The 922,746-nt window shown below is 37.4% G+C and carries 871 protein-coding genes, 1 pseudogene, 7 riboswitches and 3 other annotated features (1 of these 882 running past the window's edge); of the genes and pseudogenes, 682 read left to right on the forward strand and 190 right to left on the reverse strand.

Features of this window, described 5'->3' with window-relative positions:
- The 3 genes from NYE73_RS02215 to NYE73_RS02225 all read right to left on the reverse strand — a co-directional run.
- On the reverse strand, window positions 1-129 hold the 5' portion of the coding sequence (locus tag NYE73_RS02215) for a TIR domain-containing protein (RefSeq protein ID WP_259949322.1). The gene continues 930 nt to the left of window position 1, outside the view; only the first 129 of its 1,059 coding nucleotides appear in the window; the start codon lies at window positions 127-129; the stop codon falls past the left edge of the window.
- Window positions 130-822: 693 nt separating this feature from the next.
- The gene (locus NYE73_RS02220) at window positions 823-1,566 is read right to left on the reverse strand and encodes an SDR family NAD(P)-dependent oxidoreductase (RefSeq protein WP_054549084.1); all 744 of its coding nucleotides are present in this window, start codon (window positions 1,564-1,566) and stop codon (window positions 823-825) included.
- 20 nt (window positions 1,567-1,586) lie between these two features.
- Window positions 1,587-2,342: an SDR family NAD(P)-dependent oxidoreductase gene (locus tag NYE73_RS02225; protein WP_048393320.1), complete on the reverse strand. Its 756-nt coding sequence runs from the start codon at window positions 2,340-2,342 to the stop codon at window positions 1,587-1,589.
- Window positions 2,343-2,534: 192 nt separating this feature from the next.
- Between NYE73_RS02225 and NYE73_RS02230 the strand changes: the two genes are divergently transcribed.
- Both NYE73_RS02230 and NYE73_RS02235 read left to right on the forward strand, forming a co-directional pair.
- Window positions 2,535-3,665, forward strand: coding sequence for a LuxR C-terminal-related transcriptional regulator (locus NYE73_RS02230; protein WP_054549085.1), 1,131 nt, complete (start codon window positions 2,535-2,537; stop codon window positions 3,663-3,665).
- Between the two features lie 293 nt (window positions 3,666-3,958).
- Complete coding sequence (locus tag NYE73_RS02235) at window positions 3,959-4,507, forward strand: RNA polymerase sigma factor (RefSeq protein ID WP_036078118.1); 549 nt, start codon at window positions 3,959-3,961, stop codon at window positions 4,505-4,507.
- A 106-nt stretch (window positions 4,508-4,613) separates the two neighbouring features.
- Here NYE73_RS02235 and NYE73_RS02240 read toward each other — a convergent pair whose 3' ends face one another.
- From NYE73_RS02240 to NYE73_RS02260, 5 genes are all read right to left on the reverse strand, one after another.
- Window positions 4,614-5,060 carry a MarR family winged helix-turn-helix transcriptional regulator gene (locus NYE73_RS02240; RefSeq protein WP_009371643.1) on the reverse strand — a complete coding sequence of 149 codons (447 nt, stop codon included), beginning with the start codon at window positions 5,058-5,060 and terminating at the stop codon, window positions 4,614-4,616.
- Between the two features lie 23 nt (window positions 5,061-5,083).
- On the reverse strand, window positions 5,084-5,488 hold the full coding sequence (spx, locus tag NYE73_RS02245) for a transcriptional regulator Spx (RefSeq protein WP_004225558.1): 405 nt from the start codon (window positions 5,486-5,488) through the stop codon (window positions 5,084-5,086).
- Between the two features lie 437 nt (window positions 5,489-5,925).
- Complete coding sequence (locus tag NYE73_RS02250; protein WP_054549086.1) at window positions 5,926-7,497, reverse strand: ABC-F family ATP-binding cassette domain-containing protein; 1,572 nt, start codon at window positions 7,495-7,497, stop codon at window positions 5,926-5,928.
- A gap of 34 nt (window positions 7,498-7,531) precedes the next feature.
- Complete coding sequence (locus NYE73_RS02255) at window positions 7,532-7,717, reverse strand: SE1832 family protein (RefSeq protein ID WP_004225556.1); 186 nt, start codon at window positions 7,715-7,717, stop codon at window positions 7,532-7,534.
- A gap of 192 nt (window positions 7,718-7,909) precedes the next feature.
- Entirely contained in the window at window positions 7,910-8,956 is a 1,047-nt protein-coding gene (locus tag NYE73_RS02260) for a PseG/SpsG family protein (protein ID WP_259949330.1), read from the reverse strand.
- A gap of 318 nt (window positions 8,957-9,274) precedes the next feature.
- Here NYE73_RS02260 and NYE73_RS02265 point away from each other — a divergent pair, with 318 nt between their 5' ends.
- The 5 genes from NYE73_RS02265 to NYE73_RS02285 all read left to right on the forward strand — a co-directional run bounded on the left by NYE73_RS02265 (window position 9,275) and on the right by NYE73_RS02285 (window position 16,663).
- Window positions 9,275-10,105: an oxidoreductase gene (locus NYE73_RS02265; protein ID WP_259949331.1), complete on the forward strand. Its 831-nt coding sequence runs from the start codon at window positions 9,275-9,277 to the stop codon at window positions 10,103-10,105.
- A 128-nt stretch (window positions 10,106-10,233) separates the two neighbouring features.
- Window positions 10,234-10,788: an NADPH-dependent FMN reductase gene (locus NYE73_RS02270; RefSeq protein ID WP_054549088.1), complete on the forward strand. Its 555-nt coding sequence runs from the start codon at window positions 10,234-10,236 to the stop codon at window positions 10,786-10,788.
- Between the two features lie 112 nt (window positions 10,789-10,900).
- Window positions 10,901-14,683, forward strand: coding sequence for a DEAD/DEAH box helicase (locus tag NYE73_RS02275; protein WP_259949334.1), 3,783 nt, complete (start codon window positions 10,901-10,903; stop codon window positions 14,681-14,683).
- Between the two features lies 1 nt (window position 14,684).
- Entirely contained in the window at window positions 14,685-15,437 is a 753-nt protein-coding gene (locus NYE73_RS02280) for a hypothetical protein (protein WP_112117215.1), read from the forward strand.
- 155 nt (window positions 15,438-15,592) lie between these two features.
- Entirely contained in the window at window positions 15,593-16,663 is a 1,071-nt protein-coding gene (locus NYE73_RS02285; protein ID WP_259949339.1) for a glycosyltransferase family 2 protein, read from the forward strand.
- Between the two features lie 235 nt (window positions 16,664-16,898).
- Here the strand turns inward: NYE73_RS02285 and NYE73_RS02290 are convergent, their stop codons facing one another.
- Entirely contained in the window at window positions 16,899-19,088 is a 2,190-nt protein-coding gene (locus tag NYE73_RS02290; RefSeq protein WP_066037043.1) for a DNA topoisomerase III, read from the reverse strand.
- Window positions 19,089-19,322: 234 nt separating this feature from the next.
- Between NYE73_RS02290 and NYE73_RS02295 the strand changes: the two genes are divergently transcribed.
- The 19 genes from NYE73_RS02295 to NYE73_RS02385 all read left to right on the forward strand — a co-directional run bounded on the left by NYE73_RS02295 (window position 19,323) and on the right by NYE73_RS02385 (window position 38,629).
- Window positions 19,323-20,192: a MurR/RpiR family transcriptional regulator gene (locus NYE73_RS02295; RefSeq protein ID WP_004225544.1), complete on the forward strand. Its 870-nt coding sequence runs from the start codon at window positions 19,323-19,325 to the stop codon at window positions 20,190-20,192.
- A gap of 5 nt (window positions 20,193-20,197) precedes the next feature.
- Window positions 20,198-21,313 carry a M20 peptidase aminoacylase family protein gene (locus NYE73_RS02300; protein ID WP_066037042.1) on the forward strand — a complete coding sequence of 372 codons (1,116 nt, stop codon included), beginning with the start codon at window positions 20,198-20,200 and terminating at the stop codon, window positions 21,311-21,313.
- Window positions 21,314-21,336: 23 nt separating this feature from the next.
- On the forward strand, window positions 21,337-22,149 hold the full coding sequence (locus tag NYE73_RS02305) for a GNAT family N-acetyltransferase (RefSeq protein WP_048393343.1): 813 nt from the start codon (window positions 21,337-21,339) through the stop codon (window positions 22,147-22,149).
- 1 nt (window position 22,150) lies between these two features.
- Window positions 22,151-23,257 carry an o-succinylbenzoate synthase gene (menC, locus tag NYE73_RS02310; RefSeq protein ID WP_066037041.1) on the forward strand — a complete coding sequence of 369 codons (1,107 nt, stop codon included), beginning with the start codon at window positions 22,151-22,153 and terminating at the stop codon, window positions 23,255-23,257.
- Window positions 23,258-23,295: 38 nt separating this feature from the next.
- Window positions 23,296-24,348, forward strand: coding sequence for a YkvI family membrane protein (locus tag NYE73_RS02315; protein ID WP_004225538.1), 1,053 nt, complete (start codon window positions 23,296-23,298; stop codon window positions 24,346-24,348).
- Between the two features lie 305 nt (window positions 24,349-24,653).
- Entirely contained in the window at window positions 24,654-25,271 is a 618-nt protein-coding gene (locus tag NYE73_RS02320; RefSeq protein ID WP_131520718.1) for a TetR/AcrR family transcriptional regulator, read from the forward strand.
- A gap of 119 nt (window positions 25,272-25,390) precedes the next feature.
- On the forward strand, window positions 25,391-26,533 hold the full coding sequence (locus NYE73_RS02325; protein WP_036078132.1) for an acyl-CoA dehydrogenase: 1,143 nt from the start codon (window positions 25,391-25,393) through the stop codon (window positions 26,531-26,533).
- A 43-nt stretch (window positions 26,534-26,576) separates the two neighbouring features.
- Window positions 26,577-28,211 carry an AMP-binding protein gene (locus NYE73_RS02330; RefSeq protein ID WP_103117376.1) on the forward strand — a complete coding sequence of 545 codons (1,635 nt, stop codon included), beginning with the start codon at window positions 26,577-26,579 and terminating at the stop codon, window positions 28,209-28,211.
- A 15-nt stretch (window positions 28,212-28,226) separates the two neighbouring features.
- The gene (locus tag NYE73_RS02335; RefSeq protein WP_115674313.1) at window positions 28,227-29,585 is read left to right on the forward strand and encodes an acetyl-CoA carboxylase biotin carboxylase subunit; all 1,359 of its coding nucleotides are present in this window, start codon (window positions 28,227-28,229) and stop codon (window positions 29,583-29,585) included.
- A gap of 67 nt (window positions 29,586-29,652) precedes the next feature.
- Window positions 29,653-29,865, forward strand: a complete 213-nt coding sequence (locus tag NYE73_RS02340) for an acetyl-CoA carboxylase biotin carboxyl carrier protein subunit (RefSeq protein ID WP_004225532.1) — start codon at window positions 29,653-29,655, stop codon at window positions 29,863-29,865.
- A gap of 14 nt (window positions 29,866-29,879) precedes the next feature.
- Complete coding sequence (locus tag NYE73_RS02345) at window positions 29,880-30,797, forward strand: hydroxymethylglutaryl-CoA lyase (RefSeq protein ID WP_259949349.1); 918 nt, start codon at window positions 29,880-29,882, stop codon at window positions 30,795-30,797.
- Window positions 30,794-31,576, forward strand: a complete 783-nt coding sequence (locus tag NYE73_RS02350; RefSeq protein ID WP_054549095.1) for an enoyl-CoA hydratase — start codon at window positions 30,794-30,796, stop codon at window positions 31,574-31,576. Before NYE73_RS02345 ends, NYE73_RS02350 begins: the two co-directional genes overlap by 4 nt.
- Before the next feature lie 53 nt (window positions 31,577-31,629).
- Window positions 31,630-33,168 (forward strand): acyl-CoA carboxylase subunit beta, encoded by a 1,539-nt coding sequence (locus NYE73_RS02355; protein ID WP_259949351.1) that lies wholly within the window; start codon window positions 31,630-31,632, stop codon window positions 33,166-33,168.
- Window positions 33,169-33,213: 45 nt separating this feature from the next.
- Window positions 33,214-33,867 carry a VanZ family protein gene (locus NYE73_RS02360; RefSeq protein ID WP_048393357.1) on the forward strand — a complete coding sequence of 218 codons (654 nt, stop codon included), beginning with the start codon at window positions 33,214-33,216 and terminating at the stop codon, window positions 33,865-33,867.
- 326 nt (window positions 33,868-34,193) lie between these two features.
- Window positions 34,194-34,919, forward strand: a complete 726-nt coding sequence (locus NYE73_RS02365; protein WP_048393358.1) for a hypothetical protein — start codon at window positions 34,194-34,196, stop codon at window positions 34,917-34,919.
- Between the two features lie 24 nt (window positions 34,920-34,943).
- Window positions 34,944-35,438: a Cys-tRNA(Pro) deacylase gene (ybaK, locus tag NYE73_RS02370; protein ID WP_009371630.1), complete on the forward strand. Its 495-nt coding sequence runs from the start codon at window positions 34,944-34,946 to the stop codon at window positions 35,436-35,438.
- A 119-nt stretch (window positions 35,439-35,557) separates the two neighbouring features.
- Entirely contained in the window at window positions 35,558-36,193 is a 636-nt protein-coding gene (locus NYE73_RS02375; protein ID WP_009371629.1) for a YczE/YyaS/YitT family protein, read from the forward strand.
- Between the two features lie 101 nt (window positions 36,194-36,294).
- Window positions 36,295-37,371, forward strand: a complete 1,077-nt coding sequence (locus NYE73_RS02380; RefSeq protein ID WP_048393360.1) for a nucleotide kinase — start codon at window positions 36,295-36,297, stop codon at window positions 37,369-37,371.
- Between the two features lie 58 nt (window positions 37,372-37,429).
- The gene (locus tag NYE73_RS02385) at window positions 37,430-38,629 is read left to right on the forward strand and encodes a glycine C-acetyltransferase (protein ID WP_016992223.1); all 1,200 of its coding nucleotides are present in this window, start codon (window positions 37,430-37,432) and stop codon (window positions 38,627-38,629) included.
- Between the two features lie 133 nt (window positions 38,630-38,762).
- Here the strand turns inward: NYE73_RS02385 and NYE73_RS02390 are convergent, their stop codons facing one another.
- From NYE73_RS02390 to NYE73_RS02415, 6 genes are all read right to left on the reverse strand, one after another.
- Window positions 38,763-39,959, reverse strand: a complete 1,197-nt coding sequence (locus tag NYE73_RS02390) for a CaiB/BaiF CoA transferase family protein (protein WP_048393363.1) — start codon at window positions 39,957-39,959, stop codon at window positions 38,763-38,765.
- Window positions 39,956-41,116: an alpha-hydroxy acid oxidase gene (locus NYE73_RS02395; protein WP_048393366.1), complete on the reverse strand. Its 1,161-nt coding sequence runs from the start codon at window positions 41,114-41,116 to the stop codon at window positions 39,956-39,958. The genes NYE73_RS02390 and NYE73_RS02395 overlap by 4 nt, the downstream gene beginning before the upstream one ends.
- A gap of 14 nt (window positions 41,117-41,130) precedes the next feature.
- On the reverse strand, window positions 41,131-41,910 hold the full coding sequence (locus NYE73_RS02400) for an enoyl-CoA hydratase/isomerase family protein (RefSeq protein ID WP_048393368.1): 780 nt from the start codon (window positions 41,908-41,910) through the stop codon (window positions 41,131-41,133).
- Between the two features lie 13 nt (window positions 41,911-41,923).
- Window positions 41,924-42,595 (reverse strand): methionine ABC transporter permease, encoded by a 672-nt coding sequence (locus NYE73_RS02405; RefSeq protein ID WP_048393370.1) that lies wholly within the window; start codon window positions 42,593-42,595, stop codon window positions 41,924-41,926.
- Complete coding sequence (locus NYE73_RS02410) at window positions 42,588-43,613, reverse strand: methionine ABC transporter ATP-binding protein (RefSeq protein ID WP_066037030.1); 1,026 nt, start codon at window positions 43,611-43,613, stop codon at window positions 42,588-42,590. Before NYE73_RS02410 ends, NYE73_RS02405 begins: the two co-directional genes overlap by 8 nt.
- A gap of 107 nt (window positions 43,614-43,720) precedes the next feature.
- Window positions 43,721-44,551, reverse strand: coding sequence for a MetQ/NlpA family ABC transporter substrate-binding protein (locus NYE73_RS02415; protein ID WP_054549105.1), 831 nt, complete (start codon window positions 44,549-44,551; stop codon window positions 43,721-43,723).
- Between the two features lie 88 nt (window positions 44,552-44,639).
- Window positions 44,640-44,744, reverse strand: a riboswitch (SAM riboswitch).
- 122 nt (window positions 44,745-44,866) lie between these two features.
- On the opposite strand from NYE73_RS02415, the gene NYE73_RS02420 reads away from it, so the two are divergent.
- Complete coding sequence (locus tag NYE73_RS02420; RefSeq protein WP_112117230.1) at window positions 44,867-45,370, forward strand: PPC domain-containing DNA-binding protein; 504 nt, start codon at window positions 44,867-44,869, stop codon at window positions 45,368-45,370.
- A gap of 42 nt (window positions 45,371-45,412) precedes the next feature.
- Here the strand turns inward: NYE73_RS02420 and NYE73_RS02425 are convergent, their stop codons facing one another.
- Window positions 45,413-46,582 (reverse strand): pyridoxal phosphate-dependent aminotransferase, encoded by a 1,170-nt coding sequence (locus NYE73_RS02425; RefSeq protein WP_103117386.1) that lies wholly within the window; start codon window positions 46,580-46,582, stop codon window positions 45,413-45,415.
- Between the two features lie 96 nt (window positions 46,583-46,678).
- On the opposite strand from NYE73_RS02425, the gene NYE73_RS02430 reads away from it, so the two are divergent.
- On the forward strand, window positions 46,679-47,473 hold the full coding sequence (locus NYE73_RS02430; protein WP_103117388.1) for a carbon-nitrogen family hydrolase: 795 nt from the start codon (window positions 46,679-46,681) through the stop codon (window positions 47,471-47,473).
- 52 nt (window positions 47,474-47,525) lie between these two features.
- Here NYE73_RS02430 and NYE73_RS02435 read toward each other — a convergent pair whose 3' ends face one another.
- Entirely contained in the window at window positions 47,526-49,094 is a 1,569-nt protein-coding gene (locus NYE73_RS02435) for a PucR family transcriptional regulator (protein WP_066037027.1), read from the reverse strand.
- Between the two features lie 233 nt (window positions 49,095-49,327).
- Here NYE73_RS02435 and NYE73_RS02440 point away from each other — a divergent pair, with 233 nt between their 5' ends.
- The 14 genes from NYE73_RS02440 to NYE73_RS02505 all read left to right on the forward strand — a co-directional run bounded on the left by NYE73_RS02440 (window position 49,328) and on the right by NYE73_RS02505 (window position 65,630).
- Window positions 49,328-50,740, forward strand: coding sequence for an amino acid permease (locus tag NYE73_RS02440; protein WP_048393384.1), 1,413 nt, complete (start codon window positions 49,328-49,330; stop codon window positions 50,738-50,740).
- A 24-nt stretch (window positions 50,741-50,764) separates the two neighbouring features.
- Window positions 50,765-52,294 carry a CoA-acylating methylmalonate-semialdehyde dehydrogenase gene (locus tag NYE73_RS02445; protein WP_259949365.1) on the forward strand — a complete coding sequence of 510 codons (1,530 nt, stop codon included), beginning with the start codon at window positions 50,765-50,767 and terminating at the stop codon, window positions 52,292-52,294.
- Between the two features lie 24 nt (window positions 52,295-52,318).
- Window positions 52,319-53,671: an aspartate aminotransferase family protein gene (locus tag NYE73_RS02450; protein ID WP_259949368.1), complete on the forward strand. Its 1,353-nt coding sequence runs from the start codon at window positions 52,319-52,321 to the stop codon at window positions 53,669-53,671.
- Window positions 53,672-54,153: 482 nt separating this feature from the next.
- A complete protein-coding gene (locus NYE73_RS02455) occupies window positions 54,154-55,737 on the forward strand; it encodes a glutathione ABC transporter substrate-binding protein (protein WP_048393390.1) in 1,584 nt (527 codons plus the stop codon).
- 66 nt (window positions 55,738-55,803) lie between these two features.
- Window positions 55,804-56,727: an ABC transporter permease gene (locus NYE73_RS02460; protein ID WP_259949373.1), complete on the forward strand. Its 924-nt coding sequence runs from the start codon at window positions 55,804-55,806 to the stop codon at window positions 56,725-56,727.
- Window positions 56,728-56,740: 13 nt separating this feature from the next.
- Window positions 56,741-57,637 carry an ABC transporter permease gene (locus NYE73_RS02465; RefSeq protein WP_048393395.1) on the forward strand — a complete coding sequence of 299 codons (897 nt, stop codon included), beginning with the start codon at window positions 56,741-56,743 and terminating at the stop codon, window positions 57,635-57,637.
- Window positions 57,638-57,648: 11 nt separating this feature from the next.
- The gene (locus NYE73_RS02470) at window positions 57,649-58,641 is read left to right on the forward strand and encodes an ABC transporter ATP-binding protein (RefSeq protein WP_054549115.1); all 993 of its coding nucleotides are present in this window, start codon (window positions 57,649-57,651) and stop codon (window positions 58,639-58,641) included.
- Complete coding sequence (locus NYE73_RS02475) at window positions 58,634-59,599, forward strand: ABC transporter ATP-binding protein (protein ID WP_258859131.1); 966 nt, start codon at window positions 58,634-58,636, stop codon at window positions 59,597-59,599. Before NYE73_RS02470 ends, NYE73_RS02475 begins: the two co-directional genes overlap by 8 nt.
- 18 nt (window positions 59,600-59,617) lie before the next feature.
- Window positions 59,618-60,496, forward strand: coding sequence for a sugar phosphate isomerase/epimerase family protein (locus NYE73_RS02480; protein WP_259949383.1), 879 nt, complete (start codon window positions 59,618-59,620; stop codon window positions 60,494-60,496).
- Between the two features lie 13 nt (window positions 60,497-60,509).
- Window positions 60,510-61,568, forward strand: coding sequence for a Gfo/Idh/MocA family protein (locus NYE73_RS02485; protein WP_259949385.1), 1,059 nt, complete (start codon window positions 60,510-60,512; stop codon window positions 61,566-61,568).
- Window position 61,569: 1 nt separating this feature from the next.
- A complete protein-coding gene (locus tag NYE73_RS02490) occupies window positions 61,570-62,451 on the forward strand; it encodes a sugar phosphate isomerase/epimerase family protein (protein WP_103117394.1) in 882 nt (293 codons plus the stop codon).
- A 14-nt stretch (window positions 62,452-62,465) separates the two neighbouring features.
- A complete protein-coding gene (locus NYE73_RS02495; RefSeq protein WP_054549117.1) occupies window positions 62,466-63,617 on the forward strand; it encodes an ROK family transcriptional regulator in 1,152 nt (383 codons plus the stop codon).
- An 18-nt stretch (window positions 63,618-63,635) separates the two neighbouring features.
- The gene (locus tag NYE73_RS02500) at window positions 63,636-64,637 is read left to right on the forward strand and encodes an asparaginase (protein ID WP_259949387.1); all 1,002 of its coding nucleotides are present in this window, start codon (window positions 63,636-63,638) and stop codon (window positions 64,635-64,637) included.
- Between the two features lie 12 nt (window positions 64,638-64,649).
- A complete protein-coding gene (locus NYE73_RS02505; protein ID WP_048393411.1) occupies window positions 64,650-65,630 on the forward strand; it encodes an N-acetylglucosamine kinase in 981 nt (326 codons plus the stop codon).
- A 56-nt stretch (window positions 65,631-65,686) separates the two neighbouring features.
- Here NYE73_RS02505 and NYE73_RS02510 read toward each other — a convergent pair whose 3' ends face one another.
- Window positions 65,687-66,853 (reverse strand): FtsW/RodA/SpoVE family cell cycle protein, encoded by a 1,167-nt coding sequence (locus tag NYE73_RS02510; protein WP_233436294.1) that lies wholly within the window; start codon window positions 66,851-66,853, stop codon window positions 65,687-65,689.
- Between the two features lie 243 nt (window positions 66,854-67,096).
- Between NYE73_RS02510 and NYE73_RS02515 the strand changes: the two genes are divergently transcribed.
- From NYE73_RS02515 to NYE73_RS02525, 3 genes are all read left to right on the forward strand, one after another.
- Window positions 67,097-68,767 carry a methyl-accepting chemotaxis protein gene (locus NYE73_RS02515; RefSeq protein WP_048393415.1) on the forward strand — a complete coding sequence of 557 codons (1,671 nt, stop codon included), beginning with the start codon at window positions 67,097-67,099 and terminating at the stop codon, window positions 68,765-68,767.
- Window positions 68,768-69,118: 351 nt separating this feature from the next.
- Window positions 69,119-70,072 carry an L-threonine 3-dehydrogenase gene (locus NYE73_RS02520; RefSeq protein WP_259949390.1) on the forward strand — a complete coding sequence of 318 codons (954 nt, stop codon included), beginning with the start codon at window positions 69,119-69,121 and terminating at the stop codon, window positions 70,070-70,072.
- 188 nt (window positions 70,073-70,260) lie between these two features.
- Window positions 70,261-71,880, forward strand: coding sequence for a long-chain fatty acid--CoA ligase (locus tag NYE73_RS02525; protein WP_066037065.1), 1,620 nt, complete (start codon window positions 70,261-70,263; stop codon window positions 71,878-71,880).
- A gap of 43 nt (window positions 71,881-71,923) precedes the next feature.
- Here NYE73_RS02525 and trpB read toward each other — a convergent pair whose 3' ends face one another.
- Both trpB and NYE73_RS02535 read right to left on the reverse strand, forming a co-directional pair.
- Window positions 71,924-73,087, reverse strand: a complete 1,164-nt coding sequence (trpB, locus tag NYE73_RS02530; RefSeq protein ID WP_048393416.1) for a tryptophan synthase subunit beta — start codon at window positions 73,085-73,087, stop codon at window positions 71,924-71,926.
- 58 nt (window positions 73,088-73,145) lie between these two features.
- Window positions 73,146-73,345: a binding site (T-box leader), on the reverse strand.
- A gap of 68 nt (window positions 73,346-73,413) precedes the next feature.
- Window positions 73,414-73,896, reverse strand: coding sequence for a QueT transporter family protein (locus tag NYE73_RS02535; protein WP_048393417.1), 483 nt, complete (start codon window positions 73,894-73,896; stop codon window positions 73,414-73,416).
- Window positions 73,897-73,902: 6 nt separating this feature from the next.
- A riboswitch (PreQ1 riboswitch) is annotated at window positions 73,903-73,947 on the reverse strand.
- Between the two features lie 321 nt (window positions 73,948-74,268).
- On the opposite strand from NYE73_RS02535, the gene NYE73_RS02540 reads away from it, so the two are divergent.
- The 3 genes from NYE73_RS02540 to NYE73_RS02550 all read left to right on the forward strand — a co-directional run bounded on the left by NYE73_RS02540 (window position 74,269) and on the right by NYE73_RS02550 (window position 77,191).
- Window positions 74,269-75,291 (forward strand): ABC transporter substrate-binding protein, encoded by a 1,023-nt coding sequence (locus tag NYE73_RS02540; protein ID WP_259949394.1) that lies wholly within the window; start codon window positions 74,269-74,271, stop codon window positions 75,289-75,291.
- Between the two features lie 84 nt (window positions 75,292-75,375).
- A complete protein-coding gene (locus NYE73_RS02545; RefSeq protein WP_009371612.1) occupies window positions 75,376-76,404 on the forward strand; it encodes an ABC transporter permease in 1,029 nt (342 codons plus the stop codon).
- On the forward strand, window positions 76,397-77,191 hold the full coding sequence (locus NYE73_RS02550; RefSeq protein WP_054549124.1) for an ABC transporter ATP-binding protein: 795 nt from the start codon (window positions 76,397-76,399) through the stop codon (window positions 77,189-77,191). The genes NYE73_RS02545 and NYE73_RS02550 overlap by 8 nt, the downstream gene beginning before the upstream one ends.
- 514 nt (window positions 77,192-77,705) lie before the next feature.
- Here NYE73_RS02550 and ilvA read toward each other — a convergent pair.
- Window positions 77,706-78,968 carry a threonine ammonia-lyase IlvA gene (gene ilvA / locus NYE73_RS02555; RefSeq protein ID WP_259949396.1) on the reverse strand — a complete coding sequence of 421 codons (1,263 nt, stop codon included), beginning with the start codon at window positions 78,966-78,968 and terminating at the stop codon, window positions 77,706-77,708.
- Window positions 78,969-79,257: 289 nt separating this feature from the next.
- Between ilvA and NYE73_RS02560 the strand changes: the two genes are divergently transcribed.
- Window positions 79,258-80,001 (forward strand): TerC family protein, encoded by a 744-nt coding sequence (locus NYE73_RS02560; RefSeq protein WP_131520759.1) that lies wholly within the window; start codon window positions 79,258-79,260, stop codon window positions 79,999-80,001.
- Window positions 80,002-80,042: 41 nt separating this feature from the next.
- Here NYE73_RS02560 and bshB2 read toward each other — a convergent pair whose 3' ends face one another.
- The 3 genes from bshB2 to NYE73_RS02575 all read right to left on the reverse strand — a co-directional run bounded on the left by bshB2 (window position 80,043) and on the right by NYE73_RS02575 (window position 81,938).
- Entirely contained in the window at window positions 80,043-80,732 is a 690-nt protein-coding gene (bshB2, locus tag NYE73_RS02565; protein WP_115674186.1) for a bacillithiol biosynthesis deacetylase BshB2, read from the reverse strand.
- A gap of 13 nt (window positions 80,733-80,745) precedes the next feature.
- Window positions 80,746-81,096: a YojF family protein gene (locus NYE73_RS02570; protein WP_004225428.1), complete on the reverse strand. Its 351-nt coding sequence runs from the start codon at window positions 81,094-81,096 to the stop codon at window positions 80,746-80,748.
- A 560-nt stretch (window positions 81,097-81,656) separates the two neighbouring features.
- Window positions 81,657-81,938 (reverse strand): hypothetical protein, encoded by a 282-nt coding sequence (locus NYE73_RS02575; RefSeq protein ID WP_048393429.1) that lies wholly within the window; start codon window positions 81,936-81,938, stop codon window positions 81,657-81,659.
- Window positions 81,939-82,134: 196 nt separating this feature from the next.
- Between NYE73_RS02575 and NYE73_RS02580 the strand changes: the two genes are divergently transcribed.
- Window positions 82,135-82,683, forward strand: a complete 549-nt coding sequence (locus NYE73_RS02580; RefSeq protein ID WP_004227610.1) for an acyl-CoA thioesterase — start codon at window positions 82,135-82,137, stop codon at window positions 82,681-82,683.
- A gap of 45 nt (window positions 82,684-82,728) precedes the next feature.
- Here the strand turns inward: NYE73_RS02580 and thiD are convergent, their stop codons facing one another.
- Window positions 82,729-83,559 carry a bifunctional hydroxymethylpyrimidine kinase/phosphomethylpyrimidine kinase gene (gene thiD, locus NYE73_RS02585; protein ID WP_259949399.1) on the reverse strand — a complete coding sequence of 277 codons (831 nt, stop codon included), beginning with the start codon at window positions 83,557-83,559 and terminating at the stop codon, window positions 82,729-82,731.
- A gap of 175 nt (window positions 83,560-83,734) precedes the next feature.
- Between thiD and NYE73_RS02590 the strand changes: the two genes are divergently transcribed.
- The 5 genes from NYE73_RS02590 (at window position 83,735) to NYE73_RS02610 (ending at window position 86,676) form a co-directional block, all read left to right on the forward strand.
- Entirely contained in the window at window positions 83,735-84,412 is a 678-nt protein-coding gene (locus NYE73_RS02590; RefSeq protein ID WP_259949400.1) for a uracil-DNA glycosylase, read from the forward strand.
- Window positions 84,413-84,487: 75 nt separating this feature from the next.
- Window positions 84,488-84,664: a hypothetical protein gene (locus NYE73_RS02595; protein WP_048393435.1), complete on the forward strand. Its 177-nt coding sequence runs from the start codon at window positions 84,488-84,490 to the stop codon at window positions 84,662-84,664.
- Window positions 84,664-84,930 carry a YwdI family protein gene (locus NYE73_RS02600; RefSeq protein WP_048393438.1) on the forward strand — a complete coding sequence of 89 codons (267 nt, stop codon included), beginning with the start codon at window positions 84,664-84,666 and terminating at the stop codon, window positions 84,928-84,930. The genes NYE73_RS02595 and NYE73_RS02600 overlap by 1 nt, the downstream gene beginning before the upstream one ends.
- 26 nt (window positions 84,931-84,956) lie before the next feature.
- Window positions 84,957-85,337, forward strand: a complete 381-nt coding sequence (locus NYE73_RS02605; RefSeq protein WP_259949403.1) for a DUF423 domain-containing protein — start codon at window positions 84,957-84,959, stop codon at window positions 85,335-85,337.
- 163 nt (window positions 85,338-85,500) lie between these two features.
- Window positions 85,501-86,676 carry a M20 family metallopeptidase gene (locus NYE73_RS02610; protein ID WP_311198640.1) on the forward strand — a complete coding sequence of 392 codons (1,176 nt, stop codon included), beginning with the start codon at window positions 85,501-85,503 and terminating at the stop codon, window positions 86,674-86,676.
- 82 nt (window positions 86,677-86,758) lie between these two features.
- Here the strand turns inward: NYE73_RS02610 and gerQ are convergent, their stop codons facing one another.
- Window positions 86,759-87,094, reverse strand: coding sequence for a spore coat protein GerQ (gene gerQ / locus NYE73_RS02615; RefSeq protein WP_004227629.1), 336 nt, complete (start codon window positions 87,092-87,094; stop codon window positions 86,759-86,761).
- Window positions 87,095-87,116: 22 nt separating this feature from the next.
- Window positions 87,117-87,542, reverse strand: coding sequence for a cell wall hydrolase (locus NYE73_RS02620; RefSeq protein ID WP_004227631.1), 426 nt, complete (start codon window positions 87,540-87,542; stop codon window positions 87,117-87,119).
- Between the two features lie 245 nt (window positions 87,543-87,787).
- Between NYE73_RS02620 and NYE73_RS02625 the strand changes: the two genes are divergently transcribed.
- Both NYE73_RS02625 and NYE73_RS02630 read left to right on the forward strand, forming a co-directional pair.
- A complete protein-coding gene (locus tag NYE73_RS02625; RefSeq protein WP_004227634.1) occupies window positions 87,788-87,958 on the forward strand; it encodes a hypothetical protein in 171 nt (56 codons plus the stop codon).
- A 236-nt stretch (window positions 87,959-88,194) separates the two neighbouring features.
- The gene (locus tag NYE73_RS02630; RefSeq protein WP_004227636.1) at window positions 88,195-88,377 is read left to right on the forward strand and encodes a hypothetical protein; all 183 of its coding nucleotides are present in this window, start codon (window positions 88,195-88,197) and stop codon (window positions 88,375-88,377) included.
- Between the two features lie 43 nt (window positions 88,378-88,420).
- Here the strand turns inward: NYE73_RS02630 and hemQ are convergent, their stop codons facing one another.
- Window positions 88,421-89,170, reverse strand: coding sequence for a hydrogen peroxide-dependent heme synthase (gene hemQ / locus NYE73_RS02635; RefSeq protein WP_004227638.1), 750 nt, complete (start codon window positions 89,168-89,170; stop codon window positions 88,421-88,423).
- A 156-nt stretch (window positions 89,171-89,326) separates the two neighbouring features.
- Here hemQ and NYE73_RS02640 point away from each other — a divergent pair, with 156 nt between their 5' ends.
- Complete coding sequence (locus NYE73_RS02640) at window positions 89,327-90,160, forward strand: lipoate--protein ligase family protein (protein WP_259949409.1); 834 nt, start codon at window positions 89,327-89,329, stop codon at window positions 90,158-90,160.
- 36 nt (window positions 90,161-90,196) lie between these two features.
- Here NYE73_RS02640 and NYE73_RS02645 read toward each other — a convergent pair whose 3' ends face one another.
- The gene (locus tag NYE73_RS02645; protein ID WP_004227650.1) at window positions 90,197-90,847 is read right to left on the reverse strand and encodes an RsfA family transcriptional regulator; all 651 of its coding nucleotides are present in this window, start codon (window positions 90,845-90,847) and stop codon (window positions 90,197-90,199) included.
- A 235-nt stretch (window positions 90,848-91,082) separates the two neighbouring features.
- On the opposite strand from NYE73_RS02645, the gene NYE73_RS02650 reads away from it, so the two are divergent.
- From NYE73_RS02650 to NYE73_RS02660, 3 genes are all read left to right on the forward strand, one after another.
- The gene (locus NYE73_RS02650; protein WP_004227652.1) at window positions 91,083-91,307 is read left to right on the forward strand and encodes a DUF1450 domain-containing protein; all 225 of its coding nucleotides are present in this window, start codon (window positions 91,083-91,085) and stop codon (window positions 91,305-91,307) included.
- Between the two features lie 202 nt (window positions 91,308-91,509).
- Complete coding sequence (locus tag NYE73_RS02655) at window positions 91,510-92,817, forward strand: HD domain-containing protein (protein WP_004227654.1); 1,308 nt, start codon at window positions 91,510-91,512, stop codon at window positions 92,815-92,817.
- A 372-nt stretch (window positions 92,818-93,189) separates the two neighbouring features.
- Entirely contained in the window at window positions 93,190-98,529 is a 5,340-nt protein-coding gene (locus NYE73_RS02660) for a collagen binding domain-containing protein (RefSeq protein ID WP_259949412.1), read from the forward strand.
- Between the two features lie 55 nt (window positions 98,530-98,584).
- Here NYE73_RS02660 and NYE73_RS02665 read toward each other — a convergent pair whose 3' ends face one another.
- The gene (locus NYE73_RS02665; protein WP_257961631.1) at window positions 98,585-99,253 is read right to left on the reverse strand and encodes a class A sortase; all 669 of its coding nucleotides are present in this window, start codon (window positions 99,251-99,253) and stop codon (window positions 98,585-98,587) included.
- Window positions 99,254-99,374: 121 nt separating this feature from the next.
- Window positions 99,375-99,560: a 2-hydroxymuconate tautomerase gene (locus NYE73_RS02670; RefSeq protein ID WP_004231516.1), complete on the reverse strand. Its 186-nt coding sequence runs from the start codon at window positions 99,558-99,560 to the stop codon at window positions 99,375-99,377.
- Between the two features lie 166 nt (window positions 99,561-99,726).
- Here NYE73_RS02670 and NYE73_RS02675 point away from each other — a divergent pair, with 166 nt between their 5' ends.
- On the forward strand, window positions 99,727-100,245 hold the full coding sequence (locus NYE73_RS02675) for a YwhD family protein (RefSeq protein ID WP_004231517.1): 519 nt from the start codon (window positions 99,727-99,729) through the stop codon (window positions 100,243-100,245).
- Window positions 100,246-100,599: 354 nt separating this feature from the next.
- On the opposite strand, the gene NYE73_RS02680 is transcribed toward NYE73_RS02675, so the two are convergent.
- Window positions 100,600-102,654 carry a transglycosylase domain-containing protein gene (locus NYE73_RS02680; protein WP_048393764.1) on the reverse strand — a complete coding sequence of 685 codons (2,055 nt, stop codon included), beginning with the start codon at window positions 102,652-102,654 and terminating at the stop codon, window positions 100,600-100,602.
- 300 nt (window positions 102,655-102,954) lie between these two features.
- On the opposite strand from NYE73_RS02680, the gene speB reads away from it, so the two are divergent.
- The 21 genes from speB (at window position 102,955) to NYE73_RS02785 (ending at window position 129,686) form a co-directional block, all read left to right on the forward strand.
- Window positions 102,955-103,827 carry an agmatinase gene (gene speB / locus NYE73_RS02685; RefSeq protein ID WP_004231519.1) on the forward strand — a complete coding sequence of 291 codons (873 nt, stop codon included), beginning with the start codon at window positions 102,955-102,957 and terminating at the stop codon, window positions 103,825-103,827.
- Window positions 103,828-103,990: 163 nt separating this feature from the next.
- Window positions 103,991-104,266 (forward strand): hypothetical protein, encoded by a 276-nt coding sequence (locus NYE73_RS02690; protein WP_004231520.1) that lies wholly within the window; start codon window positions 103,991-103,993, stop codon window positions 104,264-104,266.
- Between the two features lie 24 nt (window positions 104,267-104,290).
- Window positions 104,291-104,923 carry a membrane protein insertase YidC gene (yidC, locus tag NYE73_RS02695; RefSeq protein ID WP_259949420.1) on the forward strand — a complete coding sequence of 211 codons (633 nt, stop codon included), beginning with the start codon at window positions 104,291-104,293 and terminating at the stop codon, window positions 104,921-104,923.
- Between the two features lie 156 nt (window positions 104,924-105,079).
- Window positions 105,080-105,511, forward strand: a complete 432-nt coding sequence (locus NYE73_RS02700) for a DUF1934 domain-containing protein (RefSeq protein WP_048393761.1) — start codon at window positions 105,080-105,082, stop codon at window positions 105,509-105,511.
- Entirely contained in the window at window positions 105,511-107,178 is a 1,668-nt protein-coding gene (argS, locus tag NYE73_RS02705; protein WP_048393759.1) for an arginine--tRNA ligase, read from the forward strand. Before NYE73_RS02700 ends, argS begins: the two co-directional genes overlap by 1 nt.
- Window positions 107,179-107,410: 232 nt before the next feature.
- On the forward strand, window positions 107,411-107,800 hold the full coding sequence (locus tag NYE73_RS02710) for a MerR family transcriptional regulator (RefSeq protein ID WP_054548583.1): 390 nt from the start codon (window positions 107,411-107,413) through the stop codon (window positions 107,798-107,800).
- Window positions 107,793-109,295, forward strand: a complete 1,503-nt coding sequence (locus tag NYE73_RS02715) for a class I adenylate-forming enzyme family protein (protein ID WP_112117309.1) — start codon at window positions 107,793-107,795, stop codon at window positions 109,293-109,295. The genes NYE73_RS02710 and NYE73_RS02715 overlap by 8 nt, the downstream gene beginning before the upstream one ends.
- A 1-nt stretch (window position 109,296) precedes the next feature.
- Window positions 109,297-110,964, forward strand: coding sequence for an acyl-CoA dehydrogenase family protein (locus NYE73_RS02720; RefSeq protein ID WP_259949424.1), 1,668 nt, complete (start codon window positions 109,297-109,299; stop codon window positions 110,962-110,964).
- 57 nt (window positions 110,965-111,021) lie between these two features.
- A riboswitch (cobalamin riboswitch) is annotated at window positions 111,022-111,204 on the forward strand.
- A 136-nt stretch (window positions 111,205-111,340) separates the two neighbouring features.
- Entirely contained in the window at window positions 111,341-112,309 is a 969-nt protein-coding gene (locus NYE73_RS02725; protein WP_259949426.1) for an ABC transporter substrate-binding protein, read from the forward strand.
- A complete protein-coding gene (locus tag NYE73_RS02730; protein WP_066036948.1) occupies window positions 112,306-113,307 on the forward strand; it encodes a FecCD family ABC transporter permease in 1,002 nt (333 codons plus the stop codon). Before NYE73_RS02725 ends, NYE73_RS02730 begins: the two co-directional genes overlap by 4 nt.
- Window positions 113,304-114,764: an adenosylcobinamide amidohydrolase gene (locus NYE73_RS02735; protein WP_259949431.1), complete on the forward strand. Its 1,461-nt coding sequence runs from the start codon at window positions 113,304-113,306 to the stop codon at window positions 114,762-114,764. The genes NYE73_RS02730 and NYE73_RS02735 overlap by 4 nt, the downstream gene beginning before the upstream one ends.
- A 12-nt stretch (window positions 114,765-114,776) precedes the next feature.
- Window positions 114,777-115,340, forward strand: coding sequence for a cob(I)yrinic acid a,c-diamide adenosyltransferase (locus tag NYE73_RS02740; RefSeq protein ID WP_259949434.1), 564 nt, complete (start codon window positions 114,777-114,779; stop codon window positions 115,338-115,340).
- A gap of 359 nt (window positions 115,341-115,699) precedes the next feature.
- Window positions 115,700-117,931 (forward strand): heterodisulfide reductase-related iron-sulfur binding cluster, encoded by a 2,232-nt coding sequence (locus NYE73_RS02745; RefSeq protein WP_259949436.1) that lies wholly within the window; start codon window positions 115,700-115,702, stop codon window positions 117,929-117,931.
- 196 nt (window positions 117,932-118,127) lie between these two features.
- Complete coding sequence (locus NYE73_RS02750; protein WP_259949438.1) at window positions 118,128-119,333, forward strand: acetyl-CoA C-acetyltransferase; 1,206 nt, start codon at window positions 118,128-118,130, stop codon at window positions 119,331-119,333.
- Window positions 119,333-120,184 carry a 3-hydroxybutyryl-CoA dehydrogenase gene (locus tag NYE73_RS02755; RefSeq protein WP_004269435.1) on the forward strand — a complete coding sequence of 284 codons (852 nt, stop codon included), beginning with the start codon at window positions 119,333-119,335 and terminating at the stop codon, window positions 120,182-120,184. Before NYE73_RS02750 ends, NYE73_RS02755 begins: the two co-directional genes overlap by 1 nt.
- A 59-nt stretch (window positions 120,185-120,243) precedes the next feature.
- Complete coding sequence (locus NYE73_RS02760; protein WP_048393739.1) at window positions 120,244-121,380, forward strand: acyl-CoA dehydrogenase; 1,137 nt, start codon at window positions 120,244-120,246, stop codon at window positions 121,378-121,380.
- 165 nt (window positions 121,381-121,545) lie between these two features.
- Window positions 121,546-122,682 (forward strand): acyl-CoA dehydrogenase, encoded by a 1,137-nt coding sequence (locus NYE73_RS02765; RefSeq protein ID WP_016993589.1) that lies wholly within the window; start codon window positions 121,546-121,548, stop codon window positions 122,680-122,682.
- A 3-nt stretch (window positions 122,683-122,685) separates the two neighbouring features.
- The gene (locus NYE73_RS02770) at window positions 122,686-123,318 is read left to right on the forward strand and encodes a TetR/AcrR family transcriptional regulator (protein WP_048393737.1); all 633 of its coding nucleotides are present in this window, start codon (window positions 122,686-122,688) and stop codon (window positions 123,316-123,318) included.
- Between the two features lie 90 nt (window positions 123,319-123,408).
- Entirely contained in the window at window positions 123,409-126,657 is a 3,249-nt protein-coding gene (gene icmF, locus NYE73_RS02775) for a fused isobutyryl-CoA mutase/GTPase IcmF (protein ID WP_054548563.1), read from the forward strand.
- Between the two features lie 449 nt (window positions 126,658-127,106).
- Window positions 127,107-127,649 (forward strand): DNA-directed RNA polymerase subunit delta, encoded by a 543-nt coding sequence (gene rpoE / locus NYE73_RS02780; protein ID WP_103117419.1) that lies wholly within the window; start codon window positions 127,107-127,109, stop codon window positions 127,647-127,649.
- 444 nt (window positions 127,650-128,093) lie between these two features.
- The gene (locus NYE73_RS02785) at window positions 128,094-129,686 is read left to right on the forward strand and encodes a CTP synthase (protein ID WP_048393729.1); all 1,593 of its coding nucleotides are present in this window, start codon (window positions 128,094-128,096) and stop codon (window positions 129,684-129,686) included.
- 51 nt (window positions 129,687-129,737) lie between these two features.
- Here the strand turns inward: NYE73_RS02785 and NYE73_RS02790 are convergent, their stop codons facing one another.
- The gene (locus NYE73_RS02790) at window positions 129,738-130,268 is read right to left on the reverse strand and encodes a DUF2529 family protein (RefSeq protein WP_054548562.1); all 531 of its coding nucleotides are present in this window, start codon (window positions 130,266-130,268) and stop codon (window positions 129,738-129,740) included.
- 153 nt (window positions 130,269-130,421) lie between these two features.
- Between NYE73_RS02790 and NYE73_RS02795 the strand changes: the two genes are divergently transcribed.
- From NYE73_RS02795 to NYE73_RS03030, 48 genes are all read left to right on the forward strand, one after another.
- The gene (locus tag NYE73_RS02795; RefSeq protein WP_004269444.1) at window positions 130,422-130,781 is read left to right on the forward strand and encodes a response regulator; all 360 of its coding nucleotides are present in this window, start codon (window positions 130,422-130,424) and stop codon (window positions 130,779-130,781) included.
- A 422-nt stretch (window positions 130,782-131,203) separates the two neighbouring features.
- A complete protein-coding gene (locus NYE73_RS02800; RefSeq protein ID WP_004269446.1) occupies window positions 131,204-132,058 on the forward strand; it encodes a class II fructose-bisphosphate aldolase in 855 nt (284 codons plus the stop codon).
- Window positions 132,059-132,207: 149 nt separating this feature from the next.
- Window positions 132,208-132,858 carry a fructose-6-phosphate aldolase gene (fsa, locus tag NYE73_RS02805; RefSeq protein ID WP_004269447.1) on the forward strand — a complete coding sequence of 217 codons (651 nt, stop codon included), beginning with the start codon at window positions 132,208-132,210 and terminating at the stop codon, window positions 132,856-132,858.
- A gap of 62 nt (window positions 132,859-132,920) precedes the next feature.
- A complete protein-coding gene (locus tag NYE73_RS02810) occupies window positions 132,921-134,207 on the forward strand; it encodes a UDP-N-acetylglucosamine 1-carboxyvinyltransferase (RefSeq protein WP_048395599.1) in 1,287 nt (428 codons plus the stop codon).
- 94 nt (window positions 134,208-134,301) lie between these two features.
- Window positions 134,302-135,258: a class II fructose-bisphosphatase gene (gene glpX, locus NYE73_RS02815; protein WP_004269449.1), complete on the forward strand. Its 957-nt coding sequence runs from the start codon at window positions 134,302-134,304 to the stop codon at window positions 135,256-135,258.
- Window positions 135,259-135,481: 223 nt separating this feature from the next.
- Complete coding sequence (gene rho / locus NYE73_RS02820; protein WP_016992739.1) at window positions 135,482-136,765, forward strand: transcription termination factor Rho; 1,284 nt, start codon at window positions 135,482-135,484, stop codon at window positions 136,763-136,765.
- A gap of 133 nt (window positions 136,766-136,898) precedes the next feature.
- Window positions 136,899-138,800 carry a helix-turn-helix domain-containing protein gene (locus tag NYE73_RS02825; RefSeq protein WP_259949447.1) on the forward strand — a complete coding sequence of 634 codons (1,902 nt, stop codon included), beginning with the start codon at window positions 136,899-136,901 and terminating at the stop codon, window positions 138,798-138,800.
- Window positions 138,801-138,876: 76 nt separating this feature from the next.
- Window positions 138,877-140,601: an ABC transporter ATP-binding protein gene (locus NYE73_RS02830; RefSeq protein WP_103117424.1), complete on the forward strand. Its 1,725-nt coding sequence runs from the start codon at window positions 138,877-138,879 to the stop codon at window positions 140,599-140,601.
- Between the two features lie 37 nt (window positions 140,602-140,638).
- Window positions 140,639-141,433: an ABC transporter ATP-binding protein gene (locus NYE73_RS02835; RefSeq protein WP_048395606.1), complete on the forward strand. Its 795-nt coding sequence runs from the start codon at window positions 140,639-140,641 to the stop codon at window positions 141,431-141,433.
- A 32-nt stretch (window positions 141,434-141,465) separates the two neighbouring features.
- Window positions 141,466-142,518, forward strand: coding sequence for a FecCD family ABC transporter permease (locus tag NYE73_RS02840; RefSeq protein WP_054548709.1), 1,053 nt, complete (start codon window positions 141,466-141,468; stop codon window positions 142,516-142,518).
- Window positions 142,515-143,549, forward strand: a complete 1,035-nt coding sequence (locus tag NYE73_RS02845; protein ID WP_259949453.1) for a FecCD family ABC transporter permease — start codon at window positions 142,515-142,517, stop codon at window positions 143,547-143,549. Before NYE73_RS02840 ends, NYE73_RS02845 begins: the two co-directional genes overlap by 4 nt.
- A gap of 123 nt (window positions 143,550-143,672) precedes the next feature.
- Entirely contained in the window at window positions 143,673-144,722 is a 1,050-nt protein-coding gene (locus NYE73_RS02850) for an NAD(P)/FAD-dependent oxidoreductase (protein WP_054548733.1), read from the forward strand.
- A 203-nt stretch (window positions 144,723-144,925) separates the two neighbouring features.
- The gene (gene rpmE / locus NYE73_RS02855; protein WP_004269457.1) at window positions 144,926-145,129 is read left to right on the forward strand and encodes a 50S ribosomal protein L31; all 204 of its coding nucleotides are present in this window, start codon (window positions 144,926-144,928) and stop codon (window positions 145,127-145,129) included.
- Window positions 145,130-145,245: 116 nt separating this feature from the next.
- The gene (locus tag NYE73_RS02860) at window positions 145,246-145,818 is read left to right on the forward strand and encodes a thymidine kinase (protein WP_259949455.1); all 573 of its coding nucleotides are present in this window, start codon (window positions 145,246-145,248) and stop codon (window positions 145,816-145,818) included.
- Window positions 145,819-145,991: 173 nt separating this feature from the next.
- On the forward strand, window positions 145,992-147,068 hold the full coding sequence (gene prfA / locus NYE73_RS02865; RefSeq protein ID WP_004269459.1) for a peptide chain release factor 1: 1,077 nt from the start codon (window positions 145,992-145,994) through the stop codon (window positions 147,066-147,068).
- The gene (gene prmC / locus NYE73_RS02870; protein ID WP_112117318.1) at window positions 147,055-147,915 is read left to right on the forward strand and encodes a peptide chain release factor N(5)-glutamine methyltransferase; all 861 of its coding nucleotides are present in this window, start codon (window positions 147,055-147,057) and stop codon (window positions 147,913-147,915) included. Before prfA ends, prmC begins: the two co-directional genes overlap by 14 nt.
- 44 nt (window positions 147,916-147,959) lie before the next feature.
- The gene (locus NYE73_RS02875; RefSeq protein ID WP_103117426.1) at window positions 147,960-148,553 is read left to right on the forward strand and encodes a stage II sporulation protein R; all 594 of its coding nucleotides are present in this window, start codon (window positions 147,960-147,962) and stop codon (window positions 148,551-148,553) included.
- Between the two features lie 101 nt (window positions 148,554-148,654).
- On the forward strand, window positions 148,655-149,689 hold the full coding sequence (locus NYE73_RS02880; RefSeq protein ID WP_259949460.1) for an L-threonylcarbamoyladenylate synthase: 1,035 nt from the start codon (window positions 148,655-148,657) through the stop codon (window positions 149,687-149,689).
- Window positions 149,690-149,858: 169 nt separating this feature from the next.
- Window positions 149,859-150,356 carry a manganese efflux pump gene (locus tag NYE73_RS02885; protein WP_048395616.1) on the forward strand — a complete coding sequence of 166 codons (498 nt, stop codon included), beginning with the start codon at window positions 149,859-149,861 and terminating at the stop codon, window positions 150,354-150,356.
- Window positions 150,357-150,378: 22 nt separating this feature from the next.
- The gene (locus NYE73_RS02890) at window positions 150,379-150,819 is read left to right on the forward strand and encodes a low molecular weight protein arginine phosphatase (protein ID WP_054548714.1); all 441 of its coding nucleotides are present in this window, start codon (window positions 150,379-150,381) and stop codon (window positions 150,817-150,819) included.
- An 8-nt stretch (window positions 150,820-150,827) separates the two neighbouring features.
- Window positions 150,828-152,111 carry a methyl-accepting chemotaxis protein gene (locus tag NYE73_RS02895; protein WP_004269465.1) on the forward strand — a complete coding sequence of 428 codons (1,284 nt, stop codon included), beginning with the start codon at window positions 150,828-150,830 and terminating at the stop codon, window positions 152,109-152,111.
- Window positions 152,112-152,439: 328 nt separating this feature from the next.
- A complete protein-coding gene (rpiB, locus tag NYE73_RS02900) occupies window positions 152,440-152,877 on the forward strand; it encodes a ribose 5-phosphate isomerase B (RefSeq protein WP_004269466.1) in 438 nt (145 codons plus the stop codon).
- A gap of 86 nt (window positions 152,878-152,963) precedes the next feature.
- The gene (locus NYE73_RS02905) at window positions 152,964-153,506 is read left to right on the forward strand and encodes a TIGR01440 family protein (RefSeq protein WP_131520793.1); all 543 of its coding nucleotides are present in this window, start codon (window positions 152,964-152,966) and stop codon (window positions 153,504-153,506) included.
- Window positions 153,507-153,564: 58 nt separating this feature from the next.
- Entirely contained in the window at window positions 153,565-154,806 is a 1,242-nt protein-coding gene (gene glyA, locus NYE73_RS02910; RefSeq protein ID WP_237899257.1) for a serine hydroxymethyltransferase, read from the forward strand.
- Window positions 154,807-155,090: 284 nt separating this feature from the next.
- Window positions 155,091-157,247, forward strand: a complete 2,157-nt coding sequence (locus NYE73_RS02915) for an EAL domain-containing protein (RefSeq protein WP_237899267.1) — start codon at window positions 155,091-155,093, stop codon at window positions 157,245-157,247.
- A 124-nt stretch (window positions 157,248-157,371) separates the two neighbouring features.
- On the forward strand, window positions 157,372-158,001 hold the full coding sequence (gene upp / locus NYE73_RS02920) for a uracil phosphoribosyltransferase (protein ID WP_004269470.1): 630 nt from the start codon (window positions 157,372-157,374) through the stop codon (window positions 157,999-158,001).
- A 157-nt stretch (window positions 158,002-158,158) separates the two neighbouring features.
- Window positions 158,159-159,280 carry a non-hydrolyzing UDP-N-acetylglucosamine 2-epimerase gene (gene wecB / locus NYE73_RS02925; protein WP_310794748.1) on the forward strand — a complete coding sequence of 374 codons (1,122 nt, stop codon included), beginning with the start codon at window positions 158,159-158,161 and terminating at the stop codon, window positions 159,278-159,280.
- Window positions 159,281-159,816: 536 nt separating this feature from the next.
- Complete coding sequence (locus tag NYE73_RS02930) at window positions 159,817-160,188, forward strand: ATP synthase subunit I (RefSeq protein WP_004269472.1); 372 nt, start codon at window positions 159,817-159,819, stop codon at window positions 160,186-160,188.
- Between the two features lie 36 nt (window positions 160,189-160,224).
- On the forward strand, window positions 160,225-160,935 hold the full coding sequence (gene atpB, locus NYE73_RS02935; RefSeq protein WP_004269473.1) for a F0F1 ATP synthase subunit A: 711 nt from the start codon (window positions 160,225-160,227) through the stop codon (window positions 160,933-160,935).
- 63 nt (window positions 160,936-160,998) lie between these two features.
- On the forward strand, window positions 160,999-161,223 hold the full coding sequence (gene atpE / locus NYE73_RS02940; protein WP_004269474.1) for a F0F1 ATP synthase subunit C: 225 nt from the start codon (window positions 160,999-161,001) through the stop codon (window positions 161,221-161,223).
- A 172-nt stretch (window positions 161,224-161,395) separates the two neighbouring features.
- Window positions 161,396-161,917, forward strand: coding sequence for a F0F1 ATP synthase subunit B (gene atpF / locus NYE73_RS02945; RefSeq protein ID WP_016992759.1), 522 nt, complete (start codon window positions 161,396-161,398; stop codon window positions 161,915-161,917).
- Window positions 161,914-162,450 (forward strand): F0F1 ATP synthase subunit delta, encoded by a 537-nt coding sequence (locus tag NYE73_RS02950; protein ID WP_036076089.1) that lies wholly within the window; start codon window positions 161,914-161,916, stop codon window positions 162,448-162,450. Before atpF ends, NYE73_RS02950 begins: the two co-directional genes overlap by 4 nt.
- Before the next feature lie 28 nt (window positions 162,451-162,478).
- Entirely contained in the window at window positions 162,479-163,987 is a 1,509-nt protein-coding gene (gene atpA / locus NYE73_RS02955) for a F0F1 ATP synthase subunit alpha (protein ID WP_004269477.1), read from the forward strand.
- Between the two features lie 47 nt (window positions 163,988-164,034).
- Window positions 164,035-164,892 carry an ATP synthase F1 subunit gamma gene (gene atpG / locus NYE73_RS02960; protein WP_004269478.1) on the forward strand — a complete coding sequence of 286 codons (858 nt, stop codon included), beginning with the start codon at window positions 164,035-164,037 and terminating at the stop codon, window positions 164,890-164,892.
- 51 nt (window positions 164,893-164,943) lie between these two features.
- Window positions 164,944-166,359 (forward strand): F0F1 ATP synthase subunit beta, encoded by a 1,416-nt coding sequence (gene atpD / locus NYE73_RS02965; protein WP_004269479.1) that lies wholly within the window; start codon window positions 164,944-164,946, stop codon window positions 166,357-166,359.
- Window positions 166,360-166,383: 24 nt separating this feature from the next.
- Window positions 166,384-166,791: a F0F1 ATP synthase subunit epsilon gene (locus NYE73_RS02970; RefSeq protein ID WP_016992762.1), complete on the forward strand. Its 408-nt coding sequence runs from the start codon at window positions 166,384-166,386 to the stop codon at window positions 166,789-166,791.
- A gap of 81 nt (window positions 166,792-166,872) precedes the next feature.
- A complete protein-coding gene (locus NYE73_RS02975) occupies window positions 166,873-167,112 on the forward strand; it encodes a DUF1146 family protein (RefSeq protein WP_004269481.1) in 240 nt (79 codons plus the stop codon).
- A 465-nt stretch (window positions 167,113-167,577) separates the two neighbouring features.
- Complete coding sequence (gene murA, locus NYE73_RS02980) at window positions 167,578-168,888, forward strand: UDP-N-acetylglucosamine 1-carboxyvinyltransferase (protein ID WP_036076091.1); 1,311 nt, start codon at window positions 167,578-167,580, stop codon at window positions 168,886-168,888.
- 81 nt (window positions 168,889-168,969) lie between these two features.
- The gene (spoIID, locus tag NYE73_RS02985; protein WP_259955542.1) at window positions 168,970-169,908 is read left to right on the forward strand and encodes a stage II sporulation protein D; all 939 of its coding nucleotides are present in this window, start codon (window positions 168,970-168,972) and stop codon (window positions 169,906-169,908) included.
- 37 nt (window positions 169,909-169,945) lie between these two features.
- Complete coding sequence (locus NYE73_RS02990; RefSeq protein WP_048395635.1) at window positions 169,946-170,623, forward strand: M23 family metallopeptidase; 678 nt, start codon at window positions 169,946-169,948, stop codon at window positions 170,621-170,623.
- A gap of 156 nt (window positions 170,624-170,779) precedes the next feature.
- Window positions 170,780-171,040: a sporulation transcriptional regulator SpoIIID gene (locus NYE73_RS02995; RefSeq protein ID WP_004269485.1), complete on the forward strand. Its 261-nt coding sequence runs from the start codon at window positions 170,780-170,782 to the stop codon at window positions 171,038-171,040.
- Window positions 171,041-171,249: 209 nt separating this feature from the next.
- On the forward strand, window positions 171,250-172,245 hold the full coding sequence (locus NYE73_RS03000) for a rod shape-determining protein (RefSeq protein WP_004269486.1): 996 nt from the start codon (window positions 171,250-171,252) through the stop codon (window positions 172,243-172,245).
- A 21-nt stretch (window positions 172,246-172,266) separates the two neighbouring features.
- Window positions 172,267-173,100, forward strand: coding sequence for a flagellar hook-basal body protein (locus NYE73_RS03005; RefSeq protein WP_048395637.1), 834 nt, complete (start codon window positions 172,267-172,269; stop codon window positions 173,098-173,100).
- Window positions 173,101-173,124: 24 nt separating this feature from the next.
- Window positions 173,125-173,964, forward strand: a complete 840-nt coding sequence (locus NYE73_RS03010; protein WP_048395638.1) for a flagellar hook-basal body protein — start codon at window positions 173,125-173,127, stop codon at window positions 173,962-173,964.
- A 47-nt stretch (window positions 173,965-174,011) separates the two neighbouring features.
- The gene (locus NYE73_RS03015) at window positions 174,012-174,302 is read left to right on the forward strand and encodes a DNA-directed RNA polymerase subunit beta (RefSeq protein WP_004269489.1); all 291 of its coding nucleotides are present in this window, start codon (window positions 174,012-174,014) and stop codon (window positions 174,300-174,302) included.
- Window positions 174,303-174,358: 56 nt separating this feature from the next.
- Window positions 174,359-174,802 (forward strand): 3-hydroxyacyl-ACP dehydratase FabZ, encoded by a 444-nt coding sequence (fabZ, locus tag NYE73_RS03020; protein WP_016991806.1) that lies wholly within the window; start codon window positions 174,359-174,361, stop codon window positions 174,800-174,802.
- A 147-nt stretch (window positions 174,803-174,949) separates the two neighbouring features.
- A complete protein-coding gene (locus NYE73_RS03025; RefSeq protein WP_048395640.1) occupies window positions 174,950-175,333 on the forward strand; it encodes a hypothetical protein in 384 nt (127 codons plus the stop codon).
- A 109-nt stretch (window positions 175,334-175,442) separates the two neighbouring features.
- A complete protein-coding gene (locus tag NYE73_RS03030; protein WP_048395642.1) occupies window positions 175,443-175,868 on the forward strand; it encodes a hypothetical protein in 426 nt (141 codons plus the stop codon).
- Window positions 175,869-176,058: 190 nt separating this feature from the next.
- Here the strand turns inward: NYE73_RS03030 and NYE73_RS03035 are convergent, their stop codons facing one another.
- Window positions 176,059-177,024, reverse strand: coding sequence for a nuclease-related domain-containing protein (locus NYE73_RS03035; protein WP_258859163.1), 966 nt, complete (start codon window positions 177,022-177,024; stop codon window positions 176,059-176,061).
- Window positions 177,025-177,109: 85 nt separating this feature from the next.
- Entirely contained in the window at window positions 177,110-177,535 is a 426-nt protein-coding gene (locus NYE73_RS03040) for a YwpF family protein (protein WP_048395644.1), read from the reverse strand.
- A gap of 297 nt (window positions 177,536-177,832) precedes the next feature.
- On the opposite strand from NYE73_RS03040, the gene NYE73_RS03045 reads away from it, so the two are divergent.
- Window positions 177,833-178,231 carry a single-stranded DNA-binding protein gene (locus NYE73_RS03045; protein ID WP_259949470.1) on the forward strand — a complete coding sequence of 133 codons (399 nt, stop codon included), beginning with the start codon at window positions 177,833-177,835 and terminating at the stop codon, window positions 178,229-178,231.
- 245 nt (window positions 178,232-178,476) lie between these two features.
- On the opposite strand, the gene NYE73_RS03050 is transcribed toward NYE73_RS03045, so the two are convergent.
- Together NYE73_RS03050 and NYE73_RS03055 are read right to left on the reverse strand one after the other, a co-directional pair.
- Window positions 178,477-181,239, reverse strand: a complete 2,763-nt coding sequence (locus tag NYE73_RS03050) for a DEAD/DEAH box helicase (RefSeq protein ID WP_259949473.1) — start codon at window positions 181,237-181,239, stop codon at window positions 178,477-178,479.
- Complete coding sequence (locus tag NYE73_RS03055; protein WP_259949475.1) at window positions 181,236-182,810, reverse strand: hypothetical protein; 1,575 nt, start codon at window positions 182,808-182,810, stop codon at window positions 181,236-181,238. Before NYE73_RS03055 ends, NYE73_RS03050 begins: the two co-directional genes overlap by 4 nt.
- Before the next feature lie 204 nt (window positions 182,811-183,014).
- Between NYE73_RS03055 and NYE73_RS03060 the strand changes: the two genes are divergently transcribed.
- Window positions 183,015-183,491: an IDEAL domain-containing protein gene (locus tag NYE73_RS03060; RefSeq protein ID WP_004269498.1), complete on the forward strand. Its 477-nt coding sequence runs from the start codon at window positions 183,015-183,017 to the stop codon at window positions 183,489-183,491.
- Window positions 183,492-183,663: 172 nt separating this feature from the next.
- Window positions 183,664-184,494 (forward strand): flagellin N-terminal helical domain-containing protein, encoded by an 831-nt coding sequence (locus NYE73_RS03065; protein ID WP_259949477.1) that lies wholly within the window; start codon window positions 183,664-183,666, stop codon window positions 184,492-184,494.
- A gap of 40 nt (window positions 184,495-184,534) precedes the next feature.
- Here NYE73_RS03065 and csaB read toward each other — a convergent pair whose 3' ends face one another.
- The 5 genes from csaB to NYE73_RS03090 all read right to left on the reverse strand — a co-directional run bounded on the left by csaB (window position 184,535) and on the right by NYE73_RS03090 (window position 192,034).
- Window positions 184,535-185,614: a polysaccharide pyruvyl transferase CsaB gene (csaB, locus tag NYE73_RS03070; RefSeq protein ID WP_103117433.1), complete on the reverse strand. Its 1,080-nt coding sequence runs from the start codon at window positions 185,612-185,614 to the stop codon at window positions 184,535-184,537.
- Window positions 185,614-187,527, reverse strand: coding sequence for a DUF5693 family protein (locus NYE73_RS03075; protein ID WP_112117327.1), 1,914 nt, complete (start codon window positions 187,525-187,527; stop codon window positions 185,614-185,616). Before NYE73_RS03075 ends, csaB begins: the two co-directional genes overlap by 1 nt.
- 20 nt (window positions 187,528-187,547) lie before the next feature.
- Window positions 187,548-189,104 carry a putative polysaccharide biosynthesis protein gene (locus NYE73_RS03080; RefSeq protein ID WP_054548722.1) on the reverse strand — a complete coding sequence of 519 codons (1,557 nt, stop codon included), beginning with the start codon at window positions 189,102-189,104 and terminating at the stop codon, window positions 187,548-187,550.
- Window positions 189,101-189,823: a WecB/TagA/CpsF family glycosyltransferase gene (locus NYE73_RS03085; protein WP_216485822.1), complete on the reverse strand. Its 723-nt coding sequence runs from the start codon at window positions 189,821-189,823 to the stop codon at window positions 189,101-189,103. Before NYE73_RS03085 ends, NYE73_RS03080 begins: the two co-directional genes overlap by 4 nt.
- Window positions 189,824-190,183: 360 nt before the next feature.
- Complete coding sequence (locus NYE73_RS03090) at window positions 190,184-192,034, reverse strand: S-layer homology domain-containing protein (RefSeq protein WP_259949486.1); 1,851 nt, start codon at window positions 192,032-192,034, stop codon at window positions 190,184-190,186.
- 83 nt (window positions 192,035-192,117) lie between these two features.
- Here NYE73_RS03090 and NYE73_RS03095 point away from each other — a divergent pair, with 83 nt between their 5' ends.
- The 25 genes from NYE73_RS03095 to NYE73_RS03215 all read left to right on the forward strand — a co-directional run bounded on the left by NYE73_RS03095 (window position 192,118) and on the right by NYE73_RS03215 (window position 221,196).
- Complete coding sequence (locus NYE73_RS03095; protein WP_066036924.1) at window positions 192,118-192,327, forward strand: hypothetical protein; 210 nt, start codon at window positions 192,118-192,120, stop codon at window positions 192,325-192,327.
- 339 nt (window positions 192,328-192,666) lie between these two features.
- Window positions 192,667-195,933 (forward strand): S-layer homology domain-containing protein, encoded by a 3,267-nt coding sequence (locus tag NYE73_RS03100; RefSeq protein ID WP_259949489.1) that lies wholly within the window; start codon window positions 192,667-192,669, stop codon window positions 195,931-195,933.
- 667 nt (window positions 195,934-196,600) lie between these two features.
- On the forward strand, window positions 196,601-197,122 hold the full coding sequence (locus NYE73_RS03105) for a tetratricopeptide repeat protein (protein ID WP_258860899.1): 522 nt from the start codon (window positions 196,601-196,603) through the stop codon (window positions 197,120-197,122).
- Window positions 197,115-198,650 (forward strand): O-antigen ligase family protein, encoded by a 1,536-nt coding sequence (locus NYE73_RS03110; protein WP_259949495.1) that lies wholly within the window; start codon window positions 197,115-197,117, stop codon window positions 198,648-198,650. Before NYE73_RS03105 ends, NYE73_RS03110 begins: the two co-directional genes overlap by 8 nt.
- 53 nt (window positions 198,651-198,703) lie before the next feature.
- Window positions 198,704-199,516, forward strand: a complete 813-nt coding sequence (locus NYE73_RS03115) for an ABC transporter permease (protein ID WP_311199327.1) — start codon at window positions 198,704-198,706, stop codon at window positions 199,514-199,516.
- The gene (locus NYE73_RS03120; RefSeq protein ID WP_340815067.1) at window positions 199,470-200,747 is read left to right on the forward strand and encodes an ABC transporter ATP-binding protein; all 1,278 of its coding nucleotides are present in this window, start codon (window positions 199,470-199,472) and stop codon (window positions 200,745-200,747) included. The genes NYE73_RS03115 and NYE73_RS03120 overlap by 47 nt, the downstream gene beginning before the upstream one ends.
- Window positions 200,747-203,695 carry a glycosyltransferase gene (locus NYE73_RS03125; RefSeq protein WP_259949499.1) on the forward strand — a complete coding sequence of 983 codons (2,949 nt, stop codon included), beginning with the start codon at window positions 200,747-200,749 and terminating at the stop codon, window positions 203,693-203,695. Before NYE73_RS03120 ends, NYE73_RS03125 begins: the two co-directional genes overlap by 1 nt.
- A gap of 105 nt (window positions 203,696-203,800) precedes the next feature.
- Window positions 203,801-205,090 (forward strand): ArnT family glycosyltransferase, encoded by a 1,290-nt coding sequence (locus NYE73_RS03130; RefSeq protein WP_259949501.1) that lies wholly within the window; start codon window positions 203,801-203,803, stop codon window positions 205,088-205,090.
- Between the two features lie 11 nt (window positions 205,091-205,101).
- A complete protein-coding gene (locus NYE73_RS03135) occupies window positions 205,102-205,749 on the forward strand; it encodes a hypothetical protein (protein ID WP_259949503.1) in 648 nt (215 codons plus the stop codon).
- 26 nt (window positions 205,750-205,775) lie between these two features.
- Window positions 205,776-206,711, forward strand: a complete 936-nt coding sequence (locus NYE73_RS03140) for a glycosyltransferase family 2 protein (protein WP_259949505.1) — start codon at window positions 205,776-205,778, stop codon at window positions 206,709-206,711.
- 25 nt (window positions 206,712-206,736) lie between these two features.
- Complete coding sequence (locus NYE73_RS03145; RefSeq protein ID WP_259949570.1) at window positions 206,737-207,297, forward strand: PglD-related sugar-binding protein; 561 nt, start codon at window positions 206,737-206,739, stop codon at window positions 207,295-207,297.
- Between the two features lie 14 nt (window positions 207,298-207,311).
- Window positions 207,312-208,010, forward strand: coding sequence for a WbqC family protein (locus NYE73_RS03150; protein ID WP_259949507.1), 699 nt, complete (start codon window positions 207,312-207,314; stop codon window positions 208,008-208,010).
- Window positions 208,011-208,379 carry an EamA family transporter gene (locus NYE73_RS03155; RefSeq protein WP_259949509.1) on the forward strand — a complete coding sequence of 123 codons (369 nt, stop codon included), beginning with the start codon at window positions 208,011-208,013 and terminating at the stop codon, window positions 208,377-208,379.
- Window positions 208,380-208,391: 12 nt separating this feature from the next.
- A complete protein-coding gene (gene rffA, locus NYE73_RS03160; protein ID WP_259949511.1) occupies window positions 208,392-209,567 on the forward strand; it encodes a dTDP-4-amino-4,6-dideoxygalactose transaminase in 1,176 nt (391 codons plus the stop codon).
- The gene (rfbA, locus tag NYE73_RS03165; RefSeq protein ID WP_259949512.1) at window positions 209,539-210,411 is read left to right on the forward strand and encodes a glucose-1-phosphate thymidylyltransferase RfbA; all 873 of its coding nucleotides are present in this window, start codon (window positions 209,539-209,541) and stop codon (window positions 210,409-210,411) included. The genes rffA and rfbA overlap by 29 nt, the downstream gene beginning before the upstream one ends.
- 13 nt (window positions 210,412-210,424) lie before the next feature.
- Window positions 210,425-210,988, forward strand: a complete 564-nt coding sequence (rfbC, locus tag NYE73_RS03170; protein WP_259949516.1) for a dTDP-4-dehydrorhamnose 3,5-epimerase — start codon at window positions 210,425-210,427, stop codon at window positions 210,986-210,988.
- 6 nt (window positions 210,989-210,994) lie between these two features.
- Entirely contained in the window at window positions 210,995-212,005 is a 1,011-nt protein-coding gene (gene rfbB / locus NYE73_RS03175) for a dTDP-glucose 4,6-dehydratase (protein WP_259949518.1), read from the forward strand.
- Window positions 212,005-212,856: a dTDP-4-dehydrorhamnose reductase gene (gene rfbD / locus NYE73_RS03180; RefSeq protein ID WP_259949520.1), complete on the forward strand. Its 852-nt coding sequence runs from the start codon at window positions 212,005-212,007 to the stop codon at window positions 212,854-212,856. Before rfbB ends, rfbD begins: the two co-directional genes overlap by 1 nt.
- Window positions 212,857-212,918: 62 nt before the next feature.
- On the forward strand, window positions 212,919-213,878 hold the full coding sequence (locus NYE73_RS03185; RefSeq protein ID WP_259949522.1) for a glycosyltransferase family 2 protein: 960 nt from the start codon (window positions 212,919-212,921) through the stop codon (window positions 213,876-213,878).
- A gap of 8 nt (window positions 213,879-213,886) precedes the next feature.
- Window positions 213,887-214,753, forward strand: coding sequence for a glycosyltransferase family 2 protein (locus NYE73_RS03190; RefSeq protein WP_259949571.1), 867 nt, complete (start codon window positions 213,887-213,889; stop codon window positions 214,751-214,753).
- A 26-nt stretch (window positions 214,754-214,779) separates the two neighbouring features.
- The gene (locus NYE73_RS03195; RefSeq protein ID WP_259949524.1) at window positions 214,780-216,171 is read left to right on the forward strand and encodes an undecaprenyl-phosphate glucose phosphotransferase; all 1,392 of its coding nucleotides are present in this window, start codon (window positions 214,780-214,782) and stop codon (window positions 216,169-216,171) included.
- An 87-nt stretch (window positions 216,172-216,258) separates the two neighbouring features.
- Window positions 216,259-217,143, forward strand: a complete 885-nt coding sequence (galU, locus tag NYE73_RS03200; protein ID WP_259949526.1) for a UTP--glucose-1-phosphate uridylyltransferase GalU — start codon at window positions 216,259-216,261, stop codon at window positions 217,141-217,143.
- Window positions 217,140-218,108 (forward strand): UDP-glucose 4-epimerase GalE, encoded by a 969-nt coding sequence (galE, locus tag NYE73_RS03205; RefSeq protein WP_259949527.1) that lies wholly within the window; start codon window positions 217,140-217,142, stop codon window positions 218,106-218,108. The genes galU and galE overlap by 4 nt, the downstream gene beginning before the upstream one ends.
- 92 nt (window positions 218,109-218,200) lie before the next feature.
- Complete coding sequence (locus tag NYE73_RS03210) at window positions 218,201-219,490, forward strand: glucose-6-phosphate isomerase (RefSeq protein ID WP_259949530.1); 1,290 nt, start codon at window positions 218,201-218,203, stop codon at window positions 219,488-219,490.
- Complete coding sequence (locus tag NYE73_RS03215; RefSeq protein ID WP_311198639.1) at window positions 219,487-221,196, forward strand: phospho-sugar mutase; 1,710 nt, start codon at window positions 219,487-219,489, stop codon at window positions 221,194-221,196. The genes NYE73_RS03210 and NYE73_RS03215 overlap by 4 nt, the downstream gene beginning before the upstream one ends.
- 94 nt (window positions 221,197-221,290) lie before the next feature.
- Here the strand turns inward: NYE73_RS03215 and NYE73_RS03220 are convergent, their stop codons facing one another.
- A complete protein-coding gene (locus tag NYE73_RS03220; protein ID WP_259949533.1) occupies window positions 221,291-221,551 on the reverse strand; it encodes a YjcQ family protein in 261 nt (86 codons plus the stop codon).
- A gap of 373 nt (window positions 221,552-221,924) precedes the next feature.
- Here NYE73_RS03220 and NYE73_RS03225 point away from each other — a divergent pair, with 373 nt between their 5' ends.
- Window positions 221,925-223,817, forward strand: a complete 1,893-nt coding sequence (locus NYE73_RS03225) for a copper amine oxidase N-terminal domain-containing protein (protein ID WP_259949534.1) — start codon at window positions 221,925-221,927, stop codon at window positions 223,815-223,817.
- A 66-nt stretch (window positions 223,818-223,883) separates the two neighbouring features.
- Window positions 223,884-226,376, forward strand: a complete 2,493-nt coding sequence (locus NYE73_RS03230) for an S-layer homology domain-containing protein (protein WP_259949536.1) — start codon at window positions 223,884-223,886, stop codon at window positions 226,374-226,376.
- Between the two features lie 87 nt (window positions 226,377-226,463).
- Here the strand turns inward: NYE73_RS03230 and NYE73_RS03235 are convergent, their stop codons facing one another.
- Entirely contained in the window at window positions 226,464-227,720 is a 1,257-nt protein-coding gene (locus NYE73_RS03235; protein ID WP_259949538.1) for an HlyD family secretion protein, read from the reverse strand.
- The gene (locus NYE73_RS03240) at window positions 227,720-228,397 is read right to left on the reverse strand and encodes a hypothetical protein (protein WP_259949540.1); all 678 of its coding nucleotides are present in this window, start codon (window positions 228,395-228,397) and stop codon (window positions 227,720-227,722) included. Before NYE73_RS03240 ends, NYE73_RS03235 begins: the two co-directional genes overlap by 1 nt.
- Before the next feature lie 347 nt (window positions 228,398-228,744).
- Between NYE73_RS03240 and NYE73_RS03245 the strand changes: the two genes are divergently transcribed.
- The 4 genes from NYE73_RS03245 to NYE73_RS03260 all read left to right on the forward strand — a co-directional run bounded on the left by NYE73_RS03245 (window position 228,745) and on the right by NYE73_RS03260 (window position 237,300).
- Window positions 228,745-232,743 carry a cell wall-binding protein gene (locus tag NYE73_RS03245; protein WP_259949541.1) on the forward strand — a complete coding sequence of 1,333 codons (3,999 nt, stop codon included), beginning with the start codon at window positions 228,745-228,747 and terminating at the stop codon, window positions 232,741-232,743.
- Window positions 232,744-232,943: 200 nt separating this feature from the next.
- Entirely contained in the window at window positions 232,944-234,011 is a 1,068-nt protein-coding gene (locus NYE73_RS03250) for a CAP and S-layer homology domain-containing protein (RefSeq protein WP_259949542.1), read from the forward strand.
- A 221-nt stretch (window positions 234,012-234,232) separates the two neighbouring features.
- Window positions 234,233-235,144: a C40 family peptidase gene (locus tag NYE73_RS03255; RefSeq protein ID WP_259949543.1), complete on the forward strand. Its 912-nt coding sequence runs from the start codon at window positions 234,233-234,235 to the stop codon at window positions 235,142-235,144.
- Window positions 235,145-235,377: 233 nt separating this feature from the next.
- Complete coding sequence (locus tag NYE73_RS03260) at window positions 235,378-237,300, forward strand: N-acetylmuramoyl-L-alanine amidase (RefSeq protein ID WP_259949546.1); 1,923 nt, start codon at window positions 235,378-235,380, stop codon at window positions 237,298-237,300.
- A gap of 401 nt (window positions 237,301-237,701) precedes the next feature.
- Here the strand turns inward: NYE73_RS03260 and NYE73_RS03265 are convergent, their stop codons facing one another.
- Together NYE73_RS03265 and pruA are read right to left on the reverse strand one after the other, a co-directional pair.
- The gene (locus NYE73_RS03265) at window positions 237,702-239,669 is read right to left on the reverse strand and encodes an S-layer homology domain-containing protein (protein WP_259949548.1); all 1,968 of its coding nucleotides are present in this window, start codon (window positions 239,667-239,669) and stop codon (window positions 237,702-237,704) included.
- Window positions 239,670-239,944: 275 nt separating this feature from the next.
- The gene (gene pruA / locus NYE73_RS03270) at window positions 239,945-241,489 is read right to left on the reverse strand and encodes an L-glutamate gamma-semialdehyde dehydrogenase (RefSeq protein ID WP_103118703.1); all 1,545 of its coding nucleotides are present in this window, start codon (window positions 241,487-241,489) and stop codon (window positions 239,945-239,947) included.
- 179 nt (window positions 241,490-241,668) lie between these two features.
- Between pruA and NYE73_RS03275 the strand changes: the two genes are divergently transcribed.
- Window positions 241,669-243,006, forward strand: a complete 1,338-nt coding sequence (locus tag NYE73_RS03275) for a helix-turn-helix domain-containing protein (RefSeq protein ID WP_259951313.1) — start codon at window positions 241,669-241,671, stop codon at window positions 243,004-243,006.
- Between the two features lie 103 nt (window positions 243,007-243,109).
- Here the strand turns inward: NYE73_RS03275 and NYE73_RS03280 are convergent, their stop codons facing one another.
- The gene (locus tag NYE73_RS03280; protein WP_036074906.1) at window positions 243,110-244,084 is read right to left on the reverse strand and encodes a proline dehydrogenase family protein; all 975 of its coding nucleotides are present in this window, start codon (window positions 244,082-244,084) and stop codon (window positions 243,110-243,112) included.
- A 565-nt stretch (window positions 244,085-244,649) separates the two neighbouring features.
- Here NYE73_RS03280 and NYE73_RS03285 point away from each other — a divergent pair.
- A complete protein-coding gene (locus NYE73_RS03285; protein ID WP_103117447.1) occupies window positions 244,650-245,249 on the forward strand; it encodes a TetR/AcrR family transcriptional regulator in 600 nt (199 codons plus the stop codon).
- Between the two features lie 38 nt (window positions 245,250-245,287).
- Here the strand turns inward: NYE73_RS03285 and NYE73_RS03290 are convergent, their stop codons facing one another.
- Window positions 245,288-246,655 carry a S41 family peptidase gene (locus NYE73_RS03290; RefSeq protein ID WP_259951312.1) on the reverse strand — a complete coding sequence of 456 codons (1,368 nt, stop codon included), beginning with the start codon at window positions 246,653-246,655 and terminating at the stop codon, window positions 245,288-245,290.
- Window positions 246,656-246,836: 181 nt separating this feature from the next.
- Complete coding sequence (gene brnQ, locus NYE73_RS03295) at window positions 246,837-248,156, reverse strand: branched-chain amino acid transport system II carrier protein (protein ID WP_066036910.1); 1,320 nt, start codon at window positions 248,154-248,156, stop codon at window positions 246,837-246,839.
- Between the two features lie 250 nt (window positions 248,157-248,406).
- Here brnQ and NYE73_RS03300 point away from each other — a divergent pair, with 250 nt between their 5' ends.
- Window positions 248,407-249,300: a C40 family peptidase gene (locus tag NYE73_RS03300; RefSeq protein WP_066036909.1), complete on the forward strand. Its 894-nt coding sequence runs from the start codon at window positions 248,407-248,409 to the stop codon at window positions 249,298-249,300.
- Window positions 249,301-249,397: 97 nt separating this feature from the next.
- On the opposite strand, the gene NYE73_RS03305 is transcribed toward NYE73_RS03300, so the two are convergent.
- From NYE73_RS03305 to secA2, 3 genes are all read right to left on the reverse strand, one after another.
- Window positions 249,398-250,752, reverse strand: a protein-coding gene (locus NYE73_RS03305) for an IS3 family transposase (protein ID WP_139111235.1) whose coding sequence is annotated in 2 segments (ribosomal slippage) — window positions 249,398-250,299 and window positions 250,299-250,752 — 1,356 coding nt in all. Because the reading frame shifts where the segments join, the coding sequence is not laid out codon by codon here.
- 82 nt (window positions 250,753-250,834) lie between these two features.
- Complete coding sequence (locus NYE73_RS03310) at window positions 250,835-251,731, reverse strand: accessory Sec system S-layer assembly protein (protein WP_259951076.1); 897 nt, start codon at window positions 251,729-251,731, stop codon at window positions 250,835-250,837.
- Window positions 251,732-251,734: 3 nt separating this feature from the next.
- Entirely contained in the window at window positions 251,735-254,098 is a 2,364-nt protein-coding gene (gene secA2 / locus NYE73_RS03315; RefSeq protein WP_259951075.1) for an accessory Sec system translocase SecA2, read from the reverse strand.
- Between the two features lie 225 nt (window positions 254,099-254,323).
- Between secA2 and NYE73_RS03320 the strand changes: the two genes are divergently transcribed.
- The gene (locus NYE73_RS03320; RefSeq protein ID WP_259951074.1) at window positions 254,324-255,391 is read left to right on the forward strand and encodes a glycosyltransferase family 4 protein; all 1,068 of its coding nucleotides are present in this window, start codon (window positions 254,324-254,326) and stop codon (window positions 255,389-255,391) included.
- Window positions 255,392-255,650: 259 nt separating this feature from the next.
- Here NYE73_RS03320 and NYE73_RS03325 read toward each other — a convergent pair whose 3' ends face one another.
- Both NYE73_RS03325 and NYE73_RS03330 read right to left on the reverse strand, forming a co-directional pair.
- Window positions 255,651-256,706 carry an LCP family protein gene (locus tag NYE73_RS03325; RefSeq protein ID WP_259951073.1) on the reverse strand — a complete coding sequence of 352 codons (1,056 nt, stop codon included), beginning with the start codon at window positions 256,704-256,706 and terminating at the stop codon, window positions 255,651-255,653.
- Window positions 256,707-256,853: 147 nt separating this feature from the next.
- Window positions 256,854-257,489 (reverse strand): YigZ family protein, encoded by a 636-nt coding sequence (locus NYE73_RS03330; RefSeq protein ID WP_103117453.1) that lies wholly within the window; start codon window positions 257,487-257,489, stop codon window positions 256,854-256,856.
- Between the two features lie 165 nt (window positions 257,490-257,654).
- Between NYE73_RS03330 and NYE73_RS03335 the strand changes: the two genes are divergently transcribed.
- The 26 genes from NYE73_RS03335 to prfB all read left to right on the forward strand — a co-directional run bounded on the left by NYE73_RS03335 (window position 257,655) and on the right by prfB (window position 282,470).
- Window positions 257,655-258,803 (forward strand): sensor histidine kinase, encoded by a 1,149-nt coding sequence (locus NYE73_RS03335; RefSeq protein ID WP_048392088.1) that lies wholly within the window; start codon window positions 257,655-257,657, stop codon window positions 258,801-258,803.
- Window positions 258,804-258,838: 35 nt separating this feature from the next.
- Window positions 258,839-259,513, forward strand: coding sequence for a response regulator transcription factor (locus tag NYE73_RS03340; protein WP_004227590.1), 675 nt, complete (start codon window positions 258,839-258,841; stop codon window positions 259,511-259,513).
- A 284-nt stretch (window positions 259,514-259,797) separates the two neighbouring features.
- Window positions 259,798-260,343 (forward strand): DUF3225 domain-containing protein, encoded by a 546-nt coding sequence (locus NYE73_RS03345; protein WP_004227588.1) that lies wholly within the window; start codon window positions 259,798-259,800, stop codon window positions 260,341-260,343.
- A 274-nt stretch (window positions 260,344-260,617) separates the two neighbouring features.
- On the forward strand, window positions 260,618-261,460 hold the full coding sequence (locus NYE73_RS03350; RefSeq protein WP_259951071.1) for a DegV family protein: 843 nt from the start codon (window positions 260,618-260,620) through the stop codon (window positions 261,458-261,460).
- Between the two features lie 44 nt (window positions 261,461-261,504).
- A complete protein-coding gene (locus tag NYE73_RS03355; protein ID WP_259951070.1) occupies window positions 261,505-262,890 on the forward strand; it encodes a DEAD/DEAH box helicase in 1,386 nt (461 codons plus the stop codon).
- Window positions 262,887-263,477 (forward strand): ComF family protein, encoded by a 591-nt coding sequence (locus tag NYE73_RS03360; protein WP_259951069.1) that lies wholly within the window; start codon window positions 262,887-262,889, stop codon window positions 263,475-263,477. Before NYE73_RS03355 ends, NYE73_RS03360 begins: the two co-directional genes overlap by 4 nt.
- Window positions 263,478-263,555: 78 nt before the next feature.
- Window positions 263,556-263,969, forward strand: a complete 414-nt coding sequence (locus NYE73_RS03365) for a TIGR03826 family flagellar region protein (RefSeq protein WP_036076801.1) — start codon at window positions 263,556-263,558, stop codon at window positions 263,967-263,969.
- 121 nt (window positions 263,970-264,090) lie between these two features.
- The gene (flgM, locus tag NYE73_RS03370; protein WP_016994952.1) at window positions 264,091-264,351 is read left to right on the forward strand and encodes a flagellar biosynthesis anti-sigma factor FlgM; all 261 of its coding nucleotides are present in this window, start codon (window positions 264,091-264,093) and stop codon (window positions 264,349-264,351) included.
- Window positions 264,352-264,378: 27 nt separating this feature from the next.
- A complete protein-coding gene (locus NYE73_RS03375; protein WP_259951068.1) occupies window positions 264,379-264,879 on the forward strand; it encodes a flagellar protein FlgN in 501 nt (166 codons plus the stop codon).
- Window positions 264,880-264,895: 16 nt separating this feature from the next.
- Window positions 264,896-266,563 (forward strand): flagellar hook-associated protein FlgK, encoded by a 1,668-nt coding sequence (flgK, locus tag NYE73_RS03380; protein ID WP_259951067.1) that lies wholly within the window; start codon window positions 264,896-264,898, stop codon window positions 266,561-266,563.
- 27 nt (window positions 266,564-266,590) lie between these two features.
- Window positions 266,591-267,586, forward strand: coding sequence for a flagellar hook-associated protein FlgL (gene flgL / locus NYE73_RS03385; protein ID WP_054549758.1), 996 nt, complete (start codon window positions 266,591-266,593; stop codon window positions 267,584-267,586).
- A gap of 140 nt (window positions 267,587-267,726) precedes the next feature.
- On the forward strand, window positions 267,727-268,290 hold the full coding sequence (locus tag NYE73_RS03390) for a DUF6470 family protein (protein ID WP_004227569.1): 564 nt from the start codon (window positions 267,727-267,729) through the stop codon (window positions 268,288-268,290).
- A 17-nt stretch (window positions 268,291-268,307) separates the two neighbouring features.
- The gene (fliW, locus tag NYE73_RS03395) at window positions 268,308-268,751 is read left to right on the forward strand and encodes a flagellar assembly protein FliW (RefSeq protein ID WP_259951066.1); all 444 of its coding nucleotides are present in this window, start codon (window positions 268,308-268,310) and stop codon (window positions 268,749-268,751) included.
- Complete coding sequence (gene csrA, locus NYE73_RS03400; protein ID WP_054549760.1) at window positions 268,751-268,972, forward strand: carbon storage regulator CsrA; 222 nt, start codon at window positions 268,751-268,753, stop codon at window positions 268,970-268,972. Before fliW ends, csrA begins: the two co-directional genes overlap by 1 nt.
- Window positions 268,973-269,112: 140 nt before the next feature.
- Window positions 269,113-270,396, forward strand: a complete 1,284-nt coding sequence (locus NYE73_RS03405) for a flagellin N-terminal helical domain-containing protein (protein WP_259951065.1) — start codon at window positions 269,113-269,115, stop codon at window positions 270,394-270,396.
- A gap of 60 nt (window positions 270,397-270,456) precedes the next feature.
- Window positions 270,457-271,677 carry a flagellin lysine-N-methylase gene (gene fliB, locus NYE73_RS03410; protein WP_259951064.1) on the forward strand — a complete coding sequence of 407 codons (1,221 nt, stop codon included), beginning with the start codon at window positions 270,457-270,459 and terminating at the stop codon, window positions 271,675-271,677.
- A gap of 64 nt (window positions 271,678-271,741) precedes the next feature.
- Entirely contained in the window at window positions 271,742-272,095 is a 354-nt protein-coding gene (locus NYE73_RS03415; protein ID WP_259951063.1) for a hypothetical protein, read from the forward strand.
- Between the two features lie 467 nt (window positions 272,096-272,562).
- Window positions 272,563-272,952, forward strand: coding sequence for a flagellar protein FlaG (locus NYE73_RS03420; RefSeq protein WP_004227547.1), 390 nt, complete (start codon window positions 272,563-272,565; stop codon window positions 272,950-272,952).
- Window positions 272,953-272,978: 26 nt separating this feature from the next.
- Complete coding sequence (gene fliD / locus NYE73_RS03425) at window positions 272,979-275,519, forward strand: flagellar filament capping protein FliD (protein ID WP_259951062.1); 2,541 nt, start codon at window positions 272,979-272,981, stop codon at window positions 275,517-275,519.
- A gap of 18 nt (window positions 275,520-275,537) precedes the next feature.
- Complete coding sequence (locus NYE73_RS03430) at window positions 275,538-275,897, forward strand: flagellar protein FliT (RefSeq protein ID WP_259951061.1); 360 nt, start codon at window positions 275,538-275,540, stop codon at window positions 275,895-275,897.
- Between the two features lie 202 nt (window positions 275,898-276,099).
- Window positions 276,100-276,510: a flagellar export chaperone FliS gene (gene fliS / locus NYE73_RS03435; RefSeq protein WP_259951060.1), complete on the forward strand. Its 411-nt coding sequence runs from the start codon at window positions 276,100-276,102 to the stop codon at window positions 276,508-276,510.
- Window positions 276,511-276,691: 181 nt separating this feature from the next.
- Window positions 276,692-277,075, forward strand: a complete 384-nt coding sequence (locus NYE73_RS03440) for a PilZ domain-containing protein (RefSeq protein WP_048392058.1) — start codon at window positions 276,692-276,694, stop codon at window positions 277,073-277,075.
- Between the two features lie 90 nt (window positions 277,076-277,165).
- A complete protein-coding gene (gene hpf / locus NYE73_RS03445) occupies window positions 277,166-277,717 on the forward strand; it encodes a ribosome hibernation-promoting factor, HPF/YfiA family (RefSeq protein WP_004227537.1) in 552 nt (183 codons plus the stop codon).
- A 144-nt stretch (window positions 277,718-277,861) separates the two neighbouring features.
- Window positions 277,862-280,372: a preprotein translocase subunit SecA gene (gene secA / locus NYE73_RS03450; protein ID WP_221679467.1), complete on the forward strand. Its 2,511-nt coding sequence runs from the start codon at window positions 277,862-277,864 to the stop codon at window positions 280,370-280,372.
- A 328-nt stretch (window positions 280,373-280,700) separates the two neighbouring features.
- The gene (locus NYE73_RS03455; protein WP_048392056.1) at window positions 280,701-281,243 is read left to right on the forward strand and encodes a competence protein ComK; all 543 of its coding nucleotides are present in this window, start codon (window positions 280,701-280,703) and stop codon (window positions 281,241-281,243) included.
- Between the two features lie 122 nt (window positions 281,244-281,365).
- Window positions 281,366-282,470, forward strand: a protein-coding gene (prfB, locus tag NYE73_RS03460; RefSeq protein WP_237497242.1) for a peptide chain release factor 2 whose coding sequence is annotated in 2 segments (ribosomal slippage) — window positions 281,366-281,440 and window positions 281,442-282,470 — 1,104 coding nt in all. Because the reading frame shifts where the segments join, the coding sequence is not laid out codon by codon here.
- A gap of 43 nt (window positions 282,471-282,513) precedes the next feature.
- Here prfB and NYE73_RS03465 read toward each other — a convergent pair.
- The gene (locus tag NYE73_RS03465; RefSeq protein ID WP_048392055.1) at window positions 282,514-283,023 is read right to left on the reverse strand and encodes a competence protein ComK; all 510 of its coding nucleotides are present in this window, start codon (window positions 283,021-283,023) and stop codon (window positions 282,514-282,516) included.
- Window positions 283,024-283,250: 227 nt separating this feature from the next.
- Here NYE73_RS03465 and NYE73_RS03470 point away from each other — a divergent pair, with 227 nt between their 5' ends.
- The 12 genes from NYE73_RS03470 (at window position 283,251) to NYE73_RS03525 (ending at window position 298,476) form a co-directional block, all read left to right on the forward strand.
- A complete protein-coding gene (locus tag NYE73_RS03470) occupies window positions 283,251-283,499 on the forward strand; it encodes an IDEAL domain-containing protein (RefSeq protein WP_048392054.1) in 249 nt (82 codons plus the stop codon).
- A gap of 429 nt (window positions 283,500-283,928) precedes the next feature.
- Window positions 283,929-285,908, forward strand: coding sequence for an excinuclease ABC subunit UvrB (gene uvrB / locus NYE73_RS03475; protein ID WP_115674275.1), 1,980 nt, complete (start codon window positions 283,929-283,931; stop codon window positions 285,906-285,908).
- A gap of 7 nt (window positions 285,909-285,915) precedes the next feature.
- Complete coding sequence (gene uvrA / locus NYE73_RS03480) at window positions 285,916-288,783, forward strand: excinuclease ABC subunit UvrA (protein ID WP_112117403.1); 2,868 nt, start codon at window positions 285,916-285,918, stop codon at window positions 288,781-288,783.
- A gap of 283 nt (window positions 288,784-289,066) precedes the next feature.
- Window positions 289,067-290,254: a DUF4097 family beta strand repeat-containing protein gene (locus tag NYE73_RS03485; RefSeq protein ID WP_054549774.1), complete on the forward strand. Its 1,188-nt coding sequence runs from the start codon at window positions 289,067-289,069 to the stop codon at window positions 290,252-290,254.
- Between the two features lie 241 nt (window positions 290,255-290,495).
- Window positions 290,496-291,182, forward strand: coding sequence for a cell division ATP-binding protein FtsE (ftsE, locus tag NYE73_RS03490; RefSeq protein WP_016991524.1), 687 nt, complete (start codon window positions 290,496-290,498; stop codon window positions 291,180-291,182).
- On the forward strand, window positions 291,172-292,056 hold the full coding sequence (gene ftsX, locus NYE73_RS03495; protein ID WP_004227513.1) for a permease-like cell division protein FtsX: 885 nt from the start codon (window positions 291,172-291,174) through the stop codon (window positions 292,054-292,056). Before ftsE ends, ftsX begins: the two co-directional genes overlap by 11 nt.
- 53 nt (window positions 292,057-292,109) lie before the next feature.
- Window positions 292,110-293,417, forward strand: coding sequence for a murein hydrolase activator EnvC family protein (locus tag NYE73_RS03500; protein ID WP_259951059.1), 1,308 nt, complete (start codon window positions 292,110-292,112; stop codon window positions 293,415-293,417).
- A gap of 653 nt (window positions 293,418-294,070) precedes the next feature.
- Window positions 294,071-294,703 carry a hypothetical protein gene (locus tag NYE73_RS03505; protein ID WP_259951057.1) on the forward strand — a complete coding sequence of 211 codons (633 nt, stop codon included), beginning with the start codon at window positions 294,071-294,073 and terminating at the stop codon, window positions 294,701-294,703.
- On the forward strand, window positions 294,700-295,287 hold the full coding sequence (locus NYE73_RS03510) for a redoxin domain-containing protein (protein WP_048392048.1): 588 nt from the start codon (window positions 294,700-294,702) through the stop codon (window positions 295,285-295,287). The genes NYE73_RS03505 and NYE73_RS03510 overlap by 4 nt, the downstream gene beginning before the upstream one ends.
- 221 nt (window positions 295,288-295,508) lie before the next feature.
- Window positions 295,509-296,951: a S41 family peptidase gene (locus tag NYE73_RS03515; RefSeq protein ID WP_048392047.1), complete on the forward strand. Its 1,443-nt coding sequence runs from the start codon at window positions 295,509-295,511 to the stop codon at window positions 296,949-296,951.
- Between the two features lie 122 nt (window positions 296,952-297,073).
- The gene (locus NYE73_RS03520) at window positions 297,074-298,255 is read left to right on the forward strand and encodes a PDZ domain-containing protein (protein ID WP_259951056.1); all 1,182 of its coding nucleotides are present in this window, start codon (window positions 297,074-297,076) and stop codon (window positions 298,253-298,255) included.
- Window positions 298,255-298,476 carry a DUF2198 family protein gene (locus NYE73_RS03525; RefSeq protein ID WP_004227503.1) on the forward strand — a complete coding sequence of 74 codons (222 nt, stop codon included), beginning with the start codon at window positions 298,255-298,257 and terminating at the stop codon, window positions 298,474-298,476. Before NYE73_RS03520 ends, NYE73_RS03525 begins: the two co-directional genes overlap by 1 nt.
- 34 nt (window positions 298,477-298,510) lie before the next feature.
- On the opposite strand, the gene NYE73_RS03530 is transcribed toward NYE73_RS03525, so the two are convergent.
- Window positions 298,511-298,837 (reverse strand): AzlD domain-containing protein, encoded by a 327-nt coding sequence (locus NYE73_RS03530; protein ID WP_048392045.1) that lies wholly within the window; start codon window positions 298,835-298,837, stop codon window positions 298,511-298,513.
- Window positions 298,834-299,568, reverse strand: coding sequence for an AzlC family ABC transporter permease (locus NYE73_RS03535; RefSeq protein ID WP_048392044.1), 735 nt, complete (start codon window positions 299,566-299,568; stop codon window positions 298,834-298,836). The genes NYE73_RS03530 and NYE73_RS03535 overlap by 4 nt, the downstream gene beginning before the upstream one ends.
- Window positions 299,569-299,692: 124 nt before the next feature.
- Here NYE73_RS03535 and NYE73_RS03540 point away from each other — a divergent pair, with 124 nt between their 5' ends.
- The 8 genes from NYE73_RS03540 to NYE73_RS03575 all read left to right on the forward strand — a co-directional run bounded on the left by NYE73_RS03540 (window position 299,693) and on the right by NYE73_RS03575 (window position 312,944).
- Entirely contained in the window at window positions 299,693-300,244 is a 552-nt protein-coding gene (locus NYE73_RS03540; protein ID WP_048392043.1) for a helix-turn-helix domain-containing protein, read from the forward strand.
- A gap of 11 nt (window positions 300,245-300,255) precedes the next feature.
- Window positions 300,256-300,894: a TVP38/TMEM64 family protein gene (locus tag NYE73_RS03545; RefSeq protein WP_004227497.1), complete on the forward strand. Its 639-nt coding sequence runs from the start codon at window positions 300,256-300,258 to the stop codon at window positions 300,892-300,894.
- Between the two features lie 326 nt (window positions 300,895-301,220).
- Entirely contained in the window at window positions 301,221-304,730 is a 3,510-nt protein-coding gene (gene addB / locus NYE73_RS03550; RefSeq protein WP_259951055.1) for a helicase-exonuclease AddAB subunit AddB, read from the forward strand.
- Between the two features lies 1 nt (window position 304,731).
- Window positions 304,732-308,448, forward strand: a complete 3,717-nt coding sequence (gene addA / locus NYE73_RS03555; RefSeq protein WP_259951054.1) for a helicase-exonuclease AddAB subunit AddA — start codon at window positions 304,732-304,734, stop codon at window positions 308,446-308,448.
- An 82-nt stretch (window positions 308,449-308,530) separates the two neighbouring features.
- Window positions 308,531-309,697 carry a DUF418 domain-containing protein gene (locus NYE73_RS03560; RefSeq protein ID WP_048392039.1) on the forward strand — a complete coding sequence of 389 codons (1,167 nt, stop codon included), beginning with the start codon at window positions 308,531-308,533 and terminating at the stop codon, window positions 309,695-309,697.
- A gap of 124 nt (window positions 309,698-309,821) precedes the next feature.
- The gene (locus NYE73_RS03565) at window positions 309,822-310,724 is read left to right on the forward strand and encodes a fumarylacetoacetate hydrolase family protein (protein ID WP_048392038.1); all 903 of its coding nucleotides are present in this window, start codon (window positions 309,822-309,824) and stop codon (window positions 310,722-310,724) included.
- 200 nt (window positions 310,725-310,924) lie between these two features.
- Window positions 310,925-311,293: a YisL family protein gene (locus NYE73_RS03570; protein ID WP_004227486.1), complete on the forward strand. Its 369-nt coding sequence runs from the start codon at window positions 310,925-310,927 to the stop codon at window positions 311,291-311,293.
- Between the two features lie 184 nt (window positions 311,294-311,477).
- Window positions 311,478-312,944: an alpha-amylase family glycosyl hydrolase gene (locus tag NYE73_RS03575; RefSeq protein ID WP_259951053.1), complete on the forward strand. Its 1,467-nt coding sequence runs from the start codon at window positions 311,478-311,480 to the stop codon at window positions 312,942-312,944.
- 50 nt (window positions 312,945-312,994) lie between these two features.
- Here NYE73_RS03575 and NYE73_RS03580 read toward each other — a convergent pair whose 3' ends face one another.
- Together NYE73_RS03580 and NYE73_RS03585 are read right to left on the reverse strand one after the other, a co-directional pair.
- Window positions 312,995-313,852: a DegV family protein gene (locus tag NYE73_RS03580; RefSeq protein WP_036076685.1), complete on the reverse strand. Its 858-nt coding sequence runs from the start codon at window positions 313,850-313,852 to the stop codon at window positions 312,995-312,997.
- A 139-nt stretch (window positions 313,853-313,991) separates the two neighbouring features.
- Window positions 313,992-314,801 (reverse strand): Cof-type HAD-IIB family hydrolase, encoded by an 810-nt coding sequence (locus NYE73_RS03585; protein WP_131522075.1) that lies wholly within the window; start codon window positions 314,799-314,801, stop codon window positions 313,992-313,994.
- Window positions 314,802-314,922: 121 nt separating this feature from the next.
- On the opposite strand from NYE73_RS03585, the gene NYE73_RS03590 reads away from it, so the two are divergent.
- Both NYE73_RS03590 and NYE73_RS03595 read left to right on the forward strand, forming a co-directional pair.
- Window positions 314,923-315,687 (forward strand): prolyl oligopeptidase family serine peptidase, encoded by a 765-nt coding sequence (locus NYE73_RS03590; RefSeq protein WP_066036275.1) that lies wholly within the window; start codon window positions 314,923-314,925, stop codon window positions 315,685-315,687.
- A 53-nt stretch (window positions 315,688-315,740) separates the two neighbouring features.
- Entirely contained in the window at window positions 315,741-316,049 is a 309-nt protein-coding gene (locus tag NYE73_RS03595) for a metal-sulfur cluster assembly factor (RefSeq protein WP_004227477.1), read from the forward strand.
- Between the two features lie 60 nt (window positions 316,050-316,109).
- Here NYE73_RS03595 and NYE73_RS03600 read toward each other — a convergent pair whose 3' ends face one another.
- The gene (locus NYE73_RS03600; protein WP_048392033.1) at window positions 316,110-316,796 is read right to left on the reverse strand and encodes a Crp/Fnr family transcriptional regulator; all 687 of its coding nucleotides are present in this window, start codon (window positions 316,794-316,796) and stop codon (window positions 316,110-316,112) included.
- A 266-nt stretch (window positions 316,797-317,062) separates the two neighbouring features.
- On the opposite strand from NYE73_RS03600, the gene NYE73_RS03605 reads away from it, so the two are divergent.
- Window positions 317,063-319,189 carry an ATP-dependent Clp protease ATP-binding subunit gene (locus NYE73_RS03605; protein WP_259951052.1) on the forward strand — a complete coding sequence of 709 codons (2,127 nt, stop codon included), beginning with the start codon at window positions 317,063-317,065 and terminating at the stop codon, window positions 319,187-319,189.
- Between the two features lie 49 nt (window positions 319,190-319,238).
- Here the strand turns inward: NYE73_RS03605 and NYE73_RS03610 are convergent, their stop codons facing one another.
- Window positions 319,239-319,433, reverse strand: coding sequence for a YjzD family protein (locus NYE73_RS03610; RefSeq protein WP_004227469.1), 195 nt, complete (start codon window positions 319,431-319,433; stop codon window positions 319,239-319,241).
- 465 nt (window positions 319,434-319,898) lie between these two features.
- Here NYE73_RS03610 and NYE73_RS03615 point away from each other — a divergent pair, with 465 nt between their 5' ends.
- The 3 genes from NYE73_RS03615 to NYE73_RS03625 all read left to right on the forward strand — a co-directional run bounded on the left by NYE73_RS03615 (window position 319,899) and on the right by NYE73_RS03625 (window position 322,437).
- On the forward strand, window positions 319,899-320,837 hold the full coding sequence (locus tag NYE73_RS03615) for a beta-ketoacyl-ACP synthase III (RefSeq protein ID WP_048392032.1): 939 nt from the start codon (window positions 319,899-319,901) through the stop codon (window positions 320,835-320,837).
- Between the two features lie 30 nt (window positions 320,838-320,867).
- On the forward strand, window positions 320,868-322,109 hold the full coding sequence (gene fabF, locus NYE73_RS03620; protein WP_048392031.1) for a beta-ketoacyl-ACP synthase II: 1,242 nt from the start codon (window positions 320,868-320,870) through the stop codon (window positions 322,107-322,109).
- Between the two features lie 106 nt (window positions 322,110-322,215).
- A complete protein-coding gene (locus NYE73_RS03625; RefSeq protein ID WP_016994330.1) occupies window positions 322,216-322,437 on the forward strand; it encodes a hypothetical protein in 222 nt (73 codons plus the stop codon).
- Window positions 322,438-322,439: 2 nt separating this feature from the next.
- Here the strand turns inward: NYE73_RS03625 and trpS are convergent, their stop codons facing one another.
- Window positions 322,440-323,429 carry a tryptophan--tRNA ligase gene (gene trpS, locus NYE73_RS03630; RefSeq protein ID WP_259951051.1) on the reverse strand — a complete coding sequence of 330 codons (990 nt, stop codon included), beginning with the start codon at window positions 323,427-323,429 and terminating at the stop codon, window positions 322,440-322,442.
- Between the two features lie 115 nt (window positions 323,430-323,544).
- Window positions 323,545-323,766, reverse strand: a binding site (T-box leader).
- Between the two features lie 490 nt (window positions 323,767-324,256).
- On the opposite strand from trpS, the gene spxA reads away from it, so the two are divergent.
- The 4 genes from spxA to pepF all read left to right on the forward strand — a co-directional run bounded on the left by spxA (window position 324,257) and on the right by pepF (window position 328,935).
- Complete coding sequence (gene spxA, locus NYE73_RS03635) at window positions 324,257-324,652, forward strand: transcriptional regulator SpxA (protein WP_025116803.1); 396 nt, start codon at window positions 324,257-324,259, stop codon at window positions 324,650-324,652.
- 433 nt (window positions 324,653-325,085) lie between these two features.
- Window positions 325,086-325,754 carry an adaptor protein MecA gene (gene mecA / locus NYE73_RS03640; RefSeq protein ID WP_004227456.1) on the forward strand — a complete coding sequence of 223 codons (669 nt, stop codon included), beginning with the start codon at window positions 325,086-325,088 and terminating at the stop codon, window positions 325,752-325,754.
- Window positions 325,755-325,947: 193 nt separating this feature from the next.
- On the forward strand, window positions 325,948-327,066 hold the full coding sequence (locus NYE73_RS03645; RefSeq protein ID WP_103117493.1) for a competence protein CoiA: 1,119 nt from the start codon (window positions 325,948-325,950) through the stop codon (window positions 327,064-327,066).
- A 51-nt stretch (window positions 327,067-327,117) separates the two neighbouring features.
- Window positions 327,118-328,935, forward strand: coding sequence for an oligoendopeptidase F (gene pepF / locus NYE73_RS03650; protein WP_103117494.1), 1,818 nt, complete (start codon window positions 327,118-327,120; stop codon window positions 328,933-328,935).
- A gap of 391 nt (window positions 328,936-329,326) precedes the next feature.
- Here the strand turns inward: pepF and NYE73_RS03655 are convergent, their stop codons facing one another.
- The 4 genes from NYE73_RS03655 to NYE73_RS03670 form a co-directional block, all read right to left on the reverse strand.
- A complete protein-coding gene (locus NYE73_RS03655) occupies window positions 329,327-330,136 on the reverse strand; it encodes a DsbA family protein (RefSeq protein WP_259951050.1) in 810 nt (269 codons plus the stop codon).
- Window positions 330,129-330,536, reverse strand: coding sequence for a globin domain-containing protein (locus NYE73_RS03660; RefSeq protein ID WP_004227447.1), 408 nt, complete (start codon window positions 330,534-330,536; stop codon window positions 330,129-330,131). Before NYE73_RS03660 ends, NYE73_RS03655 begins: the two co-directional genes overlap by 8 nt.
- Window positions 330,537-330,756: 220 nt before the next feature.
- Window positions 330,757-331,515 (reverse strand): lytic transglycosylase domain-containing protein, encoded by a 759-nt coding sequence (locus tag NYE73_RS03665; RefSeq protein ID WP_103117495.1) that lies wholly within the window; start codon window positions 331,513-331,515, stop codon window positions 330,757-330,759.
- 29 nt (window positions 331,516-331,544) lie between these two features.
- Complete coding sequence (locus tag NYE73_RS03670) at window positions 331,545-332,132, reverse strand: CYTH domain-containing protein (protein WP_103117496.1); 588 nt, start codon at window positions 332,130-332,132, stop codon at window positions 331,545-331,547.
- Window positions 332,133-332,258: 126 nt separating this feature from the next.
- Here NYE73_RS03670 and NYE73_RS03675 point away from each other — a divergent pair, with 126 nt between their 5' ends.
- The 6 genes from NYE73_RS03675 to NYE73_RS03700 all read left to right on the forward strand — a co-directional run bounded on the left by NYE73_RS03675 (window position 332,259) and on the right by NYE73_RS03700 (window position 337,315).
- Window positions 332,259-332,642 (forward strand): UPF0738 family protein, encoded by a 384-nt coding sequence (locus NYE73_RS03675; protein WP_004227440.1) that lies wholly within the window; start codon window positions 332,259-332,261, stop codon window positions 332,640-332,642.
- Window positions 332,643-332,698: 56 nt separating this feature from the next.
- Window positions 332,699-333,370 carry a GTP pyrophosphokinase gene (locus tag NYE73_RS03680; RefSeq protein WP_004227437.1) on the forward strand — a complete coding sequence of 224 codons (672 nt, stop codon included), beginning with the start codon at window positions 332,699-332,701 and terminating at the stop codon, window positions 333,368-333,370.
- Window positions 333,367-334,161, forward strand: a complete 795-nt coding sequence (locus NYE73_RS03685) for an NAD kinase (RefSeq protein WP_004227435.1) — start codon at window positions 333,367-333,369, stop codon at window positions 334,159-334,161. The genes NYE73_RS03680 and NYE73_RS03685 overlap by 4 nt, the downstream gene beginning before the upstream one ends.
- A complete protein-coding gene (locus tag NYE73_RS03690) occupies window positions 334,136-335,071 on the forward strand; it encodes an RluA family pseudouridine synthase (protein ID WP_066036268.1) in 936 nt (311 codons plus the stop codon). Before NYE73_RS03685 ends, NYE73_RS03690 begins: the two co-directional genes overlap by 26 nt.
- 412 nt (window positions 335,072-335,483) lie before the next feature.
- Complete coding sequence (gene mgtE, locus NYE73_RS03695) at window positions 335,484-336,860, forward strand: magnesium transporter (RefSeq protein ID WP_048392024.1); 1,377 nt, start codon at window positions 335,484-335,486, stop codon at window positions 336,858-336,860.
- A 53-nt stretch (window positions 336,861-336,913) separates the two neighbouring features.
- On the forward strand, window positions 336,914-337,315 hold the full coding sequence (locus NYE73_RS03700; protein WP_231595610.1) for a hypothetical protein: 402 nt from the start codon (window positions 336,914-336,916) through the stop codon (window positions 337,313-337,315).
- Window positions 337,316-337,378: 63 nt separating this feature from the next.
- Here the strand turns inward: NYE73_RS03700 and NYE73_RS03705 are convergent, their stop codons facing one another.
- Window positions 337,379-337,903 carry a CotY/CotZ family spore coat protein gene (locus NYE73_RS03705; RefSeq protein WP_004230953.1) on the reverse strand — a complete coding sequence of 175 codons (525 nt, stop codon included), beginning with the start codon at window positions 337,901-337,903 and terminating at the stop codon, window positions 337,379-337,381.
- A gap of 133 nt (window positions 337,904-338,036) precedes the next feature.
- Here NYE73_RS03705 and NYE73_RS03710 point away from each other — a divergent pair, with 133 nt between their 5' ends.
- The 6 genes from NYE73_RS03710 (at window position 338,037) to NYE73_RS03735 (ending at window position 340,877) form a co-directional block, all read left to right on the forward strand.
- Window positions 338,037-338,441: a YhcN/YlaJ family sporulation lipoprotein gene (locus NYE73_RS03710; RefSeq protein ID WP_225340734.1), complete on the forward strand. Its 405-nt coding sequence runs from the start codon at window positions 338,037-338,039 to the stop codon at window positions 338,439-338,441.
- Window positions 338,442-338,897 (forward strand): stage V sporulation protein AC, encoded by a 456-nt coding sequence (gene spoVAC / locus NYE73_RS03715; RefSeq protein ID WP_004230957.1) that lies wholly within the window; start codon window positions 338,442-338,444, stop codon window positions 338,895-338,897.
- Window positions 338,891-339,886 (forward strand): stage V sporulation protein AD, encoded by a 996-nt coding sequence (locus NYE73_RS03720; protein WP_054549787.1) that lies wholly within the window; start codon window positions 338,891-338,893, stop codon window positions 339,884-339,886. Before spoVAC ends, NYE73_RS03720 begins: the two co-directional genes overlap by 7 nt.
- A 16-nt stretch (window positions 339,887-339,902) precedes the next feature.
- Window positions 339,903-340,262: a stage V sporulation protein AE gene (spoVAE, locus tag NYE73_RS03725; protein ID WP_369700615.1), complete on the forward strand. Its 360-nt coding sequence runs from the start codon at window positions 339,903-339,905 to the stop codon at window positions 340,260-340,262.
- 65 nt (window positions 340,263-340,327) lie between these two features.
- On the forward strand, window positions 340,328-340,498 hold the full coding sequence (locus NYE73_RS03730) for a YjcZ family sporulation protein (RefSeq protein WP_009374137.1): 171 nt from the start codon (window positions 340,328-340,330) through the stop codon (window positions 340,496-340,498).
- A gap of 130 nt (window positions 340,499-340,628) precedes the next feature.
- The gene (locus NYE73_RS03735) at window positions 340,629-340,877 is read left to right on the forward strand and encodes a stage VI sporulation protein F (protein WP_004230969.1); all 249 of its coding nucleotides are present in this window, start codon (window positions 340,629-340,631) and stop codon (window positions 340,875-340,877) included.
- A gap of 120 nt (window positions 340,878-340,997) precedes the next feature.
- Here NYE73_RS03735 and NYE73_RS03740 read toward each other — a convergent pair whose 3' ends face one another.
- From NYE73_RS03740 to NYE73_RS03750, 3 genes are all read right to left on the reverse strand, one after another.
- Complete coding sequence (locus tag NYE73_RS03740; protein ID WP_026023480.1) at window positions 340,998-341,426, reverse strand: GNAT family N-acetyltransferase; 429 nt, start codon at window positions 341,424-341,426, stop codon at window positions 340,998-341,000.
- A 3-nt stretch (window positions 341,427-341,429) separates the two neighbouring features.
- Window positions 341,430-341,945, reverse strand: a complete 516-nt coding sequence (locus tag NYE73_RS03745; RefSeq protein WP_048392020.1) for a YjcG family protein — start codon at window positions 341,943-341,945, stop codon at window positions 341,430-341,432.
- An 83-nt stretch (window positions 341,946-342,028) separates the two neighbouring features.
- Window positions 342,029-342,748, reverse strand: coding sequence for an alpha/beta hydrolase (locus NYE73_RS03750; protein ID WP_054549789.1), 720 nt, complete (start codon window positions 342,746-342,748; stop codon window positions 342,029-342,031).
- A 113-nt stretch (window positions 342,749-342,861) separates the two neighbouring features.
- Here NYE73_RS03750 and NYE73_RS03755 point away from each other — a divergent pair, with 113 nt between their 5' ends.
- Window positions 342,862-343,443, forward strand: coding sequence for a phosphatidylglycerophosphatase A family protein (locus tag NYE73_RS03755; RefSeq protein ID WP_054549790.1), 582 nt, complete (start codon window positions 342,862-342,864; stop codon window positions 343,441-343,443).
- Window positions 343,444-343,501: 58 nt separating this feature from the next.
- On the opposite strand, the gene NYE73_RS03760 is transcribed toward NYE73_RS03755, so the two are convergent.
- The 3 genes from NYE73_RS03760 to NYE73_RS03770 are packed head-to-tail and all read right to left on the reverse strand — an operon-like array spanning window position 343,502 to window position 348,266.
- On the reverse strand, window positions 343,502-345,313 hold the full coding sequence (locus NYE73_RS03760) for an ABC transporter substrate-binding protein (protein ID WP_259951047.1): 1,812 nt from the start codon (window positions 345,311-345,313) through the stop codon (window positions 343,502-343,504).
- A 12-nt stretch (window positions 345,314-345,325) separates the two neighbouring features.
- Window positions 345,326-346,822, reverse strand: coding sequence for an ABC transporter permease (locus NYE73_RS03765; RefSeq protein WP_115673836.1), 1,497 nt, complete (start codon window positions 346,820-346,822; stop codon window positions 345,326-345,328).
- A gap of 13 nt (window positions 346,823-346,835) precedes the next feature.
- Window positions 346,836-348,266 carry an ABC transporter permease gene (locus NYE73_RS03770; RefSeq protein ID WP_259951045.1) on the reverse strand — a complete coding sequence of 477 codons (1,431 nt, stop codon included), beginning with the start codon at window positions 348,264-348,266 and terminating at the stop codon, window positions 346,836-346,838.
- A gap of 121 nt (window positions 348,267-348,387) precedes the next feature.
- Between NYE73_RS03770 and NYE73_RS03775 the strand changes: the two genes are divergently transcribed.
- A complete protein-coding gene (locus NYE73_RS03775) occupies window positions 348,388-350,127 on the forward strand; it encodes an ABC transporter ATP-binding protein (protein WP_054549794.1) in 1,740 nt (579 codons plus the stop codon).
- 133 nt (window positions 350,128-350,260) lie between these two features.
- Window positions 350,261-350,881, forward strand: a complete 621-nt coding sequence (locus NYE73_RS03780) for a thermonuclease family protein (RefSeq protein ID WP_066036266.1) — start codon at window positions 350,261-350,263, stop codon at window positions 350,879-350,881.
- 556 nt (window positions 350,882-351,437) lie between these two features.
- On the opposite strand, the gene NYE73_RS03785 is transcribed toward NYE73_RS03780, so the two are convergent.
- Window positions 351,438-352,313, reverse strand: a complete 876-nt coding sequence (locus tag NYE73_RS03785) for a glycine betaine ABC transporter substrate-binding protein (RefSeq protein WP_259951044.1) — start codon at window positions 352,311-352,313, stop codon at window positions 351,438-351,440.
- Window positions 352,314-352,532: 219 nt separating this feature from the next.
- Here NYE73_RS03785 and NYE73_RS03790 point away from each other — a divergent pair, with 219 nt between their 5' ends.
- From NYE73_RS03790 to ssuE, 9 genes are all read left to right on the forward strand, one after another.
- Window positions 352,533-353,105: a manganese efflux pump gene (locus tag NYE73_RS03790; protein WP_048392011.1), complete on the forward strand. Its 573-nt coding sequence runs from the start codon at window positions 352,533-352,535 to the stop codon at window positions 353,103-353,105.
- A gap of 312 nt (window positions 353,106-353,417) precedes the next feature.
- On the forward strand, window positions 353,418-353,945 hold the full coding sequence (locus NYE73_RS03795; protein ID WP_004224534.1) for a YceI family protein: 528 nt from the start codon (window positions 353,418-353,420) through the stop codon (window positions 353,943-353,945).
- A gap of 186 nt (window positions 353,946-354,131) precedes the next feature.
- Window positions 354,132-355,073 carry an NAD-dependent epimerase/dehydratase family protein gene (locus tag NYE73_RS03800; RefSeq protein ID WP_048392010.1) on the forward strand — a complete coding sequence of 314 codons (942 nt, stop codon included), beginning with the start codon at window positions 354,132-354,134 and terminating at the stop codon, window positions 355,071-355,073.
- A gap of 299 nt (window positions 355,074-355,372) precedes the next feature.
- Window positions 355,373-356,722 (forward strand): IS1182 family transposase, encoded by a 1,350-nt coding sequence (locus NYE73_RS03805; protein WP_279494186.1) that lies wholly within the window; start codon window positions 355,373-355,375, stop codon window positions 356,720-356,722.
- A gap of 217 nt (window positions 356,723-356,939) precedes the next feature.
- Complete coding sequence (locus tag NYE73_RS03810; protein ID WP_066036265.1) at window positions 356,940-358,217, forward strand: AAA family ATPase; 1,278 nt, start codon at window positions 356,940-356,942, stop codon at window positions 358,215-358,217.
- Window positions 358,214-358,789 (forward strand): RloB family protein, encoded by a 576-nt coding sequence (locus tag NYE73_RS03815; RefSeq protein ID WP_016993453.1) that lies wholly within the window; start codon window positions 358,214-358,216, stop codon window positions 358,787-358,789. Before NYE73_RS03810 ends, NYE73_RS03815 begins: the two co-directional genes overlap by 4 nt.
- Before the next feature lie 125 nt (window positions 358,790-358,914).
- A complete protein-coding gene (locus NYE73_RS03820; RefSeq protein ID WP_259951157.1) occupies window positions 358,915-360,996 on the forward strand; it encodes a catalase in 2,082 nt (693 codons plus the stop codon).
- A gap of 202 nt (window positions 360,997-361,198) precedes the next feature.
- Window positions 361,199-362,536, forward strand: a complete 1,338-nt coding sequence (lpdA, locus tag NYE73_RS03825; RefSeq protein WP_259951158.1) for a dihydrolipoyl dehydrogenase — start codon at window positions 361,199-361,201, stop codon at window positions 362,534-362,536.
- A 162-nt stretch (window positions 362,537-362,698) separates the two neighbouring features.
- Window positions 362,699-363,232 (forward strand): NADPH-dependent FMN reductase, encoded by a 534-nt coding sequence (gene ssuE / locus NYE73_RS03830; RefSeq protein ID WP_259951159.1) that lies wholly within the window; start codon window positions 362,699-362,701, stop codon window positions 363,230-363,232.
- Between the two features lie 43 nt (window positions 363,233-363,275).
- On the opposite strand, the gene NYE73_RS03835 is transcribed toward ssuE, so the two are convergent.
- A complete protein-coding gene (locus NYE73_RS03835) occupies window positions 363,276-363,431 on the reverse strand; it encodes a hypothetical protein (protein WP_004224556.1) in 156 nt (51 codons plus the stop codon).
- Between the two features lie 210 nt (window positions 363,432-363,641).
- Here NYE73_RS03835 and NYE73_RS03840 point away from each other — a divergent pair, with 210 nt between their 5' ends.
- From NYE73_RS03840 to NYE73_RS03870, 7 genes are all read left to right on the forward strand, one after another.
- Window positions 363,642-365,030, forward strand: coding sequence for an aldehyde dehydrogenase (locus NYE73_RS03840; protein ID WP_259951160.1), 1,389 nt, complete (start codon window positions 363,642-363,644; stop codon window positions 365,028-365,030).
- A gap of 317 nt (window positions 365,031-365,347) precedes the next feature.
- Window positions 365,348-366,814, forward strand: a complete 1,467-nt coding sequence (locus tag NYE73_RS03845) for a UDP-N-acetylmuramoyl-L-alanyl-D-glutamate--2,6-diaminopimelate ligase (RefSeq protein ID WP_054549802.1) — start codon at window positions 365,348-365,350, stop codon at window positions 366,812-366,814.
- 135 nt (window positions 366,815-366,949) lie between these two features.
- A complete protein-coding gene (locus tag NYE73_RS03850; protein ID WP_048392002.1) occupies window positions 366,950-368,527 on the forward strand; it encodes a peptide chain release factor 3 in 1,578 nt (525 codons plus the stop codon).
- Window positions 368,528-368,722: 195 nt separating this feature from the next.
- Window positions 368,723-371,776, forward strand: a complete 3,054-nt coding sequence (locus tag NYE73_RS03855; RefSeq protein ID WP_259951161.1) for an efflux RND transporter permease subunit — start codon at window positions 368,723-368,725, stop codon at window positions 371,774-371,776.
- Window positions 371,777-371,795: 19 nt separating this feature from the next.
- On the forward strand, window positions 371,796-372,881 hold the full coding sequence (locus tag NYE73_RS03860) for an SDR family oxidoreductase (RefSeq protein ID WP_048392000.1): 1,086 nt from the start codon (window positions 371,796-371,798) through the stop codon (window positions 372,879-372,881).
- A 325-nt stretch (window positions 372,882-373,206) separates the two neighbouring features.
- Window positions 373,207-373,962: a TerC family protein gene (locus tag NYE73_RS03865; protein ID WP_048391999.1), complete on the forward strand. Its 756-nt coding sequence runs from the start codon at window positions 373,207-373,209 to the stop codon at window positions 373,960-373,962.
- A gap of 111 nt (window positions 373,963-374,073) precedes the next feature.
- Window positions 374,074-375,429, forward strand: a complete 1,356-nt coding sequence (locus NYE73_RS03870; RefSeq protein ID WP_054549806.1) for a TrkH family potassium uptake protein — start codon at window positions 374,074-374,076, stop codon at window positions 375,427-375,429.
- A gap of 341 nt (window positions 375,430-375,770) precedes the next feature.
- Here NYE73_RS03870 and NYE73_RS03875 read toward each other — a convergent pair whose 3' ends face one another.
- Window positions 375,771-377,510 (reverse strand): B12-binding domain-containing radical SAM protein, encoded by a 1,740-nt coding sequence (locus NYE73_RS03875; RefSeq protein ID WP_259951162.1) that lies wholly within the window; start codon window positions 377,508-377,510, stop codon window positions 375,771-375,773.
- Window positions 377,511-377,770: 260 nt separating this feature from the next.
- On the opposite strand from NYE73_RS03875, the gene NYE73_RS03880 reads away from it, so the two are divergent.
- Both NYE73_RS03880 and NYE73_RS03885 read left to right on the forward strand, forming a co-directional pair.
- Window positions 377,771-379,189, forward strand: coding sequence for a PAS domain-containing sensor histidine kinase (locus tag NYE73_RS03880; RefSeq protein WP_231595608.1), 1,419 nt, complete (start codon window positions 377,771-377,773; stop codon window positions 379,187-379,189).
- A gap of 122 nt (window positions 379,190-379,311) precedes the next feature.
- Window positions 379,312-379,758 (forward strand): MarR family winged helix-turn-helix transcriptional regulator, encoded by a 447-nt coding sequence (locus NYE73_RS03885; protein ID WP_004224579.1) that lies wholly within the window; start codon window positions 379,312-379,314, stop codon window positions 379,756-379,758.
- An 84-nt stretch (window positions 379,759-379,842) separates the two neighbouring features.
- Here the strand turns inward: NYE73_RS03885 and NYE73_RS03890 are convergent, their stop codons facing one another.
- The 3 genes from NYE73_RS03890 to NYE73_RS03900 all read right to left on the reverse strand — a co-directional run bounded on the left by NYE73_RS03890 (window position 379,843) and on the right by NYE73_RS03900 (window position 381,482).
- On the reverse strand, window positions 379,843-380,535 hold the full coding sequence (locus NYE73_RS03890; RefSeq protein ID WP_048391996.1) for a hypothetical protein: 693 nt from the start codon (window positions 380,533-380,535) through the stop codon (window positions 379,843-379,845).
- A 61-nt stretch (window positions 380,536-380,596) separates the two neighbouring features.
- Window positions 380,597-381,214, reverse strand: a complete 618-nt coding sequence (locus tag NYE73_RS03895; protein WP_004224581.1) for a CPBP family intramembrane glutamic endopeptidase — start codon at window positions 381,212-381,214, stop codon at window positions 380,597-380,599.
- A gap of 79 nt (window positions 381,215-381,293) precedes the next feature.
- Window positions 381,294-381,482 (reverse strand): YkvS family protein, encoded by a 189-nt coding sequence (locus tag NYE73_RS03900; RefSeq protein ID WP_004224583.1) that lies wholly within the window; start codon window positions 381,480-381,482, stop codon window positions 381,294-381,296.
- A gap of 123 nt (window positions 381,483-381,605) precedes the next feature.
- On the opposite strand from NYE73_RS03900, the gene NYE73_RS03905 reads away from it, so the two are divergent.
- The 3 genes from NYE73_RS03905 to NYE73_RS03915 all read left to right on the forward strand — a co-directional run bounded on the left by NYE73_RS03905 (window position 381,606) and on the right by NYE73_RS03915 (window position 383,230).
- Window positions 381,606-381,794: a hypothetical protein gene (locus tag NYE73_RS03905; RefSeq protein ID WP_259951163.1), complete on the forward strand. Its 189-nt coding sequence runs from the start codon at window positions 381,606-381,608 to the stop codon at window positions 381,792-381,794.
- Between the two features lie 92 nt (window positions 381,795-381,886).
- A complete protein-coding gene (locus NYE73_RS03910; protein ID WP_004224595.1) occupies window positions 381,887-382,063 on the forward strand; it encodes an aspartyl-phosphate phosphatase Spo0E family protein in 177 nt (58 codons plus the stop codon).
- A 300-nt stretch (window positions 382,064-382,363) separates the two neighbouring features.
- Window positions 382,364-383,230 carry an NAD(P)-dependent oxidoreductase gene (locus NYE73_RS03915; RefSeq protein WP_259951164.1) on the forward strand — a complete coding sequence of 289 codons (867 nt, stop codon included), beginning with the start codon at window positions 382,364-382,366 and terminating at the stop codon, window positions 383,228-383,230.
- 69 nt (window positions 383,231-383,299) lie between these two features.
- Here NYE73_RS03915 and NYE73_RS03920 read toward each other — a convergent pair whose 3' ends face one another.
- Entirely contained in the window at window positions 383,300-383,692 is a 393-nt protein-coding gene (locus tag NYE73_RS03920; protein ID WP_259951165.1) for a DoxX family protein, read from the reverse strand.
- Window positions 383,693-383,850: 158 nt separating this feature from the next.
- On the opposite strand from NYE73_RS03920, the gene NYE73_RS03925 reads away from it, so the two are divergent.
- The 6 genes from NYE73_RS03925 to NYE73_RS03950 all read left to right on the forward strand — a co-directional run bounded on the left by NYE73_RS03925 (window position 383,851) and on the right by NYE73_RS03950 (window position 392,567).
- Window positions 383,851-384,171 carry a winged helix-turn-helix transcriptional regulator gene (locus tag NYE73_RS03925; RefSeq protein WP_016992449.1) on the forward strand — a complete coding sequence of 107 codons (321 nt, stop codon included), beginning with the start codon at window positions 383,851-383,853 and terminating at the stop codon, window positions 384,169-384,171.
- Window positions 384,172-384,374: 203 nt separating this feature from the next.
- Complete coding sequence (locus tag NYE73_RS03930; RefSeq protein WP_054549808.1) at window positions 384,375-385,697, forward strand: MFS transporter; 1,323 nt, start codon at window positions 384,375-384,377, stop codon at window positions 385,695-385,697.
- A gap of 65 nt (window positions 385,698-385,762) precedes the next feature.
- Entirely contained in the window at window positions 385,763-386,665 is a 903-nt protein-coding gene (locus tag NYE73_RS03935) for a chemotaxis protein (RefSeq protein ID WP_048391990.1), read from the forward strand.
- 165 nt (window positions 386,666-386,830) lie between these two features.
- Window positions 386,831-388,378, forward strand: a complete 1,548-nt coding sequence (locus NYE73_RS03940) for a Ppx/GppA family phosphatase (RefSeq protein ID WP_048391989.1) — start codon at window positions 386,831-386,833, stop codon at window positions 388,376-388,378.
- Complete coding sequence (locus NYE73_RS03945; protein ID WP_048391988.1) at window positions 388,375-390,531, forward strand: RNA degradosome polyphosphate kinase; 2,157 nt, start codon at window positions 388,375-388,377, stop codon at window positions 390,529-390,531. The genes NYE73_RS03940 and NYE73_RS03945 overlap by 4 nt, the downstream gene beginning before the upstream one ends.
- A 29-nt stretch (window positions 390,532-390,560) precedes the next feature.
- Complete coding sequence (locus NYE73_RS03950) at window positions 390,561-392,567, forward strand: GGDEF and EAL domain-containing protein (protein ID WP_066037230.1); 2,007 nt, start codon at window positions 390,561-390,563, stop codon at window positions 392,565-392,567.
- Between the two features lie 46 nt (window positions 392,568-392,613).
- Here NYE73_RS03950 and NYE73_RS03955 read toward each other — a convergent pair whose 3' ends face one another.
- Window positions 392,614-393,225 carry a TetR/AcrR family transcriptional regulator gene (locus tag NYE73_RS03955; protein WP_048391986.1) on the reverse strand — a complete coding sequence of 204 codons (612 nt, stop codon included), beginning with the start codon at window positions 393,223-393,225 and terminating at the stop codon, window positions 392,614-392,616.
- 235 nt (window positions 393,226-393,460) lie between these two features.
- Here NYE73_RS03955 and NYE73_RS03960 point away from each other — a divergent pair, with 235 nt between their 5' ends.
- The 17 genes from NYE73_RS03960 (at window position 393,461) to NYE73_RS04040 (ending at window position 414,132) form a co-directional block, all read left to right on the forward strand.
- A complete protein-coding gene (locus tag NYE73_RS03960) occupies window positions 393,461-394,354 on the forward strand; it encodes an NAD(P)-dependent oxidoreductase (protein ID WP_259951166.1) in 894 nt (297 codons plus the stop codon).
- Window positions 394,355-394,369: 15 nt separating this feature from the next.
- Entirely contained in the window at window positions 394,370-395,890 is a 1,521-nt protein-coding gene (locus NYE73_RS03965; protein WP_259951167.1) for a CoA-acylating methylmalonate-semialdehyde dehydrogenase, read from the forward strand.
- 63 nt (window positions 395,891-395,953) lie between these two features.
- The gene (locus tag NYE73_RS03970) at window positions 395,954-397,270 is read left to right on the forward strand and encodes a GntP family permease (RefSeq protein WP_054549811.1); all 1,317 of its coding nucleotides are present in this window, start codon (window positions 395,954-395,956) and stop codon (window positions 397,268-397,270) included.
- A gap of 12 nt (window positions 397,271-397,282) precedes the next feature.
- Window positions 397,283-398,044 (forward strand): 3-hydroxybutyrate dehydrogenase, encoded by a 762-nt coding sequence (locus NYE73_RS03975; protein ID WP_259951168.1) that lies wholly within the window; start codon window positions 397,283-397,285, stop codon window positions 398,042-398,044.
- Between the two features lie 15 nt (window positions 398,045-398,059).
- The gene (locus NYE73_RS03980; RefSeq protein ID WP_259951169.1) at window positions 398,060-399,244 is read left to right on the forward strand and encodes an iron-containing alcohol dehydrogenase; all 1,185 of its coding nucleotides are present in this window, start codon (window positions 398,060-398,062) and stop codon (window positions 399,242-399,244) included.
- Window positions 399,245-399,395: 151 nt separating this feature from the next.
- The gene (gene fadH, locus NYE73_RS03985; protein ID WP_066037225.1) at window positions 399,396-400,163 is read left to right on the forward strand and encodes a 2,4-dienoyl-CoA reductase; all 768 of its coding nucleotides are present in this window, start codon (window positions 399,396-399,398) and stop codon (window positions 400,161-400,163) included.
- 63 nt (window positions 400,164-400,226) lie between these two features.
- Window positions 400,227-400,466 (forward strand): hypothetical protein, encoded by a 240-nt coding sequence (locus tag NYE73_RS03990; RefSeq protein ID WP_048391979.1) that lies wholly within the window; start codon window positions 400,227-400,229, stop codon window positions 400,464-400,466.
- Between the two features lie 196 nt (window positions 400,467-400,662).
- Window positions 400,663-401,103, forward strand: coding sequence for a cyclic-di-AMP-binding protein CbpB (gene cbpB / locus NYE73_RS03995; RefSeq protein ID WP_004224640.1), 441 nt, complete (start codon window positions 400,663-400,665; stop codon window positions 401,101-401,103).
- 68 nt (window positions 401,104-401,171) lie between these two features.
- Window positions 401,172-402,059 (forward strand): LysR family transcriptional regulator, encoded by an 888-nt coding sequence (locus NYE73_RS04000; RefSeq protein ID WP_048391978.1) that lies wholly within the window; start codon window positions 401,172-401,174, stop codon window positions 402,057-402,059.
- 161 nt (window positions 402,060-402,220) lie between these two features.
- A complete protein-coding gene (locus NYE73_RS04005) occupies window positions 402,221-404,614 on the forward strand; it encodes a DUF7408 domain-containing protein (protein ID WP_259951170.1) in 2,394 nt (797 codons plus the stop codon).
- A complete protein-coding gene (locus NYE73_RS04010) occupies window positions 404,614-405,549 on the forward strand; it encodes an ABC transporter ATP-binding protein (RefSeq protein WP_004224654.1) in 936 nt (311 codons plus the stop codon). Before NYE73_RS04005 ends, NYE73_RS04010 begins: the two co-directional genes overlap by 1 nt.
- Window positions 405,546-406,391 (forward strand): ABC transporter permease, encoded by an 846-nt coding sequence (locus tag NYE73_RS04015; protein ID WP_103117519.1) that lies wholly within the window; start codon window positions 405,546-405,548, stop codon window positions 406,389-406,391. Before NYE73_RS04010 ends, NYE73_RS04015 begins: the two co-directional genes overlap by 4 nt.
- 12 nt (window positions 406,392-406,403) lie before the next feature.
- Window positions 406,404-407,915 carry a hypothetical protein gene (locus NYE73_RS04020; protein ID WP_259951171.1) on the forward strand — a complete coding sequence of 504 codons (1,512 nt, stop codon included), beginning with the start codon at window positions 406,404-406,406 and terminating at the stop codon, window positions 407,913-407,915.
- Between the two features lie 11 nt (window positions 407,916-407,926).
- Entirely contained in the window at window positions 407,927-408,922 is a 996-nt protein-coding gene (locus tag NYE73_RS04025) for an AAA family ATPase (RefSeq protein WP_259951172.1), read from the forward strand.
- Window positions 408,919-409,794 (forward strand): DUF58 domain-containing protein, encoded by an 876-nt coding sequence (locus NYE73_RS04030; RefSeq protein WP_259951174.1) that lies wholly within the window; start codon window positions 408,919-408,921, stop codon window positions 409,792-409,794. Before NYE73_RS04025 ends, NYE73_RS04030 begins: the two co-directional genes overlap by 4 nt.
- 11 nt (window positions 409,795-409,805) lie before the next feature.
- Entirely contained in the window at window positions 409,806-411,551 is a 1,746-nt protein-coding gene (locus tag NYE73_RS04035) for a vWA domain-containing protein (RefSeq protein ID WP_048391971.1), read from the forward strand.
- Window positions 411,535-414,132, forward strand: coding sequence for a VWA domain-containing protein (locus tag NYE73_RS04040; protein ID WP_259951175.1), 2,598 nt, complete (start codon window positions 411,535-411,537; stop codon window positions 414,130-414,132). Before NYE73_RS04035 ends, NYE73_RS04040 begins: the two co-directional genes overlap by 17 nt.
- A gap of 155 nt (window positions 414,133-414,287) precedes the next feature.
- Here NYE73_RS04040 and thiW read toward each other — a convergent pair whose 3' ends face one another.
- The 7 genes from thiW to NYE73_RS04075 all read right to left on the reverse strand — a co-directional run bounded on the left by thiW (window position 414,288) and on the right by NYE73_RS04075 (window position 421,074).
- On the reverse strand, window positions 414,288-414,788 hold the full coding sequence (thiW, locus tag NYE73_RS04045; RefSeq protein WP_054549817.1) for an energy coupling factor transporter S component ThiW: 501 nt from the start codon (window positions 414,786-414,788) through the stop codon (window positions 414,288-414,290).
- A gap of 94 nt (window positions 414,789-414,882) precedes the next feature.
- Window positions 414,883-414,990: riboswitch (TPP riboswitch) on the reverse strand.
- A 66-nt stretch (window positions 414,991-415,056) separates the two neighbouring features.
- Window positions 415,057-416,253 carry an MFS transporter gene (locus NYE73_RS04050; protein WP_048391968.1) on the reverse strand — a complete coding sequence of 399 codons (1,197 nt, stop codon included), beginning with the start codon at window positions 416,251-416,253 and terminating at the stop codon, window positions 415,057-415,059.
- A gap of 491 nt (window positions 416,254-416,744) precedes the next feature.
- Window positions 416,745-417,818 (reverse strand): ABC transporter substrate-binding protein, encoded by a 1,074-nt coding sequence (locus NYE73_RS04055; protein WP_259951177.1) that lies wholly within the window; start codon window positions 417,816-417,818, stop codon window positions 416,745-416,747.
- Entirely contained in the window at window positions 417,815-418,612 is a 798-nt protein-coding gene (locus NYE73_RS04060; RefSeq protein ID WP_048391966.1) for an ABC transporter permease, read from the reverse strand. Before NYE73_RS04060 ends, NYE73_RS04055 begins: the two co-directional genes overlap by 4 nt.
- Window positions 418,609-419,418 (reverse strand): ABC transporter permease, encoded by an 810-nt coding sequence (locus tag NYE73_RS04065; protein ID WP_048391965.1) that lies wholly within the window; start codon window positions 419,416-419,418, stop codon window positions 418,609-418,611. Before NYE73_RS04065 ends, NYE73_RS04060 begins: the two co-directional genes overlap by 4 nt.
- The gene (locus tag NYE73_RS04070; RefSeq protein WP_048391964.1) at window positions 419,408-420,514 is read right to left on the reverse strand and encodes an ABC transporter ATP-binding protein; all 1,107 of its coding nucleotides are present in this window, start codon (window positions 420,512-420,514) and stop codon (window positions 419,408-419,410) included. The genes NYE73_RS04065 and NYE73_RS04070 overlap by 11 nt, the downstream gene beginning before the upstream one ends.
- Before the next feature lie 17 nt (window positions 420,515-420,531).
- Window positions 420,532-421,074, reverse strand: coding sequence for a helix-turn-helix domain-containing protein (locus NYE73_RS04075; RefSeq protein ID WP_004224674.1), 543 nt, complete (start codon window positions 421,072-421,074; stop codon window positions 420,532-420,534).
- A 406-nt stretch (window positions 421,075-421,480) separates the two neighbouring features.
- Here NYE73_RS04075 and NYE73_RS04080 point away from each other — a divergent pair, with 406 nt between their 5' ends.
- From NYE73_RS04080 to NYE73_RS04115, 8 genes are all read left to right on the forward strand, one after another.
- Window positions 421,481-422,023, forward strand: a complete 543-nt coding sequence (locus NYE73_RS04080; RefSeq protein WP_004224676.1) for a peroxiredoxin — start codon at window positions 421,481-421,483, stop codon at window positions 422,021-422,023.
- A gap of 149 nt (window positions 422,024-422,172) precedes the next feature.
- Window positions 422,173-422,628 carry a TlpA family protein disulfide reductase gene (locus NYE73_RS04085; RefSeq protein ID WP_004224678.1) on the forward strand — a complete coding sequence of 152 codons (456 nt, stop codon included), beginning with the start codon at window positions 422,173-422,175 and terminating at the stop codon, window positions 422,626-422,628.
- 141 nt (window positions 422,629-422,769) lie between these two features.
- On the forward strand, window positions 422,770-423,432 hold the full coding sequence (locus tag NYE73_RS04090) for a potassium channel family protein (protein ID WP_004224679.1): 663 nt from the start codon (window positions 422,770-422,772) through the stop codon (window positions 423,430-423,432).
- 6 nt (window positions 423,433-423,438) lie between these two features.
- On the forward strand, window positions 423,439-423,918 hold the full coding sequence (locus tag NYE73_RS04095) for a hypothetical protein (protein ID WP_054549820.1): 480 nt from the start codon (window positions 423,439-423,441) through the stop codon (window positions 423,916-423,918).
- 132 nt (window positions 423,919-424,050) lie between these two features.
- Window positions 424,051-425,154 (forward strand): GNAT family N-acetyltransferase, encoded by a 1,104-nt coding sequence (locus tag NYE73_RS04100; protein ID WP_259951178.1) that lies wholly within the window; start codon window positions 424,051-424,053, stop codon window positions 425,152-425,154.
- A 17-nt stretch (window positions 425,155-425,171) separates the two neighbouring features.
- Complete coding sequence (locus NYE73_RS04105; RefSeq protein WP_259951180.1) at window positions 425,172-425,318, forward strand: hypothetical protein; 147 nt, start codon at window positions 425,172-425,174, stop codon at window positions 425,316-425,318.
- Window positions 425,290-425,805: a GNAT family N-acetyltransferase gene (locus NYE73_RS04110; RefSeq protein WP_237899494.1), complete on the forward strand. Its 516-nt coding sequence runs from the start codon at window positions 425,290-425,292 to the stop codon at window positions 425,803-425,805. Before NYE73_RS04105 ends, NYE73_RS04110 begins: the two co-directional genes overlap by 29 nt.
- Window positions 425,802-426,782 (forward strand): S66 family peptidase, encoded by a 981-nt coding sequence (locus NYE73_RS04115; protein WP_259951181.1) that lies wholly within the window; start codon window positions 425,802-425,804, stop codon window positions 426,780-426,782. The genes NYE73_RS04110 and NYE73_RS04115 overlap by 4 nt, the downstream gene beginning before the upstream one ends.
- A 37-nt stretch (window positions 426,783-426,819) precedes the next feature.
- Here NYE73_RS04115 and NYE73_RS04120 read toward each other — a convergent pair whose 3' ends face one another.
- The 3 genes from NYE73_RS04120 to NYE73_RS04130 all read right to left on the reverse strand — a co-directional run bounded on the left by NYE73_RS04120 (window position 426,820) and on the right by NYE73_RS04130 (window position 429,101).
- Window positions 426,820-427,362 carry a GNAT family N-acetyltransferase gene (locus NYE73_RS04120; RefSeq protein WP_259951182.1) on the reverse strand — a complete coding sequence of 181 codons (543 nt, stop codon included), beginning with the start codon at window positions 427,360-427,362 and terminating at the stop codon, window positions 426,820-426,822.
- Window positions 427,363-427,458: 96 nt separating this feature from the next.
- The gene (locus tag NYE73_RS04125; protein ID WP_004224696.1) at window positions 427,459-427,662 is read right to left on the reverse strand and encodes a hypothetical protein; all 204 of its coding nucleotides are present in this window, start codon (window positions 427,660-427,662) and stop codon (window positions 427,459-427,461) included.
- 176 nt (window positions 427,663-427,838) lie between these two features.
- Window positions 427,839-429,101 (reverse strand): dicarboxylate/amino acid:cation symporter, encoded by a 1,263-nt coding sequence (locus NYE73_RS04130; protein ID WP_048391960.1) that lies wholly within the window; start codon window positions 429,099-429,101, stop codon window positions 427,839-427,841.
- Window positions 429,102-429,496: 395 nt separating this feature from the next.
- On the opposite strand from NYE73_RS04130, the gene NYE73_RS04135 reads away from it, so the two are divergent.
- Together NYE73_RS04135 and NYE73_RS04140 are read left to right on the forward strand one after the other, a co-directional pair.
- Window positions 429,497-431,098, forward strand: coding sequence for an ATP-binding protein (locus NYE73_RS04135; RefSeq protein ID WP_131521673.1), 1,602 nt, complete (start codon window positions 429,497-429,499; stop codon window positions 431,096-431,098).
- Window positions 431,099-431,806 carry a response regulator gene (locus NYE73_RS04140; RefSeq protein WP_048391959.1) on the forward strand — a complete coding sequence of 236 codons (708 nt, stop codon included), beginning with the start codon at window positions 431,099-431,101 and terminating at the stop codon, window positions 431,804-431,806. It begins immediately after the preceding gene.
- A 394-nt stretch (window positions 431,807-432,200) separates the two neighbouring features.
- Here the strand turns inward: NYE73_RS04140 and NYE73_RS04145 are convergent, their stop codons facing one another.
- A complete protein-coding gene (locus NYE73_RS04145; protein WP_048391958.1) occupies window positions 432,201-433,448 on the reverse strand; it encodes an MFS transporter in 1,248 nt (415 codons plus the stop codon).
- A 528-nt stretch (window positions 433,449-433,976) separates the two neighbouring features.
- Between NYE73_RS04145 and NYE73_RS04150 the strand changes: the two genes are divergently transcribed.
- Window positions 433,977-435,545: a glycoside hydrolase family 10 protein gene (locus NYE73_RS04150; RefSeq protein ID WP_259951183.1), complete on the forward strand. Its 1,569-nt coding sequence runs from the start codon at window positions 433,977-433,979 to the stop codon at window positions 435,543-435,545.
- A gap of 61 nt (window positions 435,546-435,606) precedes the next feature.
- Here NYE73_RS04150 and NYE73_RS04155 read toward each other — a convergent pair whose 3' ends face one another.
- On the reverse strand, window positions 435,607-438,696 hold the full coding sequence (locus NYE73_RS04155) for an efflux RND transporter permease subunit (RefSeq protein WP_259951185.1): 3,090 nt from the start codon (window positions 438,694-438,696) through the stop codon (window positions 435,607-435,609).
- A gap of 99 nt (window positions 438,697-438,795) precedes the next feature.
- On the opposite strand from NYE73_RS04155, the gene NYE73_RS04160 reads away from it, so the two are divergent.
- Window positions 438,796-439,629, forward strand: coding sequence for a TetR/AcrR family transcriptional regulator (locus tag NYE73_RS04160; RefSeq protein ID WP_259951186.1), 834 nt, complete (start codon window positions 438,796-438,798; stop codon window positions 439,627-439,629).
- A 46-nt stretch (window positions 439,630-439,675) separates the two neighbouring features.
- On the opposite strand, the gene NYE73_RS04165 is transcribed toward NYE73_RS04160, so the two are convergent.
- The 4 genes from NYE73_RS04165 to NYE73_RS04180 form a co-directional block, all read right to left on the reverse strand.
- On the reverse strand, window positions 439,676-440,464 hold the full coding sequence (locus tag NYE73_RS04165) for a protein kinase domain-containing protein (RefSeq protein WP_054549830.1): 789 nt from the start codon (window positions 440,462-440,464) through the stop codon (window positions 439,676-439,678).
- Between the two features lie 405 nt (window positions 440,465-440,869).
- On the reverse strand, window positions 440,870-442,219 hold the full coding sequence (locus NYE73_RS04170; protein WP_279494186.1) for an IS1182 family transposase: 1,350 nt from the start codon (window positions 442,217-442,219) through the stop codon (window positions 440,870-440,872).
- 302 nt (window positions 442,220-442,521) lie between these two features.
- A complete protein-coding gene (gene rnjA / locus NYE73_RS04175; RefSeq protein ID WP_004224711.1) occupies window positions 442,522-444,189 on the reverse strand; it encodes a ribonuclease J1 in 1,668 nt (555 codons plus the stop codon).
- Window positions 444,190-444,194: 5 nt separating this feature from the next.
- Window positions 444,195-444,404, reverse strand: a complete 210-nt coding sequence (locus NYE73_RS04180) for a DNA-dependent RNA polymerase subunit epsilon (RefSeq protein ID WP_259951006.1) — start codon at window positions 444,402-444,404, stop codon at window positions 444,195-444,197.
- Window positions 444,405-444,840: 436 nt separating this feature from the next.
- Between NYE73_RS04180 and NYE73_RS04185 the strand changes: the two genes are divergently transcribed.
- Window positions 444,841-445,611, forward strand: coding sequence for a Cof-type HAD-IIB family hydrolase (locus NYE73_RS04185; protein WP_054549831.1), 771 nt, complete (start codon window positions 444,841-444,843; stop codon window positions 445,609-445,611).
- A gap of 58 nt (window positions 445,612-445,669) precedes the next feature.
- On the opposite strand, the gene NYE73_RS04190 is transcribed toward NYE73_RS04185, so the two are convergent.
- Entirely contained in the window at window positions 445,670-446,425 is a 756-nt protein-coding gene (locus tag NYE73_RS04190; RefSeq protein WP_375543420.1) for a DeoR/GlpR family DNA-binding transcription regulator, read from the reverse strand.
- A 152-nt stretch (window positions 446,426-446,577) separates the two neighbouring features.
- On the opposite strand from NYE73_RS04190, the gene NYE73_RS04195 reads away from it, so the two are divergent.
- From NYE73_RS04195 to phnX, 5 genes are read left to right on the forward strand one after another with little or no spacing between them, the layout of a single operon-like run.
- Window positions 446,578-447,330 carry an ABC transporter ATP-binding protein gene (locus NYE73_RS04195; protein WP_112117444.1) on the forward strand — a complete coding sequence of 251 codons (753 nt, stop codon included), beginning with the start codon at window positions 446,578-446,580 and terminating at the stop codon, window positions 447,328-447,330.
- Complete coding sequence (locus tag NYE73_RS04200; RefSeq protein WP_048391951.1) at window positions 447,323-448,954, forward strand: ABC transporter permease subunit; 1,632 nt, start codon at window positions 447,323-447,325, stop codon at window positions 448,952-448,954. The genes NYE73_RS04195 and NYE73_RS04200 overlap by 8 nt, the downstream gene beginning before the upstream one ends.
- Window positions 448,951-449,937 carry an extracellular solute-binding protein gene (locus tag NYE73_RS04205; RefSeq protein WP_131521663.1) on the forward strand — a complete coding sequence of 329 codons (987 nt, stop codon included), beginning with the start codon at window positions 448,951-448,953 and terminating at the stop codon, window positions 449,935-449,937. Before NYE73_RS04200 ends, NYE73_RS04205 begins: the two co-directional genes overlap by 4 nt.
- Before the next feature lie 13 nt (window positions 449,938-449,950).
- On the forward strand, window positions 449,951-451,051 hold the full coding sequence (gene phnW / locus NYE73_RS04210; protein ID WP_048391949.1) for a 2-aminoethylphosphonate--pyruvate transaminase: 1,101 nt from the start codon (window positions 449,951-449,953) through the stop codon (window positions 451,049-451,051).
- Entirely contained in the window at window positions 451,041-451,853 is an 813-nt protein-coding gene (gene phnX / locus NYE73_RS04215; protein WP_259951004.1) for a phosphonoacetaldehyde hydrolase, read from the forward strand. Before phnW ends, phnX begins: the two co-directional genes overlap by 11 nt.
- Before the next feature lie 41 nt (window positions 451,854-451,894).
- Here the strand turns inward: phnX and def (NYE73_RS04220) are convergent, their stop codons facing one another.
- Window positions 451,895-452,452: a peptide deformylase gene (def, locus tag NYE73_RS04220; RefSeq protein WP_048391947.1), complete on the reverse strand. Its 558-nt coding sequence runs from the start codon at window positions 452,450-452,452 to the stop codon at window positions 451,895-451,897.
- 394 nt (window positions 452,453-452,846) lie between these two features.
- Between def (NYE73_RS04220) and pdhA the strand changes: the two genes are divergently transcribed.
- The 5 genes from pdhA (at window position 452,847) to NYE73_RS04245 (ending at window position 458,818) form a co-directional block, all read left to right on the forward strand.
- A complete protein-coding gene (gene pdhA / locus NYE73_RS04225; protein WP_004224731.1) occupies window positions 452,847-453,962 on the forward strand; it encodes a pyruvate dehydrogenase (acetyl-transferring) E1 component subunit alpha in 1,116 nt (371 codons plus the stop codon).
- Window positions 453,963-453,965: 3 nt separating this feature from the next.
- Entirely contained in the window at window positions 453,966-454,943 is a 978-nt protein-coding gene (locus NYE73_RS04230) for an alpha-ketoacid dehydrogenase subunit beta (protein ID WP_004224734.1), read from the forward strand.
- Window positions 454,944-454,990: 47 nt separating this feature from the next.
- On the forward strand, window positions 454,991-456,340 hold the full coding sequence (locus NYE73_RS04235) for a dihydrolipoamide acetyltransferase family protein (RefSeq protein WP_048391944.1): 1,350 nt from the start codon (window positions 454,991-454,993) through the stop codon (window positions 456,338-456,340).
- A gap of 5 nt (window positions 456,341-456,345) precedes the next feature.
- Entirely contained in the window at window positions 456,346-457,761 is a 1,416-nt protein-coding gene (lpdA, locus tag NYE73_RS04240) for a dihydrolipoyl dehydrogenase (protein WP_004224738.1), read from the forward strand.
- 274 nt (window positions 457,762-458,035) lie between these two features.
- A complete protein-coding gene (locus NYE73_RS04245) occupies window positions 458,036-458,818 on the forward strand; it encodes an SDR family NAD(P)-dependent oxidoreductase (RefSeq protein WP_259951003.1) in 783 nt (260 codons plus the stop codon).
- Window positions 458,819-458,870: 52 nt separating this feature from the next.
- Here NYE73_RS04245 and NYE73_RS04250 read toward each other — a convergent pair whose 3' ends face one another.
- The 5 genes from NYE73_RS04250 to NYE73_RS04270 form a co-directional block, all read right to left on the reverse strand.
- The gene (locus tag NYE73_RS04250) at window positions 458,871-460,397 is read right to left on the reverse strand and encodes a tripartite tricarboxylate transporter permease (RefSeq protein WP_048391942.1); all 1,527 of its coding nucleotides are present in this window, start codon (window positions 460,395-460,397) and stop codon (window positions 458,871-458,873) included.
- A gap of 15 nt (window positions 460,398-460,412) precedes the next feature.
- Window positions 460,413-460,889: a tripartite tricarboxylate transporter TctB family protein gene (locus tag NYE73_RS04255; RefSeq protein ID WP_054549838.1), complete on the reverse strand. Its 477-nt coding sequence runs from the start codon at window positions 460,887-460,889 to the stop codon at window positions 460,413-460,415.
- 92 nt (window positions 460,890-460,981) lie between these two features.
- A complete protein-coding gene (locus NYE73_RS04260) occupies window positions 460,982-462,001 on the reverse strand; it encodes a Bug family tripartite tricarboxylate transporter substrate binding protein (protein ID WP_259951002.1) in 1,020 nt (339 codons plus the stop codon).
- A 125-nt stretch (window positions 462,002-462,126) separates the two neighbouring features.
- Window positions 462,127-462,816 carry a response regulator gene (locus NYE73_RS04265; protein WP_048391939.1) on the reverse strand — a complete coding sequence of 230 codons (690 nt, stop codon included), beginning with the start codon at window positions 462,814-462,816 and terminating at the stop codon, window positions 462,127-462,129.
- Window positions 462,803-464,461, reverse strand: coding sequence for an ATP-binding protein (locus NYE73_RS04270; protein ID WP_231595604.1), 1,659 nt, complete (start codon window positions 464,459-464,461; stop codon window positions 462,803-462,805). The genes NYE73_RS04265 and NYE73_RS04270 overlap by 14 nt, the downstream gene beginning before the upstream one ends.
- A gap of 290 nt (window positions 464,462-464,751) precedes the next feature.
- On the opposite strand from NYE73_RS04270, the gene NYE73_RS04275 reads away from it, so the two are divergent.
- Both NYE73_RS04275 and NYE73_RS04280 read left to right on the forward strand, forming a co-directional pair.
- Entirely contained in the window at window positions 464,752-465,198 is a 447-nt protein-coding gene (locus tag NYE73_RS04275; protein ID WP_244205650.1) for a CidA/LrgA family protein, read from the forward strand.
- On the forward strand, window positions 465,191-465,868 hold the full coding sequence (locus tag NYE73_RS04280) for an LrgB family protein (protein WP_115673804.1): 678 nt from the start codon (window positions 465,191-465,193) through the stop codon (window positions 465,866-465,868). The genes NYE73_RS04275 and NYE73_RS04280 overlap by 8 nt, the downstream gene beginning before the upstream one ends.
- 261 nt (window positions 465,869-466,129) lie before the next feature.
- Here the strand turns inward: NYE73_RS04280 and NYE73_RS04285 are convergent, their stop codons facing one another.
- Window positions 466,130-467,599, reverse strand: coding sequence for an aminotransferase class I/II-fold pyridoxal phosphate-dependent enzyme (locus tag NYE73_RS04285; RefSeq protein ID WP_004224764.1), 1,470 nt, complete (start codon window positions 467,597-467,599; stop codon window positions 466,130-466,132).
- Window positions 467,600-467,744: 145 nt separating this feature from the next.
- Here NYE73_RS04285 and NYE73_RS04290 point away from each other — a divergent pair, with 145 nt between their 5' ends.
- Complete coding sequence (locus tag NYE73_RS04290) at window positions 467,745-468,704, forward strand: NAD(P)H-dependent flavin oxidoreductase (RefSeq protein WP_259951001.1); 960 nt, start codon at window positions 467,745-467,747, stop codon at window positions 468,702-468,704.
- Between the two features lie 20 nt (window positions 468,705-468,724).
- Window positions 468,725-469,012, forward strand: a complete 288-nt coding sequence (locus NYE73_RS04295; protein WP_054549842.1) for a UPF0223 family protein — start codon at window positions 468,725-468,727, stop codon at window positions 469,010-469,012.
- Between the two features lie 103 nt (window positions 469,013-469,115).
- Here NYE73_RS04295 and NYE73_RS04300 read toward each other — a convergent pair whose 3' ends face one another.
- On the reverse strand, window positions 469,116-469,742 hold the full coding sequence (locus NYE73_RS04300) for a YktB family protein (protein WP_048394721.1): 627 nt from the start codon (window positions 469,740-469,742) through the stop codon (window positions 469,116-469,118).
- 126 nt (window positions 469,743-469,868) lie between these two features.
- Between NYE73_RS04300 and NYE73_RS04305 the strand changes: the two genes are divergently transcribed.
- Window positions 469,869-470,066 carry a hypothetical protein gene (locus NYE73_RS04305; protein WP_004224768.1) on the forward strand — a complete coding sequence of 66 codons (198 nt, stop codon included), beginning with the start codon at window positions 469,869-469,871 and terminating at the stop codon, window positions 470,064-470,066.
- A gap of 212 nt (window positions 470,067-470,278) precedes the next feature.
- Window positions 470,279-471,073 (forward strand): inositol monophosphatase family protein, encoded by a 795-nt coding sequence (locus tag NYE73_RS04310; RefSeq protein ID WP_259951000.1) that lies wholly within the window; start codon window positions 470,279-470,281, stop codon window positions 471,071-471,073.
- A 42-nt stretch (window positions 471,074-471,115) separates the two neighbouring features.
- On the opposite strand, the gene NYE73_RS04315 is transcribed toward NYE73_RS04310, so the two are convergent.
- A complete protein-coding gene (locus NYE73_RS04315; RefSeq protein ID WP_004224770.1) occupies window positions 471,116-471,301 on the reverse strand; it encodes a DUF5325 family protein in 186 nt (61 codons plus the stop codon).
- A gap of 138 nt (window positions 471,302-471,439) precedes the next feature.
- Between NYE73_RS04315 and typA the strand changes: the two genes are divergently transcribed.
- From typA to NYE73_RS04340, 5 genes are all read left to right on the forward strand, one after another.
- Entirely contained in the window at window positions 471,440-473,284 is a 1,845-nt protein-coding gene (typA, locus tag NYE73_RS04320; RefSeq protein WP_054549845.1) for a translational GTPase TypA, read from the forward strand.
- A 30-nt stretch (window positions 473,285-473,314) separates the two neighbouring features.
- Complete coding sequence (locus tag NYE73_RS04325; protein ID WP_004224772.1) at window positions 473,315-473,713, forward strand: YlaH-like family protein; 399 nt, start codon at window positions 473,315-473,317, stop codon at window positions 473,711-473,713.
- Between the two features lie 215 nt (window positions 473,714-473,928).
- Window positions 473,929-474,921, forward strand: coding sequence for an ABC transporter substrate-binding protein (locus tag NYE73_RS04330; protein WP_259950999.1), 993 nt, complete (start codon window positions 473,929-473,931; stop codon window positions 474,919-474,921).
- A gap of 1 nt (window position 474,922) precedes the next feature.
- The gene (locus NYE73_RS04335) at window positions 474,923-475,690 is read left to right on the forward strand and encodes an ABC transporter ATP-binding protein (RefSeq protein ID WP_048394715.1); all 768 of its coding nucleotides are present in this window, start codon (window positions 474,923-474,925) and stop codon (window positions 475,688-475,690) included.
- Window positions 475,683-476,477 carry an ABC transporter permease gene (locus NYE73_RS04340; RefSeq protein WP_081010995.1) on the forward strand — a complete coding sequence of 265 codons (795 nt, stop codon included), beginning with the start codon at window positions 475,683-475,685 and terminating at the stop codon, window positions 476,475-476,477. The genes NYE73_RS04335 and NYE73_RS04340 overlap by 8 nt, the downstream gene beginning before the upstream one ends.
- Window positions 476,478-476,531: 54 nt before the next feature.
- On the opposite strand, the gene NYE73_RS04345 is transcribed toward NYE73_RS04340, so the two are convergent.
- Together NYE73_RS04345 and NYE73_RS04350 are read right to left on the reverse strand one after the other, a co-directional pair.
- Window positions 476,532-476,735, reverse strand: coding sequence for a YlaI family protein (locus NYE73_RS04345; protein WP_048394712.1), 204 nt, complete (start codon window positions 476,733-476,735; stop codon window positions 476,532-476,534).
- 11 nt (window positions 476,736-476,746) lie between these two features.
- The gene (locus tag NYE73_RS04350; RefSeq protein WP_259950998.1) at window positions 476,747-477,247 is read right to left on the reverse strand and encodes a peptidyl-prolyl cis-trans isomerase; all 501 of its coding nucleotides are present in this window, start codon (window positions 477,245-477,247) and stop codon (window positions 476,747-476,749) included.
- A 182-nt stretch (window positions 477,248-477,429) separates the two neighbouring features.
- On the opposite strand from NYE73_RS04350, the gene NYE73_RS04355 reads away from it, so the two are divergent.
- The 5 genes from NYE73_RS04355 to NYE73_RS04375 all read left to right on the forward strand — a co-directional run bounded on the left by NYE73_RS04355 (window position 477,430) and on the right by NYE73_RS04375 (window position 483,338).
- Window positions 477,430-477,711, forward strand: coding sequence for a YlaN family protein (locus NYE73_RS04355; RefSeq protein ID WP_004224778.1), 282 nt, complete (start codon window positions 477,430-477,432; stop codon window positions 477,709-477,711).
- Between the two features lie 60 nt (window positions 477,712-477,771).
- Window positions 477,772-478,953, forward strand: coding sequence for an FtsW/RodA/SpoVE family cell cycle protein (locus NYE73_RS04360; protein ID WP_048394707.1), 1,182 nt, complete (start codon window positions 477,772-477,774; stop codon window positions 478,951-478,953).
- Window positions 478,954-478,965: 12 nt separating this feature from the next.
- Entirely contained in the window at window positions 478,966-482,400 is a 3,435-nt protein-coding gene (pyc, locus tag NYE73_RS04365; RefSeq protein ID WP_048394705.1) for a pyruvate carboxylase, read from the forward strand.
- Between the two features lie 136 nt (window positions 482,401-482,536).
- Window positions 482,537-483,157 carry a TetR/AcrR family transcriptional regulator gene (locus NYE73_RS04370; protein WP_259950997.1) on the forward strand — a complete coding sequence of 207 codons (621 nt, stop codon included), beginning with the start codon at window positions 482,537-482,539 and terminating at the stop codon, window positions 483,155-483,157.
- A complete protein-coding gene (locus tag NYE73_RS04375) occupies window positions 483,150-483,338 on the forward strand; it encodes a hypothetical protein (RefSeq protein WP_004224783.1) in 189 nt (62 codons plus the stop codon). The genes NYE73_RS04370 and NYE73_RS04375 overlap by 8 nt, the downstream gene beginning before the upstream one ends.
- Before the next feature lie 62 nt (window positions 483,339-483,400).
- On the opposite strand, the gene NYE73_RS04380 is transcribed toward NYE73_RS04375, so the two are convergent.
- Window positions 483,401-484,324, reverse strand: a complete 924-nt coding sequence (locus NYE73_RS04380; RefSeq protein WP_048394700.1) for a COX15/CtaA family protein — start codon at window positions 484,322-484,324, stop codon at window positions 483,401-483,403.
- A 336-nt stretch (window positions 484,325-484,660) separates the two neighbouring features.
- Between NYE73_RS04380 and cyoE the strand changes: the two genes are divergently transcribed.
- The 7 genes from cyoE (at window position 484,661) to NYE73_RS04415 (ending at window position 491,267) form a co-directional block, all read left to right on the forward strand.
- A complete protein-coding gene (cyoE, locus tag NYE73_RS04385; protein ID WP_048394698.1) occupies window positions 484,661-485,578 on the forward strand; it encodes a heme o synthase in 918 nt (305 codons plus the stop codon).
- A gap of 99 nt (window positions 485,579-485,677) precedes the next feature.
- Window positions 485,678-486,766, forward strand: coding sequence for a cytochrome c oxidase subunit II (gene coxB / locus NYE73_RS04390; RefSeq protein ID WP_016992772.1), 1,089 nt, complete (start codon window positions 485,678-485,680; stop codon window positions 486,764-486,766).
- A gap of 40 nt (window positions 486,767-486,806) precedes the next feature.
- Complete coding sequence (ctaD, locus tag NYE73_RS04395) at window positions 486,807-488,690, forward strand: cytochrome c oxidase subunit I (RefSeq protein WP_004224787.1); 1,884 nt, start codon at window positions 486,807-486,809, stop codon at window positions 488,688-488,690.
- Complete coding sequence (locus NYE73_RS04400) at window positions 488,690-489,316, forward strand: cytochrome c oxidase subunit 3 (protein WP_004224788.1); 627 nt, start codon at window positions 488,690-488,692, stop codon at window positions 489,314-489,316. Before ctaD ends, NYE73_RS04400 begins: the two co-directional genes overlap by 1 nt.
- Window positions 489,316-489,660 carry a cytochrome C oxidase subunit IV family protein gene (locus NYE73_RS04405; RefSeq protein WP_004224789.1) on the forward strand — a complete coding sequence of 115 codons (345 nt, stop codon included), beginning with the start codon at window positions 489,316-489,318 and terminating at the stop codon, window positions 489,658-489,660. The genes NYE73_RS04400 and NYE73_RS04405 overlap by 1 nt, the downstream gene beginning before the upstream one ends.
- A gap of 181 nt (window positions 489,661-489,841) precedes the next feature.
- The gene (gene ctaG / locus NYE73_RS04410; RefSeq protein ID WP_004224790.1) at window positions 489,842-490,765 is read left to right on the forward strand and encodes a cytochrome c oxidase assembly factor CtaG; all 924 of its coding nucleotides are present in this window, start codon (window positions 489,842-489,844) and stop codon (window positions 490,763-490,765) included.
- Window positions 490,766-490,805: 40 nt separating this feature from the next.
- Window positions 490,806-491,267 carry a DUF420 domain-containing protein gene (locus NYE73_RS04415; RefSeq protein WP_016992774.1) on the forward strand — a complete coding sequence of 154 codons (462 nt, stop codon included), beginning with the start codon at window positions 490,806-490,808 and terminating at the stop codon, window positions 491,265-491,267.
- Window positions 491,268-491,281: 14 nt separating this feature from the next.
- Here the strand turns inward: NYE73_RS04415 and ytvI are convergent, their stop codons facing one another.
- The gene (ytvI, locus tag NYE73_RS04420; RefSeq protein ID WP_082148174.1) at window positions 491,282-492,343 is read right to left on the reverse strand and encodes a sporulation integral membrane protein YtvI; all 1,062 of its coding nucleotides are present in this window, start codon (window positions 492,341-492,343) and stop codon (window positions 491,282-491,284) included.
- 146 nt (window positions 492,344-492,489) lie between these two features.
- On the reverse strand, window positions 492,490-492,891 hold the full coding sequence (locus NYE73_RS04425; protein ID WP_004224795.1) for a YugN family protein: 402 nt from the start codon (window positions 492,889-492,891) through the stop codon (window positions 492,490-492,492).
- A gap of 147 nt (window positions 492,892-493,038) precedes the next feature.
- On the opposite strand from NYE73_RS04425, the gene NYE73_RS04430 reads away from it, so the two are divergent.
- Together NYE73_RS04430 and NYE73_RS04435 are read left to right on the forward strand one after the other, a co-directional pair.
- Window positions 493,039-494,193: a CAP domain-containing protein gene (locus tag NYE73_RS04430; protein ID WP_048394693.1), complete on the forward strand. Its 1,155-nt coding sequence runs from the start codon at window positions 493,039-493,041 to the stop codon at window positions 494,191-494,193.
- 151 nt (window positions 494,194-494,344) lie between these two features.
- The gene (locus NYE73_RS04435; RefSeq protein WP_048394690.1) at window positions 494,345-495,817 is read left to right on the forward strand and encodes a UDP-N-acetylmuramoyl-L-alanyl-D-glutamate--2,6-diaminopimelate ligase; all 1,473 of its coding nucleotides are present in this window, start codon (window positions 494,345-494,347) and stop codon (window positions 495,815-495,817) included.
- On the opposite strand, the gene NYE73_RS04440 is transcribed toward NYE73_RS04435, so the two are convergent.
- Window positions 495,798-496,298, reverse strand: coding sequence for a PaaI family thioesterase (locus NYE73_RS04440; RefSeq protein ID WP_259950996.1), 501 nt, complete (start codon window positions 496,296-496,298; stop codon window positions 495,798-495,800). The genes NYE73_RS04435 and NYE73_RS04440 overlap by 20 nt on opposite strands.
- Window positions 496,299-496,385: 87 nt before the next feature.
- Here NYE73_RS04440 and NYE73_RS04445 point away from each other — a divergent pair, with 87 nt between their 5' ends.
- Together NYE73_RS04445 and NYE73_RS04450 are read left to right on the forward strand one after the other, a co-directional pair.
- The gene (locus NYE73_RS04445) at window positions 496,386-496,832 is read left to right on the forward strand and encodes a YlbF family regulator (protein WP_004224800.1); all 447 of its coding nucleotides are present in this window, start codon (window positions 496,386-496,388) and stop codon (window positions 496,830-496,832) included.
- A gap of 103 nt (window positions 496,833-496,935) precedes the next feature.
- The gene (locus NYE73_RS04450; protein ID WP_259950995.1) at window positions 496,936-497,988 is read left to right on the forward strand and encodes a tartrate dehydrogenase; all 1,053 of its coding nucleotides are present in this window, start codon (window positions 496,936-496,938) and stop codon (window positions 497,986-497,988) included.
- 90 nt (window positions 497,989-498,078) lie between these two features.
- Here NYE73_RS04450 and NYE73_RS04455 read toward each other — a convergent pair whose 3' ends face one another.
- Entirely contained in the window at window positions 498,079-498,990 is a 912-nt protein-coding gene (locus NYE73_RS04455) for a glycerophosphodiester phosphodiesterase (protein ID WP_048394685.1), read from the reverse strand.
- A gap of 400 nt (window positions 498,991-499,390) precedes the next feature.
- Between NYE73_RS04455 and NYE73_RS04460 the strand changes: the two genes are divergently transcribed.
- Window positions 499,391-499,663, forward strand: a complete 273-nt coding sequence (locus NYE73_RS04460; protein WP_004224806.1) for a YlbG family protein — start codon at window positions 499,391-499,393, stop codon at window positions 499,661-499,663.
- Between the two features lie 2 nt (window positions 499,664-499,665).
- Here NYE73_RS04460 and NYE73_RS04465 read toward each other — a convergent pair whose 3' ends face one another.
- On the reverse strand, window positions 499,666-500,055 hold the full coding sequence (locus tag NYE73_RS04465) for a DUF7147 family protein (protein WP_036077099.1): 390 nt from the start codon (window positions 500,053-500,055) through the stop codon (window positions 499,666-499,668).
- A 56-nt stretch (window positions 500,056-500,111) separates the two neighbouring features.
- Here NYE73_RS04465 and NYE73_RS04470 point away from each other — a divergent pair, with 56 nt between their 5' ends.
- The 3 genes from NYE73_RS04470 to coaD all read left to right on the forward strand — a co-directional run bounded on the left by NYE73_RS04470 (window position 500,112) and on the right by coaD (window position 502,664).
- The gene (locus NYE73_RS04470) at window positions 500,112-501,533 is read left to right on the forward strand and encodes an RNA polymerase II (RefSeq protein ID WP_259950994.1); all 1,422 of its coding nucleotides are present in this window, start codon (window positions 500,112-500,114) and stop codon (window positions 501,531-501,533) included.
- A gap of 71 nt (window positions 501,534-501,604) precedes the next feature.
- Window positions 501,605-502,171 carry a 16S rRNA (guanine(966)-N(2))-methyltransferase RsmD gene (rsmD, locus tag NYE73_RS04475; protein ID WP_048394681.1) on the forward strand — a complete coding sequence of 189 codons (567 nt, stop codon included), beginning with the start codon at window positions 501,605-501,607 and terminating at the stop codon, window positions 502,169-502,171.
- Window position 502,172: 1 nt separating this feature from the next.
- On the forward strand, window positions 502,173-502,664 hold the full coding sequence (gene coaD / locus NYE73_RS04480) for a pantetheine-phosphate adenylyltransferase (protein WP_004224812.1): 492 nt from the start codon (window positions 502,173-502,175) through the stop codon (window positions 502,662-502,664).
- Between the two features lie 59 nt (window positions 502,665-502,723).
- Here coaD and NYE73_RS04485 read toward each other — a convergent pair whose 3' ends face one another.
- On the reverse strand, window positions 502,724-503,482 hold the full coding sequence (locus NYE73_RS04485; protein WP_340815125.1) for a hypothetical protein: 759 nt from the start codon (window positions 503,480-503,482) through the stop codon (window positions 502,724-502,726).
- A 259-nt stretch (window positions 503,483-503,741) separates the two neighbouring features.
- Here NYE73_RS04485 and NYE73_RS04490 point away from each other — a divergent pair, with 259 nt between their 5' ends.
- A complete protein-coding gene (locus tag NYE73_RS04490; protein WP_048394679.1) occupies window positions 503,742-504,788 on the forward strand; it encodes a SepM family pheromone-processing serine protease in 1,047 nt (348 codons plus the stop codon).
- Window positions 504,789-504,832: 44 nt separating this feature from the next.
- On the opposite strand, the gene NYE73_RS04495 is transcribed toward NYE73_RS04490, so the two are convergent.
- Window positions 504,833-506,044 (reverse strand): nucleotidyltransferase, encoded by a 1,212-nt coding sequence (locus tag NYE73_RS04495; protein WP_259950993.1) that lies wholly within the window; start codon window positions 506,042-506,044, stop codon window positions 504,833-504,835.
- A 167-nt stretch (window positions 506,045-506,211) separates the two neighbouring features.
- On the opposite strand from NYE73_RS04495, the gene NYE73_RS04500 reads away from it, so the two are divergent.
- From NYE73_RS04500 to ileS, 31 genes are all read left to right on the forward strand, one after another.
- Window positions 506,212-506,745 (forward strand): YceD family protein, encoded by a 534-nt coding sequence (locus tag NYE73_RS04500; RefSeq protein WP_004224818.1) that lies wholly within the window; start codon window positions 506,212-506,214, stop codon window positions 506,743-506,745.
- 24 nt (window positions 506,746-506,769) lie between these two features.
- Entirely contained in the window at window positions 506,770-506,943 is a 174-nt protein-coding gene (gene rpmF / locus NYE73_RS04505; protein WP_004224819.1) for a 50S ribosomal protein L32, read from the forward strand.
- Window positions 506,944-507,106: 163 nt separating this feature from the next.
- Window positions 507,107-507,874: an enoyl-CoA hydratase/isomerase family protein gene (locus NYE73_RS04510; protein ID WP_221679716.1), complete on the forward strand. Its 768-nt coding sequence runs from the start codon at window positions 507,107-507,109 to the stop codon at window positions 507,872-507,874.
- Window positions 507,875-507,985: 111 nt separating this feature from the next.
- Complete coding sequence (locus tag NYE73_RS04515) at window positions 507,986-508,363, forward strand: transcriptional regulator (protein ID WP_004224822.1); 378 nt, start codon at window positions 507,986-507,988, stop codon at window positions 508,361-508,363.
- 367 nt (window positions 508,364-508,730) lie between these two features.
- On the forward strand, window positions 508,731-509,633 hold the full coding sequence (locus NYE73_RS04520; protein WP_259950992.1) for a ketopantoate reductase family protein: 903 nt from the start codon (window positions 508,731-508,733) through the stop codon (window positions 509,631-509,633).
- Window positions 509,630-510,025: a DUF3397 domain-containing protein gene (locus NYE73_RS04525; RefSeq protein WP_048394673.1), complete on the forward strand. Its 396-nt coding sequence runs from the start codon at window positions 509,630-509,632 to the stop codon at window positions 510,023-510,025. Before NYE73_RS04520 ends, NYE73_RS04525 begins: the two co-directional genes overlap by 4 nt.
- 398 nt (window positions 510,026-510,423) lie before the next feature.
- A complete protein-coding gene (gene bshC / locus NYE73_RS04530; RefSeq protein WP_048394671.1) occupies window positions 510,424-512,040 on the forward strand; it encodes a bacillithiol biosynthesis cysteine-adding enzyme BshC in 1,617 nt (538 codons plus the stop codon).
- A 254-nt stretch (window positions 512,041-512,294) separates the two neighbouring features.
- Window positions 512,295-512,726 (forward strand): division/cell wall cluster transcriptional repressor MraZ, encoded by a 432-nt coding sequence (mraZ, locus tag NYE73_RS04535; protein ID WP_004224832.1) that lies wholly within the window; start codon window positions 512,295-512,297, stop codon window positions 512,724-512,726.
- A gap of 62 nt (window positions 512,727-512,788) precedes the next feature.
- Window positions 512,789-513,739: a 16S rRNA (cytosine(1402)-N(4))-methyltransferase RsmH gene (rsmH, locus tag NYE73_RS04540; RefSeq protein ID WP_259950991.1), complete on the forward strand. Its 951-nt coding sequence runs from the start codon at window positions 512,789-512,791 to the stop codon at window positions 513,737-513,739.
- Window positions 513,740-514,111, forward strand: coding sequence for a cell division protein FtsL (gene ftsL / locus NYE73_RS04545; protein ID WP_004224836.1), 372 nt, complete (start codon window positions 513,740-513,742; stop codon window positions 514,109-514,111).
- Window positions 514,108-516,330 (forward strand): penicillin-binding protein, encoded by a 2,223-nt coding sequence (locus NYE73_RS04550; protein ID WP_259950990.1) that lies wholly within the window; start codon window positions 514,108-514,110, stop codon window positions 516,328-516,330. Before ftsL ends, NYE73_RS04550 begins: the two co-directional genes overlap by 4 nt.
- A gap of 57 nt (window positions 516,331-516,387) precedes the next feature.
- On the forward strand, window positions 516,388-518,304 hold the full coding sequence (locus NYE73_RS04555; protein ID WP_259950989.1) for a stage V sporulation protein D: 1,917 nt from the start codon (window positions 516,388-516,390) through the stop codon (window positions 518,302-518,304).
- A 125-nt stretch (window positions 518,305-518,429) separates the two neighbouring features.
- A complete protein-coding gene (gene mraY / locus NYE73_RS04560) occupies window positions 518,430-519,401 on the forward strand; it encodes a phospho-N-acetylmuramoyl-pentapeptide-transferase (protein WP_048394663.1) in 972 nt (323 codons plus the stop codon).
- Window positions 519,401-520,750: a UDP-N-acetylmuramoyl-L-alanine--D-glutamate ligase gene (gene murD, locus NYE73_RS04565; protein WP_054549860.1), complete on the forward strand. Its 1,350-nt coding sequence runs from the start codon at window positions 519,401-519,403 to the stop codon at window positions 520,748-520,750. The genes mraY and murD overlap by 1 nt, the downstream gene beginning before the upstream one ends.
- Window positions 520,751-520,790: 40 nt before the next feature.
- A complete protein-coding gene (gene ftsW, locus NYE73_RS04570) occupies window positions 520,791-521,870 on the forward strand; it encodes a putative lipid II flippase FtsW (protein ID WP_048394659.1) in 1,080 nt (359 codons plus the stop codon).
- A gap of 21 nt (window positions 521,871-521,891) precedes the next feature.
- Entirely contained in the window at window positions 521,892-522,725 is an 834-nt protein-coding gene (locus tag NYE73_RS04575) for a cell division protein FtsQ/DivIB (protein WP_048394656.1), read from the forward strand.
- Window positions 522,703-523,431, forward strand: coding sequence for a DUF881 domain-containing protein (locus NYE73_RS04580; RefSeq protein ID WP_048394654.1), 729 nt, complete (start codon window positions 522,703-522,705; stop codon window positions 523,429-523,431). Before NYE73_RS04575 ends, NYE73_RS04580 begins: the two co-directional genes overlap by 23 nt.
- 123 nt (window positions 523,432-523,554) lie before the next feature.
- Complete coding sequence (locus NYE73_RS04585) at window positions 523,555-524,274, forward strand: DUF881 domain-containing protein (protein ID WP_036077135.1); 720 nt, start codon at window positions 523,555-523,557, stop codon at window positions 524,272-524,274.
- Window positions 524,275-524,277: 3 nt separating this feature from the next.
- A complete protein-coding gene (locus NYE73_RS04590) occupies window positions 524,278-524,649 on the forward strand; it encodes a small basic family protein (RefSeq protein ID WP_048394651.1) in 372 nt (123 codons plus the stop codon).
- Window positions 524,650-524,744: 95 nt separating this feature from the next.
- Entirely contained in the window at window positions 524,745-526,028 is a 1,284-nt protein-coding gene (ftsA, locus tag NYE73_RS04595) for a cell division protein FtsA (RefSeq protein ID WP_004224856.1), read from the forward strand.
- Between the two features lie 53 nt (window positions 526,029-526,081).
- Window positions 526,082-527,239 (forward strand): cell division protein FtsZ, encoded by a 1,158-nt coding sequence (ftsZ, locus tag NYE73_RS04600; RefSeq protein WP_004224858.1) that lies wholly within the window; start codon window positions 526,082-526,084, stop codon window positions 527,237-527,239.
- Between the two features lie 182 nt (window positions 527,240-527,421).
- Window positions 527,422-528,255, forward strand: a complete 834-nt coding sequence (locus tag NYE73_RS04605) for a sigma-E processing peptidase SpoIIGA (RefSeq protein ID WP_054549862.1) — start codon at window positions 527,422-527,424, stop codon at window positions 528,253-528,255.
- 13 nt (window positions 528,256-528,268) lie between these two features.
- Window positions 528,269-528,976: an RNA polymerase sporulation sigma factor SigE gene (sigE, locus tag NYE73_RS04610; RefSeq protein WP_009373518.1), complete on the forward strand. Its 708-nt coding sequence runs from the start codon at window positions 528,269-528,271 to the stop codon at window positions 528,974-528,976.
- A 114-nt stretch (window positions 528,977-529,090) separates the two neighbouring features.
- On the forward strand, window positions 529,091-529,864 hold the full coding sequence (gene sigG / locus NYE73_RS04615; RefSeq protein WP_004227313.1) for an RNA polymerase sporulation sigma factor SigG: 774 nt from the start codon (window positions 529,091-529,093) through the stop codon (window positions 529,862-529,864).
- 53 nt (window positions 529,865-529,917) lie between these two features.
- Window positions 529,918-530,238, forward strand: coding sequence for a PRC-barrel domain-containing protein (locus NYE73_RS04620; protein WP_259955583.1), 321 nt, complete (start codon window positions 529,918-529,920; stop codon window positions 530,236-530,238).
- 119 nt (window positions 530,239-530,357) lie between these two features.
- Complete coding sequence (locus tag NYE73_RS04625; RefSeq protein ID WP_308339961.1) at window positions 530,358-531,062, forward strand: YggS family pyridoxal phosphate-dependent enzyme; 705 nt, start codon at window positions 530,358-530,360, stop codon at window positions 531,060-531,062.
- A complete protein-coding gene (locus NYE73_RS04630) occupies window positions 531,046-531,543 on the forward strand; it encodes a cell division protein SepF (protein WP_004227319.1) in 498 nt (165 codons plus the stop codon). Before NYE73_RS04625 ends, NYE73_RS04630 begins: the two co-directional genes overlap by 17 nt.
- Window positions 531,544-531,563: 20 nt before the next feature.
- Entirely contained in the window at window positions 531,564-531,845 is a 282-nt protein-coding gene (locus NYE73_RS04635; RefSeq protein WP_004227322.1) for a YggT family protein, read from the forward strand.
- A gap of 170 nt (window positions 531,846-532,015) precedes the next feature.
- The gene (locus tag NYE73_RS04640) at window positions 532,016-532,804 is read left to right on the forward strand and encodes a YlmH family RNA-binding protein (RefSeq protein WP_004227327.1); all 789 of its coding nucleotides are present in this window, start codon (window positions 532,016-532,018) and stop codon (window positions 532,802-532,804) included.
- A 95-nt stretch (window positions 532,805-532,899) separates the two neighbouring features.
- Window positions 532,900-533,424, forward strand: coding sequence for a DivIVA domain-containing protein (locus NYE73_RS04645; RefSeq protein WP_004227329.1), 525 nt, complete (start codon window positions 532,900-532,902; stop codon window positions 533,422-533,424).
- Window positions 533,425-533,520: 96 nt separating this feature from the next.
- Window positions 533,521-533,744 (forward strand) — a binding site (T-box leader).
- A 112-nt stretch (window positions 533,745-533,856) separates the two neighbouring features.
- The gene (ileS, locus tag NYE73_RS04650) at window positions 533,857-536,625 is read left to right on the forward strand and encodes an isoleucine--tRNA ligase (RefSeq protein WP_259950988.1); all 2,769 of its coding nucleotides are present in this window, start codon (window positions 533,857-533,859) and stop codon (window positions 536,623-536,625) included.
- Window positions 536,626-536,724: 99 nt separating this feature from the next.
- Here ileS and NYE73_RS04655 read toward each other — a convergent pair whose 3' ends face one another.
- Window positions 536,725-537,930, reverse strand: a complete 1,206-nt coding sequence (locus NYE73_RS04655; RefSeq protein ID WP_066037185.1) for an AraC family transcriptional regulator — start codon at window positions 537,928-537,930, stop codon at window positions 536,725-536,727.
- A 202-nt stretch (window positions 537,931-538,132) separates the two neighbouring features.
- Between NYE73_RS04655 and NYE73_RS04660 the strand changes: the two genes are divergently transcribed.
- The 19 genes from NYE73_RS04660 to opp4C all read left to right on the forward strand — a co-directional run bounded on the left by NYE73_RS04660 (window position 538,133) and on the right by opp4C (window position 560,016).
- Window positions 538,133-538,468 carry a hypothetical protein gene (locus tag NYE73_RS04660; RefSeq protein WP_048394642.1) on the forward strand — a complete coding sequence of 112 codons (336 nt, stop codon included), beginning with the start codon at window positions 538,133-538,135 and terminating at the stop codon, window positions 538,466-538,468.
- 24 nt (window positions 538,469-538,492) lie between these two features.
- Entirely contained in the window at window positions 538,493-540,061 is a 1,569-nt protein-coding gene (locus NYE73_RS04665) for a sodium/solute symporter (protein WP_004227344.1), read from the forward strand.
- Between the two features lie 164 nt (window positions 540,062-540,225).
- Window positions 540,226-540,705 (forward strand): signal peptidase II, encoded by a 480-nt coding sequence (gene lspA / locus NYE73_RS04670; protein ID WP_016994245.1) that lies wholly within the window; start codon window positions 540,226-540,228, stop codon window positions 540,703-540,705.
- Window positions 540,702-541,613 (forward strand): RluA family pseudouridine synthase, encoded by a 912-nt coding sequence (locus NYE73_RS04675; RefSeq protein ID WP_054549866.1) that lies wholly within the window; start codon window positions 540,702-540,704, stop codon window positions 541,611-541,613. Before lspA ends, NYE73_RS04675 begins: the two co-directional genes overlap by 4 nt.
- Before the next feature lie 240 nt (window positions 541,614-541,853).
- Window positions 541,854-542,402 (forward strand): bifunctional pyr operon transcriptional regulator/uracil phosphoribosyltransferase PyrR, encoded by a 549-nt coding sequence (gene pyrR / locus NYE73_RS04680; protein ID WP_004227349.1) that lies wholly within the window; start codon window positions 541,854-541,856, stop codon window positions 542,400-542,402.
- Window positions 542,403-542,416: 14 nt separating this feature from the next.
- Complete coding sequence (locus NYE73_RS04685; protein ID WP_048394638.1) at window positions 542,417-543,727, forward strand: uracil-xanthine permease family protein; 1,311 nt, start codon at window positions 542,417-542,419, stop codon at window positions 543,725-543,727.
- A gap of 194 nt (window positions 543,728-543,921) precedes the next feature.
- Window positions 543,922-544,800 carry an aspartate carbamoyltransferase catalytic subunit gene (locus NYE73_RS04690; protein WP_048394636.1) on the forward strand — a complete coding sequence of 293 codons (879 nt, stop codon included), beginning with the start codon at window positions 543,922-543,924 and terminating at the stop codon, window positions 544,798-544,800.
- A gap of 1 nt (window position 544,801) precedes the next feature.
- Window positions 544,802-546,079 carry a dihydroorotase gene (locus NYE73_RS04695; RefSeq protein WP_259950987.1) on the forward strand — a complete coding sequence of 426 codons (1,278 nt, stop codon included), beginning with the start codon at window positions 544,802-544,804 and terminating at the stop codon, window positions 546,077-546,079.
- Window positions 546,079-547,179, forward strand: coding sequence for a glutamine-hydrolyzing carbamoyl-phosphate synthase small subunit (gene carA / locus NYE73_RS04700; protein WP_115673785.1), 1,101 nt, complete (start codon window positions 546,079-546,081; stop codon window positions 547,177-547,179). Before NYE73_RS04695 ends, carA begins: the two co-directional genes overlap by 1 nt.
- Window positions 547,172-550,369, forward strand: coding sequence for a carbamoyl-phosphate synthase large subunit (gene carB / locus NYE73_RS04705; RefSeq protein ID WP_259950986.1), 3,198 nt, complete (start codon window positions 547,172-547,174; stop codon window positions 550,367-550,369). Before carA ends, carB begins: the two co-directional genes overlap by 8 nt.
- A gap of 1 nt (window position 550,370) precedes the next feature.
- Window positions 550,371-551,144 (forward strand): dihydroorotate dehydrogenase electron transfer subunit, encoded by a 774-nt coding sequence (locus tag NYE73_RS04710; protein ID WP_259950985.1) that lies wholly within the window; start codon window positions 550,371-550,373, stop codon window positions 551,142-551,144.
- Window positions 551,141-552,052 (forward strand): dihydroorotate dehydrogenase, encoded by a 912-nt coding sequence (locus NYE73_RS04715; RefSeq protein WP_048394627.1) that lies wholly within the window; start codon window positions 551,141-551,143, stop codon window positions 552,050-552,052. The genes NYE73_RS04710 and NYE73_RS04715 overlap by 4 nt, the downstream gene beginning before the upstream one ends.
- The gene (gene pyrF, locus NYE73_RS04720) at window positions 552,052-552,756 is read left to right on the forward strand and encodes an orotidine-5'-phosphate decarboxylase (protein WP_259950984.1); all 705 of its coding nucleotides are present in this window, start codon (window positions 552,052-552,054) and stop codon (window positions 552,754-552,756) included. Before NYE73_RS04715 ends, pyrF begins: the two co-directional genes overlap by 1 nt.
- 3 nt (window positions 552,757-552,759) lie before the next feature.
- Entirely contained in the window at window positions 552,760-553,389 is a 630-nt protein-coding gene (pyrE, locus tag NYE73_RS04725) for an orotate phosphoribosyltransferase (protein WP_048394623.1), read from the forward strand.
- 880 nt (window positions 553,390-554,269) lie between these two features.
- Window positions 554,270-555,265 carry an ABC transporter ATP-binding protein gene (locus NYE73_RS04730; RefSeq protein WP_048395394.1) on the forward strand — a complete coding sequence of 332 codons (996 nt, stop codon included), beginning with the start codon at window positions 554,270-554,272 and terminating at the stop codon, window positions 555,263-555,265.
- A 4-nt stretch (window positions 555,266-555,269) separates the two neighbouring features.
- Complete coding sequence (locus NYE73_RS04735) at window positions 555,270-556,259, forward strand: ABC transporter ATP-binding protein (RefSeq protein ID WP_259950983.1); 990 nt, start codon at window positions 555,270-555,272, stop codon at window positions 556,257-556,259.
- A gap of 54 nt (window positions 556,260-556,313) precedes the next feature.
- The gene (gene opp4A, locus NYE73_RS04740) at window positions 556,314-558,047 is read left to right on the forward strand and encodes an oligopeptide ABC transporter substrate-binding protein (protein WP_048395392.1); all 1,734 of its coding nucleotides are present in this window, start codon (window positions 556,314-556,316) and stop codon (window positions 558,045-558,047) included.
- An 82-nt stretch (window positions 558,048-558,129) separates the two neighbouring features.
- Window positions 558,130-559,095: an oligopeptide ABC transporter permease gene (gene opp4B / locus NYE73_RS04745; protein WP_016994271.1), complete on the forward strand. Its 966-nt coding sequence runs from the start codon at window positions 558,130-558,132 to the stop codon at window positions 559,093-559,095.
- A 12-nt stretch (window positions 559,096-559,107) separates the two neighbouring features.
- Window positions 559,108-560,016, forward strand: coding sequence for an oligopeptide ABC transporter permease (opp4C, locus tag NYE73_RS04750; protein WP_259950982.1), 909 nt, complete (start codon window positions 559,108-559,110; stop codon window positions 560,014-560,016).
- A gap of 550 nt (window positions 560,017-560,566) precedes the next feature.
- Here the strand turns inward: opp4C and NYE73_RS04755 are convergent.
- The 7 genes from NYE73_RS04755 to NYE73_RS04785 form a co-directional block, all read right to left on the reverse strand.
- Entirely contained in the window at window positions 560,567-561,493 is a 927-nt protein-coding gene (locus NYE73_RS04755) for an ABC transporter ATP-binding protein (RefSeq protein ID WP_054549873.1), read from the reverse strand.
- Complete coding sequence (locus tag NYE73_RS04760; RefSeq protein WP_048395385.1) at window positions 561,486-562,541, reverse strand: ABC transporter ATP-binding protein; 1,056 nt, start codon at window positions 562,539-562,541, stop codon at window positions 561,486-561,488. Before NYE73_RS04760 ends, NYE73_RS04755 begins: the two co-directional genes overlap by 8 nt.
- Window positions 562,542-562,554: 13 nt before the next feature.
- Window positions 562,555-563,475, reverse strand: coding sequence for an ABC transporter permease (locus NYE73_RS04765; RefSeq protein WP_048395384.1), 921 nt, complete (start codon window positions 563,473-563,475; stop codon window positions 562,555-562,557).
- On the reverse strand, window positions 563,475-564,404 hold the full coding sequence (locus NYE73_RS04770) for an ABC transporter permease (RefSeq protein WP_004227372.1): 930 nt from the start codon (window positions 564,402-564,404) through the stop codon (window positions 563,475-563,477). Before NYE73_RS04770 ends, NYE73_RS04765 begins: the two co-directional genes overlap by 1 nt.
- A 133-nt stretch (window positions 564,405-564,537) precedes the next feature.
- The gene (locus NYE73_RS04775) at window positions 564,538-566,199 is read right to left on the reverse strand and encodes a peptide ABC transporter substrate-binding protein (protein WP_054549875.1); all 1,662 of its coding nucleotides are present in this window, start codon (window positions 566,197-566,199) and stop codon (window positions 564,538-564,540) included.
- 906 nt (window positions 566,200-567,105) lie between these two features.
- Window positions 567,106-568,791, reverse strand: coding sequence for a methyl-accepting chemotaxis protein (locus tag NYE73_RS04780; RefSeq protein WP_103117560.1), 1,686 nt, complete (start codon window positions 568,789-568,791; stop codon window positions 567,106-567,108).
- Between the two features lie 253 nt (window positions 568,792-569,044).
- Entirely contained in the window at window positions 569,045-570,742 is a 1,698-nt protein-coding gene (locus NYE73_RS04785) for an Rqc2 family fibronectin-binding protein (RefSeq protein ID WP_259950981.1), read from the reverse strand.
- 267 nt (window positions 570,743-571,009) lie between these two features.
- Here NYE73_RS04785 and NYE73_RS04790 point away from each other — a divergent pair, with 267 nt between their 5' ends.
- From NYE73_RS04790 to spoVM, 15 genes are all read left to right on the forward strand, one after another.
- A complete protein-coding gene (locus tag NYE73_RS04790; RefSeq protein ID WP_233732431.1) occupies window positions 571,010-571,873 on the forward strand; it encodes a YicC/YloC family endoribonuclease in 864 nt (287 codons plus the stop codon).
- A 43-nt stretch (window positions 571,874-571,916) separates the two neighbouring features.
- Window positions 571,917-572,534 carry a guanylate kinase gene (gmk, locus tag NYE73_RS04795; protein ID WP_004227379.1) on the forward strand — a complete coding sequence of 206 codons (618 nt, stop codon included), beginning with the start codon at window positions 571,917-571,919 and terminating at the stop codon, window positions 572,532-572,534.
- A 4-nt stretch (window positions 572,535-572,538) separates the two neighbouring features.
- Window positions 572,539-572,766, forward strand: a complete 228-nt coding sequence (gene rpoZ / locus NYE73_RS04800; RefSeq protein WP_004227380.1) for a DNA-directed RNA polymerase subunit omega — start codon at window positions 572,539-572,541, stop codon at window positions 572,764-572,766.
- A gap of 134 nt (window positions 572,767-572,900) precedes the next feature.
- Entirely contained in the window at window positions 572,901-573,905 is a 1,005-nt protein-coding gene (gene coaBC / locus NYE73_RS04805; RefSeq protein ID WP_259950980.1) for a bifunctional phosphopantothenoylcysteine decarboxylase/phosphopantothenate--cysteine ligase CoaBC, read from the forward strand.
- Window positions 573,902-576,313 carry a primosomal protein N' gene (gene priA / locus NYE73_RS04810; RefSeq protein ID WP_081010998.1) on the forward strand — a complete coding sequence of 804 codons (2,412 nt, stop codon included), beginning with the start codon at window positions 573,902-573,904 and terminating at the stop codon, window positions 576,311-576,313. The genes coaBC and priA overlap by 4 nt, the downstream gene beginning before the upstream one ends.
- Window positions 576,314-576,397: 84 nt before the next feature.
- Window positions 576,398-576,892: a peptide deformylase gene (gene def, locus NYE73_RS04815; protein WP_004227388.1), complete on the forward strand. Its 495-nt coding sequence runs from the start codon at window positions 576,398-576,400 to the stop codon at window positions 576,890-576,892.
- 1 nt (window position 576,893) lies between these two features.
- On the forward strand, window positions 576,894-577,835 hold the full coding sequence (fmt, locus tag NYE73_RS04820; protein WP_103117565.1) for a methionyl-tRNA formyltransferase: 942 nt from the start codon (window positions 576,894-576,896) through the stop codon (window positions 577,833-577,835).
- A complete protein-coding gene (gene rsmB, locus NYE73_RS04825) occupies window positions 577,832-579,193 on the forward strand; it encodes a 16S rRNA (cytosine(967)-C(5))-methyltransferase RsmB (RefSeq protein ID WP_259950979.1) in 1,362 nt (453 codons plus the stop codon). The genes fmt and rsmB overlap by 4 nt, the downstream gene beginning before the upstream one ends.
- The gene (gene rlmN, locus NYE73_RS04830) at window positions 579,193-580,335 is read left to right on the forward strand and encodes a 23S rRNA (adenine(2503)-C(2))-methyltransferase RlmN (protein ID WP_048395368.1); all 1,143 of its coding nucleotides are present in this window, start codon (window positions 579,193-579,195) and stop codon (window positions 580,333-580,335) included. The genes rsmB and rlmN overlap by 1 nt, the downstream gene beginning before the upstream one ends.
- Window positions 580,336-580,341: 6 nt before the next feature.
- Window positions 580,342-581,091, forward strand: a complete 750-nt coding sequence (locus NYE73_RS04835) for a Stp1/IreP family PP2C-type Ser/Thr phosphatase (RefSeq protein WP_054549883.1) — start codon at window positions 580,342-580,344, stop codon at window positions 581,089-581,091.
- 2 nt (window positions 581,092-581,093) lie between these two features.
- Window positions 581,094-583,082, forward strand: coding sequence for a Stk1 family PASTA domain-containing Ser/Thr kinase (pknB, locus tag NYE73_RS04840; protein ID WP_259950978.1), 1,989 nt, complete (start codon window positions 581,094-581,096; stop codon window positions 583,080-583,082).
- 11 nt (window positions 583,083-583,093) lie between these two features.
- Window positions 583,094-583,978, forward strand: a complete 885-nt coding sequence (rsgA, locus tag NYE73_RS04845) for a ribosome small subunit-dependent GTPase A (RefSeq protein WP_048395362.1) — start codon at window positions 583,094-583,096, stop codon at window positions 583,976-583,978.
- Window positions 583,979-583,980: 2 nt separating this feature from the next.
- Complete coding sequence (gene rpe / locus NYE73_RS04850; protein ID WP_259950977.1) at window positions 583,981-584,649, forward strand: ribulose-phosphate 3-epimerase; 669 nt, start codon at window positions 583,981-583,983, stop codon at window positions 584,647-584,649.
- Entirely contained in the window at window positions 584,646-585,299 is a 654-nt protein-coding gene (locus NYE73_RS04855; RefSeq protein WP_259950976.1) for a thiamine diphosphokinase, read from the forward strand. Before rpe ends, NYE73_RS04855 begins: the two co-directional genes overlap by 4 nt.
- A gap of 18 nt (window positions 585,300-585,317) precedes the next feature.
- Window positions 585,318-585,419 (forward strand): stage V sporulation protein SpoVM, encoded by a 102-nt coding sequence (gene spoVM, locus NYE73_RS04860; protein WP_099805045.1) that lies wholly within the window; start codon window positions 585,318-585,320, stop codon window positions 585,417-585,419.
- 91 nt (window positions 585,420-585,510) lie between these two features.
- Here spoVM and rpmB read toward each other — a convergent pair whose 3' ends face one another.
- Together rpmB and NYE73_RS04870 are read right to left on the reverse strand one after the other, a co-directional pair.
- A complete protein-coding gene (gene rpmB, locus NYE73_RS04865; RefSeq protein WP_004227417.1) occupies window positions 585,511-585,699 on the reverse strand; it encodes a 50S ribosomal protein L28 in 189 nt (62 codons plus the stop codon).
- 186 nt (window positions 585,700-585,885) lie between these two features.
- Entirely contained in the window at window positions 585,886-586,629 is a 744-nt protein-coding gene (locus NYE73_RS04870) for an IclR family transcriptional regulator (RefSeq protein WP_048395357.1), read from the reverse strand.
- 305 nt (window positions 586,630-586,934) lie between these two features.
- On the opposite strand from NYE73_RS04870, the gene NYE73_RS04875 reads away from it, so the two are divergent.
- The 106 genes from NYE73_RS04875 (at window position 586,935) to NYE73_RS05400 (ending at window position 696,339) form a co-directional block, all read left to right on the forward strand.
- Window positions 586,935-587,807 (forward strand): dimethylarginine dimethylaminohydrolase family protein, encoded by an 873-nt coding sequence (locus NYE73_RS04875; RefSeq protein WP_054549885.1) that lies wholly within the window; start codon window positions 586,935-586,937, stop codon window positions 587,805-587,807.
- Between the two features lie 14 nt (window positions 587,808-587,821).
- A complete protein-coding gene (locus NYE73_RS04880) occupies window positions 587,822-588,583 on the forward strand; it encodes a dimethylarginine dimethylaminohydrolase family protein (RefSeq protein ID WP_082148185.1) in 762 nt (253 codons plus the stop codon).
- A 110-nt stretch (window positions 588,584-588,693) separates the two neighbouring features.
- Window positions 588,694-590,121: an amino acid permease gene (locus NYE73_RS04885; protein WP_054549887.1), complete on the forward strand. Its 1,428-nt coding sequence runs from the start codon at window positions 588,694-588,696 to the stop codon at window positions 590,119-590,121.
- A gap of 39 nt (window positions 590,122-590,160) precedes the next feature.
- Window positions 590,161-591,765: a M20/M25/M40 family metallo-hydrolase gene (locus tag NYE73_RS04890; protein ID WP_315055174.1), complete on the forward strand. Its 1,605-nt coding sequence runs from the start codon at window positions 590,161-590,163 to the stop codon at window positions 591,763-591,765.
- Between the two features lie 171 nt (window positions 591,766-591,936).
- Window positions 591,937-593,142: a GGDEF domain-containing protein gene (locus tag NYE73_RS04895; RefSeq protein WP_066037826.1), complete on the forward strand. Its 1,206-nt coding sequence runs from the start codon at window positions 591,937-591,939 to the stop codon at window positions 593,140-593,142.
- A gap of 108 nt (window positions 593,143-593,250) precedes the next feature.
- A complete protein-coding gene (locus tag NYE73_RS04900) occupies window positions 593,251-593,610 on the forward strand; it encodes an Asp23/Gls24 family envelope stress response protein (protein WP_004269431.1) in 360 nt (119 codons plus the stop codon).
- An 18-nt stretch (window positions 593,611-593,628) separates the two neighbouring features.
- Window positions 593,629-595,278 (forward strand): DAK2 domain-containing protein, encoded by a 1,650-nt coding sequence (locus tag NYE73_RS04905; protein WP_259951096.1) that lies wholly within the window; start codon window positions 593,629-593,631, stop codon window positions 595,276-595,278.
- A gap of 351 nt (window positions 595,279-595,629) precedes the next feature.
- Window positions 595,630-596,292: an L-serine ammonia-lyase, iron-sulfur-dependent subunit beta gene (gene sdaAB, locus NYE73_RS04910; protein ID WP_004269429.1), complete on the forward strand. Its 663-nt coding sequence runs from the start codon at window positions 595,630-595,632 to the stop codon at window positions 596,290-596,292.
- Window positions 596,293-596,306: 14 nt separating this feature from the next.
- The gene (gene sdaAA / locus NYE73_RS04915) at window positions 596,307-597,215 is read left to right on the forward strand and encodes an L-serine ammonia-lyase, iron-sulfur-dependent, subunit alpha (protein ID WP_004269428.1); all 909 of its coding nucleotides are present in this window, start codon (window positions 596,307-596,309) and stop codon (window positions 597,213-597,215) included.
- A 161-nt stretch (window positions 597,216-597,376) separates the two neighbouring features.
- Window positions 597,377-598,237 carry a LysR family transcriptional regulator gene (locus NYE73_RS04920; RefSeq protein ID WP_066037825.1) on the forward strand — a complete coding sequence of 287 codons (861 nt, stop codon included), beginning with the start codon at window positions 597,377-597,379 and terminating at the stop codon, window positions 598,235-598,237.
- Between the two features lie 99 nt (window positions 598,238-598,336).
- Entirely contained in the window at window positions 598,337-598,537 is a 201-nt protein-coding gene (locus NYE73_RS04925; RefSeq protein ID WP_340815141.1) for a hypothetical protein, read from the forward strand.
- Window positions 598,534-599,937: a YfcC family protein gene (locus NYE73_RS04930; protein WP_066037824.1), complete on the forward strand. Its 1,404-nt coding sequence runs from the start codon at window positions 598,534-598,536 to the stop codon at window positions 599,935-599,937. The genes NYE73_RS04925 and NYE73_RS04930 overlap by 4 nt, the downstream gene beginning before the upstream one ends.
- Before the next feature lie 12 nt (window positions 599,938-599,949).
- Entirely contained in the window at window positions 599,950-601,101 is a 1,152-nt protein-coding gene (locus NYE73_RS04935; RefSeq protein ID WP_259951095.1) for a M20 metallopeptidase family protein, read from the forward strand.
- 33 nt (window positions 601,102-601,134) lie between these two features.
- A complete protein-coding gene (locus tag NYE73_RS04940; protein WP_083225383.1) occupies window positions 601,135-602,238 on the forward strand; it encodes a mandelate racemase/muconate lactonizing enzyme family protein in 1,104 nt (367 codons plus the stop codon).
- 133 nt (window positions 602,239-602,371) lie between these two features.
- Complete coding sequence (gene recG / locus NYE73_RS04945; RefSeq protein WP_259951094.1) at window positions 602,372-604,417, forward strand: ATP-dependent DNA helicase RecG; 2,046 nt, start codon at window positions 602,372-602,374, stop codon at window positions 604,415-604,417.
- A gap of 132 nt (window positions 604,418-604,549) precedes the next feature.
- Window positions 604,550-605,122, forward strand: a complete 573-nt coding sequence (gene fapR, locus NYE73_RS04950; RefSeq protein ID WP_004269421.1) for a transcription factor FapR — start codon at window positions 604,550-604,552, stop codon at window positions 605,120-605,122.
- A 2-nt stretch (window positions 605,123-605,124) separates the two neighbouring features.
- Window positions 605,125-606,117, forward strand: coding sequence for a phosphate acyltransferase PlsX (plsX, locus tag NYE73_RS04955; protein WP_048391651.1), 993 nt, complete (start codon window positions 605,125-605,127; stop codon window positions 606,115-606,117).
- Between the two features lie 18 nt (window positions 606,118-606,135).
- Complete coding sequence (fabD, locus tag NYE73_RS04960) at window positions 606,136-607,089, forward strand: ACP S-malonyltransferase (protein ID WP_259951093.1); 954 nt, start codon at window positions 606,136-606,138, stop codon at window positions 607,087-607,089.
- Entirely contained in the window at window positions 607,082-607,828 is a 747-nt protein-coding gene (gene fabG, locus NYE73_RS04965) for a 3-oxoacyl-[acyl-carrier-protein] reductase (protein WP_259951092.1), read from the forward strand. The genes fabD and fabG overlap by 8 nt, the downstream gene beginning before the upstream one ends.
- 58 nt (window positions 607,829-607,886) lie before the next feature.
- The gene (gene acpP / locus NYE73_RS04970) at window positions 607,887-608,123 is read left to right on the forward strand and encodes an acyl carrier protein (protein ID WP_009371143.1); all 237 of its coding nucleotides are present in this window, start codon (window positions 607,887-607,889) and stop codon (window positions 608,121-608,123) included.
- A 388-nt stretch (window positions 608,124-608,511) separates the two neighbouring features.
- On the forward strand, window positions 608,512-609,276 hold the full coding sequence (gene rnc, locus NYE73_RS04975; protein WP_012293239.1) for a ribonuclease III: 765 nt from the start codon (window positions 608,512-608,514) through the stop codon (window positions 609,274-609,276).
- A 3-nt stretch (window positions 609,277-609,279) separates the two neighbouring features.
- Window positions 609,280-612,861, forward strand: coding sequence for a chromosome segregation protein SMC (gene smc, locus NYE73_RS04980; RefSeq protein ID WP_103117574.1), 3,582 nt, complete (start codon window positions 609,280-609,282; stop codon window positions 612,859-612,861).
- On the forward strand, window positions 612,858-614,135 hold the full coding sequence (gene ftsY / locus NYE73_RS04985) for a signal recognition particle-docking protein FtsY (RefSeq protein ID WP_054550506.1): 1,278 nt from the start codon (window positions 612,858-612,860) through the stop codon (window positions 614,133-614,135). The genes smc and ftsY overlap by 4 nt, the downstream gene beginning before the upstream one ends.
- A gap of 295 nt (window positions 614,136-614,430) precedes the next feature.
- Complete coding sequence (locus NYE73_RS04990) at window positions 614,431-614,766, forward strand: putative DNA-binding protein (protein ID WP_048391643.1); 336 nt, start codon at window positions 614,431-614,433, stop codon at window positions 614,764-614,766.
- A gap of 12 nt (window positions 614,767-614,778) precedes the next feature.
- Window positions 614,779-616,137 (forward strand): signal recognition particle protein, encoded by a 1,359-nt coding sequence (gene ffh / locus NYE73_RS04995; RefSeq protein ID WP_048391641.1) that lies wholly within the window; start codon window positions 614,779-614,781, stop codon window positions 616,135-616,137.
- Window positions 616,138-616,231: 94 nt separating this feature from the next.
- Window positions 616,232-616,504 carry a 30S ribosomal protein S16 gene (rpsP, locus tag NYE73_RS05000; protein WP_004269411.1) on the forward strand — a complete coding sequence of 91 codons (273 nt, stop codon included), beginning with the start codon at window positions 616,232-616,234 and terminating at the stop codon, window positions 616,502-616,504.
- Between the two features lie 15 nt (window positions 616,505-616,519).
- On the forward strand, window positions 616,520-616,753 hold the full coding sequence (locus NYE73_RS05005) for a KH domain-containing protein (protein WP_004269410.1): 234 nt from the start codon (window positions 616,520-616,522) through the stop codon (window positions 616,751-616,753).
- Window positions 616,754-617,127: 374 nt separating this feature from the next.
- Complete coding sequence (gene rimM / locus NYE73_RS05010; protein ID WP_054550508.1) at window positions 617,128-617,643, forward strand: ribosome maturation factor RimM; 516 nt, start codon at window positions 617,128-617,130, stop codon at window positions 617,641-617,643.
- A complete protein-coding gene (gene trmD, locus NYE73_RS05015) occupies window positions 617,643-618,380 on the forward strand; it encodes a tRNA (guanosine(37)-N1)-methyltransferase TrmD (RefSeq protein ID WP_066037837.1) in 738 nt (245 codons plus the stop codon). The genes rimM and trmD overlap by 1 nt, the downstream gene beginning before the upstream one ends.
- A gap of 116 nt (window positions 618,381-618,496) precedes the next feature.
- Window positions 618,497-618,841, forward strand: a complete 345-nt coding sequence (gene rplS, locus NYE73_RS05020) for a 50S ribosomal protein L19 (protein WP_004269407.1) — start codon at window positions 618,497-618,499, stop codon at window positions 618,839-618,841.
- Between the two features lie 105 nt (window positions 618,842-618,946).
- Window positions 618,947-619,516, forward strand: coding sequence for a signal peptidase I (gene lepB / locus NYE73_RS05025; protein WP_048391637.1), 570 nt, complete (start codon window positions 618,947-618,949; stop codon window positions 619,514-619,516).
- 57 nt (window positions 619,517-619,573) lie between these two features.
- A complete protein-coding gene (gene ylqF / locus NYE73_RS05030; RefSeq protein WP_259951091.1) occupies window positions 619,574-620,449 on the forward strand; it encodes a ribosome biogenesis GTPase YlqF in 876 nt (291 codons plus the stop codon).
- A 164-nt stretch (window positions 620,450-620,613) separates the two neighbouring features.
- On the forward strand, window positions 620,614-621,375 hold the full coding sequence (locus NYE73_RS05035) for a ribonuclease HII (RefSeq protein ID WP_054550509.1): 762 nt from the start codon (window positions 620,614-620,616) through the stop codon (window positions 621,373-621,375).
- A 56-nt stretch (window positions 621,376-621,431) separates the two neighbouring features.
- Complete coding sequence (locus NYE73_RS05040; protein WP_259951090.1) at window positions 621,432-623,321, forward strand: hypothetical protein; 1,890 nt, start codon at window positions 621,432-621,434, stop codon at window positions 623,319-623,321.
- Window positions 623,318-623,620, forward strand: coding sequence for an EscU/YscU/HrcU family type III secretion system export apparatus switch protein (locus NYE73_RS05045; protein ID WP_048391628.1), 303 nt, complete (start codon window positions 623,318-623,320; stop codon window positions 623,618-623,620). Before NYE73_RS05040 ends, NYE73_RS05045 begins: the two co-directional genes overlap by 4 nt.
- Window positions 623,621-623,782: 162 nt before the next feature.
- Window positions 623,783-624,943 (forward strand): ADP-forming succinate--CoA ligase subunit beta, encoded by a 1,161-nt coding sequence (gene sucC / locus NYE73_RS05050; RefSeq protein WP_036080495.1) that lies wholly within the window; start codon window positions 623,783-623,785, stop codon window positions 624,941-624,943.
- Window positions 624,944-624,960: 17 nt separating this feature from the next.
- Window positions 624,961-625,863: a succinate--CoA ligase subunit alpha gene (gene sucD / locus NYE73_RS05055; protein WP_004229280.1), complete on the forward strand. Its 903-nt coding sequence runs from the start codon at window positions 624,961-624,963 to the stop codon at window positions 625,861-625,863.
- Window positions 625,864-626,061: 198 nt separating this feature from the next.
- Complete coding sequence (gene dprA / locus NYE73_RS05060; protein ID WP_112117486.1) at window positions 626,062-626,958, forward strand: DNA-processing protein DprA; 897 nt, start codon at window positions 626,062-626,064, stop codon at window positions 626,956-626,958.
- A gap of 92 nt (window positions 626,959-627,050) precedes the next feature.
- A complete protein-coding gene (gene topA / locus NYE73_RS05065) occupies window positions 627,051-629,129 on the forward strand; it encodes a type I DNA topoisomerase (RefSeq protein WP_016994084.1) in 2,079 nt (692 codons plus the stop codon).
- Window positions 629,130-629,148: 19 nt separating this feature from the next.
- Entirely contained in the window at window positions 629,149-630,462 is a 1,314-nt protein-coding gene (gene trmFO / locus NYE73_RS05070) for an FADH(2)-oxidizing methylenetetrahydrofolate--tRNA-(uracil(54)-C(5))-methyltransferase TrmFO (RefSeq protein WP_016994086.1), read from the forward strand.
- A gap of 287 nt (window positions 630,463-630,749) precedes the next feature.
- Window positions 630,750-631,649 carry a tyrosine recombinase XerC gene (gene xerC, locus NYE73_RS05075; RefSeq protein WP_004229272.1) on the forward strand — a complete coding sequence of 300 codons (900 nt, stop codon included), beginning with the start codon at window positions 630,750-630,752 and terminating at the stop codon, window positions 631,647-631,649.
- A 21-nt stretch (window positions 631,650-631,670) separates the two neighbouring features.
- Window positions 631,671-632,216, forward strand: coding sequence for an ATP-dependent protease subunit HslV (gene hslV / locus NYE73_RS05080; RefSeq protein ID WP_004229270.1), 546 nt, complete (start codon window positions 631,671-631,673; stop codon window positions 632,214-632,216).
- Entirely contained in the window at window positions 632,216-633,616 is a 1,401-nt protein-coding gene (gene hslU / locus NYE73_RS05085; RefSeq protein ID WP_004229268.1) for an ATP-dependent protease ATPase subunit HslU, read from the forward strand. Before hslV ends, hslU begins: the two co-directional genes overlap by 1 nt.
- An 87-nt stretch (window positions 633,617-633,703) precedes the next feature.
- Window positions 633,704-634,483, forward strand: a complete 780-nt coding sequence (gene codY / locus NYE73_RS05090) for a GTP-sensing pleiotropic transcriptional regulator CodY (RefSeq protein ID WP_004229266.1) — start codon at window positions 633,704-633,706, stop codon at window positions 634,481-634,483.
- Between the two features lie 913 nt (window positions 634,484-635,396).
- Window positions 635,397-635,789: a flagellar basal body rod protein FlgB gene (gene flgB, locus NYE73_RS05095; RefSeq protein WP_048391621.1), complete on the forward strand. Its 393-nt coding sequence runs from the start codon at window positions 635,397-635,399 to the stop codon at window positions 635,787-635,789.
- 3 nt (window positions 635,790-635,792) lie between these two features.
- Complete coding sequence (gene flgC, locus NYE73_RS05100; RefSeq protein WP_054550512.1) at window positions 635,793-636,254, forward strand: flagellar basal body rod protein FlgC; 462 nt, start codon at window positions 635,793-635,795, stop codon at window positions 636,252-636,254.
- A gap of 26 nt (window positions 636,255-636,280) precedes the next feature.
- On the forward strand, window positions 636,281-636,586 hold the full coding sequence (gene fliE / locus NYE73_RS05105; protein WP_004269303.1) for a flagellar hook-basal body complex protein FliE: 306 nt from the start codon (window positions 636,281-636,283) through the stop codon (window positions 636,584-636,586).
- 121 nt (window positions 636,587-636,707) lie between these two features.
- Window positions 636,708-638,303: a flagellar basal-body MS-ring/collar protein FliF gene (gene fliF / locus NYE73_RS05110; protein ID WP_259951089.1), complete on the forward strand. Its 1,596-nt coding sequence runs from the start codon at window positions 636,708-636,710 to the stop codon at window positions 638,301-638,303.
- Window positions 638,304-638,318: 15 nt separating this feature from the next.
- Window positions 638,319-639,332 (forward strand): flagellar motor switch protein FliG, encoded by a 1,014-nt coding sequence (gene fliG / locus NYE73_RS05115; protein WP_008180783.1) that lies wholly within the window; start codon window positions 638,319-638,321, stop codon window positions 639,330-639,332.
- On the forward strand, window positions 639,325-640,113 hold the full coding sequence (gene fliH / locus NYE73_RS05120; protein ID WP_259951088.1) for a flagellar assembly protein FliH: 789 nt from the start codon (window positions 639,325-639,327) through the stop codon (window positions 640,111-640,113). The genes fliG and fliH overlap by 8 nt, the downstream gene beginning before the upstream one ends.
- A 5-nt stretch (window positions 640,114-640,118) precedes the next feature.
- The gene (fliI, locus tag NYE73_RS05125; RefSeq protein ID WP_054550948.1) at window positions 640,119-641,444 is read left to right on the forward strand and encodes a flagellar protein export ATPase FliI; all 1,326 of its coding nucleotides are present in this window, start codon (window positions 640,119-640,121) and stop codon (window positions 641,442-641,444) included.
- Window positions 641,445-641,894, forward strand: coding sequence for a flagellar export protein FliJ (fliJ, locus tag NYE73_RS05130; RefSeq protein WP_259951087.1), 450 nt, complete (start codon window positions 641,445-641,447; stop codon window positions 641,892-641,894). It abuts the gene before it with no gap.
- A 4-nt stretch (window positions 641,895-641,898) separates the two neighbouring features.
- A complete protein-coding gene (locus NYE73_RS05135) occupies window positions 641,899-642,507 on the forward strand; it encodes a MotE family protein (RefSeq protein ID WP_009371153.1) in 609 nt (202 codons plus the stop codon).
- A gap of 25 nt (window positions 642,508-642,532) precedes the next feature.
- A complete protein-coding gene (locus NYE73_RS05140; protein ID WP_259951086.1) occupies window positions 642,533-643,801 on the forward strand; it encodes a flagellar hook-length control protein FliK in 1,269 nt (422 codons plus the stop codon).
- Between the two features lie 2 nt (window positions 643,802-643,803).
- The gene (gene flgD, locus NYE73_RS05145; protein WP_103117582.1) at window positions 643,804-644,496 is read left to right on the forward strand and encodes a flagellar hook assembly protein FlgD; all 693 of its coding nucleotides are present in this window, start codon (window positions 643,804-643,806) and stop codon (window positions 644,494-644,496) included.
- Between the two features lie 15 nt (window positions 644,497-644,511).
- A complete protein-coding gene (locus tag NYE73_RS05150; protein ID WP_048391604.1) occupies window positions 644,512-644,880 on the forward strand; it encodes a TIGR02530 family flagellar biosynthesis protein in 369 nt (122 codons plus the stop codon).
- Window positions 644,881-644,966: 86 nt separating this feature from the next.
- Entirely contained in the window at window positions 644,967-645,935 is a 969-nt protein-coding gene (gene flgG / locus NYE73_RS05155; RefSeq protein ID WP_259951084.1) for a flagellar basal body rod protein FlgG, read from the forward strand.
- A 93-nt stretch (window positions 645,936-646,028) separates the two neighbouring features.
- On the forward strand, window positions 646,029-646,250 hold the full coding sequence (locus NYE73_RS05160) for a flagellar FlbD family protein (protein ID WP_048391601.1): 222 nt from the start codon (window positions 646,029-646,031) through the stop codon (window positions 646,248-646,250).
- Window positions 646,240-646,668, forward strand: coding sequence for a flagellar basal body-associated protein FliL (gene fliL / locus NYE73_RS05165; protein ID WP_004269291.1), 429 nt, complete (start codon window positions 646,240-646,242; stop codon window positions 646,666-646,668). Before NYE73_RS05160 ends, fliL begins: the two co-directional genes overlap by 11 nt.
- A 31-nt stretch (window positions 646,669-646,699) precedes the next feature.
- On the forward strand, window positions 646,700-647,695 hold the full coding sequence (gene fliM, locus NYE73_RS05170; RefSeq protein WP_004269290.1) for a flagellar motor switch protein FliM: 996 nt from the start codon (window positions 646,700-646,702) through the stop codon (window positions 647,693-647,695).
- Entirely contained in the window at window positions 647,688-648,911 is a 1,224-nt protein-coding gene (gene fliY, locus NYE73_RS05175) for a flagellar motor switch phosphatase FliY (protein ID WP_048391599.1), read from the forward strand. The genes fliM and fliY overlap by 8 nt, the downstream gene beginning before the upstream one ends.
- 21 nt (window positions 648,912-648,932) lie before the next feature.
- Window positions 648,933-649,295: a response regulator gene (locus tag NYE73_RS05180; protein ID WP_004269288.1), complete on the forward strand. Its 363-nt coding sequence runs from the start codon at window positions 648,933-648,935 to the stop codon at window positions 649,293-649,295.
- Between the two features lie 10 nt (window positions 649,296-649,305).
- A complete protein-coding gene (locus NYE73_RS05185) occupies window positions 649,306-649,983 on the forward strand; it encodes a flagellar biosynthetic protein FliO (protein WP_233732437.1) in 678 nt (225 codons plus the stop codon).
- Entirely contained in the window at window positions 649,980-650,645 is a 666-nt protein-coding gene (gene fliP, locus NYE73_RS05190) for a flagellar type III secretion system pore protein FliP (RefSeq protein WP_048391597.1), read from the forward strand. Before NYE73_RS05185 ends, fliP begins: the two co-directional genes overlap by 4 nt.
- A gap of 13 nt (window positions 650,646-650,658) precedes the next feature.
- Complete coding sequence (gene fliQ, locus NYE73_RS05195; protein ID WP_004269285.1) at window positions 650,659-650,928, forward strand: flagellar biosynthesis protein FliQ; 270 nt, start codon at window positions 650,659-650,661, stop codon at window positions 650,926-650,928.
- A 4-nt stretch (window positions 650,929-650,932) separates the two neighbouring features.
- A complete protein-coding gene (fliR, locus tag NYE73_RS05200; protein ID WP_048391595.1) occupies window positions 650,933-651,706 on the forward strand; it encodes a flagellar biosynthetic protein FliR in 774 nt (257 codons plus the stop codon).
- 1 nt (window position 651,707) lies between these two features.
- Window positions 651,708-652,796 (forward strand): flagellar biosynthesis protein FlhB, encoded by a 1,089-nt coding sequence (flhB, locus tag NYE73_RS05205; RefSeq protein ID WP_048391594.1) that lies wholly within the window; start codon window positions 651,708-651,710, stop codon window positions 652,794-652,796.
- A 23-nt stretch (window positions 652,797-652,819) separates the two neighbouring features.
- The gene (gene flhA / locus NYE73_RS05210; protein ID WP_048391592.1) at window positions 652,820-654,853 is read left to right on the forward strand and encodes a flagellar biosynthesis protein FlhA; all 2,034 of its coding nucleotides are present in this window, start codon (window positions 652,820-652,822) and stop codon (window positions 654,851-654,853) included.
- Window positions 654,850-656,046: a flagellar biosynthesis protein FlhF gene (gene flhF, locus NYE73_RS05215; RefSeq protein ID WP_103117585.1), complete on the forward strand. Its 1,197-nt coding sequence runs from the start codon at window positions 654,850-654,852 to the stop codon at window positions 656,044-656,046. The genes flhA and flhF overlap by 4 nt, the downstream gene beginning before the upstream one ends.
- Entirely contained in the window at window positions 656,043-656,918 is an 876-nt protein-coding gene (locus tag NYE73_RS05220) for a MinD/ParA family protein (RefSeq protein ID WP_066037807.1), read from the forward strand. Before flhF ends, NYE73_RS05220 begins: the two co-directional genes overlap by 4 nt.
- Window positions 656,919-658,073: a protein-glutamate methylesterase/protein-glutamine glutaminase gene (locus NYE73_RS05225; RefSeq protein WP_259951083.1), complete on the forward strand. Its 1,155-nt coding sequence runs from the start codon at window positions 656,919-656,921 to the stop codon at window positions 658,071-658,073.
- A 15-nt stretch (window positions 658,074-658,088) separates the two neighbouring features.
- Window positions 658,089-660,158: a chemotaxis protein CheA gene (locus NYE73_RS05230; protein ID WP_259951082.1), complete on the forward strand. Its 2,070-nt coding sequence runs from the start codon at window positions 658,089-658,091 to the stop codon at window positions 660,156-660,158.
- 27 nt (window positions 660,159-660,185) lie between these two features.
- Window positions 660,186-660,632 carry a chemotaxis protein CheW gene (locus NYE73_RS05235; RefSeq protein ID WP_004269272.1) on the forward strand — a complete coding sequence of 149 codons (447 nt, stop codon included), beginning with the start codon at window positions 660,186-660,188 and terminating at the stop codon, window positions 660,630-660,632.
- A 9-nt stretch (window positions 660,633-660,641) separates the two neighbouring features.
- Entirely contained in the window at window positions 660,642-661,274 is a 633-nt protein-coding gene (locus NYE73_RS05240; protein ID WP_004269270.1) for a chemotaxis protein CheC, read from the forward strand.
- Window position 661,275: 1 nt separating this feature from the next.
- Complete coding sequence (locus NYE73_RS05245; protein ID WP_004269269.1) at window positions 661,276-661,779, forward strand: chemotaxis protein CheD; 504 nt, start codon at window positions 661,276-661,278, stop codon at window positions 661,777-661,779.
- A complete protein-coding gene (locus tag NYE73_RS05250) occupies window positions 661,779-662,150 on the forward strand; it encodes a hypothetical protein (RefSeq protein ID WP_054550522.1) in 372 nt (123 codons plus the stop codon). The genes NYE73_RS05245 and NYE73_RS05250 overlap by 1 nt, the downstream gene beginning before the upstream one ends.
- A gap of 371 nt (window positions 662,151-662,521) precedes the next feature.
- Window positions 662,522-662,923, forward strand: coding sequence for a nucleoside deaminase (locus NYE73_RS05255; RefSeq protein ID WP_048391582.1), 402 nt, complete (start codon window positions 662,522-662,524; stop codon window positions 662,921-662,923).
- A 22-nt stretch (window positions 662,924-662,945) separates the two neighbouring features.
- On the forward strand, window positions 662,946-664,169 hold the full coding sequence (locus NYE73_RS05260; protein WP_048391580.1) for an amidohydrolase: 1,224 nt from the start codon (window positions 662,946-662,948) through the stop codon (window positions 664,167-664,169).
- Between the two features lie 28 nt (window positions 664,170-664,197).
- Window positions 664,198-665,418, forward strand: a complete 1,221-nt coding sequence (locus tag NYE73_RS05265) for an amidohydrolase (RefSeq protein ID WP_259951081.1) — start codon at window positions 664,198-664,200, stop codon at window positions 665,416-665,418.
- Between the two features lie 435 nt (window positions 665,419-665,853).
- Window positions 665,854-666,624 (forward strand): FliA/WhiG family RNA polymerase sigma factor, encoded by a 771-nt coding sequence (locus NYE73_RS05270; protein ID WP_036080567.1) that lies wholly within the window; start codon window positions 665,854-665,856, stop codon window positions 666,622-666,624.
- Window positions 666,625-666,647: 23 nt separating this feature from the next.
- The gene (locus NYE73_RS05275) at window positions 666,648-666,950 is read left to right on the forward strand and encodes a hypothetical protein (RefSeq protein WP_048391575.1); all 303 of its coding nucleotides are present in this window, start codon (window positions 666,648-666,650) and stop codon (window positions 666,948-666,950) included.
- A gap of 9 nt (window positions 666,951-666,959) precedes the next feature.
- Window positions 666,960-667,538, forward strand: coding sequence for a hypothetical protein (locus tag NYE73_RS05280; protein ID WP_259951080.1), 579 nt, complete (start codon window positions 666,960-666,962; stop codon window positions 667,536-667,538).
- Between the two features lie 156 nt (window positions 667,539-667,694).
- Window positions 667,695-668,414: a 30S ribosomal protein S2 gene (gene rpsB, locus NYE73_RS05285; protein ID WP_004269262.1), complete on the forward strand. Its 720-nt coding sequence runs from the start codon at window positions 667,695-667,697 to the stop codon at window positions 668,412-668,414.
- A 101-nt stretch (window positions 668,415-668,515) separates the two neighbouring features.
- The gene (tsf, locus tag NYE73_RS05290; RefSeq protein WP_257961805.1) at window positions 668,516-669,403 is read left to right on the forward strand and encodes a translation elongation factor Ts; all 888 of its coding nucleotides are present in this window, start codon (window positions 668,516-668,518) and stop codon (window positions 669,401-669,403) included.
- Between the two features lie 216 nt (window positions 669,404-669,619).
- Window positions 669,620-670,345, forward strand: coding sequence for a UMP kinase (gene pyrH / locus NYE73_RS05295; protein ID WP_004269260.1), 726 nt, complete (start codon window positions 669,620-669,622; stop codon window positions 670,343-670,345).
- A complete protein-coding gene (frr, locus tag NYE73_RS05300; RefSeq protein WP_004269259.1) occupies window positions 670,345-670,902 on the forward strand; it encodes a ribosome recycling factor in 558 nt (185 codons plus the stop codon). The genes pyrH and frr overlap by 1 nt, the downstream gene beginning before the upstream one ends.
- A gap of 309 nt (window positions 670,903-671,211) precedes the next feature.
- Entirely contained in the window at window positions 671,212-672,006 is a 795-nt protein-coding gene (locus NYE73_RS05305; RefSeq protein ID WP_004269258.1) for an isoprenyl transferase, read from the forward strand.
- A complete protein-coding gene (locus tag NYE73_RS05310) occupies window positions 672,003-672,803 on the forward strand; it encodes a phosphatidate cytidylyltransferase (RefSeq protein ID WP_112117499.1) in 801 nt (266 codons plus the stop codon). Before NYE73_RS05305 ends, NYE73_RS05310 begins: the two co-directional genes overlap by 4 nt.
- A 62-nt stretch (window positions 672,804-672,865) precedes the next feature.
- A complete protein-coding gene (dxr, locus tag NYE73_RS05315) occupies window positions 672,866-674,011 on the forward strand; it encodes a 1-deoxy-D-xylulose-5-phosphate reductoisomerase (protein ID WP_004269256.1) in 1,146 nt (381 codons plus the stop codon).
- 46 nt (window positions 674,012-674,057) lie between these two features.
- On the forward strand, window positions 674,058-675,320 hold the full coding sequence (gene rseP / locus NYE73_RS05320) for an RIP metalloprotease RseP (protein ID WP_048391568.1): 1,263 nt from the start codon (window positions 674,058-674,060) through the stop codon (window positions 675,318-675,320).
- Between the two features lie 131 nt (window positions 675,321-675,451).
- Window positions 675,452-677,158, forward strand: coding sequence for a proline--tRNA ligase (locus NYE73_RS05325; RefSeq protein WP_048391566.1), 1,707 nt, complete (start codon window positions 675,452-675,454; stop codon window positions 677,156-677,158).
- A 268-nt stretch (window positions 677,159-677,426) separates the two neighbouring features.
- Window positions 677,427-681,758 (forward strand): PolC-type DNA polymerase III, encoded by a 4,332-nt coding sequence (locus tag NYE73_RS05330; RefSeq protein ID WP_259951079.1) that lies wholly within the window; start codon window positions 677,427-677,429, stop codon window positions 681,756-681,758.
- 335 nt (window positions 681,759-682,093) lie between these two features.
- Window positions 682,094-682,570 carry a ribosome maturation factor RimP gene (gene rimP / locus NYE73_RS05335; protein ID WP_004269252.1) on the forward strand — a complete coding sequence of 159 codons (477 nt, stop codon included), beginning with the start codon at window positions 682,094-682,096 and terminating at the stop codon, window positions 682,568-682,570.
- A gap of 24 nt (window positions 682,571-682,594) precedes the next feature.
- On the forward strand, window positions 682,595-683,734 hold the full coding sequence (gene nusA, locus NYE73_RS05340; protein ID WP_048391564.1) for a transcription termination factor NusA: 1,140 nt from the start codon (window positions 682,595-682,597) through the stop codon (window positions 683,732-683,734).
- A gap of 136 nt (window positions 683,735-683,870) precedes the next feature.
- Window positions 683,871-684,149, forward strand: coding sequence for an RNase P modulator RnpM (gene rnpM, locus NYE73_RS05345; RefSeq protein WP_004269250.1), 279 nt, complete (start codon window positions 683,871-683,873; stop codon window positions 684,147-684,149).
- On the forward strand, window positions 684,146-684,454 hold the full coding sequence (locus NYE73_RS05350) for a YlxQ family RNA-binding protein (protein ID WP_004225011.1): 309 nt from the start codon (window positions 684,146-684,148) through the stop codon (window positions 684,452-684,454). The genes rnpM and NYE73_RS05350 overlap by 4 nt, the downstream gene beginning before the upstream one ends.
- Window positions 684,455-684,468: 14 nt before the next feature.
- The gene (infB, locus tag NYE73_RS05355; RefSeq protein WP_048391561.1) at window positions 684,469-686,751 is read left to right on the forward strand and encodes a translation initiation factor IF-2; all 2,283 of its coding nucleotides are present in this window, start codon (window positions 684,469-684,471) and stop codon (window positions 686,749-686,751) included.
- Window positions 686,751-687,029, forward strand: coding sequence for a DUF503 domain-containing protein (locus tag NYE73_RS05360; RefSeq protein WP_259951078.1), 279 nt, complete (start codon window positions 686,751-686,753; stop codon window positions 687,027-687,029). The genes infB and NYE73_RS05360 overlap by 1 nt, the downstream gene beginning before the upstream one ends.
- A gap of 78 nt (window positions 687,030-687,107) precedes the next feature.
- Window positions 687,108-687,449, forward strand: coding sequence for a 30S ribosome-binding factor RbfA (gene rbfA / locus NYE73_RS05365; RefSeq protein WP_004225003.1), 342 nt, complete (start codon window positions 687,108-687,110; stop codon window positions 687,447-687,449).
- 115 nt (window positions 687,450-687,564) lie between these two features.
- Window positions 687,565-688,476 carry a tRNA pseudouridine(55) synthase TruB gene (truB, locus tag NYE73_RS05370; protein WP_004225000.1) on the forward strand — a complete coding sequence of 304 codons (912 nt, stop codon included), beginning with the start codon at window positions 687,565-687,567 and terminating at the stop codon, window positions 688,474-688,476.
- 12 nt (window positions 688,477-688,488) lie between these two features.
- Window positions 688,489-689,436, forward strand: coding sequence for a riboflavin biosynthesis protein RibF (gene ribF, locus NYE73_RS05375; protein ID WP_103117593.1), 948 nt, complete (start codon window positions 688,489-688,491; stop codon window positions 689,434-689,436).
- A gap of 174 nt (window positions 689,437-689,610) precedes the next feature.
- Window positions 689,611-689,880, forward strand: a complete 270-nt coding sequence (rpsO, locus tag NYE73_RS05380) for a 30S ribosomal protein S15 (RefSeq protein ID WP_004224992.1) — start codon at window positions 689,611-689,613, stop codon at window positions 689,878-689,880.
- Window positions 689,881-690,320: 440 nt separating this feature from the next.
- Window positions 690,321-690,839, forward strand: a complete 519-nt coding sequence (locus tag NYE73_RS05385; RefSeq protein WP_259951077.1) for a DoxX family protein — start codon at window positions 690,321-690,323, stop codon at window positions 690,837-690,839.
- 118 nt (window positions 690,840-690,957) lie between these two features.
- Window positions 690,958-692,312 (forward strand): IS3 family transposase gene (locus tag NYE73_RS05390; RefSeq protein WP_139111235.1). Its coding sequence is split into 2 segments (ribosomal slippage): window positions 690,958-691,411 and window positions 691,411-692,312, totalling 1,356 coding nucleotides; the frame shifts between segments, so codons are not numbered across the junction.
- A gap of 599 nt (window positions 692,313-692,911) precedes the next feature.
- Entirely contained in the window at window positions 692,912-695,026 is a 2,115-nt protein-coding gene (pnp, locus tag NYE73_RS05395) for a polyribonucleotide nucleotidyltransferase (protein ID WP_048391556.1), read from the forward strand.
- Window positions 695,027-695,115: 89 nt separating this feature from the next.
- Window positions 695,116-696,339, forward strand: coding sequence for a M16 family metallopeptidase (locus tag NYE73_RS05400; RefSeq protein ID WP_054550531.1), 1,224 nt, complete (start codon window positions 695,116-695,118; stop codon window positions 696,337-696,339).
- A 351-nt stretch (window positions 696,340-696,690) separates the two neighbouring features.
- Here the strand turns inward: NYE73_RS05400 and NYE73_RS05405 are convergent, their stop codons facing one another.
- From NYE73_RS05405 to NYE73_RS05420, 4 genes are read right to left on the reverse strand one after another with little or no spacing between them, the layout of a single operon-like run.
- Window positions 696,691-697,305 carry an ABC-2 transporter permease gene (locus NYE73_RS05405; protein WP_259950892.1) on the reverse strand — a complete coding sequence of 205 codons (615 nt, stop codon included), beginning with the start codon at window positions 697,303-697,305 and terminating at the stop codon, window positions 696,691-696,693.
- Window positions 697,306-697,315: 10 nt separating this feature from the next.
- Complete coding sequence (locus NYE73_RS05410) at window positions 697,316-697,942, reverse strand: ABC-2 transporter permease (RefSeq protein WP_103117595.1); 627 nt, start codon at window positions 697,940-697,942, stop codon at window positions 697,316-697,318.
- Window positions 697,943-697,944: 2 nt separating this feature from the next.
- The gene (locus NYE73_RS05415; protein WP_259950893.1) at window positions 697,945-698,787 is read right to left on the reverse strand and encodes an ABC transporter ATP-binding protein; all 843 of its coding nucleotides are present in this window, start codon (window positions 698,785-698,787) and stop codon (window positions 697,945-697,947) included.
- Between the two features lies 1 nt (window position 698,788).
- Window positions 698,789-699,166, reverse strand: a complete 378-nt coding sequence (locus NYE73_RS05420; protein ID WP_259950894.1) for a GntR family transcriptional regulator — start codon at window positions 699,164-699,166, stop codon at window positions 698,789-698,791.
- 142 nt (window positions 699,167-699,308) lie between these two features.
- Between NYE73_RS05420 and NYE73_RS05425 the strand changes: the two genes are divergently transcribed.
- The 50 genes from NYE73_RS05425 to NYE73_RS05670 all read left to right on the forward strand — a co-directional run bounded on the left by NYE73_RS05425 (window position 699,309) and on the right by NYE73_RS05670 (window position 751,749).
- The gene (locus tag NYE73_RS05425) at window positions 699,309-699,572 is read left to right on the forward strand and encodes a hypothetical protein (RefSeq protein WP_004224966.1); all 264 of its coding nucleotides are present in this window, start codon (window positions 699,309-699,311) and stop codon (window positions 699,570-699,572) included.
- A 9-nt stretch (window positions 699,573-699,581) separates the two neighbouring features.
- Window positions 699,582-700,361, forward strand: coding sequence for an NAD(P)-dependent oxidoreductase (locus NYE73_RS05430; protein WP_004224963.1), 780 nt, complete (start codon window positions 699,582-699,584; stop codon window positions 700,359-700,361).
- A complete protein-coding gene (locus tag NYE73_RS05435; protein WP_004224962.1) occupies window positions 700,355-700,945 on the forward strand; it encodes a dipicolinate synthase subunit B in 591 nt (196 codons plus the stop codon). The genes NYE73_RS05430 and NYE73_RS05435 overlap by 7 nt, the downstream gene beginning before the upstream one ends.
- An 82-nt stretch (window positions 700,946-701,027) precedes the next feature.
- Entirely contained in the window at window positions 701,028-702,065 is a 1,038-nt protein-coding gene (locus tag NYE73_RS05440) for an aspartate-semialdehyde dehydrogenase (RefSeq protein WP_048391546.1), read from the forward strand.
- Between the two features lie 13 nt (window positions 702,066-702,078).
- Window positions 702,079-702,978 carry a 4-hydroxy-tetrahydrodipicolinate synthase gene (gene dapA / locus NYE73_RS05445; RefSeq protein WP_048391545.1) on the forward strand — a complete coding sequence of 300 codons (900 nt, stop codon included), beginning with the start codon at window positions 702,079-702,081 and terminating at the stop codon, window positions 702,976-702,978.
- Between the two features lie 277 nt (window positions 702,979-703,255).
- Window positions 703,256-704,923 (forward strand): ribonuclease J, encoded by a 1,668-nt coding sequence (locus NYE73_RS05450; protein WP_048391543.1) that lies wholly within the window; start codon window positions 703,256-703,258, stop codon window positions 704,921-704,923.
- 154 nt (window positions 704,924-705,077) lie between these two features.
- Window positions 705,078-707,369 carry an FtsK/SpoIIIE family DNA translocase gene (locus NYE73_RS05455; protein ID WP_054550534.1) on the forward strand — a complete coding sequence of 764 codons (2,292 nt, stop codon included), beginning with the start codon at window positions 705,078-705,080 and terminating at the stop codon, window positions 707,367-707,369.
- Window positions 707,370-707,568: 199 nt separating this feature from the next.
- The gene (locus NYE73_RS05460; protein WP_036080379.1) at window positions 707,569-708,297 is read left to right on the forward strand and encodes a GntR family transcriptional regulator; all 729 of its coding nucleotides are present in this window, start codon (window positions 707,569-707,571) and stop codon (window positions 708,295-708,297) included.
- 53 nt (window positions 708,298-708,350) lie between these two features.
- The gene (locus tag NYE73_RS05465) at window positions 708,351-709,436 is read left to right on the forward strand and encodes a BMP family lipoprotein (protein ID WP_048391537.1); all 1,086 of its coding nucleotides are present in this window, start codon (window positions 708,351-708,353) and stop codon (window positions 709,434-709,436) included.
- Window positions 709,437-709,812: 376 nt separating this feature from the next.
- The gene (locus NYE73_RS05470) at window positions 709,813-711,360 is read left to right on the forward strand and encodes an ABC transporter ATP-binding protein (RefSeq protein WP_054550535.1); all 1,548 of its coding nucleotides are present in this window, start codon (window positions 709,813-709,815) and stop codon (window positions 711,358-711,360) included.
- On the forward strand, window positions 711,360-712,406 hold the full coding sequence (locus NYE73_RS05475) for an ABC transporter permease (protein ID WP_004224945.1): 1,047 nt from the start codon (window positions 711,360-711,362) through the stop codon (window positions 712,404-712,406). Before NYE73_RS05470 ends, NYE73_RS05475 begins: the two co-directional genes overlap by 1 nt.
- 1 nt (window position 712,407) lies before the next feature.
- Window positions 712,408-713,367: an ABC transporter permease gene (locus NYE73_RS05480; protein ID WP_048391533.1), complete on the forward strand. Its 960-nt coding sequence runs from the start codon at window positions 712,408-712,410 to the stop codon at window positions 713,365-713,367.
- 169 nt (window positions 713,368-713,536) lie between these two features.
- The gene (yfmF, locus tag NYE73_RS05485) at window positions 713,537-714,808 is read left to right on the forward strand and encodes an EF-P 5-aminopentanol modification-associated protein YfmF (protein ID WP_259950895.1); all 1,272 of its coding nucleotides are present in this window, start codon (window positions 713,537-713,539) and stop codon (window positions 714,806-714,808) included.
- On the forward strand, window positions 714,805-716,106 hold the full coding sequence (gene yfmH / locus NYE73_RS05490; protein WP_259950896.1) for an EF-P 5-aminopentanol modification-associated protein YfmH: 1,302 nt from the start codon (window positions 714,805-714,807) through the stop codon (window positions 716,104-716,106). The genes yfmF and yfmH overlap by 4 nt, the downstream gene beginning before the upstream one ends.
- On the forward strand, window positions 716,103-716,831 hold the full coding sequence (ymfI, locus tag NYE73_RS05495) for an elongation factor P 5-aminopentanone reductase (protein ID WP_259950897.1): 729 nt from the start codon (window positions 716,103-716,105) through the stop codon (window positions 716,829-716,831). Before yfmH ends, ymfI begins: the two co-directional genes overlap by 4 nt.
- Before the next feature lie 45 nt (window positions 716,832-716,876).
- On the forward strand, window positions 716,877-717,134 hold the full coding sequence (locus NYE73_RS05500) for a DUF3243 domain-containing protein (RefSeq protein ID WP_004224939.1): 258 nt from the start codon (window positions 716,877-716,879) through the stop codon (window positions 717,132-717,134).
- A 216-nt stretch (window positions 717,135-717,350) separates the two neighbouring features.
- Complete coding sequence (locus NYE73_RS05505; RefSeq protein WP_026023397.1) at window positions 717,351-718,136, forward strand: DUF3388 domain-containing protein; 786 nt, start codon at window positions 717,351-717,353, stop codon at window positions 718,134-718,136.
- Between the two features lie 16 nt (window positions 718,137-718,152).
- Window positions 718,153-719,082: a helix-turn-helix domain-containing protein gene (locus NYE73_RS05510; protein WP_175400707.1), complete on the forward strand. Its 930-nt coding sequence runs from the start codon at window positions 718,153-718,155 to the stop codon at window positions 719,080-719,082.
- A gap of 47 nt (window positions 719,083-719,129) precedes the next feature.
- The gene (gene pgsA / locus NYE73_RS05515; RefSeq protein WP_004224936.1) at window positions 719,130-719,708 is read left to right on the forward strand and encodes a CDP-diacylglycerol--glycerol-3-phosphate 3-phosphatidyltransferase; all 579 of its coding nucleotides are present in this window, start codon (window positions 719,130-719,132) and stop codon (window positions 719,706-719,708) included.
- Between the two features lie 16 nt (window positions 719,709-719,724).
- Window positions 719,725-720,984: a competence/damage-inducible protein A gene (locus NYE73_RS05520; RefSeq protein ID WP_054550950.1), complete on the forward strand. Its 1,260-nt coding sequence runs from the start codon at window positions 719,725-719,727 to the stop codon at window positions 720,982-720,984.
- Between the two features lie 161 nt (window positions 720,985-721,145).
- On the forward strand, window positions 721,146-722,210 hold the full coding sequence (gene recA, locus NYE73_RS05525) for a recombinase RecA (protein WP_004224934.1): 1,065 nt from the start codon (window positions 721,146-721,148) through the stop codon (window positions 722,208-722,210).
- A 515-nt stretch (window positions 722,211-722,725) separates the two neighbouring features.
- Window positions 722,726-724,285: a ribonuclease Y gene (rny, locus tag NYE73_RS05530; RefSeq protein ID WP_004224930.1), complete on the forward strand. Its 1,560-nt coding sequence runs from the start codon at window positions 722,726-722,728 to the stop codon at window positions 724,283-724,285.
- Between the two features lie 225 nt (window positions 724,286-724,510).
- Window positions 724,511-725,239: a YveK family protein gene (locus tag NYE73_RS05535; protein WP_112117507.1), complete on the forward strand. Its 729-nt coding sequence runs from the start codon at window positions 724,511-724,513 to the stop codon at window positions 725,237-725,239.
- Window positions 725,239-725,940, forward strand: a complete 702-nt coding sequence (locus tag NYE73_RS05540; protein WP_048391523.1) for a CpsD/CapB family tyrosine-protein kinase — start codon at window positions 725,239-725,241, stop codon at window positions 725,938-725,940. Before NYE73_RS05535 ends, NYE73_RS05540 begins: the two co-directional genes overlap by 1 nt.
- A gap of 40 nt (window positions 725,941-725,980) precedes the next feature.
- A complete protein-coding gene (locus NYE73_RS05545) occupies window positions 725,981-726,736 on the forward strand; it encodes a tyrosine-protein phosphatase (protein ID WP_233732463.1) in 756 nt (251 codons plus the stop codon).
- 94 nt (window positions 726,737-726,830) lie between these two features.
- Window positions 726,831-727,949 (forward strand): glycosyltransferase family 4 protein, encoded by a 1,119-nt coding sequence (locus NYE73_RS05550; protein ID WP_066036551.1) that lies wholly within the window; start codon window positions 726,831-726,833, stop codon window positions 727,947-727,949.
- Between the two features lie 118 nt (window positions 727,950-728,067).
- Window positions 728,068-729,258: a glycosyltransferase gene (locus tag NYE73_RS05555; protein ID WP_259950898.1), complete on the forward strand. Its 1,191-nt coding sequence runs from the start codon at window positions 728,068-728,070 to the stop codon at window positions 729,256-729,258.
- Window positions 729,245-730,588 (forward strand): hypothetical protein, encoded by a 1,344-nt coding sequence (locus NYE73_RS05560; RefSeq protein ID WP_259950899.1) that lies wholly within the window; start codon window positions 729,245-729,247, stop codon window positions 730,586-730,588. The genes NYE73_RS05555 and NYE73_RS05560 overlap by 14 nt, the downstream gene beginning before the upstream one ends.
- Window positions 730,589-730,593: 5 nt before the next feature.
- A complete protein-coding gene (locus tag NYE73_RS05565; protein ID WP_048391513.1) occupies window positions 730,594-731,685 on the forward strand; it encodes a glycosyltransferase in 1,092 nt (363 codons plus the stop codon).
- Window positions 731,675-733,186 carry a lipopolysaccharide biosynthesis protein gene (locus NYE73_RS05570; protein WP_259950900.1) on the forward strand — a complete coding sequence of 504 codons (1,512 nt, stop codon included), beginning with the start codon at window positions 731,675-731,677 and terminating at the stop codon, window positions 733,184-733,186. The genes NYE73_RS05565 and NYE73_RS05570 overlap by 11 nt, the downstream gene beginning before the upstream one ends.
- 77 nt (window positions 733,187-733,263) lie before the next feature.
- Window positions 733,264-734,373, forward strand: coding sequence for an acyltransferase family protein (locus NYE73_RS05575; RefSeq protein WP_259950901.1), 1,110 nt, complete (start codon window positions 733,264-733,266; stop codon window positions 734,371-734,373).
- Window positions 734,374-734,487: 114 nt separating this feature from the next.
- A complete protein-coding gene (locus NYE73_RS05580) occupies window positions 734,488-735,285 on the forward strand; it encodes a TIGR00282 family metallophosphoesterase (RefSeq protein WP_048391507.1) in 798 nt (265 codons plus the stop codon).
- A 177-nt stretch (window positions 735,286-735,462) separates the two neighbouring features.
- Window positions 735,463-735,729, forward strand: a complete 267-nt coding sequence (locus NYE73_RS05585) for a stage V sporulation protein S (RefSeq protein WP_004224903.1) — start codon at window positions 735,463-735,465, stop codon at window positions 735,727-735,729.
- Window positions 735,730-735,992: 263 nt separating this feature from the next.
- Complete coding sequence (locus tag NYE73_RS05590; protein ID WP_259950902.1) at window positions 735,993-737,732, forward strand: 2-oxoacid:acceptor oxidoreductase subunit alpha; 1,740 nt, start codon at window positions 735,993-735,995, stop codon at window positions 737,730-737,732.
- Window positions 737,732-738,598 carry a 2-oxoacid:ferredoxin oxidoreductase subunit beta gene (locus tag NYE73_RS05595; RefSeq protein ID WP_259950903.1) on the forward strand — a complete coding sequence of 289 codons (867 nt, stop codon included), beginning with the start codon at window positions 737,732-737,734 and terminating at the stop codon, window positions 738,596-738,598. The genes NYE73_RS05590 and NYE73_RS05595 overlap by 1 nt, the downstream gene beginning before the upstream one ends.
- Window positions 738,599-738,791: 193 nt before the next feature.
- On the forward strand, window positions 738,792-739,499 hold the full coding sequence (locus tag NYE73_RS05600) for a lantibiotic protection ABC transporter ATP-binding protein (protein ID WP_054550951.1): 708 nt from the start codon (window positions 738,792-738,794) through the stop codon (window positions 739,497-739,499).
- Between the two features lies 1 nt (window position 739,500).
- Complete coding sequence (locus NYE73_RS05605) at window positions 739,501-740,229, forward strand: lantibiotic immunity ABC transporter MutE/EpiE family permease subunit (RefSeq protein WP_048391501.1); 729 nt, start codon at window positions 739,501-739,503, stop codon at window positions 740,227-740,229.
- A 3-nt stretch (window positions 740,230-740,232) separates the two neighbouring features.
- Window positions 740,233-740,988: a lantibiotic immunity ABC transporter MutG family permease subunit gene (locus tag NYE73_RS05610; protein ID WP_048391499.1), complete on the forward strand. Its 756-nt coding sequence runs from the start codon at window positions 740,233-740,235 to the stop codon at window positions 740,986-740,988.
- Between the two features lie 10 nt (window positions 740,989-740,998).
- The gene (locus NYE73_RS05615; RefSeq protein WP_066036559.1) at window positions 740,999-741,661 is read left to right on the forward strand and encodes a response regulator transcription factor; all 663 of its coding nucleotides are present in this window, start codon (window positions 740,999-741,001) and stop codon (window positions 741,659-741,661) included.
- A 35-nt stretch (window positions 741,662-741,696) separates the two neighbouring features.
- The gene (locus NYE73_RS05620) at window positions 741,697-743,022 is read left to right on the forward strand and encodes a sensor histidine kinase (protein ID WP_259955577.1); all 1,326 of its coding nucleotides are present in this window, start codon (window positions 741,697-741,699) and stop codon (window positions 743,020-743,022) included.
- 150 nt (window positions 743,023-743,172) lie between these two features.
- Window positions 743,173-743,550: an ELKS/Rab6-interacting/CAST family protein gene (locus NYE73_RS05625; protein ID WP_227744978.1), complete on the forward strand. Its 378-nt coding sequence runs from the start codon at window positions 743,173-743,175 to the stop codon at window positions 743,548-743,550.
- A gap of 234 nt (window positions 743,551-743,784) precedes the next feature.
- A complete protein-coding gene (locus tag NYE73_RS05630; protein WP_066036561.1) occupies window positions 743,785-744,873 on the forward strand; it encodes an ABC transporter substrate-binding protein in 1,089 nt (362 codons plus the stop codon).
- Window positions 744,863-745,699 carry an alkaline phosphatase family protein gene (locus NYE73_RS05635; RefSeq protein ID WP_066036562.1) on the forward strand — a complete coding sequence of 279 codons (837 nt, stop codon included), beginning with the start codon at window positions 744,863-744,865 and terminating at the stop codon, window positions 745,697-745,699. The genes NYE73_RS05630 and NYE73_RS05635 overlap by 11 nt, the downstream gene beginning before the upstream one ends.
- Before the next feature lie 71 nt (window positions 745,700-745,770).
- A complete protein-coding gene (locus NYE73_RS05640; protein ID WP_181574653.1) occupies window positions 745,771-746,616 on the forward strand; it encodes an ABC transporter permease in 846 nt (281 codons plus the stop codon).
- Window positions 746,613-747,398 carry an ABC transporter permease gene (locus tag NYE73_RS05645; RefSeq protein WP_048391486.1) on the forward strand — a complete coding sequence of 262 codons (786 nt, stop codon included), beginning with the start codon at window positions 746,613-746,615 and terminating at the stop codon, window positions 747,396-747,398. The genes NYE73_RS05640 and NYE73_RS05645 overlap by 4 nt, the downstream gene beginning before the upstream one ends.
- A complete protein-coding gene (locus NYE73_RS05650) occupies window positions 747,395-748,396 on the forward strand; it encodes an ABC transporter ATP-binding protein (protein WP_066036564.1) in 1,002 nt (333 codons plus the stop codon). The genes NYE73_RS05645 and NYE73_RS05650 overlap by 4 nt, the downstream gene beginning before the upstream one ends.
- On the forward strand, window positions 748,393-749,178 hold the full coding sequence (locus NYE73_RS05655) for a DeoR/GlpR family DNA-binding transcription regulator (RefSeq protein ID WP_048391482.1): 786 nt from the start codon (window positions 748,393-748,395) through the stop codon (window positions 749,176-749,178). The genes NYE73_RS05650 and NYE73_RS05655 overlap by 4 nt, the downstream gene beginning before the upstream one ends.
- The gene (locus tag NYE73_RS05660; protein WP_103117603.1) at window positions 749,175-750,185 is read left to right on the forward strand and encodes a histidinol phosphate phosphatase domain-containing protein; all 1,011 of its coding nucleotides are present in this window, start codon (window positions 749,175-749,177) and stop codon (window positions 750,183-750,185) included. Before NYE73_RS05655 ends, NYE73_RS05660 begins: the two co-directional genes overlap by 4 nt.
- Window positions 750,186-750,300: 115 nt before the next feature.
- Window positions 750,301-751,569, forward strand: coding sequence for a carboxylate--amine ligase (locus NYE73_RS05665; RefSeq protein ID WP_259950905.1), 1,269 nt, complete (start codon window positions 750,301-750,303; stop codon window positions 751,567-751,569).
- A 51-nt stretch (window positions 751,570-751,620) separates the two neighbouring features.
- A complete protein-coding gene (locus NYE73_RS05670) occupies window positions 751,621-751,749 on the forward strand; it encodes a hypothetical protein (protein WP_255409654.1) in 129 nt (42 codons plus the stop codon).
- A gap of 1,395 nt (window positions 751,750-753,144) precedes the next feature.
- Here the strand turns inward: NYE73_RS05670 and NYE73_RS05675 are convergent.
- The gene (locus NYE73_RS05675) at window positions 753,145-753,873 is read right to left on the reverse strand and encodes a hypothetical protein (protein WP_233732487.1); all 729 of its coding nucleotides are present in this window, start codon (window positions 753,871-753,873) and stop codon (window positions 753,145-753,147) included.
- 349 nt (window positions 753,874-754,222) lie between these two features.
- Here NYE73_RS05675 and NYE73_RS05680 point away from each other — a divergent pair.
- The 12 genes and pseudogenes from NYE73_RS05680 to NYE73_RS05735 form a co-directional block, all read left to right on the forward strand.
- A pseudogene (locus tag NYE73_RS05680) lies at window positions 754,223-755,426 on the forward strand (IS3 family transposase); the annotation flags it as partial.
- A 782-nt stretch (window positions 755,427-756,208) separates the two neighbouring features.
- Window positions 756,209-757,762 (forward strand): tRNA (N6-isopentenyl adenosine(37)-C2)-methylthiotransferase MiaB, encoded by a 1,554-nt coding sequence (miaB, locus tag NYE73_RS05685; RefSeq protein WP_004225844.1) that lies wholly within the window; start codon window positions 756,209-756,211, stop codon window positions 757,760-757,762.
- Window positions 757,763-758,200, forward strand: a complete 438-nt coding sequence (locus NYE73_RS05690; protein ID WP_048391473.1) for a RicAFT regulatory complex protein RicA family protein — start codon at window positions 757,763-757,765, stop codon at window positions 758,198-758,200. It abuts the gene before it with no gap.
- A gap of 134 nt (window positions 758,201-758,334) precedes the next feature.
- Window positions 758,335-758,988 carry an outer spore coat protein CotE gene (cotE, locus tag NYE73_RS05695; protein WP_175400709.1) on the forward strand — a complete coding sequence of 218 codons (654 nt, stop codon included), beginning with the start codon at window positions 758,335-758,337 and terminating at the stop codon, window positions 758,986-758,988.
- Window positions 758,989-759,116: 128 nt separating this feature from the next.
- Window positions 759,117-761,687, forward strand: a complete 2,571-nt coding sequence (mutS, locus tag NYE73_RS05700) for a DNA mismatch repair protein MutS (RefSeq protein WP_066036566.1) — start codon at window positions 759,117-759,119, stop codon at window positions 761,685-761,687.
- Window positions 761,688-761,702: 15 nt separating this feature from the next.
- Window positions 761,703-763,565, forward strand: a complete 1,863-nt coding sequence (mutL, locus tag NYE73_RS05705; RefSeq protein ID WP_259950906.1) for a DNA mismatch repair endonuclease MutL — start codon at window positions 761,703-761,705, stop codon at window positions 763,563-763,565.
- Window positions 763,566-763,583: 18 nt separating this feature from the next.
- The gene (gene glpK / locus NYE73_RS05710) at window positions 763,584-765,077 is read left to right on the forward strand and encodes a glycerol kinase GlpK (protein ID WP_259950907.1); all 1,494 of its coding nucleotides are present in this window, start codon (window positions 763,584-763,586) and stop codon (window positions 765,075-765,077) included.
- An 18-nt stretch (window positions 765,078-765,095) separates the two neighbouring features.
- On the forward strand, window positions 765,096-766,742 hold the full coding sequence (locus NYE73_RS05715; protein WP_259950908.1) for a glycerol-3-phosphate dehydrogenase/oxidase: 1,647 nt from the start codon (window positions 765,096-765,098) through the stop codon (window positions 766,740-766,742).
- A 3-nt stretch (window positions 766,743-766,745) separates the two neighbouring features.
- Window positions 766,746-767,663 (forward strand): lysophospholipase, encoded by a 918-nt coding sequence (locus NYE73_RS05720; RefSeq protein ID WP_259950909.1) that lies wholly within the window; start codon window positions 766,746-766,748, stop codon window positions 767,661-767,663.
- Window positions 767,650-768,552 (forward strand): tRNA (adenosine(37)-N6)-dimethylallyltransferase MiaA, encoded by a 903-nt coding sequence (gene miaA, locus NYE73_RS05725; RefSeq protein ID WP_054550565.1) that lies wholly within the window; start codon window positions 767,650-767,652, stop codon window positions 768,550-768,552. Before NYE73_RS05720 ends, miaA begins: the two co-directional genes overlap by 14 nt.
- Window positions 768,553-768,649: 97 nt before the next feature.
- Window positions 768,650-768,880: an RNA chaperone Hfq gene (gene hfq, locus NYE73_RS05730; RefSeq protein WP_004225825.1), complete on the forward strand. Its 231-nt coding sequence runs from the start codon at window positions 768,650-768,652 to the stop codon at window positions 768,878-768,880.
- A gap of 95 nt (window positions 768,881-768,975) precedes the next feature.
- Window positions 768,976-769,278 (forward strand): rhodanese-like domain-containing protein, encoded by a 303-nt coding sequence (locus tag NYE73_RS05735; RefSeq protein WP_009371183.1) that lies wholly within the window; start codon window positions 768,976-768,978, stop codon window positions 769,276-769,278.
- A 51-nt stretch (window positions 769,279-769,329) separates the two neighbouring features.
- Here the strand turns inward: NYE73_RS05735 and NYE73_RS05740 are convergent, their stop codons facing one another.
- A complete protein-coding gene (locus NYE73_RS05740; protein ID WP_259950910.1) occupies window positions 769,330-769,719 on the reverse strand; it encodes a hypothetical protein in 390 nt (129 codons plus the stop codon).
- Between the two features lie 409 nt (window positions 769,720-770,128).
- A riboswitch (cobalamin riboswitch) is annotated at window positions 770,129-770,304 on the forward strand.
- A 92-nt stretch (window positions 770,305-770,396) separates the two neighbouring features.
- Here NYE73_RS05740 and cobT point away from each other — a divergent pair.
- Window positions 770,397-771,452 carry a nicotinate-nucleotide--dimethylbenzimidazole phosphoribosyltransferase gene (cobT, locus tag NYE73_RS05745; RefSeq protein ID WP_115673536.1) on the forward strand — a complete coding sequence of 352 codons (1,056 nt, stop codon included), beginning with the start codon at window positions 770,397-770,399 and terminating at the stop codon, window positions 771,450-771,452.
- 51 nt (window positions 771,453-771,503) lie between these two features.
- Here cobT and NYE73_RS05750 read toward each other — a convergent pair whose 3' ends face one another.
- Window positions 771,504-772,109 (reverse strand): trimeric intracellular cation channel family protein, encoded by a 606-nt coding sequence (locus NYE73_RS05750; protein WP_004225816.1) that lies wholly within the window; start codon window positions 772,107-772,109, stop codon window positions 771,504-771,506.
- A gap of 340 nt (window positions 772,110-772,449) precedes the next feature.
- Between NYE73_RS05750 and NYE73_RS05755 the strand changes: the two genes are divergently transcribed.
- The 3 genes from NYE73_RS05755 (at window position 772,450) to glnA (NYE73_RS05765) (ending at window position 775,625) form a co-directional block, all read left to right on the forward strand.
- The gene (locus NYE73_RS05755) at window positions 772,450-773,703 is read left to right on the forward strand and encodes a methionine gamma-lyase family protein (protein ID WP_259950911.1); all 1,254 of its coding nucleotides are present in this window, start codon (window positions 772,450-772,452) and stop codon (window positions 773,701-773,703) included.
- 154 nt (window positions 773,704-773,857) lie between these two features.
- Window positions 773,858-774,235, forward strand: a complete 378-nt coding sequence (locus tag NYE73_RS05760; RefSeq protein WP_004225812.1) for a MerR family transcriptional regulator — start codon at window positions 773,858-773,860, stop codon at window positions 774,233-774,235.
- Between the two features lie 55 nt (window positions 774,236-774,290).
- A complete protein-coding gene (gene glnA, locus NYE73_RS05765) occupies window positions 774,291-775,625 on the forward strand; it encodes a type I glutamate--ammonia ligase (protein WP_004225810.1) in 1,335 nt (444 codons plus the stop codon).
- 98 nt (window positions 775,626-775,723) lie between these two features.
- Here glnA (NYE73_RS05765) and NYE73_RS05770 read toward each other — a convergent pair whose 3' ends face one another.
- The gene (locus NYE73_RS05770; protein WP_016991980.1) at window positions 775,724-776,029 is read right to left on the reverse strand and encodes a CotD family spore coat protein; all 306 of its coding nucleotides are present in this window, start codon (window positions 776,027-776,029) and stop codon (window positions 775,724-775,726) included.
- Window positions 776,030-776,585: 556 nt separating this feature from the next.
- Between NYE73_RS05770 and NYE73_RS05775 the strand changes: the two genes are divergently transcribed.
- The 5 genes from NYE73_RS05775 (at window position 776,586) to NYE73_RS05795 (ending at window position 781,403) form a co-directional block, all read left to right on the forward strand.
- Window positions 776,586-777,596: an ABC transporter substrate-binding protein gene (locus NYE73_RS05775; RefSeq protein WP_048391385.1), complete on the forward strand. Its 1,011-nt coding sequence runs from the start codon at window positions 776,586-776,588 to the stop codon at window positions 777,594-777,596.
- 123 nt (window positions 777,597-777,719) lie between these two features.
- Window positions 777,720-778,736 (forward strand): FecCD family ABC transporter permease, encoded by a 1,017-nt coding sequence (locus NYE73_RS05780; RefSeq protein WP_054550569.1) that lies wholly within the window; start codon window positions 777,720-777,722, stop codon window positions 778,734-778,736.
- A complete protein-coding gene (locus NYE73_RS05785) occupies window positions 778,729-779,769 on the forward strand; it encodes a FecCD family ABC transporter permease (RefSeq protein WP_054550570.1) in 1,041 nt (346 codons plus the stop codon). The genes NYE73_RS05780 and NYE73_RS05785 overlap by 8 nt, the downstream gene beginning before the upstream one ends.
- 6 nt (window positions 779,770-779,775) lie before the next feature.
- The gene (locus NYE73_RS05790; RefSeq protein WP_241490017.1) at window positions 779,776-780,645 is read left to right on the forward strand and encodes an ABC transporter ATP-binding protein; all 870 of its coding nucleotides are present in this window, start codon (window positions 779,776-779,778) and stop codon (window positions 780,643-780,645) included.
- Window positions 780,642-781,403 (forward strand): IucA/IucC family C-terminal-domain containing protein, encoded by a 762-nt coding sequence (locus NYE73_RS05795; RefSeq protein ID WP_259950912.1) that lies wholly within the window; start codon window positions 780,642-780,644, stop codon window positions 781,401-781,403. The genes NYE73_RS05790 and NYE73_RS05795 overlap by 4 nt, the downstream gene beginning before the upstream one ends.
- A 73-nt stretch (window positions 781,404-781,476) precedes the next feature.
- Here NYE73_RS05795 and NYE73_RS05800 read toward each other — a convergent pair whose 3' ends face one another.
- The gene (locus tag NYE73_RS05800; protein WP_115673531.1) at window positions 781,477-782,040 is read right to left on the reverse strand and encodes a TetR/AcrR family transcriptional regulator; all 564 of its coding nucleotides are present in this window, start codon (window positions 782,038-782,040) and stop codon (window positions 781,477-781,479) included.
- Window positions 782,041-782,205: 165 nt separating this feature from the next.
- Here NYE73_RS05800 and NYE73_RS05805 point away from each other — a divergent pair, with 165 nt between their 5' ends.
- The 5 genes from NYE73_RS05805 to NYE73_RS05825 all read left to right on the forward strand — a co-directional run bounded on the left by NYE73_RS05805 (window position 782,206) and on the right by NYE73_RS05825 (window position 787,935).
- On the forward strand, window positions 782,206-783,129 hold the full coding sequence (locus NYE73_RS05805; RefSeq protein ID WP_054550572.1) for a DsbA family protein: 924 nt from the start codon (window positions 782,206-782,208) through the stop codon (window positions 783,127-783,129).
- Window positions 783,130-783,143: 14 nt separating this feature from the next.
- The gene (locus NYE73_RS05810; RefSeq protein WP_054550573.1) at window positions 783,144-783,464 is read left to right on the forward strand and encodes a monooxygenase; all 321 of its coding nucleotides are present in this window, start codon (window positions 783,144-783,146) and stop codon (window positions 783,462-783,464) included.
- A 385-nt stretch (window positions 783,465-783,849) separates the two neighbouring features.
- Window positions 783,850-785,205, forward strand: a complete 1,356-nt coding sequence (locus NYE73_RS05815) for a YjiH family protein (RefSeq protein ID WP_115673529.1) — start codon at window positions 783,850-783,852, stop codon at window positions 785,203-785,205.
- Between the two features lie 309 nt (window positions 785,206-785,514).
- Window positions 785,515-785,766, forward strand: coding sequence for a phage holin (locus NYE73_RS05820; protein WP_054550579.1), 252 nt, complete (start codon window positions 785,515-785,517; stop codon window positions 785,764-785,766).
- An 81-nt stretch (window positions 785,767-785,847) separates the two neighbouring features.
- The gene (locus tag NYE73_RS05825; protein ID WP_259950913.1) at window positions 785,848-787,935 is read left to right on the forward strand and encodes a DUF2339 domain-containing protein; all 2,088 of its coding nucleotides are present in this window, start codon (window positions 785,848-785,850) and stop codon (window positions 787,933-787,935) included.
- A gap of 364 nt (window positions 787,936-788,299) precedes the next feature.
- Here the strand turns inward: NYE73_RS05825 and NYE73_RS05830 are convergent, their stop codons facing one another.
- Genes NYE73_RS05830 through NYE73_RS05840 form a run of 3 tightly spaced genes read right to left on the reverse strand, consistent with a single transcriptional unit; the run spans window position 788,300 to window position 790,849 of the window.
- On the reverse strand, window positions 788,300-789,934 hold the full coding sequence (locus NYE73_RS05830; RefSeq protein WP_259950914.1) for a hypothetical protein: 1,635 nt from the start codon (window positions 789,932-789,934) through the stop codon (window positions 788,300-788,302).
- A complete protein-coding gene (locus NYE73_RS05835) occupies window positions 789,934-790,383 on the reverse strand; it encodes a PulJ/GspJ family protein (protein ID WP_259950915.1) in 450 nt (149 codons plus the stop codon). Before NYE73_RS05835 ends, NYE73_RS05830 begins: the two co-directional genes overlap by 1 nt.
- A gap of 1 nt (window position 790,384) precedes the next feature.
- Entirely contained in the window at window positions 790,385-790,849 is a 465-nt protein-coding gene (locus NYE73_RS05840) for a type IV pilus modification PilV family protein (RefSeq protein ID WP_259950916.1), read from the reverse strand.
- Window positions 790,850-791,430: 581 nt separating this feature from the next.
- Between NYE73_RS05840 and NYE73_RS05845 the strand changes: the two genes are divergently transcribed.
- The 10 genes from NYE73_RS05845 (at window position 791,431) to NYE73_RS05890 (ending at window position 801,173) form a co-directional block, all read left to right on the forward strand.
- The gene (locus NYE73_RS05845) at window positions 791,431-792,762 is read left to right on the forward strand and encodes a G5 domain-containing protein (protein ID WP_259950917.1); all 1,332 of its coding nucleotides are present in this window, start codon (window positions 791,431-791,433) and stop codon (window positions 792,760-792,762) included.
- A gap of 17 nt (window positions 792,763-792,779) precedes the next feature.
- Window positions 792,780-794,450 (forward strand): GspE/PulE family protein, encoded by a 1,671-nt coding sequence (locus tag NYE73_RS05850; protein WP_374805857.1) that lies wholly within the window; start codon window positions 792,780-792,782, stop codon window positions 794,448-794,450.
- Between the two features lie 11 nt (window positions 794,451-794,461).
- On the forward strand, window positions 794,462-795,508 hold the full coding sequence (locus tag NYE73_RS05855) for a type IV pilus twitching motility protein PilT (RefSeq protein ID WP_048391346.1): 1,047 nt from the start codon (window positions 794,462-794,464) through the stop codon (window positions 795,506-795,508).
- Window positions 795,505-796,710, forward strand: a complete 1,206-nt coding sequence (locus NYE73_RS05860; RefSeq protein ID WP_259950918.1) for a type II secretion system F family protein — start codon at window positions 795,505-795,507, stop codon at window positions 796,708-796,710. The genes NYE73_RS05855 and NYE73_RS05860 overlap by 4 nt, the downstream gene beginning before the upstream one ends.
- Before the next feature lie 53 nt (window positions 796,711-796,763).
- Window positions 796,764-797,231, forward strand: coding sequence for a prepilin-type N-terminal cleavage/methylation domain-containing protein (locus tag NYE73_RS05865; protein WP_259950919.1), 468 nt, complete (start codon window positions 796,764-796,766; stop codon window positions 797,229-797,231).
- 112 nt (window positions 797,232-797,343) lie between these two features.
- Complete coding sequence (pilM, locus tag NYE73_RS05870) at window positions 797,344-798,318, forward strand: type IV pilus biogenesis protein PilM (protein ID WP_066036585.1); 975 nt, start codon at window positions 797,344-797,346, stop codon at window positions 798,316-798,318.
- Window positions 798,318-798,911: a PilN domain-containing protein gene (locus tag NYE73_RS05875; RefSeq protein ID WP_257961756.1), complete on the forward strand. Its 594-nt coding sequence runs from the start codon at window positions 798,318-798,320 to the stop codon at window positions 798,909-798,911. Before pilM ends, NYE73_RS05875 begins: the two co-directional genes overlap by 1 nt.
- Entirely contained in the window at window positions 798,908-799,600 is a 693-nt protein-coding gene (locus NYE73_RS05880; RefSeq protein WP_259950920.1) for a hypothetical protein, read from the forward strand. The genes NYE73_RS05875 and NYE73_RS05880 overlap by 4 nt, the downstream gene beginning before the upstream one ends.
- Before the next feature lie 64 nt (window positions 799,601-799,664).
- On the forward strand, window positions 799,665-800,417 hold the full coding sequence (locus tag NYE73_RS05885; protein ID WP_259950921.1) for a prepilin peptidase: 753 nt from the start codon (window positions 799,665-799,667) through the stop codon (window positions 800,415-800,417).
- Window positions 800,418-800,450: 33 nt separating this feature from the next.
- Window positions 800,451-801,173: a gamma-glutamyl-gamma-aminobutyrate hydrolase family protein gene (locus NYE73_RS05890; protein WP_259950922.1), complete on the forward strand. Its 723-nt coding sequence runs from the start codon at window positions 800,451-800,453 to the stop codon at window positions 801,171-801,173.
- A gap of 108 nt (window positions 801,174-801,281) precedes the next feature.
- Here NYE73_RS05890 and lexA read toward each other — a convergent pair whose 3' ends face one another.
- Window positions 801,282-801,899, reverse strand: coding sequence for a transcriptional repressor LexA (gene lexA / locus NYE73_RS05895; RefSeq protein WP_004232118.1), 618 nt, complete (start codon window positions 801,897-801,899; stop codon window positions 801,282-801,284).
- Window positions 801,900-802,065: 166 nt separating this feature from the next.
- Between lexA and yneA the strand changes: the two genes are divergently transcribed.
- Both yneA and NYE73_RS05905 read left to right on the forward strand, forming a co-directional pair.
- The gene (gene yneA, locus NYE73_RS05900; protein WP_048391327.1) at window positions 802,066-802,380 is read left to right on the forward strand and encodes a cell division suppressor protein YneA; all 315 of its coding nucleotides are present in this window, start codon (window positions 802,066-802,068) and stop codon (window positions 802,378-802,380) included.
- Window positions 802,377-803,042, forward strand: coding sequence for a YneB family resolvase-like protein (locus NYE73_RS05905; protein WP_004232122.1), 666 nt, complete (start codon window positions 802,377-802,379; stop codon window positions 803,040-803,042). Before yneA ends, NYE73_RS05905 begins: the two co-directional genes overlap by 4 nt.
- 28 nt (window positions 803,043-803,070) lie before the next feature.
- Here NYE73_RS05905 and def (NYE73_RS05910) read toward each other — a convergent pair whose 3' ends face one another.
- The 4 genes from def (NYE73_RS05910) to NYE73_RS05925 form a co-directional block, all read right to left on the reverse strand.
- Window positions 803,071-803,646 (reverse strand): peptide deformylase, encoded by a 576-nt coding sequence (def, locus tag NYE73_RS05910; RefSeq protein ID WP_259950923.1) that lies wholly within the window; start codon window positions 803,644-803,646, stop codon window positions 803,071-803,073.
- Complete coding sequence (locus NYE73_RS05915; protein ID WP_066036592.1) at window positions 803,639-803,830, reverse strand: helix-turn-helix transcriptional regulator; 192 nt, start codon at window positions 803,828-803,830, stop codon at window positions 803,639-803,641. Before NYE73_RS05915 ends, def (NYE73_RS05910) begins: the two co-directional genes overlap by 8 nt.
- Window positions 803,831-804,110: 280 nt before the next feature.
- Window positions 804,111-804,644, reverse strand: coding sequence for a DJ-1/PfpI family protein (locus tag NYE73_RS05920; protein WP_054550592.1), 534 nt, complete (start codon window positions 804,642-804,644; stop codon window positions 804,111-804,113).
- Between the two features lies 1 nt (window position 804,645).
- Window positions 804,646-805,179, reverse strand: coding sequence for a GNAT family N-acetyltransferase (locus NYE73_RS05925; RefSeq protein ID WP_259950924.1), 534 nt, complete (start codon window positions 805,177-805,179; stop codon window positions 804,646-804,648).
- 187 nt (window positions 805,180-805,366) lie between these two features.
- On the opposite strand from NYE73_RS05925, the gene NYE73_RS05930 reads away from it, so the two are divergent.
- From NYE73_RS05930 to NYE73_RS05940, 3 genes are all read left to right on the forward strand, one after another.
- Window positions 805,367-805,600: a DUF896 domain-containing protein gene (locus NYE73_RS05930; protein WP_004232132.1), complete on the forward strand. Its 234-nt coding sequence runs from the start codon at window positions 805,367-805,369 to the stop codon at window positions 805,598-805,600.
- 126 nt (window positions 805,601-805,726) lie between these two features.
- Window positions 805,727-807,721, forward strand: coding sequence for a transketolase (gene tkt, locus NYE73_RS05935; RefSeq protein ID WP_103117634.1), 1,995 nt, complete (start codon window positions 805,727-805,729; stop codon window positions 807,719-807,721).
- A 109-nt stretch (window positions 807,722-807,830) separates the two neighbouring features.
- Window positions 807,831-808,478: an HAD family hydrolase gene (locus NYE73_RS05940; RefSeq protein ID WP_259950925.1), complete on the forward strand. Its 648-nt coding sequence runs from the start codon at window positions 807,831-807,833 to the stop codon at window positions 808,476-808,478.
- Between the two features lie 45 nt (window positions 808,479-808,523).
- On the opposite strand, the gene NYE73_RS05945 is transcribed toward NYE73_RS05940, so the two are convergent.
- From NYE73_RS05945 to NYE73_RS05965, 5 genes are all read right to left on the reverse strand, one after another.
- On the reverse strand, window positions 808,524-809,156 hold the full coding sequence (locus tag NYE73_RS05945; RefSeq protein ID WP_009370700.1) for a response regulator transcription factor: 633 nt from the start codon (window positions 809,154-809,156) through the stop codon (window positions 808,524-808,526).
- The gene (locus NYE73_RS05950) at window positions 809,131-810,171 is read right to left on the reverse strand and encodes a sensor histidine kinase (RefSeq protein WP_259950926.1); all 1,041 of its coding nucleotides are present in this window, start codon (window positions 810,169-810,171) and stop codon (window positions 809,131-809,133) included. Before NYE73_RS05950 ends, NYE73_RS05945 begins: the two co-directional genes overlap by 26 nt.
- Window positions 810,168-810,851 (reverse strand): cell wall-active antibiotics response protein LiaF, encoded by a 684-nt coding sequence (gene liaF / locus NYE73_RS05955; RefSeq protein WP_066036595.1) that lies wholly within the window; start codon window positions 810,849-810,851, stop codon window positions 810,168-810,170. The genes NYE73_RS05950 and liaF overlap by 4 nt, the downstream gene beginning before the upstream one ends.
- Window positions 810,852-810,964: 113 nt before the next feature.
- Complete coding sequence (locus NYE73_RS05960) at window positions 810,965-811,603, reverse strand: PspA/IM30 family protein (protein ID WP_009370701.1); 639 nt, start codon at window positions 811,601-811,603, stop codon at window positions 810,965-810,967.
- Between the two features lie 15 nt (window positions 811,604-811,618).
- The gene (locus NYE73_RS05965) at window positions 811,619-811,975 is read right to left on the reverse strand and encodes a lmo0954 family membrane protein (RefSeq protein ID WP_048391315.1); all 357 of its coding nucleotides are present in this window, start codon (window positions 811,973-811,975) and stop codon (window positions 811,619-811,621) included.
- A gap of 338 nt (window positions 811,976-812,313) precedes the next feature.
- On the opposite strand from NYE73_RS05965, the gene sirA reads away from it, so the two are divergent.
- The 3 genes from sirA to NYE73_RS05980 all read left to right on the forward strand — a co-directional run bounded on the left by sirA (window position 812,314) and on the right by NYE73_RS05980 (window position 813,670).
- Entirely contained in the window at window positions 812,314-812,739 is a 426-nt protein-coding gene (sirA, locus tag NYE73_RS05970) for a sporulation inhibitor of replication protein SirA (protein WP_004232148.1), read from the forward strand.
- A gap of 98 nt (window positions 812,740-812,837) precedes the next feature.
- A complete protein-coding gene (locus NYE73_RS05975) occupies window positions 812,838-813,056 on the forward strand; it encodes a YneF family protein (RefSeq protein ID WP_004232154.1) in 219 nt (72 codons plus the stop codon).
- Window positions 813,057-813,166: 110 nt separating this feature from the next.
- Window positions 813,167-813,670, forward strand: a complete 504-nt coding sequence (locus NYE73_RS05980; RefSeq protein ID WP_048391314.1) for an S-ribosylhomocysteine lyase — start codon at window positions 813,167-813,169, stop codon at window positions 813,668-813,670.
- A gap of 48 nt (window positions 813,671-813,718) precedes the next feature.
- Here the strand turns inward: NYE73_RS05980 and NYE73_RS05985 are convergent, their stop codons facing one another.
- Complete coding sequence (locus NYE73_RS05985) at window positions 813,719-814,690, reverse strand: alpha/beta hydrolase (RefSeq protein WP_036080551.1); 972 nt, start codon at window positions 814,688-814,690, stop codon at window positions 813,719-813,721.
- A 207-nt stretch (window positions 814,691-814,897) separates the two neighbouring features.
- Here NYE73_RS05985 and NYE73_RS05990 point away from each other — a divergent pair, with 207 nt between their 5' ends.
- The 4 genes from NYE73_RS05990 (at window position 814,898) to NYE73_RS06005 (ending at window position 817,056) form a co-directional block, all read left to right on the forward strand.
- Window positions 814,898-816,082 (forward strand): acetyl-CoA C-acetyltransferase, encoded by a 1,185-nt coding sequence (locus NYE73_RS05990; RefSeq protein ID WP_259950927.1) that lies wholly within the window; start codon window positions 814,898-814,900, stop codon window positions 816,080-816,082.
- Between the two features lie 23 nt (window positions 816,083-816,105).
- Complete coding sequence (locus NYE73_RS05995) at window positions 816,106-816,372, forward strand: YqkE family protein (protein WP_036080173.1); 267 nt, start codon at window positions 816,106-816,108, stop codon at window positions 816,370-816,372.
- A 178-nt stretch (window positions 816,373-816,550) separates the two neighbouring features.
- Entirely contained in the window at window positions 816,551-816,886 is a 336-nt protein-coding gene (locus NYE73_RS06000; RefSeq protein ID WP_259950928.1) for a hypothetical protein, read from the forward strand.
- Entirely contained in the window at window positions 816,883-817,056 is a 174-nt protein-coding gene (locus tag NYE73_RS06005; protein WP_259950929.1) for a GNAT family N-acetyltransferase, read from the forward strand. Before NYE73_RS06000 ends, NYE73_RS06005 begins: the two co-directional genes overlap by 4 nt.
- Window positions 817,057-817,072: 16 nt before the next feature.
- Here NYE73_RS06005 and NYE73_RS06010 read toward each other — a convergent pair whose 3' ends face one another.
- On the reverse strand, window positions 817,073-817,552 hold the full coding sequence (locus tag NYE73_RS06010) for a VanZ family protein (protein ID WP_066036598.1): 480 nt from the start codon (window positions 817,550-817,552) through the stop codon (window positions 817,073-817,075).
- Entirely contained in the window at window positions 817,549-818,448 is a 900-nt protein-coding gene (locus tag NYE73_RS06015) for an aldo/keto reductase (protein WP_259950930.1), read from the reverse strand. The genes NYE73_RS06010 and NYE73_RS06015 overlap by 4 nt, the downstream gene beginning before the upstream one ends.
- A gap of 76 nt (window positions 818,449-818,524) precedes the next feature.
- On the opposite strand from NYE73_RS06015, the gene NYE73_RS06020 reads away from it, so the two are divergent.
- The 12 genes from NYE73_RS06020 (at window position 818,525) to NYE73_RS06075 (ending at window position 829,264) form a co-directional block, all read left to right on the forward strand.
- The gene (locus NYE73_RS06020) at window positions 818,525-819,082 is read left to right on the forward strand and encodes an NUDIX domain-containing protein (protein WP_259950931.1); all 558 of its coding nucleotides are present in this window, start codon (window positions 818,525-818,527) and stop codon (window positions 819,080-819,082) included.
- A gap of 53 nt (window positions 819,083-819,135) precedes the next feature.
- Window positions 819,136-819,648, forward strand: coding sequence for a hypothetical protein (locus NYE73_RS06025; RefSeq protein WP_004232169.1), 513 nt, complete (start codon window positions 819,136-819,138; stop codon window positions 819,646-819,648).
- Between the two features lie 122 nt (window positions 819,649-819,770).
- Window positions 819,771-820,235, forward strand: coding sequence for a ferric iron uptake transcriptional regulator (gene fur, locus NYE73_RS06030; protein WP_004232171.1), 465 nt, complete (start codon window positions 819,771-819,773; stop codon window positions 820,233-820,235).
- A gap of 174 nt (window positions 820,236-820,409) precedes the next feature.
- Complete coding sequence (xerD, locus tag NYE73_RS06035) at window positions 820,410-821,312, forward strand: site-specific tyrosine recombinase XerD (protein WP_112117567.1); 903 nt, start codon at window positions 820,410-820,412, stop codon at window positions 821,310-821,312.
- A 98-nt stretch (window positions 821,313-821,410) separates the two neighbouring features.
- Window positions 821,411-822,592, forward strand: coding sequence for a phosphopentomutase (gene deoB, locus NYE73_RS06040; RefSeq protein ID WP_259950932.1), 1,182 nt, complete (start codon window positions 821,411-821,413; stop codon window positions 822,590-822,592).
- 13 nt (window positions 822,593-822,605) lie between these two features.
- Complete coding sequence (locus NYE73_RS06045) at window positions 822,606-823,856, forward strand: thymidine phosphorylase (protein ID WP_054550603.1); 1,251 nt, start codon at window positions 822,606-822,608, stop codon at window positions 823,854-823,856.
- Window positions 823,857-824,095: 239 nt separating this feature from the next.
- Window positions 824,096-824,449 carry an anti-sigma F factor antagonist gene (gene spoIIAA / locus NYE73_RS06050; RefSeq protein WP_004232181.1) on the forward strand — a complete coding sequence of 118 codons (354 nt, stop codon included), beginning with the start codon at window positions 824,096-824,098 and terminating at the stop codon, window positions 824,447-824,449.
- On the forward strand, window positions 824,442-824,882 hold the full coding sequence (spoIIAB, locus tag NYE73_RS06055) for an anti-sigma F factor (RefSeq protein ID WP_048391296.1): 441 nt from the start codon (window positions 824,442-824,444) through the stop codon (window positions 824,880-824,882). Before spoIIAA ends, spoIIAB begins: the two co-directional genes overlap by 8 nt.
- Before the next feature lie 10 nt (window positions 824,883-824,892).
- Window positions 824,893-825,684 (forward strand): RNA polymerase sporulation sigma factor SigF, encoded by a 792-nt coding sequence (sigF, locus tag NYE73_RS06060; RefSeq protein ID WP_009370709.1) that lies wholly within the window; start codon window positions 824,893-824,895, stop codon window positions 825,682-825,684.
- A gap of 15 nt (window positions 825,685-825,699) precedes the next feature.
- A complete protein-coding gene (locus tag NYE73_RS06065; protein WP_004232186.1) occupies window positions 825,700-827,148 on the forward strand; it encodes a spore germination protein in 1,449 nt (482 codons plus the stop codon).
- 225 nt (window positions 827,149-827,373) lie between these two features.
- Window positions 827,374-828,693, forward strand: a complete 1,320-nt coding sequence (lysA, locus tag NYE73_RS06070) for a diaminopimelate decarboxylase (RefSeq protein ID WP_259950933.1) — start codon at window positions 827,374-827,376, stop codon at window positions 828,691-828,693.
- Window positions 828,694-828,892: 199 nt separating this feature from the next.
- On the forward strand, window positions 828,893-829,264 hold the full coding sequence (locus NYE73_RS06075) for a GNAT family N-acetyltransferase (protein WP_259950934.1): 372 nt from the start codon (window positions 828,893-828,895) through the stop codon (window positions 829,262-829,264).
- On the opposite strand, the gene NYE73_RS06080 is transcribed toward NYE73_RS06075, so the two are convergent.
- Window positions 829,261-829,767 (reverse strand): DUF309 domain-containing protein, encoded by a 507-nt coding sequence (locus tag NYE73_RS06080; protein WP_004232196.1) that lies wholly within the window; start codon window positions 829,765-829,767, stop codon window positions 829,261-829,263. The genes NYE73_RS06075 and NYE73_RS06080 overlap by 4 nt on opposite strands.
- Before the next feature lie 55 nt (window positions 829,768-829,822).
- Between NYE73_RS06080 and NYE73_RS06085 the strand changes: the two genes are divergently transcribed.
- The 14 genes from NYE73_RS06085 to NYE73_RS06150 all read left to right on the forward strand — a co-directional run bounded on the left by NYE73_RS06085 (window position 829,823) and on the right by NYE73_RS06150 (window position 844,949).
- Window positions 829,823-830,602 (forward strand): segregation/condensation protein A, encoded by a 780-nt coding sequence (locus tag NYE73_RS06085; RefSeq protein WP_066036605.1) that lies wholly within the window; start codon window positions 829,823-829,825, stop codon window positions 830,600-830,602.
- On the forward strand, window positions 830,574-831,167 hold the full coding sequence (gene scpB, locus NYE73_RS06090) for an SMC-Scp complex subunit ScpB (protein ID WP_048391293.1): 594 nt from the start codon (window positions 830,574-830,576) through the stop codon (window positions 831,165-831,167). Before NYE73_RS06085 ends, scpB begins: the two co-directional genes overlap by 29 nt.
- A gap of 77 nt (window positions 831,168-831,244) precedes the next feature.
- On the forward strand, window positions 831,245-832,315 hold the full coding sequence (locus NYE73_RS06095; protein ID WP_115673515.1) for a D-alanyl-D-alanine carboxypeptidase family protein: 1,071 nt from the start codon (window positions 831,245-831,247) through the stop codon (window positions 832,313-832,315).
- A 103-nt stretch (window positions 832,316-832,418) separates the two neighbouring features.
- Complete coding sequence (locus tag NYE73_RS06100) at window positions 832,419-833,006, forward strand: alkaline shock response membrane anchor protein AmaP (protein ID WP_243456064.1); 588 nt, start codon at window positions 832,419-832,421, stop codon at window positions 833,004-833,006.
- A gap of 300 nt (window positions 833,007-833,306) precedes the next feature.
- Window positions 833,307-834,038 carry a pseudouridine synthase gene (locus NYE73_RS06105; RefSeq protein ID WP_004232209.1) on the forward strand — a complete coding sequence of 244 codons (732 nt, stop codon included), beginning with the start codon at window positions 833,307-833,309 and terminating at the stop codon, window positions 834,036-834,038.
- Between the two features lie 317 nt (window positions 834,039-834,355).
- On the forward strand, window positions 834,356-834,895 hold the full coding sequence (gene resA, locus NYE73_RS06110; RefSeq protein WP_004232210.1) for a thiol-disulfide oxidoreductase ResA: 540 nt from the start codon (window positions 834,356-834,358) through the stop codon (window positions 834,893-834,895).
- A gap of 5 nt (window positions 834,896-834,900) precedes the next feature.
- The gene (gene resB / locus NYE73_RS06115) at window positions 834,901-836,577 is read left to right on the forward strand and encodes a cytochrome c biogenesis protein ResB (RefSeq protein WP_048391292.1); all 1,677 of its coding nucleotides are present in this window, start codon (window positions 834,901-834,903) and stop codon (window positions 836,575-836,577) included.
- On the forward strand, window positions 836,574-837,755 hold the full coding sequence (ccsB, locus tag NYE73_RS06120) for a c-type cytochrome biogenesis protein CcsB (protein ID WP_048391290.1): 1,182 nt from the start codon (window positions 836,574-836,576) through the stop codon (window positions 837,753-837,755). The genes resB and ccsB overlap by 4 nt, the downstream gene beginning before the upstream one ends.
- 114 nt (window positions 837,756-837,869) lie before the next feature.
- Complete coding sequence (locus NYE73_RS06125) at window positions 837,870-838,586, forward strand: response regulator transcription factor (RefSeq protein ID WP_004232215.1); 717 nt, start codon at window positions 837,870-837,872, stop codon at window positions 838,584-838,586.
- Complete coding sequence (locus tag NYE73_RS06130) at window positions 838,579-840,354, forward strand: ATP-binding protein (RefSeq protein WP_048391287.1); 1,776 nt, start codon at window positions 838,579-838,581, stop codon at window positions 840,352-840,354. Before NYE73_RS06125 ends, NYE73_RS06130 begins: the two co-directional genes overlap by 8 nt.
- A gap of 78 nt (window positions 840,355-840,432) precedes the next feature.
- Window positions 840,433-840,966 (forward strand): RNA polymerase sigma factor SigX, encoded by a 534-nt coding sequence (sigX, locus tag NYE73_RS06135; RefSeq protein WP_009370717.1) that lies wholly within the window; start codon window positions 840,433-840,435, stop codon window positions 840,964-840,966.
- The gene (locus tag NYE73_RS06140; protein WP_259950935.1) at window positions 840,963-842,249 is read left to right on the forward strand and encodes an RNA polymerase subunit sigma; all 1,287 of its coding nucleotides are present in this window, start codon (window positions 840,963-840,965) and stop codon (window positions 842,247-842,249) included. The genes sigX and NYE73_RS06140 overlap by 4 nt, the downstream gene beginning before the upstream one ends.
- Window positions 842,250-842,392: 143 nt before the next feature.
- Window positions 842,393-842,578: riboswitch (FMN riboswitch) on the forward strand.
- A gap of 217 nt (window positions 842,579-842,795) precedes the next feature.
- Entirely contained in the window at window positions 842,796-843,383 is a 588-nt protein-coding gene (locus NYE73_RS06145; protein ID WP_036080135.1) for an ECF transporter S component, read from the forward strand.
- A 219-nt stretch (window positions 843,384-843,602) separates the two neighbouring features.
- Window positions 843,603-844,949, forward strand: a complete 1,347-nt coding sequence (locus tag NYE73_RS06150) for a sodium-dependent transporter (RefSeq protein WP_036080548.1) — start codon at window positions 843,603-843,605, stop codon at window positions 844,947-844,949.
- 573 nt (window positions 844,950-845,522) lie between these two features.
- Here the strand turns inward: NYE73_RS06150 and NYE73_RS06155 are convergent.
- From NYE73_RS06155 to NYE73_RS06170, 4 genes are read right to left on the reverse strand one after another with little or no spacing between them, the layout of a single operon-like run.
- Entirely contained in the window at window positions 845,523-845,909 is a 387-nt protein-coding gene (locus NYE73_RS06155; protein ID WP_259950936.1) for an STAS domain-containing protein, read from the reverse strand.
- Window positions 845,910-845,947: 38 nt separating this feature from the next.
- Window positions 845,948-847,645, reverse strand: coding sequence for a methyl-accepting chemotaxis protein (locus NYE73_RS06160; protein WP_259950937.1), 1,698 nt, complete (start codon window positions 847,643-847,645; stop codon window positions 845,948-845,950).
- Between the two features lie 27 nt (window positions 847,646-847,672).
- Entirely contained in the window at window positions 847,673-848,092 is a 420-nt protein-coding gene (locus NYE73_RS06165; RefSeq protein ID WP_257961738.1) for an ATP-binding protein, read from the reverse strand.
- A gap of 6 nt (window positions 848,093-848,098) precedes the next feature.
- Entirely contained in the window at window positions 848,099-849,232 is a 1,134-nt protein-coding gene (locus tag NYE73_RS06170; RefSeq protein WP_048391278.1) for a response regulator, read from the reverse strand.
- A 582-nt stretch (window positions 849,233-849,814) separates the two neighbouring features.
- Here NYE73_RS06170 and glnA (NYE73_RS06175) point away from each other — a divergent pair.
- Together glnA (NYE73_RS06175) and NYE73_RS06180 are read left to right on the forward strand one after the other, a co-directional pair.
- Window positions 849,815-851,149 carry a type I glutamate--ammonia ligase gene (gene glnA, locus NYE73_RS06175; protein WP_048391277.1) on the forward strand — a complete coding sequence of 445 codons (1,335 nt, stop codon included), beginning with the start codon at window positions 849,815-849,817 and terminating at the stop codon, window positions 851,147-851,149.
- 85 nt (window positions 851,150-851,234) lie between these two features.
- The gene (locus NYE73_RS06180) at window positions 851,235-851,429 is read left to right on the forward strand and encodes a hypothetical protein (protein WP_048391275.1); all 195 of its coding nucleotides are present in this window, start codon (window positions 851,235-851,237) and stop codon (window positions 851,427-851,429) included.
- 35 nt (window positions 851,430-851,464) lie between these two features.
- On the opposite strand, the gene NYE73_RS06185 is transcribed toward NYE73_RS06180, so the two are convergent.
- A complete protein-coding gene (locus NYE73_RS06185) occupies window positions 851,465-851,848 on the reverse strand; it encodes an NUDIX hydrolase (protein ID WP_112117576.1) in 384 nt (127 codons plus the stop codon).
- Between the two features lie 255 nt (window positions 851,849-852,103).
- Between NYE73_RS06185 and NYE73_RS06190 the strand changes: the two genes are divergently transcribed.
- Complete coding sequence (locus NYE73_RS06190) at window positions 852,104-852,967, forward strand: AraC family transcriptional regulator (protein ID WP_066036610.1); 864 nt, start codon at window positions 852,104-852,106, stop codon at window positions 852,965-852,967.
- 168 nt (window positions 852,968-853,135) lie between these two features.
- Complete coding sequence (locus NYE73_RS06195) at window positions 853,136-853,639, forward strand: pyridoxamine 5'-phosphate oxidase family protein (protein WP_259950938.1); 504 nt, start codon at window positions 853,136-853,138, stop codon at window positions 853,637-853,639.
- 50 nt (window positions 853,640-853,689) lie between these two features.
- Here NYE73_RS06195 and NYE73_RS06200 read toward each other — a convergent pair whose 3' ends face one another.
- Window positions 853,690-854,196: a GNAT family N-acetyltransferase gene (locus NYE73_RS06200; protein WP_103117649.1), complete on the reverse strand. Its 507-nt coding sequence runs from the start codon at window positions 854,194-854,196 to the stop codon at window positions 853,690-853,692.
- 133 nt (window positions 854,197-854,329) lie between these two features.
- Between NYE73_RS06200 and NYE73_RS06205 the strand changes: the two genes are divergently transcribed.
- Window positions 854,330-855,100: a GNAT family N-acetyltransferase gene (locus NYE73_RS06205; protein ID WP_259950939.1), complete on the forward strand. Its 771-nt coding sequence runs from the start codon at window positions 854,330-854,332 to the stop codon at window positions 855,098-855,100.
- A 40-nt stretch (window positions 855,101-855,140) separates the two neighbouring features.
- On the opposite strand, the gene NYE73_RS06210 is transcribed toward NYE73_RS06205, so the two are convergent.
- A complete protein-coding gene (locus NYE73_RS06210) occupies window positions 855,141-855,404 on the reverse strand; it encodes a Parvovirus coat protein VP1-like protein (protein ID WP_081011051.1) in 264 nt (87 codons plus the stop codon).
- A 182-nt stretch (window positions 855,405-855,586) separates the two neighbouring features.
- Between NYE73_RS06210 and NYE73_RS06215 the strand changes: the two genes are divergently transcribed.
- From NYE73_RS06215 to NYE73_RS06235, 5 genes are all read left to right on the forward strand, one after another.
- Window positions 855,587-856,636 carry a DUF418 domain-containing protein gene (locus tag NYE73_RS06215; RefSeq protein WP_259950940.1) on the forward strand — a complete coding sequence of 350 codons (1,050 nt, stop codon included), beginning with the start codon at window positions 855,587-855,589 and terminating at the stop codon, window positions 856,634-856,636.
- Window positions 856,637-856,772: 136 nt separating this feature from the next.
- A complete protein-coding gene (locus tag NYE73_RS06220; RefSeq protein WP_103117651.1) occupies window positions 856,773-857,429 on the forward strand; it encodes a hypothetical protein in 657 nt (218 codons plus the stop codon).
- Window positions 857,430-857,452: 23 nt separating this feature from the next.
- On the forward strand, window positions 857,453-858,706 hold the full coding sequence (locus NYE73_RS06225) for a glutathionylspermidine synthase family protein (RefSeq protein WP_103117652.1): 1,254 nt from the start codon (window positions 857,453-857,455) through the stop codon (window positions 858,704-858,706).
- A 453-nt stretch (window positions 858,707-859,159) separates the two neighbouring features.
- On the forward strand, window positions 859,160-859,666 hold the full coding sequence (locus NYE73_RS06230) for a helix-turn-helix domain-containing protein (protein WP_066038258.1): 507 nt from the start codon (window positions 859,160-859,162) through the stop codon (window positions 859,664-859,666).
- The gene (locus NYE73_RS06235) at window positions 859,663-860,505 is read left to right on the forward strand and encodes an IS3 family transposase (RefSeq protein WP_066038259.1); all 843 of its coding nucleotides are present in this window, start codon (window positions 859,663-859,665) and stop codon (window positions 860,503-860,505) included. The genes NYE73_RS06230 and NYE73_RS06235 overlap by 4 nt, the downstream gene beginning before the upstream one ends.
- 221 nt (window positions 860,506-860,726) lie before the next feature.
- On the opposite strand, the gene NYE73_RS06240 is transcribed toward NYE73_RS06235, so the two are convergent.
- On the reverse strand, window positions 860,727-861,200 hold the full coding sequence (locus tag NYE73_RS06240; protein WP_054550618.1) for a YbaK/EbsC family protein: 474 nt from the start codon (window positions 861,198-861,200) through the stop codon (window positions 860,727-860,729).
- 235 nt (window positions 861,201-861,435) lie between these two features.
- Here NYE73_RS06240 and NYE73_RS06245 point away from each other — a divergent pair, with 235 nt between their 5' ends.
- The 3 genes from NYE73_RS06245 (at window position 861,436) to NYE73_RS06255 (ending at window position 863,487) form a co-directional block, all read left to right on the forward strand.
- Entirely contained in the window at window positions 861,436-862,578 is a 1,143-nt protein-coding gene (locus NYE73_RS06245; RefSeq protein WP_066036617.1) for a PstS family phosphate ABC transporter substrate-binding protein, read from the forward strand.
- 30 nt (window positions 862,579-862,608) lie between these two features.
- Window positions 862,609-862,705: riboswitch (guanidine-I (ykkC/yxkD leader) on the forward strand.
- A gap of 126 nt (window positions 862,706-862,831) precedes the next feature.
- Window positions 862,832-863,173, forward strand: coding sequence for a DMT family transporter (locus NYE73_RS06250; protein WP_259949918.1), 342 nt, complete (start codon window positions 862,832-862,834; stop codon window positions 863,171-863,173).
- Entirely contained in the window at window positions 863,173-863,487 is a 315-nt protein-coding gene (locus NYE73_RS06255; RefSeq protein ID WP_048391256.1) for a DMT family transporter, read from the forward strand. Before NYE73_RS06250 ends, NYE73_RS06255 begins: the two co-directional genes overlap by 1 nt.
- A 42-nt stretch (window positions 863,488-863,529) precedes the next feature.
- On the opposite strand, the gene NYE73_RS06260 is transcribed toward NYE73_RS06255, so the two are convergent.
- The 4 genes from NYE73_RS06260 to NYE73_RS06275 all read right to left on the reverse strand — a co-directional run bounded on the left by NYE73_RS06260 (window position 863,530) and on the right by NYE73_RS06275 (window position 867,339).
- On the reverse strand, window positions 863,530-864,414 hold the full coding sequence (locus tag NYE73_RS06260) for a glycine betaine ABC transporter substrate-binding protein (RefSeq protein WP_340815186.1): 885 nt from the start codon (window positions 864,412-864,414) through the stop codon (window positions 863,530-863,532).
- A gap of 84 nt (window positions 864,415-864,498) precedes the next feature.
- Entirely contained in the window at window positions 864,499-865,353 is an 855-nt protein-coding gene (locus NYE73_RS06265; protein WP_048391252.1) for an ABC transporter permease, read from the reverse strand.
- A complete protein-coding gene (locus NYE73_RS06270; protein ID WP_048391251.1) occupies window positions 865,346-866,545 on the reverse strand; it encodes a quaternary amine ABC transporter ATP-binding protein in 1,200 nt (399 codons plus the stop codon). The genes NYE73_RS06265 and NYE73_RS06270 overlap by 8 nt, the downstream gene beginning before the upstream one ends.
- 158 nt (window positions 866,546-866,703) lie before the next feature.
- Entirely contained in the window at window positions 866,704-867,339 is a 636-nt protein-coding gene (locus NYE73_RS06275; RefSeq protein WP_048391250.1) for a TrkA C-terminal domain-containing protein, read from the reverse strand.
- A 269-nt stretch (window positions 867,340-867,608) separates the two neighbouring features.
- Between NYE73_RS06275 and NYE73_RS06280 the strand changes: the two genes are divergently transcribed.
- From NYE73_RS06280 to NYE73_RS06295, 4 genes are read left to right on the forward strand one after another with little or no spacing between them, the layout of a single operon-like run.
- On the forward strand, window positions 867,609-868,340 hold the full coding sequence (locus tag NYE73_RS06280) for a GTP cyclohydrolase II (RefSeq protein ID WP_048391249.1): 732 nt from the start codon (window positions 867,609-867,611) through the stop codon (window positions 868,338-868,340).
- A 15-nt stretch (window positions 868,341-868,355) separates the two neighbouring features.
- Entirely contained in the window at window positions 868,356-869,468 is a 1,113-nt protein-coding gene (gene ribD, locus NYE73_RS06285) for a bifunctional diaminohydroxyphosphoribosylaminopyrimidine deaminase/5-amino-6-(5-phosphoribosylamino)uracil reductase RibD (RefSeq protein WP_082148121.1), read from the forward strand.
- Window positions 869,465-870,550, forward strand: coding sequence for an FAD-dependent monooxygenase (locus tag NYE73_RS06290; protein WP_259949924.1), 1,086 nt, complete (start codon window positions 869,465-869,467; stop codon window positions 870,548-870,550). The genes ribD and NYE73_RS06290 overlap by 4 nt, the downstream gene beginning before the upstream one ends.
- A gap of 16 nt (window positions 870,551-870,566) precedes the next feature.
- A complete protein-coding gene (locus NYE73_RS06295) occupies window positions 870,567-871,130 on the forward strand; it encodes a 5' nucleotidase, NT5C type (RefSeq protein ID WP_259949926.1) in 564 nt (187 codons plus the stop codon).
- 42 nt (window positions 871,131-871,172) lie between these two features.
- Here NYE73_RS06295 and solA read toward each other — a convergent pair whose 3' ends face one another.
- From solA to NYE73_RS06315, 4 genes are all read right to left on the reverse strand, one after another.
- Entirely contained in the window at window positions 871,173-872,288 is a 1,116-nt protein-coding gene (gene solA, locus NYE73_RS06300) for an N-methyl-L-tryptophan oxidase (protein WP_259949927.1), read from the reverse strand.
- Between the two features lie 125 nt (window positions 872,289-872,413).
- Complete coding sequence (locus NYE73_RS06305; protein WP_259949928.1) at window positions 872,414-873,763, reverse strand: uracil-xanthine permease family protein; 1,350 nt, start codon at window positions 873,761-873,763, stop codon at window positions 872,414-872,416.
- Window positions 873,764-873,814: 51 nt separating this feature from the next.
- Complete coding sequence (gene guaD / locus NYE73_RS06310; RefSeq protein ID WP_259949929.1) at window positions 873,815-875,182, reverse strand: guanine deaminase; 1,368 nt, start codon at window positions 875,180-875,182, stop codon at window positions 873,815-873,817.
- Window positions 875,183-875,376: 194 nt separating this feature from the next.
- On the reverse strand, window positions 875,377-876,267 hold the full coding sequence (locus tag NYE73_RS06315; RefSeq protein ID WP_258860311.1) for a LysR family transcriptional regulator: 891 nt from the start codon (window positions 876,265-876,267) through the stop codon (window positions 875,377-875,379).
- A 117-nt stretch (window positions 876,268-876,384) separates the two neighbouring features.
- Between NYE73_RS06315 and NYE73_RS06320 the strand changes: the two genes are divergently transcribed.
- From NYE73_RS06320 to NYE73_RS06330, 3 genes are all read left to right on the forward strand, one after another.
- A complete protein-coding gene (locus NYE73_RS06320) occupies window positions 876,385-877,569 on the forward strand; it encodes a YbfB/YjiJ family MFS transporter (RefSeq protein ID WP_259949930.1) in 1,185 nt (394 codons plus the stop codon).
- A gap of 185 nt (window positions 877,570-877,754) precedes the next feature.
- Complete coding sequence (locus NYE73_RS06325; RefSeq protein WP_259949931.1) at window positions 877,755-878,495, forward strand: class I SAM-dependent methyltransferase; 741 nt, start codon at window positions 877,755-877,757, stop codon at window positions 878,493-878,495.
- A gap of 13 nt (window positions 878,496-878,508) precedes the next feature.
- On the forward strand, window positions 878,509-879,024 hold the full coding sequence (locus NYE73_RS06330; protein ID WP_259949932.1) for a DUF6886 family protein: 516 nt from the start codon (window positions 878,509-878,511) through the stop codon (window positions 879,022-879,024).
- Between the two features lie 48 nt (window positions 879,025-879,072).
- Here the strand turns inward: NYE73_RS06330 and NYE73_RS06335 are convergent, their stop codons facing one another.
- Complete coding sequence (locus NYE73_RS06335) at window positions 879,073-879,558, reverse strand: NUDIX hydrolase (protein ID WP_259949934.1); 486 nt, start codon at window positions 879,556-879,558, stop codon at window positions 879,073-879,075.
- 19 nt (window positions 879,559-879,577) lie between these two features.
- The gene (locus tag NYE73_RS06340; protein ID WP_259949936.1) at window positions 879,578-880,123 is read right to left on the reverse strand and encodes a GrpB family protein; all 546 of its coding nucleotides are present in this window, start codon (window positions 880,121-880,123) and stop codon (window positions 879,578-879,580) included.
- An 82-nt stretch (window positions 880,124-880,205) separates the two neighbouring features.
- Between NYE73_RS06340 and NYE73_RS06345 the strand changes: the two genes are divergently transcribed.
- Window positions 880,206-880,655 (forward strand): DUF523 domain-containing protein, encoded by a 450-nt coding sequence (locus tag NYE73_RS06345; protein WP_054550630.1) that lies wholly within the window; start codon window positions 880,206-880,208, stop codon window positions 880,653-880,655.
- Between the two features lie 39 nt (window positions 880,656-880,694).
- Here NYE73_RS06345 and NYE73_RS06350 read toward each other — a convergent pair whose 3' ends face one another.
- The 5 genes from NYE73_RS06350 to NYE73_RS06370 form a co-directional block, all read right to left on the reverse strand.
- Complete coding sequence (locus NYE73_RS06350) at window positions 880,695-880,871, reverse strand: hypothetical protein (RefSeq protein WP_259949938.1); 177 nt, start codon at window positions 880,869-880,871, stop codon at window positions 880,695-880,697.
- Between the two features lie 32 nt (window positions 880,872-880,903).
- Window positions 880,904-881,602: a hypothetical protein gene (locus NYE73_RS06355; RefSeq protein ID WP_048391214.1), complete on the reverse strand. Its 699-nt coding sequence runs from the start codon at window positions 881,600-881,602 to the stop codon at window positions 880,904-880,906.
- 18 nt (window positions 881,603-881,620) lie between these two features.
- On the reverse strand, window positions 881,621-882,493 hold the full coding sequence (locus NYE73_RS06360; protein ID WP_115673490.1) for an ABC transporter ATP-binding protein: 873 nt from the start codon (window positions 882,491-882,493) through the stop codon (window positions 881,621-881,623).
- A 159-nt stretch (window positions 882,494-882,652) separates the two neighbouring features.
- A complete protein-coding gene (locus NYE73_RS06365; RefSeq protein ID WP_259949939.1) occupies window positions 882,653-883,669 on the reverse strand; it encodes an ABC transporter permease in 1,017 nt (338 codons plus the stop codon).
- Window positions 883,666-884,394 carry an ABC transporter ATP-binding protein gene (locus NYE73_RS06370; protein WP_112117601.1) on the reverse strand — a complete coding sequence of 243 codons (729 nt, stop codon included), beginning with the start codon at window positions 884,392-884,394 and terminating at the stop codon, window positions 883,666-883,668. The genes NYE73_RS06365 and NYE73_RS06370 overlap by 4 nt, the downstream gene beginning before the upstream one ends.
- Window positions 884,395-884,510: 116 nt before the next feature.
- On the opposite strand from NYE73_RS06370, the gene NYE73_RS06375 reads away from it, so the two are divergent.
- A complete protein-coding gene (locus tag NYE73_RS06375) occupies window positions 884,511-885,107 on the forward strand; it encodes a TetR/AcrR family transcriptional regulator (protein WP_016993228.1) in 597 nt (198 codons plus the stop codon).
- A gap of 40 nt (window positions 885,108-885,147) precedes the next feature.
- Here the strand turns inward: NYE73_RS06375 and NYE73_RS06380 are convergent, their stop codons facing one another.
- From NYE73_RS06380 to NYE73_RS06395, 4 genes are all read right to left on the reverse strand, one after another.
- Window positions 885,148-885,945, reverse strand: a complete 798-nt coding sequence (locus tag NYE73_RS06380; protein WP_175400711.1) for an ABC transporter permease subunit — start codon at window positions 885,943-885,945, stop codon at window positions 885,148-885,150.
- A 2-nt stretch (window positions 885,946-885,947) separates the two neighbouring features.
- Entirely contained in the window at window positions 885,948-886,829 is an 882-nt protein-coding gene (locus tag NYE73_RS06385) for an ABC transporter ATP-binding protein (RefSeq protein WP_233436359.1), read from the reverse strand.
- A 21-nt stretch (window positions 886,830-886,850) separates the two neighbouring features.
- A complete protein-coding gene (locus NYE73_RS06390; protein ID WP_048391200.1) occupies window positions 886,851-887,486 on the reverse strand; it encodes a TetR/AcrR family transcriptional regulator in 636 nt (211 codons plus the stop codon).
- Window positions 887,487-887,620: 134 nt separating this feature from the next.
- Window positions 887,621-888,520 (reverse strand): hypothetical protein, encoded by a 900-nt coding sequence (locus NYE73_RS06395; RefSeq protein ID WP_259949940.1) that lies wholly within the window; start codon window positions 888,518-888,520, stop codon window positions 887,621-887,623.
- A gap of 285 nt (window positions 888,521-888,805) precedes the next feature.
- Between NYE73_RS06395 and NYE73_RS06400 the strand changes: the two genes are divergently transcribed.
- The 5 genes from NYE73_RS06400 to NYE73_RS06420 all read left to right on the forward strand — a co-directional run bounded on the left by NYE73_RS06400 (window position 888,806) and on the right by NYE73_RS06420 (window position 893,031).
- Complete coding sequence (locus NYE73_RS06400; protein WP_259949941.1) at window positions 888,806-889,171, forward strand: hypothetical protein; 366 nt, start codon at window positions 888,806-888,808, stop codon at window positions 889,169-889,171.
- A 450-nt stretch (window positions 889,172-889,621) separates the two neighbouring features.
- Window positions 889,622-890,194: a class I SAM-dependent methyltransferase gene (locus NYE73_RS06405; protein ID WP_054550638.1), complete on the forward strand. Its 573-nt coding sequence runs from the start codon at window positions 889,622-889,624 to the stop codon at window positions 890,192-890,194.
- On the forward strand, window positions 890,194-890,781 hold the full coding sequence (locus tag NYE73_RS06410; RefSeq protein ID WP_259949942.1) for a DedA family protein: 588 nt from the start codon (window positions 890,194-890,196) through the stop codon (window positions 890,779-890,781). The genes NYE73_RS06405 and NYE73_RS06410 overlap by 1 nt, the downstream gene beginning before the upstream one ends.
- Window positions 890,782-890,834: 53 nt before the next feature.
- Window positions 890,835-891,536 (forward strand): response regulator transcription factor, encoded by a 702-nt coding sequence (locus NYE73_RS06415; protein WP_048391196.1) that lies wholly within the window; start codon window positions 890,835-890,837, stop codon window positions 891,534-891,536.
- Window positions 891,520-893,031 (forward strand): sensor histidine kinase, encoded by a 1,512-nt coding sequence (locus NYE73_RS06420; RefSeq protein ID WP_054550640.1) that lies wholly within the window; start codon window positions 891,520-891,522, stop codon window positions 893,029-893,031. The genes NYE73_RS06415 and NYE73_RS06420 overlap by 17 nt, the downstream gene beginning before the upstream one ends.
- Before the next feature lie 4 nt (window positions 893,032-893,035).
- Here the strand turns inward: NYE73_RS06420 and NYE73_RS06425 are convergent, their stop codons facing one another.
- On the reverse strand, window positions 893,036-893,341 hold the full coding sequence (locus NYE73_RS06425; RefSeq protein WP_048391191.1) for a hypothetical protein: 306 nt from the start codon (window positions 893,339-893,341) through the stop codon (window positions 893,036-893,038).
- A 279-nt stretch (window positions 893,342-893,620) separates the two neighbouring features.
- On the opposite strand from NYE73_RS06425, the gene NYE73_RS06430 reads away from it, so the two are divergent.
- Window positions 893,621-895,222 carry a Na/Pi cotransporter family protein gene (locus NYE73_RS06430; protein ID WP_181574679.1) on the forward strand — a complete coding sequence of 534 codons (1,602 nt, stop codon included), beginning with the start codon at window positions 893,621-893,623 and terminating at the stop codon, window positions 895,220-895,222.
- An 85-nt stretch (window positions 895,223-895,307) separates the two neighbouring features.
- Here NYE73_RS06430 and NYE73_RS06435 read toward each other — a convergent pair whose 3' ends face one another.
- Entirely contained in the window at window positions 895,308-896,186 is an 879-nt protein-coding gene (locus NYE73_RS06435; RefSeq protein WP_048391189.1) for a LysR family transcriptional regulator, read from the reverse strand.
- Between the two features lie 100 nt (window positions 896,187-896,286).
- On the opposite strand from NYE73_RS06435, the gene NYE73_RS06440 reads away from it, so the two are divergent.
- Complete coding sequence (locus NYE73_RS06440; RefSeq protein WP_048391187.1) at window positions 896,287-897,450, forward strand: YbfB/YjiJ family MFS transporter; 1,164 nt, start codon at window positions 896,287-896,289, stop codon at window positions 897,448-897,450.
- A 41-nt stretch (window positions 897,451-897,491) separates the two neighbouring features.
- On the opposite strand, the gene NYE73_RS06445 is transcribed toward NYE73_RS06440, so the two are convergent.
- The gene (locus tag NYE73_RS06445; protein WP_048391185.1) at window positions 897,492-898,352 is read right to left on the reverse strand and encodes a YitT family protein; all 861 of its coding nucleotides are present in this window, start codon (window positions 898,350-898,352) and stop codon (window positions 897,492-897,494) included.
- A gap of 32 nt (window positions 898,353-898,384) precedes the next feature.
- Window positions 898,385-898,924: a transcriptional regulator gene (locus tag NYE73_RS06450; RefSeq protein WP_048391183.1), complete on the reverse strand. Its 540-nt coding sequence runs from the start codon at window positions 898,922-898,924 to the stop codon at window positions 898,385-898,387.
- A 183-nt stretch (window positions 898,925-899,107) separates the two neighbouring features.
- Between NYE73_RS06450 and NYE73_RS06455 the strand changes: the two genes are divergently transcribed.
- Genes NYE73_RS06455 through NYE73_RS06470 form a run of 4 tightly spaced genes read left to right on the forward strand, consistent with a single transcriptional unit; the run spans window position 899,108 to window position 901,451 of the window.
- Window positions 899,108-899,359 carry a PLD nuclease N-terminal domain-containing protein gene (locus tag NYE73_RS06455; protein WP_016994843.1) on the forward strand — a complete coding sequence of 84 codons (252 nt, stop codon included), beginning with the start codon at window positions 899,108-899,110 and terminating at the stop codon, window positions 899,357-899,359.
- Complete coding sequence (locus tag NYE73_RS06460; RefSeq protein WP_048391182.1) at window positions 899,343-900,245, forward strand: ABC transporter ATP-binding protein; 903 nt, start codon at window positions 899,343-899,345, stop codon at window positions 900,243-900,245. The genes NYE73_RS06455 and NYE73_RS06460 overlap by 17 nt, the downstream gene beginning before the upstream one ends.
- A 6-nt stretch (window positions 900,246-900,251) precedes the next feature.
- Window positions 900,252-901,031, forward strand: coding sequence for an ABC transporter permease (locus NYE73_RS06465; RefSeq protein WP_048391181.1), 780 nt, complete (start codon window positions 900,252-900,254; stop codon window positions 901,029-901,031).
- Between the two features lie 21 nt (window positions 901,032-901,052).
- The gene (locus NYE73_RS06470; protein ID WP_048391179.1) at window positions 901,053-901,451 is read left to right on the forward strand and encodes a GntR family transcriptional regulator; all 399 of its coding nucleotides are present in this window, start codon (window positions 901,053-901,055) and stop codon (window positions 901,449-901,451) included.
- A 30-nt stretch (window positions 901,452-901,481) separates the two neighbouring features.
- Here NYE73_RS06470 and NYE73_RS06475 read toward each other — a convergent pair whose 3' ends face one another.
- Window positions 901,482-902,879: a hypothetical protein gene (locus tag NYE73_RS06475; RefSeq protein ID WP_259949950.1), complete on the reverse strand. Its 1,398-nt coding sequence runs from the start codon at window positions 902,877-902,879 to the stop codon at window positions 901,482-901,484.
- Between the two features lie 291 nt (window positions 902,880-903,170).
- Here NYE73_RS06475 and NYE73_RS06480 point away from each other — a divergent pair, with 291 nt between their 5' ends.
- The 4 genes from NYE73_RS06480 (at window position 903,171) to NYE73_RS06495 (ending at window position 907,112) form a co-directional block, all read left to right on the forward strand.
- Window positions 903,171-903,776 (forward strand): TetR/AcrR family transcriptional regulator, encoded by a 606-nt coding sequence (locus NYE73_RS06480; RefSeq protein WP_048391175.1) that lies wholly within the window; start codon window positions 903,171-903,173, stop codon window positions 903,774-903,776.
- Window positions 903,777-903,867: 91 nt separating this feature from the next.
- On the forward strand, window positions 903,868-904,845 hold the full coding sequence (locus NYE73_RS06485; protein ID WP_259949952.1) for a serine hydrolase domain-containing protein: 978 nt from the start codon (window positions 903,868-903,870) through the stop codon (window positions 904,843-904,845).
- A gap of 559 nt (window positions 904,846-905,404) precedes the next feature.
- Window positions 905,405-906,043 carry a GntR family transcriptional regulator gene (locus NYE73_RS06490; protein WP_048391171.1) on the forward strand — a complete coding sequence of 213 codons (639 nt, stop codon included), beginning with the start codon at window positions 905,405-905,407 and terminating at the stop codon, window positions 906,041-906,043.
- Between the two features lie 19 nt (window positions 906,044-906,062).
- Window positions 906,063-907,112, forward strand: coding sequence for a 2,3-butanediol dehydrogenase (locus NYE73_RS06495; RefSeq protein ID WP_048391169.1), 1,050 nt, complete (start codon window positions 906,063-906,065; stop codon window positions 907,110-907,112).
- A gap of 119 nt (window positions 907,113-907,231) precedes the next feature.
- Here the strand turns inward: NYE73_RS06495 and yiaA are convergent, their stop codons facing one another.
- Together yiaA and NYE73_RS06505 are read right to left on the reverse strand one after the other, a co-directional pair.
- Window positions 907,232-907,702, reverse strand: a complete 471-nt coding sequence (gene yiaA, locus NYE73_RS06500) for an inner membrane protein YiaA (RefSeq protein WP_048391167.1) — start codon at window positions 907,700-907,702, stop codon at window positions 907,232-907,234.
- A 431-nt stretch (window positions 907,703-908,133) separates the two neighbouring features.
- On the reverse strand, window positions 908,134-909,552 hold the full coding sequence (locus tag NYE73_RS06505; protein ID WP_259949955.1) for an aminotransferase-like domain-containing protein: 1,419 nt from the start codon (window positions 909,550-909,552) through the stop codon (window positions 908,134-908,136).
- Window positions 909,553-909,665: 113 nt separating this feature from the next.
- Between NYE73_RS06505 and NYE73_RS06510 the strand changes: the two genes are divergently transcribed.
- From NYE73_RS06510 to NYE73_RS06530, 5 genes are all read left to right on the forward strand, one after another.
- The gene (locus NYE73_RS06510; protein WP_066036647.1) at window positions 909,666-910,589 is read left to right on the forward strand and encodes a DMT family transporter; all 924 of its coding nucleotides are present in this window, start codon (window positions 909,666-909,668) and stop codon (window positions 910,587-910,589) included.
- 29 nt (window positions 910,590-910,618) lie between these two features.
- Window positions 910,619-911,272: an MBL fold metallo-hydrolase gene (locus NYE73_RS06515; RefSeq protein WP_259950119.1), complete on the forward strand. Its 654-nt coding sequence runs from the start codon at window positions 910,619-910,621 to the stop codon at window positions 911,270-911,272.
- Between the two features lie 227 nt (window positions 911,273-911,499).
- The gene (locus NYE73_RS06520; protein WP_048391161.1) at window positions 911,500-911,709 is read left to right on the forward strand and encodes a hypothetical protein; all 210 of its coding nucleotides are present in this window, start codon (window positions 911,500-911,502) and stop codon (window positions 911,707-911,709) included.
- A 384-nt stretch (window positions 911,710-912,093) separates the two neighbouring features.
- Window positions 912,094-913,026, forward strand: a complete 933-nt coding sequence (locus tag NYE73_RS06525; protein WP_259949958.1) for an EamA family transporter — start codon at window positions 912,094-912,096, stop codon at window positions 913,024-913,026.
- A gap of 272 nt (window positions 913,027-913,298) precedes the next feature.
- Entirely contained in the window at window positions 913,299-914,240 is a 942-nt protein-coding gene (locus tag NYE73_RS06530; protein ID WP_259950120.1) for an alpha/beta fold hydrolase, read from the forward strand.
- A 189-nt stretch (window positions 914,241-914,429) separates the two neighbouring features.
- Here the strand turns inward: NYE73_RS06530 and NYE73_RS06535 are convergent, their stop codons facing one another.
- The gene (locus tag NYE73_RS06535) at window positions 914,430-915,050 is read right to left on the reverse strand and encodes a flavin reductase family protein (protein ID WP_259949959.1); all 621 of its coding nucleotides are present in this window, start codon (window positions 915,048-915,050) and stop codon (window positions 914,430-914,432) included.
- A 105-nt stretch (window positions 915,051-915,155) separates the two neighbouring features.
- Here NYE73_RS06535 and NYE73_RS06540 point away from each other — a divergent pair, with 105 nt between their 5' ends.
- The 4 genes from NYE73_RS06540 to NYE73_RS06555 all read left to right on the forward strand — a co-directional run bounded on the left by NYE73_RS06540 (window position 915,156) and on the right by NYE73_RS06555 (window position 917,839).
- Window positions 915,156-915,371 carry an opine metallophore biosynthesis dehydrogenase gene (locus NYE73_RS06540; RefSeq protein ID WP_259950122.1) on the forward strand — a complete coding sequence of 72 codons (216 nt, stop codon included), beginning with the start codon at window positions 915,156-915,158 and terminating at the stop codon, window positions 915,369-915,371.
- A gap of 218 nt (window positions 915,372-915,589) precedes the next feature.
- A complete protein-coding gene (locus NYE73_RS06545; protein WP_259949960.1) occupies window positions 915,590-916,417 on the forward strand; it encodes a helix-turn-helix transcriptional regulator in 828 nt (275 codons plus the stop codon).
- Between the two features lie 82 nt (window positions 916,418-916,499).
- Entirely contained in the window at window positions 916,500-917,486 is a 987-nt protein-coding gene (locus NYE73_RS06550; protein ID WP_259949961.1) for an ABC transporter substrate-binding protein, read from the forward strand.
- A gap of 41 nt (window positions 917,487-917,527) precedes the next feature.
- Complete coding sequence (locus NYE73_RS06555; protein WP_054550660.1) at window positions 917,528-917,839, forward strand: cupin domain-containing protein; 312 nt, start codon at window positions 917,528-917,530, stop codon at window positions 917,837-917,839.
- A 93-nt stretch (window positions 917,840-917,932) separates the two neighbouring features.
- Here the strand turns inward: NYE73_RS06555 and NYE73_RS06560 are convergent, their stop codons facing one another.
- A complete protein-coding gene (locus NYE73_RS06560; RefSeq protein ID WP_259949962.1) occupies window positions 917,933-918,673 on the reverse strand; it encodes an SDR family oxidoreductase in 741 nt (246 codons plus the stop codon).
- A 133-nt stretch (window positions 918,674-918,806) separates the two neighbouring features.
- Between NYE73_RS06560 and NYE73_RS06565 the strand changes: the two genes are divergently transcribed.
- Window positions 918,807-919,343 carry a TetR/AcrR family transcriptional regulator gene (locus NYE73_RS06565; RefSeq protein WP_259949964.1) on the forward strand — a complete coding sequence of 179 codons (537 nt, stop codon included), beginning with the start codon at window positions 918,807-918,809 and terminating at the stop codon, window positions 919,341-919,343.
- Between the two features lie 676 nt (window positions 919,344-920,019).
- Window positions 920,020-922,491, forward strand: a complete 2,472-nt coding sequence (locus NYE73_RS06570; protein WP_259949967.1) for an S-layer homology domain-containing protein — start codon at window positions 920,020-920,022, stop codon at window positions 922,489-922,491.
- Window positions 922,492-922,746: the final 255 nt, after the last annotated feature.

Here is a 922,746-nt window from a genome sequence, read left to right on the forward strand (position 1 = left end):
AGTCCCTTTAAGAGAAGTACAATATATTTGAGAGCGATCAATTTTAAATGCAATATCAATAAAGTCAACAAAGCGATCAACTAAATCTTTGTCAGCTACAGCGTGGCTTAAAAAAATCAAATTTTTCATTCTTAATTTAGTCCCCTTACTTCTGAATTTTATTATGAATATATTACCATAATATCATATAGGTTATTATTAAATGTAAAATAATAGATAATTATATATTTAAGTTATTAAAATAATAGGAGCTTAAAAGAATAGCGACAGCAAGTCTGTTTAATATGCTTCTTTGAGGCTGTCGTAATTTAAGAGTGAGTTATTCAATTTTCTAGCTTAGTTAGTTGAAAAAATAAAAAAGATTGAAGCATATTAGCCTCAATCTTTCTTACTCACCTATTCCTGTACACACGCTCGCCGTATTTTATTAGCCCCAATCTAGCCCCACTTAGCCCCAAAAACATGCTTTTATATGCTGTATCTTGCAATTTTCTCTAACTGTTAAAAAGACATTTAAACGTTGATACATAAGGCTTTCTAGATTATTAATGCACCATCTTACGCCTCGGGAATAATAGAAATAGTATAGCACAATTTGCTTTTAGGAATCTTAAATTGAATTGAAAGATTACACATAGCACCTACAAAATAAACCACAAGAGCTAAATAGCAATTGTGGTTGAGTCTTACTTGAGTGGATTATAAATTCGTCATTTTTCAGTGAAGGGTTCAGATACAACAGCTAGATCGCTTCGCACTTTTAACGGCTAGAATGGCATCATTAAATGCACTAGCTTTCAGGCGAGTCTATTCAAAGCCTCATTAGTGAGCAGTATAACCACCATCAACAAGAAGCGTTGTACCATTAACAAAGCTTGCGTCATCGCTTGCTAAAAAGAGAACGGCTTTAGCGATTTCTTCTGGTTTACCAAGTCGACCTTGTGGGTGAAGGGATGCTAAATATTCTTTCTTCTGAGCATCGACCTCAGCTAATAGAGGAGTGTCGATATAGCCAGGACACACCGCATTTACACGAATACCCTGTTTAGCGTAAGCAGTACATAGGTTTTGTGTTAATAATTTAACGCCACCTTTTGCAGATGAGTAGGCTGTAGGGTTTGGTAAGGCAACGAAGCTATGAATTGAACCAGCGTTAACAATGACGCCACCTGTTCCTTGGGCAAGGAATTGTTCAATAGCATATTTATCCGATAGAAATACACCTGATAAATTAATATCAATTGTTCTTTTCCATTTTTCAAAAGAAAGCTCGTGTGCTGGTGCATCGTCAGCTACGCCTGCATTTGCATACATAATATCAAGTTTACCGTATTTAGTAACGGTTTCCTTTATCATGTTTTGAATGTCCGCTTCATTTGTTACGTCTGTTTTTACGAAAAGTGTATCAAAACCATTGTTATTTAATTCTTCAGAAATGCTTTGTCCACGATCAGAAAAATCGGCAATAACGACTTTAGCGCCTTCTTCTACAAAGAGACGAACTGTGGCTTCACCGATACCACTAGCCCCACCTGTAACAATTGCTACTTTATCTTTTAGTTTCATATAAATGACCACCTTTAATGTTATTTTGCTGTTGCTCCGCCATCAATAACGAATTCTGCACCTGTTGAAAAGGAAGATTCATCAGAAGCTAAAAACAATACAGTTTGCGCTACTTCCTTTACAGAGCCTAAACGTCCTAATGGGAATAAGTTTTTGCCTAATTCATCTTTTGAGCTTCCTGTTGTTGCTGATGCATAGTCTGCCATACCTGTATCAATGTAGCCAGGATGAATGGAGTTGACACGTACGCCGTATGGAGCATACTCCATAGCAGCATCTTTTGTCATAATGCGAACAGCCCCTTTACTAGCGCCGTATAATACGTGACCAGCAGCACCTGTTAAGCCTGCAATAGAGGAAGCATTAATAACAGAACCATTATGTTGTTTAGCCATAAGCGGCATAATATGTTTCATGCCTAAGAACACACCTGTCACATTGATGGACATTAAGCGGTTCCAGTCAGAAAGCTCGATTTCTGCAAGGGGTTTTATGATATAGATACCTGCATTATTGAAAAGAATATCCACTTTCTTAAATGTTTTTATTGATTCATCTGCAACCTTTTTCCAGTCTTCTTCATTACTAACATCGTGGCGGATAAATACTGCCTCACCGCCGATAGTTTGAATATCACGGACTGTATCGTTCCCAGATTGTTCATTTATATCAGTAATAACTATTTTTGCTCCCTCTTTAGCAAATAATAGTGCAGTTTCTTTCCCGATTCCTGTACCTCCACCTGTAATAATGGCCACTTTGTTTTCTAATCTCATTTCAAGCACGCACCTTTCATTATTTCTGGTTATATGGTTGCCTTAGGATTCAAAAGTATTCGCATTGTTTAGCGATACCTTCATCTTACTCCTTTCAATTTGAAATACTATCCTATAAGATGCTGTATAATATAGTGAGTGAATATCCTCCATTTATAGGGGTATTTTTAGTGTGAAGGAGAAGAATTTCCTATGACGCATCCATTTCAATCAATTGAAGAAGTAACACTTCAAGAGTTTGTGTTGTTTATTAAAATCCATCATCAGCAAATTGAAGAGAATACAATTATTTACCTTAATCTAGAACCTTCTATAACTGGGGCAGATCGAAAAAGAACAGCAATGCTATTAGATTCATTTTTGCGTTTAATGACACATGCAAATATCGATGAATTAAATAATGATGAGAAGAATTTTTTCAACACATGGCTTCAATCACAGTTGTCCATTATTGATAGGAAGAGCTTTAATTTATTTCAATTAATATTTGAGAAATCGTTGATTACTTTTATGATTCAACAGAAGAGTAGTCGAACGAACGCCATCTTCATGTATGTATTATCGACATTTACGTTACTTGTAGAGCTTTATTATGACTGTGAGGGAGATAACCAAACTAGTAACATAGCTAGCGAAAATCAGAAAATTAGGCACTTACAATTATTAGATAGGCTTGATAAATTGCTTATTAGTTCCTCAGGTTATCAGGATTTAGCGCTGATTTTAAAAAAATGTGAAGAGTATTTTAGTTATAAAAGATGTGTATTTTACGCATATGTCCCATGGTCCAATCAATTTTATGGAGTTATTGGCGCAGAGCTGCCTAAGGTGCAAAGCATGAAAGGGGAGTTGACTGGGGAAAACACGATACTTAGTTCAAGAAAGCCCATTTATTTAAAAAATCCTAAAAATTACGTGAAAGAAGAGCATATCCAATTATTTAATTTATCCTCGATTATTTTTATTCCCATTTTGCGTCAAGAGCAATTATTTGGATGGCTAACATTTGATCAGCTAGGGGAGGAGTTTGATTGTACAAAGGAAGAATTAACACTCCTTGAGGAAGTAGGGAAGCGTTTAGGTTTATTTTTATCACGTAAGGGCGAGAAGGTAGAGAAGAATACAGTGCTTCATTTAACTGAAAGGGAATCGATGATACTTGGCCTGCTTGCCGAAGGATATGATAATAAAAAAATTGCTGGTTTATTATTTTTAAGTGAGCATACTGTCAGGGATTATGTAAGCAGTCTTATGACAAAGCTCAAAGCAAAGAATCGAACACAGGTCGTTGCCTCAGCCTTTCGTCTAGGACTGTTAAGCTAAAACACCCAATGCACTTCTATTAGGAGTGCATTTTTTGTTTCTTCAAATGCTAATTAATATTCTGACAATAAATACTATTAAAAATATAGTTTAATTAATAGGTAACTATTGTCATCAAAAGCTTTTTTGGAGGGAAAGCAGTATAGTAGTAAAACAATTTTTACGAATATTACAAGTGAAAGCGATTAAGCTTACACGATTGTAATGAAATTGAAAGCCAATGCGATAGAGTGTAATACATTATTTTGCGAGAATGTGTATAGAAGCAAGAACAAGAAGCGGAGGCATACACAATGAATGAAAAATTAGAAGGCGTATACGAGGAATACAATCGTTATATATATCATTTATGTTTAAAACTAACTCGCAATAATATAGAAGCTGAAGATTTAATGCAAGAAGTTTGGGTTAAGGTTGTACGCTATGAAGATAGCGTGGCTGAAGTAGAGCATATTAAAGCTTGGCTGACAACTATTACAATGAATACATTTAGAGATCGCTATCGTAAAAAAGTACGACGTAGCAAATATATGATGAATCAACCTGAAACATTAGACGTGCCGATTCTAGATTTGGTTCCCAATAACGATATTTCTACAGAAGAAAAAATTGAAAAGGACATTGTAACAAAACTAGTCCAGGATAAAATGGAGCAATTAGATGCTATTTATAGAAAGACTTTATGGTATTTCTACATAGACCAATACTCACTTGCAGAAATCTCTACAATTATGAAAGTTTCCATTGGTACTGTGAAATCTCGTTTATTCCGTGCAAAGGCTCGATTAAAAGAAATGCTCATGTCAGATACAGCTATTGTGGAATCTGTGCTACCAGCGTAATAAAGCAGATTGGTCGCACATCACAGTACTTAGACGGAAGTATTTGGTCGACTAATCAAAAAAGATGCATTCGCAAACAGTTGCAAATGCATCTTTTTATTGTGCTTTAATCTGGTCGATTTGTCTCCACATCCAATAAACATTTAGAGAAAATAGTTCGTAAGGTTTGCAGTTCCTCCGCTGTTAGCATACCAAACATATTATTAATGATTTCGCTCACTTGTTGACGAGATTCTTTTAATATGTTTTCACCGTCAGCCGTAATGACTAGTTGAGAAGCACGGCGGTCTGTGGCATGCTGTGTTTTTTCAATAAAGCCACCATTTATCAGCTTGGTTGTTAAAACAGTGACACCACCAGTAGTTACTTTTAACCGCTCAGCAATAGCAGAAGGGCGTTTTGGGCCCTCCTGCGATAAGTAGTCTAAAATTAAAATATGGGATTTTGAAAAGCCGAGTACATTATGATTATTCCACTCGTTTGCCCACTTACGCTCAATAGATGAAACGACTTCAAACAACGAGGTAATGGCTTTTTGTTTTTCTTGGTCCATAGAAGGTCATCTCCAAAACTGTTTTAACTTTCTTGTGCCAATCTTGTCATCGCATTTAATTCGTAAGCACGTACTTTACGTGGGATAAAACGACGGATGTCCATCTCATTGTAACCAACTTGAATACGTTTTTCATCTATTATAATAGGGCTACGCAACATTCTTGGGTGTGCCTGAATGATAGCAAATAGCTCTTGAATAGAAAGTTGGTCGATGTCGATATTTAAGTTTTTAAAGTCATTTGAGTTTGTTGCAATGATTTCATCTGTGCCATCTTCAGTCATACTTAGAATTTCTTTGAATTCTGCAAGTGTAAGTGGATGAGATGTAATACGTTTTTCTTTATATTCTATGTTGTGATCTTTTAACCATTTAAGTGCTTTTCTGGATGAAGAACAGCTCGCTTGTGAGTAAATTGTAACTGTCATTCTTCATTCCTCGCTTTCTTTTTTAGATTATATTTTACAAATAGCTTATTAGTAAGTTAATAGTTTATATATATATCTTACTAGTAAGCTATATATAAATCAATAGTTAATTGAAAAAATTTCTCAATCGAATTATTATTTTTTCAGTTATATTAAAATATACGAAGATAAGCGTAAAAAGTTTCGTTTATTCAGCTTACAATGATGTAAGTTATGTTAACTCTATAGAAAATGTCTTTTTAAGCTATAAAATCCATGTTGAATTAATAGGAACTACTAGAATTCTAAGTTGTCTCGTAGGAGAGAGTTAGTTGGAAGTAGGGGTAAAATTGTTAGTCCACTGATTATAGTATGTTTAAATGAGGCTATTTATACATAGAAGTTAAAAAAATTTAAAAGAGCAGCCCCATAACATGTTGGAGCTGCCCTTGAAATAATTAGTCTTGGCCTTGTTGTCCAGAAGTAAACCAATCTTGAACATTCCAGACTTTTGTTACGAGTCCTTCATAGAAATCAGGTTCGTGACTTACTAGCACAATGGTACCTTTAAATTCTTTCATGGCACGTTTTAATTCATTTTTTGCATCTACATCTAAATGGTTTGTCGGTTCATCGAAGAGAAGCCAGTTAGCTTCCTCCATCATTAATTTACATAAACGCACTTTAGCTTGCTCGCCACCAGATAAAGAATTAAGCGGACGTGTAATATGGTCAGTTTTTAGGCCAGCTCTTGCTAAAGCTGCACGTACTTGGGCTTGTTCCATAGAAGGGAATGCATTCCAAACATCATCAATTGGCGTGATTTTCTCAGCTTTTACTTCCTGTTCAAAATAGGAAGGATATAGGTAGTCACCACGGACTACTTTCCCACCAAGCGCATTAATTTTACCTAACATTGTTTTTAATAATGTGGATTTACCAACACCATTCATACCGACTAAAGCAATTTTTTCTCCTCGTTCAATCGCAAAAGAAAGTGGAGGAAGTAATGGCTTGTCTTTATCGTAACCAATCACTAAGTTCTCAGCCTCTACAACATAGCGGCTAGACGAACGGGCTTCTTTAAAACCGAATTCTGGTTTTACAGCTGTTTCTGGGCGATCAATTCGCTCTAAACGATCAAGTTGCTTAGCGCGTGATTTTGCACGACCAGTAGTGGAGTAACGAGCCTTGTTTTTGGCTATAAAATCTTCTTGCTTCTTGATGAACTCCTGTTGCTTTTCATAGGCTTCAATATGCTGACGTTTATTGATTTCAGCAAGTTCAAGGAATTTTTCGTATGTTGCAGTATAACGAGTTAATTTAGAAAATTCCAATTGGAAGATGACATCCACTGTTTCGTTCATAAATTCTGTATCATGTGAGATTAGAAGGAAAGCATATGGATAGTTCTTTAAATAAATTTTCAACCAAGTAATATGTTCCTCATCAAGATAGTTCGTCGGCTCATCTAATAAAAGTACTTTTGGCTTTTCTAATAAAAGCTTAGCGAGTAGTACTTTTGTGCGTTGTCCACCAGAAAGAGCAGCTACATCACGTTCTAAGCCAATGGCATCCAAGCCAAGTCCACGTGCCACCTCTTCAATTTTCATATCTAATGAATAAAAATCTCCTGCATCTAATGCATCCTGCACTTCTGCCATTTGTTCTAAAAGTACTTCTAATTCTTCAGGCGTTGCGTCTGCCATCTTGCCTGTAATTTCATTCAGTTCTTCTTCTTTTTTATATAATGGTAAAAAGGCATCGCGTAACACTTCACGCATTGTTCTACCAGCCGTTAGTACGGTATGTTGGTCTAGATAACCATAGTGTGTACCAGGCAGCCACTCAACTTTTCCTGTATCGTGGATCGTTTGACCTGTAATGATGCCCATTAATGTAGACTTACCGACACCGTTAGCCCCTACGAGTCCAATATGATCACCCTCCACTAAGCGAAACGATACATCTTTAAAGAGTGTACGATCACCGAAAGAATGACCTAAATTTTCTACTGTTAATATTGCCATATCTGTTCCTCCAACTATCTTTCTTGTTTACATTTTATAGTTCTGCAAGCTGCTTGTTAAGTTCTGCTAATTGAGCTTCCATATTCGCAAGACGTTGCTCTGCCTTAGCTACTTGATCGTTGTGTCCAGTAGACTCCAACTTTTCTATATCACCTTGTAAATTCATATAGTCCATTTTTAACTCTCTAATTTGGTATTCAATATCACTTTTTGTTGGCATGAAGACTACTCCTTTTGAGAATATTTTTATAGTGAATGCGTGTAAAAGCGATGGAGGTTTTAAGAATCCCCCACCGCCTATTCTTTAAAATCAATCGGGTACTTGTTGAATTTACTTATGTCCCAACTACTGTAAGAGCTGTTGGAGTGAAAAATTCTTATATATTGTATCATAATCATCTTCGAAGTAGCACTAAGTAGAAGCGATATTATGACGATCGTAAGCAAAATCTAAGAGTAATGCTTGGAGTGTTTCATTATTACCAGCAAGATTGAGCTGTCGCTGTTTTCTCACTGCTCGTTCACTGCGGGCTTCGTGTAAAAGAAATTCCATGACAGCATTTTGTATTTGCGATTGCTTCATTTTACGACCAAGTCCTAGATGGATAAAGCCATTATGCTCACGAGGAAAAGCATGTAAAAGCTCAGCTTCAGTTTGTGCAAGTGTAATGCATGGTACACCATAAGAGGCAATTTTATAAGGTGTATAGTTAGCATTACAAATAATGACATCTGCTTTAGGTAGTAGTTTGAGGAGTGCATTTTTATCTCGAAGAATGGCAGTATTTCGACGACTAAGTACCATCATTTGCAAGTCATCCGTTGCATGGCGATAGCTGTCGTCAATCATAACTGTAATTTGTAGTGGTATTTGTAGTTGAGTTAGGTGTCGAAGTGTTCGATATGTTAAATTATGCTCGTCCCCGTCCTCAAAAGCGACAACAATATGAGGCGGATTTTCAGGTGTTTTACTATCAGGTATATTATCGAAATGCTGATATGCATCTGGCAGGGCAAAAACAAAGCTTCCACCAATATAATGCGCTGGTAAATAATCTTTCACTTCTTGATAGAGTGCTAGTAGTACACAATCACAGGCTTGGCCACCTTCACCAAAATCATCAAAATGAATAATTGTTTTGCAGAAAGGTCGTAATTCCTCTACTTGCCAGCCTTCAGAATTTCGCCCATCTCTAACAATTAAATCAGGTTGAAGTCCTTTGATTTGCTTAGGTAATTCGTTAAAGTGATCAAATAGAATAGGCGTAACTCCTTCATTCATTAAAATTTGGATTCCGTCATTTGAAGGAGTCTTTACAAAGATAAAAACCTTCTCATTCGATAGTAGTTTAGCTAATGTTGAAACCCGCTCAAAAGGATACAGCCCTTTATCAATACAGCTTTCAATAATGAAAACAATCGTTTTTTTTGGTTCAATTGCGTGTGTTTCGTTTTGCAAATGTATCCCATCCTTTCCTCTGTCTCTTTAAATTATGGCGAAGAAAGAGCAAGTATGTGTAAAATTTAGGATTTGATCATGAATGTCTCTAGCGGTATCTTCTAAAATAGCTATCTTTAATCAGTTTTAATCATCAAAAAAATGGTCGATATATATAGAAAGGCGAATTGTAGGAATATACATAACAATTGGAAGGTCTTTATCTTGGTTCGAAAAATCCCTCTACAAATGGAGATGATGGGATGTTTTTTTAAAATCCGATGTGTCAAGATAAGCGTAATTGATATACTATCAATAAGTAGAAGGACGGGAGAAAAAATGAGTATGCGTGCAGCGATTGTTGTAGGGGCGACTGGTTTAACCGGCTCCGCTCTAGTTGAACAATTATGTGAAAATGATGAGTATATTTCAGTAACAGTTATTGCACGAAGAAAGCTAACTTATACGCATCCAAAGTTAGAAGTGAAAATTCGTGATTTTGATAGAATAGAAGAAAACGATATAGGATTTGCTCATGAATTGTATTGTTGCTTAGGTACAACCATTAAAAAGGCAGGCTCTCGTGAAATGTTTGAAAAGGTAGATTTTGAATACCCGTTAGCAATTGCCTCTTTAGCAAAAAAACGGGGAATCCCTCATTTTCTTGTGATTACTGCAATGGGAGCTAATGAAAATTCTCCATTTTACTATAATCAAGTTAAAGGCAAACTTGAGCGTGATTTAGAGGAACTAGGCTTACAAAGGCTTTCCATTATTCGCCCATCACTCTTAGTAGGGAACCGTGATGAATTTCGATTAGGAGAAAAGGCAGGAGAAAAATTATTAAAGCTTGCACAGCCTTTATTAATTGGACCTTTAAAACGTTCTAGAGCAATTGAAGCCACACAAGTGGCAAAGGCTATGATTATCATTGCCCTATATGGTAAACAACAGCCAGTCACTATTTATCCATCAGATGAGTTAGCAACATTAGAGTATCCGGAAGTACCAGAAGAGGACATTTCAAGAGAGATATTATTTAATTGGGATAAGCTGAATGAAGGCGAGAAAGTTAATCGTGAGGTTGTCATTAATCGAGATAAATATAAGCTTGAGGAAACGGTCATTGATAAGGAAGTCCATTTCCGACAACGTGATCAGAATAATTAATTTAGGGATTAAATTTGTCGTTCCGTCTAAAGACTGAATTTATATCAATTGTCATGACAATCCTTTCCGAGCCACTTTTCATTTGTTACAATATTATTGTAGAAGATGAATGTGGAGGCAAAGTAAAGATGAAAATTTTACTCGTAGATGGCACGATGTTTGGTCGTAAAACTGGTGCTATTTTAGAGCAAGTAGAGCAATATATTAAAGAATTAGATGCTAGTTTCGAGTTAGAAATGATGCATTTTAGTCAATATAAGCATCAAATTGTGGATGGTTCTCCATTAAATGATGATATGAAAAAAATGATTCAACAATTTGAGGAGGCAGACGCTTACATTATTGCAACGCCTATTTTCCAAGCGTCTATTCCAGGCGTTTTGAAAAATGCCTTTGACTTCTTACACCCTAAAACAATGCGCTATAAGCCCGTATCCATTGTTGCAAATGGAGGCACATATCAGCATCACCTTGTAGTCGAAAATCAGCTAAAACCTATTTTAGACTACTTCCGAGCGCTTGTTACGCCAAACTATGTGTATACACATACATCACATTTCGATGCAAATAATACTATTGTAGATGCAGACGTTCATAGTCGTTTACGTGAATTAGCTCGTGTATTTGTTCAATACTGTGAAATGAGCAAGAACTTGCCCAAAGAAACAATTGACCAACATTAAGATAGCCCTTGTACGGTGGTAAGAAATCACTGTGCAGGGGATTTTTCTTTGTAAGTATTGTTTTAGTATGTGATAAAATAAAACTTTAGTGACTCAGGAAGGAGGGCTGCTCATGCAGGACATCGCTTTACTAGAAAAACAATACTGTAATCTTATTTTGACCAATAAGGCGAAGGAAGCGGTAGAGGAATGCTCAGCAAACGAGCATGCCTTTTTTGCGTTACAAAGATCTTTTACTGTCTATATTGAAAAACGAAAAGCAAAAACAGTTGGTGAAACCTTTTTATCCATCTATTTTAATGCGGAGGACAATGAAAAATTAAGGGATATTCTTACTGAGAAAACGGTTATTATGGATTGTGTGCTAAAGGTGGAAGGATTGCTGGCAACCAATATTCGATTTGTCCATATGCGTGGACCTATTAACACAAATCGTCGCTTAGCAGCCGCATTACAATTTGTGACGAAGCCTAATAATGGAGCAGGTATTCCACTTGAGCTTCACACCAAAATAAGACAGCTACCGATTGCAGAGGAACGTACAGAGTATGTAAAAAAACGTATAGCCAGCTGGGAAGGCTATTTAAAAATACAAGAACGAGATGCAACCATTGATGATATTCATACAGAATTTAAGCAAAGCTATTTCAATGAAGATTTTACACGCTTAACCATTGTATGTCCCTACATAAAGAGTAAAGAATGGAAAAAGCTAGAGGGGTTAAGTGTTAGCATTCAAGGAATTCGAGGCGAGATAGGACAGGTTATTAAGGCTAATGCAGGAAAGCAAACGGTAGAAATTGATGTAAAGCCTTTTATACAGGATTTGGCTCGCAAGGACCAGCTGAATCTTCGTTCCAAACAAGCGAGCTTTAGTAATTTTGCAACATTAAGCCAAATTCGACGACTACGTAATGGTTTTACAAAGCTAGAAAAGGGTGAGGCAGTAAACCCTAATTTAGAAACCATACTGTTTGAGCGGCGTCCTGTAGTTCGGGCATCTAAGCTACGCGAAGATATTGAGTTTCATAATAATTTAAATGAATATCAACGACGAGCCGTTTTAGGTGCACTATCTGTTGAGGATTTGTATGTCATTCAGGGTCCACCTGGTACGGGGAAAACAACTGTCATTTCAGAGATTTGTCAGCAAAATGTTAAAGCAGGCTTAAAAACACTTGTTGCCTCACAGTCTAATTTAGCTGTAGATAATGCATTAGGACGCTTACTGTCCAATCAAGAAATTCGAATTTTACGCTATGGTAGAACGGAAAGTATTGAGGAAGAGGGTAAAAAATTCATAGAGGAAAATGTTGCGCTTCAATGGCGTGAGCAGACACTTGCTGCGATTGAAGAAGCAATTACAATATTTCCAGAACTTCAGCAAGAGCTAGAAGCAAACCTTGTAAAAGCAAAAGATGAGCTAGAGAAATTAGAGCAATGGCTAGAGCAATTAACACAGGAAATTGCTGCAAAAGAGCAGGTAGCTATGGAAGAACCCATTTTACAGCAAGAGATTCAAGCATTAAAAAAAGAATTGAAGGCTGTTAAAACAGAGCAACAAACATGTGAGACTCAAAAAGAGCATTATGAAAAACAGCTCGCACAAATTGAGCCAATTGTACAGCAGCTTGAACAGACACTTGCTGATTACCCTTCAGTCGAGCAACTACAGCGTACGATTGAGGAAACTACTGAAAAAGTGAAACATCTAGAGGCTGCTGCTCAATATAAAGAACTACAAGAACAAAAGCACCAGTTAACACAGCAATTTGAAGAGATACAGCAGAAATATGAAATCGAAAGTAATCGTCTAGTAATCATGAAGGAAGCGCAAAAATATATATACACCTTAACCTCATTTGAGCTTATTCAGCGTTTTTTACAACATTATCAAATTCGCCCTTCTCATGTACTTTCGCAACAAATAGGTCGCTTGCAGCATTTAGAGGATGCGAAAGATTTAGAGGCATGGTCAACGATTAATGCTCGTTTACAAAAAGCAATTGTGAAGCTAGAGGCTTTGGTTATGCATGAAGTCAAGGAGCGTGCCCTTGCTAAAAGTAGACTACAACCAGTACAATCGTTTTCTTTGCAAAACCTTACTGGTGTATTTGCACAATTAAACACGGCTTTTCAAGATGGTCAAGCACCAGCAAGTGATGTTATTGAAAGTTATTTGCTCGGGCTATATATGCGTCGTGATTTTGTTTGGCAAAAGGGAATAGCACTAAAGCAACAGCAAGAGCATAAAGATCAGGAATACGAAACTTTTCGTAAAAATCTAGTAACTTTAATTCATCAGGAGTGTGCAATAACTAGCTTCGATGTGCGAAGTTACCAGCGGCAGCTCCAACCATTTATACAGCATACTGAGCGGTTACAACAATTAGCAAATGCCTTTCAAATTACTGAAGAACCAGAAGAATCTGTAGAATATTTAAAAATTCTTGCCTCACAAGCTAGAGAGTCTCTTCTACAAGCAAAGCAGCAACTGGAGGCAGTGGAACAGGCTAAAGTACAACTCATTCCTAAACAAGCCACTTTACAGACTGTCCAAACAAACTTGCAGGAAGTAGAACAGCAGCTAACGCTTATAGAAGAACAAATAAAAGATATTAATATAGCAGGATTGAAGAAAGAAAAGCAACTAGCTACCTATACCAAGCTCTTACAATCTATGCCAGAACGAACGGCTGAAGAGGTGAAGGAAGCTATTCAAACTGCAAAGCAAGCAATCGAAGCATTCCAACGTCAGGAAAAACAGCTACCTCTTCACAAGAAACTACAAGAACAATGGCGTGAAAAATTACAAAACGCAACAGAGTATGATTTAGATGAAATTCGAAAATTGTATGTGCGTCATGCGAACGTTATTGGTACAACATGCGTAGCTTCTGCCAGTAAGGAGTTTATGGAAAATTATCCGACCTTTGATGTGGTTATTATTGATGAAGTTTCAAAGGCAACACCACCAGAATTGCTCTTACCAATGCTAAAGGGGAAGAAAGTTATTTTAGTAGGTGATCATCATCAGCTACCACCATTACTTGGGGATGATACGCTGGAGGAAACATTAAAGGCAATGCTAGAAGAAAATCCAAACTTTGAAGGCGCACAGGAATTAAAAAATCTGTTGCGTGAATCATTATTTGAGCGTTTATTTAATAATTTGCCACCAACACATAAGCAAATGCTAGCATTGCAATACCGCATGCATGAGAAAATCATGCAAAGTATCACACCGTTTTATGCGGAAGAAGAAAATGGCTTGCAATGTGGCTTAACAGATTCGGATGCAGCAAGAGATCATGGCTTAGAAGGGCAGTTTATAAAACGTGATGACCATTTACTGTGGATTGATATTCCAACAGAAAAACCTTATTTAGAGGAGCAAGTAAAAGGGGGAACGAGTCGTTTTAATGAAGGAGAATTGCTCACAATTAGACGTATTTTACTAGATCTCAATGAAGCTGTGAAGGCAGCAAAAGAAGCAGGGCGTATGCCGCAGGATGCTCAAAAAAGCGTTGGTGTCATCAGTTTCTACGGTGAGCAGGTAAAGAAAATTAATCGCCTTCTTCAGCAAGAATTACAGCTACCACATCTGCAATTTAGAACAGGGACTGTTGATAAATTCCAAGGGATGGAAATGGATGTCATTTTAGTGAGCATGGTTCGTAATACACCTAAAGGCGGGGATATTGGCTTTGCCAGAGATTATCGTCGATTAAATGTCGCGCTATCTCGTGCCCGTGAGTTACTACTGCTTGTTGGAAGTGCAGAAATGTTTGCAAAACGTGCAAAACATCAAGAGACAAGAGAGATGTATGCGAATTTGTTAAAAACAGTAAAATCCTACGATGGCTTACGTAATCATGAAGGATTGGTGATATAGATTGTCAAAATTACAACAACGACTAATGCGTGAGCTTCAGCAGAATCGTAATATTAAGATTGTCAAAACGGCTGAATGGTGTATTCCCATTCGAACAGTTGATGTGACCTATGAGCCTGTTCGTCGTTCAACAATGGATGTCTTAATGACAATGCTTCTGCTTAGTATTCAAGAGGCGGATTTTAGCAACGCACAGGAATTGAGCGAGTTATTGCTTGTAGACCCGTTATTTATTGAAGACTTGGTTTCTTTAATGATTCGAGTAAACCTTGTGAGGAATGAAGATGATTTCTATAGGCTAACTGAAAAAGGACAGAGGCAGCTAGAAAGAGGTATTTTTGAAGAAGAACTAGAGAAAGAAACCTCCACGCTTTACTTTAGTCCTTGCCATCAATCGTTTCTTACTATCGATACGAGGAATGATGAATATGATGAATTGCCAGAGCTTTATCGTTATATTGACAAAGAGGCAGAACAACAGGAACAATTTGAGGAGTCCATGGTGATTGCAGCTTTGCAGGAAGCGGATGAAGAAGAGGAAGGTAGCTCTCAGAAAGTCATCGCAAAAATTGTTCAAACAGAAGCTCAACAAATTAATGATAGCCCATGTTTAGAGTTTGTTCTTTATGATAAGGAACAGGATATAGTATTTGTACGAGTATGGAATACATTACTCAATCAATGGGATCATCATTTAGAGCAACAGCTTACAGACAAAGAACAATTAACATGGCGTGAGCAATATTTATCTTGATTCAATAGGATTTCAATTGCTAGAAAAAACGAACGTAAATCGCGTTCGTTTTTTTGTTTTACATTATAAATTTACAGAGTTAGGTGATAATCGAAAAATTTTTTCGATAAAATACTACATTAGCATAAATTAAACCATTGCTAAGGAGGGGACAGATGTTAACGATTAGTTTATGTATGATTGTTAGAAATGCACAATGTACGATTGAAAGATGCTTAGATTCGGTTCAGCACCTCGTGGATGAGATTAATATTATTGATACTGGTTCAACTGATCGTACAAAAGAGATTGTTCAAAATTTTACCTCTCGAATTTATGACTTTTCCTGGTGTAATCATTTTGCCAAAGCACGAAATTTTTCATTTCAGCAGGCAACAAAAGACTATATTTTATGGCTTGATGCTGATGATATTATGACAAAGGAAAATCAGCACAAGTTCAGCCAACTAAAGCAAACATTATTTCCTTCTATTGATGCTGTAACAATGGATTATTATTTGACGCTTGATTGTGATGGGGAAGTGGAGTGTAGTGAACGAAAGTTTCGTCTAGTAAAAAGGGCGAATCATTTTCAATGGGAGGGTGCTGTTCATGAGAATTTAAAGGTGTCAGGGCAGCTCTTTCATAGTGATATCGCTGTCACACATTTACCGTTAACGAAAGATATTCATCGCAATATAAATATTTATGAGGGATTAATAAAGAATGGACATTCTCTTTCAGCAATTGAGAATTTTCATTATGCGAATGAACTAAAATTGCATCACCGTTACCTAGAAGCTATTAATCAATACAATCTATTTTTGGATAGCAACTTAGGCACTACAGATAATCGCATTGAGGCTTGTTTACATGTAGGGGAATGCTATCGACGTTTACATGATGATCAACAAGCACAGCAAGCTGTTTTGCAATCTTTCTTATATGATCGACCAAAGCCAGAAGCATGTTGCCGAATGGGCCAATTTTTTATGGAGCAATTAAAACATAAGGAGGCTATTTACTGGTATTCTCAAGCCTTGCAACAAGCTCCTGCCGATACAATGACTATCCAAAAGCGTGCTTATTCAACATGGATTCCTCATTTACAATTAAGCCTTTTATACAGAGAGTTACGGTTATTTGAAAATGCCTATCAGCATAATCTAGAGGCACAAAAATGGAAACCGAATCATCAGGAAATAATCAATAATGGGAAATATTTACTTAGTCAATTAAAGATATAAATCTTTCTTATGGAAAAGGTACATCAATAAACAAGACATAAATAGCTTGGCCAATTAACACAGAGACACCTACAACAACCGTCATAAAAATTACATTACGTGGCCTAAAATTTTTTGCTTCCATTAAAAACCTCCCTCGATATAGAATATTCAGTCAATTCAAGATATGTTTAGATGGGGTGAGTATGCATAATAAAAGAGCAAATTCACATATAGAGTGAATTTGCCCTTTTAATTAATCGAACTTTAACCCCTTCAATGCTTCAGCAAGTGCATTGTTCACAGGCTCCTCGTTGTTTTGCTGCTTTAAGTACTTTTGTACGGAGCGCTTGTCGACCTTGCCTCCGCCTTCTTTTTTACGTCTTGCTTCAAAGGCTGATAATTTTTCGCGATAGCCACATTTACAAACGAAAATTTGACCATCACCTTCTCCGCGAAGCTCTAATTTTTTATGACATTGTGGACAACGTGCATTTGTGGTACGTGAGACATTTTTCCGATGACCACATTCGCGATCTTGGCAGACAAGCATTTTTCCTTTCTTGCCATTCACTTCAAGCATTGGTTTACCGCAATCAGGACATGATTTGGTAGAGATATTATCATGCTTATACTTTTTGTCACTACCCTTAATCTCTGTAACAATTTCCTTTGTGTAATTTTTCATCTCGCTAATAAATACACCTTTTTTTAGCTTGCCCTTTGCAATAAGTTCAAGCTTTTGCTCCCAATCTGCTGTCAGGGCAGGGGATTTTAATTCCTCTGGCACTAGGTCGAGTAGTTGACGACCTTTAGAGGTAATATAAATATCTTTGCCACCACGCTTTTCTATTAAGAAGGAATTGAAAAGCTTTTCAATAATATCTGCACGTGTAGCGACTGTGCCAAGACCGCCCGTAGATTTTAATGTATCGGCTAATTTTTTATCATTCGTTGCCATATATTTTGTTGGGTTTTCCATGGCTGATAAAAGAGTAGCTTCATTAAATCGAGCAGGTGGCTTTGTTTGACCAGAAGTTTGGGCAATAAGCTTTACTTTTAATATATCGCCCTTATCAATGCGTGGTAGTATTTGTTCCTTTACGTCATCTGTTGTGTCCTCATCATCAAAGCGATGCTCATAAACTTCCTTCCAGCCAGATGATAAAATCGTTTTTCCACGAGCAATAAAGCTTTCATCGCCAATTTTTGCACGCAGTGTTAGTTGTTCATATTCAAAAGCAGGGAGTAGAACAGCTAGGAAACGCTTTACAACAAGATCATAAATTTTACGTTCCTTATCTGTGAAAGCTGAATAATTTACATAGCCCTCTGTTGGAATAATTGCATGATGATCTGATACTTTACTATCGTCGACAAAGGCCTTTGTTGGCTTGATTGGTTTAGTAAGCAGTTTATTGGCGATGGAGCGATATTCACCAATACCACAGGCCTTTAAGCGTTCTGGTAGTGTGGCAATGATATCCTGTGAAATAAAGCGAGAATCCGTACGTGGATAAGTTAACACTTTATGTTGCTCATAGAGTTTTTGCATGATATTCAATGTTTCTTTCGCTGAGTAGCCGAAGATTTTATTGGCATCTCGCTGCAATTCAGTTAAATCATAAAGTCCAGGTGCAAATGATTTTTTAGGTTTCTTTTCAATGTCCGCAACGATGGCATTGCTATTTCCTATTTTTTTCACCAGTGTATCGATTTTATCTTTATCAAAGCTACGACTATTACCATTTTGGTCTTGCCATGTGAGCTTTAAGTTATCAGTTGTTTGCGCTTCAATACCATAATAAGTTTGTGCCTTAAAGTTTTTAATTTCATCTTCACGTGCAGCAATTATTGCTACTGTTGGTGTTTGTACACGTCCGCAATTCAACTGTGCGTTAAAGCGGGTAGTTAAAGCACGAGTAGCATTAAGCCCGATATACCAATCTGCCTCTGAGCGAGCTACAGCAGAGGCATAGAGATTATCATATGCATTGCCTGGCTTTAGATTGGCAAACCCATCTTTTATTGCCTTATCTGTAACAGAGGAAATCCATAAGCGTTTCAAAGGCTTTTTAATTTTCACTTTATCAAGTATCCAGCGTGCTACTAATTCACCTTCACGTCCAGCATCTGTAGCAATGATGATTTCATTAACATCATTACGTGTAAGCTGACTTTTGACCGCATTAAATTGCTTTCCAGTTTGCTTTATAACCGTTAATTTTAAGCGTTCAGGTAACATGGGGAGATCTTCAAGATTCCATGTTTTATATTTCACATCATAGCTTTCTGGGTCAGCCAGTGTTACAAGATGTCCAAGCGCCCAAGTCACAATATATTTATCTCCTTCAAGGAAGCCATTTCCTTTTTTATTACACTTCAGCACACGTGCAATATCACGTGCTACAGAAGGTTTTTCAGCAATTACTAAGCTCTTTGCCATTGTTAACACCCTTTCATAGTTCCATGGTTTTAAATATAGCATAGGTTGAGTGGGTTCGCAGTTTAACTGAAGCGAATTTATTAAATGTCGGAGGATGATTTAGGCAGGTAACAGTTAAGAAAGTATAAATTTCAGAAAAAATATTGAATTCTGAAAATTATTATGTTAGTCTAGTGTACATGAAAATGAAGTAATGGCTTCATAGTATAAATAAAAAAAGGATGAGCTTCTTTTATGAGAGATCAAACAATTCAGCAAATGATTCAAGAGAAATATCAAGAGTTGTCTAAAAGTCAACAAAAGGTAGCTACATTCATATTAAAAAATTTACAGACAGTAGGAATCCACTCTGCTTCATATGTAGGGGAAAAGGCCGGAGTAAGTGAAACGACAGTTATCCGTTTTTGTTACGCATTAGGCTTATCTGGTTATGCACAATTGCAACGTCAGGTAACCATGCATTTATTTAATGAAGGGAATGCAAGTAGTTTGCAGAATTATTTGCAATCGAAGCAAGCTCTTTTTGAAAATCCACGTTTTTATGTAAAGACGATGGAAAAGGATGCATCTCGCATTTTAAATATGGCTAAAAACATTAACGAGGAAGACTTTAATCGAGCTTCAGTATTGCTCCATGAGAAGAAAAAAATATATATTGCAGGGAATGGCTCTTCCCATTTAGCTGCACAGTGGCTTCATTTTACATTAAATCTTTTGCGACCGAATGTTGTTTTATTAAATTTTGAAACAAGTGAGGTCATACGTGCTATTCAAGAGATTGATGAAAATAGTGTAGTAATTATTTTATCATTCCACCGTTACTTTAAAGAGCCGATCCAATTTGCAGCCGAATTACAAGAAAAAAAATGTGAGATTATTGGCATAACCGATTCTCAAATTGCACCTATTACTCAATATGCAACTATCACCTTTGTGAATGAACAACAACAAGAAGTTTCAACAATTGATGCTATGCCAGCACTCATAGCATTTTTAAATACACTAATAGCAGGAATGACTGCTCAAGATCATGACTATTATGAAAATCAGCGCGTAAAATATGACGATTTTCAAAATAGCTTTTTAGCAAACCGATGGAGTTGACTAATATGAACCAAATTTTACAAGAGTTACAGCCACTTCTTACAGATATTTTTAAACATTTACATGAACATCCAGAAGTTAGTTGGCAAGAGCACAATACAACTCAATATATAGCAAATTTATTAAGAGAGGCCCAAATGGAGCCATACCTTTTTGAAGATATGACAGGACTTTATGTTGATATAGGGGAGGGAACACCTAGAGTAGGGTTCCGCACTGATATAGATGCACTTTGGCAGGAGGTTAATGGTGTCTTTCAAGCTAACCATTCTTGTGGACATGATGGTCATATGACGATGGCTATTGGAACTGCATTGCTGTTAAAGGACATGGAGCATTTACTGTCAGGTGCTGTACGCATACTATTTCAGCCTGCTGAGGAAAAGGCCCAAGGAGCACGCGCATTTGTCGAAAAAGGTATTATAGATGATTTAGATTATTTATTTGGTGTTCATGTTCGCCCATTAAAGGAATTACAGGATGGGTCATATGCGCCAGCGTTATACCACGGAGCAGCAAAGCTTTTTACAGGGACCATTATTGGGGAAGAGGCACATGGCTCACGACCAGAACTTGGCGTTAATGCAATTGAGGTTGGAGCAGCTATTGTCGAAGGTCTTCAAAAAATTTGGACTGATCCAACTATCTCTGCCTCTGTCAAAATGACACAGTTTAATGCGGGAGGCACCTCTACAAATATTATTCCTGGTAAAGCAACCTTTAGCATTGATGCAAGGGCCCAAACAAATGAAGTGATGCAGGTAATCACAGAGGGGGTGGAGCGTGTAAAAGCCTCTGTTGAAGCGATGTATGGTGCCAAGATTACCTTACAGGTAGATGCTCATATAGTGGCAGCATTGGTGAATGATGAAGCCTTACAACATATGAAGGCAGCTATTATTGATGTAGTTGGGGAAAAGGCTTGCGCCCCATCAGTTGTTACACCAGGAGGGGAGGATTTTCATTTTTATACCTATGAACGTCCGAAGCTTAAAGCTACAATGCTTGGATTAGGCTGTGGGGTTACTCCTGGCTTACATCATCCGCAAATGACCTTTAATCAAGACCGGCTGTTAGTAGGAGTAAATATTATTACAAGGGCTATTTTGAGAGCATTATAAAGATATAGAAAGAAGAGATAGCTATGATAGAGATAAGAGAAATCAAAACAATAGAACAACTTGAGCAGGTTCAGCAATTAGAGTTGAATGTATGGGGAATGTCTGCTATTCCTCTCCATCAAACGCTGACAGCAGTGAAAAATGGGGGCATCGTTGTAGGTGCCTATCAAGAAGATAAATTAGTCGGATTTAGTTATGGTTTTGCGGGTTTTCGAGAAGGAAAAAGCTATCTATGCTCTCATATGCTAGGGATTGATGAAAAATATCGATCACTAGGCATAGGAGAAAAGTTAAAGTACGAACAGCGAGCTATTGCTATTGAACGTGGCTATGACTTAATGGTATGGACATTTGACCCTCTTGAAACCCGAAATGCTTATCTTAATTTATCTAAATTAAAGGGTATTTGCTATACCTATATAGAAAATTGCTACGGTGAAATGCAGGATGGTTTCAATAAAGGGCTACCCTCTGATCGATTTGAGGTGAGCTGGCATTTAACTTCAGATTATGTGGTGAACGACATTACAATAGAAGTAGCGGATGCAAAACCAGTGGCAAGCTGTGAACTTACAAAGCAGGGCTTATTATGTTTAAAAATGACTGAAAATTTTGAATTTGTAGAAGAGTTGTATACGCTACCTGTTCCTAAGGACTTTCAAGCCTTAAAAGCACAAAATCCTAGCTTAGCATTGGATTGGCGTTTCAAAACAAGAACTATACTAAAGCAACTATTTTCAGCAGGGTATGCAGCAATTTCACTGCAACAACGAGAATGCTATAACGAATATGTTTTAGTGAAAAAAGCAGCTTTAAATTTGGAAGGAGCATTTTAATATGAAAATTACAGAAATCACAATACGACAATTGAAGATGAAATTAAAAACACCGTTTACAACAAGCTTTGGCACGTTTGATGAGAGGGACTTTTTAGTCCTGGAGGCAAAAGATGAGACAGGCTTAATTGGTTGGGGAGAATCAGTTGCCTTTCATTCACCTTGGTACAATGAAGAAACACTTCAAACAAACTGGCATATGCTTGAAGACTTCCTCATTCCTCTTATTTTAAATAAAGAGATTCATCACCCCGATGAAGTGAGTCAATTATTTGAGCCGATTCGCAAAAATAATATGGCGAAATCGACGATAGAAGGAGCTATTTGGGATATATATGCACAGCAAACTGGCCAATCCCTAGCAACAGCACTTGGTGGTAAAAAGGATAAAATTGAAGTAGGTATTAGTATCGGCATACAAAATTCGATCGAGGAGTTAGTAACATTAGTTAACGGCTATGTAAAGGAAGGCTATAAGCGCATGAAAATCAAAATAAAACCGGGCTGGGATATAGAGGTTATGCGTACATTAAGGGAAACATTTCCTGATGTAGCCTTTATGGCTGATGCCAATTCAGCCTATCGTCTAGAGGATACTGAAACATTGAAACAACTTGATGCATTTAACTTAACAATGATTGAGCAACCATTGGCTTCAGATGACATTATCGACCATGCTTCATTACAAAAATTAATGGAAACACCAATTTGTTTGGACGAAAGTATCCATTCGTTAGAAGATGCACGAAAGGCTATAGAACTAGGGAGCACCAAAATTATAAACATAAAAATTGGTCGTGTTGGTGGCCTAACAGAAGCAAAAAAAATACATGATTATTGTGAGACACATAACATCCCAGTATGGTGTGGCGGCATGTTAGAATCTGGTATTGGTCGTGCGCACAATGTAGCCTTAACAACGTTGTCAAATTTTATATTACCGGGAGATACTGCTGGCTCTAATCGATATTGGGAAAAGGATATTATCGAACCAGAAGTAGTTGTAAAAGATGGTTATATTGAAGTACCACAACAAGTAGGAATTGGTTATGAAATAAATAGGGAAACGGTTAATTCCTTCACAGTCGCACAGAAAACATATCAATAAATAGACTTAATTTCTTATATTAGAATAGTAGGTGGGCTATGAAAAAAAGTTGGCAGATAGGTGGAGCATTTGTAGGCTTAATTGTTGGAGCAGGGTTTGCATCGGGTCAGGAAATAATGCAGTACTTTACTAGCTTTGGTTTGTACAGTATGGTAGGTGCCATTGTTGCTACCCTTGCCTTCGCATTTTTAGGAATGAGTTTAGCTCAATTAGGAACAGATTTACAAACAACATCACATAAAGAGGTGATCTATCATATAGGAGGGCGATATGTTGGCATTATTTTAGATATCGTTATCACGTTTTTCTTATTTGGCGTTGCTGTTGTCATGTTTGCTGGATCAGGCTCAACATTTCATCAGATGTTTGGCATCAATCCAGTAGTTGGTAGTATTTTTATGGTTGTTATAACTATACTAACCTTACTATTAAATGTTAATAATATTATTAATTTAATAGCATTGGTTACCCCTTATTTAATGGGTATCATTTTTATTATTTTGATTTATTCTATCTTTACGATGGATATATCCATTGCAGAGCAAAATACTTTAGCGAAAGCACAATCATCTGCAGCATCTAATTGGTTAATGGGAGCGTTACTTTATGTTTCCTATAATATCGCTGCTGGTGCAGCAATGTTAATTGTAATGGGTGGAACAGTAAAGGACCGCAAAGTTGCTGGCAGAGGTGGACTACTTGGCGGTTTAATGCTTGGTATCTTAATTGTATTAATCAATATAGCCATGTTTGCTAAAATAAATGTTATTGATGGAGTAGCAATGCCAACATTAGAATTAGCAAAACAAATTCACCCTATAGTAGGTGTCTTAATGTCTATTGCTTTATTAGGCATGATGTACAATACTGCGGTAGGGATGTTCTATTCATTTACAGTTCGATTTATTGCGCCAGACCATCAATATTTTAAAGTAGCTATTGTAGTTATAGGATTAATAGGTTTTGCTGCAAGCCTAGTAGGATTTACTACATTAGTTGGTAAAGTCTATTCAACAATGGGCTACTTAGGTTTCGCCTTGATTGTTGCTGTTATTATTTCGTGGCTACGTAAACTACCAAAAACTTTATAAAGTAAAAATTTCCCTTTTGTGAACGTAAGGGAAATTTTTTTGTTTTTTTGTGATGAAAGCAAGATATATATCATACAGTTAATTTGTGTTTGCGAAATCTATCCATGCTGTTTTAAGTAAAAATTATGCTCGAAACTATAGAAAAAAGCTATTCGGTGCTAGACACCAATTTTTGAGAATGTTATATTTGTATTGTCATAGTATTTTTATAATTAGGAAAAAATAGAATACTCTAAGGGTTGAGGGGTTTTTCCTGATTATAAGGAGTGATGAAGTATAGAGCTAGATGAAGGATGATAGGGCCTATGGTAAAGAAAACGTTAAAACAAAGAATTGTAGACGCTTCAGTTGAATTGTTTCAACAAGATGGTTATCACAATGTAACAGTGGATCGTATTGTGGAATACATTGGGGCATCAAAGGGTGGATTTTATCATAATTTTAAATCAAAAGATGAACTGTTGTATGAAATTCATGATGTCTTTATTTCATATGTCATTCAACAATCGCAAGCTGCATATGACAAATTCGATACACCCATCACACGTTTGTGTGCCATGCTGCAAACACTGACACAAGTATTTGATATGTATCAAGCACATATTACGATTTTTTATGAAGAAAGTCGTTCACTCTCAGATGAATATAGTGACATCATCCATAAAAAGCGAGATCACTATCGTGATATTTTACAAAGAGTGATAGCAGAGGGTCAGGAAGCAAAGGTTTTTCGTACCGAATTACCTTGTACAATTGTAACAATGGCAATAGTCGGGATGATTAACTGGACATACAAATGGTTTAAGCAATCAGGACCATTAACGATGGAGCAAATCACAGATGTTTTTACCGATATGGTATTACGGGCAATTGTGACAGAACAAGCCATGGAAGAAGCGAAGCAATTTATAATAAAGGGGTAGCCAGTAGAAAACACTGGTTTTATTATTTGTTTTTACAAACCGACTAGTCGGTATTAACTGTAAGCAATTGTTCTTAAGCTACATTTACTATGGCAAATTCAACAATAGGGGGATTAGGGATGAATTTTGAATTAACAAAAGAGCAAGAAATGATTCGAGACATGGTGCGTGATTTTGCTGAGAAGGAGATTAAACCGTATGCTCGTGAGGTTGATGAGACATCAACAATGAGAATAGAGAGCTTTAAGAAAATGGCAGAACTAGGCTTATTGGGTATCCCGTTTCCTGAGGAATATGGTGGATCAGGTGGTGATACGGTGTCCTACGCTTTAGCTGTAGAGGAGATTGGTCGAGCATGTGGGGGCACAGGGTTAAGCTATGCAGCTGCTGTTAGCTTAGGAGCCTCACCAATTTACAACTTCGGCACAGAGGAGCAAAAGCAAGAGTGGCTAGTTCCATTAGCTAAGGGTGAGACATTAGGATCATTCGGTTTAACAGAGCCAAATGCAGGTTCAGATGCAGGGGGCACACGTACTACAGCTGTTATTGATGGTGATGACTACATTATTAATGGAGAGAAATGCTGGATCACTAATGCAGGATATGCTCGACAAATTATTGTAACGGCGGTAACAGGTAAACGTGAAGATGGTAAAAAGATTATTTCTTCTATTATTGTGCCAACAAACACACCAGGCGTAACAATCAACTGTAATTATGACAAAATGGGTGTACGTGGCTCCAATACATGTGAAATTGTGTTAGAAAATGTCCGTGTCCCAAGAACAAATCTATTAGGGGATGAAAAACGTGGCTTTAGCCAGTTTTTAAATACATTGGATGGTGGTCGTATTTCCATCGCTGCTCTTTCTGTTGGAATTGCCCAGGCTGCTTATGAAAAGGCACTAAAATTCGCGAAGGAACGTGAGCAATTTGGTGCACCTATTTCGAAGCTACAAGCGATCCAATTTAAATTAGCGGATATGGCGATGGAAATAGAGCTTGCTCGTACGCTAGTACATAAAGCGGCATGGTTAAAAGATCAAAAGAAGCCATTTGGCAAAGAAGCTGCGATGGCTAAACTATTTGCTTCTGAAATGGGCTTCCGTACATGTAATCAAGCAATCCAAATTCATGGTGGTTCTGGATATATGAAAGAATATGATGTAGAACGTCATTTACGTGACATTAAATTAATGGAAATCGGTGAAGGAACATCTGAAATTCAACGTCTTGTTATTTCTCGTCTAATTGGCTGTTAATCATCATCAGTTAAGTTAAATAGCATAAATAAGGGGGATCTTCATGGCAGAACTTGTGTATCAAACAATTGGTCAATTGCTAGATGAACAATCAAAAAAGTACCCGCAGAATGAAGCATTAGTCTATGCTGACAGAAATTTACGCATGACTTATGAACAGCTAAATCGTCAAGCACGATACGTAGCGAGAGGTTTAATGGCTCTAGGAATTGAAAAGGGAGACCATATCGCAGTATGGACGACGAATGTTCCTGAGTGGGTACAGCTTCAATTTGGTACAGGGAAGATGGGTGCTCCAATTGTAACGGTAAATACGAATTACCGTGCGAGTGAGTTGGAGTATTTATTGAAGCAATCTGATGCTAAAACGATTTTTTTAATTGAAAATTATCGAGACCATTCTTTTATCAATACACTGCAAGAGTTATGTCCAGAGCTTGAACATTGTGAACCAGGTAATTTGCAATCAAAGCGACTACCTTTATTAAAAAATGTTATTTTAATCGGTGAAACCAAATACCCCGGCGTACTTAATTGGTCAGACGTTTTAACTGCTGCCGAGCAAGTAACCGAGGAACAGTTAGATCAGAGAGAGCAGTCTCTTCATTATGATGATGTCATTAATATTCAATATACTTCTGGTACAACAGGCTTTCCTAAGGGAGTAATGCTAACGCATTTTAACTTAGTCAATAATGCTGTTAACATTGCAGAATGTATGCGTTTAACGGCAGAGGATCGTCTATGTATCCCAGTCCCATTCTTCCATTGCTTTGGTTGTGTCATAGGAACATTAGCCATTACAACAAGTGGTGGAACAATGGTACCAGTACAGGAGTTCTCACCTGAAGAGGTACTAAGAACCGTTCAACAAGAGAAATGCACTGCATTACATGGCGTGCCAACGATGTTCATTAGTGAACTGAATTTATCGAATTTTGCATCTTTCGATCTTTCAACTTTACGTACAGGAGTCATGGCAGGATCAAACTGTCCAATTGAGGTTATGAAAGCGGTCATTGAGAAGATGGGCATGAAAGATATAACAATATGCTACGGTCAAACAGAATCATCACCTGTTATTACACAGACAAGAACGGATGACCCGCTAGTGTTAAAGGTGGAGACGGTTGGCCGCGCTTTACCTAACCTAGAAGTAAAGATTGTTGTTCCTGGAACTACCGAGGAAGCTCCGACAAATGAACAGGGAGAGCTGTGTACAAGGGGCTATCATGTGATGAAGGGCTATTATAAAAACCAGGAGGAAACAGATCTGGCGATTGACGAGGATGGTTGGTTGCATACAGGTGATTTAGCAACGATGGATGAAGCAGGTTATGTCCGTGTAACAGGTCGTTTAAAGGATATGATTATCCGTGGTGGCGAAAACCTATATCCTCGTGAAATTGAGGAGTTCCTTTATACACATCCGAAAATTTCAGATGTTCAGGTTGCAGGTGTCCCTGATCCTGTTTATGGCGAGGAGGCGGCAGCTTGGATTGTTTTAAAAGAAGGAGAGCAGGCCACATCGGAAGAAATCCGAGATTATTGTCGGGATAAAATTTCAAGACATAAAATTCCACGACATATTTTCTTTATTGATAACTATCCAATGACTGCATCTGGAAAAGTTCAAAAATATAAATTACGAGAAGATTTCGTTATGACCGTAAAGTAAGGAGGGGCAGTGGATATGTTCAACAAGGTATTAATTGCAAATCGTGGGGAGATTGCTAGACGTGTGATCAGAACATGCAAGCGCCTAAATATTCATACGGTTGCTATCTATTCAGAGGCAGATGCTGAAAGCTTACATGTGAAAGATGCAGATGAGGCTTTCTGTGTAGGGAAGTCACCTGTTGCACAGAGCTATTTAAACATCGACCGCATTCTTGAAATTGCACTAGAAAGTGGCGCAGAGGCTATTCATCCTGGCTATGGTTTACTATCAGAGAATGCAAATTTTGCGAAACGTTGTACAGAGGCAGGTTTAGTGTTTATCGGGCCAAGTGCTGATGTGATCGCTTCAATGGGCAGTAAATTAGAGGCTCGTAAAACAATGAAAGCTGCTAGTGTACCGATTGTAGAGGGTGTAGAAGCGCCAGTGAAGGATGTAGAAGAAGCCACTGCCATAGCGGAGCGTTTAGGCTATCCAATTATGTTAAAGGCATCGGCAGGCGGAGGCGGTATCGGTATGCAGCTAGTTGAAAATGCTGAGGAACTAGCCAAAGCTTTCGAGGGCAATCAAAAGCGTGCACAATCATTCTTTGGTGATGGCACGATGTATATGGAGCGATTCATTGCTAACCCTCACCATGTCGAAGTGCAAATTATTGCTGATCATCAAGGTAATGTCGTTCCATTATTTGAACGAGAATGCTCTATTCAACGAAGAAATCAAAAAGTAGTAGAAGAAGCACCATCTCCGTTTATCTCACAAGAGACAAGAGAAAAAATGCTAGAAGCGTCAGTTAAGGCGGCGAAGCATATTGGTTATGTCAATGCTGGAACAATCGAATACTTGGTTGATGAAGATCAAAACTTTTATTTTTTAGAAATGAATACAAGACTACAGGTAGAGCATCCAGTTACGGAGGAAATTACGAAGCTTGATTTAGTAGAAGAGCAATTAAAAATTGCGGCAAAACAACCTCTTACGTTTACTAGAGAAAGTATTACTAAAGAAGGGCACGCGATTGAAGTGCGCGTATACGCTGAAAATCCTTCGACGTTTTTCCCGTCTCCAGGTACCATTACGACTCTTGAATTACCGACAGGTGAAGGAATTCGACATGAGTGTGGTGTAGAGTCTGGTTCAGTGGTAACACCATTCTATGATCCAATGATTAGCAAATTGGTGGTGTGGGGGGAAACAAGAGAAATTGCCTGTGAAAGATTAGCACAAGCGCTAAAGGCGTATAAAGTGGAGGGGATTCAAACGAATATCCCGATGCTGTTAAAAACCGTCACACATGAGCAATTTTTAAAAGGCTATACGACAACAAAATTTGTAGAGCAATATTATTTACCGCAATTAGCAGAAACAAAATAACAATTATCATGTATTCGTGCTTCTATAGAGGGACGAATACATGATAAAAAAATAGGAGTGAATGATTATGGCAACAGTAAAAGCAAGCATGGCAGGAACAGTATGGAAAATCGTCGTAACAGAGGGCGAGAAAGTGACAGCAGGTCAAGATGTAGCTATTTTAGAATCGATGAAAATGGAAATTCCAATTGCAGCAGAAGAGGATGGCGTAGTGACGAAAATCATTGCCAATGAGGGGGACTTTATTAACGTTGATGATGATATTTTAGAAATTGAATAAGAGGAGGCTTGTTTATGCAGCTACCTAAGCAAGTCACAATCAAAGAAGTTGGTCCCCGTGATGGCTTACAAAATGAAAAAATGCATATTTCAACAGCTGATAAAGTACAATTAGTAAATTTATTAGGTCAAACAGGATTAAATTATATTGAAGTGACATCTTTTGTGCATCCCAAATGGATTCCTCAATTGGCAGATGCAGTCGAGGTTCTGCAAGCCATTAAAAGACATAAGGATATTACCTATGCGGCACTTGTACCCAATATGAGGGGCTTAGAACGCGCATTACAGGCTGAAGTAGATGAAGTAAGTATTTTTATGTCTGCTAGTGAAAGCCATAACCAAAGTAATATTAATAAAACCATAGAAGATACATTTCCCATATTAGAGGAAGTTGTAGTAGGAGCTCAGGCTGCAAAAAAACATGTTCGAGGTTATATCTCAACGGTTATTGGTTGTCCCTATGAGGGGTATATACACCCTGACAAGGTATTACGAGTAACGGAAAAATTATTGGAGATGGGTGTGACTGAAATATCGCTTGGTGACACAATTGGTGTTGGTGTACCGACGCAGGTTGAGTTTCTTTTAGAGGAATTGCTAAAAAGGTATCCTGCTGAAAAATTTGCCATGCATTTTCATGATACACGTGGGACAGCATTAGCCAATATTATGAAGTCCTTAGAGATGGGTATTACCAAGTTTGATAGTGCGCTTGGTGGGCTAGGGGGCTGCCCATATGCGAAAGGTGCCTCAGGTAATGTAGCCACAGAAGATTTATTGTATTTATTCGATGAGATGGGCATTGAAACAGGCGTAGATCGACAAAAGGTGCTAGAGGCAGCACTCTTTATTGAAGAGAAGTTAGGCAAAGCAGTTGCCTCAAAGCAAATGGCTATTGTCCGCAATGAAAGGAGTGCAAATCAAGGATGACACAACTCGTTCGATTTGAATTACTAGAGGGTAGTATTGGACTTATTACTCTTTCAAGACCAGAAGCTGCTAACGCTATGTCGGTTCAATTACTGCATGAGCTGTCTGACACACTTGATCAAATCAATGGAGATCCAGCAGTGCGTGTAGTCCTTCTAACAGGTGCAGGCGAAAAGGCATTTTGTGCAGGTGCTGATTTAAAGGAACGTAAAGGAATGTCTGATCGACAAGTGAAGCAGATCGTGCAGCTGATTGGTGCCACTGTGGCAAAAGTTGAAACGCTTGCACAGCCTGTCATTGCTGTCCTAAATGGTGTTGCCTTTGGTGGAGGCTTGGAGTTGGCACTAGCTTGTGATTTACGAATTGCGGCTACACATGTAAAGCTTGGCTTAACAGAAACATCGCTCGGTATTATTCCAGGAGCTGGGGGAACACAGCGGCTTCCACGTCTAATTGGTCTTGGAAAAGCAAAGGAATTAATTTATACAGCACGTAGGCTCAATGCCGAAGAAGCTGAAAATTATGGCATTATCGAGTATGTTTATGAAGGACATGAGGTATTAGATAAGGCACAACAGCTTGCACTGGAAATGGCAAAAAATGCACCACTCTCTCTAGTGCAGGCCAAAGTTGCGATCAATCAAGGTGTTGAGGTAGATTTAGCTACCGGGTTAAAAATTGAATCACTTGCATATAGTGCACTGATCCCAACAGAAGACCGATTAGAGGGCTTACTTGCCTTCCAAGAGAAGCGAGCGCCACAATATTCAGGGAAATAAAACGCCAAGAAATAATTTTGGTGTAATCGATTGGGCAAAGGGAGGAAATAAACATGAGCAATATCTCGACAGAAAATACACCACCTACAATGAAAGATAAAATTTTAGCAGGTGGATTACCAAAATATCATGACAAAAATGCACAACAAGGCAAGCTATTTGTACGTGAGCGTCTTGAACTATTACTTGATGATGGTCTTCAATCAGAGGATGGACTCTATGCGAACTTTTTAGCAGGGGATTTACCAGCAGATGGCGTTATCACTGGTATTGGTAAAATCCATGGTCGCACAGTTTGTGTGCTAGCGAACGATTCAACGATTAAAGCTGGTTCTTGGGGAAAACGCACGGTTGAAAAAATGATTCGCATTCAAGAAACCGCTGAAAAGTTGAATTGTCCATTACTTTATTTAGTGGATTCAGCGGGTGCGCGTATTACAGATCAGCTTGAAATGTTCCCAGGGCGCCGAGGTGCAGGGCGCATTTTCTACAATCAAGTCAAACTGTCAGGAAAAGTTCCGCAAATTTGCTTATTATTTGGTCCTTCCGCAGCGGGTGGCGCCTATATTCCTGCATTTTGCGATATTGTGGTGATGGTAGAAGGGAATGCTTCTATGTATTTAGGATCTCCTCGAATGGCCGAAATGGTTATCGGTGAAAAAGTAGATTTAGAAACAATGGGTGGCGCAAAAATGCACTGTTCTGTTTCTGGTTGTGGAGATGTGCTTGTTAAATCCGAACAGGAGGCTATTACTTATGCGCGCAAATATTTAGGATATTTCCCGAATAACTATGCAGAGCGTAGCAATGTAGAGGCTCCTAAACCACCAGCTTCATTTGATAAATCTATTGAAGAATTAATTCCTCAAAATCAAAATGTACCATTTGATATGTATAAGCTAATTGATCGTATTATTGATGAAGATTCGTTTTGTGAGGTTAAGAAATTATTTGCACCAGAATTAATTACAGGCCTTGCACGAATTAATGGACAATCCGTTGGGATCATCGCTAACCAACCACGTGTTAAGGGAGGCGTGCTATTCCACGATTCTGCTGATAAAGCGGCGAAATTTATTTCACTTTGTGATGCATTCAATATCCCACTGTTATTCCTAGCAGACGTTCCAGGCTTTATGATTGGTACTCAGGTAGAAAAAGCAGGAATCATCCGTCATGGTGCTAAAATGATTTTTGCCATGAGTGAGGCAACTGTTCCTAAGCTAACGGTCATTGTGCGTAAAGCGTATGGTGCAGGATTATATGCAATGGCTGGCCCTGCGTTTGAACCAGACTGCTGTATTGCCTTATCAAATGCACAAATTGCCGTAATGGGACCAGAAGCTGCTGTCAATGCCGTCTATGCCAATAAAATTGCAGAACTTCCAAAAGAAGAGCAAGCAAGCTTCATTGCCGAGAAACGTAAAGAATATCAAGAGGAAATTGATGTGTATCGCTTAGCTTCAGAGCTTATCATTGATGATGTGATTGAGCCTAATGAGCTGCGTAAGGTACTAGAAAATCGCTTAGAACTTTATATGTCAAAATACTTATTATTCTCACAACGTAAGCATGGGGTAAACCCAGTTTAAACATACTTATTATAAGGCTGTCTCTGCTGGTAGGAGACAGCCTTTTTGGATGATAATTTTTTCAGCTACTTGCAAGCTATAGTTGAGCATATTAAAATATGGGAAGGAATAAAAGGGAAGTGGGTGTTAAGCTTGTCTAAAAACAACATAGCGGATGTTCAAAATAATGCCAAGCTCCCATTACCATATCGGGATGTCATTGATACATATCATTTGCCGCTAAAGATCGCAGGTTGGATTTTATTTAGTATCTATTCATTTATGGCTTTTTATAAATTGGTTATTGATCGCTTAGTAGATGTAGTCGTCATTTTATTAAGGGGAGATTATTCTATAGGTGACTTAGGATTGTTTGATTATAGTAGCTGGCGATTAACTACTAATTTTATTCCCTTCGAGACGATTCTCCGTTATATAAACTACTCTCAATATTTTAATTGGGAAATTATAATCGTTAACTTACTTGGCAACTTATTAATTTTTACTCCCATGGGCTTTTTACTGCCATTGCTATCGAAGAAATTCCGAAAAGCGTGGGTTATTATTTGTTTAGGCTTTATTTCTAGTCTTGCTGTCGAAACCGTTCAATTTATTTTTACCGTTGGTTCTGCGGATATTGATGATTTAATTTTGAATACAATTGGTGCATGGCTTGGTTACTTAGCCTATAAAGGGATATTGATTAGACCCAAAAAATAAGAAAAGCAGTCCAGTATGAAGGGCTGTTTTTTTACGTTGATTAACACTATTTGTGTAGTGTATATGGTAATAAATTTTATTGAAAAGGGTATGGAGCTAATAAATGAATATGAAAACATTAATTAGATGAGATTCTTTATACCTATTTTTGAAAATAATTAGTATCTCTTTAGGAGGTTAGTAGTAATTAGTGCTTGAATTTAATAGTGAAAATTCCGATAATGAGTGTACAGAAACTTATAAAATGGTATAGATAGAGTGTGAGGAAGAATGTTCATATCTATTAACTTATTAGCATATGTAGATAGAAGGGCGAGGTGAAAACTATGAAAATATCAAATTTAATGGAACAAGAAAGAATTTCATCCCAGCATAATCGTAAAAAAATACTTCAGCGTAAAGAGGCAGGAGATGCCTATAGAAAAAATGCGATGTATTTTCAGCCAAAGAAAAACCCATTATTGATTGAACTTGAAAATTTATTATTAGGACGTACTGACCAAGATTTGTATGACCAGCAGCAAGAAGAGTCAAAAGAAGTAACTCCTCAGCAGAAAGCCATTATGGAAGATTTACAGCAAACAGAAAAGAGTGTACGGGCACATGAGCAAACCTATAAAGTAGGAATGAATGATAACGCTGATCCCTCGAATATATCCGATTCAGAACTAGGTGACACACTACACATTTTAGAGCAGGTACGTAATGCAGCATTGACATCAGCAGAGCCTTCTCCTCAAGATTTACGTGTGGCGCAAAGCGTTGATGCTCAAATACAGCATATGTTAAATAATTCAAATGTTGACGAGGTTGCCACAAATGAAAGCGAACCATCTTTTGTACGTGACATCATTGAAGTGAAGGTTCCTGAACGTTACTCGAAGGAATTGAAATTGGACCCATTTGCAGATACAATTTTCGGTAAGAACTATGAGACTGCATTCAAGTTAAGAGCATTTAAACAGGCATCGGAAAGATATGCGGCTCACGTTCAAATGACGAAAAATGGCTATCGTCCAGACAAGGATTCTATGTTCTCTTTGATAGCCTGATGCTGTAGATAGGAGATTGTTGACATGGCAAAGGCAAAGCACGCGAAAACGAATGCGATTCGTTTATTAGAACAACAAAAAATTCATTTTGATGTGATGGAATATGAAACAGGGGACGGTCAAGTTGATGGTGTTTCTGTAGCTGAGAAAATAGGACAGCCTGTTGCTAGGGTATTTAAAACATTAGTAGCAAAAGCAAGTGCACAAAGGTTATTTGTATTTGTTATTCCAGTGGCTGAAGAGCTGGACTTAAAAGCAGCCGCGAAGGTAGTTGGGGAAAAGAAAATTGAAATGTTAGCGGTAAAAGATCTACTTAGCCATACTGGTTATGTTCGTGGTGGATGTTCACCAGTAGGGATGAAGAAGTTATATCCAACGGTCATCGATGTATCTGCTCAAGAACAAGGTAGTATAATCGTTAGTGCTGGGAAAATTGGTATGCAAATTCATGTACAAATAGATGATTTGAAGAATATAACAAAGGCACAACTTGCCTCAATTACAACTACCCATGAGTGAGAGAATGGGTAGTTTTTTATGTGGTAAGATAAACGGTTTAGTTTAAGCACTATAGCTTAATTTTGGTTGAAAGTATGATAAAGTAATAGCAATATTATTCATAGAGAGAAGGATAAGGAATGCGTAGAATAATGGGGTGGCGTTGGACCTTTTTTATTGGTGGCTTAATGGTGATGTCACTTGGAATCACGATGTCGATAAAGGGGAAAATCGTTGGCACAAGCCCATGGGATGTTTTACATGTAGGTCTCTTTCAAAATTTTGGGTTAAGTATCGGCACATGGTCTATTGTAACAGGACTCTTTATAGTTGCTTCAACATCCATTGTATTACGTCAATGGCCAAAGATAGGTACTTGGCTCAATATGCTGCTAATCGGCTCGTTCATTGATGTATTTAACTGGCTGTTGCCCTCAACGGATGTATATGGCTTACAAATTACATATTTTATAATTGGTTTATTTGTTTTGAGCTTTGGCTGTGGGATGTATATTGCACCGAATATGGGCGCAGGACCAAGGGATACCTTAATGATGATACTTGTTGAAAAATTTGGCGGATCTATTAAGACAGCAAGAATGGGAATTGAAGTACTTGTAACCATTGTTGGCTGGCTTCTAGGAGGACCAGTTGGAGTAGGGACGGTATTGATCGCCTTAACCTCAGGCTATATTGTGCAATATTCATTACCGTATTGTCGTAAAATATTGATGAAATGTATTGGAAATATGGAGGGCATGAAGCCATTCTATTAAACCAAGAAGCTACTTAGATCTGTAAAGGATAGAAGTAGCTTTTCATTTTTTTTAGCGTTCTTTCATATAATGCAGGGCATAAGCTAAAGGAGGAACGACATTTGAACGGAAATGTAACGTATTATTTTGGACACGCATTGACTGGCCAAGGTGTGAAGCATTTATATAAAGAAATGATGGAAGAGGCGTCTCTCGTTTATTTTTTGCAAGGGCCTGCCACATTTAAAGGTTCAGAACTGTTAAAAGAACTAGGATACTTCTATGTGAAACAGGGCTTTGCTGTCGAGTGGTTTAAGCATGCTTTATTAGAGGAGGTTGTTGAGGCCGTTTATATAAAAGGCTGTAACAGACTTTTTGTATGGGCATCTGAGTGGAATATCGAGCCAACTTTACTCGGTACAAAGCATCGTGTCATGTCTTTCTATGAATGCTTAGAAGACATACAGCTTAAAAAGGTTGGAGAACAGCTTGCAGAGGCGATGCAAGAGCGTGCAACATGGCGTGAAAAATGCATAGCGAAACTGGATCAAGCAATCAAGCTACATGATGACTGGGAGGTTATCACACAAAGCTGTATGAACTGGCAGGCATTAAATGAACAGGTGGAAAATTTAAAGTCGGAAGTGTTCCAATCTATTATTCTGAATAAAACAGGTATGCGGACACATCGTTTACTGGGAACGCTAACTCCTAGAGGTGCGGAAAATACAGTGGATAGTATCACCAAAAGTATCACGACTCGCTTCATGATTAAAGGTAAGCCAGGTACAGGCAAATCTTCACTAATGAAAAGCTTAGCCGATGAAGCAAATGCAAGAGGGCTTGATGCACAAATTGTTTGGTGTGGCTTAGATGCGGAATCTGTAGATATGGTCATTATCCCAGAGCTTAATTTCTGTATTTTTGATAGCACAGAGCCTCATATCTTTGATCCAGAGGATGGTAGGTTAGGGGATAAGATATTTGATATTGGTCAACATTGTGCGCTGTCAGAGGAAGCAGAAACTGCGATCGAGGCAGTGCGAGCACAATACAAAGAAGCTATACAGGATGCGATGGGCCATTCCAAACGATATGCAGAAGCTGAATATACCGTTCGTCGTTTATTAGATAATTGTCTATCGGCTTCTTTATGGCGCGAAAAAACAGCGCCACTATTCGAAAGATTAACAAAGTAATGTAGCTAATGGCTTGCATGTGCTAAACTAGGAGCGAGAACAGTTTTCCTAGGAAAGGATGATACGCTTGTCAAAAGTATTGAATGCATTTTTAGATGAAAACCTACAAGCCTTACATGAACAAGGCTTATACAATGAAATCGATCCAGTAGAGGGAGCAAATGGCCCAATTATTCAGGTCCGTGGCAAAAATCTTGTTAACTTATCCTCTAACAACTATCTTGGTTTAGCAACAAATGAAGAATTAAAGCGTATTGCCAAAGAGACAATTGATAAATACGGTGTTGGAGCAGGTGCTGTTCGTACAATCAACGGGACACTTGACTTGCACGTAAAATTAGAAGAAAAGCTTGCTGAATTTAAAGGAACAGAAGCGGCTATTTCTTATCAATCTGGATTTAATTGTAATATGGCAGCTATTTCGGCTGTAATGGATAAAAATGATGCCATTCTATCTGATCAATTAAACCATGCCTCTATTATTGATGGATGTCGCTTATCAAAGGCAAAAATCATCGCGTTTAATCACTCTGATATGGAGGATTTACGTGCAAAGGCAAAGGCAGCAAAGGAATCAGGTTTATACAATAAAATCATGGTTATCACAGATGGTGTCTTCTCAATGGATGGTGATATTGCTAAATTACCTGAAATTGTGGAAATAGCTAAAGAGTTTGATTTAATCACGTATGTGGATGATGCACATGGTTCGGGTGTAACAGGTAAAGGAAAAGGAACTGTGAAGCATTTTGGATTAGAAAAAGAAATTGATTTCCAAATTGGTACATTATCAAAAGCCATTGGTGTAGTAGGTGGCTATGTAGCAGGTAAGAAAAATTTAATTGATTGGCTAAAAGTTCGCTCACGCCCATTCCTATTCTCAACAGCATTACCACCAGGTGATGTAGCCGCTATTACAGCAGCCGTGCAAATGCTGATTGATTCAACAGAGCTACACGATAAACTGTGGGATAATGGTAATTATTTAAAAGCGGGGCTTGAGAAGCTTGGCTTTAATATTGGTGCGTCTGAGACACCAATTACTCCATGCATCATTGGGGATGAAAAATTAACACAGGAATTTTCAAAACGTTTATTTGAAGAAGGCGTTTATGCAAAATCAATTGTCTTCCCAACAGTTCCAAAAGGTACAGGTCGCGTTCGGAATATGCCAACAGCGGCACATACAAAAGAAATGCTTGATGATGCAATTGCGATTTACGAGAAGGTTGGTCGTGAATTAGGCGTTATTCAATAAGAAAAAGGCTTCCTCATGAATGGGGAAGCCTTTTTTGCATGATAGAAAAGAAAAAGTGAAGGATAGAATCAAAAAAGTGACCGATAGAAGCTTAAATCTAACTGATAGGGCGATCTAAAAATAGACAATCACTTTATTTTGACCCAATTATTTTGCCTGCTTTGAGCTGTTGAATAGCTTGATCAGAAATATTTAATGCCTGTAAAATTTCTTCATTATGTTGTCCTAAAGTGGGTGCTGCACTTGTTAGCTGTCCAGGTGTTTGTGAAAACTTAGCTGGGAAGCCCAATGTTCTCATTGGTCCAGCAGTCGGATGCTCATAGGACAGTACCATGCCACGCTCTAGTATATGAGGGTCATTCAATGTTTGGTCATAAGAATAGATTGGACTAGATGGTACACCATGCTTATCTAATAGTTCGAGCCAGTAGATAGCCTTATGCTTAATTAGCTCGCTTTCAATTTCTGCTTCCAGCTCCCTCACATGTTGGGCACGTGAATAGTTGGTAGCAAAGAGAGGATTGTCTAACCAATCAGGTCGATTGACAACCTTTGCCGCAAAAATCTCCCATAGCTTTTGATTGCCAGCACCTACTAGAATATAGTCATCCTGTGTTTTGAAACCTTGATAGGGCGCAGACACACGATGGGCGGTTCCTGTTCGCTCAGGTAACTCACCCTTTCCGAAGTAAGCAGCGGCCTCCCAAACAGTCCACGCAAGACCTGACTCCACTAAGGACACATCAATATATTGACCTTCACCACTACGAAGCTTATAAATATAGGCCATTAAAATCGATTGTAAGGCTGTTTGTGCAGCAGCAATATCATTCACCGCAAAGCCAACTTTTACAGGTCGTCCATCTGCTTCACCTGTCATATGCATTAAGCCACTCAGACCCTGAGCCATAATATCATAGCCACCCTTTTGACTATAAGGACCTGTTTGACCATAACCGGAAATAGAGCAGTAAATTAGGCCAGGATTGATGGCTTTTAATGTGTCATAATCAATACCAAGCTTTTTCGTGACACCTGGTCGATAATTTTCCACAAGTACATCAACAGATTGAATCAATTCTTTAAATAAAGTCAGTCCTTCAGTCGTTTTTAAATTGATGCAGACACCTTTTTTATTACGATTAACCATCATATACATATGACTTTCTTCATTAACGAATGGACCCATTGTACGGGTATCGTCTCCATTTGGGTATTTTTCAATTTTGATAACTTCTGCACCCATATCTGCTAATACCATGGTGCAATAGGGACCTGCTAAGACTTGTGATAAATCGATAACCTTTAATCCTTGTAATGCTTGTTTCATTTACCCTCAGTCCCATCCTGTTTGACTAATGTGATGTTGCGTAATCCTTTGACAGAGGTAGCACCGGCTAATGCGATAGAAACCTTTAATTCATCATAAAGATTGGTCATCACCTTTTCGACACCTTGTTGTCCCTCAAGGGCTAGTCCATAGACGAAAGGACGTCCAATTGCAACTGCATTCGCTCCTAAAGCAAGTGCTTTTAAGGCATCCATGCCACGATATACACCACTATCTAATATAATAGGAATTTGTCCATTCACAACTTTCACAATAGCAGGAAGGGCATCAAGTGAACCAATTACACCATCTAATTGACGGCCACCATGGTTTGATACAATAATGCCATCAATACCATTGTCGATAGCATGCTTTGCATCTTCAGGATGTAAAATTCCCTTCAATAATATAGGAAGGTTGGTATGTTTTTTTAGCTCTCGAACATGCTCCCAATTAAGTGTTGGGTGGAAGACATTTTGCAAGACACCTTGTACGTAGGACTCGAATGAATCATCAGGTAAAGTGGCTGTAAAAACGGGATCATTCATATAATTTCCTCTTGCATAGCCTAGCTTCAATGGTGAAAATTGATTGCGTACATCTTCTTCACGCCAGCCTAGCATTACGGTGTCGACAGTTAAAACGATCGCTTCAAATCCAGCTTCCTCCGCACGTGCAGCCATGCTAAAAGCAATTTCTTCATTAGTAGACCAATATAATTGAAACCATTTTGTTGCAGAAGGCGCAGCTTGAGCAACTTCTTCAAGAGCAAAAGTGGACACAGTGCTTTGTATATAAGGGATATTTAAAAACTGGGCGGCACGTGCAACGGCAAGCTCACCTTCATCGTGAACCATTCCGTTCATGCCCACAGGAGCAAAAAGCAAAGGAGTTGGATATGTTTTACCAAACAAATGAACCGATGTATCAACGTTTGACACATCATTTAAAAATCGGGGAACAATGGAATACTTCTCAAAAGCTGCACGATTATTGCGCAGTGTTTGTTCACCGCCAGCACCTGAACGGATGTAGCCAAAAGGGCCAGCTTCGATTTTTTCCGCTACGGCCTTTTCTAAATCTGCAAAGCAAATGGGGAAGGGGGCTTGTGCAGTTATATTTTTTAAGAGTAGATCGCCATCAGTTATGTTTGTCATCGTTACTACCTCACTTATTTATTGAAAATAGGCTTTCTTTTATTTAAAAAGGCTTGAATACCTTCGTTATAATCGTCTGAACTAAATGAATCCAAAACTAACTGTGCCAGCTCATCGTTTTCTTCAATTTCACCATCAACAATTGCTTGGATAATTTTTTTGATGCCTGCGTTTGCAATGGATGATTTACTTAATAAATGTTCAGCGAATTGCAATGTCGCCTCATCAATTTCCTCTGGTTCGTGTAGGGCCGTGATTAAACCAATATTTTTTCCTTCTTCAGCTGTAAAAATAGTAGCTGTGTACAAAATTTCCTTTGCCTTAGCGACACCAACAATATTGATGAGACGTTTCGTGCTTTCTAAATTATAGACAATACCTATGTTTGCAGCGGTAATGCCTAGCTTACTCTTAGGCGTTGCTATTCTAAAATCACAAGCATTTGCTAACTCTAAGCCACCACCAATTGCTAAGCCCTGAATCATAGCAATTGTCGGGTGTGGAAATTTATAGAGAGCATCGATCGCCTTTAGAGCCAATTCATTATAGGCTTTAGCATTGTCTGTAGCATAACGAACATCTAAAAACTCGCTAATATCTGCACCGGAAGAAAAGGCTACTTCATTGACACCGCGAACAATTAAAAGTTTGATGGAAGAATCTATACGGAGCAGCTCTAGTTGGTCTACTATGGCTTGAAACATTGCCCTTGATAAAGAATTCCGTTTATCCGGGCGGTTTAATACTAACGTTGCAATATAGCCATTTTTCTCTACATAAATTTCGTTTGTCATCTTCATTCTCCTCTTAATCTTTTTTCAACTTCGCGGCGAAGCGGTTACCAATGGATTGAATGCTCTGCACAAGGATGATTAAGATAAAGACAGTTGCATACATCACATCAACCTCATAGCGCAAATGACCATAACGATAGGCAAGGTCACCTAAACCGCCAGCACCAACCATTCCTGCCATTGCTGTCGCACCAATTAATCCTATTGTGGCAATTGTTAAGCCTAAAATAATAGATGGTCGCGCTTCACGTAATAGGACATGCCAAATGATATGGCGACGTTTAATACCCATGGCTGTGTAGGCTTCTACTACTCCGGAATCCACTTCTAAAAGCGCAGACTCCATCAGTCGTGCAATATAAGGAGCTGTGTAAACAACTAGTGGTACGATTACACCTTTAACACCAATTGTTGTACCTACAATTAACTTGGTAAAAGGTAAGATGAAGAATAGTAAAATGATAAATGGAACAGAGCGAACAATATTGATAAATAGATTAAAAAACTGATAGAAAAATTTATTTTCAAAGGATTGTCCTGGTCGTGTTAAAACGATTAATAGCCCTAATGGAATGCCAATCAGAATGGAGAAAAATAATGAAATTCCGACCATTTGAAATGTTTCGATAATTGCTTTGCCAATAACATCTGACCAATCTGTAAAGAAGCTTTGGATACTACTCATTGAACGCACCTCCTAATTCTTCCACTGCCACGCCATTTTCTGAAAAATACGTTAACGCCTTTTGGACAATCTGCGTTTCGCCATGTAAATGCACCACAATATTGCCGACAATACCGTTTTTTAATTCAATAATATTGGCTGTTAAAATATTTGGTTGCACATCATATACCTTAGTGACTTCTGCTAATAATGGCTTACCAGTACTTTCACCAAGGAATGTTAAACGGATTACACTTCCTGAAACATTTAATTGCTCAATAAGAGAAGGGGATAAATTACGTTGTGAAATTGTATTCAAAAACTTTCGCGTTGTAGGGTGCTTCGGTTTCGCAAAAAGTTCAATCGCTGTGCCAAATTCCACAACTTTCCCTGATTCTAGAACAGAAACCTCATCGCAAATTTTTTGAATTACATTCATTTCATGTGTGATGAGCAGAATCGTAATGCCTAATTCACGATTAATTTTTAACAACAATTCAAGAATGGCTTCCGTTGTCTCAGGATCAAGTGCACTTGTTGCTTCGTCACTAAGTAAAATCTCTGGTTCCTGTGCTAAGGCACGTGCAATAGCCACACGCTGTTTTTGACCACCTGAAAGTTGATTTGGGTAACTATCTAGTTTATCTGTTAAACCGACAATTTCAGCATACTTAGCTACTCGGTTTTTTACTTCCGCCTCTTTATAGCCTAGTAGCTTTAAGGGAACTGCAATATTATTGTAAACTGTTGCTGTTTTTAAGAGATTAAAGTGCTGGAATATCATCCCGATTTTTTGGCGTGTTTGACGTAATTCGTGAAGAGAAAGGGTCGTAATGTCTACATTGTCTATCACTACTTTTCCTGCTGTAGGACGTTCTAGTAGATTAACGCAACGAATGAGTGTACTTTTACCAGCACCACTATAGCCGATTACACCATGAATTTGTCCCTTTTTTACGTGAAGGTTGATGCCATCCACAGCTTTTATGATGCCTTTTTTCGATTTAAATTCTTTTGAGATATTTTGTAATTGAATCATGCGATTGTTTGCTCCTTTCTCAACCTTCTAAAAAGCAAGAATCTGCTCGTCTTCCCATTGGGGAATTTCAGCAGATTCTTCGGCTTTATAGAAGCTTTCTGAACATATTACCAGCTAGGGATTACAGAACCTTTGAATTCCTCTTCGATGAATTGACGCACTTCGTCAGATTGGTAAGCCTCAACGAACTTTTTAATTGTTGGATCATTTTCATTTTCAGCACGTACAACAATATAGTTCACGTATGGAGAATCAGTAGATTCCAATAAAATAGAGTCATCTTTAGGGTTAATGCCAGCCTCTAGTGCAAAGTTTGTATTAATAGCTGCTACATCTACTTCACTAAGTTGTTTAGGAATTTGAGCTGCCTCTAATTCAATGAATTTTAAATTCTTTTTGTTTTCTTCTACATCACGGATCGAGGCTGTTAAGTCTGCACCCTCTTTTAACTTAATATAGCCAGCTTCCTGTAAAACAAAGAGGGCACGTGCTCCATTCGTTGGGTCATTTGGTAAGCCAAACGTTGCACCGTCAGGAATGTCATCAAAGGATTTATATTTTTCTGAGTAGATACCCATTGGATTTAAAATCGTCTTGCCCACTGTTACTAAATCTGTATCATGGTCTTTATTAAATGTATCTAGGAAAGGCTCGTGTTGATAGCTGTTCGCATCAAGATCACCTTCAGCTAAGGATGTATTAGGTAAAACATAGTCAGAAAATGATTTTAGTTCTACTTCTAGCCCATTTTCTTTTGCTACTTTAGCGGCTACTTCTGCAATTTGTTCGTGTGGACCAGAAGTGACGCCTACAACGATTTTCTTTTCATCAATTCCTTCAGCTTGGCTTTTACTATCTTCTTTAGAGCCACAGCCTGCTAAAGCTGCTACTAATGTTAAACTTGCTAAACCTACTAAAAATTTATTTTTCTTTTTCATGAAAATACCTCCAAGATTGTTTTTATCGGTTTTTTGAAAATAAAAAAACTCTCTTACAAATTAAGAGAGGCTCATGAAAAGATGTCCTCTCTTATCTATCAAACGAAGATCGTTTGCAGGATTTAGCACCTTCCTATAAAAAGGAGGTTGCCGAGCTTCATAGGGCCAGTCCCTCAGCTACTCTTGATAAGAGATTTATAATATTTTTTTGTAATTCCGATAGAACTAATATAATTTATAGGGTATAGTAAGTCAATAAATAATTTTTAAATTTTTTATATAATTATAATATTTCGACGCAAAAGAGGGATAACAATGTCTGTAAGAGTTAATTATGGTATAGGTTCATTTGGTAAGGTTATTAGTGCTCGTTTTCTAACGGGAACAGATATCATTGAAGGGATTGAAGCGCTTTGCGAAGAGAATAGCATAGAGTCAGCAACAATTGTAAGCTGTATTGGCAGCTTTCAAAAAAGCAGCTTTGTTTATTTAGTGCCAGATGCAACAGCTCAAATTCAAGTTCGTTTTAGTGATGTGATTGAAAAAGAGGGACCATTAGAATTTATTCAAGGTTCAGGTGTGGTGTGTAAGCGAGATGGTGGATATGAGACACATTTCCATGGTTCTATGAGCGATCAATGGGGTGTTGTATCAGGTGGGCATTTAATAAAAGGGGGCAACCCTGTTATTACTGCTGACATCGTGTTGGCAGAGGTACAAGGGATTCAACATATTCGAAAATGGGATGATGAAACAGGTCATGTTCAATTTTATCCATTAGAAAATGGTTTAGGGCAACCAAGGAAAATTGAAAAATAGTAATAATCCTGTAGCTAGGGATAGCTACAGGATACGACGTCATTATCTTTTAAACAATTGTAATTGCTCGATTCTATGGATTGCTTCACGTAAGCGCTCCTCACTAACCAGCAATCCTACGCGTACATAGCCTTCACCATACTGACCGAAGCCATTACCTGCTGCTACAGCGATATCAGCTTTTTCGAGCAAAAGATCAGCAAACTGTTCACTTGTATAGCCTAATGGTACAGGGAGCCATGCGAAGAAGGAGCCTTTTGGAGCCGTAACATGCCAGCCAATTCTTCGAGCTTCTTCAATGAGTACATTGCGGCGACGCTCATAAGTAGCTCGTAGTTCATCCGCACATTGTTGGGAAGCCGTCAGTGCTACTGCTGCGGCTTGTTGAATGGCAGGGAATTGACTACAAAACAGATGATCCTGAATTAGATTAATAGCAGCAATAATCTCGGCATTCCCTACAGCGAAGCCTATACGCCAGCCAGCCATATTATAGGTTTTCGATAATGTATACATTTCAACTCCTACTTCTTTTGCACCCTTTGCTTGAAGGAAGCTAACTGGTTTATTACCGTCAAATCCTATTGCCCCATAAGCAAAATCATGTGATACGATAATATTGTGCTCCTTCGCAAAGCGAACGGTCTCTTCAAAAAACGCAAGTGATGCTGTACCACCTGTAGGGTTGTTCGGGTAATTTAAGTAAAGAAGCTTTGCTTTTTCTTTCACTTCATCAGGTAATGCATGATAATCAGGTAAGAAATCATTTTCAGCAAAAAGGGGCATTACTTCAAAATTGACGTCTCCTAGTACAACACCTGATAGGTAATCTGGATAGCCAGGATCTGGTAAGAGCATCGTGTCACCAGGGTTTAACACAGCTAAAGGTAGCTCAACTAGACCAATTTTTGTTCCACCAAGAATCGCTACCTCTGTATCTGGATTTAGTTCTACCTGATATTCACGTTGATAAAAGTCCGCAGCAGCTTGGCGTAATTCAGCGAGACCTCTAAATGGTGAATATTTGTGGTTTTGAGGATTTTCAGCTGCTTCCTGTAATGCTTGAATGATGTGAATAGGCGTTGGCTGATCGGGATTTCCTTGCCCAAGGTTAATGACATCACGCCCTTCTTCTAGAGCCAAGTTTACTTTTTGAACGAGTGCTGCAAAAAATTGAGTGGGTAGTTGCTGTAGTTTTTTAGAGAATTCCATGCATGATCACCTTTTTCAGAATATAATAATTATTATTGAAGAATATGAAGCAAATAGTATTACTTTTTCTGATAATTGTCTAGAGGAGGAATAGAGATGAAAATCGGTTGTATTCAATTAAATGTTGGCTTTGGCAAAGTTGAAGAAAATTTTGAACGTGCCGAGGATAAGATTCGTGAAGCTGCAAAAAATGGGGCAGAAATCATAGTGTTACCTGAAATGTGGAATACAGGCTATGCTTTAGAGAAACTGCCTGAGCTAGCAGATATCAATGGTGAGCGGACAAAGACCTTTTTGGCTAAACTTGCTAAGGAACTTGATGTACATATTGTAGGGGGCTCTGTTTCAACAAAGAAAGGCGATAAATTTTATAATACGATGTATACCTTTGATCGTAATGGAGAACTTGTTGGGGAATATAGCAAGGCACATCTTTTCCGTTTAATGGACGAGCATCTTTACTTGGAAGCAGGGGATGAAATGAATCGTTTTGCTTTAGATGATATTGAAGCTGCTGGTGTCATTTGCTATGATATTCGCTTCCCAGAATGGTTACGTGCACATGCATTACAAGGAGCAAAGGTATTATTTGTACCAGCGCAGTGGCCAACTCCAAGGATTGACCATTGGAAAACGTTGCTACAGGCTCGTGCAATTGAAAATCAATGCTTTGTCATTGCAGTAAATCGTATTTCGAAAAAGGTAGAAAATTTTAATGGGCAGTCTATGATTATTCAACCTTGGGGAGAAGTATTATGGGTAGGTGCTGAGGACGAGGAAGTAGCAGTGATCGATGTAGACTTTTCTATTGTCGATGAAGTACGTGGAAGAATTCCTGTTTACGATGATCGTAGACCTGGATTGTATCACGATGTAGTTGTGAAAGGGTAATAAAGGGCACGCTTAGGAGGGGAGTTAACCTTTTAAGCGTGCCAACTTTTTTCTAGCTCTTATCCTCGATTAATGAATTGGCTAGTAGCATAAATTCAAGTGTAATGCGGTTATGCCCGTTCATAAAATTTTTACCAAGTAAACTTTCAAGCTTTTTTAAGCGGTGATAGAGTGTTTGACGAACAATAAACAATTGATTCGCTGTTTGCTGTTTAGAGCCATTTGTTTGTAAATACACTTGCAATGTTTCGAGAAGCTTACTATTATATTTTTCATCGTATTCAATAACGGGCTGTAAATAGTCGTAAATCACTTCCTGTAAATCCACCTGCATTTGTAATTTATAGATTAAATGATATAAATGCAGATCATCATAAAAGAACGAGGACGTTTGTACTTTTCGACAAATATATAAGGTTTCCAGTGCAGTTTGATAGCTTTTGGGAATTTCATCCACATCACAAACGACCTTCCCAATAGCTATCTGATAACCTTGTGCCTGCTGCTTTTTATAAAATTCAGTTTTGACCAAAGAGGAAAACATGTTGTTTAACATATCACGAATGGCTTTACTATCTTTTGTATGCAGTAAAATAAAAATAACATAGCTTTTTCTTTCAAATAAAAATGGAATAAAGCCATGTTGCTCAAAGAGATTACGATAATAAAGCTTACTATAGACTACATCCTCCTGTGCCTTTGTCAACGTATTAGGAGAAGCCAAAATAAAGACAGTGCCACTGGATTGTGTATAGTTAGTATAATGTGTAACGATAAATTTATAGATTTCCTCCTTAGATAGTTTTTGATCAATCCAATCAGCTAAAATCGAAGCATCCTCAATATTCTTTTTTTCCTCAATATAGAACTCTCGCATTAAAAGCTGTGCCAACGCTGTTGCCGTGCGATCTAATATTAATAATTCAAATTCGGAGAAAAGCCCATCTTCTCGATAAATTGATAAATCGGCATAATGTTGATCAAATAGAAAAATAGGCTCATGTTTAAATTGCTGAGACGATGTATTCAATGTTAGGAATTGCTGCCGCTTTTTATGAGCCATATTCGGGAAAAAGACAGGTTCTCTTCCCTTAATGGAAAACATAATTTGTATTTTTAATTCATTATACATATTTTGTAAAATATCGTCCGTGTTTTGTCCCAATACTGCATTTTTGTTCAATGTTTGTGAGTAAGCTTCTAGTGAAGAAATCAATAGATATTGCTGATTGATAATTTGACTATGTAAATCCTGTGTAATACGAACAAAAGGAACTGCTTCATGGAAAACAATAATAGGAAACTGGTGGCGGTTGGCAAGTGTTAAAATCGCTTCAGGTACTGCTTGAATAGAGGTGCCATATTCAATACAAAGTGCTGCACAATTTTTTTGAATGATGGCTTCTATAAAGGACACAAAGTCCTCAATACTATGTTGGAGACTAAGCCCTGTAGTTAATACTAACTCTTCACCAACTAAAAAATTATCAACATGTATGATTTCTAGTACATGTGCCCATTTAACGCTCCTTGTTAATCCCTCATGACCTGCAACTACCTCTGCATTTTGAAAATATTTATTCTGTAAAACGTCTAGTACTTTTAGTTGAAATGGGCTCATTTTTGCCCCTCCTTTTGACATGCGTGTCAGCGGTTAGAATTCAAAAATTTCTGCTTGGTGCAGAGAATTTACTCATAAAATCGTTTAAAAATTATTTTAAGAATATTTAGTCTATTTTACATTATGTATAAAACAAAAGTATAGAATTTTACAGTTTGTCTATTACTTCAACGTTATGAAAGATGTAAGATTTTTGTAAGCGATCAAGCAATCTACTAAAAGAGGTGACAGATATGGGGCAACAAACGCATTTACAAAGAGGATTAAAGAAGCGGCATATGACGATGATTGCGATTGCCGGTGTAATCGGTGCTGGACTATTTATGGGGAGTGGCTCGGTCATTAATCTAGCTGGTCCAGGGGCAATTTTATCGTATATATTTGCAGGAATTATCGTTGTATTAGTTATGCGTATGCTAGGTGAGATGGCGGCAGTCAATCCAACGAGTGGATCGTTTGCTCACTATGCACATGAAGCCATTGGTCCGTGGGCAGGTTTTATGATTGGATGGTTGTACTGGTTTTTCTGGGTGATTGCCATTGCTTTAGAGGCAACAGCAGCAGCTGCCATTATTCAATATTGGTACGATGGGATTCCTTTATGGCTTTTAAGTCTGTTATTAACTGTAGCACTTACATTAACAAATGTTCTTTCTGTCAAAGCTTTTGGTGAGTTTGAGTATTGGTTCTCTCTTATTAAGGTTGCAAGTATAGTCGTTTTTCTAGGTCTTGGTGCTTTTATTATCTTTGGTATTGCTCCAAACTTTAATGCTGTTGGTATGACCAATTTAGTTGAACAGGGTGGTTTTTTGCCAAATGGTTTTGGCGCTGTTCTAATGGGTGTCGTTATCGTTATTTTTTCATTTATGGGGACAGAAATCGTTGCGATTGCTGCTGGTGAATCGGATGAACCGTTAGCCGCTGTCACAAAAGCTACCAATTCTATTACTTGGCGTATTTTAATTTTCTATGTAGGCTCTATTGCAGTTGTAGTGACGCTATTGCCTTGGCATTCCTCAGATATTTTAACAAGTCCTTATGTAGCGGTACTTGATTATATTGGTATTCCTGCAGCCGCACAAATTATGAATTTTGTTGTTTTAACTGCTGTATTATCATGCCTAAATTCAGCACTATATGCTACATCAAGAATGGTATTTTCTTTAGCGGAAAAAGGAGAAGCACCAAAGGCATTTTTAAAATTAAATAAAAATGGTGCACCTGTTAATGCCATACTTGCCGCAACATTTTTCTCATATATTGCGGTCATTATGAACTATGTGTCGCCAGATAAAGTATTTATGTTTTTATTAAGTTCTTGTAGTGCTATTACGTTGATTCTTTATTTAATCATTGCCTTTTCACAGTTAAGAATGCGACGGAAGATTGAGCAAGAAAATCCAGAGCTATTAAAGGTGAAAATGTGGCTATTTCCATATTTAACATATTTAACAATAGTAGCAACAACAGCATTACTCATTGCGATGTTCTTTATAGAGTCTATGCGCTCACAAATTTTATTTACATGCGTTATTGTGGCCATTGTGATGATTTTCTATATGCTGACTCAAAAGAAAAAGGTGATCAAACAAGCCGATGAATCAAGTTCCCTTTTCACAAAAGACAAGTTTGATTTTGAACAATAAGACGAAAAAAAGGAGTGGTCAATTATGACAGTTCAACAAGAAATGAAAACGCTAACACATTTTATCAAAGGAGAAGAGGTAGCAGGTACAAGTAACAGATTCTCTGAAGTATATAATCCGTCAACAGGTGAGGTTATTGCAAGAGTACCCCTTGCTTCAAGAGCCGAGGTAAAGCATGCTATTCAGTTAGCTAAGGAAGCCTTTCCAGCATGGAAAAAAACATCAATTGGGAAGCGGGTAGAAGTGCTACATCGTTTCCGTCAGCTGTTAGTAGAAAGACAGGAAGAACTTATCAATGTGATTTGCCAAGAGAGTGGAAAAACTAAGGAAGATGCGAAAGGTGAAATTGTTCGTGGTATTGAATCTGTGGATATGGCGATCAGTGCCCCACAAATGCTAAAAGGAGAGTATTCCGTCAATGTAGGTGGAAATATTAATGCTTTTTCTGCCAAATCGCCTCTTGGTGTAGTAGCAACCATTGCACCATTTAATTTCCCTGTTATGGTACCACTGGCTATTACAAGTATGGCTGTTGCGGTAGGAAATGCAGTTATTCTAAAGCCATCTGAACGTGTACCTATTTCAGCATTATATTTGTGCCAATTATGGAAAGAGGCAGGTCTACCAGACGGTATTTGGACAGTGGTTAATGGAGATAAAGAGGCAGTCGATGAACTATTAGAAAATAAAGAGATTCAAGCAATTTCATTTGTTGGCTCAACGCCTGTTGCTGAATATATCTATCAAACTGGGACAAAGCACAATAAACGAGTCGCTGCATTTGGTGGTGGAAAGAACTTTATGATTGTTATGCCTGATGCCAATTTAGAACAGACAGCAAATGCCTTTTTAGGAGCAGCATATGGCGCAGCATCTCAGCGTTGCATGGCTATTTCTGGTGCACTCGTTGTAGGGAAGGATACGGAGCAACGATTTACGGAAATATTGAAAAATAAAATTTCCGAACTAAAGGTAGGGCCTTATACAGAGCAAGACGTCGATTTTGGTCCTGTTATCACTAAACAATCAAAGGAAACGATTATACGTTATATCGATGGGGCGGTCAGTGAAGGAGCGAATCTTGTCATCGACGGAAGAAATCCAAAAGTATGTGAATCGTCAAATGGTTTTTATCTTGGTCCTACTTTACTTAATCATGTCACACCAGAAATGACGATCTTCAAAGAGGAGGTCTTTGGTCCAGCACGTATTGTAGTAGAGGTTGATTCACTACAAGAGGCTATTGATTTAATAAATGATCATGAGCTTGGCAATGGTGTCACAATGTTTACAAGCAGTGGTGCGGCAGCGCGTAAATTCCAAGAAGAAATAGAGGTGGGTATGGTAGGGGTAAATGTGCCAATCCCAATCCCAGTTGGCTATCATAACTTTGGTGGGTGGAAACGCTCTAAGTTTGGTGAAGGGCATATGTTTGGTCCAGATCAGGCGAGGTTCTTTACAAAGGCAAAAACGATTTCTGAACGTTGGCCCGATGAGACAGAGGATACAGCAAGCTCCTTTGCGTTCCCAAGTAATAACGATGCGAAAAACTAAAATAATAATGAGGGGTGTTTGGCGATGACGCAGATCAATCTTAAAAGTGATGTATTAGCAAAGGATGAGCAATATGTATGGCATTCGATGAAACCCTATAATCCACAAGCCACGTATGTAGTAGAGAAATCTGATGGTGCAAGAATTACTGATACAGATGGTGTGGAATATATTGATGCGATGGCTGGGCTATGGTGTGTCAATGTTGGCTATGGTCGTAAAGAATTAGCGGATGCAGCCCATGAACAAATGATGAAAAATGCTTATGCACCTTTATCTCAGGGACATTTACCAGCCGTGGAACTAGCCGAAAAACTTAATGAAATGCTTGGTGGAGATTATGTTATTTTCTTCTCTAACAGTGGTTCAGAAGCGAATGAAACAGCCTTTAAAATAGCTCGACAATACCATCAGCAAAAAGGACAAAGCTCGCGCTATAAAATCGTCTCTCGCTACCGTGCTTATCATGGGAACTCCTTCGGTGCATTAGCGGCAACAGGGCAGGCGGAGCGTAAATATAAATATGAGCCTCTATCACCTGGCTTTATCCATGTTGCACCACCTGATCAATATCGTGAGCATGAAAGTGAGACTATTGCACCATTAGATTTAGCGAGTGTAAAGGCCGTAGACAAAACGATGACCTGGGAGCTGGGCGATACAATTGCAGCAATGATCTTAGAGCCTATTATTACAGGTGGTGGTGTCATTATGCCTCCAGAAAACTATTTAAAAGGTATTGAAGAAGTATGCAAAAAACACGGCGCTTTAATGATTGTGGATGAGGTTATTTGTGGCTTTGGTCGTACAGGGAAGCCATTTGGATTTATGAATTATGGTGTAAAGCCTGATATTATTACAATGGCCAAAGGAATTACAAGTGCCTATTTACCATTATCAGCTACAGCGGTAAAGCGTGAAATATATGAGGCGTTTACTGGATCAGATGCATACGGCTATTTCCGCCATGTAAATACATTCGGTGGCTCACCGGTGGCATGTGCAGTCGCATTAAAAAATATTGAGATTCTTGAGCAAGAGGCTTTATTTGACCGTTCCAAGGAAATTGGTGCAGCAACACTAAAAACACTGCAACAAGAATTACAGCATCACCCAAATGTAGGAGATGTACGAGGCAAAGGCTTATTGATTGGAATTGAATTAGTGGTAGATAAAGTTTTGAAAGAACCTTTACCTGTAGAGAAAGTGAATGCTGTCATTGCAGCATGTAAAGGGCAAGGGGTCATCATTGGGAAAAATGGAGCTACTGTAGCAGGGTTTAATAACGTTTTAACGTTATCACCACCACTTAATATTGCACAAGAAGATCTTGACCGCATACTAAATGTGGTTGTGAATAGTATAAATACGCTATAGCAACTATTCATGTAGGTTCTAAAAGCCATGTAATAAGGGCTTTTAGAACTTTTATTATTGGCCTTTGAGGCAACAAAAATTCTAGGGATAATTATTATAGTTCTATAAAAATAATTATAAAATTCTGAAATTTATTTAAAAAATAGTGGAAATAATAGATTTCATAGTTTATAGTTGTTAAAAAATAATTAATTTTCTGATAATAAAAATGTCCTGAGAGGGAATATTTTTTTAATCATTTATTTTCAGCAGTGGAATAAATACGCCTTGTATTTTGAACTATACTTTCTGATTAAAAGCAATTGTGATAGTTGAGGGAGCAATTTTTCCTGAATTGAATTGTCTAATCGTAAGAAAATATAGTTTATTTTTTGCCTACTTATTTTCATCAGTGGAGAAAATAAATATTTTTTGGTAATTATATTTCTTAATTTAAGTTTTAAGAAATATTCTTATAGATTTTTACAAAGGGAGTAGATGAGATGAATTATGTTAAAAAATTGGTTTTTGTAATTCTATGTACGTTGCTTTTAGCAGCATGCGCAGAGAAAGACAATTCTAACGCATCAAATACTGGGGACAAGTCTACTACAGATTCAGGTACAGCTAGTTCAAAAAATGAACTTGTTATCGCTGTAAATGAAAACTTTATTTCAATGGATCCACATAACACAGGGGATACGAATTCGAGTTCTGTACAGGAGACAATGCTAGAAGGATTGTTAGGCTTTAATGCAGATGGTCAAATTATTAAGGTTCTAGCAGATGACTATTCAATTAGTGAAGACGCGCTAGTCTATACATTCAAACTTAAAGAAGGGGTTACTTTCCATGACGGGGAGCAGTTTAATGCTGAAGCTGTAAAGGTCAACATTGAACGAATCATGAATGATGAAAGCTTACGTTTATATTCTCGTGGTTTTAGCTTAATCAGCAATGTTGAAATCCTAGGCGACTATGAAATTAAAGTTACTTTAAAAGAACCATATGGACCAATGATTACGCGTTTCGGAGTTGCCAAAATGATTAGTCCAAAAATGATTAAAGAAAATTCAGCAGATATACCTAAAAAACCTGTTGGTACAGGACCATATAAATTTGTTGAATGGGTACAAGGAGACCATTTAACAATTGAAAACTTTGATGGCTATTGGGATGGTGGAGAACGTGTTGCTAAAATCACCTATAAACCAGTGCCAGAAAACGGCTCGCGCGTAGCGATGCTAAAAGCGGGCGATGCTCAGGTTATCTATCCAGTGCCAGCACAAAATATTGATGAGCTTTCTAATAGTAAAGATGTAGAGGTAAATAAGGTTCCTTCTACAATTGCACATTACGTTTCATTAAATACCTATAAAAAACCTTTGGATGATATTAAAGTTCGACAAGCCTTTAACTACGCCGTGGACAAGGATGCTTATTTAAAAGTGGTGAATGCAGGGCTTGGTTTACCATTAGACTCTATTATTCCTTCCAAAACCGTTTATTATAAGCAGCAAAAAATGTATGAACACAATATTGAAAAGGCAAAAGAATTATTGGCTGAGGCAGGCTATCCAGATGGTTTCGATATTGAAATCTGGGGGAACACGAACTCGGATACGATGAAGGGTATGCAGTTTATTCAACAACAGTTAGGTCAAATCGGTGTAAAAGTAGAAATTAAATCGATGGAAGAAGGAACTTTATCAGACGAAATCTATGGTGCACAAACACCAGATGATGCGAAATTACAAATGTGGTATGTGAGTTGGTCAGCGTATGCTTCGGATATAACGAACGCAACAAAGCCTCTTTTCCATAGCGTATCATTCCCACCGAATGGTGCAAATACAGCTTACTATCATAACACGGAGGCAGATCAATTAATGGATGAAGCTAACTCCATTTCAGATGTAGATCGCCAAGCTGAATTATATGAAAAATTACAGGAAATCGTTTATCAAGATACACCTTGGATTTTCTTAGGGGTAGATGAAGTTGTATATGGTGTACGTTCAAATGTGAGCGGTGTGCTAGTAAACCCTACAGGTGGACTTGATGTGAAGAATGCCAAAGTGGAGTAATGAACAGTAAAAGGAATTGATGTTCGTCAATTCCTTTTCTACAAAAATAGAAAGGAGGAAGGCCACATGTGGAAGTATATAGCAAGAAGAACTGTTGAAATGATACCGATATTAATTGTCATTTCTATATTAACATTCTTATTTATTCATTTCATACCAGGTGACCCTGCAAGATTAGTAGCTGGTAAGGATGCCACGCTAGAAGATGTTGAAAATGTACGCCATGAGTTAGGTTTAGATAAATCAATTCTTAAACAATACATGGATTATATGAAAAATCTTGTGACGGGTGAGCTTGGAACATCTTTAACAACAGGATTACCTGTCATAGATATGTTTAAAACAAGGTTTATGCCTTCTCTTCATCTTACTTTCCTTTCCATGTTTTGGGCTACATTAATGGGTTTGGTGATTGGTGTTCTTTCTGCCATCAATAAAAACAAATGGCCTGATTATTTTGGTATGGTAACGGCTGTTTCTGGCATCTCAATTCCAGGATTTTGGTTGGGCTTATTATTAATTCAATTATTTTCAGTGCAGCTAGGGCTATTTCCGACAGGTGGATTAGATGGCTTTTCTAGTTATATTTTGCCCTCCTTGACTTTAGGGGCTGGCATTATGTCAATGATTGCGCGATTTACTCGTTCTTCCATGCTGGAAACGTTACAAGCAGATTTTATAAGAACAGGGAGAGCAAAAGGATTGAAAGAACACTCCGTTATTGTGACCCATGCTTTAAGAAATTCCTTGATTTCTGTGGTAACAGTAGCAGGTCTGCAATTCGGATTTCTCTTAGGAGGATCGGTGGTAGTGGAGACAGTCTTTAGTTTTCCAGGAATGGGACGACTTTTAATTGATTCGATTGCCTTTCGAGATTATCCCGTCATTCAGTCTGCACTGCTGTTATTTGCATTTGAATTTATTTTAGTAAATTTAATAGTTGATGTGCTTTATACCGTGTTAAATCCAAAAATCCAATTAAATTCTTAAGGGAGGGAACAAAATGACTTCACCAACTACTGTGCAAAATAGCCAAGTGCAAAATACACAAAGAAAATACTCTCCTCTTAAAGAATTTTGGAAGTCTTTTAAAAAACAAAAGGCTGCTTTGGTAGCAAGTATCTTTATAGGATTGTTAATTGTAATCGCTATTATTGGCCCTTATATCGCACCTTACGATCCTTTTGAACCGAATTATAATGCTTTATTAGAGGGACCAAGTGCAAGTCATTTGGCAGGAACGGACGAGTATGGTCGAGATATTTTTAGTCGTTTAATAGTAGGCGCAAAAATATCCTTAATGGTGAGTTTCAGTGCCGTATTTTTAGGCTTAATACTAGGAACTATTTTAGGTTTAATTAGCGGTTACTTCGGTGGGTGGGTTGACAAAATCATCATGCGTAGCTGTGATGTGTTGTTTTCATTCCCTGATTTATTATTAGCGATTGCCATTGTAGCCTTATTGGGCCCTGGTATTAATAATGTCATCATTGCTGTGATGATCTTTAGTGTGCCATCTTTTGCTCGTTTAGTCAGAGGTGCTACATTGAATGCGAAGGAGAATGTCTATGTAGAAGCAGCACAATCTATGGGAGCATCGCATGTTAGAGTGCTGTGGAAACATATTTTCCCTGAAACAATTAGTGAGTTAATCATTTTTGTCACAATGCGTATAGGGACAGCCATTTTAGCAGCTTCTGGTTTAAGTTTTTTAGGCTTAGGTGCAAGCCCTGAAATGCCTGAGTGGGGAGTAATGCTAAGTAGTGGGCGCGACTATTTAGGGACATCTTCGCATGTAGTCATCATGCCAGGTATTGCCATATTTTTAACCGTACTAGCATTTAACTTAATAGGTGATGGATTACGAGATGTGTTAGATCCAAAAATAAAAAATAATTAAGGAGAATGCCTATGCCAGAACATGTATTACGAGTAATTGACTTAGAAACGTCCTTTACGCGTGATAATAAGGAAATCAAAATTTTAAGAGGTGTCAATTTTTCCATCCGTAAAGGAGAGATAGTAGGCTTAGTGGGAGAATCGGGCAGTGGAAAAAGCTTAACATCGTTATCCATCATGCAATTATTTCACGGTACTACAGGCAAAATCGTCAATGGCTCTATACATTTTAATGGACATGACTTGACGAAAATGTCCGAATCAGAAATTCGGAAGATTCGTGGCAAGCAAATGGCCATGATTTTTCAAGAGCCCATGACTTCTTTAAATCCTGTCTTAAAAATAGGCAAGCAGTTAATGGAAGCAATTGAGATGCATTTGAAGCTGCCGAAAAACGAAAGTAAGCATCATGCAATCCAAATGTTAAAAAGCGTGGGCATAGGAAGAGCTGAGGAAATCATTTATGAATATCCACATCAGCTCTCAGGAGGAATGCGCCAACGGGTAATGATTGCAATGGCTATGGCCTGCCACCCTAATTTACTTATTGCTGACGAACCAACCACTGCGCTTGATGTCACGATACAAGCTCAAATTTTAGAGCTAATGAAAAAGCTAAAGGAAGAAAATGAGACAGCTATTTTATTAATTACACATGATTTAGGTGTTGTGGCGGAAATGTGTGATAGGGTAGTGGTCATGTATGCAGGGCAGGTTGTAGAGGAAGCAGATGTCTTTGAACTATTTGCTAGCCCCAAGCATCCCTATACAAAAGGTTTAATTGCATCTGTACCGAAAATTGGTGATAACAAAGAAGTATTAGATTCTATCAATGGTCAAGTACCATCCCCACAAAATATGCCGAATGGTTGTAAATTTGCTCCACGTTGTAATCAAGCGATGTCTATATGCCATCAGGAGAGTCCACCGACAGTAAAAATTTCGGCTACACGCCAATGTAGCTGCTGGCTATATGTGAAAAAGGATGTGGAAGTAAATGCCTAACAGTATATTAAAAGTGGAGAATTTAAAAAAGAGCTTTCAAATAGCCGGAGGATTATTTCAAAAAAAGCAATATGTTAACGCAGTTATAGATGTCTCCTTTGAAATAGAAGAAGGTACGACATTTAGTTTAGTTGGGGAAAGTGGTTGTGGGAAATCTACTACGGGCAGATTAATTACTAGATTAATAGCACCAACGAATGGAAGTATCGTTGTGGATGGGAAAGAAGTAGCTACTGCAAAGCCATCTGAATTAAGGCACTTAAGGCAAACTGTTCAAATGATTTTTCAAGATCCATATGCCTCATTGAATCCAAGAATGAAGGTCAAGGAGCTTGTTGGAGAGCCTTTAGAAATTCATACAAAACTTTCGAAAGTAGAGCGTGAAAAACTAGTGCTTGAAATGCTGGAAGTCGTTGGATTAAATGCTGAACATGCTGATCGCTATGCACATGAGTTCAGTGGTGGACAAAGACAGCGTTTGGGTATTGCCCGTGCTTTAATAACAAAGCCAAAATTAATTATTGCTGATGAGCCTGTGTCTGCGTTAGATGTATCTATACAATCACAAATATTGAATCTATTAAAGCAATTGCAGCAAGAATATAAAATATCTTATCTCTTTATTTCTCACGATTTAAGTGTTGTAGAACATATTAGCCATTATATTGGGGTTATGTATTTAGGATCCATTGTAGAAATTGGGCGTAAAGAAACCATATTTAATGAACCAAAGCATCCCTATACACAAGCGCTCATTGCTTCCGTACCGATTGCAGACCCAACATTACGAAAAAAGAAGATCGTTTTAACTGGTGATATTCCAAATCCTAAAAATCCGCCGAGTGGTTGTACCTTCCACACAAGGTGCCCCTTTGCATCAGATATATGTAAGCAAGTTATACCAGAAATGAGGAAAATTAACGAAGAGCAAAGTGTTGCATGTCACTTTGTTAACTAATGGAGAGGATGTTTATAAATGAAAATAGGGTTAAGCACATACAGCATGGTTAAAAAAATGAGACAGGGAGAGATGGATGTACTAGATGTTTTACAATGGGTAGCAGACAACGGTGGTCAGCATGTAGAATTAGTGCCCTATGAATTTACGGTTGTAGATAACTATGAACTTGCAACTGAAATTAAAGATAAAGCAGCAGAGCTAGGATTAGAGTTATCCGCCTATTCGTTACCAGCTAACTTTATTCAGGATACGGAGGAAGCTTTTTTAGAAGAAGTTGAACGTTTAAAGAAACATATTGATGTAGTACATCATATGGGTATTCACATTATGCGCCATGACGTTACTCTCTTTACCTTACCAAAGGAGCAAACATCCATTCATTATTACAACGAGCATTTTGAAGAAATGGTTAGAGGCTGTCAGTTAATTGCAGATTACGCGAAACAATTTAATATTACGACAACGATTGAAAATCATGGCTTTAATGTTCAAACAAGTGATCGTGTACAACAATTAATTCATGCGGTAAACAGAGCCAACTTTAAAACAACTTTAGATATCGGTAATTTTTTATGTATTGATGAAGAGCCTCTCATTGGTGTTATGAAAAACATTCCTTATGCTGCTACAGTGCATTTCAAAGATTTTTATATTCGTCCTTATTATGAAAATCCAGGTGAGGGCGAGTGGTTCCGTACAGTTCATAACAACTACATCAGAGGTGCTATTGTCGGGCATGGTGATATAAATATTCGAGAAATTATTAAACTCGTAAAAGTCAGTGGATATGATGGTTATCTTACTATTGAGTTTGAAGGGATGGAAGATTGCCAAGTTGGTTCAAAAATAGGGATGGATAATGTACGTCGTTTATGGAATGAATGCAAGCTCTAAAGGGGGAAAGCACATGGATAAATTAAAAGTTTGTGTCATTGGCACAGGTTCTATTTCAGATTTTCACTTAGGTTCCTATACGAATAATCCATACGTTGAATTATATGGCGTGTATGATGCTTCCATTGAACGAGGCAAAGCAAAAGCAGCCCAATTTGGAGCAACACATGTTTTTTCTTCAAAAGAAGAGCTATTCGCAGATAAAAATGTGGAGGCTGTCAGTATTTGTACATGGAATAATACGCATGCAGAATTGGCGATTTTTGCTTTGGAAAATGACTTACATGTTCTAATAGAAAAGCCGCTATCTATGACTTATGCAGAGGCTCTAAATATCCAAAAGGTTGCAGAAAAGCATCAGAAAGTATTTCAAGTGGGCTATGTAAGACGATTTGCAACAAATACCAAAGTACTGAAAAGCTTCATCGACGATAACAAATTGGGCGATATTTATTATGCCAAAGCTTCCTGCCTAAGAAGATTAGGGAATCCAGGAGGCTGGTTTGCCGAAATTGATAAGTCTGGCGGCGGACCTTTAATTGATCTAGGGGTACATGTAATTGATATATGCTGGTACTTAATGGGTAGACCAAAGGTGAAACGTATAACAGGTCATACTTACAATCAATTAGGAAATCGAAATCATATAGAAAATTTATCCTTCTATAAGGCTGCAGACTATGATGCAACGAAAAACACAGTAGAAGACTTAGCAAATGCCCTCATTACATTTGAGAATGGAGCATCGCTAATGGTAGACGTTTCCTATACACTACATGCTTTAAAAGATGAAATAAGTATTAAGCTATATGGCACGAATGGTGGAGCAGAGCTAGAGCCTGAATTAAAAATTGTAAGTGAAGAGCATAATACGATTTTAAATATTCATCCTCAAATTAACGATCTAACTTTTGATTTTGCAACTGCCTTTCAAAATGAAATTAATTCATTTGTTGATTGTTGCCTTCATCATTATGATTCAGTTGCACCTTTGGAGGATGGGGTAGAAATTATGAAAATCTTAGAAGGTATTTATATTTCTGCAACTGAAGGAAAGGAGGTTGTTTATTAAAATGGTGAAATTGGATAATAAAATCGGTGTGATAGTAGACAGCTTTCGTTTACCTATTCGTGAAGGTTTGTTAAAGGCGAAAGAAGTTGGGGCACAGGGGGTACAAATGTATGCCGTTTCAGGTGAGTTGGACCCCGATAACCTAAATGCTGAACAAAGAGCAGAATTGAAGGCGTATATTTTAGGGTTAGGTCTAGAAATCTCCGCCTTATGTGGAGATTTAGGAGGACATGGCTTCCAAGATAAAGCAGAAAATGCCTGGAAAATCAAGAAATCGAAAGAAATACTGCAATTAGCCAAGGACCTAGGAACATCCATTGTTACAACCCATATCGGTATTATTCCTGAAGATGAAAATGACCCAATCTATCAAACAATGCTGGAAGCTTGTGAAGAATTAGGACAATATGCTACATCATTAGATGCTTATTTTGCGATTGAAACAGGGCCAGAAACGAGTAAAACATTAAAAGAGTTTTTAGATAAGCTATCAACGAACGGTGTATCGGTTAATTTTGATCCAGCCAATATGGTGATGGTAACAAAAGATGATCCTGTAGCTGGAGTCAAACTATTAAAGAAATATATTGTACATACACATGTAAAGGATGGTATTCAACTGCAGTCAACGAATCCTAAAGATGTGTACGGGTACTTAGGATACGATTCTGGAACATCTCATGATAAAATAGAAGAAATGGTGGAAAATGGAGAGTTTTTCAGAGAACTTCCATTAGGTCATGGAGATGTCAATTTCGAGCTTTATTTTTCAGCTTTACAAGAAATCGGATACAATGGCTATTTAACTATTGAACGAGAAGTGAGATCAAATCCCGAAAAAGACATCAAAGAAGCTGTACAATTCATAGAAAAGTTTAAATAGGGGTTGAATCTAATTTGAAAAAGCAAGATCAAGTACAAATGCGAAGACAAAATAAATATATTGTGCTTGACGCAATAAGGCAGATGGCGCCAATTTCAAGAATTCAATTATCAAAATATACAAAAATGAGCCCTACAACCATTACGCGTATTGTGCAGGAGCTAGAAGCGGAAGGCTTTATTCTTGAAGGGGTATCGGAAGAAACAGCCATTGGTAGACGTCCTACGTTAATTCATATGCGAGAAGATGCTTTATATACGATTGGGATAGAAATTGACTGTTTTACTATTCGAATAGGTATACTAGATTTCTTAGGGAAGCTTATTGCCTTTCAGGAAGTCAAATGTAGCATCAAGCATCAATACGAAGAAGCTATATATCTACTTAAACGATCTATAGAAAATATCATGACAGAATATCAGATTGCTCAGGATAAATTACTAGGCATTGGGATAGGAATTCCAGGAGTAATCAATAACGAGGAAGGAATTATCGTTTCCTCTGAGCAATTGAAGTGGGAAAACTGCCATATAAGAGAAGATTTAAATGGTGTTTTTGGTTGTGAAGTCATCGTAGATAATGAATTAAAAATGCAAATCATTGCTGAAATTGGTGATATCTATACGCCACAGTATTCAAATTGTATTTTAGTCGGAATTGGAACGGGAATAGGAGCATCCATATTATTAAATGGAGAAGTGTATCGTGGCATTCAAAATAAAGCTGGAGAAATAAGTCATATAACGATTAATCCCTTTGGTGAAATGTGTCACTGTGGTAAAAGAGGATGCTTATCGATGTATGTTTCTGAAGTTACGCTGTTAAAAAGAACACCTAAAAATCTTAATATTCAATCAATAGAAGAGATTTTGCAGTGTGTTGATCAAGGTGAGCAATGGGCAATCGATATTCAACAAGATGTAGCTACTTTTCTAGCTATAGCCATCAATAATCTAGTTTGTTTATACGAACCAGAGGCTGTCATCGTCAGTGGAGAAATTATTGAGCACAATGTGACATTTCAAAAACTACTTAGTGAAAAGTGTAAACAGTATATATGGAAGGAATTACAACCCTACTTTGATTTGCAGTTTTCCAATCAATTAAAAGAAGGGGTTGTTAAAGGAGCGGCATTACAAGCACAAAAGCAGTTGCTGTCTGTTTAAAGAAAGGTTGGTTGATTCGTGGCTTACTCAGAATTTTTAAAGGAGTATCGTTCAGGATTAATGGAAAATGTGCATTATGGACAAATGAGTGCTGTGAATCTAACGAAGGAAGAATTCGTCTCTGTAGGTCAAGACTATGAGCCTGTGTATTTTCGTTCTGCAGCAAAACCATTTCAAGCCATTCCCATTTTTATGACTGATTTTATAGAAAAATACGGGATTACTTCAAATGAAAGTGCATTATTTCTGGCTTCGCAAAGAGGCGAAATTTATCATCAAGAGGCATTAGTCTCTTTGCTGGAAAAACTCCCTATTAATGAAAATGATTTAATTTGTGCAGCATCCTATCCGTTAAATGAGGAACCTAAAACACAGTATATTCAACAGGGATTTGAAAAGAGGAAACTCTTTCATAATTGCGCGGGCAAGCATTTAGGATTTTTAACTGCATGTTTAGCAAATGGCTATGATGTCAAGCAATATTGTCATCCAGAACATCCACTGCAACAGATGATAAAAAAATATATTGCTTATTTAAGTGAATATGAGATAGAGGGAATTCGTACAGGGATTGATGGCTGTGGTGCGCCCGTCTTTGCGATTCCGTTAAAAAACATGGCCATTGCTTATTTAAAGTTAGCAAGACCAGAATTAATTGATGATCAACTGATTCGTGAAGCAGTAATAAAGCTTACAACAGTAATGAATCAAGAGAGTCATATCATTGCAGCACAAAACTTTATTTGTACAGCATTATTAAAGGACCCTAATATTGTGGCGAAGGGCGGAGCACAGGGTGTATACTGTTTTGCTCTAAGAAATGAAGGAGTAAGTTTTGCCTTGAAAATTATGAATGGCTCCGAAAGTCCGTGGCCCAATGTAATTGCTTCTGTATTGGAACAAATGCAGTATACAAATCAAGAAACAATTGAGCGTATTAAAGCATTGTCTCCTGCATTTGTGCGTAATGATGCAGGGGTAGAGGTAGGAGAAATTGTATCTACAATTAAAATTGTATAGAGGTGAAGGCACTTGCATGTTTTGGCAATAGATGGCGGTGGAACGAAAACGATTGCAACAATCTCAACATGTCATGGGCAAATTATGGCGCTAGCAGAAACAGGCAAAAGTAATCCCACATCCATGAGCTTCGAGCATTTTACAGAGACGATAACAGAATTAATAAATAATTTAAAAAGACAACAGCCTCACGAATTTCAACACATTACAAAGTGCCATGCTGGCCTGTCTGGTGTAACAGAAAATAATAATGAGAAAATTACCTATGCATTATTAACCTCGCTTTTACCGAAAGACTGTCAACTATCACTATCGAATGATGGAATGAACGCGCTGTATGCGGGAACCTTGGGGCAGCCAGGCATTGTACAAATTTCTGGTACGGGTGCGATTACACTCAGTATAGATGCATCTGGAAGAATTGAGCGTACAGCAGGATGGGGTTATATTTTTGATGATGAGGGCAGTGGCTATGATATTGGCATTCGCACATTAAAAGCGGTATTTAAAGCATTCGACAAAAGAGGTCCTGAAACGCTTCTAACAGCAGCGGTATTAGAATATTTTCGATTACAATCCGTTCCGCAGATAATTGAAGTGGTATATGGCGAAGGGCATCCGCGGGATACCATATCACCTTTAAGTAAGGTTGCAATTGAATGCGCTAAACGTGGTGATGGAGAAGCCAATACAATTATTGATCAAGTGTGCCATGTTTTTTATCAAAGTATAGACGCTTGTTACAAAAAAAACCCGTTTGCACATAAGCAAGTCAAAGTAGTGCTAGCTGGTGGCGTTTTTAATGAATTGGAGCTATTTACTAAAAAATTAATCGCTATTGATAAAAAGAATAGTAATCAGTATGACTTCGTGGGTGCTTATAGCTTACCGGTAGGTGGTGCCGCTTTAGCTGCTTTAAGATTACCATATAATGAGGCAAAGCTATTTATCGATCAATATAATGCAAGTATGAAGAAGTTTTTAACGAATTAATCCCCCTTAACTTAGCAAGTAGAGAATAGCATATACATGTCTCTACTTGCATTTTGTCAGTCTCCTACTTTAAACATATACCCCTTATATGAATTATGAATGATCATGACGATTCCGATAAGCATAAAATTGGATAATAACGAACTTCCACCATAGCTTAAAAAGGGTAGGGTGACACCTGTGACAGGTAAAAGCCCAATGGTCATGCCGATATTTTGAGTAATTTGAAAGGCTAGTAAGCTTGAAATACCTGCCCCCATTAAAGTCATAAAGGGGTCTCGCGCTACTACCGTAATAACGACAATACGATAGATAACAAAAAAAAGTAGCGCGATTACAAATGCTCCTCCAATAAAACCTAGCTCTTCTGCAATAGCAGAGAATATAAAATCGGTATGTTTTTCTGGTACATAGACATTGTTATGTAGATAGCCCTTGCCCACAAATTCTCCTGACCCGATAGCCATAAAGCCTTGGCGTACTTGAAAAGAAGAATCTGTATATTCATAAGGCTGAAGCCATCCATAAATTCTAGAAATCTGATGTCCTGATAGAGCACCTAAAACCTTCTCTGTAAAAAATTCATTAAATCTGACATAGAGCACTACCAGCGTACTGATGATAACTAGAGGAACAGCCGTAAATACGACAAGAAGCTTTCTATGAATACCTGAAAAGAAAATCATCGGTAAAATCATTGCCATATACAACATGACCATACCTGTATCGGGTTGTCTATAAACAAGTAGCGTAGGAGGAAGGACAATTAGCCCGATTTTTATAAGTAACCAAAAATCTGCTAGATAGGAGGGGCGGACATTTTTCTCTTGATGAGCAATAATGACCTTACTCACAACTATTAAAAAAGCGAACTTTAAAAATTCCGAGGGTTGGAGAGAACCTAAAAACGGGATTTGATACCATGATTTTGCCTGATTGATCGTTCGAGCAATGCTTTCAGGAGCAACAATAAGACCAGCCGTTAAAGCAACTATTAGGAAGTAAAATGGCCATCCAATCTTCTTCAACTGTTCAATATCAAGCAAGGATATTCCAAGCATGATGGTTAATCCGATGACATAAAATAAAAACTGTTTGATAATAAAGGAGCTTGCATACTGTTCAAAATTTACACTACTAGAATGGACAAAAAGGCAACTAATAGCGCCGAGTAAAAGAAGACTTATTACTAAACTCCAATCTAACTTCTTGAATTGCGTCAAATGTAACACCTCCATTCTCTAGTATGAACGCTTACAATGTATGGAAGGTTGCGAATGTTTTTCTAAAAATAGTATGAATAAGTAGCAATAATCTGGCTAATTTAGCGAGTTAAATTACCTAAATAAAACTAAATGATGGGTATAAATTCTTAATATTTCGATTAAAATTTACAAAAATATAACACTGGCTTTATATCTCTATACTATCATTATTGGTAAGAGTTGGAGGAGGAGCCAAGGATCATGCATTTTTTCCGTTTCATTAAGGTGAAGGACAAGTTACTTGTACTCATGATTGTTTGTGTATTATCGAATGTATTGCTAGGTGTATTCAGTGTAGATTATTTAAGGAAAATGTCGTGGCATGCAAGTGAGAGTTACACACAGGGACTGGTCCCAATTGGATGGCTAAATGAGCTAGAAGAATCACAGCGTCGATTAGATTTTATAGTAGATTCGAAGGGTGACGATAAAGAAATGACAGCCATTTTACAAAACATGGCGCAGCCTTTAGATCATCTAGATAGCCAAGAAATTGACAAGAAGATGAGTCATCAAATTAAGAAGTATAAGTCATTGCTTAAGAAGCAGGAAGAAGCCATTGAGAACTTTAAGCAATTGAACCATGGTGAGCTAGATCAGTTTTATGTGCAAACATTTTTACCAATTAGTCAGGAGAGTCATGCATTATTAGAAGACACGCAAAATTATTTGGTTCAACGAGCAAAAGACCAACAGCAGGCTTATCAAAAAGATGTACAATTTGGCTACTGGTTACTAGGTGGCGTATGCTTAGCGGTTGTCTTGCTTGTTATCCTTATCGGCTTTATTGCAACGAAGGCAGTCAATGTGCCAACCCGTCAACTAAAGTCATTATTAAAACGAGCAGAACAAGGTGATTTCACTGCCAATGCAAGTTATGTAGCTCATGATGAGCTTGGTGAAGTAGTTCTGTCATACAATCAAATGGTAACAGAGGTGAAACGACTACTCCATACTGTCACAGACAGTGCCTATGAAGTAGAAGAAATGACAGGGAAATTGCAGAAATCCTCTGAGCAATCATCAACAACGACATTAAAAATAGCGAAGGATGTACAATCTATTTCAGAGTCAACGTCTGCTTCTTCTAGTAAACTAGCTTCGAATACTGCTTCCTTAGAGGAGGTTTTAAATGATGTACAGGTTATTTTAGAAAAGGTTCAGGTTGTAGAAAGTTTTGCACAAAAAACGGCCAGAGATGCAGAAAGTGGAACTGAAATTGTACAGGCTAATTTAACACAAATGCAAGCTATTAAGCAGGCGGTTGAAAAATCTAATACAGCTATCTTTAATTTAGTAGAGCGGGCTGCATCGATTGATCAAATGATTGAAGTAATAGAAAGAATAACAGCGCAAACTAACTTACTGGCTTTAAACGCTTCAATTGAAGCCGCTAGAGCAGGAGAGCATGGTAAAGGCTTTGCAGTAGTGGCTAATGAGGTTCGTAAGCTTGCAGAGCAAACTGTTCAATCGACACAAACGATTACATCCATTGTACAGAACATCCATCTAGATTCGAGTTATGCGGTACAAATGATGGAAGGGGTTTTAGTAGCGACTGAAAAAGGTGTAGCTGTTACAGGACAAACTGCGTCAAGTTTTGATCAAATTTTAGAAAAAGTACATACTATTAAGCCATATATTATGGAAGTATCTGCTACGGTTCAAGAGATTGCCAATCACACGCAGAAGGTAAGTGAGGATGCGGGTATGCTGACAGCCTTATCCGATACGAATGCCGTGTCTACTAAGCATGTTGCTACGTTAACAGCTGATCAATTAAAAGCTCAGCAACAGTTCCATAATTATATTAAGGAATTGCGCAAAGTATCAAAAGTTTTGCAAATAGCTGTCAAACGTTTTTCGATATAATTTAATATTAAAGAATAATATTCAAAAAGGGTCTTCTTTGCAAAAAATAGCAAAGAAGATTCTTTTTTTGCATGGTTACAAAACTAGCTTATGAAAGTGTAAATGATTTGTGTTTTTGAGATGTACAAATGTGTTTTGTATATTTTTGTAGCACAATATTTTTCTTGTTCTCATATACTGTGAATAAGGGATTGTATGTTCTTTGTAAGGAATATTATTAATATAATTGTTGTATTTTCAAAACGAACACATTATAATGAATTTCATTGAAAGTGTTATTAAATCAATGTTTATTAATGTATTTTTGTACTTTCAGAAAGTACAATTGTTCACATGTGGAGGTTTTGGGAAATGAAAAAGATTGTTGTTACTGGAGCACTTGGTCAAATTGGTTCTGAGCTAGTAGAAAAACTTCGTGGTATTTATGGAGAGGACAATATACTTGCTACAGACATTAGAAAGCTTGAACATACTAAGGGCCCATTTGAAATATTGGACGTGACAGATGGACAAAGAATGCATGATTTAGCAAAGGACTTCGGTGCAGATACGATGATGCATTTAGCAGCATTATTATCAGCTACAGCAGAGAGAAATCCATTGTTAGCTTGGAATTTAAATATGGGTGGATTAATGAATGCGTTAGAAGTTTCACGTGAGTTAAATATGCAATTTTTCACGCCAAGCTCAATTGGTGCGTTTGGTCCGTCTACACCTAAGGAAGATACACCACAGGATACTTTGCAAAGACCAACAACTATGTATGGGGTAAATAAGGTAGCGGGTGAGTTATTATGCGATTATTACTTTAATCGTTTTGGTGTTGATACACGCGGAGTACGCTTCCCTGGGCTAATTTCTTATGTAACACCTCCAGGTGGTGGTACAACAGATTATGCTGTAGAAATTTTCTATGAAGCCATCGAACAAGGCAAATATACATCGTATATTCAGGAAGGTACATTTATGGATATGATGTACATGCCAGATGCCTTACAAGCTATTGTAGATTTAATGGAAGCAGACGGTAGTAAGCTTATTCATCGCAATGCTTTTAATATTACAGCCATGAGCTTCGAACCTTCGCAAATCGCGGCTGAAATCAAGAAACACTTACCAAATTTCACAATGAGCTATCAGGTAGATCCTGTTCGTCAAGCCATTGCAGATAGCTGGCCAAACTCTTTAAATATTGAAGCGGCTCAAAAAGAGTGGGGCTTCAAAGCAGAATATGATTTAGCTAAAATGACGGTAGATATGTTAGAAAAATTGAAAATTAAACTGCATAAAAAAGCAATTTCATAATAGATAGGCAACGGGTGAAGACTAGACTTCATCCGTTTTTTTATATATAAAAGAAAATTATTGGAATATATAGATTAAATTATGAAATTAAAATATAATAATATTCGGAATATTAATAGTATTCAGTTAAATTGATGCTATGATAATTTCACAAGGGGAAATTCACAAATGAAGGGATGATGGGTTTTATGATGCAAGCACCATTAGTTTTAACTAGTTTTTTTAAACGAGCAGAGAGCTATTTTGCAAGAAAATCAATTATTTCACGGACAAGCCCACACAAAATACATCGTTTAACATATGGGCAGTGGGCAAAAAGAACGCGTCGTTTAGCAGATGCCCTTACGAAGCTTGGGATGACAAGAGGAACAAAAGTCGGCTCCTTTGCGTGGAATCAGCATCGACATTTAGAAGCTTATTTTGCTGTGCCTTGCTCAGGGGCAATCTTACACATGGTAAATATTCGTTTATCAGAAGAGCATTTGATCTATATTATTAATCATGCAGAAGATGAGATTTTAATGGTCGATGTAGATTTATTACCGATCATTGAAAATATTGCGCCAAAACTTGAGACAGTGAAACATTATATCATTATGACGGATGAACCAGCTTTGCCAAAGACTACATTACAAAATGTTTTATCCTATGAGGACATATTAGCTACTGCTGATGAAGAATTTCAATTTCCAGAGGATATTGATGAAGAAGCACCTGCCGGTATGTGCTATACAAGCGCCACAACAGGGAATCCAAAGGGGGTTGTCTATTCCCATCGGGGTTTAGTACTACACAGTATCATGCTGAGTATGTCTGACTCTATGGGAATTGCGGAAAGAGATGTCGTGATGCCGATTGTACCCATGTTTCATGCAAATGCATGGGGCTTGCCTTTTGCTAGTGTCAATGTGGGTGCTACACAAGTTCTACCAGGTCCGCAATTTACTTCAGCATTAATAATGGATTTAATCGAACAAGAAAAGGTTACATTAACTGCTGGTGTTCCAACCATTTGGATAGGTGCCTTACAGGAACAGGAAAAGAAAGAACGAGATATTAGTTCTTTAAGAGCGATATGCTGTGGTGGATCGGCTTCACCAACTCGACTCATTCGGACATTTGAAGAAAAATATGGAATTCCTTATATTGTTGTCTATGGCATGACGGAAACTACACCAATCGTGGCATTGTCTAATTATATGTCATGGATGGAAGATTGGCCGATTGAAAAACGTATTGAAGCTCGAGCGATGCAAGGGATGACAATGGCAGGTATCGAATCTAGTATTATTAATGAGGCGGGGGAGGTACCTTGGGATGGCGAAACAATGGGGGAATTACGTTTAAAAGGCCCATGGATTTCCAACGAATACTATCGTGATGAGCGAACAGCAGATGCTTATCGAGATGGTTGGTTATATACTGGTGATATTGCTGTACGAACAGCAGATGGCTTTATTAAAATTACGGACCGTACGAAGGATCTTATTAAATCAGGTGGGGAATGGATTTCCTCTGTTGATTTGGAAAATGCGCTGATGACTCATGATGCCGTTTTAGAAGCGGCTGTCATTGCCATGCCCCATGCTAAATGGCAGGAGCGTCCATTAGCTTGTGTTGTATTGAAAGAGGGACAATCAGTAACTGAACCAGAGCTTCTTGCTTTTTTAGAAAATCAATTTGCCAAGTGGTGGGTACCAGATGCAGTCGTCTTTCTAGAAGAAATTCCAAAGACATCTGTCGGAAAATTCCTGAAAGCGAAGCTGCGAGATAATGTAGCAGAAATTTATCCTAAATCATTGGTATAGGTAAAAGAGCGATTTCCGTAAATGGAAGTCGCTCTTTTTTGAGTTATTTAGTTAGCATGTGGAAGACTTGTTCAACGTCTTTATCGCCACGACCAGAGATATTAATAATAATGCTTTCCTCAGATGATAAAGTTGGTGCTAATTTTAGAGCATGTGCGACTGCATGTGAGCTTTCAAGAGCAGGAATAATACCTTCAACCTTAGAAAGTACTTGGAAGGCATCTAAAACTTCTTCATTTGTCACGGTCACATATTCAGCACGACCGATTGTTTTCAAATGGCTATGCTCAGGCCCCGCACCTGGATAATCTAAACCAGCTGCTATTGAATAGGTAGGGAGTGGGTTGCCTTCTGCGTCCTGAAGTACTAAACATTTGAAGCCGTGTAGCTCTCCTGGTGTTCCTTCGTTTAAGGTAGCAGCTTTGTCTGGCTCTATTCCAATAAGACGAACATCTTCGTCTGCAATATAATCAGCAAATGCCCCAATGGCATTACTACCGCCTCCTACACAGGCAAGAACAGCTGTCGGCAGCTTTCCTTCCTTTTCTAAAATCTGTTCACGACTTTCGCGGCTAATCACTGATTGAAAATGTTTAACCATTGATGGGAAGGGGTGTGGTCCAACTGCTGAGCCTAATAAATAGAAGGTTGTTTCATAGTTTTCTACTAAGTCAGCGAATGCCTCATCTACTGCATCCTTTAAGCGTCCTTGCCCTTTATCGACAGCTACAACTTTCGCTCCGAGAAGTTCCATGCGAAATACGTTCAATGCCTGACGTTTTGTATCTTCCAAGCCCATATAAATCGTGCAATCCATTCCAAACATGGCACACGCTGTAGCTGTTGCTACACCATGTTGACCTGCCCCTGTTTCGGCAATCACGCGATTTGCTCCCATACGTTTAGCTAGTAAAATTTGTCCTAATACATTATTGATTTTATGGGAGCCTGTGTGGTTAAGGTCTTCACGTTTTAAATAAATTTTTGCGCCACCTAATTGCTTTGTTAAATTCTCTGCAAAATAAAGAGGGGATTTACGACCGACATATTCACGGAAATAGTAATCTAATTCTTGCTTAAAATCATCATCCTCTTTATACTTTTGAAAATTCTCATCTAGTCTATTTAAAACATTTTGAAGCTCCTTTGGAACAAAGCTTCCACCAAATTCACCGAAATATCCCTTTTTTTCTACTACTGTACTCATCTTAACTCGACTCCTCTATGCTAATTTTTCCAAAAAAAAAGCCACTCCAATCCCTCATAAAAAGGACGAGTAACCGTGGTGCCACCTTCATTCGCAATTTTTGCGCGCTTTCCTGCTCCGGTAACGGGGAGCGAAACGGCCTTACATTTGATAAGGCTGCTCTGAAGTCCATTCACAAGTCTGTACTACTGGTTTGCACCAACCACCAGCTCTCTAAAAGTAACAATGCTTGCTACTACTCTTCTTCCTTGCATTTATTAGAAAGAATTGTAGAGTATTTTCAGAATAGTGTCAAGAAAAAAGACGAATCTAAAAAGATCCGTCAGTTAAATCAAATTTTTAAAGTGAAGGCGTTTGTTTAATACATACATAATCGGTGCACCTACAGCTAATACAACAAATTCACCCGCCGCGACTGTTAGCCAAGTCCAGAAAAATGGCAACTCTAAAGCCAAGTTCAGCTCAAAGGCAATGATAAACATAGTACATGTAAAGAGCAATGTATTAATAATTAAACGTGCCCAAATATTTTTGACAAATTTACAGATCAAAATAAACAGGCCAAGTGTAATCATTGAATGACCTACACCAAAAACTAAATCGTAAATGCCAAGTGGTGAAAAGAGATTAGAGATCAATACACCAATAATAATCCCTACGGCAAAGCGTGGATTAAAGGCCACTAAATGGTTAAACATCTCAGATACTCGGAACTGAACCTCTGTAAAACCAAATGGTGCAACAAGCATGGTTACAGCTATATAGAGAGCCGCAATGATACCACTTGCTGCTAAAAATTTTATCTTCATATTCATTTCTCCTTAGTTTTTTTTCGTGGGATGGTTACGAACCACGGTGCTTTCACACAAGTAAATATTTTATTATAGATATCTAGTAGAAGTCAAATGTCAGACTTTGTCTATAATGTCCTATCGTCGCAAAATTGTCATAAATATTTTTTACTATGTTGAAAAAAGAAATCGAATAACTAAAACAGCGTAGTTTAGCGGTTTAAAGCGCCAAATTAAATGAAAAACTAAAATATTTTGTCACTTTTAAAAGTCAGAACATTCATAATGTTGTTGACGGAGCTCGATAATAACGATAATATAGCGATACATTCACACTTTGTTTGGATAAAGTGCGATAGATATTCGAGAATATAATCGGGGGGATTATTTGTGAAAAGCAATGTAAAGAAGTTGTCATTCCTTCTTTTTGGATTAGTGTTGCTTCTTGCTGCTTGTGGTAGCAGTGGCTCAGGTACAACAGATTCAAAAGGAAATGAATCAAACAATGCAAGTGAGAGCGGAAATGCAGATGATAAAACATATAAAATCGGGATTACTCAAATTGTTGAGCATCCATCGTTAAACGCAGCAACGGAAGGCTTTAAAAAAGCAATTGAAGATGCTGGTTTAAAAGTTGACTACGATCCACAAATTGCACAGGGAGATAATAGCCTTAACACAACGATTGCTAACAATCTAGTAAGTGCAAACGTAGATTTAATTTTTGCAAACTCTACACCTTCTGCACAAGCCGCTGCAACAGCAACAAGTGATATTCCAATTATTTTTACATCTGTTACAGATGCTGTTGGTGCACAGCTAATTGACTCAATGGAGAAGCCAGGGAAAAATATTACAGGCACAATCGATTTACATCCAGAAACGATTTCTAAAACTGTAGCATTCCTAAAAGAACTTGGTGCGAAAAAAGTAGGGATGGTCTACAATGCGGGTGAGCAAAACTCAGTTGCACAAGTTTCAGAAGTGAAAAAGGTTATGGACGAACAAGGTTTAGCGGTGGTAGAAGCATCAGCATCTACTTCAGCGGATGTAAAACAAGCGACAGAGTCTCTAATTGGTAAAGTAGACGCTTTCTATATTATTACTGATAACACAGTTGTTTCTGCATTAGAATCGGTAATTGATGTTGCCAATACTAATAAATTACCATTAATTGTAGGAGAACTAGATTCTGTAGCACGTGGCGGTTTAGCAGCTTATGGTTTTGAATATTTCGATATCGGTTATGAAGCAGGTCAAATGGCTGTGAAAATTTTAAAAGGTGAAGCTACACCTGCCGATACACCAGCACAATACCCACAAAATCTGAAATTATTAATCAATAAAAAAGTTGCAGATGATTTAGGCATCGAAATTAAAGATTCTTGGGGTGCCGAAATTCTAGAACAGTAAAACGAAGCGGGGTGCACTATCCCCGCTTTATCTTCATTTTACAAGTGATATAAATAATAAAGAGATTTAGGAGATGATTCAACGATGTTTTTAGCATTATTTGGCGCAGTGGAGCAAGGAATCATCTATGCAATTATGGCACTTGGTGTATATTTAACATTTCGGGTGTTAGATTTTCCGGATTTAACGGTTGATGGAAGCTTTGTAACAGGGGCGGCAACTGCAGCAACAATGGTTTTGCTTGGCTACCACCCAATCTTAGCGACTTTAGTGGCAATTGTTGCTGGATTTATTGCTGGATGTATGACAGGAATTCTTCACACGAAAGGAAAGATTAATCCGCTTTTATCAGGAATTTTAATGATGATTGCTTTATACTCGATTAATCTACGTATCATGGGGTTAACTGCAGAAAATACGATAGGTCGCCCGAATATTCCACTACTAAACTCTGAAACAATCTTTTCAAAGTTTCAATCTTTTTGGAGTAATTTAGGGATCGATGATGCTATCAATAACCTATTAAAAAGCATAGGCTTTCAGCATGTACCAGGTACATGGAGTGTGCTGATTGTTGTATTAATCATCACGATTTTAATTAAGTTAATAGCAGACTGGTTCTTAAAGACAGAGGTTGGGCTAGCTATCCGAGCAACTGGTGATAATAAACGAATGATTCGCAGCTTCTCTGCAAATACAGATACACTTATCATTTTAGGGCTAGGTCTTTCCAATGCGCTTGTCGCATTTTCTGGAGCTTTAATCGCACAATACTCGAAGTTCTCTGATGTTAGTATGGGGATTGGTATGATTGTGATCGGTCTCGCATCCGTTATTATTGGTGAAGCTATTTTTGGGACTAAAACTATTATCCGTACAACGTTTGCAGTTATTGCAGGAGCCATCATTTATCGTATTATATTAGCTTTAGCATTACGTGTAGATTTCCTTGATTCAGGAGACATGAAATTAATTACAGCGATCATCGTTATTTTGGCGCTGATCTTACCGCAATTTATTAATAAGAGTAAAGAACGTAAACGTAAAGCTAAACGTGCTGCAGAACTTTCACAAGTAAAAAAAGTAGAGCAGGGAGGTAATGGCCTTGCTTAAATTACATGGTATTAATAAGGTATTTAATGAAGGAACACCTGATGAGAAGATTGCACTTGCGGAGATAAACCTACATTTAAAGCCCGGTGATTTTGTGACAATTATAGGTAGTAATGGTGCAGGTAAATCAACGATGATGAATATGATTTCAGGTGCTTTAACACCCGATTTCGGTACAGTATTGATTGATGGTAATGATGTGACAAGTTTGCCTGAATATAAACGCTCTCAATACATTGGGCGTGTCTTCCAGGACCCAATGGCAGGAACTGCACCTACGATGACAATTGAAGAAAATCTAGCATTAGCATACTCTCGAAATAAGCATAGAGGGCTACGCAATGGTGTGGACAAAAAGCGTCGTGAATTTTTTAAAGAATCGCTAGCGATGCTTGGTTTGAATCTTGAGAATCGTCTTTCTGCTAAGGTAGGCTTACTTTCAGGTGGGGAACGTCAAGCTTTGTCGCTCTTAATGGCTACCTTTACAAAGCCATCTATTTTATTACTGGATGAGCATACGGCTGCACTTGATCCATCACGTGCAGAGTTAATTACTCGTATTACGAAGTATTTAGTGGAAAAAGATAATTTAACGACATTAATGGTAACGCACAATATGCAGCAAGCATTAGATTTAGGGAATCGTCTTATTATGATGGACAAAGGCCAAATCATTTTAGAAGTTGGTGAAGATCGCAAACATGAATTAACAATTCCTGATTTAATGTCCGAGTTTGAACGTATTCGTGGGGAAAAAATGAATTCAGACCGTGCTCTATTAGGTTAATATCGAAACGCTCATACACTTGTATGGGCGTTTTTCATAGTGTAAAAAATTTCATCCATAGTGTTTTTATGAATGGTGTAAATGAATGACCGTTACAGGTTCCCTAATTTCACGTGTGGGGGGTGCCGATCTATCTTATGGGAGTCTAGTAGCCTTCCAATCCAGCACATTAATTTAGCAAAGGTCCTCACTACTCTTTATGGAAGGGCGTTGTCACACATCGTTTTTCCGCATTTTTAGTATGATAGAAAATGAAAGGAACAGTTTTAAAAGGGTTGATTGGAGAGGAGTTGTAGGGGATTTAGCGGCTCATCAGACGCCACCTGGACGCTGGAGGAACAGATATCAATCCCTCGCCTTGCCAGAATGTCTCTTTCCGCAGACAATATTGTTTTTTCAACATCATATAAAACGCTCATGCACTAGTTTGAATAATTTTATTTAGGGAAATTAAACGATCAATAAACTTTATGCATAAAAAAGCCTCACTTTCAGAGAAGTGAGGCTCTTCATTTTAAACGAGTAAGCCAAATAGTTGAATATCGTTGTTTACTTCTTTGTATTTGAAGCCGAATTCATCCATTCGGGCAAGTAGTCCTTCATATTCAGCACGATCACCTAACTCAATGCCGACTAGTGCAGGGCCACTTTCTTTATTATTTTTCTTGGTATATTCAAAGGTAGTAATGTCATCGTTTGGTCCAAGTACACTAGTGAGGAATTGACGTAATGCTCCGGCACGCTGAGGGAAGCTGACGATGAAGTAGTAAAGTAATCCTTCGTGTATAAGTGACTTTTCTTTAATCTCCTGCATTCGTCCAATGTCATTATTCCCACCACTGATGATGACAACGACTGACTTACCTTTAATTTCTTCTTTATAAAAATCAAGAGCTGCCACTGATAATGCTCCTGCAGGCTCAGCGATAATCGCATGTTTATTATATAGATCTAGAATGGTTGTACATACCTTGCCTTCAGGTACAAGAACAATATCATCTAAATAGCGACGACAAACATCATAAGTGTGGTGACCGACGCATTTTACTGCAGCACCATCAACGAATTTATCAATCCAATCAAGAGCAACTGCGCCACCTTCAGCAAAGGCAGCCTTCATACTACCAGCACCAGCAGGCTCCACACCAATAATTTTACTAGTAGGAGAGAGATTTTTAATGTAGGCAGACACGCCTGACATTAAGCCACCACCGCCAATACTTCCGAATATGTAGTCGATTGGCTCCTCCATATCATTCATAATTTCTACCGCTACGGTTCCTTGACCAGCAATGACATCAAAATCATCAAATGGATGAATGAAGATTTTACCATGCTCTTCACAATAGCTCAACGCGCTTTCAGCAGAATCATCGAATGTATCTCCTGCTAAAATAATTTCCACATATTCACGTCCAAACATACGTACTTGGTCTATTTTTTGCTTCGGCGTTGTTTGTGGCATAAAAATGCTTGCTTGAATTTTTAATTGGGCACAGGCATAAGCTACACCTTGTGCATGATTGCCTGCACTTGCACAGACAACCCCAGCATTGCGCGCTTCATCCTCGATTTTTTTAATTTTATAATAGGCACCACGAAGCTTGAATGAGCGTACATGTTGTAAATCTTCGCGTTTAATATAAATATTAGCTCCGTATTTCTCGGATAAATAGTCGTTTTTTTGTAGTGGTGTGTGCACAACTACATCTTTTAAAAAATGATGTGCAATCAGGACATTCTCCACTTGCACGGTTCTAGTATCAGCAACTTCCATAGTATTCATCCTCCGTTATACGTTTAAAACATTTATCTATGATAGCACACTTTATTTGCTTTTTGTGATTAATTTTTAGTAAATTCTAAATTTTCCGTGTCTATTTTATGATGTAAGCGTTTTATCTTGATATAGCTAATTATTTTATAAAGAAGAAATATCTCAGACCTAGAATTAGCTCAATTTAAGGGGAGAAAATCTGTTGTTTCAAATCTAAAAAATACTACTCTCATAACAAAAATGGTCAAGCATATACTAGATTAGCTTAGGACAAGTAGGAGGGTATGTAGTGGAAATCATTCAAGGAATTTTATCAACATATTGGAAGTTTTTTGATTTGGCGATGTGGCAAGAAGTACTAATGGACCCTGTCTCCTGGGGACTAATATCCTCATTAATTATTATAGAAGGTTTGCTGTCGGCAGATAATGCACTGGTATTAGCGGTACTAGTGAAACATTTACCAGATAAACAGCGAAAACGGGCATTAATGTATGGTATGCTAGGTGCCTATTTTTTTAGATTTTTATTTATTGGCATAGGTGTTTATCTAGTAGAATTTTGGTTTATTAAAGTATTAGGTGCTTTGTATTTAGGTTGGCTTTGTGTAGCTCATTTCCTTCACATAGGGAATGAGGATAGTGTAAAAGAGGTAAAGAGGTCAGGATGGATGGTGCGTCTTTTCGGCACGTTTTGGGCAACTGTCATTTCTGTTGAGCTAATGGATATTGCTTTTTCAATTGACTCAATCTTTGCTGCGTTTGCGATATCAGATCAGGTCTGGGTGCTTTTAATTGGAGGGATGTTAGGAATATTAATGATGAGGACGATTGCAGGTGTTTTTTTAATCATCATTGAAAAAATACCAGAGCTTGAAGCAACAGCCTTCATAATTATAGGTGTCATCGGCTTAAAAATGTTAGTAAGTGTTTTCAATATCCACATCCCTCATTATTTATTCTTCCTTTTCTTAGTGATTGCTTTTTTCATCACGATCATTGTGCATATGATGAAGAGAGTAAGAGCTGCCTAATTAAAAAGTACTGTTCTCCAAAAATGAGAACAGTACTTTATTTATTTTACATATTTATCTGGGTCAACAATATAGAACTTTTCAACATTAAGCCAGCTCTCGCTCATTGGTTCGCCGTCATCAATACGTTTTTCAGTCTCCTGCATCATCCAACCAGTCTGAGACGCATGGGCTTGTAATGCTTTTAATTTGTCCATTCGCATTTCCCTAATATCATAGACCACATGTGGTTCACCATTTTTTTCAATCGTATCATTGGCGAATGCACAACCGAATATTTGTGGACGAGCAGCCTTTGGCATACGACGTACAGCTTCAACTACAGCACGTGCTGTTGCTTCATGGTCTGGGTGAACAGCAAAGCCAGGTAAAAATGTGAAAATTAAAGAAGGCATTAGTTCTTCGATTAGCCCTTCCACTAGTTTTACCATTTTTTCATCATCTTCAAATTCTATTGTTTTATCACGTAGACCAAGCATGCGTAAATCTTGAATACCCATTGCCTCTGCCGCTGCAACCAATTCCTTACGACGGATTTCAGGTAAAGACTCGCGTGTAGCAAAGGGTGGATTACCTAAATTACGTCCCATTTCGCCTAATGTTAAACAGGCATATGTAACAGGTGTATTCATTTTCTTTGTATAGTAGGCGATGGTTCCCGCAACTGAGAAAGCCTCATCATCTGGGTGAGGGTACACAATTAAAATATGACGTTGTGGTTGTAAATTCAAATAGTCGTCCCCCTTAGTAAGTAAATGGCGTTTCACTAATTTCAAGCGCAATCGCCAATTTTCCAGAGTAGTCTAGTCCAGCCATTAATAAACGGCCTAAATCATCTAATTCAAAATGTGTAATGCCTTGAGCATAAACCCAGCCATGAGGTAATTTTAAACCCACACGATGAGGTGCATTATCTACAACCTTAGCAAGCTCATAGTTAATTTTAGCATTGCGAATAAAAGCACCTGCATTAAAAAACTGTTCATCATAGTGTGCTGCATAAGATCCGTTTGTCGTCTCAAGATGAATATAAACGTCTTTGTTGGCGAAAGAATTCAGCAATTTTTGCAACGTCTCTACTTGTACTTCTTGCATCTTAACACTCCTCTCGATCATTTCTCCTTTAAGTATAGTAAAAAAAATTCGCAAAGGGAAATTGATTGCTTTGATAAAAAAATTGATGATTTATATTTACAAACCTTAGCGCCATTTTGTCCAAATTTTTGAGAGTGTGAAATTGAATCGTAGCATCCAGAGAAATAAATCATCATCTCTAAACCTATGACAAGTTCTTAAGCAATATTCTTGAAAAAATTATTGTAATGTATCAATATAGGGAGTGTGAAAATAAATATGTACAAACTGTGTCGTTTCGCATTGTATCCGTTTTCACATCTGAAAAGATATTGCAACCATGACTTCTTCCTAATTTGTGTGTGTAGACAGCTCCACCTGTTGAAGGTAGTATTATTTCAGAAATAATGAATTCTATCTTGGTACAATAGATGACGTTCCTTGAACAGGTTATGCAAGGTAGCTGTGAAAAAGGGAAGAAAAATGAAGCTCATTATCATAGTATAATAAAAACCGCGACTCTCTTTATGACGGAGAGTCGCGGTTTTTTTTATTAAAAATTAATGTAGGCTATGTATTTGTTAGTATCGATTGAGCTTTCGTTCTATTGTATCTAAACGATTATTAACATTTTGTAATTGTTTAAACATTTGCTTCATATAAAGATTTTGATCTTGGGTTTCAGTAGTTTTGGCTTGTGCCAATTCTTCCTCCTCCTGCAGAGCCAATATTGTGGCAAGGGTGGATAATGAGTAACCAAGTGTTAATATGATGGAGGCAATTACTTCAACTTTTGAAGAGGTGATTTCTCCAGCTAGTAAACCTGATTCTTCCGTTAAGTCTTCTACCTTGTTTTTTTTCATTTTTTCCCCTCCCATACAGCTAATATATGGGGTATGAGGCATTAACGTATCTTGTCCAATTTTAATCTTTATCGGATAAATACTCATCATTAAATAATTGTTTAGTATTTGTAATTTTCTAATAATTACATTGATTTTTCCATTTAAATATAGCATTATAGTAGGAATAAACAAGACGTTTAGAGGGGGAATTGGTGTGAATAAGGACTTTAAATATTGTAAGGAATCAAGAGTGATGCGTACAAGTCGTGTATTTCCAAACGATGTGAATAATCATAATACATTATTTGGCGGACGATTGATGAGCGATATTGATCAAGTTGCTTCCATTTCAGCTGCAAAGCATAGCAGAAGAGATTGTGTTACAGCCTCAACTGATTCAGTCGATTTCCTACATCCCATTCGCCCAACAGATTCGGTTTATTTCGAATCCTATGTAACTTGGACGGGAAGGTCTTCTATGGAGGTTTTTGTTAAAGTCATTTCTGAAAACTTGAAAACTGGGGAGAGAAAGGTGGCAGCGACTGCATTATTAACTTTCGTGGCATTGGATGAAAATAACAAACCAGCACTGGTCCCACGAGTAATACCTGAAACAGTAGAAGAGACAAAATTGCATGAAACAGCTTCAGAACGAGCGAAGGCCCGTGCTGAACGTAAAAAGGAAAGTAAAGCATTAGCGCAATTTATATCTATGAATGATCCATGGGATTATCGGCTAGAAATGATGGAGAATTATATGTAAAAAAAGAGGGATGTCTCAAATGACTTTGAGACATCCCTTTCATTCTTATATTTCTGTTACTGTTACGTGTGGAGCACCAAAGCGTGATTTCGCTCCATGCATGACAGGACCTACATATTCATTTAGCGCCCAGCCATGTGCAATAGCTGCCGATACAAACTCTTTTGCTTCAATGACAGAATCTTTAATAGTAAGACCATTCGCAAGATTCGCTGTGACAGAGGCAGCAAAAGTACAGCCTGCACCGTGGTTATTTGTAGATGCAACTTTTTCAGATTCTAATAAGTAGAATGTTTCACCATCAAAGAATAAGTCTATTGCTTTTTCAGTAGCTAGGGCTTTTCCACCTTTTATGACAACAGCTTTAGCTCCTAGTTCATGGATTTTACGAGCAGCAATCTTCATGTCGTCAATGTTTTTTGGTGTACCTGTGCCAGCTAATTGTCCAGCTTCAAACAGGTTTGGTGTTGTTACCGCTGCTAGTGGTAAAAGATGCTGAATCATGGCATCTGTGTTACCTGGATTCAGTACTTCATCGTCACCTTTACATACCATAACAGGATCGATGACAACATTTGTAGTCCCTGAATTTGCAATAGCCTTTCCAGCAATACGAATAATTTCTTCTGTTGAGAGCATTCCTGTCTTAATGGCATCAATTCCTGTGGAAAGTGCTGTGTCAATTTGTTTTTGTAGTAAATCAGTTGGCAAAGGTGTGACGTTATGTGTCCAGCTGTTAGGGTCCATTGTTACGACAACTGTTAATGCCACCATCCCATATGTACCGTGCTCTTGAAATGTTTTAAGGTCAGCTTGCATTCCTGCACCGCCTGATGTATCTGAACCAGCAATTGTTAATGTTTTTTTTAGAGTCATGTAAAGGATCTCCTTTATCGTTAAGAGTTATAAAATTAACATCTAGTATAGTCCGATTCTGATTCTATAAAAATAGCCAGAATACTATATTTTTATATGGTCAGTTTCAACTGATGCTTGAATTCATCTTTAATTTTTTGTACCGTTGTAAGAAGAGAAAGGGGCTTAAAGAACGATGAAACAAGTATTCCCGAATGATTGGCAAGAAGTACTCAAAGAAGAATTAGAAAAACCATATTATCAAAAACTACGTCAATTTGTCGCAAATGAATATTCGACACAAACTATTTATCCACCAATCAATGATGTGATGAACGCATTCTATACAACAGCATATCATGATGTGAAGGTTGTTATTTTGGGACAAGACCCTTATCATGGGCCTAATCAAGCGCATGGGCTAAGCTTTTCTGTTAAACCAGGTATTCCACATCCTCCTAGCTTACGGAATATGTTTCAAGAGCTACAGGATGATTTAGGCTGTCCAATTCCTCAAAATGGAACGCTAACAAAGTGGGCTGAACAGGGTGTTATGCTATTAAATACGGTCCTTACGGTTCGAGCAGGACAAGCGAATTCCCATAAAGAACAAGGGTGGGAGCAATTTACCGATGCTGTTATCGATCTATTAGCTGCAAGGGAAGAACCACTAATTTTTGTATTGTGGGGCAAACCAGCGCAACGCAAAAAGCAATTAATCCGAAAATATAAAACACCACATGTCATACTCGAAGCGCCACACCCAAGTCCATTAAGTGCTTATCGAGGATTCTTTGGTAGTAAACCTTATTCAAAGATAAATCAACAATTAGTGGAGTGGGGCAAGCAGCCGATTGATTGGTGTTTAGCATAGATTGGCACAAATCGTTTGCTTTATACGCTTTAGCAATCATGTTACATTTAATATAGAAGAAAGTGAGGGACATTGATGAAGGTGAATTGTTTTAAGTGTCAATTTTTTAAAGTAACCTGGGACCCTCAAAACCCACGAGCATGTGCAGCTTATGGCTTTAAAACAAAGCAAATACCATCCGTTGTTGTGAAGCAATCCTCGGGTGTAGATTGTTTAAAATTCGTACCAAAAGTAGAAAGTGGGAGAATGTAATGATTTCTTATCAGGCCGTTATACAGCAACTTGAAAAACAATTATCTTACGCAAAAAATGCGGGAAATGATCAGCAAATTCGTGAGGCACTTACAGCCATTCGAGCATTATGTGATGTGGTGTTAGATTCTTCGAGTGATGCACCATCTATCACTCCTCATAAGCATGTACCGCAAATGCTTGTATCAGAGTCAAAACCATCCACTTTATATACAGCAAAGATTGAAGAAGATGGAGCCAATGGCGATTCCATTTTTGATTTTTAATCCATTTTAAAGGTAGGGTAACGAAAATGAAAAGATTTATCGTGACAGGTGCTCTTCATGGCCTATTAGCAGTAGCATTCGGTGCATTTGGTGCACATGCTTTAAAGGAAATTTTAGATGAATATAGTCGAGGTATTTGGGAAACGGCTGTTCAATATCAAATGTTTCACGCTACAGGATTACTAATCATTGGTCTGTTAATGAGCTCTAAACTATTAGGTGAAGTGAAACAATTAAATCTAGCAGGTATTTTCTTTAACCTTGGTATTGTTTTCTTTTCTGGGAGCTTATATGTTCTGGCGATAAGTGGTATTAAAGTATTAGGAGCTATTACACCAATTGGTGGCGTACTATTCTTAGCTGGATGGCTACTTATTATTTTAACTGCTATCAAGCATGCTCGCTAATTTTAAGCTGACTCTCTTACATTATTTGTAGGGGGGTTTTTCTTTGTTATGAGTCATCTTTCAAAGATAGGGATTTAAATCCTATCCATTTTGTAAGAATTTATAGTACACTACTAATATTACTTGCAATATTTCGAAAATATCAAAAGTGAGGTTACGTAGTATGGAAAAACTATTTACATTACTGGATGCTAACTATAATGAGATGGTAGGGATTCGTCGCCATTTACATGAATACCCTGAATTATCCTTTGAAGAAGTCGAAACGCCATCCTATATAGCTACTTTTCATAGAGAATTGGGTCATGTGGTTCGAGAAGGAGTGGGAGGACGTGGCGTCGTAGCGATATTACGTGGCGGAAAGCCGGGCAAAACGGTGGCTTTACGAGCTGACTTCGATGCATTAGCGATTCAAGAAGAAAATGATGTACCTTACAAATCTAAAATAGCTGGAAAAATGCATGCATGTGGACATGATGGACATACAGCTACATTGCTTGGGCTAGCTAAGGCATTAAATGCGATGAGGGACCAAATTGAAGGCAATGTCGTATTTATTCATCAGCATGCAGAGGAAGTGGCTCCAGGTGGAGCTAAGCCGATGATTGAGGATGGTTGTTTAGAAGGTGTAGATGTTATTTTTGGTACACATTTATGGGCACCTACACCATTAGGAGAAATATTAGTGAAAGACGGAGCCATCATGGCTGCCGCGGATAAAGTAGAAATAACGGTACAAGGAAAGGGTGGTCATGGCGCAGAGCCTCATCATTCTATTGATGCAGTTACCCTAGCCTCCCAATTTGTCGTTAATGCTCAACAGCTTGTTTCAAGACGAATTGACCCATTGAAATCAGCTGTTTTAACAATCGGTCATTTTGAGGCAATTAATCCGTTTAACGTTATAGCTGATCGGGTAGTTTTAGCGGGGACAATTCGTACATTTGAAGAAGAAGTACGCATACAAATGGAACAAGAGTTAGAAGCAGTATTAAATGCGACTTGTCTGGCATTTGGGGCAAGTTACGAATATCGTTACACAAGGGGTTATCCACCTGTTTATAACCATCTGAGAGAAACCGAGTTTTTGGCACAATTGGCGTCGACTGTACCAGGGGTAGATCAAGTAATAACATGTCCGCCATTTATGATTGGGGAAGACTTTGCGTATTATTTAGAAAAAGTACCAGGCACATTTTTCTTCACAGGAGCTAAAAAGCCAGAATGGGAAACGGCCTATCCGCATCATCATGCACGCTTTGATTTTGATGAACGTGCTATGCTAATTGCAGCAAAAACCTTAGGTAAAGCAGCCTTAACGTATTTAAAAGAAAATTGAACATAGCGAATGATAAAAATCCGCATACGCCCATCGACTTTTGGTCAGTGAGTGTATTGCGGATTTTTACTTAGAGATAGAATTATGGATTTTGATTAAAGTAAGCCATTTCCTCATCATACTCAGCAAAATCGAAATAAATCATAGGGAAAAGAAAACGATGATTAGACTTAAGCTCACGAATAATGACATGATCTCGACCAGCTGCTTCTACCACACCACGAACAGTTTTTGTGTTTTTTCCCTGCTCTACTGCGTGCTCAAAAGAAAAATGGAAGGTAGCTGGTTTTCCACGGTTCAAACGTAAAATATTTTCTATATAGGACTCCTCACGGCCGGGTGGTCGTCCGCTCGGAAGTGTGACTGGAGGAGGAGTCATTTGTTGTTGCGTTGTTGGTGTCCAATAATAAGGCATCATCAATTATCAACCTACTTTCTTTTTAAATTTGAGGACAATCTTGTTCAGTTGGCGAGAAAAAACAATGGGATTTGAACCTGCCAGTATTCCATTGGCCATACCATTGTGCAGGACAATCACCTGCTGGCATGAAAAACCACAAAGAGCGAGTAGCTGGATGAAATCTTTCACCCTGAATTACTCTTTTAGCTAACCGGATATCTTGATCACGTGCTCTTTGATAAAAATAACCCTTTTGTGTTGCCTCAAAGCCTCCCGGACGCTGATAAACCATTTGTTCAATTGTTCGAATATCACCAAAATCTAAACAATCACCTCTTACACGATTAACGCCAACATTCCCAACCATCAGCATACCTAACTCTCCTTCGCCTTCTGCTTCGGCACGCATTAGTCTTGCAAGTAGGGCTGTCTGTGCATCATTCGTCTTAATAACAGCGATTTTCATACCTCCTCGCAGACAGTATATGCACGAAGGTATAGTAGTCATGTTCAATTTTGTTAAGAAAGACAATCACATATTAAAGTTACTATGCATATAGTAGTAATAACGACAAGTACGTAGAAAATACTTCAAATCCTGCAAGGCCCGATAGTTTTTATAGCAAAAAGGGTAAATAGAAAAAAATAGATTTAGGGGAACGTGAGATCAATGAATTGCATGTGTATCTAATACATGTGAGGTGATGGCTTATGGAAATTGGCGTTTGGTTTGGGATCTTATTAAGTGCAGTACTGGCCTTTCTATTAGGGGAGTTTTATGGACAGCCGCTCCACTGGTATCTCTTTATTGTTATTATAGTGATTGGTTTTTTTATTCAAACGGTTATCTTAATTTTAAAAGTAAAGAACGAGAGCTCTTAATGAGGTATATAGAAGAAACGTGTTGAGGTTAAGAAAGTGTCATCGCTAAAAGATGGCACTTTTTTATATTGTGAGTAAAAGGGTGGAAAGCAGGGCATCAGGAAAAATGCCTTTACAATGCTTGTTTTAGCTGAAATCCAATAAGACATAATTATTCTTGCCTAGTAAGTATATTAAAAATATAGCGTGACATACTAAAATTGACTTTATTTTTGCTTTTATGAAGGAGCGTTTCCATGCGTATTTTTAGTATGTTTGTAGCGATCATCATCAGCGCTTTTCTGGCAGTTGGAATAGCAGAATATTATCATCAACCATATAATTGGTATTTAGTTTTTCTTATGATTCTAACTGGGATTTTTATTCATATTATTATTTTAATATTCGAATCTGAGAATGCAGAAGAAAACGAAATTTAAAAATGCGAGTCCGTCAATATGGACTCGCATTTTTAATTAGATATTAAACAGTTAAGAATTTAACCAATTTATCTTTATCAAGAAGGTTTCCGACGAAAAATTCCCCGAATTCGCCATAGCGTGCTGACACTTCGTCAAAGCGCATTTCATATACTAATTTTTTGAATTGCAGTACGTCATCAGCAAATAAAGTTACGCCCCATTCGTGATCATCGAAGCCTACAGAGCCAGTAATAATTTGTTTTACTTTACCAGCATAGCCGCGACCAATCATTCCATGTGAACGCATTAATGATTTACGCTCATCCATTGATAGCATGTACCAGTTGTCGTTCCCTTGACGGCGTTTATCCATTGGATAGAAGCATACATATTTAGCGCGCGGAAGTTCAGGATATAGACGCGCACGTACATGTGGATTTTGGTAAGGATCTTCATTTGACTCGCCAGCTAAATAGTTTGAAAGCTCTACCACAGATACATAAGAATATGTAGGAATTGTAAAATCTGCAATAGCTAATTTATTGAATTCTGCTTCAAGCTCTTGTAACTCATCCATTGTTTCACGCAATGTCATAATCATAAAGTCAGCTTTTTGACCAACGATTGCATAGAAAGCATGAGCACCTGTTTTAGCTACGTCTGCTTCGTTCAGTTTTTCTAAATAAGCTATAAATTCCTCTACTGCTGCTTGACGTTCCTCAGCAGAAACAAGTTTCCAAGATGCCCAATCAATTGAGCGGAAATCATGTAAAGCGTACCAACCATCTAACGTAATTGCTGCTTCATTCATTATTGAAAACACTCCTTTATAAGTGAATACCATTCAAAAATTAGTTTATCATAGTTTGTACAAAATCCCTAAGTTCATGATAGTAATTCACGAATTTGACACCATCTAAAGATCATGTATTCTAAAGAGAAGAGATGTAATAAGAGGAGTACCGATATGAAACATATTTTACAACAGCCAATTTGGCGTTATTATGATCAATCCATTAGTGCGAAGCAAAGATCACCGCTTGAATCTTTTGCGACGGACGATACATTGTGCCAATTAGTCGGCCAATTGATGTCTCCTCCAACAATTCGTACATGGGTTCATGAGGCATCTGTTGTGCTAGGTATTCAAGACCATCGTTTACCTTATGTTCAGCAAGGTATGGAATTACTAGAATCTAGAGGCTATCATCCTATTGTTCGTAATTCTGGTGGACTAGCGGTTGTGCTAGATGAAGGGATTCTTAATATTTCCATTGTATTGTCTGAACAAAAAGAGTCGCTCAGTATAAACGATGGCTATGATGTAATGGTAGACCTTGTGAAGGGATTGTTCCCAGAAGTAGCTGAAAAAATTGAGGCTTATGAAATAGTAGGCTCTTATTGCCCAGGTTCTTATGATTTAAGTATTGATGGGAAAAAATTTGCTGGTATTTCACAAAGACGCTTACGTCAAGGGGTGGCAGTGCAAATTTATTTATGTATTGAGGGGAGTGGCTCACAACGCGCGGCACTTATCCGTGACTTTTATGAAGAAAGTTTGCAACAAGAGGAAACAAAATTCACTTACCCTCAAATCGTGCCAGAAGTCATGGCTTCGCTATCAGAGCTTATAGACCCTCATTTAACAGTAGAAGCGGTTGTTATTCGTCTACAGCAACTACTTAATCAGTGGGCCGAGGAAGTACGTCCACAGTCCTTTTATGACGAAGAATTAACGTTGTATGGTTTTTATTTACAGCGCGTTTTTGAGCGCAACACCAAAATGCTTGAACGTAAGTAAGCTGGTTGATTATATGAAACAGAAAAAGCGATGCGGCTAATTTAGCGCATCGCCATTTTCTGGTTGATAAATAGAACTGCTAGTTACAAGATTTCCGTTCTTCTCCATTTTAAAAACAGGTGCAATTCGCTCTTCCTCTTCATCAAGCGTAACAAGACGTCTAGCACGATTCATAATTTGTACAAATTGCTCGTAATCTTTGCGAATCGCTCGATTTTCCTCTTCTAGTTTTGTAATGGTTTTCTCTAGTTTTTTATTTTTCTCAGATGTTACATGTACAAGTTGTCGCCATTTTGAAGATTCATTTCCTACTTCACCAGAATGCTGTAAACGTAGTAAATAAGCTATGACAATATCAAGAGAAAGGGCAGATAGCGGAATTGATTTTCCTTCTGCAGCACTATTATTTACGGTAAACATACTAGAAGCACGGCGTCTTGCTGGCGCTCCCAACACTCGCATTCTCTCTTTTCTTTCCTTTTTAGCTTCTGCTAATTGTTCCTCGTATTCTTTACGAACAACGGCATTCCAACGAAAACCACAGGCTGCCGCAGTACGATTTAATGCATCGCCTGCTTCCTCAAAGGCATTAAGCTGTGTGCTTCCTTCTGTTACATGACGGATTACAGCCTCTGCTAGTAATTCATCGTTTTCTTTTAACCAAGCATCTTGTCTTACTTTACTCATATTAAAATCCTCCCACCTTTATCTGGAACTTGTTATTTAAGACTAGCATGACCAATCTTTTAACCTTTTATTCATCTATGTAGAAGGAATTATGCTTGAATAGAAGGGGAAAAGTACGATACAATACCCGATGTAGGTTTGTGCACATGCTGCATACTTAAATATGTGAAGGTCATGTGTGCAATAGAGCGAGATTATGTTTGAAAAATACTATATAGAAAGGGTTGTTGACAAAATGGCAAACGAATTTAAAGTTTGCGATGAATGTCAGGCCGTTAACTTAAAAACGTTAATTCCAAAATTAAAGGAAATCGATCCTGATGCAACCATCGAAATTGGCTGTCATTCTTACTGTGGTCCAGGACGCAAAAAGACATTTACCTTTGTAAATAGCCGACCTGTTGCTGCATTAACAGAAGATGAACTAATGGAAAAGGTTTTAGCAAAATTAAAAAAGTAAAACTAAAAGCTATCTCTACTTGGGGGATAGTTTTTGTTTTGCTTTTTTTATATGTTGAGAAATTAGACCAATATAAATATAAAAATAATGATAAAGGTAATCGAAATAGGTTGTTAATATCTATAGAAAAATGGCAATAAGTATGCTAGTCCTAGATTTATCGCATATAATAGAACTATAACAAAATGGGGGTGCTATCCAAATGACATATGCAAACGCTAAATTAGAAGAAGAAAAGGTATTTAAAGATCCAGTACACCGTTATGTACATGTTCGAGATCAAGTGATATGGGATTTAGTGGGTACAAGAGAATTTCAGCGTTTACGTAGAATTCGTCAACTAGGTACCACATTTTTAGTATTTCATGGAGCAGAGCATAGTCGCTTTAGTCATTCTCTGGGGGTTTACGAAATTGTACGTCGCATAGTAGATGATATCTTTGTAGGGCGTCCAGATTGGGATGAAAGTGAAAGATTATTAGTGTTATGTGCAGCCCTTTTACATGATTTAGGTCATGGCCCATTTTCCCATGCCTTTGAAAATGTATTTGAGCTTGATCATGAATATTTTACAAGGCAAATTTTGTTGGGAGATACAGAAGTAAATGCGATCTTAAAAAAAGTGGCAGCTGATTTTCCTGAAAAGGTATCCCAAGTAATTGAAAAGACATATCCAAATAAGCAAGTAATTAGTTTAATTTCGAGCCAAATTGATGCAGATCGTATGGATTACTTACAACGTGATGCTTATTTTACAGGTGTAAGCTACGGTCATTTTGATATGGAACGGATTTTAAGAGTAATGCGTCCAAGAAAAAACCAAGTAGTAATCAAAGCAACAGGCATGCATGCGGTGGAAGACTATATAATGAGTCGCTATCAAATGTACTTACAAATTTATTTCCATCCTGTTTCACGAAGTGCAGAGGTAATATTAAATAATATATTAAAAAGAGTAAAACAATTAAGCTTAGCGGGCTATACATTTAAGCATGAGCCTACTCATTTCCTAGCATTTTTCCGAAATGTTATTACATTAGAGGATTATCTTGCGTTAGACGAGAGTATACTTTTTACATATTTTCAGTTATGGATGCAAGAGGAGGATGCCATTCTAAGTGATTTAAGCCGCCGCTTTGTGAATCGTAAGCTATTTCAATACATTGATTTAGACCCTGGAGTAGAGCTCAATAAATATCAAAAACTCCAAGAGCTTTTCAAAAAGGCAGGATTAGACCCCGATTATTATCTTGTACATGATACAACAGCAGATCTGCCATATGATTTTTACAGACCAGGTGAGGAAGAAGTGCGTGTACCAATTTTTTTAGAAATGAAAAATGGTGAGCTACGGGAGCTTTCACGTGAATCCATTATTGTGGATGCTATCTCAGGGCGTATGAAACGAGATCATAAAATCTATTTCCCATTAGATTTCTTAGAGGACGATTCAACAAACTCAACTGTAAAAAAACAAATATTAATGTTATTAAGGAAAGACAATAAATAAATATAAATTTTAAAAATAATAAAGCAGTAAACACGTTCCAGGGGGATGTTGTTTACTGCTTTATTATTTTTAGATAATTGTTTAGAAACTGTTAAGTTGAATTAGATATAATTAATCAATAATTTTGAAATGGAGGTGGTGCTCATTGATTGTTGTGATACAAAAGTGCCGTGAAGATATGTGGAAACATATTTGAGTGATTCTAATGACCTATATTAAGATAATGGTTGAGTTTTATTTGAGATGTTTCCATAAAAATTAAAGGAAAGAGAGAGTGACCTATTGTTTGTTCATTCCTTTCCTAAAACTGAAAGGATCAATCTTTGTAGCAAACAGTATCAGGTATCTCTCTAACTAAAAAAGGAGAGAAACATGAAAAAATTAAACATAGCGATTATTATATTGCTACTTGTATTTCAAACAGTACTTTCACCAATTTCAGTATTTGCCGACGAGAGTCAACCACCTGTGACTCCTTCAAATGAGTCTAGCCAAGACGTTGGAACTAATTTAGGAGACGAGGGTGAGCTCCCAGTAACACCACCAGCTACATCTGAAGAAGATGCAGGAACTAGTTTTGGAGGTGAACCATCAGTAACATCACCAGCTACTCCTGAAGAAGAAACTGGAAATGATAATGGTGATGGTGGAGAAGATACAGGTATCTCAATTGGTGATAAAGATAATGGAATGGTTCCAGAGAACCAAACTAAACCATTAATAGAGCCATTAGAGGCATCTGCATTGCCTCCTACAGATTTAACTAGCTCAGTAAAATTAGATGTTTTTGAATTGAAAATTAATGGTACTGATGTAGTACCACCAGCTTTTACAACAGAGTTAGCACAAAATCAACAAGCAAATGGGAAATTTATTTTCAAGGTTGATTTGCCAAGTGATGTGAAGGCTGGAGATTTTTTCACCTACTCATTGCCAGCCTCATTAATAGATTTTAATAGTGCATTTAATGGACAAAAACCTGCAACCCCTATTTCACCTGCATTTGATTGGCATACTAGTGGAAGTCAGGTAACAGTCACAATAACTGAAGATCCATCTGCGGATATTGCAGGCTCTAATAATGTTGGATTTGAAATGAACTTTACTTCTGGTTTTAATCTGCTTAGCAATAATGTAGAACAGGACTTAGAAATACCTTTAGCAGGTGGTGGAACAGATGTTGTTAAACTGACATTTCTTCCATCTACTAGCAATGAAAAAATGGTAACCAAAAAATCTGGAGAAGTAACCGTTATAAACGGTGAACGTATGATTGATTGGGAAGTATGGGTTAATAAAGCAGGTAAAAATTTAACTAATGCAACAATTATGGATACACCGGGTCCAGGTCATATACTCGTGCCAAATTCTGTTACAGTCGAGACATATGAAGTGGGATTAAATGGTGTAGCAGCAACAGCTACAGGAACACAATTAAACCAAAATTTCGAGGATATTGTACTAGATGGTAGAAATGCATATAAAATTAAATATCAAACGAAAGTGAATTTACCAATTGCTCAGCAAGAGGGAACAAAAGAATTTTCGAATTCAATTAAATTAACTGATCCTACCTATGAAGATTCAGATACTAAAAAAGCATCAACTACGTATGGCAAGGCATTAGAAAAAAGTTTAGATGGCACAAAAACAAGCAATAACTATATATCTTCATGGGAAGTTCGTTACAACTATAATCAAGCAGCGATTGACCAAGCAGATGCTTGGATAGAAGATACGCTACCAACAGGTCATGTCATTGATACAAATACGATTAAAGTATATGCAATGACAGTGAATGATACAGGTACGGCTACTGGAGCAGGCACAGAAATTGATGCGACAGAATATCAAGTAAATCCTATTATAAATAATGGGCGTACAGATGGCTTTAAACTAGAATTTAACAATTCTATTACAAAAGCATATCGCATCACATATGATGCAAAATTGCCAACTGATTTCTATAGTAATAATAAAACAACGATGACAAACTCGGTCATTAGCGGTTCTGGAGCACAAGCAAAAACCGCTACACATACCTTGACAGAAGGAATCTTAACAAAATCCCGTACAGTAGATACAAATAAAAAAGAAATCACATGGACAATTACTGTAAAGGCAGATAATAATACTGCCGATGGAAAAGATATTACTGGTTTAACAATTGCCGATACATTTACAGAGGGATCTCACAATGCACCGCATACACTAGTGGATGCAAATAATGACAGTGTAATAAATGACTCTGATATTACTGTATCGAATATGACAGGGCAAACTATTTCTATTGATGCCAATGGCTTTACATTAACTGGTGGTACAGTGGCTAAGGGACAAACAGCGACAATCACTTATAAAACGGCCTATGAAATTTTGCCAGATGGTTCTGTTCATGAGCAAGGCTATGGCAATAAAGCAATTGCTAGTTGGACAACAGATAAACTGTATAGTGTTGAGAAATTAGCTCACTACAAACCTGAATCAAACTCAGTTAACAACGGCCGGAAACAAGGTAAGTATGACTATGTTGATCAAGTGTTTAACTGGGATATTAAAGTCAATATTAATAAGCAAAACATTAACAATGCAGTGCTTCAAGATATAATTGGTGAAGGGCATGTAATTGTACCAGGTACATTTAAGGTAAAAGAATTTACATTGAATACTACAGATAATGATGAAAATGGTACTGAAGGAGCAGATTTACCAGATAGCTTATATTCTTTAGATATTCCGTCTGATAATAAAAGCTTTACACTTACTTTAGCTAATAATTTAGGGGTTGCGAATAACAAAGTATATATTGTTAAATACCAAACTAAGGACTCTGACAATATCATTGGTAATGAGTCTAGTAACAAAGCAGACAAGAACAAATTATATACAAACACGGCAACCTTTACGACAAATGTGGGTGGAAGTCCTAAAGTTTACAATCTACCTGCAACACCTGTTCCTGTAAACTATGCGAATAAATTAATTGAAAAAGGTAATCCAAGTTTTAACAGCAATCAGACTACAACAGCTCCTAGTAGTAACTCTACTACTGAGCGTTTAACGTGGATGCTAAATGTCAATCGTTCATTATCTACATTAGGCGAAGTCAAAGTTGAGGATGTACCATCAGGGAATCAAATGCTGTTAAAAGAGACAATTCAAGTAAGAAAAAATGCTGTGAATAAGGATACAGGCATCTCTTCTGGTGGAAGTTGGTCAACACCTGCTTCTTTAGGATTTACTGTTACATTTACAGCAAGTGGCGGATTTGAAATTGACTTTGGAGTATTAAACAAAGAAAGCTATCAAATTCAATATCAAACTCTTGTACTTGGTAAAAAAGATGACGCTTTTAGCAATGACGCAAAAATAAATTTTGGTTTTGCAACTGCTGACAACCAAGAGCAAGAAGCGAAATACAGTGGTAGCTTTAGCTTTAGTGCATCAGATGCAGACTTCTCGTTAACAAAAGGAAATTTGAAATTTAATAAGGTAGGCTTAAACACATTGACGGGTCTTAAAAAACCATTATCAGATATAGAATTTGAATTAGTTAAAATGGTTAAGGGATCACCTTATGTTGTAGCAACAGCGATTTCAGATCAAGATGGTAATGTAGTATTTGAAAATGTTAACTATGCAAACTATATTCTTAAAGAAAAAGAAGCAAAATTAGGCTATGATCTTATGTCAGACTTTCCAATTAAATTAAATGAAGATACTGACACTGCATTGGCTAAAAATGCTACTAAAGTTATTGAATTAGTTAATAATGAGCAATTTGATGCTACAAATGCCTGTCCAGCATTCACATTAACAGTGAAAGATATTGATGGTAATGCTATTGCTAATAAAAATGTTAAATTAATTGATAGCAACGGCAACGCAAAATACACGGGTACAACAAATGCTGCAGGGCAAGTATCAGATATTAAGCGACCTGGTACAGGTGGTAAAGAAGTCCAAGCAGGCGTGTATACATTAGTGGACGAAAATGACATTCCTTTAGGTACTGTTACCGTTAAATATGGTACTGGAGAATGTCAAGATACAGTCCAACCTATAAATTCATGTCCTAACTTTAAAATTACTGTAAAAAATGAGAATGGAAATCCACGTCCAAATGTATCAGTTACACTTAAAGATCTAAGTAATACTGTTATAGCTACTGGCACAACAAATAGTGATGGTCAATTCATCATTGATAAAACAACTCCAGCAGGAAAATATAAGCTATATGAGGGTACCCAGTATTTAGGTGAAGTAAATGTTACGTATCACAATGATAATTGCCAAAGTGAAGTACAGTTAGCACCAAAATGTGAAACGTTTGAATTAACTGTCTATGATGTTGATGGTAATTTAGTTGCAGATGGTACTTCAGTAACGGTTAAAAATAAAGATACAGGTAACATTATAGCTACAAAAACTACAAAAGACGGTGTAATTGAATTAAGTGATTTAGAGCCAGGTGTTTACACAGTTGTAGTTGATGGAGAAGAAATTGATGAGTTTGAAAGCAATATCGATTGTAAAGCGAGCGTTCAACCAACACCAAAATGTGAAAACTTCACAGTAATAATCAAAGATAATACTGGCATCATCAAGCCAGGTAACGATGTCATTATTAAAGATAAATCTAGAAAAGTAATCTCGACAAATAAGGATAAAGATGGAAATTTAACATTTGTATCTAAAACAACTCCTGCGGGTAAATATGATGTATATGATAAAAATATTTACTTAGGTGAGATAGAAGTTTCTTATGCGAGTGTTCCTTGTGAAATTACATTATCAATTGCACCAGTTTGTCCAGCCTTTACATTGACAATTAACAATATGTTTGGTCAACCACGTGTAGGCGTAAAAGTAACAATAACAGGTGAAGATGGTATACAGGTTGAAGATAATGGTTCAACAGAGTTTATAACAGATAGTAAGGGTCAAATTACGATCAATAATTCAATTATTAAGCCAGGTAAGTATATTGTAAGAGAGAATGGTAAGACAATTATTGGTACAGTTATCGTGGGTAATACATGCGAGGCTAAAATTCAGCCAAGTCTACCAGTAACACCTCCTACAACTAATCCAGGAAATCCAGATCCAGACCCAGAAAAACCAGTGGATCCGAACAAACCGAATCCAGATCCAGAGAAACCAGTGGATCCGAACAAACCGAATCCAGATCCAGAGAAACCAGTGGATCCCAACAAACCAAATCCAGATCCAGAGAAACCAGTGGATCCGAACAAACCAAATCCAGATCCAGAAAAACCGGTGGATCCGAACAAACCAAATCCAGATCCAGAGAATCCTGTAGAACCAAACAAACCAAATACAGATTCAAACAATTCGGCCAATCCTGGAAAAACTGAGGGATCTAAACCTTCTGTTCAAGGTGTCATTGATCAAGGGAAAAACTTACCGCCTTATAATCCAACTAAAGCTACAAAAGATACACTAGATGCTTATAAGGATTTCTTGAATAAATATAGTCAATTAACTAAAGAGGAACAGGAAGCTGTTGCAGAATCAATTGATATTAACAAAATTAAATCGGATGCAAAACGATTAGAAGCTCAATTAAAAGCACAAGGTAAATTACCTCAGACAGATGGTGCCGATCAAACAGCACTAATGCTGATTGGAGTAGCACTTATTCTTGGTGCATTATACTTCTTACGTCGCCGCAACGCTGAAGTTAAATAATTACTTAAAAGAAGAAGCCCCTAAGACTCTTAAATCTTAGGGGCTTCACCTATTTCTAAAATGCTTCTGATAGCTTTTCAGGTGCTTTATCAAATGGATATTGTTGAACAAAATCAGCTTGTATGGCAAGACGCTTTGATCCATTATCAGCACATGTAATGAGTGTTAAAACAGTTTTATTTGGAATATCATCGATTACATAAATATCTGTTGCCGCGATGACTTTTTTAGAAGCTAATTGATATTCATAAATATTGGTTAAATCCGTTACATAGACTGTATCTCCTATACTTGCTTTATATAGAGGACTAAATAAGATATCCTTTTCTTCAAAATAATGTCCTGCTAAGGCGTAATTTCCCTGCCCGAGGCTTTGATTTGGCTTCATGGTACCTGCCCCTACGGCAAGTGCAGCATTTCCAACACCTTTGACAATCGGAAGTTGCATGTCAACACTTGGTATGGCGATACTACCAATTATGGGCATTTTATTGGCCTTTGTTTGAGCCTTTAATACCTCCGCTATGGACAGCGATTGTACATCCTCAAATACATAATCTGCATTAACCTGATTATTCTTTTCAATCTCTTCTACACTGATTTCAGTAGTATTTAATTGATGGCTTAAATGGGCAATGATCGCATTTTGAATGGGGCTGATAAATACAAGTATTAGGCCAAGGACGAGCATAGTGATGAGCAATATTATCTTCAGTTTATTCATGTCGTAGATCACATCCTTGTTTTTGAAATAGAAGGTTTTATTCCAGCAAAAGATGGTTAACTTATGACCATTTTAAAAAAATGGATAGAGCGTTAAGATGCTTGCTCTATCCATCTTACTACTATTTGTCGCTAAAACGAACGCCTGCAACGCCGTAATGGTTTTTAGACATTTCTTCAATAAAAACTGTTACATTTTCTGCAGGTGCATTAACTGTGCGAGATACTGCTTCTGTTACTTCTTTTACAAGAGCACGTTTTTGTTCCTCTGTACGACCTTCAAGCATTTTCACTGTTACGTATGGCATAATATTGCCTCCTTTATAGAATAATGTTGTATAGTTAGTTTATAAGAAAGTATAAACTTCTTACTTGCGTTGAGGCATATACGCAATGGCGAAAATAGTGATTGTTTCGATAAAATATGCGTTGATATGCTTTCCTTTATAATAGCAGAATGGAGGATATTTAAGTATGACAAATGAAGAAAAACCAAAACAAAAAATGGGTTTTACCATTATAAAAAACGATCCAACAGATGGACATAAAGGGTTTGGTATCGGTTCACTTTCATTAGAGAATGTATCGCCTGTAATAGTGGACGTAGAAGAGGGGACGGCTTCTGTTGAAATTGGTGCCATGCATGCAAGAAGTGACGTAGAGCGTGGTATTAAATTTACAATGGACCGTGCTGATTCAGAGGGCGGGAAACCGTATTGGCTCGTGTGGGTGACGATAGACCATAAAGAAAATGGGCCATATTATGCAGGAGTTACAGCCTGTGAGATGGTTGTAAATCGTGAAAAACGACGTGGCTATAAAATTCTAGCTGATCATGTAAATAAAATGGATAAATCCATGAAACGTCATATTATTGTAGAGCATATGGATGCACCGTCTAAAAAAGTGTTAGCTTCTTTCCTTAAACAACTTAATCCAGAATTGTGGGAACGTAGTGAGGAGCAATTGCGTCAAGACTTATTTGTCGAATAGACTCGTAATGATTGAACAATCTGTGACATTTTGCAATCGCTTTCGATATTAGGTTGAAAGTGTGTTTGAAACAAAGTACACTTGAGGCAGAGCTTACATTTTAGTAAGCTAGGACACTTGGTATCGCGAATGTGATGAGCGCTATGCGGCATTTGAACAACCCAAACCCAAGCCAAATGCCCCATGATGCTCATACTTCGCGGACCATAAAAAAAGAAAAGCTTTCTGTTCCCACGGACACGTCTCCGGGGAAGAGAAAGCTTTTCTTATTTTTAGTATATCAGTTACTTTGTCGAGAGCCTTCATAGCTAAAAACGTATTAGGATTAAAAAGGTTTCCGAAATTATCTTGTTTTTAGTCCTTAAATATAGAGAATGGTAGCATATTCCAAAATTCTCCCCATGTATTACTGTCGAGAATATCGAAGTTTGTACATTTTTCAGTAGGTACATCCTTCGACTCTACATAGACTAGACGTTGTTTAGGACAAGCGTCAGTCGCTAATTTACCTGTTTCAATATCAATGACAACGCCCTCTACACCTTTAGGTTTTTTGAAATCCTCATTTTTTGTACCTTTGTTGACAGTTTCCATAAAGTCAATCCAGATTTGCTTTGTTGCAGCAGTATCTTCCTTCGTGGTAAGGTTTTTACCCTGATCATAGCCATTCCATACACCAGCAGTTAGTTTTGGAGTAAAACCAATTAACCATTGATCACTATTCGTAGAACCTGATTTAGCAGCATATGTGTGTGTCATACGTGAACGAATACTGATTCCTGTAGCGGGTGAATAGTCACTGAAAACAGGATCAAAAATACCTGTCATCATTTCTGTTAAGATGTATGCATTTTCTTTAGAAATGGCTGTTTCAGCTTTGCTTGCTACATCTTTGTTTTCATAAATAACATCTCCATGTGCATTTTTAATGGATACAATGGTTGTTGGTGTTGTTTGCTGTCCTTGCGACGCCAAAATATTATATGCATTTGTCATTTCGTATAATGTCGTTTCAATCGTTCCTAGTGCAATGGATAAATTATCCTTCGCACCAATTCCTACATTAAAACGGTTTGCCATATCATGAAACTCTTTGAAGCCAATGTCCTCTAAGGTTTTTACTGCGTAAATATTATCTGAGATAGCAATAGCTTGTGCCATTGTCATATCATGATCTGCAAATTGACCGTTGACGTTTTTAGGTGCATAAGTGCCACGCCCATTATCATACGTAAAAGTTGTTTCACCAACATCTAAAAAAGTTAGTGGCGTGTAACCATTTTCTAGCGCCGCTGCATATAAGATCGGCTTAATAGTAGAGCCTGGTTGACGTTTGGCTTGTGTAACTCGGTTAAATGAGCTTACTGAATAATCACGACCACCGACTAGTGCAGTGACAGCTCCTGTTTTAGATTCCATACTTACAAACGCAGATTGCAGATCATTGGCAGGCATATTTTTGGCTACTGCTTCTTCAGCTGCTTTTTGATGCTCCAGATTAAGCGTTGTTTGAATCGTCCAGCCACCTTCACTAATATCAAGGTTTTTTGATTTTAAGATTTCACTGGCTTCTTGCCAAGCCACATCCAAGAAATAAGGGGCAACAGATTTGGTTGCAACCCAGCTATCATTTTTTAAGACGAGCTGTTCATTTTCAGCACGCGTTTTTTCTTCTTGTGTAATGGCACCTTGGTCTGCCATAAGTTTTAAAATAACGTGTTGACGATTGGTAGCCTTATCTAAATTGGCAATTGGTGAGTAAATACTTGGTCCTTTTGGTACGCCTGTTAGCATTGCTGCTTCAGCAAGCGTTAAATCACTGGCAGATTTTCCAAAATAAAAACGACTTGCAGCTTCTACTCCATACATGCCATGACCGTAATATACCGTATTCAAATAGCCCTCTAGTATTTCGTCCTTGTCATAAAAAACTTCTAATCTATAAGCATACAGGGCTTCGTTTAATTTACGTGTCCAAGACTTTTCATGGGATAGATAAAGGTTACGAGCATATTGTTGCGTAATGGTACTAGCTCCTTGAACCTTACCGCCAGCCTTAATGTCCACTAAAATGGCACCAGCAATACGTGAATAGTCGAAACCGCCATGTTGATAGAAATCTTTATCTTCAACAGCAACAACTGCTTCCTTTAAATAAGGTGACATCTCATCGAGGCCGACCCAATATCGTCGTTGATTTGTAAAGTGATCCCCAATTTGGTTCTCATTTTCATCTAAGAAAATAGAAGCCTTTGGTACGGTTAAAGGCGGTGCACCAGCCACTTGAACATAGATGCGGAGTGCGACAAACGCTACGACAATTGCAGATGTAAAGGCCACGAATAACGTAAGGCTTTTGCGTGTGCGCTTTACACGTTGTTGCTTTCGATGATAGCTTTTTCGTTTCATCCGACTTCACCTCGTTTTCTCACAACTTCGAACTTAGCTTTAGTATGTGTTCGAACATTCATCTTTAATCGAAATTCTAACTAAAAACTATTGCACTTTATTCAAAAACATCTATACTTTTTTTGTACTACTTGAAATGCTGGCATTCGACAAAAAATCGCACCTTGTAGATTTTAATCGAAATTTGCTAGACGTTCCAATAATGTATACGAGGATAAAAGGATACAGGTTTCATTACAATCCTGTAAGCCATAATAGAAGAAGACGAAAAATGATGATTAATTATATGGAGGGCTAGCAATGAGATTTGATGAAGCTTATTCAGGAAATGTTTTTATAAAAAGTCATCCTACATATGACGACGCACAGGCAGTAATTTATGGTATGCCAATGGATTGGACAGTAAGTTACCGTCCAGGATCACGTTTCGGTCCACAGCGTATCCGTGAGGTATCCATTGGTCTTGAAGAGTACAGTCCATATCTAGATCGTGAGCTTGAGGAAGTAAAGTACTTTGATGCAGGGGATATTCCACTACCATTCGGTAATGCACAGCGTTCTTTAGATGAAATTGAGAAATTTATAGAGAAATTATTAGCGGATGGCAAAATTCCTGTCGGCATGGGTGGCGAGCATCTAGTGTCTTGGCCAGTAATGAAGGCTGTATCAGCTAAATATGATGATCTTGCTATTATTCACTTTGATGCACATACAGATTTACGTGTGGAATATGAGGGAGAGCCACTTTCGCACTCTACACCAATCCGTAAAATTGCGGAACATATAGGACCTAAAAATGTCTATTCATTTGGAATTCGTTCAGGTATGAAAGAGGAATTTGAATGGGCAAAGGAAAACGGCATGCACATTTCAAAATTTGAAGTACTTGAACCGTTAAAAGAGGTCCTACCAACACTAGCTGGACGCAATGTGTATGTAACAATTGATATCGATGTTTTAGATCCAGCACACGCACCAGGCACTGGTACAGTAGACTGTGGTGGTATTACTTCGAAAGAATTACTCGCTTCCATCCATGCTATTGCAGCAAGTGGTGTAAATGTAGTAGGTTTCGACCTAGTTGAAGTAGCACCGATCTATGATTCTTCAGAAATGACAGCAAACACAGCTTCAAAATTATTACGGGAAATGATTTTAGGCTGGGTAAAATAAATAAGATTGGTTGAATGGGGTTAGCTATGAGCTAGCCCCATTTTATATTTTTGAAATGAAGAATGAGCCTTAGCATAAAATTGAAACTTATTTTACTTTGTAGCGTAGATAAGTTAGGTAAAATGTATGTTTCTTCAATTTTAATAAAGGGAGGAGGAGTATTATGATTTGGTCACTTCTCATGAATGATTTATTCATTTTTGTCAGTACAATGGAATACTTTTGGCTATTAGCATCTTTGGTTTTAACTGTATTAAGTGTTCATTTGCATCTGTATCTCGTCAATAAAATAACCGTTCAAGATGTGAAGGACGAGGAGTTTGAAGTTGACTATACTATCACGAATACTTGGACTCCACCTATGCTAACGTGGTTTGTTCTGTGTATTAGAATGTCCGAAGACAATGAGGAAGAAAGTGTATCTCCTAGTTTGATTTAAACTTTAAAACTAGGAGGACAACCATTGTTAACATTTTTAGCACAACCTATTATTAACCTCATTCATTTCATCCATTCTTTTACAGGTAGCTACGCACTTAGTGTCATTGGTATTACGATTGCAGTCAGATTAATTCTTATGCCGTTATTTATTCGATCGGCAAAACACCAAAAGCACTCAAAAGAATTAATGACTACCATTAAGCCTGAATTAGATGTGCTTACAGACAAATATAAAAATAGTCAAAGCGAATCTGAAAAAAGAATGGTACAGCAACAAATCCAAGAGCTAACTTTAGATTCATTGAAAAGCTCTTTACTAGGTTGTTTACCAATCATTATTCAATTACCGATATTATTTTCACTGTACTACGCAATTAAGCTAGATTCAGTGATTGCCAGTGAAAATTTCCTTTGGATGAATTTAGGGACGATTGATATTGGGGTTTCGATGATTGCTTGTTTGATTTATTTCATTCAAAGTTGTATAGCCCTAGAGAAAAGTCAACCATTAAATATGAAGATAATGGTATTTATTAATCCTCTCATGATCCTCATTTTTAGTCTGTTCAATCCAGCGATTATCCCGATCTATTGGACTGTTAGTGCTTTATTGTTAATAGTTCAACAATTGATTATAAAAAAATGGTATAGATAAAATGAAATCCACTCTTTCCGTTATTGGAAGGAGAGGGTTTTTATTTTCTCGAATAAACTTGTTGAGGAGCTTTACATCACTTCTATCTTGAAAAACCATAAGTATTCATCCTATAATAAAAAGGTTATAGTAAAAGACTAAAAAGGGGCATCCGTTATGGCGAACGAAGTAAGATCGCATGTGAACATTAAGCTCATTTCTACCATTCGTCCAAGTGATGGGGAGTCCGAAAGTTATGAAATGTGGCTCAAAGGGCAGCTACTTGAAAAGGCAGGAAGCTTGTATTTGAAATATGATGAGGTGCAGGAGGATAAAATCGTCCGCACAACGATGAAGTTAGGTCATGAGAAGGCACTAATTATGCGTGCTGGAGCGGTTAATATGCGATTACCGCTGAACATAATCGAACAACAAAAAGGGCATTATGAAAGTGAGTTCGGTTCTATGCCCCTCGTGATTGATACGAAAAATATGACGTTTACAAAACTGGCAACAAGCGGAGATTTCCATGTACAGTACGATTTACTAATGGGTGGGCAATCCGTTGGCAACTATACATTAGATATTACATTTACGGAGGTACAATGATGAACGCAGTAGAACAAGTACAACAGGCTATTAAAGCAGCGATCGTGCAGGCTGTTGAAAAAGCTGGTCTGGTTGAGGCTGGCACAGAATTATCGATTCACCTAGAAACACCAAAGGATAAAGCAAATGGTGACTATGCAACAAACATTGCGATGCAATTAACGAAGTTAGCTAAAAAGCCACCACGTGCTATCGCCGAAGCTATTTTAGAAAATCTTGATCCATCAGGCACTGATATTGAAAAGATTGATATTGCTGGCCCAGGCTTCATGAATATCACAGTGCGTAAAGATTTCCTAACAGAGGTAGTGACACAGGTGCTTGAGCAAGGTACGGACTATGGCCGCTCAAATGCAGGTGCTGGGGAAAAGATTCAAGTGGAGTTCGTTTCAGCAAATCCTACTGGAGATCTTCACCTAGGTCATGCTCGTGGCGCTTCTGTTGGTGATTCCTTATGTAATGTGTTGGATATGGCTGGTTACAGTGTCTCTCGTGAATATTATATTAATGATGCAGGTAATCAAATTAATAACTTAGCTTATTCATTAGAAGCTCGTTATAAACAAGCATTAGGAATGGAAGCTGAAATGCCAGAAGACGGCTATCATGGGCAAGATATTATTGATATTGCGGGTAAATTAGCAAAAGAGCATGGGGATGCAATTTTAGCAAAATCAGATGATGAGCGTTTTGCCTTCTTCCGTCAGCACGGTTTAGCTTTAGAATTAGATAAATTAAAAACAGACCTAGCAAACTTCCGTGTAAATTTTGATGTCTGGTATTCTGAAACGTCTCTATATGAAAACGGGAAAATCGAAGTAGCTTTAGATAAATTAAAAGCTAATGGACATGTGTTTGAAGAGGATGGTGCTACTTGGTTCCGCTCTACAACATTTGGTGATGATAAAGATCGTGTGCTAATTAAAAATGATGGGTCATTCACGTATTTAACACCAGATATTGCCTATCACGAAGACAAAATTGTCCGTGGCTTCGATAAATTAATCAATATTTGGGGAGCTGATCATCACGGATATATTCCACGTATGAAAGCAGCGATTCAAGCACTTGGTTATGATCGAGATACGTTAGAAGTGGAAGTTATTCAAATGGTTCAGCTTTATAAAAACGGAGAAAAATTCAAAATGTCTAAGCGTACAGGGAATGCAGTAACTATGCGTGAGCTTGTAGAAGAGGTTGGTCTTGACGCAGTTCGTTACTTCTTTGTAAAAACAGCTGGCGATTCTCATATGGACTTTGATCTTGACCTTGCAGTATCACAATCTAATGAAAACCCTGTGTACTATGCACAATATGCGCATGCACGTATTTCATCTATTTTACGTTCAGCAAATGAACAAGGCTTTGCTGCTACAACAGAACATCTCAATTTATTAACAGCAGAAAAGGAAATTGATTTACTGAAAAAGATTGGTGATTTCCCGAAAGTGGTAGCGGAAGCAGCGAAACACCGCACACCGCATCGTATCGCAAACTATATTCAAGAAACAGCAGCTGCATTCCACAGCTTCTATAATGCAGAAAAAGTATTAGATGCTTCAAATAAAGAGTTAACAGAGGCTCGTTTAGCATTAATTACGGCTGTCCGCACAACAATTGCGAACGCATTACGCTTAATCGGCGTATCTGCACCTGAAAAAATGTAATTAAACTTTAGGCTCCTAACATGAAAAGTGTTAGGGGCTTTTTTTAATGGATAGAAGGCTGAATATGAGAGATAAAGTTCCGAATGTGTTGGATAGAAAGACAAAAGAAACGGATAAAACGTGGAAAATTAGCTGTCCCAAACTTTATTTTTCTGTTAATTCCGAAAATTTTGTTGAAGTTTACGTTAACGTCAATGGTATACTGTTGCCAATTAGGAAAGGAGAGATGGTTTTGAAGACGATTCAGGAGGTAGCAAAGGAGTTTAATGTATCTACGCGGACAATTCGTTATTATGAGGAACTTGGGCTTCTTTGCCCCCATCGTTCATCTACCAACCAACGAACCTTTTCCAAAAAAGAATTGGCGAAACTCAAGCTTATTTTCAGAGGCAAGCGTTACGGATTTTCGTTGGAGGAAATCAAAGAGATGGTTCTACTATTTGATTTTGATCGCTCAGGAATTCAGCAATTAGAGCGAACGGTTGAATACGGGGAACAAAAAATTCAAGAGATTGACAGTAAAATAGCTGAGCTGACGCAGATGAAGCGTGAGTTACAACAAATGCATGGCATGTTTAGCGAAAAATTAGCGACTTTAAAGGGAGAGATGCAAGATGAATAGTTCCAATTTATTAGCACGTAATGCCCGTAAGTATCCGAAAAATGAAGCCGTTATTTGTCATGGCAGAAGAGTAACCTACCAAGATTTAGATAAGCAGGTGACATGTTTTAGTCATGCTTTACTAGAGCAGGGAGTAAAGCAGGGGGATAAGGTTTTAATTTTTATGCCAAACGTTTTAGAGTTTGTTGTCAGTTACTTTGCTATTCAGCGTATTGGAGCGATCGTTGTACCAGTCAATGCGAAGTTTACATTGCAAGAAGTAGAGTACGTGGCGCAGCATGCAGAGGCGAAGGCAATTGTCGTACATGAGGTTATTTTTGCAGCAGTTGAACAGCTAGCCGGTATTCCGTTAAAAATTAAAACAGGTCAAGAAAAAGTGGGATGGCATCAGTATGAATCAATGCTTCAAAATGCTAGTACACAAACAATTGATTGTCAGTTACAAGAGGATGACCCTTCCACGATTTTATATACATCTGGCACGACAGGAAAACCAAAGGGTGTGTTATTTAGCTACCGTAATATTTTAACAGTGGCGCAAATGATAGCTGTTGAAATGGAGGTAAAGCCTGAGAGCCGTATTTTGCTTATGATGCCATTAACACACTCTGCACCATTACATTTATTTTTAATGGCGGGTGTATTGGTAGGCTCAACAAATGTATTAACACCAACTTTTACACCCGATTTATTCATTGATTCCATTGAAAAGGAGAAAACAACACATTTCTTTGGTGCACCTGTTGCTTATTTATTAACGGCACAACTGCCAAGGCTACATTCGGCAGATTTGTCTTCTATGAAATGGTGGGTCTATGGTGGGGCACCGTTATCTCAAAGTGAGGTTCGGTTCATTCAGCAGGCATTCCGCACAAATAATTTGACTTGTGTATATGGATTAACAGAGGCAGGTCCAAGTGGTTCATTATTATTTGGCAAGGAACATGAAGCAAAGGCAGGAAGTATTGGTCAGCGGGCGCCACTTGGCACAGAGTTGCGTATTGTGAATGACAGTGGAGAAGATGTAAATGTAGGCGAAGTGGGGGAAATTGTCTTGTTGGGTGAGGGCAACATGCTCGGCTACTATAAGGATGAAGTAGCTACTAATGAAGCCTTTATTGATGGTTGGTTAAAAACAGGAGATCTAGCTCGCAAGGATGAAGATGGTTTTATTTGGATCGTAGATCGTAAAAAGGATGTCATTATTTCGGGAGGTGTCAACATTTATCCGAAAGAAATTGAAGATTGTTTATTGAGCTTTGAAGGTATATTCGAGGTTGCGGTAATTGGTGTACCACATCCGCAATGGGGGGAAACTGTAAAGGCGGTGTATTCTGCTAAACAAGACATCCATGAGGAAGCTTTGAAAGCTTATTTAGAGGAGCATCTTGCAAAGTTTAAAATACCACGTATTTTTGAAAAAGTAGAAGCGCTACCACGCAATGCATCAGGCAAAATATTAAAACAAAATTTAAAGGGGCAAGAGGTGAGATAGCATGAAAGTATTACAACAAGAAGCAATGCGTACTACGAACTTTTTTACTGAAGATGACACGCTTCAAAAAATAGTAGAAATGATGTTAGATAAAGAGTTTTTATCCTATGCCCAACGAGAGTTAACAAATTTTGGTGAGCTATGTGCAGGTGATATTGATACGAGGGCAAAGCATACAGATCGACAGGGTGAGCCTCGCCTTCAAAGATATGATGCCTATGGTGAAGAGATATCGGAGGTTTGGGTTAATGATGGCTATAAAAAAACGATTGAAGAGACATATAATACTGGGATTGTAGGCTATGTACACAAGCATATTCCGCAGCTAGGACACAAGGGGAATTATGTTTATAGCTTTGCACAAGGTTATTTGCTATCACATGCAGAGCCCGGTTTTTATTGTCCGGTAACATTGACAATGGCAACTGCCTATCTATTAGATCATTATGCAGATGAAGAGGTAAAGCAGCGTTTTTTACCACATGTGTGTGCAACAGGTGACACAGATTTATATGAAGGTGCGACCTTTTTAACAGAACGTCAAGGGGGCTCTGACGTAGGTGCAAATGTGGTGGAGGCGAGAAAGGATGGCACTGCTTATCGTCTATATGGTGAAAAATATTTTGCATCCAATGCGGGCATGTGTGGTGTAGCGATGGTATTGGCACGTCTAGAAGGTGCGCCAGCAGGTTCCAAAGGCTTAACATTGTTTGCAGTTCCTTGGCGCAAAGAAGATGGAACAACAAATCATCTACGTATTCGCCGACTGAAAGATAAGCTAGGCGTTCGGGCAGTTCCCTCTGGTGAGGTAGAATTTGATGGTACACTTGCCTATGTTGTAGGGGAGCAAAATAAAGGGATTTATTATATGCTAGAAGCACTAAATCTCTCTAGAATTTGTAATGCAGTCGCTTCAATTGGTATTATGCGTCGCGGCTTCTTAGAGGCAAAACATTATGTAAGCAATCGACATGCATTTGGCAAGCCCTTAACACAGTACCCTATGATTCAGGATACTTTAGGGAAATTTGCAGCTAAGTTGCACGTGGAAGTAGCGACAGTTTTTGACCTTATCCAATTATACGATAAAGTGACAAGTGGACAGGGAACTCAGCAAGATCTTATTATGAATCGTTTATATATTGCCATTATGAAAAAGGAAACAGCAGAGCAAGCTGTTCATTATGCTAGTGAGGCAATTGAATTACACGGAGGTAATGGCTATATAGAAGACTTTGTAACGCCCCGCTTATTAAGAGACGCCCAAGTGTTAACGGTGTGGGAGGGGACGGCTAATATTTTGGCCTTAGAACTCATTCGTTTAGTAGATAAGTTTCATGCTCATGAACTGTTTGTACAGGAGATGGAGGAACGATTAGACAAATTAGCTGACAGCTTACTAGTACAAATCGTTAAAGAACAATTGGCGAATATGTCTGTGAAACTGCAAATTTTTAGCGCTTTAGACGAGGCAACGAAAACTTTTGAAGCTAAAGGTATGGCGGAAAAAATGGCTCACCTTTATGAAAGTGTCATAGCGGTTGAGTGGGCACATAAATTTGGTGGGAAATATGAAAAACTAGCAGACGTTTATTTAGAACAGACATGGTCATTAAGAGAAATGGGTGCTCAAATGAAAACAGTCCAATACTTTTCTGAAATTGTATAATGGCCGGGGAGTCGTCTTGAATGGAGGCGACTTTTTTCATTTTCATGTATAATGAAATCAACTGAATATTATAAAGGTTCTTTACTTAAGTAAAGTGAAAAGGGAAATCGGTGTAATTCCGATGCGGTCCCGCCACTGTAAGTGTGAGTTTTTTCAAATGATGCCACTGAAGATTTCGGGAAGGCTTGAAAAATCGCAAGTAGCACTAGCCAGGAGACCTGCCTTTATAACGACATGACAACCTACGAGGATAGGGTGGTGGATTTTGTATCAGTTTTTTGGTGCGATTTTGCCCCCTCATCGATCAAAGATGAGGGGTTTTATTTTGATGTAGAGTAAAGCGAAATGTCGCACGGATCAACGAAGGAGGATTCACATGAAGAAATTTTGGAAAATAGGATTATCAGCATTTTTAGCAGTAGGCTTGCTAGCTGCTTGTGGGCAGGAAGCAAAAGATAACAAACCATCTAACGAGCAGCAAACACAGCAAGAAACGGCCCAGGTGGATGAAGCAACATTCCCAATGACGATAACAGATGCCCTTGGTAAGGACATTACACTTGAAGCACCTCCTGAGAAAATTGTTTCACTTATTCCGAGTAATACTGAAATCCTTTTTGGACTAGGTTTAAATGATGAAATAGTTGGTGTTACGGACAACGACGATTATCCGCCAGAGGCAGCTGAGAAGGATAAGGTTGGCGGTATGGAATACGATATTGAAAAAATTATTGCCTTAAAACCAGATATCGTTTTTTCACACGAATCTAGCATGTCTCTTTCAGAAGAGGCTATTGCACAGCTTGAATCAGCAGGTTTGAAAGTATTTGTTGTAAAAAATGCACAAGACTTTAATGAAACATATACAACAATTGAGCAACTTGGACGTGCTACAGGGAAATTGCCAGAGGCAGAAAAAATTGTTGCTAATATGAAGGCAAAAGTAGAAGAAGTTTTGTCTAAAGTCAAGGATGTTGAACCCAAAAAAGTGTTAGTTGAAGCATCAGATGAGCCAGATATTTATACAGCTGGCAATGGTACATTTATGAACGCGATGCTTGAAATGATCAATGCAGAGAATGTAGCTGTAGATGGCGATAATTGGTATAAAATTGATGCAGAACAAATTATCGCAAAAAATCCAGATGTCATCGTGGTGACATATCATTATGTACCAGATATTTTAATGAAAATACCAAAACGTGCGGGCTTTGATACGATTAATGCCGTAAAAAATAATGCGATTGTGCAGGTAGATGAAAGTACGACAAGTCGTCAAGGGCCACGTTTAGCTGAAGGTCTAGAAGAATTAGCAAAAGCAATCTATCCTGAGGTATTTAAGTGAAAAAAATAGCACTAGCCTATACATTAACATGTACGCTTCTTCTTATTAGCATCTGGTGTGGCGTAGCGATAGGCTCGGTTCATATTCCATTAGAAGTATTGTGGAATAAGGCGGTTGATGAAACAGCCGCCAATATCTTTTGGAAAATTCGTTTGCCTCGCGTGTTATTAGCGGGACTAGTAGGCGCATCTCTAGCTATTGCTGGAGCAGCTTTCCAAGGTTTATTAAAAAATCCATTAGCAGATCCATATACACTAGGGGTTTCGTCAGGAGCTTCTGTTGGTGCTGTTTTAACGATCTTTTTTAGTATTTCTATACCTGTTGTCGGTTTGTATGCGCTGCCAATCTTCAGTATGATTGGTGCTATCATTACGATGGTAGTTGTTATGAGCTTTGCTAGACTCGTAGACCGCTCATTAAAAATGGAAACGTTGATATTAACAGGCGTTATTTTTAGTTCATTTTTAGGTTCCCTCATTTCATTAATGATTGCCTTATCTGGTGAAGAATTACGTCAGGTAATAGGCTGGCTACTTGGTTCTGTTTCGATGCGTGGTTGGCCATATGTCCAAATGATCATTCCTTTTGTGATTGTTGGTTCAATTATGCTATGGACACAAAGACGAGAATTAAATGTCTTGTTGTATGGTGAAGAGCGAGCAAAACATTTAGGTGTTAATGTAAAGCGCAGTAAATATTTGATATTAGCAGGTGGCTCCATGTTAACTGGAGCGGCTGTAGCGGTTTCTGGCACAATTGGCTTTGTAGGATTAGTGGTGCCGCATATGACAAGGATGATTTGGGGTTCTGATCATCGCCACTTATTACCATTATCTTTTTTCAATGGTGCAACATTACTCATTATTTGCGACTTAGTAGCACGAACAATCATTGTGCCAAGAGAGCTACCAATTGGTGTTATTACGGCATTTATTGGAGCACCTGTTTTCTCCTATATTTTTTATAAGCAGCGAAGAAGCAAGGGGGTACGGGCATGATTGTTGTTGAACATCTATCAGGTGGCTATGAAGATGTACCAATCGTCAGGGACATTAGTTTTACTGTTGAAAAAGGAAAAATTCTTGGCATTCTAGGGCCGAATGGTAGCGGGAAATCCACATTATTAAAAGTAGTGAGTGGTATTTTACCAGCTACTGCTGGAACCATTTTGATTGATGGACAAAATATTCTTTCTTATAATGCTCGTGCTTTGGCGAAAAAAATGGCTGTATTACCACAGCTTCATGCAAATGCTTTCTCAAACAGTGTGAGAGAGGCAGTTTCACTGGGGCGCTACCCACACCAAACAGGCTTTTTCTCGAGTTGGTCCGAACAGGATGAACAGGCTGTGCAACATGCTATGCTACAAACAGGTGTAAAGCGATATGAGGATACACCAATGGAATTTTTATCTGGTGGTGAACAACAAAGAGTATTTGTAGCACAAGCCTTAGCTCAAACTGCAGAAATACTATTACTCGATGAACCAACTAATCATTTAGATATTGCCCACCAACGTCAAATTTTAGATATGGTGCGGAAGGAAGCCATGGAGTGCGGTTTAACAGTTGTTATGGTACTACATGATATGAATTTAGCTTCTCTTTATTGTGATGAATTATTGCTGATGGAAAGCGGACAAATGAGAGCACTTGGTGCACCACATGAAGTATTAATTGCCTCCCAAATTGAAGAAGTTTATCAAGCACGGGTGACTACATATGCTCACCCTGAAATACCAAAACCTCAAATTACAATGATGCCCGCAGCTACAGACTATCAGCAGCGAGCTGTCATCAAAAAAGAGCACTTTACGATAACTGAACAATATATCCAACTTCAATCAGAGCTTCCTCTGAAGACCGTATCTTCTGCAGTTCATAACCCAGGTATTGGCTGGCATAATTGCTTATTAAATCGCTCAGTTCCTGGTGATTATGTCATTAGCGATGTGAAACGAGAAGTTAAAGAATTTTTGAAAAGGGAAAATTTTTCATCTACAAATACTGTTGTTATGCTAACAGCAGTACCAACAGCTCTAGTGGCCATCAATGAATTTTCAGCACCTTTTGGCAGTATAATCGTAGCTGTAACAGCTGGCGTAGGCAATGCAGTTGATGTATCTCGAGTACATGAAAGACAAGATGATCCATATATTGGTACTATTAATACATGGGTTATCGTTAATGGTTGTTTATCGGAAGAGGCATTTTTTCAGGCATTGATGACAGCAACTGAGGCAAAAACAAAGGCGTTGCAATCAGAAAATATTCGTGATGAGCGGAGTGGAACAATTGCAACAGGTACTGCTACAGATAGTCTGTTAATTGCTGCAACTCAAAAAGGAGAAGAAATGCTGTATGGTGGCCCAATTACGGAAGTTGGTAAAATGATTGCAAAGGGTGTCTATGAAACAACAGTTCAGGCGATTAGGAATTATAAAAACCAGTTTTAGGAGATGAGAGAAATGAAGCTTTACACGAAAACAGGCGATACGGGGAAAACAAGTCTTATTGGAGGACGGGTTGATAAAGATAGTTTACGTGTGGAAACATATGGGGCAATTGATGAATTAAATTCCTTTATTGGGAAGGCCGTAAGTGAATTAGATCAAGCGCTTTTCAAGGATATTATAACAGACCTAGAGACAATTCAGCATGAGTTGTTCGATGCTGGTGGAGACCTTGCTAATGTGATGAAAGAACGTCATTATAAATTAACAGAGCAACCGATTGAAGTACTTGAAGCTCGTATAGATGCTTTATCAGACGAAGCGCCACCTTTACAACGTTTTATTTTACCAGGAGGTGCACCAGCAGCGGCAACTTTACACATTGCACGCACGGTTGCACGCCGAGCAGAGCGTGAAATGGTGACACTTATGAAAGAAGTTGAAGATGTACCAAAGGTTGTACAAAAATATTTAAATCGCTTATCGGATTATTTATTTGCAGCTGCACGTGTCGTAAATGCTCGCTTAAACGTAGCAGATGTTGAATATATTCGCAGTGGGAATGTTTTTAAAAAATAAAGTTTGATTTAAAAAATGTTTTTGTACAAAAAATGAATTTCCAGATATTAAGCTACGGGGCGGTATAGGTTTGTATGCAATTTAGCAGATGTTCAAAAGTCTACTGAATATGCGACATCCCCCTAAGTATAATAGTTAAGGAAAGTAAAAATTGCTACTTTGAAAAATTCAGGGTGGCTTTTTTTCTTGTAAAATGTAAGAATATAAAATTATCAGAAATATTTCCGTTTTATGTTGACTGAATGCTCACTCATTTATTAGAATAGGAATATAATGATAAAGTGAAGTACATTTCTGTTTGAACTAGCAAATTCGTCACAAAGAGAGAAAATTACGACAAACTAAAGGGGGGACCAACCATGAGTCCATTATTAATTGCTAACATTGTCTTAACAGTCGTGGTTGTGCTTTATGCAGTAGGATTGTTCTTCTACCTGTTGAAAACACGCTATAAGTATGTGCAATTGGGGAAAAAGGTTGAGTTTGATGAAAGTGTTAAAGAACGACTTCGTTATATTATGGTCAATGTATTTGGTCAAAATAAGCTATTAAAGGATCCAAAGAGTGGTTTAATACATGTTATGTTTTTCTATGGATTTTTGATGGTACAGTTAGGGGCCATTGATTTAATTTGGAAAGGACTAGCACCAGAGTCACATCTGCCACTAGGCATTTTCTATGGTGTCTTTACATTCTTCCAAGAACTGGTGGTTTTAATGATTTTAATCGCGGTAGTGTGGGCATTTTACCGCCGCTATGTTGAAAAGCTAGTGCGTCTAAAACGAGGATGGAAAAACGGCCTTGTATTAATTTTCATTGGTGGGTTAATGGTATCTACATTAATCGCTAATGGTATGGGATTAATTTGGCATGGTGAGGGATTAACTTATACGGAGCCAGTTGCTTCAAGTATTGCTGCTATTTTTGGCTTCCTACCAACATCAGTTGCCGCTGGTGTGTTTTATGTAATGTGGTGGGCACACCTTTTAATTCTATTAACATTCCTTGTATACGTACCGCAGTCTAAACATTTCCACTTAATTGTCAGTCCACTTAATGTTTACATGAATCGTTTAGATCGTACGGGTACATTAACACCAATTGATTTTGAGGCCTTGGAAGAAGCTGGAGAAAATGCTGAAAGCGAAGAGGATATGCCTTCTATTGGGGTAGGACGCATACAGGACTTCACACAAAAGCAAATGCTTGATCTATATTCTTGTGTAGAATGCGGACGTTGTACAAACATGTGTCCAGCAACAGGAACAGGAAAAATGCTGTCTCCTATGGATTTAATCGTAAAATTGCGTGACCATTTAACATTTACGGGCGCAGTCGTAACAAAACAAAAACCATGGGTGCCTTATCAATTCTTTGCCAATACAAAGGGTAACCAGCTTGCAATTGCAGCTGGTGCTGAAGGTGCTGTAATTGAGGATATCTACAGCCCATCTTTAATTGGCGATGTCATTACAGAAGAGGAAATTTGGGCTTGTACGACATGTCGTAACTGTGAGGATCAATGCCCTGTAATGAATGAGCATGTTGATAAAATTATTGATCTACGTCGTTATCTAACAATGACTGAAGGGAAAGTAAATCCTGATGCTCAACGTGCAATGACGAATATTGAACGACAAGGTAATCCTTGGGGCTTAAACCGCAAGGAAAAAGAAAATTGGCGTGATCTAGATCCAACAATCCAAATTCCAACTGTAAAAGAGCTGAAAAAATCTGGCGAGGAAATGGAGTATTTATTCTGGGTTGGTTCGATGGGAGCTTTCGACAACCGCTCTCAAAAAATCGCTTTAGCATTCTGTCGTCTATTAAACGAGGCTGGTGTGAAGTTTGCAATCTTAGGTAATAAAGAGAAAAACTCTGGGGATACACCTCGTCGTTTAGGGAATGAATTCTTATTCCAAGAGCTAGCTACAGCAAATATTGATGAGTTTGAGAAAAATGACGTGAAGAAAATTGTAACAATCGATCCTCATGCCTACAATATCTTTAAAAATGAATATCAAGACTTTGGCTGGAAAGGTGAAGTGTATCATCACACTGAGTTATTAAATCAGTTGATTGAGGAAAATCGTCTAGCGCTAAACTATGAGGTTCATGAAACGATTGTTTTCCATGATTCCTGTTATTTAGGCCGCTACAATGATGTGTACGATGCCCCACGTGAGATCCTTCGAGGAATCCCTGGCGTGAAGCTTGTTGAAATGGAACGTAACCGCGAAACAGCGATGTGCTGTGGAGCTGGTGGTGGATTAATGTGGATGGAAGAGCATGTAGGAAATCGCATTAACGTAGCGCGAACAGAACAGGCTCTTGCAACAAATGCATCAGTTATTTCATCAGGCTGTCCTTACTGCCTAACAATGCTAGAGGATGGTACAAAGGCTAAAGAGGTTGAAGACTCTATTGGAACATTTGATGTTGCAGAATTACTAGAACGTTCTGTGTTCGGTGAAAAAGTAAAGGCAGTTAATCCTTCTTCCGAAGAAACAGAAGAAACATACGAAGAAGTGGTAGCGTCTATAGAAAATGTTCAACAAGACGAGAATACGGAAGCGAACGCAGAAAAATGATTGCTATTGCAGAAATATTTTAGTTATCTGAAAAATATAAATTGCACAATAAAAAATTGTTTTGTAGAATAAGATTAAATGGGGATGGGAGTTGAGATAGTAAACTCCCATTTTTCCTCGATAGAAGTCGAGCGAGCGTTCAGTCAATAATGCTTTGCATCTTAATCGAGAATGTAAAACAAAAGGGGTGTTTTACTTGAATAGAGCTGTAATTTTAGCAGGAGCAAGAACTGCGTTTGGTAAATTTGGAGGTTCATTATCAGCATTACATGCAAGTGATTTAGGTGCGATTGCTATTAAAGGTGCATTAGAGAAGGCAAAGCTTGCACCTGAGCAAGTGGATGAGGTAATTTTAGGTTCTGTTTTACAAGGGGGACAGGGGCAAATTCCTTCTCGACAGGCTGCGCTGAAGGCCAATTTACCAACAGCAGTAAAAACAGAAACAATCAATAAAGTTTGTGCTTCAGGGATGCGTGCGGTGACATTAGCAGATCAATTGATTCGTTTAGGGGACGAAGAAGTGATTATTGCGGGTGGAATGGAATCTATGTCCAATGCACCATATTATCTTCTGAATGGTCGAAATGGTTTGCGTATGGGAGATTCTACAATGGTAGATGGCATGCTATATGACGGCTTAACATGTGCTTTCGATAAAGCAAGACCACATATGGGTAGCTATGGTAATGCAACAGCTAAAGAGTTCTCGCTAAGCCGAGAAGAACAGGACACTTGGTCAGTACGCAGTCATGAACGCGCGTTAGCCGCAATTGAAAAAGGTTACTTTGCTGAAGAAATCGTACCAGTGGAGATTCCTCAACGAAAAGGTGCACCACTTATTGTAGATACAGATGAGGCACCAAGAGCAGGGACGTCTTTGGAAGTACTGGCGAAGCTAAAACCAGCCTTTGACAAGGATGGCACGATTACAGCAGGTAATGCACCTGGGGTTAACGACGGTGCATGTGCACTTGTCGTTATGAGTGAAGAACGTGCAAAACGTGAAGGTAGAGAACCATTGGCAATAATCATTGGTCACGAAGAACTTGCGCTTGAGCCAGAAAACTTCCCGCAAACACCAGGTCTTGTTATTAATAAATTACTGAAAAAGACTAACAAATCATTAGCAGATATTGATTTAATTGAAATCAATGAAGCCTTTGCAGCGGTAGCTTTAGTCAGCAAGCAGTTGGCAGATTTAGATGCAGAAAAAGTGAATGTTAATGGCGGTGCAGTTGCTTTAGGTCATCCGATTGGGGCATCTGGTGCACGTATAATATTAACACTTGCACAGGAATTGAAGCGTCGTGGCGGTGGCATTGGCATTGCCGCAATTTGTTCAGGCGGCGGCCAAGGTGATGCAATTATGATTGAAGTACCAAAAACAGGGGGACTGAACTAATGGGAATTCAAAAGGTAATGGTCATTGGTGCAGGGCAAATGGGCTCTGGTATTGCCCAAGTTTGTGCACAAGCAGGCTTTGATGTGAAATTGAACGATATCAAACAAGAATTTTTCGAGCGTGGATTAGGGGTTATTACGAAAAATTTATCACGTGATGTAGAAAAGGGTCGTAAAACAGAAGATGAGAAGGCTGCTGTTTTAAGTCGAATTAGTATGTCGCTAGATTTACAAGATGCTAGTGATGTGGATATTATCATTGAAGCCGCTGTGGAAAATATGGAAATTAAGCAATCCATCTTTAAGCAACTTGATGGCATTGCGCCAGCACATGCTATTTTAGCTACGAATACATCTTCACTGCCTATTACAGAAATTGCAGCAGTAACAAAGCGTCCAGAGCAAGTAATTGGTATGCATTTTATGAACCCTGTACCAGTTATGAAACTTGTCGAAATCATTCGAGGCTTAGCAACAACAGATGAAGTGTACAAAGCTGTTGAAGAGATGACGGTTAAATTATCGAAAACACCTGTAGAAGTGAATGATTTCCCAGGGTTTATTTCAAACCGAATCCTACTACCAATGATTAATGAAGCGATTTACGCACTTTACGAAGGTGTAGCGACAAAAGAAGCAATTGATGATGTGATGAAGCTTGGTATGAACCATCCGATGGGGCCATTAACATTGGCAGACTTTATTGGTTTAGATACTTGTCTTTACATCATGGAAATTTTACATGAGGGTCTTGGAGACAGTAAATATCGCCCTTGTCCACTGCTACGTAAATACGTTGCGGCTGGATGGCTAGGTAAGAAATCAGGAAGAGGCTTTTACGTTTACGAATAATCCTATGGGGATGGGGTTATTTAGATGTTTCGGGACAACTTAGAGGGGTGACATTATAGATGCATTTGCAATTTACAGATGAGCAAATTATGATGCGCGATATGGTTCGTCAATTTGCTCAGGAAAAAATTCAACCATGGGTGGAGCGAATGGAAGCGGGAGAATTTCCACGTGAGCTTCTACAGCAAATGGGTGAACTTGGCTTAATGGGGATTACGACTCCAGAAGACTTAGGTGGCTCTGGTATGGATTTTACATCTTATATTATTGCGATTAATGAACTATCAAAAGTAAGCGCTGTAATGGGTGTTATTTTATCCGTCCATACTTCAGTTGGAACGAATCCAATTATTTACTTTGGGAATGGAGAACAAAAGAAACGGTATGTACCAAAGCTTGCAACAGGCGAATATTTAGGTGCATTTTGTTTAACAGAACCAAGTGCAGGCTCAGACGCTGGCTCTTTACAGTCAAAGGCAGTGCGTGATGGCGATGAATATGTGATTAACGGCTCCAAAGTATTTATTACAAATGGTGGAGAAGCTGATGTCTATATTGTATTCGCATCTACTAACCCAGCTGAAAAAACAAAGGGTATCTCAGCATTTATTGTTGAAAAGGGAACACCTGGTTTAATCATCGGAAAAGATGAGCATAAGATGGGCTTACACGGCTCACGTACAGTTCAGCTGACATTCGATAATTGTCGCATTCCAGCCGACAACCTACTTGGGGAAGAGGGAGAAGGCTTTAAAATTGCGATGGCCAATTTAGATGTTGGACGAATCGGCATTGCGGCACAGGCGTTAGGAATTGCTGAGGCGGCACTAGAGGCGTCTACTGCTTATGCTAAAGAACGTATTCAATTTGGTAAGCCGATTGCCGCACAACAAGGTATTGGCTTTAAGCTTGCGGATATGGCAACGGCTGTTGAATCTGCAAAACTGTTAGTCTATCGTGCAGCCGATTTACGTGCAAAAGGTTTACCATGTGGAGCAGAAGCTTCAATGGCTAAACTTTTCTCATCACGAACAGCGGTACAAACGGCAATAGAGGCTGTTCAAATATTTGGCGGCTACGGCTATACGGAAGATTATCCAGTAGAGCGCTATTTCCGCGATGCAAAGGTGACAGAAATCTATGAAGGTACAAGTGAAATTCAACGACTAGTCATTAGTAAACATTTACTGAAATAAAGCCTGATATTGCGAATGGTACAAAGTGATGGAAACCGTTCAAGAGTGAGGGAACGTTTATAAAGGGTGTAGAACTGCTCTGAAATAAGGCAAAACCGCTCAATCTAACCTAACAATAATCAGGTAACACAAAACAGAGTCTAACTAAAAAAGGGGAAATGGACAATGAACTTTCAGTTAACAGAAGAGCATGAACAATTACGTGAAATGATTCGTGATTTTGCTATAAATGAAGTGGCGCCAACAGCTGCTGAACGTGACGAAAATGAAGAATTTGACCGTGCGATTTTCGACAAAATGGCGGAGCTTGGGCTTACTGGTATTCCATGGCCTGAGGAATATGGTGGTGCAGGATTTGATTACCTTGCATATGTCATAGCTGTTGAGGAACTTTCACGTGTTTGTGCTTCGACTGGTGTAACTTTATCTGCACATACTTCACTGGCAGGTTGGCCACTTTACAAGTTCGGTACAGAAGAACAAAAACAAAAATACCTTCGTCCAATGGCTGAAGGCAAACATATTGGTGCATATGGTTTAACAGAACCTGGCTCTGGCTCTGATGCGGGTGGCATGAAAACTTATGCAAAACGTGATGGCGATGATTATATTTTAAATGGCTCAAAAATCTTTATTACGAACGGTGGAGTAGCAGATACATATATTGTATTTGCAGTAACAGACCCAGAAGCAAAACATGGCACATCCGCATTTATCGTGGAAGCTGGATTTGAAGGTTTCTCTGTAGGGAAGAAAGAAAAGAAATTAGGAATTCGTTCATCTCCAACAACAGAGATTATTTTTGATAACTGTCGTGTTCCAAAGGAAAATCTATTAGGGGCTGAAGGGGAAGGCTTTAAGATTGCCATGACGACACTAGATGGTGGACGTAATGGTATTGCGGCTCAAGCAGTAGGAATTGCACAAGGCGCACTCGATGCAGCAGTTGACTATGCCAAAGAACGTGTGCAATTTGGTAAACCGATCACTGCAAATCAAGGCATTTCCTTTAAATTAGCCGATATGGCAACTCAAATTGAGGCTTCTCGACTTCTTACATACCAAGCGGCATGGTTAGAATCTAATAACCTACCATATGGTAAGGCATCTGCAATGGCGAAATTAATGGCTGGCGATACAGCAATGAGTGTAACGACAGAGGCGGTTCAAGTATTTGGTGGCTATGGTTATACAAAAGATTACCCTGTAGAGCGCTTTATGCGTGATGCTAAAATTACACAAATTTACGAAGGTACGCAGGAGATTCAACGTCTTGTTATCTCGCGTATGCTAACGAAATAATTGATGACTGATAAAGATAAAAGGCCCCAAGTACAGTCAACCGTAAAAGATGAAAATCTAATCGCCATTCGTCGTGAACAAATGATTCAAGGAGCTATTAAGCTATTTAAAGAAAAAGGCTTTCACCGTGCCACGACGAGAGAAATTGCAAAAGCTGCTGGCTTTAGTATCGGTACTTTGTATGAATACATCCGAACGAAGGAAGATGTTCTATACCTTGTTTGTGACAGTATCTATCACCATGCAATGGAGCGTCTTTCAAGTTATGAGATTAAAGCAGGAACTATTGATGAGTTAAAAGAAATGATTCGGGAATACTTCCTGCAAATCGATAGTATGGTTGATGAGCTAACAATCATGTATCAAGAAACAAAATCATTGTCAAAAGAAGCACAACGCTATGTTTTTAGTAAAGAGTTTGAAATGGTTGCCACATTTGAACGCTTGTTACAGCGATGTGTGCAGTCTGGCGAACTAACTATGACAGAGAAGCAAATCCATTTAGCAGCCAATAACTTAGTTGTTTCAGGACAAAGCTGGGCGTTTCGCAAATGGGCTTTACATCGTCAGCATTCAATAGACGAATTCATTGACATGCAAATCACCTTGTTCATTTCAGGCATAAAGGGGTTTTAATATTTGTAAGGGGTTTGTCGGCAATTGCATATAGCGATATTGCAATGCCGGCTTTTTTTATTCAATAAGGGGAGAAAGTGGGGATTTCATATGACAAAGGTAGAAGTATATCGTCCAAAAAATCACGTACGTTTTGTGACAGCATCGAGTCTTTTTGATGGACATGATGCTTCAGTCAATATTATGCGACGCATTTTACAATCGAGCGGTGTAGAAGTAATCCATTTAGGTCATAATCGTTCTGTTGAAGAAGTCGTGAATGCTGCGATACAAGAAGATGCACAAGGGATTGCGGTTTCTTCTTATCAAGGCGGACATATGGAATACTTTAAATATATGTATGATTTACTGCGTGAAAAAGGAGCACCACATATTAAAATTTATGGCGGTGGTGGAGGAGTTATTTTACCTCGTGAAATTAAAGAGCTTCATACGTATGGCATTGCAGGGATATTCTCACCAGAGGATGGCCGTGTTTTAGGGCTACAGGGAATGATTAATGAACAAATTAAAGGTACAGATTTTCCTACTGCAACAGGTAATTATTTAGAGAAATTAAAGTCTTTAACGACAGAGACGCCTGAAATTTTAGCCAATCTAATAACAGCAGCTGAGTCAAATGACGATGAAGCTACGAAAGAAATGCTAGCAGAGGCAAGAAAGCTTTCAAAAGGTACGCCAGTAATGGGGATTACGGGAACAGGTGGTGCAGGGAAATCATCCTTAACGGATGAACTGATTCGCCGCTTCCTAAAAGAATTCCCAGATAAACGTGTAGCCATTCTATCAGTCGATCCAACAAAGCAAAAAACGGGTGGAGCATTGCTTGGGGATCGTATTCGCATGAACGCTATTTTTAATAACCGTGTTTATATGCGTAGTTTAGCAACACGTGGCTCACGTACAGAATTATCTGCATCAATTGGTGATGTGCTAGATGTAGTACGTGTAGCAGGTTATGACTTAATCATCGTAGAAACAAGTGGAATCGGTCAAGGTGATGCCGAAATTACTAAATACACGGATCTATCTATGTATGTCATGACAAGCGAATTCGGTGCACCTACACAACTTGAGAAAATTGATATGATTGACTTTGCAGATGTTATTGCGATCAATAAATTTGAGCGAAAAGGCTCAGAGGACGCCCTTCGACAAGTACAAAAACAATATCAACGTTCCCGCGAGCTTTGGGATGAATCACTTGATAACATGCCAGTCTACGGTACAATAGCTAGCCAATTTAATGACAAAGGCACAAATGCGTTATTCGCCGCCCTCGTTAAAATAATTAACGAAAAAACAGGTTTTAATTGGGAAACAAGCTATGAGCAATTTGCGAAAACGCAAAAGCAAGATGTTATCATTCCAAACGATCGCCGTTATTATTTACGTGAGATTACGGACACTGTCCGTGGCTATCATAAAAAAACAGAGCAGCAGGTGGTATTTGCTCGTCGACTATTCCAATTAGAAGGTGCTATTGCAGCTGTCCAAGAAAAAGCTCCAGATGATGTGCTTGTGGCATCGCTTACTTCTTTAGCAGAAGGTGTTAGAGATGAATTAACAGCAGAATCCAAGCGTATATTGGATAATTGGCAGGCATTAAAAGAAGCGTATGCTGGCGATGAGTTTGTGACTAAAGTTCGCGATAAAGAAATTCGTACCATCTTAAAAACAACTAGTCTTTCTGGCACGAAAATTCCAAAAGTAGCATTACCGAAGTTTGAAGACTATGGGGAAATCTTGCGTTGGGTTTATAAAGAAAATGTTCCTGGCGAATTCCCATATACGGCGGGTGTATTCCAATTCAAACGTGAGGGTGAAGATCCGAAGCGTCAATTTGCTGGCGAGGGAACACCAGAACGTACAAATAAACGCTTCCATTATTTATCAAAAGATGATGATGCAAAACGTTTATCTACAGCTTTTGATTCTGTAACCTTGTATGGGGAAGACCCAGATTACCGTCCAGATATTTACGGTAAGGTTGGAGAATCAGGTGTATCGATCTGTACACTAGAAGATATGAAAAAACTTTACGCAGGCTTTGATTTATGTGCACCGTCTACATCTGTATCAATGACTATTAATGGACCAGCACCTATTATTTTAGCAATGTTTATGAATACAGCAATCGATCAACAAGTTCAATTACGTGAGCAAGAGCTAGGACGAACTTTGACAGTTGAAGAGTTTACCGAGACACGTGAAAAAACATTGCAAGTTGTACGTGGAACAGTACAAGCTGATATTTTAAAAGAAGATCAGGGCCAGAATACATGCATTTTCTCAACAGAGTTTGCTTTGCGTATGATGGGCGATATTCAGCAATACTTTATAGACCATAAAGTACGTAACTATTATTCTGTTTCCATTTCTGGTTATCATATTGCGGAAGCTGGAGCAAACCCTATTTCCCAATTAGCCTTCACCTTAGCTAATGGCTTTACGTATGTAGAGTATTATTTAAGTCGTGGCATGAATATCAATGACTTTGCACCAAATTTATCATTCTTCTTCTCAAATGGACTAGATCCAGAGTATACAGTAATCGGCCGTGTGGCACGACGTATTTGGGCTATTGTAATGCGTGATAAATACGGTGCTAATGAGCGCGCTCAAAAGCTAAAGTATCACATTCAAACGTCTGGGCGTAGTTTACACGCACAAGAGATTGATTTTAATGATATTCGTACAACATTACAGGCTTTAATGGCATTACAAGATAACTGTAATTCATTGCATACAAACGCATACGATGAGGCCATTACTACACCTACGGAGGAATCTGTAAGACGTGCTATGGCAATTCAAATGATTATTACTAAAGAGCATGGTTTAGCAAAAAATGAAAACCCACTACAAGGCGCGTTTATTGTTGAAGAATTAACAGATCTTGTGGAAGAAGCGGTTCTTGAAGAGTTTGATCGTATTAATGATCGTGGCGGTGTGTTAGGTGCTATGGAAACGCAATACCAACGTGGTAAAATTCAAGAAGAATCTATGTACTACGAAATGTTAAAACATTCAGGGGAGTTACCAATCATTGGTGTTAATACTTACTTGAACCCAAATCCACCTTCAGATGCTGATATAGATAATATGGAAATCGCACGTGCATCGACAGAAGAAAAAGAGACACAAATTCGTAATTTACAAGCTTTTTGGAAAGCCCATGAAGAGGAAAGTGAAGCTGCGATTGCACGTCTACAAGAAGTGGCTGTCAATAATGGTAATATTTTTGCTGAGCTGATGGAGTCAGTAAAAGTAGCAAGTTTAGGACAAATTACAAAAGCTTTATATGAAGTTGGCGGACAATATCGTCGTAATATGTAAGCAAGGTTGATCAAAACTTCTTGTTTTCTATTCAAGTATCATGCTTCTCTAATTTCTAGTGTCTAGTCTTAAGATTAGGCACTTCTTTTTATTTTCGTTATAATAGAAATGTAAAAAAAGGGGAGGCGCAGTAGAGGATGAAATCAGCTATTCACTACATAATTATATTAGCTTTAGTATTGGGAGCCTTTTTCCTGTATAATAAGCAAATTGGCGCTATTCCTTTACTACTATTATCTGTCTATTTGTTTTATCTTGGAATAAAAAAAATGCGTAATATAAAAAACAGTAATTGAAGCTAGCAAAGGGGCTAAAACTTTGTATATAATGGGTATTATGCTTATTGTATGGAAAGAACCTTTTGCGTGGCCTTTTTTGCTGCGCTTGGAGAATAAAGCACCATGTAATTTTAAAACGTCCATTGTGATGAGGGAAAGGAAGTGCACGAATTGAATTTTCGTGAAATGACAAAGGAACAATTAACAGAAGAATCGTTAATTAACTTAGCTTATGCAATTTTAAATGAAAAACGTGCCTCAGTGTCTTTTAATGATTTATTAAAATTAATTCAAGAGCTTGTGGGCTATAGTGATGCAGAAATGAAATCCCGTCTGTTACAATTTTATACAGATATCAATATTGATGGTCGCTTCTTATATAATCAAGAAGCAGGCTGGGGCTTACGTGAATGGTTTAAAGTTGAGCAAATCGAAGAAGAAACAGCTCCTTCTGTTAAGACTCAAAAGAAAAAATCTAAAGCTGCCTTTGATGATGAAGATCTTGATGAAGATGTAGACTTAGATGAAGAAGATATCGACTTTGATGAAGACTTTGAAGAGTTCATTGATGAAGAAGAACTTGATGAAGAAGATGATGAAAAAGAAGATATCGACTTTGACGATGAAGAACTAGAAGAAATTGATGAAGAAATCGATGAAGAGTTTATTGATGAAGAGGAAGAAGAATTTGAGGAAGAAGAGGAAGAGATCTAATACAGTACTCTTAGAATTTTCTTTCTTTTAAGCTAGAAGCAAAAAATCTTGACTTCTATCACGGTTACGTTTAATCTTTTACTTGGGCTCCTTAAAAGAAGGAGAAAGACCGTGTATATAATACGCTCCCCCTGCAAACCTATGCAGGAGGAGCGTTTTTTTGTTTTTAACTTTAATCATTTTAGTTCTCCCATACTTTTAATACCGATATGAATATAAATGTTTTTAATTATTCATGATGTATAGTAAACGGTGACTGAAAAGTTATTAGAGTTTTATGGTTTAAAGGAAAGTGGAAAAGAGATAGAACCGATTACAGCTTCGAATCGACTACATTTTGTAGACATTCTCGGCTTTTCTTTTTTTAGGGTATTAGAATGTAAATGGTTCTGATCCCCCCTAAACGCACTAATATTTTAGAACATCATAAGGAGGAATTTATTCATGACGAAGTATATTTTTGTAACAGGTGGGGTTGTATCATCACTTGGAAAAGGGATTGTTGCAGCATCTTTAGGCCGTTTATTAAAAAATCGTGGGTTAGAAGTGACGATTCAAAAATTTGACCCATATATCAATATTGACCCAGGTACGATGAGTCCTTATCAACATGGTGAGGTTTTTGTAACAGATGATGGTGCTGAGGCTGATTTAGACTTAGGACACTATGAACGTTTTATTGATATTAACCTAGGGAAACATTCTACAGTAACTTCAGGTCGTGTTTACCAATCTGTATTACAGAAAGAACGTCGTGGAGATTATAATGGTGGAACAGTCCAAGTAATTCCTCATATTACAAACGAAATCAAAGATCGTATCCAACGTGCTGGTCGTGAAACAAATGCAGATGTTGTGATCACAGAGGTTGGTGGAACAGTAGGTGATATTGAATCATTGCCATTCCTAGAAGCCATTCGCCAAATGAAAACAAATTTAGGGCATAACAATGTAATGTATATTCACTGTACACTTATTCCTTATATTAAAGCAGCTGGTGAACTTAAAACAAAACCTACACAGCATTCTGTTAAAGAATTACGCTCTTTAGGTATTCAGCCAAATATTATCGTAGTTCGTACTGAACAAGAAGTACCACAAGAGATGAAAGAGAAATTAGCATTATTCTGTGATGTTCAACCACATGAAATTATTGAATCTCGTGATGCTGAGCATTTATATGAAGTACCATTAAACCTACATGCGCAAGATATAGATGATATCGTTTTGGATCATTTTGGTATGGAAGCTCCAGAAGCAGATATGGAAGAATGGCGTGACCTTGTAGAAAAAGTGAAAAACTTACCAAATAAAAGAAAGGTAGCATTAGTAGGGAAATACGTAGAACTACAAGATGCTTACATTTCTGTAGTTGAGGCATTAAAGCATGCTGGATATGCATTTAATTCTGATATTGAAATTGACTGGATTAATGCAGAACACGTTGATGCTAACAATGTGGCCTCTCTATTAAAAGGTGCTGACGCTATTTTAGTACCAGGCGGCTTTGGTGATCGTGGTGTTGAAGGTAAAATCTTAGCAACACAATATGCACGTGAAAATAATGTTCCTTTCCTAGGCATTTGTTTAGGTATGCAATTAGCAACAGTAGAATTTGCACGTAATGTACTTGGCCTAAAAGGTGCTCATTCTACAGAGCTTGATGCAAATACGGAGTATCCAATTATCGACTTCCTACCAGATCAAAATGATACTGTAGATATCGGTGGTACTTTACGTTTAGGTTTATACCCATGTAAATTAAAGGATGGTTCAAAAGCTAGCCAAGCCTATGGTAAAGAGCTTGTTTATGAGCGTCATCGTCACCGCTATGAATTTAACAATGAATATCGTGAGGCAATGGAAGCAGCTGGCCTTGTCTTCTCAGGTACAAGTCCTGATGGCAAATTGGTTGAAATTATTGAGCTACCAGAAAACAATTTCTTTGTAGCATGTCAATTCCACCCAGAGCTAGTGTCACGTCCAAATCGTCCACAACCATTGTTCCGCGATTTTATCGGCTCAACATTTAAATAATCAAAAAGAGTTGTCTCGTTAAATACGAGACAACTCTTTTTAATTTGCTGACTACAATTCTTCTTCATCCAACCCAAGCATTTCATCATAAGCAATTTTGACAGCTTCATATACAAAGAGTCCTGCAAGCGCATGTGGTACAACAATACGTTGACCTAGATCATTTGGTATTAAACCGCCTTTAATGCGTGTAGAAACATACGTATAGGCTAAATCAGCAAGAGGGTTATCTACACTAGCTGCTTCACTAGCTATAGCAGCAAAGGGAATAAATTGCGTATTTAATTTTTGTGCTAAGACGAGTGCTTCTTCATCATATGCACTACGAGTAAAAATGCAAACCCGATCAGCTTCTGTTAAGCTTGTGTCTGTAGTCCAAGGTGCTAACTTGCTAAAGGGTTCGACTGCTTGAAGTGCATTTAATGCCACAACCTGCATTTCTCCAAAGCAAGCAAAATAGACATTTCCTTCGCCGATTGCGGCTTGTGCTAATAACCTTGCTGTTTCCTCGATAGCATCTTCTTCATTTTGTATAATTCTTTGTAATAATCCACTTAATTGTGTTGTTAGAATTTTTGACATGTTCCCACCTCTATTCATATTATAGGGGGTAAAAGGTAGAAAGCAAAAGCAGATAATTTATAATACTAGAAGGTATTAAGCTGAAAAAGGAGAATTATACATAATAAAGAAAGTTTTTGTGTAAGAATAAAACTAAAAAGGGCGGAATGCGATGTGAAACGATTACTAATTGTCGATGATCAGCAGGGAATTCGTTTACTTTTAAATGAAGTGCTGAAAAAGGAAGGATATATTACATATTTAGCAGCGAATGGTTCAGAAGCGTTAAAGTATGCAGACGAACAAGAGATGGATTGTGTTTTACTGGACATGAAAATTCCAGGAATGGATGGTATTGAAATTTTGAGACGTTTAAAAAAGAAGTTTCCGAAGCTGCCTGTTTTTATGATGACAGCATACGGAGAATTGGATGTTGTGCAAGAAGCGTTAGAATTAGGAGCCATTCGTTACTTTACAAAACCGTTTGATATTTTCGAAGTGCGTGATGAAGTAAATAAAGCTTTACAAGTTTAAAAAGCAGGCAGTGGACACACGGCCTGTTTTTTTATGTTGATTAATAGCTCCTGCTTTTCAGGTGAGAGGACTTCGTTGCGTAACACTTCACTTCGTCACCCCTGCCGCTACGTTACACTCCGCTTTCGGGTAGAAAATAATAGCCCCTGCTTTTCAGGTGCGATGACTTCGTTACGTTACACTCCACTTCGTCACCCCTGCCGCTACGTTACACTCCGCTTTCGGGTAGAAAATAATAGCCCCTGCTTTTCAGGGGCGATGACTTCGTTACGTTACACTTCACTTCTTCACCCCTGCCGCTACGTTACACTCCGCTTTCGGGTAGAAAATAATAGCCCCTGCTTTTCAGGGGCTATTATTTTTGCTATGATTGAGGAGCATGTTTATGTAGAAAGAATAGTCCTATGAGGAGGATTTTTAGTATGGCATTAGTATCTATGAAAGAGATGTTAATTAAAGCAAAAGCAGAAGGTTATGCTGTTGGTCAATTCAACATTAATAACCTTGAATGGACTCAAGCAATTTTACAAGCAGCTGAAGAAGAAAAGTCTCCAGTGATTCTTGGTGTTTCTGAAGGTGCAGGTAAATATATGGGCGGATTTATTTCTGTTGTTCATATGGTAAAAGGTTTAATGGAATCTTACGGTACTACAGTTCCTGTAGCAATTCACCTTGACCATGGTTCTAGCTTTGCAAAATGTAAAGAAGCAATTGATGCAGGCTTTACTTCCGTGATGATTGATGCATCACATCACCCATTTGAGGAAAATGTGAAAATTACTTCAGAAGTAGTAGAATACGCACATGCTAAAGGCGTTTCTGTGGAAGCAGAATTAGGGACAGTTGGTGGAGATGAAGATGGCGTAATCGGTGGTATTATTTACGCTGATCCAGAAGAATGCCGCAAAATGGTTGAACTAACAGACATCGATTGCTTAGCTCCAGCACTTGGTTCTGTACACGGTCCTTACAAAGGAGAGCCAAACTTAGGCTTTAAAGAAATGGAGGAGATCTCTAAATTGGCAGACCTTCCACTTGTTTTACATGGTGGTACAGGTATCCCAACAAAAGATATCCAACGTTCTATTTCGTTAGGTACGGCTAAAATTAACGTCAATACTGAAAATCAAATTGAAGCAACAAAAGTAATTCGTGAAATTCTGGACAACGACAAAGTTGTTTACGACCCACGTAAATTCCTTGGTCCAGCACGTGAAGCCATCAAAGCTACGGTTATTGGTAAAATTCGTGAATTTGGAAGTGCACAAAAAGCATAATTTTTGCATTTAATATGTTACAAAAGCATAGATAAATACACATAATAAGAGAAGTGTTGATGCTTTCAATCGACCTTCTCTTGTTTTTGAAATAAAGAAATTTTGGAAAATATTTAATAATATAAGAAAAATGATCAGGAGGAAATAATATGAAATTTTTCATTGATACAGCAAACTTTGAAGAGATTAAAGAGGCACATGCATGGGGTATTTTATCAGGAGTGACGACAAACCCATCGTTAGTGGCTAAAGAAGAGAATGTTTCTTTCCATGATCGTCTTCGCGAAATCGCTGAGCTTGTTGATGGCTCTGTAAGTGGGGAAGTTATTGCACTAGATGCAGAAGGTATGATTAAAGAAGGTTTGGAATTAGCTGCGATTGCGCCAAACATCACAGTAAAGCTTCCTATGACACCAGCTGGATTAGAGGCATGTCGATTCTTTGCAAACAAAGGAATTAAAACAAACGTGACATTAATTTTTAGTGCTAACCAAGCATTAATGGCTGCGCGTGCAGGTGCTACATACGTATCACCATTTATCGGCCGTTTAGATGACATTGGTCAAAATGGTGTTGAGTTAATTGAAACAATTGCAGATATTTTTACAATCCATAATATCGATACACAAATCATCGCTGCCTCTGTTCGTCACCCGCAACACGTTACAGCAGCGGCTTTAGCAGGCGCACATATTTCAACTACTCCGTTTAAAGTATTAAAGCAGCTTTTCCACCATCCATTAACTGAAAAAGGAATTGAAGGATTTTTAGCGGATTGGAATAAGAGAAAAGGCGAATAATAAGATTATAAAGTGTGCAAATTGCAAAAATACTACTTTCCAATCATGAGGGAGAACGCAAAATGGATGTTTATAAAATTACTGGCGAAAATCGTCTACAAGGTACAATTAAAGTTAGTGGCGCAAAAAATAGTGCAGTCGCCTTAATTCCTGCATCAATTTTGGCGAACTCTCCAGTGACTATTGGAGGGATACCCGAAATTTCAGATGCTTGGACGTTAAAGGCTCTATTAGAGGAAATTGGTGGAGAAGTTTCATTTGAGAATGGGAAAATGACAATCGATCCAACAGAGATGATTGCATTGCCCTTACCAAACGGCAACGTTAAAAAGTTACGTGCTTCTTATTATTTAATGGGGGCTATGCTTGGACGTTTCAAAAAAGCAGTTATTGGTTTACCTGGAGGCTGTTTTTTAGGACCTCGACCTATTGATCAACATATAAAGGGCTTTGAGGCTTTAGGAGCCAAAATTACTAATGAACATGGAGCCATTTATTTACGTGCAGATGAGTTGATTGGGGCAAAAATTTATTTAGATGTGGCAAGTGTTGGGGCTACTATTAATATCATGCTTGCTGCTGTCCTTGCTAAGGGACGTACTGTCATTGAAAATGCTGCAAAAGAACCTGAGATTATTGATGTGGCGACACTTCTAACAAATATGGGTGCCAATATTAAAGGTGCAGGTACAAGTGTTATTCGTATCGAAGGAGTAGAAGAGCTACATGGTACTGAACATACGATTATACCTGATCGCATTGAGGCCTCCACATTTTTGATTATGGCTGCAGCAGTCGGTGATGGTATAACAATCGATAACGTTATTCCACTGCATTTAGAAGCAATTATCGCCAAGCTTCGTGAAATGGGTGTGAAAATTGAGATTGGTGAAGAAAGTATTTATGTACCAAAAACAGACCTCTCAACATTACAGGCAGTGGATGTCAAAACATTGGTATACCCTGGATTCCCAACGGATATTCAACAACCTCTTGCCGTGTTAATGTCACAAGCATTCGGTTCCTCAAAAGTAACAGATACTATTTACACAGCTCGTTTCAAGCATATTGATGAACTTCGTCGTATGAATGCAGATGCTCGTGTAGAAGGAAACACAGCAATTATTAAAGGGCCGAGTAGATTACATGGCTCAACTGTAACAGCTACAGATCTTCGTGCTGGAGCAGCTTTAGTGTTAGCTGGACTCTTAGCAGAAGGAGAAACTGAGATTCAGGATATCTATCATATCGAACGTGGCTATAGCTCACTTATTGAGAAATTACGTGATTTAGGCGCTGATATTCGACGTGAAACAATTGTGGCACGTGTAGCTGAGACAAAGGAATAATGAGAGCTAAAAGTTTTCAACCAATTATGTTACAATAGAGGTAATTTGAATGTTTTGGCACGAAAAGGTGCCCATAACGGGAGGCAAAGCAACAATGGAACGTAGTTTATCGATGGAAGTAGTACGAGTAACAGAAGCAGCAGCAATCGCATCCGGGAAATGGATGGGGCGCGGTTTGAAAATTGAGGCAGACGATGCAGCAACAACAGCGATGCGCAAAATGTTCGATACAATTCCAATGCATGCTACAGTAGTAATTGGTGAAGGCGAAATGGATGAAGCACCAATGCTTTATATTGGTGAAGAACTTGGTTTACGAAATGGTGGTCCTAAAGTAGATATTGCAGTAGATCCTTTAGAAGGTACAAACATTGTAGCAAAAGGTACAAATGGTGCTATGACAGTTCTTGCTATTGCAGATAAAGGGAATCTGTTAAATGCACCAGATATGTACATGGAGAAAATTGCTGTAGGACCAGAAGCGGCGGGCAAAGTGGATATCAATGCTTCCGTCACTTATAACTTATTACAAGTAGCAAAAGCTAAAAATAAAGATATTTCTGATGTTGTAGCTACTCTTTTAGATCGACCACGTCACCAAGCGATTGTTGATGAAATTCGTGAGGCTGGTGCACGTATTAAATTTATCCAAGATGGCGATGTTGGTGCAGCAATCAATACGGCTTTTGATGAAACAGGCATTGATATTATGTTTGGAACAGGTGGTGCACCTGAGGGTGTTATAGCAGCAGTAGCTTTAAAATGCCTTGGTGGTGACTTCCAAGCAAAACTAGTACCAGAAGATGAAGAGCAATTAGAACGCTGCACAAAAATGGGTGTGGATGTTGAAAAAGTTCTTTATTTAGATGACCTAGTAAAAGGTGACGATGCTATTTTTGCAGCGACAGCAGTAACAGATTGCGAGCTTTTAAAGGGTGTTCAATATAAAGGTGCTTATGCCTTAACTCATTCAGTAGTTATGCGTGCTAAATCTGGTACGGTTCGCTTTGTTGAAGGCCGTCACGCTCTTGAGAAAAAACCTAGATATTAATGTTATTTTCTTCTAAAATATACCTAGTACATCTATTGTGCTAGGTACCTTCTTCTTTAAATAACCATCCCATATTTTTAAGGCAATGTTTAGTTATATGGTGGAAGTATTTCAATAGATATTATTAAAGGCAACCATATAAGCGTTAGCAGAGCCAATCGTAAACTTCAATGATAACCCCATTAAATTGAATTATATTTTGAAAAAGACTGGAGTTGTGCATATGTCTGCATTGACAATCGCTCAATTAGAAAACATGACGTTAAAAGAGCTTTACGCCCTTGCACGCCAATATAAAATTTCTTATTATAGCAAGCTAACGAAAAAAGAATTGATATTTGCTATTTTGAAAACGCGTTCAGAGCAAGAGGGCTATTTCTTTATGGAAGGCGTACTAGAAATTGTTTCGCAAGAGGGCTTCGGCTTCCTTCGACCAATCAACTACTCACCAAGTAAAGAAGATATTTATATTTCTGCATCCCAAATCCGTCGCTTTGATTTGCGTAATGGGGACAAGGTGTCAGGAAAGGTGCGTCCACCGAAGGAAAATGAGCGCTATTATGGCCTATTACAAGTAGATGCTGTCAATGGCGAAGATCCTGAAGTGGCGAAAGAACGAGTTCATTTCCCAGCACTAACACCTTTATATCCAAATCGACAAATTAAACTAGAAACAACACAACGCAATTTATCCACACGTATAATGGATTTAGTGGCACCAGTAGGCTTTGGACAACGTGGGTTAATTGTAGCTCCGCCAAAGGCAGGGAAAACGTCTTTATTAAAAGAGATTGCGAACGCTATTACAACCAATCATCCGCAAGCGGAGTTAATTGTCCTATTGATTGATGAACGACCTGAGGAAGTGACAGATATTGAACGTTCTGTCAATGCAGATGTTGTAAGCTCAACATTTGATGAAGTACCTGAGAACCACGTCAAAGTGGCTGAAATAGTATTAGAACGCGCACGACGTTTAGTGGAACATAAACGTGATGTAATTATTTTAATGGACTCTATTACACGTTTAGCTCGTGCTTATAACTTAGTAATTCCACCAAGTGGACGTACACTATCTGGTGGTATTGATCCTGCTGCATTCCATAGACCGAAACGTTTCTTTGGTTCGGCTCGTAATATTGAAGAAGGCGGTAGTTTAACAATTTTAGCGACGGCTTTAGTGGATACAGGTTCTCGTATGGATGAAGTTATCTATGAAGAATTTAAGGGAACAGGGAACTTAGAGCTTCATCTTGATCGTCAGTTAGCGGAACGCCGTATATTCCCTGCGCTTGACATTCGTCGTTCGGGTACACGTAAAGAAGAGCTTCTTCTGGAACCAGAACAACTTGAAAAGCTATGGGCAATTCGTAAAACGTTTTCTGATGCACCTGATTTTGCAGAGCGCTTCCTGAAAAAAATACGTACAACAAAATCAAATGAAGAATTTTTTGAAAAGCTAAACGAAGATATGAAAAAAGCAACAAAGGGTAAGGGACTTTTATAAAGGGCATCACCATTGACAATCAAATTGTCAGTGGTGATTTTTTTTGTATATGTTTATTTTATAAATGTATATTGAAATTGATAATCATTATCAATATAATGGTAAGTAAATATGTGTTCTGAAGGAGACGAAGATGAATTATGATGCCTATATGCTTCTTTGGCAAAATGCATTTATCCAGTTGAAGCAAATCGATTACATAAATAAATCAGACATTCATGTGTCAAAGGTTTTAACATATAGCTCGTTTCTTATTGTCACAGCAGGCGGTGCACAGATTGTCATTGATGATCAATCTTATCATGTGCAGCGCTTCAGTATTTTTCATCTAGGTAAATCTCAATCTCTTCACATTAGGGCACAGCAGAGTGTTAGCTATTTTCTCATTAGCTATAAAGGAGATGTCATGTACAAAGATGCCTTTATGCAGCATTTGCACATGCACTATCAACCATTCCAAACACATTTCTCTTGTGTACCCGCAAATCCGATAGTCATTCACAGCATCCTTCAGGATATGTATAGCAAATGGCAATCTGGCTCTATACAGGAGCATTTATCTGTAAGGGCATCCTTCTATGAGCTTATCTATCATGTCTTTCGAGAATTAGCAGAAGGACAAGGGAAACCACATGAAATTGATAAGGCAGAAGCCGCACGATTATTTATAAAACAACACATTCATCAACCATTATCTATCCAGACATTAGCAGATATGCTTCAGATTAGTACACGACATTTATTACGCATCTTTAAAGCTCGCTATGAAATAGGTCCACAAATATATTTACAACAATTAAGAATAGAGCAGGCTAAGCAGTATTTATTAACCAATCAATATGGCATAAAAGAAATTGCCATATCTCTTGGATTTGAAGATGAATATTATTTTAGCCGTGCTTTTAAAAAAGCAACAAAACTGGCTCCAAGTAGCTTTAGGCTGAAATATACATCTAATATGTCCGAAATTACCATTACAAATGAGAATCATTTTCAATACAATAATAATCAGCTCGCGCAAGCAAAACGATTTGAGAATGGAGAAAATGAAATCATGATGACGAAGATGATTCACCATATAAAGCTACCTTTTTTATTAAGCCTGTTCGTTTTACTGGCAGCGTGTAATGAAGAGACAAGCCAATCTAAGGTTGATGAACCAACTTCGCCCGAGAAGGCAGAGACTAGAACCGTAACAGATGATAGTGGACGCGAAGTAGAAATTCCAATGCAGGCAGAGAGAGTCGTAACTGATTGGTATCTGGGGCAAATTTTAGCGTTAGAGGTTGTACCAGTTGGAGGCGTAACGGCTAACCTTGATTATGCTGCTTTCTTAAAACAACACTATAAGGATGGTGAAATTACGAATATTGGTACAGATGGTAAGGTGTCATTAGAAAAAGTTTTAGAGTTAAAGCCAGACTTGATTATTACTTGGAATATTGAAGATGTAGCGAAATATGAAAAAATTGCTCCAACAATTGTCTTTGCTGAAGATGCACATCAATCAGCGATTGAGGAGATTAAGGCAATGGGGAATTACTTAGGAAGACAAGAAGAGGCTGAGGCCTTTACAAAAGAATTTGAAGATCGGATCGCAAAAGCTAAAGAAAAAATCTTGGATGTGATTCCAAAAGGATCTACATTTACTATTTATGAAATGTTTGAAAAAAATGCAACGATTATAGGGAAATCTAGTGTATCGGGCGGTAGAGCACTCTATCAAATTTTAGGGATGCAGCCTCAAGAAAAGGTGCAGGAGCTGTTTGACACAAAGGAAGGAAATAATGGACGCTATGAGATTTCCTATGAGGTAGTAGGTAACTATGTAGGTGACTATAACTTCATGATTAATTTCTTTAACAAAGATGGCCAGTTGCCAGCAACATGGACAAACTTAGATGTCGTTAAAAGTAATCAAGTATTAGAGCTTCCATCTGAATATTATTTTGCTTCTGATCCGCTTTCTGGCTTACACCAAGCTGAAGAACTAGCTGACAAAATAGTTGAATTTACAAAGGCTCATCAACAATAACTGAGATAACAGGAGAGCTATTGTAGATAGCTCATTTATAGATACGTAAAACGAGATCACGATAGGAGGCTACACCATGTTATTACGGCGATTTTTTTCATATTATAAGCCCTATAAAGGCTTATTTATTTTAGATTTTAGCTGTGCCATATTAGTGGCACTAATAGAGCTTGCGTTTCCGATTGTTTTAAATAAAGTAATTGATGATATTCTACCAGATGGGGAATTGAAATGGATTATTATGGCGAGTTTATTGCTGTTTGGATTATATATTTTTAACTCCATTCTTCATTTTATCGTTTCATATTGGGGACATATGCTGGGCATTAATATTGAGACGGATATGAGAAAAGAATCCTTCAGCCATGTACAAAAGCTATCCTTTAGATATTTTGATAACAACAAAACAGGGCATCTTGTTTCTCGTTTAACAAATGATTTGATGGATATTGGTGAACTTGCTCACCATGGTCCAGAGGATATCTTTATTGCAGCGATGACGATTATTGGAACATTTGGTGTCATGTACTATATTGATCCAACCTTTACGATTCTTATTTTCTTACTTGTTCCGATTATCTTAATCTTAACCATTATTTTCGGGAAATTAATGTCCAAGGCATTCCGTCAAATGTTTGGAGATATTGCAGATTTTAATGCACGTGTTGAAAACAATGTAAGTGGTATTCGTGTTGTACAAGCTTTTACAAATGAAGATCATGAGATTAAACGCTTTAAAGTAAATAATGAAAGATTCCGTATGACAAAGCTGTTTTCCTATAAAGTAATGGCTTGGAATGAAGCTATTTCAGGCATACTCACGAAGGTATTATCACTCTTTACTTTATTTGTTGGGGCTTATTTTGTATTAAATGGGCATTTAACAAATGGCGATTTTATCGCATTTATTTTACTTTCAGGTATTCTCTTAGGCCCAATTAACAAAATCAATATGTTTATAGAAAGCTATCCGAAGGGCATGGCAGGATTTAGGCGCTATATTGAATTCCTCGAAACGGAGCCCGAAATTGCGGACCGTCCAGAAGCGAAAACAATCGATGAAATTGATGGTGAAATTACTTTTTCTAATGTATCGTTTGGCTACGCTGCCAATAATCATGCCTTACATCAAATTAATTTAAAGGTACGTCCTGGTGAAACGGTTGCCTTAGTAGGCCCTTCAGGTGCAGGGAAATCTACCATCTGTAGCCTATTGCCACGTTTTTATGAGGTGAATGAGGGTTCCATTAAGATTGATGGTGTTGATATACGAGATTTTAAACTACAATCTTTACGTTCGCATATCGGGATTGTCCAGCAAGATGTCTTTTTATTCGATGGTACCATTCGTGAAAACATAGCCTATGGTGATTTAAATGCCAGTGAAGAAGATATTTGGTATGCCGCACAACGAGCACAACTGACAGATGTAATTAATGCTTTACCAGAAGGCATGGATACTCTCATAGGTGAACGGGGTGTCAAATTATCAGGTGGACAAAAACAAAGATTATCAATTGCGCGTATTTTCTTGAAAAATCCAAAAATCTTAATACTAGATGAAGCAACATCTGCATTGGATACAGAAACAGAACAAGCTATCCAGCAAGCCTTAAACGAGCTTTCTATCGGTCGTACTACATTAGTGATTGCCCACCGTTTAGCAACGATTAAGGATGCAGACAGAATTGTTGTGGTATCGAAAAAGGGCATTATTGAAGAAGGCACACATGAGCAATTAATGGAACGCCAAAATGCTTACTATGGCTTGTATACAGCCCAATTTGGTTTACAAATTTAAAAGTAATAGCATTCTCAAAAGTGAAAGGAAGTTAAAGATGTCAGTACTTGAAATAGATCATGTTGCGATTGGTTACTCTTCAGCGCTCATCGTCAATGATTTAAGTGTGGAGATTCCGAAAGGGGAGATCTCCACGATTATTGGTCCAAATGGTTGTGGCAAGTCTACTTTATTAAAGGCTGTAGCACGTGTATTACGCACACAAAATGGAGCTGTCTATTTAGATGGCAAAGCTATACATCAATTAAAAACAAAGGAAGTGGCCAAAAGAATGGCTATTTTACCTCAAACAGCAACAGCACCAGGAGGATTAACGGTTTTTGAACTGGTATCCTATGGTCGTTTTCCTCATCAAGTAGGGTTTGGTACATTGCAAAAGGAAGACTATGAATATATCCATTGGGCTATTGATGTTACGGGGCTAAGAGAATTTAGTGATCGACCAATCGAAGCATTATCAGGTGGTCAGCGTCAGAGAGTATGGATTGCTATGGCATTGGCGCAAGGCACGGATATTTTAGTACTGGATGAACCAACAACTTATTTAGATTTAGCACATCAGCTCGATATTTTATTGTTGCTACAAAAGTTAAATAAGGAAGAAGGACGAACAATTATCATGGTTTTACATGATTTAAACCATGCATCACGGTTCTCTCATTTTATGATGGCCATGAGAGACGGCAATTTAATGGTGAATGGCAGTCCAAAAGAAGTGATGACAAAAGAAAATTTACAAAGGGTATTTAATATCGATGCAGAAATGGCTGTATGTCCCTATAGTGAAAATCCAATCTGCCTATCTTATCAGTTGTACGATATGAAAAAATAAAAGCTAGTTGGAAGTTATGAGGAGGAAATAAAATGACTACGTCGACAGGAGTAGGAGAGCTCCACGATTTAGAAGAGCTACAGAAGCGATCTCATCCGATCCGTGGAGTAGTGGCTTTAATCGTAGGAGTAATTGGATTAATAGTTGCCATTGGCTTATCAATTTCTTTTGGTGCAGCAGATATTTCATTGGGTACTGTTTGGACAGCAGTTACCCATTTTTCACCAGAATTAACAACACATCAAATTATCCATGATATTCGCTTACCACGGGTACTTGGAGCAGCATTAGTCGGTGCAAGCTTTGCGGTAGCGGGTGCGATTATGCAGGGGATGACACGTAACCCTTTAGCAGACTCAGGGTTATTAGGCTTGAACTCAGGAGCTGCCTTTATGTTAGCCGTATGTTTTGCCTTCTTCCCTGGGTTGCCTTATATGTATTTAATTTTATGGTCCTTTGTAGGTGCAGGTCTTGGTGTGGCCATTGTTTATGGTATTGGCTCGCTTTCTAAAGGTGGCTTAACACCTATGCGACTAGTTTTAGCAGGAGCTGCTGTTAGTGCGTTACTTGGGGCGCTCGGAGAAGGAATTGCTCTTTATTTTCGTATTGGACAAGACCTCGCATTTTGGTATGCGGGTGGGGTTTCAGGCACAAAATGGAGCCATCTACAAATCTTATCTCCATGGATACTTGTTGCGATGATAGGAGCTCTTATCCTATCACGCTCCATCACCGTACTGAGCTTAGGTGAAGAAATTGCAGTCGGGCTAGGGCAACGTACTGCTGTGGTAAAAGTATGGGGAATGATCATTGTTTTAGTTTTAGCGGGTGCAGCAGTTTCTGTTGTCGGTGCGGTTGGTTTTGTAGGGTTAATTATCCCTCATTTAACCAGATACATAGTTGGTCATGATTATCGCTGGATCATCGCTTGTTCCTTGGTATATGGAGCATTGCTTGTTGTGTTAGCTGATTTAGTAGCACGTGTTATTAATCCACCTTATGAAACACCCATTGGTGCGCTCATAGCCTTTATTGGAGTACCATTCTTCCTTTATTTAGCTCGAAAAGGAGGGAAAGAACTATGAGTAACAGCTATTTAACACCAAGTCAGCTAAAGGCGAAAAGGAAACATTTTTCCATCCTTGCTACGCTCAGTGTGTTAATCGTTATTACCTTTGTCATAAGTATGAATACAGGTGTCATTAAACTGACACCATTGGAGGTTCTTCGGACTCTTTTTGGTCAAGGTGATGCACAACAGCAGCTTATCTTATATGAATTCAGACTTCCAAGAATTGTGATTGCTGTATTAGTAGGTATGGGGTTAGCTATATCAGGCGCTATTTTACAGGGCATTTCTAAAAATGCCTTAGCAGACCCAGGAATCTTAGGGATTAATGCGGGAGCGGGACTAGCGGTTATGCTCTATGTGTCATTTTTTCCAACTACGAAAGCAGCACCTGTTTATTTACTGCCTATACTGGCTTTTGTAGGAGCAGGTTTGACAGCTGTACTGATTTATTCACTTTCTTATCGACGCCATGAGGGGATTACACCAATGCGTTTAATCTTAACTGGGGTAGCTGTGGCAGCAGGGATTAGCTCGGCTATGATTGTGCTAACACTACGTCTATCGCCAGAGAATTATCAATTTGTAGCAACATGGCTAGCAGGTAGTATTTGGGGCTCAAATTGGAGATTTGTTCTGTCGTTATTACCATGGTTAGTTATCTTATTGCCATTCGTCTATTCAAAATCACGTGTATTAAACATATTGAATTTAGGTGAATTAACAGCAGTAGGACTAGGTGCCTCGATAGAAAAAGAGCGACGCTGGTTGTTGGCTGCTGCTGTTGGTTTGGCTGGAGCTAGTGTTTCAGTAAGTGGTGGAATTGGTTTCGTTGGCCTTGTTGCGCCACACTTAGCTCGACAGCTAGTTGGGGCTAAACACCAGTTTTTATTGCCAACCGCAGCTTTATTAGGAGGTTTCTTAGTGTTAATGGCTGATACAATCGGTCGTTCCATTTTAGAACCTTCAGAAATTCCAGCAGGGATTGTGGTAGCAGTTTTAGGAGCACCTTATTTCTTGTATTTACTAGCACGATTAAAAGAGTAAATAGCACTCTTTCCTTTGTGTGTGAATAGTATTGCCATGAGGGGAAAGAATAGACGGTTATTAGATTAATTCTTGTCAAACAATTTACGTTTGAATAGATTAGAAGGGGATGGAGAAGAGGAAATGTCAGAGGAACTATATGATGTAACGATTGTTGGTGGTGGTCCAGCAGGGCTTTATACTGCCTTTTATAGTGGAATGCGAGATTTAAAAACGAAAATTATCGAGTATAGCTCACAACTAGGTGGTCGTATGTTAATATATCCTGAAAAAATGATTTGGGATGTAGGTGGAGTAACACCTATTTTAGGTGGTCAGCTTATTAAACAACTTGTGGAGCAAGCTGAAACCTTTGATCCAACGATTGTCTTAAATCAAAAAGTGGAAAAGTTAGATAAGCAACAGGATGGAACATTTATTTTAACATCCTCTACAGGAGAAAAGCATTATTCCAAAACGGTTATTTTAGCAGTAGGCTATGGCGTCCTTTCTATGCAAAAGCTTGAAATTGAAGGAGCGGATCGCTACGAAGTAACGAATTTACATTATACAGTTCAGGAATTAGAAATCTTCCGAGACAAGCATGTGTTAATTTCAGGTGGTGGTAATTCTGCGGTTGATTGGGCTAATGAGCTAGAGTCAATTGCCGCAAGCGTCACGATTGTTCATCGGCGAGATGATTTTGGTGGACATGAAAAAAATGTCTTACGTATGAAAGAGTCCTTAGTTCATGTAAAAACGCCCTATGAAGTGGTTCAATTGCATGGGGACGGTGATTTAATTCAATATGTATCCATTGTCAATAAAGATACCGATGAATTGGAACGAGTAAAGGTAGATGCTGTCATTGTAAATCATGGTTTAAAATGCGATTACGGTGCGCTTGAAGAATGGGGATTAAATATTCAGGATGGCGTAGCAATTGTTAATGAGAATCGGGAAACGAACGTAGCGGGTATCTATGGAGCTGGTGATTTTATTGATCATCCTAGTAAAGTTAGATTAATAGCTGGTGCATTTACTGATGGAATACTAGCATTAAATAGTGCAAAATTATACTTGGAGCCAGATGCACCGAAAGTAGCCTATGTATCTTCACATAATATTCGCTTTAAAGAACGAAATGAGAAAATTGGGTTAGTAGACAATGATTATCGTGAAGTTCGCGGTTAGGTATTAGGGATGGTTTGCTTTTAATATTTTTTACTTGAAAATGATAAAATGTCTATGCTATACTTCAAAAGTATGCAACGTGTACATATGTAGCTGACGTTCCACTTCGACACAACTTTTGTAGTCGACATATTCGGGCTATGTAAGGTACAGTTCGATAATACTCTGTTCCAGATGGTTCAGGGCGAGAGGAGAAAACGAATATGAAACAAGGAATTCATCCAGACTACAAAGAAGCAACAGTAACTTGCTCTTGTGGGAACACTTTCAAAACTGGTTCAGTAAAAGAAAACATCGTTGTCGAGTTCTGCAACGAATGTCACCCATTCTACACTGGCCGTCAAAAATTCGCGTCTGCTGATGGTCGCGTGGATCGTTTCAACAAAAAATACGGTCTTAAAAACTAATGTTAGTTTAATACCTGCCAAGCATGCGCTTGGCAGGTATTTTTTTCAGTAAATAATACACGTTGATGCAAGTCTTTTCAAAATCCAGATTGACACAAAGAAAGGGAGAAGACAAAATGGCACAGCTATATTTTAAACATGGTGCAATGAATAGTGGGAAGTCAATAGAAATTCTAAAAGTTGCCCATAATTATGAAGAACAACAAAAACCTGTAATGATGTTTACTTCAGGTCTAGATACGCGTGATGAGGTGGGCTTCGTTTCCAGTCGAGTAGGTTTACGACAACAAGCCATTCCTGTTTATGAAGATACAAATATTTTTGAAATAGTGGAAACTAATGCTGTCAAACCTTATTGTGTGCTTGTGGATGAAGTTCAATTTCTAAAAAAAGCACATGTTTTACAGCTAGCTAACATTGTGGATAAATTGGACATTCCCGTAATGGGCTTTGGTTTAAAAAATGATTTTCAAAATGAGCTATTTGAAGGTAGCCAGTACATGCTTACATATGCAGATAAAATTGAGGAAATGAAAACAATTTGCTGGTTCTGTCATAAAAAAGCAACAATGAATTTGCGAGTAGATGAAAGTGGAAAGCCAGTTTACACAGGAGATCAAATTCAAATCGGTGGAAATGATTCGTATTATCCTGTTTGCCGAAAATGTCATGCAAATCCACCGCTTTAAAGCTAAGTAGCTTGTTAAAGCGCTAAGAAAAAGTAGCATACATGTGAAAATTTCCTTATACTAAGTAGTGGAAATAAGAAATGAAAAAACCATTACGCCTTAGCGTAATTTTGATGAAAGCGGCTTCTCTGTAAAAAAGGAGCAATTTAAAAAACTAAATAGAGGTGAAATCCATGTTTGATCGATTACAAGCAGTGGAAGATCGTTATGAAAGGCTTACTGAGCTTTTGAGCGATCCGGATATTGTTAATGATAGTAAGAAATTACGCGAATATTCTAAGGAACAATCAGATATCCAAGAGACAGTAGATACTTATCGTGAATATAAAAGTGTTAAAGAACAGCTAGTAGATACACGAGAAATGTTAGATAGCGAAAAAGATCCTGATATGCACGAAATGGTAAAGGAAGAATTTAACCTTTTAAAAGCACAGCAGGAAGAGCTAGAAGAGCGATTACGTATTTTATTAATTCCAAAAGATCCGAATGATAATAAAAACGTTATTATGGAAATCCGTGGGGCAGCTGGTGGTGACGAGGCTAATATTTTTGCAGGTGACTTGTTCCGTATGTATTCTCGCTATGCAGAAACGCAAGGTTGGAAAATTGATATTATGGAAGCTACACCAAACCCAATGGGCGGCTATAAAGAGGTAATCTTTATGATTAATGGACAAGGAGCCTATTCAAAATTCAAATTTGAAAATGGCGCACACCGTGTACAACGTGTCCCTGCTACAGAATCACAAGGCCGAATTCATACATCAACAGCAACAGTTGCTTGCTTACCTGAGGTTGAGGAAGTAGATGTTGAAATCCATGAAAAAGATATCCGTGTAGATACATTCGCATCTTCTGGTGCGGGTGGTCAATCTGTAAATACAACAATGTCTGCTGTTCGTATGACCCATTTACCGACAGGTGTTGTGGTTTCGATGCAGGATGAACGTTCACAAATTAAAAACCGTGAAAAAGCAATGAAAATTCTTCGTGCTCGTGTTGCAGATATGTATATGCAGGAAGCGCAAAAAGAGATTGATGCTACACGTAAATCAGCTGTTGGATCTGGTGACCGCTCTGAGCGAATTCGCACATACAATTATCCACAAAACCGCGTAACCGACCACCGTATCGGCTTAACGATTCAAAAGCTAGATCAAATCGTTGAAGGCAGACTAGACGAGATTATCGATGCTCTTATTTTAGAAGAACAAGCATCGAAGTTAGAGCGTTTAAATGATGACTTATAAAAATGTGATGGAGGCCCTTGAGTGGGCTTCTTCTTTTTTAGTGGATAATGGTTGTGAACAAACAGCAGCGCGGATTGTTATGCAACATGTGCTTGGTACTAGTTATGGAGAAGTTATGTTGCATTTGCAAGATGAATTAACAGCAGCGCAGCAAATGAGATTTAATGAGCTCATAGAAGAACATGTCAATGGACGCCCTGTCCAATACTGTGTTGGGTATGAGGAGTTTTATGGCCGTTCATTCTTAGTCGATGAATCTGTCTTAATACCACGACCTGAAACAGAGGAATTGGTGCTTGGAACAATTAATCGACTACCTAAATTATTTACAAAGCAAACATTGAAGCTGGCTGATATCGGTACAGGTAGTGGAGCCATTGCTATTTCAATGAAGCTGGAATGCCCAGCATTAACGGTCATAGCTACCGATTTATCAGAAGCTGCACTAGCAACTGCTCAAAAAAATGCAAAGCAATTAGAGGCAGATATTGATTTTAGATTGGGAGATTTAGCTGCTCCACTTGCAGGAGAAAAATTTGATATTGTTTTATCGAACCCACCGTATATCGCATTTGATGAGGCACAAGCAATGTCAAGCGTTGTGCTAGAGCATGAGCCGCACAGTGCCCTCTTTGCCGAGGAAGATGGTCTTATTTTATATAGAAAATTAGCCGAACAATTACCAGCTTATATGAATAGGCCAGCGTTGATTGGATTAGAAATTGGTTATACACAGGGGGAGAAAGTAGCCAAATTCTTTCAAGATAGTTTTCCACAGGCGACAGTTTCAGTAGAAAAAGATATTAACGGTAAACCTCGAATGATTTTTTGTGAGCTACATGTATAAAGTTTCTTATTCTTGCCAACAATGTTGAGCAAGGAGGGATTTTTATGTTGAACGAATACAAGATTATTAGATTACCTAAACAAAATATCTTTCTAGCTTTTGCTAGACTAGTATTAATTGCGATTGTTTTACAGTTATGTGTTTTATATATTCCAACATTAGTAGGTTTGGCGAAGGAATCTTCCGGTGATGTGCAAGAAAAAGATTTTCGTATACGTGTTATTGCAAACAGTAATACTGCACAAGATCAGCTAGAGAAACAGCAGCTTGTCCAAGATTTAAAGCCATACTTTCTACAACTGGGTACGGCTGGATTTGCTGGGAATGAGCAAATTCTTTCGTTAAAACAACAAGTTGAAGCTGAACTGAGCGAAAATTATCCACAATTGGATGCACAGGTTGTTGTTGGGGATAATTTATTCCCACCAAAAAGACAAGGTGCTGTACTTTATCCACAAAATGTCTATCAATCAATTGTTGTAAAGATTGGTGATGCCCGTGGAGACAACTGGTGGTGCAGTATCTTCCCATCGATATGTGAGCCTGATAATGAAGAGGTAAAAGAAGAAGTAGAAGTAGAAGAAAAAGAACAAGTTACATTCTTTATATGGGAATGGATTAAAGGACTTTTTGAATGAATTGTGCACAAATTCAGACAACTTATACACATTTTTTATTAAGTTATAAACAATATGTGGATAATTCAGTAAAAATGAATAATTGAAGGTAGGTATTAATCATGAAAACTGTTTGTAAGGTTGTGGACAGTAATGTGAATAGTCAGATTAATTATACACAAGCTGTGGATATCTTAAATGCAGGAGAGGTAGTCGCATTTCCAACAGAGACGGTTTATGGCTTAGGAGCGATTGCCACAAATGATCTGGCAGTTAAAAAGATATTTGAAGCAAAAGGTCGACCTTCAGATAATCCTTTAATTGTCCATGTTGGTACAAAAGAGGAAGTAGCGATCTATATCGACCATATTTCTGACATAGCTAAACAATGCATGGATTTATTTTGGCCAGGACCATTAACACTGGTGATGCCAGCAAAGCCAGATGTATTAGCTAAAAGTGTCACAGCTGGGTTATCAACAGTTGGCATTCGAATGCCTGATCATCCAGTAGCGCTCGCCTTACTACAACAGCTCCAAAAACCGCTTGCTGCACCGAGCGCTAATCGTAGTGGAAAGCCAAGTCCTACAGAAGCCGTTCATGTTTTAGATGATTTAGAAGGGTACATACCTTATATTTTAGATGGAGGTTCTACAGGCATAGGGCTTGAGTCTACTGTACTAGATGTGACACATGAACCTCCAGTAATTTTACGTCCAGGTGGCATTACGAAGGAAATGCTTGAGGCTAAGATTGGTCCAGTGATTCAACCAACTAAAATAGAACAGAAGCTAGACGCAACGCCTAAGGCACCGGGAATGAAATATACGCATTATGCACCAAATGCTCCCGTGTATTTAATAGACTGTGATATTGAGAAAGTCAACGAAGCTGTTCTGCATTTACAGAGACAAGGACATAGTGTAGCACTACTTGCACCTGAGAACTTTGAAGAAATTAAAGTGGATTTTTACTTCTCTATTGGTGAAGCAGGAAGTAAAGAAGAAATGGGTGCGGCCTTATATAATGCACTTAGAGCATGTGATAAAACTACCGCTACCGTAATATTAGCAACAACTACTTCAATAGAAGGAGTAGGTGCAGCTATTATGAATAGACTTGAAAAAGCCTCTGGAGGTAAATGGTATTCATTGTAAATAATAATAGAACAATTATAGGCAAAAGACATTGAAAAACCACATGTTTTTTGTCTTTTTTTGTCCAATTATTATATGTTAAAAATGAAAAACAATAGTAAACAGTTATGATAATAATGTATTTTCGAGCATAAAATGATAAAATATTAGGGAGCGAAGGAGTGCGTTCTTGCAGGGAATTCTTGCAGGTATATTAACGTCTGTTGATGTGATTGGTCTATATGTTTTGCTGCCAAATGTTAGATATCGATTATTTTTATCATTATGGACGGCTGCATTACATATGCTTTTTCCTTTATTAGGGTTTGAATTAGGAAGCTATTTAGTTCGATTTCTATTAGAATGGGGACAATGGATTTCAAGTATTTTATTATTTTGTATCGGGATGCATTTATTATTATTTTCTCACAGAGATGAAAAAGTAACGATTTCACCTGTACTTTTAGCAGTGACTGCAAGCCTAGACACCTTTTCAGTTAGTGTTTCTTTTGGTATGCTTAACTTAGAAAAAACGATTTTTATTATGAGTGCAGGCTTAAGTGCATTAATTTGTGCTTATGGGTCATTAGTTATAGCACGTAGGAGCCAAGTCTTTTTTGGCAATAAAATTCAAATCATTGCTGGCATTATATTTATAATCATGAGTATTCTAGCTATTCAACAATAGATAAAATTGGAGAGTGATAAGTGTGAAAATATTATTTGTTTGTACAGGCAATACTTGTCGCAGTCCGATGGCAGAAGCTATTTTAAAACATAAACAAATAAACAATGTAGAAGTGCGCTCAGCGGGTATTTATGCGATGCCTAATGCACAAATGTCGGCACATGCACAACAAGTGTTAAATGAAGCCCAAATGTCCCATCAACATTTTGCGACGCAATTATCACAAGCTGAAATGGCATGGGCAGACTTAGTTTTAACGATGACGACTGCTCACAAAGATACCGTCATTTCCAATTATCCAGAAGCTGAGCATAAAGTATTTACATTGAAAGAGTATACAAATGAGGGCAGTTTAGAAAATGTAGTGGATCCTTATGGTGGTAATAGAGCAATTTATGAAGCAACATTTGCAGAATTAAAAGAACTGGTTGATCAATTAATACAAAAACTAGAAAAGAATTGAGGGGTCCTATGAAAAAACAATTTGGTTTACGCCTAAAGTTGGTGTTATTTGTTAGTGTTCTTGCACTAATCACCTACAGTGTCAGTTTTATATTCATTGAGTTTTTACAACCTACCTTCTTCCCTGACACAAATCGAAAAGTTTTTGAAGTGATTACGTATGCGTTAGGCATAACTTGGTCAGGGATATTAGCTGCCTTTTTAAGTGTAATCCTCATCAAGCCGTTACAGCAGCTTGAACACTCAGCAACACTTGTGGCAGAAGGAAAAATAGGACAGGATGTACAAATGCCTAATACAAATGATGAGATTCGATCTGTTGCAGAGGCATTCCAACAAATGGTGTTAAACTTACGTCAAATGGTGGAAAGTATTGATCATAACTTCCAACAAACGAATCAATCGATTATCCAGCTTTCAGATGAAGCAGGAGTGGCAACAAGAAAGGCAGAAGGCATTGCATCCACCGTAAAGCATATTTCTACAGGAGCAGAAGCATCTGCAACTGCTGTACAAGATACTGCTGAAGCGATTGAAGATGTAAGAACGCTTGCAACAGAGGTAAATAGTAGGGCAGAAGCATCAGCATCACAAACTAAAGAGATTCTACATAATTTATCGACAACAACAAAAGCCATTGAAACATTAGTGAATAGTATTCAACAAATTGCGACAGGCAATAATGAGGCATTAAAAAGCATTCATGCGCTAGAAGAGAATGCTGGACAGGTAGAACGAATAATTAGCTTAGTTGGTGACATTGCAGCACAAACCAATCTGTTGGCACTAAACGCCTCTATAGAAGCTGCTCGTGCAGGAGAACATGGAAAAGGCTTTGCAGTAGTAGCTGAAGAAGTCCGTGGTTTGGCTGATGAAAGTGCAAAAGCAGTGCAAGGAATTACAGCTTTAATTCAAACCATGCAGCAAAACGTAGAAGTAGTTGTGAAACAAATGAACGAACAAGTTGCCTTTGCAACAAAGGAGGCCGATCGAGTTTCTGAAACAACGACAGCAGTAGAAAATATGGCTTCTAATGTACATGAAATGGCAACATCAATTGTTGAGATTTCTTCTTTAATCGAACAGCAAATGCATAATATTGAAACGACAGCTCGACAGTCACAGGAAGTTGCTGCCATTGCGGAACAAACGTCAGCAGGTGCACAGGAAGTTCGTAGTGCAGCTGAAGAGCAAGCCTATGCAATTGAACAAGTCGAGCATCTAGCTCAAAGTTTGAAAAAGCAATCGGAAGCATTGCATAAAATGATCCAACAATTTGATAGACAAGCATAGTCCTGAAGGTTATACATAAATCCCATGAAAAATCGGATTTATGTATAACCTTTTTTATTAAAGGACAATTTATGTCCACTGTAAGTAAAAAGCTAAAAAAACTTCAGTAGATGGAATATTACAACAAAAGACCATTATCCGAACTTATTAACATGATATTCACATTATCCACAAAAAAATAAGTTTAAAAGTGAATAATTTTGTGTTAACATACAATTAATGTTCGTCTTTCAGGAAAAATCAACGTAAAAACATAAGAAAAATCGTGTTATTCTTCAGAAAGAAGTGGTACACTAAGGTTGACTATAATTCGAAAAGAGGGAACCCAGTGAGAATAGCAATTTCTTCTGATCACGGAGGCAATAACTTACGTCGTGAGATTATGCAGCTATTAGATGAACTTCAAATTAGCTACGAAGATTTTGGTCCACAATCTGCGGATTCAGTAGACTATCCAGACTATGCAAAACCTGTATCTGAGGGTGTTGCTAACGGAGAATTTGATAAAGGCATTTTAATTTGTGGCACAGGAATTGGTATGTCCATTGCCGCTAATAAGGTCAAGGGCATACGTTGTGCATTAGTACATGATGTATTTAGTGCCAAGGCAACGCGTTGCCATAATGATTCAAATATTTTAGCAATGGGCGAACGTGTAATTGGCCCTGGCCTTGCACGTGAAATCGTACAAGCATGGCTAGAAACCGATTTTGAAGGTGGCCGCCATGTACGCCGTATTGAAAAAATTACTGAACTAGAGCAATAATAGTTTTGTTATTCCATATATGGCATTCGTATAGGATGTCATATATGGCATGATTTTAATGGATATAGATGAAGGAGCTGAGCTTAATGGTTGTAAAACAAATACGAACACATTTGACTCAGTTACTCAGTGAATTTGAAGAGCAGGTATCATTACGACCTCATACAATTTTTGTAGTAGGGTGCTCTACATCTGAAGTGATTGGTCAGAAAATTGGCACAGCGGGAGCATTGGAGATAGCAGAAGCCATTTTTGAGCCGTTACAAGAATTTGCAGCAAAGCATCATTTGCTTTTAGCATTCCAAGGTTGTGAGCATATAAATCGCGCCATTACTATGGAAGCATCAACAGCTGAAAAATTTGGCTATGATCCAGTAGCGGTTGTCCCAGTACGTACGGCAGGCGGCTCAATGTCAGCATATGCCTATACGCAATTTGATAATCCAGTGATTGTTGAAACAATACAGGCACATGCAGGTATTGATATTGGACAAACATTAATCGGTATGCATTTGAAAGCAGTAGCTGTACCTGTTCGAACATCGGTAAAAATGGTAGGAGAAGCTGTTGTGACGATTGCAACAACACGTCCTAAGCTAATTGGCGGAGAACGTGCAGTATATAAATAATTACCACCCTATTTAGTGGTAGAGATGAATAACGATACTTTAGGAGGCTTTTTCAAACATGGCATATGAAAAATTAGCAGTACAAGACAAAGCAGTACTAGATGGAATTCTTGCAGAAAAAACACGTCAGCAAGCAAATATTGAATTGATTGCATCAGAAAACTTTGTATCCGAAGCAGTGATGGAAGCGCAAGGATCAGTACTGACAAATAAATACGCTGAAGGTTATCCTGGTAAACGCTATTATGGTGGCTGTGAGCATGTAGACGTAGTAGAGGATATTGCACGTGATCGTGTAAAAGAACTCTTCGGAGCAGAATATGCAAATGTGCAACCACACTCAGGTGCACAAGCAAACATGGCTGTTTACCATACGATTCTAGAACCAGGTGACACAGTTCTGGGTATGAACCTTTCACATGGTGGTCACTTAACACATGGTTCTCCAGTAAACTTCTCTGGTATTCTATATAATTTTGTAGAGTATGGTGTAACACAAGATACACAAGTGATTGATTATGAAGATGTACGACAAAAGGCTTTAGAGCATAAACCGAAACTGATTGTTGCTGGTGCATCTGCTTATCCACGTGAAATTGACTTCTCTAAATTCCGTGAAATTGCAGACGAAGTCGGAGCCTATTTCATGGTGGATATGGCACACATTGCTGGACTTGTAGCTGCTGGCGAACATCAATCACCAGTGCCATATGCTGATTTTGTTACATCAACTACACATAAAACATTACGTGGACCACGTGGTGGATTAATTCTTGCTTCAAAAGAATGGGAGCAAAAACTAAATAAATCTGTATTCCCAGGCATTCAAGGTGGCCCATTAATGCATGTTATCGCTGCAAAAGCTGTAGCATTTGGAGAAGCTTTACAACCAGAATTTAAAGACTATGCAAAACAAATTAAAGCCAATGCAAAGGCTTTAGCAGAAGTATTAATTGCTGAGGGAGTTGAAATTGTTTCTGGTGGTACAGATAATCATTTATTACTGCTAAATGTTAAATCTCTTGGTTTAACTGGTAAAGTAGCAGAGCACGCACTAGATGAAGTGGGTATTACAACAAATAAAAATACAATCCCTTACGATACTGAATCTCCATTTGTCACTTCTGGAATTCGTATTGGTACTCCAGCGGTCACTTCTCGTGGCTTTAAGGAGGAAGATATGAAAGAAGTAGGAGCAATTATAGCAGCTGTTCTTAAAAACCCTGAAGATGAAACAGTTAAAGCAGATGCAAAAGATCGTGTGAAGGCATTAACTGATAAGCATCCACTATATGTATAATCAATAGAATAATAGCTGTGTTTAAAGTACAAAATTTACTTTAAATACAGCTTTTTATTTTGGAAATCGAGGATTAAACTGTAAAAAACATCTTTTTTCTAACAAAGTAGAATAATCCTCTTATTTTTGAATAAATTTACATAAAAACGGTATAAAGGGATATATTATAGAAGGCAGAGGACAGATAGTGTCCTAGAAAAGAAGTTTTTTTAATAAAAGTGAAAATTTAATTAAATTTTATGTACAATGGAAATGAGATGAATTGATAGAAAAGGAGGGGTTGGATGGTCACTAAATCGTTAAACACAGATTATGATGTATTATTAAACAGCATTCGCAAATTAGGGAATAATTCGAAAGAAAGCTACGTTATTTTTGATGCAACGAAGCATCATTACATAGTAGAGTGTAATGATTCATTTTGTATGCTTACTAATGCTGCACGTTCACAAATCTTAAATACTGAGTATTTTTCATGGCTATCAATGGACGAAAAAAAGACAACCATTGAAATGATGAAAGAAAAAATACATAACGGCATAATGGTGCAGGCGAAGCTATATCATAATGGCATCGATAAACCTCCCTTTTGGGCAGAAATACAAGCATTACCTTTTTGCAATGAGGCAAATATAACGCAATTTGTTTTAGTATTTGTGAAGGATGTTACATATTATCATACGGAAGACTTCTTAATGCGTTTAGAAAATGATATGTATAGGGCGATTGAGAAGGAGTTTTCTTTTGAGCAAAAGATGAAGCTTATTTGTCAAGGACTCGATGAATTTTTTATGCCAAATATTGCAAGTATGGTGCTCATAAAAACAGAAGTAAACCAATTACAAGTTTTCATAGGAGGTAATCAAACAGAGAGCGTACCAAGATGTTGTGCAAACAATGATTTCTTTAAGAAGGTCATGGAATCAGAAACGTCTACTTTCATAGAGAATTTAGATGAAGTGAATATTCCGAAAGAACATAAGCAATATGCTTCGCTAGCTAAAAAGTCACATGGATGGTTTATCCCTATACGTAATCAACAGCGGCAAGTAATAGGTGTTTTTTCAATATTTAGCCAAAAAACACAAAGTGACCAAATGCTTAAAAATATGTTTCGAAAAATGGGTGCTCTTGTTGCATTGGCTTATTCATATGCAAGGACGCAGAAAAAAATTTGGGATTTAGCCTATACAGACATTACAACAGGTCTACCTAATCGTCACAGCTTTGTTAATACGATTGAAAGGGAAGTCCAGCAGGGGCAAAGCGGCTTTATTAAAATATTAAAACCTAGTGAATTTCATCAAGTAGTTGAATTGTACGGTCGTGAAATTGGTGATGAACTTTTAAGACAACTTGCCAAACGTCTTGAGCAAGACAAGTCAGAAAGTAATGAATATGTTGCTAGATTTACTAGCTCTAGTTTGATTATGACTACAATGTCACTTCATGAAGATTTGAATGATTATGAGATGAGAATAAAAGAAACGATTCGCCAGCCTTTTATCATAGGAGGAAAGCAAATCTATATTACATTAAAAACAGGAATTGCTTCATATAATGAAGACATAAATATTAATGATGCGATTCGTTTTGCAGATAATGCGTTATCCTTTGCAATCGATAGGCCAGGCACACATACAGAAATATTTACAACAGAGAAAAACGATGTGCTGGTACAGAAGATGACGATCTTAAATCATTTGTCAGAAGCCATCAAAAATAAAGAAATAACAGTCCACTTACAGCCTAAAGTAGATTTACGCAATGGGGAAATTCAAAGTATTGAAGCACTTGCAAGGTGGATTTCTCCAAAATTGGGCTTTGTTTCACCAGCACTCTTTATTCCAGTAGCAGAGAGTGCTGGTAAGGTGCGAGAAATTGATGTGCTTATTTTAGAGACGGTACTCTCATGGCTTTCAGAACGACAACGCCTGGGAAAGAAATTAGTGAAAATTGCTGTCAATATTTCGCCTGATCATTTTTACTACACGCATTTTGTTCAAGATACACTGAAACTTGTACGGAAGTATAATATTGACCCTAGCTATATTATCTTAGAGGTGACAGAAAATATTGGTTTAGTAGATTTTCAATCAGCCTATAAGATCATTCAAGAGCTAAAGAGCTATGGCTTTAAAACATCCGTAGATGATTTTGGAACAGGTTTTTCTTCATTAAGCTATTTGCAACAGCTACCGTTTGCTGAACTAAAGATTGATCGAAGCTTCATCAATGCTATTGAAGATCCAGCAACTCTGGCTATTGTTCGCTCTATTATTCAGTTAGCATTAAATTTAGGAATGATTTCAGTGGCAGAGGGCATAGAGACAGAGGAACAGGTTGAGATTCTACGTGCGCTAGGATGCACAGTAGGACAAGGATATTTCTATTTCAAGCCAATGCCAATTGAACAATTAGATATAATTCTTGATCAATAACTTAGTTTTGACAAAAGAATAGATGATAAAGGGAGTTGTCCTAAATTTATTTTTGAGGCAACTCCTTTTTTCTGTTATACTAGTTGAGATAAAAATGAATCCGAACGGTGAGGAGAGAATCCCTTTGAGCAAAGTCTATGTATTTGATCATCCACTAATCCAACACAAATTAACTTATATTCGCGACAAGAATACAGGAACAAAAGAATTTCGTGAGCTAGTAGACGAAGTGGCAACACTCATGGCATTTGAAATTACACGTGATATGCCAGTAGAGGAAATTGAAATTGAAACACCTGTAACAATTGCAAAAACAAAAGTACTTTCTGGTAAAAAACTTGCAATCGTACCGATTTTACGTGCAGGTATCGGTATGGTAGATGGCGTATTAAAGCTTATCCCTGCTGCAAAAGTTGGTCATATTGGTCTTTACCGTGATCCAGAAACATTAAAACCAGTTGAATATTACGCAAAACTTCCTGCAGATGTTGAAGAACGTGATTTCATCATTGTAGATCCAATGCTTGCAACTGGTGGTTCTGCAGTGGAGGCAATTCATTCACTGAAAAAACGTGGAGCTAAAAACATTAAATTCATGTGCTTAATCGCTGCACCAGAGGGTGTGAAAGCTATTCAAGAAGAACATTCGGATGTAGATATTTATATTGCTGCTCTTGATGAAAAATTAAATGACCATGGTTATATTGTACCGGGCTTAGGTGATGCTGGAGACCGTCTATTCGGTACAAAATAAAAATCCATACATGAAATTTCCTCATTTAGGAAACTAATAACTTGTGAAAGCGTCCTTCAAATTGAAGGGCGTTTCATAGTATGTGTAGGTAAGTAATCCTTCATCAACAGGAGATTGGTCTTACCATACAATAACAAAAAGGACGGTGCAGATCGTTTTGACAAAAAAATGGAAAGTAATGACGATTTTTGGTACAAGACCAGAAGCAATTAAAATGGCTCCTCTTGTTTTGGAGTTACAAAAGTATCCTAAGCAAATAGAATCTATTGTAACTGTAACAGCACAGCATCGCCAAATGCTCGATCAAGTATTAGAAACGTTTAGTATTACACCAAACTATGACTTAAATATAATGAAGGATCGCCAAACATTAATTGATGTAACGACAAACGCATTACAGGGTTTAGATCAAGTAATGAAGGAAGCACAACCAGATATCGTTTTGGTACATGGTGATACAGCAACGACTTTCATTGCAAGTCTCGCTGCGTTCTATAACCAAATCGCTATAGGCCATGTAGAAGCTGGACTTCGAACATGGAACAAATATTCACCATATCCAGAGGAGATGAATCGCCAACTAACAGGTGTGATGGCAGATTTACATTTTGCGCCAACTGAAGTATCTAAAAAGAATCTTTTAGATGAGAATAAAAATCCAGCGACGATTTTTGTTACAGGTAATACAGCAATAGACGCATTAGCAACAACAGTCAGTGAACACTACACACATCCTGTTTTAGATAAAATCGGGAAAGATCGCATGATTTTATTAACAGCACATCGTCGTGAAAATCTTGGTGAACCAATGCGCCATATGTTTAAAGCGATTACTAGAATACTCGCAGAACATGAGGATGTTCAAGTTGTTTATCCTGTTCATATGAATCCGGCTGTAAGAGAAATTGCTAATGAAATTTTAGGGAATAATAAACGAGTGCATTTAATTGAGCCTCTTGAAGTATTTGATTTCCATAACTTTGCGGCTAATTCCTATATGATCTTAACGGATTCAGGCGGTGTACAAGAAGAGGCACCTTCATTAGGAAAGCCAGTGCTTGTTCTTAGAGATACGACAGAACGTCCAGAGGGAATTGCAGCAGGAACATTAAAGCTAGCAGGAACAGAAGAGGAAACAATTTACGCCTTAGCAAAGGAATTACTAACAGATAATAATGCCTATGAAGCAATGGCTAAAGCATCAAATCCATATGGGGATGGACATGCATCTAAGCGTATTGTTGAAGCATTGCTAGGATTTTTACAAAAAACTAATTAATATACTATATTTTATATTAAAAATAAGTCTAATGTACCTGTTGAAATGGGTAAGCTAATTTACGAGCATAATCTTGTCGTAAATTAGCTTTTTTAATGCGTGAGAAGGTTGAGAAATTTTGAAACTATGAAATTTCATACACAAATTTGTCAACAATTTGACAAGAGTATAGAGGCTGTGAAGTTTTTCTCCTTTACCAATTGACTTCAAATATCACCTATTGTATGCTTACAAAGGGTAAGAATGATAAGGGTTTCTGTTCATAAATAGGACGTTGAAACACTTGTTATATCAACTTTCTACTAAATTGACAGTTCAAAATAAGACTGTCGATTTGCAACGTTTTGTGCGTTTCGGTTTTTACCGAGTCGGTAAGGGGTGTAAGTTATTTTTTGGGCATTTACACCTGTAATTGAAATGACTCTCCCATTACTATTCCGCTGTGAGTAGTGCTTTTCACTGCTCTTTTCTGATTTCACATAGTGGTCAGCAAACGTTTTCATTACTCGAAAAAATGATTCAGGAGATTACAACCAATGCTAGATTTGCATCACATTTTTGCTGTGCAGAAGAGGGCGTTATTTTTTTTGCTTGCACTCTGCGCATTAGGCTGGGGATTTACCCCCTATCAAACTGTTTTTGCGGGCATCGCAGTCGGTGCATTCTTTGGTACGTATAATTTTTGGATTTTAGTTCGACGTATGGAGAAGTTTGACAGATCCATTAGTGAAGGGAAGAAAATAGGCTCACTTGGTACAGCGCTTCGCTTTGGATCAGGTGTTGCGGCAGTCGCAATAGCCATTTCGTTGCCAAACTATTTTCACTTAATTAGCACGGTTATAGGGCTAATGATTCCGTACGTTTTTCTCTTTGTCGAGAGAATTGTGTCACATGTAAGGAACCGCTAATGTGCTTTAAATTAGAAAGAGAGGTGAAAAATAACAATGAATCATGAAGCTCCGTTACTAGAAGTCGGTTTTTTAACATTTAACTTATCAACAGTTATGATGTTACTAGTTGCAGCAATTATCGTATTTTTAATTGCCTTTATTTCAACTAGAAGCCTAAAGTTAAAACCTACTGGTATGCAAAACTTTATGGAATGGATTATGGATTTCGTTAAGAATATCATTAAAAGCAACATGGATTGGAAAACTGGTGGTCGATTCCACGTTCTAGGCATCACACTAATTATGTTTATCGCAGTATCTAACTTACTAGGTCTTCCTTTCTCAATTGTCTATGGGCATGAGCTATGGTGGAAATCACCAACAGCTGACCCTACAGTAACGATGACATTAGCAGCAATGATATTAGTCTTAACGCATTTCTATGGTGTAAAAATGAAGGGTACAGGTCATTATGTTGGTACATTCTTCAAACCAATGTCATTCATGTTCCCACTTAAAATAGTAGAAGAATTTGCAAACACATTAACATTAGGTTTACGTCTTTACGGTAACATTTATGCGGGTGAGATTTTACTTGGCTTACTTGCAGGTTTAGCATCATCAGGTGCTGTGGGATTCATCGGGGCAATCGTTCCTATGATGGCATGGCAAGGTTTCTCAATTTTCATCGGCTTTATCCAAGCCTTTATCTTCACAATGTTAACAATGGTTTACATGGCTCATAAAGTGAGCGATGACCATTAATATAAAGCATATACCCTATGCTTGAACAACAAAAACAAACAATTCCAAGGAGGAAATTTTCAAATGACAGGTTCATTAGGTTTATTAGCAGCAGCAATCGCAATCGGTTTAGGTGCACTTGGTGCAGGTATTGGTAACGGTCTTATCGTATCAAAAACAGTAGAAGGTATCGCTCGTCAACCAGAAGCTCGTGGCGTTCTTCAAACTACAATGTTCATCGGGGTTGCATTAGTTGAGGCCCTACCGATCATCGCAGTAGTAGTAGCATTCATCGTAATGAACAAATAATTCAGTTGAACACTGAATTTTACTAGTGGCGAAGCAGGATTCTCCAGATGAAACTTCGCCCTTCATTTTGGAACTGATAAAAGCTATGTGTAAATATAGCTTTTTAAAATAGGTAGTTTTTTAGTCACTAAATTATGTTGAAGTTAAAGCTCTTGAAGGGAGTGAAACAATCGTGTTTTTAGATAATCTTGTACTAGGTGCAGGCGGTGCTTCGTTAAATAGTGGAGATATCATCGCAACATTAGTTATTTTCATCGTATTAATGTTACTACTTAAGAAATTCGCTTGGGGTCCACTTATGGGCATTATGCAACAACGTGAAGAATTAGTAGCGAGTGAAATCGAAGCAGCTGAAAAAGCGCGCAAAGAATCGCACCAATTTTTAGAAGAACAAAAGAGCCTTCTTAAGGAAGCTCGTACAGAAGCACAATCGATTGTTGAGGGCGCTAAGAAGCAAGGCGAATTACAAAAAGAAGAAATTCTTACTGTAGCTCGTAATGAAGCAAATCGCTTAAAAGAATCGGCTTTACGTGAAATTGAGTCTGAAAAAGAAAAAGCTATTGCAGCTGTACGTGATGAAGTCGTTTCATTATCTGTACTTGCAGCATCTAAAGTCCTTAGCAAAGAGATTTCTGAGGCAGACAACCGTGCTCTAATTGAAGAGACGATTGCGAAGGCAGGGGAAGCTCGATGAGTAATTCAACTGTAGCAAAACGTTACGCTCAAGCGCTTTTTGAATTGGCGCAACAAAAAAATATTCTTACTGAAGTTGGAGCAGACTTAAGTGAACTAACAAAAGTAGTAAAAGAATCTCCTGATTTTTTAACGCTTTTAAATGCACCTAAGTTCTCCGTTGAACGAAAAAAACAAATGGTAGCTGATATCTTTAACGGTGCAACACCAGAAGTTTTACACACTGTTCAACTTCTAGTTGAGAAAAAACGTGTAAACGAGATGACACAAATTGCTAAGGCATATGCTGAACTTGCTGCGCAAGCACAAGGCACTGCAGATGCAACAGTATTTTCAACACGTGCACTTTCTGCAGAAGAAAGCGCTAATATTTCAGCAGCGTTCGCGAAACTTGTTGGAAAACAATCATTAAATATTACAAACGAAGTTGATCCATCTTTACTTGGTGGTATTCGTGTTCAAATCGGTAACCATATTTATGATAGCTCAGTAGCAAACAAACTAGAGCGTCTAAAACGTGAATTAATCGGTTAATAATTTAGAAATGTGAGAGGTGACATACATGGGCATCAAGGCTGAAGAAATCAGCAGTCTGATTAAACAACAGATTGAGAATTATGAATCTGAACTTAAAGTAAGCGAAGTTGGTACAGTTATCCGTATTGGTGACGGTATTGCTCTTGCTCATGGCCTCGACAACGCCATGGCTGGAGAACTACTAGAGTTCTCTAATGGTGTTATGGGTATGGCTCAAAACCTAGAAGAAGGTAACGTTGGTATCGTAATCTTAGGTCCATACACTGACATCAAAGAAGGCGATGAAGTTCGTCGTACAGGTCGTATCATGGAAGTACCAGTTGGTGAAGAACTAATTGGTCGTGTTGTAAACCCACTTGGACAACCAGTGGATGGACAAGGTCCAATCAACACTACAAAATCTCGTCCAATCGAAAGTCCAGCTTTCGGTGTAATGGCTCGTAAATCAGTACACGAACCACTACAAACTGGTATTAAAGCGATTGACGCATTAGTGCCAATCGGTCGTGGTCAACGTGAGTTAATCATCGGTGACCGTCAAACTGGTAAAACATCTGTAGCTATCGATACAATTCTTAACCAAAATGACCAAAACATGATTTGTATCTACGTAGCAATCGGTCAAAAAGAATCTACTGTACGTGGTGTTGTAGAAACTCTTCGTAAACATGGCGCTTTAGATTACACAATCGTTGTGACAGCTTCTGCTTCTCAACCAGCTCCATTATTATTCTTAGCACCATTTGCAGGTGTATCTATGGCTGAAGAATTCATGTTACAAGGTAAACACGTATTAATCGTGTATGATGATCTTTCTAAACAAGCATCAGCTTACCGTGAACTTTCACTTCTTCTTCGCCGTCCTCCAGGTCGTGAAGCATATCCTGGTGACGTTTTCTACTTACACAGCCGCTTACTTGAACGTGCTGCGAAGTTAAATGAAACATATCAAAATGGTTCAATTACAGCTCTTCCATTCGTTGAGACACAAGCTGGGGATATCTCTGCATACATCCCAACTAACGTAATCTCAATCACTGATGGACAAATCTTCTTACAATCTGACTTATTCAACTCAGGTGTACGTCCAGCGATTAACGCCGGTCTTTCTGTATCACGTGTAGGTGGATCTGCTCAAATTAAAGCGATGAAAAAAGTTGCGGGTACACTACGTCTTGACTTAGCTGCATTCCGTGAGCTTGAATCATTTGCTCAATTTGGTTCAGATTTAGATAAAGTAACACTTGCTAAACTTGAGCGTGGTAAACGTACGGTTGAAGTTCTTAAACAAGACCTTAACAAACCACTAAAAGTTGAAAAACAAGTTGCAATCCTTTACGCATTAACTAAAGGTCACTTAGATGATATTCCAGTACAAGATATCGTTCGCTTCGAATCAGAATTCTTAAGCTGGTTAGATTCAAACCACACAAACGTTTTAGATCATGTTCGTACTACTAAAGAGCTTGCTCCTGATGCGGATTATGAAGCAGCAATCAATGCATTCAAAAAAACTTTCGCTAAATCAGAATAAGTCTTAGCTAGTCACTTGATTAAAAAACAGAAGGTGGTGAAATACCAGTGGTAAACTTACGCGAAATTAAAGGTCGTATTACTTCAACAAAGAGTACGAAGCAAATTACAAAAGCAATGCAGATGGTTTCTTCTTCTAAGTTACGTCGTGCAGAGCAAAATGCTAAAGCTTACGTTCCTTACATGGAAAAAATTCAGGACGTAGTAGGCGCGATCGCTTCAGGGACAAAAGACAGCGGACATCCAATGTTAACTGCTCGTCCTGTTAAGAAAACGGCTTACTTAGTCATTGGTTCTGACCGTGGTCTTGCAGGTGCTTACAATTCAAGTATCCTGCGTCAAGTACAACGTACGATTAACGAGCGTCATAAATCAAAAGACGAATACGTTATCTTAGCAGTAGGTCGTGTAGTTCGTGACTACTTTGTGAAACGTGATCATAATGTCATCAGTAATGTTGTCGGTCTACCTGACCAACCAACTTTTGCTGATATTAAAGAAATCGCTCGTAATGCTGTTGGTATGTTCATTGATGGTACGTATGACGAACTTTATATGTACTATAATCACTTTGTCAGCGCTATTGCTAGCGAAGTGACAGAGAAAAAACTTCTTCCATTAACAGATATTGCCCCTGCAAGCGGTACTGCTTCTTATGAATTCGAGCCATCTGGCGAAGCAATTCTAGAAGTGTTACTTCCACAATATGCGGAAAGCTTAGTTTATGGCGCATTATTAGATGGAAAAGCAAGTGAACATGCTTCTCGTATGACGGCTATGAAAAATGCAACAGATAACGCAACTGATCTTATTTCAGACCTTTCTTTGCAATATAACCGTGCACGTCAAGCGGCGATTACACAAGAAATTACAGAAATCGTTGGTGGAGCTGCAGCCTTAGAATAGGCAAGCAGCTTCCCAATGTCGTATAAGAATACGATAGGAGGGTACACAGTAATGAATAAAGGACATGTTATTCAAGTAATGGGTCCAGTTGTTGACGTTAAATTCGACAATGGCCAATTACCAGCAATCTATAACGCTTTAACAGTTAAGATTGAACGTCCTAATGAAGAACCAACAATTCTTGCATTAGAAGTTGCGCTTCATTTAGGTGATGATTCTGTTCGTACAATTGCGATGTCATCTACTGATGGCTTACAACGTGGAGCAGAAGTAACAGACTTAGGAAAAGCTATCTCAGTACCAGTTGGTGAAGTTACACTAGGTCGTGTATTCAACGTACTTGGAGAAGTAATTGACTTAGGTGAAGAAATTCCAGCAGACGCACGTCGTGATTCAATTCACCGTGAAGCACCAACTTTCGAGAATCTTTCAACTACAGTTGAAATTCTTGAAACAGGTATCAAAGTAGTAGACTTACTTGCACCGTATATCAAAGGTGGTAAAATCGGTCTATTCGGTGGTGCCGGTGTAGGTAAAACTGTATTAATCCAAGAATTAATCAACAATATCGCACAAGAGCACTCTGGTATCTCTGTATTCGCTGGTGTAGGTGAGCGTACTCGTGAAGGGAACGACTTATTCTTCGAAATGAGCGATTCAGGCGTTATCAAGCAAACAGCGATGGTATTCGGTCAAATGAACGAGCCACCTGGTGCACGTATGCGTGTTGCTTTAACTGGTCTTACAATGGCGGAATACTTCCGTGATGAGCAAGGTCAAGACGTACTTTTATTCATCGACAATATCTTCCGTTTCACACAAGCAGGTTCTGAGGTTTCTGCCCTATTAGGTCGTATGCCTTCTGCGGTAGGTTACCAACCAACACTTGCAACTGAAATGGGTAAACTACAAGAGCGTATCACATCTACGAACAAAGGATCTGTAACTTCTATTCAAGCGATTTATGTACCAGCCGATGACTATACTGACCCGGCTCCAGCTACAACTTTCGCCCACTTAGATGCAACAACTAACCTTGAGCGTAAATTATCTGAAATGGGTATCTACCCTGCGGTTGACCCATTAGCTTCGACTTCTCGTGCATTATCACCTGAAATCGTAGGCGCTGAGCACTACGCAATTGCTACTGGTGTACAACGTACAATCCAACGTTACCGTGAATTACAAGATATCATTGCAATCTTAGGTATGGATGAATTATCTGATGAAGATAAACAAACAGTAGAACGTGCTCGTCGTATTCAATTCTTCTTATCACAAAACTTCCACGTAGCGGAACAATTCACTGGTCAAAAAGGTTCTTATGTACCTGTAAAAGAAACTGTTCGTTCATTCAAGGAAATCCTTGATGGCAAATGGGATCACCTACCAGAAGATGCTTTCCGTCTAGTTGGTTCAATTGATGAAGTAGTTGAAAAAGCGAAAAGCATGGGCGTAGAGGTTTAATACTAGGGACGAGGAGGAAAAAATATGAAGACAGTTCTAGTCAATATTGTCACTCCCGACGGCCCAGTATACGATTCTGAAGTATCAATGGTAATCGCTAAAACAACTTCAGGAGAAATCGGTGTTCTTGCAGGCCATATTCCAATGGTGGCTCCACTTGCAATTGGTGCAGTGAAGCTTAAAAAAGAAAACGGTTCGACTGATATTGTTGCTGTAAGCGGTGGTTTCATTGAAGTTCGTCCAGAAAAAATCTCAATTTTAGCGCCGTCTGCTGAAATTGCTGAAAACATCGATGTTCAACGTGCTAAAGAAGCCGTTAAACGTGCTGAAGGACGTCTTCAAAGTAAACAAGACAACATTGATTTCAAACGTGCTGACCTAGCATTAAAACGTGCGTTGAATCGTATCAACGTTCATGAGGGTAATATCTAATTCATTTTTAACGGGCAGATATCGCATCTGCCCGTTTTTTAAGGTGAACAAACATATTGAAGGAGAAATGGAGGATGCTATATGGAGATATATGAAGCAATTGGACAAGAAGCTTTATTGGGTATTTTATCCCACCTATTTTTTATTGCTATTACTTTTTATGCTTTACAAGCTTTTATGATCGAAAAACTCTTTAAAAAGAATCGAGTTTTTCAAATTCAACTCATTTATATTTTACTTAGTATTGCGATAGGCTCAGCAGTATCTAATTTCTTTCTTCAAATATCTAGTTGGTCAGGTAAACTTCCTTATTTATTTTAAAAGAATTCGTTTCTTTCTTTCATAAATTTATAGGTCTACATACTTCAAAGGACTTTATAATACCATTTGTGTGGCCCTTTGAACTATGTAAAAAGACGCTAATACATTAAATTCTTATGAATTTTACGCTATTAGCTATCAAGATACCCATTGATAAATGTACGATAATAGGTACCTTCCACTTCATTTTTTATAGAAAAAAGTGAAAAGTTGTTTTTTATTCATATATCTTTGGGTATGTATTAGAAGCGAACGGGTTATTGGTCATTCACAAAAAAAATTTAGCAGCGTACAATAAATAAATAGCAAAAAATCTAATAATGGCTTAAAATAGTGATTTGGACGCTTGAACGAGCGTTAGAAAAGTTGTACTATAGAGTTGTTTGTTTACTGATTATGACATTATACTTCTTTATTAAAATAAAAATTTGGTAGGTTAATAGATTGAATTCGGAGGGACATAGGGTGGATAAAATAATAGTGACTGGCGGCCAAAAACTACAGGGAAAAGTACGTGTAGAGGGCGCAAAAAATGCAGTGTTACCAATCCTTGCAGCAGCTTTACTTGCTTCAAAAGGAGAAAATGTAATTAAAGAAGTCCCTAATTTAGCAGACGTCTTTACAATAAATGAAGTACTTAAAAGTTTAAACGCAGCAGTTACATATATACCTGAAGATAATGCCGTATATATAGATGCAACAAAAGAACTTTCAAGTGAAGCTCAATTTGAATTTGTTAGTAAAATGCGTGCATCTATTTTAGTAATGGGATCTCTACTTGCTCGTAATGGCTATGCTCGTGTAGCACTTCCTGGAGGCTGTGCAATTGGATCACGTCCGATTGAATTACACTTAAAAGGCTTTGAAGCAATGGGTGCAAAAATTTCATTTGGCCATGGCTATGTTGAGGCGAAGACAGAGGGTCGCTTAAAAGGGGCTAATGTGTATTTGGATTTCCCAAGTGTTGGGGCAACTGAAAATATTATGACAGCGGCATCTTTAGCTGAGGGGACAACTGTAATTGAAAATGCAGCGAAAGAGCCTGAAATCGTGGATCTTGCAAACTTTATTAATAGTATGGGTGGCCGTGTAATTGGTGCGGGGACAAATACGATTCGTATCGAAGGAGTCGATACATTATATGGTGTAGAGCATCATATTATTCCTGACCGTATTGAAGCTGGTACATTTATGGTAGCAGCAGCTATTACGAGAGGAGATGTGGTGATTGAAAACGCAGTTCCTGAGCATATGACTGCTTTAATAGCTAAAATGCGTGAGATGGGCGTAGAAATTACTGAGTTGGATGAAGGAATCCGTGTACGAGTTCCTCAAACACTAAAAGCAGTTGATATCAAAACAATGCCTCATCCTGGTTTCCCAACAGATATGCAATCACAAATGATGGCGTTAATGCTTACTGCTGAAGGTACGAGTATTATTACAGAAACGGTATTCGAAAACCGTTTTATGCATGTTGAGGAATTCCGTCGCATGAATGCTGGTGCTAAAATAGAGGGACGTTCTGTGTTTATCGAGGGGCCTGTGGATCTTCAGGGAGCTGAGGTAATGGCAACGGATTTACGAGCTGCGGCTGCATTAATTTTAGCGGGTCTTGTATCAGAAGGAATGACACGTGTCACAAAACTTCATCATTTAGATCGTGGTTATGTTGATTTCCATGGAAAATTAGCATCTCTTGGTGCTAATATTGAACGTATTACAGAAGAGGTAGTGACAATTGAAGATGTAACAGTTGAATTGCCTACAAACTAAATAGATTTTAAAACCCTTTGCTTTTTATGCATAGGGTTTTTGTTTTCTCATAACTACAAGAAATCTAGCATATTATTCCTTATGAAAAAATGGATGATTAGTATAGGTGTCATTTGCTTGATTGGGGCATTATATATGCTTCCTATAGTAGGGTTTAGTGAAAGACAAGAGGCTATCATACCTCAAACTAGTGATAAGAATGCTTGTGAAATATTTATAGAAGTGGAGGGGCAAGAAGAAAAAATCCCTTTGGAAACGTATATTACAGGAGTAGTTGCTGCAGAAATGCCCGTTTCTTTTAAAAAAGAAGCATTGAAGGCACAAGCTATTGCAGCACGCACATATGCGTTGAAAACGACAAATTACGGAAAAATTGCGATCGCCCCAACTGTGGCAAAGCAAGTCTTCTATGATGAAGAACAAAGAAAGGCGAATTGGGCTAGCAATTTCCTGGGAAATGAAAAGAAAATTGTCGAAGCTATCAATGAAACACAAGGACAAGTTATTCTTTATAATAATGAATTGATTACAGCCATGTTTCATTCAACAAGCAATGGTAAAACAGAAAGTGCTTATGGATATGGTGGAAATGATATTCCATATTTGCAAAGTGTTGCAAGTATATCTGATCAAACATCTCCTAAGTTTGAGGCTGAGCAAGAATGGACTTTAGCTCAATGGAATAAGCTCTGGCCTATACAATGGCAACCTAGTGATTTTAATCGTATCCAGTTATTTTATAATGATTCTGGACGAGTAGAACGTTTACAGCTAGGGAATAACGTCTGGACAGGGAGAGAGGTAAGAACGCTCCTTGGTATACCATCAACTGATTTCACAATCATCTTTAATGCCAATAAAAGAAAAGTTCGAGTGAAAACTCAAGGTTATGGGCATGGAGTGGGCATGAGTCAATATGGAGCTGAGGCAATGGCAAATGAAGGAAAAACAGCTGCCGAAATTTTACACTATTATTATCAAGATATTGAAATAAAAAAAATAGATGCATGTTTAAAATAACTTCTAGTTGTTCACACTGCAACTAGAGGTGATGAAAATGAGAGAGGATAAAAATAACAAAGCTTCTCAAAACCAAGATCCAAATCAAAAGGAAAATGGCCAATTACAAAAGAAACCGTGGTTTTGGCCAGTAGTTTACACAGGTGGTGCACTTGTTCTAGCAGGATTGTTATTTGGTTACAATAGTCTCGTATCAAAAGTAGAAGAGGCTCCTTTACCAGATTTAGCTGAAGTAGATCCAGGTCCTGTAGTGGAAACTAATGCACGAACTGAAAACATGAAGTATCCATTCAAAGAAGAGAATTTTAGTAAAGTACAAGTCTTACAAGAATTTTACGAGTTAGAGGCAAATGAAGAGTCTCGTGAAAATGCACTAATGGTATTTAATCAAACATTTACTACATCTTCAGGGATCTCTATTGCTATGAATGGTGAAGAGTTTGAAGTACTAGCTGCTATGAGTGGTAAAGTACTAGAGGTAAAACTAGACGCATTTACAGGCAATAAGATCGTGATCGAGCATCCAAATGGTATGCAGACACATTATAGTTCTGTGAAGGATATCGCTGTTAAAGAAGGCGATGAGGTTACACAAGGTCAAGCATTAGGAAAAGCGACTGACAACGAGTGGAATCAAGCGGCTGGCGTCCACATGCATTTCGAAATTCTTGAAAACGGAAAATATATCAATCCGAAAAAATTACTAGCTTTTTAATGAGAAAAGCTAGTAACGCATAAAAAGTCAGCATTTTATCAAGAAAATGCAAAACGTGTTCTGAATAGCTTTGTCCTCACATAAGGTGAAGAAATGCGCAAATGTGCATCTGATTGCCAAAGCATTTTGTGAAATTGTGTGGAAAGGACGAAGAACGTGCATGAGCACATTCGGAAGCGCTGCATACGCCTCGGTGAATTACTGATTGAGACGCGTGAGACTGTGCGTGTCCTCGCGAAAATGACTGGTTATTCAAAAAGTACGGTGCACAAGGATTTAACAGAGCGATTACCAACAATTCATGAAGGATTAGCTGACCAAGTGAAAGAAATACTCGCCTACCATAAGGCCGTACGTCATATTCGCGGAGGAGAAGCAACGAAAAACAAGTGGAAAGAAAGAGCGAGTCAAGAATGATTCGTTCTTTTTTGTTGTGTTGGACAAGCATAAGTGATGATTTTCTAAGAATAGTAATTCTATATTATAGCCGTTCACTGCCTAAAAAGAAAACAGTCTTATTCACTAAATTTAGGTGAAATTACCAATAGAATATGATAAAATATTCTAGATAAAGAGATAAAATGAACGTTATGTAGTTGGAACTGGCGGGAAGGAGAAATTATAAAATGTTTTCGAAAGATATTGGCATTGACTTAGGGACTGCGAACGTATTAATCCACGTTAAGGGGAAAGGGATCGTCCTCAATGAACCATCTGTTGTGGCGATCGATAAAAAGACAAATAAAGTATTAGCGGTTGGGGAAGAAGCCCGCCAAATGGTAGGGAGAACGCCAGGTAATATCACAGCTATTCGTCCACTAAGAGACGGAGTCATTGCAGATTTTGATGTGACAGAGGCGATGTTAAGACATTTCATCAATAAATTAAACGTAAAAGGATTTTTGGCGAAGCCACGCATATTAATTTGTTGTCCAACGAATATTACAAGTGTTGAACAAAAGGCAATTCGTGAAGCTGCTGAAAAATCCGGTGGTAAAAAAGTATATTTAGAGGAAGAGCCAAAAGTTGCAGCAATAGGTGCTGGAATGGATATTTTCCAACCAAGTGGAAATATGGTAGTCGATATCGGGGGCGGAACGACAGATATCGCAGTTCTATCAATGGGTGATATCGTAACAAGTGAATCCATTAAAGTAGCAGGCGATGTGTTTGATAACGATATTTTGCAATATATTAAAAAAGAATATAAATTGCTGATTGGAGAACGTACTGCAGAGGCAATCAAAATGACAATTGGTACAGTTTTCAAAGGTAGTCGCAATGATACAATGGATATTCGTGGCCGTGATATGGTAACAGGTTTACCACGTACAATTACAATTGAGTCTGAAGAAATTGAACGTGCACTACATGAGTCAGTAGCCATGATTGTCCAGTCAGCTAAAAATGTCTTAGAAAAAACACCACCTGAACTATCAGCCGATATCATTGATCGTGGAGTGATTATAACTGGTGGTGGTGCATTGTTACATGGAATGGACCAGCTATTAATAGAAGAGTTGAAGGTACCTGTTTTCATTGCAGAGAGACCTATGGATTGTGTAGCCATTGGTACAGGTATCATGCTTGAAAATATTGATCGTGTGCCAGCATCCTTATAAAAATAAAATGAGGTGATTTCTTTGTTTAAAGGATTTTATACAGTTGCAACAGGTATGATCACGCAACAAAGAAGAACAGAATTACTTACCAATAATTTATCAAATGCGAATACACCAGGATTTAAGGCAGATCAATCTACGATTCGCTCATTTCCAGATATGCTAATGTCTAGCATTGGAAAAACAAATGCTCCTGCTCACCAACAAGCCGGCGCTGAATATATGAGTCAAGTAGGAGCTTTAAATACAGGGACATATTTACAAGAAACATTGCCAAATTACATACAAGGCCAAATCTATAACACTGATTTTACAACAGATATGGCATTGATTAATGGAAACTTACCACAAAATGAAGATGGTGTGACGGGTTCAATCTTCTTCCGACTAGAGCATCCTGCTGGTGGTGAGGCTTACACACGTAATGGTAATTTCACGTTAGATGGGCAAGGCTATTTAGTTAATGGTCAAGGATTATATGTACTAAATGATGCTGGGCAACGTATCCAGCTACCAAATGATGATTTCCGATTAGATGAAAGTGGCGCTATCTTTGTAAATAATCAACAAGTAACTCGTGTTGGTGTATCATTTGCTGCTAACCCGAACATGCTACAAAAACAAGATAATGGCCTTATTCGTACAGAAAATGGTGAGAACTTGCCAACAGCTTATGGAGCGAATGGTGTTTCCTTTACACTACGTCAAAACTTTTTAGAAGGGTCAAACGTAGATTCTGGTCGCACAATGACAGATTTAATGACTGCCTACCGTGCATTTGAAGCAAATCAAAAAGTATTACAAGCTTATGATCGTAGCATGGAGAAGGCTGTGAATGAAATCGGAAAAATTTAATGGGCGAACAGGGGGCTTTTATCAATGCTACGTACAATGATTACAGCTACAAACACAATGGGGCAATTACAAAACAAACTGGATACCATTAGTAATAACATTGCTAACAGTAATACAACGGGCTATAAAACAAAGGAAGCATCCTTTAATGAATTACTTTATCAGCAATTTAATAATGATAAGCAGGATCGTGCAGAACGACAAACACCTGTTGGTATTCGCTATGGATCTGGCGCAATGATTGGGCAAATTAAATCCAATGAAAAGCAAGGTTCATTACAAACAACTAATCGTGATTTAGACTTAGCTTTCACAAAAGCGAAACAATATTTCAATATTTTGATGCCAGATGGTGAAAATGGAACTGAAACAGTGTATACTCGACAAGGTGACTTTTATTTATCTCCATTGAATAATGGAACAGTTATGCTTGTAACAGCAGAGGGTTATCCAGTAGCTAATGCTGCAGGACAAGCTATTACATTACCAGACACGGTTCAAAAGTTTGCTGTTCGAGATGGTGGCGTATTAGAAGCATCTTATCCAAATGGGGATATTATACGTACGGATTTAGCTGTAACAGAATTCCAAAAGCCGCAATTAATGGAGCATGTTGCCGGTTCTTATATGGGATTACCTAATAATTTAGCTGAACTTGGCTATACGCAGGCAGAAGTTTTGACAGAGCTTGTGGGAGCCAACCGTCAGCAAATTGGCATGCAAAGTGGTACACTAGAAATGTCCAATGTTAACCTCTCGAAAGAAATGACAGAACTCATTCAAACACAACGTTCTTATCAATTCAACGCAAGAGCGGTGACATTAGCAGATCAAATGCTAGGACTAATTAATGGCATTCGATAGGAAGTTATCCAAAAACGCATAGTAAGGAATGAAGAGGAGTACAATCTATGACAAACGATTCACGTCGACGTTCTGTGCCGACACAAGAAACCGATACGCAACCGCAACCAGAAAAGAAAGAACGCCGCTCGACTGGAGAGCAACGCGAGGTTCGATGGGTGCAAATCCGACTGATTCCGATTTGGTTACGCATTGTAATTGTTCTCATTTTAGTCGTTGTTGCCGCAGCATTAGGCGCAATGTTTGGCTTTAGCGTTATTGGAGAAGGCAATGCTATGGATATTTTTAAACGAGAAACATGGCAGCATATATTTGATATTATGAATGGTAAAGAATAACATTATTCTTTACCTTACTTTGTGTATACATACTTAATTTTTGAGGGGGAAATGACATGTTAACTGCAGAACAAATTCAAGCAATTTTACCACACCGCTATCCTTTTTTATTCGTCGATCGCATCATTGAATTAGAAGAAGGGAAACGTGCAGTAGGATTAAAGAACGTTTCAATTAACGAAGATTTTTTTAATGGGCACTTCCCAGGTTATCCAGTTATGCCAGGTGTGTTAATTGTGGAAGCTTTAGCTCAAGTAGGTGGAGTGGCTTTATTAAATGCTGAAGAATTTAAGGGTCGTTTAGCTTTTTTAACGGGTGTTGATAATTGTCGTTTCAAGCGTCAAGTCGTACCTGGCGACCAACTTAAATTGGAAGTAGAATTTGTAAAACTTCGTGGCGCAATGGGTAAAGGTCATGGTGTAGCAACTGTAGATGGAGAACTTGTATGTGAAGCCGATATTCTATTTGCAATTGGGCCTGAACAGCCTAAACAAGCTTAATTTGCATTTGTAGACCAAAAGATATAAAATAGATAAAGTCAAGTCAAAAATTGATTAGTAGGTTCTTAAATTGCGATGGTAAATATGCGATTGTGAATTGAAATAGATGTAATTTTTAGGTTTTACAAACGTAGGAGGATTATTAAGATGTATAAGGAATTGTCTTCAGGTATTAAAATTAGCATTACTCGTTCGATTTCAACATCTTTTGAAACATACTTAGCAAGTATTGGTTGGGATGAAGAGCGCTTTTCCATGGAAGACTTCATTGCAAACTGGCAGACTTATTTTCAGGAGAATGCCGCGTGGATCGAAAAAATCCCTGCTGATACATTGATGAGCGCACAGTTTCATGAAGAAATGGCACAAAAAATCGATGAGGTTATTGCCAAAATTTTAAATGAAGAACCAACAGCACAGCAAGTCGAAACAATCGAGGCATTGCAAAAAGAGCTAGGCACAAACTATAGCTACGACTGTAAAGCAGAGGCAGCATATATTGAACAGTTATTAAAAGAAAAACAAAAATAGTTTGTACAAAAATCGGATAGTTCCCTCCTTTCTCGGGCAATCTATGTAGGATCACAAATACAGTAGATGTATTTGATGACATAGTACCCAAGAAAGGAGGTTTTTTACTATGTGGAAAATGTCATTTTTAACCATCATTCTTGCAACTGCATTCCTTGGAGGTTGTAACTGGGGAAATAATGCAGTAGAAGATCACCCTGTTCGAGAAGTCGAGAATGACGTACGTCGAGGAGTCGACGATGTCGAGGACGCATTAGATCCGAATAATCGTGACGATGCATACGATCGCAATAATGTAAATGGGAATGGTGTAGATCGAGGTACTGTTAACGATAATACAACATTACCTGAAGCAACAACACCTGGTTCAAATGCCGATATCAACAGCACAAACGGCTATGACAACACACCAAATGCAAACGGTGTAAATGGTGTTGAACGTAATGACAACATGAACGGTAACAATAATAATGATGTTGTCGACGATAAAGTAAACAACACTGAAAAATACCGTGATGGTATGAATAACCGATAACATAAAGAGAGTGTTTCCTCTGCGGAAAACACTCTTTTTTCAATGGAAAGCGAAACGAATACCGGTGGAAGCAGACCTAATACTCGCGGAAGCAGAGTAAGTACCCGCGAAAACAGAGTGAATACCAGCGGAAGCAAAGCGAATACCCGCGAAAGCAGGGTGAATACCTAAAAGCTAAGCAAAACCCCCATCAAAAAAAATTCTTCATATGCTCCAGTAAATTTTCTGGTAAATGGTAAACACGATTCTTATAGGTACCGGTATATGGAAACTTAAACTTCCGTAGCAATCGAGTAGCTGCATCGTTAGAATTAATTCTAAAAAACGCTCGTAACTGTTTATTGGTAATAGAATGACTAATCAATAACCGATAATCAAGCAAAGCCTCTGCGAAAATTTCTATACTTCTATAATGACAAAATGAACATTTCCAAATGCCACGATGGAAGTACATATTATTTTGATAGGTACATTTTGGACAAAGAACACCGTGTCGAAATCGTGATGGGGCAATTGATGTATGAATCTGAGGAATAATTTGTTTAGAAAGTAGTAGGTGCACTAATTGGGTTAATTGATTATCTATTAATTTTTTAGGGTGCTTTTTAAAAAGCGACTGGAGATACTTATGAAGTCCGGACGCATGAAAAATGGGAAGAGTACTAGTTGAATTGACGATGATTGTGGAAGGATTTGCTATAACAACAGCCCCTTCAACAGGAAGGGAATAACTTGTAATCAGATTTTTAAGAAATTCCATATGACGCTCAGTTTGAGTAAGAGCATTTGGAAATCCTTCTACAGTACCATCAACCCTTGTGCGTGTGCATTGATGTGTGTGTTGATCAAATTCAAGACGACCATGTATGTTTTTGATTTCTACAACCAACATAAAATGGGGACAAATAAAAAGCGTATCAATCTGATGCAGATGTTGAGCCGTGTTCATAAGACATAAATTATGTAAGACAAAAAAGGTATTTGGATATATTAATTCATGCCATACGCGATCAACCTTTTGCTCGCCAGCAAACCCTGCATCTAGTCGACGATACTGCTCTTGATAATAATGATATTCTACATCATCCTTTAAAAGACGCCTCATCAAAGCCTCAAGCCATAATAATTTTAAAGGCTTCTTCCTTATAGCAACCACCAAATGTAACCCTCCTTTTTTAAATTGTATTGTACAAAAAAATTACTGCTTGTCCAATAAAAAAACGATGCAAAAATTCGCATCGTCAGTCATTTTTTAATTTTGGTCGCTTTTTCATATCTTGTGTAAAGCGATCCAGTAAATCCTCTAAAGAAACACCCTCAGCAAGTAGCTCGGAAAGTAATTGTTCTGCATATTTTGATCGTTTAATTTTAAGCGTACCTTTTAATAGGACTGAAACATGATTACCGATTTCTTCAACAGTATGTACGATCACCTGAAAAGGAGCGGGTTCATTATCTGGGAATGAAATAACTGCACGTACATTGAAGACTGTAGCATTCGCTAAGAGCTCATCAAAGGTTGAGCGATATTGTTTTTCCATAAACAATTCAAGTACCCAAGATTGATGGCTATTTTCCTGATTAATAATGATGCCATCGATTAAAGGGAATGGTTGCACGCCATCTTTCGTGACAAGGTCAAAGGAAAGCATTTTAAAGGTTTTCAATATGTATATTCCTCCTAAGTCTGTCATTCTTTTAGTATAACACATGAGACAGCTGTTGTTTGTGATGCGCACTTGTGACGGTTATTCAAAAACTGCGAAATTGCAGATTTCATGGAATAGCATTTGCCATTACAGCCTAAAGCATTCAGCTAGAAAATTAATAAAAAATAGAAAAATAAAAATGCCGATTTACCCAATTTATGCACAAAAACTGAAGGAAATTAACAATATTGATTTTTGCGAATACCGGAATCATTTTGTAAGATGAGAGCAATCAAAAGCAAAGGAGGTGAATGAATGAATCAAGTCGGATTGGTTGGAAGGTTTACAAAAGACCCGGTGTTACGTTACTTATCTGGAAATCGTGTGCAAACTCATTTCTCACTAGCCATTAATCGTAATTTTAAAAACAATCAAGGGGAAGTAGATACAGATTTTGTTTTCTGTACAGCTTGGGGAAGGCTTGCAGAGAATATCGTTAAATATTGCGGTAAAGGTTCATTAATCGGTGCCACTGGCCGTATTCAAACAAGGTCATTTGTAAATGAGGAAAGCACAAAGATTTTTATGACAGAGATAGTGGTTGAGGATGTTAGATTTTATCAACTTAAACAAAGAGATAGTGACGAAGCGGTTACTGTACCGCCACAGCCACCGAATGAACAGAAACACTTAAAGGATTTTGTTTTACCTTAGCAAGTATAGTTTACATACGGGGCAAGAGAACTTTCATTGTCTGATCTGCCATTCTCCTTATATTTCTTGCACCGTAACAAACAGAAAGGAATGATGTGTAACACTATAATAAACATTGCTGAAGACCGCACAGCAATGGAATTTTCAACACAACTAAATACGAATAATGAAGTAAGTAGGGAAAAGAAGTAGCAAGTTCCACTAAAAGAGCGCCAAGAACTATTTGCTCTTGGCGCATCTCATTATTATATATCTAATGTTATTAAATCGCGGAGTTCTTGATCTTCTAACTCGGTCAACCACTGGCTTGATTGAATAAGCTCTTCGGATAATGCAGATTTCTGCACCAGCATCTTATCAATTTTTTCCTCGATCGTGCCAATTGTCACAAACTTATGGACCTGCACAAATTGTGTCTGTCCGATTCGATATGCTCGATCGGTCGCTTGGTTTTCAACAGCAGGATTCCACCAGCGATCTGCATGTAAAACATGATTAGCTGCTGTTAAATTAAGTCCTGTTCCACCAGCTTTCAAAGAAAGGATAAATATAGGGAAATCTCCTGCCTGGAAAGCCTCTACTAAGCGGTCTCGCTGCTGCTTAGGCATGGCACCAGTTAAAAATGGTGCATCTACATTATATATTTCACTAAAGCAATGTTGTAGCAATTGTCCCATTCCGATATATTGTGTAAAGATGAGACATTGCTCGCCATTGTCCACAATCTCAGCTGCCATTTGTACAATGCGCTCTAGCTTAGTCGAACGTGCAAGCATTGTTTCGGCATCCTCGAAAGGTTCCTTTAAATATAAGGCAGGATGATTACATAATTGCTTTAATTTACTGAGCATCTTTAAGACGCGACCCTTTTTTTGAAAGCCTGTTAACTGCTCCAGCTGATCAAGCGTCTCTAAAATATAGCCCTCATAGAGTGAAGCTTGCTCTGTTGTTAATGGACAATATTCATTCGATTCTAGCTTATCTGGTAAGTTAAGCTGTAAATGTGGATCTCGCTTTGTACGACGCAATAAGAATGGCTGAATTTTAGCTCGAAGCTTCTGCTTATGCGACTCTGATTCGTCTCGTTCAATAGGCAAAATAAATTCTTCATTGAAGCGACCAAAACTACCTAGATAGCCCTTATGAATGAAATCAAAAATAGCCCATAACTCAGATAAACGATTTTCTACAGGTGTCCCAGTAAGAGCTATGTGATGGTCACCTAGCAATTTACGAATGGCTTTCGATTGTAATGTTTGCATATTTTTTATGTTTTGTGCTTCATCAAGTACTACCGTTGCCCATTCGATATCCTGTAAAAATTCAGTATCCTGTGAAACAGTACCATAGGTTGATAAAATGACATGTGGCCTTTCTGCTGTCACTAGCTTTTTAAACTCTTCATCCTTTGCTCGATTTGCTTGATAATGTGTATGCACAATCAGGGACGGGGCAAATCGAGCAAGTTCTTTTTGCCAGTTCCCAAGTACTGAAGTGGGACAAATAATGATGGATGGCTTTGTGTAAGTTGAAGACTCATAAATATGAAGCAAATAGGTAATCAATTGAACCGTTTTTCCAAGTCCCATATCATCAGCTAGACATGCACCGAAACCTTGTTGGCGCATAAAGACTAACCATTCAAAGCCTTCTAATTGATAAGGGCGTAATTCGGTTTGTAGGGACAATGGAATCGAGACGGCAGGTAAGCCTTTCTTCTCCAAAAGTTGCTCCATGTATGCTTTTAATGATTGTTGTATTTCCAATGCAAAGATTGGATCATCTCTCAGTGCATCATCTGCATCTTCTTCCTCAAGAGGGGCAGACAGATCTTCTGGTAACTCCCTAAATAATAATTCTCGAACAGTCCAACTTTCATCTTCTGCCTGTTGCATCAATTCACGCATTTCTTGCATCCAATTAGCATCTACTCGGAACCATTCAGTACCAATACGAATAAATTCACGTTTCTCATCCACAAGTTTTTTAAATTGCTCAGCTGAAATTGTTTGTCCGTTCATAGAAAACTGCCATTTAAACGTTAAAATATCATCTAAACCTGCTACCTTCCTTGTTGAAACATTGCTAGTTGTAACGCGTACTCGGATTTTGGATTGTTTTAAATCCTTTAGCCATGCTGGCAGCACAACATCAAAACCAAGTGCCTGCAATCTAGCAAGATCTTCCCGTAAAAAAGAGCGAACTTCTAAATCTTCCAGTGTCACACGAATAAAGATATCACTATTGATCGTATCGGTGGATAGAAGTTCTACAATTTGCTGTTGTTGCTGCTTAATTTCAGTCGCAAACATTCTCCACTTTGTAGGTAGTGCTTCTTCAATAGGTAAGGATTGTTTACGAATAGCAGGTGTCCAGTAGTTTTTCGTTGTAGCAGTGCTTAGCACCGTTTCTAATAACCATACATCGGCATCTTCTTCTGGCTCACTTAACCGTAAAGAAACGGAAACAGCTCCAGCTTGACGAGCTTGATCCAATGGCCAGCCTCCACGTAGGAAAAAGGGTAATAACTTTGGTAAATCAGCTAGTATTAGCCCAACCTGTGAAAGCTTCTGCTGTACAGCTGTTTCCAATAATGCTGAATCTATATGATCAATAGGGAAAGTTAATGATGAAAAATCATCTGCAATCACGGCATGTGACCAAAGTGATGGCTCTTGCCAGTATGCTTGTAATGCGTAAACTTTTTTTAACCATTCTATACTTTCTTCATTTGCACCACTCCAATTGATGAAAGGGTGCTGGAAGCTTGTTGAAAAAATATCGAGTAACTCAGCTGTAGAAACTTCAATTGTAAAATCAGCCCGATTTGTTAATAATCCATAAACGTTTGCCTCATAAGTAAAGAATAGCGAAGAAATTAATGTATCAACATCGATTGTTGTACCATTTGCAGTAAAACCCTGCAACGTAAAATATCCTTCCCGAGCTACTTCAATACGGAGCTGTTGTGTTTTGGAAAAAGGGGAAGGAGCATTTATTGTCATCATACTAAGTTTCCTTTCTCAATTTCTTCTTGTAACGCACGTAGTCGTTTATATTCTGCACGAATGGTTTGCATATATGTTTCAAAATAAGCTGCTTTACCAGCTCGCTTTGCAGCGCTACGCATACTTTTCCAAATACGCACAGCCTGTTTATAATTTAAGCGTGATTTTTGCGCAATTTCAGCCATTGCATAGACATGATATAAAGGTAAAACAGTTGCAGGTTCAACCTGTAATACATCCTTTAATCCACACATTTCTAAGTAAGAGAGGGATGATGGGTTTAGTTGATGTAGAGCTGCCCATTCCCGATAGCGACCTTTTTTAATTAAAAAACTTGAGAACGGCTGTAGTCCATACACACCAAAGGCACTATACAGCATTGCTTCCTCTTCCTCCGAAAGCTGAATCTCGTCAAATAAAAGTTGGAATTGCCTTACGTATTGGGCACGCTGAACGACTGGAACGACCTCCTGTAGAAACACTTCAGTCAAAGGTAAAATTGCTCGTAAAATGACTGCTAATGAATTGGACTCTCCAGCACGTTGAGCAAAAGTAGCTAGTTCAAACAAATCCTGCATTTGTGGTAAATCGACCTGTGCCAACTTTTCAAGCAGTAAATCCTCTTTCTGTAATAGCACATAAAATAATAATTTTAGTGATTGTAGAGAAATTTCCGCTGAAGAGTGAACAAGATTATTTATAAATGCCAATTCCTGTTCACGACGAGGCTTCTCATAAAAAAGTACTGCCCATAGTAGCATATATAGACGAAGGCGATTGGCAAAAAGCCCTTGTCTTTCTAATAAAAATTCTCTTACTAGCTCTTGGATGGCATCATAAAATGGATCTGTCGCAAATAGTCGTGATCGATTAGAAAGCTCTGTAAGAATGCTCTCAAAAGATTGCGTGCTTTGTTCGATAAAATATTTCATATAAGGTGAATCTAACGAATGTCCAGGTGTTTCATTTAAATGTCGCCATATCGAATTAAAAATGGCTAGCTCCATATAGAGCTTATAAAGAGGTTGCCATTCACGCTCAAAGGGCATATGTCGACGAAGACGCTCCAAAGCATCGGTTCTTACAGCGGAAAGCCCATAGCCTTCTAGTATGCGCCCAGGTGGTAATAATCGTTTCATCACCTCATCCACCATCATCGACCAGCTTTGCGGGCTGCGTTCATCTGCTAAAGATTTTAATTGAACAGATTTTTGTGCACGCCAAGCACTCGACCAATTTTGAACCGAATCAAAATATTGGTAGAGAGCGAGTAAAGCACCTATTTGATGTCGACACCATTTTGCTTGAGGACAGCTACAATGTAGCTCTTCCTTTGAAAAATCAATTTCAACAGAAGCGGGTCTGACATCTTGAACACTTGCATATAATATAGAACTTGCTCCATTAAATCGTTCAAAAACAATGGACTTATTCCTTACTGAAAAGACAGCACGGCGCACTAGTTCCTCATCTTCGGTAGAGGAAGGATGTAACCCTTGTTCAGCTTCTTTTAATTTAGTCAGCACAAATGCTTGATGTTCCTTAGCTAATTGCGATATAGACAATGCCATAACCTCACTCCTTTCATCATGTATGGCTATAGTTAACATTGTTTATTGTAAAAAGGAAAAAAAGACTGTCCTTCCATTATACGATTAAAATGCAGTAATGATAAGCTGAATGATCAGAAAGAAAAAAATGAGGTAAAGATAGTTAACAAGGCTTTTGATTTGTGTTAAAATCTGAATAATCAGATAATTTAGGAGGGATGAAGGATGATGCAAGTTCAATACATGAAGCCGTTTTACACAAAAGTTACTGGAGATAAATTACGTCTCGTATTTGCTTATCAATATTTCTCTATTTTAAAAGAGAATGAGATTTTCCATTTCATTCCCATAGAAGGTAAAGAGATGATCATCAACATGAAGACACAGCAGATTGAAAATTTATCTGAGGTTTTTGTTTTCCAAAAAGGAAATCGCTTTATTCGGTTACCACTTTATCAACTATTGCTTATTACTAATGTTCATGAGCATTTAGCACCAATACTTGAAAGCGCTACACCAAAGCAACAAATTCCGATGGTTTCTACTGTGACGGTTGGTGAAATCGATCAGCTTATTGCAGAGTTAGAGGAGAAAAATTTGGACCATTTGATTGATCAGGCATTACTAGAGAATGATAAAGAACTCTTTTTCGAATTGCTACAGCAAAAGAGCCATCAACTTGGGGGTTTCAAAATTGAATAGATGGAATGTCCAGTAAGCACCTACTTATCATAAATGACAAGCAGGTGCTTTTATTATGTAGTTAATCAACTATAAAATGTTAAAAACACATAAAAAATTAGAAACCATTTCCAGTATTAAGGTCAATAGATGAGATGTTGGACCGATATAAAAACAAGAAGGTGGTGAAATCATGCTTGGTAAGTGGTCAGCAACAGGGATGGCAATCCTGAATAATATGAATCGTCATTATGGGGCGATGAGTAAAGCCATGCTACGAATTTCTTCCGGATATCGAATTAATAGTGCAGCAGACGATCCAGCTGGACTGGCGATTTCTGAAAAAATGCGTGCTCAAATTCGTGGCTTGAATATGGCAGCTAAGAATATACAGGATGGTATTTCGCTTGTGCAGACGGCAGAGGGGGCACTGAATGAGACACATGCCATGATTCAGCGTATGCGTGAGCTAGCAGTGGAGGCAGCCAATGATACATTAACAGATGATGATCGTAAAAAATTAGATTTGGAATTTCAAGAATTAAAAAAGGAAATTCAGCGCACATCAACCGATACAGAATTTAATACAAAGACATTACTTAATGGGGATTATGAAACAAATGGCATCAAGATTCAAGCAGGCGCCAATGCAGGACAGAGTATAGAATTATTTATCAATGGGATGGGGTCCGAGGCACTTGGGTTGAAGGATACTTCTATTGCTACTCGTGAGGAAGCGGAAAAAGCCATGTCTTCGATGGATGAAGCCTTAAAACATGTTTCCAATGAGCGCTCACGTCTTGGTGCCTATCAGAACCGCTTGGAACATGCCTATAATGCTAATGTGAACACGGCAGAGAATTTACAAGCAGCAGAGTCTCGTATTCGAGATGCAGATATCGCAAAAGAGATGATGAATATGGTGAAGGCGCAAATTTTAATGCAAGCAGGTCAATATGTTTTAGCCATGCATATGCAACAGGCCCAGTCCATTTTAAAATTATTAGAAGTAGGAAAAAAATGATGAATTTCAATTAACATTGAAATTCATCATTTTTTAATGTTTATTTTGACAAAGCATCAATTGCTAATTTAGCAGTTGCAGTTGCTTCATCTTGCAATGGGATGACGGCCTGGCGCATTTTTTCTTGAACTGTTGTATAGGATTCAAGAATTGCTACAGCTTGTTCAAACAATGTTACACCATTCCAATCATCAACCTCGACATGACCGATGACAGGCTGATCAACGATATCAGCAAACGCATCAATTTTCGGATCATACGAAATGGCAATAAACGGTGTCGCATAGATTGCCGAGAAAATTAAGGAGTGCAGTCGCATACCTATTAATAGTTGAGATTGACCAATCACTGTGATTTTTTCCTCAATAGATAAATCAGCAGGAGCAATCAAGCTCTTTTCCTTCATAAGTGCTGCTACTTCCTGTGAAGTAATAAAATCATGCTCACCATGCATAGGCAGGAAAACAATTTGCTCACCCTGACGTACTAATTCATCTAGGCTGTGTGCAATTTTTTCCTTGTAGGCAACAGCGGATGGCCAATCTCGAACGCTTACAGAGATATAGCTATCGGCTGACAAAGAGACATTTTCTAGCCACTCACAATGAAAGTCATTACCGTTAAGTCCCATAACAGGATCTGGTACGATCTTTGTTTCTTTTCGTACACCGATCTCTGTTAAAAGAGCTAGAGAGGCTCTGTCTCTAACTGTTATTTGTTCGACCTTATTAAAAACTGTACGAACAATAAATTTACTAAGCGGGTGATTGATTGGACCCATACCTTGGGCGTAAACAAATACTGGCTTCTTCAACCATTTTGCGATTTGAATAACGCCCGCATAGTAAGGAATCGTTTTCATGCCTGTTTGATCCTGCATGAGACTACCGCCACCACTAATCAGTCCATCTGCTGTTTTAAGTAATTGACGAATTTCTTTCATTTTCCAACGGTTAATGGCTTTGACACCATATGTTTGCTCAGTAGCTGCTGGGTTATTAGATAGTACCGTGATCTCTATATCACTTTGCCACTTTTTTAAAGATTGGATAATGGACAATAGAATGGCATCATCTCCGACATTATCAAATCCATAATAGCCAGATAAAACAACGTGCATTATGACCACCTCGCGATTGCCTTAGAAACCCAACGATAACCGATTTTGAAGATTAGGATAAACACAAGTCCTACTACAAGACCTAGAGATACACTGTATAGTGTACGTAATACAGAAACAGCTACTGGGATGTGTAGATGAGTAAATGTATTCATGATGGATAAGAAACCGATAACACCTGGTACTAGGAGAATACTTCCCCATTTTCGATTAATACCCATTACATATAACGCTAAAATGAAGAATGGGAAACCAATTAAAAATTCCTTTGTTCTTGGTCGAACATACAATGTATTTTCTAGCCATTGTCTAAAGGCTAATTCCATATCACTTACAGAGCCAGAGTTCCCTGTTCGGCTAATGTAAAATAATCCGACACCTGCCAACACAACGAGTAGTAGCACATGCCAATATTTTAATTCTTTATTTAACAATGTTACCGTATTTGATAAAGAGTTCTTAATGTTTTGTTCAGCTAGTCGGTTTATCTCAATCACTGTAAATAGTAAAACACCCATAATTGGAATAAGATAAACAAGCTTAACCCCTTTAAATACAGCAAAGCCTGTCATAAAGGCATTACCATTCAATAAGCCAATGACAATAACAATGCCAATTACACTAATTGCTACTGCCTTTAAGTATTGGACCAATATGATAGACACCTTCGTAGAACCTTGCGCTGATTTGATGACTGCATAGGTTGGTGCAAGGACTGCAATAATGAGTGCAAATGCTTGTAAAAACAGAGTACTTTTCAGGATAAAGTACGCAATTGCTAGTACAGCCATAAAGCCAGCTGCCGCGATACGAAGAGGCATCCATTTTACTAATTCAGAAATGATAAAGGTAAATAAAATACCTGCTACTAATACGGTTGCTGTGACCCAAGCTGGCACTACTACTTTATCAAATAGCTTTGGTTCACCTGCTTTGAAATGATCTGGCATTGTGTCATGCACACCATTTAAATAATCAATCGTTTCTTCTACATTTTCTTTGGCATTACCTGTTGTTTTAATATGATAGAAAATAGAGCGAATATTACGCTCTTTGACAGCTCGTGTTGTACGGTCAATACTTGCATTTAGCTTTAATTTAGTCTCTCTATTGACATTGATGCTATGCAAACGAATCATATTGTAATCCGTCATTTGAGCGATTTTACTTTCGCCTTTAAGTGGGTTACTTTCAATTGTGTAGAAGTAATAGCCAGCATCATTTAATTTTTCAACTAATTGATTGCCGTCTTCTTGTCCAAAACCAATAGCTTCATCACCCTGACCAAGTAAGCGGCCTGCTGAAGCCTCTTTTAAATCGACTAATTGATTGACCAACTTTTCATTAGCTACTTCATTATCTGCATTTTCCACCTTAAAGATGTGAGCTAGTCCATGCTTACTAATCATGTCAATAGCAGGCTGATCATAGCCAATTGGAGTTTTTAAATCAAAATTGTGGTTAGAAGCAGGAAGGAAATAGAAAGCTTCTTCTCCTATTTGTACTTCCTCTGGTTCAACGCTCTCCATGATCAGTTTTTGGTAGCTTTCGTTTTCAGGCACTCGAATATAATAGCCGCTATTAGTGATATCAACAGCATCTTTATAAGGTGTAAACAATAATTGTGCTGCTAACTCACTTTCTTTATAAACAGTAATTAAGTTTTGCTTTTCCATTTCCTTTAATGTTAAGGGCTCTAGACTCACAGTATTCAGCCCAGCATCCTTTAAGGAAGAAAGAATTTCATCCATTGTTAGGTCGCTATTTTTTTCTGCGGTTTGTATTTCATCATAGGGAATAACAATCTCATAAGCATCATTCGATTGCTCCGCATTCCACCTCTTCATAATACCTGTAGAGGAAACGACGAGTAAAAGAACAATGATTCCCCAAAGCCATTTCTGTTTTGACATAAGTGTCCTACCTCTCTTATTTATGAAAATCTTTTTCCGATAACAGGGATTTTCTTTAAATCTTGTTTATGAATAGCTTTCATCAGCCATAGTAGAAGGAAGTAAAGAGCTCCACCAACTACGATTGCGACAGTTAGATAGCCCATTGCCGACATTCTTGACCAATGTGTAAAGTCAAGCCAAAGTGTTGGTAATCCAACTGCTGCTCCCATTACAATGGAAGACACAATCATTTTCACCGTATCTTTTCCAAGGACAGTAAAGCGAATCGTACGATAAATAAAGACAGAATTCACAATAAATAACACAAAATACACTAGCAAAGTTGCATAGGCAGCACCATCTAAACCAAATGCTTGAATAAGGAAGATGTTAGAAAACACCTTAAGGACAACACCACTCAAAATAATGAGAGCTCCTGTTTTGGCAGCATTCATGCCCTGTAGAATACCTGTTCCTAGCAAAGTTAGTGATGTAAAGACAGAGCTTAGATTGATGATGGCTAACATTAAGCTTCCCTCAAAGTCTTTAAAAAGAGCTAGATTTAAAGGCAAGGTTAAGGCTAGTAGCCCAATCGCAGCTGGCCATGAAATAAGATGTGTCATACGATGAGTTTGCTCAATAATAGTGCGTGTTTCATCCAATTTACGCTCAGCTAGCTTCGTTGTAATTAACGGTACAAGCGGCAAGATAATCGAAGAAGCAAAAACAGTCGTAATTTGAACTAATGTTAGTCCTCGCCCATAAATACCATAAAGGTAGCTAATCTCACTCGCATCTGCACCAGCACTTCTTAAGCCATATGTAACCGTAAAGGAATCAACAAAGTTAAAGAGTGCCATTGTCACAGAACCGATCGCAATGGGAATAGAAATCTTTAAAATGGTTTTACTGTATTTAGAGAAATCCTTACCAGAATATTTCTCCTTACTCGTCACTTTTACCGAAGAACGGAAATATTTAAAGAGTAAATAGAAAAGTGACCCGAGGGCTCCTAATACAGAGCCTGCCATAATTCCACCAGCTACGATATCATTTGAATAATCCATTGCTACTAGGAAATACGCAACAATTAAAATTAATGCAACACGTACTAACTGCTCAATCACTTGAGAAATGGCAGTAGGTCGCATATCCCCAAAACCTTGGAAAAATCCACGATAGACAGCCATATAGGGGGCTACCAGTAATGTAAGGGCAACAATAATTAAGGCAATCTCTGTTGAAGGTCCACCAAGTGCATTCGCTATCTGCTCTGAAAAGCCGTAAATGATTGTAAAACTAATGACGCCAAAGGATAATGCAAGGATTCTTGCAGTCACATAAATTTTCTTAATTTTGGCAGTATCATGACTCGTCCTAGCTTCGGCTATTAGCTTAGAAATAGCGATAGGGATACCCGCAACGGATAAATAAAGTGCTACCATATAAACAGGATAGACAAGACTAAAAATACCAAGTACTTCATCACCAGCAATATTTTGAAGTGGTATACGGAAGATACTTCCGATTACTTTGGAAAGTAAGGTGGCAATCGTCAGGATGAGTGTGCTTTTAACAAATGTTGACTGACTCATTTTGTTTTGCCCTGACCTTTAAACTTTAATGCAAATACCTTTAAAGCAAAGCGAGGGAGTACAAGCATTCTTCCAAACCGACTCGGCTGGCGTAACAGTCGATAGAGCCATTCAAGATTTAACTTTTGCCAAATTACTGGTGCACGTTTTACAGTACCAGCGATGACATCGAAGGAGCCACCTACACCGATAAATACACCCTTTGAAAATTTATCAAGGTTTTCTGTTATCCATTTTTCCTGTCTTGGTACACCTAATGCCACAAATACAAGATCAGGCTGTAAAGTTGCTATTTCTTTTGCAAAATCATTATTATTCCAGTCGAAGTAGCCATCATGATAGCCAACGACATCAACGTTTGGATAGTTCTTATGAATATTGGCAACCGTCTTTTCGATGGTTTCCTTTTGAGCACCTAGTAAATAGATTTTAAAATGCTTTTGCTGACCAACCTCTAACAGACGTACCATCGTATCATAGCCAGTTACGCGCTCTGGAAGTGAATCTCCAAGGATTTGTGCAGCCTTAACGACACCAATGCCATCTGCACAAATGTATGTTGCCTGCTTTAAGTAATTCATGACAGTTGGATTTTCATTTGCCTGCATGACAACTTCAGGATTGGCTGTCACAACGAAAGTTTTTTCTTGCTGTTCAATACGATTAACGAGTAAATCAACAAACCCTTGTTGACCAATATGTAAAAAGGGTACGCCCATAATCGTTACATGCCTCATATAGTGTTCAAACCTTTCTGTAATTCCATTTTCACTGCAATCTATCATACCACAAAAGCAATATTGACAGGAAATTTTCGATAATGGGTTTAACGATGATTACCTAGAGTATAGCTCTTATTAGTAACGATTTTTACATGGTATAGCAATCGTCCTATTAAGCTTTTTTAGGACACTATTTTGACGTAGAATTTACTAAATTTTAGGGGAATAGTATGAAAATTATATCCTGAAATTTCGAGTTTCTTCTATTATATAGCGCTTTCATCTCGGCGATAAAAAATGACTAACAAAAAGAGTGCGAATCATCATCGCACTCTTCTTTTGCGCATCCTATTAAAATCATTTTTTTACAATATAATCGCCATGTACCCAGCCTGTTTTTTCGTTGTAAAGCACCTGATACCAGGCACCATTTTTTATAAACTCACCTTTATCGTCTACAACACCGATAATAAAGCCATTCGGTTTAACAGTACCTAAAATAGCACTTGTCGTAGATGGTTCACTTCGAACATTAAGTGTAATGTTCATATTAACAATTTGTAAGCCATTTTCGAGACTCACATAATCATCAATCACCCAGCCCTCTTGTCCATTGACACTTACTTTCAACCAACCACCATTTTCACCAAGAACTTTAAAGGAGGTATCCTTTGGCAAATTCGTAATAATTGAAGCATTATCTGCTGTATTTGGATACGTTCTCATATTGAGATTAATCGTCGTTTTACCAGTTGCTCCAGCTAACCCTAAATCCAATGCGTATTGCTTCGATGGACTCGGTAATGAAGGAGCGGAAGATTGACTTTGATAGGCAGGCACATCAAACACTAGGTTTGTTGTCGTATGAGCACCAATTAATTCATAAATATCATAGATCTTTTTCGCTTGAATGACAGCCCACATCACATGTGTTGCATATTGGTGGACTGTCGGATTATCAGGATTCCAACGCATTTTATAGAGCGTATCCTGCCCCCTGCTAATATACTGATCCTTTACAAATTGGGCACCGCCGATAATGGCATCCTGAACAGTAAACCAGCCATTTGTATAAGCGCGCTCCGCACCATACTTATTAGCATCGGCATCTATAGCGCCAATACCGTAAGCATTGTAGGTTGTCTTAATAGCAGTTAATTTATCCAGATTTTCTGGTGTTGCTACCATTGGCTTGCCATTTGTATCTAAGCCAACCTCGATCCCTTTAATTAGTGCAGAACCTCCATTGGCTGTTTCGTGCAAGGCATGCGAGACTAAATAAATAGCATTGATCTTATTGTCTATACCAGCTTGAATAAAGGCATCCGCTGTACCTGCTAAGCTTCCTTTATTGGCAAGTACTTTATCATTTAGCTCTTTTGCACTCAGATTATTGACGACAGTAGATAATTTTAGGAATTGATAATAAGATGGGCTATCCTGCATAAAGCTTTTTGGGTGTACATAGTATGACACTAGTGCCTCGCTAGCCGTGAAAATGCCAGCACCATCGACCTTTGGATTATTCATTGTTTGTTTACTTACTACAGAGGAGTAATCATGTGAGTAATTCGTCGTCATATATTGCTTACCACCTGTCCCAGGCGCCTCTAAATGGATTAAACGATAGAGCACGGTAGCTGCCTCAGCACGAGTTGTTTGAGCAAGAGGTGCAAATTGATTATTTGGCTTCCCAACAAGTAGTCCTGTTGTGACGACAGCTTGTACATCTGCATAGGCCCATTTGGCAATGCGTGCATTATCACTAAAAGCAATAGGGGAGGAAGATGTATTGATGTTTTGATAAGTGAGAGCTCTTTTTAACATAGACGCCATTTCCTGACGATTAATGTGATTATTAGGATGGAATTTGCCTTGCTCGTCACCTTTAATTAGCCCATGATAGCTTGCTTGCTCGACTACTCCGTAATACCAGTCACCTTTTTTAACATCTGTAAAGGTTGCCTGACTAGAAGCTGCTGGTAATTTCAGTGTTCTAACAAGAAAGGCTGCAAATTCAGCACGAGTGACAGCATCATTCGGACGATAATGGCCGAATTCATCACCCTTCATTAAATCGTTGGTAATAAGATAGTTCATTTCATGGTAGGCCCAGTGCTTCGAAATATCTTCTGCTGAAGCGGTAGTTGGCGCAAGGTATAACATTCCTACCAGCACGGCCCCATAAAGAGGAAATTTACGTTTCATTTTTTAAGCTCCCTTCAATAGCTGATATGTTCTATCAAACTATCAAAAGTGTAGCATAAAAAGTGGCAATCTATTATTACAACATGGGGACAGATAGATTTAGCTTTTTACTTAATAAAGAAGAAACTCATAAAGTTGGTGGGGAAGAGGCGGAATTCGCTAAGAAACGCCTTCTATATTTCGGTTTCTTTACAATTATAACTAAAATATTACGGGAGTCTTTAATTTTTGACAATTTAGTAACCATTCCAGAAAATGCTTGGTTATTATTGAGAGTAAGGTATAATAGGTAACGGAACTATATGTTACCAATCCAAATGAGGATATAATTAGTTGTAAGTTTAATGGTTTCTACTAAATACCATATTAGGTATGGTAAAAAAATCTTATATAACTAAATTTATGTCCCAATGCTTGAAATTTGGAAAAGATAGTGTTATATTATTGTAGAAAGTGAATAAACTTACTAGAATGGTATTCTACTACGCTTTTTCTAGTAAATTTACTAACAAATTTGCTTTAGTTTTGTATTATTCAAGAAAGCTATAATACATACATTTAGGTAACTAGGCGGTACTATAGTTTTCATTGGATTAATATCAATTTAAGGAATTTTAGGGAGGAATACATTAATGGCAAAGCAAAACAAAGGCCGTAAGTTCTTCGCGGCATCAGCAACAGCTGCATTAGTTGCATCTGCAATCGTACCTGTAGCATCTGCTGCGCAAGTAAACGACTACAACAAAATCTCTGGTTATGCTAAGGAAGCAGTTCAATCTTTAGTAGACGCTGGCGTTATCCAAGGTGACACTAAAGGGAACTTCAACCCACTTAACACAGTTACACGTGCACAAGCTGCTGAAATCTTCGCAAAAGCTTTAGATTTAACTGCTAGTGGCGATGTAAACTTCAAAGACGTGAAAGCTGGCGCTTGGTACTACAACTCAATTACTGCTGTTGTAGAAAACGGTATTTTTGAAGGTGTAAGCACAACTGAATTCGCACCAAACAAATCTTTAACTCGTTCTGAAGCTGCTAAAATTTTAGTAGAAGCTTTCGATTTAGAAGGTGAAGCAGATCTTAGCCAATTCGCTGACGCTTCTCAAGTAAAACCTTGGGCTAAAAAATACTTAGAAATCGCAGTAGCTAACGGCGTTTTCGAAGGTACTGACGCTAACAAACTTAACCCTAACAGCTCAATCACTCGTCAAGACTTCGCTTTAGTATTCAAACGTACTCTAGACAAAGTTGAAGGTGAAACTCCAGAAGAAGCAGCATTTGTTAAAGCTATCAACAACACAACTGTTGAAGTAACATTCGACGAAGAGGTTACTAACGTTCAAGCGCTTAACTTCAAAATCGATGGCTTAGAAATCAAAAACGCTTCTGTTAAACAATCAAACAAAAAAGTAGTTGTTTTAACAACAGCTTCTCAAACAGCTGAAAAAGAGTATGTTTTAACTCTTGACGGCGAAACAATCGGCGGATTTAAAGGTATTGCTGCTGTAGTTCCAACTAAAGTAGAACTAGTATCTTCTGCAGTTCAAGGTAAACTTGGCCAAGACGTAAAAGTTCAAGCTAAAGTTACTGTTGGCGAAGGTCAATCTAAAGCTGGTATCCCAGTTACTTTCAGTATCCCTGGTAACACAAATGATGCTGTTCATCCAACAATCGTAGGTGAAGCAGTAACAAATGAAGAAGGTATCGCTACTTACTCTTACACTCGTTATAAAGACGGTGTTGATGAAGTAACTGCTTATGCAACTGGTGATCGTTCTAAATTTACACTTGGTTATGTATTCTGGGGTGTAGATACAATTCTTACAGTTGAAGAAGTTACTACTGGCGACACAATTAACAACGGTGCTAACAAAACTTACAAAGTTACTTACAAAAACCCTAAAACTGGTAAACCAGAAGCTAACAAATCATTCAACGTTGGTTTTGCTGAAAACATGAACGTAACATCTGATAAAGTAGCAAACGCTACAGTGAACGGTGTTGCTGCAAAACAATTAAACAACAATACTGCTCCATTAACAGCTCGCGTAACTACTGATTCTAAAGGTGAAGCTACATTTACAGTTTCTGGTACAAACGCAGAAGTGACACCTGTAGTATTTGACGTAAATACTACTACAAATGAGAGTGCAAACCTTTACAAAGCTTCTTTATTACAAGCTTCTGCTAAAAAAGTAAAATTTGCAGCAGTACAAGCGGCATACACTATTGAAGTAAATCGTGTAGGTGGCGAAGTAGCTGCGCTTTATGCAGATAATGGTCGCGAATATAAAGTTATTGTAAAAGATAAAGATGGTAAATTAGCGAAAAATGAAATCGTTAACGTTGCATTCAACGAAGATTTAGACCGTGTAATTTCAACAGTTACAGATGCTAAATTTATCGATGCTGACAATGAAGTTTACTATCCTAACACTGGTACTGGTAACACAGCTAAACAAATCTCTGTAAAAACAGATGAAAAAGGTGAAGCTACATTTGTTATCGGTTCTGATAAAGTAGATGATTATGCAACACCAGTTGCTTGGATTGATATCAATACTTCTAATGCAAAAGAAGCTACTCTTGATGAAGGTGAACCAAAAACAGTTGCGCCAATTTCTTACTTCCAACGTGCGTACCTTGATGGAGCATCAGTTAAATCTTATGATACTGCTGGTAAGAAACAAACTAAATTTGAAGATGCTGCAGTAGCAACATTTAAAGCAGAATTAGTAAACCAAAGTGATAAAGTAATTAAAGCTACTACTAAATCAGTATCGTACACAGTGTTTAACACAGGTGCAAATGATGTTGTTGTTGCAGGAAAAACTGTTTCACCAAACCGTAGTATTACATTATCATACCCAGGTGAGTTAACTTCAGAGAATTTAGCAGTTCAACTTGCTAATGCTGAGAAATCATCATCTGTACGCGTGATTGCAACTGGTATTGCTATTAACCCTGCTGATGGTAAAGATTATGCATTTACTGCTAAAGAAGCAACTGCAACATTCACTGCTAAGTCTGATATAACAAACAACTTCATTGGTCGAGTTGTATCAGTAAGCACTGTAGACAAAACTGTAACATTAGTTGATGGAAATGGTGTTACTAAAAAACCAATTTCTTATAAAGATGCTAAATTTGTAGCTGAAAATAACTCTCCACTTGAAGATGCAGATGCATTTATTGCAGAACTGAAAAAATATGCTAATAGTGCTGAAGTACAATACAGTAAAGATGCAGATGGTAAAGTAACATTCAAAATTGTACGTGGAGCTACTTCTGGTGCACCTGTACAAGTTGATGAATTCAAAGCTGACTTAACTAAAGCTGTTCAAACTGTAGCTGGTTCTTCATCTACACCTGCAATTGCAACTGCTGACTCTGCTAAAATTCTTACAGCTGGTGCTACAGTAAAAGTAGCTGGTGTTGAATTTAAATACTACAATGGTATTACATTACCAGACTCAAATTACTATAACGATGTAGAAAATTTAGTTTTCAAAATTAATGAAAATAAAAATATTACTACAGTTACAGCTAAAAAAGATGCTAGTGGCAATCTTGAATTATCAGCTAATATGAATGGTACTTTCAGCTTTGAAGCGGCTGGTTCTACAATTGTTAGTAACGAAGGTAAGTTAGGTCAAGAGCAAGAAGTTACATTTACATTCTCTTCAGCATTAAACATTGCTAAAGGAGATACAGTTAAAGTTAATGGCACTACAGGTACTATAGCTTCTGTAAGCTCTGATAAGAAATCTGTAGTTGTGAAATTTGCAGGTACAGGAGTATCAGGTGCTGTGTCTACATTTGAAGTTGTAACTACTGATGGAAAAGGAAAAGGTAATGTTATAGTTATTCCTACTACTGTAACTATTACTACTCCATAATTAAATCAATTTTTTTAAAAAGACTTTGTGGATTATTCCACAAAGTCTTTTTTTGTATGTGAATCACTAGCTGCAACGTTAGCTCAAATTAAAAGCCAATATATTTTTTTGACACACCTTTAGAAAGATTAGAGTATCGAATTAAGGTATGTTCTTTTGTTAAAAAGTAAAATATCTTTTGTTACCACTTTTACTGATCATTTGTCAATGAAGATTTATTCAATCCACTCCACTCATACTTTACATTTTCGCTTAACTTTAATAATAATTAACGTTAACATAATACAGATGTGAAATAGATAATTCTACAATTAGATCCACAAAGTGATGCCATTTTCTTTTTTTTTAGGGGGTTTTTTGTATTCATGAAAACTCAGGTGTACCCGAGTAACCACAAATACTTTTATAGTTAAATCGAAATTTTGTAATAGAGCTATCTTTGATGATAACTAACTTTTTGCTTTACAAAGAACTAAGGATTAGTAGTCTAAGAAGATTCTTAATTATACAAATACTGTCATGAGAATTTACGGTTTATAAAATTATCTTTTTATTAATTCAGAGGATTTCCAATTACAATTGGCACTATATCCTATATATGACTGTAATTTTATAGTATAATGATTTTATGTGCAAAAATACATAATTCGAGGAAGGTAGACTTATAATGACATTCACGGAATCCACAAGAAAATATATTTTGTCAGGGATTGTCGCGTTAGTTGTAGTTGGACTAATAGTGGCGAGTGTTTTAGCAAACAATCAAGATGAAGATTTTTTGATGTCTGAGACTTTATATAATCAAGCTGTACAATTACAAGCAGATAGTGATTTAGAAGGTTCAATAACAATGCTTTCAGAAGTATTAAAAAAACAGCCAAATTCAGAAGTTGCTAATTATGTAGCAGGTCTAACAAATGCCCGAAATGGTGATTTGAAGCAAGCAGCAATATATATGCAAAAAGTTTTAGACATTAATCCATATAAGGTAGAGGACCCGAAATTTATGCTCCAAATGGGAGAAATATTTTTAGGTGCAGAGAAATTTGAAGAAGCAAAAATCGTGTTATTACGTTGTCAGGAATCACAATGGACATTGGAAGATATTCCAGACTATCAAGAGTATGTAACAACATTATTAGCTGAAATTGAAAATTCGCAATCAAAGGAAGGTACGGATAATGAGTAAGTTTTACGAAAAAGTTGCCTATCGTGATGTTGAGGAGGATATTCAATCACAAAAATCTATGGATAAGTGGATTTTTGGGTTACTTCTTTTTGTAATTGGATTTGTACCATTAATTGTTATGGGGAGTGTAATAGAGATCCAGTCCCCATTGATTACAAATGTTAGTGCATTAATGGGAGGAGCAAAAGGGGACCTGTTTACACACTATAAAGCACTAGTTGTTGTGGTCATTACGGTGTTAGCAGCATTACTATTTATGGCAAAAGTTTTATTTATGGATGGCAAAATCCTAAAAACAAAATTGAATTATGCATTAGGAGCATTTGCTGTAGCAATTGTGTTATCAACAATTTTTTCACCAAACATTTCAATTGCATTACATGGTCAATACAATCGTTCAGATGGGGCAATTAGCTGGCTATGTTATTTAGCGTTGTTTTTCATTGCGATGAATATTGAATATCCAAAAAAGGTAGTTAGATATGTAACATATGCTTTTACACCACTAACAATCTTTAATTTTATCATTATTATTTTCAATTTTACAGGTAATGATCTTTTACAATATGCATGGATGAAGAAATTAGTAACTTTATTTCTGCCAAGTGACGTGAATCTTTCAGAAGGCTCTCATTTAGTAGGAACATTAAACCATGGTAACTATATGAGTGGGATGTTTGCAATTATAGCAACTATGTTTTTAGTGAATAGCATTGTAGGTAAAAAAATGCTCGATAAAATTTCTAGCTTTGTTTTATCAATTTTATCAATATTAATTGTACTAATGTCTCTATCAACAAGCGGTTTCTTAACAATGATTGTCATGTTACCTTTCATTTTATGGATAGCATTTAAGCATGACAAAAAAGTGTTTGCTTTAGGGCAAGTAGTTGTATTTTGTATGGTCTCCGTAGCAGGAGTTCATGTGCTTGCAAAAGAGAATGCTAAAGTATGGGATGAGTCATTTGGTTTCTTTATTTCAAATAATCCATATCAAGAAGAATCATATTCTTTTAATAGTGATATATTTAATTGGGGTAATCGTGTATATGCAGCAGATGCTCAATTTGAACTGCCAGCACCAGCTGAGAGTGGTGTAGGCGCAGGTTCCGGACGTGTTTATATTTGGTCTTATATAATGGATTTAGTAAAGGACCGACCAATTTTAGGCTATGGTTTAGACACGTTAATTTATAATTTCCCGCACTATAATAAAGATGCAAGAGCGAATCTAGAAACTCAAGAAGTAATTGTAGATAAACCTCATAATATGTATCTGGGTGTTTTATATGGTACAGGAATTGTTGGTTTTGTCTCATTCTTAGTATTAATTGTATTTTTGAGTATAAGAAGCTTAAAAGTAGTTTTTGATGGGAAAACGAGCACTACTGTATTAGCCTCAGCTGTATTAGCATTCCTGTGTCAGGCTGTGTTTAATGATACATTGCCAGGGGTAGCTGCGCCTTTATTGATAATTAGTGGTATGTTCTATGCTTTCAACATCAAAATACTGTTAAATAATAAGTAGCGAGAAAAGCATTATATTTTTATAATGCTTTGAAGACTTAAGGGAGTAATCAAATGATGCGTTCACTAAAAGCAAATCTAAGTTTAATATTTTCACATAAATCATTAATAGCTCAATTTACTAAACGTGAGATCTCAGCAAGGTATAAGGGCTCTTATCTAGGGATTGTTTGGTCTTTTGTTACACCTTTATTAATGCTTACTATCTATACATTTGTATTTAGTGTTGTTTTCCAAGCAAGATGGGGAGGTAATGGAGAAACTAATAAAATAGAATTTGCATTAATTCTTTTTGCAGGTTTAACTGTATTTAACATTTTTTCAGAGGTGATATCAAGATCACCTTCACTTATCACCTCAAATGTTAATTATGTGAAAAAAGTTGTATTTCCATTAGAAATTTTACCAATTGTAGCATTAGGTTCAGCATTGTTTCACGCATTAATTAGCTTATTTATTTTAGTTATAGGAGTATATATAGCACTAGGAACATTAAATTGGACAATTATTTTGTTTCCTTTAGTAATATTGCCATTACTTTTAGTGATATTAGGAATGACATGGATTTTATCTTCTTTAGGCGTATATATAAGAGATGTTGGGCAAGTAATTAGTGTGGCTATTCCGGCATTAATGTTCTTAACGCCAATCTTTTATCCTATTTCATCTATACCTGAAGAATTACAATTTTTATATTACTTTAACCCATTGGGATACGTTGTAGAAGATGCTAGGCGAGTCCTTATATGGGGATATTTACCTCATTGGGAGTGGTTTGGTTATGGAATGGTTATTGGCGTCATCATTATGGTTTTAGGATATGTATGGTTTAAAAAGACAAGGAAGGGTTTTGCAGATGTCATCTAATTATGCAATAAAAATAGATAATTTATCAAAGCAATATCAATTATTTGATAAACCATCAGATAGATTGAAACAAATACTATTTCGAGGACACAAACAATATTATCGTGAATTTAATGCGCTCCAAAATATTAATTTTGAAATTGCAAAAGGGGAGACTGTAGGTATTGTTGGTCGTAACGGTTCTGGCAAAAGTACTTTATTGCAAATTATTGCAGGAACATTAAGCCCTTCAAACGGAAAAATTCAAGTAAATGGTAGAGTAGCTGCATTGTTGGAGTTAGGAAGTGGATTTAACCCTGAGTTTACTGGTAGAGAAAATGTATATTTAAACGGGGCAATATTAGGAATTTCTAAAGCAGAAATGGATGAGCGCTTTGATGATATTATTCAGTTTGCGGATATCGGCAGTTTTATTGATCAGCCAGTAAAAACATACTCAAGCGGTATGTATGTAAGGCTAGCTTTCTCGATTGCGATTAATGTTGAAGCAGATATTTTAATTGTTGACGAAGCTTTGGCAGTAGGGGATACCAAGTTCCAAATTAAATGTATTGATAAGATGAAAGAAATTAAAAAAAGTGGAACAACAATACTCTTTGTTTCTCATGCTGGAGAACAAGTAAAGCGCTTTTGTGAAAAAGGTATTTGGCTTGAAAACGGACAAGTCAAAGAGATTGGAAAGGCTACCAGTGTAGTAAATCATTATGAAGACTCTTTACATATGGATCTTTTAAAACAACAAATGGAAGCTACTAAAGAAGAAAAGGTTCAAGAAATATCTAAAAATCAAATTATAGTTGATATGAAGGACGTAGAATATGAAACACCTGAAATTGTTGCTAAAATTACAAATGTTTCAACAAGTGATATAAGAATTAATACTTTTGATAAGTTTTCTGTAGTAGTGGAATATGAAATCTATCATAAAGAAATTCCTAACTTTTTGTTAGGAGTAGCGATTTATGGAAGTGATAGAAAATATATTTTTGGTCCTAATACACATTTAGATAAATATGAGGTACCTAACACAATAGGAAAACATCAAGTAAAATATTTTATTCCGTCTGTTCCATTGATGGCGGGTAGTTATTTTGTTGATGTTGGAGTATTCGTTGATGGTGGTCTAGTCTGTTTGGATTATAAAAATGAAGTAAAACAGGTGCATATTGAAAGTGAATATTTCTCAGAAGGATTAGTCTATATTCAACATGAATGGAGTGTAATAAAGTAATGATCGTTGCTTTTGATCAATATCAAAGATATAAGCATATTGAAGAAATAATTAATCTAGTTCGTAAAGACAGTAATTTTACTATTTTAGAAGTAGGTGCAAATGAACATAAAAATCTTCAAAACTTCCTTCCTCTTGATGATATAACATATTTAGATATAGAAGTACCCAATCATTTATTAGATGACCCCCAATACATTCAAGCTGATGCGACAAATATGCCAGAGATTACGGAAAGAACATACGATTTTGTAATTGCACTAGATGTTTTTGAGCATATACCTGCTGCATTAAGAGAAAACTTCATAAAGGAATTACATCGGGTTTCTAAAAAAGGAGTTATAATAGCAGCTCCATTTAATAGTAAAGCGGTAGAAAATGCTGAAGTTCGTGCAAATAATTATTTTATGCAGCTATATGGATCTGGTTTTAGATGGCTTGAGGAACATCGAGAGAATGGACTTCCAGATTTCGCAAAAACGATAGATTGTTATTTGGAAAATAAATTTGACTTTATATATTTTGAGCATGGTTCTCTAGATGTGTGGGAAAAAATGATTGATTTACATTTTTTGTTCGCAAATAAAAGTCAATTCCATGAATCACGCTTTTTAATAGATGATTATTATAATCAAGAAATTTACCCAATCGATTATGGTGAAGAGTGCTATAGAAAATTCTTTATCTCTAATCAAGACACTGAAGAACTTTCAAAAATAAAAAATTGGATTGATGGAAGAGTAGAAAAGAGTAAGGAGAATTTGCAAAAAAAAGAGCATTTAAAATGGCTAGAAAATCAGTTAAAAAATGCATATTCAATAAATAAGCTTGATGAATTAAAAATAACTCAAAATCAAATGTCAATTAAACAAGAAGAATTACAAGCTTCATTTGTTGAAGGAAATCGTAGGTTGGAGGAAGCGATTAAATCGCTCGATTCATTTCAGCGTATTGAAGAGCAATTAAAATCATTGGAAAACCTGAATATCCAAACATCTCTCCGCTTAGAGGAACAGGCTAAAAGACTTGAAGTACTGGATAAAGAAAATCAAGAATATAAACATCAGATAGAACTTAAAGATAATCATATAACTAATATTGAAACATTAAATAACACAATGAAGTCTACAAAAGGCTGGCGAGCATTAGAAAAACTGAGAAGAATTAAGCTACTAGTTTCTAGGAATAAAAAAACGATTGTTCCTAAAGTTATTAACAAGGTGAAAAATGAAGGTTTAAAGAGTACGATTCATACAATCGAAAGGAAACTTCATAACGAATTAAAAGAAATTACTTATGATGAATGGTTCAGAAGTCAAGAACTTTCGAGTCAAGAAATTGAAAAAATGAAAATGAAAATTAAAAATTTCGAAAAAAAGCCGTTAATTAGTGTAGTGGTACCGACATATAATACACCTCTAGATCTTTTAGATGAAGCGATTAAATCATTGCAAAATCAAATTTATAATAATTGGGAATTATGTATTTGTGATGACCAATCTCCAAACAAAGAAGTTTGGTCGAGTCTGCAAAGATATGCAAATATAGATAATCGAATAAAAATAATTCAATCACCTGAAAACCTACATATAGCTGGTGCAACAAATTTGGCTATATCTTTAGCTAAGGGTGAGTACATTGGCTTTTTAGATCATGATGATATTTTAACAAATGATGCTTTATTTGAAGTTGTAAAAGCTTTAAATGAACATGATGCTGATTTGATTTATTCAGATGAAGATAAACTTGAGATGGACGGTACCTTCACAGAACCATTCTTTAAACCTGATTGGTCACCAGATTATTTATTATCCACTAATTATATTTGCCATTTTGCTGTCTATAGAAAAACGATTGGTGATAAAATAGGGTGGATTAACTCAGGATATGATGGCGCACAAGATTACGATTTTGTTTTACGTTTTACTGAACAAACACAAAAAATACATCATATTTCTAAGGTTTTATATCATTGGAGAAAAATACCGGGATCTACAGCTGATTCATTCGGAGCAAAATCATATGCACAAATAGCTGGAAGAAATGCTGTAGCGGCAGCAATTTCAAGAAGAAACATAGACGGATATGTTGAAGAGAATAAAATACCGGGTCACTATATAGTGAGAAGGAATATTCAAGAAAACCCTTCCGTTTCAATTATTATTCCTACGAAAGATCGTATTGATTTACTAAGTGTATGTATTTCTAGCATTATTGAAAATACTACATATAAGAAATATGAGATTATAGTAGTAAATAATCAAAGTGAAAAAAAGGAAACCTATGATTATTTTGAAAAAATGAAAGATAAAATTAAAGTACTTGATTTTAATGAGCCATTTAACTATTCTAAAATGAATAATTTTGCAGTAGAAAATACCTCTGAAGAACTTTTGTTATTTTTAAATAATGATACAGAAATAATAGAACCTAATTGGCTGACATATATGGTTGAGCAAGGCATCCGTGAAGATGTGGGAGTAGTTGGAGCGAAATTATTATACACGAATAATACAATCCAACATGCTGGAGTTATTCTAGGAGTAGGAGGAGTAGCTAATCATTCATTTTTGAATTTACCAAAAGATAGTCATGGATATTTTGGAATGCTACGTGATATTAGAAACTGCTCTGCAGTAACAGCGGCATGTATGTTAGTTAGAAAAAAAGTTTTTAATGAAGTCAATGGCTTTAATGAAGAGGCTTTGAAAGTTGCATTTAACGATGTTGATTTATGTCTGAAAATAGTAAGTGAAGGGTATCGTTGTATTTGGACTCCTTTAGCAGTGCTATATCATCATGAGTCAGCAACAAGAACAAGAGATGTAGATTTAATTGAAGTTCAATATATGAAAGATAATTGGACGTTTGAGCTTGAAAATGATCCATATTATAATAAGAACTTTGATAGAAATGAAGTTGTTAATAGTTATTCTGTCTTTAAATAGAAAAGTGAATTAGAATAAATGCTAGGTTTAATAAAGGTTAAGTTACAATAAAGGGCTTAACCTTTATTATTATATAATCTCTTGTATTTAGAGAAGGGAGAAAGAATGAATAAAATAATTACATATTTTGTTATTTTTATTGGTGCTTTATACTTGATATGGTCAATTATATTACCGTTCAATCAAGGACCAGATGAATATCATAGGTATGATGTTGCTAACTTTATATATACTTACAAGGAATTCCCAGTAGCTGGGGATAATAGATTATATTACGGGGGGTATGGTGTAACATATGCAACTAATCTATCATTGCCCTATTTAGTAGGAAGTTTATTGATGATATTATTTAATTCTATTTTTGGGCTAGAAAATGTTTACTTAGTTCATAGGTTAGTATCAGTAATGTCAGGAGTAGCCTCTGTTTATCTAGTTTATAAAATGGGGAAGCTTTTGAAGTGGGAAAAGAGCTATTTATATTTTTTTGTTTCCTTTTTTGCATTAGTTCCTCAATTCTCTTTTATAAATAGTTATGTTAATTTAGATGCTTTCACTGTTTGTATGATTGTTTTAATCATGTATTTAGTATTACTGGGAGAACAAGCACAATGGAAGGGGATTAAATATTTTATTCTTTTAGGATTTGCCATTAGTTGTTTACTATTATCTTATTTAAACGGTTATGTTATTTTGCCAGCAATAGTGGTTTATCTTTTAATTAGTGGTGTACCAGAGAAAAGAACTTTTATAAAAAAAGCATGTGTAACATTAGGAATTGTATTGATTTTAGCAGGGCCATTCTTTGTAAGAAATATAATTTTATATGATGAATTATTTGGGATGAATACTAATGCTGAACTTTCAGAGCAATTAGCAATAGACGAATTAAAGCCTTCAAATAGACCAACCCCCTTCAATTTAAATTTAACATTGGGTGAGATGCTTTTTGATAAAGGATGGATAGAGACTAGCTTTAATAGTTTTTGGGCGGCTTTTGGGGCTATGAATATATGGTTATCGGATAAACATTATTCTATAATTAGTACACTTACTCTTATTTCTTTTATAGGGGTGTTATTGAAAATTCCTGCGATATATGAAAAAAAATCAATTTTAGAAATACTGAAGAAGTATAGATTTATAGTAATGCAAATCCTTATCATCTTCCTTACAATTTGCTTAAGTGTGTATTACTCTTATTTTAGTGATTATCAGGCACAAGGACGATATTTATACCCAGCATACTTTTCTTTTTTATATTTATTCACTTTAGGTATAAAAGAAATTATTAATAGCAAGTATAGAAACATAGTTTATTTGATTCTAGTGATTTATATGTTGTATTTAAATTTATATAGTCTATATAAACTTATTTTTATACCGTTTTACAGCTAAGGAGAAATAATTTGAAAAAAAATATTTTAATTTTATCATTAGTAGCTATAGAATTACTTGTTGTATCGTTTATACTTTTCAAAAAAGTGCCGATAACTGTTATCAAAAATGAATTAGCAGAACAACCTGTGGGGGAAATAACTCAAGATATTAAGATATCCCAAACAGTTAGACACAGCAAATTTAATTTTGACACCATGGAAATTAAATTTGCCACGTATAATAGAGAGAATAGTACGAATATCCATATGGTTTTATATATGAATAATAAAAAAATGAAAGAAACTTTACTTGATTCTAGTAAAATAAATGATAATGAATTTTATACATTTAATCTTCCAAATATATTATTGAATGAAAATGATGTAATGAGAATAGACCTGTATTCTGATGATGCTACACCGGGAGATGCTTTAACTTTATGGACTTCAAATGGTGATGCTTTAGACGGAGAGTTAAGTAAAAATGGGGAAGTAATGAATGGGGATTTAAATGTTAAATTTGGGCGTGAGGGATATAAATTTGAACAATTAGTTTATATGTTAAATAGGTTACCAGTAAGTATATTTATATCAATACCTTTAATTGTAATTCTCATTGTTTCTCTAAATCTATTAATAATACAGTTAGTTAGAAAAGTGAAACTACTGGGAAGTTAAAAATATCAAAAAAGAGGATTTTTTTTATGGAAATATCTATAGTTATACCTGTCTACAGATCTTCTTTGCATTTGGAAAAACTATACGCAAAATTAGTAGAATCTCTAGAACAGATAAATAAACCATTTGAAGTTATTTTTGTAGAAGATTGTGGTGGGGATAGATCCTGGGAAACGTTGCGAAAAATATCAATGCAAGATTCGAGAGTTACTGCAATTAAATTAAGTAAAAACTTTGGACAACATGCTGCTACAATTTGTGGAATAGCACAGGCAAAGGGAGAATGGATAGTTACAATTGATGATGATTTAGAACAAAGTCCTGAAGATATCGTTTCTTTATATAATGAAGCATTAAAGGGTTACGATTTAGTATATGGTGTATTTGAAGAACGTTCACATTCGATATGGAGAAATTTCACCTCACATTGTGCACGAAAATTATTCACAATGGCAATTTCAAGCTTAAATTATGAGTATACATCCTTTAGAATTATTAAAAGTAGCATAGCAAAAGAGTTACAACAGTTTGACTCACCTTATCCATTTATCGATGGGTATCTTTCTTGGATAACAAATAATTATTCTACAGTAAAAGTAGCACATTCCGAGAGAGGAAGTGGAGTAAGTAACTACACTTTCTCGAAACTTTTAAAGCATACGATTAATATTTCAATCTCATTTTCGGAGATTCCTTTAAAACTATCTTCATGGATGGGGTTATTTACGTCAGTGTTTGGTTTAGTATGGGTGGTAATTATTTTAATACAAAAAATTATTGGTGCAGTAACTGTAAGTGGTTATGCTTCAACTATGGCAGCGATATTATTTATTGGTGGAATTCAGCTAATGGTTCTCGGAGTTATCGGTGAATACATTTATAGAATTAATTTTAAAACGTCTAAGAAACCATTGTATTTGGTAGGTCAAAAAATGAAAAAAGAAAATAGAAAGAATACTTGAAAGGAAGTTAAGTAATTTGGAAAAAGTGATCGTTTATGGATCAAAAGAATTTGCTCATATTATAAAAAATTTAATTGAGATTTGTGGATATGAATTTATTGGTTTTATAGATGACTTAAATCCGATAGGTGAATCAGTACTAGGCACCTTTGAAGATGTTATAAACGAATATTCATATAAAGAATATAAAATTGTTAATGGTTTAGGCTATAATAATCTTAAAGTAAGATGGGAAATTCAACAGAAAATTAGAAATAATTATTATGAATCTATAAATTTGATACATCCTAGAGCAATAGTTGATTCAAAAAGTGTTATAGGTGAAGGCAACATTATCATGGCTGGAGCTATAGTTGAGCTGAATGCTAAAATAAATGATTTGGTTGTAATGTGGCCAGGCTCAATAGTAAACCATGATAGTGAAGTCTCCGATAATTGCTTTTTGTCCCCGTCAAGTACGGTTTGTGGATTTGTTAATGTTGGAGAGAATTGTTTTATTGGAGCTGGCGCAGTAATAGTAAATCATTTGAATGTTCCTGCTAATACATTTGTTAAAGCTGGGAGCTTATACTATACGAAAAAATAGGTGGAAAGTTAATTATGACTAAAGTAGCAATTATACAATCAAATTATATTCCCTGGAAAGGATACTTCGATATTATAAATGACTCCGATATTTTTATATTTTTAGATGACGTTCAATATACTACTAGAGACTGGAGAAATAGAAACAAAATAAAAACCCCTCAAGGCCTAAAATGGCTATCTATCCCAGTCGGGAATGATACAAAAAGACTAATTTGTGATGTAGTAATAGAAGATCCTAGTTGGAGTCATAATCATTGGCAAACGATAAAGTTCTTTTATGGAAAATCTCCATACTTTAGCTTATACGAAGACTTTTTCAAAGAAATATACTGTTCGAAAAATTGGACAAAGTTATCAAAGTTAAATCAATATTTGATAGAAAATATTTCTACAGAAATATTGGGAATAAAAAATACTAAATTTATAAGTAGTGAAGAATTAAAAAGCCAAGGACGTAAAGATGAGAAATTGGTAAGTTTATTAAAATCTGTTCAAGGAAATACATATATTTCTGGTCCAGCTGCTATGGATTATATAAATAATAATTTATTTGAAACAAATAATATTAAGCTAATTTACAAAGATTATTCAAATTATCCTGAGTATGAACAATTTCATCCTCCTTTTGAACATGGTGTTAGTATTTTAGATTTAATTTTCCAGAAAGGGCCTGATGCTCCTTATTATATTTGGGGATGGAGAGAAGTATAGATGGGTGGATATCTTTATATATTTGGAACCATTGTATTTACAGTATATGGACAAATAATTTTAAAATGGAGAATGCAGCTATATCAAGAGTTACCATTAAGTTTAGGTGATAAATTTTTCTTCTTAATTAAGCTTTTATTAGATCCATTTATACTCTCTGGATTTGGTTCGGCATTTGTCGCATCGTTATTTTGGATGGCCGCGATGACTAAATTTGAACTAAGCTACGCTTATCCCTTTACGAGTCTATCATTTGTGTTAGTTTTCATTATCTCTATTTTTATTTTTGGAGAGGGTATATCACTAGGGAAAGTAGTAGGGCTTTTATTAATAATTGCTGGTGTAATTGTAACTAGTAAGTCTATTTAGGGGGATAAAAAGGTGATTTCATTTAACGTACCTGCGTTTACAGGAAGAGAATTACATTATATTAAACAAGCCATTGAAAATAATAAATTATCAGGAGATGGAGAGTTTACTGAGAAATGTAGCAATTGGTTTGAAGAAAATTACAAATGTAAAAAAGCATTGCTTACTACATCCTGTACACACGCTTTAGAAATGGCTGCTATTTTATTAGATATTAAAGAAGGTGATGAAGTTATTATGCCTTCCTATACATTTGTCTCTACTGCAAATGCTTTTGTATTGAGAGGTGCTAAAATTGTATTTGTTGATATACGTCCCGATACAATGAATATTGATGAAAACAAAATTGAAGAGGCAATTACAACTCGAACAAAAGCTATTGTGCCTGTACATTATGCAGGGGTTTCTTGTGAAATGGATACAATTATGCAAATTGCTAAAAAGTATGATTTAATGGTTATTGAAGACGCAGCTCAAGGTGTGAATAGTTATTATAAGGGTAAGGCATTAGGTACCATTGGTCACTTAGGCTGTTATAGCTTTCATGAAACGAAAAATTACAACTGTGGTGAAGGTGGTGCATTGCTAATTAATGACAATAGCCTAGTTGAACGTGCTGAAATTATTCGAGAAAAGGGAACAGATCGTTCTAAATTTTTTAGAGGACAAATTGATAAATATGGTTGGGTAGATATAGGTTCTTCCTATCTTCCAAGTGAATTAAATGCAGCTTATTTATATGGACAACTGGAAAAAGCAGATCAAATAAACCAAAATCGATTAGCTAGTTGGAAATTTTATTACGAAAGTTTGAAAGGCTTAGTTGAAAAAGGACATATTTCCTTACCCGTCATACCTCAAAATTGCAAACATAATGCACACATGTTTTATATCAAAACAAGAGATTTGGCTGAAAGATCGAAACTAATAAGCTATTTAAAGAATAAAAAAATCGGTGTAGTTTTCCATTATATTCCATTACATAGTTCGAAAGCAGGGTATAGGTATGGCGTTTTCCATGGGAAAGATATTTTTACTACTAAAGAAAGTGAAGCCTTATTAAGACTTCCGTTGTATTATAATATGAAAAATGAAGATATTATAGAAGTAATTGAATCTATTTACTCATTTTATTTAGAAGAAAAAAGAGGTGTTCAAATTGAAAGGAATTATTCTAGCAGGAGGTAGTGGTACACGCTTATATCCACTAACTCGTTCAGTATCAAAACAATTATTACCTATTTATGACAAACCAATGATTTATTATCCACTTTCTGTCTTAATGTTAGCGGGGATTAAGGAAATTCTTGTAATTTCTACACCTGAAGATACGCCACGTTTTGAGCAATTATTAGGTGATGGAAGCGATTTGGGTATCCATTTAGAGTATGCAGTGCAGCCTACACCAGATGGATTAGCACAAGCATTTATTATTGGGGAAGATTTCATTGGTGATGACTCGGTAGCGCTAATTTTGGGCGATAATATTTTCTATGGGCATAAATTTACTTCAATGCTAGAGAGAGCTGCTTTAAGAGAAAGTGGAGCGACTGTTTTTGGCTATAATGTCAATGACCCTGAACGTTTTGGAGTAGTAGAATTTAATGACCATGGCAAAGCTATTTCTATTGAAGAAAAGCCACAAGAACCTAAGTCTACTTATGCTGTAACAGGCTTATACTTCTATGACAATAGCGTGATAGAAATTGCAAAATCAATCAAACCTTCACCGCGTGGTGAACTTGAAATTACAGATGTTAATAAATCTTATTTAGAAGCGGGAAATCTTCATGTAGAATTATTAGGACGTGGTTTTGCTTGGCTAGATACAGGAACACATGAATCACTCTTAGAGGCTTCGGCATTTATTGAAACGATTGAAAATCGCCAAAGTTTAAAAGTTGCATGTTTAGAGGAAATCGCTTTTCGTAAAGGTTATATTTCTAAAGAGCATCTCTTAGAATTAGCAGAGCCATTGAAGAAAAATGGGTATGGTCAATATTTAATTAAACTGGCAAATAAAAAACTATAAGGAGTTCTGTATAGTGAATATTGTTAAAACAAAACTAAAAGACGCATTTATTTTTGAGCCGAAAGTGTTTGGAGATCATCGGGGCTTCTTTATGGAAACTTATAATGAAAAATCGCTAGCAGAACAAGGGTTTTCTTTTAATTTTATCCAAGATAATCATGCCTTATCAAAGGAAAGTGGAGTTTTAAGAGGATTGCATTACCAGCTAGATCCGTACGCCCAAACAAAATTAGTGCGAGTTACAAAAGGAGCTGTATATGACGTCATTGTCGATATTCGTGAAGGATCTCCTACATATGGACAGTGGGAAGGTTTTATTTTAAGTGAGGATAATAAAAGACAGTTACTAGTGCCAAGAGGCTTTGCACATGGCTATTGTACATTAGCCGAAAATACAGAATTCCTATATAAAGTAGATAATTATTATTCTCCTGAACATGATCGGGGGATTGCATGGAATGATCTGGATTTAAATATAGATTGGCCCACTTCTCATCCAATCCTCTCTGACAAAGATACGAAGCATCCTAATTTAAAAGATTTAGAAACTCAATTTATTTATAAAAGTAAGGAATGATTAAGCATGAGAATTTTAGTAACAGGTGGCGCAGGTTTTATTGGTAGTAACTTTGTGAACTACATGGTTGAAAAATATCCTGAGTATTCGATTGTTAATGTTGATGTTTTAACATATGCTGGTAATTTAGAGAACCTAAAGCAATCTGAGAGCAAGCCTAATTATCAGTTTGTCAAAGCAGATATTATAGATGCTGAGACAATGGACCAGATCATTGGGGATGGTGTAGATGCTATCATTAATTTTGCAGCAGAGTCACATGTTGACCGTAGTATTACTAACCCAGGAATATTTGTACAAACGAATATTCAAGGAACACAGGTATTACTTGACGCTGCAAAGAAGCATAATGTGAAAAAATATTTACAAGTATCAACAGATGAAGTATATGGCTCATTGGGGGAAGATGGTTTCTTTACTGAACAAACATCACTCGCTCCAAATAGCCCTTATAGTGCAAGTAAAGCAGGAGCAGACCATTTAGTGCTTGCTTATCACGAAACATTTGGTCTACCAGTAAATATTACACGATGCTCTAACAACTATGGACCATTCCATTTCCCCGAAAAATTGATTCCTTTAATGATTATTAATGCTTTAAATGATAAAAAACTTCCAGTCTATGGAGATGGTAAGAATGTAAGAGATTGGCTACATGTAACAGATCATTGCAGTGCCATTGATTTAGTTTTACATAAAGGAATAAATGGTGAAGTTTATAATGTTGGTGGACATAATGAAAAAACGAACTTAGAGGTTGTTAAAGAAATCTTAAAGCAGCTTGATAAGCCAGAAACATTAATCCAATATGTAGAAGATCGCTTAGGTCATGATCGACGTTATGCCATTGATCCGACGAAGCTTCAAAAAGAGTTAGGCTGGGAGCCAACGTATACATTTGAAACAGGTTTAAAAGAAACTGTACAATGGTATCTAGATAATCAAGCCTGGTGGGAAAATATCATTTCGGGAGATTATCAAAGCTATTATCAACAACAGTATGGTGGTAAATTGTAATGAGGATTATGGTAACAGGTGCTAATGGACAACTAGGTCAGGAGCTTGTTAAACAGTTAACAAATAGTAAGCACGATTTGTTTGCATTTACTAAAACTAATTTAGATATTACAGATACAGAGAGTGTGCTAACTGTAAGTAATGATATCAAACCCCATATTATTATTAATGCTGCTGCCTATACAAATGTTGATGGAGCAGAAACTAATCAAGAGTTAGCTTTTCAAGTAAATGCTGTAGGGCAGCGGAATTTAACTGTTGCAGCAGAAAAAGTTGGAGCAAAAATTTGTTACATTAGTACTGACTATGTTTTCAATGGACAAGCAACTTCTCCATATAATGAATATATGAATGTAGATCCATTAGGCGTGTATGGGCAATCAAAGTATGCAGGTGAGTTTTTAACACAAACGCTGCACACAAAGTACTTTATTGTACGCACAGCATGGGTTTATGGAGAATATGGTCCTAACTTTGTAAAAACCATGCTTACATTAGCTGAGGAAAAATCCGAACTGGGTGTAGTTCATGACCAAGTTGGATCTCCTACATATACAGTCGACTTAGCAGAGTTCCTAATTGAGCTAGTACAAACTGAAAAATACGGTATCTATCATTGTACAAATAGTGGAATATGCTCTTGGTATGAATTTGCCCAAGAGATATTTAAATTAGCTAAAAAAGATATCAAAGTTAATCCATTAACGTCAGATCAATTCCCAAGACCTGCAAAGCGTCCTGCTTATTCTGTCTTAGGCGATTTGTCAGTTCGAATAAATGGCTTTACTCCTAGGAGAAATTGGAAGGAAGCTTTAGGTGAATATATAAACAAAAATAACAATCTCCTTTAGATTGTTATTTTTGTTTATAAAGCTATAATTAAAATGTATTATAAAAGGAATAGAGGGGTAATTTGGCTAGTATAGCTGTTCAAATCGTTACATATAATAGTGCGGGTTATATAGCAGATTGTTTAGATTCAGTAATTTTGCAATCATATCCAGTTGAGAAGATAATAGTCATTGATAATGATTCAAATGATTGCATTAAAGACATTGTTTCTCATTATTCGAATGTTTATTTTGTTCAAAATAGCATAAATAGCGGATTTGTAGGTGGTCATAACCAAGGTTTAAACTATGCTGAGACAGATTATGTTTTAGTATTAAATCCAGATGTAATATTAGATAAATATTATATAGAACATATTATAAAATTTATGCAGCTTAATGAAAAGGTTGGTGCTGCAACTGGTAAATTATATAGAGATTTAAATTTACACATTATTGACAGTACAGGAATTAATATGAAGAAAAGTCGTCGTGCAGTTGATCGAGGAAGTGGAGAAGTAGACGATGGACAATATGATGAAATGATAAATGTTTTTGGAGTTTCCGGTGCTGCTGCGATTTATAAAAGAGAAATGGTTGATATGATTTCAAGAGATGGACAATTTTTTGACGAAAGTTTTTTTGCTTATAAAGAAGATGTTGATGTTAGTTGGAGAGCTAGGCTAGCAGGTTGGGAAATATGTTTTGTTCCTAAAGCCATAGCAAAACACGAACGCGGTTGGAAGGATAATAAATCAAGGAAGGATATCTCCCTTAAAACCAGAAAACATTCCTATATCAATAGACATTTTTATGTAATTAAAAACGATAACATATTTTACTTTTTATTGCATTTTCCTTTTATTTTACTATATGAAGCATCTTGTTTAGCCTACATTCTCCTAAAAGAACGAAAGCTTTTCAATGCATATAAACTTCTTTTTAAAGAGTATAAAAGTTTAAAAAATAAGAAAGCGTTTATACAATCATATAGAAAGGCTCCTTCGAAAAAGATTTATCAATATTTTAAAGGAATATGGTAAAAATTAAAATGGATTTAAGTATAGTAATTGTAAATTATAATACTAAACAGCTAACAATTGATTGTATTCAATCAGTTATAAAATCAAATTTAAGTTTTCAATATGAGATTTTTGTAGTAGATAATGCTTCTTCAGATGGTTCTGTTGCTCAAATTCAAAATCATTTTCCTCAAGTGCATACGATATCTAATAAAGAAAATTTCGGATTTTCCAAAGCAAATAACCAAGCAATAAGAGAGTGTAACGGCCGTTATGTTTTATTGTTAAATTCTGATACTATAGTGAATGACAATACATTAGATAAAATTATTTATTTCATGGATAGAGAAACGAATATTGGTGCTGTTGGATGCGAAGTAAATTTAGCTGATGGTACATTGGATAAGGCTTGTCATAGAGGCTTTCCAACTCCAGAAGCGTCCTTCTATTATATGATGGGTTTAGCTCAAAAATATCCTTCTAGTCCTAAATATAATAGCTATCATAAAAGCTACCTCAATATGAAAGAAATACATGACATTGATTGTTTAGTAGGTGCATTTATGATGGTAAGAAGAGAAGTAATTGAGCAAGTGGGGCTTTTAGATGAAGAATTCTTTATGTATGGGGAAGATATAGACTGGTGTTATAGAATTAAAGAAGCAGGATGGCGAATTGTTTATAATCCAACGGTATCTATTACTCACTATAAGGGTGCTAGTAGTAGAAAAAAACCATTTAAAATAGTTTATGAGTTCCATAGAGCCATGTATGTATTCCATAAAAAGCATTTTGCACAAAAATATAACTTTTTTGTTAATAGTATAGTTTATACAGGAATTACATTAAAACTAACATTGGCTACAATAAGTAACCTTTTAAAAAGAGTACATTAAATTATAAAGTTAAATAGGTGATTAAAGTGATAAGAGGAAAAGAGCGCTTTATAACACAGCTATATATGACAACAGATTTCATCTTTATTCAATTAGCATTTGCTGTTGCATGGTATTTTCGCTTTGTGATTAATAAAGAGCAACAAGGGTCGTATTTGCCACTAACCGATTATTTCATTTGGAACATTGTTTACTCTGTGGCATTTTTGGCTATAGGCTTTTTGATTGGCTTATACGTACCCAAAAGAAAAATGAAGTTCGCAAAAGAAATTTCTAAAATAATCCAAGTGCAAATTTATAGTATGTTTGTTTTGTTAAGTGTTTTATTTATTGTTAAAACGATCGATATTTCAAGGATGTTCTTAATCATCTATCTATTTGTAGGGTTTTTGATAATTGTCGTTTATCGCTTTTTTGTTAAGCAACTTTTAAGAGCGATGAGAACAAAAGGCTTCAACCAACAGTTTGTGTTAATTTTAGGTGCGGGATCAATAGGAAAAAGATATATAGAAAACGTAGATAACCATCCAGAATATGGGCTACAAGTAATTGGTTTTTTGGATGATTTTAAAGAAATCCATAGTGAAAAAAAAGTATTAGGAAAGATTAAAGATCTTTCAACAATATTAGAAAATAAAATAATTGATGAGGTAGTTATTGCACTACCTTTAACAGTTTTTTCTAAATATCATCAAATTATAGTAGCCTGTGAAAAGGCAGGTGTACGAGTATCCATTGTGCCAGACTTCTATGATATTCTGCCTGCAACGCCACACTTTGAACGATTTGGTGATTTACCAGTCATCAATGTTCGAGATATACCTTTAGACGAATATATTAATAGAGTACTGAAACGAATATTTGATATTGCTTTTTCGTTATGTGCAATAATTGTTATATCACCATTGTTATTGTTTATTGCTCTTGGCGTAAAATTAACCTCTCCGGGGCCTATTTTATTCAAACAGGAGCGCGTGGGCCTAAATCGAAGAACGTTTTATATGTATAAATTTAGATCGATGAAACACATGTCTGTAGAAGACTCTAATACACAATGGACGGTTGAAAATGACCCAAGAAGGACTAAATTTGGTACTTTCCTGCGCAAAACTAGTCTTGATGAATTTCCACAATTTTTTAATGTGCTGAAAGGTGACATGAGTATAGTTGGACCTAGGCCTGAGCGACCTTATTTTGTAGATCAATTTAAAGAAGAAATTCCAAAATACATGGTGAAGCATCATGTGAGACCTGGAATAACAGGATGGGCTCAGGTATGTGGATTGCGCGGAGATACTTCCATTGAAGACCGAATAGAGCACGATATTCAGTATATTGAAAATTGGACTTTAATATTTGATATTAAAATAATTATGAAGACAATTATCAATGGCTTTGTAAATAAAAATGCATATTAAATAAAAATGCCAATAATTTTCTAATTTAATAGTGTTGTAAAACAAACATTTAGAATTCATGTAAATTTCTTTAGGAAGTGACGCTCAATGAAAAAAATCCGTAAAGCAATTATCCCGGCAGCTGGGCTTGGAACACGTTTCCTTCCTGCTACAAAAGCAATGCCTAAAGAAATGTTACCGATAGTAGATAAACCTACGATTCAATATATTGTAGAGGAAGCCATTGCATCAGGGATTGAAGATATTATTATAGTTACAGGAAAAGGTAAACGAGCCATCGAGGATCATTTTGATAATGCGTTAGAGCTTGAAACAAACCTACTTGAAAAAGGTAAATTTGATATTCTTGAAAAGGTGCAGGAATCTGCCAATGTAGAGATTCACTATATTCGGCAAAAAGAACCACTTGGTTTAGGGCATGCCATTTGGTGCGCCCGTAAATTTATTGGTGATGAGCCTTTTGCTGTGCTGCTTGGTGATGATATTGTAAAAAGTGAAGAGCCCTGTTTAAAGCAACTCATGAATCAATATGAAAATACTTTTTCAAGTGTCATTGGTGTACAAGAGGTGGCCGATGAAGACGTTCATCGTTATGGTGTGATAGATCCGGTAAGCAGTGACAACCAATTAATGCAAGTCACTAAATTTGTTGAAAAGCCTTTATTAGAGGAAGCGCCATCCAATTTTGCAATTATTGGACGCTATATATTGACCCCAGAAATATTCTGCTTCTTAGATGAAAAAAAGAAGGGAAAAGGGGGCGAAATTCAATTAACTGATGCCATTGAATCTTTAAATAGTATCCAAAGAGTTTTTGCCTATGCCTTTGAAGGAAGACGTTATGATGTTGGTGAGCAATTAGGGTTTATAGAAACAATTATTGATTTTGCATTAGAACGTGATGATTTGAGTGAAGGTATAAAAGAATTTATCTTAAAAAAAGCCAAAGAGTTAAGTGGTGAAACGATATGATACTAGTTATTGGTGGTGCCGGTTATATTGGTAGTCATTTTGTGAAAGAATTAGTAAAAAGTCAAGATGTTGTTGTACTAGATAATCTGAGCACAGGTCATTGTTGGGCAGTAGACACAAGAGCTATTTTTATACAAGGGGATTTGGGAGATCCTACTACTGTTCAACACATATTTAATACATATAAAATTGAAGCAGTTTTACATTTTGCAGCCTGTAGCTTAGTTGGTGAGTCTGTAATTAACCCTCTGAAATACTATGAGAATAATGTTGTAGCTACATTAAATTTATTAAAAATGATGAAGCAATATCAAATTAATAAGTTTATTTTCTCTTCTACTGCTGCAACTTATGGGATGCCAAATGTTGATGACATCGATGAAGAAACGCCAACTCAGCCAATTAACCCATATGGTCAGACGAAGTTAATGGTTGAGCAAATACTCGCTGATTTTGCACATAGCTACGGGTTGAAATATGTTGTTTTACGATATTTTAATGCGGCAGGGGCGGATGAAACAGCTGTAATCGGCGAAAGTCATGAGCCAGAAACACATTTAATTCCGATTATCCTTCAGCATTTAGGAGGACAACGAGACTATATTTCAGTATTTGGCACTGACTATGATACACCTGATGGGACTTGTATTAGAGACTATATTCATGTCACTGATTTAGCTAACGCGCATTTATTGGCACTCGAGGCATTATTAGAAAATAGAATTGAAACAGCAACATATAATTTAGGTAATGGCCACGGTTATTCAGTGAAGCAAATTATTGAAACATGTGAGCAAATTACTGGAAAAAAGGCGAATGTACAGTATGGTGATCGGCGTTCGGGTGATCCTGCTAAGTTAGTTGCCAATGCTGATAAAATTTATTCTGAATTAGGTTGGAAGGCCCGATTGGACATTCTAGATATTATAAAAAGTGCATGGAGATGGCATAAAAAACATTTCTAATTACCAATTCGATATGATTCGAGTTGGTTTTCTTTTTTTAATATGTCATAATATACATATCAAAATTTACCTTAAGAAGAGAGGATTCTATAGTGTTTACAGAAATTGTGAAAACAACATTACTGAATTGTTCGCTAAATAATAGTGATCTTATTCAATATAAAGATCGTGTAAAAAAAATCCATAACACTTTGCCGCAATATCCTCTAACAGGCTGGATAGAGTCACCGCTAGAGAATCCTGAAGGAATGCTGAATTCTATTGAACATGTAGCAAGTGAAATAAGGGCTTGTGCTGATGTTTTGGTTATTGTAGGTGTGGGAGGCTCTTTCTTAGGTGCACGTGCGATACAGGAGGCTTTAATGCCTTATTTTGGTCTGGCTAAGAGCGGAATCGAAGTTGTCTACGTAGGTCTTAATATGAGTGGTGCCTATATTAAAGAGCTTCTCGCTTATTTAGATACAAAACAAGTATATGTCAATGTTATTTCAAAGTCAGGTGGGACAATGGAACCTGCACTTGCTTTTCGTGTCATGCGTTTATATATGGAAGAGCGTTATGGTGAAAAGGCAACAGAGCGCATTATTGTAACGACTGATGCAGATAAAGGTATATTAAAAGGAATTGCCGATAAGGCAGGCTATCGTCAATTTGTCATACCTGCTGATGTGGGTGGGCGTTATTCTGTTTTAACTCCTGTAGGTTTGCTTCCTGTAGCTGTGGCAGGTGTAGATATTCGTGCTTTAATGAATGGTGCTCGTCATGCTGCAACAGAACTAGCAGAGGAAGATTTGGCACATAATGATGCCTACAAATATGCGGTGATGCGTCATATGCTCTATGAGCAAGGCTATACGATTGAATTACTTGCTTCGTTTGAGCCAGGTCTCAATAAATTTCATGAATGGTGGAAGCAATTATTTGGTGAAAGTGAAGGGAAAGAGTATAAAGGGCTTTATCCTTCTACTGTCAACTTCTCTACCGACTTACATGCAATTGGGCAATTTATTCAGGAAGGCAGTCGTGTCATGTTCGAAACTTTATTACACTTCCATGAGATTGAGGGCGATTTAGCCGTACCTTTTGATGCACGGAATGAGGATGGCTTAAATTATTTGTCGACTCGTACTTTTAATGAGATTAATGCTATTTCTAAGCAAGGAACAGCCCTTGCACATGCTGAAGGTCAGGTGCCTGTTATTCAACTAGAATTGCCAAAGCTAGATGCTTATCATCTTGGTTATTTGATTTATTTCTTTATGAAAGCATGTGCGATGAGTGCCTGTTTGCTAGAGGTTAATCCATTTGACCAGCCAGGTGTAGAAGCCTATAAAAGTAAAATGCTAGAGTTGTTGAAAGAAGAAAAGGTGATAAGTAAATGATGAATGTTCAAGAATTAATTAATTGCTGGTTAGCTCAGCCGCTTCCAAGCTATTTAGCTGAGGAGCTTATCACTATTGCTTCTGATGAACAGGCCATTGAAGATCGATTTTATCAATATGTATCATTTGGGACAGGTGGCATGCGCGGTTTACTAGGAGCTGGAACGAATCGTATGAACATTTATACGATTCGTAGGGTAGCAGAAGGTCTAGCTCGTTATATTGAGTCGAATGGGGTAGAAGCTAAACAGCGTGGGGTTGTACTGGCGTATGACACCCGCCATTTTTCCTATGAATTTGCCTGTGAGACTGCAAGTGTACTAGGAGCACATGGAATTCGATCCTATATATATAAGGAAGCTAGACCAACCCCTCAGTTGTCGTTTACAGTTCGTAAATTAAATGCTTATGCCGGTGTCGTAATTACTGCAAGTCATAACCCAAAACAGTACAACGGCTTTAAAGTATATGGTGAGGATGGCGCACAGCTAACACCAGATTTTGCAAATGAGATTATCCACTATATGAACGAAATAAAGGATATTTTTGCTATTAAAGAAGAGGAGCTTGCTTTATTAGAACAGCAAGGGTATGTTACATGGCTTTCGAGTGATATAGATAATGAGTATTTAACAAGTCTTTTAACTTTAAAGAGCAAGCAAGATGTGGCATTAAATATGAAACTTGTTTATACACCATTGCATGGTGCTGGTTTGGTGCCAGTTAGTGAAGGGCTAAGGGCATTCGGCTTTCAACAGGTACACATTGTAGAACAGCAAGCTGTGCAGGATGGAGAATTTCCAACAGTTCTTTATCCAAATCCAGAGGAATCAAACGCCTTTGAGTTAGCTATGAAGCTTGGTGAACAGATGGGAGCAGATCTTTTGCTAGCAACTGATCCAGATGCTGATCGGTTGGGGGTAGCTGTTAAAAGTGGTGATCGTTATGTGCTTTTGACAGGGAATCAGCTTGGTGCGTTATTGCTGCATTATATATTGTCGACAAAACAACAACATGGTACATTACCTCAAAATGGAGTTATGTTAAAAACGATTGTTACTTCAGAATTGGGTGCTCATATTGCTGAAAAATATGGTGTAGCGACAGTAAATACATTAACAGGCTTTAAATATATTGCTGAGAAGATTGCAGAGTACGAGCGAACGGGTGAGTATTCGTATTTATTCGGCTATGAGGAAAGTTATGGGTATCTAATTGAAACTTTTGTGCGAGATAAAGATGCCGTGCAAGTTGCATTGAAGGTTGCAGAAATGGCTGCTTTTTATGAGATGCAAGGTCATACATTGCTTGATCAGCTTGACAATTTATATAAGGAATATGGTTACCACAATGAAGCACTGCTTTCCCAACAGTTTGAGGGTAAAAACGGGCAAGCAGAAATGGAAGTTATGTTACAACGTTTACGTGACAATATGCCAAAAAAAATTGCTAATTTGGCTGTACTTCGTACGGAAGACTATTTAGTAGGACAAGCTGTCTTAGCAAACGGAACAATAGAAGGGCTTACTCTTCCAAAAGAAAATGTAGTAAAGTTAATTCTTGAGGACGATTCATGGATTGCTATTCGTCCTTCTGGTACAGAACCGAAATGCAAGTTTTATATTGGTGTAATAGGGGAAACCGCAGAACAGACACAGCAAAAGCTTGAGCAAGTGAAGCAAGCTGTGCTGGAGATAGTAAAGTAGAATAAATTTAATTGGCGCTCCTTATTTAATTAGCAAAATGAATAATTAAAGAGGAGCGCTTTATGTATAAGAAAATATCTATATTATCAAGACTCTATTGAATAATTTGAGTAAGCTTCATATTTTTCATATAATTTAGTCCCTTTAATTCAACCTTAACATCTTGAAGAGCAACTACTACTACTCTATTCTCTAACCCCACACGAGAAATTTTTGCTCCAGAAATAAGACCTTCATGTTGCATTGCTTCCACTATCTCTCCAAACGTCTCTTTATCTATATCAAAATCGTAAAATTTAGGTTCTTCATGATTATGTATTCCTTCTAAAATATATAAAATAATATTATTAACCATGCTATAAATCCTCCAATCTTATGACTCAGTATAAATGATGAAGAAAAGCCTGTCACATTATGTCATCTGAGAAATCATCTTTTTCAAAAGTGTTTAACAGTTTTGTAACTTTTTTATACGATAATAAGTCTACTTAAAAGAAAAGTTTGGGGTACTTATAAAAAATACACAATTCATACCTAGAGCTAAACGAGTTTTATAGAAAATGTTCGTGCAAATTGGAGAAACTCCTTTCTTTATATGAAGCTTTTGAAGGAGGGAGGTTAGCACTCTAGTACCGTATTCTACTCTTTTCGATAAAAATCCCACATTTTAGGGGTTTTTCATGTTAAGATGATAAAGACTATTTTAAGTGGAAAAAAAGGAGATTGAGATGTTTAAGAAACTAAAGACTACATGTATTGTATCGGCAGTTGCTTTGGCTACGATTTTGCCTGGACAAGCGTCTGCATCAGCTGCTAGTAATAATGGAATTCAGATAAAAAACAATGTTTCCATTACGATTAATGGAGAAACGATTCAGGTTTATGATCCAATTTTAAATAAGTCGGATTTTTTACTATTACCAATGCGTGCATTATATGAAGCGGTTGGTGCAAGCGTGGATTGGGATAAGGAAACATTGACGGCCTCGGCTATTCGTAATGGTAAAACAGTAGATTTAACGATTGATTCGATGAAAGCTTTAGTAGATGGAGAAGAGGTAGCGATGGATGTTGCTCCATTTATGTATAAAGATCGCACTTATATGCCATTACGATTCGTCAGTGAAAACTTTGATGGGGTTGTTAATTGGGATGAAGCTACCCAATCGGTAGATATTACATTATCAGATGAAACAACAGCACCACCGCAGGAAGACCCATATATCTTACATATCAATAACAAACGTATCGTTATGAAAGATCCGATTGTTTCAAAAGATGGAAGAACCTATTTACCTGCTAGCTATATTTATGATTATTTAGATGATTCATCTGGTACTTGGCAGCCTGATGGTTCCTTTGAATTGTTAATTGGTGGGATGAGCTTTATTTTTAATGATAACAGCAATCAGGCTTTGGTTAACAATGAAGCAGTGACAATGATCGAAAAGCCATTTATACAAAAAGGCAAAATGTACATTCCTACCAAGTTTCTTGTGGATGCATTAGGCGGAAATTTACGCTATATCACAGAGAAAAAAGAAATGTATATTTATGTTTACCGTTATATGTTCACAAGCCCCTTCCTAGATAAATCATTTGGTTCTACGTCCTATCCAGAAGCTGTTCCTTCTGCTCGTGTAGAAGGAGATCGTGATTTATTTATTAGTGATAATCCAGAAACGTTAACACGTAAGCTTGTGCCACTGAACAATGCGACACTTGCCCAATATGATGTGAAACCAACAGAGGCAACAAATAAGCATCGTATCTTTGGCTGGCATTACAACACATTAGGTACAGATGTCAATCTTGGGATTACCGTTCAAAACAAGTCTACGACAGAAAGCATTAAAGTCACTGACTCGAAAGGCATTAACCAAAAAACAGGTAATAGCTGGGTAGGTCATGATCTTGGCTTGACGATTGCGGATGCTGTTTTAAATAACAAGCTTCAAAAATCGGACAGCAGTGGCATTGTCATTGCACCAGGTGAAACAAAGGTCATCGAAACATATGAACTAAACTATGATTATATTATTGGCTTTTTACATGATTTAGATATTCAAGCGGTTAATGGTGGAAAGCCAGAATATACGATTCGCACAGTACTTACTAAGGATAATAGTGATTTAACAACAATTCAATCTGAGCAGGTGGCAGTTGATCAGTATGCTAAACACCCTAGAGGTGCATGGTCTAGTGCGTCAATTCTAGCAGAACTACCAGCTTACACAGTAGATTCTCCTGAGGTAGGCTACAATATTTCTAACGGTCGTACTGACCATTTACAAACGGCTGAAAATTCAATGTCGCAAATTAATGGCTCAGTAGGAAATCCGGGACATTTTGGTGTGAATTATAAAGTATCCATTCCTGTTGTCAATCCAACAGGCTCTACAAAAACGATTAAGCTGAAGTTGGCTGGTCGAGGAGGATTATACAGTGGAGCGATTAAGGTGAATGGCAAAGTGTATTTAGTGCCTTCTTTAAGAGTAGGGGCAGAGTATGTTGAATTACCAGATTTCAAAATGAAGGGTTCAAAAGATACGATTGAATTAGAGCTAATGCATGCTGGTGGTGTGAACCTTCCAGTAGCGATCTATGTAGAAACAAAATAAAAAAGTCACTGGCACGGGTCATGTGACATGGTACGTGCCATACTTTGAATTAATTCGGAGTGAAAAATGGCAAGAAAACTAATAACGATTATTGTAGTCCTTTTCATGCTTACACTAACAGTTAGCCCCATCAATGGACAAGCTGCTGGTTTAGGCAATAAAGTCAGTGAAGTTAAAACAGAGGTTTCACCACAGGTAATACATTCACAGCAAAACTATACGTCAGGTTCGATACGTCAGTTTGTAAATGTTTTAGATGTTAATTTAAATAATACATATACAAAACTAGAAATTGGTATGCCAAATCCTATTAATTCATTAAAAACAACATCAGCGATGGCCAAGCAAAACACATATGATGGGCATCGAGTTGTTGGGGCTGTCAATGCCTCTTACTTTTTAGGAAATGGTATGCCTGCGAACTTGTTAGCAGAAAATAATGAAATTGTGAACTATGGTATTTTGGGAGATACATATGATAGCCCAACACAAAAGCCAGTTGCATTTGGTTTATCTAAATCAGGAAAAGCGATTGCAGATTATTATTCTACGAATCTAACTTTCCAAGTGAATGGCAAAAGCTATCCTATTGATCTTATTAATAGTGAACGAGGAACAAATAAAAACGTTTTATATACACCTGAAAAAAAATCAACAGGGACAAATACATGGGGGGTAGAACTCGTTGTGTCGGGCGCTAGCCAAGATACAAGTACCTTGCATTTTGGTGATCAGTTCTCAGGTACAGTATCTCATGTAACAGCTTACGGAGCAGAAGGTAACTCTTCTGTACCAGCAGATGGCTTTGTTATCTCTGTCCAAAATAAAGAGTTAGCCGCAGAATTAAGTAGCATTACAGCAGGTACAAGCGTGGATGTCAGCTTATCAATCGATCAAAAATGGATGGATGCACAGTTCATCTTAGCTGCTGGACCAATGCTTGTGCGTAACGGCAAAGTGGATATTTCTATGCCAACGAATTCAGGGTTTGCTTCTACACGTAGTCCACGTACAGCAGTAGCTATAGATGCTACAGGTACAAAGGTATCTCTTGTAACTATTGATGGTCGCATAAGTGGTCATAGTAATGGTGTTAATTTATCAGATTTAGCTGCTCATTTAATTTCAGTGGGTGCTTCTTCGGCTATTAACCTAGACGGAGGCGGCTCTACAGCAATGGTGGCGCGTAACCCAGGAGGTTATTTCGCCAACCTAGTGAATAGACCGTCAGAGGGTAGTGAACGTCGTGTATCTGCCATTTTACAGGTAGTGAATACAGCGCCACCAGGGAACGTAAAATCAATTATGTTAAGTAGTGTTGGTCAGGTAATGAAAGGTTCTTCTGTAGATATGCAAGTTGTAAGTGCCTATGATCAATACTTGAATCCAATGACCATCAACCCAGCAAATATGAACTGGACAGTTGAAGGTAATATCGGCAAAATGGATGGTGCAACCTTCACAGCAACACAAAAGGGTGAAGGGAAAATTATTGGAGAGTATGAAGGAATTCGTACGTCTACAGCTGTGAAAGTAGTAGATCTAGCAGAAAAACCTATTGTACTAGATAGCTTTGATAATACGTCATCTTGGACAACAGAAGTGGCGAAAGCTAATGCTTCATTAGCAAGCTCTAAAGAGTATGCAAGACAGGGAACGGCTAGCTTACAATTAAACTATGATTTCACAACAGCAGGTACAGGTACAAAAGCAGCCTATATGGTTGCGAAAACACCAATTGCTATTTCAGGGCAGCCTAAAAATATCGGTCTTTGGGTATTTGGCGATGCTGGTAAGCATTGGCTAAGAGGTGTTGTCATTGATGGTGCTGGAGCTAAGCATACAATTGATTTTACAAGCCAGGGTGGTTTTGACTGGAGTGGTTGGAAGTACGTGACGGCGAATATTCCGAGTGACTTACCACAGCCATTGAAATTCGAGCGTTTGTATGTTGCTCAGCCAACAGCATCTCTTCAGAAGAAAGGACAGCTGTATTTCGATCAATTACAAGCCGTTTATAAAGATAATCATGAGGAATTAGTTTATACAGATGTAACAAAAGGACATTGGGCATTTTCCGAAATCCAAAGTCTATACGATCAATCCCTTATTAAAGGATACTCAAATGGAACGTTCAAACCAGAGGCATCCATTACACGTGCTGAGGCAGCTACGATCATTGCCAGAGCTTTAAATCTAACTACAACGAAGGATTCTAGCTTTAAAGATGTGAGTAAGAGCCATTATGCATACAGTGCCATTGCTGCAGTTGAGCAGGCTGGCATTATTAAAGGGCAAGAGGCAGGGAAGTTTAATCCAAACGGACAGCTTTCACGTGCAGAAATGTCTGCCATTTTAACAAGGGCCTATAAATTAACGGGTACAAGCAAAGTAAGCTTCTCTGATGTGAAATCAACACATTGGGCATACAGCCATATCCAAGCACTTGTGGCAAATGATTTAACTGGCGGCTTCCCAGATAACACATTTAGACCAGATGCACAAATTACACGTGCTCAATTTGCAAGCTTCTTAAATAGATGTTTGTCATTAAAATAAAAATGACGAATCCCCTGTAGTAATCTACAGGGGATTTCTTTTGTAAAAAAAACCGCCTTGTCCATAAAAAGACGAGGCGGATTTAGGTTAGAAAACGATATATTTCACATATTGCTTCCAAGTTAGCTCTTTAAAATGGCTCCAATGGATCTTCTCAACAGGTAATGTTCTGAAGGTATAGGCTTCGAGATTACGTTTCTCATTCGAGAGCATTGGCGTACCTTCATCAAGATAATCCATAAAAATAGCTGACTTAGCCGTTTTAAATTGTACATTGACATCAATTAGCTGTATTTTACCGTCCTGATTGATGATATACAGCTTTTTGTTCCCTTTTTTAGCTGTGGCTAGCCACGATTTATCGACTTTATAGGAATCGAATGCTTCGTTGACAATAATAGAGGCTTTGCCAGTTGTCGAAAATGGGATGTCCTCGAGTGGGGCATCTTGCTGTAAGGTCACTTCATAATTAGTTGGTTGTGGCAAGGCAGCCGTTTTGGCTAACTCATTTGCCCAAACTGTCTGATCGTCAGTAGCAATCGTTTGTTTTTCTAATACGATGCCAGATAGATCATCCTTGACATGTTTCACCTTGAAATCTACAGTTTGCCCTTCCTCCACCTTTTGCCATTCCTTTTCTGATAAATAGGCATACATTGCTTTTTCATTCGAATAGATTTCAAAAGTTAGCGCACCAGCTTCTTCCTTAATCGCTGCCACCACACCATCAATAGGGCTGACAATACCCTGACGAGATTGAATTTGTGTAATTTGGGCTTCAAGTAACGCAATTTGACGATTTGTTTCAGCAATATGTCGATTTAACAGGGCAACCGCTGTAGATGCTGAATTTTGTTGAGCAAGCTCTAATTTTAGCGTTACGGATAGCTTGTCATTGATTTGATCCGTATTAATGGAGCTTTTTGGATTAGAATCATCACCATATTCATCCTCAATTTGATCAAGTGCATCCTGTAAATCTTGTAATTCTGTTTCATAGGCTGTGCGTTCAGATTCAAGCTTTGTTAACTCCTCATCCACCTCATCCGTTTTATAGGTAGCAAGTACATCATTCATCATCACTTCTTGGCCACGCTTTACATTCACAGCTGATAAGCTAGTTGCATCAGCAGTAATCGTGTATGTCTCAGCAGGTGCTACAATGGTTTCTTTATGAACACGCTCTGTATTCGTGCCGATATAAGCTTTTTGAAATTCATCGATAAAGTAGGATCGTGTCACGTTGCTATTATCTTTAAAAACAAAATAAGCATTTATGCCGATTACTAGCATTGCTAACACGATGGTCGTAGTTGTCCATGGTCTTGTTTTGATAAATGCCATCATCCTAACCCCCTAGCAATCCATTCTTTAATTGGTAGTACACTAATCAAACCAACAAATATGGCCATAAATAGCTGTATACCAATCAATTTGACTACTAACATTTTTCTACTAGCTTCTTCCTCCCATTTTGATAGGAAGAGGTACTGTACAATAATGATTAAAACAGTTGTTACCGTCAATTGATTGAGGGTAAATAATACGAAATCTGTTTCAATCACCTGTAAGGCAGCAGGAGCTAAGGAGAAGAAAGAAAACATGGTTGTATAGCCTACAGCATAGAAAACAGCAAAGAGGATTGCTTTTTCAATTAATAGAAAGGCTACAACATAAAGCTGGACTTTTTTTATCCAAATATAAGGAATGTCTGTTAATAGATGTAAAAGATAGGTAACACCATAATAATGGAAGCAAAAATAGACGATTCCCCATAAAACGGCACCAAGCATCGAAAGGATACGTGCTACATAGTATTCATTTTGTAAATCCATTGCGAATAAGGACGTTAAATTTTCTGTCCCCATTCCCCAATATTCGCGAGCAGCAAACAACAGGATGAAAAGAATGAACACCGTTAGGACTCTTTTTTTATATCCGATGACCTCGCCTTCCTCTACGATGCTAGTAAAGTAGGTAGGATTTTTTAAGCTATGCCAGAACTTATAATGGTAAAACATAAAACAGCGTCCTTTCTTCCAAAATAGGATATCAAAGTTGTAGTATACACCTTGTAAAGATATTATGACATATGAAAATAGCTGTTTTTTTCCAATAAATTCATTAAAAAAACATAATCTCTTATTATATGTCAATTGGTGAAAACCTTATATAACACCATTGTATAGTATAATTGAAATAACTTCCTGTTTTTCTAGCTAGTAATTTAGAAAAATTACTTTTGATATGTCTCATTTTGTAAATATATTAGAATGGCTTGAAATCAAGCAATTTACACCGATACTAAAGTCATAAATTCTAAATGAAAATGAACACAATCATTTTCCTATACATAAACGATGAAAGGGTGGTTCGATTGAATCGAAAATTGACAGCAGGGGTCATAACGGGTCTTTTATTGGTACCTACGGCTATAGCGAACGCACACGCACAGGACAACGAAGGACAGTCGCACATCTCAATACAATCAGAAAAGGTAGCTTATGCAAATGAGGTTGCAGCAACTATAGCAAGGGAACAACTTATTGCACAATTTGGCAAGCTATCAGAGAATTCATCAGATAATGAAATGGTTATTGCAGATGGTGATATAACGATTGTACAAAATTCAGCTGATTTTAATGCCGATGAAAAAGCTTTTATACAAGCGAAATATGACTATGTAGTTAAGCAACGACTACTGTTAAAGAAGCTTAAGGAAATTAGCGATAAGATGGGTACTATTTCATATACCAGCAAAACATTTATTAATGATGTGAAAAATGTACAAAGCCAATATGAAACATTTTTAGGAGATGAATCAACAGCGACATCCTATCAATATGTGCAAGACCAATTCAACCAAGTTGTTCTTGCTGCACTTAATAATGGGGCGAAGGATATTGCCTCAACAGTTCGTGGCACAGTGTTGCAATATGGCTATGATGAAACAGCACGCAATGTCTATTTTAAAGGCAAGGGAATGGATGTTGACAAGTTAAGTAAGCTGAAAGTGGACGTAGCAAAAGTAGAACCGGTCATTACAGAATTAGATCAGTTAGTGGAGTTATTGGAGAAATCTACGGATTATTCAGCTATTTCTCCTAGAATGAATAGCTTTACCACGAATTATAATGCGCTGACAGCAGAGCAAAAGAAAGTGGTTGAAGCTTATAATCCAAATGATGATAAAATCACACCTTTTAAGAAGTATAAGGATGCCTTGTCAGGTTTATCTGCTTTAGATAAAGTGACTTCCAGCATTGCACAGTTAAAAGGTAAGCAACCTGCAGATTTCACTTCAGCCTCAAGCTTTATTAGTGCTGTGACGGCTGTTGAGAAAGCCTACAATAGTCTGGATGCAGCCTCCAAACAATTATTAAAAACGGAATATGAAAGTATTGCACAATATCTTAAAGCAGCAAATATTTCGAAAAGCATTTCAGGGTTGCGTGTATCCAAAGAAGATGTATATCGTACAACAGTCAAAGACATAAAAGCGGAATACGATCTCTTAACGGAAGGTAAAGGTTTTGTTAAAAACATAGGAGACCTAGATCTGGCGTTAGCAAATATTGCATATGCAGAGGATATTGAAGGAAAGATTAAAGCCATTAATGTTGTAGAAGAAGCTAATAAAGTAGCTGCTATTAAAGCTGCACGCGAAGCCTATAATAATCCTTCAGGCACAAATATCAATGCGTCCAATGTGAAAAAAATCGTCAATAATCTAGCAGAGCTCACAGCGTGGGAGAAAAATTTAGGTGCTGCCTTAAAGGTAGATAAGTTAATTGATAGCCTTGATCCTGCCGCCAAAACATTTGAAAGTAAAACTTTAACTGCGTGGACTGCCTTTAATAAGCTCACTGAAAATGATCAGAAGCTAGTGCAGGGAGCGACAAAACTAAAGCTGTTTCAAACATACGCAGAAGCATCGAAAACGATTAATACATTAAAGCCGACAACTGACTACGGTACACAGCTTACCAAGTTGAAAGAGACAGTGGAGAAATTAGATACGACTTTGCAAGGGCATGAAACAGCTCTTACTAATTTGAAAACACAGCTGCAAAACAAAATAGATGCTTTAGTGAAAGAGGAAGAAGCGGTACAGGCTGTTACAACGGAAATTGATCTGTTAAATAGCAATATAGCTATTGAAAAAATATTGGATGCACGAGCTCACTATAATGCGTTATCATCAACAGCTAAAAAGCGTGTGACAAATATTAAAGTGTTAACAGATTTAGAGAAATCCTATAAATCAGTCGTTAATGTTATCTCTCTCTTTGAAAAACTAGATTCCAATTCAAAAAGCTATATTTCTAAAGCAAAGTCAGCTTATACGGCTTACGCGAAGCTAGATGATAAGAATAAGACGTTTGTCCAAAATTATAAAGATTTAAAAGATGTAATTCCTACGATTGATGTAATGGTACAAATTAGTGCATTAAGCCCTTCTAAAAAAACGTATAAAGATGATGTGGTAAAAGCACAAGAAGCGTTTAATAAATTGGGTGAATCTCTTAAGGCAAAGGTAGTAAACAGCCAGGACCTAACAAACGCACAAGGCTATATCAATACGGCTAAAGCATTTGATGACCGTATTATAGCCTTAGCAAATGAAGGCCCTGACACATTTGTCAAAAAGGTAGCAGAACTTACATTAGAATATAAAGCAATGGATAAGAACGCACAGAAGCTAGTGGAGCAAGCCAAAATGTTAAGCTCCTATGAAAAGGATAATAAGGCAGTAATCAAGGTGATTCAAATGATCGATGCCTTAAACCCAACAAATAAGGATTATACAAAAAAGGTTCTTGATGCACGTAAAGCCTATAATGCACTTGATCAAGTTTCCCAAAAGCGAGTGACAAACTATTCTAATCTTACTGCTGTAGAGGATGTTGCTTCCTTGATTGGTCTCATTGCGTCGTTAAAGCCAACAAGTAAAACTTTCTATCAAGATATGAAAACAGCGCGTGAGCTTTATGATTCCTTGCCAGCAGAGAAGCAGCAAGCGATCGTAAACTATGATGCACTGGTAGCAGCAGAGAATGAACAAGGATTAGCACAGAGTGTAGTCGAGCTAATTAAATTAACAGAAGTGCAAGATGCTGACTATTTAACGAAGCTGATGAATGCGCGTGTAGCATACGATAAGCTGTCATCTGACCAAAAGAAATTAGTGACGAATATTAAAGATTTAACAACACGTGAAAAAGCAGTGAAACCAATTTTAAGTGTGATGGTTCAAATTAATGAACTAGATCCAGAATCAACAAACTTTGTTAGTAAGGTAAACTCAGCACGTAAAGCGTATGATAAATTATCGAAAGATCAAAAAAAATACATCGATAATATTAATATTCTCTTAAAATTCGAGCCTGTCTCTAATGTAATGGAATTGATTAGTAAACTTAAATCTTCAAGTAACACATTCCTTCAAGATACATCACGAGCACGCTCACTTTACGATGCACTACCTGACGATATGAAGCAATATGTGACAAACTACTACTTATTGCAAGCAGCGGAGTCTAGTATTTTAGGGGCTGGTAATGTCATGCAAATGATTGATGACTTACCATCCGTTGATCCAAAGCAATATGTGAAACGTATTCAAGAAATCCGTGCTGCTTACAATGCTTTACCAAAGGATCAGCAACGGGCTGTTCAAAATTATAAAGTGCTACAAGATCAGGAAAAGCTAATAAAGCCTGTAATGAGTATTGTAGAAGATATAGACCGATTGCTAACGGCAAAAGATATGAATAGCCAATACCAAAAGATTTTAAAAGCCTATGATAAGCTCAATGCGGAACAACGTCGCTATGTTTATAACGACCAGCTATTGCTTTCGCTAGATAATGTTATAAAGGTTTATAATAATATTGCTAAATTGAATCCAAAGGATAAATATTACTTTGGCATGGTGGAAGCGGCGCGTAAAGAATATGATAGTTTGAATACGACAGATAAACAACGTATCTCCAATTATGCTCTTTTACTCGAAGCAGAGAAAAGTTTAGCTGATGTGAAGAAGGTTGTGGAGATCATAGCGGGACTGTCTCCAAGCTCTTCAACGTATATTGAAGATGTGGCGAATGCCGTTGCTGCCTATAAGGCATTGGACTCTAAAATTAAAGGACAGGTCATTAATGAGGATGTCTTAAAGCAGGCTGAAAAAGATGTGGCTGCCGTTCTCAAAGTTGTTCAAGCGATCGGAAATATTGATCCAGACAGCTCCTCATTCGAGAAAAAAGTGTTAGCTGCTCAAAAAGATTATAGTAATTTGTCAATTGAGCAACAGGGCTTAGTGTATAATTACCGCATTCTAGAAGACTATCTTAAAATGATTCAATAGTATGATAAAAAAGGAGTTTTCCCAATCAATATAACGGGAAAACTCCTTTTATAAGTAAGAAAAAATGAATCCTAATATTAATTTCCAAAAAAGTGAAACTATATCATCTGAAATTCGTATCTTATAGTATAAATGGTCGCTTTGATTGGGAGGTACCATTTGATACATTTTCATTTTGCCAACGTGAGGAGGTCGCCCTGTTGAAAAAATTATTGAGTATAATGGTACTTTCAATAGCTGCAACCGTAGGAAGTTTAACTGGTTTTAGTCAAGTAGAAGCAGCGTCTGCTAAGGCAGTAGATGTGACAAATTCATACTGGGCAAATGCCTCGATTCAACATATGCTCACAAAACAATATATGACTACATACAACGACAACACTTTTAAGCCAGAGCAAGCTATTACAAGGGCAGAGGCTGCTGCTGCCATTGCTCGCTCTCTTCAAACAAACATTGACATTGAGAACCCTGTAAAATTCAAGGATGTCCCTACAACACATCCATATTACAAGGAAATTTGCCAGCTTGTTAAACTGGGAGTTATTCAAAAAAGTGATGCCTTTCATCCAGAAGAGCCTTTAAAGCGTATGCAGGTGGCAAAAATGCTAGCACTAGCTTACCAAATTAAAGTAGATGGCAAAAATAATAGCCAGTTTGCGGATATTACGCGTACGCATTGGGCAAAAGACTATATTGAATCCTTAGCAGATATCGGCATTATTAGTGGAGTGGATGCTAAACATTTTGCTCCTGACCAATTGGTAACACGTGCACAGTTTGCTGTTTTTGTTGAGCGAAGCATGATTTTTCAACAAAAAATTAAGGCATTGGAAGTAGCCTATGACTATCTAGCAAAGGATTATATCCCAACTGTAAACCTTTCTTCTGAGTGGTCTAAAAAGGTGATTGAATTAATAAATGTTGAAAGACAGAAGAATAAGCTAGAACCTGTTGCTTATGATTCGAAACTGACACAAATTGCAATTATCAAAGCACAGGACATGGTAAATCGCCATTATTTTGAACACGTTTCCCCATATTATGGGGCACCTTGGGATTTAGCGACATTATTTGATTACAACTATACAAGTTTTGGAGAGAATATTGCTAGAAATATTAAAACACCTGAAATTGCTGTTAAGGCATGGATGGCTTCACCTAGCCATCGAGATAATATTTTAAAAGAGCACTATACGAACACAGGTGTTGCAATAGCACAGGATAGCAAAGGAAATTACTATTGGGTCCAAATGTTCTCTAGTCAATAAGTTGTTGTGTAACAAAGAATCGCTAATATTACAGAAATGTTACGAAAGTTCCAAATTACGATAAAAAAATCCCCTTTTTAACGCTGGAAATACCACCAAACGTTGGTATTACAGCGTTTTTTTGCTGTCTAAAACCGTTACACAATTGAAAAATAACATTCGCCTCTTTTGTGATAGTCTATGTATAGGCAAAAAAGTTTTGAGAGGGGTATAACAAAAGTATGAATAAGAAATGGTTATTACCGATTTTTGCATCATTTATGTTATTTTCAACTACTAATATTAATACTGCTGAAGCAGCGTCTAAAGCAGATTTAACTGATACAGCTTCTAAATATTTAGGTGTTCCATATAAATACGGCGGTACAACAACAAGCGGTTTTGATTGCTCTGGCTTTACTTCTAAAGTATTTTCAGACTTAGGCATTCAATTAAACCGTACGTCGGGATCTCAATATCAACAGGGTACTGCAGTTGCCAAGAGTGATCTTCAAGTTGGCGATTTAGTATTTTTCAATACAAGTGGTAGTGGTATTTCACATGTGGGGATATACATAGGTGATGGTAAAATGATCCACTCTCAAACTGGTCAAGGTGTAAGCTACTCAAATGTTAATGACCCATATTATTGGGGCGATCGTTATGTAGGTGCTAAACGTGTAGCAACATTTGATGCTCAACAACAGGCTGATGTAAAACAAGCAGCTATTGACTTTTCCGTATATGCTTCTCGTGCAGAGGTAGCAGTACAAATTGCAAAAGCTTTAAACTTAGATACATCTGATACTACTACTAGTTTCGTAGATGTAAAACCTACATATGCTCATGCAGGTGCTATTGCAGCTGTAGCAAAATTAGGTATCTTTGAAGGCGATGCAAATGGTAAATTCAACCCGTCTTCACCAATTACGCGTGCACAAATTGCTAAAGTATTAGTGCTAGCATTTGGTCTTGAAAATAATGGTGGAAGTGTAGCTTTTAGTGATGTGCCTCAAAAGAGCTGGGCTAATGAATATGTTTCTACTCTAGCGTCAAATGGCATTACAAATGGTGACGGAGACGGTAGCTTCGGTTCTGATGAATTACTAAAAATCGAACAATTAAAAGTATTTATTGAAAGAATTCAACAATAAGTTCATAAAGTTAACACTTTAATTGTGTCATAGATTGCAAGAAATGATCTTTTGAATAGCGTATAATGGAAGAAGGGTTTGCAATAGCAGACTCTTCTATTTTTATGATAATTTTGTAGGAAAGGATGTGAATTGGAAAATTAAATTTTAACAGTTCTATTGTATGATGCTTTATTTAGCTAATTTTGTTAAAATGGACACGTTAAGAGAACAAGAAGGGAGGAAATAAGACATTGAACATCAAAAAAATTAGTCTTATCTTGTGCGTCTTATTCATTTCGGCTTCTATGTTTACGATACATAGTGCAAGTGTCAGTGCAGCTAACAATTCAAATATAACATTTGAAGATGTTACTAAAAATCACCCAGCCTATGAAGAAATCAATTATTTAGTAAATTTGGGGGTAATTCAAGGTTACTTTGTGAATGGTAAGAGAGTCTTTGGCCCAAATAATAGTGTTACAAGAGGACAAGCAGCTAAAATGGTTGTTGTTGCCTCTGGTAATAAACCATTAGTTGTAAATAAATCTAGCTTTTCAGATGTTACAGTCGGCACTGAAATGTCAGGTTATATAGAACGTGCTGTACAGCTAGGATTTTTCGATAAAAATATAAAAGGTCAATTCTTACCAAATAAGCCTCTAACTCGTGGAGAAATGAGTTATGTATTAACAAAGGCTTTTAATTTAGATACTAGTGAGTATGAGGGGATCGACTCACCTTTTACTGATGTAGGAATTACACATGAATATGTGAAATACATCAATACCATCTATTATAATGGCATTACCAACGGAACAGGTAATACGTATTTACCGAATAGCACTGTAACACGTTCTCAATTTTCATTATTCGTTGCACGTGCAAACAGTGAAAAATATCGATTAGAGCTTCCTGTAAAAGGTGTACAAGTTCCAGATACATCACAAGTCATTGGCTTAGTGAAGGTCACTACAGATGGGTTAAACATCCGTAAGACAAAAGATTCTACTTCAAGCACGAACATTGTAGGCAAAGTCAATACAGGCGGTAAATTATCAGTCTACGCTGTTGAAAGTAATTGGCTAAAGGTTACTTATAAAGGCGCATATGCCTACATCTATAAGCAATATGCAGAATTTGTAGATGCAGATGGTAATGCGTTAGGAACAGTCGAAAAAGAAGTAACGACAAAAAATGCTGTCAATTTATATGTGAAGCCTACATCTTCAGCAAAAGTAATTTCATCGATTAAAGCGAACGAAAAGCTTCCCGTTTACAAAACAACTGGTGGCTACTACTTAACACAAGTAAATGGTTTACCAGGTTATATTGTAGCGAATAGCACTACGGATATTGTGGAGGAAGAAAAGCCAAATCCTAATCCAAATCCAGATCCAACACCACCAGCTTCTGGTGATGTGCTAGGAAGAGTAACGGTAGCGAATTTAAATGTTCGCAGTCAAAGCAACTCTACATCAGCCGTGTTATTTAAGCTGAATAAAGGAGAGTATGTCCAAGTTAATAACATCAATGGTTACTGGGCAGAAATCACCTATAATGGCCAATCAGGCTATGTTCACAAGTCTTATTTGAAACTATTAAATCAAACAGCTAAACCTTTACAAAATCGTATTATCATCCTAGACCCAGGTCATGGTGGTAAAGATCCAGGTACAGTAAAGGGCTCTGCTTCTGAAAAGAACATTACATTAAAAGTCAGCACACAAGTGAAACAATTACTAGAGAATGCTGGTGCAAAAGTTTATATGACACGTACTGGTGATACGTATCCATCCTTACAAGATCGCGTAGACTTTACTCAAGCAAACTATGGTGAAATTTTTGTAAGTGTTCATGTCAACTCTGCTGCTAATACGTCAGCGTCTGGTACTGAAACATATTATGCAATATCTACAGGAGATATGTATCAGGAAGACATTGATTTAGCGACATATGTTAATAATCAAATTGTCAACAATTTAAATATGAAAAATCGTGGTGTCAAGCAAGAGCAATACTACGTGATTCGTAATATGGTGATCCCTTCTATTCTAGTAGAACTTGGTTTCTTAACGAATGCAGAGGATAACAGTAAAATGACAAATGATCAATACGTTAAATTATTTGCAGAATCTATTTATAATGGTATTTTGCAATATTATAAAAAACAATAATTGATTAAGAGACGATTCCAAAGATGTACTAGCCTTTGGGATCGTTTTTCTTATTCTCTATATACCCATATAAGAAAAATACAAACTAATTGATAAAATGGCCATAAAATTTTCTCTAATCATACAAATAATGGGCTAGTTTGATTGCTACGGCTGGCTAGTATGAAAGATAAGGAAAAGACACTTTTGCACATGGGTGATTGGAGTGGAGCTAGCGTCACAGAGGAGACCCTGGAGCGAACGTAAGTAAGTGAAGCTGCTCATCGGACGGCCCCTGGAAAGGTCGCTGGCGGAACGGAAATCAACCTCCTGCCTTATAAAAAGGCCTTTTTGCCAGTGACTTTATCTTTTTTCAACAACAGTAAATGGCTGTCTCATTTATTAAGAGACAGCCATTTACGTTATTTCACGGTATTGATGAATTTAATATAATCCTTACTTATATATCCAGGTTCAGTGTTTAGTTTATCTGAAACAATTTGATACCAACCATTTGCGCTTGTATCTGTAACGATGACAGGCATATTACTTTTACTAAATGTGAAAAGTGGACTTTGACTTGTTGATGCATCTGCACGAACATTTAGTCCAGCAGTTGTTGTGAGAGCGATTTTATAAGGATTATTTGCATCTTTAAAGCCTAAAGCTTTTTCTGCACGATAGTAATGTCCTGCAATTTTTGCCCCCCAGAATGGATCTGAAGCGTATTTTACGTTGAAGCCGATAGCCTTAGAACCAACAACTGCGCCATTTGTATAACGTCCACCTGGCGTAATATAATTTGGCTGAAGGAATTTTTCAACTAGCTCATTAATATTGGCTTCCACACTATCAAACTTCTTGTTTAGTGGATTTGTATCATAGACATATAAGCCAAATAGATTGTTTAGATTTTGAGCGTGATCACTCATACCATAGGCACTCTCATGCTGTGCTAAGGATAAAATAAGCATAGCATTGATATGAGAATTGGCTTCCACTTCTTTTAATACAGAGCCTAAACCAAGTAGTTTACTTTTAGTTGTGGCATTTTTATAAATCGAAGCACCTGAGCTTTCAACTTCTGCTAATTTTCCCACAATATATTGATCTAGCTCATCTGCTGTATATTGAGTTGCTGCACGAGCTGGTAAGAACTGATAGTAGTTATAGGCTTCTCCCTTTGAAGAACCATCAGCATTGGTAAAGTTGATGCCATCCCAGCTAAAGTATTTCTCACCCTGCTTCATAAAGCTAGGTGCCTTGCCATACACGTAACTAGCAGAATATTTATTAGTTTTATAATCATATAAAGTATGTTTTATTTCACCGTACTCATTTGTGTAATAAGAACGGCCTTTCACTAAAGCAGAAGGAATTAAGGTAACGTCAGCCTGCTTTAAATAGCCAGTATGACCAGCTAAGCGTACTTTTACTTGTGTGGCATCACTACCTAGATACTCCATTTCTGTATTACCCGCAACTGCGATTTGATCCTTAATCGTTTCAGAATTTAGAGCAACATAATTATTCGTTACAACATAACCTGAAGTCATTTTAATAATTTTATCATTTTGAGTAATCACTAAGGAACTAGTCGTCATCGCCTTTTCAGCTGCTTCAAAGCTAGTAAAGGTTTGTTTGTCTACCAAGTTACCATTGGAAACTTCTTTGACGATATATGCAGTAGTATTACCGTTATTACCAGTATTATTGTTGTTCCCATTATTAGTATTACCGTTATTTTCGGAGTTACCATTGTTTTCATTTTTACCAGCGTCAAGCTGATCAGCAAGAAGTATTAATCGTAGAATAAATGTCGATGCCTCACCAATTGTGGCATTGTCTCTTGGTAAAAACATGCCATTGGAGCTTCCTTTAATAAGTCCTAATTGTGCACCGATTGCAACATCCTCACGGAAATCTTTAAAAATAGTTGTATTGTCTTTGAAGGTAATAGAAGAAGTACCTTTTGGTATTTTTAAATAATCAACTGCTCTGATTAGCATCACTGCCATATGCTCTCTTGAAATACGGTCATCTGGCTTAAATGAGCCATCCGTATAACCAGTAATAATTCCAGCAGTTGCGGCAAGCTTAATTTCATTTGCAAATAAATATGTGTCTGACACATCTGTAAACGTTATCTCGTTCTTTGTGTCCAAATTTAATGCTTTTGCTATGTATGTGGCGAATTCACCGCGTGTAACCGTAGCATTTGGACGATAGCTTCCATTTGCATCCTTTAGTAATGCATCTTTCTGAATTAAATAGCGTAGACCACTTTCATGCATATGTCCTGATAGCTCGTCTGCATAGACAGATTGAGGCTGCCAAATGACTAGACTAACAAGCATCATGAGCAACATAAAAATTGATAGTTTTTTCATAGTTTTACCCTCCTAAACTGATATTATTTTAACAAAGTTACACAATCAAGATAAGGGTCAAATGTTAGAAATGCCATAAAATATACCAGCGTTTTATAGGCAATAAGTATGCTTTTGTAATGTGGTGTGAAAGTTAGTTTTAAATAGGGGAAGGAAAGTGAACCGAAATTCACATGAGTTTCTTCTATTATATATGTCATTTGTGTTACCCCCAAAAAATAATGCCGTACATTGCTTACTAAGAAACAATGTACGGCATTTTATTGAAGTAAAAATTAAAGCATTTCTGAAGTTGTTTTTGCTTGCATATGCAGCTGTAGGTAGTCTGGGCCACCTGCTTTTGAATCTGTCCCTGACATGTTGAAGCCACCAAATGGTTGGTAACCTACGATTGCACCTGTACAGCCACGGTTGAAGTAAAGGTTTCCTACATGGAATTCTTCACGTGCTTTTTCTAGGTTCATACGATTTGTTGTGATAACAGCGCCTGTTAAACCGTATTCTGTATCGTTTGCAATTTCAATCGCATGGTCGAAATCTTTTGCTTTTGCAATGGCTACCACTGGTCCGAAGATTTCTTCCTTCATAATACGAGCAGAAGGATCTACGTCCGCGAATACAGTTGGTTGTACGAAGTAGCCAACTGAATCGTCTGCTGTACCACCAGCTACTAAACGACCTTCACCTTTACCGATTTCGATGTACTCTGTAATTTTATTGAATGCTGCTTGGTCAATTACTGTTGCCATGAAGTTGCTGTAATCAGTTGGGTCACCCACTGTTAAAGCGTTTGTTAACTCTTCTACGCGATTTACCACTTGCTCATACACATCTTCTACGATGACTGCACGAGAACAAGCTGAACATTTTTGACCTGAGAAACCAAATGCTGATTTTACGATGGATTGTGCAGCTAATTCTAAATCTGCTTCTTTATCCACTACGATTGTATCTTTACCGCCCATTTCAGCGATGACACGTTTAATCCAAATTTGGCCTTCGTTTAATACAGATGCACGTTGGTTGATACGTAAGCCAACATCACGTGAACCTGTGAAGCTGATGAAGCGTGTTTTTGGATGATCGACTAAGTAGTCACCTACTTCAGCACCAGAACCTGGTACGAAGTTCACCGCACCTGCTGGAAGACCAGCTTCTTCTAATACTTCGATAAATTTATATGCTATAACTGGCGTTGTTGAAGCTGGTTTTAATAATACTGTATTCCCTGTTACTAAAGCAGCTACTGTTGTACCAGCCATGATTGCAAATGGGAAGTTCCAAGGAGAAATGACAATACCGATTCCTAATGGAATGTAGTCATAACGATTGTATTCACCTGGACGGCTTTCGACTGGCTGACCGTTTTTAATGCGTAGCATTTGGCGACCATAGTATTCCATGAAGTCGATTGCTTCCGCTGTATCTGCATCAGCCTCTGCCCATGGTTTCCCGGCTTCTTTTGTTAATAATGCAGAGAATTCATGTTTGCGACGACGGATAATCGCTGCCGCTTTGAAAAGAACGTCCGCACGAATGGCTGGATCAACTTTTTTCCATGTTTTGAATGTTTCATCTGCCGCTTGCATTGCTTTTTCAGCTAAATCTTTGCTTGCTTTCGAAACGCGACCAATGACTTCTGTTTTCTTCGCAGGATTGTACGAAACGATTTTATCTTCTGTTGTAATGCGCTCGCCACCAATAATTAGTGGGTAGTCTTGACCTAAGTAACCTTCAACTTTATTTAAAGCCTCTACATAAGCATTGTAGTTTGCCTCTTGTGAAAAATCTGTGAATGGTTCGTGTTTGTATGGAATCATGTCAGTTTCCTCCCAGGTATAAGTAGTGCCAAATGATTATGCACCTTTTAAGATTGTGTTAATTATATAATGCAATATAATTTGGCATTAATCAACTCAAATTTTAAAACTTTTTTAATTTTTGCATCTGCTTTTCATATTGGTGTTAGAATAAGCTTAATGGACTACAGGAGGACAAAATGGATAACAATGTACTACTAAGTATTTATAAATACGTCATTGAAAAAGGCGATATGGGAATTTGCGTTGTAGACACAGAGGGCAAATTGCTTATATACAATAAAAAAATGAGAGAATTAGAAGGCGTTAATGAGGATGAATTTGAGGAGAGGCGAGCCTTAGAGATTATTGATTTTGAAATCGAAAAAAGCGATATTTATAAGGTCCTCAACTCTGAAACGCCAGTGCACAATATAAAAAAAACGTATTGGAATAAAAAAAATCAAGAAGTGACCTACATAAGCAATATTTATCCGTTGCACTATGAAGGCTCTTTAATAGGCGCTGTGGAATTTGCCCGAGATATTACACAGCTTGAATACATGATGTATCAGCCATTGAGAAGGTATGGCGCTCCATTGACATTTGACATTATCACGGCTGTATCACCAGTCATGAAGGATGTCATTGAAAAAGCAAAAATTGTGGCACTAAGTAGAATGCCTGTTGTGTTAATAGGGGAATCAGGTACTGGGATTGATATGGTTGCAGAGGGAATACATCATGATCTAAAGGTACAAAATGATATGTTTATTGCTTTAATTTGCCGTCGAGATGAGAAAACGGTATTAAAACAATTTGAAAAATATATTGTGGAAAAGGAGAAAATAACCTTCTTTGCTGAGCGCATTGAATATTTATCTTTAGAAGCACAAGAAAAGATTGTTGAACTTTTTAATAATCATCCTAATCATCAGCATGTTTTAATTGCTAGTGTTGGTAAAGATCCAATTGATTTGATTCAAAAGCATGAGCTATCCAAAAAGCTTTACAGACTTTTTTCAGGTATTACGATTTATGTACCTCCTTTACGAGAAAGAAAAGAAGATATTATGCCCTTTATCGATGATTATTTCAAAAGACATCGTGATAGCTTTGGCTCATCTATTCACGGGCTTTCAGAAGAAGTACGAGATACCTTTTTAAAATATGATTGGCCAGGAAATTTAAAGGAATTAGAAGTCCTGCTGGATGAAATAACCTCATTAATCACCAATGAAACGATAGTTGAATCACATATGCTGCCAGTGCATTTCAAATGGAAAATCCAAAGCTCTTGTGAGGAGACGGAAAAAGAGGTTTCTACGAGTGACTTGTTTGTCATTAAAAATCAACAGGATATTCGACCATTAGATGTCTATATGAAAGAGGTAGAGGAGTACTATATTTCGAAGGCGTTGGACTTTCATCAAGGCAATATCTCCAAAACGGCTGCTGCGTTGGGGATTCGGCGACAAAGTTTACAGTATCGAGTTAAAAACTATAAGCTCAATAAAAAAAGCGAAAACATTGATTAACAATGTTTTCGCTTTTTTGGATAGTTTCCCGAAAGTGAAGGATAGAACGATCTAACTGAAGGATAAAAACACAAAACTGATGGATAGCTTCAAGCTTGTATAATTATTTTCCTTTTTTCGAAAGGCGACCAAGCGCAAATGCAGCTGCTCCTAAGCCAATTGCCATGTTCGTTTTTTTGTTAAACACTTGTTTTGTCACAAGTGCAACATTTTGTGGACGCTCAGCTAAACGACGCATAAAGTAACCGTACCAGTCATTACCGAATGGTAGGTATGTGCAGAAATTATAACCTTCACGAGCAAGGTCTAGCTGCATTTCTTTACGGAAACCATATAGCATTTGGAATTCGAATTTTTCATTTGGAATATTATGTTGTTTCACAAATTGTTTTACATGGTTGATCACATTATGATCGTGTGTCGCAATCGAAGTAAATTTACCATGTAGCAAATGATATTCAATTAGTTTTAAGTAATTATGGTCAATATCAGTTTTAGATTGATAAGCCACATTTTCAGGTTCTTTATAAGCACCTTTTACAATACGTAAGCGGAAGTTTTTATATTTCTCAATATTTTCCTCTGATTCGAAGAAGTAAGCTTGAATAACTGTCCCTACGTTATCATACTCTTTGTGTAATTCCTCTAATAATTCAAAAGAGCTATGTAAACGCTCGTAGTTTTCCATATCGAAATTCACGAAAATATTATATTGATGTGCAAGAGCTACGATTTCTTTTAAGTTTTCATAGCAAAATGCGTAATCAATATCTAAACCTAATTGTGAAGGTTTAAGAGAGATGTGTGCATCAAGCTGTTCATCATGAATAGCTTGTACAACAGCTAAAATGTTATTTTTGGCAGCAGTTGCCTCTGATTTTTCGTAGACGAACTCGCCTAGATTATCGACTGTACAAGAAATATTGGCCTTGTTTAATTCTTTAATCGATTGCACAACTTCTGGTAAACTTGTGCCAGCAACAACACTTTGAGCACCCATTTTTAAACCATATTTTTGTGCAGCGCTGTTTAATAATTTGTTCTCTGATAAGTAAATGAAAAAGTCACGTAATACCATCATATGCCTCCAAAAATGAAAATTTTAAATTCTTGGCGATTATAACACTTTTTTTGAAAAGTAAAATGGTTTGATTTTCAGAAAAAAATTTTTCGAAGCCAGTTAGTGAGATAAAACTATTGCAGTCATTGACTTTTTCATGATAAAAATTTAAATTAAAAAATTTTTTCAAAAAAAAAGGACTTTTCAAAATAAAAGATTTGCTTTATGTTAATTAGTATATGTCTAAATTTGCGAATATGTATAATATTGGACTTTTCGAGAGTGATTTACTTGAATGGCATGATAGTATTTCAGAATTATTTATATTTTAATATAATTTATTAGTGGGTATTCTTAGAAGTGATTCTTAGATATCCGCTTTTTCATTTTTCAATTTAAATATCATATTAATAGTAGTTTATAGTAAAAAAAAACAGGGTGTATTATAATAAAATGGTATATAATCAAGATTAAATTATGTACGTTTTGTGAATTTGTAGTTACTTTTGATTTAGAATAGTGTGTCTATATAAGCAATACAAAAGGGAATATGACTACTCTAAACTAAGATAAGGTGGAAAGTATGGCAAGAGGCAGAAAATTTAATTCAAATGGCGAACAAAGTAAACAACTATTACTTGAAAAAGCGATAGAGCTATTTTCTGATAAAGGTTATCATCACACAAAAATTAGTGACATTGTAAAGGCTGCCAATGTAACTCAGCCTACTTTTTATCTCTATTTTAAAAGCAAGGATGCCCTTTATAACGATTTGAATGCGCAATTTCAAAGCGGATTCTTGGCAGTAATGAATAGTAAGTCAACTGACATTATTGAATATGGATTACAGGGTTTTATCACGCTCTTAGAGCAAAAGTTATTGAACTTGTTCGTATACATAATTGAAAATCCTGAATTAACAAAAATAGGTTTTATTGAATCAAAGCAAGCACATTTGGTGAAAAACCAAATGACACAGCAATTGATCCACCTTATTTATCTGCATGATTGTGACAAAGATCTACAATTGTATAGTGTGGATATAAAAATCATGATAGATAGTTTAGTAGGCTCAATAGAAAGACTCATCATTACGAATTTATTAGAAGAAAAAAGGTTACCTGCAGAACTTGCAAATGATATTGTACAATTATATTTTTGGAAAACCAAAGAAGTGATATAAAAAACTGCCATCGATACTTATTATCGATGACAGTTTTTTTAATTGCTTATTCTTATATGCTGATAGTAGCCTTTTTGATCTTTGCTCTTTGGGTGAATAAGTAGCATATATTCCTGATTTGGTGATAAAGCACTCTTAGGTGTAACAGTTAATGTACGACCTTCAATTTTAACTGCTACGGGTACTTCCTTAGCTCCTAAAGCAGCCAGTTGAATGTTACTTTTAGCAATTTGAGAAGTAAGCCCAGCAGGAATTTTTACTGTAAATTTTTGTGTATCAGCTATATTTTTTACCGTGGAAAGTTGTTTATATTTAGGATATTTTTCCTTCAATGCATCATAATGTGCCTGGAAAATAGGTGCTGTTGTGGTTTGAACATTTGGCTTAACGCCTACTTCATGAATAGTATGACCCGCAGGACCTGTAAATTTACCAACTGTAAGCTTTAAATAGCTTCCATCCTGTAATGTGTAAAAGCCTTGCATAGCGCCTTTCCCATAGGTTGTTTCACCGTATAAAATAGCAGCTTTCTGGTCTTTCAATGATGCGGAAAGCATTTCAGAAGCACTGGCACTATAGCGGTTTACAAGAATACGGGTATCTTTAGGAAACTTTGTATCTTGTTGAACTGCTGGGATGGTATAAGAGTTATGTGCTTCTTCTAATAAATACGCAACTTTAGCAGATTGGAATAATCCTGTTAGTTCTTCAGCTGTTGTCACATAACCTCCACCATTATTTTGTAAATCTAAGATGAACGATGTTGCACCACGTTTTTTTAAGTCTATCAGCGCATTTTTAACAAGCTGTGCACCATCCTCTGAAAAGGAAGCCAACGAAATATAGCCCACATTTCCAAATAGCAGGTCAGTTTGTACATTTGGTAATGTGAATTTTTTACGTGTAATAGTTTTGGTAGTTTTTGAACTGTCACTATTCTTTAATGTAACCTCCACCTTAGTCCCTTCATTACCGATTAAAAGGGAAGAGGCCTCTTGTGTAGAACGCCCGATAATGGATTCACCATCAACGCCAATAATGATATCTCCAGCCTGAACACCAGCCTCAAAGGCACCACTGCCTTCGATTACTTGTAAAATATGAATTCCATCTTCGTGTTCTTCAATCACCACACCTATACCTATAGTAGATAGGTTGATGCTATTCATATAATTTTCAAATTCTTGCTTAGTGAAGTAGGTTGAGTAAGGATCAAGCATACTCATGATTTCTGAGATGGATGTAGCCTTCTCTAAATTTCCATTAATTGTTCCAACGTAAGTATCTTTCACAATCTCCTTAATTTCCTTAATAAGCTGTTGATCATTTTCAGCAGCGTGAGTAGTTGTAAAAGGGAGAAGGAAGAAGCCTAGAACAAATACGAATGACCATATTAACTTTTTCATTGGACACCTCTTTTCTAGAACTCAAAATAGAATGTATCATTATTAGGTATTAAATGGATGGTTACATTATGCAATTGAGTATCTGATTTTTATTATACATGAAGCCATCGCTATAGTGGTGGACTTATATGAGATAGAAAAAGAATCTACTTGTCGCTATGGTCAAGTAGATTCTTGTAAATTATTTTTTTATCACTTTATGAATAATAAAACCAATTGATGCGCCAACAATAGCTGGTAAAAGCCATCCTAAATTTTGCTCATACATTGGCAATGCTTTCAGAATAGTTTCATAAGGCGTAATTTCAACTTTCATTTGTTTTAAGCCATCATATAGACTGACAAGGAAAGTTGGAACGAGCGCTAAAATATAAACAATTTGTCCACCTTTAAAGAAATGATCTGCTAGTGACAATACCATCAATACCATAGCTAAAGGATAAATGATTAAAAGTACAGGTAGTGATGCACTAATTATTGTTGAAAGTCCCACATTTGTAATAGCTGTACTAAAAATAGTGAAGACAACTAAAAACGTTTTATATGAAATTTGAGGGAATAGCTTATGGAAAAATTGTGCATTAGCAGTTAATAAACCTACAGCTGTGGATATACAAGCTAGTAAAATAGTCGCAGACAAAATAATACTTCCAAGGCTTCCAAAGAGCACCTCAGCTGATTTTGCAATAATATTTCCGCCATTATCAGAAATACCGATTGCATTGATACTTGTATTACCAATATGCCCTAGAGAGATATAGACAAAGGATAAACCTATTGCAGCAACGACCCCCGCAAAAATCGTTGTTTTTACTTGTTTTCGTGTATCTTTCATACCCATATCACGCAAGGCTTGTAAAATGACGATACCAAAAACAAGAGCACTTAGAACGTCCATCGTTAAGTAACCTTGTACAAAGCCTTCAGCTAAAGGTGACACTTTATAGTTTCCTACGGCTTCTCCTGGTTCTCCCATAGGAGAGATAAAACTTTTAACAGCAAGCAATAAAATAACAAAAAGCAGGGCAGGTGTTAAAATTTTACCTACTCGATCAACGAGCTTCGAAGGGTTAATAGATAAATATAGAATTAACGTGAAAAACAAGATAGATGTGATAAAAAGTGGCGCCCAATGATCCCTCATCGCTTCAGAGAGAAATGGCGCAATGCCTATTTCATAGGACACAGATCCAGTACGTGGTACAGCAAAGAACGGTCCAATTGCTAAGTAGACAATGGAGGTGAAAATCACTCCAAAAGCAGGACTAACACGGTTAGCGAGCAGTTGTAAATCGCCTCCTGCTTTGGCAACAGCAACAATCGCTAATAGTGGAAGACCAACACCTGTTATAAGGAAACCAATCATGGCTACAGTGATGTTTTCACCTGCTTGTTGGCCTAATAATGGTGGGAAAATAATATTACCAGCACCCAAGAACAAGGCAAATAGTAGTAATCCTACTGCTAAATTTCCTTTGATGAAATGCAAGATGTTTTTCATAAGTATAATAACTCCTTTAAGATTGAAAAGCTAAAACTTTCTAAAAATTTTAAATACAGAAGTGTATGTTATCATAGGAACACTAATCTTGCAATGAAAATAGTATTTCAATATAGTCGGATTTCGTCGTATTCTATAAGTTTCCTATAATGTTTGAAAAATAGTCAGTTTTTCCGATTTTTCATGCAATAGTTATCTAGTATGATAGACACACAAGGGAATATTCTAGCACGAACGGAGGCACTTTGGTATGCAAAAGACAAAAAAATGGAGAATTCTTGTTCTAAGTACTTTAGCAACTTCATTTTTAGCATTACAAACAGCGGAAGCAGCAACATATACTGTACAAAAAGGAGATACTTTAACGAAAATCGCCCAAAATCATCAAGTCACGATTGGGGATATTATGAAGTGGAATAATCTATCGAAAGATACGATTTTTGTAGCTCAAAAGCTTGAGATTCCAAAACATTCAACGAATGAGGGAGTAAAGCCCGCCACTCCATCAACATCTGAAAAACCAGCAACTAGTTCTCATACAGTAGCAAAGGGTGACACATTATCAAAAATTGCAAAGCTATATAATGTGACAATTAAGGATATAATGGATTGGAATAAGCTTGAAAAAGACACAATTTTTGTTGGACAAGTATTGAAGCTTTCTTCAGCTGCAGTGATACCCGGTGGTGATACTATACATAATAATGTGACTTCAGGTACGGGCACTCCATCAAAAGTAACTGCGAAAGATCCTACAGCTAATGGACAAGCGATATATAACAAAACCGTTGAAGTTGCCAATACATTGGTTGGAACACCCTATCTATACGGTGGAAATACACCTGTAGGGCTTGATTGCAGTGGCTTTATTTTTTATGCCTTTAATCAAGGTGGTTTAAAAATAGGAAGAGCAAGCAGTGAGGGCTATTTTTACGGTAATACTACCCATGTAGAAAATCCAGTACCTGGCGATTTAGTGTTCTTTGAGAATACGTATAAAGAAGGTATTTCTCATATGGGAATTTATCTCGGAGATAATAAATTCATTCATGCGGGGACAGATGGTGTAGAAGTTTCTGATGTTACGTACTCTTACTGGTCTTCTAAATTAGTAGCCTATAAACGTTTTGATAGTGTGAAATAAAAAGTAGCGATTTTTGCCTAGGCAAAAATCGCTTTTTGTTTTAACAAAACCCCCCTCTCTTGAAGTGACCCCTATAAGTTAGACACGGTTATTTCGTTTAGGCAGCTTGGGTAAACTGAGTTCGGTATTCTACCGGACTCAGTTTTAATTTTGCCTTTAAACGTCTCGTGTTGTAATACGTTATATACTTTTCAAGTTCCTTTTTAAAATGCTCGACACTATCAAATTCCTTTAAGTAGAGGAATTCTGACTTCATGATGCCGAAGAAATTCTCCATGACAGAGTTGTCATAACAGTTTCCCTTACGTGACATACTTTGCACAATGCCTCTTGATTCAAGGGCGTGGCGATATTGTTTCATTTGGTAATGCCAACCTTGATCTGAATGCATCAATAATTGATGTTCCTCTGGCAACCTCTCTAGTGCCTTCTCCAACATTTCTGATACAAGCGAATATGTTGGTCTATGACCAATTGTGTACGTAATAATTTCGCCGTTAAATAAGTCTAAAATAGGTGATAAATAGAGCTTTTCACCAAACAGCTTAAACTCCGTAATATCTGTAACCCATTTTTCATTCGGTGCTTCTGCTATGAAGTTACGATCCAATCTATTAGGCGCAATCTTACCGATTGTCCCTTTATAAGATTTGTATTTCTTCATACGCACTAAGCACTTTAAACCTAATTCTTTCATGATACGTTGAACCTTTTTATGATTCACTTTTTTCCCACGATTTGCTAGCTCATCACGAATACGACGATAACCATAACGACCTTCGTGTTCGTTATAAATTGCTCGAATTTCGGCCTTTAACTCGGCATCTGGATCTGGACGATCCATCTTCTTCACTAAATCATAGTACGTGCTACGTGGAATGCCTGCGAATTTCGCAAGCGCCTTCACCGAGTATTTATGCCTTAATTCATAGATGACCTTTACTTTGTCTTCTTTGGTGATTTTTCCTTGGCTTGAACTAAGGCGTTCAACTTTTTTAAGTACTCATTTTCCATACGTAGACGATTGATTTCTGCTTGAAGTGCTTCAGGTGTCCCTTCTACTGGTGCTTGTTTTGGTTGTTTGTTCGTTTCTTTTTTCATGGATGGATGCCCCTTTTTCCTTGATTGAAGGGCATCGAATCCTTTTGTTTTAAATTGCTTTTTCCAACTACGAAGTGTAGAAGGCGTAGCTATCTTAAAGATAGCTGCTGTTTCAAGTAAGGACGTACCATTTTCAATCATAAAGTTTAGTACGTCTAGTTTAAACTGTGCCGAATAATTTGTATATCGCTTTATAAACGCTTCTACGCCATTATACTCATATTGTTTCGCCCAATTAAGAATTGCTTTGTGATCTGTTCCGATAGATTTAGCAATTTCATGTGAACTTTCATTGCCTTTTATGTAACGTAAGGCTGCTTGTAGTTTTTCTTCCGATGTAAATTTAGCCATATAAAAACTGCTCCTCCAAATGTTAGATGTGTCTAACATTTGGGGAGCAGTTCATCTCTTTTAGAAGAAAGGGGGGGGGTTGTTATTGTGTTACACGAGCTGACCAACGTGAAAGATCAGCGCCTTTTGGGTTTACTAATTGGGCAGGGAAAATAAATGTCCAAGGCTTGGTTGAATTAGGTTGAACTGTTAAAATAGGATCCATTTTAAATGAACCTTTTGCTATTTGTTTTCCTCTTGCGTCAATAATTTCAAGAGGTAGTTGTTCCAAATTTATAGCCTTATTATGGCCATTACGAATAAATATAGAGACATTTAAGCTACCATTATTCATAAATTTAGCCTGCAAACCTGTGAAGTTTACTTCTGTTTCCCCTAATTTGGGTAACGTTTTAACAATCTTGGCAAGCTCCTCTTTTTGTTCTGCTGGTAACTGTTCTTCCCAGGTAGGATCTAATTCTAATTGATGATCACGTAAAGATACTAGATTGAAAGCCAGTTTCCAGCCTTCTTCCGGTATTTCATCAACTTTAATAGCTGATTTTTCAAATTCAAATACCCATGGGCGAGCGCTTTTCGCTGGGATTGTGCCAAGTGCTTTAAAGTCAAATTTTTTAGAAGCTACAAGCTTATCGTTTTTATCCATGATAAAAAGTTCGATTTCACCAAGTTCAATTGCTTCAGAAAGCGAAGAACGGAAAAATGCTCGTACTTGCCATTTTCCAGAGCGGTCCTCATCAATACTAATTGAAGAAAGAGATAATTGATTTGGTTTTAATGGTTCTAGCTCATTAGCAAGAAAGTTAAAGATATATTTTTGCTCCTGAGGTACATTCCAATCAGGGTGGAAAGACAGCTTGGTTTCAACTATACCATCATTATTTTTATCTGTAGTAGGGTTTCCTAGTAAGTCCTTTGAGTCAATTATATTTTCTTGACCAACTTTGTCTGATTTTTTAAAGAATGAAAATAAGCCCATTTTTTATTGATCCTCCTGTTGCGCTTCAATTGTTTTCATAAATCCAATAATTTCTATAATGATCGTACGACGTAATTCTTGGAAGTTTTTGGCGAATAATTCTAAGCCTTCTCTTTGATAAATACGCATAGGATCTTCCTGTTGATAGTGGCGAAGTCCAATGCCTTCTTTTAAATGAGCCATAGACTCTAAATGCTTTATCCAACCATTATCTAAGTTACTTAACATGATTTGAGGGATGACATCTATTACTTGTTCATTTTGAGCAAACGTATCCATCTTAGCAGTTAATTCATCTACAGGCGCTTGTAGGGAATCTAAAATAGGTATAACCTTCCCAACTTCTCTATCAATGGAAACAGGAGATAGGAAGAGACTATTTAAAGTTGCCTCTATTCCATCATAGTCCCATTCAAACGACGGAATATCATCAGGTGTAGCATCACGAACTGCAAAGTCTACTGTTTCATATAACATTTGCTTTAATTGATCTAATAAATCTTCACCAGCTAAAATTTTGTCACGAAGTCCATAAAGAACGGTACGTTGGTCATTGATAACATCGTCTAATTTTAGGTTATATTCCCGCATGCCATATTGGGAACCTTCAACAATTCGTTGTGTTCGGTCAATAAGCTCTTGAACCTCTTTATTTTGAATAATACCCTGATCATCTACAATCATTTTTGCAGAGAATTTTTCTACTTCTTCTTTTGCGTAACGGCGGAACATATCATCTTCAATAGAGAGAATGAAGCGACTTTCGCCTACATCACCTTGACGGCCTGAACGCCCACGTAGCTGATTGTCTACACGACGGCTTTCATGCTTTTCTGTCCCAATTACATATAAACCACCAAGCTCGTGTACATCCTCACCTAACATGATATCCGTACCACGACCAGCCATGTTTGTCGCTACCGTAATACGACCCTTTTGACCTGCCTGTGAAATAAGTTCAACTTCTTGTTCAATTGTTTTTGCATTAAGTAATTGGAATGTTAATTTTTCTTTTTTTAGATAGTCAGCTACAGTTTCAGACTGTAAAATCGAGGTTGTCCCAATTAATATTGGCTGGCCTTTTTCATGACGTTTTTTAACCTCAGCAGCAACATACTTATATTTTGCTTCCTGTGTGTTAAAAATAAGATCAGGCTGATCAATACGCTGACGCGGACGGTTTGTTGGAATTTGCACAACTTCCATGCCGTACACTTCACGAATTTCTTTTTCCTGTGTTTTCGCTGTACCCGTCATCCCAGAAAGCCTCGGATACATACGGAAATAGTTTTGAATTGTTACCTGAGCCATTGATTTATTTTCATCTGTAATCGTTACGCCTTCTTTAGCTTCAATCGCTTGATGTAAGCCATCAGAAAGTGAACGACCTTCTAAAATACGACCTGTAAACATATCAACAAGCTCGATTTTGTCTTCTTTGACAATGTAATCAACATCGCGCTTAAACATAACATGTGCACGTACTGCTTGGATTACGTAATGGAAGAGTGTTTGGTGTTCTAAGTCATATAAATTATCGATATTGAAGGCAGCCTCAACCTTTTCAATACCTTTATCCGTTAGAGAAGTAGCCTTTGTTTCATCGTCAAAGTCATAATCTTCATCTTTCTTGAATCGTTTCGCTAACATAGCAGCAATGCGGTGTAATTCTTCGTTGGAAGGCATCTTGCCTGCGATAATTAAAGGTGTTTTAGCTTCGTCGATTAATACACTATCCACTTCATCGATAATAGCGAAGTGATAAGGACGTTGTACTTTATCTGCTAAACTATAAGCCATATTGTCCCGTAGGTAATCGAAGCCAAATTCAGTACCCACACCGTATGTAATATCGGCGTTATAGGCTTCTTTCTTTTCACCAGGTTCCATCATTGGTACATTTAAACCGACAGTTAAGCCAAGGAAACGATGGATCTGACCGACTAGCTCATAGTCACGCTTTGCTAGGTAATCATTAACCGTGATGACATGAACACCTTTACCTTCTAATGCACGTACATAAGAGGGAAGGGAGGCAACTAGTGTTTTACCTTCACCTGTTGGCATTTCAGCAATATTACCTTCTGTTAATACTAGACCACCAATAAGCTGCACATCAAAATGACGCATTCCTAATACACGCTTTGAGGCTTCGCGTACTACAGCAAATGCGTCTGGGATGATTGATGTAATAGGCTCACCTTGTTCTAATTGATCTTTGAAAATAAAAGTCATTTCTCGTAATTCGGCATCTGACTTGTTAACATATTTTTCTTCAAGATTGTTAATTTGATCTACTATTTTGTAGTAGCGTTTTAATTGACGAGCACTAGTTTGCTCTTTATTACTTTTGAAAATTGAGAACATGAAATATACGCTCCTTTAAAGTTGTCTACATGCTAGACACTCCATTATTCTATCAAATTTTGCGAATGGTGACTACATTTGACTGTATAGGAATCTATTAATGCTAAAATGTACAAAATATTTGTGAAATCGTGGAAAATGTTTAGAAAAAGTATATTTCAATGCTTGTTCATGCTATAATCAATTTGGATTTCAATGTAGATTATTTATTTGAGGAGGAGAGACATGCTTTACGTGTCTTTAATAGCAGCGTTTGTTGCATCCATTTTGTTAACTCCATTAGTGAAACGTTTAGCGTTTAGAATAGGTGCAGTTGATGCACCAAACTATCGAAAAGTACATGCTCGAATTATGCCAAGACTTGGCGGTTTAGCCATTTTCCTTGCCTTTATTATTGGCGTGACGATTTTATACTCATTTTTAATTCATACAAAACATGGTAGTAACGAGGCTTTATTAGCTATCATTATTGGTGCTTGTATAATCGTAATCACGGGTGTTATTGATGATATGCGTGAGATTTCTGCGAAAGCAAAAATGCTTGGTCAGCTAGTTGCAGCACTGATTGTTGTTTTTGTAGGCGGTATTGAAATTGAAATGGTTAATCTACCGTTCTTAGGTACATTAGACTTTGGGTTACTGAGTATTCCATTAACAATTATTTGGATCATCGGTATTACGAATGCCATTAATTTAATTGACGGCCTAGATGGTCTAGCTGCAGGTGTTTCTACGATTGCGCTGATTACAATAGCTGTCATGGCGTTTATTTTGAGCAATGTGTTTGTTTTAGCGTTAGCAGCGATTTTAGCTGTAGCTTCACTTGGTTTCTTATTTTATAATTTCCACCCTGCCAAAATTTTCATGGGTGATACAGGAGCATTGTTCCTTGGATTTATGATTTCCGTGTTAGCGTTACTTGGTTTCAAAAATATTACATTCGTAGCTTTAATCATCCCAATCATTATTCTTGGTGTTCCGATTTCTGATACATTCTTTGCGATTGTTCGTCGTGTTCGCATGAAGAAGAAATGGTCTGACCCAGATAAATCCCATTTACACCATCGATTACTCGATATGGGCTTTACACATCGACAAACAGTTCTAATTATTTACGGAATTGCAGTAATGTTTGGATTAGCAGCTATCATTTTCTCTATGGCAAAGGTTTGGGGAGCTATATTACTTGTAGCGGTCATCCTAACAGCTATTGAAATCTTTGTAGAGGTCATCGGACTGGCTGGTAAAAACTATAAACCATTATTAAATTTTGTACGGATATTTAGTAAATAAAATATAAGCAATCATACAATTTGTATGATTGCTTTTTTGTTGTTAAATAGGGTTACTATTAAAGTCATTAAACAGTGAGTTGCTAGACAACGAGAAACTTTTTCTAAACCGTTTTTTTATGCATTGAGAGTGGAAAAGAAGGAGAACTTAAGTAAGCTTGTTTATCTATGACAAGGAGGGGGAAATGTAAAGGGTGGTCAATCGATGGAAAAGTCATATAAAAAGACCATAGACTAGTTTGTCTATGGTCTGACAGGTCTTATTCAATAACTGAATTGTCATCGCTGCTAGCAGCACTGTCTGTTCCTGTATTGCCACTTGTTAGGCTTGATGATTGTTCATTTTGGCCAAGATGGTTTTTGAAAATCTCTTTTACTTCTTCAACAGAATCTTGATTTAACTGGTAATAATAAATACCAGTAGACATATCATCCGTACCATCTAATGTTAAGGAATCGATACGTGGTGCGCCTTTTGATAAATAAGATAAGAAGGACTTCATTTCAGTGAATGTCATATCTGTTTTCATATTATCACCAAGAGCTTTAATGACATTATCATATTTTGTGATAGAGTCTACAGAAGCCACTTTTTTAATAATTGCAGATAGAATTTCCTGTTGACGTTTGCCACGCTCAATATCACTATCTTGCTTACGAGTTCTTGCTAGGGCAAGTGCCTCACTTCCATTTAAATGCTGTAACCCTGGCTTTAAATTGATTGTAAACTTATCGAACTCATCTAATTCATGCAATGCATATGGTACTTCAGCTTCAATACCACCTAATGCATCTACAACATCTATGAATGCATTAAAGTTCATGCGTACATAATAGTCAATAGGAATATCAAATAGTTCTTCTACAGTTTCGATCGTAGTAAGTGTTCCACCCATAGCATGTGCGTGAGTAATTTTATCTTTATAACCTACTTTAGGAATATAAACGTATGAATCACGAGGAATGCTTAGCATTTTAATTGTATGAGTTTTATTATTTAATGTAGCTAAAACGAGTGCATCAGAACGTGAATGGTCTGACCCCTGTCCTCGATTATCACTATCGTCAACTCCGACAAATAAAATAGATACATTATCGTGTACTGGTTCTACACTTTCTTCGCGTTTTGCAGAAACCTGACGACCTTCTAACTCCTCATATGCTGAGTCTGCAGCATGCTCTACCTGTTTAGTAAGGTAAACAGCATAAGCCGTTACACAAATTACCAAGCTGGCAACTAATAGTAGTGTAACTTTTATAATTAATGAAGCTTTAGAAGACCTCTTTTTAGTCGGACTAACAGATCTTTTTTTCATAATAGATATATTCTCCTCTAATTATTGGGAATAATAATGCGATAAAGCTAACTTTTATTCAATTTTAACTAAGCAATTGTGTGGACAATAAAATAGCTTAACAAAAAAATTATACTATGCATATTTAGTTTCGACAATTAAAACTATTTAATTGACAATAAATTCTACAAATTGAGCATCTTCGAAAGTGATGGTAGCCTGTCCATTTGTCATTTCTGTTATCCAACTTCGGAACTGTTCTTCTTCCTCTTTTAGCACAGAAACAATAATTTCAACACCCTCCAAATAACGTATTTCCTCTAAAGAATATGATGAACTTCTTATTTCATTTTCGACTTTTCCTAGCCATGTATAATCAATAGCTACTTTCATGACATGATGCAATTTACGTTCAACTATCTGTGCAGCAGTTAATCCCTCTGTAGTTGCTTTTCCATAAGCACGAATAAGGCCTCCACCACCGAGCTTAATGCCTCCAAAATAGCGGGTCACAACAACGACCGTATCTTTTAACCCTTGTTTTTTTAAGACCTCTAACATAGGGACGCCTGCAGTACCACTAGGTTCCCCATCATCATTTGCCTTTTGAATATGATCATGCTCCCCAATAATATATGCAGAGCAGTTATGTGTTGCATTATGATGCAATTTTTTTATACCATCTATAAAAGAAATTGCATCCTCTTCCGTTTCTGCACGTTCTATATAAGTGAGAAAGCGAGATTTGGAAATGACAATTTCGCTTTCACCATATCCTTTTACTGTTAAATAGTTTTCTCTCATTCGTATCAATCTCCTTTTAACTAGAGTTCTATTCTATAATTTTCATGAAGAAAAAGCATTAAATTTTAGCATGGTAATGCTATAATAGGTGTAGACTATGGAATATGTGATTTTAGTCTATTAAATTAGTAAGTAATCATAAGACATTAGACTGGGGAGTATACTATGTTTTCAAATGATACCTTCGATTTAAAGTCGCTTGATGACATTTTTAATCGAATGTTAGATACAATCATGAGCTCAAAGGATGATATCTTTATTATAAGTGAACAAAGCCGCAGAAGCTTTGAAGATATGCAAAAAGAGCTGGAAATTGTTCGAAAACAAATATCAATCGTAATTGATGATGGCGATGCATTGGAAAAAAGTACGCAGCTTGCTAAGCAACGACTTGTGCTAGTGAGTAAAGCTTTTGATAATTATACCGAAGAACAAGTTAGAGAAGCCTATGAAACTGCACATGATTTTCAAGTAAAGCTCTCCGTTATTAGAACACAAGAAAAACAGCTACGGGATAAAAGAGATGATCTAGAGAGAAGATTAAGAGGATTACTCGATACGATTGAACGTGCTGATCATATTGTTAATCAGGTAAATGTCGTTTTGAATTACTTAACTTCAGATTTAAGAAATGTTGGTTTAGCCCTTGAACAAGCAAAAATGAAACAGGATTTTGGGATACGTATTATTGCAGCTCAAGAGGAAGAGCGTAAGCGTTTATCAAGAGAGATTCACGATGGACCTGCTCAAATGCTTGCAAATGTCCTTATGCGCACTGATTTAATAGATAGAACGTATCGTGAAAAAGGTATTGAAAAGGCTTTGGCTGAAATTGCCGATTTAAAGAAAACGGTACGTAATGCCTTATCTGAGGTGCGACGTATTATTTATGATCTACGACCAATGGCACTTGATGATTTGGGAATTATTCCGACATTAAAGAAGTATTTATCGACAGTGACTGAATATAATCCAGGTGTTGAAATTCATTTCCAATCGAGAAGTACAGAAAAACGTATACCTTCAAATTATGAAGTATCCATTTTCCGATTAGTACAAGAATGTGTAACCAACGCCATGAAGCATGGAAAGTGTAAAGACATTTGGGTAAAGCTTGAATGGTTAAAAGATGCCGTCAACATTGTTGTAAAAGATGATGGCATAGGCTTCGACCCACAAGTAGTGAAAGATCATTCCTTTGGAATATTAGGAATGAAAGAACGTATTGAAATTTTAAATGGTACAATCACCATTACGAGTGAAATCAATCGAGGGACAACGGTGTTATTTAAAATACCGTTAGAAGTAGAATGATGTAACTGTCGCAGAAATCTAGGGGGTAAAGACAAATGACAAAGATTATTATTGTAGACGATCACCAGCTATTCCGCGAAGGAGTAAAACGCATTTTAGATTTTGAAGATACGTTTGATGTAGTAGCAGAAGGTGACGATGGTACAGATGTTGTTACGTTATACGCTGAAAACGAACCAGATGTTGTACTTATGGATATTAACATGCCAGGCAAAAATGGAGTAGAAGCAACGGCAGAGTTAATTACTGAATTTCCAGATGCAAAAGTGATTATGTTGTCTATACATGACGATGAAACATATGTTACGCATGCATTAAAATCAGGTGCTCTTGGTTATATGTTAAAAGAGATGGATGCAGATGAAATCGTTGAGGCGATTAAAGTTGTTGCCAACGGCGGTTCTTATTTACATCCAAAAGTAACGAAAAACCTAGTAGCAGAATTTAAACGACTTTCAGAACATGAAAATAAAGGAAACTTCCATCAAACTGAAATTCGTCGTCCATTCCATTTGCTAACTAAGCGTGAATGTGAAGTATTACAATTATTAACGGATGGTCAATCAAACCGTACAATCGGTGAGACACTGTTTATCTCTGAAAAAACAGTTAAAAACCACGTATCAAGTATTCTTCAAAAAATGAATGTGAATGACCGTACACAAGCAGTTGTAACAGCTATCAAAAATGGCTGGGTTGAAGTACGCTAATTGCTAAGACTGTTTTTAAAAGCTACTTTTATTGAAGTAGTTTTTAAAACAGTTTTTTATTGTTTTTTGGTAATAATTTGTATTGGGCTAACTTGATGAAGAACAGGTCATTCACAATTTTGTAACATTACTATTCATTAGTATGAATATGATAACTAGCAATTCATGCAACATTTTACAGCCTAATGCGTCATAAGGAAGATGTAGCACTTAAATGTTGAAAATGCACAACAAAATTCCTACGAAAGCATTTATATGCTACAATATGCGCGGGAGGTTTTTTGATGTTAAAGAAAAGTTTTCTAGCAGTTCTAATCTTATTAGTGTTAACTGCCTGTGGTAATAAAGATGAAAAGATGAGTGATGAAGAACGAGATAAAGTAATAGAGGATGGTACAGTTGGCTTTGAAATGATGGGTGGAAACGTAGAAAAGGCTGATAATGTACCAGCGGAAGATGAAAAGGCGATTTTAGCATCTTTTGATGAGTATATTGCTGCATTAAATGCTGAAGAAATTGATCGTTATATGAATACAATCTCGAAAAATCCAAAGGGTTTTAAATACGATGAAGAAAAAACATATGCATCAGAAGTATTTGATCAATTTGATATTAAGCGTGAAGTAGAAAATGTAACAATTGCAAAGTATGAATCAGAAGAGGCGCAAGTATTTGCCAACATGAAAATGCACTCACTTCAGCTTGAGACAAATGTCGAACATGAAAGTGCAGGACGTCAGGTAACAGTCTTTGTGAAAGAGGACAATGATTGGAAAGTGACGAGTGTCTTTTATATTGGCGATGACTCACAGTCAAGTACAGGAAATTAACAGAAGCTATCTTCATTCAACATATCAATTGAGTGAAGATATGCCTATTTATACATAGACAATGAATGTGAAATGGAAGCTAGCTTACTAGCACGACTCTAGAAGGGCGAGAACGGGAATCCGACGTTCGTCATTCATTTCACATTCATTTCTTTTTGTTTTCCGTCATTTATGCAAAAGCGAAGCGCCAGCAATAACAACACAACAACAACAACAACAATTGCACCAAGTAGAAATAGATTGTAAACTAAAAATTATAGGAGAGTGGACATGGATGAGGACGGCAATCGTAACAGATAGTACTGCATATATTACAGCTGAGGAACGTGCACGCTTAAACATTCACATGATACCTTTAAGTGTTAATATCTCAGGCCAATTATTTGCAGAAGAAGTAGATATCACAGCATCTGAATTTTATGATAAGGTGCGTGGAGCTAAAGAATTTCCTAAAACAACACAACCTCCAATTGGAGAATTTGTTGCTCTTTTTGATGAGCTAGCAAAGGATTACGATGAGATAATTTCCATCCATTTATCGAGTGGTATTAGTGGAACATACCAAGGTGCAGTGCAGGCCAGTGAAATGGTGGAAGGTATTAATGTTTATGCCTTTGACAGTGAAATATCCTGTGCTGTTCAAGGCTTTTACGTATTAAGAGCAGCGGAAATGGCGAAAGAGGGCCATTCAGCAAAAGACATACTTGCTGCATTAGCAGACATGCAGCAGTTTATTCGTGCTTACTTCATTGTAGACGACTTAGCACATTTACAGCGTGGTGGGCGTTTATCTTCTGCCGCAGCATTAATCGGTGGCTTACTACAAGTAAAGCCTGTTTTACATTTTGTGGATAAGGTAATTGTACCTTTCGAAAAAATCCGAACACGTAAAAAGGCATTAAAGCGTGCGGAAGAATTGCTAGCAGAGGATGCAAAAAAGTATGCAGCGATGGACGCTGTTGTCATTCACGGAAATTGTCCTGCTGAAGCCCAAGAATGGCTAGAGCAATTAGCCGCAACGTACCCAAACGTAAACTTTAAATTGAGCTATTTTGGTCCTGTTATTGGTACTCATTTGGGTGAAGGGTCAATGGGATTAGGATGGACAAAAAAATAACGAATTGTGAGAAGTCTCTACTGCAAAAGTAGAGGCTTTTTTCTATGAAAGGGGAGGTTTTAATGAGATATAGGGGTTGGTTGTTGCCCCCAGCATTACGTGATTTTCATGAAGGGCGCATTTGGTTAAAAGAACATTCGCCATTTTCATCTGAAGATATTGAGAAAGCAATAAAGCGAAAATACGTCAGTATAATAGAAGGAATTCAAATAAAGCCAGCTATGAAATGCAATCGTTGTCACAATACAGACCCGCACTTATTCACAAAATTCCATTGCTCAAAATGTCAGCAACAATGTGTGTACTGCCGACACTGTATTAAAATGGGGAGAGTAAGTAGCTGTACAAAATTGATGATTTGGACAGGTCCCAAGACGATAAAAATTAACAAGCATTCATTAAAATGGGCAGGGCAATACACCGAACTCCAGCAACAGGCTGCTAATGAAACCTTGGCAAGTGTGAAAGCAAAACGCTCCCATTTAATTCATGCAGTTTGCGGTGCAGGCAAAACTGAGCTACTTTTTCCTACTGTCTATGATGCATTAAAGAGAGGGCTACGTGTTTGTATTGCTACACCACGGACAGATGTAGTGTTAGAACTGTATCCACGCTTTCAAGAGGCTTTTCCGGATACAGTTATTCATGCTTTATACGGTGGAGCACCTCACCAAAATGGCTATGCACAGCTTGTTATAGCAACAACCCATCAGCTCTACCGATTTGATAAGGCATTTGATGTCATTATTGTAGATGAGGCAGATGCTTTTCCTTATACATTTGATGAAACTCTACAAAGAGCAGTAGAAAAGGCTAAAAAGGAAAATGCTCCTCTGGTATTTGTGACAGCAACCCTATCAGCATCATTACTCCATACTTTCCAGCAAGAAAGCTACTCTTTTATTCCAAAACGCTATCATAATCATCCACTACCAGTCCCACAAGTAAGTTCTTTATGGGGCTATGATAAATGCTTTAAGCGAGGTAAAATCCCTAAAAGGTTAAAAAAGTGGGTGGAGGAGCGCTTACACCAAAAGGAACCCTTTTTACTGTTTTTCCCGACAATTGACTTAATGAAACGTGCAACTCCTCTTTTTCAAGGGTTAAATGAAGACATATTAGCTGTGCATGCAGCTGACCCAGAGCGGAAGGTGAAGGTGTTAAAGCTACGAAATAAAGCAGTTCCGGGCTTATTAACCACTACGATATTAGAAAGAGGCATTACAATTAGCAAAGTACAGGTGGCTGTTATTGGGGCAGAATCATTGATATTTACCGCCAATGCCCTCATTCAGATTGCAGGCCGAGTTGGACGAGATGTTCAATTTCCAGATGGGGAGGTCTTATTCTTTCATCACGGCATCACGGCAGAGATGGATGAGGCATGCGCAAAAATTCAATTTTATAATAAGAAGGGATTTTCTGAATGAATAAAATAGAATCTCATTGTTTAATATGCACCCAGCCGTTAAAAATAACTATTTCCTGGAAAATGATTCTAACCAAGCAATTCTCGCCGACTATATGTGAAAGATGTGTCGCTCGTTTTGTACCTTCTCAATCTGCTACATCCCTTTATCAATATAATGAGGCGATGAAGGATTACTTACACCAATTAAAGTTTCTTCAAGATGTGGCTCTTGCAAAGGTATTTCGGCAGGAGCTTCATAATCGTCTCACCAAAGAAAAAGCCATAATTCTACCCATTCCAATGCACCCTCTCAAACAACAGGAGCGTACATTCTCGCATACTGATGAACTATTAAAGACAGCGCATATTCCTTTTATACAATTATTAGAAAAGACAACGACAGAAACTCAAAGCTCCAAAAATAGAGAGCAACGTATACAAGCAGCTCCACTTTTTCGCTTAAAGGAGGGTGCACAAGTCGAACATAAAAATTATCTTCTTTTTGACGATATAAAAACTACGGGGACAACTTTACAGCATGCTGAACATGTTTTAATGCAATCGGGTGCTAAAAATGTCCAATACTTCACATTAATTGAAGGATGAAAATACCAATACATTATGTATAATAGTTAATGAGACAGCATTCGTAGATAAGTTTTCTAGAAAGAGGAGGAAAGGCCAATGGCAGAGGTTCGTAATTGTCCGAAATGTAATGAATTTTTTAATTATACGGGAGTCCGAGAAGTGTGTCATAAGTGTGCACAATCAGAGGAGGAGCTTTATCAAATCGTTTATCGTTTCTTACGTAAACGTGAAAACCGTGCGGCAACAGTAGAACGAATTGTGGAAGCAACGGGGGCAGATAAAGACTTACTGTTTAAATGGGTTCGTAAAGGCCGTTTACAGCCAGCTATGTTTCCAAACCTAGGCTATCCATGTGATAACTGTGGTCATCTAACGACTACAGGAAAGCTCTGCTCGAAATGTCAAGATGAATTAAAAGCAGACTTACGGACATTTGAAGCTGCCAAAGAGTTTCGCCAAAGTGTTGAAGAACGTGACCGTGTAACCTATCACTCAGATCGTAAACGTTAATTACGCTAAGTGTGTTAATTTTAAACAAAATTAGCACACTTTTTTCTATGTGAAAACTTAACATTATGTGAGACAATCCGAAATAATAGTAAGATAGGATTTAGAGATGGGGGGTATTGAAATGAAAATTACATCTTATGGAGTTAATGCAGTAAACGCCTATAAAAACCAAGTACGCAATGCAAAATCAAATACAAACAAGGCATCTTTCGCCGATAAAATTGAAATTTCAAAGGCTGCGCAGGAAATGCAAGGGGTTTCAACATACAGTACAGAGCGAGCAAACCATGTTCAACAATTGAAAAAGGATATCGCTTCTGGTGAATACAAAGTAGACGCTCGTAAAGTGGCAGAGGATATGCTGAAATATTATCGTTTCTAGGGAATAGCAGAAAGGGTGTATAACGATATGTCTGTAGAAGCAATTAGTTCTACACTAACAATGCTAGAGAGAATGCATAAAAGCTTACTCGAACTAGCCTTTAAAAAAACAGAAATTATTAAAAGTGGCGATATCGAAGCTTTAGACCAATTGCTCAAGGACGAGCAGGCACATGTAGCGGCCATCGATAAGCTCGAGCAACAGCGTCAGAAACAGGTAACGGACTACCTTGAAGCAAAGGGACTTGCTTCATCTGACAAAACAACTGTCGCGGATGTCATCGAGGCTGCTGAACAACAAGCAGACAAAGCAACACTTTCAGCAGTTCGCGAACGTTTAATGCAAATTATCAATGACCTACGAAAACAAAATGATCTAAATCAAAAACTCGTTTTCCAATCATTACAAATCGTCAACCTAACATTAGATGCAGTAAGACCCCGTACAGAGCAAATGAACTATTCCAGCAACGAGGTCCGTGGCACAAACAATATAGCTAAAAAATCATATTTCGATTCACAAGCATAACAAGGGAGGAAAAAACATGCGCTCAACATTTATGGGCCTAGAAGCAAGCAAACGTGGCCTTTTCACACAGCAAACTGCTTTATATACAACAGGTCACAATATTTCCAACGCCAACACACTAGGCTACTCTCGTCAACGAGTGAACATGCAGGCAACACCTGGATTTCCAACGGCTGGGTTAAATCAGCCCATTTATCCTGGGCACCTAGGAACAGGAGTAGAAGCAGGCTCAATTCAACGTATTCGCGATGAATTTATTGATCGTCAATATCGTCAAGAAACGAATAAATTTGGCTATTGGGAATCCCGCTCCAATGCAATTTCACAAATGGAAGATATTATGGATGAGCCATCCCAATTTGGATTAAATGCAGCATTAGAGCAATTTTGGAAGGGGCTAGAGGATGTTAGTACTAATCCAGAAAATGCATCTTCACGAAAAGTAGCCATTGAACGAGCAAAGCATCTTGCACAATCATTCAATTATATGGACACGCAGATAAAAACAATACAAGGTAATTTAGGAAATGAAATTAATGTATCTACAGATCGTATTAATTCTATATTAAAGAGAATTGCATCGATTAATAAGCAAATACAAGAGGTTGAACCAAATGGGCATGTTCCTAATGATTTGTATGATGCACGTGATGTGTTAATTGATGAACTAAATAGCTATATACCGATATCGATTGAACGTGTTCCTTCAGGTGGGGTTGCTAGTGAAGTGGCTGAGGGTAGTCTAACAATAAAGTTTAAGCCGTATCCATCAGGTACGCCAATAGAATTAGTTAATGGTAGAGAATATGTGGCATTAACTACTACGGGAACAGATACAACAGGTACAGTAGCAAGTATTGATGGCAATGATTTAACAAAGGTTTTTCAGGAAATAAAAATTTCCAAGCTAGGTGAACCACCAACAAAGCCTGCTGCTGATGCTGTAGGATTGGAATCAATTAAATATAATGAACTTGAGCCTGGAAAAGGTAAACTACTATCACTTATTAATTCGTACGGATATGCTGAATATGACGCGGGAGGTGCTTTTTCAGGTATAAAAGGTTACTATCCAGAAGCATTAGCAAATTTGGATAAACTAGCTTCTACCTTTGCTAATACATTTAACGCTGTACATAAGGCAGGCTATGATTTGACAGGTGTACAAAATGGATTAAACTTCTTTGAAACGATGGATGGCTCTACAACAATTAATGCTGGCAATATTAAAATAAATGAGGAATTTACCAAAGACTCTTCGAAATTAGCTGCTTCTTCTGCGCCTAATGAAGTAGGTAATGGTAAATGGGCAATTGAGCTAGCCAATTTACAATCAAAAGCAATTGGTGCTGGAGGATTTACAATTACAGTTGGTGCAAATTCTGTTGTAATTCCACCTTCAACAGAGCATCTTGATAGTGCAACTTTCAACTCTTTCTATCAAGGAATGATTGGGAAATTGGGTACAGACGGTGAAGAAGCCTATCAATTAAATAAAACCTCTGAAAACCTGTTATTATCAATAACTTATAACCGCGCATCTGTCAGCTCGGTGTCCTTAGATGAAGAAATGACGAATATGATTACGTTCCAACAGGCGTACAATGCCAATGCACGTATGATTACAGTTGTCGATGAAACTTTAGATAAAATTATAAATGGTATGGGCCGTGTAGGACTATAAAATTACTAGAAAGGGGTTTTTCTTAACATGCGTGTGACACAAACGATGCTATCAAATAACATGCTGCTTAACCTTAACAGAAGCTATGGCAGAATGTCTAAACTACAAGACCAAATTAATTCTGGTACAAAAATTACTAGACCCTCTGATGATCCTGTTATTGCTGTAAAGGGAATGGGCTATCGTCGGGATTTGGGACGAGTTGAACAATATACACGAAATATGAATGAGGTCAATAATTGGATAGATACAACCGATGAGTCACTGAACCAAGTAGGTGAACAAATGAAGCGTGTTCGTGAACTTGTGATTCAAGCAGCAAATGATACAAATACACCTGATGAGCGTGCAAAAATTAAGACAGAAATTGATCAAATTCGCCAACAGATTCAGGATGTGTCGAATACAAAAATTGGTGACCGTTATATTTTCAGTGGTACGAATACGGATAAACCTTTATTTGTAGATGCGACTCCCCCAAATGCTGATGGTTCAAAAATAATTAATGCGGATTATCAACTTTACGATGGAACAAATATTATTTCTACTGCAGCTGATAAATTAACAGCACCGAATGCTGATGTACAAATTGAGGTCTATGATGGGATTCAATTGCAGGTGAATGCACCTGGTGCTGATTTATTTGGCAATATTGATTCATTAATGGGGAAAATATCAAACTTATTGGATCCTGAAAGAGTACCTGGGCCAGCGACTAGCGAAGAAATTAGTAAAGCATTAGGTGGTTTTACTTCAACTAGTAAATCAGATGATATAACAAATATACACAATAAAATCCTTGAGACGCAGGCCGATATGGGGGCACGCCAAAATCGTGTTGAATTAATGGAAAACCGCTTGTCGCTTCGGGAAATTAGCGTAACTAAACAATTATCAAACAATGAAGATGTTGATTATTCAAAAGCGATAACGGAAATGGTCACTTCAGAGTCTATTCATCAGGCCGCATTATCTGTAGGCGCAAGAATTATTCAGCAAACTCTAGTAGATTTTATTAGATAATACTCACTAGTCATAATCTGAAAATCAAGAGATTATAGGGAAAAACAAAGTGATATAGGTATAGCGAACAAATTTTATAAATGAAGAAGGAAAGCGTTTGGACAATTCGTTCAGACGCTTTTATTGAAAGGAGAGGTAAAATGAGACTCCCTCAAATTCAAATTCGTACAACAGATGCAAAATTAGACCTTCATATAGGAAAACCACAACAACACATTGAACAACCAGAGGCTACTCTGCATATTGAACAACCAGCCGCTATCTTGGAGATTCATACAACAAGAGGTGTTTTAAAAATAGATTCCTCACAAGCGAGGAGAGATTTAGGGTTAATTGGACCAATTGAAGCAACTAAAAATGCTGCTAAAGAAGGTCAACAGACTGCTCTAAGTGGTATTGAGAGACGAGTAAATGAAGGGCGACAAATAATGATGTCAGCTGGTAAAGGACAAGGACGAGCTATTATGCAAAATATTGCTAAACAAAATCATGGGCCCCATCGTGTACCATTCAATATCAAATTCGTACCATCCATAGGCTCTGTAAAAATCGATTATACTCCTGGCACAACAGATGTCAATATTGAGCGGAGAGAGCCAATAATTGACGCAAAGGTGAACAAACCAATCTACGAATACACACCAGGGAAAGTAACTGGTACAATGGTACAAAGACCAAATGTTGACATTGATGTAATTGGTTAAAGGAGAGAGTAATCTAAATGGAGATTGAAACAAAATTTTTAGGAACAGTTGAAATTAATGAACAAGACATTTTAACATTTGAAACAGGACTGCCAGGCTTCCAAAATGCTCGTAAATTCGTCTTGTTACCTCTCGATGCGGATTTACCATTAGTAGTCTTGCAATCTGTTGAACAACAAGAACTTGGCTTTGTGCTCGCTTATCCATTTGCCTTTAAAAAGGACTATGAATTCGAAATTGATGAGGAAGTTAAAGAGGATTTGCAAATCGAAAAAGAAGATGATATTGTACCATACACAATTTTGACATTAAAAGAAACGTTCCAAGAATCTACAATGAATTTACTAGCTCCAGTTGTCATAAATACAGTAAAAAAACTTGGAAAACAAATTGTGTTACAAGATAGTGCAAGCTATCCATTACGCTATCCAATCGGTGCTGCGGAAGGAAGTGCCAAGTAATGCTTGTATTATCTAGAAAAAAAGGCGAATCCATCATGGTTGGCGACCAAATTGAAGTCAAGATACTTGCGGTCGAGGGTGATCAAATAAAGCTCGGCATCGTGGCACCAAAATCAGTGAAGGTTCATCGCTCAGAAATTTTTGAAGCCATTCAAGAACAAAATAAAGAAGCACTGGCAACTTCTCCAAACTTGTTAAGCAAATTGAAAAAAAACAAATAAAAAATTTTTTTGAAAACTATTAAACATTCAATCTATCGTACGATATATAGATTGTAAGGCAGAAGTAGTACATACTACAGAAACCAAGCTCTCCCACAAGGATGTGGGTTACAAAAAAACAATTCAAGGAGGAATTCCAAATGAGAATTCAACACAACATTTCTGCATTAAATGCACACCGTAACTTAGGTTTCAACAACACTCAAGCTTCAAAAAACCTTGAGAAATTATCTTCAGGTTTCAAGATCAACCGTGCTGGTGACGATGCTGCTGGTTTAGCAATCTCTGAAAAAATGCGCGGACAAATCCGTGGTCTTGACATGGCTACGAAAAACTCTCAAGATGCAATTTCTTTAATCCAAACTGCTGAGGGTGCATTAAACGAAACTCACTCAATTCTACAACGTATGCGTGAATTATCAGTTCAATCAGGGAACGATACAAACGTTAACCTTGACCGTGACGCAATCCAACAAGAAATTGAGCAATTAACAAAAGAAATCGATCGTATTTCAAATACAACTGAGTTCAACACTCAAAAATTACTTGATGGTTCATTCTCAGGTAAATTCCAAATTGGTGCGAATGAAAACCAAGATATGGCTATGGACATCGGTAATATGAATGCAGCTTCTTTAGGTTTAACTAAAACTGTACTAGCAGAAACAGATGTTGATGCAAAAACATTAAAAGACGGTTCATATAAAGTGAGTAAAGATGGTACAGAACTATTAGATTCTAAAGGACAAGTAGTAGGTAAATTCGATGGAACTGCTAAAAATAAAGTGGTTTTAGCTGATGGATCAGAAATTACTTTCAGTAAAGCTGCTAACGTTGAGCCAAAAAACGCGGTCATCAATGTTAAAGGCGGTAAAGCCGACATACGTGTAGAATTAGATACAGCCTCTACTAAAAATCTAAGTAAATTAGCTGCAGGTAAATATGAGATTAGTGGAGACAACGTTTTAAAAGATGGCGTTAAAGTAGGTACATTTACTGGTACTGAAGTTACAATTGAGACAGATGGTGGAAAAGGCACAGCAACATTTGAAGCAGCTGATTTAGGGCTAGATGGTAATTTTACAAATGATGGAACAGGTGTAGAAGAATTTACTATCGGTGGGGTAGACGTATCTACTCGTGAGCAAGCGACAGGTACAATTACTGCTGTAGACGATGCTATTAAAAAGGTATCTGAGCAACGTTCTGCACTAGGTGCTGTTCAAAATCGTTTAGAGCACACAATCAACAACTTAGGTGCTGCTTCTGAAAACTTAACAGCTGCTGAATCTCGTATCCGTGATACAGATATGGCAAAAGAAATGATGGAGTTCACTAAGAATAATATCTTAATGCAAGCAGCTCAATCTATGTTAGCGCAAGCAAACCAACAGCCACAAGGCGTATTACAACTATTAGGTTAATTCCTAACAAAAATCTTGAAGGTATTTACCTTCAAGATTTTTTTATGAAGGAGGGTAGACATGGAAAAAGTCATGCTAGTTCCTAAAGGGACAGAGCAATTTCAATGTATAGGGGCAGCTTGTGAGGATTTTTGTTGTCAAATATGGAGAGTCGATATTGACCGTGTAGGCTTTATGAAAGTAGCAACATCTAGTAACCCTGTTATCAAACCGTTAGCCAAAAAAGCTTATCAAAAAAATTCAAAAGCAACGAGTGATGCTAACTATGGGCGAATGAAAATGAATGAACAAAATGAATGTCACTTTTTAGATGAAAATAAATGGTGTTTAATTCATAAGGAACTAGGCGAAAGTGCGTTATGTAATACATGTGCCATTTATCCAAGGGAGCACCGCGAAATTGGTCAGTATATCGAGAAATCATTAACCTTATCGTGCCCTGAGGCTGTTCGTACATTGCTATTGCAAATAGAAGGGATAGAATTTGAAGAAGTGTTGGCACAGCCATCAGAACGTATTCAAAGTAAAGCGATTTTAACTGAAGAACATGTAGATATTTTATGGGCTATTCGATCATTTGTGATTAATTTATTGCAAGAACGGAGTATTTCATTGGACTTGCGTATGATGTTACTTGGTTTACTTGCTGAAAAGTTAAACGAGCGACCAAAAACATTAGAGCATACAGAACAAGTTATCCAAATGATGCAACAACGCTTTTTAACACCACAATATATTGAAGCAGTTATGCAAATTAAAGGAAATGAACTGGTTCAACTCCAAATGCATAAAGAACTCCTGCGTACAACGGTAGAGGAACTTTCGTTTAACGTACGATATATCGAAGTCGTAAATCAATTTATCCGAGGCTTACAGACAGGTCCATTAGAGAACAAGGAAATTACAGAAGAAACTTTGCAAAAATATATAGCTGCACAAGCTGTTTACCAGCAATTTATAAAAGAGCATCATTATATTTTAGAAAATTATCTAGTACATTATATTTTCACAAATGTATTTCCTTATAATGGTAAAACGGTATTAGAGGCATATGAAGATGTTGTTATTAATTATCAGCTGATTAAAGCTTTATTAATTGGTATTGCCTCCTATAATGGAAATTTGACGGTTAATGATGTTGTGCTCGCAATTCAAAGCTATACAAAGGCTGTAGCTCATAATAATAAGAGTTATGGCATATTACGTCAGAAGATTAAAGAATCTAATATGGAAACAATAGCATTTTTATTTGCTTATATTAAAACAAATGAGAAAAAATAGTACTATATCTAGGAACTTGGTTGTATAAAAAACATTCTCATATTGTGTAGGGAGAGATAGAGTAATGAATGAATTATTACTAGATACACAACAATCTTACTATGAATACGTCGGAAAAGTACAGCAAGGTTGCCATATAATTGCTAGCTCTTTTCAATCAAATAATTTAGAGCAGGCCTTTCGACTGATTGCAGATTTTAGTGAGGGGCTCGAATGGCTAGTAACAGTAGAGCAACATATGCAAGCTAATCATTACGTTATCAATAGCCGTATACAGGAAGTTATCGAACAACTACCAATCTTAAACGGGCTATTGGAAAAAAGAGAGATAGAAGCTTTAGCATATTTATTTGAGAATGAGATTGCACCATTTTTCGCTAGTGCCTCTGAATGGACGTTTAAAAAAGTTCAAATGTAAGTAGCTAGATGGTACTAGCTGCTTATTTAACCTAGTATTATACATTTTTAGAATTGACAAAATAGAATATAAATGTAAAAGAGTGAATTGTCAAAATACATATAAATGGTTTTAATGTTACGAAACACTTTTGAAGGGTTCTCAACAGAAGTACATGTAGATAACATATTTTCATCTGTTAAGAAAAAAATGTTATCAGGTTTTTATAAATATATTCATTGTAACTTGTATATAAATAAACTTAAATGAAACAAGGCTGTGCAAATCTATTAAAGGTTTGAACAGTCTTCTTATTTTGTTATAGACTTAAAACCTATGACTGGCATTTGAAAGTTAATTAATAAAATAGATACGATTCTATTCCTCCTATAATTATCCACATAGTTTCAAAAAAAACTGAAATTCTCTGATTTTTATCCGATATTAGTAACAATCATATCTGTATTAGATTCAAGGAGGATGAAATTATGCGCATTTCAGGCAATGCAGATACTGGTGCAGCAACTATTCAACAGCAAGTCTCCTCTAATGCACCAGCAGTGGAGAAAGTAGTAACGCAAGGAAGCGACACTACAATGAAAAGTGCTACACCGATTGTTGAACAAATACAACAACTTAGTAATGATGATGAAACAAAAGCAAAAGTACAAGAAGTTGTCGATAAAATGAATAAAATGCTGGAAGTAAATCAGAGTGCTGCAAAGTTTAAGTATCATGAGGGTTTAGAACGTTATTATGTAACTGTAGTAGATAGTGCTACTGATGAGGTATTAAAAGAAATCCCACCGAAAAAGTTACTAGACGCTTTTTATGAAATGCAAAAGCTATTTGGGATGATTGTAGACGAAAAAATATAATTATATTTTAAAATGGAGGACTATTTATGGTAATGCGAATAGGTGGATTAGCATCAGGGATGGACATTGATGCTTTAGTAGAAAAATTAATGACTGCAGAAAGAGCGCCATTAAATAAGCTTTTACAAAATAAACAAAGATATGAATGGCAACGTGATGCTTATCGGGATGTCAATACAAAATTAAAAACATTTGATAACTTTATTTCAGATAACTTTGTTATTAAAAACCTAAGTTCAAAAACGGCGAGTAGCTCGAACTCAAATTTAGTTTCAGCCATTGCTACTAGTAAGGCTACGGGAACACTTTCTATTGAAGGTGTTTCACAGTTAGCCGAAGCTGCACGTACAACGAGTGGTCAAATTGATGGTACTGGTACGACAAAAATGAGTGATTTAGTTGGAAGTGATACGAAATATATTGAATTCACTGCACCCTCGGCTGATGGTTCGACTCCAACAAGTGTAAAAGTTGCCATTACATCCAATATGACAGTCGATAGCTTTGTAGAAAAAGTAAATGAAAGTAATATGGGTGTTTCAGCAATTTTTGAAAATGGTCGGTTCTCCTTCACAGCTAAAAATACTGGTAAGGGCGATATTGCTGTTAAAGGGATTGATGAAAATGGTGCAAATACGAATATAAGCAAATTAAAGTTACAAGAAGGAGAAGGAGCAACAGTAACTGAAGGTAAAAATGCCGTTTTCCAAGTAAATGGTATTGCAACAGAACGTAATACAAATTCATTTACACTCAATGGCTATAACATTACATTAAATAAGACGTTTAATGGTACAACAACAAATGTTAATAAATACCTTGCTGCAAGAACAGAACGTGATAATGCGGTGGCTGCTTATAATACCAAAAACGCAGCCTATGAAACAGCACGTGATGTATATTACGGGGCAGGAGCAACTGATTTCCCATCTTATACAAATACACACCAAGCTGCTTATGATGCCCTATTTGGAAAGCCTCTAAAAATGGCAGAGCAACAAACATATAACTCAATTGGTTCCTCAGTCTTTAAAGACTTAACAACTGATGAAATTAACTTCCTAGGTAACTATGATGCTACAGGTAAAAGCATTGATCAAATTAAAAATGATATTCAGAGTAGTAGTCTAGATGACGCTAGTAAAGCAAAGCTAAGTGGTCTAGGTGATAAATTAGAGAAAGTAGCATCTTTAAATACAACAGATTTAAATAAATTTAATGATTATGCGAACTACTCCGTCTATGGTAAGAAACTGAAAGATATAGATATTGATTCTCTGAAAGGCTTTAGCTATGACAGTAACGATGACTTAGAGACAATTCATGCAAATATAGATGCCGCTGGGTTTTCTGATGAAATGAAAACGGCATTGAAGTCTTTCACGAAAGATCAGTTAACTAATTTAGTAGCAATGGCGCAATCACCAGATACAGATACAGTCGATGCATTAAATCGTTATAAAGGGCTTGCCCAAGAGGAAGCGGAAGCAGATGATTTACTCGCAAAATATAATAAGTTTGGTGATAAACTAATTACGGATTTGGTTAATGATCCAACAAAAGTCGATGGATTATCAGAAGAACAAAAGCTTTTATGGAATGATTTATCCGCATACCATACTGCATTTAACAATTATGCTGAGCAAAATATTCAAAGAGCAGATTATATTAAAGCAAACAGTGAAAAAATAGCTGCTGAAGCAAGGAAGAGTAATGCTGAATCAGCGTTTTCTACAGCTAAGGCAGAAGCAGATGCTGCAGGTATACTAGAAAGTGGAACCGAGGACATTAAAGCTGGACTACCTACGAATCCAACTGATCCAGCAGTTACCCTATCATCTACAACAAATGTAGATGACATGATGAATAAAATTAAAGACTTTGTGAATACGTACAATGCTTTAATTAAGGATTTAAAAGAGCAAACGACACAAACGAAATATCGTGATTATGCTCCATTAACAGAAGATCAGAAAAAAGATATGAAGGAAAGCGAAATTAAGCTATGGGAAGAGAAAGCGAAAAGTGGCTTACTTCGTAACGATTCACTTCTTCGTGACGGACTTTCTAAAATGCGCTCACTTGTTTATGAAGCTGTTCCTGGTCTTGAAGACTCAAAATTTAATACATTATTCAGTGTCGGTATCACGACTACTAAAAATTACAATGATGGTGGCGCACTAGAGATTGATGAAAAGAAATTACGTGAAGCATTAGAGGCAGACCCAGATGCTGTGGCTCGTCTATTTAAAAATGATGCTGGTAAAGACAAAGATGTTGTAGATGGTAAAGTTGTTGATACGCGCGGCTACCTTGCCAGATTGCGCGGATCAATGGATGAGTTTAAAATTTCAATTGAACAAAAAGCTGGCCGTGCAACAATGACAGATCAACAATATACGATTGGTAAAAACTTAATTGATACAGATAAGCGTATTTCTACATGGCAAGATAAGCTCAAAAATATTGAGGCACGTTACTGGAAACAATTCTCAGCAATGGAGCAGGCCATTAATAAGGCAAATCAGCAATCTGGAATGTTCATGCAACAAGGCGGAGGCTTCTAAATAAGGTAGGGGAAACATATGCAGCAAATAGATCAACTATTGCAAGCTTCAGCAAATTTATTTAAGCATTTGGGTGAAACTCCAAAAGGTGAAGACCGTGATGAATATATCTACACTATTAACAACATGTTAGACAAGCGTGGTGCCATTATTGAAGAATTGATGAATGATGGATTTCGTTTCGATGAACAAAATCGCATTCATCGTACATTGCTAGAATTAGATAATGGTATTAAAAAGCGTTTAGCAGATGTAATGGATGCAGTTAAACAAGACATGGCAAACCTACAAAAAACGAAGAAAAGTGAACAGCAATATTATAATCCTTACTCGAATGTTCGCGTAATGGATGGCATGTATTATGACAAAAAAAATTAATCGTTTATCTTCATTCATCGTGCTGGAAGTTGCTAGCTGAATGAAGATAAAGCATTGGCAGATGTCATCCGATTTTAAAAGGAGTGAATTGTGATCATACAATTCAAAATCCAGACAAATTTACGCTGAGACGTAAATAGCTTTTCTTCGGAAAATGGTTTAAACTAGTAAATAAGTAACCTTTCAAAGGAGTTGTCCTTTATTGGCAGCAAATTTAACAGCACAAAACGCGTATAAACAAAATAGTGTGACTACAGCTTCACCTGGCGAATTGACATTAATGCTTTATAATGGATGCTTAAAATTCTTGCATATGGCGAAACAAGCTATCCAAGATAAAAATATTCAAGAGAAAAATACAAACATTCAAAAAGCTCAGGCGATTATTAGTGAACTGATGTCTACACTCAATATGGATATTGAGATTTCGAAACAAATGCTACCTCTTTATGAATATATGAATCATCGTTTAGTAGAAGCCAACATTCAAAATGATGTAGCCATTATTGAGGAAGTAGAAGGATTGGTGACGGAATTTCGCGATACGTGGAAGGAAGTAATTCGCATTAATCGACAACAGCAATTTGGTCAGGGAAACAGCGGACAAATTTAGACACAATTAGAGACCATCGAAAGAGATGGTCTCTTTTTTGTTAAACCGTTATGATCATGAAATAGTCATAAATTAGGCTATTCAACGGTAAAATATGTTACTTATTCCCTGTGGCTGTTAGTTGGGCATCATGGCATAATCAAAGCAATAAACATGTTTAAAAGAGTACTGGGGTGGGAATATGATCTTTAAGCGTCAAGAAGGTTTCCGATTTAAATTTAAGGAGCCTATTCAAATAACTTTTGCTATTTATGAGAATGGGAAGGTCAATCATGGACAAACGGCTATGGCTGACTTGTTGGATATAAGCCCACGTGGATTAAAGATGTTTACGGAAGTGGATTTAGGTATAAACCCTCCTCCATTAGATATCCATTTTGTGCTTGATACACAAGAAGTTCGCGCTTATGGAGAAGTGATTTGGAGTCGTCCATTTGGGAGCGGCAAGCAATACGGCATCTATTTCAATAATCAAGGACCCGTGGAAGATTTGATTGTTGAAGAACTAAAGCTTCGACGAAAAAAGGAAGCAGCAGAAGCGAAAAAACAAAATAATAATTTATAAAAATTTTTGTAAAAAAAAGAATGATTTTAGAGGAATTTCACACACTTGTGTAGAAATAGATAGTATAGCAGTTATAAAGGAGGAGTTTACATGTTAAACTTTAACATTCGTGGTGAAAATATTGAGGTAACTCCAGCTATTCGAGAGTATGTTGAGAACAAAATCGATAAAGTTGAACGCTATTTTAACGAAGATGTTAATGCCAACGCTAATGTCAATTTAAAGGTTTACAATGACAAACAAACTAAAGTGGAAGTTACTATTCCAATGAAGAATCTAACTCTTCGTGCTGAAGAGCGTCATAATGATATGTATGCTGCTGTTGATCTAATTGTTGATAAATTAGAGCGTCAGATCCGCAAGCATAAAACAAAAGTAAACCGTAAATTCCGCGAGCGTGAAGGTGCAGGCCTTTATTTTGCTACTACTCAAGCAGCTGCTGATGCTGTGTCAGAGGAAGAAGAATACTCAATTGTTCGTACAAAGCAATTTGATTTAAAACCTATGGATCAAGAAGAGGCAGTTCTACAAATGAATATGCTTGGACATGATTTCTATGTCTTTACAGATGCTGAATCGAACGGCACAAATATTGTATATAAACGTAAAGATGGAAAATATGGCTTAATTGAAACTACTTAAAACTTCATGATGACAAAGGCTCTCGCGATGGCGAGGGCCTTTTTTTGGTATGACAATCATATGTAGCCGGGGTGACAGTTTGCATGAAACTGTTACACAATGGTAAAATGAAAGTTGAATCTATATAGGAAGTGAAAAACATTCATGGCAAACCTATTAAATAAATTATTTGATTTCAATAAACGTGAGCTAAAAAAATTAGAAAAAATCGCTGACCAAGTTGAGCGTTTCGCTTCTCAAATGGAACAGCTTTCAGATGATCAACTACAAGCGAAAACAGATGAATTTAAAAAGCGCTATGCTGAGGGTGAGCATTTAGAGTCGATTCGTGCCGAAGCGTTTGCTGTTTGTCGAGAAGCGGCAAAACGTGTATTAGAAATGTACCCATTCCGCGTTCAAATCATGGGGGCAGCCGCTCTTGATGAGGGGAATATTGCGGAGATGAAAACCGGGGAAGGTAAAACTTTAACAGCGACAATGGCTGTTTATTTAAATGCCATCACTGGTAAAGGTGTACATGTTGTAACAGTCAACGAATACCTAGCGAGTCGTGATGCTGCTGAAATGGGACAACTTTATAATTTCTTAGGCTTATCTGTTGGGCTTAATTTAAATAGCCTTTCAAAAGATGAAAAACGTACTGCTTATGAGGCAGATATTACGTATAGTACAAACAATGAGCTAGGATTTGACTACTTACGTGATAACATGGTGCTTTACAAAGAGGAACGTGTACAACGTCCATTGCACTATGCTGTCATTGATGAGGTGGACTCGATCTTAATTGATGAAGCTCGTACGCCATTAATTATTTCGGGTCAAGCTGGGAAATCAGCACAGCTTTATAAACAGTCTAATGCGTTTGTGCGTATGTTAAATGCAGAGACAGACTATACGTATGAAGAGTCCACAAAAGGTGTTACGTTAACAGATGCAGGTGTGGAAAAGGCAGAAAAAGCATTTGGCATCGATAATCTATTTGATTTGACACATGTTCGTTTAAATCATGCGATTAATCAATCATTAAAGGCGCATGTTAGTATGCATAATGATGTCGATTATGTTGTGCAGGATGGCGAAATTGTGATCGTTGATGGCTTTACTGGTCGTTTGATGAAGGGTCGTCGTTATTCTGATGGCTTACACCAAGCGATTGAGGCTAAAGAAGGCGTTGAGATTCAAAATGAATCGATGACAATGGCGACAATTACCTTCCAAAACTACTTCCGTATGTATCAAAAGCTTGCAGGGATGACAGGTACAGCGAAAACAGAGGAAGAGGAATTCCGTAATATTTACAATATGAATGTTGTCGCTATTCCGACGAATAAACCGATTGCTCGTGATGATCGTGCTGACTTGATTTTTGCAACGATGGAAGGGAAATATAAAGCAGTTGCTGCTGATATCGCAGAGCGTCATAGAGCTGGTCAACCTGTTCTTGTTGGTACAGTTGCTATTGAAACGTCTGAGATTATTTCTAAACTATTGGATAAACATAAAATTCCTCATAATGTATTAAATGCGAAAAATCATGAACGTGAAGCTGAAATCATTGCGAACGCTGGTACAAAGGGTGCAGTAACAATTGCAACTAACATGGCTGGACGTGGTACAGATATTAAACCTGGCGAAGGAGTACTCGAAATTGGCGGTTTAGCGGTAATCGGTACAGAGCGACATGAATCACGTCGTATTGATAATCAGCTTCGTGGACGTTCTGGTCGTCAAGGGAATCCAGGGGTTACACAATTCTACCTATCCTTAGAGGATGATTTAATGCGTCGTTTTGGCTCTGATAATATGAAGTCGATGATGATGCGCTTAGGTATGGATGATTCCCAGCCATTGCAATCTAAAGTTGTGTCGAGAGCTGTAGAATCAGCGCAGAAACGTGTCGAGGGTAATAACTTTGATGCGCGTAAACGCTTATTACAATATGACGATGTACTACGTCAGCAGCGTGAGATTATTTATAAAGAGCGTTATGATGTACTAGAAACAGAAAATATGCGTGTGCTTGTTGAGTCTATGATTCAAGAAACAATTGATAATGTTGTTAGCCTGTATACTCAAGGTGAACAGAAGGATTGGAACCTAAAGGCTATTGAAGACTTTGTAGCGGCTAATCTTTTAGAGGAAGGTCAACTTAAAGTATCTGATTTCCAAGGCAAGTCTGCTGAAGATATTAATCAGCTAATCTCTGATGCTGTTCATGTTCGTTATGATGAAAAAGAGGCAGAACTGACACCAGAGCGTATGCGTGAGTTTGAAAAGGTTATTTTATTACGATCAATCGATACAAAATGGATTGATCATATTGATGCAATGGATCAACTACGTCAAGGTATCCATCTGCGTGCTTATGGTCAAAACGATCCACTTCGTGAATATCAACAAGAAGGCTTTGCGATGTTTGAGGATATGGTAGCCTCTATTCGCGAGGATGTTGCGAAATATGCGATGAAAGCAGAAATCCGCAATAATCTGGAGCGTGAAGAGGTGGCAAAGGGGCAGGCTGTTAATCCAAAAGAAGAAGGTGGCACTGCGCCGAAAAAGCAACCAGTACGTAAAGCTGAAAACATTGGCCGTAATGATTTATGTCCATGTGGTAGCGGCAAGAAATTTAAAAACTGTCATGGCACAGCTCAATAATATCTAGGTGAAAAAATCATTTTAACTACGTGTTAAAATGATTTTTTCTTTTTAAAATTACTCAAAAATGAAGAAATTTTAGTATAAAAAGTCAGAATTTATAGACAATTGAAAAATATGGGTATACAATAGCTGTAATAATAGGTATATAGTACAAGTTATTTATCCTGTTATTATCCTGAATTTTTGATGGTGATACTAAGTCTTAAGGAGGATCGGAATTTTCAAGCAATCTTACTCATTGAAAATAGCGGGAATGTACGCATATTTGTATATTCCTTTTTATTTTGACTGGAAGCAACATAAAATGTATAAAGGGGGACTATAGATGCATAAAAAAGATATTATGAATAGTGAAACAATGATGTATATGCCTGTGTATGATTCCTTTGGAAATTTATGTACGCAGGTGTATGAGAAAAATAATGAGTATATATCTACGTTACCACCAACGAAATTATTGGACTTTAATCTGCGTTATTTTGGTTCTAGTTTAAGAGGAGCGTTCGATGGTTCGAAAATGATCCTAGGCAAGCTTAATAAAAATCCTATCGTCGTGCACGAACGTTGTAATATTTTATGGTTTCCTAGTAGGTCTCCTTTACACCCTGACTGTATCTGGTTCGCTGTTCATCATATTGATGACTATGTCGCTGTGGATAAAAAGAGGACAAAGGTTACTTTTATGAATGGCAAGGAATTTATTGTGGATGTCAGTGTCAATGCGTTAGAGTCTCGGATTCAAAGAGCATTTTTATTAAAATATAGACTAGAGAAACGAACAAAATATTTACTTGTTCAGTATGACCGTGTGAAAGTATTTCAACGTCTTGCCAAAAATATGTTTGAGGACGAGACGCAGGATAGTTGACTTAATTCCACAAAACATCTGCTAGATAGTATGTTTTCGTTTCTAAAAACGTTATAATAAAAAGATACGGAGCTTTATAAATAAAGTGTTAGCTCCATGACTAACGTTCGGAGGATTTAACGATGATTGAATTAGCAGATGTACGCAATGTGTTAGACACTACAGCCAAAAAATTGGCGGACTTTAGGGGGTCTCTTTGACTTAGAGAACAAAGAGGCACGTATTCAGGAGCTAGATGAAATGATGCTAGAGCCAGGCTTTTGGGATGATCAGCAAGGTGCTCAGGTGATTATCAATGAAGGAAATGGCTTAAAAGCGATTGTCAATGAATATAAAGATTTAGTGGAAACACATGAAAATTTAGATATGACACTGGAACTTTTACGTGAAGAACCAGATGAAGAATTACAAGAAGAACTAGGCAAAGAACTAGCAGAATTCCAACAAAAGATGGCTGATTTCGAGCTACAATTACTGCTAAGTGGCCCATACGATCAAAACAATGCCATTTTAGAGCTACATCCTGGTGCTGGTGGTACGGAATCACAGGACTGGGGTTCAATGCTATTACGTATGTATACGCGATGGGCTGAGAAGCGTGGATTTAAAGTGGAAACAGTGGACTATCTACCAGGAGATGAAGCTGGGATTAAATCTGTAACATTGTCGATTAAAGGTCACAATGCTTTCGGTTATTTACAAGCGGAAAAGGGTGTGCATCGTCTAGTACGTATTTCTCCATTCGATTCGTCTGGCCGCCGTCATACGTCCTTCGTTTCCTGTGATGTTATGCCAGAGTTTGACGACAATATAGAAATCGATATTCGTACAGAGGATTTAAAAATTGATACGTATCGTGCAACAGGTGCAGGTGGTCAGCATATTAATACGACAGATTCTGCCGTTCGTATTACGCATATTCCTACTGGTACGATCGTACAATGTCAAGCTGAGCGCTCCCAGATTAAAAACCGTGAAAAAGCGATGACGATGTTAAAAGGGAAGCTATATCAACTAGAACTTGATAAACAGCAGGCACAATTAGATGAAATACGCGGTGAGCAAAAAGAAATAGGCTGGGGCTCCCAAATTCGTTCGTATGTCTTCCACCCATACTCGATGGTGAAGGATCATCGTACAAATGAAGAAACAGGTAATGTGGGTGCTGTGATGGATGGCGATTTAGATCCATTTATTAATGCCTATTTACGTTCAAAAATAAATTAATACCCAGATTCCCCAAGAGTGAGATGCTCTTGGGGAATTTTTGTTAAAAGGGTGGATGATAGGGTGCATCTTGGCTCAGCTGTTTTCGTTCATTCATGTAATATTTATACAGCATAGATGCGTTAAGAAATTGTTTACTAATAGAAGCATAACGAATAGGTAGTTCGATTTGTTTATCATTTTTTAACGTTACAATACACCCCAATTCACTAGGAGTAATATTAATAATTGCATGAAGCCCTATCCATATATTGTGAATGGAGCTGGGTGAATAAGTTGGCAAAAAAATACAAGGATAACCATAATCAAAGGCCACGACGATTGGTAGCTTGTGTTGATTGCCGAAAAAACGTTTAGCCGATTGTTTTGCGGCTTCATAAGTTGATCCTAATGAGAGACAGGATTTTCGAAGGACATGCATCGGTTTGCGTGTAACAATCAGCTCATTATGCTTATCAATCACGTGCGTGAAGACTTTGGAGTCATGCTGAATAGGTTGCAGCAAATAAGTATTGAATGAAATTAAGTAGCCGTTTACAAAGTTAGTTGTCATATAGGGAGTGCCTCCTTTTTTCTAGTTATAACGGTAGTGTAAAACAGAATATGACTTTCTTAAATTAAATGAAATAGTTGAAAATCGTTGAGAAAAGCACGAAATGCCTAGAGAATTTGCTCTAAATATCAATTGATTAATAGCTAATCCAAGATATTTTCGAATCGTAAGCATTGCTTTTTAATTTCAATTTTCATATAATTTAGAAAAGGATCGAGGTGAGATCGTTGGATAAATATTATTCGTATACAGATTTTCTGAAAGCCGTTGGTCAGTCGAAAAAAGTTGATGAGGCAGAGAAATTATTAAACGAGATTTATTTAGATTTATTTTTAAATCGTATCCAGCGTATGCATCGGCAAGAGCAGCTCATGGTTCTGATAGATAGAGCACTCGATGAAAAAGATGAAAACGCATTTTATCAATACGCATCCGAACTAACTTCCTTACACCAAACAGAAGATGAATCATGTTGACGAACCCGCTCTCCATATCTATTGGAGAGTGGGATTTTTTTGCTTTTGAAAATAGTTGCAGAGGATGTGAAGATTGTATGTTTTGGTTAGAAGAAGTGATCTTGCTTATAGAATGGGGAAAGTCATTTAAAAAGTTTGAGACGCTGTTTATAAAAAAGTGAGAGACGCTCTAAAAGTACAGACCCCGGCTCCTGAGAGTGTGTGAGCTCCACATAAAGCAAAACAGGAAATCTCATCCATAAATAAAGCTTGAAAACTTGATAAAACGGCTATTTTAAGAGTAACAAGTTAAATTGACTGTATTGTTATGTAATAAAAATTTTAGAGATGAAAAAAATTTTTACAAACATTCGTTCGTTAAATGTTCGAAATTTTAATATTGCTATGCTAAAATATATGTACAAATTGGAAGAAAGGACGGGGACATGAGTGCAAACATTTGATTTACAAGCGCCATATCAGCCTAACGGGGATCAGCCACAGGCCATTGCGGAATTAGTGGAGGGTGTGAAAGCAGGCAAACGTCATCAAACATTGCTTGGTGCTACTGGAACAGGTAAGACGTTTACCATTTCGAATGTCATCCAGCAAGTTAAAAAACCAACACTAATCATGGCACACAATAAAACACTAGCTGGCCAGTTGTATAGTGAATTTAAAGAGTTCTTCCCAAATAACGCCGTCGAATATTTTGTCAGCTACTATGATTACTACCAACCAGAAGCTTATGTACCGCAGACAGATACCTATATAGAAAAAGACTCTAGCATTAACGATGAAATTGATAAGCTGCGTCACTCTGCTACTTCTGCATTGTTTGAGCGTGAGGATGTCATTATTATTGCATCTGTGTCCTGTATCTATGGTTTAGGTTCTCCTGAAGAATATCGAGAAATGGTTGTTTCCATTCGTACAGGTATGGAAATTGAACGTAATCAGCTACTGCGCAAGCTTGTAGACGTTCAGTATGAGCGAAATGATGTTAGTTTTACTCGCGGAACATTTCGGGTACGTGGAGATGTAGTGGAAATCTTCCCAGCCTCTCGTGATGAGCATTGTATTCGTGTGGAATTTTTTGGGGATGAAATCGATCGCATACGTGAGGTAGATGCACTAACGGGAGAGATTTTATCGGATCGAGAGCATGTTGCTATTTTCCCTGCATCTCACTTCGTTACACGAGAAGAGAAAATGCGTAAAGCGATTGAAAACATTGAAAAAGAATTAGAGGAACGACTTGCATTATTACGTGCAGAAGATAAATTACTAGAGGCACAGCGTTTAGAACAGCGTACACGCTATGATTTAGAGATGATGCGTGAAATGGGCTTTTGCTCTGGGATTGAAAACTATTCACGTCATTTAACATTGCGTGAAGCAGGTGCTACTCCATATACTTTGCTAGATTATTTCCCCGAAGACTTTTTACTTGTGGTTGATGAAAGTCACGTAACACTTCCACAGGTTCGAGGAATGTACAATGGTGACCAAGCACGTAAAGGAGTGCTCGTAGAACATGGCTTCCGATTGCCATCTGCTCTAGATAACCGTCCATTACGTTTTGAAGAGTATGAAAACCGCGTACATCAAGCGATTTATGTATCAGCCACACCAGGTCCTTATGAACTGGAGCATACACCAGAAATGGTAGAGCAAATTATCCGTCCAACTGGATTATTAGATCCATTAATTGATGTACGTCCTATTGAAGGTCAAATTGATAATTTAATTGATGAAATACAAGATCGAATTGCGCGTGATGAGCGAGTTTTAGTGACAACCCTAACGAAGAAAATGTCTGAGGATTTAACGGCTTACCTGAAGGAAATGGGCTTAAAAGTAGAATACTTACATTCAGAAATTAAGACACTAGAACGTATTGAAATTATCCGTGAGCTACGCAAAGGAACGTATGATGTGCTAATAGGTATTAATCTATTGCGTGAAGGTCTTGATATCCCTGAGGTGTCCCTTGTGGCAATTTTAGATGCTGATAAAGAAGGATTTTTACGTTCAGAGCGTTCATTGATTCAAACCATTGGTCGTGCTGCTCGTAACGCGAATGGTCATGTCATTATGTATGCGGATCATATAACAGACTCGATGAAAAAGGCGATTGATGAAACGCAACGTCGTCGTGCGTTACAAATGGCTTATAACGAGGAGCATGGCATAACACCTCAAACGATCATTAAGAAAATCCCAGATGTGATTCGCGCAACACAAGTAGCAGAAGAAGAGGAATCCTATGTAACAAAGGCAACAAAAGGCAAAAAGCTGACAAAGGCGGAAAGAGAACAGCTCTTAGCTTCCCTAGAAGTCGAAATGAAGGAAGCAGCAAAAGCGCTTGATTTTGAACGTGCGGCTGAGTTACGAGATACAATATTTGAATTGAAGGTAGAAGGGTGAATGACTTGTGAAAAATACTGAAATTGTCGTGCAAGGCGCACGTGCTCATAATTTAAAAAATATCAATGTCACAATTCCACGTGACCAATTAGTCGTTTTAACAGGATTATCAGGCTCTGGAAAGTCTTCTCTAGCATTTGACACAATTTATGCGGAGGGCCAACGTCGTTATGTTGAGTCCCTCTCCGCCTATGCCCGCCAATTTCTTGGACAAATGGATAAACCAGATGTCGATGCAATAGAAGGCTTGTCGCCTGCTATTTCCATTGACCAAAAAACAACTAGTCGTAACCCACGATCTACTGTCGGTACGGTAACGGAAATCTATGATTACCTACGTTTACTTTATGCACGTATTGGTAAACCGATTTGTCCAAATCATGGCATAGAAATCACTTCCCAAACGATTGAGCAAATGGTGGATCGTTTATTAACCTATCCTGAGAGAACTAAGATGCAGCTCCTTGCACCAATGGTTTCTGGACGTAAGGGTACCCATGTTAAACTGCTAGAAGATTTAAAAAAGCAGGGGTTTGTTCGTGTACGAATTGATGGGGAATTGCGTGATTTAGATGATGCTATCGAACTTGATAAAAATAAAAAGCATTCCATCGAAGTAGTAGTGGACCGTGTTGTTATGAAGGAAGGGATTGCTGCTCGTCTGAGTGATTCTTTAGAAACGGCTTTACGCCTGGCAGATGGACGTGTGCTTGTCGATGTGATGGAACATGAAGAGTTACTATTTAGTGAGCATCATGCCTGCCCATTATGTGGTTTTTCTATTGGTGAGTTAGAGCCTCGTATGTTTTCATTTAATAGTCCGTTTGGTGCTTGTCCAAGCTGTGATGGCTTAGGTTCAACACAAGAGGTAGATTTAGATTTAGTGGTGCCTGATTGGGATCGTTCTTTGTTAGAGCATGCCATCGCACCATGGGAACCAACAAGTTCGCAGTACTACCCACAATTACTAAAAGCTGTATGTGATCATTACGATATTCCAATGGACGTGCCTGTGAAGGATTTGCCAAAGGAAAAGATGGATAAAGTTTTATATGGCTCTGGAAAAGACAAGATACACTTCCATTATGAAAATGAGTTTGGCAATGTGCGAGATCAAATGATTGAATTTGAAGGGGTGGTGCGCAATGTTGAGCGTCGTTTTAAAGAGACGACATCCGATTATGTTCGTGAGCAGATGGAAAAATACATGGCACAGCAGGCTTGCCCTTCATGTAAAGGGTATCGTTTAAAGCCTGAGACGCTAGCAGTGAAAGTAGCTGATAAACATATCGGTGAGGTCACACAATATTCAATTCAGGAAGCAGACACTTTCTTTAAAGAGCTTGATCTCACTGAAAAGGATATGCAAATTGCTCGATTAGTTTTACGAGAAATCGAAGAACGATTGGGCTTCCTTGTGAATGTTGGTTTAGACTATTTAACATTGAGTCGTGCAGCAGGTACATTATCTGGTGGAGAGGCACAACGTATTCGCCTTGCTACACAAATTGGTTCACGATTAACAGGAGTCCTCTATATTTTAGATGAGCCTTCGATTGGTTTGCATCAGCGAGATAATGATCGACTGATTAGCACATTACAAAATATGCGTGACATTGGAAATACGCTGATTGTGGTAGAGCATGATGAAGATACGATGCTTGCTGCAGATTATCTCATCGATGTAGGACCTGGAGCAGGCGTCCATGGCGGTCAAATTGTGGCAGCAGGTACACCACAGGAAGTTATGAATAATGAAAAATCCTTAACTGGACAATATTTAAGTGGTAGAAAGTTTATTCCTTTACCAATTGAAAGACGCCAACCAAATGGTCGAAAGCTCTCCATTAAAGGTGCCAAGGAAAATAATTTACGCAATGTTAAAGTAGATGTTCCATTAGGCTTATTTGTAGCAGTGACAGGTGTGTCTGGTTCAGGGAAATCTACACTGATAAATGAAATTTTATATAAATCTTTGGCACAGAAGCTTAATCGTTCAAAGGTTAAGCCTGGCGAGCATAAAGAAGTGACAGGTATCGATGAGCTTGAAAAAGTAATCGATATTGATCAATCGCCAATTGGTCGTACACCTCGTTCAAACCCAGCAACTTATACAGGTGTTTTTGATGATATTCGCGATGTTTTCGCAGCAACAAATGAAGCAAAGGTACGAGGCTATAAAAAAGGACGCTTTAGCTTCAATGTTAAGGGCGGTCGCTGTGAAGCATGTCGTGGTGACGGCATTATTAAAATTGAAATGCATTTCCTTCCAGATGTTTATGTACCATGTGAAGTATGTCACGGCAAACGTTATAACCGTGAAACACTTGAAGTGAAGTATAAAGATAAGAGTATTGCAGATATTCTCGATATGACAATTGAAAATGCAGTAGTGTTCTTTGAAAATATTCCAAAGATCCAGCGTAAGCTACAAACGATTGTTGATGTGGGGTTGGGTTATATGAAATTAGGGCAACCAGCCACAACCTTATCGGGTGGTGAGGCGCAGCGTGTAAAACTAGCCTCTGAATTACATCGACGCTCAACAGGGAAATCCTTCTATATTTTAGATGAACCTACGACAGGATTACATGCCGATGATATTGCTCGTTTACTTGTTGTATTGCAGCGTCTTGTTGAAAACGGTGATTCGGTATTAGTTATTGAGCATAACTTGGATGTGATTAAAACAGCTGATTATATCATTGACTTAGGTCCAGAAGGCGGAGACAAAGGTGGTACGATTGTTGCAACTGGTACACCTGAAGAGGTAGTAGAAGTAGCAGGCTCCTATACAGGCAAATACTTAAAACCAATTCTGGAACGTGATCGTATGAGAATGGATGCATTGCTAGCAGAAGCTACTAAGTCTTAAGGGTTTTACATTCGAATGGAAATGATTAATCTGGATTGAAAGGTGATCTTAAATTGGGGAAAGTCGCTCAATCCAGATTGAAAATGATTCGAAATGTGAAGAACCCACTCAAACAGAGGCCGGAAGTGATCCAACTAATCTAAAAAACGAGCAATAAAATCTTCACAGGTAAAAGCCTGTCGATGTTGAAATGAAAAGACCCAATTTATTCAATTTTGCAGTGAAACTTTTCACATGATGCATCGTATAAATAGTATAACGAACTGAGGGAGGCTATTTATTTATGCAAAATGAACGTCAACGAATTTTAGAACTTGTAGAAAAAGGAACAATTTCGGCACAAGAGGCGATTACATTATTAGAAGCATTAGAGCAACCTGGCAAGTCTACTCAACATGTTATGAATGATGTGTCGAAAGAGACGCAATCCTTTTCAAATGAAAAAGAGCCATTATTTGAAGAAAAATCAAAAGATGGTGACAAGAAAAAAGATGATTTTATGAAATACTTCCAAGATGAAATGCAGGATTTTCGTAAGGATTTAACGCAAATCGGTTCTCTTTTTATGGATATGATGAATACGGCTGTTAAAAAGGTAAAGGAATTTGATGTAGCTTCTCCATTTGGAGATAAAATTGAATTTACCCATACAGAAGAAGTGGCTGCTGCCAATGTGGACAATATTATTGTTGAATTACCGAATGGTAACTTCTCATTGGAATCCAGTGAAGGGGAAACTATTCAGGTGATTTGCAAGGTAAAGGCACCTTTGATGAACGAAAGTGAAGAAGAAACTCGTAATCACTTCTTAGAGCAATTTGTTGTGAAAGAGGAAGAGCAATCACTTCGTATTTTGAGCCAATTAAAGCTTGTTCAAGTCAATGTGAAGGTGCTAGTACCAAAGGATAAACTTGAAAAATTATCTGTTCGTCTAATGAATGGTAGTGTTTCATTACAGGATACAGAATTCGAAGAATTAAAAGTGAAAACGTTAAACGGTGCCATTAAAGGAACGAAGTTTAATTTTGGAAAAGCTGAAGTGGATTCTTCTAATGGTTCCATTGAATTAACGAATGTTCGAGGTAAGGATTTAGAGGCTGAAACATTGAATGGGCGTGTTTATTTGGATGGTGCATTGGATGAAGTTGAAGCTAAGTCTGTCAATGGACATGTAGTCGTAACAACATGCTCGACAAATTCTTCTAAAATTAAAGCTCAAACAGTTGCTGGAGCAGTGGAATTATATGTCCCACGAACAATTTCATTGAGCGGTAAAGTCGTAACGAATTTCGGTAAAGTGGATGTGGGGATCCAGGATGTTTCTAAAATGGAGTCACAAGATCAATTCTTATCTAAAGTAGTCCGTTTCGACAAAGAAGTTGAAAATGCGAATCGCCTATTTATAGAAGGTGAATCGAAAACTGGTGCTGTTTTAGTGCGCTACACAACAACAGATGAACAACAAATTTAACAGTAGAAGCATTCAAGGTAAAGCTTGAATGCTTTTTCTTTTCAAACAGGATTCGACCTAGCACATAGAGGCGAATCTTGTTTTTATTTTTGTCATATTTCAAGGATAATGGCAAGGAAAGAATGAAATAGAAGGAACTGCCACGGATTGAAATGAAACTGTAATAAAAAAACAGAAATAGAGTGCTATAATAGTAAAAGAAATACCTCTTACATAGATGAGAGTTTTAGGTGGTTTAATCATGATAGAAATGAAAAATGTGACAAAGAAATACCCAAACGGTGTTGTTGCGACAAATGGTATTTCCGTTAATATAAAGCAAGGCGAATTTGTGTATGTAGTTGGCCCAAGTGGGGCAGGGAAATCCACATTTATTAAATTGATGTACCGGGAAGAAAAAGCAACATCAGGACAAATAATTGTAAATGGTATTGATTTAGCAACTTTAAAGAATAAGAAGGTCCCTTTTTTGCGCCGTCAACTTGGTGTAGTTTTCCAAGATTTCAAATTGCTACCTCGTTTGAATGTCTATGAGAATGTAGCGTTTGCGCTTGAAGTAATAGAGGAAAAACCAGATGAAATCCGACGTCGGGTTATGGAAGTGCTAGAACTAGTTGGATTGAAGCATAAAGCAAGAATGTTTCCAAATGAACTTTCAGGAGGAGAGCAGCAACGAGTATCGATTGCTCGTTCAATCGTCAATGTCCCAAAAGTGGTGATTGCAGATGAACCTACAGGGAATCTTGACCCTGAAACATCATGGGAAATTATGAATTTATTTGAGGAAATTAATGCACGTGGGACAACGATTGTAATGGCAACCCACAACCGTGAAATTGTAAATACGATTCGACGTCGTGTTATTGCAATTGAAGGCGGCTTAATTGTCCGTGATGAACACGGAGGTGAATACGGCTATGAAATTTAGTACAGTAAAGCGCCACTTCCGGGAAAGTATCAAATCACTTGGTCGAAATAGCTGGATGACCATTGCCTCTGTCAGTGCCGTTACCGTTACGCTCATTCTAGTAGGTGTTTTTGCGCTTATTATGATGAATTTAAATAAAGTAGCAACGGATTTAGAAAATGATGTCGAAATTAAAGTGTTAATTGATGAAACAGCAGATGAAGCTGCTGAAAAAGCACTCATCGAAAAAGTCAAAAAATTGCCTGGTGTCTCCGAGATGACGTATTCCACTAAGGAAGATGAGTTAACCAAGCTAGTAAAAGACTTCGGTGATGATTTTAAACTATTTGAACAAAGTAACCCTTTACGTAACGTTATTTATGTAAAAGCTGCTGATCCACAGCAAACAGCAAAAGTTGCGAAAACCATTGATAAATATGAGTATACATATGATGTAATGTATGGCGAAGGAAAAGTTGAAAAACTATTTAACTTCTTAAATATTAGTCGTAATGTAGGAATCGTACTTATTTTAGGGTTATTATTTACGGCAATTTTCTTAATTTCGAATACAATTCGTATAACGATTATAGCTCGACGTGATGAAATAGAAATTATGAAACTTGTAGGGGCTACAAATTCATTCGTGCGTATCCCATTCTTATTAGAAGGTATGTGGCTTGGAATTTTAGGTTCAATTATTCCGATTGCGGTTGTCACGACCCTTTACCACAATATATATAAAATTATTGCACCACGTTTACAAGGAGAGCTTGTTCAATTACTAGATTTTTCTCCACTTGTGTATCAGGTAAGCGGTCTTCTGTTACTCATTGGTGTACTGATCGGTATTTGGGGAAGTTTCATGTCAGTACGTAAGTTTTTAAAAATTTAGTCACAACGGATATTTGTGAAAAAGAAAAGAATAGTCGAAGGGGAGTTCAATCGGTGAAAAGTAAGGCGAAAAACATATTAAAAACACTTGCAGCAGCATCTGCTCTAATTCTTTTTATCCAAACTCCATCAGCATATGCAACAAGTTTATCGGATTTAAAAGAAGAAAAGAAACAAGTTGAAACAAAGAAGAATCAGTTAAATTCATCTATCAGCAATAAATCAAATGCAATTACAGCTAATCAAGAAAAGCAACAACAAATCTTAGATCAAATTCAAGCATTGAACGCTGAAATCGACAAAACTAATAGTAATATTAAAAAAGTACAAGCAGATATTCGGGCAACAAATGAGGAAATTAAAAAGTTAGAAGCTTCTATTGAAGAGCTTTTGCATAAAATTGAAGAGCGCGATTTATTGTTACAAGAACGTGCACGTGCCATTCAAGCTGGGGGCTCTGTAAGTTATTTAGATGTTTTGCTAGGCTCTAATAGTTTTGTAGACTTTATTGATCGTTTCTCTGCAGTTAATGCATTATTGGAAGCGGATCGTCAAATTATTCAAGATCAAAAAGATGATAAACAAAAATTAGAAGAGCAAAAGCAAAGTGTAGAAGAGAAACGTAAAAACCTAGAAGGTAAAAAAGCTGAGCTTGAACGATTAAAAGCATCATTAGACAGTCAAAAAACTGAGAAAAATAAACTAGTAGACCAATTAGAAAAAGAGCAAGAAAAGCTGAAATCAGAAAAGGTATTACTTGAAAAAGAATACTCAGAGGCTTTGGAAGTAAGTCAGGAATTGCAAGATCAAATTATTGCTGAACAAAATCGTTTGGCTGAAATTGCACGTCAGCAAGAGGCAAAACGTAAAGCAGCCGCCGCGGCCGCGGCAGCAGTTGCTGCTAACAATGGTGGCGGATCATCTGGTGGTACAGTCCATGCGCCTCAATCAAACGGAACTTGGATAAAACCAACGAATGGTCGCTTAACATCACCATATGGTTGGCGAAATCTTGGAGCAGGTCCTGAATTCCATTATGGTGTCGACCTTGCAAATGCAACGGGAACACCAATATGGGCAGCAGCAGATGGCGTTGTTTCTTACGCAGCACCACTTAGTTCGTATGGTAATGTTGTCATTGTAACGCACTCTATCGATGGACAAATTTACACAACCGTTTATGCACATTTAAGTGCATTTAATGTTAGTGTAGGACAAGAAGTAACACAAGGTCAGCAAATTGCAGCCATGGGTAGTACAGGTCGCTCTACTGGCCCACACTTACACTTTGAAGTGCATATTGGTCCTTGGAAAGGACAAGCAGTCGGCAGTGTAAATCCACTGAAATATATTCCATTGTAAACATAAAAGCTATACACTAGCGTTTTCTAGTGTATAGCTTTTAATATTTCATCGAATGTTTCACCATTCACCAACTTATAGGTTTGCCCATTAATAGCCAATAAGCCATTTTTGCAGAACAGTATTTTTAGTGTATGGTCAAAATAAGTAAGATCCAATTGAAAGACAACATCAGCTTTTTTGTTATTTAATAAGGTTCTTTTTAATTCCAAAGTACTTAAGTCTAAACGCAAACATCTAATCGTGGATTTTCACGATTGATAATGGCAAAGCTTTTATTGGTACCATTGTCAACTTCCTAAATCGTTATCTTATTTACTATTTCTAGAAGATCTTTATTAAGTAAAAAATCTTGTAGTAAATTCTTTGTTCGATACTCTGAGTACAGCATCAGAACACTAATACTAAGACAAATAGCAGCAATCCATAGTATAAGTCGCTTTGAAAGCATAACTCCTCCCCTTTTCTCATTTTACGAAATATTCCATTGAAAGTTTCATCGCTATTATAAGATTCTAAATAATGTTATGATGAATATATACTTAGTGGGGTATTTTTATTGTTGTTATTTCTGAAGATTTTCTTAAAACAGTGTGAAATAGTCTTTTTTTAAAAAGGTTCTATGCTATGCTTTCGGAGGAGGATTCGTTGAATTGATAAATACAGAGTGGTACTCAATCCGAACATTAACTTTACCAGCTACTGCAGTCGCTTTACTTATTACTTTTTTTATTGTGTGGCTTATCTTGCGCTTACAATTTTCTAAAAAGTGGTCTGAGCTATATAGTGATGCCATTTTCACCTTTATTATTGTTTGGAAGTTAAGTTTGCTTGTAACAGATTTCAAAACGGTAGTAAACAATCCAATTACATTGCTTTATTTTAATGGCGGAACAATGGGTGTTCTTCTCGGTGTCATTGTAGCATCTTTGCAAATATGGAGAAAGCGACAGAGTCTACAGCTTGAGGAACAAGAGATGATAGCTGGTAGCTGGGCTATTATTCTCACGCAATCCATTTATCAAATGCTTGCTGTGCTATTTAATGACAACAATATATCGAGTGAAGTTATAACATTAGCTGTGCTAAGTGTAGTCACGCTCGTCATATTATGGAGATTAGTAGCGGTGAAACAAGCTCTCATACTCTCTACAATTAGCTATTTGATAGTGGCTATCTTCCAGCCGCTTGGTATAGGGCAAACAGCTGTGGCTGTCAGTGTAATACTACTTTGTTTAGGCTTAACTATTCAGCATGAACGAATCAATGTGGGAGGTAAGAAATGAAAAAAAATATTGGACTGCTGATCGTTGTGCTATTAGTGGTTGCGATGATTGGTACATATGTAAAACAACAAATTGACGAAGAACGTGCTATTGATAAATCGGCCCTAGGTAAGGATATGGAGGAGCTAGAAACTGGCTTAAGCAAAGGCGATATACCGCCAGATTTCACCTTAACAAGCTTAGACGGGGAAGATATCACGTTAAGCGATCTTCGTGGAAAAAAAGTCGTTTTAAATTTCTGGGCGACATGGTGCCCACCTTGTAAGGCGGAAATGCCTCATATGCAAAGCTTCTATGATGAGTATGCAAAAGAGAAAAACGTTGAAATTATAGCGGTCAATTTAACAGAAGCCGAACGTGATGTGACCGCTGATGCCAAAGTGGACACAGTGATGACATTTAGAGATAGCTTTGAGCTAACGTTCCCTATTTTATTGGACCCTGACAATGAAGCTGGCTTGAATTATCAAGTCATCACGATTCCAACCACTTATTTTATTGATTCCAAGGGCCTTATTCAACGCGCCATCAGAGGACCAATGGACGTGGATATGTTAAATGATTATGTAGATGCACTAGATTGATTCATAAAAAATCTGCTCGTTTTCTATAGTGGAAACGAGCAGATTTTTTTATTTTTCATGAAATCAAGGTGAATACTCGCAGGAACCAAGGTATATCCGTGCGAATCAACAGCCAACATGCATGTGTAAAGTGAAATATTCTCTCTTAACAAATTTGAAAGGTAATTTTGTATGTTTGAAAAAATAGAGTCATACAGTAAAAGAGACGGAGGAGGGAAGATTTGCGCAAATTAACAGCCGGTGTCGGAGTCCTACTTAGTAGTTTGGTGGTGGGCAGTGGTATTTACTTTGATTGGTTTAATATTGGCGATAAAAAGGAGCCTGTTACGGAGGTTGATACTATTGGTGAGGCTATGACAATCATTGAAGAAAAATCAGTATACAGTACAAAAAAGGATGAATTGGTGGAAGGGGCTCTTCGTGGGATGGCTGATGCCATTAAAGATCCTTATAGTACGTATTACTCCAAGGAAGAGGCTGAGCAACATCGGCAAATGCTTGCGGAGGAACGAGTAGGCATCGGTATTGAACTAACCGAAAATAAAGGGAAGTTTATTGTTGTGTCACCTGTTCGCTCATCACCAGCAGAGAAAGCAGGCATGCGTTCACTCGATGAAATTGTACAAGTTGATGGGGTACGGATTGATGGTAAAACGATGAGTGAATTAATGCATTTAATTCAAGGTGAAAAGGGAACGAAAGTAACCATTGTTGTCTATCGTCCAAGTGAAGATAAGCATATTAAGATGACGATGGAGCGTGCAGCAATTTCCAATAAAACGGTAACTAGTGAGGTAGTGAAGGTAGAAGATACAGCTATTGGCTATGTAGTGATCTCATTATTCGGTGAAAAAACCGCCAATGAATGGGTTGCAGAAACGAGTAAATTACTTCGTAAAGATGTGGAAGGAATTGTGATCGATGTACGGGATAATCCAGGTGGTTATTTACATAGCGTCGCAGCGCTACTGAGCACAGTATTGGACAATGGCAAAGTATTTGCATATATGCAAAATGCGGAAGGTGCTATGGAACCATTAAAAACGCAAACAAAAGGCTTTGATGAAAAATATATAGAAACGATGAATAAAATTCCAATTGTTGTTTTGCAAAATCAAGGTAGTGCATCTGCTAGTGAAGTATTGAGCGGAGCTTTAAAAGGCTGGGGACGCGCTTCACTTGTTGGGGTTAAGAGCTTTGGAAAAGGGACTGTACAAGAATCTTGGGAGCTTTCCAATGGCGGGGAGCTTAAATTATCAACTAACAAATGGCTAACACCAAAACGTGAATGGATTCATGGGCAGGGCATTGAAGCCAGTTTAATGATTGAGCAAAATGAGTTATTTGCTTTTCAACTTCATCCACTAACAGGTAAGTTTAAAGTGGGTGATATGAGTGAAGAGATTTCCTATTCACAAAACGCCTTGCAGAAACTAGGCTATCAAATCGATCGTTTAGATGGCTATATGGATGAAACGACCGCTGAGGCCGTTAATCTTTATCGTAAACAGAAAAAATTAAAGCTAGCAGAAGATGAATTTTATATGGACACGACTTTCTTTAATAGTTTAAACGAAACGTTAAAGGATTTTAAAGCCGATCGTCAAAATGACCAACAATTCCAAATGGCCACTAGTTTTTTACTGCATACGATTGACCAATAAAACTCGCAGACAGAACAAAAATACCATAATACAAAGCTTTCTATGAGTTTGTACTACGCAAGCGTGTAGTCCTTTGATACAATAAATTCATAGTATTCAAGATAGAAATGGCGGGTGTTCGTATGGTTAGTGAGATATTAATAGAAATTGTAACAGCGATTGGCCGCTTTTTACTCAACCCATTACTATATATAGTCATATTATTTGCTATTATTTTAGGTTATCGTCGAGTAAAACAGGAGCGTAAATATTTTAATAGACGTATTATTTGGGGCTGGACGGAGCTAATCGGACAATGGAAAGATGGGTGGCTCTATGCACTAATTATTTCTATCATTAGTATTGGAGCAGGTCTAACTGTCCCAAAGGAATTTTTAATCATTTTAACGGCAGTTTCTATAGTAGCACTTATCTTATTTGTCATGAATGCAATGTCGCCTATTTTGACAATGGGGATTGCCACACTTGCCATATGGGGTATGTCCTATTACAATTGGTCATTTTCCTGGTGGAAAATTTCAGTAGAGGATGTCCATTTAGAGAGTGGCGCAATTGTGACAATTACCATTCTTGCGGGCCTTTGTGTTATTGCAGAAGGGCTATTAATTCGACGTATGGCGATGAAGGTTACAACACCTTGTATTGAGAAAACGAAGCGGGGTATGCAGGCAATTGTCTATCGGTCAAAAAATGTATGGGTATTACCTATTTTCTTTGTTATTCCTGGTGATGCGATCTCGGCTATATTCCCATATTGGCCACAGTTTACGATAGGTCATAATAGCTTTGCACTTGTGTTATTTCCACTTGTCATTGGCTTTACTAAACTGACAAGAAAGGAATTACCAGCTTACATGTATCCAAAAATTGGCCGACCTGTCTTTTTACTAGGACAGCTTATTTTAATAGGAGGATTGGCTGCATATTTTGAGCCAGTGATTGGCTTCATTACACTTGCTGTTGGTGTAATTATCCGCATTATAATTGCTATCTACTTTGCACAACAGGAAAAAACAGATCATTATGCAGTTGCGCCAAGTACGAAGGGTGCTATTATTGCAGCTGTTCTTCCTGATTCACCTGCTGAGAAGATGGGCTTACTTGCAGGAGAATGTATCCGCAAAGTAAATGGTGTGTCAATTTTTACAGAAAATGAGTTATATGAAGCACTGCAATTAAATGCAGCTCATTGTCGTCTAGAGGTTTTAGACCGAAACAATGAATTACGTTTAACACAACATGTGATTTATAGCAATGATCATTACCGTATTGGATTATTATTAGCTGAGCCGAGGGAAGTATAATGGACGTTTTTGGGAAAATGATGCTAGCATTATTCATACCAGCTTTATTGGTATTACTATTCACTAGAATTACCTATAACCGCTATGTTGCATTATTATTAGCCATTGCACTTATTGCTGCCTCTGTATATGCAGGCTATACATCCCCACCTATTATTTTCGTTATCGATGCATTTTCATTAACAGTAGGCTTTTGGCTAGCAAGTAAAATGAATAAATAAGGAAAGGTCAGTCCAGGCAATAGGACTGACCTTTTTACATGAAAAATCGCACTGCTGCCATAATGATTACTCCTGCAACTACTGTAATCGATAAGCTTTTTGTGACAAGGGCAATAATAAGAGTAGGAACAAATGTAATAAAGACTGGCCAATCAAGTGTCACTACTTTGCCGCTTTCAGTATCTATTAAATTTTCAATGACAAGAGCACTTAAGATACAAACAGGAATAAAACTAAGCCATTTTAGCACAACATCAGGTAGTGTTACACTACGCACAAAAATAAATGGAATGACACGCGGTAGCCATGTTACAAGTGCGCAGCCGATAATAAGCCAGACCATATAAGAAGTTGTTGTCATTTATCTGTCACCACCCCAATTGTTGCGACAATCACGGTTGCCAGTAGCACAGCCACATGTGAAGGGACTACATAAGAAAGACCGTACATAATAACCGCCATATAGCCAATTAACTTGATATAATGCATGATTTTACTTTTACCAACACTGCTCAATTGCAAAACTAAAAGTGCAACAAACATGGCAACCAAGGCAAAATCTAAACCCCATTTTTCAGGATTTGCTACCCACTGTCCTAAAAAGGCACCCGTAACACAGGAAAGAATCCAGAAGATATAGGCTGTTATATTTAACCCATCCATCCATTTACCATATAATTTACCTGTTTGCATTTGCTTTGTGACTGCTACACCAAAGGTTTCATCCGTTAATAATGTACCAAAGCCAACATTTCTAAGCATGGAGTAGCGCGTAAAATGAGGTGCTAATGTTAAACTCATTAATAAATGGCGTAGATTCACTACGAAAATGGTTACAATGATAGCAGAGGCAGGGCTACTTGTTAAAAGAAGTGCACAAAAAATAAATTGTGCAGAACCTGCGTAAATCAGTATCGTTAATAGCGCGATTTCAAGGACAGATAACCCTGAAGCGGAACCTACAACCCCAAATGCAAGTCCTATACTAATATAACCGAGTAATGTAGGCACGCAATCTTTCACGCCTTGTAAAAAACTGTCATTGGAAGAGCTTGTTGTGTCATCATGTTGAAGCTCTGTTGTACTTGTCATAAATAGGTCATCCTTTCTTGATAATTTCCATGTATACTATTGATGGAATTGTTTGATAGTTCTTGATGTTTATTAAAGTATACATATGTCTGATAAAATAAACAATAGAAATTGGTGAGTAAAGATGGAACAAATGAGTCGAAATTTAGCATTTCAATTAAAGAAAATTAGACAGCAACGTCATTTAAGTCTCGATGATGTGGCCAAAGCGACAGGTGTCAGTAAAGCACAGCTTGCACAAATCGAAAAAGGAGAGGCCAATCCAACTGTTTCAACAATTTGGAAAATTGCAGCGGGTATGCGTATGTCATTCTCTTCATTATTACAGCCACCAACTGCCCATTACATGCGTTATAGCAGTAAAGATGTACCACATGTAGATGAGGATGAGGGACGCTATCGTGTTTACTCCATAATTCCGTATAATCCAGAGCGAGGCTGGGAGTTTTATAAGGTTGAAATGGAGCCAGGGGCAGTTAGTAGGAGTGAAGCCCATACAGAAGGGGTAGAGGAAACTGTAATGGTTATTAAAGGACAAGCAGTTATTTCTGCTGGAGACATGCATGAATTACTAGATGAAGGGGATACACTAGTATTCTCAGGGCATCAACCCCATGAATATCGCAATACTTCAGAAGGGTTAACAATTTTTCATTTAATTTTACAGTATAAATAGAGGTGTCGATATTGAATGAATGGTTTACTGTAGAAAATATTGAACAGGTTGCGGCACAGTATCGAACGTTCGGCCCAATCATTGGTTTACTGCTCCCGTTTTTAGAGGCGTTTTTACCATTCCTACCATTAGTCGTATTCGTTGTGGCGAATGCCAGTGCATTCGGCTTATGGCTAGGATTTCTATTATCTTGGCTAGGCTCTGTAGCTGGCTCCTATGCGGTTTTCTTACTTGTGCGTCATTTTGGCAAACATCCAAGATTACAATTTTTAACAGGTAGTAAAAAAGTACAGAAGCTTATTAAATGGGTGGATATGAATGGCATCAGCCCTCTTTTTGTCCTCCTCTGCTTCCCTTTTACACCATCTGTGATTGTCAATATTGTAGCGGGATTGTCACATATCCATAAAAAATTTTACTTAATCGTTTTGCTTGCAGGAAAGTTTGTCATGATTTTAGGTATGAGTGTATTGGGCTATGATTTAAAATCGCTCTTGACAAGCCCAGTGAGATTGATAATTGCAGCTGTGGCCATTGTTATTTTGTGGTGGGTCGGTAAGTTGATAGAGAAGCGTTTGAATGCCCGTGTAGAAAGAGATTTAAAGCAAGCGCGAAATTTGACGAAAAAGCAGGACCACCATGCCAGTTAAGTAAATAAACTGTAGCCTCTTTCATTATGTGAAGAGGCTGCTTTTTTGTGTAATAAATAAACCTTTTTATAGGTAGGTGAAGGTTGATAGATAGTATTTACTAGTTTTTTTCGATAGAATTTAAGATGGATGATTTATGTTGTTTTTAGTAGGCTGGGAAAACTGCTCCACCATAGATGAGAAACGATCAATAGTCTGGAGAAGCCGCTCCAAAATAGATAAGAAGTAATCAATTCAGCGAAAGAATCGCTCAAATAAAAGTACAAATTTTTATTTCATTAAAAGAGACACCCGCAACAGCAAGTTAATGAGGAGGGGGAAAGTAAATGACATTGCGTATTGTTTCAGGACGTTCGGGAACAGGGAAATCAGCATTTATTCATCAGGAAATTGTTGAGCAATTAAAGACAGATCCATTGGGACATCCAATTTTCATTATAGTGCCTGACCAAATGTCTTATTCTACGGAATATGAGCTGACAAATAAGCATGGTTTACAAGGCTTGATTCGAGCACAGGTGATGACGTTTAAACGTTTAGCATGGTTGGTTTTACAGGAAACAGGAGGTATTGCTCGTAAAGAAGTGAATGGCTATGGGTATCGAATGCTTATACGTAAACTTTTGGAGGAACAAAAAAGCGAGTTTTCCTTATTTCGACAAGCAGCAGGAAAACGTGGCTTTACGGAGGAAATTGAAACCCTTTTAAGAGAATTTAGTCGCTATAGCGTCAATAGCTCAGTCTTGGCAGAGGTAACGGAATCGTTAAAGGCAATAGATGCACCTAATACATTGCAGGCGAAAGCGAATGATTTACATGTCGTTTTGCAGGCATTGGAGGAACGACTTGGTACGACCTATGTTGACAGCGAGGGCTATTATCCGATTTTAACGGAGCAACTGAAGTATGCAGAAACGATGAAGCAAGCGACCATCTATATTGATGGTTTCACCGCCTTAACTGTGCGAGAGTTAGAACTGGTTCGTGAATTGTTAAAGGTAACGAAGCAAGTAACTGTCGTCCTTCCCTTTGATCATATGGATGAAGCCTTTGATGAACAAGCTTTATTCCATGAAGCAGCGTTAACGAATCAACGTCTTCATGATATAGCAAAAGAAGAGGGCATTGATGTTGAATTACCATTACATTTTTATAAGACTCAAAGATTTCATTCTAAAGATTTACAGCATGTGGAGGCAAAGTTTGCTGTTTTGGAGCCCCAAACGATAAAAACTTCAGGAGATGTAACCGTGCTTGAAGCATCAAATCGTCGAGCAGAGATACATGCGATTGCCCGGGAAATAACAAAACTGACAAGAGAAGACGGTTTTCGCTATCAGGATATCGTACTTTTGTATAGACAAGCAGATCTCTACGATCCACTTATTACAAGTATTTTCCAACAATATGAAATTCCTATTTTTACAAATACAAAAAAGACAATGCTACATCATCCATTAATAGAGCTAAGTCGTTCAGCCTTGGAGGTTATGACCTCGAATTGGAAATATGAGCCAGTTTTTCGTAGTGTCAAAACCGATTTGTTTTTCCCATTACAAGCGGAGCTAACAATTTGGCGTGAGCGAGCAGATCGATTAGAAAATTATTGCTTGGCACAAGGCATCTATGGTGAACGATGGTTTGAGGAGGCACGTTGGTTTTATAAAAAATATCGAGGTCTAGAATTCCATTCGCGTGTACAAACAGATGAAGAGCGTGCAATGCAGGCAGAAATCGAGGCCATTCGAGATGAAATTCGCCAACCTCTAAAACTTTTACAAGACAAGCTTGATAGCGCCAAAAATGGCAGAGATATTGCGACTGCTTTATTTGAATTTATAGAGTCATTACAGGTATATGATAAACTGCAAGCCATGAAAGATCGTGAGCTAGAGCGAGGTGACGCATTAGCTGCAAGTGAACATGAACAAGCTTGGAATGAATGGATTGCTGTTCTTGACCAATTCGTTTATATGTTTGGAGAGCAGGAGATGTCTGTAGAGCAAGCAGCCAAAATTCTTGATGAAGGCTTTGATACATTAGAATTTTCAAGAATTCCGCCAACCCTTGATGAAGTAATGGTGGCTACTGTTGATTTAGCTCGTTTATCCAATATTAAAGTCGCTTTTGTAATAGGAATGAATGATGGTGTTTATCCAACTCGGATGGAGTATGAGGGCTTGTTGTCAGATATCGAACGTGAATGGTTTAGTCAAATTGGCTATGAGCTTGCTCCTACCTCTACTAATCGTTTATTACAGGAAAATTTCTTGTTCTATCGCGCTATTACAACGCCATCTAACAAATTGTATATGACCTATCCTACGGCGGATGAGGAAGGCAAGGCACTTCTAGCCTCACTTTATATTAAGAAAATAATAGGAAATGACAAAAAGGCTGGCTTATTAAGTGGTGTTTCGATAGAACGAGTGGTAGTCGATCCGATTGAATTACTAGATGGGGATGTTTTATCATATTTACGCCATCCAAGGACTGCATTGGCACATCTAATGGTACAGCTACGTCAAGCTGAACATAGCCGTGAACTAGCGCCAGAATGGCTAGCTTTACAAAGATTTTATAAACAAGATCCGTATTGGGCACTCATTTTCGACCGCGTACTTTATCCAATTACCCATAAAAATGAGGCTGAGCCACTTGAAACCTATATTACACAGGAATTATATGGTCAGAAGCTAACATCCAGTGTGTCGCGAATTGAGAAATACTTCAGATGTCCTTTTTCTCATTTCACTACGTATGGCCTACGTCTTGAAGAACGAGCTGAGTATCGGCTAGAAACGTTTGCAATGGGTGACTTATTCCATGAGGCATTAAAGTGGATTACAGAGGAAACACATCGTCAGCAATTATCTTGGATTCGTTTAACAACAAAGCAAATTAAACAATTAGCACGTCAAGCAGTAGAACAAATTGTTCCAGTTTTTTCCCATCAAATCCTATTATCCAGTGCCCGCTATCGCTATATTCAGCGTAAGCTAATTCGAATTGTTGAGCGTACAATGACAGCACTGACACAGCATGCAAATGTATCACACTTCAAACCAATTGCAATTGAGGCGTCGTTTGGTCCTGGACAACATGAACAGCTACCACCATTAGAGATTGATTTGACTGGTGGTAAGAAAATGTTTATGCGTGGACGTATTGATAGAGTGGATAGTGCAACGATAGATGACCGCTCTTATTTGCGGATTGTCGACTATAAATCCTCAGCTCGGGACCTTGATTTAAATGAGGTTTATTACGGATTATCCTTACAGGTCCTAACATATTTAGATGTGGCAATGGAAAATAGTTCTTACTGGCTCTCAGGTGAAGCAGAGCCAGCAGGAGTACTGTATGTCCATGTCCATAATCCGATGCTGAAGCTGGATAAAGATTTGACGGACAGTGAAATAGAAGAGGATCGTTTAAAGCAGTATAAAATGAAAGGTTTGCTATCTGAAAATGCTGAAGCGATTTTATCGATGGACGAGCAATTGGAAGAAAGTAGCGGACATTCAAAAATCATTCCTGTCTATATGAAAAAAGATGGGACACCGTCTGAGTCACAATCGCGTATAGTTCCTGTCAATGATATGAAAAAGTTGCAGCATTTTGTTCGTCGTAAACATCAGGAGGCAGGGAATGGTATCTTATCTGGTGATACGGCCATTAGCCCCTATAAATTAAAAGCCAAAACGGCATGTGATTATTGTCAATTTGCTGCGGTTTGCCAATTTGATCCATCAGATGGTAAACAAAACTATCGTCAATTAATGCAAGCAAAGCCGAATGATATTGTCGATAAAATTCGGAAGGAGATAGAATAGCATGGTACAAACAATTCCTGTTAAGCCAGTAGATGTCACATGGACAGACGATCAGTGGAAGGCCATTTATGCTAGCGGTCAAGATACGCTTGTTTCGGCTGCAGCAGGGTCTGGGAAAACAGCGGTTCTGATCAATCGTATGATTGAAAAAGTCATTGCTACTGAAAACCCGATCAATGTAGATGAACTATTGGTAGTGACCTTTACAAATGCCTCAGCCGCTGAAATGCGCCATCGTATGTCTGAGGCATTAGAAAAGGCGATAGCAGAAAATCCAACATCTAATCATTTAAGACGGCAGCTAAGTCTTGTGAATAAAGCACAAATTTCTACGCTACATTCATTCTGTTTAGCAATTGTGAAGCAATATGCGTACTTACTTGATATAGACCCAGGCTTCCGTATTGCCAATGAAGCAGAAATAGCATTATTGCGAGATGATGTTTTAGCAGAAGTTTTAGAAGATGCCTACGATGCGGAGGATGAGGCTCACGTACAAGCCATCTATCGTCTTGTCGATAGCTTTACCTCAGATCGTGATGATCAAGCCATCGAAACGCTGATTAGTAAACTTTATGATACGTCTCGTGTCCATGCTGAGCCTCAAAAATGGCTTTGGAGCCTGCCGAAAGCTTATGAATTAGCTGAGGAAGTGACAATCGATGATTTAGAGCTATCTCAATACGTCAAATTAACCGTACGTCATAGCCTGGAAGAGGCGTTTATGCTAATTTCTGAAATGCGCACAATTACATTACAGCCAGATGGACCTGCACCCTATGCAGAAACGGCAGAGGTAGATTTTGCTATGATTCAGGAAGGGATACGCATTAGTCAAAGTGGGACATGGCAGGAGCTATTTGATTATTTTGCAACGGTTAAATGGTCTACCTTAAAGCGGGTATCGAAGGATGCACTAGTTAATGTAGAGCTACAGGAGCTTGCGAAGAAAAAACGAGAAGCAGCCAAAAAAATGATGAATAAAATCAAGGAGACGTATTTTGTTCGTACGCCTGCACGGCTACTTGAGGAAATAAGGAAAATGGCACCGACCATTGCTACGCTAGTTGAATTGACCACTACATTTAGTGAACAATTTCGACTAGCCAAGTTAGAACGGGGAATCATTGACTTTTCAGATTTAGAGCATTATGCACTTCAAATTTTAACGGTAGAGATAGATGGTGCACTTCATCCATCACCGGTTGCACTAGATATGAAAAAGCGTTTTAAAGAAGTACTTGTGGATGAATATCAGGATACCAATATGCTACAGGAAACCATCTTACAGCTTGTCAAAACGGGTGAAGAACAAGACGGCAACCTTTTTATGGTTGGGGATGTTAAACAAAGTATATACCGTTTCCGATTAGCTGAGCCAAAGCTTTTTATGAGAAAATATAGTGAATACTTGGAGTCACCTGATGTAACGGGGATGCGAATTGATTTAAACGCTAACTTCCGAAGTCGAAAAGAAGTATTAAATGCTACAAACTATGTTTTTGCACAAATTATGGGTGAGCGTGTCGGTGAGATTTCGTATGATGACAATGCGTCACTAAAGCCTGCTGCGCCCTATGATGATAAAGAAATACCTGTTGAGCTGGTCGTATTGCATCCACCACAGGAAGAGGAAACACCAGAAGAACTGGAAGAACTAAGCAATGAGGCAACGGAGCTAGAGGAATTAAAAAAATCACAGTACGAGGCACGATTTATTATCGATCGTATACGTCAAATGATGGAAGATGGAACAACCGTATACGATACGAAAACAAAAACAGAGCGACCATTAAAGTATAGTGATATTGTGATTTTAATGCGCTCGATGACATGGTCAACAGACTTAGTAGAGGAATTTAAGCTGGCAGGGATTCCACTCTATGCAGAATCATCTAAAGGTTATTTTGACGCACTCGAAGTAATGATTATGTTAAATGTCCTGAAGGTAGTCGATAATCCCTATCAGGATATCCCCTTAGCCTCTGTACTGCGCGCACCGTTTGTTGGTTTAACGGAAAATGAGCTGGCGAAAATTCGTTTAGCCGATCAAAAGGTACCTTTTTATGATGCTTTACGACAATTTATTCGTAGTGAAGGACATGGTGTGCAAACCACTACATTTGAGAAGTTGCAACGCTTTATGCTAGCCTTTGAAAATTGGCGTGATTTAGCACGTCGTGGATCATTATCAGATTTAATTTGGAAAATTTATTTAGATACACATTATTATGAAATGGTTGGGGCAATGCCGAATGGCAAACAGCGTCAAGCAAATCTACGCGTATTACATGATCGTGCATTAATGTATGAAAAAACGGCATTTCGTGGGCTATTCCGTTTTTTACGCTTTATTGATCGTATGCGTACGCGTGGCGATGATTTAGGTACGGCCAAATCAATTGGCGAAAAGGATGATGTAGTACGTCTGGTGACAATACACTCTTCCAAGGGGTTAGAATATCCAGTCGTCTTTGTGGCAGGAATGGGACGTCCGTTTAATAAAATGGATTTTCATCAACCCTATTTGTTTGATCAAGATTTTGGACTAGCTGTTAAGGCCATTGATCCCGAAAATCGTATCACCTATACATCGTTACCGTTTTTAGCATTGAAGGAGAAAAAAGAACTGGAGATGCGTGCAGAAGAAATGCGTGTCTTATATGTTGCGATGACTCGTGCGAAGGAGCGTTTGATTTTAGTAGGCTCAGTGAAGAACTGGGAGAAAACACGCGACAACTGGCAGGACGCACAAAGTTTACCAATGGATGCACCGCTTCAAGAATATTTACGTGCAAGAGCTAACAGCTATTTGGACTGGGTTGGCCCAGCAGTAGCAAGACATGCAGATTTTGCAGTAGTAGCAAGCACATCTTATAAAGAAGTGGAGGATCAATCACATTGGTGGGTTCAAGCCATCGATACAAAGCATTATTCATATGAGATAGAGGCGATGGGCGATGAAGTACAGCAAGTGCTTGCGATGCAAGAGGATGAGGACTTGCTGGCTGAAATCACTACCCGCTTTCAAGCGCAGTATGTCTATCAAAAATCTACAAGAAAGCGCTCCAAAACATCTGTTAGTGAAATAAAGCGATTAGAAAATTTACAGCGCCAGGAGGAACCTGAATTTTATTTTGCCTCTCCTATCAAGCAAAAGGCTTCGTCCATTGCACCTCGACCCGCTTTTTTACAGGAGCAACAGCTAACTGGTGCTGAAATTGGTACAGCTGTACACACAGTGATGCAGCATGTTCCTCAATATGGCTTTAGTCATATCGATGCTGTAAGGGACTTTGTGGAGGATTTAGTGGCAAGACAGCTTTTAACAGAGGCGGAGGGCAAAGTAGTTCCGCAAGCGAAAATTTATCGTTTTTTTGAGACAGAAATAGGGCAACGCTTTCAACGCGCAAGGCAGATACGTAGAGAAATGCCGTTTACAATTAGTAGAATCGATGAAGATGGTGATGCTCAAATTGTGCAAGGGATCATTGACTGCCTATTTGAGGATGAATACGGTAATTGGGTCTTGTTGGATTATAAAACGGATCGTATACAATCTCATTTTGCGCAGGAGCCAGCCTTGTCAAAGGAAATACTAGGTCGTTATGCCGTACAGCTTCGTGTTTATAGCGAAGCCATTGAATCCATCTTACACATCAAGGTGAACGATAAAGTATTATTTTTATTCGATAATGAACAGACCATACACGCATAAAGAACTTGTTACGGGCAAAGTGGGGCAAAGTTTTTTCTTGCCCTGCTTTCACCATAGCTGCTAGTCAAGAGGAGGCTATTTTGTGGAGTTAAAACCAACAATGTTGCAGGAACGAATAGCAACATTAGATATTTTACGAGGTATTAGTTTAGTAGGTATCTTACTTGTAAATATGTATACCTTTTATTTGCCAATGCCGCATATTGATTTGGCATCATGGTTTACAACCCCATCAGATATTGTTTGGCAGAAAAATATAGATATTTATGTGCAAGGCAGCTTTTACCCGCTTTTTGCCATGCTATTTGGTTATGGGCTAGCCATGCAGTGGCAAAAGGCTCAAAGTCGTCAACAAAACTTTTATACGCTGGGGCTTCGTAGACTGTCCATCCTGTTTGCTTTTGGTTTTATCCATGCTGTGCTAATTTGGTGGGGCGACATATTAATGATGTATGCATTTTGTGGCGTTTTCTTAGTGCTTTTACTACGATTGAGTCCCATCTGGTTATTAGCGAGTGCTTTGATTATTAATGGCTTGATGCAAGCTTTTATGCTCTTTGTAGTAGGGATTGTAAATTTTAATACAAAAGTAGATGATTACTTAGATATCGTTTCAGTAGAGAAGGCCATCACGGCTTATGGGACAGGAAACTGGGTAGATGCCTTTTTGCAACGCTTAACAGATTTATCAACGCAGGCAGGCATCGAGATGTGGTTTGTCGCACTGTTCACGATTTTACCGTATATGTTAATAGGGGCCGCTGCCTCTAAATGGCATTTAGTAGAACGGGCTAAAGAATTGAAGTGGCTCTGGCTGACGTTTGCAATTGCTGGATTGGTCATCGGTATTGGTATAAAAAGCTTATCTATTATGTTTACAAGAACATATTTACTAGATTATTTAAAGGTATACATAGGGGGCCCAGTTCTATCGGTGGGCTATATTGGGGTCATTGTGTTACTTTGCTTAGTGCCAATAATGCCAAAACTACTTAGTCCTTTTGCTAAAATCGGACGCATGTCATTAACGATGTATATTCTTCAATCTATTATAGGTACTTGTTTATTCTACCAATTTGGCTTTGGCTGGTATGGTAAAGTAAGTGTAGAAACAGGGGTATTAATTGCTGTCGGCATTATTGTTGTGCAAATGATCATAGCAGAAATCTGGTTATCTAAGTGGAAACAAGGACCGTTAGAAACAATATGGCGTAAATTAACATATAAGCAAAAAGTAGAAGTGCGTTAATATATTCCTCTTCACATGCATATTTTATGAAGATATAACAACTTATAAAAATGTTGTCGCAAAAATGAGGTAATTTCTATCATATTGTTGTATTATGTAGAAAAAAGAAGGAGCTCTTTCAATCATGAAAATTTTATCATTCAAATTAGGTGGACATGTAAGCTTTGGACCAAAAGTAAAAAAAGAAGAAGCGGTATGGGATGTACTCGCTATTCAAAGTGAACTTCAAGTTCTCCCTTCTTTTTCAAGTTCAATCGTGGATGGCATTGCTTTAGGCTTTGATTTTGTGGAACAGATTCGTAAATTAGTAGAAGCAGCAGAAAAATCAGATAATGCTAATAGTTTTAAACGTGAATTTACAGAGATCGAATGGCTTTCACCAATTCCACGTACACCTAAAAATATTATGTGTATTGGTAAAAACTATGATGAACATGCAAAGGAAATGGGTGCAGAGGCAGCACCAACGGATTTAATGGTATTCACAAAATCACCAACTGCAATTGCTGCAGATGGACAAACAATTTCCATACATGCAGATCTTTCTTCAAAAATGGATTATGAAGGTGAGCTAGCTATCGTTATTGGTAAACGAGGCAAAAACATTCCTAAAAACTTAGCGTTTGATTATGTATTTGGTTATACTATTGCCAATGATGTAACAGCTCGTGATTTACAAGAGAAACATAAACAATTCTTCTTGGGTAAAAGCTTGGACGGTACTTGCCCTCTTGGACCATACCTTGTGACAAAGGATGAGATCCCAAATCCACAAGACTTAACAGTAGTGACAAAGGTCAATGATGAAGTACGTCAAAATGGCTCTACGAAAGATATGATGTTCTCTGTTGAAACGTTAGTATCCATCCTATCTCAGCATGTAACATTAGAGCCAGGAGATGTGATTTTAACAGGTACGCCAGCTGGTGTTGGCAAAGGGATGAACCCGCCACAATTCTTAAAAGCTGGAGATACAGTAAAAGTGTCTATTCAAGGAATTGGTACTTTAGTCAACCATTTTGAATAATGATGATATCAATCCGCGTGAGTCTATACTCCGCGGATTTTTTACTGCTTTAAGGCATAGTAACAGATGTAAAAACTATGAAATGCAAGGATTCCAAGTTTTAAATGATGTAAATTATGTGAACACTATTGTAATATTTGAAACCCTTTCCATCGCATGGTAGGATAGAGTTTGATAGAAAAAGAATGAGGGGGACAAACATGAGTTTTTTAACTAGCCAAACGCATTTGCATATTACTACGTGGGTAGTAGGTATTGTCATCTTTTTAATTGCGGCACTAATGGGCAAGCAATCAAAAGGCTTACATATGACATTACGTCTGTTTTATGTACTAATAATCATCACAGGTGGGGCATTATTTATCGAGGCAATGGACTATGGTAAAGGTATGCTTTACGGATTTAAGTTCTTAGGTGGCATACTTGTAATTGGCATGATGGAAATGGTCTTAGTGCGTCAAAAGAAAAATAAACCAACAGCTATGTTTTGGATTTTATTTGCAGTATTCCTATTAATCACTTTGTTCCTAGGATTTAAACTGCCAATGGGTCAAGATTTCTTAGCATAATGATTTAAAAGTCGTGAAGTAGTTGCTTCACGGCTTTTATTTTGTAAACGAAAACGGAAGACGGAATTGACACCTTTTTGTCGTAATTCATTTCGCTTTTACGCAAAATCTTTGGAAAAGATAGCGACGTGACAGAGTTATTTGGTAAAATGACGTTGATTGGTTTGAAAGAGAGGGAATAACAGTGAAATTTAAGAAGTGGATAAGTGCGACGGCTGCATCACTTTTATTAGCAACTTCATTAGTAAGTACTATACCAGTAGCACATGCGGATGAATCAGCGACTAGAACAATAGCAGAAGAAAGCATCTATGATTTACTCGTTGACCGTTTCTTTAATGGCTCGGGCACAAACGATTTTGATACAAATACGCAGGACCCTTCGAAATTTGCGGGGGGCGATTTTACAGGTTTACAGGATAAACTGAAATTTATCGGTGAGATGGGCTATACAATTGTTTCCATTGGGCCTATTTTTTCTACAGAGAAGTATGATGGATCAATGCCCACAAGTTATACTACAATAGAACGTCATTTTGGAACAACGGAAGAATTCCAAAGTACTGTAGAGGCCTACAAAGCTAAAAATATGTCCATTATGGTGGATTTTCCACTTACAAATGTGAGTCCAAATCATGAGTGGGCAAAGGATGCATCGAAAGCGGATTGGATTGCATCTACCAATAATGGACAAGTACAGTGGGATTTATCGAATAAGGATGTGCAAGAAGCACTTATTCAAGCAGTAACTGAATTTGTTTCTACATATGACATCGGTGGCATTCGTTTAACAAATATCGCAGGGGCTGATACAGCGTTTATCAATGCAGTAATAGCTGCATTAAAAGAGACAAAAACATCACTTTATGTGATAGCAAATGAAGAAAGCGATGCTGACTTTGATGCAACTTTCTCACCTGTAACGGCAGATATCTATCGTAATATATTTAAAAACGTGGATATGGATTCTTCTAAATTAATGGAACCCTTCACAGGAGAAAAACCGACACAAATTATGGTGGATTCACTTGAAACCCATCGTTTTACATTTGACTCTGCTAATGAAAATATGTTCCCACCTACCCGCTTAAAAATGGCGATGGGTGCTTTATTTATGCTACCAGGAATTCCTGTCGTACAATACGGGACAGAAATTGCTATGAATGGGGAAGCAAAACCAGATACACACCAGCTTTATAACTTTAAAACAGACGAAGAACTGATTGATTATATTAAAAATGTTCAATCTTTACGTAATCAATCAGCTACTTTACGTAATGGTGATTTTGAAGTCATTACAAATGAAAATGGCCTTCTTGTCTTTACACGTTCTTCTGACGAAGAAAAGTGGGTAATCATGGTTAATAATACTGGTAAAACACAACGCGTCGACTTAACACCTGAACAACTTGGTGAAGGGAAAATGCTGAACGGTATTTTACATGAGGAAAAAGTTCGCATAAATGAAAAAGAAGTCTATCCTGTTATTTTAGACCGAGAAATGGTTGAAATTTATCAAGTTCGCAATGATGAAGGCTTAAACACTCCTTATATGGTGGCTCTTGGCTTAGTATGGGTGATCTTTATTGGCTTTGTTGTCATCATCATTAAACGAGGGAAAGTTCGTCGTCAGGAGCAAGACGTCCAATAATAATAACACGACAAAAAAGCATGCCAGGAGCCATCCTAGCATGCTTTTTATTAGCCTTCAAAGCTTTTGTTTGTGAAGAAAATTGCAATAGTCCCAGGTCCGACATGTGAGCCGATCGCGGAACCTATCATGGTAATTTGCACAGCTTGAGGTGAAAAACGCTCCTGGATAGAGGCTTTTGCTTCATTCGCAAAGGCAGCGTCGTCACTATGGCTAATACCTACGATTTTATTTGTAAAGCTGCCACCACGCTCCTGCATTAAATCTAACATACGATTAAGTGCTTTTTTTCGACCGCGTGACTTTTCAATCGGTACAAGTTTGCCATCTTCTACATTTAAAATAGGCTTAATACTAAGAAGGCCACCTAAAAATGCACTAGCTTTTGATACACGACCACCTTTTGCAAGGTAATCTAAGTCTTCTACAGTAAATAAATGCTCGACCTGAGGTGCAAGGGTGTTTATTTTAGAGGCCATGTCTTCTAAGGATACTCCTATATTTCGCAGTCGTACAGCTTCTTCAACGACAAGGCCATGTCCTAGTGATGCGCATTTAGAGTCGATAATGACTAGTTTTAAGGAAGGATACTGCTCAAGTACCTGATTGCGAATCATTTGAGCAGTGCTATATGTGCCTGATAATTCTGATGAAAACGCGATATAAATACCTTCTTCATCATTTTTAGCTAGCTCCTCAAAATGCTTCAAAAAGAGCTCAGGTGACACTTGTGATGTTTTTGGCTGAGCACCTTGGCGTATTGCATCATAGATCTCTTTGGAATCAATTGAAATCACATCTTCATATTCTTTGTTGTTCAATTGCACTCGTAAAGGGAGTAGCACGACATCATTTTCTTCATAGTAAGATTTTGGTAGATCACATCCACTATCCGTAAAAATCTTCATTCTCTTGTCCCCCTAATTTCAACTTACTTTTGCTTTTTAACTTTATTCAGTAGATACTCACTTTAGATAAATGGAAGGGGTACCACTGAATAAAGTTAAACTGGTAAAAATGGAATGTTAACTTGAACTTACTACTTAACTATGATAATTTCAAGCGTTCAATGAGTATTTTTGCAATTCCATCATCATTATTCGTTGTCGTAATTTCATTGGCAATGTTTTTAAGACTTGAAATACCGTTCCCCATCGCTACACCAAGTCCAGCATATTCGATCATTTCTAAATCATTGTCTTCATCACCAAATGCGATGATGCGCTCACGAGGAATACCTAAATCTTTTGCCACATGTGCAATACCCACAGCTTTATTTAAGCCGCGACGCACAATTTCAATAATATGAAGTGGCGCGCCCCATCGACGATGCTCAATGACCTCAGCATGCACTGCCTGTAAATGATCACGTATAATTACCGAATTTGCTTCATTTGCCTGAATCAGCAAACTTGTGGGATTTTCCAAGAGATGTGTGTATAAATCGCCAAGTGTAATTCTTGGATTTCCCATATTAAAAATATTTAAAATACGATCGTCTTCTGTGTGGACATAAATATCATCTTTTACCTCAGCGATAATATTTTCGTATTCATAACTGTTAATAGAATCAACGACATCATGTACGACACTTAAATCAATTGGTGTGTGCATATGTTGCCAAGAGACATTTTTAGGATGATGCACATATGCGCCATTAAAATTAACAATGGGTGTAGTGAGCCCAAGTTCATGATAATAAAGATCGCTTGCACGGTATGGACGTCCCGTCGCAATCATCACTTGATGCCCTTGTTCCTTAGCCTGCAATAATGTTTTTTTCGTTTTTGCAGAAATTTGCTGTTGATCTGTTAATAAAGTTCCATCTAAGTCTAATACGATTAAATGCGGTTTCATAGCTCGTTGCCCCTTTCCTATAGTTTGAATAGTATCTCTTTGTCTTACATTCGTCAAAATTTTGTCACAGTGAAAAAAGTTTGCTAACATAAAGATGAGAGAATAGTTGGGAGTGACAATAATGTTTGTAGAAAAAGAAGTGTGGGGAAATATTCCTTTATTACATATACATACAGACAATATGAATGAAGAAACCCCGGTAGTCATTTTTTTGCATGGTTTTATGAGTGCAAAAGAACATAACTTACACTATGCATACCAATTGGTGCATAAAGGGGTGCGTGTCCTATTGCCAGATGCAAAATTTCATGGTGAGCGTAGCGAAGGCCTAACAGAAATGCAAATGAATTTAAATTTTTGGGACATTGTTTTAAATTCTATTCATGAAGTTCAACAATTATATGATGAATTAAAGAATAAAAATTTATTAGCTAGTCATAAAATTGGCATAGGAGGCACTTCAATGGGTGGCATCGTGACATCAGGCTGTCTGAAACTTTATGATTGGATACAAACAGCTGCAATATGCATGGGTGCACCTGGTTTTATAAAATTGGGTGAATACCAATTGCAACAATTTGCTAAAAGCGGAGTTAACTGGCCGATGTCAGAGGAAGACGTAGAAAAAATTAATGAAGCCCTTGCTAAATATGATGTCAGTTTAACACCAGAAAAATTCGCGGGTCGCCCTGTATTCTTTTGGCATGGAGAATTAGATAAAACAGTTCCTTTTCACGAAACGTATAAATTTTATGAAACATTACGGGAATACTATGAAGCAAACCCTGAATATTTAAAGTTCATGGTTAACAAAAGGGCTGGACATGCTGTACCACGTGACGGTATGCTAGCAGCTACAGCATGGCTTGCACAGCATTTGGCATAACAGGGTGCATCTGCTATGATAAGGTTAACACTATGATGGAAGGAGAAATACGAATGGATCAGGATATGAAAGATAGCATGTTAGGTGCTTTAGAAAACGTAATTGATCCTGAGCTTGGCATTGATATTGTCAACTTAGGTTTAGTATATGATGTGGAATTAGATGATGAAGGTGTTGCAACTGTTACGATGACACTAACATCTATGGGCTGTCCACTTGGTCCAGTCATTGTGGATCAAGTGAATACGGCGTTAGGTGAACTTCCAGAAGTGAAAAGTACAAATGTTAATATTGTATGGAATCCGCCTTGGTCGAAAGATAAAATGTCACGCTATGCCAAAATGGCATTGGGCGTACGTTAAAATGGCTTATTTAAAACCCTGCTTATTTTTCAATAAGCAGGGTTTTTGCTTGTAACGAAACTAATCGATACGGCATATTTGTAATGGACAATTTTCACAGGCAATTTCATTTTTTAAAAATTGTAAATCATGAATGGTAATAAATCCTTTATCAAAAGTGATAATCTCATGTTTTTTTAAATCATTCAGCATACGATTAATCATTTCCCGACTTGTCGCACACAGATTTGCAATTTCTGTATTTGTTAGCTGAAAATCAATAAAAATCGAGTCATTTTCTACAGGTTTACCATACGTATTGGACAGCCGAATGAGCGTTGAAAATAGAGCACCTTTTTTACCGTTTAACACTAAATCGCGCAAACGACTCTGATGCTTTAAGTTTTCTGTTTGTAGCCACTTCATGTATTCCACCATAACTGTCGGCTGCTCTTCTAGTAAATGCTCCAAAGATTTACGACTCAAAACATACAACGTAGAGGGTTCTAAAACTTTGGCAGTCATTGAATTATAGACGAGATTACAAAATAACGAACCTTCTCCTATTATGCTGTCAGGGCCACAAATACGAATGGTTAATTCCTTACCCGTCTCGGATTCTTGGCTAATCGAAATAACACCTGATTGGATGTAATAAATTTCTTTTGCCCGTTCACCCTCTAGAAAAATTTTATTTCCTTTATTCACTTTGATAAAAACACCGTGGTTTTGAAAAAGTTCTTTAATTTTTTCAAACATATTATCCATTAAAACCATATCTCCAACACATCGCTTTCTTTTTGTAATAAATGGCGATTATTACAAAAGGATAGTGGATTTCGATACTAAAACATAGAAACATACCATTATTATAACGTAAACTTCCATAATAAGTGAAAAAATTTTAGGACGATTTCTTTGCTAAGCATTGTCGAGTGATGTAAAATAAAGTTAGTCAAAAAAGGTCAAACTTTTTTAATGAATAAGAATGGGTATATAAATAATGAGAAATATGAAAAAAAGGAGTGCTAGCTATGCAATTTCAACAAACAGACAATAAAAAACCATTAGAACAATTTGGGCGCAATTTAATTGAAGAAGTAAAAAACGGCAAGATGGATCCTGTTATCGGGCGTGATGAAGAAATTCGAAATGTAATTCGTATTCTAACACGTAAAACGAAAAATAATCCTGTATTAATCGGTGAACCAGGAGTTGGTAAAACGGCAATTGTGGAAGGTTTAGCACAGCGTATTGTTAAAGGTGATGTACCAGAAGGCTTGAAAGAATGTGTATTATATGAATTAGATATGAGTGCGTTAATCGCTGGTGCAAGTTATCGTGGACAATTTGAAGAACGCTTAAAAGGTGTGCTAAAAGAAGTAAAAGAATCAGAAGGACAAATCATTCTATTTATTGATGAAATTCATACGATCGTAGGTGCAGGAAAAACAGATGGCGCTATGGATGCAGGAAATATGCTAAAACCTATGCTAGCACGTGGTGAATTACACTGTATTGGTGCTACTACCTTAGACGAATATCGTATGTACATTGAAAAGGATCCTGCCTTAGAACGTCGATTCCAGCAAGTACTAGTACGTGAGCCATCTATAGAGGATACGGTATCCATTTTACGTGGTTTAAAGGAACGCTTTGAATTACATCACGCAGTACGTATTCATGACAGAGCAATTGTTGCGGCAGCAGAACTATCCAATCGCTATATTACAGAACGATTTTTACCTGATAAGGCCATTGATTTAATTGATGAGGCTTGTGCAATGATTCGTACAGAAATTGATTCAATGCCACAGGAATTAGACGCAGTCACACGTCGTATTATGCAGCTTGAAATTGAGGAACAGGCATTGCGTAAGGAAAAGGACGAGGCAAGTAAAAAACGTCTGGAGCAATTACGCGAAGAATTAACTAAGTTAAAAGAATCATCTAAGGGCATGCGACAACAATGGGAAGCAGAAAAAGAAAAACTACACGATATTCAGAAAAAACGTGAAACATTGGATAAATATCGTCGTGATCTAGATGAGGCAGAAAGTAAATATGATCTAAATAAAGCTGCTGAATTACGTCATGGTAAAATTCCAACACTTGAAAAAGACATTCAGGTACTTGAAAAGGAATTAGAGAACGGTGCAGAATCTCGTATTTTACGTGAAGAGGTAACAGCAGATGAAATCGCAGCAATTGTTTCACGTTGGACAGGAATCCCTGTAACAAAATTAGTAGAGGGTGAGCGTGAAAAACTATTACGTTTAAAGGATACATTACATGAACGTGTGGTTGGACAAGATACAGCAGTTCAATTAGTGACAGAAGCGGTATGGCGTGCACGTGCAGGTATCAAAGATCCACACCGACCTATTGGTAGCTTTTTATTTTTAGGTCCAACTGGTGTGGGTAAAACAGAACTTGCCAAGGCACTTGCAGCACAGTTATTTGATTCAGAAGATCACTTTATTCGTATTGATATGAGTGAATACATGGAGAAACATAGTGTGTCTCGACTTGTTGGGGCTCCTCCAGGCTATGTGGGCTATGAGGAAGGTGGACAACTAACGGAAGCAGTTCGCCGAAATCCTTATTCTGTGGTGCTACTAGACGAGATTGAAAAAGCTCATCCTGATGTGGCGAACATTTTATTGCAAATTTTAGATGATGGGCGCATTACAGATAGTCAGGGACGAATGGTGAATTTTACAAATACAGTAGTCATTTTAACTTCGAATATCGGATCAAGTTATTTAATGGAGGCAAAGGAAAATGATGCGGCTGTGGAGGACTTAGTCATGTCAGCCCTACGACAACATTTTAAACCTGAGCTATTAAACAGAATGGATGATATCATCTTCTTCCATGCATTATCTACTAAACATTTTACTGCGATTGCCTGGAAGTATGTGGAGCAATTGATTAAACGTGTCGCAGAGCAAGAAATTACTTTATCTGTCGAGCAAGAAGTCATTGATTGGGTAGTAGAGCAAGGGGCAGATGCCCAATTTGGAGCAAGACCACTAAAACGCTTTGTACAGCGACATATCGAAACAGCCGTTGCTAGAGAACTATTACGCGGAGAAGTTTTACCAGGGGAGACGTTGCATGTGAAAATGCATGAGGGTCAATGTGTTGTGGAAAAATAACAGAAAAAACCTGTTCGGCATGAAGCTGAACAGGTTTTTTCTAGCTGAATTAATGATGGTCTGCAGCTTCTGGTGTAGGGTCGTTTGGAATGATTGCTCCAATAATAAAGATAAGGATGGAGAATACAACAGAAACGATTGCTCCAGTTTTGAAATCAAATGGTACACCAAGTACAGAGCTGACTACGTAGTTTAACATAGAAACTAGTAGGAATGACCATATGAACGTTACGATATATTGCATTAATTTCACCTCAACCGAACTTTTTTCATCATAAGGTTTTACTCATATTCATTATCATATCATAACATAAATCAAAAAAAAATGAACCATTTATGTGAAACATGGCGATTTTGTCACAACAAATATGAGATTTAGTATTTTATGTTTGGTAATGTAAAGTATTTAGGAACAGCTCCGAAATAGGGGAATGCGCTCCTAAGCGGGTGAAAAGTGCTCCAAAAGGGAAGAACACCGCTCATACATGATGCAAGGTGCTTTGAAAAATAATGAACAAGCTCAACAAAGTACGATAGATAAAGCTCTAAACAGAATAACCTCATTCCATAAAATTCTTCACTTCTATATTCAAAGAACACTACCCTCAGCCGCATAAATTTTAAATCATCTTGCGTCATTCCTTTTATATGCGTTATAATTATGACCAGTTACTAATAATTGATAGTAAGAAAGCTGAGGGGTTGCTATATGAACGCTGGTATTATAGGAATAGGCAAATATGTTCCTGAGAAGGTCGTTACAAATTTTGATTTGGAAAAAATCATGGATACTTCTGATGAATGGATTCGTACTCGAACAGGCATTGAAGAACGTCATTTTGCGGCAGATGATCAGGAAACTTCAGATTTGGCAGTAGCTGCTGCAAAAGAAGCTATTGCAAATGCGGGTATTACGCCTGAGGAAATTGGTTTAATTCTTGTAGCAACTGTCACACAGGATCAAACTTTTCCAAGTGTAGCTTGTATGATTCAGGAACAAATCGGAGCAGTAAATGCTGCAGCAATGGATCAAGCAGCAGCATGTGCAGGATTTATATATAGTTTAGTGACAGCAAAGCACTTTGTTGAGGCAAATGCTTATAAATATGTCTTAGTAGTAGGTGTTGAAAAGCTGTCTAAAGTCGTTGATTGGGAAGATCGCAATACAGCTGTATTATTTGGCGATGGTGCCAGTGCAGCTATCATTGGGCAAGTCTCTGAAGGTAGAGGTATTCTATCCTTTGAACTTGGTGCAGATGGTACAGGCGGAAAGAATCTTTATTTAACGAAGCAAGATACAATTGCGATGAATGGTCGTGAAGTGTTTAAATTTGCTGTTCGACAAATGGGTGAATCGGCTGTTAATGTATTAGAGAAAGCGGGATTAACAAAAGAAGACGTTGATTTCCTAGTGCCACATCAGGCAAATATACGTATTATGGAATCTGCACGTGAGCGTTTAGAGCTACCACCAGAAAAAATGTCAAAAACGATTCATAAATACGGAAATACTTCAGCAGCATCTATTGGTATTTCCTTGGTAGATGAGCTCGAAGCAGGTAAGATTAAAGAGGATGATTTATTAGTCCTTGTAGGTTTTGGTGGCGGCTTAACATGGGGTGCCGTAGCCATGAGATGGGGAAAATAAGTAGGAAAAATGCTTGAGGGGAGTAAGACAATGAGTAAAAGACGAGTAGTAATTACAGGAATTGGCGCAGTTACACCACTAGGAAATAGCATCGAAGAAACATGGGCAAACATTAAAGCTGGTAAATCTGGCATTGGTGAGCTGACACGTTTAAATAAAGATCTTTTTGCCGCAAAAATCGCCGCAGAAGTAAAGGACTTTGATATTGAAAAATACATTGATCGTAAAGAAGCACGTAAAATGGATCGCTTCACACAATACGCATTAGCGGCTTCTATTATGGCAATGGAAGATGCACAGCTAACAATTGATGAAGAGCTAGCTCCACGTGCAGGTGTATGGATTGGTTCTGGTATCGGTGGGATGGAAACATATGAACAACAATTTTTAACATTCCAAGAGCGTGGCGCAAGACGTGTTAGTCCTTTCTTTATCCCAATGATGATTCCTGATATGGCATCTGGCCAAGTCTCTATTCACTTTGGTGCAAAGGGGATAAATTCTTGTTCTGTAACGGCATGTGCTTCAGGCACAAACTCTATTGGTGATGCCTTTAAAGTAATTGAGCGTGGAGATGCTGATGTTATGATTTCTGGTGGTGCTGAATCACCAATCGTAACAATGGCGGTTGCAGGTTTTTGTGCCAATACAGCACTATCATTAAATCAAGATCCACAAGCTGCATGTCGCCCATTCGATAAAAACCGAGATGGCTTTATTATCGGAGAAGGAGCGGGTATTGTCATTTTAGAAGAATATGAACATGCAAAAGCTCGTGGTGCCAAAATCTATGCTGAAGTTTTAGGTTATGGTGCAACTGGGGATGCGCATCACATTACGGCTCCAGCTCCAGAGGGTGAAGGTGCAGCACGTGCGATGACGCAAGCATTAACAGATGGTGGCGTAGAGCCATCACAAGTTGATTATATTAATGCCCATGGTACAAGTACGCCATATAACGATTTATTCGAAACACAAGCTGTGAAAACTGCTTTTGGTGATCATGCGTATAACCTTGCAATGAGCTCAACAAAATCTATGACGGGTCACTTATTAGGAGCAGCAGGTGGTGTGGAAGCTATTTTCACAGCATTAGCCCTTAAAGAAGGGATTTTACCACCTACAATCAATTTAAAAGATCCTGATCCTGAATGTGATTTAGATTATGTTCCAAACGAAGCAAGAGAAGCAAATATTCAATATGCAATGAGTAATTCTCTTGGTTTTGGTGGTCATAATGCAAGTCTCCTATTCAAAAAATATGAAGCATAATAGATAAACATAAAAAAACGTCAGCCAAATTTAAATGGCTGACGTCTTTTTTTATAGTTTTGTGAATAAATGATAAGTAAGAAGAAATAGAAAGGATGCCATTACTATGTTTCGTCTCTTTTTATTTTTAGTAAGTTATGGCTTAATGATCCTCTCTGTAGGGAATCTCATATTGTATTTAAATTACCGCACACTAGGTTATTCATGGAAGGTTGTTTTCAAATTTATTTTTCAAACAACAGAATTTTATATGGCGGTAGGAGCCTGTATCATCATCTGCGCAGTTGTGCTTGATTTGGGCTTTGATCGATCCTCAGACAAGCCGTAAGTTTAGCGACGTGCGCGACCAAGACCCATAGCATCTTCCATACGTTTTAATGTAGCACTAGCAATCACATTCGCCTTTTCAGCACCTTCATCTAGAATGACATCTAATTCTGATGATTCTACTAGATGATAGAATTTCTCTTGAATAGGTGTTAGGTGTTCAATTACTGCTGTTGCTACACCCTGCTTGAATCCACCATAACCAATTCCCTCATATTTTTTGACTAAATCTTCAACGGCTACCCCTGAAATAGCTGATTCGATTGTCAATAAATTTGAAACACCTGGTTTATTTTCCACATCAAATGCAACGATGCCGTCAGAGTCAGTTACAGCTGATTTAATTTTTTTCTCAATGTCTTTCGCAGTATCTAATAAGCGAATTGTCGCTTTCGTATTTGGATCTGATTTACTCATTTTCTTTGTTGGCTCTTGTAAGGATTTAATGCGTGCGCCAGCTTTAGGTAATTGAATTTCCGGAATTGTTAAAACATCGCCAAAGCGTTTGTTAAAGCGTTCTGCAAGGTCACGAGTTAGCTCAATATGCTGCTTCTGATCATCGCCGACAGGGACAATATTTGTGTTATAAAGTAGAATGTCTGCAGCCATTAGCGGTGGATATGTTAAAAGAGCAGCAGATACGCTTTCCTTACCATGTGATTTATCTTTGAATTGTGTCATACGTTCTAGCTCACCAATAGACGCAACACATTGTAACATCCATCCTGCCTGAGCATGCGCTGGCACCTCTGATTGAATAAATAATGTCGATTTTTTAGGGTCAATGCCAGTAGCAATGTAGGTAGCAGCAAGCTTACGAATACTTTCTCGTAATTCTTTAGGATCTTGTGCAACAGTGATGGCATGTTGATCAACGATACAATAAATAGCGTTTCCTTCATCTTGTAGTGCCGGGAACTGCTTGAATGCTCCTAAATAGTTCCCTAATGTTACGATACCTGTAGGCTGTACGCCAGAAAAAATAGTTGTCATTAAAAAATTCCTCCTCGAATTCAATTGCTGTAACTTGTGTCACAGCGTTGTCTTCACCTTTCAACTTGGTGATGAAGACAAAAAAACATCATGCGTCCTCATTAGATTTTTCTAATGAAGGGACGAATGATGTTTGAATCCGCGGTACCACCCAGCTTGCCTAAAAAGGCCACTCAACTTCGTAACGTGAAGGGACGAGCTTTGCTAATAGCTTCAAGTAGCGTTCACAAAGCTAACTCGGAAGTCCATTCCACATGCATCCACGATCTGTTTACAGCAACCACAGACTCTCTATACGTGAATTAGCATATGTACTACTCTTCGTCAGCGTTTTTCTCAATTTAAATTGTTCAAATTGATTTGATTGCAAAGAATTATAATATAAAGATTCCTTTGTGTAAAGTCAGACTTTTGACGGTGTTTTTTTTCTAGAAAAAATTATATGCTTTTTTTGTTATGTAATTTTGTTATAAATTTATAATTTTTTATTAAAAAATTGTTTGGATGTACACATGGGATTGACAATTTTCTCGATTATTTTTCTTAAATGAGAACAACTGAGATATCTGTTTAGATGTTTAAAATGCTTTAAAAATGGGAATGGTAGTAGTAGCACATAAGTTTGAAGAAAATACATCATATTTGAAAGCTGTATGAATAGACAGAATATTTATGGATAGGTTCAGATTTTTTTATTGGAACTATATTCAAATACAGCTGAGTACTGTATAATGGTACTGTGTATTTTACATTACATTAATTCTAATTTAACACATTGGTTCTGGTTTATAGATAATAATTTTTAAATGAAAGGATGTGTCAGAATGATCGTAACCCTATTTACATCACCAAGTTGTACCTCTTGTCGTAAAGCAAAAGCTTGGTTAGAGGAGCACGAAATTCCATATACAGAACGTAATATATTTTCTGAACCGCTTAGCATAAGTGAAATAAAAAAAATTTTACGAATGACAGAAGATGGAACTGATGAAATCATTTCCACTCGTTCTAAAATATTCCAAAAATTAAATGTGGATGTTGAAAGCTTACCATTACAACGTTTATATGAATTAATTCAGGAATATCCTGGCTTACTACGTAGACCAATCATTTTAGATGAAAAACGTCTGCAGGTTGGCTACAATGAAGATGAAATTCGTCGTTTCTTACCTCGAAAAGTTCGAGCATATCAATTACAAGAAGCGCAACGAATGGTGAATTAAACCTTTCTATTCTGAATAATATATGTAATAGATGTTACAGATGTGGAATACATGTTGTGACATCTTTTTTTTATGTTTTACTTCTGTAAAACCTTCTATATGAAGTATAATAATTAATAGGGAAAAGTCATATATTTCCGTAAAAGTATGTTAAACTTGATTTAAGTTAAATAGTTTACTACAATTTCAATAATTCAAATATCTTCTGTGAAACGGTGTATATCCTTTTCATTTTATGACAGAACAGCATACAATAGAGTTAGAGACAACTGTGAACACAAAAATTCATGTTTACGGTTACTCGATGGTTTTACTGTAGTGTGGTCAAAGGTTGAAAAACAAATGCAGTATGAAGGTTAAAAACAAAGAATAAAAGCATACTAATGAAACAAACTGTTTTTCGACATATGACAGTGAAGGGAGATGAGGTCTAGTGGACATCGAACGTGTAAATGAAAATACACTCAAGCTCTTTATTACGTACAATGATATAGAGGATCGCGGCTATAGTCGTGAAGAAATTTGGTACAATCGAGCAAAGGGTGAACAACTTTTTTGGGATATGATTGATGAAGTAAACACGGAGGATTATTTTGATGTAGAGGGTCCGATTTGGATTCATATCAATGCATCTGAAGTAGGCTTAGAAATCATTGTCACACGTGCACATATTTTAAAAGACGGTGAAACATTAGATGGTCATTCGAATTTTGATGAACACAAAGATATGTTTGCACCATTCGATGAAGTTGGAGAGGATCTTCTTAGCCAACTAACTCAATTTGGTGACATGGATGAGTCAGAATTATTTATGGATACAGACATTTATGTTTATAAATTTAAAGATATTGATGAGTTAATCCCTGTCGCAAAACGAATGACAGACGAATTAGTGGATTCCTCATTATTCAAATATGAAAATTGGTACTATCTAGTTGTTGATTTCGGAAACGCAGATGAGGATTTAAATCGTCATGATAGAAATGCAGTTATCAAGGAATTTTTAACACCATCCAATTTTACAATTCATCGTCTAGAGGAGTACGGTGAAAAGATTATGGAATTCAATTGCTTTGAAACAGTTCGAAAATACTTTGCATAGGCAATGAAATACTAATTATTTTAGACTGTAGTGAAACTCGTAAATGAATCGAGTTTCGCTACAGTCCTTTTTTATGTTTTCAGCATCAAAGAGCTTGAATAAGAGCGCATTTTTAAAATTTCAAGAAAAAGGTGCTTTATTTTTGTTAGTGAAAATCCATTCTATTATAGTTGGCTAAAAAGGAGCTGATACTATGCTGATTGCCTATAACAATCAACAGCAACTATTTCTCCCATATCAATATACGAGGAAAGCTTTACAGCGATATAGGCGGCAAATGAAATTTTATTGCCCTCAATGTTTAGAACAAGTTCAATTGAAAATAGGTAACTATAATATTCCCCACTTTGCTCACTTCACAAAAAATCAATGTTCACAGCTGTTCGCAGAAGGTGAATCTAAAATACATTTACAAGGTAAAGTGCAATTATATGAGTGGCTCCAAAAGCATGGACATCAGGTGAAACTAGAACCATATTTAAAGGAGGTTTCTCAGCGCCCAGATTTGCTTGTTACACTCGATAAGGAGCAGTTTGCAGTTGAATTTCAATGTAGTACTATCTCTCATGAAAAATGGCATCAACGAACAATGGGCTATGAAAGAAACGATATACAAGCAATTTGGCTTTTTCAAACTCCACAAGGCAAAGAAGCTGTCAACGGCATCAGAAAAATTAGAATCTCTCCACTCTTGCAAAAGGCGTTTATAACGACAACGGATTTACCATATTTATTGACGTACAACCCGGTGACAGCCCAGTTTGTTTATTGGACGAATCTTCTTCATGTTCATGGGCATACTTTCATAGGTAAAGTACAGAAAATTTCGGTCGATCTACAACATTTCCCTTTTTATAGACCTCAACGTATTACCCCAGAAGAATTTCAACGCTATTGGCAGCTCTATAAACAGACTTGTAGGCAATTTGCGCATAGTCGTCTTTTACATAGCAAGAAGGGGGCACAAGATCCATTTTTACGTAATTGCTATGAATTAAATCTTTCTCTTACTGCTCTGCCACCATACATTGGTATTCCAGTGAAAGAAGGAGCAGCTATCCCTTTGTTTACGAGCGAGTGGCAAATAATGCTGTTTTATTTTAGTAAACAATTAGGACGTCTTCCATTTGAATTAACAAAGGGGCAGATGGAAAACTTTTTATGTAAGCATCAGCTGGAAGTAACCGAACAAGCACTCAGGGCTATTCAAAATTATGGGTATCTTCTTAAGCGTATGCATCATGAGGATGGTTTACTAGATAATTGTGAGCAAGTCTATGTACATTTATTTGCAATTGCCACAATATACTGAGAAAATATGAGAGTAAAAGGAAAAAAGCACATATAAAGGGGGCTGGCATATATGGCTAGTAACAGTAATCAGGTTTTGGTTCGAAAAGAAGTACCAGAAGAATTAACATGGCGCTTAGAAGACATCTTTGCAACAGATGCAGCTTGGGAAGAGGAATTGAAGGAGGTTGCAGAGCTTGCTAAACAAGCACCTAGCTATGCAGGTACTTTAAATAATGGGGCAGAGGCATTATTAGCAGCTTTACAGTATCATGATCATATATATGAACGTGCAATGAAGCTCTACACATATGCTCATATGCGCTATGATCAAGATACTACAAATAGCTTTTATCAAGATATGAACAGCCGTATTCAAACATTGGCAACGAGTATCTCAGCTGGCCTTTCCTATTTAACGCCAGAAATTCTGTCATTAAGTGAAGAAACGATTGAACGCTACTTAACAGAAAACCAAGACCTAGAACTATATAAGCAATCTTTAAAAGAAATTACAATGGCACGTCCACATGTATTACCAGCCGAACAGGAGGCATTGCTAGCGCAAATGTCTGAGGTGACAGGTACAGCTTCGAATACATTCAGCATGTTAAACAATGCCGATATGGTATTCCCTCATGTGAAAAATGAAGAGGGAGAAGAAGTACAACTTACGCATGGTAATTATATCAAGTTTTTAGAGAGCAAGGATCGCTCTGTACGTGAAGGCGCATTTAAGGCTATGTACGAAACATACGGCAAGTTTAAAAATACGTTCTCGGCTACGCTAACTGGTAATGTAAAGAAGCATAATGTAAGTGCTCGAATTCGTCATTATGAATCTGCACGCCACGCTGCCATGTCTAATAACTTCATTCCTGAAAATGTCTATGATCAGCTGGTGGAAACAATTCATAAGCATTTACCAGCTATGCAACGTTATATTTCGTTGCGTAAGAAATTATTGGGTGTAGACGAATTGCATATGTGGGATTTATTTGCGCCACTAGTTAAAGAGGTGGAAATGAAGGTCTCTTATGATGAAGCGAAAGATATTTTAGTAAAGGCTTTAGCTCCATTAGGGGAGGAATATCAAAGCATCGTTCAAAATGGACTGGATAACCGCTGGGTCGATGTTTTAGAGAATAAAGGGAAGCGTAGTGGAGCCTATTCTTCAGGCGCCTATGGTACGAATCCGTATATTTTAATGAATTGGCAGGATAATGTGAACAATCTATTTACATTAGCACATGAATTTGGCCATAGTGTTCATAGTTATTATTCACGCAACAACCAGCCATTTGTTTATGGAGACTACTCTATTTTTGTGGCAGAGGTCGCTTCTACTTGCAATGAAGAGTTATTAAATGACTATTTACTGAAAACAATTGATGATCCACAACAAAAAATATACTTATTAAACCATTGGCTAGATGGCTTCAGAAGTACGGTATTCAGACAAACAATGTTTGCAGAGTTCGAACACCTTATTCATCAGATGGATAAGAACGGTGAATCCTTGACAGCAGATCGTTTAACAGAAGTTTACTATGAATTAAACAAAAAGTACTTCGGTGATGATATGGTGGTAGATGAGGAAATAGGCTTAGAATGGGCTCGTATTCCACACTTCTACTATAATTACTATGTTTATCAGTATGCGACTGGTAAATCAGCCGCTACAGCGTTGAGTAAACAAATTTTAGAGGAGGGTGCACCAGCTGTAGAACGTTATATTAATAACTTCTTAAAAGCGGGATGCTCTGATTTCCCTATTGAGGTATTAAAGGCAGCAGGCGTTGATATGAACGTAGCTAAGCCAATTGAAGATGCATGTAAAGTATTTGAAGAACGTTTAAATGAATTAGAAAAATTATTGTTAAATAACTAATTAATTGGGCTATAGGAATGTTCCTATAGCCCAATTATTTTTATTAACAGCATAAATTAAAAGGAAAGAATAATGTTTTTTTTTGATTTCTAAATAGTTTAAAAGTGTGCATCTTGGAAAAATACTGTTTGTAATCGCTTTCTATTTGACAAATTTGTGAATCTAGTATTGGTTTCATTGCTAAATATATTATTCCATGATAGAGTAATTCTTGTGAAATAAATCACAAAACAAACATACACCCCTTTGTTTGAACGTGAACATTTCTCCCATCCCCTTTGTGAAAAAGAAGCGTCTCTATCGGTCGAGGATAGAGGCGCTTCTTTGTATTTTGCGTTATCTTGAAAAAGGGACTCCATCATGATGATTGGAGTCCCTATTGTTTATTTTATTATTTAAGACGCCATAACGTAGCGTGAGTAGTCTGGATTCGTTCGATCTTTTGTTGCAGCATGCGTTTCTTTAGTTCACGCTCTGCTGCTTGCTCTGTTAATGAATAGATAAAAGCTATTTCATTTGTAGAAAGAGTATGGAATTTAGAAAATAAGTCCTCTATTGATGGTAAAGGCTGACGGACAAGCTGTTCGTTCAGCATTTCTTGTAAAATATGTTCATAAACTTCATAGGAATAGCTACCACTAACTTTTAGTCCCTCATCTTCAATACATTCATTGAAAAATACGATACTTGGTACTTCATCTACTTCCATTTCGCGTTTAATATATAAATCGCATTGGAAAGCACGTGCTGCCTCTTTTGAACCAAAGTCAACAGTAAACTCATTCATATCGAGTTGAACATCCTCAGCTATTTTTAAAAGCGTTGCATAGGAGTTTACATCTTGATGACTTAATAATACGTATTCTTGTAGTTTCGACAAATAACGCGCACCTGCACGTTTCCCCTGTAATTCAGCTGCTTTAATAGCGATAGAAGGTAAAACAGGGTGATTAATATCAAGTTCGATGCCTGAAATACAGCCTTTGACACGTTTACTTAAGCAATTTAAAGAAGTAAGTTCTGTACTTAAAACAAAGCGCCATGTAAAGTAATGGTTGTATTCAAGCTGTAATTTACGAAGAGTTGCTTGCATACTGAAAGCTTCAGGGCAAAGTGGATCTACGAAAATATACAATTCAATTGGCTTGTTTGCAGTAGAAGTCGTTGGCGTTGGCTCTTGCAACATTTGAATATTATTCACGTAACAATTCCCCCTCATCGTCATTTGGCGTATTAACCATGTGATGAGCTGTTAATACTAAACGTTGATAATAAGTTTCACGGAACTTCCCTTCCAAACCTACCTCATCCATTGCTTCTGACATACACTCTAGCCAAGCTTGAGCGCGGTCAGGTGTAATAGGAAAATTCATGTGACGTGCACGCATCATCGGATGACCATGCTCCTCAGTAAAAAGATTTGGCCCTCCTAAATACTGTGTTTGAAATTGAATTTGTTTACGGGCTGTTTCTGTTAAATCTTTTGGAAAGATTGGAATAAGATCAGGATGCTGAGCAACTCTTTTATAGAACGCATGAATGAGTTCTGACAGTTTTTCAGCTCCCAGCTCCTCATAAGGAACAGTGTATTTTCGACTCATAAGTTATATGCTCCTTTAATTCTTTATATCGTAAAGTACCATATTGTATACTTCATCCTCATCAAATTGTGAAATTCTTGTGACTACCTTCATTCTATCAACGTCTTTTCGTTAACACAAACAAAGAGCTCTTTCGAATTGCTGTTCGCTACAAAAGCACAAATTTCACCACTATGGGTGAAATTTGTTGGAAATGACATAGATAACAGGAAAGATGCGATTACACTGTAAAGTAATTCATCACTTTTTTGACATAATTCTGTGTTTCTTTGAAAGGAGGGATTCCTCCATATTTCGTAACACGAGATGCGCCAGCATTATAAGCTGCTAATGCTAGTGAAGGGTCATTATTAAACTTATCTAGCATTTGACGCAAATATTTTGCACCAGCCATAATATTCTGCTCTGGATCAAAAGCGTTAGTCACACCCAAATATTGTGCTGTTTTGGGCATGAGTTGCATTAAACCTTGCGCACCCGCATGGCTTACTACAGTTGGATTAAAATTAGATTCTTGTTTAATAACCGCTGCAATAAGCTTCTCGGGTATCTGATAAGTAGCGGCTGCTTTTTCAATAATGGCAGTATACTCATTTGATCCTGCTAGTGAATTAGCATATGCTGTAGAGCCTATTACATCGTCTGAAACATAGGAATCAAGTTTGTTATTAGCATATGTGTTTGCTAAAGCTTGTTTGACTGATTCAGGTATAAACACAGCATTAGACCCTTTGTAAAGTAATGATTCTAATGGACTTTGCTCCAAAGTAGCTAATTCTTTGACGAAATTTGAATTATTTGCTGTTCCTGTAGCAAGCAAGCTTGATAATTTAGCATTACTTGCTGTCGAAGTTTCTCCTAATAATTCGTTAATCATATCAGAAAAAATAGACTCATTGTCCGTGGGTGAACTTTCGCTTGATCCAAGTGTTTGCAAAGCCCGAATTTCTAGTAAAGATTTGAATGATTGAATATCCAAGGAGTCAGACACCTTCCTTTTTTCTACTTTTATAAATTTTGTGCTTTTAGTGCCTTCATAAAACGAGCAATTTTTTTATCAGTTGGTTGCTTATCAATACCATATTTTTGTAAAAATTCGTCGAAAATTATATTTCCTTTTATTGCATCTTTTGCTTCATATTCTACCTCATAATCGTCACGCTGCAAATAGAAAGAATGATCAAAAACGAGAAGTCCCTCTTTGTAGGGAATTTCGACACGATCTGTAGTGAGAGAACCAAATACATGCAATTGTTCTAAAGGAATGTGATGAAGAGCTAATCTTTTAGCTACCTCTTGAGCATAAAATCCTTTGCCATCTAACATTTGTTGCGCCTCTATTGCTGTTATTTCATCCGTCGTTTCAAGGTGAGCATGCTCGGCGTTTTTTTCTTTGAGCGTACATTCGAAATAATCACCAATTTGTCTAATACGAAGACCACTTTGTAGGTTGCGAATTGCTTGATTAGGTGTGTCAAAATAATGATTTGTTTGACGATGAATAGCATTTTGGCTAATGTGGAACTCTTGTAATAATTGCTCGTATTGTTGTTTTGTTAATAGATTTTTAAATTCAATTTCAATTTCTTGTGTCATTTATAGTCACCTATTTATTTTTTATTTTTCATCCGTTGTTTCGCTCGAATTAATATTTACACACTGCAACTATTTACCCTGTGTGCTAAAATAAGAGGAAGAGTACAACGAAAAGGGGAACCGCATGTGCGTAAAATTTATACAATAGATACATCGAATTTTGAACAAGATCAACTTCATTTTAGTTTAAACGACAATGAAGTAAATTTACAGTTAAAACCTGCTGGACAACTCATTGCAGATTCAGATGATTTTGCATTCATTTATTTACTTGATGCAGGTGAAGACTATCATTACTTGCGTTTTCCACCGAGTAGTTGGGAGAATCTTGTACATATTTTACAAAAAGGGAAAAATCCATTGCTACGAATAGGTGAAGAAGTGATTGAGCTGACAAATTTCTACGAGGAATTGGAAATGCTCGTGTATAATATTGAAGGAAATTACAATTATGGGGCAGAATTTGTCCAGGCAGTGGAACAACACTTCAAGGCTATTCTTGCTGAATAGAAAGACAAAACGAACAGACGGTGGTGTTCGATACCGATTGTCGGGAGGTTTTTACAATGGGACAATGGGAAATTTTTTTAAGTCCTTATAAACAAGCAGTAGACGAATTAAAAGTAAAATTAAAGGGCATGCGTTCGCAATTTGGTATTGTTAATGCAAATTCACCAATTGAATTTGTTACAGGACGTGTCAAGCCTTTAGCAAGTATATATGACAAAACGTTAGAAAAAGGACTAGCTTTTGAGCCTTCTAAACAACTTGGTGATGAACTTGGTGATATTGCTGGCCTTCGGATTATGTGTCAATTTGTTGATGATATTTCAACGGTAACTGAGCTAATTCGTCAGCGAAAAGATATGCGTGTAGTGGAAGAACGCGATTATATTACACATAATAAGCCTAGTGGTTATCGCTCCTACCATATGATAGTGGAGTATCCTGTTGAAACAATACAAGGAAAAAAAGTAGTATTAGCGGAAATACAAATCCGTACACTAGCCATGAATTTCTGGGCTTCAATAGAGCATTCTTTAAATTATAAATATAAGGGCATGTTCCCAGAAGAGATTAAGAATCGCTTGCAAAGTGCTGCCGAGGCAGCATTTCGGTTGGATGAGGAAATGTCATCCATTCGTAGTGAAATTCAAGAGGCACAGGCCTACTTTAGCGAATATAAAGAAGCATCGAATCCTAATTTACTAACGGAGAAGGAGCGTGACGCACAATGAAATTTTCGATTCAATCACGTAGAGATGCACAATCCAACGAGCTGATGGAACTTGCTAAAACCTATTTACAGGATTTTGGCTTGACCTATGATGAAGAGACGCCAGAAATTGTTGTTTCGATTGGAGGAGATGGCACACTATTGCATGCCTTTCATCGATACTCCCATTTATTAGATCAGGTAGCCTTCGTTGGTATCCATACAGGGCATTTAGGATTTTATGCGGATTGGAAACCATCTGAATTAGAAAAATTAGTTTTGTCCATTGCTAAGAAGGATTTTAATGTTGTGGAATATCCACTGCTGGAAGTAAGGGTAGAGCATCATAATGCCGAATCAAATACGTATCTTGCTTTAAACGAAGCAACCGTCAAATCGCCAGATGTTACACTTGTGATGGATGTAGAGTTAAATGGCAATCAATTTGAGCGTTTCCGTGGTGATGGTCTTTGTGTATCCACTCCCTCGGGTAGTACGGCTTATAATAAAGCTCTAGGTGGAGCCATCATACATCCTACACTAGCGGCACTCCAAGTCACTGAAATTGCCTCAATTAATAACCGCGTTTTCAGGACAGTAGGATCGCCATTAATCTTACCAGCACACCATCATTGTGTATTGCGTCCTGTAAATGAACAAAATTTTAATATGACTGTTGATCACTTGCAAATTACTCAAGGTGATGTCAAAGCCATAGCGTTTAATGTAGCAAATGAAAGAGTACGTTTTGCCCGTTTCCGACCATTCCCATTTTGGGAGCGAGTGCATGAATCATTTGTTGCAAATGAATAACGTGGATACAAGATTTACATTACAATTTGAGGCAAAGAAAAATGGCCAATTATTACGAGAGGCTCTTCAAGAGTGGCGTATTTCTAAGCGAGCTCTAACAGCTATTAAGTTTGATGGTGGCATGTTGACTGTGAATGATGTCGAACGTAATGTGAGACATATCCTGCAAGTTGGAGATTGTGTGAAAGTAACGTTTCCTCCTGAAGAAAAAAGTGAAGGGCTTGCTATCGAGCATGGAGATTTGTCCATTGTATACGAAGATGATGCCATCTTAGTGCTCAACAAACCAGCTCATCAAAGTACGATACCCTCACGAGAGCATCCAACCAACAGTATTGCAAATTTAGTTTGTGGCTATTTTCAGCAACAAGGACTGGCCTCTACGGCTCATATTGTTACAAGGCTAGACCGAGATACATCAGGTTTACTATGCATAGCTAAGCATGCTCATATTCATCATTTAACAGGGCTTGCTCAGCGTAAGAGAGAGATTTCAAGACAATATGAAGCCATTGTACATGGGCATGTCGAACAAAACTTTCAATCGATTATAGCTCCGATTGGTCGTAAAGAAGCTAGTATTATTGAAAGAGAAGTACGAGAAGATGGACAATATGCACATACGGATGTAAAGGTTCTGAAGCGTTTTTCACTGGGTGCTGAACCAATGACACATGTACGACTTCAATTGCATACAGGGCGTACACATCAAATTCGCGTGCACATGTCACATCTTGGACACCCACTTGTGGGGGATGACCTTTATGGTGGTAGTCGTCTTCAGATTGATCGACAAGCATTACATTGTGTATCTTTAAGTATGGAGCATCCTTTAACAAGTGTGCCATTACACTTTACAAGTATGCTAAATGAAGACATGCAAAGATTACTGAAGGAATCTTCAGCATAAATTTTTGATAAAAGGAGGTGTTCGCGCAAACGAGCATCTCCTTATCATTTTTTGAATTAGGTTAAACTGCGTATTTCTTCACGAGGGAGATTCTTAATATCACAGGTCGTATGGTAGGTGAAAATTGGATGTATTGTTTATCTGCGCGTCAACAACAACTATCCTGGAGTTTAGAGAATTAGATTATTTTACACCTTATTCATAACAAAGTGACAAAGGTAAGGTATAGTAAAATAGAATCGCCATGATTTTAGGCGTAATATTGAATTTTATAAAAATCTGCCCAATTGCTCATAAATATAACTTAAAAAAGAGTTTGCAGAAAAGGTACATTACACTCTATTATATAGAAGGTAGATTTACGGCAGCATTGCCCGTAAAATGATTGAAAGCTCGGAAGGAGGGGACAAGCATGATAGAGGAAAGAAATGAAAAGGATGATGTGCAATTTGATGAGGCACATCTACGAGAAATGCTGGAAGCACATAATATTGACGCATTCCGTGATGAGTTTTTAGAACTTCATCCATATGATCAGGCAACGTTTTATGAAAAGGTGGAACCTGATATAAGGAAAATCATCTATTCGTTCTTGTCTCCGACAGAAATGGCTGATATTTTTGAGGCAATCGATATTGAAGATGATGAGTATAAAGCATATCTTGCTGAAATGGATCCATCATACGGTGCAGAAATGCTATCTCATATGTATGCGGATGATGCGGCAGATGTCTTAAATGAACTGGATACAGCACAGCGCGAAAGCTATTTAGAAATGATGGATGAAGAAGCGGCAGAAGATATTAATGAGCTATTAAGCTACGATGAATATACTGCTGGTTCTATCATGACCACTGAATATGTCGCTATACCAGAAAATTCAACAGTTCGTTCAGCTATGGCCATTTTGCGTAAAGAGGCACCAGATGCAGAGACCGTTTATTATATTTTTGTTGTGGATGAAGAACATCGTCTAACGGGTGTTATTTCGTTACGTGATTTAATCATTGCTGACGAGGATACACTTATTCGTTCCATTATGAATGAACGTGTCGTGATGGTACATGTAGGCGATGACCAAGAAGAAGTCGCGCAAATTATGAAGGATTATAATTTTTTAGCGACACCTGTTATTGATGATAAAGGAGAATTACTTGGTATTATCACGGTTGACGATATTATTGATGTTATTGATGAAGAGGCTTCTGAGGATTACTCTAAATTAGCTGGTATTTCGGATATGGATAAATTTGATGTAACACCATTCCAAGCAGCTAAAAAACGTTTGCCATGGCTAGTAGTTCTACTGTTTCTAGGTATGTTAACAGCTAACCTAATGGGGCAATTTGAGGATACTTTAGATAAGGTTGCCTTACTAGCGGTCTTTATTCCATTAATTTCAGGAACTTCAGGTAATAGTGGAACACAGGCATTGGCCGTGGCCATTCGAGGGATTGCAACAGGTGATGTAGAAGAACATAGTAAATTGAAGTTACTATTACGTGAAGCCGGTACTGGCTTAATGTCAGGCATTGTTTGTGGATTAATTGTTATTGGGATCGTTTATTTTTGGAAACATGAACTTGTCCTAGGTATGTTAGTAGGGGCAGCGCTTTGTGGTTCTATTTTAGTGGCAACATTAGCTGGTTCATTTATTCCATTGTTAATGCATCGACTAAAAATTGACCCTGCTGTTGCATCAGGACCCTTTATTACTACATTAAATGATATTACAAGTATTTTAATTTATTTGGGCTTAGCGACAGTTTTCTTAAGCCAAATAGGCTAAGAACCAATTTGCTTACTTTCGCATATTGTATGGAAAAAAGGGAAGTGAGTAAAGTGGATCAAGAACCACGCTTGTTTATAAAATCACCATCATATTTTTTAAATATTTCTAAGGTGTTACATGAACTTGATTTGGATGAAAGTACATCTGTCTATGTAAAGGACACTATGTTCGATGAGCAAATAGTTGAAGAAAAAAATGAGACAGTGGATGAAGTACAAATAGATCCTTATTTACTGAAACAGCTCCAGTTTTTAGAAAAACCATTTCGTCAGAGAGCCTATCAGCCATTATTAGTTTGTTTAAAGGATGGTAGAAAATTAACTGGGACAGCTTCAGATGTACAGAATGATTCTTTAATGCTCACATCATTAGAATTAAAAATACAGGAAATCATTCATTTTGAAGATATACAGCAAATACTTTGGCGAGGAAGAAAATTGCCAACTTTATAAAAAAAGTGTACAGCAGAGGATGCTGTACACTTTTTTTATGTGTGTGTGTCAAAGGTGAAAGAATTAGTCACAAATCCCTAAGTCAACATCAGCGATACATTGTACAGCGCAGAAGCAAGATAAATCCACAGTAATACAGCTATCTGTTGAGCTCCAGTCATCTACTTTACAGATTTTCTTCATGTTGATACAACAACCATCTTTGCTTAGTAAGTCTACTGTACTTTCACTAGAGTCAAATGTACATAATGGCTCTAAAACACGTAAAGTAGCACAGCATTCATCAAACATATCTTCTACGCGGAAGAATACGGATGTACAAATACAAGGATCTGCTGTTGGAGAGTTAAAGAATGCTTTGAAAGGAGTACCATCTTTTGTAATTAACATGAAAACACGTGTATCTGCTTGTGAGCGTGCAGGACTAACAATCCCGCCTAGTGGCTCTAAGAAACAGTTTGCTGTACATGGAGAACACTCATCTCGCACCGCTTGATTTTGAATATCTAAAATAGCGCGAACTACGTCACAAACGCAGCCTGCTGAATGGATTGGTCCAATAGGATTTGTTGGCTTACCACAACCCATATTGTCACCCCCTTTCCTTGTTACTACTTCTACAATATGTACTTTTGAAAACTGGACTCGGGCTTTTGTGTATTTCTTTGAATGAATAGTTTTTTTATGTGTGGAGAAACTGTAAAGAAAAGGAGGGTAAAACTTGAGGCTACTAGGAATGACGTTACCTCTCTTAGTTGTTTTATCGCTGTTAAATGGTTGTGCTGAAAAGGAAAAATTTATCGTCTATGGGTCTCCACAAAATGAAAGTGAAGTCGAAACCCTTATTAAAGAAGAAGACTATGTTGATCGCTCAACGGTTATTCAATATGACGATAGTATGCTTATCGCAGTACAAATTAAACCATGGGAAAAGTGGAAAAAAACTAAGTTAGAGAAAAAATTGCAAAAGAAATTTGAAGAGAAATATCCAAACAAAGAAGTGTTTGTCTCCGCTGATTACAAAATTTTTTATGAAGCCAATAAAATAAAAAAGGATCAGATGGAAGATAATAAATTAAGCGATAAAATTACAGAACTAAAAGAGCTTGCAAAGGAGGAGACATAAATGGAAAAAGAGCAGTATCAACAGTTAGAGCAAAATGTTACACCAAAGCCCCCTTATTTAAAGAATGTAGCAAAAGCCTTTTTCGTTGGCGGTTTTATTTGTGCAATCGGTCAAGCTGTGTCTCTTTTTTATATTATTTTCTTCAATTTTACAGAAGCAACAGCAGGAAATCCTACGGTTGCAACGATGGTATTTTTCGCAATGATATTAACAGGTCTTGGCCTTTATAAAAGAATTGGTCAATTTGCTGGGGCTGGATCAGCAGTTCCAGTAACAGGCTTTGGTAATGCTGTTATTTCGGCAGCAATCGAGCATCGTTCTGAAGGGCTAGTATTGGGAGTCGGAGGAAATTTATTTAAATTAGCAGGATCAGTTGTTTTATTTGGTGTAGTGTCAGCATTTTTTGTAGCGCTCATTAAATATATCCTCGTAACGATAGGAGTGGTTTCATGGTAATTGTATTTCAATCGAAGCCCTCTCTTTTAGCAGGTGGAGTGGTAGCGGGTCCATTAGAAAATAGGAGTATTTTTAGTCAATATTTTGACTCTGTGTATGATGATGAACGTTGGCAAATGAAAACAAATGAACAGGGACATCGTAAAATGATCGAAGAGGCCTGTGAATTTGCTATGAAAAAAATGGGCGTACAAAAAGGTGATATCAATTATTTAATGGGTGGAGATTTAGTCAACCAAATGACACCAACTAATTTTGCCGCTAGGGATTTAGAAATCCCTTTTATTGGACTCTTTTCGGCATGTGCCACATCTGTATCTTCAGTCATTATTGCATGCCTGTTAACCGAGTTAGGTGCTGCTAATTTTTCATTAGCAGGTGCCTCTAGTCAACATAATGCAATTGAACGCCAGTTTCGTTACCCCATCAATTATGGAGCACAAAAACCGCAAACAGCCCAGTGGACTGTAACTGCTGCTGGTTATGCGTTAATTGGGAAGCATCGCGAGGAATATCCTTCTATAGAAGCGGCAACAATTGGCAAGTCTGTTGACTATGGTATGGATGATCCTTTCCATATGGGTGCTGCAATGGCACCTGCTGCTTTTCAGACGATTCAATCTCATTTACAACAGAGAAATCAAAAAATTTATCATTACGATTTAATTTTAACAGGCGATTTGGGCCAGCTTGGCTTAAAGCTATTGAAAGGAATGCTTGTGGAAAATGGCGTAAAAAATGAAGAGCTCACGTTATTACGTGATGCAGGTGCTGAATTTTATGGACAGGATGAAGCATTCCAATCTGGTGCAAGTGGTGCAGGCTGTTCGGCAGCTGTTTTTTTTAGTTATGTTATTCAACAAATGCGTGCAGGGAGCTATAAGCGAGTATTACTAGTAGCAACGGGTGCGTTATTATCTCCGCTATCCTATCAGCAAGGCGAGACGATTCCATGTACGGCACATGCGATAGAAATTACGATGAAATGAGGCAAAAAACATGGTTATGACTTTTGTATTTGCATTTATTGTTGGAGGCATTATTTGCGTCATTGGCCAATTATTAATGGATGTTGGCAATTTAACACCGGGCCATACACTAAGTACGTTAGTGGTTGTAGGCGCGATTTTGGATGGTATGGGCTTATATGAGCCATTAATTAATTTTGCTGGAGCAGGGGCGACAGTGCCCATTACATCCTTCGGGAATTCATTAACACATGGTGCTCTGGCGGAGGCAGAAAAACATGGACTTGTTGGCGTATTAACAGGCATGTTCGAAGTAACAAGCTCAGGAATCAGTGCTGCTATTGTGTTCGGCTTTATTGGTGCCTTAATATTTAGACCAAAAGGAAATATTGACTAGACGAATACCCCTCCCATTTTTACGACCGAAACATATTATAGGTTGTAGAAGGGAGGGGTGCTTTTATGGGATACCAAGGCTGGGGCTCACAACCGTACGGAAATAACGTTGGTGGGTGGAACAATAGCTACTGCGGAGGATACTCTGGAGGCAACAACTATGGTTATGGTTCTACATTTGTTCTAATTGTTGTACTATTCATTCTATTAATTATTGTTGGCGCTACTTACATCTAATTTGATGAACATAATAAAGGCTTTAGCTTTTATTTAGGAAATTCTAAATAAAGTTAAGGCCTCCACCATTTGCGAAATGTTTCGTGCAAGAAGCAAGGTCATATTGAGTTTTAATGATAGGAGGGAAAACATGCATCGCTCGTTTTTTAATTCGATTGAGCAAAAAACAGGTGTATCGATGGATGAAATCTTCGCATTAGCCAATGCCATTCAACATGCGGATTTTACCAGTGAAAAACAAGTAAGAAAAATTGTACGACGTGTTGCTAAAATATCTAACAGATCAATTACGCAAGAGTTAGAAGATAAATTAGTACAATCTATTATTCAAGATGGCGCATCACTAGATTTCGATAAAATCACTAGAATGATGAAGTAGCGCATGGCATATCTACTTGGCAATGCAGCTTGTTACGATAGAGTAGATAAATGGTGGCAAGCGAATTCGTCTCATAAAAAAGGGGTGTTACGACATTATAAATATCGTAACACCCTTTCATTAAATGTTCTTCTCCATAGCACGGTGTGGAATACCTGCATCCATAAACTCGGGTGAGGTAACTGTAAAGCCTAGCTTTTCGTAGAAGGGAATAGCATAGCTTTGTGCATGAAGTTTTAAGGTTTTTTTATTAATGGAAATAGCGTGCTTCTCCATTTCCTTCATGATTAATGCGCCTAACTTTTTGCCACGTTGGGATTGTAAAATACAAACACGCTCAATTTTAGCTGTATTGTTGTCAATACTGCGTAAACGTGCTGCTCCAACAGGCTCATCGTTATCATACATAATAAAATGTGTTGCAGTTGCATCTTCAGCATCACATTCTAGATGAAGCGGAACACCTTGTTCTTCAACAAATACTTTTTTGCGAATGGCAAAGGCATCATCGTGCTCTTGCTTTGTTTCAACAATTTTAACGGTATACAACAATCACTCAGCTCCAGACAAACGGAATGTTTCGTATGTTGTCCATGAACCATCTTCTAATTGATATAAAAGATGAATGCGATCAATTGTATCTTTTTCATCAACGCCCGTCATGCGTAATTGACCAAAAATGTCATCATGCTCTGAATCTGACATTTTTTGAGCGATTGTAATGTGTGGTACAAATACATGCTTCATTTCCCCATAAGGGATTTTTTCTTGAAGTTCATGTTGGAATGCTGCTAATTGTTCTGTTGGTTCAATGCGGAAGTAAATCGCATTTGTTGTAGGGAAAAACGAACTAATGCGAGATGCATGAATGTTTAAAGGTGCATATTTAGCAGCAAGTTCATCTAATTGCTTGACGATGGTTTGAATCTGTTCTTCAGACGCATCGAAGCTGTCCTTTAATGTCATATGCGGTGTAATCTTTGCATAATGAGGATCGTATCGTTTGCGATAAGTATTCGCTAAATCTTGCAATTTTTTTGATGGAAATGCCACAATACCGTACTTCATAGTCCATTACCTCCCGAAAATAAACAATTTTTCTAATTAAGTATAACAGAAATTTCAGTTTTCGTAATTTGAATCGCTTCATATTAATTGAAATTTTCAATTAATGCACGTCGAAGGTCTGGTTTCCAATATTTCCATGTATGATTGCCATCAAACTCGTCATAAAATGTAGTAAACCCTTTATTTATCATGAGATCATGCAATTGACGATTAGGTGTTAAAAAATCTTTGATGGTTTTATCCATTGTCACAACCTGATCTTCGCCTTTGCCGACGATATGGTAGATAGAAATAGATCCTGGATCTTTAAAATTTTCCACAGCCTTTAATACATCAGCATCTACATAAGGTGATTGTAGGATGACTTTGCCAAAGATGCTTGGGTACTTTAAAGCAGCCATTAAGGAAGCAGTGGCAGCCATAGAGTCACCAATCACTCCACGACTCATACCCATTTGGTAAGTGGCATACTCCTGATCTAAATAAGGCACTAGCTCATGTGCTAAAAAGCGAAGATAGGCTTCATGTTGCTCACCGCTCGGGATATATTTATGACGTCGATCTTTTATGTCTTTGTAAGGAACAAATGCAATAATTAAATTTTCGATTTCATAGTCATCAATCAGTTCATCAGCTAGCTTTGTAATACCACCAAGTTGGAAATAATCTTTACCGTCTGATGCGATTAAAATGTTGTATTTATATAGTGGAGAATAATTTGCAGGAACATAAATATAGAGCTGTAATTCTTCCTGTAATGACTCACTGTAAAATGTTAAATCCTGTACTGTTCCCTTATCCAATGATGACACTCCTTCTTGTGTTTGTAACAAAATTGTACCATATTACGTAAGTAAAGGTATAATAGGTTGGGCTAGCATTATACTAGCAATAAAAATCGAAATGAGGGTTAATTATGCATAATAAAAGTATTCGTGTGCACTCTGACGAAGTAGCAAAGGCAGCTCAAGCCGCGTTAATTCGTAGAGGTGTAGCGATAGAGGATATCGCGCAAATTGTTTACGAAATGCAAAAAACCTATAATGAAGGTTTAACACTAGAGCATTGTGTTCATTCTGTAGAACGTGTATTACGTAAGCGAGAAGTGCAACATGCTTTATTAGTAGGGATTGAATTAGATGAATTAGCAGAGAAAAAATTATTATCTTCACCACTACAACAAATTATCGAATCAGATGAAGGTCTATTTGGTGTAGACGAAACAATCGCACTAGGATCTGTATTTACATATGGCAGCATTGCCGTTACTACTTTTGGTCATTTAGACAAGCAGAAAATAGGGATTATTAAAAAACTGGATACAGAACCCGGACATCATGTCAACACGTTCTTAGATGATTTGGTTGGTAGTATAGCAGCGTCAGCGGCTTCACGTATTGCACATCGTATGCGTGACCTAGAAGAAGAAGGCGAAACATTCGCTGATATCGAACCTGAAGAGCTAGGACCAAAACCAAAATCACATAATGAAATTTAAAATGAGTTTCTTCTATAAAAATGAGCCTTCTCAAATTTTGAGAAGGCTCTAATTTGTATTACTTTTTATCGTTATATGCTTTTACCAATTCTTTTACTTTTTCGCTATCTGCTTCAAGTTTTAAACCAGTATCAATTAATGGAGAGACTGTGGATACAGCTGGTTTTTTATTGCCTTGATAATAGCTAATGAATTCATCTTGGTTAATAGAGTATAGAATTGCTTTACGTAAATCTGCTGAATCAGAAACCGCACGGCCAGATGTATTCATTTGTAGGTACGACACAGCATTACTATCTGCCGTATTTAATGTTAATTTAGCATCTGATTTGACAATATCCAGTTTCGTTTCTGGTACTGTTTGCAGAACATGAATTTCACCATTACGTAATGCAGATAGGGCACTATCAACATCAGAGATAAAACGGACATTGATTTTAGCAATTTTTGGCTCATATTCGCTACCAGCTCGATAAGCAGGATTTTTCACAAACTGTGCTTCATAATCATTTTTCTTCACTAAAATGTAAGGACCACTTGCATATAACTGGTTATTGAATGTAGCTGAACCTTCCGTTACAGTAGCTTGATCACCATAGGCAATGTCCTTGTCAGGGTTGTAGTTAGCCACATCATACGTATTAATACTTGTTACTTGTTTTTCAGATACGATACCACCAGATTGGTGTGCTAAATAGTTTAATACTTGTGGGAAAGGTGTAGGTGTTGTAATTTTAACAACTTGGTATGCACCTGCTTCATTATTAACAGCACCTTTATCTTTTGCTAATTGCGCTACAGAAGCAGGTAGGTTTTGTGATAATGCTTCTAAAACGGATTGCTCAGAGCCTGCTACTTTTTTATTTTGTAATTCAGTTAAATCAGAAACGATTTCGACTGTTTCAATGTTTTCATGAATGCTGTAAGTACGATGATCTGGTACTGAATTAGCGTCTTTCGCACGGTTTAATGAGAAGACTACATCTTCAGCTGACACTAATTCACCTGAATCAACAGCTGCACCATCTTTCACTGCTGCAAAATTGATATCATCTCGTAAAATGAAGTAATATTCTTGATTCCCTTCAGCCATTACATGGTTGTAAGATAATGAACCATCTGACACAACTTCATCTGTGTCTGTTAAGTTAACAAGACGAACATACATATTCGTGTTTAATGTGTTGATTGAACCATCATTCCCTTTGATTGGGTCTAGTGAAGTAAGAGAATTGATTGTTTGGTGTAAAATTAAAGGTTCTGTTGCATTTTTAGATGTATCATTAAATTCTATTTTTTCCCAAACTTGTGCACGAGATTTTGGTAAAAGTACTGTTTTAGGGTTTACAAGTTCAGAGTAGATACCTTGATACTTATTGGAAATATATAAAGGCGCAATATAAGCTTGATCGAATACTAATAATTGTTCTAAATCTTTATATTTAGCTGCTGCTTCTTCACCAGTCAATGTACTCGCTTCATCAATCAACGCATCTAGTTTTGAATCTGCCACCACACTGTAGTCACCGCCAGTTTTAAATAAACCACGAACAGCATAGTCTGGGTTCCCTGTAACTGTCGTCCAGCTTGAAAGAGCAAGATCATAATTACCTGCTTCTTTTTGAGCAGAGAAAGAACCGTAATCAGGTTGAATATTTAGCTTTACATCAAAACCATTTTTCACTAATTGGTCACGCACAATATTCATATCTTCTTCAGAAGCTGCCATCCCTAATACTTCAATGGCAACCTTGCCATTGCTCTTGTCACTATCTTTTGAATCTTTACTGCCTTCTACGTCAGTTTTTGTTTGTACACAGCCAGCCAAAGCTAGTACTGCAACGAATAAAAATACAAGTAATTTCTTCATAGTTACCTCCGATTAATTTGTTTTTGGATCTAAAGCATCTCGTAAACCATCTCCTAAGAAGTTAAAGGAGAGGACAAGAAGCATAATACAAAGACCTGGGAAAATCGCGACATATGAATGTGTTTCCAGGTACGTACTACCAACTTTTAAAATATTGCCCCATTCAGGAATGTGTGGCTCAATACCTAGCCCTAAAAAACTTAAACTACTTGTGGAAATAACAGCTCCACCAATCGTTAATGTTGCTTTCACAATCATTGGTGCTAAAGAATTGGGGACAATGTGCTTGAAAATAATAGCTGCATCAGATGCACCTAAAGCTCTAGCCGATTCTACAAACTCATAATTAGCAAGCTGCATAACATTTGCCCGCATTGTACGGGCATAGGTTGGAATTGCTCCAACACTAAGTGCAATAATAAGATTCACAGTATTAGCACCAAATGCGGCGATAATAGCAATGGCTAACAATATCCCAGGAATGGCATATAAAATATCGAGACTTCGCATGATGATATTATCAGTGGATTTACCATAATAGCCTGAAAATGCTCCTAATGCGCCACCAATAACTGCGGGGATAATCGTGGAGAAAAATCCGACGATTAATGATATTTGTGCCCCAAACACAATACGAGAAAATAAATCTCGACCATAGTTATCTGTACCTAGTGGATATTCTAATGTCGGTGTTTGTAGCAATGCTCCATAATTATTTTCAGTAGCGAAATCATAGTCGAAAGTCCAAGAACTTGTAACGGATAACGAGAACATGAAAATAATGAAGAATAAGCCGAATACAGCCATTGTATTGCGTAAAATCTTCTCCCATATTTTTTGCCATTTCTCAATAGAAGATGGATTTGCCCTTCGAGCCTTTTGGATAAGGCTATATCCTAGTAAAGTCGCAAATAGATTACCAGTGAAAGTCGCCAATAATAGGACAATACCTGGAATGAGCATCCAGTTAGGTGCCTCAGTTGCTGTGACATATTTCGTACATAAAATGGCCATCACGATATAGAGAAGCGAGAGTACTAAGAAAACGCCCATTGCCAGTACAAAGGTATCTGTGACATATGGCTTAAATAAATTCAATGCTGCAATACCTAAGATGAATAGCTGTGTTATAAAGGCATAGGCAGCAAAAGTATATTCAGCAGTCTTTCTTTTTGACACAAGCATAAATGCAAAGGATGTCGAAAAAATATTGCCTGACAGTATCGTTATTAAAAGAGGATAGCCAAACATTCGAGTATTTTTTTGAATGTCACCATACGTTGCTAAATCCTTTTTAATTCGTAAATTGACGAAGGCAACATATGCCGTAGTGATGACATAAATAACAAAAAGAAGCAGAACCACTGGTCGCCAGCTATTGCTGGAAAAATTATAGCTATAGGCTAGAAATAGTAAAGAAAACAGTAAGGAAAAGACAAAAGTAAAATGAGAATTGACATATTCCTGTGTAATCTTCAAGAGTAGTTTGACATGTAAGATGTTTTTCACAGGTGATCCTCCTTTAAGACTTCTTCATTTTCGAGCGAATGCGTGGATCAAAAAAGGCATACATGATATCAATGAATAAATTGACAATCGAAATGGTGATGGCAATATAAACAACGCCCCCAAGAATTGCCGGAATATCAGGGATAAATTGTTTATCGACGATATAGCTACCTATACCACTAATGTTGAATACCTTTTCTGTTACAGATGCGCCTCCCAACATACCTCCAAAAAGAAGTCCAATCACCGTAATAATCGGAATCATAGCATTGCGAATGGCATGTTTTGAAATCACTTTGAATTCATTTAAGCCCTTAGCTTTTGCTGTAATAATGTAATCCTCATGAATCACCTCAAGCATACTTGACCTTGTCATCCTAGCAATAGAAGCCGTAATGGATGTTCCTAAGACGACAATTGGCATGATAAGCGATAGCCAATTATGAGGGTTATAGGTAGCTGGAAACCATTGTAGCTTTAGAGCAAATGTCAAAATAAAAATTAAACCTTGCCAAAAGCTTGGGATGGATAGACCAATTAAAGCAATGAACATAAATGTATAATCCAAATATGAATTTGGACGAACAGCTGAAATAATTCCAACTGGTATGGCAATAGCAATAGCCATTAGCAAGGACAATACGGCAATTTCAAGAGTGACAGGAAATTTTGTAGCAATGCTATGTGTGATATCTTCTTTACCTGCAAAGGATGTACCTAAATCAAATGTAAATAGACCAGATAATGCGTTCCATAGCTGTGATAAATAAGGTTGATCCAAACCATGAATGCGATTAAAGTTTTCTATTTGCACAGGTGTTGCTTCAACTCCGAGTAGGTTTCTTGCTGGATCAAAAGGTGATAAATATAAAATGGTAAACACTAATGTAGCCACTCCAACAATCACAATGAAGCTTTGTAAAATACGTTCAATGATAAATTGCAGAAATGGATTCGCAAATAAGATAAGTACTACATAAAATAAAACAGCTGGTAGAAAGGTAAGAGCCACAAAATGTTTGTTAGTTAGTTGCTGATTAAAAAATTGGACATAGGATAGTTGTTGTATGTCCTCTTTTTGTAAATCCTGATCCACTTGCTGTTGAAGCTTCCTTTGAGCTAAGTGCTTGGCTGTGAGCTGAATTTGTGACTCCAATACAGCCTCTTTAAAAAATGTAGCTTTTGCTATTTCTTGTTGCTCAAATTCCTTTTGCCACTGGGCAACCAATCCATGCTCTATATAGTACTGACTACGCAATGCAAAAGCCTGATCGTAAGTGTTTGAAAGTTTCCTTTTCCGATAGATAAAGTATGTAAAAGGGTGAACTAAAATACTAAAAAGAAAAAGAAGTAGATGATAAGGCTTTTGATGCATTAGTTTTTGATAAACCGTAGAAAAGAAAATAAATTTCTCTGGTTTTAAATGATTTTTTGAAGTAACCATGCATTTCCTCCAAACGTAAATAAAATATTCAGCATTATATTGTATAATTCCTATCAGTATTGTAAAGTATGGATTATACTTGAAAGTAAGTCAATCACAAATTTTAAAAAGGATGGGTCGAATGAGTGAAAAGCTTTTAGAAATCAATAATCTTCGCGTATCCTTTATCACAGGGGAGACAGAATTTGAAGCCGTTAAGGACGTTAACTTCCATCTAAATAAAGGTGAAACACTAGGAATTGTGGGAGAGTCTGGGAGCGGGAAAAGTGTAACGGCTCGCTCCATTATGCGTTTATTACCATCGCCACCTTCATTTTTGAAATCTGGCTCAATTGTGTTTAAAGGGCAAGAACTCACTGAATTTAGTGAAAAACAAATGGAAGGGATACGTGGACAAGATATTAGTATGATTTTCCAAGATCCGATGACATCCACAAACCCTACTATTCGAATAGGTGATCAAGTGGCTGAAAGTTTAATCAAGCATCAGTCAATGTCAAAAAACGAAGCCTATCAACAAACAATAGAATTATTAAAACTGGTTGGTATTAGAGACGCAGAAGAACGGTATCGACAATACCCTCATGAATTTTCAGGTGGTATGCGTCAACGGGTAATGATTGCTATGGCGCTTGCTTGTAATCCCTCACTGCTTATTGCAGATGAGCCAACAACAGCACTGGACGTTACTATTCAAGCTCAAATCCTAAAATTGATGCGCGATATGCAAAAGAAAATGGGAACGTCTATTATTTTAATTACACACGATTTAGGCGTTGTTGCAGGTATGTGTGATCGCATCATAGTGATGAAAGAAGGAGAAATAGTTGAACAGGGCACAACAGAAGAAATTTTTGCAAATGCCCAGCATCCGTATACCCAGAAATTATTGAATGCCTTACCAAAACTGCATGAGAAAAAGCAGCCAAAAGAGATTGCTACTATTCAGCCAGGTATCGATCGACACAAGCCTTTAATCGAAGTGACCCATCTATCCAAAGAATTTCCATTAGGTCGTGGTCAAACGTTGAAAGCAGTGAATGATTTATCGTTCTATATATATCCTGGTGAAACATTGGGCTTGGTTGGTGAATCTGGTTCAGGTAAATCGACTACAGGTAGGACGATTCTTCAACTTCATCAGCCTACAAATGGAGAGGTTCTATATCAAGGAATACCTGTAACGAGGCTATCGAAAAAACAGCTAAAGGCAATGCGTCGCCATATGCAAATTATTTTCCAAGACCCCTATTCATCGTTAAATCCTCGCAGAAAAATCTTAGATATTATTGGCGAGGCTCTTGATATTCATGGTCTGGTGAAGACACATGTGGAGAGGCGACAACGGGTAGAGGAATTGCTTGAACTTGTTGGTTTGAAAAAAGAGCATGCCATGCGTTATCCTCATGAATTTTCGGGAGGTCAGCGTCAACGAATTGGTATTGCGAGAGCATTAGCGGTTGAGCCAAACTTTATTGTTTGTGATGAACCCTTATCGGCACTGGATGTTTCCATTCAAAGGCAGATTGTTGATTTATTAAAAGAATTACAACAAAAGCTTGGGCTGACGTATTTATTTATTGCCCATGATTTATCCATGGTGAAGCACATCAGTGATCGTGTAGCTGTGATGTATGGTGGAAAGATTGTAGAACTGGCAGAAAGTGAAGAGCTATACGCTAACCCACAACATCCATATACACGTGCATTACTACGTTCTATTCCTATTCCAGATCCTGCAATTGAGAAGCAGAAATATACTGATGCTGATCATGCAGAAGACGTGAAAATACGTTATGAGGTAGAAAATAGTCAGTTAGTAGAGGTTTTACCAAATCACTGGGTAGCAGTGACAATATGATAGCTTGAATGTAGTAGCTTGATATTTTACAATAGAAACATCGTGAAACTTGTTGTCTTTCTGATGATGAGGTGCACAACTTATACGAATCGTAAGTATAAGCAATGATGATTAGTTGTGAGGGGCCTACTACATGAAAATGCAAGATATAAAAACATTAATAACAAGTGGTACGATTATTTTGGCTGTAGCATTGTACATGATATTTGGCAGATCACCTGCGGAAGATCAAAGTACTAAATCAGTTACAGATCAGCAAGGTACTATTACCATTGAACAAGTGGAAGGAAAAACAGGTAATAAACGCTTTGAGATAGACTATATTAAAGCATATGATGGGGATACGATTCAGGCGACAATTAATGGTGAGAAACGAAAAATTCGTCTATTAATGGTGGATACTCCTGAAATGAATTACAATAAAGGTGGCGCTCAGCCATATGCGGAAGAAGCAAAAGAGTATACGATCAATTTATTGGAAAAGGCTAAGAAAATTGAAGCTGTCTATGATGTTGGACCAGAAACAGACAATTATGATCGCCTTCTAGCCTACGTGTTTGTAGATAATGTCTTATTGCAGGAATCTTTATTAAACGAAGGGCTTGCAGTTGTACGTTATATTCATAAACCAAACAATACATTTGAAGATGCATTTAGAGCTATTCAACAAAAAGCTCAGGATGCAAAATTAAATATTTGGTCACATGAGGATTACTTCCAAAAAGATGGTTTTCACCCTGAAGTAGTTCAATAATCTATAAATCCATTACTATACGCTTTTAAGTTTAATTTTAGCTAGGAAGCTGCTTCCAGTATCTTACTGGTAGCAGCTTCCTATTTTAAATTCCCTTTGCAAAAGCTTTTGGCATGAGAGGGTGATTCCCTTTTCTAGGGTCGTCTCTCTGTATATAATGCACTCATGATATTGGTCGTAAAAATCTACTGTAGAGGTTCAGCACACGGTAGCGGAAAGCGATTGCACAAAGGAAAGCAAGATACCAGCAACGTTTTGTTTACTTAACAGTGGAAGACGGCTACTGATAAATGAAAAAATCATTTTTATTAATGTTGACAATCAATATGATAATGATTATCATTATCATATAAAGAATATTTCTTGTTCTACAATACAGTGTAGAGAGGATGAACTTTAGCTACTTTTCTCCAGAAGTTTGCTAGTTCATGATTACGCTCCTGAAACCCCCCTCATTTTTGGGAACGTTAAAAATTGTAGACGGCTCATTCTATTATAGAATGAGCCGTCTACAGTCTGAATCTATTTACTAATGAGTAGTAAATGGGTTCTCTTTTTATGCTTGTACATCTTTCGTCCATTCGGCTACTTTATCTTGATTATTGGCAATCCATTTTTTCGCAGCATCTGTGGCACTCATGCCTTCCATTATATCAAACATTACACTTTCTATATCTTCAGCACTCCAGTTGAAACGGTCAAGGACGCTATAGGCTTCAGGGGCATCCTCTTTTAAACCATTCCGCGTAAAAGTGCCAATATATTCTTCGTCTCCATATAAACCTTTGGGGTCATCTAAGTACTTTAAATCATAGGCATTAAAGATCCAGTGTGGTGACCAGCCTGTGATGATGATTTCTTCATTATTAGAGATAGCTTGACTGAGGGCTGCGGTCATTGCACCAGCAGACGAGGTCAATACATTCCAACCTTCCAGATTCTTATATTCCTTATAGGCATTTTCTGTCGTAGCCATCATATTAGCTCCTGGTTCAATGCCTGTAATGGTTTGATTAGCTTGGTTTGTTAAATCTTCAATAGAATCGACATCCATATAACTTGGTACAACCAAACCAATCTTAGCACCAGTTAGGTTTTCTCCTAAGTTCTCTATCTTATTGTTGTATTTTTCTACTTGTGGAGCATGTGTTTGTGGCAACCAAGCAGATACCATACCATCGACCTCTCCGTTTGCAAGTGCTTCCCACATGATCCCATTGTCTAAAGGTGTCAGTGTTACCTTATATCCTAAATCTTCTAGTACTTGTCCTACTACATGTGTAGATGCAACTTCAGTATCCCATTCAACATATGCTAAATTAATTTCACCTTTATCAGTATTCTTTGTGTCCTCATTTTCTAAACCACATGCAGTTAACACAATAAGGCATATAAATGCTATTCCTATTTTCAATAACTTGATGAGTTTCATATTACATCTCCTTTCTATTATTTCTTACATAAAAATAAAAATATTAACAAGTAACAACTTAATTTTATAAACAAGTTGTTACTTTTGTCAAATTGATGGTTTAGTCACACCGTGCTAAAAAGATGAAACATAATCAACTAACTTATTTGAGCCCATTAATTTTTTTATTGTTGTCATACGATAGGTGAAAATGGAGACGGAGATTTGAGGAGGCTTAGTATGCATTGGATTACAATTATTCTAATAGGAATCGCTGCGAATTTAGATAACTTGGGGATTGGTCTAGCCTATGGAGTTAAACAAGTTAAAATTCCAATTTTATCAAATGCTGTGATTGCTGTTATGTCGATGATTGTCACATATGTCGCAGTAACAGCTGGTAGCACAGTTGTTGAGTATATTTCACCGCATACTGCCAATTTACTAGGGAGTTTACTACTGTGTGTGATTGGTATATGGACTTTGATGTCCAATAATTTTTCTAATCAGCGGATAGCAGGAAATCCCGAATTATTTGATGAAGATAAAAATCTAGTAATCTCAACAAGAGAAGCAATGGCACTTGGCTTTGTCTTGTCAGCAAACTGTTTAGCAGGCGGGATTGCAATAGGCGCAAATGGCATCTCAGCCCTTTGGACAGTCATTTCCATCGGCGTATTTTCCTTTATCACAGTTGGAGTAGGAAGTAGATGTGGCTCTTTACTAGCTAAAACGTTTATTGGCAAGCATTCTACAGCAATCTCAGGATGGCTACTTATCATGATTGGTATTTTTGAGGTTTTTGCAAAATAATATATTGCTGCGGCTAAATATCACCAAATATTGGTGATATTCTTTTTATTACATAGAAAGGGATGTACCGATGACTCGACTTTTTTTTATGTTCTAAAAATTTATTTTTAATTACTTGACGTAACTAAATTATTAATATATAGTAGGTTACAGAAAGTAATTAAAAACTTTTCATAAGCTAAGATGTAAACAAATAAGTAACTACAAATGTTTATCCTATCCAATTTTGGGTAACATAAAAGATGTAGTTGCTTCATATTTTAAAATATATCTCGAAATCGAGATAAAATCAACCAATTGGAGGAATTTATAATGGCAAAATGGAACATTGATTTAGGACACTCAGCAATTAACTTTCAAGTAAAACACATGATGGTATCAAAAGTTAAGGGTGTATTTGACAGTTACTCAGCTGATATTGAGGCAGCAGATCTTGCAGATTTAACAACTGCTAACATTAGTTTTACAATCGATCCAGCAAGTATTAATACACGTAGCGAAGATCGCGATAATCATTTAAAAGCAGCAGATTTCTTTGATGCCGAAAAATATCCAACGATTACGTTTAAATCTACAAATATTGCTAAAAAAGCAGGCGATGAATATGCAGTAACTGGTGATTTAACAATCAAAGACGTTACAAAATCAGTAACATTTGATACAGAATTTAATGGAAAAGGCACAAATCCATGGGGTCAAGAAGTATACGGCTTTGAAGCTGAAACAACAATTAATCGTGAAGACTTTGGTCTAACTTGGAATGCGGCATTAGAAACTGGTGGGGTCCTTGTTGGGAAAGATATTAAAGTAACGGTTGAATTAGAAATTAATCCAGCTTAAAAATAGATAGCTAGGGCATGTTTGAAGTAATCTTCAAACATGCTTTTTATATAGCTCAAAATAGATACTTGTGAATGAAGAAATCTAGTAAAAAGAATTTGAGAAAAATTTCCAGTAAATAAGTTTCTTGCATATTTTTAGTAATTACTGCATATAAATCATCATATTGTTTTTGGGGGCGATAGGATGAATGTATTAGTGACAGGTGGCTATGGTTTTATTGGCAGTGCAGTAGGTAGGCGCTTTTTTGAAGAAGGTGCAACGGTTTATATTATTGATAATTTAAGTACGGGGCATTTACGGAATGTTGACTTCGAGCATAAATCCTATCTTTTAAATGTTGAGGATGAGGTTTGCGAGCATCTCTTTAAGGAAATAAACTTTGATGTGGTCGTCCATTGTGCAGCGCAAACGAGCGTGCAGCAATCTATCCAGGAGCCAGTAAAGGATATTTTGACAAATATAGTTGGGCTTAGCCAAATGCTTTTTTTATCATCCAAGTATAAGGTACAGCACTTTGTCTTTGCCTCCTCAGCAGCTGTTTACGGGGATAGTCACTATCCTCCATTAGAGGAATCAGATGTCTGTGAACCAATATCTATGTACGGATTAAACAAGAGCATTGGCGAAACCTACTGTGAGAAATGGCAAAAAGATTATCGTTTGCCCGTTCTTATCTATAGATTTGCCAATGTTTTCGGGCCAAGACAGCAAATGCAAGGTGAAGCAGCTGTGATTCCAAGTATGTTAAAAAGCAGTATGGCAGGTAAACCATTTACAATTTATGGTGATGGTGAACAAACACGTGATTTTATTTATGTAGACGATATTGCTGATGCTATTTACGCAGGTGTATCTGCACGTTTACAAGGCACGTATAATGTATCCACTAATGAGGCTTGGTCAATTCACCAGGTCATCTTACTGCTCCAACACTTAAACCATCCACTTGAAATTCAATATGCCCCAGCACGAGAAGGAGATATTGAGCATTCATTTTTAAATAATGATAAATTAGCCAATGCAATTGGTTGGAAGCCTAAAATATCTTTTGCAGAAGGCATTGAACGTACATTGCATGCGCTACAAAATGAATCATTAGCAGAAATTCAACAAAAAAGTGGATAAAGTAAAAAGACATATTACATTGAGTAATATGTCTCAGACTGTAGACAAACTCAATGAATTTTGAGTTTGCCTACAGTCTTTTTTCTTTTACAATAAAATAAAGTAAAGCCGTTGATTTCCACTACGGGCGGACGCTTTCCGCGGGCGGGGTCGAGCTGCTTCCCTCGCTTCGCTCAGTCCAGGATCTCGACTTTCCCGCTTTTCCCGCAGGAGTCGCCACCCTTCGTTCCAATCAACTTCTACATAAATAATTCCTTATTCATCTATTGATAAAAAGTACACTTTCGAGGTGATCAACCATGATGACGAAAAATCAAATCAATGAACGTGAACAATTAGAAATGCTAACGATTGATCAATTAGTTCCCCAAGATCATTTAGTACGAAAACTAGAGGCGGCTATTGATTTTTCATTTATCTATCCTTTAGTAGAAAACCTCTACTCTGCCAAAGGACGCCCTAGTATTGATCCTGTTGTTCTCTTTAAAATGACGTTTATTCAGTACGTTTTTGGTATACGGTCCATGCGTCAAACCATCAAAGAAATTGAAACGAATATGGCGTATCGTTGGTTTTTAGGATTTGGCTTCCAGACAGAAGTCCCGCATTTCTCTACCTTCGGTAAAAATTATGTCCGTCGCTTTCAAGACACTGATATATTTGAGCAGATATTCTATCGTATATTAAAAGAGATTATGCATCAAGGACTCCTCCATGCAGACCATTTATTTATCGATTCTACGCATGTGAAAGCGAGTGCGAATAAACGAAAGTATGATAAAAAAGTTGTGCGAAAAGAAACACGGGCTTATGAAGAGAAACTTCAATTAGAGTTAAATATTGATCGTGAGGAACACGGAAAAAAGCCCTTTTCCCCGGAGAAATTTGAAAAAGAAGAATGGAAAGAAATAAAGGAAAGCACGACAGATCCTGAAAGTGGATATTACGTGAAGGATGAACGTACGAAACAGTTTGCGTATTCTTTTCATGCAGCGACAGATGAAAAGGGCTTTGTCTTAGGTGCCATTGTGACTCCGGGAAATGTGCACGATAGCCATGTATTGCAGCCACTTGTTGAAAGAGTCATTCAAAACGTTCAAAAACCAATCGCTGTTGCGGCAGATGCAGCCTATAAAACACCAGCGATTACGAACTTTTTATTAGAGAATCAAATGTTGCCTGTTCTTCCGTATACACGACCTAAAACAAAAGATGGATTCTTCCGAAAGCATGAGTATATATATGACGAGCATTATAATTGTTATCTTTGCCCACAAGGGCAGATATTGAAGTATGCAACTACGACGAAAGAAGGATATCGGCAATATAAATCGAATCCTTTGATTTGTGCGAAGTGTCCAAGCCTTTCCCAATGTACAGAAAGTAAGCATCATCAAAAACTCATTCAACGCCATATCTGGGAGTCGTATGTGGAGGAAGCTGAACATTTACGCCATTCCTATGACATCAAACAAATTTATGCAAAGCGCAAAGAAACGATTGAGCGTGTCTTTGCCGATGCAAAAGAAAAGCATGGTATGCGATGGACAACCTTAAGAGGTCTGAAAAAATTGTCCATGCAGGCGATGCTTACTTTTGCTGCCATGAATTTAAAGAAACTGGCTACTTGGACGTGGCAGGCAGCTTAAGAAGGTATCTATGCTCGAAGAGTATGTTGAATTTGGTAGTATATTACCAAATGTTAAAGATAAAATAGGAAGAAAAATGACAAAAGCCCATCGAAAGTGAACTTCTCGATGGGCTTTTGTCTACAGTCTGAGACATATTACATTGAGTAATATGTCTTTTTCTATGTCTATAGTATAATAATTCATTAAAGAAATGGTTGTGGACGGAGGCTTACATATGCTTGTAGATTTTAGAGTAAAGAATTGTTTAAGTTATAAAGATGATACGTTGTTTTCAATGGTAGCTGGAAGTCGCCTACGAAAATGGAAGGATACCCATACAATTCAGTTTGATACACTTCGTCTTGTAAAAAGCGCATTTATTTTTGGTCCAAATGGAAGCGGAAAATCTAATCTGTTTACGGCTATTAAAGTATTACGTTCCTTGCTTTTTAATTTTGAAAACTTAAATAATGTAAAGCAGTTACGTCTACCCTATCAACCGTTTAAGTTAGGAAGTCAGCAAGACAAACCAACAGAGTTTATGATATCGCTTTTTTTGGACGGAGCTTTATATGATTATGAAATTCAGTATAATGCTTCTCAAGTTCTCTATGAACGTCTTGTGAAAACGAACAAGTCACTGAAGGAAGAACTATTTGTCAGACAATGGGATGGTACAGAATATTCTTATGAGACATTTCAAACAGCTTCACAGGAATTGACAAAATATACACGTAATAATACAGCCTTTCTATCCGTATTACATGTTTTTAATGATCCAGACGCTTTAAAGATATTCGATTGGTTTTTACATAAAATTCTTTTCCTAGATGAAGCAAATCGGTTATCAAGTCATCCTCTTATTCGTAAACTTGAAGAGGAGCCCTTTAAAAAGGAAGTGATCAAACTGCTAAAAATTGCAGACCTCTCCATTCAAGATGTCACGGCTAGACGTGTGGAACGCAGAGAGAAAAATACAATTGGCTATGAGTTTGATTCGCCTGAGGTGATTCAAGAAGTAGATATTGATCTACATTATTTATCATTTGATGAAGCAGGTGCACCGATAGGGACAAAAACAATTAATTGGACAATGGATTCTAAGGGCACAGTGCGAATGCTACATTTGGCCTGTGTGATGGTGGATGCTTATAATAAAGGAAAAACCATTTTTATAGACGAATTCGACACAGCCTTCCATGTATCGATTTGTGAGTTTTTAATGGCTATTATGAATAGCAAACGCAATAGCAGTAATCAATTTGTCGTGACAAGTCATGAAATAGAATTACTTGATCAGCCACTACGCGCCGATCAAATTTGGTTTGTTAATAAAAGCTTTAAAAATGAATCGGAGCTATACTCCTTATTTGATTTTGCAGATTTACAAAGGAAACGTGGAGATCTTTCTTATGCGAAACGCTATATGAAAGGGGAATTTGGTGCAACGCCTGTCATTAATGAGTATTTATCTGAACAATACCTAGAAGAAGCGGAGGTATCTGAGCAGTGAGAGTACGTCAACAAGGGAGCCGAACACTGCGTAAAACTATTTTAATTTATTGTGAAGGTGAAACAGAACGCATCTATTTTGAACAAATGCGTATTTTAAAGCGCTCTAAGATGGTTAGCGTCAAAATAAAAAACGTTAAACGTTCAGCGATTAAGCTTGCCCAACATGCTTATCGAGATTCCAGCTACCAATACTTTGATGAAGTTTGGATTGTATTTGATAAGGATGATCTAACTGAAAAGCAATTAGAGGAAGTAAATCAATTTTGTGAGGAAAAAAATATTCATATTGCCTATACAAATGAAGCATTTGAATTGTGGTTACTCTTGCATTTTGAGGAAGTTGATAGTACAGAAAAATACCCTCGTGCTGTCCTCAATGACAAAATGGAACAGCACCTTGGTGTGAGTCGTTATTTCCGGCATAAGGCTGATGAATCCATCATAGCCCCTATTGCATTACGACATGAGGTAGCAATTAAAAATTGCACAGATATGATGGCACTCCGAGAGACAGAGAGCCGTGACAACCCATACTGTAACATACATGAAATGATACGATACATATTTTAAGATTGAGCAGGTTTTCTATTAACAAATAGAAGCCTGTTTTTATCTTTCCATAATGCTTTGTCGAAAGGAAGGCATGTTTCTTTTTCCAAAACATATAGTGTATATGGAGCGAAATTAGTATATGTATGAAAGGGGATTGCGTGGATAACTCAAAGTCAAATCAATCCAAAAATGTAGAAGGAAACCCAAAGGATCATCAATTAGAGCAGTTTCGTGTCGAGAATGAGGGTACGAAAATGACAACGAATCAGGGACTAAGGGTGTCCAATGATGAGGATTCGTTAAAGGCAGGTGTTCGTGGTCCGACAATTATGGAGGATTTTCATCTTAGAGAAAAAATTACCCATTTTGATCATGAGCGTATTCCAGAGCGTGTTGTACATGCCAGAGGTTTTGCAGCACATGGCGAGTTTGAATTATATGAATCCATGTCGGAATATACGAAGGCAAAATTTTTGCAGGATCCGAAAAAGAAGACACCTGTTTTTGTCAGATTTTCGACAGTGGTAGGGAGCTTAGGTTCAATGGACACAGCTCGTGATGTACGTGGATTTGCAACAAAATTTTATACGGATGAGGGGAATTATGATTTAGTTGGTAATAATATCCCTGTCTTTTTTATTCAGGATGCTATTAAGTTTCCTGATTTAATTCATGCCGTAAAGCCTGAGCCTCATAATGAAATGCCACAAGCAGCCTCCGCACACGATACTTTTTGGGATTTTGTAGCCAGTAATCAGGAAATTGCACATATGGTAATGTGGGTAATGTCTGACCGTGCCATTCCGCGAAGCTTTCGTATGATGGAAGGTTTCGGTGTGCATACATTCCGTTTCGTCAATGACAAGGGAAGATCAAGATTTGTGAAATTCCACTGGAAGCCTGTGTTAGGAGTGCATTCTCTTGTTTGGGATGAAGCACAAATAATTGCAGGGAAGGATCCAGATTTTCAACGGAGAGATTTATGGGAAGCCATCGAAATTGGAGATTATCCAGAGTTTGAGTTAGGCATACAGATACTAGAACCTGAAGATGAATTTAAATTTGATTTTGATATTTTAGATGCGACAAAGCTTTGGCCAGAGGAATTAGTACCTGTGAAGAAAATTGGAAAGATGACCTTAAATCGCAATGTGGATAATGTCTTTGCTGAAACAGAGCAAGTTGCCTTTCATCCAGGTAATGTTGTACCTGGCATAGATTTTACGAATGATCCTCTACTACAAGGTCGATTGTTTTCCTATTTAGATACACAATTGATTCGATTAGGTGGACCAAATTTTGCAGAAATCCCTATTAATCGCCCGATTTGCCCAGTGCATAACAATCAACGTAATGGCTTTAGTCGACAGACCATTAATTTAGGCAGGGTAAGCTATCATAAAAATTCATTAGCAAATAATACACCAGCTACCTCTACTGCAAGAGAAGGTGGATATGTTCATTATGAAGAAAAGGTTGAAGGAAGAATCACGAGAGCGCGTAGTAAATCCTTTGACGATCACTTTTCACAAGCAAGGCTATTTTGGAACAGCATGTCTCCACCTGAAAAACAACACATTATCGATGCCTTTAGCTTTGAAGTAGGAAAAGTGAAAAGTAAATCTGTTCGACAGCAAGTAGTGGATATGTTTGTTCATGTGGATAAAGTAATGGCTACCACAGTGGCAGACAACGTTGGTGTTAATCGACCTAATGGCGAGCAGTCTAAAGTAACGGCCTCTTCACCTGCACTGAGTCAAGCCAATACCGTTAAATTACCTTATACGTTGAAAGTAGGCGTCTTAATTGGTGATGGCTTTGATGCAAATGAAGTAGGGGAAGTATTGAAATATTTAACAAGACAAGGTGTGCGCTATAGCATAATCTCTGATCGACTAGGTGTGGTAATAGGGAATAATGGTGTGCAATTAACGGCTACTGACACATTTATTACAACCGATGCTGTATTATTTGACTCATTATATGTTGTTGGAGTAAAGGCAAGTAATCAGGCGAAATTCAATACTTATATCGTCAATTATATAAATGAAGCATATCGTCACTTTAAGCCTATAGGATTTGCTGCAACTGGCACAACCTTCTTCAATATGTCGAATGCCAATGTAGGGCCAGGAATCGTTTTAGCTACAGGTAATAAAGATTTTCCGAAAAAGTTTGTAGCTGCCATTGCCCAGCAACGATTTTGGCAACGAAATATTTATTAAAAAGATCAATGAGCGTCGAATACTCATGAAAGAGAAGCAAATACCCGCGGAGAGAAAGCCTTATACCTGCGAAAGAGAAACGAATGCTCATAAACGTATATAAATAAGTCAAAAGGCCTTTCATTGTAATGAAAGGCTTTTACTATGTCTGTCATTGCATTCAAAATTTGCAAATGATATGGTGGTACATGAGGTGAAAATTATGGAAAATTTTGATATTGCTATTATTGGAGCGGGACCAGGTGGCTATGTGGCTGCCATACATGCAGCCAAGAATGGCAAAAAAGTAGCACTCATCGAACGAGATAAATTGGGAGGAGCCTGCTATAATGTTGGCTGCATTCCATCTAAGATTTTATTGGAGCATAGTAAACTTGTGCAGGAAATAAAAAGAGGGAATAGCTGGGGAATAGAAGTGCCTAAAGTGGAAATTAATTTTCCTCGACTAATGCAACGGAAAGATACAATTATTCATGAACTACTAACAAACCTTGAGCAATATATTATCAATAATCATATAACTTTATATCGTGGTGAAGCTTCAATCGGAAAGGACTTAACGATAACTATCGGGAATGAGACGATAATGGCATCAGATATAATTTTAGCGACAGGTAGTAAACCCTTTGTTCCACGATTCAAAGGGTTAGAGACATCCACCTACCATACGACGGACACATTTTTTGAGATAGACAAGCTTCCAGCACAGCTAACAATCATTGGCGGGGGCGTAATTGCCATTGAAATGGCGTTTAGTTTAGCACCACTTGGTACAAAGGTAACAGTGCTTAATCATAGCGAGGATATTTTACAAACGGAAGAGGCGGAAGCAAGACCGCTGATTCGAGAAAAGATGAAGAAACTTGGTATTGAACTTGTGACAGATTTTCAATTTGAAAAATTTGAAGGTAATATCATTCATACATCTAAAGGATCTTATACATATGAAAACCTTTTATTTGCAACTGGACGTCGTCCTAATATAGAAATTGCTGAGCATCTAGGATTAGCTTTTGATGGTCGATTAATAGCTGTCAATGAGCATTTTGAAACAAGCCTGCCGAATATTTATGCAATTGGTGACTTAGTGGGTGGTTATCAACTTGCACATTCTGCCAGTGCTGAAGGAATTTACGTTGTCGATTATATTGTAGGAAATCAACCAATACCAATTGATCAAACAAGCATTCCACGTTGTGTTTATACAAACCCTGAAATTGCTACATTTGGTTTACTAGAAGAGCAAGTAAAGGCACCGTACATTGTAACGAAAATGCCACTACAAACAAACCCAAAGGCATTAATGGAGGGGAATACTGAAGGCTTTGTCAAGCTAATTTCATCTAAGGATAATGGGCAAATTTTAGGGGCTTGTGTAGTAGCTGATGGTGCAACAGAAATACTTAATGCACTATTAGCAACAAAAAATGCTGGTGGTACAGCTCGAACACTTGCACATATGATTTTTCCACATCCTACTGTATCGGAGCATATTGGAGATGTGGCTAAAGCTGTGTTTGGGAAAGCAATACACCAATAAAAAGCTGTTGACATTCTAGAAATTTATGTTAAATTAATTTTATAAGAATACTAGGAATTTAAGTTAACTAGACATCTAGAGGCTTCTATTTTACAAAACGATGTTTCATCGATTTGTAGAATAGGGGCCTTTTTTATAACATTGCTAAAAGGAGTGGGCAAGATGACAAAAGCAGTCATTATTAATGGAAGTAATTCGAAAAATTCTAGAGTTACCGCCATTCATGAAAAGGTGGAGAATCATTTCATTGCACAAGGAGTAGAGGTTCACTCAAATTATATACATGAGCTCCCAGCTACAGATTTATTAACAGCGAATTTTTCTAGTAAGCAAATACAGTCTGAAAATGAGCATGTTAAGGAAGCAGATTTTATTGTCATCCTTACACCAATTTATAAAGCATCCTATACAGGTATTTTGAAGACTTACTTGGATCTACTACCGCAAAAAGCCTTGCTCGATAAGGCTATACTCCCTATTGCTGTAGGAGGTTCGATCAGTCATTTGTTGGCATTGGAATATGCATTAAAGCCAGTATTAGCTGTACTAGGAGCCACTTCCATTACCAATTCTGTTTACATTGTAGATAAAAAAATTATACGTTTGGAAGAGGGCGGCTTTGCGATAGAAGAAGAGGCTATTAGTAGACTTGAAGCACAATTAGATCAGTTGCAGCAAGCATTCATTGTTAATTAGAAATAAAAACGCATTATAGGGGCATCCTATAATGCGTTATTTTTTAATTTCCTTCTGGATTTTCTTCATTCTCCACAGGTATTGTAGAGAGATATAAGAAAGCCTCATCTTGCAATAGCAATATTTTTTCTTCACAAATTCCATGCGATAATGGTCCAGAAAAAATGGACTCCCACCATGTTCCTGTTGTTGTTGTCATTCATCTACGCCCCCGTTTCGGTTTTAATATGTAGTTGTATATTTCCCGAGATGAAAAAACTAAAACATTTCATTTCACATATTGCTATTTCACCCCCTCGATGTAGAAAGAGGATTTTTGCCTCTCGATGTTGTATCGTATAGACAAAGATAGTTTGTTTCAAAATGAAAAAACTATGTATGCCATTTTAAAAAAAGGGGTGCTTTATTGATGAATTTTACGTCACAAGATGTGGAAAATATGATTACAGAGCAACGTCAATTTTATTTTTCCCGTGCTACAAAAAGTGTGAAATTTAGAAAAGAGCAATTAAAGAAATTAAAAACTTCAATTTTGAAATATGAGAAGGAAATATTGAATGCGCTTTACTTAGACCTTCGTAAAAGTGAATTTGAAGCGTATGCAACAGAAATTGGCATTGTATTAGATAGTATTTCATATATGGTAAAACATGTAGAAGAATGGATGGAACCAGAAGCAGTCAAAACACCAATACAATATCAAATGGGTAAGAGCTTTATTGTTCGTGAGCCCTATGGCGTAACGTTAATTATTGGGCCATTTAATTATCCATTCCAACTTGTAATGGAGCCACTGATTGGCGCCATAGTTGGAGGAAACACAGCAATCGTCAAACCATCAGAAACCTCTGTACACACAGCAGTCATTGTGAAAAAAATCATTGAGGAAACATTCCCGTCTTCATATGTACGTGTCGTGGAAGGCGAAAAGGAAGAGGTTACGGCTCTTATTCATGCTTCCTTCGATTATATCTTTTTTACAGGTAGTGTAGCTGTTGGTAAAGTAGTAGCAAAAGCTGCTGCAGAACGTTTGACACCAGTTGCGTTAGAGCTTGGTGGCAAAAGTCCAGCAATTGTCGATCAAACAGCAAATCTAGAGGTAGCAGCAAAGCGGATTGTGTGGGGTAAATTTACTAATACTGGACAGACATGTGTGGCCCCTGATTATCTGCTTGTACACAAAGACGTTTATGACCGTTTTATGAAAATATTAAAAGAAACAATCCGTTCGTTTTATGGCAAAAATCCTTTAAAAAGCCCTGATTATGGACGTATCGTTAATTTAAAACAATTTGATCGTTTACAGCAAATAATTGTGAACGAACGTGATGCCATTACATATGGTGGACGAATAGATCGGGATGATTTATATATTGAACCTACAATCGTAGAATATGTAAAATGGACAAGTCCATCCATGCAGGAAGAACTATTTGGTCCTATCTTACCTGTTATGATGTATAATGATTTGCCACTTGCCATTCATCAAATCCGGCAATTACCAAAGCCTTTAGCGGCATACTTCTTCTCAGAACATGAAAAAGCCATGCAATACTTTTTAGAAGAATTACCATTTGGTGGGGGATGTATTAACGACACCATCACACATGTTGGAAATTTACATTTACCATTTGGTGGTGTAGGTCCATCAGGTGTGAAAGCATACCATGGCAAAGCGAGCTTTGAAAACTTTACTCACCCGAAATCTATCTTGAAGAAATCTTCCAAGCTGGAGACAAATGTGTTGTTCCCGCCATATAAACAGAAAGTGAAAATTGTGCGCTCAATTATGAAATAGTTTAACAATGGAGGTATCTTCTTGATGCCTCCATTGTAACTATAAGCTTACCATGCATAGACAAGTGTTCTCTAAATAACCTTTTCTCGTTATGTCGAAAAATGCCGATTGGTGATTATAAATGAAAATTTGAAGAAAACATGATTTTTCCTCAAATGAAAGCGGTTTCGTTGAAAAAACACTAGAGAGGCATTTTATTTATCATGAAATAAGTAGTAAAATAAGTTCAATAGAACGTGGGGGATTTCATATTGTCGTTTTTTGTCGATTATTAAGAATGATGACATGAGTGTAGAGATTGATTGGAGGATTATGAAATGTATGCAGAGGAATTGTTAAGCGCATTACCTTTGAAAAAAATAATTGGCGTGCTGCCAGATCAGGTTAGCGATATCGTAGTAGATTCAAGAAGTGTGCAACCAAATAGCATGTTTGTTTGTATCAAAGGGTATACAGTAGATGGGCATGATTATGCGCAAAAGGCTGTAGATGGTGGCGCAACAATTGTTGTGACGGAGCGAGAATTACCGCTAGGAGAGACAATCGCACAAGTGATTGTGAAAGATACAGATCGTGCAGTAGGTTTACTAGCTGCAAAGTTCTTTGATTACCCTTCAAAGGACATAACGATGATTGGTGTAACGGGAACGAATGGTAAAACATCCGTAACAGGAATTATTCAAAATATAATGCATGGTATGGGCGAGAAATCGGCTTTATCAGGCACAATTGGCTTTAATTTAAATGGAATTTTATATGAATCAGCTAATACAACGAGTGATGCGTTATCGACACAACAAATGATTTTCCGTGCAAAAATGGAAGGCTGTCGATTAATGACAATGGAAGTTTCATCACACGGGTTAGCACTTGGACGTTTAGCAGGTGTTGATTATGATATCGCTATTTTTACGAATCTAACGCACGATCATCTTGATTTCCATGGTACGATGGAGGAATATGGCCATGCAAAAGGCTTATTATTTTCCCAACTTGGACAAGATTTAGAAAAAAATAAATTTGTTGTGTTGAATGCAGACGATGCTTGGTCAGAGAGATATGCTGCAATGACACCATTTCCAGTGTGGACATATGGTTTAAAAAATGAAAATGCTGATTTCCGCGCCATTAACTGTGAATATCACGACTATATGACTTCATTTGACGTGGAAATGCCTGAAGGAATTTATCGTGTAAAAATGAATTTGCTTGGGGAATTTAATATTTATAATGTATTGGCAGCCATGATTGCGTTTTATGGTAGGGGCTATTCAATGGAGTCCATTATTGAACAAATCGAGCAACTACCGCCAGTCAAGGGTCGTATGGAGAAAGTATGTTCAGATCTACCTGTGCAAATTTTTATTGATTATGCCCATACTCCAGATGCAATTGAAAAGGCAATTCAAGCAGCGCAACCTTATAAAAAGGGCAAGTTGATTTTCTTAGTTGGAACAGGTGGCAATCGTGATAAATCAAAGCGTCCTGCCATGGCTGAAAAAGCGTCTGCTGCGGAATATGTTATTTTAACGACAGATGATCCACGCTATGAAGACTTCGATAGTATTACAGGCGATCTTGCTAAAGGTATGCTTCATGATAATTATGCTTGTATTGGAGATCGTGCAGAGGCAGTGCGCCATGCGATTGAAATTGCTGAACCGGGTGACATGATTATTTTTGCTGGTAAAGGCCATGAGGATTATCAAATTATCGAAAATACAAAATTTCCACATAGTGATGCAGAAATTGCGATAGAAGCAGGCCGATTAAAATTCGTGTGATGAAAGCTAAATTCTTAGGAAACCCTTTTAGTTGTAACTAAAGGGTTTTCTTTTTTGAGATTTCATGTAAAAAGGTTGTACGAAAGGCAAGTCTTCTTTTATTATTATTAAGTATGAAAAAAGGAGAATGACGAGATGAATTCAAATTTAGAACAAGATATACTATCGCGTCGTACTTTTGCCATTATCAGTCACCCTGATGCTGGGAAAACGACGATTACAGAAAAGCTTTTACTTTTTGGTGGTGCTATTCGTGATGCAGGTACAGTAAAAGGTAAAAAAACAGGTAAATTTGCAACATCGGACTGGATGGAGATCGAAAAACAACGTGGGATTTCGGTTACTTCATCTGTCATGCAATTCGATTATAACGGCTCTCGTGTGAATATCTTGGATACCCCTGGTCACCAAGATTTCTCGGAAGACACATATCGTACATTGATGGCTGTAGATAGTGCTGTCATGGTAGTGGATGCTGCCAAAGGGATCGAGGCACAGACTTTAAAGCTATTTAAGGTTTGTAAAATGCGTGGTATTCCTATTTTTACATTTATTAATAAGTTAGACCGTCAAGGGAAAGAGCCGCTTGAATTGATCGAAGAGCTTGAAGAGGTATTAGGTATCAATGCATATCCTATGAACTGGCCAATCGGTATGGGTAAAGAGTTCCTTGGTATTTATGATCGTTACAATAAACGCATTGAGCAATTCCGTACAGATGAAGCGGAACGTTTCTTACCAATTGACGACAATGGGGAGCTTGCTGTGGAGCATCCAATGAAGGTGACTTCTTATTATTCACAAGCAATGGACGATATTTTACTTTTAGATGAAGCGGGGAATGCGTATTCTGAGGAAAAAATTCGTCGTGGGGAATTAACACCTGTATTCTTTGGTTCAGCATTAACGAACTTTGGTGTTCAAACTTTCCTGGAAACCTATTTACAATTCGCACCGACGCCACAGCCAAGAATTACTGAAGATGAGCAGTTTATTGATCCTGTGGAGCATGATGAGTTTTCAGGTTTTATTTTCAAGATTCAGGCCAATATGAATCCAGCACACCGTGATCGTATTGCCTTTGTACGTATTGTTTCTGGTAAATTTGAACGTGGAATGAATATGACGTTATCTCGTACAGGGAAGTCATTTAAAGTCACACAATCTACACAGTTCCTTGCAGACGATCGTGAGACAGTAGATGAAGCAGTTGCTGGTGATATTATTGGTTTATACGATACAGGAACATACCAAATTGGAGACACTGTTGTAGGTGGCAAGAAAACATTCCAATTTGAAAAATTACCACAGTTTACACCAGAATTATTCGTCCGTGTAACGGCGAAGAACGTTATGAAATCAAAGCAATTCCATAAAGGGATTTTACAATTAGTGCAAGAGGGTGCTATTCAATACTATAAAACGCTGCATACAGAGGAAGTTATACTTGGAGCAGTTGGTCAATTACAATTTGAAGTATTTGAACATCGTATGAAAAATGAATACAATGTGGAAGTAAAAATGGAGCCAATTGGTTCGAAAATCGCACGCTGGATTGAAAATGAAGAGGATGTCAAAGAATCAATGTCATCAGGTCGATCAATGCTTGTAAAAGACCGTTTTGACAATCTTGTTTTCCTATTTGAAAATGAGTTCGCTATGCGTTGGTTTGCAGATAAAAACGAAAACATTAAACTTTATAGCCTTTTATAATTATAAAACACGAATCGACAATTTTGCGATTCGTGTTTTTTTGCAAGGAAAAATGACACTGTTTGTAGAATATATACATTATTAGGAAATATAAGTTTCCTTAGAGATAGTATCTCAATAAAAGGAGCTTATTTATAAAATAATCTCCTTTTCGGCTATCATAGAAAGGAAGAGGTAGAAAAGGAGTTTGTTTATATGAATATTAGTCATTTTTCTATTAAAAGACCTGTCTTTACGATTGTTACTATGCTTTTTGTCATCATACTAGGCGGTGTATCTTTATTAAAAATACCGATTACGTTAATTCCAGAGTTAAATCCTCCTATTGGAGTGGTTGTCACCTCTTATCCTGGGGCAAGCCCGACGGAGGTAAATGAAAAGATAACGAAGCCATTAGAGGCTACACTTGCCACCTTACCTGGTATCAAAAAAATCCAGTCAACCTCACAGGAAGGCTCCAATTTAATTGTGCTTGAGTTCAACTGGTCCACAAATATGGATGTTGTCCAACTTGATATTTTACAGCGAATTGATATGACCCCATTGCCTAATGATGCTGGCAAGCCTAGTTTCCTAAAATTTGATCCGTCTCAATTTCCTATTATTCAGCTGTCTTTACGTGCGGAAAATAATCAAGTAGATGTACGTGTATTAGCAGAGCACTTAGAGAAGGAACTGCTACGGACAGAGGGTGTTGCCAGTGTGAATGTTTCTGGCAAATTGATTGATGAAATCCAAATAGTATTGGATGAAGCAAAGCTTGTTGAAAAAGGCTTGACTCAGACAGACGTGATGCAAATAGTTCAAGCGAATAATGTGTCTCTTCCTGGTGAGCCTGTTTCAACAGATGATGGCAAAATGCTAACAACACGTATAGTTAGCACATTATCTTCTCCGGAAAGCATTGCCAATTTAATTGTTTCGGTGGACCCTTTAACGGGCAAATCATTAACCATTGGTGATCTTGCAACCGTTGAGAGGACAGAACAACAATCTATTACCACAACACGAGCAAATGAGCATCCAGCAGTTCTTATGTCTGTATTACAGGAATCTGGTGCAAATACGGCAGAGGTTTCTAAGGATTTTCAGAAGGCCTTAGAGACATTACTAAAGAAAGATCAGTATAAAGGTATCACAGCAGATATTTTAATTGATCAAGGTAATTATGTGGATTTAGCGATTAGTAATATTGGCTCTTCCTTACTCTTAGGTGGATTATTTGCGATGTTCATCCTATTTGTTTTTTTACGTAGTGTAAAGAGTCCGATCATCATTGGTATTGCGATTCCTTACTCCGTTATTGTCACGTTTGTTTTGATGTTTTTTGCGGATTTTTCCCTCAATATTATGACATTAGGTGCTCTGGCACTTGGAATTGGTATGCTTGTGGATAATGCCATAGTCGTTATTGAGAATATAGAAAGACATCTAGGACTAGAAAAGGACCCGATAACTGCAGCAAAGGAAGGAACAAAGGAAGTAGCCCTTGCCATTACAGCTTCCACTTTAACCACAATAGCAGTATTCATTCCTGTTATGTTCATCGAAGGATTGATTGGTCAAATATTTACAGAGTTTGCCTTAACAATCTCATTCAGCTTAATTGCATCTTTAGTAGTTGCGCTTACAGTCGTTCCGATGCTAGCAAGTCGACTTTTAAAAATGAAAAACAATAATTTTTATGTACAACGCAGTAAATCACGTTTTTATAGGCATTACAAGGCATCAATTGTATGGGTACTAAAGCATCGAATGCTTATACTGCTTTTTACAGTGGTTTGCTTTAGTCTTTCTTTGTTTGGACTGACTAGAATAGGTACTGAATTTTTACCGCCTACAGATGAGGGATTCACCTCTATAAGTGTCAATCTTGAAAAAGGTGTCGCTGTATCAGAAACAGAAAAGATTGTTAAGCAAATTGAGGAACGTTTAAAGCAGGAAAAGGATGTAGATGTGTATGTTAGTTTAATTGGCGGTACACAACAATCCCAAGCACGTGGACAAACTAGCGCCAACCAAGCTGAGATATATGTAAAGCTTGTCCCATTAGCAGAAAGGCAACGTTCCATTTTTAAATTTGTAGAAGAGCTAGAACAAGATATACAGGGAGAGCTTGAAGAGCAAGCTGAAATTACATTTAATGTATCGACAGCTACAGGATCGTCACCACACACCTTAACATTCCGTTTAACAGATTCCGATGAACAGAGGCTACAGCAAACTGTTAAGAAAGTGCAGCAGGAACTACTAGCGATTCAGCAAGTGACAAATGTCTCTACGGATTTAGATAATACTGTTCAAGAGATTCAAATTGAGGTTAATCGTGAAAAAGCAAAAGACTATGGTTTTGCTCCAGCACAAATCGCTCAAACTGTAAATCAAATGACAAAAGGTCAATTAACGTCCCAATTGATTACTGATGACGGTGCAGTATTACCCGTTTATACAGGTTTTGGGCAGTCATTTAATACGAATATAGATGCTTTAAAAGCCATGCAGCTGCGTTCGCCAGCAGGATTATTTGTAAAATTAGAGGAAGTGGCTACCGTTTCTATACAAGAGGGGCCAGTATCCATTCGTCGTTCTGATCAAGCAGCAGCAGTGGCCTTTTTTGTAGATTATGAAACAAAGGAATCGTTGGGAGGAATCTCTGCAAAAGTAGATAAAGCATTAGAACAAGTTAATTTACCATCTACTACTCAAGTTGTGTTCAGTGGGGACAGAGAGCTCTATGATAGTGCAATTGATGATATGTTACTAGCTGTGATGCTAGCCATCGTGCTTGTATATATTGTGATGGCAGCTCAATTTGAGTCATTTAAATATCCGTTTGTTATCATGTTTACTGTTCCATTAATGATCATTGGTGTGGCGATAGCTATGTTCCTAACAAATACTTTAATTGGTGTAACCTCAGTTATCGGTATCCTAGTACTAGTAGGAATAGTCGTAAATAACGGTATTGTGCTGGTAGATTATATTAATCAGCAAAAGGCAATGGGCATGCCAGCTTATGAGGCAATTTTACTTGCTACCCAAGATCGGCTTCGTCCAATTTTAATGACAGCCTTAACAACTATTTTAGGGCTTTTACCACTCGCACTGGGCATTGGAGAAGGGACCGAGATGAATCAGCCAATGGGGATTGCTGTTATCGGAGGGCTTATGACCTCAACTTTACTGACGCTGTATATTGTACCGATCATTTACAGTTTAATGGATAAAGAAACAAGAAAGATGCACTAGGTTCAAGGGGGAATGGGAGATGAAGGTTCATTTTTTTACAGGTTTTCCTGGTTTCATTTCGAGTCAACTAATTCGAGCATTATTTCAAAAGAAACAAGCACAACAAGTAATTACCATCGTATTGGCAGGTGAAACCATAAAGGCACATAAAGAAAAAAACAAAATATTAGAGGATTTTCCTGACTGTTCGATTCGAATTGTAGAAGGCGATATTACACTACCAAACCTTGGATTAGAAAATCAAATCATCAAAGAAATTGTACCGCAAATTGAAGTGCTTTGGCATTTAGCTGCTATCTATGATTTAGCTGTACCACGTGATATTGCCTGGAAGGTAAATGTTCATGGTACAACAATGGTTAATGATTTTGTTCGCACCTTACCAAATTTACAGCGCTATATGTATTTCAGCACTGCCTATGTGGCTGGTACACGTGAGGGCATACTGCGTGAAAATGAATTAATTCGACCAAGAGCATTTAAAAACAACTATGAGGAAACAAAATATGAGGCTGAGCACCGAGTAGAAGATTTAAAATCGGAAATACCATTGACAATAATTAGACCTGGAATTGTTCGTGGTCATTCCCAAACTGGTGAAACCATTAAATTTGATGGTCCTTATTTCTTCTTAAACTTAGTTGAACGTTTAAAGGGTTTACCTTTTATTCCGTACATTGGTCAAACTTCATCGACAATTAATGTAGTGCCAGTTGATTATATTATAAATGCTTCTACTTTTCTGGTTAGTGAACAGAGTGCAGAAGGGAAGACACTTCATTTAACTGATCCTAATCCTCACCCTGTACAGGAGGTATACCGTACAATGGTGAAACTAGTTACAAATTCTTATCCAAAAGGACGTTTACCATTTACATTGGCTAAGCTTTCATTGCAGATTCCATTTATTCGAAAAAAATTAGGTGTCGAACAAGAAACATTAGATTATTTAACATGGAATGCTTCATTTGATACGACTGAAGCACATCATATCTTACAAAAAGGTGGTATTACATGTCCTGATTTTATACAGACGATGCCAAAAATGATTGAGTTTTATTTAGCACATAAGGAAGAGAAGAGCTATCAAATTCAGATTAAGTAACGAAAAAAACATATAGATATTTTTGTCAGTTGTAAATGATAGTGCTATAATATTTGAAAGAAGATACCTTCGACAATTTGTCAAAGGGGAGTAGCTAACAGGTAATTAACTTTCCCTGGTTTCACATTCGTCAAGACATGGTACAACCATCGGGTGTGATAGTGAATGGCTCTATACGTATGACGTGTAGATTGAAGTACCATAAATAGAAAGGGTACGAATTTACTTAGCGAGACCTTTGCCTGAATTAGGGCAGGGGTTTTTTTCTTTTATACTTGAATGACAGGGTCATTGAGGGTATAGAGAGCTTAGAGGAGGCACTAGAATGGAAGCGATTTTATTACAATATGGCTGGGTATTAATTGTCCTTGTTGTATTAGAGGGATTACTAGCAGCTGATAACGCGGTAGTAATGGCTGTTATGGTGAAGCATTTACCACAAGAGCAGCAAAAAAAGGCGTTATTTTATGGACTATTTGGAGCATTGATATTCCGATTCTCCGCATTATTTGTTATTACTGTTTTAGTGAATTATTGGCAAATACAAGCGGTCGGTGCAGCTTATCTATTATTTATGTCTGCGAAAAATATATATGATTTACGAAAACATAAAGATGAAGAAGAAGCAGCAACCGAAAATGGTGGAAAAAAGGGTTCGGGTTTCTGGTTAACAGTACTAAAAGTAGAGGCTGCCGATATAGCATTTGCTATTGATTCGATGCTAGCAGCCGTTGCAATTGCTGTAACTTTGCCACACTTAGGTGAATTTGATATTGGTGGCATCAATGGCGGTCAGTTCATTGTGATGCTCCTTGGTGGATTTATTGGTGTCATTATGATGCGGTTTGCTGCCCAATGGTTTGTAAAAATATTAAATGATTACCCTTCACTTGAAACAGCGGCATTTCTAATCGTTGGCTGGGTAGGTGTGAAGTTAGTTGTCTTAACATTGGCTCATGAGAAGGTGGGAATATTGCCTAAAGAATTTCCACATTCCACGGCATGGGAGTTAACATTCTGGATTGTCCTAATAGGTATTGCTTTTGTCGGCTATTTAGTCGGTGTAAGAAAGAAAAAATAAGTAGATGAACGTTGGAGGAATAGTTATCACTATTCCTCTTTCTTTTTTTATGTATTTTTTCTATACTATAATCTATCTAGTTGGGCATCATATGTGGGAGGAGTTGTTAAAGTGCCTTGGAAAAAATCATCAAATAAACTAGTCACACCATTTCAGGTACTTGTTTCTTATTATTTTATAGCGATAGCGATTTCCTTCCTGTTATTACGGCTTCCAGGCGTTCATCAAGAAGGTGTAAAAGTCTCTTTTTTAGATAGCTTGTTTACAGCAGTAAGTGCAGTAAGTGTTACTGGGTTAACAACCATTAATATTTCGGAAACCTATACTACCTTTGGGCTTGTAATGATTCTTGTTATTTTACAGTTAGGCGCCATTGGTATTATGTCACTTGGTACCTTTGTGTGGCTGCTTGTTGGGAAAAAAATAGGCATGCGTGAGCGACAGTTAATCATGATTGATCATAACCAGTACAGTGTCTCTGGTGTTGTTAAATTAATCCGCGAAATTTTAAAAATTTTATTTGGCATTGAATTAACGGGTACCATTATTTTAACGCTACATTTTACCAATTATTTTGATACATTAGAAGAAGCCTTTTTACATGGAATTTTTGCCTCTATTTCTGCTACGACAAATGGAGGATTCGATATAACGGGAATGAGCTTACTCCCATTCCATGATGATTATTTTGTACAGATGGTTACCATGGTACTGATTGTATTAGGTGCTATCGGATTTCCGGTATTAATTGAATTGAAGACTTTTTTGCTTAATCGACGCGAGAATTTCCGTTTTAGTTTATTTACTAAAATCACTACTTCAACATACGCTATTTTATTTATAGTTGGTGCACTTGTCATTTTACTCCTTGAATCATTCCATTCTTTTAAGGAAATGTCTTGGCATGAGGCATTATTTTCAGCAATGTTCCATTCTGTATCAACGAGATCAGCTGGACTGACTACTTACGATGTCACGACTTTTAGTGAAGCTACAGATATATTCATGAGCTTCCTGATGTTCATTGGCTCTTCCCCAAGCTCAGTTGGTGGAGGTATTCGCACCACAACTTTTGCCTTGGCCATTTTATTCTTAATTACCTTTGCTAGAGGAAGAGAGGATATCCAAGTATTTGGACGAGAAATTCATTTGATTGATGTCTTCCGATCATTTGTCGTAATTTTATTAGCCTTTTTCATGGTATTAGTTGCAACCCTTATCTTGCTTATAACAGAGCCACACGCATCTCTTATTCAAATTATTTTTGAAATTACTTCAGCGTTCGGTACATGTGGTATGTCGTTAGGCATAACATCTGATTTATCAGTGGTTGGTAAAATCATTATCATTATTTTAATGTTTATTGGTCGAGTTGGATTAATATCATTCCTTTATACTCTTGGGGGTGGCGGAAGAGGAAAGAAATCAGGCTTCCACTATCCGAAGGAACGAGTAATTATTGGTTAAATTTTTAAAGTATGTGAGGCATTAAGTAAGGAGTAATTCCATCGTAAACCTCATATAAAAGTAAAAAATATTATCTTGTCATAAAATATTCAAAAAATTTAAACTTTTATTTCCTGATTAGATAGATTGTTTTTTGGGCATTTTTTACAAAGTTTTATCAATCTTTATTTAAGGAATTTGACCTATATTGGTAAGGCTGGCTATGAGTACTTAACTAACCGAACAATGAAGCGCAGAAGGAATAAATTTAGCAGTCTTTATTGTTACTATGAGGATTTAAGAATCGTTTAAGTAATAAAAAAAGCTAGTCCTGATAGTTATGACAGGACTAGCGTTTCTTATTAGTTAGAGTAGATTGTTGCAAAGTAAGGTGCTTGACCATGTCGGAAATAGGTTAACAGATAGCCATTTTTTTGTACAATTTTGCCATTTGCAAACTCTTGGTAATCAAGAGCATGAGGGATAATCAAGGTATGCTTAAACAACTCTTTTTCAGTTAACTTAAAGTTAGCAAATTCCTCGCCTGCGATAGCTGGATCTTCTCGTAAAGCGTGATAAAGGGCTTTTTGTTGCTCTTCTGTAGGACGCTCATTCCACCATAGCTTCCGTGGTTGGAACTGCTGAGCCATTAAGTAATCAAGCTGCATTAAACTCTGGACAATGTTTAAATTCACATCATCAATCGTTTCTAAAAACATTAATAAACGACGGAATAAATCCTCTAGCTGATGACCAATACGAGACCAACCTTTTGTTTCCCAATATGTTCCGAAGTTTTGGAAGAAATCAAATGGTGTATCAAAGACCTCTGTAACCAAGTATTCAATCGTATGATTCATACGGTGATCATTCCAATACTTTTCAAGAACATCCTCTGCATGCTTAATACGGACGATATCATCAAATGTTAGAACATTATTTGAAAAGATTTCGTAAGGAGATAGATCCACATAGGTATAGCCAAACTTCTCGGCTTCTAATCGAAGTCCTGTGCCGCGTAAAAGTTTCAAAAATCCAAGCTGTAATTCCTCTGGCCGCATTGCAAAGACATCATTAAATGTTTGACGAAAACTAGCGTAATCTTCCTCTGGTAAACCTGCAATTAAATCTAAATGTTGATCTATTTTTCCGCCATCTTTCACCATAGTAACTGTTCGCTTTAGTTTTTCAAAGTTTTGACGACGTTTTACAAGAGTATTTGTTAAATCGTTCGTAGATTGAACACCTATTTCGAATCGGAACAAACCTTTTGGTGCATTATCATTTAAGAATTGAATGACTTCAGGGCGCATTATATCAGCCGTGATTTCAAACTGGAATACAACACCTGGTTTGTGTTCATCAATTAAAAATTGGAACATTTCCATTGCGTAGCTACGACTGATGTTGAAGGTGCGATCTACAAATTTAATTGTTCGAGCTCCGTTATCCATTAAGAAACGAATATCCTCTTTTATTTTTTCACGGTTAAAGTATCGGACGCCAACTTCAATAGAAGATAAACAAAATTGGCAGCTAAATGGGCAGCCTCGGCTTGTTTCGATATATTGAATTCGCTTACCTAGATAGGGCAGATCCTCCTCAAAACGAAAAGGACTTGGTAATTCGCGCAAATCAATTTTAGGTGGCATAGCGTGAATCTTGACTTTCTCGTCCTCTAAATAACAAATACCAGGAACATCTTCTAACAATATTTCACCGTGGAAATAGCGCAGTAATTGTTTAAATGAAGTTTCTCCTTCACCCATCACAATGAAGTCTACCTCAGGTATTCGACGTAACCAATGGTGACAATCATAAGAAACCTCAGGTCCCCCGAGCAGAATTTTAACATTTGGACAGACAGTTTTTAACATCTTGATAACGTGAATTGTTTCTTCGATGTTCCAGATATAGCAACTAAATCCAACGATATCAGGTTTTTTTTGGAATAAATCTGATACAATATTAAAAGCAGGGTCTTTAATAGTATACTCTGCTATAATTGGATTAAACTCCGGTAAAGCTGCGCCTTTTAAATAGCGCAATGCTAAATTTGTGTGAATATACTTTGCATTCAAAGTAGTTAAAATAGTATTCATGCAATAATCTTCCTTTCAACATCCTATTGTATCAGTCAAGTATCTGACATACAATATAATTCTTTTTACCTATTTATTTTGTGAACGGTTCGTGAAATAATTTAAAATACTTAAATTTACTAAATTTTGTAATAATAGAATCGTGCTGTCATAAAGTATAGTAAAGGCTCAAAATTCGATTTTAGAGGTTTTTTACTCTTTTGAAAGGTTCGGTGAGAAAGTTGAAGCAAAATGATATTAATCAATGTTTTGGAAATCTTATGAAAAGTACTTCGTCACCAACACTTATACTCAATAAAGCAGGGAAAATTTTAAACGTCAATGAGGCTGCTATCAATCTTTTCAATCTTAATTTAACCTATATTGGCTATTTAGCTATGGACGAGCCATCTAATTTTAAATGGACTAAGTTCGTCAAACAGTTACAAAATGATTTACGTTCAGAGGAAATTTTCAATATTCGCACAGTTGGAAATGACTACGAAATGTTATCTTTCAAATGCTTTTATGATCCTAATACAGAGGAAATTGTTGCGCAAATTTCAACATTAAATGATGATGTTGCCCATAAATTATATGTTAGCCAAGCACATGAGAGAGCGCAATCTTTTAATGCCTACGATTACTTACCTTATGCTGTTATTGTTAGTGACGCTAGTGGTATTATTCTTGGGCTAAATAAATATGCGGAAATGTTTCTGAAAGTTGAAAATTCGCAGCTTCTTCATAAAGCGCATCAGCATATATTTGATTCATTTACATTGAAAAAAGGGCAAATTACAACCTACCTTTCTAAGTTAATGGGTGAAAAACATGCAAGCATTCATGTAGTCGATGAAACACAAGTAAGCAGAACTTGCTATTATGAAATTTCAAGTATTTTTGATGAATACAATAATATTATTGTCACTGTGATTAATGATGAAACAGAGAAAAAGCAACTTCAACATAAAGTTGAGCATCAGCAAGCATTAAACGTTGTGGGACAGATGGCAGCGAGTATTGCACATGAAATTCGTAACCCATTAACTTCTTTAAAGGGTTTTACTGAATTACTAAAATTAAATGCTGATGATGAATCACGCATGTATCTCTCTGTTATTGACAGTGAGCTTCAACGGATGGAACAAATCTTATCCGAATTATTAGTTTTGTCTAAGCCAACAACGATGAAAGTGGAATTATTAGAACTGGATCATATTGTAAAGCAAGTCATTGAGTTTATGCTACCAGATGCACTCATGAAAAATATTATGATTCAGTATATTTCAACCTCTAATCAAGTCTATATTGGCGGCAACGAGAATCGACTAAAGCAAGTGCTGATGAATTTAATTAAAAATGCAATGGAATCCATGAATAATGGTGGTACGATTACCGTCGAAATGGCAACAAATGACTGTGCGATTGTCGAACTTATGATAAAAGATGAAGGTGTTGGCATGGACAGCACGACACTTCAAAACCTATTCCAGCCTTTTTACACGACAAAATCAACAGGGACAGGACTGGGCCTTGCTTTCGTGAAAAAGGTGATTGAAGAACATGAAGGAGTAATTGGCGTTAGTAGTGAACTACAGAAGGGGACATGCTTCCATCTGCAGTTTCCAATTTACACATTCAATCAGATGGATACAATGGAAGTATCCACAAAAGATTCTGCTTATTTAGTAACATAAAGAAAGTAAAAATGGTTGCATAATGAACAACAAAACCTTCTAAATCATATATTGCTTTTGACAATGCTTTTCTAATGTCGCTATAATGTCATGTATAAAGAGCGAAGTGAGAGGAAAAGAATATGCCGTCAGAAGATCTAAAACAATCTTTAAAATTATATATTGTATTATCACGTGCACTAAAAGCAATTAATGAAACAACACATCAATTATTTCAGGATAATGGTTTAAACCCAACTGAATTTGCTGTTCTAGAACTTCTCTATCATAAAGGAAGACAGCCATTACAGCAAATTGGCAATAAAATTTTGTTAGCCAGTGGGTCTATTACGTATGTCATTGATAAGCTAGAGAAGAGAGGTTACTTATTACGAGTATCTTGTCCTGCTGATCGTCGTGTTACGTATGCAGAAATCACCCCTGAAGGTGAAGCTTTTATGGGAGAGCTGTTCCCAAAACACGAACAGCATTTGCATGAATTAATGAGTGTACTATCCCCAGAAGAAAAAGAACAAGCTATTACGTTATTGAAGAAAATTGGCCTTTCTATAAAGGACCTATCTTATTAAAAAAGTTGTCTCATTGATTTGAGACAACTTTTTTGTGATCAAATAGAAGGACGATAGACTATGTCTATCGTCCTTAGCATTTTATTATTTTTTAGATATAGTTGCTGCCATATTAAGCATAGCATCTGTTAAATCTTGTTCATCATTATCATGAATAGTTAATTTTGTAATGAGACCATCTTTCTCAAGGACAACCCCAATTACTTTCTCAGTGTCGAAGTCCACAACATAACCCTCGATATTTTGAACATCTTTAAATGCTGCTAATTCCTCAGCAGTTAGAGCTACTGTTTCACCAACTGCGTTCATATAATCTTGCATAGTTGTTTTTACTTCTTCAAAGCTCGATTGTGAAGCTTCAATTGTTTCAATACGCATAAACACTTCGTCATCATCATTGGACACTAACATGTCTTTACCAGGCTCTTCTTGTGTCAGTGTAAAACCAGGAAGCTGTTGTAGTTTATAGCTTTGATCAACACTTGCTGATTCAGTTGCCTTTTCAGTTTTATCTACACCATTTTGAACGTATTTTACATCTTGTTGAGGCTGTTTAGAAGCATCCTCTGTATTTGTATCATTTGATGCAGGTGTATCTTCTTCTTCCTCATTTGATTCACCTGCTGTATCATCTCCAGATGGTTTTTGATCGGCAGCAGTATTTGATGGCTCATTTTGTTGAGCATCTGAATCCCCTGTTTTATCAGATGTATTACAACCTACAACTAATACGGCTGTTAGTAATAATGCAAGAATAGAAACTAATTTTTTTTGCATAAAAAACCCTCCTTTTCTAAATTAAACGTTAGTAAAGATAAAATGTTTCCAAATATTAATGTTATGATGTTAACGGCAACACTAAAAATAATAATAGTACAAAAACGACATGAGCTACAATAACAAGTGGCATACTTTTACGCCATTCATATAAGAAGCCCCAAATAATGCTTGTTACCAATGCAGCAATGACACCAAGCATAAATCCGCTAAGGGCAATTGATACAGCACATAATACTGCGGTAACTATGACAGCCAGCGGTGGGCGCATAAAACGTTTTAACTGTTGTTGGATATAACCACGCCAAAATAATTCTTCACCTATGGCAACGATAAATACGAGTAAAACATAGTGCCAAATATTTTGTGGTCCGTAGCTTGCTAAAAATTTTTGAACGGATTGTACTAAGTTATTATTAATATATGGAGCGAGCCAGTAACCAAAGCGAATAATACCATATGTGATGGTACCGTATCCAATACCAAAGAGTAAAAATTGCCATGTAGGTAATTGATCTTCAATGGAGCCAGCTAAGATGGCAATGGCAATACATACTAGTAGAGTGAATGCATACATGTACCAAAATACAGCTTGGTTAGCAAAGGTAAAAGCAAGCATACCATAAACGAATAATAAAGAAAGGAGAAATAGTATTGTTTGTTTCGAATTTGTTAGCATATTCGACCTCCATACCTTAATCTTATCAAAAAAATAGTCCCTTATCATCTATTAAGACAAAAAGGGACTATTCAGACTATTAAGCTTCATTAGTATATAAAATTTTATATCGTTTATGATTGACGACCGTTTTTTCTTCAATTTCAAGGGAATCAAAATTCTCCATATATGTTAAATTAACGATCACCGAATTTTCATTTACCTTTTCTACAATACCTTGGAGACCATTTTTAAACTCGATAATATTTCCAACTTCAGCTATTTTCACAGACAGTCAGCTCCTTCATCGACTAATAATATACAGTTTGCATGAAAAATTGGTAAACGTAAAGCTTTTTTTAAATAATTCATAATTTATTACACAAATGAGGCAAAGAGAGGAATAAAGTTCATGGAAAAATACGAAAATATGCTTAAACAATTACAAAATGGGGAAAGAAAAAGTATTGAAATTCAAAAGGAAGAATTTTACGAATTTCGTGAAATTCTTGTAAAACACCCATTATTTAAACATTATAGAGGTGAGGCCAAGCAAAATGGGCGAATTATCTATACTTATACTGAAACACCTAGAAGTTAATTTGTCGAACATTGTCGTAAGTTAATGCTGTAAGAAATGAAATATAAATGTATAATAATGGTATGATTATTTGTGTGTGGAGGGTTGTATGAATGGTCAATCTACTCTTGAAACAAATGGAACAAACTCGTGAGATGATGATTCGCTCAGGTGTAGAAAACGGGTTACAAAATGCAAAAACCATTCAACTGAGTCGCAGATTAGATCAGTTAATGAATACTTATTATAGACAGATGGCATTTGAAGAAGAAAAAGATCAAGAAGACTAAAAAAGATTGTTCCAGTATTCAGAGTAAAAAACATTTTAACATATATGTTTAAAATGCATTTCAATGGGGAATAACTTACTATGAACACAGCAACATTCTCATTTCCCCCTTTAGAGCAGTGATCCCCCAATCACTTGCTCTCTTTTTTTTGCTTATTCGGTATATATGCCCTACATATAAATTTTAGTACAAGTTGTGGGAAGAGTTTGAATTATTTCATTCCTTCACCTAAACTGAAAAGATATAGAGTTGGACTCTCACGGAGAGTACAGAAATTCTAGAACAAAGGAGCATGTACATATGACAAAGAAACGTATTGCATTTATTGGAACTGGAGTAATGGGTGCTAGTATTATTAAGCATTTACTAAAAAATGGTCATGAAGTAACCGTCTATACCCGTACGCAAGAAAAAGCAGAGCCTCTTGTTGCCTTAGGGGCGTCATGGGCAAGCTCACCTGCTGAAGCATTTAAAAATCATGAAATTGCCTTTACAATGGTTGGCTATCCTTCAGATGTAGAGGAAGTATATTTTGGGGAAAATGGCCTCTTCCAAACAGCAGAACAAGGCAATATTGTCATTGATATGACGACTTCAGAGCCATCTTTAGCAAAGAAAATTTATATGTATTCTCAATCTATCGGTGTAGAGGCTTTAGATGCCCCTGTTTCAGGTGGGGATATTGGTGCTCAAAATGGCACTTTGTCTATCATGATTGGTGGCGATCAGGTCACATACGACAAGGTATTGCCAATTATGAAGCAATTTGGAGAAAATATAATTTATCAGGGTGAAGCAGGAGCTGGGCAGCATGCAAAGATGTGCAATCAAATTGTTATTGCCTCTGGTATGATTGGCGTGTGTGAATCACTAGCTTATGGACTAAAGGCAGGATTAGATTTACCTACCGTATTACAATCGATTTCTTCAGGTGCAGCAGGTTCATGGTCTTTAAGCAATTTAGCCCCACGTATGATAAAAGAAGATTTTGCACCAGGTTTTTATATTAAACATTTTGTAAAGGATATGAAAATAGCTTTAGACGAGTCAAACAAAATGGGCATAACATTACCAGGACTTGCATTAGCCTATGAAATGTATGAGAAATTAATCGCAGCAGGCTATGGTGATAATGGTACACAAGCACTCTTAAAGTATTATAAATAATTCGCGATGGGATTCTGAATAGGAAACCTGAAGGCTCCTTAAATGGGAGATCTTCAGGTTTTTTTTGTTTTACTCTTTCCCGAAAAGTTGAGAATCCAGTGAGAAGCTGGATGCGCCTGCGAGAGTAAAGTAAAGAGCTATTGCACCTAAAGCTAAATCTAATTCATAACCAGCCAATCCATCTGCCCCGATAAAGCCGATGCTAAGTTTTGCTGTAAAGATCGCCACAATCATTGTAATGGTTAATAAAGCACCAAATATTCTTGTTGCTAAACCTAAAATAATTGCAATTCCACCAACTAATTCAATAATTGCCACGATATACGCCATAAATCCTGGTATACCTAGGCTATCAAAGAATTCAGCTGTATAGCTAATGCCACCTTGAAATTTTTGAAAACCATGCACTGCAAAAATAACGCCTAGAACGATACGTAAAATTGTTGAACCAATATTTTGCATAATAAAGTAACTCCTTATCTTTTTTTGCTTACAATTCGTAACTTAGTTTATTTTTAAAAACAACTTTTGTCAAGTAACTTAATGTATTTTTAGAACAAGTTTTTTTAAAAAGTGATATACTCTTAAATAGGAACTAATATACAAAGGGGGGAAGTCATTTGGATCAAAAAAATATTTGTCCGCGATTTGAAAAAGCACTCATGATATTAAATCATCGTTGGAATACGCTACTTATTTATCAGCTATTAGATGGTCCGCAAAGGTATTCGACCATTAAAAATCAGTTGAATATTAGTAGTCGTGTATTAACAGAACGTTTAAAGGAGTTAGAGACTGAGCAAATAGTGCTACGTACAGTAATTCCATCAACACCAGTTGTCATTGAGTATGAACTTACAGAAAAGGGTTATGCTATTGCACCTGTGCTAAAAGCGATTGAGCAATGGTCCTCTGAATGGGTAACCATAGATATAGAATGATAAAAAGGTATTCAAGCGAGGGGCTTGAATACCTTTTTTGGTTTTACACAGAAAATAAGCGTTCAATTATCGACCATTTGGCAGTTATTTTTCAGTGAATTTACTGTTATATTGTAAATAATATTAATTTTCTTTAAAAAAAGGTATTTTTTATTTCAGAGAGAAATTAATTGTTTATTATAGAGAATGGAGAGGAGGGTTTTATGAAGAAGAGTACAGCTATAGACGTACAACATCGAAGTCAATTAGCCATTTATTTATCATTACCGATACTTTCATGGGCATTTTATGATTTTGCGAATACAATTTTTTCTTCAAATATAAATACAATATTTTTTCCCTTTTACATGGATGAGGTTTTAGGAACAAATGAAGTCATGCAACAAGTTGCGAGCACCTTTATATCTTATGCAAATGCCATTGCAAGCTTGTTGCTCGTTATCTTTTCACCCCTTTTCGGTGTGTGGATTGATAACACAGGTTATAAAAAGAGATTTATTGTATGGTTTGCATCCATATCTATTCTATTTACATTTATGATGGGAATATTTGCTAATGTACAAACCACTGTCAATTACTCTGGTGTGCCTCTTAGTTTATTTTTGGTAGTTGCAAGTTTTGTCATAGCAAAATTTTTCTTTAATTCAAGTTTAGTATTTTACGATTCTATGATGGGTGATCTAGGGACAAAAGAAGAGATGCCACTCATTTCAGGGTATGGTGTTGCAATCGGGTATCTTGGTACACTTTTTGGATTACTTGTTTACTTGTATGTTGGTAACAGCGATTTTCATCGAGCGTTTATCCCAACAGCCATTCTGTATCTACTCTTTTCATTGCCATTATTCTTAATTAATAAAGATACACCGATCCCAAAGTCCCAACGAAAGTCCTTAAAGTTTTTAGATGGTTATAAAGAAATCATTCAAACATTTAAAGATATGAAGCAATATAAAGCAATCTTTACCTTTATGATTGCTTATTTCTTTCTAAATGATGCCATTGCTACAACGATTGCTATGATGGCTGTTTATGCGACAACGATTGTTGGCTTTAGTTCTGGACAATTTATCGTACTTTATTTGGTCTCTACTGTCTCAACAATCATTGGGTCACTTGCCTTTGGGTATATTACGAAATCAATAGGCGCTAAACGTGCCATTACAATTGTTGCACTTATTATGATTGTTGCTTTGGTATTCGCTGTTTTTGCTTCAGCACAATGGATGTTCTGGCTTGCTGGTAGTCTATTTGGTATATCACTTGGCTCAATGTGGGTGACATCTCGGACATATATTATTGAATTATCACCGAACGAAAAACGTGGACAATTTTTTGGGTTGTTTGCTTTTTCAGGTAAAGTATCCTCCATTATTGGTCCAGCTATATATGGAACTGTTACATTATGGATGAAGGATTATGGTACTATTGCTAGTCGTGTAGCATTATCAACGTTGATCGTTATGACTGTCGTTGGTCTATTGGTACATCTAAAAGTTAATGATAAAAATGGAAATAGCAAGTAGGAGAAATGTATTGCCTATGATACAATTGAATTATAAACAGATGTAGAGAAAGGAGCGGGGTTGCATTGGAACATAAAGGAATATTATTAGAAAGTGGCACAAATGAGCTAGAGATTGTTGAATTTGAAGTAGCAAACAATAAGTTTGGCATCAATGTTATTAAAGTAAAAGAAATTATTCAACCGATCCCAGTAACGTTTATCCCACACGCGCACCCGCATGTAGAAGGAATCATTCAATTAAGAGGTGAGGTATTACCTGTTGTAGATATGCTACGAGTATTAGGAATTCAAGGTGCTGAGCGTAATCCACAACAAAAATATATTGTCGCAGAATTTAATAAACAACGTGTCGTTTTCCATGTAGATAATGTAACACAAATTCATCGTATTTCTTGGAATCAAATCGAAAAGCCTTCAGATATGTATCAAGGGGGTACATCACAAGTAATTGGTGTGATTAAACAGAATGAGCAAATGATTCTATTACTAGATTTCGAAAGAATTATGGTGGATATCAATCCTGCATCAGGAATTAGTGTGGAATCTGTTAAAAAGCTCGGTAAACGTGAGCGATCTGGAAAGCGAATTTTAATTGCAGAAGATTCACCCTTATTACGTAAATTACTGTTTGATACTATGAGTGAAGCTGGTTATGACAATGTTGAATTCTTTGAAAATGGCCGCGATGCTTATGAATACTTAGAGGGAATTGCAAAGAGTGGTAGTGACATAGCAGAGCATATTCAATTGGTGGTAACGGATATTGAAATGCCACAAATGGATGGCCATCATTTAACACGAAAAATCAAAGAGCATCCCGATCTTCAAAAGCTTCCTGTTATCATTTTTTCAAGTCTAATTACAGATGACCTTCGTCATAAAGGTGATCAAGTAGGGGCTGAGGATCAAATAAGTAAGCCAGAAATTGCAGAGCTCATTTTACGTGTTGACCAACTTATTCTGTAATCACCATGGCTTACATGATACTTCTCAATTTTAATAATGGGTATCCTGCAAGTATAAATAAATGAAAGTAAAGTCGGATGCCTTAATTAAGAGGGTCCGATTTTTTTGTATATGTCCAAATATTATGAACAAAATAAATGGTAGATGCTTGAAGGATGTGATTATTTGAATGAATTAAAAACAGCTATTATTGATATCGGCTCCAATACTATACGATTAGTATTATATCAATATGATAATGAAGAGGGACTTCGTGAGCTTGGAAATATTAAGACGGTAGCACGTTTGCGTACATATTTACAGCCCTCAGGAGAGATGTCTGATGAAGGTATTCAAGTGTTATCAGAAACTTTATTAACATTTAAAGCCATGCTTGAGGATTTTGAAGTAACAGATGTAAAAGCTGCTGCGACTGCGGCTATTCGACAAGCCACTAATCGAGACAAAATTATAGAGGAAATGAAAGAACGGACTGGTATCCAAATAGAGCTTTTATCAGAAGAGGAAGAGGCCTATTTTGGCTACGTTGCTGTTGCTTACTCCATGGGTACAAAATCGGCCGTAACAATCGATATCGGTGGTGGTAGTACCGAAATTACGCTGTTTGAAAATAAAGAAATTCAGCAATCACATAGTTTCCCTTTTGGGACAGTTTCTTTAAAGCAACGTTTTGTAAAAGGTGACATTATCAATAGTAGTGAGAAAAAAGAGCTTCTTGCCTTTGTCAAAGAGCAGTTCCAAACACTCCCTTGGATAAAAAATGTTGCTCTACCTATTATCGCAATTGGTGGTAGTGCACGTAATATTGCTCAAATACATCAACAAAAGCATGATTATCCTATTGCCAGCGTACATGGTTATGAAATGACAAAGGAAAATTTGGATGATTTAAGCTTATTTTTAGGGCAATTAAGCTTTCAGGAATTGAAACAATTGGATGGTCTCTCATCTGACCGTGCAGATATCATTGTTCCTGCATTAGAGGTATTTAGAGTGTTGATGGAGGTAGTTGGTAGTGAGACCTTCCAACTGACAAAGCGAGGTTTACGTGAGGGACTCATTATTCAACGGATTTTGCAAACAGATACAAAGGCGTTTGATAAATATAATGTATTTGAAGGAAATGCTAGAAGATTAGCACGTCAGTATGGTCGGAGTGAAGTGGAAGTAGATTATTTAATGCATTTAGCAGACCAATTGTATCGTGAATGTTGTCATTTAGGCTACTTGCAATATCATCCAGAAGATTTGCATTTATTAGCAAAAGCGGCGAAGGTTTTTAATATAGGAGAGTATATCGAATTAAGCTCTTCAAGCCAACATACTTTTTATTTAATTGCGAATCAATCCATTGATGGTTTAAATCATTTAGAACGAGTAAAACTAGCACTTCTTGCCTCCTATAAAAATAAAGATTATTTCGAACGATTTGCTGCCCCATTTGCTACATGGATGAGTCGGGAGGAACATCGTAAAATAAGAGATTTCGGAGCGTTATTAAAATTTGTCTATGCATTAAATGTTTCAAAACGCAATATAGTACATGCTATTGAAATGCACACCGAAGAAGATCATGTTCAGCTTAATATTTATGTAAAAAAGAATGCTGCGGCTGAAAAGTATCAAGCCAATCGACATAGAAAGCATTTAGAACGTGCATTAAAAATCCCAATGAAGATCAATTTTATTGAAGAAGGGTGGAACAATGGATGACAACTGAAGTAACGAAAAACGAGCTACATGGGGAAGAGTTCTCCGAAAACTACAATCTATTGTTAGAGGAAATTGCAAAGCCTCAATATTATAATAATCGTGAATTAAGCTGGCTTGCCTTTAATGAACGCGTGCTAGAGGAAGCAGAGGATATTAATAATCCTCTGCTCGAGCGTTTAAAATTTTTAGCTATATTTAGTTCCAATCTAGATGAATTTTTTATGGTTCGTGTTGCAGGCTTACAGGACCAGGTACGTGCTGGTTTTCATAAGCCCGAAAACAAATCTGGCTTAACGCCGAAGGAACAGTTGGCCAAAATAGCAGAACGCACACAAGCATTAGTGCGTCGACAAACTGAGGTGTATAGACATTTAATCTATGATTTACTCCCTCAACATAATGTACATATTGCGGACATGAAAGATTTAAATAGCAAGCAAAAATCATTTATCAATGAAATGTTTGCAGAAACTATCTTCCCTGTTTTAACCCCTGTTGCAGTGGATGCATATCGTCCTTTCCCAACCTTGCTTGGTAAAACTTTGAATTTACTAGTGCTGTTAGAGCAGGATGAGTCAGATCTTGAAAGTCGTGAAAAAGTGGCGATTGTCCAGGTTCCATCTGTGTTAGATCGCTATATAAAAGTACCGTCCGAAGAAGGTAAGACAGTTGTAGTTTTATTGGAGGATGTGATAGTAGCGCATATTGAAAAGCTGTTTTATGGCTATAGCGTAAAATCAGCACAAGCCTTCCGCTTAACAAGAAATGCAGATTTAACTATCCATGAAGAAGGGGCTCGAGATCTTCTCGTGGAGATCGAAAAAGAGCTGAAAAAGCGAAAATGGGGAGTAGGAAGCCGTTTAGAAGTTCGAGTTGGAGAAATGAACGAGGAAGTGCTGCAATACTTACTAGATGAATTCGAAATAGAAGAATCGGATGTATTCCATATTGATGGTCCTTTGGATTTAACGTTTATGTTCTCTTTTGTGAAAGGTATTTCAGTAGGTCGTGAGCATTTAGAATATGAAAGCTTTATCCCACAGCCACCTTTAGATTTACAGTCTGACGAAAATATTTTTGAAAAAGCACTTCAACAGGATATATTTTTCCATCATCCATATGAATCTTTTGCCCCTATTGTTGATTTTATTTCTGAGGCCGCTGTCAACCCGAATGTGTTGGCTATAAAACAGACATTATATCGAGTAAGCGGAAATTCACCGATTATTCAAGCGTTAAAGCTTGCCGCTGAAAATGGTAAACAAGTAACGGTATTAGTGGAGCTAAAGGCTCGCTTCGATGAAGAAAACAATGTGCACTGGGCAAAACAATTAGAACAAGCAGGTTGTCTTGTGATCTATGGGATGAATAATTTAAAAACGCACTCAAAAATCACGCTAGTCGTAAGTCGTCGTAACGGCAAAATTGAACGTTTTGTCCATTTGGGTACAGGAAATTATAATGATGCAACTGCAAAAATTTATACGGATATGGGCATAATAACGACAGATAAAGAGTTTGGCATTGATGCGACAAATTTCTTTAACTACTTAAGTGGCTATACAGAAAAGCCTACCTTTAATCATTTAGTCGTTGCACCATTTGATATACGCGATGAGTTTATTCGGTTAATGGATGAGGAAATTGCCTGTCATAAAAAATATGGAAATGGTTTTATTCGTGCAAAAATGAATTCATTGACAGACAAAGATTTAATGATGAAGCTTTATGAGGCATCGATTGCGGGTGTAAAGGTCGAGCTTATTATTCGTGGTATATGCTGTATTAGACCAGGAATCCCAGGTATTAGTGAGAACATTACGGTAACAAGTATTGTTGGTCGTTTCCTTGAACATTCTCGTATTTATTGGTTCCATCATAATGGGGAAAATAAAGTATATTTATCCTCTGCAGATATGATGACACGCAATATGATTAAACGTGTAGAAATTTTATTCCCTGTATATGCAAGTGAAGCAAAAACTCGTATTATTGACATAATGAATGCACAATTAATGGATACTGCCAAAGCCCGTATTCAAGACTCTAATGGTAAGTATCATTATAAAGAGTTTGATCGTAGCGAAGATCCATTAAATAGCCAGGAAATTTTCTTGAAGGATGCATTAAAGCCTACGCTAGACGAAGAATAGAGCAAACACGCTACTTAGTGAGGGATAGAATGAAAAAATGTAGAGAAAATGTAGCGCCATTTGCAGAATATCAACAGCTCATGCAACTGAATCCATTTGATGCAATCATTTGTTTGAGACAAGTTGATAAGACAGTGTTTGAGGTCGTTGAATTTAATGAAAAGCTATCGTCAATGATTGAGCTGCAGGATATAACAGCCAAAAACGCTGAGAACTTTTTTACTAAGCAATGCTGGCTGCAATTGTCGGGATTTCTAATTGAAGAAATCAATAAACAGCATACTCTAAAATTAGGTAACGGTCTTCAAGAGAAAACATTTATGCTTCATGTTCAGCACTTTTCTGAATCAATAGTTGCCATTATTCTTCGAGCGACATCATTTGAAGAAAATCCCTATTTACAGTTCATTGAACAACATATAAGTCCAGTGTTAACGACAGATTTACAAGGTCGAATAATTCATCAAAATATTGCTGCTACTGCTACACTATCGAGAGAGCAGCACAGTCTAATTGGACTAGATATTTTTTCATTACTCGAAAGTAAATATCTCAATGAGTTTAAACTATTATTTACCAAAACAATCGAAGGTTCAGCGTTTGGCATGCCTAAATGCTTATTGAAAGGTGATTTACTAAGCAAAGAGCCCTTTTATTTAAGAACGCATCCAACCTATTATAATGGTGAGGTTGTGGGTGTCCACCTATTTGTTAAAGATGCTAATTCATTTATGAATGATCATGAAGCATTCTATTACCTAGCACTAATGGATGAATTAACAGGTATTTGGAATCGAAAAGCTTTTAAGGAGCATTGGCTACAGCATTTAAATGATAAAAAGCAAGAGCATAAGCAAGCCGCTCTTATTTTAGTTGACATTGACCGTTTTAAAAAGTTTAATGAATCCCTTGGCGAGAGCAAGGGAGATGATTTGATGCGTATGTTTAGTCATAGGTTACGGGAGCTTTGCTACTCAAAGTGTTCGCTATATCGATATAATAGTGATGAGTTTATTTTTGTGCTAAAAGATGCAACCATCCAAAAAATTGAACGAACTGCAAACTTGATTATGGACGTATTAAAACAGCCATTTATGATAGATGGACAGGAATATTTTATTAGCGTATCGATTGGGATTTCACTTAGCCCAGCAGATGGTAAAGATATCGAGACACTTGTACGGAAAGCAGATAAAGCTTTATTTTCTGTTAAAGAACATGGTCGTTCACATTATCGCTACTACCGTGAAGATATGACGGCCATTTTTCCAAACGAAGCATTAATGGAGGCACATTTACGTCGAGCAATTGAATTTAATGAGCTAAGTCTTCATCTACAACCGCAAATGGATTTAGCAAATAATAGCATCAATAGCTTTGAAGCATTATTACGATGGAATAACCGTAAATTTGGTTTTGTATCACCAGCACAATTTATTCCTATTGCGGAAGCCTCAGGGTTGATTATTGAAATCGGTGATTGGATTATTGATGAGGTATGTCGTTACCAAAAAGAATGGCAATCGAAAGGATATCGTCCTGTACGGATTGCAGTCAATATATCCCCAAAACAGTTTAGAAAAGAAAATTTTGCCCGAAAAATTAAAACAGCTTTAAAGAAATATGGTGTACCGCCTGAATTATTAGAAGTAGAAATTACCGAAAGTTCCATGACAAATGTACATGAAACATTTTCGATTCTTACAGAACTGAAGCAATTAGGTGTTTATGTGTCTGTGGATGACTTTGGGACAGGCTATTCCTCATTAAGTTATCTCAAGCGTTATCCGATTGATATTATTAAAATTGATCAGTCATTTATTGCAGATATAGCAAAGGATGACAAAAATGAAGCCATCATAAAAGCCATTATTTCGATGTCTCATAATTTAGGATTAGAGGTCATTGCTGAGGGAATTGAAGAACCAATACAAGTTGATTTTCTCAAACGCCATCGTTGTCAAAAAGGGCAAGGCTATTTGTATAATAAACCATTACCAGTTGAAACGATTGTACAACAATATTTTGTAAGCTAGAAAACGGGTAGCACTTTCATCACAAAATAGATGAAGTGCTACTTTTTTATTTGCCGTTTTTAAGACCGTTTAAGACAATTGCTGTGAATTGCGCCATTTCAGAGGCTAGGTCAAAGTCTTCACTATGTATCAACCAATCATAGACATTCGCACGCATACAGCGCTGAATAAGTGTTTGTATGGTAGCAGCAGAAACATCTTGTCTAAATTCCCCATGTTGAATTCCTTCCTCGATATATGTATTCATTATCTGAAAAATCTTACGTTGTGGATTGATTAAATAATGATCCTGTTCTACTTGGTTTGTCATAGCAGCCGTATATACTGTACGTAATAAATCCTTTCCCACAATATTGGTTAAATATCTCATTTGCTCTTGATACACTAAGAGTATTTTTTCACTTGCTGGTAATGTGGGATCAATATTTTTTTCAACTGTACGATAAAAATTATCAAGCTCCTTAAATTTTTCTAAAATAACATCATATTTAGATGGGAAATGTGTATAAAATGTACCCTTTGAAACATTACATGCCTTTGTAATTTGTTCAACAGAAACATGTTCATAACCATGCTTGTTAAATAAATCTAAAGAAGTTTTCAATAATTTTTCACGTGTTTCTAATGCCTTTTTCTGTCTGCTTGTGAGTGTTTCCATTGGTAGCTAATACCTCCTATATTAAATATTGTAAAATATCTTTTGTAAAAAATATTCTGAAAATATTAATTTTTTAATTGACGAGATGGATTTCGATTGATTATGATTTAAATGACCGAAGTCAATGACTGCGGTCAATGATATTATCTCGTTACTAATGTTACTTTAAAAAATGAAAGTTGGCTAGTATCTCATCAAGTTTTCTGTTGTATTTTCAAGGAATGGGGAGGTCACAATGAAGAAAAAATTGGGTTTTATTGGCTTAGGGAATATGGGTTTACCGATGGCTATTAACTTATTAAGAGCAGATTATCAGGTATATGGTTTCGATACGAATGCGGAAGCAATGGAACAATTCGCAGCAGCAGGGGGTTTCGGCCTTGAGACAGCTATGGATATTGCGAAACAATGTGATGTTATTATGACAAGCTTGCCTACCCCTCAGGTTGTAGAATTGGTTTATCGATCAGAGCAAGGAATTTTACAACATGCAAAGAAAGGGTGCCTACTGATTGATTTTAGTACTGTTAATCCCGAATTGAATGATACGTTACATACAGAAGCTATAGCTTTGGGATTACGTTATTTGGGAGCGCCTGTCAGTGGGGGTGTCATAGGGGCTATCAATGCGACATTAACTATTATGGTTGGTGGTGGCACAGATGATTATATAAGTGCTGGTGAAATATTCAGAATAGTCGGTAAAAATATTTATCATTTGGGCACATCTTCAAGTATAGGAACGCGAATTAAATTACTCAATAACTTAATGATTGGCTTTTACACAGAGGCAGTCGCTGAAACGATTGTACTTGGCGAAAAAATGGGTATTCAGGCAGACACGCTCTATGAAGTATTAAATAATAGTTATGGGCAAAGCCGTATTTATGAACGTAATTATTTGGAATATATGAAAAATGATAATTATGAGCCGGGCTTTTCGACAAATCTACTATTAAAAGATTTGAAGTTAGCTAAGGAAATGGCGGATGAAGCAGGCGTATCGCTGCGAATCGGCGAAAAGTTAGTGGATCTTTATAGTGAAATTGCTCAGCAGGGCTATGGAGAAAAAGATATGTCTGCAGCTTATTTAAGTTTAAAAGAAAAATGTAAACTAGAACAATTTTAAGAGGAGGAAATGGATATGACAACGACACAAGAGGTTAAAACATTAACACATTTTATTGGTGGCAAATTGGTTGAAGGAAAAAGTGGCCGATTCGGTTCGGTATTTAACCCAACAACAGGTGAAGTCATTGCTAAGGTACCCCTTGCAACAGTAGAGGAAACACAAGATGCAATCGAGCAAGCTCAAGCAGCATTTCCGGTTTGGCGTGATACATCAGTGGCTAAGCGGGCAGAAATTGTATTAAAGTTCCGTAACCTTATCACTGAAAATATGGAAGAGCTATTACAAATCATTTGTACTGAAAGCGGTAAAACGATTGAAGATGCCAAAGGTGAGATTACACGAGGACTTGAATCTGTTGACTTAGCCATTGGTGCGCCACATTTAATGAAAGGAGAATACTCCGTAAATGTTGGAGGCCAAATAAATGCTTATTCTGCAAAATATCCATTAGGGGTTGTGGCAGCAATTTCTCCATTTAATTTCCCCATCATGGTGCCTCTAGCACAAACGAGTATGGCCATTGCTGTAGGAAATGCGGTTATTTTAAAGGCATCTGAGCGTGTGCCAATGACTTCATTATATGTTAGTGAGCTTTGGAAGAAGGCGGGATTGCCTGATGGTATTTGGACAGTAATCAATGGTGATAAAGATGCGGTCAATGAACTTTTAGAAAACCCAACTGTGCAAGCGATTTCATTTGTTGGATCAACACCAGTAGCTAAATATATTTATGAAACAGGATCAAAGTACGGTAAACGTGTAACGGCTCTTGGTGGTGGTAAAAACAATATGGTCGTGATGCCAGATGCGGATCTGGAACAGGTTGCTAATGCCTTTATTGGTGCAGCTTATGGAGCAGCATCCCAACGTTGCATGGCAATATCTACTATCATGCCTGTAGGAAAGGATACTGCTGATCGCCTAGTGGATATTCTTAAGGAAAAAATTTCTAATCTGAAAGTAGGCCCATATACAAACCCTGATTCAGATTTTGGCCCTGTTATTTCTCAGCAATCAAAAGAAGCAATTCTTACTGCAATTGATCGAGGGGAAGCCGAAGGAGCTTCAGTAATTTGTGACGGACGAGAACTTGATATTGTCAAAGAGTCTAAAGGGTTTTATGTAGGGCCTACATTATTAGATCATGTAAAGCCAGGCATGGAAGTTTACGAGCAAGAAATATTTGGTCCAGCTCGCAATGTTGTTCGTGTAGATTCCTTAGAGGAAGCTATTACACTTATCAATAAGCATGAGCTAGGTAATGGTGTCACAATCTTTACGAATGATGGATTAGCAGCTCGAAAATTTACAACAGAAATTGATGTTGGCATGGTTGGTGTCAATGTACCAATTCCAATTCCTGTTGGCTACCATAACTTTGCAGGCTTTAAAGGATCTCGTTTTGGCGAGGGGCATATGTTTGGCCCAGATCAAGCACGATTCTTTACAAAAACTAAGACAATTTCAGAGCGTTGGATGGCTGGCAATGCCTCCTCAGCATCCACGTTTGCATTCCCAAGCAATAACGACTAATAAAACCTAGAGCTGTAGAGTTATACAGCTCTTTTTCTAAAAAAGGGGATGGGTGGGGTGTAAATGTTAGAGTATATTGGTCTTTTTGGTAGTTTAGCATTATTAGTTTATTTAACAATGAAGGGTGTAAATCTACTTATTTCAGCACCGTTAACTGCGCTGTTAGCAGCCTTAACAAACGGTCTTGCATTTTTTCCTCAAACAGCTGATAAAGATCAAGCCAACTTTCTAACGAGCTATATGGATGGATTCACCGGATTTGTTGGTTCATGGTATTTAATGTTCATGGCGGGCGCCATTTTCGGCAAAGTCATGGAGGACACAGGCGCTGCAGATAGTGTCTCTAAATGGATTGTAGAAAAAATAGGGGTGAAATATGCCACATATGCTGTAGTTTTAGCTGCAGCAGTACTCACATATGGTGGTGTTTCAGTTTTTATCGTAGCCTTTTCAGTTTATCCAATGGCTATTAGTTTATTTAAACAAGCAAACTTTCCACGACGTTTTATTCCTGCTGCACTGGGCCTAGGTTCTGTCACATTTACGATGACATCAGCAGGCTCACCTGAGATTCAAAATTGGATACCAATTCCATATCTTGGTACAACTCCATATGCAGGTTGGCAAGTTAGTATTGTCGTGGCTATTTTTATGGCCGTTGGTGGCTCGCTTTGGCTGAATTGGATGATTAAACGCGCTGTTAACAATGGGGAAATTTTCATTGAGCGCTCCACCGATCCAGTAGCTGATGAAACAAGAAAGCTTCCGAGTCCCCTTTTGAGTCTCATACCATTATTAGTTGTTTTAGTCATTTCTTATATTTTCCACGATTCACTTGGAACCTCTGCTTTAATTGTAGCCTTAACTAGTGGCTGTATCGTTGCTTATTTAGTGAGTTACAAATATGCAAAGTCAGTTGGCGCAACATTAGCAGCAGGTGCAATGGGTGCTATTATTGCCATTGCAAATACGGCGGCTGTTGTCGGCTTTGGCGGGGTAGTAAAAGCAACACCATCCTTTGTTGCAACTGTTGATGTAATGACCAATATCCCTGGCAGTCCGCTGATTGGAGGAGCCTTAGCAATTGCGGTTATTGCTGGTTTAACAGGTTCAGCATCAGGGGGACAAACAATTGCTATGCCCTTACTAGCACCGCATTATATCGAGATGGGTGTAGATACAGAGGCGTTGCATCGGACAATCGCTATAGCATCTGGTTCCCTAGATTCATTGCCGCACGGAGGATATGTTGTGACAACCATCAATTCAGTATGTAATGAAAAGCATAAGGATGCATATATGCCATTTGGAGCTTTGACGGTTATTATCCCTATCATAGGTACAATACTTGCAATCATATTATTCTCATTAGGGATGTAGGAGGGATGAAGTATGCAAGGAAAAACGGTTTTTATTACAGGGGCAGCTCGTGGTATTGGTCTTGCTATGGCACAAGCATTTGCTGAGCAAGGGGCTAATGTTGTGATATCAGATAAAAATGAACAGCTTCTTGAGGAAGCCGTCGCACAATACCCCTCTTTAACTTCCTATATATGTGATGTGACAGAAGAACAAGCCATAAGAGAAGCCATTGATTTTACGATTAATAAATTCTCAACATTAGATATTTTAATCAATAATGCAGGATTTCAACATGTGTCACTTATTGAGGATTTTAAGACAGAAATTTTTGAGTCAATGCAAAAAGTGATGGTCGTTGCTCCCTTTGTGGCGATGAAGTATGCGTTACCACATATGAAGAAAAATCAATTTGGTCGTATTATCAATATGGCCTCCATCAATGGCGTCATTGGGTTAGCTGGGAAGGCAGGATATAATGCAGCAAAGCATGGTGTGATTGGGCTTACTAAGGTAACGGCACTAGAGGTGGCGACAGAGGGAATTACGGTAAATGCTATTTGTCCAGGGTATGTTGACACGGAATTAGTACGTAATCAGTTTATGGACTTAGCACAGACACGGGGAATTCAAGTGGAAGAAGTTCTTGAACAAGTGTTATATCCACTTGTACCGCAAAAACGTTTACTTGATGTCTCTGAAATTACAGGACTTGCTTTATATTTAGCAAGTGATGTAGCAAAGGGGTTAACCGGCCAGGCCATTCTATTAGATGGTGGCTATACAGCTCAATAGCTTAGGAGGGAAAATATGATTCAAACAAAAACCATCTTTACTGTCCATTCACCAGGAACGATTGTATATGGTCGAGATTCATTTGAAGAAGTAGGAGAGTATGCGAAAAAACTAGGTTCAAAGGCATTAATTGTTAGTGATCCAATTATGGACAGTTTAGGCTTTATCAAGAAATGCCATACACTGTTAAAGACCCAAGGGATAGACGTCGTTTCATATATAGGGGTGACAACTGAGCCAGATGATACGTATGTAGCAGAGGGATTGCAGCTTTTGCAGAAAGAAAACTGTGATGTCATTATTTCTGTTGGTGGTGGTAGCTGTATTGATACGGCGAAGGCGATTGCAGTAGTGGCTACAAATGGCGGCTACATAGGAGATTATATGAAAATGGCAAAGGTTGCAGCTGAAGCACCAATTCCACACATTGCGATACCAACAACAGCAGGTACAGGCTCTGAAGCAACAGATGCCACTGTTATTACCAATACAAAAAGTGATGTGAAAATGATGATTAAGCAACCAGCTTTTATGCCCACTATAGCGATTGTTGATCCTATTTTAACCATTACCTCACCTCCAGCAATTACCGCAGCAACTGGAATAGATGCATTGAGCCATGCCATTGAGAGCTATTTATCGCGTTTAGCTCATCCTTATTCGAATGTGCTCGCCTTATCTGCTATGGAATTAATTGTGAATAACATCATAAGGGTTTATGAACATGGAGATAATGTTGATGCTAGGGAAGCGATGTCATTGGGTTCGATGCAGGCAGGGCTGTCATTTTCTAATGCTTCTGTTGCCCTTGTACATGGAATGTCCCGTCCGATTGGGGCACTTTTCCACGTACCGCATGGCATCTCCAATGCGATGCTTTTACCAGCTGTACTAGATTATTCAAAAGACGCTTGTATAGAACGATTGGCAGATTTAGGACAATTTTTTAATAAAACAAAAGAACGTCTATCGCAAGAGGAGCTTGCTCAGCTTGCTATTACGTCCATTAAAGATATGTGTAAGTATATGAAAATTGGCAATTTAAAGCAGTGGGGAATCGAGGAGCATGCTTATTATCAGGCTATTCCTAAAATGGCTGAGGATGCACTTGCAAGTGGGAGCCCTGGTAACAATCCGAAGATACCAACTTTAGAAGAGTTAATGGAGCTATATAAAATTGCCTATACGTATGAGTTTTAATGATATTGGAGAGCTATTCATTGAATGAATGGCTCTTTTATATTTTTTTAGAAAATAAACTCGCATTCTATAGAATTAATATGACATATTCGAGAATATATAGTAAACTTTTAGTGAATCACCATTCATTTTTAACAAAGGGGGAAATGGAATGTTGCAAGGGAAGACGATTATTATTACGGGTGGATCAAGTGGTATGGGGCTGTATATGGCAAAGCAGTTCGTAACTGAGGGAGCTAATGTTGTCATAACAGGTCGTAACGAAGAACGATTAGCAGAGGCAAAGAAATTTATAGCGGAGGCGGGTCCCTCTATTGAGACATTCCAAATGGATGTACGTGTACCTGAGCATGCTGAGGCTATGCTCGAATTTGCTATTGAAAAATTTGGTCAAGTGGATGGGCTTGTGAATAATGCAGCGGGTAACTTTATTGTACGTGCAGAGGATTTATCACCGAATGGCTGGAAGGCTGTTGTAGATATCGTATTAAATGGTACATTCTATTGCTCTTCAGCAGTAGGCAAGTATTGGATTGAGAATAAGATCAAAGGATCTATATTAAATATGGTAGCGACGTATGCTTGGAATGCAGGAGCAGGTGTGATCCATTCAGCTGCAGCAAAAGCAGGGGTACTATCATTGACGAGAACGCTAGCTGTTGAGTGGGGGAAACAGTATGGGATTCGGGTTAATGCTATTGCACCAGGTCCGATCGAGCGTACTGGTGGAGCCGATAAGCTTTGGGAATCAGAAGCAGCGGCAGCTCGTACACTAGATTCTGTTCCACTAGGCCGTATAGGAACACCAGAAGAAATTGCTGATTTAGCTACATTTATGATGTCTAATAAAGCAAGTTATATGAATGGAGAATGTGTAACTTTGGATGGTGGGCAGTGGCTCAATCAATATCCATTCTAAAAATCTTTGCATAACGAATAGCTGGGTTGACGCATACTAAGGGTAAAGAAAGGAGTTTTGCCGATGGGTATGTGGTTAATACCAGCAATTATTGCCATTGTGATCATTTCTGCTATTTCGTTTGTTTATACGTTAAAAATAGCTAAAATGACTTCTGAACGGAAATCTGAAAATGATACCCCTATTTCAGAAACAGTTGAAGAATATGCAACGATGTTGAACCCAATTGTTTGGGTCTATGCAATTTTTTTACTTTTTTTAGGGATCATGATTTTTTACTACTGGAGTAAGGCTGGCTATTAGTTAAGAACCATCTTCATTCAGTCACGAAAAACTTGACTGGATGAAGATATTCTAAGTTTTTGCTGTAAAGGCTAAAATAATTCATTGTTCATGAAAACTCTTCTCGGCCTGGTCATGGTCATACATAGAAAAGTTGTGATATGATGAAAGGGAAGGACTGTTCTACATAGTGAGGACAGAAAAGGAGAAGAAGTTCATGATTTCAACTAACAGCAAAGACTTATTAGCAATGCCAATTAGTGATTTTATCATTTCCTCTGAAAAAGTTGCGCATGTACAAAGTGGAAATAGTGCGGAACATGCACTCCTTGTACTAACACGTACAGGGTACTCGTCCATACCTGTATTAGATTTGAAATATCGACTTCAAGGTTTACTTAGCATGAAAATGATTACCGAATCGATTCTTGGACTTGAGCATATTGAATATGAAAAGCTACCTGATATTAAGGTTGACTCTATTATGGAAAAAGAGATCGCTGTATTGAAGCTGACGGATACTTTCCAGCGTGCTTTGGATTTAGTTATTAACCACGCCTTTTTATGTGTAGTGGACGAAGATGGTACATTCGCAGGGATATTAACAAGACGTGTTATTTTAAAGCAATTGAAAAAATATATTTATCAAAAAGAGTAGTAGCTTAAGAGGGAACTCAGATGAAAATCATGAGGCCCTCTTTGCTTGTATTGGAGGTTTACAGATTGATGGCAACAGAGGCAGAAATTTTAAAAATCTTAGCTGAAGAACGCAATATGCGGAAAGCAGCAGAACGTCTATTTTTATCCCAACCAGCCCTTTCACAACGATTGCAAACGATTGAGAAAGACTGGGGTGCACAATTATTTATTCGTTCACAAAAAGGTTTAACAGCAACACCTGCTGGTGAACAAGTTATTGCTTATGCAAAGGAAATGCTAGCCAAAAAGGAAGAAATATTTGAAACGATTCAATCCTTAACGACAAAGGTAAACGGGACATTGAAAATTGCTTGTGCTTCCATTGTTGGTCAGAACTGGCTACCAAAAATTTTGAAGGAGTTTGTGTCAAAATATCCAGAGGCTAAAATATCACTGATGACGGGCTGGAGTTCTGAAATTGTGAAGGCTCTTTACGAGGGCGAGGCCCATGTAGGCATTGTACGAGGCCAAGTTGACTGGAAAGGAGAAAAGATCCACCTTTTCAGAGATACTCTTTATTTAGTGGACAAAGAGGTTAAAACAATTGAAGATGTGTTAAAGACAGACCGTCCATTTATTCAATATAAGAGTGATTCCAACTATTATCAAGAAATTCAGCAATGGTGGCAGCAGCATTTTGCCTCGAATCCAAGAAAACAAATTTTAGTGGATCAAATTGAAATTTGCAAGCAAATGGCATTAAATGGTATCGGTTATGCAATCTTGCCTTCTATTACGTTAAATGACCACGATGCCATTCACAAAATCCCTCTATCAAATGATGAAAAAGAGTTTGGTCTTACACGCGATACTTGGCTAATTGGTTATGAATCCTCTTTTGAATTAAGACAAGTAGAGGCGTTTGTGGAAGTAGTGCAGGATCATGCACGGTGTTTGTTTGATTATACTAAATAGAAAATCAGGCAGCTCCAGGTTGTTTTGGAGTTGCCTTTTTGCATTGTAGAATTCTTAAGAGTTTATGAATATTAATGAAGATAACATAAGAAATGGAACAAAATGCAATATAAATCGTATAATTATGTAACCATCTATTTACATAAAAAGGGGTTGAGCTTTTGAAAAAGACAAAATGGACGGCACTGACCTTACTAGTCATGCTGGTAATGAGCTTTATCTTGCCTACAACTCAGGCAAGTGCTGCTGCTACGCTAGAGGTGAAAGCAACAGCGGGTGTTTCTGGTAAAGCGAAATATCAATCAGTAGTACCACTCCAAGTTACAGTGAAAAATAATGGAGCTGACTTCTCAGGAGATATGGCGATTAATTCATCAAATTCTTATGAGGCAGCTTCAGCACTTGTCGTTCCAATTGATATAGCAGCAGGAGAGGAAAAGACATTTACTTTCTATCTTGATGGTTTAGCTGACTATAGTTATTCGGACACCGATTTATTTGCTTTTTATGAGGGAAGCATTGAAAAAGGAAAAAAGATTGCCTATAAGGGAACTAAACGTCTGCAATCAAATTTTTTAGACCCCTCATCAACATTCATTTATACATTAACAGATAAAAGTGATCGACTTTCAGCACTATTACGTTTATCAACATTTGTAGCTCAAAGTAATGTGGAAGTATTTAATATCAATCAATTAAAAGATTATACACTTCCAGAAGATTCGCAGGGACTTGCGATGGCCAATGTCATTGTTGTAGATGAAGTGGCTATTGCTGATTTAACACCGAAACAACAAGAAGCATTACTAAAATGGGTACAGGATGGTGGTACCTTACTTCTAGGTGCTGCTGACCAAATTAATGCTACAGCAGGGGTTTTTAAAGAGTATTTACCTTTGTCATTATCACAAGAAATGACTGCGATTTCTGCAGAAGCTTTAACTAAATTGTCAGGAGGCGGCATTTTTACACAGCCGATTTCAGTTTACTCAGCTACTAGTAGTGAAGGAAGTTTACCTGTATTAACAGAAAATAATGAAGTGTTAGCAGCAAAGAAAAAAGTGGGTAGCGGGGAAGTGATTCAAACAACCTTCTCTTTAGGTGATCAACCACTTGCTTCTATGGACGGCTACGGAGCACTTTTAGCCAAAGTGATAAATATTCAAAGTATTTCACAGCAAGGAATGATGAGACAGGGACAATCTCCTCTCGATCAAATATCTTATGAACTTCGTAACATTAATGAACTATTTCCATCATTCGAAGTATCAGTGAGCTATATGCTAATTGTCATTATTCTTTATATTTTAATAATCGGGCCAATTCTTTATTTTGTCTTGAAAAAAGCGGACAAGCGTGAGCATGCATGGTGGATAATACCGTCTATCTCTGTTGTTCTTTCCATTGTTCTCTTTATTGTCGGAGCGAAGGATCGTATTGTTCAGCCACAAGTTCAACAATCTGCATTCTATAAAGTAAATGAAGACAATAGTGTAAATGGCTATTATGTAGAGTCCATTCTAACGAATCGCAGTGGGGACTTTGTGGTCAATGCTGACCAAAATACAACTGCTGTTGCATTAAGAAATTATAATAACTTTACAGGCACGATGGGACCATTACATGAATCTTCTTATATAAAAGAAAATGCTAGCGGTTCAACACTAACATTACGTGATTTAAGCTACTGGTCTGTGCAATCCTTTGGTGGAAAAACATCAGCACAAAATATCGGGAAGATGGATATAGATATAACACTGAAAAATGAAAAACTAACAGGAACAGTTAAAAATAATTTCCCGTTTGCATTAAAAGATGTCACATTAATCTCTGGTGTGAAAGAAGTAAAACTAGGTGATATTGAAGCAAATGGAACATTACAGGTAAATAAGGAACTGAATACAACGGTTCTTCAAAAACCATCTATTTTCAATAATTATAATTATAGTTACCCATCGAAAAAGGATGAGGTAAACCCAATGCGGATTGAACGAATGAAAACTTTAGCATTGCCGCTTGTCGAAAAGGATAACCAGCCAATACTTACAGCTTGGACAGATCAAGCTGTGGTAGGTGTTGAATTAGAAACAAGTGCCAATATGTCACCGATTACGATGCTTGTTCAACCATTTAAAGGAAAAGTTGAGCTAACAGGGCCATTTACAATGAAGCGTAATAACTTCTCGTATTCAGTAGAGCCACTATCAGCAAATGGCTATTATGAAAAGATCGAGGAAGAATTGAATAAATGGTACTTATCTGAAGGGTTGTACGAAGTAACGATGACCATGCCAGATCAATTCATGGATGCCGTTGAATCACTTAATGAGCTGACAATTTCTAATAAGGATGTTTCACGTATGCAGCTATCCATTTGGAATAATGAAACGAATATATATGAGCCTTTAGTCGATACAAAGCAAGTGTTTACAGACAAGGTTTCAACATACTTTAATCAAGATGGAGAGCTTCGAATTGAAATCAAATATGGTCCCGATCCATCAGGAGAACAAACGAAGTTACCAGACATAGAGCTGAAAGGAGTGGCAAAATAATGATTGAAATTCGTGATTTAACGAAACGATACGGCTCCTTTACAGCATTAGATCATTTAAACTTATCTTTAGAAGAAGGCGTTGTATTTGGATTTGTTGGCGCAAATGGAGCAGGGAAATCAACGACATTCTCTATTTTAGCTACACTATTGTCACCGACTTCAGGAGATGCTCTGATAAATGGCAAAAGTGTTGTGAAGGAACCAAAAGAAGTTCGAAAGCAAATTGGTTATATGCCCGATTTCTTTGGTGTTTATGATCAGTTAAAAGTAGATGAATATTTAGATTTTTATGGAGCGAGCTACGGTATCCAATTAGCAGAGCGTCAAGTGTTAATTCCACAACTATTAGAACTAGTGAATTTAACAAGTAAACGCTATGAATATGTTGATTTATTATCACGTGGTATGAAGCAACGCTTATGTTTAGCTCGTGCACTCATCCATGATCCAAAGGTACTGATTCTAGATGAACCTGCATCAGGACTAGATCCGCGTGCTCGTGTGGAAATGCGAGATATTTTACGGAATTTAAAGTCTATGGGAAAAACAATTTTAATTTCGTCGCATATTTTACCTGAACTTGCTGAGATGTGTGATGAAATCGGTGTTATTGATAATGGTAAATTAATTGCACATGGAAATGTAGCCGCGATTCAGGCCCAGCTACAAGGAGAAAAGCGTATTGTGTTGAAAGTGACAGATCAATTGGATGCAGTACGAGCGTTTTTAGAGGAAGATCCTCATATTTCATCAATTGATGTCATTGAAAATCGTTTAGAAATAGCCTTTAACTATCGAGGAACAGATGCTGAGCAGGTGGCATTGCTAAAAAAAGCTATGCTTACAGATTTACCAATCTATGCATTAAGTGAAGAAGAGAAGGATTTAGAGGATGTCTTTATGGCGATTACGAAGGGAGCGGACAATCAATGATGGAAAGATTTTATAATCCAGTACTTGTTAAAGAATTGAAGTTACGCTTCCGTTCTTTTAAAAGCTTTTCAGGTTTAATGTTTTATTTAGCTGTACTGTGTATTTTCATTGCAGGGTTTTTATTGCTTACAACTGAATTTACTGGCAGAGGCTTCTTTAGACCAGAGACAAGCTTTATGATGTTTGCTGTGCTAACCATCTTGCAAATGGCATTAGTTCTTTTCATTACACCAAGTTTGACTGCTGGTGCTATCAGTAGTGAGCGCGAAAAGCAAACATTAAATATTTTATTAACAACGACACAAAGTTCTACACAAATTGTTATTGGAAAATTACTATCCTCCGTAGCATTTCTAGTATTGATGCTGGTAGCGGGATTACCACTATACAGTCTAGTGTTTCTATTCGGTGGAGTGTCGCCTTCACAGCTTATTTCTATATTTTTATTTTATTTAGTCACTGTAGTAGCAATAGGTAGTATAGGCGTGATGTTTTCTACGATTACTAAGAGGACTATTGTTGCCATGATTGCCACATACGGCTCAATCATTTTTTTAGGAGGTATTACAGCATTCTTCTTCTTTTTAACAATGGCCTTTCATCAAATGGGCAATGCCATTGGAACAGGTGCCTCCTTTATGACCTATTTCTGGGCATCTATTAATCCAGGTGCCTTGATGCTGACACTTATTTCTCCAGAGATGGGGGATGCATTAGCAGAGCTGTCGGGTGTAGAACTACCAGTATGGATTACTTATTTAATTGCTTATGTATTCATCATTGTGCTTTGTTTAACGATTGCGATTAAAAAATTGCGTGCCAACATGAAAAGTAACCGATGAGGAGGAATTGGTATGGAGCGTCGTAAGCAATTACGAAAATATATTCAGCGTGCAAAATCGAGATTAACTCTTGAAAGAAGCATTCCCATTGCACAATACGGTTTGTTTTTGGCATTGCTTTCGAGTGCTTCTCTCGTACTTATTTCCCGACTATTTGTCTGGCCATATTATCGCCAAATAGCATTAGGAGCCTTTATTACCGTTATTATTGCAACCATTGCTTATATTTGGTGGAAACGGGTCAAAGAGAAAGAGGCATTGCACAAACTGGATCATTATTTCTCACATAATGAATTAGTGACAGCTTTATCATTTAAAGATGATCAGGATCCTCTTGTTCAATCATTATTATCGAAAGCTATCCAAAATGCTGAAAAAGCTTTCGCAGACTTTAAGGCTCGAAGGAAAAATCTATTTCGTCCAAAGGCGTTTATCGGATTATTTATTACAACAGTTGTACTAGCCATTCTTTATATGTTCCCAGCAGCTACGCAAATTGAAGCAATAGAGGTTGAAAAGGAGCAAGCAGTTATCGAAGATATGAAGAAGGAAGTTGCTGAATTAGAGAAGAAGGCGGAAACAAAAGAAGTAAAGGAGCAATTGCAAGAACTTCAAAATACTTTAAAAGAGGCTGAAACAGCAGAAGAAGCTTTACGAGAAGTTGTCAAAAAGCAAAAGGAGCTAGCATTAAAGGAGAAGCAATTAAAGGATAAACAAACGGCTAGTCAAGATGGCACAACAGAAGGCCAAGGATTATCGAAGGAAGAGGTTGAGCAGCTAAAAGAGCTTGCCCAAATGCAGCAAGGGCTCACAGAAAATGCAAATGCCACACAAACTGCTATGAGTAAACTTGGTAAACCAGCAAGTAACTCCTTACAAAATGCAATTGCGAGTGCCAATAATGCCAGCAGCCACAATCAAAACAGTCAACAGTCATCTGGTAATTCCCAACCTAGTAATCAACAAAGCCAGGCTAGTCAAAATAATGCTCAAAGTGGTTCTCAACAGCAAAATGGTAGTAGCCAGAGCAATGGTCAAGGACAGGGCCAAGGACAGGGACAAGGCCAAGGACAGGGCCAAGGACAGGGACAAGGCCAAGGACAGGGCCAAGGTCAGGGACAAGGCCAAGGACAGGGACAAGGCCAAGGACAGGGACAAGGCCAAGGACAGGGCCAAGGACAGGGACAAGGCCAAGGACAGGGCCAAGGTCAAGGTCAAGGTCAAGGTCAGGGACAAGGTGGTCAAGGAGCAGGAAGTGGCCAAGGCGGTCGGAATTTGCTAACGACACCGAATCGAATAGGTGGGGCAAGTGAGACATCAGTAGATGGTGGCGCATTAGGAGATGGTTCCCATGTATCTGAGCAACAAGGAAATGGTCCGATAACAAAAGGTTCTATTCGACCTTATGAAGAAGTAATTGGCTCTTATAAAGACAGCTATTTAGAGAGTTCAGAGCGCTTACAATTACCGAAGGATTTACAAAATGTCGTGCAATCTTATTTCACGTCAATTGAGTCGCAGTAGGAGGAAAAGAAATGGCCTTTACAGAGCAACAGTATGTAGATATGAGTACGAAATTACAACAAGTTAAAGAAGAAATCCATCGCTTAATTGTTGGACAGGAAGAAGCAATTGATTATACCCTGTATGCAGTATTAGCGGATGGTCATGCATTGTTAGAAGGTTTACCTGGTTTAGGAAAAACGATGTTAATTCGTACCATTTCAGAGGTACTGGATCTGTCGTTTTCACGTATTCAATTTACACCAGATCTTATGCCAGCAGATATAACAGGTACGAGCATGATTGAACGTACACCCGATGGGAAGCAGCAATTTACCTTTCAACCTGGGCCAATCTTTAGTCAAATGGTATTGGCTGATGAGATAAATCGCGCAACACCCAAAACCCAAAGTGCCTTGTTGGAAGCAATGGGAGAAAAAACGGTAACCATATTAGGGGATACAAAAAAAATGGCGAGACCATTTTTCGTGCTGGCAACTCAAAACCCTATTGAAATGGAAGGAACATACCCATTACCAGAAGCACAGATGGACCGTTTCCTTTGTAAAATTCTTGTACCCTATCCAGAAAAAAGCGAACTTATGGAAATTATGAAGCGAACGACAGGTGCCCAGGAAATTGGTTTACAGAAACAGATGGATACGGATGCTCTCATTCAAGCTCAGCAAATGGTAAAGGAAGTGATGGTTGCTGATGAAATGCTAGAGTATGCAACTGATCTAGTAGTGGCTACGCATCCTGAGAGAACAGATGCGCTTGATGAGGTTAAACAATATGCAATGTATGGCAGTGGTCCACGTGGTTTGCAGAGCTTAATCAAATTGGCAAAGGCAAGAGCTTTAATGAATGGTCGTTTTCATGTTTCTGTAGCGGATATTAAATCTGTTGCTAAGCCTGTTTTACGTCATCGCATGCTGTTGAATTATGAAGGGGAGGCTTCAGGAAAAACAGCAGACGATGTGATTGATGTTATTTTAGAAAAAGTTCAGCAAGGTATTAGCAAGTGACAGCAAAATACTTATTGCCCGAAGACTGGTTAGCGAAAATCAGTCGCTTTCAAGTAGCGACGGCCTCCAAACTACGCGGGCAACATAAGGGCTCGCACCGTTCTCAACGCTTCGGGGCATCCCTTGATTTCTCGGATTTTCGAGAATACCATTTAGGAGATGATGTACGCCAAGTGGATTGGAACGTCTTTGCTCGTACAGATAAATACTTTATTAAAAGGTTTTTAGATGAGCAAGAGATGCGTGTACATATTCTACTAGATGCTACCAAATCAATGGGGCAACATGCTAAGTGGTTATTTGCTCGTCAAATTGTGGCCTCCCTCGGTCTGATGGTATTAGGTCGAGATGATCGTCTATCCTTTTCTTTTGTCCAAGATGAAGTGAAGCCACCATTTCGACGGAAGGGTACCATGTATCGCCGATCTTTTTTACAGCTAGTAACAGATATAGAGGAAGCTAATTACTCTAATCGTTTTGCCAAGGATGCACTTAAAGCTTTACCTAAAGATAGTACCGTATTATTCATTGTTACAGATGGATTAGAGCCAATTGAGGAATGGGAACAGCTATTAAAAAGGATACCACGCTATGCTGGAGATGTTCGCATTTTGCAAATTGTAACGCAAGAAGAACTGTCACCAAATTATTCGGGTGATGTACGTCTCCTTGATCGTGAAACAGGTAATGATGTGAATGTGACGATGTCCTCTAAAGTATTAGAGTCCTACCATGCAAGACGCATACTACATGAAGAAGAATTTGAAGCCATTTGCCGTCGCTTTGGTGTTCGAAAATTACAATTGAAAGTGGAAGATGGATTGCAACATGCGATTTTCCAGCAATTATTAAAAGCACATTGGATTAGGTGAGGTGAGCCGTATTGGGCTTTAGTCAAATTATATTTAGCTGGACGGCCATCATCCCGGTCATTGTCCTACTTTATTATTTCTTTCGAAAAAAATATACAGATCAAACAGTTTCTTCGACGCTTTTTTGGTCGGAGATTATGCAGGAAACGCGAGTATCGCCTTATTTAAAGCATTTACAAAAAAATGCCCTACTATATTTACAGCTTCTTGCTTTACTGCTACTTGTTTTGGCATTGATGAATCCTTATATAAAAAAATCAACCATTGTTGGTGCACAAACCATATTTATTGTAGATACTTCAGCCACAATGCTGGCAGGTAAAGAGCAATCAACCTTTGACGCTCATAAACAGGAAATGCTGAACTTGATGAATGAATTGAATGGTCGACCTGTCACATTAATTACAACTGGTGCTGCACCAAAAGCTGTTTTACAGCAAGAAACAAACACGAGTGAAATAAAAAAAGCTATTCAAGATTTACAAGTAACCTATGAAACTGCTGAAATGAATAAGGCGCTGGATGTAGCACAGGCATTTGTGGGCGACACACCGACTTCTATCTATGTTTTTACAGATACACTTGATAAAAAGCAATTACCGATGGACAAGGATTCTGTGAAATGGCTAGTAAGAGGTGCTACAAAAGACTTAACAAATATCGCTATCACCCGCTTTGCTGCTACGACAGATGGGCAAGCTACGCTGGCACTTGTACAACTCCATAATGATACAAATACCGAGCAAAAGGTAACGCTCGCATTGAATAATGCAGAGGGTGAGGAGCTGGTAGCAGAAAGTGTCGTTGTGCCTCCAAATGAAGCCATTACGAAAACATTTAAAGATTTGCCTTTAGCAAAATCCATGACAGCTATTATTGATGCAAAAGATGATTATGACATAGACAATCAACAAACAGTTTTACTACAAACGACTACGTCAAAAATTATTGTTGATCAAGGCTTGCATCAACTGATACAAAAAGGTTTTCAAACAGTTAGTAGTGGCGTAAAAATCGTCCCTTCCTTGCAAGTCGCTGACAATCAAGATGCTACCATAATCACAAACCAATCAGCGTTATTGGAAAAGATGGACAATCCCCTCGTATTATTTGGTCGTGATGATGCAGAAAAAGTAGATGCGAATGGGACGGTAAGCACTAGCAGTGATGCATTATTTGCCTTTAGTGAACTAAAGGATGTTTATGTTAGTGCTGTTTATCCTGGTTTTGCGGACTATGAAACGATTGCTTCTGTTGGAGAAGAGCCGTTCATCCAACGCTCCCCAAAAGGAGATATCGTTGTTTTAGCCGATATTGCTGATACAGATTGGCCTTTACATCCATCATTCCCACTATTTCTATGGAGTACAGAGCAGCAGCTAACAGAATCAGTTGGGTCACTTGGGATTTTTTCACCCAATGAACAACGTGCAGTTGCTTTAGCGCAAGGAGACTGGAATGTTTATTCGCAAGAAGACGAGTTTCTTTCGTCTGTTACGAAGGGGATGCTAACTGCGCCCAAACAGCCAGGAATTTATATGGTACGCTCAAATAATGAGGAAAAACAATTGATTGTGCAATTGCAAGCACAAGAACGTGTCATTGAACAAGGAACAAGTTTTACATTAGGTGATATTTCAGACAATGGAAAGGAAGAAGTGTCGATGACCTCTTTCGTGCCTTGGCTAATTGTAATTATTTTACTATTGCTTGTTTCAGAGTGGGAGGTGCAACGACGTCGTGGATTTACGAATTGATATGCCGTTAGTATTGTTGTTACTCCTTCCATTATTCTTGTATTTTGGATGGACATACTTTCATGAGCGGCAGCGACTTAAAAGAAGTCATATTGTTGTACTTACTATTCGCATAGTGGCAGCAGGCTGTTTAGTTTTTGCACTCGCAGGTCCATATCTATTATTACCAATCAAAGAAGAACAAATTGTTTATTTAGTAGACCGTTCTGCTTCTATGAATGGTACGGAAGATGAGATGGTTCAGTTTATACAGGAGAGCCTCCAATCAAAAAAAGAACCGCAGCTTGCGGGCATTTATTCATTTTCCTCTACTTTACAAACAGAAGCCATTTTATCTAAAACATTAAAGGAAGTACCGAAACTAACTGAAATTAAAGCTACCGATCAAACAAATATAGAACAAAGTCTACAGCTTGCTTCAGGGATTATAGATCCTAAAAAAGCAACTCGTCTTGTGCTATTAACAGATGGTAATGAGACAAAGGGTGATGCTTTAGAATTTGCTACGAAGTTGAAAGGCTCTAATATTAGTGTGGATATTAAGCCTTTTAGTCAACCAGTTGTCAATGATGTATCACTAAAAAGCTTTGTATCCCCTCAAGTTGCTTACGTTGGAGAGCAACAACAATTAGTGACAGACATACAGGCAACATCAGCAGGCCAAGGCGAGCTATTACTATATGAAAATGATGAGCTTATTCATCGAGAGGCAGTTGAGCTGACTGAAGGCACGAATGTGTTTACCTATAAACATGCAGCAACAGCTGAAGGACTTGTAAAATATGAAGCCGTTGTTCAAGTTGGTCAGGATGCCATTTTTGAAAACAATAAGTTAACTAGTGTCACAATGGTTCAAAGTGAACCACATTTATTAATCGTTAATGGTTATGAAACAGCTTCACCCATCGCAGCAGCACTTGGTAGTCAATCCATTGCCTATGATGTTGTAGCACCTAAAAGTTTACCAAATGAACTATCCAGCTATTTGCAATATAATGCTATCATCTTCGACAATGTACCAGGTCATTTAGTGGGTGAAGCAAAAATGAGTGTTATTGAGCAAGCAGTCAAAAACTTTGGAGTTGGTTTTACAATGGTGGGTGGAGAAAATAGTTTTGGTCTAGGCGGCTATTTTAAAACACCGATTGAAACCTTATTGCCAGTGGAAATGGAAATTAAGGGCAAAGAGCAATTACCTTCCTTAGGATTAGTGATTGTACTTGACCGTTCTGGCAGTATGCAAGGCTCGAAGCTTGAGCTTGCTAAGGAAGCAGCGGCACGTTCTGTTGAGATGTTGCGAGACGAGGATACATTAGGATTCATCGCCTTTGATGATCGTCCTTGGGAGATTATAGAGACAGGGCCTCTTAACAGTAAAGAAGAGGCTGTGGATACTATTTTATCAGTAACACCTGGTGGGGGAACAGAAATCTATAGTTCATTAGCTAAAGCCTACGAGAACCTTGCTGATTTAAAGCTCCAACGTAAGCATATTATCCTCTTAACAGATGGGCAGTCACAGGCAGGGAACTATGAGGATTTAATTGGTGAAGGGAAAGAAGAGGGTATAACCTTATCGACAGTAGCGATTGGACAAGATGCCGATGCGAACTTATTAGAAGCGCTTAGTGACATGGGCAGTGGACGTTTCTATGATGTGATAGATGAGCAAACCATTCCTTCTATTTTATCTCGAGAAACAGCTATGATTTCCCGCACCTATATTGAGGACAATCCATTCTATCCGGCAATTTATAATGCAGCAGGATGGAACTCACTGTTTGCTAATGGTGTCCCACAAATGAATGCATATATTGGGACAACGGCAAAACAGGGGGCTACTGTTGTAGCAAAAAGCGAGAAAGAAGATCCTGTGTTAGCGCAGTGGCAATATGGTCTTGGTAAAACATTTGCCTTTACATCTGATTCAACGGGTAAATGGACAGGAGATTGGGCAAGATGGCAGAATTGGGGAGCATTTTGGCAAACACTTATTTCTCAAATGCTACCAAGCTACAATGATGTAGCCTATGATGTAAGATTGGAAGCAGATGGTTCCTTTATGATTACAGACCCTACAAATGAAGCCGCATTTTTAGATATTGTAGCGGTAAATGAAGCAGGGGAGGAGCTAGAAACACAACTTGAAACCATTTCCGCATCTCAAGTTCGAGCTGTAGTACAAGCTGAACCTGGATTAATTTTCTTCCGTATAGCAGATGAAAAGCAGGCCATTTATCAGGCAGGGCTAAGTGTTCCTTATAGTGCTGAATACGAACTACTCCCTGTAAATAACCAACTGATAGAAGAGTTAACTCAACGAACAGGAGGCACTGTTTTAAAGGAACCACAAGATGTCTTCCGTGACTTTACGACAAAAGGAGCAGATCGGCAAAATATTGCCACATGGCTACTCTTAGCAAGTATGCTTCTTTTCTTTATTGATATTACGATAAGACGTTTTGGTTGGAATTTCCTAACGAATGCGAAGAAAAAAGAGCCGCTGGTTGAGGAAAAAACTATAGAAGCAGAAGACACAAATGTAGCACAGTTGTTAAAAGGCATGAAAAAACGATCTTAAAATAGAGGAAGCAGTGCAAACTCGAATAGTTTTGCACTGCTTTTTTATATTGCATGAAATAAAGAGTTATCCCCTTTGTAAAGAGGGTAAATGAGAAGAAAAGCGATCCAAATTGGACTACCCCAGCTCAATGAATGCTCATAATTCAATCTCTCTCAATAAAGAGAAGAATTAAACCTCTTTACTAGCTCTGTTTTACGCAAGCTACTCGCAACCATTACACCTAAAATAGCACCGATCGTACTTGATGTTAAAAAGGCTGGTAGGAAGAAGAATGCTGCTACAGATGTTCCCATGAATAATTTTGCATAAGGGACGGCAATAAGTGAAGCCAGAATGCCCGTTCCGATAACTTCTCCGATACCAGCTAACCACATTTTATTGCTATATTTATAGGCAAGGGCAGCACAGAACGCGCCGATGATACTACCAGGGATAGCTAGTAGAGAGCCTGTTCCAGTAAGGATACGAATGATGGCAGTGACAAAGGCAACTATAACTGTTGGTACGGGTCCAAGTATAATGGCTCCTATCACATTAATAGCATGCTGAACGGGGTAAGCACGTGCGATTCCTGTAGGGATGGATACGAAAGTAGAGCCTGCAACAGCAACGGCTACTAATAAAGCCATGACTGTTAATTTACGAATTGACATAAAGTTCACTCCTTTTGGTAAAGTTCGTGAGGAAAAATAAAAAGGCCACCCCCTTTAAACAATAGGAAGCGGCCTTGTGTGTGTATAGTGACAACAGCAAGTAGCGCCACTTCCCTCCGCTAGTGTGAACTAGATCAGGTTCAAAGGGTCCGTATATTACCATATACGTCTCAGCCTTTTAAAGACTCCCCTAGTGGTTAAAATCATTCAATTTTGTGAATCAACAATAATGTAACATACTGCTAAAAATAGTCAATGATTTTTCAGACTATTTTGTATCGGGATGCATTAAATGAGGTGCTTTTTTCACTGTCCAGATGAGCGCTAGGAAGAAACAGGCTAATAATATGATAGAACCGAAAATATATGGACTATTCATATTCCAGTCAAATAATAAACCTGCCAAAGCGGGTCCAATCATATTTCCGAGGCTCATATAGGCATTATTCAAGCCCGCAGCAAATCCCTGCTCTTTCTCTGCAAGCTTTGAGATGAGTGTATTAACAGCTGGACGAATTAATGTCGTTGCTGTAGAGAAAATTGTTGCTACAACTAAAATAAGGGCAAAGCCAGAAACAAATAATATTAAGAAAATAGCAACGGATGCAATAAATAAATTTACTAGTACTACTTTCATTTCACCATAACGATTGAACAGTGGTGTAATAATAAACATTTGTACTACTACTCCAAAAGCACCACCAACAACTAATATAATCGCTATATCTACAGGTGTGTAATTAAACTTTTCTGTCACAAATAATGACAATGTCGTTTGGAAATTTGCAATTCCAAACGAGAACACCAGCATAATTATGAGCATAACAAAATAAGGCATATGTATGGAACGAGCCATTTGCTTCGCCAGATTGTCTTGCTTTTGTTTCTGTTGAGCAGTGTTTGGTTTGGTAGAAGGTAATAAAAAGTAAGATAAAATAGATGCTACAATGGCTGCAGCTCCAGCTGTGAAAAATGGGAAATGTAAGCTTACCTTTGCTAAAAAGCCACCAATACCAGGTCCAATCATAAAGCCAAGAGACATAGCGGCACCCAACATCCCCATACCTTTCCCACGTTCTTCATAGGTTGTGACGTCAGCGACAAAAGCCATAATAGGAGGTGCAACAAATGCGGAACCTAGACCACCTAAAAATCGTGCTAAAAAGAGCATCCATACATCTGTAGCAAGGCCAAATCCGATTTGTGCAAGACCTGTTACGATAAGACCGAAAATAATTAAATTTTTTCGTCCGTACTGATCTGAAAGATTCCCAGCAATAGGAGAAAATACGAATTGAGCTAAGGCGAACGTTGCGATTAGCATACCTAGAACTTGTCCTGCTGCACCAAATATTTTTAAATACTCTGGCATGACAGGAATAATAATGCCAATACTCCCCATTGCGATAAACATATTAAACATTAAAATATACAAAGCCGCCTTATTGGACTTCTGCTGGGTCATCGAATGAACCCCCTTTTTGTAATCAAATATAGTACAGTCTATCATAAAGAATTATTGCTTGGCTAATAGTTAAGATTATAGTACTGGTTCTATATTTAGAATGGTTTTCCACAAAAGTTTTTATCCACGCACCTATGCATGATGAAATAATACATTTTAGTCATAAAAGTTGAGGGAAAAGAAGCTATGGGAGGATAAATTAGTAAAGCAACCACAATTGAGGGACTTCTCTTATAAAGGGAGAATTAAAAATTTGGAGAGTCTGTCTGTAATGGCATAAAGCATGGCTATAAATTGTAGCGATGTTGAGCGTTAGAAGTTATGGACTATCAAAAATACACTAATGTGAGAATCTATTAAAATTCAGATAAAATATTTTATAAATATAATAATGCAAATAGTCGATTGAAAATGTTCTTAGTTTAATAAACAGTTAGATAAGCAGAGAAAAAAACTAGCGAATTGGTGTGAAAACCAATTCGCTAGTTTAATTATCTGATACTCATTTTAAATTCTAAAAATAATTCGTTGTATTTCCCTAAATAATCAGGTCCTAAATTTTTGTAGACCTCTAATGTATCGCGTTGTTCTTCAGAAGGATAGTAGCGTTCGTCAGAAACAACTTCTTCGTCCATTAAGTCCATAGCTGCAATATTAGGAGTAGAATAGCCTACAAAATCAGCATTTTGAGCACCTGATTCAGCACTCAGCATGAAGTTAATAAAGGCGTGGGCACCATCAATATTTTTTGATGTTTTTGGGATGACCATATTATCAAACCATAAGTTTGAGCCTTCCTCAGGTACAGCAAAGTCTAACTCTTCATTTTCATACATCATATCAGCTGCTTGGCCAGACCATGTAAGGGCAACAGTTGCCTCATTATTGATCATTAACGGTGTGATTTCATCTCCAATGATCGCTTTAACATTTGGTGCAAGTGTAATTAATTTGTCAGTAGCTTCACGAAGTTCCTGATCATCTAGTGAATTCAGAGAATAGCCAAGACTGTTTAAGCCCATCCCAATGACTTCACGCGCACCATCTACTAAAAAGACTTTTCGCTTTAAAGAAGGGTCCCATAAATCGTCCCAAGAGGAGAAGTCTAAGTCTCCAACAAGGCTCGCATTGTAGACAATACCTACTGTTCCCCAAAAATAAGGGACAGAATATTTATTGTTAGCATCGAATGGTAAATCTAAAAAGTAAGGGTCAATATTTTTTAAATTAGGGATTTTCGTTTTATCTAAAGGAATTAATAATTTTTCTTCCTTCATCTTCTCAATCATATATTCAGAAGGGACAGCAATATCGTAAGCTGTTCCGCCTTGCTGAATCTTTGTCATCATAGCTTCATTGGAATCGAATGTTTCATAGATGACATGAATGCCTGTTTCTTTTTCAAATTCTTTTAACAAATCAGGATCAATATATTCTCCCCAGTTAAAGATGGTTAACGTGTCTTTTCCACTTTTACCGCCTCCCGCACTTAAGGCATCAGCCGCATAGAATAAAAGGGCTGAAACGACAAGTATGGCGATGGTAGCTTGAATTAGTGACTTCATCGATGCCCCTCCATTCTTTTACTCGTACGACTTGTCATGAAATAATAACCAACAACAACTAAAACCGTAACAAAGAATACTAATCCAGAAATTGCATTCACCGTTAGAGAAATTCCTGCGCGGGCCATTGAATAAATTTCTACGGATAAAGTACTAAAGCCATTACCTGTTACAAAGAATGTCACGGCAAAATCATCTAATGAATACGTAAGGGCAAGGAAGAAGCCTGCAAAAATACCTGGCTGAATATAAGGAAGAATGACACGCATCATAACGTCCTTTTTCGTTGCCCCTAAATCTAATGCTGCATCGATTAATGAGTTATTCATTTCTAGTAGTTTTGGTAAAACCATTAATACAACAATCGGTACACTAAATGCAACATGGGCTAATAAAACAGATGCAAAGCCCAGTTTAATGCCTACCATTGTAAATAAAATTAAGAAGCTAGCCCCGATAATTACGTCTGGGCTGACGATTAAGACATTGTTTAAGGATAATAAAGTATTACGCATTTTAGAATCCTTAACCGTCACAATTCCAATTGCTCCTAGCGTACCAATAATAGTAGAAATGAGAGCAGAAAGTAATGCCACGATGACCGTATTTATTAATATAACAAGAAGACGCGAATCTTCAAAAACAGCTTGATAATGCTCCAAAGTAAAGGATTCAAAATTATTCATGGAGCCGCCACTATTAAACGAGTAAAAGATTAAATAGAAAATTGGAGCATAGAGAACGATAAAAACAATTGTTAAATAGACTTTGGCTGAAGCAGATAGTTTGTTCATCGTACGCGACCTCCTTTATCCTTTTGTCCCGTAATTAGCATGATAATCACCATGAATAAAATTAAGAATACAGCAATAGTGGAACCCATACCCCAGTTTTGCGTCACAAGGAATTGCTGTTCAATCGCTGTGCCTAGAGTAATGACACGGTTCCCTGCAATTAAGCGAGTAATCATGAACAGGGATAGGGCAGGGATAAAGACAACTTGAATACCAGATTTAACGCCATCCATTGTCAATGGTAAAACAACACGACGGAAGGTTGTAAAAGCTGAAGCACCCAAATCCCGTGCTGCATAAATGAGCGTTGGGTTTAAACGATCTAAAGAATTGAAGATCGGTAAAATCATAAATGGAATAAAAATATAGACCGATACAAAGACAAAGCTAATATCGGTAAAGAGCATTTGCTTTGGATCGAAGCCAAATACTTCGATAAATGCATTAATAGGCCCGTATAACCCAAAGATGCCGATAAAGGCATATGTTTTTAACAAAAGATTAATCCATGAAGGAATAATAATAAGTAGAAGCCAAAGTTGTTTATGCTTTGTCTTCGTTAAAAAATAAGCAGTTGGGTATGAAATTAATAGTGTAAAGAATGTAATTAAAAATGCATACCAAAACGAGCTCAAAGTCATCTTTAAGTAAACAGAAGAAAAGAACGCTTTATAGTTATCGAGCGTAAAGTTGCCATGTAAATCAAGCAGGGAATAATAGACAACGAGTGCAATTGGCGCGATAACGAAAAAGGCAATCCATAACACATATGGAAATAACGCTGATTTTGATGTTTTAGTTTGCATCTTCATCGTCTCCATACGATTCTAATCGTTTATCAAACTCTTCCTCTGTTTCGTTTAAGCGCATTACGTGAATCGCCTCAGGATCAAAGTCTAAGCCAATCTCAGTCCCTACTTCTGCTTTCTTCAATGAATGGACTAGCCACTCATTACCATCTTTATCGTATGTGGATAATTCATAATGTACCCCTCGGAATAATTGTGTATCCACTTTTACCACAAGTTTGCCTTTATCAATCGTTGTCATTTCTAAATCTTCTGGTCGAATGACAATGTCTATTTTTTCATTTGGCTTCATCCCTTGGTCGACACATTCAAAAACTTTGCCAGCAAATTCAACCTTGAAATCCTCAATCATCACGCCGGGTACAATATTGGATTCACCAATAAAGTCAGCAACAAAGCGGTTAATCGGTTCATCATAAATATCCACTGGTGTACCTGACTGCTGAATTTGTCCTTCACTTAAGACAAAAATTTCATCACTCATGGCAAGTGCTTCTTCTTGATCATGTGTAACAAAGACAAATGTTTTACCAAGACGTTGCTGTAATTCACGTAGCTCATATTGCATTTCTGTACGTAGCTTTAAGTCTAAAGCTGAAAGTGGCTCATCCAGTAAAATTACTTCAGGGTCATTGACAATGGCACGTGCAATCGCGACTCGTTGTCGTTGTCCACCAGACATTTCAGATATTTCGCGGTTACCATAGCCTGCCAAATTGACAAATTTTAAGGCTTCAGCTACACGCTCTTTTATGTCCTTTTCAGGAAGCTTTTTAATACGTAGGCCAAATGCGACATTTTCAAACACATTTAAATGAGGGAACAGCGCATAATCCTGAAAAACAGTATTAACTTGACGTTCATTGGCAGGAACGGCATTAATCTTTTTATCATGGAAAAATATATTTCCTGTTGTAGGTTCCGTAAATCCTGCAATAATTCGTAAAATGGTTGTTTTACCACAACCTGATGGACCAAGCAGTGTATAAAATTTCCCTTTTTCAAGCTCCAAATTGATATTTTTTAAAACGACGGTACCGTCGCTATATGACTTTGAAACATTTTCAAAGCGGATAATTGAATTGGTTGTCATGGATGCGCCTCCTTAAGCTATAAATAAGAATCTGTTGCGACAAGTAAAATTTTTGTTTCATCATCATGTGCATTAAAAATCTGATGATGGTCTGTCGCGTCATAATAAAGTGCGTTACCTTCACTTGCGATATACTGTTCATTCCCTAAAACGAGACGAATACGCCCTTTAACAACATAAATAAATGTTTCAGAAAGCGAAGGCTCAAACTGTTTAAACTCGCCATCTGCTGCAAAGGTTAAGAAAATGGGTTCCATCTCTTTTTCATTCGAAGTAGGAATCAGCCATTGAATTTCATATTTTTTTTCTTCATCTGTATAGGTAGATTGGTCTTCCTCTGTATAAACAACCTTCTGTTCAGGTGATTCATCATCAAAAAAGTCTTTGGGTCTTGACCCTAATACTTCTAAGATTGAAAATAATGTTTCAATTGAAGGTGAGTTTAGATCACGTTCTAATTGGGAAATATAACCTTTGCTTAAATCTGTACGTTCTCCAAGTTCCTCTTGGGTAAGACCTTTTTTTAAACGAAGCGCTTTAATTTTTGCTCCTATTTGCATCTTTTCCCTCCTAAGAGAAGTTTAGCAATGATAAACTTTCGAAATATGAAGTTTACTTTAACGAAACTTTTAGTTTACTAAAACCATTACAATTATACATAATAATAAAAAATTTGCAATCGTTTTTCGTGAAAAAAATAGCTGTAAAAAGTTAAAAAATAGGGTATAAATGAAAGTGAGAAAAATTTTGAATAGAGTAGAATATTATTGTCAAAAATAGCTTGTAGATAGACAATAGCAATAATTCCAGTTATGGATTTGACGAATTTTTGTCAATCCATTTTAATCATCCAAACGGGCGGAGTTTACTTGTTTGAAAAACTGCGGTTACTCTGCTATCGTAGAAGACGAGTTCGCTAGTGCGAATGGAATATATAAACTACATATTTATTCGGAGGGATTTATTATGGCAGAACGCATGGTAGGTAAACAAGCACCTGACTTTACAATGGAAGCAGTACTTTCAGACAAATCGTTTGGTAAAGTATCATTAGAAGATATTAAAGCACAAGATAAATGGACAGTTCTTTTCTTCTATCCAATGGACTTTACATTTGTATGTCCAACTGAAATCACTGCAATGAGCGATCGTTATGACGAGTTCGAAGACTTAGATGCAGAAGTAATCGGTGTTTCTACTGACACAATCCACACACACTTAGCATGGATTAACACAGACCGTACGCAAAATGGTCTTGGTGAATTAAAATACCCATTAGCTGCTGATACAAACCATCAAGTATCTAAAGAATATGGTGTATTAATTGAAGAAGAAGGTATCGCATTACGTGGTTTGTTCATCATCAACCCAGAAGGCGAATTAAAATACCAAACAGTGTTTGATAACAACATCGGCCGTGATGTTGATGAAACACTACGTGTACTTCAAGCACTACAAACTGGTGGTCTTTGCCCAGCTAACTGGCGTCCAGGCCAAGCAACTCTATAATCTAAATAGAGTCGAATCATTATGCGAAAAATTAAAAGTCCCCACGACAAGCTTGTGGGGACTTTTAACTGAATTTTTGTTTTGGGAAAGAGTTTTTATACCGTTATCTAAATATTTGAAGACAAACGATCTTTTAGAGGAGGATTTTTATGAAACTTCGTGAACAAATGCCTGAATTAGTTGGCGCAACGACTTGGTTAAATGGTGAAGTAACTAAAGCAGAATTAGTAGGCAAAAAACCAACATTAATCCACTTCTGGTCAGTAAGCTGTCATTTATGTAAAGAAGCAATGCCAGATGTGAACAATTTCCGCGATCAATATAAAGATGAATTAAACGTTGTAGCAGTACATATGCCACGTTCTGAGGCAGATACTGATTTAGACACAATTAAAGCAGTAGCAGCAGAGCATGATATTGTGCAACCAATCTTTGTAGATAGTGAAATGAAGCTAACAGATGCTTTTGAAAACCAATATGTTCCAGCATATTTTGTGTTCGATAAAGATGGTCAGCTGCGTCATATGCAAGCTGGTGGTAGTGGTATGAAAATGCTAGAAAAGCGTGTAAACCGCGTGCTAGATGAGATGCGTAACGCAGAATAATAATGATATGTTGAAGACGGGGATTAAGGTCCTCGTCTTTTTTGTTGTCCACCATTGACGAATTGGCTCTTGTTTTGACAATACATATCGCAGAGAATAGGCTACAATGGTGGTATAGTAGTTTTCGGAGGGATTTTTATGATGAAAAAAGAGTTTGCAGTCATAGGGCTTGGACGTTTTGGAGGCAGTATTGTTCGTGAATTAATGAGTCAGGGCGCACAGGTAATGGCAATTGATCATTCTTCAGAGCGTGTAGATGAGTTTGCTTCCATTGCTACACAAGCTGTTATTGCAGATTCAACCGATGAATCGGTGTTGAATTCATTAGGTATTCGTAATTTTGAGCACGTGATTGTAGCAATTGGGGAAGATATTCAAGCAAGTATATTAACAACAATCATTTTAAAGGAAATTGGTGTTGAGCAAATTACAGTAAAAGCTCAAAACGATTACCATGAAAAGGTTTTACGTAAAATTGGCGCAGATTTTGTCGTCCATCCTGAGCGAGATATGGGTATTCGTATTGCTAATAATATGTTGTCGAATACTGTTCTAGATTATTTAGAGCTATCAGATGAACACTCCATAATGGAATTAAAGGCTAATGATGCGATTGCTGGCTATTCCATTATGGATTTAGATATTCGCGCTAAATATGGCATCAATATTGTAGGAATTAAGCGTGGGGCTGATATTATCGTATCTCCACAGGCGAGTGACAAGATTTTATTAGGAGATATTATGCTTGTTATAGGCGCTGATGTTGATATAAATCGCTTTGTTAAAAAGGCCTTGAATGGGTAAGAGCAAATGACGAAACGCAGATGGAGACTTGTTATATTCACTGGTATTTTATTAGTCGGTGCTTTTATTATGCAAAACAGAGAAAAAAGTGAAGATGAAGCTATTTCACTTGTTCTAGATCATGCCACAGAAATTGACGACATTGAATTATTCCAAGGAGATCAATCACTATTTCATGCTACAGGCGATGAAGCACAAGACTTTATTGAGAAATATCCTTTAAGTCATGTAAGGAAGCTTTCCAAAAAGGAAAGAACTATTTTTGAAGAAAAGCCTGTCTATCATATCGTTTATAAAATGAAGGATAAGCCTCTTTATGAGGTAGAAATATTAAAAGTGGCTATTAGTTCTGAACTTGATGAAGAGTTACAGCAAATGGTTTTTCGTGTGGATGATGCACAATATTTGGTTTATTGGGCAAAAGAGAAAAAGGTACTCGAACAATCGACCAACACGCAACGATTACTTGAACAATACGGGCAATAATGCAGGTAGTGATACAGCAATTCATGCTGGTCACTACTTTTTTATTCTATTTTTAAGAAAAATTGGAAAAAATATTTGATTTCATCGAGAGAGTTAGATTAAACTTTGACATAAAGAAGGGGGCTAGATGTAATGAAAATCATGTCAACTAATTGTGTAATCGAACAATTACAACCAGAGCATTTTACAGATATACAAAAACTCTACTCTAATAAACAAGTTCGAACTTATCTCGGTGGTGTTCCATCAAACAGCTATATAGAAGCATCTTTTAAAGGCATGCTAGAAGCGCCATTCCCTAATACATATTTATATATTACTTTAAAGGAGACAGGTGAATTTATAGGTCTTGTCTCGATCGATGAATACCATGATAAGGAGTTATATGAGCTTTCCTATCAATTTTTACCTCAGTTTTGGGGGAAGGGGTTAGCTTTTGAAGTGCTAACGCAGGTAATTCAGGATGGTTTGAATTATCTGAATATAGAATCTATTGTGGCAGAAACACAAACAGCGAACAAGGCATCATGTCGCTTGCTCGAAAAATTAGGAATGAAGAATGTACAGATGTTAGAAAGATTTGGGCAGGAACAAGCTGTCTATGAGTTAAGTAAAAATAATGAACCGATAAGACAAATCATCGCCCTATCAGGTGGTGGGTTTTCTCAGCAGAACCCTTCATTTATCGATGAGTACATTTTACGACAAACTCAGAAAAATGAACGAGTTAAAATTTGTTTTATTCCCACAGCAAGTAATGATGCACAAGGGTATATCGAGAAGTTTTATGCAGCATTCCATCATTGTGATGCAACCCATATCTTGCAAAAAGATATGCATGATAGAAGCATTCGAGAAAAAGTACTAGCGCAGCATATTATCTATGTGGGTGGAGGGAATACAGGTTATCTTCTTGAAAAGTGGCGAGAATATGGTTTTGATAAATTGTTAAAAGAAGCTTATCAAAAAGGGATTATGTTAGCTGGCATCAGTGCTGGGGCAATGTGTTGGTTTGAAAAATGCTATAGTGAAAATACATATGATGATTTTGAGGAATGGAATGGCTTAGGACTATTATCAGGTACCTATTGTCCACATTATAATGATCAAGAGAGAAGGAGGGCATTTGATCGCTGGTTAGAAAATCATCCCACATTACAAGAATACACACTCATAGATACTGAGACACTCCATTTTAGGAATGAAAAGCTAGTAGCTAAAATTCAAACCTACTAGAAGGGACGAAGAAAAGTATGAGAATTCCAGCAAAACTAACACTGGGTGATGAGATACTTTGGTGGCAATGTCCATATAAATACAAAAGAATTGAGGATTCAGGTGACTATATTTTAGAAGGAGAGCGTGTTCAACATGATCATACGAGAAGCAACCCGACATGACAGTGAACGAATTATAGCTGTTATGGCAAATGCAGAGGCATCAAATTTTATGTTATTTGGACCAGGTGAGCGCAATTTAGCACCTAAGCCATTTGGGGAGTATATAGATAAGCTATATCATAGTCACCACTCAGCTTTGTTCATAGCTGAAATGGATGAGCAGGTTGTGGCGTACTTAATTGTACAAGGCAATGAGCCGTCAAGAATTGCTCACCGTGCTTATCTTGTCATAGGCATACATAGTGACTATAGAGGAAGAAAAATTGGAACAGCTTTATTTCAACACGTAGAAAATTGGGCAATAGTGAATGGTGTACATCGTCTTGAATTAACCGTCATGGAAAATAATGAGGCTGGTGTTGCTTTGTATAAGAAAATGGGCTTTGATATCGAAGGAACGAAGCGGGCTTCGCTGTATGTAGATGGACAATATATTAATGAATACTACATGTCAAAACTATTGATTGGGAAAGGAACTACCGTATGACTTCAAAAATAAACATCGGCATTTATTCCCCGTCCTCCCCAGCAACGGTGACGGCTTTGGAACGATATGAACGTGCTAAAGCATTTCTCGAGAATAAAAATTTTCAAATTGTGACAGGTTCTCTAACTGGTAAAATTGATTATTATCGTTCAGGTTCGCCAAAAGAAAGAGCAGAAGAATTGAATGAGTTATTACGTAATCCAAATGTGGATATGATTATGTCTACGATAGGGGGCACCAATGCCAATAGTATGCTACCTTATATTGATTATGAGGCTTTTCGTCAACATCCCAAATTGGTCGTAGGTTATTCAGATGCAACGGCCGTTCTACTGGCACTTTATGCAAAGACGGGAATCTCAACTTTTTATGGTCCAGCCCTCGTACCTTCCTTTGGCGAGTTTGAACCATTGGTAAATGATACCTTCAAATTTTTTGAGCATTATTTCTTTAAGCCTCAAGCATTACCATACGAAATTCCAATGCCTTCTTATTGGTCGGATGAACCTGTTAATTGGCTAGAGAAGACAGTGGATAAAAAACTCAAGAAGAATGAATGGTTAGTGATTCAGGGTGGGGTTGCTGAAGGAAGGTTAATTGGCGGGAATGCCAATGCCATGTATGGATTTATTGGTACGCCGTATTTCCCTAAAATTGTGGAAGGTGATATTTTATTAGTGGAGGACTGCTTAAAAAATGCTGCTGTAGTTGAAAAGAATTTTGCAATGCTAAAATTGCATGGTGTCTTTAACAAAGTTAGTGGGATTATTTTGGGGAAACATGAATGCTACGATGACTTAGGAACGGGTCGACAGCCATATCATATTCTACTTGAACAGTTGGATGGAATAAAGATTCCTATATTAGCAGAGGTGGATATTTGTCATACACATCCTATGCATCCAATTGCGATAGGCAAACGAGTAAGGATAGATGCTACAGCTAAGAAGATATACTGTTTGGAAAGATGGTTGTAAAGATAAAGCCTTGCAAATCGTAGCAAGGCTTTATTTTCTAGAGGTTCCTATAATCATCATCAGTGATAGCGTACATTTTTACATTTTGGTATTGTCCCTTAACAAGCATACTTTTCCGTAATAACCCTTCAAACTGCATACCTGACTTCTCCATAACCTTTTGTGAGCCAATGTTTTCTTCAAAGCATCGTGCTTGGATACGTACTAAATCTAACTCATTAAAACCGAAGTCAATGAGTTTTTTTGTTGCTTCTGTTATGAACCCCTTATTCCAAAAATCCTCAGAAAGCACATAGCCAATTTCCGCGTATCTATGGGTGTCATTAATCGTCACAAAATCAATCGTTCCAATAATTGTGCCTGCATATTCAATACCCCATAACATCAAATTACCTTGCTGATAGCCATTAAAAATTAATGCCATAAAAGCCTTTGTATCCTCTAAGCTCGTGTGTGCTTGCCATGTCACATAACGCGCCACATTTTCACTGGAAGAGTAGTCATACATTGCTTCTAAATCCCCATGTGTAATTGGTCTTAATAGTAACCTTTCCGTTTTCATAATTGGTATTTTACTCATGATTTACCCCCTTTAACAAATAGTATATAAAAAAGTCGACCTATAATTATGAATTAGGTCGACTTTTTATATTTATTCATTTTTGCAGCGATCACATTAAGGATAGCGCTTATCTGTTGCAGAGGAATCCTTAGTTTTGGTTTTATGTTGTTCATCTTTCACTTTTTCATTCAATTCTTCGACAGGTATTGGATCTACTGTTTTCATGTCCTCGTGTTTATCAAAAATGCTTTCTTTATCTGTATCCAATACATCAGGGTTATTCGTATTACGTGTTTTTGCCTGTTTTTTATCATTCATTCACTATCACCTCTTACTATTAACTTTCACTTTTTTACTAGAGTGTAAACATTTTATTTTGGGTGATAGTGTAAGCTAATTGTTTGTTGTCAGCGTCAATCCATAAGGACATAGCTTTTACTCGAATGATAATGAGTATAGTGAAACAGAGATGGCTATCATTTCTACCATTTTTCTTAGGAAGATATAGTGGTCTTTCCCTGAAGTGCACGTTCTTCCATAGCTGTGTCAAACTCTTTTTCAGATTTTGACACGACAACACAAGCTACGCCATTACCAATTAAATTTGTAACAGCTCGAGCCTCAGACATAAAGCGATCTACACCGATTAACAGCGCTATTCCTTCCACTGGTATCATTGGGAAGGCAGCCAAAGTTGCTGCTAATGTAATAAATCCTGAGCCTGTTACACCTGCTGCACCTTTAGAAGTAATCATTAAAATTCCGAGCAGTGTAATGATTTGAATCCAAGTTAGTTCCATTCCATATGCTTGTGCGATAAACAATGCAGCCATGGACAGGTAGATGGAAGTCCCATCTAGATTGAAGGAGTACCCGGTAGGAACGACTAAACCTACAACCTGCTTCGAGCAACCATAGTTCTCAAGCTTCCGCATCATAGATGGCAGAGCTGATTCAGAAGAGGAAGTCCCAATTACTAAGAAAATCTCATCTTTGATATAAGCGATAAATTTAAAGATGTTGAATCCAAAGAACTTTGCAATGGCACCTAAAATAAAGACAACAAATAAAAACATTGTTATATATACGGCAGCCATTAATAAACCTAGATTACCTAAAGATTTTAAACCAAAATTTCCAATTGTATAGGCCATTGCACCAAAAGCTCCGATTGGTGATATTTTCATAACCATACTTACAATCTTGAAGAATATCTCTGCTACTTGCTCAAAGAATGTGATGACTGGTTTTGCGGGTGCACCGATTGAGGCAGCTGCTAAGCCAAATAAAACAGCAGAGAATAGGACTGGTAATAATTGACCAGTTGCCAATGCACCAACTACATTTTCTGGAATAATACTAGAAATGAAGGCACCCAAGCCTTGCTCAGATTCAGCTGCAGCAGTTGTATATTTTGAAATATCAGCATCAGATGCACCTGATGTATCCAAGCCCGTACCAGGACTTACGATTAAAGCAACAGCAATTCCGATTGCTAATGCAATTGTGGAAACTATTTCGAAGTAAAGCAATGCCTTACCTCCGATTTTCCCGACCTTTTTCATATCTCCCATACTGCCGATTCCAATAACAACTGTTAGGAAAATAATGGGAGCAATTAACATTTTAATTAATTTGATGAATAAATCTGCTAAGATTTTCAAGCTGGCACCGAACTCGGGGAAAATGGCTCCGACAATAATCCCAAGTATGATAGCCACTATAACCTGAACAGTCAAATTTTTCAGTAACTTCATTTTTTGCTACCTCTTTTCTAAATTTTCTCTTTGATATCGCTTTCACTAAAAGTATCATAGCGAATATTTCTTTAAAAAAGAGATTTAGAAAATAAGAAACATATCGTTCATTAAGTACATTTACTTACATTTACATATAAATATAGTAATATCAATAACTATCTCTGTTATGGTACGCTATAATTAATTAATTATTGTTATAATACAAAAACATAGAGTGATAATTAAGTTCTTTTTAAATTATCAGTTTATAATATTGTTCATTAAATTCAATATTTTCTGCTACTTATATCGACTAAATATGTTGTCAAAAGATTTTTTTGCAGATAATCTTAAAACTAAATATGTGTGCCACTGATTATGAGAATGCAAATTTGAAAGGAAGGAATTTTTTAATGATGAAAATGCCTGTGAACGGCAAAATACTGTTAGTGACATTTTTAATCATTGCACTCTCCTTTTTACTAGGTGGTATTTTTTTACTCGGTAACCTATTATCTGAACAGGAAAAAGATTTTGGACAGCGAGCAATGCTTGTGGCAAGAACTGTATCAAATGTACCAGAGCTTAGTGTACATCTGGAAAATGCCAATATAAAAGAATCTGCAAAAAATATTAATAAAATTGTAGATGGCATTAGAGTGATTCATAAGGCCGAGTATATTGTTGTAATGAATATGGAGCGTATTAAACTATCACACCCAGTAAGTAAGGAAATAGGAAAACGCAGTGAGTCGCAGGATTTAAACGCCGCATTTAGTGAACATTATTATGTATCAAAGGCACGTGGAGAATCGGGTGTTATGATACGGGCTTTCGTGCCAATTATTAATGATAAAAGGGAACAAGTGGGCATTGTAGTCGTTGGCTATTCATTACCAGATTTTCTGGAAATGTTACAAAGTTATGAGCGAGAAATTATGATAACTATTGTTATATCACTGATTTTCAGTATTTTCGGTGCCTATACACTAGGACGACATATAAAAAAACAAATGTTTGGGCTTGAACCTCATGAAATTGCAAAAATGTATGTGGAAAGAACAGAAACCTTTAATGCCATGCATGAGGGAATAATAGCGGTAGATAAGGAAATGAATATCACCATTTTTAATGAAAAAGCGGCCGATATTTTAGGTGTTACTAGGAAAATAGAGGACTGTATTGGACAAAAGATTTATGACGTTTTGCCTGATACCCGTCTGCCTGAAATTGTTGAAACAGCAACACCTGTTTATGATCAAGAGCTTTACATTAATCATCATAGTATCTTAAGTAATCGTGTACCTATTATTGTGAATGGAGAGCTAGTTGGTGCAGTTGCTATGTTTAAAGATTTAACAGCTGTGAAAAAGCTTGCGGAGGAAGTAACAGGTGTAAAGGCCTTTGTTCAAGCATTACGTGTACAAACCCATGAGCATAAAAATAAGATTCATACGATTGCGGGACTACTGCAATTGGGACATACAAAGCAAGCACTTGAATATGTTACTGTTACTACTGAAAATGAAGCCTCATTGACGAAGTTTTTAAATGAACGCTTTCATAATGAAAATATTTCAGGTTTGTTATTAAGTAAAGTAAGTTATGGAAAAGAACTGGGTATCGAGGTTGAAATTGATCGGAAAAGTCATTTTAAACGCTTTCCACCTCTATTAGATCATCATGATTTTGTTGTGTTGTTTGGCAATTTAATTGAAAATGCTTTTGAGGCATTAAATGTACTTTCTAAGGAAGATAAATATGTAGCCATCTCTGTAGACGAGCATGATGGCGTCTTAGCGATTGCAGTTACCGATAACGGGATTGGCATGACCAAAGAGGTGCAGGAGCGTATGTTTGAAAATGGATTTTCGTCAAAGGCTAGTGAAAATCGAGGCATTGGCTTGCATTTAGTCTATGAAATTGTAAGAAAAGGCAATGGAGAAATTGAAGTAACAAGTGAATTTATGAAAGGAACAAGTTTCTTAATTTTATTTGAGTTAGGAGAAGTATAGATGGATGTAATAAATGTCTTATTGATTGAAGATGATCCAATGGTACGAGAAGTGAACAGACAATTTATTGAACAAATCAAAGGTTTTTCATTAGTTGGCTATGCTAGCAATGGAATTGAGGGAATTCAAAAAATTAAACAATTAACCCCAGAGCTTGTCTTTATGGACATTTTTATGCCAGAGCAGGATGGCATTATTACGTTAGGGAAAATACGAGAAGAGCATCTTCATGTTGATGTTATTGCTGTAACAGCTGCGAATGATATGCCCACTGTGCAGCGAATATTACACTTAGGTGTCTATGATTATATTATGAAGCCCTTTACGTTTGAGCGGATTGAGCAGACTTTAAAAAATTATCAAAGCTATAGAAGGAAAATAAGCGGCATGCAAGATTTAACTCAGCATGATGTCGATCATTTAATGCAACAGCGTCTTCCTGAACAAATTGTAGTAGAAACAACAGGAATGGATGCCATTCTTATAGAAGAACTCCCAAAAGGGTTTAATCGAGCTACCTTAGATAAGGTACTTGCATATATAAAAAAAAGTGGCGAGGCAGTATCAGCTGAGGAGGTATCAGCTTATATAGGTACAGCACGTGTTACAGCTAGACGCTATCTAGACTTTTTAGAAAAGCAGAAACTATTAAAAGTAGATATACAATATGGAAACGTAGGACGTCCTATTCATCGTTATTATATTTAATGATAATAGATTTATTTTAGTTCAATTAGATTAAAGTCCGTATTTTAATAAGTTATGGTGAAAAATGTACAGATAAATTCTAAGCGTCCTATTTCCTAATACATATCTTTCAATTCCTTTAAGGGCAACATCTAAATTTTTTGGATACCGAAGTTGTTGCGTATTGGAAGAGATCTTCATGACCATTTAAATTTTAAATAATTATAATTCAGATATTGTGGGAAGCAAGATGCTAAAGCACAAAAAATTATTCCCAAGACATAAATAAAGATGGAAAAAGCCCTGCATAAAGCAAGGCTTTTTTAACGTCAAGATTCGTTTGAGATTGTGTATAGGCTAAATTTAAATGTTATTTTTTATTTTTTTTATTAACAATTTTCTTGAAATAAAATCTTCACTTTTTTTCTAGCGAGTCAACATGCTCAGCAGTAGGTTTACCAGCTTTTAATAAGACTTTACTGCCCAGAAGGAAAAATCCTTGGATGAAGAGTAATAATCCTGTACCGATGAGTAGCCACTCAATAGCAATAATATCAGCTATTGGCCCGAAAATTAGCATTCCTAAAGGCATCATAGAGGTAGATATCATACTAAGAATGCCAAATACTCTTCCCATATAGTCACTTTCCACTTTTTCTTGTAATAACACCGTTGCAGGTGTATTAAAGATTGGCATGGCTATGCCAGTAATGGCCATGATTCCGAGGTACAACCAAAAAATAGGGATGACGCCGAGAGCCATTGTACAAAGACCAAATAACAAAGCAGATAATGTCATCGTATGCACTTTATTTTTAAAGCCACCCCATGTTGCGATTGCGATACCACCGATTAACATCCCAATGGCAAAGGCCATTTCGATGGCAGTCAAACGCCATACATCATTGCCAAAAGTTCGTGTAACTTGTAAAGGCGTTAAAAAGGCAGCAGGTGCAGCAAGCAGCATGAAAAAGGCAAAGAACAAGAATAATTGTTTCAAGAAAGCATGCTCTTTAATATAGATGAAGCCTTGTTTCATATCACTAAAATAGCCTGTTGTTTGTGGCTGATTAGCTTTTGCATGTGCAGGGATATGCAGAAATAATAAGAAGATAGCGATGGCAATAGCCGCTGTTGTCACATCAATAAAGAAAATGGATTCAATAGAAGCCATCGTTAATAATGCACCACTTGCCATAGGTGCAAGAATCATGATGAAGGCTTGAATACTACTATTTGCACCATTGACCTTCATTAAATGCTCTTCAGGCACAAATTGTGGCAAAATTGCGCCCACTGCTGGTGTTTGAATACCTGCACCAACTGCGCGTACGGCTGATATAACAAATAGTAGCCAGAGCTCATCATAGCCGATTAAAAATAAAATAGCTAGAATTAGCGTAGATAAGGCAATCATTCCATCTGCTAAAATAATAAGCCATTTACGGTTATAGCGATCTGCCCAGACACCAGCAATAGGTGCTAAGAAGAAGGTTGGTAAAAAGCCGCAAATGATCGCGATGGTCATCATGCTGCCTGATTGTGTTGTAAGTGTGATATACCATGTAATGGCATATTGCACAAGAGCAGAGCCAAAAAGTGAAATCGTTTGACTACTTAAAAAAAGTATTGTGTTACGTTTCCAATGTTCCAATTTCGTCATCCCTTTCTAACAGTAGTGCCTGTGTGGAAAGTAAAAGACAACACAAAAAAAGAGGGGAGTAGAAGTCCCCTCTTTTCCAGTATTCCTAAAACAGACTAGACCTAATTCCATTTCCCTTGCACAGCAGGCAAAGTGTACACATATTTAATTAATAAGGTGAAATCGTAGTCTAATTGAAGCTGTCATTTGGAATACCCTCCGTTCTATATAAGTTGTGTTGATTGTAGCATAAAGTTCATCGATGCGTAAAGAATGAATTAAGCAAAAACTAGGTTGAATTTAAAAATTTGGAAATTGTGAAATGAATCTCATAAAATGAAACGCCATGCATCTATATATATCGATTTCTTTAAAGGAAAAGTACTATTCATTGTCTTTTCAGTAGTTTTTTTATACATATTTTGAAACTATCGGGAACGTTTGTTAGAGATGAAACTTATCATTGATTCCAATAAAGTTGCTTCGGAGACGTGCATATAGCGAGTACTTGTCATATACTAAAATAGAAAAATAGCAAATGGAGGAAATATGAGAAAGAAAAATAGTAAATGGAAGATCTTAACTTTAGTCGCGATGATTTTTGTGTTATGCCTATCGACAATCCCTACAAAGACTGCCATGGCAAGCACGACACAGCCAAAAAGGGAGATGAGGGCTGTCTGGATTTCAACCGTTCTTAATCTTGATATGAAAGCAGGTATGACGAAGGAGCAGTACACGGCTTGGACACGCCAAACTTTGGATCAACTAAAAGCCAATAAATTTAATACTGTTATTTATCAAGTAAGACCAACAAATGATGCAATGTATGCCTCTGATCTAGCGCCATGGTCATCTTACATAACAGGCAAAAAGCAAGGCACGAATCCAGGCTACGATCCTCTTGCGATCATGATAGAGGAAAGTCATAAACGGGGTATGGAGCTGCATGCATGGATGAATCCTTATCGTGTAACGATGTCTGGACAAAAACTAACAGACCTTGCTGCTGATAATGTGGCTAGAACACATCCAAATTGGGTTATCAAATACGGTAAGCAATATTATTTAAATCCTGGTTTACCAGAAGTACAAGACTTTTTAGTTGAAGTAGTAAGAGAGCTAGTAGCTAATTATGATATTGACGCAGTGCATATGGATGATTATTTTTATCCATATAAAGTTGCTAATGAAGTTTTTCCAGATCAAGCAGCTTTTAAAAACTATGGTGCTTCCTTTAAAAAGGTGGAGGATTGGCGACGAGATAATGTCAACCGTCTTGTAGAAAATCTTTACACGGCCATTAAAGACACAAAGCCATATGTCCAATTTGGTATTTCACCATTTGGTGTATGGCGCAATAAATCGCTAGATAAAACAGGAAGCGATACAAGGGCTGGTGTTAATAATTACGATGATTTATATGCAGACGTCAGAACATGGATTCAAAATGGCACAATTGATTACATTACACCACAAATTTATTGGTCAAGAACATTATCTGTTGCGAAATATGGAACGCTGTTAGATTGGTGGAGCCATGAAGTGCAAACCTACGCAACAACACACCCTGTGCATCTATACATTGGGCTTGCTGATTACAAAGTTGGCAATGATAGTGATGCAGCATGGAAAAATAAAATGGAGCTACCTAGTCAAATACTAGCGAATCGTTCGGAAAAGGTAGCGGCTGAGGGGCAAATGCATTTCTCCTTAAGAAGCTTTCAAAACAATAAACTAGGCTATGCAACGATTGTTAGTCAACAATTATATAATTACACAGCACTGACACCAGAAACAACTTGGGATGATGACACAGTGCCGAACGTGCCGACTTTTGTGCAAGTGACAAAGGAAGCGGCAGGTCGTAAGATAGAGATTATAGACGAAAATGAAACACAACCGCGCAAGTATGTCATTTATCGTTTTACAGGAAACAAAGAAGGCTCTTATGATGACCCTCGAAATATAGTGGATGTTGTTTATAATATGGATGGATTCACTAAATTTGTGGACAAGTCAGCTCTTGCTAAGCATAGCTATACATACGGCATTAAGGCTGTATCAAATACAGGTGTGGAAAGCAAGGAAGTTTTTGTAGTAATAGAAAATCAATAAAAAGCTTAGGATAAAAAACAACCACTCACGCAAAGATTGCATGAGTGGTTGTTTTTTTTTATTAATTTTCTTCAATATCTTTACGGTTTTTCTTTAACATTTTAGATAGCATTTCATAAACAATTGGTACAACAACGAGTGTTAATAGGGTAGAAGATAATAAACCGCCAATTACAGTAATAGCTAAGTCTTTGGAAATTAACCCACTACCGCCAGTACCAAGTGCCATTGGAATCATAGCTCCAATTGTAGCGATGGCTGTCATCAGGATAGGACGTAAACGTGTTGCTCCTGCTTCAAGGATCGCTTCACGCATGGCAAGACCATCATGTTCCATATGAATGATACGGTCAACTAATACGATGGCATTTGTTACGACGATACCAATCAACATCAATAGACCCATCATGACAGATACAGAAATAGTCTGCCCTGTAACGAATAAACCAATAAATGCACCAATTACTGCGAATGGTAGTGAGAAAAGAATAGCGAATGGAGCTAAACCTTCTCCGAATGTTACCACTAGAATGAAGTAAACAATGGCAATGGCTGCTAACATCGCAATACCAAGCTTAGTGAATGTTTCTTGCATATCTGCAGCAACACCAGCAACACCAAGTGTTACACCTTTTTGTAAATCTAATTTATCAATTTTTTTATCAGCAGCAGTAGTGGCTTTTGAAATATCGTCACCGATAATCGTACCAGATACTGTTGCGAAATATTCACCTTTTGAACGAGATAATGAGTTAAGTGTTGTACCTTCCTCAACATCTACTAATTCTCCGATAGTCATTGTTGTACCTAATGCTGTTTTAATTTCAGTGGCTAAGACATCATCAAGTGAAGTCGCAGCTGCTTTAGCATCGCGTTGAACGATGACATCGATATCTTTACCATCGTTTTTCACGGTAGTTAATACTTCTTGCGATGTATTTGAATTTAATGCCATCACGATTTGAGCTGTCGTTAACCCGTATTGAAGGACATTTTTTTGTTCAACTTTTAGCACATGCTCTACGTATGGATCTTCATTATCAGATTTAATATCTTCTAAGCCATCCACTTCTTTTAGAGCACCCTCTACTTGTTTCACAGCATCTCGAAGTTTATCTAAATCATCACTATACAGTGTATAGCTGACTTCGTTTGATGACATCGACATAGAAGTGAAGTTTTGAGACTTCCATTCTCCTGATTGCCCGATGTTAAATACATAGTCTTCAACCTCATCACGAGCTTTAGCGAAGTCTTCCATATCCGGATCAAAGATAAGGTACATTAAGGCACCGCCAGCACCTCCACCCATCATCATTGCTGATGGATCGACATTCTTCGCATCTGTAATGGAAACTTGTAAAATATCAACATCTTTACGTTTCATTAATTCTTTTTCTACTTTTTCAACATTTGCTGCCGTTTCGTCAGCCAGCTCTCCCGTTGCAGGCGTATACGTTAAGTACATAACTTTTTCTTCTTGTGAGCCCATAAAACTAAAACCAATAAGTGGTGTTAATGCAAGAGAACCAACAAGTAAAAGAATCGCAAGGACAGATGTAATAATTTTGTGATTTAATACTTTTTCTAAGACACCTTTGTACCAGGTAGCAAGCTTACCAACTTCTTTATGTTGGCTTTCAGTCTTCTCACCGTATAGCTTTTTACGGAATAAGAAGTGAGATAAAGCAGGTACGATTGTGATCGCAACTAATAACGATGCACCTAATGCAAATGTCATTGTAAGGGCAAATGGCATGAATAATTCGCCTACCATACCACCTACGAAAATAAGAGGAGCGAATACAGCGACCGTTACCAATGTTGAAGAAAGAATTGGTTTGAACATTTCAATTGTTGCTTCGCGAATTAGGGCACGACCTGTAAGTTTCTCTTGTTTTAAGTGAATTCGTCGGTAAATATTTTCTACAACTACGATTGAGTCATCGATAACACGACCGATTGCGACGGTAATCGCGCCGAGGGTCATGATGTTTAATGTAATATCCATCCAGTTTAATAGGAGTAATGCCATGAAGATAGAAACTGGGATAGAAATAATTGAAATAATCGTTGATTTGAAATCACGTAAGAATAGTAAAATGATTAATACGGCAATTGCGCCGCCAAAGACTGCTTTTTCGATCATTGTAAATACAGAATCTTCAATTGGGGCACCTTGGTCAAGAGAGATCTCTACGTTTAAGCCGTCTAATCGTTTTTCCTCATCCTTCATAAGGTCTTTTACTGCATTAACAACTGTTACCGTATTCGCATCTTGGCCTTTTACGATTTGAATAGCAATGGCATCTTGACCATTTGTACGTGAAACAGATTGCACTTTACCTTCTACTTCAATTTTTGCAATATCACCTAGACGAACGAAAGGTGAAGGATTTGTAGCTGAAGGTGTAACTGGAATTAATAAGTCTTTCAGTTCATCCACTGATTTTACCTTACCATCTACTGAAACGGCTTGTTCCCCGACAGTAAATTGATATAAACCAAGTGACAGTGACATATCACTTGCCTGAATCATTTGTTTAACAGTTTCCTCTGTTAAACCAAGTGCTGCCATTTTTTCTTCATCGTATTTAAACGATACTTGTTCAATATGCTGACCTGTGATGGTAGCAGATGCAACACCATCAATCTTTTCGATTTTAGGCAGTAAAACTTCTTCTACTGTTGAAGTTAAATCAACAATATCTTCCTTAGAGCTACTTACAGATAAAGCGACTACGGGCATCATGTTCATGCTGATTGCCATAATAGTAGGCTCTTGAGCACCTTCAGGTAGTTTAAGATTATCTAAAGTTGCTTCTAATTGACGTTTTTTCTCATCCATATCAATTCCATAGTCGTATTCCACTTGAACTTGTGCTACGTTGGAAGAGGAAGTTGAGTAAACAGCCTTCACATCTTCTAAACTTTCTATGGATTTTTCGAACGGAATGGAAAGTTCATTCATGACTTGTTCAGGCGTTGCGCCAGGATATACGCCCATGACAATTAAATACGGGATCGAAATATCAGGTATCGATTCCATTTTCATCCTTGTACCCGAATAAATACCAGAGACAGTGATGATAATTGTTAATAACCACACTGCCAATTTGTTCTTTAATACGAAATTAACTAAACCTTTCACCTTCACACCTACCCTTTATTGACTATCTAAATTCAATTATTTATACTAATGACTAATCGGTCATTTGTCAACGAAATGCATTAGGAGAGAGTTAAAAATATGTTAAAAAAGCAATTAATTATGGAGAAAGCGTTAGAACTGTTTTCTGAACAGGGTTTTGAAGCTACGTCAGTACAACAAATTACAGAACGCTGTGGGATTTCTAAAGGTGCATTTTATTTATCCTTCAAAACCAAAGATGAGCTTGTTATATCTATGGTTGATTACTATTTACAGCAGTTTATTACAGATGTTGACCAAGTAGTCAGAGGAACGTATAGCAAAGAAACTGTTTTGGTTGAATTTTATAAAAGTATTTTTCAAGCATTCAAAGACCATTCTGCATCTGCACGTGTATTCTTTAATGAAAAGGTCTTTTTAACAAAAAAAGAGCTATTTCATAAAATAACAGCGTATGAAGCAGAAATGTCGAAATCAATTCTCTATATGCTTGAGCAGCTTTATCAGGATCAATTAAAAGAAATGAAATATGATGTAATGTACTGCATAAAAGGATTTATGAAGAGCTATGCTGAGCTTTTTATTTTTTCAGATATGCCACTTGATTTAGAGCAATTAGCTAAATCTTTAGCAGAAAAGACAGATATTATTGCCCATCATACAACCATTCCATTTATTACAGCAGATCTTGTGCCGTTTATTGCAAAGCCGTGTGAGGAAGACGTGTCAAAAGATGCTTTACTACAATTATTGGAGCAAAATATAAATCATACTGAGGATTCTATAGAAAAAGAATCCATTGAGTTGTTAAAGCAAGAAATAGAAAATCCTACTTATGGTAAAGCAATCATTAAGGGGCTAATTGAAAATCTACGTTTAGACCCAGCGTATCATTGGATTGCATATGTAACTGCAAAATACTTTAAGATTTGAACTCTAGGATAGAATTGTTCACGTTTGGCGGTGAACAATTCTATTTTTAATGGTTTTTATCTATGGATGGAGGCATAGATTGCAAGGCCTCTAACGCACTTGCAAAGGGTTCTTGAATCCATAATAGGCGCTCAAGAAAATCTTGGACTTCGATTGGTAATTTTAATTCCTGCTGCCAAGCTTTCTCTTTTTTCTTGCTTGGCTTGTAGTCTGAGTATAGTAAAAATAATAAAAAATGGCCGACAAAATAAAGATCACTAATATGATTTTCGGCACGTTTTGGATTTTCAATCGTAGAGATATCGATTAGCTTTTGATAAGTGGTAGCTAGACCAAAGTCAATAATATGCAATTGCTGACCTACTAACAATATATTCGGAATCCGTAAATCGCGATGTACAATACCATAATTGTGTAACTGTACAATTTGCTCTAATAATTGCTTTGTAATAGCAAGGGATTGAGCAATTGTAAATTTGGCACCATTCTGAAAAATAAGCTCCTCAAAAGTTTGCCCATTGACATAGTCCATGATAAAAAAGGGGCTGTCTGAAATTGTTCCTGCTGAATGGATGGTAGGAACATAGGGTAGTGAAAGTTGCTGGAGTATGTGAATTTCTTGTTGAAATTTATGAATGGTTTTCTGGTGGTGACGATGTTTGGGTCGCAAGCATTTTAAAACAAATAGACTTGCTGACGAGCAATCTTCAATTAAATACGTACGACCATATGAGCCATAGCCAAGGAATTTTTTAAAAGAAAAATCGGGATGTTCGGCTATGTAAAGTTCTACAGCCTGGTCAAAACTTTTTTCGGATATTCGTTTCCACCACATTAGCTACTAAAGAAACTCATAGAGCTGAAAAAACTGCGTGAGCTTTTACGAGAGCCACGCTTATAATGCTTGTGACCATAATAATTATGTCGCTTTGAATATCTACTACGGCTACTTGATGAAGAATAATGGCGTTTGGATTTACTATTGAGTATGGAATGAAGAATTTTATCTAGCATAAAAACGCTCCTTTTGATGTTGTTATTACTATATACGCAAAAATAAAAAGGAGGTTTCAAAAATAAAAAAGAAACTATGTAAATTTTACATAGTTTCAGACTGTAGACAAAAGCCCATCGAGAAGTTCACTTTCGATGGGCTTTTGTCATTTTTCTTCCTATTTTATCTTTAACATTTGGTAATATACTACCAAATTCAACATACTCTTCGAGCATAGATACCTTCTTAAGCTGCCTGCCACGTCCAAGTAGCCAGTTTCTTTAAATTCATGGCAGCAAAAGTAAGCATCGCCTGCATGGACAATTTTTTCAGACCTCTTAAGGTTGTCCATCGCATACCATGCTTTTCTTTTGCATCGGCAAAGACACGCTCAATCGTTTCTTTGCGCTTTGCATAAATTTGTTTGATGTCATAGGAATGGCGTAAATGTTCAGCTTCCTCCACATACGACTCCCAGATATGGCGTTGAATGAGTTTTTGATGATGCTTACTTTCTGTACATTGGGAAAGGCTTGGACACTTCGCACAAATCAAAGGATTCGATTTATATTGCCGATATCCTTCTTTCGTCGTAGTTGCATACTTCAATATCTGCCCTTGTGGGCAAAGATAACAATTATAATGCTCGTCATATATATACTCATGCTTTCGGAAGAATCCATCTTTTGTTTTAGGTCGTGTATACGGAAGAACAGGCAACATTTGATTCTCTAATAAAAAGTTCGTAATCGCTGGTGTTTTATAGGCTGCATCTGCCGCAACAGCGATTGGTTTTTGAACGTTTTGAATGACTCTTTCAACAAGTGGCTGCAATACATGGCTATCGTGCACATTTCCCGGAGTCACAATGGCACCTAAGACAAAGCCCTTTTCATCTGTCGCTGCATGAAAAGAATACGCAAACTGTTTCGTACGTTCATCCTTCACGTAATATCCACTTTCAGGATCTGTCGTGCTTTCCTTTATTTCTTTCCATTCTTCTTTTTCAAATTTCTCCGGGGAAAAGGGCTTTTTTCCGTGTTCCTCACGATCAATATTTAACTCTAATTGAAGTTTCTCTTCATAAGCCCGTGTTTCTTTTCGCACAACTTTTTTATCATACTTTCGTTTATTCGCACTCGCTTTCACATGCGTAGAATCGATAAATAAATGGTCTGCATGGAGGAGTCCTTGATGCATAATCTCTTTTAATATACGATAGAATATCTGCTCAAATATATCAGTGTCTTGAAAGCGACGGACATAATTTTTACCGAAGGTAGAGAAATGCGGGACTTCTGTCTGGAAGCCAAATCCTAAAAACCAACGATACGCCATATTCGTTTCAATTTCTTTGATGGTTTGACGCATGGACCGTATACCAAAAACGTACTGAATAAACGTCATTTTAAAGAGAACAACAGGATCAATACTAGGGCGTCCTTTGGCAGAGTAGAGGTTTTCTACTAAAGGATAGATAAATGAAAAATCAATAGCCGCCTCTAGTTTTCGTACTAAATGATCTTGGGGAACTAATTGATCAATCGTTAGCATTTCTAATTGTTCACGTTCATTGATTTGATTTTTCGTCATCATGGTTGATCACCTCGAAAGTGTACTTTTTATCAATAGATGAATAAGGAATTATTTATGTAGAAGTTGATTGGAACGAAGGGTGGCGACTCCTGCGGGAAAAGCGGGAAAGTCGAGATCCTGGACTGAGCGAAGCGAGGGAAGCAGCTCGACCCCGCCCGCGGAAAGCGTCCGCCCGTAGTGGAAATCAACGGCTTTACTTTATTTTATTGTAAAAGAAAAAAGACTGTAGGCAAACTCAAAATTCATTGAGTTTGTCTACAGTCTGAAACTATGTAAATTTTACATAGTTTCTTTTTACGAGGTTAAACCTCCATAATAATCGGTAAGATCATTGGACGACGTTTTGTTTTTTCGAATAGATAAGGTCCCAAAACGTCTGTAATTTCATTCTTCAATTCTGTCCATTGAGGAGTCTTGCTTTGAATTGTTTCATTCAGATGACGGTTTAGCATTTTTTGTGCCTCATTGATCATCGTACCTGATTCACGCATATAGACAAATCCACGTGAGATGATGTCAGGGCCAGAAACAATTTTTTGGTTTTCCATATCAACACTTACAACTACAATTACTAGACCTTCTTCAGAAAGAATACGGCGATCACGTAACACGATATTACCGATATCGCCAATACCATTGCCATCAATGTAAACATCTCCTGAAGGAATACGCCCAGCTACATGTGCTTCATTGGCACTTAGTGCTAGAACATCACCATTTTCCATAACAAATGTATTGTCTAGTGGAACATCGCAATCTTCAGCTAGGTGTGTATGCATTTTTAACATACGGAATTCACCATGGATAGGCATAAAGAACTTAGGCTTCATTAAACGAAGCATCAGTTTTTGTTCTTCTTGAGATCCGTGACCAGATGTATGAATATTGTTTAATGCACCATGAATGACTTCTGCACCTGCACGGAACAATAAATTAATGATTTTATTAACACTCACGGTATTACCTGGTACTGGTGAAGAAGAAAAGATAACTGTATCGCCAGGCTGTATTTGAATCTGACGATGTGTCCCGTTGGCAATACGTGACAAGGCAGCCATTGGTTCACCTTGAGAGCCTGTACATAAAATCATCACTTCGTTTGCAGGAAGTCGATTGATGCTTTGAGCATCAATAAATGTATCCTTTGGAGCAGTAATGTAACCTAGCTCACGACCAATCGTAATAGCATTGTCCATTGAGCGACCAAAGACAGCAATCTTTCTTCCGTATTTTACGGCTGCGTCTGTGGCTTGCTGTAAACGGTGAATATTTGATGCAAAGGTAGCAAAAATAATACGGCTATCCACCTTACGGAAAATCTCGTCGATACTTTTTCCAACTGTGCGCTCTGACATTGTGAAATTAGGCTTTTCAGCGTTAGTACTATCAGATAGTAAGCAAAGCACGCCATCACGTCCGATTTCAGCCATCTTTGTTAGGTTGGCTGGTTCACCCACTGGTGTAAAGTCAAATTTAAAGTCACCTGTGTGAACGATATTACCAGGTGGTGTTTTAACAACAATTCCATAAGCATCAGGAATACTATGTGTTGTTCTAAAGAAGCTAACAGATGTTTTTCTGAATTTAATAACATCCTCTTCTTTAATTTCAATGAGTTTTGTTGTACGTAGCAAGCCATGTTCTTCTAATTTATTACGTAATAAGCCAAGTGCAAGCTTACCGCCATAGACAGGGATATTTACTTGACGTAAAAGGTATGGAATACCCCCAATATGATCCTCATGCCCATGGGTAATAAACAGTCCTTTGATTTTATCGACATTACGTACTAAGTACGTGTAATCAGGAATAACATAGTCAATGCCGAGTAAGTCGTCTTCTGGAAATTTTATACCGGCGTCAATTAAGATAATTTCATCTTGAAATTGAACGCCATAAGTGTTTTTGCCGATTTCGCCCAGTCCGCCGAGCGCGAAAACAGCTGCTTGGTCATTTTTAACAAACTTCATGTTTGTTAAATTTCCTCCAAGACGAAGTTCGGGCTTGCTTGTTCGTACTCTAAGTATTTACCCTCAAGCAGTTGAATGAACTCGATGTTATAGTTTCGGTCTTTTAGCTTTTCACGTACTTCACGTTCTGAAGTAGCTTCTAGGTATAGACTTTTAGTATTTTCGCGAACTGGAATCTCATTTGCATTTTCTTGATAATAAACTTTGTAAATCATAGTTTGCTCTCCTTTAATTGCGTACAATTTTCTTGCACCTTTGACTACTACCACACACGTGCTACAAGAAAACAACGAATTTCTTTTATTGAAGAAATGTACGTTTGTAATACTTGTATCTCAATGCTTCAGATGTGCACTATGTTATAAAATTGTATAGGAAGTAGTGAGACAGTGGTTGCGTATAGCCAAATAAATGCATTTCCTTTATATTATCACGCACTTCCTCTAAAATAAAGAAAAGCCCTTCAAATAATGAAGGGCAAATGTTAGGCAATTGATTTTTTTCCGAGTACGCCGCGAAGTTGCTTCAATAATTTTCGTTTGAGTTTCTTCAGCATGGCACATCACTCCTTAGGATCATTATAATTAAAATTATTGTCTATGTAAAGTCATTTAGCTTGAAAGGATAATATTTATGGAAAGGGTTAATAGAATGAACAAAATTTTATTTTTTGATGTCGATGGTACTCTCTATAACAGTGAAAAAAAGTTACCTTCATCTGCAAAAGAGGCACTTTTGACAGCACGACGTAATGGTTATGAATTGGCGATTGCTACTGGTCGAGCACCATTTATGATTGAGTCATTGCTAGAAGAATTAGAGATCGATACGTATGTTACCTTCAATGGTCAATATGTTGTCTATAAAGGTGAGGTTGTCTATACAAATGGGATTGCGAAAGATGAACTAGCTAAAATTATTGCCTTTGGTGAGGCGCGTAACGAACCGGTAGTGTTTTTAGATGATAAACGGATGATTGCCTCAGTTGGCGATCATCGTATGGTAGCTGAAAGCTTAGATACTCTTAAATATCCGTATCCAGAATTAGACTCATCTTATTATATGCAGAACAATGTATATCAAACACTTATTTTTATGGAAGAAAAAGATGAACCTTTATATAATGAAACATTCCCAAATGTTCAATTTGTACGTTGGCATCGTTATTCTTGTGATATTTTGCCAAAGGGAGGTTCGAAGGCTGCTGGTATTGAAAAGGTGCTTGAAAAAATGGGCATCACTTTACAAGATGCCTTTGCTTTTGGCGATGGCATAAATGATATTGAGATGCTACAGGCAGTTGGGACAAGTGTTGCTATGGGAAATGGCCATGAGCGAGTGAAGGCAGTCGCTCATCATATTGCAGACCATGTAGACGAGGATGGTCTCTCAAAAATAATGCGTAAGCTCTCCATTATATAAAAATGAAAAACAACTAGTTGTGAAATTTACAACTAGTTGTTTTTTATTGATTAATAGTCTATGCCATATTGACGGTTTTTATTTGAACACCTTTTTCCGAAAAATGTTGAATCGTCTTTTTGGATAGTGCGTCATCTGTGATAATGACATCTACGTCATCCACTGGACAAACTTGAATCGCTACATCTTTATTAAATTTTGAGGAATCTGTAGCTACGTAGACTTTTTGAGAGATGGAAATAATTTGCTTTCTAGTAATCGCTTCATCCAAGCTAAAATCAGATATGCCTTTTTCAATTGAAACGCCACTAGCGCAAATAAAAGCTTTATTGATATTAAGATGCTCGAAGCGAAATAAAAATTCATTTGATGTCACTGATTTTTCAGAATCGCGTACTTTACCCCCAAGCAGTATAACCTCAATGTTAGAGCCGATTAGATCAAATGCTACAGGTAGTGAATTTGTCACCACTGTTAGTTTTTCCTTGTCCAATAAAAATGGTGTCATTTGATAGGTGGTTGTTCCACTATCAATAAAAATACATTCCCCATCTTGAACGAGCAAAGCACATGCTTTGGCAATGGCGATTTTCTCTGTTAACTGTTCGTGAAGTCGGTGATCAATTAGTCCTTCTACTGGCTCAATATATTTAACGCCCCCATAAAATTTTTCAATTTTTTTGTCTTGCATCAACTGTTGGACATCACGACGGATCGTTTCCATTGAAACGTTAAACTCTTTTGTAAGTGTTACTAATTTTACTACCTTATGTTGACGTATAAACTGCAAAATTTGGTGTTGCCTTTCTATCATATACATTTCATCACCTCTACTAGATATTTACTCAAAATAACCATAACTTTGTCAACAGTTGGTCAGAATTTACTCAACATTTACACAAATAAGCATTTTCCTTTACAAATAGTCTCTATACTGAAGCTAAGAACTGAGTGAGGTGACCCAATTTGTTAGAGCTAAAAAATATCTCAAAAAGCTATAAAAATAAAAAAGTTTTAGTAGATATCAATGTAACCGTCGAATCAGGTGAGATTATTTCTTTGCTAGGACCGAGTGGCTGCGGTAAAACTACTTTGCTTAATATCATTTTAGGACTTGTAGATCCCACTGCTGGTCAGCTTGTCTACAATGGACAAGATATTTCCAAGCAATCAATGCAAGAAAGAGGATTTAATATAGTGTTTCAGGATTTTGCGTTATTTCCTCATTTAAATGCATACGACAATATCATTTATGGATTAAAAAATAAAAACGTGAAAATGTCCAAAGAGGAGATACAAGAATACATTGATTTTTTAGAGCTAGCTCCTCATTTGCATAAGAAGATTCATGAATTGTCTGGTGGGCAAAAACAACGCGTTTCCATTGCAAGAACACTCGTGATGCAACCTAAAATTCTATTATTAGACGAACCACTAAGTGCACTAGATGGCGTTATAAAGGAATCTATAAAGGAACGTATTAAATCCATCGCCCGTGAATTTAATTTGACGACGATTATCGTGACACATGATCCGGAAGAAGCCCTTACCTTATCGGATAAAGTCATCATTATTAATGAAGGTACAGTTGCTCAATTTGGCACACCTCATGAAATTGTTACAGCGCCAAAAAATAAATTTGTAGAAGATTTTATCTTAAGGCAGCTTCATATTAAGCGACATAACATCTATCAATTGTTTGGAGAAACATATGCTTAAAACGAATAAAATAATGAAATTAATTTTTCTACCGATTCTACTATTTTTTCTATTCTTTTTAATTGTGCCATTGCTTTATATGTTTTGGCAGTCATTCAAAATAGGCAATGTCGTTACCACTCAAAATTATATAGAAGCTTTACGGAATATCGAAATTCGTGAAGCTTTTACGAATAGTTTTAAAGTTTCTTTTGTAGCATCAGTGATTACAACCATTTTAGCCTTTTGGTTGGCCTATGCTGTTCATTTTACTACGATGCATCGCCATACAAAAAAGCTAGTTCAAATTGGAATTACCTTGCCGATGCTACTGCCAACCATCACCTATGGCTTTGTATTGATTTATACATTTGGGAATCAAGGAATTCTAACAAAATTAGTGGGGCAGCCTCTTTTTACAATCTATGGGTATAACGGCTTGGTGATCGGTTACGTCTTATACACATTACCAGTTGCCTTTATATTAATGCAAAACTCCATGCAATATATCGATAAACGTTTTTTACTTGTTTCAATATTAATGCATGATCAGCCAATGCGTCGTTTTTATCATACCGTATACCGTCCTATGGTTGGGACAATTGGCGGGGCATTTATTTTAACATTTGTTTTAAGCTTCACTGACTTTGGAATCCCTGCATCGGTTGGTGGCAATTACAGGGTAATAGCTACTGAACTCTACCAAGCTATGTTAGGTTCCATTGTGCATTTTGAACGTGGAGCAGTCATTTCAGTGTTAATGCTAGTACCTGCTGTATTAGGTGTTGTCATGCTAACGATTTTAGAGCGCTTCAATTTTCAATATAAACAGGTTGGGCAAAGTGAACTTGTAAAGCATCGTTTACGAGACACGCTATTTACAATTTATTCAATTCTCTGTGTAACAGCTGTATGTATTATTTTTTTAACCATGTTTATTGTGCCTTTTACCAAAGGCTATCCGTACGATTTCAGCTTTACATTAGAGCATGTTCAAAATGTACTCGCAGAGAAAGATTTAACAAAGGTTTACATCAATTCTCTCATCGTAGCGGTTCTAACAGCAATATTAGGTGTGGGCATAACATTTATGTCGGCGCTTCTTAATACAAGGACACCATTAAAGGGAAGAAAAAGCTTAGATGTAACTTCTATGATGACAAATACAGTTCCAGGTATGGTACTTGGATTATCCTACTTATTTTTCTTTAATGGAAGTTCTTTAAAGGGTACTTTTCTTATCGTTATCGCATGTAATATCGTGCATTTTTTTACGACACCTTATTTAATGGCGAAAAATTCATTGCAAAAAATGGATCCTACGTGGGAAGTGACAGCTGAGCTGTTAAAGGATTCGTGGTTAAAAACCGTGATACGAATTATTTTACCGAATATTAGGCCAACGATTTATCAAATGTTTAGCTACTATTTTTTAAATGCGATGGTTACAGTCAGCGGTGTTATTTTTCTTGTCAGCACAAAGACAATGCTTGTATCGACAAGGATAAAAGAGCTACAGCATTTCGCAAAGTACACCGATATTTTTGTTTTATCGATATTCATTTTATGTACAAACCTCATTGTGAAATTAGGTTGTGATTATATAGCAGCACATAAAGAAAAAACGGAGGAGATTACAAAATGAAGAAGTCAACAGGCATGATGTTAGGGACAGTAAGTGCAGCAGCAGTCGTTTTAGCTGCATGTGGAGGAGTAGCAGCAGATTCCAAAGAGCAAGTCATCATTTATTCAAATGCTGATGATGAAGCTATTGAAGTGATGGAAACTACATTAGATGATAAAGGCTATAAAGGTAAGTATTTAATCCAGTCGTTTGGTACTTCTGAGTTAGGTGGCAAAATGATGGCGGAAGGGACAGATATTGAAGCAGATGTTGTAACAATGGCTTCTTATTTTATAGAAAGTGCACAAACCTCAAAATCCATGTTTGTGGATATTTCCTCAGACTTAAAGCCTCTTGATGGGAGTGTTACGTATGCATTACCGATTTTAGGCAATGTAGGCTCTATCTTTATTAATACAGAGGTATTACAACAAAAGGGGCTATCTATTCCGAAATCCATTAAAGATTTGACAGACCCTGCTTATAAGGATTTAGTGTCATTCCCAAACATTATGGACTCCTCAACAGGGTGGCTTCTAGTACAAGCTATTATAAAGGAATATGGTGAAGAGGAAGGGAAAAAAGTTCTAGCAGAGTTAATTAAAAATGCAGGACCACATATTGAAAGTTCAGGCTCTGGCCCTATTAAAAAGGTGAAAACAGGAGAAGTTGCTGCAGGCTTTGGTTTACGTATCCAAGCTATTGATGCCAAAAACGAAGGGTTACCGATTGATTATATTGACCCGACAGAAGGAAATTTCACTTTAACGGAATCTGTAGCTGTTGTAGATAAAGAAGGTGAGGAAGCATTAGCAAAAGAAATTGCAAAGGTAATTGCAACAGAGGCTCGTGATGGTCTTCTAGAGCAATATCCTGTAGCTCTATATGAAGGAGAACAAGTAAAGGACGAGCACGTTCCTACCTATTTGAAAAAATGGGATACTACCTTAACCGTAGATTTATTAGAAAAACACCAAGCCTTCTTTAAAGAAGCACAGCGATAAGGAGTTATAGCAGATGAGTAACTATAAATTATTGACGCCAGGTCCATTGACAACAACTGAAGCAGTGAAACGAGAAATGTTAAAAGATCGTTGTACATGGGATGACGATTATAAAAATGTGACACAAGTGATTCGTAAGCAACTCTTAAAATTAGCAAAAGTTGATGAAGCTGATTACACTACGGTACTAATGCAAGGAAGTGGAAGCTTTGTAGTAGAGTCTGTACTAACAACAGCAATTGGTGAAAATGATAAGGTGCTGATACTAACAAATGGTGCTTATGGTGAAAGAATTGTTGAAATGGCCAAAGCCTTAAAGTTACAGCATGTTGTTTATAGTGCTCCTTATGATGAACAGCCCTCCTTGTTAGAAGTTCAATCCTTCCTTGAAAGAGATAGGAGTATTACTCATGTAGCTCTCGTACATTGTGAGACGACTACTGGTATTTTAAATCCTATTAAAGAAATTGGGGAAGTTGTTCATTCGTTCAACAAAACGTTTATTGTGGATGCCATGAGTAGCTTTGGAGGCGTACCAATGGATTTATCAAGCTTGCATATTGATTTTTGTATTAGTAGTGCCAATAAATGTATTCAGGGTGTCCCAGGCTTTGGTTTTGTTATCGCGAATACAAGAGCACTGGAAAAATGTAAGGGACAAGCTCGAAGTGTTGCATTAGATTTGCATAGTCAGTGGGAAGTAATGAAGCAAGATGGGAAATGGCGTTTCACATCGCCTACACATGTAGTGGCAGCTTTTGCGAAGGCGCTTGAAGAGTTGAATGAAGAAGGCGGAATTCATGCCCGCTACAAACGCTATGCGTATAATAATCAACTACTTCGCTCTCGCTTGTCGGTGCTGGGATTTAAAGCGTATATTTCGGAGGAGCTTCAATCACCAATTATCACAACATTTTTATTCCCGTATAAAGAGTTTTCTTTTGAGCATTTTTATCAGGAAATAAAAAATGCAGGTTTCGTTATCTATCCAGGTAAGCTGACGGATGTCGATACATTCCGTATTGGCAATATTGGTGATATTCATGAGGAAGATATTCTTGCATTATGTGAAATCATTGAAAATTATATGGTGGTGAAAAACAATGAAAATTGAGACGGTTATTTTGGACTGGGCAGGCACTGCAGTTGACTTTGGTTGTTTTGCTCCTGTTAATGTTTTTTTAACAATTTTTGAAGATGCTGGTGTAATAGTTACACTGGAAGAGGCTCGTAAACCAATGGGGATGCTGAAAATTGATCATATACGCACCATGCTAGAAATGCCAAGAATTAAAGCAGAATGGCATCGTGTACATGGACAATCCTTTACTGAAAAGGATGTACATGTATTGTATAATCATTTTGAAACAAAATTAATGGAGTCTTTGGCGACCTATACAGATCCTATCCAGCACGTGAAAACAACAGTACAGCAATTAAGAGATGCAGGTATTCGAATAGGCTCTACAACTGGCTATACAGATGCAATGATGGAAGTAGTGACAAAGCATGCTGCTGACAAGGGCTATCAACCTGATTTTCTTGTAACACCAACACAGGTTGGTGATAAAGGGCGACCATATCCATATATGATTTTTAAAAATATGGAGGTATTAGGTTCGCAAGCGACGAAGCAAGTTGTGAAGGTTGGCGATACAACATCAGATATAAAGGAAGCCTTGAATGCAGGTGTTTGGGCTGTTGGCGTTATTATTGGAAGCTCAGAAATGGGACTATCCGAAGAAGAATTCAATGCCCTGTCTTCAGAAGAACAGCAACAAATCATAGAGAAAACAAAATGTGTTTTTGAAGAATCTGGCGCTCATTATACAATAGAAACAATGGAGGAGTTGCCAGCATTAATTGAAACGATCAATGCTCGGTTAAATATGGATAGACAATTAGAATGTAAATAATAATTAACCTCGGCAGAAGTAATAAACTGCCGAGGTTGTTTTTAGTCGCGCTCATATGGGATTGAATCTGGTATTTCCGCAAATGGATTCTTTTCATTAATACGGTCATAAAACATAATGCCATTTAGATGATCTAATTCATGCTGAAAGGCAATAGCTGGCAAGCCCTTAAGGCGCATTTTTTTCTCTTCACCATCAATTGTTTTAAATTTTACTGTGATGCGTGCATGGCGAGGTACATACCCAGGGATATTACGGTCAACAGAAAGACATCCTTCTCCTGCTGATAGGTATGTGTTTTCAACAGAATGGCTAACGATCTTTGGATTTATGGCTACAAAGCTTAATTGTTCACCAGCCTCATCTTTTAAATGAAGAGCAAACATACGCTGTAAGCTATTTACCTGATTGGCAGCCAAACCAATGCCACTACGCAAATTATATTTTTCTGCCATTTCAGGATCTTGGCTGTTGATTAAATATTGAAGCATATCCTCAGCAAGCTTTCTTGTTTCTTCAGTTAAAGGGAATTTAACTTCCTCTGCTTTTGTGCGTAAAGTCGGATGACCTTCGCGGATAATATCATCCATTAAAATCATAATAGTAATCTTCCTTTCAACTTTGTAGTGCTTACTAATAAGTATACATCACGTTTTCGTACAATCCCATGAAAAAAGTCCTTATTTGAATATACTCAAAAAATTTTTCTAATGCTATTAGATTTTCGAGAATGGGGTATTCTACTAGGGGAAAACCTGTTGGAAAACGTAAGAGTTGTATGGTGTGAGTAAGGTGTTGTAATACAGAATTTGAATATTAGTAATACAGTATAGGACAGCGGTGTTTGATTGTTATTCTAGAAAAAATCTTTGTATATAGCAGTAATAGATGATTGACCGACAGTATTTTATTCAGTATACTGAGTGTCAAGAATAAGTTGTACTAGTTAAAAAGGTGATTTATTTTAATACAGCTGAAAGGGAGATGTGACAAATGAGCAAGAAAAACAATAATATTTTTGATGCTAAACAAACGCTAACTGAAATCGAAGATAAGTTTGAAATGTTTCAAATTTTGAATGAAGAAGGCGAAATTATAAATAAAGAGGCAGATCCGAAATTATCAGATGAGGAACTAGTTGAGTTAATGACACGTATGGTTTACACACGTATTTTAGATCAACGTTCAATCTCATTAAATCGTCAAGGACGTTTAGGCTTCTATGCACCGACTGCTGGTCAAGAAGCTTCACAACTTGCTTCTCACTTTGCATTAGAACAAGAAGATTGGATTTTACCAGGTTACCGTGATGTACCTCAAATTGTATGGCATGGCTTACCTCTTGAAAAAGCATTTTTATTCTCACGTGGTCACTTCATGGGGAATCAGGTTCCTGAAGGTGTAAACGTTTTAGCTCCACAAATTATTATTGGAGCACAATATATTCAAGCTGCTGGGGTAGCACTTGGTATTAAAAAACGCGGGAAAAAAGCTGTTGCAGTAACTTATACTGGTGACGGTGGTTCTTCTCAGGGAGACTTCTATGAAGGCATTAACTTTGCAGGTGCATTTAAATCTCCAGCAATCTTCATCGTACAAAATAACCAATATGCAATCTCAACACCTCGTGAATTGCAAACAGCTGCTAAAACAATTGCACAAAAAGGTGTAGCAGCAGGATTACCAAGTATTTTAGTAGATGGAATGGATGCGCTTGCAGTTTATGTAGCAACTCGTGATGCTCGTGAGCGCGCGGTTAATGGTGAAGGCCCAACATTAATTGAAACAATGTGTTACCGTTATGGACCTCATACAATGGCTGGGGATGACCCAACTCGTTACCGTACTTCTGATACAGATAATGAATGGGCTCAAAAAGATCCTCTAGTTCGCTTCCGTAAATACCTAGAAGCAAAAGGTATATGGGATGAGAAAAAAGAAGAAGCAGTTATTGAGCGAGCAAAAGAAGAAATTAAAGAAGCAATCAAAAAAGCAGATGCTGCTCCAAAACAAAAAGTAACAGAATTAATGGAAAATATGTATAAAGGCGAAATGCCATCTAATCTAAAAGAACAGTATGAAATCTATAAAGAGAAGGAGTCGAAATAACCTATGGCACAAATGACGATGATTCAAGCAATTACAGATGCACTTCGCACAGAATTAAAGAATGATGAAAACGTTCTTGTATTCGGGGAAGATGTAGGTGTCAACGGTGGGGTATTCCGCGCGACAGAAGGCCTACAAAAAGAATTTGGGGTTGACCGCGTATTTGATACACCATTAGCAGAATCAGGTATTGGTGGCTTAGCAGTTGGCCTTTCTCTTCAAGGATTCCGTCCAGTTCCTGAAATTCAATTCTTTGGTTTCGTTTATGAAGTAATGGATTCAATTAGTGGCCAGCTAGCACGTATGAGCTACCGTAGTGGTGGCGTCTACAATGCTCCAGTAACAATCCGTTCACCATTTGGTGGTGGTGTGCACACACCTGAAATGCACTCAGATAGCTTAGAAAGCTTAATGACAGCACAACCAGGATTAACAGTTGTTGTTCCATCAACACCATATGATGCAAAAGGTTTACTTATTTCTTCTATTCGTAATGACAACCCAGTTATTTTCTTAGAGCATTTAAAGCTATACCGTTCATTCCGTGAAGAAGTGCCTGAGGAAGCATACGAAATTCCACTAGGAAAAGCGGATGTAAAACGTGAAGGTACTGATTTAACAATTGTTGCTTACGGTTTAATGGTTCATGAAAGCTTAAAGGCTGCAGAAGAACTTGAAAAAGAAGGACATTCTGTAGAAGTAATTGACTTACGTACAATTCAACCAATCGATGTGGAAACAATTATCGCATCTGTTGAAAAAACAGGTCGTGCAATCGTTGTCCAAGAAGCTCAAAAACAAGCAGGTATCGCTGCGAACGTAGTAGCAGAAATTACAGAGCGTGCAATTCTAAGCTTAGAGGCTCCTGTTCTTCGTGTGGCTGCACCAGATACTGTGTACCCATTCCCACAAGCTGAAGGTGTTTGGTTACCAAACTACAAAGATGTAATGGAAACAGCGAAAAAAGTTTTAACATTCTAATAAAGCTTCTAAACTTGAACAACAGTAAATAGAAAGGATGGGTACACATGGCATTTGAATTCAGATTACCGGATATTGGCGAGGGTATTCACGAAGGCGAGATTGTGAAATGGTTCGTTAAAGCTGGAGATACAGTAAAAGAAGACGATATTCTTTGTGAAGTACAAAATGATAAAGCAGTAGTAGAAATCCCTTCACCAGTTGAAGGAACAGTAGAGGAAGTTTTAGTAGGAGAAGGAACAGTTGCTGTAGTTGGCGATGTTTTAATCCGATTAGACGCACCTGGCTATGAAGACTTAAAGCTAAAAGGTGACGATCATGCCGAAGCAAAAACAGAGGCACAAGTTCAAGCAACTGCTGAATCTGGTCAGAACGTAGAAAAAGCTCCTACTAAAGAGGAAAAGGCACCAGAAAAAGCTCCTGAAAAAGCTCCAGAAAAAGTGGAGACAGTAGTTGATGAAACAAAACGTGTGATCGCAATGCCTTCTGTACGTAAATTTGCCCGTGATAACGATGTAAATATTCGTGAAGTGAAGGGTACAGGCAAAAACGGTCGAATCCTTAAAGAAGATATTGAAAACTTCTTAAAAGGTGGCGGCACTGTAGAGGCTGAAACTGCAAATATCGAAACATCAGAAGATACAGTTCAACAAGAAACGTCTACACCAGCAGCACCAGTAGTTCTTGAGGGGGATTTCCCAGAGACTCGTGAAAAAATGTCAGGTATTCGAAAAGCGATTGCAAAAGCAATGGTACACTCGAAACAAACGGCTCCTCATGTTACACTAATGGATGAAGTCGATGTAACAGCTCTTGTAGCACATCGTAAAAAATTCAAAGATATCGCTGCCGAAAAAGGTGTTAAATTAACATACTTACCATATGTAGTGAAAGCACTTATTTCAACTTTACGCGAGTTCCCAGAATTTAATCGCTCTTTAGATGATGCAACACAAGAAATTATCCAAAAGCATTACTATAACATTGGTATTGCAGCAGATACTGAAAGAGGCTTACTAGTACCAGTTATTAAGCATGCAGATCGTAAATCTGTATTTGCAGTGTCTAATGAAATTAATGAATTAGCGACAAAAGCCCGTGAAGGTAAGCTAGCACCACATGAAATGAAAGGTGCTTCCATGTCCATTACGAATATTGGCTCTGCAGGAGGACAATGGTTTACACCAGTTATTAACCATCCTGAAGTAGCAATTCTAGGTATTGGTCGAATTTCAGAAAAACCTGTAATAAAAAATGGTGAAATTGTAGCCGCACCTGTGTTAGCATTATCATTGAGCTTTGATCATCGTATGATCGATGGAGCCACTGCGCAAAATGCTTTAAATCATTTAAAGCGTTTGTTAAGTGAGCCAGAATTATTATTAATGGAGGCGTAACAAAAATGGTAGTAGGAGATTTCCCAATCGAAACAGATACTCTTGTCATTGGTTCAGGTCCTGGAGGATATGTAGCAGCAATTCGTGCAGCTCAAACTGGCCAAAAAGTAACAATCGTTGAAAAAAATGTACTTGGTGGAGTGTGCTTAAACGTAGGTTGTATCCCATCAAAAGCATTAATTTCAGTAGGTCACCGTTTTGAGCAAGCTAAACATTCAGATGACATGGGAATCATCGCTTCTGATGTGAAATTAGACTTCTCAAAAGCACAAGCATTTAAAGACAGCGTTGTTAAGAAATTAACTGGCGGTGTTGAAGGCTTACTTAAAGGTAACAAAGTTGAAATTGTACAAGGTGAAGCTTATTTCGTTGACGCTCATTCAGTGCGTATCATCAATGGTGAATCTGCTCAAACTTACACATTTAACAATGTCATTATTGCAACAGGTTCTCGTCCAGTTGAAATTCCAACATTCAAATTCACTGATCGTGTATTAAATTCTACTGGTGCACTTTCTCTACAAGAAGTACCTGGTAAATTAGTTGTTATCGGTGGCGGTTATATTGGTACTGAGCTTGGATCAGCTTATGCGAACCTTGGCTCTCAAGTAACAATTATTGAAGGCGGAAAAGATATTTTAGCTGGCTTCGAAAAACAAATGACGCAAATCGTGAAAAAAGGCCTTAAAAAGAAAGGCGTTGAAATTGAAGTTAACGCATCTGCAAAAGGCGTAGAAGAAACTGAAAACGGCGTAGTAGTAACTTATGAAGTAGGCGGAGAAGAGAAAAAAGTTGAAGCTGATTACGTATTAGTTACTGTAGGACGTCGTCCAAATACAGATGAAATGGGCCTTGCTGAAATCGGAGTTGAATTCGGTGAACGTGGTCTAATCAATGTTGACAAACAATGTCGTACAAATATTCCAAACATCTATGCAATCGGTGATATCGTAGCAGGTCCACAACTTGCACATAAAGCATCTTACGAAGGTAAAGTTGCTGCTGAAGCAATTGCGGGTGAAAAATCAGTAGTTGATTATCTTGCTGTGCCAGCTGTATGTTTCACAGATCCAGAAATGGCGACAGTTGGTTACAACGAAGAACAAGCAAAAGCTGAAGGCATTGAATACACTGCAGCGAAATTCCCATTCGCAGCAAATGGTCGTGCTCTTGCATTAAACCAATCAGAAGGTTTCGTGAAACTTGTTGCTCGTAAAGAAGACGGCTTATTAATTGGTGCTCAAATCGTAGGTGCTGGTGCATCTGATATGATCGCTGAAATGGGCCTAGCAATTGAAGGCGGCATGACTGCTGAGGATATCGCATTAACAATTCACGCTCACCCAACATTAGGTGAAATTACAATGGAAACTGCTGAAGTATTACTTGGCAACCCAATCCACATTGTAGCGAAAAAATAATTTGAATAAAGGAGTGTAGATAAAGCGAGACATTCGCTTATCTACACTCTTTTTTTTAGCCAATGTTTTATATGAACAATTAATTTTTCTATTAGCTTTTTCCCGTAACAGGCTTGAATGATAATGATAAGTAATAAGTAGCTCCTCATGGAAAATATTCAATTATTATAGCTTTTAAATCGTATTTCTACCTTTTACAAGCTCCTTTGATTATTCTGAATAATCGATAAATGCTATAATGATAGCATTGTAGAAAGTAAGGGAGGATTTAATAATGGAGCTTAATTTAACGGGGAAAGTAGCAATTATAACAGGATCGAGTAAAGGAATTGGCTATTATACAGCCATGCAGCTTGTTAAAGAGGGTGCACAGGTTGTACTTTGCGCTCGTGGTGAAAAACAACTGCAAGTGGCTGCAGGATGCATAAAAAATGAAACAGGCGTAGATGTATTAATTGTTCCAACTGACATTACAAAAGAAAAAGATTGTAAGTATCTCATTGAGCGTACTGTAGAGCATTTTGGATGTGTGGATATTCTTATTAATAATGCTGGTACAGCTTCAGCGAATTCCTTTGAAACGGTGAGTAGTGAGCTGTGGCAGGCAGATTTAGATTTAAAGGTATTTGGAGCTATTCATTGTTCAAAATATGCTGCTCCATATATGCGAAAGGCTGGGGGCGGTGCAATCGTTAATGTGACTGCCGTGATGGCTAAAACTCCACCTGCAAGTTCACTTCCAACTACTGTAAGCCGTGCTGCGGGGCTTGCCTTGACAAAAGCGATGAGCAAGGATTTAGGGAAGGATAATATTCGAGTAAATTCTGTATGTATAGGACTTATTCGTAGTGATCAAATCGAAAAGAAATGGAAAAAGGAAGAACCAAATTTATCGTGGGAAGAATATTCTCGTAAAGTGGGGCAAGCAATTCCGCTGGGTCGTGTAGGTGATACGCAAGAAGCAGCAAACGTTATCACTTTTTTAGTATCTGATGCGGCGAGCTATGTTACAGGTACAGCTGTTAATATTGATGGTGGCTCTGGTCACGCATTATAGAATAGTAAAAATCCACTATACTAATAGAAGTATAGTGGATTTTTAAGAATATTTATCCTTCTTCATTAATAAGTACATTTTTACCACGTATTTTCATAATCAGTGGTATAAGTAACCAAGAAATGGCAACCACTAAAAATAGTAATGATAAAGGCTTTGTTATAAAAATAGAAAAGTCTCCATTCGAAATGGTTAATGCACGGCGCATATTATTTTCAATCATCGGCCCTAGTACTAATGCAAGTACTAATGGAGCTACTGGGTAATCATTTTTAGCAAATAGATAACCAAGTACACCACAAGCTACTAATAAAAATAAATCAAACGTGGCGAATTGTACGGCATAAACTCCAAAAATTGAAATTGCAATAATAATAGGCAATAAATATTTTTTAGGTGTTTCGATGATTTTGGCAAAAATGCGGACCAAAGGCATATTTAATGCTAATAACATTAAATTTCCAATAAACATACTGGCAATTAATCCCCAAGCAACTTGAGGATGTTCATCAAATAATAATGGACCTGGCTGAATATTATACATAATAAGTGCACCCATTAAAATAGCAGTAGTACCTGAGCCGGGAATTCCTAAAGTTAGTAATGGGATCATTGCACCGCCTGATGCAGCATTGTTCGCTGATTCAGGTCCAGCTACACCCGCAATATGACCTTTTCCAAATTGCTCGGGTGTTTTACTGAATTTTTTCTCGGTAATATAAGAAAAGAATGAGGCAAGTGTTGCGCCTGCGCCGGGTAATACGCCGATGAAAAAGCCTAATAAGGAGCCGCGAGCAATAGGAACAGCACTATCCTTTAAATCTTGCTTTGTTGGTAATACACGATTAATTTTGGCTAATTGACCATCCTCTTCTTCTTTTTCAAGAATGGTTTTAAATACTTCGCCTAATGCAAATAAACCAACAGCGATGGTTAAAAATTCAATGCCAGAGAACAGCATTGGCTGACCAAATGTAAAACGTTCTATACCTGATACGGCATCAATACCAACTGTTCCGAGCATAAGCCCTAAAACAGTCATAATTAAAGCTTTGGTAATAGAACGTCCTGCTAGGCCACTTACTGCTGCAAGTCCTAATAACATCAAAGAAAAGTATTCTGCGGGTCCAAATTTAAGTGCTAATTTTGACAATGGATTAGCTAATAATATCAGACCTAGTAGTGCTACAACGCCTGCACAAAATGAGCCAATGGCCGCGATAGAAAGAGCACTTCCAGCACGACCTTGTTTAGCCATTTGATAGCCATCCAATGTTGTCACAACTGATGAGGATTCACCAGGCGTGTTTAATAGAATGGAAGTTGTTGATCCACCATACATGGCCCCATAGTATACCCCTGCAAGTAAAATAATTGAGCTGGTAGCGGCAGCCTCAGTAGGTAGTCCAGCTGTAATGGTTGCTGTAACGGGGATTAATAATGCAACTCCACTCATTGGACCTATACCTGGAAGTACACCAACTGCTGTACCAATTATGACACCAACAAGAGCGAATAAAAGGTTTTGCCATTGAAGGGCAACTGCAAATCCATCAGCTAAAAATTGCAATGTCGACATATGTTCACTCCTGTACTAAAAAATTGGGAAACTAGGCAATGACCCTCCTAGTAAACTTGTAAATAAATAATAGACGCCCAGTGAAAATCCAGCTGCAATAATAATTGAATAAATAAGTTTAGTACGTTCCATTGTTTGGAAACTAATACACAAAAATAAAAATGTTGTTATCATATAGCCAATTTTTTCAAGGAAAAATACATACGCAAGAGCGCTACCTAAAATAATTAAGAACTTTTTGAGCTCTGTTGAAGATATTTTAGAAGAAGTAGTTGGTCCTCCTGTGACTCGCTCTCTCACAGCTTTTTTCCATGATTCATAAAATAATTGAAGACTTAATAAACCTAAAATAATACCTAAACCTAATGGAAAAATTTTGGGACCAACTGTAGACCCATAAGCACTATCAGAAATCTGTGTTGCTTGAAAAATAAACAAAATACTAAGTGCTAAGAGGGTAATGCTAAATGTTTTATCAAATGTATAGCTCAACCGTTTTACACCTCCATTGAAAATAGATAAAGTTACACAAGTAGTTCTATATTTAATGGAAATACTTGTGCCTTTTTTAAAAAAACGATTCGTTATTTTTGCATACCAAGAGCTGTTAGTAGTTCAATGATTATTTTATTTTGACTGTCTAGATAAGCTGTAAATTCTTCCGCATTACGGTATTCTGCTTGCCAGCCATTACGTGTCACCTCAGCTTGCCATTCTTTTGATTCAGACATTGCCTGTAATTTTTCAGACCAATAGGCAATCGCATCTTCACTCATATTTTTTGGACCAAAGATACCACGCCAAATTGTAAACTCCTCATCAATACCGGCTTCTTTAAAAGTAGGAACCTCTGCTAGCTCACCTTCTAAGCGTTCAGAGGAACTGACAGCTAATACACGAACATCTCCGGATTTAACATAAGTAGCAATTGTGGAGGCATCTGTTGCAATTACATCTGCATTGCCACCTAATAATGCTGTAACCGCCTCACCGCCACCATCATAAGAAACATATTTAATTGTTTTTAAGTCAATCCCCGCTTTATAAGCCGGGATAATTCCTACTAGATGATCCATCGAACCTGGTGCAGACCCACCTGCTAATGTGACATCTTTTGGTGAAGTTTTCATGGCATTTAAAACATCTGCAAGCGTTTGGAAAGGAGAATCCTTTCTAACAACGATTGCGCCATAGTCACGTGTTAATTGTGCTAAAGGTGTAGTATCCTTATAGCCAAATTTACTATTTCCTTCAGCCTTTTCATGATTTATAAGGATCGGTGGTGATTTAACCATTAATATATAATCATTATTGGCTTCCTTTGTAGCAAATGTTGCCATGAAGGCAGCACCACCACCACCTGGCTTATTCTCAACTTGAATCGCCTTATCAATCAACCCAGTATCACTCATTGTTTTTGCTACTGCACGAGCCGTTAAATCCCAGCCACCACCAGCACCTGATGGAGCAACAATGGTAATATTACTTTTCGGATAATCACTGGCATTCTTTCCCTCTTTTTTTTCTCCATTTGATGCTGAACAGCCAACCAAACTAGTAAATAGTAAGCCAGCTACCATTATTTTAGAAATGTTCCTCCACATAAAAATCCCCCTTAAAAATAAAATGGTAGCGCTATCAATTTAGCGCTACCCATACTATAACTTACTTCTCAATTTTGGAAATATTGTGATAATAATGTGGATTAACATCATTTTGTTCATAAAGTTTATGTGGAAATAAAGTATCGTCGTTCAGGACGCCCAACTGTACCATAAGTCAGTTCGGTATAGACCTGCTTTTGTGTAACTAAAAATTCTAAATAACGACGAGCGGTGGAACGGCTGACACCTATATTCTTTCCCAACAGCTCAGCTGTACTACCATTCTCCATTATACTTAAATGGTTGATAACATGATTCATTGTTGTTGGATCTATCCCTTTTGGTAATAATAACGGTGTTTCTTGAAGGGGGGATGAACCTGCTTTTGGCCAAAGGTATTGAATTTTTTCATGTGTAAATTTCTCATTATTTTTCAGCAATAGATACTTGTAACGGAATTTTTCTATACTCTCTTTTAGCTGTTCGAATGTAAATGGCTTTAAAATGTAATCAGTAACATTTTTCTGATAAGCTTTCTGTACTATATGTGCCTCTGTAGCTGCGGTAATCAAAATAATACTACTTGTTGGGCTCACTTCTTGGATTTTATCAATTAAATCTACTCCCAGTATATCTGGCAAAAAGACATCGAGTAATATAAGGTGTGGTGAAAATGATTGAAGCCAATCTAAAGCTTCTTCTCCCGTACTTGCCCGTGCAATTACTGTAAAGCCTTCAATTTTTTCTAAAAAACGACAATGTACATCTGCTACACGTACATCATCTTCTATTACTAGCACTTCAATATTGTTCATGGATCATAGTCCCCCTTTTGCTAATAGATACGATAAATAGGGCACCTCCTAAATCTCCTTCTTCAAGAGCAAGAGTACCGTTTAAATCATGGATACTGGAAATGACTTTCCTTAATCCATAGCCTCGATGTTTACTATCTTTCGTAGAAATATTTTCTGAAAATAGCACGTCTAGTTTTTCTTGTGCAAAACCTTGTCCCGAGTCCTCGACCTCAAAGATGATTTCCTCTCCATTATCAAATATAAAAAGCCTAATAATTGGTTGTCGCTCTTTGTTTTTTTCAACCTCTTCAAAAGCATTGGTTAATAAATTTCCCATAATAGAAATAATTAAGCTTTTTTCGATGCTTTCAGGGAATGTTTCTAAATAACTATCCTCATCAAAAATCAACTTGATTTTTAATTCACGTGCACGATTAAAAAATCCGATAATTAAACCATTTAAAAATGGGTCCTTTACACGCTTTGTTATAAATTGGGTTAGAGAAGAATGTCCTTGTACCTCTTTATGAATAATAGATAGTGCTTCATCAGATGCATTTAATTGAATAAGGCCTGATATTGTGTAAAGGACATTATTAAACTCATGTGTTTGAGCACGTAAAGCTTCCGTATATTGCTTTACTTGTGATAATTCGATAGCCATTTGTTCTATTTCTGATTGTAATCGGAAACTTGCAACTGCGCCGACAACTTTACCATTCACCTTCATAGGTACACGGTTAACAATAATTTCATGACCATTAACAATCATCAATTTATCAAGTTGTTTTTCACCCTTCATTAATACGTTAAGCAGATGTGTGTTTGGTATATGCTGTTCGATATTATCGCCCATGATAGAAGCTGAATCCGTTAAATGTAAGATTTTCGCGGCAGCATTGTTTAGGGTCGTAATTTCACCTTTCTGATTTACCGTAATAATAGCTTCACGAACTGATTCAATTAAAGTATTTTTTTCTGTTAATAGACTGGCAATTTCACTTGGCTCCAGATTAAAAATTTGCTTTTTAATGTTTCGGGATAAAAAAATAGAGCCGATAATACCAATGCCTAGTGCAATAACCATCGTATAAAAAATATTATCAAGGTATAAAAAATATAAGCGATCTAATTCACTTGTTAAGTAACCAATTGAAACAACACCAATAATCGATCCATTTGAGTCTAAGATAGGTGCCTTCCCACGAATGGATTGTCCCATTGAACCATTTGCAATGGAAATATAAGACTCACCGTTGATTAATGCTCGGTCATTATCATCTCCGACCATCGATTTACCAATACGGTCTGCGATAGGATGGGTGTAGCGTATGCCATTTTTATCTCCTATTACAACATAAGTAGCTTTTGCAGCAAGCATAATCTCTTTGCTAATTTTTTGCAGACTTTCGGAAGGGTTATTTGTATGAAACGCTTCAATTACATCACCCCTGCTAGCCGTTGTTTCCGCCAAATATAGTGCCCGGTTTCCAATTTGTGTTTGCAATGCATCAGATATGGTCATATAAAAGAGGATGCCTGCTAAAATAACAATAATAAAAATTAAAAAACTGCTGTAATAGGCAAAGCGGGCTTGGAGTGTTAATGTTTTAAAGAAAATAGTGAATCCCACCTTTGTGTTTATTCTAGAAATTTTAGTCATTGATAATACTAGTAATCTTTTGTAATTTTCGATTATATAAAAAAATTTCGAAATTTGCTAGATGATCATTAAAAAAGTGATTTGAAGTGGATAGGCACAATATAAAAAAGTTGATAAGTCAAAATGATAAAAAGTTAAATCATGAAGTTCTTGTAGAATAGGACTTTTAATACTGTTTCATAGAATTGCTTGGATATTTCTGTATTTGATTATTATTTTTCTAAAATTACAATAGACAGAAAATTCCTACAGATGTAGAATGAACGATATAGGGGGTGAAAAGTGGCGAAATGTTGAACGAAAATTTTGCTACGTTGTTGTTACGAGCTGTTCGGATTATTGTGCAAATCGGTATACTTACTATTTTCTATTACATGGGGGTTGGCATTGTTTCTTATCTGCACATACCTCTTCCAGGAAGCGTCATTGGCTTACTTTTATTAGCACTTTCACTCAATTTTAAAATTATTAAGGTCGAATATATACAAGATGGAGCAGGTTTTTTAATTGGCATCTTAACGTTGTTTTTCATTCCAGCAACTGTAGGTGTTATTGATTATCCAGAGCTCATGACATTCACTGGTCTGCTCATCATTTTAGCAGTTATTGCTAGTACATTAATCTCTATTTATGTAACAGGATTGCTGACACAACTCATTGAAAAAAGAGAACTGGCCAAAAAAGAAAGCTCAAAGCCTACTGTGGAAGAAGGAAAGGGGGAATTAACTGTTGATTGAAGTAACGGTTGTCCTTAGCACCATCATCATGTTTATTTTATTTACAAAGCTCTATCAACGATTTCCCCATCCTATCATGATTCCCTTGGTCACGACTACGATTGTCAGTGCAATGATTTTACTTGTATTTGATATTCCTTATTCAACTTATATGCAAGGTGGGGAATGGCTTCAGAAAATGCTTGGGCCTGCTGTTGTGGCACTTGCATATCCTCTCTATAATCAACGAGCAATTATTATGAAATATAAGTATTCTATTTTATCAGGACTTCTAATCGGCATGATAACAGGCTTAGTGACAATTTTTGTGTTACTAAAATGGATCGGTGTAGAACCTAGCTGGATGCTGACAGCCTTACCTAAATCGTTAACAACGCCTGTTGGAATGCAGGTGAGCGAAACGATTGGGGGCATTCCTCCTTTAACGGCTGTTTTCGTCATGATTGCAGGGTTTGTAGGGGCCATTATCGGACCGTTAGTCATTAAGTATGGCAAAATTGACTCTGCCGTGAGTAGGGGAGTGGCAGTAGGAAGTGCCTCACATGGGGTAGGTCTTGTGAAATTAAGAGAATATGGGGAACAGGAATTATCAGTTGGTTCCTTATCAATGGGTTTAACGGCTATTATCGGAGCCTTCTTCTGCCCTTTATTTGTGTATTTATTTTTATAATAGAATGGTGCTTTATAGAAAAAGGAGCTGTCTCAAAAAAGATAGGAAACAACCCTTTTGTTTTAAATAAATGGTTATTTCTAGAAGCAATTATTCATTGTGAAAATGAAATGAAAAAAACTTCAGATAATATTCTATTATAACTATTTTGTAATAGAGAGAATGTTTTCTGGTTGTGTTCAACAAGAAGAATATATACTCACATCTGTATTTATAAATATAAAAGCTAACCCTTCAAATTGAAGAGCTAGCTTATATTTTTTAGAAAATTGGCTTACGTTCTTTGATTACACGAATTGTTTTTAATGTTGTATCCTCTGGTCCTTGAACGGGTAAACCTGCTTCAATATTCATTTGAATATAATGAATATTTTCTTGAGTAATTATTTCCCCGGGAATAAAAATAGGAATCCCAGGAGGATATACCATAATAAATTCTGCACAAATACAGTTATCTGCTTCTGCAAGAGGAACGACTTCTGTATCTGCATAAAAAGCATCACGCGGAGACATGGCGAGAGCTGGAATTTCTGGCACATTTACCAAAGCCTCTGTTATAGCCGCTTCAGAATCAAATGCTTTTGACATACGAGTTAACGCATTTATTAAAAGATTAATTTCCTTTTTTGTATCTCCTAAAGTCACTAAACATAAGATATTATAAAGGTCAGACAATTCGACTTCAATATTGGCATTATAACGCAACCATTCCTCAGCTCGATGACCAGAAATACCTAAATCTTTCACACTAATCAGAAGTTTTAATGGATCCATATCATAAGTTGCAGAAGAATGTAACTTTTCCTTACCTGCACACTTTAAATGTGGTATTTGATTGATGCGTTTACGAGCATCCTTTGCTAAACGTAATGCATCGTCAATTAAATCGTATCCATGAATGGCTAACTGACGTCGAGCTGTGTCAAGTGAAGCAAGTAATGGATAGGATGTCGATGTAGTTGTTAACATAGAAAATACAGCTTGTACACGTTTTGCAGAAACAAGACCCTCACGTACATTTAAAATAGACGTTTGTGTCATGGAGCCACCAAGCTTATGAACGCTTGTTGCTGCCATGTCAGCACCTGCTTCCATAGCTGAATATGGAAGGTCATCATGGAATTTTATGTGTACACCATGTGCTTCATCTACTACTACCGGAATATTACGGTCATGAGCAATCTCCACAATACGCTTTAAATCAGCTGTAAAGCCAAAATATGTTGGATTAATAACAAGTACTGCCTTTGTATCTGGGTAAGCATTTAATGCTTTTTCAACAGCTTCAGGGGATATGCCATGAGAAATCCCATATTCGCTGTCAACTTCAGGATGAATAAAAATTGGAATGGCACCAGCGAATACAATCGCCGACATAATAGATTTATGAACATTCCGTGGCACTAGAATTTTATCACCTGGACCGACGACGGTCAGAATCATCGTCATGATGGCGCCACTAGTACCTTGAACGGAAAAGAATGTATGATCAGCACCAAAGGCTTCAGCTGCTAAGTTTTGCGCTTCTTTTATAGCACCCTTTGGTGAATGTAAATCGTCTAGTGGAGCAATATTAATTAAATCAATTGATAAAACGTTGTCGCCGACGAATTCTCGGAAAGCAGGATCCATTCCTTGCCCTTTCTTATGGCCTGGAATATGGAACTGAATGGGATGTCTGTTCCGATGTTTTAATAATACGTCGAACAATGGAGTCTCTAATTGTGACAACGCAGGTACCACCTCACTTTATAATATCTAAGAAAACAAATGAATTATAGCACCTAACGACACGAAAAAATAGGCTTTTCCTAAAAAATAAAAGGATTTTTTTCAGGATACCGAGAAAATAGTATTGAACGAAAGGGGAGGTACTATGAATTGGAATACACGTGTGACGGATCTTTTACAGGTTAAATATCCAATTATTCAAGGGGGATTAGCCTATTTAGCATATGCTGATTTAGCCGCAGCTGTGTCGAATGCTGGTGGTTTAGGGCAAATAACGGCTATGAGTTTACGAGATCCTGAATTATTACGAGCAGAGATCCATAAGGTACGAACATTAACAAATAAACCTTTTGGCGTAAATTTTGCGATTGGCATGCATGGTACAGGCTATGAGGATATGGTGCGCGTTGCAATCGAAGAAGAAGTTCCAGTTGTTACAATGACAGGGGGAAATCCAGCGCCTATATTTAATTTACTGGCAGGCACAGCTATAAAAAAATTAGTCCTTGTAGCTGCTCGTAGACAAGCTCAAAAGGCTGAACAGCTTGGAGCAGATGCTGTAATGGTTGTGGGTCAAGAGGGTGGCGGTCATCTTGGGCGTGATGATGTCGGTACAATGGTTCTTGTTCCCCAGGTGGTTGATAGTGTTAGTATTCCTGTCATTGCTTCAGGTGGAATTGGTGATGGACGCGGCTGGATGGCTGCTCAAGCATTGGGAGCTGAAGGCATTGAAATGGGCACTCGTTTTATAGCAACACGAGAGTGTGTTGATGCTTCTGAGGCTTATAAAGAGGCACTAGTTGCAAGTACTGAAGCAGATACAACCATTATTAAGCGCTCAATTGGTGCGCCGGCTCGTGCATTACGCAATGACTTTACTACAAAGATATTGGAAATTGAGGAAAAAACACCAACATATGAGGCATTGAAAGAATATATAAGTGGTTCAGCAAATAAACGCTTTATTTACGATGGTGATAAGGAACAGGGCTTTGGCTGGGCTGGACAAGTGACTGGAATGATTCACGATATCCCAACCGTTGATGACCTTATTAAGAGAATGGTTGCAGAAGCTGAAAGTATACGGTTAAAATGGGGGCAATAACGTAAAGGTGGTTTTGTCGAATGGAATACTCTTATCCGTTTTCAACTGATTGGTCCACAGAGGAGATTGTGGATGTTGTTCAATTCTTTGAGGGAATTGAGAAAGCTTATGAAAAAGGCATCAAGCGTGAAGTTATGCTAGCTAAATATCGACGCTTTAAAGAGATTGTTCCTTCCCAAGCAGAGGAAAAATCAATTTTTCGCGAATTTGAAGAGGCGAGTGGCTACATTAGCTATCCAGTTGTAAAACAAACAAAGGAAGCCGAAGATGGGATGATTATAAAAGTTACCCCAAGAAATGGCCATTAAAAAAAGTGGATGTGAGATCAACTCACATCCACTCTTTATTTTTTTGTGTTAAAAAACGACATATTGCATAAACTACATCAATAAAAAACTTTATAAGGTTAGCTTATTTTCCAACAATAATGTTGTAAAGAGGAAGTAAGCTGTTAAATGTGTCTTCTGTTAATTGATGTAATTCGCTTGCTGTTAGTTTGGTTGCTTGTTCTTTTGGAATATGACGGCCAATTAAAAACTCACCCTTTTTGACATCTCGTAGGCGAATAAGCATTTCTTCAAGCTTGTCTTCTTTTGCCACTTCGAGAGAAACGGCCTCAGGGGACATATGATCTCCTGACACGATAAAATCATCTGGAAGCTGCTCAATTAAAGATTTATGAGCTAGTAAACGCTCAGCCATAACATTTTTTTGAGGCGCTTCATAAATAATAGCTAAGACGATGAATAAATGTGTGTGCCATAGACCAATCTGAAAGTGAGGCAATGATTTATAACCTCTTTTATAAGGGGCGAAGGCAACCCAACTATCTTTTGGAGGGTTAACAGTTCTTCGAGCATGTTTAGCCACATGCGGGAAGAATTCTTCACCTAATTGGCTAGAGAAAAATGCAGAAAAATCTTCACCTAGCTGATTGAATTTTGGACGTACATGTAAATTTAAAGCATCCATTCTTTGTTCTAAACCGTCTATTGTAAAAACCTTAAAGTCTTTGTTTGTCCACTTTATTTTTGGCAATTTTATTTTACTCCTTTCGTTTTATAAGGTTTATTTTACGCTGAATTTGGGAAAAAATCTTATAACAAGAACTTTATCAAATGAGTAAAGTTTTTGTAAAAAAATTAAAAAAAGGAAGTGTTTTTTATGAAACCATTCGTAAAAATTATACGTAAAGTTGACATTGAAAAGCAATATGAGCACATTTTACAATTAGAATTAGATTATGAATTAGCTTCACTTTTTGCAGCAATGAATGAAAAAAATGACATGGAAATTGAAAAAAGTAAAAAACGTCTGGCAGAAATTCAGATGGAACTTGAAAGTTTGCACGCCTATGCGTAATCAAAATCTAATACCCATTTAAAAAATCACTTGCTGAATATTCCGACAGCAGGTGATTTTTATTGTGACAAAGGGTAAAATAGAAATTATATCATAAGGTAGTACTAGGTTTTATATAGCAAAAGTTGTGAAGTAGTGGGAAAAGGCATCATAAACATACGAGAGCGATTAATATAAAAGGCCTTTTCTTATATTCGAAGGGTGGGTTATGAGTGGATTTACAACAAATTGATAAATTTGCAAAAGATATTATTTTTGAAGCTGGGCGACGTATTCGAGAGGCTTTTTCGTATAATCTAGTAATTGAGACAAAATCAGGTGCAAATGACCTCGTTACCAATATTGATCGAGAGACGGAGTTATTCTTTATTGAGCAAATTAAAGCTTTTGATCCAACCCATAAAATTCTAGGGGAAGAAGGAATGGGCGAACAGGTTAAATCACTAGATGGTGTAGTTTGGATTATTGATCCAATTGATGGAACGATGAATTTTGTTAAACAGCATCGCCATTTTATGATTTCAATCGGTATTTTTGTCAATGGCGTAGGAAAGTTAGGTTACATATTTGATGTCATGCGGGAGGATTTATTTAGTGCCATCGAGGGGCAAGGGGCATGGTATAATGATTCACCATTGCGTAAACTACAGTCTGTTACAATGGAGGAGTCTGTCATTGGCATAAATGCACATTGGGTCGCACCTAATCGACATATTCACCATGAAAAGGTGATAGATATGGTTCGTAAAGTTCGCGGTACACGGTCCTATGGCTCCGCAGCAATGGAAATTGCATTTGTTGTAAGTGGCAAATTAGATGCCTATGTCTCTATGCGTTTAGCACCATGGGATATTGCAGGAGGGACCATCATTGCTCAGGAAGTTGGAGCAGTTGCTACAAATCTACATGGTGAAGGCTTTGATTTCCTTCATCAGGATACATTTATTATTGCTAATCCCGCTATTCATAAAGAATTATTAGAAAAATATATAGTGCCATATGTATAAAAAGGAGCCGTCTATTTATTAGACAGCTCCTTTTTATGTTCTTTAAAGTAATCCTTGCGCACGTAGTTTACGCTTCATTTTAAAGGCTGTCATGAAAATGACACAAGTAGCCACAATACCAGCTATTACACCAAATACATTACTAGCTGCAACAGAGTAGCCGATAGAACACATTGCTAATACAGCTGCCAATGCATAGATGGCCATTACGATTTTTGCACGATTCATAGCCTAGCCTCCTATATAAAAAATTTGTCGATCAAATATATTTTTTAGAATGATGGAAATTCTAATAAGGACATTTCTATCCTTCTTGTGCTATAATATCACAGTTAAACATTCGAAAAAAGAATATGGAGTGGAATAATGACAAACTTACGTCAAGATCTTCGCAATATCGCAATTATCGCCCACGTTGACCATGGTAAAACTACTTTAGTCGACCAATTATTAAAACAATCAGGTACATTCCGTTCAAACGAACATGTTGAAGAACGTGCAATGGACTCTAATGATATTGAACGCGAACGTGGTATTACAATTTTAGCAAAAAATACTGCAGTAAACTATAACGGAACTCGTATTAACATCCTTGATACGCCTGGACACGCCGACTTCGGTGGTGAGGTAGAACGTATTTTAAAAATGGTAGATGGCGTTTTACTAGTTGTCGATGCGTATGAGGGTTGTATGCCGCAAACACGCTTTGTACTGAAAAAAGCGTTGGAACAAAAGTTAACACCGATTGTAGTTGTAAACAAAGTTGATAAAGATTCAGCTCGTCCTTTAGAAGTAGTAGATGAAGTATTAGAATTATTCATCGAGCTAGGCGCTGATGATGATCAATTAGATTTCCCTGTTGTGTATGCATCAGGTGTAAACGGTACAGCTTCTCTTGATGCTGATCCAGCAAAACAAGAAGAAAATATGCAATGTCTATTTGAAAAGGTAATTGAAGCAATTCCTGCACCAGTAGACAACTCAGCAGATCCATTACAATTCCAAGTGGCATTACTTGACTACAATGATTATGTTGGTCGTATTGGGATTGGACGCGTATTCCGCGGAACAATTGAAGTAGGGCAACAAGTTGCTTTAATGAAGTTAGATGGGACTGTGAAACAATTCCGTGTAACGAAACTATTTGGTTTCTTTGGTTTAAAACGTGAAGAAATCCAATCAGCAAAAGCTGGTGACTTAATTGCTGTTTCAGGTATGGAAGACATCAACGTTGGGGAAACAGTATGTCCGGTGGAACATCAAGAAGCTTTAACACCATTACGTATAGACGAGCCAACATTACAAATGACTTTCTTAGTGAATAATTCACCGTTTGCAGGTCGTGAAGGGAAATGGGTAACTGCTCGTAAAGTAGAAGAGCGTTTACGTTCACAACTTCAAACGGACGTATCTCTACGTGTAGAAGATACAGATTCACCAGATGCATGGACGGTTTCTGGACGTGGTGAGCTACATTTATCAATTCTTATTGAAAATATGCGCCGTGAAGGCTTTGAACTACAAGTATCAAAACCTCAAGTTATCATTCGTGAAATTGATGGTGTAAAATGTGAACCATTTGAACGTGTACAAATTGATGTTCCAGAAGAAAATGTAGGTTCGGTTATTGAATCGATTGGTACGCGTAAAGGTGAAATGTTGGATATGGTGAACAATGGCAATGGCCAAGTACGTTTAACATTCCTTGTTCCTGCCCGTGGTTTAATTGGATATACAACAGAATTCATGTCTATGACGAAAGGTTTTGGTATCATTAACCATACATTCGATTGTTACCAACCATATATTCCAGGCCGTATTGGTGGACGTCACCAAGGTGTTCTTGTATCAATGGAAACTGGTAAATCGACAACTTATGGTATGATGCAAGTAGAGGACCGTGGTACACTATTTGTTGAGCCAGGTACTGAAATTTATGAAGGTATGATTGTTGGTGAAAATACACGTGATAATGATATCACTGTAAACATAACAAAAATGAAGCAAAAAACGAATGTTCGTTCTGCGACAAAAGATGCAACAAACGTTATTAAAAAGCCGCGTCTATTAACACTAGAAGAAGCATTAGAGTTCTTAAATGATGATGAGTATTTAGAAATCACTCCAGAATCTATTCGCCTTCGTAAACAAATTCTAGATAAAAATGAACGTGAAAGAATAGCGAAAAAACTAAAAAACGCTGAACAATAATTTTTTGCTTCCACGAAAGGAAGAGGAGTCTTGGATCTGAAGTCCGCTTTATTGGGTGAACTAAATGTTATTCAAGTTGCTGCACAGACAGGTACAGATGAAACAACCCGAGTTTATGGGAGAATGGCTGGTATCACTAGATTTTTATATGAAAATTTACCAAGCTATGAAATAGCAGGTTATGTTGTATTTCTTCTTGTATTTGTACTTTCTGCCATTGTCTATAAACTAGGCTTTGCCAAGAAATTAAAGTTATCTCAAAATATTATTATTTATGCGTTCCTATTTTTAGGTTGTATCATGCTTACATTCTTCGCCCTATTCTTACCAATGATTGAAGGTCTGATTGTAGCGGCCTTAATTCTAATTGTCTATAAAACAAGACTATGGCGTGAAAAAAGAGAAGAGCAACAAGCTACCAATCAATAACAATTACGTACTTTATAATAAGAACTTTTTATCTGTTATAAACAGTCTTAGCGGTTTTAATGCTAAGGCTGTTTTTTTGTATGTTTCCCCCTGTAGTCAAGCTGAGGAAACACCCGCACTCTACACAAATTAAAAAATGATAGGCACCGAAATCTTCTTATGTGAATAAGTTAATGTCGATAGGCTTATTTTCAACACATCAAGGAGGAAAGGGAATGCGTTGGCTTACAAAAGGTTTATTATTAGGTGTCATTGCTTTGTTACTCCTTTCTTTGACGGCATGTAATAAAGCAGAGCTAGAAAAAGTCAAAGTAGGAGAAGTAACTCGTTCGATTTTCTATGCGCCTCAATATGTAGCACTTGAGAAAGGTTTCTTCGAGGAGGAGGGTCTTTCTGTTGAGCTACAAACGATTGCAGGTGGCGATAAAACGATGACGGCGTTACTGTCAGATGGAATTGATATAGCTTTAGTTGGGTCGGAGACGTCTATTTATGTCACTTTACAAGGTGCAAATGATCCCATTCAAAATTTTGCACAGTTAACACAAACGGATGGTACCTTTTTAGTGGCAAGAGATAAGATAGATAATTTTTCGTGGGATCAATTGAAGGGCTCAACATTTTTGGGGCAACGTAAAGGTGGAATGCCACAAATGGCAGGTGAATTCGTGCTGAAAAAACATGGCATCGACCCTATAAATGATTTAACGCTCATTCAAAATATTGATTTTGCCAACATTGCTACTGCTTTTGCATCAGGTACTGGTGACTATGTTCAATTATTTGAACCTACTGCGAGTGTCTTTGAGAAAGAAGGAAAAGGTTATATTGTAGCTTCGTTTGGAACGGAGTCTGGTAATCTTCCTTACACGTCCTTTATGGCCAAAAGTAGTTATTTAAAGGATGAAGCTTCAACTGTTCAAGCCTTTACAAATGCATTGAAACGAGCACAGGATTTTGTGCAAAATGAGAGTGCTGCTGAAGTAGCAAAAATTATTCAACCGTATTTTGAAAATGTGGATATAGAGATAATTGAAACGGTAATTGAGCGATATAAAGCACAAGGCTCTTATGCTACTGACCCAATCCTTGATGAAGGAGAGTGGGATAACTTGCAAACAATTATGGAGGAAGCAGGTGAACTTCCTCAACGAGTGGAGTATGAAAAACTTGTGAACACTACTTTTGCCAAAAAGGCTGCTGAGTAATATGGAATTTTTACAGCTGGAGAATATTCACCATAGTTATTTTTCAAGTACACAGGCAAAGGAAGTATTACGTGATATCAGTTTAGCCATTCATGAAGGAGAGTTTGTTTCGTTTATTGGGCCGAGTGGCTGCGGTAAAACCACATTATTATCAATTATTGCAGGATTATTCCCTGCCACTGAAGGCAATGTTTATATAGATGGTGAAAAGCTATCAGCGAGTAATCAATCAAGCATTGGCTATATGCTTCAGCAGGACTATTTATTTCCTTGGAAGACCATTGAAGAAAACGTCACAATCGGCTTAAAAATAATGGAAAAAAGTCATAAAACACATAAAGTAACGGCCAATGCGTTATTACAGGAAGTAGGATTACCGCATGTGGGGAACAATTACCCTCGAGAATTATCAGGAGGTATGCGGCAACGTGTGGCCCTTGCTCGTACCTTAGCTGTAAATCCTAAAATTTTATTATTAGATGAACCATTTTCAGCGTTAGATTATCAGTCGAAATTAAAGCTTGAGGATTTAGTGGTGGAAACATTAAAAACTTATAAAAAGACTGCTATTCTTGTGACACATGATATTGGTGAAGCAATCGCAATGAGTGAGCGCGTAGTTCTATTTTCTGCAAACCCAGGGGCAGTTCACAAAGTGTTTGAAATACCTAAAGCCCTTAATGAACTATCACCTTTTGATGTAAGACAGCATCCAGCCTATGCAGATATTTTCCAAACTATTTGGAAGGAGCTGGAGAGCCTTGGATAATACATTATTTAAGCAATATCAGCAGTTGTTAAAAAAAGAAAAACGCTATGTTCGAATATATCAGCTTATTATTTTACTGCTATTCTTTGGTGGATGGGAGCTGCTTTCAAGATTAGAATGGATTGATCGGTTAATTTTTAGCTCGCCAACTCATGTATGGCATACATTTATTGAGAAAGTCATTGACGGTTCTTTAACATTGCATGTGAGTGTTACATTAATGGAGACCGTAATTGGCTTTTTAGCGGGGACTTTATTAGGAACATTGATAGCTGTTGTCTTGTGGTGGTCCCCGTTACTATCAAAAGTACTCGATCCCTATCTAGTAATTTTAAACGCGATGCCAAAAGTAGCACTTGGTCCGATTTTGATTGTTGCACTCGGCCCAGGTTATTTTTCTATCATAGCTATGGGTGCATTAATATCCATCATTATAACAACGATTGTTGTATATACGGCATTTAAAGGTGTCGATCCGAATTATAGTAAGGTTTTACAAACCTTTGGAGCGACAAGATGGCAAATCTTTCGTGAGGTCATTTTGCCAGCCTCATTTCCTACAATCATTTCGACCTTGAAAGTGAATGTTGGCTTATCATGGGTAGGGGTTATTGTAGGGGAATTTTTAGTAGCTTCAAAAGGACTTGGTTATTTAATTATCTATGGCTTCCAAGTATTTAATTTTAACCTTGTCCTTATGTCACTTCTGATCATTGCCTTTTTTGCTACCATTATGTATCAAGTTGTAGAATTAGTTGAAAAAACGATTATTAAAAATAATGGATAGTATAAAAAAGAGGTGTCTCAAAATAGAGTCACCTCTTTTTAATCTGTTCTTTAGTTAAAATTCTTTATCCATCTGGGGTGAAGTACGATAAAAACGGAAATTGCCTGTTTCCATTCGTGCTACAGTATTTTCCGAAATGCGATCATGACAAATATCACACATATAAGTATGAATTGGTCGATTTCGCAATTTTTTTGCCAAAGGTAAATTATCGTCTAAATTATGAATCGTATCGCAAATAACGCATTTAACGCGCATTGCATTCCCTCCTATTCAGCGCGAATGGCTGATACGTTTTTAATAGGATTGTCACTATTTGAACCGTCTCTTAGTAATACATGGATGGGACCGTCTTCTAAAAGAGGCTTACCGTCTTGGCTATATTTTAAAATAAGTGTATAAGCTTCTTCAATTGTGAAAGGATATTCTTCGCCATCTTTGCAAGTTAAGACGATTTTTGTTGCTTCTGGTTTAATTTCAGCATTCTTCAAGAAATGACTTAATTCGATACCAAATGTACCTGTCTCCATTCCTTTACGGTCAAATTTCCTTTCTGATTTTAATGTAGGTGGGAAAGTTGCTCCTTCCATAATTTCACGTGACCAGTGTGCTCCTACTTCACGCATATATTTGACGTCAGCATCTTCCTCAACATTTTGAGTAGTGAAGTAAGTGTTTAAATCTAATTTACGATCATCGAAAATCCACACAGTAGGATCTAATGTTAGTTGGTATGTGACTGCACCTGTGATAGGAATTATTGTTTCCATAATAGAAATCCTCCTCAAATCTTGTATATCCATGACATAGTATAACGCTAATGCCTAGAGATAATAAAGAAATATAATTCGAATTCTCTATTTTCCAATGAAGACACTTGCATTTTTATCGACTAAAAGATAAACTTTATTAAGATAGAATCGAAGAAATATCAGATAATGGGGGCGTCCTCATGGATACGAAATCACAAACTTCTTTTCAAGAGAAGGCTTTGGAGCTATTAGTTGCTGATGCAGATAAGATTGCTCGCCTTATTCGAGTACAAATGGATCATTTAACAATGCCACAATGCCCTTTATATGAGGAAGTATTAGATACACAAATGTTCGGTCTATCACGTGAAATTGACTTTGCTGTGAAGCTTGGATTGATTGAACGTGAAAAAGGCAAAGAAATTCTCGATTCACTCGAGAAGGAACTTTCTGTACTACACGACGCGTATACAGACAAATAAAAAGAAAAACTCAAACGCTTCTTTGCGCTTTGAGTTTTTTTACTAGAACGAGGTTTTCCAATGAGACAATACTTAAAACGCTATGCACAAAATTTTGATTATCCCTTATTTTTTACGGTCCTATTATTAAGTTTATTTGGGTTAATAATGATTTACAGTTCAAGTATGATGGTTGCTATTGTTCAAAAAGGTCAAGCACCTGATTATTTTTATCAAAAGCAAGTGACCAATTTAATGGTAGCATTTCTTGGCTTTATCATCACAGCATTTTTCCCATATAAACATTATGCGAATAAGAATATTATGTTATTGCTAACTGTTGTATTGGTTGTGTTATTTACATGGGTAAAAGTAGCAGGGAATGGGGCAGAAGAAGTAGGCTCTCAAAGTTGGATTGCTATCCCAGGTTTAGGGAATTTTCAACCTTCAGAGTATGCGAAACTATTTATAATTTTATATTTTGCAGCTGCTTTTTATCGAAAAGCGCAAAAATATACGTTTGAAAAGCTACAACCGACTGAAATTTTTTACCCAATTTTTCTATGGATTTTAGTGGTTGCTGGGGTAGCCTTTGAAACAGACTTAGGAGCAGTGATTATTCTATGTGGTATTGCCGTTTCAGTTGTAGCTTCAAGTGGTATTCCATTTAGAACATTTTGGAAATTTTTTGGTGTATTAGGTGCGTTTGGTACAGCAATTCTTGGTATTCTATGGATATTTAAGGGAGAGCTACTAACAGGAAATCGAAAAGGACGGATATTGTCTTACTTAAATCCATTTGAGTATGAGGATGGTAGTGGTCACCAAGTGGTGAATAGTTATTATGCCATTGGCGGAGGCGGCTTAGAAGGGCGGGGCCTTGGTCAATCCATTCAAAAATTAGGATATTTGCCTGAACCACAAACAGATTTTATTATGGCAATCATAATGGAAGAGTTAGGGATATGGGGCGTTTTGATTGTCTTATGTGGCTTGGGATTTATTGTATATAAAGGTTTTTCTATTGCATTGCGGACAAAAGATCCATTGGCACGCATGATTGCGGCTGGTATTGCGAGCTGGATAGGCTGGCAATCATTTATTAATCTTGGGGGTGTAACCGGGTTAATCCCGTTAACCGGTGTAACGTTACCTTTTATAAGCTATGGCGGTACATCTATAATCATTCTATCTTTAGCGATGGGAATATTGATCAATGTTTCTATGTTTGAAAAGGTAGAGAGGAAAAAAACACAATCATAAAGGGGGATACCTATGGAATCAATCAACAAAATTCTCGTAGCCAATCGAGGAGAAATTGCAATTCGTATTTTCCGTGCTTGTACGGAGCTGAATATCCAAACTGTTGCCATCTATTCAAGAGAAGATAGTGGTGCTTTTCATCGCTTTAAAGCAGATGAAGCTTATTTAGTGGGAGCTGGCAAGAAACCAATCGATGCTTATTTAGATATTGAAGGTATTATTGCCATCGCAAAAGATGCAGATGTTGATGCGATTCATCCAGGGTATGGTTTTTTATCAGAAAACGTGGAATTTGCACGTCGCTGTGAGGAAGAGGGCATTGTCTTTATCGGACCAACTTCTCAGCATTTAGATATGTTTGGAGATAAGGTCAAAGCACGTTCTCAAGCCATTGCGGCTGAGATTCCTGTTATTCCTGGTACAGATGGCCCAGTAGCCGATCTAGCAGAGGTAGAGACGTTTGCTAGCAATTATGGCTATCCAGTTATGATTAAGGCAGCACTTGGCGGTGGTGGTCGAGGGATGCGTCTAGTCCATACGCCAGAGGATCTTGCTTCCTCCTATGAAAGAGCAAAATCTGAGGCAAAGGCTGCTTTTGGTTCCGATGAAGTATATGTAGAAAAAGCAATCATAAAACCAAAACACATTGAAGTACAAATTATTGGCGATAAGCATGGCAATATTGTGCATTTATATGAGCGTGATTGCTCAATTCAGCGTCGACATCAAAAAGTGGTAGAAATTGCGCCATCTCATTCGATTTCACAAGAGTTAAGAAATCGTATTTGCGATGCTGCTGTGAAATTAATGAAGAATGTCTCGTACATAAATGCAGGGACAGTGGAATTTTTAGTCGCAGGAGACGATTTTTATTTCATCGAGGTAAACCCTCGCATTCAAGTAGAACATACAATTACAGAAATGATTACAGGTGTTGATATCGTCCATGCCCAAATTAAGGTAGCGGCAGGCTATGGACTTCACAGTGAAGAAATTCATATGCCAAAGCAAGAAGATATGCCAATGATTGGCTATGCCATTCAAGCACGTGTGACAACAGAAGACCCTGCAAATGACTTTATGCCAGATACAGGAAAGTTAATGGTTTACCGTTCAAGTGGTGGTTTTGGCGTGCGATTAGATGCTGGGAATGGCTTCCAGGGTGCTGTCGTTACACCATACTATGACTCTTTGTTGGTGAAAATTTCTACTTCGGGTATGAACTTTAAAGAAGCTGCTGCGAAAATGGATCGTAATTTAAAAGAATTCCGTATTCGTGGCGTTAAAACGAATATTCCGTTTTTAAATAATGTGGTGACTCATGAAAAGTTTTTATCAGGGGCCTTTGATACTAGCTTTATTGATACAACACCAGAGCTTTTCGAGTTCCCTGTGCGTAAAGACCGTGGAACAAAGCTGTTAAGCTATATTGGGAATGTGACCTTAAATGGCTTCCCTGGTGTAGAGAAGAAGTCAAAACCTATCTTTGTCCAGCCAAACCAACCTAAAATTGATCCTTTAATTGTACCACCAGCAGGTACAAAGCAGATTTTAGATACACAGGGAGCAGATGGCTTAGTGCAGTGGATTTTAGCACAGGAAGACGTACTACTAACAGATACTACATTCCGCGATGCTCACCAATCCCTGCTTGCAACACGTGTTCGTTCACAGGATATGTATCAAATTGCAGATGCAACAGCTCGCATGATGCATCAGTTATTCTCGCTGGAAATGTGGGGCGGTGCAACATTCGATGTAGCATATCGCTTCTTAAAAGAAGATCCATGGGAGCGGCTAGCGAAACTGCGTGAGCAAGTGCCGAATGTGTTATTCCAGATGTTACTGCGCGGAGCTAATGCTGTTGGTTATACAAACTATCCTGACAATCTAATCCGAGAATTTATCGCTGAATCGGCTTCATCAGGAATTGATGTATTCCGTATTTTCGATAGCTTAAATTGGATTAAAGGCATGGAAGTAGCGATAGATGCTGTGCGTCAATCAGGAAAAATTGCTGAAGCAGCCATCTGTTATACGGGGGATATCCTCGATGACAGTCGTGCGAAATATTCAGTGCAATACTATAAGGATATGGCGAAAGAGCTTGAAGCAGCTGGTGCCCATATTTTAGCGATTAAAGATATGGCTGGTTTATTGAAACCGGAAGCGGCGTACCGTTTAATTTCCGAGTTAAAAGAGACGACAAGTCTGCCAATCCACTTGCATACACATGATACTAGTGGCAATGGAATTTACTTATATGCTAAAGCGATAGAAGCAGGTGTTGATATTATTGATACAGCGCTTGGATCTATGGCAGGTCTAACATCTCAACCAAGTGCAAACTCCTTGTACTATGCAATGAAGGGCGGCAAACGTGAGGTACGAGCGGATATCGATGCATTAGAAAAATTATCGTACTACTGGGAAGATGTTCGTAAATACTATAAAGATTTTGAAAGTGGCATGATCAGCCCGCATTCTGAGATTTACGTACATGAGATGCCTGGTGGTCAGTATAGTAATTTACAGCAACAAGCAAAAGCTGTAGGGCTTGGTGATCGATGGGAAGAAGTGAAACGCATGTATTCCCGTGTAAATCTACTATTTGGTGATATTGTTAAAGTTACACCATCCTCCAAGGTAGTGGGTGATATGGCTTTATTTATGGTGCAAAATGATCTAGACGAAAATACAGTCTTAACAAGAGGGAAAACAATTGACTTCCCAGATTCTGTGATTGAATTCTTCCAAGGTTATCTTGGGCAGCCACATGGCGGTTTCCCAGAGGCATTACAACAAGTAGTGTTAAAAGATCGAGAAGCAATTACAGTTCGTCCAGGAGAATTATTAGAGCCTATTCAATTTGATCAATTAGAGGCTGTGCTAGAGGAAAAGTTAAATCGCCCAGTTACGAAAAAAGATGTACTGGCTTATGCACTTTATCCAAAAGTCTTTGAGGAATATGCGAAAACAGCAGAATCCTTTGGCAATATTTCAGTTCTTGACACACCGACATTCTTATATGGCTTAAAGCTTGGTGAAATTATTGAGGTCGAAATTGAAAAAGGTAAAACATTGATTATTAAACTCGTTTCAATCGGGGAACCACAACACAATGGAACACGTGTCCTTTACTTTGAGCTTAATGGTCAATCGCGTGAATTGGTGATTCAAGATATGACTGTTGAGGTTGATGGCAATTTAGCATTAAAAGCCGATCCAAGCAATCCAAACCAAATCGGTGCTACAATGCCAGGTACTGTGTTGAAAGTTGTTGTTTCTAAAGGTAGTCCTGTTAAACGTGGTGATCACCTGTTAATTACAGAAGCTATGAAAATGGAAACAACTGTCCAAGCACCTAAAGACGGCATTGTAAAAGAGGTATATGCAAGTGCAGGAGATGCCATTTCAACAGGGGATCTATTAATTGAAATTGAATAAATAGTCATGAAAAAAAGGTTATTAGATGCTTTTATTAGTATCTACATAACCTTTTTTATTGTGTTTAAGCGATAAATCATATAAAATCTGATTACTTAATCAGAAAAATGTTTGGTTAATCAATCAGGAGAATTCTATGGATAACAATAAAAATACCTTTATTCAGGAAGCAAGAAAGCAGCAAATTATTGAAGCTACGATAGCGACACTTGATGATATAGGCTATGTAAAGGCAAGTTTAGCACAAATCGCTAAACGTGCTTCTATTAGCACAGCATTAATTTCTTATCACTTTGTAGATCGACAAGATTTAATCAACCAAAGTCTGCAAGCACTAATTGAGCAATCCACAACTTTCATTTTGACAAAAACATATACTGCCAGTGACCCTACCACACAATTAGCAAACTTCATAGAGGCAAGCATTGCTTATCAAGCGACACACCCAAAAGAAAATGCAGCATTAATAGAAATTGTCTTCAACGCTCGGACTGCACATGACATCCCTTACTATAAACTGCCAGATGAAGAGGAAGACCCACTATTGACGGCATTACGTAATATTTTAGAAGATGGTAAAAAACAGGGGACTTTTAGTGTTCGCTCTGTCAATGTAATGGCAAAAGTAATTCAAGGAGCGATTGGTGAATACATGCTTATAGGGGGACCGCTTGCTATTGCGGCAGAGGATTACAGTCTCGAAGTAACAAATATTATATGGACAGCAATGAAAGTAGAGGGGCCAAAAAATGCTTAGAGCGCTATTTAACTGGATGTTAGTCATTGGTTTAATTTTATTAGGAGGCCGTCTCGTAACGTTAATTTGTCGATATTTCGACATTCCTTTTACAACATTTTTTAAAGATTATGCACTGGTATCCATGATTATTTTAATTGTTGGAATTATAGGGACTGAAGCTATGAAGAAACAAAAATAGTCATAGAAAAAAGATTCGACACATCTTTGGTGGCGAATCTTTTTTAATGGGCTATTTCTGGGCTATTTCTTTTTCTCATTATAATTACTTCGAGCAACTAGCATGATCATATAGCATAATAAACCGAATAAAAGGGAAATAAATAATGAATGCAGTAAAGCTACCGTTAAATTCAGTTTAGTAAGGACTACTAACATACCTGCAATAACTTGTAAAACTACTATAGTAAAGGCAATTATCCATCCATAGTATATAACACGTTGATGTTTATATTCCTTTACAGCGTGCCAAGTTATGTATGCAATCCAAATGAAAATAATAAGAACAGCTAATCGATGTCCCATTTGCACCCATTCATACATATTATTCGGGGGTGCCAAAGGTGTTTCATTATAGCAAAATGGCCAATCAGGACAAATTAAGCTCGAATCTGTATGACGAACTAGCGCCCCTGTATAAACGACTAAATAAGAATAAATTGTGACAGCAATTGTATGCCAACGTAACTTTTTACCGATAAATACGTTATCGGCATCAAATTTCCGATCGACTTCAAATACAATCATAGAGAGAAGAAGAACAGCGGCAAAGGAAATCAGAGATATCCCAAAATGTAGAGCTAAGATGAAATCACCTTGCCCCCATAATACTTGAGCTGCTCCAATAAGAGCTTGCGCGATTAAGAAAAACATTGCTAGGAAACCTAATAGTTTTACTTCGCGAATATGTCCGAGCTTACGCCATGTCCAAACGGTTAACACAAGAATTGAAATAGATACAACTCCTGTTACGAGACGATGTGAGAATTCAATAAGGACTTCTGGTGTAATCTCCTTTGGAATAAGAGATCCATTACAATCAGGCCAGTTACGACCACAGCCTAGGCCACTATCTGTTTTGGTAACGAGAGCCCCACCTAGTAATATAAGGAGCATCCCTACTGTAGCGGCAACAGCAAACCACTTCAAATACCTGTTGTGTTGCATAAAATGAGTCACCTACTTTATCTATCAACATTACAAGAACGTAATGTTTCTGCTACTAGATAATATCGAAAATACGTATAAAAAACAACTTGTAAAGAGAAGGGACTACTAGATGTCGATTCCATTTCACAAATTGTTCATAATTTCGTGCTTTAACCTTCACAATTCATTTTAGAAAATGTTTTACTATAGATATGTTGTTTTTAATTATATTTCTAGACAAAACTAATTTTTACAACTTCATCTAAATTTCACTTAATGTCTAGAAATCAATCGCAAATTTCGCTATAGTTATTGTTAGCGGAATATGCTTACAAAAATGAAAGGAGAGGTATTATGTCAAACGGTCGTACACTGGCGGCTACTAGAAATCCTGGTCCAGAAACAACATCTGTTGTAAAAGATTTCTTAGCACTAATAAAAATTGGAATCGTTAACTCGAATCTTGTCACAACGTTTACAGGGATGTGGCTGGCTTTTCAGTTTACTAGTAGACATTTCTTGCAAGAGCTTGATGTCATATTTTACACCATGCTGGGTGCGGCATTAATCATTGGTGGCTCAGGTGCAATGAATAACTTCATTGATCAGGATATAGATCCCATCATGAAAAGAACTAAGGCAAGACCGACAGTGACAGGCAGATTTAAGCCAAACTTTGTGTTGACCATTGCCCTCTCATTTTTAATTGTAGGTGAAATTTTGTTATTTGCGGCATCGTTTGCAGCCGGCATGTGGGGACTAGTAGGAATATTTGCTTATGTCGTTCTGTATTCAATGTGGTCAAAGAGGAAGCATGTTAGTAACACGGTTGTAGGTAGTATTTCGGGGGCTATTCCTCCTGTTATTGGATTCGCAGCGATTGAGCCTGCCTTAGGTCCAGGAGCACTAGCCTTATTCCTTATCATGTTTGCATGGCAACCACCACATTTCTATGCGCTTGCAATGAAACGGACTGAGGAATATCGTGCAGCTAAAATACCAATGCTACCTGTTGTAAAGGGATTTAAACGTACAAAGTACTCAATGTTATTCTGGATTCTTTTATTATTACCGTTACCTTTCCTTTTAACAGAGCTTGGAATTGGCTTTTTAACTCTTGCTACTGCATTGAACTTGGGTTGGTTAATACTAGCTCTGAAAGGCTTTACAACAAAAGATGATATGAAATGGGCAAATAAAATGTTTATTTATTCGTTGAATCATATGACCATACTATTTGTAGCCATCATAATATTTGCGGTGTTTAGCTAAAGTTAGGGATTCTTTCTTTTTATAAGAATTCATATAGACAGAACTGATGTCCTAGGTACACATGAAAATACAACAAAGAAAGAGGGGTTTAATTAAGCTATGATGAAAGGGCTTAAAAAATGGCGTCTTTTTTCACTTCTAGCAGTGATGATGGTTTTCCTTTCAGGTTGTGGTGAAGATTATCTTTCTACACTAAAACCATCTGGAGAAGTAGGTAAACAACAATTAAATTTATTACTGTTAACTACTGTAATTATGACGCTAGTAGTAGTAATAGTATCTGTTATCTATTTACTTGCATTCCTAAAATACCGTCGTGCACGCGTAGGTGAAAATGTTATCCCTAAGCAAGTAGAGGGTAGTCATACTTTAGAAGTGATTTGGACAGTTATTCCGATTATTTTATTATTAATTATCGCTGTACCAGTTGTTACAACTACTTATAAATTTGCAGATGTTGCTGCAATGGATGAGGTAGATGAAGAAGGGAACAAAACAGCCCTAACAATCAATGTAACGGCAAAATTATACTGGTGGGAATTCGAATATCCTAACCAAGGTATCGTAACGGCTCAAGAGTTAGTGGTACCAACAGGTGAAAAAGTTTACTTTAATTTAAAAGCTGCCGATGTTAAGCACTCATTCTGGATTCCTGCTGTAGGCGGTAAAATGGATACAAACGTGGAAAACTTAAACAAATTCTACTTAGTATTCGATAAAGAATCAAAAGATCTTAAAGATGGCGTATTTTATGGAAAATGTGCTGAATTATGTGGACCTTCACATGCATTAATGGACTTTAAAGTAAAAACATTAAGCCCAGACGCATTTGATGCATGGGTTGATGCAATGAAAGCAACTGAAGGACAAACTGCTGACAAAGCTTCAACAGATCTTGGTGAAGCAACTTTTGCAAATAGCTGCTTAGGCTGTCATGCTATCTCTGGTTCAGGAGCAGGCGGTACACCAGGTCCAAACTTAACTACGTTTGGTGACCGTAACCGTGTTGCTGGTTTCTTAGAGCATAATGAAGAAAGCTTAAAAGCTTGGATTAAAAACCCTGAGGAATTTAAACCAGGTAACTTAATGATGAATGCTGAAGGCACTGCGCCTATCTACGGTAATTTATCTGATGAAGAAATTGAAGCTCTTGCAACTTACATCATGGGCTTATCAGTAGAAAAATAATTTTCGTTCTATGTAACAAATTTTGAGGGAGGTAAAAGTTGTGAGCTCATACACACAGAAAAAGGGCTTTGGAGCAGCTGTCTGGGATTACATCACTACTGTTGACCATAAAAAGTTAGCAGTGATGTATTTATTAGCCGGTACATTGTTCTTCGCTATCGCTGGTTTTGAAGCATTATTAATGCGTATTCAATTAATGAAACCAAATAATGATTTCGTATCAGCTGGTTTTTTCAATGAATTATTAACAATGCACGGAACAACAATGTTATTCCTAGCTGCTACGCCACTACTATTCGCATTTATGAACATGCTTGTACCATTACAAATTGGTGCGCGTGACGTTGCATTCCCGTTCCTTAACTCATTAGGGTTCTGGTTATTCTTCCTAGGTGCAGTATTCCTTCACCTGTCATTCTTTATGGGTGGCGCTCCTGATGCGGGCTGGACTTCTTATGCATCATTATCTTTATACTCTCCAGGACATGGTATTGATTTCTATGTTCTTGGTTTACAAATTTCAGGGGCAGGTACATTAATTTCAGGTCTTAACTTTATCGTTACGATTATTACAATGCGTGCTCCAGGTATGACATTTATGCGTATGCCATTATTCACTTGGACTGCTCTTGTATCAAGTGCCTTAATCTTATTCGCATTCCCTCCATTAACAATTGGTTTATTAATGATGTTATTTGACCGTATGTTCGGTGGTAACTTCTTTGACCATACAATGGGTGGTAACACAGTAATTTGGGAACACTTATTCTGGATCTTCGGACACCCAGAGGTTTATATCTTAGTATTACCAGCATTCGGTTTATTCTCTGAGATTATTCCAGCGTTCTCTCGTAAACGTCTATTCGGATACTCTTCAATGGTATTCGCTACAATTTTAATTGGTTTCTTAGGGTTCATGGTTTGGGCTCACCATATGTTTACAGTTGGTCTTGGGCCAACAGCAAACGCAATCTTCGCTGTTGCAACAATGGCAATTGCGGTTCCAACAGGTATGAAAGTATTCAACTGGATCCTAACTATTTGGGGTGGATCTATTAAAGTTACAACACCAATGCTTTATGCACTTGGATTTATCCCGTCATTCGTTGCGGGTGGTGTTACAGGGGTCATGCAAGCATCTGCACCTCTTGACTATCAATTACATGATTCTTACTTTATCGTTGCTCACTTCCACTACGTAATCGTTGGTGGTATCGTTACAGCATTATTCGGTTCAGCGCACTTCTACTGGCCAATTTTCTTCAACCGTATGTTAAACGAAACGCTTGGTAAAATTACTTTCTGGGTATTCTTTATCGGATTCCATTTAACATTCTTCCTTCAACATTTCTTAGGTTTGATGGGTATGCCACGTCGTGTATTCACTTACATGGAAGGTCAAGGTTGGGATCAATTCAACTATATCTCTACAATCGGTGCATTAATGATGGGTGTAGGGGTTATCTTAATGGTAATCAACTGCTTAATGTCTATTAAGGGCAAACCAGCAGGACGCGACCCATGGGGCGATGGACGTACTTTAGAATGGTCAATTCCACAACCAATTCCATTCTATAATTTCCGTCAAACTCCACTTGTTCGTGGTTTAGATCCATGGTGGATTGAAAAACAAGAAGGTAATAAAGAAGTAACATTTGCTGAACCACTAGGTGATATCCATATGCCAAATAACTCAGCGATTCCATTCGTTATTTCATTAGGTATGTTTATTGCAGCATTTGGTGCACTTTACAATCCAGACGCAGATAAGCCATGGTCTATTTATGTATTAATCATTGGTTTAGCAATTACATTTGGTGCGATGATTGCTCGTTCTGTTAAAGACGATCATGGTTTCCATTTACACAAAGAAGAAATTCTTGAAATTGAAGAACATCTTTACGGCAAAGGAGGAAATAAATAATGGATTTCAATACTAAATTTACTCCTCATACTTGGCCAGATCATCCTGAACAAGCTACGATGGAAGGTAAAAATAAAGTCGTTGGTTTCTGGATTTTCCTTGCCTGTGAAGTTGTACTTTTCGCAAGTTTATTCGCTACTTATTTAGCGCTTAAGAACAAAGGGCCAGCTGGCATGGAGTTCACAACTCAAGGTTTATTTGAATTACCATTAGCATTTGCTATGACGATGTTATTATTAACATCATCACTAACATCTGTTTATGCAATTTACCATATGCGTAACTTTAACTTTAAAGGTATGCAAACTTGGTTAGCGATTACATTAGCTTTAGGTCTTGGATTCTTAGCACTTGAAATCTATGAGTTCAACCACTATGTGCACCTTGGTTTTACATTTAATCAATCTGCATTCGCAACAGCGTTTTATTCGTTAGTTGGTACACACGGTTTCCACGTAACTTTAGGTCTTGTATGGATTGGTACTTTAATGATCCGTAATGCTAAACGTGGATTAAACCTGTACAATGCACCTAAATTCTTCGTTGCTGCTTTATATTGGCACTTTATCGACGTAGTTTGGGTATTTATCTTTACAGTAGTATACTTGATGGGAGTGATCGGATAATGTCTTCACACGATACACCTATAGTTGCTAAGTCACAGGCACAGTATGAGTATGATCGTCATCATAATGCCGTTCATATGCGTAAACAAGTAATCAACTTTGCGATTATGATTTTCTTCACTTTTATCGCATTCGCAGTAGTTGCAGCTGATTTTTCTAAATACTTAATTATGCCATTCGTATTATTATTGGCTGGCGTTCAAGTTGTACTTCAACTTTATTCTTTCATGCACTTAGAAGATAAAAAAACTCACTTTGGTGGTGTTATTGGTTTCTTCATGTGGATGGGAATTTTAATCGCATTTACATTCTTCTTAGCATTTTTAACAATCATTTGGTGGTAATCACCAAAAAAGCACGTTCGTTATTTTGTACGAACGTGCTTTTCTTATGTTTTGAGGTTATTTAGGTATACAAAGAGGCAAACACTGTTGAAACTTAACATTTGTTCACCTTTCGTTCATTGCAGTATAGCTGTAAGCGTTTTATAATAGGAGTACTGAAGTTTAAAGGAGTGCGTTCCATATGCCACTTAGTATATTTGGTTTCCAAGCATTGTGGAGCCCGTATTTAATAGGGGTTCTTGTTTTTATAACAATCATCTATTTTTTAGTCACAACAAAGTGGCGTAAAGATTTTAAAGTAAGTGAACCTTTGAAAAAAAGTGAAGCTATTTACTTTGTTTTAGCTATGATTACCATCTATATTATCAAAGGATCTCCGATTGATTTAATGGCTCATATTATGTTTACCATGCACATGGTGCAAATGGCTATTCTGTTATTGCTGGTCCCTATTTTCTTAATTAAAGGGATTCCCTGGTGGGTTTGGAAGGTGGCTATTGAGGCACCTGTAGTTAGAACTTTGTTTAAAGTGCTAACATTACCAGTTGTTGCTGTCTTTGTATTTATCGGTCTATTTTCTTTCTATCATTTACCGTCCATATTGGATTACATTAAATTAAATGAAACATTACATGGTACCTATACATTTGTATTATTTCTATCTGCAGTGTTTATGTACTGGCCTTTAATTCAAAATATGCCAAATAGTAATCAAATGAAGCCTTTGCATAAATTGGCGTATATTATTGCTAATGCTGTTTTAATTACACCTGCTTGTGGATTAATCATCTTTGCGCCAAATGCAATGTATGAGACATACACAAACGGTGATGCATGGTTAAAGGCAATGGAGCTTTGTGTACCAGCCTCTACATTGTCAGGATTATCTTTATCTGGACCAGAGCTATTTACAGACATGAAACCAGTTGCAGATCAGCAATTAGGTGGCGTGTTAATGAAAATCCTACAAGAGCTTATTTTTGGTGTACTAATTGGTACGATCTTCACAAGATGGTATCGATCTGAGCAAAAAGATCCGGATAAAATCACTGCTGACGCTTTAGCTGCCCACCAAAAGAAGTGGGAAAGTCAACAGCAACATTAGTTGAAGAATAGAAATTTACTTTGTGTAAGGGGTTTTGACAATGGAATTGCAAATATTGCCTACTATTAGTACATCGTTTATCGTTATTAGTGCGGTACTTGTAGCGATAGGGTGGGGCTTAATTATAAAAAGAAATGTAGAGGGACATAAGAAAGTGATGCTTGCTGCAGGTGTTGCAGCACTTATTTTCTTTATCATCTATGCGTCCCGTACAATCTTTATTGGAAATACAGCTTTTGGCGGTGGAGAAGATTTAAAACCATACTATACGTTCTTCTTGATTTTCCATATTATTTTAGCGACATCTGGAGCTGTGTTTGGTATCGTTAGTATTATTTCAGGTTTGAAAATGAACATTAAATTACACAGACGAATTGGGCCAATTACAAGTATTATTTGGTTCTTTGTTGCCATAACTGGTGTATTAGTTTATTTATTATTGTATATTTTATTTGAGCCTGGTGAAACAACATCAGTAATTAAAGCCATTTTAGGATTTTAAAAAAATCTCCCTCCTTATTTCTGTGTAGGAGGGAGATTTTTTATAGTTGGTTGGAATAGTGAAAGCACTACGACAACCAGTAACGGACCAATTAATATTCCAATAAATCCAAAGATTTTAAAACCAATAAACATGGCAATAAAGGTATTCAAGGAAGAAAGTCCAATTTTATCGCCAATAATTTTTGGCTCAATCATTCGTCGGACTAGAAATTGTCCAATGGTTAGTAAAATTAAGACAGCTGCATATAAATAATCGCCAGCAAAGACCTGATAGATTGCCCATGGGACTAATAAAATAAATGAATCAAGAAAAGGGATAAAGTCTAAAACAACAAGTAAAAGTGCTAACAATATAGGGAATGGTGTTTTTAAAAAATAAAATGCAGCGAATGATATAGCAAAGATCCCTATCCCTACAAGTAATTGAGCTTTCAGAAATCCAAATAAGGCTAGCTTAACACGTTGGCCAATAAAGATAATTTTTTGATGGTAATGAAAAGGAACGGGCGATAATAATTTACGATTAATTGTTGGTAATTCTAAAAGCAACATATACAACACAATCCAATAAACAAATATATCAAAAAGACGTGTGGGAATATATGTTAATAACGTTGACCAAACATTGACGTTCGTTAAGGATAAAGAAAATTTTTCGATGGATGCTAAAGCTTTTGCAATCATAAATTGAATTTGTGAAACTAGCTCTACCGGTAAATGATAGGTGTAATTGCTGAGCTTAGATTGCATTTGAATCCATAGGGCAGACAATTGATTAAGATAATCAGGTATATCAATAATAAAGGAAGAAAATTGTTTCCAGCTTATATAAAGGATAAGTGTACATAATAATAAAGATATACTTAGAAAAAACAAAAAAAAGAAGAAGACAACGATTTTCCGTTTTTTTCTAAACCGTTTGCTCATTCGAACGATGATTGGTTCTAACAATAACGCGGTTAAGTAGGCAAGTAAAATTGGTAATGATATGGAGATGGACCAAAGGATCAGTATACCCATTGCAATAACAATAATGGGATGACGAAAAAAAGGACGATTAAAAAATGATAACATTTTTCTCACCTACATCATGTAATAGATATAGGTAGTATGAGAAAAAAATTTTTTTTTACTCAAAATAAAAAAAGACTGGACCACCAGTCTTTTTACAACCATGAAGCTATTTACGCTTACTTGCCGTCACTTCAATGTACGAAAGATTAGCGTGCGTTAACAGGTTCAAAGTTATTTTTATTTGTAGGCTCGATTGAGAATTGATCTAACTCTAATTTAACCTTTTTTAAGATTTCTTCACATTTTTTTACAAGGTGTGCTGGATAAACCTCGTCATCGCCATATTCAACACCATGCGGATAATAGTATTTACCAAGGACTGGTTTCATTAATGTAAGGATAGCATCGTGTGCACCTACGTCACCAGAAATAGCATATGCGAATACGCGTAGGTAATAACGACCTTCACGAGTATCGAATCGTTTATCGAATGTCATACGCTCGTAATCCCAGCCGCCATCACATTCTAAACCATGTTTTTTCATAATGCTGACAAGTAGCTCTTGATCAGCTGTTAAATTTTCAAGGTTAGTATTTTCAAAATACATGTATAGTCCTCCTTTAGGTTCTCGTACAAAGTATACGCTCATTTTTATAATAGAGCATATTCGACATTGTTGCAATGACAACATTGTGTCAACCCAATTACAATTGATATAATAACTTACAATAATGGTGATGAAAAGGAGTCCTGTATGAAAGCTTTATTCCGCATTTTAATGGTTTGTGGTGCAGTTGCATTAATTGGTTTTATGTTTTTTAATACCCCTAAGGAAAATGAGCCACTAGAAGGCCCAAATACCAATTCGAATATCATACCTCAAACACAGCTAAAGCAGGAACCTGCAATAGGAGCAATGACACGTCCACAAACGGGTATATCCACATTGATAGGAAAAGGCACACAAACTGTTTTAGAACAATATGGGGAGCCTGCAAGAAAAGAGCCGTCTTCATTTGGTTATCAATGGTGGGTCTACAATGAAGACGTATCAACTTTTTTTATGATTGGTATTGATAATAATATTGTGACACAAATTTACATAGCAGGACAAGAAATTGATGCATTTCCTTTTAAAGTAGGCCAAAAACGTGATGAAATATACAGAATGACGATCATTGATTATGAGGTAGCCGCCACTGTAGGCGAAAATATTTTCATTTTCTCAATGAGTGAAGAAGATATGCAAACAAGGCTGCTTATCAAATTTGATGGTCTTTATGCACAGCTTTACATAGATAGGGAGACAAGTGAGTTGCAAGGGATACGATATACAGACAGTGAAACACTTGTCCTTCATCAGCCATATGAAATGAGCTATCAAGGGGAGCTTGTTAGACGTGCTCCACCTTCCTCTTTCTTACAGCAAGAAATTGATGTGGCTAGCGCTAAACAATTAGACGATTTGCTAAATGTAACAAGAGTCCATCATGATTTACTTCCTTTAGAAATGGATGAATCATTGGAGGAAGCAGCAAGAATGCATAGTGAGGACATGAAGGTGCAAAATTTTTTAGCGCATGAATCTCCAACCTATGGTGATCTAAAAAAACGATTACAGACGCAAAAAATCGAGTATAGTGAAGCGAACGAAAACCTGGCAACTGCTTATTTTGATGCGATTGAAGCCATGCATGGCTGGACAAATTCTCCTGAACATAGAAAAGTTCTTTTGAATGATCGATATACACGCGTTGGTTCTGGCGCCTTTGTAGATTATTATACGCAAATATATCTTGAACCTACTACACAAGAAGTGGGTAGAGAAGAGCAAGATAATGAAGAGACGAAAAATGAAAAACAAGATAGCGAAGAATCTACAGATAAATCAAATCAAACCTTACCATAACAGAAGAATATTCAGATGAAGACAAGCTTTCAACAAACGGGCTTGTCTTCATTTTTTATGTGGAGTTTCTCCTTCTTTTAGGCTTCTACATTTTTCGTCACACCGTTACAAACGCCGTCATATGATAGAGAACTGAAAGGGGGAATGAGGTTTGCAATTAGCAGAGTTATTAAAAGACTGGCCATGTAGCGTGACGGGAGGATCTATACGAACAGAAATTACTGGTGTAGAGGACTATGCACAGGCGGTACAACCTGGTGATATATTTATTGTGCGAAAAGGTAAAAAAACATCGGGAAGTCGGTTTGTCAAAGAGGCATTGGCACGTGGAGCTGCTGCCATCGTTTCAGAAGAAAGTATCTCTTTGCCAATTATAGATAAAGAAATTCCTTTTGTATGGGTTCCAAATACAGCATTATTTTTATCGTATGCAAGTGCGAAGCTTGCTGCTTTTCCAGCAGAAGCTTTAACTGTTATCGCCATTACAGGTACAAATGGAAAGACGACAGTGAGCCATTTTGTTAGTCAGCTTCTAAATGCACTACATAAACATGCAGCAGTTATTGGAACGGTTGGCTTTTTCATCAATGGTGAGAAACAACAAACGGCTTATGAGCAATTAACAACATTGCAAGCTAAAGAATTACACCCCATTCTTAAGCAATGTGTGCGAAAAGGTGTGACCCATGTTGTATTAGAAGCTTCTTCAATGGGGTTGCAGCAGCATAGGCTCGATCATTGTGACATTGACTGTGGTGTATTTTTAAATTTATCAGAAGATCATTTAGAAGATCATGGAGGTTTAGAAGCTTATAAACGTGCCAAGAAACGTTTAGCGGATTTATCAAAAAAGCTAGTATTAAATGGAGATGATAATTTTTGCCGTTCTGTTGGTATTTATGATAAGAAAAAATCTTGCTCATTTGGTTTTGATAATCACAATGATTTACATATTCAAATCGTCAGTGAATCAGTTGGAAAAACCGTACTTTGTTTACAGACTTCCGCGAGTGAGCATATTGTAGAAATTCCTTTTGTCGGTAAATACCATGTGCAAAATGCTGTTGCATCCTTAATGGCTGTATGGCGCTTAGGTGTCCCTATGGAAGATATAGTTGGACATATGTGGTCGTTAAGGCTACCAGAGGGCAGGCTAGAGAAGATTGAAAATCCATTAGGAATTGATGTTTATGTAGATTATGCCCATACAGCAGAAGCATTGCAAGCAGTATTGCAAACCTTTGATCGCTCTAAAACAATTTACCTTGTCTTCAGTTGTGGAGGAAATCGAGACAAGGCGAAACGCTTTGCAATGGGGGCAGTAGCAAGTAAATATGCTGATGTTATTTATTTAACAACAGATAATCCTCGTGATGAAGATCCTATTGTGATTAATGAAAGTATTATTGCTGGTTTTACAGAGCAACAATATTATGAAATTTATTTAGATCGCAAACTTGCTATCCATCAAGCATTAGCAAAGGCAGAAAAGGGAGACATTGTCCTTGTTGCCGGAAAAGGGCATGAACAAACACAGCAAATTAAAAATCAAAAGTTCCCTTTTTCCGATCAACAATGTATTAAAGACTATTTTGCGAGTTTAATTACGGACGACGCTGAATAACGAAGAAAGATCCTGTAGCAATGGCAAGCCTGCGACCAGTCTCATCTTCAATATCACATTCCATGACAAGCGTTTGGCGTCCCTTATGAACAAAACGACCACGTGCAATCAATTCTTTATTTGTAGTGGTAGCAATATACGATATATTCATGTTCGTAGTAACTACATTATAGCCCTCAGGCACATAGCGCGAAGCAAGCCCTCCCATAGCGGCATCAGCAATCGTTGCAACAATACCTCCGTGTGGCACCTTTATCGTATTATGGATGACCGGTGTAATAGGGATACGGACCTCACTGACCTCAGGCTCAAATTTACCTACCATATGTAAAGTAGCATTAATATAACGACGGTGAATGCCTTGCTGTTTCTCCCGTAGGCCATTTAAAAGATGTAATAAAACTTCTTCATCTTCCTCGGTACTGTCTTGTAAAATCTCGGCCACTAACTGTTCAACCTGCTCCTTAGATGTTGTCATCATTTGGAAAACCTCTTTCATTAAAATTATCATTAATGTAAAATTACCATAAAATCTGTTATGATGGGAAAGAGATTGGGGGAATTAAAGATGATGATGACCTCTGACTGGGTAATCATTTTGGATGAGGCGGAAGCGCTTTGTGAGATGATTCTTTCCTCAGAACCTGCGATGGCGCTACAACAAGCGTATGAAGCTGTATATAGTGATGCACAAATTGTAGAGGCTATATATGCATTTAATCGCATGAAAGAGCAGTACGAAGATGTACAACGTTTCGGAAAATATCATCCGGACTACCATACAATTATGAAGTCGATTCGCCAACAGAAAAGGGCACTTGACTTAAATGAGAAAGTTTCAGCCTTGAAAATTGCTGAAAACGATTTTCAGGATTTACTGGATGAGATTAGCCTATTAATAGGAAAAACGGTCTCTGAAGCGGTAAAAGTTCCTGTTAGTAATCCATTCTTTGCATCTGGTTCATCTTGCGGAGGTGGATGTGGCTCGGGCGGTTCATGCTCTTGCTCAGCGTAATAGTATGTATATATAACATATCTCTTCTAGACTGTAGACAACTCGAAGGCAACTGAGTTAGTTTACAGTCTTTTTTATAATTAAATTCAAGGAGGAAGCATTAATGAAAACTTATCGAATTGCCGTAATACCTGGGGATGGAATAGGAAAAGAGGTTGTGCCAGCTGCAATAAAAGTTCTTGATCAGGCAGCTTTGTTAGATGGACGCTTTCAATTTGAATGGACAATTTTTCCATGGGGCTGTGAATACTATTTAGAGACAGGAAAAATGATGCCTGATAATGGCATAGAGCTGTTAAAACAGTATGACCAAATATTTTTAGGTGCAGTTGGTATGCCTAACTTGGTTCCGGATCATGTATCATTATGGGGCCTTCTCATTAAAATTCGACGTGAGCTACAGCAATTTATTAATGTACGACCTGCAAAGCTACTTCAAGGGTTACCATCACCTTTACGACAACCAAATGATTTTGATTTTATTGTTGTAAGGGAAAATTCTGAAGGGGAGTATGCTGAAAGCGGAGGAAGAATACATAGTGGACAAGATGAGGTGGCAATCCAAAATGCTGTTTTTACAAGAAAGGGTACAGAACGGGCGATGCGCTATGCATTTGAATTAGCCAAAACACGTAATGGACATGTGACAAGTGCTACAAAATCAAATGGGATTACATATAGCATGCCTTTTTGGGATGAAGTGTTTACTCAAGTAGGAAAAGAATATGAAGAGGTAGGTCAAGCATCTAATCATATTGATACACTAGCGGCATTTTTAGTGATGAAGCCAGAAAATTTTGATGTTATCGTAGCATCGAATTTATTTGGGGATATTTTGACAGATCTAGGCGGTGCCATTATGGGAAGCATTGGTATTGCACCTGCAGCAAATTTAAACATTGAAGGGCTATATCCATCAATGTTTGAACCTGTCCATGGTTCTGCACCAGATATAGCTGGTCAAGGAATTGCCAATCCTATTGGACAAATTTGGACAGGTAAGATGATGCTCGATTTTCTTGGTTATCAAGATGTGGGAACAAGGATATTGAATGCTATAGAGCAAACATTAGCGCGGGGTATAAAAACGCCTGATTTGGGTGGAGCTGCCACACTACAAGAAGTAACTGATGCAATCATAGATTATTTAACTTAAGTATTACTGTAATGGGAAGTAATAATGGATCTAACATTTACATGAAAGGGAAGCACATCAGTTCAGTGTGCTTCCCTTTCATTCCTAGTCTTATTTAGACTCTTGAACTTGTAATAACTCAACTGCAATATCCGGACGATCTGTAATAATGCCCTTTGCTCCATTATTGAGTAATTTTTTCATCGTATCTAGGTCATTGATTGTCCAATAGTGGACAGGAATATTGAGGTTGTTTAAAAACTGAATAAATTTAGGAGAATCTAATGCAATAACCCCTGACTTTGGAGGGATTTGAAAAACATCCACTTTAGGGTGATATAAATGTCCAAACTGACTTGAGAAAGAAGCAAATGCTTTTCTGACATCTGATTCACCTGCACCAAGTGCTACTTGATTTTGAGCATATAAATTAAAACGATCTATTTGCTCACCATAAAAGCTTGTCACAACAACACGATGTTCAGCTTGAAGTTCTTCAATTAAGCGCCAAAGTTTAGAAGGCATCAGACTCCCTTCGTACGTATCAGGAGCATCTTTGATATCAATGTTGATTAACATATTTGGATAGGCTTCAAGCAACTCTCGTAAAGTTACGACTTTTAATTTATCCTCTCGATATGGGAAATTTCCCTCTAAATCTTCAAATTGGTAGCCGTGGTTCAAGGCATTGATTTCTGCCAACGTCATATCTGCAATGAGACCATAGCCATCCGTTGTACGTTCAACTGTCTCGTCATGGAAAACAATAATTTCCTCATCTTTTGTTAGGCGAATGTCGATTTCAAAGCCATCGACACCTAGCTGTGCAGCTTTTTCAAATGCAACCATTGTATGTTCTGGTGCTAAAAGAGCTCCGCCACGATGTGCAAGAATTATGGGGCGTTCGAATTGTAATGCTTGTTTACCTTCGCGTTGCTGTGGTTTTGAAATAGCTTTACTGCCTGCCCAAGCTGCTGCACTTGCTGCTGCAATTGCAAGCGCAATTTTTGTTTTCTTACCCATATTCGTCCTCCTTAACAATTATCCTCATATAAAAAGTAGTAGTGAATTCATTGTTTAATCAATAGTAGTAAGTACAGGGCCTACTATTAAAATTAGTTATATAAGTGAATGATGATTTTTTTATGCCGATTTTTGCCATCCTATTTGAAAAACAATCATTATGGAGGTGCAAATGTCTTGTAAAGGGTTCATTTGAGGCATGATCATCTTTCAGCATTCTTCTGTTCCTGTAATGATGCTACAATTGAATTTAATTAAAACAACTGATTCATCTTCACGATGTTCAACGTCGTATGCTTTTCCATTATAACGGAAAATTGAGCGTTCTGTCAGCTAAACTCTGTTGCTATCATTTTCTGGTCTATGGTATTCTTTTATGTAAGAAATGAGGGAATCCACTATGAACGAACGACAAGGGCTAATCGTTTACGTCCATCAATTAAAACATGCGAAGTCACTTCGGAAATATGGTCATGTTCTTTATATTTCTAGAAGGCAAAAATACGTAGTGCTTTACTGCGATCGTGAGGATATTGACATGATGACAACAAAACTACAACGCCTTCCATTTGTGAAAGACGTTGTGGCGTCTTATCGTCCTTTTGTAAAAACTGAATATGAAAATGCAAAACCAGATAAAGCAAAGGAATATGACTACAAAGTAGGTCTATAAACTTATGTTAATGCAGGTATATAGTTATTTAGTCTTAATATACCTATTAAGTATTGATAAAATAGTTTTGATTCCGAAAATATAGATGAGTGCTTTATTTCTACAACTACTGCTTTTCGACCGAGTTGTTCTATTTGTGCTTCAAACATTTTTTGTCGCTGTGTTGGCTGTTCTTCATTGTATGGGATGCCTTCTCGACAAATATAAATAGGCATGAACTTACTTTCGCCGACTGGTTTAAGGGCGACAGCTAAAGAAATCACCTTCTTGTCTTCTTTTGTAGATGTTAGTAAAAAGGCTTGATGAAAACGTTCCTGGTTGGTTTTAATAATTTCGAGTAGCTCGTAAACATCACCATAGCCTTCACCTAATTCTATAAATTGTTGTGGCATAATAATTGCACATCCTTTCCAATATTCATAGTATCATGCTGCGGGAGGTCAAGCACATGAAATTTGCATTAAGCTTTTTTTCTATTTTAGCACTAATCATTACAGGAACTGTATTTTTCCAATACCATGCTTATTCATCTGATTTAGAAACAGGCATAGGGGATTTTCATTATTCTCAGGAAATAGAAATTGTCTATCGCGAAAATAGCTTAGATATTCGTCAACATTTTAAAAACCTACCAAATCAAAAGGTGAAAATTAAATGGCCTGAAAAAGCAACAAACGCTAGTTGCTTTATTGAAAATGAAAAAAGCTGTGATCGTTTATCAGATGAAGTTTCTTACTTTGCAAAAGGGGAGACAAAATCACAATCTGTGTCATACATAATTCCAATTGAGGGTGGCTTAAAAAATAAGATGCTCCTTCAAAATGTTTTTGCTACACTAATAAATGGTGAAGCATCGTATTCAATTGTTTCAATTTCTACAGACAGTAAGGTGAAAGGACAATGGGTTACGGGTTTGCCCCTAGTAGGTCAACAACAACTTGTACTTGTCAATTACGCAATGTTTAGAGGAAACGGTACTGTTCAAGATTTATATTGGCAAGCCGGGGAGCTTAAAGCGCAAGAACAGACACCGGTGTTATCAATTTATGCCGAGCAAGAAGTCCCTAATGATTTTCTAAAGTCATTAAAAAATTTACAGCTTCTAAGTGATGAGCATATTGCAATTATTCAAGAAAAAAGTCCAGTAGCAGTTCATGACGAAAGATTGTTATTTTTACCAACACTTACTGCACAAGCTGTAGAGCAAGAAGTAATTTTATCACAAATCAAATCACAATATAATTTTGTAGATTCCCCAGAATGGTTGCCTGAGGTTGTGGCATCCTATTTAATAAGCGATCCAATTGGTGGAGAAAAAACAAAGAAAATCATCAAGACATTAAATGATTACATGACGGATGCTCAACAACAAGCTTGGCAGGAAACATTGAAAAAGCTTGGAGATGAATCGATTTCACCAGATACAATGGACAAGTACTTATCACAGGTATTAGATGCCAAGACATCTTATTTTACATTAAATGCAGCTCAGCAAAATGGAACCTATCCACTTTTATTTGAGGATGCACGTGATGTCTATGTGGATGATACATTGAAGGAAGATGTTCATGTTATTCTCTATGAGGGACAGGTATTGTATACGGCAGATACATTATTGCCTTACCTCGGCTACTCAGCTGCGGAAGGAAAGAATGGCTATTATGTAAATAGTGAGCATCGTACATTCCGTTTCCCTAAAGAGCCTGGATTTTATGTATTCAACCAGCGTAGGTATTCGACTATCTCTGAACCAATCATTAAGATTGCTGATCATTATTATGTAGAAGAAGCTTGGTTACAACGATTATTCCTAGTTGAACTACAAAAAAAGGATGAGCGTATTCAAGTATTAAAACAAGAGCAACAATAACTTTTGCAGCGGAGGGCCAACCTTTCGCTGCAAAATACTTTATATAGACGAAAGTACGGTGAGATGCTGATATGAGAGTTGTAGCAGGAGAGCGCAAAGGAATGCCGCTTAAAGCAATAGCAGGAAATACGACAAGGCCTACAACTGACAAAGTAAAGGAGTCCATTTTTAATATAATTGGGCCATTTTTTGATGGAGGTTTAGCGTTAGATCTGTTTGCTGGAAGCGGTGGCTTGGGGATTGAATCATTAAGTAGAGGAGCAGAACGTGCTATTTTTATTGAGAAAGATCCTAAAGCATTCCAGGTGCTACAAGAAAATATAAAAAAATGCCGTTATGAAGAATATACAGAGCTTTTTCGTATAGATGCAAAGCGCGCTGTGAAAGCGCTATTAAAGCGTGATATTACATTTAAACTCGTTTTTTTAGATCCACCTTACCATCAGCAGGAATATTATGACCTCGTACAGATTTTGGTCGATAACCGTAAAATACAACAAGATGGTATTATTTTATGTGAACATGCAAAAGAGATAGGATTACCTCAAAATTTTGGGGAGTTTGTTTTAACAAGACAAGAAACCTATGGCGGAACAATTATTTCTGTTTATCGCTGTACAGAGGAAGAGGGAGAATAAGTTGTCTGAAAAAATTGCTGTAGTTCCTGGAAGTTTTGACCCTGTAACATTCGGCCATTTAGATATAATTAAACGTGCGGCTGATGTGTTTGATATCGTATATGTAGCAGTATTAAACAATTCAGCAAAGAATCCTTTGTTTTCTGTAGAGGAACGTATGGCTTTGATGGCTGAAGTGACAAAAACCTTACCTAATGTTCGTATAGAGAGTTCTTCAGGCTTATTGATTGATTATGCTAAGGAAAAAAAGGCGAAGGCAATTGTTCGTGGCTTACGAGCAGTTTCAGATTTTGAATATGAGATGCAAATTACATCTATGAACCGTTTCCTTGATGAAACAATCGAAACATTTTTCATCATGACGAAAAATCAATATTCATTCCTAAGTTCTAGTATAGTAAAAGAGGTTGCGAAATACGGTAGTGATGTTAACGAGCTAGTCCCTACATGTGTCGTAAAGGCTTTAAAAGAAAAATATGGTTTTACACAATAAGGATGCAGAGGATGTCAAAAGAACGATGACATCCTCTTTTTTGATATTTAGAGCGATTGTTATTTTAGAAAAAATAGAGCATAAATAGTTGGTACAATGATTATGCTAAGGAGGCGGAATTTAATATAAGGTCGTACAGAAAGTTTTGCAGATTTGGCGATAACAAAAATTTGTAAGTGAATACTTATACTTTGCATCGTTAACAAAATCACAACAAGTAAATGGATATAAGGAAGATCTGGAAATGCTGTAACTGTCATTTTAAGACCGTTCGTTACCTCCAGAACAGCTGCTATGGAAAGCTCAATCGTATAGGGAAGCTTTGGTATCAGCTGATCTAAGCCTTGTTGTACAATGGTTTGAATCGTTGTGAAAAAGATGATGGTTGTACCAACTAGTAGAATGGTTGGGGCTGTTTCTTTAATACTTTCCGAAAATGGAGCACTATAGAGTGGTGTGTTGTGTACGGAGATATTAGGTGAATCAGTTTTGCGAAAGAAAAAGTAGCCAGTTACTAGGCAACAAATATTAAACGTATGTAGTAAACATAAAAACAACCATCCAAACGTATTACTGTGTAGTAAATCAAGGCTTACAAAACCTAATACAAAAAGTGGACTAGGTGCATGACAAACAGCTAGCAAGAAATTTGCCTCTTTAGGGTGTAATTGACCACTATTTTTCAAATAAACAATAGTGGTTGCACCAGTTGGATAGCCTCCAAGAGCACTAATAATATAGGCTTGTACGTATAAAGAAGCCCTTTTTGTTTTGGTACGCATAGGGGCTGTTAAACGCAGAAGCCATTGTGTTAACACAAGATACGGCAATAAGTACGGAAAAAGTGCTTCCATGAAAAGATTTAAGCCTAAATCAGTACCACTGTGAGCGGTTTGTGGGAATAACAAGAGTAAGAGAATTAGAATTACGCAGAGCACTATTTGAATTGTAGCAAACATGTTATCATCTCGTTTCAACTTTTTGTCATTCACATAGGCAAATGCTAAAATCAATATATGTGAGAAAGGCAAAAACATGAACGTATGGTTTTGCAAGCGTCCTAGGAGGTGTTTTCAAGTGAAGAAAAAAATTAGTATTTATGCAGTGTTGATAGTCGTGATTTGTTTTATGATGTTATACCGACTAGACGCGTATATTATGAAACCTGGCAGTGCCTATGATGTCAGTAAATTTGTTACTGTGGATAGTAAAGAGGCAGATAGTGAGGGGTCTTTAAGTTTAATGACAGTTGCTATGCAGCAAGCCACACCATTTTCGTATTTGTGGGCGAAAGTTCAAAAATATCAAAAGCTAATGGATATTGAACAAGTACGAAATCCTTTAGAGGATGATGAGGAATATAATATTCGACAGTTAAAGTTAATGTCTGATTCACAATTTAATGCCAAATATGTAGCCTTCCAAAGAGCAGGGCTAGAGACAAAGGTACTTTTTAATGGTGTATTCATATTAAACGTTTTAGACGGAGGAGCTTCGGACGGTATTTTAAAAGCGGGTGATGAAATTGTCGAGGTTGATGGACAAAGAATAACTAGCCAGCAAATGCTTGTGGATCTATTAAAACCTAAGCAGCTTGGCGATAAGGTAACCATTCAATTTATACGTAATGAAGAACAACACCAGGAGACTATTACACTACAGGAAATTCCTAACGCCCAAGAACATAGAGCGGGTTTAGGTATTTCTTATACTGAAAGCAAATCGATTGAAACTAATCCGAAAGTGACGATGAAAACAGAGGATATAGGGGGACCTTCTGCTGGACTGATGTTTACACTTGAAATATTAGACCAATTACTTGATGAAGATTTAACAAAAGGCTATGCAATTGCTGGAACAGGTGAAATGCTAATAGATGGATCTGTTGGAAGAATTGGTGGAATAGACTATAAGGTTATTGCCGCTGATCGTGACGGCATGGAAATCTTTTTTGCACCAGATGATGAAATCTCTCAAGAAATGAAAGCGAAGTACCCAGAGCTAGAATCGAATTATGCAACGGCTGTCAAAACGGCCAAAGAGATTAAAACAAAAATGAAAATCGTTCCAGTGAAGAGCGTTGACGATGCTATCAATTATTTAAAGCAACTTCAACCAAAATAATATAAAGGGATGCTAAAAGGACTTTAGCATCCCTTTTGATGTCTTTAGCAACGAATAGGTGGTGTTTGATAATCCTTCGGCAGCGTAAAATCCTTTGTTCCTTGCTCGATACTTAAATTATAAAGCTCTGCTGAATGTATATCGATAGCTAACATCGCATCATTTGTAGCTGCAACTCGACTGATTAAGGGTAATTCTATATTCTTTTTTTGCTGACCTAAATAAGCTTGTCCTGTCGAACTCATACCCAATAGCCGAATAAAAGAGGGCGCGTTAAAACTTTGAAGCTGCTTTTTGGTAAACCCTGTATAGATATGTGTTATCATCCGTTGAAGGCGGGTCCAAGTATAACGCTTAGATTTTATTTTTTCCATAAAGCTATAAAATGTAGAGCTGTTTTTGGCTGCTTTTACAATTGCGTTTTCTATGCCCTCTGTTACTTCTGCATAACGAGTAAGTTCTGAAGGGGTATGTCTTATAATGGTGAACTGTAATAACGGCCAAAATGTTTCCCAGCTTGCAAATTGGTTATACTTTGTATGCCAGTCTGTTAAATAATCAAAAGTAGCTGTAGGAACAACATTTTGTACACTTTGTAAAGAATTTGTAGAGGCAAGGGCTTTACGTATGCCAGTGGCACTGGCGATCGATGCATCTTCCTTTAATGCATCATGATATCCTGCTGCAACGCGAGGAATTGTTAATGGTTTAATGTTGCTGTTAAGTGCCCTCGCTGCTTCAAGATAATGAAAGCCCAATATATTATTTGGTTGTGCAAGATCGATGTATGGAGCAGGGTACATCTGAGAAAGCTGTTCATAGGCGTAATGTAGGCTTTTTGGGTAGCTGGCACCTGTTTTAAGGCTGTCTTTAATGAACAGGTCATATTCTGCACGGTGGCTGTCAATCAGCTCGAAAGTGTTTAGAAAGGGCTGTATAGAGCCGTCTTCACTTCCAAAGGCAAAAGAGTTGCAACCAACAGCACTTAATAAGGAAATGGCTCCTTTTGCGAAATCTGTAGCAGGTGCTGTACTATAGACATAAGGCAGTTCAATAACAATATCTACACCGCCAGAAAGTGCCATTTTAGTACGTGTCCATTTATCTACCATGGCAGGTTCTCCACGTTGTAAAAATGTGCCGCTCATAACAGCGATTACGAGATCTGCCTGTGCTGCTTTTTTAGCCTGTTCTAAATGATAAGCATGTCCGTTGTGAAAAGGATTATATTCAACAACAATTCCAACTGCTTGCATGCTTCTCCCCCTTATAATTTGTGTCTTTATTTTAAACTGTTAGGAGTAAATACACTTCTCATAGTATATAATTATAGGTGGGTTTTAAAGTGGTGACAAGAAATTATCTTGACATCTATTTTTACACATTATATAATCAACAGTGTTGTCTCGAGGTGATTAAACGAATGAAATGGTCAATTCATCAATTATCTAAATACCGCCAAAACGGGATGCCAATCGATGCCTTTGTCCAGCTGGATGAAGTGATGGAGCGAAACCAGGATATTCGAGCAATTTCGCCCGTTCATGTAAAAGGGCTATGTACTTTTGGTGCATCGCAAATGACATGTCAGTTAACTGTGACAGCAACGTTAACACTACCATGTGCTCGCACATGGGAGGATGTTGAGTTTCCAATTGAAGTTGAGACAGTTGAAATTTTTAGCTGGATTGACGAAGATAAACGAGGAGACGATGACGGAGACATTCACTATATTGACGGTGAAGTCATCGACATGAAACCGGTTCTTGAGGAATTAGTTTTGCTTGAGGTACCAATGCAAGTGTTCAAGGAAGATTCTGAAGGACAAGTGCATGGTGGTAAAAATTGGTCTTATGCAACAGATGAAGACGTAGAGCTACACAAAAAAGCTGACGAACAAAAAGTGGATCCAAGACTAGCTGCTTTAGCTAAGTATTTTGATCAAACAGACGAATAGACGATCTGTAAGGAGGTGCCATCAATGGCTGTACCATTTAGAAGAACTTCTAAAACTGCAAAAAGAAAGCGTCGTACGCATTTCAAATTATCTGTACCTGGTATGGTAACTTGCCCTAACTGTGGTGAGGCTAAATTATCACACCGTGTTTGCAAAGCTTGCGGACAATACAAAGGTAAAGAAGTAGTAAGCAAATAATACAGTGTTTGCTCACTTAAAAGGCTAGTAGAGAGACCATGGCTCTTTACTAGCCTTTTTGTTTGCTTAAAAAGACGGAATATTTCGTTGATTATGAAATTCTTTACAATAGTGAAATAATTGTGTGATACAATTTATTCATTGTGACAAAGGGGGTAGTAATATGTCTTATACGATTGGCAATCATGATGGCATTATGACGTTTACCATTAACCGTGAAGAGAAACGGAATGCTGTCAATGATGAGGTGATGAACGGTCTTCAAGAAGTCATTACATATATTCGTGGGCATGAAGATGTGCGTTTCTTAGTAGTGACTGGTGCTGGCGATAAATCGTTTTGCTCAGGAGGGGATTTATCTGAGTTTCATTCATTGGAAACAGAGGATGAGGCATTTGGTATGTTAAGTAAGATGGGGAAAATATTATATGACCTTGCTACGCTTCCTGTACCAACTATAGCACTTATAAATGGTACTGCTGTTGGAGGGGGCTGTGAGATTGCAACAGCTTGTGATTTTCGTTTAGTAGCTAGCCATGCGAAATGTGGATTTATTCAAGGAACACTAGCCATTACAAGTGGCTGGGGTGGCGGTACATATTTATTTGAACGAGGTTTGCGTCATGATCGTGCGATGAAGATGCTCGTGGATGCGAAGCCTTACCCTGCGCAATTATTATATGAGATAGGATGGGCTATGCGTGTTTTTGAAGGCTCAAAAGAAGATGCCTTGAACGATTTTATTGAACATATGCGAAAAATTCATCCTTCTGTTCATAAAGCTTATAAGGAGATTGAGCTTAGAAAGTGGCGTGAACGAAATATGTATGAGCGTGTGATGGAAGAAGTTCGTACCTGTGCAAAGTTGTGGGAAAGTGAAGCGCACCATCAAGCAGTTAATAATTTCTTGACAAAGAAGAATAATAAGTAATGTATAAAGACAGTGTTGAGAGTAAAAACATCATCACTGTCTTTTTTCATGCAATGATTCTATTTTGCTTGCTTTTGCATATAGTAGTAAAAAATGCGAGGGTGATAGATTATGGAATTGAAAAAAAGAAAAGATCAATGGACAAAGGAAGATGATGAAAGACTAGCAGAAATCGTATTGCATAATGTGCAAAATGGCAAAACACAGCTAGAGGCCTTTGAAATGGCGGCCATAGAACTAGGTCGTACAAAACAAGCGTGTGGCTTCCGATGGAATAAAACATTGCGTGGTCAATATAGTCAGTCACTACTAGCTGTGCGAAATCAGCCCCAACAATCTATGCGAAGTCATTTGAAATTAGCGTTGACAAGTTTTGACGAATTAACGGAGGCTTATCAAACGCTTGAAATGAAGCATCGGGAATTGCAAAATGAGCATGAGAAGCTAGTGAAATGGCTTCAGCAAGGTTATTCATTAATGAAAGATTAAAATTATGATTACGTGGTTTTTGGAACATGAATTACATTGCTTTTCTTTTATGGACATAAAACCCTTTCTGTATATCGTCAATAATCAGTCTATCCTGTATAATAAAAGAACCTGCGTAGAAGGTGCCTTAGATGTATTCTAAGGCACCTTATTCTTATAGTTTTATGAAAGTATACTATTCAGAGGTGAAGCATCAGATGGGGGTTTTAAAGTCTGCTGTTATAGGAGGCACGCCAAAAAGTGCTTGATGGTGTGAATAGTATCGTGTTGCTTCAAAGTATCACAGAGTGTTTTGAACATTTTGGAATAATCTGGATGTGATGACATCGAGGTACATTGATCAGTAAAGATGGAAAGGGTGTAGACAATGAAAGTAGCGATAATTGGAGCAGGGGCAGTTGGTCAATTAACAGCAAGTTTTTTAGCGGAGTCTGGTGTACCAGTAACGTTGGTTGCCAGAAGGCAGGAACAAGTAATTGAACTAAATGCCAAGAAGTTAACACGTATCAACGTTGATGGGACTAAAACTGTGCAAAGGATTGTTGCTACTACAGATTTGGCTAATCTACCAAAGCAAGATTTACTAGTGATTGCTGTTAAATACGGACATTTGCAAAAGCTCTACAATCAATTAGCCTTATTCTCAAGTGAAATGCCGTTGCTTTTTATGCAAAACGGCTTAGCGCATTTTGAGGAGGCACTACTCTTGCCACAAAAAAATATCGCCTTTGGTTCAGTGACCTTTGGAGCTCAATTGTTGGACCATTCAACGGTTCAGCATAGAGGAGTAGGGCTATGTAAAATAGCAATAGAACGAGGAGAACACCAGGCTTTTCAACAGCTACTACAATTACAACGTTCCTTATTTCCTGTTGAATTGGCTAGTAATGCAGAGCAAATGCTTTTTGCAAAAGCGGTACTTAATAGCTTAATTAATCCATTGACAGCTGTATTGCAAGTAAAGAACGGAGAGTTAGTGACTAATCAACAAGCATTTTTACTGCTAGAAAATATTTATCGAGAGCTTACGGAAGCTTTTGAAGATATTGAACACACCATATCTTTTAGTGATGTGATAGACTTATGTAGGAAAACGGCCAACAATACTTCATCTATGCTAGCGGATCGTCTGCAGGGGAGAAAAAGTGAAATCGAAACAATTGTTGGTGTCATTCTAAATAAAGCTTTAGCAAACGGTCATAATTTACCTACTTTGCGTACTTTATATCATCAAGTGCTTGCAATAGAGGAGAGCGGTGAAAGAAGTTGAAAGACCTTTTACATATAGTTATTAGTATCATTATTTTTTGTCCAATTGTTCTTTTCGTAATTGTTTATCTGGTTGGCAGGAAAGTTAAAATTCGAGGCACACATGCTTTTGGAGCAGCCTCTGATGTTACGACATTGTGCTTGTTTTTTTCTGTTCCGTTAGCTATCGGTGTTCTTTGGCGTGTTAATGTTGGAGCGCTTTTAGTGATCCTCGCGATAATGATGGCCATGATTTTTACATATATTGATTGGCGGACTAAAAAGGAAATAGAAGTAAAGCCGTTATTAAAGAAAATTTGGCGTTTTTTATTCTTAATACTTAGTACAGCTTATCTAGTGATATGTATCGTGGGTGTTATCCAATCCATTATGGAATATTTACAGGTTGTCTAAGCATTTTCTTTTCATGTTGAAGCTTTAAGCGTTAAAATAATAGCATTAAAATAGTTATAAAAATCATTCTGTGGGGATGAGAATATGGATTGCATTCATAAACCTTCGAAACTAGAAGCGTAGTTCAGTGATATGAGGAAGTGAACCAGCGCATGTTTTTTTTCTACCGAAAGCAAAGTTAGGTATAGAAAATATTTCTCGAGGGAGAATGATGGCTTTTAAATCGAAATGTCTGCTGCAACATTGTTGCCTAAAAGCCGCTAATAGATGCCGTGGATTTTTTTGAGCAATTTGAATGTCAAGGCAACATTGAAAGCCTCATGTGCATAGTATGAATGAAATTCAATTTCTTGTTATGAGTAAGGAAATGATTTAGTGAGTAGAGGAGTTTATGTTAAATGAAACTGGAGTCAATCCAAGTACCTATAAAAAATCATGTACTAGCAGATTACTGGTCGCCAAATACTGCCATTCATCAATTTTTTGAGTATGAATACAATGATCAAGCTTTTGAGAAAAGAGCGGAGCATTTAGCGCGAAATTCCCGTGATCAAAAAGAGTTAACAACAATCATCCGTCAATTTATGGAGCCGCTGGGGTTATCCAAAAAAACGAATGAACATTTAGAACAACTAGAGCAAGGAGCTATGGTAATAGTTGGTGGACAACAAGCAGGTATCTTAACAGGCCCTCTTTACTCCGTTCATAAAGCTATTTCAGTTATTGCATTAGCGAAAGAGCAAAGTACGAAGCTTCAACAGCCTGTTATTCCTGTTTTCTGGATAGCTGGAGAAGATCATGACTTAGAAGAAATCAATCACACCTATACGGTACATGGGGAATTGCTGAAAAAAAGAGCTTATGGGGAGCGCTCTAGACGTAAAACGATGGCTTCTGCAACAGCCCTCAACAAAGAGTCGATGACGCAATTAATTAATACAATTATTCGTGATATTGGAGAAACAGAGTATACAGAAACGCTGATTAAGCAATTAGTTGACGCATTGAACAATAGTGAAACATTTACAGATTTCTTTGCCTGTCTAATGAATCAATTATTCAAAGAGGAAGGCTTATTATTAATCGATGCCGCTAACTTTCAATTCCGTCAATTTGAACATAAATATTTTGCTCAAATCATTCAATCCAATGAAGAAATTGCTAGAGTAGTAACGGAAAAGGAGCAAGAGCTTGAACGTGCTGGCTATGGTAAGCCTATTTTAGCAACATATGAAGCCGCCAATTTATTTTACGTAGAAGATGGGGAGCGACATCTTTTAGAAAGAAAAAATGATCTGTTTGTTAATTTAGCGGCAAACCTTAAATTTACACAAGAAGAGCTATTAGAAGTGGCGCATAATCATCCTGAACGTTTAAGTAATAACGTAGTAACTCGCCCATTGATGCAGGAGATGACATTGCCGGTATTAGCGTTTGTTGGAGGTCCAGGAGAGCTAGCTTATTGGGCGACACTGAAAAATGCATTTTCAGTGTTAGATTTACAAATGCCGATTTTTGCTCCGCGCCTACATATAACTATTGTCACTCGTCATGTAGAGCAATTATTACGCGAGCATCAACTAACTGTTACTGACGTATGGGAAGGGAAAGCATTACACCTGAAAGAACGTTTTATTGCAGATGTACAGGACAGTGAAGCCAAACGTCAAATTCAAGCTATGCAGCAGTTGTTAGTAGAAAAATATGAAGAGCTAGCCTCCTATTTAGAGAAACAGCATCTGCAATTAGATAAGATTCTTGAGAAAAATCAAGAAAATCATGCGAAGCAATTTGACTATCTACAGCAAAAAATTGAACAAACTGTATTGGGTAAGCATGAAACGACGATTCGTAAATTTATGACATTGCAAAATGAATTATATCCGAATGATGGTTTCCAAGAGAGATCCTTTAATCCGTATCAATATTTCAATGAGTTTGGACCTATGTTAATTACTGAAATGCTGAAGCAAAATTATAGCATCGGTAAACACCACTATTTACTTTATTTATAAAATTAATAAACAGATACTTTTTACCTAAGTAGTAATTTGATATCCTGTGAATTTGATGAATAATGTCGAGATAAATAGTATTTAAAGAGCTATCCTACCAGGGGTGGCTCTTTTTTTGTATCATTTAGCACATGTCAAAAAAATTCCTAAAGGTCTAATTGCATATTAAGTGATAAAATGTCAAGTTTTTTTTAAAAAAAGTGGAGGAAAGTGGGGGGATGTGGTACATTATTTAATAAAGTGGGGTGAGTAGTATGTTCATGGGAGAATATCAACACTCCGTTGATGCGAAAGGGCGATTAATCGTACCGGCAAAATTTCGTGAAGCTTTAGGCGAAACGTTTGTTGTCACAAGAGGTCTCGATAACTGTCTATTTGGCTATCCTATGAATGAATGGCGAAAACTCGAAGAGAAATTAAAAGGTTTACCAATGACCAAAAAAGATACACGAGCATTTGCGAGGTTTTTCTTTTCTGGAGCAACAGAGGTAGAGATAGACAAGCAGGGGCGTATCAACATCCCAGCTACCCTTATGCAGCATGCGCATCTAGTAAAAGAATGTGTGGTGTTGGGTGTTTCAAATCGAATCGAGATTTGGGCTAAGGATGCTTGGGAAGCTTACTTTAGTGAGTCTGAACAATCTTTTAATGAAATTGCAGAAAATATGATTGGCTTTGATTTTTAACTTGTAATAGGCATTACAACGTGATAGTTGAATGAGGTTAAGGCCTGAGAGGAGCGAGTGGTATGTTCGATCATACAACCGTGTTATTAAAAGAAACTGTTGATGGGTTGAACATAGATCCTGATGGTGTATATGTGGACTGTACACTAGGTGGTGCGGGACACAGTGAATATCTAGTACAACAATTATCAGATAAAGGCCGCTTAATTTGTTTTGATCAAGATATGACGGCTATTGAAAATGCGAAAATTCGATTAGCACCTTATATAGAGCGTGTTACATTTATCCATTCGAATTTCCGTTACTTAAAAGAAGAACTATTAGCTCATGGCATTAAGCAGGTTGATGGTATTTTATATGACTTAGGCGTATCTTCTCCACAATTAGATACACCTGAGAGAGGCTTTAGTTATCACCACGATGCACCACTTGATATGCGTATGGATCAAACTGCAACACTGACAGCATCAGATGTTGTTAATCAATGGGCATACGAAGATCTTGTTCGTATATTTTTCCGTTATGGAGAAGAAAAGTTTTCTAAACAAGTTGCCCGTAAAATTGAAGAGGCTCGAAAAACAGAACCGATTGAAACAACTGGTCAACTTGTAGAATTAATTAAAGAGGGTATTCCAGCAGCGGCACGCCGAAAAGGTGGACATCCGGCAAAGCGCATTTTCCAAGCAATAAGAATTGCTGTTAATGATGAGCTAGGCGCAGCAGAGGATTCATTAGTCGATGCGATTGATATGATTAACGTAGGGGGGCGCATTAGTGTCATTACGTTCCATTCATTGGAGGACCGCCTATGCAAGACAATCTTTAAGGAAGCGTCATCATTACCGGAATTACCGCCAAATTTACCTGTAATTCCTGATGACATGAAGCCAACTTTAAAGCTTATTACACGAAAGCCTATTATTCCTTCTGATGAAGAATTAGCAGTTAATAATCGTGCGCGTTCAGCGAAGCTTAGAGTGGTGGAGAAAATTAACGACAAAGGGCGTGAGTAAATGGCAGCAGTTCGTGTAAGGCAACAGCACCAACATCAACAAGTGCAACAACCGATAACACCACCTAGTCCACAACCCACTATCATACGTCGTAAAAAAACGAACCAGAAGTTTGAAAAGACAATGCTAATTGTTTTAATTGGCATTATTGCTGTACTAGGAATTCTTGTATTAAATAAACAAGCAGCGATTCAAACAACAAGTATAGACATTCAAAAAATCGAATCAGAAGCAGAAGAGATTGCGAAACAGAATGTTGACTTAACGGTTCGTGTAAGTGAACTTTCTACATACGAAAACATATGGAAAAAAGCCAAAGAACTCGGTTTAACTCAAAATGAGAAAAATGTAAAGGTAGTGCCGGGAGAATGAAAAAAAAGAGATTTCGATTCCAATGGGGAGCCTTTCTATTATTAATTTTTTATGGAGGGCTCTTTTTTCTATTATTCACAAGAATGGTGACATTACAGGCTACAGGTGAAGTGGAAGGACAAGAGCTTGCAGCGAGAGCAGCAGCTAAGTATGGTAAGGAAAGTGTAATTACAGCTAATCGTGGGAAGATTTATGATCAAAATGGACAAGTAATTGCAGAGGATACATTGAGTTATCGCATGATTGCCATTGTAAGCGAAAAGGCTACAACAGATCCAAAGAATCCTCGTCATGTAGTGGATTCGGAGAAAACGGCAAAAGTACTAGCGAAATATATTCCAGCGATGAAGGAAAAGGAAGACGAGATTGTTAAAAAATTGAACAATCGATATAGAAGTGATGGTGAACCTTTATATCAAGTTGAGTTTGGTAGCGCAGGCCGTGGCATTAGTCACGAGGTCATGAGTAAAATAAAGGAAGAAAAATTACCAGGAATTCTCTTTGTGAGTGACTTAAAACGGTATTATCCAAATGGTGTATTTGCCTCGCATTTAATTGGCTATGCTCTCAAAAAAGATAATGAAGATGGCACGGTTACAACCAAGGGAGAAATGGGTCTAGAATATACGTATGATAAAGAATTAACAGGCGTTAATGGCAAGGTGGAATATGAGACAGATGCTTTCCGCTATTTGCTTCCAAACAGTGAGAAAATGATTACACCTGCAAAAAATGGGGACGACATTTATTTAACACTTGATAAAACAATCCAAAGCTTCTTAGAGGAAGCAATGACAAAGGTTGAACAGGAATATAATCCTGAGTCCATGACCGCGGTAGTAGCAGATCCGAAGACTGGAAAGATTTTAGCAATGTCACAGCGTCCTACATTTAACCCAGAAACACGTGATAGTCAAAATATGAAGTGGCTGAATGAGGTGATTGAGGAGACAATTGAGCCTGGCTCAACGATGAAAACTTTCACGCTTGCTTCAGCTATCGATACGGGAAAATGGACACCGAATGACTCATTTAAATCAGGATCATATACAGTGTTTGACCGTACGATTCGAGATCACAATAGATATGGTTGGGGTTATATCACTTATTTACAAGGATTCCAACGCTCTGCCAATACTGCTATGGCCCATTTATTAACAAAGATTGGCGATGATGTATTTATTGATTATCTAGACCGCTTTGGTTTTGGGCACAAAACGGGTATTGATTTACCGAATGAAGCAACAGGTACTATTTTATCGAAGTACCCTATTCAAAGAGTAACAACAACTTACGGCCAAGGTTCTACAGTAACACCTATTCAGTTAATCCAAGCGATGACTGCTATTGCGAATGATGGCAAGATGATGCAACCGTATGTTATCGACCGTATTGTTGATTCTTCTACTGGGAAAATTATTCAAAATCATGAGCCTGTTGAAAAAGGACAGCCGATTAAAGCTGATACAGCGAAACAAGTACGAGAAATCCTAGCTTCAACGTTAACATCAGAATATGGTACAGCTAAGGATTTTATATTGGAGGATTATGAGGTTGCAGGGAAAACGGGTACTGCCCAAATTCCGAAAGCTAGTGGTGGATATCTTTTAAACCAATACCTTTATTCATTTTTAGGTTTGGCTCCTGTAGATGATCCACAGCTAATTGTATATGTCTCAGTGAAAAAACCTAAGCTGAACAATGAGCTTGGATCTGTACCAGTATCAAAAGTCTTTAATCCAGTTATGTTAAATAGCTTAAAGCACCTTAATATCAACCCAGACGATGTTCAACATGTCAATAAAGTCAGTATTCAGGACTTTACAGGTCAAAGTGCTGAAGCGGTTGAAGTAGAATTAGCCAATGATGGTTTACAACCAATTGTTGTTGGTAGTGGTGGTAAAATTATTGAACAATATCCAACGAACACTCAAAAGCTGGTAAAAGGTAGTTTTGTATTTTTAAAGACAGATGGCGAGGTAACATTGCCTGACTTTACGAATTGGTCATTACGTAATTTACTAGTCTTCAAATCTATGACTGGACTAGAGATGGAAATATTCGGCGAAGGTTTTGTAGCAAGTCAAAGCGTTTCAGCTGGAACCGTCATCACTGATAGTTCCCCGATTGTTGTTAAGCTCAAAACACCTGCTGAAAGCTTTGTACAAGACGTTGAAGCTGCCTCTGAGGGTGAAGTTGAAGAAGTAGAGGATGAATAATACTGAATAGAAGTCCACTTTATTTCATACGTTGTAAAAAACAAGGTGTGATGTCGAATGAAGTGGATTTCTATCCATTCTAAAAAGCGTTTACGTATTTTATATGTGTTGTTTATGTGTGTAGCAGTGGCAATTGTTGTTAGGTTGGTCTTTTTGCAAGTGTTAGATCAAAAAGAATTGACTACTAAGGCAGAGGAGAACTGGGACAGGGAAATTCCATTTGCGAATGAACGAGGGCATATAACAGATCGAGATGGAGAGAGTATTGTAACTAATAAGCTAGCGCCTACTTTATATTTCATGCCTTCACAAAGTGATGATATTGAAGGAGCTGCTGAAAAAATTGCCCAGGTTCTAGAAGTGGATAAAGCAAAGCTATTAGAGAAAATGCAAAAAAAAGCGTACTTAGTGAAACTAGCACCTGAAGGCAAAAATATACCTTATGAAAAAGCAGTAGAATTACAAGGCATGCAAATTGAAGGATTGTATAGTGGTGTTGATTATTCTAGGGATTATCCTTATGGCACTTTATTATCTCGATTTTTAGGTTTTACGGGGTATGATGCCCAAGGATTAGCTGGAATTGAATATGAATATGATAAATTTCTGCAGGCTAATTCTTCTGCTATCCGTCTCTTTACAGATGCCAAAGGTAATAATTTGCCTAATGTTTCAAGTGCTTGGAAAGCAGGAGAGGATGGTGCTACGATCGAGCTAACAATTGACGTTGATGTACAGCAAGTCGTAGAGCGCGAAATATCGCAAGCAATGAAGCGCTATGAAGCTGACCAAGCACTAGCGATTGCGATGAATCCAAACACTGGCGAAATTTTGGCATTAGCCTCTTATCCTACTTTCCACCCAGCGGAATATCAATTAGTAGAGCCAGCCATCTACAATCGAAATTTACCTGTATGGATGACGTATGAGCCCGGTTCTACTTTTAAAATTATTACCCTTAGTGCTGCGTTGGAAGAAAACTTAGTGGATTTGGAGCATGAAACCTTTTATGATCCAGGTTATACGATGGTGGCGGGAGCAAAGCTTCGCTGTTGGAAACGTGAAGGACATGGGCATGAAACCTTTTTAGAGGTGGTTGAGAACTCCTGTAACCCAGGCTTTATAGAATTAGGTCAGCGTCTAGGCAATGAGCGATTACTACAATATATTAAAGACTTTGGTTTTGGAAAAAAGACAGGGTCTAATATAGCTGGTGAAGCATCGGGTATTTTATTTTCTAAGGATGCCTTTGGTCCTGTTGAGCAGGCCACCACTTCATTTGGGCAAGGGGTAGCCGTGACACCTATTCAACAAGTTCAAGCAGTAGCTGCTGCCATAAATGGAGGCAAGCTTTATACGCCATATGTTGTGAAAAAGGTATTTAATCCAAATACAGGTGAAGTCATACAAGAAACGCAACCAGTTGTTAAAAATCAGGTAATTCGTGAAGAAACCTCTGCTAAGGTTCGTGGTGCTTTGGAATCAGTAGTAGCGAATGGTTCAGGTCGACAAGCCTTTCGAGATGGACTGCGAATTGGTGGTAAAACTGGAACAGCGCAAAAAGTTGAAAATGGCCGTTATAAAAGTGGAGAGTACATCGTATCCTTTATTGGCTTTGCACCAGCAGACAATCCACAAATTGTTGTCTATGTAGCTGTTGACAATCCGAAAAAGACAACCCAGTTTGGTGGTGTTGTAGCAGCACCTATAGTGGGGCAAATTATTGAGGATGTTGCGCCTTTTGTAGGTATTGAAAAATCGAAGGAACAACTGGAAAAGGATTATCGTTATGGTGACCCAATTACTGTGAAGGTACCGAATTTTATTGGTCAAACAAAGGATGATATTGCCAAGCAATTTTATCCATTCCGTATTGAATGGCATGGAGAAGGGACTAAAATTGGTAATCAATTACCTGAAGTGGATAGTGTTATCAAACAAGATGGTACCATTCATTTATATTTGGAGAACTAAAATAACTTTACCTTTAAAAAATGGGAAAGAACCACTATTATTATGAAGGGTAGTAATAATAAAATGAAAGTTAATGCTTTTTTCTTAAAGAAGAAAGTGAAACAAGATTTAAAGGAGATTTTTCAATGAAACTCGCAACAACACTTACCATTTTAGCTCTTGCTTTTATAGTAACAGTTATCCTGGCACCAATTAGTATTCCACTTCTTCGTCGTCTAAAGTTTGGGCAAAGTATTCGAGAAGAGGGACCAAAATCACATATGAAAAAAGCTGGTACACCAACAATGGGGGGAATCATTTTCTTAATATCCATCCTCGTAACAACTGTTGGTGTAGGTAGCTTTTTAGATTTATTAACGACACAGACCGTAGTACTTTTATTAGTATTAGCAGGATTCGGCTTAATAGGTTTATTAGATGATGGTTTAAAGGTTGTATTTAAAAGAAATTTAGGTTTAACCTCTCTTCAAAAATTGATTGGTCAAATTGTTATTGCTATTCTTGCGTATTTCCTTCTACATGTAGGATCGTTTGATACAACGTTAGCTATTCCATTTACGGAGTGGACTATTGATCTAGATGTATTCTATGTAGCCTTTTTAATTTTTTGGTTAGTAGGCTTCTCCAATGCAGTGAATTTGACAGATGGACTAGACGGGCTAGTGGCGGGTACTGCCTCCATTGCCTTTGCAGCATTTGGTGTTATTGCGCTATTCCAAAGTCAGGCAGATATTGCACTATTTTCGTTTGCAGTAACAGGTGCTTTATTAGGCTTTTTATTATTTAATGCAAATCCTGCAAAGGTATTTATGGGGGATACGGGGTCATTAGCATTAGGTGGAGCATTAGCTATGGTATCTGTCTTAGTAAAAGAAGAATTCTTGCTTTTACTAGTTGGCTTAGTGTTTGTGATCGAAACACTTTCCGTTATTTTGCAGGTAGGTAGCTTTAAGCTTCGAAAAAAGCGTATTTTTAAAATGAGCCCTATTCATCATCATTTTGAATTATCCGGTTGGTCAGAATGGAAAGTAGTGCTTGTCTTCTGGTCAACTGCCTTAGCAGTAGCATTAATTGCAGTCTTATCGGAGGCGTTCTAATGAAAAACTATACAGATTTACAACATAAAAAAGTACTTGTGTTAGGTCTAGCAAAAAGTGGTGTGGCCGCTGCTGAAATTTTACATGAGCTTGGTGCATTTGTAACAGTAAATGATTCAAAACCATTTGATGAAAGTCCAGATGCACAAGGGCTCTTACAGAAGGGGATTACAGTTATCTGTGGTCGCCATCCTGAAGATTTACTTGATGAAGGCTTTGAGTTAGTGGTAAAAAATCCAGGTATACCTTATAGCAATCGAATTGTGGCTGATGCCCTTAGTCGAGAGATTCCAGTCTGGACAGAGATTGAGCTAGCTTTTTTAATTAGTGATGCACCATTTATTGGTATAACAGGCTCAAATGGCAAAACAACGACGACAACTTTAATATTCGACATGTTAAGTAACGGAAGTAAAAATCCTTTAATTGCTGGAAATATTGGGACAGTTGCTTGTGGCGTCGCAAAAGAAGCTAATCAAGATGACATCATTGTAACAGAATTGTCTTCTTTCCAATTGATGGGGATTAAAACGTTTAAGCCTAAAATTGCTATTTTGACGAATCTTTATGATGCGCATCTAGACTATCATGGAACATTTAATAACTATGCTGAAGCGAAGTTTGGCGTAACTCGTAATCAAGATGACAGTGATTATTTTATTTATAATGCCGACCAACCGATAGTGGTTGGATATGCAGCACAATCTCATGCACAGAAGATTCCATTCAGTTCGAAGGGGCGTACTGCAAATGGAATTAGTGCAGATGATACAACAATTTATTGGCAAGGTGAACCATACATGGATCGCGCGAACATTGCCTTGCCTGGTAAGCATAATTTAGAAAATATCCTAGCAGCCGTGGCAGCCTGTATTTTAGTTGGCTGTGACAAAGAGAAGATGGTAGAGGTTTTAGCGACATTTGGTGGAGTTAGACACCGTACACAATTCGTACGTGAATGGAACGGTCGTAAGATTTACAACGACTCTAAGGCAACAAATTGCTTAGCGACAAAGAGTGCTTTAGATGCTTTCCAAGCTCCTGTCATTTTACTCGCAGGTGGCTTAGATCGTGGACATTCTTTCGAAGAGCTTCGCCCTTGTATGAGTCATGTAAAGGGTGTTGTTGCGTTTGGAGAAACTGGCTTACGATTTGTAGAATTTGCAAAATCGTGTGGTGTCCAACATACCGTCATTGCTCAAAATGTAGAAGACGCTGTTCAATATGCAGCACCGATGTCTGCAGAAGGAGATGTTATTTTACTATCTCCAGCATGTGCAAGTTGGGATCAATATGACAGCTTTGAAATACGTGGAGATGTTTTTATTGATGCTGTAATGAAGCTGTAATGAGCCTGTAACTATTTTAGAATATACTTGACTTGGAAGGATGGCATTACTGAGAGGTAAAGAAAGCTACTTATTGCTCGTCACAACTTTGATGCTATCAATAATCGGCATTATTTTCGTCTATTCTGCAGGTACCTATTGGAGTGCCGTTCATTATAGTGGAAAAATGCCGTTTTATATGAAGCAAAGCGTATACTTTGTGGTAGCCATTGTCGTATTTTTAATCACGATTCGATTAAATATTTTGAGAGAGCAGTCCTTTTGGAAAATGGCCTATATATTTTCGTTAATTTTACTCGTTCTCGTCCTGATTCCTGGTATAGGATTAGTGCGAAATGGTTCGCAAAGCTGGATTGGTGTAGGTCCATTAACAATACAGCCGGCAGAGCTAACGAAAATTACCGTCATTGTGTACTTGAGCCATATATTAGCCCAACATAAAACGGGCACTCCTGTTGTTAACTGGCGACATGGTTTTATCCTGTTACTTCCTGTTGTTCTTATCATGTTGCAGCCGGATTTTGGCTCAGTATTTATTCTCGTTGTATCTGTGTTTTTATTGTTTTTTGTCGCTGGCTATCCTCTAAAATTATACGCCATGATTATGCTAGCTGGTGTCGCTGGATTAGTAGGTCTCATAGCGACAGCGCCATATCGTCTAAAGCGTATAGAAGCATTTCTTGATCCATGGGCTGATCCCTTGGTTAGTGGGTTCCAAGCGGTGCAATCTTTAATGGCTATCGGTCCAGCAGGGATTTTTGGGCATGGCTTTGGACAAAGCCGCCAAAAGTTTCTGTATTTACCAGAGCCTCAAAACGATTTTATTTACGCCATTATTTTAGAAGAAGTCGGATTGATTGGTGGCCTCGTTATTTTAGTGCTTTTTGTACTAACGATCTATGCAGGCTATAGATTTGCTGTACAGGCTAAAAACCGAACGTCCTATTATGCGATTATCGGGCTAGTCACAATGCTTATGGTGCAGGCTTTTCTAAATATAGCCGTAGTAATAGGTTTAGTGCCAGTAACGGGTGTCACATTACCTTTTATTAGCTATGGTGGAACATCTTTAGTAACAATGTGGTTAATAATAGGTATTATTTATCAATTAGCGAAATAAATATAAAGGAGGAGTACTTTTATGGAGAAAGTAATTGATATAGAAGAACGCATACCTACGCTAAAAAAGCGACGAAAAAAGCGTACAAACCGGAAATTTATAGTGCTAATATTACTTTTCTTTATTGTGTTAGCAGTACTCCTTTATTTTCAATCTCCATACAGTAACATCAATAAAATCACTGTCAATGGTGCGAAGCTAGCGAATGACCAATATTATTTGGAGGCAAGTACTCTTGCGCCAGGAAAATCAATGTGGAGTTTCAAAGTGGAAGATATTGAACAGATTTTATTAAAGGATAAATGGGTAAAAGAAGTACAGGTTAACCGTAACTGGTTACAAGGCGTAACAATTGATATTAAAGAATGGAAAAAAGTTGCGTACTTAGCTGGGGATGGGACTTATTATCCTTTGCTAGAAAACGGCAAGCGCTTTGAACAAACGGGAAATGATACACCCATTGATGCACCTGTTTTTATCGGGATAACTGGTGAAAAGACAATTAATAAGCTTGTTGAACAGCTAGCACAATTAAAGCCCGAAGTATTAGCTTTAATTTCACAGGTTAACACGAATAGTAATGAAGCTAATCCAAATGCAGTCAAGCTTTATATGAATGATGGCTACGAAGTACGTGCTGTTATTCAGACACTAGCGGAAAAGTTAAATTACTACCCCTCTATCGTCGCACAAATTGCTAACTTAGAAAAAGGTGTGATTGATTTAGAGGTCGGTTCATACTATCGTCCTTTTAACGAGGAATACAACAAGATTAGTATTGACATGGAAGTAAATGCAGATGGTGAAATGGTTAACCAGGAAGTGACAGAAGATGAACAACAAGAAGACGAATAGCAAAGGTAGTTTTTTTACTAGAAAACAATTCGAATTACTAATTGTTTGTGTAACAACAGGATTTATCATCGGCTATTCATACAACCAGGCGAAAGATAATCGAGAAGCAGGCACTATTAATTCTGAGCTTTTTGAGCAAGAAGATTCTTATCGTGAGGAGCTAATCACTCAACAAGAGCGCAATAAAGAACTTACGGAAGAACTAAATCATTTACAAGAACAAATTCGGAAGTATGAAAAATCCTTTGCTTCAAACGAAAAGGACTACAAGAAGCTTGTTGAGCAAGCAGAAGATTTACGGCTTTTACTCGGTGAACTAAAGAGTGAGGGGAAGGGCATACGCATAACCCTTCAAGATGGAGACTATGATCCAAAATCCTTAAATCCAAATGACTATATTGTCCATGAAAGTCATGTATTTAAATTGTTAAATGAACTAAAAATTTCAGGCGCGCAAGCTATTGCTATTAATGGACAACGTGTATTAGCGAGTTCTTATATTCGCTGTAATGGCCCAGTAATAACAATTGATGGTACACAACATCCAGCTCCGTTTGTAATCGAAGCGGTTGGTGATTCAGATACATTAATAGCTTCTTTAAACTTAAACGGGGGCGTGGTGGATCAATTATTAAATGACAATATTGTTGTGTCACTTGAAGAAAATCAGAAGCTTACCATGCCAAAAGTAAAAATAGAAAGTTAGGACAAGTTCTATACTTTAAACTTCATGTTTAATTTAGCCTTCAGTTATATAGTCGATTGTAGAAAATTATACAATTCAAAGTCGTATTCTGAGGGGCATACGATACGTCTAGGAGGGGCTATTTTGAAAAGAAATATGTACACCCGAATAACGATCGTGCTATTTATTATCGGTTTGATGATAGCGGTACAATACAATACCATACAAAAACCAGCTGAGCGAGATACACGAGATATTTGGGCAATAAGAGAGGAATTAGCACAAGAAAAACAAAGACATTCCGCACTACTGGCAGAAATTCGCTCACTTCATGAAGTAGTGGATCGCTATGAGCAATCTGAAAAAGTAAATCAGCAAGCAGCTTTAAATGAAACATTAAATCGTTTAAAGCTACAAGCAGGATTAACAGAAGTTATAGGGCCAGGTGTTGTACTTCGAGTTGAACCTGCACCTGAACTGATAGAAATGGGCTATGAAATTAAAGAGATTTCACCCGATTTGTTAACTCAATTATTGAATACCCTTTTTAAGAACAATGCTACTAATGTCTCAATTGATGGTAATCGGGTAGTACAAACAACAGCCATACGGGATATTAATGGTAAGACAACAGTAAACAGTATACCACTGTCTTCGCCTTCATTTGAGATATTTGTTGGGACAAGCGATTATAAAGCAGCACAAAAAATGTATAATTCCTTGCAGGCCTCAACATTTATAGACTCATTTTATTTAGACAATTTTAATTTAGTAATTGAAGAACCAATTGAACAGTTACAAATTCCAGCATTTGATCAGCCGTTGACAAATGATTATTTAGCAGAGGTAAAAAAAGGAGATTAATATATGTGGCTACCATTTTTAGGTTTGGTATTTGGACTTGCCCTTGGCTTGTTAACAAATATACAAATCCCCTCTATGTATGAAAATTATCTGTCAATAGCTGTTTTAGCAGCTTTAGATACATTATTTGGAGGTATTCGTGCTCAATTACAGCAAGTTTACGATGATAAAGTTTTTGTATCAGGATTCTTTTTTAATATAGTTCTAGCAGCAGGATTAGCTTTTATAGGAGTGAATTTGGGGATAGATTTGTATTTAGCAGCGATTTTCGCTTTTGGAGTACGTTTATTCCAAAATATAGCAATTATTAGGCGTATATTACTAACTCGGTTAGATGAGAAACGTCACAAGCGGAAAAAAACTTCCATAGAATGAGAGAAAAATTGACCAAAATACTCGATTTGCTTAGACATTATGCCAAATTTACAATAGAATGAAAACAAGAGCATTTTTCAAGGAGGTGCAGCGAATTGAATCAGCAAGATTTATACATTTCCCTTGATATTGGGTCCTCCTCTGTCAAGGTATTAATAGGTGAAATGAGTGACGGGCAATTACATGTAATTGGCGTCGGAAATGTAAAGTCGAATGGAGTTCGAAAAGGTGCAATTGTTGATATTGATGCAACAGTACAATCTATTCGAAAAGCAATAGAACAGGCCGAACGAATGACTGGTTATCAAATCCATGAAGTCGTTTTAGGCGTTCCAGCTAACCAGACGATGTTACAGCTAGTTAAAGGTGTTGTCGCTGTAAATAGTGAAAATAGAGAAATTACAGATGATGATTTAGACAGAGTGGTAGAATCTGCACAAGTCATGTCAATACCTCCTGAACGTGAATTAGTTAACATCATTCCAAGACAGTTTATTGTGGACAACCTTGATGAAATTAAAGATCCTCGTGGTATGATTGGCATCCGTCTTGAAATGGATGCAACAATGATAACGACATCCAAAACGCTTTTACACAATGTTCTTCGCTGTGTTGAGCGAGCGGGTTTAAGTATACGAGAAATATATTTGCAGCCATTAGCATCAGGCTACTTTGCATTAACAGAAGATGAAAAAAACCAAGGAACTGCCTTTATTGATTTAGGTGGCGGATCTACAACAATTGCAGTTTTTGAAGAGGGGTTATTAACGCATACGGGTGTCATACCAGTTGGTGGTGATCATATAACGAAAGATATTTCAATCGTTTTAAAAACACCAACAGAACAAGCAGAACAAATTAAACACCAGTTTGGACACGCCTTTTATGATGACGCATCAGATGACGAACTCTTTGAAGTGCCTGTCGTGGGTACAGATTCTACTGATCAGTACAGCCAACGTTATATATCGGAGATTATCGGTGCTAGATTAGAAGAATTACTAGAGTTAGTTATAGATGAATTAGCACGTTTAGGTGTTAGAGATTTACCAGGCGGTGTAGTTTTAACTGGTGGTGTTGCAAAGCTTGAGGGGATTGCCCAATTAGCACGTCAAATTCTACAAACGCGTGTTAGAATCTATACACCCGATTATATCGGTGTTAGAGAGCCTTCATTTGCGACGGCAGTTGGACTTATTCGTTACGCCTATTTAGAAGATGATTTTTACGGTAAAAGTACGAATACGCAGCCTGTTGAATATGCAGTTGTAGGGGCTCAACCAGCTATAAGCAAAAAGCAAGAGTATTCTGCACCTTCAGAACCAAAAGAAAGCGTAATTGGGAGAGCAAAAAAATTATTTGATAAGTTTTTTGATTAACTAGAATGCGTAATGAATGATACAGAGTCGAGTTACCGTGGGAGGAAAAAGAGATGTTAGAATTTGATACAAGTGTTGATGAACTTGCAGTAATAAAGGTCATAGGTGTTGGTGGCGGCGGTAACAACGCTGTCAATCGAATGATAGAACATGGTGTACAAGGTGTTGACTTTATCGCAGTTAACACGGATGCTCAGGCATTAAATTTATCCAAAGCGGAAGTAAGGCTACAAATTGGGGCTAAATTAACGCGTGGATTAGGTGCAGGTGCAAATCCAGAAGTAGGAAAAAAAGCTGCTGAAGAGAGCAGAGAACAGCTAGAAGAGGTTTTACGAGGCGCCGATATGGTATTCGTGACTGCTGGTATGGGCGGCGGAACGGGTACTGGGGCAGCTCCAGTGATTGCACAAATTGCACGTGAATTGGGAGCCCTAACAGTAGGTGTTGTCACACGTCCATTTACTTTTGAAGGTCGTAAACGTCAAACACAAGCAATCGGTGGAATTGGCGGTATGAAAGAAGCAGTAGATACACTGATTGTGATACCAAACGACAAGCTACTACAAATAGTTGATAAATCAACACCAATGTTAGAAGCCTTTAGAGAAGCCGATAATGTATTACGTCAAGGTGTACAAGGTATTTCAGATTTAATTGCTACACCTGGTCTTATTAACTTAGACTTTGCAGACGTGAAAACGATTATGTCCAACAAAGGTTCAGCCTTAATGGGAATTGGTATTGCAACAGGTGAAAACAGAGCTTCTGAGGCTGCAAAGAAAGCTATTTCAAGTCCATTGCTTGAATCATCCATTGATGGTGCTAAAGGTGTCCTTATGAACATTACAGGTGGTTCAAATCTTAGCTTATTTGAAGTACAAGAAGCAGCAGATATCGTAGCTTCTGCATCAGATGAAGAGGTAAATATGATTTTCGGTTCTGTAATTAATGAAAATCTTAAAGATGAAATCATTGTCACAGTTATTGCGACAGGCTTCACAGAGGAAGCTTTACAGCAACAACGACCTACAGCAAAACCGACACTTAATATGAACAGACAATCTGCTCCACAGCAACAAGCACCTATTCGTGAACAACGACAAGAAATGCATGTTCAACATGAGCAGCCACGTCAAAATCAGCAAAATTATGCACAGGATGACATGCTTGAGGTTCCGGCATTTTTACGTAACCGCAAAAATCGTGGTTAATTAACTTCTAAAAAGCTCGTATTTTACATATGTAAAATACGAGCTTTTTATATTGACTGCTATGATGTTCAAATGTGTAAGGAAACCATGTTTTTTGTCAAAACATTTTTAGGAAATGATGCGATTGTTTGACAATATTTGTGGGAGTAACGTGCTAACTTTGTAAGTAGGAGGCGGCTGTTATGTATGGAGAATGGCTGGTGCTCATTAATACGCTTTTTAATCTAGCGATACTCACGTTTACGGCAAGAGTAACAGGAGTCCTTGTAAAAAATTCAAGATTATTAATGAGTTCTATTTGTAGTAGTTTTGTAGCTGTCATTGGCGGTCAAATGCTGTGGACGACAATTCTTAGTTTTATATTGTTAATTGGTATAGCGTTTCACTTTAAGATTCGAAGCTTTCAGAAGCAAGGACCTATTGTGTTAACAGCAACGATCGTTATTGGCGGATTGTTAACAGCACTACAACCTTTTTTAAAAAATCTTTCTTCCACCCATTTCATTATGATTTGCTTTTTGCTTGCAGTTTTAAATCTTATTGCATTTTATAAGCAATGGGGTTTTGTAAAGTTAGAACGCTTAAGTGGTCAATTTGTATTTGATACAACTTTAACAATCTTTGGGGCAAAGATACCACTTTCTGCCTTTGTAGATACAGGAAATCAAGCCATTGAGCCATTATCAGGAAAGCCGGTTCATTTTGTTTCCTATACTGCTTTGAGACCACATTTACCTTCAGCGTTCCGGGAATCATTAATGGAATGGCAAGAAACAGATCCGTACAATGTATCTATGTTTTCAGAAGATTATCAGCGTTATATACGATTTATTCATGTCAATACAGTACAGCAGCAAACCGTTGTCCTTGGTTTTCGCTTTGATGAGTGGCATATAAAGGGGGAGCCTTCGCAAGTGAAAATGAATGAATATATCGTATTAACCAAAAAAGCTAAAAATTTTCCACATAGCACAGCAGCAATTTTACATTTTTCAGCGCTTTCAAATAACTCATAGAGGGGGAGAACTATTGCTTCTTAGGCTACTTGCTAGCTTGAAAAAATTATGGAGTAAGTTTCGGAGTCGTGAAACGTACTATATAGGGGGAAATGATTCATTGCCAGTGCCATTAAGTCGAGAAGAAGAAGTTACAGTCATTGCATCCTTTATGAATGGTGATTTACGAGCTAGAGACACACTAATTGAACGTAATTTACGTCTTGTTGTTTATATTGCTAGACGTTTTGATAATACGGGAACGCCAATCGAAGACTTAATCAGTATTGGCTCCATTGGTTTAATAAAAGCAATTGAGACGTTCAATACGGATAAAAATATTAAGCTTGCAACATACGCATCACGCTGTATTGAAAATGAAATTTTAATGCATTTACGAAAAACAAGTCGTATGAAGGGTGAAGTATCCTTAGATGAGCCACTAAATTCTGATGCAGATGGAAATGAATTATTACTGTCAGATATTTTAGGAACAGAAGAGCATATTATTTTAGATAATGTGGAGAAAAAAATTGAACGTCAGCATATGTTCCACGCTATTAATTTACTAGGTGCGCGTGAACGTTATATTATGGAATGTCGCTTTGGTCTCAATGGAAAAGTTGAAATGACACAAAAAGAAGTTGCAGATCATTTAGGCATATCGCAATCATATATTTCCCGTTTAGAAAAGAAAATTATTCAAGATTTACGTGAAAATTTAAATCAACCAATTTCTTAGAAAGGGAAATTTATCCTACCTAAAATTGGTCGCAGCTTTTGTGCATATTCTTGTTTCTCTCGGACAAACTGATGTCACGGTTTAGTCAGAGAATAACATCCGGAGGAATCGAATATGCGAACAAAAGTAGATCTTTGCGGCTTAGATACATCGACTTTGCCAATTCTAAAGCACGAGGAAATGAAGGAACTCTTTATCCGATTACAAGCTGGAGAAACAGAGATTAGAGAAGAGCTTGTGATGTGCAATTTAAGGTTAGTGCTTAGTATTGTCGGTAGATTTGCCTATAGAGGTGAACAGGCAGATGATTTATTTCAAGTAGGCTGTATTGGCCTCATGAAAGCCATTGATCATTTTGATTTAAAGCATAATGTACGATTTTCGACATATGCTGTACCAATGATTATTGGTGAAATTCGTCGCCATCTGCGTGATCATCATGCATTACGTGTATCTCGCTCTCTAAGAGATATAGCTTATAAGGCAATGCAGGCAAAAGAGCAATGGATAACCGATAATTTGCGAGAACCAACGATTGAAGAAATTGCCGAGATGATTGACATGAAAAAGGAAGACGTTTTATTTGCTTTAGATGCCATTCAAGATCCAGTTTCATTACAGGAACCCATTTATTCAGATGGCGGAGATGCTGTTTATATGATGGACCAATTACGTGATGATGATGTATCAGAAGATCAATGGGTTGCCTATGTGTCGGTAAAGGAAAGCTTGCAAAAGCTAGATGAACGTCAGCAAATGATCGTTGCCAAACGATTTTATTATGGAGAGACCCAAACTGAGATTGCCAAAGAACTTGGGATTTCTCAAGCACAAATTTCACGTCTTGAAAAAAATGCAATTGAAACAATGCAAAAAGATTACAAATAAAAAAATGCGCATCGTATAATTCGGTGCGCATTTTATCTTCATTCAATGAACAAATGATACATAAATATAAAGTAACAGCAAAGTTTGATGGTAGTAGAAATGTTTATACGAAAGTAAACAATAGAGGAGGTATGTCATTGCGTTTTTCGATGTTACAACAAAAAGAAGTCATTGAAGCAGGAAATGGACGATTTATAGGCTTTGTCATAGATGCTGAAGTATCAAAAGAAACAGGCTATGTGACAGCATTTTTGATTGCAGAGCCTCGCAAATATCTTGGTTTTTTTAAAGGTGAAGAGTCTGTGAGAAAAGTGTATATGAAGGATGTGCTTGTTGTTGGTAAGGATGTCATTTTAGTCAAAGCCCTTTCCTAAGACATAGGCACATTAAAATTGTGAGAATTGTATGCTGACATAGGTCAGGCTATTCATTGATAAATCAAGCATTGCTTGTTACAATAAAAGAAACTATTGTTGTAAAGTTGGGAAAAACAGTGACAAAAATCTTAACAAATTTAAACAAGCTAAATGATTTAATAACAGCAGCAGAAAAAAAAGGGAATCGTGAGGGCGAAAAAGTCCAAATAATTGCCGTGACGAAGGAAGTTTCTGTTGAAAGAACACAAGAAGCAATTGAAGCAGGGCTCACTCATTTAGGAGAAAACAGACCAGAGGGCTTACATCGTAAAATTACTGAGATACATGCTAATGTTCATTGGCATTACATTGGGTCGCTTCAAACACGTAAAGTAAAACAAGTGATTAACAGCATTGATTATTTACACTCCTTAGATCGTTTGAGTTTGGCAGAAGAAATTGAAAAAAGAGCCGAACAACCTGTTAAATGTTTTGTACAAGTAAATATTTCTGGTGAAGAATCAAAACATGGTTTAACTATCGAAGAAGTTTTGCCTTTTGTAGAAGCATTAAAAGGTTTTACTAAGATTCAAGTTGTAGGTTTAATGACTATGGCACCAAACACCGAAAACGAAGCAATTATTCGCTCTGTTTTCAAGCAATTAAAACAATGTCAACAGCAAATAGCCGAGCAAGGATTCGCACACGCACCTTGTACCGAGTTATCAATGGGCATGTCTAATGACTTTGAAATTGCGGTAGAGGAAGGGGCTACTTTTGTTCGAGTCGGAACGGCTCTTGTTGGAAATGAAAGAGGGGAACAGGATGAGCATGAAAAATAAGATTAAAAACTTCTTTTACCTTGAAGAAGAATTAGAAGAAGAAATCACGCAAGCTCCTATTCAGCAACAACAACCCATACAACAACAGCAACCGATTCATTCAGTTAAGCCAAAAAAAATGATGAAAGAACGCAAAGCACCTATTCATGAAATCATGCCACAAAGCACAGCAACTCCTAATAACATTGTCAGTTTGCAGGCAGCTATGAGTTCTAAGGGAGCAAAAGTTGTTTTAATAGAACCGAGAGTTTATGCAGAAGCACAAGATATCGCAGAGCATTTAAAAAATAAACGTGCAACAATTGTCAATTTGCAACGTATCGAAAGAGAACAAGGTAAACGCATTATTGATTTTTTAAGTGGCACAGTCTATGCTCTTGCTGGAGATATTCAACGTATTGGTAAAGATATCTTCCTTTGTACGCCAGATAATGTAGAAGTGACTGGTGAAATTACAAACTTTATTTTAGACGATAATTAATAGCGAGGATTGTAGTTTATATGACTTTTTTTATTATACTTGGTTATGTATCATTAGCATTTAAGATTTACTCATTCATGCTAATTGCATATATCTTAATGTCTTGGGTGCCTGCCGCTCAAAATTCAGCAATTGGTCGCATGCTTGAAAAAGTTTGTGAGCCATATTTAGGTATTTTTAGGAAATTCATTCCGCCTCTTGGTATGATTGATATTTCGCCAATTGTGGCCATCTTTATGCTGAATTTTATAGAAAGAGGGCTTTATATAGTCATTCAGAAAATATATTTTATGTTCGCTTAGAAGTAAATCCTCACGTTTTGGTGGGGATTTTTTATTTATTTTAATTTTCTATGCTACTAAAGCGACTAATAAAAAATTTTAAAACAATGACGTCCAAACGTCATTAATTGGGAATACTAAGTTTCCAACTAACAAAGCAAAATGGAACTAGTGAAAGAGGAGACAACAAGATGGAACACTTAATCCAGCATTTTCGAAAAGATGAACAGCCCTTTATTGAACAGGTAATAAGCTGGCAGCGTGAGGTTGAAGATCGTTATGCGCCTAAGCTGACAGATTTTCTTGATCCAAGACAACGTTTTATTGTGACATCGATTATCGGGCAAAATGATACCCTAAAAACTGCATGCACAGGTTTATTTGAAGAGGCGGAGAGGCAGCGTATGCTTATTTTTCCTACTTACTATGAAGCAATAGAAGAAGACTTTCAGTTAGTGGCATTTACGATTCAATATCCAGTGAAATTTGTTCAATTACGACATCCTGATGTTTTAGGTGCGTTGCTTTCATTAGGTTTAAACCGTGGCAAATTTGGTGATATTCGTGTAAATGATCAGCAGGTGCAATTCGTTGTAGCTCAAGAGGTAGCAGAATATGTTCGGTTACATTTAACAGGTATTGGTAAAGTTAAGGTGCATATTGAGTCTTTAAAAGAAGCGGATTCCCTTATTGTAAATGAGGAAGAATGGTTGGAGGAATCTCATACAGTATCTTCCATGCGCTTAGATGTAATTATTGCGACTGTATTAAATGTATCACGCCAAAAAGCTCAAGCTTTAATTACTGGGAAAAAAGTTCGTGTAAATTGGACAGAAAGAGATACAGTTGCTTTTGAATTACAAGAGGGAGATATTTTATCGATACGTGGAAGTGGTAGGGTGAAAATTATTATGACTGAAGGCCGAACAAAAAAAGATAAAATCCGTCTTCAAGTCGGTCGATTGGCCCAAAAAAGCTGAAAGTGAAGTAAATTTCATTAATTTTTACTGCTAAGTTGTCGGAACAATTGTATAATAGGAATTACGAATGTACATGTAAAGGAGAGAAGGATTGTATGCCATTATCACCTATTGATATACATAATAAGGAGTTTACAAAAGCCTTCAGAGGTTATGCTGAAGATGAAGTAAATGAATTTTTAGATCAGATTATTAAAGACTATGAAATTCTGCTTCGTGAAAAAAAAGAGGTTGATAAGCAATTAGAGATGGCTTTAGAACAAGCGAGACATTTCAACACCTTAGAAGAAACTTTGCAGAAGTCTATTGTCGTTGCACAAGAAGCGGCTGATGAAGTGAGAAGAAATTCTCAAAAAGAGGCAAAGCTCATTGTAAAAGAAGCTGAAAAAAATGCTGATCGAATTGTCAATGAAGCTTTGACGAAGGCTCGTAAGGTGACGATTGAAATTGATGAGCTTAAAAAGCAATCTAAGGTATTTCGTAATCGTTTCAAGATGCTTGTAGAAGCACAGCTGGATTTACTTAATGCAGATGACTGGGATCATTTGCTGCAATATGATATCGATTTAACAGAAATTCAAGCATCTGTTGAAGAAGCACAGGATTCTGAGGATATTTAACTTTTCTTTTTAATTGCTGTAATTGACAAATGAAACTTGACGCGATTGTTTGAATTTCATATACTTTGTAATAGTAATTATTTTGAACAGATATGCATAAAAGCAGAGACGAAGACAGTATTTGTTAGGCGTTGTTAAGCGATTTGGGGACAGTGAGAGCCCAAACATACAACTAGCATTGAACATCACTTCTGAGCTAAATAACTGAAAAAAGTAGGTTATTTCGTGATGCACGACGTTAAACGTGCTTTTAAGAGGTAGTGCAAATTTTTGTACTACAATTAGGGTGGTACCGCGAGTAGAAGCTTCTCGTCCCTTAGTGGGATTGAGGGCTTTTTTTGTTTGTTTCCGAATCGTTTTAGATAATTTTGCCAATAACTGTCTTATGAGAAAAATGTCTACCTGTTTGTGTAAAATAAAGGAGGAATTTTAATGGTTGAATACAAAGATACTTTATTAATGCCAAAAACAGATTTCCCAATGCGTGGAAATTTACCGGCAAATGAGCCAAAAATGCAAGAAAAATGGAATGGCATGGATATTAACAAATTACAGATGGAGCGTACGGAAGGTCGACCAGAATTTGTTCTACATGATGGTCCTCCCTATGCAAATGGTGATATCCATATAGGCCATGCTCTAAATAAAGTATTGAAGGATATGATTACACGTCATCGCTCCATGACTGGCTACCATGTCAATTATATTCCAGGTTGGGATACACATGGTTTACCAATTGAGCAAGCATTGACTAACAAAGGTGTAAAACGTAAAGAAATGTCAGTAGCAGCATTCCGCCAACTTTGTGAAGAGTATGCTTATGAGCAAATTGACAATCAACGTGCCCAATTCCGCCGTCTAGGCATTCGAGGTGATTGGGAAAATCCATATATTACATTAAAGCCTGAGTTTGAAGCTCGTCAAATTGAAGTATTCGGTAAAATGGCGGAAAAAGGTTATATCTATAAAGGGTTAAAGCCGGTTTATTGGTCTCCTTCTTCTGAATCTGCTTTGGCGGAAGCTGAAATTGAATATAAGGACATCAAATCTCCATCCATTTATGTAAGCTTTGCAATTAAGGATGCGAAGGGTGTTGTTCCAGCAGATGCTAAATTTATCATTTGGACAACAACACCATGGACATTACCAGCAAACTTAGGGATTTCTTTGAATCCTGAATTTATCTATGTAGTAGTTGCAGTGGCTAATAAAAAATTCATCATTGCCAAAGAGTTATTAGAGTCAGTGGCAACTACGCTTGGATGGGTAGACTATGAGGTTGTACAAGAGGTAAAAGGAGAGGCATTAGATCGTATTGTAGCACAACATCCATTCTACGATCGTGAATCGCTTATTATGGTAGGTGAACACGTAACTGCTGAAGCGGGTACAGGTTGTGTTCATACAGCCCCAGGGCATGGTGAAGACGATTATCATATTGGTAAACAGTACGGTTTAGGTATTCTTAGCCCTCTTGATAATAGTGGCTGTTATACAGATGAAGCACCTGGCTTTGAAGGCGTGTTTTATAATGATGCGAATAAACTCGTCACAGAAAAACTAAAAGAAGTAGGAGCGTTAGAAAAGCTTGATTTCTTTACGCACTCCTATCCACATGACTGGCGTACGAAAAAGCCTGTTATTTATCGTGCGACACCACAATGGTTTGCATCTGTTGAAGCATTCCGTGGGGAGTTATTAGAGGCTGTAAAAGCAACAGCATTTACACCAGCTTGGGGAGAAACTCGTCTTTATAATATGATTCGTGATCGTGGAGACTGGGTAATTTCACGTCAACGTGCGTGGGGTGTGCCGATTCCGATTTTCTATGCTGAAAATGGTGAACCTATTATTACACCTGAAACAATTAGTCATGTCTCAGCATTATTCCGTGAGAATGGATCAAATATTTGGTTCCAAAAAACAGCAAAAGAGTTATTACCAGAAGGCTTTACACATCCAGGTAGCCCGAACGGCGAATTTACAAAAGAAAATGATATTATGGATGTTTGGTTTGATTCCGGTTCATCACACCAAGGTGTACTAGTAGAGCGTGGTATGAAATATCCAGCTGATCTCTATTTAGAGGGTTCTGACCAACATCGTGGTTGGTTTAATTCCTCTCTTATTACATCTGTAGCTATTAACGGCTATGCACCATACAAAGGACTTTTAACACATGGTTTTGTACTTGATGGTGAAGGACGTAAAATGAGTAAATCTTTAGGGAATGTGATTATTCCGCAAAAAGTAATGGATCAGTATGGAGCAGACATACTTCGTTTATGGGTTGCTTCTGTTGATTATACAGCAGATGTGCGCATCTCTATGGATATGTTAAAGCAAGTATCTGAAGTGTATCGTAAAATTCGTAATACTTTCCGTTTCTTACACGGCAATATTGCTGATTTCGATCCTACGAAAGATCGTGTAAGTTATGCTGAGCTTCGTGAAATGGATCAATATGTGTATATGCGCTTACAGGATGTCTTAAAAACTGTGCGTGCTGCCTATGATCGCTATGATTTTGCTGCTGTCTATCATGTAGTCAATAATTTCGTTGCTGTAGAGTTATCTTCATTCTATCTTGATATTGCCAAAGACGTAGTCTATATCGAGGGTCATGACAATAAGGATCGTCGTGCGATGCAAACAGTTATTTATGATACATTGATGACATTAGTAAAAATCATGACACCAATTATCCCACATACAACAGATGAAATGTGGTCTTATCTACATGCTCAAGGTATTGTAGAAGAAGTTTCTGTTCAATTAACAGATTTCCCAGAGGTAGATGTTCAAGCGAATTTTGAGAGCATACGTACAAAATGGGAAAAAATTATTGATGTACGCGATGATATTTTAAAAGCATTAGAGGAAGCACGTAATGCGAAAACAATTGGTAAATCACTTGAAGCAAAAGTCACTGTCTACGCGAAAGAAGATGTTGTCGCATTATTGAACGATGCCAACATTGACTTTGCACAACTTTCCATCGTTTCAGCTTTTGAGGTAGCTGCTATCGAGGAGGCACCTGCTGAAGCTTTAACACTTGAGCATGTTTCCATTGTTGTTGAGAAGGCTACAGGTGAGAAATGTGAGCGTTGCTGGTCAATTTCTGAAACAGTTGGTTCAAATGAAGCACAACCTACAGTATGTGCTCGCTGTGCAGAAGTTGTAGAAAAGTATTACGTTTAATCTATAAATAACAAGAATCTGCATTTAAATGTAGAGGATGTGCAAGTCTCCTTGTTGGAGGCTTGCTTTTTTCATGGAAGTTTTGCAGATTCTTTTCCATTATTTAAATAAAATTTCTGTCGTATTGCGATAGTCTGTTGGAGATATACCTACATATTTTTTAAAAGTTAAACTATAGTAATTTGGTGTATTGAAGCCACAGGTGGAGGAGATTTTTTCTATGGTGTAGTCGTACTTGCGTAAAAAAGGTAAGGTTTTGATAATGCGTGTATAAGCAACATAGTCAACAAAATTGCGACCTGTTTCTTTTTTAAATAGTCTACTAAAATGAGTTGGGCTAAAGTTAATATATTTTGCAACATCACGAATGGTCAGTTGTTCGTCGTAATGTTCTTCAATATACTGAATAGCTTTTTGCAGCTGCTCATGCTTTGTTAAATCTTCGTAATATCGGATGTGTATATTATGGATAGGTGGTTTTCTACGTGCTTTTCTAGCCTGGCTATAGGATTCCTTCACTTGCATAGCATCCTGAAATACACCTCCAACCCCCATAAAAAGATGAATAGAACAATCCCTTTTTAGGGTCTCGATAACCTCTAATAAACAGGCTTCACCCTCAGTCCAATGTTTGAAAGAGTTGTAATCAGTAGGAATTCGCATGAGAAGTAATAAATAGCGTTCAAAATGTAAAAAGGATAATGAGGCCTTCTCAGCAAAGTGCTGACGAAAAACGGTTGTAATACTACTACTTGCATCGTGTGGGACAGCTTTCTTATTAGCCCCATCAATATAGCCTTGAATTAAAAATACAATATTAGGTATACAGCTTGTCGATAAAAATGAAGCAGATTGTATTATTTCTTGTTCATTGTCAATTTCTCCACGGATCAGGCGTTTTAAAAATGCTTCCCTAAATGGAGAGGTATGTTGTTGGGATACTTGTTGTGATAGCTCAAGCATTGTAAGTGTACTCGCCTTTTTTTCCTGATAGGACGTATACAGCTTTTTTACAATTCGTAAAAATTTTGATTTTTGTAATGGTTTTATGAGAAGTGCAGGTAAAGCTAATTCAATTGCTATACCAGTCGAGTAGGTAAGGTGTTCTGTAACAAACGGGACAATAATACTATTAGGATAATTTCTTTTTAATCGATTAATCTTTACCCAATCAAATAACCGATTGACTTCATAGACAATAATGACCTCATCTTCTGGCTTTGGCACTTTACATTCCTCTAAAGCGTTTGGTAAAACCTCTTTTAACCATTCACTCATTTGCTGCTTGTCAAATGAGCTTTCCATATACCATACCACCTTTAAAATGCTACCAGCCCCCTACGAATAAAAAGATAAAAATATTTTAACTTAAAATAGCAATTTTTTGTACTAATACAGCAATATTTTATATCTATATTGAAGTTGAAATAGAATAGAATAATTGTAGTGAATAATAATTTGAAATTTCAGACAATTATTCACTTACCAAAAAAGGGGGAGTTGGCTTATGGCGGAAGTAGGCAGTCATGATTATGACTATGTAGAAGCAGGAACAATTGATGTGAAAGATCTACCACCTTTAGATGCAACAACAAACAAAATTATGAAAGATGAATTTACAACAGGTTTAGGTTTATCGATATTTTACTTTATTTTGATTTTTAGTATCCCTGTTATGAATTGGTTTGCGCCAGCATTTGCGTTTAAGAAAATCTGGGGTGGTATGACAGTCACATGGTTTGTGACAACGATTGTAATGATGGCTATGGCATTTATTATTGCATATGTTCACACAGCCATGTACGAGAAACGTCTAAAGCAATATGATATAGCAAATAAGTAGTTGGAACAAAGGGGGAAATGTTGAATGATGGAAGCTCTATTAGAACCAAAGATGTTAATGACCATTGCTTTAATGGGAACAATTGTATACATTACGTATTTAACAAAAAGAAATGCAACAGCTTCGGATTTCTTTGTAGGTGGCCGAAGCTTCGGATGGTTTACAAATGGGTCTGCCATTGGTGGGGATTACTTAAGTGCAGCAACATTCCTGGGTATCGCAGGGTTAACATTTCAACTTGGATATGATGGTGCTTATTATGCTTTTTGCTTCTCCATTGGGTTAACATTATTAGCGATTTTTGTGGCAGGTCCTTTAAGACGTTTTGGTGCATTTACCGTTGCAGATTTTTTAGGCTATCGTTTTCATAGTAGACGAGCTCGGCTTGTAGCTGTGGCAGTGGTGTTAGCTATTTCAGGCTTTTATGCAGCTCCCCAATTATTAGGTGCTGCACAGATTTTAAGTATGTTTTTCGGTACTTCTTATGAATTCGGCATTATATTTACTTGTGTTGTTATGATTTTTTATGTAGGTATTGGTGGTATGAAAGGAACAACCATCAACCAAGCATTAGAGTTGTGGATTCGTCTTGGTGCGTTTATTGTGATGTTAATTGCAGCAGTTTATGGCGGTTTACATTATGATAAAATTTTAGCAGCCATCCATTCATTTAGCGGTCCAATTACAGGCACTTCACCGTATGCCTTAGATGGCAATGATATCAATTTTGATGGTGCTGCTTGGACAGGCACGGGCTTTTATTTCCCCACGTTCTGGCAAACAATTAGTATGACGATAGGATTAGCGCTAGGAACAATTGGTCTTCCTCATATTTTATTGCGCTTTTATACAAACCCAAGTGCTAAAGCAGCCCGTAAATCTGCACTCATGGCCATTGGAATTGCAAGTGCGTTCTTCTTGTTAGCTGTTTATTTAGGTGTTGTAGGTCGATCTATTTTCATTTCTGGGACAGCTAGTGAGGAAGTCATGCGTGATTTAGTGCTGGGTGGGAATAATATGGTCATTCCTACTACAGCCCTTGCACTAGGTGGCAAATGGCTACTTGGATTAGTTATAGCAGGAGCATTTGCAGCTATTTTCTCCAATCTTTCAGGATTGTTTATTACAAGCTCAGGTGCACTAGCTCATGATTTATATGCCAATATCATGAAAAAGGATATTACACAAAAACAACGAGTTATTGCTGGGAAAGTGGCTATTGTATTATTAGGTATTTTATATGGAGCATTGGGTTTACTTGTAAAGGATGCATCCATTGGCCATTTAGTGGCGCTGGCTTTTACTGTCGCTGCAAGTACATTTACCCCAATATTCATTTTAGGTATTTGGTGGAGAGGCATGACAGAAAAAGGAGCCATTGCAGGATTATTAATAGGACTTGGCGTGTCTATGTGGATGATCTTTTTACCAGGAACGTTACCAAGCTTCTTGCAGTTTAAAATTCCAGGTATTGTGACAGTACCTGTGGGCTTCTTATCTGTTATCATCGTGTCATTAATAGATCGCAAAGTTCCTGCTGATGTTAATGACTTCATGAAGCGAGTACATTCAAAAGAATCTGAAACTGTCTAACCAATAAGTTATGGCTATTTCTATTGCTTAAACGTAATAGGGGTAGCCTTTTTATATTTCTTGAAGAGATTTAGAATCAGCCATATTTAGATATGATATTAGTTATTGTGAATGGTACTGTTATGGTAGAATAGGTAAGATGTTGAGTGAACGGAGGAATGTCTGTGTATAAATATTATGGATTAGCTGCTTTTGTCGTTTTACTGGATCAATGGACAAAATGGCTGATTGTGAAAAATATGGAATATGCTGAACGCATTGCTGTATGGGACCCATGGTTTGGTATTTTGTCTCATCGGAATAGAGGGGCAGCATGGGGGATGCTAGAGGGGCAAATGTGGTTGTTTAGTATTGTCACAGTTGCTGTTATCTGTGCGATTATCTATTTTTATCATAAAGAAGCAAAGGGAAAGCCTGTTTTTCAAGTCGGCTTAATGCTCTTGCTTGGTGGTGCAGTAGGAAACTTTATAGACCGTCTATTTAGAGGAGAAGTGGTCGATTTTGTAGATGTTTTAATTCCAATTATTAATTATGATTTTCCTATTTTTAATGTGGCAGATGCTGCATTAACAATAGCGGTTGTCGTGCTGATGATTGGCTTAATTATGGAAGATAAAAAAGAGAAGAAACAGGTGAAACAATGACGCAAGTAACATATACAATCGAAGAACAGCAGCAAGGAGAGCGCATTGATAAAGCACTTTCTAGCTTACAATCTGAGTGGTCACGCACGCAAATTGGGAACTGGATTAGTGAGGGAGTCATTAAAGTAAACGGTGATGCTGTAAAGGCAAAATATAAGGTTAAAGCTGGTGACATCATCGCTATTGATGTACCAGAAGTGGAAGAATTGGATGTTGTCGCAGAAAATTTAGATTTAGATATTGTTTATGAGGATGCAGATGTTCTTGTTGTGAATAAACCAAAGGGTATGGTGGTACATCCAGCACCTGGCCATATGGGAGGTACACTGGTAAATGGCTTAATGTATCATTGTAAAGACTTATCAGGGATTAATGGTGTACTACGACCAGGAATTGTCCATCGTATCGACAAAGATACATCGGGCTTATTGATGGTTGCTAAAAACGATACGGCTCATGAATCATTAGTCAATCAATTAGTGAATAAAACAGTTACTCGTAAATATATTGCTCTTGTCCACGGGCATATTGCACATGATAAGGGGACAATTGATGCACCGATTGGTCGTGACCAAAAAGATCGCCAAAAACAGGCAGTTGTCGATAATGGTAAACATGCTGTCACACACTTCCAAGTTGTTGAACGTTTTGGTGACTATACGCTGGTGGAATGTCGTTTAGAAACGGGACGTACACACCAAATTCGTGTGCATATGAATTATATTGGCTTCCCACTTGTTGGAGATCCAAAATATGGTCCGAAAAAGACAATCGACTTTGGGGGACAAGTTTTACATGCAGCGACTTTAGGATTCGATCATCCTTCATCTGGAGAATACTTGGAGTTTGAAACACCACTTCCAGCTGATTATGAACAATTATTAAATGATTTACGAAATAGGCATTGACGTATACGAAAAGAAAGTCTATACTAACGACAGTGAATGAACAACATAACTAAATATTCACCTTTAATGGCAGTCCAGAGAGGCTGAGAAGGGACATGTGATAGTGTTGTGGAAATTTGTGCTGCAAATTTTTCCAACATGCTTTTTCGACACGTATACAACCCTCTCAGGCTATTCGCCTCGAGAGGTTTTTTTATGGACACATGGCCGATAATAGATTGAAGAGAGGAGGATACGAATATGGCACAAAATGAATTATTAGATGGCCCATCAATGACACGAGCATTAACACGTATTGCCCATGAAATAATTGAACGTAATAAAGGAATCGATGAATGTATTTTAGTTGGCATTAAAACAAGAGGTGCTTTTCTAGCCAGACGTTTGGCGCAGCGAATTGAAAAAATTGAAGGTAAACCGATTCGTACAGGGGAACTTGATATTACACTTTACCGAGATGATTTAACAACGAAACATGAAAACGAACAAGCACATGTAGAACAAGTTGATATCGAGTATCAAGTGAAAAATCAAAAAATCATCTTAGTAGATGATGTACTTTATACAGGTCGAACAGTACGTGCAGCTCTAGATGCTGTAATGGATTTAGGAAGACCTGCACAAATTCAACTAGCTGTTCTAGTAGATAGAGGCCATCGAGAGCTACCAATTAGAGCAGACTATGTGGGAAAAAACGTTCCAACTTCTGGCTCTGAGCGCATTGTTGTCAATTTACAAGAAGTAGACGGAGAAGATTGCGTCATTATTTACAAAGAAGACGAACAATAAAGTGAGGAAACAGTATGTCAAATGCAGTTTTAGATATTAAGGATAAACCGACCCCGCTCCAGCTAGTGACATTAAGTTTCCAGCATATGTTTGCGATGTTTGGTTCAACAATTTTAGTACCGCAGTTAGTAGGTCTTAGTCCAGCGATTGCCCTTTTAACAAGCGGAATTGCTACATTATTCTTCCTATTAATTACGAAATTCCAGGTACCGGCTTATTTAGGCTCCTCCTTCGCCTTTATTGCACCAATCCTACTTGCTGCAGGTGGTTTAAATGAAGACGGTGCGAGTGTAAACCCAGGCAATGCCATGATTGGTGCTATGGCTGTCGGCATTACGTACGGAATTGTATCCTTAATCATTTGGAAAAGTGGTTATAAGTGGATTATGAAAATCTTGCCACCGATTGTGGTAGGTCCAGTAATTATGGTAATTGGGCTTGGACTTTCTGGTACGGCTGTGAATATGGCAATGAACGTTAATGGAGAGTATAGCTTTTTACACTTCTCAGCTGCTTTAGTTACGGTCTTTACAGCTATCATCTTTACGATTTTCTTTAAAGGAATTTTAAGCACTATGCCAATTTTGATGGGCCTAATTGTAGGTTACATTTACTCCATGATAATTGACATAGTAGACTATACACCGATTGCCAAAGCAAAATTCTTCGCTATGCCTGATTTCTTAATACCGGGTGTGCATTATGAGTTTGAAATAACAACAAAAATTCTACTTATCATGGTACCGATCGTTATTGTAACAATTTCAGAACATATTGGTCATCAACTGGTATTAGGAAAAGTAGTAGATCGAGATTATATTAAAGAGCCAGGATTACACCGTTCGCTACTAGGTGACGGACTTGGCACATTTGTGAGTGCTTTAATCGGAGGCCCTCCGAAAACAACGTATGGTGAGAATATTGGTGTACTAGCCATTACTCGAGTATACAGTATCTACGTTATTGCAGGTGCAGCAGTGGTTGCTATCTTACTATCATTCTTCGGGAAAGCAATGGCCGTAATTGCAACGATTCCAACCGCAGTACTTGGTGGGGTTTCCATCTTACTCTTCGGAATTATCGCAGCAAGTGGCTTACGTATGCTAGTAGATAATCATATTGATTTTGGTAACAGTCGTAACCTAGTAATTGCTTCAGTGATTTTAGTCATTGGTATCGGCGGTGCCAAGTTTGTTATCTCAGAATCATTGAGTGTTGAAGGAATGGCCCTAGCAGCGATTATTGGTGTGCTATTGAATGCGATTCTACCAGGTAAAAAAGAAGCTGATATACCCGTACAATACAATCAAAATAAAGATTCATAGTAGTACCTTTTAATGAATTGTCCAGAGAGGCAAAAAAAGGGAAGTTGTGGACAGGCTGAAGTAGGATGTATGTCTTGCTGTAGTTTGTCACGCCTCCTCATGCCTCGTTGATGACATCAACGGGGCTTTTACTTTATATACAGAGAACGTCATACAAAGACGTTCACGATTCACAACCTAATGGAGGTCACATGATGAAGAACTTATTATCGATGGAACATTTAACAACAGAAGAGATTAACCAAATCCTAGATCTTGCGCAAGCATTTGAAAATGGTGAAACATCATCGTTATCTCGCACACACAAAGTGGCCAACCTATTCTTTGAACCAAGTACTCGTACAAAAACAAGCTTTGAAATGGCAGAATACAAAATTGGCTGTCATGTTATCCCTTTTGATGCAGGGTTTTCGAGTGTTACAAAAGGGGAAACGATGTACGATACTGTCAAAACATTGGAAATGATTGGTTTAGATGCTGTCATCATTCGAGCGTCAGAAGATGAGTATTACAATGAGCTGCTGAATGGTATCAACGTAGCGATTATTAATGCAGGAGATGGTGCTGGGCAACACCCTTCACAATCCTTATTGGATCTTTATACCATCAAAAAAGAGTTTGGCTATTTCGAAGGGTTGAATGTCACAATTGCAGGAGATATCTCTCATAGTCGAGTAGCGAAATCAAATGCTACAGCATTACAAAATTTAGGGGCAAATGTTCATTTCCTTTGCCCAGAAGAATGGTCTGGCGGTTTTGAAGCGCACCATTCATGGGATAATCTGATCGAAATAAGTGATGTCATTATGTTACTACGTGTGCAACATGAACGTCATAAAGTAAATAAAAGCTTCTCAAAGGAAGGTTACCATCAAGAGTTTGGTTTAACAATTGAACGAGAAAAGCAAATGAAAGAATCGGCCATTATTATGCATCCAGCACCCGTCAATCGTGATGTCGAAATTGCTTCTGAGTTAGTCGAGTGTGATCGCTCTCGAATTTTTGAACAGGTGCGGAACGGTGTTTACACACGGATGGCTATTATGGAAACCATTTTAAAGGGGAGAGAATAACATGACAAAGGTACTTCAAAATGTACAAATGCTAGATGAACAAGGTGAATTGAAGACAGTCAATATTGCAATGGCAGACGGAAAGATTACGGCTATTGGTCAAGATGTGACTGTAGCAGGTGCAGAACTGATTGAAGGACATGGTTTAATCGTAGCACCAGGCTTTATCGATGTTCATACACATTTACGAGAGCCAGGATTTGAGCATAAGGAAACCATTGCAACAGGTTCGGCATCAGCAGCAAAAGGCGGCTTTACGACAATTTGCGCAATGCCTAATACAAAGCCAGTACCTGATTCGGTTGAAAACATGCAACTTATCAATGGGCTCATTAAGGACAGTGCGGTTATTCGAGTACTCCCATACGGTTCCCTAACAAAGGATATATCGGGTGAGGTTCGAACAAATATTGAAGAATTAAAAGCATATGGAGCAGTGGCATTCTCAGATGATGGTGTTGGTATCCAGCTAGCCTCAACGATGTATGAGCAAATGAAAGATGCGGCCCAGCACGATATGATCGTTGTAGCACATTGTGAGGACAACTCATTAATCTATGATGGTGTGATGCATGAAGGAAAGCGTAATAAAGAGCTAGGCCTCCCAGGAATACCTTCCATTTGTGAATCCGTACAAATTGCACGAGACGTACTACTTGCAGAAGCAGCAGGCGCTCGTTACCATGTTTGTCACGTATCGACGAAGGAATCAGTGCGTGCGGTAAGAGATGCAAAGGCTGCAGGAATCCGTGTCACAGCAGAAGTTTGTCCACATCATTTATTACTAGAAGAGATGGATATTCCATCTGATGATGCTAATTGGAAAATGAATCCACCATTACGCGCAGCGGATGATAAAGATTCTCTACATGCAGCACTACTTGATGGCACAATCGACTGCATTGCAACAGATCATGCGCCACACACAGTAGAAGAAAAATGCTGCGGTATGGTTGGCGCACCATTTGGTATTGTAGGTTTCGAAACAGCTTTCCCACTACTTTATACACAGTTTGTAGAAACAGGAAAGTGGACGTTAAAACAATTAGTTGATTGGATGACAGTGAAAGCAGCTGAGATTTTTGATCTGCCATATGGCACATTAGAAGTGGGTGCTTCAGCGGATATGATTTTAATTGATATTAAAAAAGAACAAACGATTGATGCAGAAGGCTTTGTATCAAAAGGTCGTAATACACCATTCAACGGCTGGGTGGCAAAGGGTTGGCCAGTACTAACTATTTTTGAAGGCAATATCGTATATCAGGAGGCAGAGTAATGAAAAAACGTTTACTAGTTTTAGAAGATGGCACAGTATTTACAGGTACAGCATTTGGTAGCGAGCGCGCTTCACAAGGTGAGGTTGTTTTCACAACAGGGATGACGGGTTATCAGGAAACGATTTCAGATCCCTCATTCTATGGACAAATTGTCACTTTAACTTATCCTTTAGTTGGTAATTACGGCATTAACCGTGATGACTTTGAATCGATTACGCCAGCCATTCGTGGATTTGTTGTGCGTGAATTAGCTAAAAATCCTTCAAATTTCCGCTGTGATTTAACTTTAGATGATTATTTGACATCAAAGGATATCCCAGGAATTGAAGGGATTGATACACGAAAATTAACACGTATTATCCGTAGTAAAGGTTCGGTAAAAGCGATTTTGACAGCTGCTGATGAAGAAGTAAATGTGGATGAAATAGTAGCACAATTGCAAGCAACGCCAGCCATTACGCACCATGTTCGTGAAGTATCACCAAAAGCGGCCTATCCATCTCCAGGGCGTGGTAAACGAGTTGTCCTAATTGATTATGGAATGAAGCATGGGATTTTACGTGAATTAAACAAACGTGATTGTGATGTGCTAGTAGTACCTTATAATACGTCAGCTGAGGAAATTTTAGCTTGGCATCCAGATGGCATCATGCTGTCAAATGGACCAGGAAATCCTGAAGATGTTCAAGAAGGCATTGAAACAGTACGTAACTTAATTGGAAAAGTGCCAATGTTCGGTATTTGTTTAGGCCATCAAATCTTTTCTTTAGCAAGTGGTGCAAAAGCCTTTAAATTACCGTTTGGACACCGTGGTGGTAACCATCCAGTAAAAGATTTACGCACAGGTCGTACAGATTTAACATCTCAGAACCATGGCTATGCCATCGATATCGAATCATTAAAAGATACAGAGTTAGAATTAACACATATCGCGTTAAATGATGGAACATGTGAAGGTGTGCGTCATAAAAAATATCCAATTTTCACAGTGCAATATCACCCAGAAGCATCACCAGGTCCAGAAGATTCAAACCACTTATTTGATGAATTCATCGAAATGATGGAAGTAGAAGCAGGGAAGGGGAAACAACATGCCTAAACGTACAGATATTGAAACTATTTTAGTAATCGGCTCAGGCCCAATTGTTATCGGACAAGCAGCAGAATTTGACTATGCAGGAACACAAGCATGTCTTTCATTAAAAGAAGAGGGCTACCGCGTTATTTTAATCAATTCAAACCCTGCTACAATCATGACAGATACAGAAATTGCAGACAAAGTCTATATTGAGCCAATTTCTCTTGATTTTGTATCGCGTATATTACGTAAAGAACGTCCAGACGCGATTTTACCAACACTTGGTGGTCAAACGGGCCTAAATATGGCGATCGAATTAGACAAATCAGGTATTCTAGATGAGCTTGGGATTGAAATTCTTGGTACTAAATTAGATGCCATCCATAAAGCAGAGGACCGTGATTTATTCCGTAATTTAATGTATGAGCTAGGAGCTCCAGTTCCTGAATCTGATATTATTCATAACTTAGATGAAGCGAAAAGATTTGTTGCGAAAATTGGCTATCCTGTCATTGTTCGACCTGCCTTTACACTTGGCGGTACAGGGGGCGGTATTTGCTACAACGATCAAGACTTAGAAGAAATTGTGACATCGGGTTTAAAATATTCACCTGTAACGCAATGTCTATTAGAGAAATCAATCGCAGGCTATAAAGAAATTGAATACGAAGTAATGCGTGATGCAGCTGACAATGCCATCGTTGTATGTAACATGGAAAACGTTGACCCAGTAGGGATTCATACAGGTGACTCAATCGTTGTTGCACCAACGCAAACATTATCTGATCGCGAAAACCAAATGCTACGTAATATTTCACTCGATATTATTCGCGCATTAAAAATTGAAGGTGGCTGTAACGTACAGCTTGCACTTGATCCATATAGCTTTAATTACTATGTGATTGAAGTAAATCCACGTGTCTCTCGATCATCTGCATTAGCATCAAAAGCAACAGGTTATCCAATTGCTAAGCTAGCCGCTAAAATTGCAGTAGGCTTAACGTTAGATGAAATTAAAAATCCTGTAACAGGCTCAACATATGCTTGTTTTGAGCCTGCACTGGACTATATCGTAGCAAAAATTCCTCGCTGGCCATTCGATAAATTCGAATCTGCTAAACGTAATCTTGGTACGCAAATGAAAGCTACTGGTGAAGTAATGGCGTTAGGTCGTACTTTTGAAGAAGCTATGCTAAAAGCGGTTCGTTCTCTTGAGACAGGTCAAGTACACTTAGAGTTAAAACATGCTGAAGAAAATTCAGATTCTTGGATTGAAAAACGTATTCGCAAGGCTGGGGATGAGCGTCTATTCTTCATCGGTGAAGCTTTACGTCGAGGTGTAACAATTGAACAAATTCATCAATGGTCAGCAATCGATCTATTCTTCTTAAATAAATTTAAAAATATTGTGGATATGGAACAAACGCTTGCTGACAATAAGAATGATAAAGACGTACTACGAACAGCTAAACGTTTAGGCTTTGCAGATAAGAAAATTGCTGAGCTTTGGGAAACAACACCAGAAGAACTGTATGCTTATCGTAAAGAGCATGGTATTATGCCAGTCTATAAAATGGTGGATACATGTGCAGCAGAATTTGAATCAGAAACACCATATTTCTATGGCACATATGAAGACGAAAATGAATCAATTAAGTCAGAAAAACCTTCTGTGGTGGTACTCGGTTCAGGTCCAATCCGCATTGGCCAAGGGGTAGAATTTGACTACGCCACAGTACACTCAGTATGGGCGATTCAAGAAGCAGGTTATGAAGCGATCATCATTAACTCAAATCCAGAAACAGTGTCAACAGATTTCTCAATTTCCGATAAATTATATTTTGAACCATTAACAATTGAGGATGTTATGCATATTATCGACTTAGAACAACCAATTGGTGTTGTTGTTCAATTCGGTGGTCAAACGGCTATTAACCTTGCTGATAAATTAGCTGCTAATGGTGTGAAAATCTTAGGTACGTCTCTTGAGGATATTGACCGTGCAGAAAACCGCGATAAATTTGAGCAGGCGCTACGTGAATTAGATATTCCACAACCTCAAGGAGAAACAGCGGTTTCTACAGAGGAAGCTCTTGCCATTGGTGAGCGTCTAGGCTTCCCAGTGCTTGTCCGCCCTTCTTATGTACTTGGTGGACGTGCAATGGAAATTGTTTATAACCAAGAAGAATTACAGCACTATATGGAAAACGCGGTAGAGGCATCTCCAGATCATCCAGTATTAGTAGACCGTTACTTAACAGGACAGGAAATTGAAGTAGATGCTATCTGTGACGGTGAGAATGTGTTAATACCAGGAATTATGGAGCATATCGAGCGTGCAGGAGTTCACTCTGGTGACTCAATCTCTGTTTACCCACCGCAAAAATTAACACAGGCACAAAAAGATACATTAGTTGACTATACAACTCGTCTTGCGAAGGGGCTAGGCATCATCGGATTAATGAACATCCAATATGTCATTTCACAAAACGAAGTATTTGTTATCGAGGTGAACCCACGTTCATCACGTACAGTACCGTTCCTAAGTAAGATTACAAATATCCCAATGGCTAATATTGCAACAAAAGCAATCCTTGGCAAATCCATTGTAGAGCAAGGCTATCCAACAGGCCTAGCAGCTGAGCAAAGAGGCGTATTTGTAAAAGTACCAGTGTTCTCATTCGCTAAATTACGACGTGTAGACATTACATTAGGACCTGAAATGAAATCTACTGGTGAAGTAATGGGGAAAGATGCAACATTAGAAAAAGCTCTTTATAAAGGCTTAGTTGCAGCAGGTATGGAAATACGAACAGAAGGTACAGTATTATTCACTGTGTCTGATAAAGATAAGGAAGAAGCGATTGCATTAGCAAAACGCTTCTCAACAGTAGGCTATCGCATTGTAGCAACTGAAGGTACAGCAAAAGCATTTGAAGCAGCAGGCGTACGAACTGATGTAGTAGGCAAGATTGGGGCGAAAGGACAAACATTGATTGACCTTATCCAAAATGGAGAAGCTCAGCTTGTTGTCAACACTTTAACAAAAGGCAAGCAACCAGCTCGTGACGGCTTCCGAATTCGTCGTGAGTCTGTAGAAAATGGTGTTCCTTGTCTAACATCTTTAGATACAGCAGAAGCCATGGTACGTGTTATCGAATCTATGACATTTACAGCAGAACAAATGCCAAAAGCGGAGGTAGTACACTAATATGATACGTCAAGAGAAAATGACGGTCGTCTCTCAAAAGCAAATTGCGACAAACATTTTCGAACTGACACTTCATGGTGAACTGGTTCAGGAGATGACTCCTGGCCAGTTTGTCCATGTAAAGGTGTCGGATTCATTGGAGCCGCTTTTACGTCGACCAATTAGTATTGCAAATATTGATAAAGACAACAATGAGTTTACAATGATCTATCGTGCTGAGGGGCGTGGTACGAAAGTTCTGGCAACAAATCGAGAAGGTCAGCTGGTCAACGTACTTGGACCAATTGGGAATGGTTTCCCAGTAGAAGCGGTGCAAGAGGGAGGTACTGCACTACTAGTTGGTGGTGGCATTGGTGTCCCTCCATTACATGAGCTAGCCAAGCAATTGAATGCTCGTGGTGTGAAAACAATCCACGTCTTAGGCTTCCAAACAAAAGATGTCTGCTTTTATGAGGATGAATTTAGTGCACTTGGTGAAACGCATTATGTTACGGTGGATGGCTCGAAAGGTACAAACGGCTTTGTAACAACGGTTTTAGAGTCGCATGCTCCTGAATTTGATGTTTTTTATTCCTGTGGACCCTTACCAATGTTAAGAGCATTAGAAGGCTTTTATCCTGAAAAAGAAGGCTATTTATCATTTGAAGAACGTATGGGCTGTGGTATTGGAGCTTGCTTTGCATGTGTATGCAAAACAACTGATCAGGTTGAAAAAGACTATGTTAAAGTTTGCTCTGATGGACCAGTTTTCCCGAAAGGAACGGTGGCACTATGAGTCGTTTAACAATTCAAATACCAGGCTTAGATTTAAAAAACCCTATTATGCCAGCCTCAGGTTGCTTTGGCTTTGGTCGTGAATATGCACAGCTTTATGATTTATCTAAACTAGGGGCTATCATGATTAAGGCAACAACGGTCGAAACGCGTGCAGGTAACCCTACGCCACGTGTTGCCGAAACAGCAGCGGGGATGTTAAATGCCATTGGTCTACAAAATCCAGGCATTGAAAAAGTGATGAATGAGGAATTAAAATTTTTAGAGGATTATAATGTGCCCATCATCGCCAATGTTGCTGGAACAGAGACATCAGACTATGTAGAAGTAGCACGCCGTATTTCAACAGCCTCAAATGTTAAAGCGTTGGAGCTGAATATTTCGTGCCCTAATGTGAAATGTGGTGGTATTCAATTTGGAACAGATCCTGCTACTGCACGTGAGCTTGTCAAGGCTGTCAAGGCTGTGTCAGAAGTGCCAGTCTATGTGAAGTTATCACCAAACGTGACGAACATCGTTGATATTGCCCTAGCTGTTGAAGCAGGTGGAGCAGATGGTATTACCATGATTAATACATTGGTTGGTATGCGTTTAGATGAGCGTACAGGTAAGCCAGTCATAGCTAATGGCACAGGTGGACTATCTGGTCCTGCTGTAAAACCTGTAGCAATACGAATGGTTTATGAGGTGTACAAGGCTGTCAATATTCCGATAATTGGTATGGGCGGTGTAACGGAAGCACAGGATGTCATTGATTTTATGTCCGCAGGTGCTTCAGCTGTAGCAGTAGGAACAGCTAACTTTGTTGACCATTTCGTTTGCCCGAACATTATTGAAGAATTACCAGCAAAGCTGGATGCATTAGGTGTAGAACATATAACAGAGATTATTGGAAGGAGCCATCGTTGATGAATACGAAACCTATACTAGCTCTAGATTTTCCAGGAGAAAAAGAAGTATTCGATTTTCTTAAAAAATTCGATGAGCCTCTTTTCGTGAAAATTGGAATGGAATTATATATGCAAGAGGGACCTGATATCGTACGCAAAGTAAAGGATTTAGGTCATGATATTTTCCTTGATTTAAAATTACATGATATCCCAAATACAGTAGGCTCTGCGATGAAGGGGCTAGCAAAATTAGGGGTAGATTTAGTCAATGTCCATGCTGCAGGCGGACGTGCTATGATGGAAGCAGCTCTAGAAGGACTTGAAGCAGGAACACCAACAGGCAAAGAACGTCCAGCACTAATAGCTGTTACTCAATTAACATCCACAACAGAAGAACAAATGCAAGCAGAACAAAAGATTGCTCTTTCATTGCAAGAGTCTGTCCTACACTACGCAGGGCTGACAAAGGAAGCAGGCTTACAAGGTGTTGTTTGCTCTGTCCATGAGGCTAAGGCGATTGCTGAGGTGTGTGGAGATGAATTTCTACGTGTCACACCAGGGATTCGTTTAGCTGGAGGTGCTGCACACGATCAAAAACGTATAGCAACACCTGATGGGGCAAAGCGTGATGGTTCATCACTCATCGTTGTTGGCCGTGCTATAACAGGTGCACAGGATCCAGTAGCAGCATATAAAATCGTAAGTGAATTATGGGAGGCATAAATTATGACATTACAAAATGAAATTGCACACGCTATGTTAAAAGTTGGAGCAGTAGAATTAAATCCTACAGAGCTATTTACATGGGCATCTGGTATTAAATCACCTATTTACTGTGATACACGTTTAACAATTTCCGATCCAGTTATTCGTAAACAATTAGCAAATGGTTTAGCCTCTGTCATCAAAGAAAATTTCGGAGCGACAGAAATTGTAGCAGGAACAGCTACAGCAGGTATCCCACATGCGGCATGGGTAAGTGATATTTTAGAATTACCAATGGTTTATGTACGCTCTAAAGCGAAGGAGCATGGCCGTGGTAATCAAATTGAAGGAAAATACGTAGCAGGACAAAAAGTAGTGGTTGTGGAGGATATCGTTTCTACAGGTGGTTCTTCCATTACAGCAGTAGAAGCATTGCGTGCAGCAGGCTGTGAGGTGCTTGGAGTTGTTTGTGTTTACACATATAATCTTCCACGCGCTGAACAAGCATTTGATGAGGCTGGCATCCAATACGTATCATTAACAAATTTTGATTATCTGATTGAAGCAGCAAATGAATCCGGCGCTATTAAAGAAGAAGATATTCCATTCTTAAAAGAGTGGCATGGAAAATTAAAAGCTGGAGAGCTATAATTAGAAATCTTGTAAAAGTAGTAGTAAAACATAGAGTTACTGGAATATAAAAGAGAGCAAATGCATAGAAACAACTATCGATACTTTTGTTGATAGTTGTTTTTTTGTGTTTTTTCGATGTAGTCAAAGGAAAATAAACTTTATTAACTTTTAAGAGAAGTATGGCCTATAGATTAAAGAAATTATAAAAATAATTTATTTTTTTAATGTAATATAAAACACTTCATTTGTTTAGTGCTTTAGTAAATAAAATTATTCGTTAATAATAATTAGGAAAATTTAGTATCATTCTCTGAATTAAATAAACAATAAAAATCCTTTTATAATCATGTTTTCCAAATAAAAGTAAATTTTGACGTAGTATGTGTGGATCAATTGAGTAGGTTATTATTATTTCAATAAAATAAAAAAATGATACTTTAGGCAAATAAAGTTGAAAATGAACTAATATTCAGTATGCTTAAACCTAAAGTGTCCAATTTGAAATGGTATAGTTGTATGGATTATTTTGTATGTAATATTATGAGAATTGTAAAAATTCACTTGATTAAATGTATTATTTCCAGATAAAATAGCAATACGCCTAATTGTCAGAATATTATATACTGATCCAGTTACTATTACATTTGGAAAATAGGATCAATTTATGTAATGAAGATGTTCTCTTTAAAATTTGATGTTTTTTTTAGCTAATATAATTTTGAAATAGGTTTAACATCTTAGGATCTAATTTTTCGGAATATTGAATCTTGTGAAGGAAGTCAAAAGCTAATTTCTTTTTACATCTTTTACTTAAAGAATACATTTTAGACATATGTTTCTGTTGCTTACATAAAGGATGTAGTGATTTTTAGTAAAAAAATTAAAGGTGTGATATTAAATGAGCTTAATGTTAGAAGTGAAAAACCTTAAAACTGGTTTCGATATAGATGGGGATATCTATCATGCTGTTGATGATGTTTCTTTTTCAGTCAAATCAGGTCAAATTATTGGGGTAGTTGGAGAATCTGGATGTGGAAAAAGTGTCATGTCACTTTCAGTTATGCAGCTTCTTCCAAAAGGGATTGGCAAAATTACAGGCGGAGAAATTAAGTTTGAAGGAAAAAACATCGAAAATTATTCTAGCGATGACATGAATAAGATTAGAGGAAAAGATATCAGTATGATTTTCCAAGAACCTATGACATCATTAAATCCCGTTTTTACAATTGGTTCACAAATACAAGAGATTATCTTAAATCACTCTAAAATCTCAAAGGCTGAGGCTAAAAGTAAAGCAATAGACTTATTAAAACAAGTCGGCATACCGAGAGCGGATCAAATTGTAGATGAGTATCCTCACCAATTATCTGGTGGTATGAGACAAAGGGTTATGATTGCCATTGCCATTGCATGTCAACCTAAACTATTAATTGCAGATGAGCCTACTACGGCACTTGATGTGACGGTACAAGCTCAAATCTTAGAGCTATTAAAGACAATTCAAGCAAAAAATGATATGTCCATCGTACTTATTACACATGATTTAGGCGTCGTAGCCGAAATGTGTGATGAAGTAATTATCATGTACGCGGGGAAAATTGTAGAAAAAACAAATGTAGATAATTTGTTCCACAATCCTCAGCATCCTTATACAAAGCTATTAATGGCTTCTATACCAAGAATCGATGAGGAAGTTGAAAAGTTAACGACCATTCAAGGGATTGTACCTTCGTTGAAAAATATGCCCCAAATAGGTTGCCGTTTTGTGGATAGATGTCCTTCAGCTATGCCTGATTGTAGCAAGGTTACGCCGCAACTTTCCTTTATAGATGATGGACATGAGGTATCTTGTTTACTTTATGAAAGTTGCGATACTAGAAAGGGTGTGAGCTGACAGCATGAATGAAACAATCGTAAAACAAGAAAAGGATAACTTATTAGAAATTATTGATTTGAAGACATATTACCCAATCAAAGGTGGCTTCTTAAGGCATACTGTCGGTCATGTAAAAGCAGTAGATAACATTTCTTTTACTATTAAAAATGGCGAGACATTAGGGTTAGTTGGAGAATCGGGTTGCGGAAAATCGACAACTGGACGGACAATTTTAAGATTATTAGACTCGACGGATGGAAAAATTATCTTTGATGGTAAAGATATTACAAACTTGAGAGGGAAATCTTTAAGAGATATACGAAAAGATATTCAAATGGTATTTCAGGATCCATACGCATCTTTAAATCCTATGCAAATGGTAGGAAGCATTGTTGCAGAGCCAATTATGAATTTCAGTAACAAATCATTGAAATCATTAAAAGGCGAGGTAATGGAGCTATTAAGAAAAGTCGGCTTACCTGAAGATGCCTATTATAAATATGCTCATGAGTTCTCAGGTGGTCAGCGCCAGCGTATTGGTATTGCTCGGGCACTTGCACTTAGACCAAAGCTTATTATTGCAGACGAGCCTGTTTCAGCCTTAGATGTATCAGTACAATCACAAGTTCTTAATCTATTAAAAGAACTTCAGGATGAGTTTGATTTAACATTCCTGTTTATCGCACATGATTTAAGTGTGGTCAAGCATATGAGCGATCGAATTGGCGTGATGTATCTAGGAAATATTGTAGAAATAGCTGATAAGGAACATATTTACGATGAGCCATTACATCCTTATACACAAGCATTGATCTCTGCAATACCTGTGCCAGATCCGAGAAAGAAAAATAGTCGTATTGTTTTAGAGGGAGATATACCGAGCCCTGCTAATCCACCATCAGGCTGTCCATTCCATCCAAGATGTCCAAAGGCAATGGCAGAATGTTCATTATCTAAGCCAGCTTTAAAGGAGGTGAAGTCGGGGCATAGTGTTGCTTGTCATTTATATTAAAAACTAAAAACGGAAAATAGTTATTGACAAAAATAAAATTACGGGGGGAAAAAAATGAAAAAATCAGCATTATGGTCATTTATGCTATTGCTAGTTATGGCATTATTTTTAGCTGCATGTAATAATGACTCATCAAAAACAGAGAAGGAAAATGAAAAGGATACAAGCGGGGATACAACGACAACAACAGATGAACCTTCTACAGAGGGTGGCATCGTAACATATGGTACAGATGTTGCACCTGAAGGCGTATATGATCCTGCTTATTCAGGTAGTATTGTAGACAGCTATATTCAAAATTTCACAATGGAAGGTATTTATGATGTAAATGATGACTTAGAATATGTTCCAAACTTAGCTTCATGGGAAATTAGTGAGGATAAATTAACGTATACGTTTACATTCCAGAAGGGTGTAAAATGGCATAATGGTGAGGAATTAACAGCTGATGACTGGGTTTTTGCTTTAGAAACACTTGCGCATCCTGATTATGCTGGACCTCGCTACAATTATGTTGAGGGAATTAAAGGTGCCAAAGCTAAAAAAGAAGGTAAGGCTGACAAAATCGAAGGTATTGAAGTAGTAGATCCATACACTGTAAAAATCACTTTTGAACAAGTGAAAATTAATAATTTAGAAAATCTATGGTCAAATCCAATGCCGAAGAAACATTATGAAGGTATTGCTGTTAAGGATTTAGAGGAGTCAAAGCAAGTTCGTGAAAATCCTGTTGGCTTAGGGCCATTTAAGGTGAAAAAAGTTGTAGATGGAGAATATTCTGAATTAGAGCGTTTTGATGATTACTGGAAGGGCAAACCACAGCTTGATGGTGTTATTGTAAAAGTAATTGACCCATCATTAGCAACTGGTGCATTCCAAAATGGAGAAATTGACATTATGGATATTAGACCACAATCCGTAAAAGAATTAGAAGCATTAGGCAATGTACGTATTGAAGAAACTAATGGTGTGGGCTATTCATATATCGGACTTCGTTTTGGCCATCGTGATAAAGCTACATTAAAAAATGTGGCAGATTTTGATAAATTTAATGCAAAAGAATTACGTCAAGCATTATTATACGCAATTAACCGTCCAGCAATGATCGATGCTTTCTTAGAAGGAAAAGCAACAGTTGCCAACACTGTGATTCCAACTACTTTCTGGACTGCTGCACCAGAGTCAGAACTAAACCAATATGAATTCAACCCAGAAAAAGCAAAAGAGCTATTAGCATCTGCAGGTTATGTAGATAAAGATGGTGATGGTTTCGTAGAAGATCCAAAGGGACAACCATTTAAAATTTCATTTGGTCACTATGCAGGTTCAGCAGCATTTGAAGGACGTGCACAAGCAATTGTTCAATCTTGGAATGATATTGGTGTAAAAACAGAATTAGCGACAGGTAGTTTAATTGAGTTTAACTTATATAATGATATGAAAGATAATGATGATGCAGCTTTAGAAGCATTCTTCGGTGCGTGGAGTACAGGTGCTGATCCAGATCCATCAGGATTATGGGGTAATGACGCTGAGTGGAACTATGGTCGTTGGGTAGATCCTAAAAACCAAGAATTATTGGATAAAGGCTTAAGTGAAGAAGCATTTGACAAAGAAAAACGTATGGCAACATATGTTGAATGGCAAAAATACTTCAACGAAGAATTACCTGCACTTCCTTTATGGGAAAACTTAGATTTATATGGTATTAATAACCGTTTACAAGGTGTTCATGTCAACGCTGTTGGCTTCCAAACGGATGTTTATAAATGGCATATTAAAGAATAAGCTATTGTGTACTTTAATTCTTGCTAACTAAGTCCTTGAAAAGAGGACTTAGTTAGTAAATTTATAGATAAGGAGACGTTACATGCTTCAATATACACTTCGACGACTACTTGGCATGATCCCATTGTTACTCCTTATTTCGTTGGTGGTATTCTTTTTAGCGAAAATGATGCCAGGAGATGCATTTGCTGGTGAAATTGATCCTTCTAATACGAATCCACAATATATCGAAGAAATGAGAGAAAAATTAGGCTATAACGATCCTATTATCCAGCAATACGGTAGATGGATTGTTAATTTTATGCAAGGGGATTTTGGTAAATCAACTGTTTATAAGAAACCAGCAGTAGAAATTATTGCGCAGCGTATACCTAATACCATATTTTTAGCTCTAACATCGTTAATTTTTACCTACATATTTGCATTTATCATGGGCATGTATGCTGGTAGAAAACCCTATACACTTGGGGATAATTTGATTGCAACGTATAATTATCTAGCTTTAGCCATTCCGTCATTTGTTGCGGGAATTGTAGCCATTTACTTTTTCTCGTTCAAGTTAGGTTGGTTCCCATTTAACGGATCTGTTGGTGTCGGGCTAGAGCCTGGAAATTTGGACTACTATATAAGTAGATTCCACCATGTTTTACTACCTGCGCTTATATTAGGATTGATGGGAACAGCATCCTATACACAATTTTTGCGGAATGACATTATTGAAAATAGTAGAAAAGATTTTGTAAGAACTGCGAGAGCAAAGGGAACAAAAGAATCGAAAATTTATAACAAACATATTTTACGAAATTCTATTATTCCTCTTATTACGTTCCTTGGGTTTGATATCGCAACTTTAATTAGCGGTGCGGTAATAACAGAAACAATCTTTACGTATCCTGGAATAGGTGCTCTCTTCCTTGAATCAGTTGGAAGAAGGGATTATGCAGTCATGATGTCGATCACAATGTTACTTTCGTTTTTAACACTTTTTGGAAATTTAATAGCGGATTTATTATATGGTGTAGTAGATCCACGTATTAGATTGGATTAAGGAGGGGGAAATATGACATTGGTAACGGATCAAGAAGTTTTAACGCCAAAATCGCCAAAGAAAAGCCCCTCGCCATGGGTAATTGCGAGACGAAAGTTCTTTAAAAATAAACTAGCCTTGATTAGCCTTATATTTCTACTGATCGTTATTATCTTATCGTTTCTAGCACCATATATTACAACTAAAGATATTGTCCGGGTTGATTTTACCCAAATAAGTAAACCACCATCTAGTGAAAATTGGTTAGGAACAGATACAAATGGACGAGATGTGTTTACAAGAATGCTCTATGCTGGTAGATCCTCCTTAACAGTAGGATTAAGCTGTATGTTCTTTATTGTTTTAATTGGAACTGCTGTCGGCGCCATTTCAGGGTACTTTGGTGGAAAAATAGATCAAATACTCATGAGATTTACAGATTTTATCTTAATGTTTCCATTTATGATTTTTGTAATTGTTTTAAATCAAATTCTAATTGGAAAAGTATCTGGTCTATGGACTTTGATTTTTGTTATCTCACTGTTAATGTGGGGATCAGTTGCAAGGATTGTACGAAGTAGGGTGCTTGCTGAAAAGGAAAATGAGTATATATTAGCAGCTCAATCAATAGGATGTAAATCATCAAAGATTATTATGAAGCATTTACTACCTAATGTTGCTTCGACGATTATTGTACAAGCAACATTGCTGATGGCTGTAACAATCGTCGCTGAATCTGGTTTAAGCTTTTTAGGGTTGGGCGTACCAGCAGATACACCAAGTTGGGGGAATATGCTGTCCGAAGCTAGAAACTCAGAGGTATTAAAGGAGAAGCTTTGGATGTGGGTGCCTCCTGCAACAGCTATTACGCTAGTAATTTTGTCCATTAATTTTATCGGAGAAGGGTTAAAGGATGCATTAAATCCAAAATCTAGAAGGTAATTAAAAAATGGATATTAAATAAGTGACAAGAAAATAGGGCACCTTTAAATGTAAAAGTAATCACATTTAAAGGTGCCGAATTTTATAAAGGATAATAGTTTAATACATAGTAATATTGATTGTCCTTACAGAGACCACAGAGACCTGAAATAATGTTTTGAGAGCAACTATTATGGTCTAATCACACAAGGCTTTGGACTGTGGCATGGACCAGGGTAGGCAGATGCTGTGGTAGAACCAACACTAATTAATACGATTGTAAAACAACATGTAGCAAGAAGAAGTTTCATACTTTTTTTCATTGAATACACCCCTTTATTCGTGTTAACTCTATCATAATATATTCCTTAAAATATTTAAACTAATTTTACATAAATGGTATTTATTAACTAATTATTTTATGTAAAATAAAAGAATGAAGGGAATTATAGTCTACTAAAAGGTAGTAATTTTATTTAGGTTTACACTGATCGGGATATTGGGTAAGGAAGAAGTAAAATTAAAAAAACTCCCATCTCAGTAATTATACTGTCGATAGGAGTTATAGCTTTTAGCGATTAGCAACCCAAGTTTTTACTAGATCAGCAGTACCATAAACATAATGCTGATCACCTACTTCATGGTAGGTTGCACTTTCGTCAACCTCTGTATGCTTGTACTGAATACGTTGACGGCGCTTCTCTGACATTGGATCAGGAAGTGGGATAGCTGATAGTAAAGATTTTGTATACGGATGAACAGGGTGATTGTAGATATCATCTGCTTTACCGATTTCCATGATTTTACCACGGTACATTACAGCAATACGGTCACTGATGTATTTTACCATAGATAAGTCATGGGCAATGAAAAGATATGTTAAGCCACGTTCTTTTTGTAGTTGTTTTAGTAAGTTAACAACTTGCGCTTGGATAGATACGTCTAGCGCAGAGATTGGCTCATCTGCAATGATAAACTTAGGATCTAAACTTAGTGCACGGGCAATCCCAATACGTTGACGTTGACCACCAGAGAATTCGTGTGCGTAACGATTCGCGTGCTCTTTGTTTAAACCAACAGCTTCAAGTAGCTCTTGAATTTTTGCACGACGTTCTTTTTTATCCTTGTAAAGGCCATGAATATCAAAGGCTTCACCAATGATCTCACCAGCCGTCATACGAGGGTTTAAAGAAGCATAAGGATCTTGGAAAATCATTTGCATTTGACGGTTAAATTTCTTTAACTCATTTTTAGATTTTTTTCCATGGACATTTTCACCATCGAAAACAATCTCGCCACCTGTAATATCATATAAACGAATAATTGAACGACCAGTTGTTGACTTACCACAACCTGATTCACCCACAAGACCAAGTGTTTCACCTTCGTAAACATCGAAGCTGATACCATCTACAGCTTTGATAGGATTACTTGGCGAACCAAAATGCTGCTGTAAATTTTTGATTTCAAGAATTTTTTTCGCACCAGTTTTAGTCATTTTCTTGTGCCTCCTTTGCTAAATACCCTTCAATACGTTTAGCAACCGCATCTGGAAGAGGAATCTTTGGTGCATCAGGATGCAACAACCAAGTCTTTGCAAAATGTGTTTCACTTACTTGGAACATTGGTGGCTCTTGTTCATAATCAATGGCCATAGCATACTCGTTACGAGCTGCAAATGCATCACCCTTAGGTGGATTTGTAAGATCTGGTGGTGAGCCTGGAATGGTACGTAATAGCTCATCAGTATCATTATCTAAATCTGGCATTGAACCAAGTAGACCCCATGTGTAAGGATGCTTTGGATTATAGAAAATATCATTTACAGTACCATATTCAACGATTTGTCCAGCGTACATTACTGCTACACGGTCAGCGATATTCGCCACTACACCTAAATCGTGTGTAATGAAAATGATAGATGTTTGCGAGTTTTTCTGAATTTCTTTCATTAATTCTAAAATTTGCGCTTGAATTGTTACGTCTAGAGCTGTTGTCGGCTCATCTGCAATTAATAGCTTTGGATCAGCTGCAAGGGCAATGGCAATAACAACACGTTGACGCATACCACCTGAAAATTCATGTGGGTATTGGTTATAGCGTTTTTCAGGGAAGGGGATACCTACCTGTGTTAAAAGCTCAATTGCACGTTTTTTCGCTTCGTCTTTAGAAACTTTTTTGTGTTGCAAAATCACTTCAGTTATTTGACGTCCGACCTTCATTGTTGGGTTCAAACTTGTCATAGGATCTTGGAAAATCATTGCAATTTCATTTCCGCGTACTTTAGACATTTCTTTATCTGTTAATGGAACTAAATCACGGCCATTAAATAAAATTTGTCCTGACTCATAAATACCAGGTGGCTGGGGAATTAGTTTCATTAATGCATTACTAGTAACACTTTTACCAGAGCCTGATTCACCTACTATAGCGAGTGTTTCACCCTCCTTTAAATCAAAGTTAACACCACGTACAGCATGGACAAGCCCTGCATAAGTTTTAAAGTTAATTCTTAAATCTTTTACTTCTAGAATTGTTTTACTCATTTCGGCCACCTCCTTATTTACGTAGTTTTGGATCTAGAGCGTCACGTAAGCCGTCACCAACTGCGTTAAACGCAAAGATTGTTAGTGAGATAAATACTGCTGGGAAAATCAAGCGCCATGGAGCATTGGCAATAGCTTTATTACCATCAGAGGCCATTGTACCCCAAGAAGCTGTTGGAGCAGGCACCCCAAGACCAAGGTAGCTTAAGAATGATTCGGTGAAAATAGCAGATGGAATTGTTAGCGTCATCGTTACTAAGATTGCACCAAGAGCATTCGGAACTAAGTGTTTAATAATTAAATGGCCTGTACTAGCACCTAATGTACGAGCAGCAAGAACATATTCTTGATTTTTAATAGATAATACTTCACCACGAACGATACGAGCCATGTTAATCCATCCAGTGATGGACAGGGCAATAATCATAGGAATTAAACCAGGTTGCATAACAACTAAAAGTACGATTACTACTAGAAGGTAAGGTACAGCTGTTAAAACGTCGGCAATACGCATCATGATGTTATCAACACGACCGCCTGCTAAGCCTGAAATACTTCCCCATAAAACACCGATAATTAAATCAATAATCGCTGCAGCAATACCGATAAATAGGGAAATACGAGCGCCTTCCCAAATACGAACGAAAATATCACGACCAAGGTCATCCGTTCCAAACCAAAATTGTGCAGATGGTGGTGCGTTGTAAACACCTAGCTGATCACTTGCTTTATATTGAGAAAACATTGGTACGAATGTAGCCATTAAAATAACAATGATTAAAATGATTATCCCAATGATGGCTAATTTGTTATGAGAGAAACGGAGAAATACTTCTTTCCAAAAGGAGACTGATTTATCAGCTAATTTTTCCGTTGCTTCATGATTTCCACCAACAATTTTAAACTTATCTTTTTCAATTTGTTGCTGTGTCATTATTTTTTCGCTCCTTTCAGTTTAATACGCGGATCAATCACACTATATAGAATATCAACGATTAATACCGCAAATAAAAGGATGATGGAATAGAACACCGTCGTACCCATAATTACTGTATAGTCACGGTTTGTAATACTTTGAACAAAGTGCTTACCAAGTCCAGGAATAGCGAAAATTTGCTCAACAATGAAACTACCTGTTACAACACCAGCTGTTAATGGACCAAGGTATGTTACGACTGGCAGAAGGGCATTTCGTAATGTATGACGGAATACGATTGTCCATTTACCAATACCTTTTGCACGAGCCATTTTTACATAATCACTATTGTTTTGTTCAAGCATACTTGAACGTGTTAATTTTGCGATAAAGCCCATGTGAGAGAAAGCGATTGCAAGGGCTGGTAAAATACTATAAATAAAGCCCTTCCACCCACTAATAGGGAACCAGCCTAGCTTAAAGGCTAAGAAATACTGCATTAAACCTGCTAAGATAAATGAAGGTACTGATATACCGAGCACCGCAAAGGACGTTGCCAAATAATCCGGGAACCTATTATGATATAGCGCGGAAACTACGCCAATTAATACACCGAATCCAACTGCTAATAGCATAGCTTCAATCCCTAATGTTAATGAAACAGGGAAACTTTCAGAAATCATATCATTTGTAGAACGCGCTTTATATTTCATTGACTCACCGAAATTGAATGTGGCCGTATCGATTAAATAATCTTTATATTGAATATACCAAGGGTTATTTAATCCATACGTTTCGTTTAACTTCTCCTCAATTTGAGGTGGGAAATTACGTTCACTCGCGAAAGGACTACCAGGAGCGAGACGCATTAAGAAAAACGTAACCGTTACGATGACGAAAAGCGCGAGAAGTATATACATCAGCCTTTTCAAAATATATTTAATCACATAAAACTCCTCCTTCTATTTGTCAATTTTCAGACAAATATATGCCTTCGTATTTTAAAAAGAGCTGACTCGCGCCGAAGTGGCTACGAGGCAGCTCTTCGCTGTAGAGCTAAATAAGCGAATTATTTGTTGATTATTTCTCTACTTTAACCTCTTTAAGAGAGATGTTACCAAGGATGTCTGCCTTCATGTTTTTCACATAATCTTGTACTACAGATAGGTTCGTGTAGTAGTAGATTGGAATAACTGGGAAATCATTTACAGCAACTTTTTCAGCTTGTTTTAAAAGCTCAAGACGTTTAGCAGGATCTGCTTCAACGTTAGATTGATCTAATAATTTTTTGTATTCTGCACTTTCCCAACCAGTATCGTTGTTACCGTTTGCAGCAGTGTCATACATTTCTAAGAATGTATAAGCATCGTTGTAGTCACCAACCCAGCCCATACGGCCAACTTGGTAATCTAATTGGTTAAGTTTTTCTAAATATACTTGCCATTCAGAGTTATCTAGACCTACAGTGATACCTAGGTTTTTAGTCCAGCCCTCTTGAACGTATTGAGCGATAGCAGCGTGTGCTTCACTTGTGTTGTAAGAAAGGTTAATTTTGATATCTGCTGGGTTTGTAATTCCAAGTTCTTTCATACCAGCTTCAAGTGCTGCTTTAGCACCTTCGATATCATTATCTTTGAAGTAACCACGGTCTTCTTCAAAGCCATGAACTGCGATAGGAACCATGCCTAATGCAGGTTTTTGCTCACCTTTAGTAATGTTGTCAATTAAACCTTGACGATCAACTGCTAAAGCTAACGCTTTACGGATGTTAGCGTTTCCAGTGATTTTATCTTTTGTATTTAGCTTGTACCAGTAAACAGAAGCTTGGTCATTAATATTTAATGAACCATCAGCTTTAAATGCGTCGATTGAATCAAGTGCCACAGATTGGAATGGTGCACCTAAGTAGTCAATTTCTCCAGCTTTGAAGCTTGTTGCTGCAGTTGCTTCAGACTCAACCATACCGATATTAACAGTTTCTAAAGAAACTTTATCAGCATCCCAGTACTCTGGGTTTTTCTTTAATACGATTGTATCATTGTGTCTCCATTCAGCTAATGTGAAAGGACCGTTTGTTACATAGTTTTCACCAGCATCTGCATACCACTCATCATTACCTTCAACTACTTTTTGGTTTAATGGTGCATATGTTTTGAATGCTGTTAATTCTAAGAAGTAAGGTGTTGGGTTTTCTAAAGTTACTACTAATGTTTTTTCGTCTTGTGCTTTAACGCCTACATCATCAGCAGAACCTTCACCATTGTTGTATGCTGCAGCACCTTTAATTGGGTAAAGGATTGAAGCATATTCAGAAAGATTGTCTGGGTTTAATGCCCATTTCCAAGCGTATTCGAAGTCACCAGCTACTACTGGATCTCCGTTTGACCATTTAGCATCACGTAATTTGAACGTGTATGTTTTTAAATCTTCACTAACTTCCCAGCTTTCAGCAGCAGCTGCAACTGGACGAGCGTCTGCATCAAGTGTTGTTAATCCTTCAAAAGTATTTGTTAGAATAACACCAGAAGTTGTATCTGTTGCTAATGCAGGATGAAGAGATGGCGGCTCAGAAGCTACTACTACATTTAATTCGCCACCTGATGAAGTTGTTTCTGAAGAACCAGAATCTTTTCCTTCGTCTTTAGATTTGTCAGACGAATCTCCACCGAAGCCACATGCAGCAAGTACTAAAGAAAATACTGCAAGGACTGTTAGTAATAAAAACTTTTTGTTTTTATTCATGTGAATCCCCCTTATACAATTTTTAAGCCTTTTGTGAAGCTCCTATTTAATATACCAAAAAAATCATTGTGTACAAAATAAAAAAGATTCGAATTTATATAGTATTATCTGACATTTAGGAGAATAATAAATTTTTCCGATTTATCACGCTAAAGAGGCGAAGTGTATATATATTAAAAATTTGATATTTACTTATTCTGAATATCAAAAATAAAGTAAAAATAAAAAAATGATTTACTATACGGAAAATTCCTATTTTTTTGATAATATTATCGATATTTGAAAAATGAATCAAAAGTCATAGATGTAATACCTTGAGGAATTTGTATAGATTTGTAGAAAATCTATGTAAAACTCAGTGAATTAGATTCTTTTACAGGTAATTTCTTGTAATATATTATCGCAAAACATGAATATTTTTATCTATTAATGATATATAAGAAACTTGTTTTGTATTTTTCTAGGATTATCCATTTGTGGGGAAGAAAAAGAAAAAAATGAGCATTTGTATGAAAAAAGGTACCCATACTAAGAAAAATTTGGATTTAGTGACAAGCTAGTTTACGAGATTAAGTTTTTTTGAAATAATTTTGGAGCTAGTTGTATATACATGCATATATGCAGTCGGTTACTGTTTTATTCATCAGTTAAAAAATAAAAGGAATGCTTCATTTCGCCTTGTATTCTTCCAAAGAGAACTGTTTAAATCGTATTGTTTTTTTGAGGATGTCATTTGTCTTACTGAAGAGGATTGATAATGCAAATAATTACTAAAATCTGTTTATTCATCGAATGAAAACGTTAACAATAGCTATTCAGAAGGATATTCTTCCACTTTTTAAGTGGTATACCATGAAAAAATATAAAAAACAGTGCATCCCATTTATAAAATGCACTGTTTTTTATTTAAAGTTTAAATTGATTGATCTGATTCTGTAAATCTAAGGACTTTTCGCTTAGATCTGAGGCAACTTGGTTTACTTGTTGTACTGTTATAGATTGTTCTCTAGTTGCTGAAGCTACAATTTTTGTATTATCCGCGCTAGTTGAAGCACCATGGGCGATTTCTGCAACGGACGCTGCAACCTGTTCAGCGCTAGCTGAAATTTCTTCAGAGGTAGCTGATATATCTTCTATTTGATCTGTCATCGTATTAATTGCTTTCACAATTCCTTCAAAGGCTTGTCCTGCATGTCCGATGATTTTAACGCCCTCTGTGACAGAATGAAGTCCATCAAAGACTGCTTTTTCTACATTATGTGTATCCTGTTGAATTTCTAGCGTTAAGGCAACGATTTGGTTGGCTGATTGTTTGGATTCCTCAGCTAACTTACGAACCTCATCTGCTACTACCGCAAATCCTTTACCATGCTCTCCAGCTCTAGCCGCTTCAATTGCTGCATTGAGTGCCAATAAATTTGTTTGATCTGTAATAGCTGTAATAACAGCTGTGATCTGACTAATCTCATCTGATTGCTTACTCAATTTTTGAACAAGATTATTAATCGTTTGTGTTGATTCATGGATGACATTCATTTGTTGCTGAGCTTCTTCTACCGTCTCATTTCCATTTGTTGCTAATTCTGAAGTTGTTATAGCATTCTGATGTAGTTGTTGAGTTGCCTCAGCTATTCGTTGAACACCTACAGCCGTTTCATCCATTGCGTGTGCGCTTTCGTTAGCTGCAACTGTAGCTGTCACTGCAGCCTCAGCTGTTTCGTTAATCCGTATTGTAATTTCATCAGCAGTGGCAGTAATTTCTTCAGTTGAGGCAGAAAGTTCCTCTACTGAAGCTGTTAAATGCTCTGCATTGTCCTGTATATGCGTTAATAAATTTTTCAAATTACCCTTCATGGCATTAAAAGCTGCTGAAAGCTGACCAATTTCATCTTTTGATTGATGGGTAATATCTGGATGAATTAATTCTCCATTAGCTACATGGTTTGCAGCCAGAACGACAGATTTTAAAGGGCGTGAGATTGTCCGTTGTATATAGAAAATAAGGAAAATACCTAGAGCGATACCAATAATGATTGCGATAATGGAAATAATTTGTGAATTAAACACGGCCTGTTTAGATTCTTTTGTCACAATATCTAGTTGTTCCTTTTGATAGTTTCCAATTTGATCGGATACATCTTGTATACCTTTATTAGCTTGTTGGACTTCACCATTTACCTTCTGCAAAGCACCTTCTAGATTACCAGCTTCAAATAAAGCTATTGCTTCAGTTGCTGCCTTGTTAAAAGAATCATTATGAACTTTTAATTCCTGTGCATATGTTTCCATTTCAGCTGAATTCGATTTTTCAGTGATTTCATCTACATGTGTGTCGAGCATACTTGCATATTTTGAGAAACTCTCTTTGTTAGCAGGTTTGTCTTCGATGATGATGGCACGAATGAAAAGACCTTGCATAGCCATTTCGTATTGAATATCATCTGCTAATTCTACAAGGGCAACATGTCCTTCTAATGCATTTTCAATCTTTTTTTCAATGTTTGAAAATAACAGGAACATAATGAACAAAGAAATGATTAATGTGAGAATAATTGCAAAGAAACCAAAGCTTAATTTTTTACCTACAGACATATAGATACGCCCTTTCCTGAATGCTCTATAAAAATTTTTATACTTTAATTTAGCGTTTCTCAGTTGTAGAAGTCAATATACGTTGAAGGAAACAGTGCAGATTATTCATGTGTTTTTATATTGTTATTATAATAAGGAAGATTGTCTGTAAAAATCAATCAAGATAAGGTTGTTTTCATCGTTTTATAGTACGGATTACGTGTACTCGTTATAAAAAGGAAGAAACCGATACAATTTGTATCGGTTTCTTCCTTTATGACTGTTTCTTTAACTGTAAAATGACTGCCTCATCCGGGTCAATATACAGTGTCTTTTGTTCAAAATAGATGACGAAACCAGGTTTGGCACCATTTGGTTTTTTGACCTGTCGTATTTCGGTATAATCTACTGGCACAGAAGAGGATTCTCTGGCCTTAGAAAAATAGGCGGCTAGTGTGGCAGCTTCTCGCAATGTCGTTTCATCGGGTTCACTTGAATGAATGACAACATGAGATCCAGGAATATCTTTTGTGTGTAACCAAATATCAGTCCGCTTTGCTAGTTTAAATGTCAGCATGTCATTTTGTTTATTGTTTTTTCCAACAGAGATTGTTACACCTGTAGAAGAAACATAGCGTTCTGGTTCAGGTTTCGCTTGTTTTTTCTTTTTCTTCGCATGACGTAGTTTTAAGTAACCTTGCTCTGCTAGCTCTTCACGAATTTCCTCAATATCACCAGGAGAAGCCTGCTGAACTTGCTGTGCAAGCATTTCGAAGTAAGAAATTTCATCAGTAGTTTTTTCTAGCTGCTCTTGAACCATGACCAAGGCATTTTTTGCCTTTGTATATTTTGTATAATAACTTTGGGCATTTTCAATAGGTGTTTTACGTTCGCTTACTGGAATCGTTATTTCTTCGCCAGTTTCACTATAGTAATTTGTGACAGTAACTTCCTTAACTCCTTTTTCAAAGGCATAGATATTAGCCATTAATAGCTCACCATATAGTTGGAATTGATCGAGCTTGGAGGCACGTTCATAATCCTTTGTTAACTTTTTTGTTTTTAAAGCTAATTTGTCAATCTCATTTTGTAGCCAGCGCTCTAAATCGCCTGCTTGTTGTTTTACACGATCTCGCTCTGCACGGGCAAAGAATACACGATCAAGAAGCTCATGGACATTAGGATAGATTGTTATATCCCCATCATGCAAATGCGTTAATTCGATAGGGGAAAAGTATACTTTCTGATTGAAAAGTACGTACATAGGCTTCATTCCACCGTTCGCAAAGGAGTCCATAAAATCCTTGAAACAGACTAGCGTATTTGAAGTCGTCTTCATTCGATACAATAATTCTTCCGCGTGAAGAGGTGAAAAACCAGCTAATTGCTGCACTAGCTCTTTAGAGGTTTTCCCTTCAGCAAAAAATGCTGTTAGCTCTTCATCTGTCACTGTTAAAGGATTCCATTTGTTTTGTGCGGGTGGTGCAATATACGGTTGCCCTGGTAGTACAGTACGGAAGCTATTGACTGAAGGCGGTAGATGTTTTAGGCTGTCAATAATTTTTCCCTGCTCTTGATCAATCAACAGTAGATTACTATGTCTACCCATAATTTCAGCATGTATTTCTCTTACAATTGGATCTCCAATTTCATTTTTACTTTCAATTTCTACTATTATAATGCGATCAAAATCACGCTGTTTTATAGAAGCAATAAAACCACCCTCTATATGCTTACGCAAAAGCATACAAAACATTGGCGGCTCTGCTGGATTTTCAATCACCTGTTCAGTAAGGTGTACACGTGCATAAGAAGAGTGGATGGAAAACAGTAATTTATGATTCTTTCCGTTCGCTCGCACATGTAAAATAACTTCTTGTGCATTGGGTTGATGTATTTTGGTAATCCGACCAGTGACTAGCTGTTGTAGGTCGGCAGTTATTGAATAAGTAAATAAGCCATCAAATGCCATATGAATTCCTCTTTCCAACGATATCAAGCATCTTGGTACTTTCGTATTTTTTCTTGTATCTGCATGCACTATTTTTAAGCTCGCAAATACTCTTTTGGTATGTTTATCATAGCATTTTTTAGGTGAATATTAAAATATAGCTTCAATTGTGGTAGAATTAGCTTTTACTTTAACCAAATTTTTTTGGAGAGTCGTCATAATCGACAAAGCTTATGTTATAATAATCCCAGTATGCAAAGAAAGGTGTGACGAACCTTGGTGCGTAGTATGACTGGTTTTGGCAGAGGTGTCACAACAACTAGAGACTTTCAATTAACCGTGGAAATGCGCTCGGTCAACCATCGTTTTTTAGAAATTAATGCAAAATTTCCGAAAGAATGGCTTGAAGCTGAAATTTTTGCAAAGAAACTAATTTCTCAAGCTTTGTCACGCGGCAAAATTGATGTGATGGTATATGTGAAGGACTTAGAGAACGTAGAGCAATCTATTGAGATTAATTGGTCATTAATTGAAGCGTATCGTAAGGCAAAAGAGCAATTAGCAAGTAAAGTACCACTTGAAGAAAAATGGACGATGCAAGAGCTTTTATCGTTAGAGCAGGCCCTTGTGCAACAAAAGCCTCAGCTTACACCAGAGGATTTACTCAGCGCTGTTGAACAAGCAATTTCACAAGCGATTGAACAGCTCGTACAAATGCGTGAGCGTGAAGGGCAAGAATTACAAGAGGTTGTTGTACAATATAAAGAACAGTTAATGGAGCAAGTCAATCAGATTCGTTTGTGTTCTTCACTTGCTGTTGAAAAATATCGTACACGATTAATAGAGCGAATTAATGAAGTTGCAAACGGCACATTGCTAGAAGATCGTTTACTAGCGGAAGTAGCGATTTTTGCAGAACGAGTAGACATCTCCGAAGAATTAGACAGATTAGATAGTCACTTCAACCAGCTGGAGGAAACATTACTTGAAAAGATTTCGGTTGGGCGTAAATTGGACTTTTTAATGCAGGAAATACATCGCGAGATTAATACGATTGGTTCAAAAAATCAATCTACAGAAGCAGCGGTTGCTGTTGTTCAGGCGAAAACAATTTTAGAAAAGATGCGTGAGCAAGTGCAAAACATCGAATAACTTGCACGTGTCTGTTATAAATTAAGGGAGATATAGAGAATAAATGATAAAAGAACGTGGATTATTAATTGTTCTGTCTGGCCCCTCTGGTGTAGGTAAAGGGACAGTGCGAAAAGAATTATTTTCTCAGCCGAATACGAATTATGAGTATTCCATCTCGATGACAACACGAAATCCTCGCGAAGGTGAAGTAGATGGTGTAGACTATTTTTTCAAGACACGTCATGAATTTGAAGTGTTAATTGAACAAGGTGGCTTATTAGAGCACGCTGAATTTGTCGGTAACTATTATGGAACACCATTAGCTTATGTAAATGAAACACTTGATGCAGGTCGTGATGTATTTTTAGAAATCGAAGTGCAGGGTGCAGCACAAATTCGTAAAAAAGCACCAGATGCCTTATTTATTTTCTTAGCCCCTCCAAGTTTAACGGAATTAAAAGATCGTTTAGTTGGACGTGGGACAGAAACGGAGGATATCATTGCCAAACGAATCGCTACTGCAAGTGAAGAGCTTGAAATGATGAGCTTGTATGATTATGTTGTGGAAAATGATGAAGTGACGAATGCCTGTGATCGTATAAATGCGATTATTAAAGCCGAGCATTGTCGTAGAGAACGTGTTGAAAAAAGATATTTGTCAATGTTGAGAGGAGAATAAAACAATGCTATACCCATCAGTAGACGCTTTAAAAAAGGAAATCGATTCAAAATATTCATTAGTGAGCCTTGCTTCTAAACGTGCTCGCCAAATGCAAGAAGAGCAAGACACAGAACGCTTACACAAGTATGTTTCCCATAAATATGTTGGGAAAGCACTTGAAGAAGTAGCGGCAGGTGTACTTACGAAAGTATCACAGGATGAGTCAACTGTGTATGAGGACGAAATCTAACATCATGTAAAGAGCTTTACTATGTTTACATGCATGCTAGTCTAATTAGCAGTAGATTTTAATTATACAGAATGCCGAAAGCTCCCAGGGAATCCTTCTTTGGGAGCTTATCATTTGAAAGGACGACACCTAGCATGAATAAAAATATTTTACTTTGTGTTTCAGGCGGGATTGCCGTATATAAAGCTGTGGCACTCGTAAGCAAGCTATCACAAGCAGGAGCCAATGTAAAAGTCATCATGACAGCCTCTGCTAGACAGTTTGTAAATCCATTAAGTTTTCAAGTGATGTCCAAAAATGATGTTTATTTTGACACGTTTGATGAAAAAGATTCAAGTGTGATTGCTCATATAGACTTAGCAGACTGGGCTGATTTAATTTTAGTAGCGCCCGCTACAGCAAATATAATAGGAAAAATGGCCAATGGTATAGCAGATGATATGATCACAACAACCCTGCTTGCTACGACAGCACCTGTATGGATTGCACCAGCCATGAATGTACACATGTACGACCATCCAGCGGTAAAACGTAATTTGGATAGGCTATCAGCTGATGGCTACAAATTTATTGAGCCTTCCGAAGGCTTTTTAGCATGTGGCTATGTCGGGAAGGGCCGTCTAGAGGAGCCAGAAAAAATCACTGCACTTGTTCAAGATTTTTTTTCGGGAAAAACTACACCACTAACAGGTAAAACAGTTATAGTGACTGCAGGTGCCCTACATGTACCATTGGATGAACAGCATGTAATTAGTCCACAGGCAACTGGAGCCATGGGCCGAGCTTTAGCACATGAAGCAAGAATGCTAGGCGCACATGTAATTGAAATAGAAAATTCTAATTTGTTTGATGCTATACAGCAACTGGAGGCTTATAAAATCCAATATCCTCAGGCAATATTGATCCATGCAGCAAATGTGCCGACTATAAAGGAAACGCCGATCATTTCGGTAGAAGGTATAAAAGCGATCACTTTCGGACAAAAAGTGCAAGGAACTCCAATGCTTAATATACTTTCTGAGAGATGGATTGATTTTAGTGAAAAAGCGCAGCTTAACGGACAGTTTTTGGCTACAATTAACCCACAACTTTTTGCTCAGACATTATGGTCATATATTATAAAGGGTGAGGAACAATGAGCTTCTTGATAGCAGAGGTCATTGTAGATGTCTCTACTTACCATGTAGACCGTCCATTTGATTATCAAGTACCTGTAGAATGGATTAGTGTTATCGAGTTAGGAAGTCGTGTTAAAGTGCCATTTGGTCCAAGGAATGTCCTGGGTTTTGTTGTTGGATTGAAGAAAGAAACAGATGTACCGTTAAATAAACTAAAGGCAATCAATCAAATTTTAGATATGGAGCCAGTCCTGACAGAAGAGATGTTGCGAATGGCGAAGTGGTTGAAGAACGATACGATTTGCTATGAAATAGATGCCTTGCAAGTGATGTTACCATCTGCACTTCGAGCCAAGTATGAAAAAATGATTAAGCTACAACAAGGTCAACAATTGCCACTAGAGGTACAGGCTATATTCGGGAAGCGTCAACGAGCAAATTTTAAAGAATTTGAGCGAGCAGGTTTACTACCCCTTTTGAAGCAATTGGTTGCAGAAAACATTGTTTCAATCGAAAATGTTGTGAAGCAACAGGGAAATGTGAAAGAAATTCGAATGGTTCAAATAACAGCAGACCAACAACTTATTGAACGTGCTTTAGAGCAATCATCCAGAGCAGCTAAACAACGGCTATTACTGCAATGGATGTGCCAACACTTAGGAGAGATTTTTACTCCCCAACAAATTTGTGACGAAGCAAGGGTCTCTATTTCAGTTTTAGAGGCAGTAATTGATAAAGGAGCTGCTCAATTTATTCAAGAGGAAGTATTTCGTGATCCATTTACGAAGGAAGTTTCACGTACACATGCCTTACAATTAACGAGTGAGCAGCAGGTTGCTCTCCAAGCTATTACTACAGCTATGGACCAGCAAATAGCGCAAACCTTTTTATTACATGGTGTAACAGGAAGTGGTAAAACAGAGGTTTATTTGCAGGCTATTCAAAAGGTATTAGAAGAAGGAAAAGAAGCCATTATGTTGGTACCTGAAATCTCTTTAACTCCACAAATGACCGAACGATTCCGCAGTCGCTTTGGTGAGATGGTTGCTGTGATGCATAGTGGATTATCTGTAGGGGAGAAATATGATGAATGGCGTAAAATCCAACAAGGCAAAGTGAAGGTCGTAGTTGGAGCTCGTTCAGCTATTTTTGCTCCTTTTACGAATATAGGGCTTATTATATTGGATGAAGAACATGAATCAACTTATAAGCAAGAAGATTCACCGCGTTATCATGCAAGAGATGTAGCCATCTGGCGTAGCGAATTTTATAACTGTCCTATTATTTTAGGGAGTGCAACACCAGCATTAGAATCATTTGCAAGAGCTAAAAAGGGAGTATATAAGCTACTCTCCTTAAAACACCGTGCTTTACATCAGGCTTTGCCGACTGTTTTTATTGCAGATATGCGTGAAGAGCTGAGACAAGGTAATCGTTCGATGTTTTCCCAATCACTGATAGAAGCAATCCGTTTAAGACTTGAGAAAAAAGAACAAATGGTGCTGTTTTTAAACCGTCGTGGCTATTCATCATTTGTACTTTGTCGAGATTGTGGAACAGTTGTCCAATGTCCAAATTGTGATATTTCATTAACCTATCATCGAACAACTGAAAAATTGAAATGTCATTATTGTGGTTACGAGGAACATGTTCCACAAATATGTCCACAATGTCAAAGTGATCATATTCGTTATTTTGGTACAGGTACACAAAAGGTGGAAGAGGAGCTGTATAAGTTGTTTCCTGAGGCAAGAGTATTACGTATGGATGTAGATACTACGAAGCATAAAGGGGCACATGAAGAAATATTAGAGACATTTGGGGCAGGGCATGCAGATATTTTGCTGGGTACTCAAATGATCGCAAAGGGTCTGGATTTTCCAAATATTACGCTAGTCGGTGTACTTAGTGCTGATACATCCTTACATTTACCTGATTACCGCGCAGCAGAGCGAACATTTCAGCTATTAACACAGGTAAGTGGCCGAGCTGGGAGACATGACAAGCTAGGGGAAGTCATCATTCAAACGTATACACCTGAGCATTACGCAATTGAATTAGCTAAAACACAAGAGTATGAACCATTTTATGAACGTGAGATGTTTTTACGTCGCAGATCAAACTATCCACCTTATTATTTTGTAGCTCTTATTCAATTATCCCATGAAGATGTCATGATGGCTGCTGAATATGCTGGTCGAGTGGCTGATTGGTTACGAGGGAACTTATCGAATCAAGTAGCAATAATAGGACCAACAACTGCGAGTATTGCTCGTCTCCAAAATAGATATCGTTATCAATGTTTGATAAAATATAAAATTGAACCAAATCTAATTCCCGTTTTACAACGTTTACTTGCTATGTATAGAGCAGAGTGGATTAAACAAGGAATATTAATGACGGTAGATTTAGATCCGTCTACTATATAGTTAGCGTGTAATAATAGCACGATTTTTAATAAAAGTATCAATTAGCTAGTGCACTAGCTTTAAAGCAGAAATGAGGAAATAATAATGGCTATAAAAAAAGTAATTGAAAATCCTGCAAAAGTACTATCCACACCGTGTGCTGAAGTGACAGAAATTAATGATGAAATTATTACATTACTTGATGATTTATATGACACTATGGTGGAATATGATGGCGTTGGAATTGCGGCACCACAAATAGACGTAGGGTTACGGGTAGCAATTGTTGAACTAGGTGAAGAACGTGATATTTTAGAAATGATTAATCCAACTGTCGTTGAAACGGACGGAGCAGAAGTAGATATTGAAGGATGCTTGAGCTTTCCAGGGTTATATGGAGAAGTGGAACGTCCTAGTTATGTCAAAATTGAAGCATGTGATCGTGAAGGACGTGTTTATGAATTAGAGGCAGGTGGCTTTGATGCCCGTGCGATTTTACATGAAATTGATCATTTAGATGGTGTGCTTTTCGATTCAAAAATCAAGCGTATTGTCACAGCAGAAGAACTAGAAGAAATGTACGCTGAAGAGGAGGAATAAAATGACATCTATCGTTTTTATGGGGACACCTGACTTCTCCGCACCTATTTTGCGTATGCTACATGATGAAGGATATACTATTAAAGCAGTTGTAACACAACCAGATCGTCCAGTTGGGCGTAAGCGAGTATTAACACCGCCGCCAGTAAAGGCAACGGCTTTGGAACTTGGCTTGCCAATTATTCAACCTGAAAAATTGCGTGGCTCCGAGGAGTTACAGCAGATTCTTGCTTTACAGCCTGATCTAGTAATAACAGCAGCATTTGGACAGATACTACCAAAAGAATTATTAGATGCACCGGCTCTAGGCTGCATTAATGTCCATGCCTCCCTATTACCAAAATATCGTGGAGGGGCTCCGATTCACCAAGCCGTCATGGATGGTGAAAAAGAAACAGGAGTAACAATCATGTATATGGCAGAAAAGCTTGATGCGGGAGATATTATCTCTCAAAAAGCGATCCCTATTGAAGAAGATGATCATACTGGTGGACTTTTTGATAAGCTAAGTATGGTTGGCTGTGAATTACTTAAGGAAACACTTCCTTCTATTATAAATGGTACAAATAACCGTACAGTTCAAGATGAAGCACAAGTTACCTTTGCAAGTAATATTTCAAGGGAACAAGAACGAATTGATTGGACCAACGATGCTATTACTTTATACAATCAAGTGCGCGGTCTTCATCCATGGCCTGTTGCTTATACTACTTTTGAGGATGGTAATTTTAAAATTTGGTGGGCAACGATTGGCAAAAGTAAGCATGAGGCTAATCCAGGTACAGTGGTTGCCATTGATAAAGATCATTTTGAGGTAGCAGCTGGCAACGGGACAACTTTAGCATTATATGATGTGCAACCAGCTGGTAAAAAGCGCATGACCGCAGAGGAATATTTACGTGGGACAGGTTCTAAATTACAGATTGGGGACCAATTTAAATGAGTAAAAAAAGTGTAGTGATTTGGGATGGCAATGTACGAGATGCCGCATTGTCAATTCTATTAGCAGTTGATAAAAATCAGGCTTATAGCAACTTATTGCTAAATGAAACAATTAAACGACATAAAATTGAAGCAAAAGATCGTGCTTTATTGACTGAAATAACGTATGGAACTTTACAGCATAAAATGACACTTGATTATTACTTAGAGCCATTTATTCGTGGTTCAATTGATCATTGGGTTCGCTGGTTATTAAGAATTTCGTTGTATCAAATCCATTATTTAACACGTATCCCTCCACACGCTGCAGTAAACGAAGCAGTAGAAATTGCCAAGCGTCGAGGGCATCGTGGAATCGCTTCTATGGTCAATGGCATATTAAGATCCGTGTTACGGAGTGGAGTCCCTTCAACAGATGACATAGCAGATCCAATTGAGCGCCTTTCAATAGAAACAAGTCATCCAATGTGGTTAGTTCAAAGATTTGTTGAGAACTATGGTCTTGAAGTAGCGACTGAAATGTTGCATGAAAATAATAGACCGCCTGTGCAGACTGTGCGTGTTAATACGACAAAAGCAACTGTTCAGCAAGCAATTGCCAAGTTAGAGGCAGAAGGATTAACGGCTAATCAAAGCGACGTTATACCAGAGTGCTTATACATTACAAACGGTCAACCAGCTCGTACAAAAGCCTTCAAAGAAGGTATGATTACTATTCAGGATGAAAGTTCAATGATACCTGCTAATGTGCTAAATCCAACTCCAGGTATGCGTGTCTTGGATATGTGTGCGGCACCTGGTGGAAAAACAACACATATTGCCGAAATAATGAAAAATGAAGGGTCTATTTTAGCAACAGACCTTCATCCACATAAATTAGATTTAATCGACCATAATACAGAGCGTCTAGGGCTTGATATTGTTGAAACAGCCCCAATAGACGGACGGAAAGCACCGGAATTTTTACAAGCAGCGTCTTTTGATGCTATCTTAGTCGATGCACCATGTAGTGGACTAGGAGTTATGCGACGTAAACCAGATATTAAATATACAAAGCGAGAAGAAGATTTAGAAAGTCTTCAAAAAATCCAATTAGCTTTACTAGATGCAGCAACGAAAGTTTTGAAAACAGATGGTAAGCTTGTATACAGTACGTGTACAGTAGACATACAAGAAAACGAAGGCACTGTGAAAGCCTTTTTAACAGCACATCCAGAAATGGAAGCTATACAACTAGAATCTTTACCAACAAAATTAGCGGAAAAGCAAGCTAATGGCATGCTTCAAGTCTTTCCACAAGACTTTGGCAGTGACGGTTTCTTTGTCGCCGCCTTTCGTAAAAAAGGAGAATCCAACTAATGGTGGATCAAGAGAAATTTAATGAACGTATTAACGATTTAGTCGAAGAAGCAGAAGAAAAGCCCGTTCGACGTGTAAAAAAAGAAAAGCCAAATTTAAAAGAATCCATTTATTCGTTACAACCTCATCAATTAGAAGAATGGCTAAAGGAAAATGGCGAAAAGCCTTTCCGTGCTGCTCAAATTTTTGACTGGCTGTATAATAAACGTGTAAAGACATTTGAAGAAATGTCAAACCTTTCAAAGGGATTACGCGAAAAACTAACTGCAAATTTTGCATTATCCACACTATCAACCATTATTAAACAAGAATCTAAAGATGGTACCATTAAATTTTTATTCCAATTACAAGATGGCTATTCAATAGAAACTGTTTTAATGCGCCATGAATATGGAAATTCTGTCTGTGTAACAACACAAGTAGGCTGCCGAATTGGCTGTACGTTTTGTGCATCCACTTTAGGTGGTTTGAAGCGACATTTATTAGCAGGGGAAATTGTGGAGCAAGTTGTCAAAGTGCAGCAAACATTAGATGAATTGGGCGAGCGAGTATCTCATATTGTCATTATGGGTATTGGTGAACCTTTCGATAACTATGATGCAATGATGAACTTCTTAAAAGTGATCAATCATGAAAAAGGTTTAAATATCGGAGCACGTCATATCACAGTTTCAACATCGGGTATTGTCCCTAAAATTTACCAGTTTGCGGATGAACAATTACAAATTAACTTTGCCGTTTCTCTGCATGCGCCAAACCAAGAAGCACGTCAAAAGCTAATGCCAATTGCCCGTGCTTATAAATTGGAAGAATTAATGGAAGCTGTGCGATACTATACAAAAAAAACAGGTCGACGAGTGAGTTTCGAGTATGGGCTGATGTCTGGTGAAAATGATTCAGTAGAAATAGCAGAGGAACTATCTGCTTTAATTAAAGGAATTAAATGTCATGTCAACTTAATTCCTGTAAACTATGTACCAGAACGTGATTATGTTCGTACATCTCGTAGTCAAATTTTTGCTTTTGAAAAAACATTAAAGAAAAATGGTATTAACGTAACGATCCGCCGAGAGCAAGGTTCAGATATCGCTGCTGCGTGTGGTCAATTACGTGCACAAGAGAGATCTGAAGAAACGAGGTGACCAGTATTGGAATACACAGTCGAAAGTGATATTGGTTTAAAACGATCCATTAATGAGGACCGTGCTGCATTCTTTAAACGTCCAGATGGGCTTGCACTAGCACTTGTAGCGGATGGCATGGGTGGTCATAATGCTGGTGATGTAGCAAGTGATATGGCAATTAAACAAATGGAATCCTTTTTTTTACAGGCAGACACACATCATTTTGTATCCACAACATCAAAAAAAGAATGGTTATTACAAACAGTTAAGCAATTGAATAAAACAATATATGACTATTCTTTATCACATGAAGACTGTAAAGGAATGGGCACGACATTTATTGCAGTGTTAATCGAAGAACAACATTGCTTCATTGCACATGTGGGAGACAGTCGTGTGTATTATTTCTTTGAAGATGGTGCACAACAAATAACAAGAGATCATTCATATGTGAACGTCTTGGTCGAAAATGGTGAGATAAGCGAAGAAGAGGCTTTGACACATCCAAAGAAAAATTTCATCTTAAAAGCGGTTGGGACAGAGGACACAATCGAACCAGACTTTTATGAAGTAGATTTAGCATCAGAATCGTATTTACTCATTTGTTCAGATGGATTAAGCAATAAACTAACTGTTTATGAAATGGCATCGATAATTACGTATCCAGACTCCATTAAGGAAAAGGGACGTAAACTTGTAGAATTAGCAAATGCCAGCGGGGGAGAAGACAATATCTCCCTCGTGCTATTAACAAAAAAGGATGAGGAGGTGTAAGAATGCTTGTAGGTAAAAGAATTAGTGACCGTTATAAAATTTTAGAACTCATTGGTGGCGGAGGTATGTCCAATGTTTATTTAGCACACGATATGATTTTAAATCGTGATGTAGCCATTAAAATATTACGCTATGATTTTTCCAATGAGGATGAATTACATCGACGTTTTCAACGTGAGGCACTGTCTGCTACAAGTCTTACACATCCAAATATTGTTAGTGTTTATGATGTAGGTGACGATGGAGATCTACACTATATTGTGATGGAATATGTTCAAGGAAAAACATTAAAGCAGTACATACAAGAATTTGCACCAATTTCTCCTGCTAGAAGTGTGCATATTATGAAGCAATTAACGTCTGCCATTGCTAATGCCCATGAAAACCATATTATCCACCGTGATATTAAACCGCAAAATATATTAATGGATGCGGAAAGTAATGTGAAAATTACGGATTTTGGTATTGCCATGACGTTAAGTGCTACATCATTTACTCAAACAAATTCTGTGCTTGGTACAGTCCATTATTTATCACCAGAGCAAGCTCGCGGCGGTACAGCTACAAACAAATCAGATATTTACGCACTCGGTATTGTGTTATATGAATTATTAACAGGTGAACTTCCATTTTCTGGTGAATCTGCTGTTTCAATAGCACTTAAGCATTTACAAGCCGAAACGCCTTCTGTCCGTGCTTTTGATGCAACGATTCCCCAAAGCTTGGAAAATGTAGTATTAAAGGCTACTGCCAAAGATTCATCCCATCGTTATACTACAGTGGAAGAAATGTATGAAGATTTGGAAACCGTACTAACACCATCTAGAATCAACGATCCCAAATTTGTCATACCTGTGGATAATGATGTAACGAAAGCTATTCCCATCATTAAAGAGCAGATGCATAAAAAAGACGAAGATCTAACTAAAACAAGAGTTATTGAACCGATTATGGAAGCTAAAGCACCTTCTCAACCACAACCTAAAAAGCCTGTAGAAAAGCCAGTTCCTGTAAAGGGAAAGAAGAAAAATTGGCCCAAATATGTTGCAGGACTATTCATTGCAGCGGTTGTCATTTTCTTATTCTTTATTTTTGCAAAAGATTTATTTAGCCCGAAAAAAGTGGCTATACCAGATGTAGCAAATTTAACAATAGAGGAAGCGACAAAAAAATTAGAAGCAGATGGATTTGTTGTTGGTGAAGAGCATCAGGAGCGAAATCATGAGGAAATAGAGAAGGGGAAAGTTATAGAAACGGACCCATCAAAAAATTCATTACGTGAAAAAGGCTCAGAGGTAGACTTAATCGTTAGTTTAGGTGTAGAGATGACGACTGTTGATAATTATGTTGGACAAAATTATAGTCAAGTTGAAGCTTTAATAAAAGGAAAGTATAAAGATGTAATAAAAGAGGATGTCCCTTCTAATGAGCCAGAAGGAAGAATTATTGAACAAAGCATACCACCAAATTCTGAGGTAGTAGCGAAAGAAGAAACAATCACGTTTAAAGTTAGCCAAGGAGTTAGAATGGTAAGGGTTGAAAATGTTGTAAATTATACGAAAGCTGATATGGATGACTATGTGAAAAGAGCAGGTCTCAATTGGCGTATATCTCGTGAAGAACATCATGAAACCATCCCAGCTGGCAGTGTAATTTCGCAATTGACAAAAGCGGGTACTATGGTAGAAGAAGGTTCTATGATATCGGTTGTAATAAGTAAAGGGCCAGCAAAACAGCCCGATAAACTACGTGTCATTCCTGTAGTCATTGAGTATAAACCTACAGAAGAGGGAATAGCTCAAAATATTCGAATTGAAATTCAAGATAAAAATCATACATTGTCTGAACCTGTTGAAGTATTTGAAATTTTAAGTGATACGCCATACAACATTCAGCTTACAATTGAAGATGGCAAAGATGCGAGTTATAGAATAATTCGTGACTCAGAAATAATTTTAGAAGGCAAAGTTAATTATAATGATGTCGATTAAGGAGGAATTGGATGGCGCAAGGCCAAATAAGAAAAGCATTAAGTGGTTATTATTATGTATTTGATGGACATCAACTGATTCAATGTCGAGGACGTGGGGTATTTCGTAATCGTGGCGAATCCCCACTCGTAGGTGATATTGTAGAGTATACAATGGAAACTGAAGGCTCTGATGGGACAATACAAAAGATTTTTGAGCGTCAAAATGAATTAGTACGACCGCCAATTGCGAATATTGATCAAGGTATTTTGGTGTTTTCTGTAAAGGAACCGAATTTCAATACCATTTTACTGGATCGATTTTTAGTTGTGTTAGAATCCTTCCATGTACATCCTATTATTTGTTTAACAAAAATGGATTTGCTAGAAAATGATGAACGTGATGAATTACAAAATTATATAGCAGATTATGAAAGCATGGGCTATACAGTTTTGCAAACATATAAAGATGAAGAAGAATTAGTAGAACGGTTACGTCCTATTTTAAAGGGAAAAACCACCGTTTTAGCTGGCCAATCGGGCGTTGGGAAATCAACTTTGCTTAATACGCTCATTCCAGAGTTGAACTTAAAAACGGGTATTATATCCCAAAGCTTAGGACGGGGTAAACATACTACTCGTCATGTTGAACTGATAGAGGTCTGTGACGGTTTATTGGCAGATACGCCTGGATTTAGTTCCTTTGATTTTGACGAAATTGAGAAAGAAGAATTAGGTGTATGTTTTCCTGAAATGGCTAGAGTAGCGGATGATTGTAAATTTAGAGGTTGCTTACATTTGAAAGAGCCAAAATGTGCAGTAAAGGCAGCAGTAGAAGCAGGGGAAATTCGAGACTACCGCTACAAGCATTATGAACAATTTATGCAAGAAATTATGGATCGAAAGCCGAGGTATTAATGATGATACAAATAGCACCATCAATTTTAGCAGCAAATTTTGCAAAGTTAGGTGAAGAAGTAAAGGAAGTAGAGCAAGCAGGTGCACAACTTATTCATATTGATGTAATGGATGGTCACTTTGTACCGAATATCTCATTTGGTTCCATTGTATTGGATGCTATCCGTCCATTAACGAAGTTACCATTAGATGTGCATTTAATGATAGAAAATCCAGATCAGTATATTGAACAGTTCGCAAAAGCTGGAGCAGATTATATTACAGTACATGTAGAAGCATGTCGTCATTTACATCGAACAATTCAATTAATCCGTTCTTTTGGTGTAAAAGCGGGTGTCGTATTAAATCCACATACACCGATAGAATCAATTCAACACATTTTAGAAGATATTGATATTGTATTATTAATGACTGTTAATCCTGGATTCGGTGGACAAAAATTTATTCATTCTGTTGTACCTAAAATTGAAGCATTATCAACAATAATTAAGGAGCGAGGCTTAGATATTGCCATTGAAATTGATGGTGGTATTACTGCTGAAACAATTGTGCCATGTGCACAGGCTGGAGCGACAATTTTTGTAGCTGGGTCAGCTATCTATAGTAAAGAAGATCGAACAGCTGCTCTTCAAGAGATTTTACTAGCTGGTGAGGCAGCGATTAAAGGATGACGACAGTCGTTGTTTGTGCAGGTGGTCCAAAAAATGAGCTTTGTTCATTTTCATCGTTTCAGCAACAACAGGATGTTGTGTTTATCGGGGCTGATCGTGGCGCTTTATATTTAATTGAGCAAGGAATTACGCCCCATGCTATTGTTGGTGATTTTGATTCTTTAACGGATGAAGAATATCGACAAGTAATGGCACAAACCAATGATCAACAACGTTTTCAAGAAGAGAAAAATGAAACAGACACGGATTTAGCTTTGCTTAAAGCCTATACGTTTGCACCACAAGAAATTATTTTGACAGGTGTGACGGGTGGGCGTTTAGATCATTACGAGGCAGCTGTTCGTTCTATTTATCGGTTACAAAAAGAGCATCCTCAAATTGAGTTAAAGATAATCAATCATACTAATATGTTGCAATTTTTACTACCAGGTACACATACAATTAATGCAGATGATCGATACCGATACTTGTCTTTTTTTGCTCACGAGGAGCCTATTCAAGGTGTAACATTACGACAAGTAAAATATGAAACAACGAATGAGGAAATTACCTTAGGAACATCTCGATTTACAAGTAATGAAATAATAGGAACTTCAGGGTCTATATCTTTCTCGCAAGGCATATGTTTAATGATAAGAAGCATAGATTAGCGTAAGGGGGAGAGAGTCCTGAAAGTATATACGTTCCAATTGCCGAAATTCGTGAGTAGTATCACGCGTACGTGTATTAACCTATTTAAAAAAGATAAGAAAGTAAAAAAATCCGACTAGTGTTAGTCGGATTTTTTACTTTCTTCTAGAATACTAATCAAGAAAAAAATCGATTGCGCTCAATGCGAAATCGATTTTTTAGAAGCAGCGATTAAACGCGCTCGATTTTACCTGATTTTAATGCACGAGCAGAAACCCATACACGTTTTGGTTTACCGTCAACTAAGATACGAACTTTTTGAAGGTTAGCACCCCAAGTACGTTTGTTAGCGTTCATAGCGTGGGAACGGTTGTTACCAGTACGAGCTTTACGTCCAGTGATTACACATTGTTTTGGCATGTTGTATTCCCTCCTTACTGTTGATGCTGAAAGATTATTATTTCAGTTCGGTATTTCACATACCATAATAATTTAACATACGATGGCGTTCAGTGCAACAGTTTTCACATAACCTTTCAAGAAAAAAACCTTTACAGACATAAAACATTTATGAAAAGTAGAGAAGTTTAATGGGGAATAGTTCTCCTATCCTTTTCCTCGATAACCAAGTTTCAGCGATACACGTCTACCAGTATCAACTAATCGCTCAATCAATGTATTAATATGATCTTGAGAGACATTAAAGTTTACAAAACCAATACTGACTGCTCCTATCACTTCACCAAAACCATCTAAAACAGAGACAGCAATGGAGGAAGTACCTGCAGTTCGTTCTCCATGACTTATTGCATAGCCTTGTTGTCGAATTTGGTGAAGCTGCTCCTCTAATTCGGCCATTTCATCTTTAGTTACTAGTTGCTCTAGAATTTCTTTGGATTGTAGCGCTGACATTGAGGCAAGTATGGCCTTATTGGCCGCTCCGATATGCATAGGAATGCGAATACCCAACTGATCATAAATACGAATCGGATTAGCTGCACTGTCTATCCGTTCTATAATAATCGTATCTAATCCAGCTGGTTTACTTAAATAAACGCTTTCTTCAACCTCCCTGGCTAATCGTTCTAACTCAGGTCTGATTTTGCTAATATAATCCATCGTATCATACACCTGTAAGCCAAGTTCCATCCATATGGTTCCAAGCCGATAATATTTAGTCTGTTCATCTTGCTCAATCATCCCTTGTTTAATCATGGCTTTTAAAATTCTATGTAAAGTACTTAGCGGTAAATCGCATTTTGTAGAAAGCTCTGAAATGGACAAGCTACTGTCGTTTGCATCAGCTGCTAAAACCTTGGCAATTGTCATCGCCCGCTCTAATAATTGCATTTGTCCCACCTCCCTTCATCCTATTTTATTTTTATTCTCCATCTACGTCTAGTTCCAATATTCCCGTACAAATCAGAAGTCTAAACAAATGCTTATTTTAATTCACGAAAGCTACAAAAGGATCCTTTAAGAGGCTTCTTTAATAAACGATAGCATTTTTTCCAAGGGTGAACGCAATCTAGATTAAAAGAAAAATAAAAGTTTTCTAAATATATTGACAGTATAGCATAAAACGAATATATTCTTCATATAAACTTTCCTCTTAACGGAAACGTTTTCCACTACACGGAAATGGGGTGAAAGGAATGCATTATTGTTCATCAATGTATGCGCCTTTGAAACATGTTATTGTAAAAGATCCAAAAGATGCTTTCCGAAGCCAGACACATCTTAGTGAGGAATGGAAAACATTTAACTACTTATCTGAGCCTAATTATGAAGAAGCTCTAAGCGAATACGCTGAATTTATTGGGATTCTTGGAAAGTATGTTGAGACTATTGAATATCTGCCTATAGCAGATGAAGTAGGATTAGATTCTCTTTATGCACATGATCCAGTTAAATTCACTCCAAATGGTGCCATAATACTGAAATCAGGCAAAAAATTAAGACAACCAGAAGCAGCAGTATACAAGGACTTTTTACGGCAAAAAGGTATACCAATAATTGGTGAACTTACTGGAGAGGCAGTTTCAGACGGTGGAGATATTGTTTGGCTAGATGATCGAACGCTCGTTGTGGGTAGAGGTTATCGAACAAACGATGAAGCCATTCGTCAGTTAAAGGAAATGACAGCCGATATGGTAGATGAATTTATAGTTGTACAACTACCACATGATCTTGGTGAAGCTGAATGTTTACATTTAATGTCTTTCATAAGTATGGTAGACCGAGATTTAGCTGTTGTGCATTCGCGTTTAATGCCAGTATTTTTCAGACAACTGCTAATTGAGCGTGGCATCCAGCTAGTAGAAGTACCTAAAGATGAATACGATTCGTTAGGCTGTAATGTTTTAGCGCTTGCACCAAGGGTATGTGTGATTCCTCAAGGCAACAAAGAAACAAAGCAACAGCTACTTGATGCTGGAGCAACGGTGTACGAATATAAAGGCGATGAAATTACTGTTAAAGGAACAGGTGGGCCGACTTGCCTAACTTGCCCAGTAGTAAGAGGATAAAGGAGAAGATGAATATGTTTAAAAATGTTATTGTTAAAAATCCAGGTAATAGTTTTGTAAACGGTTTAACAACTAGTGATTTAGGAAAGCCGATTTTAGAAAAATTATTTGAACAACATGAACATTATGTAGAAGCTTTAAAAAAATGCGGTGTAGAAGTTACACAATTACCAGCAAATGAAGCATTTCCAGATTCAACATTTGTAGAGGATACAGCTGTATTAACGCCTGAATTTGCTATTATCTCGAATCCTGGAGCAGCAGCTCGTAACCGCGAAATTGAAGAAATCGAACCAGCTGTAAAGCAATTCTATGAAAAAATTTACTATATTAAAGGTTCTGGAACACTTGATGGTGGAGATGTACTACAAGCAGAGAAAAAGTTTTACGTAGGGATCTCAGAGCGCACAAATGAAGAAGGCGCTCAGCAATTTAAAGAGATTGTTGAACAAGAAGGTTATGAAGCAACTATTATTCCATTAAAAGAATTCTTCCATTTAAAAACTGGTATTGCCTATGTTGGGGAAAATCGTATGGTGCTAGCTGGTGAATTTGTCGATCATCCTGCATTTGAATCTTACGAAAAAATCGTGATTCCTAAAGAGGATGAATATTCAGCTAACTGTATTCAAGTAAATGATTATATTATTATTCCAGCTGGCTATCCAGAAACAAATCGTAAATTACTGGACCTTGGCTATCAAACAATTGAACTTGATATGTCTGAATTTAGAAAACACGATGGTGGTTTAAGCTGTTTATCATTACGTTTTTAAGTAAATCTAACAATACCCAATCAATTTAAAAGAGAAAATTGATTGGGTACTTTCATTCTTAAAATATCAGAATATTTAATATTTTTACATTATATGGGAAGTAGGGATGGATGTTGAATAAAGGGGATCAGCTTCACAATAATCAATTAAAGCGTTCGATGAAAAGTCGTCACTTGTTAATGCTTTCACTTGGGGGTGTTATTGGAACAGGCTTATTTTTAAATGTAGGCTATACCATTAACCAGGCAGGACCCGGCGGTGCACTGATTGGTTACTTATTTGGTGGCTTAATTTTGTTTATGGTCATGAATTGTCTAGGGGAATTGGCTGTTTACATGCCTGTTACAGGTTCTTTCCAAACATATGCAACACGTTTCATTAGTCCTTCAGCCGGTTTTTCATTAGGTTGGATGTATTTTGTTGGATCTGCTGCCACAGCAGGCGTTGAATTTACGGCTGCAGGTATTTTAATGCAGCATTGGTTTCCAAGTGTACCAATTTGGATATGGTGTGCTGTGTTTATGGTTCTTTTATTTGTCTTAAATGCTTTAACAACGAAGGGCTTTGCTGAAGCAGAGTTCTGGTTTGCTAGTATAAAAGTTGTTGCAGTGATTGCATTTATCATTATTGGTGGAGCAGCAATCTTTGGTTTAATTCCATTAGCAGATCGTCCTACTCCACATCTCACAAATTTAGCACCTTCTGGTTTATTCCCAGCAGGTATTACGATTATTTTTGTCACAATGATGAATGTAATTTTTTCTTATCAGGGATCAGAGCTAGTGGGTATTGCAGCAGGGGAGACCGAGAACCCTGAAAAAAATATTCCTAGAGCGATTCGTACAATTCTATTTAGAATCATCGTTTTCTATATTGCTTCCATTATTGTATTATCTGCAATATTTCCAGCATCAGAGCTTGGGCTTATGGAAAGTCCATTTGTCACGTTAATGAATTTAGCTGGTGTACCATATGCAGCTGGTATCATGAACTTTGTTATTTTGACAGCTATTTTATCAGTTGGTAATTCATGTTTATATGCATCAACACGTTTATTATTTTCCATGTCACAAGAGGGGATGGCGCCCAAGTTATTTGGTCGATTAACGAAAAATAAAGTACCTTTAAATGCGCTTATTTTTACGATGGTATTCTCACTTTTATCTTTATTAACTAGTGTAATGGAAGCTGATGCTGTATTTGTATTACTAATGTCGGTAGCAGGTATATCTGTCACAATTTCATGGATGGGGATATGTGCTTCTCAGTTAATGTTCCGTTATCGCTATGTGAAGTCAGGAGGAAATGTGGCTGATCTAAAATTTAAAACACCACTATTCCCGTTGATTCCAGTATTTTGTATAATCTTTTGTGTTTTAATTTTAGTATTTTTAGCGTTTGATCCAACGCAAAGGATTGGTTTACTATACGGGATTGGCTTCTTTATTGCCTGTATGATTTTTTATCAATTGAAATTAAAGAAAGCGGCGACTGCTGCTACAGATAGCAAAAGTGAAGAAACACTAGAAGTTCGTTAATCGTACCTCTAACGAATGGGAGTAAAAGGAGAAAAAATCATGAATACTTTTATGTGGGATACACCCGAAAACCTACGTGCCCTATTATGTGAACTTGTGAGCTGGGAAAGCCGAACATTAACGGAGGGTGAAAATAAATTTGCCTTTCGACTAAAAGATAAATTGTTAACGCTTCAATATTTTGAAAAGCACCCAGACTTGATTGAATTACATGATGCAGGACTTGGCAGAAATGCAGTGACAGCCTTCTATAAGCATCCAACCGCAACTGAAACCGTTGTGTTAATCAGTCACTTCGATACCGTGCATACAGAGGAATATGGTGAACTAGAGCCGTTAGCCTTTTCTCCAGAAGAACTAACGAAAAAGCTAATGGAACCTAAATACCTAAAAGATTTACCAGAGGCAGCTCGCATTGATTTGGCGTCTGGGAATTATTTATTTGGACGCGGCACAATGGATATGAAAATGGGTCTTGCCTTACACATGCAGTTGATTGAAAAGGCAAGCTTTGAGCAATGGCCGATTAATTTGATTTTAACAACGGTTCCTGATGAGGAAGTCAACTCTGCTGGTATGAGAGCGGCTGTTGTGGAACTGGTGAGACTGCGGGAACAGCATGGCTTAACCTATAAATTATTTTTAAATAGTGAGCCATCGTTTTCACAAGGGCCTTCGGATACGAATGAATATATTTATTCAGGTACAATTGGTAAAATCATGCCTGCTGCTTTGTTCTACGGAAAAGAGACACATGTTGGTGAGCCATTAAAAGGGATGACGGCTCCCTTTATCGCTTCCTATATGACACAGCATATGGAGTGGAATCCCCTTTTCCGTGAAACAGATTTAGGCGAAAGCACACCACTACCCGTCTCTCTACAATTAAAAGATTTAAAAATGGAGTATTCTACACAAACACCATACCGTGCGGCGGCACTTTACAATGTCTTTTTGTTAAAACGTACAGCGGCTGAGGTGATGGCTATTTTTGAGGAAGTTGCGTTACAGGCAATGGCTGCTTGCAATGCGCACTATCAGGACATTTGTACACGCGAAAATGTTCAGGGTGTGGGCAAGGTAAAGGTCTTACGCTACGAGGCATTATTGGAGCATGCGATCCATAAGTTAGGAGCTGAGGAAGTACAAGCGATTAAGCACCAGGTTCAGCAGCATCCTGCATGGGATGATCGTGAAAAATCCATTCGTATTGTGGATCAGCTCATGATTCGCTGTCAGGAATTAGCACCTGCCACAGTTCTGTTATATGCACCACCTTACTATCCAGCCATTAATTCATCCAACCATCCATTAGTGAAACAGTCGATTGAATTAATGAAGCAAACAGCTCAAACATTTGATATTGAGGTGGAGCAGATCCACTACTTTAATGGAATTTGTGATTTAAGCTATGTCAATTATTCAGATGCATCCAATGAGTGGCTAGCATTTGAACGGAACACACCTGTATGGGGCGATACGTATCATATTCCATTCAAAGAGATGGCGGCATTACAAGGTCCTGTCTTAAATGTCGGTCCATTTGGTAAGGATGCCCATCAAAAAACAGAACGATTGCATGTGGATAGTGCGTTTAAAGAGATGCCTGTTATGATTGACACGCTTATTAAAAGTCTATTTTAGCCAAATAAATTTTTCGATATTTAATTGAATACAATGTAAAAAGTTGATGCTATAAAGGTATCAACTTTTTTATTTATCAGAAAAATTTAGATTGACTTGTATTTTTCGTTATCATGACGATACATATAGGACATTATAATTATTTGAAAGTGGGCATTAGGAGAGAGCATGATGGAAAATCAAGAAAAATTAGCTTTTTCTATTCGCGAAGAAATGGTTCAGTCGAATTTAAAAGGGATGAGAATAGTTGCTTGGACACTCATGTATGTATCAGTCATTATTTCGTTAATACATTATGGAGAGGTATTTTTTGTGAAGGCGGAAAGAGCCATGGTTCCCGTCTATATTGCCATTCATATCGCTATGTTTTATATAGATGTTGCAGTATTATTGTTTATCCGAGAAAAGCGAATTCATATTACTCCTGTTAATATACAGAAGTATGAACGGTTGGTTGTTGTTTATATTTACACAATAATGCTTTTGATTACTGCGATATCGGTATTGGATGTTTACTTTTTCCGTCATGCAGCACTCTATGAGGTTATTTTAATCATTATTTGTACAGTATTCGCGTTACCTTTACGAAAAATTGTCTGGATTATTTTGCTTTCTGCATCAGCCATTATTGTGAGTGCATATATGAGTGCTGGAATATCGAGTGAAAATATAAAAATTATATTACCCATGTCATTATTAATACCTATTGGTGTAATGATTCAATATCAGACCTATAAGGTTCGTAAACAAATCCATACCCAGCATATTTTATTGAATGAGGAAATGACTAAAACGAAGCGACTATCAGAATTGTTGGCTATTAAAAATAATGAATTAGCAGAGCAAGCATTAAAAGATTCTTTAACGAATCTACCTAATCGACGTGCATTTAACCAAAAATTGAATAAGATCGGACAGCAACTTTATCAAACACAACCTTTAACAGTCATAATGATTGATATTGATTGCTTTAAAAAATTTAATGATTATTATGGTCATTTGCAGGGAGATGCAGCAATTGTCAAAGTCGCATCTCTATTGGAGGAAATTGCAGGGAAGTATAATGCATTTGTTGCCCGTTGGGGTGGCGAGGAGTTTGTTATGATAAGCCAGCATACTCATAAGGTTGCTGAACCTGTATGTGAAGAAATCTTAGAAGAAATTCGACAACTTAATATACCGCATTTACAATCTACTATTGCCCAACAAGTTACTGTTAGTATTGGAATGTGTCAAGCTAAAATCGCAAAATATGAGCATTTACAAACATGTTGTGAATTAGCTGACCAAGCGCTATATTTGGCAAAGCAAAACGGACGAAATAACTATTTCTGCAAAATGGCAATTTTTGATGAAGAAGCAAATGCGTCTATTTGAAGTCAGAAAACGTTGCTACAAAGCCCTTCAATACCCCCTTAGGTTGCTTAAATTATAACGAAAGTGTTACAATATAGTTTAGTCAAAAAGAGCCAAGGGGGCATTTCTATGTCAATTGAATTAAACAATGAATTCGGCCAAATTGATATTTCAACAGATGTACTTGCACAAATTGCTGGTGGAGCTGCTGTAGAATGCTACGGTATTGTTGGCATGGCATCTAAACATCAAATTCGTGATGGTCTAACTGATATTTTACGTAAAGAAAACTTCGCAAAAGGTGTTGTAATTCGACAACAGGACGACGATTTACATATAGATATGTACATTATTGTTAGTTACGGGACAAAAATTTCGGAAGTGGCTTATCAAGTACAATCGAAAGTGAAATATACAGTAGATAAAACATTAGGTATGAGCGTAAAATCTGTCAATATCTTTGTACAGGGCGTTCGTGTAGCGAATTAAGAGGAGGAACTAAATCGAATGCAGTCTTTAGACGGTATAAAGTTTGCTGAAATGGTACAAATGGGGGCGCATCACCTATACCAAAATGCAAATTATGTAGATTCATTAAATGTTTTCCCCGTTCCAGATGGTGATACAGGTACAAATATGAACTTATCGATGACATCTGGTGCAAAGGAAACAGAGCATGCTGCTTCAGAGCATATTGGTAAAACAGCACAGGCATTATCAAAAGGCTTGTTAATGGGAGCGCGTGGGAATTCAGGCGTCATTCTATCTCAGTTATTCCGTGGTTTTGGGAAGTTTATTGAGAAGGAGTCAACAATTGATGCAAAGGGCTTTGCTGGAGCATTCCAAGCGGGTGTTGATACGGCATATAAAGCTGTTATGAAGCCAGTAGAAGGAACAATTTTAACGGTGGCACGTGAAGCTGCGAAAAAAGGTGTAGAAGTAGCAGAAACTGAAAACGATATCATTGCCGTAATGGAAGCTTTTACAGCAGAGGCAAAGGCATCGTTGGATCGTACACCTGACCTACTGCCTGTTTTAAAAGAAGTTGGTGTGGTAGATAGTGGTGGTCAAGGCTTACTATTTGTGTATGAAGGATTTTTAGCTTCCTTAAAGGGGGAGGCTCTTCCGGAGAAAAATGATGCGACGCTAGATGATTTAATCAATGCAGAACATCATAGAGCCCAAGATTTCATGAACACTGCTGATATTGAATTTGGTTACTGTACAGAAATAATGGTACGCTTAGAAGAAGGAAAAGAACCTTTTAATGAAGAACAATTCCGTAATGAATTAAACCCTTTAGGTGATTCTTTACTTGTTATTTCAGATGAGGAAATTGCGAAGGTTCATATCCATTCCGAGCAACCAGGTTCTGTTCTATCAATTGGCCAAAAATACGGTAGTCTTATAAAAATTAAAGTTGATAATATGCGTGAGCAGCATTCAGCAATCGTTGGCGAGGAACATAAAGCCCCTACGCCTGCTAAAAAAGTAGAAAAACATCCATATGCTATTGTAACGATTGCTATGGGTGAAGGTGTGGCAGAATTATTGCGCTCTATCGGTGCTTCCTATGTCATTGAAGGCGGTCAAACAATGAATCCTTCAACTGAAGATATCGTGAAGGCTGTACAAGAAATCGGTGCAGAGAAAGTATTAATCTTACCGAATAATAAAAATATAGTGATGGCAGCGGAGCAAGCGGTTGAACTATTAGAAATTGATGCAGCAGTAGTTCCTACGAAGACGATTCCTCAAGGAATGGCAGCGATTTTAGCGTTTAACCCAGAGGCAGCTGTTGATGTAAATAAAAAAACAATGTCAGAAGCATTAACAAATGTGAAGACAGGTCAAGTTACCTATGCAGTGCGTGATACATCTATTGATGGTGTTGAAATTCACAAAGATGATTTTATGGCATTGGCAGAAGGAAAAATTGTCCTTTCTACACCAGCACTAAAGGATGCAGCTGAAAAAGTAATTAAGGATTTAGTTAATGAAGATGCTGAGATTGTAACAGTCATTTATGGTGAAGATACAACTGAACAAGCTGCCTCTGAGTTGGTAGCTTTCATAGAAGAGAACTATCCGGATGTAGAAGTTGAATTATTTGATGGTAAACAAGGGTTATATCCATATATTATTTCAGTAGAATAATTACATGCTACTTTGCTATTCCGTAAAGAAAGCAGTGCACAAAACGTGTACTGCTTTTGTTTATGCTACAAAGAGAATGTTGAATTAAATTTATTAAAAACGTACTAAATATGAATCATTCAATGTACGTACCCACAGGATATAAAATTTGGAAATATTGGAATGTCGCTGCTTTCGTAGTTGTGTATATATGGTACGGACAATAAATAAGCATAAATATTTACTATAAATTATAGTAGTGGTAATTTTCTGAAAGTTGATAAATTAAATGCTTTACTTTTATAGTAACTATCAAGCATGATATAAATAAAAATAAATATTATTATACGGATAGAATAGAGGGGTGTTTGTATGAAGTTTACTTCAGTATTTGATATTATTGGACCAGTCATGATTGGGCCTTCCTCCTCTCATACGGCAGGAGCAGCTCGCATCGGGCGTGTTGCAAGGGATTTATTTGGTAGACAACCTAAATGGGCAAAAATTCATTTATATGGATCGTTTGCAGAAACGTATAGAGGGCATGGTACAGATGTTGCGATTGTAGGAGGCTTATTAAATTACGATACATTTGATGATCGTATTAAAACGGCATTTGAAGATGCCAAAAAAGCAGGATTAGAATACGAATTCATTCCTGAAACAGCTAATACCGAGCATCCAAATACGGCTCGACTTGTCATTGGAGACGATGAAGGGGAAATGTCAGTAGTCGGTATTTCAATTGGTGGCGGAAAAATTGAAGTCAGTGAAGTCAATGGCTTTAAGTTACGTTTAACTGGTGGTATGCCAGCTATTCTTGTTGTTCATGACGATCGTGCTGGCTGTATTGCCAATGTAGCCAATTGCTTGGCGATGCATGAAGTCAACATTGGGCATATGGAGGTATCACGTATCGAACGTGGTTTAACTGCTTTGATGGTGATTGAAGTTGATCAAAACATTGAGGATAAGGTGCTACAGCAAATATCTTTAATTCCATATATTACAAAGGTCTCAAAAATTAATAACTAAGGAGGTGTCCCGTGATGGACGTTTTATTTCATAATGTTCGTGAACTTGTTGAACGAGCAGAGAAAGAAGATAAATTAATATCAGAAATTATGATTGAACAAGAAATATTGATAACTGGTAGAACGCGTGAAGAAATCATCCAGCAAATGGATCGAAATTTAACAGTGATGGAAGAAGCAATTGAACGTGGATTACAAGGTGTGCAATCAGTAACAGGTTTAACTGGTGGGGATGCCGTATTACTTCAAAATTATATTGCACAAGGAAAGTCACTTTCAGGTGATTTATTATTAGATGCAGTAAGTAAAGCGGTTGCAACTAATGAAGTAAATGCTGCAATGGGAACAATCTGTGCAACACCAACAGCAGGTTCAGCAGGTGTAGTACCAGGAACACTGTTTGCAGTAAAAAACAAACTAAATCCAACTCGTGAGCAAATGATTCGTTATTTATTTACGTCAGGAGCATTTGGATTTGTGGTAGCCAATAACGCTTCCATTTCTGGGGCTGCTGGTGGTTGTCAGGCAGAGGTTGGTTCAGCTGCAGGTATGGCTGCAGCTGCTATTGTCGAAATGGCTGGAGGTACACCACAGCAATGTTCAGAAGCGTTTGCCATTACACTAAAAAACATGCTAGGTCTTGTTTGTGATCCAGTGGCAGGCTTGGTTGAAGTGCCTTGTGTCAAACGTAATGCAATGGGTGCATCTAACTCCCTAGTAGCGGCGGATATGGCACTTGCTGGTGTAACAAGTCGTATTCCATGTGATGAAGTAATTGGTGCTATGTATCGCATTGGACAATCTATGAGTCCTAATCTTAAAGAGACGGCACGAGGCGGTCTAGCAGCAACACCAACAGGGAAGGCGATCAGTAAAGCCATCCTTGAAAATGGTGGCTTACAAAGCATTAAAGCACTTCAATAAAAAATAAGAAACATGCTATCTAAATAGGTAGCATGTTTTTATGTTGGTTGATAACTTACTGGAAAGAAAAAACCTCTTACGTACATAGTCGATTTAAGTATAATTAAATTTTAATAAGGAAATGTATTTATCTTAATTATATAGCAGGGACGTGAATAGAGATGGATTTGCGTAATTTGAAAACATTTCATGTTGTTTCAACTTACCTCAACTTTACAAAAGCGGCTGAAATTCTTAATTATAGCCAGCCTACAATTAGCCAACAGATTAAAGCGTTAGAGGAAGAGTTAGGGCATATCTTAATTAATCGAATGGGTAAGAAAATGTTTCTTTCTCAAGTAGGAAAAATAGTAAAGGAACATACAGATCAATTATTTGGGATTATTGAGGAAATGGAACAGGATTTGAAGAATTTCGAAAAGCCATTTGGTCATTTGACAATCGCTGCACCAGAGTTTTATTGCGGCTATTATTTATCACATATTATCGGTTCGTTTTTAAAACAGTACCCTCAGGTAAACCTAAAACTTCTTTGTGCCAATAGTAAAGAAACAGCCAAACTTGTGAGTTCAAACCAAGCAGATATAGGTTTTGTAGCTGGATCCCCTAGTTACGCTGGTGTAGAGGGGATTTTATTGGAGGAAGAGGATTTAGTATTGGTTGGAAATCCGCTTATTATAAAGGATCGCACTGTGCAGGAAATATTTGATGATTATCCCTTTATAACCTATGGAATGGATGACTGTATTGTCAGTTGCCTGCAAGAAATTAAGTGTAAGCCACAAACAATAGTGGAATTTGGAAGCGAGGAAGCAATTAAGAGAGCAGTAATGGAACAAGTGGGTCTAGCCTTGTTGAGTGATATTATTATTCAAAAAGAGGTAACAAAAGGGAGTCTTCAAGTTCTGTACCGATTCCCTAAAAAGTTACCTACTTATTTAATTTTTCCTCAAAATGCTAAAACATTTAGTAATGTAAGTACATTTATTGATTTAGTTAAAGACACATGGAAAACAATTTAATTGGTTTGTATATCGAAAAGAATGAAAAGAATGTTGCTGCCTGGTGAAATCGCAGGGATGTAACGTTCTTTTTATTTGTAATTTTTTTGATGTATCCCGATGAATTTATATGTAAATTTATCAATAGTAACTATTCAAAATAGTAATTTTTTATTTATTTTTTTATCAATTACAATGAATAAGACGAAAATTTCAAAAAAAGGGGATGGCTTTTTATGTTGGAGAGATATGTTACGTATTGATAGTGGACATAAAAATTTGTTTTTATTCAATGATTCAATTAAGGAGGATGGCGGATGAGTAAATTTATAGCTAATAAAGAAATAGAGCAACAAAAAGGAATTAATGTTTATGTGTTAATCTTTTGCCTTATTGTTATATCATCTATTTTAACGTATTTTATTCCAGCTGGTTCATTTCAACGGGAAGAAGTTAATGGACGTCAAGTGATTCAACCTGGGACATTTAGTTTTACAGATATGAACCCCATTGGATTTTTGGATATTTTTAGCAGTGTACATTCAGGCATGATGCAAGGAGCAAGTATTATTTTCTTCGTATTGATTGTAGGAGGTACCTTTGGAATACTATCAGCCACAGGGGCATTAGAATCCTTTATCGCCATGCTATCTGTAAAAATGGCAAAACGCGAAATGTTAATAATACCAGTATTAATGTTGTTTTTCGCCTGTGCTGGGTCATTAATGGGGATGTCTGATGAAACGATTGTATATGTAGGGATTCTTGCACCGCTTGCTGTTGCCCTAGGGTTTGATGCAATTACAGGTTTTGCAATTGTTATTCTTGGTGCATCTGTCGGATTTTCGGCAGCTGTTATGAATCCGTTTACAGTAGGAATAGCGCAAGAGATTGCGGGCTTGCCATTATTTTCAGGAATTGCTTTTCGAATTGTCATTTTTATTGTCTTATACACAGTAGCAACAATATATGTTTATCGCTATGCAAGAAAAGTGAAAAACAATCCTAAACTTGGCTTTTATGGAAATTTTCGCAATGATGAGGGTGATTTCGTACAGGGGAATTCGAAAATGGAAATAAGACATAAGCTTGTTATGGCTACATTTCTTTTGAATTTTATCGTATTGATGTACGGGGTTGTAAAACTAGGTTGGTACATTACTGAAATAGCTGGTTTATTTTTATTGTTTGGTATTTTAATGGGGCTTATTGGCAAATTATCACCTTCGCATATTGCTAATTCATTTATGAAGGGCGCAGGTGATTTAGTTGGTGGCGCTCTTATCATTGGGTTAGCTCAGTCTATTTTAGTGATTTTCAATAACTCAGGATTAATTGATACAATTCTCTTTTACACATCTGCATTGCTTGATTCAGTTCCACCTGCACTAAATGCTGTAGGGATGTTTATCTTCCAGTTATTTTTAAATTTTTTAGTACCATCAGGAAGTGGACAGGCTGCCTTAACGATGCCAATTATGGCACCTTTATCAGATATGATCGGTGTTACAAGACAAACAGCCGTACTTGCCTATCAATTTGGCGATGGTATGTCGAATATTATATTCCCAACAGTAGGTTTTTTAATGGCGGGATTATCAATTGCGGGTATTCCTTGGGGTAAATGGATAAAGTGGATTTTTCCGTTTATGCTTATTCAAGTAACAGTTGCGGTAATATCGCTCATTATTGCACAAGTCATACAATACGGACCTTTCTAAAGGAGTTTAACAATGGAAATAATGAATATAAAAAAATTAGCAGAAAAGGCAATAGAGGATCGCCGTCATCTGCACCAATACCCAGAGCTTTCTGGTGAAGAATACGAAACAAGTGAGTTTATTCGCAAAAGACTAGAGGAGTTAGATATAGAAATTCTAGATTATGAACCCCCAGGTGTAGTGGCGTTTATAAAAGGGATAAAGGGAACAAAAACTATTGCATTACGTGCCGATATAGATGCCTTACCTATAAAAGAAGAGGGAGACAAACCGTACATTTCAGATAGGCAAGGTGTTGCTCATATGTGTGGCCATGATGGTCATACAGCGATTTTATTAGCAGTTGCAACATGGATAAGCTTAAATAGAGAGAAAATCGAGCCGAATATCAAGCTTATATTTCAATCAGCAGAGGAAATCACCCCAAGTGGCGCTGATTTATTAATTCAAAAAGGTGTGTTGGAAGATATAGATGCTATTTTTGGCATTCACTTATGGCAAGGTTTAGAGAAAGGGAAGATAGGTTTAACACATGGACCGATGATGGCTTCTATTGATGATTTTGAAATTATAATTCAAGGGTATGGTGGTCATGGTTCGATGCCACATGAAACAATTGATCCTATTTATATAGCTAGCCATTTAATGCAAGCTTTTCAAAGTATCATAAGTAGAAATGTCAATCCTATCGATGCGGGTGTCATTACAGTTGGTAATATACAAGCGGGAACCACTTATAATATTATTCCTGATACGGCAAAATTAACTGGAACGATCAGAGCATTGACACCGAACACTGTAAAAATCATTAAAACGAAAATGGTAAGTTTAACAGAAGGGATTTGCCGAGCATTTGGAGCAGAAGGAAAAATCGATTTTATTTTAGGAACACCTCCGCTCGTCAATTATCCAACACAATCACGATTTATTGAATCGATTGTACGGGAACAATTCGGAGATACCGCATTTAAGGTAGTCGAACCAGTCATGGGTGGAGAAGATTTTTCTTATTATTTACAACATAAGCCTGGAGCATTTGTTTTTGTAGGTATGGGTGGTGAAAAAAGCCAATATCCACATCATCATCCACGATTTGATCTAGATGAAGATGTTTTCCCTGATGCGATTCAACTATTTATAAATATTATCTTGCAACATAAATAATCAGACTATTTATACGAAAAGGAGTTTTACATCGTGATAAAAAAGATTGAAGTGTTTGCAGCACGTTTACAATTAAAGGAACCCTTCGTTATTTCTTATGTTCATTTAGATGATATGCCAACTATTCTTACCAGAATCGAGACGGATGAGGGTGTAGTTGGCTGGGGCGAAGCTGTGCCTGATCAAAATGTGACGGGTGAAACTTGGGAGAGCACGTATCACGTTATTAAACATGAACTAGCGCCATTACTGATTGATGAAGATCCATTTGCAGTAGACCGTATCCATAAAAAGTTTAATGAAAAAATTGATGGAGTCCCTTCAGCAAAAGCCGCATTGGACATTGCACTCTACGATTTGATGGGGAAAATGACTGGTCAACCAGTTTATCAATTAATTGGTGGAAAAGCACATGAGGAATTACAGGTGCCAAGAGTGATTAGCATTAAGAGTCCTGAGGAAATGGCTAAAGATGCAAGTGAATTTGTAAAATCGGGTTTCCGTAATATTAAAATTAAGGTTGGTACAAATGCTGATTTAGATATTGCTCGTATTCGTGCTGTAAGAGAAGCAATAGGTGAGGAGGTGCAACTGCGAGTAGATGCCAATCAAGGTTGGAACAGAATGGAGACACTAAAAGTAATAAGAGAAACTACAGCTTGTCATGTAGACTGGTACGAGCAACCTGTAAAAGCACATGATTTAAGAGCGTTAAAAGAAATCAGAGCCCTTTCACCTTGTAGTATTATGGTAGACGAAGGTGTTCATAATATTTATGATTTAGTCGATGTCATAGAAATGCGTGCTGCCGATATGCTAAATATAAAATTAATGAAATCAGGTGGAATCTATCCAGCTTTAGCGCTTGCAAGTCTTGCGGAGGCTGCAGAGATGCCTTGCCAAGTTGGCTCTATGGTTGAATCAGCAATCGGAACAATGGCTGGGGCACACCTAGCCATCAGTAAGTCGATTATCCATACAAACGAGATGGTCGGACCATTAATGTTTGTAAAAGATGTGGCAAATGTTACATACTATAAAGACATCCTGCAGTTAAGTGATAAAGCTGGATTAGGAATAGAAGTTGATGAGCAATATGTGAAAGAAATTACATGTTTCTCCTGTGAAATTAAATAATCAAAAGTTTAACCCTATCAATCATTGGTAGGGTTTTTGCTTATGTGTAGGGTTAGGGAAATAATTTATGGTACATTAGATAGAGAGAGTATAACACTACATAAACAATCAATGAAGGGAGTTGTGGGATAAGATGACTGAATTATATGGACCCGTCAATGAATTAAAAGGCGTCGGGAAAGAAACAGCAGCCCATCTTGAATCACTAGGAATCAATACAATAGCTGATTTATTATGGACGTTCCCACATCGACATGAAGATTTTCGTTTAAAAGATTTAGCGCAAACACCACATAACGAACGGGTTACAGTTGAGTGTAAGGTGGAGCGGGAGCCTACGATTTTATTTTTAGGTCGTAATAAGTCAAGACTCCAAGTAACTGTTTTAGCAGGAAGACATTTAGTGAAAGTCGTATTTTTCAATCAGGGCTATTTAAAGCAAAAGCTTGTACCTGGTTCCATTATTACGGTGACTGGTAAATGGGATCGAGGTAGACAAGTAATCAATGGCACTTCAGTTACATTTGGTCCTAAAACAGATCAAGTTGACTTTGAGCCTGTCTATAGTCTGAAAGGCTTGATCCCCCAAAAAAGATTTCGAAAATATATGCGACAAGTGTTAGACGATTGTGGAGAAGTACTGCCAGAGACCATTCCATATTATTTACAAGAGTCGTATAAGCTTGTTTCAATAAGAGAGGGCTTGGAGGGTATTCATTTTCCACTGGATGCTGGGCATGCTAAACAAGCAAGGAGACGCTTTGCCTATGAGGAGCTATTAAACTTCCAATTGCGTATTCAAGCTTTACGGAAAATAAGGAAGGATAGTGAACACGGTACAGTTATTCAATTTAATGTGCATAAGTTACGAGATTTTATCGCTTCCTTACCCTATGAATTAACGAATGCTCAAAAACGCGTGGTGAATGAAATTTGTAAGGATTTGAAGAAGCCGCATCGAATGAATCGCTTGCTACAAGGGGATGTAGGTTCAGGTAAAACCGTTGTAGCAGCAATAGGGCTATATGCAGCCGTAACAGCAGGTTTTCAAGGAGCCTTAATGGCACCAACTGAAATATTAGCAGAACAGCACTTAGAGAATTTGAAAGAATGGTTCCAACCATTTGGTGTTCGTGTTGCACTCTTATCCGGGTCCACTAAAACAAAAGAGCGACGTGTGATATTAGCTGATTTGGCAAATGGAGATCTTGATATTGTTATTGGTACACATGCACTAATCCAGCCAGATGTTATTTTTCATAAACTTGGCTTTGTCATCACGGATGAACAGCACCGCTTTGGTGTGGAGCAACGACGTATTTTGCGTGATAAAGGGGAGAATCCCGATGTGCTTTTTATGACAGCTACCCCGATACCACGAACATTAGCTATTACTGCATTTGGGGAAATGGACGTATCAATGATTGATGAAATGCCAGCAGGGCGTAAGCAGATTGAAACGCATTGGATGAAGAAAGAACAATTCGGCTCCGTTTTATCTAAGCTAGAATTAGAGCTAACGGCTGGAAGACAAGCCTATGCGATTTGTCCGCTTATCGAGGAATCCGATAAGCTTGATGTTCAGAATGCTGTGGAAATTTATGAGCAGCTAGCGACTTATTTTAAAGATCGTTATCATGTTGGTTTAATGCATGGGCGTTTATCAGCAGATGAAAAAGATGCGGTTATGCGTGCTTTTAGTGAAGGGACTATTCAAGTTTTAGTTTCTACAACCGTTGTAGAGGTAGGTGTAAATGTACCAAATGCTACCTTTATGATTGTCTATGATGCTGAACGCTTTGGCCTAGCGCAGTTGCATCAGCTTCGAGGTCGTGTTGGTCGTGGTGAGCACCAATCATACTGTATTTTACTTGCAGATCCTAAGTCTGATGAGGGGAAAGAACGTATGCAATCGATGACAGAAACAAATGATGGTTTCCGTTTAGCTGAAAAAGATCTTGAATTAAGGGGACCAGGAGACTTTTTTGGTAGAAAGCAAAGTGGTTTACCTGATTTTAAAGTAGCTGATTTAGTACATGATTATCGTATATTGGAGACCGCTAGAAAAGATGCCTCAGAGATGCTTGAAACAAAAGAGTTTTGGCAGGATGACGACTATCAATACTTGCGTAAAATGCTAGAAGATACTGGTGTTTTACAAGGAGAGCGCTTCGATTAATCTGAGAAGCTTGTTAGCACAGAAAGAATGTAAGTACTTGATTTCAAAACAAGTCTTGCATTCTTTTTTTATACTCTATATACTGATATTAGTACCAAGTGCTAATAACAACTCAAAAGGTGGCGAATGAAGTTGAGACGAACGAAAAAAGAGCGACAGCGACTACTATCTGAAACGATAGCTGAAAATCCATTCGTCACAGATGAACAGCTAGCAACACAGTTTCAGGTAAGTGTCCAAACAATTCGTTTAGACCGTATGGAATTATCAATACCAGAATTACGCGAGCGAATTAAAGATGTTGCTTCAAAAAACTATGAAAATGAAGTAAAATCTCTCCCGATTGATGAGGTCATTGGGGAGATAGTAGATATTGAATTAGATCATCGAGCACTCTCGATTTTTGATGTACAAGAAGAGCATGTTTTTCAGCGTAATGGCATCGCACGTGGGCATCATTTGTTTGCGCAAGCAAATTCTTTAGCGGTTGCAGTAATTGATGACGAACTGGCATTAACCGTACACTCCAATATTACGTTTGTGAAACCTGTACGAGCTGGAAATCGTGTTATTACAAAAGCGATTGTTATCGGACGAGATGAACAAACACATCGAACAAAAGTTGAGGTAACATCTACCGTTAATGGTGAAACCGTTTTTGTTGGTGAGTTTGATATGTACCGCACGAAAGGTAAAGGTGAGTAACAATGAAATTAGCGCTTGATGGAATGGGTGGAGACAATGCACCAAAGTCAGTTGTTGAAGGTGCACTTTTAGCATTAGAGCAAATTCCAAACTTAGAAATTCAACTATATGGTCATCAAGATAAGCTGGAACCATTTTTAAAACAACATGATCGATTAAAGGTTATACATTGTGAGGAAGCAGTAGAAGGAACTGATGATCCTGCCCGTGCTGTTCGTAGAAAAAAGGATTCTTCCATGGCACGTATGATGGATGCAGTAGAAGAGGGTAAAGCAGATGCTTGCCTTTCTGCAGGGAACACAGGGGCCCTGATGGCGGGTGGCCTATTTAAAGTAGGTCGCATTGAGGGAATAGCTAGACCAGCATTAGCTACAACGCTACCAACATTAGACGGTAAAGGGTTTTTAATGCTTGATTTAGGGGCAAATGCAGATGCTCGCCCAGAGCATTTAGTGCAATATGCCATTATGGGTGATATTTATGCTAAAAAGGTTGGAGGTTTGCAAAAACCACGAATTGGCTTATTAAATATCGGTACCGAGGATAAAAAAGGGAATGAATTAACAAAAGCTGCCTTCGAATTATTGAAGGAAGCAGATTTGAATTTTATTGGAAATGTAGAAGCACGTGATTTACTTGAAGGAGTAGCTGATGTTGTTGTAACAGATGGCTTTACAGGAAATATGGTGTTGAAGTCTATTGAAGGGACAGCAGGTGCTTTATTTTCTATGTTAAAAGAGGCCTTTATGTCTTCAACGAAAACGAAAATTTCAGCAGCGCTCATGAAAAATAATTTACGTGACTTGAAAAATAAAATGGACTATACAGAGTATGGTGGCGCAGGATTGTTTGGCTTACAAGCACCTGTTATTAAGGCACATGGATCATCAAATGCGAAAGCGATTTTCAGTGCCATTCGACAAGCCAATACGATGGTAGAGCATACGGTTATTTCGACGATTACGGAGACAGTACGCCACATAGAAATTGATTAAGCAAAGGGGATTATTCAAATGACAAAAATAGCATTTATTTTTCCAGGACAGGGTTCACAAGTAGTTGGAATGGGTCAAGAGTTTGTTGAAAATGCTGCAGAAAGTAAAGCATTTTATGATCGCGCAGATCAAGCTCTTCAATTTGAATTATCTAAATTAATGTTAGAAGGTCCAGCAGAAGAGTTAACACTGACATATCATGCACAGCCAGCGCTACTTACTACTGGTGTAATGGTGGCTGAAAAGTTACGCGCAGCAAGTATTCAACCACACTACGCAGCGGGTCATTCACTTGGAGAATATGGTGCATTGGTGTTAGCAGGTGTTATGTCATTTGATGATGCTGTGTCAATCGTGCATAAACGAGGTCTTTATATGAATGAAGCTGTGCCAGCAGGTCAAGGCGCAATGGCGGCAATTTTAGGAATGGAACTAGAGGCATTGAACGAGGTAACAGAGCAGGTATCAGCATCAGGTGACTCTGTTCAGGTGGCTAATGTGAATTGTCCAGGACAAATTGTTATTTCGGGCACTAAAGAAGGTGTGGATAAAGCAAGTGTTGCTGCCAAAGAAGCTGGTGCAAAACGAGCAATACCTTTAGTTGTAAGTGGTCCCTTCCACTCTGATTTAATGCGTCCATCTTCAGAGAAACTGCAAGCAGCATTGGCAGAGATTTCTTTATCTGCACCTGAAATTCCTGTAATTGGCAATGTGATGGCGAAGGAATTAAAAGATGTAGCAGCAATACAACAAGAGCTAGTTGAACAGGTATACAGTGCTGTTCAATGGGAAGCTTCTATGCGTGAAATGCTTGCGCAAGGTGTTGACGTCTTTATCGAATGTGGACCTGGTAAAGTATTAAGCGGTCTCTTGAAAAAAATTGATCGCTCTGTTGCAACTTATTGTGTTTATGATGAAGCTTCGTTAGAAGCAGTTTTAGAAGCGTCGAAGGAGTGGTCAATTAATGCGTAAATTAGAAGGAAAAGTAGCTGTTGTAACAGGAGCTTCAAGAGGGATTGGACGTGCTATTGCTTTAAAGCTTGCAAAAGAAGGTGCTAAGGTTGTTGTGAACTATAGCGGCTCTCAGGCAAAAGCAGAAGAAGTAGTAGCGATGATTCAAGAAAACGGTGGCGAAGCAATTGCTGTACAAGCTAGCGTCTCTCAGACAGAAGAAGTGACAGCATTAATGGATGCTGCTGTGAAAACATACGGCTCCCTTGATATTTTAGTGAATAATGCTGGTATTACAAGAGATAACTTGATTATGCGTATGAAAGAAGACGAATGGGACGATGTATTAAATACGAACCTTAAAGGTGTTTTCCTTTGTACAAAAGCGGTCACACGTCAAATGATGAAGCAACGTGCAGGTCGCATTATTAACATTTCTTCCATCGTTGGTGTAGCGGGTAATGCTGGTCAAGCCAACTATGTTGCGGCTAAAGCAGGTGTTATTGGACTAACGAAAACGACGGCAAAGGAATTAGCTTCTCGTAATATTTTAGTTAATGCTATTGCACCAGGTTTTATCGAAACAGAAATGACAGAACAATTGCCAGAGGATATCAAACAAGGTATGCTAACACAGATTCCTCTTGCGAAACTTGGTCAGCCAGAGGATATCGCAAAAGCAGTAGCTTTCCTAGCATCGGAGGACGCAAATTATATGACTGGACAAACGCTTCATATTGATGGCGGTATGGTTATGTAATTTCAATTAGGCATATAAGCTGATTTTTTGTATAATCATTTGAGGGGAGGTGAATCATTTGTCTACAGTATTAGAACGCGTAACAAAAGTAATCGTGGACCGTTTAGGTGTGGAAGAAAGCGAAGTAACGCTTGAAGCTTCTTTCCGTGATGATTTAGGTGCTGACTCATTAGACGTAGTTGAGCTTGTAATGGAGCTTGAAGACGAATTCGATATGGAAATTTCTGATGAAGATGCTGAAAAAATCTCAACAGTAGGTACTGCAATCTCATACATCGAAAGTAAATTAAACTAATTTCGTTAAAACTTTATTTAGTGAAAATAGATCACCTCTAATGGTGTAATGGTCATCGTAATCATACAATGGTTTTATGGTAGCTTGAATAAAGTAGAAATTACTTTTTCTGCATTCCTTGTTTGAAGGAGCAGATTCAATGAATGAAGATGTATTTAAAGGGGACGAAATGGATCGGTTTTCGATCTATTAACGTCCCTTTTTTATGTTAAAAATCTAATGACCAGTCAGCTTCAAAATTCTCTCTAATGGGAGATGCATGCTGTATTAAGAGGAATTTTCGGAAAAATTTCCAAAACATTGTGTTTAAGCCGAAATACTTTTGCATAAACGCCCTGAAAAAGGTACACTAAAACGGTAGAAACTATTAGGAAGGCAGATTTGTTCAATGGCTATGAAAAGAAAAGGAACTATGCAGAAATCTGGCGTACTTCCTGAAAAAGTACGCAACCAATTTGAGCTGTTACAGCATGAATTAAATATCACATTTATTAATAAAAATTTATTGTATCAAGCATTCACGCATTCATCTTATGTGAATGAGCATCGCCGTAAATTATTTACGGATAATGAGCGTCTTGAATTTTTAGGAGACGCAGTACTTGAACTGTCTGTTTCTAAATATCTTTTTGAGAAATACCCAAATATGAGCGAGGGTGAGTTAACAAAGCTAAGAGCTTCCATTGTATGTGAGCCATCACTAGTGATATTTGCTAACGAGCTAGGCTTTGGACGCTTTGTATTACTTGGAAAAGGTGAGGAATTAACAGGTGGTCGGGAACGTCCAGCGCTGCTTGCAGATGTCTTTGAATCATTTGTAGGTGCACTCTATTTAGATCAAGATTTACAAACGGTCGTGTCATTTTTAGAACGAATCGTGTTCCCAAAAGTAGAAGTCGGTGCTTTTTCGCATGTGATGGATTTTAAAAGTCAATTGCAAGAAATGGTACAGCAAACGAATAATGGACTTCTTCATTATGAGATTATCGATGAAAAAGGCCCAGCACATAATCGTACCTTTGTATCAAGCGTATTATTAAATGGACAAGAGCTTGGTATTGGTCGTGGAAAATCAAAAAAAGAAGCCGAGCAGCAAGCTGCACAATGTGCAATGCGGATGATGCGTGAAGAAGCTGCAAAAGAGGAGGCTTAATAGATGTTCCTAAAACGACTAGAAGTGATTGGCTTTAAATCTTTTGCGGAACGCATTGGAATTGATTTTGTACCTGGTGTTACAGCCGTTGTTGGACCAAATGGCAGTGGAAAAAGTAATGTCACAGATGCGATTCGTTGGGTACTTGGGGAGCAATCGGCAAAGTCGTTACGTGGAGCAAAGATGGAAGATGTTATTTTCGCTGGGAGTGACTCTCGTAAGCCACTCAACTTTGCAGAAGTAACACTTATTTTAGATAATACTGATGAGCAACTTGCTTTTTCTTATACAGAAGTCAGTGTAACAAGACGCGTATACCGTTCAGGTGATAGTGAATATTTATTAAATAACCAACAGTGTCGCCTGAAGGATATTACGGACTTGTTTATGGATTCAGGACTTGGGAAAGAGGCATTTTCAATTATCTCTCAAGGTCGTGTTGATGAAATTTTAAATAGTCGACCTGATGACCGTCGTTCTATTTTTGAAGAGGCAGCTGGCGTTTTAAAGTATAAAATAAGAAAGAAAAAAGCTGAGCATAAGCTTGTTGAGACAGATGAAAATTTGTATCGTGTATTAGACATTCTCCATGAATTAGACAACCGATTAGAGCCGCTTGAAATGCAGGCATCTAGTGCAAGAGATTATGTACAAATGTCTTCTGAGCTAAAGGATTTTGATATTGCAATTCTTGTGCATGATTTTAAAAATTGTGCACAATCTTTGCATGCGCTTAAAGAGGAATTTACGAAGCTTTCTGCAACAGAGCTAGAACAAGCTCAAAATATTTCAATGATTGATAAACAGACCGCCAATATACGTAAGCTATTAAAAGATCTAGATGATTATTTGGATGTTTCGCAGGCTGAGCTTGTCAATGCCACTATGGAGGTAGAGCGTTGGGATGGTCGTAAGGCATTAATGGCTGAAAAACGCCAAAATGCATCGAATCAACTATTACAACTGAATACAACATTACAAGAGGCTAAGGCGGAAGTAGAATTACTCCTGGTTCAAGAACAGGAGAAAAAAGAAGTGTTCTCCGAGAAGCAACAAGCCGTATCAGTATTAAAGCAGAGCATCAAGCAGTTAGAACAATCATTAAATCGGTCTGTGACAGAAATCGAGGAAGAAATAGAAGACTATAAAAATCGATATATTGATTCATTAAATGAAGAAGCAACAGTCAAGAATGAATTAAAAAATATCGATCAGCAATTAGCTCAACAAAAGGCAATGGCGGCAAAAATGTCCGATCAAACAGATGAAATTGGACAAGAGCTTATGCAAATCATTGCTGAAAAAGAAAAGCTAGTGGTTGAACATGCTTTGACAACCAATGATTTACAGAAAAAATTAGAGCAATATGAAACCTTACAAATACAGTTGAAAAATGTCAATATTTCTTTTAGCGAAAAACAGGATATGTTGTACAAAGCGTATCAACACCAACAACAACTAAAGGCTAGAAAAGATACATTAGCTGAACTCGAAGCTGATTTTTCTGGGTTCTTCCAAGGTGTTAAAGAAGTCTTGCTTGCTCGAGATAAAGGTGATTTACAAGGTATTGAGGGTGCTGTAGCAGAGTTAATCCAAGTTGAAGGAAAGTATTCACAAGCGATTGAAACAGCTTTAGGTGCTGCCTCTCAACATATTGTCACAACCAATGAGCGCCATGCGCAACAGGCTATTCACTGGTTAAAACAAAAACGGGCTGGACGTGCTACTTTTTTACCGAAAACAGTCATGAAATCACGCAAAATTAATCCAGGAACTATTCAGCTAGCAACTGAACATCCTGCCTTTGTTCAAATGGCAGATGCACTTGTCACTTTTAATGAAGATAATCGAACAATTGTTGAAAATCTATTAGGGAATGTCATCGTGGCATCAAATTTAGAAGGCGCAAGTCAAATTGCCCGATTATGTGGTTTCCGATACCGAGTTGTCACACTTGAAGGAGATATTGTTAATGCAGGGGGTTCCTTAACAGGTGGTGCACTGAAACAGCAATCCTCACTCTTTACAAGAAAAGCAGAGTTAGATGATTTAATTATTAAGCTAGAATCGTTACAGGCTTCCATTTATAGTGCTGAACAGGCTGTTGCAGCCGAAAAAGAGAAGCTTGCAGTACTGCGAGATCAAGTAGAGCAATTAAAGCTTGAAGGAGAGCAATTACGAAAAGATGAGATGCAACAGTCAAGTCGTATTCGTGAGCTAGAAGTCGTAGAAAAAAGCTTATCGGCTAGAGTAACCTTTGCTTCAACTGAAACAAAAGATGTAAAAACACGTGAGGAAGCATTGTTAACACAAAAGCAAGCAGCAGAGGAGCGCTTAAATACCCTTGCTGTAGAGCTTGTCGAAATCAATGAAACTGTCGAACAATTAAGTAAGGTAAAGTTACAGGGGGAGACAGAGAAAGATGTCTTACGAGAACAGCTTGCCGAAAAACGTTCACAGCTAGCGGTTATGCAAGAACAAATGTCACAAGTTCAAATTACAACTGCTGAACTGGCACTACAATTAAACAAAGCACAACAAAAAGTTAAAAATATTTCTCAGGAAATAATGTGGCTTCAATCTGATGAATCGACAAATCATTTAAGTGATGAAGAGGTCGAGGAACAGGTTGTGACATGGAAAGCAAGAAGAGATGCCTTACAAGAGACTATTTCTGAAAAGAAAGAGCAGAAAATAGGACAACAACAAGAACTCTCTACATTAGAAGAACAACTCAAGGAACTACAGCGTATTCATAAAGGATACCTTGAAGCAATTCGTGCCAATGAGTTAAAACGTAATCGTGTAGAATTTGAAATGGATAATTTTATTGAACAACTCGAAGAAAATTATCAGTTAACATTCGAAGAGGCTGAGAAAGAAGCTCTTGCAATAGAAGATGAAGAGTTTGTGCGAAGACGTGTTAAATTGTTAAAAAGATCCATTGAAGAGCTAGGACCTGTTAATTTAAGTGCGATTGAGGAATATGATAGAGTACTAGAACGTCATACTTTCTTAACTGAACAACGAGAGGACTTGCTTGCTGCACAGGAAACATTACATGAAGCAATCAAAGAAATGGATGAAGAAATGACGTTGCGCTTTAGTGAAACGTTTTACGCTATTAGAGAGCAATTTAAACGTGTTTTCCGTGAATTGTTTGGCGGGGGGCAAGCTGATTTGGTTTTAATTGACCCTCAAAATTTATTGGAAACAGGTATTGAAATTGTGGCACAGCCTCCAGGAAAAAAATTACAGAATTTAAGTTTGCTTTCTGGTGGTGAGCGTGCACTTACGGCCATTGCTTTACTATTCTCCATCTTAAATATTCGACCTGTACCATTTTGTATTCTGGATGAAGTAGAGGCGGCTTTAGATGAAGCGAATGTTGTGCGTTATAGCCAATATTTGAAAAAGTTTAGTCTCGACACACAATTCATTGTGATTACTCATCGTAAAGGAACAATGGAGGGAGCTGATGTCTTGTATGGTATAACAATGCAAGAATCAGGTGTGTCGAAACTTGTATCAGTAAAACTAGAAGATGAACCCGTACTTGCGGAGCAAAGGAGCGAACAAGCATGAGTTTTTTTAAACGTTTAAAAGATAAATTAATGGGTAATCCAGCAGAGGAAGAGAAGTTAGACGCAACCGACAACGAACAGGAATCTGACCATTCGGAGCCAGAGTTTAAAGAATCAAACGAACCTGCTGCCATTGAAACCGTTGATCTAAAAGTGTCTGAACAAGATGAAGAATCACCAGAAATGGCGATTGTGAAAGAAGTCGACGTGGAAGCCGAGCCCTCACCTGAAATAGAAGAAGCACAGCTAGATCTTCAGGAGCTAGCAGTAGTAGAGGATGAACCACTGGAAGAGAAAAAGCCTTCTGCTTGGTCAATAACACAAAAATTCAAGGCTGGCCTTGAAAAAACACGTAATTCTTTTACATCAAAAGTGAATGACCTTGTTGCACGCTATCGTAAAGTGGATGAGGATTTCTTTGAAGAATTAGAGGACTTACTATTACAGGCTGATGTTGGATTTGAAACAGTCATGGAACTCATGGATAAACTGCGTTATGAAGTGCAACGTAAAAATATTAAAGATACAAATGGCATTCAAGCTGTGATTTCTGAGAAGCTTGTAGAGATTTACGAGCAAGGTGAGGAAGATTTAATTGAACTAACTATGCAGCCAGATGGTGAACTAACGGTTATTCTATTTGTTGGCGTAAATGGTGTTGGGAAAACAACAACGATAGGTAAGCTAGCACACCGTTTAAAGTCTCAAGGGAAAACGGTTGTATTAGCTGCGGGTGATACGTTCCGTGCAGGTGCTATTGATCAATTACAAGTATGGGGAGATCGTGTTGGTTGTGAGGTTATTAAACAATCAGAAGGCTCTGACCCAGCAGCAGTTATGTATGATGCGATTCGTGCAGCAAAAAACAGAAAAGCGGATGTGTTGATTTGTGATACAGCGGGACGCTTGCAGAACAAAGTGAACCTAATGAATGAGCTTGAAAAAGTTCATCGTGTTATTTCACGTGAAATTCCAAATGCTCCACATGAAGTATTATTAGCATTAGATGCAACAACTGGCCAAAATGCGCTTGTTCAAGCACAAACATTTAAAGAGGCAACGAATGTGACAGGGATTGTTTTAACAAAGTTAGACGGTACTGCTAAAGGGGGTATTGTTCTTGCTATTCGTAACAAGCTGCACATTCCTGTAAAATTTGTGGGTCTTGGTGAGAAAATGGATGATTTACAGCCATTTGATGCAGAACGATATGTCTATGGACTATTTGCTGATGGTTTGGATAAGGAACTACAAAATAATGATGAAAACAGCTAACAGTGGCTGAATAGTTTTATATTGAATGCCATATATCTCTTTTCTATTCAGAAAGCAGGATGCTTAGTTTGCTCCAGCTTTTGAACAAAATTGGATAAAGTGACACTGACACATAATAGATAAAAACGCTCGATTGTGTATAGGTGAATCGACTTGTTTAAAAGAGTAATACTAGCCAAAGGCAAAAAATGCCTGAAAGCTGTAATTTAGGCTTTTAGACAAGGAGATTACCTTGACACAGACGGGCGCTTTTCGTTATGATACAAATGACTAATAGCGGGAGGAGAAACATTCGATGCTACTTGAAAAAACAACACGCATGAACTTTCTCTTCGACTTTTATCAAGCATTATTAACAGATAAGCAAAGAAGTTATATGGAGCTATACTATTTGGATGATAACTCTCTAGGAGAAATCGCTGAATCGTATGGTGTTTCACGCCAAGCTGTTTACGATAATATTCGTCGAACTGAAGCGATGCTTGAGGAATATGAAGAAAAATTATGTTTACTTGAGAAATTTCAACAACGTACCCAAATGCTGTCACAGCTAACACAGGGGATTACAGAAAAAAGTATGACAGCTGAAGAGCAGCTAGCACTTATTGAGCAGCTGAAAGAATGGGATTAGGAGGCGAAAGCAATGGCTTTTGAAGGATTAGCGGAACGACTCCAAGGAACGATCCAAAAGATTAAAGGCAAAGGAAAAGTGTCAGAGCAAGACGTTAAAGAAATGATGCGAGAAGTCCGATTTGCTTTAATCGAGGCGGATGTTAACTTAAAAGTAGTCAAAGAATTCGTGAAAAAGGTAAGTGAACGTGCTGTCGGTGTTGATGTTATGCAAAGTTTAACACCAGGTCAGCAAGTTATTAAAATTGTACAGGATGAACTAACAGAATTAATGGGGGGCGAACAAAGTCCCATTAAGTTTAATACGAAGCCACCCACTGTCATTATGATGGTTGGTCTACAAGGTGCGGGTAAAACGACCACTACAGGTAAATTGGCAAATGTTCTACGAAAAAAATATAATCGTAAACCATTATTAGTTGCCGCTGACGTGTATCGTCCAGCAGCTGTCCAACAATTACAAACATTAGGAAAACAGTTATCACTACCTGTTTTTGCGCTAGGTACTGAGGTATCTCCTGTAGAAATTGCACGTCAGGCAATTGAATTGGCAAAGGAAGAGCATCATGATGTAGTGATTATTGATACAGCTGGTCGACTTCATATCGATGAAGACCTAATGCAAGAGTTAAAGGATATTCGTGCATTAAAAGAGCCAGATGAGGTTTTCCTAGTTGTTGATGCCATGACGGGTCAAGATGCAGTCAATGTAGCAGAAAGCTTTAATGAGGCAATCGGTATTACTGGGGTTGTTTTAACAAAACTTGACGGTGATACGCGTGGTGGTGCTGCATTATCTATCCGTTCTGTGACGCAAAAACCAATTAAATTTGTCGGGATGGGCGAAAAAATGGATGCGCTTGAACCATTCCATCCAGAGCGTATGGCGTCTCGCATATTAGGTATGGGCGATGTTCTATCCCTTATCGAGAAAGCTCAGGCAAATGTAGATGAAGCCAAGGCAAAAGAATTAGAAGAAAAGTTTAAATCTCAAACATTTACTTTTGATGATTTTGTCGAGCAATTACAGCAAGTCAAGAAAATGGGCCCTCTTGATGAAATTTTAAAAATGCTACCAGGTGCTAACAAAATCAAAGGCTTAGATAATGTAAAAGTTGATGATAAGCAAATGGGGCGTGTAGAGGCCATTATTTACTCCATGACGCCTGCTGAAAAGACCAACCCAGAAATCATTAATGGTAGCCGTAAAAAGCGTATTGCGAAAGGCTCTGGGACATCTATTCAAGAGGTGAATCGTCTCATTAAACAATTCGATGAAATGAAAAAAATGATGAAACAAATGACTGGAATGGCAAGTGGTAAAGGGAAGAAAAAAATGAAATTACCAGGCTTTGATTCATTGTTTAAATAATAATTTTTAGGTGTTAAGAAAAAACACTTTACAAACAACCTAAACATTGATAATATACTATCTTGTGTGAAACTTATTCGGAGGTGCTATTAAAATGGCAGTTAAAATTCGCTTAAAACGTATGGGAGCTAAAAAATCTCCTTTCTATCGTATCGTAGTTGCAGACGCTCGTTCACCACGTGATGGTCGTCAAATCGAAACAGTTGGTACTTACAACCCACTAACTCAGCCAGCTACTGTAAACATTGATGAAGAGAAAGCTCTTAAATGGTTAGCTGACGGTGCAAAACCATCAGATACAGTACGTAACCTGTTCTCAGAACAAGGTATCATGGAAAAATTCCATAACCAAAAATTCAGTAAATAATCGGGGGCGACGTCTTTGAAGCAGCTGATTGAAGCAATCGTTTTACCGTTAGTCGATTATCCAGAAGAAGTTCGTATTGAGACGGATGAAAATGCAAATCGAATTGTTTATAAACTTTTTGTTCATCCAGAGGATAGAGGGAAAGTCATAGGCAAGCAAGGGCGAGTAGCAAAAGCGATTCGTACAATTGTTTATTCAGCGGCAGGTAGTCACCATCAAAAGAAGACCTACGTCGATATATTGGATTAATAGAAAAGATTTTCACGCTCTTGCAACAAGTACTAGTGAGTCCTGATAGGTGTGTTTACATGTCGCTTAGGAGTTCAAAGTGGCCTTTTAGTATAAAGCGTAAAATCTGGACGAAAAAGGAGGGAGCTTGTAGGTTCCTTCCTTTTTTTATCTTTTTTTAACATCAGCATATCGCTATAACTTCTATTTAAGTGGAAATTAAAGCTTAAATAAGGAGTATAGATAAAGGATATTGCTTATATTATTGTTGACAAGACAAATGAGTCTTAGCTAAAACTACATTCTTCCAAAGCACATCTGCAAGAACGGAACCTTTTTTGGATGAGCCAGATGCATTGTGAAGATAAGCATTTTTTTTTACGAGGTGAAATAGAATGGAATGGTTTAATGTAGGTCGAATTGTCAATACGCACGGTATTCGTGGTGAGGTACGTGTATTATCGACAACAGACTTTGAAGAAGAGCGTTTTGCAGTAGGAAATAAGCTTGCTGCCTTTAAAAAAGATGATAAGAAGCCAACCTGGGTAACGATTGACTCTATGCGTCGTCATAAAAACTTTATTTTATTAACTTTTGAAGGCATGAACAATATCAACTTGGTTGAGCCATTTAAAGAAGGCATGCTGAAAGTGACAAAAGATCAAATGACTGATGATCTTCTTGAAGAAAATGAGTTCTTTTTCCATGAAATAATAGGCTGCACAGTTATTTCTGAAGAGGGCGAGACAATCGGTATAGTAGCAGATATCCTGCAAACAGGGGCAAACGATGTATGGGTAGTGAAAGGGACTAAGAAAGAACACTATATCCCTTATATAGAAGATATCGTGAAAGATATTGATGTTAGGGACAAAAAAATAGTCATTCATGTTATGGAAGGCTTATTATGATGAATATTCATGTATTGAGCCTGTTTCCTGATATGTTTTCAGGTGTTTTTGGTGCATCTATTTTAAAGAAGGCACAAGAAAAGGGAGCTGTAAATTTAGAGGTAACGGATATTCGTACATTTTCAGGGAACAAGCATAATCAGGTTGACGACTATCCATATGGTGGTGGTGCAGGTATGGTATTAAAGCCTGAACCAATGTTTAGTGCAGTAGAGGCTATAACTGCAGGGAAACAGCCACGTATCATATTAATGTGTCCTCAGGGCGAACGATTTACGCAGAAAAAAGCAGAGGAGCTAGCGCAGGAGACAGAGTTAGTGTTCTTATGTGGTCATTATGAAGGCTATGATGAGCGTATACGTCAGCATCTCGTGACAGACGAGATTTCCATTGGCGATTTTGTCTTAACAGGTGGAGAATTAGGCGCTATGACTGTTATTGATAGCGTAGTTAGATTGTTACCAGGTGTCTTAGGACAAGAGGATTCTCATATCCAGGATTCTTTTTCAACAGGTCTCCTTGAGCATCCACATTATACACGTCCTGCGGAGTTCCGTGGCATGAAGGTACCTGATGTTTTATTATCGGGGAATCATGCTAAAATCGAGCAATGGCGAGAGGAACAGTCGCTGAAAAGAACTTTTGAGCGTCGTCCTGACTTACTGGAGCAATACCCATTAACAGACAAGCAAAAATTGTATCTAGAAAAACTAAAAAACAATCGTCTAGATGCTTGATTGCCGAATCTATTTATGATAACATCTAATCTGTACTTCTATGTGGAGTACTGAATTACGGTGTTCCGCTGTGGCATAGATTGCGTGCAAGAGCATCTGTCTAAGGAGAGAAAACAATGTCAAACATTATTGCAGAAATTACAAAATCTCAGCTTCGCTCTGATCTACCAACTTTCCGTCCTGGTGATACTGTTAAGGTACACGTGAAAGTAGTAGAGGGTACTCGTGAACGTATCCAAATTTTCGAAGGTGTAGTAATTAAACGTCGTGGTGGCGGAATTAGCGAAACTTTCACAGTTCGTAAAATTTCTTACGGTGTAGGTGTTGAGCGTACATTCCCTGTACACACACCAAAAATCGCTAACTTAGAAGTTGTACGTCGTGGTAAAGTACGTCGTGCTAAACTTTACTACCTACGTAACCTACGTGGTAAAGCTGCTCGTATTAAAGAAATTCGATAATTATGACTTAAAAGTGAGGGGCTTGTGTTCAAGCCTCTTTTCTTTTTGCTTGTCATCTTTATTCACTATCATCTAAAATGGTGTTAGACAAGGGGGCAATTCTCAATGGAAAAACAAGTGAAAGAAAAAAATGAATTATGGGAATGGACAAAAGCACTATTAATTGCATTTGCGATTGCTGCAGTTATTCGATATTTTTTATTTACACCCATTGCAGTTGATGGAGAGTCCATGATGCCAACCCTTGAAGATGGCGACCGAATGATTGTGAATAAAATTGGTTATAAAATAGGTGAGCCTAAACGTTTTGATATCGTTGTATTTCATGCACCTGAACAAAAAAATTACATAAAGCGTGTAATTGGATTGCCAGGAGATACATTAGAGTATAAGGATGATCAATTGTATATAAATGGTGAGCCAATTGAAGAACCCTATTTAGATGCCTATAAAGCACAAATCACAGAGGGAACTTTAACAGAAGATTTCACCTTAAATGACATTGATGTTTCCTTGGATAGCAATACCATTCCTGAGGGGTATATCTTTGTTATGGGAGATAATCGTCGATATAGTAAAGACAGTCGACATATTGGCCTTGTTAACCAAAAAGAAATTATCGGTAATACTAGTCTGATTTTCTGGCCATTTAGTGATATAAAAATTGTAAAGTAATGTAAGAAAGGGAGAGCATAATCACTCCCTTTTTCTTTTAGTTTAGGAGGTATAGCTGTGACGATACAATGGTTTCCAGGGCATATGGCTAAAGCCCGACGTGAAGTAACTGAAAAATTAAAGCTTGTCGATATTATCTTTGAATTAATAGATGCACGTTTACCGCTATCCTCACGTAATCCGATGATTGACGAAGTCATTAACCAAAAACCTCGTCTTTTGATCTTAAATAAAGCGGATATGGCAGATGAACAAGAAACACGGAAATGGGTAGAGTATTTTGCAAAGCGTGGCCATAAAGCAATAGCCATTAACTCACTTGAGGGCAAGGGCTTACAGCAAGTAACAAAAGCGGCACAAGAAATTTTAAAAGAAAAATTTGATCGCATGAAAGCAAGAGGAATGAAGCCTAGAGCTATTCGTGCCATGATTGTGGGTATTCCAAACGTGGGAAAATCAACATTGATAAATCGCTTAGCGAAAAAAAATATCGCTAAAACAGGCAATACACCAGGTGTGACAAAGGCACAGCAATGGATCAAAGTTGGTAAAGAGCTTGAACTATTGGATACACCAGGTATTTTATGGCCAAAGTTTGAGGATCAAGAAGTAGGCTTTAAATTAGCTTTAACTGGTGCTATTAAGGATACTATTACAAATATGGAAGACCTAGCTGTCTATGGATTACGCTTCTTATCTAATCATTATCCAAAGCGTATGGAAGAGCGTTACGGTCTTGAGTTTATCCATGAGGAGTTAGTGGATACTTTTGACCATATTGGTAAGCTGCGTCGTGTGTTTGGTCCTGGTGGAGAAATAGATTATGATCAAGTAGCTCAACTAATTGTTCGAGATATCCGTGGATTACAATTAGGTAAACTTACCTTTGATTTTGTGGATGAACAGTTAGAAAAGGAAACTGAACAATTATAAGTATTTAAAACTGTCACACGTTCTTTTGTGACAGTTTTTCTTTTAGGAATACATTTTTTAACCGATAATGACTATAGAGAGGAAAATAGTTTTCAAGTTAAAGAGACTACATAATAACTGAACATGATATAGTTTGAATGAATAGAAGCAAGAAGGAGTACACAATGAAAACGATTAAGGAAATTACAACTGCATTGAAAGCTGCTGAGGAATGGCAAGATTGGATGAAAGAAGTTGCAGCCGATGAAAGAGCAGGTGTACAAAAGGCATGGCTAACTTGGCAAAAGAGACAAGATAAAAAACATCAATTACTGCAAGAGCATCAAAAAAAAGTTACATTCGATTTAAGCTATGGGGGAACAGATACATTTATTGCGGGTGTAGATGAAGCAGGAAGAGGACCACTAGCAGGGCCAGTCGTAACGGCAGCAGTAATTTTACCGACAAATTGTGAGGCACTTGTTGGTCTGAATGACTCAAAGCAATTATCGAAGGATAAACGAAACGGCTTTGCTAAATTAGTTAAAGAGCATGCCATAAGCTATTTTATTCATTTTCAATCTGCCCAACAAATTGATGAACTGAATATATATGAGGCAACAAAACAATCTATGAAGGTAAGTGTTGAATCATTGTCAACGAAGCCGGATGTTGTTTTAGTAGATGCTATGACATTACCTATTACAATTCCTCAAGATTCGATTATAAAAGGAGATGCTAAGAGCTTAGCGATAGCAGCCGCCTCCATTTTAGCTAAAACGGCACGGGATGAGTATATGGAGCAATTAGACGAGGAATTTCCAATGTATGGCTTTGCGCAACATGCAGGGTATGGGACTAAGCAACATTTAGAAGCGTTAGAAGAATTTGGACCGACTATTCACCATCGTAAATCATTTGAACCAATAAAATCTATGTTTTCATAAAGCTAAAAAACGGTAGACAATTACACGAAGGAGTAATTGATGAAAGGAGTATGTATATGACAGCCACATCATTTAATCCAATTCAGATACAGCAAAATGCAATGACTTCGACAAATCAACCACTTGCTTTAAAACAAGGACAAGTATTTCATGGAACAATTAAGCAATTATATCCAGATCAAATGGCAGAAATACAAATAGGTAATCAAAAATTTATAGCTAAACTCGAAGTGCCGTTAAAAGCCGGGGATGCCCATTTCTTTCAGGTAACAGGGACAAATCCACAAACGGAATTGAAAATAGTGACTGGACCGATGGCGCAGGCATCTACACCGAGTCAGCAAATTAATCAGTTATTAGAATCCATGAATTTGCCAAAATCTGCAGAGATGCAGCAATTATTAGGGCATTTTATGAAAGCGCAGCTACCAATTTCTAAAGAGCAAATGCTGCAAGCTGAAATGTGGTTAAAGGCATTGCCAGAGGGTATATCAAAAGTAGATGCTCTACAAACCATTCAAAAAATGATAGAGCTTAAAATGCCTATGATAAACGATGTGTTTCAAGCATTGATGAGTGGTCAAAAGACATCTGGTATGACCGCTATCATGGATAACTTTGCTCAGCTTTTAGCGAAGGATACAACCCTATCTGAGTCATTGAGGCAAAATTTAATGCAACAAGTACAAGCGATTGCCAAGCCCTTTGAAGTAGAAACAGGTAGTGCAGTGCTTGCAAGGCTTTTACAAAGTTTAACGAATAGTTCTGCGACAATGAATGAAAAAATGCAAGCTTTATCAATGCTAAAAGAGTCAGGGATTCTCCCCCAGCAGGCTACATTGCAAAACTGGTCAAAAATGAATGAAGCAAAAGCCTTTCAGCCAATACAGCAAGCTGGTCAAGTTATTCAAACCATTCTTGCTACAAAGCCAGAAAATGCTAGACAACTGGTGGAAAAGCTTAAATCATGGACCGAAAGTCAAAATTTATTAACGAATGGACAAAAACATCAAATCAATCAGCTTGTGGATCGTTTTAATCAGCTACCAGTATCAAAACAAACGCTAGATGTTTTTGCTAAACAAATGCAGGATCAGTTATTAAAAGCTTTTACTCAAAATACAGCTGATCGTTTATTTACACAGGATGCCCACACACTTTCGATGAAAGATCATTTGTTATCCTTATTTAAACAAGAGGCCAATTCTCCTTCACAGACTGAGGCACTCATGCGCAATCTGGTGAAAAATAGTATTGATTCTTCGCAACCATTTATACAGCAAGTTGTGACACAAGCAGAAGCACTAGTACAAAATTCAATGGATAGTAAAGCGATGGAACATGCACTTAAAACGGTGTTGAAAAATTTAGGAATTAGCTACGAGGCTACACTCGGAAACAAGTCGGCTGATTTACACATGATTGCGCATCAGCTAAAGCCACAGCTCCATACATTATTGCAGGAAACTAATATACCACCTCAAATGAAGGAAGCGGCAGAGATGCTTATGACGCGTATGAATGGAATGCAGTTATCTTCAGGAGAAAATGGTCATCAACATCAGCTCATCATGCAAGTTCCACTTGAATTTTTTGGCAAGAAGATGGATGCAACCTTACAATGGAATGGTCGCATGAAAGATAATGGCAAAATTGATGCAAACTATGCACGCGTATTATTTTATTTACAAATGGCATCTATGCAAGAAACAGTGATTGATATGCAGGTTCAAAATAGAGTTGTCACAGTAACGGTCTTTAATGAAAATTCGGAAATTCAATCACTTGCTGAGCCGTTGAAGGCTGCTTTAAAAATTGGACTGGCTGAAAAAAATTATCAACTTTCAGGTGTGTTTATTAAACAATTTGATAAAGGGCAAACGGAAAAAGTAGGTCCTGTAGTAGAACAGCGAGAGGAGCAGAGTGGGGTGGATATCCGCGTATGAGCGAAGAAAAACTTACTCGAAAAGAGGCAATTGCGCTTACGTATAAGCTTGGTCAATTTGATAGTCCCACTGTTGTAGCAAAGGGAAAAGGGAAAATTGCCGAGAACATTTTGGCAAGAGCAAATGAGCATAATGTGCCGATTTATGAGGATCCTAACCTTGTGCAGTTACTTGGTCAATTAGATTTAAATGAGTCTATTCCTGAAGAATTATATCAGGCAGTAGCAGAGGTTTTCGCATTTATTTATCGTTTGGATCAGCAACATGCGCAAAAATATAGAAAAAATGAATTATTCTGATTATTTTTACAAGCTGTTTTAGTACACAAAATAGAAAAAAGCGTCATAATAAGAGAGAAAATTCGAACTAAAGACAAAGTGTAGACTTTATCAGAATCTTTCGTTAGAATAGTCTATGTTAGTAAAACAATTCTATGCAAATGTTTGATGGGAGGATGTATTATGAATATCCATGAATATCAAGGGAAAGAGATTCTGAGAAAATATGGTGTAGCTGTACCAAACGGAAAAGTTGCTTTTTCCCCTGATGAAGCAGTAAAAGTAGCGAAGGAACTTGGCTCAAACGTAACAGTAGTCAAGGCGCAAATCCATGCAGGTGGACGCGGTAAAGCAGGCGGTGTCAAAATCGCTAAAAACCTTGACGAGGTGCGCACATACGCAAAAGAGTTATTAGGAAAAATTTTAGTGACTCATCAAACAGGTCCAGAAGGAAAAGAAGTAAAACGTTTGTATATTGAAGAGGGTTCTGATATCCAAAAAGAATACTATTTAAGTCTAGTATTAGACCGTGCCACATCTCGTGTAACAGTGATGGGATCTGAAGAAGGCGGTATGGATATTGAAGAAGTAGCAGAAACAAATCCGGAAAAAATCTTCAAAGAAGTTGTAGATCCTGTAGTTGGATTAACAAGCTTCCAAGCACGTCGTATGGCGTTTAATATGAATATTCCAGCAAACCTTGTAGGGAAAGCTGTTAAATTAATGTTAGGCTTATATCAAGCATTTATCGACAAAGATGCATCAATTGTAGAAATTAATCCACTTGTTGTAACTGGACAAGGCGAAGTAGTAGCATTAGATGCTAAATTCAATTTTGATGCCAATGCATTATATCGACATAAGGATATTGTCGAATTACGCGATTTTGACGAAGAAGATGCAAAAGAAATCGAAGCTTCGAAATATGACCTAAGCTATATTTCATTAGATGGAAATATTGGCTGTATGGTTAACGGTGCTGGTCTTGCAATGGCAACGATGGATACAATTAGTTATTATGGCGGAAGCCCTGCTAACTTCCTAGATGTAGGGGGCGGTGCAACAGCTGAAAAAGTAACAGAGGCTTTCAAAATTATCCTTTCTGATCCAAACGTAAAAGGCATTTTCGTAAACATCTTTGGTGGAATTATGAAGTGTAACATTATTGCTGAGGGTGTTGTAACGGCTGCTAAAGAGATTGGTTTAGCTGTGCCATTAGTTGTACGCTTAGAAGGTACAAATGTTGAACTTGGAAAAGAAATTTTAAATGCATCTGGTTTAAACATCGTTGCAGCGGATTCAATGGCTGACGGTGCACAAAAAATTGTGGGACTAGTAGGCTAAGGAAGGCAGGGAGAACAATGGCTGTATTTATTAACAAAGATACGAAGGTAATTGTACAAGGGATTACGGGCGAAACAGCTCTTTTCCATACGAAGCAAATGCTTGAGTATGGTACTAAAATCGTAGCAGGTGTAACACCAGGTAAAGGTGGACTTGAAATCGAGGGAGTTCCTGTTTTCAATACAGTAGCAGAAGCTGTAGCTGCAACAGGTGCTACAACTTCAGTTATCTATGTACCTGCACCATTTGCGGCAGATGCAATTTTAGAAGCTGTTGATGCTGAATTAGAATTAACAATCTGTATCACAGAGCATATACCTGTTCTTGATATGGTTAAGGTTAAACGTTATATGGAAGGCAAAAACACTCGACTAGTAGGTCCAAACTGTCCAGGTGTTATTACAGCTGATGAATGTAAAATTGGTATCATGCCTGGTTATATTCATACAAAAGGCCATGTAGGAGTTGTTTCTCGTTCTGGTACATTAACATATGAAGCAGTACACCAATTAACACAAGCTGGAATTGGTCAAACAACTGCAGTAGGTATTGGTGGAGACCCTGTCAACGGTACAAACTTCATTGATGTACTTGAAGCCTTTAATAATGATCCAGAAACATACGCAGTTGTTATGATTGGTGAAATCGGTGGTACAGCTGAGGAAGAAGCAGCGGCATGGATTAAGGCAAATATGACAAAACCTGTTGTAGGCTTTATTGGTGGACAAACTGCACCTCCTGGCAAACGTATGGGTCACGCTGGTGCTATCATTTCTGGTGGTAAAGGAACAGCAGCTGAGAAAATTAAAGCAATGAACGAAGCTGGTATTGAAGTTGCAGAAACACCTTCTGTAATTGGTGAAACATTGATTAAAGTAATTAAAGAAAAAGGGCTATACGAAAAGTGTAAAACCCATTAAAATGGAAGATGTAGCCATTACGGCTACATCTTTTTCATTATTTATACACTGTTTATCATACTTCATTCAACAATTACCTACTTACTTATGAAGAAATCAACAATTTTGTGGCAGATGTTATAAATAATAATGCAATGTTGTGTTGAAAATTATCATGCGGTCATTTAATTTCTTCTATTATAAAAGGAGGTTTATTGAATGATTCTCGCAGTAGATACGCAGAGATTACTAGCCTTACATTATGTGTACCCATTACCACTACAGAAACTTCAGCAATTGTTGTCCCCTGTGAATATTTTAAGCTCTTTTGAAGACATTCATTATGACGACCTCGCAAAAGTTTTACAAATATCGGCACAAAAAGCACATCAACTTTCTCAGCGCTTTCGACAAATTATGACAACACCACTTGAAGAGGCCTATGCACGGGCTAATATATTCCCCATCCCGTTTTATCATCCCTATTTCCCGGCGCAATTATTTGAAATATCAAGTCCACCTACTGTATTGTATGTGAAAGGTCAATATTCCCTGTTAACAAACAAAAAACAGATAGCTATTATAGGCTCTAGGAAGGCGACAGCGTATTCAAAAAGAGCGATAGACTTAATTGTCCCGCCGCTTATTCAACGTGAGTATACGGTTGTTAGTGGGCTTGCAAGAGGTGCAGATACAATGGCACATAGGGCGACTATCGATATGGGCGGTCATACAATAGCTGTGCTTGGACATGGTTTTAATTATCTCTATCCATCAGAAAACCGCATTCTTGCTACGCAAATGGCAGAGCATCAGTTATTAATGACAGAATATCCTCCTTATATGAAGCCTGAAAAATGGCATTTCCCAATGCGTAACCGAATCATTAGTGGTTTATCTCGAGCATTAGTTGTGACAGAAGCGGCATTAAAAAGTGGCACGCTTATTACAACAGAGCTTGCATTAGAGCAAGGAAAAGATGTGTTTGTGGTGCCAGGACCTATAGACGCAACGCAATCAAAAGGGACAAATCAATTGCTTTTTGAAGGAGCAATTCCCATAGTGAATGGTCATCAAATCATTGAAACATTAGACCTCTTTTCTAACAAAAATTGAAAAAAAGTTGCATTATCTTAAAATCTGTTATACATTTTGCAACAGGTAACTTAAAAAATTAGTAATAGACCTCGCTAAGGGGGGAGACATAGATGGCGGATTATTTAGTGATTGTAGAATCACCAGCAAAAGCAAAAACAATTGAACGGTATTTAGGAAAGAAATATAAAGTGAAAGCGTCGGTTGGACACGTACGGGATCTTCCACGTAGTCAGATGGGCGTTAGCGCGGAAAATAATTTCGAGCCTAAATATATTACGATACGTGGTAAAGGACCTGTGTTACAGGAATTAAAGTCTGCTGCTAAAAAAGTAAAGAAAGTTTATCTAGCGGCCGATCCAGACCGCGAGGGAGAAGCAATTGCTTGGCACCTTGCGACTGCATTAAATATTGATATTCACTCAGATTGTCGTGTTGTATTTAATGAAATTACTAAAGATGCAATTATAGAGTCTTTTAAAAACCCACGTCCAATTAACATGGATTTAGTAGATGCGCAGCAAACAAGACGTATATTGGATCGACTTGTTGGCTATAACATTAGCCCAATTCTATGGAAAAAGGTAAAAAAAGGTTTATCAGCGGGTCGGGTACAATCTGTAGCACTACGCATGATCATTGATCGTGAAAATGAAATTAAAAACTTCCAACCTGAAGAATATTGGACAATTGAAGGAACGTTTGAAAAGGGAAAAAAATCATTTGATGCCCTTTACTATGGAAATGGTAAAGACAAAATAAAATTAACAAATGAAGCACAAGTAAAGGCAATCTTAAAAGATGTTAAAGGAACAAACTTTGATGTTGTCAATGTAACGAAAAAGGAACGTAAGCGTAATGCTGCACCAGCCTTTACAACATCATCTTTACAGCAAGAAGCTGCACGAAAATTAAATTTCCGTGCTAAGAAGACCATGATGCTAGCTCAGCAATTATACGAAGGTATAGATATTGGAAAAAAAGAGGGGACAGTCGGGTTAATTACTTATATGCGTACCGATTCCACACGTATTTCTGATACGGCAAAAGCAGAAGCGGTTACGTACATTGAGGGTAAATATGGAAAAGAATACATTGCAACAGAAATAAAACAAACAAAGAAAGCTTCAAATGCACAGGATGCGCACGAAGCAATACGTCCAACAAGTACAATGCGGACACCAGATGAATTAAAGGCGGTACTTAGCCGTGATCAGTTACGCTTATATCGCTTAATTTGGGAGCGCTTTATTGCGAGTCAAATGGCACCGGCAGTACTTGATACTGTAGCTGTAGATCTTCAAAATGGTGATGTTTTATTCCGTGCAAATGGCTCACAAGTTAAATTCGCAGGCTTTATGAAACTATATATTGAAGGTACTGATGATCAAACTGAAGAGACGACAAAACTTTTACCTGAGATGGAAATTGGTGATCAAGTAAAATCGCTTGAAATCGAGCCTAAACAACATTTTACACAGCCACCACCACGTTATTCTGAGGCGCGACTTGTTAAAACAATGGAAGAACTAGGAATTGGGCGCCCGTCCACATATGCACCGACCCTCGATACAATTCAGCGCCGTGGCTATGTTGTATTAGATGCTAAACGCTTTATGCCAACAGAGCTAGGAGAGATCGTACACCAACTCGTACTAGAATTTTTCCCAGATATCATAAACATCGAATTCACAGCACAAATGGAACAAGATTTAGATGATATTGAAGAAGGCAATCGACAATGGAAAAAAGTTGTGGAGGAATTTTACAAAGACTTTGAAGTCCATGTAAAACATGCGGATGAAGCTATGGAAAAGGTTGTCATTAAAGATGAGCCTGCAGGAGAAGACTGTGAGCTTTGTGGATCTCCAATGGTCTTTAAGCTTGGACGATATGGCAAATTTATGGCTTGTTCTAATTTCCCGGATTGTAGAAATACAAAAGCAATTATGAAGCCTATTGGTGTGAAATGTCCTTCCTGTGAAACGGGCGAGATTGTGGAGCGAAAAAGTAAAACAAAGCGTCTATTCTATGGTTGCAATCAGTATCCTGAATGTGAATTTGTCTCATGGGACAAGCCGATTAATAGACCATGTCCAAAATGTAGTGCATTATTAGTAGAGAAAAAGATAAAAAAAGGTGTGCAAATTCAATGTACGAAGTGTGACTATGAAGAAGCACCAACTCAATGATAGGAAGATGGTAAGAAACATGACTGAACAAGTAGTAAATGTAATTGGAGCAGGGCTGGCAGGTAGTGAGGCAGCTTGGCAAATTGCTAAGCGGGGTATAAAAGTTAAACTTTATGAAATGCGTCCAGTAAAGCAGACACCAGCGCACCATACTGATAAATTTGCTGAGCTTGTTTGTTCTAACTCATTGCGGGCAAACGGGTTAACAAATGCTGTAGGCGTTATAAAAGAAGAAATGCGTATGTTAGATTCTGTTATCTTAAAGGCAGCAGACCAATGTTCAGTACCTGCTGGAGGTGCCTTAGCAGTAGATCGTCACGAATTTGCAGGGTATGTAACTGAAACTGTGAAAAACCATCCACTTGTGGAGGTTATTCATGAAGAAGTAACAGAAATTCCAGAAGGTATTACAGTTATTGCAACAGGACCATTAACTTCAAAAGCTTTAGCTGAAAAAATTCAAGGTTTAACGGGTTTAGATTATTTATACTTTTACGATGCAGCAGCACCTATTATCGAAAAAGATAGTATTGATATGAATAAAGTTTATTTAAAATCTCGTTATGATAAAGGGGAAGCGGCTTATTTAAACTGTCCTATGACAAAGGAAGAATTCGATCGTTTCCGCCAAGCATTAATCGAAGCTGAAGTTGTACCATTGAAGGAATTTGAAAAAGAAATTTACTTTGAAGGTTGTATGCCAATTGAAGTCATGGCAGCTCGTGGAGAGAAAACTATGTTATTTGGACCGATGAAGCCAGTGGGTCTTGAGGATCCTAAAACAGGAAAACGTCCATATGCAGTTGTTCAACTTCGTCAAGACGATGCAGCAGGCACGCTTTACAACATTGTAGGCTTCCAAACGCATTTAAAATGGGGGCCACAAAAGGAAGTGCTACAGCTCATTCCTGGGTTAGAGAATGTAGAAATTGTTCGCTATGGCGTCATGCACAGAAATACCTTCATCAATTCACCGAAAGTTTTAGAAAAAACATATCAACTTCGTGAGCAAAAGAATATTTTCTTTGCAGGTCAGATGACTGGTGTAGAAGGCTATGTTGAATCAGCAGGTAGTGGATTAATTGCAGGAATAAATGCAGCTCGTTTAGCCTTAGGACAAGAGCCGATTATTTTCCCATTCGAAACGGCATTAGGAAGCATGGCGCGTTATATAACAGAAGCACAGTCGAAAAACTTCCAGCCTATGAATGTAAACTTCGGCATCTTCCCTGACTTACCACCTGGTCGTCGTTCTAAGCCAGAGCGTGCGGAAATGCATGCAACACGCGCAATAAGCACAATTCGAAATTTTGTGAATTCACAAACAATTTAATTGCCAAAAGCCTCTAAAAGTTGTTATACTCTTAGAGGCTTTTTCTTTTTGTAGACAAAATGCTTAATTAGACGTATTTTATTATTTTGTATGGAGTTTTTCTCAAAATATAACTATTTACACTTGCTATATTATGAAGATAGGTTTAGTGTCAATATGTATGTTTATTAATGATAAGGAAAACGATACAAACTTGTAAGAGATGACAAAGGATTGTATATCCGTTATATTACAAGTGTCAGTCATTTAAGAAAATTATTAATAAATTATTGGTGGTGAATCTTTCTGTGTTAGTTTCGTCCCAAGATGCACTCGAACAGTTCATGCTTTACATCCAAGTTGAAAAGAACTTCTCTGTTCATACAGTGCGAGAATATGAATCAGACCTGCTAGATTTTTTAACCTTTTTACAAACGGAGGGAATCGATGATTTAGCAAGTGTTGAATATATACATGCACGTCTTTATGTAACAAAGTTGTACGATGAGAAAAGGGCAAGGGCTTCTATTTCAAGGAAAATTTCCTCAATACGCTCCTTTTTTCGCTTTCTAAATAGACAGTACGGATTAGATGACGGAGCCTTTCGTTCGCTTTATCATCCGAAAAAAGAATCACGTTTACCTAATTTTTTCTACGAAGAGGAATTGAAACAGTTATTTGATGCGAATACTGGTGATGATTTGAAATCATTAAGAAATATAGCTATATTAGAGCTGTTATATGCAACAGGTATTCGTGTGAGTGAACTGACTTCAATTCAAGTAGAGGATGTAGATTTTCATTATTCGATTATTCGAGTAATGGGCAAAGGTCGAAAAGAACGAATCATTCCATTTGGTCAATTTGCGAGTTTAGCAATGCAGGACTACATAGAGCAAGCTCGTCCACGATTGATGAAAAAAACGAATCATCTGCAGTTGTTTGTCAATATGCGTGGTGGGGAACTTACTCCTAGAGGGGTACGTCATATTTTAAACGAAATGATTGATAAGGCCTCACTCCATACGAAAATTTACCCACACATGCTTCGCCATACTTTTGCTACTCATTTATTGAATAATGGCGCAGATTTACGGACGGTGCAGGAGTTATTAGGTCACTCACATTTATCTTCTACACAAGTTTACACACATGTAACAAAAGAGCATCTTCGTCAAACATATATGAATGCTCATCCAAGGGCATAATAGAGCTAAGGAGGAAGGCAGATGGGACAAATTCATGCAACAACGATATTTGCGGTTCATCATAACGGAGGCTGTGCTATGGCTGGTGATGGTCAAGTAACATTGGGAAATGCAGTTGTGATGAAGGGTACAGCAAGGAAGGTCAGACGTCTGTTTAATGGGCAGGTCCTCGCTGGTTTTGCAGGTTCAGTTGCTGATGCCTTTACACTTTTTGAAATGTTTGAAGGCAAATTAAATGAGTATAACGGTAATTTGCAACGGGCAGCCGTTGAGGTAGCGAAGCAATGGCGTGGTGATAAAATGCTCCGCCAGCTAGAAGCAATGCTACTAGTAATGGATAAAACGACTTTATTACTCGTTTCGGGTACAGGAGAAGTGATTGAACCTGATGATGGCATTTTGGCCATTGGCTCTGGAGGCAATTATGCATTGTCTGCAGGTAGAGCATTAAAAAAATATGCAGGTGAAACAATGACTGCTCGTGAAATAGCTGAAGCAGCATTAGAAACAGCTGCTGAAATCTGTGTATTTACAAATCATAATATTATCGTGGAGGCGCTGAACTAATGACACAAAAAAATTTAACGCCAAGACAAATTACTGAGCATTTAGATCGTTACATTGTTGGGCAGAATGAAGCTAAGCGAGCAGTAGCTATTGCGTTACGAAACCGCTATCGTCGTTCGTTGTTAAATGAAGATATGAAGGCTGAAGTTATTCCGAAAAATATTTTGATGATTGGGCCAACTGGTGTCGGCAAAACAGAAATAGCGAGAAGGATTGCAAAGCTTACTAATGCACCTTTTGTAAAAGTTGAAGCGACAAAGTTTACCGAAGTAGGCTATGTGGGTAGAGATGTTGAATCAATGGTCCGTGACTTGGTAGAAGCTTCTCACCGTCTAGTTAAAGAAGAAATGATGGAGTCTGTCAAGGAACAAGCAGAAGAATTAGCAAATGAAGCAATCGTGAAACTTTTGGTGCCTTCTTTACGTAAAAAACAGGCGATGCAAAATCCGTTTGAAATGCTATTTGGTGGGAAAGAACAACCAACAAATGATGATTCATCAGCAGATGATGGAGAAGTTCGCTCGAAGCGTGCTCAAATTGCCATTGATTTACGCAATGGTAAGTTAGAAAATGAGTGGGTTACTGTAGAGGTAACAGAACAAAATCCATCCATTTTTGATGCGTTACAAGGAACTGGGATGGATATGTCTGCGAATAGTGGTATGCAGGATATGCTCTCTAGTTTAATGCCTAAAAAACAGAAGAAACGCCGTGTGCAAGTAAAAGACGCGCGTCGTATTTTAACAATAGAAGAAGCAAATAAGCTGATAGATGCTGATGAAGTAGCACAGGAAGCCATTAATAGAGCTGAGCAAACGGGTATCATTTTTATTGACGAAATCGATAAAATTGCTAGTAAAGAAGGAAATACTTCGGCGAATGTCTCCCGTGAAGGAGTTCAACGTGACATTTTACCAATTGTAGAAGGTTCTACGGTTACTACGAAGTATGGTGCAGTGAAAACGGATTATATGCTGTTTGTTGCTGCTGGGGCATTTCATATGTCAAAACCATCAGACCTAATTCCCGAGTTACAAGGCCGTTTTCCAATTCGAGTAGAGCTAGAAAAATTAACAAAACAGGATTTTGTTCGTATTTTACAAGAACCAGATCAATCATTAATTTTGCAATATAAAGCACTTTTAGAGACAGAAGGCGTAGAAATTCATTTCACGACAGATGCTATTGAACGAATTGCTGAGATAGCAACTGAAGTGAATCAGGAAACAGACAATATCGGAGCTCGTCGTTTACACACGATATTAGAACGTTTACTGGAAGAACTATCGTTTGAGGCATCTGAAATTGCGCCTGCTAGTATCCCAATTAATGCGGCGTATGTGGATCAAAAACTTGCGGGAATAGTAAAAAACAAAGATTTGTCACAGTTTATACTGTAAGATAAAGCTGATTAGTATCATTCAATAATAAAAACCTTTAGAATATTTAGTAAATACTCTTCGGATTATTTATAGGAGGAACATATAATGAATTTATTAGAAAAAACACGTAAAATTAACTCGATGCTTCAAGCTTCTGCTGGTAAGCCAGTAAACTTTAAGGAAATGGCCGATACATTAGGCGATATTATCGATAGTAATGTCTATATTTTAAGTCGTAAAGGTAAATTATTAGGTATTTCAATTCACCAACAAATTGAAAATGAACGTATGAAAAAAATGTTCGAAGAGAGACAGTTCCCAGAAGAATATACACATAGCTTATTTACGATCTCTGAAACATCATCAAATTTAGATATTAATAATGAACATACTGCTTTCCCGGTAGAAAATAAAGATTTATTCCAAAATGCTTTAACAACAATTGTACCAATCGTTGGTGGTGGTGAGCGTTTAGGAACATTAATCCTTGCTCGTTTATCTTCACAATTTGAAGATGATGATCTAATTTTAGCTGAGTATGGTGCAACAGTGGTTGGTATGGAAATTTTACGTGAAAAGTCGGAAGAAATTGAAGAAGAAGCTCGTAGCAAAGCTGTCGTGCAAATGGCTATTAATTCACTTTCGTACAGTGAGTTAGAGGCAATTGAACACATTTTCGAAGAACTTGATGGTAATGAAGGCTTACTAGTTGCTTCTAAAATTGCTGATCGAGTGGGTATTACACGCTCGGTGATCGTAAATGCATTACGTAAACTTGAATCAGCAGGTGTCATTGAATCTCGTTCTTTAGGTATGAAAGGTACTTATATTAAAGTACTAAACGATAAATTCTTAAATGCTTTAGCAGAAATTAAAATGAAATAAATACTTCTTTTAAGAAGCTAATGAAAGCGTCTATGGTAAACATAGACGCTTTTTATGTTGTTGAAAAAGACCTTTTAGAAAGGTGAGGGGTGCTTTAGGTTTCGTCATCGTCCAATCCAGAGGAGCGTACAATGAATCCGTTAGTCGAACATGAGGAAAAGTGACTTTTCAGACTAGTGATTGTAATTTTTGCTTTTAATGTAGAACGGTGGAGTAGAAGGCTAATTGATTCCCATGTGAGAAAGGGGAGACCTTAAACAGAGCGGTAGTTTTGTACTTTAAACTGAGTGAGAGAGAAGTATAGTGGCAAGCAGGTAGTGTGGAATGAAAGCCGTTTTCATCTTTCATAAAATGTATTGTTTTTCAAAACAATGATGGTGTCTATGGTAAATATAGACGCTTTTTTGTGTATTTTCGAAATTTTAGGGCATTTGTTTTTTAGAGAATTAATATAAAAACATGGATTTCGTTGCTTTTATCCTAAAAATGTTCGATAATTTGTCATTACAATTAGCATATATAAAATGGTGATATGTTACTTTTGAAGAATGGTGAATAAACTTATAGTCACTGTATTAAAAATACTCCCATAGTGATTAAACTAGTAAAAAGGGACCTTTATTTAAAAGGATTAAAAAAGGCGATTAACCTCATAAAAAGGCATTTTTCACAATAAAATCGTAAACACTGTCGAAATGGTGTAAAATAACTAGATGATTATTAATCTTTACTGAAGCCTAGAGACACAAAGGGTGGGGAAGTTTTGTCATGGTTGAGAGGGAGAAAAAATAGGGCGTATAGACTATTAAAAAGTGACAAAAGACAATAGACACTAGGTATCATCTTAATTACAATTGTATTATTGGATAAATTAACAAGTACATAGATTTTAAATAAAATGAGGTGAACAGTTTTGAATTTATTTGGAGGAACTATTAGTAGCCTGGAAAATGGACTTTCCTATGCCACTTTAAATCATAAAACAATCGCAAATAATATCGCGAATGTCGATACACCTAATTATAAGGCGAAAAATGTTAGTTTTAAGGATATGTTGGAAGAGCAGAAGAGTATAGCTATTTCTGCATACCGTACTGATAATAGACATTATGATTTCACGTTTCGACAATCTACACCAGGTGTCAATATTGTTGAGAACTTGCGATATAGAAACAATGGGAATGCTGTAGATATGGATGCTGAGCAAGCGAAATTAGCAGAGAATCAAATTTATTATAATGCTCTAATCGATCGTGTTAATGGGAAATTAAACACATTGAATACCGTTATTAAAGGAGGTAAGTAATAGATGTCTATTTTTCATGGGATGAATACCACTGCCTCCGCATTAACAGCGCAGCGTTTACGTATGGACGTTATTTCTTCTAATATGGCTAACATGGATACAACTCGCGCTCGTCAAGTGAATGGGGAATGGGAACCATATCGACGTAAGTCCGTGACGCTATCAGCACAAGAAGGACAATTTTCTAATTTTTTGAATATAGCACTAGGTAAAAATGCAAAAAGTGGTGTTGGTAATGGTGTGAAAATTACTCGAATCTCAGAAGATCAAGAAACACCTTTCAAACTTGTATATGACCCAACTCATCCAGATGCAAATGCAGATGGTTATGTAAACATGCCTAACGTCGATCCATTAAAAGAAATGGTTGATTTAATGTCGGCTACTCGTTCTTATGAGGCGAATATAACTGTATTTAATGCGAATAAATCCATGCTTACAAAGGCTTTAGAGATTGGTAAATAAATTTAAGTAGAAAGGAAGATACATACATGGCCATTTCGTCCATTTCGCTAATGACACCTACTCAGGTTGTAAATAACACGAATAAACTGAATGCTACACCTTATGAAGCGCAACAAAGCTTCGCGAACTCGTTAAAAGAAGCAATTGCAAAAGTAAATGATCAACAAATAACTTCTGATAAATTTACTCAGAAGCTAATTAAAGGTGAAGATGTGGAGTTGCATGAAGTGATGATTGCTTCGCAAAAGGCAAGCATTACCCTAAACGCAACAATTGAAGTTCGCAATAAGGTGATTGAAGCTTACCAAGAAATAATGCGCATGAGTGTTTAATTTTATTGTAAAGATAAGAAACCTCTTTTCAATATAAATTAACAACCACAAATTTAGAGTGGCTCATTATGTTCGCAAATTATTGATGGCTAGGTTATTCACTATAACCGGAGGATTCATAATGAATGAACGATTGACAAAAATAAAAAACGACACCAGTCAATTTTGGACAAGTCGAAGTAAAAAGCAAAAAATAGTTATGATTGGCTCCGTGGTAGGTGTAATCGCACTAGCAGCAATTGTGACATTTTTTGCTTCCAAAACTACATATGTTCCACTTTATAAAGATTTATCAACACGGGAAATTGGACAGGTAAAGGAAGCGCTAGATTCCAAAGGTGTAACCTATCAAATTGCTCCAGGTGGAACATCTATTTTAGTGCCAGAAGAGCAAGTTGACTCCTTATTAGTGCAATTAGCTTCAGAGGGATATCCACAAACAGGATCAATCGATTACTCATTTGCTAATAGTTCAGGATTTGGTATGACTGATAATGAATTTAACCTATTAAAAAAAGCAGCTACTGAAACTGAAATTGCTAAACTTTTCAAAAATCTGGAAGGTGTAAAAGATGCAAAAGTTATGATTACTGTTCCTGAGGAAGGTGTATTCGTAACGGATGTTCAAGGAGAGGCAACAGCATCTATCGTTTTAAATACTGATCCTGGCTATAAATTTACGGAACAGCAAATAACTACAATGTACAATTTAGTGTCAAAAAGTATTCCGAATTTAAAGACTGAAAATATAGTGATCTCTAACCAATTTTCAGAGTACTTTGATCTGAATGCAGCAACAGCTGATGGTACTTCCACAACAACAGCTGAAGGCCAATTACAAATGAAGAAATTGGTAGAACGAGATCTACAACGTCAAGTACAAAATATGCTTGGAACGTTGATGGGACAAGATAAAGTAATGGTTTCTGTCACAACGGATATTGATTTCAAGAAAGAAAATCGTGAAGAAAATCTTGTGACACCTGTTGATGAAGAAAATATGGAAGGTATTGCCATAAGTGCTCAGCGAATTACAGAGCAATATTCTGGTACAGGAGCAGCTGCCGCTGCTGGAACACCTGAAGCTGAAACAACTACTGATAACTTCACAACTTATAATGAAGGTACAGCAGGAAATGGTGATTACGAACGTACGGAAGAAACGATTAATAATGATGTGAACCGTATACGTAAGGATATTCAAGAAGCTCCTTATAAAATTCAGGATATTGGGATTCAAGTAATTGTTGAACCACCGACAGCAACTGACGCAGCGTCATTACCAGACGGTGTTCGAGAAGATATTGAGAAAATTTTAAGTACAATTGTACGTACAACAATTTCCAAAGACGTAGCAGCAGAACTTACTCAAGAGCAGATCGATGAAAAAGTGGCGGTATCTGTACAACCATTATACGGTAAGGCAACAGAGGTAGCTGATGAAAAACCAATCATTCCATGGTGGGTTTGGGTTATCGGAGGTATCTTGTTAGCTGTTATCTTATTACTAGCATTCTTCATTATCCGTTCACGTAAACGTGCGAAGGAAGAGGAAGAGTTAAGTATCCTAGAAGAACAAGAAGAATTAATGGTTGATGATATTAATGAAGAAATTGAAACGGAAGCTACAATGCGTCGTAAGCAGCTAGAAAAAATGGCCAAAGAAAAGCCAGACGATTTTGCAAAGTTACTGCGTAGTTGGATTGCTGAAGACTAACTAGGAGGTTCGGCTGTGTCCAAGAAAGATAAAGAATTAACCGGAAAACAAAAGGCCGCTCTCTTGTTAATTTCATTAGGGCCTGAAGTTTCAGCTTCTGTCTATAAGCACTTAACAGAGGAAGAAATTGAACGTTTAACATTAGAAATTTCAAGTGTTAAAAAAGTAGAATCAAATGTAAAAGAAGAGATTATTGAAGAATTTCACAATATTGCACTCGCGCAGGACTATATCACACAAGGTGGTATTGGCTATGCAAAAACAGTATTAGAAAAAGCACTTGGCGTAGAACAAGCACAAACAATCATCAATCGACTAACATCTTCATTACAAGTACGCCCGTTTGATTTTGCTAGAAGAGCTGATCCAGCGCAAATTTTTAACTTTATCCAAAATGAACATCCTCAAACAATTGCCCTAATCCTCTCTTATTTAGAGGCAGGGCAAGCGGGGGTTATTTTATCTTCTTTACCGCAGGAAGTACAAGCTGACATTGCTAAACGTATAGCGGTCATGGAATCGACTTCACCAGAAGTGATAAGCGAAATTGAATCTGTGTTAGAACGTAAATTATCATCAACCGTTACGCAGGATTATACAGAAACTGGTGGTATTGATGCAGTCGTTGAAGTTTTAAATGGAGTAGATCGACAAACAGAAAAAACAATACTCGATGCACTGGAAATACAAGACCCAGAACTTGCAGAGGAAATCAAAAAACGTATGTTTGTGTTCGAGGATATTGTTACACTCGACAATCGTTCCATTCAGCGTGTTATTCGTGATTGTGAAAACGAAGACTTACTGCTTTCAATGAAGGTATCAAGTGAAGAGGTAAAAGATATTATATTCCGCAATATGTCACAACGTATGGCTGAAACATTTAAAGAAGAAATGGAAATTATGGGACCTGTACGTTTACGTGACGTAGAGGAGGCACAATCTCGAATTGTTGCTGTTATTCGTCGTCTAGAGGATGCTGGAGAGATTATTATTGCTCGTGGTGGAGGAGATGACGTCATTGTCTAGAATCATCCGTTCTATTTACACTAAGTCTGATAGCGATAATGTCAAAGAAATACAAATCCGTGATATGTTTGAAGCGATGGAAGAATACCAAGAAGAAGGACCTCCTCAGCATCAATTAACGTTGGATGAAGTCGTGGCAGAGCGAGATCGTTTACTTACTGAAGCAAGAACTGCTTTGCAAGCTGAACGAGAGATGTTTGAACAGGAAAAGCATAGGCACTATCAAGAGATTGAACATTTAAAGCTAAATTGGGAGGAAGAGAGACCCAATCGTGTTCAAGAAGCTTATGATGAGGGATTTGGACAAGGCTATGAAGATGGCATGAATAAGGCCACTGAAGCAATGGCTCAGTCACTTCAAACAGCGAATGAAATAATGATGTTAGCGAAAGAAAATGCTCAAAAATATATTGAAGATCAAGAAGCGGTAATTTTAGAGTTAGGTTTAACTGTTGCAGAAAGAATTATTGGTACTTCGTTAGAACAGGATAACGAACTATTTGTATCGATTGTGCGTAGAGGGCTGAAAGAAGCTAGAGAAATGAAGGAAATTAAAATTTATGTTTCGCCAGCTTATTATGCTTTAATTACGACCAACCGAGATGAATTAGCAGAAATGTTCCCAATAGACGTACCATTAATGATTTTTGTTAATGAAGATTTGGATAATGAGACAGATTGCTATATTGAAACAAATCATGGAAGAATTATGGTTAGCATCGATGAGCAATTAAATGCACTCAGATTAAAGTTACATGAAATATTAGAGAGTAAGGAATGATCTTGATGAAAGCGGCTCAATTAATTGAACAAATTCCGCATATCCCAACTTTTAAAAAGTTCGGTAGGGTTACTAGAGTTGTTGGCTTAATGATTGAGTCGCAAGGTCCAGATAGTTCTATAGGTGATGTCTGTAAAATTCATGTGGAAACTGTAAATCATGGTCACCAGATTATTTTAGCAGAGGTCGTTGGTTTTAAAGATGAAATAGTCGTCTTGATGCCTTTTACCTCCTTACGTGAAATATCTATTGGCTGCCTTGTTGAAGGAACAGGAGCTCCACTGGAAGTAAAAGTGGGTCCTGAGTTAATCGGCAAAGTATTGGATTCTATGGGGAATCCAATTGATGGCACTCTATTACCTAAAGGTCTCATGACAGTCCCTACAGAACAAGATCCACCAAACCCACTAACTCGTCCACCAATTAATGAAAGGCTTGAAGTGGGAGTCAAGGCTATTGACGGTATGCTAACAGTTGGAAATGGACAACGTGTTGGTATTTTCGCTGGTTCTGGGGTAGGTAAAAGTACTTTACTTGGTATGATCGCAAGAAATACACAAGCAGATTTGAATGTTATTGCGCTAATAGGTGAGCGTGGTCGTGAGGTTCGGGAATTCATCGAACGTGATTTGGGTGCTGAGGGCTTAAGTCGATCGATTGTTGTTGCAGCCACATCTGATCAACCAGCATTAATGCGAATTAAAGGGGCATTTACAGCTACAGCAATCGCCGAATATTTTAGAAATCGAGGCTTAAATGTCATGCTGATGATGGATTCCGTGACCCGTGTGGCTATGGCACAACGTGAAATTGGACTCGCCACAGGAGAACCACCAGCACAAAAAGGTTATACGCCTTCTGTTTTTGCGATATTGCCTAAATTACTAGAACGTACAGGCACCAATGAGAAGGGTTCTATAACAGCATTTTATACTGTTTTAGTAGATGGTGACGATATGAATGAACCCATCGCGGATACTGTGCGAGGGATATTAGATGGTCATATTGTATTGGATCGAAATCTTGCCAACAAGGGGCAATATCCAGCCATAAATGTCTTGAAAAGTGTGAGTCGTTTGATGAATCATGTTGCAGAGCCAACTCATAAGAAAGCTGCTGAACGATTAAGAGAACTCTATTATACTTACGACAAATCAGAGGATTTGATCAATATTGGTGCTTATAAAAGAGGAACCTCTAAAGAAATTGATGAAGCAATTCATTATGAACCGCTCATTACTGCTTATCTTAAACAGGGTTACTTAGATAAAGTGACACTAGAACAAAGTGTCAATGAGTTAATAACATTATCGAACGGTGGTGCGAAATAGATGGTCAGTTATGTGTATCGTTTTGAAAAAGTGTTAACTATTCGCGAACAAGAAAAAAACGAAACCGAAATGGCTTATAAGGAATCTGTCCGTTCTTTTGAAGAAATAGCAACGAAATTATATGACTTGCTAAAAAAGAAAGAAGATTTAATTGCATTTCAGCAGGAGCGTTTAATGGTTGGTTCATCCATAGATGAAATCCATCATTATAGTCGTTTCATTGATAGTCTCGAAAAAACAATTGCAGATGTACAACAGAAAGTGATACAAGCTCGTGCAAAGATGAATTGGCACGAAGAAAAACTATTAGAAAAAAACTTGGAAGTACGTAAATTTGAAAAAATGAGAGAAAAGGATTTTAAGTATTTCCAACAAGAGCAAGATCGTATAGAAAGCCTTTTTTTAGATGAAATTTCATTACAAACGTATAACAAGAAAGAAATCAGGTGATTTCATGGCAAAGAAAGACAATCGATTAGCAACAGAGTTAGTAGAAGAGCAACCAAAGAAAAAATCTGGGGGCTTTCTTAAGTTTTTTACTTGGATTGTACTGCCGATTATGTTTGTAGTAGCGGTTTTGCTTGTTGTGGCAACTTTAATGAATACAAATGTCTTTGATTTAGGAAAAAAGGCAATTGGTAGTTTACCTTTTATTCCCTCAGAAGAACAACAAGCAAAGGATGCTGTCGTTAATAACGACTCTAAAATAGTGAGTTTACAGGCAGAGGTACAAGAAAAAGAAGCAGAGATTACCCAGCTTCAAAAGAAATTAGATTCAACAATAACTGAAAAAGAGAAGCTGCTGACAGAAAAGGAACAGCTTCAATTTGAAATTGAAAAACTAAATCGTGAACAAGATGATGTGAAGCGTGACTTTAACGATATTTTATCAACATTTGATAAGATGTCGCCGAAAGCTGCGGCACCTGTGTTAATCAATATGAGTGATACAGAAGCACTGCGGATTTTAACGAATTTAAAGCCAGATAAATTAGCAGCTATTTTAGAAAAAATGGATGCAAAAGATGCAGCAAAATATACGGAGCTTATGGCTAAACAGTAGGATAATTGAAAGGAGGTGAAAAATAGTGGATGTAGCAATGATGCAAATGATTAATAAAACAGTACCTACTAAAACTGCAGCAACAAAGTCAACAACAGTTGGTAACGCTGAAGGAAAAATAGGCAGCACTCCGAAGAAAGAAAATTTATCAAATTTTGGTTCTGTTTTTGGGCAAGTATTAACTTCTTCAAATGAAACAACTCAATCATCAAAAACGACTTCATCAAATGAACTTGCGGATTTACAAGCGTTATTAAATGCTGACTCAATGGAGGAAGTACTAGATTTACTCGGGATTTCTCACGATGATGGCTTATTAATGCTTCAATTTGGAGAAGACGGTAAGGCAGTGGCACTGGATGAAATGCTTCATTTAGAAAATATATTAAATGCATTAGGTATTGATGAAGAGCAGCTTCAAAAAATCGTCCAACAGCTACTAGGAGAAGAAAAGGAAGCAAGTGATGTTTGGGAGCTCTTAACATTAGTAGATGCCCAAGCGCCGGTATTACAGGCGAATATAAGCACTGCTTTACAAGGCGAAGGTCAAGTGACACCAAAAGAGGCATCACAACTTCTTCAAGTGTTGAAATTAGTGCAATTAGTAGGGCAAAAGACAGACTTAACAGCATCCCAAGAAGACCTGCTAACGACTGTGAAGAGCCTATTAACGTCATTACAAACGCAGGTAGGAACTTTGCAGGTAACAACAAAAACAACTGTTACATTGCCATTACTAGGCTTCCAGCAAGTTGTTCAGCAAGTCCAAGTGACGAAACAAAGTGATACAAATACAAATGACATGCTTACGCCACAAACTGTACAAACGAAACCAGACACATTTCATGTAACGTTACCAACGGCTAAGCCTGCTCAATCAGAAGCTTTACTAAAAGAAATGCAAGCCATTATCAATCGAGCTCAGATTTCGAACGCTCAAGGTATTACACGTTTAACCATAAAATTGTATCCAGAAAATCTAGGGACGGTTCGTATTGAACTTGTACAAAATGATGGTGTCCTTACAGCCCGTTTGCTGGCTTCTACAGCTCATGGACGTGAATTGCTTGATAGTCAAGCACACCAGCTAAAACAGGCATTTGCTCAGCAAAATATACAAGTAGATCGCCTTGATATTGCACAATCATTACAAGATGCCGATCGTCAACAACGTGATCAAAGCTTCTTCAATAATTTCTTTAAACAACAACAGGACGAAGAACAGGATCAAAAAAGTGATGATGAAGATGAAGGAATGTCCTTTAGTGACTATTTAATAAGTGAGGAGGTGTAACAATGGCAGATACTACAACAAAAGTGACAAATACATCCATAACAGATGATCTTTATTACTCAAATTATAGAAAGCCAACGAAGCAAACAGGAAATAGTGAGCTCGGTAAAGACGCCTTTTTACAATTGTTGATTACACAATTACAGCATCAGGATCCTACAAATCCAATGGACGACAGGGAGTTTATTTCTCAAATGGCGCAGTTTTCTTCTTTGGAACAAATGCAAAATATGACAAAGGCAATAGAATCATTATTGTCATCACAGCAACAATCACAAATGATGAACTATGCAACCTTTATTGGCAAGGAAGTCAAATGGCATGAAATAACAGAAGAAAAAGATGAAAAAGGAAATCCTGTGGTAAATGAAGGAACTGGTGTAATTGAATCACTTAAATTTGTAGATGGTAGTGTTGTTTTCAAATTAGTAGATGGAAAAGAAATTTCACCTGGTAATATATCTGGAATTTTAAGTGGAGCTGGCAATCCTAGTTCAAATGGCAATAATAATGTACAAGAATCTCCGTTAGTGCAGGCTAGCCAATTAATTGGAAAGAATGTAACGTATAAAGACGGTGACCAAGAGCTAACAGGAAGAATTGTTTCTGTTTCTAATAAAGATGGGGTCATTAATTACGTACTAGACAATGATAAAAAGCTAACAGATAAAGATTTTACAGTTATTAGTGAATAAAGGTGGAGAATAGTGATGGATAAGTTTTCAATTCATCGTGTACCCTTGCATCCATCTATTCGCACAGTACAGCCTAAGCCAATCAATACACAACAATCGTTTAAAGCTCATTTACAGGAAGCGTCTAGACAAGAGCTAAAAGTGAGCAAACATGCACATGAACGTATCATGGAGAGAAAAATTGATATCTCTGAACAAGAATGGCAGGTTGTATCGGATAAGGTATTTGAAGCACACTCAAAAGGTGTCAAACAACCATTAGTCTTGATGGATCAAGCAGCTTTAATTATCAGTGCTAAAAACGCTACGGTTATTACAGCAATGGATCGCACGGAAGCAAAGCAACAGTTATTTACTAATATTGATGGCACAATTGTGCTTTGAAGGCTGGACCTTCTTATGTAAGGAAGCCTTGGTGAGCTGACTGATAGAGGCTCACCCTATATAAAACGAAGGGAGAACGAAAACATATGTTACGTTCTATGTATGCAGGTATTTCAGGTCTTAAAAACTTCCAAACAAAGCTGGATGTAATTGGTAATAATATAGCGAATGTTAATACAATTGGCTTTAAAAAAGGCCGTGTTAATTTTAAAGATTTAATGTCTCAAACGCAGTCAGGTGCATCCGCAGCAACAGCTACACGAGGAGGAGTGAATCCACAACAAGTTGGTTTAGGTGCCCAATTAGCAGCTATTGATACAATACATGGTGGTGGCTCATTACAAGGGACTGGCCGTGGACTTGACTTAGGGATTGAAGGAGATGGTTTCTTCATGGTCGCCGATGCAAATGGAGCTCCAGACCCAGATAGTGGCTTTATTGATGAAGAGGGCTTCAACAATACCCTATTTACACGTAATGGTGTGTTTTATATGGATAGCAATGGCTATTTAGTTAATGCTGATGGTAAATATCTAGTAGGTGTATCTGCTGGAGATGAAATTGTAATGGAAGCTGATGATGATGGTATCAATCCAGAGGATGCACCAATTGCTTCAGGTGATGAAGGTGCAAATTTATTTGACGATGATGGTGTATTAGCCCCTGATGCTGGAGATGTAGGTCCGATACGTATCCCAACGACTGCTAAAGAGATTAGCATAGGACCAAATGGTACGATTGAATATGTTGACCTAAACGGTAATCGTAAATGGGCAGGACAGCTGATTATGGCAAAATTCCCGAATGCTGGGGGTTTAGCTAAGGTAGGAGGAAACTATTACCAACAAACAGCTAACTCAGGAGCTGCTTATGCACAAGTAGCCACTGTTGCAGGTATGGGTAAAGTAGTACCTGGGACAGTAGAGATGTCAAATGTTGATTTATCAGAAGAGTTTACAGAGATGATCGTTGCACAGCGTGGTTTCCAAGCGAACACACGTATTATTACAACTTCAGATGAAGTGTTACAAGAACTAGTAAACTTAAAACGATAATAAAATAGTCCTTTCAAAACGGACGTTTTAACAAACATATTTTCATATGAGGGAGGGTCGGGCCGGCTCTCATGCTAGACCCGGCCCTAATTCATGATTGAACTAACACGTCTAAATGGCAAAGCATTTACATTAAATGCTTTATACATAGAAACAGTCGAATCATTTCCAGATACGACTATTACATTAACAACTGGAACAAAATTAATTGTTTTAGAGAGTGAAGATGAGGTGCGACAAAAGGTAACTGCCTTTTATAACAATATACAAATACTATCCAACCCGCATCTACGAGGTGAAGAAGATGAAGAATAATAAAATGCTAACAATGATTATTATTTTACTAGTAGCAGTCATTCTGATTGGGGTTATTTTGTTTGTATTGCTTACGCAATTTAATAAACCCACAGGAGCTGTTGAGCCGTCCATTGATGAGATTGTAGAGGCAACAGTGGAGATACCAGAGATCACGACAAATCTTGCAGATAAAAGAGTTGTTCGCTTGTCATTGAAAATTCAAACGACAAGCAAAGATGCTGCTGCAGAATTAACAAAGCGCGTTTTCCAAGTGCAAAATATCGCCATTCAAGAGCTTTCTGAAATGGAGCAAAAGGACTTAGAAGGTAAGCAAGGGAAACAAATATTCCAAAAATCATTAAAAACAAGATTAAATGAGTTGATGCAAGAGGGAGAAGTCCAGGAAGTATATTTTACCTCCTTCATTACTCAATAAAACAGAAACTGCTTGAATTGGAGGTGGGCAAATGGCAGGAGATGTGTTATCTCAATCCGAGATAGATGCGCTGCTTTCCGCTATATCGACAGGGGAAATGTCAGCGGATGACATAAAAAAAGAGGACGAGGGACGTAAGGTTAAAGTTTATGATTTTAAACGAGCACTTCGATTCTCAAAAGATCAAATCCGAAGTTTGACCCGAATACATGAAAATTTCGCACGACTATTGACAACCTTTTTCTCTGCACAGCTTAGAAGCTATGTACAAATTACGGTTGCATCAGTAGACCAAATACCATTTGAAGAGTTTGTTCGTTCCATTCCAAATATGACACTCATTAATGTATTTGAAGTGCCACCATTAGATGGTAATATATTGATGGAAATTAATCCGAATATTGCCTATTCGATGTTAGATCGCCTAATGGGCGGTAGTGGGGCAAGTCATAGTAATGTAGATAACCTAACGGAAATAGAAACAAAAATTATGACAAACCTTTTTGAACGCTCATTCGACAATTTACGCGAAGCATGGGAAAATGTTGCGGAAATTGATCCTATATTAGTGGAACTTGAAGTAAATCCACAATTTTTACAAATGATTTCACCTAATGAAACGGTTGTCGTAATTTCATTAAATACGATAATTGGTGAGACAAGCGGGATGATTAATATTTGTATTCCGCATGTTGTATTGGAGCCAATTGTTCCAAATCTTTCGGTTCGCTATTGGATGCAAACCAATACGAAAGAGATGTCACCAGAGCAAACAAAAATGCTTGAAACACGTGTGAAACAAGCCCAATTACCACTCTCAGTTGAATTAGGATTAACGGACATCACTATTGAAGATTTCCTAACAATGCAAGTTGGGGATGTCATACAGTTAGATCAAAAAATTGAAGCGCCATTACTACTAAAAGTAGGTACCTTGCCGAAGTTCACTGTTCAACCAGGTAAAAAGGGCAAAAAATTAGCAATCCAGATTATCGACCCTTTGAAAGGAGGAGACGAAGATGAGTGATGAAATGCTCTCCCAAGAAGAAATTGAAGCGCTATTAAGGGGCGAGACGTTGGGAGATAAAAACAACGACACTGATGCTTCAACAAATGAAGAAATAAATGAGATACGAGTGGAGGATTACCTTGATTCGTTTGCACAAGATGCATTAGGAGAGGTAGGCAATATATCTTTTGGTAGCTCTGCCACAGCTCTTTCAGCGTTATTGGGTCAAAAAGTAGATATTACAACTCCAAGTATTTCGATGATTAATCGTAATAAATTAGAAGAGGAATTTCCTCATCCATATGTAGCTGTACAAGTTGAATATACAATTGGTTTGACAGGTATGAATTTACTTGTTATTAAACAATCTGATGCAGCAATTATCGCAGATTTAATGTTAGGTGGCGATGGATTAAATCCGAAGCCAGACTTAGGTGAAATTCAGCTAAGTGCTGTTCAAGAGGCTATGAATCAAATGATGGGCTCAGCTGCTACATCTATGTCGACGGTCTTCAACAAAAAAGTAGATATTTCTCCACCGACAATTGATTTAATGAACATCTCGCAAGATGAAGGTCGAGAAAATATCCCAGAAGACGATTTGCTGGTGAAAGTTTCATTTAGATTAAGAATTGGTAATTTAATTGATTCGAATTTAATGCAATTATTACCGCTTAAATTTAGTCAAAATATTGTAAAATCATTATTAGGTGAAACAGGAGTGTTTGAGGAACCTGTGGCAGCAACTATTGCACCTGAGGCTCCACCAGTTACACCACCGCCTGTTCAACAGCAAATACCTGTAGCACCACCATCTGAACAACCAGTTTATCAACAGCAGTCAGCACCGATGCAGCAACCGATTTATCAGGAGCCACAACAATTTGCACAACCAGCAAGACCTGCACAACCTGTAAATGTGCAACAAGCGCAGTTTGCTAGCTTCGATACAAATGTAATCTCTCAATCTGAAGCTAGAAATTTAAATATGCTACTTGATATTCCATTGCAAGTTACTGTAGAGTTAGGACGTACGAAACGTTCTGTTAAAGAGATTTTAGAACTATCAAGTGGTTCAATTATTGAACTGGATAAATTAGCGGGAGAACCGGTTGATATTTTAGTCAATAGTCGTTTAATTGCTAAAGGGGAAGTCGTTGTTATTGACGAAAACTTTGGTGTCCGTATTACAGATGTTTTAAGTCAAGCAGAGCGTTTAAATAATTTAAGATAGTTTCAATTGGAGGAGTTAACCATGTCTAAAAGAATTTTGATTGTAGACGACGCTGCATTTATGCGCATGATGATCAAGGATATTTTATCAAAAAATGGATTTGAAGTTGTTGGAGAGGCAGCAGATGGTTTACAAGCTGTCGAAAAGTACAATGAACTAAAGCCAGATTTAGTAACAATGGATATCACAATGCCAGAGATGGACGGTATTGCAGCTCTTAAAGCAATTAAGGGAACAGATCCAAGTGCAACTGTAATCATGTGTTCAGCAATGGGGCAACAAGCAATGGTAATCGATGCGATTCAAGCTGGTGCGAAAGACTTTATCGTAAAACCTTTCCAAGCAGATCGTGTAATTGAAGCGATTCAAAAAGCGCTAGGATGATTGCATGAAAATGTTAAAATCATTTCGTTTAACGATGATTTTCGCATTTCTTGTATCCTTCCTGTTTTTGTACCCGACACCGACTTCTGTCTATGCAGACGCTGATACAAATAGTGTCACGGATTGCATTAAAGACCCAGAAGCTTGTAATGGAGATACGACTGATCCAGCTGCTAAACAAGAAACAACTGTAACAGCAGCTGGAGATATATCTGCATGGGAATACATAAAAATGGTTTTGGCGCTTATTTTTGTTGTAGCTTTATTTTATGGATTGATGAAGTTTTTAAATAAACGAAATTTAAACTTCCAACGTAATCAAATGGTACAAAATTTAGGCGGTTTATCGTTAGGTGCACAAAAGTCAGTTCAGCTTTTACAGGTAGGTAAAACATTGTATTTAGTTGGGGTCGGAGAAGACGTTCAACTTTTACGAGAAATTACAGATCCTGAAGAAGTTGAAGCTCTTTTAGCCCTATATAACGAAAGACAAGAATTTGCAGCAACATCACCGTATATTGCAGAAGTATTTTCTAAGTTTAAGAGAAAAGATAGCGCGAAGGTGCGAAATGAGCAGCAAAAGCAGGATTCATTTGGCAATCTATTCGAAAAAAAGCTATCAGAAATAAAACAGGAGCGTAGTGATGAGATAGAGAGATGGAAGCAGAAGGAGAAGGATGGTAAATGAATGATTTAATCAATATTTTTTCCAACAGCGATCCAACGAATGTCTCTACATCTGTAAAGCTCTTACTGTTACTAACAGTTTTATCACTTGCACCAAGTATTTTAATTTTAATGACATCCTTTGCTCGTATAGTCATAGTCTTATCATTTGTGCGTACAGCATTGGCAACACAGCAAATGCCACCAAATCAAGTGATCATTGGGCTGGCACTATTTTTAACATTTTTCATCATGGCACCAACCTTTCAAGAGGTCAATAAAGAGGCATTACAACCATTGTTTGCTGAAGAAATTGGTATAGAAGAAGCCTATGACCGTGCTAGTGTGCCATTTAAAGAGTTTATGAGTAAGCATACTAGGCAAAAAGATCTTGATTTATTTTTAACATATAATCAAGCAGAAAAACCAGCATCAGTGGAGGAAATCCCACTGACTATGCTTGTACCTGCCTTTGCTTTAAGCGAAATTAAAACAGCATTTCAAATTGGTTTTATGATTTTTATTCCATTCCTAGTGATCGATATGATTGTCGCAAGTACATTAATGTCGATGGGGATGATGATGTTACCGCCAGTAATGATTTCATTGCCATTTAAAATATTATTATTTGTACTGGTTGATGGCTGGTATCTCGTTATGAAATCGTTACTACAAAGTTTTTAGGGGATGATACAGTATGACAGGTGAGTTGGTTATTTCCATTGCAGAGCGTGCTATAATGATTATCCTTCTAACAAGCGGTCCGCTACTATTAGTTGCTTTAATCTCGGGTTTAGCGGTAAGTATCTTTCAAGCCACAACTTCGATACAAGAGCAAACGTTAGCATTTGTACCAAAAATTATTGCTGTCTTAGTGGCCATCGTATTCTTTGGCCCTTGGATGCTATCTCAAGTTACAAGCTATGCGAGAGACATATTCGAGAATTTAACGCGTTATATAGGGTGAGTACATGAATGAATTAATTCCGCATTTAACGGTTTTCTTATTAGTACTTGTACGTGTCTCAGCCTTTTTTGCTACGGTTCCTTTTTTTTCCTATAGAACCATTCCACCTCAAGTCAAAATTACTCTCGCACTGGTTTTAGCTTGGATGATGTACTATACAATTGATGTTGAGCCATTTGCATTCAATGATGATTACATATTATTAGTGGTGAAAGAAGCACTAGTTGGACTATTACTCGGTCTAATGGGCTATATCATCATGTCCGCAATTCAAATTGCAGGAAGCTTTATCGATTTTCAAATGGGTTTTGCCATTGCTAATATAATTGACCCGCAAACAGGTGCTCAAAGTCCATTAATCGGTCAGTTTTTTAATATGCTAGCACTGCTTTTATTGTTAGCGATTGATGGCCATCATATGATTCTTAATGGAATCTACTACAGCTATCAATTTTTCCCGATGGATCAATTCCCTAGTTTTATGAATGAAAACTTTCCTCAATTTATTATCACAACTTTCACAGCAGTTTTTGCCATAGCATTCCAGATGGCTGCTCCTGTTGTAGCGACCTTATTCTTGGTCGATTTAGCTTTAGGGATCACTGCAAAAACAGTACCGCAATTAAACATATTTGTTGTCGGTTTTCCTATTAAAATTGGTGTTAGTTTTTTAGTATTATTTACAATGATGGCCGTTATGATTCAAGTTATTCAAAAGCTTATTACGATTATGATTTATGGGATGCGTGATTTAATGGCCATTTTAGGTGGTGGATAATATGAGACTACTACTGAATTTAGAGCTACAATTTTTTGCGGGTGAAAAAACAGAAAAGGCAACCCCTAAGAAACGACAGGATGCTCGGAAAAAAGGGCAAGTTGTCAAGAGTCAAGATATTTCTAGTGCCATTGTAATGTTAATGGTATTTATCTTTTTGTTTTTCTTTGCAGGCTCTTTGCGTGACGAGCTATTAGCTTTTTTCAGGCAAACCTTTATTCATAACATACGCATCGAATCACTGACTATTGATAGTGTGATGCACCTATTTACAGAAACTTTGATTCAAATGGCTTTTATCATTGTGCCCATTATGGCAATTGCATTTGTCGGAGCACTTGCAGGTAACTTTTTGCAATTTGGTTTTCTTTTTACGTTAGAGCCAATGAAGTTTGATTTGAAAAAGATGGACCCTATTAAAGGGTTAAAAAAGATATTTTCTGTCAAAGCCATTGTGGAGTTAATAAAGTCTGTTTTAAAGATTGGTTTTATCGGAAGTGTTACAACAATTATTATTTGGTCAAACTTACCAGAAGTTTTGGCGTTATCGTTTAAAAGTCCATGGATGACGCTCATTACGGTCGGGAAGCTTGTTGGTATTATGGGTATAGCAGCTTCTTTAGTATTACTTTGTGTATCCGTTTTAGACTGGATGTATCAAAAACATGAGTATGAAAAAAATCTTAAAATGTCTAAGCAAGATATTAAAGATGAATATAAAAATAGTGAGGGTGACCCCCTAATCAAATCAAAAATCAAACAACGCCAACGTGAGATGGCGATGAGACGTATGATGTCAGAGGTTCCGAGTGCGGATGTAGTTATTACCAACCCTACTCACTATGCAATTGCCCTCAAATATAATGAGGACAGTATGGATGCTCCTCGTGTTATTGCGAAGGGGACAGACTTTATTGCTCAAAAAATTAAACTGATCGCCAAAGAACATGATGTAATAATGGTTGAAAATCGACCTTTAGCACGAGCTATGTATGACCAGGTAGAAATAGGCGATCAGGTACCAGAAGAATTTTTCAAAGCAGTAGCAGAGATACTCGCTTATGTTTACCGTATTAAGCGAAAAATTTAAGGCTTTTTGTAGGAGGGACACAAATGAAAGTTCGCGATATTGGGGTTTTAGGTGCGGTTATTTTAATCGTTGCGATGCTCATCATCCCTCTTCCTCCGTGGATGTTAAGTTTTTTAATTGTCATTAATATTACATTAGGATTAATTGTACTGCTCACAGCAATGAGTATGAAAGAAGCATTGGATTTTTCCATTTTTCCTTCGGTAATTTTACTATTAACTTTGTTCCGATTAGGACTAAGTGTTTCCACTACTCGTGCCATCTTAGCAAATGGAGATGCAGGTTCGGTCGTTGAAACTTTTGGTGATTTCGTAGTTGGAGGAAATATACTTGTTGGTTTAGTTGTCTTTTTAATTTTAGTGTTAATTCAGTTTATTGTTATTACAAAAGGTGCAGAGCGTGTAGCTGAAGTTGCAGCACGTTTCACACTTGATGCAATGCCTGGTAAACAAATGAGTATTGATGCTGACTTAAATGCGGGGATTATTTCCGAAAAGGAAGCACGTGAACGTCGTGAAAAAGTATCAGGAGAAGCCGACTTCTACGGAGCGATGGACGGTGCTACAAAATTCGTAAAAGGGGACGCCATTGCCTCGATGGTAATGGTTATTATCAACCTATTATTTGGTATCATCATTGGGGTTGTCCAAATGGGGCTTCCATTTGCGGAAGCAGCAACACATTTCTCTAAGCTAACTGTTGGAGATGGTATTGTATCCCAAATTCCTGCTTTACTTATTTCAACAGCCACTGGGATTGTTGTAACACGTGCATCTTCTAAAGGAAGTCTCGGCCAGGACATTACAGGTCAATTATTTGCCCAAGCTAAGCTGCTTTATGTAGCTGGTGGTACAATTGTATTACTTGGGTTATTTACACCAATTCCGGATTGGATCACACTTCCAATTGGGATTGCTCTAATAGCAGGAGCTTATATGATGGGTCGCAAGAAGCCAGAGGACGAAGAGGAATTACTTGAGATTGAAGAAGAAGTGGCTACTGACGGCATGAAGAGCCCTGAGAATGTTGTGAATTTATTAAATGTGGACCCAATTGAATTCGAATTTGGTTATGGATTAATTCCCTTAGTAGATGCCGCTCAAGGTGGGGATTTATTAGACCGTGTTATCATGATTCGTCGACAGCTTGCTTTGGAGTTAGGTATCGTGATCCCAGTAGTCCGTATTCGAGACAATATTCAGCTTCAACCAAATGAATATCGAATTAAAATAAAGGGGAACGAAATGGCACGAGGCGAACTTTTACTAGATCATTATTTAGCGATGAGCCCTGGAGACGATGATTCTATTGAGGGTATTGATACTGTCGAGCCATCATTTGGATTACCAGCTAAATGGATTACAGAGCAAGTAAAAGAGGATGCGGAAATGTATGGTTATACAGTTGTGGACCCACCAAGTGTGGTGTCAACACATTTAACTGAAATAATTCGAGCAAATGCTCATGAGTTATTAGGCCGTCAAGAGACAAAGCAGTTAATCGATCACTTACGCGAATCCCATCCAATTTTAGTAGAAGAATTAACACCTGCACCTTTATCTACTGGAGAAATCCAAAAGGTACTGGGTAAGCTTCTGCGAGAGAATGTATCAGTGCGTAACTTACCTATTATTTTTGAGACACTTGCAGACTATGCAAAATTAACGAGTGATACAGATATCTTAGCTGAATATGTGCGTCAAGCATTAGCTCGTCAAATTACAGCGCAATATGTTGGGGATAGTTCAGTATTAAAGGTGATTACGGTTTCAGGTAAAGTAGAAAAAATGATTGCTGATAGTATCCAACAAACGGATCACGGTAATTATTTAGCTATGGACCCACAAGATTCTCAAACAGTATTAGAAACTATTGCAGCGGAAGTAGAGCGTGTTTCGTTTATGGAGCAATCAGCTATTATATTATGCTCGCCAGCCGTTCGGATGTATTTACGACAACTAACGGAGCGTTATTTCCCACAAATTCCAGTTCTATCCTATAATGAATTGGATGCTTCGGTTGAAATTCAAAGTGTTGGGGTGGTGAATGTTCAATGAAAATGAAAAAGTATTATGCATCATCCATACCAGAGGCGATGAAGCAAGTGCGAGCAGAATTAGGTGAGGACGCAGTCATTTTAAATTCAAAAGTCGTCATCACAAAGAAATTTTTTGGCATGATAAAAAAGAAAAGTTTTGAAGTGGTTGCGGGTATTGATGCAATGGAGCCCCAGCAAGTGGCTTCAATTCCAACACCAGCTGTACTGCCTGTAGTAAAAAAAGAAAATGCAAGGTTACAAGAGATTACAAATGCTATTCAAGCAAAAATGCATCAGGAACCACCCCTTGATGTAGCAGCAGTACATGAGGACGCTAGCATGTCAGAAGAATTGAGAAAAGAAATTGCTGATTTAAAATCATTAATGCAATCGATGCATAAAAAGACTACCCAAGCTCAATATCCCGATGAACTCTTACCCTTCATTGAATACTTAAGACAGCAAGAGCTAAGTGAAGAGCTCATCACAACGATAGGTGATGAGCTTTTTATGCATTTTAGAGAAGCATCCGAAATAAATTTTTCACAATGTAAATTGATAGCAAAAAATTTATTACGTAAGAAGCTAGAAGTACTTCCAGTCGGAGGATTATCCTACGAAAGAAAATATATAAACATTTTAGGGCCAACAGGGGTTGGTAAGACTACAACTATTGCTAAAATGGCTGCTAGAGCTGTGTTAGAAAAAAAGAAAAAGATTGGCTTTATTACGACAGATACTTATCGGATTGCGGCAATAGAGCAGCTTAAAACATATGCTGGTCTTTTACAAGCTCCTGTAGAAATTGCTTACAATGCAACAGATTTTGAACAAGCAATCCAGAGATTATCACATTTAGATTTGGTTTTTATTGATACAGCTGGTCGAAATTATAAAGAAGTCAAGTATGTTGATGATCTCCAACGCCTCATAAAATTCGATGATCATGCAGAATCTTATTTAGTGCTTGCAATGACAACGAAAGAAAGGGATATGGAGAATATTGTAGATCAATTTAAGCAATTACCAATTCAAAAATTTATTTTTACAAAAATTGATGAAACAAATTCTATTGGCACAATGATCAATTTAATGATTAAATATAATAAAGGACTTGCTTACTATACGAATGGTCAAGAAGTACCAGAAGATATTGAAGAAGCTGATTTAGAAGCAGTACTTAATTTGTTTTTTCAAGGTGAAGAAAAATGAGAGACCAAGCTGAAGCATTACGCTTAAAAATGATGAAACAGCAAGGCGAACTAGGTAGAGCGATTGCAGTTGTAAGTGGCAAAGGTGGAGTAGGTAAGAGTAACTTCACAATGAACTTTGCCATGACTTTAGCCCAAAAGGGAAAAAGAGTTGTCATTGTAGACATGGATATTGGGATGGGGAATATCCATATCTTAATTGGGAAAAATGCTTCTTATAGTTTAAAAGATTACTTAGAAGGAAATAAGCTACTAGATGAGGTAATATTTGAAGGACCTTACGATTTAAGGTATATTTCAGGTGGGTCAGGTATGACGAGTGTGCTTGATTGGTCTCATAGTATGTTTGAACGACTTATTCAAGCATTTGAAGAACTTCAAAAAAACTATGATTATATTTTATTTGATATGGGCGCTGGTGCTACTAATTGGTCGTTAGATTTACTCACATCTATTGATGAAATTATCGTCATTTCAACAGCGGAACCTACTTCTATTACAGATGCGTACTCCATGATGAAATATATTCATGTTCGAGATCCAGATAAGCAGTTTTATATTCTCTGTAACCGCGCTTTCAGTAAAGAAGAAGGAATAGAAACGAATGAACGTTTACAGTTAACAATGAAACGTTTTTTAGACAAAGAAACGATCATTCTTGGTTCATTACCTGAAGACCCTGTTGTGCGTAAGGCAGTGCGCGAGCAAGTGCCATTCTCACTTGCTTATCCAGACGCATTAATATCAAAGACATTGCAACTTATAGTCGTTCGTTTTATGGAGCAACGTGCGGGGGAAATACATGCACATGATCAAACAACGAAAAAATTTTTAACGAAACTTAGAAGTATTTTCTCGAAAGGGCGTGATTAATTGGACTTTTTGCATAAAAGCAAGCTTTTAGTTGTGGATGATTCTGCTTTTATGAGAAAGCTAATTAGTGACTTTTTTGTTGGCAACTCGAAGGTGGAAGTAGTTGGAACAGCTCGAAATGGAAAAGATGCGATCAAAAAGATACAATCGTTGAAGCCAAACGTTGTGACAATGGATATTGAGATGCCTGAAATGAATGGGCTCGATGCTTTAAAAGAAATTATGATACAATGTCCAGTTCCTGTAGTAATGCTCTCAAGTACCACTCAACGTGGGACAGAAAATGCAATTGCTGCAATTGAGGGCGGGGCAGTAGATTTTGTTGCCAAGCCGAGCGGGACCATCTCCCTTGATTTACATAAAATTCAAAATGAACTTGTGCACAAAGTGGAACAAGCTGCAACGGTGCCAATTTCCAAATTGAAAAAACCTTCTGGTAGTAAACGACAACAAGAACAAGTGACAAGGGTGAGTACCGTAATAAAGGAACCACAACAGCATGGACGAACAAATACGTCTATTAATGTTGTTTCTACTAAGGTAGCCGTAACTAAACCAATGGTAGAATGGAGTAAAATAGGAAAGAAGATTGTGTTAATTGGCACATCAACAGGAGGACCTCGCGCACTTCAGGAGGTTGTTACTAAAATTCCTAAGTCTATTCAAGCTCCCATATTAATTGTACAGCATATGCCTGCTGGATTTACTAAATCGCTTGCTAACCGACTTGATCAGCTAAGTGAAATTTCTGTTAAAGAAGCTGAACAGGGCGATATTTTGCAAAATGGAGTAGCTTATATTGCACCAGGTGGATATCATTTAAAACTTAGAAAAGTAGGGACAACTTTTGGCATTGTTCTTGATAATCAAGAAGCACCAAGATCTGGCCATCGACCTTCTGTAGATGTAATGTTCGAAGATGTTAGTCAATATAAAGATTTTGATAAAGTAGCAGTGATTATGACAGGTATGGGTCATGATGGCTCTAATGGTCTAAAAGCATTAAAAAATACTGGCAATGTCATTGCTATTGCAGAATCAGCTGAAACTTGCATTGTATATGGTATGCCAAAAGCAGCAGTAGAAACGCAACTTATTGATGAAGTTGCAGATGTAGATGATATTGCACAAACAATAATGAAATATTTGCCTTAAAAGGGGTGTCCTCTTATGGAAGTCAATCAATATTTAGAGATGTTTATTGAAGAAAGTAAAGAGCATTTACAAGCGTGTAGTGAACATTTATTAGAATTAGAAAAAAATCCAGACGATTTGGCAATTGTTGGGGAAATATTCCGCTCTGCACACACATTAAAAGGTATGTCTGCCACAATGGGCTTCGAAGATTTAGCAGATTTAACCCATAAAATGGAGAATGTTTTAGATGCCATCCGTAACGAGAAGATTCATGTTACACCTGAAATTTTAGATGTCGTATTTGAATCTGTTGATCATTTAGAAGAAATGGTAATGGATATTGCTAACGGTGGAGATGGTAAGCGTGATGTTTCCTCAACTGTCGCACAACTAAAGCGTATAGAACTAGGTGAGGAAGTAATACCAGAGGTGGTAGCAACGGTTGCTGCACCGGTTGTTGAAAGTGTATTAGAATATGATTCGTTTGAACAAACAGTCATTACACAATCGGCTGAACAAGGCTTTAATGCTTTTGAAATTTCAGTAACATTACGTGAGGATTGCCTTCTTAAGGCAGCGCGTGTATTTATGGTGTTTGAGATTTTAGAAAAAGATGGGGATGTCATTAAATCAAGTCCATCTGTTGAAAAGCTAGAAGATGAGCAGTTTGATCAACAATTTTATGTTGCTTTTGTCACAAAAACAACAGCTGAGGATATGCAGAAAAAGCTAATGAAAGTTTCTGAAGTTGATGAGGTTATTGTGACTACAATTGACCAAAGGAAATTTAGTGAAAAAGTATTTGAAGCGCACCAAGAAGTAGCAGCTACTGCAACAGCAGTGGCTGAGGTAGCCGCAATACCAACAAATACGCCTGCTGCTAAAGCCGAGCCTGTTGCAAAACCTGCAGAAGCTACACCTTCCAAGGCTGACAAAAATCATGCACCTGTAGGTAATAAAACAATTCGTGTAAATATTGAACGTCTAGATATTTTAATGAACTTGTTTGAAGAGCTTGTCATTGATCGTGGTCGATTGCAATCTATCTCTACTGAAGTAAATCATGGCGAACTAAATGAAACAGTAGAGCGTATGAGTCGTGTGATGGGTGATTTGCAAACTATTATTTTAACAATGCGAATGGTACCTGTAGAAACAGTTTTCAATCGTTTCCCGAAAATGATTCGTCAGCTATCACGTGATTTAAATAAGAAAATCAACCTTGAAATTATTGGTGCTGAAACCGAACTAGATCGTACAGTAATTGATGAAATTGGAGATCCGCTTGTTCACTTGATTCGTAATTCTGTGGATCATGGCATTGAGAATCCAACTGCTCGTCGTGCAAAAGGCAAGCCTGAAGAAGGAACGGTCGTATTACGTGCCTATCATAGCGGAAATTACGTCTTTATTGAAATTGAAGACGATGGCGCGGGCATAAATCGAGAAAAAGTATTAGCGAAAGCTATTTCAAAAGGTATTGTTACACAAGAACAATCCTATTCAATGTCTGATAAACAAATTAATGAGCTTATTCTAGCTTCAGGCTTCTCCACTGCAGATGTTATTTCAGATGTATCTGGTCGTGGAGTAGGTTTAGATGTTGTAAAAACAACGATTGAATCACTAGGTGGCAATATTTCAATTGAATCAACACAGGATGTTGGATCCATCTTCTCGATTCAATTACCACTGACATTATCAATTATTTCAGTTATGCTTGTGGAGATTGAAAAGGAAATTTATGCAATTCCACTATCTTCTATTATTGAAACATCTATTATCCGTTCATCAGAGATTATGAATGCGCATAATCAAAAAGTAATCGACTTCCGTGGCAAAGTTGTTCCGTTGGTATTCTTAGAGGAAATCTTTGAGGTACCTCGTCAAGAGCATCAAGATGAAGAATTCCACTCAGTAGTGATCGTCCGTAAAGGTGAAAAACTTGCTGGTTTAGTGGTGGATTCATTCATTGGCCAACAAGAAATTGTCTTGAAGTCTTTAGGAAATTACTTAACAAATATCTTTGCCATTTCAGGAGCAACAATCTTAGGCAATGGTAAAGTAGCCTTAATTGTAGATTGCAACGCACTAATTAAATAAGGTGAATGAATAAGAGAGGTGTAAAGTATGACAAATGCAGTGGAGCAAGAAAGTATTAAAGTAATAGTTTTTCAGTTAGCAGATAAAGAATATGCAATTCCAGTGTCCCATGTTCAAGGAATTGAGAAATTAATGCATATTACTCGTGTACCGAAAACAGCGAAATACGTAAAAGGTGTAATCAATCTACGAGGTGTTGTCACACCAATTGTGGATTTACGTGAACGTTTTGAATTACCTATTTCTGAACATGAAGAAACAACACGCATTATTATTATTTCATTAGAAGATATGGAAGTAGGCTTTGTAGTGGATTCCGCTAACGACGTTATCGATATTCCAGCAAGTGCTATTGAACCGCAACCAGAAGTCGTTGGCTCACTTGAAGAAGAATTTATTTCAGGCGTTGCTAAAGTAGAGAAGCGATTATTAATCTTATTACATTTAGAAAAAGTATTAAATCCACTAAAGTAGGGATCGATAATGACATTTAATCAAAAAATTACATCACTACATTTAGATGTATTAAAGGAGATTGGAAACATCGGTGCTGCGCATGCCGCGACAGCACTTTCCAATTTACTTGGGAAAAAAATTGATATGCGTGTTCCAAAGGTAGAGATGGTGTCCTTTAACGATATGATGGAGTTGGCTGGCGGATCAGAAAACGTAGTTGTTGGCATTTACCTTCGTATTGAAGGTGATGCAGAGGGAAGTATGTTCTTTATATTACCTATCGAACAAGCAAACCGCTTTATACGTCGGCTTATTTTCGATGACTCTTTTGACTTTAAAAAACGACCTGTTTCAGAGTTAGGTTTATCAGCTATGCAAGAAATGGGTAATATTTTATCGGGCTCCTATTTATCTGCCTTATCGGATTTTACTAATTTAAAAATTTATCCAACTGTGCCAGGTCTAAGTGTTGATATGTTTGGAGCTATAATAAGCATTGGTTTAATAGAATTATCTCATGTCAGTGATAATGTTATTGTGATAAATACATCCATTTTTGAAGAAGGTGTGGAAGACCATGAAACGGTGAGGGGCCATTTCTTCCTACTACCAGATCCTGACTCGTTTGATGCCATTTTTAAAGCATTAGGGGTTTCGTGATATGTTAACCAATAGTAGTGGACAAGTGATTAAAGTGGGAATTGCACAAATGGATGTAGTAAAGCTACCTAACACGATTCGAACTTCTGGTCTTGGTTCATGTGTTGGTGTTATTTTGTATGATGAGTCAAAAAAAATTGCTGGTTTAATCCATGTGATGTTACCAGATTCAAGTTTAGGAAGAGCTGAGTCAATCAATGTCGCGAAATTTGCAGATTCAGGGATTGCTGCAATGATTGATTTACTAAAGTTAGAAGGCGTTCAAAAATTTAAACTCAAGGCAAAAATTGCAGGGGGTGCGCAGATGTTCCAATTTACTTCCGACAAAGATACAATGCGTATTGGTCCCCGCAATGTAGAAGCTGTCAAAAATGAATTAAAGAGGCAGGGCATCCCTTTAGTGGCCGAGGATACTGGTGGAAATAGTGGTAGAACGATTGAATTTAATCCTGCAACGTCGATATTACATATCCGAACAGTTAACCAGGGAGTGAGTGAAATCTAATGTTTGGTTCTATATTTTACAATCTATGGGGAGCATTAATTGCCTTTTCTATTTATTTTTTTAGTACATTTCAAAAACCATTTACGCCTCTGCGAATCCTGATTGGCTCTTTTATTGTAGCAATCATCGCATTTTTTGTAATGTTTATTGTACGTTTTTTAATTGCTTACATCTTGTTTACACCAGAGGAAGATGAGGAAGCAGTTGAAGTCGATATAGAAGAAAAGGAACTTGAATCAATAGAAGGCGTAAAACAAGAAGTGCCAATAGCTAATTCCACGGTTGAATTTCAAGATGAAAATTCCGAGGAAATTGCACAAGTAGTAAGAACGATGATGAATCGAGAAGAAGATCAACAAGTAAATGCGTAAAAGTAAGAGTCGTGACTAACGACTCTTTTTTATTTTGGCTTTGGAGTTTGTAGTATACGAAAAACTTAAGTGAAATTAATTATTTTTATATTATTCATATATATAGTCCTCATGTTAGCATATTTATACAAAGGAAATAGCTTTAAATCTAAAAACTCCAAAATATAAAAATGTAGCTTGTCCGGGGAATTTATCAACTGAAAAGATAGTGATTATGGCACCATTTACTGGTCTTGTAAGAGAAACACCTCAGACGGCAGTGCTTAGTTTTTCACAGGAGCATGCATTGGCAGTAGCATATTTCCAATAAATGGTCCATTTCAATATATAAAAAGAAAAGAGAATTTCGCTTTTTCTAGGAGGGGAACGACATGAAATCTCATGACTTTATGAAACAAGCACTTGAGTTAGCTAAAGAAAATGAAAGAACAAAACATGGTGCTCCTTTTGGTGCAATTGTAGTTAAAAATGGACAGATTATTGGCTCTGGTGTAAATGAGGTTGCAATCACTAATGATTTGACGAATCATGCAGAGATTCAAGCAATCCGTCAAGCTTGTCACGCACTGAAAACGACCAATTTAGAAGGTTGTGAAATGTATGCAAGTACAGAACCTTGTCCTATGTGTTTGAGTGCCATTTACTATTCTAAAATTTCTACAGTTTATTATTTTAATGCTAGTAATCCTAGTCAAGATTATATCTATCATGAACTTTCTTTACCCCATCAGGAGAGGGCCATTCAAATGGTTCATCTAGCTATCAATCTTTAATAAATTTCGGGAGGTTCAATCAATGATACCAACAGCGTATTGGCTAACAAATGTACGATTAGAAACAGGATATCATTACGATAATGGGGTCGTTATAGGAACAAAAACTGCACTTTTTAATGTACAAGTAGAAAGTGGTGAAATAAACCAAATTCTTAGCGTAGATCAGCCTTTAAAAACTGATTTGCCTAAGCGAGATGCACATGGTTACTTAATGCTCCCTTCTTTTAGAGATATGCATATTCATATAGATAAAACCTATTTTGGTGGACCATGGAAGGCTCCTTCGATTCCCACAGAAGGTCTTATTACAAGATTAAAAGAAGAAGAGATTCTACTGCCAAGCTTATTGCCTGTTGCAGAGGAACGAGCAAAAAAGTTACTAGATTTGCTCATACATGCAGGATCAACACATATTCGTACGCATTGTAATATTGATCCATTTATTGGGTTGAAAAATTTAGAAGCAGTCTTAAGAGCTAAAGAGGCTTACAAAGATAAAGTTGATATAGAGGTTGTCGCTTTCCCACAACATGGCCTCTTACGTAGTAAATCCATTTCTTTAGTAAGAGAAGCTTTGCGAAGTGGAGCGTCTCTAGTAGGCGGTGTAGACCCTGCATCGATTGATGAAAATATAGAAAAATCCTTACAAACGGTGATGGAATTAGCGGTTGAAGCTGATTCAAATGTTGACTTGCATATCCATGATCCTGGTCATCTTGGTATTTTTACCTTTAAACGATTAGCTGCCTTAACGGAGGAAGCGGGTTGGCATGGCCGAGTGACAATTAGTCATGCCATGGCCTTAGCCGATGTTTCAACTAATGAAGCAAGTGAAGTGGCAGCGTTACTAGCTCATCACGGTATTGACATTACTTCGTCTGTTCCATTGGATCATACCATTCCTATTCCGTTATTAGATCAAAAAGGTGTTCAAATCTCTTTGGGTGAAGATAGTATTACAGATCACTGGTCCCCGTTTGGTATAGGTGACAGCCTAGAAAAACTAGGCACGCTAGCTGAACGCTTTGGCTTAAGTGATGAACGTTCACTTAGTCAAAGTCTAAAGTATATTGCTGGCGGCATAACACCTTTAAACAAGGATGGACAGCCCCAATGGCCGAAAATTGGAGATATGGCGAATGTCGTGTTTGTAGATGCAACTTGCTCAGCAGAAGCAGTTGCAAGAAGAGCAAGAAGAGTGGCGGTGCTCTTTACAGGGAAAATAGTTGCGGGTGAGCTTTAATTTTTGAAGAAGAAAGGATAAATCTGAAATGAATTCTACTTTTTGGTTAACAAATGTACGTCTTGAAACAGATTATCACTTTGAAAACGACACGATTACTAAAACGAACTCGGCTTGTTCTCATCTATTCATTAAAGATGGGAAAATTGCAGAAATAGTTTCTGCTGATAGCCTATTAGATGATGATTATCCAAAAAAAGATATGAAACAGCTATTAGCACTACCTTCATTTATAGAAAAACATTGTCATTTGGATAAAACTCTGTTGAGCGACAAATGGCGGGCAGTTACACCAGTGAATAATATTTTTGAACGTTGTGAAATTGAAAAAGAGGTACTTCCAACCTTACATACAACTACGCAACAACGCGCTGAGAAACTACTTAGTCGTTATGTCCAGTTTGGAGTTACACATGTACGTACGCATGTGGATTTATATCCTGAGGTAGGGTTGAAAAATTTAGAAGAGGTTCAAAAAGCTTTACAAAATTTTGAAGGGAAGTTGTCTTATGAAATCGTTGCCTTTCCTCAACATGGTCTATTACGAACAAAGGCAACCAATTTAATAAGGGAGGCTCTACGTTTTGGGGCAGGATTTGTAGGAGGTGTCGATCCAGCTACTGTGGATGGAGATATTGAGGCTTCCTTACAACAAATGGTGGAACTCGCTGTTGAAGGAAACGCAGGGATTGACTTGCATCTGCATGACCCAGATCAATTGGGTACTTTTACAATGAAGAGATTAGCCAAATTAACAAAGGAAGCTGGTTTACAAGGCAAAGTAGCCATTAGCCATGCCTTTGGGCTAGGAGATGTTTCACACTCTGAGGCAGAAGAAATGGCGGACATCTTACGTGATGCAGGTATTACGATTGTGACGAGTGTCCCCCTGCGTAGAAAGTTTCCACCTGTTGGTTTATTACACAGTAAAGGAGTACCCGTTGCAATTGGGTGTGACAATATCTTTGATGTTTGGTCCCCATTTGGTAACGGAGATTTATTAGAACGAGCTGGTCGTTTGGCAAAAAGCTCAGGTTGGGGAGATGAACGCTCATTAGCCCAAACCCTTCAATTTATTACAGGGGGAAAAACCCCACTCAATCAATCAGGTGAGCAAACATGGCCAAAAGTGGGAGATAGTGCAAATATGGTGTTTGTGGAGGCTTCTTGCTCTGCTGAAGCAATTGCTCGAAGATCTCTACGTAAGGCAACTATATTCAATGGAAACTTTGTCTCTAGTTCGATTTAAAGCATAATTTATTATAAAGAGTGTTTTTTTTTATTGGGTATTATTGCTCTTTTGTTTAATTTGTTCTTTGCTCTACAGTAGTGCTAAAACTAAATCAAAAGAATTCAGTAGCTTCTTAGTAAAAGCTTAATCATATCCAACTGTATCCAAGTGTCATTACACAATGAGGATACAGTTTTTCTATGTCTTTCAAAAACAAAGGAATATATTAGAGACTAAGAGAAACAAATGAAATTATAGTCGATTCTTGTTATAATATAGGAAAGATGGCAACTGCTTATCGGGCTTTAACGATTCAGGCTCACGTCTAGATTAGCTTAAATGTGGATTTTTATAAAAAACAACTAAGAAATCCTGTTGAATGATAAATTTTAAGAGCGCAAGTAGTCGTTAGTAAACAGGCGTGAAAAAGCGTTTTTTAGAGAGGTGGATTTCATGACACAACCAATTCTGAACGATGAGCAAAAACTGTGGAATCGCTGGATACATGAGCGTGATCCCGATGCTGGTGATTTACTTATAAAAAAATACATTTCTTTAGTATCTTATCATGTCCAACGTATTGGTGCAGGTCTGCCCAAAAGCGTATCACGAGACGATTTAACGAGCTTAGGGATGGTAGGACTTTTTGATGCATTAAATAAATTTGACATTAACAGAGATTTAAAATTTGATACATATGCTTCGTTTAGAGTAAGAGGAGCCATCATCGATGGTTTACGAAAAGAAGACTGGTTACCACGGTCAGCGCGTGAAAAAGCCAAAAAATTAGATGCACAAATTGAACAACTAGAACAAAAATATATGCGTCATGTAACACCTGAGGAACTTGCGGAGCATATGGAAGTATCTGTTGAAGATGTTTATCAAACTGTGCAAGAGCATTTTTTTTCAAATGTTCTTTCTATTAATGAACAACAGGACCAAGAAGAAACAGATGGCAAGTCATTTGTCATACGAGACGATACAACAAAAACACCTGAGCAAGCTATCATTAAATCAGAATTGTTAGATGATCTTGCGGAAAATATTCAGAAACTCAATGAAAAAGAACAGCTTGTCCTTAGTTTATTTTACACGGAGGAGTTAACCTTGACAGAAATTGGTGAAATGCTTGAACTATCAACCTCTCGTATTTCACAAATTCATTCAAAAGCGCTATTAAAGCTACGAAAGCTATTATCTAGTGAAATGATTAATGCGTAAATATCCTTGAGGGAGAGATTCCAATGAGTTTAAAAGGTGTCGAGTTACAGATTGCTATTCCAAAAACATTTGAAGCAGGAAAAATGGTTGATCAGGCACAGCAGCAAGTATTGGCTCAACAAGCACATGCAAATGAAGCATTAAAAAAAGAAGTAGAGCGCAAACAAAAAATTGTCAACACATCAGAAGGTATGGATGAAATTAGTGAGGATGAAGATGCAGGTGGTGAGTATTTAACAGGGATTCATAAAAAGAAAAAAAAGGATCAACAAGAAAAACAGGCACAACATCCGTTTAAAGGGAATTTCGTGGATTTTAGTGGATAGGAGTTTACAATGACAACCATTCTAATAGCGGTGCTATTCTTTTTACAGCTAATTTCATTTTACTTTCTTATCATTTTAAATACAAAGTTAGCAAAGTTTAAAGATTTGGAAAAGAAGCAAGAACGTTTAATGAGAGAAATGGACGACACCATTAGTGTGTATTTAGCTGAAATGAAAGATGAAAATGACCGTCTTATTAAAGAGCTACAAAGTGTCTCACAGTCGGAAATAGCTGCTAGTAGCTTGTATCAAACGGAACAATATATGACACCTCAGGAGCAGCCAACTTTGCCTGTAGTACACGAGGTGAAAAGTGATAGTTCTCTATCTTTAGAGAAAGATGCACGTATCTATGTACCTAAAAATATTGTCGCAAATGCTTATTCACGTCAGCAACATACAAGCTCGAAAATGGTGAAAACAGCTCCACCTCTAAAAGTGGAGGAGCAAAAAGAAGCTGAAAAATTGCTGACAGTGGAACAACAGGCTCTAGAATTAGCAAAACAGGGAAAATCACCAGAGGAAATAGCTAAACAACTGCAAAAGGGTAAAACAGAAATCGAGCTTTTACTGAAATTCCATCACTAAATTGTTGCGAATCGTTAAAAGCTATGATATAGTTGCAAATGGTGTTATTACTACACACGCATTTTGATGCAGTAAGTGGTGCTCTAAGATTAGGGTAGCTTGTTGTAGATGATAAATGCGGAGGATAAAAACCAAACATATTAGGAGGAAATTCACATGTCAGTAATTTCTATGAAACAATTACTTGAAGCTGGTGTACATTTCGGTCACCAAACTCGTCGTTGGAACCCAAAAATGAAGAAATATATCTTCGTTGAACGTAACGGGATCTACATCATCGACTTACAAAAAACTGTTAAAAAATTAGAGGAAGCTTATGACTTCATGCGTCAAGTTGGTCAAGACGGTGGTAAAGTTCTTTTCGTTGGTACGAAAAAACAAGCACAAGAAGCGATCAAAGATGAAGCTGAACGTTCAGGCAACTACTACATCAACCAACGTTGGTTAGGTGGTACTCTTACAAACTTCGGTACAATTCAAAAACGTGTTGCACGTATGAAACAAATCGAAAAAATGGAAGAAGAAGGAACTTTCGAAGTTCTTCCTAAAAAAGAAGTAATCCAACTTAAAAAAGAACACGAACGTCTAATCAAATTCTTAGGCGGTATCCGTGATATGCACGATCTTCCAGACGTAATGTTCGTGGTTGACCCACGTAAAGAACGTATTGCGGTTGCAGAAGCTCGTAAATTAAACATCCCTCTAGTAGGTATTGTTGATACTAACTGTGATCCAGATGAAATCGACTACGTAATCCCTGCTAATGATGATGCTATTCGCGCTGTTAAACTTTTAACTGCTAAAATGGCTGACGCTTTAATCGAGTCAAAACAAGGTGAAGAAGAAGCTCCAGCTGTAGAAGCTGCTGCTGAGTAATTCACGTTTACAAAAAGGTGATAAGTGGCTCAAAACCCTTATCACCTTTTTTAGAACCTATCATTAAATTATGTTCAACCAATTTGAGGAGGAAACACTAAATGGCAAACATTACTGCACAATTAGTAAAAGAATTACGTGAAAAAACTGGCGCTGGTATGATGGATTGTAAAAAAGCGTTAGTACAAACTGATGGCGACTTAGAAGCAGCTATCGACTTCCTACGTGAAAAAGGTCTTTCTTCAGCTGCTAAAAAAGCTGACCGCATCGCTGCAGAAGGTACAACTTATATTTTAGAACAAGGTAACGAAGCAATCATCCTTGAAGTAAATGCTGAAACTGACTTTGTTGCGAAAAACGACAAATTCCAAGTATTAGTTGCATCTTTAGCTGAGCAATTACTTGCTGCTAAACCTGCATCAGTTGAAGCTGCTTTAGAGCTTGCAAATACTGAAGGCGTAAAAATTGTAGATCAAATCTCAACTGCTATTGCAACAATTGGAGAAAAAATTACACTTCGTCGTTTCGAAATTAAAACAAAATCTGATGCAGATGCATTCGGTTCATACTTACACATGGGTGGCCGTATCGGTGTATTAGTAACTTTAGAAGGCTCTACTGATGCAGCAGCTGCTAAAGATGTTGCTATGCACATTGCAGCAATCAACCCAACTTATGTTTCTCGTGATGAAGTTTCTGCTGAAGAAGTTGAACGTGAGCGTAAAGTATTAACTGAACAAGCTCTTAACGAAGGTAAACCAGAAAACATCGTTGCAAAAATGGTTGAAGGCCGTCTTGGTAAATACTTCGAAGATGTTTGCTTACTTGACCAAACTTTCGTTAAAAACTCAGATCAAAAAGTACGTGATTTTGTAGCTTCAACTGGTGGTTCTGTAAACGGCTTTGTACGTTACGCTGTTGGTGAAGGTATCGAAAAACGTGAAGATAACTTTGCAGAAGAAGTAATGAGCCAAGTTAAAGGTAACTAATTTAGCTTGCATTTGATTCTAATCAAATAATATCTAGATTATCTAGACAAAAAAATGGGGAACACAACATAGCGTGTTCCCTATTTTTCCGAAGTGAATGAAAAAATGAAGATAATTTTCTATTCTGCCTTATTCACAACTAGCAATTATTGTTAGATATACTATAATGGAAAAGGGAATAGGGATGTTTTAAATAAAGTCTTACGGAGGTTTACAATGAGTGTACCGCAATATAAACGAGTAGTTATTAAACTAAGTGGTGAAGCGTTAGCTGGAGAAGCGGGCTTCGGTTTATCACCAAAAATAATCAAGTCTGTTGCAGAAGAAGTAAAAGAAGTAGTAGATCTTGATGTAGAAGTTGCTGTTGTTGTAGGTGGCGGTAATATATGGCGTGGGAAAATAGGTAGTGAAATGGGAATGGATCGTGCTGCTGCGGACTACATGGGCATGCTGGCAACCGTAATGAACTCCCTAGCTTTACAAGATGCACTTGAAAAATTAGGCATTGAAACACGTGTTCAATCTTCTATTGTGATGACTCAAGTAGCGGAGCCATACATTCGTCGTAAAGCAGTTAGACATCTTGAAAAAAAGCGTGTCGTTATCTTTGCAGCAGGGACAGGTAATCCGTTCTTCTCTACTGATACGACTGCCGCATTACGAGCAGCAGAAATTGATGCTGATGCAATTTTAATGGCTAAAAACAATGTCGATGGCGTTTATTCAGCGGATCCGAAAGTGGATGAGACAGCCATTAAATATGATACACTCACATACTTAGACGTTATCCAACAAGGCTTACAAGTAATGGATTCAACGGCTTCAACTTTATGTATGGATAACGATATCCCGCTAATTGTTTTCTCAATTACGGAGCCGGGTAACATTAAACGTGCTGTACAAGGCGAAAAAATCGGAACAGTTGTTAGGAGGAATGTATAATGGCTAAACAAGTTTTAGAACAAGCTAAAGAAAAAATGAACAAAACAATCGCAGCTTTCTCACGCGAACTAGCATCTATTCGTGCAGGTCGTGCGAACGCATCTCTATTAGATCGTATTTCGGTTGATTACTATGGAGCAGCAACACCAATTAACCAACTTGCGGGTGTTTCTATACCTGAAGCTCGTTTATTAGTAATTACACCTTACGATAAATCAATTTTAGGTGATATTGAAAAAGCAATTATGAAATCAGATATTGGTATCACACCAACAAATGATGGTTCTGTCATTCGTCTTATGATTCCTGCTTTAACAGAAGAGCGTCGTAAGGATCTAGTAAAACAAGTGAAAAAAGAAGCGGAAGATGCAAAAATTGCTGTACGTAATGTTCGTCGTGATGCAAATGATGATTTGAAAAAACTTGAAAAAGCTGGCGAAATCACAGAAGACGATCTACGTGGCTATGGAGAAGATATTCAAAAGTTAACAGATGAATTCATTGTGAAAGTAGATCAAGTAGCGAAAGATAAAGAAAAAGAAATTTTAGAGGTGTAAATAAACCTTTTACACGTCTATGATGGAACTTTTTGATGAGATGAAGGCGTCCTATACTTAACAGGACGTCTTTTCTCTTTATTATTCATAGCCAAATTGCTTACTCAAATAGAGAGCATGTATAAATGTGAAAAGGTCATTAATGATACAATCATCATTATTTAACAAACTCATTCTTTAATATGTGTATAGTTCTAAAATAAGCTAGTACATACATAGTCAATTTAGAGGGAAAAAAAAGACAAAAGGCGCTTTTGTTTGTTATGATAGGTTAGTATACGTCCGATTAGTTGTAGTGGGGGAGTTAGCATGTTTAAAAAGCTATTAGGTAAACAAATAAATATGGATACACTATCATTGGAGGAGCGTGTGGCCCTAGCTAAAAGCGAGCCGATTCCTGCCCATGTAGCGATTATTATGGACGGAAATGGACGTTGGGCGAAGAAAAGAGCTATGCCACGTGTGGCTGGTCATCATGAAGGAATGAAGACGGTGCGTAAGGTGACGAGATTTGCATCAGACTTAGGTATTAAAGTCTTAACTGTCTATGCATTTTCCACTGAAAATTGGAAGAGACCAAAACCTGAGGTAGATTTTCTTATGCGGCTACCTGTTGAGTTTTTAGGTTCCTTTTTACCAGAAATGATGGAGCGTAATGTACGTGTCGAAATGATTGGAGACCCATCTTTATTACCTGCCCATACACAAAAAGCGTTGTATGAGGCAATGGAAGAAACGAAGCATAATACAGGGCTTATTTTAAATTTTGCGCTGAATTATGGTAGTCGTTCTGAAATGGTCAATGCCATGAAAATGATGCTTCAAAAAGTGCAGGACGGTCAATTAACGATGCAAGACATAACAGAAGATTGCTTAACATCTCATTTAATGACGGCCCATTTACCTGAACCAGATCTTTTAATTCGTACAAGTGGTGAAGTGCGATTAAGTAACTTTATGCTATGGCAGCTCGCCTATACAGAATTTTGGTTTACAGATACATTGTGGCCAGATTTTAGTGAGGAAAACTTACTCGAAGCGGTGGAAAACTATCAGAAACGTAATCGCCGTTACGGTGGGTTGAAGGGAGAAGAAACAACTTGAAACAAAGAATTATTACCGCAATAATTGCAGCAGCACTTTTTATCCCATTCGTTATTTATGGAAAAGTACCATTTGCCTTACTTGTGCTAGCAATGGCTATTGTCGGTTTTTATGAAATACTTAAGATGAAAGGGATTTCCATCTTTTCTGTGCCTGGCTTCTTAGGACTGATCACTTTAATTTTACTGGTTATCCCGAAGGACTGGAGTGAAAGGGTTGTAGAATTAATAGGCTATTCGTCTAATCTAATGGTAGTCTATGGTCTAATGATGCTACTTCTTATTTACGTGGTTTTAGTAAAAAATAAAATTACTTTTGACGAAGTTGGCTTTATTTTATTAGGCGCATTTTATGTGGGATTAGGATTCCATTATCTAATTGAAACTAGAAATGTTGGATTAGAGTATGTTGTCTATTGCTTATTAGTTGTTTGGACAACGGATTCAGGTGCATATTTTGTAGGTAGAAAATTAGGGAAAAATAAGTTATGGCCAGAAATTTCACCTAAGAAAACGATCGAAGGCTTTATAGGTGGAATAGTCATTGCTGTTATTTTTGCAGTAGGTATGCAACTCATTTACCCATTCGCAAATGGTTATATATCACTTGTTTTTGTAACGATTTTTGCCTCAATTATTGGTCAAATGGGCGATTTGGTAGAATCTGCTATTAAACGTCACTTTGATGTAAAAGATTCAGGCAATATTTTACCAGGGCATGGAGGAATTTTAGATCGCTTTGATAGTCTATTATTTGTCGTGCCTCTACTTCATTTTTTACATTTATTTGGTAATTAATTGTATAGGAAAAGACATTTTGCTAAATCATTTGCTTAGATAGAAAAAGGGGACAATTTGTTGTGAAAAAAATTAGTTTATTAGGTGCAACTGGTTCAATTGGTTGGCAAACCTACGATATCTTAAAAGAACAACGTGATGCTTTTCAATTAGTAGCTTTTTCATCAGGAAAGAACCTAGAGAAAACGCGAGAAATGATTGAAACATTAAAGCCCGAATTAGTTTCTGTGCAATTAGAAGAAGACGCACTAACACTAGCTAAAGAGTTTCCAAATATCCAATTTACGTTTGGAGCAAAAGGACTTGTAGAGGTCGCAACACATCCAGATTCGACTGTACTTGTCAATGCTGTGCTTGGAAGTGTAGGCCTTGAATCAACATTAGCAGCCATTCGTATGGGCAAAACGATTGCTATTGCTAATAAAGAAACGCTTGTAACTGCTGGTCATTTAGTGATGGCAGAGGCCAAAAAATACAAAGTAGCCATCTTGCCTGTAGATAGTGAGCACTCTGCCATCTTCCAATCGATGAATGGTGAGAATCCGAAAAATATCGAACGTTTGATTATTACCGCTTCTGGTGGTAGCTTCCGTGATAAAACACGAGAACAATTAAAACACGTGACGGTCGCAGATGCACTGAATCATCCAAACTGGTCTATGGGTGCAAAGATTACGATAGATTCCGCTACAATGATGAATAAGGGATTAGAAGTCATTGAAGCACATGTTTTATTTGATATGCCTTATGATAAAATAGATGTACTTTTGCATAGAGAAAGTATTATTCACTCTCTAGTTGAGTATCATGATACTAGTGTTATTGCTCAGCTAGGTACACCCGATATGCGTGTGCCAATCCAATATGCTTTAAGCTACCCAGACCGTATACCATTACAAAATGGTCAGCGACTAAATTTAGCGCAAATTGGTCAACTACATTTTCAAGAGATGGACTTTGAGCGATACCCTGCTTTGCGTTTAGCGTATGAGGCTGGTCGTATGGGTGGTACGATTCTGACAGCAATGAATGCAGCAAACGAAGCGGCAGTTGCAGCCTTTTTACAAGGGAAAATCACATTCCTTGAAATTGATGAGACGATTGAACGTGTGATGCAGGCACACCAAAACATTGCAGTACCAGATTTACAAACCATATTACATGTGGATAGTGAGACAAGAAAAATAGTGTTAGACATGGTAAAATAACGAAAGCACTGTATCGTTAACTAATCGCTATTAAAGGTGGGGTATTATGCAAACAGCCATTGCATTTATATTAATATTTGGTATGCTCGTCTTCTTCCATGAACTTGGACATTTCTTATTCGCCAAACGTGCAGGTATCTTAGTACGTGAATTTGCGATCGGAATGGGTCCCAAAATTTATGGAAAAACGCATGGTGAAACAATGTATACTATTCGATTATTACCAATCGGGGGATACGTACGTATGGCCGGCGAGGATATGGATGGCACGGAATTACAGCCAGGCTACCGAATAGGGCTTATTGTGAATGAAGATAATATTGTTAAAAAAATTATTTTCAATCAAAATAATAAGCAGTTACCAGATTTATTATTTTTAGAAGTTGAACGCGCCGATTTAGAGAAGGAGTTATTTGTAGAGGGTTATGATGAAGAAGAACGTCTAGTTCGTTATCAAGTAGCTAGAGACTGTGTGCTTGTGGAAAATGGTCGTGAACTTGTCATTGCGCCACAGGATCGTCAATTTAATGCAAAGACAGTTGGTCAACGAGCAATGACTATCTTTGCAGGCCCTTTGTTTAACTTTATTCTCGCGTTTGTGATTTATTTAGTGATTGGATTGATCCATGGTGTACCAACATACGAGCCAATTATCACAGAAGTAGTAGAGAATGATCCAGCTGCACAGGCAGGGATGCTGGCAGGAGATAGAGTAACAGCTATTAACGGACAAGCAGTTGAAAAATGGCAAGATTTAGCTGCAATCGTTCAAGATCATCCAAACGAAGATATTGCTGTGACAGTTGAACGAAATGGACAATCAGTGAACTTAAATATGACTGTTAAGGAAATCCAGCAGGATGGCGAGAAATATGGTCAAATAGGTGTACGCTATGAGAGTCCCAGAGAATTTAACCCATTAAAGGCAGTTGTTTATGGAGCTCAAGAAACCTATAATATGACAGTGAAAATATTTGAACTATTAGGTATGCTAATTACCGGTAAGTTCACAATAGACGCACTTTCAGGTCCTGTAGGTATTTATAAAGCAACAGAGCAAGTTGCCCAGTATGGTATTATGAACCTAATGAATTGGGCAGCAATGCTAAGTATTAACTTAGGAATTATGAACCTACTTCCATTACCAGCACTTGACGGAGGCCGTTTATTATTCTTTGGCTTTGAAGCTTTACGTGGTAAACCAATTGACCGTCAAAAAGAAGGTATTGTACATTTTGTAGGAATCGTCCTACTCATGATTCTAATGGTGGTTGTTACATGGAACGATATACAAAGATTTTTCTTTTAATTCATTTACAGTTAAATGAAATTTGATTTCCTAGCTTTGAGCGCAATTTCGATGAAACATTGCGCTCAAAGCTAAATTTGTTTATGCTATTGAGAGTATAAACTTATCTATTGAAAAAGGTGGAACACTGAATGAAGCAAAGTAAAACATTTATCCCAACGTTACGTGAAGTACCTGCTGATGCTGAGGTAAAGTCACATAAGCAATTACTACGTGCAGGGTTTATTCGTCAAAATACAAGTGGGGTATACTCGTATTTACCGCTTGCAAAACGTGTGCTAACAAAAATTGAAACAATTATCCGAGAAGAAATGGAAGCTATCAACTCCATTGAGCTACTAATGCCATCTCTACAATCTGCTGAGCTATGGCAGGAATCAGGTCGCTGGGAAAAATACGGACCTGAATTAATGCGCTTAAAAGACCGACATGACCGTGATTTTGCATTAGGGCCAACACATGAAGAAGTCATTACAACTTTAGTCCGTGATGAAATTAAATCATATAAAAAATTACCGCTAACATTGTATCAAATTCAAACCAAATTCCGTGATGAAAAACGTCCTCGCTTTGGCTTACTACGAGGAAGAGAATTTATCATGAAAGATGCTTATTCTTTCCATGCGTCACGTGAAAGTTTAGATGAAACATATGAAGATATGTATCGTGCTTATTCTAATATTTTCTCCCGTCTCGGCTTAAACTACCGTGCTGTTATTGCAGATGCAGGTTCGATTGGCGGTAAAGGAACACATGAATTTATGGTCCTTTCTGAAATTGGGGAAGATACAATTGCGTACTCAGATACTTCTGATTATGCAGCAAATATCGAAATGGCTGAAGTAATTGTTGACTATCAACCATCTGATGAAGCTTTAAAAGATGTAGAAAAAGTAGCAACTCCAGAGCAAAAAACAATTGAAGATGTTTCAGCATTCTTAAAAGTAGAACCTGCTAATGTCATCAAATCTCTAGTTTTTGATGTAGATGGAGAGCTTGTAGTAGTGCTTTCACGTGGGGATCATGAAATTAATGATATCAAATTGAAAAATGCACTTGATGCAGGATCTGTGGAACTTGCAAGTGAAGCAGCGATTCAAGAATTATTAGGTTGTGGCGTTGGCTCAATTGGTCCAGTGAAATTACCGGTAGACGTAAAAGTAGTAGCAGACCATGCTATTAAATCTATTCGTAATGGTATTGCAGGTGCCAACGAAGATGGATTCCATTTAGTCAATGTTAACCCTGAGCGTGATTTTGCAGTTAACGACTATTTAGATATTCGTTTTATTCAAGAGGGAGATCCTTCTCCTGATGGACAAGGTAACATTAAGTTTGCAGAAGGTATCGAGGTTGGTCATATTTTCAAATTAGGTACTACATACTCTGCTAAAATGAATGGTACTTTCTTAGATGAGCAAGGTAAGGCTCAACCATTTATTATGGGGTGCTATGGTATTGGTGTTTCTCGTATTCTAGCTGCTGTAGCGGAGCACTTCCAAGATGACAATGGCTTTACATGGCCAACACAATTAGCGCCATATGATATTCATGTTGTGCCAGTAAACACAAAAGATGAGGCACAAGTGACATTAGCGGAGGAGCTTTATGGCTTATTAAAATCATACCGTTACGATGTGTTACTAGATGATCGTCCTGAACGAGCGGGTGTAAAATTTGCTGATGCTGATTTAATTGGCTTACCTGTTCGAGTAACTGTTGGTAAAAAAGCAACAGAAGGTATTGTAGAAGTGAAATTCCGTCAAACGGGTGAAACATTTGAATGGAAAAAAGAAGAAGTAATTGATCGTCTGAATGAATTTTTCCGTAAAAATTAATGACGAGCTAAAAATTGGTGATAATTAGAATTTGATGCTTTTAATAGAGGCTTTCGTATAATTTTGATAAGATAGAAATAAATAATTCGCGACACTTCTGCGGGACAGTGAGCCAAGCAAGCAACAACAGATGGTAAAATATCTGTTAAACTTGAAGAGCGCCCGCAGTGTGGGAGCGAATTTTTTTCTTGAATTCATCATGCGTTTGAGACGAATTAGAACATGAGGCTAAAGAAATTGCCTCTTTCTGAAAGTAGGTGTCATTAGATTGGAACAGCAACAAGAGGCAAGAATGAGACTTCGAATGCTCTTGCAACAACTAGAGTTAACAGATGATGTATATATGTCATTTTTTGAGGAAGGTGAACTATCACGCCTGACAGTTCATAAAAAGGATAGACTTTGGCATTTCACAATTAAGTTAAAGGATATATTACCGTTTCCGTTATATCAGCTTTTCCGTACGCATTTGACAGAGAAATTTTCAGCGATAGCACAAGTTAATACGACATTTGAAACATTAGAAAAAAATGTCACAGAGGAACTGGTGCAAGCGTACTGGCTAAATGTTGTGGAACAAATTGATGAGATGGCTCCAACGCTTAAAAATTGTCTCATCACTCAAATACCAACATGGAACGGCCAAAAAATGACTTTATCCTGTATGCAGGAAATGGAATTTATGATGCTCAAAACGAAGTATGCGGACAAACTAGCAGAAAGCTATAGTCAATTTGGTTTCCCTCGTATGGCAATCGACTTTGTGCTACAAGAAGAAACGGAAGAAATGATAGCGGCACAGGAAGCATTTATGGAGCAGAAACGTCTGGAAGAAGTGGCTCTGGCACAGCAAGCGATGCAAGATTTCCAAAAACGTGAGCAAGAGAAGAAAGACAATCCGGCACTGGCCAACCTTGGCGACCGTCCATTCCAACTTGGGATGCATATTAAAGATGATGAAATCATGGAAATTAAACGGATTGTTGAAGAAGAACGCCGTGTTATTATTGAAGGATTTGTCTTTGATACGGAAATAAAAGAATTAAAAAGTGGGCGCTCCTTATTACAAATCAAAATTACCGACTATACAGATTCCATCATTGTTAAAATGTTTTCTCGTGACAATGATGATGCTGAATTAATGCAACATCTGAAAAAGGGCATGTGGGTTAAAGTTCGAGGCTCTGTGCAAACTGATACGTTTATTCGTGATTTAATCGTTATGGCGAATGATATTAATGAAATCAAAAAAGAAACACGACAAGATTTAGCACCAGAGGGTGAGAAGCGTGTTGAGTTACATTTGCATACACCAATGAGCCAAATGGACGCTGTTACACCTGTTGATCGGCTTGTTGCTCAAGCTGCAAAGTGGGGGCATCCAGCAATAGCTATTACAGATCATGCGGTGGTGCAATCTTTCCCTGAAGCATATGCAGCGGGCAAGAAACATGGCATTAAGATTATTTATGGTCTGGAAGCAAATTTAGTTGATGATGGTGTACCAATTGCCTATGCTCCAGAGCATCGTTTATTGGCAGACACAACGTATGTTGTTTTTGACGTAGAAACGACAGGGCTATCAACTGCATATGATACCATTATTGAATTGGCTGCAGTTAAAATTAAAGATGGACAAGTTATTGATAAATATGAAAGTTTTGCAAATCCACATCATCCACTTTCGGCTACTACCATTGAATTAACAGGTATTACGGATGATATGGTTCGAAATGCACCAGAGGTAGAGCAGGTCATTAAAGAATTTCATGCCTTTATTGGAGATGCAATCGTTGTCGCTCATAACGCATCATTTGATATTGGCTTCCTATATACAGGCTATAAAAAATTTGGTCTTGAAGACACAGTCCATCCTGTCATTGATACATTAGAGCTAGCAAGATTGCTTTATCCTACAATGAAAAACCATCGCTTGAATACACTGTGTAAAAAATTCAATATTGAATTAACACAGCATCACCGAGCAATTTATGATACAGAGGCGACAGGATTTCTACTGCTGCAGCTATTAAAGGATGCTGATGAGCTAGCTATTAAATACCATGATGACTTCAATAAGCATATTGGTGGTGGGGATGCCTATAAAAAAGGTAGACCTATGCATTGTACAATTTTAGCAGTTGATAATGCAGGCTTAAAAAACTTATTTAAAATCGTCTCCCACTCTCATACAAAAACATTCTATCGTGTTCCTCGGGTGACACGTGCCGTGCTTGAACAATATCGTGAGGGTTTATTAGTTGGATCAGGTTGCAGTAATGGTGAAGTATTCGAAACAATGATGAATAAGTCTCCAGAGGAAGCAGAGAAAGTCGCTCGTTTTTATGATTATATTGAGGTGCAACCGAAGGCTGTATATGCACCATTAATCGAACGCAATGTTGTACGTGATGAATGGACATTAGAAGATATTATCCGTAAACTTGTTAAACTCGGGAAGAAGCTAGATAAACCTGTTGTTGCAACTGGAAATGTTCATTATTTAGATCCGACAGATGGGATGTTTAGGCAAATACTTATTGGTTCACAAGGTGGAGCAAACATTTTAAATCGTTCTAAGCTGCCAGAAGTCCATTTTAGAACAACTGATGAAATGCTGAAAGAATTTGATTTTTTAGGACCGGACCTTGCAAAAGAAGTGGTTGTGACGAATGCTCAAAAAGTAGCAGCAAGTATTGGGGACGTTAAACCGATTAAGGATGACCTATATACACCAAAAATTGAGGGCTCTGATGATGAAGTAACCAATTTAACTTATGAAATGGCCCATCGTATTTATGGTGAGGAGTTACCGGAAATTGTGAAAGCTCGAATTGAAAAAGAGTTAAAATCGATTTTGGGACACGGTTTTGGTGTTATTTATTTAATTTCTGCCAAGCTAGTGAAAAAATCATTAGCTGATGGCTATTTAGTAGGGTCACGTGGTTCGGTGGGTTCCTCATTAGTAGCCACTTTTATGGAAATCACAGAGGTTAACCCATTACCGCCTCACTATATTTGTCCTAGTTGTAAACATTCCGAGTTTTTCGATGATGGATCTGTCAGCTCAGGCTTCGATTTACCAAATAAAGACTGTACGGAATGTGGAACACCTTATAAAAAAGATGGACAAGACATACCATTTGAAACCTTCCTTGGATTCAAAGGTGATAAGGTACCAGATATCGATTTAAATTTTTCGGGTGAATATCAGCCTCAAGCGCACAACTATACAAAGGTGCTATTTGGTGAGGATTATGTATTCCGTGCTGGAACAATCGGTACAGTTGCGGAGAAAACAGCATATGGCTATGTGAAAGGCTATGCAAATGACCATAATTTACATTTTCGTGGAGCAGAAGTTGATCGTTTAGTTCAAGGCTGTACAGGAGTAAAACGTACAACTGGGCAACACCCTGGAGGAATTATTGTTGTTCCAGATTATATGGACATTTATGATTTTTCTCCAGTGCAATTCCCTGCAGATGCGCAGGATGCAGAATGGCGTACAACCCATTTTGATTTCCACTCTATTCATGACAATATTTTAAAGCTAGATATACTTGGACACGATGATCCAACGGTGATCAGAATGTTACAGGATTTATCGGGAATCGATCCTAAAACAATTCCGACCGATGATCCTGTCGTCATGAAAATTTTTAGTTCTCCTGAATCTTTAGGTGTTACAGAAAAGCAAATTGGCTGTAAGACAGGGACACTAGGTATACCAGAATTCGGTACGCGTTTTGTACGTCAAATGCTAGAAGATACGAAGCCTTCGACATTCTCGGAGCTTGTACAAATTTCTGGACTTTCCCATGGAACAGACGTATGGCTAGGGAATGCACAAGAATTAATTCAAAACGGTACATGTGTGCTAAAAGAAGTAATTGGTTGTCGTGATGACATTATGGTGTATTTAATTTATCAAGGTCTAGAGCCGTCACTAGCCTTCAAAATTATGGAATCTGTTCGTAAAGGGAAGGGATTATCAGAAGAATTTGAAGCCGAGATGCTCGCCAATAAAGTACCAGGTTGGTATATTGAATCTTGTAAAAAGATAAAATACATGTTCCCGAAAGCCCATGCCGCAGCATACGTGCTAATGGCAGTACGAATTGCCTGGTTCAAGGTACATTTTCCAATCCTTTATTATGCAGCGTATTTCACAGTTCGAGCAGATGATTTTGATTTAATTGCAATGGTGCAAGGATCGCAAATGATTCGAGCACGGATTGATGAAATCAATATGAAAGGCTTAGATGCATCCACTAAAGAGAAAAACTTATTAACGGTGCTGGAGCTTGCATTGGAAATGTGTGAGCGAGGTATGAGTTTCCAAAAGGTTGACCTATATCGTTCCCAAGCTAGTGAGTTTGTCATTGATGGCAATTCACTAATCCCTCCGTTCGATGCAATTCCGGGTCTTGGAACCAACGTGGCGAAAACGATCGTAGCTGCTCGTGAAGAGGGAGAGTTTTTATCCAAGGAAGATTTACAGCAACGTGGTCGTGTTTCCAAAACGCTTATCGAATACATGGACCAGCTTGGTTGTTTAGAAGGCATGCCTGATGCTAATCAGTTATCGCTATTCTAGTATTACAATTGTTTTGCATGGAAAGGTCACAATGTAAATTCAAATTCCTGACACAATATGGTTATCTATAATGAAGGAAATTTGCATTGTGTCGAGAACTGTGCTATTCTAATGGTAATAATTTGTTGATATTTTTCCAGCAAAAGAGTGGGGCATACCCGCTCTTTTCTGTTGTTTAACCGTAGCAAAACAAATTTTGACTAACAGCAGGTAAGACCGTAAAATTTCACCAAAGCAACTGGTGGAATTTCTGTTTTATTATGGTTCATTACTGCGCTAACCTGATAGTGATGAACAATTCATACGCTAGAATTTGATAAATACAGGAGGAAATAATGAGCAAAGTACCATCTTTAATTGAAGAGCTCGCTAAACCAATTGTGGATGAGTTAAATCTTGAGCTAGTGGATATTGAGTTCGTAAAAGAAGGACGAAACTGGTTTTTACGTGTCTATGTTGATACACCTGAGGGTGGAATTGACATAGATCAATGTGCTCAAGTGAGTGAACGACTAAGCTTGTTATTGGATGAAAAAGATCCAATTACACAAAACTATTATTTAGAAGTTTCTTCGCCTGGAGCGGAACGTCCATTAAAAAAAGATACGGATTTTGTCAAAGCAGTTGGCAAGTTTATTTATGTAAAAACCTATGAGCCCATCAAGGACATGAAGGAATTCCAAGGCTACTTAACGTCATACGATGAACATACATTAGTGATGGAAGTGCGTATTAAAACACGTAAAATAACAGTAACAATTGAACAAGAAAAAATCGCATTGGCACGACTTGCCATCGATTTTTCTGCATAAAGCATATTTAGGAGTGAAAACAAAATGAGTAGTGATTTGTTAGATGCGCTGAATGCGCTAGAAGAACAAAAAGGAATTTCAAGAGATGTGTTAATCGAAGCCATTGAAGCGGCATTAGTTACAGCTTACAAACGCAACTTTAACCAAGCACAAAATGTTCGAGTAGACTTAAATTTAGATAAGGGCTCAATTCGTGTATTTTCACGTAAAGATGTTGTGGAAGAGGTAGAAGATGATCGTTTGCAAATTTCTTTAGAAGATGCAAAAGTCATTAATCCAGCCTATCAGCTAGAGGATATCGTGGAGCAGGAAGTAACACCACGTAACTTTGGACGCATTGCTGCACAAACAGCAAAGCAAGTAGTTACACAACGCGTACGTGAAGCGGAACGAGGTTTAATTTATGAGCAGTACGTAGACCGTGAAGATGATATCGTAACTGGCGTTGTTGAACGTTTAGATGCTCGTAATATCTATGTAGGTTTAGGGAAAGTAGAAGCGGCATTGCCTGTTAATGAACAAATCCAAGGTGAATCTTATCATCCACATGATCGTATTAAAGTGTATATTACAAAAGTGGAACGTACAACTCGTGGACCTCAAGTGATTGTGTCTCGTACACATCCTGGTTTATTACGTCGATTATTTGAGATGGAAGTACCTGAAATTTATGAGGGTATTGTAGAGATTAAATCAATTGCACGTGAAGCTGGAGATCGCTCTAAAATTTCTGTTTTCGCTCATAATGAGGAAGTGGATCCAGTTGGTTCATGTGTTGGGGCAAAGGGAGCTCGTGTACAAACAATTGTCAATGAACTAAATGGTGAAAAAATTGATATCGTAGAATGGTCTGAAGACCCAGTTGTATTTGTAGCTAATGCATTAAGCCCATCAAAAGTATTAGATGTACAAGTGAATGAAGAAGAAAAGTCGACAACAGTCGTTGTACCAGACTATCAATTATCTCTAGCTATCGGTAAACGTGGGCAAAATGCTCGTCTAGCAGCGAAGCTTACTGGCTGGAAAATTGATATTAAGAGTGAGACTGATGCTCGTGAATTAGGTATTTATCCTTCGGCTACAAGCACTTTCATCCCTGCTCATGATGAAGAAAGTGATTTTGATGATGTAGCAGTTGACTTATATCAAGACGACGAAGAATAAGTAAGAAAGCCCGTGTGACAAGTTAGCTGACAGTATTCAGTGGGCCCCCTACGCCGACTGAATACTGTCAGAGCGTCAAGTAGAGCATGACTTGTCCACCTCTTACGACAAGCTTCAGAGAGGAATGGTGATTCTTATGGCTGTAAACAAAAAAGTACCTCTTCGTAAATGTGTAGCAACTGGAGAAATGCTACCAAAGAAAGAGATGATACGTGTTGTTCGTTCGAAAGAGGGCGAAGTAAGTGTAGATGTCTCCGGGAAAAAGCCTGGGCGTGGTGCCTATGTCTCTAAATCAGAGCAGGCAGTTGACCTCGCGCGTAAGAAAAATGTATTAGGGCACCAACTTGATGTGAAAATTCCTGAAGAAATATACGAGGAACTTATTTTGCTGATTCGTAGGGAGTCAATTTTATGATAAATCAAGCAATATTTAATTTGCTTGGAATCGCAGCAAGAGCACGTAAGGTGATTTCAGGAGAAGAGTTAGTAGTAAAGGAAGTCCGCAATGGCAATGCTAAACTAGTACTGCTTGCAAACGATGCTTCTAAAAACTCTAGTAAAAAAATTCAAGATAAGTGCACGTACTACAACGTTGAGTATCATGTAATTGGAGATCGATATGATCTAGGACATGCTACAGGTAAGGAGGCCCGTGTGGCTTTAGCTATTACCGATAAAGGTTTTGCAAGTAAATTGTCTAGTCTACTCAACGAAAACTAATCGGGGGTGAGCAGATGACCAAAATCAGAGTTCATGAATATGCGAAGCAAGTGAATAAAACGAGTAAAGAGGTTATTGAAGCACTAAGTAAATTAAATGTGAGTGTAACAAACCATATGTCTATGTTGGAAAAAGACGCTGTGGCAAAGTTAAATCAAACATTTAAAGCAACACCTGAGAAAAATGTAGCAAAACAATCAACTCAAAACATGGCACAAAAACCTCAATCAAATGGCCAGCAAAAACCACAGCATTCGGTGAAAAAGCAAGAAGGACAAAGGCAGCAATCTGCTACTTCTAAGCCAAAAGTAAACAATCAGCAACATGCACAGCAAAACTCAAATTCGTCTAACGAAAAATCTAAGAATACAAAAGGTAATCAAAATAGAAATATGACACAAAATAATAATAATAACAATAATAATCGTAGAGGTGGCGGTGGTTACAACCAACGTCCAAAACCAGGGATTCATGGAGGCAAACGTCGCCATCCAAAAACGCATCAACCATCAATTCCAGTGAAACAAAAGGAACTTCCAGAAAAAATTACTTTTGTTGAATCATTATCAGTTGCAGAATTAGCAAAAAAATTACACCGTGAGCCATCTGAAATCATTAAAAAATTATTCATGCTTGGCGTAATGGCAACAATTAACCAAGAATTAGATAAGGATGCAATTGAATTAATTTGCGCAGACTACGGTGTAGAAGTGGAAGAAGAAATTCGTGTAGATATTACGGATTTAGAAACACACTTCGAGCAAACAGAAGAAGTAAACGAGGCAGATTTATCAGAACGTCCGCCAGTTGTAACAATTATGGGTCACGTTGACCATGGTAAAACAACTTTATTAGACTCTATTCGCCATACAAAAGTAACAGCAGGAGAAGCTGGTGGTATCACACAACATATTGGTGCATACCAAGTTACAGAAGGCGACAAGAAAATTACATTCCTTGATACACCAGGACATGCAGCTTTCACAACAATGCGTGCGCGTGGTGCAAAAGTAACGGATTTAACAATTTTAGTTGTAGCTGCTGATGATGGTGTTATGCCACAAACAGTAGAAGCGATCAATCATGCCAAGGCTGCTGAAGTACCAATAATTGTGGCTGTGAATAAAATGGATAAACCATCGGCAAATCCAGATCGTGTGATGCAAGAATTAACAGAACATGGCTTAGTTCCTGAAGCATGGGGTGGAGATACAATTTTCGTTCCAATTTCAGCGTTAAAAGGTGAAGGCATTGATACATTGTTAGAGATGATTTTACTTGTAGCTGAAGTAGGCGAGCTTAAAGCAAATCCAGAACGTTTAGCACTTGGAACAGTAATCGAAGCTCAGCTTGATAAAGGTCGTGGCTCTGTTGCTACACTTTTAGTACAAGATGGAACATTAAAAGTAGGTGACCCAATCGTTGTAGGTCATACGTATGGTCGTGTACGTGCGATGGTAAATGACAAAGGTCGTCGAGTAAAAGAAGCTGGCCCATCAACTCCAGTTGAAATTACAGGTTTAAATGATGTACCTCAAGCAGGTGACCGTTTCGTTGTCTTTGAAGACGAGAAAACAGCACGTCAAGTTGGAGAAACAAGAGCAATGTCAGCGATTCAAGCACAACGTTCAGAAAAACAACGTGTAACGCTTGATAACTTATTTGAACAAATGAGCCAAGGCGAAATGAAAGAGCTCAACTTAATTGTGAAAGCTGACGTTCAAGGTACTGTTGAAGCTATGGCAGCCTCCCTAATGAAAATTGATGTGGAAGGCGTAAATGTGAAAATTATTCATACAGGTGCTGGAGCTATTACCGAATCTGATATTTCTCTTGCAGCAGCTTCTAATGCCATCGTTATTGGATTTAATGTACGTCCAGATGTTAACGCAAAACGTGCAGCAGAAGAAGAGGGTGTAGATATTCGCTTACACCGCATTATCTATAAAGTAATTGAAGAAATTGAACAAGCAATGAAAGGTATGCTTGATCCTGAATTTGAAGAAAAAATTATTGGTCAAGCAGAAGTTCGTCAAACAATTAAAGTATCAAAAGTTGGTACAATTGCTGGTTCATATGTAACAGAAGGAAAGGTAACACGTGATTCAGGTGTACGTGTGATCCGTGATAACGTCGTTATTTTTGAAGGTGAGCTAGATACGCTTAAACGCTTCAAAGATGAAGTAAAAGAAGTGGCAAAAGGATACGAATGTGGTATTACGATTACAAACTTCAATGATATTAAAGAAGGCGACATTATTGAAGCCTATATTATGGAAGAGGTTAAACGCGCCTAATGATCGTGTATGCAGAGGTTGAATTTATCATTCAAACTGCCCATTCGTTAAAGGAAAAGCGTGCTGTCTTACAGCGTATGATTACCCGCACAAAGCAGAAATTTAACGTTTCTATTGTGGAAATTGACCATCAAAATGTATGGCAGCGTACGAAATTAGCACTTGTTGCTGTTTCTTCTTCCAAAGAAGCAGCTGAACGAGAAATTAATCACGCGCTCCACTATTTAGAGTCAAATCCGTCATGGGAACAGCTTAATGTGTGGCGAGATTATTTATAAGTAGTAGTAGATAGTTGTCTAGCTTACGAAGGCATGGAACACACAACTATCTGTACATCGAAATAGAGGTGACAAATTATGTCTCTACGTTCAAACCGTGTTGCCGAGCAAATGAAAAAGGAGCTTGGTGATATTCTTGGCCGTAAAATAAAAGATCCGCGTGTTGGTTTTGTGACTGTTACAGGTGTTGAAGTAACGGGTGATTTACAGCAAGCGACAATCTATATTACATCTTTAGGCAACGAACGTGAACGAGAGGAAACGCTTAAAGCTTTAGTAAAAGCTTCGGGCTTCATTCGCTCTGAAATCGGATCACGCATTCGTTTACGACGTACACCAGAATTAATCTTTGAATTTGATTCATCGATTGAATATGGAAACCGTATTGATTCATTGTTAAGAGATTTACACAAAGAATAAGCTAAAAAAGTCTGCCACATGCATGTTTATGCAGGCAGACTTTTTAGCTTCATGGAAAAAGTTATATTGCCAATGAATAAATAAATGATAGAGTAAGCAGTTTGGGAGGAGCTATATGAACGGTATTTTACCGCTTTGGAAAGAAAGAGGCATGACAAGCCATGATTGTGTCTTTAAATTACGCAAAATTTTGCGGACAAAAAAAGTTGGGCATACAGGTACACTGGATCCAGGTGTTGAGGGCGTACTACCAATTTGTATTGGCCAAGCAACTCGAATAGCAGAATATTTAACTGACGCAGGGAAAACCTATGAAGCAATCATTTCAATCGGTCGTACCACGACAACCGAGGATGCAGAAGGTGAAACCGTTGAAGAAGATCTTACGATAAAAAAATTTTCTCGTGAGCAGTTGTTAGAGGTTTTAGCTTCATTGACTGGAGTTATTGAACAAACACCACCCATGTTTTCAGCAGTAAAAGTTAATGGGAAGCGCCTCTATGAATATGCGCGAAAAGGTGAAAGTGTTGAAAGACCAACTCGCCAAGTAACAATTTATAATTTAGAGCTACTTGATGAGCTAGCACATTATGAGGGACAAGAAATCACATTTCCAGTACGTATCGCTTGTAGTAAAGGGACATATATTCGAACACTAGCTGTGCAAATTGGTGAGGCTCTTGGCTATCCAGCACATATGAAGGAGCTTGTACGTACTGCTTCTGGTACTTTTACACAGGATAATTGTTTTACGTTAGCACAGGTTGCTGAGCTAATGGAGACTGAGCAAGTAGCTTCCTGCATTTTACCTGTCGAGTATGCATTAGCAGACTATCCATATATTGAGATTACGAATGCCAATGAAAAAGAAATTTTCAATGGACAAGTGCTTCCAGCAGATGCATTATTAAATAGTCATGATAAAATTGTGTATGGAATCAATGGAAAGGCAGTTGCGGTTTATCAAGCTCACCCAACAAAGGATGGTTTGATGAAGCCACATAAGATGTTTCCGACGATAGAGTAGGAGGATTTTTCAATGGAGGTCATTCATTTAAAATACCCACATCAATTACAGCAACGAGAAAGCATGCAGCCGTATTCATTAGCTCTTGGCTTTTTCGATGGTGTACATAGAGGGCATCAAGCAGTTATCAAGGCAGCTAAGGAAGAGGGCGACAAGCGACAAATTCCAACTGCAGTGATGACATTCGATCCACATCCTTCATTAGTCCTTGGTGGACGTAACGAAAAGGTTTTTTATATTACACTCTTACAACAGAAATTACAGTTGTTTGAAGAACAGGGTGTGGATACGGTATTCGTTGTCCACTTCACTTCAGATTTTGCCAAACTTTCACCAGCGGCATTTATTGATACATTTATCCGTGGATTAAATATTCAGCATGTGACAGCTGGCTTCGATTATTCGTTTGGAGCATTTGGTAAGGGAACAATGGAAGATATGCGTTTATTAAGTAATGGTGATTATGGCGTTACAATTGTTGAGAAGAAAACAGATGATGTTGAGAAAATCAGCTCTACCCGTATACGCAAGCTATTACAAGAAGGCGATATGGAAGAAGCAACAGTTTTATTAGGGAGACCGTTTGAAATCAATGGGATTGTTGTCCATGGTGATAAACGTGGTCGTACTATTGGTTTCCCTACTGCAAATGTCCAAGCATTAGAAGGAACGTTTATTCCAGCTAGTGGTGTTTATGCTGTTCGTCTGCTTGTACAAAATAACTGGTATGATGGTGTTTGCAACGTGGGCTATAAGCCAACTTTCAAAGATCCAAATGATAAGCAATTATCGATTGAAGTCCATATTTTAAACTTTGATAAAAATATCTACGGTGAAGAAGTACATGTGGCATGGTATAAACGTATACGAAGTGAACGGAAATTCGATGGTATTGAGGCCTTGAAAACACAAATTGAAAAGGATAAACAAGAAGCAATACGTTACTTTAACCAGCTATAAGAAGTACTTCATTACTGTAGTCACATTAGCCAAGTCGACGTTTTACTTGCTTGACTATGTGATTTATGGTAATATTCATAAGTGCATAAATGCTTAACCTTAGCTCGGTATATCGATGACTCCAACGTTTACTGTGCTAATGGGGATTAATTATAATTTAGGAGGTCCATACAAATGGCTATTACAAAAGAACGTAAAAACGAAATTATCGCTGAGTACCGTACTCACGAAAGTGACACTGGTTCACCAGAAGTACAAGTTGCAGTATTAACAGAGGAAATCAATGCTCTAAATACTCACTTACGTACTCACAAAAAAGATTTCCACTCTGAGCGTGGTCTTCTTAAAATGGTAGGTCGTCGTCGTCACTTATTAAAATACCTTCGTGAAACAGACGTACAACGTTACCGTGAATTAATCAACCGTTTAGGCTTACGTCGCTAATTAATAGCAAAAGTAATCCTATATTAGACTGTAGACAAACTGATGTTTGTCTACAGTCTTTTTTTGAGATAATCTTGTTAATTTTGTTCAACAATAAGCCATAACTTTTTTACACTACGATGAACGATAGATAAAAATGATTTGATACTTGATAAAAGGGTGATATATTCTAATCACATTTCACAGCCCATTTATAGTCATTGTGATCATCATTTGCAAGTTTAATTGAAGTAGATAAATTGAAGGCTAGATTGCTATTATATTTCATGAAATACAATCCAGCAAATTATAGGATAGAGGCTCAAAATTGGTACATAAGCGTCAATCATACAATCTAAATGCTATCATTGAATACTAGTAAACGATGGCTATGGGTTAGAAAACTTTCTATGTTAATAGTTGGTGAAATGTAAACTAAATCATTTAGAAGGGTGAGTAGGATGTTTAACCAATTATTAAGAGAGAATAATATTGTTGCAAGTATTTTAACAGTTATTCGTGTTTATTTAGGCTGGCATTGGCTTACAGCAAGTTGGGGAAAATTGTTTAATGGCTTTGATGCATCTGGCTTTTTAGCCAATGCTATTGCAAATCCAGTGACAAGTGGAGAAGAGCTCGCCTACCCACTGTATGTAAAGTTTATTGAATCATTTGCTTTGCCAAATGCTGAGCTAATTAATATTCTTGTGCCTTGGGGAGAATTTTTAGTAGGGCTAGGATTAATTCTGGGATGCTTAACGACATATGCTGCATTTTTTGGTATGGTCATGAATTTTGCCTTCCTAATGGCAGGTACTATATCTAGCAATCCTTGGGATATTTTACTTGCAATCTTTATAGCCGTTGCTGGTTATAATGCTGGGAAATTCGGGCTTGACCGCTTCATTATGCCAATCATAGGTGAAAAGATGGCGAGAAATAAGAAAAAAGAAGTTGTTCAACCTGTTAAAATTACATAATAAACTTTTTACATATCTTATATTAGGAGACTACTCATTAGTCTGAATATACCCCGCCCATTATTGAACTGCTCCCCAAATGTTAGACACATCTAACATTTGGAGGAGCAGTTTTTATATGGCTAAATTTACATCGGAAGAAAAACTACAAGCAGCCTTACGTTACATAAAAGGCAATGAAAGTTCACATGAAATTGCTAAATCTATCGGAACAGATCACAAAGCAATTCTTAATTGGGCGAAACAATATGAGTATAATGGCGTAGAAGCGTTTATAAAGCGATATACAAATTATTCGGCACAGTTTAAACTAGACGTACTAAACTTTATGATTGAAAATGGTACGTCCTTACTTGAAACAGCAGCTATCTTTAAGATAGCTACGCCTTCTACACTTCGTAGTTGGAAAAAGCAATTTAAAACAAAAGGATTCGATGCCCTTCAATCAAGGAAAAAGGGGCATCCATCCATGAAAAAAGAAACGAACAAACAACCAAAACAAGCACCAGTAGAAGGGACACCTGAAGCACTTCAAGCAGAAATCAATCGTCTACGTATGGAAAATGAGTACTTAAAAAAGTTGAACGCCTTAGTTCAAGCCAAGGAAAAATCACCAAAGAAGACAAAGTAAAGGTCATCTATGAATTAAGGCATAAATACTCGGTGAAGGCGCTTGCGAAATTCGCAGGCATTCCACGTAGCACGTACTATGATTTAGTGAAGAAGATGGATCGTCCAGATCCAGATGCCGAGTTAAAGGCCGAAATTCGAGCAATTTATAACGAACACGAAGGTCGTTATGGTTATCGTCGTATTCGTGATGAGCTAGCAAATCGTGGGAAAAAAGTGAATCATAAAAAGGTTCAACGTATCATGAAAGAATTAGGTTTAAAGTGCTTAGTGCGTATGAAGAAATACAAATCTTATAAAGGGACAATCGGTAAGATTGCGCCTAATAGATTGGATCGTAACTTCATAGCAGAAGCACCGAATGAAAAATGGGTTACAGATATTACGGAGTTTAAGCTGTTTGGTGAAAAGCTCTATTTATCACCTATTTTAGACTTATTTAACGGCGAAATTATTACGTACACAATTGGTCATAGACCAACATATTCGCTTGTATCAGAAATGTTGGAGAAGGCACTAGAGAGGTTGCCAGAGGAACATCAATTATTGATGCATTCAGATCAAGGTTGGCATTACCAAATGAAACAATATCGCCACGCCCTTGAATCAAGAGGCATTGTGCAAAGTATGTCACGTAAGGGAAACTGTTATGACAACTCTGTCATGGAGAATTTCTTCGGCATCATGAAGTCAGAATTCCTCTACTTAAAGGAATTTGATAGTGTCGAGCATTTTAAAAAGGAACTTGAAAAGTATATAACGTATTACAACACGAGACGTTTAAAGGCAAAATTAAAACTGAGTCCGGTAGAATACCGAACTCAGTTTACCCAAGCTGCCTAAACGAAATAACCGTGTCTAACTTATAGGGGTCACTTCATATATGGGTGGGGTATTTAAGTTGTTGAAAAAAGAAATGTCACTAGCAGAAAAGCCCTTTTTGCAAGGTGAGGGGGTGACTTCCGTTTCACTGGGCGTCCGATGATCCAGTTTTACTCACTTACGCAACTTTCACAAAAATTCTATTGATGGTTTTACTTTTCAACACTATGTAAATCCCGACTATTATTTGCCTGACTTACTAACTTTCCTAGATGATCCAACTTTCTTTTACCTTATAGGATGTTGTATGATAAGCTCCATGTTATAATAAGTCTATTGTTTAAACTTGTATTTGAAAAACTAATGTTAGCGAAGCAGTTATTTCCATTTACATACATTACTTTTCGTCAAGAAGGAATCAATATAGAAAAAACCATATACCAAAAATGCTTTTTCAATAAAATAATGAAATAAATCTTAAATAAATTGGCAATAACTGAATTTAAATGTATGATTATTTCATGAAATATTATTTAGCATAGAACAAGCATTTTTGGTACACTTACTATTAGTACATACAGACGAAGTAAGTGTTTTTATAATAGAGAGGGGTTCATTGAATGAACGAAAAGAAAGTCTATTCCTATGAATGGGCTGGCCGTCCACTTGTAATTGAAGTAGGACAGTTAGCAAAACAAGCAAACGGAGCCGCATTAGTACGCTATGGCGATACTTCTGTACTTGCTACAGCAACAATGTCAAAATCACCTAAACCACTTGATTTCTTCCCATTAACAGTAAACTATGAAGAGCGTCTATATGCTGCAGGTAAAATTCCTGGCGGCTTTATTAAGCGTGAAGGACGTCCATCTGAAAAGGCGATTTTAGCAAGCCGTTTAATCGACCGTCCGATTCGTCCGATGTTCCCGGATGGTTTCCGTAATGAAGTACAAGTTATTTCTATGGTTATGTCAAATGATCCTGACTGTACATCTGAAATGGCAGCAATGGTTGGTTCATCATTAGCATTAGCGATCTCTGATATTCCATTTGATGGGCCAATAGCAGGTGTACAAGTTGGTTATATTGATGGAGAATTCATTGTAAACCCGACAGTAGAGCAATCGAATCGCTCAACAATTCATTTGTCTGTAGCAGGGAACAAAGATGCTATCAATATGGTTGAAGCGGGAGCACTTGAAGTACCAGAGGAAATCATGTTAGAAGCGATTATGTTCGGTCATGAAGAAATCAAAAAAATCATTGCTTTCCAAGAGCAAATTGTGGCAGAGGTTGGTAAAGAAAAGTTACCAGTGACACTATTTGAAATTGACGAAGCAATTCAAGCCGATATAAAAGCAGCTTGTGAGACTGATATGCATGACGCAATTCAAACGGCAGAGAAACATGCTCGTGATGAGGCAATTCAAGCTGTTAAAGAGCGAGTTATCGCTTCCTATGAAGAGCAAGAAGCAGATGACGAAACAATGAAACAAGTGTACACAATTCTTGACAAGATGGTAAAAGAAGAAGTACGCCGTCAAATCACGGAAGATAAGATTCGTCCAGATGGTCGTAAGCTCGACGAAATCCGACCACTTTCTTCTGAAACAGGCTTATTACAACGTACACATGGTTCAGGTCTGTTTACACGTGGACAAACACAAGCACTTTCTATTTGTACATTAGGTGCGCTTGGTGATGTACAAATTATTGACGGTTTGGGTGTGGAAGAGTCAAAACGCTTTATGCACCATTATAACTTCCCACAATTTTCTGTAGGGGAAACGGGTCCAATCCGTGGGCCAGGTCGTCGTGAAATTGGTCATGGTGCGTTAGGTGAGCGTGCACTTGAAGCAGTCATTCCTGATGAGTCGGTCTTCCCTTATACAATTCGTTGTGTATCAGAAGTACTTGAATCAAACGGATCAACTTCTCAAGCTTCTATTTGTGCGTCTACATTAGCCATGATGGATGCAGGTGTCCCATTAAAAGCACCAGTTGCAGGTATTGCAATGGGCCTTATTAAAAAAGGTGAACATTATTCTATTTTAACGGATATTCAAGGAATGGAAGACCATTTAGGCGATATGGACTTTAAAGTGGCTGGTACAGCTAAAGGTGTAACAGCTCTACAAATGGACATTAAAATTGATGGTTTATCTCGCAATATTTTAGAAGAAGCACTGACACAAGCAAAAGTTGGACGTATGCATATTCTTGAATCAATGCTTGCTACACTGCCAGAGCCACGTAAACAATTATCTGCGTTTGCACCAAAAATTGTTATTGTAAAAATTAATCCTGATAAAATTCGTGATGTAATTGGACCAGGTGGTAAACAAATTAATAAAATTATTGAAGAAACGGGCGTTAAGATTGATACAGAGCAAGATGGTACAATCTATATTTCTTCTGCTGATGAAGCAATGAATGCACGTGCAAAACAAATTATTGAAGATATCGTACGTGAAGCAAAAGTAGGGGAATACTACTTATCAACAGTGAAACGTATTGAAAAATTCGGCGCCTTTTGCGAAATCTTCCCAGGGAAAGATGGCTTGCTTCACATTTCTGAAATTCAAGAGGAACGAACAAAGCAAGTGGAGGACGTCTTAAAACTTGGCGATCAATTACTTGTGAAAGTGATTGAAATCGACAAGCAAGGTCGTGTGAATTTATCTCGCAAAGTAGTAATTCAAGAGGAAAAAGAGCGCGCTGAACAAGAAAAATAATATTGATTAAAAGGCTGCGTAAATTGCGCAGCCTTTTTCGATAGTAGCAAGAAGAAAAGTAGAGGATTTTTATAATTGGGGGAGATAGTTTGGTTCAAGTACATACATGTCAGAATGGTGTTCGAATTGTATCAGAGCAAATTGATCATGTAAGATCAGTGGCATTAGGTATCTTTGTGAACGCTGGCTCTCGCTATGAGCTACCTGAAGAGAATGGTATCACACATTTTATTGAGCATATGTTGTTTAAAGGCACAACAACTCGTTCAGCTCGTCAAATTGCTGAAGAATTTGATCGAATCGGAGGAGAGCTAAATGCCTTCACATCGAAAGAAAATACATGTTACTATGCTAAGATTTTAGATCATCATGCGGAGCTTGCGGTCACAATACTAGCAGATATGTTTTTCAATTCTACCTTTGCGGAAGAAGAATTAGAAAAAGAGCGACAAGTAGTATTAGAAGAAATTTTAATGAGCGAAGATGCTCCTGATGATGACGTTCATGAGAAGCTGTGGGGTGTCATGTATCCGAATGACGCACTCGGTCGTCCAATACTAGGTACGGCTGCTACATTAAAGACATTTACAGCAGATGCTATACGACAATATATGGATAAACATTATGGGCCAGAGTCCGTTGTTATTTCTATTGCAGGTAATGTTTCATCTCAGCTTATGCAAACGATTGAAGATTTATTTGGTCACTATCAACCTTCACCGCATGCTATGGCACCTGTCCTGACAAATCCTTCATTTTATCCAGGGGAAATTACAAAAATACGCGATACAGAGCAGGCACATGTCGCGATTTCCTATCCAGCAATTGGTGTAAAAGATCCAGATATGTATAGCTTTATTGCGCTTAACAATATAATTGGAGGCAATATGAGTTCTCGATTGTTTCAGGAAGTACGAGAAGAACGTGGGCTAGCCTATTCTATTTTCTCGTATCAATCGTGTTATGCAGATGTAGGTGCTTTTACGATTTATGGTAGTACTAGTCGACAGCAATTAGCACAGCTTCAGCACACAATTGATGCCACTTTATTAGATATTGTAGCGGGTGGTGTGACAGAGGAGGAGCTTGATAATGCGAAGGAGCAGCTTAAAGGAAGCTTTGTCCTTGGATTAGAAGGGACGGGAGCTCGTATGAATCGAAATGGAACAAGTGAACTTGTCCATCGCAAGCATCGAACAGTAGACGAGGTTCTTAAATCGATAGATGCTGTATCGATGGAGTCAGTGGATCGGCTGATTGCTAAAATTTTAAAAGCAGAACCAGCTATCTCAATCATAGGTCCTAGCGAATAAAGATATTTTAATAAGATAGCATTTGTTCAAGCTATTATTAGATAGGAGATTGGCATTTATTTTCAATGTGGATAAGTCAACAGCCCTCCATAAAATGAGTAGTGAAAACCTTTACCCAAAAGGTAACACTTTATGAACTGGCGAGGGAAGGTACTTGATTCAAGGGGATAGCGAGACATGTCACCCTCTCTAAATGGAGAGGTAGCGAAGGAAGCCGCTCTGCACATGCTCATAGGAAAGCAAGTAGCCTGCAATGAAATCCATTTCCTTTTGATTGACTGTTTTGCTATTCAACACGATTAAAAATAGGCTGCCAAATAAGGCAGCCTATTTTTTGATGAATATTTAGCTTTAGCAAATTTCCTTTGCCAAATATAAATAAAGACATTTGTGAAACACAAGAAAAGTGATGAGGATACTAACCAGTGTTGGTATGAATAAGATAATTAAATTTGCAGCTACTAGTGATAAATAATAATGAATAACAAAATTTAGCAGAATGATAAGCACAATAGCTGTAAGCATTCTAACCGTTCGCATTCTCTCTGTTTCATCAAGATGCTGAATATAAAATTGACTACAGATGAGGAAAGAGGCGCTACTTATATAAGCAAAGTACATAGCAAGATGCTCGATAAAATTTTCAGATGCATCAGGTTGTGAGAAATACATAGGCGCAAGGATAATAAAGAGCAATGCAATAAGGCCATAGCAAAATAAAAAATCGGATTGCAATTGTGTTTTCTTTGATAGAGGTAGCGTATTGACATACATTGTCCACTTTACTTGACGGTCGCCTTTATATAAATTATCTACGATGTTGGCAGAAATAACGACAACAAATAATCCGATAGAAGGACTATCTACAAAAGGTAAATGTACAAAATGAAGAAGTAAACATATCGTCATTGTAAAAAGAATAGTCCATTTTTGTACGACAATTCTTTGTAACAACAGTGCTCGCATGAGATCCCTCCTAAAACTCTTTTCTTTTATAAATAGCAGTAGAAACTAGAGAGGAGAGGCAGAGCAGTATTAGCCCGCCCAAAGGTGCTAAATAGACGTATTGCTTTAAATATAGAAACGTTTGAGTCATATCAGGGATATATTCTTTAAACATCCCCGTTAAGAAACCAGGGATAAAACAAAACGCAATGAGGACTATTCTTCCTTTAATAGAGCCAAATTTAATATAGATAGGTAGTAATACGGCTAATAAACAGAGCGCCGATGTTATGATCAAATTAAACGTTAGGAAAAATTCTGAAGTGATGTCGTTTTTGGTAAAAAAATTGATAAAAAATAGGATAGGTAATGCCATAACAAGTCCGAAAATCATTAACATCACACTAAGTATATATTTACTAAAAACGATATCTGCTTTAGAAATTGGTAAAGTATTAGCGTATTTATCCCACTTACTTTGTTCATCGTAGCTAAGCGCAGTTATCGCTTGTATCGTAACAATAAAAACAATAACAGCTAGAAGCATTGCGCTTTGCTGCATAAAAATCGCCATCATAAGAAGAAATATAAGAACAAATGCTTGTGCTTTCATTTGTCGTTGAATGGTCATTAAATCTTTTAGGATAAGTCCTACCATATTTAAACACTACCTTTCACGAAAAATAGCATGATATCTTCTATAGAAGGCCTTTCAAGTCTGAAAGCCTCATTTACTTCATTTTTCAGAACTAATGCTTCTATTCCAAACGCACCAGGACGGGTTCTTAGAATAGCATGCTCTGGCAAGTCGTTTACTTCCTCACTGTTACCTTTGAAAATACCATATTCATATAATAGAGCATCTTTACTCTCGCTCAATAAAATCTCACCATTATGAATTAACGTAATATAGTCAGCAATTTTTTCTAAATCGCTTGTAATATGCGATGAAAATAAAATGCTGTGCGTTTCATCCTGCATAAATGCTAAAAATAAATCCAGAATTTCATCCCGAATAATAGGGTCTAATCCACTTGTTGGCTCATCTAAAATCAATAATTTTGGATGATGTGCCAATGCTAAGGCAATTGATAGCTTCATCCTCATTCCTCGTGATAGTTCCTTTATCTTCTTCCTCTTTGGCACCTTAAATTGAGCTAATCTTTCAAAATAATAGTCTGAATCCCATGTTTGAAATACTTTTCTCATGATTTTGTCGAGTTGCGTCGCATTTAGCGTTTCTGGTACATGTAAATCGTCAAATACAACGCCGATGTCGTTTTTTATCGATAGTTCGTGTTCGACATGATCTTTGCCAAATAGCAAAATTTCGCCATATTCTTTTTTTATTAAATTCAGCATGCATTTTATCGTTGTTGATTTGCCAGCCCCGTTTTCTCCAACAAAACCCATTACCGTGCCTTGAGGGACGGAAAAACTTATATCTTTAAGAAAAAAGCCTTCAAAGCCCTTATGTAGATCCCGAATTTCAATGGCATTCATATTACTTATCCTCCTCTAACATTAAAGATAGTAGTTCTTGTAATTCTTTACTAGAAAGTCCAGCGGTTTTCGCTATTTTTGCTGCCTTTTGCAAATGCCCCTCTACCTGCCGTAATAGCTCCTCACGTAGAAAGTCTTGATTTCGTTCTGTGACAAAGCTCCCTTTACCAGCGACAGTTTCAATGAAACCATCTCGCTCTAAATCAGCATAGGCACGTTTAGTGGTCATCACACTTATTTTTAAATCCTTTGCTAAAGCGCGGATAGACGGTAGTGCATCACCAGCCTGTAATTTATTAGCTAAAATAGCTTCTTTGAGCTGTATGGTGATTTGCTCATAAATAGGTTTTTCACTCGCATTACTTAAATGGATATGCACAAATCATCACCTCTTATAACTGTATATATACACTATATACAGAAGGCGATGGAAATGCAACATATTCGTACTTTAGGTAGGGGTCACGATTTGCAAAAAGTCCGCATATATTGAGGTAACGGCTCAAGGAGGGAGATGAGGCATGCTACTATCTGAGATGGTGGATAAGGAGTTAATTCAAATTGAGGGTGGCGTACATTTTGGCATCCTGGCACATACAGAATGCCTATTAGATGTGCAAACAGGGAAAATACATGGTTTTGAAATTGTGAAAGATAAACTACCATTCCAAAAAAAGAAAATGAAAGTTAGTGAAATGATACCTTGGCACGAAATTATTTTAATTGGTGAAGATCGTATTTTATTTAATAAGACATCTACAGTACAGTCAGAATATTTACAGTGAGGTGAGCTTTTGGAAAACGAAAAATGGCTTGTTATCGGTGAGGACTCCCGATTAAAGGAACTAGCTACAATGCTAAGAAGTCCATCGAGAACAGTATTTTATAAAAGAACAACCGTATGGAACGAAGAGTTAAATAAACTTGTTTTAGAATTCCAGCCTAATAAAATCGTATTACCTATTCTTCCATTAAAAATAGAAGTTGAGCAGCTCTATGGTATATCACAAGTGAAATTTTATACAGGTCGATTAACAATGCATTGGAAGCAATTACTAGAGAAAAATGAATCTATTTGCTATTTACAACAAGAATCATTTATTTGGCAAAATGCTCGATTAACAGCGGAGGGATTTATCGCCACGTTTTACGGACTCGAGCAAAAATGTATTTACGGACAAAATTTCACAATCGCAGGTTTTGGTCGCATCGCAAAAATGCTCGCCTCTTTACTAGTTAAGATGGGTGCAAATGTTCATATTGTTGCACGTTCAGTTGTACAAGTGAGTGAAGCAAAAGCTTATGGTTATAAAGCCACGAATTTAGATGATCGCCAATGGTCTATTACAGATGGCATTTTTATTAATACAATTCCTGCTAAATGGATTACAGAGTCTTTTATAGAGCATGTTCCAACTGTTTTATATGACTTGGCTTCAGAGCCAGGATGTTTAGATATAGATTCTGATCAATTACAAACGTATGTACTATTGCCATCATTGCCTGGGAAATACTTTGCACATGATGCAGCTACAATATTGTGCAAGGCAATAGAGGAGGAAGAAAATTGTTAACGGGGAAACGAATTGGCTTAGGTATTACTGCTTCTCATTGTACGTATGAAGATGTAGTACCTAAAATCCAAAATTTTATTGATGTCGGAGCAACAGTTATTCCAATCATTACCCATTCCGTTTTACATGCAGCTACACGCTTTGGTACAGGTGAAGAGTGGATTGCCAAAATAGAAGCTTTGACAGGAGAAAAAGTTATTTCTTCTATAAAAGAGGCGGAGCCATTTGGCCCATCCAATCCATTAGATGCAATGGTCATAGCCCCCATGACAGGCAATAGCATAAGTAAATTTGCTAATGCGGCAACAGATAGTCCTGTGTTAATGGCAGCAAAGGCTACTTTGCGTAATGGTTCGCCTGTAGTTTTAGGTATTTCCACAAACGATGCACTAGGCTTAAATGGCATAAATATTATGAAACTGTTAAATGCCAAAAATATATATTTTATTCCCTTTGGTCAGGATGCCCCTCACTCCAAACCAAATTCTTTAATTGCTGATTTTGAGCAAATGGTGGATACTGTTCATGCAGCAATTACGCAGAAAAAGCAATTACAACCGCTGTTGATACAATATTTCAAATAAATAAGAGATTACACACAATTTTCAGTATTTTTGTGATACAATAGCACACATTATGGAACATGTATTCAAGGAGAGATGACAGATGACAAAGCAGTTAACAGTTGCGGTTGTTGGGGCAACAGGTGCAGTAGGATCGAAAATGATGGAGCAGTTGATTAAACGTAAATTTCCGATTGGACATATTAAATTTCTAGCTTCTGCTCGTTCAGCAGGAAAATCAATCGAATTTAATGGGGAAACATATACAATTGAAGAAGCGACACCTGAGGCTTTCGAAGGCGTCAATGTCGCTTTATTCTCAGCTGGTGGTTCAGTATCAGCTGTGCTTGCACCAGAAGCAGCTAAGCGTGGTGCAGTAGTTATTGATAATACGAGCCATTTTCGTATGGATCCAGAGGTACCGCTTGTCGTGCCTGAAGTGAATCGAGGCGACTTAGCGAAGCATAAGGGAATTATTGCGAATCCAAACTGCTCGACAATTCAAATGGTAGCTGCGCTTGAACCAATTCGTCATGCATTTGGTTTAACAAAAGTAATTGTTTCAACTTATCAGGCAGTATCAGGTGCAGGGATTTCTGCGATCCAAGAATTAAAGGCACAAAGCGAAAACTGGGATGCAGGTAAAGATGTAGAAGCAAATATTTTACCGTCTGGTAGTGATAAACGTCATTACCCAATTGCTCGTAATGTCATTCCACAAATCGATAAATTCACAGATAATGGATTTACATACGAAGAAATGAAAATGATTAATGAGACGAAAAAAATCATGCATGCACCAGAGCTAAAAGTAGCTGCTACTTGTGTTCGTGTGCCAGTCGTTTCAGGTCACTCTGAATCTGTTTATATTGAGGTAGAGAAAGACGCGTCAATCCAAGAGATTTTCGAAGTATTACGCAACGCACCAGGTGTGGTATTACAAGATGATATTGCAACACAAACTTACCCAATGCCTATTTATGCAGAAGGGGAAGACGCTACTTTTGTAGGACGTATCCGTCAAGATTTAGACAACAGCAAAGGGTTCCATCTATGGATCGTTTCTGACAATTTATTAAAAGGCGCCGCATTAAACTCTATCCAAATTGCAGAAGCAATGCTTGAGGATAACTTACTATAAGAGGGGTGTAAGGATGAATTTAGGTCGAATTGGAACGGCAATGATTACGCCGTTCAAAAATGATGGCACGATTAATTATCCAGAACTAGAACGTATTATTAATCATTTAATAGACAATGGTACTGATTGTATTGTTGCTTGTGGTACGACTTCTGAAAACCCAACTATGTCTACAGAAGAGAAAATTGAAGTTGTACGCTTTACCGTAGAGAAAGTAGCAGGTCGCGTACCAGTTATTGCAGGTACTGGGGATAATGAAACAGCTTACTCTATCGCGATGACACATAAGGCAGAAGAAAATGGAGCAGACGGCATTATGCTTGTAGCTCCTTACTATAATAAGCCAAATCAACGTGGGATTTATGCTCACTTTGAAACCATTGCTAAACAAACTAGTCTCCCTGTTATGCTTTATAATGTTCCAGGGCGTACTGGGGTCAATGTTGCCTATGAAACTTCTGTTGCATTAAGCAAGATTCCTAATATTGCTTGGATTAAGGAAGCGAGCGGTAACTTAGATCAGATGGGTGATGTTATTGAGAATGTTGATCCAGCTGATGATTTCTTAGTGTATAGTGGGGACGATGGTTTAACACTCCCACTAATGGCCATTGGTGGAGCAGGTGTTATTTCTGTAGCTGCCCATGTGGTAGGCAATGATATGCAATTAATGATTAAAGCGTTTGAAGAAGGAAATCATAAGCTAGCAGCCCAAATTCACCGAGCCTTATTACCTTTAGTACGTGCGCTGTTCGCTCAGCCCAACCCTTCACCGATTAAATATGCGATGACAAAATTAGGATTTGATACACTCAATGTTCGTTTGCCGATGATGGAAATGACAGATGAAGAGAAAGCTAATTTTGACCGAATTTGGGATACGTATCAAGAAAAAGCGAAAAGTTTTAGATAAATAGCAGCGAGGCTGATAGCATTTCAGCCTCGTTTTTTATATTTTTTAAATAAAAAGTATGTACAAAATTTGTAACTCCTCGTCCTTACAAATACTTATTTAGCTCTATTTATACAGGATAGCCAATATTTGTTTTCCATCTGCTAGTAATAAGCAAATAGCAGGAAAATCTATTTCCTACGTGAAACATGTATTTTTAATTTGTGCAAAAGCTTTGCAAACCGTATAATAAATGTTAAGTGGTTGCTGTTCGGGATATTTTTTAGGAGGAAATAAATTGACAAAAAAGAAAAATGAATTAATCCGCATCATCCCTCTTGGTGGTGTAGGCGAAATTGGGAAAGCCATGTACGTAGTAGAAATTGATGAAGAGCTATTTGTGGTGGATAGCGGCTTAATGTTCCCAGAAGATGAAATGCTAGGTATAGATATCGTGATTCCTGACATTACTTACTTAGAAGAAAATAAAGAACGTGTGAAAGGTATTTTCTTAACACATGGTCATGAAGATGCAATTGGCTCTATTGCCTATGTATTACAAAAAATAAAGGCACCTGTGTACGGATCGAAATTAACTATTGCATTAGCAAAGGAACATTTAAAAGAATTACCTGCACCACATCAAGTGAAATTTTTTGAAGTAACAAACCGTAGTCGTATGAATTTTAACTCAACGTATGTAACATTCTTCCACACAACACATAGTATTCCCGATTCGTTAGGGGTAGTGTTCCATACATCTGAAGGCGCGATTGTTCATACAGGAGAGTTTAAATTCGATCAGTCAGCGACAGGTAAATTTAAACCTGATTTAGCAAAAATGGCACAGCTAGGAGAAGACGGCGTTTTCATTTTACTATCTGAGTCTTGCGAAGCTGAGCGACCAGGATATACGACATCAGAGATTGTCATTGAAGAACAATTATCAAAAACATTCCACTCAGCACCAGGTCGTATTTTAGTAGCTGTTTACGCATCGAATTTTATTCGAATTCAACAAGTATTTGCTCAAGCACAGAAATCATTCCGTAAGGTTGTAATTGTGGGCAAACCATTGGAAAAGGCAGTTGATTTAGGCGTACAGCTTGGTTATTTAACAGTCGAAGAAGATACAATTATTCCGATCTCGGAAATGCAAAAATATCAAGATGATGAAATTATCATTATTGCAACAGGCAACAGAGGAGAACCTCTCGATGCTTTAGAAAAAATTGTCCGTAAGCACCATCGTGACATTAAAATTAAACAAGGTGACACGGTACTAATTACCTTTACACCTTCTCCTGGCATGGAAGTTCAAATGGCGAATACAATGAACTCTATGTCAAAAGCAGGCGCTGAAATTTTGACTTCTAGCAAAAATGTCCATGTTTCAGGACATGGTAGCCAAGAAGATTTAAAGCTGATGCTAAACTTGATGCAACCAAAGTACTTTATTCCCGTACAAGGAGAATACCGTATGCTAATTGCGCATTCTAAATTAGCACAACAGCTAGGTATGCAAAAATCCCAAATTTTTATCGCTGATAAAGGGGATATCGTAGAATATAAAAATAATAAAATGCGCATGAGTGGTCGTGTACAAGCTGGTAATGTCTTAATTGACGGTATTGGTGTAGGAGATGTAGGTAATATTGTCCTTCGTGACCGTAAATTATTATCGCAGGATGGTATTTTCATTGTGGTGGTAACATTAAATCGAGCACAAAAGAAAATTGCCTCTGGGCCAGAAATTTTATCACGAGGCTTTGTCTATGTACGAGAATCAGAGGAATTAATGATTGAGGCTTCTGACATTGCAAGAAATGTGATTGAAAAGTACGTTGGGAAAGAAACCTTTGAATGGACGAATATAAAACAAGAAATTAGAGATACACTGAATACGTATTTATTCCAAAAAACAAAACGTCGTCCAATGATTATTCCTATTATTATGGAATATTAATTGAACAAGCTCATCGTATATGCTTTGAGGAAAAAATAAATGATAAAGGATTTTCTCCCAATTGCGGTGGAAAATCCTTTTTTTGAAATATTCAAGTTCTACATGTGATGATTCGCTACATATATAGAATGGATTGCAGAAGAAGGTGAATTTGATGGCAGTTAGTAAGAGAAAAAAAGTTACTAAAAGTAAAGCGACAACAGAAAAAAAAGAAATGCATCCGCTTATGTACGAAATATTAGGGTTGCTCTTAATTGCATTAGCAGTCATTATGATTTTTGAATATGGCATGATCGGGCGGATTCTACAAACAATCGCCATGTTCCTTTTTGGTAATTTACATTTTGCTGTTCCATTTATGCTTATATTTGTTGCATTGTTAATGATGATTGGTCGTAAAAAAGTTGGGATAAAGGATCGATTAATACTTGGCATGTTCCTCATTGTTATGAGCTTAACGATTTTTAGTCATGGCATATTATTTGAACAACTATCCAAATCAGGTGGTCTACTATCTGATTCTGTGCTACGTGAATCATGGCGAATTTTGATTAATACAGATGGTATCATTCATCGTAGTAATGCTTTAGGGGGTGGCATGATTGGTGCCCTACTATTTAGTGGGCTTCATGTGCTGTTTGAAGCCTCGGGGGCAAAAGTTGTTGCTTGGGTTATTTTCTTTATTGGTTTAATTCTTGTCACTGGTAAAGCATTAGTGCCTTATTTAGCAGAAAAAACGCCAGATATATTTGGTAAATGGAAAAAAAAGCATCGTGATAAGAAAAAAAATACACCGAAAAAACCAAATAATCGTCGTTCAAGAGTAGAGAGTGGGGATGAAGTAGCAGCTGTTAATCAGTCTATAGATATGCCTGAACAAGAAGAAGAAATACCACATGAACCGATTATTTCTGCTTTTACACAGAATGTTTCACAAGAAAGAGAAGTGATTGATACAACTCACATGGTGGAAAATGAACTTGAAGAAGCATCGGATGATGTCCAGATTCAGGGCACAGATGCAGTAGAAAATGCAGATTATCAGCTCCCATCATATAATTTATTACAATTACCTCCACAACATGATCAAAGTGGTGAATATTCAGTGATTCAGGCAAATGCCAAAAAGCTTGAGCAGACATTACAAAGTTTTGGCGTAAAGGCAAAGGTGACACAGGTGCATTTAGGTCCTGCTGTTACGAAATACGAGATTTTACCAGATATCGGTGTGAAAGTAAGCAAAATTGTCAATTTACAAGATGATCTTGCATTAGCATTGGCAGCTAAAGATATTCGTATGGAAGCGCCAATTCCTGGGAAATCTGCGATTGGTATAGAAGTACCTAATAGTGAGGTAGCCATTGTAACACTTCGTGAGGTATTAGAATCGAAAGATGGTGCTAAGCCTGAAGCATTATTACAAGTAGCATTTGGTCGAGATATTACAGGACAAGCTGTATTAGCAGAGCTCAATAAAATGCCACATTTACTTGTAGCTGGTTCTACAGGTAGTGGGAAAAGTGTTTGCATAAATGGCATTGTTGTATCCATACTAATGCGTACAAAACCGCATGAAGTGAAGCTCATGATGATAGACCCAAAAATGGTTGAATTAAACGTTTATAATGGGATTCCACATTTATTAGCGCCTGTCGTAACGGATGCACGTAAAGCTTCGCAGGCACTGAAAAAAGTGGTATCTGAAATGGAACGTCGCTATGATTTGTTTTCTCATACAGGTACAAGAAATATTGAGGGCTATAATGCACATGTCCAAAAGGTTAATGATCAAACAGAGGAAAAGCATCCAAAGCTACCTTATATTGTGGTTATTGTAGATGAGTTAGCGGATTTGATGATGGTCGCATCAAGTGATGTAGAGGATTCGATTACACGTTTAGCGCAAATGGCAAGGGCAGCTGGCATTCATTTGATTATTGCCACACAACGACCAAGTGTAGATGTTTTAACAGGTGTCATTAAAGCAAATATTCCATCAAGAATTGCTTTTGCAGTTTCTTCCGCGATTGACTCAAGAACAATTTTAGACATGGGTGGAGCTGAACGATTATTAGGACGAGGCGATATGTTATTTTTACCTGCTGGAGCTTCTAAACCAAAAAGGGTGCAGGGTGCCTTTTTATCAGATCAAGAAGTGGAGGCAGTCGTTCATTTTGTTATAGAACAGCAAAAAGCTCAGTATCAGGAGGAGATGATTCCTACTGAAGAAGAGACCATTTTAGAGGAAACAGATGATTTGTATGATGAAGCAGTCCAATTAGTTGTCAATATGCAAACAGCATCTGTCTCTATGCTTCAACGTCGCTTCCGTATCGGTTATTCAAGAGCTGCACGTATTGTTGATCAGATGGAGCAACGCGGTATTGTTGGGCCTCCAGAGGGTAGTAAACCTCGTCAAGTACTTGTTCACCAATACGATAACTAAGCAAAAAATGAAGATGAAAATGGTGAGAGCATTTGTATTTTTGTCCAAAAATTTGCAGATAAAATAAAGAAAGAATGAATTCTATAACAGATTTTACTCAAAACTGTTTATTTCATTCTGCAAAAATGTTATATTTATGAACGATTAGTAGGAATGTTGTACATCAGATGTCTGATCTCTGATTTTGGTGGTGATATATGTGACTATTAAAGCAGATCATCGTCATCTCTATCTTCAAGTAATCGATCGTTTAAAATCTGACATCGAGGCTGGCATTTTTAAAGAAAATGAAAAGCTGCCTTCAGAATTTGAATTATCGAAATCACTAGGAGTCAGTCGAGCAACACTTAGAGAAGCACTTCGACTGTTGGAAGAGGAAAATGTGATTGTGCGCCGACATGGGGTTGGGACTTTTGTCAACCCGAAGCCGTTGTTTACATCAGGCATCGAGCATTTATCTAGTATTTCTTCTATGATCGAGGCAGCAGGTATGGAGCCAGGTTCGCGATTTTTAAAAGCGACTGAGCATGTGCCTTCTGAGGAAGATTTAAAACGCTTCCAAAGTGATGGCGACGATAAAATACTCACGATTGAACGTGTCAGAACAGCGGATGGAGAGCCAGTAGTATACTGCATAGACAGGCTACCTGCAAGCTTCCTGCCTACTGACTTTGTCGAAAAAAAAGAAGTTTCACTGTTCTCTGCACTTGAGCAATCTGGCAAAATTCATGTAGCTTATGCTGTAACCTATATTGATCCAGTTGGGTATCATGAACAAGCCTCACCGATTTTAAATTGTGGACGTGAGACAGCTCTTTTAGTGTTAAAGCAATTGCATTATGATGATCATGATCAAGTAGTGCTCTATTCAAAAAATTATTTCCGAGCTGATAAATTCAGCTTCCATGTAGTTCGTAAACGGGTGTAGAACATTTCTAAATTTTTTCCTGCTAATTACAATACCTTTGGGGGGTTAATTAAATGAAAAAACGTAAATTTGGTTTAGTATTAACATCAGTATTAGCGGCAAGTGCTATTTTAGGTGCTTGTGGTACGAAAGACGACGAAAAGCCAGCGAAAGAAAATGACAATGCTTCAGGTGGCGAAAGCACAGAAGAAGCTTTCTCAGTAGCGATGGTTACTGACGTAGGTGGCGTTGATGACAAATCATTCAACCAATCTGCATGGGAAGGTGTACAAGCTTACGGTAAAGAGCATGATTTATCAAAAGGTGATGGTGGTTTTGACTACCTACAATCAGCTTCAGATGCTGACTATGAAACAAACTTAAACAACTTAGTTCGTCGTGACTTTAACTTAGTATTTGGTATCGGATTCATGATGGCTGATGCAATTGATGCAGTTGCTTCTGAAAATCCAGATAACCACTTTGCATTAATCGATGCTGAAGTAGAAGCAGACAACGTAGTAAACGTACTGTTCAAAGAGCAAGAAGGTGCTTTCTTAGCAGGTGTTGCTGCAGCGAAAACATCTAAAACAGGTAAAATCGGCTTCGTAGGTGGCGTTGATATTCCAGTTATTAACCGCTTCCACGCTGGTTTCGTTGAAGGGGCTAAAGCAGTAAACCCAGATATCGATATTCAAGTAAAATATACTGGTGCGTTTGATAAAGCAGATCTTGGTAAAATTACAGCGAACAGCATGTATTCTTCAGGTGTAGATGTAATCTTCCACGCTGCTGGTGCAACTGGTAACGGTGTATTCTCTGAAGCAAAAGAGCGTAAAGCGAAAGATCCAAATGCTGATGTATGGGTTATCGGTGTAGATGCTGACCAATACGAAGAAGGTAAAGTAGACGATAAAACAAACGTTACATTAACTTCTATGTTAAAAGGTGTTAATACAGCAGTAGTAGATATTTCAAATAGAGCGAAAAATGGTGATTTCCCAGGTGGAGAAACACTTGTTTACGGTTTAGCTGAAGACGGCGTTAAACTTGCGGATTCTCGCGGTGCGATTCCAGAAGATGTACAAAAAGTAATCGACGAATATAAAGAAAAAATTGCTAAGGGTGAAATCAAAGTTCCAGAAAAAGTGGAAAAATAATTCATCTTTTGATCATCATAAGGGACTCTTAGAAGGACCTTATGATGATTTTTCAATCTATCGTTATATTTAGATTATTCGCAATACTCTATTTAACTAGATTTATAGAAACCTTATAGAGGTAGTAATTATGATTTGAATAATGATGGTAACAAGTTAATAGAAGAAAGGTTTCTAACGATGACCTTTCCTGTATTAATTTAGCAAAACATCTACCTCTATAGGTGGGATATTAAATCGGTAATAAAATATAGCCTCTAGTAGAAAATTTATTACTGGACGTATGGCTTATCTGTACCATCCATCATGTAGCAGCAGATACTATACGCTAAGATGAAAATACTTAATAATAGTGCCTATTAAGGGAGTGACAAATTTGGATTATGTGATTGAAATGCTAGGAATCCGTAAAGAATTCGGTAATTTCGTGGCGAATAATAATATCACCCTCCAACTGAAACAAGGCGAGATTCATGCATTGCTAGGTGAAAATGGTGCAGGTAAATCGACTTTGATGAACGTCCTTTTTGGTTTGTATCAACCAGAGGGTGGCGAAATTCGTGTACGTGGGAAGGCTGTAAAAATTACAAACCCGAATATTGCCAATGATTTAGGGATTGGCATGGTGCATCAACATTTTATGTTGGTAGAAAACTTTACGGTAACAGAAAATATCATTTTAGGCACTGAGCCTACTAAAATGGGAATTGTGAATATAAAAGATGCGGCTAAGAAAGTACAAGCACTTTCTGAAAAGTATGGATTAGATGTTGATCCGAACGCCAAAATCGAGGATATCACGGTTGGTATGCAACAGCGTGTAGAAATATTAAAAACATTGTATCGTGGTGCCGAAATTTTAATTTTTGATGAACCAACTGCATCATTAACACCGCAAGAAATTACCGAATTAATTCAAATAATGCGCCGTCTTATCGCAGAGGGTAAATCCATTATTTTAATTACGCATAAGCTAAAAGAAATTATGGAAGTTTCAGACCGTGTGACGATTATCCGTAAGGGAGAAGGGATTGGCACAGTTGTAACCGCTGCCACAAATCCTGATCAGCTTGCTGAAATGATGGTTGGCCGTCAGGTTGAATTCAAAACGGAAAAAACGGATGCGACACCGACTGACGAAGTGCTTGCGATTGAGAACTTGGTTGTTACAGACTATCGAAATATTGATAAAGTGAAAGGTCTTAATTTAAATGTTCGTAAAGGTGAAATCGTAGGTATTGCTGGTATTGATGGTAATGGTCAATCCGAGTTAATAGAAGCCATTACAGGTCTACGCAAAATTAAAAGTGGTAAAGTCAAGCTGAATGGTAAAGATATTACTAACATGAAGCCTCGTAAAATTACAGAGGAAGGCGTAGGACATATTCCACAAGACCGTCATAAGCATGGATTAGTTTTAGATTTCCCAATTGGTCATAATATTGCATTGCAAACATATTACCAATCTCCAATAGCGAAGGGCTTTGTGATGGACTATAAAAAGGTGTCAGAGAAAGCTCGCCAAATCATTAAAGAGTATGATGTGCGTACTGGTAATGGAGAGATGACACCAGCTCGTGCATTATCTGGTGGTAACCAACAAAAAGCAATTATTGGTCGTGAAATTGACCGTAACCCCGATCTACTAATTGCTGCTCTACCAACGCGTGGACTTGACGTAGGAGCTATTGAATTCATTCATTCTCGTCTAATTGAGCAACGTGATAAAGGGAAAGCCGTTTTGTTAATCTCATTTGAATTAGATGAGGTGATGAATGTTTCGGATCGAATTGCTGTTATCTATGATGGACAAATTGTTGATGAGTTAAATCCGAAAGAAACGACTGAACAAGAGCTAGGCTTACTAATGGCAGGACAAAGTAAAAAAAATATAAAGCGTGATGCGAAGGAGGGGAACGACTAATGTCAAATCGTGTCATTAATATCCTCGTTCCTATCATCTCTATCATTATCGGTTTAATTGTAGGGGCTATCGTTATGGTAGTCAGTGGCTATGACCCAGTGCAAGGTTATATCGCTCTTTGGACAGGTATTTTTGGAGATTCATATTCAATCGGGAACACAATTCGTCAAATTACACCATATATTTTAGCAGGTCTTGCGGTAGCATTTGCATTCCGTACAGGGCTCTTCAATATCGGTGTTGAAGGTCAGCTAATTTTAGGTTGGCTAGCCGCTGCTTGGGTAGGTTATGCGTTTGAACTTCCTAAAATCATTCACTTACCATTAGCATTGCTTGCAGCAGCAGCTGCAGGAGCATTTTGGGCCTTTATTGCAGGTTTCTTAAAAGCGAAATTTAAAGTTCACGAAGTTATTGCGACAATTATGCTGAACTACACTGCACTTTATATTGCAAATGCAGTGATTAAAAAATTGTCCGATGGCAGCTTTAAAACAGAACGTATCCATGAGTCAGCTTCTTTACGTTCTCCGTTTTTAAGAGAGCTTACAGACAATTCAAGTCTTCACTATGGGATCATTGTTGCACTTTTAATGGTAGTTGTGATGTGGTTCATTTTAGAAAAAACAACACGTGGCTACGAGCTAAAAGCAGTAGGTTTTAACAAAAATGCTGCTGACTATGCAGGTATGAGTGTCAATAAAAATATTATTTTAGCTATGACAATTTCTGGTATGTTTGCAGGTCTTGGTGGTGCGATGGAAGCTTTAGGGACATTCCAAAACGCATCCATTAAACCTGGCTTTACGGGAATTGGGTTTGACGGTATCGCCGTTGCGCTTCTTGGAGCCAATACACCACTTGGAGTAGTGTTTGGGGCATCCCTTTTTGGTTCTTTAAAATATGGTGCATTAAATATGCCAAATGCTGCGGGTATTCCAGAAGAAATCGTATCCATTATTATTGCATTGATTATCTTCTTCGTTGCATCAGGCTATATTATTCGAGTAGGCTTACAAAAGCTGAGCAAGAAAAAGGAGGGACAATAACATGAGCTTTTTAGAAATGTTATATTTCATCATCCCTTCAGCGATTCTTTATGCAACACCTTTGATTTTTACGGCCATCGGTGGGGTATTCTCTGAACGCTCTGGTGTTGTCAACATCGGGCTAGAAGGCTTAATGATTGTCGGTGCGTTTGTTGGTATTTTTGTCAATTTAGAATTCGCTTCATCATTAGGGGCAGCAACAGTTTGGGTGGCAATGCTAGCAGCTGTTGTGATTGGTGCTGTGTTCTCACTTTTCCATGCTGTAGCTTCTATTTCTTTCCGTGCCGATCAAACGGTATCAGGGGTAGCTATTAACTTACTAGGTTTAGCTGCAACCGTATTCTTAGTAAAAATGATTTATGATAAAGGTCAAACAGATATGATAGACCAACCGATTCGTCGTTTCGGTGTCCCTTACTTAGAGGATATTCCGTTCTTCGGTCGTTTACTGTTCCATGATGTTTACAGCACATCTATTTTAGCGTTCGCTGTAGCATTCGGGGCATGGTTTATCATTTATAAAACGCCATTCGGCTTGCGTTTGCGTGCCGTGGGTGAACATCCAATGGCAGCAGATACAATGGGTATAAATGTAAATAAAATGCGCTATATTGCCGTGATGATTTCAGGGGCATTAGGTGGTCTTGGTGGTGCAGTGTATGCACAAACAATTACACACGACTTCTCACATGCAACAATTGCTGGTCAAGGTTTCATGGCTATTGCCGCAATGATTTTCGGGAAGTGGCATCCAATTGGAGCACTAGGTGCAGCCTTATTCTTCGGTTTAGCACAAACATTAAGTATTGCAGGGAATCAAATTCCGCTAATCGAGAATGTTCCAGCAGTATATCTACAAATTTTACCGTATGTGTTAACAATTCTTGCTTTAGCAGGCTTTATTGGTAAAGCAAACGCTCCAAAAGCGAGTGGACAACCTTATATTAAAGGTAAACGCTAAGAAAAGCATTTTAAGGACTGGGCACTATGCTCGGTCCTTTTTTTATTATAATTGGCGTAATTTTTAATTTTTCCCATACATACTTTGGATTCCTTTTGCAATTATAGACAATAGACATGTATAGTATGTGTAGTACATCGTTATATTAAGAAGGATAGGAGGGTTTCATATGTTTAAAACAATACCTTTTGCAAAAGGTGTCAATTTGCATATCCGACAAACGACCCAATTTAAAACCGTAAATTTTTCAATTAAATGGAGAAGAGCATTAACGGCTAAAAGTGCATCAGAGCGTACAGTATTAACAAATGTACTGCAGCACAGTAATGCTAAATATAAGACAACTGCTGCTTTTCGAAGCTTTTTAGATGACTTGTATGGTACAGTTTTGTATTTTGATACATCGAAGCGTGGAAATGAGCATACGGTTCTTATGAATGTAGAGACTGTTAATGATCATTATCTAGCAAATACAAGTGTCTTAAACGAAGTCCTTGGTTTATTGCATACAGCTATTTTTGAGCCTAATCTAGAAAATGGTGTCTTTAAGGAATCCGTTGTTGAGCGTGAGAAAAAGACAGTTATTCAACGTATTGAATCTATTTTTGATGATAAATCTCGCTTTGCTCAATTCCGTCTACAACAAATCCTGAGACCAAATGAGCCAGCATCAATTTCAGCGAATGGTAGTGTCGAAGAAATTCAAAAGATTACCCCTGCCTCATTATTTGAGGCTTATCAATCGATGCTAGCTAACGACAAAATCGATATTTATGTAGCTGGAGACATTAATGAAGAGGAAATTGTTACGAAATTAAAAAAAGCGCTACCATTTAAGGATCGTACTCCTGAGGAAGTTCCAGCAGTACTCCCTCAACAACATCCAGACAATGATTATGTAAGAGAACAGCATGAAATGAAACAAGGTAAACTTCATATTGGCTTTAGCACACCTGTTAGATTTGGTGATGCAGATTTCTCTAAGATGCAAATTTTTAATGGGATTTTTGGTGGATATCCACATGCTAAGTTGTTTATGAATGTTCGTGAAAAAGAGAGTCTTGCTTATTATGCTTCTAGTTCCTATGCTTCGCATTATGGACTTGTATTTGTTGTATCTGGGATTGAAGCTAAAAATGAAGAAAAAGCGCTATCTTTAATTAAAGAACAACTTGCCGTCATGCAGGCTGGGGATATTACAGATTTAGAGCTGGAGCAAACAAAGGCTATGCTGACGAATCAGCTAAAAGAATCCTTAGATTCGGCACGAGGTCAAATTGAAATTTTTGATCAATATAAGGATTTACCTGAGGAATTCTCAGTTCAAGCCTGGGCAAATAAGTGGAAAGCTGTGACAAAAGAAGATGTTGTTGCAATGGCAAAGCAAGTGCAGCTTGAAGCGGTCTATTTCTTATGTGGAAAGGAGCAAGCCGCACAATGAAAACAATAGAATTTAAACAATTAGATGAAATACTTTATTATGAAAAACTAGACAATGGCTTAGATGTTTATATATTGCCGAAAAAAGGCTTTTCCAAAACATTTGTTACATTTACAACAAAGTACGGCTCTGTCGATCGTACGTTCGTGCCAATTGGTGAAACAGAAAGTATTACTGTACCAGATGGTATTGCACACTTTTTAGAGCATAAAATGTTCGAAAAAGAGGATGGAGACGTTTTCCAAAAATTTAGCGAATATGGTGCTTCTGCGAATGCATTTACTTCGTTTACGCGTACAGCTTATTTATTTTCATCTACTGACAATATTTATAAAAGTACAGAAACTTTATTGAATTTTGTCCAAGAACCATACTTTACAGAAGCTACTGTCAATAAAGAAAAAGGAATTATCGGGCAAGAAATTACAATGTATGATGATCAACCAGACTGGCGTCTATACTTTGGCACAATCGAAAATATGTATCATCATCATCCTGTAAAGATTGATATCGCTGGTACAATTGAATCGATTGATGGCATTACAGCGGAGCACTTATATACGTGCTACAATACGTTTTATCATCCTTCGAATATGTTGTTATTTGTGATTGGTGCTGTTGAACCAGAAGAAATGATGACGTTTATTCGTGAGAATCAAGGTAAAAAAGAGTTCCCAGAACCAACGCCTATTCAACGCTTCTTTGATATAGAACCAACAGAGGTAGCTATTAAAGAACGTACATTAAATATGGATGTTCAAAAACCAAAAATTTATGTAGGTTTAAAAGCGAAAGACACTAATTTATCAGGTCAGGACATGTTAAAGCATGAGTTGTCGGTTCAAATTGCACTTGAGCTTATTTTTGGACGTACCTCTGATTTTTATGAACGTGTTTACGAGGAAGGTTTAATTGATGAGACATATGCTTTTGATTTTACCTTAGAAAATGGTTTTGGGTTTGCCATGATCGGATCAGATTCAGCAGAGCCTGATAAATTGGCAAAAACAATTATGGACGAATTAGCAAAATATGAAGGAAATAGCCAGTTTGATCGTGCTGGTTTGGATCGTATAAAACGCAAAAAAATTGGGTTCTTCCTACGTGCACTAAATTCGATCGAGTTTATCGCAAACCAATTCACACGGTATTCCTTTAATGACATGAATTTATTTGATGTAGTACCAGTACTTGAGACATTAACTGTGGATGATTTACAAAAAGCATTTGCTTCTATCCAAGGTGAAACACAGCAAACGGTCTTTAAAATTCTGCCAAGTAAGCAGGATGCACAGTGAAAAAATTTGCCCTTGTTTTAGGTGCATCAGGTGATATCGGTCATGCCATTTGTCAAAGCTTAGCTGAGGACGGCTGGTCCATCTATGTACATTATTCAAACAATCAAAATGCGGCACAGAGATTATGTGAAATGCTTACCGAAAATTTCCCTGCACAAGAATTTATGCTTGTACAGGGGGATTTTTCAATTGTTAATGGAGCAGAATTAGTAGCCGCGCAAATTTTCAATGTGCAGGCTATTGTTTTTGCTAATGGACAAGCCCATTATTCATTGCTCGAAGATACGACAGTTGAGGATATGGATGCTTTATGGCGTGTTCATGTTCAAAATCCTATGAGACTAACAGCTTTACTTTCTGGAAAACTTCGCAAGCATGAAGTGAGCTATGTACTATTTATAAGTTCCATTTGGGGAGAAGCTGGCTCAGCGGGGGAGGCACTTTATGCAACTGTTAAGGGTGCGCAACATGCTTTTGTTAAATCCTATGCAAAAGAAGCGGCATTATCTCGGATTAGAGTGAATGCTATTGCTCCTGGTTTTATAAATACCTCAATGAACAGCCATCTAAATCAAGAAGAGCTTCAATACATTTTGGACGATATCCCACTAGGTTCCATTGGACAAACAAAAGATGTGGCTGAAATGGTACGTTTTTATTTGTCTGGTAAAGCTGATTATGTGACAGGACAAATCGTACGATTAAATGGAGGCTGGTACATATAATAATCTCTTTTGCACATACTACTTGTGTAAAGGAGGAGGAAGAATATGACCATTTTAGAAAACTGGCAAAAATGGACATCGTTTTTAGGACAAAACGTTATGCAAGCTGAATCAAGCGGTATGCCGAAGAAAATGATTCAAACGGCTGCTGTCCAAATTGGGGAATATTTGGCGACTAATGTCGATCCTAAAAACGAACAAGAGCGAGTGCTGTCGGATTTATGGGGCGTTGCCTCTGAAGATGAAAAACATGCATTAGCGAATTGTGTCATTAAGCTTGTACAAAATAAGCATGTGCAGTAAATAAAAGAGGAGAGCCAATCTCCTCTTTTTGTTATACTATAAACTTTTTATCTGTGAAAACGGGAACGTATGTAAGCCTATTTAACAGTCATCAAAAAAAATTAGTAAATAACACTGTAATTCCATGTATTCTAACTTTCCATTACATAAAAAATCAGCTATGATGGAACTTATAAAGGATTTTTTACGTTAACTAATAGGAAGGGAACGAGTGTGTTGAGCGATTGGTACTTTGAATATGAAATTCAGGTGAATCGCCCTGGATTATTAGGAGATATTGCTTCACTTTTAGGGATGCTTCGTGTCAATATTATATCAATAAATGGTGTAGATGAGGATCGACGTGGTATGTTAGTGCATACAGACAATGATGAGGCAATTGAGCGTTTTCGTACAATTGTTTCGACAATGGAACATATTAACGTAACCAAATTTCGACAACCAAAACTTCGCGACCGTTTAGCCATTAGGCATGGTCGTTATATTCCTCGAGATGCAGATGAAAAAAACACATTCCATTTCGTAAGAGATGAATTAGGTATTTTAGTCGACTTTATGGCAGAACTCTTTAAAAAAGAGGGACATAAGCTGATTGGTATTCGTGGCATGCCACGTGTTGGAAAAACTGAATCCATAGTAGCCGCCAGTGTCTGTGCCAATAAAAAATGGATCTTTTTATCATCTACAATGATTAAGCAAACAGTTCGTAATAAGCTTGTGGGAGATGAATTTAGTCGTAACAATATTTTTATTTTAGATGGTATTGTGACTCGACGTTCATCTGATGAGAAACATTTGCAATTAGTGCGTGAAATGATGAATATGCCTTGTATCAAAGTTGTAGAGCATCCAGATATGTTTGTTCAGCATTCTGAATATAAAATAGAGGATTTTGATTATATTATTGAACTACGTCATCACACTGATGAAGAAATTACTTATGAAATAATGGAAAAAAATCATATGTCCGAATCCGATTCTTTTGGAGGATTTAATTTTTAATTTGATGTTAAAGTAGGTGTTATTAGTGGCAGAATTAGGGACTCGACTGAAAGAGGCGAGACTGTCTAAAGGCTACAGCTTAGACGATTTACAAGAAATAACGAAAATCCAAAAACGTTATTTAGTAGGAATTGAAGAGGGCAATTATTCCATTATGCCTGGTTCGTTTTATGTACGAGCTTTTATCAAACAATATGCAGAAGCTGTTGGGTTGGATGCGGAAGAAATCTTAGAGACATATAAAAATGAACTACCGAGCACTCCAAACGATCAAGTAAGTCAATCGATGACGAATAGCCCCAGCAGAAGAAAAGTAACGAAAGGCCCTTCGAATAAAATGATGGAGGCTATGCCAAAAATCATTGTTGCTTTATTTATTGTAGTCATTATTGTGGCTATATGGGTGCTATGGCAATCAAAAAACAGTCCAGGGACAAGCGAAGAAGTAAATCCAACTCCTGAGATTGAATATGACACAAATGTCAAGCCAATTGATAGTGAGAAGGATAAAAAAGAACAAGAAAATAAAGATGCACAGAAAAATGATAAAGAAGATACAAAAGCTACAGAAGAAACACCAACTGATGAAGATGACACTGATCAAACTGAAGAGATGAAGCAAACAATTTCCGCGGGTACTGTTGAAGCAGATGGAGCGACAACTTCTTATACGTTAACAGGGACGGATACAATGAAACTGAAAATCGAAATATCAGGCCCTACATTTGTTGGTATTCGCAATCAACAGCAACAAGAAATCTTAACAGATACGCGTGTCTATAATGCCGGGGAAGTAGTTGAATTTGACGCCTCAACACAAAACTATGTTCGTATTCGTCTCGGTAATTCAACGCAAGCTAAAATCTATATTAATGACGAACTTCTAACGTATGCACAACAAATTGTAACGCAAAATATCGTCATCAATTTCAATAAAGAACAGTAGTCATCACATGATGACTACTTTCTTTCATCATGAAAGGTGTTAGAAAAATGAACATTCCAAATAAAATTACCATCTCTCGAATCTTACTTATTCCATTCTTTGTCATTGTTATGATGTTTGATTTTGGCTGGGGAACATTATCACTTTTTGGTGCAGAGATGCCAATTCATCATTTTATAGGCGCACTTATTTTTATCTTTGCTTCAACAACCGATTGGGTGGATGGTTATTACGCACGTAAGTATAATCTTGTAACGACATTTGGGAAATTTTTAGATCCCTTAGCTGACAAGTTACTTGTCTCAGCAGCCTTTATTTTAATGGTCGAGCTTAAGATGGCACCTGCTTGGGTAATTATCATTATTATTAGTCGTGAATTTGCTGTAACGGGTTTACGTTTAATTTTGGCAGGTGGAGGAGAAGTCGTAGCTGCCAATCAGCTTGGTAAAATTAAAACTTGGGCACAAATTGTAGCGATTGCTGCTGCTCTTTTACACAATACAATCTTTACATTGGTTGGTATTCCATTTGATACAATCATGCTCTATGTTGCATTGTTCTTTACACTTTGGTCAGGATGGGATTATTTCTATCTAAATCGACGTGTATTACTTGAGTCTAAATAAGAAAGGTCTTGGGATCATGAATGCTGAAATTCTTGCGGTTGGCTCAGAACTATTATTAGGTCAAATTACGAATACAAATGCGAGATTTATCTCAAGCCAGCTATCCGAGCTTGGCATCAACGTTTTTTATCATACCGTAGTAGGCGATAATGCAAAGCGTTTAGAACAAGCTATCGAAGTGGCAGAGTCTCGTGCAGATCTCATTATTTTTTCGGGAGGACTTGGTCCAACAAAAGATGATTTAACGAAGGAAACGATTGCACGTCATCTTGGTGTTTCTCTTGAGTTTGATGAAGTAGCATTGACGTATATTGAGCAATTTTTTGCTAAACGAGGACGTCCAATGACGGAAAATAATCGTAAACAGGCATTAATTTTAGCTGGGAGTGAAGTATTAGCTAATCACCATGGAATGGCTCCAGGTATGATCTTCACAAAAAATGATCGCACTTATATTTTATTACCAGGACCTCCAAAAGAGTTAGAACCAATGTTTCAATTTGAGGCTAAACCTAAACTTGCTGCGATGCTTAATGATGGAGGGATCATTGCATCACATGTTATGCGATTTTATGGAATTGGTGAGGCCGAGCTTGAAGTACAAGTTCAAAATATTTTAGATGCACAAACCAATCCAACAGTTGCTCCACTTGCTTCTGATGGTGAGGTAACGTTACGCGTAACAGCTAAAGCCGCAACAGAGCAACAAGCTGGCCAGCTTATTAAGGCAAAGGTTGCAGAAATACAAGCACTTGTTGGTGATTATCAATATGGTGTAGATGATGATTCCCTTGCCTCAAAAACGGTAGAAATGCTACTGGATAATGAGCTAACAATTGCGGCTGCAGAAAGTTTAACTGCTGGTTTATTTCAATCTGAACTTGCGGAAATTCCAGGGGTAGGCAATGCACTTATAGGAGGCGTTGTTACCTATGCAGCAGATGCGAAAGTAAAACAGCTAGGCATTTCACAAGAATTAATTGATACACATGGTGTTGTGAGTGCTGAGTGTGCAGCGGCAATGGCAAGTGCTGTTCGTGAGAAATTTGCTACAAATATTGGGATTGGTCTTACAGGAGAAGCAGGTCCCACTGCACATGATCATCAGCCAGTAGGTACGGTTTGGATTGGTATTGCCATAAATGACGAGGAGCCGCTTACATATTTACTTCATTTATCAGGCATGCGGAATACGAATCGACTCCGTGCGGTGAAATTTACATGCCATTATTTAATGCAACTTTTAGAAGAACGTGGCTACACAAAACGATATTAAAATAGAGTAGGACATAGGAATTTGGGTAGAGGAAAACTATCCAAATTTTTATTTTGAAGAAAAATCGAATAAATGTTCGCTTTTTTCTTGCGTGTTTTCTCAAAAACAAGTATAGTAGAGATAGATAAAAACAGTGAACAGTTTTCGAAGGAGGAAAATGAATGAGTGATCGTAAAGCAGCCTTAGAACAGGCTCTAAAACAAATTGAAAAGAATTTTGGTAAAGGTTCCATCATGAAACTCGGTGAAAAAACCGATTTAGAAATTGCGACATCTTCAAGTGGTTCACTTGCACTTGATGCTGCATTAGGAGTGGGTGGATATCCACGTGGACGTATTATTGAAGTATACGGTCCAGAATCATCTGGTAAAACAACTGTTGCTCTACATGCCATTGCTGAAGTACAGGCATCAGGTGGACAAGCAGCATTTATCGACGCGGAGCATGCATTAGATCCAATCTATGCACAAAAATTAGGTGTGAATATTGATGAGCTATTATTATCACAGCCCGACACAGGTGAGCAAGCACTTGAAATTGCAGAAGCATTAGTGCGTAGTGGAGCTATTGATATTATCGTTATTGACTCTGTTGCTGCCTTAGTGCCAAAAGCTGAAATTGAAGGGGATATGGGTGACTCTCATGTCGGCTTACAAGCACGTCTAATGTCTCAAGCTTTACGTAAACTTTCAGGTGCGATTAATAAATCAAAAACGATTGCTATTTTCATTAACCAAATTCGTGAAAAAATCGGTGTCATGTTCGGTAATCCAGAAACAACACCAGGTGGACGAGCGCTTAAATTCTACAGCTCTGTCCGTTTAGAAGTGCGACGTGCAGAAGCTATTAAGCAAGGTAATGATATTGTTGGTAACCGTACTAAAATTAAAATTGTAAAAAATAAAGTAGCACCACCTTTCCGTACAGCTGAAGTAGATATTATGTATGGAGAAGGAATTTCTAAAGAAGGCGAAACAGTCGATTTAGGCGTAGAATTAGACATTGTACAAAAAAGTGGTTCTTGGTATGCATATGGCGATGAGCGCTTAGGTCAAGGACGAGAAAATGCTAAACAGTATTTAAAAGAAAATACTGCTGTCCTAGAAGACATAGCAAATAAAATCCGAGCTTCTTATGGTATTGCAGCTTCTTCTTATACAATTGCTGCCCATGATGATGAAGAAGAGATGGATGAAGAATTAATGTTACTTCTGGAAGAAGAATAATTAATGATTGCATTGTTCCCACTTTATTGAGGGGGCAATGCATTTTTTTGTCTATATTCTTAAATTTTTACACATAATAAGAGAGAGGCTATGTGTTTATTTCTTATGTACTGTTTTTTTATTAATTGTATTTAACATGAAAAATTTTCTAGTGAAATAGTAATAGGGAAAAAATTCACTGAATGGATAGGACTTACTTTTTTTGGCTAAGGTGGCGAACATACGCCTGACTATCCTTGACAGAGCATGAGGCTAGCTATACAATTAAATATGTATAATTTCTGAATTATGACTTTAAATAGGCAGTACATTTTATCCTCATTTAGCAAATGTTTTATAGTGAAATATCCTTTAAAATGGATGTCTAAACGCCTACTGGATGAAGATAATGCCTTTGGCCAATGAAACGGGTTTTGCATAAATTTTATCAAAATCTGGTGCATTTTAGCTAAGGCGACATAGATGTATGCGCCGACTGAAACTGTAATACCCAAATAGCAAGAGGAGGTGTTCATATGGATGGAATTACTATCATCTCCGCTTTGCTTGGACTCATCGTTGGTGCCGCTGTTAGCTATATCTACATGAAAAAAGTGAATGACTCAAAAATCACTGGTGCTAAACATGTCGCTGAAACAATCGTTGAAGAAGGAAAACGAGAAGCGGAGGCAATGAAGAAAGAAGCACTACTTGAAGCCAAAGATGAAACTCACAAATTTCGTACTGAAGCTGAAAATGACATTCGTGAACGTCGTTTAGAACTTCAAAAACAAGAGAACCGTTTATTGCAAAGAGAAGAGAATCTTGATCGCAAAGATGATGCTCTAAATAAGAGAGAAGCTGGCTTAGAGCGCAAAGAACAAGCTCTAGCTGAAAGACAACAGCATATTGAACAGATGGAGAGCAAAGTGGACGAGCTCATGGCATCACAAAAAACAGAGTTAGAACGTATTTCTGCTTTAACTAGGGATGAAGCTAAATCAATTATCCTCAATGAAGTAGAAAAAGAGTTATCAACTGATATTGCTGTGATGACGAAAGAAGCTGAAACACGTGCGAAAGAAGACTCAGATAAAAAAGCACGTGAAATTTTATCATTAGCACTACAACGCTTTGCTGCAGATCACGTAGCAGAAACAACTGTATCTGTTGTGAACTTGCCAAATGATGAAATGAAGGGACGTATTATTGGTCGCGAAGGCCGTAATATCCGTACATTGGAAACGTTAACAGGAATTGATTTAATTATTGATGATACGCCAGAAGCGGTTATATTATCAGGCTTTGATCCAATTCGCCGTGAAACAGCTCGACTTGCACTTGAAAAACTTGTACAGGATGGTCGTATTCACCCAGCTCGTATTGAGGAAATGGTGGAAAAAGCTCGACGTGAAGTGGATGAACAAATCCGCGAAACAGGTGAGCAAACTACATTTGAAATTGGTATTCATAACTTACATCCAGATTTAATGAAAATTTTAGGCCGCATGAAATATCGTACAAGCTATGGACAAAATGTTCTAAAACATTCAATTGAAGTCGCACATTTAGCAGGATTACTTGCTGCTGAACTTGGTGAAGATGTAGCATTGGCTCGTCGTGCAGGCTTATTACATGATATTGGAAAAGCAATCGATCATGAAGTTGAAGGAAGCCACGTTGAAATTGGTGTGGAATTAGCAACAAAGTATAAGGAACACCCAGTTGTCATTAATAGTATTGCTTCGCATCATGGTGATACTGAAGCAACATCTGTTATTGCGGTATTAGTCGCTGCAGCTGATGCATTATCAGCTGCTCGTCCAGGTGCACGTAGTGAAACACTTGAAAACTATATCCGCAGACTTGAAAAGTTAGAGGAAATTTCAGAAAGCTATGATGGCGTAGAAAAATCTTATGCGATTCAAGCTGGACGTGAAATTCGTATTATTGTACAACCTGAAAAAATTGATGATTTAGCGTCTCATCGTCTTGCGCGTGATATTCGCAAACGTATTGAGGAAGAACTCGATTATCCAGGTCATATTAAAGTAACAGTTATTCGCGAAACACGTGCTGTGGAATACGCGAAATAAATATTAAAATAATAGGCATCCCTTGACCAAGGTCAGGGGGTGCCTTTTTGTATGTGAATAAATTCGATGTGATCTACCCAGTAAGAATAAATGGATGATTCCAACAATATAGTATGGAATAAAGCATAGTGAACTAGCCTCAACATGAATACCTTTTAAAAATTAACAGCCTAGTTATACTCCATTTTTACAACTGGTTTATGTTTTGACAAGGAGTGAAGAGCATTGAAAGAAACAATCACATTACAAGATATATTGAAAATAGTCCGAGAAAACTTTCTTTTTATCATAAGTTTTACACTTTTTGCAGCGTTGGTTACAGCCTTTATTAGCATCTTTGTGTTAAAACCTACCTATGAGGCAGAAACGCAAATTTTAGTTAATCAAAAAAATATAGAGCAACCACATTTAGGTGTACAACAGGTTGAAACAGATCTCCGACTTATTAATACGTATAACATTATCATAACAAGTTCTGCTATTTTATCTAAAGTTATAAATAAGCTAGATTTGGATGTCACACCTGAAGTTTTAATGGATCAAATTACTGTATCTAGTGCCAATAACTCACAAGTTGTCAATATTAATGTTGTAGACAAGCAAGCAGGGTTGGCTGTCGAAATTGCCAATACAATAGCAGATGTGTTTCAAGAGGAGATCCAAGTTTTAATGACGGTTGATAATGTTAATATTTTGTCAGTTGCACAATTAGATAAGGAACCTGTACCGATTGCGCCAAATAAAACCCTTTATATAGTAGCAGCCTCGTTTATTGGTTTTGTTTTAAGTGCTGCTCTCATCATCATAATAGAGAGCTTAGATACTACAATCAAGACGGAGCAAGATATTGAAGAGCTAGTAGGACTACCGATTATTGGCTTGATTAGTCAAATTAGTGATGCTCACAATAAAAGCACTAGGATAAAATCTCGTAAAACGAGGAGAGGATCATAATGTTTTGGAAAAAAAAGAAAAAGAAGAAGTTAGTGAAAATGGCACGAAAACTTGTGACGATTGCAAATGGCCATTCTTTTATTTCTGAACAATTTCGAACAATCCGAACAAATATTACTTTTTCAATGCCAGATAGAGAGATTAAAACAATATTAGTGACATCTGCAACACCAGGTGAAGGAAAGTCAACCAATGCAGCCAATATAGGTGTTGTTTTCGCACAAGAAGGAAAACGGGTCGTCATCGTAGATGCAGATTTACGAAAACCAACAATGCATTATACGTTTCTATTGCAAAATGCTAGAGGACTATCAAATTTACTAACAAGACATTTTACAATTTCCGAAGTCGTCAATAATACAGATATTGCTAATCTATATGTCTTGACAAGTGGGCCTATTCCCCCCAATCCAGCAGAGTTACTAGCTTCTACCTTAATGGGGAGTGTAATTGAGGAACTAAAGAAAGAGTTTGACATCATTATTTTTGATGCGCCACCCCTACTATCTGTAACAGATGCTCAAATTTTGTCCAATAAATGTGATGGTACATTATTAATTGTGAACAGTGGAGTTGCAGAAAATGAAAGTGTGTTAAAAGCAAAGTCAAGCCTTGAAGCCTCAAAAGCAAATATTTTAGGCGTAGTATTAAATAACTATAAAATGCCACTCCATCAATATTATGAGCAATATTATCGTTAATTCAAGTATCTAGACAGGGAAGTGAAGTACAGTGATTGATATGCACAGTCATATATTATTTGATGTCGATGATGGTCCGAAAACGATTGAAGAGACACTTTGTTTATTTGAGCAGGCAGTTTTGGAGGGGATTTCAACGATTGTTTCCACTTCGCATGCTTTACATCCATTGTATAATGTCCCCTTTGATGTCGTGAATGAGCAAATTGTACAGTTACAAATGGCAATTGACCAACGTAATATGCCGTTAAAACTTTACACGGGACAAGAGGTACGCTTGGCAGGTAACATTCTAGAATTGTATGAAAAAAAACAATTACATACATTAGCAAATTCCAATTATTTGCTGTTGGAACTTCCCTCTAATCATATTCCCAAATATACAAAGGATATCATTTACTCGTTATTAACAGCAGGCATAACACCAATTATTGCACACCCAGAGCGAAATAGAGTCATTTCAGAAAATCCAAGTCATTTGGAACAAATTATACGCGAGGGGGCAGTTGCACAAATTACATCAGGGAGTTTAGCAGGATTGTTTGGAAAAACCGTCCAAAAACTTTCGCTAAATTTAGTGCGCTCGAATCTTGTCCATACATACGGTTCAGATGTGCATAACTTAAATACACGTCCTTTCTTATTTGAAAAGGGACTTAGATTTTTAGAAAAACAAAAAGATTTGGATATGGTAGAATTTTTGCTTGAAAATAACGAACGAATCATTAACAATCTTCCATTAATTGTATATGAACCAGATGATACTTTCACAAAAAAATGGTGGAAGTTTTTTTAAAATGGGAAAGCACCTTTAAGTTGTAAGGACATAAAAGGTAGGAAAAAGTAGCTGAAGCACTAGAGACATTCTATGTTTAAGGGGGGCATATGAGATGCGAGTTGTTTTTATGAGGAGTAACCCTGTTTCTCCAGATCCAAGGGTTGAAAAGGAAGCACATTGCCTTGCGAAAAATAATTGGAAGGTTCACATTTTAGCTTGGGATAGAGATAAAAAATATAAAATAAAGAACCAGCTGTTAGAAGGTGAACAGGCAATTCGTATTACAAGGTTTGGTATTCCGGCAACATTTGGAGGAGGTTTGAAAAAGAACTTAGTCCCATTTATAAAATTTCAACTTAAACTTTTTCAATGGTTACTTCGCCATAAAAATACGTATGATATGATTCACGCTTGTGATTTTGATACAGCGTTAATAGGTACAATATGTGGGAAATTACTTCGTAAAAAAGTAATCTACGACGTATTTGATTCGTATACATCACCATTTTATGGACCAGAGATTATTGGAAAGGTCATTGCTAGTCTAGATATACGCCTTATGAATAGTGTGGATGCAGTCATTATATGTACAGAAAAGCGCAAAGAACAGATTGCTAAGGCTTCACCTAAAAAAATAGAGGTCATATATAATACTCCACGTTATATAGATTCCAATGATTGCTTAGAGTTGAATCCGAAAAAAGTAAAAATAGTCTATGTAGGTATACTTACTGAAAATCGATTGATTAGTGAATTGGTTGAAGTAGTAAAGAATACGCCAAGTTATGAGCTGCATATTGGTGGATTTGGTAAGTTAGCTGATACATTGCTGCAAGCTTCGAAAATGCATGACAATATACACTTTTATGGTAAGTTACCCTATGAAAAAACAATAGAGTTAGAAAATAGTTGTGACATTATGACGGCTATTTATGATCCTACCATCTCTAACCATTATTATGCTGCACCTAATAAATTCTATGAAGCATTAATGCTTGGTAAGCCTTTGATTATGGTGAAAAATACGGGAATGTCAGAAGTAGTTGCAGCAAATAATTTTGGAGAACTTATTGATTACAATAGAGAGAGTTTACAAAACGGAATTGAGAATTTGGTAAAGCGTAGAAAAGAATGGCCAGAAATTTCTCGTGAAATGAAGGCACTGTACGAAGAAGGTTACAGCTGGGCGAAAATGGAGAAACGGATAACAGATTTATACAGTATTTTATAAAAGCTATGCGGAGTGTGAGTAGCAAAGGGAGTAGCTCGTAGCGGCTATCGATCCAATTTTTATCCACAAACGTAAGAGCAATATGAAAATTTACAGTAGTATTTTTAGGGGGGCTAATATGAAAATATTATTTGTTGCACAAAATTTTCAAATGGGTGGCATCCAAAAGGCGTTAATTAATATGCTAAAAGAAATCAGCCTCTACGAGAAATATGAGATAGATGTTTTCACATTTAGTGGAGGGGAATTAATGAACGATATTCCCTCCAATGTGAAGGTAACTACAGGGAACTTACTGTTACAACTAATTGCTACACCTTTTGCTGAAGTGAAAAAAAGAAATAACGTATGGCATATTATTTTACGCATTGTGTGTATGATAGTTGTTCGATTAATAGGTTCCCATAACTTCTATTCGATGCTTTTAAAAAAACATCGCAATAATTGTCATTATGATATCGCCATATCTTATTTTAATGATGTACCCAATCAATACTTCAATAAGGGGACCAATTTATTTGTAGATCAGTTTGTGATAGCAAATCGTAAGCTCGCATGGATTCATACAGATCCCATTAAAGCGAATTTTAATTATGAGGCTTGTGTCAAAACCTATAAAAATTTTGATCGATTGTTATGTGTTTCAGTAGCATGTAAGGAAAATTTAATAAATTTTCTTCCAGAATATCAACATAAAATTCAAGTGGTTTATAATTTTTTTCCAATCGAAGAGATTAAAGAACTGGCATGTCAATATACACCGTTTCATAAAAGCGAGTTGGATTTAATATCTGTCGGGCGAATTGAAAATAGAACAAAAAGGTTCGACCTTATTCCACATCTGTGTAAGTTGTTAAAGGAAGCTTCTATAAATAATTTTCGCTGGCGCATTTTAGGGGAGGGGCCAGACCTACTTTCAAATCAGCAACTAGCTTTGCAACTAGGTGTAGAGGATGTAGTTGAATTTGTAGGAGAAATGAAAAATCCCTATCCATTTATAAAATGTAGTGATGTATTCGTTTTAACATCTGCCTACGAAGGCTATCCAATGGTCATTGGGGAGGCATTAATTGTACAAACGCCTGTTATTACAACGGACTTTGCCGCAGCAGGTGAACAAATTTGTAATGGTCATAACGGATTGATAACAGGCTTTAACATTCAAGATATCTTTCAAGTCATTTCTAGTGTTATGAAAAATACAGAATTACTACACAATATGAAAAATTACATAGAGGAAAATCACTACACAAACAAAAAAGCTCAAGAGCAACTAGTATTGGAGTTTGATGTACATGATAGAATCTAAGAATTTTAGTGTGCTCATTTGTATAATTTCAAGTATCTTTGTCGTATTCAAAATATATACAGGTAGTAATCTATTTCTCTGGCTCTTCTTCCTTTTAACTAGTTTGGCGATGCTGCTAGATAAGCAGCAGCATCGAATTGACTATTTATTGTTTTTTATTTCGTGGGTGTATGTCATTAAATTCGATATATCAGGATATTCACTGCTTGTTGTACTTAGTTCTTTCTATATTTTGTTAAGTATTTTGACGCTCTTTTTACAAAAGCAAGGTATTTCAAAACGACTCCTATTAACCTATTTTTTATTTGCATTTTATACGGTGGCCGTAACGATAGTTAGTGGTGGTAATCTTATTGCAGTTTTAGGCTTTGTGTTGAATTATAGTGTGCTCTTTTGTGCAATATTGACCCTCGATGATAAGGCATATTTCAGAAGGTATACGTATATCTATGCATCGGGTTTACTAGCTGCTTCAATCGTTCGATTGATCAGTTATTCCGTCCCAGAAATTGATCATTTCATAGAGTCAATGACCATCGTGAATACAGTGAAGACAATGAACTCGATTAGTACAAGATTTACGGGTTTAGATTTAGATCCAAATTACTTTAGTTTGCAAGTATTAATAGCTATGGCTTGTTTATTAGTGCTTTTTAATCTGGATGGAAAAAAGGAGAAAAAGTCAATTGTATTACTCGTGATATTAGCATTTTTTGGCATACTGACATATTCTAAAATGTTTATTATTACATTAATCGTTTTCATTATGATGACATTTGTTGTATTCATTAGAAATAATGTGAAGACTGCTATTAAATTTTCTTCTTTTATCGTGATTATTTGTGGGGGTGCCCTCTATTTTTTTTACGAGAAGTTATTCGAAATTTATTGGATTCGGTTTTTTGGGTCAGGAATATCAACAGATGCCATTACCACTGGTCGAGTGAGTAGTTGGAGTCTATTTGTAAATGAAATCCTTCAAAACACGAAAATATTTGTTTTGGGTGCAGGCTTTGGCACAAGCTTTGCGAAGGTAAAGATGGCACATACAATGTACTTATCAACTCCCTATTATATAGGTTTAATCGGAATAGTCTTGTCAGTACTATACATTTCAAGCCTCTATAAAGTACTTAGAGAGAATGTCGGAATTATGAATAGACCAGGCTTTCAAATCCTTTCAATCAACGCTATTCCTCTCTATATCATGTTAATAGCGAATATAGGACTTGATTCATTTGTCATGGATTATTTTCCATATCATATTTTATTAATTATGTTTGCACTGACTATGAGTAAAAGTAAGGGAGCTACTATGAATGAGAGGTGAGGTGAGTGCCATATTTAAGCATTATTGTCCCCGTCTATAATACGGAACCTTACTTAAAAATGTGTCTTGATAGTATTCTGAGACAGGAATTCGTAGATTTTGAGTTGATATTAGTAAATGATGGCTCGACTGATAGCTGCTCAGTAATCTGCGATGAATATGCCGAATCTGATACAAGAATTACCGTCATTCATCAAGCAAATAGTGGTGCTGTCAGTGCCCGTAAAGCAGGGCTAAGGGTCGCCAAAGGACAGTATATTGGTTATGTAGATAGTGATGATTGGATTGAAGTTGATATGTATAAATCATTATGTAATACTGCACGTGTTTTTGATGTAGATATTGTTATTTGTGACATTGTAGAAAATTATCCACTCCAAGAAGTGAAGAGATCACAGCTTGTCTCGCCTGGTTTGTACAGGAAGGATAGAATGGAAAAAGAAGTATATCCAATTATGCTATATTCGGGCGAGTATTACCGTTTTGGCTTATATCCATCTTTATCTAACAAAATATTTAAAAGAGACCTATTAGAGAAAAATCTCTTTGATGTGGATGATCAAATTTGCATGGGGGACGATGCTGCTTGTACATATCCTAGCTTACTTGATGCAGAAAGTATTTATATATTAGAAAATCAGTATCTCTACCATTACCGTCAGCATTCTTCTTCCATGACGGCTAGTTATGATCAGATGTTTTTTAAAAAAATACTTGTGTTGTATGAACAATTGAAAGTTTTAAAGTACAGGAAAGCAGACCAGGTTCCTAATTTTGCTGAACAACTTCAGTATTATTTTACTTATTTAGTGATGGCAGCTGTGAATAATGAATTGAATAGATTCAACCATAAGCGTTTACATGAAAAGCGTACCTTTATTAAGAAAATGTTGATTCATGAAGCGTTTCATGGATCGTTGCATGCGATTCGGATGACAAATATGCCGCTCAAATCAAAGATCTATACTTGGTTATTAAAGAAAAAACAAATTCTTTTACTTTTCATGTTGAATAGGCTTAATCGGCGGATCAGTGATTGCAAAGGTTTAATTCCTACTTTTACTAAAAGAAAAGGTGCTTACCAGCATGAGAACTAAGAGAGTAGTTTTAAATTTAATGTCTAATGTATTACTACAAGTTGTTGCAGCGGTTATTAATTTCATTTTACCTCGACTATTTATGACAACATACGGCTCTGCTACAAACGGGCTTGTTTCGTCGATTAAGCAATTTTTAAGTTATTTAAAAATAGTAGAGGCTGGGGTTGGTAATGCATCGATAGTGGCACTTTATAAGCCACTAGCCAAGGGTGATAAAGACCAAATAAATGGAATTCTTTCAGCCACTAATCGTTTTTATAGACGTTCGGGTTATGTCTTTGTTGGTTTAGTCGCCATTTTGGCTATTTGTTATCCGTTATTAGTAGGAGATGAAGTGAATCCGCGAACGGCTCTTTACATGGTACTTATTTTGGGGATTAGTGGCATGTGGGAGTATTTTTTTATAGGGAAATATTTAGTTCTACTGTCGGCAGATCAAAAAAGCTATGTTATTTTTCGCATTCAAACAATGTTGCTTTTTGCGAGTGCACTATTGTCAGTTACTTTGATAGCATTAGGTTTTTCCATCGTCATTGTTGTTGCTAGTTCAAGTGCCTTATTGTTACTGGATATTCTTTTTTTAAGATTGTATGTTAAAAAGAAATATCCATATTTCAATAGTAAAAAACAAGCGAATACGTTAGCAATTAAAGATAAATGGGATGCTTTAATTCATCAAATTGCCTCTTTAGTGGTGTTTAACACGCCGTTTATTTTAATAACGATTTTTCTGGGCTTAACAGAAGTCAGTGTGTTTACAGTTTATGGTATGGTGTTTAATGCAGTCACATTGTTTATATCCACTTTTTCAGGGGCGATATTAGCAGCTTTTGGAGACATTCTTGTCAAAGAGGATAAGGACGTTCTTCGGAAATATTTTCATCACTTTGAATATATTTTTTATGGCATCATTGCTTTTAGCTACACATGTACAGCTATTTTAATATTGCCATTTATAACGATTTATACAGCAGGGATTGAAGATGCCAATTACATAAGGCCCTGGTTAGCAATATTGTTTGTCATTGTAGGAGTAGCGAATACAATTCGGATTCCTGCCAATACGTTAGTGAATGCTGCAGGCCATTTTAGAGAGACGAAAAATCGTGCCATTATGGAAGCATTAATCAACCTTGTAATTTCTCTTGTTTTTGTACAGTTTTTTGGCGCAGAAGGAATATTACTGGGAGGAATTTGCTCATACGGCTATCGTACTTATGATTTAATCATTTATTCTTCTAAAAAGATTTTACAAAATTCACCTAAAGATACTGTCAAAAAAATTGCGCAAAATAGTATTTTTGCACTTACTGCAGCAATACCATTTATATTTTTTATCGAGCTCCATATTACATCTGCAGGTTCATGGCTTGTAGCCGCTATATGTATTTCCTTGTGGACGATGTTTATTTTATTAGTAGGTAATTTTATTATTGAGCCTCAAACAATGCGAGATATTTTGGTGCAATTAAAGAGAACAACTACCAATAGTAAATAATTTTATCCCTGCATTGAGTAAGGTAAGTAGCATAATTGAAAGGCAAATTGATTCCTTTGAAATGGCAGGTGAGGGTGATGAAGCGAGAAGTCAAAGAAATATATTTACTACGATTCGTTGCTTGCTTAGGGATTGTGTTAATGCATAGTGTTACGCTGGTATTGAACATGTATGACATAGAAGAAGGTCCACTATTCGTAATCCTGACATCTATTCAGCTGATCTTTATGTTCGGGACACCTCTTTTTATATTTATCTCAGAGTTTGTCATTGCCTATTCCTATTCAGATCGTTTGCCGAAAAAGTTTTATGTAAAACGTTATAAATATATGTTAACGCCATTTCTTTTTATTGGACTACTCGATGCCGTTCTTAAATCAATTGAATCGCCTTCTATTGAATTTGCCAAAAAACTACTACTAAATTATTTGGAAGGTGACTTCCATGGTTATTTTATCGTGATCATTTTTCAGTTTTATATCATTCATCCATTTTTTGTGAAATTTATTGCCTCAAGATACCCTGCCTATAAAGTAATAATGACTGCTTTTATCATTAATTTTGGTTACTTAGCCTTTTTTAATTTTTTGGATCCATTTAAGTATTTTCCTGATTTAGCGTATACTAGTTTACAATGGGATTTTTTTAATAAGATGCCATTTCCTGCGTGGATTGCTTATTTTGCAGTAGCTTATTACTGTGGAAAAAATTATGATAAATTTCTATCGTGGTTACAGCGTTTTCGTTATTTGTTACTAGCAGTATTACTAATCACAGTAAGTCTTTTGCTAACCACTCAATTATCAGGTATTATTACGGAAGTTCATTCAAAGAGAATAGACGTTATCCTTTATACATTCAGTGTAGCTTTTCTGTTATTTTTCATAGCGAGTAACAGAAGAAAAATGCCGAAATTTATCATTTTTATTAGTCGTTATTCCTTCGGTATATATTTATTACATCCCCTAGTTAATAGCCTACTTAAAAATTTTTTAACGAATTTTATCAAAACATTAAGTGTATTTTCTGTCATTGCCATTTCATTTATTGTCAGTCTCAGTTGCTCCATTTGTATAACATATATAATGAGTAAATGGAAATTAGGCGCTTTTTTTATAGGGCAACTCAATACCAAAGGGGACTCCTCTAATAAAAAAGATGCACAATTTCCCATCCAGAAATCCTAAATAAACGGGTATTTAAACGTGTAAATGGGGTAAGGCTTGCGATTTACTTTGCGATTGCCAAAGCAAAGATGGTAAACTAAAAGATGTTATTTAGAGAAAGTGTGGTCTTGCATAATGAAAGTTCTATTTATTGGTGATATTGTTGGTTCAATTGGTCGAGATGCGGTGGAAAAATATTTACCTCGCTTAAAAAAGAAGTATAATCCAGATGTTGTGATTGCAAATGGGGAAAATGCTGCGGCAGGACGAGGGATTACTCGTAATATTTATAATAGCTTGCTACAAATGGGTGTAGATGTTATTACGATGGGGAATCATACATGGGACAATAAAGATATTTTTGATTTTATTGATGACGCGGATTACTTAATCCGTCCGGCAAACTTTTCAAGTGAAGCACCTGGTAAAGGTATGGTCCAGATTTCTAAAAATGGCGTGACATTATCTGTCATTAATTTACATGGTCGCGTATTTTTACCGCCACATGAGGATCCGTTTGCAATGGCAGATCAATTGATTGCAGAGGCTCGACAAATATCTCCACTTGTCTTCGTGGATTTTCATGCTGAAGCGACTAGTGAAAAAATCGCTCTTGGTTGGCATTTAGATGGAAAGGCTTCAGCGGTTGTTGGGACACATACACATGTGCAAACAGCAGATGCAAGAATCTACCCGCAAGGTACGGCTTATATCACGGATGTTGGTATGACAGGGCCGTACGATGAAATTTTAGGTATGACGAAGGAAAGTGTCATCTATAAATTCCAAACAAACATGCCATCTCGTTTTGAAGTTCCGAAAAAAGGGCGAGAGGTTTTGAGTGGTTTCTTTGTCGAGATGGATGATCGAACAGGAAAAGCTATTGCCTGTGAACGCATTTATATAAATGAAGACTATCCATTTCAAGGGTAGATAAGTCGAAGAATGTTTTTTTACGTTTCTTTTACGGGGATATAGGTTTCTTTGTCAAACTAGTCTATTTCCGTTTTGCGGAGCATAAAATGTGCTACGGACAATAACTTGAGGTCCAAAAAGGGGGACATGAGTTGTTGAGCGTAAACACTATTCGCGAAACGGGGAGGAATAATTGTGGATTCATTAAAAGTATCATCACGCTCTAATCCAAATTCAGTTGCAGGTGCATTAGTCGCGGTAATCAGAGAAAAAGGGCAGGCAGAAATGCAAGCAGTTGGGGCAGGTGCACTTAACCAAGCCGTGAAAGCAGTGGCCATTGCACGCGGATTTGTAGCGCCAAGTGGCACAGATTTAATTTGCGCGCCGGCGTTTGCCGATATTTTGATTGCTGGAGAAGAACGAACAGCATTAAAGCTGCTAGTGGAAAAACGTATTCGATAAAAAAGTAATGAAGTAAAATGCTCTGTCACATAATATGGTGGCGGAGCATTTTTTCGTTTTCCTGTTTTACATATGATAGATGTCACTTGAAATAGGGGCGTGATTTTGCTTAGATTTGAAAATTACAACTTTATGAACAGGATTTTCAGTCAAAGGTCTGATTTTCGCCTAAATCGTGGAGAAACAATAGTCCAGACGGTTTCTTCGTGTTAAACTTATGAAGGAAAAATAATAGTACACATTGGATTTAAGGAGTTGTTGACATGTTACATCAGCTTTCATGGAAAGTCGGTGGGCAACAGGGTGAAGGGATTGAGAGTACAGGTGAGATTTTCTCAATGGCAATGAATCGTCTAGGTTATTTCCTATACGGTTATCGTCACTTCTCTTCTCGAATTAAAGGTGGCCATACGAATAATAAAATTACAGTTCGTCCAACAGAAGTACGTTCAATTGCGGATGATTTAGATATTTTAGTGGCATTCGATCAAGAAACAATTGATGTCAATTATAAAGAGCTTACAGAAAAGGGTATTATTTTAGCCGATGCAAAATTTGATCCTGTTAAACCAGTGGATTCAAAAGCACCATTATTTGCAGTACCGTTTACAGAAGTAGCAGCAGAGCTTGGTACTTCGTTAATGAAAAACATGGTGGCTATCGGCGCAACTGCATCATTGCTAAACCTAGAAGACGCAGTATTCCAAAATGTTGTCGATGATATTTTTGGTAAAAAGGGCGAAGAAGTCGTACAAAAAAATATGGAAGCCATTACACGTGGTCGTCAAATTATGAATGAGCTGTTAGTTGATCGTATAGGCGAATGGGAGCTTGCACCTGCGGATGGTAAACGTCGTATGTTTATGATTGGGAACGATGCGATAGCACTTGGTGCATTAGCTGCTGGGACACGCTTTATGGCAGCATACCCAATTACACCAGCGTCTGAAATTATGGAATACTTGATTAAAAAATTGCCGAAATTCGGTGGAACGGTCATCCAAACGGAAGATGAGATTGCAGCAGCAACAATGGCTATTGGCGCTAACTTTGGTGGTGTACGTTCCTTTACAGCTTCTGCTGGTCCTGGTCTTTCATTAATGATGGAAGCAATTGGTCTTTCAGGTATGACAGAGCAACCTTTAGTAGTAGTGGATACACAACGTGGAGGCCCTTCAACTGGGTTACCAACTAAGCAAGAACAATCTGACTTGATGGCTATGCTTTACGGTACTCATGGAGAAATTCCTAAAGTAGTCATTGCACCTTCTACAATGGAGGAAGCTTTCTTTGATACGATCCAAGCATTTAACATTGCAGAGGAATTACAATTACCAGTAATCCTAATGACAGATCTACAATTATCTCTAGGTAAACAATCTGTTGAGCCATTTGATTATAATAAAATTGAAATTCGTCGCGGTAAAATTGTGATGGATGATCTTGAGGAAGCGGCAGATAAAGCCTACTTCAAGCGTTACGAAGATACAGAAGATGGCATTTCACCTCGTGTCTTACCAGGTACATTGCATGGTATTCATCACGTTACAGGTGTTGAACATGATGAAACAGGGAAGCCATCTGAGGCAACGGGTAATCGCCAAACTCAAATGGATAAACGCTTCCGTAAATTAGAGAGCTTGAAATTTGATAACCCAGTCTTTGTTAATGCACCACATGAGGAAGCCGATATTTTATTAGTAGGCTTTAACTCAACAAGAGGAGCTATTGAAGAAGTGCAAGAACGACTGAATGCACAAGGAATGAAAGTGAATCATGCCCATATTCGTTTAATTCACCCATTCCCATCTGCAGAAATAGCACCTCTTGTTGCACAAGCGAAAAAGGTGATCGTTGTAGAAAATAACTATACAGGTCAATTAGCTAATATTATGAAGATGAATGTTGGTGGTCACGATAAAATCGCGACAATCACTAAATATAATGGTACACCATTCTTGCCTGGTGAATTAGAAAATCGTGTGAAGGAGTTGACTCGCTAATGGCAACATTTAAGGATTTTCGTAATACAGTGAAACCAAACTGGTGCCCAGGCTGTGGAGACTTCTCAGTACAAGCAGCTATTCAACGTGCTGCTGCAAATGTCGGCATAGAACCAAATGAACTTGCTGTCATTTCAGGAATTGGATGTTCAGGTCGAATTTCAGGGTATATCAATTCTTATGGGTTCCATGGTATTCATGGTCGTGCACTTCCGATTGCACAGGGTTTGAAAATGGCTAATCGTGATTTACATGTTATCGCTTCTGGTGGTGATGGTGATGGATTTGCTATTGGTATGGGGCATACAATTCATGCCATCCGCCGTAATATTGATATAACTTATATTGTAATGGATAACCAAATTTATGGTTTAACAAAAGGTCAAACATCTCCACGTTCAGCTGCTGGATTTATTACAAAATCTACACCAGGTGGAGCGATTGAGCCATCATTGAAACCATTAGAGGTAGCGTTAACAAGTGGTGCAACATTTGTGGCGCAGGGCTTCTCTACAGATATTAAAGAATTAACAGCACTAATTGAAGCTGGTATTAACCATAAAGGTTTTTCATTTATCAATGTCTTTTCACCTTGTGTAACGTATAACAAAGTGAACACATATGATTGGTTTAAAGAAAATTTAACAAAATTGGCAGAGGTTGAAGGTTATGATCACTCAGATCGTGGTATGGCAATGCGTACAGTGATGGAACACGAGGGGTTAGTAACAGGCATTATTTATCATGATACGGAAACAACGTCGTATCAAGAAAAAGTACCTGGCTACTCTGAATTACCATTAACAGATATCGATATCAAAATGAGCGAAAATGATTTTAATGATTTAGTAAAAGAATTTATGTAAAATTGATGAGATCGAAGCATTTGGAATGAAGTCATTCCAAATGCTTTTTTTATGCTTGATGAAAGAATCGCGAGTATTTAGTGATCCATCGCGGGTAAACGCATAGCTACCGCGAGTATTTTGATATTGAATCCTTATAAAATCCTTATAATTTTTTTTTACACTAAGGTCATCGAAAGGATGATGACTAATGATGAAAGACTTGATATTAAAGACAGAAAATCTTAATAAGTCGTTTAAAGGGCAAAAAATTGTGGATAATGTAGCGTTAGAAGTCCAACGTAATACGGTCTACGGTTTACTTGGACCAAACGGAGCGGGGAAATCCACAACATTAAAGATGATGACAGGTATGTTACGACCAGATGCTGGGAATATCATTTTTAATGGACATACATGGACACGAAATGATTTACAGGACATCGGCGTGTTAATTGAAACACCTCCCCTGTATGATAATTTAACAGCAACGGAAAATTTACAAGTTCGCACGATAGCATTAGGTCTACCGCAAAGTCGTATTGAAGAAGTATTAAAAATTGTAGATTTAACGAATACAGGAAAAAAACGGGCGGGGCAGTTTTCCTTAGGAATGAAGCAACGATTAGGTATAGCGATTGCGCTGCTAAACAAGCCAAAGCTGTTAATTTTAGATGAACCTACAAATGGACTTGATCCTATTGGTATACAGGAGCTTCGTCAGCTTATTCGCTCATTTCCAGAGCAAGGCATCACTGTGATTTTATCTAGTCATATTTTGTCAGAGGTGGAACAGGTTGTGGATGACATTGGCATTATTGCTAATGGCAAGCTTGGCTATCAGGGACCAGCACCGCAAGGTCAGGAATTAGAATCACTATTCATGCAGGTTGTTGCCACCAATAGAAAGGTGGGTTACTAGCATGATAGCCATTATGAAAGCGGAACAATTAAAATGGAAGCGAACTTTTATTCCCAAATTACTTTGGCTTACGCCACTTATAACCTTACTTATAAGCGCTGTACTTATGGGAGGTGAATATTTTCAAACAGGAGCTTATAACTGGTGGTATACGATGCTTCTGCCAGGTGCACTGACGATTTGCTGTGCCTTAGTGATCGAAAAGGATAAAAAAATAAAATACCATAGTATTCTTGCCTTACCACTTGATCTTAAAAGGATTTGGCTAGGAAAAATAGTAACATCAAGCATATGGCTTTTTCTGATTACGATTATTTTCTTTGGAGGAATTACGGCTGGAGGCTTGCTATTTGGTCATAGTTTACCAATAGCCAGCAGTTTACTAAGTACTTTTGTTATTTTCCTGACGTTTTTGTGGCAAATACCTTTATGTCTTTTCTTAGCAGCTAAACTAGGTACCTATTTGACCATCTTACTCAATGTAGTAGCCAATATCGTAGGGATTGTTGCCTTTGCAGATGGGGAAATGTGGTATTACTATCCATTTGCGATTGGTCCTCGTTTGTTATGTTCGACACTTGGCATATTACCAAATGGTCTATTAGTACCACAAGGTAGTCCTTTATTGGATAAAGGCGTTATACTTCCAGGCTTACTGATAGCATTAGCTTGGTTTATGATGATTAGCTTTCTTACGGCGAAGTGGTTCACAAAAAGGGAGGCGAAATAGCGGATGGACATGTTACGATTATTAAGAGTGGAATGCCTTAAAACAAAACGAACACCTTTTTTGCTGACACATATACTTGTCCCCCTTGCTATTTCTGGGCTATTTTTAGCCTACTACTCCTATTCGCCATGGAATTTTCAAGGAAAAGTAACTGCCTATTTTCAGGGGCTGGCTTGTGGACTACCAATTATAATAGGATTAGTATGTGCTATGGCATCTGAGCAGGAAGCAAACGCTGGTCGTTTCCAAGGTATGCTAGCTACAACAAACATAAAAATAAAGACATATATGAGCAAGCTTATCTTATTATTATTGTTTAGCATTGGAGCCATCTTTCTATCTATAGCTATTTTTAGTTTTGGCTTTAGAGAACTATTACATGAAGTAGATTTGGGCTATTCATTTTATAGTATGGCTGCTTGTATTCTATTCGGCAGTCATGTGATTTTCTATATGTTACATTTGTTTGTAAGCTTCCAATTTGGTAAAGGCGCTTCGATTGGTTTAGGTATTGTAGAAGCTCTGCTGGTCGCCCTATTGCTTACAGGCTTAGGGGATCGTATTTGGCCCTTTTTACCTTATGGATGGAGCGGTCATTTTGTTTCTTTATGGATTTTATCATCGACAGGAACAAATTTAACATTGCTCGAAACAAGTATCCAGACGGGCATAATGGCGTGCTTAGGGGGTATCCTATTGACTTTTACGCTGTCTTGTTTATGGTTTTGGAGATGGGAAGGTAGAGCATCTGAAAATTAGAGGGTGAATTATGGCAAATATATTAGTAGTGGATGATGAAGTGGATATTTTAATGCTGATAAAAAATGCACTTTATAAAGATGATCACTTGGTAACCATTGTGTCTAAACCGACAGAAGTAGGCAAGATGGATTTAGGTTCCTTTGATTTAATTTTGCTTGATGTGATGATGCCTATTATGGATGGCTTTACATTGTGTGGGCAAATTAGGCATGCTGTAGATTGTCCTATTCTTTTTCTTACAGCTAAATCCTTAGAAGAAGATGTGATGTATGGTTTAGGCCTAGGCGCAGATGATTATTTGATTAAACCGTTTGGCATTGGAGAGCTACGGGCAAGGGTGAATGCGCATATCCGAAGGGAAAGCAGAGAAAAGCGGAACATCCTTTATAGCGATAAAGTTCACTTTAATCTTTCTGGTAAAGAACTGTTTGTTCAGAATGAGCGCGTCCTGCTAACTAAAAGTGAGTATGAAATATGTGAATTTTTAGCACGGCATCGTGGTCAGGTTTTCTCAAAAGAGCAGATATACGAAACAATTTTTGGATTTGATGGCAAAAGTGACAGTACAGCGATAACAGAGCACATTAAAAATATTCGTTCAAAGCTACATGCATTTGATATAGAAGTCATTGATACGGTTTGGGGGATTGGCTATAAGTGGAAACCGTAAAACCGAGGAAAGGAACACATCTGCATACATTTTTCTTGAGATATTTATTTTTTCTTTGCATTGGCATCATTATTTTAGTTGCACTATTAATAGGTCTATTTATGTTTGCCTTTTCAGCTAATATTATTTTACCTGCAAATTATGCAGAGACACAAATCACTTTAGCAAAAGACAGAATTGCTACAAGCAGCTCAGTAACGGACGAGATGATCCCTGATCTTGTAGACTACGCAGTGATTTCTAATAAGGGTGAATTTCTTTCTGGTACTTTAACAGAAAAAGAGGCTTCCCATGCATGGCGTTTAAAGCAGAAGGGAGAGACGAAAAGTAATGCTCGATTTTATGCATTCGTTGAGCGAGAACAGGAAGTGTGCATTTTACGCTATGGTTTAGTCCCTGAGTATCGCACACCTGTTATGAGAAAATATTTACCTAATCCTCAATTAACGGTTTTACTATTGTTTATTATAGGCGTTATCATACAGGCAACGGTGCTTGCTGTGCATTTCGGCAGAAGACTTAAACGAAAAATGATGGGCTTACAAGAAGCCATTGAAAAAATCCAACATCAAAATTTAGATTTTCATTTAAAACCATCTGGGATTCGAGAAATTGATGATATTGCACTTTCTTTTGAGCAGATGAAGGAAGCATTAAATACTTCATTGACACAACAATGGCAAGCAGAGCGCGCGCGCAGAGAACAAATTTCTGCCCTTGCCCATGATTTGAAAACACCTCTTACGATTATTCGAGGAAATGCGGAACTTTTATTGGATACTGTTCAAGATGAAGTACAAAAAGAATACAACACTTATATATTAAAAAATACACTAGAAATTGAAAAATTCACAAAGCAATTATTAGATATTTCCAATATGGAGCAAAGTGTTGGTGGTGTAAAAACAACTGTAGAGCTGGCTTCATTTATTCAACAGCTAGAACAGCAAATGAAGGCACTTGCTTTAGAAAAAAATATTGAAGTTAGTGTAGAAAAGGATAAACTGCCTGATGTCTTTATGATCGAGGAGGAGCTTTTTTATCGGGCTTTATTAAATTTGATTGTCAATGCTATAGAGCACACGCCATATAATAGCAAAGTCACTTTATCTGTTCAGGGAGAGGCAGATGTTATTCATTTTACTGTAATAGATAGTGGTGCTGGTTTTTCACCGCAAGATGTAAAGGAAGCCACAAAGCAATTTTATCGGGGAGATCCAAGTAGAAATACAGCAAATCATCATGGCATGGGTCTTTATATTGCCGAGTCCATCATTCAAAAACATGGTGGAACACTAACGTTGGCTAATAATTCCATAACGGGAGGAGGAAAAGTGATAGTCACTATTGCGACGTCTTAATTATAAGATGTCTTTTTTTTATTGGATTCACTAGTATTTAGCGATCAACCGCGAGTAAAAGCACAATTAAAGGTTTCATGTAAAAATTGTAGGGGGCGGTGCAGGGAATATTCTTTAAAAAAATGCTACAATAAAAGAAAAAAAGAGGCGATGTACGTGAATAACGTCATTGATTTTATTGCAAAAAAAAAGGAACGTGAAGACCGAAAGCGTGCTCAGGATTTAGAACGTTATGTAGCTACACAATGTAATTTTCAACACCCTGAAAATATTGATGCTCTTGTAGAGGACAAATTGATTGAGGTTAAAGATCATACGTTATTTCTTGGCTTTCTATCCATTTTAAAGGATGAGCAAATAGAACCGTTAGATATTTTTCAAGATGTCTTTTCATTAGAGCCCTCTCGTTTTGAAATGTCCTACAATATGAGATGGTGGTCAGTTGTGCAATTGGCATTTACATTTTTAACAATTCTCAAGGAAAATGAGCCGCATACATATGCTGATTTTTTAGGTCTCTCCAAATAATCTAAGTATGTGTACGTCTGTAAAGCAAACGTACACATACTTAGATTCTTCTTATCTTCCCCCGCTAGCTTTACAAGCCTACTTCATTTATTCATTAAATTCATAGATATTTATAATTCCTCAATAATTTTTACTAAATATTCTTAACACCTCCATACTTGCTTAATGTTTGTTTTATAACATAACGTTTGTAAGCAAATAAAAATAAAGCAAAACAAATGGAGGGTCCAACACATGGCAATTCAAAAACTGTGGAAAAAAGGTCTAATTGGTGCATTAGCTATTTCCATGTTGGCAGCTTGTTCTGACAGTTCATCTAGTGCAAATGAGGTAAACAAGGATTTATCGCTTGAGGACATTACAGAAAAAGCAAAGGAAGAGGGCACTGTTAATTCTGTCGGTATGCCAGATACATGGGCGAACTGGGTAGAAACCTGGGAGGAACTCGGGACTGAATATAGCATCAAACACAAGGATACGGACATGTCGAGTGCAGAGGAGTTAGCGAAGTTTGAAGCAGAGAAGGATGATGCTACGGCAGATATTGGAGATGTCGGGATTGCTTTTGGACCAATCGCTAAGGACAAGGGCTTAACATTACCATACAAAACGTCTTATTGGGATGAAATACCTGATTGGGCTAAAGATGATGAAGGACACTGGATTGTTGGCTATACAGGAACCATTTCTTTTTTGACAGATAAAAATAATGTGAAGAATGCTCCAACATCATGGGAAGACCTAAAAAATGGAGATTACACAGTAAGTATTGGGGATGCATTAACAGCTAACCAAGCACAGTTTGCCATCTTAGCAGCGGCTATGGCATTTGGTGGAGATGAGTCCAACATCCAGCCAGGTATAGATTTCTTTGCTGAATTAGCGAAGCAAGGACGTCTACAGGGAGATCCATCAGTAGCAAACCTAGAAAAAGGTGAAATAGATGTTGCGATCTTATGGGACTTTAATGCATTAGGTTATCGTCATCAAATTGATGAGGACCGCTTTGATGTAGTGATACCTAAGGAGGGATCTGTCACTTCTGGTTATGCAACGGTAATTAATAAATATGCCAAAAACCCACATGCTGCCATGCTAGCACGTGAATATATTTTATCTGATGCAGGTCAAGAAAATTTAGCAAAAGGCTATGCGCGTCCAATTCGGGACGGAGTGAAATTACCACAGGATGTAAAAGATTTACTATTACCTGCTGATATGTATACGAATGCACAACCTGTTAAAGACCAAAAGAAATGGGAAGATACAACAAAGCAAATCCCTCAACTCTATCAAGAGCAGGTGTTAATCCATGCAAAATAACAAAGTGGTTCTCATTGTTATCGATGCCTTGCGCTTTGACACAGCCTGCACACATATGGGGTTCTTGCACCATTTAGTCGAGCGTCAGGTAGCTGCTCGCTATAAGGTTTGCTCAGAGGTGCCTTCTTTATCAAGACCATTGTATGAGACGATTTTAACAGGTACACCCCCTATTGTACATGGCGTTACCAGCAATATGACAGTGCGTTTATCGAAAGGGCAAAGTATCTTTCATATCGCAAAGGAGCATGGTTTAACTACAGCAGCCTCCGCCTATTATTGGGTGAGTGAGCTTTATAATAGAGCGCCATTTAATCATATGGAGGACAGGCTACAACTCGATACACATTTACCAATTGACAATGGTATGTTCTATTTTGAGGATCATTATCCAGATAGTCATGTATTTGCCGATGCAGCATGGTTAATGGCTCAAAAGCAGCCTGATTTCCTGTATATTCATCCCATGAATGTTGATGATGATGGTCACAAATTTACGGCAGATTCTGCTCAATATCGCAATCGAGTTTTAGCGATGGATGCTTTACTATCCTTGTTTATTCCAAAGTGTATGGCGCTGGGCTATGAGGTTATCGTTACGGCTGATCATGGCATGACAAGAGATGGTAATCATGGCGGTACCACACATGAGGATCGTCATGTCCCGCTATTTGTCATTTCAGATGCTGTAAAGGCTGGCATAAAAGAAGGCATTATTTCTCAATTACAAGTTGCACCACTGTGCTGTCATTTATTAAATATCAAGCCTGCTGAAGATATGGTACCACTCCTGTTAGAAGGTGTGTTTACAGCAAAAGAGGTTTAAATAATAGTAGTCGCTCTTATTATAAGGAGCGGCTATTATCCCCATGAGCCGCAAGTCATTTATAGAAAGAAGTGAGTGTGTTGATATCGAAGCGGCAATCCATTGCTTGGCTTTCACCTTTTCTTGTATTACTATTACTGTTTTTCTTAGTACCGCTCCTATATATGCTCATTACAAGCTTTCAAAATAGTGAGGGCTTTACTCTGAAGCAGTATGAATCAATTTTTACGAACGACTACATTCTTCAAGGTTTTAAAAATAGTATTACTTTATCTGTTATCTCAGCTATGATTGCGTTACTTATCACCTTGTTTGCAGTTTATGCCATGATGAAGTTTTCAGAGCCAGTACGGGAGAAGATTTTAATACTTACTAACTTAACCTCCAATTTTTCAGGTATTCCGCTAGCATTTGCTTTTATCGTTTTACTTGGCAATAGTGGTTTATTTACATTGTTATTTGACAAATGGGATATTGAGGCGTTGACATCCTTTTCATTATACAGTTGGAGCGGTTTGTTACTTATTTACATTTACTTTCAGCTGCCATTATCACTAATGCTGCTATATCCCATTTATGATGGAATTCAGCAACAGTGGAAGGAGGCGGCAGCCCTTCTTGGTGCATCTAGCTGGCAGTTTTGGATGAAAATTGGTCTCCCTGTTATGCTCCCAGGAATTGTGGGAACCTTTAGTGTATTGTTCGCCAATGCTATGGGTGCGTATGCTTCTGCTTATGCATTAACAAGTAGTAATTATAATTTAGTGGCGATTCGTATCGGCTCCTTAATAAAAGGTGATATTTTTGCTCAGCCAGAGCTAGCCAGTGCCATTGCAGTTATATTAGCAGTGACAATGGTGACGGCCATGCTGATCAGTGAGTGGAGCATCTCTAAAACAAGGAGGAAAGTAAAATGAAAAAGCGTGGTTTGGCTGATTTCTTTTTCCTTCTGCTCGTGGGATATTTACTATTACCTGTGTTAGCAACAATGCTCTATGCGTTTGCAACAAAATGGAATAAAACGATATTGCCAGAAGGACTCACACTAAAATGGCTTTCCACATTGTTTCAGGATACCGATTTTATTCAGGCATTTGGTCGTTCAGTATTTTTAGCAGGGGGGGCAGTTAGCATTGCACTCCTTGTCATTGTGCCAGCCATTTTCGTCATCGTCCTATACTTTCCAAGATATGAAAAATGGATACAGATGGCAGTGGTGATGGTGTATTCTTTTCCAGGAATCATTTTAGCTGTAGGGCTTATACGCGTTTATAGCCAAATAGGTATACCGATGATATTTGTTGTTTTAGGTGCCTATGTTGTGGGAATTCTTCCTTATATCTATCAAGGTACACGAAATAGTTTAAGAAATATAGATGCGAGGCAGCTACTTGATGCCGCTCAATTACTAGGCGCATCCAAAAGGCAGGCATTCACAAAAATTTTACTGCCTACCGTTTATCCAGGCTTATTTGCAGGGGCATTATTATCCTTCTCTGTCTTATTTGGTGAGTTTGTCTTAATTAATCTTGTTGTAGGTTCTCGCTTTGAAACCGTTCAAATTTATTTAATGAAAAAGCTTAGCACAAGTGGACATATTGCTAGTGCTGTTGTTTTCATCTATCTCGTGCTAATGGGTCTTTTAACATTCGTCATTGCTATCGTAACGAAACGATCGAAAGGTGCTACAAATCTATGAGTTATCTTGTTATTGAAGGGCTTCATAAAAAATATGGACAAGTATCTGTTTTAACCAATATTCATATGGAAATTCAAAAAGGAGAATTTATCACACTATTAGGTCCTAGTGGCTGTGGAAAGAGTACGATTTTGCGTATTGTTGCAGGCTTAACAGATGCATCGGCAGGTAAGATTTTGATTGAAGGAAAAAATATGAGTGGCGTACAACCGAAGGATCGTCAAGTGGGTATGGTCTTTCAATCCTATGCACTTTTTCCTAATATGACTGTGCTCGAAAATGTTGCTTTTGGTTTGCGTATGCAAAAAGTTAATAAGGCAGATATAGAGCAGCGTGTTCATGAAATGCTAGCGCTTGTTCATCTAAGTGAGAAAGCTAATGCGTACCCGAAAGAATTATCGGGAGGTCAACAGCAGCGTGTTGCTCTAGCCCGTGCATTAATTGTCCGACCTAAAGTACTGTTATTAGATGAGCCGCTTAGTGCGCTCGATGCTCAAATTCGCAAAAAACTTCAAGCAGATTTACGAGCAATTCAGCGAAAATTAAATATGACAATGATTCTAGTTACACATGATCAGGAAGAGGCAATGGCTGTTTCGGATAGAATATTTGTCATGAATAATGGCAGCATTGCCCAAAATGGTACGCCAACGGAAATCTATACGAAACCAAATAATGAATTTATTGCTAATTTTATCGGTCATTATAATGTTTTTCCACGCCAAACTTTAGAAAAAATGCTTGGAGCATCTTTAATAGAGCAAGCCACGAAATTTGCTATACGACCTGAGGCGTTACATCTCGATCAACGAGATGGGGACTTATGTCTCTTTGGGGTTGCCAAACAATCATTAATGAGCGGCAATATTATTCGTACTACGTTTGAAGGAGAAATGGCGTTTACAATGGAACAACTGCATCAACAAGGGTATTCGATTGAAATGGGAAAATCCTATAAGTGTTATGTCGCACAAGAAGATGTGATTGCGCTATCATGACTTACGCTAAACTGGAAAGATTTGAATTTATTTTAAAACAATTAGATTCTGAAGGGAAAATTATTGTTGCCAATATTGCCGATGCCCTTCAGGTAGCACCAGAAACAATTCGCCGAGACTTTGATGAATTAGAACAACAGCATTTATTATCAAGAGTTCATGGCGGGGCTATTAAATATACGAATGTACGTAATGAACCGGTATTTTTACGCAAGCTACAAATGCACAAGGACGCAAAGAGACAAATTGCTCGTATTGCTGCAAAACGCATTTGCGACGGCGATACTATTGCAGTAGATACAGGTACTACAACAGTACATATAGCCGATTTTTTACTAGCTGTGGAAGATATAACGGTTGTAACGAATTCAATTGCAGCAGCTATTCAATTTAATTTAGCCATAGAAGAACGACGCATGACAGGCAAGGTTATATTACTAGGAGGTACGGCGAATCCAAAACAATCTTCTGTTGCAGGTGCTATGACGTTAGAAATGCTAGATAATATGAATTTTGATAAGGCCTTTTTATCGTGTGGTGGCATGAGTGAGGGCATTGTTTATGATTACGATTTGGATGAATCTCTTATTTCAAAGAAAATGCTCAAGCATAGCAAAGTGAGTTATTTATTAGCCGATGCATCTAAAATTAATGGCAAATCATTTTTTCAAATCTGTCATCTTGATGAATGTACAGAAATTCTTTGCGAAAGCACTTGTCCATTAGAATGGCAGGCGTATGAGGAAAAATGGACGATATGTAATGGAGGGAAGAGTGGATGACAATTGATTATCATGTACATTTAGAAGAGGGACCTTATTCATTTCGCTGGCTAGAGCGTACATCGCAGGCACTGGAGTTTTTTCATTCGAATGATGAAACGGAAAAAGGCTCCAAACAACAAATAACTTGTCATTTACAGCGGCTAGCAAGGCGTGTGAAAAATGGCTGTTATAGTGAGGAATGGTTGGATTTATATCTCGAACAGGCAAAGCAGCTTGGCTTACGTGAGGTGGGGATTGTCGATCACTTATATCGTTTTCAAGAAACGCGTGCCTATTTTGAGCGATTTATGAGGCTGGATGAAAGTAAAATTGGACAAATTCAGCGCTATTGGCTGGATCGTGTGATGACAGAAAATATGGATGCTTTTGTGACGACCATTCAGCAGGCAAAGGAAAAATGGCGTCAACATGGCATTACACTGAGACTTGGTATAGAGGCAGATTATTTTGTTGGTGGTGAGGAGGAATTAACTGCTTTGCTAGCAGGTTATCCTTGGGATTATGTAATTGGTTCTGTTCATTTTGTTGATGGGTGGGGCTTTGATAATCCACAAACAAAGTATCTTTTTGAGCAAATGGATCAACCCTCTTTACAACAAAATTATGAGCGTTTTTTTAAAGTAGTAGAGAAAATGATTCTTTCCAATATGTTTGATTTTGTTGCCCATTTAGATAATTTTAAAGTATTTAATTATCAGGTGGAGGATCGTGCGTTTCTTGAAGTTTGGTATAAACGTATTGCAAAGGCACTAACGTCTACTGAAACCGCCACTGAAATCAATGCCGGGCTGTATTATCGTTACCCTGTACAGGAAATGTGCCCGGGTCCTCGTTTTTTACAAACCTTACTTGAGCATGGAGTTGCTTTTACTGTATCCTCTGATGCACATTTCCCAGATGATTTAGGTAAATATACATTTGCCAATACAGAGCTGCTAAAGGGTTATGGCGTTCAAGCTATTGCCTCCTTTGAACAGAGAGTGAAAAAAATGATGACGTTATAGGTTGAGTAAAGGGCACTAAAGCTTCAATGTAGTGCCTTTTATTCGTATTACATAAGTACAATTTTACTCGCATACAAATGATTAAATTCATTTTTATAATGTGAGGCGATTCAGATTGACATCTATTAAAGAACAACCCTTTTTACCTATTATTATACAATCGGGTCAGCATGCATACGGGGTAGCACGCTCATTTTATGCAGCCTACCGCATGAAAAGTCTTGTCATTGAGCCAGTAAAAAAAGGGAGGACGATGCGCTCACTCCTTTTGAAAGGCTCACAGGGAATTGCCACGCAGAATAGCGGTATTCTGGATTTTCAATACGTTGAACATTTAGATGATCCTACCCGTTTTGTACAAGCGCTAGTGGGATTGGCCATGCAGTGCCAACAAAAGAAATTGATTTTATTAGTTTGTGACTGCTACTATGCAGAGCTTATCATTGAAAATAAAGAGCAGCTTGAAAAGTACTTTATTTTACCTTACATTGATCAGGCTTTACTAAATAGGGTGCAAACAAAGGAGAAGTTCTACAGGCTTTGTGATAAATATCAGTTAAAATACCCCAAAACCATCATTATAACAAAGGAACATCATTCAAATAGAGAAATTCCAATCCAGTATCCCATTATTATTAAACCCTCCAATACCGTGGCCTATACGAACTGTTCCTTTCCTGAAAAGAAAAAAATATATCTAGTGCACGATGCAGATGAGATGCAGCACATCATTGGCTGTATTTATCGTTCTAGCTATCAAGACACCTTAATCGTTCAAGAATTTATTCCAGGCGACGATTCCTATATCCGTGTTCTAGATGTATATGTAGGAAGAGATCGAAAAGTAAAATTAATGTGTCTTAGCAACAAGCTACTCGAAGATCCATCTCCACAAAACAAAGGTATTTCTTTAGCTGTTATGACCGATTATGATGAACAGCTAATGGAATCCATTCGGCATTTTTTAGAGGACATCGGCTATACGGGCTTTGCTAATTTTGATATGAAATATGATGCAAGGGACGGGAAATACAAGCTATTTGAAATGAATTTGCGAGCAGGGGCTTCAAGCTACTATGTGACCGCAAGTGGGTATAATTTAATGCAATATGTGGTGGATGATTATTTATACCAGGTTAATCATGAACGAACATATGTCCAGACGAAGCATGTATGGTCATTACTTCCTTCAAAAACACTATTTAAATACATGAAGAATGAAAAATTAAAAATAGAAGCAAAGCAATTAATGAAAGAAGGGCAATACACGGATGCATTACTATATAAAGAAGATATGAATATCAAGCGTTGGATAAAGCTGAAATTGTATCATTCATATTTACAGATAAAATACAGCAAGTATTTTAACAAAAGCAATGGTTAGCATATGTGAAATGAAGGATAGGGCTTTAAGATTCGTATTTATTATTTCATTTTGTTAAGTGATTTAGATATTGAAAAGCGTTATGAGACATTAAATTTAGGTATAGAAAATGCTTTAATAAGAATGAATCAAAGAAAGGATTATCTTTTAGATGAAATTGTTTTAGAAAGCTTCGAATAGCTGATAAATAAAAATTGGTACCTTCAAATATAGTAAAAAAATATTGTAGTACTTTATTGGAAATAACGGATGAATTGCGCAAAAATAAAATTGAAAATGATGGGTATTTCAATTTGTTAAAAATAATTAGTGAATATAATATTGATTATGCTTATAAAATCTTTTAATAGCGAGTTCACATGTGTATGACAATAGGGTTAGGAAAGACTCTTTTGAGAGCGCTGTGGATAATATCGAACAATTAAAAGCTATAGAGTATTTTCATAAATTGTATAAATCAGAAATCAAATTATTTAAAGTTTATCTAATGAATTTAAAGATATAAAGATTGATTTGTTGACTTTAGAAGAAAAACTAAACCAACAGTAGGAAAAGATTTAACCAATAATCTTATTAATATTGAAATGATATCAACGAAAACATCTCAAAGATTTTTTCGATGGAGACTTAATTCGCTTAATTGATTATCTAAGAGAAAGTAGCTATTCAGATTACAGATATAACAATTATGTATCTGATACAATACATTATATAGTTGCTGCGGCTTTTAAAAAAAGTCACTTAGATATCAAATAAAAATAGTGGGGCACTAAGGTTATTTTGAATTACTTCAAATATATTCGCTTTTAGAAGGAAGTAGAGATAGAGAGAAATGTAGAGAATTATTTAGTTTCCTATAAAATTAGTAGAATTATTGGTCTTTTAAAGAAATAATTTTTAAAAATGAAATGATAGAATCTTATCTTTACAGACTGTGCTTTTTCTTTTGGTTATTTATAGCAATAACAGTTTCGGAATATTCAAACATATTTTGATGAGAATATTTAAATTTTACCGATTTATATTTGCCGAATCGACAAATCATACTTATAGCTCAATCTCTTATCACCTCTTAAAAAGGTATATTTGTTATTTTAAGTTATTCTTTAATCCCCACTATTATCATATCAATTTATGTTTAAATGACAAAATATATAAGTGAAAATGAGTGTGTATTTTATGGTAATTTTATGACATTATAAATATAGTGTAGTATAAGAAAAGGCGTGTGCGCACGTGACCTAGAATAGCATAAAAAAGAACACTCATTTGTTTTTAACTCTAAAACAAATGAGTGTTTTTTCAGCTTTCATCGTTCTGAATAGTAGTCTGATTCAGAGGTTCTGCTCATTCCCACTTCAAAAAAATAACAATGTTATTTAATGAAATAGTGCAGAATACAATAGCACTAAAAAACTAAGTAGAGTGAAACTAAATAGAATTATTAGAGGTAATTTCTCTTTACGTTCTTTGATTCGATTCATTCTAAGAAATAGTACAATACAAAGGGTGAGTGAAATACCAAAAAGAATAATAGGAACTATAGATAACACAACTATCCCCCTTTTTTAATAATTAACATTGAGAACCTATCCAGAAAGGATCTGGATTTACTGTACCTGTCCATTTAATCCATAATCCACAGTCCTTAACGCTTGATAAGTTTAAGGCAGTTGCCCCAATATCAATTAATCCTATTGCAATAATAGTAGCTAATCCAAGAGGAGGAGCAATAAAGGCAGCGATAGCAGCTCCAAGTGTAGCTATTCCTGCTCCAATTTGAATATAAGTTATTATCTTGGAAGCTTGACAACTATCAAAGTAAGTATAGAATCCAACTGAAGTCTTTTCATACTTACTTTTACCGTTACATGCAGCTAACGGCTGGACAGAATTCATTAATTCAAAGTCTTTTGTAGTAGACTCAATTAAGTCTTCAGATACATTTTCTTTTCTAGCTGACTCTTCATCAAAATAAAAACCATTTTCATCATATGTTACAAATGGCTGTATAGCCAATGTATCGTTTATTATTTGATTATGTTCATTTACTTTTGATATTGCAAGCTTGATATCAGAATCTGTTGCACCTTGTTTTTTTGCTAAATTAGTATCTATAGCAATATAGTCTCCATCGAAACCTATTGTTTTATCAAATTCTTTATCTAATTCTAATACACTTGTAAGAATAGTCGATAAATTATCTATTGTTTCATTTTCTATTTGTGCTGCGGTTGCGGGAAACTGCGTTGTTATTGAAAACATAAAAATTATTGCAACGATTCCTGTAATAATTTTTTTCATTTTTTATCCCATCCTTTTAATAATATGATTCTCAACACTGTGTGACAACCAATATCTAGTAAACTATATTATTTCCATTTAGTAACCTCCTTCTAGTAGATTATTTATATAATAACATAATAATTTACAAAAATAAACAAATATTAACAATTTTGATAATGATTATCCAATTGTGGAATTATTAATAGGGTTTTAACCAAAGATAAAATTATATAGCTTTTCATAATCTTTATTTAACGTAGTGCTTTATTTAAATATTCGATTTATGAAATATTAAATCTGTACATTTTAAATTTAAATAATTTATTAAATCTGTGCAAATATTGCATAAGTAAATAGTTCTATATAAGGAAGAAAGAAAACGTTTGAGGAACATATTCAAATTGTCAACTACTGTTTAAAGAGCCAGAAAAATTATCAATTAGCAGCACAAGCCTATGATGTTTCGTATCAACAGGTATACCATTGGGTGAAGAAATTTGAAGCGACTGATGAAGAGGGATTACGTGATCATCGCGGTCGAACAAAAAATGAAGTTGAATTAACAGCCGAAGAAAAACTTAAGGTTAGAAATCAAACGAATCGAGCGTGAAAATGAGTGCTTACGTGCTGAAAATCTATTTTTAAAAAAGTTAGAGGAAATCGAAAGGAGGCGTCGCTAAGCCAAATTCGCTTACAACAACGCTATTTAGCAATTCAAGAATTACACCAAGAGGAGAAACTTTCGATTCTTTTATTATGTGAAATCGTGGGTGTTTCGCGCGCCGCTTACTATAAGTGGCTAAGTCGTAAGCCATCTAACAGAGAAGTTGAAAATGAAGCCATTTCAAAGGATATTGATCTCCTTTACCACCAAGTAGATGGCATTTACGGCTATTGTCGTATGACATTGACAATCAATCGTCAGCGAATAAAGAATAATCAAGCGACGGTTAACGAGAAACGTATTTATCGTTTAATGCAGGTGAGTGGATTGAAGTCCGTTATTAGGCGAAAGAGAAAGCCTTATCGTAAATCTCCAGCGCATCAGTGGCGGAGAACGTATTAATCGGGCATTTACCTCGGAAAAGCCAAATGAAAAATGGTGTACAGATGTCACAGAGTTTAAGTATAGAAACGGGAAAAAACCTTATTTAAGTGCAATTATCGATTTATATGATGGTTCAATTATGAGTTATGTGTTAGGTCATTCGAATAATAATTCCCTTGTTTTCAAAACAATAAAATCAGCTATTCAATCATTACAATCAGGCGAGCAGCCATTAATACATAGTGATCGAGGTTTTCAATATACATCGAAGGGATTTAAACGAATTGTGGAAACAGCCAATATAACACAAAGTATGTCCCGTGTTGGTCGATGTATTGATAACGGACCAATTGAATCATTTTGGGGCACATTGAAGTGTGAGAAGTATTATTTGCATAAGTTCGATTCATATGAAGGGTTAAAACTAGCGATTGATGATTATATTCATTTTTATAATTACTATCGTTATCAGAAACGATTAAACGGCTTGAGTCCTTTAGAATTCAGGGCTCAAGCCGCTTAATACATTTTTTATTATTTCCACTGTCTACTTGACAGGGAGCAGTTCATTACTCTGGTGTCTTTTGTTATTTATTATTGATCAATAATATCTCAATCTTTCAATGTTCGTACATTTTCGTATTCATTAGCTTTAGTTTTATAACTTTGAGGGTGTTGCTTCCAAAATAATATTAGTATAGCCTGTTTTGATTGTAGAACAAATAATCTGAAAACAAATTGTTCGACACAGTTTTACCATCAACAATAACAGTTTGAGCTAAAGCCATTATATATTTTGAACCGCCACCTTCTTTAGCTAAAAGAGGTGTAAATTCTTCACTTGTAACCTTTGATAATAATGCAATCTGTCCAAAGCTGTGCCTCCATTTACAACTAACAATTCATCTTTTGCAGTTGAATGTAAGTCATAAATTGAAGTAATATCATTATCTACTCAAAAATACCCTGGTTTGTACTCAAAATTACTTATGTCGGGTTTTCCTTCAAGATCGTTTGTAATTCCACTGATTTGTCAGCTACAACAGTAAAGCCTATAACGCCTAAACTCCTTTGTTTTATATAAATCAATAATAACAAAGGTTTGGAATTATTTATAAACTATTCTAATTATTGTTATAACTATTGAGAAAGGTGAAGTTTCATCTATTATAAAGGATTAGTAAAAATTATTTGTATGGACAGGAAATGTGACGTTTTAGTTTTGTAACAATTACTTTTTGCTTATTAATGATAAAACATAAAAATAATTGTATAATTCATTTGTGAGGAAGGAGCGTCCGTTTAGTGAGTGAAGAAATGAGAACAGGTAAGAGTGTTTTTGAATTAGAGCAAGAACAACTGAAAACATTACCGAAAAATAAAAATAAAGAATCAGAAAAAGATTATTCAACATATTTTCAAGGGCCATCAATGATCGATGGAAAAAAACGTAAAACAGTAGCTGAACATATTCAATATGCTTTAGAAAACGGTTTCCGTGGAATAGGCGAGGGAAAAAGTTATCATATCATGACTTATGGCTGCCAAATGAATGAGCATGACACAGAAGTAATGGCCGGGATTTTTATGCAGCTAGGCTACACACCAACAGAGGTGATTGAAGAGGCTGACGTTGTCTTGCTAAATACATGTGCTATTCGTGAAAATGCAGAAAACAAAGTATTTGGAGAACTTGGTTTCCTGCTGAAATATAAACGAAAAAACCCTGAGATGCTAATCGGGGTTTGTGGCTGTATGTCGCAAGAGGAATCTGTGGTTAATAAAATTTTAAGAAGCTATCCACATGTCGATATGGTATTTGGTACACACAATATTCACCGTCTGCCAAACATTTTAAAAGAAGCCTATATGTCGAAAGAAATGGTCATAGAGGTTTGGTCTAAAGAAGGCGATGTCATTGAAAATCTGCCGAAGAAACGTCTTGGCTCCATTAAGGCTTGGGTTAATATTATGTATGGTTGCGATAAATTCTGTACGTATTGTATCGTTCCATATACACGTGGTAAAGAGCGCAGTCGCCGACCAGAGGAAATCATTGCTGAAGTTCGTGAGCTAGCGGCAGCGGGCTACAAAGAAATTATGTTATTGGGACAAAATGTCAACGCTTACGGTAAAGATTTTGAGGATATTGATTATCGTCTTGGCGATTTAATGGATGAATTAAGAAAGATCGATATTCCGCGGATTCGATTTACAACGAGTCATCCACGTGACTTTGATGATCATTTAATCGAAGTTCTTGCAAAGCGTGGCAACTTAGTGGAGCATATCCATTTACCAGTACAATCGGGCTCGAATGACGTGCTAAAAATTATGGCGCGTAAATACACACGCGAGCATTTCCTTGGTTTAGTGGATAGAATTAAAGCGGCAATACCTGAAGTAACATTAACAACAGATATTATCGTTGGCTATCCGAATGAAACAGAGGAACAGTTTGAGGAAACATTGTCCTTATACCGTGAAGTTGGCTTTGACGCAGCCTTTACGTATATTTATTCGCCGCGTGAAGGTACACCAGCTGCAAAAATGATTGACAATGTACCTGAAGAGGTGAAAAAAGAGCGTCTTCAACGTTTAAATGAAGTGGTGGGTGAATACTCTCGCAAAGCATTAGAGCGTTTAAATGGTCAGGTTGTCGAAGTATTAGTTGAAGGCACAAGTAAACGACGCGACGATGTGTTAGCGGGCTATACGAGGAAAAATCGTTTAGTTAACTTCAAAGCACCAGCAGAAGTAATTGGTCAATTAGTGAAAGTAAAAATAACAGAGACTACATCCTATTCACTTACTGGTGAATTTGTGGAAGTCGTAAAAAATGAAAAGGTGGAAGCATAAATGACACAAGTCTTATATACAAAAGAAGATTTAATTAAAAAATCACATGAAATTGCACATATGATTGCAAATACGCCAGAGGTTGAATTTTTCAAAAAGGCAGAAGCGCAAATTAACGAAAATCAACAAGTACGTGAACGTATTGCAAGCTTAAAAAGCTTACAAAAACAAGCGGTTAATTTCCAACACCTAGGGAAAGAAAAAGCATTAAAAATGATTGAAGATAAAATTGCTAAAATCGAGGAAGAAATTAATGCCATCCCAGTTGTGCAACAATTTAAAGAATCACAAGGCGATGTGAATGATTTATTGCAACTTGTTTCAAATACGATCGCAAATAATGTTACAAATGAAATTATTCGCTCAACTGGTGGCGATGTTCTTCGTGGTGAAACGGGTTCATACGTAGAAAATAGTCAACCAGGTAGCTGCTCTTAACAGATTATAGAAATCAAAGCTCGAATGCTGTCATTCGAGCTTTTTTTACGTCTTCTTCTATTGAAGCATTCAGCTGCTATAATAGACCTCTCATCGAAAAGTTTTAAATGATCCATTTCATTCTCTAAAAATATATGTTCACCCAATGGGCGCTACCTGCATATGATGGAGTGAAAAGAGTCGAAGGAGGAATTGCGCTGAAACGTTTACGACAAATCGTGACGAAAGCAGTAGTTGCCAAAGGGAAGAAGAGAACGGAAGAACGTGTAACATTATCACCAACAAATAAACCGACAAGTATTTTAGGGTGCTGGGTAATCAATCACACTTGCTCTGCAAAAAGAGTCGGGAAATTTGTAGAAGTAACAGGGAAATTTGATGTCAATGTTTGGTATGCCTATAGTAATCATTCGAAAACAGCTGTGTTTTCTGAAACGATTCACTATAAAGACAAAGTGAAGCTTCACTATCGAGACGGTGAAATTAGCGTTGGTGATGATGTTCGTGTACGTGTGATACAAGAACCAAATTGTATTGAAGCGATTATCTCTCCATGTGGTACAAAGTTTGAAATTGTAGTGGAACGTGAAGTAGTTGTTGAGGTAATGGGTGAAACAACAATTTGTATTAGTGTCCATCCACTAGACTATGAAGAAGATTGGAGCCTTAATGATGAAAGTTCATCTTCATCCTCATCAAGCTCTAGTTCTAGCTCCTCTTCAAGTCCTGAAGGAGAAGGCAGGTATGTGTTAGAGTCTTCATCGTTTCCTGATGAACGACCAAGATAAGTCTAAAAAACATCATTTTTTGATACATGCGAAATGCTAGCATCTTAAAAAAGGTGAATAAAGCGTTTCGCATGTATCTTTTGTTATAATAAATATATCTATAAGGCAAGAGCGAGGTAAATAGTGATATGACAACATATACACCAATGATGCAACAGTATCTACAGGTAAAGGAAGATTACAAAGATGCCTTTTTATTTTTTAGATTAGGTGACTTTTATGAAATGTTTTTTGAGGACGCAATCAATGCCTCACAAATTTTAGAAATTACATTAACAAGCCGAGATGCAGGCGCAAAAGAGCGAATACCAATGTGCGGTGTGCCGCATCATTCGGCTAAAAATTATATTGAAACACTTGTGCAAAAAGGCTATAAAGTGGCTATTTGTGAACAAACAGAAGATCCAAAGCAAGCAAAAGGTGTGGTCAAACGTGAAGTTGTTCAGCTTATCACACCAGGAACAATTATGGAAGGAAAGGCTCTTGATGGTAAATCTAATCATTTTATTGGAGCGGCAGAGCAATTAGATGACACAACATTTGGCTATGCTTATTTAGATTTATCCACAGGTGAAGCCGTAGCGTCTTCTATTGAAGGCGATGGAAAAGCCTTATTAATGCAAATGCAGGCTTACGGAATTCGAGAACTGATTGTCACGGATAGTTTGCAGCTATTATTAGCAGAGCATGCCGTCAATGCTGGGATCGTACTTTCAATTGAAGTGAATGAAATGCCTATGGACAAAGCAGCAAGTTATCTAGAAGCTGTACCAAAACCGTTACAAATTGCGTGTCTTCGATTGTTAGCTTATATTGACCAAACACAAATGAGATCTTTATCACATATTCAGGCATTCACGTTTAATGAAATTAAAAATTATTTACGCATTGATTCTAGCTCAAAGCGCAATTTAGAGCTGATTCAATCGATTCGTGGTGGCGATCAAAAAGGTACACTCTTATGGCTATTAGATGACACCGTGACAGCGATGGGTGGACGGAAATTAAAGCAATGGCTACACCAACCGCTTGCCACACGTTCAGCAATAGAGGCTAGACTAGCGATTGTTACGGATTTATTGGAAGAATATTTTGTACGAACAGAGCTTCAAGCATCCTTAAAACAAGTATATGATTTAGAGCGTTTGGCTGGTCGTGTTGCTTTTGGCAATGTGGGTGGACGAGATTTAGCCCAATTGCGTGATTCTTTACGCCAAGTGCCAACTATTCAACAGCAGTTGGTGGGTTCAAATAAAGAAACATTACAGCAATTAGGTGCGGAACTTGATACATGCTCAGATGTCGAGGCATTATTAGCAAAAGCGATTACAGATAATCCCCCTATTACCATTAAAGAAGGGGATGTTATCCGTGACGGCTATAATGAACGCTTAGACGAACTTCGCTATGCCGCTCGTAATGGTAAGGATTGGATTGCCCAACTTGAACAAGAAGAGCGTGTGAAAACGGGTATTAAAAATTTAAAAATAGGCTATAATCGCATTTTTGGTTACTATATAGAAATTACAAAATCAAATATTCATTTAGCAGATTTAACACGCTATGAGCGAAAACAAACACTGGCGAATGCGGAACGCTATATTACACAGGAACTAAAAGAAAAAGAAGCATTGATTTTAAATGCTGAAGAAGAAAGCTTAACATTAGAGTACAACCTGTTTGTAAAAATTCGTGATGTATTAAAAACTTATATTCCGCGTGTCCAAGCACTAGCAGCAAACATTAGTGAATTGGATGTCTTATTAAGCTTTGCAAGCGTCTCAGAAAAATATCGATTTACGAAACCAGAATTTCACGGTGGACGTGCCCTTAAAATTATAGAAGGACGCCATCCTGTCGTTGAAAAAATGCTGAACAAGCAAATGTATGTACCAAACGATTGTGTGCTAGAAGAGCAGAACAATATGATGCTTATTACAGGGCCGAATATGTCTGGTAAAAGTACTTATATGCGTCAAGTAGCATTAATTGTTGTTATGGCTCAAATGGGCTGCTATGTACCTGCTGAAAAAGCGAAGCTACCAATTACCGATCAAATTTTTACTCGGATTGGGGCGGCTGATGATTTAGCGGCAGGACAATCTACATTTATGGTGGAGATGCTTGAATCGCAACATGCTATTATGCATGCAACAAAAAATAGCTTAATGCTATTTGATGAAATTGGACGTGGAACATCGACCTATGATGGTATGAGCTTGGCACAATCGATGATGGAATATATTCATGACAAAATAGGAGCCAATACGTTATTTTCTACGCACTATCATGAATTGACAGCACTTGAAAAGGATTTGCCACGCTTACAAAATGTGCATGTTTCAGCCACTGAAAAAAATGGTACGGTCGTTTTCCTGCATAAGGTGAAAAAAGGAGCGGCTGATAAATCCTATGGTATACATGTGGCACAGCTTGCTCAATTACCTGAGGAAATTTTAGCTAGAGCACGTGTATTACTTGAGAACTTTGAGGCAGGGAAAGAAGTAGTTGCCGAAACACAGGTGATAGCTGAACAACCAATACAGATGTCTTTATTTACAGAAGACGAACCGATTTCCCCAGCCGAGACAAAGGTGCTAAAGAAATTAGAAAAGGTAAATATTCTAGGTACTTCACCGATGCAGGCAATGAATATTTTATATGAGCTACAGCAAGAGCTAGTGAACGCTAAAAAATAAAGGAGTGATACGTTAGTGGGAAACATACAAATTATGGACGAATGGCTATCCAATAAAATCGCAGCAGGAGAGGTAGTAGAAAGGCCAGCTTCTGTTGTCAAAGAGCTAGTGGAAAATGCTATTGATGCTGGGAGTTCGTCCATTGATGTTTTTTTACTAGAAGCAGGTCTCACTTCTATTCAAGTAATAGATAATGGTAGCGGTATGGATGAAGAGGATGCACTAATGTCATTCTCTCGTCATGCTACTAGTAAAATTCATCAGGAACATGATTTATTTCGTATTCGAACACTTGGCTTCCGTGGTGAGGCGTTAGCATCCATAGCCTCTGTTTCTAAAATGACATTGATTACATCAAATGGTGAATCTGGAACACATTTAGAACTTGAAGGTGGACATATCCTCACTCATAAACCTGGTCCGTTACGTAAAGGGACTGATTTAACAGTCTCCCAGCTATTCTTTAATACACCTGCCCGTTTAAAATATATGAAAACCATTCAAACCGAACTAGGGCATACAATAGACCTGATGAATCGCCTCGTACTTGGTAATCCACAAATAGCATTCAGATTATTGCATAATGGTCAACAACTACTGCAAACAAATGGCCGAGGAGATGTACAACAAGTGCTAGCAGCTATTTATGGAATACATAATGCGAAGAAAATGGTGTCATTCCAAGGCGAGTCACATGATTATCGAATTTCTGGCTTTGTATCCTTACCAGAGGTAACACGTGCTTCTAAAAATTATATGTCTCTATTTGTTAATGGTCGTTGGGTCAAGCATTATTTAGTACAAAAGGCCATTGTGGATGCTTACCATACGTATTTACCTATCGAGCGCTTCCCAATAGTTGTTCTATATATAGAGGGTGATCCTTACTTAACAGACGTGAATGTGCATCCTGCAAAACATCAAATTCGTTTAAGTAAAGAGGCTGAGCTTTTAAAGTTAATAGAGGAAACCATTCGTGAAACAATACGCAACATTATTCGAGTCCCACAAATGGAAAAGAAAGAAAAAATAGTTAAACCAGCTACTGAGCAATTAAACATTTGGAAGCCTGCTCCGAAGATCGATGTAGAGAAAATGAATGCCATCGTAGAAAAATTATATGATGTCCAAACCATTCAAGAAAACAATCTTGAACAGATAGTTGAGCCTAAGCCTATTTCTATGGTTCGAGAGGAAAATTGGCAGCCTACATCACAAATAGAGGCTGAAACAATTGATGAAGTAACAATAGCCGTACAGTCGGAAATATTAGAAGAGATGCCTACGAAGGAACCCTTTCCTGAACTCGAAGTAGTGGGACAAATCCATGGCACATACATTGTCGCACAAATGGAGGATGGTTTTTATTTAATTGATCAGCATGCTGCTCAGGAACGTATTAAATACGAATTCTTCCGTGAAAAAGTCGGTCAAGTTAATCCTCATGAACGTCAGGCATTATTGTTACCACTAACATTCCATTATGCAGCAGATGAAGCACTGATCTTACGAGAACTCAGGCATGAATTAGAAGCTGTAGGCGTATTTTTAGAGGAATTTGGACAGTCATCTTTTGTTGTACGTGAGCATCCGAGTTGGTTCCCACAAGGGGAGGAACAGGAAATCATTGAGGATTTAATTGAACAGGTGTTGACAACTAAAAAGGCTGATATCAAAAAACTACGTGAGGCAGCCGCAATTATGATGAGCTGTAAAAAGTCAATCAAAGCCAATCATTATTTAACAAAAGAGCAAATGGAAACATTGCTACGAGATTTACGAAATGCAGATAATCCATTTACATGCCCACACGGACGTCCAGTGCTTATTCACTTTACATCATATGAAGTGGAAAAAATGTTTAAACGGGTTATGTAAGGGAGAGGGGGAAAATGGATGGGTAAATTTATTTTAGCGATTGATCAAGGAACGACAAGTTCAAGAGCCATTTTATTTGATAAAAAAGGTCAAATTGTTCATGTAGCACAAAAAGAATTTCAACAAATTTTTCCAAAGGCTGGCTGGGTAGAGCATAATGCCAATGAAATATGGGGTTCTATCTTGTCCGTTATTGCGGCGGTATTAACCGAAAGTGGCCATGAAGCAAGTGAGGTTCATGCGATCGGCATTACCAATCAGCGCGAAACAACAGTGGTGTGGGATAAACACACAGGTCAGCCGATTTACAATGCGATTGTCTGGCAATCACGCCAAACACAGGACATTGTGAATACCTTAAAAAAACAAGGACAGGAAGAACATTTTCAGCAAAAGACAGGGCTTCGCTTAGATGCTTATTTTTCAGCGACAAAAATTAAATGGATCTTAGATAATGTTGAAGGCGCTCGTGAAAAGGCAGACAATGGGGATTTATTATTTGGGACGATTGATACATGGCTTGTTTGGCGATTATCAAAGGGAAAGGCTCATGTGACCGATTACTCAAATGCAGCTCGAACAATGCTCTACAATATTCATGAATTGAAGTGGGATGAGGAACTTTGTGAGCTTTTAGCTATCCCAATGTCCATGCTTCCAGAAGTGAGAAATTCATCAGAAATATATACAGAAACGGCTCCAAGTATATTTTTTGGAGAAAAAATTCCGATAGCTGGAATTGCGGGTGATCAGCAAGCCGCACTTTTTGGACAAACTTGTTTTACCAAAGGAATGGCTAAAAACACGTATGGCACTGGCTGCTTTATGCTATTAAATACAGGAGAGCAGGCAGTGACATCGGAAAATGGTTTATTGACAACCATTGCGTGGGGAATTGATGGGACAGTGACCTATGCATTGGAAGGTAGTGTATTTGTAGCAGGATCAGCTATTCAATGGCTACGCGATGGACTTAGGATGATTCGTACAGCAGAGGATTCTGAATCCTATGCTAGAAAAGTAGATCATACCGATGGGGTTTATGTTGTCCCTGCCTTTGTTGGACTCGGTACACCTTACTGGGATACAGATGCACGTGGCGCCATTTTTGGGTTAACACGTGGAACATCAAAAGAACATTTTATTCGAGCAACACTAGAATCATTAGCCTATCAAACGAAAGATGTACTAGATGCAATGGAAGAAGCAGCAGGTACTCCGATTGAAGTACTCCGTGTAGATGGTGGAGCTGTCAAAAATCAATTTTTAATGCAGTTCCAAAGTGATGTTTTACAGCTACAAGTAGAGCTAGCAAAACTGAATGAGTCAACAGCACTCGGTGCAGCCTATTTAGCGGGGCTGGCGACAAGCTTCTGGCCAAACCAAGAGGCTTTATCTGCATTATGGGTGAGTGGGGAAACCTATCAACCTCACATGGATGAAGAACAAGCCACAGCTCTGTATACAGGATGGCAGAAGGCTGTAGAGGCAACACGAATTTTTAAATCATAGCTATTGGGGGAGAAAGGTATGTTTTCATTTGAGCAGCGACCAAAAATTTTATATTATCTAGAGCACTATAGCTTTGACGTATTAGTCATTGGTGGTGGTATTACAGGTGCAGGAATTGCATTAGATGCCGCATCAAGAGGCCTTTCTGTCGCATTAATTGATATGCAGGATTTTTCAGCTGGTACGTCGAGCCGTTCAACCAAATTGATTCACGGTGGTCTACGTTATTTAAAGCAATTTGATGTAGGAGTTGTAGCCGAGGTAGGGCGAGAGCGTGAAATTGTTTATGATAATGCTGTACATGTCACAACGCCTGAAAAAATGCTATTACCTTTATATAAAAAGGGTTCACTCGGTCCCTTCACAACATCTATGGCATTAAAGGTCTATGACCGCTTGGCAGGCGTCAAAAAACATGAACGTAGAACGATGTTAAATGCTCAGGAAACCCTGGCATTAGAGCCTTTACTCAATCAAGAGGGCTTAGTCGGCGGTGGCTATTATGTAGAATACCGTACAGATGATGCCCGTCTAACAATTGAAGTATTAAAAAAGGCTGTAGAATATGGAGCGCTTTGCCTCAACTATGCTGAAATGACGGAATTTATTTATGAAAAGAAAAAGCTTGTTGGCATTAAAGTGAGGGATCATGTGACGGGGAAAATGCTCAATGTCCATGCCGCCCAAATTGTGAATGCAACGGGTCCTTGGGTTGATGACGTACGACAAAAAGATAAAGTAGCAGATAACAAGCAATTACGTCTAACAAAGGGCGTTCATATTGTCCTCAAACAAAAGGATTTCCCGCTAAAGCAAGCTGTTTATTTTGATATTGCTGATGGTCGTATGGCCTTTGCCATTCCACGAGATGGCAAAACCTATGTAGGGACTACGGATACTGTCTATGAAGGTAATCCTGTACATCCAGTGGCAACACAGCAAGATGTGGATTATCTAATTGAGTCTGCTAAAAAGGTCTTTCCAACTGCTACTATCACAAGAGACACAATTGAATCCTCTTGGGCAGGCGTCCGACCTCTGATTTATGAAAAAGGTAAGGATCCATCAGAAATTTCAAGGAAAGATGAAATTTGGACAGCGCCAAGTGGTTTAATGACGATTGCGGGTGGTAAGCTTACGGGCTATCGCCAAATGGCTGAAACGATTGTGGATAAAATTGTGAAGACCCGTCGCTACAAGCATGCAAGTGCCTGTTTAACACGTGAGCTAGCACTTTCTGGTGCAAAGGGGATTAACGCTATTAATTTCCCTGACTATATTGCCTATAAAGCACGTGAAGGCGTACAATATGGCTTAAATTATGATGAAGCCAAGCATCTCGTACAAAAGTATGGCACGAATGTAGATGCCTTATTTGATCGGGTGAAATTTTTACATGAACATGGTAGTACAATGCCTCTTGCCTTACATGCGATGCTACTGTATGGCATTGAAGCCGAAATGGTCTATACACCAAGCGACTTCTTTATCCGTCGGACTGGTTTATTATACTTCGATATTGAAGCAGTAAAGCTTTATAAACAGCAAGTGATTCAGGTGATGCAACAACGCTTAAATTATACAGAGGAGCAAAAAAATAGATATATTGCTGAATTAGAGCAAGCCATTAACGATGCAACAAATTTTGTGATAGAAGGGGAGTAAGGGATGGAGCGTTATATTCAAATGTCGGATGATCAATTTGTCTTCACGCGAACATTGGAGCCTTCGACGCCATGTATTGGACATATTCACATTTTGCATGGCATGGCAGAGCACAGCGGTCGCTATTTAACATTTGCGAAAACACTCAACGCAGCAGGCTATGTTGTGACGATGCACGATCACCGTGGGCATGGTGAAACGGCAGCATATAATGGGACATTGGGCTTTTTTGCTGAAGAAAACGGCTTTGAGCGTGTTGTAAAAGATGCTCATGAAGTGATTACACAACTTCACGTACCATACGCTAATGTACCATTAATTCTCTTTGGCCATAGTATGGGTTCTTTCATTACTAGACGCTATATTCAATTATACGGAGAGCAAGTAGATAATGTTATTCTCTGTGGCACTGGAAATGTGACAGCCTTGCATGCTGTAGGAAATCTAGTAGCCAAGGCTTTAGCAAAGGGACTAGGAAAAGAAACTGAAAGTAAGCTGTTAAATCAATTGAGCTTTGGTAGCTTTAATAAGCAATTTCCCAATCCGAAGACTGCCTATGATTGGTTATGTTCAGTACAACAAGAGGTGGAAAAGTATATCGATGATCCCTATTGTGGCTTTATTCCAACGAATCAATTTTTCGTGGATTTGACAACTGGCTTTGCCACACTAAATCGTAAAAAAGAATTAGCAAAAGTAAGAAAAGACCTCCCTATTCTCTTGATTAGTGGCAGTAAAGATCCGGTTGGTGAACAGGGGCTAGGCGTTTACAAAGTTGCTGAACAGTTAGCAGCGGTGGGTGTAGAGGATGTAACGGTTTATTTATTCGAGGATAAACGACATGAAATTTTAAATGAAGACAATCAAGAAGCGGTCTTTCAAGTTTTATTACGGTGGTTAGAAAAATATGATAGAAACTAAATTGCAGCAGGCAGAGGTCGTAGCAATAGTGGGGCCGACTGCCTCTGGTAAAACGGCATTAAGCATTGAATTGGCAAAAAAATATAACGGTGAAGTCATTAATGGTGATTCCATGCAAGTTTATAAAGGGCTCGATATTGGGACAGCTAAAATTACCGAAGAAGAGATGGAGGGCGTTCCTCATCATTTACTTAGCTTTTTAGAGCCTACAGAATCTTTTTCGGTAGCAGATTATCAAAAATTAGTACGTGCGAAGATCGCGGAAATACAAGCTCGTCAAAAATTACCTATAATAGTAGGAGGCTCTGGCTTATATGTACAAGCTGTCCTCTATGATTTCCAATTTACTGATGAAAAAGTAGATGAAGAAGCACGAAAAGCCTACTATGAGGAATTAGCAAAGCTTGGCCCTGAGGCAATGCATGACAAACTAAAACAACTAGACCCTCAAACAGCGGAGACAATCCATCCAAACAATACACGTCGTGTTATTCGTGCATTAGAAATGCTGGAATTAAGCGGTGTATCAAAAGCAGCTGAAGCGCAAAATCGAGGGGAAGTACCCCTTTACGACCATGTTATTTTAGGGCTAGGTCAAAACATGTCCCGTGACGTGCTATATGACCGTATTAATCGTCGTGTTGATTTAATGGTGGAAAATGGTCTTCTGCAAGAGGTGAAGGGATTATGGCAGCAAAATATCCGTGGAGTGCAGTCTATACAAGCCATCGGGTATAAAGAATTATATGATTATTTAGATGGCAAATGTACCCTAGAGGAAGCCCTTGATAGCTTAAAACAAAATTCCCGTCGCTATGCAAAAAGACAGCTTACTTATTTCCGTAATAAAATGGATGTCCATTTTATTACGCCGGATGATCGATTATAAGAATAAAGAAAAATTTCTAAAAATTACTAATTGATAAATTGGTAGAACGTGCTACTATAGGAATGAAGAGGTAGAAAGTTAGTAGGGAGGCTATTTGATGAAATCAATCAATTTGCAAGATACGTTCTTGAACCAACTACGTAAAAACAGTGTTTTTGTAACTGTATTTCTGTTAAACGGATTTCAGTTAAAAGGGACTGTGAAATCATATGATAATTTTACAGTATTACTACTTGATGCTGAAAATAAGCAGCACCTAATCTACAAGCATGCCATTTCTACATTCGTACCAGCAAAACAAATAGAGTTTTTAGAGACAGAAGTATAATAAGTTTGTTAAACAGTTAGTGTTCTCACACTGGCTGTTTTTTTTGCTACAAGCTATAATGATAGTGGAATTTGATATTTTGGAGGACAAAGTTTATGAAAACAATGGAAACAACACAATTATTAGATCTGTTAGATGCAAATGAGGACCTATATATTATCGATGTACGTGAAGAGGATGAAGTAGCCCATGGCATGATCCCAGGTGCTCAACATATTGCACTCGGAACTATCCCTGAACGTTTAGAGGAATTAGATGTAGAAAAGCCATATATTATTGTATGCAAGGCTGGAGCTCGTTCTGCCAATGCGTGTGCTTACTTAGAGGCCCAAGGATTTGATGTAACAAACCTTGAAGGCGGCATGCTGGCTTATGATGGAGAATTAGAATTTAAATAAATCATGAAAAAAGAAAGAGTATACACTCTTTCTTTTTTCATGATTATTTTTTCAAGGGGCATCCATGATAAAATTAAAATTCTCTTCAAAGTTTTTGTAGATATTAACATTTTTTTGTCCCTGCACTTTTGAAGCATAACTAGCAAAGTTTAGACCAGCTCCATAAATTTGTAGTGCTCCATTCGCCAAATCCCCTTTTTGGAGAAGCTCAATGCCATCTTTCAAGAAATTTTGACTCTCCTCGAAATGACACTCCGTAATGTATTTATCACCACTATGAAATAACTTTAAATTTTCTAGTATTTTATTTGCTGTCTCTTCACTGATCGAAGCGTCGATATTGATTAACAACTGATTGATCGGTTTTACGAGTTTGGCATAGAGGCTATCGTGCGTTTCACAGGTTTCAGCAATAGCGTTTCTTAATTGTTTTGCATTCATCGTATCTACTCCTAACTTTTCATCGTTTTACTATTGATACTTACCCTAATTTTAATCATAGAAATAATTTATGTTTACATTGAACAGATTATTAAGGTTTCAACTTTTATGTTCAACATTACTCAGTGAATTGGCAGAACATATGCTATGGAAGGTAGAGATGATTGAAAAGTCTGTAGTTTACTTGTTATGGCAATTGATTCAGTAATGGATTTTTGTACAAGCCGAGTGTTAGACATAGAGAATTCTAAAAAGCACTAATTATGGAAGACTAGGAATCAAGTGAAGGATTCATTTATTGTGACAAGCTCTTGATAAGCTTTTATTGTGAATAGCAGTATGTACTAAGTTAACACTCAAAAAATTTTTTCCTCTTGACACTAAAAAAGTTGTAAAGTAGATTTAACATAATTACATAAAAGCAATAGGTGCCCATTAGGGAGAATAGGGAATAAAGTGAAAAGCTTTAGCGGACCCGCCACTGTATAAGGGAATTTCATAGTGTATGCCACTAGCAAATTGCTGGGAAGGTACTATGAGGTGTTGAACTTGAGCCAGGAGACCTGCCTACATGCTTTAGAAGATATAGATGATGGAAAAGTCTGTAGTTTATTTGTCATGACAATAAACTACAGACTTTTTATTTTGTCTTAATGAGAACGAGAGGAGAAATAATCATGCAATTATTACAAGACACGATTCAAAACATTCAGGGGGCTGATATGAAAAGTATGGAGCAAGCTAGAAAGCGGATTGATGCGCTTTGTAAGCCCCCAGGTAGCTTGGGTAAACTAGAATCACTTGCCGTACAGCTCTCTGGTATAACAGGACAATTATATCCGATGGTCGACAAAAAAGTGATGATTGTCTGTGCTGCAGATCATGGTGTTTGCGAGGAAGGTGTAACCACGAATCCACAAGATGTTACGGTCTTTCAAACATTAAATTTTCCTAAGGGGGGTACAGGCGTTTGTGCGATTGCGGGGATTACCAATGCAAAGGTGGTCACAGTAGATGTGGGTGTAAAAGAAGATATTCCACTTGATGCAGGTGTCATTATTCATAAAATTAAATATGGTACAGATAACATGGCACAAGGTCCAGCTATGGCCAAACAAGAAGCCATTCAATCGATAGAAGTAGGAATCCGTGTGGCCACTGAGGAAATCATAAAAGGTGCTGATGTACTTGGGACTGGAGAAATGGGCATCGGCAATACAACACCAAGTGCTGCGATATTAGCTGTTTTGACGGGATGCAACCCTATCGAAGTAACGGGGTTTGGTGCAGGAGTAGGCCAAGGAGGCATTGCCTATAAAGCGGCAGTTATTGAAAAAGCAATTACCTTAAATAAGCCTAATCCAAATGATGTTATTGATGTTCTGGCTAAGGTTGGAGGGTTAGAGATAGGGGCGATGACAGGTATTATTCTTGGCGCTGCTGCCCATCGTAAACCTGTTGTCATTGATGGATTTATTTCGACTATAGCCTCCCTCATTGCTTATAAGCTCGAACCAAAAGTAATCGATTATATCATTCCTTCCCATGCTTCAGAGGAACCAGGGGCAAAAATTGCCGCTGCCTTACTAGGCATTGAACCAATGTTGCACATGAATATGCGTTTAGGCGAAGGTTCTGGAGCAGCCTTAGCCTTTCCTATTTTAGATGCAGCTTGCTCGATGATGAAAAACATGGTGACTTTAGAAGAATCAATGCAGTTGTTAAAAAGATAAAAACAATAAAACAGCCAATGACTTAATTTTTGGTCATTGGCTGAATGATATTTATGCACGATTTAATTTTCGTAATGGCAAGCGCCACTTCATCATATAGGAAAGAATACGTAAAGCTGTAATCACTGCGAATAAAATATAAAGGAAAATGTCCCCTGTAAAAACCTCGAATCCGATTAGCAGTCCAGCAAGAGCTGCCCAAACACCATAAACTTCATCACGGAGAACTAATGGTTTTCTTCTAGCTAATAAATCTCGTACAATACCCCCACCTGAACCTGTCAAAACAGCAGCTACAATGACTGCGCTTACTGGCATATCAAGCTTGACAGCATAGAGTGCGCCTTGAATAGCGAATGCTGATAAGCCAATCGCATCTGTGAAGTTACCCCAACGATGCCAATGTTGAATCAGATGATGCGGAAAAATAAAGAATATCGTAATCGCAGCAAGCGCTATTTGAAACATCATATCCTGTCCCCAAAGTGTTGTGACAGGTAGTCCAATGAGTAAATTTCGGATAGCTCCTCCACCAAAAGCAGTCACAATACCAAGTATATATACACCGAATAAATCGTATTCTTCTTCCATGGCAATAATTGCCCCAGAAATAGCAAAGGCAATTGTTCCTATAATACTAAAAACCTCCCAAGCCATCCCTTTCACCCCTTCTATCAATAAATAAACTTTATTAAAAGTTAAAAGACTTTTTACGTAACAGAATCTATGAATTTAATAGCCAAAATAGGTCATTAAATACGCATCTTGAAATGAGTCCGCACATTAGCTTAGCGTAAAATCCTCTTAGAAACAATAGGCAAGTTTTACAGGTGCACATACAAATTGATAAAATGTGATTAAAATAAAGAAAACATTCGTCAAAAGCGTTCATATACCAGTAGTTAGTTAGGGAATTCTAGAGTGATTGAAGTCAATTTAGATAGTCAATAAATCTTACTGATTGAAATGCGAGACATTGTGAAATGGAGAAGAAAGAATGACGTTTACATCAAATTTATCAACAGAAACGCTATTGCTAGCGGCAAAAGTAGAGGAGCAAGTTCGGCCTTATCATGCCAATGTAGAAGAAATGGCGTTCTACAATCAGCAGAAGGTGCTAGCAGCTTTCAGAAAGCATCAAGTAAGTGATTATCATTTACACCCATCAAACGGCTATGGCTATGATGATGAGGGGCGCGATAATCTAGAGCGTGTTTATGCGGAGGTATTTGGTGCAGAGGCAGCCATAGTCCGACCACAAATTATTTCAGGCACACATGCAATCACGCTTAGTCTATTCGGTGTTTTGCGTCCTGGTGATGAGCTGCTTTATATTTCTGGTCAGCCATATGATACATTGCAATCCATTGTCGATGGTGGTGATAAAGATACAGGTTCACTGAAAGATTATAAAATCGGTTATCGACATGTGGATTTACTAGATAATCAGGTTATTGATTGGGCAGGTGTAGAAGCGGCCATTACAGCACAAACCAAAATGATTGCGATTCAGCGTTCAAAAGGCTACGCAACACGTCCATCCTTTACAATTGAAGAAATTGCAGAAATGTGTGTAAAGGTACGTAAAATAGCTCCGAAAGCTATTATTTTTGTAGATAACTGCTATGGCGAGTTTGTAGAGGCCCAGGAACCTACAGAGGTTGGGGCTGACTTAATGGCAGGCTCGCTCATTAAAAATCCAGGTGGAGGCTTGGCTAAAATTGGTGGCTATATTGCTGGACGCGCAGATTTAGTGGAGAAATGTGCCTATCGTATGACATCTCCAGGTATTGGAGCAGAAGCGGGGGCCACATTAAATACACTAGGTGATTTTTATCAAGGGTTTTTCCTAGCACCACATGTTGTATCGCAAGCACTAAAAGGGGCGATATTTACAGCTTCAATGCTTGAGGAAATCGGCATAAGCACTTCTCCGAGCTATCACGCGAAGCGTACAGATTTAATTCAATCAGTATCGTTCCAAACGGCTCAGCAAATGATTGATTTTTGTCGTGAAATACAAGCGAACTCACCGATAAATGCCCATTATGCTCCTGAACCAGCCTATATGCCAGGCTATGAAGATGATGTCATTATGGCAGCTGGAACATTTATTCAGGGGTCCAGCATTGAGCTAACAGCGGATGGCCCAATACGACCTCCATATACAGCATTTATCCAGGGGGGACTAACATATGAACACGTTAAATTTGCTATTTGCAGTGCGGTTCAAGCCATTCAAAAAGCATAACAAGACAATAGATAAAGCCTAAATATGAATAGTTTTTTACAATTTTTAATCGAATTGAAAAAAATAGTGCCAACCATGTTAGATAACCTTACATGGTTGGTTGACAGTAAAAAAATTTCGTTATATGATAAGCGGGTATTGGAGGAGGACTTAAATGAGTCGTGAAATTAGACGAACTATGCCGTTATTATCGATGAGTATTGTGATGCAATTAACAGAGCTTTCGGCAAGACAAATTCGTTATTATGAAGAACACCATTTAATTGAGCCGCACCGAACAGAAGGCAATCGACGTATGTTTTCACTAAATGACGTCGACACATTGCTTGAGGTTAAAGATTACTTAGAACAGGGTATGAATATGGCGAAGATTAAAAAAATATTTGCTAAAAAGAAAAATCCTGTTGCAACAACTGATGAGCAAGATTTAAGTGATTCAGAATTACGCCAAATTATGCGCGAAGAAATGCGTCAAGCACAGCGCATGCAAAAATCGTCCATCCGAAGAGGGGATTTATCTCGATTCTATTAATAAATAGAGTAGGGTAAACATAAAAGCTAGACAAATTATAGGAGTGTGGAAAACTGTGGGTAAATACACAAAAGAGGACATTAAACGTCTCATCGAAGAAAAAAACGTAAGCTTTATTCGTTTACAATTTACAGATATTCTTGGCACTATCAAAAATGTTGAGATTCCTGTAAGTCAATTAGACAAAGCACTTGAAAATAAAATGATGTTTGATGGCTCATCTATTGAAGGTTTCGTTCGAATCGAAGAATCTGATATGTATTTATATCCTGATCTTGATACTTTCGTAGTATTCCCTTGGACTTCTGAAAAAGGGAAAGTAGCACGTTTTATCTGTGATGTATACACTGCGAAAGGCGAACCGTTTGCTGGTGACCCACGTAACAACCTAAAACGAATTCTTAAAAAAATGGAAGAAATGGGCTTCTCAAGCTTCAATTTAGGGCCTGAGCCAGAATTCTTCTTATTCAAATTAGATGCAAAAGGCGAACCAACATTAGAAGTAAATGACCATGGTGGTTATTTCGATTTAGCGCCAACAGACCTTGGTGAAAATTGCCGTCGTGATATCGTGTTAGAGCTAGAAGAAATGGGCTTTGAAATTGAAGCATCACACCATGAGGTAGCTCCAGGACAACACGAAATCGACTTTAAATATGCGGATGCTGTTACTGCATGTGATAACATCCAAACATTCAAATTAGTGGTTAAAACAATCGCTCGTAAACATGGCTTACACGCTACATTTATGCCAAAACCACTATTTGGTGAAGCGGGCTCTGGTATGCACTTTAACGTGTCACTATTTAAAGGCAAAGAAAATGCGTTCTATGATGAATCTACAGAATTAGGTCTTTCTGAAACAGCTATGCAATTCATGGCGGGTGTTCTTGCACACGTACAAGGTTTCACAGCTGTAACAAACCCAACAGTTAACTCTTATAAACGTCTAGTACCAGGTTATGAAGCACCATGTTATGTAGCATGGTCTGCACAAAACCGTTCACCATTAATTCGTATTCCATCTGCACGTGGCCTTTCAACTCGTGTTGAAGTACGCTCTGTAGACCCTTCTGCAAACCCATATTTAGCGATGGCAGTTATTTTAGAAGCAGGTCTTGAAGGTATTCGTCAAAGCCTAACACCACCTGCTGCTATTAACCGCAACATCTATGTGATGTCGGAAGAAGAGCGTCAAGCAAATGGTATTGAAAACCTACCTGCAGCACTTGATGATGCACTAACATTACTTGCTAAAGATCAAGTAGCACAGGAAGCATTAGGTGAGCATATTTATGCAAACTTTAAAGAAGCAAAAGAAATCGAGTTCGATATGTACCGTACAACTGTTCATCAATGGGAACGCGATCAATATTTAAAAATGTATTAATCATAAAGATACCGAGTGCCTGATAAAGGGTACTCGGTTTTTTTCTGAACATATTAGGAACGATGGGGTCATATGACAACCCCATCGTTATTTTAGTATTAGCGCATATGTTTATGATGGTGTGGCATATGGCAAGGGTTAGGTGGCATACCGCACATTGTATGTGTTTCACAGCATTCATTCACGACAGATTCTGTGCATGGGAAATAATACTGATGATCAATCATATGTTTGTTCACTGTTGTAACATGTGCAGGTTGTACGTGTGGAACAACTGTATGGATATAATTTGTGCGTACATATTGCTCTGGTGGTAAAAATTGTGGTGGATCATATTGCATTGGCATCATTTGTGGCGGACAGCAGTGTGGACCTTTTGCCGGATGGCGTCTTCGTTGAAACATGTTATTACCTCCTGTTTTGATAAGTTGTAGTTCATTATTAAGATATGAGATATACGTCGATAGGGTCTATTTATTTGCCTATTAATGCATAGGTAAATCTAACAAGTAACTAAAATAGTAGAAAATCTATAATCAATTTGCCTACGTCTTTGAGTGAAATGAAAGCATGACATATTGTTGAAAATGATGATGTCAACGGCAGGAAAAGCAATTTCGCGGGGCGAGGCGTTTTCCGTTCCATCATCGTCCTTTCCAAAGGGCGATGATCCTCCCCTGATCATGCTGCAAAACTTCTTTCATGTCTAACAGTAGTGAACAAAATAGCACATATTTTCAAAGTGAAGATAATGAGTCTAACAACCATCCAAATGCTTGGTTTTCAACACGATGAATAGGTTTTTCAAATAACGTTCTTCCTAGCGTCATAATGTAAAATAAATTTTTATTAAAAAAGTATGTTTTTTGAAAAAATAGATATTGTCAATAAAACAATCGTACAGTATACTCTTTAATTGATAATGATTATCGTTGTCGATTATTTCTTAGGAGGAAATGTATGCCAAAATTATCACTGCAAAAAAAGAACTTTTTTGTACTTTTCACACTACTATTAACCTTCGCGTTATTATTAGTTGGGTGTGGGGAGAAAACATCGAACTCCAGTAGTTCACAAGAGAACGACAAAGCAGAAGAAAGCAACACTGAATCAGAATCTTCTAGTCGTGAGATTACACATGCAATGGGTACTACAACGATTGAAGGCACACCTACAAAAATCGTTACACTATATCAAGGCGCAACAGATGTTGCAGTTGCTATGGGCATTAAACCAGTTGGGGTAGTAGAATCTTGGGCAGAAGCGCCTGTTTATAATTATATGAAGAATGAGCTTGATGGCGTTGCAATTGTAGGACAAGAAACACAACCAAACCTTGAAGAAATTGCAAAGCTTAAACCAGATTTAATTATTGCTTCTAAAGTACGTCATGAAGAAATTTATGATCAGTTATCGCAGATTGCACCAACAGTTGCTCATGAAACGGTTTTCGATTTCAAAGGTACAGCTGAAATGATGGGTCAAGCAATGAATCAAGAAGATAAGGTGAATGAATTACTTGGCGATTGGGATACACGAGTAGCTGATTTCCAAACAAAAATCAAAGAGAAGCTTGGCGATAAATGGCCATTCCATGTTTCTGTTGTCAACTTCAGAGCAGACCATGCTCGTATTTATGTGACAGGTTATGCGGGTTCTATTTTATCTGAGCTTGGATTCCAAGGTCCTAAAAATTTAACAGATGATTCTTTAGAAATTGTGAAGCTAACTGACAAGGAAAGCATCACACAAATGAATGCTGATGTTATTTATATGTTTATGGAAAATGATGAGACAGTGAAAAAAACTTATGAAGATTGGACAAACCATCCACTTTGGAAAGAGCTTGACGCAGTGAAAGCGAATCAAGTTTATCAGGTAGATGAAATTAATTGGAATCTAGCAGGTGGTATTACTAGTGCTAATTTAATGCTAGATGATATTTATGACAAGTTTGAATTAGAAAAATAGTGAATGAAGGATGGGCTGTTAAAAGTGTTAGAGAATACTTGAATAACAGCCCTCTCATTGTAGTGTTTGAGCATAATTGAAACCTACATAAGCTAAATCGTGGATCAAGAAAGTTGGCATAACATGAGAATTATTCTTTCCAGTACACCGATGAAACAAATAGGTTTATTCATCAGCTGTTTGATTCTTTTGCTGGCATTTATATTCAGCATAGCTATTGGTCAAACATCCATACCTTTTTCGTCAATCTATGATGCTATTTTTCATTTTGATGCTGCTAACAAGGAGCATGTCATTATTCGAACATCTAGATTTACAAGAGCTGTGATCGCTACAGTAGTTGGCGCAAGCCTTGCCATTGCGGGCGCATTAATGCGAGCATTAACAAGAAATCCTTTAGCAGCTCCTGATATTTTAGGTATTAATGCAGGGGCCATATTTTTTATTGTCAGTGCTATTACTCTTTTTTCCGTTCAATCTTTAATGAGCTATATGTGGATTGCCTTTTTAGGGGCAGGTGCAGCGGGGGCGATGGTTTTTTTCCTAGGCTCATTAGGAAGAGATGGGTTAACACCGATAAAAATAGTATTAGCTGGTGCAGCGATTACAGCTCTGTTTGTCTCGTTTACGCAGGGGCTTTTAGTCATCGATGAACAAGGTTTACAAAGTGTCCTGTTTTGGTTAGCAGGTTCTGTATCGGGGCGTAGTATTGAAATGCTCGTGCCTGTCCTACCGTTTATTTTAGGAGTGACAGTTGTGGCAATATTTATGGGGCGTTCAATCAATATTTTACAATCAGGAGATGATATTGCCAAAGGATTAGGACAACGAACAATGCTCACGAAAATCACACTAGGCATAATTATTATCATACTGGCAGGCAGTTCAGTAGCTGTTGCAGGTTCAATAGGGTTTATTGGCTTGATTGTCCCTCATATGGCGATCCAACTTGTTGGCACAGATTATCGCTGGATTATTCCCTACAGTGCCGTATTAGGAGCAATATTGCTACTGTTGGCTGATATTGCGGCAAGATATGTGATTATGCCATTGGAAATGCCGATTGGTGTCATGACTGCCTTAATCGGAGCTCCTTTCTTTATTTATATTGCACGAAAGGGGTTAGCAAAAAATGCCTAATTATGTGTCGGTTAGAACGAAAACTAATCGTATATCTTTTCAAATTGCTAAAAGAACGGCTTGGATTCTACTACTTTTAAGCTTATTATTAGTCCTCATTACGGTTCTTGGTTTATCTGCGGGGAGCGAGTTTATCCATCCTGTCACAGTGGTGAAAGAATTATTAGGCTATGGCAATGGAGATTACGATTTTGTCTTACATACATTAAGGCTCCCGCGTGTGTTGATGGCCTTATTAGTTGGTGCTGCGCTGGGAGTTGCCGGTTTAATTTTACAAGGAATTATCCGTAATCCTCTTGCTGCCCCAGATATTATTGGTATAACGAGCGGAGCATCGATGGGGGCAATTATTTTTATCGTGTACTTTATGGGATCAGTCAGCATTCAATTTTTACCGTTAGCTGCTATATTAGGTGCTGGTATTGTCTCCTTCATCATTTACCTACTATCATGGAGAAAAGGAGTCACACCAATTCGAATGGTACTAATTGGAATTGGCATCTCAGCTTTAGCAAAGGCGGTTGTGACGATGCTGCTTGTAATCAGTAATGTAGCCGCTACAACGAAAGCCTATTTATGGCTGACAGGTAGTTTGTATGGGGCCAATATGCAGGATGTCTATTTGCTATTACCGTGGCTAGTCATTTTAGTGCCACTAACATTTATTTTAGCAAGAACGGTGAATGTGAAGGAATTAGGCGATGAAATAGCGATAGGGCTAGGAGTAAAAGTACAAGTGTATCGTTTACTTTTTCTACTCATTAGTGTCATGCTAGCTGGTTCTGCAGTAGCTTTTGCCGGTGGCATTGCCTTTGTTGGATTAGTGGCCCCTCATATGAGCAGAATGCTTGTTGGGCGTTCCTTTGCAGGATTAATTCCTGTGACAGCTATTATAGGTGGAATCATTGTCATTGTGGCTGATATGGTGGCACGCACAGCCTTTTTACCGAAGGATTTACCTACAGGAGTCTTTACTGCTGCAATTGGCGCACCATTCTTTATTTATTTATTATTTAGAACGCGCAATCAATAAAGCTTCATGATAAAAAAGTTAAAAGCCGGAGAAGAAGGTGACAGGAATTTGAAACATGTCTTAGAAGCACAAAATTTACATGTAAGCTATGGAGAAAATCTTATTTTAGAGGATTTGAATCTTCAAATACCAAAAGGAAAAATTACAGTACTAGTTGGGGCCAACGGTTGTGGAAAATCTACACTACTTCGGACATTTGCACGATTACAAAAAGCGAAGTCGGGTGAAATTTTTTTAGATGAGAATAAACTAGATGCCATTTCAACGAAAGAGGTAGCGAAACGTTTAGCTATTCTACCGCAGGGCCCTGTTGCACCAGAAGGATTAACTGTTCAGCAATTGATTAAGCAAGGTCGTTATCCACACCAAAGTTGGTTAAAGCAATGGTCTACGGAGGATGAAAAAATTGTTAACAATGCGCTTGCAGTAACACAGATGACTGAATTTGCCGATCGTCCAGTAGATGCATTATCAGGTGGTCAGCGGCAACGTGTATGGATTGCTATGACATTAGCGCAAAAAACAGATCTTATTTTACTAGATGAACCTACAACTTATTTAGATATGGCACATCAAGTAGAAATTTTAGATTTACTATTTGATTTAAATGACAAGGAAGGGCGTACTGTCGTTATGGTATTACACGATTTAAATTTAGCCTGTCGCTATGCCCATCATATTGTGGCGGTACGTAATAAACAGGTTTATGCCCAAGGCAAGCCAGAGGAAGTGGTGACAGCAGAGATGGTCCAGGCTGTTTTTCGTATGGATTGTACCATTATTAAAGATCCGCTTTTTGGTACACCTTTATGTGTGCCACATGGCAAGGGGCGAACAGTTCAAACAGTGGAATTAGAGGAGGTAGGGATCTGTTGAGCCTATCACTGTCAGCTGAAGAAACATCCGTGTTACTAAGAGAGTATCGATTGTCGATAGAGCCTGCAGTAGATGCTACATACTCTTTATATGCCAAAAATTTATTGGACAATGAACAAGCTCTAGATTATTTACAAAAAATTGCCCATTTCTTTCAATCGCCTTCTATTCTAGTTACGGCATCGTTGTTTGCGAAGCGCTATAGCGTCTTAACGATAGCTTCAGCCTTCTATGCTATGTCCAGATACGATAAAGGACTACATTGCAGAATTGAAAATATGTGGGTAGAAGCGGAATCTTCAAAACCTTGGCTTCCTACTATTCGGCTAATCGATCGCACAGTGTCAATACCTACTGAAGACCGAGAAAAATGGCGTGATGAGGTTCTTAGAGAAATCTTTGCGAATAATTTAGCGAAGGTTTGGCAGTCATTAGCGAAAATAAGTAAAATTCCAAAAACAATCTTATGGGAAAACACAGCTATTTATGTGAATTGGCTCTATGAAACGAAAATAGGGGAAGGAGCCAGTGAGCAAGAAAAGGCTCGTATACAAGAGGATTATCACTATATTGTAAACCTAGCACCAGGCTCCATTTTTGGAGAAAGGAAAAATCCTTTGACAAACTATTGTGGTCCTAAAGTGACAATTATGGAATCGGAGCAACCTGTACGCTTGAGAAAAACATGTTGTTTCTATTATCATACCTCTGATGAAGCAAATGATTATTGTATCTCCTGTCCAAAAATAAAAAGATAATCATAACAACAAAATCTCTAAACCACCAAAAGTGAGTAAACACTTATAGCATTTCATAGGTGTTTATTCACTTTTATTTTTGACCATCAATACCTGCCATTAAATAAGGAATTGCAGGTTTGATAAATTCTTCGGGCTGTATCTCCTGATTGCTAGTTCTCCATTCTATAGAAGCGCCATAGATTCCCCAGCTTAATATTACAGCAGTCATTTTTAACGCTTCGTTCTCTGTCGTTACATTTTGTTTCAATAACATTTTGTAAAAGATAATTTCAAGCTGCTCTCTAATAATGCGAGCAATTGTCTCTTCATAGCCTCTATGACAACGATTAGACAATGACTTTTGAAAATTAGTTATCGCTTTAAAGAGAATAATGAAAGCTCCTTCATTAAGTTCGTTATGTTGTAGAAAGTCATCATTCAAATTAATTAATAATACTTCCGATAGGACCTTCTCTAACAAATCATATATATCTTCAAAGTGATAATAAAAAGTCGCACGATTAATCATGGCCTCTGTCGTAATATCCTTAACCGTTATATCCTTGAACTCTTTTTTACTAGAAAGTGTAATGAAAGAATCCATGATTAATTTACGAGTCCGTATAACACGAAGATCTGTCTTAGATGAGGTCATTACTTACACTCCTTTTTAAACAATTTCTTCAAAGTGTTGTATAAACAACAATTCAAATAGATTATTGGTTTATTGATGATTTTATTATGAATAAAATACAACTGTAAGGCAAATAAGAGAGTTATATATTTATATTTAATGAAAGTAAGAAAAGGGGATAGTCAATTGAAGAATCATCCAATGGTTTGTGATTTAGAGACAGGTGTATGTGGAGTAGCTGGCGAGGAGGAATTGGGGATAATTGATTTTAATCAACCAAAGAAATCCATTGAAGTATACTATGTAACTGATCCAATATGTTCTCATTGTTGGGCACTCGAACCCGTTCTTCGACGTTTTATCGAGCAGTACGGACACTATTTTAACTTTCATACGATTATGGGAGGATTACTAGAAAAATGGGGTGATGGTCCAGTAGACCCTGCTAATGGAATATCTGGACCTGCCGACGTTGTAGGACACTGGAGAGAAGTTGGAGAATATTATCGCATGCCAATAGATGGAACAGTGATGATGAACAATCCAGTGCAATCATCCTATCCACCATCTCGTGTTTTTAAAGTGATTCAAAAAAATCAGCATGATGCTATAGCATTTGAATATTTGCGCAGAGCAAGAGAAGCGCTATTCGTATTTAATCAAAATATAGCAGATACATCCGTTATGATTGACATTGTAAATAGACTGGGGCTTGATGGAGCGGCTATTGTAAACGAATCAGAACAAACAAGCGGGCAACAGTTATTAAATGAAGATTTTGACCTTGCAAGAAATCTGGGCGTAAGAGGATTTCCAACTATTATTATAATGAATGAAGATAATAAAGGGTTGAAAATTGTTGGTGGGCGTCCATTTGTAAACTATGTGGAAGGACTCAAACAGGTTCTCAATTTTGAAGAGCTGCAACCAAAACAACTGCCATCTCTTTTAAGCTTGCTTGGAAAAGAAAAGCTTCTATTTTCGAAAGAAATTGAAGTTATGTATGATTTGGAAAAGTCAGAGGTTATATCTTATGTGAAAAAAGAGCTTTCATCAGATCAATATGAAATGAAGGAAATACTTGGTGAATGTTATATTACTACTAAATAATGAGGAGAATGGCAATGACATACGTATTACAGGTAGATTTTAAATTGGATGGACCATTTGGTGATGTGATGGCAGAAGCGTTTTCTGACTTAGCAAAAAGTATTTATGAAGAGGAAGGACTTTTGTGGAAAATTTGGACAGAGAGCCCTGAAACAAACGAAGCGGGCGGCATCTATCTATTTGAATCAAAACGCACAGCTGAACAATATATAGCAATGCATTCAAAAAGGCTAGCTGAATTTGGAATCACTACTATTAACGCAAAAATCTTTGCTATCAATTCAAAACTGACTGAAGTTACGAAAGGTCCAATAAAACAATTAAAAAATCATTGATGCATCATAGAATTACTAGCTAATTCAAAGGAGTCTAATTTCTAATTAAGAAGTTAGGCTTTTATTTTATGAATGTATAAATATTCTGAATATTGTGAGGTTGAACCAATTGCGTTGTAGCGTTTACAATAGTTTTATATCACGTTTATGTTATAAAAACATGAATAATTTGAGTGTTTTTCTGTTTAATGCTCAATACTTCAAAGCTTTTAAAATCGTTCTATAGCAGAAGGAGGGATGAGATATTGAATGAAAACAACATATTTTTGCTTATATAGTAGTTCAACAATTGATAAATAAATGTTTCTTATAAACACTATTTTAATTGTTGTTATGCAAAATACATAAATTATTGAGATTAAAAGAGATGAGGTTTTATAAAAAAATGAAAAAGTATTCTGTTGCTACATATTTTTACTTCATTATTCCGTCTTTAATTGGTGTCTTTCTATTTATGACCCCCATTTTAACGGAAGAGGGCTGGAAAGTACCCATTGCCATATTAGCCAATGTTTTAGCGGGGATTGTGGCCCCGATCATTAGCTATTTTACAATTGGAATGTTTGCCATCTCTGCAATTGGTGCACTTATAGCGAAATTTATCCCTCGTAAAAATGCTAAAGAACCTAGTATGTTGGATACATTGTTTTATGTTAATTGGTTTTGGACAATTACTCGTATTATCGGTTTAGCCTTTGCTTCAATGGTGGTCTTCAATTTTGGACCTTCTGCCATCAATAATGAAAATACGGGTGGACTTCTCATGGATCCAAATGAGGGACTTGTGACGTTTTTATTTACCATTTTTTTGTTTGCGGGTTTCCTTTTACCATTTTTAACAAACTTCGGTTTACTTGAATTTTTCGGGACAATGATGGTGAAAATTATGCGGCCACTGTTTAAAAGTCCAGGGCGTTCTTCAATCGATGCTCTTACGTCATGGGTAGGTGATGGCACAATAGGTGTGTTAATGACCAGTAAACAATATGAGATGGGGAACTACACAAAAAAAGAAGCTGCGATTATTGCCACAAGTTTCTCAGTAGTGTCCATCACATTCTGTATCGTTGTATTGGATACTGTACATTTGGCACGCTATTTTATTCCTTATTATTTGACAGTAGTACTTTGTGGAATTGTATTAGCCATTATTATGCCTCGAATCTATCCACTTGCGAAAAAGGAGGATACATATATAGATGGGACACCAGTGGATTATTCACGTGAGAAATTACCAGAGGGCTATAATTCTGTTTCACATGGTTTAGAAAATGCACTTGCTGTTGCACATGCAAATCGTGATCCTCGACAATTTTTCAAAGATGGCTCTAGAAATGTAATTGATTTATGGGTAGGTGTGGCCCCTATCGTTATGGCTTTTGGGACAATTGCCTTAATGCTTGCTGAATTTACAAGTATTTTTGCGATTTTAGGAAAACCGTTTGAACCAATTTTAACCGTCCTTGGCTTGCCTGAAGCGGCTGAAGCAGCGCAAACAATGGTCGTAGGCTTTGCCGATATGTTTCTACCCTCTATTTTAGGTGCAGGGATTGAATCGGAAGTTACTAGATTTGTTATTGCTGTTGTTTCTGTGTCACAGCTGATCTATATGTCTGAGGTAGGTGGACTTATTTTAGGTACAAAAATTCCATTGAAGTTTTTGGATTTAGTCGTCTTATTTATACTACGTACGCTTATTTCTCTTCCAATTGCAGCATTGGTTGGTCATCTACTCTTCTAACTAAAATGCCAAGTCTTAAATGGACTTGGCATTTTTCAATGTTGTTGAAATATCAACGGTAGAAAATTTCTTGACGCCATAAAAAAATGGGGAGGTAGCTGGTATTGGTAGGGACGTTTCACTCCTTTTCCATTTCTACAATACGGCAACCTAACAAAATATATGAATATGCCTTCTGCGTTTGAAAATAGCTTGCATCACAAAATATTATCAAAAAATCCTAGTAACTTGGCAAGAGTTCCATTTTTGCATATGTGTCACATAACCACTATGCATATACTGTGGCAAGAGGGGGGGAGGTGAGCTTTTATGAGAATTAATTGGAAGGTTCGTCTTCAACATATTCCATTTTTACTAGGGCTATTTTCATTGTTGCTCTTACTCGCACAACAAGTGGCTGCAATTTTTGGCTATGATTTTACGGGTGTGATGAGTGAGCAAATATCATCTCTTTTAAATACAGTCTTATCCATTTTTGTGTTAATGGGGGTCATTGTCGATCCAACCACACGTGGCACTAGTGATAGTGAACGTGCCTTAATGTATCGGAGACCGAGATAAAATGAACAAAAAGTGTAATTTTACAACAAGAATAAATATGTTATAATGTTAGAAAATTGATAAAGTGGGGAGGATGATTGAATGTCCCTTGAATTGGAGCGCAGAATTGCGAAGCTCGAGGAGGAAATGGCAGATTTACGTCAGGAGTTGTCAGTATTAAAAGGTTCGCAAAGCACTGAAAAAAATAATACTCTTGATGCCAGACAGTCGATGATCAAGCAATCAGAACCAATTAAACCAAAACCAGTACTGGAGTCGAAGCCTATCCCGACTAAAGTAGCGGAAAAAGAAGTGCAACCACAGCCATCGATGGAGGAACGTGTTATGTGGGCACTTCCAAAAGTATTCATGGTTATTTTAGTAATGGGCGTACTTTGGGGTCTAAAACTTGTCAGTGACTATGGCTATTTATCGGATGGCGTGAAAATCATCCTTGCCTATGTACTATCGTTGGGATTGGCGGTTATTGCCTATGTACTAGAGTGTAGGAAAGTAGGCTCATCGGCTATAACGATTTCTTTATATGGTGGGGCATTTATTGTCGGTATTTTAACAACCGCAGCAAGTGCCATATTATATGAAATCATTGGTCTTATTCCAGCACTAGGCATTACGCTTCTTTATATTGGCTATGGTATTGCTATTAGCTATTTGAAGAAAAATGAAGCACTAACTGTTTTTGTTGCCTTTACATCATTATTACTACCTTACTTACTAGAATATATGGATTTTAGTGCTGTCATTATTTTATTATTTGTGGTCGTATTGTTTGCTGCATTGCAATTAGTTATTTACCAGCACAAGCAAAAACTAGCCCTTTATATCGCCACATTCTTTTCAGTGCTAGCAGTGAGTGTTGTAGCATTTATGAATAGTGATCAACAAGTAGTTTTTGCACTTGGCTTACTTGTAATTCTAGCAATCTTTTATGCAATATGGTGTTTACTGTATAACGCACAATCCAAATGGAAGCCACTTCACATTGGACTCCAATTTTCTTTAGGCTCATTTAGTTTATTACTGCTGAATTTAATCATTCGTTCTCTTGAAAATGGAGAAATGCTACTCCTCATTTTTATGGCTTTATTTGGCGCTGTAGCGTTTTATAGCTATCGTCAAAAATGGCAGGAGGTACTGGATAGTGCTGTGACACTTGTGTTTATCACCTTCTGTAATATGATACTTCTATTGAATATTCCGAATAAAGTGGATGATTTATTGTATCCTTTGATTGCATTTGCAGGCGTGATGATGAGCTTACGAATACGTGCAAGTATGATGAAGGTCGTTACTTCACTTTCCCTTGTGATGACATTTACACTAAACTTTGTTTTCCATGAACCAAGTCCATTTTTCAGCATCGATCATTTAAGCTTATTTATGCCAATCATCTATTTCATCATTATTTATTTATATGCAAGACGTCCAAAAGAGACACTCTCACCTTTTGAAAAGGTCATGAAGGATTTGTATGTAATCGATATTTTAGCAGTGGTCACAGCTGGCTATTTCTTAGCCTATATTAGCAAGCTAGATGCCGTATACTTTACAGCCGCAAATGGCATTCCATATATGGTGTGTATCGTACTAGCTGTCTTATTTACTGGTTCTTTATTTGTAGAGGAAACTTACAAAGGACGTGCATTAACGCCAGTACTTGGTGCATTTTTCCTACTAGTCTCCTTGATGATCAGCACTAGAGTGTCAATGTTGGAAAGCTTAAACACTATCACTAGATTAATTTATTTAGCAGTGATTGTAGCGATTGTCGCTGATGTGCTTGTAAAAGGAATTATTTATCGATTGTACGAGGACCGTCTGGGGAAATATGTGGACGCCATTGTAAGTACGGGGATTGTGCTCACGATGATTTCAATATGGGGGCTGATCCATCAGTTTACGTTTAACAACGCCCTTGATTGGAAGCTAAGTATCGCTCTTACAACTATTACATTATTCTTAACTGCTAGTGTATCACTATGGATTAGTTCCACACATCATTTAAAAACATTGCGCACAACAGGCTTTATTATTTTAGTTATCGCATTTATTAAGCTAATTTTCTTTGACTTATCTGCCCTTGATTTACTGATTAGAGCTGTTCTATTTATTACCATTGGTGGTATTGGAATGCTATTGTCGGGTAGGTTGTTGAGGAAAAAGGAGTAAAATAAATGGATATCGTATTTATACAAAGTAATACCCATACAAATACAAAAAGCCAAAGTGTTGGTTAAACACGCTTTGGCTTTTTAAAATGATAATGATGTTGTTGATAAATAAATTTTTTGACAATTAGGTTCGCTTGAAATTAGTGGATTATTCCACGCTTTCAAAATGATTAGATGAGCCTCATCTTCAAACATTTTTTTAGCAAGTTATTAGCCGATTAAACTGTTCTGTGAAGATAACTAGAACTATTGACGATTGATTCCACAACGATTATGGTTGGAAAAAATCCTTAGATTTATTAATTAAGAAAGATGAAAAACAGCTAAAAGAAAATTTCTCATTGACTGTTTTGTTTTATACATTATTTTTCAATCATACTTGTTTCCTTAGTCTTAAAAAGATTATCAGCTGCGTCTGGAGTAGGGTAATCTGTTATTTCTTTGTCTGATTCGGTTTCAATGGGAACAAAAGGTTCACCGAAAATAATTTCACTGCTTCCACCGCTAACAGTGATTGTTTCAGCCATAACAATTCCTTTTACTTTTCCTGAACCTGAAACTTCTACCTCTCCATAAGGTAGGATAACATACATTCCGTTTGCAGTGGCATTTCCACCATGTACTAAGATTTTTTTACCTGTAGAAATAATATTACCAAAAAACTTAGGACTCCCTTGTAATTTTATATTAGCATTTTTATTGTAAACAGAGCCTTCAAAGACTAAATCTCCACCAAAAAATAACTCATTGCTACCACCATAGTATAAATTCAAAGCAGTAGTATTTTTATCCTTGATTTTAATACCACTACTTCCAGCTAGAGTTGAAATATTATTAGAAATAATATTGAGAGTTCCAGAGCCTATGATTGAAATTTGTACTTGCCCTAAATTTAAATTATCAATATATAAATTTTTTTCTCCATTAGTGTTTCCTAAATCAATAGTTAGACTTGTGTTCTCATTAGCTGAGAGTTTTCGCAGTTTCGTATCATGTTCAGTAAGCAAAAGAGTGTGACTACGCTCATTGTAACCTAGATTTATTTCGCCATTCTGGCCTAGTGTTGTATTTGTCCCTGTAGGACTTAATGCAGGATAGGAGGATAAATAAGGAATATTTCCTGGAATGTTAAACTTATCTCCAAAGGATTTTGGTATATAATTAACTGGGTTGATATTTATTGGGGGGACAATTTGACTCACTTTATTCTTCCCACCAGATGCTTGTATATTCTCTATTTTATCAGGACCAGTAACACCTATAGTGCCATTTTCAACCCATGAAGTCCACCCATAAATAAGTTTTCCATTTGTAGACACATTACCAGTTATTTTTCCACTTCCAGTTAGATTGATATTTCCAGTTGAAATTACTGAGTAACCTTCTAATGGAGGACTTGGTAGATGCCCATCATCTTCACCATCGCTACCACCACAGTCAACATTCTCTGAAAAAGGGAGGCTAGGTTTAATTTCTATTTCTTGTGTTACCTCACGTTTTTTTGCCTCATCAATGCTGCCTTCTGATTTAATTTTAATGTGATAAAGTAATGGTGCTCCATCTGATGGTATATCAATGTCTAAATCAATAGATGCCACTTTTTCTGCCGAAATAGTATACGATTTAGGCACTGGAGGAAAAGCTTCGAATTTACTATTTAAAATCTTTCTATATTTAGCTTCAGCCTCAGCCTTTGTTAAACAAGATGGGGGTTTAGCGTTTTTTCTGTTTATATTTTCCTTTTCAATCCACTTCTTAATTTGCTCATAAGAGTCTTTTTGAATTTTAGTTAATTCTTTTTTTACTTCTAATTTCGCTAAACTCATCCCCGCCTCAGCAATATAAAACACCGCCTGATCTTTTCGTTCATAGTCTACTTGTTTTAGACTGTTAGAAGAGACACTGAGTAAAGAAATACCAAGGATTGAGATAATCACAACTAAAAATAATGCAAGGGCAAGTGCTGAACCTCGTTGATTTTTAATTTGTTTACTCATTATTTTCCTCTCCTTTGAGTAATATCTGTTGCTGCTGTTTGACCATCTTCACTTATAATTTCAATAGCGCCTCCACTGATCGTAAATGATGATATTTTATATGCAATGACTTCATCCTTGCCATTTGAATTTCGAATAATTTGATTATTTTCTAATCTATAAGTTGATACAACTTCCTCACCTAACAATAATGTGTGTAATTCTGGCGGAGGGTCTGTTGTATCATCAGATTCTGTTATAAGGTTATCACTTTTTCGAAAATCCTTCGTAATTACTTTTAAGGCAAAAGATAAATCCTTAATCTCACGATTATGTGTACTTTGCTCGAGTTGTTGCTTTGTAGCAGATGTTACAATACTAATACTCAGCATGGATACGACGGCAAGAATAACAACGACTGTGAGCACTTCAAATAATGTAAGACCTTTGCTATTTAAGAGCCATTTCATCTTATTTTGCCCCCCCAAGTATATACACATTTTCCATTGTAGCTTTACTATTTGTACTATTTTCAATAACTTCTAGATGTACATAAACCGCATTTTTATAAGCGGTATCTGCAGGAAATGTTTCTAATATTAAATAGTAGGTAAAACGATCTTCTACGTGTGGTAGATATTTATACATTTGGTTAGTGGGTAGAGAAGATGAGGACGTTTTAGCATTCTCTTCATCTAATTCATAGCCACCTGCTAAATCTTCATAAGTAACAGCTCCACCAGATGCATTATAAATCTCCTCCATCTTTACTTGAGCGGCATAAGTAGCATCCATAATATCATTTGACTTGTGCGTTGTCTTATTTGATTGAACGAGCAAGCCAAAAAATGAAATTAACACAATGCCTATTATTAAAAGGGCGGCAACAACTTCAATCAAAGTCATGCCTTGATTATTTTTAAGATATTTTATCAAAATCAATTCCCTCCCTATATTACTATTGATCTATCAATAGTTTGGTCTATGTTGAGTAACCGAAAATATATTGTATGTCGATATTTAGCTCTATTTTATTTTATTGATTTATTTTACAGTTTCTTTGTCCACTCCTATGATCATGTGGACCTCACGGAGCAACGCTTTATCAATAGATTGACCACTAACAAAGCTTTCATCATTTGGTGTTCATAATCATAAATTTCATATAGAGTGTGTAAAACCTCCTAAATATCATAATTATTTTTAATGCTAAAGATATAGTTAGCTTCAATTTATTATAAAATAAAAAATTCTTAATATGTATGTAATTTCAAAAAGATAATGAATTGAAATAGTTAATTAAGGCTATTATAACAAATTCTAAATATGTATCGAAAAAAATTTAAGGTTATGCATAGTTCTTTGTGACTAATTATTGAATTATTTTTGAATTTTCATGTGAAATATCTAGTCAAAATCGGAATAAAGTTGCATTTTAGTAGTGCCAGAATACCATAGTTGTAGTATCATTTGTATATAAATAGAAAAACCACTAAGTTAAATAAAGGATGATGTGGATGAAAACATACATAAAAATAATTAGCTTGTTTTTGGTAATTGTTCTAATTGTGGGATTTTTTGTTCCATCATTTGTGCTAAATGACACAGTTTTTGCTAAAGAAGGTCCTAAATCTTCAACCATTGGGGGTATTGAGATCCATGATGTGAAAACAGTAGATTTAGCAACTACGCTCCAAAATGCAATTTCAGAATGGCAAGAAGCCGAAATGGAAATTGTTAGTGATGGTATAGCCAAAACCATTGACTCGAAACAATTTGTTTTTGATCCATCAGCAGCTATTGCTCAGTACGAAATACTGACAAAAAAGCCTTGGTATGCTTTTTGGCAAAAAGAAAAAGTCGTTCATATTCCCATTCCTGTTACCGTCAATGAAGCGATTACGCAGCAAATAGAAGAAGCAGGTGTTTGGGATACAGATAAAACACTCCAGAAATTAATCTTACAAGCCAGCTATTTGAAGGAGCATAAGGTCGAAGCCGTTATCAATGAAGGTTCCATGCAAACCGGGGAAAGGATTGCCTTTCAGATTGCCGAGCTACCAGCAAATAGTCAAGGAGTAGCAAAAATCATTCCGTTATTAAATGATGTAAATCTAGTTCCAAATCAATCCATCTCGTTGCTTACACTTTTAGGTGAACAGGCTGGGGTTGTCAATGATGCAGGTTTAGATTTTGTGGCATCAATGCTATATAGTGTAATTCTTCAAACGGATTACGAAATTTTAGAAAGACACTCTCAGGAAATAAATCCAAGCTATTTGCAACAGGGAATTGAGGCAGATATCAATGCAGCATTAGCAAAAGACTTACAATTTATTAATCGGTCTGAGCAGCTCGGTAAACTGAAAGCATCTATAGAGGGTAATCAATTAAAGATAGAAGTTTTTGCAGCCGCGAAAGACAAGGACATCACAGTACGTGTTAGTAAGGATAAAATTGTAAAGCCACGCATTATTTATCGCTATTCGAAGGAGTTAAAGGCTGGACAAGAAAGAGTGGAGCAAGAGGGTAAAGAGGGTTCAAGAGTGGAAGTATATCGTTCCATTGTAGAGAACGGAGCAACAGAAGAACAATTCATTAGTAGAGATTATTATGCACCTCAAAATCGAATTGTTACGCGTTCTTCGCAGGAGCCTGTTATTATCACAACGCCTACTCAGAACGTAGGGGCGGGTGCATCAGATCCTGATTTAGAAGTGGATTTAGATGGTAATGGTTTGCCTGATGTGAAACCTTCAAAATCAGAGGAAACAAAGCAAGAAGATGGACCAGAAATTGTCTATGGCTACTATGATAAGGGTGGTAATTTCGTACAAACAAGTCCATAACGATTGGAGGTATGTTTATGGCAATGAAGCCAGGGCGTAAACGTTTAGGGGATTTACTGGTGGAATCAGGTGTTATCACAGCTGACCAGCTTGAGTACGCATTAACTACTAAGATGAAAAATGAGAAGCTTGGAGATTTCCTTATCAAAGAAAATTTCTTAACAGAGCAGCAGCTTATTGAAGTCTTAGAATTCCAGCTTGGTATCCCTCATATCAGCTTGAATCAGTTTTCAATTAGTCCCGAATTATTACAGCTAATTCCAGCGGAGCTGGCAAAGCGGACAAATATTATGCCGATTCGCAAAGAAAAAAATAAATTGTTTATTGCAATGGAAGACCCAATGGATTATTTCGCCATTGAGGAAGTTCGTATGACGACAGGCTGTCAAATCGAGACAAGTATTGCGGCAAAAGATGATTTATATCGGACGATAACAAAATACTATGATTTACAGGAATCAATGGATGCGGCAATGTTGGATTTGGCTGCCACAAGTACGGAAACACAAGAGGAAATAGAGAATGAGGATTCACCTATTGTTCGTTTAGTGAATCAAATTATTGCGAATGGTGTCGCACAGCGCGCTAGTGATATCCATTTTGATCCGCAAGAAACAGAGCTTCGTGTCCGCTATCGGGTAGATGGTGTGCTACGTACTGAGCGATCCTTGCCAAAGCACATGCAAAACGTCGTATTGGCGCGTATTAAAATTATGGGAAATTTAAATATTACAGAAAATCGTATTCCGCAGGATGGACGTATTAAAACCAATGTTAATTTTAGACCTGTCGATATCCGTTTAGCTACACTACCAACAGTTTATGGTGAAAAGGTAGTTATGCGTATTTTAGATTTAACTAATTCAGCCAATGATATTGATAAATTAGGCTTTAGTGCAAGTAATGAAGCACTTTTCAGGAAAATGATAGCCCATCCAAACGGTATGATGCTGATTACTGGACCAACAGGCTCAGGTAAGTCCTCTACGTTATATGCGGCCCTTTCTCATTTAAATGAAGAAGGCGTCAACATAATTACGGTTGAGGACCCAGTGGAATATCAGTTAGATGGTATCAATCAGATTCAAGTAAAAGAGGAAGTCGGCTTAACATTTGCGGTAGGGTTACGCTCAATTTTACGACAGGACCCCGACATTGTAATGGTAGGGGAAATTCGTGATCTTGAAACAGCTCAAATTGCTATCCGTGCTTCACTAACAGGCCATTTAGTATTAAGTACACTGCATACTAACAGTGCCATCGAATCTATCTCACGGCTCCATGACATGGGGATCGAGCCATTTTTATTATCCTCTTCCCTTGTAGGAATCATGGCGCAACGTCTTGTACGAAAAGTTTGTCGTGATTGTGCTGAACCATATATATTCACTTCTCGTGAACTAGAAATACTTGAGGAGAATGGGGTGGAAGGCAAAACACATGGTAAAAAAGGGCGTGGATGTCCTGCCTGCAATCAAACAGGCTACAGAGGACGTATGGCGATTCATGAAATCCTCCCTGTTGATCGCCAAATAAAGGATATGATTTTAAATCGTGTTGGTGATCGCGTCCTCCGTGATTATATGAAAGAAAAAGGCTACCATACCCTATTAGTGGATGGATTACAAAAGGTTGTAGCAGGCCAAACAACCACTTCAGAAATATTACGTGTTGCAACTGCAGACTAGGGGTGAAAAAAATGACAGCATATTCAATCGTTGAATTATTAACACGTGCATTTGAAGAAAAAGCATCTGATCTTCATTTAACAAAAGGTATTCCACCAGTATATCGTATCCATGGGCAACTGGAGCATTATGGCACAATCCCACTTGAAACAGAGGATTTGAAGGCAATGGTAAAGGTCATTCTTCCTGTCCATAAACAACAGGAATTTGAGGATAAGGGAGAAACGGACTTTAACTTTTCATTGCCTGGGAAATGTCGATTCCGTGTCAATGCATACCATCAGCGAAATGAAGTGACGATTGCAGCTCGTTTAATTGAGGCTAAAATTCCTTCTATTGAAGCACTCAATATGCCACAGGTGTTATATAAGCTTGCGGAAAAACCACAAGGCTTAATTTTAGTAACTGGCCCAACAGGCTCAGGGAAATCAACTACCTTGGCAGCAATGATAGATCACATCAATGAAACAAGATCTAAACATATTATTACGTTAGAGGATCCAATTGAATATTTGCATACACATAAAAAGTCTGTCATCAATCAACGTGAGATTGGTGTCGATACAATGAGCTTTGCCAATGGTTTACGTGCATCATTACGTCAAGACCCAGATATTATTTTAGTTGGGGAGATGCGAGATTATGAAACCATTTCAACGGCTATTACGGCTGCTGAAACAGGGCATTTAGTTATGGCTACACTGCATACAAGTAGTGCACCAACGACGATCGACCGTATTATCGATGTATTTCCACCGCATCAGCAGAGTCAAATTCGTGTGCAGCTTGCGAATGTACTACAAGGTATTGTTTCTCAGCGTTTATTTGTACGTAAGGATGTAAAAGGGCGTATTGCTGCGACAGAAATTTTAGTACAGGCACCTGCTATTTCAAATTTAATTCGTAACGAAAAAATTCACCAAATTCCAAGTGTGATGCAAACAAGTAAAGCATTGGGTATGCACACATTGGAGTATTCCATGCAACACCTAATTACCACAGGTAAGATTTCACTAGAGGATGCAAGACCATATATGAACGCTGGTGATTATAGTTGACGATATTTCGTTATAGTGGTCGGACCAAAACAGGAGCGCCTAAAAAGGGCATTATCGAGGCACCGAATAAAAAGGTAGCCATGGAAAAGCTTCGAGCACAAGGAATTAATGCACGAGAACTTCAGGAGTCAAATAGCATTTTACATAAAGATATTGCTTTTGGAACAAAAGTAAAGCACCAGGAATTTGTTATTTATTGTCGACAATATGCGACATTAATTCGTGCTGGCGTTCCCGTTGTTGAAGCGACCCATATTTTGGGTGAGCAAACACGGAGTAAACCACTAAAGCGAGCATTGATGCAGGTTGAAGAGGATATTCGAAATGGTATGGCATTTTCAGATGCAGCAGGCAAACACCCAAAAGTGTTCCCATTGCTATTTGTCAATATGATGCGTGCTGGTGAGGCTACAGGGAACGTCGACGATACATTAGATCGTCTTGCAAGCACACTAGAGAAGCAATACAACATTAAGAAAAAAATTCAATCTGCTATGACCTATCCAGCGATTTTATCGCTTCTAACACTAGTGGTTGGTATGTTTTTAATGGTGTTTATTGTGCCAACCTTTATGGATGCATTTAAAGAAATGAATTTGGAAATGCCGTTAATAACGGTCATTGTAGTGGGTATTAGTGATTGGCTCATTCAGTTTTGGTACCTTGTGATTTTAGGGCTATTGGTATTAGTAGTGGGCCTTCACTATTTCTATAAAAATAATAAAGAGTTTCATTATGCCGTCAATGTATTTTTACTGCGTATGCCAATCTTTGGACAGCTTTTGCAAAAGGATATTATTGCGAGAATGACAAGAACCTTGTCAACACTCTTTAGCAGCTCCGTACCAATCTTACAAGCCTTAACAATTGTCGAAAAGGTTGGTGATAATCCGGTAATGGGGAAAGTAGTACTGGAAGCGCGCGATAATTTAGAAAAGGGTGGCACATTATCAGAGCCACTTGAAAAAAGCTGGCTATTTCCACCGCTTGTAACACAAATGACATCAATTGGCGAGAAAACAGGGTCCTTGGATTACATGCTCGAAAAGATCGCTGATTTTTATGAAGAGGAAGTAAACCGTGCCGTCGATACCATGAAGTCACTCATTGAGCCTTTAATGATTGTGGTACTGGCTCTAGTTGTAGGAGTCATCGTTGCGGCTATATTCTTACCAATGTTCCAACTATATGAAAATATGTAAAAAGGAAGTTTGTGTAATTACACTTCAAATATTATTTTAAGGAGGAATCTATCATGTTCAAAAAATTAAAAAATGGAAGAATAGCAAAAAATGAAAAGGGTTTAACATTAATTGAGCTTTTAGCTGTTATAGTTATTTTAGCTATTATCTCCGCAATAGCAATTCCTGCAATTGGAAATATTATTGAAAATACACGTTATAACGCAGCAAAAGCGGATGCGATTAATGTTCTAAATGCAGCAAATCTATATTTTACTGATGAGCCAGATCAATCTTCAGTTACAGTATCTACATTAAAAACAGAAAAATATTTAGATAATGCAGGTAAACTTGAAAGTGTTGCTACAACTGCTACAGTTACTAAAGGAAGCCCCAACTCATTAACTGCTACGAATGTTCCATATAGTGGTACTACAAAAACTATTACATTTACAGGAGCAACATTACAATCTATCAATGGAGACAAACAAAAACCTAGTAAGGGAACAGTAACTGCAATTACAGCAACGGTAGCGCCATAATCAGTCCTCCCAACCCACTCAGAAGCGCAAAAAAATTTGCGTTTCTGGCTGGGAAATGGATGACTAATTGAAAAAATCAATTATACTGAATAGGATAAGGAGGTCTTTTCACATGTTTAAGAGAAAAAGAAAGTCGCATGTTTCGATTGAACTGAAGGATTATGTGCTGCGTGCGATTGTGGCGAAAGGACCAGAGCCTAATCAGTGGCAGGGCTATGAATACCCTTTAGCAGCTGGAATCGTTGAAAATGGAACTATTATCGATGAGGTAGCTCTTTTTGAGGTGATTAAAGAGCAAGTAATGAAATGGACAGGGAAAAAACAGGCTGTTCGTATGTTTGTCCCTGATACGACGGTTCTATTAAAAAACTTTGAGCACCCTAAAGATGTAAAGCCTCAGGAATTACGAGGATATGCTGAAATGGAATTGGGACATTCTATTCATTTACCATTTCAAGACCCTTTAATTGATGTGTATGATGCAGATGCCGAGGACGGCAAGGCTATCTTATTTGCTGCACCTTCTGAAGAGATTACGAAACTAGTAGGGATGCTGTTAGATGTTTCATTAGAACCCGAAGCTGCCGATATTCGTGCGCTTTGTAATATACGTTTATTAGAGCACATGTCCTTATTAATGCCTAATAAAACATATTTAATTGCAGAATGGTCGATTAATGAACTCTCTATCAGTATTTTTTCCAATGGCCAAGTGGAGTTTTTGCGCTATCAAACCATTGAAGTAGATATGACGCAATGGCTGGGGAAGAAAGAGAATGAGTTTAGCTATCAATTTATTTATAATGGCGAATCAGAGAATTATCAAATGGTCGTAATGGATCAGGTTCTAGAGATTGATCGGATGATGAATTTCTTTAAGTTTTCTTTACATAAAGGTGAAAAAACAGTGGATGAAATTATCATGCTTGGCGATAACCCACTATTGAAATCAATTGGGAACTTACTCGCTTCTAATTTAGAACCACCACTAAGGGTTGTCGATGGGAAAAAAATTGAGAAATCGTTTCCGCGCTTTAAGCGAGAATTTTCAACGTTGCTTGGCTTAGCTTTGAAGGAGGTTCGTTAATGGTTCCAGATATAAACCTCTTACCACAACTTGAAAAAAGAACAACCTCTCCCAAGCTTTTTTATAGCTTGGTGATTGTCATTGTGGGACTTATTGTAGCGTATTTACTTTTTTTATTTTTTACATCCAAAAGTGAATTGTCACGATTGACTGCAGAGGAACAGGCATTAACAACACAGCTTGATCAATTGCAGCAAGAGCTAGACGCACGACAAAATGTCGATCAGGGTTCGTTGGAAGAGTCAGTAACTTTTATTCAAAGCGTTTCTTATCCTGTAACACCGTTAATTGATGAAACAAAAACTTTATTACCAACTCATTCCTATTTACGTAGCTATGTTTTCGGAGAGAACTCGGTGAATATTGAAGTGGATTTTGAAACGATGACAGATATATCGAAATATGTGGAGCGACTTTTAATGAGTAGCTATTTTACAGATGCTCAAATTAACACTGTCTCAAACTTTGAAATAGAGCTAGGTGAACAAAGGGTGTTAACACCCCAACAAAAATTTAAAGAAGTACCGCGGTATTCAGTGTCCATTACAGCGACAATCGATTTTATGTATTTAGCTGGAGGACGACGCTCATGAATAAATTAACGAGTAGTAAAAATTCATCTATGATCTTGTTACTGGCGCTGATAGCTGCTATTTTATTTGCGCTGTATTATTATTTGCTTTCACCAAAATTGGATGAAGTGAATGAAAAAGAGAGGAATGTATTGCAGGTGCAGCAAGAATTAGCTAGTGTCAAAGAACAACTAGCACAATTAGACAAAGAGCAGGGACAGCCTACTATCAATATATTAGCCTTAAGACAAAAGCTACCTGCAACAAGAGCCGTTGAAAAGATTATTCTTGATTTAGCTGAGATTGAAGAGGTGACAGGAACTCGTATACTGTCTTTAACTGTTCAAGGTGAGGACGGCACTGTGACACCTTCAGATGTATCGAATGATCTTAATATGTTGGAGCAGGCTGAAGCAGAGGTCAATGGTGATCAGGAGAACAAGGAGACTACTACACCAATTGCATCTCTTTCGAAGGACTCTTTACCAACTAATTTAAAGCTTGTTACTTTTATATTAGAGGTGGGTGCGCTTGATTTTAATTCTCTTGAAAGCTTTTTACAGGAGGTTGAACAATTAGAGCGTGTCATGAAAACCGATAAGATTGAATTTAAATTGCCTGGAGAGCAGGCACAGCTTGAGAAAGATGCAGATCTTACGTTAAAGGCAACAGTGCAAGTGACAACGTTCTATTACGAAGAACAACAATAACTTTATTGATAGGCGCACCATACTGCATTTGTATGGGCGCCTATTGGTTTAGGAGGACATAAAATTGGAAATGGCTTATACGATCTTTATTTTTTTATTTGGACTTGTCTTTGGCTCTTTTTATAATGTAGTTGGCTTACGTGTACCACAGAAGGAGTCGATTGTACATCCTCCTTCACATTGTCCAAAATGTCAGAGACGACTGACGGCGCTTGATTTAGTACCAGTTTTGTCTTATGTATTTTTAGGAGGAAAATGTCGTGGTTGTGGCAATAAAATTTCTTGGGTTTACCCAGTCATAGAATTAATGACAGGTGTATTATTTGCCTTTGCTTATGGGCAGTTAGGCTGGGGCATAGAATTGATAGTAGCACTCTTTTTTATCTCCTTATTAGTTATTATCGTTGTATCAGATTTAGCCTATATGCTAATTCCAGATAAGGTGTTAGTATTCTTTTTACCTTTGCTAGCTATTGGACGAGTGCTGTCACCATTAACACCGTGGTGGGACTCTCTTGTGGGTGCTGTGGTTGGGTTTGGCATATTATATATCATTGCTGTGCTATCAAACGGTGGCATGGGTGGAGGCGATATTAAATTATTCTTTTTAATTGGTCTCGTTCTGGGTACGATTGATACACTGTTAACGCTATTTTTAGCTGCAGTTATTGGTATGATTGTCGGGATTACCATGTTATCGAAAAACAAACAGGGGAGAAAAACACCCATTCCGTTTGGGCCATCTATTGCATTGGCCGCAGTTATTGTTTATTTCTATGGCGATGTATTAATTAATTGGTATCTAGGCTTTTGGTAATTGTGCAATTTTCAAGAATTTGGAGGGAAGCAAGTGAAACCGATTATTGGTATTACAGCCTTTGTTGAGGATGATTTATCCTCTCGATTAAATGCTGCTTACAGTAAAAGCATCATTGAAGCAGGTGGAATTCCACTGATTATTCCAATTGGAGTAGAAGAAGAGGCAGCCCAGATTTTAGCCCTTACAGACGGTTTATTATTATCTGGTGGTCATGATGTGCACCCATTTCTATTCGGGGCTGAGCCTTCATTAAAGCTTGGAAAAATTCATCCAGCGCGAGATACGATTGAGTTAGCATTGATTGAAGCCGCATTCCAACGTAAGATGCCTATTTTCGGGATCTGTCGAGGAATTCAAATACTAAATGTTGCATTAGGTGGTACCTTATATCAGGATATTGATAGTGATCACTTTAGTACCAAGTTACTCCAACATATGCAGCAATCAGGTAGAGCTGTAGCTACCCATTCTGTACAGGTTATTGCTGACAATCTATTAGCGACTATCGTTGAACAAGAGAAAATAGCAGTGAATTCATTTCATCATCAAGCGGTGAATGTTTTAGCAGAAAAATTAAAAGTAGCGGCAAAATCTAACGACGGTATTATCGAAGCGGTAGTTCATGAGGAGATGCCATTTTGCTTAGCTGTTCAGTGGCATCCTGAGGAACTAGCCATAGCAGGAGATGAGAGTGCTCAAAAGCTATTTTCAGCCTTTATTGAAGCGAGCTTAAAATTTAAGAAGGAAGTTTAGAAGAGGCATTGTACAAAGAATCCAATCGTATGTGGATTCTTTTTTTGGCGTAAAAAAGAGGATACATGCTCTTAGAAGGAACATAATCCTCAAAATCTGCTTTAATCGTTAATGTACACGTCTGTAAAGACCTACAACTTGTCCTAAAATAGAAACTTGATCGACTATAATTGGTTCCATAGAAGAATTTTCAGGCTGTAAACGGAAATGGTTTTTCTCTTTAAAGAAACGTTTTACAGTTGCTTCATCCTCAGCTGTCATAGCTACAACAATATCCCCATTATTAGCTGTTGCCTTTTGTTTTACAATGACTAAATCTCCATCTAAAATCCCAGCTTCAATCATTGATTCCCCCATGATTTCTAGCATGAACAATTGATCTTCACTTGTGCCATACGTATCGGGTAATGGGAAGTATTCTTCAATATTTTCAATTGCTGTAATTGGAGAACCAGCTGTAACTTTCCCGACAAGTGGGACATGGATCACCTGTTGTTTTTGAATGGATTCTTCAGGCTCTAAAATTTCAATTGCGCGTGGCTTTGTTGGATCTCGACGAATAAAGCCTTTTTGTTCTAATCGAGCTAAATGTCCATGAACAGTTGAACTGGAAGCAAGTCCAACTGCTTCACCAATTTCACGTACTGATGGTGGATATCCTTTAGCTCGTACCTCTTCCTTAATGAAAGCTAAAATGTCCTCTTGTCTTTTCGAAACTTTTTTCATGAGTGCTCACCTCTTTTTTCTAAAATCATTCTTCTTATTTGATAGTATAACAGAATGCGAACATGTATGCAAACATAGGTTCGAAAAGTGTTTGACAAAAACGTTTGTTCGCTTTATTATGGGAACATACATTCCGAACAAACATTCTTAAAAAGGGGTAATGATTATGACATGGTTTAAGAAAAACACACATATCTCAATCTTAATAGGAGCTTGTTTATTATTTGCAGCATACCTTTACATTACTGATCCAGGAAAAGTTAGTTACGCAGAAATTCAAATCGAACATGGGGATAGCTTGTGGTCGTTAGCCGAGCAATATCGTGGTAAGATGAGTACTGATGATTGGATAAAGCTTGTAAAAACTGAAAATGAACTAGCAGATATTAAAATTGTAGCGGGAAAATCTCTAGTTATTCCTGTAGTGAGTGATCAAGCCAGTCCCATCAATACTATCGAAATTGCGAGAAATGAACAATGATAAATAATCAACTATCGGCTGTTGTCTATTGTCGCGTAAGTACTGAAAAAGAAACACAAAGCTCCTCATTAGAGCGCCAGCAGGAAGAGTTGCTGCGCTATGCTAAAGAGCAAGGCTATGCGGTGAAGGGCGTGTTTAAAGATCAACATAGTGGCTATGATGTAGAACGTGAAGGCTTGCTAGAAATGCTTGATTTTATAAAAGATAAGAACATTAATGCTCTTTTTGTCCAAGATGAAACTCGTTTAGGACGAGGCAATGCAAGGATGGCTGTATTACATTTATTACAAAAGTCAGCAACTGATGTTTTTTCTATGCGTGATGCAGGCCCAGTCCAATTAAATGAAATGGATACGATGCTGCTTGAAATTTTAGCGATTGTAGAGGAATATCAGCGTAGAATCCATAATGCTAAAATTCGACGAGGTATGCGACGTGCTGTAGAAAACGGTTATCGTCCAGAAAATAATTTATCGAATCGAGGTAATCCGCAGGGGCAGGAGCGAAAAGATCTACCTGTAGAGGAAATTGTGAAGCTACGCAAACGTGGATTTACCTTTGAAGAAATTTCTATAACGCTTAGAGGGTTAGGCTTTGAGGTAAGTAAGGCGACAGTACATCGTCGTTTCCAAGAGCACCAAGAAAGATTAGCAGGAAAATAATATTCCTGCTAATTTTTTTTGTAAAAAACTACTGAAGGGAAGAAAAGCTTTCGATGATAACATGATTTGGCAATTGGAAAGGGTACTCTTTATTTATTCGGTCATAAAACATGATGCCATTTAAATGATCGATTTCATGCTGTACAACGATGGCCCCGTAGCCCTGTAACTGTACAATGATTTCATGTCCATCGATGTCGTAAGCTTTGACTTTAATTCTCTCATATCTCGGTACAAAACCAGGGACAGGTCGATTTACAGATAGACAGCCTTCTCCTTCCGGTAGATAAATCATATTAAGGGAATGACTCATTATTTTAGGGTTAATCAGCATCATTTCTTGGTCATCAAAGAGTACAACAAACATTCGTTTATCTACGCCAATTTGATTAGCAGAGAGTCCACTTCCAGGGCGAAGCTTATATTTTTTTGCTAGCGTTTGATTTTGGCTATTTTTCAGATATTGCAGCATGGCTAGGAGGGTATTTCGGTCCTCATTTGTCACTGGTATCGACACTTCTTGAGTTTGTTTTCTTAAAATTGCCGAGTGTTCTTTCACAAAATCCTTCATTGTAATCATATAATCCGGGTGAAATTTAGTCATAGATAAACACCTCATCAATACGGCTATTGAGAACCTTAGCAATCTTAAAAGCTAATTCTAGGGTCGGATCATATTTATCATTTTCAATACTATTAATGGTCTGTCTCACAACTCCACACTCTTTTGCAAGAGCAGCTTGTGTTATGCCTAATTTTTTTCTTAAAATTTTGATGATGTTCTTCAGAAAGATCCCTCCATTTTGTCCAAAGTATTAGACATATATCGTAAGACAAGAATTAAAAAATGTCCAACTAATTGGACATTTTTTGGTGTGAAAAACAAAACAGTCAATTGAAGGGGAGAAATTGATTTCCGGTGCAGGCTGCTTGCTTTCCTGTGGCACGCTGACGGAACGGAAATCACCCCACAGCCTTGTTAAAAGTTCTCATTCTACTAATGACATCATCTTTTTTCAACAACATGAAATGCCCGATTAATTGGACATTTGGGTTTTAAATCATCACTTAATACCAATTTTCATCAAAATTTAGCTTTAACGCATGCCCGAAACAAATACCGAAAGGAATAAAACCTCTTCCTCTTGCTGTAATGATATTTCCATCTTGTACCACTAGTTCATCTGAATAGTTATGAAGTTCAAAGCACCCTAACTGCTCCATGCCATCTAAAGGTAGTCCTACTGTATATTTTTTGTTCTTTAAGACCCCTGCTTTTGCTAATAGGTAAGGGGAGCTAGAAATACTTGCAATCATTCCTCCTTTTGCAGATAGATGACGAATGAAATCTAGTAAGCTCTCTTCAAGTTGTAATGTAGAAATATCCATACAGCCTGGTAATAGTAGACTATCAATATCGTCAAGCTCTACCTCATTCACGGATAAATCAGCTATACAATTTAAACCAGATTCTCCTCTGATAGGTTTGGTATTCGATCCAAGTGTGATGATGGGTTTACCGCCTTGCATTAATATGGACAAAGCAACACTCAATTCATATTCACTAAATTGTGGGTATAATAACACCGCAGTTTTCTTCATTTCATACACCTCTTACCTTTAGATTGTTCCATTCTTCCTCTAAAATAGCGTAATAGTATTCATCCCACCAAGTCTCTCCATGAGGAATGCATTTTTTGAAAAATCCTTCTTGGCGCATTCCGATTTTTTCCATGACTCGGTAAGAAGCGATATTTTCTGGCTGGCATGTGGCAATAATTCGATGAAGTTTCATTTTATTAAAGCCGTGATCTAATAGGGCCTTAGCAGCTTCAGAAGCATAGCCATGATTATGATAGGCAGGATTCATAACCCATCCAATTTCATACGTATGGTCACCAAAGTATTTGTGGAAAACAAGATGACCAATGACTCGCTGTTGTTCACGTAAAACAATGGCGAAATGTTTTGCTTGCTCGTTGCTATTCTCTGTTACGAAATTTTGAACCTGATCTTCATTCAACACACCCTCTGGCATATAGTGCATGACCGTTTTGTCGGACATATAGCTATAAACAGCCTGCCAATCTTGGGCTTCAAATGTTCGAATAAGTAGTCTAGATGTTGTGATGTTCATGATAGCTCCTCCTATTATCTATCAAATTTTTCCTTTTATTATTAGTTATACACCTCTAACTTCTGGAAGTCATGTAAATAATGGCTAAGAAGTGTTTTTAAGGGTTGGTATAACTGCATTTTAAGGGAAACCATGCTATACTTTGCATACTGAGGTCATTAAGCTAGGTACTGAAAGGTGTGTAACCATGTTATCAAAGGAAAAAATTAACCGAATTAATGAATTATCTGCTAAAGCAAAAAGCGGACAATTAACAGAGGAAGAAGCAAAGGAGCGAACAGCGCTTCGCAAGGAGTATTTAGATACGTTTAGAGCAACGATGCGAGATACGATTGAAAACGTTAAAGTGGTAGATGCAGAAGGAAATGATGTAACTCCTGAGAAGGTAAAACAAGCACAAAAAAATAAATTTCTAAATTAATGTGACACAATTCAATAAAGTATGTATGAAAACGCAAATAGTATAACAAAAGCATTGTTTTCTAAAGCAATGTTGACTAAACTGTAAAAGAACAATATATAGGACGAGAAAGGATGTCACAATATAATGACTCAACACGCGGATCTTTTAGCTATTAATGCTATCCGAACTTTGTCAATCGATGCTATTGAAAAAGCAAATTCTGGTCACCCAGGTTTACCAATGGGAGCAGCGCCAATGGCTTATACGCTTTGGACAAAACAATTACGCCATAATCCAGCAAATCCAAAATGGTTTAACCGTGATCGTTTTGTACTATCAGCAGGTCATGGCTCAATGCTTTTATACAGCTTACTTCACCTTGGAGGCTATGGTTTACCAATGGAAGAAATTCAAAACTTCCGCCAATGGGATTCATTAACACCAGGACATCCTGAATATGGTCATACAGTAGGGGTAGAGGCAACAACTGGTCCTCTTGGACAAGGAATCGCTATGACTGTTGGTATGGCAATGGCTGAGCGCCATTTAGCCGCTACTTACAATAAACCAGGTCATGACATTGTTGACCACTACACATTTGCGTTATGTGGCGATGGTGACTTAATGGAAGGTGTTGCAGCAGAGGCGATTTCATTAGCTGGTCACTTAAAACTTGAAAAATTAATCGTACTTTACGATTCTAATGATATTTCTTTAGATGGTGACTTAGAAAAGTCATTTTCAGAAAACGTTCAAAAACGCTTTGAATCTTATGGTTGGAATTATTTAAAAGTGGCAGATGGTACAGATGTAGATGCTATTAATGCAGCCATTGAAGAAGCCAAAAAATCTACTGGCAAGCCAACATTAATTGAAGTGAAAACAGTGATTGGTTTTGGTTCTCCAAATAAATCTGGTAAAGCAGATTCTCACGGTGCACCACTTGGTACAGATGAAGTTGTCTTAACGAAGGCTGCCTATGAGTGGGCACATGAACCATTCCAAATTCCTGCAGAAGTTTACGATACATTTAATGCGGCTGCTGAGGTGCAAGGCGCACAACCAGAGGAAGCTTGGAATGCAAAATTTGCTGCATACAAAGAAGAATTCCCAGCGTTAGCAGCTCAATTTGAGAAAGCGATGAATGGTGAATTACCAGAAGACTTTGCTTCTGAGTTACCTGTATATGAAGCTGGTAAATCTGTAGCAACTCGTTCTTCTTCAGGCGATGCAATTAATGCTATTGCGAAGAAAACACCTTCATTCTTTGGTGGTTCTGCTGACCTTGCTGGCTCCAATAAAACAACGATGAAGGGTGCAGGAGATTTCTCAGCAGACGACTATGCTGGACGTAACATCTGGTTCGGTGTTCGTGAATTTGCAATGGGTGCTGCTATGAACGGAATGGCTCTTCACGGTGGTTTAAATGTATTCGGTGGTACATTCTTCGTATTCTCTGATTACGTTCGTCCTGCAATTCGTCTATCTGCATTAATGGGTCTTCCTGTAACATATGTATTCACACATGATTCGATTGCAGTAGGGGAAGATGGTCCAACACATGAACCAATCGAACACCTTGCATCATTACGTGCAATGCCAAACCTATCTGTTATTCGCCCTGCGGATGCAAATGAATCAGCAGTTGCGTGGGAGCTTGCAGTAGCAGCAGAAAAAACACCAACTGTTCTTGTATTATCTCGTCAAAACTTACCTGTTCTTGACGCTTCTATTGAAACAGTACGTGAGGGCGTAGCAAAGGGTGCTTACACAGTGTCTCCAGCTACAAAAGAAGTGGCAGATGCTATTTTAATTGCAACAGGCTCTGAGGTTTCGCTTGCTGTCGAAGCACAAAAAGCATTAAAAGCAGACGGTATAGATGTAGCAGTTGTTTCTATGCCATCTATGGATCGCTTCGAAAAACAAGACGCAGCTTACAAAGAATCTGTTCTACCAAAAGCTGTTACAAAACGTCTTGCAATTGAAATGGGGGCATCATTCGGTTGGCATAAATATACTGGCTTTGAAGGCGATGTTCTAGCAATTGATAAGTTCGGTGCATCTGCTCCAGGTGAATTAGTAATGGAAAAATACGGCTTCACTGTTGAAAACGTAGTAGCAAAAGTGAAAGCACTATAATTTACAACAAATACCACAATACTCAGCGATTTAAACATCAACTGAGTGTTGTGGTACTTTTTTTAGCGGCAAACACAGTATGTGAAAACTCCATAAAAAGGGTGAGCGAATGAAGAACTATAAAGTTGTGTTATTTGACCTAGATGGAACATTAACTGATCCCAAAATAGGAATCACTAAATCAGTGCAACATGCTTTACAGAAGGCGGGCGTCATGGTTAATGATTTGGATGAACTGGAACCATTCATTGGACCACCATTACAAGTATCTTTTCAAGAAATTTATGGATTCAATGATACACAAATAACGCAAGCAATTAGAGATTACCGAGAACGATTTACGGAAAGGGGAATGTTTGAAAATAAACTATATGAAGATATTCCAGCTTTGTTAGCTCATTTAAAGCAACAAGGATATATACTAACTATTGCCACCTCAAAACCAACTGTCTTTGCGGAGCAAATCATAAAGTATTTTCAGCTAGAGTCCTATTTCGATCTTGTCGTAGGAAGTCACTTAGATGGTTCACGTTCTGCCAAAGGTGAGATTATTGCTGAGGTACTTCAACAACTTGATTCCTATCCAAAAGAGCAATTTATTATGATTGGGGATCGAAAATATGATTTGATCGGCGCTCGTGAAAATCAAATCGATGCCATCGGTGTGACATATGGTTTTGGGTCGCTAGAAGAATTAAAAAGTGAAGAGCCTATATATATTGCGGACCATGTAAATGATCTCCTAAAATACCTCTAAAAACACGAAAAACTGCATGTCAGCATGCAGTTTTTTTATGTAGGATTATTTAGCAAGTCCGTTTTGGAAGGCGTAGACGACGGCTTGAGTACGATCTTGAACTTCTAGCTTTGCTAAAATATTACTAACATGTGTTTTTACCGTTTTCAAGGCAATATATAGCTCATCAGCGATTTCCTGATTGGCTTTACCCTGGGCCATTAGCAATAATACTTCCATTTCACGTTCAGTCAATTGTTCGTATAGTGGCGTACTATTGCCGTGGCGCATGCGGTGCATCATTTTGGAAGTGACCTCTGGCTCTAATACCGTTTCGCCACCCATCGTTTTTCGAATAGCATCTGCAATTTGTTTGGCATTAGATGTTTTTAAAATATAGCTTACCGCGCCAGCCTCTAAGGCAGGATATACTTTATCATCATCTAAAAAGCTAGTCACCATCATGATTTTTGCCTCAGGCCATGCTGCTAATATTTCCACTGTTGCCTCTGCTCCTGTCATAACAGGCATCACATTATCCATTAAAATAATATCAGGCCTTAGCGCTAGGGCACGTTCCACAGCCTCTTTACCGTTCTCAGCCTCACCTACAACCGTAATATCTGGCTGTGCTGAAAGATAGGCTGACACACCAATCCGTACCATTTCATGATCATCCACTATGAGCACTTGTATCATCGACATTGACCTCCTCCTTTTGTAAAGGAATTTTAACCTCTACAATTGTTCCTTCACCAGGCACTGATACAATTTTATAGGTGCAGCCAATTTCAACTGCTCGTTCAGCTATATTTTGTAAACCGTATGATGTGGATTTATCTTCCTCCACATCAAAGCCTAAACCATTATCTTGAATTCGTAAAATAGCTAAGTCGTCTCGTGCCACAAGAAGTAATTCCACCTCACTTGCTTTGGCATGACGCAGCGTATTGGAGAGTGCCTCCTGTGCAATACGAAATAAATGATCTTCCTCTGCTTTAGTTAAGGCCATTTCTTCTAATTCATATTCTATATGGAAATAAACTTTTTGCTGAAGTTCAATAATCAATTCCTCTAAGCCTTGTGCCAATGTTTTATTGTGTAAAGCTACAGGCCGTAAGTGTAGCAGTAATGCACGCATTTCTAGCTGTGCCTGCTGAACGATTTTCTCCACCTGTTTTAAGCTAGTAGCATGTTCGTCATTTTCAGTTAATGCAGATAGTAACATAGAGGCAGCAAATAGTTGCTGTGACACAGAATCATGGAGTTCTCTAGCTAATCGTTGGCGTTCAGCAATAATACGCTCCTGAATAATTTTATCATTGGCCTCAGCCCGCTCATTGGACAAACGCTGTAAACTTTTACGTTGCGTATCAATTAATTCACTCGTTTGGACAAGTGCCTTTTTTAACGATTTCGGAAGAGCTTGTTTTTTAGGAAAAACAAAATCAGGCTCGATCAGTTGTTTCACTATTCGTGTTGCCTGCGCTTCTCGTGCCCTTGCAGTCATACTGATCCAGCTGGCAAACAGGAAGCTAAGTATAAACAGGCTAACTATGATGATGCCACCTAGAGGGATATTTTCGTAATTCTGCTGCCATAAGGGCTCCCATGTTTTTTCATCAGGATTGCCCCATAGTGCAACAAGAAGACCGAAAACAGCACTCATTAAAATAAAAAATAATGTAAATAATCTTGAGATAAAGGCAATCATTTTCGTAGCACCTCCAAATCTCCAAGCCAGGTTGCGACATGAATAATCAGTACACGTTTAGCATCCTCAGGGTTGCCGTCTGAGAAAGTAATACTTTCATTTACTATACGTTGCGGCCCTACATGTAAGCATGAGAGCTCACCAAATAACGTCGTATACTGTAAACGGAATGGAATTTCATAAGGAATATAAATTTGAACTTTACCAATACCTTGTCGAATTGTAATAAGACTAGTGCCAGCTGGTAAAATCGTTTGCGTTGTATCGATGGTAATATCTCCAGCGAGGCGCTGAATTTGTACATCTTGCCATTTATAAGCTTCTATAGGCGCTGGCATTGTGCCAATTAGGTCATTTTTAATTGCAGGAAGCTTTTCAAAAAGCTCTGCACCAACTACTTTTGGCTCGTTTTCTCTTTGCAAGTATTGATAGAGCATATATAAGAGCATGATGACGATAAATAAACGTAAGCTCCACATCGTGAACAAAGCAATAGCAATAAAGAAAATTCCTGTCCATTTAAAAAATCGAACTTTTTTGGAAAAACTTAAATAAAGAAGTACAGCCCCAATCAATAAACAGAAGGCACCACCATTATTAAATATAGTTAGCTCCACAAAGACGAGTAAAAAGAAGCAAAGAACCCAAAATGTGAGCTTATTTGTTGTGAAATTTTGCATGAGGGTCACCCCTTTCTTCTACTAATAGTATAAGAGAGGGAATGGGACCCTCTATTCTTAAACGTGAAAGAATGCGCCTTTTAATGTTGGCGCATTGCTTTCATTATACCATGTTATTTATTTTCAATTAGCAGTGGTGAGCTTTCTTCTACTGCTTTTTTTTCTAATTCTGCCAGTCTTGCCTCAAAAGTTGTAAGCTCATGGTCTTTATCGATTTGATAAGCTAATTTATCGATATATGCTTCTAAATCTTCAAAGTTTGTTTTATTATTTTTGGCAATCATTCCATCCATTTGATGATGGGCACGAGTTACATTTTCTTTCCCCATGAGCTGTAATTGACGCACTTTCATATCTTTAATTTTATGCTTCATTGTTTCAAATTTACGCTCGAGCTCGAAGTATTCACGAGTACTTGCTTCAATGCTAGCTTGTAATGTAAGGTTACGAGCTGAATAAGCTGTTACTTCATCCGTAGCGAAATCAATTAAGTCCTGCTCTCCGCTAGATTTTGCTAATGCTAATTGAGATTCACGTTTCGCTAGTAAATCTGCGTTTTCTTTATATTCTTGCTCTAGCTTTTCTTTTAATTGCCCTTGTCGCTCTAATAATTTGCCTGTTTGTTCTGTTTGCTTTTCTGCTTCACGAATGTATTGATTTAACATCGCAATCGGATTTTTTTGTTCCTTCTTATCAAATAATTGGTGTAAGTCTGCCTCTACTGTATATCTAAAACGTTGAAATAAGTTCATTTAAAATCGCTCCTTTTATTTTGTTAAATTTGACCATTCTTTTTCAAAGTTTGTAAACGGATCTTCTTCTTTTTTTCCTTCAATTGTAGGGATTTTTACATCTTCGCCATTCCATTTTTTATAGATAACATAGATAATGGCGATTGCAGCAAGTCCTACCATTGCTGGAATGTTAGACACTGCTGATAGGACACCGATTAAACCAACTGTAAACCAGAAAATTTTACCGAAAGATGACTTACTAGCAATGTAGAAGTGCATGCCCAGTGCTACAAATAATCCAGAAAATAATAACCCCGCCAGTGGTCCAATTAACGCTAGTGCAACACATGCTGCAATGACGCCTCCAGTTAATAAAAGAAATTTTTTCATTTGTTTTAGCTCCTTTCGTTTGTACCTTTATGTTACCTATTTACAAGATTGTCTAAAACGGACTCGAAATTGATTTTGAACTAGGTCTTGAGGCTGAGATCCATCTAAGCAGCCATAATAGAAGGTTTTTGGCCATGTTTAACAAGCTTTTTTCTTGTTTTTGGAAAAATATTAATTATTTTTGGTTGAAAATACCATTTGTCATAAAGTCATTTATAGACCCGAAACTAGAATTTTTTCGACAAAAATAGAAGAGAGATCCCTCCTTCGTTTGACAAATAAACAAGATTGAATGAGCTATACTTATGAAAAAGAAACTGAGCGAAGGAGGATTTCTGGTGAGAACCTATTCTATATATAAGATAAAAGAAGAGCATTTAACGTTTATTTTTGGCAGAGAGCGTAAGTTGTTAGAGATGATGCAAGGTTGTGAAGATGCCAATGAGAAATCCTTAAAAGAGCTTGCGTATATATGTGAATCCGTTCGTTTTGAGGAGATTGCAGCCATGTTAGAGCATCAACTTGATTCCAAATATGCACACCTAGAAAGAGCTCGTAATGCTTTGTTTTTAGAACATCCGATCAAAGGTAAAATGGCTATTTATTTAGTAGATCGTAAAATTTGTGTTTATTGCGAAGGTTCGCGAATGCTAGATTTAGATTTATTTCAAATGCTTGCTAAAATGAGTGAACGTTTTATTGCTTTTAATAAACAGGATAATGAGTGTGGGTGGTTAAAGCCGATGAAGTATACAATGCACTAGGAAAATTCACTACAATATATAGTAACACGCTATTATTTGGTGTATAATGGAGCGTGGAGAGTTTTTCTCGGTATATTGTAGTGGAGGAGGTTGGTTGTATGCCTACATGGGGCTGGATTATTATCGTAATTATCGCATTAGCAGCGGGCGCAGCACTTGGTTTCTATTTCGCTCGTCAAGCTATGATGAAATATTTGAAAGAAAACCCACCTATTAATGAGCAAATGATTCGTATGATGATGGCGCAAATGGGTCGTACGCCGTCTGAAAAGCAAGTACGTCAAATGATGGCGCAAATGAATAAATTCCAGAAGTAATTTGGAATGTTCCGAGCAACTAGTTCAAGCTTAACTAGTTGTTTTTTTATTTTTAATAGTATTTAAATAATTCTTAAAAATCATACAACTCTATCGGGAAACTATGTATAATGGAGTTACTATACGGAAGGGAGTTGTGTATATTGCAAAAAGAAAAAACAAATGTAGAAAGTTTTGATTTAGATCATACAAAAGTGAAGGCACCTTATGTTCGTTTAGCAGGTGTGAAAACTGGCAAAAATGGCGATGAGGTATATAAATACGATATTCGCTTTAAACAGCCAAATAAGGAGCATATGGAAATGCCTGCATTACATTCTTTAGAGCATTTATCTGCTGACATTATCCGTAATTACTCTGATCATATTGTTGATTTCAGTCCAATGGGTTGTCAAACAGGCTTCTATGTGTCCTTGATCAATCATAATGATTATGAGGATTTATTAGCTATTTTAGAGAACACATTTACAGATGTGACAAAGGCAACCGCAGTGCCTGCCTGCAATGAAGTGCAATGTGGCTGGGCTGCTAGCCATAGTTTAGAAGGGGCCCAAGCATTAGCGAAAGAGTTTTTAGCGAAACGTGATGAATGGCATATTATTTTTGAAGATTAAATAAAATAAAAACCTTGCGAGTAAAATGACGCAAGGTTTTTCATTGCCCTAAAAATGGAATGGAATGACATTGGAAGAAGAAGAATCCCGATTGATTTTTTGATAAATAAAATTGTCTAAAAAATCATGAATTAAATCCTCATATTCATCCATATTTTCATTAAAGGATTGTGCATGTGCCCCCGTATCAAAAAGTTTTAATTTTTTTGGACCGGTTTTTTTATTGTAGAGATCGAGTGACATGGAAGCTGGAATAAACGTATCGGGAATACTATGGATAAAGAGCACAGGTTTTTCAATATGTGTGACGGCTTCGGCAGGTGTTACACTTTTAAATGAGTAACCATCTCTAAGACGAACAAAAAAGTCAGCAAAACGAATAGGAATAATGGAGCCATATTTAAATTCAGTTTTCGCAATTTGTTTGAGTAACATAGAAAAGTCCGAGAACGCGCAATCTGAGATATAAAAATCAGCGCCATCCTCGACTGTTCCTGCATAGAGGAGCATGGTTGCAGCACCCATCGATTCACCGTGAATGCCAAGTATAGCATCCTCTCCAATCATGGCTTTTACTGTTTTCACCACGGCATCAAGATCGTTTTTCTCATAGTAGCCATAGCTTGTTGTCTTGCCTCCAGATTCACCATGGCGACGGTGGTCAAATATAACAGAATTATAGCCAAGTCTTTCAAAAAGGCGAGCATATTTCACGGAATTTATTTTATTTTCGGTAACACCGTGGCAAATGATGATCGTGTTATTTGTTTGCAATGGCTGAAACATAATGCCTCGAATTGTATAGCCATTTGGAGAATCAATATTCAGTTCACATTTCAAGTTTTTATTGTACCAAGCTTCATCAAAGCGCTTTGCGGTCGTTTCTCGTTCCCGTATAAATTCAGGGTCTTTTTGTTGGATATACATTAATTTATTGGAAAGCGCGAAGCCGAACAGACCTGTTGCAGCGGCGGCTAGCGTTGTTGTAATACCAGAGAATAAAAGCATCTTCTTTTTCATCATAAAACACCTCCACATGCTGTTTCTTATTTGTAATGTTCCCAACTAAGATTGTTTAAAACACGTCAACATTTTACAATATCTTTGGCAAAACTGCGATTATTTCTATTATCGAAAATCGTCAAAATATTTGTTAAAATATACATATCTGCTAGTAGCATATGCATGCAGTGTTGATTCTTGAACGGGGAAAAGGGGAGAATGATTATGACAAACGAGGTAGTAATCGTGAGTGCGGTGCGTACAGCAATTGGCTCATTTCAGGGGACATTAAAAGACGTACCAGCGACAACGTTAGGTAGCATTGTCATTAAAGAGGCATTAGTGCGTGCTGGCGTAGCAGGTGAACATGTCGATGAGGTTATTATGGGGAATGTTTTATCGGCAGGACTTGGACAAAATCCAGCGCGTCAAGCGGCAATTAAAGCGGGGTTACCTCAAGAGGTATCAACTTTAACAATTAATAAAGTATGTGGATCAGGTTTAAAGGCTGTTCATTTAGCAACACAGGCGATTTTAGCGGGAGATGCAGAGATTGTTGTTGCAGGTGGATTTGAAAATATGAGCCAGGCTCCATATGTCTTAAAAAATGCACGAGAAGGCTTCCGAATGGGCGACCAAAAGGTAGTAGATACAATGATTCAGGATGGCCTATGGTGTGCTTTTAACGATTATCATATGGGCATTACAGCTGAAAATTTATGTGATATGTATCAAATTTCTCGAGAAGAGCAGGATGCTTTTGCAGCTCGTTCTCAGCAACGCGCAGAGGCAGCAATTGCAGCGGGCAAGTTTGAAAATGAAATCGTTGCTGTTGAGATTCCACAGCGCAAGGGAGAGCCACTGCTTTTCAATAAAGATGAATTTCCACGAGCAGGTGTGACAGCAGAATCATTAGGTAAGCTACGACCAGCATTTAAAAAGGATGGCTCTGTCACAGCAGCGAACGCGTCTGGAATTAATGATGGTGCGGCAGCGGTAGTGGTGATGTCAAAGGAAAAAGCACAAGAGCTAGGCATTCAACCAATGGCGATCATTACAGCGAATGCTAGTGCTGGTGTAGATCCTGCAATTATGGGTACAGGTCCTGTAAAAGCAGTACAAAAAGCGCTGACAAAAGCTGAGATTACTTTAAACGATATCGATTTAATTGAAGCAAATGAAGCATTTGCAGCACAATCAATTGCTGTAGATCGTGAATTAAGCTTTAATCATGATAAACTAAATGTTAACGGGGGTGCTATTGCTCTTGGTCACCCAATCGGTGCAAGTGGTGCTCGGATTTTGGTAACGCTATTACATGAGATGGAAAAGCGTGATGTGAAAACGGGCTTAGCCACATTATGTATCGGTGGTGGACAAGGCGTAGCAACAGTTGTGAAGCGCCCTTGATGTCAATAAGAAGGTGAATAGAAATGGGAAAGAAACGAAAACAGCAACAGCATACTGACAATAGCGTAACAGCTAGTCTACCTAAGCAAGAGGCCGTCACATTAGCAGATCAGCTAGGTGGCGATGTGCTAGCAAAATTAAAAGCAGCGAAGCAAGATTTAACTGCTAAAGAGCAGGCGGCAGAAGAAGAGCGTCAGGCAAAACTAGCTTTTGAACGTAAACAACGAGAAAAAAACAAATCGTTTGAAGAACTATTAAACGAATACGGCGATAAAGGTACTAAATATTAAGAGAGAACAGTGAATTCACATAAGTGGGTTCACTGTTTTGTATTTTACAGCATAAAATTTATATGGCTGTGGTCGATATAGAGGGAGAGGTCTTTGAATTTAAACGAACGGGAGACGCTGCCAATAACATATACCTAATTGTAGTTTAGTATCAATTAAATTATGTTAGGAGACCAACATGGTAGAATTACAAACAGAAAGAATAAGATTAATTCCTTTAAACGCTAAGTATCTTAATTTACTAATAGAGCATGAGGAGCAAATGGCGGCGGAGTTGTCATTAAGTAAAGGTGTAGGGAGTTTAGATTGCGAGCTTAAACAAGCCCTGTATTTTAGACTTTGCAAAGTATTAGAAGATGAGCCAAATTATCTATGGCATACGAATTGGTTACTTGTATTAAAAGAAAAAAATTGTGCTGTTGGTGGCATAATGCTAAAAGGTACGCCAAATGAGCAAGGGGAAGTTGTGATTGGGTATATACTTTGCCTCCTTATATGGGGCAGGGCTATATGACAGAATCAATCATAGCTCTTAAAGACTGGTTACTCCATCAGCCAAATGCAAAATACGTTATCGCTGACACGGAAAAAGAAAATATGGCTTCCCATCGAGTTTTGGAAAAAGCAGGGGCTGTCTTGTTTAAAGAAACGAAGTCCCTCTATTTTTGGCGGTTCCACCTTTAAAATAAAAGACAAAAGGCTATAATTGAGCCTTTTGTCTTTTATTTTTGAGTATTTTTCTTAGTGCAACAACGAGACTAACAAAAACAATGGCTCCAGCTGTATCGACAAGCACATCTTGAGCACTCATTGTACGACCTGGCGTAAAGCTTTGACGAAACTCATCAAGCACTGCGATTGTAGCCGTTCCACCGATAGCAATACTTGCTGCAAAACGTCTTTTTCCCCAAGCGAAGTAAAGGCCAAGTGCGATGCATCCAAATCCCATGAAGTGTGTCAATTTACGAATTAAAAACTCTACAAATGGAAAATAACCTCGCTCTTCCACTGAAACGATGGTTCCCCAATAGGGAATTTTTAAAATAGATAGTTGTTTTTCAAAAGGTTTATTGGCGAGCAAATCTTCTAATTCTGGTAGTATACTCTGTTGCTCATAGGTCATACTAGAGGAGATTACTAGTACAACTAGACAAATGAGTAAAATTAGCCATTTTTTCATCGATGTTCTTGATAGTACTCATTTTTTGTTAGCTCATTAGCTACCTTGAAATCTGTTATTGAATTAATTTTCTCGTAGGAAGCAAGCGTTTGTGCTAGTTGTTGTTGAGAGCTTGCGCCAATGACCGTAGAAGCGATTGTCGGCTCTTTTAGATTAAAAGCGATAGCCAAAGCATGCAAGTTATTATAGTGTAAAGCTAAGTCTGTTAACGTTGTTGTTAACTCCTCAGCAGTATAGGTGTTAAAACCATTAACATGTTGTAGACGTTGTTGCCAGCTATTTGTTAATAAGCCCTTTGCCACTGTGCCACGTGTTACAACAGAAGCACCCTGTTTCGCAATAAAGTTAAACCATTCTTCAGGGCGGCGATCGAGGGCACTGTATTGCATCATGACGCTTCTAGCCGAGCTTGCAGGTAAAAATCGCTGCAATACATTAGGACGAATGGAGGATATACCATATTCACGAATGAGCCCTTCTCTTTTCAGTCCTTCAAATGTGTCAATTATCCCGTCCCAATCATCTTCGATTGTGCCACCGTGTAATTGATATACATCAATGTAGTCTGTTCCTAAACGTCGTAAGCTAGCATGGACAGCTTCTTTTATATAGGATGGTGATGCGTCCCAATGCCAGCCATCTACCCCTTCTGCCCACCGATTACCTACCTTTGTTGCTAGGATGACATCATGACGACGCTTACCTAACGTTGAGCCAATCATCTCTTCATTTGCACCATAATCATATAAATCAGCTGTATCTATATAGTTAATGCCAGCATCTAATGCCATATCGACAATGGCAGCTGCTTGTGTTTTATCTGTCGAAAGAGACATGCCCCCTAAACTAATCTCTGAAATAAACAATTCACTTGTACCAAGCTGTCTTTTTTTCATACGAATGACCTCCTTCGATTTCTCTACTTGTAATGGTACAATGAACATATCTGAAGAACAAGCGAGGTTATCGTCAATGAAAAAGTTTGAGGAAAAAACAACGAAAACGACACCGATCTATGACGGTAGAATAATAAAACTACAAATTGATGATGTCACTTTACCAAATGGACAGGTTGCAAAACGTGAAATCATTAAGCATCCAGGTGCCGTAGCTGTGATTGCTGTTACGGACGAGGGTAAACTAGTGTTAGTAGAACAATATCGTAAAGCGCTTGAGCGTTCTATTATTGAAATTCCAGCTGGAAAGGTAGAGCCAGGTGAGGAGCCAGTGATGACAGCACGTCGAGAATTAGAGGAAGAAACAGGTTATGGCGCGCATCAACTTACTTTTTTACAAACATTTGCAACATCACCAGGCTTTGCGGATGAAGTTCTTCATTTGTTTGTGGCGAGGGGATTATATACAATAGACAATAAAGCAGATTTAGATGAGGATGAATTTGTCGAACTATTAGAAGTTTCGTTGGAAGAAGCACAAGTAATGGTGGCTGACCAGCGTATATATGATGCTAAAACAGCATTCGCAGTGCTATGGCTAGCTGCAAATTTAGAAAATAATCTTTTAGCATAATAGAGACGGACGAGCATAAGCTGTACAAACCTTGATAGAAAAGGAGCATGTTTATGTCTCGTACGGTGTCTATTTTTTATCACGCTTCCATCATTGCAGTAAGTTTTGTTTGTGGCGTTATTTTCTTTCATATTATTGGTGGACCGAAAGCGGAACCCTTTATATTATTTATAGAGCCTCGTTTAGCAGATGGGGACAGGCAATCCATTTTTCGTTTAGTACTGCCTGTTGCTATTTCCATAGGTCTTATATTATTACTAGCAACACATAGCGTCTTAAAGGTATTAGTGCGTGTGACTGTAGCCATGCGTGCCACTTTTTTTGGCTTTAGTTCGGTTTTTTTATTACAAAAACTTGAGGCTTTTTGGCTTTATACGATTTGGTGGTTTCCATTTCAGCTCATCTATTGTATATTGTTGCTAGTCCTATGCAATTTACTTGTACCCGCTTGGTCAAAGCGAAAAATCGGGAAACAAGTATCTGGTCGGACAATTTTGTTGAATTTTATCGCATTTTTCATCATAATAGTTGCTGAGTTTATTGTTATTTCTTATGTGTTAAAATGATGGATTGAATAGACCAAAATTGTGATCAGATAAAAAAGTAGAAGCATGTTAGAAATCTATTCACTATCTTGTAATAGGATTTACTCCTTTGGTATAATGGAAAGAGTTTAGGGGGGCGTCACATGGAGAGCCGAATTGATCGTATAAAAAAACAGTTGCATAGTGCTAGTTACAAGCTGACGCCGCAGCGAGAAGCGACAGTTGCTGTTTTGCTTGAGCACGAAGAGGACCACCTAAGTGCTGAAGATGTTTATCTTTTAGTAAAAGAAAAAGCACCTGAGATTGGTCTAGCTACTGTTTATAGAACGTTAGAATTATTAACTGAGCTCAAAATTGTCGACAAAATCAACTTTGGCGATGGCGTATCGCGCTATGATTTACGCCAAGAGGGAGCTGCCCATTTCCACCATCATCTTGTTTGTATCGAATGTGGTGCTGTTGATGAAATTCAAGAAGATTTACTTGAAGATGTGGAAGCCGTTGTTGAAAAACGTTGGAACTTTATTATAAAAGATCACCGACTAACTTTCCACGGCATATGCTGGCGCTGTCATGATAAAAACGACGAATCGAATGAAGAAAAATAACGAAAAACTGTCTGTTTTAATCTTTGGTATAGATTGAATCGGGCAGTTTTTTGTTTTTTTATTGAAGTATAGACACCATTAGGGTTGGTGGTTTATGTCGAATGGAGGGTCCTTTAGCACATTTCTTAAGGCCATGCTAAAATAGAGAATAATTGACAGTGAGGGGGCGTTGTGATGAATGAATTTCAATATGCAGTAGAGGACTATATCCATTTTATTCAGGTGGAAAGGCAGTTATCTGTTAATACATTAGCATCCTATCGCCGAGATTTAGAAAGCTATGTACATTTTTTAAAGGAAGCAGAAGGTATGTCTGATTTTAGTGTGGTAGAACGGACAACTATATTACGCCATTTAGAGCAATTGCGGGCACAGGGAAAGACAAGTCGTACCGTTGCCCGTCATATTTCATCGATTCGGAGTTTCCACCAATTTTTACTACGAGAAAAGCGCGCAGAAACTGATCCGACAGTCCATTTGGAGATGCCGACAATTGAGCAAAAGTTGCCTAATATTTTATCTATCCAAGAGATTGAAGCTTTACTAACAGCTCCAAATAAAAGTAAGCCACAAGGTATACGTGATCTTGCCATGCTGGAGTTACTATATGGGTCTGGTATGCGCATCAGTGAACTTATTGCACTGGATTTAGCTGATATTCATTTAACCATGGGCTTTGTACGTGTATTTGGGAAGGGTGGCAAGGAGCGAATCATTCCACTCGGCAAAAGCGCACTTTCGGCAATAAATGCCTATTTAAATGGTGCTCGTAGTCAATTACAGGGAAAGTACCCCAAAACAGATGCGTTTTTTATTAATCAAAGAGGGAAACGTTTAACAAGGCAGGGTTGTTGGAAATTAATGAAGGAGCATGCGTTAAAGGCAGGCATCCAACATGAATTAACACCACATACATTGCGTCATTCCTTTGCCACTCATTTGGTTGAAAATGGAGCCGATTTACGAGCGGTGCAGGAGATGCTTGGTCATGCAGATATTTCTACTACCCAGATTTATACACATATTAGCAAAACAAGATTATCTGAGGTCTATAAGCAATTCCATCCACGTGCTTAAAAGATAATAGGAAAAAATTATTTTTCAGTCGGATGTCTGACCTTTATTTTTCGCATTTTTTTGGTAAAATAGAGTCATGAGATTAGGAGGCAACCATTATGAATAAACCTTTTAACAAAATCCATGTTGTTGTCATGGATTCCGTAGGTATTGGTGAAGCGCCAGACGCTGCTAAATTTGGGGATGTTGGCGCACATACACTAGGACATATCGCTGAAAAAATGAATGGGCTTACAATGCCAGTAATGGAGTCATTTGGTTTAGCGAATATTGAACCATTGCATGGAATGCATGCAACTACTGACCCTAAAGCATACTACGGTAAAATGCAAGAAGCATCAGTTGGTAAAGATACGATGACTGGCCATTGGGAAATCATGGGGTTAAATATTGATAAACCATTTAAAGTGTATCCAGATGGGTTTCCAGCAGAGCTAATTGATGAGCTAGAGAAACGTACAGGTCGGAAAGTGTTATGCAATCAGCCAGCAAGTGGTACACAAGTAATTGAAGATTTTGGGAAGGAGCATATGGAAACAGGTGCGATTATTGTCTATACATCAGCCGATCCTGTTTTACAAATTGCTGCTCATGAAGAAATCATTCCACTAGAAGAGTTATATAATATTTGCGAAATTGCTCGTGAATTAACATTACAGCCTGAATATTTAGTAGGTCGCGTCATCGCACGACCATTTGTGGGTACGCCTGGAAACTTTACTCGTACATCCAATCGTCATGATTATGCGTTAAAGCCATTTGGTCGTACAACAATGAATGTTTTGAAGGACGCGGGATTAGATGTGATTGCAATTGGAAAAATCTCAGATATTTTCAATGGTGAAGGTGTGACAGATGCTGTACGTACAAAAAATAATATGGATGGTATGGATCAATTTGCAGAAGTTGTACGTCGTGACTTCCGTGGTCTAAGCTTCTTAAATTTAGTCGACTTTGATGCCAATTTCGGCCATCGACGTGATCCTCTAGGCTATGGACAGGCATTACAAGAATTTGATGCACGTCTACCAGAAATTCTAGAGGTAATGTCAGAAGACGATCTATTAATTATTACAGCAGATCACGGCAATGATCCAACCTTCCCAGGGACAGATCATACACGCGAATATGTACCACTAATTGTCTATTCACCACGTTTTAAAGGTGGTGCGGAACTTGCGCTTCGTGAAACCTTTGCAGATATTGCAGCAACAGTTGCAGAAAACTTTCATGTAGAAGCACCGCCATTCGGTAAAAGTTTCTTACATGATTTGAAATAAGGGGGTTTTTTGTATGAATATGGTTCAATTGTTTGAAAAGAAAAAACAAGGATTAGAGCTTTCTCAAGCTGAAATTCAGTATTTTGTTGAAGGCTATACGACAGGCTCTATCCCAGATTATCAAGCAAGTTCTTTATTAATGGCGATACGTTTACTAGGCATGTCTGATGATGAGACATTTTATTTAACAAAGGCAATGATCGAATCAGGCGATGTCATTGATTTAACATCTATTGAAGGCTTTAAAATTGATAAACACTCAACTGGAGGGGTTGGTGACAAGGTTACACTTGTTGTTACGCCAATTATTGCTGCTCTAGGAATTCCTGTTGCGAAATTTAGTGGTAAAGGCTTAGGGATTACTGGGGGGACAATTGATAAACTTGAATCCATTCAGGGCTTTAAAACAGAGCTTTCATCACAGGAGTTCATTGATAATGTCAATCAGCATAAAATTGCCGTTGCTGGACAAACAGGTAATCTAGTACCAGCCGACAAAAAATTATATGCATTACGTGATGTGACAGGTACTGTCGATTCTATTCCATTAATCGCAGCGTCGATTATGAGTAAAAAAATTGCAAGTGGTGCCGATGGTATAGTCCTCGATGTAAAATGTGGCTCAGGTGCGTTTATGAAGACGCAGGAAGAAGCACAGCGTTTAGCAGATACAATGACGGCTATTGGAGAAAAACTTGGCCGTAAAGTCATCGCACACATCAGTGATATGGATAATCCTTTAGGGAAAATGATTGGTAATAAGCTTGAGGTAGTGGAGGCTTATGCCCTATTAAGTGGACGTATGGCAGAAACGCATGAAGATTTGGTTGAAGAATGTGTTGTCATCTCTTCCTTGATGTACCAAATTGCGGCAGGTGTGAATGAATCGGAAGCGACAGCTGCTGTTAAGCGAGTGCTAGCAGATGGCTCTGCAGCTGCAAAATTCGAGGAGTTTATTGTGGCGCAAGGAGGAGTAGTCTCTGATATTGTTCAAAATGACACAGCTCATAAAGTAGCAGTGACAGCGGTTTCAGAGGGCACGGTGGAGACGATTAATGCTTTATTAGTTGGAGAAGCAAGTGTTAGTCTAGGCGCTGGACGTTTAACGAAGGAATCAAAGCTTGATTATGATGCAGGAATTCAGCTAATCGCCAAAAAAGGTGATCATGTTAATAATGGCGATACGATTGCTTATTTGTATTCAAATCAGCCAATTGACGAAGAGACAATTAATAAAATTCAGCAAGCTTATACAATTGCATAAAGATTATTAGCGAGAGCCCTCACTTATGAGGGTTCTCGCTTTTTTGTGCGTTCGATGAATCGCCAAAATTTAGAGCTCGATGGCGTTTAGAAATTGTAGATTTATCCCATACTGCACTTAACCTAAAAAGCTATAAGTATGTCGATTAGACACTATTTCGGAAGACTTTGCACTAGTTCTGTCAGCCACAAGGATTCAATCTATTGAATGTGGAATTGCACGAGGAGGAGGCGATGTTCATGCATTATCAATTAGAAATGGTCACAAGAGAGACAGTCGTTATACGTTTGTTTGGGGAGCTCGATCATCATGCCGTTGAACAAATTCGAGCGAAAATTTCTGCAGCAATTTTTCAAGGCACTGTGACGACCATCATTTGGAACTTGGAAGGACTATCTTTCATGGATAGTTCGGGAGTTGGATTAGTGCTTGGTCGTATGCGTGAGTTAGAGGCAGTTGCTGGGCGAACTATATTATTGAATCCATCGCCAACAATGCGAAAAGTATTTCAATTTTCAGGTTTAGGACCGTGGATGATGGATGCAACAGAGGAACAAGCGATTGATCGCGTAAGGGGGATTGTAAATGGATAACGAAATGACATTAACTTTTTTGGCAATTAGTGAAAATGAAGCTTTAGCGCGTGTAGCTGTTACAGGCTTTATTGCTCAATTAGATCCAACTATTGATGAGCTATCAGAATTTAAAACAGTTGTCTCAGAAGCAGTTTCCAATGCTATTATTCATGGCTATGAAGAAGATGGTAAGGGTGTTGTGACAGTTCATGCTAAACGTGAGGATGATATTGTGACAGTATCTGTCATGGATAAAGGGATAGGAATTGAAGACGTTAGTCGAGCAATGGAACCATTATTTACAACAAAAAGTATGATGGAGCGTTCGGGTATGGGCTTCACGATTATGGATAGCTTCTCAGATCAGCTGACAGTTATATCAAAATGGCAAGAAGGAACAACTGTAACATTCACGAAGAAATTTTACACAGTTCGCACAGCGGTAATGTGAGGTTAAACCCGTGAAGCCGTTAGAACAGTCGTCCGATAAGCTATTGTCTCAGGAGGAAATGCGTGATTTAATTGCACGTGCACAGCAGGGCGATCATGAGGCTCGTAAACGAATGGTAGAAGGCAATACGAGACTTGTGTGGTCCATTGTTCAACGTTTTACAACGAGAGGTGTTGAGCTTGAGGATTTATTCCAGATTGGCTGCATAGGGCTCATGAAATCTGTGGATAAATTTGATTTAACCTATGATGTGAAATTTTCAACCTATGCTGTACCGATGATCATTGGAGAAATTCAGCGCTTTTTAAGGGATGATGGTATGGTGAAGGTGAGCCGCTCTATTCGTGAGCTCAATTTTAAAATCCGTCATGCTACAGATGAATTTATTAAAAAGAACGAACATCCACCAACCATTCAAGAGCTTGCTCAGGTGCTTGGTGTGACAACAGAGGAAATTGTTACAGCATCCGATGCATTGAGAGACCCTGCCTCTCTTCATGAGCAATTGTATGAGAGTGAGGGTGATTCCATTACACTAATGGATCAAATGAAGGATGAAAAATCGGAGCAACCCTTTGATTACATCCCATTAAAAGAAGTACTAACGAGACTTGAGCCAAGAGAGCAGTCTATCATATATCTTCGCTATTTTTCAGATTGCACGCAAACTGAAATTGCAAATAGATTAGGTATATCGCAGGTACAGGTTTCCCGATTAGAGAAAAAAATCCTTGCCCAGCTGAAAAGTTGGATGGCAACTAGTGCAACAGTGGAGCAGGAAGTAATAAAAAAAGACATCTAAGAAAATGGTGACAGCATGACAAATAAATTATTTAACAGCTTAGAAGAAGCCGAAGATTTTCTTATAGAACAATTTGGTGACGGCGAATCGTTTGACGTTGGTATTAAACACTTATTTGTCAAAGATTTGCCGGTCCTTTGTGCATATATTAGTGGGCTTGTAGATGGAGAAGCTTTAACACAGTTGCTGTCTAGCATGCTTCCAGATGAGGACATTGAAATTGATGTAGAGGATGAGAAGGAATATTTTGAGTCTTACTTTAATTTCCATGGACGTTCAGAAGAAACAGAGCGTAAAGCCTATTTACTAGCCATTTTAAGTGGACAAGTCACCTTTATTACTAAAAGTGGCTATTGCTATGTTGCAGAGCTTAGAAACTATCCAGGACGCTCTCCAGAAGAGCCAGATAATGAAAAAGTTATCCGTGGATCAAGGGATGGCTTTACAGAAGGGATTTCTCAAAACACAGCCTTAATACGTAGGCGAATTCGTAATAGTAATCTACGTTTCGAGCTACATAAAATATCCAAAATCGGTCAAACCGACGTGGCGATCGCGTTTATGAAGGATGTTGCCAATGAAGATATGCTCGAAAGTTTACGACAGCGTCTTGGACAAATAAATCATGATGGCTTGACGATGGCCGATAAATCATTAGAAGAATGGCTCTTTAAACAAAAGTTCCACCCAGTTCCATTTGTACGTTATACGGAGAGACCTGATATTGCTGCAGCTCATCTACTTGAAGGGCATATAGCTATATTAGTCGATACTTCTCCATCCGTTATTTTAGTACCTGTTACAGTGTTTCATTTATTGCAGCATGCAGAGGAATATCGTCAGGCACCCACAGTAGGGACGTTTGTACGTTTTATGCGATATTTTGGCTCTGTAATGGGTTTACTTTTATTGCCATTGTGGTATGTATTTGCAACGAATGAATCCCTACTTCCAGATGCCCTCTCCTTTTTAGGTACGGAGGAGAAATCGCATGTACCTTTATTACTACAAATTTTGATTGCAGATATTGGAATAGAATTTTTGAGGATGGCCGCCATTCATACTCCGTCACCATTGTCCACTGCGATGGGATTGGTTGCGGGGGTAATCATTGGTCAAATTGCGATTGATGTTGGATTATTCTCTTCAGAGGTGGTTCTCTATACAGCGGTGGCAGCCATTCTTATTTTCATTATTCCGTCCTATGAGCTTAGTATCTCCATTAAAATTTTTAGGTTACTGCTACTTCTGATGACGGGTCTCTGGGGTGTCAATGGGTTATTTATTGGTTTATTTTTATTGTTTACGTATTTATGTTCATTGCGACCAATGCAGGCACCTTATTTATGGCCGCTTGTTCCATTCTTTCCAACAGCAATGCTTCGCGTCATTATTCGCTTCCCAATGACAGCGGATGCACTAAGACCTTATGTAGTCGCTTCCAAACAGCGAAAAAGATCATAGGAGCCGTTGCACTCGTTTTTTTCATGTGATAAAGTTCACATATAGTATTTTGTGATTTTTGCAAAAATTATTTTCATTCAAGAAAAAGCAAGTACTATACATTTGTTTTTTTATATGTGAAGGAAATAGTTTTTTGATGGAATGGTTCTAATATAGTAAAGAACCCTTCCACTTTCAAACCGTAAAAATAACAAGATGGAACGATGTGAAAAGGGAGAGATGCACATGCATTTATATGGAACACAAGCGATTTCTGAAGATGGTCATTTAACAATTGGACAGGTAGACACATTAGAGCTAGCAAAAGAGTATGGTACACCACTTTTCGTGTATGATACTGCACTTATTCGTAAGCGTGCGCGCAGCTTTATCGATACGTTTAAAAAACTAGGTGTAAAAGCAGAAGTAGCTTATGCTTCAAAAGCATTTGCATGTGTAGCGGTGTATCAATTAGCAGCAGAAGAAAATTTATCATTGGATGTTGTATCTGGTGGAGAATTATTTACTGCCTTAAAGGCAGGTTTCCCTGCAGAGCGCATTCATTTTCATGGTAACAATAAAAGCATTGCTGAATTAGAGCTAGCTTTTGACTCCAAGATTGGATGTATTGTTGTAGATAATTTCTATGAAATACAGCTTTTAAAAGATATTTCGGAGCGCCGTCAGCAAAAAATGCGTATATTATTACGTGTTACACCAGGTGTTGAAGCACATACGCATGATTTCATCACGACAGGTCAAGCAGATTCAAAATTCGGCTTTGACTTAAACAATGGTCAAGCAGATGAAGCATTCCAACAAACATTTAACCATGAATTCCTAGAGCTACTTGGTTTACATTGCCATATTGGCTCACAAATTTTTGACACTGCCGGTTTTGGATTGGCTGGAGAAAAATTGATTGACAAAATTTCTGATTGGAACAAGACTCACGGATTTACATGTACTGTGTTAAACTTAGGTGGGGGCTTTGGTATTCGTTATACTGAAGAAGATGCACCGCTTGAACCACAAGTATATGTAGAGGATATGATTACAGTTGTCAAAAATAAAGCAACTGTTCTTGGACTGAAGATGCCGGAAATTTGGATTGAACCAGGTCGATCACTTGTAGGTGATGCAGGAACATCTCTTTATACAATCGGTTCACAAAAAATTGTGCCAGATGTGCGAAAATATATTGCTGTCGATGGAGGTATGAGCGATAATATCCGTCCCGCATTATACGACGCTAAGTATGAGGCAGTCATCGCAAGTAAGGCGAACGAGGCGAAAGATGAGCTCTATACAGTTGCTGGTAAATTATGTGAATCTGGCGATAAATTAATTATTGATGCTAAACTACAAGACGCTGCTTCAGGTGATGTGTTAGCCATCTTCTGTACAGGTGCGTATGGTTATTCGATGGCTAGTAACTATAATCGTGTGCCAAGACCTGCAGTTGTATTTGTAGAGGATGGACAGCATCAACTAGCTATTCGCCGCGAAAGTTATGAAGATATTGTGCAAAACGATCTCCCGCTAACTTTAAAAAAGGGTGAGTAAATTTGAGGAAAAATAAGTGGGTATTACTAGCGTCCATTACAACATTTATTTTATTATGGGGCGTAGTCTATTGGGTGTTGGCGTCGAAAGGTATTCTCGGACCTGGTTCGTAAGACAGAAATTGGCTTGCGGTAAAAGTACAAATCGTGTAGGATAGTCAAAGATTATGTACAGCTAGAAAAAGAGGGAATAGACAAATATGTTAATTCGATATAAAAAAGCTTTAGAGAAAATAGCAATGGGGCTACTTTCATTTATGCCTAACGAAAAAGACGTAAAAAAGCTTACAGAAACCATCCACTCCTATGAAAATGACGATAATTGGGTTTTATACTTATGGAAAAAGAATGATGAATATGTTGGCATTGTAGGGCTTGTTGTTGACGAGCATAATATAGCCACAATCCAGCACGTGTCGGTGATCCCTTCCTATAGGGGGGAGGGAGTAGCAACGGAGATGCTTCAAGAAGTGGCGGAACTTGGCCAATATGAAAGTGTGCGTGCTACAGATGAAACACGTAGTTTTGTTCGAAAATGTATTCATTGTATCGATGAAAAAGCAGACGATTAACAACGTCTGCTTTTTCTTTGTTTGCTTTCTTGTCGCTCTGCAAGAATATGTGAGCGATCTCGAAGCATATGTTTATGAAGAAGATAATTTGAGCTATTTGATGGCAAAAGCTTTATACGTGCTAGGGCTAAATCCAGCAAGTGAGGTGAGAGAGGAAGCTGGAAAGTTTGAAAGGACTTGCCCATTTCAATCGAAGTGATAGCTTTTGTTATTTGTGTTAGGAGTTCGAGATAATCAATTTCTTGGAAAAAAACATGCCCTTCATTTACTTGAAAGTTATGAAGTGCTTTTTCTAAAATTCGTTTAGCACCAGTATTGTTACCACGTCGCCAATGATAGAAACCTGTTGCCAGCTGCACATAGCCGACAAGCGGATGCATTTTATCACCAGGTGCAATTTCCTTCCAATATTCCTCTAGCACTTCATGGCATTCAAAAAAATCTTGATTGCCATTAAAATAGGCACAGTAATCTATAAATAAAGTATGATGCTGTGGATGCATTTTGGACTCCTTTCCACTATACTAAAAGAACATAGAATCTCAGGGTGGTAAAATAATGTCTTATGAAGTAAAATTAGAAGCCTTTTCAGGGCCTCTTGATTTATTATTGCATTTAATTCACAGATTGGAAATTGATATCTATGATATCCCAATGGCTGAAATTACACAACAATATATCGACCATATTCATGCAATGCAAGTACTAGAGTTAAATGAAGCAAGTGAATATTTAGTAATGGCAGCAACGTTACTGGCAATTAAAAGCCGCATGTTATTGCCAATTCACGAAGGAGAGATGGAGGACGCAGAATTAGAAGTGGACGGCCCTGACCCTCGTGAAGAACTGGTGCAACGCTTAATCGAATATAAAAAATACAAGGAAGCAGCTAGTAATTTGCAGGAGCTTGAAACAGATCGAGCACAGGTATTTACGAGGCCACCTGCTGATTTAACAGGATTAGCCTCAGAAGAACAGATGGCTTTATTTGATTTGAATGTGAATATCTATGATATGCTTGGAGCATTTCAAAAATTGATGCGTCGCAAAAAATTAAAGAAACCATTAAAAACAACTGTAGCAAGGCAGGAGCGATCAGTAAAAGATCAAATGCGCTCTGTTGTGGATTCTTTACGATTAACAGGTGGACGTGCATCATTTTTCGAGCTTTTTCCCTATGAAGATAAGCCAACACTTATTCTGACGTTTGTATCCCTACTTGAACTGATGAAACGTCAGGTCGTCATCGTAGAGCAAGATGGTAACTTTGAAGAATTAACGGTTACCTTACAGAAGGAGGAATGGGAAGATGACGAAAACTTTGATGTTACAGAGTAGAATTGAAGCCTTATTATTTGTTGTGGGAGATGATGGCTTAACGATTAAACAACTTTCACAACTCTTAGGAGAGCAGGAAGAGCTGATTCTGCAAACAATGAATACATTGAGAGAAACCTACGAAGAAGATTTAACAAGAGGAATCACGGTGAAAGAAATTGCAGGCGTTTATCAGCTCATTACAAAATCTGAGTTTGCCGATACGATTCAAAGATTAGTAGAAAATCCAACCGCACAATCCTTATCTCAAGCCTCCCTTGAAGTGTTAGCGATCGTGGCATACAAACAGCCCATTACACGTGTAGCAATAGAAGATTTGCGCGGTGTGAAGTGTGAACGACCAATCCAAACATTAGTTTCACGAGGATTAATTAAAGAGGTAGGACGGTCAGAAGGGACTGGACGTGCCATCTTATATGGAACAACAAAAGAATTTTTACATTATTTTGGCTTAAATAGTATAGAAGAAATGCCTCCTCTACCTGAAGAGGACCTTGCTGATACAGAACAAGAAACAGATTTATTTATGACGAAGTTCCAAGAGACTTTTAGCGGAGCAAAATAATGGTTAGGTATAATGCGTATCCTTCAACATAAATTTAAATCTATAATTTCCTATCACATTGAATAAGGAGTGGCTCGTTGCTTCGGTTATTTCGTTTAACACTGTTTATGATCATTGTGTTAATGGTAATGCTTCCTCAGACTAGCTTTGCAAGAGGAGGAAGCGGCTATGCTGTCTTGGATGGCGATACAGGTCGACTTTTAATTGGATCCAATAGCGATGAACGATTACCTATTGCTAGCCTCACAAAAATTTGGACAGCACTTGTGGCAATTGAAAATAGTGACTTGCAGGATGAAGTCGTTATATCCCCTAAGGCTGCTATGGCTGAGGGGAGCTCTATTTACCTACAGGCTGGTGAAACGGTGACAGTTGAAACGTTATTGTATGGCTTAATGCTACGTTCCGGCAATGATGCTGCAACAGCTTTAGCCGAACATGTAGGAGGGTCTGTAGAGGGTTTTGTCAAATTAATGAATGAAAGAGCTGTTATTGCAGGTCTTACCAATACCGTCTTTATGAATCCTTCTGGTCTTCATCATGATGAGCATTTATCGTCTGCAAGAGATACTGCTGAGATGTTAAGACTTGCGTTGCAAAATAAAACATTTGAGAAAATTGCTTCAACTGTACTTTATCGGGCAAATACAGTAAACGGAATGTTATGGGAAAATAAACACCGTCTATTAAGAGAAGGTTCAGGAATGGCAGCAGATATAGATGATGAGACAGAACAGCCTGTTAGTTCCTTAAAGTCAGCCACTGGTACTGCTTTCGCTGGAAAAACGGGCTTTACTAAGGTTGCTGGACGAACACTTGCAACGGCCTTTCAAAAGGACGGACAAATCTGCATTGTCGTCACATTAAATGAATCAGATGATTGGAATGTACATCGAGGTTTATCCAATAAAGTATGGCAAGATTATAGTCTTGAAACAGTAGTGAAAAAGGGTAAATACAATGTCAATAAAAAGTTGGCTATTCGTTTACAAGAGCCCGTTCGACTACAGTTAAATAAAGAGGAAAAAGAACAGGTGAGGCAAGTATTACATGTTTCAAGGAAACGCCAAGAAGCAGTCTTGTCTATCTTTATAGGAGAAGAACGTATTTATGCAACGCCAGTAAAAGTTGAATCAGCGGATCGTTAAAAACGATTGGCTGATTTTTTACATTATTTGATCAATTGATGTTAAATTTGGTAAAATGATAATGAATGTAAAATTCTTAACTTTCAAAAAAAGGGTGAGGAAATTGAGGAAAGCTTCAATGGAAAGTAATGGTAGGCAAATTCAATTTGGGCTAATCATTATCTTATTCTTATCAAGTTTAATTGTGCCTGTCATTCTTCTATATCCAATTCAAGAGATACTATATCGACCTAATGAATTTTATTATTTTGCACCTTATTTTAATGCTTATATTATCTTTATGGTCTCTTTATTTGTCATGGCCCTCGTACTACTAATCAATTATTTGATCATACCTAAAACGAAAAAAAGAAAGAATATAAAACGTGGTCTAGTATCTACTTCCTTATTAATTGCCTTAGGTTTCATCGCATTAAGCTTTAATACTTATAAATGGATAGATTCAAGAGGTATTCATATGAATCCATTTTTTAGTTTAAAAGTAAATTTTGTCGAGTGGGAAGAAATAGTGAAAGTTGAGCAGGTTAATCTAGAAAAAAGTGGTGTGACAAAGCCTGATCATCTGGTTTTTACATTTCAAGATGGTTCCACAATTGAGGAACCTTTGGCAGGCAATATGGTACTGGCTAAAAACTATATAGCCAATGAGTTAAAGCAACGTGGCCTAACAATTGAAAATGTATACAGATAAAAGCTGCCGAATGGTAGCTTTTTTTCTGTCAAAATAAACATTTTACAATCGATTCGCATGATTATCAAATGAGTATACTGCTAGTAAACAAAACAAAATCTCGGTTCAAATGTTAAGAAATTAACGAACGAGAAATTAGTCGGAATACTCAATTAAAAAATGTGAAATTTGTTTTTCTTTAATAATGTCTAAAAGTATGACATAATTTTCACAGATTAGCGGGAAAAATAACCCTATTCATTGGATCGAAATCGAATGATGACGAACGTGTCAATGTGAAAGAAAACTAGAGGTGAAAAAATGGAAAGATTACAAAAGGTCATTGCCTATGCAGGTGTTGCGTCAAGGCGCAAGGCAGAGCAATTGATTTTAGAAGGTAAAGTTAAAGTAAATGGTGTAGTGGTTCGTGAGTTAGGAACAAAGGTATCTAATTCCGATACAATTGAAGTAGAAGGTGTAAAACTAGAAAAAGAAGATAAGGTATATTTCTTACTTTACAAACCACGTGGAACAATTTCTGCAGTTACAGATGATAAAGGACGCAAAACTGTCACAGATTTATTTCATCATATTCCGCAACGTATTTTCCCAGTTGGTCGTCTTGATTATGATACATCTGGATTATTGCTATTGACAAATGATGGAGAATTTTCCTATATGTTGACACATCCGAAATTTAAAATTGACAAAACATATATCGCTCGTGTCAAAGGTGTGCCAACAATTGAAGGGCTTAAAAAGCTTCAACGAGGGATCAAATTAGAGGATGGAAAGACAGCACCTGCTAAGGTAAGTATGACATCTTTCGATGAAAAAGCGGGCAAAGCTATTTGTGAAATCACGATTCATGAAGGGCGCAATCGCCAAGTTCGTCGTATGTTTGAAGCGATTGGAACACCCGTTGTTAAATTAAAACGCGAACGCTTTGCTTTTTTAGATTTATTTGGTCTTGCTCCAGGAGAATACCGTGAATTATCAAAGCATGAAGTAAAGCAACTACGTGTGTTAGCAGAAACAGGAAAGCTTGATTAATGCAATGTTGCCAGAAGAAAGTGTGGATACCAATAGAGGTATTTGGATGTTTACACTTTCTTTGTGGTGAAATCGTTCATAAATCATTCATAATTAATAGCTAAGTGTTTTTGTATCATTTTGCTATAATAGGTGAGAATAGTACACCTAGTAGCAGTTTGTTCAAAAAAGCTGTAACACATTTAATCCGGTATTGTTGACGTCAATGTGAAAGAAGCTTTTACATATTTATAGACGTATAGAGAATGAAAAAGTTCTATTTGTTTCTTCAATATGTAAAAGCAACGCAAGCCGTAATTGATAGGGGGTTTATTAACTTGGAGAAAAAGAAAAAACGTCTTGTACTGCGAACTGTCATTTTAGCTGTGTTAGCGTTGGCAATCGGGTACACAGTATATGGAACAGCAACAAAGGAAAAAGTAGAGTTAGTAGCAGTAGGCTCTGAGGCACCTGACTTCACGTTAGTAGATTTAAACGGTGAAAAACATAAATTGTCGGATTATAAAGGGCAAGGGGTATTTTTAAATTTCTGGGGAACTTGGTGTAAGCCTTGTGAGAAGGAAATGCCCGCAATGGACAATCAGTATCAAGAATTTAAAGATCACGGTGTACAAACATTAGCTGTCAATATTGCTCAAACAGATTTTGAAGTACAGAATTTTGTCGATCGATATGGGTTGTCATTTCCAGTAGTTATCGACAAAACAAAAAGTGTTATGACTGCTTATAATGTAGGACAATTACCTGCAACAGTGTTAATTGATCCAGAAGGCAAAGTGGCCAAAATTATTACAGGTGAAATGACGGAGAAAGATATTGCTTCGTACATGGAATTAGTGAAGCCAAATAAGGAGTAATGACGATGGAAAAAATCATTTGTGCTTGTGGTCATAGTAATCCATACGGCACGAAGCTTTGTGAAAAATGTGGTCGTCCTTTAACCGAAGAAGAAAAACAAAATAAAGTTGTTGATATGCGCTATGATGGTATGGCCATTCGCTCCAAAACATATAACAAATCATTTGTTGATAAAATATGGAATTTCTTCTCAAGTGTTAAAGTTGGTATATCCTTAATTATTATCACATTAATTGCTGCTTCAGTCGGAACATTACTACCGCAAGAGTTTTACGTAAAAGCTTCTGATATGGAGAAGGGGGCTTATTACGCAGACGTATATGGTACATTCGGTAAAATCTATTATACGTTGGGGCTTTCGGATTTATATAGCTCATGGTGGTTCCAGATTTTAGTTGGTATGCTAGCAGTATCAATTATAGTGGCAAGTCTTGACCGAGGCATTCCACTTTATAAATCATTAAAGAATCAACGTGTTAAAAGACATGAAAGCTTTATGAAGCGTCAGCGCATTGTTGCAGAAGGACAAGTGTCAGCGAGTGCGGAGGAAACGCTTGATAAAGTGGCTCAAAAAATGACTGAGATGAAGTATTCTGTTCGTCGAGATGGTAGCGCTCTCTTAGCTGAAAAAGGACGCTTTTCTCGTTACGGTCCGTACATAAACCATGTAGGTCTCATCATTTTTTTAGGTGGGGTCATGCTACGTCTAGTTCCAGGCTTCTATGTTGATGAATCGATATGGGTGCGTGAAGGTGAAACACGAGCTATCACTGGAATGGAAGGCTATTTCATTGAAAACCGTGACTTTATTTTAGAAACACATGATAATACACCTCAAGGTGAGCAAGTTAAACAGGGGGTGAATGTAGTGGCTAAAAACTTCCAGACCGATATTACACTTTACAAGCAACCTGAAGACGCATTACCTGGGGATACGGAAAATCTAGAAAAAGTAAAAGACTATTCTATTCGTGTAAACCATCCTTTGAAAGAAGATGGCTTTGCTCTTTACCAGATGGATTATCGTCTAAATGAATTAAAACAGATGAACTTTGAATTAATTAATAAGACGACAGAGAAATCATTAGGTAAGGTAGAGATTGATTTAACAAATCCTAAAAAAGAATATGATTTAGGGAATGGTTCATCCGTTCAAATTCTTGTCTATACACCTGATTTTGATGGATTTGAAAATGGAGAACCTCAGACTAAAACGTCTATTCCAAATAATCCTGCATTTTTATTTAAAATGACTACACCAGAAACTCCTGAAGGAGAAGTAAGCTTTGTTGAAATTATGCAGCCTCCTTTAGAACCACTGGGTGAAAATAAATACAGAATGAAATTTGCTAGTGCAGAGATGCGTGATATGTCAGGTATTACGGTGCGAAAAGATAGTACCATCCCTATTCTGTTTGTTGGTGGGGTCATCTTTATGATCGGTGTTGCCATTGGCTCTTACTGGAATCATCGTCGTTTATGGCTTCAAGTGGAACCAGACGGCCGTGTGTTAATGGCTGCCCATGTCAACAAAAATATGTTCAGCATGAAAAAGGATTTAGATGCTGTTACAACATTTGCTGCATTGCCTCCGTATAAAGATCAGTTAGAGAAAGATGAGGCTGACGAAGAGCCCACTAATGGTGGCATTAAAGAAAAGGAAGGTGACAACACCTTATGAGTTTGATTGACTTAAGTGGAAACTTACTATTTGTAGCGTTTATTGCTTATCTAGTTGCGACATTATTATTTGGTGGTTCAATTAAGCAAGGTAATGCTACGGGTAAAAATACTGGCAAATGGGGCAAGCTTGCCATTGTGGTTACTATTATTGGTTTCCTATCACAGCTTGGCTATTTTATTACGCGTTGGATTTATACAGGACATGCGCCAGTAAGTAATATGTTCGAATTTACAACTGCCTTTGGTATGTTCATTGTCGGCGCGTTTATCCTAATTTATTTTATTTATCGTTTGACTGCACTTGGATTAGTGGCACTGCCTGTTGCGCTTTTGATTATTGCTTATGCAGCAATGTTCCCGAAAGAAGTAAGTCCATTAGTGCCTTCATTACAAAGTCATTGGTTAACAATTCACGTTATTACAGCAGCATTAGGGCAATCTATTTTAGCCATTAGTGCTGTGGCAGGACTTATTTACTTATTAAAAGTAGTAGATTTAACAAAGCCCTCTAAACAACGTTTTTGGTTAGAAGCTGTCATGTACTGTCTTGTAGTAGTTGTTGGATTTGTCGCGGTAACATCTACATTTAGTGCTATGGATTATGAGTCTAGCTATAATTATGTGGATAAAGAAGGAACTACTCGTAAAATTATTTACAATTTACCTCCAGTATTCGGTATGAATGAATATGAAGTGATAGAAGAACATGGCATGTCGCCATTAGTAGAAATGCCAGCGTTAATTAATGCTAAAAAATTAACAACCGTTGTTTGGTCATTATTGGTAGGATCTGTGTTGTATTTATTAATTCGTTTAATAGCTCGTCGTCGAATTAGTGCCATTTTCCAACCACTTGTTAAACGTGTCAATTTACAATTACTTGATGAAATTGGTTATCGTTCAGTGCTGATTGGTTTCCCTGTATTCTCCCTTGGTGCTTTAATCTTTGCGATGATTTGGGCACAAATTGCTTGGAGTCGTTTCTGGGGTTGGGATCCAAAAGAAGTATGGGCTCTTATTACATGGTTATTCTATGCAGCATTCCTGCATTTACGTCTATCAAAAGGCTGGGAAGGTCGAAAATCTGCTTGGTTAGCACTAATTGGTTTTGGGATTATTTTATTCAACCTAATTGCTGTTAACTTAATTCTTGCAGGTTTACACTCCTACGCGTAACCTGTGAAGCAACAAGCCTTTTCGCTGTAGCGAAGAGGCTTTCTTTTCTTTTCAATATGTGTCACACCATGTACAATAGAAGTTAGAGAAAGATGGAAGAGAGGGATCGTGAAAGTGTCAGAAAATATTTCAGTATTAGTAGTAGATGACGAGGATCGTATTCGCCGCTTATTAAAAATGTATCTTGAGCGAGAAGGATACCTTGTTGACGAGGCCGAAAATGGAGAACAAGCGATCGAGAAATCTTTAGAAAAAGAGTATCACTGTATTTTACTTGATATTATGATGCCTGAAAAAGATGGGCTAGAAGTGTGTGCAGAAATTCGAGAGCGCGCAGCAACACCAATTATTTTATTAACTGCCAAAGGCGAAGAAGCGAACCGTGTACAAGGCTTTGAGCTTGGTGCAGATGACTATATCGTAAAACCATTTAGTCCTCGTGAGGTTGTGTTACGTGTGAAGGCTATTTTACGTCGTTCACAGGCTTTCTCACCAACGACTAATGCATCTTCTTCAAAAGATTTAGTGGTGTTCCAACACTTAATGATTGACCATGATGCACATCGTGTGACTGCAGAAGGCATTGAGGTTAATTTAACACCGAAAGAGTATGAATTGCTGTACTTTTTAGCGAAATCGCCAGACAAAGTATTTGACCGTGAACAACTACTAAAAGAGGTATGGCATTATGACTTCTTTGGTGATTTACGCACAGTAGACACACATGTAAAACGTTTACGTGAAAAGCTCAACCGAGTTTCTGAAAACGCTGCTAAAATGATTGTGACGGTTTGGGGCGTTGGATACAAATTTGAGGTTGTCAATGAATAGAATATGGAATAGTGTTGTCGGGAAGCTATGGGTAACCATATTGCTTCTCGTTTCATTTGTATTATTTGTTTTCACGGTATTAATGCTTGAATTTCTTCAAAATTACCATATGCAGCAAGCAGAAATTTCATTGCGACAAACAGCAGCAACGGTAGCTAGTATAGTGGATGACAATGAAACAGCCGAATCTACCTCTGAATTATTAAAAGATATTTTACCTACAGGGACCAATGCATTGATCGCTATCAGTCATGTTGAAGTGTCCTTTGCGATGCAAGAGGGTGTCAACAAAAAAGAAATACAAGATACTATATTAGCCAATAAATCTTTTCATGAAGTGTTTCAATCAGATGAGCCGATTATTAAAGAAATGATGATGCCTTCTTCAACTGATCAAGAAAAGATGGAATCTTATGTCGTACTTGGTTTTCCCCTAAATGTTGAAAATGCAGTACATGGAGCTGTCTTCATCTACCAAAGCCCAGATGCGCTACATAAAACGTCTAAGGAAACTACGAAAATTGTCTTTTTAGCAGCCTTCATAGCATTTGTGCTGACGACATTCTTCGCATTCTTCCTTTCTTCACGTATAACTTCGCCATTAAGAAAAATGCGTGAATTAGCTTTTGAAATTGCAAAAGGGAATTTTGAAGCGAAAATGCCTACTACCCAAAATGACGAAATTGGTCAGCTTGCCGTTGCCTTCAACCAAATGGGCCGTCAATTAAAGCATAATTTAGAGGTTATCAACCAAGAAAACGAACAGCTTTCTAATATTTTGACATCTATGACAGATGCAGTGATTACGTTTAATCGGGATCGTACAATATTATTAAGTAATCCACCAGCCGAACGTCTGATGCAAAAATGGTTTGTCAACAAAGGCTCACAAAGTGCAAAACCTATTCCGCCAGAGCTGTATCATATGCTTGATCATGTCCTGATGTTTGAGGATAAACTAGAAGAGGAAATTGAAATGGATGGTAGCTATTATACATTTACCATTAGTCCTCTTTATAGTGGGGAAATGATACGTGGTGCTGTCGCTGTTATTCGTGATATGACTGAACAGCATCGCTTAGAAAAACTAAGATCGGATTTTATTGCGAATGTCTCTCATGAGCTTCGGACACCGATTGCCATGCTCCAAGGTTACTCAGAAGCATTAATGGATGACGATTTTATTCAGGATCAAGAAGAGCGAAATGAGATTACCAAAATTATTTATGATGAATCGAAGCGAATGGGTCGCCTTGTGACAGATTTATTAGATTTGGCACGTATGGAATCAGGGCATATGACGCTTTATAAGGATGAATTACCAATTAATTCTACTTTTGAACGTATTACACAAAAATTTGCACAGGTAGCAAAAGAAAAGCACGTTCGTCTGCTGTTTGAGAGTGAATTTAATGACGAGGCCATGATTAATATAGATGAGGATCGCATTGAACAAGTGCTTACAAATTTAGTTGACAATGCCCTGAGACATACAGATGAAGGGTCTGTGACTGTAAAAGTAGAGCAGGAGCCGACATTTGCTAAAATATCTGTTCAAGATACAGGACATGGCATTCCTCAAGAGGACTTACCCTATGTCTTTGAACGTTTTTATAAAGCAGATAAGGCACGTACTCGTTCCAAGGGTGGAACTGGTCTCGGCTTAGCCATTGCTAGAAATATTGTGAAGGCACACTCAGGTAATATTATGGTAGACAGTGTGTTGAAGGAGGGTACGACCTTCACGTTTTATTTACCGTTCGATTAATAACAAGTATTGCTATTAATTGGCTGTAACTTCTATGAATGTAAGACGACAAATATTATAGAACGGGGGTGGAGTGCTTTGAATGACTCCGTGTTCCATCGACTATACGATGCATATCACCAAGACGTGTTTCAGTTTTTAATATATTTAGTAAAAAACCGTACACTTGCCGAAGATTTAGCACATGAAGTTTATGTACGAGTGTTGCGCTCATACGATCAATTTGCAGGCAATAGTAGTGAGAAAACTTGGCTATTTGCTATTGCTAAAAATGTAGCAATTGATCATTTTAGAAAGCAAGCTGTACGTCAAAAGCATTCACATGATTTCTTTGACTGGGAAACGGAACAGCTCCATTCAACCACGCCATCACCGGAAGATATGCTACAGGCCAGTGATGAATTTATGCAGGTAGAATCAGCACTTGAAAACTGTACAGGCGACCAAAAAATGGTCATTATTATGCGCTATTTTCAAGATTTATCGATTGCAGAAACAGCACAAATACTAGATTGGACAGAAGCTAAGGTAAAAACGACCCAGCATCGAGCCATTAAATTTTTAAGGCAACAGCTACAGCCGATTAGAGAACAGGAGGCGAAACGGCAATGACGCATAAGCCATTTGATGATGAACAGCTTGAACATGTCTTGAACAATGCCCCTAAGCTTTCTGACCGCCGTTCAAAAGAAGAAATATTAAATCGGTTAATGGCAGATGCTCGCTTGCAGGATAATAGTCACCTACAAGAAGCGATACAACAACCTATAGAGAATGAAGAAGCACAACAAGAAAGTAAATCTTTAATACAAGATGAACGACCATCACGATTTAAGTTCCGAAAAATGCCGATTTTTACGAGTGTAGCAGCAGTTTTCGTGATAACGGTACTCGTTGGCTTCATGTTCATGAATAATGACGCTAGCCAAAAAGATCTAGCTAGTACGCCAGAAACGGCTAATTACTCTACGTTACAGGAAGATCGTTCTGCTAAAGAGGCAGCTACCCAGGATGAGGCACTTCAATCCAGTATTGTATCGGAGCATGAGCGTATGCTATCTTTACGGTCGTCTGTCTATGAGGAAGATGTGAAAGATGCTGTCGTTTTCCGTATTGGTTTGGCAGGACGCGATGCAGAAAGTGTTCCAATGACATATGTGATACCAAATGAGCGTGTAGCAACTGATTTTGGAACAGAAAAGCCTTCTACCCTACAGATGTATGAAAAATATGCTCCTCAAATAGATGAAGAAGCCAAAGGGTTTACGGATTATCATCCTTTTAAAGGTGAACTGAAGGAGAAGGAAGACAAGCTTGTCCACGTATTACCAAAGGACAATGACTATGATGTTGCATCAGCTACCGTTAATGAGTACAAAGGGACTTTAGAGGATACCTTCTCGGATTCTGAATATACGGAAGTTGAGATTCAAAATGAAGATGGCACACCTTATGAGTTTTCTCAGGAGGGTGAGCCAAGTCAAGCCATGTCATTAACAAACGCCAAGCATTTTAATTATTATTTATACCAAGATGGTAGTGGGGCAGAATACCTGTCACCAGATTTCCGTCAAACATTTGCTAATGTTACAGAGGCACTTACACTAATGAAAAACAAAAATGATGATGTTTATGTAACAGTGGTTCCTGAAAATGTAACATATACCGTGAAAGAGGAAGCAGAAGGTGTAGTCGTAACATTCGATATTCCCTTAGATTTAGCATCGATGGAGCCAATTCGCGCTACCCAATTGATTGAAGCTATGATGTTAACTGCTGCTAGCTTTGACCAACAATTACGCTTGGATAATGTGGTCCAAGAAAGCTGGGAAGGATTCGATTTAAAAACGTATTTGCCCAAGCCTGTGGGGCCAAATAAACAATATATGCCTTAGTCAAAATCAAAAATGGAGCATTCCTGTAACATGGAATGCTCCATTTTTACAATACTTACAAATCTAATCGGAATTTTTTAAGCAGAACTATTTACTTTTTCTTAATAATTAATTATAGTAAGGTTGTAGTATAAAATAATATGATTCATCTTCGGGGCAGGGTGAAAATCCCGACCGGCGGTAATAGAGTGGTGAACCGTTAATGTTTCCATTAACTCGAATGGTTTATGCTTCGCTCTTCAGCCCGCGACCTGTGCAAATTTATTTGCATGGCTGACTTGGTGTAATTCCGAGGCCGACAGTTAAAGTCTGGATGGGAGAAGATGGAGGTACGATCGTCATTCATTGTTATGAAATAAACTATGACCGAGCGCTTTTTTTGTATGGCTTTTTAAACAGTGCTCAAAAATAGTTTAAATTGACGCTTATTCGTCATGCCTTTCTCCCTTGTGCTCTTTATGCATAAGGGTTTTTTCGTGCTAACAATTGAAAGATCGTCACCTTTCTTCTTGCGAGATTGAATCAGCAAAGAGGAGAGAGTTTTCTATGAAGAAAAATGTTAAACTTCAATCGTTTATTACGATTGGCATGCTGAGCAGTATTTCGTTTTTATTAATGCTTTTTAATTTCCCAATTCCACCATTCCCAGCATTCTTGGAAGTCGACTTTAGTGATATGCCTGCATTAATAGCAGCCATCACAATGGGGCCTGTAGCTGGTATTTTAGTAGAATTATTTAAAAATGTATTGGATTGGATTTTCTCTGGAACGCCAACAGGTGTGCCAGTAGGTCATATTGCCAACTTTGCAACAGGTATTTTATTTATTTTGCCTGTAAGCCTTATTTTTAATCGCTTTAAAACAATTGCTGGTCTTGTTGGAGGTTTAGCGACAGGAACAGTCGTAATGGCAGTAGGGATGAGTATTTTAAACTACGCAGTATTTTTACCGATGTACACATACTTCTTAGGAATGGAACCTGTTGTAGGTGACTCACTTTATAAAATGATTATCGCTGGGATTTTACCATTTAACATTGTGAAAGGTATTTTATTAACGGCTATTATGGCGTTTTTATTTACAACTATGCGCAAGTGGATCGACCGCCAGCGTTCTATCTATATAACAAAATAATTTTTACTAACCTCGGGTGAACATACCTGAGGTTTTTTGTTGGAAGGAATGATGGATAGGGAAAGGTGTGAAGAATAGAAAGGCAAAACTAACGGATAAATATAGAAAAAAGTAATGGGGTAAAAAAGCTAACTAGTACTTTATAATTATAATCTAGTCGAAAGCTATATTTTCATGTAAAATAGAGAAGAGTTTAGAATGTTTGAGGAGTTTGAAGAGATGAGTGGAAAAAAAGGACAATGGTCTAGTAAATTAGGTTTTATTTTAGCGTCAGCTGGTGCGGCGATCGGACTAGGGGCAATTTGGAAACTTCCCTATGTAACAGGACAAAGTGGTGGAGGAGCATTTTTCCTTATCTTTGTGTTATTTACCTTGTTAATAGGACTACCGATGTTATTGTCCGAGTATGTTTTAGGACGTGGTACACAATCCGAGGCTGTAACAGCGTATAAAAAAATTGCTCCAACTAAGCCAGGATGGGCCTGGATTGGTCGAATGGGCGTGCTAGGCTGTTTTTTATTATTAACTTTTTATAGCGTTGTTGGAGGTTGGATCTTTATTTATAGCGGGCTAGGTGTAGCTGGCGCGGTAATTGATCCAGCAGTAGATCCTGCTGAATTATTTGGAAAAATTATAGGCACGCCTTGGATTACGCTAGTTGGTCTAGTGTTGTTTACATTAGCCAACGTACTTGTGATTTCATTAGGTGTACAAAATGGGATTGAAAAGGCCAATAAATGGATGATGCCGTTACTTTTCATAATGTTTATTGTCCTTGTTGTGCGTGCAGTTACATTAGATGGGGCAATGGAAGGGGTAAAATTCTTCTTATGGCCTGATTTCTCGAATATTACAGGTAAGGCATTATTAGAAGCCTTAGGGCAATCGTTCTTTGGGTTAGCAGTAGGTTTTTCTTGTCTAGTTACATATAGCTCTTATCTAAAAAAAGATGTCAGTCTTCCGAATTCAGCGGGTTCTGTAGTGCTGTTAACCGTGCTTGTTTCATTTTTAGCAGGTTTAGCGATTTTCCCTGTTGTGTTCGCCTTTGATTTAGAGCCAGCAGCGGGTCCAGGTTTGCTATTTATGGTGCTACCAACAGCATTTAGTCAAATGCCATTTGGTGAAGTGTTTTTAGCCATGTTTTTATTGCTATTTTTATTTGCTACATTAACGTCATCATTTAGTTTATATGAGATTATCGTCGCGGCATTTATGGAGCATAGTCAGAAATCGCGTCCAATGTGGACACTTTTACTTGGTATAGTCGTGTTTATTGCAGCCATTCCAGCAGCGCTTTCTTCGAGTGTTTTATCGGATATAATGATTTTTGAGAAAAGTATCTTTGATGCAACCGATTTTTTAGTGTCGAATATCATGCTTCCGCTAGGGAATTTATTCATTGCTATTTTTATTGCCTATGTAGTGGATAAAGAATTTGTGAAGAGAGAATTGCTAACGGGAAGTCAAATGGGACAAGGGTATTATTCGACATATCGTATGTTAATGCTAGTTGTTGTACCGATTATCATTCTAGTTGTGTTTGTTAATATGCTACTGCAGTATTAAAGAAAAGGTATATTCCGCCATAGGAAAAATACCTTCTCTTAGTGTTAAAAACATAACAGTCAATAGAAAGGTAGAAGTGGATTTCTATTGCAAGGCTACTTGCTTTCCTGTGGGCGAGTGCCAGCAGCTTCCTCCGTGTAGGGGCTCACCTGTCTCGTTAATCCACGGGAGTCAAGAAGCCTTCCGCATCAACCCAAAAAATCTCAATCTTTTTAGCAAAGGTTTTCAAATAAAGTAAAGGAGTTCATTACCCTTTATGAAGAGGTGTTGTCACTCATCACTTCTCCACATTGAAAATAAGAGCCTATCCCCTCTAAGAATACAAATAATGGGTAGATTTGATCGCTATGCTACTATGAGGTAAAGACACTTTGTAGAATGGTTGATAGCGTCACTCCTATGGGATTTAGCGGCTCATCGGACGCCCCCCCCTGGAAAGGACGCTGGCGGAACGAAAACCAACCTCTCGCCTTGCAAAGTTACTATTTCTACCGTTGATATCTTCTTTTTTTAACAACATAAAAAGGTGTATTCCGTCTAATAGGAATACACCTTTTATTATGATTATAGAGATTAATAATCGTTAAGTGATAGTTCACCTAGCCAATCTTCTTTAATAATCTTCCTTGCTTGTTCTTCACTTTCGGCAATAGGGAATACTTTATCAACCTGTGAAATAGCGAATAAGTTGCGAATGAAATTATCGACGACAATAATGGCGATTTTCTTATCTTTTACAGACACCTTCTTAGCAAAATTAACGATCATCCCGAATCCAGTACTATCAATATTTGTTACCTTTTGCATATCGATAATGTATCCGTGTTTTGTGTCTAAGCTAAGTGTTTGCAGCTCTGACTTTATTTCTTCAATCATCCCGTATTCTAAATCGCCTGTAAACGCAATCACAATATAATCAGCCTTTGTGTCAATATTCATTGCAATTTTCTTCTGATTCATCCTATAGCGCCTCCATTTTTCTTTTCTTGTTTGGGGATTTATTCAAACTTAAATTTATTCACTTCATTTTGTAATTTATCAGCAATTGATGATAACTCATCTGAGCTTTGTGTAATTTCGGCAACAGTCGCATATTGCTCTTCTGAGGTTGCGGCAATCTCTTCTGTAGCTGCTGCAGCGTCCTCGATGATGCGAGAAATATCTTGAATGGCTTGTTGCACATCTAGGGAGTTGTCGTTAACATGTGTAAATGCCACTTTCATTTGTTCGACACCTTCTTCAGTTTCGACAACTTTCTCCACGATTTCTTTTAAGGCACTTCCGCCTTTATTGATGATCGTTACTTGCTCCTCGACAGCTAGTAAATTACTTTCCATTGTTCGTACGGTCACAGATGTTTCCGCTTGGATATCATTAATAAGATTAGTAATTTGTCCAGCTGCTAAACTTGACTGTTCAGCTAATTGACGAACCTCTGATGCAACGACAGCAAAACCTTTCCCTTGATCACCTGCTCGTGCTGCCTCGATGGCCGCATTGAGTGCTAACAGATTCGTTTGTTCTGCGATGCCAGTGATAACGGTAATAATACCACCAATTTCTTCAGAGCGCTTGCCTAATTTTTGGATAGAATCTGTTGCATAAGACACTGTTTTCGTAACATCACTTAGATGCATAATCGCTTCATTGATAGCTTCTTCTCCTTTACGTGCGATATGAGTGGATTCGATAGCGCTATTTAAAGTGATTTCCGCCTTTTGTAAGCTCTTTGATACTTCCTCAAGCGTTTTTTGCATCATTGAAACTATTCGTTCGGCCTGATCTGATTGAGTGGTAGTACCAACGGCGATTTCATTCATTGTTAGTGCGATCTGATTAGATGCTTCACTTGTTTGATGTGATGATTCTGCCAAAGTGTGTGATGACTTTGCAATTTGATGTGCACTACCAGCCACAATCTTTATCGTCTCTGTTAAATGATTTTTCATACTACTAAATGCGCGTGCTAATTCAGCGATTTCATCTTTGCCTTTAGGGTTTAACAGTTTAACATTTAAATTTAGTTCTGCTAGTTCCTTGGCATTGGTACTTAGAATGTTAATAGGATTAACAATTTGCTTTTGTAAGAACCAACTAATTCCCCCGATCATTACAATGGCGATCACTAAGGAAATCGCTACATTCTCCAGTGCTGATTTTGTGGCAATGCTTATATAAGGAGCGGTAGGGACAGCGGTTGCCCATACGCCGATAACCTCGCCTTGACTATTTATAATCGGATCATAGGCTGCTTGATGCAAACTTCCTAAGACATTGGCAGAACCGATGAAGCGCTTTTTTTCTCCTAGTACAACAGTAGCAACCTCGTCAGAAACCTTTGTATTTAAAGCGCGTTCACCATTATCCACTATATTGGTACTTATACGCGTATCGTTTTGAAAGATGGATACAGCATTCCCGTTTGTGAGTTCTCCAACTTTATCAGCTACCTCAAAGTTTTCTACCATATTGATATCGCCCTTATAGAGTTGGTTGTTTTTAATGGACCATTCACCAGGATATTTAGCGTCTAAATATTCATAGCTCAACTGTATATCTGATAAAAGCTTTGTATCAGCACTTTCTAATAGATTGTTCTTGGCAACAAAAAAATTGACTCCTGCTAAAAGGGAAGTAAGTAAAATAATACAACCAAATATAAGCAGATTCATTTTCTTTCGTATAGATAACTTCATTAAAACGCCCCCAATTTTACGTTTACTTTATAGATGAATCTTTTTGGAAATACCAACTAAAAATTTTGTTTCAGAAATATTTTCGAACCAAATATGGTCGACCATATTTTTGACAAAAAATAAACCGCGTCCACGATCAGCATAATCAAATTTGTCTAAATCGAATTGAAGAACTTTGTCCCAGTCTTTTTCGTCAATGCCTTTTGCTTCGTCAGTGACTGTTATTTTTATCTCTTCGTTTGATTGAGTTACTTGTATTTGAATCTTCTTTTGAGCGGGTGTATTAATTTTTCCCATAGCCTCTACGGCATTGATGACTAGTTCATGAACAACAAATCTTAACTCTCGTTTATAAGGTAGATTATATAACTCTGTATAATTCTCCATTACTTGATCAATAAAGGCTATAGCTTGTGTATCAGGATTTACATTGAGTGTGAATTCCATCTTCAATCACCTACCCTTTAATGTAATTGTTATTGAAACGACTGTGATGTCATCGCTGTAATCATTATCAAATAAATTGTACTTTTGAGAAAACTTTTGTAGTGCATAGCTGTTATCCTGTGAAGCATAGGCGTAGAAAAAGTCCATATCAATTGAATTTTGCTCGTTCAATGTTAATAATCCATCCGTATAAAGAATAATACGATGCCAGCCTGATAAAGGTATTGTTTTTTTATTTATTTGAATAGTAGGGAATAGTCCGAGGATAGGCGTATTCGCTGGGAGGAAGACTGTTTCTCCAAATTTTCCAAATAAAAAACCAGAAGGGTGAGCCGCATTCACATAGTGCAAAGTGCCGTTTTTTGTATCTAGAAGTATGTAGATTGCTGTCATTAAAAAACGGTCCATATCCTCATCAGAAAATAGCTCGTAAATTTGGCGGTTAAGTTCTTGGATTACGGCTACTGGATCAATTAACTTAGTAATCATTCCTTTTAATAATGATCTGATGGACATAGTAACGAGTGATGCAGCTATGCCATGCCCCATTGCATCATACAGAAGAATGGCGGTTAAATGGTCATTAATCTTAAACCAGCAGTACATGTCACCTCCTAGTGTATTGGATGTTACGTAAAGACCATCAACCTGTATTTGCTCAAGATTTAATGGAGGAGATAGTGCATTCTTTTGGAATTTTTTTGCAACAAATAAATCTTTTTGAATCATACTTTCTTGCTGCTTTCGAAGCTTGGCTTCCCTCTGATATTTTAAGGCTACTTGAATTCGAGTCTTAAAATGAGTAAAATCAAACGGCTTTAAAATAAAGTCGAAAATGCCTGCTTCAAAAACCCTATCGATTGTTATGTTTTTTTCGTAGGTAGTAGATAGAAGGATAGGGACATCTATCCAATTTTTAAGTACATGAATGTGCTGACAAATTTCCTCACAATTGCTGAGTGTCATTTTCGTGTCAAGTACGATTAATTCCAGCTCATCTTTCAAAGCTGAATCTACTAAATAGTTCATTGCTGCTTCCGTTGTTGAAAAGCAATAAATATTGGGGATGCTGATACGATGAAAATACTTTTGCAGACGTAGCACATCATTACTTACGCTGCCAATAATTAATACTGACATGCCTACTTAATTCACCGCCTTATGTATCTATAACTAAATATTTCCTGGAAGCCAACATAATGATTTCTAACCATAATTATATACTCCGTATTTACTGATAATATGAATAAATTAAAATTCTAATTTGCTATAAATTTACCAATAAATATCGCATTATACAAGGCTTTTGTGATATAAAGTAAAACTTAATCAATAGGATTTTTGACATCTTGGTTCTTGGATAGGGTTCACGGGCTATCTTTTTAACGATGTTCTTGATATATCTACAATTGATGCATGGGGAAGTAGTGAATGCTTCGTCTCGTCATGATATAGACTGTTTATTTTTAGAATGACGAAGGATTTTTATAAGACTAAAGGCCTTTTGTATAAAATGGTAATTTTGCCCTTTTTTAAAGATGAAAGATCGCTATTTGAGATGGAAATGTGGTAAGAAAAATTAATCTAAAATAAGGATTAATATATTCGATAAAAAGCATGTCATAAAACCTTACATGCATATTGCTTATTCTTCAAATTTAATGTATTTTTAGAGCAGTTATAAAAAACGTGTTAATTAAAATTACATTGGAGTGGTGAAGAATGAAACATTATACCAAAGAAGATATTATACGCCGAGTGAAGGAAGAAAATGTGAAATTTATTCGCCTACAATTTACAGATATCTTAGGGACAATCAAAAATGTGGAAGTTCCTGTCAGTCAATTAGAAAAAGCGCTAGATAATAAAGTTATGTTTGACGGCTCTTCAATCGAAGGTTTTGTGCGTATTGAAGAATCAGATATGTATTTAAAGCCAGATATCAATACCTTTGTGATTTTTCCTTGGACTGCTGAAAAGGGGAAAGTAGCTCGCTTTATATGTGATATTGCAAGACCAGATGGTACACCGTTTGAAGGAGATCCACGCTCCAATTTAAAACGAGTATTGAAGGAAATGGAGGAGCTGGGCTTTACGTCGTTTAATTTAGGGCCAGAGCCTGAATTTTTCCTATTCAAGTTGGATGAAAAAGGGCATCCGACACTGGAATTAAATGATAGTGGAGGCTATTTTGATTTAGCGCCAACTGATTTGGGAGAGAACTGTCGTCGTGATATTGTTTTAGAGCTAGAGGGGATGGGCTTTGAAATTGAAGCGTCTCATCATGAAGTAGCACCAGGCCAGCATGAAATCGACTTTAAGTATGCGAGTGCTATTGAGGCATGTGACAATATCCAAACATTTAAACTGGTGGTAAAAACCATTGCTGCACAGCATGGTCTCCACGCAACATTTATGCCAAAGCCACTATTTGGGGTCAATGGCTCAGGAATGCATTTTAATCTCTCTTTATTTGAAGGTGATAAAAATGCCTTCTATGATGAACATGCAGACTTGCAATTAAGCGCAACCGCACGTAGCTTTATGGCAGGAATTATGAAGCATGTGCATGGCTTTACAGCTATCACGAATCCACTTGTCAATTCCTATAAACGATTAGTACCTGGCTATGAAGCCCCTTGCTATGTAGCATGGTCTGCTCAAAACCGTTCACCATTAATTCGCATTCCAGCAGCACGTGGATTATCTACACGAATTGAATTGCGTTCTGTTGATCCAGCAGCAAACCCTTATTTAGCAATGGCTGTAATTCTAGCATCTGGGCTGGATGGTATACGAAAAGATTTAACACCACCAGCTGCGGTAGACCGTAATATTTATAAAATGACAGCAGCAGATCGGGAGTTGAACGGGATTGATAGTTTACCATCCTCATTAGAATTTGCGCTAATTGAATTAGAGATGGATACCATTGTTCGTGATGCATTGGGGGACCATATTTATGATAAATTTACAGCTGCCAAAGAAATTGAATGGAATAAATATCGCACACGTGTCCATAACTGGGAGCGTGAGGAATATTTAACGATGTACTAAAGGTGTTGGGGCTTTTTTAGCTCCAACTTTTTTATGTGACATGTACTTCTTTTTGCTCTATCATAAGATTAAAGGAGTGTGAACGATGACACAGATAACTCAAGTTGTGACAATTCAAAACAATGATATTGTTCAATTTGAACTTGATATTAACCGTGCTTTAGTAGATTTAAAAGGCTTTTTCATACTTGATATCAAATACAATACGCTCTTTATTGGAGAGCAGACAGTCATCCATTCTGCTTTAATTATTTATCAGCAAAACAATTACACTATTTAACAAGAGGGGTCATGTCGATAAGACGTGACTTTTTTTTATTTAAATAACGATAAGAGAAATACCCGATCTTCTGGAAATGTTAGGGGTAAAAGTGCTACTTCCTCTTTAGATTTCCATGCTATGTCATATATTAATTCATCGGGATCATGTATCATCATTTGTCCACCTGTTAAGATGGTTTGAAAATAGCGAACTTCCACTACTTCATTGTACTTATAATAAATTTCCTTAATAATATCTACTGTATAGCCTGTTTCTTCATAAACTTCTCGTACACAGCAAGTCTTAAAATCTTCCGTGGCCTCTTTTCCACCTGATGGCACAGTCCAAGTTTTCTCTTCATCAACAGTTCCTTGTAAAACCATTAATAACTGATTACTTTCATTCAAACAAATAGCAGCAGCACCTAACCATTTCATCGCAAAGTCCCCCTATATCTTCTCTTATACCGTTTTACCATTTAATAGAAACTATTGTAAATATATTTTAGAAATATTTTGGATGTTTTGATTTTTACTACAATGGAATTTTAGGGAAAAATAGTGAGTGAGATAAGAAATTAAAAGTGGGGAGCTAGTCAAAAAATGCTTTCCATTTAACCTGTCCAAAGTTAGCATAAAAAGACAGGTTATACAGCGATATCTATTTTAAGATGGAATCAAGGAGTGAAAGCAATGAGTTGGATTGAGTCGATACAAAAGGCCATTAATTATATGGAGGAGCATTTATTAGAGGATATTACGATTGAACAGATTGCGCAGGAGGTTAATTCTTCTGTCTTTCACTTTCAGCGAACATTTGCCATTTTGACAGATATGTCTATTGCAGATTATCTGCGACGAAGAAGATTAACATTAGCTGCACAAGAATTGCTGGGTACTGAACAAAAAATAATCGATCTCGCCTACAAATACGGCTATGAAACTCCTGAAGCCTTTACTAAAGCGTTTCGAAAACAGCACCATGTTACGCCTAGTGAAGCAAGAAAGAAGCAAGGACCATTACAATCATATAATCGCCTGGTCATACAGGTAAGCTTGAAGGGAGCGGAACCAATGAAATATAAAATTATTGAAAAAGACAAGTTTCAAATTGTGGGTGTAAAAAGAACATACAACTGTCAAAATGGGGAGAATACAACGGAAATACCTCTATTTTGGCAAGAGGTAAACCAAAGTGGCTTTGATCACCAGCTATACCAATTAAATAATGGCACGGTCAATGGCGTATTAGGTGTTTGTGTACCAAATACTGAACAGGGACAAAAGGGCTTCATTGATTATTGGATTGCTACTGATCATGTAGGAGAAGTAGGGGAAGATCTCTTAACAATGGAAGTACCTGCATCCAAATGGGTTATCTTTGAAGTACATGGACCTATGCCTGATGCAATGCAAAATACGTGGAAACAAATTTATTCTGAGTGGTTCCCATCCAACCCATATGAACCAGCAGGAACAGCAGAGTTAGAGGTTTATCCTGAAGAGGATGCTTATAGCCCTGATTCGTATTCAGAAATTTGGATTCCAATTAAATAACAAGAAAGCCAAGGATGCTATACTAGTGCATCCTTGGCTTTTATTATTCTATTAAAAAAATTTACCCTTTTTTTAGTTTTGTTAAAGATGTAAAATATATATATGTTTAAAATGAACGGTTTAGCGGTGTTTATTAATCGTTACATAATTTCATGAGGGGGTTAAGAAATGATGAGAGGTACGATTCAAAACAAACGTGTTGAAATTTCACAAGAGGATGCACAGCAATACTTAAAGTTGGGAAAAGTTGCGCATGTTGCAACAGTTGATGAGGAAGGTTTTCCTTATGTTATTCCGTTTGTCTATGTATACGAAGGGGAGAACAAACTATACTTGCATATTGGTAATCTTCGAGAAAGTCACTTTTGGTCAAATATCAAACAAAATCCTAAAATTTGTATAGAAGTTTGCGATATGGGTGATTTACATCCAGGCAAAAAATATGCCTGTCAATCCGCACTAGTTTATCAAAGTGTTGTTTTGTTTGGACATATCGAAAGAATTGAAGAGGAAACGAAAAAAGAATGGTTCTTTGATGTGTTACTGGAGAAGTATGGCAAGCCTGAATGGACATTTGAAAGAGAAGGCTATCCGATTATGCCGAAAATTGAACTATTTGAAGTAAAAATAGAAAAGCTGACAGGGAAAATGAATAACCGCATGTATCATTAATCAAAAAGGCTAAGTATTGGTTGAATTCTACCATGCTTAGCCTTTTCTTCTTACGATTTTGTTAAAGTGTAAAGTTGTAGAGTATCATCAGTATTGTGCTTCTCTTGGTAAATGAAATTCAATTTTTTTAAAACCTTGATTGAATTGATATTGGCAGCGTCAACTTCTGCCACAATGGTTTCCATTTTTAAGTGCTTAAAGGCATAATCAATTAAAGCAGTTATAGCTTCTGTTGCATAGCCTTTTCCCCAATATTCCTTGCCCAAATCATAGCCAATCTCTGTTAGAGCATTGTCATAATCAAGCATATTAAAGCCACATGACCCAATGATATGATTGGATGCCTTTTCAAAAATAGAGAAGCGGATTGCCTTGTGTTGCTTAGCTAATTGTTCTAGAAGTTCAATCATTTCCAAGGCTTGCTCTTCTTGTGTAAACTGTGTAATGTTCATATACTTGGTTACATCAGGATCAGACCAAATGGTTAATAAACTTTTAGCATCAGCTTTCTCCATTTTTTGTAACCGCAATCTTTCCGTGTCGATATTTTCAATCAATACTTTTACCTCCAAAATTATGATGATGTTGGATGAAAAATATTGCTATCTGCGCATAATTCAGTCCCTTCATATGGATATAAGTTTATTATAATAGAAATGATACATACTGCAAAATACTGGAGGAAATAGCATGATAAAAGTCTCGGAAGAGCAATATCCTATCATTAAACAATTTATTTCAAGTGCCCCCACATTTGTTTATAGTATACTAGATCGAATGATAGAAGGAGCTGTCTATTCCGATACAGCTGCTTTTCAAACATTATTATTTCACACGAAATCAGGGATATACTATGTATATGGCGATGAAAATAAGACTTCGATTGATCATCAGCTTGCCTATTGTTTGCAACAGGCTATAGAACAACAGAAACGGTTTACCTTATTTTCTTATTCAGAACAGTGGAATTCTAAAATCGAACAATTGTTAAATAACCAGCTGAGAAAGCTAGAACGCTATACATTTACATTTGATGAAAATATTTATAATCATAGAGAGAAGCATGGGAAATGTGATTACGAAGTCAAATTTATTACTGAACCCTTGATTAAAAATTCACTGGAATTTGATCAGACATATTATGAGGAATATTGGGATTCTACCTCTAATTTCTTCAAAAATGGCTTTGGCTTTTGTTTGGTACATAAAGAACAAATCATTAGTGAAGCGGTCTCTATATTTAAATCAAATGAGTATGCAGAAATTGATATTATGACAGATTCGAATTTTAGAGGACAAGGATTAGCAAGTAGCATTGCAGAAACATTTATAGATCATTGTCTTGTCAACCAGCTAAAGCCTTGTTGGGATTGTGACATTTCGAATACAGGATCCATTCACCTAGGCACAAAGCTTGGTTTTACGACACCACAAAAATATGCTATCTATACAAAAAAGTAGCCCACGCGGTTATTAAAAACATCGTGAGCTTTATCTGCTTTTAAAAGAAACGATTTCGTAATTCAAAAACTCGATAGAATAGTCTAGCGTCTCTAGCCATTTTATTTGGAGCGTTCATATGGGGACGGAGGCATTGTTGAAACAATTCATCACAGTATTTTGTGCTACCGTGGCGTTCATAGCATTCATCATGCAGTTTACAGCAAGCATCCACTGCATTTGTAGGCGTACCTGGTCCTGAGCAGCCAGGACCACAGTATCGGTAGCCGGGATAACAAAAACCGAGCTTGCGATTTCTATTCATCTTCTAAACCTCTCTTTTCGATGTTTTTACTATAAAATATGTAATATTTCATCGTAGAAGAGGATAAAAAACTATAAGACTATTCTTTTTGATTTGTAAGGTTCCTGTAAGCTTAAAAATAATTACTTGTAAGGATGGGGAGTTATGCTAGTTATAGCATAAAAGATAAGGAGTTTTTCAACATGAATCCATCCGTTACACAAAAAGAACGAATCATTGCCTTAGATATTATACGAGGATTAGCGTTATTTGGTATTTTATTTATTAATGTAGGTGCCTATCAGCTCTTGATGGAGGGTGCACCAATGCCTGATATGAGTGGAATCAATGGGGTTATTGATTCACTTATTAATATTTTTATAGAAAAGAAATTTTTCTCTATCTTTTCATTCCTATTTGGGGTTGGTTTTTATATTTTTGCTACACGTGCAGAAGCGCGGGGAGATAGACCGAGAATGCGCTTTGCAAGACGCTTATTGGCTCTATTGGTTATAGGTATTATTCATATTTTTATTTTTTGGGGCTCTATCCTAGCCATTTACGCAGTGATTGGTTTTTTATTGTTACCATTTTACTCTGCGAAGGTTTCAACCATTTTTAAATGGTTGTTTACGATTATCACACTGCATATTCTGGCATTATTAGGACAAATGTATGTGCCGTCTAATGCAGTTTCGTCAGCTATATTTGGCTTTTTAGGCAATGATGCCGTAGCCATCTTTATTATGTTTTTAAGTGGATTTTTAGTAGCAAAAGCTGATTGGATTGGGCACATTGGAGCGCATAGTCAAAAAATAAAATGGTTGCTTTATAGTACTTTCCCGTTCTTTATTGGATTCTCATTATGGATTTGGTTTGCCTCACAAGCAGATGACCAACAGCTTCAATCTATCATTGGCTTAGGGGTTGTTCCAACAACCTATTTTTATCTAAGTTGTTTGTTTATTCTATTAGAACATAAAACAATAGCGAAGCTACTTCAGCCAATTGGACGTGTGGGGCAAATGGCCTTTACAAATTATTTAGCGCAAAGCTTTATTGGAACAGCCATCATTTCATTAATGGGGCTAGAAGTAGTTTCACCATCAGATATTGTAGTGATAGCGAGTATTACGTTTATCATTCAAATAATTTTTAGCGTGATTTGGTTTAAGTTCTTTACAATAGGACCATTTGAAAAATTATGGCGATATATGACTTATGGAAAAAAAGTCGTGTCCAAACAATCGTAAAATACTGTAAATCCCAAACAATCCTACTGTTTGGGATTTTTTCTGCTAAAATAAATTGTATGTTTTTGTAAAAAATGAAACCTAAAATAGGAGATAATCGTAAACTAGGTACCAGAAATAAAGGAGCGTTTATAATATGGCTAAGCAAATAAAAAAATATATGGCTGTGACAACGGCATCTTTGATGGCTGTGCAGCTTGCAGCATGTGGAAATAGTGAAACTCAAACAGCAGAAGAATACCCTTTAACTACTTCTAATCAGATCACTGAAGATCAAAATCAAGCAAATACAAGTGATGAAATAGAAAGTGTTTACAATAGTGAAATGGCTGATGCCTGTGATGAATGGCAAGAAGGTGATGATGGTTCCTTTGAATGTATCGATGAAAATTCACCTTACTATGCCCAGCATTTCTTTAATGGTTTGATGTATGCAACGGCTGGAGCCATGATAGGAAGTGCGATATATAAAAGTCGCAATTTAAAAAATGGTACAGATCGGAATGAGCAAAACAATGGTGGCGGCTCAGCAGTGCCACGATCGTCATCAAGCGCTAAGGATGAAAGTAAACAAACAAATGGTATAACAAACAGTACGCAAAATAAGGCTAGTTCAACTTCAGGTAGCTCAACTTCAAGTGGATCAAATTCTTATTCGAGTGGACAACGCTCCTATTCGACGGATAGTTCATCTAAGAGTTCCAATTCCTACTCCAATAGCTCTTCCTCAAGCACAGGAAAATCGGGCTTTGGTTCAGGTGGGGCATCTCGTGGCGGCTCGTCCTCCTCGTAAGGATAGGATAGGGAGTGAAGAACATGATGAATCACACACAGCAACGACAAGCATTTTACTCAAAATTCCCTGACTTCTTTCCTGACTTTGAGGATTTAGAGTACGCATTATATGATGTTTTAGAATTGCCAAAGCAACAAATTGATCAACTTCATTATGCAACACAAATGCTTTGGCGCATCTTTTTAAAAGTCGGGAAACAATTTAAACATTTATCGGTCGATCAGCTCTTAGCCTTAGGTATTCGACCAGAAATGATCCCATATATTCAATTAGATTATTTACAGCAGCAATCAATTCTGGCACGATTTGATTTTATTTGTACAGAGGAGGGCTACATTAAATGTTTAGAGTTAAATGGAGAAACCCCTTTTCTTGTACAAGAAACCTTCAAGATGAATGACGCACTATGTCAGCATTTTGGCTATAAAAATCCCAATGATGTAACAGCCTTACAAAAAGCATTGTCGGGCGCTCTTTTTGCTGCCATTCAATATTTACATAATGTCAAAAAGCCGAAGATTGTCATCACAGGAAAAACAGCGAAAGAGGACTACGAAGAGTATTGCCAGGTACAGTTTATCAAGTCTTGTATTCCTTTTGACATTGAGTATGTGCCCATACAAAAGCTTATTATCTTTTCTAATGACACGTCCGAGGTAGCACAAGGTCTTTATACACCTACAATGGAGAAAATTGATATTTTATTTAGACCCGCACACCCTGTAGAGTTTTTAATAGATGATGTGGCAGCAGATGGTGATCGCATTGGCTTGCATCTTTTAGAGCTTGTCAAAAAACGACAGCTAGCCATTATTAATCCACCTGCTGCCTATGTATTACAATCGAAAATCTTATTATGGTTAATATGGGAGCGGAGAAATGATCCATTGCTCTTTACTTCCGAGGAACGAGCAGCTATTTTGCAATATATGCTTCCTACATACCTTACAGCAGAACCATTTATTCGCGATGATGTACCCTATGTCAAGAAGCCTGTTTATTCTCGTGAGGGAAATACAGTAGAAATTTACGCAGGAAGTGGGCGGAGAGTAAATGCTTCCACATCCAAACACTATGATGATAATTTGTTTATTTACCAACAGTATGTGGAGATGCCTAGCAGAAAAGTGCAGTTAAAAGAAGGATATCGTGCTAAGAAGTGGCTAATTGGCTCATTTGTTGCTGATAATCGTGCATGTGGTTTAAGCTGTCGGGTAGGCAATCAAATTACAGAATGGGATTCACATTGGTTAGCGGTTGGTTACAAGGAATAGCAAATCTATAGTGCTGAAAAACAAAACCACCCATAAAATTTTTTTAGAAGGTGAAAATGGATTGCCGTTGCAGGCTACTTGCTTTCCTGTGGGCGAGCGTCGAACCGCTTCCTTCGCTCCGCTCCGTGCAGGGTTTCGCCTGACTCGCTATCCCACCGGAGTCAAGTAGCCTTCCACTCCAACCTACAGAAGTGTTATCTTTTTAGCAAAGGTTTTCAAATAAAGTGAAGGTGTTCACTTCTTGTCACTCATCACTTCTCCACATTGAAAATAAGAGCTAATCCCCTCTATGAATGCAGATAATGGGCGATTTTATTACTATGCTACTATTAAAAAAGTAAAGACACTTTGCAGAATGGTTGATTGGAGAGGAGCCAGCGTCACTCCTAGGGGATTTAGTGAACTGCACCCAAAATATTGGACTTAAAAAATCTAATATAGGGGGTGCAGTTAGTGATTTCTGATGAACAAAAGTTAGCCGCAGTTCTAGCTTACATTGAAGAAAAGGAAAGTACGTATCAGATTGCCAATAGATTACAGAGGGATCGACAGTACGTTCGATTATGGATTGAATTATATCGATACCATGGCATTGAAGGAATTATTCGTCCTCAAGGGTTCACGAATTACGAAGATTCTTTTAAAATAAAAGTAATTCAACACCTGATAGAGACGGGCGATTCGCTCCTTCAGACTGCTGCGAAGTTTAATATTCCTTCTCGTGAAACCATTCGGAGATGGAAAAAACAGTGGATGTCCAAGGCTGGAAAGGTGCTCTATCAAATAGAAAAGGAGCACCAATCAATGCCAAAAAAACAACCACCTTCGTCTGATTTAAATGAAAAAACAACGGAAGAGTTAAAAGCGGAAATTGAGTATTTACGGATGGAAAATGCCTATTTAAAAAAGTTGAAAGCCTTAGTTCAAGAAAAGGAAGCATTCAAACCGAAGAAAAAATGAGAGCTGTGTATGAGCTAAGGCTGGAATTTCCACTTCAAGCTCTATTAAAAGTGGCAAAAATCAAGAAAAGTACGTATTATTATCATCTTCAAAAATGGGTAAAACCAGATAAATATCAGGCGATCAAAGAACGAATCCAGACACTTTTTCATCACCATAAGGGGCGTTATGGCTATCGTCGTATTTGTCTTGCCCTCCGAAATGAAGGTTTTTTCATCAACCATAAAACGGTACAACGATTGATGCAAGAATTGGGCTTAAAAGGGACGGTACGCCCTAAAAAATACCGTTCGTATAAAGGGACAGTCGGCTATGTCGCAGAGAATGTCATCCAACGTGATTTTGAAGCCACTGCATCCAATCAGAAATGGGTAACCGATGTCACAGAGTTTAAAATAAACGGTCAAAAAATCTATGTATCGGCTGTATTAGATTTATTCAATCGAGAAATCGTTGGATATGAGGTATCAAAATCACCTAATTTTGAGTTAGTTCAACAGTCTTTTAAAAAGGCGTTTACGTATACAAAGTTATCGAAAAAGAGTGGCTTAATCATTCATTCTGATCAAGGATGGTTATATCAAATACCCCGTTTTAAAGCGTTATTGACAACGCATGAAATCAAGCAAAGTATGTCACGGAAAGGAAATTGTTTAGATAATGCCGTAATAGAAAGCTTTTTTGGTATTCTGAAATCAGAATTTCTGTACACAACTACGTTTAAAAACTATGTAGAATTTACAAAAGCATTAGCAGATTATATTTACTATTACAATCATGAGCGGATTAAAAGAAAACTCAACGGAAAAAGTCCCGTTGAGTATCGAAAAGCTTCGTAAAAAAGTTTATATTTTTGGGGTCAGATCATAGCGTCACTGATGAGACCCTGGAGCTAACGTAAGTGAGAGAAGCGGCTCATTGGACGCCCCCTGGAAAGGACGCTGGCGGACGGAAATCAACCCTTACCTTGCCAAAAGGTATTATTTCTCCTAGCGATATTATCTTTTTTCAACAACATGAATTGGCGAGACTTTTAAAAGTATCGCCAATCGTTTGGTCCTTATTCATTCCAGCCTTTACAGACATCAATCCATTCTTTATAGGGAGCATATGTTTCAAGTTCTGAAATGGTTACCTCAATGGCTGAATTACTACTACCGCACGCTGGAAATACTGTAGTAAAACGTTTTAAAGATTCATCTAAATAAATGGCTACGCCCTCATTCACACCAAAAGGGCATACACCTCCGACATCATGGCCGATCATCGTCTCCACATCATCTTTGGATAACATCTTTGCCTTCGTACCAAATACGGATTTATATTTTGCATTATCGATTTTTGCGTCACCAGCAGCCACAATTAAGATCGCTCCATCATTTACAAGAAAAGATAAAGATTTTGCTATGCGCTCTGGCTCACAGCCAAGCGCCTGTGCTGCTAACTCAACTGTTGCGGAGCTTTCTTCTAATTCTTGTATTTTGTGTTCAACATGCCATTGTGCTAAATGGCGACGTACTTTTTCAATTGCCATATGTACACCCTCCTACTTGTATCAATTATGCCCTAGCATAGGTTGTCGAGATTTTTTGAGATTTTCGAAAAGATCCCTTTTCTATAGTTGATATACCACCTTCATACAAAAAGCATTCATTAAATCCAGACAAAATTAATTTTACCATAATTTTCAGAATATATAGTTGTGAATGCTTTATCTTTCGGGTACCATTGGTGTAAGGAGTGTAAAATTACACTAAGGAGGTCTTTGTATGCTTAGATTATTACAAATAGTATCTATATTAATTGGTTTGTCCTTTGTGACATTAATAGTGGCATTCATGATCACATTGAGTGGTGGGCTGCATTTAATTAATTTGGTCTTTACTATACCCATTTGTTTATTTGTCTGGATTGTATGTAGTATGTTTAAATGGACCAACACAAAAAAACGAAGGGGCTTGCTATTTGGTGTCATGGGAATCGCCCTGTTGATTGCAGCCATTAAACCGATTCAACATTATTATAAAATGAGTATTCCCACTGTTGATGCGGAAATTGATGTAACAGTCTATCAGCCATTTGTTCCTGGCAATGAAATAGTGAAAAATAAAGCTTCCTTACAATTGACAGAGTCATTACCACGACTAGATGGTGCAACAGCCATGTACCCTTTATATGCGGCTTTTGTGGAGGCTACTTATCCCAAAGGGGAATATCCTCCATATAATAGTAGAGTTCAAGTAAGTCGTACACCAGAGGCCTATCAAAATTTAATAGCTGGAGATGTTGATTTGATCTTTGTGGCAGCCCCGTCCACCTCACAAGAATGGCAGGCAGAAAAGGAAGGACTTACATTTGATATGACGCCAATTGGTCGAGAGGCATTTGTCTTTTTTGTGCATCGTAAAAATAAAATCGATAATTTAACACTTGAGCAGGTCAAAAAAATATATGCTGGAGAAATAACTAATTGGCGTGAAGTGGGTGGGGAGGATGAGGCCATTCGTGCTTTCCAACGCCCAGCAGATAGTGGAAGCCAAACGACACTAGAAAAGCTGATGGGCAATACGCCAATCATGGAGGCACCCACTGAAGATGTTGCATCAGGAATGGGCGGAATCATTCGTGAAGTGTCGCAATATCGAAATTATAAAAATGCCTTGGGCTTTACGTTTAGATATTATTCTACAGAGATGGTTGGTAACAAAAAGATCAAATTACTATCCATTGATGGAGTAGCACCAACAAAAGAAAATATTCAAAATGGTACATATCCTTTAGTGTCTGAATTTTATGCCATTACAGCAGGAACGGAAAATCAAAATGTACAGAAACTGATTGATTGGATACTTTCTGAGGAAGGGCAGGCAATGGTAGAAAAGGTTGGCTATGTACCAGTGGAAAATCATTGAATAGTTTGCTATACTAAGAGTAATAATCGAATAAAAGTTTTCTAGGGTTCCGTAGCGCTTGCTAGTCTGGTCCGAGAGAAAACCACAAATTGATTTTGTGACACGGAAGGATAAAAGCCTGGGAGATACTGTTTAAAGACAGTTTCTTCAGGCTTTTTTTGTTTGGCTAAAATCAAGTCATTTGGCGAATGCTGAAAAAGTAGTTGGATCATCCAATTATTCGGCCGTGTCTTATAAAATGGAGGGATTTATGATGAATAAACAATGGATCAGCGTCATGATAGCGGCTTGCTTTGAAGTTGGCTGGGTCATTGGGTTAAAGCATGCAACAAGTGTACTAGAATGGATTGGTACAGCAATTGCCATTTTTATTAGTTTTTATTTGCTCATTAAAGCAGGTGAGCATCTACCAGTTGGGACCGTTTATGCAATCTTTGTCGGATTAGGAACAGCTGGTACTGTATGTGCGGATAGCTTGCTATTTGGAGAGCCGTGGAAATTAGCAAAAATCATATGTATTGTTGTGTTACTTGCAGGAGTTGTAGGCTTAAAGCTAGTAACAGGAGAGCCTAAGGAACAAGAGGTGAGTAAATAATGGCATGGATGGCATTAGTTGTTGCAGGGTTATGTGAAATGTTGGGCGTATATATGATTAGTAAATATAATAAGACAAAGAGTATGAAAAATTTAGGACTGTTGATTGGTGCATTCACCTTAAGTTTTGCAGGCCTTGCCTATGCGATGGAAACATTACCAATGGGTACTGCCTATGCGATCTGGACAGGGATTGGTGCAGCTGGAGGAGCGCTGCTAGGTATGCTGTTTTTTAATGAATCTAAGGACTGGCGACGCATCGTTTGTATTGTCCTTGTATTAGGAGCAGCAATCATGTTGAAATTGCTATCATAATTAATCAGGCACTCCTCTTATGCAGGAGTGCCTGTTTTTATATTATTTTTTTACGTCTTTTGTCCATTCAGCCACTTTATCTGGATTAGCATCAACCCATTCTTTCGCAGCATCTTTTGGATCTTTACCATCCATTACTTCTAACATAACACTTTCTAAATCTTCTGCTGTCCAGTGGAAGTTATCGAGTACTGAATATACATCTGGTAAATCTTCTTTTAAGCCTTTACGTACGAATGTATTAATCGTTTCTTCTCCACCATATACACCCTTTGGATCTTCTAAGTATTTAAGATCATATTTCGCAAATTTCCAGTGTGGTGACCAGCCTGTGACAATAATCTCTTCCTTATCTTTCAGTGCTTTTGATAATGCAGTTGTCATCGCACCAGAAGAAGAAGTAATAAAGTTCCAATCTGCTAAATTATCATATTCTTCTAATGCTTTTTCTGTAGCAGCAGTAATGCCCGCACCTGGCTCAATACCAGTGATTGTATGATCTGCTTCATTAGATAAATCTTCAATAGAATTGACATCCATATAGCTTGGTACAACTAAACCGATTTTTGCACCAGCAAGGTTTTCACCTAGCTCATCTAAATCAGCTTTATATTTTTCATATTGTGAAGCATGTGTATGTGGTAGCCAAGCAGCAACCATTCCATCAGCCTCTCCTTTCGAGACAGCCTCCCACATGATCGCATTATCCAAAGGAGTTAATGTTACATCATAACCTAAATCTTCGAGTACCTGCCCAACAACATTCGTTGAGGCAATTTCTGTATCCCGCTCAACATAGGCTAGGTTTACCTCCTTAGAATCACTGTTTTTTCCAGAACTTGAGCCTGAGTCGCCTCCACTACATGCAGCAAGCATGAAGCCTAGACCTAGAGCCATTCCTAACTTTGATAGTGTTTTCAGTTTCATCGAATCTCCCTTTCTCTTCATCATTTTGTATCCAAACTGCCGACATCCACCGGAGGATGGATGGTAGCAAGAAAGATGACATTTCTATAATGCTTTCTTTTTATTGAGGCTTTGTGTTAAACGGTCAATAATGATCGCGAAAATAACTAAGCCTAATCCTGCAACGAAGCCATTCCCAACTTGAGTACGTTGAAGGGCTGTTAATACTTCACGTCCTAGACCAGGAGCCCCAATCATAGAGGCAATAACTACCATAGAAAGTGACAGCATAACGGTTTGGTTAATCCCTGCCATAATGGTTGATTTAGCAAGGGGGATTTCTACTTTAAATAATTTTTGGCTAGCTGTACTACCATAGGAGTCTGCAGCTTCCACTAATTCTTTTGGTACTTGACGAATACCGAGGTTTGTCATACGTACAGTTGGGGGTAAAGCAAAGATAACGGATGCAAAGACACCAGGTACAATACCAATACCAAAAAAGGCAACAGCTGGAATTAAATAGACAAAGCCAGGCATTGTTTGCATGAAATCTAGTATTGGTTTAATAATGTTTTCAGCTACCGTTGATTTTGACATTAAGATACCTAGTGGAATACCGATGATGATGGATATAATACTGGAAAAGATCACAAGCGTGGTTGTTTCCATAAGATGAGTCCATAATCCTTGGTTATAGATAAACAACAAGCCAATTAATGAGAATGCAGCAAGCCCTAACTTTTTGCCTGAAACGAAGAAGGCAAATATCACGACAAGAAGTATAAGAATAATGGCTGGGATACTAATTAATAAATCAGTGACCTGATTCATGAGTAGTTTTCCGAATTGCTGAATAGAGTTAAAGAACGCTGAAAAATTACTCGTCAACCAGTCCATAGCTGATTCTACCCACGGAGCTAGTGGTAATGTTGGAATATTATCTAAAAAGTTATTCATGTGATTCGGCCTCCTCATCGCTAGTTGACAGTGCTTGGATGACAACGCCCCTAATTAGTACACCAAGCAAGCGACCATCTTTCACAACGGCAATAGGAGTAGGAGAATTATAAATCATCCCTAAAATATCCTGTAGTAGCATATCGGGTGGAACAGTTAATACTTCTGATTGCACAATAGAATGGACGGTTTGCTCTTGTTTCTTCGCTGCAGCTAGTGCATCGTCTGCAGTGATATAGCCTTTTAAATGTCTATTTTTATCAACAGCCATTAATAAACTTACAGCCTCTTGACGCATACGCTTTAGTGCCACTTTAGGGCCATCTAGGTCTGTATTGACATAAACTGGACGTACCATGACATTTTCAGCTGTCAATACTTTAGAACGATCCACATCTTCCACGAATGTTTTGACATAATCATTTGCTGGGTTGGTTAATATTTCTTCACCCGTACCAATCTGAATGATAGAGCCATCCTTCATAATGGCAATGCGATCCCCAATGCGTAATGCTTCATTTAAATCATGTGTGATAAATAAAATAGTTTTTTTCAATGTTTGTTGTAGATCGAGTAGCTCATCTTGCATTTCCTTGCGAATCAATGGATCAAGTGCTGAAAATGCTTCATCCATTAGTAATATTTCAGGATCATTAGCAAGGGCTCGTGCTAAACCAACACGCTGCTGCATACCACCTGATAACTGATTTGGATACTGGTCTTTATAAGCGAGTAATCCAGCATTTTCTAAAGCCTGTTCAGCTTTTGCTTGCCGTTCTTCTTTTGAAATACCTCGAATTTCAAGGCCATATTCGGTATTTTGAAGTAATGTACGATGGGGGAATAAACCGAAGTTTTGGAAAACCATGCTCATTTTGTTTCTTCGTACAGACCGTAGACTTTCTTTTCCCATGGTAGAAATATTTTCTCCATCGATATATATATTTCCGCTCGTTGGTTCAATTAGGCGGTTTAAAAGCCGTATAAGCGTAGATTTGCCACTTCCTGACAATCCCATAATAACAAAGATTTCTCCTTCGTTGACAGTAAAGCTTGCATCGTATACTCCAACAGTTGCACCTGTTTCTTTTAAGATATCAGTCTTACTTTTTTGTTGCTTAACGAGTTCTAGTGCTTGGGGAATATGTTTGCCAAACACTTTCGATACGTGTTCTATTTTAATTTTTTCCATAGAAGCACTCCTTTCGTAGATTATTACTATGTGAGGATAATGATACCCAAAAATAAACAAGTAACAACCTTACTGTAGCAAAGAGTTGTTACTTTTGTCAAATCGACAAATAAGAAAAAACCCGCTTAAACGCTGTTATATCAGCGCTTAAACGGATTTTAATTTGGGTATAAAAAGCTTTGAACTCTAGCGAAACTTTCATCATTTCCAACAAAATAAATAATGTCCCCTTCTTCAAATGAGACATAAGGACCAGGGGATAGTAATAATTCATTGCCACGTCGAATACCAACGATAGTACTAGAAGTATTTTGCCAAAAATTTAAAGCTTGTACAGTTTGATGAATGCATGGACTATCAGCTGTCATTTCTAATTGATAGGGGATGAACGGATTGACTGACCGGTAATGCTCTGTGCGGCTAATTAGTTGCTTTGCCTTGTCTTGTAAATTAATCAATTCATGATGTTGCTTTTGAATACTTGTCAAAAGCTCATTTTGTATTTCATGAATCGATTGTACATCATGAAACTGTCTGACGAATTGAGCCGCTTTTTCATACGATTTTATAATTACGCCACTACCTTTTGAAGCTTCAACAATTTCTAAGTCTTGCAAAACGGCAATAGCTCTTCTTGCCGTCTCAGCAGAAACATTATATTGACTGGCAAGAGAGGATCTTGCATATATTTTATCGCCAATGCTGTATTTTCTTTCAACAATCTTGGAGGCGAGATCAATGGCTATTTGTTGATATTTTGGTTGCTTTAGTTGAACATTTTTTTCTAAGTTCATGTTAAACTTCCTTTCGTCATTACAGTACCACAGCTTATTATAGACTAGCCTGCACAGAAAAAATAGCATCTCCATAAGCTAGTAGTATATGATGAAAAAGTAATAATAAAATTATCATCGCTAATAATTATAATTAAAGAGTAATAGCTGTCGATTGACACTTTTTAGTTATTATTATAAACTAAGTTACGTTATGTAAGTGATGTGAAAATACATGTGCTCAGTTGGTGAATTTAGCCAACTGTTTCTATAGAAGGTTGGAGATTAATATGACAATTACAACTAAAGTGATGGACTTAGTAAAAGATAAAATGACGTTAGTAAAGCATACAAATACAGAGAATATTTGCCTAGTTGGACCAGTGAAATTACCTGTAAAACAAGGCGATTTTTCTGCAACTTTTCAATGGTATAACTGGCTTAAAATTGATGCGAATTTAACTAAAGAAGAAATCATTGATGGATTAGCCGCTGCTAATTTAGCATTTTTACAACAATCCTCTGTGCTTGTATATGGTGATTTTACCCATTCAGAAGATGCTTTAATCCGAATGCATAGTATTTGTCACACAGGCGACATATTTGGCAGCCAGCGTTGTGATTGTGGATACCAGTTGCATGAGTCTATGAAAATGATAGTTGAGCATGGCTGTGGTGCGATATTTTATTTAGCTGATCATGAAGGTCGTGGTATTGGACTATTCTCTAAATCTCTTGCTTATTTATTGCAAGAGGAAGGGCTCGATACAGTTGAAGCAAACCATGCACTTGGCTTCCCAGATGATACACGTTCTTATGACGAAGCACTTGCGGTATTAGCTACACTGCGTACCAAACCAGTAACACTTATTACAAATAATCCGAAGAAATTGGCTGCATTACAGGCTCGTGGCATGGCTGCGGAAGGGCATGTTCCTTTATGGGGCGGTTTGACAGAGACGAATCGTTTTTATTTAGAAACGAAAGTTGAAAAATCTGGACATATACGTGAAAAGCAATAGGTGGAGGTTGCGATGATGATGAATGTAGATGAAAAGTATATGCAACTGGCTTTGGATTTAGCAGCTAGTGCTAAAGGAAATACGAACCCTAATCCACTTGTTGGGGCTGTAATCGTGAAGAACGGTGTGATTGTAGGTACAGGTTTACACAGAAAAGCAGGGGAACCACATGCTGAAGTGCATGCTTTTCGAATGGCTGGAGAGCATGCACTGGGTGCTACGTTATATGTAACGTTAGAGCCTTGTTCACATTATGGTAAGACACCTCCTTGTGCCAATTTAGTGAAGGAATCTGGTGTCAGTCGAGTGGTAATTGCTATGCAAGATCCAAATCCAGCAGTAGCAGGTCGTGGCATCCAATTGCTACAAGATGCTGGAATAATGGTGGAAGTAGGGGTTTTAGAGCAACAAGCGCGCCGTTTAAATGAGCGTTTTATTCACAATATGCTTACGCATCGTCCTTTTGTTATTTCAAAATTTGCTATGACTTTAGATGGGAAAATTGCTACGCATACAGGACATTCAAAATGGGTAACTGGAGAGGGTGCACGTGAGGATGTTCACCATATTCGTCATGAAGTAGATGGAATTTTAGTTGGCGTGGGTACAGTCATTGCTGATAATCCTTCTTTAACAACAAGACTAAAAGAAGGATATGGAAAAAATCCAACACGTATTATTATGGATAGTTCTCTACGTACACCTGACAATGCAAATGTCTTGAATACAGAGGATGCACCAACGATTCTTGTTTGTAGTGACGACGTAAGCCAAGAAAAAATTCATTTATTTACAGAAAAAGGTGTTACAGTTTTACCCGTACAAAAAAATGAATATGGATTACAGATTGATGAGATGCTTGAAAAGCTTTATATACACGGCATAACAGATATTTTGCTAGAAGGTGGAAGTAAAATGAATGCTTCCTTTTTACAGCAAGGTGCAATCGATAAATATGTAGTATATATAGCACCTAAAGTTTTGGGTGGAAATCTATCGTTAACGCCGTTTGCCGGCTATAATCCCTCTCTCATGCATGAGGCATGGAATGTTGAGTTTGCATCATTTGATAAAATAGGCGAGGATTTGCGTATTATTGCCTATCCAAAGCAGGGTGAAAAAAAGTGAACTATCAAGTAGATGTCTGTATAGTAGGGGCAGGTCCTGCTGGTGCATTGTTATCCTACCTACTTGCTAAAAAAGGGCTGTCAGTGATTTTATTAGAGCAAAATGTAGCACTTGGTCAGGCATTTCGTGGCGAGCATTTAAATGAGGAAGGGGAGGCTGTTTTAAAAAGCCACCATCTTTTCGAAGCAGTCGAGGCACTCGGTATATTACGAATGGAGAAGCTTGAGTATTATGCTGGTGGCAGAGCATTTAAAACAATTCTTCCAGATGAAGCAATAGGACATTTAGGCATTCATGTACCACAGGCAAATTTATTAAAAGGAATTTTACAAAAAGCACAGCTGTTCCCTAACTTTACATGCCTGCTACATACAAAGGTTACAAAGCTGATTGAGGATGCTACTGGTCATTATAGAGGCGTTATGGCGATAAAAAACGGAAACCCTATAAAAATCGATAGTCAGTTAATTATCGGTGCGGATGGTCGTTATTCTACTATTCGTAAGCAAGCACATATTGATGTTCAGAAACAGAAGCATGGCTTTGATTTACTGTGGGCTAAAATTCCTGCACCAGCTGATTGGGAACCATCCATAAAAATGGCACTCATCAATGATAAGCAGCTGTCATTGTTTACACAAGTTGGCGGTTATCTTCAAATAGGCTGGAATATTGAGCAAGGTAGTTTCCCTCAGCTTCGAAAACTAGCATTTACACCCTTTATCCAGCAGCTTGTGGAGGCATTTCCAGAATTAACGAAGACAGTACAGGCACAGATAACTTCCTGGCAGGATTTTGTTTTGCTTGATGTCTTTAGTAGCCATTGTAATAGTTGGGGGACAAAGGGCCTTGTCTTGCTAGGGGACGCCGTTCACACAATGACACCAACAGGCGCTTTTGGACTGAATAGTGCACTAAAAGATGCAGATTGTCTTGCGTCATTGCTAAATAAAGACACACTAGCACAATTTAACGTACAATATTTTCAACAAATGCGTGAGCAAGCCATTGAGGAAGTATTAGCAAAACAAATTGAAAAAGAGCAGACATTTGCTTCTAACTTTATAAACAAGGCTTCGTGAAAGGACGAACAACCAGATGAAGTTTGGCTTTGATATAGATGACACATTAATTGATTTACGCGCACATGCCTTTTTACTTTATAATAGAAAGCTTGGCAAAAAGGTTTCCTTTGAAACCTTTCAAGCGATACAACGAGTAGAAATTCATGAACCATTTGGATTAACAGATGAGGAGGGTTCTGCCATGTGGAATAGCGCATTGGAAGAGATCTATTTTACGGACTGTCCATCTTTTGATGGTGCTTTAAAAACCCTCCAAACTTTAGCAGAGCAGGGACATGACATTTACTATATTACATCTCGTCCAAAACAATATTGTGCGCAAACAAAAGCTTGGATGGAAGCACAGGGCTTTCCCATAACAGACGGTCATTTTTTTTGTGGCATGCAAGATGCAGAAAAAGTAGCCATTATAAAAGAGCTTGCTTTAGATATTTATGTAGATGATAAACCAGCAGTACTTGAGACACTTCATGATGTGACAACTAAGGTAATCTTAAAGAATCAATCTTATAACCAGCATGTAAATCTTCCACGTTTATATGATTGGCAAGAGTTTCAAACGATGTTAACAAAATAAAGGATTGGTGCAACGACTAACCGTTGTACCGATCCTTTTTTGCTAAAATCGACTAAGTTTAAAGGTAGATAAATCTTGTTTACTTTTGCCTTCTACAATTAAATCTGCAAGAGCTTCCCCAATGGCACTACTAAATTTAAAGCCATGACCAGAAAAACCTGCAGCAATCACAATATTCTGATGTTCAGGTAAAAAGTCGATGATGAAATCTTCATCTGGTGTCATCGAATACTTACATGTTTTTCCGTATTTAAGCGTTCCATGCTGAGGCATAAACTGATCAACGAAGTTTTGTAAGTCAACAGCATCAGACGCATCAAACGGACGTAGAGGGTCGTTTGGATTAACCACATCACCACCATCGTGTCGTCCAAGTTTTAACCCCGCTCCATCAATACTTGGAAAACCGTAGTAGGTTGAATCGGCAAATTCAAAGCAATAGGCTGGAAAAACTTCATCACGATACAGCTGCTCATCTGCCTCAAACCATGCAAAGGTTTTCCGCGTTGGTGTGACGGGTATGCTCACGTCTACTGTTTGTAGTAATTCTGTTGCCCATGCACCCGCCGTTACTATTAATTGCTTTGCTTTATAGCTATTATGTACTGTTTGTACCTGTACAATATCACCAGCTTGGATAGCCAATACTTTTTCATTTGTTCGGAGGCTTGCACCCGCCTCCAAGGCTAATTTTTTATAGGCTTGGATACATGCTTCAACACGAAGGACACCAGCTGTGGGTTCAAAGCAAGCAACTAAATTTTTTGGCAAGAATAACCCTGGCCATTTGTTCATCGCCTCATCAGGTGAATAGTGTTCAAGTGCTAAATCATAGAGCGCAGCACTAGCCTCCACATTTTGAATAAAGGCACATGTTGGCTCTCCAATATTAACTACTCCAGTTTGTAAAAATAAGCTTTCATTTGCTAAAGACTCTAGCTCTTGCCAAAGCTCGCCAGCTCTTTTTACAAAAGGTACATAGCTAGCTCCTTCACCATAAGCAAAGCGAATGATTCTTGTATCCCCATGATGACTACCTTCTTCATGGGGTGGAGTAAAGGCATCTAGCATAAGTACATTTTTTCCTTCCTTTGCTAAAAAGTAACCAGCCGCCATCCCCATGGAGCCAGCACCAACTATTATGACATCATAGTCCATTCTAATCCCTACTTTTTTGCTCTAGTATAACAGATTTATAGGGAAGGAAACAGAAATTTAGAAAATAAATAGACACAGCACCTGCAATCCGAATGGACTAGAGATGCTGTGCGTTGAGATAGCTACTATTTTGAGCTTGGTAAAATTTTATTAAGGAAAATCGCTACGAGCGCAGCGGTTGCAATAGGCGAACCAAATAAATACTGCACGGTAGTAGGTAAGGAATACAGGAAATCATCAGGCAATAATGTCAAAGCTAACGTTAAAATAACAGGAATTGCAATGACATACATTTCCTTTTCACCAATATGTTCATTTTTCATGACCTGCAAACCACTAATGGCTATTATGCCGCAGACGATCACAAATACACCACCAATAACAGCTGAAGGAATTGCTGAGATGAGTGCTGCTAATTTACCAGAGAAGCCGAAGACGATAAACCAAATACCTGCTGCTATAAAGACACGACGGCTCGCAATCCCAGTAATAGAGATAACACCTGCATTTGTTGAGTAACCTGTCACAGGAGTGGAGCCAAGTAAAGAAGCAATAAAGCAGCCAATTCCTTCACCAATAACACCACGGTTAATTTGTTTATTTGTTAAAGGTTGGTCGATGACATTGCTAATGGCAAACCATGTTCCTGTTGTTTCAGCCATTAAGACAATATATATAATGACCATTGTGATAATAGCAGAAATATTAAAGCTAAAACTAAAATCTGCAAATGGAATTTGTGGCATGCTAAACCATTTGGCTTGCGATACAGGAGATAAATCTAAAACATCCATGATATTTGCTGCAATACTACCAGCAATTAAGGCAATGATGACAGAAGCAATTCGGAATAGACGTCCTTTTTGATGGAAGACTGTGCCTAACATGACACAGATAATTAACACGAATGCTGAGATAAGTGCTAAATAAATGTTTTGATTTATGGATGCGCCTGCACCATTAAAAATATTATCTCTTAAACCAACAGGCATTAAGGACAGTCCAACCACAAAGATAATCGTTCCACCAACAATTGGTGGAATAAATGTTTGGACAATTTTATTGAAGATACCTGTATAGCCTAAAATAATAACCAAAATGGCTCCAATTAAACTAGCACCTAGCACAGTACTCCAACCTAAATCACCACTACCACTTGCTGCATAGATTCCAACAATGGCACCAAGTGGAACATAGGATGGACCTTGTGCCATCGGTAATTTCATACAAAAGTGTGTTTGCACAATCGTCGCGACCCCAGCTGCAATAAAGGTTGATTGAATCAAGGCGCTTGCCTGACCAGTTTGTAGACCGATTAGCATGGCAATTAAAAAGGGCACCACATAAACATCCATAGCCATAACATGCTGTAAACCGAGTAGAGCAGACTGACCGAACGAAATTTTTTCATCTGGTAACACGGTTAATTGTGTTTGTTTTGTTTGATTAGTTAGTTTTCTATGTTGTGTTTCCACGAAGTTGTACACCTCAAAATGATAGATTTTTATTAGAGAATAAGAGAATGATTAGCCTCTCGTATGAACTTTATTTCCTTGCACCCATACCTCGCGAATATTTTCTGGGCGTACAAGATACATGATTTTTTGGAATATATCGTGTAAATCTTCATTTGGATCAAAAATCGGAAGCCTAGCAGTAGGAATTTTTGTATCGATAATTTGTACATCCCATGTATAGTTTTCCTGTAAACGGCCAATTGGAAGACTTAAGCTTTCTCCACCACCAGCTGTCGCAAGATAGAAGGCCTCATTTATTGTAATGCGTGAATTTGGGACACCACGCTTTTCGGCGGAAATGGTTGTATCTACACCATCCTCTAGCATTCTCGATGACATAACAGTTTGTCTTGCATTATCAAAAAGACTAGGAGAAAATCCACCTGAAACATCTGAGCCTAATCCAATGTCAACGCCCATTGCATGGAAGCGGGCGATTGGAATCACGCTGTTTGCAAAATAGGCATTAGAGATTGGACAATGGCCAATGGCAGTGCCAGTTTCAGCAAATAATCGGGCATCCTCATCACTTAAGAAATTACAATGAGCCATGACAGATTTATCACCTAACAAACCAAAGTCATGTAAGGCAACGGCATCATTTTTGTTGAATCGTTCTTTGACGTAGCCGTGCTCCCAGTCACTTTCACTACAATGTGATTGAATATGTGTATCGTATTTCGCAGCCAGTTCACCTAAGCCCTTTAAGGCACCGTCCGTACAGCTTGGAATAAAGCGAGGCGTGACAACAGGATAAACACCCTGTTTAGTCGTTTTGGCTAAATCTTTTACAGCTAAAATAAATTCCTCTGTATCCTCTAATGCGGTTTTCGTGTTTTCATCTCGATAAAAATCAGGATTCTGTTCAGGATCGTCCATGACCACTTTTCCGACTAATCCTCGCTGTCCCTTTTCAGCACAGATTTTCGCTAAAAGTACACTGGCGTCCTTATGAACCGTCGCAAAATATAATGATGTAGTTGTGCCATTGGCAAGTAGTGTGCTTACTAAATCCTCATAAACTTCTTGAGCAAATGCTAAATCGGAGAATTTTGATTCGATAGGGAAAGTATATGTGTTTAACCAATCGTAAAGAGGAATGTCTAAAGCTGTCCCAGATTGTGCCCATTGAGGTGCATGTACATGCAAATCGACAAATCCCGGTAGGAAATATTGGCCTTCAGCTAATGCATGGAAGTTATTTTGATCTTGATATGTAATTAATAGTTGTTGGTAATCAGCTTGTTCAGGAGCGACAGTTTTAACAATCATGCCTTCAGCATTAATGAAAAATAAATAATCCTTTAAAATGTGAACGTCAGTAGCAGATTTACTAGTAAAAGCTGTTCCTTTGAAAATATGCGTATATTCAGACATAAAAACCACCTTAATGTTCGTTTATTGATAATAACACGGATTATTATAGGCTATAAAAACTATTAAGTCTACAAAAAAACGAATATTAGTATGGTGACTAAAGAAATATATGCACCTTTTTAACTACATTTTTACAGCTTTGACAAGCGTTGATAGATAACAAAAGAAGGCACCTATTTGAGAGTGCCTTCTTTCTACATGATCGATTCATTGATGATGTGAAGAAAATTATTAAAGGATGTGGAGTGATGCAATTCATTTTTTCTTGTACAAAGGTAGATCGGTCGTTGGATATCAATGTCCTTAATAAAAACGCGGGCAACTTGCTGCTGTAGAATAAAGCTAGAAGCTGCTATGGATGGTGCTAGCATTGTACCAAAACCTGCCGCAATGGCATGTATGGATTCATTAATCCCGTCTAGTTGTAAACCTACTTTCGGTGGAGGAATTTTATGCACTTTACATAGGGCATTTAAGTATTCTTTTGTGGAACTACCATCCTCCCTTGTGACGAAGGGCTGCTGCATAAGTTCTGCAAGGGATACTGTTTGACCTGCCAGATGATGGTTATACGGCACAATAAACCAATAATCTAAATTCATTAGAAATTGATAATTAATATCAGCATGATGTCCATCTTCTTTGACGATAAAAGCTAAATCAGCTTTATAATGGAGTAAATCCTCAATTACTTGCTGGGAATTGGCGGTCTTTAAATGAATATGTGTTGCTGGATAAACTTGTTTAAATTGAGCTAACCATTTAGGTAGTAAAAAATGGGAGGGAACATGTGTGGAGGCAATTTGCAATTCTTCATTGCCCGTATTTTTAAGCTGTTCAACTTTATTTTCAATATCAGTTTCTAGATCAAATAAGCGCTGTGCCTGTTTGTATAAAAAAGTACCATTTTGGGTTAGCGAAATGCCCCTACCTTTGGCTTCTAGCAGTGTCAAGCCTAGTTCTTTCTCTAAATTTCGAATTTGAATGGTTACAGCAGGCTGACTAATCATAAGTGTCTGTGCCGCTTTGGAAACACTATTGAGTTCAGCCACCTTTGTAAATAAACGTAGAGCATGTAAATTCATGTCGTTACACCTTTCATAAATTTTTTTTATGCTTTTATATACATTATATATTAGATTTATTAATTTGCGCTCTGTATCCTTTTAATTACAGTAGAATATATGAGAGGGGGGTTCATCATGAATCGACAACATATAGGAATTGTCTTTGGAGGAATTTTATTATTAGTTGTTGCAATGGGGATTAGTCGATTTGCCTTCACACCGATTCTACCTTTTATGCGTCATGATGTAGGATTTTCATTGAAAGTGGCTGGTTTTTTAGCTTCAAGCAATTATATTGGTTATTTCATTGGCGCATTATGGGCAGGGTTCATTTATCGTCAACGTAAAAATGTTTTAATGGCAAGTGTTGTTACCAATGTCCTATCTGTTATATTAATGGGCTTAATAGAAGTGTATAGTGTCTGGCTAGTTCTGCGTTTAATTGCTGGCATTACAGGGGGCCTTATTTTTGTGTTAACATCGAGTATTATTATGGATTACTTGGCGAAGCATTCATTATCACGATGGTCTGGCTATGTATTTAGTGGTATAGGCTTAGGGATTGCTATTTCAGGTTTATGTGTACCTGCTATAGAAGCAAGATTTGCTTGGCAGGGTGCATGGTTAGGCTTAGGAATTTTATCAGCGATTTTTTTATTTATTACCTCTTATTTATGGAGAAGTTTAGTGGTGCAAGACAGCACAAAAGTTACGAATTCTCTTGATACAAAAATGACAAAGGGTTTTATGCCATGGCTGATTTTATCCTATGGATTAGAGGGGTTAGGCTATATTATTACAGGTACTTTTTTAGTCGATATTATTCATAATATTCCTTCTCTTCAAGCTTACTCTTCCTATAGCTGGGTCATTGTGGGGCTCGCGGCTATTCCATCAGCTCCTGTTTGGACGGTCTTATTAGAGAAGTTTTCAGCTATAAAAATTTTGTTTGTGGCATACATACTGCAAGTGGTTGGTATCCTGTTACCTGTTTTTGCACAAACGGTATGGAGCGTTTTACTAGCATCTTTTTTATTCGGTCTAACCTTTGTAGGAATTGTCACGCTAACTACTTCCTATGCACGACAGCTATTCCCGACAAAGAGCGGATTCGTTGTTTCTTTATTAACAACCTTTTATGCTTTTGGACAAATTATCGGACCGATTATCGCAGGAAAACTGGTTGAAGTTTATAGTAGCTATAAAGCAGCACTTATATTTGCTGGTGTCATAGTGTTTCTTGCATTGCTCGTTATGGTAATTGGTAGATGGCTAACTGTAAAAAAAGAAGCTGTTGCTGAACATACAATTTCTATATAACGCATAAAAGCCAGAAATCCTATTTGGATTTCTGGCTTTATCATTTACTTAAAGAAGCCGTGCCTCTATCTACATGATATTAAAAAATAAAATAAAAGTCTATATATTTTTTTCTTTATATGGAAAAATAGACAAGTGCACACAGGACGTAACGTTACGATTTTACTTTGAAATGGGGACTGTAAATGAACACAGAACAAGCTATTCAACGCTGGAATCGATATGCGGAAAGGTATACAGCAAACTACGATGAGCAGGGGGATATTCATCGTGTCGTACTGTTAAATCCCACCATCTTTTCTTTGCTAGGTGAGGTAGATGGAAACCATCTATTAGATGCAGGATGTGGAGAAGGCTATTTAAGCAGATTACTGGTAAAGAAGGGTGCAAGAGTAACAGCTGTTGATTTTTCACAAAAAATGCTAGACATTGCTATGGAAAGAACACCACAGCAGGAAGCTATTCAATTTTTACACGGGAATTGTGAAAATTTATCATTTTTAGCAGATGAACAATTTGATGGTATTGTTTCAAATATGGTTCTCCAAGATTTAGAGGATTATCAGGCTGCTCTATGTGAGATGTTTCGATTATTAAAACCTAATAGCACTTTTATTTTTTCGATTTTACATCCATGCTTTGTGACACCAAATAGTGGATGGATGAGACATGAGCAGTTAGATCAACAGTATTGGAAAGTCCAACATTATTTTTATGAAGGGGAGTATCACCAGCTAGATGCTGACCCACCAATAGTTCTATACCACCGAACATTAACAAGCTATGTGCAAGCAATTAGGCAAGCTGGATTTACTATTGAGACTATTGTAGAGCCCAAGCCATCACAAGACATGCTAAGGAAGTACCCTCAATTTGCGGAAGATTTGCATTGTGCAGATTTTATTGTTTTTAAATTAAAGAAATAAAGGAGAAGTACCCATGCGTTTATTTCATGTCAGTGAAGACCCTACTATTATGATTTTTCATCCTCGACTGCCTGAGCGACCAGATTTAGATGCCAAAAAAGGGCTAGTATGGGCAATCAACGAAAGATGCCTGCCAAACTATTTAACGCCAAGAGATTGTCCGCGTGTCTGCTTTCATGCAGGAGATCAAACAACAGAGCAGGACAGACAGCAATATCTACATCAAGCTTCACATGTAGTAGTCATAGAAAACAAGTGGTTAGAAATATTGAAAACTACAAGTCTTTACCTATATGAGTTTGATAGTAATGGATTCACTTTACAGGATGATATTGCGGGCTATTATACGAGTGAAATAACACAAATGCCCATCCATGTCTCAGAGATCAAAGATATAGCTAAAGCGTTATTGGAGCGCAATGTTGAATTGCGAATCATGGATAGCTTATGGGAAATACATGATAAAATCCAAACTACAAGCTTAAATTGGTCCATGTGCAGAATGCGCTTTGCACAACCAAGATTCTAAAAACAAGCCTCGTTATGCACCTATTGCATGGACGAGGCTTATTTATTATTAGACAGTCGGTGTTTGTTCAATTGGTGCTGAAGAGATATTGACTAATTTCTTATCTTGATATGTAAAAATATAATCATAGTTTGCTGTTTCATTGAGCATCTTAGGTAAATAATATTTTAAGTCCGCAATACCTACATTTTCAGGGTGTAAAATCCAAGTAAGCTCCTTCCAATCAAGAATGCCCTCAGCAACCTTTATCGGTGTTACATATGGAAAAGATTCAGGTAGTTCCGCTATAAACGCATACATACAGCCATAGTTAACAACCCCATCTGTCCATGTTATTTTACCTTTATAGGTAATATCCTCAACCGTGATGCCTGTTTCTTCTTTAATTTCTCGTAAGGCACCAGCTAATGGTGTTTCATCCTGTTCAATTTTGCCACCAACACCATTCCATGCGCCCATCCACTGAGGCTTATCTCTATTCAATAAAAGGATATAATCTCCCTTCTTCAGAAAACAAATTGTAAATTCAGCCAAGTTTGTTCCTCCCTTTTCTTTAGTTATCTGAATTGGCAGGAGACCAGCCAGTCTGCTGACTCCAATGATTTGCTTGTTTTAAAATTTCCCATATGATCGATTCTTTAGATTTTGTATAAAGTTGACGATTATATTGGTATTTCTTAGCCAATACATATTTTACCTGCTCATAGCGACGACAGTAATCTGGATGACGGCGCAAAAAATCTCGAAATAATAAGGCTAGCTGCTCTGCCCAACTACCAGCCTGTCGAACATGAATATGTACTCGTCTATCTCTAGGAGCCTCTCGAAAATAGCGTATAGACTTGTCTGGATTTTCTGCTCGATAACTAAAACCTAGAGATTCTAATGGAGCTTTAAATGCTGCCAATGGTGTAAACGATGCGACGGATATTTGTATATCAATTACAGGCTTTGCTGCTAGCCCTGTTACAGCAGTTGAGCCAATATGATCAATTCTCAGCGCTATGTTTCCTAAGGCCTCCCGTAATTGACAGCCTATGCTATGAAATTCCTTAGCCCATTCATCTGTATAAGGTAAAATCAAAATAGGATCAGGCATTTTATCTCCTCCCTTGGTCTTCATAATTATTGTAGCATGCGTGTTATAGTGGAATAAAGATAGTAGAGGGAGTGAGAAAACGATGATTTTAATAAGTGCTTGCTTAGCAGGTTTAAATGTTCGTTATAATGGCACAAACAGTCTAGATGAAAAAATACAAAAGCTTGTGTTAGAAAATAAAGCTGTCACGGTTTGCCCAGAGCTGATGGGAGGCTTTTCAACGCCCCGCGAACCGGCTGAAATTGTAGGTGGCAATGGACAAGATGTACTTGATGGCAACGCAACAGTGGTTGAAAGTTCTGGACGAGATGTCACAAATTTATATCTGAAGGGAGCCTATGCAACCTTACAAAAAGCACTTGAGGTAGGGGCAACTCATGTCATTTTAAAGGAATATAGCCCATCCTGTGGCAGTGCAAAGATTTATAACGGTGCGTTTAATGGAACAAAATTAGCTGGCGAAGGAGTAACTACGGCATTGCTTCGAAGAAACAATATCGTCGTGCTATCTGAAGAGAATTTTTTTGAATGATTAAAGAGAGGCCCCTAAACTAGTAGGGGCCAAATTTATTTATTCAACAATTAATATGCGAGGCGACGTTTTAGCAATTATTTTGGTCGAAATCCAGCCGCCAAAAATGGCAGCTATATGTGAATCAAACTGATTAACACTTAAGTAGTCCCTTATAATATTAGCTATATCATTTTCGTCTTCAACAATTAGTACTTTGATGTTCCCGTTGCTCATACATACTATCTCTCCTTAGTAAGATGTCTAAATCATTTTCTTCGGTTGACTAGGAAAAAAAACAAAACAATGATAAGGAATGCATAGATTATAATCCATGTGTATTGCCAATAAAAAACGTTGGGTATAACTTCAATTTGATCGCCCACACTCATCATTTCTAATGAAAAATGAAGAGGAGGAAGTAACCAAAGAAGTCCAGTTAGAATAGAATCTTTTAAAGTAGCGATCACGACAGAAATAATAAGGATGCCTATTACACCCCACCACGTATTTCGCCTATTTTTCACGAGTTCCCTAGTAAATAAAGCAGTGAGTGCAATGGCAAGTAACGATAAACTAAAATGAGACAAGAAACCTAGTAAAATATGTAATAGTTTGGGCTTCTCAAAAAATGCCTCTATTAGGATAGGATAGATGACAGAAACACAGCTTAGGCTAAAGGCAAGCAGCCCACAAATGATGAATATCCCTAAATTGTAGTCTATTGTTTTTCTCGTATGAAGGGTAGTAATCATTTTTTGTCCTTCATCTTCAGCATGAAATAATGTAACAGTAAACCAGCCCATTAAAAAAAAGAGCACAAGAGATGTAAATGAATAACTATCTAATATTGGATTAGGGACAAAAGTATAATTAACGATAAGACATAGAATGAAGATTGTAAAAGGTGGAACGTATTGATAGGTTCTTAAATAATTTATCAATTGATAACGTACTAAACTGCTCATCTTTTTCGATTCCTCCTTTCAAAAATGAGAAGAGAATTGTTCTTTTTTGTAGTGGACAGTAGCTAAATATTTAATTGAAGCATTGTGTTGTAATAATTTCAGTAAAATTTGATCTGAATCCTTTGCTGGAACAATCGTCACTATTTCATAATGTCCATTCACTAAAAGTTGTTGTTGTTGAATCTCTATCGAAGGTATGATTTCATCGAGTAATGATAGGCTAGCAATCTCAAAAATTAATCGATGCGTTGGATTGCGATCGAAACCCTCTATCTGAATGATCGTATTCTCTTGAATAAGTAAAACGGAGTCTACAAGGTTTTCGAGTAATTTGGTTTCATGACAGGTTAAGAGGATACTGAGTCCTTTGCTTCTTACTCTAGCTAAGATTTGTTCGAAATCATTTTGTGCCTTGGCATCAAGTCCTGACAATGGTTCATCCATTATCAGTAGATCAGTTTCTTCTAGCATCGCCTGCATAATCATCACCTTTTGCTTCATCCCTTTAGAGAAATGGACAATCCTTGTATCTTTTTCCTCTTTTAGTTGAAACATCTCAAGTAATTCTTCTATCTTCTGCAAAAGCTGCTTTTTAGCCATACCTCGTATACAGCCCATGTGATAAAGATATTCTTGAGGTGTAAATAAAATATGAGAAGGAGTTGTTTCTGGTACATAGCCAACTTTTAAAGACGTTTTATGCTTCACAATAGAACCACTGTCGGGTTTAATGAATGCTGCAATAATCTTGAGTAAAGTGCTTTTTCCAGAACCATTTTTCCCCACTAGAGCAATGATTTGATTGGACGCAATTGAAAACGATACATTCTCTAAAATTTTTTTCCCATTGTATTGTTTACAGATGTTTTGTACTTCCAAAATAGTAGTCATCTTCACACACCTTTATTTTTGGATAATTCTTCTCCATAAAATAATTATAATGAAAATCGACCATTCACTTCAATTAAATTGGTTATATTTCCTGTTTTTAGTTATTTCAGTTACATAAAAAAGCTCTGCTTTTTAAATAGCAGAACTTTTAAGGATTGATTACAACGAACGATATTTTTTTAAACTGATAATATTTAACGTAATGAAAACAATGGCAAAACAAGCAAGAATGCTGAGATTCACTATAATATCAGAAAGTGAATAACCTTTATACATCACACCATTCAATGCGTCCGCAGCATAGTATAGAGGCATGATACGCCCAATGTTTTGAAGCCATTCCGCCATACTATCCAGCGGGAAAATACCCGAAAAGAACACTTGAGGAACAATAACAAGCGGAATAAATTGCATCATTTGAAATTCTGAAGCGGCAAAGCTAGATAGCAACGCACCTAAGGATAACGAGACAAGAGCAACCATCATATTGATGAGTAGGACAAGCCAGATGGAGCCTACATGGACAATATCGAGCACATAAATACCAAACAGGACGATAATAATTGTTTGCAGGAACGCAAATAAACCATAGCCAACCATATAGCCTGCTACAATTTCTGAACGTTTAATCGGTGTCGCTAGTAAACGCTCCAATGTTCCAGAAGTACGCTCCTTTAATAAGGCAATGCCCGTAATTAAAAAAACAAAGAAAAAAACAAAGAAGCCAATGAGCATAGGACTAAATATATCAAAAATAGCCGTATCCTGATCACCATAAACATAGTCCGTTTTCATACTGCCTATAGAGGCTTGTGTAGGCTGTAAGATTTGAGCAAGTTGCATCATTAAAGCCTTTGCCAGAGAAGGATCATCATTTAATAAAGTTAACTTACTAACATTTTGCTCTACTGCTAGCCAACCATTATACTCTTTATCTTGTAGCTGTTTTTTTGAAAAATCATTGTCCACGATAATGGTAAAATCAGTCTCTTTTAATTTGTCGATCAATGGGGCGGGCGCATTAGAGACCACAAGTGTGACGGAAGCCTCATTACTATTGAAAATAAAATACATTAAGGACAAGACAAGAAGTGGGGCTAAAAATAATAAAGCAAGTGTCCGTCTATCTCTTTTCATTTGTTGGATGATTCTTGTGATGATAGCACCTATTCTCATTGAACGTCACCTCCAGCTTTTACAAACACCTCATCAAAGTCTTTTGCTTGATATTGTTCTTTTAACTCTTGAGGGGTACCCTGTGCAATAATATGTCCACTTCTCAGCATGGCCAATTGATCACATCTTTCCGCTTCATCCATCGCATGCGTCGTCACTAAAATGGTTTTTTGTTCTTGATCTTTTAAACGAATCAGTTCTTGCCAAATTTCCTTTTTTAAGACAGGATCTATCCCCACCGTTGGTTCATCCAAAATGAGTAGTTTAGGATTTTGAATAAGGGCAATAGCAAGAGATAATCGACGTTTCATTCCCCCCGAATAATTTTCTACTTTTTGTCGTAAGTCATCTGTTAAACGAACGAGGCTTGCCGCATAGGCTACTCTTTCTATTCGTTCCGCTTTAGATAGTGAATAAAGCTTTGCAAAAAAATGTAGATTTTCTTCCCCCGTTAAATCTGTATAAAGTGCATCTGATTGTGCCATATAGCCAATGTCATTTAATAATTGTTTATGAGGAACATTCAAATCTAATACTTGAATAGTACCACTATCAGGTTTCAGCATGCCCATAATCATTTTGATTAGTGTTGTTTTACCACAGCCTGACGGACCGAGTAAGCCCATTAACTGTCCCTTAGGAACATCCAAAGAAAGGGGGGCAATAACTTGCTTATGTTGAAATCGTTTTTCGAGAGACTTAATAGAGATTGCCTGGTTGCCCATATGGTCCTCACTCCTTCACTGAACACAATGTTGATTTGATAAAAATTTTACGGTAGCATGTGAGCAAATACAATCAACAGTTTGCCAGCAAGTGTTAAGTAAATGGAGGGAAATATGTGTCTGTACATGAAAAAATGAATTTTGAAACGAAGCAAGCCATTAAAAATGCTTTTATCCAACAAGTAGAGGAGGTAGGCTTTGAGCGTGTGACTGTAAAGAATTTAGCGTTAGTAGCTGAAATTAATCGTGGCACGTTTTATTTACATTATTCAGATAAATATGATGTGATGGAGGATTTGCAGCAAGAGCTATTAAAGGAGTTAGAGCGCTATGTCAAACATGTTCAGCCGTTGGATGCTTTTCAAACGTTAAAAATGGGGCAACTTTATCAGCCATTTATCAAGGTGATAACGTGTATAAAAGAGCATGCACCAGCTTTTCGTATGTTATTAGGAGAGCAGGGGAGCCCTAGCTTTACACAAAAGGTGAAAATGATCTTTGGGAGTCATATTTTGGACAGATTATCGCTTATACGCAAGGAAGCACAAGATCCAGAGTTTCAACAATACTTACAAGCCTTTATAGCATCTGCCATTTTGGGGGTCATTCAGGAGTGGTTGGACAAGGGGAACGAGAACTTAACGGTAGAAGAAATGGTCGCTCTACATTTTCGATTAATACGTTTTTTAGGAAATGTAGTAGGTACTATTTAATGAAAACCGCTACAGCACTGGATCTGTAGCGGCTAGAAATTTAGAGATGTAAATCTCGTTTTACAAAAAAACGAATTGCTAGACTATAGCAAAGCAAGCCAATGAGGAAAAGTGTACCTAGCATCCACCAGCAAGAGCTATTTTGTTGGATTAATTGAACTGAATCGAACAATGAATAGATTGTAATGTATTGTAATTTGTCTAGTGAACCACCCATATTGCTCAGTGCCTCAATCAGATAAAAGGCAATGGGAATGCCAGCACTATAGGCATAGGATGTTCTTAAATCTTTCGTGCTGCAAGACATAAGAAAACAGAATCCACTAATGGCAAAGTGCAATAAAAATAGCCCAAAATTTAACAGCAGTAGGGCCGTTATGTCCAGCTCATTAGGGAATAATATTTCTGCAAAGACAATCATGACCAACGTAGTAACAGCAAGGAGTGTAAAAAGGCTGATGATCAAAAATAGTGCTTGTGTAAAGACAATTTTAAAACGTGTATTCGGTGTAGCGATTAAGTATGCCATCGAACCATTATCAATATAGCCCATGATGAGCTTATTGGCTAACATGATAGAAAATACCAAAGGAAGAATCATTAATAAAAATCCATATAAATAGGTGGAGAGAAATTCTATCAAGGTATCGCCAATGCTGGTCATACCAAAGGCTGCCATCATCTCAGGCATTGTTTCTGTTAATTTTTTTAGTGTATCCGTCATTTCTGGGTTATACATATAAATTACACTGACAATATATAGCATTAGTACACCGATAATTATGGTGAATAGTTTAAGAGAGGCAAATAACTCATGCTTGAATAAGGTAAAATTCATGATTAAGCACCTCCACTTTCGTAATAATGCATAAAAATATCTTCTAGTGACTGGGAAATAACGTCTAAGTCTATAATTTTATAGTTAGATAGCGTATGGAGAAATGCTTGAAGGTCTCCCATTATAGTAATCATAACTTTTGTAGAAGAGATACGTTCAAGTACATATTCCTCATCAAGGAAGCGAGTGAGCTCTTGCTCATCTTGAAACTCAAGCATGTATTTTTTAGATTTACGTTTCTTTAAATCTGTAATGGTTTCAGTCGCCACGATTTTACCTGCATTAATAATCGCTACACGATCACAAGTTTTCTCTACTTCTTCAATCATATGAGAGGACATGAAAATGGTCGTTCCTTTGTCCTTTTCAGCTAAAATGAATTCAATAAATTTGGTTTGCATGAGCGGGTCTAAACCACTAGTAGGTTCATCTAGAATGACAATTTCGGGATGATGCATGAAGGCACAAACTAAACCAACCTTCTGCTTCATACCTTTCGACATTTTTTTTATGAGCCCAGAAGCATCTAATTCAAAGAAATGCATTAATTCCTCGGCATGGGTGTAATCATTCATCCCTCTTAACTTAGCAATAAAGTGAATAAATTGCTTACCCGTCATTTTATCAATAAACGCAATTTCTCCAGGTAAATAGCCAACAACTTGTTGAATGGTTGCAGATGCCTCCCGACAATTTAAACCGTTAATGAAACAAGAGCCCTCAGTTGGCTGTAAAAAACCCATTAAATGGCGTATAGTTGTGGATTTTCCTGCCCCATTTGGTCCTAAAAAACCGAACACTTCACCCTTTGGAATTTGTAGATGAACATTTTGTATACTATAAAAATCGCCAAACTTTTTAGTTAAATGGTTTACTTCAATCATGGACACGTCACTCACCCCATTTTATTGATACAATAATGTTTTCAAAAATAGAAAGTATTCACTAGCCTCTTCCATGCATTGCTCGATTAATTCATTAAAGAGCTCTTGATTATCTACATGCGCTTTTAATCTTTCCTCATAACGATGACTGATACCATCTGTTACCCATTGAATAGTATCAATTGCCTTTTTTATATCCAAATTTTCTCGGAATAAACTCGTATCAATTCCTTCGAATGCAGTTACATAAGCATTTTTTTGAAAAGCGGCATTGTAATGATTTAGTTCATCTCGTACCTCAGAGCTTGTTTCAGCATAGGCCTTTTTCAAAAAATCAAACAGCGCATGATATTGCTTCATGAGATCAACTTTAATTTTCATGATCTGTTCATAACGCTTAAAAATATCAGGCTCTGCTAAATCAATTTGGCGATTAAGTGCCTCGGAGAATTTAGTAGTTGTATAGTCATATAAGAAAAGATATAAATTTTTTTTACTACCAAAATAGTGATATAAAATGCCTTTTGATATATTGGCATTGCTCACAATTTTGTTTGTTGAAGCGGTAGCATAGTTATTGAGCGAAAATTCCCTTAAGGCAGCATTAATAATTGCTTGGCGCTTTTCTTCGGTTAAATTCATAAAAGCTTGATACAATTTTTTACTCCTTTCCGTCATATTTTATGCCATTATATAGAAATTGACTACTGTGGTCAATGTTTGGGAAAATAAAAAAGAACATGATTGTGACCATTTCCAATAGTCTCACTCATGCTCTCCATTGCTTCAGTTTACTTATCATAATAATTGTTCAATGCAATTTCTAAACGTTCTTCTAAATGCTTTGAAATATAGCTTAGAACGAATTGCTCTTTGTCCATTTCAATTTGTGCGGACTTAAAAAATTTGGTGAAAAAACCGACTTTATGATTTTGGGAATATTGCTGTAATGCTTCTGTACGTAATGTAGAAACGATTTCATTTTCTATATGACGCTCTCTAATCTTTTGGACAATGTCCTTCACGCTATTTTCTTGCAGCTCGGTAATTTGATTTTGTAGATGCTCATTTTCCTGCTTTAGCTCCAACGTTTCTTTTTGAATTTCTTCCACTTGAAGGACAGAATCGGTCGAAAGACGTTGAATGTTTTTGTCAAGAAAGTCCTGATTAATGTTAACTTGTAACGTCCCTTGCTCTTCATTCGGCAAAATCTGAAAAAGACCTGTTTGAATCATTTGCTGTAGGACGTTTCCAAGTAAATCGATTTTATGTGATAAATCCTCAGAATCCATGGTCGTTGCGGTAATTTGGTGTTTCAGCAACTGACCGTTATCATCAATACCTAGCAATAATTTAATCCCCCTTACACGATACTCATCCTTCAATAATAAAATCATACGCAATCTCAATATAGCAGGTAGGTTTAAACGAATATTGCTATTTGTATTGGGCGAAGCATTGTCAAAAATATACTGTTCAAACGGTTTTAAATAGTAGCGAAGCATGGCGTCTGTAATATTAAACCAGCCCGCGACTTCTGCAATTGTATAGTGTTTCGATTCATCGATCTCTGCTAAATACCCATCATTATAGAGGTTTTCCTCTAAAGGTGTATGTTGCAGTGCCACAAACAATGGGTCATCTTGCACAATTTCAAGTACCATTTCTTTTGCATCATTTACTTTAAGCATCCTTACACACCCCACTTTATTTTTCCCATGACTAAATGTTCCCTATATAGGTTTCTATTCGATTGGCAGCAATTGTATGCCTATTTTATGTAGGAAATAGTCATTAGAACGAAGTACCTTTTAATCTTTTATGAATCTTAAGGGAAATTGTACTGATGTTCAGGAGGAAGTTAATACAGAAGAATTACCATCCTATACATTTTATTTTTTATAGATAAAAGAATATAATTGGTGTAAAATTACACTTAAATAATCATATTATATTTTTGTGGAGGTGTAGCTGAAATGAAAAGATTTATTCAAAGTATGTTGTCGCTATTTCCATTTCCGTTTTTATTTCATTTTTACGAGTATAATAGCCACCTCTCAAACCAAGAGGCTAGCTTCTTATTGCCATTATTTCTTTTTTCCATCATTGGAGTTGGCATAGTATCTAGAAATGAACATCTACCTTTGTTCATTGTCCTAAATTTTTTGATGACTGCTTTGTCTTTAATGTTAGGCCATTTTTTTATAGATGATGATGGAAGTTGGTTTAAGCCTTTTGGAAGAGATATAGCCATTATCTTTGTTTCATTCTTTTATGTTTTTGGGCAATTAATTATAAGAGGGATTAATATTGGAATCATAAGACATAGAGTAAAAGATTAAAATTACAATAAGTCGTATAAGAAAGGACCATGCCTTTATAAGAAGAGAGGAAAATATGGTCATTACTATTGATAAAGCTAAAAATGAAGATTATATTGCGATCAATCATCTTGGGGAAACAGTTACTTGAACGTGGTAAGAATGGGGAGGGGGCTACATCTATAGAATTAACTGTGTAAGTTCAATACCAATGAAATTGAATTTTATGAGCATTTAGGGATAAAGAGTGTAAAAAGAAAAATGAAGATGAATATAGAAATCAAGCAATTAAGTCACTCATGAATGAAAATGAGCGACTTTTTTCGTTTTTACCCTATGAGATCGTGTTGATCTACTAACTAATAATGTCAATTATTAAGAAAAAGTTAAGAATTCTCCTTGCAAATCTTTAAGAAAGTCTCTTTATAGTTAAAACCATCAATAATGAAAGCAAAGCGAGGAGACAACTAAATGCAGCTCATCACCTTCCTTACTGAATTTATAAAGCATCCAAAAACAATAGGCGCTATATCACCTAGTTCTAAGAAATTAGCGCATAAAATGGTGCAACCTATTTGCTTTGAGACGGCTCAATGCATTATAGAGCTTGGCCCTGGGATGGGGGCCTTTACAAAGGAGCTTGTGAAAAGAAAAAAGCCAGCTACATTACTTGTTCTCATTGAACATAATGCGATTTTTTGTGAGAAACTGCGTAGGCAATTTGCTCATGTAGCCAATGTTGTAGTGATCCATGGTTCAGCAGAAAATTTGAAGCAATATTTGACAGATTTGAATATCGAAAAAATAGATTATGTTATTTCTGGACTGCCATTTACTTCGTTAAAGGCGGAAGTATCGTGTTGTATTTTAAGAAATGTGAGGGATTGTTTGTACAATGGAAAATTCATTACTTTCCAATATTCACTTGTAAAAAAATCATTTTTTCAAACCTATTTTCAGAATATTTCACATGAGAAAGTATGGATTAATATGCCACCAGCCTATGTATTGAGCTGTAGGCTAGGAAATACGAGGGTTAGCTAATGGAGCTAAAGGATCTTTTATTATTTATTGAACAATATGGCTATTTTGCTTTGTTTTTTAGTTTATGGCTAGGGATCATAGGCATGCCGCTACCAGATGAAATGATTGTCATGAGTGGTGGTTTTCTATCGTCGCTAGGAAAATTGGTCATATGGAAATCTTTCTTACTTACTTATTTAGGCGTTGTTTCAGGGCTTTCTCTAGGATTTATACTTGGAAAACTATTTGGTCATCGTGTACTCGATAAACTTGTGAAAAAGAAAAAGGCAAAGTACTTAACCAAATCACAAGAATTGTTAGATCAATATGGACACTTTGCATTAGTCCTGAGTTACTTTATTCCAATTGTTCGACATATCCTCCCTTACTTGGTGGGAATGAATAATATGTCTTTTAAAACATATGCCTTATTTTCCTATACAACAGGCTTTGTCTGGACATTGATTTATTTTACACTAGGTTTATTATTTGGCAGTCAAATTGAATATATTTCTTTGATTGCTACGAAATATGGTATGTACTTTGGGTTATTCATCGTGACTGTTAGCTGTATTTATTATTTTTATATACGGAAAATAAAAAAATAGCTAAAATGGAGGAGCATTATGAATGGAAAATATTTGATTAATGGTGGGATTAGATGAGTAATGAAACAATTTTAATTGTAGATGATGAAAAAGAGATAAGAAATCTGATAGGCATTTATTTGAAAAATGAGGGATTTCATGTGTTAGAGGCATGTGATGGAGAAGAGGGCTTACAGTTAGTAAAGAAGCATAAAGTACATTTAATTGTATTGGATTTAATGATGCCTAAAGTAAATGGCATTGAAATGTGTATGAAGGTAAGAGAAATAGCAGAAATGCCTATTATTATGCTAACTGCCAAATCTCAAGATATGGATAAGATTAGTGGTTTAACGATAGGTGCTGATGATTATGTGACTAAGCCCTTTAATCCATTAGAGCTAATTGCCCGCATTAAATCACAGCTCCGTCGCTATCTGAAAATGAGTGGCTTACATAGCAGCAATAGAGAGGAGCTGGAAGTTGGCGATTTACGTATCAATACAGCGACACATGAAGTTTTTGTTAACAATGAAAGAGTAAAGCTGACACCTAGGGAGTTTGCTATTTTGGAATTGCTTGTTAGTAACCCTGGCATTGTCATGAGTGCAGAGCAAATCTATGAAAAAGTTTGGAAAGAGGAAGCATTTCAATCGGAAAATACTGTAATGGTACATATTCGAAAAATTAGAGAGCGAATTGAGGCAAATCCAAGGAATCCACAATATATTAAAACCGTATGGGGAGTAGGGTATAAAGTTGAAAAAGTTCTTTAGGCTTTTAAAGTTCCCAAGGTTTCTGAAGCAAATTGGTGCGAAAATAAAAAATAATATTCAACGTAGCATTCGTATTCAACTATTTACAACGTTTTTATTATGTGCACTTGGCAGTTTTTTAGTGGCACGTGCAGTAGTGCCATTTTTTGAGAATAACAATGAGACAGTGATTGTGGATTATAGTGGTAGTATGAAGATGATGTATTATCATGCACAGGATACAGCAGCATTGGCAACCCAAGAAAATAGTGTTGAAGCATTAAGAGAATTGATCGATCAAGAAAATGGAAAAATAGAAAATGAGGACAATGCATTCAAAATTGTCGTCACAGATGAGGCAGGTAAGATCTTATATAAAACAAAGCAGGTAAAAGAGCAACAAATCGATTTGCATGAAGAAATAAGGCATGTCATGGGCTTTACAATGAATCAACCTTTTGAAAATGCCTATCATATGATCGAAACTTCTCGTGAAGAGTTTACTACATTAGTGCCACTAACTTTACAAGATAAAAATTATTACTTCTTTGTTAGTGGGCTTCCACAAGGAGAAGCCATCACAAGTACGAATGAAGGTCCCATACCTTTTTTCATTGGTGTTATGTTGTTTATCGTATCATTTTTCTTGATAACAAAACGCAAAATGAATCAAATTGAGGCATTAGCAGAGGGGGTTATGGAAATCGCAAAAGGAAATTTAGCCTTTCGTATTGAGAAAAAAGGCCAAGATGAAATTGCTTCACTAACGGATAATGTTAATCAAATGGCAGAAGAAATTATGACAAGTATCGAGATGGAGAGGAAAATTGAGCAACAAAAAAACGAGCTTATTACAAATGTTTCACATGACCTTAGAACACCTCTTACCTCAATCATGGGTTATTTGCGTTTATTAAGAGAAGAGAAGTATGAGACAAAAGAGCAATATGACGAATATTTGAAAATAGCCTTTTCTAAATCCGAACAATTAAAAAATTTAATAGACGATTTATTTGAATATACTAAGCTCACGAATGATAAAAATACTTTAATGCGACAACAAGTTTGTGTAAATGAGCTGCTCGAACAACTAATGGAGGAATTAGTACCGTTAGCAGAGGAGAAACAACGTATTTTTATAAAACATTTTCCAGAGAATCGAATTTTTGCTGCGCTGGATTCGGAAAAGATTGTACGAGTATTTGATAATCTTCTCATCAATGCGATCAATTATAGTACTGCTGAAGGAAAAATTATGGTTTCCCTTGAAGGACAAGCAAACCATGTGCGTATTTGTGTAGCGAATCAAAGTGATGCCTTTACATCGGTGGAGCTTGCTAGTTTATTTGAGAGATTTTATAAAAAAGATCAATCGAGAACAAATGTAACCGAGGGCTCAGGGCTTGGACTAGCGATTGCGAAAAGCATAGTGGAGCTTCACGGAGGAACGATTCACGCAAAATACAAAAACGAGACACTGTACTTTATTATCACATTGCCGTTAGCAGCTTCATAACTGACTACAATGGAAGAATAGTAATGGCATGTTGTGTTTGTGTATGATGTGACAGCATGTCTTGCAGGGTTGCTAGGGTAGCTGTGTTTCTGATTAATAATTGGATTTCAGTATGCTTGTATTGTCGTTGAAAGTCCATAATATAATCTGCAATGATATGTAAATTATATTGATTTTTAATCTCTACCTCAACGAAAAATGGCAGTGTTAAATCTGGCAGCTTAATACTGCCACCACGTCGAATCCAAATTGCTTCCTGCACATAGTAGCGGATCGGTAATTGGCGGTTACTAGCTATAAAAATATCCATAGAAAACTCCCTTCAGTGTCTAAGTACAGCCTAATGGAAATGCATTCAGTCGTCAAAAGAAAACATGTGAAAATCTGATTGAAGATTTTTTCATGTTTTTTTTGTTTGTTTTTTGTTGAATTTGATTTGAATATGTCCGTTTTTTGGACTAATTGTAAAGGGCGTGTAAACATTAATTTAATCCATTGTAAATGATATGTACAGCTAGCTTAAAACTATTAATAATAAAGTCTGACAACAAGGAAAGGGTTGAATGGATTGGCTATCAATGTACAGGAGATGATTTTCCAATTTCTTGGAGGGTTAGGCTTATTTCTTTTCGCTATTAAATTTATGGGAGATGGCTTGCAGAAGGCTGCAGGTGATCGACTAAGAGATATTTTAGATAAATTTACAACAAACCCATTGATGGGTGTACTAGTTGGTATTGTTGTTACAGTTCTCATACAATCAAGTTCAGGTACGACCGTTATAACTGTTGGACTAGTGAGCGCAGGACTTATGAAATTGCGTCAAGCAATAGGCGTTATTATGGGAGCTAATATTGGGACAACCATCACAGCATTTATTATAGGAATAGATGTAGGTGCTTACGCATATCCAATTATGGCAGTGGGCGCGATATGCTTATTTTTCTTTAAGAAGAGTTTCATTCAAAATATGGGACAAGTATTATTCGGGTTTGCAGGTTTATTTATTGGTTTAGAGCTTATGAGTGGTGGAATGAAGCCGCTTAGAGATTGGCAACCATTTTTAGATTTGACTGTACAAATGTCTGATGTGCCGATTTTAGGGGTATTAGTAGGAACGATATTCACCCTGATTGTTCAATCTTCCTCAGCTACAGTAGGGATTTTACAAGGGCTTTATGCTGAAGATTTAATAACTTTACACGGGGCATTACCTGTCTTGTTTGGAGATAATATTGGTACAACGATTACAGCAATTCTAGCCGCTTTAGGTGCTTCTATTGCAGCAAAGCGAGCAGCTGCCACACATTTACTATTTAATGTAGTGGGTACAATTATCTTTATGCTCATATTGGGATTATTTACGAACTATGTGGAATGGATTGCAGGGGTGCTCAATTTAGAGCCGAAAATGCAAATAGCCTTTGCACATGGAACGTTTAATGTCATCAATACAATCATTCAGTTACCATTCATAGGTGTTTGGGCTTATGTCGTAACGAAACTAATTCCAGGCGAAGATTCAGTTATTGAATACAAACCAAAATTTTTGGATAAAAATTTGATTATCAAATCACCATCAGTGGCATTAGGTCAAGCAAAGATGGAAGTAGTGCGCATGGGCGAGTATAGTATTCAAGGTCTAGAAGAAACGTTAACGATTTTGAAAACGGATGATGCTAAGTTAATCGGCAAGGTCGGCCAATTGGAGGAAGCCATTAATAATTTAGACCGCAAATCAACGGAATATTTAGTGGAGCTATCAAAACAATCTCTATCAACCCATGATTCCCAAGTGCATCATGCTTTATTTGAAAATATTCGGGATATCGAACGAATTGGTGATCATGTAGAAAATATAATTGAGCTTCTGCAATACAAGGATAGTAATCGTGTTCGTTTAAGTCAACAAGCGATGCAGGAGTTAGAAGATATGTTTGTTTTTACATTAGAAACTGTGAAAATGTCTATTGAATCCCTTGATAAGCGTGATCTTTCCTTAGCACAGCAAGTGATAGAAAAAGAAAATGAAATTGATAATATGGAGAGACGTTTACGTAAGTTGCATATTAAGCGATTAAATGAAGGAGTTTGCTCAGGTTCAGCAGGTATTGTATTTGCGGATATTGTGAGTAATTTAGAAAGAATTGGTGATCATGCTTCTAACATAGCGGAAACCGTTATTGCCTAATAATAAGCTGTTCAGTGGAGATAATCTGCTGAACAGCTTTTTTATTAGGGGAAGGATAGAATTGTTAAAATGACAGATAGAACCCTCAAACTGTCGGATAGTCATAAGCTTCTATGGCTTCTAAAAAATAAGTTAGGATGGGGGATTGTACTTCGTCCTTACGATAAATAAACCATGTAGGAATATGTGCTTGCTTGTTCTTTATCTTGTGCAATGTTAATGCTTGTGTTGCCATATATTTTTCCGCAATGGCAAGTGGTAGTAAGGTAATACCTAACCCAGCAGCAACACAGCCAATAATACCGTCAAGCGTACCAAGCTCCATTCGATTTTGTGGTCGAACCCCTTCTTCATGTAACCAATGTTCCAAGATGGCTCGATAGGAACAGCCATGTCGGAATGTAATCACAGTGCTTCCCTCTAAATCCTGTAGATGCTTAATAGGTTTATGCTTGCTAGAAGTGAGAATAACAAGCTCTTCACAGACAAACTCTTTCATCATTATATTTTCTTTATAAACAGGTCCGGTAACAAATGCGCCATCTAGTTCATAGTTTTCTACCCGTTCAATATTGTACTGAGAAGGGCTTGTTAATATGGTGATATCCACTTGTTCATGTGCTTGATGAAATGTGCTTAACAGAGTTGGTAAATGCAATGCAGCAGTTGTTTCCATCGAACCAATTCGTAAAACGCCTCGTTGTTCCTCCGTTTCATGTATGATCTCAAAGGTTTTTTCATAGAGATGAAGCATTTTTAGGACTAACTCGTAGAATTGTTCTCCTTTTGGTGTTAGCCGTATCCCTCGATGTCCACGATAAAAAAAGGTTGTTTCGTAGATTGCCTCAAGACTTTGTATTTTCATAGAGATATTGGATTGTGTGTAATTAAGTGCTGTGGCAGCTTTAGAAAAGCTACCTGTTTGGACGACTGTTCGATAAATCGTTAAATCATTAATATTCATATGCCCTCCAGCTATCAATTTTATTGATACTTATTATAAAGAATTAGATCTATTTTTGATACCTAGATATTCGATATAGTGAAATAGAAGGAGTGATGATATGCACAAGCAAACCGTACGCTATTTAATCGGGGGTATTTTTGCTTTAGTTATTGCTATGGGCATCGGCCGTTTTTCGTATACGGTTATTTTACCTTATATGCAAGAAACTTTTGAATTTAGCCGAGCAACAGCAGGTTACTTAGCAACAAGTAATTACTTAGGTTATTTGGTTGGAGCCTGGGTGGCAGGTCGTTTACCAATAGGGAATAAACGTATTCTCTTTTTGCAAATTACCCTTGGTATCAGCATTTTAACAACAGCCTTCATGGGCTTTACAAATGTAATCATCATTTGGTATTTATTACGATTTATCTCGGGTGTTGTGAGTGCTTTTATTTTTGTTGTTATAACAAGCCTTATACTAGACCAGTTAGCCAGCAGTAGTCATATGCATCTATCGGGGCTGTTCTATAGTGGGGTGGGAATAGGGATTGCATTAAGTGCGGTAATTGTTTCACCAATCCAAGCTGTTTTCCATTGGAATGGAACTTGGATCGTATTAGCTTTATTTAGTATTGTATTGTTTGTCTTGATTGTACTATTCATTAAGCCTATTACACCAAGTAAACAACTAGTGGAAAGCCAGATAATTTCACAGAAAACGCCTCCTCAGTCTTGGATGAAATGGTTAATCATCGCTTATAGCTTAGAGGGGCTTGGCTATATTGTCACAGGCACATTTATTGTATCAATTGCACAGGAGTCGACAAGCTTTCATGGAGATGCAGCCTTTGTATGGTTTGTTGTGGGTGTTGCAGCAATTCCCTCATGTATCGTTTGGTCTAAGCTAGCACAGCGTTATGGCTATGTGAAAATTTTACTCATCTCTATGCTACTGCAAGCGATAGGTATTGTTTTACCTGCGCTAGCTACAAATTCGATGACCCTTTATGCTAGTGCCTTCATTTTTGGGGCAACCTTTATGGGAATTACAACTGTTTGTACAACATTAGCGAGGAAACTTGCACCAGTTAATAGTCATCAAATGATAGGTTATTTAACGGCTGGCTATGCGCTCGGACAAATGATTGGTCCATCCATTGCAGGCACACTTGCAAGTTACACAAATAGCTATCAGTATGCCTTAGTTGGGGCTTCCTTAGTAGTAATGCTGGGAGGATTATGTTTAATAGGAGGCGTAAAATATGATAGAAGCAACTAAAAAAAGTAAGTAAGGCATAGTGCGCCTTACTTACTTTGAAATTAATGGATATCTCGTTTCTTAAAGTTACCACCACGAACTTCTGACACATCAGAAATGACTACAAAAGCGCCTTCGTCGATGTCTTTAATAATCGAAACTAATTTATTTTCTTCCATACGGTTAATGACACAGTTTAAGATTTCTGTTGGTTCATTGGAGAAACCACCACGTCCATGTGTATAGGTAACACCACGTCCTAAGCGGGCTTGGATAGCGTCTCCAATCTCCTCGGATTTTCCACTAACAACACGAACTTCTTTTGATTTTTCTAAACCAACTTGGATAATATCGATAACATTTTTGGCAATATAGTAAGTTAACGCTGAGTAGAGAGCACTCTCTAAGCCAAAGATAAAGCTTGCCCCTAAGAAAATAAAGGCATTGATAAATAATATAATATCGCCGACTGAAAATGGAATTTTACGAGATAATAGTACAGCTAAAACCTCTGAGCCATCTAAAGCGCCACCATTTCGTAGGACAATTCCAATACCCACACCAAGGAGCATACCACCAGATAAGACAATTAGGAGGGGATCATTTGGGCCTAAAATGGTTTTGACGTCATGTAAAAGCACTGTAGAAATCGATAATGCTGCAATACCAGCGCTACTCATTAAGGCAAAGGTTTTTCCAACTTGCTTGTAGCCGATATAAATGAACGGAATATTTAATACAAAGAGCAGTACGCCTAACGGGATACCAAAGAGGTGCGCACCCATAATACTAAGACCTGTTACACCGCCATCAATGACAGCATTCGGAATTAACACGGCCTCTAGTCCGTATGCGGCTATAACTGCCCCAATAATGATCATAATTAATTTTCGTATATTTTCTAGTGACTTTCCTTTTTTCATAAATCTTCTCCATTTCTTTACGTCAATAGTACCTAAGGCTTTGGAATAATATTTAAAGCAATTGTTTTAGTCTCCAAACCTTTATTTGAATCGGTCATATTATAGTATTTAGTTAATAAATCGTTTAATTCATTTTCAAAGTTTTTGAATTGATCGTCCGTTAACGTTAAGTCGATTAAAGAAAAAGTTGCTAAATCTGTTGTGCTTTCTTTTTCATCAAGTGAATGCAAATAATTTTGATATTGAGATAGTAAAGCCAATTGATAGTAGGAAATATAATTTAATTTTTGCTTGGTTGTGAGTTGAGTCCAATCCTCCTTACTAAGTTTTGCTGCTCCTTCATTTAATGCATAAAACTTCTCTGTAACAGAACGAACTTTTCGCTCTTTCACAATTTTTATGATATTTTCATCGACTAAAATTTGGATATGACGATATAGAGTGGCTTGTGGTACATCTTTAATGACAGAAATCATCTCCAATGTGCTTAAACCCTCTTCTTTATTGTGCATCAGAGCTTGTAAAATTTTCATTCTCACAGGGTGCATTAATACCTCTGCTTTATTACGCATAAACCGATCCTCCTACCAGAAAATGAGATAGTATCAAGGGAAGCAATCAAATGTTATCAATTTGAGAACATTATCAAAAAATATACTATAGCGTTTTTTTAAAGATGTACAGTAAAAAGGTAATGAAATTTTTTCATTCTTTTGTTATCATTATTGATAATGATAATGAAGGGGGTTATAAAAATGAAATTACACTATGGTTTTGAAGACTTAAATCAAATTGATTGGGCAAGCATACTACCAATTCTTTTACCATTTGTACTCGTAGGTTTTTTACTTATCACTGTTGCACTAATAGATTTATATAAACACAGAGATAGCAGAGAAAACATACTAATGTGGGCCATTATTATTTTGTTCTTTAATACAATTGGTTCTGTTCTATATTTCGTGATGGGAAGAAAGGATGTCAATAAACGTGCGCTTAGAAATTAATAATATTACGAAAAAATTTAAACAGAAAACGGCAGTAAGTAGTTTTTCAATGGTTATAGATTCGAATGAATGTGTAGGGCTTATTGGACCAAACGGGGCAGGAAAATCTACATTAATTCAGATTATTGCTGATATTCTTTATGCAGATGCAGGGGACATTGTACTTGATGGGCAAAAAATTTCAAAGATGAAAAATCATATTGGTTATTTACCACAGTACCCTAATTTCTTCTCGTGGATGACAGCCTCTGAAACTTTAGCCTTTATGGGGACACTTTCGGGTATTTCGAAAAATCAATTACAAAAAGACATCCCAATTCTTCTGGAAAAGGTAGGCTTAGGGAAAGAAGCACATGCTCATGTTGGAACATTTTCAGGAGGTATGAAACAGCGTCTTGGAATCGCACAAGCTTTATTACACAAGCCAGCTTTCATCATTATGGATGAACCAGTTTCAGCCCTAGATCCAATTGGTAGACGTGAAGTGCTGAATCTATTAAAAGACATAAAAAAAGAAACGACCATACTACTTTCTACACATATTTTAGGCGATGCGGAGGAAGTTTGTGAGCGCTTTGTGGTCATTAAAAATGGTTACAAAATAGAAGATGCAACAAAATTAGAGTTACTTAATCGCTATCAAGATTCAGCTATCTTTTTAGCGGTTCAAAAGAAAGATGTTAAGTGGCTAACAACGATTGAACATTTACCTTATGTAAAGAGAATCGAAAATTGTGGGGATGGTTTTAAAGTATATGTCAATCACTTGGAAGAGGACGCCCATCGATTGCTACAGTACGGATTGGATTCAAATGTACTATTTACAAAGTTTGATCTTGGCCTTCAAGAAAGCTTAGAAGAAATATTTTTAGAATTGGTGGTGTAATTTGAAGTGAATACGTTTATAGCACTAAGTAAAAAAGAAATGAATCAAATGACAAAGGAATATAAAGTCGTTTGGCTACCAATCGTCTATATCCTCCTAGGTTTAACTCAGCCGATTATGATGTATTTCTTGCCTGCTATTTTACAATCAATGGGTGGTATAGAAGGGATTATAATTGATCCAACAATGGCAAAGCCAGGGGGAGAAGAAGTGCTTGCTTCAACCCTTAATTCGCAATTTGATCAATTAGGTATAATCATCCTTGCTATTGCAACGATGGGTATTATTCAAGGAGAAAAAGCGAATGGAATGATGGCCTTCATTTTAACAAGGCCAGTATCAATCACATCCTACTTAAACAGTAAACTCCTTACTCATTATATTTTAGCCGTCCTATGTATTTCGCTTGGCTATGCAATGTCCCTTGGCTATACATCTTATTTATTTACCTCTGTACCGATAATGCGCGCATTGATAGCTTTAGCATTTTATTGTATTTGGCTGTTGTTCATCATTACATTTGTTGCCATGATGAGTACATTTTTTAATAGTACACCATTTATTGCTTTAATTAGTATTGGTGTCTTATTTATTTGTCGTTTTTGTGCTGGTTTACATCCATTCTTAGATGTCATAAATCCAGCTAGTAATAGTTTGTATGCTACAACGATAATCATGACAGGTGACATAGAAAAATGGTATAGCTTTAATATAATTGTCACACTGTTACTTGTACTATTCATGATGGCTATCATGCATCATTTTATTGCCAAAAAGAAATTTTAATATGGAGGAAATCCTCGACAAATGAATGTAAAAGTAAATCGAAGAAGCAAAATTCCATATTATCAACAACTCACACAGCAGTTACTTTTATCCATAGCGACTGGAAGCTTAAAAAAGGGGGAACATTTGCCTTCAATTCGCCAGCTAGCAGCACAAACAAACCTCAATCTGCATACAGTTCATAAAAGCTACAAAGAGCTTCAAAAAAAGGGGATCATCACCATTAAGCCTCAGTCTAGAGCATTTATTATCGTAGATCCTAATAAAGCAACGACTATTTCATGTCACCAAATAGCTATGAAAGTGGAGCAATTATTGATAGAGGCTTATATTTTAGGCATGAAAAAATCTCAACTAAAAGAAATGTTTTATGACATTTTACAAAAGTATTATACGGAGAGTGAAAGAGATGGCTACTGATAACCTAGTGACCATCTCTTACTATTTTTATTAAATTAAAAACACAGCAACTATCGTTGTCACAATCAGTCCAATGACTACAGGAATTAAATTTCGTCTTGCCAGCTCAAATGGGCTGACATTACAAATAGCAGCTGCTGGGATTAATGCCCAAGGAATTAGTGTACCACCACCAACCCAAATCGCTGTGATTTGCCCTAAAGCTGTTAAAGTTGCTGTTCCATCACCAATAGCATTCCCGAATAGACTACCAACCGAACCTGCTAAAGAAATTCCGGAGAAGCCCGAACCATCTAACCCAGTAATGGCACCAACAACTGCCAATGTAACAACAGCAATTTCCTTTGTTAACGGAACTATTGCTGCAAGACCGACACCCAGATCATTGACAATACCGTGTGAAGTAGCGGGGAGGTGATCTCCAAGAATTTGTGTAAAGCCAGCATCTCCAAGATAGAAGAAAGCAGCAATTGGAATTACGGGTCCGAAGACTTTAAAGCCGAATTGAAATCCTTGAATCAAATAACTTGTTGTCTTTTCTAATCCCGCTGATTTATGAGCAACCATACTAAGCAACAATAAAATAAAAACAGAGGTTCCACCAATCAAAGCCGTTGCATCGCCGCCCGTTAAATTGAATACTGACATAGCGATAACGTCTAAGATAAAGGCAATAGGAATAAGTACGGCGAAGAATCGTTTTTGCCCCATTGACAGTAAGTTTTCCGCAGTTTCTTGTTCACCCTCCTCCTCCTCATTGTTGCCAGTATTTAAAAGTAGCGTTCCTCGTTTCATATCACGTCTTAAAAAAATATAAGCAACAATTGTCGTTACAACGCCCATTGTGATAACAAGCGGAATACTGGCTGAAACAACATCTCCAACAGGGATACCAGCAGCATCAGCCGTTAATTTTGGAGCCCCTTGAATGACAAAATCACTCGATAATGCAATACCATGCCCAAATAAGTTCATCGCCATGGCACCCCCCAGTGCTGGGAGGCCCGCCCGAATCGCAACAGGCAAGAGCACGGCTCCTAATAGCGCTACTGCAGGTGATGGCCAGAAAAACCAAGAAATAAACATCATTAAAAGTCCAATCGTCCAATAAGCGAGTGCGGGTGTTTTAATGATCTTTGTGAAAGGGGCCACCATAACCTCATTAATACCTGAAGACATCATGACCCGACTCATCGCCACGATAATCGAAATAATAAGAATCGTTGATAGCAGCTCAGTTATGGCATAAATAAAGCTGTTAAACACACCACTTATGGAAGAAGTAAAATCACCAGTTGCAACAATCGCTAGCATAAAGATGCCTACTACACAAATGAGGGTGGTATCGCGACGTTTAACCATAAATCCGATGATGAGCACAATAAAAACCACGTAAATCCAATGGAGAGCTGTGAATTCAATCCCCATACGTTTCCCCCTCAATATTCTGATTCTATAGAATATGAAGAGAAAAAAAGATGGTGCTGATTTTAAAAAATTTTGATCCTGTGAAAAGCAGTCTGAATTAATGGGTAATTAAAATAAATTATCTGATGTAGATCAAGTAATCATAAAAGGTGAGGAATTAGAGCTTGCCATTAAAAATGAAAGTTGAATTAACTATTAAACGAGTAAAGGTGAAGCAATAATCAGTTCTATTGACTTTATCGTCTTAATAATTTATTATATAGACCAGTCGTTATAATTTCGGAGGGGAAAATGTCTAGAAATCAAGAAAGTAAAATGAAAATTTTATCAACCGCGTCAACACTGTTTCAAAAACAAGGGTACCATGCTACTGGATTAAATCAAATTATTAAAGAGTCGGGTTGTCCAAAAGGTTCGCTTTATTATTATTTTCCTGAAGGCAAGGAGCAATTAGCGACAGAGGCAATTAATCGAACAAAAGATTTTGCTGCTCAAGAGTTGAGAAATTTATTTTCACAGCATGATGATGTAATTAAAGCTTTAGAGTGTTTTTTTGGTCAATGTTTAAGTTTCAATCCAAAAATTGCACATGATGGAATTCCACTAGCACTTATTTCTTTGGAAACTTGGCATATGAGTGAGCAACTTCGTTTAGCATGCAAGAATGCCTATGAAGAACTTATCATGATATTAAGAGAAAAGTTTATCCAATCAAATTGGCCCCCTGAGGAAGCTACAGAAATGGCGTATTTAGTCTTTAGCATGATAGAAGGTGGCAGTATTTTCGTACTCACTTACAAATCAAATGAGTCACTTAAAAGAATCTGTAAAAGTATCATAGAATTAATAAAGTTAAAGCAAAAGGAAATTCGCAGAAATCTTAGAAATGAGCTTTAAGATCTCGTAAAGTTCGAAAGGAGGAAGTTGGTAAATGCCATTGGATAACATTTCAAGTAACTTATAGTACAAAATAAGGAGTGCTTGATATTTGCTAAAATCATATATTCATTCATTTTTAAACTCAAAAGAAGAGGGGTTTAGTGGAAATATCTTAGTGGTTGATCAAGGAGAAACAATATATAAAGAATCATTTGGAAAAGCTAATTATGAATGGGATATACCAAATACAGCTATTACAAAGTTCCGTATTGGATCTGTAACTAAAATCTTTACTACCATTGCAATTTTAATGCTAGTTGAAGAGCAAAAGTTACAGTTACATAATACTGTGGATAATTTTATTCCTAATTTTCCAAAAGGTAACCAAATTATGATCGAACATCTATTAACGCATACATCTGGCATTGGTAATATTACTGATCAACCTGATTTTTTATTAAAATCTTATCAACTACAATCACCAGATGATTTAATAAATTGGATTATTTCTTGTTCATTCAAATCTATACCAGGGAAAGAGTTTAATTATTCTAATTCAGGATACATTGTATTAGGTAAGATTATAGAAAAGACAAGTGGTTTAAGTTATGAAGAGTTTCTTAAACAAAAGATTCTTCAGCCTCTATCTATGTTAAATACTGGTCTTGATTATAACGTGGCTATTCAAAAGTATAAAGCAAACGGTTATGAGTTAGAAAAAAATAATATTTATCATGCTAGTTTCATCAATATGTCTAACACCTATTCTGCTGGTGGGTTATTTTCTACAGTAGAAGATTTACAATTACTTGATGATGCAATAAAAAATAATTGTTTACTATCGAAAAATATAACAACTCAGATGCTTTCATCAGGTCGTTTTGGCCATGGATATGGATGGAACATTACTAAGACAAAAAAGAATAATACGCTCATTTTTCATCATGGCGGGATTAATGGTTTTACTTCCTCCTATTTAAGGTTGATAGAAAGTGACGCAACAATTATTGTTTTAAGTAATATATCTACGTTGTTAACATCAACTGTTGCCAATCAAATTGTAAGTTATATAGAGAATAGAGAATAGGGGTACAGACTCTTTTTCATATGAGAAGAAACATGATTACGGCTTAGGAGTTATTCCTAAGTCTTTTTGAAATAGTATAATTAAAAGGTTGCATTCGGTACGCAAAGTGCTGGTAAGCCCATATAAATTGCAACAGAGAAGATTAGTGGTTCATATAGCGCAACAGTTGTTAATGGAAGAAACAGGGATATACATCGTCAACTCATAACAAATCACTTTAAGATGAATGGCATACAAATTGTTAGACAATAACTAGCAGTTTGTGTGCATTTTTTATAGGTTATTATTGAGTAACTCATATCGCAAATTATCTCCATATACCGGTCTGATCAACTTAACACCATCTTTTTTGCATTTATAAATTTTCTCTTAAAAGGTACTTCATATTATTTAGTTACCTACCCAAAACAAGATATTTGAAAGAAATGAGTTTATAGATTAAAATACTTTTATAGATTATCGATAATCTATAATCCATAATATATAACGCTTTTAGCTAATCACCCTATACACTGAACTATGTTAAAATAAAAAGATATAAATTTATTGGAGTGGTTTAATGGGGTTTGATGAAAATTCAATTTCAAAAAAAACAATTTCTGAGCAAATAGCTGAACGATTATTATTCCGCATATTTTCTGGTTACTATGAACAAGGTCAGCGCTTAATAGAGGCAGAAATTGCAAAGGAGTTACAAGTAAGTCATGCACCTGTCCGTGAGGCTCTATATCTTTTACAAAAAGATGGTGTAGTTGAAAAAGTACAACATAAAGGTGTAAGAGTGAAGATTATAACGGATCAGGAATTAAAGGATTATTTGGAAGCGCTTTATCATCTATTGGATATTGCACTAACCAAGTGTGAATCTAAATGGACTGCCGATTTGCAAAATGAACTATTATTTCGATTTGAAGCTATGAAACAAAGAAAGTCTGCTGAAAATATTTATGAATATGTTGTTTCGTTTGCCCACTTGTTACAATTGTTTTTTGATGTTACAGGAAATATTGCTATGCTACGATTCTTTAAAGAAACAATATTTGTTACAAATGTAGCTGCACAAACAAAATGGAAGATGAATCTAGTTGAATCCTATCATATGTCCATCAATACTTTTATCAAGTGTATAGAAGTGTCGGATTTTGATCATGCACGAGTAGCTATTAAGGATGTTATTTTATGGTACCAATTTAAATAATTTTATGGGGGTAACATAAATGAAAGCTGCAGTTTGGCATGGTGTGAAAGATATTAGAGTTGAAGAGGTTGAATTACGCGCTTTAAGAGAAGAAGAAGTGAAAGTAAAAGTAGCGTGGGCTGGTATTTGTGGAAGTGATTTGCATGAATACGAAGAAGGTCCGGTTTTCGTACCAGTTAATGAAAAAGCTGAATTAACAGGTGAAGTTGCCCCACTTACAATGGGACATGAATTTGCTGGTATCATCGAAGAAGTTGGCTCTAAGGTTACTGACTTTAAGGCTGGGGACCGAGTTGTCATCAACCCTACATTAACATATAGAAATAAACATGAAGAAGTCGATCGTTATGATGGATTTAACTTCATCGGTTTACATGGAAACGGTGGATTTGCGGAATATGTTAATGTCCCTGTAACGAATATACATCGTTTAGCAGATAACTTAACATTACAAGATGGTGCACTGGTAGAACCAATGGCTGTTGCTGTACAAGCTGTTAAAGATGCTGGGGTTACATTAGGTGATTCTGTTGCTGTATTTGGAGCTGGACCAATTGGATTATTAACAGTAATCGCTGCAAAAGCATCAGGTGCTAGTAAAGTTATCGTATTAGATTTATCCGATGATCGATTAGAAAAGGCAAAAGAATTAGGTGCAACCCATGCTATTAATTCAGGTAAAGAAAATCCTGTACAAGCAGTTCGTGCGATTGTTGCAGATGGGGTTGATGTATCCTTTGAGGTGGCAGGAGTTGCTCCTACCTTTAAACAAGCAATTGATGTAACAAAACCTCGTGGTAACATGATGATTGTTTCGATTTTTGCAAGACCAATCGAATGGAATCCAATGCAACTTACAAACACAGGTGTTAATGTATTATCATCCATTGTTTATACACCGTCAATTTTCCAAAGAACAATTGATGCAATGAGCGCTGGTCAACTAAATCCACAAGGGATCATCACAAGTCAAATTGACCTAGATGAGATTGTTGAAAAAGGATTCAAAACGTTAACAAATGACAAAACACAATCTAAAATTTTAGTCGAAATAAGCGGAGAAAAATAAAATTGAGAGGAGTATGGCTGATGACAGCCATGCTCTTTTTTTATAGTCTGGAGGAGTATGGAGCTTAAGAAAAAATGACAAAAGGAATCGAGAATGAACTTCTCGACTCTTTCAGTAACTTAATCTCTTTCCCTAGCTCTCTGTGTGTCTCTAATATTCTTTTGAACCGTGATGGATGCAAATAAACTTAGAACAAATGACATACCATAGAACCCTTTTTCGCTTAAAACAATACTTCCAGCATTATATAACCCAATGCCCATTAATGAAATAGATACAATAAGTGCAACCCAGCTAATACCATAATAAATACTAGTAACTGGTATTCCCTCTTCTTTATCTCTTACTGCTTTTTGTAAGGATATTGCTGAATAGAGTCCAAATATTAAAACAGCTAGGTAATATCCTTTTTCGTTTAGTTGCATCGTTGCATTAAACAAGCCTATAAAATATGCCGTAACACCTACTAACAATGCGCCCCAGGAAGCCCCCTTGAAAGCAGCAGTTGGTTCCCCCTCTTTTCTTTCTACTTTAACTTTCGGATTAGGCTGCTTTTCCTTATCTAATGAAGACTCATTTTGATTAGACAATATCTTTCTCCTCCTTCTATCACTGTATAAAAACATTCTATCATTCTACAGGGAGGTTATGAGAATAGAAATTTTTCTAAATCTCGCTCTTCAATAATAATTTGGCTGTTATTTTTACTGGAATATAGAGTTAATATGGCTTTCTCAAATCTGAAAGCACTCTTATCATTCCTTGGTAAAATTGTGTTCTACACCGAGAACATTTTTTTGCTGTGATTTGCTGTAATTATTTTGAACAGATAAGAGCTAGGTGTATAACTTTTTTTCATATTATTCAAATAGACAGCTGAATATGTTAGGTGTATATGTCTGCCTGTTATTGCTATGTCTACCGCTTATTACGATTCGTGCCACCGATGAAAAAATAATTGAAATGGTTGATAAAGCTGTGAATACCACCGTTTATAGATTTAATTAAATCGCTAGTCCGATCACTTAGAAAGTGATTGCGCCACTGTAACCAACTTTTTTACTCCTTCTCTTAGCTGTTTTTCGTTTGCATAGGAATAGCTTAAACGTATCCAAGAGGATAGTTGTTTTAATGGATCACAAACTTGACCTGGCACAAAGGAGATCGATTGTTCGATGCTTCTAGATAATAATAATTCAGTTGGAAGATCGTCTGGGAGCTGTACCCATAAATTTAGACCGCCTTTTGGACTGTTCCATCGCCAGCCTGTTACAGCTAGCTCTTCCTCCATAATTTCCTTTCGAATCTGTAGGGCAATCCGGATTTTCTCCAAATGTTGTTGCAATCTTAGTGAGGAGAAGTAATGGAGAAAAATTTTTTGATTGAGAAGTGGTGAGCCATTATCAGCTAGCGATTTTTCTGTTAATAGTGATTTCATTAATGATGATGGACAAATAACAGTTGCAATTCTCAAACCAGGAGAGATGTATTTGCAAAAGCTTCGGATATAAATGACTGTCCCAACACTATCAAATGTATAAATTGGAGGTGGTGGGGCTTGGTCAAAATAAATGTCGTGATAGGCATCGTCTTCTATTATTAGAAACCGATAGTGCTCAGCTAATTCCACTAATCTTTTGCGCTGCTCGACAGAAATCGTATAACCAGTTGGATTATGGAAGGTAGGGTTGAGATAAAATAGGCGTGGCTTGTATTTTTTAATATAGTATTCGACCTGTTCTAAATCGTAGCCCTCAGGGTGGATATCCACCGTAACAATCTGAGCTCCTTGTGCTTTAAAGATATCAATCGCAGCACTATAGCTTGGACGTTCAAATAAAACGACGTCTCTTGGCTTAATAAAAGCTTGAGCAATTAAGTGAATGGCTTGCTGTGAGCCAGATGTTATTAACAGTTCATCTGGACTCAAATGTGTTTTATAGTGGTTGATAAAATATTGGGTCAGTGTCTCACGTAGCTCTAAATCACCCTGCACCGTTGAGTAGGTTGCCAGTACTTTCGGATATAGGTCAAACACTTCCTTCACGTAATTTGAAAAATAGTGATTAGGCAAAAGATTAGGATCAATCAATGCCTGAGAAAAATGATAGGAAACAGATGGCTGATGGATTTCGGATAAATGATTTTTTTTTACGTATGCTGAAACAATGGGATTGTCCTGATCTAAACATTCAATATATTTTGTTACAATTGATTGGACAAAATAGCCTGATTTATCTTTTACATAAACTTTGTCATGCTGTTTTAATAGTTGATAAGCTTTTAATACCGTTAGCCGATGGACATTCATTTCAGATGCTAATTGCCGGACGGAGGGAAGCTTTTCATGTTCTTTCCATTCTTTACGCTCTATTCGGTGCAGTACATCATCATAGACTTTCTTAAAAAGATAATCTTCATTTTGATTTGCTTTGCCCACATCGATTCCTCCTATTCAAACCGATTGTACCACGAACCAAATTGATCTGTTCTATCCTTTTTAATCTGTTCTATCCTACTTCTTTTATGATAGAAAAAGAGGAGGAGTTTGATATGGTAATGATTAATTATTTCTTTATGTGTTTGATTTTTGGGACAACATTTTTAGCAATTAAAGTTGGTGTTGATGCAGGAGTTCCTCCGTTTTTATCAGCTGGTCTTCGTTTTTTCATTGCCGGTTTACTACTATTTAGTTTTATGGTTTGGCGCGAAAAAACGACAATCCGGTTATTATTTCGAAAAGAAATGTTTTTTACAGGAGTGGCCTTAACCTTTGGAACGTTTGCCACATTATATTGGGCAGAACAGTATGTGACATCTGGAATCGCAGCTGTCTTATCTGCTACAGGTCCAATGATGATTATTGTTATTCAGACATTTATATTGAAGCAAAAAGGTGACCGAAAATCATTTATTGGTTGTGTTGTCGGAGTCATTGGTGTTACGTTCTTAATCTTACCTAGTTTTGCAATTGAGATTAGTCCCTTCTGGATGGTTGGTTGTTTCGCTATTATTTTAGGTGAAGTTTTCTATGCATCTGGAACAATTTATACGAAGCATGTCATCCAAAAATTTGGAACAACATCTCCAATTGCATTAAATGCAGCACAAATGATGCATGGAGGGATTTTATTAATCATTTTGTCACTTTTTACTGAGAACATTCAGCTTCATTATCTTTTAAGTCCAGCTTCAATTGGTTCTCTTTTTTATTTGATTATTTTTGGTTCAATGATTGGTCACAGCATTTATTATTGGCTTGTGTCACGAACAAATCCTGTTTTTCCGTCCACATGGCTGTATATTTCACCAGTAATTGCCGTTATATTAGGTGTTACCTTCTATCATGAATATATTTCGTGGTTAACAGGAATAGGTACGCTGACGATTATTGTTGGAACGATTCTAGTCAATTTTGAAACATTGAGAGAGTTGCTTTGGCGGAAGAGGACCGTTCTTCAGGATGTAAAAGAATAATAAAATCTAATCATAAAGGGGAAGAAATGATGAAAATTTCTAGGGGAGTAGAGATTCTGGAGCTTAAATTTAACGGAGCCTTCATTCATCCAACGCTTTTATGGGATCAGGAGATGGCTGTTTTAATTGATACTGGATGTTCAGGTCAAATGGAAGATTTACGTAAGGCAATGGAAGAGGTAGGCGTGTCGTTCAACCAATTAAAAGTTGTGATTTTGACACATCAGGATATCGATCATATAGGCAGTCTTCCTGAAATATTGCAAAATTGCGGTAGTCATATAAAAATTTATGCGCACGAACTAGATAAGCCTTATATTCAGGGGGATTTACCGCTTTTGAAAGACGGGCACATAGAGAATCCACCCAAGGGGAAAGTGGATGAGACCTTGAAAGACGGTCAAGAACTACCATATTGTGGAGGAATACGAGTTATCCATACGCCAGGACATACGCCTGGCCATATTAGTTTATATTTGAAGCAAAGTAAAACGCTTGTTGCCGGCGATTCGATGTATAGTGTAAATGGTACACTGGGAGGGATTCATGTTCCAACCACTTTAGATATAGAGGTTGCTCAACAATCTTTAAAAAAATATGTAGACCTAGACATTGAATCGGTGATTTGTTATCACGGAGGATTATGCACGGTGGATATTAAAGAGCAGATTCAAAAGCTTTGAATCTTAAAAATAATGATTAAAGATGAAATTTCCTTAGAAAACCAAATGTTTAGAGGCTCGCTCGAACCGTAACAGGCAAGAGTACAGCCCTCCAACGCTTGTAAAACTTCTGTTTTATTGTGAGCCAGCTCATGTTATAATGAGGCACTTAAGATACTTAAGCTCTTTTTTATAACGGATGCCAAGAAAAGCCTCCGCGGAACGATTAAATATGGAGGTGTAAGGAAATGAATAAACGTTGGACGATTGGTGAAATTCAGAAATTTGTTGAGAACAATTCAGAAAGTAAGTTGCTAACGACTGAATACCATGGTTTTTCTCAAAAGCTACTATTTAAATGTGCATGTGGTACTAACTTTGAAAAAACATTTACGAAATTTAAAAATAAAAACCAACGAAAATGTGATGTATGCCAACCGCCAAAAGAGTCACGTTAAACGTTTGCGGCCGTTCTAATACTATTAGTGAACATTAAAAACATCTCACTTCTATGTTCTTTATAGAGGGGGTGTTTTTTTGATTGGATTATTACAGTATAAGATTTATGCTGAAGGAAATTGAGAAAAAACATTCAATTTAACATTCTTTATTAATGAAATACAAAGATAAAAGCCAAACCCTTGATACATGTGGGTTTTGGCTTTTTTATCATTTTTAAAAATTAGGTTTTCCTCTACGAGAGGATACATTATTAACGAAAAAAAGATTGTAAAATAACAATCTGTGATATATATTGGAGATTATGATTTTTTTCGACATCTCAAAATCATAAACAAAATTTCATCAATAGACAAGTTTTGAGAGGGAAGTGAATAATCAAGATGTATCTTTATCCCCTATTAGTAGTGATTGCAGCTAGTAGTTTTGGTATCGTTTCAACTATTATAAAACTGGCAATGCGTAGTGGCTTTTCTGTATCTGAGGCAGTTACAAGTCAGTTTTTTATCGGCTTTTGTATAGCAGTATGTATTTCCTTAGTTACAAATAGATCAAATTTTAGCTTTAAAGGCGTTAAAATCCTTCTGTTTGCAGGCATGTTAACAGGGTTAACAAATATTTTATATGGTCATTCTTTAAACTTTTTGCCTGCTTCCTTGGCAGTAGTATTACTGTTCCAATTTACATGGATTGGTATGCTGATTTCTTGTATCACAAAACGGCAATTTCCAAGTAGAATTGAATTCATCTCTTTAATTATATTAGTAGCTGGAACCATACCAGCTGCAGGCATAATTGATGTTGATTTGTCTCAAATACCTTTTCAAGGGTGGTTATGGGGTTTAGCAGCTGCTCTTTGTTACTCCTTATTTTTATATGTAAACGGAAAGACAACCGCAAGTATGACAACCTCTAATCGCTTAGTATTGGTTTCTTTCTTCGCTTTCATGACGACTGCGGCTTTTCAGTCTCCAGAAATTATTTGGAATGGCACTTTGTTTAACGAAGGACTGTGGATTTATGGTTTAGCATTGGGGTTATTTGGCATGATTATACCAGTTTTCTTATTCACAATTGCAGTGCCTAAAGTGGGATTAGGTATGTCATCCATATTGAGTGCTGTTGAATTGCCAATCGCGGTGATGGTATCAGTTATCCTCTTAAGCGAAACGGTTACAACTTTGCAGATAGCAGGTATTGTCACAATCGTTATCGGTATCAGTTTACCAACTTTGCTTGATAAAGATGGATTGTTAAAAAATGTAAAAGCTAAATACAGAAAATCTGACAAAGTAGCAAAAGGATCTTCGATTTGAAGATCCTTTTTTTCATGTCAATTAAGCAATGTCATAGCAAAAGAATTATTGGGTCCTTTCTGTATTTATTGAATGACGTACTATTTTTTTGTTCATACGCTGTTCATATTGTTGTCATAGGCAGTACACCTACATTGTATAAGCTATCCTTAGCGGTTTATGAAAGTAGCCGAGATAGATTGATAGGGAGAAGAGTATGAAAGGGAGGTGTGGCACGAGAAGAAAGGAAAACACAGTTATCGCTTGCTGTTCTATACCCTCGTGCCAAAATAATGAAAAAAACGATAACCTTTATAAGTAAAATAGTAGTAGGTTTAATTATAGCCATATTACTTTTATTAGCGGTTGTTTTCCTTGTTGATATTGTTTGTAGCAAAATGGAGCAAGGAAAACTAGAAACTTATGGTCAGTCTGTCACCGTAGATGGGAAAAAAATGAATGTCTTTATCCAGGGAGAAGGAGAAGAAACCGTCGTACTCTTACCTGGTTATGGAACAGCAGCACCAGCACTTGATTTTCAACTACTAGTAGATGAATTATCTCCATTTTACAAGGTTGTGGTCATAGAACCTTTTGGTTATGGATTAAGTGCTCTTACCGAAAAAGAAAGAAGCACTGAGAATATTGTTAGTGAAATCCATGAAGCATTACAGCGCCTTCAAATTGAGCGTTATATTCTAATGGGCCACTCCATTTCAGGCCTTTACGGATTGGATTATGTGAACAAATATCCAAACGAAGTAAGTGCATTTGTCGGGCTGGATAGTAGTGTTCCAACAATAAGTGAAAGAAAGATTGAACCTTCAGTAATAACTACTTTAAAACTACTAAAAAAATCAGGTTTAGCTAGATTGCAGGTGAAGCTTAGTGATGACCCATATGTCGAACTACCCTATGATGAGAAAACAAAAGAACAACTGAAAATTCTTAAGCTCAAAAATATGTATAATCTCAGCCAGTTAAATGAAGCTGAAATGATGTATGCTAACTTTAAAGCGGCTGAAAGTTTAATATTTCCTAAAAATCTTCCAGTTATTTTGTTTATACAAGAGAAGCATCCAGTAACGGACAGATGGATACCAGAGCATAAAAAACAAATAGCTAATTCTGTCCATGGGAAAGTGATGACATTTGAAGGGGATCATTTCTTATATCGTACAAAAGCAAAAGAAATCGTTGAAGACTTTAGAGAATTTATGAAAGAGATAAAGTGAATGTTCTAAGAAAGATTTTTCATTTCTAAATGGAAAAAAACAGATTTAATTATTGTATTGCTTAATAGTGAAGTATTTAGTGCGTATGAGCAGCAAGCATATTATTATAGACCTAATTATTAACAAATAACCAGGCGCTCAAATGAGAACCTGGTCTTTTTTGTGAACCATATGTTTTAATCCCAATGTTCAGATCTCAGAGCGGAAGTTATTTCCAAGGCTGCTACCCAAACCAAAATAATGACGAAAATTATAAATTAGTGGACTCCATTTATTTGGATCAATATGATTTTCGTCAATAATTATTTCTTCATGGGCATGTACTTGTGTCGTTTGGGTCTCAACGATAGCAAAATTAGGAGAATAATCTGGAATACGTATATGTTTTACCTTTGCTTCGATTTGAATAGGACACTCCATAATTCGAGTAGGAATAACCGTTGTAGACCCAATAGGTGTTAAGCAACTAATATCACATTTCTCTTTTCTAAATGTAAAACCGATCTGTTTCTTAAAATCTGGAACTGGATTTTTTCCTGTGTAAGGAGCTAACTGTTCCACGTTTTCCCAGAGAGAGGGGTCTGGGATATTTATGACACATTCAGGATGATGTTCTAAGTTTTCAATTGCCTTTCCTCCAAGACCAATCCCTAAGATAATGCAGTCTCCTAATACCCAAGAAGAAGATAAAGGGCTAATATTTACTGTTCCATCCTCATTTAACGTACTTAGTAAAATTACAGGAAATCCATAATATAAAATTTTAGGATTTATTATTTTTGTATTTGGCATTTGTTGCATTATTTTCATTTTTAGTTCCTCCCATAAATGTTTTCACTGTCAGACTCATTGTAAAATATAAACATTTCGACGTTCATCGAAGTGTTGATTACAAAATTGATACTTCAATCTATAATGTTGAGCAAAGGTATAGTTTCAAGTCTCCATATTGCGAAAGTCCTGAAAGTAACCAGTCCGACGCTTGATCATTTTGTACAAACTTATGAAGAAAAATTGTTACAAGCAGTAGCTTTATCTGAGAATCAAAGGCTTTCAGAAGCCTTCCAAATAAAATCTTTCTCAAGAGAAAGAGAGATGATTTGCAAGAAATTGCTTTTAGGAAGAGGATAAAAGATAGGGAAATGAAATGAGTGAGGTTGATGGATCTTTGGGTATAAGAGGGAGGCTTCAACTTAATTGACAATGATAATCGTTATCGATAAGGTAGGGGTAGGCGAGAGCCGTCATCCCTACCTTTTTATATTTTTGGTAATGAATAAGATGAAAACTATAATTCAACCCAACTACCGAGGACTAAACAAATTATTATTGAAATGAGGTATATAAGTATGAAAATCGACGTAAATCAGCTTGCAGAGCATTTAGCAAACACTCCTTTCCAAGTAAAAGGAATCTATCGATATTCTAGAAATACAGGTGTACCTTTCGCTGATTATACAGATTCTTTTCCAGGATTTGTTTTTCCCCTTTGTGGAAAAATAGAATTTCAATTTAATGGCACCCCTTACATCTTTTCACCAGGAAAAGTTGTACACGGGGGAGCGAAAATGAAACTAAATCAAAAAAATTTTGATGATGCAAATTGGGAATATATTCTGGTTTTGTACAGGATATGTACGGAGAATTTAGCAGAGACAAGCTTTTCACATCAGCATTTTGAATTACCGATAGGACAATCTCCTCGTCTAATCGAGTTAATTATGCGTCTATGGCATGTATATAATCAGCGTGGAGGTATATCAATGTTTCAGACAGAAATGCTATTTCGTGATGTACTGAATGAAGCATTATTATGTGTGGCTAATCGACAAAATAGCTGTGCGTCACACACTCTATTCGAACGAATAACTACTTATATTCATGAAAACTATTATCAAAGCCTTTCCATTACCTCTCTTGCCGAACAATATAACGTTAATCGAAATCGACTATCTTATATATTTAGAAAGCATGCAGGGATGGGTCCAGCAGAATATTTATTAAACTATCGTATAAACATGGCTCAAAAAATGCTATTTACAAGTGATGTGCCTGTACAACAAATTGCAGAAACGGTGGGAATTACTGACCCCTTTTATTTTAGTAGAGTATTCAAGAAGCAATATGGTATCTCTCCTACTGAATATCGAGATAAGTTCATCAATAATCCATGCTAAGTTCACCAAGCATCCATTCTCCGCCAAACATGACTTTACTATACTAAGTGTATATCAGAGATTTTATGTTGGAGGAATTTCAATGCAAAAGATTAATGGACTGCTATTTTTAATGCTACTACTAGCAGGTATATTGGGAGGTTGTCATAAATCGCCTGCTGAAAGTAAGGGGTTAACTACAGAAGACATATCTTCATCAGCAGCTAATGTAGAAGAAACTGCGTGGCCTAGAACCATTAAAGATGCCCTAGGTAAGGAATTTGTCATCGAGAAAGAACCAGAAAAAATTGTTTCATTATGGTATTTTTACCCTGAAATTTTAGTTGCATTAGGTGAGCCACCTGCAGCTTCTACTGATAAAGAATATTTATCCACTTTGTCTTATTTAAACGGTAAGCTAGTTTCAACAGAGGAATTAGGCGATAAATTGTCTCCTAGTATTGAAAAAACGCTATCGATTGGTCCTGATTATATTTTAGCAACAGAACATCATGAAAAATTGTATGAATCCCTAGAAAAAATCGCCCCAGTCATTACGTTGCAATCACAGGACATCTACGAAGACTGGCAATATGGACTTCGCACAGTAGCCAAGATTATCGGAAAAGACGATGAGGCGGAAAAAGTAATTGATAAAATGATGAAAGATATCTCAACAGGACGTGAAGCATTAAAGTCAATTCAAGGAGAGTCTGTAGCGCTTATTTTGTCTTGGGACGGAAAAACGTTTAATGTTCTTGGTGAAGATAACCCTGTTTATACACTTGCTTTCGATAAAGAAAAGGGCTTGGGTCTAACACCAGATCATACATTTAAGGGGAATAATAATCAATTCGCTGCATTTGAAGGCATCTCAACTATTCAAGCAGACCATATTTTCCTTATCGGTGATATTACAAAAAAGGAAGCATTAATGAGTGAGTTAAATCAAAGCAATGTCTGGAATAATATGAATGCCGTAAAAAAAGGTAATATTCATTTAATGGATACTTCCGCTATTACAGGAGGTCCATTAGCTATCGAGTACGCTTTGCAAAATATAACAGAAGCCTTACAAAAGGACGAATAATAGGAAAAACCTTTTCCAAAAGTAAATAAGGAGAGATGAATATGCAAGATCAAGTTATCAATATAAATGAGAAATTATCCGAATTAAAGGAGCTTTGGTCACCGAAAGTTATTGGTGAAATACACGATTTTCAATTCAAAGTGGTGAAGATTGCTGGGGATTTTATATGGCATGAACATCAAGGGGCTGATAAGGTATTTATTGTGCTCGAAGGGGAGATGTTTATTGCTTTTCGGGATGGTCAGGTGAAAATATCCAAAGGTGAGATGTTTATTGTTCCTGGAGGAGCGGAACACATGCCCTTTGCTGAAAAGGAATGCCATATTATGCTTGTGGAGCCTAAGGTCATGTAGGCATTACCAGAATAACAAAAAGAGATAGATGATTTTTTATCTTACCCCTTTAGATTAATCTAAAGGGGTATTTACCTTGGTAACAATTCGTTATTAAGCTAAACCACCATTTACGAAGATTACTTGTCCATTTACCCAACGTGCTGGTCCTGCTAAAAAAGAAACAACTTCTGAAATATCCCTAGGTTCTCCTAGTCTTTCTAATGGTACAGCATTTGCTAAATTATGAATCTGTTTTTCATCTTTTCCATGGAAGAACAAAGGTGTTGCCGTTGGTCCAGGAGCTATTGCATTAACAGTTATATCTTTTCCTCTTAATTCACGAGCTAGAATCATTGAAATAGATTCAACAGCTGCTTTACTTGCTACATAAGCACCATAGTTTGGGAATTGGCTACGAGTAACAGAGGTAGAGAAATTAATTATGGAGCCACCTCTCCTTACTCGTTGTGCAGCTAATTGTGAGATAACAAATGTACCTCTGATGTTTGTGCGATGCATTTTATCTAAATCATTTAAATTCAAATCTGCAATTGGACTAAGTAACATGATTCCTGCTGTATTTATCACGACATCTATACCACCAAAAGCGTTTTCTACTTGATCAAAAGCCATACTCATTTCTATTTCATTTGCTACATCACCTCCCACACCTATAGCATGTCCTTTATCAGCTAATATTTCTTCAACTAATTCGTTAGCCTTTGATTCACTTGAAGAAAAGTGAACGCCAACTGCATAATCTTCTTGTGCTAATTTTGCTACAACAGTACGTCCTATCCCTCCAGATCCGCCTAATACCAAAGCAACACGTTTATACATTTCTTTCACCATAAAATTCATCCTCCACAACCTGTTATTAAAAGTTACAATTTTTTAATTTTGTAACTTTGTTATTGTATATTACACATGTTATAGTTACATTGTCAACAAAATGTAACTATGAGAAGCGAAAGGAGTATATTTAATGGCTATTCTTTCAGAAGAGAAGATTTTTTCTACGGCTGAAGCAATTATTTTAAGCAAAGGTATAAATAAAACAACATTATCAGATATTGCAAAGATGCTAGGCGTAACACATGCTGCGCTTTATAAACACTATAAGAATAAGGACGATTTGCTCCAAAAGCTTGCACTTAAGTGGTTGGATAATACTTCTAAAGATTTGTTTGAATGGAGTCCTAAAAAAGGCGTTGATGCGGAAATCGCTTTACATGATTGGCTATGGCTTCTTCACGTCACAAAAAGAAATCTGTATCAAAATCATCAAAAAATGTTTCTGTTGTATACAAATTATATAGAAACAAATAAAGATTTAATTAAAGATCATCTCCAGCATCTTGCTAGAAAAGTTGAAGAAATTAGTGGTTGGGAAAATAAGGGAATGGCGGTTATTGTAGCTTTTACTTACTTCCATAATCCTTATTTTGCTGAACGGTGGAATCAGGGGGACCATCTACATTTGTTTGAACAGGTTTGGTCTGTTGTTAGTAGATCTCATTAAGTCTTGATCTTTCAAAGTAAGTACTGCTTGATGTGCTTTTATGATCAAAATTATAAAACGGATGGGGAAATAAGTATTTCCCCAATCCGTTTCTTTTTATTATTAGATTCAGCTAAGGCAATCTATTTCTTTATGGAAGATAGGATAATGTGGTAAATGAAGAATTTGCAATCAAAGCATTCAGATACTCAATTGAATATTTCTAACGAGGCATAAATGGATAATAGAATCGTAGATGTAATTTCAGGAGGATAAAAATTTATGATTCTGTATATCATTATATCGAAAAAATAATGAAATCGGATTAGATTAAAAAAGGAATTATTTGTAAATTTAATTGAAACAGCTACTTTTGCCGTTAAAGGTTATAGTATTTCTAAATTATAGAAATTTTTTATGAAAAGATTCCCTATATAACCAATGCAGTATTAAAATTACCTTATTTTTAGCGTTTATTTATTGGTAATGAAGTTATATTATTGTCTTGTAAAGCAAATTACAGTTTGATTGGGATATTTAATCATGAAAAATTTAGAAGATTGCTTTACATATAATTGGTTGAATTATTATTTGTGGGAACGATTTATACATATTTTTATAATTTTATAATTAAATAGCGCGATAATATTGTTCTCACAGAATAATATAATTTATTAAAATTCTGGAGGAATATACTATGACAAAACAAAACAAAGGTCGTAAATTTTTCGCAACTACAGCTACAGCAGCACTTGTAGCATCAGCAATCGTACCAGTAGCATCAGCTGCGGAATTTCAAGATGCAGCTAGCATTTCATCTTGGGCAAAAGAAGCTGTTCAATTTTTAACTGATAAAGGCTTCATCCAAGGGGATGAAAAAGGAAACTTCAACCCAGCTGGTACACTTACTCGTGCAGAAGCGGCTGAAATCTTATCAAAAGCATTAGATTTAAAAGCTTCTGGTACTGAAGATTTTTCTGATGTTAGTGAAAATGATTGGTTCTATAATGCAGTACTTGCAACTTCACCAGAATTATTTGATGGTATGGGCAATGGTAAATTTGAGCCTAAAGCTCAATTAACAAGAGAACAAGCTGCTAAAGTCATCGTTCAGGGCTACCAATTAACAGGTAAAGCAGATCTTAGCCAATTTGCAGATGCTTCTAAAGCTTCTAAATGGGCTGTATCTTACTTAGAAACAGCTGTAGAAAATGGTGTAATCAATGGTAAAGGCTCTTTATTAGCACCACAAGATAAAATTAGCCGCGAAGAATTCGCTACAATGGTAAAACGTACGATTGATGCAGTTCAAGAAGTAACACCAGCTGTAGAAGCTGTAAAAGGGCTTAATGCAAAAGAACTTGAAGTGAAATTTAACACAGCTATTGATGCAAAAGATGCAGCAATCACAACAAAATATGCTGTTGAAGGTGTAGCAATCACTAACGCAGTAGTATCTGAAGACGGTATGACAGTTACGTTAACAACTGATAAAGAAGTAAAATTAACAAATGGTAAAGTAACTGTAAAACCAATTAAAACAAAAGCAGATGCTAAAGTTCTAACTGAAGAGTTCAACAAATTAATCACATTTGCAGATACGACTCCTGTAAGCGTTAATTCTGTAGAAGCTAAAGGTACTACAGCTGTTATCACTTTCGACGAGCCAGTACAAAGTGAAGGAACAATCAGCTTAAATGGTACAGAACTATCAAAAGATCGCTATACTTTGTCTGGTAAGAAATTAACAATTACTGGATTAACAGCAGAACAATCTTACAAAGTAGACATTGTTGGTGCAACTGACTTCGCTAATAATATCGCAAATCCTATCGCAGTTAACTTCACAGTTTTGAAAGCAGACGTTGATAATTCAAAACCAACTGTTTCTACAGCAGTGAATGGTACAGAAATTACGTTTGATTTCTCTGAAGAATTAATGAAACAAAATCTTAATGCAGATGCAGAGACTAAAGAATATGCAAAAGTAACAGTAGGATCAACTGTATTCTATTTAACAGATGCTGATATTAAAGATACAGAGGATAAAACTGTATTCACTATTGATGCTAAATCTGCTTTAGGTACAGCTACATTCATTAATACAAACATTAAAGTAGAAGGACAAAAAGATTTAGCTGGTAATGCAGGTGATGCATTTGAGTTCAATGCTATTCTTTCAAAAGATTTAACACCTGCTACACTTGTTTCTACTGCTACTAAAATGTTAGTAGCTGATGATGTAAATGCTACTACAGACGTTGATGCATTATACCTTACTTTTAGTGAGCCAGTAAAAGTAGAAGGAAAATTAACTGTTAAAACACAAAATGGTATTGCTTACACTACTGGAAAAGAAATAGCAGTAAAAGCAGATGCAGGTTTCGATGTAGATGGTAACGGTAAAATCGAGGGTGCAGAGAAAAACACTGTAAAAGTTGACATTGATCTAGATAGCAATTCAACATACACTTTCGAGTTATCTGCTAAAGCAGTAACAGATTTAGCTGGTAATGTAACTGCTGATACTGTTACTTTCAATGTAACAACAGGCGTATTTGAAGCTACACCTGAAACACCAACAGATTCATTAGTATTCGGCGCTACTCCAGTTGTTGTAACTGACAATAACGTATTCACAGTTGAGTATGCTAAAGATGTGACTGCAACAGCTACAAATGCTGCTAACTACACACTTGGAGGAAAAGAACTTCCTGCAGGTACGCAACTTCAGTTTGTAGATGGTACTAAGAAAGTAAGATTCACTTTACCAGAAGGTTCTATCACAGCTAATGGTAATTATGTACTTGAAGCTAGCAATGTAGTAGATACAAAAGGTAACACGCTTAAAGGTGGAAAAGTGACAACTCAAGTAGCACTTAAAGAAAATATTGTTCCTGTTGCTACTAAAGTAACTGCAGTAGATAGCAAAACATTTACAGTAGATTTCTCTGAAAATATTGCTGATCAAGCTGCTCCAACAGGTGTTACTGTTAAAATTGCAGGATCAACTGTAGAACTTGCTTCTATTACAGTAGCTGGTGGTAAACTTACTGCGACAACTAAAGCTGACTATGCATTAACTGACAGCATTGTAGTTGAATTCAAATCAACAAACCTAGTTGATGCTAATAACAACAAAGTAAAAGACGGTTCTATTGCAAAATAATTAAATCGTTCATTGAAAAGCCCTGTGGAGATTTCCACAGGGCTTTTTTAGTGTTTAAATAAGATCATGCTAATAGGAGAGAAAGACCTGCGAGAGGTTGATTTCCGTTCCGCCAGCGTCCTTTCCAGGGGGCGTCCGATGAGCCGCTGTGTTCGCTCCAGGGTCTCCTCTGAGACGTTAAATCCCCTAGGAGTGACGCTGGCTCCACTCCAATCAACCATTCTGCAAAAGTGTTTTTTCCTTATTTTTCATACT

Source organism: Lysinibacillus sp. FSL K6-0102 (genome assembly GCF_038003545.1).
GTDB classification, from domain to species: domain Bacteria; phylum Bacillota; class Bacilli; order Bacillales_A; family Planococcaceae; genus Lysinibacillus; species Lysinibacillus capsici.

Excerpts from the sequence above, each read along its gene's own strand:
- csaB (WP_103117433.1), bottom strand. The coding sequence starts at position 185,614 with ATGCACGTTGTTTTATCTGGCTATTATGGATTTGATAATGTCGGAGAT.
- fmt (WP_103117565.1), top strand. The coding sequence starts at position 576,894 with ATGACATCTATCGTTTTTATGGGGACACCTGACTTCTCCGCACCTATT.
- NYE73_RS04085 (WP_004224678.1), top strand. The coding sequence starts at position 422,173 with ATGAAACTTCGTGAACAAATGCCTGAATTAGTTGGCGCAACGACTTGG.
- NYE73_RS02690 (WP_004231520.1), top strand. The coding sequence starts at position 103,991 with ATGATTTGGTCACTTCTCATGAATGATTTATTCATTTTTGTCAGTACA.
- NYE73_RS06210 (WP_081011051.1), bottom strand. The coding sequence starts at position 855,404 with ATGAATAGAAATCGCAAGCTCGGTTTTTGTTATCCCGGCTACCGATAC.
- NYE73_RS03610 (WP_004227469.1), bottom strand. The coding sequence starts at position 319,433 with ATGCAATATATCGTAACGTTCATATGGTCATTCCTACTAGTTTCTATG.
- NYE73_RS05600 (WP_054550951.1), top strand. The coding sequence starts at position 738,792 with ATGAAAGACTTGATATTAAAGACAGAAAATCTTAATAAGTCGTTTAAA.
- NYE73_RS02785 (WP_048393729.1), top strand. The coding sequence starts at position 128,094 with ATGACGAAGTATATTTTTGTAACAGGTGGGGTTGTATCATCACTTGGA.
- NYE73_RS06440 (WP_048391187.1), top strand. The coding sequence starts at position 896,287 with ATGCACAAGCAAACCGTACGCTATTTAATCGGGGGTATTTTTGCTTTA.
- ribD (WP_082148121.1), top strand. The coding sequence starts at position 868,356 with ATGATGAATGTAGATGAAAAGTATATGCAACTGGCTTTGGATTTAGCA.
- NYE73_RS05550 (WP_066036551.1), top strand. The coding sequence starts at position 726,831 with ATGCGAGTTGTTTTTATGAGGAGTAACCCTGTTTCTCCAGATCCAAGG.
- NYE73_RS03955 (WP_048391986.1), bottom strand. The coding sequence starts at position 393,225 with ATGGAAACACTCACAAGCAGACAGAAAAAGGCATTAGAAACACGTGAA.
- NYE73_RS04070 (WP_048391964.1), bottom strand. The coding sequence starts at position 420,514 with ATGACAACCAATTCAATTATCCGCTTTGAAAATGTTTCAAAGTCATAT.
- NYE73_RS06470 (WP_048391179.1), top strand. The coding sequence starts at position 901,053 with ATGAATGTAAAAGTAAATCGAAGAAGCAAAATTCCATATTATCAACAA.
- galU (WP_259949526.1), top strand. The coding sequence starts at position 216,259 with ATGAAAAAAATCCGTAAAGCAATTATCCCGGCAGCTGGGCTTGGAACA.
- NYE73_RS06185 (WP_112117576.1), bottom strand. The coding sequence starts at position 851,848 with ATGAAATGGTTAGGTGCTGCTGCTATTTGTTTGAATGAAAGTAATCAG.
- NYE73_RS05570 (WP_259950900.1), top strand. The coding sequence starts at position 731,675 with ATGAGAACTAAGAGAGTAGTTTTAAATTTAATGTCTAATGTATTACTA.
- NYE73_RS05415 (WP_259950893.1), bottom strand. The coding sequence starts at position 698,787 with ATGAATGCCATTGAAATTCGGGATCTACATAAGGGCTTTGAAGGCTTT.
- NYE73_RS03855 (WP_259951161.1), top strand. The coding sequence starts at position 368,723 with ATGAATATTAGTCATTTTTCTATTAAAAGACCTGTCTTTACGATTGTT.
- NYE73_RS04430 (WP_048394693.1), top strand. The coding sequence starts at position 493,039 with ATGAAAGCTTTATTCCGCATTTTAATGGTTTGTGGTGCAGTTGCATTA.
- NYE73_RS03050 (WP_259949473.1), bottom strand. The coding sequence starts at position 181,239 with ATGATGACAATAAATGCTCCTTCCCCTTTTTCCAAAACACAACAGCTC.
- NYE73_RS05980 (WP_048391314.1), top strand. The coding sequence starts at position 813,167 with ATGGAGTTACTATACGGAAGGGAGTTGTGTATATTGCAAAAAGAAAAA.
- NYE73_RS02335 (WP_115674313.1), top strand. The coding sequence starts at position 28,227 with ATGTTCAACAAGGTATTAATTGCAAATCGTGGGGAGATTGCTAGACGT.
- NYE73_RS03075 (WP_112117327.1), bottom strand. The coding sequence starts at position 187,527 with ATGTCAAAACAGAAATGGCTTTGGGGAATCATTGTTCTTTTACTCGTC.
- NYE73_RS03850 (WP_048392002.1), top strand. The coding sequence starts at position 366,950 with ATGAATTCAAATTTAGAACAAGATATACTATCGCGTCGTACTTTTGCC.
- rsmD (WP_048394681.1), top strand. The coding sequence starts at position 501,605 with ATGAGAGTTGTAGCAGGAGAGCGCAAAGGAATGCCGCTTAAAGCAATA.
- fliY (WP_048391599.1), top strand. The coding sequence starts at position 647,688 with ATGAGTGATGAAATGCTCTCCCAAGAAGAAATTGAAGCGCTATTAAGG.
- pyc (WP_048394705.1), top strand. The coding sequence starts at position 478,966 with ATGGAATCAATCAACAAAATTCTCGTAGCCAATCGAGGAGAAATTGCA.
- NYE73_RS02625 (WP_004227634.1), top strand. The coding sequence starts at position 87,788 with ATGGAAATTGGCGTTTGGTTTGGGATCTTATTAAGTGCAGTACTGGCC.
- NYE73_RS04245 (WP_259951003.1), top strand. The coding sequence starts at position 458,036 with ATGGAGCTTAATTTAACGGGGAAAGTAGCAATTATAACAGGATCGAGT.
- fliW (WP_259951066.1), top strand. The coding sequence starts at position 268,308 with ATGGAGATTGAAACAAAATTTTTAGGAACAGTTGAAATTAATGAACAA.
- NYE73_RS04200 (WP_048391951.1), top strand. The coding sequence starts at position 447,323 with ATGCTTAAAACGAATAAAATAATGAAATTAATTTTTCTACCGATTCTA.
- NYE73_RS05185 (WP_233732437.1), top strand. The coding sequence starts at position 649,306 with ATGTTAAAATCATTTCGTTTAACGATGATTTTCGCATTTCTTGTATCC.
- csrA (WP_054549760.1), top strand. The coding sequence starts at position 268,751 with ATGCTTGTATTATCTAGAAAAAAAGGCGAATCCATCATGGTTGGCGAC.
- NYE73_RS02445 (WP_259949365.1), top strand. The coding sequence starts at position 50,765 with ATGACAGTTCAACAAGAAATGAAAACGCTAACACATTTTATCAAAGGA.
- NYE73_RS05930 (WP_004232132.1), top strand. The coding sequence starts at position 805,367 with ATGTTATCAAAGGAAAAAATTAACCGAATTAATGAATTATCTGCTAAA.
- NYE73_RS04445 (WP_004224800.1), top strand. The coding sequence starts at position 496,386 with ATGATGATGACCTCTGACTGGGTAATCATTTTGGATGAGGCGGAAGCG.
- NYE73_RS03580 (WP_036076685.1), bottom strand. The coding sequence starts at position 313,852 with ATGAAGATTTTTACGGATAGTGGATGTGATCTACCAAAATCTTACTAT.
- NYE73_RS05975 (WP_004232154.1), top strand. The coding sequence starts at position 812,838 with ATGCCTACATGGGGCTGGATTATTATCGTAATTATCGCATTAGCAGCG.
- NYE73_RS04375 (WP_004224783.1), top strand. The coding sequence starts at position 483,150 with ATGCTTAGAGCGCTATTTAACTGGATGTTAGTCATTGGTTTAATTTTA.
- NYE73_RS02350 (WP_054549095.1), top strand. The coding sequence starts at position 30,794 with ATGACACAACTCGTTCGATTTGAATTACTAGAGGGTAGTATTGGACTT.
- bshC (WP_048394671.1), top strand. The coding sequence starts at position 510,424 with ATGAAACTGGAGTCAATCCAAGTACCTATAAAAAATCATGTACTAGCA.
- NYE73_RS04145 (WP_048391958.1), bottom strand. The coding sequence starts at position 433,448 with ATGACGAAATTGGAACATTGGAAACGTAACACAATACTTTTTTTAAGT.
- carA (WP_115673785.1), top strand. The coding sequence starts at position 546,079 with ATGAAAAAACGTTTACTAGTTTTAGAAGATGGCACAGTATTTACAGGT.
- NYE73_RS06215 (WP_259950940.1), top strand. The coding sequence starts at position 855,587 with ATGAATCCATCCGTTACACAAAAAGAACGAATCATTGCCTTAGATATT.
- spoIIAB (WP_048391296.1), top strand. The coding sequence starts at position 824,442 with ATGGATAACGAAATGACATTAACTTTTTTGGCAATTAGTGAAAATGAA.
- NYE73_RS04900 (WP_004269431.1), top strand. The coding sequence starts at position 593,251 with ATGTCAATTGAATTAAACAATGAATTCGGCCAAATTGATATTTCAACA.
- NYE73_RS05660 (WP_103117603.1), top strand. The coding sequence starts at position 749,175 with ATGACAATTGATTATCATGTACATTTAGAAGAGGGACCTTATTCATTT.
- NYE73_RS02395 (WP_048393366.1), bottom strand. The coding sequence starts at position 41,116 with ATGACAAACATAACTGATGGCGATCTACTCTTAAAAAATATAACTGCA.
- pyrR (WP_004227349.1), top strand. The coding sequence starts at position 541,854 with ATGGCACAAAATGAATTATTAGATGGCCCATCAATGACACGAGCATTA.
- trmD (WP_066037837.1), top strand. The coding sequence starts at position 617,643 with ATGAATATTCATGTATTGAGCCTGTTTCCTGATATGTTTTCAGGTGTT.
- NYE73_RS04405 (WP_004224789.1), top strand. The coding sequence starts at position 489,316 with ATGTCTTCACACGATACACCTATAGTTGCTAAGTCACAGGCACAGTAT.
- NYE73_RS04190 (WP_375543420.1), bottom strand. The coding sequence starts at position 446,425 with ATGATAGAAAGGCAACACCAAATTTTGCAGTTTATACGTCAACATAAG.
- NYE73_RS05845 (WP_259950917.1), top strand. The coding sequence starts at position 791,431 with ATGAAAACATACATAAAAATAATTAGCTTGTTTTTGGTAATTGTTCTA.
- NYE73_RS04270 (WP_231595604.1), bottom strand. The coding sequence starts at position 464,461 with ATGACTAAAATTTCTAGAATAAACACAAAGGTGGGATTCACTATTTTC.
- NYE73_RS02460 (WP_259949373.1), top strand. The coding sequence starts at position 55,804 with ATGTGGAAGTATATAGCAAGAAGAACTGTTGAAATGATACCGATATTA.
- NYE73_RS06455 (WP_016994843.1), top strand. The coding sequence starts at position 899,108 with ATGAAATTACACTATGGTTTTGAAGACTTAAATCAAATTGATTGGGCA.
- trpS (WP_259951051.1), bottom strand. The coding sequence starts at position 323,429 with ATGACAACTATTTTTTCTGGCGTACAGCCTACAGGTATCGTAACATTA.
- NYE73_RS05260 (WP_048391580.1), top strand. The coding sequence starts at position 662,946 with ATGATACCAACAGCGTATTGGCTAACAAATGTACGATTAGAAACAGGA.
- NYE73_RS03095 (WP_066036924.1), top strand. The coding sequence starts at position 192,118 with ATGGGGACAGATAGATTTAGCTTTTTACTTAATAAAGAAGAAACTCAT.
- NYE73_RS03595 (WP_004227477.1), top strand. The coding sequence starts at position 315,741 with ATGGATCAGGATATGAAAGATAGCATGTTAGGTGCTTTAGAAAACGTA.
- NYE73_RS06270 (WP_048391251.1), bottom strand. The coding sequence starts at position 866,545 with ATGGAAAAAATTAAAATAGAACACGTATCGAAAGTGTTTGGCAAACAT.
- NYE73_RS05800 (WP_115673531.1), bottom strand. The coding sequence starts at position 782,040 with ATGACCTCATCTAAGACAGATCTTCGTGTTATACGGACTCGTAAATTA.
- NYE73_RS06410 (WP_259949942.1), top strand. The coding sequence starts at position 890,194 with ATGGAGCTAAAGGATCTTTTATTATTTATTGAACAATATGGCTATTTT.
- flgD (WP_103117582.1), top strand. The coding sequence starts at position 643,804 with ATGGCAGATACTACAACAAAAGTGACAAATACATCCATAACAGATGAT.
- glyA (WP_237899257.1), top strand. The coding sequence starts at position 153,565 with ATGGCATATGAAAAATTAGCAGTACAAGACAAAGCAGTACTAGATGGA.
- rpmE (WP_004269457.1), top strand. The coding sequence starts at position 144,926 with ATGAAACAAGGAATTCATCCAGACTACAAAGAAGCAACAGTAACTTGC.
- NYE73_RS04715 (WP_048394627.1), top strand. The coding sequence starts at position 551,141 with ATGAGTCGTTTAACAATTCAAATACCAGGCTTAGATTTAAAAAACCCT.
- NYE73_RS04790 (WP_233732431.1), top strand. The coding sequence starts at position 571,010 with ATGACTGGTTTTGGCAGAGGTGTCACAACAACTAGAGACTTTCAATTA.
- NYE73_RS06065 (WP_004232186.1), top strand. The coding sequence starts at position 825,700 with ATGACAAATAAATTATTTAACAGCTTAGAAGAAGCCGAAGATTTTCTT.
- NYE73_RS03255 (WP_259949543.1), top strand. The coding sequence starts at position 234,233 with ATGAATAAGAAATGGTTATTACCGATTTTTGCATCATTTATGTTATTT.
- NYE73_RS04135 (WP_131521673.1), top strand. The coding sequence starts at position 429,497 with ATGATGAAAATGCCTGTGAACGGCAAAATACTGTTAGTGACATTTTTA.
- mutS (WP_066036566.1), top strand. The coding sequence starts at position 759,117 with ATGACAACATATACACCAATGATGCAACAGTATCTACAGGTAAAGGAA.
- NYE73_RS04690 (WP_048394636.1), top strand. The coding sequence starts at position 543,922 with ATGAAGAACTTATTATCGATGGAACATTTAACAACAGAAGAGATTAAC.
- NYE73_RS06560 (WP_259949962.1), bottom strand. The coding sequence starts at position 918,673 with ATGGTGAAAGAAATGTATAAACGTGTTGCTTTGGTATTAGGCGGATCT.
- addA (WP_259951054.1), top strand. The coding sequence starts at position 304,732 with ATGGTACAAACAATTCCTGTTAAGCCAGTAGATGTCACATGGACAGAC.
- NYE73_RS05850 (WP_374805857.1), top strand. The coding sequence starts at position 792,780 with ATGGCAATGAAGCCAGGGCGTAAACGTTTAGGGGATTTACTGGTGGAA.
- NYE73_RS02670 (WP_004231516.1), bottom strand. The coding sequence starts at position 99,560 with ATGCCATACGTAACAGTGAAAATGCTTGAAGGTCGTACAGAGGAACAA.
- NYE73_RS03530 (WP_048392045.1), bottom strand. The coding sequence starts at position 298,837 with ATGACAACAACTTCTTATATGGTCTGGCTTATTATCGGCTGCGCACTT.
- NYE73_RS05480 (WP_048391533.1), top strand. The coding sequence starts at position 712,408 with ATGAGCTTTTTAGAAATGTTATATTTCATCATCCCTTCAGCGATTCTT.
- NYE73_RS06385 (WP_233436359.1), bottom strand. The coding sequence starts at position 886,829 with ATGATTGAAGTAAACCATTTAACTAAAAAGTTTGGCGATTTTTATAGT.
- NYE73_RS05560 (WP_259950899.1), top strand. The coding sequence starts at position 729,245 with ATGATAGAATCTAAGAATTTTAGTGTGCTCATTTGTATAATTTCAAGT.
- NYE73_RS06320 (WP_259949930.1), top strand. The coding sequence starts at position 876,385 with ATGAATCGACAACATATAGGAATTGTCTTTGGAGGAATTTTATTATTA.
- NYE73_RS03310 (WP_259951076.1), bottom strand. The coding sequence starts at position 251,731 with ATGGGCTTATTTTCATTCTTTAAAAAATCAGACAAAGTTGGTCAAGAA.
- NYE73_RS02520 (WP_259949390.1), top strand. The coding sequence starts at position 69,119 with ATGAAAAAGATTGTTGTTACTGGAGCACTTGGTCAAATTGGTTCTGAG.
- NYE73_RS04555 (WP_259950989.1), top strand. The coding sequence starts at position 516,388 with ATGAAGTGGATTTCTATCCATTCTAAAAAGCGTTTACGTATTTTATAT.
- NYE73_RS03365 (WP_036076801.1), top strand. The coding sequence starts at position 263,556 with ATGGCAGAGGTTCGTAATTGTCCGAAATGTAATGAATTTTTTAATTAT.
- fadH (WP_066037225.1), top strand. The coding sequence starts at position 399,396 with ATGTTGCAAGGGAAGACGATTATTATTACGGGTGGATCAAGTGGTATG.
- NYE73_RS03755 (WP_054549790.1), top strand. The coding sequence starts at position 342,862 with ATGCATAATAAAAGTATTCGTGTGCACTCTGACGAAGTAGCAAAGGCA.
- NYE73_RS03950 (WP_066037230.1), top strand. The coding sequence starts at position 390,561 with ATGAAAAAATGTAGAGAAAATGTAGCGCCATTTGCAGAATATCAACAG.
- prmC (WP_112117318.1), top strand. The coding sequence starts at position 147,055 with ATGATGACTTATAAAAATGTGATGGAGGCCCTTGAGTGGGCTTCTTCT.
- NYE73_RS05880 (WP_259950920.1), top strand. The coding sequence starts at position 798,908 with ATGAATAAATTAACGAGTAGTAAAAATTCATCTATGATCTTGTTACTG.
- NYE73_RS05360 (WP_259951078.1), top strand. The coding sequence starts at position 686,751 with ATGATCGTGTATGCAGAGGTTGAATTTATCATTCAAACTGCCCATTCG.
- NYE73_RS06130 (WP_048391287.1), top strand. The coding sequence starts at position 838,579 with ATGAATAGAATATGGAATAGTGTTGTCGGGAAGCTATGGGTAACCATA.
- NYE73_RS05655 (WP_048391482.1), top strand. The coding sequence starts at position 748,393 with ATGACTTACGCTAAACTGGAAAGATTTGAATTTATTTTAAAACAATTA.
- NYE73_RS02410 (WP_066037030.1), bottom strand. The coding sequence starts at position 43,613 with ATGATTCAATTACAAAATATCTCAAAAGAATTTAAATCGAAAAAAGGC.
- NYE73_RS05775 (WP_048391385.1), top strand. The coding sequence starts at position 776,586 with ATGCCAAAATTATCACTGCAAAAAAAGAACTTTTTTGTACTTTTCACA.
- NYE73_RS02950 (WP_036076089.1), top strand. The coding sequence starts at position 161,914 with ATGAGTAATTCAACTGTAGCAAAACGTTACGCTCAAGCGCTTTTTGAA.
- NYE73_RS06145 (WP_036080135.1), top strand. The coding sequence starts at position 842,796 with ATGAAGAAAAATGTTAAACTTCAATCGTTTATTACGATTGGCATGCTG.
- NYE73_RS04025 (WP_259951172.1), top strand. The coding sequence starts at position 407,927 with ATGGCCTTTACAGAGCAACAGTATGTAGATATGAGTACGAAATTACAA.
- NYE73_RS04450 (WP_259950995.1), top strand. The coding sequence starts at position 496,936 with ATGAAAACTTATCGAATTGCCGTAATACCTGGGGATGGAATAGGAAAA.
- NYE73_RS06010 (WP_066036598.1), bottom strand. The coding sequence starts at position 817,552 with ATGAAAAAATGGCTAATTTTACTCATTTGTCTAGTTGTACTAGTAATC.
- NYE73_RS04275 (WP_244205650.1), top strand. The coding sequence starts at position 464,752 with ATGTTGAACGAAAATTTTGCTACGTTGTTGTTACGAGCTGTTCGGATT.
- NYE73_RS05520 (WP_054550950.1), top strand. The coding sequence starts at position 719,725 with ATGAATGCTGAAATTCTTGCGGTTGGCTCAGAACTATTATTAGGTCAA.
- NYE73_RS05760 (WP_004225812.1), top strand. The coding sequence starts at position 773,858 with ATGAGTCGTGAAATTAGACGAACTATGCCGTTATTATCGATGAGTATT.
- thiW (WP_054549817.1), bottom strand. The coding sequence starts at position 414,788 with ATGTCAATTCGTAAATTAACAGTCATGGCTTTATTAGTAGCCGTTGCT.
- NYE73_RS04075 (WP_004224674.1), bottom strand. The coding sequence starts at position 421,074 with ATGCAAATAGGAGCAAAAATTAAAGCGCTTCGTTTAAAAAAAGGTCTT.
- solA (WP_259949927.1), bottom strand. The coding sequence starts at position 872,288 with ATGGACTATGATGTCATAATAGTTGGTGCTGGCTCCATGGGGATGGCG.
- NYE73_RS06495 (WP_048391169.1), top strand. The coding sequence starts at position 906,063 with ATGAAAGCTGCAGTTTGGCATGGTGTGAAAGATATTAGAGTTGAAGAG.
- NYE73_RS02470 (WP_054549115.1), top strand. The coding sequence starts at position 57,649 with ATGCCAGAACATGTATTACGAGTAATTGACTTAGAAACGTCCTTTACG.
- NYE73_RS02740 (WP_259949434.1), top strand. The coding sequence starts at position 114,777 with ATGAAGCTTTACACGAAAACAGGCGATACGGGGAAAACAAGTCTTATT.
- sdaAB (WP_004269429.1), top strand. The coding sequence starts at position 595,630 with ATGAAGTTTACTTCAGTATTTGATATTATTGGACCAGTCATGATTGGG.
- NYE73_RS03360 (WP_259951069.1), top strand. The coding sequence starts at position 262,887 with ATGAATAAAATAGAATCTCATTGTTTAATATGCACCCAGCCGTTAAAA.
- NYE73_RS02290 (WP_066037043.1), bottom strand. The coding sequence starts at position 19,088 with ATGGCAAAGAGCTTAGTAATTGCTGAAAAACCTTCTGTAGCACGTGAT.
- NYE73_RS02515 (WP_048393415.1), top strand. The coding sequence starts at position 67,097 with ATGCATTTTTTCCGTTTCATTAAGGTGAAGGACAAGTTACTTGTACTC.
- NYE73_RS02745 (WP_259949436.1), top strand. The coding sequence starts at position 115,700 with ATGAGTCCATTATTAATTGCTAACATTGTCTTAACAGTCGTGGTTGTG.
- NYE73_RS03785 (WP_259951044.1), bottom strand. The coding sequence starts at position 352,313 with ATGAAACTCATCAAGTTATTGAAAATAGGAATAGCATTTATATGCCTT.
- rseP (WP_048391568.1), top strand. The coding sequence starts at position 674,058 with ATGCAAACAGCCATTGCATTTATATTAATATTTGGTATGCTCGTCTTC.
- NYE73_RS03525 (WP_004227503.1), top strand. The coding sequence starts at position 298,255 with ATGGACGTTTTTGGGAAAATGATGCTAGCATTATTCATACCAGCTTTA.
- NYE73_RS06475 (WP_259949950.1), bottom strand. The coding sequence starts at position 902,879 with ATGGGGATTGAATTCACAGCTCTCCATTGGATTTACGTGGTTTTTATT.
- NYE73_RS03730 (WP_009374137.1), top strand. The coding sequence starts at position 340,328 with ATGGGATACCAAGGCTGGGGCTCACAACCGTACGGAAATAACGTTGGT.
- NYE73_RS03280 (WP_036074906.1), bottom strand. The coding sequence starts at position 244,084 with ATGGTATTACGTGACTTTTTCATTTACTTATCAGAGAACAAATTATTA.
- NYE73_RS02715 (WP_112117309.1), top strand. The coding sequence starts at position 107,793 with ATGAATAGTTCCAATTTATTAGCACGTAATGCCCGTAAGTATCCGAAA.
- NYE73_RS03970 (WP_054549811.1), top strand. The coding sequence starts at position 395,954 with ATGTTAGAGTATATTGGTCTTTTTGGTAGTTTAGCATTATTAGTTTAT.
- NYE73_RS04520 (WP_259950992.1), top strand. The coding sequence starts at position 508,731 with ATGAAAGTAGCGATAATTGGAGCAGGGGCAGTTGGTCAATTAACAGCA.
- NYE73_RS04160 (WP_259951186.1), top strand. The coding sequence starts at position 438,796 with ATGTTAAAAAAGCAATTAATTATGGAGAAAGCGTTAGAACTGTTTTCT.
- fliL (WP_004269291.1), top strand. The coding sequence starts at position 646,240 with ATGAAGAATAATAAAATGCTAACAATGATTATTATTTTACTAGTAGCA.
- rpoZ (WP_004227380.1), top strand. The coding sequence starts at position 572,539 with ATGCTATACCCATCAGTAGACGCTTTAAAAAAGGAAATCGATTCAAAA.
- NYE73_RS05040 (WP_259951090.1), top strand. The coding sequence starts at position 621,432 with ATGACAGCCACATCATTTAATCCAATTCAGATACAGCAAAATGCAATG.
- NYE73_RS02680 (WP_048393764.1), bottom strand. The coding sequence starts at position 102,654 with ATGAAACGAAAAAGCTATCATCGAAAGCAACAACGTGTAAAGCGCACA.
- phnW (WP_048391949.1), top strand. The coding sequence starts at position 449,951 with ATGAGTAACTATAAATTATTGACGCCAGGTCCATTGACAACAACTGAA.
- ctaG (WP_004224790.1), top strand. The coding sequence starts at position 489,842 with ATGCCACTTAGTATATTTGGTTTCCAAGCATTGTGGAGCCCGTATTTA.
- NYE73_RS02255 (WP_004225556.1), bottom strand. The coding sequence starts at position 7,717 with ATGCCAACAAAAAGTGATATTGAATACCAAATTAGAGAGTTAAAAATG.
- pgsA (WP_004224936.1), top strand. The coding sequence starts at position 719,130 with ATGAACATTCCAAATAAAATTACCATCTCTCGAATCTTACTTATTCCA.
- NYE73_RS03100 (WP_259949489.1), top strand. The coding sequence starts at position 192,667 with ATGGCAAAGCAAAACAAAGGCCGTAAGTTCTTCGCGGCATCAGCAACA.
- NYE73_RS04590 (WP_048394651.1), top strand. The coding sequence starts at position 524,278 with ATGTGGCTACCATTTTTAGGTTTGGTATTTGGACTTGCCCTTGGCTTG.
- NYE73_RS03690 (WP_066036268.1), top strand. The coding sequence starts at position 334,136 with ATGAATCATTTGTTGCAAATGAATAACGTGGATACAAGATTTACATTA.
- NYE73_RS04655 (WP_066037185.1), bottom strand. The coding sequence starts at position 537,930 with ATGGAAAGCTCATTTGACAAGCAGCAAATGAGTGAATGGTTAAAAGAG.
- NYE73_RS04010 (WP_004224654.1), top strand. The coding sequence starts at position 404,614 with ATGATTGAAATTCGTGATTTAACGAAACGATACGGCTCCTTTACAGCA.
- NYE73_RS02230 (WP_054549085.1), top strand. The coding sequence starts at position 2,535 with ATGACGCATCCATTTCAATCAATTGAAGAAGTAACACTTCAAGAGTTT.
- NYE73_RS04105 (WP_259951180.1), top strand. The coding sequence starts at position 425,172 with ATGAGAATTCCAGCAAAACTAACACTGGGTGATGAGATACTTTGGTGG.
- NYE73_RS06365 (WP_259949939.1), bottom strand. The coding sequence starts at position 883,669 with ATGAGAATAGGTGCTATCATCACAAGAATCATCCAACAAATGAAAAGA.
- def (WP_048391947.1), bottom strand. The coding sequence starts at position 452,452 with ATGATTTTAATGGATGATATTATCCGCGAAGGTCATCCGACTTTACGC.
- NYE73_RS02535 (WP_048393417.1), bottom strand. The coding sequence starts at position 73,896 with ATGAAGATAAAATTTTTAGCAGCAAGTGGTATCATTGCGGCTCTCTAT.
- NYE73_RS05815 (WP_115673529.1), top strand. The coding sequence starts at position 783,850 with ATGAAAAAGTATTCTGTTGCTACATATTTTTACTTCATTATTCCGTCT.
- NYE73_RS03625 (WP_016994330.1), top strand. The coding sequence starts at position 322,216 with ATGTTTCGTCTCTTTTTATTTTTAGTAAGTTATGGCTTAATGATCCTC.
- rfbB (WP_259949518.1), top strand. The coding sequence starts at position 210,995 with ATGAGAATTTTAGTAACAGGTGGCGCAGGTTTTATTGGTAGTAACTTT.
- NYE73_RS02790 (WP_054548562.1), bottom strand. The coding sequence starts at position 130,268 with ATGTCAAAAATTCTAACAACACAATTAAGTGGATTATTACAAAGAATT.
- NYE73_RS06450 (WP_048391183.1), bottom strand. The coding sequence starts at position 898,924 with ATGCGTAATAAAGCAGAGGTATTAATGCACCCTGTGAGAATGAAAATT.
- NYE73_RS03090 (WP_259949486.1), bottom strand. The coding sequence starts at position 192,034 with ATGAAACGTAAATTTCCTCTTTATGGGGCCGTGCTGGTAGGAATGTTA.
- NYE73_RS05475 (WP_004224945.1), top strand. The coding sequence starts at position 711,360 with ATGTCAAATCGTGTCATTAATATCCTCGTTCCTATCATCTCTATCATT.
- NYE73_RS04020 (WP_259951171.1), top strand. The coding sequence starts at position 406,404 with ATGGAGCGTCGTAAGCAATTACGAAAATATATTCAGCGTGCAAAATCG.
- NYE73_RS05625 (WP_227744978.1), top strand. The coding sequence starts at position 743,173 with ATGTACGTGAATAACGTCATTGATTTTATTGCAAAAAAAAAGGAACGT.
- mgtE (WP_048392024.1), top strand. The coding sequence starts at position 335,484 with ATGATAGAGGAAAGAAATGAAAAGGATGATGTGCAATTTGATGAGGCA.
- NYE73_RS03335 (WP_048392088.1), top strand. The coding sequence starts at position 257,655 with ATGTTTTCAAATGATACCTTCGATTTAAAGTCGCTTGATGACATTTTT.
- spoIID (WP_259955542.1), top strand. The coding sequence starts at position 168,970 with ATGAAAAAATGGATGATTAGTATAGGTGTCATTTGCTTGATTGGGGCA.
- NYE73_RS02430 (WP_103117388.1), top strand. The coding sequence starts at position 46,679 with ATGAAAATCGGTTGTATTCAATTAAATGTTGGCTTTGGCAAAGTTGAA.
- NYE73_RS06225 (WP_103117652.1), top strand. The coding sequence starts at position 857,453 with ATGATGAATCACACACAGCAACGACAAGCATTTTACTCAAAATTCCCT.
- NYE73_RS04885 (WP_054549887.1), top strand. The coding sequence starts at position 588,694 with ATGTTGAATAAAGGGGATCAGCTTCACAATAATCAATTAAAGCGTTCG.
- fliQ (WP_004269285.1), top strand. The coding sequence starts at position 650,659 with ATGACAGGTGAGTTGGTTATTTCCATTGCAGAGCGTGCTATAATGATT.
- NYE73_RS04180 (WP_259951006.1), bottom strand. The coding sequence starts at position 444,404 with ATGATTTACAAAGTTTATTATCAAGAAAATGCAAATGAGATTCCAGTT.
- fliJ (WP_259951087.1), top strand. The coding sequence starts at position 641,445 with ATGGTCAGTTATGTGTATCGTTTTGAAAAAGTGTTAACTATTCGCGAA.
- NYE73_RS03745 (WP_048392020.1), bottom strand. The coding sequence starts at position 341,945 with ATGAAGTACGGTATTGTGGCATTTCCATCAAAAAAATTGCAAGATTTA.
- fsa (WP_004269447.1), top strand. The coding sequence starts at position 132,208 with ATGAAATTTTTCATTGATACAGCAAACTTTGAAGAGATTAAAGAGGCA.
- NYE73_RS02490 (WP_103117394.1), top strand. The coding sequence starts at position 61,570 with ATGGTGAAATTGGATAATAAAATCGGTGTGATAGTAGACAGCTTTCGT.
- guaD (WP_259949929.1), bottom strand. The coding sequence starts at position 875,182 with ATGTCTGAATATACGCATATTTTCAAAGGAACAGCTTTTACTAGTAAA.
- NYE73_RS04855 (WP_259950976.1), top strand. The coding sequence starts at position 584,646 with ATGACGACAGTCGTTGTTTGTGCAGGTGGTCCAAAAAATGAGCTTTGT.
- dapA (WP_048391545.1), top strand. The coding sequence starts at position 702,079 with ATGAATTTAGGTCGAATTGGAACGGCAATGATTACGCCGTTCAAAAAT.
- NYE73_RS04345 (WP_048394712.1), bottom strand. The coding sequence starts at position 476,735 with ATGCGCGTTAAATGCGTTATTTGCGATACGATTCATAATTTAGACGAT.
- NYE73_RS03125 (WP_259949499.1), top strand. The coding sequence starts at position 200,747 with ATGATCGTTGCTTTTGATCAATATCAAAGATATAAGCATATTGAAGAA.
- NYE73_RS02610 (WP_311198640.1), top strand. The coding sequence starts at position 85,501 with ATGGAAAAACTATTTACATTACTGGATGCTAACTATAATGAGATGGTA.
- NYE73_RS03780 (WP_066036266.1), top strand. The coding sequence starts at position 350,261 with ATGAAAATGCAAGATATAAAAACATTAATAACAAGTGGTACGATTATT.
- ssuE (WP_259951159.1), top strand. The coding sequence starts at position 362,699 with ATGACAAAAGCAGTCATTATTAATGGAAGTAATTCGAAAAATTCTAGA.
- rpmF (WP_004224819.1), top strand. The coding sequence starts at position 506,770 with ATGGCTGTACCATTTAGAAGAACTTCTAAAACTGCAAAAAGAAAGCGT.
- gerQ (WP_004227629.1), bottom strand. The coding sequence starts at position 87,094 with ATGATGCCTTATTATTGGACACCAACAACGCAACAACAAATGACTCCT.
- NYE73_RS05965 (WP_048391315.1), bottom strand. The coding sequence starts at position 811,975 with ATGAAAAAATTTCTTTTATTAACTGGAGGCGTCATTGCAGCATGTGTT.
- NYE73_RS06245 (WP_066036617.1), top strand. The coding sequence starts at position 861,436 with ATGCTTAGATTATTACAAATAGTATCTATATTAATTGGTTTGTCCTTT.
- NYE73_RS03345 (WP_004227588.1), top strand. The coding sequence starts at position 259,798 with ATGTTAAAGAAAAGTTTTCTAGCAGTTCTAATCTTATTAGTGTTAACT.
- NYE73_RS06315 (WP_258860311.1), bottom strand. The coding sequence starts at position 876,267 with ATGAATTTACATGCTCTACGTTTATTTACAAAGGTGGCTGAACTCAAT.
- fliM (WP_004269290.1), top strand. The coding sequence starts at position 646,700 with ATGGCAGGAGATGTGTTATCTCAATCCGAGATAGATGCGCTGCTTTCC.
- NYE73_RS02440 (WP_048393384.1), top strand. The coding sequence starts at position 49,328 with ATGGGGCAACAAACGCATTTACAAAGAGGATTAAAGAAGCGGCATATG.
- NYE73_RS03520 (WP_259951056.1), top strand. The coding sequence starts at position 297,074 with ATGGTTAGTGAGATATTAATAGAAATTGTAACAGCGATTGGCCGCTTT.
- NYE73_RS03275 (WP_259951313.1), top strand. The coding sequence starts at position 241,669 with ATGGATAACAATGTACTACTAAGTATTTATAAATACGTCATTGAAAAA.
- coxB (WP_016992772.1), top strand. The coding sequence starts at position 485,678 with ATGATGAAAGGGCTTAAAAAATGGCGTCTTTTTTCACTTCTAGCAGTG.
- NYE73_RS02385 (WP_016992223.1), top strand. The coding sequence starts at position 37,430 with ATGATACGCTTGTCAAAAGTATTGAATGCATTTTTAGATGAAAACCTA.
- NYE73_RS02970 (WP_016992762.1), top strand. The coding sequence starts at position 166,384 with ATGAAGACAGTTCTAGTCAATATTGTCACTCCCGACGGCCCAGTATAC.
- NYE73_RS04235 (WP_048391944.1), top strand. The coding sequence starts at position 454,991 with ATGGCATTTGAATTCAGATTACCGGATATTGGCGAGGGTATTCACGAA.
- NYE73_RS06000 (WP_259950928.1), top strand. The coding sequence starts at position 816,551 with ATGGTAGAATTACAAACAGAAAGAATAAGATTAATTCCTTTAAACGCT.
- NYE73_RS04775 (WP_054549875.1), bottom strand. The coding sequence starts at position 566,199 with ATGAATAAAAACAAAAAGTTTTTATTACTAACAGTCCTTGCAGTATTT.
- fur (WP_004232171.1), top strand. The coding sequence starts at position 819,771 with ATGGAGAGCCGAATTGATCGTATAAAAAAACAGTTGCATAGTGCTAGT.
- NYE73_RS03775 (WP_054549794.1), top strand. The coding sequence starts at position 348,388 with ATGAGTGAAAAGCTTTTAGAAATCAATAATCTTCGCGTATCCTTTATC.
- NYE73_RS05720 (WP_259950909.1), top strand. The coding sequence starts at position 766,746 with ATGGAGCGTTATATTCAAATGTCGGATGATCAATTTGTCTTCACGCGA.
- NYE73_RS04080 (WP_004224676.1), top strand. The coding sequence starts at position 421,481 with ATGGCAGAACGCATGGTAGGTAAACAAGCACCTGACTTTACAATGGAA.
- NYE73_RS04665 (WP_004227344.1), top strand. The coding sequence starts at position 538,493 with ATGATGGAAGCTCTATTAGAACCAAAGATGTTAATGACCATTGCTTTA.
- plsX (WP_048391651.1), top strand. The coding sequence starts at position 605,125 with ATGAAATTAGCGCTTGATGGAATGGGTGGAGACAATGCACCAAAGTCA.
- NYE73_RS03600 (WP_048392033.1), bottom strand. The coding sequence starts at position 316,796 with ATGGATAATATGTTTGAAAAAATTAAAGAACTTTTTCAAAACCACGGT.
- NYE73_RS06565 (WP_259949964.1), top strand. The coding sequence starts at position 918,807 with ATGGCTATTCTTTCAGAAGAGAAGATTTTTTCTACGGCTGAAGCAATT.
- flgL (WP_054549758.1), top strand. The coding sequence starts at position 266,591 with ATGCGTGTGACACAAACGATGCTATCAAATAACATGCTGCTTAACCTT.
- NYE73_RS05455 (WP_054550534.1), top strand. The coding sequence starts at position 705,078 with ATGGCAGTTAGTAAGAGAAAAAAAGTTACTAAAAGTAAAGCGACAACA.
- NYE73_RS02420 (WP_112117230.1), top strand. The coding sequence starts at position 44,867 with ATGTCTGTAAGAGTTAATTATGGTATAGGTTCATTTGGTAAGGTTATT.
- NYE73_RS03265 (WP_259949548.1), bottom strand. The coding sequence starts at position 239,669 with ATGAAAAAACTATCAATTTTTATGTTGCTCATGATGCTTGTTAGTCTA.
- NYE73_RS04065 (WP_048391965.1), bottom strand. The coding sequence starts at position 419,418 with ATGCAAACTAAAACATCAAAATCAGCGTTATTTCCATATGTGTTATGG.
- NYE73_RS05590 (WP_259950902.1), top strand. The coding sequence starts at position 735,993 with ATGTTACATCAGCTTTCATGGAAAGTCGGTGGGCAACAGGGTGAAGGG.
- NYE73_RS04635 (WP_004227322.1), top strand. The coding sequence starts at position 531,564 with ATGACTTTTTTTATTATACTTGGTTATGTATCATTAGCATTTAAGATT.
- NYE73_RS06430 (WP_181574679.1), top strand. The coding sequence starts at position 893,621 with ATGATTTTCCAATTTCTTGGAGGGTTAGGCTTATTTCTTTTCGCTATT.
- argS (WP_048393759.1), top strand. The coding sequence starts at position 105,511 with ATGAACGCAGTAGAACAAGTACAACAGGCTATTAAAGCAGCGATCGTG.
- NYE73_RS02235 (WP_036078118.1), top strand. The coding sequence starts at position 3,959 with ATGAATGAAAAATTAGAAGGCGTATACGAGGAATACAATCGTTATATA.
- NYE73_RS06170 (WP_048391278.1), bottom strand. The coding sequence starts at position 849,232 with ATGTCAGTATTAATTATTGGCAGCGTAAGTAATGATGTGCTACGTCTG.
- NYE73_RS04380 (WP_048394700.1), bottom strand. The coding sequence starts at position 484,324 with ATGCAACACAACAGGTATTTGAAGTGGTTTGCTGTTGCCGCTACAGTA.
- NYE73_RS04050 (WP_048391968.1), bottom strand. The coding sequence starts at position 416,253 with ATGACCCAGCAGAAGTCCAATAAGGCGGCTTTGTATATTTTAATGTTT.
- NYE73_RS02720 (WP_259949424.1), top strand. The coding sequence starts at position 109,297 with ATGAAAGTATTACAACAAGAAGCAATGCGTACTACGAACTTTTTTACT.
- NYE73_RS06020 (WP_259950931.1), top strand. The coding sequence starts at position 818,525 with ATGAAAAAGTTTGAGGAAAAAACAACGAAAACGACACCGATCTATGAC.
- NYE73_RS05425 (WP_004224966.1), top strand. The coding sequence starts at position 699,309 with ATGCTACTATCTGAGATGGTGGATAAGGAGTTAATTCAAATTGAGGGT.
- NYE73_RS05995 (WP_036080173.1), top strand. The coding sequence starts at position 816,106 with ATGGGAAAGAAACGAAAACAGCAACAGCATACTGACAATAGCGTAACA.
- pyrF (WP_259950984.1), top strand. The coding sequence starts at position 552,052 with ATGAATACGAAACCTATACTAGCTCTAGATTTTCCAGGAGAAAAAGAA.
- NYE73_RS05180 (WP_004269288.1), top strand. The coding sequence starts at position 648,933 with ATGTCTAAAAGAATTTTGATTGTAGACGACGCTGCATTTATGCGCATG.
- NYE73_RS05250 (WP_054550522.1), top strand. The coding sequence starts at position 661,779 with ATGTTTGGTTCTATATTTTACAATCTATGGGGAGCATTAATTGCCTTT.
- NYE73_RS04230 (WP_004224734.1), top strand. The coding sequence starts at position 453,966 with ATGGCACAAATGACGATGATTCAAGCAATTACAGATGCACTTCGCACA.
- NYE73_RS03390 (WP_004227569.1), top strand. The coding sequence starts at position 267,727 with ATGAGACTCCCTCAAATTCAAATTCGTACAACAGATGCAAAATTAGAC.
- NYE73_RS02275 (WP_259949334.1), top strand. The coding sequence starts at position 10,901 with ATGCAGGACATCGCTTTACTAGAAAAACAATACTGTAATCTTATTTTG.
- topA (WP_016994084.1), top strand. The coding sequence starts at position 627,051 with ATGGCGGATTATTTAGTGATTGTAGAATCACCAGCAAAAGCAAAAACA.
- NYE73_RS02240 (WP_009371643.1), bottom strand. The coding sequence starts at position 5,060 with ATGGACCAAGAAAAACAAAAAGCCATTACCTCGTTGTTTGAAGTCGTT.
- NYE73_RS06155 (WP_259950936.1), bottom strand. The coding sequence starts at position 845,909 with ATGAATCAGAAGAAAATTGCAATGAATATTGACACAAAGGCTGATTAT.
- NYE73_RS06165 (WP_257961738.1), bottom strand. The coding sequence starts at position 848,092 with ATGGAATTCACACTCAATGTAAATCCTGATACACAAGCTATAGCCTTT.
- NYE73_RS03615 (WP_048392032.1), top strand. The coding sequence starts at position 319,899 with ATGAACGCTGGTATTATAGGAATAGGCAAATATGTTCCTGAGAAGGTC.
- recA (WP_004224934.1), top strand. The coding sequence starts at position 721,146 with ATGAGTGATCGTAAAGCAGCCTTAGAACAGGCTCTAAAACAAATTGAA.
- rlmN (WP_048395368.1), top strand. The coding sequence starts at position 579,193 with ATGGTGGATCAAGAGAAATTTAATGAACGTATTAACGATTTAGTCGAA.
- rnjA (WP_004224711.1), bottom strand. The coding sequence starts at position 444,189 with ATGAAGTTTGTTAAAAATGACCAAGCAGCTGTTTTCGCGCTCGGCGGA.
- NYE73_RS03190 (WP_259949571.1), top strand. The coding sequence starts at position 213,887 with ATGGATTTAAGTATAGTAATTGTAAATTATAATACTAAACAGCTAACA.
- NYE73_RS03130 (WP_259949501.1), top strand. The coding sequence starts at position 203,801 with ATGAATAAAATAATTACATATTTTGTTATTTTTATTGGTGCTTTATAC.
- NYE73_RS02355 (WP_259949351.1), top strand. The coding sequence starts at position 31,630 with ATGAGCAATATCTCGACAGAAAATACACCACCTACAATGAAAGATAAA.
- spx (WP_004225558.1), bottom strand. The coding sequence starts at position 5,488 with ATGACAGTTACAATTTACTCACAAGCGAGCTGTTCTTCATCCAGAAAA.
- NYE73_RS02455 (WP_048393390.1), top strand. The coding sequence starts at position 54,154 with ATGAATTATGTTAAAAAATTGGTTTTTGTAATTCTATGTACGTTGCTT.
- NYE73_RS05135 (WP_009371153.1), top strand. The coding sequence starts at position 641,899 with ATGGCAAAGAAAGACAATCGATTAGCAACAGAGTTAGTAGAAGAGCAA.
- ftsX (WP_004227513.1), top strand. The coding sequence starts at position 291,172 with ATGAAATTTAGTACAGTAAAGCGCCACTTCCGGGAAAGTATCAAATCA.
- NYE73_RS03350 (WP_259951071.1), top strand. The coding sequence starts at position 260,618 with ATGAGGACGGCAATCGTAACAGATAGTACTGCATATATTACAGCTGAG.
- NYE73_RS04015 (WP_103117519.1), top strand. The coding sequence starts at position 405,546 with ATGATGGAAAGATTTTATAATCCAGTACTTGTTAAAGAATTGAAGTTA.
- NYE73_RS06260 (WP_340815186.1), bottom strand. The coding sequence starts at position 864,414 with ATGAAACTGAAAACACTATCAAAGTTAGGAATGGCTCTAGGTCTAGGC.
- pilM (WP_066036585.1), top strand. The coding sequence starts at position 797,344 with ATGTTTAAGAGAAAAAGAAAGTCGCATGTTTCGATTGAACTGAAGGAT.
- NYE73_RS06250 (WP_259949918.1), top strand. The coding sequence starts at position 862,832 with ATGAATAAACAATGGATCAGCGTCATGATAGCGGCTTGCTTTGAAGTT.
- NYE73_RS03085 (WP_216485822.1), bottom strand. The coding sequence starts at position 189,823 with ATGGGCGTACCCTTTTTACATATTGGTCAACAAGGGTTTGTTGATTTA.
- NYE73_RS02760 (WP_048393739.1), top strand. The coding sequence starts at position 120,244 with ATGCATTTGCAATTTACAGATGAGCAAATTATGATGCGCGATATGGTT.
- NYE73_RS05690 (WP_048391473.1), top strand. The coding sequence starts at position 757,763 with ATGACACAAGTCTTATATACAAAAGAAGATTTAATTAAAAAATCACAT.
- NYE73_RS02405 (WP_048393370.1), bottom strand. The coding sequence starts at position 42,595 with ATGAGTAGTATCCAAAGCTTCTTTACAGATTGGTCAGATGTTATTGGC.
- dprA (WP_112117486.1), top strand. The coding sequence starts at position 626,062 with ATGATTCTCGCAGTAGATACGCAGAGATTACTAGCCTTACATTATGTG.
- NYE73_RS04110 (WP_237899494.1), top strand. The coding sequence starts at position 425,290 with ATGATCATACGAGAAGCAACCCGACATGACAGTGAACGAATTATAGCT.
- NYE73_RS06520 (WP_048391161.1), top strand. The coding sequence starts at position 911,500 with ATGAATAAACGTTGGACGATTGGTGAAATTCAGAAATTTGTTGAGAAC.
- NYE73_RS03080 (WP_054548722.1), bottom strand. The coding sequence starts at position 189,104 with ATGAGTCAGTCAACATTTGTTAAAAGCACACTCATCCTGACGATTGCC.
- NYE73_RS05820 (WP_054550579.1), top strand. The coding sequence starts at position 785,515 with ATGAGAATTAATTGGAAGGTTCGTCTTCAACATATTCCATTTTTACTA.
- secA (WP_221679467.1), top strand. The coding sequence starts at position 277,862 with ATGGCAAACCTATTAAATAAATTATTTGATTTCAATAAACGTGAGCTA.
- NYE73_RS05835 (WP_259950915.1), bottom strand. The coding sequence starts at position 790,383 with ATGAAATGGCTCTTAAATAGCAAAGGTCTTACATTATTTGAAGTGCTC.
- hpf (WP_004227537.1), top strand. The coding sequence starts at position 277,166 with ATGTTAAACTTTAACATTCGTGGTGAAAATATTGAGGTAACTCCAGCT.
- NYE73_RS04055 (WP_259951177.1), bottom strand. The coding sequence starts at position 417,818 with ATGAAGTCACTAATTCAAGCTACCATCGCCATACTTGTCGTTTCAGCC.
- NYE73_RS05940 (WP_259950925.1), top strand. The coding sequence starts at position 807,831 with ATGAAGAACTATAAAGTTGTGTTATTTGACCTAGATGGAACATTAACT.
- pyrH (WP_004269260.1), top strand. The coding sequence starts at position 669,620 with ATGAGTGTACCGCAATATAAACGAGTAGTTATTAAACTAAGTGGTGAA.
- NYE73_RS04120 (WP_259951182.1), bottom strand. The coding sequence starts at position 427,362 with ATGAGTAAAATACCAATTATGAAAACGGAAAGGTTACTATTAAGACCA.
- NYE73_RS04250 (WP_048391942.1), bottom strand. The coding sequence starts at position 460,397 with ATGTCGACATTGCAATTTTTAGCTGATGGATTTGCAGTTGCCCTTCAA.
- ftsL (WP_004224836.1), top strand. The coding sequence starts at position 513,740 with ATGGCAGCAGTTCGTGTAAGGCAACAGCACCAACATCAACAAGTGCAA.
- flhA (WP_048391592.1), top strand. The coding sequence starts at position 652,820 with ATGAAAGTTCGCGATATTGGGGTTTTAGGTGCGGTTATTTTAATCGTT.
- NYE73_RS04895 (WP_066037826.1), top strand. The coding sequence starts at position 591,937 with ATGGAAAATCAAGAAAAATTAGCTTTTTCTATTCGCGAAGAAATGGTT.
- NYE73_RS04170 (WP_279494186.1), bottom strand. The coding sequence starts at position 442,219 with ATGATGACGAAAAATCAAATCAATGAACGTGAACAATTAGAAATGCTA.
- NYE73_RS02525 (WP_066037065.1), top strand. The coding sequence starts at position 70,261 with ATGATGCAAGCACCATTAGTTTTAACTAGTTTTTTTAAACGAGCAGAG.
- NYE73_RS02575 (WP_048393429.1), bottom strand. The coding sequence starts at position 81,938 with ATGAAAAAAAACAAGGTAGAAGACTTAACGGAAGAATCAGGTTTACTA.
- mraY (WP_048394663.1), top strand. The coding sequence starts at position 518,430 with ATGAAACTCGCAACAACACTTACCATTTTAGCTCTTGCTTTTATAGTA.
- NYE73_RS05405 (WP_259950892.1), bottom strand. The coding sequence starts at position 697,305 with ATGCGAGCACTGTTGTTACAAAGAATTGTCGTACAAAAATGGACTATT.
- glpK (WP_259950907.1), top strand. The coding sequence starts at position 763,584 with ATGGGTAAATTTATTTTAGCGATTGATCAAGGAACGACAAGTTCAAGA.
- NYE73_RS06530 (WP_259950120.1), top strand. The coding sequence starts at position 913,299 with ATGAAAAAAACGATAACCTTTATAAGTAAAATAGTAGTAGGTTTAATT.
- pruA (WP_103118703.1), bottom strand. The coding sequence starts at position 241,489 with ATGATTCCATACAAACACGAACCATTCACAGATTTTTCACAAGAGGCA.
- NYE73_RS04165 (WP_054549830.1), bottom strand. The coding sequence starts at position 440,464 with ATGTGGTGGAAACGAATATCCGAAAAAAGTTTTGACCAGGCTGTAGAA.
- rimP (WP_004269252.1), top strand. The coding sequence starts at position 682,094 with ATGAGCAAAGTACCATCTTTAATTGAAGAGCTCGCTAAACCAATTGTG.
- NYE73_RS06240 (WP_054550618.1), bottom strand. The coding sequence starts at position 861,200 with ATGGCAATTGAAAAAGTACGTCGCCATTTAGCACAATGGCATGTTGAA.
- yfmH (WP_259950896.1), top strand. The coding sequence starts at position 714,805 with ATGAAAACAATAGAATTTAAACAATTAGATGAAATACTTTATTATGAA.
- NYE73_RS05265 (WP_259951081.1), top strand. The coding sequence starts at position 664,198 with ATGAATTCTACTTTTTGGTTAACAAATGTACGTCTTGAAACAGATTAT.
- flgK (WP_259951067.1), top strand. The coding sequence starts at position 264,896 with ATGCGCTCAACATTTATGGGCCTAGAAGCAAGCAAACGTGGCCTTTTC.
- NYE73_RS03885 (WP_004224579.1), top strand. The coding sequence starts at position 379,312 with ATGCCGTCAGAAGATCTAAAACAATCTTTAAAATTATATATTGTATTA.
- fabD (WP_259951093.1), top strand. The coding sequence starts at position 606,136 with ATGACAAAAATAGCATTTATTTTTCCAGGACAGGGTTCACAAGTAGTT.
- NYE73_RS06190 (WP_066036610.1), top strand. The coding sequence starts at position 852,104 with ATGAGTTGGATTGAGTCGATACAAAAGGCCATTAATTATATGGAGGAG.
- hslV (WP_004229270.1), top strand. The coding sequence starts at position 631,671 with ATGGGACAAATTCATGCAACAACGATATTTGCGGTTCATCATAACGGA.
- NYE73_RS06280 (WP_048391249.1), top strand. The coding sequence starts at position 867,609 with ATGACAATTACAACTAAAGTGATGGACTTAGTAAAAGATAAAATGACG.
- NYE73_RS05715 (WP_259950908.1), top strand. The coding sequence starts at position 765,096 with ATGTTTTCATTTGAGCAGCGACCAAAAATTTTATATTATCTAGAGCAC.
- NYE73_RS06355 (WP_048391214.1), bottom strand. The coding sequence starts at position 881,602 with ATGAGCAGTTTAGTACGTTATCAATTGATAAATTATTTAAGAACCTAT.
- NYE73_RS06005 (WP_259950929.1), top strand. The coding sequence starts at position 816,883 with ATGACAGAATCAATCATAGCTCTTAAAGACTGGTTACTCCATCAGCCA.
- NYE73_RS06345 (WP_054550630.1), top strand. The coding sequence starts at position 880,206 with ATGATTTTAATAAGTGCTTGCTTAGCAGGTTTAAATGTTCGTTATAAT.
- codY (WP_004229266.1), top strand. The coding sequence starts at position 633,704 with ATGAATTTATTAGAAAAAACACGTAAAATTAACTCGATGCTTCAAGCT.
- NYE73_RS05615 (WP_066036559.1), top strand. The coding sequence starts at position 740,999 with ATGGCAAATATATTAGTAGTGGATGATGAAGTGGATATTTTAATGCTG.
- NYE73_RS04140 (WP_048391959.1), top strand. The coding sequence starts at position 431,099 with ATGGATGTAATAAATGTCTTATTGATTGAAGATGATCCAATGGTACGA.
- NYE73_RS03965 (WP_259951167.1), top strand. The coding sequence starts at position 394,370 with ATGACAACGACACAAGAGGTTAAAACATTAACACATTTTATTGGTGGC.
- NYE73_RS02835 (WP_048395606.1), top strand. The coding sequence starts at position 140,639 with ATGTCAGTACTTGAAATAGATCATGTTGCGATTGGTTACTCTTCAGCG.
- NYE73_RS03835 (WP_004224556.1), bottom strand. The coding sequence starts at position 363,431 with ATGACAACAACAACAGGAACATGGTGGGAGTCCATTTTTTCTGGACCA.
- NYE73_RS05325 (WP_048391566.1), top strand. The coding sequence starts at position 675,452 with ATGAAGCAAAGTAAAACATTTATCCCAACGTTACGTGAAGTACCTGCT.
- NYE73_RS02605 (WP_259949403.1), top strand. The coding sequence starts at position 84,957 with ATGAAAAGATTTATCGTGACAGGTGCTCTTCATGGCCTATTAGCAGTA.
- NYE73_RS04455 (WP_048394685.1), bottom strand. The coding sequence starts at position 498,990 with ATGGGTAAGAAAACAAAAATTGCGCTTGCAATTGCAGCAGCAAGTGCA.
- NYE73_RS03845 (WP_054549802.1), top strand. The coding sequence starts at position 365,348 with ATGTATGCAGAGGAATTGTTAAGCGCATTACCTTTGAAAAAAATAATT.
- lepB (WP_048391637.1), top strand. The coding sequence starts at position 618,947 with ATGGAAAAACAAGTGAAAGAAAAAAATGAATTATGGGAATGGACAAAA.
- pyrE (WP_048394623.1), top strand. The coding sequence starts at position 552,760 with ATGACATTACAAAATGAAATTGCACACGCTATGTTAAAAGTTGGAGCA.
- NYE73_RS05270 (WP_036080567.1), top strand. The coding sequence starts at position 665,854 with ATGACACAACCAATTCTGAACGATGAGCAAAAACTGTGGAATCGCTGG.
- NYE73_RS02895 (WP_004269465.1), top strand. The coding sequence starts at position 150,828 with ATGAAAAAACAATTTGGTTTACGCCTAAAGTTGGTGTTATTTGTTAGT.
- fabG (WP_259951092.1), top strand. The coding sequence starts at position 607,082 with ATGCGTAAATTAGAAGGAAAAGTAGCTGTTGTAACAGGAGCTTCAAGA.
- NYE73_RS04460 (WP_004224806.1), top strand. The coding sequence starts at position 499,391 with ATGAACGAACGACAAGGGCTAATCGTTTACGTCCATCAATTAAAACAT.
- NYE73_RS05740 (WP_259950910.1), bottom strand. The coding sequence starts at position 769,719 with ATGAATGCAAAACAATTAAGAAACGCTATTGCTGAAACCTGTGAAACG.
- NYE73_RS03585 (WP_131522075.1), bottom strand. The coding sequence starts at position 314,801 with ATGAAACCGCATTTAATCGTATTAGACTTAGATGGAACTTTATTAACA.
- def (WP_259950923.1), bottom strand. The coding sequence starts at position 803,646 with ATGACTAAATTTCACCCGGATTATATGATTACAATGAAGGATTTTGTG.
- NYE73_RS03540 (WP_048392043.1), top strand. The coding sequence starts at position 299,693 with ATGGAACAAATGAGTCGAAATTTAGCATTTCAATTAAAGAAAATTAGA.
- NYE73_RS06535 (WP_259949959.1), bottom strand. The coding sequence starts at position 915,050 with ATGAAAATAATGCAACAAATGCCAAATACAAAAATAATAAATCCTAAA.
- rnc (WP_012293239.1), top strand. The coding sequence starts at position 608,512 with ATGGCTATGAAAAGAAAAGGAACTATGCAGAAATCTGGCGTACTTCCT.
- NYE73_RS03290 (WP_259951312.1), bottom strand. The coding sequence starts at position 246,655 with ATGAAAAAGTTAATATGGTCATTCGTATTTGTTCTAGGCTTCTTCCTT.
- NYE73_RS06080 (WP_004232196.1), bottom strand. The coding sequence starts at position 829,767 with ATGCATCCACAGCATCATACTTTATTTATAGATTACTGTGCCTATTTT.
- NYE73_RS03645 (WP_103117493.1), top strand. The coding sequence starts at position 325,948 with ATGCTGATTGCCTATAACAATCAACAGCAACTATTTCTCCCATATCAA.
- frr (WP_004269259.1), top strand. The coding sequence starts at position 670,345 with ATGGCTAAACAAGTTTTAGAACAAGCTAAAGAAAAAATGAACAAAACA.
- NYE73_RS04660 (WP_048394642.1), top strand. The coding sequence starts at position 538,133 with ATGGCGGAAGTAGGCAGTCATGATTATGACTATGTAGAAGCAGGAACA.
- gmk (WP_004227379.1), top strand. The coding sequence starts at position 571,917 with ATGATAAAAGAACGTGGATTATTAATTGTTCTGTCTGGCCCCTCTGGT.
- NYE73_RS03225 (WP_259949534.1), top strand. The coding sequence starts at position 221,925 with ATGTTTAAGAAACTAAAGACTACATGTATTGTATCGGCAGTTGCTTTG.
- NYE73_RS02315 (WP_004225538.1), top strand. The coding sequence starts at position 23,296 with ATGAAAAAAAGTTGGCAGATAGGTGGAGCATTTGTAGGCTTAATTGTT.
- NYE73_RS06195 (WP_259950938.1), top strand. The coding sequence starts at position 853,136 with ATGATGAGAGGTACGATTCAAAACAAACGTGTTGAAATTTCACAAGAG.
- NYE73_RS02375 (WP_009371629.1), top strand. The coding sequence starts at position 35,558 with ATGCGTAGAATAATGGGGTGGCGTTGGACCTTTTTTATTGGTGGCTTA.
- NYE73_RS02660 (WP_259949412.1), top strand. The coding sequence starts at position 93,190 with ATGAAAAAATTAAACATAGCGATTATTATATTGCTACTTGTATTTCAA.
- NYE73_RS02480 (WP_259949383.1), top strand. The coding sequence starts at position 59,618 with ATGAAAATAGGGTTAAGCACATACAGCATGGTTAAAAAAATGAGACAG.
- ytvI (WP_082148174.1), bottom strand. The coding sequence starts at position 492,343 with ATGTTATCATTTTTTAATCGTCCTTTTTTTCGTCATCCCATTATTGTT.
- NYE73_RS06075 (WP_259950934.1), top strand. The coding sequence starts at position 828,893 with ATGTTAATTCGATATAAAAAAGCTTTAGAGAAAATAGCAATGGGGCTA.
- spoVAC (WP_004230957.1), top strand. The coding sequence starts at position 338,442 with ATGGAAAAAGAGCAGTATCAACAGTTAGAGCAAAATGTTACACCAAAG.
- NYE73_RS06180 (WP_048391275.1), top strand. The coding sequence starts at position 851,235 with ATGACACAGATAACTCAAGTTGTGACAATTCAAAACAATGATATTGTT.
- NYE73_RS05990 (WP_259950927.1), top strand. The coding sequence starts at position 814,898 with ATGACAAACGAGGTAGTAATCGTGAGTGCGGTGCGTACAGCAATTGGC.
- rho (WP_016992739.1), top strand. The coding sequence starts at position 135,482 with ATGTCTGCATTGACAATCGCTCAATTAGAAAACATGACGTTAAAAGAG.
- NYE73_RS04515 (WP_004224822.1), top strand. The coding sequence starts at position 507,986 with ATGGAATTGAAAAAAAGAAAAGATCAATGGACAAAGGAAGATGATGAA.
- NYE73_RS05240 (WP_004269270.1), top strand. The coding sequence starts at position 660,642 with ATGACATTTAATCAAAAAATTACATCACTACATTTAGATGTATTAAAG.
- NYE73_RS04920 (WP_066037825.1), top strand. The coding sequence starts at position 597,377 with ATGGATTTGCGTAATTTGAAAACATTTCATGTTGTTTCAACTTACCTC.
- NYE73_RS06340 (WP_259949936.1), bottom strand. The coding sequence starts at position 880,123 with ATGCCTGATCCTATTTTGATTTTACCTTATACAGATGAATGGGCTAAG.
- trpB (WP_048393416.1), bottom strand. The coding sequence starts at position 73,087 with ATGAGTACAGTAGTAGAAAAAAAGGGATATTTCGGTGAATTTGGTGGA.
- NYE73_RS03285 (WP_103117447.1), top strand. The coding sequence starts at position 244,650 with ATGGCAAGAGGCAGAAAATTTAATTCAAATGGCGAACAAAGTAAACAA.
- NYE73_RS03770 (WP_259951045.1), bottom strand. The coding sequence starts at position 348,266 with ATGGTTACTTCAAAAAATCATTTAAAACCAGAGAAATTTATTTTCTTT.
- NYE73_RS03800 (WP_048392010.1), top strand. The coding sequence starts at position 354,132 with ATGAATGTATTAGTGACAGGTGGCTATGGTTTTATTGGCAGTGCAGTA.
- NYE73_RS05545 (WP_233732463.1), top strand. The coding sequence starts at position 725,981 with ATGCACAGTCATATATTATTTGATGTCGATGATGGTCCGAAAACGATT.
- NYE73_RS06555 (WP_054550660.1), top strand. The coding sequence starts at position 917,528 with ATGCAAGATCAAGTTATCAATATAAATGAGAAATTATCCGAATTAAAG.
- NYE73_RS04305 (WP_004224768.1), top strand. The coding sequence starts at position 469,869 with ATGAAACCATTCGTAAAAATTATACGTAAAGTTGACATTGAAAAGCAA.
- galE (WP_259949527.1), top strand. The coding sequence starts at position 217,140 with ATGATACTAGTTATTGGTGGTGCCGGTTATATTGGTAGTCATTTTGTG.
- opp4C (WP_259950982.1), top strand. The coding sequence starts at position 559,108 with ATGACATTGGTAACGGATCAAGAAGTTTTAACGCCAAAATCGCCAAAG.
- NYE73_RS06360 (WP_115673490.1), bottom strand. The coding sequence starts at position 882,493 with ATGACTACTATTTTGGAAGTACAAAACATCTGTAAACAATACAATGGG.
- mraZ (WP_004224832.1), top strand. The coding sequence starts at position 512,295 with ATGTTCATGGGAGAATATCAACACTCCGTTGATGCGAAAGGGCGATTA.
- lpdA (WP_259951158.1), top strand. The coding sequence starts at position 361,199 with ATGGAAAATTTTGATATTGCTATTATTGGAGCGGGACCAGGTGGCTAT.
- NYE73_RS03330 (WP_103117453.1), bottom strand. The coding sequence starts at position 257,489 with ATGAGAGAAAACTATTTAACAGTAAAAGGATATGGTGAAAGCGAAATT.
- NYE73_RS03980 (WP_259951169.1), top strand. The coding sequence starts at position 398,060 with ATGATTCAAACAAAAACCATCTTTACTGTCCATTCACCAGGAACGATT.
- NYE73_RS04415 (WP_016992774.1), top strand. The coding sequence starts at position 490,806 with ATGGAATTGCAAATATTGCCTACTATTAGTACATCGTTTATCGTTATT.
- cotE (WP_175400709.1), top strand. The coding sequence starts at position 758,335 with ATGTTCACCCAATGGGCGCTACCTGCATATGATGGAGTGAAAAGAGTC.
- secA2 (WP_259951075.1), bottom strand. The coding sequence starts at position 254,098 with ATGTTCTCAATTTTCAAAAGTAATAAAGAGCAAACTAGTGCTCGTCAA.
- NYE73_RS02250 (WP_054549086.1), bottom strand. The coding sequence starts at position 7,497 with ATGGCAATATTAACAGTAGAAAATTTAGGTCATTCTTTCGGTGATCGT.
- NYE73_RS05675 (WP_233732487.1), bottom strand. The coding sequence starts at position 753,873 with ATGAAAAAAATTATTACAGGAATCGTTGCAATAATTTTTATGTTTTCA.
- NYE73_RS03790 (WP_048392011.1), top strand. The coding sequence starts at position 352,533 with ATGCATTGGATTACAATTATTCTAATAGGAATCGCTGCGAATTTAGAT.
- NYE73_RS03340 (WP_004227590.1), top strand. The coding sequence starts at position 258,839 with ATGACAAAGATTATTATTGTAGACGATCACCAGCTATTCCGCGAAGGA.
- NYE73_RS02630 (WP_004227636.1), top strand. The coding sequence starts at position 88,195 with ATGCGTATTTTTAGTATGTTTGTAGCGATCATCATCAGCGCTTTTCTG.
- NYE73_RS02265 (WP_259949331.1), top strand. The coding sequence starts at position 9,275 with ATGAGTATGCGTGCAGCGATTGTTGTAGGGGCGACTGGTTTAACCGGC.
- NYE73_RS03325 (WP_259951073.1), bottom strand. The coding sequence starts at position 256,706 with ATGAAAAAAAGATCTGTTAGTCCGACTAAAAAGAGGTCTTCTAAAGCT.
- NYE73_RS06265 (WP_048391252.1), bottom strand. The coding sequence starts at position 865,353 with ATGAATAACTTTTTAGATAATATTCCAACATTACCACTAGCTCCGTGG.
- NYE73_RS02390 (WP_048393363.1), bottom strand. The coding sequence starts at position 39,959 with ATGAAACAAGCATTACAAGGATTAAAGGTTATCGATTTATCACAAGTC.
- NYE73_RS03840 (WP_259951160.1), top strand. The coding sequence starts at position 363,642 with ATGAATTTTACGTCACAAGATGTGGAAAATATGATTACAGAGCAACGT.
- NYE73_RS02590 (WP_259949400.1), top strand. The coding sequence starts at position 83,735 with ATGAAACAAGTATTCCCGAATGATTGGCAAGAAGTACTCAAAGAAGAA.
- NYE73_RS03895 (WP_004224581.1), bottom strand. The coding sequence starts at position 381,214 with ATGCTAACAAATTCGAAACAAACAATACTATTTCTCCTTTCTTTATTA.
- NYE73_RS03705 (WP_004230953.1), bottom strand. The coding sequence starts at position 337,903 with ATGGGTTGTGGTAAGCCAACAAATCCTATTGGACCAATCCATTCAGCA.
- ybaK (WP_009371630.1), top strand. The coding sequence starts at position 34,944 with ATGGCAAAGGCAAAGCACGCGAAAACGAATGCGATTCGTTTATTAGAA.
- NYE73_RS04125 (WP_004224696.1), bottom strand. The coding sequence starts at position 427,662 with ATGAATGATAAAAAACAGGCAAAAACACGTAATACGAATAACCCTGAT.
- fliP (WP_048391597.1), top strand. The coding sequence starts at position 649,980 with ATGAATGATTTAATCAATATTTTTTCCAACAGCGATCCAACGAATGTC.
- NYE73_RS04495 (WP_259950993.1), bottom strand. The coding sequence starts at position 506,044 with ATGCAAGCAGTTGGAATTGTTGTTGAATATAATCCTTTTCACAACGGA.
- NYE73_RS05540 (WP_048391523.1), top strand. The coding sequence starts at position 725,239 with ATGTTTTGGAAAAAAAAGAAAAAGAAGAAGTTAGTGAAAATGGCACGA.
- NYE73_RS03535 (WP_048392044.1), bottom strand. The coding sequence starts at position 299,568 with ATGACAAGTACAACAGAGCTTCAACATGATGACACAACAAGCTCTTCC.
- sigG (WP_004227313.1), top strand. The coding sequence starts at position 529,091 with ATGCGAACAAAAGTAGATCTTTGCGGCTTAGATACATCGACTTTGCCA.
- NYE73_RS05410 (WP_103117595.1), bottom strand. The coding sequence starts at position 697,942 with ATGGTAGGACTTATCCTAAAAGATTTAATGACCATTCAACGACAAATG.
- NYE73_RS03055 (WP_259949475.1), bottom strand. The coding sequence starts at position 182,810 with ATGGCATTGTCTATATCGCAATTAGCTAAGGAACATCAAGCATTTGTG.
- atpB (WP_004269473.1), top strand. The coding sequence starts at position 160,225 with ATGAATCATGAAGCTCCGTTACTAGAAGTCGGTTTTTTAACATTTAAC.
- NYE73_RS04675 (WP_054549866.1), top strand. The coding sequence starts at position 540,702 with ATGACGCAAGTAACATATACAATCGAAGAACAGCAGCAAGGAGAGCGC.
- NYE73_RS06150 (WP_036080548.1), top strand. The coding sequence starts at position 843,603 with ATGAGTGGAAAAAAAGGACAATGGTCTAGTAAATTAGGTTTTATTTTA.
- NYE73_RS03465 (WP_048392055.1), bottom strand. The coding sequence starts at position 283,023 with ATGACAACTAACTTTGTAAACGGCTACTTAATTTCATTCAATACTTAT.
- rsgA (WP_048395362.1), top strand. The coding sequence starts at position 583,094 with ATGGCGCAAGGCCAAATAAGAAAAGCATTAAGTGGTTATTATTATGTA.
- lexA (WP_004232118.1), bottom strand. The coding sequence starts at position 801,899 with ATGAAAAAAGTTTCGAAAAGACAAGAGGACATTTTAGCTTTCATTAAG.
- NYE73_RS03440 (WP_048392058.1), top strand. The coding sequence starts at position 276,692 with ATGATCTTTAAGCGTCAAGAAGGTTTCCGATTTAAATTTAAGGAGCCT.
- NYE73_RS05160 (WP_048391601.1), top strand. The coding sequence starts at position 646,029 with ATGATTGAACTAACACGTCTAAATGGCAAAGCATTTACATTAAATGCT.
- murD (WP_054549860.1), top strand. The coding sequence starts at position 519,401 with ATGAAAAACTATACAGATTTACAACATAAAAAAGTACTTGTGTTAGGT.
- deoB (WP_259950932.1), top strand. The coding sequence starts at position 821,411 with ATGAATAAACCTTTTAACAAAATCCATGTTGTTGTCATGGATTCCGTA.
- NYE73_RS04875 (WP_054549885.1), top strand. The coding sequence starts at position 586,935 with ATGCATTATTGTTCATCAATGTATGCGCCTTTGAAACATGTTATTGTA.
- NYE73_RS04090 (WP_004224679.1), top strand. The coding sequence starts at position 422,770 with ATGAAAAAAGAGTTTGCAGTCATAGGGCTTGGACGTTTTGGAGGCAGT.
- rsmB (WP_259950979.1), top strand. The coding sequence starts at position 577,832 with ATGAGTAAAAAAAGTGTAGTGATTTGGGATGGCAATGTACGAGATGCC.
- NYE73_RS04150 (WP_259951183.1), top strand. The coding sequence starts at position 433,977 with ATGAGAAAGAAAAATAGTAAATGGAAGATCTTAACTTTAGTCGCGATG.
- NYE73_RS03455 (WP_048392056.1), top strand. The coding sequence starts at position 280,701 with ATGCATAAAAAAGATATTATGAATAGTGAAACAATGATGTATATGCCT.
- NYE73_RS02850 (WP_054548733.1), top strand. The coding sequence starts at position 143,673 with ATGTCAGAGGAACTATATGATGTAACGATTGTTGGTGGTGGTCCAGCA.
- NYE73_RS02365 (WP_048393358.1), top strand. The coding sequence starts at position 34,194 with ATGAAAATATCAAATTTAATGGAACAAGAAAGAATTTCATCCCAGCAT.
- NYE73_RS03810 (WP_066036265.1), top strand. The coding sequence starts at position 356,940 with ATGCTTGTAGATTTTAGAGTAAAGAATTGTTTAAGTTATAAAGATGAT.
- NYE73_RS02600 (WP_048393438.1), top strand. The coding sequence starts at position 84,664 with ATGATTTCTTATCAGGCCGTTATACAGCAACTTGAAAAACAATTATCT.
- NYE73_RS02270 (WP_054549088.1), top strand. The coding sequence starts at position 10,234 with ATGAAAATTTTACTCGTAGATGGCACGATGTTTGGTCGTAAAACTGGT.
- opp4B (WP_016994271.1), top strand. The coding sequence starts at position 558,130 with ATGCTTCAATATACACTTCGACGACTACTTGGCATGATCCCATTGTTA.
- NYE73_RS03565 (WP_048392038.1), top strand. The coding sequence starts at position 309,822 with ATGAAAATTTTATCATTCAAATTAGGTGGACATGTAAGCTTTGGACCA.
- NYE73_RS05350 (WP_004225011.1), top strand. The coding sequence starts at position 684,146 with ATGATAAATCAAGCAATATTTAATTTGCTTGGAATCGCAGCAAGAGCA.
- NYE73_RS02735 (WP_259949431.1), top strand. The coding sequence starts at position 113,304 with ATGATTGTTGTTGAACATCTATCAGGTGGCTATGAAGATGTACCAATC.
- brnQ (WP_066036910.1), bottom strand. The coding sequence starts at position 248,156 with ATGAAAAACATCTTGCATTTCATCAAAGGAAATTTAGCAGTAGGATTA.
- NYE73_RS04905 (WP_259951096.1), top strand. The coding sequence starts at position 593,629 with ATGCAGTCTTTAGACGGTATAAAGTTTGCTGAAATGGTACAAATGGGG.
- NYE73_RS02770 (WP_048393737.1), top strand. The coding sequence starts at position 122,686 with ATGACTGATAAAGATAAAAGGCCCCAAGTACAGTCAACCGTAAAAGAT.
- NYE73_RS04470 (WP_259950994.1), top strand. The coding sequence starts at position 500,112 with ATGAAATTTGCATTAAGCTTTTTTTCTATTTTAGCACTAATCATTACA.
- NYE73_RS03570 (WP_004227486.1), top strand. The coding sequence starts at position 310,925 with ATGAGTTTTTTAACTAGCCAAACGCATTTGCATATTACTACGTGGGTA.
- NYE73_RS05960 (WP_009370701.1), bottom strand. The coding sequence starts at position 811,603 with ATGAACTTATTTCAACGTTTTAGATATACAGTAGAGGCAGACTTACAC.
- NYE73_RS05950 (WP_259950926.1), bottom strand. The coding sequence starts at position 810,171 with ATGATTGCCTTTATCTCAAGATTATTTACATTATTTTTTATTTTAATG.
- fliR (WP_048391595.1), top strand. The coding sequence starts at position 650,933 with ATGAATGAATTAATTCCGCATTTAACGGTTTTCTTATTAGTACTTGTA.
- NYE73_RS03875 (WP_259951162.1), bottom strand. The coding sequence starts at position 377,510 with ATGAATACTATTTTAACTACTTTGAATGCAAAGTATATTCACACAAAT.
- pepF (WP_103117494.1), top strand. The coding sequence starts at position 327,118 with ATGGCTAGTAACAGTAATCAGGTTTTGGTTCGAAAAGAAGTACCAGAA.
- smc (WP_103117574.1), top strand. The coding sequence starts at position 609,280 with ATGTTCCTAAAACGACTAGAAGTGATTGGCTTTAAATCTTTTGCGGAA.
- NYE73_RS03680 (WP_004227437.1), top strand. The coding sequence starts at position 332,699 with ATGGGACAATGGGAAATTTTTTTAAGTCCTTATAAACAAGCAGTAGAC.
- NYE73_RS02425 (WP_103117386.1), bottom strand. The coding sequence starts at position 46,582 with ATGGAATTCTCTAAAAAACTACAGCAACTACCCACTCAATTTTTTGCA.
- NYE73_RS06220 (WP_103117651.1), top strand. The coding sequence starts at position 856,773 with ATGGCTAAGCAAATAAAAAAATATATGGCTGTGACAACGGCATCTTTG.
- NYE73_RS02340 (WP_004225532.1), top strand. The coding sequence starts at position 29,653 with ATGGCAACAGTAAAAGCAAGCATGGCAGGAACAGTATGGAAAATCGTC.
- NYE73_RS06490 (WP_048391171.1), top strand. The coding sequence starts at position 905,405 with ATGGGGTTTGATGAAAATTCAATTTCAAAAAAAACAATTTCTGAGCAA.
- NYE73_RS04685 (WP_048394638.1), top strand. The coding sequence starts at position 542,417 with ATGTCAAATGCAGTTTTAGATATTAAGGATAAACCGACCCCGCTCCAG.
- flhB (WP_048391594.1), top strand. The coding sequence starts at position 651,708 with ATGAGACTACTACTGAATTTAGAGCTACAATTTTTTGCGGGTGAAAAA.
- rimM (WP_054550508.1), top strand. The coding sequence starts at position 617,128 with ATGGAATGGTTTAATGTAGGTCGAATTGTCAATACGCACGGTATTCGT.
- NYE73_RS03235 (WP_259949538.1), bottom strand. The coding sequence starts at position 227,720 with ATGGCATTTATCAAAACAAGACCATGGACAACTACGACCATCGTGTTA.
- NYE73_RS03215 (WP_311198639.1), top strand. The coding sequence starts at position 219,487 with ATGATGAATGTTCAAGAATTAATTAATTGCTGGTTAGCTCAGCCGCTT.
- scpB (WP_048391293.1), top strand. The coding sequence starts at position 830,574 with ATGACGAAAACTTTGATGTTACAGAGTAGAATTGAAGCCTTATTATTT.
- NYE73_RS05150 (WP_048391604.1), top strand. The coding sequence starts at position 644,512 with ATGGATAAGTTTTCAATTCATCGTGTACCCTTGCATCCATCTATTCGC.
- NYE73_RS05875 (WP_257961756.1), top strand. The coding sequence starts at position 798,318 with ATGGTTCCAGATATAAACCTCTTACCACAACTTGAAAAAAGAACAACC.
- NYE73_RS03865 (WP_048391999.1), top strand. The coding sequence starts at position 373,207 with ATGGAAGCGATTTTATTACAATATGGCTGGGTATTAATTGTCCTTGTT.
- fliD (WP_259951062.1), top strand. The coding sequence starts at position 272,979 with ATGGTAATGCGAATAGGTGGATTAGCATCAGGGATGGACATTGATGCT.
- flhF (WP_103117585.1), top strand. The coding sequence starts at position 654,850 with ATGAAAATGAAAAAGTATTATGCATCATCCATACCAGAGGCGATGAAG.
- NYE73_RS06015 (WP_259950930.1), bottom strand. The coding sequence starts at position 818,448 with ATGAAAAAAAGACAGCTTGGTACAAGTGAATTGTTTATTTCAGAGATT.
- pnp (WP_048391556.1), top strand. The coding sequence starts at position 692,912 with ATGAACGAAAAGAAAGTCTATTCCTATGAATGGGCTGGCCGTCCACTT.
- NYE73_RS02620 (WP_004227631.1), bottom strand. The coding sequence starts at position 87,542 with ATGAAAATCGCTGTTATTAAGACGAATGATGCACAGACAGCCCTACTT.
- rsmH (WP_259950991.1), top strand. The coding sequence starts at position 512,789 with ATGTTCGATCATACAACCGTGTTATTAAAAGAAACTGTTGATGGGTTG.
- NYE73_RS03105 (WP_258860899.1), top strand. The coding sequence starts at position 196,601 with ATGACATTCACGGAATCCACAAGAAAATATATTTTGTCAGGGATTGTC.
- NYE73_RS02595 (WP_048393435.1), top strand. The coding sequence starts at position 84,488 with ATGAAGGTGAATTGTTTTAAGTGTCAATTTTTTAAAGTAACCTGGGAC.
- NYE73_RS04400 (WP_004224788.1), top strand. The coding sequence starts at position 488,690 with ATGGATTTCAATACTAAATTTACTCCTCATACTTGGCCAGATCATCCT.
- menC (WP_066037041.1), top strand. The coding sequence starts at position 22,151 with ATGAAAATTACAGAAATCACAATACGACAATTGAAGATGAAATTAAAA.
- miaA (WP_054550565.1), top strand. The coding sequence starts at position 767,650 with ATGATAGAAACTAAATTGCAGCAGGCAGAGGTCGTAGCAATAGTGGGG.
- NYE73_RS03685 (WP_004227435.1), top strand. The coding sequence starts at position 333,367 with ATGAAATTTTCGATTCAATCACGTAGAGATGCACAATCCAACGAGCTG.
- NYE73_RS02645 (WP_004227650.1), bottom strand. The coding sequence starts at position 90,847 with ATGAGTAAAGTAAGACAAGATGCTTGGTTAAAAGAAAACGATGAATTA.
- NYE73_RS04425 (WP_004224795.1), bottom strand. The coding sequence starts at position 492,891 with ATGTATTTTGAAAATACTAACCTTGAAAATTTAACAGCTGATCAAGAG.
- thiD (WP_259949399.1), bottom strand. The coding sequence starts at position 83,559 with ATGACTCTAAAAAAAACATTAACAATTGCTGGTTCAGATACATCAGGC.
- NYE73_RS06400 (WP_259949941.1), top strand. The coding sequence starts at position 888,806 with ATGAAAAGATTTATTCAAAGTATGTTGTCGCTATTTCCATTTCCGTTT.
- NYE73_RS04290 (WP_259951001.1), top strand. The coding sequence starts at position 467,745 with ATGAATTGGAATACACGTGTGACGGATCTTTTACAGGTTAAATATCCA.
- pknB (WP_259950978.1), top strand. The coding sequence starts at position 581,094 with ATGCTTGTAGGTAAAAGAATTAGTGACCGTTATAAAATTTTAGAACTC.
- NYE73_RS06445 (WP_048391185.1), bottom strand. The coding sequence starts at position 898,352 with ATGAAAAAAGGAAAGTCACTAGAAAATATACGAAAATTAATTATGATC.
- yneA (WP_048391327.1), top strand. The coding sequence starts at position 802,066 with ATGACATGGTTTAAGAAAAACACACATATCTCAATCTTAATAGGAGCT.
- NYE73_RS04695 (WP_259950987.1), top strand. The coding sequence starts at position 544,802 with ATGACAAAGGTACTTCAAAATGTACAAATGCTAGATGAACAAGGTGAA.
- rpe (WP_259950977.1), top strand. The coding sequence starts at position 583,981 with ATGATACAAATAGCACCATCAATTTTAGCAGCAAATTTTGCAAAGTTA.
- flgC (WP_054550512.1), top strand. The coding sequence starts at position 635,793 with ATGTCTATTTTTCATGGGATGAATACCACTGCCTCCGCATTAACAGCG.
- NYE73_RS03945 (WP_048391988.1), top strand. The coding sequence starts at position 388,375 with ATGACAACTGAAGTAACGAAAAACGAGCTACATGGGGAAGAGTTCTCC.
- NYE73_RS04360 (WP_048394707.1), top strand. The coding sequence starts at position 477,772 with ATGAGACAATACTTAAAACGCTATGCACAAAATTTTGATTATCCCTTA.
- icmF (WP_054548563.1), top strand. The coding sequence starts at position 123,409 with ATGACAAAGGTAGAAGTATATCGTCCAAAAAATCACGTACGTTTTGTG.
- NYE73_RS04640 (WP_004227327.1), top strand. The coding sequence starts at position 532,016 with ATGGAACACTTAATCCAGCATTTTCGAAAAGATGAACAGCCCTTTATT.
- NYE73_RS04730 (WP_048395394.1), top strand. The coding sequence starts at position 554,270 with ATGAGCTTAATGTTAGAAGTGAAAAACCTTAAAACTGGTTTCGATATA.
- NYE73_RS06105 (WP_004232209.1), top strand. The coding sequence starts at position 833,307 with ATGGAAAGATTACAAAAGGTCATTGCCTATGCAGGTGTTGCGTCAAGG.
- NYE73_RS06085 (WP_066036605.1), top strand. The coding sequence starts at position 829,823 with ATGTCTTATGAAGTAAAATTAGAAGCCTTTTCAGGGCCTCTTGATTTA.
- cyoE (WP_048394698.1), top strand. The coding sequence starts at position 484,661 with ATGTCAAACGGTCGTACACTGGCGGCTACTAGAAATCCTGGTCCAGAA.
- NYE73_RS04315 (WP_004224770.1), bottom strand. The coding sequence starts at position 471,301 with ATGAATCGTGCAAAAATCGTAATGGCCATCTATGCATTGGCAGCTGTA.
- typA (WP_054549845.1), top strand. The coding sequence starts at position 471,440 with ATGACAAACTTACGTCAAGATCTTCGCAATATCGCAATTATCGCCCAC.
- NYE73_RS06275 (WP_048391250.1), bottom strand. The coding sequence starts at position 867,339 with ATGAACTTAGAAAAAAATGTTCAACTAAAGCAACCAAAATATCAACAA.
- NYE73_RS02545 (WP_009371612.1), top strand. The coding sequence starts at position 75,376 with ATGTTTTTAGCATTATTTGGCGCAGTGGAGCAAGGAATCATCTATGCA.
- ribF (WP_103117593.1), top strand. The coding sequence starts at position 688,489 with ATGGAGGTCATTCATTTAAAATACCCACATCAATTACAGCAACGAGAA.
- infB (WP_048391561.1), top strand. The coding sequence starts at position 684,469 with ATGACCAAAATCAGAGTTCATGAATATGCGAAGCAAGTGAATAAAACG.
- NYE73_RS06550 (WP_259949961.1), top strand. The coding sequence starts at position 916,500 with ATGCAAAAGATTAATGGACTGCTATTTTTAATGCTACTACTAGCAGGT.
- NYE73_RS02725 (WP_259949426.1), top strand. The coding sequence starts at position 111,341 with ATGAAGAAATTTTGGAAAATAGGATTATCAGCATTTTTAGCAGTAGGC.
- NYE73_RS04710 (WP_259950985.1), top strand. The coding sequence starts at position 550,371 with ATGATACGTCAAGAGAAAATGACGGTCGTCTCTCAAAAGCAAATTGCG.
- NYE73_RS02905 (WP_131520793.1), top strand. The coding sequence starts at position 152,964 with ATGGTTGTAAAACAAATACGAACACATTTGACTCAGTTACTCAGTGAA.
- NYE73_RS04575 (WP_048394656.1), top strand. The coding sequence starts at position 521,892 with ATGGAGAAAGTAATTGATATAGAAGAACGCATACCTACGCTAAAAAAG.
- NYE73_RS06540 (WP_259950122.1), top strand. The coding sequence starts at position 915,156 with ATGTTGAGCAAAGGTATAGTTTCAAGTCTCCATATTGCGAAAGTCCTG.
- NYE73_RS04000 (WP_048391978.1), top strand. The coding sequence starts at position 401,172 with ATGGCAACAGAGGCAGAAATTTTAAAAATCTTAGCTGAAGAACGCAAT.
- NYE73_RS02825 (WP_259949447.1), top strand. The coding sequence starts at position 136,899 with ATGAATTATGATGCCTATATGCTTCTTTGGCAAAATGCATTTATCCAG.
- NYE73_RS04870 (WP_048395357.1), bottom strand. The coding sequence starts at position 586,629 with ATGCAATTATTAGAGCGGGCGATGACAATTGCCAAGGTTTTAGCAGCT.
- NYE73_RS02860 (WP_259949455.1), top strand. The coding sequence starts at position 145,246 with ATGGCACAGCTATATTTTAAACATGGTGCAATGAATAGTGGGAAGTCA.
- NYE73_RS04100 (WP_259951178.1), top strand. The coding sequence starts at position 424,051 with ATGAAAATCATGTCAACTAATTGTGTAATCGAACAATTACAACCAGAG.
- NYE73_RS03720 (WP_054549787.1), top strand. The coding sequence starts at position 338,891 with ATGGTAATTGTATTTCAATCGAAGCCCTCTCTTTTAGCAGGTGGAGTG.
- NYE73_RS04330 (WP_259950999.1), top strand. The coding sequence starts at position 473,929 with ATGCGTTGGCTTACAAAAGGTTTATTATTAGGTGTCATTGCTTTGTTA.
- glpX (WP_004269449.1), top strand. The coding sequence starts at position 134,302 with ATGGAACGTAGTTTATCGATGGAAGTAGTACGAGTAACAGAAGCAGCA.
- NYE73_RS02665 (WP_257961631.1), bottom strand. The coding sequence starts at position 99,253 with ATGAATAAACTGAAGATAATATTGCTCATCACTATGCTCGTCCTTGGC.
- NYE73_RS02975 (WP_004269481.1), top strand. The coding sequence starts at position 166,873 with ATGGAGATATATGAAGCAATTGGACAAGAAGCTTTATTGGGTATTTTA.
- NYE73_RS04295 (WP_054549842.1), top strand. The coding sequence starts at position 468,725 with ATGGAATACTCTTATCCGTTTTCAACTGATTGGTCCACAGAGGAGATT.
- resB (WP_048391292.1), top strand. The coding sequence starts at position 834,901 with ATGGAAAAAATCATTTGTGCTTGTGGTCATAGTAATCCATACGGCACG.
- yfmF (WP_259950895.1), top strand. The coding sequence starts at position 713,537 with ATGTTTAAAACAATACCTTTTGCAAAAGGTGTCAATTTGCATATCCGA.
- NYE73_RS05920 (WP_054550592.1), bottom strand. The coding sequence starts at position 804,644 with ATGAAGAAAACTGCGGTGTTATTATACCCACAATTTAGTGAATATGAA.
- NYE73_RS05575 (WP_259950901.1), top strand. The coding sequence starts at position 733,264 with ATGAAGCGAGAAGTCAAAGAAATATATTTACTACGATTCGTTGCTTGC.
- NYE73_RS03065 (WP_259949477.1), top strand. The coding sequence starts at position 183,664 with ATGCTTGGTAAGTGGTCAGCAACAGGGATGGCAATCCTGAATAATATG.
- sucC (WP_036080495.1), top strand. The coding sequence starts at position 623,783 with ATGAATATCCATGAATATCAAGGGAAAGAGATTCTGAGAAAATATGGT.
- NYE73_RS05810 (WP_054550573.1), top strand. The coding sequence starts at position 783,144 with ATGACATACGTATTACAGGTAGATTTTAAATTGGATGGACCATTTGGT.
- NYE73_RS06205 (WP_259950939.1), top strand. The coding sequence starts at position 854,330 with ATGATAAAAGTCTCGGAAGAGCAATATCCTATCATTAAACAATTTATT.
- tsf (WP_257961805.1), top strand. The coding sequence starts at position 668,516 with ATGGCAAACATTACTGCACAATTAGTAAAAGAATTACGTGAAAAAACT.
- hslU (WP_004229268.1), top strand. The coding sequence starts at position 632,216 with ATGACACAAAAAAATTTAACGCCAAGACAAATTACTGAGCATTTAGAT.
- NYE73_RS03015 (WP_004269489.1), top strand. The coding sequence starts at position 174,012 with ATGACAAACGATTCACGTCGACGTTCTGTGCCGACACAAGAAACCGAT.
- NYE73_RS02285 (WP_259949339.1), top strand. The coding sequence starts at position 15,593 with ATGTTAACGATTAGTTTATGTATGATTGTTAGAAATGCACAATGTACG.
- NYE73_RS05605 (WP_048391501.1), top strand. The coding sequence starts at position 739,501 with ATGATAGCCATTATGAAAGCGGAACAATTAAAATGGAAGCGAACTTTT.
- ftsZ (WP_004224858.1), top strand. The coding sequence starts at position 526,082 with ATGTTAGAATTTGATACAAGTGTTGATGAACTTGCAGTAATAAAGGTC.
- NYE73_RS05905 (WP_004232122.1), top strand. The coding sequence starts at position 802,377 with ATGATAAATAATCAACTATCGGCTGTTGTCTATTGTCGCGTAAGTACT.
- NYE73_RS02305 (WP_048393343.1), top strand. The coding sequence starts at position 21,337 with ATGATAGAGATAAGAGAAATCAAAACAATAGAACAACTTGAGCAGGTT.
- spoIIAA (WP_004232181.1), top strand. The coding sequence starts at position 824,096 with ATGCATTATCAATTAGAAATGGTCACAAGAGAGACAGTCGTTATACGT.
- NYE73_RS05645 (WP_048391486.1), top strand. The coding sequence starts at position 746,613 with ATGAAAAAGCGTGGTTTGGCTGATTTCTTTTTCCTTCTGCTCGTGGGA.
- NYE73_RS05770 (WP_016991980.1), bottom strand. The coding sequence starts at position 776,029 with ATGTTTCAACGAAGACGCCATCCGGCAAAAGGTCCACACTGCTGTCCG.
- NYE73_RS04130 (WP_048391960.1), bottom strand. The coding sequence starts at position 429,101 with ATGAAGTTACTGAAAAATTTGACTGTTCAGGTTATAGTGGCTATCATA.
- NYE73_RS06480 (WP_048391175.1), top strand. The coding sequence starts at position 903,171 with ATGTCTAGAAATCAAGAAAGTAAAATGAAAATTTTATCAACCGCGTCA.
- sucD (WP_004229280.1), top strand. The coding sequence starts at position 624,961 with ATGGCTGTATTTATTAACAAAGATACGAAGGTAATTGTACAAGGGATT.
- NYE73_RS05925 (WP_259950924.1), bottom strand. The coding sequence starts at position 805,179 with ATGAACATCACAACATCTAGACTACTTATTCGAACATTTGAAGCCCAA.
- NYE73_RS06510 (WP_066036647.1), top strand. The coding sequence starts at position 909,666 with ATGGTAATGATTAATTATTTCTTTATGTGTTTGATTTTTGGGACAACA.
- NYE73_RS05610 (WP_048391499.1), top strand. The coding sequence starts at position 740,233 with ATGGACATGTTACGATTATTAAGAGTGGAATGCCTTAAAACAAAACGA.
- NYE73_RS05755 (WP_259950911.1), top strand. The coding sequence starts at position 772,450 with ATGACGTTTACATCAAATTTATCAACAGAAACGCTATTGCTAGCGGCA.
- NYE73_RS02415 (WP_054549105.1), bottom strand. The coding sequence starts at position 44,551 with ATGAAAAAGAAAAATAAATTTTTAGTAGGTTTAGCAAGTTTAACATTA.
- rpsO (WP_004224992.1), top strand. The coding sequence starts at position 689,611 with ATGGCTATTACAAAAGAACGTAAAAACGAAATTATCGCTGAGTACCGT.
- NYE73_RS05595 (WP_259950903.1), top strand. The coding sequence starts at position 737,732 with ATGGCAACATTTAAGGATTTTCGTAATACAGTGAAACCAAACTGGTGC.
- NYE73_RS05255 (WP_048391582.1), top strand. The coding sequence starts at position 662,522 with ATGAAATCTCATGACTTTATGAAACAAGCACTTGAGTTAGCTAAAGAA.
- NYE73_RS05735 (WP_009371183.1), top strand. The coding sequence starts at position 768,976 with ATGAAAACAATGGAAACAACACAATTATTAGATCTGTTAGATGCAAAT.
- NYE73_RS03060 (WP_004269498.1), top strand. The coding sequence starts at position 183,015 with ATGATGCAAGTTCAATACATGAAGCCGTTTTACACAAAAGTTACTGGA.
- NYE73_RS05985 (WP_036080551.1), bottom strand. The coding sequence starts at position 814,690 with ATGAAAAAGAAGATGCTTTTATTCTCTGGTATTACAACAACGCTAGCC.
- NYE73_RS03405 (WP_259951065.1), top strand. The coding sequence starts at position 269,113 with ATGAGAATTCAACACAACATTTCTGCATTAAATGCACACCGTAACTTA.
- atpE (WP_004269474.1), top strand. The coding sequence starts at position 160,999 with ATGACAGGTTCATTAGGTTTATTAGCAGCAGCAATCGCAATCGGTTTA.
- recG (WP_259951094.1), top strand. The coding sequence starts at position 602,372 with ATGACTGAATTATATGGACCCGTCAATGAATTAAAAGGCGTCGGGAAA.
- NYE73_RS03975 (WP_259951168.1), top strand. The coding sequence starts at position 397,283 with ATGCAAGGAAAAACGGTTTTTATTACAGGGGCAGCTCGTGGTATTGGT.
- ccsB (WP_048391290.1), top strand. The coding sequence starts at position 836,574 with ATGAGTTTGATTGACTTAAGTGGAAACTTACTATTTGTAGCGTTTATT.
- NYE73_RS05580 (WP_048391507.1), top strand. The coding sequence starts at position 734,488 with ATGAAAGTTCTATTTATTGGTGATATTGTTGGTTCAATTGGTCGAGAT.
- truB (WP_004225000.1), top strand. The coding sequence starts at position 687,565 with ATGAACGGTATTTTACCGCTTTGGAAAGAAAGAGGCATGACAAGCCAT.
- lpdA (WP_004224738.1), top strand. The coding sequence starts at position 456,346 with ATGGTAGTAGGAGATTTCCCAATCGAAACAGATACTCTTGTCATTGGT.
- NYE73_RS03890 (WP_048391996.1), bottom strand. The coding sequence starts at position 380,535 with ATGCAAAAAAAATTAGTTTCTATTCTTGCATTATTACTAACAGCCGTA.
- NYE73_RS06255 (WP_048391256.1), top strand. The coding sequence starts at position 863,173 with ATGGCATGGATGGCATTAGTTGTTGCAGGGTTATGTGAAATGTTGGGC.
- rnpM (WP_004269250.1), top strand. The coding sequence starts at position 683,871 with ATGGCTGTAAACAAAAAAGTACCTCTTCGTAAATGTGTAGCAACTGGA.
- NYE73_RS06415 (WP_048391196.1), top strand. The coding sequence starts at position 890,835 with ATGAGTAATGAAACAATTTTAATTGTAGATGATGAAAAAGAGATAAGA.
- ftsE (WP_016991524.1), top strand. The coding sequence starts at position 290,496 with ATGATAGAAATGAAAAATGTGACAAAGAAATACCCAAACGGTGTTGTT.
- NYE73_RS03820 (WP_259951157.1), top strand. The coding sequence starts at position 358,915 with ATGAAAGGGGATTGCGTGGATAACTCAAAGTCAAATCAATCCAAAAAT.
- NYE73_RS03880 (WP_231595608.1), top strand. The coding sequence starts at position 377,771 with ATGAAAAGTACTTCGTCACCAACACTTATACTCAATAAAGCAGGGAAA.
- NYE73_RS03115 (WP_311199327.1), top strand. The coding sequence starts at position 198,704 with ATGATGCGTTCACTAAAAGCAAATCTAAGTTTAATATTTTCACATAAA.
- NYE73_RS05385 (WP_259951077.1), top strand. The coding sequence starts at position 690,321 with ATGTTTAACCAATTATTAAGAGAGAATAATATTGTTGCAAGTATTTTA.
- NYE73_RS05785 (WP_054550570.1), top strand. The coding sequence starts at position 778,729 with ATGCCTAATTATGTGTCGGTTAGAACGAAAACTAATCGTATATCTTTT.
- ffh (WP_048391641.1), top strand. The coding sequence starts at position 614,779 with ATGGCTTTTGAAGGATTAGCGGAACGACTCCAAGGAACGATCCAAAAG.
- NYE73_RS02650 (WP_004227652.1), top strand. The coding sequence starts at position 91,083 with ATGGCAAACGAATTTAAAGTTTGCGATGAATGTCAGGCCGTTAACTTA.
- NYE73_RS05220 (WP_066037807.1), top strand. The coding sequence starts at position 656,043 with ATGAGAGACCAAGCTGAAGCATTACGCTTAAAAATGATGAAACAGCAA.
- NYE73_RS04350 (WP_259950998.1), bottom strand. The coding sequence starts at position 477,247 with ATGGAAACAATAATTCCTATCACAGGTGCAGTCACATACCAACTAACA.
- priA (WP_081010998.1), top strand. The coding sequence starts at position 573,902 with ATGAGCTTCTTGATAGCAGAGGTCATTGTAGATGTCTCTACTTACCAT.
- NYE73_RS04440 (WP_259950996.1), bottom strand. The coding sequence starts at position 496,298 with ATGATGACAACATCTAAGGAGCAGGTTGAACAGTTAGTGGCCGAGATT.
- ftsY (WP_054550506.1), top strand. The coding sequence starts at position 612,858 with ATGAGTTTTTTTAAACGTTTAAAAGATAAATTAATGGGTAATCCAGCA.
- NYE73_RS03300 (WP_066036909.1), top strand. The coding sequence starts at position 248,407 with ATGCAAAAGACAAAAAAATGGAGAATTCTTGTTCTAAGTACTTTAGCA.
- NYE73_RS06525 (WP_259949958.1), top strand. The coding sequence starts at position 912,094 with ATGTATCTTTATCCCCTATTAGTAGTGATTGCAGCTAGTAGTTTTGGT.
- NYE73_RS03930 (WP_054549808.1), top strand. The coding sequence starts at position 384,375 with ATGAAGAAGAGTACAGCTATAGACGTACAACATCGAAGTCAATTAGCC.
- NYE73_RS05500 (WP_004224939.1), top strand. The coding sequence starts at position 716,877 with ATGACCATTTTAGAAAACTGGCAAAAATGGACATCGTTTTTAGGACAA.
- ilvA (WP_259949396.1), bottom strand. The coding sequence starts at position 78,968 with ATGGAAGTTGCTGATACTAGAACCGTGCAAGTGGAGAATGTCCTGATT.
- phnX (WP_259951004.1), top strand. The coding sequence starts at position 451,041 with ATGAAAATTGAGACGGTTATTTTGGACTGGGCAGGCACTGCAGTTGAC.
- NYE73_RS02810 (WP_048395599.1), top strand. The coding sequence starts at position 132,921 with ATGGATGTTTATAAAATTACTGGCGAAAATCGTCTACAAGGTACAATT.
- NYE73_RS02475 (WP_258859131.1), top strand. The coding sequence starts at position 58,634 with ATGCCTAACAGTATATTAAAAGTGGAGAATTTAAAAAAGAGCTTTCAA.
- NYE73_RS04115 (WP_259951181.1), top strand. The coding sequence starts at position 425,802 with ATGACTTCAAAAATAAACATCGGCATTTATTCCCCGTCCTCCCCAGCA.
- NYE73_RS03990 (WP_048391979.1), top strand. The coding sequence starts at position 400,227 with ATGGGTATGTGGTTAATACCAGCAATTATTGCCATTGTGATCATTTCT.
- NYE73_RS06295 (WP_259949926.1), top strand. The coding sequence starts at position 870,567 with ATGAAGTTTGGCTTTGATATAGATGACACATTAATTGATTTACGCGCA.
- cbpB (WP_004224640.1), top strand. The coding sequence starts at position 400,663 with ATGATTTCAACTAACAGCAAAGACTTATTAGCAATGCCAATTAGTGAT.
- NYE73_RS03605 (WP_259951052.1), top strand. The coding sequence starts at position 317,063 with ATGCAATTTCAACAAACAGACAATAAAAAACCATTAGAACAATTTGGG.
- NYE73_RS02800 (WP_004269446.1), top strand. The coding sequence starts at position 131,204 with ATGGCATTAGTATCTATGAAAGAGATGTTAATTAAAGCAAAAGCAGAA.
- NYE73_RS03590 (WP_066036275.1), top strand. The coding sequence starts at position 314,923 with ATGTTTGTAGAAAAAGAAGTGTGGGGAAATATTCCTTTATTACATATA.
- NYE73_RS04465 (WP_036077099.1), bottom strand. The coding sequence starts at position 500,055 with ATGCCACAACAATTTATAGAATTAGGTGAAGGCTATGGTGATGTTTAC.
- NYE73_RS05945 (WP_009370700.1), bottom strand. The coding sequence starts at position 809,156 with ATGATACAAGTGCTCATAGTGGATGATCATGAAATGGTACGGATTGGT.
- NYE73_RS03220 (WP_259949533.1), bottom strand. The coding sequence starts at position 221,551 with ATGGTTAATAATATTATTTTATATATTTTAGAAGGAATACATAATCAT.
- NYE73_RS02485 (WP_259949385.1), top strand. The coding sequence starts at position 60,510 with ATGGATAAATTAAAAGTTTGTGTCATTGGCACAGGTTCTATTTCAGAT.
- tkt (WP_103117634.1), top strand. The coding sequence starts at position 805,727 with ATGACTCAACACGCGGATCTTTTAGCTATTAATGCTATCCGAACTTTG.
- NYE73_RS06515 (WP_259950119.1), top strand. The coding sequence starts at position 910,619 with ATGAAAATTTCTAGGGGAGTAGAGATTCTGGAGCTTAAATTTAACGGA.
- NYE73_RS02225 (WP_048393320.1), bottom strand. The coding sequence starts at position 2,342 with ATGAGATTAGAAAACAAAGTGGCCATTATTACAGGTGGAGGTACAGGA.
- NYE73_RS06160 (WP_259950937.1), bottom strand. The coding sequence starts at position 847,645 with ATGAAGTTATCTATACGAAAGAAAATGAATCTGCTTATATTTGGTTGT.
- NYE73_RS04580 (WP_048394654.1), top strand. The coding sequence starts at position 522,703 with ATGAACAACAAGAAGACGAATAGCAAAGGTAGTTTTTTTACTAGAAAA.
- NYE73_RS05555 (WP_259950898.1), top strand. The coding sequence starts at position 728,068 with ATGAAAATATTATTTGTTGCACAAAATTTTCAAATGGGTGGCATCCAA.
- NYE73_RS03920 (WP_259951165.1), bottom strand. The coding sequence starts at position 383,692 with ATGCAAAATATTGGTTCAACAATTTTACGTATCGTTCTAGGCGTTATT.
- NYE73_RS03230 (WP_259949536.1), top strand. The coding sequence starts at position 223,884 with ATGGCAAGAAAACTAATAACGATTATTGTAGTCCTTTTCATGCTTACA.
- NYE73_RS04355 (WP_004224778.1), top strand. The coding sequence starts at position 477,430 with ATGGATACGAAATCACAAACTTCTTTTCAAGAGAAGGCTTTGGAGCTA.
- def (WP_004227388.1), top strand. The coding sequence starts at position 576,398 with ATGGCTATAAAAAAAGTAATTGAAAATCCTGCAAAAGTACTATCCACA.
- NYE73_RS06425 (WP_048391191.1), bottom strand. The coding sequence starts at position 893,341 with ATGGATATTTTTATAGCTAGTAACCGCCAATTACCGATCCGCTACTAT.
- NYE73_RS02570 (WP_004225428.1), bottom strand. The coding sequence starts at position 81,096 with ATGCAAGAAGTACAAGTAGAGACGTTGCAAAAATTGCTGAATTCTTTC.
- NYE73_RS03150 (WP_259949507.1), top strand. The coding sequence starts at position 207,312 with ATGACTAAAGTAGCAATTATACAATCAAATTATATTCCCTGGAAAGGA.
- NYE73_RS03240 (WP_259949540.1), bottom strand. The coding sequence starts at position 228,397 with ATGTTTTACCATTATAAGTTCTGGCATAGCTTAAAAAATCCTACCTAC.
- NYE73_RS02990 (WP_048395635.1), top strand. The coding sequence starts at position 169,946 with ATGAGAGAGGATAAAAATAACAAAGCTTCTCAAAACCAAGATCCAAAT.
- glnA (WP_048391277.1), top strand. The coding sequence starts at position 849,815 with ATGAAACATTATACCAAAGAAGATATTATACGCCGAGTGAAGGAAGAA.
- fliF (WP_259951089.1), top strand. The coding sequence starts at position 636,708 with ATGAATGAACGATTGACAAAAATAAAAAACGACACCAGTCAATTTTGG.
- cobT (WP_115673536.1), top strand. The coding sequence starts at position 770,397 with ATGCAATTATTACAAGACACGATTCAAAACATTCAGGGGGCTGATATG.
- spoVAE (WP_369700615.1), top strand. The coding sequence starts at position 339,903 with ATGACTTTTGTATTTGCATTTATTGTTGGAGGCATTATTTGCGTCATT.
- NYE73_RS06395 (WP_259949940.1), bottom strand. The coding sequence starts at position 888,520 with ATGCTTAAAGTAAATGATGCAAAAGAAATGGTACTTGAAATTGTGCAA.
- NYE73_RS06405 (WP_054550638.1), top strand. The coding sequence starts at position 889,622 with ATGCAGCTCATCACCTTCCTTACTGAATTTATAAAGCATCCAAAAACA.
- NYE73_RS06380 (WP_175400711.1), bottom strand. The coding sequence starts at position 885,945 with ATGAATTTTACCTTATTCAAGCATGAGTTATTTGCCTCTCTTAAACTA.
- NYE73_RS05825 (WP_259950913.1), top strand. The coding sequence starts at position 785,848 with ATGTCCCTTGAATTGGAGCGCAGAATTGCGAAGCTCGAGGAGGAAATG.
- NYE73_RS04265 (WP_048391939.1), bottom strand. The coding sequence starts at position 462,816 with ATGAACAATATTGAAGTGCTAGTAATAGAAGATGATGTACGTGTAGCA.
- fliB (WP_259951064.1), top strand. The coding sequence starts at position 270,457 with ATGGAAAAAGTCATGCTAGTTCCTAAAGGGACAGAGCAATTTCAATGT.
- NYE73_RS04095 (WP_054549820.1), top strand. The coding sequence starts at position 423,439 with ATGACGAAACGCAGATGGAGACTTGTTATATTCACTGGTATTTTATTA.
- NYE73_RS06235 (WP_066038259.1), top strand. The coding sequence starts at position 859,663 with ATGAGAGCTGTGTATGAGCTAAGGCTGGAATTTCCACTTCAAGCTCTA.
- NYE73_RS03155 (WP_259949509.1), top strand. The coding sequence starts at position 208,011 with ATGGGTGGATATCTTTATATATTTGGAACCATTGTATTTACAGTATAT.
- NYE73_RS03510 (WP_048392048.1), top strand. The coding sequence starts at position 294,700 with ATGAAAAAAAATATTGGACTGCTGATCGTTGTGCTATTAGTGGTTGCG.
- rpmB (WP_004227417.1), bottom strand. The coding sequence starts at position 585,699 with ATGCCAAAACAATGTGTAATCACTGGACGTAAAGCTCGTACTGGTAAC.
- NYE73_RS04260 (WP_259951002.1), bottom strand. The coding sequence starts at position 462,001 with ATGTGGAGGAACATTTCTAAAATAATGGTAGCTGGCTTACTATTTACT.
- NYE73_RS03375 (WP_259951068.1), top strand. The coding sequence starts at position 264,379 with ATGTCTGTAGAAGCAATTAGTTCTACACTAACAATGCTAGAGAGAATG.
- NYE73_RS03910 (WP_004224595.1), top strand. The coding sequence starts at position 381,887 with ATGGTCAATCTACTCTTGAAACAAATGGAACAAACTCGTGAGATGATG.
- rny (WP_004224930.1), top strand. The coding sequence starts at position 722,726 with ATGGATGGAATTACTATCATCTCCGCTTTGCTTGGACTCATCGTTGGT.
- NYE73_RS05865 (WP_259950919.1), top strand. The coding sequence starts at position 796,764 with ATGTTCAAAAAATTAAAAAATGGAAGAATAGCAAAAAATGAAAAGGGT.
- NYE73_RS03140 (WP_259949505.1), top strand. The coding sequence starts at position 205,776 with ATGGAAATATCTATAGTTATACCTGTCTACAGATCTTCTTTGCATTTG.
- speB (WP_004231519.1), top strand. The coding sequence starts at position 102,955 with ATGAGATTTGATGAAGCTTATTCAGGAAATGTTTTTATAAAAAGTCAT.
- rbfA (WP_004225003.1), top strand. The coding sequence starts at position 687,108 with ATGTCTCTACGTTCAAACCGTGTTGCCGAGCAAATGAAAAAGGAGCTT.
- NYE73_RS03915 (WP_259951164.1), top strand. The coding sequence starts at position 382,364 with ATGACAAAGAAACGTATTGCATTTATTGGAACTGGAGTAATGGGTGCT.
- NYE73_RS06025 (WP_004232169.1), top strand. The coding sequence starts at position 819,136 with ATGTCTCGTACGGTGTCTATTTTTTATCACGCTTCCATCATTGCAGTA.
- NYE73_RS04620 (WP_259955583.1), top strand. The coding sequence starts at position 529,918 with ATGATACATAAATATAAAGTAACAGCAAAGTTTGATGGTAGTAGAAAT.
- NYE73_RS03415 (WP_259951063.1), top strand. The coding sequence starts at position 271,742 with ATGAATGAATTATTACTAGATACACAACAATCTTACTATGAATACGTC.
- NYE73_RS04500 (WP_004224818.1), top strand. The coding sequence starts at position 506,212 with ATGAAATGGTCAATTCATCAATTATCTAAATACCGCCAAAACGGGATG.
- NYE73_RS05830 (WP_259950914.1), bottom strand. The coding sequence starts at position 789,934 with ATGAGTAAACAAATTAAAAATCAACGAGGTTCAGCACTTGCCCTTGCA.
- NYE73_RS02875 (WP_103117426.1), top strand. The coding sequence starts at position 147,960 with ATGTTGAACGAATACAAGATTATTAGATTACCTAAACAAAATATCTTT.
- fabZ (WP_016991806.1), top strand. The coding sequence starts at position 174,359 with ATGTTAACTGCAGAACAAATTCAAGCAATTTTACCACACCGCTATCCT.
- NYE73_RS03960 (WP_259951166.1), top strand. The coding sequence starts at position 393,461 with ATGAAGAAAAAATTGGGTTTTATTGGCTTAGGGAATATGGGTTTACCG.
- NYE73_RS05035 (WP_054550509.1), top strand. The coding sequence starts at position 620,614 with ATGAAAACGATTAAGGAAATTACAACTGCATTGAAAGCTGCTGAGGAA.
- NYE73_RS02915 (WP_237899267.1), top strand. The coding sequence starts at position 155,091 with ATGGTCACTAAATCGTTAAACACAGATTATGATGTATTATTAAACAGC.
- NYE73_RS04890 (WP_315055174.1), top strand. The coding sequence starts at position 590,161 with ATGAATACTTTTATGTGGGATACACCCGAAAACCTACGTGCCCTATTA.
- NYE73_RS04550 (WP_259950990.1), top strand. The coding sequence starts at position 514,108 with ATGAAAAAAAAGAGATTTCGATTCCAATGGGGAGCCTTTCTATTATTA.
- prfA (WP_004269459.1), top strand. The coding sequence starts at position 145,992 with ATGTTTGATCGATTACAAGCAGTGGAAGATCGTTATGAAAGGCTTACT.
- NYE73_RS03355 (WP_259951070.1), top strand. The coding sequence starts at position 261,505 with ATGAAAGGGGAGGTTTTAATGAGATATAGGGGTTGGTTGTTGCCCCCA.
- ileS (WP_259950988.1), top strand. The coding sequence starts at position 533,857 with ATGGTTGAATACAAAGATACTTTATTAATGCCAAAAACAGATTTCCCA.
- xerD (WP_112117567.1), top strand. The coding sequence starts at position 820,410 with ATGAATGAATTTCAATATGCAGTAGAGGACTATATCCATTTTATTCAG.
- NYE73_RS02700 (WP_048393761.1), top strand. The coding sequence starts at position 105,080 with ATGGCGAACGAAGTAAGATCGCATGTGAACATTAAGCTCATTTCTACC.
- fabF (WP_048392031.1), top strand. The coding sequence starts at position 320,868 with ATGAGTAAAAGACGAGTAGTAATTACAGGAATTGGCGCAGTTACACCA.
- NYE73_RS03120 (WP_340815067.1), top strand. The coding sequence starts at position 199,470 with ATGTATGGTTTAAAAAGACAAGGAAGGGTTTTGCAGATGTCATCTAAT.
- NYE73_RS04780 (WP_103117560.1), bottom strand. The coding sequence starts at position 568,791 with ATGTCTGTAGGTAAAAAATTAAGCTTTGGTTTCTTTGCAATTATTCTC.
- NYE73_RS05305 (WP_004269258.1), top strand. The coding sequence starts at position 671,212 with ATGTTTAAAAAGCTATTAGGTAAACAAATAAATATGGATACACTATCA.
- sdaAA (WP_004269428.1), top strand. The coding sequence starts at position 596,307 with ATGGACGTTTTATTTCATAATGTTCGTGAACTTGTTGAACGAGCAGAG.
- fliI (WP_054550948.1), top strand. The coding sequence starts at position 640,119 with ATGAAAGCGGCTCAATTAATTGAACAAATTCCGCATATCCCAACTTTT.
- NYE73_RS04925 (WP_340815141.1), top strand. The coding sequence starts at position 598,337 with ATGAATTTATATGTAAATTTATCAATAGTAACTATTCAAAATAGTAAT.
- fliE (WP_004269303.1), top strand. The coding sequence starts at position 636,281 with ATGGCCATTTCGTCCATTTCGCTAATGACACCTACTCAGGTTGTAAAT.
- NYE73_RS03860 (WP_048392000.1), top strand. The coding sequence starts at position 371,796 with ATGAAGGTTCATTTTTTTACAGGTTTTCCTGGTTTCATTTCGAGTCAA.
- NYE73_RS04510 (WP_221679716.1), top strand. The coding sequence starts at position 507,107 with ATGTCTTATACGATTGGCAATCATGATGGCATTATGACGTTTACCATT.
- NYE73_RS04785 (WP_259950981.1), bottom strand. The coding sequence starts at position 570,742 with ATGGCATTTGATGGCTTATTTACTTATTCAATAACTGCCGACCTACAA.
- NYE73_RS04630 (WP_004227319.1), top strand. The coding sequence starts at position 531,046 with ATGAGCATGAAAAATAAGATTAAAAACTTCTTTTACCTTGAAGAAGAA.
- NYE73_RS03905 (WP_259951163.1), top strand. The coding sequence starts at position 381,606 with ATGGAAAAATACGAAAATATGCTTAAACAATTACAAAATGGGGAAAGA.
- NYE73_RS02300 (WP_066037042.1), top strand. The coding sequence starts at position 20,198 with ATGAACCAAATTTTACAAGAGTTACAGCCACTTCTTACAGATATTTTT.
- trmFO (WP_016994086.1), top strand. The coding sequence starts at position 629,149 with ATGACTGAACAAGTAGTAAATGTAATTGGAGCAGGGCTGGCAGGTAGT.
- NYE73_RS06045 (WP_054550603.1), top strand. The coding sequence starts at position 822,606 with ATGAATATGGTTCAATTGTTTGAAAAGAAAAAACAAGGATTAGAGCTT.
- NYE73_RS04645 (WP_004227329.1), top strand. The coding sequence starts at position 532,900 with ATGCCATTATCACCTATTGATATACATAATAAGGAGTTTACAAAAGCC.
- NYE73_RS03010 (WP_048395638.1), top strand. The coding sequence starts at position 173,125 with ATGCTACGTACAATGATTACAGCTACAAACACAATGGGGCAATTACAA.
- NYE73_RS02675 (WP_004231517.1), top strand. The coding sequence starts at position 99,727 with ATGACAAATGAAGAAAAACCAAAACAAAAAATGGGTTTTACCATTATA.
- NYE73_RS03735 (WP_004230969.1), top strand. The coding sequence starts at position 340,629 with ATGCATCGCTCGTTTTTTAATTCGATTGAGCAAAAAACAGGTGTATCG.
- atpA (WP_004269477.1), top strand. The coding sequence starts at position 162,479 with ATGGGCATCAAGGCTGAAGAAATCAGCAGTCTGATTAAACAACAGATT.
- NYE73_RS06370 (WP_112117601.1), bottom strand. The coding sequence starts at position 884,394 with ATGGGCAACCAGGCAATCTCTATTAAGTCTCTCGAAAAACGATTTCAA.
- NYE73_RS02755 (WP_004269435.1), top strand. The coding sequence starts at position 119,333 with ATGGGAATTCAAAAGGTAATGGTCATTGGTGCAGGGCAAATGGGCTCT.
- NYE73_RS04760 (WP_048395385.1), bottom strand. The coding sequence starts at position 562,541 with ATGAGTAAAACAATTCTAGAAGTAAAAGATTTAAGAATTAACTTTAAA.
- NYE73_RS04370 (WP_259950997.1), top strand. The coding sequence starts at position 482,537 with ATGGATAACAATAAAAATACCTTTATTCAGGAAGCAAGAAAGCAGCAA.
- ftsW (WP_048394659.1), top strand. The coding sequence starts at position 520,791 with ATGGCATTACTGAGAGGTAAAGAAAGCTACTTATTGCTCGTCACAACT.
- NYE73_RS05230 (WP_259951082.1), top strand. The coding sequence starts at position 658,089 with ATGGAAGTCAATCAATATTTAGAGATGTTTATTGAAGAAAGTAAAGAG.
- NYE73_RS02930 (WP_004269472.1), top strand. The coding sequence starts at position 159,817 with ATGCTAGATTTGCATCACATTTTTGCTGTGCAGAAGAGGGCGTTATTT.
- NYE73_RS03000 (WP_004269486.1), top strand. The coding sequence starts at position 171,250 with ATGTTTTCGAAAGATATTGGCATTGACTTAGGGACTGCGAACGTATTA.
- NYE73_RS03025 (WP_048395640.1), top strand. The coding sequence starts at position 174,950 with ATGTATAAGGAATTGTCTTCAGGTATTAAAATTAGCATTACTCGTTCG.
- NYE73_RS06140 (WP_259950935.1), top strand. The coding sequence starts at position 840,963 with ATGACGCATAAGCCATTTGATGATGAACAGCTTGAACATGTCTTGAAC.
- NYE73_RS04755 (WP_054549873.1), bottom strand. The coding sequence starts at position 561,493 with ATGACTAAAACTGGTGCGAAAAAAATTCTTGAAATCAAAAATTTACAG.
- NYE73_RS02880 (WP_259949460.1), top strand. The coding sequence starts at position 148,655 with ATGAAAACTGTTTGTAAGGTTGTGGACAGTAATGTGAATAGTCAGATT.
- NYE73_RS02840 (WP_054548709.1), top strand. The coding sequence starts at position 141,466 with ATGACTACGTCGACAGGAGTAGGAGAGCTCCACGATTTAGAAGAGCTA.
- coaBC (WP_259950980.1), top strand. The coding sequence starts at position 572,901 with ATGAATAAAAATATTTTACTTTGTGTTTCAGGCGGGATTGCCGTATAT.
- rpsP (WP_004269411.1), top strand. The coding sequence starts at position 616,232 with ATGGCAGTTAAAATTCGCTTAAAACGTATGGGAGCTAAAAAATCTCCT.
- nusA (WP_048391564.1), top strand. The coding sequence starts at position 682,595 with ATGAGTAGTGATTTGTTAGATGCGCTGAATGCGCTAGAAGAACAAAAA.
- NYE73_RS04605 (WP_054549862.1), top strand. The coding sequence starts at position 527,422 with ATGTATGGAGAATGGCTGGTGCTCATTAATACGCTTTTTAATCTAGCG.
- NYE73_RS02295 (WP_004225544.1), top strand. The coding sequence starts at position 19,323 with ATGAGAGATCAAACAATTCAGCAAATGATTCAAGAGAAATATCAAGAG.
- NYE73_RS04335 (WP_048394715.1), top strand. The coding sequence starts at position 474,923 with ATGGAATTTTTACAGCTGGAGAATATTCACCATAGTTATTTTTCAAGT.
- NYE73_RS06325 (WP_259949931.1), top strand. The coding sequence starts at position 877,755 with ATGAACACAGAACAAGCTATTCAACGCTGGAATCGATATGCGGAAAGG.
- rfbD (WP_259949520.1), top strand. The coding sequence starts at position 212,005 with ATGAGGATTATGGTAACAGGTGCTAATGGACAACTAGGTCAGGAGCTT.
- NYE73_RS04205 (WP_131521663.1), top strand. The coding sequence starts at position 448,951 with ATGAAGAAGTCAACAGGCATGATGTTAGGGACAGTAAGTGCAGCAGCA.
- NYE73_RS05245 (WP_004269269.1), top strand. The coding sequence starts at position 661,276 with ATGTTAACCAATAGTAGTGGACAAGTGATTAAAGTGGGAATTGCACAA.
- NYE73_RS04935 (WP_259951095.1), top strand. The coding sequence starts at position 599,950 with ATGGAAATAATGAATATAAAAAAATTAGCAGAAAAGGCAATAGAGGAT.
- hemQ (WP_004227638.1), bottom strand. The coding sequence starts at position 89,170 with ATGAATGAAGCAGCAATTACGTTAGATGGTTGGTACGCTTTACATGAT.
- NYE73_RS06570 (WP_259949967.1), top strand. The coding sequence starts at position 920,020 with ATGACAAAACAAAACAAAGGTCGTAAATTTTTCGCAACTACAGCTACA.
- NYE73_RS05780 (WP_054550569.1), top strand. The coding sequence starts at position 777,720 with ATGAGAATTATTCTTTCCAGTACACCGATGAAACAAATAGGTTTATTC.
- NYE73_RS02400 (WP_048393368.1), bottom strand. The coding sequence starts at position 41,910 with ATGACAAACGAAATTTATGTAGAGAAAAATGGCTATATTGCAACGTTA.
- NYE73_RS04185 (WP_054549831.1), top strand. The coding sequence starts at position 444,841 with ATGAACAAAATTTTATTTTTTGATGTCGATGGTACTCTCTATAACAGT.
- NYE73_RS03430 (WP_259951061.1), top strand. The coding sequence starts at position 275,538 with ATGCAGCAAATAGATCAACTATTGCAAGCTTCAGCAAATTTATTTAAG.
- NYE73_RS05750 (WP_004225816.1), bottom strand. The coding sequence starts at position 772,109 with ATGGCTTGGGAGGTTTTTAGTATTATAGGAACAATTGCCTTTGCTATT.
- NYE73_RS02845 (WP_259949453.1), top strand. The coding sequence starts at position 142,515 with ATGAGTAACAGCTATTTAACACCAAGTCAGCTAAAGGCGAAAAGGAAA.
- addB (WP_259951055.1), top strand. The coding sequence starts at position 301,221 with ATGACATTGCGTATTGTTTCAGGACGTTCGGGAACAGGGAAATCAGCA.
- NYE73_RS05275 (WP_048391575.1), top strand. The coding sequence starts at position 666,648 with ATGAGTTTAAAAGGTGTCGAGTTACAGATTGCTATTCCAAAAACATTT.
- carB (WP_259950986.1), top strand. The coding sequence starts at position 547,172 with ATGCCTAAACGTACAGATATTGAAACTATTTTAGTAATCGGCTCAGGC.
- NYE73_RS03760 (WP_259951047.1), bottom strand. The coding sequence starts at position 345,313 with ATGAAGAAATTACTTGTATTTTTATTCGTTGCAGTACTAGCTTTGGCT.
- NYE73_RS05630 (WP_066036561.1), top strand. The coding sequence starts at position 743,785 with ATGGCAATTCAAAAACTGTGGAAAAAAGGTCTAATTGGTGCATTAGCT.
- NYE73_RS02640 (WP_259949409.1), top strand. The coding sequence starts at position 89,327 with ATGAAACATATTTTACAACAGCCAATTTGGCGTTATTATGATCAATCC.
- pdhA (WP_004224731.1), top strand. The coding sequence starts at position 452,847 with ATGAGCAAGAAAAACAATAATATTTTTGATGCTAAACAAACGCTAACT.
- NYE73_RS02435 (WP_066037027.1), bottom strand. The coding sequence starts at position 49,094 with ATGAGCCCATTTCAACTAAAAGTACTAGACGTTTTACAGAATAAATAT.
- NYE73_RS06350 (WP_259949938.1), bottom strand. The coding sequence starts at position 880,871 with ATGAGCAACGGGAACATCAAAGTACTAATTGTTGAAGACGAAAATGAT.
- NYE73_RS02320 (WP_131520718.1), top strand. The coding sequence starts at position 24,654 with ATGGTAAAGAAAACGTTAAAACAAAGAATTGTAGACGCTTCAGTTGAA.
- NYE73_RS06435 (WP_048391189.1), bottom strand. The coding sequence starts at position 896,186 with ATGAATATTAATGATTTAACGATTTATCGAACAGTCGTCCAAACAGGT.
- NYE73_RS02325 (WP_036078132.1), top strand. The coding sequence starts at position 25,391 with ATGAATTTTGAATTAACAAAAGAGCAAGAAATGATTCGAGACATGGTG.
- NYE73_RS03670 (WP_103117496.1), bottom strand. The coding sequence starts at position 332,132 with ATGACACAAGAAATTGAAATTGAATTTAAAAATCTATTAACAAAACAA.
- NYE73_RS02345 (WP_259949349.1), top strand. The coding sequence starts at position 29,880 with ATGCAGCTACCTAAGCAAGTCACAATCAAAGAAGTTGGTCCCCGTGAT.
- NYE73_RS05465 (WP_048391537.1), top strand. The coding sequence starts at position 708,351 with ATGAAAAAACGTAAATTTGGTTTAGTATTAACATCAGTATTAGCGGCA.
- rpsB (WP_004269262.1), top strand. The coding sequence starts at position 667,695 with ATGTCAGTAATTTCTATGAAACAATTACTTGAAGCTGGTGTACATTTC.
- NYE73_RS02450 (WP_259949368.1), top strand. The coding sequence starts at position 52,319 with ATGACGCAGATCAATCTTAAAAGTGATGTATTAGCAAAGGATGAGCAA.
- flgM (WP_016994952.1), top strand. The coding sequence starts at position 264,091 with ATGAAAATTACATCTTATGGAGTTAATGCAGTAAACGCCTATAAAAAC.
- NYE73_RS03795 (WP_004224534.1), top strand. The coding sequence starts at position 353,418 with ATGGCAAAATGGAACATTGATTTAGGACACTCAGCAATTAACTTTCAA.
- NYE73_RS06330 (WP_259949932.1), top strand. The coding sequence starts at position 878,509 with ATGCGTTTATTTCATGTCAGTGAAGACCCTACTATTATGATTTTTCAT.
- NYE73_RS05635 (WP_066036562.1), top strand. The coding sequence starts at position 744,863 with ATGCAAAATAACAAAGTGGTTCTCATTGTTATCGATGCCTTGCGCTTT.
- NYE73_RS06545 (WP_259949960.1), top strand. The coding sequence starts at position 915,590 with ATGAAAATCGACGTAAATCAGCTTGCAGAGCATTTAGCAAACACTCCT.
- NYE73_RS04880 (WP_082148185.1), top strand. The coding sequence starts at position 587,822 with ATGTTTAAAAATGTTATTGTTAAAAATCCAGGTAATAGTTTTGTAAAC.
- NYE73_RS03110 (WP_259949495.1), top strand. The coding sequence starts at position 197,115 with ATGAGTAAGTTTTACGAAAAAGTTGCCTATCGTGATGTTGAGGAGGAT.
- NYE73_RS04990 (WP_048391643.1), top strand. The coding sequence starts at position 614,431 with ATGCTACTTGAAAAAACAACACGCATGAACTTTCTCTTCGACTTTTAT.
- NYE73_RS05235 (WP_004269272.1), top strand. The coding sequence starts at position 660,186 with ATGACAAATGCAGTGGAGCAAGAAAGTATTAAAGTAATAGTTTTTCAG.
- NYE73_RS02655 (WP_004227654.1), top strand. The coding sequence starts at position 91,510 with ATGACATATGCAAACGCTAAATTAGAAGAAGAAAAGGTATTTAAAGAT.
- flgG (WP_259951084.1), top strand. The coding sequence starts at position 644,967 with ATGTTACGTTCTATGTATGCAGGTATTTCAGGTCTTAAAAACTTCCAA.
- NYE73_RS05790 (WP_241490017.1), top strand. The coding sequence starts at position 779,776 with ATGATAAAAAAGTTAAAAGCCGGAGAAGAAGGTGACAGGAATTTGAAA.
- NYE73_RS05650 (WP_066036564.1), top strand. The coding sequence starts at position 747,395 with ATGAGTTATCTTGTTATTGAAGGGCTTCATAAAAAATATGGACAAGTA.
- NYE73_RS05440 (WP_048391546.1), top strand. The coding sequence starts at position 701,028 with ATGACAAAGCAGTTAACAGTTGCGGTTGTTGGGGCAACAGGTGCAGTA.
- liaF (WP_066036595.1), bottom strand. The coding sequence starts at position 810,851 with ATGCAAAATTTCACAACAAATAAGCTCACATTTTGGGTTCTTTGCTTC.
- NYE73_RS02465 (WP_048393395.1), top strand. The coding sequence starts at position 56,741 with ATGACTTCACCAACTACTGTGCAAAATAGCCAAGTGCAAAATACACAA.
- NYE73_RS03660 (WP_004227447.1), bottom strand. The coding sequence starts at position 330,536 with ATGAGTCGAAAATACACTGTTCCTTATGAGGAGCTGGGAGCTGAAAAA.
- rplS (WP_004269407.1), top strand. The coding sequence starts at position 618,497 with ATGTCAAACATTATTGCAGAAATTACAAAATCTCAGCTTCGCTCTGAT.
- lysA (WP_259950933.1), top strand. The coding sequence starts at position 827,374 with ATGCATTTATATGGAACACAAGCGATTTCTGAAGATGGTCATTTAACA.
- NYE73_RS03320 (WP_259951074.1), top strand. The coding sequence starts at position 254,324 with ATGCTTTACGTGTCTTTAATAGCAGCGTTTGTTGCATCCATTTTGTTA.
- NYE73_RS03420 (WP_004227547.1), top strand. The coding sequence starts at position 272,563 with ATGCGCATTTCAGGCAATGCAGATACTGGTGCAGCAACTATTCAACAG.
- NYE73_RS05280 (WP_259951080.1), top strand. The coding sequence starts at position 666,960 with ATGACAACCATTCTAATAGCGGTGCTATTCTTTTTACAGCTAATTTCA.
- NYE73_RS04930 (WP_066037824.1), top strand. The coding sequence starts at position 598,534 with ATGAGTAAATTTATAGCTAATAAAGAAATAGAGCAACAAAAAGGAATT.
- NYE73_RS04735 (WP_259950983.1), top strand. The coding sequence starts at position 555,270 with ATGAATGAAACAATCGTAAAACAAGAAAAGGATAACTTATTAGAAATT.
- NYE73_RS05045 (WP_048391628.1), top strand. The coding sequence starts at position 623,318 with ATGAGCGAAGAAAAACTTACTCGAAAAGAGGCAATTGCGCTTACGTAT.
- NYE73_RS05855 (WP_048391346.1), top strand. The coding sequence starts at position 794,462 with ATGACAGCATATTCAATCGTTGAATTATTAACACGTGCATTTGAAGAA.
- NYE73_RS03045 (WP_259949470.1), top strand. The coding sequence starts at position 177,833 with ATGAATCAAGTCGGATTGGTTGGAAGGTTTACAAAAGACCCGGTGTTA.
- NYE73_RS02830 (WP_103117424.1), top strand. The coding sequence starts at position 138,877 with ATGTTATTACGGCGATTTTTTTCATATTATAAGCCCTATAAAGGCTTA.
- NYE73_RS02765 (WP_016993589.1), top strand. The coding sequence starts at position 121,546 with ATGAACTTTCAGTTAACAGAAGAGCATGAACAATTACGTGAAATGATT.
- NYE73_RS02220 (WP_054549084.1), bottom strand. The coding sequence starts at position 1,566 with ATGAAACTAAAAGATAAAGTAGCAATTGTTACAGGTGGGGCTAGTGGT.
- NYE73_RS04060 (WP_048391966.1), bottom strand. The coding sequence starts at position 418,612 with ATGAACAAACTATCTGCTTCAGCCAAAGTCTATTTAACAATTGTTTTT.
- opp4A (WP_048395392.1), top strand. The coding sequence starts at position 556,314 with ATGAAAAAATCAGCATTATGGTCATTTATGCTATTGCTAGTTATGGCA.
- hfq (WP_004225825.1), top strand. The coding sequence starts at position 768,650 with ATGAAATCAATCAATTTGCAAGATACGTTCTTGAACCAACTACGTAAA.
- NYE73_RS02330 (WP_103117376.1), top strand. The coding sequence starts at position 26,577 with ATGGCAGAACTTGTGTATCAAACAATTGGTCAATTGCTAGATGAACAA.
- NYE73_RS03485 (WP_054549774.1), top strand. The coding sequence starts at position 289,067 with ATGCAAAATGAACGTCAACGAATTTTAGAACTTGTAGAAAAAGGAACA.
- NYE73_RS03030 (WP_048395642.1), top strand. The coding sequence starts at position 175,443 with ATGTGGAAAATGTCATTTTTAACCATCATTCTTGCAACTGCATTCCTT.
- NYE73_RS04765 (WP_048395384.1), bottom strand. The coding sequence starts at position 563,475 with ATGACACAGCAACAAATTGAAAAAGATAAGTTTAAAATTGTTGGTGGA.
- atpD (WP_004269479.1), top strand. The coding sequence starts at position 164,944 with ATGAATAAAGGACATGTTATTCAAGTAATGGGTCCAGTTGTTGACGTT.
- NYE73_RS03805 (WP_279494186.1), top strand. The coding sequence starts at position 355,373 with ATGATGACGAAAAATCAAATCAATGAACGTGAACAATTAGAAATGCTA.